Annotated in this window: 737 protein-coding genes, 5 tRNA genes, 2 other RNA genes, 1 pseudogene and 1 riboswitch; of the genes and pseudogenes, 474 read left to right on the top strand and 271 right to left on the bottom strand. The window is 39.7% G+C overall.

Annotation, left to right across the window (positions count from 1 at the left end; translation table 11 throughout):
* Positions 1 to 234: 234 nt before the first annotated feature.
* From ABD009_RS06930 to ABD009_RS06885, 10 genes are all read left to right on the top strand, one after another.
* Positions 235 to 765, top strand: a complete 531-nt coding sequence (locus ABD009_RS06930) for a hypothetical protein (protein ID WP_343823882.1) — start codon at positions 235 to 237, stop codon at positions 763 to 765.
* A 49-nt stretch (positions 766 to 814) separates the two neighbouring features.
* Complete coding sequence (locus ABD009_RS06925) at positions 815 to 2203, top strand: M28 family metallopeptidase (RefSeq protein ID WP_343823880.1); 1389 nt, start codon at positions 815 to 817, stop codon at positions 2201 to 2203.
* A 170-nt stretch (positions 2204 to 2373) separates the two neighbouring features.
* Positions 2374 to 3369, top strand: coding sequence for a tRNA dihydrouridine(20/20a) synthase DusA (gene dusA / locus ABD009_RS06920; protein ID WP_343823879.1), 996 nt, complete (start codon positions 2374 to 2376; stop codon positions 3367 to 3369).
* Between the two features lie 168 nt (positions 3370 to 3537).
* Positions 3538 to 3771, top strand: a complete 234-nt coding sequence (locus ABD009_RS06915; protein ID WP_343823878.1) for a hypothetical protein — start codon at positions 3538 to 3540, stop codon at positions 3769 to 3771.
* Positions 3772 to 4447: 676 nt separating this feature from the next.
* Entirely contained in the window at positions 4448 to 5107 is a 660-nt protein-coding gene (locus ABD009_RS06910) for a PspA/IM30 family protein (protein WP_343823876.1), read from the top strand.
* A 9-nt stretch (positions 5108 to 5116) separates the two neighbouring features.
* Complete coding sequence (locus tag ABD009_RS06905; protein WP_155696036.1) at positions 5117 to 5326, top strand: PspC domain-containing protein; 210 nt, start codon at positions 5117 to 5119, stop codon at positions 5324 to 5326.
* A 15-nt stretch (positions 5327 to 5341) separates the two neighbouring features.
* The gene (locus tag ABD009_RS06900) at positions 5342 to 5668 is read left to right on the top strand and encodes a hypothetical protein (RefSeq protein WP_343823873.1); all 327 of its coding nucleotides are present in this window, start codon (positions 5342 to 5344) and stop codon (positions 5666 to 5668) included.
* 71 nt (positions 5669 to 5739) lie between these two features.
* Positions 5740 to 6180: a copper chaperone PCu(A)C gene (locus ABD009_RS06895; RefSeq protein ID WP_343823871.1), complete on the top strand. Its 441-nt coding sequence runs from the start codon at positions 5740 to 5742 to the stop codon at positions 6178 to 6180.
* 15 nt (positions 6181 to 6195) lie between these two features.
* Complete coding sequence (locus tag ABD009_RS06890) at positions 6196 to 7173, top strand: DUF2333 family protein (protein WP_343823869.1); 978 nt, start codon at positions 6196 to 6198, stop codon at positions 7171 to 7173.
* A 7-nt stretch (positions 7174 to 7180) separates the two neighbouring features.
* On the top strand, positions 7181 to 7930 hold the full coding sequence (locus tag ABD009_RS06885) for a TIGR04219 family outer membrane beta-barrel protein (protein WP_343823867.1): 750 nt from the start codon (positions 7181 to 7183) through the stop codon (positions 7928 to 7930).
* A gap of 12 nt (positions 7931 to 7942) precedes the next feature.
* Here ABD009_RS06885 and ABD009_RS06880 read toward each other — a convergent pair whose 3' ends face one another.
* The gene (locus tag ABD009_RS06880; RefSeq protein WP_343823865.1) at positions 7943 to 8827 is read right to left on the bottom strand and encodes a TIGR03899 family protein; all 885 of its coding nucleotides are present in this window, start codon (positions 8825 to 8827) and stop codon (positions 7943 to 7945) included.
* Positions 8828 to 9001: 174 nt separating this feature from the next.
* Between ABD009_RS06880 and ABD009_RS06875 the strand changes: the two genes are divergently transcribed.
* Positions 9002 to 11242, top strand: coding sequence for a bifunctional diguanylate cyclase/phosphodiesterase (locus ABD009_RS06875; protein WP_343823863.1), 2241 nt, complete (start codon positions 9002 to 9004; stop codon positions 11240 to 11242).
* A 22-nt stretch (positions 11243 to 11264) separates the two neighbouring features.
* Here the strand turns inward: ABD009_RS06875 and uvrA are convergent, their stop codons facing one another.
* Positions 11265 to 14084 carry an excinuclease ABC subunit UvrA gene (gene uvrA, locus ABD009_RS06870; protein ID WP_343823861.1) on the bottom strand — a complete coding sequence of 940 codons (2820 nt, stop codon included), beginning with the start codon at positions 14082 to 14084 and terminating at the stop codon, positions 11265 to 11267.
* Between the two features lie 309 nt (positions 14085 to 14393).
* Between uvrA and xdp1 the strand changes: the two genes are divergently transcribed.
* The 14 genes from xdp1 to ABD009_RS06800 all read left to right on the top strand — a co-directional run bounded on the left by xdp1 (position 14394) and on the right by ABD009_RS06800 (position 32353).
* Positions 14394 to 15263, top strand: a complete 870-nt coding sequence (xdp1, locus tag ABD009_RS06865) for an exosortase-dependent surface protein XDP1 (RefSeq protein ID WP_343823859.1) — start codon at positions 14394 to 14396, stop codon at positions 15261 to 15263.
* A gap of 96 nt (positions 15264 to 15359) precedes the next feature.
* Positions 15360 to 18152: an XrtA/PEP-CTERM system TPR-repeat protein PrsT gene (gene prsT / locus ABD009_RS06860; RefSeq protein ID WP_343823857.1), complete on the top strand. Its 2793-nt coding sequence runs from the start codon at positions 15360 to 15362 to the stop codon at positions 18150 to 18152.
* 118 nt (positions 18153 to 18270) lie between these two features.
* A complete protein-coding gene (locus ABD009_RS06855; protein WP_343823855.1) occupies positions 18271 to 19638 on the top strand; it encodes an MFS transporter in 1368 nt (455 codons plus the stop codon).
* A gap of 17 nt (positions 19639 to 19655) precedes the next feature.
* The gene (ssb, locus tag ABD009_RS06850) at positions 19656 to 20306 is read left to right on the top strand and encodes a single-stranded DNA-binding protein (protein ID WP_343823853.1); all 651 of its coding nucleotides are present in this window, start codon (positions 19656 to 19658) and stop codon (positions 20304 to 20306) included.
* Between the two features lie 141 nt (positions 20307 to 20447).
* Positions 20448 to 21743 carry a site-specific integrase gene (locus tag ABD009_RS06845; RefSeq protein WP_343823851.1) on the top strand — a complete coding sequence of 432 codons (1296 nt, stop codon included), beginning with the start codon at positions 20448 to 20450 and terminating at the stop codon, positions 21741 to 21743.
* Between the two features lies 1 nt (position 21744).
* Entirely contained in the window at positions 21745 to 23283 is a 1539-nt protein-coding gene (locus tag ABD009_RS06840; RefSeq protein WP_343823849.1) for a site-specific integrase, read from the top strand.
* Complete coding sequence (locus ABD009_RS06835) at positions 23276 to 25366, top strand: hypothetical protein (RefSeq protein ID WP_343823847.1); 2091 nt, start codon at positions 23276 to 23278, stop codon at positions 25364 to 25366. Before ABD009_RS06840 ends, ABD009_RS06835 begins: the two co-directional genes overlap by 8 nt.
* A complete protein-coding gene (locus tag ABD009_RS06830) occupies positions 25359 to 25775 on the top strand; it encodes a hypothetical protein (protein ID WP_343823845.1) in 417 nt (138 codons plus the stop codon). The genes ABD009_RS06835 and ABD009_RS06830 overlap by 8 nt, the downstream gene beginning before the upstream one ends.
* The gene (locus ABD009_RS06825; protein WP_343823843.1) at positions 25772 to 26200 is read left to right on the top strand and encodes a hypothetical protein; all 429 of its coding nucleotides are present in this window, start codon (positions 25772 to 25774) and stop codon (positions 26198 to 26200) included. The genes ABD009_RS06830 and ABD009_RS06825 overlap by 4 nt, the downstream gene beginning before the upstream one ends.
* A complete protein-coding gene (locus ABD009_RS06820; RefSeq protein WP_343823841.1) occupies positions 26197 to 26538 on the top strand; it encodes a hypothetical protein in 342 nt (113 codons plus the stop codon). The genes ABD009_RS06825 and ABD009_RS06820 overlap by 4 nt, the downstream gene beginning before the upstream one ends.
* Positions 26539 to 26610: 72 nt before the next feature.
* Positions 26611 to 28434, top strand: a complete 1824-nt coding sequence (locus tag ABD009_RS06815; RefSeq protein WP_343823839.1) for an AAA family ATPase — start codon at positions 26611 to 26613, stop codon at positions 28432 to 28434.
* A gap of 140 nt (positions 28435 to 28574) precedes the next feature.
* Positions 28575 to 29099 carry a hypothetical protein gene (locus ABD009_RS06810; protein WP_343823837.1) on the top strand — a complete coding sequence of 175 codons (525 nt, stop codon included), beginning with the start codon at positions 28575 to 28577 and terminating at the stop codon, positions 29097 to 29099.
* Between the two features lie 17 nt (positions 29100 to 29116).
* Complete coding sequence (locus tag ABD009_RS06805; protein WP_343823835.1) at positions 29117 to 30028, top strand: hypothetical protein; 912 nt, start codon at positions 29117 to 29119, stop codon at positions 30026 to 30028.
* Between the two features lie 486 nt (positions 30029 to 30514).
* Positions 30515 to 32353, top strand: a complete 1839-nt coding sequence (locus ABD009_RS06800) for an EAL domain-containing protein (RefSeq protein ID WP_343823833.1) — start codon at positions 30515 to 30517, stop codon at positions 32351 to 32353.
* Here the strand turns inward: ABD009_RS06800 and ABD009_RS06795 are convergent.
* Complete coding sequence (locus ABD009_RS06795) at positions 32324 to 33274, bottom strand: 1-aminocyclopropane-1-carboxylate deaminase/D-cysteine desulfhydrase (protein WP_343823831.1); 951 nt, start codon at positions 33272 to 33274, stop codon at positions 32324 to 32326. The genes ABD009_RS06800 and ABD009_RS06795 overlap by 30 nt on opposite strands.
* A gap of 75 nt (positions 33275 to 33349) precedes the next feature.
* Here ABD009_RS06795 and ABD009_RS06790 point away from each other — a divergent pair, with 75 nt between their 5' ends.
* The 49 genes from ABD009_RS06790 to ABD009_RS06550 all read left to right on the top strand — a co-directional run bounded on the left by ABD009_RS06790 (position 33350) and on the right by ABD009_RS06550 (position 84197).
* The gene (locus ABD009_RS06790) at positions 33350 to 34312 is read left to right on the top strand and encodes a hypothetical protein (RefSeq protein WP_343823828.1); all 963 of its coding nucleotides are present in this window, start codon (positions 33350 to 33352) and stop codon (positions 34310 to 34312) included.
* On the top strand, positions 34302 to 34910 hold the full coding sequence (locus ABD009_RS06785; RefSeq protein WP_343823826.1) for a PilN domain-containing protein: 609 nt from the start codon (positions 34302 to 34304) through the stop codon (positions 34908 to 34910). Before ABD009_RS06790 ends, ABD009_RS06785 begins: the two co-directional genes overlap by 11 nt.
* Positions 34907 to 35563, top strand: coding sequence for a type II secretion system protein GspM (gspM, locus tag ABD009_RS06780; RefSeq protein ID WP_343823824.1), 657 nt, complete (start codon positions 34907 to 34909; stop codon positions 35561 to 35563). Before ABD009_RS06785 ends, gspM begins: the two co-directional genes overlap by 4 nt.
* Positions 35547 to 35879: a hypothetical protein gene (locus tag ABD009_RS06775; RefSeq protein ID WP_155696016.1), complete on the top strand. Its 333-nt coding sequence runs from the start codon at positions 35547 to 35549 to the stop codon at positions 35877 to 35879. The genes gspM and ABD009_RS06775 overlap by 17 nt, the downstream gene beginning before the upstream one ends.
* 1 nt (position 35880) lies before the next feature.
* Positions 35881 to 37560 (top strand): pilus (MSHA type) biogenesis protein MshL, encoded by a 1680-nt coding sequence (mshL, locus tag ABD009_RS06770; RefSeq protein WP_343823822.1) that lies wholly within the window; start codon positions 35881 to 35883, stop codon positions 37558 to 37560.
* 2 nt (positions 37561 to 37562) lie between these two features.
* Positions 37563 to 38486 carry an ExeA family protein gene (locus tag ABD009_RS06765; protein ID WP_343823820.1) on the top strand — a complete coding sequence of 308 codons (924 nt, stop codon included), beginning with the start codon at positions 37563 to 37565 and terminating at the stop codon, positions 38484 to 38486.
* A complete protein-coding gene (locus tag ABD009_RS06760) occupies positions 38483 to 39697 on the top strand; it encodes a tetratricopeptide repeat protein (RefSeq protein ID WP_343823818.1) in 1215 nt (404 codons plus the stop codon). The genes ABD009_RS06765 and ABD009_RS06760 overlap by 4 nt, the downstream gene beginning before the upstream one ends.
* A gap of 2 nt (positions 39698 to 39699) precedes the next feature.
* A complete protein-coding gene (locus tag ABD009_RS06755) occupies positions 39700 to 41424 on the top strand; it encodes a GspE/PulE family protein (protein WP_343823816.1) in 1725 nt (574 codons plus the stop codon).
* Positions 41425 to 41438: 14 nt separating this feature from the next.
* Complete coding sequence (locus tag ABD009_RS06750) at positions 41439 to 42656, top strand: type II secretion system F family protein (protein ID WP_343823814.1); 1218 nt, start codon at positions 41439 to 41441, stop codon at positions 42654 to 42656.
* Between the two features lie 3 nt (positions 42657 to 42659).
* Complete coding sequence (locus ABD009_RS06745; RefSeq protein WP_343823812.1) at positions 42660 to 43166, top strand: hypothetical protein; 507 nt, start codon at positions 42660 to 42662, stop codon at positions 43164 to 43166.
* A 95-nt stretch (positions 43167 to 43261) separates the two neighbouring features.
* Positions 43262 to 43825 (top strand): type II secretion system protein, encoded by a 564-nt coding sequence (locus tag ABD009_RS06740; RefSeq protein WP_155696009.1) that lies wholly within the window; start codon positions 43262 to 43264, stop codon positions 43823 to 43825.
* A 12-nt stretch (positions 43826 to 43837) separates the two neighbouring features.
* Positions 43838 to 44362, top strand: coding sequence for a prepilin-type N-terminal cleavage/methylation domain-containing protein (locus ABD009_RS06735; protein ID WP_343823809.1), 525 nt, complete (start codon positions 43838 to 43840; stop codon positions 44360 to 44362).
* Between the two features lie 66 nt (positions 44363 to 44428).
* Positions 44429 to 44980, top strand: a complete 552-nt coding sequence (locus ABD009_RS06730) for a pilus assembly FimT family protein (RefSeq protein WP_343823807.1) — start codon at positions 44429 to 44431, stop codon at positions 44978 to 44980.
* Positions 44967 to 45527, top strand: coding sequence for a type IV pilus modification PilV family protein (locus ABD009_RS06725; protein ID WP_343823805.1), 561 nt, complete (start codon positions 44967 to 44969; stop codon positions 45525 to 45527). Before ABD009_RS06730 ends, ABD009_RS06725 begins: the two co-directional genes overlap by 14 nt.
* Positions 45527 to 46351 (top strand): prepilin-type N-terminal cleavage/methylation domain-containing protein, encoded by an 825-nt coding sequence (locus ABD009_RS06720; RefSeq protein ID WP_343823803.1) that lies wholly within the window; start codon positions 45527 to 45529, stop codon positions 46349 to 46351. The genes ABD009_RS06725 and ABD009_RS06720 overlap by 1 nt, the downstream gene beginning before the upstream one ends.
* The gene (locus ABD009_RS06715; protein WP_343823801.1) at positions 46341 to 46829 is read left to right on the top strand and encodes a hypothetical protein; all 489 of its coding nucleotides are present in this window, start codon (positions 46341 to 46343) and stop codon (positions 46827 to 46829) included. The genes ABD009_RS06720 and ABD009_RS06715 overlap by 11 nt, the downstream gene beginning before the upstream one ends.
* Positions 46822 to 53274 (top strand): DUF6701 domain-containing protein, encoded by a 6453-nt coding sequence (locus ABD009_RS06710; protein ID WP_343823799.1) that lies wholly within the window; start codon positions 46822 to 46824, stop codon positions 53272 to 53274. Before ABD009_RS06715 ends, ABD009_RS06710 begins: the two co-directional genes overlap by 8 nt.
* Before the next feature lie 128 nt (positions 53275 to 53402).
* On the top strand, positions 53403 to 54446 hold the full coding sequence (locus ABD009_RS06705; protein WP_155696002.1) for a rod shape-determining protein: 1044 nt from the start codon (positions 53403 to 53405) through the stop codon (positions 54444 to 54446).
* Positions 54447 to 54533: 87 nt separating this feature from the next.
* Entirely contained in the window at positions 54534 to 55367 is an 834-nt protein-coding gene (gene mreC / locus ABD009_RS06700) for a rod shape-determining protein MreC (RefSeq protein WP_343823796.1), read from the top strand.
* Positions 55368 to 55375: 8 nt separating this feature from the next.
* The gene (gene mreD / locus ABD009_RS06695; protein ID WP_343823933.1) at positions 55376 to 55855 is read left to right on the top strand and encodes a rod shape-determining protein MreD; all 480 of its coding nucleotides are present in this window, start codon (positions 55376 to 55378) and stop codon (positions 55853 to 55855) included.
* Between the two features lie 6 nt (positions 55856 to 55861).
* A complete protein-coding gene (locus ABD009_RS06690; RefSeq protein WP_343823794.1) occupies positions 55862 to 56425 on the top strand; it encodes a Maf family protein in 564 nt (187 codons plus the stop codon).
* A 1-nt stretch (position 56426) separates the two neighbouring features.
* On the top strand, positions 56427 to 57899 hold the full coding sequence (gene rng / locus ABD009_RS06685) for a ribonuclease G (protein WP_343823792.1): 1473 nt from the start codon (positions 56427 to 56429) through the stop codon (positions 57897 to 57899).
* A gap of 17 nt (positions 57900 to 57916) precedes the next feature.
* The gene (tsaE, locus tag ABD009_RS06680) at positions 57917 to 58384 is read left to right on the top strand and encodes a tRNA (adenosine(37)-N6)-threonylcarbamoyltransferase complex ATPase subunit type 1 TsaE (protein WP_343823790.1); all 468 of its coding nucleotides are present in this window, start codon (positions 57917 to 57919) and stop codon (positions 58382 to 58384) included.
* 28 nt (positions 58385 to 58412) lie between these two features.
* Positions 58413 to 59723, top strand: a complete 1311-nt coding sequence (locus ABD009_RS06675) for an N-acetylmuramoyl-L-alanine amidase (RefSeq protein WP_330997768.1) — start codon at positions 58413 to 58415, stop codon at positions 59721 to 59723.
* 8 nt (positions 59724 to 59731) lie between these two features.
* Positions 59732 to 61582 (top strand): DNA mismatch repair endonuclease MutL, encoded by a 1851-nt coding sequence (gene mutL, locus ABD009_RS06670; protein ID WP_343823787.1) that lies wholly within the window; start codon positions 59732 to 59734, stop codon positions 61580 to 61582.
* Positions 61583 to 61618: 36 nt separating this feature from the next.
* Positions 61619 to 62548 carry a tRNA (adenosine(37)-N6)-dimethylallyltransferase MiaA gene (gene miaA / locus ABD009_RS06665; protein ID WP_343823784.1) on the top strand — a complete coding sequence of 310 codons (930 nt, stop codon included), beginning with the start codon at positions 61619 to 61621 and terminating at the stop codon, positions 62546 to 62548.
* An 88-nt stretch (positions 62549 to 62636) separates the two neighbouring features.
* Positions 62637 to 62885 (top strand): RNA chaperone Hfq, encoded by a 249-nt coding sequence (hfq, locus tag ABD009_RS06660; protein WP_155695995.1) that lies wholly within the window; start codon positions 62637 to 62639, stop codon positions 62883 to 62885.
* Positions 62886 to 62998: 113 nt separating this feature from the next.
* Positions 62999 to 64288, top strand: coding sequence for a ribosome rescue GTPase HflX (gene hflX / locus ABD009_RS06655; protein ID WP_343823780.1), 1290 nt, complete (start codon positions 62999 to 63001; stop codon positions 64286 to 64288).
* Positions 64289 to 64397: 109 nt separating this feature from the next.
* Complete coding sequence (gene hflK, locus ABD009_RS06650) at positions 64398 to 65543, top strand: FtsH protease activity modulator HflK (RefSeq protein WP_155695993.1); 1146 nt, start codon at positions 64398 to 64400, stop codon at positions 65541 to 65543.
* A gap of 2 nt (positions 65544 to 65545) precedes the next feature.
* A complete protein-coding gene (gene hflC, locus ABD009_RS06645) occupies positions 65546 to 66421 on the top strand; it encodes a protease modulator HflC (RefSeq protein ID WP_343823776.1) in 876 nt (291 codons plus the stop codon).
* Positions 66422 to 66486: 65 nt separating this feature from the next.
* The gene (locus ABD009_RS06640; protein WP_155695991.1) at positions 66487 to 66669 is read left to right on the top strand and encodes a DUF2065 domain-containing protein; all 183 of its coding nucleotides are present in this window, start codon (positions 66487 to 66489) and stop codon (positions 66667 to 66669) included.
* Positions 66670 to 66791: 122 nt separating this feature from the next.
* Positions 66792 to 68090 carry an adenylosuccinate synthase gene (locus ABD009_RS06635; protein ID WP_343823772.1) on the top strand — a complete coding sequence of 433 codons (1299 nt, stop codon included), beginning with the start codon at positions 66792 to 66794 and terminating at the stop codon, positions 68088 to 68090.
* Positions 68091 to 68221: 131 nt separating this feature from the next.
* A complete protein-coding gene (locus tag ABD009_RS06630; RefSeq protein WP_343823770.1) occupies positions 68222 to 69598 on the top strand; it encodes a S41 family peptidase in 1377 nt (458 codons plus the stop codon).
* 66 nt (positions 69599 to 69664) lie between these two features.
* Positions 69665 to 70309, top strand: a complete 645-nt coding sequence (locus tag ABD009_RS06625) for a tetratricopeptide repeat protein (protein WP_343823768.1) — start codon at positions 69665 to 69667, stop codon at positions 70307 to 70309.
* A gap of 130 nt (positions 70310 to 70439) precedes the next feature.
* Positions 70440 to 72884, top strand: coding sequence for a ribonuclease R (gene rnr, locus ABD009_RS06620; protein ID WP_343823766.1), 2445 nt, complete (start codon positions 70440 to 70442; stop codon positions 72882 to 72884).
* A gap of 8 nt (positions 72885 to 72892) precedes the next feature.
* Positions 72893 to 73642: a 23S rRNA (guanosine(2251)-2'-O)-methyltransferase RlmB gene (gene rlmB / locus ABD009_RS06615; protein ID WP_343823764.1), complete on the top strand. Its 750-nt coding sequence runs from the start codon at positions 72893 to 72895 to the stop codon at positions 73640 to 73642.
* A gap of 72 nt (positions 73643 to 73714) precedes the next feature.
* Positions 73715 to 74302 (top strand): TlpA family protein disulfide reductase, encoded by a 588-nt coding sequence (locus ABD009_RS06610; protein ID WP_343823762.1) that lies wholly within the window; start codon positions 73715 to 73717, stop codon positions 74300 to 74302.
* A gap of 161 nt (positions 74303 to 74463) precedes the next feature.
* Entirely contained in the window at positions 74464 to 74802 is a 339-nt protein-coding gene (gene rpsF, locus ABD009_RS06605) for a 30S ribosomal protein S6 (protein ID WP_155695984.1), read from the top strand.
* An 18-nt stretch (positions 74803 to 74820) separates the two neighbouring features.
* The gene (gene priB, locus ABD009_RS06600; protein ID WP_210561020.1) at positions 74821 to 75126 is read left to right on the top strand and encodes a primosomal replication protein N; all 306 of its coding nucleotides are present in this window, start codon (positions 74821 to 74823) and stop codon (positions 75124 to 75126) included.
* A 10-nt stretch (positions 75127 to 75136) separates the two neighbouring features.
* Positions 75137 to 75364: a 30S ribosomal protein S18 gene (gene rpsR, locus ABD009_RS06595; protein ID WP_155695983.1), complete on the top strand. Its 228-nt coding sequence runs from the start codon at positions 75137 to 75139 to the stop codon at positions 75362 to 75364.
* Positions 75365 to 75391: 27 nt separating this feature from the next.
* Positions 75392 to 75844 carry a 50S ribosomal protein L9 gene (rplI, locus tag ABD009_RS06590; RefSeq protein ID WP_155695982.1) on the top strand — a complete coding sequence of 151 codons (453 nt, stop codon included), beginning with the start codon at positions 75392 to 75394 and terminating at the stop codon, positions 75842 to 75844.
* A 139-nt stretch (positions 75845 to 75983) separates the two neighbouring features.
* On the top strand, positions 75984 to 76610 hold the full coding sequence (locus ABD009_RS06585) for an RNA polymerase sigma factor (RefSeq protein ID WP_343823759.1): 627 nt from the start codon (positions 75984 to 75986) through the stop codon (positions 76608 to 76610).
* Complete coding sequence (locus tag ABD009_RS06580; protein WP_343823757.1) at positions 76610 to 77113, top strand: hypothetical protein; 504 nt, start codon at positions 76610 to 76612, stop codon at positions 77111 to 77113. Before ABD009_RS06585 ends, ABD009_RS06580 begins: the two co-directional genes overlap by 1 nt.
* A 19-nt stretch (positions 77114 to 77132) precedes the next feature.
* Entirely contained in the window at positions 77133 to 78095 is a 963-nt protein-coding gene (locus tag ABD009_RS06575) for a DUF4097 family beta strand repeat-containing protein (RefSeq protein ID WP_343823755.1), read from the top strand.
* 175 nt (positions 78096 to 78270) lie between these two features.
* On the top strand, positions 78271 to 79671 hold the full coding sequence (gene dnaB, locus ABD009_RS06570; protein ID WP_343823753.1) for a replicative DNA helicase: 1401 nt from the start codon (positions 78271 to 78273) through the stop codon (positions 79669 to 79671).
* A 9-nt stretch (positions 79672 to 79680) separates the two neighbouring features.
* The gene (alr, locus tag ABD009_RS06565) at positions 79681 to 80784 is read left to right on the top strand and encodes an alanine racemase (RefSeq protein WP_343823751.1); all 1104 of its coding nucleotides are present in this window, start codon (positions 79681 to 79683) and stop codon (positions 80782 to 80784) included.
* Positions 80762 to 82045 (top strand): diguanylate cyclase, encoded by a 1284-nt coding sequence (locus ABD009_RS06560; RefSeq protein ID WP_343823749.1) that lies wholly within the window; start codon positions 80762 to 80764, stop codon positions 82043 to 82045. The genes alr and ABD009_RS06560 overlap by 23 nt, the downstream gene beginning before the upstream one ends.
* Positions 82046 to 82123: 78 nt before the next feature.
* Positions 82124 to 83290 (top strand): N-acetylglucosamine-6-phosphate deacetylase, encoded by a 1167-nt coding sequence (gene nagA, locus ABD009_RS06555; RefSeq protein ID WP_343823747.1) that lies wholly within the window; start codon positions 82124 to 82126, stop codon positions 83288 to 83290.
* 67 nt (positions 83291 to 83357) lie between these two features.
* Complete coding sequence (locus ABD009_RS06550) at positions 83358 to 84197, top strand: hypothetical protein (RefSeq protein ID WP_343823745.1); 840 nt, start codon at positions 83358 to 83360, stop codon at positions 84195 to 84197.
* On the opposite strand, the gene ABD009_RS06545 is transcribed toward ABD009_RS06550, so the two are convergent.
* Together ABD009_RS06545 and ABD009_RS06540 are read right to left on the bottom strand one after the other, a co-directional pair.
* Positions 84161 to 84634, bottom strand: a complete 474-nt coding sequence (locus ABD009_RS06545; protein ID WP_155695974.1) for a chemotaxis protein CheX — start codon at positions 84632 to 84634, stop codon at positions 84161 to 84163. The genes ABD009_RS06550 and ABD009_RS06545 overlap by 37 nt on opposite strands.
* A gap of 86 nt (positions 84635 to 84720) precedes the next feature.
* The gene (locus ABD009_RS06540) at positions 84721 to 85599 is read right to left on the bottom strand and encodes a diguanylate cyclase domain-containing protein (RefSeq protein WP_343823742.1); all 879 of its coding nucleotides are present in this window, start codon (positions 85597 to 85599) and stop codon (positions 84721 to 84723) included.
* 192 nt (positions 85600 to 85791) lie between these two features.
* Here ABD009_RS06540 and typA point away from each other — a divergent pair, with 192 nt between their 5' ends.
* Complete coding sequence (gene typA, locus ABD009_RS06535; RefSeq protein WP_155695972.1) at positions 85792 to 87630, top strand: translational GTPase TypA; 1839 nt, start codon at positions 85792 to 85794, stop codon at positions 87628 to 87630.
* A gap of 168 nt (positions 87631 to 87798) precedes the next feature.
* Complete coding sequence (locus ABD009_RS06530; RefSeq protein ID WP_343823740.1) at positions 87799 to 88797, top strand: DUF4382 domain-containing protein; 999 nt, start codon at positions 87799 to 87801, stop codon at positions 88795 to 88797.
* A 65-nt stretch (positions 88798 to 88862) separates the two neighbouring features.
* Here ABD009_RS06530 and dbpA read toward each other — a convergent pair whose 3' ends face one another.
* From dbpA to ABD009_RS06515, 3 genes are all read right to left on the bottom strand, one after another.
* On the bottom strand, positions 88863 to 90248 hold the full coding sequence (gene dbpA / locus ABD009_RS06525; RefSeq protein WP_155695971.1) for an ATP-dependent RNA helicase DbpA: 1386 nt from the start codon (positions 90246 to 90248) through the stop codon (positions 88863 to 88865).
* Positions 90249 to 90494: 246 nt separating this feature from the next.
* The gene (locus tag ABD009_RS06520; protein ID WP_343823737.1) at positions 90495 to 91370 is read right to left on the bottom strand and encodes a TraB/GumN family protein; all 876 of its coding nucleotides are present in this window, start codon (positions 91368 to 91370) and stop codon (positions 90495 to 90497) included.
* Positions 91371 to 91470: 100 nt separating this feature from the next.
* The gene (locus tag ABD009_RS06515; protein WP_343823735.1) at positions 91471 to 91725 is read right to left on the bottom strand and encodes a hypothetical protein; all 255 of its coding nucleotides are present in this window, start codon (positions 91723 to 91725) and stop codon (positions 91471 to 91473) included.
* A gap of 352 nt (positions 91726 to 92077) precedes the next feature.
* Here ABD009_RS06515 and ABD009_RS06510 point away from each other — a divergent pair, with 352 nt between their 5' ends.
* Both ABD009_RS06510 and ABD009_RS06505 read left to right on the top strand, forming a co-directional pair.
* Positions 92078 to 94351 (top strand): winged helix-turn-helix domain-containing protein, encoded by a 2274-nt coding sequence (locus tag ABD009_RS06510; protein WP_343823733.1) that lies wholly within the window; start codon positions 92078 to 92080, stop codon positions 94349 to 94351.
* A 21-nt stretch (positions 94352 to 94372) separates the two neighbouring features.
* The gene (locus ABD009_RS06505; protein ID WP_343823731.1) at positions 94373 to 97273 is read left to right on the top strand and encodes a M16 family metallopeptidase; all 2901 of its coding nucleotides are present in this window, start codon (positions 94373 to 94375) and stop codon (positions 97271 to 97273) included.
* A gap of 136 nt (positions 97274 to 97409) precedes the next feature.
* Here ABD009_RS06505 and ABD009_RS06500 read toward each other — a convergent pair whose 3' ends face one another.
* Complete coding sequence (locus ABD009_RS06500; protein WP_343823728.1) at positions 97410 to 97706, bottom strand: helix-turn-helix transcriptional regulator; 297 nt, start codon at positions 97704 to 97706, stop codon at positions 97410 to 97412.
* A 276-nt stretch (positions 97707 to 97982) separates the two neighbouring features.
* Here ABD009_RS06500 and ABD009_RS06495 point away from each other — a divergent pair, with 276 nt between their 5' ends.
* Positions 97983 to 99263: a tyrosine-type recombinase/integrase gene (locus tag ABD009_RS06495; protein ID WP_343823726.1), complete on the top strand. Its 1281-nt coding sequence runs from the start codon at positions 97983 to 97985 to the stop codon at positions 99261 to 99263.
* On the opposite strand, the gene ABD009_RS06490 is transcribed toward ABD009_RS06495, so the two are convergent.
* Together ABD009_RS06490 and ABD009_RS06485 are read right to left on the bottom strand one after the other, a co-directional pair.
* Entirely contained in the window at positions 99260 to 100324 is a 1065-nt protein-coding gene (locus tag ABD009_RS06490) for a hypothetical protein (protein ID WP_343823724.1), read from the bottom strand. The two genes, ABD009_RS06495 and ABD009_RS06490, sit on opposite strands and share 4 nt — an antisense overlap.
* A gap of 3 nt (positions 100325 to 100327) precedes the next feature.
* Entirely contained in the window at positions 100328 to 100678 is a 351-nt protein-coding gene (locus ABD009_RS06485; protein WP_343823722.1) for an HIRAN domain-containing protein, read from the bottom strand.
* 429 nt (positions 100679 to 101107) lie between these two features.
* Between ABD009_RS06485 and ABD009_RS06480 the strand changes: the two genes are divergently transcribed.
* The 5 genes from ABD009_RS06480 to ABD009_RS06460 all read left to right on the top strand — a co-directional run bounded on the left by ABD009_RS06480 (position 101108) and on the right by ABD009_RS06460 (position 104949).
* On the top strand, positions 101108 to 101665 hold the full coding sequence (locus ABD009_RS06480) for a recombinase family protein (protein ID WP_343823720.1): 558 nt from the start codon (positions 101108 to 101110) through the stop codon (positions 101663 to 101665).
* Positions 101666 to 102748: 1083 nt separating this feature from the next.
* Complete coding sequence (locus ABD009_RS06475) at positions 102749 to 102916, top strand: hypothetical protein (RefSeq protein ID WP_343823718.1); 168 nt, start codon at positions 102749 to 102751, stop codon at positions 102914 to 102916.
* 19 nt (positions 102917 to 102935) lie between these two features.
* The gene (locus ABD009_RS06470) at positions 102936 to 103676 is read left to right on the top strand and encodes a hypothetical protein (protein ID WP_343823716.1); all 741 of its coding nucleotides are present in this window, start codon (positions 102936 to 102938) and stop codon (positions 103674 to 103676) included.
* A 13-nt stretch (positions 103677 to 103689) separates the two neighbouring features.
* Positions 103690 to 104154: an RNase H family protein gene (locus ABD009_RS06465; RefSeq protein ID WP_343823714.1), complete on the top strand. Its 465-nt coding sequence runs from the start codon at positions 103690 to 103692 to the stop codon at positions 104152 to 104154.
* Positions 104155 to 104388: 234 nt separating this feature from the next.
* Positions 104389 to 104949 (top strand): hypothetical protein, encoded by a 561-nt coding sequence (locus ABD009_RS06460; RefSeq protein WP_343823712.1) that lies wholly within the window; start codon positions 104389 to 104391, stop codon positions 104947 to 104949.
* A gap of 133 nt (positions 104950 to 105082) precedes the next feature.
* On the opposite strand, the gene ABD009_RS06455 is transcribed toward ABD009_RS06460, so the two are convergent.
* From ABD009_RS06455 to ABD009_RS06435, 5 genes are all read right to left on the bottom strand, one after another.
* The gene (locus ABD009_RS06455) at positions 105083 to 105301 is read right to left on the bottom strand and encodes a hypothetical protein (RefSeq protein WP_343823710.1); all 219 of its coding nucleotides are present in this window, start codon (positions 105299 to 105301) and stop codon (positions 105083 to 105085) included.
* A 164-nt stretch (positions 105302 to 105465) separates the two neighbouring features.
* Positions 105466 to 107118 (bottom strand): chaperonin GroEL, encoded by a 1653-nt coding sequence (groL, locus tag ABD009_RS06450; protein ID WP_155695942.1) that lies wholly within the window; start codon positions 107116 to 107118, stop codon positions 105466 to 105468.
* 15 nt (positions 107119 to 107133) lie between these two features.
* Positions 107134 to 107424 carry a co-chaperone GroES gene (locus ABD009_RS06445; RefSeq protein ID WP_155695941.1) on the bottom strand — a complete coding sequence of 97 codons (291 nt, stop codon included), beginning with the start codon at positions 107422 to 107424 and terminating at the stop codon, positions 107134 to 107136.
* Positions 107425 to 107652: 228 nt separating this feature from the next.
* Entirely contained in the window at positions 107653 to 107904 is a 252-nt protein-coding gene (locus ABD009_RS06440; protein WP_155695940.1) for a helix-turn-helix domain-containing protein, read from the bottom strand.
* A 186-nt stretch (positions 107905 to 108090) separates the two neighbouring features.
* Complete coding sequence (locus tag ABD009_RS06435) at positions 108091 to 108639, bottom strand: FxsA family protein (protein WP_343823704.1); 549 nt, start codon at positions 108637 to 108639, stop codon at positions 108091 to 108093.
* Positions 108640 to 108781: 142 nt separating this feature from the next.
* On the opposite strand from ABD009_RS06435, the gene cutA reads away from it, so the two are divergent.
* The 6 genes from cutA (at position 108782) to ABD009_RS06405 (ending at position 114078) form a co-directional block, all read left to right on the top strand.
* On the top strand, positions 108782 to 109108 hold the full coding sequence (gene cutA / locus ABD009_RS06430; RefSeq protein WP_155695938.1) for a divalent-cation tolerance protein CutA: 327 nt from the start codon (positions 108782 to 108784) through the stop codon (positions 109106 to 109108).
* The gene (locus tag ABD009_RS06425; protein WP_343823701.1) at positions 109109 to 110968 is read left to right on the top strand and encodes a protein-disulfide reductase DsbD; all 1860 of its coding nucleotides are present in this window, start codon (positions 109109 to 109111) and stop codon (positions 110966 to 110968) included.
* Between the two features lie 363 nt (positions 110969 to 111331).
* Positions 111332 to 111784, top strand: a complete 453-nt coding sequence (gene aroQ / locus ABD009_RS06420; protein WP_343823699.1) for a type II 3-dehydroquinate dehydratase — start codon at positions 111332 to 111334, stop codon at positions 111782 to 111784.
* A gap of 25 nt (positions 111785 to 111809) precedes the next feature.
* Positions 111810 to 112262: an acetyl-CoA carboxylase biotin carboxyl carrier protein gene (accB, locus tag ABD009_RS06415; protein WP_343823697.1), complete on the top strand. Its 453-nt coding sequence runs from the start codon at positions 111810 to 111812 to the stop codon at positions 112260 to 112262.
* Positions 112263 to 112274: 12 nt separating this feature from the next.
* Positions 112275 to 113618 carry an acetyl-CoA carboxylase biotin carboxylase subunit gene (gene accC, locus ABD009_RS06410; RefSeq protein WP_155695935.1) on the top strand — a complete coding sequence of 448 codons (1344 nt, stop codon included), beginning with the start codon at positions 112275 to 112277 and terminating at the stop codon, positions 113616 to 113618.
* Positions 113619 to 113766: 148 nt separating this feature from the next.
* Entirely contained in the window at positions 113767 to 114078 is a 312-nt protein-coding gene (locus tag ABD009_RS06405) for a hypothetical protein (RefSeq protein ID WP_343823695.1), read from the top strand.
* A gap of 116 nt (positions 114079 to 114194) precedes the next feature.
* Here ABD009_RS06405 and ABD009_RS06400 read toward each other — a convergent pair whose 3' ends face one another.
* The 7 genes from ABD009_RS06400 to ABD009_RS06370 form a co-directional block, all read right to left on the bottom strand.
* Positions 114195 to 114365 carry a hypothetical protein gene (locus ABD009_RS06400; RefSeq protein WP_343823693.1) on the bottom strand — a complete coding sequence of 57 codons (171 nt, stop codon included), beginning with the start codon at positions 114363 to 114365 and terminating at the stop codon, positions 114195 to 114197.
* Between the two features lie 112 nt (positions 114366 to 114477).
* Positions 114478 to 114966, bottom strand: coding sequence for a CPBP family glutamic-type intramembrane protease (locus ABD009_RS06395; protein WP_343823691.1), 489 nt, complete (start codon positions 114964 to 114966; stop codon positions 114478 to 114480).
* A gap of 116 nt (positions 114967 to 115082) precedes the next feature.
* A complete protein-coding gene (locus tag ABD009_RS06390) occupies positions 115083 to 116492 on the bottom strand; it encodes a hypothetical protein (RefSeq protein ID WP_343823689.1) in 1410 nt (469 codons plus the stop codon).
* Between the two features lie 142 nt (positions 116493 to 116634).
* Positions 116635 to 116889 carry a helix-turn-helix domain-containing protein gene (locus ABD009_RS06385; RefSeq protein WP_230961410.1) on the bottom strand — a complete coding sequence of 85 codons (255 nt, stop codon included), beginning with the start codon at positions 116887 to 116889 and terminating at the stop codon, positions 116635 to 116637.
* Positions 116890 to 116926: 37 nt separating this feature from the next.
* A complete protein-coding gene (locus ABD009_RS06380; protein ID WP_343823687.1) occupies positions 116927 to 119014 on the bottom strand; it encodes a peptidase domain-containing ABC transporter in 2088 nt (695 codons plus the stop codon).
* Positions 119014 to 120249 carry a beta-barrel domain-containing protein gene (locus ABD009_RS06375; protein ID WP_343823685.1) on the bottom strand — a complete coding sequence of 412 codons (1236 nt, stop codon included), beginning with the start codon at positions 120247 to 120249 and terminating at the stop codon, positions 119014 to 119016. Before ABD009_RS06375 ends, ABD009_RS06380 begins: the two co-directional genes overlap by 1 nt.
* A gap of 195 nt (positions 120250 to 120444) precedes the next feature.
* A complete protein-coding gene (locus ABD009_RS06370; RefSeq protein WP_343823683.1) occupies positions 120445 to 120987 on the bottom strand; it encodes a DUF1285 domain-containing protein in 543 nt (180 codons plus the stop codon).
* A gap of 178 nt (positions 120988 to 121165) precedes the next feature.
* Between ABD009_RS06370 and ABD009_RS06365 the strand changes: the two genes are divergently transcribed.
* Positions 121166 to 121462 carry a DUF3630 family protein gene (locus tag ABD009_RS06365; protein WP_343823681.1) on the top strand — a complete coding sequence of 99 codons (297 nt, stop codon included), beginning with the start codon at positions 121166 to 121168 and terminating at the stop codon, positions 121460 to 121462.
* 221 nt (positions 121463 to 121683) lie between these two features.
* Here ABD009_RS06365 and speE read toward each other — a convergent pair whose 3' ends face one another.
* Positions 121684 to 122538 (bottom strand): polyamine aminopropyltransferase, encoded by an 855-nt coding sequence (gene speE, locus ABD009_RS06360; RefSeq protein WP_155696099.1) that lies wholly within the window; start codon positions 122536 to 122538, stop codon positions 121684 to 121686.
* A gap of 212 nt (positions 122539 to 122750) precedes the next feature.
* Between speE and speA the strand changes: the two genes are divergently transcribed.
* Genes speA through ABD009_RS06345 form a run of 3 tightly spaced genes read left to right on the top strand, consistent with a single transcriptional unit; the run spans position 122751 to position 126439 of the window.
* Positions 122751 to 124643, top strand: a complete 1893-nt coding sequence (gene speA / locus ABD009_RS06355) for a biosynthetic arginine decarboxylase (protein ID WP_343823679.1) — start codon at positions 122751 to 122753, stop codon at positions 124641 to 124643.
* 11 nt (positions 124644 to 124654) lie between these two features.
* Positions 124655 to 125539 carry a 1-acylglycerol-3-phosphate O-acyltransferase, YihG family gene (locus ABD009_RS06350; protein ID WP_155695924.1) on the top strand — a complete coding sequence of 295 codons (885 nt, stop codon included), beginning with the start codon at positions 124655 to 124657 and terminating at the stop codon, positions 125537 to 125539.
* Between the two features lie 9 nt (positions 125540 to 125548).
* Positions 125549 to 126439 (top strand): 1-acylglycerol-3-phosphate O-acyltransferase, YihG family, encoded by an 891-nt coding sequence (locus tag ABD009_RS06345; protein WP_343823677.1) that lies wholly within the window; start codon positions 125549 to 125551, stop codon positions 126437 to 126439.
* Between the two features lie 132 nt (positions 126440 to 126571).
* Here the strand turns inward: ABD009_RS06345 and ABD009_RS06340 are convergent, their stop codons facing one another.
* Both ABD009_RS06340 and ABD009_RS06335 read right to left on the bottom strand, forming a co-directional pair.
* Positions 126572 to 127249 (bottom strand): hypothetical protein, encoded by a 678-nt coding sequence (locus ABD009_RS06340; RefSeq protein ID WP_343823675.1) that lies wholly within the window; start codon positions 127247 to 127249, stop codon positions 126572 to 126574.
* 106 nt (positions 127250 to 127355) lie between these two features.
* On the bottom strand, positions 127356 to 129464 hold the full coding sequence (locus ABD009_RS06335; RefSeq protein ID WP_343823673.1) for a TonB-dependent hemoglobin/transferrin/lactoferrin family receptor: 2109 nt from the start codon (positions 129462 to 129464) through the stop codon (positions 127356 to 127358).
* 147 nt (positions 129465 to 129611) lie between these two features.
* Between ABD009_RS06335 and ABD009_RS06330 the strand changes: the two genes are divergently transcribed.
* Genes ABD009_RS06330 through ABD009_RS06315 form a run of 4 tightly spaced genes read left to right on the top strand, consistent with a single transcriptional unit; the run spans position 129612 to position 133036 of the window.
* Entirely contained in the window at positions 129612 to 130472 is an 861-nt protein-coding gene (locus tag ABD009_RS06330) for a heme/hemin ABC transporter substrate-binding protein (protein WP_343823670.1), read from the top strand.
* Positions 130472 to 131518: a FecCD family ABC transporter permease gene (locus tag ABD009_RS06325; RefSeq protein ID WP_343823668.1), complete on the top strand. Its 1047-nt coding sequence runs from the start codon at positions 130472 to 130474 to the stop codon at positions 131516 to 131518. The genes ABD009_RS06330 and ABD009_RS06325 overlap by 1 nt, the downstream gene beginning before the upstream one ends.
* Positions 131511 to 132311, top strand: a complete 801-nt coding sequence (locus ABD009_RS06320) for a heme ABC transporter ATP-binding protein (RefSeq protein WP_343823666.1) — start codon at positions 131511 to 131513, stop codon at positions 132309 to 132311. Before ABD009_RS06325 ends, ABD009_RS06320 begins: the two co-directional genes overlap by 8 nt.
* 2 nt (positions 132312 to 132313) lie before the next feature.
* Positions 132314 to 133036: a HugZ family pyridoxamine 5'-phosphate oxidase gene (locus ABD009_RS06315; RefSeq protein ID WP_343823664.1), complete on the top strand. Its 723-nt coding sequence runs from the start codon at positions 132314 to 132316 to the stop codon at positions 133034 to 133036.
* A 96-nt stretch (positions 133037 to 133132) separates the two neighbouring features.
* On the opposite strand, the gene ABD009_RS06310 is transcribed toward ABD009_RS06315, so the two are convergent.
* The 3 genes from ABD009_RS06310 to ABD009_RS06300 form a co-directional block, all read right to left on the bottom strand.
* Complete coding sequence (locus ABD009_RS06310) at positions 133133 to 133576, bottom strand: DUF2489 domain-containing protein (protein WP_155695918.1); 444 nt, start codon at positions 133574 to 133576, stop codon at positions 133133 to 133135.
* 6 nt (positions 133577 to 133582) lie between these two features.
* Positions 133583 to 134155, bottom strand: a complete 573-nt coding sequence (gene yihI, locus ABD009_RS06305; RefSeq protein ID WP_343823661.1) for a Der GTPase-activating protein YihI — start codon at positions 134153 to 134155, stop codon at positions 133583 to 133585.
* A 707-nt stretch (positions 134156 to 134862) separates the two neighbouring features.
* Complete coding sequence (locus tag ABD009_RS06300; protein ID WP_343823659.1) at positions 134863 to 135489, bottom strand: c-type cytochrome; 627 nt, start codon at positions 135487 to 135489, stop codon at positions 134863 to 134865.
* A 189-nt stretch (positions 135490 to 135678) separates the two neighbouring features.
* On the opposite strand from ABD009_RS06300, the gene yihA reads away from it, so the two are divergent.
* Complete coding sequence (gene yihA / locus ABD009_RS06295) at positions 135679 to 136407, top strand: ribosome biogenesis GTP-binding protein YihA/YsxC (protein WP_343823929.1); 729 nt, start codon at positions 135679 to 135681, stop codon at positions 136405 to 136407.
* Positions 136408 to 136895: 488 nt separating this feature from the next.
* On the opposite strand, the gene polA is transcribed toward yihA, so the two are convergent.
* Positions 136896 to 139715, bottom strand: coding sequence for a DNA polymerase I (gene polA / locus ABD009_RS06290; protein ID WP_343823657.1), 2820 nt, complete (start codon positions 139713 to 139715; stop codon positions 136896 to 136898).
* Between the two features lie 599 nt (positions 139716 to 140314).
* On the opposite strand from polA, the gene ABD009_RS06285 reads away from it, so the two are divergent.
* Entirely contained in the window at positions 140315 to 140710 is a 396-nt protein-coding gene (locus ABD009_RS06285) for a c-type cytochrome (protein WP_425543061.1), read from the top strand.
* A 141-nt stretch (positions 140711 to 140851) separates the two neighbouring features.
* On the opposite strand, the gene rep is transcribed toward ABD009_RS06285, so the two are convergent.
* The gene (gene rep / locus ABD009_RS06280) at positions 140852 to 142864 is read right to left on the bottom strand and encodes a DNA helicase Rep (protein WP_155695913.1); all 2013 of its coding nucleotides are present in this window, start codon (positions 142862 to 142864) and stop codon (positions 140852 to 140854) included.
* Between the two features lie 167 nt (positions 142865 to 143031).
* Here rep and traF point away from each other — a divergent pair, with 167 nt between their 5' ends.
* Together traF and ubiK are read left to right on the top strand one after the other, a co-directional pair.
* On the top strand, positions 143032 to 144585 hold the full coding sequence (gene traF, locus ABD009_RS06275) for a conjugal transfer protein TraF (RefSeq protein ID WP_343823654.1): 1554 nt from the start codon (positions 143032 to 143034) through the stop codon (positions 144583 to 144585).
* A gap of 128 nt (positions 144586 to 144713) precedes the next feature.
* Positions 144714 to 144983 (top strand): ubiquinone biosynthesis accessory factor UbiK, encoded by a 270-nt coding sequence (gene ubiK, locus ABD009_RS06270; RefSeq protein ID WP_343823652.1) that lies wholly within the window; start codon positions 144714 to 144716, stop codon positions 144981 to 144983.
* Between the two features lie 51 nt (positions 144984 to 145034).
* Here ubiK and ABD009_RS06265 read toward each other — a convergent pair whose 3' ends face one another.
* The 7 genes from ABD009_RS06265 to gmk all read right to left on the bottom strand — a co-directional run bounded on the left by ABD009_RS06265 (position 145035) and on the right by gmk (position 152832).
* Complete coding sequence (locus ABD009_RS06265; RefSeq protein WP_343823650.1) at positions 145035 to 146261, bottom strand: diguanylate cyclase; 1227 nt, start codon at positions 146259 to 146261, stop codon at positions 145035 to 145037.
* Between the two features lie 99 nt (positions 146262 to 146360).
* The gene (gene recG, locus ABD009_RS06260) at positions 146361 to 148454 is read right to left on the bottom strand and encodes an ATP-dependent DNA helicase RecG (RefSeq protein ID WP_343823648.1); all 2094 of its coding nucleotides are present in this window, start codon (positions 148452 to 148454) and stop codon (positions 146361 to 146363) included.
* A 9-nt stretch (positions 148455 to 148463) separates the two neighbouring features.
* Complete coding sequence (gene trmH / locus ABD009_RS06255) at positions 148464 to 149246, bottom strand: tRNA (guanosine(18)-2'-O)-methyltransferase TrmH (protein WP_343823646.1); 783 nt, start codon at positions 149244 to 149246, stop codon at positions 148464 to 148466.
* A gap of 18 nt (positions 149247 to 149264) precedes the next feature.
* Positions 149265 to 149654 carry a RidA family protein gene (locus ABD009_RS06250; RefSeq protein ID WP_343823644.1) on the bottom strand — a complete coding sequence of 130 codons (390 nt, stop codon included), beginning with the start codon at positions 149652 to 149654 and terminating at the stop codon, positions 149265 to 149267.
* Positions 149655 to 149675: 21 nt separating this feature from the next.
* Positions 149676 to 151769: a bifunctional GTP diphosphokinase/guanosine-3',5'-bis pyrophosphate 3'-pyrophosphohydrolase gene (gene spoT / locus ABD009_RS06245; protein ID WP_343823642.1), complete on the bottom strand. Its 2094-nt coding sequence runs from the start codon at positions 151767 to 151769 to the stop codon at positions 149676 to 149678.
* Positions 151770 to 151887: 118 nt separating this feature from the next.
* On the bottom strand, positions 151888 to 152160 hold the full coding sequence (rpoZ, locus tag ABD009_RS06240; protein WP_155695906.1) for a DNA-directed RNA polymerase subunit omega: 273 nt from the start codon (positions 152158 to 152160) through the stop codon (positions 151888 to 151890).
* A 54-nt stretch (positions 152161 to 152214) separates the two neighbouring features.
* On the bottom strand, positions 152215 to 152832 hold the full coding sequence (gene gmk / locus ABD009_RS06235; protein WP_155695905.1) for a guanylate kinase: 618 nt from the start codon (positions 152830 to 152832) through the stop codon (positions 152215 to 152217).
* Positions 152833 to 152970: 138 nt separating this feature from the next.
* On the opposite strand from gmk, the gene ABD009_RS06230 reads away from it, so the two are divergent.
* Positions 152971 to 153507 (top strand): heme NO-binding domain-containing protein, encoded by a 537-nt coding sequence (locus ABD009_RS06230; RefSeq protein ID WP_343823638.1) that lies wholly within the window; start codon positions 152971 to 152973, stop codon positions 153505 to 153507.
* A gap of 25 nt (positions 153508 to 153532) precedes the next feature.
* Here the strand turns inward: ABD009_RS06230 and ABD009_RS06225 are convergent, their stop codons facing one another.
* Positions 153533 to 154825, bottom strand: coding sequence for a metal-dependent hydrolase family protein (locus ABD009_RS06225; RefSeq protein ID WP_343823636.1), 1293 nt, complete (start codon positions 154823 to 154825; stop codon positions 153533 to 153535).
* Positions 154826 to 155057: 232 nt separating this feature from the next.
* Between ABD009_RS06225 and ABD009_RS06220 the strand changes: the two genes are divergently transcribed.
* On the top strand, positions 155058 to 157289 hold the full coding sequence (locus ABD009_RS06220; protein ID WP_343823634.1) for a TonB-dependent receptor: 2232 nt from the start codon (positions 155058 to 155060) through the stop codon (positions 157287 to 157289).
* Positions 157290 to 157385: 96 nt separating this feature from the next.
* Here the strand turns inward: ABD009_RS06220 and ABD009_RS06215 are convergent, their stop codons facing one another.
* The 5 genes from ABD009_RS06215 to ABD009_RS06195 form a co-directional block, all read right to left on the bottom strand.
* Positions 157386 to 158927, bottom strand: coding sequence for an AbgT family transporter (locus tag ABD009_RS06215; protein WP_343823632.1), 1542 nt, complete (start codon positions 158925 to 158927; stop codon positions 157386 to 157388).
* 106 nt (positions 158928 to 159033) lie between these two features.
* On the bottom strand, positions 159034 to 159528 hold the full coding sequence (locus ABD009_RS06210) for an invasion associated locus B family protein (protein WP_343823630.1): 495 nt from the start codon (positions 159526 to 159528) through the stop codon (positions 159034 to 159036).
* Positions 159529 to 159631: 103 nt separating this feature from the next.
* Positions 159632 to 160984 (bottom strand): nidogen-like domain-containing protein, encoded by a 1353-nt coding sequence (locus ABD009_RS06205; RefSeq protein ID WP_343823628.1) that lies wholly within the window; start codon positions 160982 to 160984, stop codon positions 159632 to 159634.
* Positions 160985 to 161280: 296 nt separating this feature from the next.
* Positions 161281 to 162951, bottom strand: a complete 1671-nt coding sequence (locus tag ABD009_RS06200; RefSeq protein WP_343823626.1) for a dipeptidyl-peptidase 3 family protein — start codon at positions 162949 to 162951, stop codon at positions 161281 to 161283.
* Positions 162952 to 163122: 171 nt separating this feature from the next.
* The gene (locus tag ABD009_RS06195; protein WP_343823624.1) at positions 163123 to 164571 is read right to left on the bottom strand and encodes a nidogen-like domain-containing protein; all 1449 of its coding nucleotides are present in this window, start codon (positions 164569 to 164571) and stop codon (positions 163123 to 163125) included.
* Positions 164572 to 164840: 269 nt separating this feature from the next.
* Here ABD009_RS06195 and ABD009_RS06190 point away from each other — a divergent pair, with 269 nt between their 5' ends.
* Positions 164841 to 166364 carry a bifunctional GNAT family N-acetyltransferase/carbon-nitrogen hydrolase family protein gene (locus tag ABD009_RS06190; RefSeq protein WP_155695894.1) on the top strand — a complete coding sequence of 508 codons (1524 nt, stop codon included), beginning with the start codon at positions 164841 to 164843 and terminating at the stop codon, positions 166362 to 166364.
* A gap of 10 nt (positions 166365 to 166374) precedes the next feature.
* Here the strand turns inward: ABD009_RS06190 and ABD009_RS06185 are convergent, their stop codons facing one another.
* From ABD009_RS06185 to ABD009_RS06175, 3 genes are all read right to left on the bottom strand, one after another.
* Positions 166375 to 166812, bottom strand: a complete 438-nt coding sequence (locus ABD009_RS06185) for a hypothetical protein (protein WP_343823622.1) — start codon at positions 166810 to 166812, stop codon at positions 166375 to 166377.
* Between the two features lie 117 nt (positions 166813 to 166929).
* Complete coding sequence (locus ABD009_RS06180; RefSeq protein WP_155695892.1) at positions 166930 to 168666, bottom strand: sodium:solute symporter family protein; 1737 nt, start codon at positions 168664 to 168666, stop codon at positions 166930 to 166932.
* Positions 168666 to 168917 carry a DUF4212 domain-containing protein gene (locus ABD009_RS06175; RefSeq protein ID WP_330997761.1) on the bottom strand — a complete coding sequence of 84 codons (252 nt, stop codon included), beginning with the start codon at positions 168915 to 168917 and terminating at the stop codon, positions 168666 to 168668. Before ABD009_RS06175 ends, ABD009_RS06180 begins: the two co-directional genes overlap by 1 nt.
* A 237-nt stretch (positions 168918 to 169154) precedes the next feature.
* Here ABD009_RS06175 and ABD009_RS06170 point away from each other — a divergent pair, with 237 nt between their 5' ends.
* From ABD009_RS06170 to ABD009_RS06160, 3 genes are read left to right on the top strand one after another with little or no spacing between them, the layout of a single operon-like run.
* On the top strand, positions 169155 to 171005 hold the full coding sequence (locus tag ABD009_RS06170; RefSeq protein WP_343823614.1) for a DUF294 nucleotidyltransferase-like domain-containing protein: 1851 nt from the start codon (positions 169155 to 169157) through the stop codon (positions 171003 to 171005).
* A gap of 2 nt (positions 171006 to 171007) precedes the next feature.
* On the top strand, positions 171008 to 171763 hold the full coding sequence (locus ABD009_RS06165; RefSeq protein WP_343823925.1) for an exonuclease domain-containing protein: 756 nt from the start codon (positions 171008 to 171010) through the stop codon (positions 171761 to 171763).
* Positions 171760 to 175236: a PAS domain-containing hybrid sensor histidine kinase/response regulator gene (locus ABD009_RS06160; RefSeq protein ID WP_343823612.1), complete on the top strand. Its 3477-nt coding sequence runs from the start codon at positions 171760 to 171762 to the stop codon at positions 175234 to 175236. Before ABD009_RS06165 ends, ABD009_RS06160 begins: the two co-directional genes overlap by 4 nt.
* Positions 175237 to 175312: 76 nt before the next feature.
* On the opposite strand, the gene ABD009_RS06155 is transcribed toward ABD009_RS06160, so the two are convergent.
* Positions 175313 to 175963, bottom strand: a complete 651-nt coding sequence (locus ABD009_RS06155) for a response regulator transcription factor (RefSeq protein WP_343823610.1) — start codon at positions 175961 to 175963, stop codon at positions 175313 to 175315.
* A 27-nt stretch (positions 175964 to 175990) separates the two neighbouring features.
* The gene (gene acs, locus ABD009_RS06150; protein WP_343823607.1) at positions 175991 to 177934 is read right to left on the bottom strand and encodes an acetate--CoA ligase; all 1944 of its coding nucleotides are present in this window, start codon (positions 177932 to 177934) and stop codon (positions 175991 to 175993) included.
* Positions 177935 to 178141: 207 nt separating this feature from the next.
* Between acs and ABD009_RS06145 the strand changes: the two genes are divergently transcribed.
* Positions 178142 to 179185: a DcaP family trimeric outer membrane transporter gene (locus ABD009_RS06145; protein ID WP_343823605.1), complete on the top strand. Its 1044-nt coding sequence runs from the start codon at positions 178142 to 178144 to the stop codon at positions 179183 to 179185.
* A gap of 40 nt (positions 179186 to 179225) precedes the next feature.
* On the opposite strand, the gene ABD009_RS06140 is transcribed toward ABD009_RS06145, so the two are convergent.
* Positions 179226 to 180935 (bottom strand): hypothetical protein, encoded by a 1710-nt coding sequence (locus ABD009_RS06140; RefSeq protein WP_343823602.1) that lies wholly within the window; start codon positions 180933 to 180935, stop codon positions 179226 to 179228.
* Positions 180936 to 181010: 75 nt separating this feature from the next.
* Here ABD009_RS06140 and ABD009_RS06135 point away from each other — a divergent pair, with 75 nt between their 5' ends.
* Positions 181011 to 181181: a hypothetical protein gene (locus ABD009_RS06135; protein ID WP_343823600.1), complete on the top strand. Its 171-nt coding sequence runs from the start codon at positions 181011 to 181013 to the stop codon at positions 181179 to 181181.
* Between the two features lie 32 nt (positions 181182 to 181213).
* Complete coding sequence (locus ABD009_RS06130; RefSeq protein ID WP_343823598.1) at positions 181214 to 181789, top strand: YceI family protein; 576 nt, start codon at positions 181214 to 181216, stop codon at positions 181787 to 181789.
* Between the two features lie 19 nt (positions 181790 to 181808).
* On the opposite strand, the gene ABD009_RS06125 is transcribed toward ABD009_RS06130, so the two are convergent.
* Positions 181809 to 182927 (bottom strand): M28 family metallopeptidase, encoded by a 1119-nt coding sequence (locus ABD009_RS06125; protein ID WP_343823596.1) that lies wholly within the window; start codon positions 182925 to 182927, stop codon positions 181809 to 181811.
* A 381-nt stretch (positions 182928 to 183308) separates the two neighbouring features.
* Between ABD009_RS06125 and cdd the strand changes: the two genes are divergently transcribed.
* The 3 genes from cdd (at position 183309) to ABD009_RS06110 (ending at position 186985) form a co-directional block, all read left to right on the top strand.
* Complete coding sequence (gene cdd, locus ABD009_RS06120) at positions 183309 to 184253, top strand: cytidine deaminase (RefSeq protein ID WP_343823594.1); 945 nt, start codon at positions 183309 to 183311, stop codon at positions 184251 to 184253.
* A gap of 93 nt (positions 184254 to 184346) precedes the next feature.
* Positions 184347 to 185165 (top strand): hypothetical protein, encoded by an 819-nt coding sequence (locus ABD009_RS06115; RefSeq protein WP_343823592.1) that lies wholly within the window; start codon positions 184347 to 184349, stop codon positions 185163 to 185165.
* A gap of 41 nt (positions 185166 to 185206) precedes the next feature.
* Positions 185207 to 186985, top strand: a complete 1779-nt coding sequence (locus ABD009_RS06110) for a class I SAM-dependent methyltransferase (protein WP_343823590.1) — start codon at positions 185207 to 185209, stop codon at positions 186983 to 186985.
* A 22-nt stretch (positions 186986 to 187007) separates the two neighbouring features.
* Here ABD009_RS06110 and ABD009_RS06105 read toward each other — a convergent pair whose 3' ends face one another.
* Positions 187008 to 187811, bottom strand: coding sequence for a hypothetical protein (locus ABD009_RS06105; RefSeq protein WP_343823588.1), 804 nt, complete (start codon positions 187809 to 187811; stop codon positions 187008 to 187010).
* A gap of 134 nt (positions 187812 to 187945) precedes the next feature.
* Here ABD009_RS06105 and ABD009_RS06100 point away from each other — a divergent pair, with 134 nt between their 5' ends.
* Complete coding sequence (locus ABD009_RS06100) at positions 187946 to 189304, top strand: outer membrane protein assembly factor BamB family protein (RefSeq protein WP_343823586.1); 1359 nt, start codon at positions 187946 to 187948, stop codon at positions 189302 to 189304.
* 63 nt (positions 189305 to 189367) lie between these two features.
* On the top strand, positions 189368 to 189901 hold the full coding sequence (locus ABD009_RS06095) for a DUF7010 family protein (RefSeq protein ID WP_343823584.1): 534 nt from the start codon (positions 189368 to 189370) through the stop codon (positions 189899 to 189901).
* A gap of 29 nt (positions 189902 to 189930) precedes the next feature.
* Here ABD009_RS06095 and ABD009_RS06090 read toward each other — a convergent pair whose 3' ends face one another.
* Positions 189931 to 190656, bottom strand: coding sequence for a siderophore-interacting protein (locus tag ABD009_RS06090; protein WP_343823582.1), 726 nt, complete (start codon positions 190654 to 190656; stop codon positions 189931 to 189933).
* Positions 190657 to 190857: 201 nt separating this feature from the next.
* On the opposite strand from ABD009_RS06090, the gene ABD009_RS06085 reads away from it, so the two are divergent.
* From ABD009_RS06085 to ABD009_RS06070, 4 genes are all read left to right on the top strand, one after another.
* Positions 190858 to 191274 (top strand): MarR family winged helix-turn-helix transcriptional regulator, encoded by a 417-nt coding sequence (locus ABD009_RS06085; RefSeq protein WP_343823579.1) that lies wholly within the window; start codon positions 190858 to 190860, stop codon positions 191272 to 191274.
* Between the two features lie 202 nt (positions 191275 to 191476).
* Entirely contained in the window at positions 191477 to 192019 is a 543-nt protein-coding gene (locus tag ABD009_RS06080) for a C40 family peptidase (protein WP_343823577.1), read from the top strand.
* 5 nt (positions 192020 to 192024) lie between these two features.
* On the top strand, positions 192025 to 193593 hold the full coding sequence (locus ABD009_RS06075; RefSeq protein ID WP_343823575.1) for an FMN-binding glutamate synthase family protein: 1569 nt from the start codon (positions 192025 to 192027) through the stop codon (positions 193591 to 193593).
* A gap of 418 nt (positions 193594 to 194011) precedes the next feature.
* Positions 194012 to 194692: a hypothetical protein gene (locus tag ABD009_RS06070; protein WP_343823571.1), complete on the top strand. Its 681-nt coding sequence runs from the start codon at positions 194012 to 194014 to the stop codon at positions 194690 to 194692.
* Positions 194693 to 194815: 123 nt separating this feature from the next.
* On the opposite strand, the gene ABD009_RS06065 is transcribed toward ABD009_RS06070, so the two are convergent.
* Together ABD009_RS06065 and ABD009_RS06060 are read right to left on the bottom strand one after the other, a co-directional pair.
* The gene (locus tag ABD009_RS06065; protein ID WP_343823923.1) at positions 194816 to 195991 is read right to left on the bottom strand and encodes an iron-containing alcohol dehydrogenase; all 1176 of its coding nucleotides are present in this window, start codon (positions 195989 to 195991) and stop codon (positions 194816 to 194818) included.
* Positions 195992 to 196178: 187 nt separating this feature from the next.
* Positions 196179 to 196574, bottom strand: coding sequence for a universal stress protein (locus tag ABD009_RS06060; RefSeq protein WP_343823568.1), 396 nt, complete (start codon positions 196572 to 196574; stop codon positions 196179 to 196181).
* Positions 196575 to 196724: 150 nt separating this feature from the next.
* On the opposite strand from ABD009_RS06060, the gene htpX reads away from it, so the two are divergent.
* Positions 196725 to 197621 (top strand): protease HtpX, encoded by an 897-nt coding sequence (htpX, locus tag ABD009_RS06055; protein WP_343823566.1) that lies wholly within the window; start codon positions 196725 to 196727, stop codon positions 197619 to 197621.
* A gap of 95 nt (positions 197622 to 197716) precedes the next feature.
* A complete protein-coding gene (locus tag ABD009_RS06050) occupies positions 197717 to 198139 on the top strand; it encodes a hypothetical protein (RefSeq protein WP_343823564.1) in 423 nt (140 codons plus the stop codon).
* A gap of 245 nt (positions 198140 to 198384) precedes the next feature.
* Here ABD009_RS06050 and ABD009_RS06045 read toward each other — a convergent pair whose 3' ends face one another.
* On the bottom strand, positions 198385 to 199350 hold the full coding sequence (locus ABD009_RS06045; protein ID WP_343823562.1) for a 2OG-Fe(II) oxygenase family protein: 966 nt from the start codon (positions 199348 to 199350) through the stop codon (positions 198385 to 198387).
* 330 nt (positions 199351 to 199680) lie between these two features.
* Here ABD009_RS06045 and ABD009_RS06040 point away from each other — a divergent pair, with 330 nt between their 5' ends.
* Positions 199681 to 201651 (top strand): CocE/NonD family hydrolase, encoded by a 1971-nt coding sequence (locus ABD009_RS06040; protein ID WP_343823560.1) that lies wholly within the window; start codon positions 199681 to 199683, stop codon positions 201649 to 201651.
* Positions 201652 to 201926: 275 nt separating this feature from the next.
* Positions 201927 to 204164: a hypothetical protein gene (locus ABD009_RS06035; protein ID WP_343823558.1), complete on the top strand. Its 2238-nt coding sequence runs from the start codon at positions 201927 to 201929 to the stop codon at positions 204162 to 204164.
* Positions 204165 to 204268: 104 nt separating this feature from the next.
* On the opposite strand, the gene rhuM is transcribed toward ABD009_RS06035, so the two are convergent.
* The gene (gene rhuM / locus ABD009_RS06030) at positions 204269 to 204394 is read right to left on the bottom strand and encodes a RhuM family protein (protein ID WP_343823921.1); all 126 of its coding nucleotides are present in this window, start codon (positions 204392 to 204394) and stop codon (positions 204269 to 204271) included.
* 261 nt (positions 204395 to 204655) lie between these two features.
* On the opposite strand from rhuM, the gene ABD009_RS06025 reads away from it, so the two are divergent.
* Both ABD009_RS06025 and ABD009_RS06020 read left to right on the top strand, forming a co-directional pair.
* On the top strand, positions 204656 to 204913 hold the full coding sequence (locus ABD009_RS06025) for a helix-turn-helix domain-containing protein (RefSeq protein WP_343823556.1): 258 nt from the start codon (positions 204656 to 204658) through the stop codon (positions 204911 to 204913).
* 1 nt (position 204914) lies between these two features.
* The gene (locus ABD009_RS06020; protein WP_343823554.1) at positions 204915 to 206201 is read left to right on the top strand and encodes a type II toxin-antitoxin system HipA family toxin; all 1287 of its coding nucleotides are present in this window, start codon (positions 204915 to 204917) and stop codon (positions 206199 to 206201) included.
* Positions 206202 to 206441: 240 nt separating this feature from the next.
* On the opposite strand, the gene ABD009_RS06015 is transcribed toward ABD009_RS06020, so the two are convergent.
* Positions 206442 to 207305 (bottom strand): YicC/YloC family endoribonuclease, encoded by an 864-nt coding sequence (locus ABD009_RS06015; protein ID WP_343823552.1) that lies wholly within the window; start codon positions 207303 to 207305, stop codon positions 206442 to 206444.
* A gap of 160 nt (positions 207306 to 207465) precedes the next feature.
* Between ABD009_RS06015 and ABD009_RS06010 the strand changes: the two genes are divergently transcribed.
* The 7 genes from ABD009_RS06010 to ABD009_RS05980 all read left to right on the top strand — a co-directional run bounded on the left by ABD009_RS06010 (position 207466) and on the right by ABD009_RS05980 (position 213818).
* A complete protein-coding gene (locus ABD009_RS06010) occupies positions 207466 to 208155 on the top strand; it encodes a type 2 periplasmic-binding domain-containing protein (protein WP_343823550.1) in 690 nt (229 codons plus the stop codon).
* A gap of 196 nt (positions 208156 to 208351) precedes the next feature.
* Complete coding sequence (locus ABD009_RS06005; RefSeq protein WP_343823548.1) at positions 208352 to 210265, top strand: DEAD/DEAH box helicase; 1914 nt, start codon at positions 208352 to 208354, stop codon at positions 210263 to 210265.
* 142 nt (positions 210266 to 210407) lie between these two features.
* A complete protein-coding gene (gene rph, locus ABD009_RS06000) occupies positions 210408 to 211121 on the top strand; it encodes a ribonuclease PH (RefSeq protein ID WP_155695844.1) in 714 nt (237 codons plus the stop codon).
* Between the two features lie 138 nt (positions 211122 to 211259).
* On the top strand, positions 211260 to 211901 hold the full coding sequence (gene pyrE, locus ABD009_RS05995; RefSeq protein WP_343823545.1) for an orotate phosphoribosyltransferase: 642 nt from the start codon (positions 211260 to 211262) through the stop codon (positions 211899 to 211901).
* Between the two features lie 55 nt (positions 211902 to 211956).
* Complete coding sequence (pip, locus tag ABD009_RS05990) at positions 211957 to 212934, top strand: prolyl aminopeptidase (protein WP_343823543.1); 978 nt, start codon at positions 211957 to 211959, stop codon at positions 212932 to 212934.
* A gap of 8 nt (positions 212935 to 212942) precedes the next feature.
* Positions 212943 to 213380: a D-aminoacyl-tRNA deacylase gene (gene dtd, locus ABD009_RS05985; RefSeq protein ID WP_343823542.1), complete on the top strand. Its 438-nt coding sequence runs from the start codon at positions 212943 to 212945 to the stop codon at positions 213378 to 213380.
* 72 nt (positions 213381 to 213452) lie between these two features.
* Positions 213453 to 213818, top strand: coding sequence for a hypothetical protein (locus tag ABD009_RS05980; protein WP_155695842.1), 366 nt, complete (start codon positions 213453 to 213455; stop codon positions 213816 to 213818).
* Positions 213819 to 213849: 31 nt separating this feature from the next.
* Here ABD009_RS05980 and ABD009_RS05975 read toward each other — a convergent pair whose 3' ends face one another.
* A complete protein-coding gene (locus ABD009_RS05975) occupies positions 213850 to 214611 on the bottom strand; it encodes a spermidine synthase (protein WP_343823540.1) in 762 nt (253 codons plus the stop codon).
* A 101-nt stretch (positions 214612 to 214712) separates the two neighbouring features.
* Here ABD009_RS05975 and ABD009_RS05970 point away from each other — a divergent pair, with 101 nt between their 5' ends.
* Entirely contained in the window at positions 214713 to 215621 is a 909-nt protein-coding gene (locus tag ABD009_RS05970; protein ID WP_343823538.1) for a bifunctional GNAT family N-acetyltransferase/hotdog fold thioesterase, read from the top strand.
* Position 215622: 1 nt separating this feature from the next.
* Entirely contained in the window at positions 215623 to 216468 is an 846-nt protein-coding gene (locus tag ABD009_RS05965) for an NAD(P)H-binding protein (protein WP_343823536.1), read from the top strand.
* Here ABD009_RS05965 and ABD009_RS05960 read toward each other — a convergent pair.
* Positions 216455 to 216901, bottom strand: coding sequence for a YaiI/YqxD family protein (locus tag ABD009_RS05960; protein WP_343823534.1), 447 nt, complete (start codon positions 216899 to 216901; stop codon positions 216455 to 216457). The two genes, ABD009_RS05965 and ABD009_RS05960, sit on opposite strands and share 14 nt — an antisense overlap.
* Positions 216902 to 217006: 105 nt before the next feature.
* Between ABD009_RS05960 and ABD009_RS05955 the strand changes: the two genes are divergently transcribed.
* Positions 217007 to 218098, top strand: coding sequence for an alpha/beta fold hydrolase (locus tag ABD009_RS05955; protein WP_155695837.1), 1092 nt, complete (start codon positions 217007 to 217009; stop codon positions 218096 to 218098).
* Between the two features lie 26 nt (positions 218099 to 218124).
* On the opposite strand, the gene ABD009_RS05950 is transcribed toward ABD009_RS05955, so the two are convergent.
* Complete coding sequence (locus ABD009_RS05950; RefSeq protein WP_343823531.1) at positions 218125 to 218820, bottom strand: 2OG-Fe(II) oxygenase; 696 nt, start codon at positions 218818 to 218820, stop codon at positions 218125 to 218127.
* Positions 218821 to 218940: 120 nt separating this feature from the next.
* Between ABD009_RS05950 and trmL the strand changes: the two genes are divergently transcribed.
* The 3 genes from trmL (at position 218941) to ABD009_RS05935 (ending at position 223285) form a co-directional block, all read left to right on the top strand.
* Complete coding sequence (gene trmL / locus ABD009_RS05945; RefSeq protein ID WP_343823529.1) at positions 218941 to 219405, top strand: tRNA (uridine(34)/cytosine(34)/5-carboxymethylaminomethyluridine(34)-2'-O)-methyltransferase TrmL; 465 nt, start codon at positions 218941 to 218943, stop codon at positions 219403 to 219405.
* Positions 219406 to 219515: 110 nt separating this feature from the next.
* Entirely contained in the window at positions 219516 to 221486 is a 1971-nt protein-coding gene (locus ABD009_RS05940; RefSeq protein ID WP_343823527.1) for a putative bifunctional diguanylate cyclase/phosphodiesterase, read from the top strand.
* A 5-nt stretch (positions 221487 to 221491) separates the two neighbouring features.
* Positions 221492 to 223285, top strand: a complete 1794-nt coding sequence (locus ABD009_RS05935) for an EAL domain-containing protein (RefSeq protein ID WP_343823525.1) — start codon at positions 221492 to 221494, stop codon at positions 223283 to 223285.
* On the opposite strand, the gene ABD009_RS05930 is transcribed toward ABD009_RS05935, so the two are convergent.
* Together ABD009_RS05930 and rraA are read right to left on the bottom strand one after the other, a co-directional pair.
* Positions 223282 to 224331, bottom strand: a complete 1050-nt coding sequence (locus ABD009_RS05930) for a formimidoylglutamase (protein ID WP_343823523.1) — start codon at positions 224329 to 224331, stop codon at positions 223282 to 223284. The two genes, ABD009_RS05935 and ABD009_RS05930, sit on opposite strands and share 4 nt — an antisense overlap.
* Positions 224331 to 224816: a ribonuclease E activity regulator RraA gene (gene rraA, locus ABD009_RS05925; protein ID WP_155695832.1), complete on the bottom strand. Its 486-nt coding sequence runs from the start codon at positions 224814 to 224816 to the stop codon at positions 224331 to 224333. Before rraA ends, ABD009_RS05930 begins: the two co-directional genes overlap by 1 nt.
* Before the next feature lie 320 nt (positions 224817 to 225136).
* Here rraA and ABD009_RS05920 point away from each other — a divergent pair, with 320 nt between their 5' ends.
* Together ABD009_RS05920 and ABD009_RS05915 are read left to right on the top strand one after the other, a co-directional pair.
* On the top strand, positions 225137 to 225976 hold the full coding sequence (locus ABD009_RS05920; RefSeq protein ID WP_425543065.1) for a lipase family protein: 840 nt from the start codon (positions 225137 to 225139) through the stop codon (positions 225974 to 225976).
* 10 nt (positions 225977 to 225986) lie between these two features.
* Complete coding sequence (locus tag ABD009_RS05915) at positions 225987 to 227099, top strand: DUF4785 domain-containing protein (protein WP_343823518.1); 1113 nt, start codon at positions 225987 to 225989, stop codon at positions 227097 to 227099.
* Positions 227100 to 227188: 89 nt separating this feature from the next.
* Here the strand turns inward: ABD009_RS05915 and purH are convergent, their stop codons facing one another.
* From purH to prmA, 4 genes are all read right to left on the bottom strand, one after another.
* A complete protein-coding gene (purH, locus tag ABD009_RS05910; protein WP_343823516.1) occupies positions 227189 to 228802 on the bottom strand; it encodes a bifunctional phosphoribosylaminoimidazolecarboxamide formyltransferase/IMP cyclohydrolase in 1614 nt (537 codons plus the stop codon).
* A 126-nt stretch (positions 228803 to 228928) separates the two neighbouring features.
* A complete protein-coding gene (gene fis / locus ABD009_RS05905) occupies positions 228929 to 229219 on the bottom strand; it encodes a DNA-binding transcriptional regulator Fis (RefSeq protein WP_155695828.1) in 291 nt (96 codons plus the stop codon).
* Between the two features lie 69 nt (positions 229220 to 229288).
* Entirely contained in the window at positions 229289 to 230251 is a 963-nt protein-coding gene (dusB, locus tag ABD009_RS05900; protein WP_343823513.1) for a tRNA dihydrouridine synthase DusB, read from the bottom strand.
* A gap of 294 nt (positions 230252 to 230545) precedes the next feature.
* The gene (gene prmA / locus ABD009_RS05895) at positions 230546 to 231427 is read right to left on the bottom strand and encodes a 50S ribosomal protein L11 methyltransferase (RefSeq protein ID WP_155695827.1); all 882 of its coding nucleotides are present in this window, start codon (positions 231425 to 231427) and stop codon (positions 230546 to 230548) included.
* A gap of 162 nt (positions 231428 to 231589) precedes the next feature.
* Here prmA and ABD009_RS05890 point away from each other — a divergent pair, with 162 nt between their 5' ends.
* Together ABD009_RS05890 and ABD009_RS05885 are read left to right on the top strand one after the other, a co-directional pair.
* The gene (locus ABD009_RS05890) at positions 231590 to 232444 is read left to right on the top strand and encodes a 23S rRNA (adenine(2030)-N(6))-methyltransferase RlmJ (RefSeq protein WP_343823509.1); all 855 of its coding nucleotides are present in this window, start codon (positions 231590 to 231592) and stop codon (positions 232442 to 232444) included.
* Between the two features lie 57 nt (positions 232445 to 232501).
* A complete protein-coding gene (locus tag ABD009_RS05885) occupies positions 232502 to 233383 on the top strand; it encodes a class I SAM-dependent methyltransferase (RefSeq protein WP_343823507.1) in 882 nt (293 codons plus the stop codon).
* A 55-nt stretch (positions 233384 to 233438) separates the two neighbouring features.
* Here ABD009_RS05885 and ABD009_RS05880 read toward each other — a convergent pair whose 3' ends face one another.
* Together ABD009_RS05880 and ABD009_RS05875 are read right to left on the bottom strand one after the other, a co-directional pair.
* On the bottom strand, positions 233439 to 233654 hold the full coding sequence (locus tag ABD009_RS05880; RefSeq protein WP_343823505.1) for a TIGR02450 family Trp-rich protein: 216 nt from the start codon (positions 233652 to 233654) through the stop codon (positions 233439 to 233441).
* Between the two features lie 134 nt (positions 233655 to 233788).
* Positions 233789 to 234088, bottom strand: a complete 300-nt coding sequence (locus ABD009_RS05875; protein WP_343823503.1) for a DUF6482 family protein — start codon at positions 234086 to 234088, stop codon at positions 233789 to 233791.
* A gap of 205 nt (positions 234089 to 234293) precedes the next feature.
* Here ABD009_RS05875 and purD point away from each other — a divergent pair, with 205 nt between their 5' ends.
* A complete protein-coding gene (purD, locus tag ABD009_RS05870; RefSeq protein ID WP_343823501.1) occupies positions 234294 to 235574 on the top strand; it encodes a phosphoribosylamine--glycine ligase in 1281 nt (426 codons plus the stop codon).
* 8 nt (positions 235575 to 235582) lie between these two features.
* Here purD and ABD009_RS05865 read toward each other — a convergent pair whose 3' ends face one another.
* The 3 genes from ABD009_RS05865 to ABD009_RS05855 are packed head-to-tail and all read right to left on the bottom strand — an operon-like array spanning position 235583 to position 237711.
* Positions 235583 to 236338, bottom strand: coding sequence for a DUF481 domain-containing protein (locus ABD009_RS05865; RefSeq protein WP_155695823.1), 756 nt, complete (start codon positions 236336 to 236338; stop codon positions 235583 to 235585).
* Between the two features lie 20 nt (positions 236339 to 236358).
* The gene (locus tag ABD009_RS05860) at positions 236359 to 236769 is read right to left on the bottom strand and encodes an MAPEG family protein (RefSeq protein ID WP_343823498.1); all 411 of its coding nucleotides are present in this window, start codon (positions 236767 to 236769) and stop codon (positions 236359 to 236361) included.
* Between the two features lie 54 nt (positions 236770 to 236823).
* A complete protein-coding gene (locus ABD009_RS05855; RefSeq protein ID WP_343823496.1) occupies positions 236824 to 237711 on the bottom strand; it encodes a TolB family protein in 888 nt (295 codons plus the stop codon).
* 108 nt (positions 237712 to 237819) lie between these two features.
* Here ABD009_RS05855 and ABD009_RS05850 point away from each other — a divergent pair, with 108 nt between their 5' ends.
* The 6 genes from ABD009_RS05850 (at position 237820) to ABD009_RS05825 (ending at position 244568) form a co-directional block, all read left to right on the top strand.
* On the top strand, positions 237820 to 238722 hold the full coding sequence (locus tag ABD009_RS05850; protein ID WP_155695820.1) for a phosphoribulokinase: 903 nt from the start codon (positions 237820 to 237822) through the stop codon (positions 238720 to 238722).
* 232 nt (positions 238723 to 238954) lie between these two features.
* On the top strand, positions 238955 to 240361 hold the full coding sequence (gene glnA / locus ABD009_RS05845) for a glutamate--ammonia ligase (protein WP_155695819.1): 1407 nt from the start codon (positions 238955 to 238957) through the stop codon (positions 240359 to 240361).
* A gap of 117 nt (positions 240362 to 240478) precedes the next feature.
* Positions 240479 to 241006: a DUF4124 domain-containing protein gene (locus ABD009_RS05840; RefSeq protein ID WP_343823492.1), complete on the top strand. Its 528-nt coding sequence runs from the start codon at positions 240479 to 240481 to the stop codon at positions 241004 to 241006.
* 79 nt (positions 241007 to 241085) lie between these two features.
* Positions 241086 to 242180, top strand: a complete 1095-nt coding sequence (glnL, locus tag ABD009_RS05835) for a nitrogen regulation protein NR(II) (protein ID WP_343823490.1) — start codon at positions 241086 to 241088, stop codon at positions 242178 to 242180.
* On the top strand, positions 242177 to 243595 hold the full coding sequence (gene glnG, locus ABD009_RS05830; protein ID WP_343823488.1) for a nitrogen regulation protein NR(I): 1419 nt from the start codon (positions 242177 to 242179) through the stop codon (positions 243593 to 243595). The genes glnL and glnG overlap by 4 nt, the downstream gene beginning before the upstream one ends.
* Before the next feature lie 124 nt (positions 243596 to 243719).
* Positions 243720 to 244568: a hypothetical protein gene (locus ABD009_RS05825; protein ID WP_343823486.1), complete on the top strand. Its 849-nt coding sequence runs from the start codon at positions 243720 to 243722 to the stop codon at positions 244566 to 244568.
* A gap of 71 nt (positions 244569 to 244639) precedes the next feature.
* On the opposite strand, the gene ABD009_RS05820 is transcribed toward ABD009_RS05825, so the two are convergent.
* From ABD009_RS05820 to hutC, 7 genes are all read right to left on the bottom strand, one after another.
* Positions 244640 to 245590 carry a hypothetical protein gene (locus ABD009_RS05820; RefSeq protein ID WP_343823484.1) on the bottom strand — a complete coding sequence of 317 codons (951 nt, stop codon included), beginning with the start codon at positions 245588 to 245590 and terminating at the stop codon, positions 244640 to 244642.
* Positions 245591 to 245606: 16 nt separating this feature from the next.
* Complete coding sequence (locus ABD009_RS05815) at positions 245607 to 246737, bottom strand: hypothetical protein (RefSeq protein WP_343823482.1); 1131 nt, start codon at positions 246735 to 246737, stop codon at positions 245607 to 245609.
* Positions 246738 to 246782: 45 nt separating this feature from the next.
* The gene (locus ABD009_RS05810; RefSeq protein ID WP_343823480.1) at positions 246783 to 247445 is read right to left on the bottom strand and encodes a hypothetical protein; all 663 of its coding nucleotides are present in this window, start codon (positions 247443 to 247445) and stop codon (positions 246783 to 246785) included.
* A gap of 78 nt (positions 247446 to 247523) precedes the next feature.
* Complete coding sequence (locus ABD009_RS05805) at positions 247524 to 248444, bottom strand: hypothetical protein (RefSeq protein ID WP_343823478.1); 921 nt, start codon at positions 248442 to 248444, stop codon at positions 247524 to 247526.
* Positions 248445 to 248559: 115 nt separating this feature from the next.
* Positions 248560 to 250077: a histidine ammonia-lyase gene (gene hutH, locus ABD009_RS05800; protein ID WP_343823476.1), complete on the bottom strand. Its 1518-nt coding sequence runs from the start codon at positions 250075 to 250077 to the stop codon at positions 248560 to 248562.
* Positions 250077 to 251774 (bottom strand): urocanate hydratase, encoded by a 1698-nt coding sequence (gene hutU, locus ABD009_RS05795; protein WP_155695808.1) that lies wholly within the window; start codon positions 251772 to 251774, stop codon positions 250077 to 250079. The genes hutH and hutU overlap by 1 nt, the downstream gene beginning before the upstream one ends.
* Before the next feature lie 96 nt (positions 251775 to 251870).
* Positions 251871 to 252578: a histidine utilization transcriptional repressor HutC gene (gene hutC / locus ABD009_RS05790; protein WP_155695807.1), complete on the bottom strand. Its 708-nt coding sequence runs from the start codon at positions 252576 to 252578 to the stop codon at positions 251871 to 251873.
* A 137-nt stretch (positions 252579 to 252715) separates the two neighbouring features.
* On the opposite strand from hutC, the gene hutI reads away from it, so the two are divergent.
* The 3 genes from hutI to ABD009_RS05775 all read left to right on the top strand — a co-directional run bounded on the left by hutI (position 252716) and on the right by ABD009_RS05775 (position 256338).
* A complete protein-coding gene (gene hutI / locus ABD009_RS05785; protein ID WP_343823471.1) occupies positions 252716 to 253960 on the top strand; it encodes an imidazolonepropionase in 1245 nt (414 codons plus the stop codon).
* 68 nt (positions 253961 to 254028) lie between these two features.
* On the top strand, positions 254029 to 255636 hold the full coding sequence (gene pckA, locus ABD009_RS05780) for a phosphoenolpyruvate carboxykinase (ATP) (protein WP_155695806.1): 1608 nt from the start codon (positions 254029 to 254031) through the stop codon (positions 255634 to 255636).
* Positions 255637 to 255819: 183 nt separating this feature from the next.
* The gene (locus ABD009_RS05775) at positions 255820 to 256338 is read left to right on the top strand and encodes a paraquat-inducible protein A (protein ID WP_343823468.1); all 519 of its coding nucleotides are present in this window, start codon (positions 255820 to 255822) and stop codon (positions 256336 to 256338) included.
* Between the two features lie 60 nt (positions 256339 to 256398).
* Here ABD009_RS05775 and ABD009_RS05770 read toward each other — a convergent pair whose 3' ends face one another.
* On the bottom strand, positions 256399 to 257700 hold the full coding sequence (locus tag ABD009_RS05770) for an inosine/guanosine kinase (RefSeq protein ID WP_343823466.1): 1302 nt from the start codon (positions 257698 to 257700) through the stop codon (positions 256399 to 256401).
* 91 nt (positions 257701 to 257791) lie between these two features.
* The gene (locus ABD009_RS05765) at positions 257792 to 258055 is read right to left on the bottom strand and encodes a GrxA family glutaredoxin (RefSeq protein WP_155695805.1); all 264 of its coding nucleotides are present in this window, start codon (positions 258053 to 258055) and stop codon (positions 257792 to 257794) included.
* Positions 258056 to 258310: 255 nt separating this feature from the next.
* Here ABD009_RS05765 and amrB point away from each other — a divergent pair, with 255 nt between their 5' ends.
* From amrB to cspE, 3 genes are all read left to right on the top strand, one after another.
* The gene (gene amrB, locus ABD009_RS05760; RefSeq protein ID WP_343823464.1) at positions 258311 to 259018 is read left to right on the top strand and encodes an AmmeMemoRadiSam system protein B; all 708 of its coding nucleotides are present in this window, start codon (positions 258311 to 258313) and stop codon (positions 259016 to 259018) included.
* A gap of 40 nt (positions 259019 to 259058) precedes the next feature.
* On the top strand, positions 259059 to 259241 hold the full coding sequence (locus tag ABD009_RS05755) for a DUF1289 domain-containing protein (RefSeq protein WP_343823462.1): 183 nt from the start codon (positions 259059 to 259061) through the stop codon (positions 259239 to 259241).
* A 250-nt stretch (positions 259242 to 259491) separates the two neighbouring features.
* Positions 259492 to 259701, top strand: coding sequence for a transcription antiterminator/RNA stability regulator CspE (cspE, locus tag ABD009_RS05750; RefSeq protein ID WP_155695803.1), 210 nt, complete (start codon positions 259492 to 259494; stop codon positions 259699 to 259701).
* Positions 259702 to 259804: 103 nt separating this feature from the next.
* Here the strand turns inward: cspE and queG are convergent, their stop codons facing one another.
* On the bottom strand, positions 259805 to 260950 hold the full coding sequence (gene queG, locus ABD009_RS05745) for a tRNA epoxyqueuosine(34) reductase QueG (RefSeq protein ID WP_343823460.1): 1146 nt from the start codon (positions 260948 to 260950) through the stop codon (positions 259805 to 259807).
* A gap of 279 nt (positions 260951 to 261229) precedes the next feature.
* On the opposite strand from queG, the gene ABD009_RS05740 reads away from it, so the two are divergent.
* The 3 genes from ABD009_RS05740 to tldD are packed head-to-tail and all read left to right on the top strand — an operon-like array spanning position 261230 to position 267669.
* Entirely contained in the window at positions 261230 to 265360 is a 4131-nt protein-coding gene (locus ABD009_RS05740) for a YhdP family protein (RefSeq protein ID WP_343823458.1), read from the top strand.
* Positions 265357 to 266196 carry a carbon-nitrogen hydrolase family protein gene (locus ABD009_RS05735; protein ID WP_343823456.1) on the top strand — a complete coding sequence of 280 codons (840 nt, stop codon included), beginning with the start codon at positions 265357 to 265359 and terminating at the stop codon, positions 266194 to 266196. The genes ABD009_RS05740 and ABD009_RS05735 overlap by 4 nt, the downstream gene beginning before the upstream one ends.
* A 33-nt stretch (positions 266197 to 266229) precedes the next feature.
* The gene (tldD, locus tag ABD009_RS05730; RefSeq protein ID WP_155695799.1) at positions 266230 to 267669 is read left to right on the top strand and encodes a metalloprotease TldD; all 1440 of its coding nucleotides are present in this window, start codon (positions 266230 to 266232) and stop codon (positions 267667 to 267669) included.
* Between the two features lie 99 nt (positions 267670 to 267768).
* Here tldD and ABD009_RS05725 read toward each other — a convergent pair whose 3' ends face one another.
* Together ABD009_RS05725 and yjgA are read right to left on the bottom strand one after the other, a co-directional pair.
* Positions 267769 to 270261, bottom strand: a complete 2493-nt coding sequence (locus ABD009_RS05725) for an Ig-like protein, group 1 (RefSeq protein WP_343823453.1) — start codon at positions 270259 to 270261, stop codon at positions 267769 to 267771.
* Between the two features lie 10 nt (positions 270262 to 270271).
* The gene (gene yjgA / locus ABD009_RS05720; protein WP_343823451.1) at positions 270272 to 270787 is read right to left on the bottom strand and encodes a ribosome biogenesis factor YjgA; all 516 of its coding nucleotides are present in this window, start codon (positions 270785 to 270787) and stop codon (positions 270272 to 270274) included.
* A gap of 88 nt (positions 270788 to 270875) precedes the next feature.
* Between yjgA and pmbA the strand changes: the two genes are divergently transcribed.
* Entirely contained in the window at positions 270876 to 272219 is a 1344-nt protein-coding gene (pmbA, locus tag ABD009_RS05715) for a metalloprotease PmbA (RefSeq protein WP_343823449.1), read from the top strand.
* Positions 272220 to 272371: 152 nt separating this feature from the next.
* Here pmbA and ABD009_RS05710 read toward each other — a convergent pair whose 3' ends face one another.
* The 13 genes from ABD009_RS05710 to ABD009_RS05650 all read right to left on the bottom strand — a co-directional run bounded on the left by ABD009_RS05710 (position 272372) and on the right by ABD009_RS05650 (position 282581).
* Entirely contained in the window at positions 272372 to 273229 is an 858-nt protein-coding gene (locus ABD009_RS05710) for a CvfB family protein (RefSeq protein ID WP_343823446.1), read from the bottom strand.
* A 54-nt stretch (positions 273230 to 273283) separates the two neighbouring features.
* Complete coding sequence (gene mgtE / locus ABD009_RS05705) at positions 273284 to 274639, bottom strand: magnesium transporter (RefSeq protein ID WP_343823444.1); 1356 nt, start codon at positions 274637 to 274639, stop codon at positions 273284 to 273286.
* 99 nt (positions 274640 to 274738) lie between these two features.
* Positions 274739 to 275008: an HPr family phosphocarrier protein gene (locus ABD009_RS05700; protein WP_155695791.1), complete on the bottom strand. Its 270-nt coding sequence runs from the start codon at positions 275006 to 275008 to the stop codon at positions 274739 to 274741.
* 9 nt (positions 275009 to 275017) lie between these two features.
* The gene (rapZ, locus tag ABD009_RS05695) at positions 275018 to 275878 is read right to left on the bottom strand and encodes an RNase adapter RapZ (protein ID WP_155695790.1); all 861 of its coding nucleotides are present in this window, start codon (positions 275876 to 275878) and stop codon (positions 275018 to 275020) included.
* A 2-nt stretch (positions 275879 to 275880) separates the two neighbouring features.
* Positions 275881 to 276330, bottom strand: a complete 450-nt coding sequence (locus tag ABD009_RS05690) for a PTS sugar transporter subunit IIA (protein ID WP_155695789.1) — start codon at positions 276328 to 276330, stop codon at positions 275881 to 275883.
* Positions 276331 to 276420: 90 nt separating this feature from the next.
* Entirely contained in the window at positions 276421 to 276708 is a 288-nt protein-coding gene (gene hpf, locus ABD009_RS05685; RefSeq protein WP_155695788.1) for a ribosome hibernation promoting factor, read from the bottom strand.
* 34 nt (positions 276709 to 276742) lie between these two features.
* Positions 276743 to 278236 (bottom strand): RNA polymerase factor sigma-54, encoded by a 1494-nt coding sequence (locus tag ABD009_RS05680; RefSeq protein ID WP_155695787.1) that lies wholly within the window; start codon positions 278234 to 278236, stop codon positions 276743 to 276745.
* A 52-nt stretch (positions 278237 to 278288) separates the two neighbouring features.
* The gene (gene lptB / locus ABD009_RS05675) at positions 278289 to 279014 is read right to left on the bottom strand and encodes an LPS export ABC transporter ATP-binding protein (protein ID WP_343823439.1); all 726 of its coding nucleotides are present in this window, start codon (positions 279012 to 279014) and stop codon (positions 278289 to 278291) included.
* Between the two features lie 16 nt (positions 279015 to 279030).
* Positions 279031 to 279519, bottom strand: a complete 489-nt coding sequence (gene lptA / locus ABD009_RS05670) for a lipopolysaccharide transport periplasmic protein LptA (RefSeq protein WP_343823437.1) — start codon at positions 279517 to 279519, stop codon at positions 279031 to 279033.
* Positions 279512 to 280069 (bottom strand): LPS export ABC transporter periplasmic protein LptC, encoded by a 558-nt coding sequence (lptC, locus tag ABD009_RS05665; protein WP_343823435.1) that lies wholly within the window; start codon positions 280067 to 280069, stop codon positions 279512 to 279514. The genes lptA and lptC overlap by 8 nt, the downstream gene beginning before the upstream one ends.
* Positions 280069 to 280635, bottom strand: a complete 567-nt coding sequence (kdsC, locus tag ABD009_RS05660; RefSeq protein ID WP_343823433.1) for a 3-deoxy-manno-octulosonate-8-phosphatase KdsC — start codon at positions 280633 to 280635, stop codon at positions 280069 to 280071. The genes lptC and kdsC overlap by 1 nt, the downstream gene beginning before the upstream one ends.
* Entirely contained in the window at positions 280635 to 281600 is a 966-nt protein-coding gene (locus ABD009_RS05655) for a KpsF/GutQ family sugar-phosphate isomerase (protein ID WP_343823431.1), read from the bottom strand. Before ABD009_RS05655 ends, kdsC begins: the two co-directional genes overlap by 1 nt.
* A 15-nt stretch (positions 281601 to 281615) precedes the next feature.
* Positions 281616 to 282581 carry a calcium/sodium antiporter gene (locus ABD009_RS05650; protein WP_343823429.1) on the bottom strand — a complete coding sequence of 322 codons (966 nt, stop codon included), beginning with the start codon at positions 282579 to 282581 and terminating at the stop codon, positions 281616 to 281618.
* Between the two features lie 239 nt (positions 282582 to 282820).
* Between ABD009_RS05650 and mlaF the strand changes: the two genes are divergently transcribed.
* The 7 genes from mlaF to murA are packed head-to-tail and all read left to right on the top strand — an operon-like array spanning position 282821 to position 287411.
* A complete protein-coding gene (gene mlaF, locus ABD009_RS05645) occupies positions 282821 to 283654 on the top strand; it encodes a phospholipid ABC transporter ATP-binding protein MlaF (RefSeq protein WP_330997754.1) in 834 nt (277 codons plus the stop codon).
* Positions 283651 to 284427, top strand: coding sequence for a lipid asymmetry maintenance ABC transporter permease subunit MlaE (gene mlaE, locus ABD009_RS05640; protein WP_343823427.1), 777 nt, complete (start codon positions 283651 to 283653; stop codon positions 284425 to 284427). Before mlaF ends, mlaE begins: the two co-directional genes overlap by 4 nt.
* A 14-nt stretch (positions 284428 to 284441) precedes the next feature.
* Positions 284442 to 284912 (top strand): outer membrane lipid asymmetry maintenance protein MlaD, encoded by a 471-nt coding sequence (mlaD, locus tag ABD009_RS05635; RefSeq protein ID WP_155695784.1) that lies wholly within the window; start codon positions 284442 to 284444, stop codon positions 284910 to 284912.
* Positions 284913 to 284915: 3 nt separating this feature from the next.
* Positions 284916 to 285557, top strand: a complete 642-nt coding sequence (locus tag ABD009_RS05630) for an ABC transporter substrate-binding protein (RefSeq protein ID WP_343823424.1) — start codon at positions 284916 to 284918, stop codon at positions 285555 to 285557.
* 9 nt (positions 285558 to 285566) lie between these two features.
* Entirely contained in the window at positions 285567 to 285866 is a 300-nt protein-coding gene (locus tag ABD009_RS05625; protein WP_343823422.1) for an STAS domain-containing protein, read from the top strand.
* Between the two features lie 15 nt (positions 285867 to 285881).
* Positions 285882 to 286139, top strand: coding sequence for a BolA family protein (locus ABD009_RS05620; protein WP_155695781.1), 258 nt, complete (start codon positions 285882 to 285884; stop codon positions 286137 to 286139).
* A 12-nt stretch (positions 286140 to 286151) separates the two neighbouring features.
* The gene (murA, locus tag ABD009_RS05615) at positions 286152 to 287411 is read left to right on the top strand and encodes a UDP-N-acetylglucosamine 1-carboxyvinyltransferase (RefSeq protein WP_343823419.1); all 1260 of its coding nucleotides are present in this window, start codon (positions 286152 to 286154) and stop codon (positions 287409 to 287411) included.
* A 136-nt stretch (positions 287412 to 287547) separates the two neighbouring features.
* Here murA and ABD009_RS05610 read toward each other — a convergent pair whose 3' ends face one another.
* Entirely contained in the window at positions 287548 to 288450 is a 903-nt protein-coding gene (locus ABD009_RS05610; protein ID WP_155695779.1) for a hydrogen peroxide-inducible genes activator, read from the bottom strand.
* Positions 288451 to 288594: 144 nt separating this feature from the next.
* Between ABD009_RS05610 and ahpC the strand changes: the two genes are divergently transcribed.
* Entirely contained in the window at positions 288595 to 289164 is a 570-nt protein-coding gene (ahpC, locus tag ABD009_RS05605) for an alkyl hydroperoxide reductase subunit C (RefSeq protein WP_414153692.1), read from the top strand.
* Between the two features lie 55 nt (positions 289165 to 289219).
* Entirely contained in the window at positions 289220 to 290779 is a 1560-nt protein-coding gene (gene ahpF, locus ABD009_RS05600) for an alkyl hydroperoxide reductase subunit F (protein ID WP_343823414.1), read from the top strand.
* A gap of 1 nt (position 290780) precedes the next feature.
* Here ahpF and ABD009_RS05595 read toward each other — a convergent pair whose 3' ends face one another.
* The 3 genes from ABD009_RS05595 to ABD009_RS05585 all read right to left on the bottom strand — a co-directional run bounded on the left by ABD009_RS05595 (position 290781) and on the right by ABD009_RS05585 (position 293890).
* On the bottom strand, positions 290781 to 291854 hold the full coding sequence (locus ABD009_RS05595; protein WP_330997753.1) for a trypsin-like peptidase domain-containing protein: 1074 nt from the start codon (positions 291852 to 291854) through the stop codon (positions 290781 to 290783).
* A 108-nt stretch (positions 291855 to 291962) separates the two neighbouring features.
* Positions 291963 to 293345: a DegQ family serine endoprotease gene (locus tag ABD009_RS05590; protein WP_343823410.1), complete on the bottom strand. Its 1383-nt coding sequence runs from the start codon at positions 293343 to 293345 to the stop codon at positions 291963 to 291965.
* 107 nt (positions 293346 to 293452) lie between these two features.
* Complete coding sequence (locus tag ABD009_RS05585; protein ID WP_155695776.1) at positions 293453 to 293890, bottom strand: ZapG family protein; 438 nt, start codon at positions 293888 to 293890, stop codon at positions 293453 to 293455.
* Positions 293891 to 294020: 130 nt separating this feature from the next.
* Between ABD009_RS05585 and zapE the strand changes: the two genes are divergently transcribed.
* The 8 genes from zapE (at position 294021) to ABD009_RS05545 (ending at position 300208) form a co-directional block, all read left to right on the top strand.
* Complete coding sequence (zapE, locus tag ABD009_RS05580; protein WP_343823917.1) at positions 294021 to 295118, top strand: cell division protein ZapE; 1098 nt, start codon at positions 294021 to 294023, stop codon at positions 295116 to 295118.
* A 211-nt stretch (positions 295119 to 295329) separates the two neighbouring features.
* A complete protein-coding gene (rplM, locus tag ABD009_RS05575; protein ID WP_155695775.1) occupies positions 295330 to 295758 on the top strand; it encodes a 50S ribosomal protein L13 in 429 nt (142 codons plus the stop codon).
* Positions 295759 to 295772: 14 nt separating this feature from the next.
* The gene (gene rpsI / locus ABD009_RS05570) at positions 295773 to 296165 is read left to right on the top strand and encodes a 30S ribosomal protein S9 (RefSeq protein ID WP_155695774.1); all 393 of its coding nucleotides are present in this window, start codon (positions 295773 to 295775) and stop codon (positions 296163 to 296165) included.
* A 208-nt stretch (positions 296166 to 296373) separates the two neighbouring features.
* A complete protein-coding gene (gene petA, locus ABD009_RS05565; RefSeq protein ID WP_155695773.1) occupies positions 296374 to 296970 on the top strand; it encodes a ubiquinol-cytochrome c reductase iron-sulfur subunit in 597 nt (198 codons plus the stop codon).
* Complete coding sequence (locus ABD009_RS05560; protein ID WP_155695772.1) at positions 296970 to 298238, top strand: cytochrome b; 1269 nt, start codon at positions 296970 to 296972, stop codon at positions 298236 to 298238. Before petA ends, ABD009_RS05560 begins: the two co-directional genes overlap by 1 nt.
* Positions 298238 to 298987: a cytochrome c1 gene (locus tag ABD009_RS05555; protein WP_155695771.1), complete on the top strand. Its 750-nt coding sequence runs from the start codon at positions 298238 to 298240 to the stop codon at positions 298985 to 298987. The genes ABD009_RS05560 and ABD009_RS05555 overlap by 1 nt, the downstream gene beginning before the upstream one ends.
* Before the next feature lie 97 nt (positions 298988 to 299084).
* Positions 299085 to 299708, top strand: a complete 624-nt coding sequence (gene sspA / locus ABD009_RS05550; protein WP_155695770.1) for a stringent starvation protein SspA — start codon at positions 299085 to 299087, stop codon at positions 299706 to 299708.
* A gap of 14 nt (positions 299709 to 299722) precedes the next feature.
* Positions 299723 to 300208 (top strand): ClpXP protease specificity-enhancing factor, encoded by a 486-nt coding sequence (locus ABD009_RS05545; RefSeq protein ID WP_343823403.1) that lies wholly within the window; start codon positions 299723 to 299725, stop codon positions 300206 to 300208.
* A gap of 83 nt (positions 300209 to 300291) precedes the next feature.
* On the opposite strand, the gene dolP is transcribed toward ABD009_RS05545, so the two are convergent.
* Genes dolP through ABD009_RS05525 form a run of 4 tightly spaced genes read right to left on the bottom strand, consistent with a single transcriptional unit; the run spans position 300292 to position 303673 of the window.
* Positions 300292 to 300852, bottom strand: coding sequence for a division/outer membrane stress-associated lipid-binding lipoprotein (gene dolP, locus ABD009_RS05540; protein WP_155695768.1), 561 nt, complete (start codon positions 300850 to 300852; stop codon positions 300292 to 300294).
* 46 nt (positions 300853 to 300898) lie between these two features.
* On the bottom strand, positions 300899 to 301486 hold the full coding sequence (locus ABD009_RS05535; RefSeq protein ID WP_155695767.1) for a D-sedoheptulose-7-phosphate isomerase: 588 nt from the start codon (positions 301484 to 301486) through the stop codon (positions 300899 to 300901).
* Positions 301483 to 301857, bottom strand: coding sequence for a YraN family protein (locus ABD009_RS05530; RefSeq protein ID WP_343823400.1), 375 nt, complete (start codon positions 301855 to 301857; stop codon positions 301483 to 301485). The genes ABD009_RS05535 and ABD009_RS05530 overlap by 4 nt, the downstream gene beginning before the upstream one ends.
* Positions 301832 to 303673: a penicillin-binding protein activator gene (locus ABD009_RS05525; RefSeq protein WP_343823398.1), complete on the bottom strand. Its 1842-nt coding sequence runs from the start codon at positions 303671 to 303673 to the stop codon at positions 301832 to 301834. The genes ABD009_RS05530 and ABD009_RS05525 overlap by 26 nt, the downstream gene beginning before the upstream one ends.
* A gap of 102 nt (positions 303674 to 303775) precedes the next feature.
* Here ABD009_RS05525 and rsmI point away from each other — a divergent pair, with 102 nt between their 5' ends.
* Complete coding sequence (gene rsmI / locus ABD009_RS05520) at positions 303776 to 304612, top strand: 16S rRNA (cytidine(1402)-2'-O)-methyltransferase (RefSeq protein WP_343823915.1); 837 nt, start codon at positions 303776 to 303778, stop codon at positions 304610 to 304612.
* 189 nt (positions 304613 to 304801) lie between these two features.
* Positions 304802 to 305203: RNase P RNA component class A (gene rnpB, locus ABD009_RS05515), an RNA gene on the top strand.
* 66 nt (positions 305204 to 305269) lie between these two features.
* On the opposite strand, the gene ABD009_RS05510 is transcribed toward rnpB, so the two are convergent.
* The gene (locus tag ABD009_RS05510; RefSeq protein WP_343823396.1) at positions 305270 to 306046 is read right to left on the bottom strand and encodes a haloacid dehalogenase type II; all 777 of its coding nucleotides are present in this window, start codon (positions 306044 to 306046) and stop codon (positions 305270 to 305272) included.
* Between the two features lie 86 nt (positions 306047 to 306132).
* Here ABD009_RS05510 and ABD009_RS05505 point away from each other — a divergent pair, with 86 nt between their 5' ends.
* The 12 genes from ABD009_RS05505 (at position 306133) to ABD009_RS05450 (ending at position 324261) form a co-directional block, all read left to right on the top strand.
* Positions 306133 to 306888 (top strand): AraC family transcriptional regulator, encoded by a 756-nt coding sequence (locus ABD009_RS05505; protein ID WP_343823394.1) that lies wholly within the window; start codon positions 306133 to 306135, stop codon positions 306886 to 306888.
* A gap of 134 nt (positions 306889 to 307022) precedes the next feature.
* Complete coding sequence (locus ABD009_RS05500) at positions 307023 to 308333, top strand: hypothetical protein (protein ID WP_343823392.1); 1311 nt, start codon at positions 307023 to 307025, stop codon at positions 308331 to 308333.
* A gap of 9 nt (positions 308334 to 308342) precedes the next feature.
* Positions 308343 to 309503, top strand: a complete 1161-nt coding sequence (locus ABD009_RS05495; protein ID WP_343823390.1) for a FecR family protein — start codon at positions 308343 to 308345, stop codon at positions 309501 to 309503.
* Positions 309504 to 309548: 45 nt separating this feature from the next.
* The gene (locus ABD009_RS05490) at positions 309549 to 314060 is read left to right on the top strand and encodes a tandem-95 repeat protein (protein ID WP_343823388.1); all 4512 of its coding nucleotides are present in this window, start codon (positions 309549 to 309551) and stop codon (positions 314058 to 314060) included.
* 1 nt (position 314061) lies between these two features.
* On the top strand, positions 314062 to 314910 hold the full coding sequence (locus ABD009_RS05485) for an MBL fold metallo-hydrolase (protein WP_343823386.1): 849 nt from the start codon (positions 314062 to 314064) through the stop codon (positions 314908 to 314910).
* Between the two features lie 44 nt (positions 314911 to 314954).
* Positions 314955 to 317132, top strand: a complete 2178-nt coding sequence (locus ABD009_RS05480; protein WP_343823384.1) for a CHASE2 domain-containing protein — start codon at positions 314955 to 314957, stop codon at positions 317130 to 317132.
* 7 nt (positions 317133 to 317139) lie between these two features.
* Positions 317140 to 318765, top strand: coding sequence for a GAF and HD-GYP domain-containing protein (locus ABD009_RS05475; protein WP_343823382.1), 1626 nt, complete (start codon positions 317140 to 317142; stop codon positions 318763 to 318765).
* Between the two features lie 132 nt (positions 318766 to 318897).
* Positions 318898 to 320367, top strand: coding sequence for a methyl-accepting chemotaxis protein (locus ABD009_RS05470; RefSeq protein ID WP_343823380.1), 1470 nt, complete (start codon positions 318898 to 318900; stop codon positions 320365 to 320367).
* Positions 320345 to 320875: a DUF6436 domain-containing protein gene (locus ABD009_RS05465; protein ID WP_343823378.1), complete on the top strand. Its 531-nt coding sequence runs from the start codon at positions 320345 to 320347 to the stop codon at positions 320873 to 320875. Before ABD009_RS05470 ends, ABD009_RS05465 begins: the two co-directional genes overlap by 23 nt.
* A 194-nt stretch (positions 320876 to 321069) precedes the next feature.
* Positions 321070 to 322239 (top strand): hypothetical protein, encoded by a 1170-nt coding sequence (locus ABD009_RS05460; protein ID WP_343823376.1) that lies wholly within the window; start codon positions 321070 to 321072, stop codon positions 322237 to 322239.
* Positions 322240 to 322292: 53 nt separating this feature from the next.
* Complete coding sequence (locus ABD009_RS05455) at positions 322293 to 322685, top strand: type 2 periplasmic-binding domain-containing protein (protein ID WP_343823374.1); 393 nt, start codon at positions 322293 to 322295, stop codon at positions 322683 to 322685.
* Positions 322675 to 324261, top strand: coding sequence for a diguanylate cyclase domain-containing protein (locus ABD009_RS05450; protein WP_343823372.1), 1587 nt, complete (start codon positions 322675 to 322677; stop codon positions 324259 to 324261). The genes ABD009_RS05455 and ABD009_RS05450 overlap by 11 nt, the downstream gene beginning before the upstream one ends.
* Positions 324262 to 324309: 48 nt before the next feature.
* Here ABD009_RS05450 and ABD009_RS05445 read toward each other — a convergent pair whose 3' ends face one another.
* The 4 genes from ABD009_RS05445 to ABD009_RS05430 form a co-directional block, all read right to left on the bottom strand.
* A complete protein-coding gene (locus tag ABD009_RS05445) occupies positions 324310 to 325275 on the bottom strand; it encodes a PstS family phosphate ABC transporter substrate-binding protein (protein ID WP_343823370.1) in 966 nt (321 codons plus the stop codon).
* Between the two features lie 198 nt (positions 325276 to 325473).
* Entirely contained in the window at positions 325474 to 326376 is a 903-nt protein-coding gene (locus ABD009_RS05440) for a porin (RefSeq protein WP_343823368.1), read from the bottom strand.
* Positions 326377 to 326574: 198 nt separating this feature from the next.
* Positions 326575 to 327396 carry a metallophosphoesterase family protein gene (locus ABD009_RS05435; RefSeq protein ID WP_343823366.1) on the bottom strand — a complete coding sequence of 274 codons (822 nt, stop codon included), beginning with the start codon at positions 327394 to 327396 and terminating at the stop codon, positions 326575 to 326577.
* On the bottom strand, positions 327396 to 327962 hold the full coding sequence (locus tag ABD009_RS05430; protein ID WP_343823364.1) for a hypothetical protein: 567 nt from the start codon (positions 327960 to 327962) through the stop codon (positions 327396 to 327398). Before ABD009_RS05430 ends, ABD009_RS05435 begins: the two co-directional genes overlap by 1 nt.
* A 221-nt stretch (positions 327963 to 328183) precedes the next feature.
* Here ABD009_RS05430 and ABD009_RS05425 point away from each other — a divergent pair, with 221 nt between their 5' ends.
* Genes ABD009_RS05425 through ABD009_RS05415 form a run of 3 tightly spaced genes read left to right on the top strand, consistent with a single transcriptional unit; the run spans position 328184 to position 330547 of the window.
* Positions 328184 to 329107 carry a Dyp-type peroxidase gene (locus ABD009_RS05425; RefSeq protein WP_343823362.1) on the top strand — a complete coding sequence of 308 codons (924 nt, stop codon included), beginning with the start codon at positions 328184 to 328186 and terminating at the stop codon, positions 329105 to 329107.
* A 37-nt stretch (positions 329108 to 329144) separates the two neighbouring features.
* A complete protein-coding gene (locus ABD009_RS05420) occupies positions 329145 to 330080 on the top strand; it encodes an SPFH domain-containing protein (protein WP_343823360.1) in 936 nt (311 codons plus the stop codon).
* 11 nt (positions 330081 to 330091) lie between these two features.
* A complete protein-coding gene (locus tag ABD009_RS05415) occupies positions 330092 to 330547 on the top strand; it encodes an NfeD family protein (protein ID WP_155695746.1) in 456 nt (151 codons plus the stop codon).
* Between the two features lie 22 nt (positions 330548 to 330569).
* Here ABD009_RS05415 and argR read toward each other — a convergent pair whose 3' ends face one another.
* Positions 330570 to 331034 carry a transcriptional regulator ArgR gene (argR, locus tag ABD009_RS05410; protein ID WP_155695745.1) on the bottom strand — a complete coding sequence of 155 codons (465 nt, stop codon included), beginning with the start codon at positions 331032 to 331034 and terminating at the stop codon, positions 330570 to 330572.
* 145 nt (positions 331035 to 331179) lie between these two features.
* Here argR and mdh point away from each other — a divergent pair, with 145 nt between their 5' ends.
* On the top strand, positions 331180 to 332121 hold the full coding sequence (gene mdh / locus ABD009_RS05405; RefSeq protein ID WP_343823357.1) for a malate dehydrogenase: 942 nt from the start codon (positions 331180 to 331182) through the stop codon (positions 332119 to 332121).
* A 93-nt stretch (positions 332122 to 332214) separates the two neighbouring features.
* Here the strand turns inward: mdh and ABD009_RS05400 are convergent, their stop codons facing one another.
* On the bottom strand, positions 332215 to 332865 hold the full coding sequence (locus ABD009_RS05400; RefSeq protein WP_343823354.1) for an SdpI family protein: 651 nt from the start codon (positions 332863 to 332865) through the stop codon (positions 332215 to 332217).
* Between the two features lie 128 nt (positions 332866 to 332993).
* The gene (locus ABD009_RS05395; protein ID WP_343823352.1) at positions 332994 to 333776 is read right to left on the bottom strand and encodes a substrate-binding periplasmic protein; all 783 of its coding nucleotides are present in this window, start codon (positions 333774 to 333776) and stop codon (positions 332994 to 332996) included.
* 229 nt (positions 333777 to 334005) lie between these two features.
* On the opposite strand from ABD009_RS05395, the gene ABD009_RS05390 reads away from it, so the two are divergent.
* Complete coding sequence (locus ABD009_RS05390) at positions 334006 to 334293, top strand: hypothetical protein (protein ID WP_343823350.1); 288 nt, start codon at positions 334006 to 334008, stop codon at positions 334291 to 334293.
* Positions 334294 to 334329: 36 nt separating this feature from the next.
* Here the strand turns inward: ABD009_RS05390 and ispB are convergent, their stop codons facing one another.
* Positions 334330 to 335301 carry an octaprenyl diphosphate synthase gene (gene ispB / locus ABD009_RS05385; RefSeq protein ID WP_343823348.1) on the bottom strand — a complete coding sequence of 324 codons (972 nt, stop codon included), beginning with the start codon at positions 335299 to 335301 and terminating at the stop codon, positions 334330 to 334332.
* Positions 335302 to 335543: 242 nt separating this feature from the next.
* Between ispB and rplU the strand changes: the two genes are divergently transcribed.
* The 5 genes from rplU (at position 335544) to ABD009_RS05360 (ending at position 338435) form a co-directional block, all read left to right on the top strand.
* Positions 335544 to 335855, top strand: coding sequence for a 50S ribosomal protein L21 (gene rplU, locus ABD009_RS05380; RefSeq protein ID WP_343823346.1), 312 nt, complete (start codon positions 335544 to 335546; stop codon positions 335853 to 335855).
* A gap of 18 nt (positions 335856 to 335873) precedes the next feature.
* Positions 335874 to 336131: a 50S ribosomal protein L27 gene (gene rpmA, locus ABD009_RS05375; RefSeq protein WP_155695740.1), complete on the top strand. Its 258-nt coding sequence runs from the start codon at positions 335874 to 335876 to the stop codon at positions 336129 to 336131.
* A 140-nt stretch (positions 336132 to 336271) separates the two neighbouring features.
* The gene (cgtA, locus tag ABD009_RS05370; RefSeq protein ID WP_343823344.1) at positions 336272 to 337417 is read left to right on the top strand and encodes an Obg family GTPase CgtA; all 1146 of its coding nucleotides are present in this window, start codon (positions 336272 to 336274) and stop codon (positions 337415 to 337417) included.
* Positions 337418 to 337488: 71 nt separating this feature from the next.
* On the top strand, positions 337489 to 337983 hold the full coding sequence (gene folA / locus ABD009_RS05365) for a type 3 dihydrofolate reductase (RefSeq protein ID WP_343823342.1): 495 nt from the start codon (positions 337489 to 337491) through the stop codon (positions 337981 to 337983).
* Between the two features lie 80 nt (positions 337984 to 338063).
* Complete coding sequence (locus ABD009_RS05360; RefSeq protein WP_343823340.1) at positions 338064 to 338435, top strand: DUF3718 domain-containing protein; 372 nt, start codon at positions 338064 to 338066, stop codon at positions 338433 to 338435.
* A gap of 117 nt (positions 338436 to 338552) precedes the next feature.
* Here the strand turns inward: ABD009_RS05360 and ABD009_RS05355 are convergent, their stop codons facing one another.
* Entirely contained in the window at positions 338553 to 340979 is a 2427-nt protein-coding gene (locus tag ABD009_RS05355) for an EAL domain-containing protein (RefSeq protein ID WP_343823338.1), read from the bottom strand.
* A gap of 212 nt (positions 340980 to 341191) precedes the next feature.
* Here ABD009_RS05355 and queA point away from each other — a divergent pair, with 212 nt between their 5' ends.
* The 6 genes from queA to ABD009_RS05325 all read left to right on the top strand — a co-directional run bounded on the left by queA (position 341192) and on the right by ABD009_RS05325 (position 347940).
* Positions 341192 to 342253: a tRNA preQ1(34) S-adenosylmethionine ribosyltransferase-isomerase QueA gene (gene queA, locus ABD009_RS05350; RefSeq protein WP_343823335.1), complete on the top strand. Its 1062-nt coding sequence runs from the start codon at positions 341192 to 341194 to the stop codon at positions 342251 to 342253.
* A gap of 111 nt (positions 342254 to 342364) precedes the next feature.
* Complete coding sequence (gene tgt / locus ABD009_RS05345) at positions 342365 to 343510, top strand: tRNA guanosine(34) transglycosylase Tgt (protein ID WP_343823333.1); 1146 nt, start codon at positions 342365 to 342367, stop codon at positions 343508 to 343510.
* A 102-nt stretch (positions 343511 to 343612) separates the two neighbouring features.
* The gene (yajC, locus tag ABD009_RS05340; protein ID WP_155695735.1) at positions 343613 to 343948 is read left to right on the top strand and encodes a preprotein translocase subunit YajC; all 336 of its coding nucleotides are present in this window, start codon (positions 343613 to 343615) and stop codon (positions 343946 to 343948) included.
* A 66-nt stretch (positions 343949 to 344014) separates the two neighbouring features.
* Positions 344015 to 345874: a protein translocase subunit SecD gene (gene secD / locus ABD009_RS05335; protein ID WP_343823331.1), complete on the top strand. Its 1860-nt coding sequence runs from the start codon at positions 344015 to 344017 to the stop codon at positions 345872 to 345874.
* 14 nt (positions 345875 to 345888) lie between these two features.
* The gene (secF, locus tag ABD009_RS05330) at positions 345889 to 346863 is read left to right on the top strand and encodes a protein translocase subunit SecF (RefSeq protein WP_343823329.1); all 975 of its coding nucleotides are present in this window, start codon (positions 345889 to 345891) and stop codon (positions 346861 to 346863) included.
* Between the two features lie 717 nt (positions 346864 to 347580).
* Positions 347581 to 347940 carry a YacL family protein gene (locus ABD009_RS05325; protein WP_343823327.1) on the top strand — a complete coding sequence of 120 codons (360 nt, stop codon included), beginning with the start codon at positions 347581 to 347583 and terminating at the stop codon, positions 347938 to 347940.
* An 87-nt stretch (positions 347941 to 348027) separates the two neighbouring features.
* Here ABD009_RS05325 and ABD009_RS05320 read toward each other — a convergent pair whose 3' ends face one another.
* The 3 genes from ABD009_RS05320 to ygfZ all read right to left on the bottom strand — a co-directional run bounded on the left by ABD009_RS05320 (position 348028) and on the right by ygfZ (position 351174).
* Entirely contained in the window at positions 348028 to 349671 is a 1644-nt protein-coding gene (locus ABD009_RS05320) for a methyl-accepting chemotaxis protein (protein ID WP_343823325.1), read from the bottom strand.
* Positions 349672 to 349846: 175 nt separating this feature from the next.
* A complete protein-coding gene (locus tag ABD009_RS05315; RefSeq protein ID WP_155695731.1) occupies positions 349847 to 350332 on the bottom strand; it encodes an FKBP-type peptidyl-prolyl cis-trans isomerase in 486 nt (161 codons plus the stop codon).
* 8 nt (positions 350333 to 350340) lie between these two features.
* A complete protein-coding gene (gene ygfZ, locus ABD009_RS05310) occupies positions 350341 to 351174 on the bottom strand; it encodes a CAF17-like 4Fe-4S cluster assembly/insertion protein YgfZ (RefSeq protein WP_343823323.1) in 834 nt (277 codons plus the stop codon).
* 152 nt (positions 351175 to 351326) lie between these two features.
* On the opposite strand from ygfZ, the gene ABD009_RS05305 reads away from it, so the two are divergent.
* The gene (locus tag ABD009_RS05305) at positions 351327 to 351629 is read left to right on the top strand and encodes an FAD assembly factor SdhE (RefSeq protein WP_343823321.1); all 303 of its coding nucleotides are present in this window, start codon (positions 351327 to 351329) and stop codon (positions 351627 to 351629) included.
* Positions 351630 to 351655: 26 nt separating this feature from the next.
* On the top strand, positions 351656 to 352036 hold the full coding sequence (locus ABD009_RS05300; RefSeq protein ID WP_343823318.1) for a hypothetical protein: 381 nt from the start codon (positions 351656 to 351658) through the stop codon (positions 352034 to 352036).
* Here ABD009_RS05300 and nadB read toward each other — a convergent pair.
* Positions 352033 to 353637: an L-aspartate oxidase gene (gene nadB, locus ABD009_RS05295; RefSeq protein ID WP_343823316.1), complete on the bottom strand. Its 1605-nt coding sequence runs from the start codon at positions 353635 to 353637 to the stop codon at positions 352033 to 352035. The genes ABD009_RS05300 and nadB overlap by 4 nt on opposite strands.
* A 218-nt stretch (positions 353638 to 353855) precedes the next feature.
* Between nadB and rpoE the strand changes: the two genes are divergently transcribed.
* The 11 genes from rpoE to acpS all read left to right on the top strand — a co-directional run bounded on the left by rpoE (position 353856) and on the right by acpS (position 363450).
* A complete protein-coding gene (gene rpoE / locus ABD009_RS05290) occupies positions 353856 to 354437 on the top strand; it encodes an RNA polymerase sigma factor RpoE (protein WP_155695726.1) in 582 nt (193 codons plus the stop codon).
* An 18-nt stretch (positions 354438 to 354455) separates the two neighbouring features.
* Positions 354456 to 355082, top strand: a complete 627-nt coding sequence (locus ABD009_RS05285) for a sigma-E factor negative regulatory protein (RefSeq protein WP_343823314.1) — start codon at positions 354456 to 354458, stop codon at positions 355080 to 355082.
* 131 nt (positions 355083 to 355213) lie between these two features.
* On the top strand, positions 355214 to 356359 hold the full coding sequence (locus ABD009_RS05280; RefSeq protein WP_343823312.1) for a MucB/RseB C-terminal domain-containing protein: 1146 nt from the start codon (positions 355214 to 355216) through the stop codon (positions 356357 to 356359).
* A gap of 1 nt (position 356360) precedes the next feature.
* A complete protein-coding gene (locus ABD009_RS05275) occupies positions 356361 to 356834 on the top strand; it encodes a SoxR reducing system RseC family protein (RefSeq protein WP_343823310.1) in 474 nt (157 codons plus the stop codon).
* A gap of 228 nt (positions 356835 to 357062) precedes the next feature.
* On the top strand, positions 357063 to 358853 hold the full coding sequence (gene lepA / locus ABD009_RS05270) for a translation elongation factor 4 (RefSeq protein ID WP_343823308.1): 1791 nt from the start codon (positions 357063 to 357065) through the stop codon (positions 358851 to 358853).
* Between the two features lie 33 nt (positions 358854 to 358886).
* Positions 358887 to 359807 carry a signal peptidase I gene (lepB, locus tag ABD009_RS05265; RefSeq protein WP_343823306.1) on the top strand — a complete coding sequence of 307 codons (921 nt, stop codon included), beginning with the start codon at positions 358887 to 358889 and terminating at the stop codon, positions 359805 to 359807.
* 23 nt (positions 359808 to 359830) lie between these two features.
* Positions 359831 to 360502, top strand: a complete 672-nt coding sequence (rnc, locus tag ABD009_RS05260) for a ribonuclease III (protein ID WP_330997782.1) — start codon at positions 359831 to 359833, stop codon at positions 360500 to 360502.
* Between the two features lie 89 nt (positions 360503 to 360591).
* Positions 360592 to 361464 carry a GTPase Era gene (era, locus tag ABD009_RS05255; RefSeq protein WP_155696084.1) on the top strand — a complete coding sequence of 291 codons (873 nt, stop codon included), beginning with the start codon at positions 360592 to 360594 and terminating at the stop codon, positions 361462 to 361464.
* A gap of 47 nt (positions 361465 to 361511) precedes the next feature.
* Positions 361512 to 362312, top strand: a complete 801-nt coding sequence (gene recO / locus ABD009_RS05250; protein ID WP_343823304.1) for a DNA repair protein RecO — start codon at positions 361512 to 361514, stop codon at positions 362310 to 362312.
* Positions 362313 to 362330: 18 nt separating this feature from the next.
* On the top strand, positions 362331 to 363068 hold the full coding sequence (gene pdxJ / locus ABD009_RS05245) for a pyridoxine 5'-phosphate synthase (protein WP_343823302.1): 738 nt from the start codon (positions 362331 to 362333) through the stop codon (positions 363066 to 363068).
* A gap of 4 nt (positions 363069 to 363072) precedes the next feature.
* Positions 363073 to 363450, top strand: a complete 378-nt coding sequence (gene acpS, locus ABD009_RS05240; RefSeq protein ID WP_343823300.1) for a holo-ACP synthase — start codon at positions 363073 to 363075, stop codon at positions 363448 to 363450.
* Positions 363451 to 363502: 52 nt separating this feature from the next.
* Here acpS and ABD009_RS05235 read toward each other — a convergent pair whose 3' ends face one another.
* Entirely contained in the window at positions 363503 to 364552 is a 1050-nt protein-coding gene (locus tag ABD009_RS05235; protein WP_343823298.1) for a patatin-like phospholipase family protein, read from the bottom strand.
* A 159-nt stretch (positions 364553 to 364711) separates the two neighbouring features.
* Between ABD009_RS05235 and ABD009_RS05230 the strand changes: the two genes are divergently transcribed.
* From ABD009_RS05230 to ABD009_RS05220, 3 genes are all read left to right on the top strand, one after another.
* Positions 364712 to 366886 (top strand): S46 family peptidase, encoded by a 2175-nt coding sequence (locus tag ABD009_RS05230; RefSeq protein WP_343823296.1) that lies wholly within the window; start codon positions 364712 to 364714, stop codon positions 366884 to 366886.
* A 150-nt stretch (positions 366887 to 367036) separates the two neighbouring features.
* Entirely contained in the window at positions 367037 to 367750 is a 714-nt protein-coding gene (locus tag ABD009_RS05225) for an ABC transporter ATP-binding protein (RefSeq protein ID WP_343823294.1), read from the top strand.
* Position 367751: 1 nt separating this feature from the next.
* Entirely contained in the window at positions 367752 to 369038 is a 1287-nt protein-coding gene (locus tag ABD009_RS05220) for an ABC transporter permease (protein ID WP_343823293.1), read from the top strand.
* A gap of 14 nt (positions 369039 to 369052) precedes the next feature.
* Here ABD009_RS05220 and recJ read toward each other — a convergent pair whose 3' ends face one another.
* From recJ to xerD, 3 genes are all read right to left on the bottom strand, one after another.
* Complete coding sequence (recJ, locus tag ABD009_RS05215; RefSeq protein WP_343823291.1) at positions 369053 to 370807, bottom strand: single-stranded-DNA-specific exonuclease RecJ; 1755 nt, start codon at positions 370805 to 370807, stop codon at positions 369053 to 369055.
* A gap of 7 nt (positions 370808 to 370814) precedes the next feature.
* A complete protein-coding gene (dsbC, locus tag ABD009_RS05210; protein WP_343823289.1) occupies positions 370815 to 371537 on the bottom strand; it encodes a bifunctional protein-disulfide isomerase/oxidoreductase DsbC in 723 nt (240 codons plus the stop codon).
* Positions 371538 to 371645: 108 nt separating this feature from the next.
* Positions 371646 to 372542 (bottom strand): site-specific tyrosine recombinase XerD, encoded by an 897-nt coding sequence (xerD, locus tag ABD009_RS05205; RefSeq protein WP_343823287.1) that lies wholly within the window; start codon positions 372540 to 372542, stop codon positions 371646 to 371648.
* 109 nt (positions 372543 to 372651) lie between these two features.
* Here xerD and fldB point away from each other — a divergent pair, with 109 nt between their 5' ends.
* Positions 372652 to 373176 carry a flavodoxin FldB gene (fldB, locus tag ABD009_RS05200; protein WP_343823285.1) on the top strand — a complete coding sequence of 175 codons (525 nt, stop codon included), beginning with the start codon at positions 372652 to 372654 and terminating at the stop codon, positions 373174 to 373176.
* Between the two features lie 49 nt (positions 373177 to 373225).
* Here the strand turns inward: fldB and ABD009_RS05195 are convergent, their stop codons facing one another.
* Positions 373226 to 374536: a winged helix-turn-helix domain-containing protein gene (locus ABD009_RS05195; RefSeq protein WP_343823283.1), complete on the bottom strand. Its 1311-nt coding sequence runs from the start codon at positions 374534 to 374536 to the stop codon at positions 373226 to 373228.
* Positions 374537 to 374760: 224 nt separating this feature from the next.
* Between ABD009_RS05195 and ppiC the strand changes: the two genes are divergently transcribed.
* A complete protein-coding gene (gene ppiC / locus ABD009_RS05190) occupies positions 374761 to 375048 on the top strand; it encodes a peptidylprolyl isomerase PpiC (RefSeq protein ID WP_155695707.1) in 288 nt (95 codons plus the stop codon).
* Between the two features lie 43 nt (positions 375049 to 375091).
* Here ppiC and ABD009_RS05185 read toward each other — a convergent pair whose 3' ends face one another.
* The 3 genes from ABD009_RS05185 to ABD009_RS05175 form a co-directional block, all read right to left on the bottom strand.
* A complete protein-coding gene (locus ABD009_RS05185) occupies positions 375092 to 375505 on the bottom strand; it encodes a group I truncated hemoglobin (protein ID WP_343823280.1) in 414 nt (137 codons plus the stop codon).
* 1 nt (position 375506) lies between these two features.
* Complete coding sequence (locus ABD009_RS05180; RefSeq protein ID WP_343823278.1) at positions 375507 to 376496, bottom strand: DUF3034 family protein; 990 nt, start codon at positions 376494 to 376496, stop codon at positions 375507 to 375509.
* Positions 376497 to 376701: 205 nt separating this feature from the next.
* The gene (locus ABD009_RS05175; protein ID WP_343823276.1) at positions 376702 to 378600 is read right to left on the bottom strand and encodes an endonuclease; all 1899 of its coding nucleotides are present in this window, start codon (positions 378598 to 378600) and stop codon (positions 376702 to 376704) included.
* A gap of 688 nt (positions 378601 to 379288) precedes the next feature.
* On the opposite strand from ABD009_RS05175, the gene ABD009_RS05170 reads away from it, so the two are divergent.
* Both ABD009_RS05170 and ABD009_RS05165 read left to right on the top strand, forming a co-directional pair.
* Complete coding sequence (locus ABD009_RS05170) at positions 379289 to 379546, top strand: DUF3081 family protein (RefSeq protein WP_155695702.1); 258 nt, start codon at positions 379289 to 379291, stop codon at positions 379544 to 379546.
* 86 nt (positions 379547 to 379632) lie between these two features.
* Positions 379633 to 382047 (top strand): glycoside hydrolase family 31 protein, encoded by a 2415-nt coding sequence (locus ABD009_RS05165; RefSeq protein ID WP_343823273.1) that lies wholly within the window; start codon positions 379633 to 379635, stop codon positions 382045 to 382047.
* 21 nt (positions 382048 to 382068) lie between these two features.
* Here the strand turns inward: ABD009_RS05165 and ABD009_RS05160 are convergent, their stop codons facing one another.
* Positions 382069 to 382467 carry an MmcQ/YjbR family DNA-binding protein gene (locus ABD009_RS05160; protein ID WP_343823271.1) on the bottom strand — a complete coding sequence of 133 codons (399 nt, stop codon included), beginning with the start codon at positions 382465 to 382467 and terminating at the stop codon, positions 382069 to 382071.
* A 93-nt stretch (positions 382468 to 382560) separates the two neighbouring features.
* Here ABD009_RS05160 and ABD009_RS05155 point away from each other — a divergent pair, with 93 nt between their 5' ends.
* The 10 genes from ABD009_RS05155 to nhaD all read left to right on the top strand — a co-directional run bounded on the left by ABD009_RS05155 (position 382561) and on the right by nhaD (position 390789).
* Positions 382561 to 383094 (top strand): TlpA disulfide reductase family protein, encoded by a 534-nt coding sequence (locus ABD009_RS05155; protein ID WP_343823269.1) that lies wholly within the window; start codon positions 382561 to 382563, stop codon positions 383092 to 383094.
* Positions 383095 to 383196: 102 nt separating this feature from the next.
* Positions 383197 to 383421, top strand: a complete 225-nt coding sequence (locus tag ABD009_RS05150; protein WP_343823912.1) for a DUF4266 domain-containing protein — start codon at positions 383197 to 383199, stop codon at positions 383419 to 383421.
* Entirely contained in the window at positions 383412 to 384698 is a 1287-nt protein-coding gene (locus ABD009_RS05145) for a DUF3570 domain-containing protein (RefSeq protein WP_343823267.1), read from the top strand. Before ABD009_RS05150 ends, ABD009_RS05145 begins: the two co-directional genes overlap by 10 nt.
* Before the next feature lie 19 nt (positions 384699 to 384717).
* Positions 384718 to 385629, top strand: coding sequence for an FAD:protein FMN transferase (locus ABD009_RS05140; RefSeq protein WP_343823265.1), 912 nt, complete (start codon positions 384718 to 384720; stop codon positions 385627 to 385629).
* On the top strand, positions 385626 to 386279 hold the full coding sequence (locus ABD009_RS05135; RefSeq protein ID WP_343823263.1) for a response regulator: 654 nt from the start codon (positions 385626 to 385628) through the stop codon (positions 386277 to 386279). Before ABD009_RS05140 ends, ABD009_RS05135 begins: the two co-directional genes overlap by 4 nt.
* The gene (locus tag ABD009_RS05130; protein WP_343823261.1) at positions 386280 to 387629 is read left to right on the top strand and encodes a sensor histidine kinase; all 1350 of its coding nucleotides are present in this window, start codon (positions 386280 to 386282) and stop codon (positions 387627 to 387629) included.
* 61 nt (positions 387630 to 387690) lie between these two features.
* The gene (locus ABD009_RS05125; RefSeq protein ID WP_343823910.1) at positions 387691 to 388029 is read left to right on the top strand and encodes a cupredoxin domain-containing protein; all 339 of its coding nucleotides are present in this window, start codon (positions 387691 to 387693) and stop codon (positions 388027 to 388029) included.
* Positions 388022 to 388756, top strand: coding sequence for a hypothetical protein (locus ABD009_RS05120; protein WP_343823259.1), 735 nt, complete (start codon positions 388022 to 388024; stop codon positions 388754 to 388756). Before ABD009_RS05125 ends, ABD009_RS05120 begins: the two co-directional genes overlap by 8 nt.
* The gene (locus tag ABD009_RS05115) at positions 388753 to 389460 is read left to right on the top strand and encodes a hypothetical protein (RefSeq protein ID WP_343823257.1); all 708 of its coding nucleotides are present in this window, start codon (positions 388753 to 388755) and stop codon (positions 389458 to 389460) included. Before ABD009_RS05120 ends, ABD009_RS05115 begins: the two co-directional genes overlap by 4 nt.
* Positions 389461 to 389544: 84 nt before the next feature.
* On the top strand, positions 389545 to 390789 hold the full coding sequence (nhaD, locus tag ABD009_RS05110; RefSeq protein WP_343823908.1) for a sodium:proton antiporter NhaD: 1245 nt from the start codon (positions 389545 to 389547) through the stop codon (positions 390787 to 390789).
* 93 nt (positions 390790 to 390882) lie between these two features.
* On the opposite strand, the gene ABD009_RS05105 is transcribed toward nhaD, so the two are convergent.
* Positions 390883 to 394059, bottom strand: a complete 3177-nt coding sequence (locus tag ABD009_RS05105; protein ID WP_343823255.1) for a TolB family protein — start codon at positions 394057 to 394059, stop codon at positions 390883 to 390885.
* 325 nt (positions 394060 to 394384) lie between these two features.
* Between ABD009_RS05105 and glpQ the strand changes: the two genes are divergently transcribed.
* Complete coding sequence (glpQ, locus tag ABD009_RS05100; RefSeq protein ID WP_343823253.1) at positions 394385 to 395557, top strand: glycerophosphodiester phosphodiesterase; 1173 nt, start codon at positions 394385 to 394387, stop codon at positions 395555 to 395557.
* Between the two features lie 76 nt (positions 395558 to 395633).
* On the opposite strand, the gene ABD009_RS05095 is transcribed toward glpQ, so the two are convergent.
* Positions 395634 to 396095, bottom strand: coding sequence for a GNAT family N-acetyltransferase (locus ABD009_RS05095; protein WP_343823251.1), 462 nt, complete (start codon positions 396093 to 396095; stop codon positions 395634 to 395636).
* 395 nt (positions 396096 to 396490) lie between these two features.
* On the opposite strand from ABD009_RS05095, the gene ABD009_RS05090 reads away from it, so the two are divergent.
* The 4 genes from ABD009_RS05090 (at position 396491) to ABD009_RS05075 (ending at position 402781) form a co-directional block, all read left to right on the top strand.
* Positions 396491 to 399016 (top strand): zinc-dependent metalloprotease, encoded by a 2526-nt coding sequence (locus ABD009_RS05090; protein WP_343823249.1) that lies wholly within the window; start codon positions 396491 to 396493, stop codon positions 399014 to 399016.
* Positions 399017 to 399334: 318 nt separating this feature from the next.
* Positions 399335 to 400114, top strand: a complete 780-nt coding sequence (locus tag ABD009_RS05085; protein ID WP_343823247.1) for a hypothetical protein — start codon at positions 399335 to 399337, stop codon at positions 400112 to 400114.
* Between the two features lie 23 nt (positions 400115 to 400137).
* Positions 400138 to 402015, top strand: a complete 1878-nt coding sequence (locus ABD009_RS05080) for a methyl-accepting chemotaxis protein (RefSeq protein WP_343823245.1) — start codon at positions 400138 to 400140, stop codon at positions 402013 to 402015.
* Between the two features lie 205 nt (positions 402016 to 402220).
* Positions 402221 to 402781 carry a lysoplasmalogenase gene (locus tag ABD009_RS05075; protein WP_343823243.1) on the top strand — a complete coding sequence of 187 codons (561 nt, stop codon included), beginning with the start codon at positions 402221 to 402223 and terminating at the stop codon, positions 402779 to 402781.
* Positions 402782 to 402804: 23 nt separating this feature from the next.
* On the opposite strand, the gene ABD009_RS05070 is transcribed toward ABD009_RS05075, so the two are convergent.
* Positions 402805 to 403350 (bottom strand): BON domain-containing protein, encoded by a 546-nt coding sequence (locus ABD009_RS05070; protein WP_343823241.1) that lies wholly within the window; start codon positions 403348 to 403350, stop codon positions 402805 to 402807.
* 509 nt (positions 403351 to 403859) lie between these two features.
* On the opposite strand from ABD009_RS05070, the gene mraZ reads away from it, so the two are divergent.
* The 21 genes from mraZ (at position 403860) to ABD009_RS04965 (ending at position 430481) form a co-directional block, all read left to right on the top strand.
* A complete protein-coding gene (mraZ, locus tag ABD009_RS05065) occupies positions 403860 to 404318 on the top strand; it encodes a division/cell wall cluster transcriptional repressor MraZ (protein WP_155695689.1) in 459 nt (152 codons plus the stop codon).
* A gap of 33 nt (positions 404319 to 404351) precedes the next feature.
* On the top strand, positions 404352 to 405287 hold the full coding sequence (gene rsmH / locus ABD009_RS05060; RefSeq protein ID WP_155695688.1) for a 16S rRNA (cytosine(1402)-N(4))-methyltransferase RsmH: 936 nt from the start codon (positions 404352 to 404354) through the stop codon (positions 405285 to 405287).
* Complete coding sequence (gene ftsL, locus ABD009_RS05055; RefSeq protein ID WP_155695687.1) at positions 405284 to 405613, top strand: cell division protein FtsL; 330 nt, start codon at positions 405284 to 405286, stop codon at positions 405611 to 405613. Before rsmH ends, ftsL begins: the two co-directional genes overlap by 4 nt.
* Positions 405610 to 407451 (top strand): penicillin-binding transpeptidase domain-containing protein, encoded by a 1842-nt coding sequence (locus ABD009_RS05050; RefSeq protein WP_343823237.1) that lies wholly within the window; start codon positions 405610 to 405612, stop codon positions 407449 to 407451. Before ftsL ends, ABD009_RS05050 begins: the two co-directional genes overlap by 4 nt.
* On the top strand, positions 407438 to 409015 hold the full coding sequence (locus ABD009_RS05045) for a UDP-N-acetylmuramoyl-L-alanyl-D-glutamate--2,6-diaminopimelate ligase (RefSeq protein WP_343823235.1): 1578 nt from the start codon (positions 407438 to 407440) through the stop codon (positions 409013 to 409015). Before ABD009_RS05050 ends, ABD009_RS05045 begins: the two co-directional genes overlap by 14 nt.
* Positions 409016 to 409018: 3 nt before the next feature.
* Entirely contained in the window at positions 409019 to 410455 is a 1437-nt protein-coding gene (locus ABD009_RS05040; protein WP_343823233.1) for a UDP-N-acetylmuramoyl-tripeptide--D-alanyl-D-alanine ligase, read from the top strand.
* Between the two features lie 12 nt (positions 410456 to 410467).
* Positions 410468 to 411550 (top strand): phospho-N-acetylmuramoyl-pentapeptide-transferase, encoded by a 1083-nt coding sequence (mraY, locus tag ABD009_RS05035; protein ID WP_155695683.1) that lies wholly within the window; start codon positions 410468 to 410470, stop codon positions 411548 to 411550.
* Positions 411551 to 411565: 15 nt separating this feature from the next.
* Positions 411566 to 412915 carry a UDP-N-acetylmuramoyl-L-alanine--D-glutamate ligase gene (gene murD / locus ABD009_RS05030; RefSeq protein ID WP_343823231.1) on the top strand — a complete coding sequence of 450 codons (1350 nt, stop codon included), beginning with the start codon at positions 411566 to 411568 and terminating at the stop codon, positions 412913 to 412915.
* Entirely contained in the window at positions 412908 to 414128 is a 1221-nt protein-coding gene (ftsW, locus tag ABD009_RS05025; protein WP_343823229.1) for a cell division protein FtsW, read from the top strand. The genes murD and ftsW overlap by 8 nt, the downstream gene beginning before the upstream one ends.
* Positions 414112 to 415212: an undecaprenyldiphospho-muramoylpentapeptide beta-N-acetylglucosaminyltransferase gene (gene murG, locus ABD009_RS05020; RefSeq protein WP_343823227.1), complete on the top strand. Its 1101-nt coding sequence runs from the start codon at positions 414112 to 414114 to the stop codon at positions 415210 to 415212. The genes ftsW and murG overlap by 17 nt, the downstream gene beginning before the upstream one ends.
* A gap of 33 nt (positions 415213 to 415245) precedes the next feature.
* The gene (gene murC, locus ABD009_RS05015) at positions 415246 to 416658 is read left to right on the top strand and encodes a UDP-N-acetylmuramate--L-alanine ligase (RefSeq protein ID WP_155696081.1); all 1413 of its coding nucleotides are present in this window, start codon (positions 415246 to 415248) and stop codon (positions 416656 to 416658) included.
* Complete coding sequence (locus ABD009_RS05010; RefSeq protein WP_343823225.1) at positions 416655 to 417614, top strand: D-alanine--D-alanine ligase; 960 nt, start codon at positions 416655 to 416657, stop codon at positions 417612 to 417614. Before murC ends, ABD009_RS05010 begins: the two co-directional genes overlap by 4 nt.
* A 2-nt stretch (positions 417615 to 417616) precedes the next feature.
* Positions 417617 to 418363: a cell division protein FtsQ/DivIB gene (locus ABD009_RS05005; RefSeq protein WP_155695678.1), complete on the top strand. Its 747-nt coding sequence runs from the start codon at positions 417617 to 417619 to the stop codon at positions 418361 to 418363.
* A gap of 18 nt (positions 418364 to 418381) precedes the next feature.
* On the top strand, positions 418382 to 419611 hold the full coding sequence (ftsA, locus tag ABD009_RS05000) for a cell division protein FtsA (protein ID WP_155695677.1): 1230 nt from the start codon (positions 418382 to 418384) through the stop codon (positions 419609 to 419611).
* A gap of 25 nt (positions 419612 to 419636) precedes the next feature.
* Entirely contained in the window at positions 419637 to 420788 is a 1152-nt protein-coding gene (gene ftsZ, locus ABD009_RS04995) for a cell division protein FtsZ (RefSeq protein ID WP_343823222.1), read from the top strand.
* A gap of 90 nt (positions 420789 to 420878) precedes the next feature.
* Positions 420879 to 421790: a UDP-3-O-acyl-N-acetylglucosamine deacetylase gene (gene lpxC, locus ABD009_RS04990; protein WP_155695675.1), complete on the top strand. Its 912-nt coding sequence runs from the start codon at positions 420879 to 420881 to the stop codon at positions 421788 to 421790.
* Positions 421791 to 422004: 214 nt separating this feature from the next.
* Positions 422005 to 423084, top strand: coding sequence for a 4-hydroxyphenylpyruvate dioxygenase (gene hppD / locus ABD009_RS04985; protein WP_155695674.1), 1080 nt, complete (start codon positions 422005 to 422007; stop codon positions 423082 to 423084).
* A 72-nt stretch (positions 423085 to 423156) separates the two neighbouring features.
* Entirely contained in the window at positions 423157 to 423702 is a 546-nt protein-coding gene (locus tag ABD009_RS04980; protein WP_155695673.1) for a VOC family protein, read from the top strand.
* Between the two features lie 10 nt (positions 423703 to 423712).
* The gene (locus ABD009_RS04975) at positions 423713 to 424723 is read left to right on the top strand and encodes a fumarylacetoacetate hydrolase family protein (protein WP_343823219.1); all 1011 of its coding nucleotides are present in this window, start codon (positions 423713 to 423715) and stop codon (positions 424721 to 424723) included.
* A gap of 156 nt (positions 424724 to 424879) precedes the next feature.
* Positions 424880 to 426664, top strand: coding sequence for a patatin-like phospholipase family protein (locus tag ABD009_RS04970; RefSeq protein ID WP_343823217.1), 1785 nt, complete (start codon positions 424880 to 424882; stop codon positions 426662 to 426664).
* Between the two features lies 1 nt (position 426665).
* Complete coding sequence (locus tag ABD009_RS04965) at positions 426666 to 430481, top strand: non-ribosomal peptide synthetase (protein ID WP_343823215.1); 3816 nt, start codon at positions 426666 to 426668, stop codon at positions 430479 to 430481.
* A gap of 18 nt (positions 430482 to 430499) precedes the next feature.
* Here the strand turns inward: ABD009_RS04965 and ABD009_RS04960 are convergent, their stop codons facing one another.
* Positions 430500 to 431774 (bottom strand): HlyC/CorC family transporter, encoded by a 1275-nt coding sequence (locus ABD009_RS04960; protein WP_155695667.1) that lies wholly within the window; start codon positions 431772 to 431774, stop codon positions 430500 to 430502.
* A gap of 46 nt (positions 431775 to 431820) precedes the next feature.
* The gene (locus ABD009_RS04955) at positions 431821 to 432630 is read right to left on the bottom strand and encodes a cytochrome C assembly family protein (RefSeq protein WP_155695666.1); all 810 of its coding nucleotides are present in this window, start codon (positions 432628 to 432630) and stop codon (positions 431821 to 431823) included.
* Between the two features lie 217 nt (positions 432631 to 432847).
* Here ABD009_RS04955 and ffh point away from each other — a divergent pair, with 217 nt between their 5' ends.
* The 7 genes from ffh (at position 432848) to ABD009_RS04920 (ending at position 438614) form a co-directional block, all read left to right on the top strand.
* Positions 432848 to 434221 (top strand): signal recognition particle protein, encoded by a 1374-nt coding sequence (ffh, locus tag ABD009_RS04950; RefSeq protein ID WP_155695665.1) that lies wholly within the window; start codon positions 432848 to 432850, stop codon positions 434219 to 434221.
* Between the two features lie 216 nt (positions 434222 to 434437).
* On the top strand, positions 434438 to 434686 hold the full coding sequence (rpsP, locus tag ABD009_RS04945) for a 30S ribosomal protein S16 (protein ID WP_155695664.1): 249 nt from the start codon (positions 434438 to 434440) through the stop codon (positions 434684 to 434686).
* A gap of 30 nt (positions 434687 to 434716) precedes the next feature.
* The gene (gene rimM, locus ABD009_RS04940) at positions 434717 to 435256 is read left to right on the top strand and encodes a ribosome maturation factor RimM (RefSeq protein WP_155695663.1); all 540 of its coding nucleotides are present in this window, start codon (positions 434717 to 434719) and stop codon (positions 435254 to 435256) included.
* 5 nt (positions 435257 to 435261) lie between these two features.
* Positions 435262 to 436026, top strand: a complete 765-nt coding sequence (gene trmD, locus ABD009_RS04935; RefSeq protein WP_343823208.1) for a tRNA (guanosine(37)-N1)-methyltransferase TrmD — start codon at positions 435262 to 435264, stop codon at positions 436024 to 436026.
* 33 nt (positions 436027 to 436059) lie between these two features.
* Positions 436060 to 436428 carry a 50S ribosomal protein L19 gene (rplS, locus tag ABD009_RS04930; protein WP_155695662.1) on the top strand — a complete coding sequence of 123 codons (369 nt, stop codon included), beginning with the start codon at positions 436060 to 436062 and terminating at the stop codon, positions 436426 to 436428.
* 85 nt (positions 436429 to 436513) lie between these two features.
* A complete protein-coding gene (tyrA, locus tag ABD009_RS04925; protein ID WP_425543064.1) occupies positions 436514 to 437650 on the top strand; it encodes a bifunctional chorismate mutase/prephenate dehydrogenase in 1137 nt (378 codons plus the stop codon).
* Between the two features lie 121 nt (positions 437651 to 437771).
* Positions 437772 to 438614, top strand: coding sequence for an HDOD domain-containing protein (locus ABD009_RS04920; protein ID WP_155695661.1), 843 nt, complete (start codon positions 437772 to 437774; stop codon positions 438612 to 438614).
* Positions 438615 to 438797: 183 nt separating this feature from the next.
* Here the strand turns inward: ABD009_RS04920 and rdgC are convergent, their stop codons facing one another.
* Positions 438798 to 439697 (bottom strand): recombination-associated protein RdgC, encoded by a 900-nt coding sequence (rdgC, locus tag ABD009_RS04915; RefSeq protein ID WP_155695660.1) that lies wholly within the window; start codon positions 439695 to 439697, stop codon positions 438798 to 438800.
* A 98-nt stretch (positions 439698 to 439795) separates the two neighbouring features.
* Positions 439796 to 441577 (bottom strand): ATP-binding protein, encoded by a 1782-nt coding sequence (locus ABD009_RS04910; RefSeq protein WP_343823203.1) that lies wholly within the window; start codon positions 441575 to 441577, stop codon positions 439796 to 439798.
* A 171-nt stretch (positions 441578 to 441748) separates the two neighbouring features.
* Between ABD009_RS04910 and ung the strand changes: the two genes are divergently transcribed.
* Positions 441749 to 442408 (top strand): uracil-DNA glycosylase, encoded by a 660-nt coding sequence (ung, locus tag ABD009_RS04905; RefSeq protein ID WP_425543063.1) that lies wholly within the window; start codon positions 441749 to 441751, stop codon positions 442406 to 442408.
* A gap of 13 nt (positions 442409 to 442421) precedes the next feature.
* On the opposite strand, the gene ABD009_RS04900 is transcribed toward ung, so the two are convergent.
* The 4 genes from ABD009_RS04900 to tal form a co-directional block, all read right to left on the bottom strand.
* A complete protein-coding gene (locus ABD009_RS04900) occupies positions 442422 to 442604 on the bottom strand; it encodes a DUF3545 family protein (RefSeq protein WP_155695657.1) in 183 nt (60 codons plus the stop codon).
* A 201-nt stretch (positions 442605 to 442805) separates the two neighbouring features.
* Positions 442806 to 443720 (bottom strand): DMT family transporter, encoded by a 915-nt coding sequence (locus tag ABD009_RS04895; protein WP_155695656.1) that lies wholly within the window; start codon positions 443718 to 443720, stop codon positions 442806 to 442808.
* Between the two features lie 26 nt (positions 443721 to 443746).
* Positions 443747 to 445375 (bottom strand): glucose-6-phosphate isomerase, encoded by a 1629-nt coding sequence (gene pgi / locus ABD009_RS04890; RefSeq protein ID WP_343823197.1) that lies wholly within the window; start codon positions 445373 to 445375, stop codon positions 443747 to 443749.
* A gap of 12 nt (positions 445376 to 445387) precedes the next feature.
* Positions 445388 to 446341 carry a transaldolase gene (tal, locus tag ABD009_RS04885; protein WP_155695654.1) on the bottom strand — a complete coding sequence of 318 codons (954 nt, stop codon included), beginning with the start codon at positions 446339 to 446341 and terminating at the stop codon, positions 445388 to 445390.
* Between the two features lie 248 nt (positions 446342 to 446589).
* Here tal and ABD009_RS04880 point away from each other — a divergent pair, with 248 nt between their 5' ends.
* From ABD009_RS04880 to ABD009_RS04860, 5 genes are all read left to right on the top strand, one after another.
* Positions 446590 to 447075, top strand: coding sequence for a DUF3429 domain-containing protein (locus ABD009_RS04880; protein WP_343823194.1), 486 nt, complete (start codon positions 446590 to 446592; stop codon positions 447073 to 447075).
* Positions 447076 to 447116: 41 nt separating this feature from the next.
* Complete coding sequence (yaaA, locus tag ABD009_RS04875) at positions 447117 to 447893, top strand: peroxide stress protein YaaA (protein WP_343823192.1); 777 nt, start codon at positions 447117 to 447119, stop codon at positions 447891 to 447893.
* A gap of 78 nt (positions 447894 to 447971) precedes the next feature.
* On the top strand, positions 447972 to 450863 hold the full coding sequence (locus ABD009_RS04870; protein ID WP_343823190.1) for an FAD-binding and (Fe-S)-binding domain-containing protein: 2892 nt from the start codon (positions 447972 to 447974) through the stop codon (positions 450861 to 450863).
* Between the two features lie 135 nt (positions 450864 to 450998).
* A complete protein-coding gene (locus ABD009_RS04865) occupies positions 450999 to 452648 on the top strand; it encodes an electron transfer flavoprotein-ubiquinone oxidoreductase (RefSeq protein ID WP_343823905.1) in 1650 nt (549 codons plus the stop codon).
* Between the two features lie 242 nt (positions 452649 to 452890).
* Complete coding sequence (locus tag ABD009_RS04860; RefSeq protein WP_343823188.1) at positions 452891 to 454765, top strand: DUF885 domain-containing protein; 1875 nt, start codon at positions 452891 to 452893, stop codon at positions 454763 to 454765.
* 193 nt (positions 454766 to 454958) lie between these two features.
* Here ABD009_RS04860 and pulA read toward each other — a convergent pair whose 3' ends face one another.
* The 5 genes from pulA to purE are packed head-to-tail and all read right to left on the bottom strand — an operon-like array spanning position 454959 to position 461008.
* Positions 454959 to 457712: a pullulanase-type alpha-1,6-glucosidase gene (gene pulA, locus ABD009_RS04855; RefSeq protein ID WP_343823186.1), complete on the bottom strand. Its 2754-nt coding sequence runs from the start codon at positions 457710 to 457712 to the stop codon at positions 454959 to 454961.
* 20 nt (positions 457713 to 457732) lie between these two features.
* The gene (gene rlmF / locus ABD009_RS04850; protein WP_343823183.1) at positions 457733 to 458692 is read right to left on the bottom strand and encodes a 23S rRNA (adenine(1618)-N(6))-methyltransferase RlmF; all 960 of its coding nucleotides are present in this window, start codon (positions 458690 to 458692) and stop codon (positions 457733 to 457735) included.
* Complete coding sequence (locus ABD009_RS04845) at positions 458692 to 459300, bottom strand: carbonic anhydrase (RefSeq protein ID WP_343823181.1); 609 nt, start codon at positions 459298 to 459300, stop codon at positions 458692 to 458694. Before ABD009_RS04845 ends, rlmF begins: the two co-directional genes overlap by 1 nt.
* Positions 459301 to 459317: 17 nt before the next feature.
* Entirely contained in the window at positions 459318 to 460490 is a 1173-nt protein-coding gene (locus tag ABD009_RS04840; RefSeq protein ID WP_343823179.1) for a 5-(carboxyamino)imidazole ribonucleotide synthase, read from the bottom strand.
* Positions 460491 to 460522: 32 nt separating this feature from the next.
* Complete coding sequence (gene purE, locus ABD009_RS04835) at positions 460523 to 461008, bottom strand: 5-(carboxyamino)imidazole ribonucleotide mutase (protein ID WP_155695646.1); 486 nt, start codon at positions 461006 to 461008, stop codon at positions 460523 to 460525.
* A gap of 155 nt (positions 461009 to 461163) precedes the next feature.
* Between purE and nhaA the strand changes: the two genes are divergently transcribed.
* Positions 461164 to 462363: a Na+/H+ antiporter NhaA gene (nhaA, locus tag ABD009_RS04830; protein ID WP_343823176.1), complete on the top strand. Its 1200-nt coding sequence runs from the start codon at positions 461164 to 461166 to the stop codon at positions 462361 to 462363.
* 139 nt (positions 462364 to 462502) lie between these two features.
* Here nhaA and ABD009_RS04825 read toward each other — a convergent pair whose 3' ends face one another.
* From ABD009_RS04825 to ABD009_RS04770, 12 genes are all read right to left on the bottom strand, one after another.
* Positions 462503 to 463858 carry a magnesium transporter gene (locus ABD009_RS04825; protein ID WP_343823174.1) on the bottom strand — a complete coding sequence of 452 codons (1356 nt, stop codon included), beginning with the start codon at positions 463856 to 463858 and terminating at the stop codon, positions 462503 to 462505.
* Complete coding sequence (locus tag ABD009_RS04820; RefSeq protein ID WP_343823172.1) at positions 463858 to 464748, bottom strand: mechanosensitive ion channel family protein; 891 nt, start codon at positions 464746 to 464748, stop codon at positions 463858 to 463860. Before ABD009_RS04820 ends, ABD009_RS04825 begins: the two co-directional genes overlap by 1 nt.
* Positions 464749 to 464922: 174 nt before the next feature.
* Entirely contained in the window at positions 464923 to 466155 is a 1233-nt protein-coding gene (locus ABD009_RS04815; protein WP_343823170.1) for a class I SAM-dependent methyltransferase, read from the bottom strand.
* Between the two features lie 25 nt (positions 466156 to 466180).
* Entirely contained in the window at positions 466181 to 466966 is a 786-nt protein-coding gene (locus tag ABD009_RS04810) for a DUF1365 domain-containing protein (RefSeq protein WP_343823168.1), read from the bottom strand.
* Positions 466967 to 466987: 21 nt separating this feature from the next.
* Positions 466988 to 468241 (bottom strand): NAD(P)/FAD-dependent oxidoreductase, encoded by a 1254-nt coding sequence (locus tag ABD009_RS04805; protein WP_343823166.1) that lies wholly within the window; start codon positions 468239 to 468241, stop codon positions 466988 to 466990.
* Between the two features lie 19 nt (positions 468242 to 468260).
* Positions 468261 to 469022, bottom strand: coding sequence for an SDR family NAD(P)-dependent oxidoreductase (locus tag ABD009_RS04800; protein ID WP_343823164.1), 762 nt, complete (start codon positions 469020 to 469022; stop codon positions 468261 to 468263).
* A 1-nt stretch (position 469023) separates the two neighbouring features.
* Positions 469024 to 469500 carry a nuclear transport factor 2 family protein gene (locus tag ABD009_RS04795; protein WP_343823162.1) on the bottom strand — a complete coding sequence of 159 codons (477 nt, stop codon included), beginning with the start codon at positions 469498 to 469500 and terminating at the stop codon, positions 469024 to 469026.
* A gap of 4 nt (positions 469501 to 469504) precedes the next feature.
* Entirely contained in the window at positions 469505 to 470950 is a 1446-nt protein-coding gene (gene phrB, locus ABD009_RS04790) for a deoxyribodipyrimidine photo-lyase (RefSeq protein WP_343823160.1), read from the bottom strand.
* Positions 470950 to 471900, bottom strand: a complete 951-nt coding sequence (locus ABD009_RS04785; protein ID WP_155695641.1) for a YbgA family protein — start codon at positions 471898 to 471900, stop codon at positions 470950 to 470952. The genes phrB and ABD009_RS04785 overlap by 1 nt, the downstream gene beginning before the upstream one ends.
* A 192-nt stretch (positions 471901 to 472092) precedes the next feature.
* Positions 472093 to 472794, bottom strand: coding sequence for a ChrR family anti-sigma-E factor (locus ABD009_RS04780; RefSeq protein ID WP_343823157.1), 702 nt, complete (start codon positions 472792 to 472794; stop codon positions 472093 to 472095).
* Entirely contained in the window at positions 472787 to 473428 is a 642-nt protein-coding gene (locus tag ABD009_RS04775; RefSeq protein ID WP_343823155.1) for a sigma-70 family RNA polymerase sigma factor, read from the bottom strand. The genes ABD009_RS04780 and ABD009_RS04775 overlap by 8 nt, the downstream gene beginning before the upstream one ends.
* A 60-nt stretch (positions 473429 to 473488) precedes the next feature.
* Positions 473489 to 474073 carry an LON peptidase substrate-binding domain-containing protein gene (locus tag ABD009_RS04770; RefSeq protein WP_343823153.1) on the bottom strand — a complete coding sequence of 195 codons (585 nt, stop codon included), beginning with the start codon at positions 474071 to 474073 and terminating at the stop codon, positions 473489 to 473491.
* 147 nt (positions 474074 to 474220) lie between these two features.
* On the opposite strand from ABD009_RS04770, the gene ABD009_RS04765 reads away from it, so the two are divergent.
* Complete coding sequence (locus ABD009_RS04765; protein WP_343823151.1) at positions 474221 to 474763, top strand: NAD(P)H-dependent oxidoreductase; 543 nt, start codon at positions 474221 to 474223, stop codon at positions 474761 to 474763.
* Positions 474764 to 476623, top strand: coding sequence for a monovalent cation:proton antiporter-2 (CPA2) family protein (locus tag ABD009_RS04760; RefSeq protein ID WP_343823149.1), 1860 nt, complete (start codon positions 474764 to 474766; stop codon positions 476621 to 476623).
* A 70-nt stretch (positions 476624 to 476693) separates the two neighbouring features.
* Here ABD009_RS04760 and ABD009_RS04755 read toward each other — a convergent pair whose 3' ends face one another.
* A complete protein-coding gene (locus ABD009_RS04755) occupies positions 476694 to 477887 on the bottom strand; it encodes a hypothetical protein (protein ID WP_343823147.1) in 1194 nt (397 codons plus the stop codon).
* Between the two features lie 285 nt (positions 477888 to 478172).
* Here ABD009_RS04755 and ssrA point away from each other — a divergent pair.
* From ssrA to ABD009_RS04740, 3 genes are all read left to right on the top strand, one after another.
* Positions 478173 to 478540, top strand: a transfer-messenger RNA (tmRNA) gene (gene ssrA, locus ABD009_RS04750).
* 222 nt (positions 478541 to 478762) lie between these two features.
* Positions 478763 to 480091: a DUF2254 domain-containing protein gene (locus tag ABD009_RS04745; RefSeq protein WP_343823145.1), complete on the top strand. Its 1329-nt coding sequence runs from the start codon at positions 478763 to 478765 to the stop codon at positions 480089 to 480091.
* A gap of 2 nt (positions 480092 to 480093) precedes the next feature.
* Positions 480094 to 481155 carry an endonuclease/exonuclease/phosphatase family protein gene (locus ABD009_RS04740; protein WP_343823143.1) on the top strand — a complete coding sequence of 354 codons (1062 nt, stop codon included), beginning with the start codon at positions 480094 to 480096 and terminating at the stop codon, positions 481153 to 481155.
* Positions 481156 to 481183: 28 nt separating this feature from the next.
* Here the strand turns inward: ABD009_RS04740 and ABD009_RS04735 are convergent, their stop codons facing one another.
* The 3 genes from ABD009_RS04735 to ABD009_RS04725 form a co-directional block, all read right to left on the bottom strand.
* A complete protein-coding gene (locus ABD009_RS04735; RefSeq protein WP_155695632.1) occupies positions 481184 to 482227 on the bottom strand; it encodes a CNNM domain-containing protein in 1044 nt (347 codons plus the stop codon).
* Between the two features lie 114 nt (positions 482228 to 482341).
* A complete protein-coding gene (locus ABD009_RS04730) occupies positions 482342 to 485005 on the bottom strand; it encodes an ATP-binding protein (protein WP_343823140.1) in 2664 nt (887 codons plus the stop codon).
* 11 nt (positions 485006 to 485016) lie between these two features.
* Complete coding sequence (locus ABD009_RS04725; RefSeq protein WP_343823138.1) at positions 485017 to 486288, bottom strand: ABC transporter substrate-binding protein; 1272 nt, start codon at positions 486286 to 486288, stop codon at positions 485017 to 485019.
* Between the two features lie 261 nt (positions 486289 to 486549).
* Between ABD009_RS04725 and ABD009_RS04720 the strand changes: the two genes are divergently transcribed.
* From ABD009_RS04720 to ABD009_RS04700, 5 genes are all read left to right on the top strand, one after another.
* On the top strand, positions 486550 to 488010 hold the full coding sequence (locus tag ABD009_RS04720; RefSeq protein WP_343823136.1) for a TolC family protein: 1461 nt from the start codon (positions 486550 to 486552) through the stop codon (positions 488008 to 488010).
* Positions 488003 to 489262, top strand: a complete 1260-nt coding sequence (locus tag ABD009_RS04715) for an efflux RND transporter periplasmic adaptor subunit (protein WP_343823134.1) — start codon at positions 488003 to 488005, stop codon at positions 489260 to 489262. The genes ABD009_RS04720 and ABD009_RS04715 overlap by 8 nt, the downstream gene beginning before the upstream one ends.
* Positions 489263 to 489264: 2 nt before the next feature.
* Complete coding sequence (locus tag ABD009_RS04710) at positions 489265 to 492354, top strand: efflux RND transporter permease subunit (protein ID WP_343823132.1); 3090 nt, start codon at positions 489265 to 489267, stop codon at positions 492352 to 492354.
* A 149-nt stretch (positions 492355 to 492503) separates the two neighbouring features.
* Entirely contained in the window at positions 492504 to 494423 is a 1920-nt protein-coding gene (locus ABD009_RS04705) for a methyl-accepting chemotaxis protein (RefSeq protein WP_343823131.1), read from the top strand.
* A 201-nt stretch (positions 494424 to 494624) separates the two neighbouring features.
* Positions 494625 to 495548 carry a mechanosensitive ion channel family protein gene (locus ABD009_RS04700; RefSeq protein ID WP_343823129.1) on the top strand — a complete coding sequence of 308 codons (924 nt, stop codon included), beginning with the start codon at positions 494625 to 494627 and terminating at the stop codon, positions 495546 to 495548.
* On the opposite strand, the gene ABD009_RS04695 is transcribed toward ABD009_RS04700, so the two are convergent.
* Positions 495545 to 496207 (bottom strand): heme oxygenase-like domain-containing protein, encoded by a 663-nt coding sequence (locus tag ABD009_RS04695; protein WP_343823127.1) that lies wholly within the window; start codon positions 496205 to 496207, stop codon positions 495545 to 495547. The genes ABD009_RS04700 and ABD009_RS04695 overlap by 4 nt on opposite strands.
* A gap of 137 nt (positions 496208 to 496344) precedes the next feature.
* On the opposite strand from ABD009_RS04695, the gene ABD009_RS04690 reads away from it, so the two are divergent.
* Entirely contained in the window at positions 496345 to 496722 is a 378-nt protein-coding gene (locus tag ABD009_RS04690) for a MerC domain-containing protein (protein WP_155695623.1), read from the top strand.
* Positions 496723 to 496748: 26 nt separating this feature from the next.
* Here the strand turns inward: ABD009_RS04690 and ABD009_RS04685 are convergent, their stop codons facing one another.
* Both ABD009_RS04685 and ABD009_RS04680 read right to left on the bottom strand, forming a co-directional pair.
* On the bottom strand, positions 496749 to 497255 hold the full coding sequence (locus ABD009_RS04685) for a DUF6702 family protein (RefSeq protein ID WP_343823124.1): 507 nt from the start codon (positions 497253 to 497255) through the stop codon (positions 496749 to 496751).
* 92 nt (positions 497256 to 497347) lie between these two features.
* Complete coding sequence (locus ABD009_RS04680) at positions 497348 to 499837, bottom strand: M1 family metallopeptidase (protein ID WP_343823121.1); 2490 nt, start codon at positions 499835 to 499837, stop codon at positions 497348 to 497350.
* 279 nt (positions 499838 to 500116) lie between these two features.
* On the opposite strand from ABD009_RS04680, the gene ABD009_RS04675 reads away from it, so the two are divergent.
* Complete coding sequence (locus ABD009_RS04675; RefSeq protein WP_343823119.1) at positions 500117 to 501616, top strand: Hsp70 family protein; 1500 nt, start codon at positions 500117 to 500119, stop codon at positions 501614 to 501616.
* A gap of 109 nt (positions 501617 to 501725) precedes the next feature.
* On the opposite strand, the gene ABD009_RS04670 is transcribed toward ABD009_RS04675, so the two are convergent.
* Both ABD009_RS04670 and xseA read right to left on the bottom strand, forming a co-directional pair.
* The gene (locus ABD009_RS04670; protein WP_343823116.1) at positions 501726 to 502925 is read right to left on the bottom strand and encodes a serine hydrolase domain-containing protein; all 1200 of its coding nucleotides are present in this window, start codon (positions 502923 to 502925) and stop codon (positions 501726 to 501728) included.
* A gap of 54 nt (positions 502926 to 502979) precedes the next feature.
* Complete coding sequence (gene xseA / locus ABD009_RS04665) at positions 502980 to 504332, bottom strand: exodeoxyribonuclease VII large subunit (protein WP_343823114.1); 1353 nt, start codon at positions 504330 to 504332, stop codon at positions 502980 to 502982.
* Positions 504333 to 504525: 193 nt separating this feature from the next.
* Between xseA and ABD009_RS04660 the strand changes: the two genes are divergently transcribed.
* The 3 genes from ABD009_RS04660 (at position 504526) to guaA (ending at position 509831) form a co-directional block, all read left to right on the top strand.
* The gene (locus ABD009_RS04660; RefSeq protein WP_343823112.1) at positions 504526 to 506439 is read left to right on the top strand and encodes an alpha/beta hydrolase family protein; all 1914 of its coding nucleotides are present in this window, start codon (positions 504526 to 504528) and stop codon (positions 506437 to 506439) included.
* 209 nt (positions 506440 to 506648) lie between these two features.
* Complete coding sequence (gene guaB / locus ABD009_RS04655; RefSeq protein ID WP_343823110.1) at positions 506649 to 508118, top strand: IMP dehydrogenase; 1470 nt, start codon at positions 506649 to 506651, stop codon at positions 508116 to 508118.
* A 129-nt stretch (positions 508119 to 508247) separates the two neighbouring features.
* Positions 508248 to 509831, top strand: a complete 1584-nt coding sequence (gene guaA / locus ABD009_RS04650) for a glutamine-hydrolyzing GMP synthase (protein WP_343823108.1) — start codon at positions 508248 to 508250, stop codon at positions 509829 to 509831.
* Positions 509832 to 509877: 46 nt separating this feature from the next.
* Here guaA and ABD009_RS04645 read toward each other — a convergent pair whose 3' ends face one another.
* Positions 509878 to 510063 (bottom strand): hypothetical protein, encoded by a 186-nt coding sequence (locus tag ABD009_RS04645; protein WP_155695615.1) that lies wholly within the window; start codon positions 510061 to 510063, stop codon positions 509878 to 509880.
* Positions 510064 to 510098: 35 nt separating this feature from the next.
* Positions 510099 to 510341, bottom strand: a complete 243-nt coding sequence (locus ABD009_RS04640) for a hypothetical protein (RefSeq protein WP_343823107.1) — start codon at positions 510339 to 510341, stop codon at positions 510099 to 510101.
* 197 nt (positions 510342 to 510538) lie between these two features.
* Here ABD009_RS04640 and tadA point away from each other — a divergent pair, with 197 nt between their 5' ends.
* Positions 510539 to 511069 carry a tRNA adenosine(34) deaminase TadA gene (gene tadA / locus ABD009_RS04635; protein WP_343823106.1) on the top strand — a complete coding sequence of 177 codons (531 nt, stop codon included), beginning with the start codon at positions 510539 to 510541 and terminating at the stop codon, positions 511067 to 511069.
* Here tadA and ABD009_RS04630 read toward each other — a convergent pair.
* Positions 511066 to 511230, bottom strand: coding sequence for a hypothetical protein (locus ABD009_RS04630; protein ID WP_155695613.1), 165 nt, complete (start codon positions 511228 to 511230; stop codon positions 511066 to 511068). The two genes, tadA and ABD009_RS04630, sit on opposite strands and share 4 nt — an antisense overlap.
* A gap of 85 nt (positions 511231 to 511315) precedes the next feature.
* Entirely contained in the window at positions 511316 to 512806 is a 1491-nt protein-coding gene (mltF, locus tag ABD009_RS04625) for a membrane-bound lytic murein transglycosylase MltF (protein WP_343823104.1), read from the bottom strand.
* Positions 512807 to 512951: 145 nt separating this feature from the next.
* Between mltF and purL the strand changes: the two genes are divergently transcribed.
* The 3 genes from purL (at position 512952) to ABD009_RS04610 (ending at position 519600) form a co-directional block, all read left to right on the top strand.
* Positions 512952 to 516854 (top strand): phosphoribosylformylglycinamidine synthase, encoded by a 3903-nt coding sequence (gene purL, locus ABD009_RS04620; protein ID WP_343823102.1) that lies wholly within the window; start codon positions 512952 to 512954, stop codon positions 516852 to 516854.
* A gap of 190 nt (positions 516855 to 517044) precedes the next feature.
* On the top strand, positions 517045 to 518625 hold the full coding sequence (gshA, locus tag ABD009_RS04615; protein ID WP_343823100.1) for a glutamate--cysteine ligase: 1581 nt from the start codon (positions 517045 to 517047) through the stop codon (positions 518623 to 518625).
* A gap of 363 nt (positions 518626 to 518988) precedes the next feature.
* Complete coding sequence (locus tag ABD009_RS04610) at positions 518989 to 519600, top strand: transglycosylase SLT domain-containing protein (protein ID WP_343823098.1); 612 nt, start codon at positions 518989 to 518991, stop codon at positions 519598 to 519600.
* Positions 519601 to 519603: 3 nt separating this feature from the next.
* Here ABD009_RS04610 and ABD009_RS04605 read toward each other — a convergent pair whose 3' ends face one another.
* The 3 genes from ABD009_RS04605 to murQ form a co-directional block, all read right to left on the bottom strand.
* Positions 519604 to 520386 carry a formyl transferase gene (locus tag ABD009_RS04605; protein ID WP_343823096.1) on the bottom strand — a complete coding sequence of 261 codons (783 nt, stop codon included), beginning with the start codon at positions 520384 to 520386 and terminating at the stop codon, positions 519604 to 519606.
* 68 nt (positions 520387 to 520454) lie between these two features.
* Complete coding sequence (locus ABD009_RS04600) at positions 520455 to 521981, bottom strand: exo-beta-N-acetylmuramidase NamZ family protein (RefSeq protein WP_343823094.1); 1527 nt, start codon at positions 521979 to 521981, stop codon at positions 520455 to 520457.
* A gap of 108 nt (positions 521982 to 522089) precedes the next feature.
* Positions 522090 to 523994 (bottom strand): N-acetylmuramic acid 6-phosphate etherase, encoded by a 1905-nt coding sequence (gene murQ / locus ABD009_RS04595; protein WP_343823092.1) that lies wholly within the window; start codon positions 523992 to 523994, stop codon positions 522090 to 522092.
* A 66-nt stretch (positions 523995 to 524060) separates the two neighbouring features.
* Here murQ and ABD009_RS04590 point away from each other — a divergent pair, with 66 nt between their 5' ends.
* The gene (locus ABD009_RS04590) at positions 524061 to 526040 is read left to right on the top strand and encodes a glycoside hydrolase family 3 N-terminal domain-containing protein (protein ID WP_343823090.1); all 1980 of its coding nucleotides are present in this window, start codon (positions 524061 to 524063) and stop codon (positions 526038 to 526040) included.
* Between the two features lie 83 nt (positions 526041 to 526123).
* On the opposite strand, the gene ABD009_RS04585 is transcribed toward ABD009_RS04590, so the two are convergent.
* Positions 526124 to 527494, bottom strand: a complete 1371-nt coding sequence (locus ABD009_RS04585) for a Na+/H+ antiporter NhaC family protein (RefSeq protein WP_343823903.1) — start codon at positions 527492 to 527494, stop codon at positions 526124 to 526126.
* Between the two features lie 253 nt (positions 527495 to 527747).
* On the opposite strand from ABD009_RS04585, the gene ABD009_RS04580 reads away from it, so the two are divergent.
* The 14 genes from ABD009_RS04580 to ABD009_RS04515 all read left to right on the top strand — a co-directional run bounded on the left by ABD009_RS04580 (position 527748) and on the right by ABD009_RS04515 (position 546329).
* The gene (locus ABD009_RS04580) at positions 527748 to 531695 is read left to right on the top strand and encodes a S8 family serine peptidase (protein WP_343823088.1); all 3948 of its coding nucleotides are present in this window, start codon (positions 527748 to 527750) and stop codon (positions 531693 to 531695) included.
* A 222-nt stretch (positions 531696 to 531917) separates the two neighbouring features.
* On the top strand, positions 531918 to 534512 hold the full coding sequence (gene acnB / locus ABD009_RS04575) for a bifunctional aconitate hydratase 2/2-methylisocitrate dehydratase (protein WP_330997745.1): 2595 nt from the start codon (positions 531918 to 531920) through the stop codon (positions 534510 to 534512).
* A 172-nt stretch (positions 534513 to 534684) separates the two neighbouring features.
* Positions 534685 to 535125, top strand: coding sequence for a DUF2177 family protein (locus ABD009_RS04570; protein WP_343823085.1), 441 nt, complete (start codon positions 534685 to 534687; stop codon positions 535123 to 535125).
* Positions 535126 to 535284: 159 nt separating this feature from the next.
* The gene (locus ABD009_RS04565) at positions 535285 to 535938 is read left to right on the top strand and encodes an SOUL family heme-binding protein (RefSeq protein WP_343823083.1); all 654 of its coding nucleotides are present in this window, start codon (positions 535285 to 535287) and stop codon (positions 535936 to 535938) included.
* Positions 535939 to 536159: 221 nt separating this feature from the next.
* Entirely contained in the window at positions 536160 to 536879 is a 720-nt protein-coding gene (gene trmJ / locus ABD009_RS04560; protein ID WP_425543060.1) for a tRNA (cytosine(32)/uridine(32)-2'-O)-methyltransferase TrmJ, read from the top strand.
* An 85-nt stretch (positions 536880 to 536964) separates the two neighbouring features.
* Positions 536965 to 537774, top strand: coding sequence for a serine O-acetyltransferase (gene cysE / locus ABD009_RS04555; RefSeq protein ID WP_155695600.1), 810 nt, complete (start codon positions 536965 to 536967; stop codon positions 537772 to 537774).
* Positions 537775 to 537942: 168 nt separating this feature from the next.
* A complete protein-coding gene (iscR, locus tag ABD009_RS04550) occupies positions 537943 to 538413 on the top strand; it encodes a Fe-S cluster assembly transcriptional regulator IscR (RefSeq protein ID WP_155695599.1) in 471 nt (156 codons plus the stop codon).
* 45 nt (positions 538414 to 538458) lie between these two features.
* The gene (locus tag ABD009_RS04545; RefSeq protein WP_343823080.1) at positions 538459 to 539673 is read left to right on the top strand and encodes an IscS subfamily cysteine desulfurase; all 1215 of its coding nucleotides are present in this window, start codon (positions 538459 to 538461) and stop codon (positions 539671 to 539673) included.
* 97 nt (positions 539674 to 539770) lie between these two features.
* Positions 539771 to 540154: a Fe-S cluster assembly scaffold IscU gene (gene iscU, locus ABD009_RS04540; RefSeq protein WP_155695597.1), complete on the top strand. Its 384-nt coding sequence runs from the start codon at positions 539771 to 539773 to the stop codon at positions 540152 to 540154.
* A 62-nt stretch (positions 540155 to 540216) separates the two neighbouring features.
* On the top strand, positions 540217 to 540540 hold the full coding sequence (iscA, locus tag ABD009_RS04535; RefSeq protein ID WP_155695596.1) for an iron-sulfur cluster assembly protein IscA: 324 nt from the start codon (positions 540217 to 540219) through the stop codon (positions 540538 to 540540).
* Positions 540541 to 540623: 83 nt separating this feature from the next.
* Complete coding sequence (gene hscB / locus ABD009_RS04530; RefSeq protein WP_343823076.1) at positions 540624 to 541142, top strand: co-chaperone HscB; 519 nt, start codon at positions 540624 to 540626, stop codon at positions 541140 to 541142.
* Positions 541143 to 541165: 23 nt separating this feature from the next.
* On the top strand, positions 541166 to 543025 hold the full coding sequence (hscA, locus tag ABD009_RS04525; RefSeq protein WP_343823074.1) for a Fe-S protein assembly chaperone HscA: 1860 nt from the start codon (positions 541166 to 541168) through the stop codon (positions 543023 to 543025).
* A 21-nt stretch (positions 543026 to 543046) separates the two neighbouring features.
* Positions 543047 to 543385: an ISC system 2Fe-2S type ferredoxin gene (gene fdx / locus ABD009_RS04520; RefSeq protein ID WP_343823072.1), complete on the top strand. Its 339-nt coding sequence runs from the start codon at positions 543047 to 543049 to the stop codon at positions 543383 to 543385.
* 172 nt (positions 543386 to 543557) lie between these two features.
* The gene (locus ABD009_RS04515; protein ID WP_343823070.1) at positions 543558 to 546329 is read left to right on the top strand and encodes a CHASE domain-containing protein; all 2772 of its coding nucleotides are present in this window, start codon (positions 543558 to 543560) and stop codon (positions 546327 to 546329) included.
* A 32-nt stretch (positions 546330 to 546361) separates the two neighbouring features.
* On the opposite strand, the gene suhB is transcribed toward ABD009_RS04515, so the two are convergent.
* From suhB to ABD009_RS04500, 3 genes are all read right to left on the bottom strand, one after another.
* A complete protein-coding gene (suhB, locus tag ABD009_RS04510; protein WP_343823067.1) occupies positions 546362 to 547168 on the bottom strand; it encodes an inositol-1-monophosphatase in 807 nt (268 codons plus the stop codon).
* Between the two features lie 185 nt (positions 547169 to 547353).
* On the bottom strand, positions 547354 to 547713 hold the full coding sequence (locus ABD009_RS04505; protein ID WP_343823065.1) for a DUF2750 domain-containing protein: 360 nt from the start codon (positions 547711 to 547713) through the stop codon (positions 547354 to 547356).
* A 98-nt stretch (positions 547714 to 547811) separates the two neighbouring features.
* On the bottom strand, positions 547812 to 550121 hold the full coding sequence (locus ABD009_RS04500; RefSeq protein ID WP_343823063.1) for a YgiQ family radical SAM protein: 2310 nt from the start codon (positions 550119 to 550121) through the stop codon (positions 547812 to 547814).
* 269 nt (positions 550122 to 550390) lie between these two features.
* Here ABD009_RS04500 and ABD009_RS04495 point away from each other — a divergent pair, with 269 nt between their 5' ends.
* The 8 genes from ABD009_RS04495 (at position 550391) to ABD009_RS04460 (ending at position 555876) form a co-directional block, all read left to right on the top strand.
* Entirely contained in the window at positions 550391 to 551098 is a 708-nt protein-coding gene (locus ABD009_RS04495; RefSeq protein WP_343823061.1) for a phosphatase PAP2 family protein, read from the top strand.
* Between the two features lie 9 nt (positions 551099 to 551107).
* A tRNA-Arg gene (locus tag ABD009_RS04490) sits at positions 551108 to 551183 on the top strand.
* A gap of 103 nt (positions 551184 to 551286) precedes the next feature.
* A complete protein-coding gene (locus ABD009_RS04485; RefSeq protein ID WP_343823059.1) occupies positions 551287 to 551895 on the top strand; it encodes a FlgO family outer membrane protein in 609 nt (202 codons plus the stop codon).
* A 9-nt stretch (positions 551896 to 551904) separates the two neighbouring features.
* On the top strand, positions 551905 to 552708 hold the full coding sequence (locus ABD009_RS04480; protein ID WP_343823057.1) for a FlgO family outer membrane protein: 804 nt from the start codon (positions 551905 to 551907) through the stop codon (positions 552706 to 552708).
* Between the two features lie 25 nt (positions 552709 to 552733).
* The gene (locus tag ABD009_RS04475; RefSeq protein WP_343823055.1) at positions 552734 to 553525 is read left to right on the top strand and encodes a FlgO family outer membrane protein; all 792 of its coding nucleotides are present in this window, start codon (positions 552734 to 552736) and stop codon (positions 553523 to 553525) included.
* 12 nt (positions 553526 to 553537) lie between these two features.
* A complete protein-coding gene (locus ABD009_RS04470; RefSeq protein ID WP_343823053.1) occupies positions 553538 to 554116 on the top strand; it encodes a hypothetical protein in 579 nt (192 codons plus the stop codon).
* Positions 554117 to 554152: 36 nt separating this feature from the next.
* The gene (locus tag ABD009_RS04465; RefSeq protein WP_425543059.1) at positions 554153 to 555400 is read left to right on the top strand and encodes a dipeptidase; all 1248 of its coding nucleotides are present in this window, start codon (positions 554153 to 554155) and stop codon (positions 555398 to 555400) included.
* Positions 555401 to 555528: 128 nt separating this feature from the next.
* On the top strand, positions 555529 to 555876 hold the full coding sequence (locus tag ABD009_RS04460) for an outer membrane protein assembly factor BamE (RefSeq protein WP_343823051.1): 348 nt from the start codon (positions 555529 to 555531) through the stop codon (positions 555874 to 555876).
* Positions 555877 to 555902: 26 nt separating this feature from the next.
* Here the strand turns inward: ABD009_RS04460 and ABD009_RS04455 are convergent, their stop codons facing one another.
* Complete coding sequence (locus ABD009_RS04455) at positions 555903 to 556250, bottom strand: RnfH family protein (protein ID WP_343823049.1); 348 nt, start codon at positions 556248 to 556250, stop codon at positions 555903 to 555905.
* Positions 556243 to 556674 carry a type II toxin-antitoxin system RatA family toxin gene (locus tag ABD009_RS04450; protein WP_343823047.1) on the bottom strand — a complete coding sequence of 144 codons (432 nt, stop codon included), beginning with the start codon at positions 556672 to 556674 and terminating at the stop codon, positions 556243 to 556245. Before ABD009_RS04450 ends, ABD009_RS04455 begins: the two co-directional genes overlap by 8 nt.
* A 109-nt stretch (positions 556675 to 556783) precedes the next feature.
* On the opposite strand from ABD009_RS04450, the gene smpB reads away from it, so the two are divergent.
* From smpB to ABD009_RS04435, 3 genes are all read left to right on the top strand, one after another.
* Positions 556784 to 557263 carry an SsrA-binding protein SmpB gene (smpB, locus tag ABD009_RS04445; protein WP_343823045.1) on the top strand — a complete coding sequence of 160 codons (480 nt, stop codon included), beginning with the start codon at positions 556784 to 556786 and terminating at the stop codon, positions 557261 to 557263.
* Between the two features lie 97 nt (positions 557264 to 557360).
* Entirely contained in the window at positions 557361 to 557873 is a 513-nt protein-coding gene (locus ABD009_RS04440; protein ID WP_343823043.1) for a DinB family protein, read from the top strand.
* Positions 557851 to 558573, top strand: coding sequence for an NRDE family protein (locus ABD009_RS04435; RefSeq protein ID WP_343823041.1), 723 nt, complete (start codon positions 557851 to 557853; stop codon positions 558571 to 558573). Before ABD009_RS04440 ends, ABD009_RS04435 begins: the two co-directional genes overlap by 23 nt.
* Here ABD009_RS04435 and ABD009_RS04430 read toward each other — a convergent pair.
* From ABD009_RS04430 to ABD009_RS04415, 4 genes are all read right to left on the bottom strand, one after another.
* Positions 558559 to 560196: a VWA domain-containing protein gene (locus ABD009_RS04430; RefSeq protein WP_343823039.1), complete on the bottom strand. Its 1638-nt coding sequence runs from the start codon at positions 560194 to 560196 to the stop codon at positions 558559 to 558561. The genes ABD009_RS04435 and ABD009_RS04430 overlap by 15 nt on opposite strands.
* Positions 560197 to 560237: 41 nt before the next feature.
* The gene (locus tag ABD009_RS04425; RefSeq protein ID WP_343823037.1) at positions 560238 to 560840 is read right to left on the bottom strand and encodes a TcpQ domain-containing protein; all 603 of its coding nucleotides are present in this window, start codon (positions 560838 to 560840) and stop codon (positions 560238 to 560240) included.
* Positions 560841 to 560850: 10 nt separating this feature from the next.
* Positions 560851 to 561801 (bottom strand): LpxL/LpxP family Kdo(2)-lipid IV(A) lauroyl/palmitoleoyl acyltransferase, encoded by a 951-nt coding sequence (gene lpxL / locus ABD009_RS04420; protein WP_343823036.1) that lies wholly within the window; start codon positions 561799 to 561801, stop codon positions 560851 to 560853.
* A 154-nt stretch (positions 561802 to 561955) separates the two neighbouring features.
* Positions 561956 to 563278 (bottom strand): TolC family outer membrane protein, encoded by a 1323-nt coding sequence (locus ABD009_RS04415; RefSeq protein ID WP_343823034.1) that lies wholly within the window; start codon positions 563276 to 563278, stop codon positions 561956 to 561958.
* Positions 563279 to 563480: 202 nt separating this feature from the next.
* Between ABD009_RS04415 and nudF the strand changes: the two genes are divergently transcribed.
* The 14 genes from nudF to rraB all read left to right on the top strand — a co-directional run bounded on the left by nudF (position 563481) and on the right by rraB (position 580639).
* Positions 563481 to 564116 (top strand): ADP-ribose diphosphatase, encoded by a 636-nt coding sequence (gene nudF, locus ABD009_RS04410; RefSeq protein WP_343823033.1) that lies wholly within the window; start codon positions 563481 to 563483, stop codon positions 564114 to 564116.
* 6 nt (positions 564117 to 564122) lie between these two features.
* Positions 564123 to 564587 (top strand): DUF1249 domain-containing protein, encoded by a 465-nt coding sequence (locus tag ABD009_RS04405; protein ID WP_343823032.1) that lies wholly within the window; start codon positions 564123 to 564125, stop codon positions 564585 to 564587.
* A complete protein-coding gene (locus tag ABD009_RS04400) occupies positions 564587 to 565168 on the top strand; it encodes a YqiA/YcfP family alpha/beta fold hydrolase (RefSeq protein ID WP_343823029.1) in 582 nt (193 codons plus the stop codon). The genes ABD009_RS04405 and ABD009_RS04400 overlap by 1 nt, the downstream gene beginning before the upstream one ends.
* A 59-nt stretch (positions 565169 to 565227) precedes the next feature.
* Entirely contained in the window at positions 565228 to 567117 is a 1890-nt protein-coding gene (parE, locus tag ABD009_RS04395; RefSeq protein ID WP_155695570.1) for a DNA topoisomerase IV subunit B, read from the top strand.
* A gap of 19 nt (positions 567118 to 567136) precedes the next feature.
* A complete protein-coding gene (locus tag ABD009_RS04390; RefSeq protein WP_343823026.1) occupies positions 567137 to 569284 on the top strand; it encodes a hypothetical protein in 2148 nt (715 codons plus the stop codon).
* Positions 569285 to 569309: 25 nt separating this feature from the next.
* Positions 569310 to 571622 (top strand): DNA topoisomerase IV subunit A, encoded by a 2313-nt coding sequence (gene parC / locus ABD009_RS04385; RefSeq protein ID WP_343823025.1) that lies wholly within the window; start codon positions 569310 to 569312, stop codon positions 571620 to 571622.
* A 411-nt stretch (positions 571623 to 572033) separates the two neighbouring features.
* Positions 572034 to 573290: an efflux RND transporter periplasmic adaptor subunit gene (locus tag ABD009_RS04380; RefSeq protein WP_343823023.1), complete on the top strand. Its 1257-nt coding sequence runs from the start codon at positions 572034 to 572036 to the stop codon at positions 573288 to 573290.
* 76 nt (positions 573291 to 573366) lie between these two features.
* A complete protein-coding gene (locus ABD009_RS04375) occupies positions 573367 to 574098 on the top strand; it encodes an ABC transporter ATP-binding protein (RefSeq protein WP_155695565.1) in 732 nt (243 codons plus the stop codon).
* A gap of 1 nt (position 574099) precedes the next feature.
* Positions 574100 to 575413, top strand: coding sequence for an ABC transporter permease (locus tag ABD009_RS04370; protein WP_343823020.1), 1314 nt, complete (start codon positions 574100 to 574102; stop codon positions 575411 to 575413).
* Between the two features lie 9 nt (positions 575414 to 575422).
* Positions 575423 to 576628 (top strand): ABC transporter permease, encoded by a 1206-nt coding sequence (locus tag ABD009_RS04365; RefSeq protein ID WP_343823018.1) that lies wholly within the window; start codon positions 575423 to 575425, stop codon positions 576626 to 576628.
* A 63-nt stretch (positions 576629 to 576691) separates the two neighbouring features.
* A complete protein-coding gene (locus ABD009_RS04360) occupies positions 576692 to 578128 on the top strand; it encodes a sigma-54-dependent transcriptional regulator (RefSeq protein WP_343823016.1) in 1437 nt (478 codons plus the stop codon).
* Positions 578128 to 579426 (top strand): sensor histidine kinase, encoded by a 1299-nt coding sequence (locus ABD009_RS04355; RefSeq protein ID WP_343823014.1) that lies wholly within the window; start codon positions 578128 to 578130, stop codon positions 579424 to 579426. The genes ABD009_RS04360 and ABD009_RS04355 overlap by 1 nt, the downstream gene beginning before the upstream one ends.
* Positions 579427 to 579548: 122 nt before the next feature.
* The gene (locus ABD009_RS04350) at positions 579549 to 580295 is read left to right on the top strand and encodes a 1-acylglycerol-3-phosphate O-acyltransferase (protein WP_343823012.1); all 747 of its coding nucleotides are present in this window, start codon (positions 579549 to 579551) and stop codon (positions 580293 to 580295) included.
* A 2-nt stretch (positions 580296 to 580297) separates the two neighbouring features.
* Complete coding sequence (gene rraB / locus ABD009_RS04345; protein ID WP_155695561.1) at positions 580298 to 580639, top strand: ribonuclease E inhibitor RraB; 342 nt, start codon at positions 580298 to 580300, stop codon at positions 580637 to 580639.
* 159 nt (positions 580640 to 580798) lie between these two features.
* Here rraB and rpoD read toward each other — a convergent pair whose 3' ends face one another.
* The 4 genes from rpoD to rpsU form a co-directional block, all read right to left on the bottom strand.
* Entirely contained in the window at positions 580799 to 582637 is a 1839-nt protein-coding gene (gene rpoD / locus ABD009_RS04340) for an RNA polymerase sigma factor RpoD (protein ID WP_155695560.1), read from the bottom strand.
* Positions 582638 to 582840: 203 nt separating this feature from the next.
* Complete coding sequence (gene dnaG / locus ABD009_RS04335; protein ID WP_343823009.1) at positions 582841 to 584592, bottom strand: DNA primase; 1752 nt, start codon at positions 584590 to 584592, stop codon at positions 582841 to 582843.
* A gap of 191 nt (positions 584593 to 584783) precedes the next feature.
* On the bottom strand, positions 584784 to 585230 hold the full coding sequence (locus ABD009_RS04330; protein WP_155695558.1) for a GatB/YqeY domain-containing protein: 447 nt from the start codon (positions 585228 to 585230) through the stop codon (positions 584784 to 584786).
* Between the two features lie 32 nt (positions 585231 to 585262).
* Positions 585263 to 585478 (bottom strand): 30S ribosomal protein S21, encoded by a 216-nt coding sequence (rpsU, locus tag ABD009_RS04325; protein WP_105053374.1) that lies wholly within the window; start codon positions 585476 to 585478, stop codon positions 585263 to 585265.
* Positions 585479 to 585677: 199 nt separating this feature from the next.
* On the opposite strand from rpsU, the gene tsaD reads away from it, so the two are divergent.
* A complete protein-coding gene (tsaD, locus tag ABD009_RS04320; RefSeq protein ID WP_343823002.1) occupies positions 585678 to 586733 on the top strand; it encodes a tRNA (adenosine(37)-N6)-threonylcarbamoyltransferase complex transferase subunit TsaD in 1056 nt (351 codons plus the stop codon).
* Here the strand turns inward: tsaD and plsY are convergent.
* Positions 586728 to 587318 (bottom strand): glycerol-3-phosphate 1-O-acyltransferase PlsY, encoded by a 591-nt coding sequence (plsY, locus tag ABD009_RS04315; protein WP_343823000.1) that lies wholly within the window; start codon positions 587316 to 587318, stop codon positions 586728 to 586730. The two genes, tsaD and plsY, sit on opposite strands and share 6 nt — an antisense overlap.
* A gap of 129 nt (positions 587319 to 587447) precedes the next feature.
* On the opposite strand from plsY, the gene folB reads away from it, so the two are divergent.
* Positions 587448 to 587822: a dihydroneopterin aldolase gene (gene folB, locus ABD009_RS04310; protein WP_155695555.1), complete on the top strand. Its 375-nt coding sequence runs from the start codon at positions 587448 to 587450 to the stop codon at positions 587820 to 587822.
* A gap of 86 nt (positions 587823 to 587908) precedes the next feature.
* Complete coding sequence (locus tag ABD009_RS04305; protein ID WP_343822997.1) at positions 587909 to 588703, top strand: undecaprenyl-diphosphate phosphatase; 795 nt, start codon at positions 587909 to 587911, stop codon at positions 588701 to 588703.
* Between the two features lie 117 nt (positions 588704 to 588820).
* Here ABD009_RS04305 and ABD009_RS04300 read toward each other — a convergent pair whose 3' ends face one another.
* Positions 588821 to 590053, bottom strand: a complete 1233-nt coding sequence (locus tag ABD009_RS04300) for a multifunctional CCA addition/repair protein (protein WP_343822995.1) — start codon at positions 590051 to 590053, stop codon at positions 588821 to 588823.
* A 150-nt stretch (positions 590054 to 590203) separates the two neighbouring features.
* On the opposite strand from ABD009_RS04300, the gene ABD009_RS04295 reads away from it, so the two are divergent.
* A complete protein-coding gene (locus ABD009_RS04295; protein WP_343822993.1) occupies positions 590204 to 591067 on the top strand; it encodes an ExeA family protein in 864 nt (287 codons plus the stop codon).
* Complete coding sequence (locus ABD009_RS04290) at positions 591064 to 592170, top strand: general secretion pathway protein GspB (protein WP_343822991.1); 1107 nt, start codon at positions 591064 to 591066, stop codon at positions 592168 to 592170. The genes ABD009_RS04295 and ABD009_RS04290 overlap by 4 nt, the downstream gene beginning before the upstream one ends.
* A 56-nt stretch (positions 592171 to 592226) precedes the next feature.
* On the opposite strand, the gene ABD009_RS04285 is transcribed toward ABD009_RS04290, so the two are convergent.
* Positions 592227 to 593396 carry a cyclic di-GMP phosphodiesterase gene (locus ABD009_RS04285; RefSeq protein ID WP_343822989.1) on the bottom strand — a complete coding sequence of 390 codons (1170 nt, stop codon included), beginning with the start codon at positions 593394 to 593396 and terminating at the stop codon, positions 592227 to 592229.
* A gap of 56 nt (positions 593397 to 593452) precedes the next feature.
* A complete protein-coding gene (locus ABD009_RS04280) occupies positions 593453 to 594631 on the bottom strand; it encodes a cyclic di-GMP phosphodiesterase (protein ID WP_343822987.1) in 1179 nt (392 codons plus the stop codon).
* Positions 594632 to 594809: 178 nt separating this feature from the next.
* Between ABD009_RS04280 and hisS the strand changes: the two genes are divergently transcribed.
* The 9 genes from hisS (at position 594810) to yqfB (ending at position 605662) form a co-directional block, all read left to right on the top strand.
* A complete protein-coding gene (gene hisS, locus ABD009_RS04275; protein WP_330997740.1) occupies positions 594810 to 596093 on the top strand; it encodes a histidine--tRNA ligase in 1284 nt (427 codons plus the stop codon).
* A 47-nt stretch (positions 596094 to 596140) separates the two neighbouring features.
* Positions 596141 to 596788 (top strand): YfgM family protein, encoded by a 648-nt coding sequence (locus tag ABD009_RS04270; RefSeq protein ID WP_343822983.1) that lies wholly within the window; start codon positions 596141 to 596143, stop codon positions 596786 to 596788.
* Between the two features lie 12 nt (positions 596789 to 596800).
* Entirely contained in the window at positions 596801 to 598072 is a 1272-nt protein-coding gene (gene bamB / locus ABD009_RS04265; RefSeq protein WP_343822981.1) for an outer membrane protein assembly factor BamB, read from the top strand.
* Between the two features lie 108 nt (positions 598073 to 598180).
* Positions 598181 to 599746, top strand: a complete 1566-nt coding sequence (gene der, locus ABD009_RS04260; RefSeq protein ID WP_343822979.1) for a ribosome biogenesis GTPase Der — start codon at positions 598181 to 598183, stop codon at positions 599744 to 599746.
* A 133-nt stretch (positions 599747 to 599879) separates the two neighbouring features.
* Positions 599880 to 601178, top strand: a complete 1299-nt coding sequence (locus ABD009_RS04255; protein ID WP_343822977.1) for a peptidoglycan DD-metalloendopeptidase family protein — start codon at positions 599880 to 599882, stop codon at positions 601176 to 601178.
* 12 nt (positions 601179 to 601190) lie between these two features.
* Positions 601191 to 602312 carry an anhydro-N-acetylmuramic acid kinase gene (locus tag ABD009_RS04250; protein ID WP_343822975.1) on the top strand — a complete coding sequence of 374 codons (1122 nt, stop codon included), beginning with the start codon at positions 601191 to 601193 and terminating at the stop codon, positions 602310 to 602312.
* Positions 602313 to 602379: 67 nt separating this feature from the next.
* On the top strand, positions 602380 to 603600 hold the full coding sequence (locus ABD009_RS04245) for a GGDEF domain-containing protein (RefSeq protein ID WP_155695544.1): 1221 nt from the start codon (positions 602380 to 602382) through the stop codon (positions 603598 to 603600).
* Between the two features lie 105 nt (positions 603601 to 603705).
* Entirely contained in the window at positions 603706 to 605295 is a 1590-nt protein-coding gene (locus tag ABD009_RS04240; protein ID WP_343822969.1) for a DUF418 domain-containing protein, read from the top strand.
* A gap of 25 nt (positions 605296 to 605320) precedes the next feature.
* Positions 605321 to 605662: a N(4)-acetylcytidine aminohydrolase gene (gene yqfB / locus ABD009_RS04235; RefSeq protein WP_343823897.1), complete on the top strand. Its 342-nt coding sequence runs from the start codon at positions 605321 to 605323 to the stop codon at positions 605660 to 605662.
* Between the two features lie 191 nt (positions 605663 to 605853).
* Here yqfB and ABD009_RS04230 read toward each other — a convergent pair whose 3' ends face one another.
* Together ABD009_RS04230 and ABD009_RS04225 are read right to left on the bottom strand one after the other, a co-directional pair.
* Positions 605854 to 607377 carry a tryptophan halogenase family protein gene (locus ABD009_RS04230; RefSeq protein WP_343822967.1) on the bottom strand — a complete coding sequence of 508 codons (1524 nt, stop codon included), beginning with the start codon at positions 607375 to 607377 and terminating at the stop codon, positions 605854 to 605856.
* 115 nt (positions 607378 to 607492) lie between these two features.
* Complete coding sequence (locus tag ABD009_RS04225; protein WP_343822965.1) at positions 607493 to 610540, bottom strand: TonB-dependent receptor; 3048 nt, start codon at positions 610538 to 610540, stop codon at positions 607493 to 607495.
* A 441-nt stretch (positions 610541 to 610981) separates the two neighbouring features.
* Between ABD009_RS04225 and ABD009_RS04220 the strand changes: the two genes are divergently transcribed.
* Complete coding sequence (locus tag ABD009_RS04220; protein ID WP_343822963.1) at positions 610982 to 613936, top strand: pullulanase-associated domain-containing protein; 2955 nt, start codon at positions 610982 to 610984, stop codon at positions 613934 to 613936.
* A 224-nt stretch (positions 613937 to 614160) separates the two neighbouring features.
* Here ABD009_RS04220 and ABD009_RS04215 read toward each other — a convergent pair whose 3' ends face one another.
* Genes ABD009_RS04215 through ABD009_RS04205 form a run of 3 tightly spaced genes read right to left on the bottom strand, consistent with a single transcriptional unit; the run spans position 614161 to position 616640 of the window.
* The gene (locus ABD009_RS04215) at positions 614161 to 614313 is read right to left on the bottom strand and encodes a DUF5989 family protein (RefSeq protein ID WP_230961336.1); all 153 of its coding nucleotides are present in this window, start codon (positions 614311 to 614313) and stop codon (positions 614161 to 614163) included.
* Positions 614313 to 614756 carry an SxtJ family membrane protein gene (locus tag ABD009_RS04210; protein ID WP_343822960.1) on the bottom strand — a complete coding sequence of 148 codons (444 nt, stop codon included), beginning with the start codon at positions 614754 to 614756 and terminating at the stop codon, positions 614313 to 614315. Before ABD009_RS04210 ends, ABD009_RS04215 begins: the two co-directional genes overlap by 1 nt.
* Before the next feature lie 48 nt (positions 614757 to 614804).
* Complete coding sequence (locus ABD009_RS04205) at positions 614805 to 616640, bottom strand: carbamoyltransferase family protein (RefSeq protein ID WP_343822958.1); 1836 nt, start codon at positions 616638 to 616640, stop codon at positions 614805 to 614807.
* A 151-nt stretch (positions 616641 to 616791) separates the two neighbouring features.
* Here ABD009_RS04205 and ABD009_RS04200 point away from each other — a divergent pair, with 151 nt between their 5' ends.
* The 7 genes from ABD009_RS04200 (at position 616792) to ABD009_RS04170 (ending at position 629581) form a co-directional block, all read left to right on the top strand.
* On the top strand, positions 616792 to 618621 hold the full coding sequence (locus ABD009_RS04200; RefSeq protein ID WP_343822956.1) for an SGNH/GDSL hydrolase family protein: 1830 nt from the start codon (positions 616792 to 616794) through the stop codon (positions 618619 to 618621).
* Positions 618622 to 618623: 2 nt separating this feature from the next.
* The gene (locus ABD009_RS04195; RefSeq protein WP_343822955.1) at positions 618624 to 620462 is read left to right on the top strand and encodes an SGNH/GDSL hydrolase family protein; all 1839 of its coding nucleotides are present in this window, start codon (positions 618624 to 618626) and stop codon (positions 620460 to 620462) included.
* Positions 620463 to 620572: 110 nt separating this feature from the next.
* Positions 620573 to 624811 (top strand): alpha-1,6-glucosidase domain-containing protein, encoded by a 4239-nt coding sequence (locus ABD009_RS04190; RefSeq protein WP_343822953.1) that lies wholly within the window; start codon positions 620573 to 620575, stop codon positions 624809 to 624811.
* A 164-nt stretch (positions 624812 to 624975) separates the two neighbouring features.
* Positions 624976 to 625677 carry a VC0807 family protein gene (locus ABD009_RS04185; protein ID WP_155695531.1) on the top strand — a complete coding sequence of 234 codons (702 nt, stop codon included), beginning with the start codon at positions 624976 to 624978 and terminating at the stop codon, positions 625675 to 625677.
* Position 625678: 1 nt separating this feature from the next.
* Positions 625679 to 628186 (top strand): glycoside hydrolase family 31 protein, encoded by a 2508-nt coding sequence (locus tag ABD009_RS04180; RefSeq protein WP_343822949.1) that lies wholly within the window; start codon positions 625679 to 625681, stop codon positions 628184 to 628186.
* 108 nt (positions 628187 to 628294) lie between these two features.
* Complete coding sequence (locus ABD009_RS04175; protein ID WP_343822947.1) at positions 628295 to 629161, top strand: alpha/beta hydrolase; 867 nt, start codon at positions 628295 to 628297, stop codon at positions 629159 to 629161.
* Positions 629162 to 629272: 111 nt separating this feature from the next.
* Positions 629273 to 629581 (top strand): hypothetical protein, encoded by a 309-nt coding sequence (locus ABD009_RS04170; RefSeq protein WP_155695527.1) that lies wholly within the window; start codon positions 629273 to 629275, stop codon positions 629579 to 629581.
* On the opposite strand, the gene ABD009_RS04165 is transcribed toward ABD009_RS04170, so the two are convergent.
* A complete protein-coding gene (locus ABD009_RS04165) occupies positions 629571 to 630083 on the bottom strand; it encodes a hypothetical protein (protein WP_343822944.1) in 513 nt (170 codons plus the stop codon). The genes ABD009_RS04170 and ABD009_RS04165 overlap by 11 nt on opposite strands.
* Positions 630084 to 630459: 376 nt before the next feature.
* On the opposite strand from ABD009_RS04165, the gene ABD009_RS04160 reads away from it, so the two are divergent.
* The 4 genes from ABD009_RS04160 (at position 630460) to ABD009_RS04145 (ending at position 634360) form a co-directional block, all read left to right on the top strand.
* Complete coding sequence (locus ABD009_RS04160) at positions 630460 to 631914, top strand: MFS transporter (RefSeq protein WP_330997778.1); 1455 nt, start codon at positions 630460 to 630462, stop codon at positions 631912 to 631914.
* 72 nt (positions 631915 to 631986) lie between these two features.
* Positions 631987 to 632574 (top strand): NADPH-dependent FMN reductase, encoded by a 588-nt coding sequence (locus ABD009_RS04155; RefSeq protein ID WP_343822942.1) that lies wholly within the window; start codon positions 631987 to 631989, stop codon positions 632572 to 632574.
* A gap of 250 nt (positions 632575 to 632824) precedes the next feature.
* Positions 632825 to 633865 (top strand): LacI family DNA-binding transcriptional regulator, encoded by a 1041-nt coding sequence (locus tag ABD009_RS04150; protein ID WP_343822940.1) that lies wholly within the window; start codon positions 632825 to 632827, stop codon positions 633863 to 633865.
* A 12-nt stretch (positions 633866 to 633877) separates the two neighbouring features.
* Complete coding sequence (locus tag ABD009_RS04145; protein WP_343822938.1) at positions 633878 to 634360, top strand: glutathione peroxidase; 483 nt, start codon at positions 633878 to 633880, stop codon at positions 634358 to 634360.
* Between the two features lie 108 nt (positions 634361 to 634468).
* Here ABD009_RS04145 and ABD009_RS04140 read toward each other — a convergent pair whose 3' ends face one another.
* From ABD009_RS04140 to ABD009_RS04110, 7 genes are all read right to left on the bottom strand, one after another.
* On the bottom strand, positions 634469 to 636481 hold the full coding sequence (locus tag ABD009_RS04140; protein WP_343822936.1) for a methyl-accepting chemotaxis protein: 2013 nt from the start codon (positions 636479 to 636481) through the stop codon (positions 634469 to 634471).
* Between the two features lie 103 nt (positions 636482 to 636584).
* Positions 636585 to 637412 (bottom strand): symmetrical bis(5'-nucleosyl)-tetraphosphatase, encoded by an 828-nt coding sequence (locus ABD009_RS04135; RefSeq protein ID WP_343822934.1) that lies wholly within the window; start codon positions 637410 to 637412, stop codon positions 636585 to 636587.
* An 8-nt stretch (positions 637413 to 637420) separates the two neighbouring features.
* Positions 637421 to 637783, bottom strand: coding sequence for a Co2+/Mg2+ efflux protein ApaG (gene apaG / locus ABD009_RS04130; RefSeq protein ID WP_343822932.1), 363 nt, complete (start codon positions 637781 to 637783; stop codon positions 637421 to 637423).
* Positions 637780 to 638640, bottom strand: a complete 861-nt coding sequence (rsmA, locus tag ABD009_RS04125) for a 16S rRNA (adenine(1518)-N(6)/adenine(1519)-N(6))-dimethyltransferase RsmA (protein ID WP_343822930.1) — start codon at positions 638638 to 638640, stop codon at positions 637780 to 637782. The genes apaG and rsmA overlap by 4 nt, the downstream gene beginning before the upstream one ends.
* Positions 638641 to 639639 carry a 4-hydroxythreonine-4-phosphate dehydrogenase PdxA gene (gene pdxA / locus ABD009_RS04120; RefSeq protein WP_343822928.1) on the bottom strand — a complete coding sequence of 333 codons (999 nt, stop codon included), beginning with the start codon at positions 639637 to 639639 and terminating at the stop codon, positions 638641 to 638643. It lies immediately after the preceding gene.
* Positions 639639 to 640931, bottom strand: coding sequence for a peptidylprolyl isomerase SurA (surA, locus tag ABD009_RS04115; protein ID WP_343822926.1), 1293 nt, complete (start codon positions 640929 to 640931; stop codon positions 639639 to 639641). The genes pdxA and surA overlap by 1 nt, the downstream gene beginning before the upstream one ends.
* Positions 640932 to 640942: 11 nt before the next feature.
* On the bottom strand, positions 640943 to 643204 hold the full coding sequence (locus ABD009_RS04110; RefSeq protein WP_343822924.1) for an LPS-assembly protein LptD: 2262 nt from the start codon (positions 643202 to 643204) through the stop codon (positions 640943 to 640945).
* Between the two features lie 179 nt (positions 643205 to 643383).
* Here ABD009_RS04110 and djlA point away from each other — a divergent pair, with 179 nt between their 5' ends.
* Positions 643384 to 644229, top strand: a complete 846-nt coding sequence (gene djlA / locus ABD009_RS04105; RefSeq protein WP_343822922.1) for a co-chaperone DjlA — start codon at positions 643384 to 643386, stop codon at positions 644227 to 644229.
* Between the two features lie 102 nt (positions 644230 to 644331).
* Here djlA and ABD009_RS04100 read toward each other — a convergent pair whose 3' ends face one another.
* Positions 644332 to 645381, bottom strand: a complete 1050-nt coding sequence (locus tag ABD009_RS04100; protein WP_343822920.1) for a DUF3530 family protein — start codon at positions 645379 to 645381, stop codon at positions 644332 to 644334.
* 157 nt (positions 645382 to 645538) lie between these two features.
* On the opposite strand from ABD009_RS04100, the gene hemH reads away from it, so the two are divergent.
* Both hemH and ABD009_RS04090 read left to right on the top strand, forming a co-directional pair.
* Entirely contained in the window at positions 645539 to 646612 is a 1074-nt protein-coding gene (gene hemH / locus ABD009_RS04095) for a ferrochelatase (protein WP_343822918.1), read from the top strand.
* A gap of 87 nt (positions 646613 to 646699) precedes the next feature.
* Positions 646700 to 648025 (top strand): Na+/H+ antiporter NhaC family protein, encoded by a 1326-nt coding sequence (locus ABD009_RS04090; RefSeq protein ID WP_343822916.1) that lies wholly within the window; start codon positions 646700 to 646702, stop codon positions 648023 to 648025.
* A 127-nt stretch (positions 648026 to 648152) separates the two neighbouring features.
* On the opposite strand, the gene ABD009_RS04085 is transcribed toward ABD009_RS04090, so the two are convergent.
* The 4 genes from ABD009_RS04085 to ABD009_RS04070 all read right to left on the bottom strand — a co-directional run bounded on the left by ABD009_RS04085 (position 648153) and on the right by ABD009_RS04070 (position 652134).
* On the bottom strand, positions 648153 to 649346 hold the full coding sequence (locus tag ABD009_RS04085) for an amino acid aminotransferase (RefSeq protein ID WP_343822914.1): 1194 nt from the start codon (positions 649344 to 649346) through the stop codon (positions 648153 to 648155).
* Between the two features lie 35 nt (positions 649347 to 649381).
* Complete coding sequence (locus ABD009_RS04080) at positions 649382 to 650056, bottom strand: GAF domain-containing protein (protein ID WP_343822912.1); 675 nt, start codon at positions 650054 to 650056, stop codon at positions 649382 to 649384.
* A gap of 104 nt (positions 650057 to 650160) precedes the next feature.
* Positions 650161 to 651819, bottom strand: coding sequence for an ATP-binding SpoIIE family protein phosphatase (locus tag ABD009_RS04075; protein ID WP_343822910.1), 1659 nt, complete (start codon positions 651817 to 651819; stop codon positions 650161 to 650163).
* 9 nt (positions 651820 to 651828) lie between these two features.
* Positions 651829 to 652134, bottom strand: a complete 306-nt coding sequence (locus tag ABD009_RS04070) for an STAS domain-containing protein (protein WP_343822908.1) — start codon at positions 652132 to 652134, stop codon at positions 651829 to 651831.
* 215 nt (positions 652135 to 652349) lie between these two features.
* Here ABD009_RS04070 and ABD009_RS04065 point away from each other — a divergent pair, with 215 nt between their 5' ends.
* The 4 genes from ABD009_RS04065 to bamJ all read left to right on the top strand — a co-directional run bounded on the left by ABD009_RS04065 (position 652350) and on the right by bamJ (position 654645).
* Positions 652350 to 652694 (top strand): SUI1 family translation initiation factor, encoded by a 345-nt coding sequence (locus ABD009_RS04065; protein WP_343822906.1) that lies wholly within the window; start codon positions 652350 to 652352, stop codon positions 652692 to 652694.
* A gap of 34 nt (positions 652695 to 652728) precedes the next feature.
* Positions 652729 to 653532, top strand: a complete 804-nt coding sequence (locus ABD009_RS04060; RefSeq protein WP_343822904.1) for a response regulator — start codon at positions 652729 to 652731, stop codon at positions 653530 to 653532.
* Positions 653533 to 653556: 24 nt separating this feature from the next.
* Positions 653557 to 653952 (top strand): DUF2391 family protein, encoded by a 396-nt coding sequence (locus ABD009_RS04055; RefSeq protein WP_343822902.1) that lies wholly within the window; start codon positions 653557 to 653559, stop codon positions 653950 to 653952.
* Positions 653953 to 654027: 75 nt separating this feature from the next.
* Positions 654028 to 654645 (top strand): BamJ family beta-barrel-assembly machinery protein, encoded by a 618-nt coding sequence (bamJ, locus tag ABD009_RS04050; protein WP_343822900.1) that lies wholly within the window; start codon positions 654028 to 654030, stop codon positions 654643 to 654645.
* A 72-nt stretch (positions 654646 to 654717) separates the two neighbouring features.
* On the opposite strand, the gene ABD009_RS04045 is transcribed toward bamJ, so the two are convergent.
* From ABD009_RS04045 to ABD009_RS04030, 4 genes are all read right to left on the bottom strand, one after another.
* On the bottom strand, positions 654718 to 656208 hold the full coding sequence (locus ABD009_RS04045; protein WP_343822898.1) for an aminotransferase class V-fold PLP-dependent enzyme: 1491 nt from the start codon (positions 656206 to 656208) through the stop codon (positions 654718 to 654720).
* A 147-nt stretch (positions 656209 to 656355) separates the two neighbouring features.
* Complete coding sequence (locus ABD009_RS04040) at positions 656356 to 656814, bottom strand: Lrp/AsnC family transcriptional regulator (protein WP_343822896.1); 459 nt, start codon at positions 656812 to 656814, stop codon at positions 656356 to 656358.
* 125 nt (positions 656815 to 656939) lie between these two features.
* Entirely contained in the window at positions 656940 to 657650 is a 711-nt protein-coding gene (locus ABD009_RS04035) for a DUF3379 family protein (protein ID WP_343822894.1), read from the bottom strand.
* Entirely contained in the window at positions 657643 to 658158 is a 516-nt protein-coding gene (locus ABD009_RS04030) for a sigma-70 family RNA polymerase sigma factor (protein WP_155695502.1), read from the bottom strand. Before ABD009_RS04030 ends, ABD009_RS04035 begins: the two co-directional genes overlap by 8 nt.
* 109 nt (positions 658159 to 658267) lie before the next feature.
* On the opposite strand from ABD009_RS04030, the gene ABD009_RS04025 reads away from it, so the two are divergent.
* The 3 genes from ABD009_RS04025 to ABD009_RS04015 all read left to right on the top strand — a co-directional run bounded on the left by ABD009_RS04025 (position 658268) and on the right by ABD009_RS04015 (position 661071).
* Complete coding sequence (locus tag ABD009_RS04025) at positions 658268 to 660037, top strand: bifunctional lysophospholipid acyltransferase family protein/GNAT family N-acetyltransferase (protein WP_343822890.1); 1770 nt, start codon at positions 658268 to 658270, stop codon at positions 660035 to 660037.
* 12 nt (positions 660038 to 660049) lie between these two features.
* Positions 660050 to 660778 (top strand): 1-acyl-sn-glycerol-3-phosphate acyltransferase, encoded by a 729-nt coding sequence (locus ABD009_RS04020; protein WP_343822888.1) that lies wholly within the window; start codon positions 660050 to 660052, stop codon positions 660776 to 660778.
* A gap of 86 nt (positions 660779 to 660864) precedes the next feature.
* Entirely contained in the window at positions 660865 to 661071 is a 207-nt protein-coding gene (locus tag ABD009_RS04015) for a hypothetical protein (protein ID WP_343822886.1), read from the top strand.
* A gap of 77 nt (positions 661072 to 661148) precedes the next feature.
* Here ABD009_RS04015 and ABD009_RS04010 read toward each other — a convergent pair whose 3' ends face one another.
* Together ABD009_RS04010 and ABD009_RS04005 are read right to left on the bottom strand one after the other, a co-directional pair.
* Entirely contained in the window at positions 661149 to 662327 is a 1179-nt protein-coding gene (locus ABD009_RS04010) for a chorismate mutase (RefSeq protein WP_343822884.1), read from the bottom strand.
* A gap of 4 nt (positions 662328 to 662331) precedes the next feature.
* Positions 662332 to 664734: a penicillin acylase family protein gene (locus tag ABD009_RS04005; protein ID WP_343822882.1), complete on the bottom strand. Its 2403-nt coding sequence runs from the start codon at positions 664732 to 664734 to the stop codon at positions 662332 to 662334.
* Positions 664735 to 664966: 232 nt separating this feature from the next.
* On the opposite strand from ABD009_RS04005, the gene ABD009_RS04000 reads away from it, so the two are divergent.
* Positions 664967 to 667612, top strand: a complete 2646-nt coding sequence (locus tag ABD009_RS04000) for an EAL domain-containing protein (protein WP_343822880.1) — start codon at positions 664967 to 664969, stop codon at positions 667610 to 667612.
* Between the two features lie 33 nt (positions 667613 to 667645).
* Here ABD009_RS04000 and ABD009_RS03995 read toward each other — a convergent pair whose 3' ends face one another.
* From ABD009_RS03995 to ABD009_RS03970, 6 genes are read right to left on the bottom strand one after another with little or no spacing between them, the layout of a single operon-like run.
* Positions 667646 to 669328: a BatD family protein gene (locus tag ABD009_RS03995; protein ID WP_343822879.1), complete on the bottom strand. Its 1683-nt coding sequence runs from the start codon at positions 669326 to 669328 to the stop codon at positions 667646 to 667648.
* Positions 669329 to 669381: 53 nt separating this feature from the next.
* Entirely contained in the window at positions 669382 to 671397 is a 2016-nt protein-coding gene (locus ABD009_RS03990) for a vWA domain-containing protein (RefSeq protein WP_343822878.1), read from the bottom strand.
* Positions 671397 to 672386 (bottom strand): vWA domain-containing protein, encoded by a 990-nt coding sequence (locus tag ABD009_RS03985; RefSeq protein WP_343822877.1) that lies wholly within the window; start codon positions 672384 to 672386, stop codon positions 671397 to 671399. Before ABD009_RS03985 ends, ABD009_RS03990 begins: the two co-directional genes overlap by 1 nt.
* Complete coding sequence (locus ABD009_RS03980) at positions 672379 to 672882, bottom strand: DUF4381 domain-containing protein (RefSeq protein WP_343822875.1); 504 nt, start codon at positions 672880 to 672882, stop codon at positions 672379 to 672381. The genes ABD009_RS03985 and ABD009_RS03980 overlap by 8 nt, the downstream gene beginning before the upstream one ends.
* A gap of 8 nt (positions 672883 to 672890) precedes the next feature.
* Positions 672891 to 673856, bottom strand: coding sequence for a DUF58 domain-containing protein (locus ABD009_RS03975; RefSeq protein WP_343823894.1), 966 nt, complete (start codon positions 673854 to 673856; stop codon positions 672891 to 672893).
* A gap of 42 nt (positions 673857 to 673898) precedes the next feature.
* The gene (locus tag ABD009_RS03970) at positions 673899 to 674855 is read right to left on the bottom strand and encodes an AAA family ATPase (RefSeq protein ID WP_343822872.1); all 957 of its coding nucleotides are present in this window, start codon (positions 674853 to 674855) and stop codon (positions 673899 to 673901) included.
* Between the two features lie 309 nt (positions 674856 to 675164).
* Here ABD009_RS03970 and fadI point away from each other — a divergent pair, with 309 nt between their 5' ends.
* On the top strand, positions 675165 to 676472 hold the full coding sequence (fadI, locus tag ABD009_RS03965; protein ID WP_155695490.1) for an acetyl-CoA C-acyltransferase FadI: 1308 nt from the start codon (positions 675165 to 675167) through the stop codon (positions 676470 to 676472).
* Positions 676473 to 676501: 29 nt separating this feature from the next.
* Positions 676502 to 678682, top strand: coding sequence for a fatty acid oxidation complex subunit alpha FadJ (gene fadJ, locus ABD009_RS03960; RefSeq protein ID WP_343822869.1), 2181 nt, complete (start codon positions 676502 to 676504; stop codon positions 678680 to 678682).
* A gap of 83 nt (positions 678683 to 678765) precedes the next feature.
* Here fadJ and ABD009_RS03955 read toward each other — a convergent pair whose 3' ends face one another.
* The 4 genes from ABD009_RS03955 to msrA all read right to left on the bottom strand — a co-directional run bounded on the left by ABD009_RS03955 (position 678766) and on the right by msrA (position 681522).
* Complete coding sequence (locus tag ABD009_RS03955; RefSeq protein ID WP_330997737.1) at positions 678766 to 679224, bottom strand: Fur family transcriptional regulator; 459 nt, start codon at positions 679222 to 679224, stop codon at positions 678766 to 678768.
* 62 nt (positions 679225 to 679286) lie between these two features.
* The gene (locus ABD009_RS03950; protein WP_343822866.1) at positions 679287 to 680195 is read right to left on the bottom strand and encodes a ketopantoate reductase family protein; all 909 of its coding nucleotides are present in this window, start codon (positions 680193 to 680195) and stop codon (positions 679287 to 679289) included.
* A gap of 3 nt (positions 680196 to 680198) precedes the next feature.
* Entirely contained in the window at positions 680199 to 680546 is a 348-nt protein-coding gene (locus ABD009_RS03945; RefSeq protein WP_343822864.1) for a VanZ family protein, read from the bottom strand.
* 439 nt (positions 680547 to 680985) lie between these two features.
* A complete protein-coding gene (msrA, locus tag ABD009_RS03940; RefSeq protein WP_343822862.1) occupies positions 680986 to 681522 on the bottom strand; it encodes a peptide-methionine (S)-S-oxide reductase MsrA in 537 nt (178 codons plus the stop codon).
* 137 nt (positions 681523 to 681659) lie between these two features.
* On the opposite strand from msrA, the gene ABD009_RS03935 reads away from it, so the two are divergent.
* On the top strand, positions 681660 to 682358 hold the full coding sequence (locus ABD009_RS03935) for a DUF2982 domain-containing protein (RefSeq protein ID WP_343822860.1): 699 nt from the start codon (positions 681660 to 681662) through the stop codon (positions 682356 to 682358).
* A gap of 66 nt (positions 682359 to 682424) precedes the next feature.
* A complete protein-coding gene (locus ABD009_RS03930; RefSeq protein ID WP_343823892.1) occupies positions 682425 to 682757 on the top strand; it encodes a hypothetical protein in 333 nt (110 codons plus the stop codon).
* Positions 682758 to 682826: 69 nt separating this feature from the next.
* Here ABD009_RS03930 and ABD009_RS03925 read toward each other — a convergent pair whose 3' ends face one another.
* Positions 682827 to 683651: a substrate-binding periplasmic protein gene (locus ABD009_RS03925; RefSeq protein WP_343822858.1), complete on the bottom strand. Its 825-nt coding sequence runs from the start codon at positions 683649 to 683651 to the stop codon at positions 682827 to 682829.
* A 111-nt stretch (positions 683652 to 683762) separates the two neighbouring features.
* Between ABD009_RS03925 and ABD009_RS03920 the strand changes: the two genes are divergently transcribed.
* Positions 683763 to 684350 carry a hypothetical protein gene (locus ABD009_RS03920; protein WP_343822856.1) on the top strand — a complete coding sequence of 196 codons (588 nt, stop codon included), beginning with the start codon at positions 683763 to 683765 and terminating at the stop codon, positions 684348 to 684350.
* Between the two features lie 108 nt (positions 684351 to 684458).
* Positions 684459 to 684662: a hypothetical protein gene (locus ABD009_RS03915; protein WP_343822854.1), complete on the top strand. Its 204-nt coding sequence runs from the start codon at positions 684459 to 684461 to the stop codon at positions 684660 to 684662.
* Between the two features lie 58 nt (positions 684663 to 684720).
* On the opposite strand, the gene ABD009_RS03910 is transcribed toward ABD009_RS03915, so the two are convergent.
* Positions 684721 to 686988 (bottom strand): bifunctional diguanylate cyclase/phosphodiesterase, encoded by a 2268-nt coding sequence (locus tag ABD009_RS03910; RefSeq protein ID WP_343822852.1) that lies wholly within the window; start codon positions 686986 to 686988, stop codon positions 684721 to 684723.
* An 86-nt stretch (positions 686989 to 687074) separates the two neighbouring features.
* Positions 687075 to 689771: an insulinase family protein gene (locus ABD009_RS03905; RefSeq protein ID WP_343822850.1), complete on the bottom strand. Its 2697-nt coding sequence runs from the start codon at positions 689769 to 689771 to the stop codon at positions 687075 to 687077.
* A gap of 211 nt (positions 689772 to 689982) precedes the next feature.
* Here ABD009_RS03905 and sixA point away from each other — a divergent pair, with 211 nt between their 5' ends.
* Entirely contained in the window at positions 689983 to 690465 is a 483-nt protein-coding gene (gene sixA / locus ABD009_RS03900) for a phosphohistidine phosphatase SixA (RefSeq protein ID WP_343822848.1), read from the top strand.
* A 39-nt stretch (positions 690466 to 690504) separates the two neighbouring features.
* On the opposite strand, the gene smrB is transcribed toward sixA, so the two are convergent.
* On the bottom strand, positions 690505 to 691122 hold the full coding sequence (smrB, locus tag ABD009_RS03895; protein ID WP_343822846.1) for an endonuclease SmrB: 618 nt from the start codon (positions 691120 to 691122) through the stop codon (positions 690505 to 690507).
* 86 nt (positions 691123 to 691208) lie between these two features.
* Between smrB and prmB the strand changes: the two genes are divergently transcribed.
* Genes prmB through ABD009_RS03870 form a run of 5 tightly spaced genes read left to right on the top strand, consistent with a single transcriptional unit; the run spans position 691209 to position 695411 of the window.
* Complete coding sequence (prmB, locus tag ABD009_RS03890; protein ID WP_343822844.1) at positions 691209 to 692153, top strand: 50S ribosomal protein L3 N(5)-glutamine methyltransferase; 945 nt, start codon at positions 691209 to 691211, stop codon at positions 692151 to 692153.
* A gap of 19 nt (positions 692154 to 692172) precedes the next feature.
* Complete coding sequence (gene aroC / locus ABD009_RS03885) at positions 692173 to 693267, top strand: chorismate synthase (RefSeq protein WP_343822842.1); 1095 nt, start codon at positions 692173 to 692175, stop codon at positions 693265 to 693267.
* Between the two features lie 14 nt (positions 693268 to 693281).
* Positions 693282 to 693917 (top strand): elongation factor P hydroxylase, encoded by a 636-nt coding sequence (locus tag ABD009_RS03880; protein ID WP_343822840.1) that lies wholly within the window; start codon positions 693282 to 693284, stop codon positions 693915 to 693917.
* 54 nt (positions 693918 to 693971) lie between these two features.
* Positions 693972 to 695126, top strand: coding sequence for an ATP-NAD kinase family protein (locus ABD009_RS03875; protein ID WP_343822838.1), 1155 nt, complete (start codon positions 693972 to 693974; stop codon positions 695124 to 695126).
* On the top strand, positions 695127 to 695411 hold the full coding sequence (locus tag ABD009_RS03870) for a YfcL family protein (protein WP_343822836.1): 285 nt from the start codon (positions 695127 to 695129) through the stop codon (positions 695409 to 695411). It abuts the gene before it with no gap.
* A gap of 123 nt (positions 695412 to 695534) precedes the next feature.
* Here ABD009_RS03870 and ABD009_RS03865 read toward each other — a convergent pair whose 3' ends face one another.
* The 4 genes from ABD009_RS03865 to nhaB form a co-directional block, all read right to left on the bottom strand.
* Complete coding sequence (locus ABD009_RS03865; protein ID WP_343822834.1) at positions 695535 to 699401, bottom strand: EAL domain-containing protein; 3867 nt, start codon at positions 699399 to 699401, stop codon at positions 695535 to 695537.
* 148 nt (positions 699402 to 699549) lie between these two features.
* Positions 699550 to 701730 (bottom strand): S8 family peptidase, encoded by a 2181-nt coding sequence (locus tag ABD009_RS03860; protein ID WP_343822832.1) that lies wholly within the window; start codon positions 701728 to 701730, stop codon positions 699550 to 699552.
* Positions 701731 to 701892: 162 nt separating this feature from the next.
* Complete coding sequence (gene dsbB, locus ABD009_RS03855; RefSeq protein WP_343822830.1) at positions 701893 to 702423, bottom strand: disulfide bond formation protein DsbB; 531 nt, start codon at positions 702421 to 702423, stop codon at positions 701893 to 701895.
* A gap of 3 nt (positions 702424 to 702426) precedes the next feature.
* Positions 702427 to 704010: a sodium/proton antiporter NhaB gene (nhaB, locus tag ABD009_RS03850; protein ID WP_343822828.1), complete on the bottom strand. Its 1584-nt coding sequence runs from the start codon at positions 704008 to 704010 to the stop codon at positions 702427 to 702429.
* Positions 704011 to 704214: 204 nt separating this feature from the next.
* Between nhaB and fadR the strand changes: the two genes are divergently transcribed.
* The 3 genes from fadR (at position 704215) to ABD009_RS03835 (ending at position 707546) form a co-directional block, all read left to right on the top strand.
* Positions 704215 to 704928: a fatty acid metabolism transcriptional regulator FadR gene (fadR, locus tag ABD009_RS03845; protein WP_155695467.1), complete on the top strand. Its 714-nt coding sequence runs from the start codon at positions 704215 to 704217 to the stop codon at positions 704926 to 704928.
* 86 nt (positions 704929 to 705014) lie between these two features.
* On the top strand, positions 705015 to 705302 hold the full coding sequence (locus ABD009_RS03840) for a DUF1289 domain-containing protein (protein ID WP_343822825.1): 288 nt from the start codon (positions 705015 to 705017) through the stop codon (positions 705300 to 705302).
* A 96-nt stretch (positions 705303 to 705398) separates the two neighbouring features.
* Positions 705399 to 707546, top strand: a complete 2148-nt coding sequence (locus tag ABD009_RS03835) for a TonB-dependent receptor plug domain-containing protein (RefSeq protein WP_343822823.1) — start codon at positions 705399 to 705401, stop codon at positions 707544 to 707546.
* A gap of 84 nt (positions 707547 to 707630) precedes the next feature.
* On the opposite strand, the gene ABD009_RS03830 is transcribed toward ABD009_RS03835, so the two are convergent.
* Together ABD009_RS03830 and ABD009_RS03825 are read right to left on the bottom strand one after the other, a co-directional pair.
* A complete protein-coding gene (locus tag ABD009_RS03830) occupies positions 707631 to 708197 on the bottom strand; it encodes a YceI family protein (protein ID WP_155695464.1) in 567 nt (188 codons plus the stop codon).
* 118 nt (positions 708198 to 708315) lie between these two features.
* Complete coding sequence (locus ABD009_RS03825) at positions 708316 to 708876, bottom strand: cytochrome b (RefSeq protein WP_343822820.1); 561 nt, start codon at positions 708874 to 708876, stop codon at positions 708316 to 708318.
* A gap of 262 nt (positions 708877 to 709138) precedes the next feature.
* Between ABD009_RS03825 and ABD009_RS03820 the strand changes: the two genes are divergently transcribed.
* On the top strand, positions 709139 to 709873 hold the full coding sequence (locus tag ABD009_RS03820; RefSeq protein ID WP_343822818.1) for a substrate-binding periplasmic protein: 735 nt from the start codon (positions 709139 to 709141) through the stop codon (positions 709871 to 709873).
* Positions 709874 to 709964: 91 nt separating this feature from the next.
* Here ABD009_RS03820 and ABD009_RS03815 read toward each other — a convergent pair whose 3' ends face one another.
* Together ABD009_RS03815 and ABD009_RS03810 are read right to left on the bottom strand one after the other, a co-directional pair.
* Positions 709965 to 710825 carry a substrate-binding periplasmic protein gene (locus tag ABD009_RS03815; protein WP_343822816.1) on the bottom strand — a complete coding sequence of 287 codons (861 nt, stop codon included), beginning with the start codon at positions 710823 to 710825 and terminating at the stop codon, positions 709965 to 709967.
* 217 nt (positions 710826 to 711042) lie between these two features.
* Positions 711043 to 711333 (bottom strand): annotated as a pseudogene (locus ABD009_RS03810) (endonuclease III); the annotation flags it as partial.
* A gap of 57 nt (positions 711334 to 711390) precedes the next feature.
* On the opposite strand from ABD009_RS03810, the gene ABD009_RS03805 reads away from it, so the two are divergent.
* On the top strand, positions 711391 to 712977 hold the full coding sequence (locus ABD009_RS03805) for a winged helix-turn-helix domain-containing protein (RefSeq protein ID WP_343822814.1): 1587 nt from the start codon (positions 711391 to 711393) through the stop codon (positions 712975 to 712977).
* 272 nt (positions 712978 to 713249) lie between these two features.
* Positions 713250 to 714143 carry an alpha/beta fold hydrolase gene (locus ABD009_RS03800; RefSeq protein WP_343822812.1) on the top strand — a complete coding sequence of 298 codons (894 nt, stop codon included), beginning with the start codon at positions 713250 to 713252 and terminating at the stop codon, positions 714141 to 714143.
* 69 nt (positions 714144 to 714212) lie between these two features.
* Here the strand turns inward: ABD009_RS03800 and nth are convergent, their stop codons facing one another.
* The 11 genes from nth to ABD009_RS03745 form a co-directional block, all read right to left on the bottom strand.
* Complete coding sequence (gene nth, locus ABD009_RS03795) at positions 714213 to 714845, bottom strand: endonuclease III (protein ID WP_343822810.1); 633 nt, start codon at positions 714843 to 714845, stop codon at positions 714213 to 714215.
* Between the two features lie 19 nt (positions 714846 to 714864).
* The gene (locus ABD009_RS03790) at positions 714865 to 715560 is read right to left on the bottom strand and encodes an electron transport complex subunit E (protein ID WP_343822808.1); all 696 of its coding nucleotides are present in this window, start codon (positions 715558 to 715560) and stop codon (positions 714865 to 714867) included.
* Between the two features lies 1 nt (position 715561).
* Positions 715562 to 716224 carry an electron transport complex subunit RsxG gene (gene rsxG, locus ABD009_RS03785; RefSeq protein ID WP_343822807.1) on the bottom strand — a complete coding sequence of 221 codons (663 nt, stop codon included), beginning with the start codon at positions 716222 to 716224 and terminating at the stop codon, positions 715562 to 715564.
* Between the two features lie 5 nt (positions 716225 to 716229).
* A complete protein-coding gene (gene rsxD, locus ABD009_RS03780) occupies positions 716230 to 717291 on the bottom strand; it encodes an electron transport complex subunit RsxD (RefSeq protein ID WP_155695448.1) in 1062 nt (353 codons plus the stop codon).
* A 3-nt stretch (positions 717292 to 717294) separates the two neighbouring features.
* Positions 717295 to 719346, bottom strand: coding sequence for an electron transport complex subunit RsxC (gene rsxC, locus ABD009_RS03775; protein WP_343822804.1), 2052 nt, complete (start codon positions 719344 to 719346; stop codon positions 717295 to 717297).
* A gap of 37 nt (positions 719347 to 719383) precedes the next feature.
* On the bottom strand, positions 719384 to 719941 hold the full coding sequence (gene rsxB / locus ABD009_RS03770; RefSeq protein ID WP_343822802.1) for an electron transport complex subunit RsxB: 558 nt from the start codon (positions 719939 to 719941) through the stop codon (positions 719384 to 719386).
* Positions 719941 to 720522 (bottom strand): electron transport complex subunit RsxA, encoded by a 582-nt coding sequence (rsxA, locus tag ABD009_RS03765; protein WP_343822800.1) that lies wholly within the window; start codon positions 720520 to 720522, stop codon positions 719941 to 719943. The genes rsxB and rsxA overlap by 1 nt, the downstream gene beginning before the upstream one ends.
* Before the next feature lie 141 nt (positions 720523 to 720663).
* Entirely contained in the window at positions 720664 to 722595 is a 1932-nt protein-coding gene (locus ABD009_RS03760) for an EAL domain-containing protein (protein ID WP_343822798.1), read from the bottom strand.
* Between the two features lie 168 nt (positions 722596 to 722763).
* Positions 722764 to 722840 (bottom strand) — tRNA-Asn (locus tag ABD009_RS03755).
* Positions 722841 to 722862: 22 nt separating this feature from the next.
* Positions 722863 to 722939 (bottom strand) — tRNA-Asn (locus ABD009_RS03750).
* Positions 722940 to 722975: 36 nt separating this feature from the next.
* Positions 722976 to 723052 (bottom strand) — tRNA-Asn (locus ABD009_RS03745).
* 619 nt (positions 723053 to 723671) lie between these two features.
* Here ABD009_RS03745 and ABD009_RS03740 point away from each other — a divergent pair.
* Positions 723672 to 725042 (top strand): MATE family efflux transporter, encoded by a 1371-nt coding sequence (locus ABD009_RS03740; protein WP_343822796.1) that lies wholly within the window; start codon positions 723672 to 723674, stop codon positions 725040 to 725042.
* Positions 725042 to 727063, top strand: a complete 2022-nt coding sequence (gene uvrB, locus ABD009_RS03735; protein WP_343822794.1) for an excinuclease ABC subunit UvrB — start codon at positions 725042 to 725044, stop codon at positions 727061 to 727063. The genes ABD009_RS03740 and uvrB overlap by 1 nt, the downstream gene beginning before the upstream one ends.
* A 155-nt stretch (positions 727064 to 727218) precedes the next feature.
* Here uvrB and ABD009_RS03730 read toward each other — a convergent pair whose 3' ends face one another.
* Both ABD009_RS03730 and metG read right to left on the bottom strand, forming a co-directional pair.
* Entirely contained in the window at positions 727219 to 728871 is a 1653-nt protein-coding gene (locus tag ABD009_RS03730; protein ID WP_343822792.1) for an AMP-binding protein, read from the bottom strand.
* Between the two features lie 268 nt (positions 728872 to 729139).
* Positions 729140 to 731218 (bottom strand): methionine--tRNA ligase, encoded by a 2079-nt coding sequence (gene metG / locus ABD009_RS03725; RefSeq protein ID WP_343822790.1) that lies wholly within the window; start codon positions 731216 to 731218, stop codon positions 729140 to 729142.
* 111 nt (positions 731219 to 731329) lie between these two features.
* Between metG and ABD009_RS03720 the strand changes: the two genes are divergently transcribed.
* The 4 genes from ABD009_RS03720 (at position 731330) to ABD009_RS03705 (ending at position 735834) form a co-directional block, all read left to right on the top strand.
* Positions 731330 to 732460, top strand: a complete 1131-nt coding sequence (locus tag ABD009_RS03720; protein WP_343822788.1) for an Mrp/NBP35 family ATP-binding protein — start codon at positions 731330 to 731332, stop codon at positions 732458 to 732460.
* 20 nt (positions 732461 to 732480) lie between these two features.
* A complete protein-coding gene (gene dcd, locus ABD009_RS03715; RefSeq protein WP_155695442.1) occupies positions 732481 to 733071 on the top strand; it encodes a dCTP deaminase in 591 nt (196 codons plus the stop codon).
* A gap of 55 nt (positions 733072 to 733126) precedes the next feature.
* Positions 733127 to 735655, top strand: a complete 2529-nt coding sequence (locus ABD009_RS03710; protein ID WP_343822786.1) for an EAL domain-containing protein — start codon at positions 733127 to 733129, stop codon at positions 735653 to 735655.
* 102 nt (positions 735656 to 735757) lie between these two features.
* Positions 735758 to 735834: transfer RNA gene (locus ABD009_RS03705), tRNA-Pro, on the top strand.
* Between the two features lie 161 nt (positions 735835 to 735995).
* Here ABD009_RS03705 and ABD009_RS03700 read toward each other — a convergent pair.
* The 3 genes from ABD009_RS03700 to ABD009_RS03690 are packed head-to-tail and all read right to left on the bottom strand — an operon-like array spanning position 735996 to position 738606.
* Positions 735996 to 736694, bottom strand: coding sequence for an SOS response-associated peptidase family protein (locus tag ABD009_RS03700; RefSeq protein WP_343822784.1), 699 nt, complete (start codon positions 736692 to 736694; stop codon positions 735996 to 735998).
* Positions 736695 to 736715: 21 nt separating this feature from the next.
* On the bottom strand, positions 736716 to 737384 hold the full coding sequence (locus tag ABD009_RS03695; RefSeq protein WP_343822782.1) for a response regulator transcription factor: 669 nt from the start codon (positions 737382 to 737384) through the stop codon (positions 736716 to 736718).
* Positions 737374 to 738606: a sensor histidine kinase gene (locus ABD009_RS03690; RefSeq protein ID WP_343822780.1), complete on the bottom strand. Its 1233-nt coding sequence runs from the start codon at positions 738604 to 738606 to the stop codon at positions 737374 to 737376. The genes ABD009_RS03695 and ABD009_RS03690 overlap by 11 nt, the downstream gene beginning before the upstream one ends.
* Positions 738607 to 738772: 166 nt before the next feature.
* Here ABD009_RS03690 and ABD009_RS03685 point away from each other — a divergent pair, with 166 nt between their 5' ends.
* Positions 738773 to 739516, top strand: a complete 744-nt coding sequence (locus ABD009_RS03685; protein ID WP_155695428.1) for a hypothetical protein — start codon at positions 738773 to 738775, stop codon at positions 739514 to 739516.
* 42 nt (positions 739517 to 739558) lie between these two features.
* Positions 739559 to 740689, top strand: coding sequence for a tetratricopeptide repeat protein (locus ABD009_RS03680; RefSeq protein ID WP_343822777.1), 1131 nt, complete (start codon positions 739559 to 739561; stop codon positions 740687 to 740689).
* On the opposite strand, the gene ABD009_RS03675 is transcribed toward ABD009_RS03680, so the two are convergent.
* The 5 genes from ABD009_RS03675 to ABD009_RS03655 all read right to left on the bottom strand — a co-directional run bounded on the left by ABD009_RS03675 (position 740684) and on the right by ABD009_RS03655 (position 745136).
* Positions 740684 to 742237 carry a sensor histidine kinase gene (locus ABD009_RS03675; protein ID WP_343822775.1) on the bottom strand — a complete coding sequence of 518 codons (1554 nt, stop codon included), beginning with the start codon at positions 742235 to 742237 and terminating at the stop codon, positions 740684 to 740686. The genes ABD009_RS03680 and ABD009_RS03675 overlap by 6 nt on opposite strands.
* A complete protein-coding gene (locus ABD009_RS03670; RefSeq protein ID WP_343822773.1) occupies positions 742237 to 742977 on the bottom strand; it encodes a winged helix-turn-helix domain-containing protein in 741 nt (246 codons plus the stop codon). Before ABD009_RS03670 ends, ABD009_RS03675 begins: the two co-directional genes overlap by 1 nt.
* A gap of 13 nt (positions 742978 to 742990) precedes the next feature.
* Entirely contained in the window at positions 742991 to 743698 is a 708-nt protein-coding gene (locus ABD009_RS03665) for a spondin domain-containing protein (RefSeq protein ID WP_343822771.1), read from the bottom strand.
* A gap of 11 nt (positions 743699 to 743709) precedes the next feature.
* Positions 743710 to 744411 (bottom strand): spondin domain-containing protein, encoded by a 702-nt coding sequence (locus ABD009_RS03660; protein WP_343822769.1) that lies wholly within the window; start codon positions 744409 to 744411, stop codon positions 743710 to 743712.
* A 110-nt stretch (positions 744412 to 744521) separates the two neighbouring features.
* Positions 744522 to 745136 (bottom strand): TetR/AcrR family transcriptional regulator, encoded by a 615-nt coding sequence (locus tag ABD009_RS03655; protein WP_343822767.1) that lies wholly within the window; start codon positions 745134 to 745136, stop codon positions 744522 to 744524.
* 139 nt (positions 745137 to 745275) lie between these two features.
* Here ABD009_RS03655 and ABD009_RS03650 point away from each other — a divergent pair, with 139 nt between their 5' ends.
* From ABD009_RS03650 to ABD009_RS03640, 3 genes are all read left to right on the top strand, one after another.
* Positions 745276 to 746328 carry an MBL fold metallo-hydrolase gene (locus ABD009_RS03650; protein WP_343822765.1) on the top strand — a complete coding sequence of 351 codons (1053 nt, stop codon included), beginning with the start codon at positions 745276 to 745278 and terminating at the stop codon, positions 746326 to 746328.
* Between the two features lie 104 nt (positions 746329 to 746432).
* Positions 746433 to 747518, top strand: a complete 1086-nt coding sequence (locus ABD009_RS03645) for an efflux RND transporter periplasmic adaptor subunit (protein WP_343822763.1) — start codon at positions 746433 to 746435, stop codon at positions 747516 to 747518.
* Position 747519: 1 nt separating this feature from the next.
* Positions 747520 to 750561, top strand: coding sequence for an efflux RND transporter permease subunit (locus ABD009_RS03640; protein WP_343822761.1), 3042 nt, complete (start codon positions 747520 to 747522; stop codon positions 750559 to 750561).
* 188 nt (positions 750562 to 750749) lie between these two features.
* Here ABD009_RS03640 and ABD009_RS03635 read toward each other — a convergent pair whose 3' ends face one another.
* The 4 genes from ABD009_RS03635 to ABD009_RS03620 all read right to left on the bottom strand — a co-directional run bounded on the left by ABD009_RS03635 (position 750750) and on the right by ABD009_RS03620 (position 756436).
* Positions 750750 to 751805, bottom strand: coding sequence for a hypothetical protein (locus tag ABD009_RS03635; RefSeq protein ID WP_343822759.1), 1056 nt, complete (start codon positions 751803 to 751805; stop codon positions 750750 to 750752).
* 25 nt (positions 751806 to 751830) lie between these two features.
* Entirely contained in the window at positions 751831 to 753306 is a 1476-nt protein-coding gene (locus ABD009_RS03630; RefSeq protein WP_425543062.1) for a S10 family peptidase, read from the bottom strand.
* 257 nt (positions 753307 to 753563) lie between these two features.
* Complete coding sequence (locus ABD009_RS03625; RefSeq protein WP_343822755.1) at positions 753564 to 754433, bottom strand: helix-turn-helix transcriptional regulator; 870 nt, start codon at positions 754431 to 754433, stop codon at positions 753564 to 753566.
* Between the two features lie 140 nt (positions 754434 to 754573).
* Positions 754574 to 756436, bottom strand: a complete 1863-nt coding sequence (locus ABD009_RS03620; protein WP_343822753.1) for a tetratricopeptide repeat-containing diguanylate cyclase — start codon at positions 756434 to 756436, stop codon at positions 754574 to 754576.
* Positions 756437 to 756630: 194 nt separating this feature from the next.
* Here ABD009_RS03620 and ligA point away from each other — a divergent pair, with 194 nt between their 5' ends.
* From ligA to ABD009_RS03355, 53 genes are all read left to right on the top strand, one after another.
* The gene (gene ligA / locus ABD009_RS03615) at positions 756631 to 758667 is read left to right on the top strand and encodes an NAD-dependent DNA ligase LigA (RefSeq protein WP_343822751.1); all 2037 of its coding nucleotides are present in this window, start codon (positions 756631 to 756633) and stop codon (positions 758665 to 758667) included.
* 134 nt (positions 758668 to 758801) lie between these two features.
* Positions 758802 to 760295, top strand: a complete 1494-nt coding sequence (locus ABD009_RS03610; protein WP_343822749.1) for a sigma-54 interaction domain-containing protein — start codon at positions 758802 to 758804, stop codon at positions 760293 to 760295.
* Between the two features lie 129 nt (positions 760296 to 760424).
* Positions 760425 to 761636 carry a sensor histidine kinase gene (locus tag ABD009_RS03605; RefSeq protein WP_343822747.1) on the top strand — a complete coding sequence of 404 codons (1212 nt, stop codon included), beginning with the start codon at positions 760425 to 760427 and terminating at the stop codon, positions 761634 to 761636.
* Positions 761633 to 762982 (top strand): sigma-54-dependent transcriptional regulator, encoded by a 1350-nt coding sequence (locus ABD009_RS03600; protein WP_343822745.1) that lies wholly within the window; start codon positions 761633 to 761635, stop codon positions 762980 to 762982. Before ABD009_RS03605 ends, ABD009_RS03600 begins: the two co-directional genes overlap by 4 nt.
* A gap of 227 nt (positions 762983 to 763209) precedes the next feature.
* A complete protein-coding gene (gene fliE / locus ABD009_RS03595; RefSeq protein ID WP_155695412.1) occupies positions 763210 to 763563 on the top strand; it encodes a flagellar hook-basal body complex protein FliE in 354 nt (117 codons plus the stop codon).
* Between the two features lie 95 nt (positions 763564 to 763658).
* On the top strand, positions 763659 to 765323 hold the full coding sequence (fliF, locus tag ABD009_RS03590) for a flagellar basal-body MS-ring/collar protein FliF (RefSeq protein ID WP_343823890.1): 1665 nt from the start codon (positions 763659 to 763661) through the stop codon (positions 765321 to 765323).
* The gene (gene fliG, locus ABD009_RS03585) at positions 765316 to 766371 is read left to right on the top strand and encodes a flagellar motor switch protein FliG (RefSeq protein WP_155695411.1); all 1056 of its coding nucleotides are present in this window, start codon (positions 765316 to 765318) and stop codon (positions 766369 to 766371) included. Before fliF ends, fliG begins: the two co-directional genes overlap by 8 nt.
* Before the next feature lie 32 nt (positions 766372 to 766403).
* The gene (gene fliH, locus ABD009_RS03580; protein WP_343822741.1) at positions 766404 to 767399 is read left to right on the top strand and encodes a flagellar assembly protein FliH; all 996 of its coding nucleotides are present in this window, start codon (positions 766404 to 766406) and stop codon (positions 767397 to 767399) included.
* Positions 767399 to 768724, top strand: coding sequence for a flagellar protein export ATPase FliI (fliI, locus tag ABD009_RS03575; RefSeq protein WP_155695409.1), 1326 nt, complete (start codon positions 767399 to 767401; stop codon positions 768722 to 768724). Before fliH ends, fliI begins: the two co-directional genes overlap by 1 nt.
* Before the next feature lie 13 nt (positions 768725 to 768737).
* A complete protein-coding gene (gene fliJ / locus ABD009_RS03570) occupies positions 768738 to 769205 on the top strand; it encodes a flagellar export protein FliJ (protein WP_343822738.1) in 468 nt (155 codons plus the stop codon).
* A 150-nt stretch (positions 769206 to 769355) separates the two neighbouring features.
* Positions 769356 to 771389, top strand: coding sequence for a flagellar hook-length control protein FliK (locus ABD009_RS03565; RefSeq protein ID WP_343822736.1), 2034 nt, complete (start codon positions 769356 to 769358; stop codon positions 771387 to 771389).
* Positions 771390 to 771550: 161 nt separating this feature from the next.
* Positions 771551 to 772084: a flagellar basal body-associated protein FliL gene (gene fliL / locus ABD009_RS03560; protein ID WP_155695406.1), complete on the top strand. Its 534-nt coding sequence runs from the start codon at positions 771551 to 771553 to the stop codon at positions 772082 to 772084.
* 31 nt (positions 772085 to 772115) lie between these two features.
* The gene (gene fliM, locus ABD009_RS03555; protein WP_155695405.1) at positions 772116 to 773183 is read left to right on the top strand and encodes a flagellar motor switch protein FliM; all 1068 of its coding nucleotides are present in this window, start codon (positions 772116 to 772118) and stop codon (positions 773181 to 773183) included.
* 30 nt (positions 773184 to 773213) lie between these two features.
* A complete protein-coding gene (gene fliN, locus ABD009_RS03550; RefSeq protein WP_343822733.1) occupies positions 773214 to 773603 on the top strand; it encodes a flagellar motor switch protein FliN in 390 nt (129 codons plus the stop codon).
* 22 nt (positions 773604 to 773625) lie between these two features.
* Positions 773626 to 774051, top strand: a complete 426-nt coding sequence (fliO, locus tag ABD009_RS03545; protein WP_343822731.1) for a flagellar biosynthetic protein FliO — start codon at positions 773626 to 773628, stop codon at positions 774049 to 774051.
* Positions 774052 to 774075: 24 nt separating this feature from the next.
* Positions 774076 to 774828 carry a flagellar type III secretion system pore protein FliP gene (fliP, locus tag ABD009_RS03540; RefSeq protein ID WP_343822730.1) on the top strand — a complete coding sequence of 251 codons (753 nt, stop codon included), beginning with the start codon at positions 774076 to 774078 and terminating at the stop codon, positions 774826 to 774828.
* Between the two features lie 9 nt (positions 774829 to 774837).
* The gene (fliQ, locus tag ABD009_RS03535; protein WP_155695402.1) at positions 774838 to 775107 is read left to right on the top strand and encodes a flagellar biosynthesis protein FliQ; all 270 of its coding nucleotides are present in this window, start codon (positions 774838 to 774840) and stop codon (positions 775105 to 775107) included.
* 9 nt (positions 775108 to 775116) lie between these two features.
* A complete protein-coding gene (fliR, locus tag ABD009_RS03530; protein WP_155695401.1) occupies positions 775117 to 775890 on the top strand; it encodes a flagellar biosynthetic protein FliR in 774 nt (257 codons plus the stop codon).
* Positions 775891 to 775900: 10 nt separating this feature from the next.
* Positions 775901 to 777031: a flagellar biosynthesis protein FlhB gene (gene flhB, locus ABD009_RS03525; RefSeq protein WP_155695400.1), complete on the top strand. Its 1131-nt coding sequence runs from the start codon at positions 775901 to 775903 to the stop codon at positions 777029 to 777031.
* An 81-nt stretch (positions 777032 to 777112) separates the two neighbouring features.
* Positions 777113 to 779215: a flagellar biosynthesis protein FlhA gene (gene flhA / locus ABD009_RS03520; RefSeq protein ID WP_343822726.1), complete on the top strand. Its 2103-nt coding sequence runs from the start codon at positions 777113 to 777115 to the stop codon at positions 779213 to 779215.
* Positions 779216 to 779237: 22 nt separating this feature from the next.
* Positions 779238 to 780764, top strand: a complete 1527-nt coding sequence (gene flhF, locus ABD009_RS03515; RefSeq protein ID WP_343822723.1) for a flagellar biosynthesis GTPase FlhF — start codon at positions 779238 to 779240, stop codon at positions 780762 to 780764.
* The gene (locus tag ABD009_RS03510) at positions 780757 to 781608 is read left to right on the top strand and encodes a MinD/ParA family protein (RefSeq protein ID WP_343822721.1); all 852 of its coding nucleotides are present in this window, start codon (positions 780757 to 780759) and stop codon (positions 781606 to 781608) included. Before flhF ends, ABD009_RS03510 begins: the two co-directional genes overlap by 8 nt.
* Before the next feature lie 10 nt (positions 781609 to 781618).
* A complete protein-coding gene (locus ABD009_RS03505; RefSeq protein WP_155695397.1) occupies positions 781619 to 782344 on the top strand; it encodes an RNA polymerase sigma factor FliA in 726 nt (241 codons plus the stop codon).
* 69 nt (positions 782345 to 782413) lie between these two features.
* Complete coding sequence (gene cheY, locus ABD009_RS03500; protein ID WP_155695396.1) at positions 782414 to 782797, top strand: chemotaxis response regulator CheY; 384 nt, start codon at positions 782414 to 782416, stop codon at positions 782795 to 782797.
* A 17-nt stretch (positions 782798 to 782814) separates the two neighbouring features.
* Positions 782815 to 783558, top strand: coding sequence for a protein phosphatase CheZ (locus ABD009_RS03495; protein WP_155695395.1), 744 nt, complete (start codon positions 782815 to 782817; stop codon positions 783556 to 783558).
* A 17-nt stretch (positions 783559 to 783575) separates the two neighbouring features.
* A complete protein-coding gene (locus ABD009_RS03490; protein WP_343822717.1) occupies positions 783576 to 785756 on the top strand; it encodes a chemotaxis protein CheA in 2181 nt (726 codons plus the stop codon).
* A 10-nt stretch (positions 785757 to 785766) separates the two neighbouring features.
* Positions 785767 to 786951 (top strand): protein-glutamate methylesterase/protein-glutamine glutaminase, encoded by a 1185-nt coding sequence (locus ABD009_RS03485; RefSeq protein ID WP_343822715.1) that lies wholly within the window; start codon positions 785767 to 785769, stop codon positions 786949 to 786951.
* The gene (locus ABD009_RS03480; RefSeq protein ID WP_343822712.1) at positions 786944 to 787693 is read left to right on the top strand and encodes a flagellar motor protein; all 750 of its coding nucleotides are present in this window, start codon (positions 786944 to 786946) and stop codon (positions 787691 to 787693) included. Before ABD009_RS03485 ends, ABD009_RS03480 begins: the two co-directional genes overlap by 8 nt.
* A 10-nt stretch (positions 787694 to 787703) precedes the next feature.
* Positions 787704 to 788681, top strand: coding sequence for an OmpA family protein (locus ABD009_RS03475; RefSeq protein ID WP_155695393.1), 978 nt, complete (start codon positions 787704 to 787706; stop codon positions 788679 to 788681).
* A gap of 8 nt (positions 788682 to 788689) precedes the next feature.
* A complete protein-coding gene (locus ABD009_RS03470; protein ID WP_155695392.1) occupies positions 788690 to 789457 on the top strand; it encodes a ParA family protein in 768 nt (255 codons plus the stop codon).
* 4 nt (positions 789458 to 789461) lie between these two features.
* Positions 789462 to 790469, top strand: coding sequence for a chemotaxis protein CheW (locus ABD009_RS03465; RefSeq protein ID WP_343822708.1), 1008 nt, complete (start codon positions 789462 to 789464; stop codon positions 790467 to 790469).
* Positions 790470 to 790495: 26 nt separating this feature from the next.
* Positions 790496 to 790990, top strand: coding sequence for a chemotaxis protein CheW (locus tag ABD009_RS03460; RefSeq protein ID WP_155695391.1), 495 nt, complete (start codon positions 790496 to 790498; stop codon positions 790988 to 790990).
* Between the two features lie 21 nt (positions 790991 to 791011).
* Positions 791012 to 791473, top strand: a complete 462-nt coding sequence (locus ABD009_RS03455) for a DUF2802 domain-containing protein (protein ID WP_343822705.1) — start codon at positions 791012 to 791014, stop codon at positions 791471 to 791473.
* Positions 791474 to 791675: 202 nt separating this feature from the next.
* Positions 791676 to 792443 carry a flagellar basal-body rod protein FlgF gene (flgF, locus tag ABD009_RS03450; RefSeq protein WP_155695389.1) on the top strand — a complete coding sequence of 256 codons (768 nt, stop codon included), beginning with the start codon at positions 791676 to 791678 and terminating at the stop codon, positions 792441 to 792443.
* Positions 792444 to 792467: 24 nt separating this feature from the next.
* Positions 792468 to 793256 carry a flagellar basal-body rod protein FlgG gene (flgG, locus tag ABD009_RS03445; RefSeq protein WP_155695388.1) on the top strand — a complete coding sequence of 263 codons (789 nt, stop codon included), beginning with the start codon at positions 792468 to 792470 and terminating at the stop codon, positions 793254 to 793256.
* A gap of 24 nt (positions 793257 to 793280) precedes the next feature.
* Positions 793281 to 794006: a flagellar basal body L-ring protein FlgH gene (gene flgH, locus ABD009_RS03440; RefSeq protein WP_343822703.1), complete on the top strand. Its 726-nt coding sequence runs from the start codon at positions 793281 to 793283 to the stop codon at positions 794004 to 794006.
* 9 nt (positions 794007 to 794015) lie between these two features.
* The gene (locus ABD009_RS03435) at positions 794016 to 795110 is read left to right on the top strand and encodes a flagellar basal body P-ring protein FlgI (RefSeq protein ID WP_155695387.1); all 1095 of its coding nucleotides are present in this window, start codon (positions 794016 to 794018) and stop codon (positions 795108 to 795110) included.
* A gap of 32 nt (positions 795111 to 795142) precedes the next feature.
* Complete coding sequence (locus tag ABD009_RS03430) at positions 795143 to 795550, top strand: hypothetical protein (protein ID WP_155695386.1); 408 nt, start codon at positions 795143 to 795145, stop codon at positions 795548 to 795550.
* Between the two features lie 287 nt (positions 795551 to 795837).
* Positions 795838 to 796881, top strand: a complete 1044-nt coding sequence (gene flgJ / locus ABD009_RS03425; RefSeq protein ID WP_343822699.1) for a flagellar assembly peptidoglycan hydrolase FlgJ — start codon at positions 795838 to 795840, stop codon at positions 796879 to 796881.
* A 12-nt stretch (positions 796882 to 796893) separates the two neighbouring features.
* A complete protein-coding gene (gene flgK / locus ABD009_RS03420) occupies positions 796894 to 798915 on the top strand; it encodes a flagellar hook-associated protein FlgK (protein ID WP_343822697.1) in 2022 nt (673 codons plus the stop codon).
* Between the two features lie 6 nt (positions 798916 to 798921).
* Entirely contained in the window at positions 798922 to 800439 is a 1518-nt protein-coding gene (gene flgL, locus ABD009_RS03415) for a flagellar hook-associated protein FlgL (RefSeq protein ID WP_343822695.1), read from the top strand.
* A gap of 329 nt (positions 800440 to 800768) precedes the next feature.
* On the top strand, positions 800769 to 802331 hold the full coding sequence (locus tag ABD009_RS03410; RefSeq protein WP_343822693.1) for a flagellin: 1563 nt from the start codon (positions 800769 to 800771) through the stop codon (positions 802329 to 802331).
* A 388-nt stretch (positions 802332 to 802719) separates the two neighbouring features.
* A complete protein-coding gene (locus tag ABD009_RS03405; RefSeq protein ID WP_343822691.1) occupies positions 802720 to 804261 on the top strand; it encodes a flagellin in 1542 nt (513 codons plus the stop codon).
* Positions 804262 to 804452: 191 nt separating this feature from the next.
* Positions 804453 to 805964, top strand: a complete 1512-nt coding sequence (locus tag ABD009_RS03400) for a flagellin (protein WP_343822689.1) — start codon at positions 804453 to 804455, stop codon at positions 805962 to 805964.
* Positions 805965 to 806085: 121 nt separating this feature from the next.
* Positions 806086 to 806535 carry a flagellar protein FlaG gene (locus tag ABD009_RS03395; RefSeq protein WP_196492448.1) on the top strand — a complete coding sequence of 150 codons (450 nt, stop codon included), beginning with the start codon at positions 806086 to 806088 and terminating at the stop codon, positions 806533 to 806535.
* A gap of 38 nt (positions 806536 to 806573) precedes the next feature.
* Positions 806574 to 807965 carry a flagellar filament capping protein FliD gene (gene fliD / locus ABD009_RS03390; RefSeq protein WP_343822686.1) on the top strand — a complete coding sequence of 464 codons (1392 nt, stop codon included), beginning with the start codon at positions 806574 to 806576 and terminating at the stop codon, positions 807963 to 807965.
* On the top strand, positions 807965 to 808246 hold the full coding sequence (locus tag ABD009_RS03385; RefSeq protein WP_343822684.1) for a hypothetical protein: 282 nt from the start codon (positions 807965 to 807967) through the stop codon (positions 808244 to 808246). Before fliD ends, ABD009_RS03385 begins: the two co-directional genes overlap by 1 nt.
* A 31-nt stretch (positions 808247 to 808277) precedes the next feature.
* Positions 808278 to 808655: a flagellar export chaperone FliS gene (fliS, locus tag ABD009_RS03380; RefSeq protein ID WP_155695375.1), complete on the top strand. Its 378-nt coding sequence runs from the start codon at positions 808278 to 808280 to the stop codon at positions 808653 to 808655.
* A 70-nt stretch (positions 808656 to 808725) separates the two neighbouring features.
* Positions 808726 to 810297 (top strand): flagellin N-terminal helical domain-containing protein, encoded by a 1572-nt coding sequence (locus ABD009_RS03375; protein WP_343822681.1) that lies wholly within the window; start codon positions 808726 to 808728, stop codon positions 810295 to 810297.
* A gap of 95 nt (positions 810298 to 810392) precedes the next feature.
* Complete coding sequence (locus ABD009_RS03370) at positions 810393 to 812078, top strand: flagellinolysin (protein WP_343822679.1); 1686 nt, start codon at positions 810393 to 810395, stop codon at positions 812076 to 812078.
* Between the two features lie 77 nt (positions 812079 to 812155).
* Positions 812156 to 812962 (top strand): flagellin N-terminal helical domain-containing protein, encoded by an 807-nt coding sequence (locus ABD009_RS03365; RefSeq protein ID WP_343822675.1) that lies wholly within the window; start codon positions 812156 to 812158, stop codon positions 812960 to 812962.
* A 226-nt stretch (positions 812963 to 813188) separates the two neighbouring features.
* Positions 813189 to 813806, top strand: a complete 618-nt coding sequence (locus tag ABD009_RS03360; protein ID WP_343822673.1) for a DsbA family oxidoreductase — start codon at positions 813189 to 813191, stop codon at positions 813804 to 813806.
* Positions 813807 to 813831: 25 nt separating this feature from the next.
* Positions 813832 to 814320: a DUF2919 family protein gene (locus ABD009_RS03355; RefSeq protein ID WP_343822671.1), complete on the top strand. Its 489-nt coding sequence runs from the start codon at positions 813832 to 813834 to the stop codon at positions 814318 to 814320.
* Between the two features lie 35 nt (positions 814321 to 814355).
* Here ABD009_RS03355 and ABD009_RS03350 read toward each other — a convergent pair whose 3' ends face one another.
* Positions 814356 to 815999: a response regulator gene (locus ABD009_RS03350; RefSeq protein ID WP_343822669.1), complete on the bottom strand. Its 1644-nt coding sequence runs from the start codon at positions 815997 to 815999 to the stop codon at positions 814356 to 814358.
* Positions 816000 to 816175: 176 nt separating this feature from the next.
* Between ABD009_RS03350 and ABD009_RS03345 the strand changes: the two genes are divergently transcribed.
* Entirely contained in the window at positions 816176 to 817516 is a 1341-nt protein-coding gene (locus ABD009_RS03345) for an MFS transporter (protein ID WP_343822667.1), read from the top strand.
* Between the two features lie 84 nt (positions 817517 to 817600).
* Here ABD009_RS03345 and ABD009_RS03340 read toward each other — a convergent pair whose 3' ends face one another.
* On the bottom strand, positions 817601 to 818101 hold the full coding sequence (locus ABD009_RS03340; RefSeq protein ID WP_343822665.1) for a lactoylglutathione lyase family protein: 501 nt from the start codon (positions 818099 to 818101) through the stop codon (positions 817601 to 817603).
* 227 nt (positions 818102 to 818328) lie between these two features.
* On the opposite strand from ABD009_RS03340, the gene ABD009_RS03335 reads away from it, so the two are divergent.
* Entirely contained in the window at positions 818329 to 819204 is an 876-nt protein-coding gene (locus tag ABD009_RS03335; RefSeq protein WP_343822663.1) for a LysR family transcriptional regulator, read from the top strand.
* Between the two features lie 240 nt (positions 819205 to 819444).
* Here ABD009_RS03335 and add read toward each other — a convergent pair whose 3' ends face one another.
* Positions 819445 to 820440: an adenosine deaminase gene (gene add / locus ABD009_RS03330; protein WP_343822661.1), complete on the bottom strand. Its 996-nt coding sequence runs from the start codon at positions 820438 to 820440 to the stop codon at positions 819445 to 819447.
* A 173-nt stretch (positions 820441 to 820613) separates the two neighbouring features.
* Here add and tkt point away from each other — a divergent pair, with 173 nt between their 5' ends.
* From tkt to ABD009_RS03315, 3 genes are all read left to right on the top strand, one after another.
* On the top strand, positions 820614 to 822605 hold the full coding sequence (gene tkt / locus ABD009_RS03325) for a transketolase (RefSeq protein WP_155695363.1): 1992 nt from the start codon (positions 820614 to 820616) through the stop codon (positions 822603 to 822605).
* 137 nt (positions 822606 to 822742) lie between these two features.
* Positions 822743 to 823780 (top strand): erythrose-4-phosphate dehydrogenase, encoded by a 1038-nt coding sequence (gene epd, locus ABD009_RS03320; RefSeq protein WP_155695362.1) that lies wholly within the window; start codon positions 822743 to 822745, stop codon positions 823778 to 823780.
* A gap of 115 nt (positions 823781 to 823895) precedes the next feature.
* Positions 823896 to 825059: a phosphoglycerate kinase gene (locus ABD009_RS03315; RefSeq protein WP_343822657.1), complete on the top strand. Its 1164-nt coding sequence runs from the start codon at positions 823896 to 823898 to the stop codon at positions 825057 to 825059.
* A gap of 186 nt (positions 825060 to 825245) precedes the next feature.
* On the opposite strand, the gene pxpA is transcribed toward ABD009_RS03315, so the two are convergent.
* Positions 825246 to 827759, bottom strand: a complete 2514-nt coding sequence (pxpA, locus tag ABD009_RS03310) for a 5-oxoprolinase subunit PxpA (RefSeq protein ID WP_343822655.1) — start codon at positions 827757 to 827759, stop codon at positions 825246 to 825248.
* A gap of 195 nt (positions 827760 to 827954) precedes the next feature.
* On the opposite strand from pxpA, the gene ABD009_RS03305 reads away from it, so the two are divergent.
* Together ABD009_RS03305 and fba are read left to right on the top strand one after the other, a co-directional pair.
* Positions 827955 to 828689: an alpha/beta fold hydrolase gene (locus tag ABD009_RS03305; protein ID WP_343822653.1), complete on the top strand. Its 735-nt coding sequence runs from the start codon at positions 827955 to 827957 to the stop codon at positions 828687 to 828689.
* 172 nt (positions 828690 to 828861) lie between these two features.
* On the top strand, positions 828862 to 829896 hold the full coding sequence (gene fba / locus ABD009_RS03300; protein ID WP_330997733.1) for a class II fructose-bisphosphate aldolase: 1035 nt from the start codon (positions 828862 to 828864) through the stop codon (positions 829894 to 829896).
* A 178-nt stretch (positions 829897 to 830074) separates the two neighbouring features.
* On the opposite strand, the gene ABD009_RS03295 is transcribed toward fba, so the two are convergent.
* Both ABD009_RS03295 and ABD009_RS03290 read right to left on the bottom strand, forming a co-directional pair.
* A complete protein-coding gene (locus ABD009_RS03295) occupies positions 830075 to 830806 on the bottom strand; it encodes a glutathione peroxidase (protein WP_343822648.1) in 732 nt (243 codons plus the stop codon).
* Between the two features lie 272 nt (positions 830807 to 831078).
* Positions 831079 to 834423 (bottom strand): amidohydrolase family protein, encoded by a 3345-nt coding sequence (locus tag ABD009_RS03290; RefSeq protein ID WP_343822646.1) that lies wholly within the window; start codon positions 834421 to 834423, stop codon positions 831079 to 831081.
* Between the two features lie 175 nt (positions 834424 to 834598).
* Between ABD009_RS03290 and ABD009_RS03285 the strand changes: the two genes are divergently transcribed.
* Entirely contained in the window at positions 834599 to 835402 is an 804-nt protein-coding gene (locus ABD009_RS03285; RefSeq protein WP_343822644.1) for a HupE/UreJ family protein, read from the top strand.
* A 350-nt stretch (positions 835403 to 835752) separates the two neighbouring features.
* Positions 835753 to 836493 (top strand): enoyl-CoA hydratase, encoded by a 741-nt coding sequence (locus tag ABD009_RS03280; RefSeq protein ID WP_343822642.1) that lies wholly within the window; start codon positions 835753 to 835755, stop codon positions 836491 to 836493.
* Between the two features lie 45 nt (positions 836494 to 836538).
* On the opposite strand, the gene smrA is transcribed toward ABD009_RS03280, so the two are convergent.
* Entirely contained in the window at positions 836539 to 837126 is a 588-nt protein-coding gene (gene smrA, locus ABD009_RS03275) for a DNA endonuclease SmrA (RefSeq protein ID WP_343822640.1), read from the bottom strand.
* 252 nt (positions 837127 to 837378) lie between these two features.
* On the opposite strand from smrA, the gene ABD009_RS03270 reads away from it, so the two are divergent.
* Both ABD009_RS03270 and ABD009_RS03265 read left to right on the top strand, forming a co-directional pair.
* Entirely contained in the window at positions 837379 to 837756 is a 378-nt protein-coding gene (locus tag ABD009_RS03270) for a response regulator (protein ID WP_155695354.1), read from the top strand.
* A gap of 20 nt (positions 837757 to 837776) precedes the next feature.
* Positions 837777 to 838079 (top strand): ArsR/SmtB family transcription factor, encoded by a 303-nt coding sequence (locus ABD009_RS03265; RefSeq protein ID WP_155695353.1) that lies wholly within the window; start codon positions 837777 to 837779, stop codon positions 838077 to 838079.
* Positions 838080 to 838188: 109 nt separating this feature from the next.
* On the opposite strand, the gene ABD009_RS03260 is transcribed toward ABD009_RS03265, so the two are convergent.
* Positions 838189 to 838941, bottom strand: coding sequence for an outer membrane protein assembly factor BamD (locus tag ABD009_RS03260; RefSeq protein WP_343822637.1), 753 nt, complete (start codon positions 838939 to 838941; stop codon positions 838189 to 838191).
* Between the two features lie 129 nt (positions 838942 to 839070).
* Here ABD009_RS03260 and rluD point away from each other — a divergent pair, with 129 nt between their 5' ends.
* The 7 genes from rluD (at position 839071) to ABD009_RS03225 (ending at position 848368) form a co-directional block, all read left to right on the top strand.
* Complete coding sequence (rluD, locus tag ABD009_RS03255; protein ID WP_343822635.1) at positions 839071 to 840060, top strand: 23S rRNA pseudouridine(1911/1915/1917) synthase RluD; 990 nt, start codon at positions 839071 to 839073, stop codon at positions 840058 to 840060.
* Positions 840035 to 840799, top strand: coding sequence for a peptidoglycan editing factor PgeF (gene pgeF, locus ABD009_RS03250; RefSeq protein ID WP_343822633.1), 765 nt, complete (start codon positions 840035 to 840037; stop codon positions 840797 to 840799). Before rluD ends, pgeF begins: the two co-directional genes overlap by 26 nt.
* A gap of 123 nt (positions 840800 to 840922) precedes the next feature.
* A complete protein-coding gene (gene clpB / locus ABD009_RS03245) occupies positions 840923 to 843508 on the top strand; it encodes an ATP-dependent chaperone ClpB (RefSeq protein ID WP_343822631.1) in 2586 nt (861 codons plus the stop codon).
* A 134-nt stretch (positions 843509 to 843642) separates the two neighbouring features.
* Positions 843643 to 844470 carry an ABC transporter ATP-binding protein gene (locus ABD009_RS03240; RefSeq protein WP_343822629.1) on the top strand — a complete coding sequence of 276 codons (828 nt, stop codon included), beginning with the start codon at positions 843643 to 843645 and terminating at the stop codon, positions 844468 to 844470.
* A complete protein-coding gene (locus ABD009_RS03235; RefSeq protein ID WP_343822627.1) occupies positions 844467 to 845510 on the top strand; it encodes a FecCD family ABC transporter permease in 1044 nt (347 codons plus the stop codon). The genes ABD009_RS03240 and ABD009_RS03235 overlap by 4 nt, the downstream gene beginning before the upstream one ends.
* The gene (locus ABD009_RS03230) at positions 845510 to 846349 is read left to right on the top strand and encodes a helical backbone metal receptor (RefSeq protein WP_343822625.1); all 840 of its coding nucleotides are present in this window, start codon (positions 845510 to 845512) and stop codon (positions 846347 to 846349) included. Before ABD009_RS03235 ends, ABD009_RS03230 begins: the two co-directional genes overlap by 1 nt.
* A gap of 36 nt (positions 846350 to 846385) precedes the next feature.
* A riboswitch (cobalamin riboswitch) is annotated at positions 846386 to 846506 on the top strand.
* A 47-nt stretch (positions 846507 to 846553) separates the two neighbouring features.
* Positions 846554 to 848368 (top strand): TonB-dependent receptor plug domain-containing protein, encoded by a 1815-nt coding sequence (locus ABD009_RS03225; RefSeq protein WP_343822623.1) that lies wholly within the window; start codon positions 846554 to 846556, stop codon positions 848366 to 848368.
* A gap of 19 nt (positions 848369 to 848387) precedes the next feature.
* On the opposite strand, the gene ABD009_RS03220 is transcribed toward ABD009_RS03225, so the two are convergent.
* Positions 848388 to 850922, bottom strand: coding sequence for a PilZ domain-containing protein (locus ABD009_RS03220; protein ID WP_343822621.1), 2535 nt, complete (start codon positions 850920 to 850922; stop codon positions 848388 to 848390).
* A 122-nt stretch (positions 850923 to 851044) separates the two neighbouring features.
* On the opposite strand from ABD009_RS03220, the gene radA reads away from it, so the two are divergent.
* A complete protein-coding gene (gene radA, locus ABD009_RS03215) occupies positions 851045 to 852409 on the top strand; it encodes a DNA repair protein RadA (protein WP_155695342.1) in 1365 nt (454 codons plus the stop codon).
* A 111-nt stretch (positions 852410 to 852520) separates the two neighbouring features.
* Here the strand turns inward: radA and ABD009_RS03210 are convergent, their stop codons facing one another.
* A complete protein-coding gene (locus ABD009_RS03210; protein WP_343822607.1) occupies positions 852521 to 852883 on the bottom strand; it encodes a PilZ domain-containing protein in 363 nt (120 codons plus the stop codon).
* Between the last annotated feature and the right edge of the window lie 95 nt (positions 852884 to 852978).

The following is an 852978-nucleotide window of genomic DNA, read 5'->3' as shown; positions in this document are numbered from 1 at the left end:
TTGCACGTTGTGCGAGGGGTTTTTTATTGCCTCCGTTTTATATTTATCCTTGGCGGCTCGCTAACGCTCTAGATTGCTCGTTCCCGACGCAATCAACCGACTGCATCCATGCAGTCGACCGCCAGGCTCCTACCTTTACTTTTCTATGATCTATCTGATGTTATACTCGTAATAATAGATGGAACAAATAGCGTGAAGAACTTTAAGAGCGTTATGAATTTTAAGGCAGCGTAAATGATCGACTTTTCAGCACTGAACAGAGACAACAATCTATATGCTTTAGAAGGCTTACCTTTAATCACGGTATACGATGACAATTTTTTTGTTAGGAATGACTATGATGTGCTTTCTATTGGCCAACGAAAATACGTTATTTCGTTTTTTGAATCCCTTGGTTTTACGCAAAAGACAGGTAAAACTCTAGTTAAGGGGAGTGTGACTATTCACATACCTAAACCAAATTCCAACTTAGCGGTCTCTTCTTTCGATACTAAATTCTTAGAGTCAGATAGTAAAAACTATTATTGTGTGACCCCTACCATGTTTGCAGAAGCCCTATTTTATAAATTAAAAGATACTAACTATATAGATACTCGAAAGGTCATTCGTCGGTTAATTAAGAAATGTCCTTATAACATTGAGTGGTTGAGAGACATTAGCTATCACACAGAAATTGAATCAATTACTAAAAAAACATACGAAGATTTAACAACGTATCAGCAATTTATAGTTAAGAAACGATATAAAGATAAGAAAGCGTTATAGCATATTTGTTATAAAAATTGATAACGAAAAAAAGTTAATGGGGATATTCATGGTTAAGAACATCAACGGACAGATAATATTATTACTAATTGCCACTATCACGCCTAATCTGTACGCGGAAAGCGGCCCTGCAACTACTATCAGTGCTGATGAGAGTTTACATAAGATTGTTTCAGATATTTCGCCAAATCGTATTGAAAAAGATATTGAAAAGCTTGTTAGTTTTGGAACTCGACATACCCTCTCCGACACTACATCTGATACACGAGGAATAGGCGCGGCCCGTCGTTGGATAAAAGCTGAATTTGACTTGATTTCCGCAAATTGTGGCGGATGTTTAGAAGTATTTTACCAGTCAGAAACAATAAAGGGAACGAAACGAATTCCGAAAGCTACCGAAGTGGTTAGTGTGATAGCGATTCAGAGGGGGTCAACTGATCCTGGCCGGTATGTATTAATGTCTGGCGATATTGATTCGAGGGTAAGCGATGTAATGGACTATACATCAGACGCTCCAGGCGCTAATGATAATGCGTCTGGTGTTGCCGGGACATTAGAAGTCGCACGAGTATTAAGCCAATACAAATTTAATGGCAGTATCGTATACGCAGCCTTAGCAGGTGAAGAGCAAGGTTTATTTGGCGGAAGAATCTTAGCAGAACATGCTCAGAAAAATAATTGGCGTCTTAAAGCCGTCCTTAACAACGATATGATTGGCAACATTGAAGGTGTAAACGGTGTAATTAACAATACTACGGCGCGAATATTTGCCGAAGGAACACGTCAAAATGAAACGTCGAAAGAAGCAAATTTACGTCGTTTTACAGGCGGAGAAGTTGATTCGCCTAGTCGTAACCTAGCAAGATATATCGATTTAATGGCTCATCGATATATACCAAACTTGGACACTATGGTCATTTATAGACTAGATCGATTCCGACGAGGTGGGCATCACCGCCCATTTAATGACTTAGGTTACCCTGGTATTAGAATCATGGAAACCAATGAGAATTACAACCGACAGCATCAAGATCTTAGAGTCGAAAACGGAATAGAATACGGCGACACCATTGACGGTGTAGACTTTGAGTATGCTGCAAAATTAACATCATTAAATGCGGTATCGTTGGCTTCAATGGCATGGGCGCCAACTCCACCAAGCCAAGTTAAAATAGCAGGGGCTGTTTTACCAGACACCACACTTAGTTGGGCTGCAATAAATAAACAGCAAAACCCACAGCTTTTAGGATACAAAATTTACTGGCGTTACACTGATGCGCCACAGTGGCAATTTAGTCGCTTTGTAGGAGACGTAACAGAGTTTACCTTAGAGAATGTTGTAATAGATAACTACTTTTTTGGCGTTGCAAGCGTTAGTAAAGATGGCACTGAGAGTCCTGTTGTTTTCCCAGGTGCTGCTGGCGATTTTGGTGAATAACTGCGACATTGAGCACCTTTCAGCGGTGCTCCTGCTTTTTCTTTACCTATTCACAATGCTATAATTTGGCTTTCGTTTTTACCCATTTTCATTGCGTAATAATTGAAAACACATGATCAAGTAACCTGAGTTATTTAACTGAACCTATCCGCTATAATAAAAGAGTCTGTATGAATACTGATAAACGTAAATTAGACCGCCGCTTCTGCGTTGCTCCTATGCTTGATTGGACCGATCGCCATTGCCGTTACTTTTATCGAACAATGTCTAAACACTCAGTGTTATATACCGAGATGGTTACAACTGGCGCTATTATTCACGGCAAAAATGACTTTCTTAAGTTTAATACCGAAGAGCAACCGGTAGCCTTGCAGCTAGGTGGCAGTGATCCGGAAGCGTTGGCACACTGTGCCAAACTAGCTGAAGAGAGAGGTTACGACGAAGTAAACTTAAACGTAGGTTGTCCATCAGACCGTGTTCAAAATGGTATGTTTGGCGCCTGTTTAATGGCAAAACCTGAATTAGTTGCAGAATGCGTTGCCGCAATGAAAGCAGTGACAACCATCCCAATTACAGTGAAGTCTCGTATTGGCATTGATGATCAAGATAGTTTTGAATTTTTATTAGACTTTGTTACCAAAGTTAAAGCAGCAGGCTGTGAAACGTTTATCATACATGCACGAAAAGCTTGGCTTACAGGCCTTAGCCCAAAAGAAAACCGCGATATACCGCCACTTGACTACGACCGTGTATATAAAATTAAAGAGATGTTTCCTGAACTGGAAATTATCATCAACGGTGGTGTAAAAACCTTAGATGAAAGTCTAGAGCACCTGAAACACGTTGATGGTGTAATGATGGGTCGAGAGGTTTACCAAAACCCTTATATCATGGCCGATGTTGATGACGTTATTTACCAGGATGATCATGAAAAGATCTCACGTTCTGGTGTTTTAGAAAAAATGTCTGACTACATTACTAAACATGAAATTAATGAGGGTCGTGCATGGCATGTTTTACGCCATATGATGGGACTTTATTTAGGTTTACCAGGCGCTAAAATTTGGCGTCGATATTTAAGTGAAAATGCCGTGAAAACGGATAAAAAAGGCAAAGAGTTAATAGTAGAAGCTACAGAGTTTTTTCGAGAAAGAGGAATTGACTAAAAAGTGGTTAAATTTACCATTGAGTTGTTTTAGTTAAACGATAAAATTTTTACGTTTGCACTTACAAACTATAAAAGGCCTATTTAATAAGGGCCTTTTTTTATTTTAAGCTTGGCACAACCTTTGTAACACTATCTCCGACTAAACAAAAAACACTAGGAGAAAGTCATGCAATCATTAGTTCTATTAAGCAGCCTTGTATTAAACACACCAGTATCAATTAGCAATCTGTCTGATACTCAAGATTTACAAAACTTAGTTAATGAACAAGTTACCACTGTTCAAAAACACGTGAGTTATAAAGCGAAGCAGTCAATTTTAAGCAACGATCTTTTTCAGGTGCAACAATTGATGAAGCTTGCAAAACAAACAGTGAATTCAACTGATTTGATGAGTGAATAATTATGGTAAGTTCTTTTACCTTATTTGTTGTTTCATTCTTGCCAGTTATTAGCCTTGGAGTAGTTTACGCAATTGTAAACGCAGTGCGCTCCTCAGAATGGTTAGCTGGGTTAGCGGTATTAATCAATAAGCAAATTAGAATGTAGTCAATTTGCTTAAAGTGTTAGTAAAAAAGCGTTAATAGATAATCTCTTTCCAAATCCAAATCCAAATCCAAATCCAAATCCAAATCCAAATCAAACCTCAGGCTCTGTTTTATCTCGAAAGGGCAAGGTTTATAACGTCTAAAATATCAGGCACCAGTTTCAGATACCTGTCGCTTCAAAATATGACATTTAGCACCAAGGGAAACCGTTGAATTTTCATTGGCCCATCCTTCTTGAATTTTTACTGGCTAAATTGTTCAACTATTCGTCAAATTAGCCACAATCTTAAATGTGTCCTTTCCGACTTTCTTTGTGGATTGTTAAATATCAATAAAATACAACAGCTTACATGTGTTGTGGTAATGGCACGTAGTTTGGAAGTAACTAATACAGAAAGAACGTGCAGAAAAGAACATTGCTAAAAGAGGTATTGCGAAAAGAGCATTACCCAATTGGTATTTGAAAATAAAATAGTGCGAATTAAGTCGTGCTTAATCTAAATAAAAACAGAGAAAAGTTAGGAGAAACAAATGGGCGTATTAAATAGATTTGTAGATGTTATGAACGCGAACCTGAATGCAGCATTAGATAAAGCTGAAAAGCCAGAGCATATGTTACGACTCATAGCTCAAGATATGGAAGAAGCTCTGGTTGAAGCTCGCACTCACGCTGCTAGCTTAATTGCTGAGAAAAAGCATATTGGCCGTGATTTGGAAACCTTAGTTAAAGAGCAAAACGACTGGCAAGCAAAAGCTGAGTTAGCTTTATCAAAAAACAGAGAAGATTTAGCCCGCGATGCCCTAGTTCAGAAAGAACAAAACAGCAAAACAGTAGCGGCAATTGAAAAGCAAATCGCTTCTATAGACAAAGATTTGGAAACTATCTCTACTGATACTGCAGCACTTAACAAGAAATTGTCGGAAGTAAAAGGGAAGATAAATAGCACAGACCGAAGATTGGAAAATGCTGAAGTTAGAAAGCGTTCTCAACAGGTTATGGACACAAATAAAGTTGACGCGGTTACACAAAGGTATGAGCAATTGCAACGCAAAGTAGATGACCTAGAAAGCCAAGCAGACGCATATGATGTTACATCTAGAAATTTACATGATGAGTTTAGAAAGCTAGAGGTGGAGTCTAAAGTAGATGAGCAATTAGCTGAACTAAAGAAAAAAGTAGCCAATAGTTAGGGGATAATTATGAAAAACGAATATATAGGCAACCCAATTACCAAAGACGCTTTGAATAGAAAATTGACAGGGGTTTGTGCGGGAACTGCTAAACACTTTAACTTACCTGTTTGGGGGGTACGAGCTGCCACTGTAGTGTTTGGATTATTTTACCCTGGAGCTGCAATCTTTGGTTATTTCCTAGCGTCAATATTGATGCCCACTAAAAAATATTATTAGAGAAGGAGTCGAATCATGGCGACATTTTTGAAAGTTGGACTCGCATTGCTTGGTATCTTACTGATACTAAGTATGCTACCTACCTACTACGTTAACGTTGAAGGTTTAAGCCACTGGTCTAATGTAGGTGGCGTTACTGAAAATCTAATCGGTTTTGCTGTAGTGCTACTTATCTTTTTTGGATTAGCGGTAGCCTTAATTAGTCTTTTTGCAGGTTTGTTTGTTGTCTTCGCTATGATTGTTGGGGCGATTGTACTTGCAGGTCTATCAGCTGTTTGGCCACTAATACTATTTGGTATAATTGGCTACTTGATATTTTTTAGAAAGCGCAAAAATACATAAAAATAAATATGCGATCAATGAGTTGCATAATGTATGATTCCTATTGGTTTAAGTCCTTTAGGTAACAAAGCATGAAAATTTTAGTATTAATATTTAGTTTGGTTGTTTTTAGTAGCACTGCTTTTGCTGATTTATCTATTTCAGCATCTGAAGCAACGGTTAGAGCGCCAATACCAGGCATGAAAAATACCGTGGGTTATTTCCAGCTGACAAATATGGGTAACAAAGATGTCATTTTAGTTTCTGCTAAAAGCAGTGCCTCAGAAGTATTAGAATTTCACAATCATGATATGAACAACGGTGTAATGCGTATGTATCAAGAAATGGAAGTGAAAATACCAGCAGGTGATACCATTGTTTTTGAGTCAGGCGGATTGCATTTAATGTTTCTTAAAGTTGAGCCTGAGCTTAACAGTGCTAAGCTTGTAGATGTGCTATTTACAACAAAGTCTGGCGAGTCTTTTACAGTTCCTTTTAAAGTTCATAAGCTTAAAGTTAAACACCATCATTAATAGAAGGTTATCAAAATGAAGAAATGGTTAATGGCCGGCCTCGGGGCCATCGTTGTAATTTCAATCGTGTTAGCACAATATTGGAGTTTTATGCCTGACGTTTTTTCTGTTGAGGAGCGTTCATTAGCAAAAGCAAAAGAGCTAAATACGACCCCAGTAACAGGTTTTACAACAACACACACCCTAATTGAAGTGACTAATGTTTTATTGAATAAACCTGGTGGTTATTTATCAAATGACATTACGCCGCCTAGCTTATTCTTAGATAATATTCCTGCTTTTGAGTTTGGCGCATTGGAAATGAGTCGTGATCTCGCCCTTGCTCTGAGACGAGACTTTAGTCGCTCACAATCTCAATCTGTTGAAAACCCATACTTAAAAGTAGCCCAACCACAATTTAGTATCGATCATACCTCTTGGGCGTTACCAAGTGCAGAGTCGTCTTACACTATGGCGGTGGAAGCATTAGAAAAATATAGAGATTCACTAAGTGATAAACAGCAAGGTTCGGCACAGTTTTATGCTCGAGCTGACAATCTGAAAGATTGGCTTAATGAAGTTGAGAAGCGCATGGGTAGCTTGAGCCAACGGTTAAGCGCGAGTGTTGGTCAAGATAGAATTAATATCGATTTAGCAGGGGAAACTGGAGCAATTCAATCAACCCAGACTGCAAAAAGCCAAATGGTACAAACCAGTTGGTGGAAAATAGATGACGTATTTTATGAAGCCAAAGGCGCAAGTTGGGCCCTTTTACACTTTTTGAAAGCGGTTGAAATTGACTTCGCCAGCACATTGCAGAAAAAGAATGCACAAACGAGTTTGAAGCAAATTATTAGAGAGTTAGAAGCGACGCAGCATACTATTTGGAGCCCTATGGTTTTAAACGGAAGTGGCTTCGGGGTTTTAGCAAATCATTCTCTCGTCATGGCAAATTATATATCGCGCGCTAATGCAGCTATCATAGATCTTAAGACGTTATTAACGCAGGGGTAATTTAGGCATGAAACCACTTTTAAAGTTTGCGCTATTTGTAGGGATGTTGTTTTGGGTGTCGCCATTGTTAGCTAAAGGACCGTTTACGTTCACAATTGGTGCCGATCAATGGAAACAAGATGATCCTGCAACATATGGTGTCGCTAACGATAACCTACTAGCATTTTCTGGACAAAGTGAAACAAATAGACAGTATGAATTGTCTATCACGCATAAATTGCCAATACTTCCTAATGTAAGGCTTAGTACGTCTAGCAATGAGCAGACCGGTACAAACACACTAGCGCAAACTTATGTTTTAGGTGGTGAAGCTTATAGTGTTGCGAGCCAACTATCTTCGGTACATAAAACTAAAGCGTTTGATTTACTGCTTTCGTATCCAGTTTTTGATGTGAGTATACTAAAAATGGATCTCGGTTTGCTAACACGTTATCAAGAGCTTGATATTGCCACGTCTAAAGCTGGAGACACGCAACAGTCTCAAGTAGACTCAGACAAAATTGTACCTATGGTGCATGTAAATATTCAAAGTGGTGTGCCACTGCTAGGCTTTTTTGTTTTTGCTGAGTTTAATAAAGGCGATAGCAATCATTTATATCAAAGTGGTATCGGTTATACATTTGATAATAACCTTATACCAGATGTAGATCTTAAGTTAGGTTACCGTAAAGAAAGCGTTGATTTCTCATTGAGTGATGGCGTGATTTTTAATCAAGACTTAGATACTACCTTTGCTGGTATGCGAATTCGTTTCTAAACGACTTCGATATTATGCTTTAGTGGTAACGTCATAGTTGCCGTTAAGTAGATCGCCAAAATCCCTTAGTAAATAATTTATAAAGTCAGAATCGTTTGGTGGATTAACTAGGCGACTCAATTCATAGCCCGATGGCGTCAGTTTGTAATACGTAAATACCACATCTTTTTGTTTAACGACCACATCAAAAGACTGCTTATTTTGACTCAACTTTAATGTGTCTTTTGAGTTGTAAGGGGCAGACTCTATTTCTTGTTGATGAATAAGCCCAAGTTCAGCTAGTGAAATTAAATGAGTATAGGAGAGCCCAAATTGATTTAAGTTAAGGCTGACTTTACCTGAGCTTGAAAAAATATTAATTAAAGTGGGCTTTTTATATAAACCAGTTAATAATCTTCCTGAATTCTCGTCGTTAAACCGACACATTAACCTTACCGCTTTATAAAATATTTTAGCTTCTTTGGTGCCAAGTTCTGAAAGTGTTTTTAAACTTCGGTATGAAAAAGACCCTTGTTGAACTAGTTCTACGGATAGGATTTTTGACCAGAGTTCGTGCATGCTAGGTGTGTAACAGTTCTTTGCAAGGTTAGTAAATTTCATTACCCAATCTAAATCGAGTTTGTCTATTAAGACGTCCCCTTTAACATGATCTAACGCTAAGCTAAAAATTTGCTCTAAATTATACTGCTGGCGTGCTTCGTTGATTTGGCTGCGCTTATTAATTCGCTGATTAATTGTCGAATCTTCGTCCCTAATTAATACCTGCTCATCATTTTTTAGATGATTTATCACTCTTTTTTCATCTATACCTTCATCGGTCGTAATTTCAAAATCGATGCCGGTTAATTGCTTAACGAGGTTTAAATATTTGGTTCTTGAGTCAACAGGGTTATTCATTTTATTTAGGGTCACTTAGAAACTAATTACTCATACTCTTTAAATCTTTAGTGAATGTCAAAGTAAAGGCAATAAATACCTCAAGTTTACGTGCAAAAATCACTTTTGTTTCTACACTTAAGTTAGATTGGATTAATTTGTGTATTTAAAAATAGTTGAGGAAGTTTGCGGTCAATGCCAACTCAAAAAGTTATACAACAGGAAGGTTTTCTTTTTTCGGGACAGTCAGTTACTGATGTTGAAGATGGGAATGAACAGGCAAACCTAGATTCATGGAAAGTACTCATTGTTGATGATGAGCCTGAAATTCATCAAGTAACGACGATGGCGTTATCTGGTGTAAAAATAGCAGGTAAAACACTGTCGTTTTTGCACGCCTATTCGGCAGAAGAAGCATACAAGGCATTGCAAACTGAAGAAAAAGTAGCTGTGGTTATCCTCGATGTTGTAATGGAAAGTGATGATGCTGGACTTGTATTAGTTAAGTCGATTAGAGAGGACTTGGGCTTACGTGATATAAGAATTATTTTAAGAACTGGCCAACCAGGTTATGCGCCAGAAGAAAAAGTAATTAGTCAGTTTGAAATTAATGACTACATTATGAAAACAGAAACAACGCGCAGTAAACTTTATACCAGTTTGTGTGCAGCAATCCGTTCTTATCAGCAATTATGTCTCATAAGTGAAGCTCGCGACTTTCTTCAACGTCTAACCGTTATGAACAGTTCGCTTATTGCGCAGAAGAATTTTGCATCCTTTGTCCGCTGTTTAGTACATAACTCTCTAGAGTTATTTAAGTCGGGTGGGCCTGGAGTGTTTCTATTGAATCAATCTAAACTCGTAAGTGATAGATCTAGTTATAAAATTGAATACAGCACTGAAGAGATGTACGCCTTTAAAGGCCGTTTGTATGAGGAAGTACTGCCACAGGAAATTGTTATAAAGTTAAAACAAGCAATCTTAAGCGAAAGCTCATTTACAGTGGGCAACGATTTAATTTTATTCATTCCCTCAAAGTCATGCTCAGGTGTTTTAATCTTATTTGATGCTTACCCAAACATTGTTCGCCCAGAATTAATTCAATCCTTCACATCAAACATTGCCTCCGACCTAGACAATTCTTTGCTGTTAAAACAAGTAAGCGACATTGCTTATTTAGATGGATTAACCAATTTACCTAATAGAACTAAATTTATAGAAACGTTAGATAAAATAGGCGATTTAGGACCATGTGGTGAAGTTGTTGCCTTAGTTGATATAGAACATTTTTCTGATATCAATGACGGTTTAGGTCAAGACTCAGGGAATTATTTACTTCAGAGTGTTGCAGAACGTCTTTGTAGTCAGTTAGATAAAAACGTCACTGTGTATCGTGTTGCTGCTGATGTTTTTGGTTTAATAGGTTCAAGCAACTCATTAGAGTCGGAAAAAATTTTAGCGTCGTTTGATCTTCCGTTAAAGGCGGGAGAGCATCTTATACCAATAAATGCTCGTGTAGGAATTACAAAAAATCCCGATAGAAAAATAAGCGGTTTAGCCATTATTAAGCAAACAAATATTGCTTTAAATAGAGCTAAAAAAGACGTACAAAACAGGGCCAACTATTACGCTGCTGAAATGGAAGACGAAACAGCATGGCGTTTAGAGATGATACGAAAGTTAACAGATGATTTTTATGATCAAAAATTACAGGTGTGGTATCAGCCTCAATTGGATTTGCAAAAAAACAAGATTATAGGTGCGGAAGCCCTGCTTAGGTGGCCAAATGGAACCGGTGGTTTTCATTCGCCACTCACCTTTATCCCGCTTGCGGAATATACCGGATTAATTGTTGATATTGGTAGCTGGGTTTTGGAGCAAGCCTGTATTCAGGTTAATCGTATGACGGAACAAGGTTTTAAAGATCATCGCATTGCAGTCAATGTTTCTATGCCCCAATTTAAAAATACAATGTTTGTAGAAACCGTAGCAAGCGTGACCAAAAAGTACCATGTTGATCCTAAAAATATTGAGTTAGAAATTACTGAAAGTGTGGTTATGGACGATACAACGGTGGTTATTACCGCGCTAGAGAAGTTACGTCGGTTAGGTTATACAGTAGCAATTGATGACTTTGGAACTGGCTTTTCATCACTTAGCTATCTTCACAAACTACCAATTAATCGACTAAAAGTAGACCGTGAGTTTATTAAAGATATTGGATTTGGAGGTGATGGAATTTTGGCTGAGAGTATTATTAATTTGGGTCAAAAATTAGGCTTAGAGGTAATAGCAGAGGGTATTGAAACTGAAGAGCAGCAAGAGTTTGTAAAACGTTTAGGCTGTCATGAGTCTCAAGGTTATTACCATGCTAAACCTATGCCTGCTGATGAACTCGAGGTGTTTTTACGAGAGTTCAACAGCAAACATAATTAACAATACAAAGGTATGCCTTTATTTAGCTAATAAGCGGTTTTAGATATTTAGCAGTGAAAGACTCTTTTACTTCACAAACTTCTTCTGGTGTTCCTGCTGCAACGATAGTTCCGCCGCCAGAACCACCTTCAGGCCCTAAGTCAATAATATAGTCAGCGGTTTTAACCACATCTAAGTTATGCTCAATGATCACAATAGTATTGCCATGATCACGAAGACGGTGGATAACCGTCAGCAGTTGCTCAATATCATGGAAGTGAAGGCCTGTTGTAGGCTCATCTAGAATATAGAGCGTTTGGCCGGTATCGCGTTTAGATAGTTCTTTTGCAAGTTTAACCCGTTGAGCCTCACCGCCCGATAACGTTGTTGCCGATTGACCAAGCCTTATATAACTCAGACCAACATCCATTAGTGTTTGTAGCTTTCTTGAAATAGCAGGAATAGCGTCAAAAAACTCTCGAGCATCTTCTACCGTCATTTCAAGAACTTGATTAATGTTTTTGCCTTTATACATAACTTCTAACGTTTCACGGTTATAACGTTTACTACCACAAACATCACAAGGAACGTAAACGTCTGGTAAGAAGTGCATTTCAACTTTGATTAAGCCGTCACCTTGGCAAGCTTCACATCTGCCGCCTTTCACATTAAAACTAAATCGACCGGCTTTATAACCCCTAGCTCGAGCTTCTTGAGTACCAGCAAACAAATCACGGATATTGGTAAATATGCCAGTGTAAGTTGCTGGGTTTGAGCGAGGCGTTCGACCAATTGGACTTTGGTCAATATCAATAACCTTATCAAGCAACTCAATACCAGTAATTTCTTTATATGGAGCTGGCTCCGATAGAGTGGCCTTGTTTAACTCACGGTGAGCAATTGGGAATAAAGTACCATTAATAAGTGTAGATTTACCTGAGCCTGATACACCAGTCACACAGGTCATTAATCCAATAGGAATATCTATTGATACATCTTGTAAGTTATTACCTGTCGCGCCTTTTAAAGACAACCATTGGTCTGTCACTGGTACACGTTGTTTAGGTACAGCAATTTGACGAACGCCTGATAGGAATTGCCCTGTCACTGAATTTGGATTGTTCTTAACTTCGTCAGGCGTACCTTTGGCAATGATTTCACCACCATGTACACCAGCTCCTGGGCCAATATCGATTACGTAATCCGCCGCTCTTATTGCATCTTCGTCATGCTCTACAACAATAACAGTATTACCTAAATCCCTTAAGTGAATAAGAGTTTGTAATAGACGGTCATTGTCACGCTGGTGGAGGCCAATCGACGGCTCATCTAGAACGTACATAACACCAACTAAACCAGCACCAATTTGGCTAGCTAGGCGAATTCGTTGGGCTTCGCCGCCAGATAATGTTTCGGCGCTTCGAGAAAGTGATAAATAGGTTAATCCTACATTCACTAGGAAACCTAATCGTTCACGAATTTCTTTTAGAATTTTTTCTGCTATTTGTGCTTTTTGGCCACTTAGGTTTAAGTCTTCAAAAAACTGGCTAGCTTCACCAATAGACATTTGTGTGATAGTTGGCAAATTGGTGTTTGTCACAAAAACGTGACGAGCTTCTTCACGAAGACGACTACCATCACAGCTAGGGCAAGGTTGAGTGCTAATATACTTGGTTAGCTCTTCTCTTACTGTGTTTGATTCAGTCTCTTTGTAACGGCGCTCCATGTTAGGCAAGATACCTTCAAATGGATGGTTTCGAACCACTACGTCGCCACGGTCATTCATGTATTTGAATTCAATACTTTGCTTACCGCTACCATTTAAAATAACGTGACGGTGCTCTGCTGGTAAGTCGTTAAATGGCTGACTTAAATCAATGTCGTAATGCTCTGCCAGGGACTTAAGCATTTGGAAATAATAGAAATTGCGTTTATCCCAGCCTCTAATCGCGCCGCCGGTCAAACTCAATTCATTGTTTATTATGACTTTATCTGAATCAAAATATTGTTTAACGCCTAAGCCATCACATGTTGAACACGCCCCTGCTGGATTGTTAAACGAGAAAAGTCTAGGTTCTAACTCTTGCATTGAATAACCACAAACTGGACAGGCAAAGTTTGCGCTAAAAGTTAACGGCTCATGATCACCTTCCATAAAGGCAACATTAACAATACCGCCACTTAAATCTAACGAAGTCTCAATTGACTCAGCAAGACGCTGCTGGATATCTTCACGAACTTTTAAGCGGTCCACAACCACTTCAATAGTATGCTTTTTGTGAAGCTCTAATTCTGGAGGATCTGATAAATCACAAACCTCGCCATCAATTCTGGCCCTGATAAAACCTTGAGCAGATAAATTTTCGAGAGTTTTAACGTGCTCACCTTTACGGTCTCTTACAACCGGAGCAAGGATCATGATTTTTGAGCTCTCTGGCAACGCTAAAACACGGTCGACCATTTGGGATACGGTTTGTGCTTCAAGTGGTTCGCCATGCGTTGGGCAAGTTGGTGTACCTACTCGCGCATAAAGGAGACGAAGGTAATCATAAATTTCAGTAATAGTACCAACGGTAGAACGTGGATTATGTGATGTAGACTTTTGTTCAATAGAAATTGCTGGGGAAAGCCCTTCAATATGATCAACATCAGGTTTTTCCATGAGTGATAGAAACTGACGAGCATACGCTGAAAGCGATTCAACGTACCTGCGCTGACCTTCGGCATAGAGAGTATCAAATGCAAGTGAGGATTTACCTGAGCCTGACAGGCCAGTGATTACAATAAGTTTATCGCGAGGGATCTCAATATCTATGTTTTTCAAATTGTGGGTACGGGCACCACGAACTTCAATCTTGTCCATATTCACTTCTTACCTATTTATCAGATCAGACAGTATGACACTAAACCGGCCAACGCGTAAATAAAACACTGTATGAATAAAATGAACAACGCGATCAATAATAGTTTAAATTAAATCTGGTCAAAAATGCTCCATCCGGTTAAAATGCGACCCGTAGCTGTCACGTTATTTTACACTTTTTATAAATTGCGCTTGTAATCACTTTAAAAACAAGGGTTTGCAAACTGGTCTGATGATTGCTGCATCAAGGTTATTAGGAAAAGTATTTTTTTATTAGTTCGATACTATCGGGCTTTAACGGAAGAAGTTATGTTGAAAATAATTACTGCCATTACGGCATTGGCTTTTGTTGCTTCGGCAAGCGCAAGCCCTACAAGTACAACTTGGACATTCAATAATTCAGACTTTAACTCTGAAACTGATGTTCTAGTTGCAGGTACAAATTTGAGCTCAGGCAGTGATTACCACTCTATTGCAATGACAAACAATGGCATTGCAATGACAATGACAGCTTGGTCTGACTCAGCGCCTATAGACACGAATAGTTCAGATACAGATAGATATGATGGCAACGTTGTGTCGGCTGAGCTTTACTACTGGGGTGGAAACAGCGGATTTGGTGTAGTAAACAACGATGAAAGCTCAAGCAATAGCCCAGAGCACGCAATTGATAACTACAGTGCTGCGGGTGCACAATGGTCTGATCAAGACATGGTTTTATTGTCTTTCAGCCAAACGGTTACATTAGAGCAAATCAATATTGGTTGGCAGAACACGCATGGCAATGGTAATGACACATTGGACTTTGGCGTAGTAGCAATCAGCAATACGCAAAGAAATGCGATGGGTAGTGGTGCGGCTTGGAGTGATATTTACTCGTTGGCTGACATGTATAAAAATACTACACCTCAAGCAAACAGTAATAATGGTGTTGACCAGTATTACGCATTAAACGGCGTTACAGGTGAATCTCAACATTGGTTAGTTGGCCTATATAATGAAATGGCGAACTGCGACTATGATTCTTTCAAACTGTTGGGTGTTACAGCTAAATTAGCCTCTGGTTCTGATGCTGTAGTAGACGTACCAGAGCCAACATCTATCGCTTTGTTTGCAGTAGGTTTAGGTTTAATGTATAGAAACAGAAAGAAACAAGGCCAGTTTAAACTAAACGTTTAACACCAATTTCTTTAAAATTTAATCCTTAAAAAAGGTGGCTTTTGCCATCTTTTTTGTTTTTAATTCCTTATTATCTCTCTTGTTACAGGTCTTCTCATGTTTTGTAGATTTCTATTAATCATAATCGCCGCTACTTCCTTAAGCTTTGCTCCAAAGGCACTATCAGCCAATAGTTTTTATGAGCAAGCTGTACAAGCATTTAATGATGGTAATTATGAAGCTAGCTATATTTATTTGAAGAATGCACTAGAGCAGCAACCAAGAAACCTTCCATCAAAAATATTAATGGGTAAAATCCTTTTACATAAAGCTTTGTTCCCACAAGCAATAAAAGAGTTTGAAGAAGCGTTACTTTATAATGCAGATATCAACCTTATTATTGCTGACTATGCGTCAGCATTGAATTTCTCTAAACGTTACAAAGATGTATTAAATATTGCCAACGGTCACCGTTTATCTAAAACAGGCAAGTATGACTATTTGTTAGCTAAAGCGGTCGCCTATCAAAATCTAAACCTTACTGAACTTGCCCGAACCGCTTATGAAGAAGCATTAACGTTATCTAAAAATAACTTAAGGGTGTTAAATAGTTACGCTTCTTTTGAACTTTGGCAAGGCAATCTAGATGAAGCAGAGAGATTAGCATTAGAGGCATTGGGTAAGGCTTCTCAAGATCACAGAACCTTACATTTACTTGGTCAGATAGAAGGGTTTAAAAACAATTGGCCTAAAGCAATTGAGTATTATCAAACTGCGCTTGAGCAGTTATCAACGGACCCTGTTGTAAAGCGTTCTTTGGTTCAGGCTTACATACAAACCGACCAAATCGATAAGGCTAAAAGTTTAGTAGATGAAATATTAACAGAGACCCCGAACGATCCCCATATCATGCTAATGTCTAGTTGGTTGCTTTCTATTGATAAGCAAGACAAACAGTCTGGACAAATGCTGGAAGCGTTATCAAACACCACGTCATTACTGGAAGAAGAGCAATATGCAAACGATCCTTCGCTGATATTCGTTACGGCTATTTCTTCTTATTTGCTAGGTAATATGGAGCAAGCCTCTAAAGATTTAACTCGTTATTTAGCAGTAGTGCCAAATGATACAAAAGCATTGTCCATGCTGTCAGACATTTATATAAGAGACGGCAACAGCCAAGACGCAGAAATTTTGCTTTCACGGTACGAGAGTAATGTGCTCAAAGATGAGAGCCTAGCTTTAAAGTTAGTGGATTTATATGGCATTAACGGTAAGCGTTTTGATGCTGAGCGATTGCTTTATAAAATGCAAGATGAGTACCCAGACAATGTAGATGTTACCTTAAAGCTCGTTAATATTTTGAGAAAGGCAGGTCGTGTTTTAGAAGCTAATAAGCTCTTGCAAAAAATGAATCCGACAGGGGCGGGCAATAAAACCAAGTTACTGTTATCCAAAGGGTTGATGGATTTACAAAGCGGTGATATTGCTGGAGCCGAGCAAATAATTACAGAGTTATTGGCTGAAGCACCGGAAAATAAAAATCTTTTAAACTTCAAAGTAGCCGTATTAATTAAAAAGAAAGAAGCGGTAGCTGCGCAGTCGCTAGCCGAGCGTATTCTCGAATCAAACCCGAACTTTTTTGAAGCTAAATTTAACCTAGCAACGGCACTAAAAATGCAAAATAAGCTAGAGCTTGCACTTTCTTTGCTTAGGAATCTAAACGAACAGCAACCACTTAACGAAGACGTAAAACTAATGCTTGCTCAAACTTATTATCTACAGGGTAATTATGAGTTGGCTATTCCCATCTTAGAAACGATATCGATGCAAGCGTCAGGGGCGAAGAGTAAGGAGTTATTACTCGATATATTCATTGCGCAAAACGATTACCAAGAAGCACTACGTATAATAAAGCACCTAACAGAAATGGACTTGTATAACGCAGGTTACCTATTTAAATATGTAAATATATTAACAAAATTGGATAGAGTGTCTGAGGCAAAATATCAGCTAGGAATATTGTTTGGCTTAGCAGAAAACAATGCGCCAATGTTATTTCAAATAGCAAGGCTTCAGCGTGGCATCAAGGATTATGATGCAGCAAGCAAAACCTTGGCGAAATTAAAGAAACTCATACCGAGTAATTTGCGAGTTAAAATTGAAGATGCTCGTTTGTTGATGGCCCAAGGGCAACTGAGCAAAGGTGAAAAAATAGCGGCTTCATTGTTGGCGCAACTTCCAAAAGAAGCTAACGTTCTGCTATTGATGGGCGATGTTCATATGTCTAGAGACAGACTTCCCGAAGCTTTTAATTCTTATTGGCAGGTATTAGAAATTGATCCTCAATTTAATATTGCGTTGATGAATTTATATCAACTCGCAAACCAAGGTGTGAACGTTGAAAAAGTAACAAGCAAGTTAGAGTCGCTGGCTAATGAATATGAAAATGATGTGTGGCGTCAAAGATTGTTAGCAGATCATTACATGAATCAGTATCAGTACGACATGGCTTTACCTATCTATCAGCAATTATTACAAAACCCAGGTTTTGCTAAAGACGCGAATTTGATAAATAACCTCGCCAATATTTATGTTGGAACTGACGCAACTAAAGCGTTAGAGTTTTCAAAACAGTCGATGGCAATTAACAGTGAAAATCCAGCTATTATTGACACTATGGGATGGGTTTATTTTCAACTAGGCCGATATGATGAGTCATTACAAACGTTGCGAAATGCTTATGCAATGGATTCATCGAACCCTACGATTCGTTATCATTTAGCAAATACGTTATTTAAGTTAAATAGAAAAAATGAAGCGAAGCGAGAGTTACGTTTTGCTATAGATAATGCGGAAAATGAACGCTGGCAAACTGAGGCAAAAGAGCTCTTAGCTGCCTTAGAGTAAAAGACGTATTATAAAGTCGAAACTAAATGCAATGTAGGCTTATTTAAATGCCCGTTTATTAGTATACTACGCGGTTCATTTAATCTATTGGCTTAAATTGTAATTTATTCATCTTACTATGCATTCAGATAAACTAAATACATTAGAAAAAAGAACCGCAGTATCGTTAGCATCCGTTTTTGCTATCCGTATGCTTGGGCTCTTTATGCTTATGCCTATTATGGCAATTTATGGACAATCCTTAGAAGGTGTTTCCCCTTTATGGATTGGTTTAGCAATAGGTGCTTACGGATTAACGCAAGCGGCTTTCCAAATCCCAATGGGATGGTTGTCAGACAAATACGGTCGTCGACGAATCATTGTTTTAGGCTTAGTAATATTTGCCATTGGTAGTGTTATAGCGGGTCTTGCAGAAGATATTGTGACGGTCACTATTGGTCGTGCCATTCAAGGCATGGGCGCAATTGCCAGTGCGGTATTAGCATTAGCTGCAGATGTAACGAGAGAAGAGCAGCGTCCAAAAGTGATGGCCGTTATTGGTATGTGTATCGGCTTGAGTTTTTCCGTTGCTTTAGTTTTAGGTCCAATGGTTGCAGAGTCATTTGGATTATCTGGTGTGTTTTATCTCACGGCTGTTTTAGCCATTGTAGGCATTGTTGTTGTGCTTACGTTAGTGCCGAACTCTGTGACAAAAGCAAAGTCAGGTGAGATTACCGCCTCATCATCACAATTATTTACCATGATGTGTAATCGACAATTGCTTAGGTTGGATTTTGGCGTATTAGTACTTCATTTAATGATGACGTCTATGTTTATCGCCATACCAGTGTTATTTTCTAATAGTGGTTTTTTGGTTTCTGATCATTGGGTAGCTTATCTACCTATTTTGCTACTTTCCTTTGTATTTATGGTTCCAATGCTCATTATTGCAGCCAAAAAAGGTCAGGAGAAACAGTTCTTTCTCGTTGCAATTGTCATGCTAATTATGGCGTCTGTTGGTTTGGCAATTCAAACCGATTTTACAACTATAATCGCAATGTTATTCGTGTTCTTTATAGGCTTTAACTTTTTAGAAGCAAGCCTACCAGCTCACGTATCTCGTATATCGCCGGCCGGACAAAAAGGCACGGCCATGGGTGTGTATTCAAGTAGTCAATTTTTAGGTGCTTTTTTTGGTGGCATAACAGGTGGTTATGTTGCAGAAACCTTCGGCTTTAGTTATTTGTTTGCGAGTAACGCAGCCCTTGCGTTATTATGGTTTGTTTTTGCATCAGGTATGGTTTTACCAATTAGCTCCAAGCGTGTTTCTATACCTTTTGAGTTTAGTAATACCGCCAACGCAGAGCGACTTATAGAACAAATTTGCCAATGCGCTGGTGTTGTTGAAGCGACGCTAGTAGAAGATGAAAATAGAATTTATTTGAAAGTTGATAAACAGTCTTACGACCAAGTAAGTGTTGATCAGCTGGTTACCAATTTTAATTAGTTTGCAGGAGAATTATTATGGCTCGTGGGGTCAATAAAGTTATTTTGATAGGAACACTAGGTTCAGATCCAGAAGTCAGATATATGCCAAATGGCAATGCAGTTGCCAATATTAGCCTAGCAACTAATGAATCTTGGAAAGACAAAAACACAGGTCAAATGCAAGAGAAGACTGAATGGCACAGAGTTGTGGTATTTGGAAAACTTGCAGAAGTGGCGGGTGAATATTTACGTAAAGGATCTCAAGTTTATTTTGAAGGTAAATTGCAAACACGTAAATGGCAAGATCAAGCAAGTGGCCAAGACAAATATACAACAGAAGTTGTTGTAGATTTTGGCGGTCAAATGCAAATGCTTGGTGGTCGTAGTGACAATGCCGGCTCAGCACCAAGTGCTGGTGGCTATCAGAAGCCAGCCGCAGCTCCTGGTGGATTTGCACAGCCTAATCAAGGTATGAACCAAGGCATGAATCAAGGTATGGGTCAGCAGCAAGCACCACAGTCGTCTGCACCAGCTAACCAACCTTATCAAGCTCAGCAACAGCAAGGTAACTACGGCGGTCAACAAGGCCAACAGTCGAACCAAGGTATGCAACAGCGCCAAGCGCCTGCAGCTCCTAGTCAAGCACCAGCTCCAAGCATGGATTTTGATGACGACATCCCGTTCTGAGGAATACATAAATAAAAAATGTAGATTTAAAATATTAAGGGCTTGTTTTTACAAGCCCTTTTTTATTTCCTTTGAAAAATCTATTGATAATGTTTGTCCTAGGTACTATACATAAGTAAAGTGTAGATAAAGAGGTGTTCAATGTCACAAATTCGAGATTTGATTTTTGGAAATGGTGAACGATATCCAATCTTAATGGGGGAAGATGGATTACCCAGTTATTGGGTAACATTATACGTTACTGAAAAGCTAAGAACATCACACACTCAATCTGCAATATCCAATTCACTTGGTCATCTGATTCATCTAAAGCTATGGGAAAACATAAATGGTCGGGATCTTATTTCTGAGTTTGAACAAGGTAGCTTGTTGACTGACGAAGATGTTTATTCAATCCGTGATCATTGCACATTAGATACAAGAAGTTTGAAGAAATGGCTAAAAACATCAGAGAAGAATGTAGTTAAATTTGCCTCAGCATCGACAGCTAGCGTTGTACCGATACAAAAGGTGTCTAATGATCATGCTGCAAATCGGATAGCTCAGGTCGCTTCCTACTTAGAATTTTTGGCAAGAACAATTCTTAAAGCAAAGCTAATCGAAGAAGCGGTTTCAAATAATATTAAAGCCATGAAAAAGTTATTGTTAGCGAATAAACCCAAAGGTAGTAGTGGTAAAGGACTTACTGCTGATCCAAACACTAAAGCTCCACCGCCTAAAGCATTTGACCGAATTTTAAGTATCGTAAAAGAAACCTCGCCAGATAACCCATTTAAGGGGGATGAAGTTAAATATCGAAACGCTGTGATATTTGAGGTGATGGACGCAACAGGGATGCGTGCAGGAGAGATACTGGCCTTACAGATCCAAGATATTGATTTTCAAAAAGGAACAGTGTCTGTTGTTCGTAGACATGATGCTATAGAAGATCCCCGTAAAAAGCAGCCTGTGGCGAAAACCAATGAACGTACAATTCCTGTTGATAAAGCCATTACAAACAGGCTGCGTGAATACATCATGGACAGAAGAGCCAAAATACCTACTGCTAGAAAGCATCCATATGTTTTTGTAACGCATAAGCATGGTAAGTATCACGGTAAGCCAATATCGAATAGTACCTTTGTCAATCGGATACTTAAGCCTGCGGTTGCAATCCATCCAGAAATGCTTGAAGAAATTACCCGTCACGGCTTCCGCCACAATTTCAACTATAAGCTTTCAAAGAAGATTGACGCAGTTAATAAAGCCGCCAAGGAAAATCCCAAAATTAAGCCAATTAATGAAAAGAAAGAAATTCAGATCCGTAAAGAGCTGAATGGATGGAGTTCAGATAAAACTGCCGAGACATATAACTTGAGACACATCCGAGAAGAAGCTGATCGAGTGATGCGAGAGGACATGGATCACTGGACTAACCGAGCTAAGAAGGACAAGTAGTATGCAATTAAAGAAAAATAAGGCTCTAGTCAGCCAGTACACAACGAAAAGTGGTTATCCGTTTTATTTTTCGGATATTGAGTGGAGGCTAGATGGTTCAACCGTAATTAATTTCCAGCGTTTGACCGTTATTGAACCAGAAACAGAAGAAGGTTTTAGAAAAGCTTTGTGCCGCTACGCTGAAGAACTCTCGGCTATGCATACTTTTAATATGTTTAATCGCTTCAATGCTTACATGAAGGCTACAAAAGAAGGCAAGCTGTCATTACAAGGGTTAACAAATTATCGAGCGTCATTTGATTCAAATAGCGAGTATAAGCTAGGAGCACTCAAGGGGTTATTATTGGCTTGGCATGAGTGGGGATTCAATGGTGTCAGCAAGGAAATTGCAGATTACTTAGAAGAGTTAACTTTAAAAGGAAATCCAAAAGGTAATGCCGTAAAAGGCGCTTGCCCATATTCAGGCCCTTTAACGCATAACGAACTGGGAGCCTTGATTGACTGGGCATCAAATGCATTTACGAAAGAAATCCTTAATTTAAAAGAATATGTTGGCTTTATGGCGTTAGTCTTAACTGGTCGCAGATATGTTCAAATTCGCTCCTTACGCTCAGTTGATTTAGTTGTTAGAGAAGACTCAAACGGTAATGACTATGTTATCAATTGCCCTAGAGCAAAACAGTGTGGTGTAGGCTTTAGAGAACAATTTACCCCACTACCAATAAATGAAGATTTATATCTTCTACTTCATAATCAGCGTAACCAATCAATTCAATATGTTGAATCTTGCTTGGGACTAAAGTTGTCGGCTTCTCAACGTGAGCAAATCCCCATTTTTATAGAAGAAACAAGAATCAACAAGTTATCAAGTGTCGAGGACTTAGAAACAAGGCTTTCAAATACTCCAGATTATTTACATATGGCTGCCGATTCGGCATCTGAATTATTACGAGGTGTGTCTGTTAAAAACACTGCCTGTTCAGAGCGAACAGGTGATTACATTAACTTTACTGCTTCTCGCTTTAGATATACCAAAGGCACAAATTTAGCTCGAAGAGGAATAAGTGGTGTTGCATTAGCTGCTGCACTAGATCATACAGACACGCAAAACATTGGTGTGTATACCGAAAATACAGAAGAAACTGCCAAGCAAATTGATGAAGTGATGGCACCCTTGCTGGCACCACTTGCTCAAGCCTTCTCAGGGAAACTTATTGCTTCAGAGCGTGATGCTGTTAGAGCAAATGATCCTAATAGTCGAGTTAAAAATGGCAAGTCTGGTAATGTTGGTAACTGCGGGACTTACGCTTTTTGTGCCTCTGGTTATAGAGCTTGCTATACATGTTCAAGTTTTGAACCTTGGATTGAAGGGCCTCATGAAGAAGTTCTCAATGAAATATTGGCTGAACGAGAAAAGCAAAAAGAGATAGGAATCTCAATTAATGTCATCCAGTCCACAGATCGACTTTTATTAGCGGTTCAACAAGTAATTGTTATGTGTAAACAAGAGCAATCTACAAAGGAGTGCGCAAATGGCTGATATTATTCATTTCCAACCAAAGCATGAGATAAGCGCTAAGCAAAATTTAGATAGCTTTATTGAGCATTGTAAAAACCAATTAACACTCTATGATGATCAAGGTGGATGGCAAAGTAACAACTGGCAGCATAAGCAGAAAAACCGTTCAATAGCGATGACTTTTTCTAAGTACAGAGCAAAGTCAAACCCTGCGAATTTTGATTCTTTGGATGAACCGTTTTTGTCTTTTGCAAAAGCTTATATCCGTTATAACCAAAGTATCAAAGCAGTATCCAGTGTAACAAATAAAATGGTCGCATTGCGTATGTTACATGATGCTTTAGTTGAAGTGCATGGTGTTGCAGACGTTTTGAAAACTGATGGCTTAGTGATTGGCGAACTAGAAACAATCACTAAGCAGAGAGTTACTAATAAAGATCGAAGAAATAAGATCGGCTATCAAATAGAGATTTTGCTTGAGTTTATTCGGAACAAACGATTCGCACCTGCTCTTCAATCGTGGACAAACCCGTGGCCTAAAGTGGGAGCTAAAGCTGAGCGAACAGATGAAGAATCACGAAAATGGCAAGACACTCGTTGCCCTAGTATGCACCAGATGCTTGCCTTAGCTGATTGCTTTGCTAAGGCAGAAAACTTGGAAGATAAATATTGGTCAAGTGTCATTACATTATTGATGTTTGCTCCTGGTCGAGCAGGAGAGCTGGTAGAACTAACTGTTGATTGTTTGCATCGTGGTGAAAATGGTGCGCTTGGCGTGAGGTGGTATGCAGAAAAAGGTTTTGGTCACACGATCAAATGGGTTCCAGAAGCACTAGAGCAAACAGTAATAGAAGCACATAGCAGATTAATGGAGATAGGAAAACCTGCAAGAGAAGCAGCAAAGCATGCTTTCGATAATCCCAGTATGTTCATGCGCCATGCTGAGTGTTGTACATCTGATGACTTTGCAGAAAATAAACCATTAAATGCCTATCAATTTGCCCATGCAATGAGTTTCACGCATGACTCTATTACTAGAATGAAAGATAAAACGAGTCAATTCAGTAGTATAACTGCATGGAATATGGTTGGTGGTAAAAACACAAAGTGGGTTCAAAAAATAATAGCTTCAGGTGAGCCTACTTATGAAGAGTTAGCGAGTTTTGTTGCTTCGGAGTATCAAACTCAAAACTGGCCTAATCTACCTTCTATCCAACGTCCTGTTTGGGAATCCTTAGTATTGGTAAGAGATCGTGAGTTTCACAGCGACTTTAAGGTTAGGGCATTTTCATGGCGATTACCAAGCGTAAATGAATTGAATGCCCAACTTGCCTTGCGAGATAAGCTTAAAAATCCACCTAAAACCTTATTCCAGCGCATGGGCTATGTAGATGAAGATGGTACTGATATTCGTCTAACATCACACCAAATACGAGTATGGCTATCAACTAATGCTGAGCGTGGTGGTATGGATGCGTGGCAGCTTGCAAGATGGGCTGGCCGTACTCGAATAAATGGCAATCGCCATTATGATTTACGCACACAAGATGAGCGTGAGCAGCAAGCCAGAAGCATCCTTGAATATAATGAAAGGCCAACAGCATTAGAAGCAATTAAACTGAATTTGCCTGTTAGCTATAAAGATTTAGGTGTAAATCGAATTGGTATAGCAGATGTTACTGAATATGGTATGTGTGTTCATGATTATGCAATGTCACCTTGTACAAAAGGTGGGGAATGCATGACATGTAAAGAGCATGTGTGCATTAAAGGTATGCCTGAAACACTAGAGCGTATAATTCGACTTGAGAAACAGGTTGAATCTCAATTCAACAAGGCAACTGAAGATGAAGTTGACTGTGTTTTTGGCGCAGATAGATGGGTTTCTCATTTAGGTTGGAAACTGGCTCATATTCGCACACAACGTGGGCGGCTCGAATCCGAAGATACACCAGAAGGTGCGATCTTATGGATTCCACCAGAACATGATCCTAGCCCTGTAAGAAGAGCACTTGAACAAAATGATTTAGATATAACCGCAAGTAAACATGATCTTGTTGAAGAATCTGAAGTCGCAATGTTATTGGGGATCGCAAATGCCTAAAAAAATTATTACTGAGAAAACACTTCCGCTAGCACTTCACGAACTTGATAAATGGTCAGGAAAATTAACATGGAATAGTTTTGCTGAGCAGCTTGCAAAGGTGCTTGGAGAAGAAAAGATTAGTAGGCATACACTGCTTTCCTACCCTGCTTTAGTAGAAGCATTCAACGATAGAAAAGGCAGCCTTAAAGATTCAGTAAAAGATGAAGAAAAAGACATAACGCTTGATTTTGCTAAACAGCAAATAGGAACGCTTGAAGCTAAAGTTGAACGTTTAGAAAAGCAAAACGAAAAATTGCTAGAGCAGTTTGTCCGTTGGCAACATAACGCTTATATGATGCCTAATGTTGATATGAAGCTTTTAAACAAACAGCTTGATAAGCCTTTACCTGAGGTTGATAGGAGATGATCAAAGGGAAAAACGGGCAACAGATTGCTCAAGAAAATATTAAGCTAGTACAAGCTTGGGTTGATGAGCGCAACGCAGCTAGGGATTGGCATGAGTACGAATATAGCGGCAAAATAAACCGTAGAGTATTAGCTGAAGAACTTGGCTTCGCTAAGTCAGTGTGTACACAAAACAAGGCTGTAAGATCGCTTATTGAAGAAGCAGATAGTTATTGGTTTCGTAAAATTGATGAGGATAAAAAATCTCATGAATCTGCAAGAGAAAGAGCTGAAAAGCAATCTGGTATGGTGTCAGTGAGCAACAATGCACTGTCACAACGGATTGCAGAATTAGAAGCTGAAAATAGGCAGCTTCAACGTGAACTGACCAAGTTTAAAAAGCAGCAAATGTTAATTCAATCTGGCGCAGCAGGATTCAAATTATGAATGAAGTTGTCCATCTACGCCAAATTATTCAAGTTAAAAAGCAACGAGCAAACTCTTACACAACAGTTGATCTTATCAATACTGATGGTTCCATCAAAAAACGAGATAAAACAACAGTTGTTAAGTTTCCAGAGCACGCCAAAGATACGGCTACAGCAGGTAGCTTATGGGAAGTCTCAGGTAAAGAACGCCTTAATCATTTTACCATAAATGACTTTCCTTTAAGTGAATACACCATTGATGCGGCAAACATTAAATTTTTAAGGCCATCAGGAAGAATTTTATCTCGCTGGATAAGCAATAACATCAAAGGTATCGGCAGTGTTATTGCAAACTGACTTGTTCGACTTAAAAAACTAGCGCACCTTATTGAAACACAGGACACAGAAGCACTGCTAAACATCGCTGGTATGACAGAAAACCGTGTTAAAGACCTATTCGACAGTTGGCCTAGCGAGGCTCTTTTTAACACGATTAACTGGCTTGAAGAACAGAACTTACCACTAGGTTTTGGCGAAAAACTAGTAACAATATTCGGTGAAGAGGCCATAGATAAAGTTAAAGAGCATCCATTTCTGTTAGTGGCAATGGGAGCGTCATTCGAACAGGTATCACAATTGGCGTTAAAGCTAGGTTTTACCTTGGAAGATGAAGTCGTTGTTGCTGGTATAGCTCAATATGCTGCTATTAACCATGCAAACAAAACAGGCTCAACGGTGATCTCAAATGATGAACTTCACAGTGAATATGCCAAGCTCATGAAGTCGAATGCGCCAGAAAATGTTGGTCATATAGCTTGCGAACAAGGGTTGTTAGTACAGATGAGTGAAGGTTATCAAGTCTATGGAAAAGCCTTGATGGAAGCTGCTGTTGCTCAATTCATTGTCGATGCACATCAAAGAGAAGCTGGTGCAGGTTGCTTATTAGCTGGTTGGGAAATTGGCTTGTCAAGGGAATTAGTGCAAGAAGCATTAACTGATTATGAAAGCAAATTAGAGTTTAATCTGACTGATGATCAGCGAGACGCTATTATTGGTGCAGTGCTATCTCCTGTGTGCGGTATATCAGGTGGTGCAGGTACTGGTAAAACAACCATACTTAAAGCCGTTTTAGGAGTTTATGAACGAGTTGCAGAGGGATTGCAATGTTACCAAGTGGCATTAGCAGGCCGTGCAGCGCAACGTATGGCGGAAAGCACCGAAAGACCAGCCAAGACCATTGCAAAGTTTATTAGTGAGCACCTAGGTGATAATAAGCCCAAGTTACCTGAACAAATATTAGTAGTCATTGATGAATCATCAATGGTTGATCTCTTGTCGATGTATAGACTCATCGGTTTACTTCCTGATGCATCAAGAGTGATATTTGTAGGCGATACAGCTCAGTTACCGCCAGTAGGTAATGGATTAGTATTCCACACTTTGACAGATACCCAAATACCACTTTTTAACTTAACGCAGGTTAAGCGGCAGAGCGAAGAAAGTGACATACACAGGTTTTCAACCGCTGTTCGAAACAGATTGCTTCAGTTCCCGCAGAATACTAAAAACACCTTGAAAGAAAGTAGTGATTGCTCGATTGAAACAAGCCCAACCATCAGCAGGCTAATAGCACTCTGGCGTGAATCAGGAGGTATTAAACAAAGCATAGTCTTATCACCAGTAAGGAAAGGCCAATTTGGAGTTGATAACCTAAATACAGAGCTACAAGCAGCAGTTGGCAAAGAAAGACAAGCAATATATTTCCAAGACTCATCAAGAAGATGGATTGCTTGGATTACATCAACAGGTTCACGTTTATTGAAAGGTGATCCTGTATTAGTCATCGTAAATAACTACGATGACGATGCAGATCTTAGAAATGGTGACTTAGGGTTTATTGTTGAAGTGTTTGACCAACCTGATGAAGATGGTGTTGTTGCCGTTATTGAAGTAAACAATATTTTGATTAATGTCACTGCTGAGCTATTGGAAAAGTTGCACCTTGGGTATGCAATTACGATCCATAAATCACAAGGTTCTCAATGGCCTAACTGTTTTGTTATGTTGCCTAACGAGGCTGAGCAAATGATTGATCAGACTTTGCTTTATACTGCATCTACTCGCCCTAGTGAAAGGCTAGTATTAATGGGCAATGAAAGGATTATTGAAAAAGCAATTATTGTTGGTTCTAAGGCATTAAGTAGAATGACCTATCTTAATGAAAGAATTTGTTCAGCCCGTGCATTAAAGTAATCTTCATTGGCAAAGGTTGCTTACTGCAACTGAACTGTAAAACTCACTATTCGCTATGTGAAATCAATGACATATTATTGCTAGTTATATATACTGATTTATATGAAAAATGTGCCTAAAAATTATAAAAGGGAACTGGTATGAAAAAAATTTTGTCATTAATAGCTATAGGAATTAGCGCTCTATTGTCAGGCTGTGCAAGCAACCAGTATGCTGTAACTTATAATTCAGATCCAGAGGGTGCTCAGTTGTATTGTGGTGGTGTGGCTAAAGGATATACACCTGTTAAATTTTACTTTACGTTAGATGAAGAAACCAAAAAGCGTGGATACCTTAATACTGTGCCTTGTAGCGTTAAGTGGGTCAGTGGAGCTACTGCTCAAGCGAATAGGCAATTCAGTTTAACGCAGTTTCCTAATGGAGTTATTAATACTGTACCTAGACCCAACGTTGGTGGGTATTCTCAAGACGCTGAGTTTGCGTTGAAAGTTAAAAATATGAAGGCAAATCAACAATCAGCCGCTGCTGCTCAACAAAGTTCTAACAATAGCTCGTATCAGAATAATAATACTGTTCAATGTCAGAAAATGGGTGAGTTTATAAATGTAGAGATAAAAACGTTCCAAGGCATGGTTTGTCCTTTGGGCTGGTTAAAGAAGTATTAATTTTTGATGAGTAAATTGTGGAATTAGAACCTAAGCTACAAGCTTTAATTGAGCATAAGGGACAAGTTGAGTGCGGTGATACAGCATTACTGTATTCATCTACATATATTCGACAGTTGACCGATCATATAAGTGGCACTTGTAATCTCGCTAATCATGAAATCGAAGCAAAAGTAGACTACTTAGCTGGCTGTCTAACAATTACGCTTGATCACCCATTAGAGGAGCTTGAGTTTTTAAGAGTTCGAATTTGTGAAGGTCAAAAGTTTGGTAACGTTGACGATTTGTCGTATATCAAGCGAACTACAGATACTTTTCCTAAAGCTGGTAGGTTAAACCAAATAGGGCAAGCATTGTTCTATGCTTCTGTAGCTGTTAAACAAGATGACACCGCATTACGTGTTGTATTGTCTGAAGCAGGGGCAAAAGAGCTAGATCGTCTCAACGTACTTCGCTCCCATCAAGTAACTGGAAGCGACTTAAATTTACAGGTTATTGGAATATGGGATCAAATTAGGCGTAATGAAAAGCCATATTATTTGAAGGAAGATACTTTTGATTATTACAAAATGTCGAGAGAATATATGGTTCAAAAGTTTGACCCTAAATTGCTTTTAGCCTATGAGTTAACAGATCGTTTCTTTGCAGATATTTTATCTCGTGAAGGTCGTGAGCGCTTGTATCAAGTGACATCAGCTCTTAGTCATGTATTTTTGAGTGGCAATAGTGATGGTGTTCTATATTCATCTGTAAAAGCGAAAGGAGAGCCTGTGGTAGCTTTAACTCCCCAAGCCGTTGATGATAAATTAGATCACCTGTTTGCTACTGATGTTGCTATTGAGAAGTCTTTTGGCTATGAATTCTTTCAGTTTAAAACATTGGCTAAAACAGCTAGTATCGGTAGACAATCAGGTAAACTAGAATGGTAAATAAACGTGACTTTTAGTTTGTTTAGTTGGGTGAAAATGTTGAGTAAAGGTAGTTTAAAGCCCTTTAAATGCTTTTAATTAACAAAATCTAGTGATTGCGTATAAAAAAATCAGTAACTTGGTTGTCAATGCTTTAATTATAAAGGCTTTTTTGTTTACTCACTCACTCTTGTTTTATGTGTTTATTACCGTTCTAACTTTCCAACTTTTAAGTTGTAAAGGTAAAATTATTCAAGACCCTGTTTATACAGGTTTTTTTATTGCCTTTTGGAAAACTTAACAAAACTGTAACATTAGTGGTAAATGTAGCCTGATTGTCATGTGGTAGGGAAATTTTTTTAAACTTAGACAAGTGGTTAGCGATAACTTCTATTAACTAGGGGTATATTAGTCTATGTGGTCTGTCCACTTAAATAGGAACTAGGGTTGATCATAGTTACATCTCGCAGTACATTGAGTTAACTGAAGAATAATAAGTATATGGAAATGCAACTAACCAAAGTGCTCTATCGCGGTTTGCTAAGCTCTGCTGGTTACATTATTTTAGCTCTACTTGTAATAGTAAATATAACGTTTTACAAATTTCTTGAGAGTGATTACCAGTCGGCAACTAAAGCCCACAACAAAGCATTCAGCGTCATTACTGCGCACGCTGATGAAAGTCAGGTCAAAGCTTATGTAAGCAAGCTTTCTACAGAAACTCGCCTCGTAAAAAATTGGAATATAATCGATAAATCCAACAAGATCGGAAGTGAAGAAGCGATTTTCCTTGCCAAATCCCCATCTGTATACCTCTTTGAATCCGAACAGCAGTACCTTTTAGTAACACATGCTACTTTCTTAGCGTTAAATATGAAGTCACTAATAATATTTAACTTTTTATTTGCAGTAACTTGTTTACTGAGTATTACCTTAACTCAACGACGTCTATTCAAGTATTGGCGTGTGCTTATTCAGTTGGAAACATGGGCAAGTCGCCAAGCTAAAGATGATAACTTTAAGTTCTTTATTACTACTGAGGATTTCCACTTAGTAAATACAGTTAGAAGGCTTAATCAACAGCGTATTCAAGCCAAAAAAGGCGGTCAGGAAATTGACCATATGATTCGAAGTCAAACGTTTTTAGATAAATTGACCGGTCTGGGTAATAGGCGATATTTTGATAATAGATTAGAGGCTCTGTTACAAGAAGAGGGCGATGTAAACGGTGCAGTCTTTTTTATTCACTTTGCTCCTTTAGACAAGTTAAGAACATTGCAGGGAAAAAGAGCAACCAGTCATTACGTAAAAAATTACGCAAGTTTATTAACGCCTTATTTAGATGATATCCAGCAATCAATTGTTGCTAGGCTTAGTTATAGTGAATTTGCCATTTTAATACCTTACGGAGACCAAACACTAGTCGAGAAAATTGCATCAGAATTGGTAGACAAAAGCGAGCGGTTTGCCTTACCCAATAACCTTGATCAAGGACGTGCTTGTTACATTGGGGTTAAGATGTTTAACCAAACTGAAACGCCTTTTCATATTCTGGCTGAAGCCGACCTGGCGTTGCGCGCTGCACAGTTGCAGGGTCCTTCAAGTTGGTTTATGTATGAATCAAATAACTTACCAATATCTGAGGTAAAGGGATCTGTTCGCTGGCGAATAGCGTTAAATAAAGCGTTAGAACAAAATAATTTTCTATTGGATTTAAAACCAGTATTAGACTTTAACGGTAACGTTATGCAGTACGAAGCTAACGTGAAGATGATAGATGAAGAAGAGAAGCTAATAAGCTCCAATATATTTATGCCAATGGCACGAAAATCCGGGGTGATAAAAGAAATAGACAAAGTAGCTCTGAGCCTAGTTACAGAGGAACTAAAACACCAAGACTCTTCAAAAATTTCAGTAAAAATTCATATAGACAGCTTATTAGATCGCGACTTTGACCTTTGGTTAGTAAAGTTTTTAAAAAAACATGTGAAAAACATGCCTCGGGTTATTTTAGAAATCTCTGAATTTGATTTAACACATAATGTCAAAAAGGTAAGACAGCTGTTAAAAATAGTTAAACGTTACAAAGGAAATGTGATGGTAAGTCAAGTCGGCTTGTATGTTGTAGACTTAGGGTACTTAAATCATATAGAAGTTGATAGTTTAAAGCTCCATCACAGCATCACGGGCTTAGTTTTAAATAACTCGGACAATCAACTATTTATTAGAAGCCTTGTAGGTGTTGCCAATGCCCAAAAGCAGCAAGTTATTGCGACAGGTCTTGACTCTGAAATGCAAATAGAACGACTAAAAAAGTTAGGCGTTGATGCTTACCAAAGAAATTAATAGCGGTTCCCACTGTTTGTTATCTAATAAGTTGCGTTGTATGAAGCCCTCAAGTCCTTGTAAGCCACCAGTGTGGATAGCTAAAACAACGTCGTCATCTGTCAAGCCTAGTAAGTGCCTTTGATTACAAAGTGCGTAAAACATTTTTCCAGAATATATGGGTTCGATGGGTATACCTGTTTGCTTGAAAAAATCTAAACAAAAATCGATTAGGTCATCATTAAATTTTGCATAACCACCAAATAATGCACCTGTATGTATTATCGACGTTTTATTGATTCGACTCGATATGCTATTAAGTATGGGAGTGTCGTTTACGGCTGCAACTCCAATCAGGGGCATGTTAGGCATAGCAGATATTAAGCCATTTATCGTTCCACCAGATCCAATGGGGGTGGCGATATAGCGATAACCTTCCTGTAGTAAACATTCGTTTGCCAATTCTTTTATACCAGGCTCACTTAAATCGTTAGAGCCGCCCTCAGGTACAAAAAAGTAGTTTGGGTATTGCTGCTGTAATTGGATAATAAATTCAGGGTCTTGTCGATCTTTGTACTCTAGTCGGCTTAACGGAACTAGTTTCATACCGTTGTCTTTAGCTTTTGCCAGTGTTGGGTTCATGGGATCAATTTTGTGGGTGCGAATAAACCCAATCGTTTTTAACCCAGCTCTTTTACCTGCGCTTGCTGTAGCGGCAATATGATTTGAATAAGCGCCGCCAAATGTTGCAATACCTTCTTTTTTGTTGCTAAGTGCAAATTCAATATTAAACTTTAACTTACGCCATTTATTGCCTGATATGAGAGGATCGATTAGATCGTCCCGTTTAACCATTAATTTAACTTTAGGTCCATGTTCAACCTGATATTCAATCAGATCTATTTTTGAGCGTGTGTAATTGTTAAAAAAAGCAACATTCATAAGGTTTTGCAGTTGAATTGTCTATGGGTATCAGGATACATTAGTCGATCATAAAGAAGTATTAAAAAAATAATAATGAGTTCAACTTTGCTGACTTCGATTTTAGATACATTCAAAAAGAATAAAGAGCACTTTAGTGTGGGGATTTCTATTCTTCCCGATAAAGTCCAGCTTGTAAAACTTCAAGAAAAACAAAACCAAGTGATCTGCACTGGTTTTGATGTCATCACCACTGCAAACGATGAGCAAGTGGTTGCGGCTTTAGAAGCTATGATAAATAAACATAACTTAACTAGCGCAAGCACAACTATTGTTTTACCGGCTAATAAAGTTGAAAGCACACAGTTAGATACTTCTGAAGTGCCAGATAGAGAAGTTACTGCAACCTTGCCCTGGAAAGTTAAAGACTTAATCAATATTCCGCCGCAAGATATGATTTGTGACTATATTGATATGCCTCTACAGCCAACGGGCCAGCAAGCTAAAACGCAGATTATTGCCGTCACCAGATCCTATATAGAAAAAGTTATCCAACCTTTTCATGACGCAAAAGCTAAAATTTCAGCGCTAACCACTGAACAATTTGCCATTGCCAAATTGCAAACTTCTGAAGATGCCGCGCAGTTAATTTTTATTCAGCATAAAAAATCGGATGCCATTTTACTTATCGTTAAAAATCAGCAAATTGCTTTTGCTAGGAAAATCCGAAATACAGCTGCGATTATCGACATGACCCCAGAACAGTTGCAAATGGGTGGCAGTGATCAAGTTGCAATAGAGATACAACGCTCTATCGATTATTTTGAAAGCCAGTTAAAACAACCACCGATAAAAAATGCCTACTTGGCAATGGAAGGCAACAACTCTGAGTTGCTTATAGATGCATTAAATCAGGTCTTGCCAGTGAAAACTAAGGTAATTCCGTTAGATAATCTTGATTCGCCAAATGGGCTAGACTCTAGTTTTATTTCAGCGGTAGGCGCTGCGTTATATTTGCAGCCAGTGAGTATAAAAAAGGAGCCAGTTAGTGAAAACTAATATTAATTTTTATACCGATGATTTAAAGCCAAAGGTTTATTATTTAACTCTTACCAATGCCGCCATCGTAGCCGGAGTCCTGCTTTTATTAATGTTGTTATGGTTTGCTCAAGTTAGTTATAAAATTAACCATATCAGTGAAAACAAAAAGCGTAATCAAACTGAATTAGCATCAGCCAATGAAGAGTTACAAAATTACCAGCAGGCGCTCGTTAAGCATAATAATAACGACAAGTTTATGGAAGTGAAGAGTCAGTTAGAGCGTGAAGTCGCTGCAAAAAGTGCGTTGCTTTCACTTGTTACTGCTCATACTGCAAAAGAGTCCATCGACTACTCTGTGGTTATGCAAGAACTGACAGAGCACCATGATCATAATATTTGGTTAACAGACTTCCGCTTTAATAAAAATAATGTTGATTTTCATGGGTACTCATTAGAGTCTAGATCCGTAACTCGTTGGATGTCTTATTTACAAGCTACAAAGAGCTTTACTGGCAGGGAGTTTAGTTTATTAAATATTTCTGCGATAAATGATGAGGTTCTAGAGTTTAGAGCGGCTACTAAGTCGAATGCAGTAACTCAGGAGGTTGGTTTATGAGTCAATGGAGCACATGGAATGAGAAGTTCATTGCATTAACGCAGCGAGAAAAAGTTATTGTCGCAGCAGCGATAGTCTTCTTAGTAACCTATGGTTTCTTCTTCTTAGCAATTAAACCAGCGTTATTAGAACAATCTAAGTTGACTAAGTCGCAAGCAAAAATTGAAAAGCAAGTTAGCATGGTGCGTGACCAAATCAGCGATATTCAAGTTGCTTTGCGCAAAGACCCTAATGAATTGCTCAAGCAAGAAATTAATCAAGTTAAGTCTCAGTTAAAGGAAGTTGAATCTAAACTTACCAGTGTAATGGCAGAATATGTCGCGCCAGAGCAAATGGTTAGAGAGTTAACACGATTACTAGAAACTGAACGCCAAATTCGAGTAACGGGACTTTCAGCTCAACCACCTGAACTCATTAAGGGAGAGATTCCTGAAGGTGAAGAAGTGGAGTTGCCAGAGTTATACAGCCATGAGTTTGAATTGATTGTTGATGGTGAGTACTTCCCATTGATGAATTTTGTAAAAACGATTGTGGCTAGAAACAAACAGTTTTCAGTTGAAGATTTAAAATATGAAGTGAGCGAGCATCCTAAAGCTCAATTAACATTAACGTTAGTGACAATAGGAGACAGCAAAAATGTTATTAGACTTTAAGCCATCATCTCTAATTGTTGGACTGTGTTTTATTCTCGCTTCAATGCCAATATTGGCCGATAAAATTCATGATCCAACGTTACCAAAGATCAATTTAAACCTACCAGACAACGGTGCTATGCCAGCCACTTCAAACGAAAACCTTTCGTTGCAGGGAATAGTAAACAAAAAAGGCACCAAAATGGCGATTATGTCCGGTCAGCTTCACCAATTAGGTGATGTTGTAAACGGATTTAAAATTAGCCAAATAAATAATAATAATATTGTTCTGCTGAAGTCAGGCTCTCAAAAAAGACTATATGTATATGAAAAGTAAAATGAATCAAATTAAACCTTTGTTAGCCTCTTGTATAGCGACGGCAGTACTTGCTGGTTGTAGCTTAACGGGCAATCCGCAAAAATCAGATGAAGTACATCAAGTTTTTAATGAAAAGCCAGACACCGTTAATGAACAAGCAAGTCTTGCTATTCCTGACTCGGTAAGTGCTGATTTAATGATGCCAACGTCAGCGCCAATTGATGTTGGAGCAATTGAAGACCGATTTAACGTTGCCGCGAATGGCGTGCCAGTAAAACCTTTTTTACAAGGGTTAGTGGCTGACTCACCATATAGCGTCGCGTTTCATCCAAATGCACAGGGCAGTATTAGTCTAGACTTAAAAGACGTTACTATTCATGAGGTTGTTGAGGTTCTTTCTAGCCTTTATCCGTTAGATATTCAATTTAGAGGTAAGGTAATTCAGGTTTACCCAGCCACTATAAAAACGGAAACAATAGCGCTTAATTATTTGATGCTTAAACGTTTTGGTATGACATCAACTAACATTAACTCTGGTGGCATCGTTCAACAAAACGGACAAAACGGAAATAGTAACAGTAATAACAATAGTAATAGCTTTGGCAATCAACAAGGCAGTTTCGGAAACCAACAGAATGGCCAAAATGGCTTTGGTAACTCATCAAGTATGGGTCAAGGCAACGGATCTAATATTCAAACCAGTTCTGAAAGTGATTTTTGGAGCGAGTTAGAAGACACGTTAAAAATGATCATGCGCTCTACGGATGAATCTATTGCCAATGTAGTGGTTAGCCCGCAGTCTGGATTAATTACGGTGCGAGGCTTAACGTCAGATATTCAAGCGGTAAAAGACTTTGTTAAGCGTTCAGAGCAAAGCTTAACTCGCCAAGTAATTTTAGAAGCAAAAATTGTTGAAGTTGCACTAGATGATGATTATCAGCAAGGCATTAATTGGCAAAATGTAATGGCCAATAATGGTGGAACTAACTTCACCTTTAATTCAACGGCTGGAAGTTTTGGTAATGAATTAAGTGCAGCATTAGGCGGGTTAACTAGCTTAAGCTTCAATAATACTGATTTTTCTGGTGTTGTTAACTTACTAAAAACTCAGGGTAATGTTCAGGTTCTGTCGTCACCACGTGTTACTGCGACTAACAATCAAAAGGCGGTTCTAAAAGCGGGTACTGATGAGTACTTTGTCACTGATGTTTCAAATACAACAGTAACTGGTACAGCGACGTCAAGTACGCCTGAAATTAACCTAGAGCCGTTTTTCTCTGGTATTGCATTAGATGTTACTCCACAAATTAGTGAGCAAGGTGAAGTCATTTTGCATGTTCATCCGTCGGTTACCGAAATTGATGAGCAACAAAAAGTAGTTACGTTAAACGAAGAGCAATATGTACTGCCATTAGCGCAAAGCAATATTCGTGAGTCGGATACGGTTATTCGTGCGAAAAGCGGTGAGATTGTGGTTATTGGTGGCTTAATGCAAACAATGACATCTAATGGTGAGTCTAAGGTTCCGTTTTTAGGTAGCATTCCAATTCTTGGTAACTTATTTAAATCTAAGCAAGATACTGAAAAGAAAAAAGAACTTGTTATTTTAATCAAACCTACAGTAGTAGGAACAGGTACTTGGCAAGAGCAAATGAAACGCAGCGCCGATATTTTAAAACGCTGGTATGGTGATGAGTAAGTATGTACCTGTACCACTTTGGGCTTAGAGAACTTCCATTTTCTTTAACTCCAAACACTAGCTTTTATTTGCCGTTGCAGAGTCACTCGGAAGCGATGCAGGTTCTGTTAACAGCGTTAAAAACTGGTGAAGGTTTTATAAAGGTAACAGGCGAAGTAGGGACAGGAAAAACCTTGCTTTGCCGAAAGTTACTTAATGAAATACCCGATGCTTTTGAAGTTGCGTACATCCCAAACCCTGCACTAAGTCCAGAAGAAATGAGATACGCACTGGCCAGTGAATTAGGTATTAAGGGGTTAACTCGAATAAACCAGCAACAACTGAGTCAAAAAATCCAGTTAAAGCTGCTCGAGTTTAATCAACAAGGTAAGGGCGTTGTGCTCATAATAGATGAAGCTCAGACTATACCTTGGGAAACCTTTGAAGCATTGCGGTTATTCACAAATTTAGAAACTGAGTCACGTAAACTGATTCAAGTAGTGCTGTTTGGGCAGCCTGAACTCGACAAAATGTTGAGCTCACATCGTTTAAGGCAGCTCAGACAACGAATTACCTTTTCTTACCAGCTTAGAGGGTTGTCAAAAGAAGAGTTAAAAGAGTATGTTTTGCATAGGATGTCGGTAGCGGGTTATAACGATCCTGGTTTATTTGATAACGCGTCCTTATCCGCGCTGCATAAGTACAGCAAGGGCATTCCAAGGTTAGTGAATGTAATGTGTCATAAAGCATTAATGCTTGTTTATGGGGAAGGTCAAACGGCCATACATAAAAAGCACATCGCGTTAGCGGCCAGTGATACTGACTCAATAGAGGCGGTTGGTATTAATATTAAAGCTATTGTGGCCGCGTTGTTGTTAATGGCTTTAACAATCGCGATAACCTTAGTAGTAGTGGACATGCCCACAGTAAAGGAGTGGATACAGTGAGCGTTATCAATAAAATGCTAAAAGATTTAGACAACCGTCAGGACTCTTCAAGCCTGCAGGACAGCGCTGTGCCAAGAGCAACAACTTCTCAAACATCGTCAAATCCTTTAAATAAAGCACTCATTTTGTTGTTGGTTATTATTGTATGTTTACTAGCGATAATTAGTTGGAAAATGGTAGATGGTACAAGTAACCTAGCGCCGGTAGAAAAATACATTGATGGCGTTGCCGTTATTGACCAAGTAGAGTCTCCTGAAACAGAATTATTGAGCCAGAAAACAAGCGTAGAACCAACTGAAGAATCTGGGGTTGTAGGTTTAACAACTCCTGAACCTGCATTTACAGAAGAGTTAGAGCCTGAACCTCCGTTGTTAGATTTACCACTTTCAGCTGAATCTTCTCCAGTAGGGCAGTCTCCAGCACAACAGTCTCCGGCAGAGCTATCTCCAACAAAGCAGTTATCTGCAGAAGAACCAGCGGCTGAACTTGATACTCTGCCTAAAGTCGACGCCCAGGCTAAATTAGCTAACCAACCTGAAACAGACAGCCAACCTGAAGTCGGTCGTAAACCAGCAGTTAAAGCTGAGACGGTTAAAACTCCAGAGCCTACCTTCGTTATTCAAAAAACGTCTTCTGAGCTAACACCAGAGCAGCGCGTTGAGAAACTATTAACCAAAGCAAAAACATCCTATGACCGCGGTTATGTAACGGAAGCTATTGAGCAATTAACACGAATTTTAGCGATATCTGACAGTAACGTTGAAGCTCGCAATCTTCTAGCGGCCGCATGGTATGGTCGCGGTGAGGGCAATAAAGCGGTCGCCATTATTAACGATGGTTTGCAGCGATACCCGTTAATCGAAGAGTGGCGTGTCACGGCAGCAAAAATCTTCTTTAAAGACAACAATCCAGCGGGAGCCTTTTCTTACCTTGATGTGAACTTAGAGAGTGCTAGCAAAGAATTTTATACCTTAAAAGGCAATTTAGCTCGAGAGCTTAAGTACTATGTCAAAGCGGAAGCTGCGTATTTACAGCTAACTCGATTGGAACCATTTATTGGAAATTGGTGGTTAGGCCTTGCTATTGCTCAAGACAGCCAAGCAAAAAAACAACAAGCAGTGCAGAGTTATAAAAAAGTATTAGACGTTGGCGGTGTATCGGCTCAATCAATAACATTTTCCCAACAAAGAATAGACGTTTTACAAGGGTAATCATGGCGGCTCCAAAATTAAAGAAACGATTAGGTGACCTTTTAGTAGATGAAGATATCATCACTATTGATCAGCTCATGTCGGCATTATCAGCGCAAAAAGAGACTGGTCGTAAACTAGGTTCGGTACTGATTGATTCAGGTTTTATATCAGAAGAACAGCTATTACGATTTTTAGCGCAGCAGCTTAACTTACGCTTTATCAATATTGCGAATATGCAAATCGATCCTAAGTTAGCGTCAGAGCTATCCGAGGTACACGCAAGAAGATTAAGAGCGCTTGTGCTAGATAGCACTGAAGATAGTGTAACCATTGGTATGTCAGACCCAGCTGATCTTTCAGCTATTGAGCAGCTATCAAACCAGTTTGGAAATAAATCAATTGAAATTGTAGCGGTAAGAGAGAGCCAATTGCTTATTGCGTTTGACTCTTTATACCGCAGAACTAAAGAAATTGAACAATTTGCCCATCAGCTTCAAGCTGAATATGAAGAGAGTGCCGATTTTGACTTCGCTACTATTGATGGCGATGACGAGGGCGACACAGTTGTTGCTAAGTTACTTCAGTCATTGTTTGAAGATGCAGTACAAGTAAGAGCGTCTGATATTCACATTGAGCCAGATAAAAAGAGTTTACGAATTCGTACTCGTGTTGATGGTGTGCTTCAAGAAAGCATATTAAACGAAGTTAACATTGCACCGGCCTTAGTACTTCGTTTAAAACTTGTTGCAGGATTGGATATATCTGAAAAGCGTTTGCCTCAAGATGGTCGTTTTCACATTAAAGTTAAAGGGCACGAGATAGATGTTCGTGTGTCTACTATGCCAATTCAGCATGGTGAGTCAGTTGTAATGCGTCTGTTAGACCAGTCCGCAGGCTTGTTGAGCCTAGAAGCGACAGGTATGCCTCCGCATATTTTAATGAAAGTTCGCAAGTTAGTGAAAAGTCCAAATGGAATGTTTTTGGTAACAGGCCCAACAGGTTCAGGTAAAACAACAACTTTGTATGGTTGCCTAAGTGAATTAAACAACGCAGAAAGTAAAATTATTACGGTAGAAGATCCAGTTGAATATCAGTTACCGCGAATAAACCAAGTACAAATAAATACAAAAATAAATCTTTCGTTTTCTTCGGTATTAAGAACTGCACTTCGTCAAGATCCAGACGTTATTATGGTGGGTGAGATTCGAGACCAAGAAACAGCAGAAATTGGCCTAAGAGCTGCCTTGACCGGCCATATGGTTCTATCAACCTTGCATACCAACGATGCTATATCAACGGCGCTTCGTTTAATTGACATGGGAGCGGCCCCTTATTTAGTGGCCAGCTCATTGCGCGCGGTACTGGCTCAGAGATTAGTTCGTAGGGTATGTGACGTTTGTAAAACGGAATACAAACCTGATCCGCAGGAGTTAACGTGGATATCAAATATAGCTCGTAAAGACATGAGTGGTGCAACATTTAGTCATGGTACAGGTTGTCAAACTTGTAACAACACTGGTTACAAAGGTCGAGTGGGTATCTATGAGTTACTAGAAATGACGAACGAAAACTTGATATCAGCATTACGAAACGGAGATACAGAAGCCTTTTCTGCTGCTGCTAAGGCACTTCCTGGTTATCAAACTTTAGGGCAGGCTGCACTGGATTATGCTGAGCAAGGTGTAACTAGTGTGAAAGAAGTATTAAGAATTTCGGAAGTGGTTGCTGACACAGCAACATATTAAGGTTGGATTAGACAATGCCATTTTTCTTGTACGAAGCTAAAGATGCCAAAGGCAAAAATATTCGAGGCCAAGTTGAAGCCAACAACGAAGGTGCGGCTGCCGATTTGTTGGTGGCTCGTCAAGAATATCCAACTAAGATAACGCTCACGGAAGATAAGGGCCAGAACACTCCCTTGTTTGAAGATTTATTTGATCGCGTTACCACGCAGCACTTGGTGGTGTTTTCAAGACAAATGTACTCTCTAACAAAAGCTGGGATACCTATGATTAGGGCAATTCTTGGCTTGGCCGACAGTTCTACCAGTAAAGTACTAGGCAATGCGTTACAAGATGTAGCACAGCAGTTAGAACGAGGCCGTTCACTGTCTGCAGCCATGGCATCGCACCCTAAAATTTTTCCAAGACTTTCCATTAGTATTGTTCATGTTGGTGAAAATACCGGTCGTTTAGAAGACGCGTTTTTACAACTTGCTGAGTACTTTGAGCGCGATGAAGAAACAAGAAAACGAATAAAGTCAGCCATGCGATACCCAACAACGGTATTAGTTGTCATTGTTATAGCGATGTTTGTTCTGAACTTGCTGGTTATTCCTACCTTCGCAAACATGTTCTCAAAGTTAGGTGCAGACTTACCTTTGGCCACTAAAATATTAATTGGCACATCAAACTTCTTTGTGAACTATTGGCAGTGGTTATTTATCTTTATTATTGGTGCCGTATTGATATTCAATAGCTGGAGAAAATCAGTAGCAGGCAAGTTAAAGTGGGATAAACTTAAGTTATCCATCCCTTTTGTCGGCTCAATTATCGAGCGTAGTTTGTTAGGTCGTTACACCCGAAGCTTTTCTATGATTCTTGAGTCTGGTGTTCCTATGACTTCAGGTTTGTCTTTAGTTGCAGAAGCTGTAGATAACAAGTTTATGGAACAGCAAATTAAAGAAATGCGCAGGAATATTGAAAAAGGGGACTCACTGCTAAGGGTATCAGTGACGAGCAACCTGTTTTCTCCGTTAGTGTTACAAATGGTTGCGGTTGGTGAAGAGACGGGCCGAGTAGATGAGTTGCTCAAAGAGGCTGCGGACTATTATGAGCGTGAAGTAGATTTTGATTTGAAAAGTTTGACGGCCAAAATTGAGCCCATTCTTATAGGGTTTGTCGCAATTATGGTTGGTGTATTAGCGTTGGGTATATTTACCCCAATGTGGGACATGATGTCGGCGTTCAAAGGGTAACTAGTGGAGCCTATTCGGAAAAAAGAAGAGTCACTAACTGAACACTGGTTTTTCCGAGTGCTGATTGGCTTAACGGTGATAGCGGTTTTGTTTTTTGCCGCTAGCCGTTATTTATCCGATGTGTTTGACGATGTTGGTGAATATAAAGTGTCACTGTTGTCAGATCGGTTTGTAAAGTCGGCAACACATATGCACCAGCAATGGGCGGCAATGGGCAAACCAAAGCAGCTAAAGCTTGATTATTATGAAGAAGTAACGCGCTCAATAGAAATTAACGTGCACATGAATAAAAAGGGTTGGCCGTTAAGTGTAAACAGCGGCTCAAAAGGATTAGATTGCGAACAACTATGGCAGTATTTCGCAGAAAACAATGCCGACCAACAAGAGGCTTTGTTGGTAGAGATAGTTCAAGAGCGAGCGAAGTGCCTTTACTACTGGGAAGGTGATGGCATTAAACAAAAAGTGCTTGAATATGATGTAGATGTGGGGCGAATGAAACAAAATCATTAATTTTCTGCTTTATTTACCGATAAAGTAGGATAAATGTTTTAACAACACAAATTTTTATATAGACTAAATTTAAATTTTTACTGAGGTTTTAAAAAATGAAAAGACAACAAGGTTTTACGTTAATCGAGCTAGTAATCGTCGTGATTATTCTTGGCTTTTTAGGTGCAGCAGCTGTACCTCGTTTATTAGATGTAACAGACGACGCTCGTGATGCTTCAGTAGAAGGTGTTGCTGGTGGTTTTGCAAGTGCAGTTGGTCTAGTAAGAGCCGAGTGGGAATTAGCAGGTCGTCCTAGTGGCAATACCAACATTAACTATGATGGTTTTGCAATTGACGTAACGGATTCTGGTTACCCAGCAGGTAACAGCAATGAAGCTACAGCATCAGCAATGACAGCAACAAGCTGTGAATTTGTCTTCCAAAGCCTATTCCAGTCTGCGCCAACAACGGTAATTGCAGACGGTGCAAACTCATATGACGGCGAACGTTATGTTGTTCGTTTTTCTGGTAACGATGAGTGTCAGTATGTTCTTGCTCAAGGTTTAGAGTCAGGCGACACAGTACCAGCAAACTATGTGAACAATGGAGCGACAACTGCTGATCGTCAAGGTTTTGAATACAATGCCGATAACGGTCAAATCACAGTTTTCAAAAACTAGTAGGTATTTACTATGAAAAAGAATCAACAAGGTTTTACATTAATCGAATTGATTATTGTAATTGTTATCTTAGGTATTCTGGCGGTAACCGCTTCGCCTAAGTTTCTAGATTTACAAGGTGATGCCAAAGCATCAACAGTTCAAGGATTGTCAGCGTCACTAAAAAGTGCCTCTAACATTGTCTATTCAAAAGCATTAGTGCAAGGCAAGGCAAATGCGGCATCAAGTGCGACAACTAACCCAGCAATTGCTGTGGTTTATGGTTACCCTGCGGCAAATACGATGGCAGCGATTCTAGACATCACTCAGGTAGCAGCGACACCAGATGAAATTACTGATGAGTCAGTAGACTGGGAAGTGGCAACCGTTACAGCTGATAAAAAGTCTCGAATTTACCCAGCAGGCTCTTATGATGGAGCTACGTCAGCCTTTAGTGACGACACGGCGTGTTATGTAGAGTACACAGAAGCGTTTGTCGCTACTGGGCAAACAGAGGTAACACCAGCAGCAGTTACATTAGCAACAACAGGCTGTTAATAAGTATCATGTGTTGTTTGTCGAGGTGGATTAGTCCGCCTCGGCTTTATACAAGAGGTAACGATATTGAAGGGAGAGTTGAAGGGTCTACAAAAAACTAACACTAGTCATACTCGCGGTTTTACACTTATAGAGTTGATTGTTGTTATTCTTTTAATTGCTGTTTTAGGCGTGACGGCTTTACCTAAGCTTCAAGGTACCTCTGATTACACATTAACATCCCAGCGTGACCAGCTGATTTCTCTATTGCGCACCGTTCAAATGCGTGCAATGCAAAATACTCAAAAAGAAACCAACACCTGCCATCGCATTATTTTCCAGTCAGATAAAATAGGCTTAAACGCTCAAAATACCTCAGGTGCTAATATTGGTGGGTGCGGAAGTGGGTTAATAAATGTTAGTAACAATCAAACCTCAGACTTTTTAATTATCGAAGACCTATCACCCTACACAGTAACTAATCGCCAAGGTTCACCGATAACTGAGATGAACTTTGATAGCTGGGGGCAAACCGAATTGAAAGTTGGTAATTGTGCTAAACCTGGCTGTAAAATCACCTTGGATACAGGTTACGCAGTATGCATAAACGGACAGGGGTACATTAATGCCTGTCAATAAACTACATGCTAAAGGATTTACATTAATCGAACTGATTGTCGGTATTGTTGCCCTCTCGGGCGCTTTGTTAATTTTAACGGGTGTGCTCATACCTCAAGCTGAAAAAAGCACAAACCCATGGTTTCAAGTGCGTTCTGCCGAGTTAGCGCAATCAATAATGAACGAAATTAATGCCCGCCGTTTTGATGAAAACTCACCAACGTCAGGTGAGCTTGCTCGATGCGATGAGAGTGGTGGAAACGCCTGTATAGCCGACTTGCCAGCTTGCCCTGGAACAGGTCCTTATCCTTGGGTTGAAGAGACTAGTCGTGACTTATATGACGATATTGATGACTTTCATTGTTTAAACGTTACAGGTGATCAAATTACCAACATTGAGAATGGCAGCCTACAAGACATATATAGAGACTTTTCAGTGGAAGTGTTTGTGACCTATGCCGGTGCTGATTTAGGATTAGCTAACAAACGAGCTAAAAAGATTTTGGTCAGTGTAACGCCACCTAAAGGCTCTACAATAAGTTACTCTAGTTACAGGACTAATTACTAATGAGCGAAACTAGTCCTAGCTTTAATCAAAAAGGCTTTACGCTTGTAGAGCTGGTATTGGTCGTGGTTATTTTAGGCATATTAGCTATCGCCACCTCTAAGTTTATTATTTTTGGTACTGAGATTTATATTCAAGCAACGGATCGCCAGCACGTTCTTAGTAAAAGTCGTTTTGTTGTTGAAAGATTAACAAGAGAGTTACGAGCCAGCGTGCCAAATAGTGTTCGAGTTTCCGCCGATAAAAGTTGTATTAATTTTATTCCAATCAAAGCCTCTGGTGCATACCGAGATGACGTGGATGCAGTCCAGCCACCTATGTCACCAAAAGTAGGTAAAGAAATAGATATTGTAAGTTGGTCTGGCACCTATGACCCTAGTGACAGGTTTTATATTTACCCACAAAGCTCTAGAGACATTTACCTTACTGATACTCAGTGGGCGTCAATTTCTTCTATAGCGGAAACCCCAAGCAATCCTAATTATCGAGTTACATTTACACGGGACAATACGTTCCCTTACTCTTCGCCAAATAAACGTTTTTATACTGCGCGAACGTCAGTTTATTACTGCTTAACAAACAATACGATTTATCGCTATGAGCAACCTTCAATTTCTGGCTTCTTTTATACTTCTAATATTGTTGCAGCTTTTGGGGACATAATGGCCGAAGGTCTGACTAATGAGTTGGCTTCTGAACCGCCATTTAATTATAGGCCTGGTGCGTTATATCGAAATTCGGTGGTAAATCTATATTTTGAGTTCGCTGCCAACTTAGACGAAAATATGTTTTTTAATCAAGAGGTTCATATTCCAAATGTACCTTAAAAAAAGCTCTACCTTACAGCCAACGAGTCTAGCCAATCAAGCGGGTAGCAGCTTAATTGTTGCGGTTTTTTTAGTCGTGGTTTTTGCTATTTTGAGCTTAGGAATTACGCAAACAATTTCTTCAAGTAACGATCAAAGTATCAATGAAATTTTAGGCACTAGAGCCTTGTTGGCAGCCGATAGCGGAAATGATTTTGTTCTGCAGCAGCTTTTCCCAATAAACAGTAACGTATCCAATTGCCAAGCTTCACAACAGTTGTATTTTAATGTCGATGGTCTGTTGCATTGCAACGTAGTGATGCAGTGTTCTGAAGAAATAATTTTAAATTCGAGCTACTTTCAAGTAGTCAGTACCGGTGTTTGTAAAGCAGGGCTGCAGGGCAGTAACTCTAATAAACTTATCTTAGACGCAACCTGTTTGGCTAATGAAGTGTGCGTGAGCAGAACCATTGAAGTAGAGGCAAAAAAGCATGAGTAGTAACTTAGTAAAGCCCTCAAAAATCGGTTCTTTCGCTTTTTCCTTAATAGCGCTGTCTTTAGTTTCCAATATTAAATCTGTTAGTGCTGGTGAAGGTTTAGAAGACGCTGTGGTCACTGGCGTCCAATTTGAATACAACAACTCTACATGGGCAGCTGCAAACTTAATTGATAATGATGAACGAAGTCGATGGCTTAGTCGTTATCAAACCAATGATATTAATATTTTATTAGACTCCACTGGCGATCCGCGCTGTTTTGAAGGTTTAAGTTTAAAAAACTATACAAACAGTGGTCGAAACATCAAAGAGTTTGCCTTATTAACAACCTCAGATGATGCGTTGGCCGCAGACTTTGGTACGGCAGGCTGGATACCTATAGTAGCTGATGAAAATCCTACCGGATTAATCAATTATCTAAGCTGGGCACAGGGCGCGCGAGTCGTTAGTGTTGATTCTGAATATAATTCTACGACTTATGCAGGGTCCAACGTAAACGATGGCGATACTAATTCGCGATGGTTTTCGAGAAATGGCCGAAATATCATTGAATACAATTTTGATACAGATTGGAATGGCTCAACAGGCGATGGCATTACCATTGATGAGTTGGAAGTTTACAATTATGGAGCGGATGATAGATCGGTTCGTGAATTTCAAATTGAATACAGCAACGATGGAACAACCTGGCAGCGTTTAGAGGTGCCAACGTCAATGAGTGGCGATCCCGAGTACATTTACTCAAGAGATATTGATGGTGGTGTACTGGGATTAGTCGACAGTGCTTATAACAATGCTTACTGGTCGGGCGATCATATTAACGATGGCGACCAAAATACACTTTGGCTAAGTCGTAAAGGCCACAACACTTTTGAATTTACCTTTGACCCAGACCGCAGCGGCGTTTCGGGTGCAGATGGTGACTTCAATGACTTGTTTAACCTAAACCAAATTAGAGTTCGAAATTATGGCGGTACCGATGACCGCTCGCTTCGTCAGTTTCAAGTCGCGGTAAAAACCGTTGCCAATCCCGAGTGGCATAAAATAACTGTACCAGGTGCCGTCGTAGGTGAAGCAAATTATAACTTCGCCATGTCTCATCAAGGTGGCGTATTGTCAGAAATCAGTAGTGAGTTAAATACCACTACCTATGGTGCGGATAATATTCATGACGGTGATGAGAATACCTATTGGTTGGCTAGAAACCAAACCGCCAAACTTGGCTTTCAGTTTGATCCCAACGAAGACGGTACTTTAGGCTCTGCTGAAGACTTGTTCACTTTTGAACAGTTTTATTTGGTGAATTATGGAAACGACGACAGGTCGATCAAAGAATTTCAAATTGAAGTAACTACCGCGTCTAATAGTAATTGGCAATTAGTTAACGTGCCGGGAGCAGCCATTGGCGATGCGAACTTTAACTTTGCATTGGTTAATAACGGAGCCAATTTAACTGCCGTTGGTAACGAGTACAATAACAGCACATGGGCTGCGGCCAATATTCACGACGGTAACTCAACAACACTTTGGTTGAGTCGCAATACCAATAACTATCTTACATTTGAGTTTGATGTTGATCAGGACGGTGTGGCTGGCACACAAGATGACTATTTTACGTTTGATAGATTTTCAATTTTAAATTACGGCAACGATGACCGCTCAATATTTGAATTCCAGTTAGAGGTTTTAACAGCGAGTTCGGCTGGAGTTTGGCAAACCATAAAAGTGCCAGGAGCTGCCGTTGGCGACGCTAACTTTAACTTTGCGCTGGACAATAACGGTGCCGAGCTAAGCTACGTAGAGTCTGAGTATAACAATACCAATTGGGCCGCTAAAAACCTGATTGACGGAGATTTTAAAACCTTGTGGTTGAGTCGTAAGGCCAATGCCAAATTGGATTTTATTTTTGATGGTAATGGCAACGGAGTTCCACAAGAGGCTAGCGATGCCTTTACTGCGGAACGGATTTATCTTAGAAACTATGGCAATGATGATCGCTCAATAAAACAATTCCAAATGGCCTATAAAACAGCGGCAAGTGCTAGCTGGCAGTATATTCAAGTGCCGGGCAGTGCAGCTGGTTTACCAAACTATAACTTTTCTTTGCCAGCTCATGGTGGCGAAGTCACGCGAGTGGACTCTGAATATAACAATACTAGCTGGGGCGCTCAGAATATTCATGATGGCAATTACGCAACACGTTGGTTAAGCAGAAAACAGGACAATGAAATTGAGTTCAGTTTTGATACGAATAAAGATGGTATCAATGGCGATGTTATAAACATAGATACGGTTGAGCTAACCAATTATGGCGTGGATGATCGTTCCGTTGCTACGTTCAAAATTCAATATCAACAATCCAGCAATGTTTGGCAAGACGCAATGTTACCTGACGGTACGATTGTCTTAACATCTGCAATGAGTAACGACGTACAAACTTGGTCAATTGCTCCAATTTCAAATGTAACGGCGGTACGATTTGTATCACTGACTAACCATGGTGACCCTCAATATACCGGCGTAAGAGAAATTAGCTTTATTGGTGATACGGTAGGACCTATTTACTCTTTTGAAGCTCAAATGAGCAGTGCTGGAGAGTTTTTTGAGTTAGACAGCAACAACCTACCTACTGGAGTAATAGAGTACAGACTTGAAACCGTCACAAATTATGGCGACCCAAATTATACTGGCGCAAGAGATTTTAAATTACTTGGTAAATCAGTTGCCGAAACAACCATATTTACGGCGGAACAAATTGCTGAAGAGCAAGTATTTACAATAGATGCCAATGACGTGCCTACCGATGTTATTGGTGTAAGGCTCAGAACAATAAGTAACCATGGTGATACAAACTATATTGGCGCACGAGAGTTTAAAATACTGGGCGACGCAGTCACAGAAACTACCATATTTAATGCACTTGAGAATAGAGATGGTCAGTTATTTACTTTAGATGCCGACGATATTGTCAGCGATGTTACGGGAGTCCGGTTGGTAACCATAAACAATCATGGTGATAGAAACTATATTGGTGCTCGTCAGTTTGAGATTCATGGTAGCTCAGTAACCGAAAGCAAGACATTTACAGCGCAAATGGGGGTTGATATTGAGTCTTTTTATATTGACCCAGAAGACGTGCCCCTTAATGTAACGGACGCAAAGTTTATAACAATTAATAATTACGGAGATCGTAACTATATTGGAGCTCGTGAGTTTGAATTGCTTGGTCCTTCGGTTACTTCCGCGCATTCTTTTTACTTGCCAGAAAGTAAAGGCCCACACCAAATTGTTTTAGACGCAGAAGACAGAGTAACGGGTGCTGTGGGTTTAAAACTCATCACTATCAATAACCATGGCGATAGAACTTATACAGGTTTAACTGAACTTAGGGTGTTAGGTACGCCAGTTACACCAAGTTATATATTTGAAGGCGAGAATATTACTAGTCTTCAAACGTTCAACTTTGACTCAATAAATGCGAAATACTTACGTTTGCATACCATGACAAGCTTTGGTGATAGAAGCTATATAGCTGCGGCTGAACTTTCGTTAATAGAGGGCAACTGCGCTGCAGGCGAATGGCGTTTGGATGAGTTCAGTTGGGATGGTTCTGCAGGTGAAGTTAAAGACAGTTCGGGCTCTGACTTTAATGGTAAGGCCCATGGTTTTGCGAACGGCACAGGAGCCAATACTGCTTTTGAAGATGCCGCAATTGTGGGTTCACCAGGCACGTGCCATTACGGTACCTTTGATGGTGAGGACGATTACTTAGAAGTTGAAGATAGGGACAGTTTAGATAATACATCCCAGTTAACGCTTTCTGCTTGGTTTAAGGCTGATTCATTTTCACAAACCAACGGCACTAATGCTCGCGGTATCATGTCGAAAAGGCCAAACTTTTCGAGCAATATTTCTTACGGTATTTTCTTTTTAAATGGCCAAGGTGGAAAGCTATACATAGATATTGATACTCAAAACGATCGTTTTGCTACGCAAAAAGTGTTTAATACTGAGCAATGGTATCATTTAGCCGTTGTTTTTGATGGTACGTTAGCTAGAAACGAGAGAGTAAGTGTTTATGTAGATGGCGTATTAGAAGGTAAGTATCCAGAGTCGAGTACGTTAATACCAAATACGGATTCCAATTTTTATATCGGTAACTTGTATACCGGCACTAGTATTTTAAAAGTATTTGACGGTGCTATTGACGAAGTAAATGTAATCCCATTTGCCTACTCTCAAAGCCAAGTAAATAGACTGATGAGAAAGGCTAGACCTTGTGTTGCAGGATTAGATCATATTGAAATAGTCCATACTGGAAATGGTGTTTCCTGTGCAGCACACTCTGTAAACTTGAGAGCGTGTGCGAATTCGGACTGCAGCGTACTGTATAGCGGCAATGATATTGAGTTTACTCTCAAAAAGGATGTTTCTGGCGTTCAGTCAAATTTAGGAACTTACACCATTAACGGCTCAACAGGAGTTCTAAATGACGCTCAATTTACTGAAACTAATGTGGGCAACTTTACCTTAACGGGCGAGTCGTCGATAGCAACTGACATTCAGTGTTCCAATACAGCTACCGGCGATAACTCTTGTGATTACAACGTCGCTTCAAGTGGCTTTATTGTAACCTCGGGCAATAATAACAATGCGCAATCATGTAGCGCTAATTCGTTTACAATTCAAGCGGTGAAGTCGCCAGATACTGGCGTTGGCGGAGCTTGTGTACCTGCTTATTCTAATGGCAACTTCCCTCTCACTTTTAGTTACAATTATGTAGCTCCAGATGCTGGTTCAGTGCTAAATAACGCCGCGGCAAATATCCAGGGGCAAGATCATATTGCAACACAAGTGGGCACTCCGGTTAGTGTGCCTTTTGATAATAATGCCCAAGCGCAAATCAACGTAAACTATGCCGAGGCAGGCCAAATTTCAATCCAAGTTAATGACGCTGATGGAAACTTATCTAGCACGTCAGCAACACTGGGCTTCATTCCTGCAAAACTATCGGCACAATGGGCTGATGGCGATTCAAACAATGTTGCAGCTATTGAAGAACAAGTAATTATATCGGGGCAGTGTGCCGATGGAACTGTTCTGCAAAATTACGTACCGTCAGGCAAATATTCTGTAGAAGCCAACCGTACAATGCCTTCCGATGCAGAAATTTTATCGGTTGCTCCATCAATAACACCAAATGACCTAGAAACCTTACTGATTGCAAACAGTACAAACGTTGCTCCTAATTCAGGTGCTGCGGCCGTTGATATATCAGGCAGTGCCAATACTGCCATATTAAATGTGAATTACGATGAGTCTGCCAGACTTCAGATGTCGTTCACAGACACTGGTTATTTAGGGCAAAGCATAAGCACAGACACCCAACTTGAAGGCTTTTTTGCCATAAGTTATTACCAAGCATCAGTAAATACACCTTCCCTTGCAGGTTCTTGTAATGCTTCCAATTATATAGGCCAAGAGTTTGGTTGGGACATTGCGCCGATAATTACCCTAACGGCTAAAAATGCGATAAATGAAACTACAGAGTTTGCAGATGTTTTAAATTATTGGCAGCAAAATTTAACGACTATTAGTACTGAGATGGTTAGCAATACCTATCTCGACAACAATGTAAATATCAATAACTCAATCACAATTAATAATACTAATTTGTCGGTTTCAGAAATTGATACAGATAAAGTAGACGGTTTACGCAGTTATGAGTTGTTAAATCAGCAACTAAAGTATTCAAAAACTAGCTCACCTGATGTTCCATTTGATTCAGACATTAATTTAACAATAACGGCCAATGCCTTTTTGGATAATTTTGGCGTAGGTATAAAGACGGTAAATACAGACACTTCATATCAGACGGTTCAAATTGATAATATCCAGGGCACAAAGCAGCAGTATGCTCGCATGAAGGTTGATAATGCTTACGGCTCTGAACTGCAAGACTTACCTTGGCGAGCGGAGTTGCAAGTTTTTACTAATAGTCAAAATTGGCAGCGAAACAACGATGACAATTGCACTGTATTTACCCAAGATGCAATTACAATTGATGGCCTAAATGAATTTGATGTAGCAAACAATGGACCTAAGTATACGTTAGATACAACTAATGCAACCACTGAGCTGGGCGGTTTTGATAGCAAGTCCACTGTTACGGCCAATAACGGGTTTATTGTATTGCCGTTTAAAAGTCCAGGTAGTTTAAATATTGGCAGCTTTAATATAGATGTTGAATTAGAAACCGAAAATGGATTTTTGCGCTGGGACTGGGATGCTGATGCGACTGTTACCTTCACTGACGTTGATGGCGACGGTATAGGCGATGCACTTGATTTAAACCTACCAACAACCCAAGTTACCTTTGGCCGGTTTAGTGGTAATGAAAGAATAATTTATAAAAGAGAGCGAAAACGAGTAAAAATTGAAAATTAAAATCGGTTTTTGTAATTTAATCACCTAATTTTCAATTTGTTTGCTCTAGGCTCTTGCCCAGTGAATAACCGTTAGGTAAAGTTAGTGGTTATTATCTTGATGAAGTTCTTAAAGGAAGTAAAAGCGCCATGTTTAAAAATCTGCGCGGCATGTTTTCAAATGATTTGTCTATCGATTTAGGTACGGCAAACACTCTTATTTATGTTAAAGACCAAGGAATTGTTCTTAATGAACCTTCAGTAGTTGCTATTCGTCAAGAACGAGCTGGTGGCCCTAAAAGCGTAGCGTCAGTTGGTGGTGAAGCGAAAAGAATGCTAGGCCGTACGCCTGGTAATATCAAAGCAATTCGTCCAATGAAAGATGGTGTAATTGCAGACTTCTACGTTACTGAAAAAATGTTACAGCACTTTATTAAACAAGTGCATAGCAACAACTTCTTACGTCCGAGCCCTCGAGTTCTAGTTTGTGTTCCTTGTGGAGCCACACAGGTTGAGCAAAGAGCTATTCGTGAATCTGCACTAGGTGCGGGAGCAAGAGAAGTATTTTTAATTGAAGAGCCGATGGCCGCTGCAATTGGTGCCGGCTTACCTGTATCAGAAGCAACGGGTTCAATGGTTGTTGATATTGGTGGTGGTACAACTGAAGTAGCAATTATCTCGTTAAATGGTGTGGTTTACTCTTCATCAGTACGTATTGGTGGTGACCGCTTTGATGAAGCGATTATTAACTACGTGCGTCGTAACTTTGGTAGCTTAATTGGTGAAGCAACGGCTGAGCGAATTAAACAAGAAATTGGTTTTGCTTACCCGTCGCAAGATGTAAAAGAGTTGGAAGTACGTGGCCGTAACTTAGCTGAAGGTGTTCCTCGCTCGTTTACTCTGAACTCAAATGAGATTTTAGAAGCGCTTCAAGAGCCGCTTTCTGGGATTGTTAGCGCGGTTATGGTTGCGTTAGAGCAATCTCCTCCTGAGCTAGCGTCTGACATTTCAGAGCGCGGCATGGTATTAACTGGCGGTGGTGCATTACTAAAAGATCTTGATCGCTTGTTGATGGAAGAAACGGGGATTCCAGTAATTATTGCTGACGATCCGCTTACCTGTGTTGCTCGAGGTGGTGGTAAAGCGTTAGAAATGATTGATGTTCATGGCGGAGATGTATTTAGCTACGACTAATAGTCTGGTTAGGTAATTAAAGCTTGAACAATAACGGCAGTTTCGACTGCCGTTTTGCTGACAATCCGTTTAATATTAGGTAACCGTATGAATCCCATTTTTGGCGCAGGACCTGCCCTAACACTAAGATTTGCAATAGTTTTTGTATTAAGCATTGTTGCAATGACAGTTGATGTTTATACGGATAGTTCAAAACAAATTAGAAATACTCTCAGTAGTGTTGTTGCTCCTATTCAATATATTGCGGACTTACCGCAACAAAGTATCGATAGCCTTTCAAAGTACGCGGCACGTAAACAGTTTATTTTAGACGAAAATACTCGTCTAAAGAATTTACAACTCATCCAAAACGAAAAGCTGCAACGCTATCAAATGTTGCTTAACGAAAACGCTAAGCTAAGAGCGCTGCTCGATACAAACGCGCGTATTGAAGCAAAAAAAGTCGTAGCTGAAATAATGGCGGTAGCCAATCACCCATTTTCACACAATGTATTAATAGACAAAGGTCAGTCTGCGGATGTGTTTGCTGGGCAACCTGTTATAGATGAGCTCGGTGTAGTTGGTCAGGTAATATCAACGGGCAATAATACCGCCCGAGTTATTTTGTTAACGGATCAAACCCACGCGATACCAGTGCGCAATCTAAGAAACGATATAAGAGCAATTGTAAGTGGTACCGGTGATATTAACCGCATGGTGCTTAATAATGTGCCCCACGACACTGATATTAAAGTGGGCGACAAATTAATTACGTCGGGCCTAGGTGGGTTATTCCCAGATGGTTACCCGGTGGCAGTGGTTAAAGAGGTAAAAAACGATCCTTCAAAACCATTTCTAATTGTGAGTGCATCCCCAGTGGCACAGGTTAATAGACTCAGGCACGTTCTTTTACTGTGGCCTGATAAAAAGGATCTTGAATAGTGGCTCGAATTACAAAGTCTTCATGGTGGTTCATTGGAATTACTCTTTTTATTGCGCTTATTTTAAGCATTATGCCGCTACCTTTAGAATTAAAAGCATTTCGCCCAGACTGGTTAGCGTTGGTATTAATATATTGGACCATGGCATTACCGCACCGTGTTAATGTTGGCGTAGCTTGGATATTAGGTTTTGCATTGGATATTTTACTCGGCACTATTTTGGGCGTTCACGCCCTTGCTATGTCCTTAGTTATTTATATCTCGGCTAATAACTTTCAAAAATTAAGAAACTTTTCTATCTGGCAACAGGCGTCTATTATTTTTATATTTTTGATTCTTTACCATTTTGTTATTTTTTGGACTAATCGATTTTTGATTGATGTTAGTTTTTCCATTGAGTATTTGTATCCAGCACTTACTAGTAGCCTCTTTTGGCTATGGTTGTTTCCTGTTCTTCGTGGTTACAGAAGACGCTTTAAAATACGATGAGGCTTTATGAAAATTATACTCGCTAGTCAGTCTCCAAGAAGAAAACAATTACTCGGTTACTTAGTTCCAAGTTTTGAGCAACAAAGTGCCGATATCGATGAGTCCGTTTTAGATAACGAAGATCCTCAACATTACGTTGAGCGACTTGCAAATCAAAAAGCCGTTGCCATATTTAATAAGATCATCAGCCCTGAAGACTCATTGGTTATTGGTTCAGATACGACAGTGGTTAACAATGGCGAGATATTAGGTAAACCAGAAAGCCTGGAAGAATGCATAAGCATGTTAATGGCGTTATCAGGCAAAGAACATCAAGTAATGACGGCCTATAGTGTAGTTACTAAAGCTAAAACAGTGACTAAAACGGTAATTACAAGCGTGCTATTTGCAACAGTAACCGAGCAGCAAGTTATTGACTATTGGCATACCGGAGAGCCACAAGATAAGGCCGGTTCTTATGCCATACAAGGTATAGGTGGCAAATTTGTTACTTCTATAAATGGTAGTGTGAGTGCGGTTGTCGGATTACCACTCGTTGAATTAGACGCGACATTGAAGGAATTTAAGTAGTATGAGTGTAGAGTTACTAGTTAACGTTACTCCAAGTGAAACAAGAGTTGCAGCGGTTGAGAATGGCATGTTGCAAGAACTTCACGTTGAGCGTCAAAGTGCGAGCGGAATTGTTGGCAACATCTACTTAGGCAAAGTAAGTAGAGTCTTGCCTGGTATGCAAGCCGCGTTTGTTGATATAGGGATGGAAAAAGCCGCATTTTTGCACGCATCCGACATCATTACTTATGACGATGAAAAAGATCAGATTACCTCCAATAGCAATACCGCAAGAGACATTAAAGAGTTAGTTCGTGAAGGACAGAAAATTATCGTTCAGGTAGTTAAAGACCCACTAGGCACAAAAGGTGCGAGACTGACGACGGATATTACGTTGCCTTCTCGATACTTAGTATTTATGCCAGACTCAAAACATGTTGGTATTTCACAGCGAATAGAAAATGACAGAGAACGAAGCCGTTTAAAATCCATAGTTGAAGAGCATTACGAAGAAGGTGAAGGCGCCTTTATCGTGCGCACTGCGGCTGAAGGCGCAGGCAAAGAGGAATTGGCACAAGATGCTTTATTCTTAAAAAAACTGTGGCAAAAAATTATAAAGAAAAAGAAAAAAACGCGTAATCAAGCCGTTTTATACGAAGACTTAAGCCTAGCGTTTAGAGTGATCCGAGACTTTATTACCGACGAACTTGAGCGTGTTCGAATTGACTCTAAATTGATGTATGGCGAACTTACCGCATTTACTGAAGAGTTTATGCCAGAGATGACGTCTAAGCTAGAGTATTACCCTGGTGAGCGTCCAATCTTTGATTTGTTTGATGTAGAAGCTGAAATTAAGCGCGCATTAGACAAAAAGGTAGAGTTAAAATCCGGCGGCTATTTGGTTATTGACCAAACGGAAGCAATGACCACAATAGATATAAATACTGGTGCTTTTGTGGGACACCGAAGCTTAGAAGACACTATATTTAATACCAATAGTGAGGCAACACAAGCCATTGCTCGTCAATTAAGGTTGCGTAATCTAGGTGGCATCATCATTATCGACTTTATTGATATGGACAGTACTGACCATCAACGTCGAGTCCTACACAGTTTGGAGCTGGCTTTGAGTAAAGACAAAGTCAAAACTAAGATCAATGGTTTCTCAAGTTTAGGCTTAGTTGAAATGACGAGAAAGCGCACACGAGAAAGTTTAGAGCACGTTTTATGTGGCACCTGTCCAGCTTGTAAAGGTCGAGGTTATGTAAAAACGGTAGAAACTATTTGTGCCGAATTATTGCGTGAAATTGTTCGTGTAAACCGAGCTTATAAAGCCGATCAATTTATTGTTTATGCTTCACCTGCCGTGGCTGAATCGCTAATAAACGATGAATATCATAACCTAGCAGAGCTTGAAGTATTTATTGGTAAACAAATTAAAGTCAAAACGGAACCTATGTATAATCAGGACCAGTTTGACGTAGTAATGATGTAGTAGGGTTTCAAAAGGTCATGAAAGAGTTTTCAACCATATTAGAAAATGAAGAAGCAACGGTTGCAATGGGCAATCATATTGCGCAGTCTTTGTCGCAGGGCATGACCATATTTCTTCATGGTGATTTAGGTGCGGGTAAAACCACATTAAGTCGAGGCATTATTCAAGGCTTAGGTCACAATGGTCGAGTAAAGTCGCCAACTTATACTTTGGTAGAACCTTATGAGCTTGAGAATATAAGTGCATATCACTTTGACCTTTACCGTTTGGCGGACCCAGAAGAGCTTGAATTTATGGGCTTTCGTGATTATTTTAATGACAAAGCGCTATGTTTAATTGAGTGGCCAGAAAAGGGCCAAGCCTTTTTACCTAAGGCAGACCTTGAGTTATATTTGACATATGCCGACGAACAGCGTGAAATAAGGCTTCAAGCCTTATCGGAAATAGGCGAGCAGACTGTTTTAAAAATAGAGTCCAAGTATTAATAAGTGGTTATGAGGTTAAATTTTTACAGTGTCTAAACTAATACATTCGTTAGTTATTTTTTGCCTACTTTTACTAGCACCTCAAAGTGTTGCTGGTGAAAAGATTGATGGTATTCGTATTTGGCCAGCGCCGGATTCAACTCGAGTGGTTTTAGACTTATCAGGACCTGCAGAATACACCTACTTTGAACTTAAAAATCCTCAACGTCTGGTTATTGATCTAAAAAACACAAAGTTGTCTACGTCATTAGATGGTCTTGCCGATGATGCCAAAGTATTAACAAATGTCCGAAAAAGCACACCAAAAAGTAAAGGTTCAACACGTCTTGTTTTAGACCTTTCACAGAATGTAAACCCAATGCTATTTGCATTAGTTCCTGCGGGGCCTTACGGTCACCGACTAGTGGTTGACCTTTTTAATGCTGAAGAGAAAGTTCAACAGGCTAAGCGTAAAATTGAAACAGACCGAGACATTGTCATTGCTATTGATGCTGGTCATGGCGGTGAAGACCCAGGCTCTATTGGTCGCGCAGGCACTTATGAAAAACATGTCACGTTAAAGCTAGCTAAGAAAATAGAGAGTCTCATCAATAAAGAAAACGGTATGCGAGCTATTATGACTCGTACCGGTGATTATTATATTGATCTTAATAAACGAACAAAAAAAGCACGAGATGCGAAAGCCGATTTATTAATCTCTGTGCATGCAGATGCCTTCACTTCGCCAGGCCCAAATGGCGCTTCGGTTTGGGTTCAAAGTAACAGAAGAGCAACCACTGAAGTCGGTCGTTCGTTAGAAAGACGAGAAGAGTACGGCCAGCTGCTTGGTGGTGTATCGGAAGCGTTAAAAGATACAAATACAGAAAAGTATTTAGCCAGAACCTTTATAGATTTATCAATGGACCATTCTCGCGACCAAGGCTTCACAGTTGCAAATACTGTATTAGGCGAGCTAAAAAAGATTACAAAACTTCATCAACGCAAGCCTCAGTCGGCAAGTTTAGGTGTCTTAAAGTCACCTGATATTCCGTCCATATTAGTGGAAGGTGGTTTTATCTCTAACCCTAGAGAAGAAAAAATGCTGACCAACGCATGGCAGCAAAACCGTCTTGCTAAAGCTATTGTTAACGCTGTAAAAACGCATTTTAAAAAACGTCCACCTGATGGCACTCGATACGCCAAGCTTCATAAAGTGTTAAAGCACAAGGTAAGAAGTGGCGAGTCATTGTCACTTGTGGCGCAAAATTATAAAGTTAGCGTTTCTTCCATTAAAGCTGCCAATCGACTTAAAAATGACATGATCAAAGTTGGTCAGGTCCTTTCCATTCCTCAGTCATAAGTCAGCCAATGACAATTAAAATATTACCGCCACAATTGGCAAACCAAATCGCCGCCGGTGAAGTGGTAGAGCGTCCCGCGTCGGTAGTGAAAGAATTGGTTGAGAATGCACTTGATGCCGGTGCCACAAAAGTCGAGATCGATATTGAGCGCGGTGGCCATAAAAAAATCTTAATAAAAGATGATGGCAAAGGCATTCAAAAAGACCAGTTAGCGCTAGCGTTATCTCGACATGCAACCAGTAAAATTACCAATATATCTGACTTAGAAGCTATTTTAAGCTTAGGCTTCCGAGGTGAAGCATTAGCCTCAATAAGCTCTGTAGCAAGACTAACCATGACATCTAAGCCTGAGTCTCAAAGCGAAGCCTGGTCTGCGATTGCAGAAGGGTTAGATATGGAGGTTGATGTTAAGCCTGCTGCGCATCCAAATGGCACCACAGTTGAAGTTTTAGATTTATTTTTTAATACGCCAGCCCGCCGAAAGTTTTTACGAGCCGAAAAAACAGAATTTAGTCATATTGAAAGCCTGATTCGTCGAATCGCCATGAGCAGACCAGACGTCAGTTTTGTACTTCAACACAATAACAAAGTCGTTAAGCGCTATCGAGCTCAGTCTCAAACGGAAGATAAGGTCGCTCAGCAGTCAGCTCGAATAGCCGAAGTGATTAATACACAGTTTGTCGAGCAGTCGAGTATTAGAACCGCTCAATATGACAATATTTCCATATCCATTTGGGCAAAGTCACCAAGTGAATGTAAGTCGGTAAATCCTGCGCAATACTCTTTTGTAAATGGTCGAATGATGAGGGACAAGCTGATTCAGCATGCCATTCGTCAGGCATATTCAAGCTCATTAAATTCAGAACAACAACCGGAATATGTTTTATTTGTTGAACTGCCAGCTAACGAGGTTGATGTAAATGTTCATCCAGCTAAACACGAAGTGCGCTTTCATCATTCAAGATTACTGCATGACTTAATTGTTGGAACTATTCAAGAAGGTTTAACTGACTTTCATCAAGTACAACAAACGGCACCAGAGTGGCTAGCGGAACCACAAGCTTTAAACACTGTTATTGCAAACGAAAAACCTAAAACGCTGAGTGAAAAGGCAGGGACAAGCTACAGCAACCCCTCTACATTCTCCGGTTTAAAACCAAAGCAACACTCAGTGGAATCGGTAAATCCATCACTATTTGAAGATGTTTCTTCTGCATTATTGAACGCCCCGCATGCCGAATACAAAAAACCATTAAGTGATAAAGTAGGTATAGACTCGTCGAACCAAACTAAACCAACATCACAGGTTAAGAGTGTTAGTGACGCTAGCAGTGATTTCAGTATCCTTTTTACTCAACTGAGACACGCTTTAATACAATATCAAAATGAACATTGGGTAATAGATCTGTCGGAGTTATTTGATTCTAACTCTCACTCGCACTCTACAAGCTCATTAACGACGGAACAGTTGAAGCCAGCTCCATTACTTGTGCCTATCAGAATTAAACTAACTGAGTCAGAACTCACTAAATTTAAGGCCTATGAGCAAGAAATATTAGCCAGTGGATTTGATACTAAAATTCATCAAAACTATTTGATTATAAAGCAAGTGCCAACGTTTGTTCGAAGTAGAAGTAATAGCCAATATTTGCCTGAGCTATTTAGCGAGTTACTTAAACGTGACAAACTTACCACTGGAATAATTACTAATATCTTAAATCAAACAGACAGTATTCCATTAGAACAGGCGCAAATACTCAAACAATTGCATATACTTAAACAAAGTAGCGACTTTTCGATAAAATGGTCTTTAGTGGCAAAACCTGTAGACCTGCAGCAATTATTTAAAACGCTTTAACCGTTTAAACGACAACCTTCAGAGAAACCTTGATCAATGTTTGAAAACGAAAATAAAACCGTAATTTCTATTATGGGCCCAACAGCATCAGGAAAAACTGATTTAGCGATGCAGCTGGCCGATTTAATCAATGGTGACTTGATAAGTGTCGACTCCGCTCTTATATACAAGGGCATGGATATTGGGACCGCAAAACCAACGCCAGATGAGCTATCAAAATATCCGCATCAACTTATTAGCTTTTTAGATCCAGCTGAAGTTTATTCCGCTGCTGATTTTAGAAAAGATGCGTTAAAGGCTATCGAAAAAAGCTTCAATAAGGGGAAAACCCCTATATTAGTTGGCGGTACCATGATGTATTTTAAGGCTTTAGTTGAAGGGATATCTGATTTACCGGAAGCCAACAGTGAAATAAGAACACAAATAGAAACGTTGGCAAACGATAAAGGTTGGCAACATGTTCATGACTTATTAGCTGAAGTTGATCCGGTAGCAGCAAAACGAATTCATCCAAACGATCCGCAAAGAATCAATCGGGCATACGAAGTGTACCTGATAAGTGGAAAGTCGATGACTGAGTTAATGTCTCAGGAAAAACAGCCGATACCTTATAATATCAAGCAGTTCGCTTTTATGTGTGATGATAAAACTGAGCTACACAAAAGAATAGAGCAACGTTTTGATATTATGTTAGAGCAAGGGTTTAAAGGGGAAGTGGAAAGTTTAATCCAAAGACCTGACTTGCATTTAGATTTACCGTCAATACGAGCCGTAGGATATCGCCAAATGTGGCAGCATCTAAAAGGTGAGCTTGACTGGAATGAAATGGTTTTTCGTGGTGTTGTAGCCACAAGGCAGTTGGCAAAAAGGCAGCTTACGTGGTTACGAAGTTGGCCTAACGTGATGTACCTAGAAGTAGGAAAACAAAAAGAAAACTTGCAACGGATAATAAACTCGCTAAGCTAGTCTTAGACAAAGTTGTATTATCGTTAATGTGCAAAGGTTTACCTAACAAAAACAATAAATAATAAAACTAAAAGAAGGAACATTGACAATGGCCAAGGGGCAGTCCTTACAAGACCCGTTTTTAAATGCATTACGTCGTGAACGAATCCCAGTTTCGATCTATTTAGTGAACGGTATAAAATTACAAGGTCAGGTTGAATCATTTGATCAGTTTGTCATTTTGTTAAAAAATACATTGAGTCAAATGGTTTATAAGCATGCAATCTCAACAATAGTGCCTGCGCGACCATTCCAGACCAACCCGCATTACGCTGGTAATGAAGAACCAGAACAATAATTATTATTTTCAATAATTATTAAACTAATTTTGAAAGGGAATACGTATAAACGTATTTCCTTTTTTGCATTTTAACTGTGCAAAATTAATCAACCCCAACCCAGGATAAACATTTGTTTGATAGATATGAAGTCGGCGAACAGGCCGTTTTAGTACACGTTAATTTTTCTGCTGAAAATGACAGAGAAGACATCGAAGAACTTGGATTATTAGTATCCTCTGCAGGCGTTTCTACGCTTGCTGTAATCACAACAAGCAGACACTCCCCAGACGCAAAATATTATGTAGGTACCGGCAAAGCTCAGGAAATAGCAGATGCGGTGCAAGCCGAAGGCGCAGACATTGTAATATTTAATCACTCTTTATCGCCTTCTCAAGAGCGTAACTTAGAAGCGCTGTTTCAGTGTAGAGTATTAGACAGAACTGGTCTTATTCTTGATATCTTTGCCCAGCGAGCAAGAACTCATGAAGGTAAGTTACAAGTTGAGCTTGCACAGTTGAAACATATCTCTACCCGATTAATCAGAGGTTGGACTCATTTAGAGCGCCAAAAAGGTGGTATTGGTTTACGAGGTCCAGGTGAAACTCAGTTAGAGACAGATAGACGTTTATTACGAGCTCGAATTTCTCACATACTTTCTCGACTAGAAAAAGTATCTAAGCAGCGTGAACAAGGTCGTCGCTCTCGCAAAAAAGCGGAAGTACCAACGGTATCGTTAGTTGGGTATACCAACGCCGGTAAATCAACATTGTTTAATGCACTAACAAATGCTGATGTGTATGCGGCTGATCAATTGTTTGCTACGTTAGACCCAACATTAAGAAAAATAGATTTAGCGGATGTTGGCGAGACAATTCTTGCAGATACGGTTGGTTTTATTCGTCACTTACCACATGACTTGGTCGCGGCGTTTAAAGCAACGTTAACGGAAACGAGAGAAGCAGACCTTCAACTTCATGTGATTGATGTTGCTGACCCTAGACGTAGTGACAATATCTTCCAAGTTGAAGAAGTGTTAAGGGAGATTGAAGCGGACGATATTCCTCAATTACTTGTATTTAACAAAATTGATTTATTAAAAGACGCTGAGCCACACATTGAGCGAAACGATGAAGGCAAGCCGGTATCCGTTTGGTTAACTGCTCAAAAAGCCCAAGGCCTAGAGCTTGTTCAACAAGCAATGTCAGAGTTGCTTGGTCTTGCAATGTGGGATGTAGAGCTTATTCTACCGCCACAAGAGGGTAAACTAAGAGCAGAGTTGTATCAGCTCAACGGAATCTTGGATGAGAAAATAGACGAAAATGGTCATTTTGTTTTAAGCGTGCGTATTAGCAAAATAGACCAACAACGTTTAAATAAACAAATGGGCTATGGCATTGAAAAATGGCAAAGTAGCCACTAAATAGACAGACAGTGCAGTTTGTTTGCAGTATTGACTCAATTTCATAGAGTTATGCAAACGACTTTGCTAAATTAAACAGTAACTTTTCTGAATGAAACTGGAGTAACTTATGGCCTGGAATGAGCCGGGAAATAATAATAACGATCCGTGGAAAAATCGCGGCGGCAAAGATCAGGGGCCACCTGACTTGGACGAGTTATTTAAAGATTTAGGCAATCGATTTAATGGTTTATTTGGCGGCAAGCCGAGTAAAGAAGGTAAAGGACCTGGCGGCATTGGTATTTCTATAGTACTTGTTGTTGCATTTGTTATTTGGTTCTTATCGGGTTGGTATACATTACGCGAAGCAGAAAGCGGTGTGGTATTGAGATTTGGTGAATACACTGAATTAAAAGAGCCAGGTCTTCGTTTTAACCCAACGTTTATTGACAAGGTTATTCCAGTTGATATTCAAACGGTTCGTACAATTCCAGCATCAGGTTTCATGTTGACTCAAGATGAGAACGTGGTTCAAGTTGAAATGGAAGTACAGTACCGAGTACTAGATCCAAAGAACTATTTATTCTCTGTTCCAGATCCAACAAACAGCTTACGTCAGGCGACTGACAGTGCATTGCGTTCGGTTATTGGTAACTCTCGAATGGATGACATTTTAACGTCTGGTCGTGAAATTGTACGTCAAAGCACGCGTGAAGAATTGGAAGCAATTATTGAACCTTACAAATTAGGTTTAGCAATTGTTGATGTTAACTTCAAAGACGCACGTCCTCCTGAGCAAGTTAAAGATGCGTTTGATGATGCTATCGCTGCTCGAGAAGATGAAGTTCGTTATGTGAACGAAGCAAAAGCTTACGCAAGTGAAGTTGAGCCTCGTGCCCGTGGTCAAGTTAACCGTATGGTTCAAGAAGCGACAGCTTACAAACAAGGCAAGATCTTAGCGTCACAAGGTCAAGTAGCTAAGTTTGACCAACTACTGCCTGAATATAAAGCAGCGCCAGAAGTAACGCGCCAACGTTTATATTTAGAAACGATGGAACAAGTATTATCAAATACATCAAAAGTGTTAGTTGATACTAAAGGTAATGGCAACATGATGTACTTACCTCTAGACAAAATCATGCAGCAGCAAGGTGTTTTACCAGCCACAGGTCAACGCCCAGCAACAGATTACAATACAGGCTCAGGTCAAACGACACAGCCGACACAAAGCAATCGCCCAAGTCGTGGTGACCGCTTTAATGATGGGAGAAACTAAGCATGAAAACATTTAGTATGATTTTAATCGTCGTGTTTGCATTCATGACGTTCTCCTCGCTATTCGTTGTTAACGAAGGCCAAAGAAGTATTGTAATACAGTTTGGTAAAGTTAAACGTGATGACGCTGGTGCGCCAGTTGTTAACGAACCAGGTTTGCACTTTAAACTTCCTTTAGTTGAAAAAGTAAAAACCCTTGATGCTCGTATTCAAACACTTGATGGTGAGCCAGATCGCTTTGTAACAGTAGAGAAAAAAGACTTAATAGTTGACTCATTTGTTAAATGGCGCATATCTGACTTTGCTAAGTTCTATCTATCAACTGGTGGCAACAAGCTAAACGCTGAAACGCTATTAGAACAGAAAGTTAATAACGGTCTTCGTACTGCTTTTGGTTCTAGAACCATTAAAGAGATTGTTTCTGGCGAGCGCCAAGAGTTAATGCAGCAAGCTATTCAAGCTGCAAAAAGCTCAAGCGACTTAGGTATTGAAGTATTAGATGTTCGAGTGAAGCAAATTAACTTACCAGTAAGGGTAAGTAATTCAATCTTCGAACGTATGCGTACCGAACGTCAAGAAGTAGCGAAAGCTCACCGTTCAGAAGGTCGTGAGAAAGCGGAAATCATTCGTGCAGATGTTGATGCAAGAATTACCGTTATGCTTGCTGAAGCTGAGCGTGAAGCCCAAACTCTTCGTGGTGAAGGTGACGCATTGGCTGCTAAAGTATACGCAGATGCATTTAACAAGAACCCAGAGTTCTTCGCATTTGTTCGTAGTTTAGAAGCGTACAAAAATAGCTTTAATAGCAAAAATGATATTTTGGTTATTCAACCAGACAGCGACTTCTTCCGTTACATGAAGAGTACGTCAGGTAAATAATCTTTCTTTAATTAGATAAAATATAAAGGGCTCTTAGGGGCCCTTTGTTGTTTTAGAGGTGCAATATGGATATCGATTGGTTTGTGGTTATCGCGATGGTTTTGATAGTAGAAGGCATGATGCCACTGCTGTTTCCCAAAACATGGCGAAGTTACATTCAAAAATTATCTAAGGAACCGATTGGGGTAATTCGCCAAGTTGGTCTAGTGTTATTCACTATTGGGCTTCTTTTGCTTTGGTTTCGATAGATATTTTTAATCGTTAAAACAGGCATCTAGCAGTTTTTATTCTAATTTTTCGATAAAGCGGGTGATCTTTACACCACTTTTTTGGTAGAATCCCCGCCTAATTTTTTCTGAGTGAATTAAATATGGGCAAAAACGTTGTTGTTTTAGGCACCCAATGGGGTGACGAAGGTAAAGGTAAGGTTGTAGACCTGCTGACAGATAAGGCTTCTTATGTGGTCCGCTATCAAGGTGGTCACAATGCTGGCCATACTCTAGTTATCAACGGTGAAAAAACCGTTCTTCACTTAATACCATCTGGCGTATTGCGCGATGGCGTTAAATGTATCATTGGTAATGGCGTTGTTCTATCTCCAGAAGCGTTATTAAAAGAAATGAAGATGCTTGAAGATCGAGGCGTTCCAGTAAAAGAACGTTTATTAATCTCTGAAGCATGTCCGTTAATTCTTCCTTACCACATTGCATTAGACCAAGCTCGTGAAATCAAGCGTGGCAATAAAGCAATTGGTACTACCGGTCGTGGTATCGGTCCTGCGTATGAAGATAAAGTGGCTCGTCGCGGTTTACGCGTAGGTGACTTATTCAATCCTGAATTATTCGCAGAAAAATTAAAAGAAGTTTTAGAATTCCACAACTTTGCACTAGTAAACTACTACGGTGTTGAAGCGGTAGATTTCGACAAAACATACAATGACGCAATGGCTGTAGCAGATATGCTAAAAGCAATGGTTGTTGATGTAACAGACTTACTTGATAAGACTCGTCTTGCTGGCGAATCAATCTTATTTGAAGGTGCACAGGGCACGCTACTTGATATTGACCACGGTACATATCCGTATGTAACTTCGTCTAACACGACTGCTGGTGGCGTTGCCACTGGTGCTGGTTTTGGTCCTTGTCATATCGATTACGTTCTAGGTATCGTAAAAGCTTACACAACTCGTGTTGGTTCGGGTCCTTTCCCAACTGAATTAAACGATGAAGTAGGCCATCACTTAGGTACTAAAGGCCATGAGTTTGGTGCAACTACAGGACGTGAGCGTCGTTGTGGTTGGTTTGATGCTGTAGCAATGAAACGCGCAGTACAATTAAACTCAATTACTGGTTTTTGTTTAACTAAGCTAGACGTTCTAGACGGTCTTGAAGAAATCAAGATTTGTACTGGTTACGAATTAGCGGACGGTTCAATTGTAGATGTACCACCTATGGCAGCAGAAGGTTATGCAAGTGCAAAACCTATTTATGAATCTGTACCTGGATGGTCTGAAAACTCTTTTGGTGTTACTGAGTTTGATAAGCTTCCTAAGGCTGCTCAGTCTTACATTAAACGCTTAGAAGAGATTACAGGTATCCCAATGGATATTATCTCTACTGGTCCAGACCGTAGCGAAACATTCATTTTGAGAAACCCGTTCTCAGAATAAATACAAAAAGCACTAAATAATTAGTTACACTTTTTTAGTGCTAATTTCCTTCTTAAAAAGCTGTCATTCGACGGCTTTTTTTGTATGCTGAACGCTAATAATAAAAATAATATTAGATAGTAGGAATAAGCATGTTTAGTAGTAAAAAAATAGCTGGAGCAATTCTAGCAACTGGCCTTTTGAGTGCTTGTGGTGGAGGCTCAGACAGTGTTGAGCAGGTTGAGCTTACAGATGCTGGGTATGCATATTGTTCGGCGCCCGACGCCAATGAAAAACTCTACTCTTATATGAAAAATTGGTATTTTTGGTATGCAGAGTTACCAACAGAGTTTTCCCCAGAGGCTTATCCAGATACTGCCTCTGCACTTGATGCAATGAGAGTTACTAACGACAGATTTAGCTTTTCCATGTCAACTGAAGAATATGATGACTACGTAAACTCGGTCTTTTTTGGTTATGGATTTTCTCATAGTGTTAATGAAACCGAAGATGGCTTATTGATCCGTTACGTATATGAAGCGGGCACGCCAGCTCAAAATGGTTTGCGCAGAGGCGATACCATTACTGAGATCAATGGTAAGCCAATGTCTGAAATTATTGCAGAAGTAAATGCCGGCTCAAAAACGCTTGGTGATTTTTTTGGCCCAAATGAAGACGGGTACTCAATTGATATTAAGTTTGAAAAGCCAAACGGTGATTTAAAAGAAGCGACCATTACAAAAGGTAGTATCACAGCAAATACGGTACTGGCTAAAGAAGTAAAACAGGTTACTTTAGATGAAGAAGAAAAAAAGGTAGGTTACTTAGTCTTTAACTCTTTTGATTCTGTATCTGAAGAAGAGCTGAACACCGCATTTGATTCATTTTCATCAGATGGTATTGACGAGCTAGTTTTAGATTTACGTTATAATGGTGGTGGTTTAATTCGTGTGGCGAACCAGTTAAGTAGTCAAATTGCAGGTGATGCAGTCATTGACGAAACCTTTGTTCAATATCGCTACAACAATAAACAAAGTGCCAACAACCAAACCGTTCCGTTCAGTTTGAGACAAGGCGTTGAGAAAATGAACCTTGACCGAGTGGTTGTTTTGACATCTGAAGGCAGTTGTTCATCAAGTGAACTTGTCATTAACTCACTTAAGCCATTCATCGAAGTGGTTACCATAGGTAATCAAACTTGTGGCAAACCAGTGGGTATGAGCCCTACCGAAATATGTGATGACGTTGTATTTGCTATTAACTTTGACTCGGTAAACGCAGCCGGCGAAGGTGAGTACTACGATGGATTAGAAGTAGACTGCCAAGTTGACGAAGTGGTTACAGGTGATTGGGGTGTTGATACAGACCCTATGTACGCTGAAGGAATTAATTACCTTAAAACAGGTTCATGTAGTAACAACGTTCAAAAGTTTGCACCAGTTAGCGCGCAAAGCACTAATAAAGTGCAAAAAGCTACACATAAAATTGATTGGACAAAAGGCCCAATAAAGGCACAAAACCTTTTATAATGGCCTAGTAATTGCTTTGGAACTGAGTACTAGTATTCAGTTCCATTGTTTTTCTTGAAGGTTATTATGAAAGTATTTAATTATCTGCTCGTTACACTTTCCTCCCTAGCTCTACTGGCTTGTACGCTTTTTAGTGCAGGTTTATATGCAGTAAATGATGAACCTCTACAAGCGGTGCAAATATACACACAAGATGAATTGCTTGATTTAATAAAACAAAACAAACACTTAGATAGGGTTAAAGCAGATAGGTGCCAGCTAACTCGAGACATTGAAGACAGAGCTGTAAAGCTTCACTTGCCAAGTTATGAGTTTTTATATGGCGACATGTTAGCTTGGGGGGTATGTGTAGATCAAAATGCTGAACTCGGTATGTATTATATTCGCGAGTCGGCAAAACAAGGCCTTGTTGCGGCCATCGAACAACTTGGGCGTTACTACCACGTTGGACGTTTTGTTCAAAAAGACTCAGAAAAGGCATACACCTATATTTTGCGCGCCGCAGAACTGGGTAATTTACAAGCCCAATTGCGCTTAATTGATTTGCAACTTGCAGGTGTTGGCAGCCCTTATGATTTTGAAAACGCATACCGTTGGCTTCATCACGCCATTATTGCCGATGAGAAATTACATAGCAAAGCCACTAGGCAATTGAAAAAACTAGAAAAACTGATGCACCCTAAATCAGTAAAAGCCGCAAAAGCTCAATGAGTTAGTTATTAAATACACAAATATCATCATATTTAATAAAAGTTTCGAACATTAATTTGCTCAGTTGGTATACTAATGAGGACGGCGCAAACGCGGCGTCTTTTATTACAACTGAAAAAAGTGAACATTAATGCCAAAAAAAGACCCGAATTATGCTCGGGAGAAAGAAAAGTATTCTACCCCTATTGCCAGCCGCGAATTTATCCTCGACGCGATTAAGCAGGCCGATAAGCCCCTAACATTTAATGAATTAATCAAAGTTTGTTCTATTTCCGATGAAGAACTCATTGTCGCACTTAAGCGCCGATTACGAGCGATGGAAAATGCCGGACAACTTATCTTTAATAAATTTAAGAAATACGCCATTCCTGACGAGAAAGAAATCGTTAAAGGAAAAGTATTAGGCCATAGGGACGGATTTGGTTTTCTTCAGCCAGACGGCAAAGTATCCGGTAAAAATGACTGGTACATCAGTCACAGCCAAATGCGTGGCTTACTGCACGGTGACTACGTATTAGCGCAGCCAATTGGCGAATACAAAGGTAAAACTGAAGCTCGAATCACAAATATTATTGAAGGTCGTTCTGCACCTATCATTGGCCGCTATTTCGTGGAAATGGGCGTTGCCGTTGTGATCCCAGACGACAGTCGAATTAAACAAGAGATCTTGATTGAGAAAGGTCAAGAGAATGGTGCTCGTCACGGTCAAATGGTGATTGTTGACCTTATTGAGCGACCGAGTAAACGCAGCAATGCCATAGGTAAAATCTCTGAAGTGTTAGGTGACCATATGGCGCCAGGCATGGAAGTTGATATTGCACTTCGAAACCACGATATCCCTTTCCAGTGGTCAGCAAGCATTGATAAATACGTTTCTAAATTGTCTTCTGAAGTATTAGAGAAAGATAAAGCGGGCCGAGTTGATCTTAGAGAAATGCCACTCATTACCATTGATGGTGAAGACTCAAGAGATTTTGATGATGCCGTTTTCTGTAAGCCTAAATCAACAGGCGGTTGGACACTCTATGTTGCCATTGCCGATGTTTCCCATTACGTAAAACATAACTCAGATTTAGACAAAGAAGCTATTGAACGAGGAAATTCAGTTTATTTCCCATCAAAAGTAATTCCAATGCTACCAGAAGCACTATCCAATGGATTATGTTCATTAAACCCGCAAACAGACAGGTTATGTCTAGTGGCTGAGATGGATATTGATGCGTCAGGTAAATTAAAAGAGCACACCTTTTACGAAGCAGTGATGCACTCACATGCTCGCCTAACTTACACTAAAGTTTCAGCAATGCTGAAGGGTGACAAAGAACTTCAAGAACGTTATCAGCATGTATGGCCTCACGTTCAAGATTTAAATAATCTTTATAAAGCGCTTAAGTTGGTTCGTGCCGAACGCGGTGCATTTGAGTTTGATACTATCGAACCTAAGTTCATCTTTAATGCACAGCAAAAGATTGACCACGTTGAAGTGGTTGAACGAAATGACGCGCATAAAATTATTGAAGAATGCATGATCATGGCAAACGTGGCTGCCGCTCAATTTATTGAAGGCAATGATGGCCATGCTTTATTCCGCGTACATGACAAACCAGACCCTAGCAAGTTAGCAACATTCAGAGCATTTTTAAGTGAGTTGGGTGGCGAACTGACCTTTAGTGATGAGCCAACACCTAAAGAGTTAAGCAGTCAGGTTAATCAGTATTTATCGCGTCCAGATGGTGAGTTAATTCAAACCATGATGATTAGGAGTATGCGCCAAGCCGTATATCAACCAGATAATATTGGTCACTTTGGATTGGCACTTGAAGGTTATGCGCATTTCACCTCGCCTATTCGTCGCTATCCAGACTTAATTGTTCATCGCGCAATTAAAGCCATAGTGAAGAAAAAAGGTCAGAGCACTTCAGGCCATTATGCTTATACAGAAGATGAACTAGAACAACTTGGTGAGCAGTGTTCAATGACTGAACGCCGTGCCGACGACGCGACAAGAGACGTGGAGTCATGGCTTAAGTGTGAGTTTATGCAAGACCATATCGATAGAGAGTACGAGGGCGTTATTGCCTCTGTAACTTCTTTTGGATTATTTGTTCGCTTGGTAGATTTGCATATAGAAGGTTTAGTTCACATTACCGCGTTAGGTAAAGATTACTTTAACTTTAGCCCTGAAAGAAACGCCTTAATTGGTGAAAATAGCCGACAGGTATATCGCTTAGGTGATGCCATTGAAGTCAAAGTTGTGTCTGTGAATCTAGAAGATAAGCAGATTGATTTTGAATTAGTAGGTGTCAGCGGCGGTAAACGCAGAAGTACAAATACTGGTTCTAGTCGTTCTAAAAAGCCAAGTGTGCGAGAACAGTTAAAGAGTGGCAAGTTAACGTCAAAATCAAAGTCTGAAAAGGAAGGTTCGGATTCTAAGGGTAAGCGTAAAGAAAAATCGAAACCAAGTGCTAAGCGTAAGCCTAAAAAAGATGAAACAGCGGCTAAGGGAAAACGCAAACCTAAGAAAAAACCTAAGTCTAGAGCGGCAAAACGTATTGCCAAGAAAAAAAGTGATTAGAGAAAGATATGAGTTCTGAAATAGCCTATGGCATCCATTCTTTAACGGCCATCATTGAACACGAGCCGGAAAGAATTATTGAGTTATTTGTCCTTAAAGGACGAGAAGACGATCGTATGAAACCGATTTTAGAGCAAGCTTATTCATTAGGCTTCTCGGTACAGTACACGTCAAGAAAAACACTAGACGATAAATGTGATGGTGAGCAACACCAAGGTGTTGTAGCAAGAGTTCGCCCAGCTAAACAGCGTGATGAAGGTGATTTAAAGCAATGGCTTCAAAGCGTTGAGAATAGAGATAAGCCTCCATTCTTATTAGTTTTAGATGGTGTAACTGATCCTCACAATTTAGGTGCAGTTTTACGCACAGCAGACGCTGCTGGCATCGACGGTGTTATTGTCCCTAAAGACAGATCTGCAAAGCTAAATGGCACGGCTAGAAAAGTAGCCTGTGGTGCTGCCGAAGTCATGCCACTGTTTGTTGTTACTAACTTGGCAAGAAGCTTAAAAATACTGCAAGACAACAACGTTTGGATTATTGGTACTGCCGGCGAAGCAACGGCTGATGTTTTTGAAATGAAATTCTCAGGACCATTAGCCATTGTTATGGGCGCTGAAGGTACAGGAATGCGCAGGTTAACGCGTGAAAACTGTGATGAATTAGTCAAAATCCCTATGGCTGGTTCAGTTTCTAGTTTAAATGTGTCTGTAGCAACAGGTGTCATTTTGTATGAAGCGGTTCGCCAAAGAACTCGATAATTTGCAATTAAATATGCTCAACCTTGGTCTATAATAATAGTCAAAGATTGAGCACTTATTTAGGGTCGTATTTTGAAGTTATCTAAACTCTTTTCCACACTCATTTTATTGTTTTTATTTATTTCAGTTCAAGTATCAGCAGATGATCCTGAAGTTGAATTAGATGAAGATGGCAATCCAATTGTAAAATTAGACGAAGCGCCTGAATGGGTGTTAGTCGATGGACAAGGCGATACAGTTTCATCAGCAACCTTAGCTGAAAAACCTTACGTACTTCATTTTTGGGCGACATGGTGTCCCTACTGTAAACGCTTTCAGCCTGGTTTGGACTATATAGCGGCAGATTATATTGAAAGTGGCATTCCTACTTATGCGGTTAGTTGGTGGGAAAATCCAGGCGCGAAACCAGTCAAAGAAATGGAAAGCAGAGGTTTAATGTTTCCCGTTTTATTGGAAGGTGATGCCGTAGCAAAAGCCTTTGGCGTAATTGGCACACCAACGACAATTTTTGTTAGCCATGAAGGCGAGATAATCTATAGACATACCGGCTTTGATCCAAACGATCCAGAGTTGAGAGTAGCTTACGAGCAGCTAAAAGCGGACTTTGAAGCCCCCAAAAAACCCGAGTCTGAAGACGGTGAAGATGATGATTCAGAGTAACTTCAATAAAACCGTTCAAATTTCCTTCAATTAACTTGTGTAACGCGCAAAAATCCTTATAATTGCGCGCCCAAATCAGCTATTACTAATTTTGTTCCTTGCCTTTGTTCAAGTTTGGCTGAGCTTGTCGATGAGGCTACTAATCCATAAGGAATCTAACGATGCGTCATTACGAAATCGTTTTTATGGTTCACCCTGACCAGAGTGAACAAGTTACTGGTATGATCGAGCGTTATACTGGTTCTATCACTGAAGCAAATGGTACTATCCACCGTCTTGAAGACTGGGGTCGTCGCCAACTAGCTTATCCAATTGAGAAACTTCACAAAGCGCACTATGTTCTTATGAACGTTGAAGCAACTAGCGAAGTTATTGCTGAATTAGAAGAGACTTTCCGTTACAACGATGCTGTTTTACGTAGCTTGACTATCCGTAAAGACGCTGCTGTTACTGAAGCTTCTCCTTTAGTAAAAGAAGAGAAAAAAGAACAAGCTGCTTAATTTAGGGAGTTAGCTTAGGTGTTTAATCAGTTGGTTTTAACCGGCCAAGTTTGCAAGTCACCCAAGTTTACAACCAGCCCTGCAGGTGTGATTCATGGTCAGTTTTCAATTGAACATAAATCAATACAACAGGAAGATGGATTTAATCGCAATGCGTATGTCCGGCTTCATGTAGTAACTTGTGGTGAGCAACAGCAGCAGTTAATCAAAAATTTTATTGTAGGTGATGAAGTTCAAGTGTCTGGTTTTTTAAACCGACATGAAAGCAAAAACGGCCAAGCCATTATTGCCATTCACGCCCAACATATAGAAAGACTCAATTAGGAGAATACTAATGGCACGTTATTTCAGACGTCGTAAAGTATGCCGTTTCAAAGCAGATGGCGTAAAAGAGATCGATTATAAAGATCTAGCAACTCTACGTAACTATGTTACAGAGAGCGGTAAAATTGTACCTAGCCGTATTACTGGCACAAGTGCAAAGTATCAACGCCAACTAGCTCGTGCAATCAAACGCGCGCGTTTCTTAGCATTGCTACCATACACAGACTTACATCAATAAGATTGGTAATTAAGAGGTTTAATACTTATGAACGTAATCCTTTTAGACAAAGTTGCCAACTTAGGTTCACTTGGTGACAATGTTAACGTTAAATCGGGTTTTGCTCGTAACTTCCTTTTCCCACAAGGAAAAGCAGTTCCAGCAAACAAAGCAAATTTAGAAATGTTCGAAGCACGTCGCGCTGAATTAGAAGCGAAAGTTGCTGAAGAACTAGCTGCTGCACAAGCACGCGCTGAGAAACTTAACGCATTAGCAGCAATCACTATTGCTTCTAAAGCTGGTGACGAAGGCAAATTGTTTGGTTCAATTGGCACACGTGACATCGCTATCGCGATCACTGAAGCTGGTGTTGAAGTAGCTAAAGCTGAAGTTAAAATGCCTGAAGGTGCAATCCGTGAAATCGGTGAATTTGAACTTGCAGTTCAATTGCACGCAGAAGTAATGGCCAACGTTAAAGTTGCAGTTATTGCTGAAGCATAATTAGAAAGATTTATCTTTTTAATACAAAACACCGCCTAGTGCGGTGTTTTTTTTTGCCTGTTTAAACCTTTTTTGGTTTGATGGTTACTAAAGCTATAACAAACAAAAATAATGATAAATATATAGTGAGCATAGGACCGTGACTGGAAATGTAATTCAACCTGCAGCGTTTAAGCAACGTCAAAACAATGCTGATGATGAGCAAGGTTGGATAGAGCAATTAAAGCAGGGCAAACAAACTGCGTTAAAGCCACTTTACGACAAGTATGGCAAACGGGTTTATGCGCTGTGTTACAGGCTCTCTGGTGACGCGGAATTAGCGGAAGACATATGCCAAGAAGTGTTTGTGCAGGTTTGGAAAAAAATCGGAAACTTCCAAGGTGATAGTCAATTTAGCACTTGGCTTTATTCTGTTACGAGTTTCCAAGCGATAAATTATATGCGTAAACAAAAACGTTGGTGGCAAAGTTGGTTTGTTGATAAAGACAGCACGTCAGGTGAAGCCATGGTTGACGCTATTCCAACAAATGACGAGCAACATGATTTTGCTTTATTTAGAAGTGGGTTGGACAAACACATCGCCAATTTACCGGAGCAAGCTCGTATTGTATTTGTTTTGTTTGCCATTGAAGGCTGGCGTCATGAAGAAATATCAAAAGAATTAAATATTGCGGTAGGGTCGAGCAAAGCTCAGTATCACAGAGCGAAAAAGCTATTAAAAGAGGCCTTAACGTTAGAAGAACAAAATAAAGGAGTGGTTGCCTAATGAATCATTCAATCAATGAACAAGCACTTGATCACGCTCTTGAGCAAGCAATCAACGACTTACCTAAAGAGTTAGAACCGAGTCGCGATCTTTGGGCTGGTATAGAGCAAGCCGTAGCTAAAACTGAGCAAGAACACGCAAAGCCTACGATTTACTCAAATTGGAAAAGTATAGCAGCAGCATTTTTACCGATTGCTTTTTTAGCGGGCTTTTACATTAATGGCTCCAATCCAAATACAGACACCATGCCATGGTTAGAGCCCGTAACGGCTAGTTATGAGCTGCAAAAACAACAGCTTTTAAAAAGAGTGAGTGACCAGCCTCAAATAACAAATAACTGGCAACAGTCTTTAAAAGAGTTAGAGCAGGCTGAGCAATCACTAAAGCAAGCATTGAAGTCGCAGCCTGGTGACCCAGCATTGATGAAAATGTTAACGCATGTATATCAACGACAGCTCGATATTATTGCGAAAAGTCACCAACCTAAATATATTCAAATTTAACAGAGTAGGAATAATTGTAATGAATTTAACTAAGAGTCTACTGAAATTTAGCTTATTAAGCGTAATTGCTTTTTCTTCTGCAACTTTGTGGGCAGGCGAAAAAATAGATGAAACACTTACCGCAAAAGCGGATGGTCGAGTGTCCATTGATGTTATGACGGGTGTTGTCACTATTAAAAGTTGGGACAAAAACGAAGTAAGAGTGGTAGGTGAATTAGATGACCAAGCTGACGGTTATCAATTTGAAAGCAACAACAATAGGGTCATTTTTAAAGTGGAAATGCCAGAACAACGCTGGGGTAACTGGAAAGATTCTAGTGCTGCACTTACGTTTTATGTCCCTAAGCAAAGTGACCTAAGGTTTGAAGGGGTAAATGTTTCAATTGACGTAGAAGGCATCGTTGGCAGCTCACGTATTAATACCGTTAACGGAAATATTAGCGCATCGGGCCTTAAAAAGAGAATTAACCTTGAAACCGTCAATGGCCGAATTAAAAGCCGAGATTTAGATGGTGATATCACGTTAAGTACTGTTAATGGCAAAGTTGATGACAAAAACAGCCAAGGCGAAATGGAAGTCAGCACAGTAAACGGCGATATTAATATTGAAACTACCGCTCAAGATTTGTCTATCGACAACGTGAATGGCGATATGAACTTAATGTTAAGAGGAGTTCCTGACGCTGAAATTAACACTGTTAATGGCGATGTGAAACTAGATTATAGCTACGATAAAAAAGGCAAAGTTTATATTTCTACGGTGGGTGGAGAAGTTGATCTTTATGTTCCAGCAAGTATTTCTGGTAGGTTTCAAATAGAGACACATACTGGTGGCGATATCGTAAATAAACTAACAAGCAAGCAGTCAAAGAAAAACAGATATGGACCGGGTGAATCACTAGAATTTGAAACCGCAGGTGCACTTATAAAGTTTGATATGAATACAGTGAATGGTGATATTAGTATTCTTAAAAAAGACTAATTGGTAATAAAGCCTCTGTTATTTACAAACAAAGCTGATACAAAAGATAAATAAACCACGAGACCAAAAATCTTGTGGTTTATTGTTATTGCGGTTAGTTACTATTACCCATAAAATGTCAGTTCATTACATTTTCAAATGTACTCAAATATTTAAATATTAGGTCTGGCAATACATGGCAAAGTCTTCTTATAAACCAAGTAGAGAGCAAAAAGAGCAAGTTGAATCTCTAAAGTTACCACCACATTCAATTGAGGCGGAACAATCTGTACTTGGTGGTCTGATGCTAGACAATAATGCATGGGATCGGGTAGCTGAAAAAGTTGTTAAAGACGACTTTTATTTACGTCAGCACAAAGCCATTTTTAACGCCATGGCGGGGTTAGTATTACAAAATAACCCTATCGACTTGATTACGGTTTCCGAAGCATTAGAAAAAGACAAATTATTAGAAGGTGTTGGTGGTTTTGCTTACTTAGGTGAAATAGCGAAAAACACACCAAGTGCTGCAAACATTGTTGCTTATGCCGAGATTGTAAGGGAACGAGCTGTAGTAAGAGAGTTAATAGGCACGGCAAATGAAGTTGCTGACGCATGTTACAATCCCGAAGGCCGAAGCAGTGAAGAGCTGTTAGATTTTGCAGAGTCAAAGGTATTCAAAATTGCTGAGCAACGAGAGAACGCCAATGAAGGTCCAAAAGACCTAAATTCTATTTTGAGCTCTACCGTTGACCGAATTGAAGAGTTAATGCGCAGTGATAACAACGGTATAACGGGCTTAACGAGTGGTTTCTCTGACCTCGACAAAATGACCAGTGGTTTTCAAAACTCAGACCTTATTATTGTTGCCGCTCGTCCATCAATGGGTAAAACAACGTTCGCCATGAACTTGGTGGAGACTGCCGCGCTAACATCTGACTACCCAGCATTAGTATTCAGCTTAGAGATGCCAGCCGATTCAATCATGATGAGAATGCTTGCCTCATTAGGTCGTATTGATCAAACTAAAGTAAGAACCGGTAACTTAGACGATGACGATTGGGCTCGCTTAGCAAGTACGCTAGGGATAATGCAGGAAAGCGGTAAGCTATACATAGATGACTCATCTGGTCTTACGCCAACTGAAGTGAGATCTCGCGCAAGACGTATTGCTAGAGAGCACGGTGGTTTGTCCATGATCATGATTGATTATCTTCAGCTAATGCGCTCTCCAGAGTATAAAGACAACCGTACATTAGAAATCGCCGATATCTCCGCGTCATTAAAAGCACTGGCAAAAGAATTAAACATTCCTATTATTGCACTAGCTCAGCTTAACCGTGGACTAGAACAACGTGCAGACAAACGTCCGGTAAACTCAGATTTAAGGGAATCAGGCTCAATTGAGCAAGATGCTGACTTAATAATGTTTATCTACAGAGACGAGGTTTATCACGAAGACTCGGCCGACAAAGGTACCGCGGAAATTATTATTGGTAAGCACCGTAACGGTCCTATAGGTCGTATTAGACTAACCACCCAACTTCATTATTCAAGATTTGATAACTACGCTGGTAATGCCATCATCGAGGATTAATCCAAAAACATGAAAATTGCAGTTGCTGAAATAAATTTAGAAGCGTTACAACATAATTTACTCGTTGTTAAGCGTAATGCCCCAAACAGTAAAATTTTGGCAATGTTAAAAGCAAATGCATATGGCCACGGCACCACTGAAATTGCAAAAAGCCTCCATCAAGCCGACGCCTTTGGTGTTGCCAGACTTTCCGAAGCTGTGGCACTAAGAGCGGCGGGTATTACCAAACCAATAGTTTTGCTTGAAGGCTTTTTTGAAGCTGATGAATTACAAATTATTTCTAACCTTGGTTTAGATACGGTTCTTCATACTGAGCAACAGTTTGATGATTTTATGGCGGCCGACATACCGCGCTCGGTGAGAGTTTGGTTAAAGGTTGATACCGGCATGCATCGATTGGGTTTACCTCCTGAAACGTTTCCTGCAATAAGAGAAAAAATATCTAGGCACAAGAATATCTTAGGTGAGCCTATTTTAATGAGCCACTTTGGTTGCGCCGACGATGTCACACACTCGTTAAATGATTATCAATTTTCGGTATTTGAAGAGCTACAAAATCACCATAAAGGTGAATGCTCTTTTGCAAACTCGGCTGCCATTTTATCTTTTAAAAATAGCCATCATCAATGGGTTCGCCCAGGCATCATGCTTTATGGCGTATCGCCAGTGAATAATACAAGCGCCTCAGATTATGAATTAAAACCAGTGATGACACTAAAGTCGAGCATCATTGCGATTCGGGAAGTAAAAAAAGGGCAAAGTGTTGGATATGGCGCCACTTGGGTTGCAAAAGAAGACACGCGTTTAGCTGTGATCGCCATAGGATATGGCGATGGTTATCCTAGGAATGCAGAAAACGGCACTCCTATTTTAGTTAACGGCGTAAAATATCCATTATCAGGAAGAGTTTCAATGGATATGATCTCAATTGATATTGGTAATGAAAAAACAATAAAAGTGGGCGACGAAGCAATTCTTTGGGGTGAAAATTTGCCTTTAGAAACAATTGCAGACTATGCTAAAACAGTCCCTTATGAATTGTTATGTGGAGTTACAGGGCGAGTAGAAAAACGCTTCTCTCGAGTACAAAATGAATTTAACAATAGATCATGAACAACTTCTAAACTCATTAACAATTGGCATAATTGTATTTAATAACGAGTTTAAAATAGAATATGCAAATCAAACCTGTATTAACTGGCTTGGTCTCACTAGTGATCTTGAAACCTCTAACCTTATCACCGACCCGTTTTGGACTATTGTAGATAAACACGGAGACTTACTGGCTACAGAAGAGTTTCCCGCTGTTGTTGTTGCTCGAACACAAAAGCCACTGTGCAATTATGAAATTGGGGTTCTTAATCACACAACAAACGTTTACTCATGGTTTTTATGTAACGCGTACATAGAAAAGAGCCGGAAAACGCAGTTAGATAATTACGTTCTCACGTTTACAAACATCTCTGACCAAAAAGAAATTATCCCATTTAAAGACATTGTCGCAAAAGCGAATGATGCCGTCATCATTAGTCAGGCTGTCGATACTAAAGGTGCTGGGCCAGAAATTGTATACGTTAATGAAGCATTTACTAAATTAACCGGGTATAGCAGTACGGAAGTCATAGGCAAAACTCCCTCCATACTTAGTGGTGAAAAAACCAGCCCGATCACCACTAAAAAAATAATGGATCATCTAACTCAGTTTTTACCTGTTAGAGAGGAAGTCATCAATTACAAAAAAGATGGCAAACCTTACTGGGTCGACCTAAATATTGTTCCACTCAAAAATAGTAAAGGTATTGTTACTCATTATGCCTCGATTGAACGTGATATTACGGAAATTAAAGATAAAACACTCAACTTAGAAAAGTTAGCGAAAACAGACACCCTGACTGAGGCTTTGAATCGCAGAGGATTAAACTCTGACGGCTGTAAAGCTATTGAGTCGGCATACGAGTCTGGACGTTCTTTTATTCTAGCAATGATGGATATTGATCATTTTAAAACTATTAATGACACTTTTGGACATGATGTTGGAGATGTTGTACTCAAACACTTAACTGATTTATTAAAAGAAAATTTGCGAGCTAGAGATATAGTAGCTCGCATTGGAGGTGAAGAGTTTGTCATTATTTTAGAAGGTGATCCACCGCCTATTTTAATCAAAAAAGTTGAATTTTTGAGACAAATAATTGAAGACAGTGCTTTCAGTGTTAGCTCTGATATTGAATTTAAGCTTACCTGCAGCTTTGGCATAGCACAAAGCGACTTCACCACAAGAACCATCAATGAGTTATTAAAACAAGCTGATATAGCGCTCTATAAATCTAAATCGAATGGCCGTAATCAAGTAACCGTTTACAGTCCAAGTTAACCTTGGCATTATCTTAATTCAGTAAAATAAAACGACGTACTCAATAGTGCCCCTTACCTCTTATATAACAGACTCGTTATGAACAAATTTATAGCACCAGAATACTTATTTGACGGCAATCGTTTAATTCAAAATTCAGTATTAGAAATTCAAAACGGTCGTGTTTATGAGATACATCACAATGCCTTGCTATCTGACTTTCCAACGGCAATATCCTTGAATGGTATTCTTTCACCTGGTTTTATAGATTTACAGGTTAATGGTGGGGGCGCGGTTTTATTTAACGATGACCCTAGTATTCATGGCTTGCAGCGTATTGTGAATGCTCACAATGTTAGTGGTACATCTCATATTCTACCAACAGTTATTACCGACAAAATTGAAGTTATGAAACAAGCTGCGGATAGTGTTTCCGCTGCTATAGAGCAAGGTTTGGCTGGTGTCTTAGGTATTCACTTTGAAGGTCCTCATATCAGTGAGCCTAAAAAGGGCGTGCATCCAGAAGTGTCTATTCGAACACTAGGTGATGCAGAGAAAAAGTTATATTCAAGATCCGACATTGGTATCAAGCTAATAACACTAGATCCCGATGCCGTCTCGTTAGAGGATATTAAGTACTTAATTGCCAACAATTGTATTGTTTCCGTTGGTCATACTAATGCATCGTACGTATCCATTAAAGCTGCGATAGATGCTGGGGCGAGTGGTTTTACTCATTTGTATAATGCAATGTCTCCGCTTACCGGAAGAGAGCCAGGTGCGGTAGGTGCGGCACTAAATAGCGAGCGTGTTTATGCTGGTATAATTTTAGATGGTTTTCATGTTGATTATGTTTCTGCAAAGTTAGCTTGGAAAATAAAAAATCAGCTAACCAATAGCTCCGCATTTCCCGATAGCTCAGAAAAGAAGACAGGTAAGTTGTACTTAGTCTCTGATGCTATGTCCTCTATAGGCAGTGACCAAACGAGTTTTAATTTATTTAATCAAACGGTATCTGTGTGCAATGGCAAGCTAACAAACGAATCCGGCACGCTAGCTGGCGCTCACTTAAACCTTCTTATGGCTGTTCAAAATACAAAACAACATTTAAATATTTCAAATGAAGCGTGTTTAAAAATGGCAATAACCTACCCAGCTGAATTTATAGGTATAGATGCAAATAAGTTCGCAGTAGTTAAAGGCAGTGAAGCAAACTTTATTCAGTTGGATGAATACTTGAACTTAATTCAACACCATACGTATTAGTGAAAAATGAACTTACTTTAGGTTTGTTGGTCATGTAAGTAGGGCTTTTTGTAAATAGGAATTACAAATGAAATTATTATCACCTAACATCGCTGTATTTTTACTTCTTTTTCTTTCTTCAAATACTGCTGCGACAGCTATATCAACTCACTCAGTAATGAAAAAACTCAATGATGCACTAAGTGAACTTGGTGAAGCTGTACCGGTATCAGGGCATGTAGTTGTGTCATTTAATAAGGTTGAAGGTGACGGTAAAAAAAGCAAAGAGAAATCAGGCCAAGTCGCGTTGATGGTTAGAGAGGATATGAACGGATTAACGACGTCATACTCAACGAACGTTTTGAAAAACATGAAGCAGGAGTCCGCGGCTAAATTAAAAGATGAAGATGCTTCAACACCGACTATTGATGCTATTAACGACTTTAGCATGAGTAATATTAATAACTTACTGTCGCCAATCGATTCACTTAATCAGCTTTTAAAGTCGGCAACATTGATCAGAGTTGAGAACTTAAAAGAACAAGTTGAAGGAGCTTCAAAGTTACACTTTACATTGCCTGTTGAAGCAATTATTACTAATAAGCGAACACGTGAATATGTAGACAAATTTGATGGAGAAATGACATTAACAGTTAAAGCTGATGGCACACCTATTGAATTACTGGCTAACTATAATGGCAGTGGAAGGGCTTATGTTGTTTTTTCCGTTAAAGCCGCAGGTACGCGACTACAAAGGTTTGATGTTGTTGGTAATAGGTTGGTAATGACAATGCGAGAGAGCTTTAGTAGTTACGACTCAACCTTTGGCAAAGGCGAAAATTCGGAAGTTCACCTATTTACACCAAAGGTCGTTGGTTTACCTAACAAGGATCACTTTACTAATACATCAAAAGATACTTCAATATAAGCTTTGCCATGTTCAGAAGTGAAAGGAATGATTAGCGTTGAGCTTTCACATTGGTGACTAATAGTATGGTTTTTACCAGACACGATAGTAGGTGTTGCCATATTAAAATCGTATCCTTTATCACCTAACATGTTTTTGGCGCCGCCGGTTACCATATTGGTAATTTCACCTACCATATCGGTAACTTCTTCATTTATTGTATCTGGGCGTTCCCCAAGCATTTTTTCCATAATAGATAATGCTAATGACTCTTCAAAAGTAACAGAAAGTGAGCCTTTAGTTTGAGGACTTGCCATACCTATAATGCCGGATACATCGCCTCTAGATACCTCTTCTTTTTTCATGGATGGTTTACCAGGCTCAAGCTTGGTCATTGCCATGGTCTCTAACACGTTCATTAGTGAGCTAAGAAAAGGATTAATAAACTCTACATTCATAGTAAAAAGGTTCTTTTAGTTAATTATGGGGTAAGGGTTAACCCTATAAACTTAGCTGTTAAGAACCAAAAAAGCTACCGGAATCGTTACGAATTTTTACTAGAATACATCTCTGCATCTGCTTTGATTAATAAATCATCAGGCTCTGTGCCGTGGTCAGGGTATATTGCGGAACCAATACTGATGCCAATGTTGATATTGTCACCCGAGAATTGAAATGGCTGGGAAATAGCACTAAATATTTTATTTCGAATCGCATTTATTGTGACTAATGAGGCCCTGTCAGTGATCAGAATGATAAATTCATCGCCGCCGTAACGAGCAATAATGTCTTCTTCACGAATTTCATGTTTCAAGCGCTGAGCGACTTGGCTCAATATACGATCACCTACTGCATGACCATATTTGTCATTAACGCTTTTAAACCCATCTAAGTCACAAAATAAAATAGCGTAGCGGTCCGTGTGACGATTAGCGTTCTGGCTTAACTCGTTTAGCTTATTGGTTAAAAATAATCGATTTGGAATATTGGTTAATGCATCTGTGTTAGCTGATTTGGCGAGTAGAGTTTCGGCTCTTTTAAACTTTGTTACGTCTTTTGCAATGACAATAATACCCACTACTTCCTGATGTTCTTCACTGAAATGAGGCAAATAGGTGATATACAGAAAGCTTTCGTCGTTGTTACCTTTTGGTTTTACCCAAGATTTATAATTTATAGGGAGGGCAGAAGTAAGGCATTTGTTTAAATTGGGCAGAATTTTATCTTCGTAAGTTACTGGCTCAAAAATATCTTGTGGGCTTTTATTAATTAACGACTGAGCTTTATGTCCATAAAACTGAGCGTAACTATTACTCACATATTGGTATTTTTGGTTTTTGTCGATGTAAGCAAACAAATCAAGACTGTTTTTGAGAACAGTGTTGAAAATTTCCTGCATAAAGTTGAAAGAATCCGTATTCATAATTGCACAATTACTCCATGTATGTGTCCCCATTCTATGGATATTTACTTGAATTGCTATAACAAGGTGTAAAAAAAATGAGCTATTTTTATTAAATACACTCATTCTGTTCTTGTTTCGTGTATAATCCCGCGCCAGATAGAATCCAGTTGATCTTTAGTCGACATAATACCCTTTTTTGAGGAAGAATTGATGAGCTCAAATGCCCATAAAGGCCTGAGAAACGTAGCTATCATAGCTCACGTTGACCACGGTAAAACAACGCTTGTAGACAAACTACTAGCACAATCAGGTACGTTAGATGCGCGTACTGACCATGACGAACGTGTTATGGACTCGAATGACATCGAAAAAGAACGTGGTATCACTATTCTTGCTAAAAACACTGCAATCAACTGGAACGACTACCGTGTAAACATCGTAGACACTCCAGGACACGCGGATTTCGGTGGTGAAGTTGAACGTGTTATGTCAATGGTTGACTCTGTATTGCTTATCGTTGATGCGCAAGAAGGTCCTATGCCTCAAACGCGTTTCGTTACACAAAAAGCGTTTGCTCAAGGTCTTAAGCCAATTCTAGTTATCAACAAAATTGATAAGCCAGGCGCTCGTCCTGATTGGGTTATGGATCAAGTATTTGACCTATTTGATAACCTTGGCGCAACTGACGAACAGTTAGACTTCCAAGTTGTTTATGCTTCTGCACTTAACGGTTGGGCTTCTCATGAAGAAGGCGAAACTGGTACAGACATGACACCATTATTTGAAACAATCATTGACCAAGTGCCACCTCCGGCAGCTGACGTTGATGGTCCGTTCCAAATGCAGATTTCTCAGTTAGATTACAGCTCATACCTTGGTGTTATCGGTATCGGTCGTATTACTCGTGGTACTGTTAAGCCTAACCAACAAGTAACTATCCAAACTGCTGCTGGTACAATCCATAACGGTAAAGTAGGTAAAGTATTTGGTTACTTAGGCCTAGACCGCTACGAAGCAGAAGATGCAAGTGCCGGTGATATCATCGCGATTACTGGTCTTGGCGAATTAAAAATCTCTGACACTATTTGTTGTCCATCTGAAGTTGAAGGTCTTCCTTTACTTTCAGTTGACGAGCCTACAGTAACAATGACGTTCCAAGTAAACACGTCTCCGTTTGCTGGTAAAGAAGGTAAGTTTGTTACTTCACGTAACATCAAAGAGCGTTTGGACAAAGAATTAGTTCACAACGTTGCACTACGTGTTCAACAACTTGACGATGCTGATAAATTCAAAGTATCAGGCCGTGGTGAATTACACTTAGGTATCCTAATTGAAAACATGCGTCGTGAAGGCTTCGAATTAGCAGTATCACGTCCAGAAGTTATCATGCGTGACGTTGATGGCGAAAAACAAGAACCATACGAAACGGTTACGATTGATGTTGAAGAACAGCATCAAGGCGCGATCATGGAGAAAATGGGTCTTCGTAAAGCTGAACTTACTGACATGGCACCAGATGGTAAAGGCCGTATCCGTATGGACTTCATCATGCCTAGCCGTGGTTTAATTGGCTTCCAAACTGAATTCATGACATTAACGTCTGGTTCTGGTTTGATTTACCATACATTCTACGAATATGGTCCACATAAAGGCGGTGAAATCGGTCAACGTATGAACGGTGTATTGATTGCAAACGCGACGGGTAAAGCCCTAACAAACGCAATCTTCAATCTACAGTCTCGTGGCCGTATGATGATTGGACACGCAACTGACATCTATGAAGGTCAGGTTGTTGGTATTCATAGCCGTGATAACGACTTAACAGTAAACGTACTTAAAGGTAAGCAATTAACTAACGTACGTTCATCTGGTACAGACGAAGCGCAAACACTAACTCCACACATTGTAATGACTCTAGAGCAAGCTTTAGAATTTATCGATGATGACGAATTAGTAGAAGTAACGCCTGAAAGCATTCGTATCCGTAAGAAATTCTTATCGGAAAACGAACGTAAGCGTGCATCACGTTCAAAGCCTAACGATATTTAATCGTTAGCAATAAGTGGCTACCTAACGTGGTCACTTCAGTTGTTCGTTATAAAGATTAAATCCTCAACTTAGTTGGGGATTTTTTTTACGCATAAAAAAGCCTCACTTTCGATAACTGTTCATAATAAGTTAGACTAAAGCTACTCAAACAAGTAAAGAGGTAGCTATATGTTTGGTTCAAAATGTAAACCTTCGATAAAATTCACAACACTTGCTCTGTCTTCTATTTTTTTTATTGCAGCGTGTGGGGGAAGTGACGATGACTCTCTTGTCGAAATTAAGGAAAATGCAACTTTCACTTTAGCCCTAAGTGATGCGCCAGTGGACAATCTCTCAGAGGTTGTTGTTTGTTTTAATGCCGTTCAACTTAAGAGCAGTGGTGAGGATCAAAACGCGTCTGTTGGTGATGACGACGAAATGTTGCCACCGAATGATATGTGCCTTGATGGTACTGGCAATGTGATTGCAAATACGGTTGGCATTAATCTACTCTCATATCAAGGAAGTGAATCTATTGCGTTAGTTGACGGACTAGAAATTGACGCCGGTGAATACTCACAGCTACGTTTACAGATCAGTGAAGGCTCTTTTGGTACTTTGGTCGATACAGGTGAAAAAGTATCAATATCCGTTCCATCGAATGAACTTAAGTTAGATGGTTTCACTGCAGCTGTTGGTGGTACAGTAGATTTAACTCTAGAGTTTGATCTTAAAAAGGCAATGACAAACCCAGTAGGACAAGAGGGATACTTCCTAAAACCAAGAGGAGTTAGGTTAGTAGATAACTTACTAGTCGGTCACATTGAAGGTACCGTTGCAGAAGCCTTGCTAACTAATAATGAATGCTCGCCATTAACGAATGTTGCCACTAGCCCAGCTACTGTTTATCTTTATGCTGGTACTGATGTTGCCGAAGAAGACATGGCTGACGTTGATGGATCAGAAACTATGCAACCATTAACAAGTGTTGCGGTTTCGTATAACGAAACGGACGTAAGTTATGACTTTGAAGTTGGCTTTATACCAGAGGGGAGTTACACAATTGCACTGACTTGTGATACAGATGACAACCCAGAAAGTGATGAAGACATTTCGTTTATTAGCTTTCAAAACGTCGATGTGGCGGCAGGTTCTACACCTGTTGAAGTGACAATAAGCGAGCAGTAAAAAAGGCTGCAGTCATGAAGTTACCCCCAATAGTTGGACATGCCAATTACTGGGGGCTTTTTAGATTAACGCAAAGTCCAAGCACGGAACTTACGTCCCTTAAGCTTACCGTTTTCAATTTTCTTAACAGCTTTTTTAGCTACTTCTTTTTTAACAGCAACGTAGGCCCACATGTCATGAAGTTGGATTTTACCTACTTCACTTCCGTCTATGCCACCGTCGCCAGTAAGGCAACCTAGAATGTCACCAGCACGTACTTTTTGTTTCTTGCCGCCATCGATACGAATCGTTTTCATCGCAGCCACAGGTACAGTCTTACCTAATACCGCTTCACTTGGTAATGCTTCAGGTGTAATGGTACGGCTTAAATAGTCTTCAATTAGACCCATTTTATAACCGTCTTTTTTACCAACTAAACTACACGCGCGACCATTTTGACCAGCACGGCCAGTACGACCAATTCGGTGAATGTGAGTTTCAGTATCGTGTGCTAACTGATAGTTGATTACTAAATCTAAGTCTTCAATGTCTAAACCACGAGCCGCCACGTCTGTCGCTACTAATACAGAGCCACTTTTATTAGAGAATTGAACTAATACCTGATCACGCTCGCGTTGTTCTAGGTCACCATGCAGTGCTAAAACATCGAATCCCATATCCCATAACTCATCGGCAACATCTTGTGTTTCGCGTTTGGTATTACAGAAAATGACACATGACTCTGGCTGAAACTCCATAACCAATAATTGAGTTGCCAACAAACGGTGTTCATTGTCATCAATTTCATAAAAGCTTTGTTTAATCGTTTCTTTATTATGATTCGACTCAACTTTAATTGAAGTTGGATCAATCATGATTTTATTAGCAATACCTGCCACTTCGTCGCCGTATGTAGCACTGAATAGCAATGTTTGGCGTTGTTTAGGAGCGGCATCAATTACTGCGTCCATAGATGATTGGAAACCCATCTCAAGCATTCTGTCAGCTTCGTCTAAAACTAGCGTCTTTAATTCTGATAAATCTAAACGTTTTTTAGATAGGTGATCTTCAATGCGTCCTGGCGTGCCAACAATAATATGAGCGCCATGCTCCAAAGAGCCAATTTGTGGACCCATAGGAGAACCACCGCATAAAGTAAGCACTTTAATGTTGTGAATGCCACGGGCTAATGTACGAATTTCTTTTGCTACCTGGTCGGCTAACTCGCGAGTAGGACACAACACCATTGCTTGGATTCTAAAACGTTTTACATCTAATGCTTGCAGTAAACCAAGAGAAAAAGCGGCAGTTTTACCTGAGCCCGTTTTAGCTTGTGCTATAACGTCTTTACCCTCAACAATAAGAGGTAAAGATTCAGCCTGAATAGGCGTCATTTCTGTATAAGTTAGCGATTCTAAAGTGTTTAATAACTCAGGCTTTAGCCCAAGTGTGGAAAATGAAGATTGACTCAAAATGGATTCTCAAAATAATGGAAGGATTTACCAGCGCATTCTAGCACTGATCAATAATAATTTCTCACCTTTGTTCGAAAAAACAGCAGTTGATTAGTTGATAATTACATATCGTTTTTGAGATTGTTAAAAGCCCTTGAGCTCCACTTCTGTAATGATTTTAAAGGGCTGAAACAGAAATGGCCCATAATCATCCGGTAAATGAAAATAGACCATTTTAATAAATTTATCTTAGCAATATTTAGGTTATAGTTTTGTTACCTTATACCCTTTGTCTTTTAGCTGCTCGATTACACTATCTTCACCAACCAGGTGGGCTGCACCAACTAAGACAAACTCTTGATCGTCGTCATTAAAAAGTGCTTCAATCTTTGGCACCCAATCAAGGTTCCTATCTGTCATCATTGCCTTAAAACTACTAGGAAATTGCTCTTTCATTTGCACTAAAGCCAACTCATTGATGGCGCTTTCATCACCAACTCTCCATGCTTTAATGAGCTTTTTCAACAACGGAACTATTTCCCCTGCCTCTGCTAAGTTATGTTTAATAGCGTACTCTTCGTTACCAATGCCCATATTCGCAAGCATATTAATTTGAAAGTCTAACGTTTCTAGGTATTCAATAGACTTATTGTCTTGGTTAGCAAGCTGTGAAAAGTACATATCAACACCCGCTCCAGCCATGCCTGCTTTTTGAGTTTCTATGTTTAAAATCATTGAAGAGATAAATCCGGGCTTAAATTTATTTAACTTTTCAAATTCAATACCAACGGCAGAAAAGTATTGTTTAAGACTTTCATTCGTTTGCTCTGACAGATGTTGGCTCAATGTTTCACCATCTGCATAGGCCATAGCTTTAAGCATTGCCATTTGACCCGCTTGATCATCAGGCGTAGGAAGCTTAGTTTCTAATACTATGCTGTCAGCAGCCTGGTACGTATCAGTAAACACACTTGGTAATGGGTACTCTGTAATTGGAAGTAGGTGTACAGTGCCACCAATATGAACCACATCTTCACCTTTTTTAACCTCCCAAACAGTGTTTGAAAAAGAAGAAAATGATGTTGCTAAAACACTTGCTAATACAGTGGCTTTTAAACTTTTTTTAATTAGATTTTTCATTTTTATTTACCTTTCAATTATTCAATTATTCAATTATTCAATTATTCAATTATTCAATTATTCAATTATTCAATTATTCAGTTATTCAGTTATTCAGTTATTAGTAGCTCGAGAAGTCACCAATCTTGGCCAAAACTCTTGTCGCCATCACATCATTAACCTTGTTAATTTCTTGGTTGAGTTGCTTATCAATGCGCGCATTTGATATCGCCATCACTTTATTAGATAACTGGCTGTACGAAGTACTTGGGCTACTTGGAGAAAGTGCAGTAGCAGATGCTTGTGCCGTTTCAGAAAGAGATAAAGCAATTACGCAAGTAAGTAGAGCTAGTTGATTTTTGTTTAAGCTTTTCATTTTTAAATCCTTATTGGCTAAACCAATCTATTTTGTTAATTAAAATACAGCAAAAAAATATCTGCATTTCGAATCAACTGAGATGAGTGTTCGTTTGCAGTGGGGACAAGATTAGAGATGAAAAGTGAATATGTCGCTTATGGAACTCTTAACAATAAATTCATAAGGGTTTATTTTTTGTTATTTTGTTATGTTATTGAAAAGTAGTAATTTAGCGATCAAATATTATTGTTGGTATTAGGTTTTCATAAGGTTTCAAGATTGAACGTTGTTGTGCAAATAATGTTCTTGCTATCTAGTTTATGAATTTGTAACCTGTCGGTGTAAAAATAATAAAAAATGGAAGTTAATAATGGTGTTTGAATTTGGTGCGTGGCGATATAATGCTGAAAAAAGTGAAATTCAGTGTGAGGGCACCGTTAGGGAATTAGAGCCACTTATTGAAAAACTATTAAACTACTTCATCTCGAATAGTAATAAAATCATTTCTCGCCAAGAGCTAATTGACCATGTTTGGCAGCATGCCTATGTTGATGACAACTCAATCAATCGAGCTATTTCAGAGCTTAGAAAGCAACTAAAGCTTCCCGATTCTAATCACATATATATAAAAACACATTATCGAAAAGGCTATAGTCTGACGTATGTTCCTGTTCAAGTTCAGGCTAGTACCAGTACTAATCAAGCTGGTACCATTCAAACGAATACCATACAAGCCAATAGCACAGGTGCCACAAGCGACAATGTTAGTAATGATAATGCTACGAACGACAACACAATCAACAGCATTGATGAAGTAACCACATCAAAGGACAGTTTATCTCAAGATACTCAATACTCTAAAGACCAAGACCAAGACACTCAGAGCAATCCCGGAAGTGAAAAGACAAATACGGCAAAATTTAATATAAAAGCGATCGCAGCGGCCATTTTATTACTAGTGGTCTTCTATTTTGTTTACGCGTCTTATGCGTTGTCGAACTCCGCCGATGATGTTGCAAGTAGCCAAGCTGCAGGCAATTATGATGTCCATCAAGATAACAGCATAGAAAGAGATATAGAGATCAATTCACTGCCCGCAAGTTGGCTGATTGGCGCGGAATCCAGACCAATTGTTTCCCCTGATGGCTCAATGTTTTCCTATTTAAACAAGTCAGACGAGGGTACAAAGAGTTTTGTTGGTAGTTTAGTGGGTAACACGAATACGCAGTTAGAATATAAAAATTTCGATATATATGTTATTTCCTGGCAAGTAGAGTCGTCTAATTTAATCGCATACGTACGTGACAGCAAAGCATCCACCTGCCACATTGGGCTTTTTGATGCTAGTGCTTTTCCTGTAGTCGATTTTGTAAAAAATTTAATGCCTTGTCCTTTAAATCCTTTTTATAAAATGGAGTTAGATAAACTAGGGCAGAATTTATATTATTCTCGCAAAGGCGACAATGCCACTGACCTGTTACTGTGGGACATAGAAGCTCAACAATCTCGCATGTTTTTATCATCAAATGATTTGTACAAAGGTATTCGCCAATTTGGAATATCGCCAGATGGCCAAAAGATGTTTTACCTTAAAGAAGAGCACACAAAACCAACTAATGTTTATATCTATGACTTTCAGTCAAAAGAAAGCAAAAAAGTCTTCGAGTTTCCAAAATTTACAATACTCAAGAACGTGAACTGGTATACCGACAGCAACTCTTTAATCTGGCCTTCGGATTCAGGTTTAACAACGTTAGATTTAGATACCGGATTAACAACACACTTAAACATTACAAACGGCGAGCCAATTAATAATTTATCGCCTATTAATAAAACACAGGCCCTTACCGTTAGCAGGGCCGAATCAAAAAGTAGTATTTCTATTTATGATATGGCGCTTAACCTTATTGAAGACAGGAAGTTTCAAGCTGATGGACAAAGCTTTTTCCCACGCTTTTTTAATGATCAGCTTATGTTTGTCTCTAATCGAAGTGGATCCTATCAGTATTGGCTGGCGGGTGAAGAGCTATCGCAAATAACCACATATGATAAAGAATATAGCAGGATCATTTATCCTCCTCGAATAGCTAATGACGGAAGTTTTTACTTACTGCAAGCAGAGTATGAACTTTACCTTGTTGAAGCAGACACGGGCATAAAAAGAAAAATTGAATATAAAGATGAACATTTCATAAACAGCGCAGCTATTGGCCCTGATAAAAGAAAAATCTACACGGTAATTTCAGTTAATGAAAAAACCCAGGTATGGGAATACGATTTAATCTCAAATAATATCAAAATGCTCGTACCTGCAAATGCAATTCATATGCTAAACGATCCGAGTGGTAACGTTTATTACACAACTGGCACCAGACTTGTTGGGCTGACGACTTCGGTAGACTTAGAAATAGAAGCCGACATTAATATTTATCACTCGCTAATGAGCTTAAGCAACCGCTACTTCTATGTTTACGATAGAAAAAACGCTCAGTTGGTGCGAACCGAATTAACAACAGGTGAAACGTCGTACATAGACATGCCGCAAAAAATTGCAGGTTTTGCCGTAAATAAAGACGATACACAGATAGCAATAACAACGGCGACGCAAACAGATACACAAATTAACCGAACAAGCTGGAAATAACAAAAACCAAATGGATAGATTATGAAAACTAAACTAGCACTTACCTTAGCCTCTGCAATGGTTTTAGTCGCTTGCGGAAAAGTAGACTTTGCCGTAACGGACAGTAAAAATGCCGATGCCGTTGTTAAAAAGATGAAACAGGACGCACAACAAGAGATAACACAAGCTGAAGCGCCAAACAGTTTTGAGTTGCCTTATGAGTCGTTTACTTTAGACAACGGGTTAAAAGTCATTCTGCATCAAGACAAGTCGGATCCTATCGTTGCCATTTCTACTATCGTTCATGTTGGTTCTAGTCGTGAAAAGCCTGGGCGAACGGGGTTTGCTCACTTTTTTGAACATATGTCATTTAATGACTCTGAGAATGTGCCAAAAGGTGCCAACCGTAAAATGATCCCAGAATTAGGTGGCTCTCGAAATGGCGGTACTTGGAGCGACGGTACTATCTATTACGAAGTTGTGCCAAAAGATGCCTTTGATAAGTTGCTTTGGATAGATTCAGATCGCCTTGGTTATATGATTAATACCGTTGATAAAGGCACGTTAGAGCGTGAAAAGCAGGTTGTTAAAAACGAAAAACGCCAGCGCGTAGATAATCGTCCTTATGGCCATGTTGGTCATGTTGTTAAAAAAGCACTTTATCCAAAAGATCATCCTTACAACTGGACGGTAATTGGTGACTTAGAAGACTTACAAGCTGCAACCCTAGCGGATGTACGCGAATTTTATGACCAATTTTATGTACCGTCGAATGCCACTATGGTTATTGCTGGTGATATTGAAATTGAAGAAACTAAAGCAAAAGTAAAGCAATGGTTTGGTGAAATAAAAGCAGGTAAGCCAGTTGGTAAAATGTCGCCGCAACCTGTTACCTTAACGGAAACTAAGAAGCTCTATCATTTAGATAACTTTGCGAAAATCCCAGAAATTCGCTTAACGTTCCCTACGGTAGAGAGCTACCACAAAGACGCTTACGCACTTGATGCTTTGGGCGAAATTTTATCATCAGGCAAACAAGCTCCGCTATATAAAACCATTGTTGAAGAGAAAAAGTTAGCGCCAGGTGTTTATGCGTGGAACAGCTCGGAAGAAATTGCCGGCACATTTACCTTGTTGGTTCGCGGTAATGCAGGAACAAAGCTAGATACGGTTTATCAAGCGATTGAAGAAGCACTAGATAACTTTGAGAAAAATGGCTTTAGCGAAGCACAGTTAACAAAGATAAAAGCGGAACAAGAAACGTCGTTTTTCTATGAAATTGAGAGTGTTTTGGACAAAGCACAAAAGCTTGGTCAGTATAATGAATTTGCAGGATCGCCTGAATTTATTAAACAAGACATTAAAAACATAACGTCAGTTACCGTTGAAGATGTGAAACGTGTATTCAAAAAATACATTAAAAACAAACCAAGCATCATTACGAGCTTCGTGCCAAAAGATCAAAAAGAGTTGGTCGTTTCAGGCTCAGTAAAAGCCAACGTTGTTGAAGAAGTGATTGAACAAGGCAAAGAGCAACAGTTTGTTGAGAATGACGCCATTAAGTTTGAGAAAACGCCAACTAAATTTGATCGTAGCGAACCAGCACTTACTGAACTCCCTACCTTAACGACGCCAGATGTGTGGCAAACAACTCAAAGTAATGGCTTAACGGTTTATGGCATAGAGCAAAACGAACTGCCAATTGTAAACTTTAACTTAGTTATTGAAGGTGGTCAGCAACTGGACTTGGGCAATAAACTTGGCACAGCATCGCTCATGGCCCAGCTAATGAATGAAGGCACGCAAAACAAAACTCCGCAGGAACTGGAAGAAGCCATTGGTCTGTTAGGCGCGAGCTTAAGAGTTTCAAGCAACCTAGAAACTGTGACGATATCTGGCAGTTCATTGGCGAAAAACTTTGATGCGACCATTGCGTTGTTATCTGAAATGTTAATGTCGCCACGTTGGCAAGAAAGTGAGTTTGACCGTTTAAAATCAACACGCTTAACTCGCATAAACCAAGGTAAGGGCGATGCAAGCACCATCGCTAGAAACGCATTTTATAAAAAGCTTTATACAGAATCTCATGTTGCGGGCAGTCCAGTTGGCGGCACTGAAAAAACTGTCAGTAATATTTCATTAGAAGATGTTAAACAGTATTACCAACAAAACATTACGCCAAAAATGGCGACGTTTAATGTGGTGGGTGACGTAACTGAAAAACAAGTGAGCAAAGCGTTAGCAAGATTAAACAAGTGGCAAGGTGAAGCGGTGGAGCTACCTCAGCAACCAATGGTATCTCAGCGTAAGAAGCCAACCTTGTACTTTATAGACGTACCGGGTGCCAAACAGTCCGTTATTATGGCAGGTAAACCTGTAGTAAGTGGTAACAGCGCGGAGTTCCATCCTATTCAGGTAGCGAACAACCGCCTAGGCGGTGGAATGAGTGCAAGACTGGCACAAACGCTTCGTATACAAAAAGGTTACACGTACGGCGCGTATTCTTATATTCGTGGCGCAGGCTATCAATCTCCATTTATTGCATCTTCGCAGGTTCGTACCAATGTTACGTTGGAGTCTTTAGAGATATTTAAAGACCTTATTAGTAATTACAAAGAGACCTACAAAGAGGAAGATTTAGCCGTTACTCAAAATATGATCATTAAAGGTAACTCACGTAAGTTTGAAACCTTAGATCAGCTTTTAGGTATGTTAACTGAAATGAGTCGTTTTGACCGTGAAGCTAATTTTATTGAGCAACAGCAAGATTACGTTAAATCACTTGAGTTAAAAGCCGTTCATAACGTAATAGACAAGCATTTTAATGAACAACAAATGATTTATGTTGTTGCGGGAGATGCAGAAACTCAGTTAGCTAGAATGAAAGAGTTTGGTTACGGAGAGCCGGTTGTATTAGATATTGAAGGTAATCCGGTTAAGTAAAAACCGGATTACCTAGACTTAGCGGTGTTAGTATCGCTAAGAGTAATGTTTGATACAAAGTTAACTCTGATAAAAAAGGTGATGTTTTAATAAACATCACCTTTTTTATCAGCTATTGTGCATGATCACGAAATTACTAGATGCTGCTAGATTTCTGTTTTGCTTTAAACGTATTGGCATTCGCTTCTAGCCGGAATAGTAAAGCTGAATCTATATTAAACTCCTTTTCTAGTTTAGAGGCCATATCGACCGTTAAAGCGGCACCACAAAAAAGTCTAGTTAATGTGCTAGCTGAGCAATTGAGCTTCTTAGATGCTGATAATGCACTTAGTTTATGTTTTAAAAAATAGTCTTTAATATATTTGCCCGCAGGCTCAGGAGGTTTATTACTTAATGATTCTCTAAGCTCTCTAATACTATTGTAACTTTCCATATTCAATCTCCAAAATCTAAAGGAACTACGTCCAAAATATTAGCTCTATTTTGAAATATATTGTTATAAAGTGTCAATAAAAAAGCCCGTAAAACATGGCTTTACGGGCTTTTCTGTACCAATTGAAACTTAATGAGTTTCTATGAAACTACATGATGTTGTTTACATCATGCCGAGCGAGTCAATCTGCAAGCCTTATTCCTATTGACATTCAATGGTTTATGAACACAATACTGTCTACATTGTTGGCTACAAATTGCAGCAAGGTAGAGGTAAATGAGTAATAAAGCAGACACAAAACATCTAAAGTTACGCGGGAATATTTGGTGGTATCAACGTCGAGTTCCTAAACATCTAAGTAACCATTATCCAAATCAATCTTTCATACAAATCAGTCTTGATACTGGTGATATTCGTGAAGCGAAAAAGAAACGTAATGTGCTTAATGGTGAGCTTGAACGAAAGTCTTTAAGCATGACCACAAATACTGAAGGGCAAAAGTTCAGGGAACTTGTACGAGAAATGGATAGAGACCGCAAGAATTATCCTCAAGAGTGGGATATGGGAATTTATCCAGATTTACTCAAAGAACAAGGGCGGGAGCTAGAGCTTGAGGCTTACATGACTGTAAATGGGAGACAGGACTTCAGCCGCAAGTATCGACTAACACTTTCTGAAGGTTTCCAGATGTGGCTTGAGGATATTGGCCATACTAAGACAGATGAGCACATCAAGAAGATTGAAAAGGCCATCAAAGAGTTTGGGACATATTGCTTCAAGCATTTTGATTGGATTGACTCACCTGACATTGCACTTGAAGATATTGAGAGAAAGATGGTGTATGCCTTTATTAAACATTTAGGTAAGACACTGAAAAAGTCTACTGTACAAGCCACTATCAGCCGTATTAATACAATTTGGATGTACTTAGAACGGGTTGATGAATTGGAAGGAAAGAACCCGTTTAAAGACCACATATACTCAAGTGCAGAAGCTGACCAATCAGAAAAACGAGAAGCATTCACTGTAGCTGAAATGAAGGCAATCCGCTCACATGAGTGGGAGAAGCCTGTTTATAAGTTGCTGGTGGACTTAGGTATATACACTGGCTGTCGTATAAGTGAAATATGTAACGTCAAGAAGAAACACGTTGTTCAAGACGACGGCATTGTTGCAATGAATATTGAAAAGGGTAAGACGAAAGCTGCTACCAGAACCGTACCACTTCCAGATGCACTTGGTCATAGGTTGTTGGAGCATATCAATGACAAAGGCGAAGATGATTACGTGATTGGCATTGCTTCAAAGACAGCAAGTAGAACCTTCTCAAACTTCAAGACAAGGCACATCTCAACAAGCAAGCTAAAAAGCTTTCATTCATTTAGGCATATGTACATTACCGCAATGGAGCGAGCAGGTGTTGAAGAAAACATTACGGCTCAGGTTGTTGGACACGAGCGAGGCAAAACGATGTCTTATGGGTACTACTCGAAAGGCCATGAGTTGAAGAAGCTGAAAGAAGCTGTCGATAGGGCGTTGGAGCATTTGGTGGCTTAGAGTTGATTAAACTGTTCGGCAAGATTATTCATGAATTCAGCTCGCTCAGTTTGTTGGTTTTTCTCGATAAAAACAATTAAGTCAATAAGACAGCTTATGTAGTCGTTTTCATCTTTAATGCGCAGGTTGTCGGGAATTATTTGACAGTTAGCAATTGTCTCTTGGTCGCCTGCGAATTCGCCAGCCCATGTGAAAATGTTTTGTAATTCGTATGCCATTCTAGTAGCAAACTCTGGCCCACTTAGGTGAAATGCGGTGTTTGTACTGGGAGAGTTAGCACCTTTTAGTTTAAGCCCTGTGTCCTTCAATAAACTGGAAAAGTGAAGCTGCACGGTTTGTGATAAAGTTTCTATCGTATGTATTTTACTATCTTCACAAGAGCAGTTAAGTTCAAGGAAAGCCTCTTTTTCCGTTTTAATATTTTGTATTATCGCTTCTAGATTTAATTTAGTTTGTGCGCTTGGGGTGATATCGAAATTGTGAACACTAGCCTTTGGGAAAACTGTCTTATAGAGCTCAGGAATATTACCTATTTCTAACAGGTTTTCATCTCGATTTTTTTGTTCAAGCCTTTCTAATATATGCTGTTTGAATGCCTCTCTGTGATCGAAGTAGTGCTTAAATGACTTTACCGCTTCAGCTTGTTGATTGGCGTATAGTCTTTGAGCTGACCCATGGAACCTTCCTATAGCAACAGTAAATGGGATACAAAGCGCAAATATCGTAACTGGGACCTTTAAGGAATTTACAATAATAAGCGGGTTAGTGAATATTAAGTTAGGATTGAACTCTGTACTGAAAAGGCCAACCCATAGAGCAAGAAAGCTGAAGAAAAAAATAGGTATCCAAAATATTCCGTGTTCATGTAACTCAAGGTCGTGTTTTATAGAAAGCCTAGATGAAATTAATTTTTGTTTTGTTTCGACACTAAGGAGATGGCTCAATAGTGCCCATAAAGTTAGGCAAAAAACGGAGAGCGTCATTAAGTCCCCAGATGCAATAAAGTAATTTAGAATAATCAATAAAACTATCACTACAATGGGTTTAAGTACTTGCTTCATTTACTAATCCTCATAATTCGCATTGACTTCAATGTTTACTCCGAAAGACGCGCCAGCACATCCACCAGTGATATCTTTGACCCTGCCTGTCACTTTTTTCCCACCGTCTATTTCACCTGCTAGGCGACAAGAAATAGAGTTGGCGATATATCCTATGTGATACTTAGTGTTCTTAAAGAACCCTTTGTGTACTATCCATGCGCCAATGGCATCGGGGCTATACTGATTGTTAGGCTCACGTACTAAAAACACTCGCTGTCCTACTTTGACATATTTACGTATTACTTGCTGTCGGTTAGTGCCGTTGGGGCAGTCATATGTTACACCTGCCAATTTTGTGTTGAATGTACCCATACTAAATCCATGTAGTTAAGCTTTCAGCTATCGTAATGCACAGATTACCTAGAGTCTACAGTGATTTAGTTAAGGTTTTCTCAGCTACCTCAAAAAAGTTTCACTACAAAAATCTGAGAGGCCAATTCGACAATGAAGAAGCCTCAACTCCCCCCATAGGGTGCCTTTACGCCCCACAGGAAGATCGCTAAGACAATCTTCAAGACAACCAAATACATTCACCTTAACAAGCCACAAAGAAACCTCTCAGGCTTTTCTAGTGGTGCGTTTATATAACTCCCTGACTTGAGAAGAACAAAGTCGCCCTCGAAACAACTAATCGTTCACAAAAGTAAAAGATTGTGAACTTTACGCTTGACCGTTCAAAAACCGTTCACTAATATAGTGTTCACTAAAGTTTAAGATGTTTTTGAACAGCTAGGAGTGAACATGGCTAAAGAACTTATTGGTTACGCACGAGTATCAACTACAGGGCAGAAGTTAGACGTTCAGTTGGACGCATTGACAGCACAAGGCTGCACCAAGATTTACCAAGAGAAACGCTCAGGTAAGACAGCAGACCGTCCAGAGCTGGAGAAGATGCTTGATTATGTGCGTGAAGGTGAAGCAATAGTTGTGACTAAGTTAGACCGCTTAGGTCGCTCAGTGGCAGACCTAGCGAATATCTCTAAGTTACTTGAAGACAAAGGTGTAGGTCTAATCGTCCTTGACCAAGGTATTGATACAACTACACCTCATGGAAAGCTTATGTTCCATATGATTGCTGCTGTCGCTGAGTTCGAGTTGTCATTACGCTATGAAAGACAGATGGAAGGAATCGCTAAGGCAAAGGAACAGGGCGTAAAGTTTGGCCGTAAGAAGACTATAGACCGTGAGCGAGTTCACCAGCTACGTGAAGAAGGTCTAAGTTTAGGCAAGATTGCTGCTGAGGTTGGCTGTAGTAAAGCTGCTGTTCATAAAGTTTTGGCTGAGTATATAGCACAGTAATTAGTTGCACTATCACATACACCTAATCAGTAGTTTTAATTAAGGCGATCTCTAAGGCTCCCTGAGATCGTCTTTAAGCTCACTAGTACATTCATATTCGATTAATGCAGAAATCCGCTCAGGCGATCTCTCAGATCGTTTTACGGCTATTTATGACCTTGGTTTTGCCTTTGAGTAGTGCTTCAGTCATTCACCCATAAAATCACCACTCTTTGTAGCCCTTGTAAATAAAGGCTTAGCGACTCCCTGACTTTCGGAAGAATAAAGCTGAGTTGGTCAGGTCGAAGTCTGCTCTCGCTGGCCTAAGGCGCTTGAGAATCCAGTGTTTAGTGACTCCCTGACTTTTGGAAGAAGGAAAGTCTGAGTTAGTCAGGTCGAAGTTTACTCTCGTTAGCCGAAGGAGCTTGAGATTACAGTGTTTAGTGACTCCCTGACACAAGAGAAGGAAAGTCTGAGTTAGTCCAGTAATTGAAGACTACGAACCCTATACAACATTAACACCTAGCAGAATTGGGGGAGCTGCTAATTGGTGGTTGTATTTGGGTAGGGGGACTTTAAGTTAATCATTAAGACTTCTTTAAGTCTGTCATTTACTAATTTAATTAAGATTTATTAATAAGTAATAAGACTATTAGATTAACTATAAGACTACTTAAAGACCTCTGTTATCTAATCAATACAAGATAAATTCATTAGGTCTAAAAGTTTAACTTTAAGACAGACCTAATGTTGTATCCGTTATCCAGTATTCACTTGTATTCATGTATGAGTGATTGCCTTGATGAAGTTTGTTTACTCGATTCCTCCAAAGCCTATGGACTTGTGCCCACCTCCTGCACTTGTCCTAGGCAACCTTAACCAACAACAAGTAACTCAATAAGAAGGCTTTCAGTGGCTAACAGTCCACGCTAAGAGCCTTGTTCTTGGCTTATTTGTTTTCGAAAAAGCCCATGACTTAGTTCGGGTCTTCATCTGTAAGCCCCTGCTTTGTAACAAAAACACCATTAACTACCTGACAGGCGTTCGACTTATCGACTCTGTATCAGGCCTGTTTCAAATCAAAAAAACCATAAGGAGAACTTAATGAAAAACTACAAGACACTGACTAACCCTCAGGTACGTGTGAACCTCAACACCTTGAACCTATTACTCATTCAACAAGAGCAATTTAAGCGACAAGCTGAAAGCTCACGCAAGGTCGGTGCATCAACAATTATCAATGAATGTATTGCTAAACAACTATCACGATAACAACGAAAAGGAGAAACGTATGATTAAACAAAATGAAACTATCAAAGAACTAAAAGACCGCCTTTGTGCTTTAGAGGCTATCTGCAAGGACTTATTGGCCAGTGCATACAACAGCGCAGCGCAAGGACAAATTAAGTTTGATGATTACCGAATTAAATACACACAAGCAGCTGTTGAACAACGTGAAGCTGAAGCAAAGGCTAAGCAGCTTAGAGTCAACCTAAATACCGCTAAGACTGACTTCAGAGACATCGCCAAGTCCAAATACTGGTCACTTGTATTCATGACTGAGAAGCAACGAGAGCAGGAGCTTGATGAAATCTGGAGCACTATCACGGGAGACATTGAGTTACCTGAAGATACTAAGCGACCTCAACACGTAGTTAATGAACCAACAGAAGAGCAGCTCATAGGCAGACGTTCAGAGTTAAGGAACTCAATTGATAGGGTTAATGGAGTTCAGTTAACACAAACGATTAACCACTGTGAGCAGTCCCTAAAAGATTACGTTAAGAGAGTCGAAACAGCTCGTGACAAGCACATAGCAGGTCTTAAGTTTAATCACAGTTACACCGAGAATGAACGGCAGGAACTTATTGCCAGCAAGAAAGCTGACGCTGAGATAAGCATTAGTAGCCATACTCAGGAAATGAAGCGACAAATCGACTCAGCAAAGGGCTGCTTATCGCGACTAGAAGCGGACAAAGCTGAACTTAAGAAGGTAAACAAAGCATTAGGTAAATTATTAGAGAAGCAATAGGAGGAACAAGCCAATGAGTAAACAACTATCACGCTTAATCTTTACTGATGGTGCAGCACCTAACAACCAGAACGGCTGTGTTCGAGGTGGATTAGGTGTTGTTGTACTTAACCACCAAGGAGAAGTCTTAGAGACCTATAAGGCTCGTGTTGAACCGACTTTTAATGAATTCACGACAACAAATGTACGTTGTGAAATGTTAGCAGTCATCAAGGCTCTCGAACTTGCAGAGCCTGAAGACATTATCCACACAGACAACAATATGATTGCTCAGGGCTACAACGAGTGGCTTGAAGGTTGGAAGTTGAAAGGCTGGAAGGGTGCTAAAAAGAAGCCAGTAGCTAACCAAGACCTATGGCAGCGAATCGACAAGTTGAAGCTAGAGAAGCCGCTAGTTGTCATTAAGTGGGTTAAAGGTCATAGCGGTATCTATGGCAATGAACTTGCGGATAACTTAGCGACAGAAGCTGCTGCTTAATCTAACTCCCGCGGTCATCCAGTGAAAGTTTTAAGATTGGCATATCAATTAAAGTTGTTAGCTTAATCTACTAAATTTTGGTTCTCTGGTGATCGTGGAAGATTACTGATACTGTTTTAGATTAGTACATAATAACCTCAATTTAATTACTGCTCATTTAGAACAGGCAACGAACTGATTCTTCGTTCTGCCAAGCGTCCAACCAATTAATCACATTGAACAGAGTAACTATTTATGTCGCAACAACAAGATTTCGATTCCAAGTTATTAAAAGTAATCATTAAAAAAAGTGATGACGAACCCTTTAATGAGTATCTGAACCGAGTCCAGCCGCACTTAACTAATTTTCCGGAAGAAGTGATTCGGGAGTGGTTATACAGACATGATAATTTTATCCAAAGGTTCGGCCATCATGACCTAGTCCATTGGAGCTTTGAAGAGGCAAAATTTACTACTCAGGAGATCTTAGACATTAAGTTGTTTCCGAGTAAGCTAGACCATGTGATTAATGCTGGTAACAATATTTGGCGTCATCCTATGATAAAGGATTATGAACCTGCCTTATCGTTGCGTCAGAAGGGGACTTTCCCAAGTCCAATAATAATATTTGAAGATGCCGGAAATTATTATGATTTTACAGGAGAGAATTACTTAGTGCCTTTTCATCTTGCCGAAGGGCATAAACGCTATGGGCAGTTGAAAGCAATAGTTGATTACCCAAAACGCTGCCAACTTGTAAAGCCACTTTTGGATAGCCATAATGTCTACCTTTTAAAGATGAATGGACAAGTATAACAAATTAATCGACGACCAAATTAGAGTTTTCTCAATAAAGTAAATTGAACCATCAGATTTTTAGAAACATCAATAGGTTTTGTTTCTTTGATGTCATCATTCACCCACGCTATCGCCTTCACTAGGCTATGACTTACCTGAGTGTTTTTTTAATTAGACTTATCACATAGTCTAAATCATGGCCTTTCACCGGTTGAATTTCGACATCTCCGTTGTAGTCATCTATGACTTTTCCAACTAAATCATCAGGCTCAGGCTTTAACGAATTACTAAAATCTGTTCTTTCACCACCTTCCATGATGCCAGACTCTGTTACGAAAATTTGAGAAAACTCTCTGCGACACTTGTACATTTTCTATTTTCCTTCATAAGCGTAAAAAAGGCGCGGAGTGTTATCCCAACGCCTTCTTCAAGAGTGTTTTTAAGCCTACTTTACTGTCTACATTTATGTATATTTTTCTGTATACAATTGTTGTAACACCTTGATTTTAAAAGCTTAAAAATGGTAACAGATGATTACATCATGCCGCCCATTCCACCCATACCGCCCATGCCGCCCATATCAGGCATTGCAGGACCAGCTGATGCGTCTTGAGGTGCATCCGTTACCATTGCTTCTGTGGTGATCATAAGACCCGCAACTGATGCTGCAAACTGTAGTGCGCTACGAGTTACTTTAGTTGGGTCTAGAATACCTTCTTCAACTAAGTCGCTGTAAGTGCTGTTTGCTGCGTTGTAACCGTAGTTGCCTTCGCCTTCTTTAACTTTGTTTACAACCACTGATGCTTCATCACCAGAGTTGAACGCGATTTGACGAAGCGGTGCTTCCATTGCGCGTAACGCAATTTTGATACCGTGAGTTTGGTCTTCGTTGTCGCCTTTAAGCTCTGCAAGTTTAGCTGCAACACGAACAAGTGCTGTACCACCACCGGCAACAATACCTTCCTGAACCGCAGCGCGAGTAGCATGTAATGCATCGTCAACACGGTCTTTTTTCTCTTTCATTTCCATTTCTGTTGCTGCGCCAACTTTAATAACCGCAACACCGCCAGAAAGCTTAGCTAAACGCTCTTGAAGCTTTTCTTTGTCGTAATCAGAAGAGGACTCTTCAATTTGCGCTTTGATTTGTGCAACACGGCCATCAATGCCTTCTTGCTCACCAGCACCATCAATAATAGTTGTATCATCTTTAGTGATAACAACACGTTTGGCCGTACCTAGGTCTTCAAGTTGTGCTTTTTCTAATTCCATGCCGATTTCTTCAGAAATCACAGTGGCACCAGTTAATACCGCAATGTCTTGTAACATTGCTTTACGACGGTCACCAAAACCTGGCGCTTTAACAGCAGACGCTTTAACAATACCGCGCATGTTGTTAACAACTAACGTTGCTAGGGCTTCACTTTCTAGGTCTTCAGCAATAATTAGTAGTGGCTTACCGGCTTTAGCAACGGCTTCCAGTGTAGGAAGTAGCTCACGGATATTGCCCACTTTTTTGTCAACTAAAAGAATGAACGGGTTATCTAGTTCAACCGAACCATTTTCTTGGTTAGTGATGAAATATGGAGATAGGTAACCACGGTCAAACTGCATACCTTCAACAACGTCAAGTTCAGTTTCTAATGCTTGACCTTCTTCAACAGTGATAACACCTTCTTGGCCAACACGTTCCATTGCTTCAGCAATGATGTCACCAATTTCTTTGTCAGAGTTTGCAGAGATAGTACCTACCTGTGCAATCGCTTTTGAATCTGAACATGGTACAGATAACTCTTTAAGCTCTTCAATTGCCGCTTTTACTGCTTTGTCGATACCGCGCTTAAGATCCATTGGGTTCATATCTGCGGCAACGGCTTTAATGCCTTCGTTGATAATAGCTTGAGCTAAAACTGTTGCAGTTGTAGTACCGTCACCGGCTTCGTCATTGGCTTTAGAAGCAACTTCTTTCACCATTTGAGCGCCCATGTTTTCAAACTTGTCTTCAAGTTCAATTTCTTTAGCTACAGATACACCATCTTTAGTGATAGCTGGACCACCAAATGATTTGTCTAATACTACGTTACGACCTTTAGGACCTAACGTTACTTTTACTGCGTCTGCTAAAACGTTTACGCCTGCTAACATTTTTTTGCGAGCGTCATTTCCAAATCTTACGTCTTTTGCTGCCATAATCTTAAACTCCTATTATTCAACGATTGCCAAGATGTCTGACTCAGACATGATTAATACTTCTTCGCCATCAAGCTTTTCAGTTTTTACGCCGTAGCCATCGCTAAAGATAACCGTGTCGCCAACTTTTACATCTAACGGACGAACGTCGCCATTTTCTAAAATACGACCGTTGCCCACAGCAATAACTTCACCGCGAGTAGATTTTTCAGCTGCAGAGCCCGTTAGTACGATGCCGCCGGCTGATTTTGTTTCTTGTTCGTTACGTTTAACGATTAAACGATCATGTAGAGGACGAATGCTCATTTGTCATTATCTCCAAGTTTATGGTTGTAATAGGTTTTAAAGTCCCTGTTTTAGGGTTGGGAGGCTTTAAAACAAACTAAAAATTAGTTGTTGGCGAATATATGAGGGTGGGTTTAAAAAACCCAAGTGAAAAATTGAAAAAAATAACGAAAAATTAGGGAATAATAGGGGTTATGTAAGTCAGACGGTTCACGCGCTTTTAGTTTTGCTTTAAAGGCTGCGAGGTTTCTATTTTAGCTTTTGAGATTTGTCAGATAACAATGTAACTAATTCCTGCAAATCATACTTGCCACAGGCTTCAACAACTTCAATTGTTTCCAAGAAGTCTAACTTTCGTTCTCCGCTTTCGTATTTAGAAACATAACTTTGTGGTTTCCCTAAGCTACTGGCGAGTTGTGTCTGGGTTTGACCTGAGACTTCTCTAATTTCTTTTAAATAGGTTCGAAAGCGTGAGTTTTTTTCACACCAGAGTTTGTTCATGGGCGAACAGTAGGTGCGTGTAGCGAATATCCCATTTTGGGATAAAAATGTTTGCCTTCATGAAAGTTGTAGAATAAGGTGGATTTGTTGTTTCTGTTTGGGTGTTGGAACTTTGGCTAGATGCAACAAAAAAGGGCCTTTTTAGGCCCTTTTCTCTTAACGACTCAGACAAGGTTTTGCTGGCGTTTATTCCTTTCTCTTGTATTCGCCATCAATAGTTGTTGGCTGCTGAGGGTTTTCATCAATATAACCCTGCTGGCTATTTGAACTTGAATCCCCCGTATCTTGATGAGTGTTTTGATCCATTTCATTCTCAAAAGTTCGACCTGTTGACTGTTTTGAGAACCCACCTTGACCAAACCCTGATGCATTAAAACCAGCGCCGCGCACTTGCACTCTATGGCCTACTTGCAAATAAACGGCTTTTCTAAATGGTGGTGTAAGCAGAAGCAAACCAAAAATATCAGTCATAAAACCAGGTGTTATCAATAGTACACCCGAAATTAAAATACATATGCCGTCAAACATTGCTTGGGCAGGAAGTGAACCAGTTGCCAACTCTTGCTGTATCTTAGTCCACGTTTGTACACCTTGTTGCTTAACTAACCTAGTGCCTAGAATAGCGGTGGCGATAATGATGATGAACGTCCAGCCACTACCAATAATGCTGCCTACTTCAAGTAGGATCATTAATTCAATTAATGGAATGATGATAAAAATAAAAAACAGTGGCATATTTTTCCTAATAAAAATTCAATATTAACCCTAGTTAAGTATGGGACAATACGACGGTATTCAAGTAAAGTTGAACAATAGTATGTAACCAGTTGTTAATTTTTTCTTAAGGTTTACGTAATACATTGAACGAGATAATAAAATGACCGTTAAATTAATTTTAGTCACTAGTCCGGATTTACCCACTGCCCATTCTTTAGCTGAGGGCTTACTCGATAAAGATTTGGTGGCGTGCGTCAATTTAATTCCATCAGTGGTTTCCCTTTATAAATGGGAAGGAAAACTAGAACAAAATATAGAAGTTCAAATGTTTTTAAAAACAAGTGAAAGAAATATCGCGGCAATCGAGTCTTATGTAAACGAACATCATCCATACGAAGTACCTGAGTTTCTGGTTATTGATGTAAATCACGGCAATCGTGACTATTTAAATTGGGTACAAGAAATGACATCACAAGGTAACAAATAAATGCTTAACACACGTAGTACCATTACAAATTGGATTTTTGCTTTTACCCTCGCCAGTTTGTCTTTATTTACCAGCGTTAGTCACGCTGCAATTACGGCGGATCCACTAAAAGGCTTGTTTGGCCAACAAACTGAATACTTACCAGTTGACGAAGCCTTTTTGTTCGACTTTAAGCAGGTTGATAACAAGGTTGTTTTAGACTGGACCCTTGCCGACGGTTACTATTTATACAAGGATAAGTTTCAGTTCCAAGCAGACAACAGCACAATTGCCGAAACGGTTAAGCAAGACGGTACTCAAATTGAAGATGAGTTTTTTGGGGTGGTGGATGTTTACTTCTTTCAATCAAAAATAGACGTTAGCTTCAGCGAAATAGCTGAAAACGGCTATTTGAATATAAGATATCAAGGTTGTGCTGAAGCAGGCTTTTGTTACAACCCAACCGTTAAACGTATTCCTTTATCGGCAATTTCTGCTGACGAGATTGCCGCATTAAAAGCAGCTAGCAGCACTGGCAACAACGCTGCCACGCAAACATCAGACTCGGTTTCATCACCGGGTTTATCAACAACAAACGAATCAGTTTCAACAGCAAATACTTCTCAACAAAACTCACTAGCAGACTCATTAGCGAATGAGAGTTTGTTATGGACGTTACTTATTTTCTTCGGTTTGGGTGTAGGTTTGGCCTTCACGCCTTGTGTATTCCCAATGTTCCCAATTTTATCCAGCATCATTGCTGGGCAAAGTAATATGACCGTTAAAAAAGGTTTATGGCTTGCGTTCATTTATGTGCAAGGTATGGCAATAACGTATTCACTATTGGGATTAGTTGTTGCTAGCATGGGCGTACAGTTCCAAGCTGCTCTGCAACATCCTGCTGTTTTAATTACGGTGTCTGTCATTTTTGTATTGCTCGCTGGGGCGATGTTCGGCTGGTATAACCTTCAGTTACCTCAGTCTTGGACCAACAAATTAACTCAAGTGAGTAACAATCAAAAGTCAGGCAATTTAGTGGGCGTGTTTGTAATGGGCTTATTAAGTGGTCTTATTGCTTCGCCTTGTACCACGGCTCCGTTAACAGGCGCATTGCTATACGTTGCGCAAACGGGTGACTTACTCATTGGTTTTGTCACCTTGTACGTGCTTAGTTTAGGCATGGGCTTACCTTTATTACTTATCGGTGCATCAGGTGGTAAATTACTTCCTAAAGCGGGTAACTGGATGAATGTAGTTAAGAATCTGTTTGGCTTTATTTTGTTAGCTATTCCTCTCATTCTATTAGAACGATTTGTTGATTTAGAATGGGTACTATTACTAGCGGGTATTTTACTAATCGTAATAGCCGGCTATTTCCATAGCCAGTATTTAGGTCAAGCGTCTAACACGGCAAAAAGCGGCTTTTGGGTAGTCTCTTTATTTAGCTTCTTGCTGGGTTTTGTTTTAATCATTAAACCAATATTACCTACTCCAGTGGCATCAGCATCAGCAGAGTCACATGAAGTTGAGTTTATAAAAGTGTCGAACATGAGCGAAATAAAACAGCAAATTGCTCAAGCAAATGCAGCAGGTAAGCCAGTGATGTTAGACCTTTACGCTGACTGGTGTGTGGCATGTAAAGAGTTTGAAGCGTTTACGTTTTCAGATAAAAGCGTGCAAGACAAAATGGCAGACTTTGTTCTTTTACAAATCGACATGACCGCCAACAACGATGCAGATATAGAAGTGCTTACTGAATACGATATCTTAGGTTTGCCAACTATTCTGTTTTTTAATACTAGTGGTGGAGAGTTAACAACTCAACGCGTCACTGGCTATATGAATGCAACCACATTTTTGGCGCACTTAAAAAGCATTTAGCTGGTTCGCTAAATAAAACTCAATATAAATGAGATTGTCTAAAACCATGAAGCCCTGCTTTTATTGATTAAAGTGGGGCTTTTTTCTGCCCACAGGGCACTCCAAATAGAACTATTTTGGTTAATAGGCGTCTAATTCGTTACTTGAATTCTTCCAACTTGCTTTGTAAAACGCTTCAAACAAAGGCCTACAAGCCCATCAGCTCGGCTAACGTCGGTCATTAGACCAGTATTTTGCTGTTAATTGTGTTTATTTCTCTATAATGGCTTTTAATTCTTCCGGAACTGTAGTTTTATATGGTTTTCACCATAAAAGTTAGTCAGATCTCGAGAAGAGGTAGAAATGAGTATAGAAGGCGACAAGATGTCAACAATTGGAACAGTTTTAGTGATCAATGGCCCTAACTTAAATATGTTAGGTAGCAGAGAAACAAACATTTACGGCAATGCTACGTTAAACGACATTGTTGCGTCACTAACGCATGAAGCGTCAAAGGAACTGGTTGCCATTTCGCATGTACAGTCAAATCACGAAGGTGTATTGGTAGATGCAATTCAGCAAGCGCAGGGGAAAGTTGATTTTATCATTATTAATCCCGCCGCTTTCACGCATACCAGTGTTGCCATCAGAGATGCGCTATTAGCAGTGGATATTCCATTTATCGAAGTTCACTTATCTAACGTACATGCACGAGAGCCTTTTAGACAACATTCCTACTTATCAGATATAGCGGTTGGTGTGATTTGCGGCTTAGGTCCGCAGGGATATCAATACGCGCTTAACCAAGCGGTTAAGACGATTACTAACAATAAATAAATTTTAAAGATTAATAGGTGAAAAAATGGACATTCGTAAAATAAGAACACTGATCGACATGGTGAAAGAGTCTGGCGTTGGCGAAATTGAAATCACTCAAGGTGATGAGTCAATCCGTATCTCTGGTACACCTGTGCAAGTAGCAGCGCCAATGCATTATGCTCCTGCGCCAGCACAAGCTCCTCAGGCAGCACCAGCAGCAGCTCCGGCGGCAGCAGCACCTGAAGCAGCTCCAGTTGCATCAGGTCATCAGGTTGTTTCTCCAATGGTAGGTACTTTCTACCGTGCATCATCACCTTCTTCTCCTTCATTTGTTGAAGTAGGCCAGTCAGTTCAAGTTGGCGATACACTTTGTATTATTGAAGCAATGAAAATGATGAACCAAATTGAATCAGACAAAGCGGGTGTTGTTAAAGCAATCCTTGTTGATAACGAAGACCCAGTAGAATTTGAACAACCACTATTCATCATTGAATAATAAGGGCTGATCATGATTGATAAAGTTGTCATCGCGAATCGCGGTGAGATTGCCCTACGTATTTTGCGTGCCTGTAAAGAATTAGGCATCAAAACCGTTGCGGTACACTCAACAGCGGACAGAAACTTAAAGCACGTTCTTCTTGCAGACGAAACCATTTGTATTGGTAAGCCATCTGCGATGGATAGTTATCTTAATATTCCTAGAATTATTGCAGCGGCTGAAGTAACAGATGCCGTGGCTATTCACCCTGGTTATGGTTTTTTAGCAGAAAATGCTGACTTTGCTGACCAAGTTGAGCAAAGTGGTTTGATATTCATTGGGCCAACGGGCGATACCATTCGTCTAATGGGCGATAAAGTTTCTGCCATTGAAGCAATGAAAAAAGCAGGCGTGCCTTGTGTACCTGGTTCAGACGGTGAATTAGGCGACGATGCCGATACCAACAGAGCCATTGCACGCAGAATTGGTTACCCACTAATTGTTAAAGCAGCAGGCGGCGGCGGCGGTCGTGGTATGCGCGTGGTTCGAAAAGAAGAAGATTTAGTTGAATCTATTAAGATGACTAAAGCGGAAGCGGGTGCAGCCTTTAATAATGACGTTGTTTACATGGAAAAATTCCTAGAAAACCCACGTCATATTGAAGTACAAGTTTTGGCTGATGGCCAAGGCAATGCAATCCATTTAGGTGAGCGTGACTGTTCAATGCAGCGTCGTCACCAAAAAGTTGTTGAAGAAGCGCCAGCACCAGGTATTACACCTGAACTTCGTAAGTTTATAGGTGGTCGCTGTGTTAGAGCTTGTATTGAAATTGGTTATCGCGGTGCGGGTACGTTTGAATTCTTGTATGAAAACGGTGAATTTTACTTTATCGAAATGAATACTCGTATTCAGGTAGAGCATCCAGTAACAGAAATGGTAACGGGCGTAGACTTAATTAAAGAGCAATTACGCATTGCTGCAGGTCAACCGTTGTCATTTACGCAAGATGATATTCAAATTCGTGGTCATGCCATTGAATGTCGTATTAATGCAGAAGATCCTGAAACCTTCATTCCTTGTGCAGGTGAAATCAAACGATTCCACTCACCAGGCGGTTTAGGCGTTCGTTGGGACTCTCACATTTATACAAATTATAAAGTGCCACCAAACTATGACTCAATGATTGGTAAGCTAATTACTTACGGTGAAAACCGCGGTATTGCTATCAAGCGTATGGAACACGCACTTAATGAATTGCTAATTGACGGTATTAAAACAAACGTACCTCTGCAGCAAGACATCATGGCCGATGAGCACTTCCAAAATGGTGGAACTAATATCCACTATTTAGAAAAGAAATTAGGGATGAGCTAAGGCTTGTAACTGATTGTAGTTGTTTTAAAAAGTCAGTTTTAAAACACAAAGTCTAAAAAAATCACTAGTAAAAGCCGGGCATTTGCTCGGTTTTTTTATTTCTTTAACTATAATTAAATCATCACTAGCGAAAGTTGGAGATGTATAAATGGCAGAGTTCGGGTTAACCACACCCGTCACAGTGGGCATAGAACAAACCCGCGTTCAAAGGTCAAACAATGTCGGACGCACTGATTCCGCCAACGTAATAGATCGTGCCACACAAATACCAACCGCCGCTAACTTAGACAACCAACAAAGCATCTCCGCTGGCCAACAAGCCGCAGCAGCACAACCGCCCGTCCACATAGCCAAAGAGCAAATACGAGTCACAAGTACGTTAGGGAAAGGGGATATTAGAGGTAATTTATCGCCAGCAAGAGCTGCTGAAATTTATGAGGCGATAGCTAAGCTTTTGTAGAAATGTAGAAATGTAGAAATGTAGAAATGTAGAAATGTAGAAATGTAAAAGAAAGAACAAACAAGCAACCGCAAAATTCTGCTTGTTTTAAATTACTTAACGACTGGGGTTAAATATTAAGGACGAGTGCCTGTTGGGCGATTTTCTAATCTACCAAGACCCTCTAGACCACCTCTAAACATGTCTTTTAATGCAGAGATAAATAACTCTTCGTAAACTAAAATAATAGCGCCTACCCAAATTCCACCCGTTACTTGAGATACTTCTTTATTTGATAATGTTTTCATTTTTATTTCCTTATCGACATATGTCGGTAGTTAAGTTTGCCATTATTGGCGAGGTTAAAAGCAACTTGCTGTTCCGTTCAAGTCAAAACAAGCTGCCATTGTTATACCTGCACTACATTGCAGGGCTAGGTATTTGACTAAAAGTGAATAGAATTATTAATGCTAATGCATTAAGTAAACTCGAATAAAAGATGTTTGTTGGTAAAGATCGATGCTTCATGTACAAAGCAAATAGCACTATTCCTATAATAAAATGCATTATTGGTGAGCCAAACGTAAACATCTTAATAGACGTTGTACCAAGAGCAGAGAACAGTCCTATTACTACTACAGGCGCAGATAGTGCTTCGCCAATACGAACTGTAACTGTCCGCGTTAGAAACTCTTCTATGATTGGTGCAGCGAGAATTAACCAAAATACATAACCGGTCATTCCAAACTGAGTAATTCCCCTTTGTACTTCTGAAAAGTAATCTATCGATCTAGTATCGAAGAGCTGCATTGTTGCCAAAGCCAATGAAAACGTGGTTAATGTTGCAATAATTGTTGCAACAATATAGCTCCATTGAACAACGGGTTTTAGGCCTAATAATTTTTCCATAAAACTGATCCTTTAAAATATAAATTCATATGTATACTGTACGGACCAACAATTGTTGGTAAGTTAAGTGCAATGAAAATTGCGGTTAATTGCCGGCTTGCGTGTTCCGTTCAAGTCTATGCAAGCTGGCCTCTCTCCAATTCCAATAGCTCTGTAAGCATATAAATTAGTCCTCGCCAGGCTAAAAATCCGGGTAAGTTAAAATCTAACTTTGGTTGCGTTTGTATATAAAGCAGCAACTCTTTCGCATCTATGAATGAGTATTTGTGACCCTTATCAAAATGCTCGGCAACATAAGACTGGGTAACAGGAACAAAATAAATCAGTAACTTTTTATTTGAGAAAATTACCGTGTGAACCGAACTATCTTTGGCTTCAAAAAGCCAGGCAGCACAATCTTCATAGTGATTCGATAGCTCTAAAACCTGGTCTAATTTTCTTTTGGATAAGAAAATAGCAAGTGATTGCCTGATATTGTTGTTTTGAAAAAGAGCATTAAAATAGACTTTTCTCAGCCCTATGATGGCCCACTTTGTAATAATACTAGACGGGGTGTAGTGTTGATTTTCAGACGTTATTGCCGAGTTAAGTAATTTGTATGATGCCGACCCTTGCTGTTTTATATCCGATAAACTCTGAGTAATAAACTTAGCAATATCTAACTCAGAAGGATTGTGCTGATATAGCTTTATTAAGCCAGATGTTAACTCGGCTCTTGCTAAGGTATTCAGTGGTAACTCATCTGGACTAACTCCTAACACTGATACCACATAGTACTCTAAGTATTTGTTGTAAATAGCATAAAAATATTGAGATAACTCAGAGGTTTCGATTTTAGTGTTGTTAAATGAGTTGTAGTAACAAACCCATCTTAAGAACAAGGAAAGTGCTACGTCCTTTTGTTCATTTAACGACGAAGACGTAAAACTGTTCTCCGCAAAGTCGTTGTGAAAGCTAGAGGCATTATTGTTTTGCCATCGACCTTCAATGCTTAGTGCATCATTGTTTATGTTGCCATGGGTAATACGGTGTACAAAACAAAATGCAAACTGCTGAGCACAATTCGCTAACGATCTATTTATAAATAAAACAAAACGTTCATGTGATTGGAAGTACTGATTGATCTCTAAAAATGACTGCTTTATTTTAAATGCTTCAAGCCTTCTATCAGCTGCAGACATAGATTCTTGTTCCGCGTTTTTCATGAATCGTTTTATACTTAAAGATGTTTCTTTTACCTTTACTGCCAAGTGATTTTGATAACCACTTTGGTTAGAACCCTCAGCCAAACTCATCGGTTTATTGAGGTGCTGAATTGATTTTATTTTTACGCTACCAATAGGTAATACTTGATGAAACACAGATGAATAAATTGAGTCTAATATAGCGTCTAGCAAAGTATCTTTGACTTTCACTTTAGGTAAGTCGCCTATGCCATTAAGTTGGTAAGTTAATACCTTCTGACAAGGTAAAGACTCAACACCTAAAGTAGCTATATTTCCATCCTCAAAAAATTGCGTTTCCATGACTATTCCTAAAGTGCTAAGTGATTTTTAGTTAATTGAATTAGGAGCGACAGCATGACCACTCCTTCTTCTAGTTTGGAACATTTTTATAACTGCTTTAATGTTCCGAACACTATTAACAATAGAACAAAATATTCAATAATCACCTGAACTTAGGTCCAGATTCTGCAATTCTTATTTGTTTTATGTCACTTTGTTCCATCAGGTTTATTTGTTTAATAAGATCAATCTTATTTTTCACCTTCAACTTCTGATAGATGTTTCCACAATGAAACTTAACCGTCCTAATGCAAATATACAGTTTGTCTGCGATTTCCTTTTGGCTCCTACCTTGAATGATATGCGAGTAAACTTCCTTTTCTCGCTTTGAAAGATGATCTGGGTTAATCAATAACATCATTTTTTTCCTTGTTTTTATTGGGTGTTGGATTTGGTTAAAAGTAATCTCGTGAAACATCTTTGAGTAACGTTGGTGTTAGCTCAATTACACGATCGGCTTGTTTTATCGTCTCAACTCTATGAGCAATAAAAAGGGTGGTAATCTCAAGGGCACTTAGCCTTTGGTTTATCATTTGTTCGGTGGCAACATCTAAATTCGACGTAGCCTCATCTAAAAATAAAATACTGGGTTGTCGGTATAGGGCTCTAGCCAATAAAATTCGTTGCGTCTGTCCACCAGATAGAGCACCGCCCATTTCACCAATGTATGAGTCGTAACCCATTGGCATAGCTAAGATATCCTGATGAATTGATGCAATATCAGCGGACTCTTTAACTCTTTTCATATCTATTTTTGAGGAGAAGTTGGCAATGTTTTCAGCAATCGAGCCAGTTAACAGTTGGTCGTTTTGCATCACAGCTGCGGTAGACGTTCTAAAAGCTCTTAAACCAACTTTTTCTAATGGGTCTCCGTTAAATAAAACATGTCCTTCGGAGTGTTTTAGTAAGCCGATGACGACTTTCATAAAAGTAGATTTACCTAAGCCAGACTTTCCAACAATGGCGATGGATTCTCCCTGTTTAATAGACAAACTTAGGTTAGAAAAAAGAAACGCATTCGCTTGCGGATATTTAAACGCCAATTGGCATATTTCCACAGGGCCTTGGATATTAGAAGTGTGGTTTATTGACTTTGGAAGCTCTGTATTTTTCTTTGAAAGCGCGATATCTGAAATTCTAGAAAAGTGTAAGCTCAGCATTTTGAAGTCGACGTAAGTATCTATTAACGCCGAAAAACGGCTAGTGACTTGTGTTTTATAGGAAATAAACGCCATTAGCATTCCTAGTGTGAAGGCCGGTGACGTTGAGCCATCTATAATTAAGCTTGCTCCTAAATAAATGATAACCACGTTTTCTATGCCAAATAGAAAACCATTTATAAGTCCAAAATGAAGCTGCAGCTTTTCAACTTTTACTCTGTTATTTAAAGCGGATACAAACTTATTTAACCATTGGCTTGTTCGACTAGGCTCTAGTGCCATTAGTTTTATGCTTTGTATGCCTCTTATTGTCTCCATAAAGTGCGCCTGTTCGGTGGCTGATGATCGAATTACATCTTCCGATACTCTTTTAAAAGGTGAATACCAAACCAACCTCAAAACAAGATAAAGTATGATAACTACGACGGACACAGTGGCTAAAGTTGGTTCGTATAAGTAAAGAACAATCAGAGTCAGCGTCGCCATTATTCCATCGATACATGCTTCGACAAATTGATGCGCCAACATTCTTTTTATTTGCTCAATTGAGCCGAATCTCGACACGATGTCAGCAACATGGCGTGCTTCAAAGTAAGAAAGGGGAAGTCTTATCAGATGATTAAAAAGTAGTTCGGTAAATTGTCTTCCTAAGCTTGTCCCTAAGTGAATAATTAAGTGCCCGCGTAAAAGTGAGAATAGATGTTTGAAAGTGACAACAAAAGCGAACGCAGACGCTAAAACAACTAACAAGTTACTGTCGTAGCTTACTAAAACGTCATCAATAACAGTCTGCATATAATAGGGCATGGCTAATACAAAAACTTGTAACATAAGGGACAAAACAAAGAGCTGTACGAAGCTCGTCTTTAAGCCTTTGAAAGTAATGTTGAGATCTCGAAATGCAATGACAGGTTTTCGTTCTTTTTCTATAAACGAAGTGTTAGGTGAAAGCTCTAGAGCGACGCCGGTGAAGTGTTTGGCGAGTTCATCAATGCTATATTTTACTTTTCCTTTTGCGGGATCAAAAATAATCGCTTCTTGTTTTGTTACTTTATAAAGAACAACAAAGTGATTTAAATCCCAGTGCAAAATACAAGGTAGAGAAAGTTGAGTTAGCTCCGCAATATCTAACTTTAATGGCCTAGAGTTAAAACCAATGTCTGACGATATATCAATTATCTGCTGTAAATTAAGCCCTTTTAATGACTGAGGGAATTGTTCTCTAAGACTATATAAAGAATGATTTATCTTGTAATGCGATGCAACCATGGCAATGGATGCTAAACCACATTCAGCGGCTTCAGCTTGCAGTATCAGTTTCACTATTTTAATGCTCCAATAATAGGCGCAAACAGCCACTCTGCTAAGGTGCGTTTTGAAATAATAATATCTGCAGAAAAGAGCATACCTGCCTGAAGATTTATCTCTTGGTCATTTACTTTTATAAACTGTTTATCAAGCTTGGCAATTGACTTGTAAACTGGCTCTGATAGTGAGAGTACTCGGTGACTTTTATTACCAGGCAAAACGTTGCTAGAAATAGACGTAAGAGAAGCGGAAATGGGACCATATTTTTGATATGGAAACGCGTCGAGTTTAATAATTATATTTTGCTTTGGTGAAACAAAACCAATAGCTCGGGTAGGAATAAAGAGCCTAGCAATGAGCTTGTCATTGTCTGGGATAATGCTCATCACATATTCATTCTGTGATATTGGCATTCCAACTTTTAGGTTTAAACTTGATACAACGCCATTACTCTGTGCAACAACAACAATTGAACTGGTGACTTGCTGCTGAGTAATTTCCTCTTCAATTCCAAGAAGCTGAGCCTCTAATTCAAATAAATAGTCGTTGTTAGTGCTTGAGTACTCAAGTTCATTGTTATGAAGTGACGCCAGTGTGCTCTCTAAATCTAGTGTCGAAAAACGGTTGTTACTTACTTTATATTTAACCGACAGCCACTTTTCAATTGCATGGTTTTCACTGGTTTTAGTTGTTAATTGTTTCTTTCTTAATTCTTTTTGTCTATTAGCTTCCGCTTCCGACAAAGCTAACTCTTGCCTTAAAAGCATAGCCTCAGCTTTAAGTAGTAGTAATTTTTGCTCTACACCGGCTATTTTACTGTTATTAGAACTTACGTAGTTTTTAAGCGAAGTGTTCTTGTTCAAAATCAACTGGCCAAGTATCTCTCTTTTCCTATTTAGATGCGCAAGCCTGACATGATTATGGCTTAAGCCTGGAACGATTGAAGTGTCATTAATGACTTGAAATAGTGGATCACCTTTGGATACATATGAGCCTTCTTCAACATAAAGGTGTTTTATTACGCCTGACCTAGGAGATCGAGTTTCAGAAATGCCAGTACTTGGTTCTAATAGGCCTGTGACAGTTTCTTTTTGGTTGTACTCGCCAACTGTTAAAAATATACCTATACAGAAGAATAATGATACAAAGAGATAGAACACAGTATTATTTCTCACGCTTTGCGTTAGTGAGACTTCTCCCCACAAATAACTGTGCTGGTGTTCAATTGCTTGCTTGCGAAACAAAGCCATTACTCATCCTTGAATGGCATCAAATCTAGTCCAACGAGATCGTTATAATTGATGCTTAAGTCCGTTTAATTGGCATCGAGTATTACCGTTTGATTAAATTTTGTAAACGCTTATTGGTACAGAAAAATTTGAAAAAATATTTTATTTGTTAGGTAGTTATGAGGTGAAAAGGTACAGGTAACCGTATGTAACCTACTACCCGAGTAGAAAATTTTGCTGTGCACTACGTAAAAATAGCTGTTCGTTTTTTTCAACAACTGGACTGTCCTGATCCGATACCCACTGATAAAAAACGTTTCTATGAACTCTTGCTCGCAAGCCTCTATTTAGCTCAACATAGAGTTTAGGTTCAGCGTTCTCATCATCGCTTGTTTCATTAATTAATGGGTGTAGGTCGCCAAGTACAACTTGCTGTCCAATGTTGCTGGTGACGAGTATTGCATCGCCTTCGTTAGTATTTTTGATTTCCCACTCTGTAATAACAAAGGGCGCATCTTCTACTTTAATCCGAATTTTTTCCGCGGGGGTTTTTAAGAAGTATTCGTTGTTTTCTTTTAATAAAACTGACGCAAATAATTTCACCAATTTAATACGGCCAATAGGCGAGCCCATATAAAACCAACGGCCATCTTTTTTAATTTCCATGTCGATATCACCACAAAACGGCGGGTTCCATTTTTCAAAGGGAGGTGACTGACTAAGATCATCAAGTTGTTGAGTGAGTTTTTGTAAGTCCATGCTGGTGGCTTAATTTTAAAATGATAAACTAACTTTAGTATACGTAGGTAATACGGTTTATTCACTATCTAAACTTTCATTCAATATCTAAGTTTCTGTTCATTGTTAAGTGTTAAGTGTTAAGTGTTAAGTGTTAAGTTTGATTTTGACCTTACATCGTCGAGTTTAGGTTTTGTAAATGAGAACCATACCTTTTATTATTTTTGATAACGAGGAAACCAAACTGGTGGCTAAATTTACTTACTCATTGGAAAAGGCCGATGAGACAAACATTACGCATATTAGTATTTCGCCAGAGCCTGACTGGGATGACTTTAATGAATTTGCAGCTCAGTTTATTGCCGACATAGGGGCAGAAGTGCGCGCGGAAGACTACGGAATGGACAGACATCAAGTTGATTACGAACTAAACGGCGAGCGATATTTACTTCACTATGAACATTATTCACAGTCAGTTTGGACTGAGCCTCAGTAATCCCAGACACCTTATTAATCCCAGAAACCTCATTAACCTAAGTAGCCTCAGAAACCCCAAATTCGGTCATCAAAAGGCACAAAAAAAAGCGGCTAATTTAATAAGCCGCTTGATTATCTTTTTTACCAGTTACCAGTTACCAGTTACCAGTTACCAGTTACCAGTTACCAGTTACCAGTTACCAGTTACCAGTTACCAGTTACCAGTTACTGGGGTGGTGTTTATTTTTGTTCAGCAAACGCGCGCTTTACAAAGTTTGGCAAAGCCTGTGACGCTACATGCATATCTTCGTTGTAATATTGCAATGCTTTATCTGTTGCGAGTGCCTTCGCGTCGTCGCTTCTAAAGCCAGTAAACTCACCAGACTTTTTAGCTAATGTGCCACTCCACCAACCCGATGGATAAATCATTTGTGGAAAGTTAACGTGTTGTAACGCACTAAAACCAACATCTAACATAGCCTGACGCATGTCTAATAGTAGCGGCAAGTGAAGAAGTGGTGACTCACTTTGCTGAACAAAAATACCGTCAGTGCGCAGGGCACGTAAACAGTTCTTATAAAAGGCATGGTTAAATAAACCTTCGCCAGGTCCAACTGGGTCAGTACTATCTACAATAATAATATCGATAGAGTTATCAGCGGCTTCCGCCATGTACTTAATGCCATCATCAAACATGATGTGAGCACGAGGGTCACTGTTTGATTCGCATAGCTCAGGGAAAAACTCTTCAGCCATGTCGGTAACTACTTTGTCGATATCAATTTGATGTACCGTTTCTACACCTTTATGACGAAGCACTTCACGTAAAGTGCCGCAATCACCGCCACCAATAATGACAACATTTTTTGGATTAGCGTGGGAAAACATAGCCGGGTGGCTCATCATCTCGTGATACAAGAAGTTTTCACGACTGGATACCATAGTACAGCCATCTAACATCATTAGGTTGCCAAACTCTTCAGTTTCAAAAATTTCTACTAACTGAAAGTCAGACTGTTTGCTGGCCAATTTACGTTTGATTTTTAAACCAATCGCTGCGCCGTTATTAATTTCGTTGCACCATTCGTCATTCATTAACGACGGTGTAGATGTATGCTGATTGCTCACTCATGTCTCCAAAACAATTAAAAGCGAATATTTACGACATTATTTTCGTTGATTATTGCCATTAGCGCAATTTTTACTTTTTGATTGCAGCTAAATATAGGCTAAAATGCCCAATCTATTTTACGTCGAGCCTTTGCTTTATTGATTCGACCGTGAGCTCTGTTTATCGAGGATACTTAATGGCTAATCCAGCAGTGCAGTTTGCAAAAAAAACATACAACGTTAAGCGTTGGAGTGAAGGCTATGTTGATATTAATGACAGCGGTGAGCTGTGTGTTAATCCCCTAAGCAAACCTGGCGCAACAACGATCAACTTAGCAACATTGGCTGATCAGTTAAAAGACGAAGGCTTAACCTTGCCTATTCTTGTTCGCTTTACTGATATTTTGACGCATCGAGCAAGCTCATTAGTTAGCGCCTTTACTAAAGCGAAAAAAGAACGCGACTATCAAGGCAAGTACACTGCGGTTTATCCTATTAAAGTAAACCAGCAGTTTTCAGTGGTTAAAAAGCTAGTTTCACATCCGTCTAACAAAGTAGGTTTAGAGGCCGGCAGTAAGCCAGAGTTAATGGCGATTTTAGGGGTTTCTGAAAAACCACTAACCATTGTTTGTAACGGCTACAAAGACAGTGAATTTTTACGTTTGGCCTGTATTGGCCAGGCATTAGGCCACAAGGTCCACGTTGTTATTGAAAAAATGACAGAAGTGGAAGCGCTAATCGAAGCGGCACAAAGCATAGGCGCTATGCCAACAATTGGTATTCGTATTCGCTTAAATTCAATTGGTAAAGGCAAGTGGCAAAATACCGGTGGCGAAAAGGGTAAATTTGGTTTGTCTGCCAATCAAGTATTGCAAGTTGTTGAAAGCCTAACGTTAGCTGGAAAAGTTGAACACCTTAACTTAGTTCATTTTCATATTGGTTCTCAAATTGCCAATATTCGTGATATTCACAATGCCATTCGTGAATGCGCTCGTCATTACGTTGAATTAAGACAGTTGGGCGTGCCAATTACCATTATTGATGTGGGTGGTGGTTTAGGTGTGGATTATGAAGGTACAGGCTCAAGAAGTGCCTGTTCAATGAATTACACAATGGCGGAATACGCTAAAAATGTCATTAATCCAATAGTTGAAGCCTGTGAGCAATTTGATTTACCTCACCCAGACATTATTACTGAATCTGGCCGAGCGATGACGGCGCATCACGCTATGTTGATTACAGATGTTATTGATGTAGAAAAAGCACCGGTACCAGATGTGGTTAGCGAGCCATCGGAAGATTGCCCAGCGATTATTTCAGAGCTTTGGCGTTCTTATTCTATGATCGACAAACGCCACGCGTTAGAGTCGTTTCATGATGCTGTTCATTTGTTTGCAGATGCCCACCAACAGTATGTTGTTGGTTTAATTAGCCTTACGCATTGGGCAAAAGTAGAACAGCTGTATTTTAAAATATTAAGTATGGTACGAGAGGAGTTAGACCCTCGTTCTCGTTCACACCGTGAAGTGTTAGATGAAATAAACGAAAAACTGGCTGATAAGTTATTTGTTAACTTCTCGTTATTTCAATCTTTACCAGATGTTTGGGGAATAGAGCAGTTGTTCCCAGTCATGCCAATTAAATACTTAGATAAGCCGTTGGTAAACCGCGCAATAATACAAGACATCACCTGTGATTCTGACGGCCAGATACGTCAATACGTTGATGGTGCGGGTATTGAAAGTACATTACCATTGCCGCCTTATACTAATAATAACGACTACCTAATTGGTATGTTTATGGTTGGCGCGTATCAAGAAATTCTTGGCGACTTACATAACTTATTTGGCGATACAGACTCAGTACACGTTGAGTTAAACCCTGATAATGAAAAAGGGTATGAATTTTCACAATCTTTAAAAGGTGAAAATGTAGCGGATGTATTGCAACATGTTCAATTTGATAGTGAAAAGCTGATGAGCAGTTATGAGCAACAAATTGAGAATGCCAGTATTGATGCTGAACAAGCACAGCAATTTATTGAAGAACTACAAGCCGGGTTATCTGGTTACACTTATTTTGAAGACTAGTTGAGGGAATAATGATTAGAGCGTTTTTGTCATTTTTATTATATTGCGTAAATACTGTTTTTTGGTTTATTCCAATTATTTTACTAGCAGTGTTTAAGCTCATTCCAATTTTCGCAGTAAGACGGTTTATTTCTATTGGCCTAGATTTTTGTGCAAGCAGTTGGGTATCTGTTAATACTGGTATTCAAAAGCTATTTGGTGACTATAAAATCCATATCAGTGGGCAAACCACACTGTCTGAAAAAGAGTGGTATTTGGTTTTAGCGAATCATCAGTCATGGACTGATATATTAATTCTTCAACGTGTATTTAACGGCAAAGTGCCGTTTTTAAAGTTTTTCTTAAAGCAAGAATTATTGTATGTTCCTGTATTAGGGTTAGCTTGGTGGGCGTTAGACTTTCCATTCATGCGTCGCTACAAAAAAAGCTTTTTAGCTAAATATCCACACCTTAAAGGCAAGGACTTAGAAACAACTAAAAAAGCCTGTGAGCGGTTTAAGTATAAGCCTGTGTCGGTAATGAACTTTATTGAAGGTACGCGTTTCACACCAGAAAAGCATGCTATTCAAAATAGCCCATTCACGAGTTTACTAAAGCCTAAAGCTGGTGGTGTAGGTTTTGTTTTAACCGTTATGGGTGAACAGCTTCATAAGGTAATTGATGTTACAATCTATTATCCAGGGAAAAAAATCCCTACCTTTTATCACTTTCTGTCTGGCCGACTTAAAGACGTGTATTTACACGTAAACCTTCATGACATTACAAAAGATTTGATTGGTGATTATGCCAACGATGCGGAATACAAAAAGAGACTGCATCAGTGGATCAATGTTGTTTGGACAGAAAAAGAAAAAACCATGTTACAGCTAAAGCAGCAATCAGAAGTAACGCAGTAAGGATTTAATATGTTGTCATTTTTACCAGGATGGATCTTAATTTTCATCACAATTCCGCTATTTTTTGGTATCACCATAGTACTAGGCGGCTCTATATTTTTATTTGGTTTGGTAAAGTTTTTTATACCATTAAAACCTGTTTCTTTAGCCGTAGCTTTTATTAATAATTTCTTATTTCGTGGTTGGGCGTTGTGTAACTTATTAGCAATAAACTTCACAAACCCAGTTAAATGGGAAATAGAGTCGGACGATAATTTTAATAAGAAAAGTTGGTACTTACTAATTTGTAATCATGTAAGTTGGGTAGATATTTTAGTCTTAGCTCAAGTTGCATTACATCAATTACCAACACCTCGTTTTTTCTTAAAAAATGAACTTAAATGGGTGCCGTTTATTGGTATGGCTTGTTGGGCGATGGACATGCCGTTCATGAAACGCTTTAGCAGCAGTTATTTGAAAAAACACCCTGAGAAAAAAGGCCAAGATATTGAAAGTACCAAAGCTTCTTGCGCTAAATTTAAATACATTCCAACAACCATCATTAACTTTGTAGAAGGCACTCGTTTTTCTAAAAGTAAGCACGTAAGCAGTGGTAGCGATTTTGATAACTTATTGCCACCTAAAGCTGGTGGAATTGCATTTACGTTAGCGGCTATGGGTCACCTGTTTTCTGGTGTATTAAACGTTACATTAAACTATCCAGACAATGCTGTGCCTGGCCAAGATATGCTGTTGGGTAAATTAAAGCGTGTACAAGTTAAAGTAGAAGTACACGAAGTTAGCGACGAAATTGTTGGTGATTACTTTAATGACGATGCATTTAAAGCTCGTTTTCAAGGCTGGTTAAATGATGTTTGGGTAAAAAAAGACAAACTTATTGCCAAGTTAAATAATCAATAATCAAGAGTTAATAATTAACAGGTTGAAGTTTGAAGTCTCAATGTAAAACCTCAACGGCAAAACTTTAGCTATGAAACCTTAATTTAAAACCTCAACTCTGAAACCTCAACTCTGAATACGCGTTGGGGTTTTTTATTGTCTAATTCCTTTGATAAAACCACATTTAACTATATAACTAGAGTCGTTCAGAGGATTCAGCTTAGTAATATTTACAGAGCCCAACATGTCAGCTTGTTGGCTAAAGCTAAACTTAAAATATAAGTTAATCCAAGGTTCATCTCTTTCAATAAATAAGTAAGTAGAGTCTAGTATTGACCAGTTTCCTTTCGCATCGTCACCGCCTGAATATTGATACGACCATTCACCAGACTGTTTAACGGAAAGTGACGCGTCTTGCTCACAGTCATGGGTAACGTAGTCACCAATTATTTTGTCGCTAATAGATTGTGTAGCGGGTTTAAAACCAGTAGGAAGCAAGTAAAGACCAATCGAGTCTTTGGTATACCAGTGATTTGAGTTGGCCAACATATCAACCTGAACAACATTATAGTCATGCTTTTTAATGGTGGATATTACGTCATTTACTGATTCTGAATTTTTAAGAAAGGGCGAGTAAATAATCGTGGATTGTAAGTTGTCGCCAGGGAAATCGACTTTATTTGTCACAACTTCAAACCCTGCAGTGTTTAGATCAGTGACAATTTTTTGCTGTGCCTCTTTCTCAAGATACTTTACATTTAAGTGGATAGTTGTTGGCGTTGTACAAGCTAAAAGCAGAGTAGAGATAATCAATACAGCAACAAGTTTCACGGTAAATCCTTTATTAATATGAAATGTTCAGCAAAAAAAGAAAGCCACTTACTCGTATAAGTGGCTTAGATTACCAAATCTATCATGTGCTTATTAATCGTGCGAATTAAAATGCATAGTTAACATTAATCGATAGGCTCCTCCCTGGTTGCGTGTATTGTTCGTAGGTTGCTTGCTCTGACTGGCCAGCAATACTCTGATAATCAACATATTCTTTGTCTAGCAAATTACTAATACCCATAGATACTCGCCATTGGTCTAATTCAACTTGGCTGTACCAATCAAGTACGCCATAACCATTGCTTTGCGCTGTCTTTTCACCTTCACCGTTTGTTTCTACGTCGGTCATTGCCTTTGCGGCTCTTAATGCCAAAGTATGCTGCCAGTTGTCTTGGTAGTGAGTGACTAATAGGCTTCCTGATAACGGTGAAATAGAGGTTAATGCATTGCCTGTTTCATCATTTTTACCGCTGGTATCAGCTAAGTTCAGCTTGGCCGACCATTGGTCATTCATCCAATAAGATGCCGAAAGCTCCCAGCCATCAATCGAAACAGAATCAATATTCTGGTACTGATAAAACGCTTTATTAACTCCAGGGATATAGGTTGGTTCAGTTTTTACAATTTGAGTATTAATAAAGTTTTCAAAACTAGAGTCAAAGAAGGCTAGGCTAACTTTCACATCATCAGTATTAATTTTCATGCCTACTTCTATTGACTCACTTTCCTCTGCTTCTAAGTCAGCATTCGGTAATATTTGATAAAACGGTTCAACGCCATGGCTTTGGTACGCTTGATCATGAGGTGGAATTTTAAAACCTTGCATGTACTGAGCGTATAAATTAACGGCATTGTTTAGCTTAAAGGTTGCGGCTAATTTTGGTGAGATAGCTTGTTCATCTACATCTTTAAATTCAGAACCATCATATACGGCATTATCTTTTGCCGACATTTGGTAGCTGTCAAAACGCAATGCAGCAATTAATGAAATTGGACTATCTGAAAAGTTTATTTGATCTTGTACATATACCCCAATAAGGTCAGTGTCTGCGCCAGGAAAGGCTTTTTGTTGTTGGTCAGTAAAGTCCACCGTGCCGTCCGCTAAAACACGTGTTTTGTATCTAGGACGTTCCGTATTGTATTGGTCAAACTCGATGCCGTAGGTCAAACTATGGTTTGATCCTGAAGTTTCAATAGTTTTGTCAAACTGTGCTTGAAGCCCCCATATATCTTGCTCAAAGCGGTAGTCGTTAAAATCAGTATAACCACGAGTGCTTGCTCTACTTTGGTCGCTACCTTGTTCGTATTGGCTTACATAACCTAAAAGTCTGACCTGATCATAGAATGATGTTTCTAAAGAAGAAAAGTACTCAGCTGATATTGCCGTAGAGGTATTTTTGTCTGTCGTTGTATCAAGATTTACAGAATTAGTTTGCTCATAAGTTTGTTCATAGCGGTCAAAAACGAATTTTATATTTGAATTTGACGTTAATTCATTTTCGGTTTTAAGTAAGATTGATAAAGCGTCACTGTCGAAGCCAGGAATTGTCTCTGCAAAGTTTTGAGTCTCTTCACCTTTTCTTGAAGTAAGGGCGGCACTTGTTTTCCAATCATTTAAATCGGCAGCGACAGTTGTTCCTAACTTAAGTTGTTTATTGCTTGAGTCATAACCAATGTTTAAGTCAGCATAAAAATCGTTTGAGGCAAGTAAAGCGCTAGGATCTTTTGTCGTGATCACAACAATTCCGGCCAACGCATCGGAACCATATAAAGAAGAGGCTGCTCCTTTTGCAACTTCAACTTGTGCAACAGAGTCAGTATCAAAATAACCACGACCTACGAGAAAACCGCCGCCGCCAGCATAACCATCATTTACACGACGTCCGTCTTTTACATAAACAAGTCGGTTACCGCCCATGCCTCGAACATTCAAGGTTTGTGCTTCGCCTGATTGTCCAGTAGCCGTAATCGAAGGATCATATTTGAATAGGTTTCCTAAGTCGGTAAATACAAACTTTTCGATATCACTTGCATCGACCACTGACACGCTCGCTGGTACATCACCTAAAGACTGCTCACTCCTTGTTGCTGAAACAACAATAGTGTCACCCTCAAATTCCTTACTAGGTGCGTCAGTATTAGCACTTACCGTACCAGAGAGTGATGCAACAACGGCTAAAGATACTGCAGAAACGTGAGAAGTTATTTTGTTCATTATTTTCCTTGTTGAGAATGATTATCATTTGCGATTGAGGTAAGGCTAAACCACTTTCAAATCAAAAACAAGATCAAATACAAATGAGAATGATTTGCATTTGTGTTATTTAAGTTTTATTCTTTTCGAAAATAATGGAGGAATGAAATGAAAGCGGCAATTGTAAAAACAATATTAATAAGTGTTTGGGCACTATCAGCTTTGAACGCACAGGGCTCTGAATCAAAAAGGATTATTACCGCTGGCGGAACTATTACTGAAATAGTTTTTGCTTTAAATAGCGGCGACGAAGTTGTTGCCATCGATTCATCAAGCAATTATCCAGCAGAGGCATTAACAAAACCTGTAGTTGGGTATTACCGTGATTTAGCCGCAGAAGGGGTATTGTCTTTACAGCCAACGGAAATGTTAGTTTTGGAAGGAGCAGGTAGAAAAGAGGCCTTAACACTCATTAAGCAAGCGGGTGTAACTGTGACTCAATTTAAAAAGCCCGTTGATATTGAGTCGCTTTTTAACCTCATAAAAGAGCTGGGTAAGCGTTTGGGCAAACCTCTTAAATCTGAAAAAATGATCAGTGATATTCAGGCCTCACTAGATGTTTTAAATATGACTCAGGGTAAAAGCCTTAATTCAACCAACAAGTCATTAACCGCAGTGTCATTGTTGTCCTTAAGTGACCGAGGTGCTGTAGTTGCAGGCTTAGAAACAGTACCTACTTTCCTGTTTAACTCATTAGGAATTACTAACCCAGTTGACAGTCATAAAGGTTTTAAACCAGTAGGTTTAGAGTCATTGGTGCTGATGAAACCTGATTTTCTATTAGTGCCAAGTCATGTAGCGGCGTCAATGGGCGGGAAAAGTGAGATTTGTAAGCATCCAAGTTTGTCACTTCTGACAGCTTCGCAATCGTGTAATGTTTTAGTACTTGATAGCTTGCTCAGTTTAGCAATTACACCGCGAATAGCTCAGTCATTAACAGCGATTGAAAACTTTACTCGAGAGTTGTAATGGAAAACGTAGCTCAATTTTACTCTGCCCAACAGAGATTGTTTGTAACAGCAATGTTAAGTAGTGGTGCACTTATTTTGCTAGGCGCATTGTTATCTTTAGGCTTTGGACCCGCAGGCTGGGACTGGCAACTAGCGATAGCTTGGCTGCACCCTAGTTCGTTTGAACAATTCACCAACCTACAAATTAATATTGTTACCGAGATTCGACTTCCCAGATTTTGTTTGGCCATGCTAGTTGGTTTGGTATTGGCGCAAACCGGTACGGCAACACAAGCCTTGTGCAGAAACCCCTTAGCAGATCCCTCAATTATAGGCGTTACGGCAGGAGCTGCTGTGGCTGCGGTAATGATGATTGGTGTTGGTTATCAGTACAATATTGATGTGGCGTTTTGGTTACCTATAGCTTCCTTTATAGGCGCACTTTCTGTAACAGCTTTGGTGGCAATGCTTTCAACAAGAGGTGGTGCAATTAATGTAACCAATTTAATTTTGGTGGGTGTTGCTCTAAACGCGTTGGCATTTGCGGTTATTGGCCTCGTTAGTTTTTATGCAGATGATAGCGCGTTAAGGCTTATTAATTATTGGACTATGGGCTCTTTGGCTGGCGCTACTTGGTCTACGTTGTTTAACGCTCTGCCGCTTATGTTAATTAGTATCGTTGGGCTGTATTCATTAAACAAAAAGTTGAACGTGTTATTACTTGGAGAATCAGAAGCTAAATATTTGGGTTTGGATGTATCCAAGTTAAAGCATAAAACCGTCATCTTTACTGCTATTGGAGTTGGAGCGACAGTATCAATGACGGGTATGATTGGTTTTATAGGCTTAATTGTTCCTCATATTAGTCGCATGATTGTCGGCCCTAAAATTACCTATGTGATGCCGTTAAGTATGGCTATTGGCGCAGCAGGATTATTGTTAGCGGATTGGGCTGCTCGAAACGTCGTATCACCAGCGGAATTACCTATTGGAATTATAACCGCCCTCATAGGTGCACCATTCTTTCTATATCTACTTATTCAGCAAAGGAGCAAACATGCTTAAGATTAGTGATCTTTCTGTGGATATTGGCAAGCGTACACTTATCAAAAATATTTCCGCTGAAGCTGAAGCGGGGCATCTCATTGCTATTATCGGAGAAAACGGTGCCGGAAAGTCCACTTTATTGAATAGCCTAGCAGGGGAAATAAAATATAAAGGCGATGTGCATTTTGAGCCTCTAAACGCTAACAAAGTAAATATCAAAAACGCCAGTTTGGAATGGTTGGCTCAACACCGAGCAGTGATGACTCAAAAACACCAGATCCCTTTTGCTTTTGGTTTAGTGGATATTGTTGCGATGGGACGATTTCATAAAGCGGAGCCGAAAAGTCGACAGCTGAGCAAAGTATCTCAGTATTTGTCTTATGTAGAGCTGGATACTCATTTAGACCGAAATACCAGCCAGCTTTCTGGTGGAGAGTTGCAACGTTTACAGTTTGCTAGGTGCTTATCCCAACTTGATGCACTTGAAGGACAATCTACTAAGAAGTTGATGTTACTTGATGAACCTACCTCTGCATTAGACGTGCGACATCAGCATCGACTATTAAAACTAGTTAAAAAATTCACCTCTGCGGGCAATACCGCAATTGTGGTTTTACATGATTTGAACTTGGTAAGTACTTACGCTGATCAAGTCTGGTTATTGGACCAACAAACACTGCAACACACCGGAACACCGGAATCGGTACTTACTGAAGAGCGATTGACCAAGGCATATAAAACATCAATGCGTGTTATTCAGCACCCTGATTCACGTACCCCAATTATTTTTTCTGAATTTACGGAGCACTAACAATGAGAGAACAAGCTTTAAGCGAAGCAAAACAATTAGTCAGATATGCAACGTCTGGTGTGTTATCAACAATATCAAAGAATATGGCTGGCTATCCTTTTGGCTCGGTAACTCCGTTTATGTTAGATAGCGAAGGTAACGCATATTTCTATATTAGTGATATTGCCCAGCATTCAAAAAATATGGCTCAAGACTCAAAAGTCAGTTTAACGGTATTTGTAGCAGCGGCGGAAGGCGACCAAAACGAAAATGCCCGCGCAACGCTAGTGGGAGATTGTCACAAAGTAACCAATACCAAACAGAAAGAAATGATTAAACAGTTTGTTACTCACTTCCCTGAATCTAAAAGTTATGAAAAGGCACATGACTTTGCTATTTGGAAATTAGAAGTAAAGCGTGTTCGTTATATTGGTGGTTTTGGCAAGATTTTTTGGTTAGAGCAAAATGAATGGGTCGGTAGTTCTAAACCTTGGACCGAAGAGCAAGAGTTGCAAGTTGTGGAGCACATGAATGAAGATCACCAAGTGGCGATGATTGATATTCTTAATTCTATGGGTGTAAGCGTAAACAACCACATTCAAATGTTGTCGGTACATACCGAAGGTTGTTATATCAAAGCTGATGAACGACTGGTTTTTGTCACGTTTAGAAGAGAGTGCAGGGCAATGGGTGACATTCGAGTTGAGCTTGTGAAGCTAACTAAATTGGCTAGGAAAAGCGCGTAGGAAAAAGTCCTAAAGTATCAATGAAAAAGGGCATCGAATGCCCTTTATTAATTATCCTGAAAGAAGTTTGAACCTATTTTAGGACGGAATACTTTCTTAAAACTCTTTTAATAGTATTTCTAGATCAGTATCAATTTGCTGCTCAAGGTCTTTTTCAGCTTGCCAGCGCTTTGAGTCCATTTCAAAGATTTCTTTTTTACTGAATTTTTTTCTAGCTTCATGAGTAGGCATATCTTTGACTACGTCATACAAGCCTGCAAAACCAGGATAAATAGTTTTGTAATCTTTTGGCTCTTGTTGAGCTGAGTTGTAGTGATCTAATAAAACCCAGATTCTCAATACACCTTCAGAATACTCACACTGTTTGGCGTGCATCGCTTTGGCAATGTGAGAGATACTGTCAGTTAAATAGGTTAGCTTTTTCTTTTGCTCTTCTAGCTGTGCTTCTTTTTGGGCTTTAACTTTCCACAAAAGTTGGCCGGCATAAAATGCCAGGCCTGCAACAACTAAAACAGCTAGAGCGATTATTGCGTACCACATAGTTAATTATTTCTCGTCTTTTAATAAGTCGTCCCACTCAGAAGCGCCAAGGTTTTCTAGAGCATCAAGCTCATTATTTTCCTCTTCTTCATCTGAATCTGGGTCAATGCCTAGGATTTCAAGTAGCTCGTCTAGTCTTTCCATCTGCTTGTTAAAGTATTTGGCTTCTTTTCCTGATAACAACTCACCGTCTTGAACTCGCTCTACAAGAGCAATTAAGCGCTCATCCGCTTCAATGTTGTTTAACTCTTGTTGCGGAGTTAATTCTTCAGGTTCTGCTTTTGTTAACTTAGCAGAAGGTTTCGACTTTGAATGATCAATCTTTTTAGGCTCTTTTACTGTCGGCTTATCTTGTGGCAATAAACTGATTGGTTTTTTACTGCCCAATTTTGGATTCGTGTTTTTGTCTTGATTTTGAGGAGTGCTTACAACGTTTTCCTCAATAAGGCTATTTCTGTTGCCAGACGGTTGGCCTTTAGGCTTCTTGCTGCGGCGTGGTTGCTTAGTATCAGCAGGACGAGATTCTTGTTTTCTGGTGCCAATGCTACCGATTTTTCTGCTCTTTTTTTGACGAGTCATGGAGTCCCCACGTTAAGGATAAATAGATGAAAGAAGTTTGGATTGCGGATTCTACTGACTTGCCAAATTTTAGGCAATAAAAAAGGCGACAGTGTGACCGCTATCGCCTCTAATTCTAGCAAGTGTTCAAATAAAAATCTGACACTTCTCCTATTTTATTTCGAAATCCTTCCGAACGCACGACACCTTGTCTTGTCACTAATGCTAATTATCCGTATTTTTTTTATTTAACATTCCATGTATGTATTTATATTTTTATTGACCTTCACTGGTACTTTTTTGGTTCATCCGTGTTTGCCAACTGGGCAATTCTAATAATACTACTACCACTCCCACTTCCTTGGGGCTAATCCGTTTTGTTATCCGTTACGTGGCAACGGGGTATAATTTACCTGACCTGATCGATTACTCAAGCATTAATTAACATTTTTTTACATATGTATAGTGGTTAAAAAGTGAACTCTTTATTAAACAATAACTTAGTAAATATACGGTTGTATATTTAAGAAATAGCTTATAGAAAGAATGGTCAATGTCTTACAATTTTATAGGGATTTTCTTATAAGAAGGAATGTTTAACTAGGTTATTACGGCAAAAACCTTTATTTAGATCAGGCAAAACCTTACTAAAAAGGTGATTTAAAACAGGGTTTGGATATCAAAGACATAAAAAAAGCACCCGTAGGTGCTTTTTTAACAGTAAAAGACTAGTGAAGACCAGCCATATACTTGGAGATAATGTCGATTTCTTTGTCTGTAAGTTTCACTGCAATGTCTTGCATCATGCCATTCATGTCGTTGGCACGTTCACCTGAACGGAAAAGTTCAAGTTGAGATTTGATATACTCTGGGTGCTGGAAAGAAACTTTTGGGAAACCAGCTAAGCTTTGACCAACGCCTCTTGGCCCATGACATGCCTGACATGCTGGAATACCACGTTCCATATCACCGCCGCGATATAACGCTTGTCCAGCCGGAATTACGTCTTCCGGAGTTGAACCTGCTGTCATCGTTTGCGAAGCAAAATAGGCAGACAAGTCTTTCATGTCTTGATCAGAAAGAGGCATAACCATACCGCCCATAACGGCGTTCATACGGCCTTCTTTACCACCTGTTTCCATAGCAAGTTTAAATTCTTTTAATTGCTTATATATATAACCAGCGTGCTGGCCTGCAATTTTTGGGTACATGGCAATAGTGGCGTTCCCATCAGGGCCATGACAAGCTGCGCAGGTTGCTGATTTAGTTTTACCTGCTTCAACATCGCCGTCTGTAGCTTGAGCTGAACCGATGAGTCCGAATAGCATAGTAAGTGATAATGCAATATTTCTCATATTAGTATCTCTATTATTTAAGTTATTCTAAATCCTTTGGCTATGAAGCAGTTCACGCAAAGAGTATAATTAGCCATATTCTACACCAAATGCCACAATGTGAAAGATTCTTCGACGTTATATTTGATACAAGTTGTTGAATTTCTAACGTTCAGTTTCACAGCGAGAGGATTATCCGTGTCAAAATCGATTATTAATTACAGAAAAGCTTCATTTTTTACGTCTGCACCAGACATTCGTCGCCTTCCACCAGATACTGGTTATGAAGTTGCGTTCGCTGGAAGATCCAATGCAGGTAAATCTAGTTCGTTAAATACATTAACGCAACAAACTGGTTTAGCAAGAACGAGTAAAACACCAGGTCGTACTCAGTTAATCAACGTGTTTAATCTTGAGGAAGAAGACCGTCGTTTAATTGATTTACCAGGATATGGTTTTGCAAAAGTACCATTGCAAATGAAACTTAAATGGCAAAAGTCATTAAATGAATACCTTGAAAAGCGTGAGTGCCTTAAGGGTCTTGTAGTTTTAATGGATATTCGTCACCCAATGAAGGAGCTGGATCAGAACCTTATTTATTGGGCAGTAGAAGTAGGGCTACCAATATTAGTCTTGTTAACTAAGGCTGATAAATATAAGTCAGGTAAACAAAAAGCAGAATTATTAAAAATTCGTGAAGCTTCTTTAGCCTTCCAGGGCGATGTGACTGTTGAGCTATTTTCATCGCTGAAAAAGCAAGGCATTGTGCAGTTATCTCGTATGTTGGATAAGTGGTTAAATGCAGCTGAACTTGTTGAGCCTCAAGCTGGCGAAATTGAAGGCGAAGCAGCCAATGATCAAACAACTGCGGATGCAATTGAAGTTTCAGATCAATCTGCAGCTAGTGAGCCAGACCAAGACACGCCAAAAGCGGACTAATTTAAAATTAGTTTTAATATGCAGTGATTTTAAAGAAAGAGCGGAAACGCTCTTTTTTTGTAACTAATTTACGGCAAAAAAAAACCGACGCTCAAAGAGCATCGGTCATAGCGAAAGGGGAGAGGCTATTAAATGTCAAATATCAACAGGGTCAACTCATTCGAGAGACATAACTATAATAACCATTCAGATTCGAAAGTAAAGTATATACTCTAATTTTTTTAAAAGTTTTTTAGTTATATATAATAAGGCTTTGCAAGGGTGTTGTTTAAATAGTGTACAAAAGTTAATGCAAACAGAGAGTTAGCTTTTTGTAGCGGAAGTAATAATTAGCGGCTTGTTTAACAAATATTAATATTTATAGCCGAGTTTACCTATTGAGCACCAATATTTGAAAGTGGATTTACGTTTTTGTAAATTAATTACAGTTTAAATGACAAAAAAGCGTGAATGGTTTAAATACCTTTCACGCTTTTTTATGCAATTAACTAATGTGCCTCGTCCCAATTGTCACCTTGATCTGCTTCAGCAGTGAGTGGCACGTCTAAATCCGCAGCATTTTCCATTTCACTTATTAAGTGAGGCAATATTGAATCTAATTTGTCTGCGCTAATTTCAAAAACGAGTTCATCGTGCACCTGCATAACCATAGTTACGTCATCTGCAGCATTTTCAACAATCCATTTATCAACCGCCATCATTGCTCTTTTAATTACGTCGGCAGCCGTTCCTTGCATTGGCGCATTAATAGCTGCGCGTTCAGCGGCCTTTTTGCGCATATTGTTTCTAGCACTAATGTCAGGTAGATACAGTCTGCGACCAAATACGGTTTCAACATAGCCATTGCTTAACGCGTTTTGTCTGGTGGTCTCCATGTATTCCATTACACCAGGAAAACGTTCAAAGTATTTATTGATGTAATCTTGAGCTTGTCCTCTGGCAATATCTAACTGATTTGCTAAACCAAATGCAGACATACCGTAAATAAGCCCAAAGTTAACGGCTTTAGCAGCTCGGCGTTGCTCCGTAGTGACTTCTTCAAATGGTGTCGCAAATACTTCAGACGCTGTTGTTTTATGGATATCTAAATTGTTTGCAAATGCGTCAAGCAAGGCTTTATCGCCACTTAAATGTGCCATGATCCTCAATTCAATTTGAGAATAATCAATCGCAACAATCTTTTTACCTTCAGGCGCGATAAAAGCTTGGCGAATTCGACGGCCATTCTCATTTCGAATTGGAATGTTTTGTAAATTTGGGTCCGTTGAGCTTAATCTACCAGTGGCCGCAACGGCTTGATGGTAAGACGTATGCACGCGACCAGTTGCAGACTTAATCATTGTTGGTAGTTTATCTGTGTAAGTGGACTTCAACTTACTTAAACCACGATACTCAATAATGAGTTTTGGCAATTCATATTTATGGGCCAGCTCTTGAAGCACATCTTCTGCAGTAGAAGGCGCACCTTTTGGTGTTTTCTTAATAACTGGAAGTTCTAATTTGTTAAATAAGATTTCTTGTAGTTGCTTTGGAGAGCCCAAATTAAATACTTCGCCAGCAACTTCATGAGCCTGTTGCTCCAATGATTGAAGCTTGCCAGCAAACTCTGCACTTAAGTCGTGAAGGTGGTCGGCATTAATAAGCACACCGTTTTGTTCTACTTTTGACAAAATAGGCATCAGTGGCAATTCAATATCACTAAATATAGAGTTTAGTTTCGGCTCTTTTCTAAGTTGTTCTGTAAAGTATTGGTACAAACGTAACGTAATGTCTGCATCTTCAGAAGCGTAAGGCGAAGCTTGCTCCAACGGAACCTTATTAAAGGTGATTTGTTTTGCGCCTTTACCTGCAATCTCTTCAAATGAAATACATTTATGACCCAAATATTTAAGCGCTAAGCTATCCATATCGTGTCGAGTAGAGGTACTGTTAAAAACATAAGACTGCAACATAGTATCGCCAACAATACCGTTGATAACCATATTGTATTTCGCTAACACATTAATGTCGTACTTTAAGTTCTGACCTACTTTGCTAATGGTTTTATCAGCTAACATCTCTGATAAGCTCGCAGAAATGTCTTCTAGTGAAATTTGCTCAGGTGCATCTTCATAATCATGTGCTAAAGGCACGTAAGCCGCTTGAATTTTTCCATTTAATTCATAAGCAAATGAAAACCCAACAAGCTGTGCTTCCATATAATCAAGCGATGTTGTTTCGGTATCAAAAGCAATTAAACCCGCTTCTTTTATTTCGGTTAGGCTTTGTTGCCATTCGTCCATAGTAAACAAAGTTTTGTATTGGCTATGATCAACCGTAATTGAAGCAACCGGTTCTGACTCTTCAGTTTCAGTCGATTCAGCTTGGCTTGTAGGTTTGCCTTTAGTAGGTGCTGACGCTTTTGGTGCATCGTCACCGGATAAAATTTCTTTTAACCAACGTTTAAATTCACACTCTTTAAATAGCTCAGCAAGTTGCTCTTTATTAGGCTGTTCTAAATGCATTAGTTCGTCACTAATACCGTGCTCTACGTCTAGTTTAATCGTGGCTAATTCGTACGAAAGTAATAACTGGTCTTTATGTTCTTCAAGCTTTTTAGACATGGTTTTTGAACCACGGAAGCCAAGACCTGCTACTTTATCAAGATTTTCATAAATAGATTTTATGCTGCCCAAACCTTGAATTAATGCCACCGCTGTTTTTTCACCAACACCAGGTACGCCAGGAATGTTATCTACTTTGTCGCCCATTAAAGCTAAGTAATCAATTATTAACTCTGGCGGAATTCCAAATTTACCTACCACGCCATCGGGATCCATAACTGTATTTGTCATGGTATTGATCAATGTGACATGAGGGTTAACCAACTGGGCCATATCTTTATCGCCAGTACTAATTAAAACGTCATTGCCTTTTTTTGATTGCTCATCCGCTATCGTGCCAATTACATCATCAGCTTCAACGCCTTCAATAGCGATTAATGGTAAGCCCATCGCTTTAATGATTTTGTGTAAAGGTTCTATTTGATAACGTAAGTCATCTGGCATAGGAGGTCGGTTAGCTTTGTATTCACTGTACATTTCATTTCTGAAAGTTGGGCCTTTGGCATCAAAGATCACGATCATTCTTTCAGGTGAATATTGCTTCACAAGACTTTTAAGCATGTTAACTACGCCGTAGATGGCGCCAGTGGCTTCGCCTCTTGAATTGGTAAGGTGCGGTGGAGAGTGATAGGCACGAAATAAGTACGAAGAGCCGTCAACTAATACCAGAGGCTTATAAGCTGATGATAAGTCTTGTTTTGTCATGTGGATTATTTCCGAGTCGCTTTGGATAAATAGGTGAATAAGAATGCCATAAAGATTGCAAAGTCGCCATATATATGAGGTGTGCAGAAAGTCAGCAAGTGTTAATAACTATCACTTCCTGTGGATAACTTAGTTGATAAGTACAATAAGCCTTGGCAAACAGTTTGTTAATAAACTTATTGGCCAACAGGAACATTATCTTGAAAAACTATGCAGTGTTCCGCTTTTTATTATTATTGTTCTACAGCGAATACCAGAGAAAAATAGAAGGCATTCAGAAAGCTCAAAATCGATCAACTTCGAGCGGATTGTTAATTTACACGCGAATATTAAATTGATCCAGTAAATTTAAGAAAAAAACTGATCTTTTTTTAGGATCCTTTCTTATTGTTCACATAGTGCCCTAATTTACTTAGGCTGCATGCAAACTAGTGCGATCATTTTAGTACAAATAGAAAGATCACTGCTATATTTTTAATGTTAAATTTGAATTCTATCTAAAATTTATAGTGATTTACTAAGGTTATATATTGCAAGGGCTTAATCAATAGGTAGAATGTGCATAGTATAAAATTCTATCCCAAGAAGGTGAATTAAAAATGATCAAAATGCTTTTGACCATAGTGACAGTATTTGCAGTAATGACAGCAAACGCGTCAACTGATAAAAAAACTGAAATTGAAAAACGTCTTATGCCGGTTGGCCAAGTATATATTGCAGGTGCGGAACCTGTTGCTGCTAAACCAAGTGGCCCTCGTTCAGGCGAACAGGTTTATCAAAGTGCATGTGCTGCATGTCATGGTGCAGGTATTATGGGCGCGCCTAAAATGGGTGACGCTGGCGCATGGTCACCTCGTGTTGCTCAAGGTATGGAAGTATTAGCAAAACACGCTATCAACGGTTTTAATGCAATGCCTGCTAAAGGTGGTTGTGTTGCGTGTTCAGACGATGAAATAAAGTTAGCAATCACCTATATGGTTGATGGCTCTAAATAACAAATAAACTTTACTGATGAGTTATTAATAACTCGCTGTTAAATTATTTGATTAAAGGCTCCTATATAGGAGCCTTTTTTGTGTCTGCACTTAAGTCAGTGCAGGGTGGAATATGTATTTTAATCGCACCAGTGAATGAGATTACTTTTTAAGTAGAGCCCTAAGGTTGGCAATGTTCGCTTTATTCTTTTCTTTTCTTACAGCTTCTGGAACTACTTGGCCTAGTTTCTCCCAGCGAAGATCTTTTTGATCAAGCTCTTCAATAAATCGAGACGGCTCCGTCATTATTGTTTCGCCATACTGTCTACGCTCTTTTGCATAGGTTAAAAATAAGCGTTGTTGTGCGCGGGTTATTCCAACGTAAGCCAGTCGACGTTCTTCCTCTATATTGTCTTCATCAATGCTTGACTGATGTGGCAACAAACCTTCTTCCATGCCCACCATAAATACGTATGGATATTCCAAACCTTTGGAGGCATGCATAGTCATAAGCTGAACTTGATTGTTTGCCTCTTCTTCTTCGTTGCGTTCCATCATGTCGCGAAGTGTCAGTTTGCTCACAACTTCCGCTAAAGTAAGTGGCTCGTGTTCGTCATCACCGTCGAGCATTTGTGTTACCCAACTATACAGTTCACTCACATTTTTCATGCGCATTTCAGCAGCTTTAGGCGACGAGCTAGTTTCAAACAACCAGTCTTCGTAATGAATGCCTTTCATAAGATCTTTAACTGCTTCTTTTGGGTCGCTACGCAAAACCTGGTCACTCAATTCAACAAACCAGCGAGTGAAATACTGAATCGCACTTTTTGATGGTCCATTAATCATACCTAAAAAGGCATTATCAAAGGCCGCTTCAAATAAACTGCAATGTCTGTCGTTTGAGAGTAATCCCAGTTTTTCTAATGTTGCTGGGCCAATTTGGCGACGCGGCGTATTAATGATCCGTAAAAAGGCATTGTCATCATCTTGGTTAACTAACAGGCGCAAGTAAGCCATGATGTCTTTAATTTCGGCTCTAGAAAAAAAGCTCGTACCGCCACTAATTTTGTAGGGAATTCGGTTAGAGGTAAGCATTTTCTCAAAAATACGTGCTTGGTGATTACCACGATACAAAATAGCGTAATCGCCATAATTTGTTTTATTGGTAAAACGGTGGCCAATGATTTCAGCAATAACGCGTTCTGCTTCATTGTCTTCGTTTTTAGTTTGAATAATGCGAATTGGCTCGCCGTATTCCATATTGGTTTTCAACTTTTTATCAAACACGTGGGGGTTTTTATCAATTAGCACGTTTGCCGCGTGCAATACACAACCAACGGAACGGTAATTCTGTTCTAGTTTGATCAAGTTTAAATTTGGAAAGTCTTTGCTTAAAAGAACCAAGTTTTGAGGTCTTGCGCCACGCCAAGAATATATAGACTGATCGTCGTCTCCAACTACAGTGAAGTGGGCACGCTTACCAACCAAAGACTTTACCAATTCGTACTGGCTGGTATTGGTATCTTGATATTCATCAACCAGTAAATAGCGTATTTTATCTTGCCACCTTGCTCTTACTTCATCGTTGTTTTTGAATAACAGGGTAGGGATTAGAATCAAATCATCAAAGTCTAACGCGTTGTACGCTCTTAATTGATTTTGATAGCGCATGTAAAGTTCACTATAAAGCGCGTTTTCTGAGTCCGTTGCTTCGGCCATGGCCTGTTTAGGCAATATAAGATCGTTTTTCCAACTGGAAATGCGATTGATCAGCTGGTAAATACTTTCTTTGTCTTCTTTTAACTCTGGCTCTGTGAGTTCTTTTAATAATGAAAAGCAGTCTTGGTCGTCAAATAACGAGAAATTTTGCTTAAAACCAAGAGTTTTTATTTCTTTTTTGATGACGTCTAAACCTAAAGTATGGAACGTCGAAATTCTTAAGCCTTTTATCTTACTCTTATCCATTGAAGAGGCGATTCGCTCACGCATTTCTTTTGCGGCTTTATTGGTAAACGTAACGGCAGCAATGTGTTTTGCACTATAACCATGCTGCTCAATGAGGTGAGTAATTTTATTGATAATGACACGAGTTTTACCCGAACCAGCACCGGCTAATACTAAGCACGGTCCGTTCACATATTTAACAGCAGAGTCTTGTTCGGGGTTTAAACGCATTAATTTGGTCACCTTGTAGTTAAGGGCGCAATCATACCAAAGTAAAGCCTACTTTCGCATTAGAGAATTCTAGGGAAAGAATAATAAATTTTAGCTTATGTAGTGATGAATAAATCGACTACAATATAGTGGATTAAACGCTGTCATCTATGAAAAGAGGATTTATCATGAAAAAATCAGCAGTATCTTTGGCCATTACTTTAGGCTTATTCAGCACGTCCGCGCTAGCAGTGGACAGTTTTATACAATCAGCAAGGAACCTTGGCAGCGGTGGTGCAGGTCTTACATATGCACATTGGTCTTCAGCGGCTAATTATAACCCTGCGTTATTGGGCACAGCGGTAGGCACTGACAATGATTTTTTCCTTGTTTTAAATGGCACAGGACGCGTTGCCGATACAAAAGATGATGGCGATAGTTTAGATCTTTTTGAAAGCCTGGAAGACGAAGTGAATAACTTTGAAGACTTGGACGATTCAGACTTACTAGAAGGTGATCCTCAAAATCTACAAAATACCATTAACACCGCCAACCGCATTGTTAACGATTTTGAACAATTAGACGGTGCTGGTTTGCAAGGCAGTTTTGGTGTAAACCTTGGTTTTGGGATGGCATTTGAGCGTGTAGCAGTTTCATTTAATGCAATGGCGAAGTTTGATGTAGGTGGCACGGGGGATATTTCTTCTAGCGATATTAACTTATTGCGCCGATATACAGGTTTAGGCCAGACGCTTCTTAGCGACGTTCGTCCTTTATACGACGAAGCTACTCGTTTAGAAGCTCGTTATGACCAACTTCAATCAGACCTAGAGCAACTGGAAAACAGCGGCACTGCGACACAAGATGACATAGATGAAGCTCAAAGGATAGCGGATCAAGCAGAAGTGGACTTTAATGCCGCAGAAGTCCTAGCAGAAGACGCTAAAGTTCTACAAACGACGATACAAAACGATTATGGCGATATTTTTGATCAAGACACGCAAACCATCGTCTTTGACGAAGATACATTAGAATCTAAAGCACGCTTTGCCGCGATTGGTTGGGCGGAAGCTGGCGTAACACTAGCTTCAAATTGGCAGTTAGACTCAGAAAAGAAACTGAGTGTTGGTGCAACCGTTAAAACGGTTCGTTTAGAGTTTTTTGATTATCAATCAGCATCGTCTGATTTTGATGAAGACGATATTGATGGCGATGAGTACCGCAGTTCAAAAGATTTTGTAACCGCTGACTTAGGTGCAATTTTATCTATGGACTCAATGGATAAGTGGCGTATTGGCGTTACCGTTAAAAATATTGTTGGTGAAGACATTGAGTCACGTCAAGAATCACTTAAAGTAGGGCAAGAGTCGCTTATATACGAAGTTGATACTCAAGTTAGAATTGGAACAAGTTATAATCACGGCTGGATTCGTTTAGCTGCGGATTTAGACTTAACTGAATCTAAAGGACCACAGTTTGCCAATGGCGAGCAATTTTTCCGTGGTAGTCAGTATGGTAGTGTTGGTGCAGTAATAAATGCTTATGACTTTTTAGAGTTAAGAGCGGGCTACCGTCACAATTTTGCTGATAAAGTTGGTAATTCAACAACAGATGAAAGTGATGGCCTAATTACGGTTGGTGCTGGTGTTTACCTAGGCGGCGTTCAATTTGATTTAGGCTTACAAGCATCGCCTGAATTAGATGACGTAGGCGGCGGTTTACAAGCAATGATCACTTGGTAAATTAAATGCGTAAAACAAGCTAAGTATTTATAAAAGACTTAGTGTGTTTCACAATTAAAGGTCAGCAATGCTGGCCTTTTTTATTCCAGCAATTACAATAAGCCAAGCTAAATAATTAAGGGTTAAAGATGATTGACGCTAAAAAAATAGAGCAGTTTGCTTCACAAGTTGCAGATTCATTACCTGCAGGTGTTAAGACGATGGCGGACAACGCAGAAGAAAAAGTAAAAACGATTCTACAAAATAAATTGTCGCAGTTAGATGTTGTTAGTAGAGAAGAGTTTGATGTTCAAACCCAAGTATTGGCAAGAACACGAGCTAAGTTAGATTTATTAGAAAAAGAAGTGTCTGAATTAAAAGCGTTATTGGAAAGTAAAAAAGGCGCAGAGACAGAGTAAGTATATTTTAGGTTGATTTGCTTGTTTTTAATGAAGATGAAAGTGGTGTTGTTAAAAGACCACTTTGTTTTTGCCTGTTTCTTTTGCCGTATATAATTTTTGATCTGCAAGTATAAGTAAACTATCTAACTTATCTTTTTTATCTTGGCACACGCCAATACTAACAGTGCAAGTGATGATTTCACAGCCTACATTAATTTTAGTTTTTTCTAATTCCTGCCTAAAACTTTCTAGCATTTTGACCGCTTTTTCGAGTTCCAAGTCATGAAAATAAACACTGAATTCCTCACCACCTAATCTCGCTGCAAGGTACTTAGGTTCAAAGTGTAACTGGATTAAACTAGAAATAGTTTTTAAAACAATATCGCCAGCGTCATGGCCATAATTGTCATTAATGGACTTGAAATCATCAATATCCATCATCGCGACTGTACTTGTATCCAAACTATCCATAATTGGTTGGGCGCTATTAAAGTAATAACGGCGATTAGCCAAATCAGTCAAATAGTCAGTGTTAGCTTGTTTTCTAATTATATCAATACTTTGAACATACTCTATATTTTGTATAACTCGGCAATAAAACTCCTCCAAACAAAATGGTTTTTGTAAAAAGTCGTTGGCGCCATTTTTTATAAATTTAGCCGTAAGAGATTGAGAGCTATTTGCAGAGATGCCAATAATGCTTACATCATCTTTTGTATGGGTCGCTCTAATTTGATTACAAAGTTCAATGCCATCCATGTGTGGCATTTCTTTATCAGTAATAACCAGCTTAATATCTGGATTGTTTTTAAGAACATTAAGAGCGGATTTACCTGAGTTTGCTAACAATACATCAAAATTATGACGGAGTAATAAGCCTCGAACATAGGCTCGAGCACTACTAGCGTCGTCAACGACAAGGACTTTTACATTGTTATTGGTCTGAAGTTTTTTTAACAACGAGAGGAGGTAATGAAAGGCTTGTTTACTTTCTTTTGTAATATAATCAATAACAGGTAATTCGAGGATGTGCTCACGTATTTTGTCATCTAGCATACCCGTCATTACTATGCTTGGAACTTTTGCGTCTAGAATAAAATCTATGGCTTCGCCGTTTGGCGCATCGGGTAAGCTGTAGTCGATAATAGCGCAGAAAAAATCATCAAATTGGCTTGATAAAGCTTTTACTTCACTAAATGTCATCGCTATAACTGGTTCAAGTCCCGCTTTAATAGCTATGTTCTTGTGCAGCGCCACAATGGGTAAACTGTCCTCAACAATAAGAACTTTTTTCATGAACCTCTACTTTATTATTTTTTAATAAGACTGTTATTTAACGTGAAATACTTCAACGACGAACTTAAAGTATTGTTTATATAATCGAATATATCAACCTTAGGCATTACCATAAAGTTGTTTTTCTCCTAACCAACGAGCAATTAATGAGTTAATTTTTTCTGGTTGTGACAATAATAAATCCTGTGCTACCAATATAGCTTGTTCACATAATATTGCGTCTCGTTCTAAGTCTGCGACCTTAAAAGCCGCGACTCCTGTTTGGCGTGTGCCTAGGATTTCGCCCGCGCCTCTTATTTCTAAATCTTTTTCTGAAATAACAAAGCCGTCGTTAGAGTCTCTCAAAACAGCTAAACGTTGCTGTGCAGTATGAGACAACGGTGAATGATAAAGTAAAACACAATGAGACTGTAAAGCACCTCGGCCAACACGTCCTCGGAGTTGATGCAATTGGGCTAAACCAAGTCGTTCTGGGTTTTCTATGATCATAAGACTGGCATTAGGAACATCAACGCCTACTTCTATAACGGTAGTCGCAACCAGCAAATTAACATCACCATTCTTAAACGCTTGCATAACAGCCTGTTTTTCATCGGCCTTCATGCGGCCATGCACCAAGCCTATCGTTAGCTCTGGTAATAGCTCTTTCAATTCTACGGCGGCATCTTCAGCTGCCTGGCATTGTAATGCTTCGCTCTCTTCTACAAGCGTGCAAACCCAGTAGGCTTGCTGGCCCGTAGTAAGGCAAACGTGTTCAACGCGTTCAATTACTTTATCCCGTTTAGTATCTGGTATTACAACGGTCGTTATAGGTGTTCTACCTGGTGGTAACTCATCAATAATGGAGCAATCTAAGTCAGCGTAGGCTGTCATTGCTAAGGTTCTAGGAATAGGCGTTGCCGTCATTACCAGTTGGTGCGGATACATCACTGTACCTTGAGTATGAATAGCGCCTTTGTTTCTTAATGACAGCCTTTGATGCACGCCAAAGCGGTGCTGTTCATCAATAATGATTAAGGCGAGTTTTGAAAACTCTACTTGGTCTTGAAAAATGGCGTGAGTACCTACGACCATTTGTGCTGAGCCATCGCCAATTACTTCTAATGCCGCTCGTTTTTCTGCTACTTTTGACTTACCGGCTAACCAGGCGACGTTAATCCCTAGTGGTTCAAACCAAGCCTTAAAACTGTGGGCATGTTGCTCTGCTAATATTTCAGTGGGTGCCATTAAAGCCACTTGATAACCTTGGGCTATAACGGTTAATGCCGACAAAGCGGCCACTAAAGTTTTACCAGAGCCTACATCACCTTGCACTAGTCGCATCATTGGCAATGGCTTTGCAAGGTCGTTGGTAATATCTGCAACAACCCGTTGTTGAGCACTAGTAGGCGAAAAAGGAAGTGAACTTAAAAACTGATCTACATAGTCGTTTTCTTTTGGAAATGGCACTGCTGACACTTGCTGAGTGTCTTTTTTTAGGTGCAACATACTTGATTGGTATGCGCATAACTCTTCAAACGCTAAACGTTGCTGGGCCGGATGAGTCCCCAGTTCCAGCAATGACACGTCAGTATCAATGGGCGGGCGATGACAAATTTGCAGCGCCTTAACTAGTGAATAGCTATTTGGTAGTCTTTCAAAGGGGATCAGCTCTTCAACCCTATACTTTTCTAATCGAGACAGGGCTTGTTCAGTAATACTTCTAAGGGAAGCTTGCTTTACGCCTTCAGTAGTTGGATAAACGGGCGTTAAAGACTCGTCTACATTTATGTCGTCAGGGCCGTCGATTTTAACGTAATCAGGGTGAAGAATTTCTGGTCCAAATTTGCCGCCTCTGATCTCACCAAAACACTTTATCCAAGTGCCATCTTCTAATGAGTTTTTTTGGGCTGCGGAAAAGTTAAAAAAACGTAACGTCATGCCGCCAGTCGAATCGCCAATTTTAACGACTAACATGCGTTTTCGGCCAAACTGGATATTGCAAGATGTGACTTGCCCTACCACTGCCACATGGGTGCCAACTACGGTATTTGCGATTGGGTAAATACGGCTGCGATCTTCATAGCGCAAAGGTAGGTGAAACAGGGCATCTTCAATATTATGAATGCCAAGTTTTGTTAGTTTTTCTGCGACTTTAGGGCCAACACCTTTAAGTGTGGTAATTGGCACTGAAGATAAGGACGTTAGCGCCATGTTATTCCATTAGTTACATTTATCGGCAATAGAGTTTGGTTCAAACTCAAATGTCTGATCCGTATGCGTAAAATCAACACGACGTGACTTTTTACCCGCAGGTAATAGATTATATTTATCTTTTAATTCTGTATACCAAGATTTTGGTGCATCAATCTGGCCGTCTTCATCCAACGGTGGATAAGGAGTTTCTGTTCTTACACATAACTCGGCATAAATTGGGTGCCCGCCTTCAAATAACATTTGATGACGTATTTTTTCGCTAATTACTGGTTTGTCGTACATACCAGCCACTAAGCGTTGGCGCTGCGCTTCATACATAATTAACGCACCAGCGACACTCACATTTAATGACTCAACCATACCAAACATTGGTACTACAACATGATGGTCAGCTAGCTCTAGTGCTTCATCTGAAATACCGTCACGTTCTTGGCCCAAAATAAGTGCAGTAGGTTTTGTATAATCAATTTCGCGAAAGTCTTTAGCTCTATCAGATAGATTAGTGGCTAAGACTTGCATACCTTGCGCTTTAAACTGTTTTATTGCTGTTGCCGTATCAGGCTGTTCAGTCACTTTTACCCACTTTTGACTGCCCGAAGCACGACCACCAGATAACCAACGGCTTTCAGTCGTGTATATCGCATGGATATTATGAATACCAATGGCGTCAGCAGTTCTTATAATGGCTGATAAGTTATGAGTCTTATGGACTTGTTCCATACAAACCGTTAAATCAGGCTGACGTTTGTCGAGTATTTCAGTAATACGTTTAAAGCGTTCCGGTGTCATGTTTGTTCCTAATAATGCTTAAACGTCAGATAGCTCTAAAATACCATCAATTTCAATTTGCACGCCTTTAGGCAACGCTGAAACTTGAACTGCAGCTCTTGCTGGGAATGGTTCGGCCACATACTTCGCCATAATTTCATTTACTTTGGCGAACTGACCAAGATCAGTTAGGAAAATATTGAGCTTCACGGCATCTTCAATTGAGCCGCCAGAGGCCTCACAAACTGCAGTCAGGTTTTTAAAAACTTGCTCTGCTTGCGCTTCAAAATCTTCTGAGACAACTTCCATGGTTTCTGGAACCAGTGGAATTTGACCAGAAAGGTAAACCGTGGTGCCTACTTTAATCGCTTGATTATAAGTGCCAATAGCGGCAGGTGCCGCATCTGTGTTAATAACAATACGTGTCATGGTGAAATCCTGTTGACTGAACTACTTGCGGCTTATCCGTTGGACGTCCGGCATAGTTCTTAATTTTTTTATAACTCGTGCTAAATGAACTCGGTTTTTAACCGTCACATCAGCCGTAATAGCATATATATTTGATTCTTTTTCTTCTGTAAATATATGTTCTACGTTGGAGTTACTCTTTGAGATTAAGTGCGTTACTTTTGCAAGTGCACCTTGATGATTGATCAATTCTATTTTTAAAGTAGTTACGTACTCTCTATCGGAAGCGTCGTCCCATTTAACTTTAAAGAATTTAGCGGCGTCTTTTTCCCAGTTACGACAGTTAGGACAGTCTTCTCTGTGAATAGTTAAGCCTTTACCTTGTGAAACGTGAGCAACAATTTCATCACCAGGTATTGGGTGACAACACTTGCTATAAGTAACCAACATACCTTTTGCACCTGCAATAGGTGTATGATCTACTTTGTCTGCATGCTCTTTATCAGAATTAAGTAAGCGGTTACTTATGGTCAATCCCATTAAGTTACCTAAGCCAATTTCCCTATATAGATCTTCAATGGTATTTAAATTGAAATCGGCCAAAAGCTTAATCATATCTTCTGGTTCTACTTGTTCAATTTGTGTTTCACCTAATGCTGACTTTAATAGTCGACGACCAAGGTTTATGGCCTCATTGGCACGCTGATGTTTTAGGTAGTTTCTAATACCAAGTCTGGCTTTGGCCGTGACCACAAAGTTTAGCCAGTTGGCGTTAGGCTTCACATTAGGCGAAGTAATAATTTCTACCGTCTGACCTGTATCTAATGGTCGACTTAAAGGGTGTGGTTTGCGATCAACCTTAGCACCAACACAAGTATTGCCAACGTCGGTATGAACTGAATAAGCAAAATCTACAGGTGTTGCACCCATTGGTAATTCATGAATTTTTCCATCTGGGGTAAATACATAAATTTCTTCTGGGAACATTTCCGTTTTAACGTTTTCTATAAATTCAAATGACGAACCTGCACTTTGTTGTAGCTCAAGTAAGGTTTGCATCCATTGACGTGCACGTTGTTGTGCCGTGTTACCAGTTTTATCGCCAGCACCTTTGTATGCCCAGTGGGCTGCAATCCCTTTGTCCGCCAAATCGTCCATTTCTTTGGTACGAATTTGGATTTCAATTGGAATACCATGAGGACCAATAAGAGACGTATGCAGAGACTGATAGCCATTCGATTTTGGAATAGCAATATAATCTTTAAATCTGGTTTCAATTGGCTTGTAAAGGTTGTGCATTACGCCAAACACTCGATAACACGTGTCTATGTCATCAACCATTATTCTAAAGGCGTAGATATCCATAACTTCGTTAAACATTAGCTCTTTGTTTAACATTTTTCTGTAGATACTAAATAAGTGCTTTTCACGGCCTTTAACATCACCAGGAATACCTACTTCTGCTAGGCGAGTTTCAATTTCTGACTGGATGTTATGAATGATTTCTTTACGGTTACCACGAGCTTGCTTTACTGCATTTTCTAGGGCTCTAGAACGCATTGGATAAAGCGCTTCAAAGCCTAAATTTTCTAGTTCGTTTTTAAATTCGTGGATACCAAGTCGATTGGCAATTGGGGCGTATATTTCTAAGGTTTCTTTGGCAATACGACGTTTCTTATCTGGTCGTAAAGCCCCAAGTGTTCGCATGTTGTGGGTTCGGTCAGCAAGCTTTATTAGAATAACGCGAATATCCTGCGTCATGGCCATAACCATTTTGCGGAAGTTTTCAGCTTGGAATTCTTTTTTGTCTTTAAAGTGAAGCTTATCGAGTTTTGATACACCTTCAACTAAGTCAGCAATGGTATCGCCAAACTCATCGGCTAAATCTTTTTTAGAAACAGGCGTGTCTTCAATAACGTCATGCATTAAAGCAGCAGATAATGTTTCATGATCTAGCTTCATATTTGCAAGTAAAACAGTCACAGCGACAGGGTGAGTAATATAAGGATCACCACTTGATCGCATTTGGCCATCATGGGCGTCACGCGCAACTACATAGGCACGTTGCACAATAGCAACTTGCTCTGGCGGCAAATAGGCCGAAATTTGTTGTTTTAAACCTTCAAATAAATACACCGAACGACTCAGTAAAAAACGATTAGATAGGAATTGAGTATAAACTAAAGAAAATTAGGAAGGAAAGCCAACACGTTAAAAAAACATGTTGGCTATAAAGAAATTGCTCGTTTGTTACTTATTCGTTACCAACGATTGCAGCAACGGCTGCCATTTCTTCTGCTTCACGAACTGTTTCAGCTTCGTTATCTTGGCGATCCATTACGTCGTTGGTGATTAAACCAGCTTCAATTTCGCGAAGTGCAGTAACAGTTGGCTTATCATTGCCAGCGTCAACAAGAGGCTCTTTACCTTGAGTTGCTAATTGACGTGCACGACGAGCAGCAACCAAAATTAAATCAAAACGATTTCCTACTTTTTCAACAGCGTCTTCAACAGTTACGCGAGCCATTCAGTATCTCCAATGAGGCAAAAAAATATTAAGGGGCGTAATATTACACCAAGGTTAGCTTTTAGCCAATAGCTGAGTGAGCAGTTGACTGTTTTTACTGTACTGATTCTTTGTTTTTAAGCGATGAGTTAGCACTATTTTTTCAAAGTTATTAAGTGTTTCTTCAAAATCATCATTAATTAACAAAAAGTCATATTCATTATAGTGAGACATTTCACTTTGTGCCTGTGACATGCGTTTAGCAATAACTTCGGCACTGTCTTGGCCACGTTTGTTCAAACGACTTTCTAATTCTTCTCTAGAAGGAGGCAAAATAAATAGAGTAATGATGTCCGGGCGAATTTCACGCATTTGTTGCGCACCTTGCCAGTCGATATCTAAAAATACATCAATGCCTTGATCTAGCTGATCCTGAATCGCCTGTTTAGAAGTGCCGTAATAATTACCAAACACTTCTGCCCATTCATAAAAGCCGTCTTTTGATATTAAATCTTTAAAGGCTTCAACGTTCGTAAAGTGATAATGAACTTCATTTTCTTCGCCCGGTCTAGGCTGGCGAGTGGTGTGTGACACCGATACTTTCATATCGTTATGACGTTCTAATAACGCTGAAATTAAACTGGACTTTCCGGCACCACTTGGTGACGAAACAACAAATAAATTACCTTGCATAGTGTTCGCTACTTCAACTTTTTTGAATGATGTTTTTCTAATTAAGCATAGTTTAACACATCAATAATCTGACACGCTCGATTAATGTTTTAATTTTATTTCGTCTACACTCATAAATACTTAGAGCGGAGGAATTATATGTTAGGCGTTATTTTCACTAATTTAATTGAAATGATGGAACAAGAGGTAGGTTTAGAGTTAACAGAAACAGTACTCGAAGAAGCAAACCTAGAGTCTAAAGCAATTTATACCTCAGTTGGCTTTTATTCTCCGGGTGAAGTTGTCGCTATTGTTACGACACTCTCTGCTCATACTGGCATTCCTGTGGGTGAATTAGTCGAGAGCTTTGGCGTCTATTTATTTCTTAAATTAGCTGAGTATCATCCCCAGGCTGTGCGAGGAAAAAAATCGGTGATAGAAGTGTTGTCGATTCTAGACTCAAACATTCACGTGGAAGTCCAAAAGCTTTACCCTGACGCTCAATTACCAGACTTCAAGACAATTGAAGAATCACCAACTCATATAAAAATGAGGTATATCTCAGAAAATAGCTTAGAACCACTAGCAAAGGGACTAATTATTGGTGGGGCCACTTACTTTAACGAAGAGGTGGAAATTGTCATATCAAGTGAAGACACTGGCACGAGTATTATAGAGGTTAGAAAGCTTTCCTAACCTCTCAATAGCATGACGGATGGTTTTATTGATTAAATTTATAAACCTTGCCGTCTTTCATTACAAAGTTGACGTTTCTCATTAGTGCTATATTTTTAAGCGGGTTGCCTTTGACGGCCACAATATCAGCAAGTTTATTCTTTTCAATAGTGCCTACCTCGTCAAGGATGTTGAGAAGTTTAGCACCATGAAACGTCGCGCTTCTAATTGCATCAATAGGCTTCATGCCTGCTCTAACCATAAGCTCAAATTCCAAACCATTATCGCCGTGAGCTGAAACGCCGGAGTCAGTACCAAACGCAATGTTAACGCCAGCTAAATAAGCCCGGCCAAATGTTTTTTCAATGAGTGGTCCTATTGCCGCCGCTTTAGGTCTTACTAGCGCAGGAAAAAAGCCGTCAATTTTTGCCTTTTCTGCGACCCAATTTCCAGCCATTACCGTTGGCACATAGTAGGTATTATGCTTTTTCATTAATTTAAATATTTCATCGTCCATGAATGTGCCATGTTCAATAGAATCTACACCAGCTTCAATGGCGCGCTTCATGCCTTCTTTACCGTGCGCATGAACGGCAACCGTCATGCCATAATCTTTTGCTGTTTCAACAATGGCTTCAAGTTCATCGGTCATAAACTGTGGGTTCTGACCGCTTTTTGCTACACTAAGTACACCGCCTGTTGCGGTAATTTTTATTAAGTCAGCACCATCTTTGTAACGTTGTCTTACGGCTTTTCGTGCTTCTGCAATGCCATTGATCACGCCTTCTTTAGGGCCTGGATCTCCGGTAATACTCATCGCTCGACCATTGGTAGGATCAGCGTGTCCGCCAGTAGTGGCAATAGATTTTGCTGCAGTGTAAATTCTCGGTCCGTTAATCATTCCACTATTTACGGCTTTTTTTAGCGCCACAGTCACGTTGTAACTATCGCCTAAATTTCTAACAGTTGTGAAGCCAGCATCTAGAGTCTTTTGAGCGTAAACCACACCTTTTAATGCATAGTCAGCTTCATTAAGTTTAAAACCTTCAAGATAGCTTGCTAATCCATTATGCTGAGAGCTAATGTGAGTGTGCATGTCCATTAAACCTGGCATGACGGTGTAGTCTTTTAAATCAATGACGGTGTCTGCGTTTGACGGCGTTTTATAACCGCTTTCAATGGCTTTTATTTTATTGCCATCAATGACTACCGTGACTTCTGTTTTGACATTGGAATTGTTCGCTTTAATTAAGCGTCCAGCATGTATCAATGTATCAGCGGCTACATTTTCTGTAACCAAGGCGAAAGCCAATAAACAAACGGTCTGCGAAATTCTCATGATATGTCCTTATTTTTAGACTAACGCCCATAAAAGAGCTGATAACCAACGAGTTATAATTAGATGTAATCTAGCAGACTCGGCTGTCCAAAAAAAGAACATTTTCTGTGTGTGGAATTTGTATAAATATCAATGAACTAATACTGGTCGAGCCGCTGTACCGATATTGAAATTTGTAAAACGGCAATCATTTCCTACTATTAAAGTTAACGTATTCTTTTAGCGAAACTTTATGATAAAAACCGTTCGCCTCTCATTAAAAACTGTTTTAATAATATTGTCTGTGACATTTTTACTATGTTTGTTTTCCATTTCTTTAGTCGTTAAAGCCGAGCCAAGCAAAGCGCAAGTTGCAGCAGACAAAATAGACTATTTTGAAATGAGTTTAGAAGAGCTATTGAACATTAAAGTAAGCGTAAGTGCTGGCACAGAATCGAGGCAAAACTTTGTACCATCCTCAGTCACCATTATTAGCCAAAGTGATATTGAATTAGTGAATGGACGGTCCTTAAGTGACCTTCTTAATATTTATGTACCTGGGTATTTTAAAGCAGAAGACAAAGACGACACTATCGCTTCATTTAGAGGTCTCGCGCCTGACAACAACAGTAAGGTTCTGTTACTCATTGATGGTGTGAGAATAAATGCTGACTGGTTTTGGGGCCCTGCGGATAGTGTATTAAACGGGATTGGTTTGGATTATATAGAGCGAATTGAAGTTATTCGTGGTCCAGGCAGTGTCACTCTTGGTCAGGGCGCACAAATGGGCGTAATTAATGTTATCACCAAGCTAGTGGAAGAAAGTGAAGTAAACATTGCGGCTGGAGAGGCAGGATGGCAATCAGTTAGCGGCATGACAGGCCTAAAACACAATGGCCTTAATTATCAATTTATTGGTTCCGCACAAGCGCTAGACGGTTTTTCGTTACCGCACAATGGTTGGGCAAATGAGGTTATGGAAGGTGACTCTTCACACCCTTCAGTTGCGGCAGATCGAGGCACAAAGTTGAACAATGCTGAGTCAATTAGAATGCTAGCTAGGGTATCTGATTTTGACTGGACCCTTTGGTTTCAGCACCATCAACAAAAAAGAGACTTGTACAACTGGACCAAAGATAGAGACCAAGTTGAGCAACGCTTGTCTATTATTGCGGGCGATATTTATTATCCATTAAATAATGAACTCACGATAAAGTTATTAGCAAATTTTCAAAATGATGATTATGCACTATACGACCGGTATTCCGGGCAAACAACGGCAGGGGCTAATGAACAACGTACTTTTGCTCAAGCTAGGCTCTATACACGGGAGAATAATCAAGGGATAAGTTGGTTATTGGCGGCTGAGCTGGAGCATATAAAAACGGGTAGTAAAAATTGGCAAGGCGATAATTTTATTGTTAACAAAACATCGGACTTGTCGGACAATGTGAACAAAACCAACACATGGCTCTTTCCTAGTAGCTACACCAATAAAGCCATACTAGGCGAAATAAATGCTATTTGGTCTTCATCGTGGCAGGCGAACCTTAGTTTTCGAAATGACTATAACCACAACTGGGGTAAGCAATTTACGCCTCGAATGAGTTTGACATATCAACGTGATCCTAGCAGCAATGTATACCGCCTTACTTATCAACGAGGTTTTAACGGTCCGCCCGGGGTTCACTACACGGGTGGCTTTTTAGGCGATGGTTTATTATCTGAAAATAACCTGATGTATTTAGAAAGCTCCGGCATGACATCTTCTACTACTGGGCTAGCGGTGACCAATGCGGAGTCACCACGTGCTGAAACAATTCGTAGTTTTGAATTTTCAGTTAAAGGGGTGGTAGATAAATACCTAAGTTATGAAGTCACTGCCTTTTCCAATGAAATCAACAATTACATACTCACCTTATCAACTCGTAATGGCACACCCGGTGCAGCTATTGGCTCTGATTTTGTTGGTAATTGGGGAGGCGTTTTTTATTATGCGAATCAACCTGGGGTACTTAAGATTAGAGGGCTAGAAGCATTAGCTAACTGGAAGCGAAATAATTGGCGGCATCAAATATCCTATAGCACACACGACGTTGTTAGTGCCGATGGGTTTGAGTTAGGAATGAAGTCACCGGTTGCAGGATCAGAAAACAATTTAAAAGCTAATGGCTTACCTGAAGGTATTTTCCGGTATCAAGGATTTTGGCGAGCAAGTGACGAGGTGAGTTTATCTTATCAGCATGTCATTCTGAGCAGCTGGTGGGCGCCTTGGACTAATTCAAAAGAGTCTGGATTAGATTGGGGAAACCTTTCTGCAAAGTGGGCCTACAATAAAAACCTAAATTTCGTTTTTGCCATCAATAATGTTTGGGATGAAGACAAGCTCTATCCTATCCGAGCAAGAGGTAAGGGCAATGAAACTCCAGGTACGCCATCATTAGAGCCTAGGAATATGACTTTTTCCATGCGCTATAAGTTTTAACTTTAAAGGAAGTTAGAGAGTAAAAAAAAGGTGCTAATCAAGAATTGAAAAGCACCTAATATTTATATAGTTAACGGATTAAACTATAGGCCTTGTTTATTTGCTTGGCGCATAGTCGTAGCTAGCTTGGATACCCAGTGGAATATCTAACCCCCAATAAGCTAACAAAAACAGTGTCCATGCAATTAAGAAACAAACAGAGAACGGTAACATCATGGCGGTTAGCGTACCTATTCCGGCATTTTTAACATAGCGTTGGCAAAATACCACCACTAATGGGAAGTACGGCATTAAAGGAGTAATGATATTAGTACTCGAGTCGCCAATACGATAAGCCGCCTGTGCTAAATCTGGCGAAATACCTAACTGCATTAACATTGGTATAAATATAGGCGCTAACAGAGCCCACTTTGCCGATGCTGAACCAACAAATAAGTTAATAAATCCGGTTAGGAAAATAATGCCCGCAATGGTTACGCCACCAGGTAACGCAAGCGCTTTTAAGAATCCAGCGCCTTTGACCGCTAGTAATATACCTAAGTTAGATTGCCCAAAAGCATAAATAAACTGTGCAATAAAAAACATGATGACCAAATAATAGCCCATGCCAGACATTGCTTTACTCATCCCCTCAATAAACTGTTTACTGTTTTTGATGCTACCAATAGCCACGCCGTAGACTAAGCCCGGTATTAAAAACAATAGGAATATTAATGGCACAATTGACTTCATTAAAGGTGCAGTGAAAGAGGTTAATGAACCATCTTCTGCTCGCCATGGAGATGTCTCATAAGACGCTGTAACCAAAAGCACCACAAAACTAGCAACAATAGACGCTAGTGCAAAACGTAATGCTTTGCGTTCTTTGTCCGTAAGAGGATCCATAGTAGGTAAATCAGATAGGTCACCGTCTAACTTATTTGCTTGCAGCTTAGGCTCCACGATTTTATCGGTTATAAACCAACCTAAACCGGTAATTAAAATAGAGGAGACAGTAGTGAAGAAGTAATTATTTAATGGGTTTAACGTAATTGTAGGATCCAATAACTGAGCGCCGGCCTGCGATATACCTTGCAACATTGGGTCTAAAGCAGAAGGAACAAAGTTAGCAGAAAAGCCACCGGATACACCGGCAAATGCAGCTGCAATACCAGCTAATGGGTGACGGCCTGCCGCATAAAAGATAACACCACCAAGAGGTATTACTAATACATAACCAGCATCCACGGCGGAGTGACTAACTATACCAATAAGAATAATCATTGGCGTTAAAAGCCATTTAGCTGTGACTGACAATAAAGCTCTTAAGCCAGCATTGATAAATCCAGAGTATTCAGCAACGCCTATACCTAGCATTGCTACTAATACAACGCCAACGGGATGGAAGTGTGAAAAGTTGGTCACGATAGAAGAGAAAAACTGGGTCATTGCATCCCCAGCAAGCTGATTATTGATAACCAGATCTTGGCCAGAGCGAGGGTCTATTACGTTAAAATCGATTCCCGAAAGCGCCCAAGATAAAACCCAAACTATTGCCAGTAAAGAGATAAATAATGCAGCGGGATCTGGTAATTTATTACCCCAGATCTCTACTTTATTTAAAATTCGCTGCATTACCGAAGTTGATGCGTTGTCCATTTTAAAACCTTATTGTAATTGTTATGTCCAAAAAACAAGCTACGATAATTTAATCAAAAATTACAGAACTTTGAACAAATTTATTACAGGAATTAAAAATACTAGACTAATTCATCGCCTTAAAGGCTTCTGAGTATCCATTAAGGGTAAAAGGTAAGGTGACTTGCTTTTTGGTGTTGTTGTCAAAATAAACAATGCGTAGCGCTCTGCCACTTTCAAACTCAGACTGCAATTGCTCATCAACTAAAACGTTGGTTTGACAAACTCTTGCGTCACAACCCAATATTTTTACTCGGGTGTCTTTATTATTATCAACCTTTATTCCAATACCTGCGCTCTGAAGGGCATTTTTACTTAACTTAATAGTTAACATGGTTCTGTCATTTTGAATGCGAGTAATATTTAAAGATCCAACAATGCCAGATTTTTTGCCATTTGATGCAATTAAAGACTGATTAATGAAACAAGGCTTTTTATCACAAATTAACTGCCAATTTCCGAACCCACGTGGTTGAGAATCGTTTGCTTGGTTGCTTGCAAATGCAAAGTTGCTAAAGCTTAGAATAGCGATAAGTAGGGGAGTGATGAATGTGTACTTCATATTTAATCCATTAAAAAAGGGGACAAGCCCCTTTATACTTCAATTTAGTCTCGCAACCAAGTAACTCATAAGGAATTACTTGGCGAAATAAACTATATGTAGCTTATGCGATGCATTTCTTTTTACGACGTGACATCGCAACAATTCCACCTAATGCTAATAGCATTAAAGCTAAACCGTTTGGTTCGCTTACATCGTTAACTTCTTGTGCAATTGCTACTTGGCGAATAGATTGTTGTTGAGGTTGGCCTGAGCCATTATCAACAAATGAAACACCCGTTACAAAAGCAGTTGGGTCAGTAGGATCAAGCATACCAGTAATATCAATACCCATGATTCTAAACGCAGATACACCATCCGGACCAAAGAAGTATTCAACGCCACCAGTTAATAGGTCGCCTTGACGTATCCAGTCTCCATTTGCATCTAATAACCATAGATCAAATAAGTTATCGTCAAAACCAGTCGGTAAAATAACTGACGCAAAGTTTTCACCATTGTCTACATAGTAGTCATAACCAATAGCCACTTCAGGGTCTATAAATACAACTTCTTCTGGACCTACGATTATTTCAAACGCCCAACCAGGAAGATCCGAGTCGTTTTCAATTGGCATAAATGGGTCATCAGCGGTACCAGTACCTGTACTACCAGTTGGAGTTGGTGCACTAAAACCAGGATCTTGAAGTTCACCGTTGCGATATTCAAAACGCCAAACGCCAGCTTCTCCGCCTTCAACATTTGTAGTATTAGCTAACTCATTTACATCTGGTGTACCTGAGCCTGGTAAGTGAACGATACTAGAAATATCATTAGCATCAGGCACAATACCCGCAAATGCAACTGTATCGCCAGCGCCGCCATTTAAACCATTCCAAGAAAGCTCACCATATCTGAATTCAACATCAAAATCCGATACTAAAGGTAGGTCCTGTGGACCTATACCGCCCAATCCACCCGAGTTGCCCGGTATTGGCATACCGCTACGATCTATAACAACCATTTGAAAAGTGTTTCTGGCATCGCTGTCACCCATAGCTTGAGCTACGTTAGACCAAGTTATAGCTGTTGTAGTTCTGTCATCGCTCATGCCCATATAAATAGAGCCGCAATCATTACAGAATGTATCAATTGAACTTAAAAAAGGTGTAAACGCAGCATCAAAATTTGCAACACCCCAACCAAACCCATTGCTTGCTTCTATTAAACCAACTGATCCATTTACACCAATATTAAAATGGCTGTATTCAGTGCCATTCATCAAATAGTTACCTAGAAATTGGTGCGTATAAGCATAACCGCCATATGGACCATGAACTTCGCTGCCAAAGTCTTCAGAAATATTGGCATCTAAACCTACGTGGTTAAAACCTGTAAGAATAGGATCAGCAGTTGCTAACATTGGCGAGGCACCAATAATTAAACCTGCAAGTAAGGAAAGCGATTGTTTTTTCATTATGAAAATCCCTTTAGTAAATGTGATTGTTTGAATTTGTCTGGTATCACCTGAGCAAATTTTAGGCCACAGATATTAAGGATCAGGATTTGATTGTAAGTTGTTGTTTTTAATGTGGTTTGGTCATGCTTTTTTTGTTCAAAAGAAGCATGACAAATAAAAGTGTAAATATTTCAGACACTTGCTGTTTGTTTTTTGTTCAAGTTGTAAAGGTTTTAAACAGAACGAGTTTTAGACAATAAAAAAGCCTTCCGAGGAAGGCTTAGAAAATAGGTAAACTAATTAGATTTGGGTGATTAAAGCCCTAATACTTGCTTGCCTTGTTTGAAGGTAATATCCACAGGGATGTTGGCTTTAGTCAATTTAGCTAAATCAGCCTGAAGGTCTGCGTTAATTAGTCCTTTTTCGGCTACTAATTTCGCAACACCGTCATAATCGCCATCACCTTGTAGCTTTAAGATAATATTAGATAAGCCGTCAATTGCCGTTTTCATTTTTTCAATGTCTACGCTGTAAAAGCCTTGTTCGTCACGGCTGAATGCGCCTTGTTCTTTAAAGTAGTTAAAACGAACCATGTTTGCTTTACCGTGAGCTGAACTCGCACCAAAACGAACTGAACGGAAAATGCCCGCCATGAAGGTAGTGTAATAATCTTCAAGTGTTCCCTCATCAATAGCGCCTTTTTCAAGTAATTGACGAATCATGTACAAACCTAAAATGTCTGCTTTGCCTTCTTCAAGTGCTGAAGCATGTTCTTTTAACGCGCCACGTACAGTTTGACCTGTACCAATAACTTGTTTGATGCCTAATCCGTGGGCAACTTCATGGAACATGGTATTTGCAAAAAACGCCGTAAACGTTATGTTTTTACGTTGTTCAGGAACAATCAGTTGCTCTGCAATAGGTACTAATATGTGATCAAACTTAGCTTGCATAGCATTTTTCAACTGCAGGCGACGGGTGCCTTTTTTAAGCTGAACTTCTTCATCATTTGGTAAGTTAATCGCAATTGTTTTACTGCCGGCATTTGAATGGCCCGCGTAATAAATAACGTCATAGGCGTTTAAGTCTGCATCAGATCCTGGCGTTTCAGCTTTGTATTTGGCAGGTACAGGTAAACCTTGCTGTAATTCTGGTAAGTAAGCTGCGTATTTTGCTAATCGCTCGCTCCAGCTCATGTCTTTAACAAGAACATAAGATTCAAATGCGGCACGATAACCAAACAGCTGATCTTCATAAGTTTCAATAGGGCCAATGACAACATCAATTGGGTTGTTCTTCATATCCATCCAAGCAAAATCTGAAGCTTGATACTCGTCAGTAACAAGCGCTTCTGCACGCATGGTTAGGTAATTTTTGAATTCTTCATCTTCTGCATAAGAAGCTGCTGTTATTAACAACGAAGCCGCGCGACGCATTTCACCTTGATACTCTTGATGATAAGGAGCAATTTCAAGCTTACCTTTTTTGTTGCGCTCAATAATTGAATATAAACCATCTTTGTCGGCTAACTTAAGCTTTTCAAATTCAGCTTTGCTCATATCCGCAGGGTAAAACTCAGCTCCAGGGAATTTTTCAGCGTAACCCGATAAAAATGGCTTGTCGCCGTTTAGTCTGTCCCAAGGCCCATAGTTAATTTGAGCAAAGGCACGAACCTTTGGATCTTTAATTTTGTCTAAAAACGAGGCTTTATCTTCACCAAATGCCTGCATCCAAAATAAGTCATCCATAATTTCAGATGCGTCAATTAGAACGCCTAGCATTTCTTGCTGCTTTTTGCTCAAGTGGCTTAAGTCGGCAGTTAATTCAACCGGATGATAAATATCTAGTCGTGATTTTTCGCCAATGTATTCAACAGTTAATGGCGAGCCTAACGCATCGGTTTTTTGTTCTGGTGCTTTAGAACAAGCAACTAAAAAGCTAGCGGCAATGGCCGTTAATGCAAAGTGCTTTAATTTAAATTTCATGTGAGCCCCTTCGGTAGGTAATTTTTGTTGTTTGACGAAGTAAAGTCAGTGAGGTGTTTTTAGCATTTATAGTGAGAGTTTGCATTATTTTCATTAAGCAAATTGTGGAACCGCTTATATTTCAGGCATAAAAAAAGGAACCGAAGTTCCTTTTCTGTTAATAACGTTAAATTACGCTGCTTTTAGTTTTCTTTTGCGTTGTAATGCAATAAAACCACAACCAACCAATAACAGCATTAGTGGGTTAGGCTCATCAACATTGGTAGCATCAGGAACAAACTCAGTAAGAGCTACTTGGCGAACTTGTTGATTACCAGCATCAACGAATGATAGACCAGTAACAAACGCATTAGGGTCAGTAGGGTCAACCATATTTGACGTATCAATACCTAAAATACGGAATTGAGAAACACCATCAGGTCCAAAGAAGTGGCGGAAGTTTGCATCTAAGAACTGAGAAAATTCCCAGCCGTTTGCACCCATTAACCAAAGCTCGTAGTTAGCATTAAAACCGTCAGGTAAAATAACTGACGCAAAGTTAGAGCCGCTATCAACAAAGTAGTCGTAACCAACGGCAACGTCAGGGTCGATAAATACGATTTCGTCAAAATCAACATCAAAGTCAAATGCCCAACCATCTTCACCTTCAGAAATTGGCATAATTGGATTTTCAGGAGTTACGCCCGGCTCTAAGAACTGACCGTCACGGAATGAAAAGCTCCAAATACCTTCTTCGCCAGTATTTGATGTATTTGCTAAATCAACTACGTCAACCGTCAATGAACCCGGCAAAGAATATGAAGTTGGCGTTTCCTCTTCTTCAAGAACAGGCGTTTCCTCTAATACAGGCGTTTCCTCTAAAATAGGTGCTTGCTCTGACCTAGTTTCTACTTGCGTAACTTCTGTTGCTTGAGGTAATTGAGTGCTCTGTGGAAAATTAGGCGGCCCACATACTTCTACAGGACACTCTTCGCAGTCACCGCCTGGACATTCACAATCGCCGTCTGGACAGTCGTCAATGAAACCGTTACCAGCGCCAAATCCTGCTTGTGCACGATCATCCCAATCTAAAGTTTCATAACGAAACTCTAGGTCAAAGTCACCCGCTGTACCAGTATCGGCTGAACGATCAATCAAAACTGCTTGGAAAGTATTTCGCTCACCTGACTCAGAGTTACCGTATTCAGCAACTTCGTGCCAAGTAACCGCTACAACACCTTCAGCCGGAGCACCTATGTATATGTTTCCACATTCGCCAGTTGAAGAGCTATCACTTTCTGAAAACTCATCACCGCAGGTGATGTCCACATCGCCCCAGAATGGCGCAATTATAGGAAGAGTTGCTTGGTCAAAAGAAGACCCTTCAAAGTCATCGAATCCGCCAACAAAACTTAAGTTTCCGTTTGTATTTACAAAAAACGACTCATAAGTTTCACCAAAAAAGTTAACAAAAAACGGTAAGTTCAACTCATTACTAGAACCATCGTCAACCATCGGTGTAGCTACTTCACCGAGTCCATTTTCACCACCCATACCAGTTAAAATTACATCCGCTTTAACTTGCAGTGATAAAACAAAAAATACTACTACTGTGGTTAGTAGTGTTTTTAACATTTTCATTATTATTATGTCCTTGTTTGTACAAATAACTATTTATCTTTAAAGTTACACTTCGATAAGCAATATCAGCGCCAAATGGCAATCCCTTGACTACACTGGTGTGTTAAAAACAAACAGATTTATGTGTAAAAATATTGGACACATTTAAGACCTTTATTTCTTCAATAATATCTCCATATATATTTGAAAGATCTGAGTTTTATTTAAGGGTCTAAAGAAAGTTGTTCTACTATTTGAGCAATCGATAAAATTTTTTAATTGGAGCTATGATGGCGGCAGAGAAAACGCATTTAGAGATCTGTAACCTTACCAAAGGTCAATATCCAGAAATTAAGACTTTAATGGATCGTGCTTATCCAGACCTTGGAGGTGCATGGCCGTCACATACTATTTTTAGATTGATAGATCAGTTCCCAGAAGGGCAAATTGGCATTGTTGATGATGGCGTATTAGTGGGCATCGCGCTCAGCGTTCAAGTTGACTATGCGCGCTTTTCCAATCCGCACACTTACGAAGATATTGTTGATGGTCATGACCGTGTTTTTTCTGACGAAGAAGGAGACGCGCTGTACGGATTAGATGTAGTGATATCGCCAACTCACCGAGGAATGAGGTTAGGACGACGCTTATATGATGCAAGAAAAGAGCTGTGTAGACAGTACAACTTGAGGGCTATTTTAGCGGGTGGTCGAATTCCGCTGTATCACAATTACAGCAGTGAAATGTCACCAACGGAATATATTGAAAAAGTCGATCATAAAGAGTTGTACGACCCTATCTTAAGCTTTCAATTATCAAACGACTTCCAAGTAAAACGACTATTAAAAAAATATCTACCTGAAGATCAAGGCTCTGTTGGTTATGCTACTTTATTAGAGTGGAACAACATCATGTTTGAACCTACCGATACCGTAATAGAATCTACAAAATCTATTGTGCGAGTGGGTGCGGTGCAATGGCAAATGCGTTGCGTAGAATCAGTAGAAGAATTGCTCAAACAAGTTGAGTACTTTGTAGATACGGTTTCTGACTACCAAAGCGACTTTATCTTGTTTCCAGAGTTTTTTAATGCGCCACTAATGGGCCTTACGGAACAAAGCAACCAAACAGAAGCGATTCGGTATTTAGCTGAGTTTACCGAAACCTTTAAAAACGCTATGTCGCGCATGGCCGTAGAATATAACGCTAATATAATTACCGGTTCAATGCCACTGGCCGAAGACGACAAAATTTATAATGTCAGTTACCTCTGTCATCGCAGCGGAAAAATAGACGAGCAACGAAAAATTCATATAACACCGCATGAACAAAACGACTGGGTTATCCAAGGTGGCGATAAAATCGCAGTATTTGAAACGGATGCAGGACGAGTAGGAATACAAATTTGTTATGACGTTGAATTTCCGGAGTTGTCGCGAATATTAGCCAAACAAGGCCTAGATATTCTGTTTGTACCATTTTGGACAGACACCAAAAACAGTTACCTTAGAGTTAGACATTGCGCTCAAGCTCGAGCCATCGAAAATGAGTGTTATGTAGTGATTGCAGGCTCAGTGGGTAATTTACCTGAAGTGGAAAGTTTAGATGTTCAGTATTCGCAGTCAGCGGTATTAACCCCTTCAGACTTTTCATTCCCGCACGATGCGACGCTAAACGAAGCAACGCCAAATACTGAGATGTTACTGTTCAGCGACTTAGATATGGATAAATTAAAAATTCTTCATAGCGAAGGTACAGTTCGGAACCTCAAAGACAGACGCGAAGACTTGTACAAAGTGGAGCTGGTTAAATAGCCTAGTTAACTTAACTTTTTTTGGTGGTGAATTCGCTGATGTATTTGCCACCTTTAATCTCTGCAATAACGCGCAGTTTTTGTGTGTCGCCCGCTTTAGTAAGTTGCTGGTTCAAGGTAGTTTTATGCTTCCAGTAAAACGCATTGTTGTCTTGTAGAAGAGGGTACTCGGTCACTACATTATTGTCGTCAACGGTAAATAACGTAGCGGAATCTAACGCAAAGGTTGAATTTACATAAGTTTCGCCGTTTTTGTCGTACACATTTAGCTGTAAGTCGCCTGACTCTAATATGCACATTTGCTCAATCACATCGCAAGGGCCTTGTTGCTGCAATACAATAACTTTGTCTTTAGCCGCTTGGTTTTCCACCCACATGTCAGACAATATATACCCGCCTAATATTAAGATTGGAGCCACGTATAACGCCATTTTGGTGTGTTTATTCATATTTTAACCTCGTTATTATGCTTGAATTGTAAACGGGAATAATTAGTAAATATAGAAATAAAAAAAGGCTTCCCAAATGTAGAGTCAAATGGGAAGCCAAAGGGTAAAAACACATGTTTAGTGTGCGTGCGCTTTTCCAGCTCCATGAGGGACACGGAAGTTATCTACCATGTCTTGGATTTCTTGTGGTGCAGGTCCGGTAAACTTAAGCATGATAAATGCAACGGTAAAGTTCACGATAGCGCCTACAGCACCAAAGGCATTAGGCGAAATGCCTAAGAACCAATTTTCTTCTAATCCACCTAAAAATGAAGTGCCTGGTATAAACATGAATCCTTTATGTTGGAATACATACAGCATAGTTACACCTAGACCTGCACACATGCCTGCTACGGCAGCAGTGCCACTCATCTTTTTAGAGAATATACCCATCATTAATGCCGGGAATAAACTCGATGCGGCTAAACCAAAGGCCAACGCAACGGTACCGGCAGCAAAGCCTGGTGGATTTAACCCCAGCCAACCTGCGACAATAATGGAAATGGTCATCACGACTCGTCCGGCCATGAGCTCGTCTTTTTCAGAAATGTTAGGTGTTAACACCCCTTTCATTAAGTCATGGGAAACCGAGGAGGATATCGCTAGCAATAAGCCTGCAGCGGTTGATAGTGCAGCTGCAATACCACCTGCGGCAACCAGTGCAATAACCCAGTTAGGTAGATTTGCAATAGCAGGGTTTGCCAATACCATAATGTCACGATCAACCTTGGTCATTTCATTAGTTTCAGCATTTGCTGTGTATTGGATTTTGCCATCGCCATTTTTATCTTCGAACTGCAATAAACCTGTTTTTTCCCAGTCTTTAAACCATTGAGGACGCTCAGCATACTCTAAGTTTTGACCAGCAACTGGCTCTACCGTGTTCATAAGGTTAAGGCGAGCCATTGCGCCAACAGCAGGTGCTACTGTGTATAGCAGAGCAATAAATACTAACGCGTAACCTGCAGATGAACGTGCTGCTTTTACAGAAGGCACAGTAAAGAATCGCATAATTACGTGCGGTAAACCGGCTGTACCAATCATTAGAGATAAGGTGTACGCGAACATGTTTAATGTGCCGCCCATATTATCCGTGGTGTATTCTTTAAAGCCTAAATCAGTGACCACTAAATCAAGCTTGTCTAATAAATACATGCCACTGCCATCGGCCAAGGTACTACCTAAACCTAGCTGCGGAATTGGATTGCCAGTGAGTTGCAATGAAATAAACACGGCAGGAATAGTGTAAGCAAAAATCAGTACACAGTATTGTGCAATTTGCGTGTAGGTAATGCCTTTCATGCCACCAAGCACGGCATAAACCCAAACAACGGCCATACCTATGTATAAGCCAAGGTCGTAATCAACTTCTAAGAAGCGAGAGAAAGCAACGCCAACGCCTTTCATTTGACCAATGATATAAGTAAGCGACGCTACAATTAAACAAACAACAGCAACAATGCGTGCGGTTCTTGAATAGTAACGGTCAGCAATAAACTCTGGTACGGTAAACTTACCGTGTTTTCTCATGTAGGGTGCAAGCAGCATGGCTAATAAGACATAACCACCCGTCCAACCCATTAAGAATACCGAACCGCCGTATCCTAAAAAGGCAATTAAGCCAGCCATAGATATAAATGACGCAGCACTCATCCAGTCAGCACCAATTGCCATGCCGTTTTGAAGTGGAGTTACGCCGCCGCCAGCTACATAAAAGTCACTAGTAGAACCCGCGCGAGCCCACCATGCAATTGCGAAATAAAGGGCAAAAGACCCAAAAACCGCAATGTAGGTATAGAGTTTTAATTCTTCCATTATTCGTCCTCCACCTTGTATTTGGCATCAAGTTTATTCATTTGCCTTGTATACCAAAAAACTAAACCAACAAATGTGTAAATAGATCCTTGTTGTGCAAACCAAAATCCAAGTTTGTAACCACCAAGTCTAAATTCGTTGAGTTGTTCAACCAGCAAAATGCCAAATCCATATGAGACAACAAACCATATGATGAGGCATATAAATATTAAGCGCAGATTTTCCTGCCAATATGTTGTTTTATGTTCCACGACATGCTCCAAATTAATCTTTGTTAAACAAAGTTAGAATTTGTACATCAACCGTCGCCCACCCAATTGCTGTTTGACATCTAATCGATATACAAATGACTGAGCCTAAGTTAGCAAGAAGGGGTTCAACAACGGTATTAAACTTTAGTCTAAGGTGGTCAGATATTCGTTGCCATTTGCTCGCAAAGCGCCTAAAACAGTAGGCTAAAGAACAAAAATAATTTCAAAGGGACAGACATGAGTGTTGATCTTAGCGAACAAATTGACTTTATTGGGCAAATTCCCCCCTTTGATCAGTTACCAAAAACCGCCCTTGTTTCCTTGGTTTCACTCTTCTCTATAAATTATTTAAGGCAGCACGACAGCTTACAAACTGCGTTTTCAAGCGCACGGCAAAGCGGTGTTTTTGTGGTGGTCCGAAAAGGCATAGTCCAACAAAAAGTAAAAGACGCTATTCGTTCTAAATATGGCGAAGGCGATGTGATCGTCATCAATAATGTGGACTTTTCTAATCAGCAAAAAAGCTGGCTGGTGGACGAAGATGCTTTAGTTTACAGCGTGCCTTTGAACGAAATGAAGATGGCCTTGGCCGATTACCCAGACATTATTTCGCACTGGTTAAAAGATCCTAATCAACGTATCCACGACTCCGTTGCGATACAACAGATTAACGAATTGAGCGCGTCGCCTTTAAATAGCATGACGGTTGAAGAATTTGCTCATACGCCTGCCGCCACCATCGACCATTTGGAGTCTATACAGTCAGCGGCCATTAAAATGACAGAGCTGGGTTACTCAAGTTTAGTGATCACTAAGCAAGACGCCCATGTAGGCATCATTACCGACAAAGACATTCGCTCAAGAGCCGTTGCTGCAGGTTTAGAATTAACCACGTCGGTTAATAAAATCATGACCACAGATATGCTAACCATTGAAGCCGAACAAATAGCCTTTGATGGTTTGTTAACCATGATAGAACAGGGCATACATCATCTGCCTGTAACTAAATCTGGTAAGTTATACGGTATGTTAACGCTAACTGACTTAATGCATAAAGAAGGGCAAAATGCCGCGCATTTAACCAGTGCAATCCGTAAAGCAACGTCGGTTTCTGAGTTAGCTCGAATTGGTCAAATGTTGCCTCAACTGCAGGTTAATTTAACTAAGCTTGGTATTGCAGCGGCCCCCATCGCTAAAAGTATTAGTGCCTTGTCGAGAGGCATCACCACACGTTTAATTCAATTGGCGGAGCAGAAACTGGGTTCGCCATCCGTGCCGTTTGCATGGTTGTGTGCGGGATCTTTAGCGCGCAGTGAGCAATTGGCCTTTTCCGATCAAGACAATGCCATTGTATATAGTGATGACGCCACTGAAGCAGACAAGCAGTGGTTTGCTGAGCTGGCGGACTATGTTTGTGATGGCTTAAACGAATGTGGGTTTATTTATTGCCCAGGGAATATTATGGCGAGTAATCCCAACTGGTGCCAAAGAGCCAAACAGTGGCAACAATATTTTGAAAAGTGGGTATCGTCGCCAAGTCCTCAAGCCTTGTTAAATAGCAGCGTATTTTTTGATTTAGACGTAGTTTATGGTGACAAAACATTGCTGCTGAATATAAAACACCGCATATTAAAAATGACTCAGCAGAGCACACTGTTTATTGCACATTTGAGCCGCAACGCCATTGGCAATAAACCGCCTCTAGGTTTTTTCAGAGACTTTGTTCTTATTTCTTCAGGTGAAAACAAATCCACCATGGACTTAAAGCACAACGCCATCGCGCCTATTGTTGATTTAGCTCGCATTTACGCCTTAGCATTAGGCATTGAAGAAAACTCCACTCTTGATCGGCTACAGGCTGCAAAAGGCAGTCACATATTGTCAAAACAAGCAGGGCGAAGCCTGATAGCGGCATACGAATTTCTTATTCAGTTGCGTTTAGAACTCAACGCATTGCAAATACAACAGCAGAAAAAACCAAGTAACTTTTTGTCGCCCAAAGACATATCAAGATTGCAGCGAAGTCATTTGAAGGACGCATTTAGGGTTATTAAAGAGTTACAAGATTCAAGGCAAGTGGTGTATTAGTGATGAATTTGAAGAACTTTTTTACGCCGCAAAAACAAAAGTTTGAACAACAGAGGCAAGTGCTAAACGAGCAGTTTAAAGACATGTTGGCTCACACGTTACCCGACGAAGACTTAGCTGATCTAGAAACCGATATTTATGCGGGCATCAGGGCGTATTTATCAACACCGCTACCAGACTTATCTACGTCATTAATGGAATTGCCAATGGTGGCGGTAGATTTTGAAACAACGGGGCTAGATGCAAATCGCAATAAGCTACTCAGTGTTGGCTGTGTAAACATGTTAGGCAATCAAATTAAACTGGCACAACGATATCACCAAGTTATTGATGTTGAACAACAGTTAGAACATGATAATGTTTGTATTCATCAAATTACGGAGCAAGAAAGCCAGCAGGGAGAAAGCTTAGAGCTCGTTGTAAACGACCTGTTATTAAAGTTAGCTGGTAAAGTAATGTTGGTGCATTTTAATAAAATAGAACGTTACTTTTTAACAAAAGCTTGTTTGCATTTATACGGCATTAAACCGCCGTTTGTCATGGTTGATACCTTGTTATTAGCGAATCAGTCACTGCGTAAAAAAGGCTTTATTATTGAACCGCGAGACCTAACGTTAAAAAATCTTCGACAGCGTTTTTATTTACCAAACCATACAGCGCATAACGCTCTAGGCGATGCGATAGCGACAGCGGAGCTTTATTTAGCAATGATGTCTCAACGCGATTTAACGTCATTAACCTTAAAGGATGTAATATGACTTTTGCTATATTTGCTGCTTCCATTGTTTACGTTGGCATCATGTTTATGCTGGCCAGATGGGGCGACAAAGGTGGCGCGTTATCGCAAAAAGTAACGCATCACCCAGTCATTTATAGTTTAGCCTTAGGTATTTATTGCACCAGTTGGACCTACTTTGGCGCGGTTGGAACCGCTTCAACTCAAGGTTGGCAGTTTCTTCCTATTTTATTAGGGCCAATTTTATTGTTCACCTTTGGTTATCCTATTTTGGCAAAACTGGTCACGGTGAGTAAAAAGCAGAATGTTACTTCCGTTGCCGACTTCATATCGTCACGTTACGGCAAACGCCAACAAACGGCGCTTATTGTCACTATCATTGCAACGCTCGCTATTATTCCTTATATAGCGCTGCAGCTAAAAGCCATTAACGCCAGCTTTAGTGCGTTTTCCGTTATTTCTAATATCGAATCCGAGCAAGCGACTTCTGCATTAGTGGCGACGTTTGTTATTGCGCTATTTGCGATTTTGTATGGCGCCAGAAAAGCCGACGTAACGGAATATCGCTCTGGATTAATATTTGCCATCGCCTTTGAATCCATTTTTAAGTTAATTGGCTTAGTTATTTCTGCAGTTATCGCCTACATGTTATTAACGGACTCCACGATAAGTAACACAACAACTAACACAATAAACACCACACTAAATCCAGAAATAGTAACCTCGCAGTGGCAGTGGTCAACCATGATCACAACCGACTTTTTAGTACAAACCTTTATGGCTGCTGCCGCCATTTTGTGTTTACCACGACAGTTCCACGTCATGGTGGTGGACAACTCAGATAAACGAAATTTAAACACGGCACGTTGGTTATTCCCGCTGTATTTATTGCTAACGATTATTGCCATTGTGCCTATTGCCACCGCAGGGAATCACTTTTTAGCAAATAGTGGTGTTAGTAGAGACATTTTTACCATGCAATTACCGCTATTTGCAGGTAATGAATGGGCAACATTGTTGGTATTTATTGGTGGTATTTCTGCCGCCAGTGCCATGATCATTGTGGCCACGTTGACGTTAAGTACGATGATCACCAATGACGTATTTATGCCGTTAGTTTTAAAACGTGAACAACAAAAAATATTGGCTGAGGGTAAATACCAACACCGTATTGTTCAGTTACGACAAGTCACCATTGGCGCTATTCTATTTTTGTCTTTTGCTTATTATTTTGTTTGGGCCAAAGAAACCTCGTTACACAACATAGGTCTCATCGCCTTTTCTTTAGTAATCCAATTGTTACCGCCAATTTTAGGTGGCTTATATTGGCGAAAAGGCCATGCAAACGGAGTTTACGCTGGACTCTTAATGGGCTTTTTAAGTTGGTTAATGTTCCTGTTGATGCCGCTCGCTTCTTCTTATGATGCAGGTAGTCACAGTTCGGTTATTAGCCAAGGTGTGATCATCTCTTTAATTGCCAATTCGCTGGGTTATTACTTATTTTCAATATTCGCCAATGAACGTTTAATCGATAAAATTCAAGCGACGGCGTTTGTTCATCCAAATAAACGAGCTGATTTGTCAGCTCAAAAACTTCGTCATACGCAAGCCAAAGTAAAAGACTTAAACGACTTATTGATGACCTTTTTAGGCAATGAGCGCAGCGATCAGTTGTTGCTGGAATATGAACAGGAAAACAAGCTAACGTTGGATGATAACGATGAACTTACGCATCAGTTTGTGAATTACTGCGAACGTATGCTTGGTGGTGTGTTAGGTGCCTCGTCTGCGCAATCATTAGTTAACATTGTATTGTCGGGCAAGCAGCTAGATGTAGAAGACGTGGTTAACTTTTTTGATGACACCACTCAAGCTTTAAAAAATAACCAAGCCATATTATTTAGCTCGTTAGAAAATCTAAGCCAAGGCATTAGCGTGGTGGACAACGACTTAAATTTGGTAGCGTGGAATAAACGTTATTTGGAGTTATTTGATTACCCTGATCATATGGTGCAAGTAGGCTTGCCAATAGAGCAACTCATTCGGTTTAACGCTGAGCGCGGTGAATGTGGTTATGGCGAAGTGGATGAGCTGGTTAGCAAACGTTTGTCGCATTTAAAAAGCGGCCAAAGCCATACCTTTATTAGACGCCGTGCCGACGGTAAGGTTATAGAAATGGTGGGCAATCCATTACCAAATGGAGGATTTGTTACCAGTTTTAACGACATTACCGGCTTTATAGAAACGGAAAAAGCACTTAAAGACGCCAACATTAATTTAACGGATACGGTGCAGCGACGTGTTAATGAAATTAGTGAGATATCCGTAGAGCTGAAAAAAGCCAAACAAGAAGCTGATGAAGCCAATGCCTCTAAAACTCGATTTTTAGCGCTCGCCAGCCACGATGTATTACAACCTTTAAATGCCGCCCGTTTGTACTTGTCGTCATTAAGTGAAGACGCGTTAAACCAAGAACAACACGGTACGTTAAACAAAGTGGATCAGTCGCTGTCGGCAATGGAAGACTTACTATCAACGCTGTTGGAAATTTCGAAACTAGAACAAGGCGCGCTTAAACCAAGCTTTAGTCACTTTAAATTAAGCACAGTATTAAAGCCGCTATGTGATGAGATTTCGGCACAATGCGCTGACAAACAATTGGAGTTTGTGCAACATTGGCAAGATGTGACGGTTCACAGTGATGCCACTTATTTACGTCGAATATTACAAAACTTTTTATCGAACGCGGTGAAGTATACCGGCTCAGGTAAGGTTTTAATTGGCTTACGAAAAGCCGGCCAAGGTATAAGAATAGAAGTATGGGACACAGGTGAGGGCATTTCATCGTCTGAACACAGCCGTGTATTTGACGCCTTTTACCGCACGCATACTGGTAGCGCCAAAGGTTTAGGGCTTGGACTTAGTGTGGTGGAAAGAATGAGTTCACAACTTAAGTCGCCAATAAAAATGCAATCTACGGTTGGTAAAGGTTCGTGTTTTGGCGTTACTGTGCCGCTTGGATCAGAAAGTTTAACCACGCAAATCAATCAATTTGAGCAATTAGAATCGAGTCAATTTAATCAACTTAACGTTATTTGCATTGACGATGAAATTCAAAATCTAGACGCCACTAAAACCTTACTCGAGAAATGGCAATGCCAGTGTTTGTGTTTTTCTAGTGTTGAGCAAGTAAGTGACTTTTTAGCCAGTTGCGCACCAGATAGCACAAACCCAAGCTGTACTAAGCCCGATGTATTGCTGGTGGATTATCAGCTAGTGCCATCAAACATAACCGGCTTAGAGCTTATTCAGTCAATTCGTTCACACTTTCAAGATGCCATTCCAGCTGCATTAGTGACAGCCATGAAAGACGAAGAGTTAAAAGCGCAGTGCGATGCATTTGGGGTGAGATACATGTTAAAACCATTAAAACCAGCGCCATTAAAGTCGTGGTTAAAAAGCCTTATTCAAAAAGCACAACGGGACGCAGAATAACTGTGTAGCAAGCTGTATTTAAACAAACCTGTATAGTCAGAGATAGGTATGTATAAATAGGTATGCAGGTAAAAAGCTACGCAGCCTCAACAGGGGTTAGTTGGAGTTTCTCAGCAAGCAATACCGCCTGAGTGCGGCTGTTAATTCCAAGCTTGCGGAATATTGCGGTAATGTGAGCTTTGATGGTGGCTTCCGTTACCTGCAACTCGTAGGCAATTTGTTTGTTCAGCAAACCTTCGTGCAATAAATAAAGCACTTTGTATTGTTGTGGCGTGAGTTCAGCAACTCTATTGGCTAAATCAAGATCGTCCTTGCTTAGCGCTTTAATTTTCCCAGCCATGCCTTCTGGTAACCAGCTATCGCCTTCTAAAATACAGTTAATAGCATTAGCAATTTGCGCCGACGGTGATGACTTAGGAATAAATCCCATGGCACCAAAGCCCATTACTTTTGAAATCACATCAAGCTGTTCAGAGCCAGAAATAACGGCGACAGGAATGTCAGGGAAGTCTTCGCGGATACGAATAATGCCGTACAGATCACCACTGCCCGGCATGTGTAAGTCTAATAGCACCAAATCAAGATCAGGGTTTTGATCAATTTGTTGAATGGTAGATTCTAACGAATCCGACTCGGCCACTTCTAAGTCAGCAAATTGCAAACGCAAGGCACCAATAAGTGCCTCACGAAATAAAGGGTGATCATCTGCAATTAAAAAGTGAGCCATAAGTGCGCCGAATCTAAGCAAAAGCTGCTATTTATTTAGTCTATTTTCAATGATGTTATCAACAACACTCGGATCTGCCAAGGTGGAAATATCACCTAATTGATCGTGCTCATTTGCAGCTACCTTACGTAAGATACGACGCATAATTTTACCAGAACGCGTTTTTGGCAAGCCAGGTGACCACTGAATCATGTCTGGCGTGGCAATTGGGCTTAAGTCATGGCGAACCCAATCACGCACCGACTTAGTCAGTTCAGGCGTTATTTCAGTACCCGATATAGGCGTTAAATAAACATAAATGCCTTGGCCTTTAATGTCGTGCGGATATCCCACAACGGCAGCCTCAGCTACTTTTTCATGTGCCACTAACGAGCTTTCAATTTCAGCAGTACCTAAACGGTGACCAGATACATTTAACACGTCATCTACGCGGCCAGTAATCCAGTAATACCCATCGGCATCACGTTTACAGCCGTCGCCGGTGAAATACACATTGTCGTAAGCTGAAAAGTAAGTTTGACCAAAACGCTCGTGATCGCCATGAATAGAACGAGCTTGTCCAGGCCACGAATCTTTAATGATAAGATTACCTTCGGCTTCGCCTTCTAATTCATTGCCGTCGCTATCGACGAGTGCGGGTTGCACACCAAAAAACGGCAGAGTCGCTGAGCCCGGTTTTAAATCAGTCGTACCAGCAAGCGGCGTGATCATCGCGCCACCCGTTTCCGTTTGCCACCAAGTATCAACAATCTGACACTTCTTCTCGCCTACTTTTTCGTAATACCATTGCCATGCTTCAGGGTTTATTGGCTCGCCAACGGTACCAAGTAATCTTAGTGAGTCGCGTGTTGAATCTTGTGCGGCTAAATCGCCTTTACACATTAAGGCTCTAATAGCGGTAGGCGCGGTATACAAAATACTAATTTGATGTTTATCAATAATTTGACCAATTCTACGTTCGTCTGGGTACGTAGGAACGCCCTCAAACATAACCGTTGTTGCGCCATTGGCTAGTGGCCCGTAAACAATATAAGTATGACCGGTAATCCAACCAACATCGGCGGCACACCAATACACTTCACCTGGGGTGTAATTAAATATCTTTTGGTGGGTCATTGACGCCCACACTAAATAACCGCCAGAAGTGTGAACTAAGCCTTTTGGTTTACCTGTAGAGCCCGAGGTGTAAAGCACAAATAAAGGATCTTCAGCATTCATTTCTTCTGGCTCACAAGTCATGGCGCAGTTTGAAACTAAGTCATGCCACCATACTTGTGTGTTTGCTAGCGGATTTATTGGCGCACCGTTGTTAAATACCACAGTGTGCTTAATGCAATTAACGTCTTCACGCTCAAGCGCTTCTTCAACGTTTTCCTTAAGTGGTAATGGCTTTCCACCACGTTTGTTTACATCGGCGGTGATAACAACGCTAGCACCACAATCTATAATTCTGTCGGCAATAGCGTTTGGAGAAAAACCTGCAAAAACAACTGAATGCACAGCGCCAATTCGAGCACAGGCTAACATGGCATAGGCAGCTTGAGGCACCATTGGCATATAAATAATGACACGGTCGCCTTTTTTAACGCCGAGTTTTTTCAGGCCATTGGCCAGCTTACAAACTTCGTCGTGCAATTCTTGATAACTCACACGTTTATCCACACCAGGAGAGTCGCCTTCCCAAATAATGGCGGTGTCTTTAGCGCGAGTTGGCAGGTGACGGTCAATACAGTTTGCACTGACATTTAACGTACCGTCTTCAAACCATTTAACGGAAACGTTGTCTTTTTTAAATGAGGTGTTTTTTACTTTGGTATATGGCTTCATCCAATCAAGGCGCAAACCTTGTTCGCCCCAAAACTCATTTGGGTGATTGATAGAAGATTGATAAAGCACTTTGTACTCTTCCATTGAAAGTGCGTTGTCGTGTTTATATTCGAAATCCGCAACGGGATACAAGCTAGCAGTCATGTCAATTACCTTTGTTTAAACTATCACCTAAATTCATCGTAACCGTTTTAAAGGTTTAGGTCTAAAAAAGGTATTAGACCATAGTCGAATAGACTAAAGACTAATTGTGTCTTTATATAGCCATAACATACTGTGATGCAGTAAAGAGGAGGCAAGTGAGTGTTGGGTCTTGCTCCTCAAAATAATAAATAAACTTGGGGAAGGAAGATGAAAAACACAAACAAACTACTTTTGGTGTCAATGTTAGGGTTAGGACTTGGTTGCAGCACAGCAGCAAACGCGGCCTTTGAAGTTGACTTAGGCGACGATCAAAAAATTAAGTTTGGCGGCTTTATAAAAATCGACGGCCGGTATGTAGACGGCGATGTAGGTTACCGAGACTTTTGGATTGGTTCGGGTTCTGTTTTACCAGAAGACGCTTCACAGTTTAAAATGTTTGCCAACGAATCAAGAATTAATACCACTTACACCAACGGCGACGTAACCGGTTTTATTGAAATGGACTTTTACGGCGGTGGCGGTAATGAAATAATTTCTAATTCATCTCACCCTCGTTTACGCCATGCGTTTATTAAATACAAAGACGTATTGATTGGCCAAACGTGGACCACTTTTATGAATACCTCAGCACTTGCTGAAACAGCAGACTTTGCAGGCCCAATGGTGGGTGAAGCCTTTGTGCGAAATAACCAGGTTCGTTATACCAATGGCAACTGGCAATTTGCATTAGAAAACCCAGAAAGCTACGGCGGTAATCCAAACGAAGATGCAATGCCAGATGTGGTGGCTAAATATAACCTCAAAGGTGACTGGGGTAATGTGTCAGTGGCGGGTTTATTTAGACAGCTAAATACGGAAATGAACAACAGTGAAAGCGCCTTTGGTGTATCAGTAGCAGGTAAAATTAAAACCACAGGCAAAGACGATTTCCGCTTCCAAATTCACACAGGTAATGTAGGACGTTATGTAGGTGTAACGGCTGCTAAAGACCTAGTAGGCGAAGAAGTTGAAGAGTCCACAAGTTACATGGTGGCTTACCGTCATTTCTGGAACGACGACACGCGTAGTTCAGCATTTTACGGCAACATTACCACTGAAGAGTCAGATGCTGATCGCAGTCATTGGGGTGTAAACGTATTTAAAAACTACACGCCTAAATTAGCACTTGGAGTTGAAGTAGGAAGCTTTGAAATGGCAGATCAAAACGCTGAATCCATGTACCTGCAATTCAGCGCCAAGTACTCGTTATAGCCGTTAGAGTAGCTATTTAAAGTGGTTGTTATGTTCGTTGTTACATTAAGTTAAACAGCGGCATATCAAATGCCACAAACAACAAAGTTCTATTTTCACTTTCTGAATCGGCGCTAAATTTAGCGCCTTTTTGGTAAGCCACACCTAATACTAATGGCCACTTTTGCAATCCATAACTAATGGAAATCGACGGCGCAAAAATCTCATCCACTTCAAAGTCTTGTTCAATGCCATTTAGCTTTAAGTTGATTGGATAACCAAAATCAAAGGGCGATACCATTAGGCTTACGGCTCCTTCATTAAGGCCCAGCCAATCTTTGTCAAAGGTGTATTCCAAACCAACTGGCACATAAAAACCATTGTTGTGATTTTTACTATTAGCCTCATCAATCGTTGCTGATTGAGTATTATAAGCGGCACCAAAATAGGAGGTGACCATTAAGTGGGAGTGCGAGTCTCGCTTTTGCCAAAAACCAGTTTGAGGCAAGGCGAAGGTCGATAAGATACCTTTAACTTCATCGGCGGTATTCGCGTCACTCAATAAAGCAAAAAACTGAATATGTTTTGAGAGCTTCCACAGAGCTTGATTATGAGCGTCAGTATTTATGTTAGCGCTGTTTCCATGTTGTACCGCCCACCATTTTTTAATTAAAGCCAAGGCTTGTTGTGCTAACTCTGAGGTGGAAGGTCTGGTGCCGTCGGCCTTTGCTTGTATCGACTTGATATTTTTGTATAACTGCTGAATAGGCTTGATCATATTTTTGTAGTCAGCCAGTAATTTTGCAAACTCACCGCTGTTGGGCAATACGGCTATGTCATTTTGTAAATAAAGAGCCGGGTCAAAATTAGTTGGCAAACTATACAGGGTGGTTAATTGCGAAACAAAATCGTCAACGTTGCCACAAGAAGCTGGATTTTTGGTATTGGCAATCTTACAAATTGCCTGCCATGCCTTATCTGTAGAAGGATATTGAGTGAGTAGCTGGGTTGAAGGTCGTAAATCTGCTTTGTGCTTTTTCACATGTTCTAGCCAGACTTGCAGGCGACTAGGCAATGAAGTTAACCCTTTAATTTTGTTTTCAAACTGTAGGTAATTAAAGCGAGGAAGATCACATATTTGGCCATTGGCGTTGGGTGTATAGTCTTCAAATACTTTTAATGTTGCTATTAGGTCTTCAAAGGGCTGGTAAAACGCTTTCTGTATTTTAGTTGAATTAGCGTCGGCATCTAACATGCTTAACGTAAGCGGAGTATAAGCCGTCGCCCCATTTTTAGTGGTATATTTTAGCTCTAATTGTTGCATGATATTTATCACCGTATTGGCGATAGGCACCTGCTTTTTGCCAAATCCCACTTTGTCTTCAATCTCTTTGGCAAAGCTTCGAACCAATAAAGTCTCCATGTCATTTTGCATGGCGTTTTGCCACTGGGCTTTAGAGCTGATGAATATTTTTAACGTGCCTTGTTGGTAGCTGTTTAGTGTTTCGTAGGTGGTGGGGAAATAACACTGTAAATTTTCATTTTCGCGAATGCTTTGCTCGTATAAATATAAGGCCGTACCTTGAGCTCGTTCTATTAAAAAGTCGGTGACGCCGTTAATACGGGCGCTGTAATTTTTATCAGAGCTGGTGGCTGAAATTGAGGAAAACGAAGTAAAGGCACTTAATAATAAAAGTGCCGACAACAATAGCGTGTTTAGTTTAGATGCGAATGTAACGAGTGCCTCTCGTTTTAGGTGTGCTGAGCGCATAACAATGTCCTTATTGAGCGATTAAAAAGCAAAGCGAGAAAGTTAGCATACAGGGGTGGTCAAAAAATGCACTAAATGCTTTTGGGGTTGATCTTTTGTGGCGGGGCGCTAGTATCCTCTGAATCTGAATCTGAATCTGAATCTGAATCTGAATCTGAATCTGAATCTGAATCTGAATCTGAATTATTCGTCGCAAGAATTATTCATCACAAAACACAGAGTTCTAGCCATGAACTTCAGTTATGAACTTTACCAATGAACTCTAGTAAGGAACCATTATGAAACACTTTATCATCGCAGCACTTTTGCTTTTCACTTCGGCTCACGCTCAATCGTCTTATACATTAGTTCCTGAAAAATCTAAGTTGGTATTCACTTCAATTAAAAGTAGCTCTGTTATTGAAGCTCACGAATTTAAGTCTTTGTCAGGCGAGATAAACGAACAAGGTTTAGCAAGTGTCACTATTGACTTAGCGAGCGTAGAAACGGGCATTGATATTCGTAACGAACGTATGAAGTCGATGTTATTTCATGTAGAAAAATACGCGCAAGCATTAGTACAAACAGAAGTTTCTTTATCTGCGCTTAAAAACTTAAAGGTAGGCGAATCATTTCACCGTCATGTGCCTGTATCCGTTGAGCTTCATGGTCAAAAACAAGACTTAGTCGCTCACTCAGATGTTGTTAAAACAAGTGAAAGCACAGTGACTATCTACAGCACTAAGCCAGTATTAGTGAATGCTGCAGAGTTTGACTTAGTTAAAGGCATTGCTGCATTGCAAAAAATTGCTGGCTTACCGTCAATCGCAACATCAGTTCCGGTTACGTTTAAACTTGTATTTAAATTAGATTAATACAGCTTTAAACAAGCGTTTACTTAACCCAGTTATTCGCTTGTTTCACAAACTCCAGTAGCACCTTCACGTTTTGTTGCTGCTGGTTTTTTAAGTGATCTTTCATCACAGGAAATAGCGCACTCTTTTTATCAAATTTAGTGTGCCAAATTTCGCCCCAGGCTTTTTCATCATCACGGTTACAACTGGTTAAGTTTTTCTCATCAAAGCAGTCCCAATAAGCCTTATCAGCCACTTGCGAATAACCGTCATTACCGCGCTTACCGTTTAACGCAAAGTTAGTGGCTTCAATGTAGGCTGTGGTTACGCCGCTACAAGCAAACGGAGAATGATCAGACCAAGCGCCTGTTTCACCTTCAGGGTAACCTTTGTATTCTTGATGCAGTAAATGAGGCGTGTCTGGATATAGTTGTTTTGAAACCGTTCTAATACCTTCACGCAGCTCAGTGCCACTTACGTAGTTGGTTTCTTTAATGTAATCACAGCGGTAAGGTTTTGAATGTGCGCTGTGCACGTACAATTTGTCGCCGCCAATAATCGTATCTAAGTTGATCATGCCTATCATGTTGCTGGTATCGTTGCTGTTTACATAAGCTACTGAACCTTGCAAACCGCGCTCTTCCGCACCAAAAGCAATTAAGCGAACTGTGTAAGGTAACGTTGCGCCATCACTTAGCAAGTTTGCTAATGACAACATTGCCGCCACACCTGAACCATTATCAATTAACCCTTGTGAGCCAGACTTCACACCAACAGAGTCGTAATGCGCAGCAACCACTAATAGCTTGTCCGACTGACCTTTAATATCAATAGACAAGTTTTGCGAGTTGTAGGTTTTAGAACGGCGCTTGTAACTAAATGGCTGCATTGTGACGTCATAACCCGCCTTTTTCCATTCCGAGGCAATCCACTCTGCGGTTTGTTTCTCTTGTTCAGAACCACCCACGCGATCAGCTTTAATCTCAATGTAGTCGGCTACTTTTACAAATTCAGTCCATGCCGAACCTTCTACCGCACTCTTTGCTGAGTTCTCAGTTGAAATGGCTGCAGTATTCTTTGCTGAATTCTCTGCTGAATTGGCTGCCGCACTTAAAACAAGTGAAACTGACAACATGACCGAACGTTTAATAAAATTCACATCAACTCCAAGATTATTATCTAGCTTTTTGATAAAGCTGGTAAAAAGGTTTGTTAAGCAAAACTTAATAAATTGTAACCTTTATTTTATGTTTAGGAAGTGAAAACACTCTGTTTTAAACTCGTGTATCCTTAAGTTCAGCACAGGGAGTAACGCGCTACCATTAACAAGGTGAGGTTATTTTTAAAAGCAGTACTAATATAAAGGCTGTTTGTTATCTATTGCCTCAATCTATTACAATCAAGCTAGGTTCAAATTTTATTTAAAATTGCCCAGAAAACCCTCGAAAGCATTAAGGTCAGTGCTTTTAGGTAAACTTTCACTTCACTCCGTAGGCATTTTTATTTATAGTACTGTGCCTTAAGCAACGTCATTTTATTTATGAATCATTGCAACGCAACAGACCAAAAAAACTCACTAAGCCAATGTGAGTTACAAGACCTTCACGAAATGATCGCCATTCAAGGCGGTGTATTAAAATCCCATCAAGTTGTATCGTTAATGCAACAACATGCTGTTTCTTTTGAGCAAATAAAAAAGCTGCTGTTACCGGTTTGTGAATTTTTTGCTATCGCGCCTATTTCCAAATTTCACGCAGGGGCCATTGCCCAAGGCGAACTCAAGCAAAACGATTTTAGCCAAAGCCAGACTAGCCAAAACCACCTTAGTCAAGAAGCTGTAGCGAACCTTTATTTTGGGGCGAATTTAGAATTTGCAGGCCAGGCACTAAACTTAACCGTACACGCAGAACAAGCCGCAATAAACAACGCTTGGCATCATGGCGAATCAAAAATTACCGCGATGATCATAAACGCTGCACCTTGTGGATTTTGCCGACAGTTTATTAATGAAGTCAGAGACGCGCGTTTAATGCCAATGAACATTGCAGGTAAAGACGTCAGCTTAGATGACTTATTGCCAGACCCGTTTTCGCCAGAAGTATTAGGCAGCAATGTGATGCTGTTTGATAACATTAGTAACGGTATTGTTTTTGACGCAATTGATAAAGACCTACTGCGCGCCGTAAATTCGTCGTATGCGCCTTACACTCAAAACCCAAGTGCGGTAATGATTGAATGCGATGGCGGAACGAAGTTTATTGGCCGATATGCTGAAAACTGCGCTTACAATCCAAGCTTGTCGCCACTGCAAAGTGCTTTAAGTTTAATGGCTCTGCACGGTTTAAACCCAAACAAACACCCAATTAAACGCATTACTTTAGCGGAAGTAAAAGGCCAAGCTAACCAACTAGGTGCTACAAAAAACGTGTTAACGAGCTTGCCTCAAGGTATTGAATTTGTTCATTTGTTAGGTGAAAAAGCATAAAAATTTGTTTATAGTCCAGTGAGTATTTGCCGTTTTAGCAATTTAACGGCAGCATTTAACAGCAATATCTAATAGCACAAAAACAAGGATGTTATGAATACTCATACTAATGACAACGCAGTAAAGTCACTGCCTGTTTTTCAAATACTAAAAAATAGTTTCCGTTTACCTTTTGAAAATGCAGCCCTAATTTTACGTTTGGGCTGGCCATATTTATTAGTGTCTATGTTAATTACCGTCTTATCGGTAACTAACGAAAACGGCTTTTTAAATTTCTTTTCATTCATACTTATGACGGCCGCCAGTGTATTAGCTGGTGTGGCTTGCCATCGAATATTTTTGTGTCCGAAAGATGAAGTAACGCAATTATCAACGTTCCGTTGGGGAAAGTCTGAAGCAGACTTTTTTGTGGCCGGCCTAAAACTAACTTTTGCACTTATAGTGGGTACTATTTTAGCCGTTGGTTTAGGGGCATTGGTGACAAATATTGCAAGTATTGAATTACCAACAACCGAATACTTAGGCTTTAATGTGCTGGTTTGGGCAGGAATATTTGTGTTTGGTTACGTGTTTTCAAGAATCAGCTTTATTTTGCCAGGTGCAGCAGTTGGGCGTTACTTTAACTTTAATACTTCTTGGGCGGCCACCAAACCATATGCATTGCCACTGTACTTTGTGGTTTTCCTTGTACCAATGGCTTTAACTACAATATTTACAACACTCCTTTCAGTATTAGAAGGTTCAGCTTTAACCCCGTTAGGGTATGAATTATTAATTGCACTTGTATCTTTAGTGGGCGCAGTAATTGAGTTATGTATATTGTCAAAGTCTTTTGAATGGGTAACTAATCAAATGCCAGAAGAGCGCGCAGAGCTAGCTGTTGATGAGCAAGGTTCTAATCAAGCAGAATAGCTTGGTAAATATAAAGTTGGTCATGGTAACTAAGGGAAGTTATGAGTAACGAGTTTTATAATTTGAATGCACAGGAAGTCTCAGCGCAGTATTTAAGCAAGAGCTTTGAACAAGTGCATCAAAATTGGATTCATTTGTTACCTGCCACACTTAATAAACCAAATGCGCGAATTCTTGATGTAGGCGGTGGCTCTGGCCGAGACGCCAAGTATTTTGCCAAGCAATTGCAGACCATTCATGATAGTAAAAACATTAGTGACTCTAGTGAAAGTAAAGGCCAGGTGTTTGCTATTGAACCTGCCAAAGAGTTAGCTAAATGGGGCGAACAAACTACTAAAGGCCTAGGCGTTAAATGGTTGCAAGATACATTGCCGGCATTGGAAAACACTACCAAACTCGAAATCAGCTTCGATCTTATTTTACTGAGCGCCGTGTGGATGCACATACCACCGAGTGACCGCGCTCGCGCTTTCAGAAAACTCACCAATTTACTAAAGCCTGGCGGCCAACTAGTGATCTCTTTGCGCCATGGTCATACTGACGAAGAACGAAAAAACCGCAATATGTTTGATGTCAGCGCCGACGAACTAAAAAGGCTCGCCAGTGAACATGGCTTGTTTGTAAAACTTGAAACCGAACTAGACAAAGATCAACTAGGCCGTGGACATGTGAGCTGGCAAACCGTGGTTTTGGGAATGCCAGATGATGGTACGGGAGCTTTTCCATTTATTCGTCATGTCGCGATTAATGACGGAAAGTCAGCGACTCATAAACTGGCGTTAATGCGTGTTTTGTTGAGAATCGCAGACGGTCATTCAGGCGCTGTATTACGAAGAGAGTCATCGTCTGATGGTGATCGAGTCATATTACCCGCTGGTTTAGTTGCTTTGTATTGGTGTCACCAATACAAAGACTTAATAGATTTACATGGGCTTTTTCAAACGCCAGCTAAAAGCCCCAATATGGGTTTTATGAAAGCTGATGGCTGGCATAAATTAACTCACAGACTCGCATCTGACTACCGGATAGGAAACTTATTCACAGGAGAAGATGCACAAGCTCTGTTTAAAACTTTGTCGGCGGCCTTACAAAATATAAAGAATATGCCTTGTAAGTATATTACCTTTCCTAATACTTCAACACCTGTATTTGAAGTGGAAAGCAAAGCTGTAAAAGCTAAAGATAGCTTGTTTCTTGATTTACCGTCTCTTGAACAATGGGGCGAGTTTTCAATGCCAGAATCCACTTGGTTAGCATTCAATCGTTATGCTTGCTGGATTGAGCCTGTTCTTGTTAGTGAATGGGTAAAAACAATGGCCAGTTACAAAGGCAATAAAGAATACTCTCAACCTGCGGCTCAATATCAGCTTTTCAAAGCATTAGAATGGTTAGAGCCTAAACGAACTACAATAGAAGTTCGCCAGCGTGTTGACGTTTTAAAACGTGAAAATAAAGTTGAATGTGTATGGTCAGCAAAAGAAATAAGACAAAAGTTTGATATTGACCATAGCATGCCTTTTTCAAGGTGGCCGAATAATGACTTGTGGAACCTAGTGCCGAGTGACAGTAAGGTTAATAGTGAGAAGCGAGATCGTTTACCAACGGAACAAAAATTAAAGGCCTCGAAAGATAGAATTCAAAGCTGGTGGAAAAACGCTTGGCTTGATGACAATAAAACCGAAGAGCAACGCTTTTTTGCGGAAGCTAATATAGCCTTACCTGGATTAGACTCGGATAACACATCAATCGATGACTTATTTGAAGCACTAGTGATGCAAAGAAGCCGATTAAAAGAAATGCAACAGTTGCGAGAGTGGTAAGGTTTAAGCTTACCTCCACAAACTAACGCTTCACCCGATATAACTCAAACGTGGCCGTTTGCAGTACTTGTCCCTTGTGATACGAATACATGTGGCCGATTATTATATTCTTGTTTTGTTGATGCAATATAATTTGGTTTGCAAAAGTTTTGTGGCTTGTTGAAATGCGCGTGAAGGTATTAGAAGTGGCAATGTCACTGTCTTTAAAATACGTTTCGATAGTGGCATTAGAACCGCCGTTTAGCATAAATACAAACTCTGAACGCTGGTTTGGTTGGGCGTTTAATACCACCATTTGCTTTTGAGTTCCGTCGTTGTAAGTCCCAACCCAAAAACCGTACAAACCCTTTTGAGTATATTTGTCCAAGGCTTGAATGGTTGGTCCGTATCGCTTCATAAATTCGCGCGTGGTGGAGTTACCTTCTTTCTTATCTAATTGATATGTTTCTGTGAGTGTTGGCTTTTCATCTACGCTAATAATGCTCAGTACTTTAAATGAATTAGTAAGGTGAGGGGATATTATGATTTTATATTTTTCATTGGTTTTACGAGGGTCGTTAAGGCTTAAGGTACACTCTGCTGATGTACAAGTAATATCGCTGTTAGTAAAAGGTATTCGTTTTATATAACGCATCGCACTTGCCATCTTCGCAATATAAAACGCGTGCTGGCCGTCATCTTTCACATCTAAGATATTATAATTCATTCCAACTTGGTCGCTAATTCCTTCCCACAAACCTGTTGTCAGCTTTATTGGTTTTTCGTCGGCTAATACCGAAGGCGACAAAAGTGCAAAACACATCAAACTAACAAACAAACTCTTCATGGGGTTCCTTTTCACAAAACTAAGTTTTTGTGGCGGTTTAAATTTTAATTAATACAATACTTTGTGCAAATAATAAACTAAAGTGGCGCATTATAAATACAAGCCCAAGAATACTAACGTAAGGATACACCCCAATGAACAATTATCTCAAATTAGCGCAAGTGCTACTTTTTAGCTCTGTGGTAGCGGCCTGTGGTGGCGGTGGTGACTCGTCAAGTTCTGGCAGTGAGTCTGGTGGCAGTTCAGGCGGCGGCTCAAACAGTGGCGGTTCTGGCGGCTCAAGTTCTCGACTAGTTTGGGGTGCTGCTCTGCCAACGACTAGTTTTGCCTATTATTCTTCTCCTGCGTTAAGCGCAGACGAGCAAACAATTTATGTAGGCACTGCAAAAAATGTTAGAAATGCATCAGCGGGTAACGACGTTATGGCTGCGTATGACCGAAATGGCAATGTTAAATGGCAGTACACCTTACCTAATGCTGAAGAAGTTCGCTCGAGTCCAGTGGTGCATAAAGGCAATATCTACTTTACTGTTGATAAGCGTACCGCCGAATTTAATAAAAGCTATCGTGACCTAGTGGCGCTAAGCAGTGCGGGAAATGAAATTTGGCGAAAACGTGTATCTGAATACGGAAGCCAAACTGGTTCTGGTTTGACTAAAGTGGTGGCAACGGGTGATCAAATTATTTACACGGGTTTGGATGTTTTAGTTTTTAATGCGGATTCGGGCGATAAACTTTTTGAACGTTTATGTAACTGTAGTGGCCGCCAAGATCGTTTTGTAAACGGTGCGCTAAATAACAACGGTGAGCTAGTTTATTACGATGAAGGTAGATTACTTAAGTTAAACTTAACCACCTATGAAGTCTCCGGTGAGTTTGATGATATTGCTACTTTTCAGGGGGATTTAGTATTGTCTTCGCCTGCCGTTGACTCAAACAGCAATGTTTATCTAGGCTCTGAAGCTGGGATTTTATATGCGTTTAATGACAACCTAGAATTGTTATGGGACTTTAGATTAACAACGCCTAACGTAATTGAAGCGCCGCATATTCGCTCGTCGGTAGCGATTGATGAATCAAGAGAAACCTTATACTTTGGCACCAAGAGCAACGAAAACAGTGAGTTTTATGCACTAGACATGAATGACCAAAGTGTAAAATGGAAAGTGTCTATCCCAGGTGATGTATACGTTTCACCAACTATTGGCGACAACGGTAATATCTACTTTGCATCAGAAACTGATTTGCTTTATGCCTACACCCCAACCGGAACATTAGCGTGGCAATATGACCTAAAAGTGAATGTCACATGGTCATCTCCAGTTATCGACAGCTCTGGTATTTTGTATATTGGTGGCTTGTCTGAAGCTGACTTATCGTCGTCGGGTGCAACGGGTAAAGTGTTTGCTATTCAAACTGACAGCACCGGCTTAATGACAAACACATGGGCTAAAATCCATCGTGATAATCAAAATACCGGTGTGGCTAAGTAAACTTTATAGCCTAAACAAATCATGTTCTTAAGTAGGTCATGAATATAAATAAAAGGAAGTTAAATGCAGTTTTCTGACGCACAAAAAAATATGGATAGCGCTTATTTTGGCGGTGCTCCAGGCGTATTAATTTCAGGCTTAGTTTGGATTACCGCTGGACTTGTCGGTGTTTTCCATTCTGCGCAGTTCAGTATGTTAGCGCTTTTTTTTGGCGGTATGATAATACACCCTATGTCTGTGTTAATCGCAAAAAAGCTGAACCGCTCAGGTGCCCATGACACAGACAACCCGCTTGGGAAGTTGGCGTTAGAGAGTACAATAATTCTTTTTGTGGGTTTGTTTTTGGCTTTTTATGTGGCGAAGCTCAGCTTGATTTGGTTCTTTCCAATTATGCTATTGGCCATTGGTGTAAGGTATTTAGCATTCCAAACCCTATATGGAAACAAACTGTATTGGGCACTAGGCGGCTTACTGATGTTCGCCGGTATGTTGTGTATATTGCTGCGAGCACAGTTTATTTATGGTGCATTTATAGGCGGAATAACAGAAGTTGTGTTTGCGGTATTACTTTTAAAGCAGGCAAAAGCAAAAGACTAATCAAAGTCGATGCTTTGCCTGAATTCACCCTAGCGCTTTTGATTCCAGTAGGCGCTCGCATATAAGTTCTTTTTGTTGTAATCATGGTTGTCGTTTAATTGTGACTTCAATGCTTTGACTACGCTAGCTTCTGCAGCAATAAAAATAGCGGTTTCGCTTAAGTCTTTACGTTGCGTGGCGAGTGCTTGGCCAAACTCTGGCGTAAGCTTGTCTGATGTCACTATCCAATTTAATGCAATACCAGAAGGTGCTTGGATTTGTTGAATATCCGACGACGTTGGCACTTGAATCCAGGCGCTACCAATAGCATTTGTTGGCAAGTCTTCTAAGGTTGCAGCGATGGCTGGCAGTGCAGTGAGATCGCCAATAAACAAATGATCTTTTGCATTTAAGTTTGTGTGTTTGGTTTCGCCAGGCCCAGCTATTCCTAGATAATCACCAACTTTTGCGTTTTCAGCCCAGTTGCTTGCCAAACCTTTGTGATCATGGACGGCAAAGTCGAGGGTCAGTTCAAAGCGTTCTGCGTTAAAATCACGAATGGTGTAAGACCGCATCCACTTTTTAAAGCCTATGTACATGCCAAGTTTAGGCTTGCCGTCGGTTGCTTTTGGATTTGGAAAAATAGCTTTTACATGCGCGCTGTTTTTGTCGGTTGGGAAGTCTTTTAAGTCGTTTCCGCCTAAAACAATCCGTGTCATATGCGGCGACAATTTAGTTACTGACGTTACTTGTGTCATTCTCATTGTAGGTCCCATATTGTTCTCCGTTAGGTTTTATTGCTTTAAACGTTGTTTTGCATTAAAGTTGTTTCAATTAGGTTGATAAAGTCTACTATATTTGTATTGGTTGATATTGTCAACTAATTGTTGGTTAGAATGTCGGCTAAATTTCCAACTAAAACGTCGGCTAGAAAGTCCAGATAAATAATCCAGCTATAAAATTAAAACGGAGAAGTTATGGATCTCAGCGAAGCGCTATTTAAGTTAATGCATTCGGTAAGGTTTAATATTGGTCAACAGGTGAAGCAACTGAACCTAGACTTGTCGCCTATGCATTTTAAGTCTTTAAAAGTAATATCAAAAATAGACGGTTGTAATGGCCAAAAGTTAGCGGATTTTTTAGGTCGAGACAAAGCTCAAATTAATAGATTAATAAAAGAGTTGGTAAATCAGGAGTTGGTTATTAAGTCTGATGATCCAAATGATAAGCGCAGTCAGCTTTTATCTTTATCGCAGCAGGGCGAAGACATTATGAGCAAGTTTAAAGTATTGGAACGTCAAACTTTTAATAACATGGTGCAAGGCGTTGATTCGGAGCAAATAGAACAATTTATTGAGGTGGCGAACAAACTACGCAGCAATATAAGCGGTTAGTTGAGGTGATGTTAGTTGAAAAGCAGGTAACAATTAACCAACGAGTTGATGTTAATGCTAACAAACAACTAGCTAGTTATTAGTTATTAGTTATTAGTTATTAGTTATTAGTTATTTAATTGCCACCTGTTTAAAATTTATGCTATTGGTAGTCATTGTAAATGAAAAGGATTTAACCGGACTTATTTAAGGACAACTATGCATGGGATTATTAACGTTAACAGAAGCCGAAAAGTGCGCCGTATTTGACTACACCGCATTAGTACCAGGCGATATTTTAGTAAGTGATTTTAGTTTTGGACCTATCGATTATCAGCATTGGTCACTAGTATCCGATAGGCGTTGTGAGCAGGGCATTTACATGCTGATTTCCGCTACAGAGCGCACCGGTACTGTATGTGAAGAGCCCGCCCATGAAGTTATTCAATGCGCAAATACCTACAAAGCTTTACACAAGTCTCTGTGGCCTATTCCTAAAAGTCTTGAATTAGCGCGCAGCCATATTGGTAAATGGGATTATTCGGTCACCGAACGAAACTGTCAGCATTTTATCAACCTAGTTACGGGATTGGGATTAAGGTCTAGTCAGGTTTATGCCGGAATAACGTCTGGCCTTATTGGTGGCGTAGGCACGGCGCTGTTAAAAAAAGACGCTTCTTGGTTAGAGATTTTAAGTGTCACGGTAGCAGGTATTGCCAGTGGCGTTATAGCTTCAAAGGCTTTGCAACACAATAGAAAAGGGTAGTTTTAATGAGTACACGGATAACGGTTTTATTGTTTTTAGGCATCCTTATTAGTGGCGCGGTATATCTAGAGTTGTGGTGGTTGTGTGCCATGCTAGGTCTGCTGTTTGTCATTGCTATTGTCGATATAACTCAGCGCAAACATACGCTATTACGGAATTATCCGTTGTTGGGTCACATGCGCTATTTTATGGAATCAATTCGCCCTGAAATTCAGCAATACTTTGTTGAAACCAATATTAGCGGCAGACCCATTAATCGTGAATACCGAGAGTTAGTTTATCAACGTGCAAAACAAGAGTCAGATACTCGTCCTTTTGGCACTCAGTTTGATGTCTATAAAACGGGATACGAATGGATTAGTCACTCATTAAATCCGGTTCACATGGAAAACAAACACCCTAGAATTAAGTTTGGAGGACCTGACTGCGCGCAGCCTTACCTAGCTTCTCCCCTTAATATTTCCGCGATGAGTTATGGTGCCTTGAGTAAAAATGCCATTATTGCTTTGAACAAAGGCGCAAAAGCCGGCGGGTTTGCGCACAATACTGGTGAAGGTGGTTTAAGTCCGTATCATTTGAAACATGGTGCTGATGTTATTTGGCAAATAGGCACTGGTTACTTTGGTTGCCGAACGTCAGAAGGCGGTTTTGATGCCGATGAGTTTGGAAAAAAATCACGTTTAGAAGTGGTTAAAATGATAGAAATTAAGCTATCGCAAGGGGCTAAACCGGGACATGGTGGCATTTTACCTGCGCAAAAGCTTACGGCTGAAATTGCAGAAATTAGAAGTGTGCCTATGGGAGCTGATGTTGTTTCTCCAGCGGCTCATTCGGCCTTTGATTCGCCAGTTGGTTTGTTAAATTTTGTAGAACAATTACGTGAGTTATCTGGCGGTAAACCGGTTGGTTTTAAGTTATGTATTGGCATACCTCACGAGTTTTTATCTATTTGTAAGGCGATGTTAGAAACTGGGATTACACCGGACTTTATTACTGTTGATGGCTCAGAGGGTGGCACCGGGGCGGCGCCTGTTGAGTTCACTAATTCGGTAGGTATGCCACTGACCGAAGCTGTAGTTTTTGTGAATAATGCATTGGTAGGTGTTGGTGTTAGAGATAAAGTCAGGATCATTGCCTCTGCGAAGATCTTTTCAGCCTTTCACATTGCCAAAATTATGGCTTTAGGTGCAGATACTGTGAATTCAGCTCGAGGAATGATGCTGGCACTTGGCTGTATTCAGGCAAGAAGTTGCAACAACGATCAATGTCCTACGGGGATCGCCACACAAAACCCTGCACGATACAAATGGCTTGATAGCGACTTAAAAGGCGATCGGGTTTTTAATTTCCACAAAGCCACCATTCATAATTTATTGGAGTTATTAGGCGCTTGCGGCTTAAAAGAGATGACAGAGTTAAACCGAAGCCATATTAACCGACGCATCAGCGCAAATACAGTGACTACTTACGACAAAATATATCCTGAATATGCTAAAGATTGTTTGGTTGAAGAAGGGTCTTGTCCTGTAGAGCTGCAAACGGATTGGCACCGAGCAAATGCTAATGCGTGGTAAACGAAGAATTTAAATTGGAAACAAAAAGGCGCACTAGGCGCCTTAAAATTTATACTAACGGAACAACTTGCTAAGTTATTTAGCTTTAAATCGATTAACGCTGGTTTGTGTTTGATCAGTATTATGTAACTTGTGATATTGACCTAGAGGTGCTGAACTTAAAGCCATGTAATTAACTCTTTTGGCAATAGGAACATAATCAGTAGTTGTAAAAAGTACCAACAATGAGGCTGTCTTCGTAAAACCAAAGTTTTTCACCTGTTTGAATTTTATACTTTTTTTGTAATAAAAATTTACAATTTTTAATTTAGTAGGTAATCTAGCTTTTAAATCTGTAGCTTTAACTTATTTGACTAAAGTTCTGGATTAAACGTTAAACAAATTTATGGATAAAGTTGCAAATTTAAAGGTAGCTATAATGAAAATAATATCGTCTCTACTTGCTCTTGTTTTACTGTTGTCTCCGGCGTTTGCAAAAGCAGGTCTAATAGACAATGACGACTTCACAACTGATGATATATCGGGTTTAGACTGGTTGGACTTGAGCTTCACAAAAAGATTAAGTTACAACGATGTTGAAGCTTCATTGTTAAATGGTTCTTTAACAGGTTGGCGCTTTGCAACTAGCCTTGAGTTTGACGTATTGGTAGAAAACCATTTGGGTTTTGAGCCAGATAATTATTTTTCAGGACGTCAGTATGATGGCTTTGCTTCTCTTATAGGCTTTTTAGGTTCAACGTATTCTAAAATTGAAACAGTGAACGGTGCGACGGAAACGTCTTATTACGCAGTAGCTTTTGTAGACAGTACTGGTTTTGATCTTGGTCAACCTCGACAGTTTGGATATGGTCACTTAGGTGGTTACTTTAGACCGTCTTCTAACATCGCTTTTAAGCGTGATAAAGACTCTGGCGTTGGTTCTCATGCGTCACTATTAGTTAGAGACAATCCTGATTATCAAAACGTATTGGTGACAAACCCACCGGTAAACGCACCATCAGGTTCTGCAGCTAGTGTTTCTGAACCTTCAAACTTAATGCTTCTGTCAGTTGCCTTATTTGGGTTGTTAAGAGTAAAGCGAAGAAGTAAAACTGCTTAATATCCAAATCAAAAATAGATAACAAAAAAGGCGCACTAGGCGCCTTTTTTGATGGAAAATTGCTAATAGCAATTCTGACTAACTGTATAGAAGAGAGCTACACAGTTTTCTTAAATATTCAGCTTAAACACTAAGCTCTAGTATTTTTCTAGCTTTGGCTGGGTCAATGTCACCGTGTTCGCCAATAGCCGTCATGCCGTTTTTCTCTAAGTTAGCAATTAGCTTGTCTATTGCTACCTCTGTAGAGTCTCCATTTAAGTCATAGTCAGACATTTTGGTTTCAACACCCATATCTTCAAAGAAGTTAACAACCGCTTGAATTGTGTCATCAATAATATGTTCGCTGCCAACACCACCGGCGCCAGCTAAACCAAATACTCGTTGACCAAGTTGTGCAATTTTCTCTTTTTTAGATTCTGCTTGAACCTTCATTAGTGAAGGTAAAACAATCGCCAGTGTTTGAGCATGATCAAGGCCATAAATAGCCGTTAGCTCATGACCAATCATGTGAGTTGCCCAATCTTGAGGAACACCTTTACCAATTAGACCATTTAGTGCCATTGTTGCCGACCACATTACATTTGCTCGAACGTCATAGTCTTCAGGGTTTTCAAGGGCTTTAGGACCTTCAACAATAAGAGTTTGTAAAATGCCTTCAGCAAAACGGTCTTGCAGCGGTGCATTTACTGGGTACGTTAAATACTGCTCAATAACATGAACAAAGGCATCAACTGCACCATTGCTGATTTGTCTAGGTGGTAATGAGAACGTGAACTCAGGGTCTAATAGAGCAAACTGTGGTTGAACGGTTTCTGATGCGAACGCTAATTTTTGCGAAGTCTCTTTTTTAGTAACAACAGAGTTACCGTTGCTTTCAGAGCCTGTTGCCGGAAGAGTAAGCACTGCACCTATTGGTAGAGGGTTTTCGAATTTTGCACCTTTCGCTAAAATATCCCAAGGTTCACCATCAAAGTTATGCGCTGCCGCTACAAATTTTGCGCCATCGATAACACTTCCGCCGCCTACGGCTAAAATAAAGTTAACCTCGTTAGTGCGAGCAACATCTACTGCCTTAATTAAGGTTTCATAAGATGGGTTTGGCTCAACACCACTAAATTCAAAAACTTCTGCATCTTTAAGAGCGTTAACTACTTGGTCATAAATGCCGTTCTTTTTAATAGAACCGCCGCCATATAAAAATAGTACTTTTGCGTTAGCGGGTAATCTAGCGGGTACTTCAGATATTTGACCTTTGCCGAATAAAATTTCAGTTTGGTTCTTAAATGTAAAATTAAGCATCATGTTTCCTTTTTAATTGAAGGAGAAAGAAATTGGTTACCGGTAGATGGGGATGAAGTTTTTAATTTAAACCTTTTTATACGTAAAGGTACAAAAAAATAAATACAGCTCATTATTATAAACAAAGAGAGGTTCAAAAATTAACTGCGCCACAATTGACGTGGCGCCTCAATCTAGCTTAGCTACACTAAATCTTAACTAAAAAGACGTCGCATTTTGCATAGTTAACAACACCGTTTGCTGTTGAGCCTATTAGGGCTTGAATTCCTTTTTTAGAGTGAGTGCCAATGACAATTAGGTCTGCTTCTTTTTTATCTGCAACTAAACAAATTTGCTCGTAAGGTTTACCTACGTTAATAGACACTTTTTTCTGAGATATACCAAATGATTCCGTAATCTTGTCGATCAATGGTGCAGCTTCCTCTTCGAGAGTTTTTTGATAATCTTTAGGAAGTATTGAGTATGGAATAACATGAGCAACATAGAGTTTTGCGTTGTATGCTTTAGCTAACCCACACGCTTTCTCTAACACTAATTTACCTTCGTCACTCGCTTCAATGGCACATACAATCTTTTGATACATAAGACTCTCTGAATAGTTATTAATCTGATTAAACGATAGTGAAAAGACAGAGTGATGTAAAGATTGTATTGAATATTATGTGTACAAGTAATATGTTCCAGATCAAACAAATCGTCATTACTTTAAAATTACATATTGTAGGAATTAATCATGTTTCGTATCGGACTGTTCATCATATCAAACATTGCTATTTTAGCGTTGCTAGGTATCACGTTTAGGCTACTTGGTTTAGAAGGGCTTTTAGCTGAAAATGGCGTTGACTTAAATTTGCAGGCGCTATTAGTTTACGCTGCCGTATTGGGCTTTTCTGGCTCAATTATCTCTTTGTTAATTTCAAAGCCGATGGCAAAACGCTCTATGCGAGTAGAGTTGATTAAAAGCCCACAGTCGCAACAAGAGCGATGGTTAATTAGCACCGTTGAGCGCCAAGCAAAACAAATGAATATTGGCATGCCAGAAGTGGGTATTTTTCCTAGCAGAAGCCCAAATGCGTTTGCCACAGGTTGGAATCGCAATAATGCGTTAGTCGCAGTTAGCCAAGGCTTGCTAGAGCATATGACACAAGATGAGGTTGAAGCGGTGCTTGCCCATGAAGTTAGCCATGTAGCTAATGGCGATATGGTGACAATGACACTATTGCAAGGCGTAATGAATACTTTTGTGGTGTTTTTGTCACGAGTGATAGGTCATTTTGTTGACCGCGTTGTGTTTAAAGTTGAACGCGGACATGGCCCAGCATTTTGGATTGTATCGATTGTAGCTGAGCTTATTTTAGGTGTGTTGGCGATGATCATTACGATGTGGTTTTCTCGATACCGAGAGTTCAGGGCCGACGCTGGCGCAGCCTCCATTGTGGGTAAACATAAAATGATTGCGGCGCTAGAAAAGCTACAAATGGGAAACAAAGTTGCAGAAGCAAAAGTACCTGATGAAATTGCCGCATTTGCGATTAATGCTGGTCGAATACACGCTCTTTTTTCGAGTCATCCACCACTTGAAAAGCGCATTCAAGCACTAAAAGAACATGGCGCTAGAAGGGTAGATTAGTCATAACGTGTCATAACGTTACGCGGTTTTAATTGTTTGTATTTGTGCTTATAATTGGTAAAAACCAACTTATAAATTAAAGGGATTTAGTCGAAATGAATTTTTTTGTTAAAAAACTTAGCCACGTAGCAATAGTGAGCATATTTGTTTTCTTTAATGCGGTTGCTAATGCCGGTGCAATAACTGACTTAGCTGAAGATCACAAATGCATAGAAACAGTGAAAATGCTTGATGACTTCATGGGCGATGGATACGGCGCTCGTCTCGTATATGCTGTAGAAGACAGAGCTAAACAACCACTGACTTTTTATGCAGAACAAAACTTTAATGATGGTGACGTGCAATACAACATTGTTGTGACACCGACTATGGACGGCATGTGTTCGTTTGAATATACCCGTACGTGGTTTGATGACATGCCTTGCATGGCTTCAATGGCAAAAGGTTCTTTAAAAGGGTTAACGTATGTTGATTCAGTAAATAAAAATATTTCGTATTTAAGAACGATGCAGGCTTAGATTACTTTGCTACTAACATGCCAAACTCAAGCTGTATGATAGTAAAAAAAGAAGTTGGTTTTGGCCAAAACGAACAAGCTAAATAGTTTAAACTTATTATAAGTAAGACACTTTTTGAGTGTTCAGTTTTAGTGTTAGTTTGAGTTTTAGTTTTAGTGTTCAGTTTTAGTTCTACTGTAAATTATAGAATAAGTAAGCAGCGATAAACTCGCTGCTTTTTTGTTTTTTAAAACTGCTATCCAGTTTTAAAATGGAGCGTGACCATCATAGTTGCCTTCAGGCAGGCTCCATCTTTGTTTAGCTGCTTGTATGGCAGCTTCTTTAGCAGCTGGCCCAGAGCCTGGTTCCGAGCTTGTTTCAAAAGCAGAATGTAGCTGAGAATGCTGCGGTATTCTTCCGCGATCACCATACAACCAAAGCACCATATTAGAACGCTCACCACTTGTTATAGGTTGGGCTGCGTGAGCAATATTGCCTTTGTGTAACATCGCCATACCAGGCTCAAAGGTTAGTCGGTTTACGTTGCCTGTCATTGGATCGTAAAAGTCCACTTCTGAACCCGTAAATTCTTCACCAGGCTTATTCATATTAATATTCAAGGTCGCCGCTGAAGCATCGGTATGAAGACGCAATGACGTATCTACGCCGGCTTGATATTGAATTGAAAAACCAAAAGTTTGAGTATCAAATCCAGTTACCTCCGGAAATAATAAACGAGCAATAGGGCGCATGTACTGATTCATAATTTCGCGGTAAAACCTTTGGAACCCAGGCGCAGCAAGATAACCTTCCGAGCGCGGATCTAACATGGCACCGTGACGGTTTAAAACAATACCGTAAGGCGGTCGTAATGGGATTTGTGCGTCAGCCACTTTTTCTAAGTATTCACGCAATGCAACCAGCCCTTCTGGATCAAAAAACTGACATTGGAAAACACCTGGCGATACTTCTTCCCAAAGATCGTAAACAGCAGACTCTTTAGAAGGGTCTTGCCAAGCTGCAGCTACTGCTTCTCTCAGTTTGGGCGCAATGATGGCTTCGCCTAATTTTGATAATTGTTCCTGATTAGTTTGTTCCCACTCGGCCCATGCGCCTTCAAAAAGGGCACGGTTGTTGTCCCAAAAATACTGAACCGACGGAGCTCGAACTAACATTTCTTCACGGCTTGGTCTGGCAAGCTCTTGTGCACGCTGTAATTGAGATTTAGACATAACGAGCTTAACTCCTGTGTAATTGATCATTCAAATAATGTGACGACAATTTATTACACCTCGTTATATTTATAAATGAGTGTTATAGCAAAACAGAATCAACTTTATATTGATAATGGTGCATGGTTTTAATATTCACTTTTAGCAGCTGTAAACAACCATTTTTTTACAACCACAGATTTGGACGCTTAATTTTCAGCCGCATAATTTTGGCAATGGTCTCATATACATTGAGTTGTTTGTTTAAAAATAATACAAATGCCGTACATCTATAAAAACAATTTATAAATACAGTCTGTGAATGCAGTCTAAGAATAATAAGGAATTAACATGCGAGACTTAGCAACTCGATTAGTTGCCTGCAGTTTACTATTTGCTGGTGTGATAGCGAATAATGCAGCGGCGAACAGTTTAGTAACCTCGAACTCCCTGACAACAAGTGCGCTGGCAAGTACTTCAGCAACGGCCGCGCTAGCCACAGAAAAAGCAAATCCACGAGCGGACTTTATTCGTGCTAATTACACCAAGTATGAATATCAAATTCCAATGCGTGATGGCATTAAATTATTTACCTCGGTTTATATTCCAAACGACGACTCTCAGTCTTATCCAATGATGTTTCAACGCACGCCTTATCGCGTAGCGCCTTATGGCTCTGATAAGTATAAAAGAGCGTTAGGCCCAAGTGAGTCCTTTGAAAAAGACAAATTTATTTTTGTATTCCAAGATGTTCGCGGTAAGTACATGTCGGAAGGCGAATTTGTAAATATGCGTCCGCAAGATGCCTATAAACGAGGCAAAGGTGCCACTGATGACGCCACGGACACGTTTGACAGTATTGATTGGTTGGTGAAAAACATCCCGAACAATAACGGAAAAGTGGGAATGTGGGGAACGTCGTATCCTGGTTACTATACGTCGGTAGCTTCTATTAACAGTCACCCAGCGTTAAAGGCGATATCGCCACAAGCACCAATTGCTGACTGGTTTTTTGATGACTTTCACCGAAATGGCGCCTTTGTAACGCCAATGGCGTTTATCTTTTTTGATAGCTTTGATAAAAAGCGAGAAAGCCCACAAGCGCATGGTGCGAAACGCATGGATTCAGTAACGCCAGACGGTTATCAATTTTTTAAAGAGTTAGGGCCGCTTAGCAACGTTAATAAAAAGTACTTTAACGAAACGCGTCCGTTTTGGAATGAGTTGACTGAACACCCTAATTACGACGACTACTGGAAAGCGCGCGATGTATTACAGCATTTAGGCAATACTAAACCAGCTACGTTAGTGGTGGGCGGTTGGTACGATACAGAAGATTTATATGGTCCGCTGTATACGTATCAAACGATGTCTGACAACAACAATAAAGATCATATTAAGCTAGTTATGGGGCCTTGGTATCACGGTCAGTGGAACAGTCGTTCTGGCGGTTCTAAGCTAGGCGAAGCCAACTTTGGTTTTGATACAAGCAAATGGTTTCAAGAGGAAATCCAGCTGCCATTTTTTAAAGAGCACTTAAAAGGCAACGCAGCTAACAGTAAGCAAGGTAAGGCATCTAATATTGCTACCGCAACGATTTTTGAAACGGGCAGTAACCGCTGGAGAAAGTTTGATGTTTGGCCACCAAAAGAAGCGAAAGCCCAAACATTATTTTTAGGCGGGAATGAATCTCTTAGCGCCACAAAAAATGACACGGGTGCGAGTGAGTACATTAGCGATCCGAACAAGCCCGTTCCTCATTCTGCCAAAATAAGCCGTGGTTGGGACCGTCCTTACATGGTTGAAGATCAGCGTTTTGCGGCGCGTCGCCCTGACGTTTTAGTATTTGAAACCGAAGTACTTGATGATGACCTGACGTTAAGCGGTGCTATTGACCTAGACTTGTGGTTCTCAACAACACAATCAGCCGCTGATATTGTAGTGAAGCTGGTGGACGTAAAACCGGGTAAAGATGAGAACAACGACAAAGTGGACCGCGCAACGGGTAATCGTCATGAGTTGGTAAGGTGGGGCGTCATTCGTGGTCGTTTTAGAGACAGCATGAGCGATCCAAAGCCGTTTAAACCAAATACACCAACACAGGTTAAGTTTGAACTATACGACGTGCTACACACCTTTAAACGCGGCCACAAACTGCAAATTCAAATACAAAGCAGCATGTTCCCGTTTATCGACATCAATCCTCAAAAATACGTAGACAACATTTTTGACGCCAAGGAAAGCGACTTCACCCGCGCATTCCATAAAATTTATCACACTAAAAAATACCCAAGTGCGATTAAGTTTAAAACATTGGATTAAAAACCTGCCGATGACAAGGTTTTGAATTAAACCTCTGGTCTTAAAAAGCGCCGGCATCTGATTATTTATGGGTGTCGGCTTTTTTATGCGAAATGCAGTAACTTTTGTCATAAGCAGCAATTACAAAAACAATATATTTATTAGCCATTTATTTTATTTGCCCTGTACAAAAAAACCTCACACGAAATTAGTATTTCTTCAATTTATAAACTAGGTTTTATTAATCGGTTTATTTTTGTACACAATCGTGTGAAAAATCATTAGGGAATGAAGTCATGGCAAATAAAGCTAAGTCTGGTAATAAAACGACAAAACACACCATAGAGCCCACCATTTCAGACACTACATTGTCAGAAGAGTCACCGGCTAAAAGCAAAGCGTTGGTTGAGAAAACGATAAGTGATTACAACTATTTTACCGAAGATGATTTAAATAAAATCCTGAAAAATTTAGATGTTTTACGCGGACACGTATTGCCCAAGCCTATCACGGCTGAAAATGCAGAGCCGGTTGAACCCAACTTTCCATCGGTCTGTTTAATAGGACTTGGCCGCTGCGGTTCGAATATCGCCTTAGATGTTGCCACCTTAGTTCACAATGCTCGAGTGTTTTATCTTAATGATTTTCATGATGTTGAAGAAAAACACAAAGAAAAAAATCGCAAAGCCCTTAATTGGATCCAACGTAGTTTAAAGATTCAGCCAGACGAAGATTTACAACCGGTTTTTCTTATTGAACCTTTGGTTATGTTAGGTGATTTAGATAAAGATATCAGAGGCCGAATTCAGTTTTCTGCTAAAAATGGCGGGATTAATTTTCTAAACGAATACAGTAAATTAAAGATCATGGACTTGTCGGAAGTGCATGCAGGAGGGGCGGGTAACGCGCCAATTCTTGGCCAATATCTGGCTAAAGTAATATTAAACAAAGAAACCGATAAATTCAGTAACGAAGACTGGAAGTTCATTCACTCATACCTTATTGATTCGTGTGGTATTAAAGCAAACCAATCGCGTCTATATTTCTATATCTTTAGTGCTGGTGGAGGCACAGGCTCAGGAATGGCATCGGAGTTTGGTCTAGCGCAGCAGTATTCTTACATGAGTAAAACCTTCGACATTCGCACTGAGCAAGAGATGCAAGCGCATAACCAGTCGTTTGTGTTTGAGCCTATATTCACCAGCGGCATTTGTATTTTACCCAATATTACCCATCGTACCGCTGAAATGTCTGAAGCTCTTCATATTAATGCTGGCCGACTGCTTTGTAAGTATTTGTCGGAAGAGTGGAATTTCTCTTACAGTATGGATAATGATGACAGCAATTCGGAGAGTATAAAAAAACGCATTCGCCCTTGGAATGCCATGATGCTGATTTCAAATGATATTATGCGCTACGCAGAAGAAACCGACGAAGCGAGTATTAACGACAATTACAGCGGTCAGTTTATTGATGTAAACGCAATGGAAAAGCACGCTAATCAGTATATTAGTCAGCAGATTTTTAATATCCTAACAGCTCAAGCAGTAACTACTGACTACGATGAAAACTACTTTAGACGCGCGGGAATAGACATTGGTGAAACTATTCGTTTAGATGCCAACGATCTATTTATGAGCCTTGCAGGACCTATTGCTGTGGCCTACGCAGAGTCCGTAGTGAAGGTGCGCGATGCTAGTGACTCAAGACTTGGTATTCTTGATAGGAATAAAGAGGAATTAGACATCGATGACTTGTTTTTCCGTTCTATTGATTTGCCGCATTTTAATAAAGACACTACAGCCATTGAGGGCATTAGCCTTTTGCCAGTTGAGTCAAAGCGTTACCGAGCGGCACTTAAAAAATATAAAGAAAGTGGTTATGACGCAAGCCATCTAAGAGATTTACACTTCTTTAAAAACTGCTCGTCAGTGGTTTCAATTGTATCGCTTCCAAAGGATTACAAACTGTCGTACATGGATCTCAATAAGCTTAAGCACCACCTCAATAGTTTATTCCCTAACACTACACTTAAGCGATTTGCGCTGGTTATAGGCGCCTCGGCTAATTTGTCGCTTACTACCTTAGTGGCCAAAAGCCCATGTTTAAGCGATGACTTTTTAACGTTAATTGTGTCGTATATAAAACGTTGTTTTGCCAAAGAAAGCTACGGGTTTGATGATACTTTAGACAAAGCGATTGTAGAGTTTATTAAAGCGCCTGAGTTTGATGAAGCTAAACTAGAAAGCATGTTAGAAGAGTTTGAAAACCCAGCTAAAATTCTAGATACCAACTGGTTTGCTATCAAACCTATGTACGAGAAAAAGTATCGCGAGCTAATTCACGATGAAAGCAAATTCACATCAATAAACGATATTCGATTGAGCATTTCTAGCGTCAAACAGGCGATATACTACCTACGTAAAATCTATCGCCACCGTATAGGAAAAACCAACGTTATTTCACTATACAACAATGTATCTATGTCCGATGAACAGCCAGCTGAGAAAAAAGGTACGCCTAAAAAGTCGTAGGCTAGTTTAGTGAACGTGTATTAGATAGTAATAGGCTTGATAGCCGCTGGTCCCAAAAAAAGCGAACGGTCCCATTAAGATTAAAACTTAGTGGGACCTTTTTGTTATTCGATGTTTTGATAGTGACGAACTCTATAACCAACCGAAAGTACCGCCTCTAAGTTGTAATGATCTAACAACCTTTCCACTTCCCGCGAATCTTCCAGAGCAACTGTCCGGAATTTCCGGATAGTTGAAGTAGGGCCTAACTCACCTTCATCGTAAATATTATTGATATGTTCACTGATTGTTTTGCCGAATTTGCCTTCGCAGACAGTCTATATGGCCTTTGGGATTCTGTGACTTCTCTAATTATACCCTCAAGGGGTTAAACCTCCGCTTATACCTTTTGGGGTATATAATTGTAGCGCTTGACTTGTATACCTTTAGGGGTATATTAAGTAAAATAAACCCTAAAGGGTATAAATAAAAACTTAGGTTTAGGCACCGCAATGAAGCTAAATAATTCTAGAGAGTTGGCTGACTATATAAAGCTACAAAGAAACAAACAGAACCGTACTCAGACTGATGTAGCTGAGCATATAGGCCTTAAGCAAAAAACGATATCGGCTATGGAAAATGCGGCCGGAACCTCCCGCATAGACACCTTATTTAAAATTGCTCATGAGTTAGGACTTTCAATTGAGTTAACACCTAAACATGATGTCGATGAGAAGGATGAAAAGCCGAAATGGGACCAGGAGTGGTAACATGCAATTAAACGTAAGTCTCAATGGAATAAAGGTTGGAGTACTATCTAAGGATAAGAATGGTGGTTTGCACTTTTCTTATACCGATGCATGGATGGAGCGCAGTGGTGCCCGTCCGATTTCTTTATCTCTGCCAATTACCAAGAAAAACTATTCTGGCGATCTAGTTTATAATTTTTTCGATAATCTATTACCCGATAATCAAGATATTCGAAACAAAATACAAGCCCGCTTTGACGTGGAAACGGGGCACTCATTTGATCTACTAGCAGCGATTGGCAATGACTGTGTGGGAGCAATCCAGCTATCAACAGATGAACCTGAGTCAATCCAACACCTCAAGTACAACTCACTGAGAGAAAGTGAAATAGAAAAGCTATTGCAAGGATACAAACATACTCCGTTAGGTATGGACGTTGATGATGAAGATTTCCGTATTTCTATTGCAGGTGCCCAAGAAAAGACAGCGCTGTTGAATATCGAAGGACAATGGACAAAGCCAGTTGCCTCCACACCAACTAGTCATATATTAAAATTGCCAATGGGGGTTTTGCCTCAGGTGGGTATCGACCTTACAGATAGCTGTGAAAATGAGTTTATATGTTTAGAGCTTGCAAGAGCTTTTGGTTTTGACGTTGCTAATACTGAGGTTATCAAGTTTGGTCAGCAAAAAGTGCTGAGTGTCGAACGCTTTGATCGAAAGTACGCCGCGGATACATCTTGGTTGATGCGCTTGCCTCAAGAAGATTTCTGTCAGGCAATGGGCATTTCTTCCGCCAAGAAATATCAAGCCGATGGTGGCCCAGATATTTCTGATTGCCTACAGTTATTAGGTGCGTCGTCAAATGCCCAAGACAGAGAAACTTTTTTTAAGACGCAGATACTTTTCTGGTTATTAGCTGCTATTGATGGCCATGGTAAGAACTTTAGTGTGTTTTTAGAGGCAGACAACAAATACAGAATGACGCCGTTATACGACATCTTATCGGCATATCCTGTTATGTCGAAAAAAGCCTTGCAGCCACAGAAAATCAAAATGGCCATGTCATTGAAAGGGAAAAATACACAATACAAATGGAGCCGGATTCAGCCACGCCACTTCTTATCAACAGCACAACACTTCAAATATCCAATTGAGAAAGCAGCTCAGCATTACGAGTACTTTATGGACAATACAGAAAATGCCATTGCACAAGTAGAAGCGAAAATCCCAGCCGGCTTTCCAGAGTACGTGGTGGAAACGATATTTGCTGGTATTAGGAAGCAGGCCACTAAAACGTTGCGATAAAGCTTTTAGCTTGTTAAAAGCAAATTAGTTGGCGGAAACTTTAAGGGGAAGGCATTTATGAAAACTCTGCAATTAAATCTTCAATTCCTCTGTTATTTCAAGTCCAACGAGGCAAACAACAGCTATAGCATCTTTCACAGCTTTTATATCTTAGGTGATTCGGTGCTCTTTTTCGGCCGTAGAGATGCGAAAGCCCAGTATTACTGGGCTTTTAAAGAAAGTTAAGGGACAAGCTCTTTATTATTCAATGTTTTGGATCTGCTCGCGCATCTGCTCAATTAGTACCTTCAACTCTACGGCTGCGTTGGTAACATCCGCATTGATGGATTTTGAGGCGAGGGTGTTTGCTTCGCGATTAAACTCTTGCATCATAAAGTCTAAACGTCGGCCACAGGCGCCGCCTTTTTTCATGATTTTTTGAGTTTCGCTAACGTGCGACTTTAAGCGGTCTAGTTCTTCCGCTACGTCGGTTTTTTGGGCAAGGAAAATAAGTTCTTGTTCTAGGCGAGCTTCATCAATATCTACTTTTGCATCGGCTAGTTTGTTTTGAAGACGTTCTTTTTGCCATTCCATAATGGCGGGCATGTGTTGTTCAACAATAGCGGCTTGCTCAAGAATGTTTTCTAAGCGGGTATCAATCATGACTTTAAGGTTAGCACCTTCGCTGCCTCGAGCGTCAATGAAGTCTTTTACTAGACCGTCAAAACCGGCAAGTATTTGTTTTTGAACTTCGTTCATGTCGGTTTCTTCAGCTTCCATCACGCCTGGCCACTTAAGAATATCTAGAGGGTTTAATTGACCATTTGATGATTCAGCGAGTACCCAGTTTGCGCTTTCAATAAGCTGCTTGGCTAAGGTTTCATTTACCGTTAATTGGCCAACTGATGAAGCATTAGCTGTGTATTTTAGAAAGACTTCAACTTTACCGCGTTGCAACTTTTTGCGAAGGCGTTCACGTAATACAGCTTCTAACGAACGAAATTGCTCAGGAAGACGAATATAGGTTTCTAAATAACGTTGGTTAACAGATCGGATCTCCCAAACTGCATTGCCCCAATCCCCTTTAATCTCTTGTCTGGCGTACGCCGTCATACTTTGAATCACAGAACCGTCCTAAATTTTAATTTGATATCAATGTGTCATTAGTATAAACAGTAGTTAAGGGTTCTCACACAATTTTTTAAATTAGTTGAATTGTAAAGTGAACGCTGGAGGTATTGTCATTAATAAACATGTAGTCACATTTCTATTAAAAGGACTATTTTTGGCGGCAGGGCTGTGTAGCGGCCTTGCGTTGTCGAATAACTTGTTAACGGAAGCGTCAACGTCGGCTTGCCCTGTTCCTAAAAAGCTAACGTTTTCTTCTCTACGACACCCTCAAATTCAATCTGAAATACAGCCACTGCTTGAACGCGTTTATGCAAAGTTAGGCATTGAGCTGGAGTTTGTTGTGACAACGTCTTATCGAGACTTAATGCTGGTAGCCAATAACCAATTAATGGGCAGTGCGGCGTTTGCAGACGATATAATCAGTACCATGCCAGGTATTTTGGCGGTGGAGCCGCCATTGCGGAACATGTCTTATGTGCTGTTGTGCCACAAGGACTTAGCTTGTGATGAAAGCATCTTTGACGCACAGCCTAAAAATTCAATAGCCGCTTCAAATGCTATGAGTAAAACAATCTTAAATAGATTTCCACAGTTGAGTCCAAAACAAATGGTGTCAACTCGAGAAGTAATTGGTGTTTTAAGAATGCTGGAAGAAAATAGGGTGGATTACGGCATTTATCCTATTTCTGATAGGCATAATGGAGGTTTGTTAGAACTCCCTCAAAACTTAAATTACTCTATTCTCTACGACTTAAAAAGTTTTCACGTAATAAGCAGGCAAATATCTTGTCTGTTGCCTAAAATAGAAGTCGCGATGCGTGAAGAATTAAGCAAATTAAAGTAATTACTTAAATTTGTCGCTTTTTTAGACAAAAAAGGTCGCAATTGTTTGAAAAAAAGCGTATGATTCGCGCCCTTTTGAATTCCCCCACAGACAGGCTAAGCTCAATTGAACACGTTGCAACTAGGTTGCAGGCGTAAATGGTAATTGAGTGATGATGGACTACGCGTGAAGTTGGGGTAGAGATGTGAGTAAAAAAATGACAGAAAATGTAACCCCAAAGTTTGTTGACTTAGGTTTATCCCCAGCAGTTTTAGAAGCCGTTCAACACGTAGGTTATGAAACCCCTTCACCAATCCAAGCCGAATGTATTCCGCATATTTTAAATGGTCACGATATCTTAGGTATCGCACAAACAGGTACTGGTAAAACAGCCGCGTTTGCATTACCAACATTATGCCACTTGGACCCAAAAATCAATTCACCGCAAATCTTGGTTTTAGCGCCAACTCGTGAATTAGCAATCCAGGTTGCAGAAGCGTTTACCACTTATGCTGAAAAGCTAGATGGTTTCCACGTATTACCTATTTATGGTGGTCAAGACTTCCGTACTCAGCTTCGTGCTCTTAAACGTGGTGTTCACGTTATTGTTGGTACACCAGGCCGTGTTATGGACCATATGCGTCGTGAAACTTTAGACCTGTCTAACTTAAAAACGATTGTTTTAGATGAAGCTGACGAAATGTTACGCATGGGCTTCATCGATGATGTTGAGTGGATCATGGAACACGTTCCAGATGCAGCGCAAATTGCGTTATTCTCAGCAACAATGCCAGCGCCAATCTTAAAAGTGACTCAAAAGTATCTTAAAGATCCTAAAGAAGTTCGCATTAAGCCTAAATCTGCGAGCCACTCAAACATTACTCAGCAGTACTGGATTGTTAATAACAACCAGAAGCTAGACGTATTAACTCGTTTATTAGAGTTAACTGAGTTTGATGGCATGATCATCTTTACTAAGACACGTCAAAGCACGTCTGAGCTAGCGGACAAATTATCTGCACGCGGTCATGCTGCGGCAGCGCTTAACGGTGACATGAACCAATCACACCGCGAGCAGTGTATTGAATCACTTAAGTCTGGTCGTTTAGATATCATTATTGCAACAGACGTTGCGGCACGTGGTATTGACGTTGAGCGTGTAAGCCACGTAATCAACTATGACTTACCATATGACGTTGAGTCTTATGTTCACCGTGTTGGTCGTACAGGTCGTGCGGGTCGTAAAGGTAATGCAATCTTGTTTGCAACGCCACGCGAGCGCCGTTTACTTAAAACGATTGAACGTGAAACTAAACAAACAATTTTACCTTATGAGCCACCTTCAAATGAAGAAGTAACTGCATTACGCGTTGCTGCATTCAAAGAGAAAATGGCTGACGTAATTGCTGGTCAAGACTTAGACTTCTTTAACAAGCTAATTGTTGAATTTGCTGAAGAGTCTAATCAAGAACTAACTGCTGTTGCAGCTGCGTTAGCAATGATGGCTCAATCTGAAGCGCCATTAATTGTAACTGGCCGTGGTATGCCGGGTAATAACAAGTTCGACGATAGCCGTGGCGGACGTGACAGAGATCGTGGCGAAGGCCGTGGTCGTGATAGAGAACGTGGCGGACGCGGTGAAGGTCGTGAACGTGGTGGCCGTGGTGATCGTGATCCTGGTGTTAAAATGCAAGCGTACCGCATCGAAGTTGGTCGTGAGCATGGTGCATCTCCACGTGATATCGTTGGTGCAATTGCGAATGAAGCTAACTTGAGCTCTAAGTTCATTGGTAACATTAAGCTTATGCCTGGTTTCTCAGTAGTTGAACTACCTGCTGACATGCCTGCTGAAACTCAACAGAAGTTAAAGCAAACTAAAATCCGTAACCAAGTTTTAGACATCAAAGTTGACCCACGTGGCGGCGAAGGTGTTGGCGGTCGTGACGAAGGTCGTGGTCGTGGAGAGCGTGGTGGACGCGGTCGTGATGATCGTGGTGGACGTGGCGGTGAAGGCCGTGGACGCGGTGGCGAAGGTCGTGGCGGCGAAGGTCGCGGACGTGGTGCTGAAGGCCGTGGTCGTGGTGGCGAAGGTCATCGTGGTCGTCGTACAGAGAACAAACCTCGCGACTAATCACAGCGTTTAAACATTAACTATCAAAGCAGCTTTCGGGCTGCTTTGTAGTAATTACTTTTAGATGTTTCTATTTTAGTTTTTTCAAATAGAATACACTCAATAAATCCAAGCTAATCAGATTCTTATTAAGGTTTTATCTATGCGTCCAAGTGGAAGAACAACAGCCCAAATTCGTCCTGTTACAATTACTCGTAACTTTACAGCGTATGCTGAAGGGTCTGTGTTAATTGAAGTTGGTGATACTAAAGTTTTATGTAATGCGACAGTGGAAACTGGCGTTCCTCGTTTCATGAAAGGTCAAGGTAAAGGCTGGGTAACGGCAGAATACGGCATGTTACCGCGCTCAACGCATACTCGTAACCAACGTGAGGCGGCCAAAGGTAAACAGTCTGGTAGAACATTAGAAATCTCTCGTTTGATTGCTCGTTCTTTAAGAGCGGCACTTGACCTGTCTGCACTAGGTGAAAATACAATTACTGTTGATTGTGATGTTATTCAAGCAGATGGTGGTACTCGTACTGCGTCTATTACTGGTGCTTGTGTTGCGTTAGTTGACGCGATTAACTACATGCGCAAAGAAAACATCATTAAAACAAACCCGCTTAAGCACATGATTGCCGCTATTTCGGTTGGTGTTTACAAAGGTACACCAATTGCTGATTTAGAGTATTTAGAAGACTCTGAAGCTGAAACAGACATGAACGTTATCATGACTGAAGATGGTCGTTTAATTGAAGTTCAAGGTACGGCTGAAGAAGCGCCATTCACCTTTGACGAAATGAATGAAATGATGAGCCTGGCGAAAAACGCCATTGGCGAGTTAGTGGACGAACAGAAAAAAGCATTGGCGTAAGTTACTGTAGCAACATCTCATGTTGTACGTTTGATAAAGTCGCCGTTTGAATAAAATGTGCGACTTTTTTGTATCTGAATTAGAATTTACAGAGTAGCGCTTATGACTATTTTCATGAGCATTAAGTAGGAGAATGAAGTGAAAGATTATCAAAAAGAGTTTATTGAATTTGCATTAGAGAAGCAGGTTTTAAAGTTTGGTGAGTTCACCCTAAAGTCGGGTCGTACTAGCCCTTACTTTTTTAATGCTGGTTTGTTTAATACTGGCCGTGACTTAGCTCGCTTAGGGCGCTTTTATGCTGCTGCGTTGGTTGACTCTGGCATTTCCTACGATGTTTTATTTGGCCCAGCATATAAAGGCATTCCAATTGCGACCACCACAGCGGTTGCGCTTGCTGATCATCACGATCACGACACGCCATATTGTTTTAATCGCAAAGAAGCGAAAAAGCACGGTGAAGGCGGCAGCTTAGTAGGCGCTGAGCTAAAAGGTAATATCATGTTAGTGGATGACGTTATCACTGCTGGTACTGCGATTAGAGAGTCGATGACTATTATTGAACAAGCTGGCGCTGCGTTATCAGGTGTTTTAATTGCGCTTGACCGTCAAGAAAAAGGCAAAGCTGAGTTATCAGCAATTCAAGAAGTAGAACGTGACTTTGGTACCAAAGTGATTTCAATTGTGACATTGTCTGACGTAGTGAGTTTTCTACAAGACAGCGAAACGTTTGCTGAATATTTACCAAGCGTACAAGCATATCGCGCAAAATATGGAATTTAATGACGTTTTAACTGTCTTGTAAAAGGTGTTGATCAATTAATTCGCAGGGGGCGCAATGAGAACGTTATATCCGGAAATCAAAACGAACCAAACTTACATGTTAGATGTGGGTGACGGGCATCAAATTTACGTTGAAGAGTCTGGCAACCCAGATGGAATTCCTGTTATACACTGTCATGGTGGCCCGGGTGGTGGCAGTTCGCCTGCTCAACGACGATACTATGATCCTGAAAAATATAGGATCATTTTATTTGATCAACGAGGCTGCGGACAGTCAAAACCTAACTGCGCTGATGACATTACGGCAACCTGGAACAATACTACTTCGCACTTACTTAAAGACATGGAAACGATTCGTGAGAAGCTAGGCGTTAAACGCTGGGTTGTCACGGGTGGTTCTTGGGGCACAACGGTGGCATTGTTGTACGCCATAAGAAATGCCGCGGTGGTAGAAGCCATTATTTTACGCGGTGTATTTTTAGCGCGACAGCAAGACATTGACTGGTTGTTTAATCCTAATACTGGCGCAAGCCAAATCTTCCCAGAGTATTACGCTAAGTTTGTCCAAGGCGTGCCTACCGAATCAACCGCTGAAATCCTTGAGCATTATCAAGAAAAGCTAATGGGTGACAATGATTTTGAACAGTTAGCGGCAGCGAAAAAGTTTGGGGCGTGGGAAGCCAAAATGGTCCAGCTTAATTACCATCTTGATCATTACAAAGGCAGTCATCGTGAGTTACTGACTATGGCGATTTTGTACAGCCACTACTTTACCAATCACAGCTTTATTTATGAGTCGGAAATCTTAAGTGAGATATCTGCAATAAAAGCTATTCCTGGTTACATCATACATGGCAGGAACGATGTGGTTTGCAAACCAGAAGGTGCCTATACATTAAGTACGGCTTGGCCAGCGAGTATTTTAGAAATGGTGCCAGCAGCGGGTCATGCCTCGTCGGAGCCGGGTATTATTGATGGCTTAGTGAGAGCTAGCAAAAAAGTTGCTGATTTTATTAACGAAAAAAAGAAGTAAGGTAGTACATGATAGGTCTGATCCAAAGAGTAAAGCAGGCAAGTGTTGATATTGACGGAAGTACGGTAGGTGCTATTGATACAGGCTTGTTGGTTTTATTAGGCGTTGAGCAAGAAGACAATGAACAAAAAGCTAAAAAGCTAGCAGAGCGAATTAGCAAGTACCGTATTTTTAATGATGAAAACGGCAAGATGAATTTAAACGTGCAGCAAGCAGAAGGTTCTTTGCTTGTTGTTTCACAATTTACGCTTGTAGCTGATACTAAGTCTGGTAATCGACCTGGTTTCTCTCGCGGTGCCTCGCCAGAGCAGGGCAAAGCACTATACGAGTATTTTGTTGAGTGTTGTAAGTCGTTAGGCTTAACCGTTGAAACGGGTCAGTTTGGTGCCGACATGCAAGTGTCATTAGTGAATGATGGCCCAGTGACTTTTTCATTGAATGTTTAAGCGAATTTGAGTTTAGCTTGCCAGAATTACAGAATTACAAAAATAATAATTAAAACAAAAGGAAGCAGTGCAATGTGGTTATTAAAAGGGTTAACAATTCTAATTGGTGGATTGGCGCTAGCCATGAGTGGTTATTTATATCAGGTAATTGATCAAACTAGCTTTTTTAACGAAGTTGTGGAAATTCCTGCGGATCAAATTTGGATGTATCACTTAGTGGCAGCTGTTGTCATCGTTTGGTTGGTGATAAGTTTGTTTATGAAGTTGTTGCCACCGCTTTTAATCGTTGGTTTGTTAATTGTAGCCGTGGGCAGTGAAGGTATGTTTTTAGGACTTAACTTTAACGGCACTATTGTTGAGCAGTCTGAGTTTATGGAAAACTTAGAAAACAAAGCCGAAGAGCTATTAGAAAAGGCCGAAGACTTACTCGACAACTAATAGCTAACAACTAACACTGGGCCGCTCAGTATCAAATTGACTTGGCGAGGTTGTGTATTTCAATCTCGTCAGGAAAATTAAACGTTTCGATATGCTCCATTAAAGCGCCTTGCAGTTCAGGGCTTTTATAAGCCAACAAAATGTGATTTTTCATACCAGGCACGGCAAAGAGTTTTGATTTAGCATCAAAGCACTCATTAACCGTTTCAACCAATGATGTAAGTATTTCAGGCTCTGAACGCAAACAGTTGAAAACTAGCCAACCATCCTGTTTAGTTATTTTATAGCAGTCTAAAAAGAATTCAGCGCTAAAAACTTTAGTTGGTGACTCAGCGCCATGAAATAAATCAACCACCACCCAGTCATACTGCCGTTTGTCATTCACAGCTTGAGCTATAAACTCAAATGCGTCGGCCTTGATAATATTAAGATTATCGCCGCCTGGCATGTAGTTTTTAACGGTATCAATTACGTCTTGGTCGTATTCAATACTGGTGAACTCTACGGACGCTTGGGTTTGTGCAAAATAACGCTGAACCGATTGACCACCGCCACCTAGTTCTAAAACACTTGATGGTATTTTATGGTGATTGTACGGTAAGAACATGGCTAAAATATGAGGTAGAACTGGACGGTAGGGCGCCTTATTTTGGCAGGCACTTTGTATTACGCCATTTATTTCCATCCAAATATGGTGTTGATTTTGCAAGACTTCTATTCTTAATTCAGTAGACTGATAAAAATAAACCTGTTGGTTGGCTTCTGAGCTAAACTGAAATTGCGCAACATCCATAATGTTTTTTATTCTCTAATATTAAGCAAGTTAGGTGTAGAACGACAGCATAACAATAACTAGTCGTGGCGCAATAGTGAAATATTTTAGGGGAGATAATTATGTATCAAGTTGTTGCACCACAAACCGAAGCAGACTGGGAACAATATTACGAAATTCGTTGGCAGATCTTGCGTGCGCCTCTGCAGCAGCCCCGTGGTTCAGAAAAAGATGAATACGAGCAACATGCTTGGCATCGCATGGTAAAAGACGACACTGGTAAAGTGGTTGGCGTTGCTAGGCTTCATTTGGTAAACAATGAAGAAAGCCAAATTCGTTACATGGCGGTTATTGAAGATCATCGTCGAAAAGGCTTAGCAACTATGATGCTTGAGTCGTTAGAGGCCATTGCGCGGCAAGAAGGCGTTGACCGCGTTATTTTAAATGCGAGAACCTCCGCAACTAATTTTTATGAAAACCTAGGTTATCAAGTCACGGGTGATGCCCCTGAAATTTTTGGTGCTATTCCACATGTTCAAATGTGTAAACCGCTTGATAAAGTTGAAGTGATTATTCGTCATCCTCAGTGGTGTGTTGATTTGCAGAATATTTGGCATCAACAAATTCCAATAACGCAGCTAATGGGTATTCGTGTATATCAATATACTGGCGAAACCTTTGAAACTCGAGCTGCGTTAAATCCAAATATGAACTTACACGGTACTATGTTCGCTGGTAGCATTTATTCACTCGCAACGCTAACAGGCTGGGGATTGGTTCATTTGCGAATGAAAGAGAGCGATATAGAGGGCGACATCGTATTGGCCGATGCAAATGTGCATTACCACAAGCCGGTCACTGAATTACCTCGCTGTATTGCGCATTTTGAGCATTTGGAAGGCGATTTTGAACCATTAAAAAGCGGTAAAAAAGCCAGAATTAGTGTGCAAGTGGATGTTATGGATGACCAAGTCAAAGTAGCTCAGTTTAGCGGTGAGTATGTTGTGATCCCAAAAAAGAAGAAAAAGTAATATGAAACAAAGAGTCGGCATCATTGGTGGTGGTTTTATAGGTAACGCATTGGCGCAAAGCCTAAATAAAGATAAATATGATGTTACGTTGTCATATCGCTCAAACAAGCCAGAATTAGCAATTTTGGATGTTAATTATGAGTTTTGTGATGTGGACAGAGACTCCGTTACTGGAGGAGAAGCTTTATTTCAGGTTGATTCGCTAATAGTTTGCATTCCCCCTGGCTTTAAAAAAGATATGGGTGATTCTTATACACCTCGTATAAAAACTATTATTAATAAGGCCCAAAATAGCAAGGTAAAGCAGGTTGTTTTTACAAGTTCTATAGGAATTTATTCTAAAGCAGGCATTAATGACGAAAATACTGAGCTGGATCTTTCGGTCAATAAGGTGAAAGTCTTATATGACGCGGAACAAGAGGTATTAAATAGCAGGTTACAATATAAACAGGTGCTAAGATTAGGTGGTTTGATAGGCGGTAGTCGCCAGCCGGGTAATTTTAGAGTTGTGATAACTGAAGAAAACGCCAATGAGCCGGTGAATATGGTTATGCAGGAAGATGTGGTTGAAGCCATTATTGCGGTAATAGATGATGCATTTTCCCAAACGTTGTCTCAGTCAAAACATCAAGCCGTTTATAACGTTGTTGCGCCGCATCATCCAAACAAGCAAAGCTTTTATCGATATGCGAGACAGCAAGCTGACACGTTAACAACCACTGAAATTATCGGGAACCCAATCACGACAGAAGGACGTTTGGTAAAAGGTGACTTGATAACTCAAAAGCTAGACTTTAGTTACCAACACGATAACTTTTTTGAGTCATTTAGCACTAACGTTGTTTAGCGAGATATTTGTCTAATTGATTCGCAAATTGCTGTTTGTCTTTGTCGCCGTATTTAGCTTGGCCACCTGACTGCACGCCACTTGCTCGCATGGTATCCATAAAGTCACGAATGTTTAATCGCTGCTTTATGTTTGCGGTAGTATATAACTCACCTCGTGGATTTAATGCGATGGCTTTTTTGTCTATCACTTCCGACGCTAAAGGGATGTCGGCGGTAATCACTAAGTCACCTTCTTTGGCTTGCTCAACAATATAGTTGTCGGCAACATCAAATCCAGAGCTGACTTGCATGCTTTTAATAACCAACGACGGCGGCGTGGCAATGTATTGATTAGCGACCAATATAAGTTCAGTTTTGGTTCGTTCAGCGGCTTTAAATAAAATCTCTTTTACTGGCACTGGACAGGCGTCTGCATCTACCCAAATTGTCATATATTTGTCTCATTTTTTGTGGAGTGCGCAGTGTATTCTATAACTTCAAAGCTTGCAAAAGAGAGCGTGCTAATAAATGATGGAATCAATTGGCGGGAGTTAGGCATGAAATTATCTAAAATCATTCTTCAATCGGTATGGCTATTTGCCCTGCTTAGCTCATATAATTGTCATGCGTTGGTCAATCCATCAAAAGACATCAAGGATTCTATGCTCGATTTAAAGCGTGAAGCAACATTTACTCAGTTCATTAAGTCTACCATTAACCCTTTTTGGGAAAGCTATGCTGTACCTGGTCGTTTTGTTAACCGCCAAGGATTAACCATTCATTTTGTTGAAGTGGGCAATGAACATGCCGAGCACACTATTGTTATTTCGCCTGGTCGTGTTGAGGGTTATTTAAAATATAAAGAGCTGGCGTTTGATTTAGTAGAACAGGGCTATCGAGTATTTATTATTGACCATCAAGGGCAAGGTTTGTCATCACGATTATTGGTGAATCGCCACAAAGGTCACGTTAAGCACTTTGATGACTACGCCAGCGACTTTAATCAATTTATGACTGAAATTGTAGAGCCAAAAGTAGTGGGCAGCGTGTCTATTGTCGCGCACTCAATGGGCTCTGCTATTGCATTACGTTATTTACAAACACATCAACACAAAGTAAATAAAACGGTGTTTTCATCACCTATGTGGGGTTTACCGACTGGACCTATCCCTGCCCAGGTTTTAAAACCTGTGGTTAAGTCTGCCGCTTGGTTAGTAGAGTTAGTTCAACCGCAAACGCCATATTTTGTAGGAAGTATGGATTATGAGTCGGTGCCATTCGCCACAAATTCCCTTACTCACTCAGAACCTCGATATCAGTACTTTAGAGAGACCTACGAGCAAAACCCAGACCTTAAACTTGGCGGCATTACTTATAGTTGGGTGGTAGCCTCGATTAATGCGTTGGATAAAGCGTATGCGCAATTAGACCGCGTTCGCATACCTGTCATGGTGTTTCAAGCTAGTGAAGATGGCGTTATTGATAACGAAGCGCAGAACAAGTTTTGTCAGCGACTTAAAGATGTGGGCAACGAGTGTGAAACGGGTCAGCCAATTGTATTTGACGGCGCACGTCATGAAATATTTATTGAACGAGACGCCATCAGAGCTAAAGCCATCAAGCAGATGTTAGCCTTTATTAAAAGCTAAATTCAAACAGGCAAAGCTCTGAGGTATTAGTACAAGTGCTTTGCTTCACGAAACATGACCCAAGATGCAATAACATACTTGTCATCTGAGATTGGGGTAAGCCCTCGGTGAGTGTGCGTAAAATCGCATGGCGCCAATACTAGGCTACCGGCTTTTGGAGTTATTTTAGCTTGCTGGTAAAAGAATTCTGTTTCTCCACCTTCGTCAATATCATTCAAATAAAACAAGATTAACAAGCTACGTCGTAACGAACGTTGAGTGGTATCTGTTGGATGTGGGAAATGCTCTGAATGCCAATGAGGGTACCCACCTTCTTGTTTTTTATATTTCTGTATATTAAGAATGTCTAATTCATAAATTCGAGATGCAATTTGGCCAATTTGTTCGTCGGACATGTTGTTTATATTGTCGTGGCTTAAAGTGGTTATTTTTCCAGAGGCAGGGTCTTGCATTGAAGTTGATAAAGCGCCGGTGAGCAGCATTGGATGCATTCGAGCATATTGCACTAGGGCATTTAGCAACACTTGAGACAACTCATTTTGAGTGTTTTGCCAAGTTGCGTGATTATTGATGGTTAAGTCTAAACTATTCTTTTTGGTGGTATCAACGCCGTTGCCCGTTCGACCCGGATGTTTGTTTTGGTCAGACTCAAATTGTTGAATTATGTTTGTGCATTGCTCTGGGCTTAATGCTTTTTTAAATTCTAAAATGAACTGACTCATACCACTGCCTTTTATTGTTTTTATGTGACTTAGGCACGCAATGTGGCATGTTCTAACATATAATGTCAAAAATTAGGGCTTTACGCCGTTTAGATAACCATATTTTGTGAAGAGAGCTGTATGCTTAACATCGTTTTGTTCCAACCAGAAATACCCCCAAATACTGGCAATATTGTGCGCTTATGTGCCAATAGTGGGTTTCAACTTCATTTAATTGAACCACTTGGATTTGATTTAGATGAGAAAAAAGTACGTAGAGCCGGTTTGGATTACCACGAATTTACCAAAGTAAAACGTTACCCAAATTTCCAAGCTTATGTAGACGCTAATACAGATAGTCACTTATATGCCTGCACCACAAAAGGGTCTGGATACCACAGCGACGTTAGCTATAAGGCTGGCGATAGTTTAGTTTTTGGGCCTGAAACCCGCGGTTTACCAGATGATGTTTTACAAATCATTGGTAAAAGTAATTGGGTTAAAATTCCAATGCAACCAGATAGTCGCAGTATGAATTTGTCGAATGCGGTTTCTGTTTTTGTATATGAATCTTGGCGTCAGCTGGGGTATGAAGGCTCTAAATAGTTAAAAATTAACAAACTATTACAATTTACTCATAACATAAGTTGGCACTTTACTGACCTCCATCTATGCTTAATTAACGGTGTATTTGGCAAACGTACAGGATAGGTGCCTTGCAGTTTATAACTTCTCTTTCTTGTCTACTCTTTTCGTGGTCATTTATCGCGATAGGTGTTGAATTTGTTGCTCCAGTTTTAAAGGAACGGCCTGTTGTCGAACCTGAAGAAACGTTAAACATCCTTATAAACCACGATACTATTATGATGATCATTACGCTGTTTTGTGCGGCAGTTTTCATCATGGTCATGTACGGACGCTGGTTAAAAGTCAAACTTGCCTTTCAAGCAACCACTAAACAATCATTTATAGATTCCTTGCTAGCCAATACTCGAGAAGCCATTTGGATTGCTGACAAAGACCGTGAAATCGAAAAAATTAATACGGCTTACTCGGATCTCTTTGGATTAGACGAGGATGAAATTGTAGGTAAATGTTTTAAAGTTTATAACGATGAAGGTCGTAACTACGAAGTCGAAAATATTATTTGGCAAGAAGTTGTTAAAACTGGATTCTGGCATGGTGAGCTTTGGACCTACAATAAAGATAACCAACGAATATCTATAGATATGTCTGTGACTCGGGTTGCCACATCGCAAAAAGTGACGGGCCAAGTGGAAGTTAAATATGTTGGCATGATGTTCGATGTTACAGACCGTAAACATAATGAACAAGCGCTACACCAGTTAGCAACACGTGACCAGCTGACAGACTTACCCAATAGAACCTTGTTCATTGAATACATTAAACATTCTATATCAACTATACAGCCATCGTTACCGCACATAGCGGTAGCTTTTATAGACATAGACAACTTTAAAAAAGTGAATTCGAGCATAGGCTTGCTGCAAGGCGATGAAATTATTTCTATGGTGGCTACTCGGTTAGAAAAACAACTGGATAGCAGTATTTCAATAGCCCGTTTAGGCGGTGATGAATTTGCTTTATTGGTGCCAAACGTATTGTGTGGCAGTAATCCTATCGTTTATATCGAAAAGGTTATTCATGATGTTCAGCAATGTTTTAAACAAACCTTTCAAATTGCAGACCAAGAAGTTAACTTAACCACGAGCATTGGTGTCGCCATTTACCCAACACACGGCACCAAAGCTGATGCACTAATGCGCTGTGCTGACACTGCGTTAAATAGAGTGAAAATAAGCGGCCGAAATGACGCGTTGATTTTTGATCATGCCATGGATGATATTACGTCGGACGATTTAAATATAGAAAGTGAGCTAGTAGGCGCTTTAAATAACAATGAACTTTCAATTCATTATCAACCGTTATTTCACTCTAAAGAAGAGCGCATATATGGTTTTGAAGCACTGGTTAGATGGAATAGTAAAACGAGAGGCTTAGTGCCTCCAGGTCATTTTATTGAGATTGCAGAGCAGAATGGATTGATCCGACAGGTTGATTTTTTTGTTTTAAAAGAGGCATTCTCGGCAGCTCAACGTTGGTACGATAAAGGCTTAATGCGTGGCCGTATTGCCGTAAATATTTCTTCGGTTAATTTTCAGCAGGCTGAATTTGTGTGTCAAATTAAAGAGTTGGTTGCCAGTATAAATGGTAATTGTAAGCTTATTGAGCTGGAGCTAACAGAAACGGCCATGATGATTGACGCACCAACGGTGGCAAAAAACATATCTATATTAAAAAGCATGGGCTTTACTATTGCTTTGGACGACTTTGGCACTGGTTTTAGTTCGTTAGGGCACTTAAAACAATTTGATATTGATAAGGTTAAAATTGACCGGTCCTTTATCCATGAAATTGAGTTTAATGAGCAAGATAGAAATATCACTTCTGTGATTATTCAACTGGCCGGCCACTTAAATATTGACGTGGTAGGTGAGGGGGTTGAAAACGAACAGCAAGCTTATCTGTTGCATGTTATGGGTTGCCATCACTTGCAGGGTTATTTATTTAGCCGTCCGCTTCCTGAGCCGCAATTAATGGAGTATTTAAAAGAATTACCTAAAACATTGCCGAATGTTTCACAGCGCATGAATATTGGAAGGTAGATAAAATGGATGTTGTGGCATTACTGAATATTTTTTTAGGCATTAATGTAGTTGTCGCCTTTATGGTTTTAGCGCTTATCCTTTGCTTAAAAAAACACGAGTATTGGCTTGGTTTTGCATCAAATCTACTTGCGGCTTTTTATTGTTATAACGCCATTACTGGTGCTTATCAAAACGTTGACCTTTCAATTTATTTAGCTTCTTCTCTTGCCGCCGTGTTGTTTTGCGTCCCACTTATTTGGAAAGACATGCTTTTTAATATTGTTGATCATAGCTACCAATGGGGCTTTTTGATTGTCATTGTCAGTTTGTTATTACTAAATCACTTGCTACTAAATCAACTCTTAATCTATTTGTTAATGCCGGTTTTTGTTTCAACACTAATATTATTTAGGAGCATCTATCAACACGGCGCATTAGTAGCAAAGCTTGATGATATGACAGGCAAACTTGATTCCGCAAATGTGAAAAATGGTTTTGATGTGTCTACGGGCCTACCCAATAAAACGGGGTTCTCTCAACAGGTAGAAAAATGGTTATATCAAAATTCTAGTGAATCATTAGATATTATTGCTTTTAAGTTCACTCGGTTTGCGGAGTTAAACCGATTGATAGGCCACAATCATGCCGATATTGTAAAACTACAACTTATTAGTCGCCTAAAGAAAAAATTAGAAAAAGTTGCAGAAATTGTCACGTTAACAAATGAACCGCTTAGTACAGTTTTTGCCAGTGCTGGTGGCGTCGACTTTTTAATGGCGATAAAAAAAGACACGAATGTTTATGCCACTGAGCATATTATTGATTTGTTATCGAACAGCATTAGCGAGCCAATTGTAGTGGACGCTACCGCTGTAGATATTGGCGTTGATTTTGGTGTTTCCTCCTACCCAGAGCAAGGTCATGCCATTGAAAGTTTGATTGAAAATGCGTTTTTAGCATTGGAACAGTCTGATAAACAAAGTCACTCTATTTACTTTGATAACAGTCAAACCGCAAAGTTGTTGGCAAAAAAATCTATTATTAGTCAGCTCAAAAACGATTTAAATACAGATAGGTTTGTGGTTTATGTTCACCCTCAAATAGACCTTAAGTCTAAAAAGGTATTAGGCGGCGAATTGTTGGTTCGTTGGAACCGTGAAGGCGAAGGTATTGTTAGCGCAAGAGAGTTTATAGAGCTTGCAGAGCAATCGGGCATTATTTACCAATTGAATATGTGGACCATAGAAAAGGCGATTCAAGCATTAGCGATTTTGAAATCTAATGACTCACCACAAACGCTGTCGGTGAATATTTCCAACAGGGAGTTATTACAATCTCATTTAGTGGAATCAATTTTAAACTTTCTTGACGAGTATATGGTGGAGCCAAGTAAGCTTATTGTGGAGATTAAAGAGTCTGCATTTGCAGAAAACAAAACAAAAGCACTTAAAGTCACTCGATTATTAGCGCAATCAGGTATTAAAGTTGCGATTGATGACTTTGGCAAGGACTTGTCAGCGTTAGAAACATTTAGCCATTTTACGCCCTGTTACGTAAAAGTGGATTGCAAGCATATTTCTAGAGCCACAAAGGGCCATCAGTTAAATACTTATATCAATGCTATTATTGGTATGGCTAAATCTTTGAATATTCCTGTTGTAGCACAAGGGATAGAAACAGAAGAAACAGAGCTTCAATTAATAGATTTGAATTGTGAGACAGGACAAGGCTTTTTCTATAGCAAGCCTTTTGAATTGAGTGGATTTTCTGTCTGGGTTGAACAATGGCGAAGAGCACATCAACGCCACCGAAACTAAGGTTTGTTATTCCCTATCAGATAGCTGTATGTAAGCTGTGTTAGCACCTGAGCTACTTCTAGCGTTTTATGACTTGGAGGTTCATTAGCATCTGGCGCACCTTCACATAAATGCAGGTATTTATTTTGAGGTAATTGAGCCAATTGATTAACGTAAAACATAGCTTGTTCTGAGGTAAAGCCTGTAGAGCTATATGCACTTGCCGGCATGTGTTTAATACTGTCTAGGTCAAGCTCTATACCTACAGCATTTTTGTTATTATTTACATACGACTTAGCGTTTTCAACGGCATTATTAAACACAACACTGTGTTCAATAAATATTTGTTGATAGGTAATAAACGGAAAGTCTGCGTCTAATAAACCTTGAATTGTTTCCGCGTTATTCTTCTGCTCATGTAAACCAACAACACAATAATGACTTAACGAACCAGCTTCATAAGCGTATCTAAATGGATTTCCAGAATGCCTTCCTTCTGCTTTTCTAAAGTCCGCGTGAGGATCTAAATTAACGCAACCAACCGCTAAATCTGTTGCTTTATTTAAAGCCTGAATGATAGGAAATGCGTTGTTGTGACCGCCACCAATCACAATCGGTTTTAAACCTAATTTAAAAATTGGCAGAAGCAGTTCTTCGACTCGACTGTCTAATTGGGCACATAAATCTCTTAACGAACTTAGCTTGTGATCTGAAATAGTTGCAACATTACTTTGCTTTTGCAGGTCAGATACGTCTAGTTCGCCAAGTAATAGTACTGAGCCCCAGTTAAAAAACTGATTTGCTTGTTGGCTTAGCATTACCGGTAAGTATTGATGCCAAGCATTTTTAGCACCGCCTTTTCCACAGTTTGCCCTTGGGCCAATATCTTCAGGTATACCTAGAATAACAAACTCAACACCACGCTGCTGCGCAGACTCTAAGTTGTCCAAATAAGACTTTTCTTGATCTGGCACCATTATGACATCGGCCACATGGGTTTCACTTAGTCTTCTATTTTGAAAAGAGGCTAAGTCGTTAAGATTGGTATAACGTAGATAATTAGACATTATTCTATATCAAGTGGATCAGCAGATAATATGGTGCCGGTACTGTCGGCATATAAATGGTCATCAGGTAAAAATGTAACGCCAGCAAAATTAATTGCGACTTCTTCTTCTCCAGTGCCTACATCTTCTGCGCCAACCGGGATAGAGTTTAAAGCCAAAATACCTATGTTGATATCTTCAAGTGCATCAACTTCACGAACACTGCCGTTACAAACAATACCTTCCCAATTATTTTCAGCCGCTAGTTCAGCAATCTCAGCATCAATTAAACCACGACGAGTAGAGCCGCCACCATCTATAACTAAAACCTTACCTCGACCCTCTTGGCCTAACAATGTCACTATTAGAGCGTTGTCTTCAAAACACTTTACGGTTTGTACCTGACCACCAAATGAAGTGATCCCACCGTAATGTTCAAAAAGTGGGTCTAGCACATCAACTTGCTCAGCAAACGTGTCGCATAATTCAGATGTATTGTATTGCATAGTTACCCCGATGATTTAATTAGAAATCTGTTTGTTCCTAGTTTGTACACCAAGTATATAATTCATCCTCAGCATTACCAATTGTTTATAAAAAAACATGCGAAAAACCTGAGAGTCATGGTTCTGATTGCTTAAACCGGAATTGTTAGAATATTTTTCTAGAGTTTTTACTCTTTTGTTGCTTGTTGTGGTGTTATTTTTCAATTATTGGAAAAATATTGCAATAACTTGGTTTTTATCTATCTTAGTTGTGGAGGTCTTACCTCTAATAAAAAATATAATAAAAATATCAACAGGATAAAAACATGAATCAACTCAAAATGAGTGTGCTCGTGGCAAGCTTAGTTTGCTGTAACGCATATGCGAATGAAGGAATCGCATTAATACATGGAACAGGAAGCCAAACCGATGCATACAATGATTACTGGACAGGATCATTTGTGAATAAAGTGGCGAGTGGATTACCAAACTCGAATAACTACACGGTAATCAACTGCGACTTTGACCAATACATGTGGGACTCTAGAGCGTCAGGTTGTTTAGCCGAGCAACTTACCTCCTTTATCAATTCAAAAAATATCTCTCAGCTAACGCTTATTACCCATTCAAATGGTGGCAATGTAGTGCGATGGATATTATCAAACCCAACGTGGGACTCTCGTTACCCAAATATCATCAATAAAACCGTGAAGGTAATAGCGTTAGCTCCTTCAAGTGGTGGCACGCCATTGGCCGATGCAGTAGTTGCCGGTAACTCTTTTGAGCAGTCATTAGGCTGGTTGTTGGGTTATGGCAGTAACGCGGTTAAGCAACAGCAGGTATCTTGGATGGCGTCATATAATGCCAATTGGCTAAACGGTACGCCAGGGCGCCCATCGTTAAGTGCGCCCTTTGAGTCGGTGGTTGGAAGCGATGTTGAGTCTGCCATTTGGGATGGTGATAGTTATTGCGGTGGATATCAAAACCAAGTGGGACTTGAAGTAACGCAAAACTGGTTAGACTCGTGTTCAGACGGTTTCTTAAATTGCAGTTCGCAATCTTTAGCTGGCTCCGTTTGGTTTACAGATAAAAGCAAAACAAAAGGGCGCGAGCCTCTTAGTCATCAGCAAAGTCGTCGTGACTGCTTTAATCTTCCATCAATCATTAGTAGTCGAATATAGGAGCTAAATAATGAAAAAATATCTATTTATATTTGTTCCTGCGCTGCTTGTTGGTTGTGGTGATAACAATCTTCAAACTTCATCAGAGGAAGTAAGCACAAAGCCGGTAGAACAAACTGTATACCAATGGAGTTCTGTTCAAGCGAGTTCACAAGCTCAACAATTTGTTGAAAAAAGCAGTGATGAATATTGGCAAACGGTAAGTGGTAAGGAGTTAAAAAAAGGCGTATCGGTTTATCTAACAACCAATGATAATTTGATACGAGTAGCGCCTAAGGCGACTTACGACAATGGTCAGGTGTTTAAAGCGGCGGGTGTTGAAATTCAGGACTTGGAGTTGCTCGATTCAACTTCAAAAATCAAATACGACTTGTCGCCTACCGCAACGCAAAGCCAGATGAAACTTGCTGGTTTTGATGATGGAAGCGTTGCCATAAAAGGTTTAACAAATGGCCAGAATGCAATTTTGAAAACTCGCCAGCCACTAGCAGACCATGAGCTTTATTTAATTCATGTAAAAGAAAAAAATACGCCGCATGTTTTGAATATAAAGAGTGGTTTTAAAAAGTTAAACAATGATAATCGTTTGTCGTTTAATTTGGATATGCCGAGCGGAACCATTGCATCCCAAGATGTATCACTTTCGTTAATAAGTCCGGTGTCAGAACAAGTGGATGTAAGCCTCTCTAATGGCGGTGTTGAGTTTTCTCAGCCACTTGAACAACTTGGTGCTATCAATGGCTTTTATGAGTTAGACGCGCTGGTATTGGCAGATATTAACGGTAAAAAGGTGATGCGCTCGGTTAAGGTGCCTTTTACCAATGTGAAAGAAACTGCATCGTTAGGTCAGCCAAGGTTTAAGCAGGCTGCAGGCAGAGTATTGGTTGATATGCCTATTGAGGCGGACATGCCAGGGCGTTATGCCGTTAAGGCAACACTGGCTACTAGAGATGGTGATACTGTTACAAAGTTAGCGACAATTGAAGTAGCGGCGCATATTGATAGTTATGCTGACTTGTCTCTGCCGTTTAATGTGAATTTAGTGGGCGCTAAAAAAGTGTTTTTAACGGATGTGGAAGTGACCGACCAAACAAGGATGATCAAAACTTATCCCAAGCTATAAATAAGCAAAAAGGCTCAATCAACATTTGATGTGAGCCTTTTTTACTATAACGCTTAGTCTAAGAATTAGTCTGAAAACAGAGCTAAAACTTAGTGTCTAAAGTGACGCATGCCAGTAAATACCATTGCAATGCCGTGTTCGTCAGCAGCTGCAATTACTTCCTCGTCACGCATTGAGCCACCCGGTTGGATAATTGCTTTGATGCCAGCTTCAGCAGCAGCGTCAATACCGTCTCGGAATGGGAAGAATGCATCCGATGCCATTACTGACCCAGGAACTTCTAGTCCTTCGTCAGCGGCTTTTATACCAGCAATTTTTGCTGAATAAACACGACTCATTTGGCCTGCACCAACACCAACAGTCATCTCATTTTTTGCATAAACAATGGCGTTCGACTTAACAAACTTAGCCACTTTCCAGCAGAACAGCATGTCTTTTAACTGAGCTTCTGTAGGTTGCACTTTAGAAACAATTTTTAAGTCGTCTAGCGTGATCATGCCTTGGTCACGGTCTTGAACTAACAAACCACCATTAACACGTTTAATGTCAGGAGCTGTTGTTTTGCCTTTGCCGCTTAAGTCCCACTCACCACATTCTAATAAACGAACGTTCTTTTTAGCTGAAACAATTTGCACGGCTTCGGCGCTAATTTTTGGTGCGATGATAACTTCAACAAACTGACGAGAAACGATAGCTTCTGCTGTGTCAGCGTCCAATTCACGGTTGAAAGCAATGATGCCTCCAAATGCTGATGTTGGATCCGTTTTAAAGGCGCGATCGTAGGCGGCTAAGATAGAGTCATCAACTGCAACACCACATGGGTTTGCGTGTTTAACAATAACGCAGGCTGGGCGATCAAATTCTTTTACACACTCTAGTGCGGCATCAGTATCGGCAATGTTATTGTATGACAAAGCCTTACCTTGTAGTTGCTTTGCTGAAGAGATAGAGGCTTCAACATTACCTTGAGTGCCATTTTCTGTGTAGAAAGCAGCTTGCTGGTGGCTGTTTTCACCGTAACGCATTTCTAACTTTTTAGTGAATTGCATATTAACAGTACGTGAAAACTTAGAGCTCTCTACTTCGTCTTTGTTTTCTGAATAATCAGGAACCATAGTACCAAAGTAGTTTGCGATCATGCCGTCGTATTGCGCAGTGTGTTCAAAGGCTGCAATAGCAAGATCAAAACGAGTAGCTAGTTCAGTTGCACCGCTATTCGCATTTAATTCATCAGTGATTCGACCATAATCATTGGCATTCACAACAATAACCACGTCTTTATGATTTTTAGCAGCTGCACGAACCATTGTTGGGCCACCAATATCGATGTTTTCAACGGCATCTTCTAATGTGCAATCTGGATTTGCTACTGTATTGGCAAACGGGTATAGATTAACAACAACCATATCTATTGCCGATATGTTGTTTTCTGTCATTACCGCTTCATCTTGGCCACGACGAGCTAAAATACCGCCATGAATTTTTGGGTGAAGAGTTTTAACGCGACCGTCCATGATTTCTGGGTGACCAGTATGATCTGAAACTTCAATTGCGTTTACGCCGTTTTCTGTAAGTAGTTTGAATGTGCCGCCAGTTGAAAGAATCTCAACACCGTGAGAAGCCAATGTGCGCGCGAATTCTACTATACCAGTCTTGTCTGACACGCTGATTAGAGCGCGGCGAACAGGTCGTAATGTATCCATTGAGTTGTTAACCTTAATTGTTAAGTTAATGTTTAGTGAGTGTGTATTTCTATTCTTAATTTATTTTAGTGCAGAAACAAAAAAGCACCCGGTGGGGTGCTTTTTTGCGGGCTTTCCGCGGCTGAATTAGTTCATGCCGTATTTTTTTAACTTCTTGCGAAGTGTGCCACGGTTAATGCCTAGCATATTCGCAGCTCTTGTTTGGTTGCCGCGAGTATAAGTCATAATCTCTTCTAGAAGTGGCTTTTCTAACTCAGATAAAACCAAGTCGTATACTTCAGTAGAATCTTGACCATTTAACGTTTGTAAGTAGTTACGAACTGCTTTTTTAACTTCGTTACGTAACGGCTGAGGCTTGTCAGCTGTTTGGATGTGTGCATTTGTAATGAACGGAGTCTGTACGTTTTGATCAAACATTGTTTACTTCTTCTCTCTAAAATTGTTAAGACTAAAATTACTGTGTTGTGGGCAGTAATCTTCTTTTGTTTAAATTTGGTCGAAATACCCATTTAATGTTTCGATTTGAACCTCACCAGATTCAATTCCATTAAACAGTTTTCGAAATGACCTATCCGTGTCTTGATCTTCTAGGTACCACCCAACATGCTTACGTGCAATTCGGGGCCCCATCACATCGCCATATAGTTGGTGCAAATTCGCGACATGCTCCAACAATATGCTACGAACCTCTTCCTTCTCTGGTGGCGCCAGAATATGACCGGTTCGTAAAAAGTGGTCTACCTCTCTAAATATCCAAGGTCGACCTTGCGCTCCGCGTCCAATCATAAGACCGTCCGCGTTTGTAAACTCTAAAACTTCTTTAGCTTGCTGTGGAGTACGTATGTCTCCGTTCGCAATCACCGGAATGCTTATCGCTTCTTTAATTTCTCTAATAGTGTGGTATTCCGCGTTGCCTTTATACATGCAAGCACGGGTTCGACCGTGTACTGCTAAACATTGAATTCCATTCCGTTCAGCAATTTTCGCGATTTCCAAACCATTTCGATTGTCAGGATCCCAACCAGTACGGGTTTTAAGTGTTACTGGAATCTTTACTGCCCCTACCACAGACTTAACGATACTCTCGACTAATTCTGGATACTGCATTAAGGCAGACCCTGCCATCTTCTTATTTACTTTTTTGGCCGGACAACCCATATTAATATCTATAATTTGAGCGCCGTTCTTCTCATTAAATGCTGCCGCTTCCGCCATTAAGTCTGGATCCGCACCGGCAATTTGAACAGAACGTATGCCTGTTTCACCCATGTGATCCATTCGATTCAATGACTTATCTGTTTTCCAAACCTTAGGATTGGAAGACAACATTTCTGACACTGCTAACCCAGCACCCATTTTTCTACAAAGCTGTCGAAAAGGTCGATCGGTCACACCGGCCATTGGCGCAACAATTAAATTGTTGTCTAATGTGTATGGACCAATTTGCATGTTAATGGTTACCTTCTCTTAACGACTATGTTTACAGGCTGTCCCAAAAAAGGGCGGCAAGTTTACTGTTTTTTTCGACAAAATCAAAGGTTGTTTTTTAAACAAATTTTGTGTTTTTTTCGGTCTTTACTATTGACATTTAATTTTGAGTATTAACACTAAAAAAAATTGTTAGATTTGCTAAATAGTTAGTGAAAAAAGCACTAAAAAGGCCGCGGACATGTTGACAAGCGGCCTCATTATTGAGTAGAGGTACAAGGAAAAAGTTGCACCTATTAACTAAAATAAATTAGATTATTTTATTTTTCCGTTAATTCTTACCCACTCATCTTCTTGTTCAGGAGGTAAAAGCTCGGTCAACTCTTGATAAGCGTTGGCAACATCATTGGCTTGCTCGGCCAAAATACCTGAAAGTGCCACCAATGTGCCAGGTTGTCCGTAGCCACAAATGACTTCTTTGAGCTCTTTTAATGGTCCGGCTAAAATGTTGGCCACAATCACTTCAGTATCAAATTGAGGCGCGTCTTCTGGCAAATACAATTCGATTTGATCCGCCACACCATTTCTTTCTGCGTTTTCTTGGCTGGCGATGATCGCTTTAGGATCAATATCGATACCAATAGCTCGTTTGGCACCAAGTTTAAGCGCCGCAATTGCTAAAATGCCACTACCACAACCAAAGTCCAAGACCGTTTTATCGCTCAAGTCCATTGCTTCTAACCACTTTAAACACAAAGCAGTGGTGGCATGAGTACCGGTACCAAATGCGAGTCCTGGATCTAAAATTACGTTGATCGCGTCTGGGTCTGGAATGTCGCGCCAGCTTGGGCAAATCCATAAACGCTCACCAAATTTAATAGGGTGGAAGTTATCCATCCATTCGCGTTCCCAGTCTTTGTCTTCAACTTGTTCAATTTTATAGCTGAAGTCTTTATCCATATTAGGATGGTTGGCAATAGACCTTGCAACAAAGTCCATGTCGTCGGCTGCATCAAATAAACCAACGCAAGTAGAGGTTGCCCAGTAGTTAATATCGCCCGGTTTTAATTCGTATATTGCTTGTTGCTCGTTACTCGCGGTAAACGTAACGGACTGGCATCCGATATCCATCAAAAAATCACTCATCGAATCTACATGATCCGCTAAAACCGCAAATCGTATTTGCACCCAAGCCATAATTTTTCCCAAACTGTCATTCTAAAGACGCAATTTTAGTTTAATTTGGGCTAGGAAGGAATTGGCATCTGGAATAAACCTTCGCTTTTGTTCCCGCTTTATTCAATCAGCTGTTAAAATGAGGTTAATTTATTTACCCATGTTACTAATTAAGGCTTTTATATGCTGAGCTATCGCCACGGCTTCCATGCTGGCAACCACGCTGATGTGTTAAAACACACGGTTTATCAACTTGTACTTAAATACCTAGGCAAAAAAAATAAGCCTTACAGCATTATTGATACTCATGCAGGTGCTGGTGCATATCAGTTAATGGATGAGTTTGGTCAAAAAAACAAAGAGTACAACACGGGTATTGGTAAGTTATGGTCGCTTGATAGCAAAACTATGCCAGAACCTTTGCAAGACTATGTCTCAGCAGTTCGTCGCTTTAACAGTGAGTCGGAGCAAACTGATTTAAATGTTTACCCGGGCTCTCCTTGGTTCGCATTAGATGAGTTGCCGTTAGAAGGAAAAGGTTTTTTTCATGAATTACATCCGAGTGATTTTGAGTTATTGCGTACCTTTGTGCGAACAAATCGCTACCGAAAAGTAATTAAAGGTGATGGTTTTAAAGAAAGTGTTGGTTTATTTCCACCACCAAGCCGTCGCGGTGTGGCCATTATTGATCCTCCTTATGAACTAAAAGAAGATTATCATCGTGTTGTTGAATACGTAACGGCCATGACATCTCGCTTTGAGTCTGGTGTTTATATGATCTGGTATCCGGTAGTAGACCGTTACCGTATTGACGGTATGGAGCATGCACTTAAAAAATCAGGCATTAAAGATATTCAAGTATTTGAACTAAACGTGCTGCCAGATACTGATGAGCGAGGCATGACAGGCAGTGGCATGATAGTGATTAACGCGCCGTATACACTTAAGGAACAAATGTCAGAGGTTTTACTTTATTTAGACAAACAACTAGGTGAGCAGGGCAGCTCATGGAGATCTGAACAACTTGTTGAAGAGTAGTAACTTATTAATTAGACTCAGTTAAATTGAACGTTTATTACGCAAAGGAAATAACAAATGTTAAAAGGTAATTTTGTAAAAGCAGCTTCTGCAATTGCATTAACAGCAGCATTAGCAGCATGTTCTGGCAATAGCGCTAAAAGTGAATCAGAAGCATTAACGGAAGAAACCGGCAAAGTATTAGTTTCTGCAAGCAATGAAGTTATAGATGCGGCGGTTAAAAATCCGTTACGTGGCGATGCTGCGAACCGTGATATGTATCGTCACCCAGCTGAAACCCTGAAGTTTTTTGGCTTGAAGCCAGATATGACAGTGGTTGAGATTTTACCAGGCGGTGGTTGGTATACGTCTATTATCAATCCTGTTGTAACAATGAACGGTCAATTTTACGCAGCACATTTTCATCCGTATGAAGGTGCACCAGGTTACTACGCACGCTCATTAAATGGCTTTAAAGAAGAAGCTAAAACAAATGTGTTGTATAAAGGCTTAAAAATTACTGAGTTTCATCATCTAAAGGCACATGACATTGCGCCTGAAGGCTCGGCAGACATGGTACTGACCTTTAGAAACGTGCATAACTGGTACATGGGCGATGGTGATGCAGGCGTTGACGGTGCATTTAAAGCATTTAATAAGGCGCTTAAAAAAGGCGGTATTTTAGGTGTTGTTGAACACAGAATGCCTGAAAGCCAAGATCAAGTTGAGAATAAAAACTCAGGCTATATGAAGCAGTCTTATGTGATTGCAGCAGCAGAAAAAGCAGGGTTTGAATTGCTAGAAAGCAGTGAAATTAATGCTAATGCAAAAGACACAGCGGATCACCCTAAAGGTGTTTGGACGTTGCCACCTCGTTTGGCAAATGGTGATGTTGATAAAGCAAAGTATGTTGCTATTGGCGAGAGCGATCGTATGACGCTTAAGTTTGTTAAAAAGTAGCTTACTAACAAATAAACATACATTTAAATATGAGACCGGCTAATTAGCCGGTTTTTTATTGCCAGCCTACCTTCCATTGTTTGGGCTCCTTCAATTCACGCCAGTTTATCTCGTATTCGTTGTGAGTCATGGCAGCTTCAATGACACACTTAGTCACTCGTTGATCTTCATCAAACTCTACTTCGGTGATGACAAAATGCTTTTCTTTGTTTTCTATATTTACTTTGGTCCATTTACTATGGAGCAATGATTTGGGACTGACTTTATTCATTATCTATTTCACTTATTTTATTTTAAAGCGGGTGTTTATCATTATTAATGAGGGTGTGATGGCAAGAAAAAAGCCAGCAATGCTACTTTATTCGCAGAGCCGGCTTCCCGAAAGTATTTGGTTTGTTAACTTTACTAATGCTTAAAATTCAGTTCAATTTTGAGTTCGCTACTATTACCTTCAGCAGCTCCACACATCTCGTCGTAGGCTGATTGATGTACAAGGTACGCATTCTTAACCCGACATTCATTTAACGCCTCTTTTACCTGCGTCACATTTCTAAACTTTACAATGTTGTCTTGATCGTCAAACACGTAACCTTTGTGGTCGTTGTAATCTACTTCTAACAGATAATCACCCATCTCAAATGAGTGTATATTTACTTCAGGAATTTCAATGTCATTAAAGTTCAGGTGAGAAAGTCTATGTTTCATGTTTCGCTCCAAAAGGTGTAATGCTTGGTTAATTTTCCACAGACACCATTTGTATTTAGTACTTTCACAGGTAGTAACATTCTGGTGTAAAAAGGTTTACGGACGCTTTTTATAAATAGATTAATTATTCGTCAATAATTTTCACGAATGTCGTGATATACTCGCGCGCAATTTTTTAATGACCTTCTATTCAGTGGATAAAGATATGAAAATATTGGTGATTGGCGGTGGTGGCCGTGAACATGCGTTAGCGTGGAAAGCAGCTCAAAATGACATGGTTCAAACAGTATTTGTAGCGCCAGGTAATGCGGGCACTAGCTTAGAGAAGAAACTAAAAAATGTAGCAATAGGCGCTGAAGACATTGATGGCCTATTGGATTTTGCTAAACGAGAGCATATCGATTTAACGATTGTTGGCCCAGAAGCACCACTAGTACTCGGTGTTGTTGACCAATTTGAGCAAGCTGGTCTAAAAGTATTTGGACCGTCAAAAGGCGCAGCTCAGTTAGAAGGCTCTAAAGCATTCACCAAAGATTTTTTAGCTCGCCAAGCAATCCCGACAGGGGCATATCAAAACTTCACTGAAATTGAACCAGCCATTAATTATGTGCGTGAACAAGGCGCTCCAATTGTAATCAAAGCCGATGGTTTAGCAGCAGGCAAGGGCGTTATTGTTGCGATGACGTTAGAAGAAGCTGAAGATGCAATAAAAGACATGTTAGCGGGCAATGCTTTTGGCGATGCAGGCTCGAGAGTAGTCATTGAAGAGTTTTTGACAGGCGAAGAAGCTAGCTTCATTGTTATGGTTGATGGTAAAAATGTATTACCAATGGCCACAAGCCAAGATCATAAACGCGCATACAATGGCGATGCAGGTCCTAACACTGGTGGCATGGGTGCTTATTCGCCAGCGCCAGTAGTGACACAAGAAATTCATAACCGCATTATGGATGAAGTTATTTACCCAACGGTAAAAGGCATGGCAGATGAAGGGCATCCTTACACTGGATTTTTATATGCAGGATTAATGATTGATGAATCTGGTACGCCAAAAGTCATTGAATACAACTGTCGATTTGGTGATCCAGAAACACAGCCTATTATGATGCGTATGCAGTCTGACTTAGTTGATTTATGTTTCACTGCATTAGCCGGTGAGCTAGATAAAGCCATTATTGAATTTGATCCGCGTCCAGCTGTTGGTGTTGTATTGGCCGCTGCGGGTTACCCGGCAAGTTATCCTAAAGGTGATGTGATTACTGGTATTCCGGCAACGACAGACACTACAAAAACGTTTCATGCTGGTACAAAAGAAGTAAACGGTGAAGTAGTTACAAATGGTGGAAGAGTATTATGTGCAACCGCAATGGGTGACACGGTAACTTCTGCCCAACAAGCTGCTTATCAACTTGTTGAACAGATTAAATGGCAAGGCGTTGAATATCGCACTGATATCGCATTCCGTGCCATTCAACGTGAGTCTTAATTTTTAAATTAAAACTCGTATGAGAAGCCAGCTTGATATTTGATGTCCGTTTTTTCAACATCAAGTACAGGTTGGCTATCATGTTCTACCAATAAACCAAACTTAAGCGACAAGCTTTCTGTAAGCTTAGATTTAATAGCTAGACGATTGTACGCTCTAAAATCGCTAAACTTTGTAACGTCTGGCTGGTAATAAAGAGTATTTGATAGCTCAGCGCCGTTTGCTAATGGCAATGTGGTTACCCAATAAAGGCTCAATCGAGTTTGATCAAACTCAACCTTTTGACCATTTACGTTGTACTCTTCTTGTTCTTGAAAAATACCTAAGCCTGCTGTGGTTTTTTCTGAAAACTCTTTGCGGTAAGCCACACCCACTAAGTTTCTAGATTCCAATGATTTAAAATCGTCAGTATTGCTCTGTGCAAAAACTTCAAACGCTTCCGTTTTACTAAAGTAGTAATTATATCTAGCGTGTAAAAACGAGCTGTCTTCACTTTTTACATCATTGCTTTTAGCGTAGTCGCGACTTGCCATTACAAAACCAAAATGTTGGTCTCGTCTTTCTGAGTGATAAATACCGAAAGAAAAGTCTTCTTTATCAGAGTTACCGCTTTTACCCGACAAATCAATAGATAAGCTAGTGAAGCTGTGCTTATCTTGAGAGCGTTGTCTTAGTGACTCTGTTTCGTCAATGGCGGAAACGCCAGTAGAGATAAGAAGTGAAGAAAGAATTGCTGATGTAATTAACGTGTTATTAAACTTCATAACGTCCTTAGCCTGCTAAATTAGGGCGCGCAATCTATCATCATTGTTACGGTAGATACAATCCCTATCAGCCAAACTGTGCTTCGTGCAATATCCCAATTGAGCCAATAGCAGGCAAGATAGGCAACTCGGCAAGCTACAAATACAGCCGCTAATGTTGCAGTAAAGCCAGTAACATTACTGGTAGCGATAGCAAGCAAGACGGCAGGGGCAAATAACGCCAACGCTTCAAATGAGTTTTCATGTGCCGCTAAGCAACGAGCGCCAAAACCCTTTAGGCTGCGTTGTTGTTCTCTTGGATGTTTGTTGTCGTAACCTTTAGCGTCTTCTTTACCAGACTTATGCATAGCTAGCGCCAATGGAGCTTTTGCTAAATAAGGCAGCAGTGCAGCTGCAACTAGACTGTAGATTAATATTTGTAATTCGTTCATTCAATAGTCCGTATTTTGTATTCTTACGTTAAGTGTATTCATTTACTACTACCGTTATTTACTAGTGGCTTCGTTGCAAACCAAGGCTAATTTTGACTGGTCTTTGTTTACTGCAATTCTAGAAATGCCCGTTGAGCAAATAGAACTAACATCAGCTAACGTTTCCCATTCTTTTTCGCTATTGATATTCCAAGTAACTAACTGATTAGCTTTAGAAGATAATAACGTATGACTATTTAACCAGGTGTAATATTGACTACGTGGAGGCAAAGAAATCAGTTCATTTGTTTGCTTGGTATTAGCGTCAAATGCCCAAACAGTTTGTGTTTTATCGTCGCCTTTTGAATAACTAAACCAATCTTCTTTTGCATTGTATCTAATGCTACGACCAATATTTTTATCAATTTTTAATGCAGATTTAGCTTTAAATGAAGGCAAGTATTGCAGGGTCATAGGTTCGCCTAAAACAAAAGTAGTCAAATCACTGTTTTTGCCCCAAGCATGGTAACCAACAGGTTTAGCTTCTCTGTTTAACATGGCCTGCTGACCTGACTTTGTATTAACTGTCCATAATCGCTGCACTCCGTCGGGTTCAACTTTAATGATGGAGAGTTGATTGTCTTTAAGTGGCGTTTCTAAAGGGGAATACTCGCTGGTTTGTTGCGTTCGGGTTAAATTGGCATGAGACTGCGTCATAAAATTATAATAAAAAATATCAGCCTGTTGTTCGCCTTGAGTGGTAGATAACATTTTTGTGTAATACAAACCTTTACCGTCTTGGCTAAATGATGGCTGATTGTCGTAGCCTTTCCTATTTGTGATATTTTTTGCTGTTGATATATCTAACTTTTTATCGTCATTAAAATCGATTAACCAAATGTCGGTCTGTGCCACAGCAGGCAAAGCAAGAGTAAGACTAAGAGCAAATATAGATAAGCGCATGAGCGGTCCTTTTTTATTATTTTTAGCGATTTGTCCGTTAGCGCAAGACTTGACGGGTTGGTGTTATCACTTTATAACAAACCATACTCTTAACTAAGAAAAAATTCTATGTCGGTTAAACACCCAATTATTGCAGTGACAGGTTCCTCTGGCGCAGGGACAACAACAACCACAAACGCAATTACGCATATTTTCAGAAATTTGAACGTTGATGCCGCACAGTTAGAGGGCGATAGCTTCCATCGTTACGCTCGAGCTGAAATGGATGTTGAAATTCGTAAAGCGCAAGAGCAAGGCAAACATATTTCTTATTTTGGCTCAGAGGCAAATGACTTTGGCGCGCTAGAATCATTGTTCAAAAGCTATTCTGAAACGGGCACAGGAAATGTTCGTAAGTATTTGCATTCTTTTGATGAGGCTGTGCCTTACAATCAAATGCCGGGCACGTTTACGCCATGGGAAGAGTTGCGTGCAAATACCGACTGTCTTTTTTATGAAGGGTTGCACGGTGGGGCGGTAACCGAAGAGCACGATGTAGCTAAACATGTCGATTTACTAATAGGCATGGTACCCATTGTTAATTTAGAGTGGATTCAAAAGATCATTCGTGACACAAATCAGCGTGGACACAGCAGAGAAGCGGTAATGAGCTCAATAGTGCGCAGTATGGAAGACTATTTCACGCATATTACTCCGCAGTTTTCTAGAACACATATTAACTTTCAACGAGTGCCTACTGTTGATACTTCAAACCCATTTAGTGCCAAAGATATACCCACGTTAGACGAGAGCTTTGTTGTTATTCGTTTTCGTGATCTAAAAGGCGTAGATTTCCCATATTTATTACAAATGATAGACGGGTCGTTTATGTCTCGTATAAACACCTTTGTTGTCCCAGGCGGAAAAATGGGCTTAGCCTTGGAGTTGATCATGACTCCTTTAATTCAAAACCTGATTGAAAAGCGTCGCAAGCTTATTGGCCAGCTTGATTGGATAGATAATAAGAAATAACTGACAAACTAAGTTAACGCACTACACTTTGAGTGCACAAAAAGTAACGCCTGGATCATATTGGTGCGGTAAATGAACCAAAATGGTGCAAGTTGACTGTTTTAATAATTGAGAGCCAAGTAACCTGTTGAATTAAATCATTATTTTAATTGGCATGAATTTGGCTCTTGGTTCGGTATAGGACAACATACGTTGTTTGTAAAAGACAATATTTATCATCTTGGAGAGAAAAATGTCTGATTCGGTTTTAAACCTAATTAAAGAATATGAAGTTAAGTTTATTGATTTACGTTTTACCGACACAATCGGTAAAGAACAGCACGTAACTATTCCTTCGCACCAAATTGATGAAGACTTTTTTGAAGACGGTAAAATGTTTGACGGCTCTTCAATTTCAGGTTGGAAAGGCATTAACGAATCTGACATGATTTTAATGCCTGATGCAGACTCTGCGGTATTAGACCCATTTACAGAAGCTGCAACGCTTAACGTACGTTGTGACATCGTAGAGCCTACAACTATGCAAGGTTACGAGCGTGACCCACGTTCTGTTGCTCGTCGTGCAGAAGATTACATGCGTGCTGAAGGCATTGCGGACGAAGTATTTGTTGGTCCAGAGCCGGAGTTCTTCGTATTTGACGATGTTAAATTTAAAACTGATATGTCTGGTTCATCTTACAAAATTGATTCATCAGAATCAGCTTGGAACTCAGACAAGCATTATGAAGAAGGCAACATGGGACATCGTCCTATGGTTAAGGGCGGTTACTTCCCAGTTCCACCAGTTGACTCATCTCACGACTGGCGTTCAGCAACATGTTTAGTAATGGAAGAAATGGGCTTAACAGTTGAAGCGCATCACCATGAAGTTGCTACTGCAGGTCAAAATGAAATTGCAGCTTTGTATAACACGCTTGTAAAGAAAGCTGATGAAGTTCAAATTTATAAGTATGTTGTGCACAACATGGCACATGCATACGGCAAAACAGCAACGTTTATGCCTAAGCCAATCGTTGGTGACAATGGTTCTGGTATGCACGTGCATCAGTCATTACAAAAAGGTGGCGAGAACCTTTTTGCCGGTGACAAGTATGGCGGTCTTTCTGAAACTGCTCTTTACTACATTGGCGGTATCATTAAGCATGCTAAAGCAATTAACGCTTTCACAAATGCTTCTACAAACTCGTATAAGCGTTTAGTACCAGGATTTGAAGCGCCGGTAATGCTTGCTTACTCTGCACGTAACCGTTCTGCATCTATTCGTATTCCGGTAGTACCTTCGCCAAAAGCACGTCGTATTGAAGTTCGTTTCCCTGACCCTACAGGTAACCCGTACTTAGCATTTACTTCAATGTTAATGGCTGGCCTAGACGGTATTAAAAACAAAATCCACCCTGGCGATGCGATGGACAAAGACTTATATGACTTGCCTGCTGAAGAAGCAGCTGCAATTCCACAAGTTGCATCATCACTAGAAGAAGCGTTAAATGCACTTGATGCTGACCGTGAATTCTTAACAGCTGGTGGCGTTATGACTGACGACATGATTGATGCTTACATTGACCTTAAACGTCAAGAAGTAGAAAGATTAAACATGACAACTCACCCAATTGAGTTTGAGATGTACTACAGCCTTTAAGCTAAGCTGTTAATCTTTTAAGTAAAGCCCACTCATAGCAGTGGGCTTTTTTTCTGGCGTAATGCCTTAAAATTAGTTAAATTCTATTTACCTAAAAACAATATATGGTTAAAGAACATGAGGAAGTTCGTTTTGCTGCTGTTGATTTGCTTATTTGCATCTCAATCTTATGCATCAGCAAATAAAAAAGTGTATGTATGGCGCAACGCAGATGGAGTTATTGTTTTTTCGGACTCTCCAAAAGCGGACGTTAACGCCGACACAGTGGACATTAGTACAACACCAAATATTATTAAGTCAGTAGATACTAAAATTATCGAGGGCACGGAGCAGCCAGCCAAAAACAAAATTAGTATTGATATTGTTAAGCCTACCATTGACGAAACTATTCGTGACAATACGGGCTCTGTCTATATATCTGGCGCTATTAGACCTTCATTTAAACGTGGCCTGTCTGTTGTTCTTAAGCTAGACGACAAGAAGGTAAAAGGCCCGCAAAAATCCGCTGTATTCATCTTACGTGATGTGGATCGCGGAGAACATAGAATCCAATTGGAAGTATGGAACGATTCAGGCAAGGTTATTGCAGTTAGTAAGCCTGTGACCTTTTTTGTTCATCGAGCATCTGTTAATTCACCAAATTAGTGCAATTAGCTTTGAGTCAAAAAGGTTTATGACTTAGACTAAATGTCCTATGCACCATGTTGGTGCGGAGAATTACCAATTGAGCAACAACCTCTCAAACTCGCTGATTAGCGAACAAATACTAGAACAGCTAAATTTAGCGGTTGTGCTTGTTGATCGCGAGTTAAAAGTATTGTTTGCAAACCAACAAGCAGCGTCTGTTTTTGGTCACACGCGTAAAAAGCTCTTAAATCAAACTTTGCTTAGACTACCCATTAAACATACCTTTCCTGAAAACTTATTTTCTCAGTTGTGGGAGTCACAACAGTCTTTTGCTGATCATGAAGTAGAGTGGACATTCATTGATGGCCGCCATATTAGTTCAGAAGTTAACGCCGACTTGGTGATGTTGAATAATGAGCCAGCTTGTTTGTTACAGATTAGAGATAATGACAATCTAAAAAAATTAAATACCGAGAATGCACATAAGCACCATATAAGTGCGTCTAGGCATTTAATAAGAGGATTGGCGCACGAAATTAAAAACCCGTTAGGGGGCATTAGAGGCGCAGCTCAATTGTTGTCTCGTAGTTTAGATTCTGATGAGTTAAGAGAATACACTCAAATGATCATTGATCAATCTGACCGATTAAAAGAGTTGGTTGATCGCCTTTTAGGACCTAATACGCCACCAAAAAGAAGCCTTACAAACATTCACGGCATACTCGAGCGAGTTGTTAGCTTGGTGCAAATTGAGTTAAACGCGAATACAAAAATCACAAAAGACTATGATCCAAGTTTACCTGAAATTCTTGTGGATGAAGGTCAGATAGAACAAGCCTTATTGAACATTCTTCAGAACGCTGTCTATGCTGCTTCGCATGCTAATGAAGGCTCTGCAGGAAGTGTTGTGGTTCGAACCCGCTTTGAAGGCAACAAGGTTCTTCATGGTAGTTCGTACAAAAAGGTGCTCAAAATTTCCATTATTGATAACGGTACTGGCATCGCAGAAAGCATTAAGTCTACTTTGTTTTACCCGATGATCACCGATAAGCCTGAAGGAAATGGCTTAGGCCTTTCAATTTCCCAGCGCTTAATTGATCAACATAAAGGGGTTATTGAAGTAGATAGTTGGCCGGGACATACTGAATTTTCGATTTATTTACCAATCCAAGAGATGGAGCGTCACGCATGATTAAAGTTTGGGTAGTTGACGATGATAACTCTATTCGTTGGGTGTTAGAAAAAGCGTTGAGTCAAGGTGGCTTTGACGTAGAGTCATTTGCAACGGGTGAACTGATTTTACAACGATTAGAACATGATCGTCCTGAAGCCATATTCTCTGATATTAAAATGCCAAATATGGATGGCATGGAGCTATTGCAAACCATTCAGCAAAAGTACCCAGACTTGCCCGTTGTTATTATGACCGCGCATTCAGATTTAGACAGCGCCGTTAACGCATTTCAGCATGGTGCATTTGAGTATCTACCAAAGCCATTTGATATTGACGATGCCGTTGCGTTAGCCAAAAAAGCCGTTGAACACAGTAAGAATATTGCTAAGAAAAATAAGCCGGAAGATAATCAACCAGCTTCTGAAATTATTGGCGAAGCGCCTGCGATGCAGGAAGTATTTAGGGCAATTGGACGGCTTTCTCGTTCTAGTGTGAGTGTCTTAATTAATGGTCAGTCAGGTACCGGCAAAGAGTTGGTCGCACATGCGCTCCATAAACACAGTCCTCGCTCTGCTGAAACATTTGTTGCGTTAAATATGGCAGCCATTCCCAAAGACTTAATTGAGTCAGAATTATTTGGCCATGAGAAGGGGGCGTTTACCGGAGCAACCGCAACAAAAAAAGGTCGTTTTGAACAAGCAAACGGCGGCACCTTATTTTTAGATGAAATTGGCGACATGCCACTAGATGTGCAAACTCGTTTATTGCGAGTATTGGCAGAAGGACAGTTTTATCGTGTTGGTGGGCATGATCCCGTAACCGTTGATGTAAGAATAGTTGCAGCAACCCACCAGAATCTTGAAGAGCTTGTTAATGAAAACCGATTTCGTGAAGATCTTTTTCACCGTTTGAATGTAATTAGAATTCATATTCCAGCCTTAAAAGATCGTCAGCAAGACATTGCTAAATTATGTCGTCACTTTTTACATACCGCAGCGCAAGAGTTGGCGGTAGAAGTGAAAAGTATCAGTAAACCTGCCTTGTCATTTTTAGAAAGCTATCGTTGGCCTGGCAATGTAAGACAGTTAGAAAATACCTGTCGTTGGTTAACTGTGATGGCAAGCGGTAAAGAAATACTATACGACGATTTACCACCGGAAATGCTAGAAGAGAACGCTCAATCTGGATCCAGCGTCGTTATTAACTCGGAAGTTAACTCAAGCGATTGGACTCTGTTATTTGAACAGTGGGTTCAAGAGCAGTTGTCGGCAGGAAACGTTGATATTAATGCACAAGCACAAGCCGATTTTGAGCGTACGTTAATTAATAAAACGTTGGAATTTTGCAATGGTCATCGACAACTAGCAGCGAAGAAGATTGGTTGGGGACGAAACACCATCACAAGAAAAATGAAAGACCTTAATCTTAATTAGTCTTTGGTCTACCTATTGTAACTCATTGATTTAAAATAGGTTCAGGTACAGAATTTCGCCAAAACTTTGCTTTTCGGTGTGTCACTAGCTAACTTCTCTATTCAATTATGAATAGGGAATGATAATGAAAAAAACGTATATAAAAGAAACACCTGTACTTCTATTAGTGGCACTTCTAAGTCTATCAACCGCTGCAAAAGCGGAATTGATTGGTTACGACCTTTACTCCGGCAACTTGAATTCAAACCTTGGACTTACCTACTATCAAAATGATGCGCAGGGTGCGTATGCAAGCAGTCAAGATGGCTTTGGTAAATACCAAAGTGCGGGAGCTAATAGTAGTGCTGTGCCTGACGGTTTAGTTGATATGAGCGGTTGGGGTTTATTGGATAATTACGGTTTAGTAATGCCTACTGAAAATTATGCTTTTTTTGGTATTACCGATACGGTAAATAGCAGTAACCCAGCCGGTAACTCTACCGCTGAATGGGGGTTTGATATAGGTAACTTTTCTAACCTTTCGATAGATATAGATTTTGCCGCCATGGGCGATTTTGAATCAAGCGACACATATAGTTTAAGCTACGCCGTTGACGATAGCCTGTTTAGTCCGCTATTTGTTTTTACTACAGAGGGCAGTTTGTCATTGAATTACACAATGGTGAACGGCAATCAACGAATGTTAAATGACCCTTTGAGTATCCGCGGTCCTAATAGTCCATTCAGATTTAACCTTACCAATGAGTTTACTCAATATTCAGCGAATATTGGCGAACAAGGACAAACACTTAGATTGAGAATGGATGCTCGTGCCGACGGTGGTACAGAAGCGTTTGGCTTTAGCAACATTCGAATTAACGGAACTGCCCTTGCCGACGAGCCTATTACAGGGATTTCTGAAGTTAGTGAGCCTGGCACATTGGCCATTATGTCTTTATCTCTACTCGGCTTGTTTAGGCGTTATTCAGCGTAAAATCGTTTGTAAATGGCTAATGGCAAATTACAAATGGTAAATAGCAAAAGGGTGACGCCTGGTATTTAGTTTTAGGCGTCATCAATATCAAAAGAGAGCTGCTCAGACAACTCCATCATGGTCAGATAAACATTGATGAGCTTATTGATTTGACCTTGGCTGAGTGGTTCATTTGTATTTGTTGAAGCCATATCAACGTGTTGATTTCTTAGACTAATAGTTTCGTCATTACTTTTTGCCGTAACGTTGATCGTTAAATTGTCAGCAGTGGGACTAATGCTAAACGTTAAATTCCAATGTGCAGCTTTTGGACCATCAACAATCTTGAAACCATGTTCGCTGAAATATTGCTTAATTCCAGATTGATAGGCATCTTTTACAGATATAAACACAGTTTTATTACGCTCTGCCAGAAGTGCAGCGTAACGGCCTAAGTCAAAGGTGTAATAACGTTCTGTTTTTCCGGCATTTAAAAACTGAGCTTGAAGCGTTGTTGACTTGTTTATCCAACCATTGTCTATTGGCCAGCCTTTTTGTTGCAATAGCGCCGACGCCTTATCAAGGTGTTCAGTTTGTGATGCAATCCAATGGTGCTCTTTGGCTAAAGGAAACGACACAAGTTGCTGAATATTGGGCTTGTCTTCTATTGGCATTGAACCTGACACGTTTGTGCACAAGTCGTTACCTACGTTTGAGTAATCGTGCTGCAGTTGCTGACTTGACGCTTTAAACGCGGCAACAACGGGCGCCTGATTTGCAACTTCTAAGTTGAGTCCTAGTTTCAACTGTAGCTCTTCAGCCAAGGCTTGGCGTTGCGTTAGCAGTTGTTTTTCGATGAGCTGAAGCGTGTAGTTGTTTAGCGAAGATTTACTCGTGGCATTATAAAGACAAACTTTACCATCTATATTGAATGCACGTGGTTGCTCAGTTACAGAAACCGTCAATTGATTTGCCAGTCCCATTGGACTCAATATGAACAACGGTAGGCTGAACAGTAATATCGACTTTTTAATAGCGCGCACGTGCATTTCCTTTTACTTACAGTCGGTTGTCAACATAGTCTTGAGGCAAGCCAACGGATACGGCAAATACTTTTTGACTTAACGATGTTTGGTATATTTTCCCGTCTGCTTTATCTTTTATTTTTTCGGCGTTATCTGAGTCTTTCCATTTCACGATTTGTGCAATGGCACTGTTACTAGATGGCTTTACCATAGCAACAGCAATAGGCTCTACAAACCCTTGCTGGTACTGAAATAAAATCATAGTTTCGTTATTCAATATACCGGCATTTCGGCCTCTATCTAGAGTTACCTGATTGTCTTTAAAGGCAACAACTTGAGCACTTGAAGGCATTTCTATAAGTAACCTTGATAATAAAACATCGAAGGCTTTAGATGCCATTGAGTTAAATACTGCATGCACATTGTCTTGATCAGAATAATTAAAGCCTGTGTAATATTTGTTGTTTACTTCGGTATATACCAAAGATTCTTTTGAACGAACGTCTGTACCCTTAACTCTAATTTTACCTAAATTTGGATAGGCTAATTTTTCTTTTGTATATGGGTTTATCACGCTTGTACTCATTTCTACATGATACTGCGCTAAGCCGTTGTGCTCGCCATAAAATCGGTCGGCGGACTTTATTGTATCAATTTTCACCGCATAGTCTGGACGCAGTATCTTGGCACTTTTGTTGAGTTCAGCCACAGTTTTAACATCTTGTTCTTCAAACTGTTTTTGTTTCTCAAGGGCAATAGTGTCGTTGTCATTAGTCACAATTCTAAAACGATTAACGCCTGCTAATTGGTTTTCTAACATTAAGCCTAAGGTTTTGTTATTAAGTCTTGTTAAAGCGGCTGCTTCAGGCGCATATTTGCTATCAATTTTATTGTCACCAAAGTAAATTCGGATGGCTTTTTTATCGAGAGGACAAGCGTTTTTCTCAATATCAAATTCGTCATCACAAAATTGTAAACCTTGCGTATCAAAGTTAGCTGGAACTTGTATGTCTTTGTCTTCAAATTCATAAGCACTTTTAGCAATACGCATTAATGACGCTTTTGCCGTCGGAGCTGAAGCGGTGGTTTGCTCTGCTGGATATTGTATTTCTTGGCTCGCACAACCTGCGAGTGATAATGCAAGTGTTAGTGTTAGTAATCTCATGTCACTTCCTTTTCTACAATTCTTATAATCTGCTATCTACAGTGTTTACAACTTCGTATCTAAAATTTTCTGAATTTCTTTGGTTATATCTAAAACCGCTTTTTGTTCTGAAATAAAATCGTTGGCGACGTTGCTCATATGAATTCTAGCTTGAGCAAGCTCGTAACCTTTATTTGTTTTGTGAGCATTTATTAGCATAGCTATGCCCTCGAGTTTAAGCATTTCTTCGAGGTTATCTTTCAAGATTATGGCTAACTTAGCGCCTTGCAATAGCAATTCAGCTGCCAGTCTTGCATTTTCTGCTTGTATGCCTGTATTTGCTTGTTGATATTGCTTTAATTTAACGGATATTTTTTCTTTACTGTTGATATGAAGTTTGTCAAAACGAGCCGCTTCCGCCTTAAGTTCAGCGGGGCTTTTATCTTTATTGGCGACAATAAATGACATTACATCTTTATGGTTATCAACAATAGTTTGGTACTTTTTAAGTAGATTTTTTTGGTTCCTAAATATACTCAAAATTGAAACAGAAACGCTGTCAAATATAGGCGAAACAGATTCATGGCGAAACCCAACCTTTTGCATATCGGCCGTAATGCGGTCAACTCGCTGTTGTCGATCTAGCTTTTTGGCTTGCTCATTTGTTAATAGTTGATGCTTTCCAAAAGCAACATAAGACTCACCCAAAGCATTCTGTTGAATTTGCATGGCACAGCCGCTGCACAACAAGCTAATAAACAACGCACATAAAAGCGTTATGTATCGGTTGGGAATTAGGTTTGACATCTATTGTTGTTGGCTCAATGCAAGTTGATTAAAAAATGAAGCGCTAGCTTCTGTTAATACCTGCACTTCTTGCAAACCAAACTCAAAACTGGAAATAGGCCTGCGCAGTACCTGCTCATCATTGATGGTAATAACTTGCTCAGCGGTTATTGAGGTCGCAAAAAAAGGCGCTTTTTTATAAGAAGAAACCGTTGGGCCAACAATGATCATTTTGATTTTATGCTTAGCACTCTGTTTTTTTGTTAACAGTGTTTGAAACTCTTTTTGTAAAAGAGGCGCTAATCCTAAACGCTCAGAGCCACTGTCTGAACCTATTTGAATTGAAAGTTCTGCTTCTGAAATTAGAGACATAAAGAGGTTTTTGAATTGTGCTAATTCACTTTTTAAAGAAAATTGATCTTCGCCGTAAACATGAAGCAACTCAATATATTGTTCTGCGGTGTTTAGTTGAGGCCAAAGTAATAAACCATTCGCGATTATTTGCTGATCAGTTTTTTGTAAATCAATGAGGGGCGTTATTTGTAACGTTAAATAGTTTTGAATAGGAGTAAATACAGACGCTTTGTTAACTTCAATCAGCACGTAAGTTTGATTGTTTATTGTTTCGCTAGAAAGAACTTGATTACCAACAAAACTAAACTGTTCTGAGTTTAGCTGACCCAATGATTTTATACTTTGGAGCACAGTGCCGTTTGTCGTTTTTTCGTTGTAGGTTGAGGTGGTGTTTGTAACGTTAACAATCAGCCTATTTGATAATTGTTGTAAGGCATCAGCCTTTGCTGATTTTAAGTTAGGCCCACTGCCTGTTGTAATAAAAGTAGTAGCAGTATCTTTTGGTGCCGTTAAGGACCATTTAGGCGTTGTGGACGAGCAGGCAACAAGCATGAGTAAGCTAACCACTATCCATATTGTTTTGCTCATGAAACACCTGTTTAATTAGTTATTTGGTTCAAAAATAATGAGTCTAGCAAAGTTAGTCAATGCTAGACTCAAAAAGTTTCAAGACAAGTACTTAAATATGTAACGACTTGTGTTTTTAATGCAGGAGTTCAGCCAGCTTACGATGTTCCAATAACTCTTTAGCGCACTCTATGTCGGGCGCAAAATAGCGGTCTTCATCATAAAACGGCACAGCAGCTCGTAATATTGCTTTGCCTTCTTCTACCATCGCCGATGACTTGTGCGGCGCTCTGAAATCTAACCCTTGGCAAGCCGCTAACCATTCAACGGCTAAAATGGCAAACGTATTGTCAGCCATGTCTTGCAGTCTACGTGCTGCAAAGGTAGCCATAGAGACGTGATCTTCTTGGTTTGCACTAGTCGGCAAGCTATCAACTGAGGCTGGGTGTGCATAGCTTTTGTTTTCAGAAGCTAAAGCCGCAGAGGTAACTTGGGCAATCATGAAACCTGAGTTTACACCGCCGTTATCCACTAAAAATGGCGGCAACTTGCTTAGGTTCGAGTCGATTAACATGGCCATTCGACGCTCTGAAAGCGCGCCAATTTCTGATATCGCAATGGCTAAGTTATCCGCCACCATTGCTACGGGCTCGGCGTGAAAGTTGCCTCCTGAAATAATATCAGCGCCATCATCGTGTAAAAAGACTAATGGGTTGTCCGTTACCCCGTTTGCTTCAGTTTTTAAAATATCGCCAGCGTGACGAATTTGCTGTAAACATGCACCTAGTACTTGAGGTTGGCATCTTAATGAATAAGGGTCTTGGACTTTGTCACATTGAATATGACTATTGCCTACCTCTGATGAATCGCTCAATACATTTCTAAACGCTGCAGCGATATCAATTTGACCTTGCTGGCCTCGAGCTAAATGGATTCTTTCGTCAAAAGGAGAGCGAGAGCCAAGCGCTGCTTCTACCGTTGTGGCGCCAATCATAATAGATGATGCTAATAAGTCTTGTGCTAAAAAGTAACCTTTTAATGCTAACGCGGTGGAGGTTTGTGTGCCATTTAATAATGCCAAGCCTTCTTTGGGTGCTAGGTCAATCGCATTCAAACCAGCTTGTTTTATACCTTGTTCCGAATGAACAATCTCGCCATCGATTCTAACGACACCTTCACCCAATAACGGTAATACTAAGTGAGCCAGTGGCGCTAAATCGCCGGATGCGCCTACTGAGCCTTTAGCTGGAACACAAGGGTACACTTCATTATTGACCAAGCTAATTAATGCTTCGATAACCGATAATCTAATGCCAGAAAAACCGCGAGCTAGCGAGTTGATTTTAAGCACAAGCATTAATCGAATGACGTTGTCACTTAAGTACTCGCCGGTACCGGCCGCATGGGACAGCACTATTTTACGTTGCAGAATTTGCAATTCTTCTTTCGAGATTCGTGTATTGGCCAATAAACCAAAGCCAGTATTAATTCCGTAAACGACTCTGTCTTCATCGATAACTTGTTGCACGGCTTGTTGGCTTCTATTGATGGCGTCTTTGCAAGACTCATCAAGGCTAAGTTGAACTGGCGCATCGTAAATTTTGCGAAGCGTTTCAAGGTCTAACGTCCCTGGTGTAAGTATTAATTTGTTCATTATTTTACTTCCTTTGCTACCGCGTCATTTTCCAGCGACGGTAAGTTTAAACCTTGCTCTTTTGCACAATTAATTGCGATATCGTAACCAGCGTCTGCATGTCGCATTACGCCTGTTGCTGGATCATTCCAAAGTACATTAGCTAAACGTTGCTCTGCTTCTGCAGTACCGTCGGCAACAATGACCACACCTGAGTGTTGGCTAAAGCCCATACCAACCCCACCACCATGGTGCAAAGAAACCCAAGTTGCTCCCCCTGCGGTATTTAATAATGCGTTTAATAAAGGCCAGTCTGAAACAGCATCTGAGCCGTCTAACATGGCTTCGGTTTCTCTATTAGGGCTCGCCACTGAACCTGAGTCTAGGTGGTCACGGCCAATAACAACGGGAGCCGACAACTCGCCGCTTTTCACCATGTCATTAAAGGCTTTTGCGATTCGTGCGCGATCTTTTAAGCCAATCCAACAAATACGTGCTGGCAAACCTTGGAATTGAATTCGCTCTCTGGCCATATCTAACCAGTTATGCAGATGTGGGTTATCAGGGATAAGCTCTTTTACTTTGGCGTCTGTTTTATAGATGTCTTCAGGGTCACCAGATAACGCAACCCAACGGAATGGACCAATACCTTCACAAAATAATGGGCGAACATAAGCAGGCACAAAACCAGGGAAGTCAAAAGCATTGGTAACGCCTTCTTCCAAAGCCATTTGACGAATGTTATTACCGTAGTCTGTAGTTGCGGCACCTGCGGCTTGAAGGTCTAGCATCGCTTGGACTTGTTTTGCCATAGATTGCTTCGCGGCTTTAACAACAGCAGCTTCATCTTTTTTACGCATTTCTGCCGCATGTTCCATGCTCCAGCCCAGAGGCAAGTAACCGTTTAATGGGTCGTGAGCAGATGTTTGGTCGGTAACCACATCAGGGGTGATGCCGCGCTTGACCAGTTCAGGGAATATTTCTGCTGCATTGCCAAGTAAACCTACCGACACCGCTTGTTTATTTGCAACCGCTTCATCAATCATCGACAAAGCTTCATCTAATGTTGTTGCTTTTTTATCGACGTAACCTGTACGTAAACGGAAGTCGATTCGTGATTCGTCACATTCAACAACTAGTGCTGCGTATCCTGCCATTGTTGCCGCTAGTGGCTGTGCGCCACCCATTCCACCAAGACCACCAGTTAAAACCCAACGACCAGACGCGTCACCATTAAAATGTTGTTTTGCCATGGCAACAAAGGTTTCGTAGGTGCCTTGAACAATGCCCTGCGAGCCAATATAAATCCAAGAGCCAGCTGTCATTTGGCCGTACATCATAAGGCCTTGTTTATCGAGCTCGTTAAAATGCTCCCAGTTTGCCCAATGCGGTACTAAATTTGAGTTCGCAATCAATACTCTAGGGGCGTTGCTGTGAGTATTAAATACGCCAACAGGTTTACCCGACTGTACCAATAAAGTTTGGTGATCTTCCAATTGATCTAAAACTTCTACGATTTTGTCGAATGATGGCCAATCTCTTGCTGCACGACCAATACCGCCATAAACCACTAAATTCTGTGGGTGTTCTGCAACTTCTTCGTCGAGGTTGTTCATTAACATTCGTTTGGCCGCTTCCGTTAACCAAGATTTAGCGGTAATTTTATTGCCACGAGGTGCGCGAATGACGCGTGAAGAATCGAAACGTTGATTTGACATGATGTTTCCTTTGAATAGGATTTTTTAGTTTTAGTTTTAGTTTTAGTTTTAGTTTTAGTTTTAGTTTTAGTTTTAGTTTTAGTTTTAGTTTTAGTTTTAGTGCTTGCCAAAGGTCAGTTGGCCACCAAGGCGGTAGCTTGAACCTGGATATATAATTCGGGCGAAACAAACCACGTCATTTTTGCTCGACGTACGACGGATCAATTGCAAACAAGGTTCTTGATTATAAAGTTGTAACCATTCACACACTTGTTCCGTTGGGGCTACAGCTTCAATGGTATGACGCGCCTCAGTAAGAGGGGCAACCTGAGACAAGTATTCGTGAGGTGTTGTTTCGGTAAAATCTTGTGATAAGTAATCAGGTGCACTTTTAGGATTAATAAAGCGTTCTTCAACTTGTACGGCTTTGTTATTGTCAAAGTGCACGATTACAGAACGAAAAACTTCAGAGTCCACATCTACATCTAGTGCAATAGCGATGGGGGCGATGGCCTCAATCGTTTCTAATTCAATAACAGTCGCTTTATGCTGGTGGCCACGAGCTGTGATTTCATCGGCGATGTCTTTAATTTCGAACATAGAGCCCTGGCCCTTGAGCGACGCAACGTAGGTACCTGAACCTTTAGTGCGATTTAATATGCCTTGCTGGCTCAACTCCTCAACCGCTCGCCTTGCCGTCATGCGGCTCACAGCAAAATCATCCGCTAATTTATTCTCTGAGGGTACCAGTGCATTTTCTTGCCACTCGCCAGATTCAATTTTTTCCAGTATGTACTTTTTAATTTGTTCAAACTTTGCTGTCATCTTGGGCTACCATCTAGTTTTGCTGTTGGCCAATTTAGGCCTTTAATAAATTGAAACCTTAAATAAAAGGTGACACACTAAACCTGTATATACAACTTAAAATAATCCATAACCACTTAGATCGTCAAGGTTGTTTAATGAATAATTCTGAAGCGCTACCGCAAACATTTGACCTAGTTATTAAAAATATTCACTTATTAACAATGGACAAAAAAACTCATCAACAGGCCTATGGTCTTATTACTGATGCAGCGATTGCTGTATTAAACGGGGAAATTAGCTGGTTAGGTCAGGCAGCGGATTTACCTGATATACCTTGTAAAAACGTGGTGGACGGCGAAGGTCAATTCTTATCGCCAGGGCTAATTGATTGTCATACACACTTAGTATTTGCAGGCAGCAGAGCAGATGAATTCGAAAAGCGCCTAAATGGTGTTAGCTATAAAGAAATTGCTGAGCAGGGCGGTGGCATTTTAAGCACGGTTAACGCAACACGTGATGCCTCTTTTGAAGAGTTGCTGGTATTGGCTCAAAAGCGAGTGAAAACGCTGATGAGTGAAGGTGTAACCTGCATCGAAATAAAGTCTGGTTATGGTTTAAATACAGAAACAGAGGTTAAGATGTTAAAAGTAGCGCAAGCGCTTGAGCAGTCTTTTCCAGTTGAAATACGCCGAACCTTTTTAGGTGCGCATGCGGTTCCTCCAGAGTTTAAAAATAATCCCGACGGATACATTGATTACCTCATTACGGATACTTTACCGACACTTGTTGAACAAGACTTGGTCGATGCTGTTGATGGTTTTTGTGAAAATATTGGTTTTAGTATGGAGCAGATCAAAAAACTTTTTGATGCTGCAAAAAAATATAATTTGCCGGTTAAATTGCATGCAGAACAGCTAAGCGATAGTGGTGGTACGGGTTTGGTCGTCGACATGGAGGGCTTGTCTGCGGACCATGTAGAGTATTTATCTGAAAAAGATTGTATAAAACTATCCCATTCTGTAACCATTCCTGTATTATTACCAGGTGCCTTTCATTCTTTGTCTGAAACGCAGCTGCCACCAATCAAAATATTAAGGGAATTAAACGTCCCAATGGCGATAGGTAGTGATTACAACCCGGGGTCTTCGCCACTATGTTCATTAAAGCTAATGCTTAGTTTGGCCTGTACTCATTTTAAATTAACACCAGAAGAATCTTTACTTGGTGTTACTTGTAATGCAGCTAAAGCGTTGGGATTAAAAAATGTCGGTGCATTAAAAGTAGGCTATAGAGCTGATTTTTGTTTATGGGATATAAAACACCCGGCAGAACTTAGCTATACATTCGGGATAAACCCGTTAACGCGAATGTGGATTCGTGGGCAAACCTGCTTTTTATAACGAATTATTTTAACTCGTCGTCGTTTAATTATGGCGTAAATGCGAACAAAAACCTTGGTGATGTAAAAATGACAACAACTATCGACTTATCTCGTTATGGCATTAATGAGCCGACTGAAATCTTGCATAATCCGTCTTACGAGACTTTGTTTGCAGAAGAAACTAAATCTGAATTATCAGGTTACGAAAAAGGAACGGTAACTGAGCTTGGCGCGGTTAACGTAAACACTGGTGTATTTACAGGTCGTTCACCTAAAGATAAATACATTGTATTGGATGATGTTTCACGAGATACCGTTTGGTGGAATTCAGAACAAGCACCAAATGATAACAAGCCTTTAGACCCTGCGGTTTGGACTGACCTTAAAGGTTTAGTATCAAAGCAGTTATCTGGTAAGCGTTTATTTGTTGTTGATACATTTTGTGGTGCAAATGAAAAAGTTCGCTTAAAAGTACGCTTTATTACGGAAGTTGCTTGGCAGGCCCACTTTGTTAAAAACATGTTTATCCGTCCTTCTGAAGAAGAATTAGCGACTTACGGCGATCCAGACTTTGTTGTTATGAACGGCTCAAAAACGTCTAACCCAGACTTTGAAAAGCACGGCATGAACTCAGAAGTATTTACTGTATTTAACATGACTGAAAAAATGCAGATCATTGGCGGTACTTGGTACGGCGGTGAAATGAAGAAAGGTATGTTCGCGATGATGAACTACTACCTTCCTCTGCAAGGCATGGCATCAATGCACTGTTCTGCAAACGTTGGTAAAGATGGCGACACCGCTATTTTCTTCGGTTTATCTGGTACAGGTAAAACAACATTATCAACAGATCCTAAGCGTGAGCTAATTGGTGATGACGAGCATGGTTGGGATGACGATGGTATCTTTAACTTTGAAGGTGGTTGTTATGCTAAAACTATCGATTTAGATAAAGAAAGTGAGCCTGATATTTATAAAGCAATTCGTCGTGATGCATTATTAGAAAACGTAGCAGTAGATGAGAATGGCGTTATAGATTTCACAGATGGTTCTGTTACTCAAAACACACGTGTATCTTACCCTTTGCACCACATTGACAATATTGTTAAGCCGGTATCAAAAGCGGGTCACGCTAAAAAAGTTATCTTCTTATCTGCAGATGCCTTTGGTGTATTACCACCAGTGTCTAAATTAACAGATGCACAAACTAAATATCACTTCTTGTCAGGTTTTACAGCTAAATTAGCAGGAACTGAACGTGGTATTACTGAGCCTCAACCAACGTTCTCAGCGTGTTTTGGTAAAGCGTTTTTAACTCTACACCCATTACAATATGCTGAAGTTTTAGTTAAACGTATGAACGATGCTGGTGCAGAAGCTTACTTAGTAAACACAGGTTGGAATGGTTCTGGTAAACGTATCTCTATTAAAGATACTCGCGCAATCATTGACCGTATTTTAGATGGTTCAATTGAAAAAGCGCCAACTAAAAACGTGCCAATCTTCAACTTAGAAGTACCAACTGAACTTGAAGGTGTTAACCCTGCAATTTTAGACCCTCGTGATACATACGCGAATGAAGGCGAGTGGACTGAAAAAGCGGAAGACCTTGCTGGTCGTTTCATTAAGTACTTTGATCAATATACTGATTTAGAAGACGGTGCTGAACTAGTAGCCGCTGGTCCACAACTTTAATTTGAAGAGGCATGCGTAGGGTATACCTATTGCGCCATGTCTCTCGCATTATGCGTCTAACATTGTTGTGAAACCATATTAGTAAATTGAGATTTAAAGCCAGTCATAAGACTGGCTTTTTTTATGCCTGTTAAATACTTCTTTCTATAAGTATCATATTCATAAATTGAATGAGGAGTGCGCGTGCAAGGTTTATCATCAAAACGATATCGCTATAGCCTTTTAACGTTATTAATACTAACGAGTGGATTGTTTTTAATAGGTTTGTCTATGCCAATTATGACCGTGAGTAAGTTTATCTTTTTGGATAATACTTTTTCTATTTCGTCAGGCATTTACGACTTGTTTGCTGAGGGTCGATATTTTTTATTTGTGGTGATTTTGGGTTTGAGTGTTCTGCTGCCAGTTTTAAAACTAGGTGTTCTGTTTTATCTTTTACTCAGCTTTGAGAAGTTAGAATATTTGAATAAAACCAAACGATTATTAAACCTCATGCACGATTACGGTCGCTGGGCTATGCTTGATGTGATGGTTGTTGCTCTTCTGATTGTAACGGTAAAGTTAGGCGCTTTTGTCAATATTCAAACTCACAACGGTTTGTATGTGTTTGGTATTTCGGTTTTGTTAACAATGGCGGTAACCCATTTAGTGGTGCGTGCGGCCAATAAAAAAGGCGACTCAAAAGAATCGCCTTTCATATAATAAATAGGCTTATAACAAGACTGGCTTACAGCAAAGCTAGCTTACTTACTGCATAGTTGGCTAGTGCCAGTATGCAGACTCCAAACTATCTTCTCTATCTGGTAAGCCTTTAGATAACCTTGGCGAGCTTTGTGATAATACTTCAAAGCTAACACGGTTTGCATACTTACATATTTGCGCTAGTGAAGAATACGAAATAGCAGGAATAGAATGTTTGCTAGACTCAGGAACATTTAGCTTATGGAAAACATTAGCGGTAATGTCATGGATCACCGCGGCTAACGCGCCATCGCCTGCACCATTAGTATTCTTAATCTCATCTGGACCACCCATATACGGTGCAATATGCGAATATATTTTAATAGGCGTTTTACAGTTTTGCTTAAGCAAAGGTCTAGAGAACTCGTACTGGTTAAACTCAGGAATACTGCCTGGTAATAACGGATATTGGGTTTTTCTCTTGAACTCTTTGTCGGTATAACCAGCCATATAAAGACCTTGAGGACCCGCTGTACACAACACAAGATCTGCAATTTCTAGTGCTTTTTCAGCAGCTAACAAAGGATCTTTAGTGCCAACTAAGGCTTCAGCTTCTTCTTCGTTCATTGCTAAAACTTGAACATGCTTTTTAATGAAATCACGCCACCACTGTGGTTTTTCATCAATCATAAAACGTGTGCCTAAGGTTAAAACCACAGGAACTTGATGTTTATTCGCATATTCAATAGCTTGCATAGCAGCTTGATCAAGCGTGTCGCCTTCGCTACAACGAGTAAAGTAAGCACTAACTACAAATGAGGATGCGTTTTTTATTAAGTCTTCGTCAATAAACTCTGGCGTTAATTTATTCATTACGCCTGAGTCAATGGCAAAAGTACGTTCGCCGTCTTCAGTAATTAATGTAAAGGCTCTACCTATAGGGCCATCAACAGGTTGTAAGTGCTGTAAGTCAACTCGAGAGGAAGTATTGCAAAGGTAGCGATAAGCGTAGTTACCAACTTTGATATTTTCACTCATGACTCCATAGAGTACAGAGCGATCATCCGCTAATACCGAATAATTGTGCATGGTATTGCCAATGGTTCCACCTGCGTGTTGATCAACGATTAAATCGTTATCAAAAATGTGGCGATATAACTCTTCCGCCAAGTCGCTTGAAACCAATTGAGATAAACCTATTTTTAGGTCAAATTGATCAAGGAGCTCACGTGAAACATGAGCTTCAATATCAACAATGGTTTGATCCATACCAACAACGTATGGATGCTTTAACTTGCCATCCACTTTTATTTTGTTGGTAACTGGATCTTTTTTCTCTACCGGGAAATAATGTCGATGTTTACGTCTACCAGGAAATCTCATAGCTCAATTTACGCGAATAAAAATTTGGCGCGCATTGTATGACATTTTGGTTACATTATTAACCAATAGTTTATTCTATTTTGTAATAGTTCTATTGATAAAGGCCCAAATTTGCTTTTGAGTAAGCTTCAAATTCAGTGAATCCACCAATATGTGTTTGATCAACAAAGATTTGTGGAACTGTTTCAACAGGCTTGCCTGCAGACTTTTCTAAATCAGCTTTGCTGATACCTTCAGCTTGAATATCAACATATCTGTAATTGAAGTCATCACGTGACTCTTTAAGTTGATCTGCAACCTCTTTAGCACGAACACAATACGGACAACCAGGACGTCCAAAAATAACAGTAAACATAAAATCTCTCCTAAATGAATTGCATATAGTCTAGCAAAGATTGCTATTAGGTAAATTCAATAAAATCGATGACATTGATAGAATCTATTGATGTACTTTCTAACTTTGTTATTCCAAAATTTTATTAGCTAGTCAAACTATTGGTTTGTCGTTAAAAAAACATAAAGAGGCCTGTGAAACCCATAAATAAAGGGCTACAAGAACTTGTGGACTGAAAAGTCACCTATACTAGAGTGAGTTGTTTAGGAGTACTTTATGATTATTAGACCACCCAATGCTGCAGGAAATTTATATGCTTCAGACGCTGATGAATTAGTCACTGATATTGCTCAGGATTTATTAGCCATGCCTAAGGGGATTGAATTCCCTTACGCATTGGTTGTTCCTCATGCTGAGATGAAAGTTTCTGGGCGAGCTTCTGCTGCGGCGTTTAGACACCTATCAAAGTACTACCCGTACATAAATAGAGTTGTGATTATTGGCGCTGCATCAAATGGGGTTGTAGGAGCCGCGTTGCCTATCTGTGATGAATACAAAACGCCCTTAGGGCGAGTGAAGGTAACTGAACGCTATATAAATAGCTTGGCGTTGTTACCTTTTGTTCATAGGAGTGACAGGGAGCATAACAAATCCAATCGAATTGAAGCGCAGTTACCGTATTTACAAACCTGTTTGTCTGACTTTGAGATTTTACCTGTGCTTATTGGCCAAATGTCAGACCTAGATATGAACTTGTTGTTTACTAGCTTGCCTTTTAATAACCAAACCTTGACTATATTATCCGTCGATATAGATAAACATAAGCAGCGGTGCATGGATTTGCACGAACAGAGACTGTTTGAAAATTATGTAAATTATATTGAATTTGAAGAAAGAAAATTAAAGCATGCAGATAATTTTGATACTGAGCTGGCTCCGTCAGATGAATTCAGATCAAAATATCAGAGCTTTATAGTTCATTAGTGTATTTAATATTGGGTTTGGTTATGGGAATTAAAAGATTGTGACAACAGAAGAAGTGAGCTCTCCTTGTATTAGGAACTGCTGTTTAGATGAAAAGAATGTCTGTATTGGCTGTTATCGGGACATAAATGAGATAATGGCCTGGTCCAAAATGTCTAATAGCGAAAAAAAATTGACCCTTAACCGTTGTTCTACAAGGGTTAAAGAAAAAAAAGGCAATTAAATTCAATTTTGACGTTCATTTAATAAGCTTTTTGAAATTGATGTGTTATGATACGTCCCGTCTTTAACGAGACTTATTAAATTGTTTGAAAGCTTCATGTAATTATTTATACCGATGTACTCATTTTTTAGTCGATTTGAGCCACGTAATTTTAATTAGTGACACATTTGCAATTGATTAAACTCCGCAAAGATACAGCTGATACATGTGTATCAAAAAAATTGAAATTATATATATAAGGTTTACTATTATGTCTAAATCGACTGGTACAGTTAAGTGGTTTAACGAAGAGAAAGGTTACGGATTTTTAACTCAAGACAATGGCGGCAAAGATGTATTCGTACATTTCCGTGCTATCGTTGGCGAAGGTTTCAAAAGCCTTAAAGAAGGTCAAGCGGTAACTTTTGACGTTGAAGAAGGTCAAAAAGGTTTACAAGCTGCAAACGTTGAAGCTAACTAATTCAGCCTTTAATGTTTGACAAGAAGAGCGTTTTCAACGCTCTTTTTTTATGCCTGTAATTTGATAAATCGATAGAGTGGAGTATCAATAAACTTCAAAACTACTAAGCGTCTCGGGGTAACCCAATTCTCACTGCTTTGATCAAGCGTTTCAATTTTCTATTCTCTATACCCGCAGCTTCTGCTTTTTCTTTTTGTTGTTCTAACGCCCAAACTATATGCTCATCAACTAATTTACTTATTTCACCTAATTTGCTCTCAAGCTCATTTATTACAGTGATCGAAAATGGCGCGTTGCCAAGTGCCACTGCAATGTTGCGCATCCAGCACTCAAAACCTATTCGCCTAATAGGAGAGCCTTCGGTTACTTTCAAGAAATAACTTTCTTGCCACTGCCATAGTTTTAGCAAGTCTGGATTGTTTAGATCGTCTCGAGGAACAAAATCAGGTTGCTTTGATATTTGTGCCTGACGATTCCATGGGCATATTAATTGGCAATCATCACAACCATATATGCGATTGCCCATAGCCTTTCTAAAATGTTCTGGAATGGCTTTTTTAAGTTCAATAGTGAGATAGGAAATGCACTTTTTACTATCAACAACATAAGGTGCAACAATAGCCTGCGTAGGACAAATTGTTATACATGCGACACAGGAACCACATTGCTCTTTCACGGGTTGGTCGTTTGGTAATGCAACAGGTAAAAACAACTCACCTAAAAAAAACCAACTGCCGGCTTCCTCGTCTAAAACCAGTGAGTGTTTTCCTACCCAGCCAAGTCCAGCCTTTTCTGCCAATGGGCGCTCTAATACTGGAGCCGAATCAACAAAAGGTCTAAACTGCATGTCAGCATCATCAATTTCATCAGCGACTAGTTTGCCTAATTTCTTAAGCTGATTTCGTAACACTTTGTGATAATCACGCCCTAGTGCATAACGAGATATGTAGGCGGTATTAGGGTCGTCCAACGTGTCTGCAAACGCAGCATTTTCAGGTAAATAGTCCATTCTTACGCTGACAACACTGAGCGTGCCCGGTAATAATTCGTCTGGTCTACAGCGCTTTAATCCATGACGTGACATAAATTCCATATCGCCATGATAACCATTCTCCAACCACTCCAAAAAACGAGGCTCCTGTTCGCTGAGATCAATATCAGTGATCCCCACTTTTTGAAAGCCAAGTTCAGTGCCCCACTGTTTAATTTTATTGGCAAGTTGGTTGTAATCAGAACGGGCAGAGGTCATAAAAAAAGGTCAAATTGATGTTAAATGAAAACGCTACTTTACCATTTAAAGCATGTGTTGCGGAATAGTTAAAATTAGAGATTCTGTTATGGGTAAAAGTAGGCATTTTTTAGAGAATTTTGTTGATATTTACCGGAGATTTTACTGCAAAAGACGTTGAAACAGGTATGATAGTGACACTAGTAGTAAGGGCTTACCTTAGTAATAAACTCCTCGTTTTTTTAGATTGCAAAGAAACTTATTGAGAAACGGATTGTCCTAGTAATTGTGAGAGATGCGTTGTTAAAAAAGTTATTATTTAGAAGTATCAAAACCGTGTGGGCTGTATTTGCCACTGCGGTTTTAGTGCTTGCGGTAATAATTAGCCTTTTGAAGGTGACTTTGCCATATGCAGATAAGTACAAAGGTGAAATTGAGTCTTACGTACTTAACAATTTTAATGCCGATATTAACATAGGCAGCATTGGCGCGAGTTGGGAAAAGCTAGGGCCCGTCATAATTTTAAACGATGTGACCATGTCGGCCTCTGAAGAGGCACCGTTGGACATTAGCATTATGGAAACAAAAGTCAGTATCGACTTTTGGCGTTCTCTGCAAGAGCAGCGTCTTGTTACCGGCACGTTCCAGCTAAATGGTATTAACACGTATATCAACAGTAGCGTTTTTTTCAAAGTTAGACCTCAGTCTCAAGGTTCGCAATTATTTGAGGGCCTAAGTCATTTATTTTTAGCTCAAATTCAGCAGTTTCAAGTTACCGACAGTACCATTATTGTGCGTCATACCGACGGCGTGAATCAAACCTTCCAAATCGATAATCTGTCTTGGTTAAATGAGGGCAATCGACATCGTGGACAAGGTGATGTTTATATTGACGGTTTTTCTGATAACTCTCTTTCTTTTCGAATGGATTTGTATGGCCAACGCAGAAGCGAAATATTTGGTGCGATTTATTTAGAAGCTCAGCAAGTCGACATTACTCCTTGGTTAACTCAATTTATTGGTGAGCATATTGCGGTTACCTCTACTGAGGGCAACTTTAGAGTGTGGAGTGAAGTTTCAGATGGCTTGGTAAAGCAGTTTCAGGTTGAAATTGAAAATACCGGTGTTCGTTGGAATAAACAAGATGCCGAGAAAGAGCTATTCATCGATGAAGCCTCTCTAAAATGGCAACAGTCAAAAAGCGATTGGGCACTCATTGCCAATGAAATAAAGTTGAGAACGGAGCAGCAGCAGCCAAGTCCTTTTCACCTATATTTAATCCGTCGCAATAAGCAAACGGAATTAATCGCCAATGATGTAGATCTAAACACCATTACTCAGCTTTTTTCTTTATTTTCGGCAACCAAAGAAACAAGCTTGTTGGCAAATACCAATGTGAGTGGTGATGTAAATTCATTGCATATTTCTTGGCCTGATGAAGCCGATATGATGGCTTATGTCGACGTTGATAACTTTTCTTTTTTACCAGAAGTGGCGATTAACGAAGCATATTTAGGCTTAACTGACTTATCACTAAAAGGAGCCTGGAAGGGCAACGAAGGACGTTTTTTAATGACGGGCCTTAGTGGTGAATTAGACACTCAAGACACTTTTGAACAACCTATCAAGTATGACACGCTAAAAATCATTTCCGATATCAAGCTTTCGAGTGAAGGCACCGAAGTGTGGTTGCCGGAAATTAGACTTGAAAATAATGATATAAAAATTAAGGCTAATGCTCAGTATCTCAATTATGACGATGCTCATTTAAGCGTTTTTGCTGAAATAGTTGGTCCAAGCCAAGGAAAGATTCCAAATTATCTACCTAAATATTTAATTGGCGACAATACCTTATCTTATCTAAACCGATCTATTCAAAAAGGTAGAGGTGAGCTGACCCAAGTTGTTATTGATGGTGACCCGGCTGATATGCCTTTTGATTTTGAAGAGCCGAATAGACAAGGTACGTTTTTAGTGACAGCTGGTTTGAAGGATACCTTCTTTGAATTTAGTGAGGATTGGCCAGCCCTACGTAATTTAGATGCAACTTTGATTGTTAATAAAATGGATATGTATATCAACGCCCACAGTGGTGATATTAGTGATCTCAAAGTTAATAACGATGTCTTCGCCCATATAGACTTGGCCGCTCAAAGCACAGTATTAAAACTAGATATTCAGCCTGATAATTTAGAATTTAGTAAGTTTCATTCTTTGGTGAAAACAACCCCTTTAAAAGATTCAATTGGCGATGTATTTGAGTTTGTATTGCTTGAAGGTAAGGGCGATGCAAAGGTTCACTTGTCTATTCCACTTAGCGACGGGCCTGATGAATCAGGTAAAATACCGGAGTTTTTAGTTCGTGGTGATGTGCTAACTAAAAAAGCAGGTTTGCAATTACCAAGTCTAAACTTAAATATTCAGAGCTTATCGTCAGTAGTGTCTTTCGAAAACGCCGCTTTTGCTATTAAAGATGCCAGCGGACTTTGGAACAGTTTGCCAATTGATTTTAACATTACTGGTAATGACGGCAGTGCAGGTTACAAGTTAGACGGTAAAATTGATGCGAGTTGGCAGCACAGTGATGTAGCAAAACAAATAAATGGCCCTATTAGTGATTATTTTTCAGGTGAGCTCAACTCAACGATTTCCCTTAGTGTAAACATAGAAGAGGGCGACGATTACCAATATTTTGTAGATGCGAACACCGACTTAACTAAAGCAGGTTATACATTAACAGGGCCACTTCAAAAAGCCGTAGGTGAACCGTCTTCTGTTAATATTTCGGTTTTAGGTGATGCTACAAGTAATGACATTTACATTGATTTGAATGAAGACCTTAATTTTATAGGCGTCGTACCTACAAGCTCTAGTAAAATGGAACAGGCCATTTTGACAATAGGTGAGCATTTAACGCCTACCAGCGTATTGTTGCCGGATAGCGGCTTTAACATTGATATAAAACTGCCAAATATTGAATTTGATTCCACTCTTTCTTTTGTATTGGACTTAATTGATTCTTTGCCGTCTGGTGCGGGGGATTCTGAACCCGTGTTAGATTCCCCTACGTTAATTTCAGGTCAATTTGGTCGTGTTGATATTTTAGGACAGGAATGGAGCAACATTACTCTTAGCGCAAAACCAAAGAACAATGACTGGTTATTTAATCTTGTGGGCGAGGCAATAGAGGCTGAGGTGGTTGTTCCAGAACTAATAGAGTCAGAAGGAATTACGATTAATGCCGACTATTTACATATTAAAAACACGCCAATAGAAGCCGATACTGATAATGTTGAATCCACTCTCAACTCGGCCGAGTTGATTTCAGGTTTGCCTGCATTACACATCGTTTGTAAGGTTTGCACCTATAATGACAAGCCCTTAGGTCGAATTACGTTAGATACATTTACGCGTGACACCAGTTTGTTTATAGAAAAAGCGGAAATGGAATATCAACGAAATAAAGTGTCATTAGCTGGCATGTGGATTGGTAATGAAGACTCTGGCGAAACCACTATAACTGGTGATGCTTACTCTCGATACTTTGGCCCATGGATGTTGGATTGGGGCTTTAACTCCGGTATCAAACAAAGTGACTTCAAGTCTAAGTTGTCTTTGACTTGGGATGGGGCACCGCATGAATTCGAATTTGAGTCTTTAAACGGTGAGGTCACGTTTGAAATGGGCGAGGGTTACTTGTCTGAGATAAGTGACAAAGGCGCAAGGATTTTTTCTTTATTTAGCTTAAATTCACTTTACCGAAAGTTGAAGTTTGACTTTAATGATGTTTTCCAAAAAGGCTTGTTTTACAACGATATTAAAGGCTCTTTAACGGTAGAAAGTGGCGTGGTATATACAGAAAATATTAGAATGGATGGCGTTGCAGGAAACATGAATATGCGCGGCTTTACCAATCTCACGGCAAGTACATTAAATTATGACGTTACTTTTAAGCCAAAGATTACTTCAAGTATTCCTGTCATTGCCGCTTGGTTAGCGCCAGGCTCTGCAGGGTTGTCATTATTAGCGGGCATCGCCATTGATAAAATTATTGAGAAAGCGGATGTCGTTTCCGAAGTAAGACTAAAGGTGACGGGGGATCTTGCTGATCCAAAAGTCCAAGAAGTTAAGCGCTTTACTAAAACGATTGAATTGCCAAGGCCGCCACAGAAACCTATTGAGCCGGTAATACCAGAAGCTAATAAAACTGAAACGGAAGAAAAAACAAACAATGAACCCGTTTTGGAGCAAAATAACAAACCAGCGACGAACAACGTAGAGCCTTTGAACAAAGAGTCTATGAATAAAGCACCTCTGAAAAAAGAACCTTCGAACAAAGAGCCTTCGAACAAAGAGTCTATGAAAAATGACTCTTCGAATAAAGAATCTGAAGTGTCTAAAGTTGAAAACGACAAAGGTGATGGGCAATGATAAATGCTTTTGTATTACAAATGACTTCAACGCCAGGTGTTAAAGAGAATTTAGCATTTGTTAGATCAGCTTTGTTAGAGAAAAGCCGTACTTTAGGTGCTGATCTGCATGGAAGTATTGTGGTTTTACCTGAGTGTTTTGCCTGTTTTGGTGGTAAAGACAACCTAAATTTAGGTATAGCGGAAGAGACTGGCAATGGCCCAGTTCAGCTTGAACTAGCTGATATTGCGAAGGAGTTCGGAATATATTTGGTAGCGGGCTCTTTCCCTACCAAAAGCCAAAATAAAAATAAGTTTTTAGCGACATGCTTGGTATTTGACCCAAGTGGGGTTCTCATCGCTGATTATCAAAAAATACATTTGTTTGATGTTGAAGTAGACGACAACACGGGCAGTTACAGGGAGTCCGACTCAACACAGGCAGGCAATAAGTTAGTGGTATTTGATACGCCAGCAGGTAAGGTGGGTATTGCCATTTGTTATGACCTACGATTCCCGAGTTTATTTCAGGAGCTAAGATCGTTAGGCGCCAATACCATCGTATTACCAAGTGCATTTACCGAATTGACTGGTGATGCTCATTGGCTACCATTAATTCAAGCTCGAGCTATTGAAAACCAATTATATATGGTGGCCGCAAATCAAAATGGCGTTCATCAGAATGGCCGTGAAACGTTTGGCCATAGTGTCGTGGTTTCACCATGGGGCAACATTTTAGTTAATGCTGAAAGAGAAAATGGCTTATTCGGCGCGGCATTAGATATGGTAAAATTACAAGAAATTAGAAGTAAAATGCCAGTATTTGTCCATAATCAATTTAAATCTCGTTTGGTTTAAACCAGGCGACGCATCACCATAATAGGATCTATTTTGAATCAAGTTGAAGAACAATTATTAACAGCGAACGGCCTAACACAACAAAGCGTTTACGATGGCCTGTCTATGCTTTTGGAACATCAACTCGACTACGCAGACTTATATTTTCAAGGTAGCTTCCATGAGTCTTGGGTAATGGAAGACGGCATCATTAAAGATGGCAGCTATAACATTGAGCAAGGCGTAGGTATTAGAGCCGTTAGCGGCGAAAAAACAGGACTGTCTTATTCTGATCAAGTGAACTTTAATGCTATTTCTGAAGCCGCTAAAACTGCCAGAAGTATTTCAGCTGCCGGGCAAAATGCAAAACAGCAGGTATTTACTAATACGCAGCAGAAACAAATTGTTATGGCTTGTCAGCCTCTTGAAAAAATGACGAACAAAGACAAGGTGGAGTTACTTCGTAACGTTGATAGTTATATTCGTCAACAATCACCATTAGCAAAAAACATTGTGGTTAGCATGAGCGGTGTTTATGAAGAAGTGCTTGTTGCTGCCAGTGATGGTACTTGGGCAACAGATATTCGTCCTTTAATTCGTTTAAACTGTTCGGTTGTATTAGAAAAAGACGGCCGAAAAGAACGAGGCGGTGCTGGTGCTGGTGCAAGAACAGACTATAGCTACTTTATGGAATTGACTGACGGTAAATTACGTTATCAAAATGTAGCGGATGAAGCGATTCACATGGCAACGGTTAACTTAGAAGCTATTGAAGCGCCAGCGGGTACAATGCCAGTAGTCCTGGGTAATGGTTGGCCGGGCGTGTTATTACATGAAGCGGTAGGGCATGGTTTAGAAGGTGATTTTAACCGTAAAGGTTCAAGTAATTACAGCGGCAAAATTGGTGAATCTGTAGCGTCAGAGTTGTGTACTATTGTTGATGATGGCACATTAAATGGTTTACGTGGCTCATTAAATATTGATGATGAAGGTGTACCGGCGCAATACAATGTACTTATTGAAAACGGTGTATTGAAGTCTTACATGCAAGACAAAATGAATGCTCGATTAATGGGCGTGCCAGCGACAGGCAATGGCCGTCGTGAATCTTTTGCACACATGCCAATGCCGCGCATGACAAATACTTATATGTTGCCAGGACAAAGTACACCTGAAGACATTATTGCTAGCGTTGATTATGGTATTTACGCGAACAACTTTGCCGGTGGCCAAGTTGATATCACGTCAGGTAAATTTGTATTCTCGGCGTCAGAAGCTTATTTAATTGAGAACGGTAAAATTACTAAGCCAGTAAAAGGTGCCACTTTAATTGGTAATGGCCCAGATGCAATGTCGCAAGTATCAATGGTTGGTAATGACTTAGCCTTAGATAAAGGCGTTGGCGTATGTGGCAAAGATGGCCAAAGCATCCCTGTGGGCGTTGGTCAGCCAACATTAAAGCTAGATGCGATGACAGTTGGTGGTACTAACTAAGTTCTGCTTAACGACCTGCTGAAGGTGTGTGTTATCTCATGAAAAAAGCCAGCTTAGTTGCTGGCTTTTTATTATTAGTAAACTGAAACTAGTTGTACCTTATAGAAGGTTAACCACTATAGAATTTCCAGTTGTTATAGTTGATGGTGAAATTGCAGAGAAACTCAATGCTCCTGACACAGCATCATCATCAGGAGTTAAGTTATTTATAATAGTAAACGAAACAGTAGTAGTTCCTGGGACTGACGGATCAGAAGAGCCTACGGTATTCGCAATAGCAAAAGAGCCTCCGCCAACCAGCTCTCCAACTGACGAGCTTATGTTGATAGTGGTGGCCTGAGACAATACTTGGAATTGGGTATCTGACATTTCCAGTGAAAAGTCTGCTGAGCTACCACGAGGAATGCTAATTTGGCTATTTGTTGCACCGGCGTAATTGCTTTTTAATACGATGTTTGAACTATCAAGTAAACGATACAAAGCGTTAGAACTTGATGTTATCAAAACACGAGCTTTACGAACTGTTGAAAACTTAGCTGTTGCACAGCCGCTTTGGCACTGAGGACCATTAAATAGACTGTCTTCAATTGTGTAATCGCCACTATTATCTGAGTCAATAAATAGCTCACCAGAATCAAAGCTATAATTCTCATTATCATCGCGCCAAGCTTCCGGCATATCAACAAAGCCACCTGATAGTGGGCTAATACGACCTAGACCAGACTTGATTTCATTGATATTCAAAACAGAGCTATTGACGCTAGTACCATCTGCGGTGTTGTAAACATTGTTACCATCTACATCAATGAAGTATTCGTGTCCTTCAGCAGTGGCTAAAATAGTAACGCGGTGGTTATCAGGATATGGTTCTTGAGAGTTCCATACAACTGAGCAGTTACCGGCAACTGTATTGCAAGAAGGCTCTATAGCACCACCTTCAGTTGTGAAGTTGACGGTTGTGCCATCTGGGACTGGGTTGTTAAAGTTATCCGCTAAGTAAGCTCTAACTGTTACTTCGGCACCAGTAATATTTCGCGCTTCTGGGTTAATAGTTGATAGCGATAACGTTATTGAGTTTTGATCTGGCAGCCCAGTGTTTACAGAAAGTAAGTCCGACTGTGTCGCCACTGTATCGGAGTTTTCATTTGTTGTACTTGCTAACACGCGCACAACCGTCGGTACTGTTCCTGCCGATACTTTTGCACTGACTAAACCGTCATTATTTGTAATGCCAATATCAGACGCCAAAGATAATCCACCAACGTCAGTATTAAGAGTGAAATTAACCTCCTGCTGACTAAGAGGGTTTCCTAGTTGACCTTTGACTAAAAAGGTTACCGTTGAAGTTTCTTGCTTGCCTTGACCGCCAGTGCCTTTAAGTACAATAGATGATGGTGAAGCAGAAACAAACTCTACAGAACCTAAGCTTTCTGGAGATAGAGTGATCTGTTTAGTTGCAGTAAGATCAGCTGAGTTTACTCTAACAGTGGCAACAATCGTATCTTGATTGCCATTAGGACCAGCACAACTAACATCTTGGAAAGTAGACTCAGCTTTGCCATTTACTGTATTTGAAGTGGCATCTATGGTTGCATCACCATTTGTAACACAGGTGGAGCTAAATGAAATTGCAGTTGCTGAAGTAATAGGGTCAAAGTTTTCATCAACTAGTTCAACAGACAAACCTAACGTGCCACCTGCACTAATTTCTGTATTACCGTTTGCATCAGTCAGTGCCGACTTGATTTCACCTTCCGTAAAGTTACCGGCGTCGTCAAATGACCCTATTAATACCGTCGTGTTTTCATCAAGCGCATCCGCCGCAACAATTTCATAAGCAATAGTGTCAACATAAGTAATGTCATTAATAGTGGCTGAGATAGTCGCTAATGCAGCGCCTAAATCATTTTCATTGCCGCTTAGTTCAACTTCCGCCAAACCACTTGAATTAGTAAGAGCAGAGCTTGCATTCAAAGAACCGATTTCAGCAGAGAAACTAATAATTGTATTTGGTATAGCGACATTATTTTCATCAACAAGCATTACACCTAATTGTGCCGACTCGTTGGCTTTAAATCGATTAACGGCTAGGCCGTTACGTTTCAAAGTAATAGATAATTCTGGTGACGCAGCTTCAGTTGTGCTTGCGGATAGAACTTCAAACGCGGAATCAATAGATAGTGTTTCATCACCAATAGTTGTTGTTGCAGTAACCGTTACTACTCCAGCGGATATGTCAGAGGTATTTAGTGATACAGAAGTTGTGCCATCGGTTGCAGTTAGTCTAGAGGAGCTAGACAAAGTCCCGCTGTCCGTTGAAAAACTAATTTGTTGGCCGCTAATTGCAACACCACTTAAATCAACCAAAGATACTGAAACGGTAGCTAGGTTCCCTGATGTAAAGCTATTTGTCTCATTATTCAACGCATCTTTAACGGCTATGCTGAGCATTGCGTCAGTACCTGAAATGCTTTCTTCGGTAGTCACGTCATCACTGTGGCCGTTACAACCACTTAAAACTAATGTGGCTAATAACGCGATTGAAAACCACACTTTTGATAAAAGTGATCGTTGTTGATTTAAGTAATTCACTGCAAAGCTCCTAACTGCTAAGTCCGTCTTTTATATACTGAAATAACTCTTTGTAACTTTTTCCAGGCTTTTCTTTTTCTACTTCTTTTTTAGCCTGACGCGTCAACTGTCTAACTCTTTGACGTTCTAGCGTAGGTGCTTGTTCAAGAAGATCGTTAATTGCGTCATCACCATTTTTAAGTAGTGCGTCACGCAGCCTTTCTATTTTTTGCATTTGCGCATCATTGGCTTGGCCAGGAGTGGTTAACCTTTGATATTCAAGCTTTAAAGTATCAAGAGCTTCGTCTCGAAGCAACTTTGCCATGAATTGCATATGTCGGCGCAATGCATCTGGTTTTGTTGCAATCTTGTCAGCAAGCTTAAATGCATCTAGAAGTTCGTCACTCGCCGTTATTTTTTGGCGCTGCGATTTAGAAAGCTTAACGAGTTTTTCAGCAAAAATACGTAGGTCTTTTGCTTCTTGTTTAATTTCAGATTTGCTGATGTAATTTTCATCATCAGGCATTAAATAATATGGTTTTGTCATAACAATTGGGTCATTAGATTTTGATAAACGAAGATATAGATTTATGGTATGCTCAAGTGAGTAAATTAACCAGTATTTTTGAGCCTTTATGACGAATAATAGCGACATTTTTCAACAAATCAGTGAAGTGAAAACCGCAATTGCTGATTTGCTAGACATGAGCAAGCAACATGGTGCAACTTCAGCGGAAGCTGTGATTAGTAAATCGAAGGGGATTTCGGTGTCTAGTCGTTGTGAAGAACTTGAAAATATCGAGTTCAACCAGGAGGGTGCTCTTGGTATTACCGTGTATGTTGGTCAACATAAAGGTTCAGCGTCAACGGCTGATTTAAGTCATGAAGCTTTGGAAAGAACGGTCAAAGCAGCGATTGATATTGCTAAGTATACCAACGAAGATTCATTTGCTGGATTAGTAGAGTCTGAGTTAATGGCAACGGATATTCAAGACTTGGATTTATATCATCCTCATGAAATTACTCCAGAAGAAGCCATCACTTTTTGTTTAGAAGCTGAGAAGTCTGCTTTTGAAGCTGATTCTAGGATCACGAACTCAGACGGCGCGTCACTATCTTCTTATCAAGGTTTTAAAGTTTATGGCAATTCTCATGGCTTTATTGAAGGTTACCCAAGTAGTCGTCATAGTTTAAGCTGTTCTGTGATTGCAGAGTCTGGCGATGAAATGCAACGAGATTATGCTTACACCGTTGACCGAATTTTCCAAAGTATGGAAGCGGCGACAACTGTTGGTAGTAAAGCTGCAAAAGCGGCACTTGAGCGCTTAGATGCTAAAAAGTTAGATACTTGTCAGGTGCCTGTGTTATTTCATGCTGAAGTAGCGTCAACGTTATTTGGCCACCTAGTTTCTGCAATTAGTGGTGGAAGTCTGTATCGAAACTCTTCGTTTTTGATGGATAGCATAGATACTCAAATTTTACCTGAGTTTCTAACCATTGAAGAACGCCCTCATGTGCTACAAGGTTTGGCAAGTAGTCCGTTTGATTCTGAAGGTGTCGCTACGGTAGATAGAAATATCGTTGAAGCAGGCGTGTTAACCACTTATTTATTGACCGGTTATTCGGCTCGTAAAATGGGCCTTAAAACAACAGGCCATGCAGGTGGAATTCATAACTGGTACATTAGCCAAACTGATCCTGATTTAGCTGCCATGTTAAAGAAAATGGACAAAGGTTTGTTAGTAACTGAGCTTATGGGTCAAGGCGTGAACACAGTAACTGGTGATTACAGTCGTGGAGCTGCAGGGTTTTGGGTAGAAAACGGTGAAATCCAATATCCAGTATCTGAAGTAACCATTGCTGGTAATTTGTCTAATATGTTCAAACAGATTATTGCTATTGGTGGTGATGTTGAGCGTCGCGGTGCGGTTCAAACCGGCTCAGTATTAATTGAAAATATGAAGATTGCTGGTAACTAGGTTGCTTTAGCGTAAATACAATCAATTAGTACAGTGGCTATTATTGATAACAAAAAAAGGAAGCCTAGGCTTCCTTTTTTTAAGTCATTTTTTATTCAAAATTCAAAATTCAAAATTTACCACGAGGCTCTGACATTGAATCCGTTATTGGATCACTCTTGCTCGTCACCAGACTCTTTTTCTACTAAACGAATACCAGTTTTCTCAATTACGATATCGCCAGACTTGTATAAACCACCTATAGCTTTTTTGAAGGCTGCCTTGCTCATACCAAACAAGTTAGAAATGATTTCTGGCTTAGACTTGTCATGGACAGCGGCAAAACCACCTTCTTTATTCAAAAATTCCATGATGATTTTTGAGTATTTATCACGAGTCACCTTTCCGCCTTGAAGGCTAAGGTTAATTCTGTCATCTGGACGAATTCGAGTAATAAAGCCTTTTTTAGATTGGCCAAAACTAAGGCGTTGGAATACATCTTGTTTGAACAGCAAACCCCAATGGCTATGATTGATAATAGCTTTAAAGCCTAGCTCGGTGCTGTTCGCAATGATCAAGTCAACTTGTTGCTCAGGCTTAAAGGTGCCTTCATTTTCATCTTTTACAAATTTGTCTATTTTTGAAGACGCAGTAGGGCGCTGATCAAGGTCATCAAGATAAACATAAACCAAATAACGTTCGCCCACTTCCATTGGTCTGTGCTGTTCGCCATATGGAACAAGTAACTCTTTGTCTAAGCCCCAGTCTACAAAAGCACCAACACGAGTAACGTCTGTTACTTTTAAATATGCAAACTGACCAACTTCTACCTTTGGTCTTTGCGTTGTTGCAATAGGTCTATCTTCTGAATCCAAATAGACAAATACTCTTACTTCATCACCTTCTTTTGCATCTTTAGGTGCATGTTTTCTAGGAATAAGCAGTTCGTCGCCATCTCCGGCATCAACAAAAACACCAAAGTCGACGATTTTTGAGATAGGGAATGTGTTGGTTTTTCCAACTTCAATCATTTAATTTTTCCAATTTTACTAAGAAGGCACGTCTTTTTCAATGTTGCCACTACGTTAAAGTAGCAACCATGTTGCCGTGCCTAGGAATGCAAATATGCCGACAATGTCGGTCACTGTTGTCAGTATAACACTACCAGCTAAAGCTGGGTCGATGTTCATTCGTTTTAATGCAAGTGGGATCAGTACACCGGACAAACCGGCTGCAACGAGGTTCATTAACATCGCAAAAGCCAATACGCCACCAAGCATTAAATCTTGCTTCCATATCGCCACAACTCCGGCAATAAGGATGGCCCAAATAAGACCGTTTAGAAAGCCGATGGCGAGCTCTTTGCCTAGTAGCCATCTTGAGTTTGATTCGCTGACATGGCCCATTGCCATACCACGAATAACTAGCGTTAAAGTTTGACTACCGGCAACGCCACCCATGCTAGGCACGATAGTATTTAGCACGGCGAGAAAAGCTAACTCATCGAGAGTACTCTCAAATAAACTCGATACAAACGCAGCCAACAACGCGGTGAATAAGTTAACGCCTAACCAAAGCGAGCGCTTTCTGGTACTGTCTAAAACCGGTGCAAATGTATCGGCTTCATCATCAAGACCTGCCATGCTCAACATTGAGTGCTCAGCGTCTTCACGAATAATATCAACCACGTCATCAATGGTAATACGGCCTAGCAATAAGCCATTTTCGTCAATAACTGGGGCTGTCATCCAGTCATATCGTTCAAATAATGTGGCGACCTCAGACTCCTGCATCGATGCTGGGATGACCTCAAAGTCTGTTTCCATTACTTCCGAAATGAGTTTACTCGGATTAGAGGTCACTAGCGCTGATAATGACACCTCACCAATAAAGTGATCTTGCTTGTCTACAACGTACAAATAATCTGTATTTTCTGGGAGTGACTCTTTGAGGCGCAAATATCTTAGGATTACGTCAACCGTTACGTCAGGGCGAACCGTAACCGTATCGGTATTCATTAATGCGGCAGCTGAATCCTCTTCATAAGACATCACTCGTTCTGCACGCGCTTGGTCCTGTTTATCCATGCTTTTTAATACACGGCGATAAACAGCGTCTGGCATACTCCGTAAAACTTCTGAGAAGTCATCATCATCAAGGTTGGTAGCGGCTTCAGCAACACGCTCTGGCTCCATTGCTCGTAATATTGGGTTACGAACCTCTTCAGATAACTCTTCTAGAATCTCACCTTGAATGCTGCTGTCGATAAGTTGCCAAATAACAGTACGACTTTTAGGCGGTGAGGAGTGTAATAACAGAGCAATGTCATTTGCAGCCATAGAATCAAGCATATTCCGGACACGAACAAACATACCGTCACTGATAGCGGTATTTAGTTCATTAATTGGAATTGTGTATTCTTGTTCTAATAATTCAGGCATATCAAAATCAAAGGTTTCTGTTGTTTACCTTGCGCGTAAGTCTAACTTAGATTGCCATTTTATGATAGTAACTGGTTGTTTTACTGGCAAGATAAGAGGTTATTCAGACTCATCAAAGCGGTTGCTTACAAGTTCACAAATTGCGTTTAGTGCTTGTTCTTCGTCTTCGCCGTCCGCTGTGATTGTTACTTCTTTGCCTTGATTACTTGCTAACATGAGCAAAGCCATTACGCTGTCAGCACTTGCCGTTTTTTCACCTTGTTGAACTTGTACTTTGGCTTTAAATTGAAGTGCCAACTGAGCCATTTTGGTGGCAGCTCTAGCATGTAATCCAAGTTTGTTTTGGATAGTGATAGTGCGCGATAACATGACTAAGCCTTATAGCTGTTCTAAATAACGACTCATTTCACGGTGTCGAGTTTTGATATTTTTGCCGCGAGAACGGAACTGCTCAGCGAGGGTTTCTGCAATGTATACGGAGCGGTGTTTTCCACCTGTACAGCCTATAGCTATTGTTAAGTAGCTTCTATTATTGCGCTCTAAATGAGGCAACCAAGTGGACATAAAGTTATTAATTTGAAAAACAAATTTATTCACCAATGGTTGGCTGGAAAAGAAGTCTTTAACGGGTAAGTCTAATCCGGTTAAAGCGCGTAATTCAGGTTCCCAGTGCGGGTTAGGTAAAAATCGTGCATCAAAAACAAAATCAATGTCGTTTGGAACGCCGTATTTGAAACCAAAGGATTCAAAGGTTATAACCAGTTCTTTATCAGATTTACCTAATATTTTTTCTCTTACCATTTCGGTAAGTTGATGCACGTTCAAATCTGAGGTGTCTATGTACAAGTCGGCTCTAGAAGACAAGCCATCTAATAATTTACTTTCTTGGGCGATGGCATCAGGTAATGAAGCGTCGCCTTTGGTAAGAGGGTGTAGTCGTCGAGTTTCGCTATAACGACGAATAAGTACTTCATCTTTGGCATCGATATAAAGAACCGTGGTTTTTACACCTTTAGGTAAGAAGTCCAAATTATCCATTAACTCTTGTTCAGAGCTTGGTAAGTTTCGAACATCAATGCTTACAGCAACTTGTGGGTAATTTTGTGATAACGAATGCGATAGAGCAGGCAGTAAGTCTACTGGCAGATTGTCAACGCAGTAGTAACCTAAGTCTTCAAGTACTCTAAGTACTACCGTCTTCCCTGAGCCTGAACGGCCACTAACTATAAATATATGCATGATTAAGCAGCTTCAATTACGTTGTATAAGTCGTTATCTGTTTCGGCACTTCTAATTCGTTTCAGCATATCTTTGTTATCAAAGATTTCTGCAATAGACGCAAGCGTTTGAAGATGCACATCACATTGATCTTCAGGCACTAATAGTGCAAAAAATACGTCTACTGGGCGATTATCAATCGCGTCGTAATTTATTCCAGGGTGACTAACCAATAATACCGCGACTGGTTCACCTTTTGGGGTGATTTTTCCATGAGGAATGGCTACACCATTTCCTATTCCTGTACTTCCTAGTTTTTCGCGATTCATTAGACTCGCCAATATATCTGTGCAAGTTAGATCAGGTAACTTAGTACTAGCAATCTCGGCAATATGCTCTAGGATCTTTTTCTTGCTTTGGCAGTCTGCCAGCACTTTTGTGCAGTCAGGTTGCAGAAGTAACTTTACATTCATGGTTTTATTTTACTGCTATTTTCTTTTGATCTTATCTCAAAAGATGGATTAAAAGTACCGTCCTTGGCACTTTAATTTTAATGAGAGAAGTTAGTGTCGAATTAACTTTTCTTTATGCTTAATAACTTGACGATCAAGTTTATCAATTAATGAGTCAATAGCAGCATACATATCTGTATGCTCCGATGTAGCAAAGAGCTCTCCACCGTTAACATGCATGGTCGCTTCTGCTTTTTGGCTTAGCTTTTCAACGTCTAAAATCACATGGACGTTGTTAATGTGGTCAAAATGACGCTGTAACTTTGCAAATTTCGTATCAACATACTCTTTTAAAGACTCTGTTGCATCGACATGACGACAAGTTAAATTAATTTGCATATGCACTTCCTTCTTAATTGATAAAATGGGTGTATTACACCAATCGTTTTCTCTGGTTTGAAGGGGGAATGTTTAACGACTCCCGGTATTTTGCGATAGTTCTTCTGGCTACTTGGATGCCCTGTTCGGCCAGAATATCGGCAATCTTACTGTCACTTAACGGTTTTACTTGGTTTTCAGCGGCAACTAACTTTCTAATTAAAGCTCTAATTGCGGTTGATGAACATTCACCACCATTTTCGGTGCTAACGTGGCTAGAGAAGAAGTACTTTAATTCAAAGATTCCTCTGGGAGTGTGCATGAATTTTTGTGTTGTCACACGTGATATTGTGGACTCATGCATATCAACCATTTCTGCTACATCGTTTAGAACCATTGGCTTCATAGCTTCTGGACCATATTCAAAAAAGGCTTGTTGCTGCTGTACTATACAATTTGATACCTTCAATAAAGTGTCGTTTCTGCTTTCTAAACTTTTAATAAACCATTTTGCTTCTTGTAAGTGTGAACGAACAAATTGAGCATCAGAGCTATTAGTTGAAGTTTTAGACAGTGAAGCGTACTGTTCGTTCACTTTAATTTTAGGCATAGAATTGGGATTTAGCTCTACTAACCAACGACCTTTTTTCTTAATTACGCTAACATCTGGAATTACATAGTCAATTTCATCTTTAATAACTAAGCTAGCAGGGTTTGGGTTCAGAGACTGAATGAGCTCTAAGGCTTCTTTTAAGTCATTTTCTTTTAATTTTGTTTTACGGAGAATGGTACGGTAATCGCGATTAGCCAGTAGGTCGATATTCTCGGCAATTAAATCAATAGCTTCCTGTCTAAAAGGCGTATCAATACTATATTGTTGCAACTGAACAAGTAGGCATTCTTGCAAGCCTCGGGTAGCAACACCAATAGGATCAAAGTGTTGGATACGCTTTAATACGGCCTCTACTTCTTCAATTTCAACATCTTCAATATCTACAGACTCTACGATGTCTTCTGTTGATACGGTCAAAAAGCCTTTATCATCGATGGCGTCAATAATCGCGGTAGCAATGGCTAAGTCATGTTCTGAAAAAGGAGAAAGATTAAGTTGCCACTTTAGATGGTCTTGAATATCCAGCGTTGTTTCACCCTGGTAAACGGTGTCTTCGCCTTCGTAGGCTGGGCCTGAGCTAGCAGGAGCCGCACTCATGTAATCGTCCCAACTAGAGTCAGTAGGGAGCTCGTCACCTATTGTTTGTTCTTGAATGTTTTCGTTGGTATCACGTTCATCTTTGGTCCATTCAATTTCATCGTCATTTGAATTAGATGCGGCTTCATTTTCATGGCGGTCGTGATTGTCTTTAGGGAGTTCAATATGCTCAACAGAACCATGCTCCTCGTCATTTTCTAACAAGGGGTTGCTGTCCAAGGCTTCTTGGATTTCTTGTTGCAGTTCTAACGACGACAATTGCAACAAACGAATTGCTTGTTGTAATTGAGGGGTCATAGTTAACTGCTGACCCATTTTAAGTTGTAGTGTTGGTCTCATTTGATCCCAGTAAAGTACTGACTAAAATAAACTTATTTGTACTAACAAAATATCAAAGTTTGAACTGGTCACCAAGATAAACTTTCTTCACAATGTCACTTTCTAGTACCTGTGAAGGAGTTCCTTCGGCAATTAGCTCCCCATGACTTACGATATAGGCTTTTTCACAGACATCAAGTGTTTCACGGACATTATGGTCAGTAATAAGAACACCTATTCCCTTTGCAGTTAATTGTTGGATTATTTTTTTGATATCTATCACCGAGATAGGATCAACACCTGCAAAAGGTTCGTCTAAAAGAATAATTTTTGGATCTGCCGCTAAAGCACGTGCAATCTCTACCCTGCGACGTTCACCGCCAGATAAGGCCATACCAAGGCTGTCCCGTATATGATCGATATGAAACTCCGCAATAAGATCATCTAACAAGTCTGCTTGCTGGTTAGCATCAATGTCTTTGCGCATTTCTAGAACTGACATGATGTTTTGTGAAACCGTAAGCTTTTTAAATATCGAAGACTCTTGTGGAAGATAACCGATACCTTTACGAGCTCTTACGTGCATAGGCTCATGACTTAAATCGTTTTCGTCGAGTTGGATAACGCCTTTATCATTTGGTACAAGACCTACAATCATATAAAACGTGGTTGTTTTGCCTGCGCCATTAGGTCCTAGTAAACCCACAACTTGTCCGGCTTCAACCGACAGGCTTACATCTTTAACAACTTGTCTACTTTTATAAGATTTGGCTAAATGCTTGGCCACCAACTTGGTCATATTAGGTTTTCTCTACTTAGTTATTTGGCTGTGTTTTTTTTGTTTTAATAGTCGTTGTTACACGGCCACCTGTTGATTTATCGCCGTCTGCTTTAACTCGCTGAGCATTTAAATCAAAGACAATATTGCCACTTTCAACAATTGAGCTGCCTTGCTTATATTTAGCTTCGCCGTTTAGCTCCAAAACTCGATCGTTAATCATATATACAATTTCGTTAGAACTCGCTTCTAATAACTCACTGGCAGGATCGTCCTGAATAAATTTGGCCGGTTTACCTTTGGCTATTAACTTTTCTCCTACGCCATCTTTAGTGATGACAAAAAGCTCGTCCGCAGTAATAGTTAAGCTACCTTGCTGAATTTTCACGTTGCCACTAAAAAACATAGTGTTATTTTTGTAATCTAGATCTTGGTTTTCAGAGTCGATAACAAGGTCATCATTAGCGATGGCCATTTGACAGATTAGTAATAGTGAAGCTAAAAAAATAGTTAAAACCTTAGTCATCCTGATTTCCTTTTAAGATTGTTCTTACATGCTTTGTTAAAGTTACTCGCTCGGCTTTTAAATCAGCACGCAAGCCTTTGCCTTCAATAGTCGTTTTTTCGCCGCGAATAATAATAGGCTTATCGGTAACCACGAGCTGAGAGTCTAAATCAATTTCAATATACTCAGTTTCAATACTAGTCACTAGTTTATTATCATTAAGCTGGAACATAGTAACGTCATTTTCTAGTGTTAGCCGGCCATCTTGAACACTTCCCGTCATTGCCGCTAAACGCCAAAAGGGTTTGTCGTCTTGGTAAATTATAAACTCTGGCTGCTCAAAATACGTAAGTGCAAGCTGAGCATAATGTTCCATTTTCTGTGAAAAAACTTCCTGTTTTAATTTACCTTCAACATTAAACATTTCTTGATGTAAGAGTGTAGCGGTAAAGTCCGGTATTAATACAGGCTCATCACTATCATCAAATTCATTTAGTGTATTAAAAGCAGGTAACCACAGATATAAACTAATACCTATGAAAATTAAAATTATGACGAGTTTAGTTCTCATTAACTGCTCGCACCCTCAAAGTGACTGGTGATGTAGTCTTCGCCTTGTTGCGCCATAATGATTAAATCTGTTAACTCTCTTACCGCACCTTTGCCACCAGGAGTTTGCGTAACGTAATGCGATATTTCTTTTACAAAGGGATGTCCATCGGTAACTGAAACGGCAAAGCCAACTTTTTTCATAACAGGAACGTCTGGAAAATCGTCACCAATAAAGGCTACTTCATGGGCCTCTACCGATAAGTCAGCACAGAGTTGCTCAAAGCCAATGAGTTTCGTTTCCATACCTTGATAAATATGTTTCACGCCAAGGCTGTTCATTCGATTTTCTACAATTTTAGAATTTCTTCCTGTGATAACCGCAACCTGACATCCCGTGTTCATGAGTGCTTTTAATCCAAAACCGTCTTTAGTATTGAATGCTTTTAGTTCTTCGCCATTATTGCCCATATAAACAGAGCCATCGGAAAAAATACCGTCGATATCACAAATCAGAAGCTTTATTGCTTTCGCTCTATCTACAACATCGCTTGGTAAAGGTTGGTACCATTGACTAAATCTTTGCATTAGATAACTCCAGCCTTTAATAAGTCATGCATGTTTAAGGCGCCAACAGGTTTATTTTGTTCATCAACAACAAATAAACAACTGATTTTTTTAGACTCCATTAAAGTCAACGTTTCCGCGGCAAGTATGTTTGCCGTCGTCACCACTGAGCTTAACGTCATTACTTTTGTAATATTAAGGTCTGTTCTAAATTCTGCGTGATCTAACCAACGACGTAAATCACCGTCGGTAAATATTCCAATCAATTCTTGGTTTGCATTGACTACACCTGTCATCCCTAAACCTTTTGCGGACATTTCTATAATTGCTTCTTTTAATGTCGCTTTTTCGCTGACCATTGGAATTCGGTCATGGGTATGCATTATGTCCTTGTTTGTTAATAATAGTTTTCGGCCTAGCGCTCCACCTGGATGGCTAAGTGCAAAATCTTCAGCGGTGAAACCTCTTGCTTCGAGCAAGGATACCGCTAATGCGTCACCTAATACTAGACTAGCCGTAGTTGAAGCAGTAGGAGCTAAACCAAGCGGACAAGCTTCTTCTTCAACACCTGAGTATAAATGAACATTGCTGTTTTGAGCTAAAGTGGATTCAGAGTTACCTGTCATAGATATAATCACGCAACCGTAGCGTTTTAACACAGGTAATAAAGTAACAATCTCTCCTGTCTCACCACTATTTGATAATGCTAAAACAACGTCTTCTTTTGTGAACATGCCAAGGTCACCGTGGCTTGCTTCACCCGGGTGTACGTAAAATGCAGGTGTTCCTGTACTTGCTAGAGTAGCGGCAATTTTATTGGCTATGTGGCCAGACTTTCCCATGCCAGTCACAATAACGCGACCTTTACAGGCTAAAATTGCATTACATGCTGATACAAAGTCGTTGTTACAAGAGCTTGCTAAGTTTTCAATCGCTGTTTTTTCAATAGCAATTACTTTTAAGGCAGACGCTATAAGTGAATTCATTTTTACCTCATTAAATTATGCAAATAGCACAAATTGATAGCCGATAAATGCGCTTAACAAGATAGCACCTTCAATACGGTTTATTTGACGTTTTCTTTGAGCAAAGCTCATGGCCATAACCAGAAGCATTATAGTCGCGGCTATCATTACAAATATATCTCGTGATGCGGCTGATGGGTCAATTACACTAGGATTGATGACCGCTCCAATACCTAAAACAGCTAGAATATTAAAAATATTAGAACCAATGATATTGCCAATAGCCATATCATCTTCACCTTTAAGCACGCTGGCAACGCTGGCGGCGAGTTCTGGTAAGCTTGTACCAATAGCAATTATCGTAAGTCCTATTACAAGTTCGCTTATTCCAAAGTGTTGGGCAATTATGACCGCTGAGTCTACTAAAAAGTGTGAACTTAATGGCAACATTATTAGGCCCGCAACAACCCAAAATATTGCATTTTTGGTCGGTAAGTTATCAGGAATTTCACTCTCGGTTTCAGCCAGTAGGAGATCGGTTTCCCCGTCCTTTTTGCTTTTAGACAAAAAGATTAAATAACCAATAAAGCCAAAGAATAAAGCAAGTAATACAAAACCTTCTACTAACGATAAATAGTTGTCAGCCAATACCCACCAGGCCAATAATGTAAAACCGAGTAGAATTGGCATTTCTCTGTAGAGTGTTGATGAAGATACAAAAAGTGGACGCACGAGAGTTGTAACGCCAAGGACCAATAATATATTGGTTATATTTGATCCCAATGCATTGCCGACTGATGTATCCGTAGCGCCTTTTAAAGCCGCATTGGCAGAAACCATAATTTCTGGCGCTGATGATCCCATCGCAACAATAGTTAAGCCTATTATAAGCGGAGATATTCCTAAATTCTTTGCCAGCCCAGAAGCACCATAGACAAATTTGTCGGCACCCCAGACTAATACTGCGAATGACAAAAGAAGAATAATTGAAGCAATTAGCATGATAGAAAAACTTAACAAATGTTGAATAAATATTGGTGTTATTGTGGCTTTAGTCGCTTAAGAAAGCAAAATATATTGCTGTTTTGGATTATACTTAGTCAATTCTTAATCAATTTACTCGCCTGATGTAAACGTAAGTGAATATTAATAATTTTTAACATTTCAAGCGTAGCTAATTTTGTAATTAATGAATACAATGGCCAGTCTATAAAAATATCATTAATTTACGCGGAGACACGGTGACTAAAAATTTGTCTGATTCTATTCACCAACAAGAGGCGTTGGTGGAATTAAAAAACGTAACGTTTTCGCGAGGCGACCGCGTAATTTACGATGATATCTCGTTAAAATTTCCAAAAGGCAAGATCACTGCAATAATGGGCCCCAGTGGTATCGGTAAAACAACCATGCTACGTCTTATTGGTGGTCAGCTAATGCCTGACACTGGCGACATCCTTGTTGCTGGTAGTAATATTCCTAAATTATCGCGTTCAGCCCTATATAAAGTTCGCGAAAAAATGAGCATGTTATTTCAAAGTGGTGCCTTGTTTACCGATATGACGGTATTTGACAACGTGGCTTTTCCAATACGTGAACATACCACTTTGCCAGAAGATGTTGTGCGGACTATGGTATTACTTAAACTAGAAGCGGTTGGTTTACGTGGTGCCCGCGATTTAATGCCTGCAGAATTATCGGGCGGTATGGCAAGAAGAGCCGCATTAGCGCGTTCAATTGCACTAGACCCAGACTTGATTATGTTTGACGAACCCTTTGTTGGCCAAGACCCAATATCAATGGGTGTTCTAGTTCGATTAATAAGAGATTTAAATTCTTCATTAAACTTAACCAGTATTATAGTGTCACATGATGTGAAAGAAGTGATGGAAATTGCTGATTACTTATACATTATGGCGGACAAACGAGTTATTGGTCACGGTACAACTGAAGAGTTGTTAGAAAGTGACTCTGAATTAGTCCAACAATTTTTACGCGGTGAAGCCGATGGACCAGTACCATTTCACTTTGCGGCAGATTCATTGCAACAAGATATTATGATGGGATCTAAATGAAAGCCTTACAGTCGTTAGGAAAAAACACCATTGAAAAAATGGCGTCTATTGGAAGGGCAACAGCCTTATTAATAGGTGCGATTTTTGGGCGTTTTAACATATTTAAGGCGTTTCCATTATTTATTAAGCAAATATATGTAGTTGGCGTTCAATCGCTCATTATAATTTTGGTATCTGGTTTATTTATTGGCATGGTACTAGCCCTACAAGGTTATACGGTTTTAATTGATTACGGGGCAGAAGACAGCTTAGGTCCAATGGTATCACTAGCCCTGTTAAGAGAGTTAGGTCCAGTAGTGACGGCACTATTATTTGCTGGTCGTGCGGGCTCTGCGTTAACCGCTGAAATTGGTTTAATGAAAGCGACTGAACAGTTAACATCGCTTGAAATGATGGCGGTAGACCCAATTAAGCGTGTTGTTGCACCAAGATTTTGGGCTGGTGTCTTTAGCATGCCAATTCTTGCTTTACTATTTTCCTCTGTGGGAATCCTAGGCGGACACTTAGTTGGTGTTGAATGGCTTGGCGTTGATCATGGAAGCTTTTGGTCAATCATGCAAGCGAGCGTAGACTTCCAAGATGACGTTTTAAATGGCGTAATTAAAAGTGTTGTATTTGCATTTGTTGTAACTTGGATTGCATTATATAGAGGTTATGACGCGGTACCTACTTCAGAAGGAATTAGCCAAGCAACCACACAAACTGTTGTGCAAGCTTCGTTAGCCGTTCTAGGTTTAGATTTTGTATTAACTGCCGTAATGTTCGGTAGCTAATTTAAGGAAAGATGATGACATCAAAAAAAGTAGAAGTATTAGTTGGTTTTTTTGTCGCGTTAGGTATCGCTGCAATTATATTTTTGGCATTAAATGTGGCTAGCCAAGGCGTTACAGGCTCAGGCGAAACTTATCAACTGAAGGCTAAGTTTAGTAATATCGGTGGTTTAAAAGTTAGGTCAGCGGTAAAAGTAGGTGGTGTAGTGGTTGGCCGAGTTGAATCAATTCAATTGGACCCTGTTGATTATGCTCCTATTGCAACGTTAGCTATTGATGCACAATACGATAATTTTCCTGACACCAGTTCTATTGCCATTTTAACTTCTGGTTTGTTAGGTGAACAGTATCTTGGTCTTGAGCCTGGTTTCATTGATGAAACCGTCGCGATTCTCAAAGATGGAGATTACATTGAAGATACTAAGTCCGCATTAGTTTTAGAAGAGCTCATCGGACAGTTCTTATTTAATCAAGGGAGTGATAACTAAGAAATGAAGAAGTTTAATTTTATAGCGTTAAGTTTATTGGCCTTAAGCCTTTTAGTACCATCTGTAAAAGCGGTAGACAATAACAACAATCCATTTGAGTTGGTACGTAGTGTTGCTGATGCGTTGTTTTCTCGTATTACAAAAGAACAGACTGAAATCGTAAAAGATCCAGAAGTATTAAGAGTGGTTGTTGCAGAACAACTTGCCCCTGCAATTAACCATAAATATGCAGCCGCAATGGTTTTGGGTCCTTATTACAGAACCAGTACCGAGGCTCAGCGCGAGAAATTTTATGCGTCGTTTGAGAAATATTTAATTGCTACTTATGCTGGTATCTTAACTCTTTATGATGATCAGCAAGTGGTTTTTGAACCAGCTTACGCAATAGATGGTCAAAAAATAGTGGTTGTAAAAACTCGCGTTCTTGATGAAGGTAAGCCGGATATCCGTATTGATTTTAAATTACGAAAGAACTCAAAAACCGGTGAGTGGAGCGCTTACGATATGATCGCAGAGGGTGTATCTGTACTTGATAGTAAACGCGCCGAGCTACAAAATTTAATTCGTCAACAAGGTATTGAGTCTGTAACTCAATTGTTGTTAGAGAAAGCTGAAAAGCCAATAGTTAAAAAAGATTTAGGGTAATTAAACGTTATGTCGGTTAGTTTTTCGCTAGAAAACGATACATTGATTGTGGCAGGCAAATTGGACCGATTCACGTTAGGTGCTCCCGCTTGCTACCGTTTCCCAGTTACCACTGGAGACATTACTTTGGATTTATCTCAAGTAGAAAACACCGACACAGCAGGCCTAGCTTGGTTATTAAAGTTGATTGCGCACTATCAATTAAAACACCAAATATCAATAATAAATCAGCCTCAGCAATTATTAGCTTTAGCCAGTATTAGCAACGTGTTAGAGTTACTTCCTTTGAAGAATGACACACGTAGTTAGATATTTGGATTTGTGATGGATATTGAAAAGATAAAAGAAGTTCTTCTAGCTAATATAGAGCTAGACGAAGTTATTGTTAAGTCAGATGGTTCTCACTATCAAATAACAGCTGTAGGCGATGTTTTTGAGACGTTATCGCGCGTAAAGCAACAGCAACTAGTATACAAGCCTCTGTTAGCGAATATTGCAGATGGTAGTATGCACGCCGTAAGTATTAAAACTTACACGCCGGCGGCATGGCAAAAAGACAAAAAACTTCAATCACTGCTTTAGATAGAATCTCCTATGGAAAAATTGCTTATTAAAGGTGGCAATACGCTTAACGGCGAAGTCACAATCTCTGGTGCCAAAAACGCCGCACTCCCTATTCTTATTAGTTCTATCTTAACGACAGAAGTATGTCATTTCGACAATGTTCCGAATTTACGAGATATTACATTTACCTGCCAGCTGTTAGAACAGTTTGGCACTAAGGTGATCAACAACGGCCATGAAATTCAGATTGATGCTGGTAGCATTAATTCGACTGTAGCACCATACGAGCTGGTGAATAAAATGAGAGCGTCAATTCTTGTTTTAGGTCCTTTATTAGCTAGATTTGGCCACGCAGAAGTTTCATTACCTGGCGGCTGTGCCATTGGCGCACGTCCTGTTGATTTACATATTGAAGGTTTAAAAAAGCTTGGTGCTGAAATATCAGTGGAAGCGGGTTATGTAAACGCGAAAGTTGATGGCCGTTTGAAAGGCGCTCGTATTTATATGAGTACTATTAGTGTTGGCGCTACAGAAAACCTGATGATGGCGGCGACGTTAGCTGAAGGAACAACGGTTTTAGAAAACGCAGCTCGTGAGCCTGAAATTGTTGATTTAGCGGTTTGTTTGAACAAAATGGGCGCGAAAATTAGCGGTGCAGGTAGCAATAACATCACTATTGAAGGTGTTGAAAAGCTAACAGGTTGTAAACATACCATTCTTCCAGACCGAATTGAGACTGGCACATTCTTAGTTGCAGCTGCCGTTACTGGCGGTAAAGTGGTTTGTAAAAATACAGACTATCGATTAGTAGAGCCTGTTATTGAAAAGTTACTTGATGCAAATGCGCTTGTAACTTGGGATGACAATAGTATCTCTATTGATATGACGGGACGTGAGCTAAAAGCTGTTAATATTAAAACGTTACCTCATCCTGGTTTCCCAACTGACATGCAAGCTCAGTTTACCATTTTGAATGTAGCGGCAAATGGCGTTGGTACCATTACTGAAACTATTTTTGAAAACCGTTTTATGCATGTACCAGAACTTCGTCGTATGGGTGCAAACATTCAGCTAGAAGGCAACACGGCAATTTGTCCTGAAAAGTCTAGTTTGATGGGGGCGCAAGTTGTATCTACTGACTTACGCGCGTCAGCTAGTTTAGTTATAGCCGGATTAATTGCAGATGGCACGACGCAACTCGATGAAGTTTTCCACATTGACCGTGGATATGAAAATATTGAGCAAAAATTTGTTGGCTTAGGTGCTGATATTACTCGAGTTGATAATTAACAACACGTTAATAAAATCATTTAAAAGAAAAGGGCCTGTTGGCCCTTTTTTGTTTTTAACTGTAGTTATGCTCAAGCTACGCTCTAGTTTAGCTAGACTCAAGTTTAGTTGAGCTTAAGTTTAGCTGGACTCAAATTTAGCTGACTAGGTTGTTTAACTGCTTTTTAAATATAGACATTAACAACTCAACATTCATAGTGCCGCCATAGTTAGGTCGAATAATAAAGGCTAAACGACGGTGTGGGCCTGGCTCATTAAGGTGCACAGCTCTTAACTCAGATTCAGTATGGATAAGTTGGTCTAGCGCCATTTCTGGTACTAAGGTGGTTCCTAGCTTTCCAACAACCATTTGAATAAGTGTATTTAAGCTAGTTGAGTTAAAATCAGCGTTACTATTCAATTTCTCTAGGCTGCAAGCTGCTAAGGCGTGATCTTTTAAGCAATGACCATCTTTAAGTAACATCAATCGCTCTATCTGCATGTCTTTGCTTGAGATTTCTTGTAAATTGTTAGGGCATTCATCTTTATGACAAACCCAGAAGAAATCTTCTTTCCAAAATTCAAAGGCCATTAAACCTTCAATGTCATAAGGTAAAGCAAGTATGGCGCAGTCTAGATCACCTTTTCTAACCTTTTCCACTAGCACATGAGATTGGTCTTCAACTAAGTGAAGTTTAAAGTCAGGGAACTCTTTTCTAACTTGAGGAAGTACCTTTGGCAGAAGGTATGGACCAATAGTTGGGATGACACCAATGTTCATTGGCGTTGTTAACGGTGCTTTATTCATTTGCGACAGCTTATATAAGTCGTCTACCTGCAGCTTTATGCTTTGCGCTGTTTTCAAAAGTATTTGACCGGAAGGTGTAACTAAGACTTGTTTGTTGTTTCGTTCAAAAACTTGAATGCCGAGCTGTTTTTCTAATTCAGTAATAGCAGTACTTAATGCTGATTGAGACACGTTACAGGCATCGGCAGCCTTCTTAAAATGCATATGTTCTTGGACTGCTAACGCATAACTCAATTGTTTTAGAGATATCATAATTTAATCATAGTTCTGTTTTTTTGAATATATTATTCAAATTAATCAATTTTTCTAAATTACTCAAGTCCTCTATTCTCTATTCATCGAAATAAAGCAGTCACTTTTTAAAGACTGCTATCAAAAATGAAACTAAAAGAGGAAATAAATATGTCTTTAATCGGTAAATCAATCCCAGAGTTCACAACTCAAGCTTTTCACAATGGCGACTTCACAACAGTAACTTCTGAAGACGTTAAAGGTAAATGGGCAATCTTTTTATTCTACCCAGCTGACTTTACATTTGTTTGTCCTACTGAACTTGAAGATATGGCAAACCAATACGAAGAGTTGCAAGAGTTAGGTGTGGAAGTTTACTCAGTATCGACTGACACTCACTTCTCTCACAAAGCATGGCACGATTCAAGCGACGCAATTGGTAAAATCAAGTTCCCAATGCTTGGCGACCAAACCGGTCACATTACACGTGGTTTTGACGTGATGATTGAAGAAGATCACATGGCTGACCGTGGTACGTTCTTAGCGGACCCAGACGGTATTATCCAAGTTGCAGAAATTCATGCAGGTGGTATCGGTCGTTCAGCAAAAGACATGTTACGTAAAGTTAAAGCAGCACAATATGTTCGCGATAACGACGGTGAAGTATGTCCAGCAGCATGGGAACAAGGCCAAGCAACATTGACACCAAGCCTTGACCTAGTAGGTAAAATCTAAGCAGTAGCTATATATAGGTGCTCGAAAGGGCACCTAAGTTTTAGGAGAGTTAAAAATGTTAAGTAACGATATTTTAAAGGCATTAAAAGCCTACACAGAAGACATGACCAACGACGTAACTTTAGTGCTACAAAATGGTGAGCACCCTAAACGTCAGGAATTAAAAGAATTTTTAACTCAAGTTTGTTCAGTGTCTTCACAATTACATTTAGTAGAAAGAGATGAACCTAACGTTTTAAGAAGCCCAATTAGCTTTGGTTTAGAAGTTGGCGGCGCTTTTAACGGGATCTTTTTCTCAGGAATTCCATCAGGACATGAGTTTAACTCTTTGATCCTGGCTATCCTTCAGTCAGCTGGTACAGATTTGAAGCTAGATAAACAATTAATGAAACTAATTCAAAATGTAGACAAAAAGCTGCAGTTTGAAGTCTTTATCAGCCTTAGTTGCCACAACTGCCCAGACGTAGTCCAAGCTCTTAATCAGTTTGCATTGTTAAATGAAAATATTTCTACGGAAATGATAGACGGTGGTTTATACCCAGAACTTATTGAAGATCGCAACATACAAGGTGTACCAAGCGTTTATTTAAACGGTGAAATATTTGCTAATGGTAAAATTGATACGGCTCAATTAGTCGATAAGTTATTAAAAGTTGCTCCGGTAGAGCTTAGTGCAGATGCTCAAGACCGTTTACCTCTGCAAGACGTGACAATTATTGGTGGTGGTCCTGCTGGCGTAGCTGCGGCTATTTATAGTGCCAGGAAAGGTTTAGCGGTAACTATGGTCGCCGATAGAATTGGTGGGCAGGTTAAAGACACGGTTGATATTGAAAACTTAATTTCAGTGAGCAAAACAACGGGCACACAGTTGACCAATAACATGCTTGCACATATGGAAGACTACGACATTACTCGTAAAGAACACTTAAGAGTGGATAAAGTAGAAAAAGGCAAAATCAAGAAAGTTCACCTTAGTTCTGGAGAAGTAATAGAAACTAAATCATTGATCGTAGCCACCGGTGCTAAGTGGAGACAGCTAGGAGTTCCTGGTGAAGTGGAAAATATTGGTAACGGCGTTGCTTATTGCCCTCATTGTGACGGTCCATTCTTTAAAGGTAAAGGTGTAGCGGTTATTGGTGGTGGTAACTCTGGTGTAGAAGCTGCGTTGGATTTAGCCGGTATGGTCAGAAGTGTAACGGTTTTTGAATTTTTGCCAGAACTAAAAGCCGATAAAGTCTTGGTTGAAAAGCTTTACGAGAGAAGCAACGTAACTGTGATTACCAATGCTGCAACGTCAGAGATTGTTGCGACTGATGGTAAAGTTTCAAGTATTCGATACATTGACCGAGAAACAGAAACTAACCATGAAGTTGAGTTGGCCGGTGTTTTTGTTCAAATTGGTTTGTTGCCAAACAGTGACTTTTTAGACGGCACGTTGGAAAGAACGAAGTTTGGAGAAATCATTATTGATGAAAAAGGGCAGACTTCAGAGAAAGGTATCTTTGCTTGTGGTGATGTTACAACGGTCCCTTATAAACAAATCGTAATATCAATGGGCGAAGGAGCCAAAGCGTCGCTAAGCGCATTTGACTACCTAATCAGAGAAGGTTTGTAAGCTAGTCGATTTCTAGCTTACCCACTTCAACGTCTATTTTTATAATTTGATTATTTCTAGATACTGTTAATGAGATTGTTTGGCCTGGTTCTACATGCTCAACAATCTCTAACAGCTCTGCAAAGCTTACAAGTTGCTTATTGTTTACCGCTAATAAGACATCGCCTTGTTTTAGTCCTGAGCGCCACGCCGGTCCAAGTGGATCAACATAATGTAAGCGAATACCAGCAATCGATTCAATTGTGCTTCGAACAGGTTGTCCAACTTGATTGATAGCTTCACCCTCTAGTCCTAAATAACCTCGCTTAACCTCACCGTCCTCTAGCAGTTTATTCATAATACGTTTTGCTAATTGGTAAGGAATAGCAAAAAAGATTCCTTGAACACCGTTGTTTGTTCCTGGCGATGCTGCAGTGTTAATCCCCACTAACATGCCTTGCGAGTTAACCAAAGCACCACCAGAGTTACCAAGGTTGATGGCTGCATCCATTTGAATAAAGTCACTATAAGTTGCGCCAGGAGTTAAGCCTTTTTTTCCTGTTGCACTGACAATACCTTGGGTGATGGTTTGGCCAAAATTAAGAGGGTTACCAATGGCCAACACTATATCGCCAACTTGTGGTTCTAAATCAGGTTGTTGAGGAATCGTAGGTAGGTTGTTCGCATTAATTTTTAATAGTGCTAAATCGGTTACTTTATCTAAGCCGATGACTTCTGCATTAAACTGTCGACCATCTTGAAGGTGTACCAAAATTGATTCTGCGTTATCAACCACGTGGTAGTTGGTAAGGATGTGACCATTACTAGTCATTATGACGCCGGAACCTAAGTCGTTAATTTTATCGGTAGGGTTGGCAAGCTGCCTAGATGAGGTCACCGAATAGATGTTGACTACCGAAGGTGCGGCTTGCTGTACTGCAGAGGCAAACGACATAGCCGCTGGGCGCATTACATTAGTAGTTAGTTTATTAATGCCTAAATTATTTCGTAATTCTGGATTTACTATAACAACGATCAATGCAGCTGCAAGTCCATAAGCGACACTGTTAAAAATGAACTTCAATTTATTAATCACATCAATCCTGAATATTTATTTTATTTTTATTCATTTTAGAACAAAAAGAGCCCACTTTCATAGGAGAAAGTAGGCTCACTTGTAACAACATATTGTTTTGACGTTATTTTATCGGATTAAAATGTACAGAGAGCTGTTTCCTCTAACTACATTTAACGCCATTACACCTTTAGCTTCTTCCAAAGCATCACGTAAGTCGGACACACTTTGAATTCGGGTTCGGTTTACACCAATAATAACATCATCTTTTTCTAGCCCTAACATGGATGCCGGTGAGCGTTCTTCGAGTTCACTTACCTGCACACCCGCAGCGCCATTTGCAGCGTTTCCAGTAATGAAGGTTGCACCTTTTAATGCTGGGTGAATATTACCTGCTGTAATTGCAGGTTTATCTGCAGCGCCAAGTACAACAACAACTTTTTTAACGTCGCCACTACGGTTAACCGTTAGTTCTATTTTACTGCCAGCCCCTTTGGTTGATACTTTACTGCGCAATTCATTAAATGAACTTATTCTAATACCATCAACGTGGGTTACAACGTCGCCGTATTTTAAGCCACCTTTATCAGCTGAAGAGTCAGGGATAACTTGTTGTACAAATGCACCTTGGGCAATATCTAGCTCAAATGTTTTTGCAAGGTCTGCGTTAAAGTCGTAACCGGTTATACCTAGTACACCACGTTTAACTTCACCAAACTCGATGAGTTGGTTTACCAAGTTGTTCATCATAATTGACGGGATAGCAAAACCAATACCCACGTTGCCACCATTTGGAGCGATAATAGCCGTATTGATGCCAACTAACTCACCGCGCAAATTAACGAGTGCACCACCTGAGTTACCGCTATTAATTGCTGCGTCGGTTTGAATAAAGTCTTCTAGGCCTTGCTGGTTAGGTGCCGATAAGCCATGACGACCTTTAGCACTAACAATGCCCGAGGTAACTGTCTGGCCCAGACCAAAAGGGTTACCAATGGCAACTACAAAGTCTCCGACTCTTAATTTATCTGAGTCAGCAATCTTAATCTCAGCCAAGTTGTCAGGATCAATTTTTAAAAGTGCCACGTCACTTTGTGCATCGCTGCCTATTTTTTTTGCTTCAAATTGACGACCGTCTTTTAACGTCACTAATATTTCATCGGCATCATCAATTACATGGTTATTAGTTACTACGTAACCTTTATCTTTGTCGATAATAACGCCGGAACCGAGCCCTTTAAATGGCCTTTCTTGGACTTGAGGGCCTCTGCGATTACCAAAGAAGTACTGGAACGGGTCCATTCCTGCTTTTACTTCTTTGCTTCCTGCAACGGAAATGTTCACAACCGCTGGGGTAACTTGCTCTACCATAGGCGCTAAAGACGGAACTGCGCCTTTTAGGCTTGAATACGGAATAGCCGCATGAGACGGCTGAGAGAATTGTAATGTTGTTAAAAGTATAGCGGCCAGCGTTGTGACCTTAAAAACATTAGATTTAACCAAAACTGCCATAAATGGTGTACTCCTTTAAATGAATTACTCATACAGACAGACAAAAAGCGTCTAAGTTCAGAAATAAAAATTGGGATTATTTTATTCTTAGACGCTAGATAGGGTTTTTAATGATTTTTTTCAACTGTATTTTCAGGAGTTACGCCTTTAAATACACCAGAGCCAGCATTAGAGTAATCAAGCGGTTGGTCTGATAAGTTCACTTTTTCTCTTTTTTCTGGCGTTGTCGTTTTTAAAAACTCTGTTGCTTCATTAGAGAAAAAAGGAAATGCATTATTTGCAGGTGCTTTGTGCAATATTTGATTTGCATCACCGACTTGTTGATCTATTTGGGTCGACAACTCGTTTAACTGCGAAGATATGGTTTTGTATGTAACCAGTTGGTCTTGCCATTCTTGTTTAAGTTGAGCGTTGTCCTGTTTATACAGTTCTAGTTGAGTTTTCACCTCGTTACTACCAGGCGAGAACTTGCTTCTGATAATCATAAACGCGATGCCTGCAAGTACACCAACTAAGAAAAATATAAAGCCATTAATTATTTCCATGATAAAAACCTTAATAAATTAGCAGGGAATAGAGCATTCATTATGTCTTACAATGCCCTTGCCGTGTTAGTATTTTATTTATTCCAATTAATTTTTATTACATAAGCCCATTATAAGTCATATGTCGAACATGCAAGCACAATTTACGCCTTGGCAACAATATCAAACCGATTTACTTCGGACAGATTTTCAACATGATTTGTCACAAGAAAATGCCGTTAAGAACTTACAGCGCTTATACGACGACTTAACAAGCGAACCCAAAGAACTGTCATTTTTCAAAAAGTTGTTTTCCTCTCAGTCTAAGCAACCAATAAAAGGGTTATACTTTTGGGGAGGCGTTGGCCGTGGAAAAACGTATCTAGTGGACACCTTCTATCATAGTCTGCCTTTTGAAAATAAGCTGAGAGTTCATTTTCATCGCTTTATGCACAAAGTTCATGATCAAATGAAGGACTTGCAGGGACAATCCGATCCTTTGAAAATTGTAGCTAAAAATCTTGCCCAAGAGGCAAGAGTGATTTGTTTTGATGAGTTTTTTGTTTCCGATATAACAGACGCTATGATTTTAGGTACTTTGTTAGAAGAGTTGTTTAAGTTAAACGTGGTGTTTGTTACGACTTCAAATATTGTTCCTAATGACCTTTACAAAAATGGTCTTCAACGAGCTCGTTTTTTACCAGCAATTGCGCTGCTGAATCAGCATTGTGACATTGTTAATGTTGACTCAGGTGTTGATTATCGTTTACGAACGCTAGAACAAGCTGAAATATTTCACTTTCCTTTGGATAACAAGGCTGAAATAAATTTATCTAGCTACTTTAGTCAGTTAGCACCTGAAGAGGGCACAGCTAACTCTAAAATCGAAATAGAGAATCGTCTTATTGATACTAGAATGGTAGCTGACGGCGTTGTTTGGTTCGATTTTGATGCCATCTGCAACACAGCCCGTTCACAGTTAGACTTTATTGAGATAAGTAAGATTTACCACTCCGTTTTATTATCAAATGTGGTTCAAATGAGCAAAGACAATGACGATGCCGCTCGACGATTTATTTCAATGATTGATGAGTTTTACGAACGTAAAGTGAAACTTATTATTTCAGCAAGTGTTGCTTTAGATGAGCTTTATAGTGAGGGCGGATTACAATTTGAATTTAAGCGATGCGTTAGCCGACTCCAAGAAATGCAAAGTCACGAGTACTTAGCTGAACCTCATTTAGCGTGAAGATTGTGCACATCTTAAATTAGATCGAAAAAATCAATATGAGATGGTGATCTTTTCTACGCTTTCTGTATAATGCCGCCCCTACCCACCGTTACTAACCTTTTGTATTAGCCTACAACTGGTTGTGCACTCGAAGGGGTGCGAATGAAATGGTGTAGTTTGATACTCAAACTACTGGCTTATAACTATTAAATGTTAGGTTCAAGATAAAATGAAAACCTTTACTGCAACACCTTCAACAATCACTCGTGATTGGTACGTTGTTGACGCCGAGGGCAAAACCCTTGGTCGTATCGCAACTGAGATTGCTCTACGTTTACGTGGAAAGCATAAACCTGAGTACACTCCGCACATGGACACTGGTGATTACATCATCGTTGTTAATGCAGAGAAAGTGCAAGTTACTGGCAACAAAGGCCAAGGTAAAATGTACTACTCACACTCTGGTTACCCAGGTGGTATTAAAGAAATTAACTTTGATGATTTGCAAGCTAAGAAGCCTGAAATGATCATCGAAAAAGCAGTTAAAGGCATGTTGCCACGTGGTCCATTAGGTCGTGCAATGTTCCGTAAACTAAAAGTGTACACAGGTGCAGAGCATAACCATGCTGCTCAGCAACCTAAAGCATTAGAACTTTAAGGAGCATTACTAAAATGGCTGATACTCAATACTACGGAACTGGTCGTCGTAAGAGCTCTACTGCTCGTGTTTTCTTACGTCCAGGTACAGGCAACATCCTAATTAACAAACGTTCAATTGAAGAATTCTTCAGTCGTGAAACGGCTCGTATGGTTGTTCGTCAACCTCTAGAGTTAGTTGAACTTCTTGAGAAATTCGACCTTTACATCACTGTTACAGGTGGTGGTACTACTGGTCAAGCTGGTGCGATCCGTCACGGAATCACACGTGCTCTTATGGCATATGACGAATCACTTCGTCCATCTCTTCGTCAAGCTGGCTTCGTTACTCGTGACGCTCGTCGCGTTGAACGTAAGAAAGTTGGTCTTAAGAAAGCTCGTAAGAAAACGCAGTTCTCAAAACGTTAATATTTGCTTTGCAATTATTTGCTCAAAAAGCCCGCATTTTGCGGGCTTTTTTATATCAAAATGAAAATAATCTTCTATATTCTTATATTGCCTTGTTTTACATGGGGCTTTTTCGGTAGAATCTCTTAAATTACCAAATTTTTAAGAAGTTGGTCTTTTTAGAACGCTTCATAAAACGCTTATTAATCCTAATCGCGGAGAATATTGGATGAGCAATGCGCCTGTAGACAATAGTCGTCGTCGTTTCCTCACTGTAGCAACATCAGTTATTGGTGGTGCTGGAGCAGTGGCAGCGGCTGTGCCATTTATTGCTTCCTGGAATCCTAGTGCCCGAGCTAAATCGGCCGGCGCTCCAGTTGAAGTTGACATTACAAAAATTGAACCGGGTCAGTTGATTCGTGTTGAGTGGCGAAGTAAACCTGTTTGGGTTATCTATCGTACTCCAGAAATGCTTAAGACAATTGAAGACATTTCTGCTGACAACTTAAAAGATGCAAACTCTGAAGTTGAACAGCAACCTGCTTATGCACAAAACCTTCATCGTTCTAAGCGCCGTGAAATATTTGTAGCCGTAGGTATCTGTACTCATTTAGGTTGTTCACCAACTTACATGTCAGAAGGTTACGAAGAAGTAGTTGAAGGTGTTAACGCTGGTTTTTATTGCCCATGCCATGGTTCTAAGTTTGATATGGCTGGTCGCGTATTTAGCGGTGTACCAGCGGGTGCTAACTTACAAGTTCCTCCTCACTACTATATCGATGATAACAATATCTTGATCGGTGAAGATCAGGAAGGAGCAGCATAATGTTCAAAAATCTAGTAGATTGGATTGATGCTCGTATTCCTATGACGCGTGTTTATAACATGCACATGGCGCAATACCCAGCACCAAAAAACATGAACTTCTGGTACGTTTTTGGTTTTCTAGCCACTATCGTATTAGTTAACCAAATCGTTACTGGCATCTGGTTAACAATGAGTTACGAACCTTCTGCAGCAGGAGCTTTTGCTTCTGTTGAGTACATCATGAGAGACGTTGAGTATGGTTGGATTATCCGATACATGCACTCAACTGGTGCTTCGGCATTCTTTGTGGTTGTATACCTACATATGTTCCGCGGCATGATGTATGGCTCTTACCAGAAGCCTAGAGAGTTACTGTGGTTATTTGGTATGTTTATATACCTAGCACTTATGGCTGAAGCCTTTATGGGTTACCTACTTCCATGGGGACAAATGTCTTACTGGGGTGCGCAGGTAATCATTGGCTTATTCGGTACTATCCCTGTTATTGGTGAAGACTTAGCACTATGGATTCGTGGTGACTACGTGGTATCTGGTGCAACCCTAAACCGATTCTTTGCATTGCACGTAATTGCATTGCCTCTAATTATCGTTATCTTAGTATTCCTTCACATTGTTGCGCTTCATGAAGTTGGCTCTAATAACCCAGACGGTGTTGATGTTAAACGCCCTAAAGGCTCATTATCTGACGATGAAAAAACTAAATTTGAATTCCATGAATACTACACGTCTAAGAAAGACTTATTAGATGACGTTGTACCATTTTTCCCGCATATGGTTCTGAAAGACCTTATGGCGTTTGGTGTATTCATTTTCTTCTTCTGTTATGTCATGTTCTTTAACCCAGACATGTACGGTAAGTTTATTGAACATCCAAACTTTGAAATGGCGAACAACTTGAAAACGCCTGAGCATGTATTCCCTGTTTGGTACTTCACGCCTTTCTATGCAATCCTAAAAGCGGTTCCAAATCCGTTTGGTGGCGTTGTAGCAATGTTTGGTGCAATTATCATGTTGGCATTATTACCTTGGATAGACCGCGGTAAAGTTCGCTCATGGCGCTACCGTTGTGGACTACACAAGTGGAACCTAATTATATTCGCAATCGTGTTTGTTATTTTAGGTTACTTAGGTGGCACACCAGGTACTCCATTTAAAGAGATGATTTCTAAAGTCTTTACCGTTATGTATTTTGGTTTCTTTGTATTACTTTGGTTGTACAGCAAAAACGAAAAGACTAAGCCACTGCCAGAAAGGATTACGAAATAATGAAAAAACTTATTCTAACTCTTGGCTTATTAGCTGGAATGGCCTCAACTGCAGTTTCTGCTGCTGGAGGCGCTGAGCTTCCTTATAAAGCAGATATAGATCAAACGGATAAGGCATCGCTTCAGCGTGGTGCTAAATTATTCATGAACTACTGCTTAGGTTGTCACCAAATGCAGTTTCAACGTTATGAGCGTACCTTTAACGACTTAGGTATTCCTCTTGAAGTTGGTATGGAAAACTTGGTTTTCACTAAAGATACTAAAGTTGGTGAGCATATTAAAAATGCAATGCCAAAAGAAGACGCTGCTAAATGGTTTGGTGCAGCTCCTCCAGATTTAACACTTGAAGCTCGTCTTCGAGGTCCTGACTGGATTTATAGCTACCTTAAATCTTTTTATGTTGACCCTTCTCGCCCATTTGGCGTGAACAACACAGTATTTAAAGACGTTGGTATGCCACACGTACTTCAAGAACTTCAAGGTGTGCCTGAGAAAGTTTATGAAGAACGTATGATTGATGGTGAAATGGTTCAAGAATTTGTTGGTATTCAGTCTGATGGCTCTGGCGAGCTAAGTGAAGATGAATATGACAGAGCGATGTTAGACCTAACTAACTTTATGGTTTATATCGGTGAACCGATGATATTAGAGCGTGAAAGCATTGGCTGGAAAGCACTAATATATTGTTTCATCTTCTGGATATTTGCAGTACTTCTTAAGAAAGAGTACTGGAGAGACATCAAAAAATAATTGTTAATAGTTATAATAACTTAGCAGCTATTTTTAGACAAAAGGGGTGTTTCGCCCCTTTTTTGATAATGAAATTTGAAAGATTTTGGAGAAATAAATGGCAGTGTCTGCAAACAAACGAGCGGTAATGACTTTATTTTCTGGTGCGAACGACATGTATAGTCATCAGGTCCGCATCGTATTAGCGGAAAAAGGTGTTAACGTAGATATTCACTATGTAACTCCAGATAACATGCCTGAAGACCTTTATGAAGTTAACCCGTATGGCAACGTGCCAACGTTAATTGATAGAGAGCTTGGTTTATACCGTGCAAATATTATTAATGAATATTTAGACGAACGTTTTCCTCATCCTCCACTAATGCCTGTTTATCCAGTTGCTCGTGGTCGTTGTCGTTTAATGATGGATAGAATCGAAAATGATTGGTATTCGTTAACTCGTAAAATTGAAGCTGGCGATGAAACTGCTCGTCAACAATTGAAAGAAGAGATCTTAGCGATTGCACCAATATTTGCTGAAGACCCTTATTTCATGAGCGATGAGTTTAGCTTAGTAGATTGTTACTTAGCACCGCTTTTATGGCGTTTACCGTCTTGGGGCATTGAGCTTTCTGGCGCTGCGGCAAAAGATATCAAAACTTATATGTTACGTGTATTTGAACGTGAATCTTTCCAAGCGTCTCTAACAGACGTAGAAAAAGACATTCGTAGCACTTACTAAACGCTATGGATAACATGACTCCTAATCGCCCTTACTTATTGAGGGCGTTTTACGACTGGATTTTGGATAATGAACACACACCTTATTTAGTTGTGGAAGCTGATTTGCCTCATGTTCAAGTTCCGCCGCAAAGTGTTAAAGATGGACAAGTAGTGCTTAATATTAGTCCAAGTGCAGTTCAAAGTTTATTGATCACAAATGAGCAGTTAACTTTTTCTGCTCGATTTGGTGGCGTTCCATTTGAAGTTTACGTACCTATGTATGCTGTATCAGCTATATATGCGCGTGAGAATGGCGCAGGGACTATGTTCCCACCTGAAGATTATGATATTGAAGGTTTTGAATTGTCACCGCTAGATGAGCCTGAGAGCCCTGAAGTTGAAAAGCTGGAAGAGCCTAAGCCTCAGTTTACGGTGTTAAGTTCGTCTGACGACGATGGCAAGAAGCCAGAATCAACAGGTAACGATAAAAAGCGTAATCATTTGTCTATCGTAAAGTAATAAAGTCAAAATTAGTTTTATTTGAATAACAAAAAACCGGCGCTTGCTGGTTTTTTTATGTCTTAACTGTAAAAGCTAAAGCGCTATTGAAACACTTTAATGACTTTCAAAACACCACTTACTTTTGATGCAATAGTAGCAGCTTGATTTGCCTGCTCTCCGTCTACGATCCCCATTAGATAAACTTCTTGGTTTTCTGTAACCACTTTTATATTTCCGCTATCTATCGTGTCACTTGTTAAATAGGCTGACTTGACCTTTGTTGTGATCCAAGCATCTTTAGCTTTACTACCAATGGTCGCTAATGGGCCTATTTTAATTTGGTTGTGAACTTTAACTACGTGGTCAACGTTCTTTAAAATGGCATCAGCTTTATTGATTAAAGACTGCGTAGGTGCTTGTCCAACGGCTAACAATTGGCCGTTATAGCTAACAATCGTAATATTTGTATTATCACTGATGTCGGCATCTTTCATAAGCTGTACCGTTGCTCTCACTTCAATTCCGTTGTCGTCAATTTGTTTGCCCACTGAACGCGGATCGTTTGCTGCACTTACTGCAGAAACGGCACTGGCGACAATTGCTGTTTCAACACAGCCTTGAACAAGTAGACAACTTAATAACAATAAAACATACTTTTTCATGATAAATCCTAAATCCTAAATCCTAAATCCTAAATCCTGAAGAAAGTTACATAGAGAAGATAACTTCGTCGATTAGTTCACTCAATACGTGAACGGTGAAAAGTTGGATTTCTAACGTTCTACTTGGTTTATTAGTGGGTAACCTAATCTCAATATCGTTGTCACCAAGCATGCCTGCAATCTCGCCGCCATCATCCGATGTAAAAGCGACCACTTTAATATCTCGAGTTAATGCTGTTTCGAGTGCGGCTTTAATAGAAGGTTCCTTATTATTTAAGGAAAATACCACTAATACGTCTTGTTCATTACCAATTGCTCTTATTTGGCGAGCAAAGCGGTCTTGGAAATGTGAAAGGTTAATTTCCTCTTGGCCACAATTCTGCACATGATCGTTAAGCGATATCGCCGGAAGACAAGGTCTTTCTATTTCATAAAAGTTAACAAGAATGCCAGCAAAATGCTCTGCCATCATTTTAGCCATAGAATCAGCACAGGTTATTACCTTGTTGCCTGACAATAAGGTCTGAGCGATTACGGCAGCCGACAAGGCTATGTTATCGGCATTCTGATCACCAGAGGCGATGAAGTTCTGAATGTTAGAGGTATAAAGTTGTTTTATTTTATTGTCATTCATGAAAATGCACTTTGAATCCAGTTGAGCTGGTTGTTTTCGAACGCGATTACGTCAAATCGAATATTTGGGTCTAGTTTACGTTTCTGCAGATAAAAAATCGCGGCTTTTTTTACTTTTTGTTGTTTTTGATAAGTAACGGACTGAGCCGCACCACCAAAAGCACTGCTCTTTCTGTATCGTACTTCTACAAATATGAACGTCGTTTTATCATTATTACTAAAAATTAAGTCAACTTCGCCAAGCTTACAGTTAAAATTTTGGTCAACAAAATAGAGTCCGCTATCAATTAAAAAATCTTTGGCTTGTTGCTCTTTTAACGAGCCTACTTTTTGCTTGGCGGTTTGGTTATTTGTTTTGCTCTGGTTGGACAATGATTTTTCCTTGCACATATCGCGACCAGCTTAACTGACGCTTAATGGTAAGGTTATCTTTTACACTTAACATACCTGTTAATCCATTTAGAGATTGTGAAGGCAGTATTTTTAACTGTTTAAGGGCAAAGATAAGGTTGTAAGCGTCGTAGCCAAACGCAAATAGCTTTTTAGATTGAGTTTGCTGTTCACCTATCTTGGCATATAAATCATGAAGTTGTGGTTCAGTATTTTTAATTAGCCAAGGCATTTCAGTAAACATCATGCCATTCAGATCTCTTTTTTGTTGTACCGATTCATCCACAACATAACTTCTACTAGATGCAAAAATAGGAAGACGCTTGCCAAACGCACTAATGTTTACGTCGAAAAAAGGCTTAATTAGGCGAGTTTGCTGAGAGTTGGCAATAACATAGACAGCATCGATATCGGCGCGACTTCTAGCTTCCGTTTCCAATTGGCTACCAAACAGCTTTTTCATTTCGTTGATACGAGCCTGGCTTGCATCAACATCGAGCAATTGCTGTACAGCTTCACCTAGTTTAGAACGATTTCTAAATGCAATAGACTCTGCTTGTTTGCCAGTTGCTTCGAACCACGCAGAATTAAAGCGCTCAAATAATCGTTTACCTAAGGTATTGTCAGCAAATATAACGGCGGGTGTTTTTACTTCACGTTCCAAAAACAACTCTATTGCTTGTTCTATCTCATCTTCTGGAGCTAGTGAGTAATAATAACTGTCAGGTGTATTGTCGTATTGTGTTGGCACTATTTCAGGAATGTTGAGATTCAGTCTTGGAATTGTTGAGATGATTTTGCTTTGTTGGAAGCTGGATACGGTGTCTTTTTCTAAAGGCCCAACAATAAAATCAATACCACGCTCTGTAATCTTGGCCTCAATCTCTTCTAAAGTTAACAGGCTCGTATCTAAAACATGAATGGTGGTTAAGGAGTCAAAAGGTTTGGCTGAAATAAACCCATCTCGGATAGTAATAGCTAGTTTTGATAATTTGCCTGACAAAGGTAGCAACAAACCAATAGTTGTTGGCTTGTAAGGTTCAACTACTAATAATTGCTGAACCTGCAAAGGTAATTCTTCGAGAGTTACAGTATTTGGATAAATACGTTGCCACCGATCAAGTTGTGAAGGCAAGGCGACCGGATCAGAAATGTATTGTCCGATTATATTAGCCAAATCAATCCATGCTTCAGAGGAAGCGCCAAAGTCTGTTCTGAATCTAGTTAATGTTTGGTAAGGTACCTCAAGAATATGTTTCCAGATTAGGTTGTTTACTAATATTTGATCTGACGTCGATATTTGATTTTCATATAAAGACTGCAACTGAAATAATGACTTAACAACCCCTAAGTGGTTTTCTTGAATAGATTGAAGTTGTGCGTCTAGAACTCGCATCGTTATTGCAAAACGCGGCGAAATTGAACCTTGCTGTAGCCTTTGTACAACAATTTCTGCTGACTCAGTATTGCCTGTGTAAAGTAAGGCCTTCGCTAGTTCTATGTCTAACATTACGGAATGACGATCTTGGACATCAATATTGCTTAAAATTGATTCGATAAATAACAACGGCTTTTTTTCTTGGATAGCAGACTTTGTGGCTAAAATAAGAAAACTCTGTTGATCATTTTTTCTATCTGTATTGCTCGCCTGCTTAAGATAAAATTGACTATCTTTGTATGGGTCTACAACTTCATTGACCGCAGTAACTGGAGTCGTGGTTTGATTTTGTTTTTCTGGTGTACTGCCACAGGCAACCAATGCAGATATTACTATTATCAGGACAATCGAACGAATCACAGTCATTTACCTTAGTAGACGTAAAAAACAATATAAGAAGCAAAGTTAAGCAGGTATCATACAAGTGAATACTGCTATAAACAACGGCTTAAAGAGGTCATGATGTCGAATCCTGGAATTTTATATATTGTTGCAACGCCTATCGGAAATCTTTCCGACATTACCCAGCGTGCACTAGATACGTTAAATGAGGTTGACCTCATAGCTGCAGAGGACACTCGACATAGTGGTAAGCTACTTAGTCACTTTGGCATCAAGACTAAAATGTTTCCATTGCATGACCATAATGAAAAGCAAAAAGCACAGTCTTTACTTGATCAAATTGAGCAAGGTAAAAGCATAGCGCTGATTAGCGACGCAGGCACGCCACTCATTTCTGATCCTGGATACAATTTAGTTAACTTAGCACGTGAGCAAGATGTTCAGGTTACGCCTATACCAGGGCCTAGTGCGGTAATCACGGCACTTTGCGCAGCTGGTTTGCCAACAGACAAGTTTTTATTTGCTGGCTTTTTACCAGTGAAACAACAAGCTAAAATATCAGTATTAACCTCCTATAAAAATGCCGACTTTACGACGGTTTTTTACGAGAGCCCTAGGCGTATTATTGATTCTTTAAAACACGTAATAGAAGCCTTAGGTGAAGACAAGCAGGTTGTTGTCGCCAAAGAACTCACTAAACATTATGAGTCTTTTAAATCTGGTACAGCACAAGAGATTATCGATTGGTTTGGTGAAGACAAAGACCGCCAACAAGGCGAAATGGTACTTATGTTAGCGCCAAATAAAGAAGAGTCTGCTTTGTCACCTGAAGCTGAGATGTTACTGAAGTCGTTGATGGAAGAGTTGCCTACTAAAAAAGCCGCGGCTATTACGGCAAAAATTCATGATTTAAAAAAGAATGATTTATATAAGCTTGCGCTGACTTGGCAGGAATAACTTTAGCATTGCCCTAACCCTTATGTAGCCTTAAACCAAGACCTTATGTAGCCTTAAACCAAGACCTTATCTAGCCTTAAACTAAAAACTAAAAATTAAATATTGGTCTGAGGCAGACAAAGGACTTTGCTTAGTCAAATCAAAATCCGTTAATGCATATCGTTTGTAAATCCGTTATAATCCGCGCCGCGAGATGGCCAGACAATCGCTGCTTTATCGTTGTGTTTTTGAGTTTACTCATAAGCAGACGGATAGAGGGGAGGAAAGTCCGGGCTCCAAAGGGCAGAGTGCCAGATAACTTCTGGGAGGCGCGAGCCTACGACCAGTGCAGCAGAGAGTATACCGCCGATGGCTTGGGTAACTAAGTACAGGTAAGGGTGAAAGGGTGCGGTAAGAGCGCACCGCGCGGCTAGTAATAGTTCGTGGCACGGTAAACTCCACTCGGAGCAATTTCAAATAGGGTTCCAGTACTCTTGAAGTACAGGCGTGGCCCACGTCGGAACCGGGTAGAAAGCTTGAGCCAATAAGCAATTATTGGCCTAGACGAATGATTGTCCAAGACAAAACCCGGCTTATCGGCCATCTCGCACCTTCTTCCCAATAAAAAATCCTCATCCTTGAAGTTCGTTCCTGTTTAGCCGTTTGGTTACCAGCTTATTATTTAAGTTTAGCCAAAACGTTTATCAATTCTTGAAGGTCATTTACTTGATAATCTGGCGACTGAGCCAGAGGGTACAATGATGTACCAGAACGACGAACAAATGCAGTTTGAAGTCCTACTGCTTTTGCACCTGCTAAATCCCATGGGTGCGCCGCTACCATTAATACGTCACTAGCGTTAACGTTCAACTCTTTTAAAACCCATTCATAAGTTTTTCGAGCTGGTTTAAATGCCTTGACGTCTTCAACACTAAAGCGATGCTTAAAAAATGAAGTTAAACCTGTGTGTTCAAATTGAGCTGCAACACCTGCATTAGATGAGTTGGTTAAACTAACAATGTAAAAGCCTTGGTCAGAAAGTGTTTTTAGCGCTGGCTTTACGTCAGGGTGAGCCGGTAACTTGGTGATTGTATTTACGATAGCTTCGCGAGCTTGTTCTTGGGAAAGCTCTATATTATTGCTCTGCGCTAACATCATTAATGCTGCAGCACCGATTTGACCAAAATCGTGATATTCCTCTGTTAGTGTATCAACAAGGGAGTAATGCAACATAGTTGAGAACCATAGCGGAAGTAAGTCTTCACGTCCGTTCATTGCCTTGCCTACGGATACTTTCAGTGGCGCTAGGTCTAGAAGTGTTTCGTTTACATCAAAGATGATAACTTTAGGTTTTGGCATAGGTTGCTTTTCCTCTGCAGCATTGGCGTGAGATGACGCGCCAAATAAAACAAAAATTGAAAGGGCGTACATTTTTATAGATGAACATAGAGACATAGAATTACCTAATTTATTCGAAGTACTGATATAGTAATGGACTTATTGTTGGTTAAGGTCTTATTTGTCTTACAGGAAGTCCGCTTATGTCTCATCTTGATCGTTTATCCAGCCTACTTTCAAACTTTGAAGTTAAAGCTGAATGTTTATTATCTTCTGAAGGTGCCAACCTTTTTATTTATGGTGACCAAACTTGTTTAGATAAACTGGTTCTAGTGGTTGAACCTAATACTTTGGTGCCTATTGAATCCGAACCACTTGTTTGCATACATGTGGATATTGGTGATAACAAAAACCCTCTTCATCAAGCTATGCCTGAGTATGTTGAAATAGATTTAAAACACCCAAATGAATTCGGCGGAAAAAGTAACGTGCAGGGCATTGCTCATTTGATTGTAACCGAAGCTTCCATGTCTAGATGTGGAGCGCGATTCGCGCTAGATCGTTTATGTGACTTACTCGTCGTCAATATTCTTCGTCACCAAATAGCTGAAGGGAAAATTGAAACAGGAATTTTTGCAGGATTAGCTCACCCTAAGTTACGACATGTGGTGGTGGCTATTCATGACAACCCCCATTACCCTTGGAAAATTGAGGATTTTGTGGAAATCGCAGCAATGTCACGATCCCAGTTTATGGCCGTATTTAATAAAGTGTTGGGATATTCTCCCATTACTTACGTTAGGTTATGGAGAATGACGGCCGCTCGTCTTGCAATATTAAATGGTAAGAGAGTAAAGGAAGTTGCAAACAAATATGGCTACGCAAGCGGTGATGCATTTTGTCGCGCGTTTGTTTCTACTTATGGCGTTTCTCCTACTCAAATGAGCCGACAACATTAGCTTGCATGTGATTTTTATCTTCTTTAATTTTGATATAAGCTCACGGATGAATACGTTGATGAGAAACTCGACAGTTTTGCCTACTAAACCTATAATAACCCTTTGGCAATGCTTTGTTCTAAAAAGGAATATAAATGCGGTTTTTAGCGGTAATGTTTTTAGCTTTGGCTTCAATGTCTAGTTATGCAGAAGAAGTATTAGTAAGCGAGCCGATTGAAAAGCAAGTTCAAGAGTTATTACTGAATAACAAATCTGCCGAAGCTTACAATCTAGCCAGTGAGAATAGTGAGCTATTAGGTGAGCCTAAATTTGACTTTTTACTAGGTTTAGCGGCTTTAAAAGTTAACAAAGTTCACGAATCCGTCTTTGCCTTTGAACGAGTGATTGCATCGGCTCCCAATTGGCATGATGCAAGAATATTACTCGCTAATGCATATTTAAAGGCAAATAATATTGCAGCTTCTTCAGCTGAATTGGCAGCGCTTAAGGGGGAGGCACTCAACGACGCTCAGTTAAAAAAGGTCGCAAAATTAGAATTAGAAATTAACACTATTACTGCAAGTTTAGATGGCGCGTTAAATAATAGTGTTGGATTAACTTTTGGCCAAGACTCTAATATTAATGCTGGCACATCGGAAGATTCAATTTTTATTCCCTCTTTAAACGGTGATGTTCCTCTATCAAAAGCAAGCCAAAAGCTTTCAGGGCACTATTGGAGACTTGCTTACAATGGTTCATACAAGAAAAAACTATCACAGCAACAGGGTATTAGGCTGATTTGGGGTGTGAATGACTTTCAGTACGCGAATGAAGGTCAATATAACCGAACCATAGCCAATATCGCTGGTGAATATCGTTTTAAGAAAGAAAGTACAACATATATTGGGAAAGGTTCAATTACTCCTTTATTACTGAAAGGCGACTTCTATCGCGCTGAAACTGAGTTTTCATTTGGAGCCGAACATAAGTTGAATAAACAGTACTTATTATCAAGCTCGATAGGGTTTGGCTGGTTAGATAATAAAGAAATTGAAAGTCTGGATGCTGAATTACTAAAGTTTAATCTAGGCGCCACTTATTTAGGGCAACAGGCGTTGCACAAGGTTAGCATTTTTTATATTGATGAAGAGTCTAGTTTAGACATAGGAAAGTATAACGCTAAAGACAGTGCAGGCTTGAGCTATCAAATGATCTACGCCTTTAATGATTCCATGTTTTACCTAGCAATGCTCTCATATCAGAAGCAATCTTTTGACGACTTACATCCTTTGTTTTTAGTAAAAAGAAAGGAAACGCTTCGTCAATTAACAAATACAATTCAATACAAGATTAATAAGAAGCTGAGTGTTCAAGGCTTATTAAGCTACCAAAATAAATCCAGTAATTTGAGCCTATACGAATACGACAGGTTTGATACAGCGCTGACATTAAAGTACCAGTTTTAGGAGAGTTAAATGCGTAAGTTAATATTTTTGTCTTTGGTAATTTCAACCATTTACACACCTAGCTTGTTAGCTGCTGAAAACGCGGGAAAAACAATTATGTCTCGTGGCGACGTTCAAGCATTTGATGCTCGTAGCCAAGAATCCAGACCATTAAAACGTCGAGCACCTATTTTCAGTGTTGATAAGGTTATTACTAAAGAAACAGGCAGAGCTCAATTTTCTATGTCTGACGGAGGGCTTTTAAGCATAAAGCCAAATTCTGAAGTTTTTATATCAAGCTATGCCTATGATCCAGAATCAAAACAAGGCTCTGCGGTTATCGAGTTGGTAAAAGGCGGCCTCAGATCAATCTCGGGACAAATAAAAAAACACGGTGGTGACTATCAGGTAAAAACGCCAGTAGGATCAATTGGTATCAGAGGTACTCACTTTGAGTTGGCTATGGTCAATGATGATATGTTTATAGCGGTTTGGGACGGCGCCATTGACTTGATGTCAAATGATGAAAGTACTGTGTCATTTGGCCAGGATGAAGCGTTCTCATTTGGTAAAGTATCAATGGACGGAACCATCACTGAACTTCTTGCGCCACCATCCATATTTGAGCAAGGGCACTCTACTAAAGTCTCTAGTTCCAACTCTGAAGAGACCAGTGAGCCTGAAAGTGTCGATGAATCAATAGTGTCCGTTTCAGAACAACAAGATTTAGAAAATGTAGATTCAATAATAACCAACTCTGAAGTTGATAACTCTATTTATAGTGAACAACAATTCCTAGTGTCTTCAGAAACGACATTGGCAGATGCTTTAGCAACACGTACTGGTAGCTATACGTACGAAACATTAGAGCAAGCGGAAGTTACCTCAAATTTAGGTAGTGTTCGTGACTTTGGGTTATCAATGTCCGTTAATTTTGATAACGGAGTTGTTAGTGATGGGTCACTTACTGCGGTAGATTCTGGAGGCGAGTGGTATGCTGCATTTAGTGGTTTAATTAACGTCACTGATATTGATTTAGCCGTTACTTTCGCATCATACGGGGATGAAAAAGCGACAGGCTCAATTGATGGAGTCTTCACTGATGCTGGAGACTCTATTACAGGCAACTTCGAGTTATTCGAAATACTAGTACCAGAACACAAACTGAATGGCTCATTCAAGGTAAAGTAAACTTGTTAGCTTTGTTATAACAACGCTGAAGTAAGGAAGTTGTTAATGAAAAATATTTTTTATATCACCTTAGTTTTATTGTTTGTGTCTATATTGAGTGCATGCGGTAAAGAAACTAAAGAGTCTAATTTTGTTGGTGATAAGTTAAATCAACCAGAGGCCATAACGCCTACTCCGGTTTTGATTGATTTATCCCATAGCGTTGGTGAGTCTAAACACTCAAGAGTTCTAGCAAGTTCAGCAGCTAACCCAAATACATCAGCATTAATAGAAACGGCATCAATAGAATGGCCTGATGACGTTAATAACGTAACGGGCAACCTACTTTTTACTCTAAATACAAATAGCGACGAAGAAATCTTAGAAATATTCATAAGTTTAGCCGGCAGCAATGTTAGCTACTCCATATGTGAAGAAAATTGTGGAACAGAGTTTAGGGCTTCGGTAATAGGTTTAAACCCTATATTGGCAGGTAAAGATGAAGGCACATTAGAGTTACAGGTTTGGGTAGCTACTGAGTCATCTGGTAACTCACTTGCAGGAAGAAGTTTCGTGCAGTGGCAACCACACAGAATAAACTCTTTATCGGTCGAAAGACTCGATAATCAAATGATAGTTACTTGGCAAAAAAATGAAGCACTTGAACGTTATAATATTTATACTGCTAGTGATATCAATCTTACCCCGCAAAATGTAACGTCTTTGCCCAATGGACAGCAACTACTGTCTAAAATTAATACATCGGTAAATATAAATAATATTGTAAATGAAGAAACTTATTTTGTACTTGTAACTGGTGTAGATGGCAGTGGTGAAAGTGGCATATCACCGCTTCTCCGTGTCGACCCACTTGGTGTGATTACCCCAATCAATCCACCTCAAGCCGAAGATGATGTTTTTTCTATTGAGGAAGATTTAGTGCTTGTTGGTAATGTTTTAAGTAATGATAGCGCCTCTTCTTTATTAACCGTCAATACTAATTTACTATCGGAAACATCAAATGGAACTATATCAATTAATGAGTTAGGGGATTTTGAGTATACTCCAGCTGTTAACTTTTTTGGTCCCGATGTATTTTCATATCAAGTCATAGATGAAAATGGCCTGGTAGATAGCGCGATAGTAACTATTAACATTGAGAATGTTAATGATGCCCCTGTTGTTGCAGAAACAATAAACCTAAATATCGTTGAAGATAATGCTGCTGTAAATTTTGACCTGTTGGATCATGTGTCGGAAATAGAAGGCGATACACTCAGTTTTGTAACGCAAGCAAGTGGAGTTTCAAGCGGAGGGGTCTTTTCAATAACAGAATTAGGAGTTGTAAACTACTCGCCCAATTTGAACTTTTATGGATTGGATTCAATACAATTTGAAGTAGAAGATCAGTATGGAGCAAAAAGTTCCGGTACTTTAACGATTTCGGTAACTCCTGTAAATGATGCCCCTGTAGCACCAAGTTACGTTATAAATGCAACAGAAGATTTGCCGTTAACTAATGTCGGCAACTTACTCGGTTTAGCGAGCGATGTTGACGGTGATGATTTGACTATCAATACAACTCCAATCGTGAATGTAAGTAATGGCGTTTTAGCTCTTAATGCTGATGGAACATTTGATTATACCCCTGCGTTAAACTTTTTTGGTGATGACACTTTTGAGTATAAAATCTCAGATGGAAACGGAAGCAGTGATAGAGGGATAATAACTCTAGCAGTGGCGGCAGTTAATGACGCTCCTATACTTTCCGCTCAGTCATTCTCGGGTATTTTAGAAAATGTATCTTCCGGTCATGTAGTTGGAACTGTTATAGCCTCTGACATAGAAGACGACAGCATTACCTTTGAAATTAGTGGCGGAGATTCCGGTTTATTTAATATTGATTCAAATACAGGCCAACTAACTGTAAATGGTAATTCGGTATTAAACTTCGAGGCTTTCCAGTCACATATAATCGAAGTGAAAGCGACTGATAATGGTTCCCCTAATGCATTTTCAACTGCAAATATATCTATAGGTATTGAGAACGTTATAGAGCCCAAAGCGCCGGTCGAAGCGAGTAACTTTGGTAGAACGTTGACAGGCTATATCGACCTTTATGGTAGTAAACAGTCTGCTACATTGACTGACATAACAGAAGTTAATGGCAACGTTTATGCGTCTGGACATATAGATAATGTAGATTCCGATGTGTATTTAATTTCTTATGATGTTGACGGAAATATTAACTCTTCGTTTGGTACCAATGGTGAGCTGACTTTAAACTTAGGTGGCGAAGAGCAAGCTAAGGCTATAACGAAAGGCAATGGAAACCTCTATGTGCTTATAGATAAAGCACTCAATGGCAGTAGAGAACTATGTGTGATGCTTTTTGATTTAAACGGCACGTTAGATGATGCTAGTGGTGATAATGGTTCAGGAATTCGCTGTACTACCGAAGAAAGTGAACTATATGGCTCTGACATTACCTTTGTAGACAATAAAGTTTATGCTGTGGGATATAGAGATGACGGTACGCAATTAGATAGTTTAGTAATGAAACTAGATGATGATGATCTTAATTTCGAAGAAAACAGTCCAGTCTTTAAAGATGTGAGTACAGGTAGTCGTGATGACAAGGCGAATGCTATTAGAAGCTTCCACGATAACAAGTTGATGGTAGTAGGTGCAACAAAAGGATTAAACGGTGATCTCGATGGTTATGTTAGGTACCTAAATTCAGACATTGAAAACGAAGTTACATTCAACGGTGGCACCGATTTAATATTGGACGTGCCAGGTAGCCTTGGCGATGACGAGTTAAATACTTTAGCTGGTATTGCAGGATCCGACTTTACGGCATACATAGGCGGCTCTACTGAGCAAATTTCGGGTAGCAAAGACGCCTTTGTTGTTGGTATTGACAAGACGGGAACGATTGACACTAATGTTGATGACGATGGCTTTATTATCTTTAACACGGGCAATGATAACGGCAGTTCATCATCGGAAATTAATACAATTGTTCAAGCTTTTAACTCCACAGATTTAATGGCTGTTGGTACAGTATATGAAGACGAAGGTGATCGTATTTTTGTTTTTAAAATGGATAGTACAGATGGTGAAATTGAAAGTAACTTTGGCGATGGCGGTATTTTAAATGTAATCAAGGACGATAATGTAAATGCATCTTCAATAGTCGTGGATGAGTATTTGAGGTCATGGGTTGTTGGAAGTAGTGAGTCGGGAGCGCTTAAGCCTCTAATGTTAGCAATAGAGCCTGAAGGCTCTTTCTTTAGCTGTTTTCCGGATGATGAGTCTGGTTGTGGTCAAGATGGTGAATTGGTTAAAGATATAAGTGGGCGTGAAAAAGACGACTCTGCCATCTCTTTAATAAAATATGCTTCAGGTAGTCAAGCAACAAAATATCTAAGTCTTTCTCAGGTTAATTTAGCGAGTGATAACATTTTAGTATTACATCGTTATTTAAGTTCGGGCTCGCTAGATCTAACCTTCGGAGATAACGGTTCAAAACAAATTTATATTGGGCCGCAGGTCGTTGGGTATGGTTTGAAAGAGAAAATGGATGGCTCAGCATTTGTGTTTGGTCAAGTAGAAAATAGTGAAAGTATAAAGCATGGTTTTATTACAAAGTTAACGGCAAGCGGTGAAATTGACCAGAGCTTTGGCATTGATGGTACTTTTTTAACTGATGCTATAGCCAACGCAACAGAGGTTGTTATTAAAGACATTGATATCGACGGTGCAGGAAAAGTTGTTGCCATTGGTAGCCTAAAAGAAAGTGGCTCTATAAAACCGGTTGTCATGAGAATATCCCCAACGGGCGTTTTAGACTCTGACAGCGATAGTTATGATGGCGCTGGCGAATCTTTTCAGAGTGAAGGTTATGAAATTGGTAACTCGGGAGATGTATATTCTGCAGTTGTTATAGAGAGCAGTAGAAACACCTACATAGCAGGCACGACTGGTGTCGTTAGTGCTAATTTCCGTATTATTAAATATGGCTTAAATGGCACAGAAGACAGTTCTTTTTCAGGTAATGGTGAGAATGTAATAGTTAAGCCATTGAGCAATGAAGAAGTAAATGGCTTGTTATTAGGGCCTGAAGGACATCTATTTGTTTTTGGCAGCTCAACCAAAATAATGACGAAGAGTTTGGTCGTGAAGTTTAATACAGATGGCACAAAATTTGGTAGCTTTGGAAACGGCGGGTTAGCTGAAGTTAGCAATGTATTTGGCAGTGGCGTTAACTCTGCTACTTTAGATGTATCAATAGATAGCGACGGACGCATACTCCTTGTTGGCTATGGTGAAAACAATTCCGTTAAAAAAGGTGCAATAGCTCGATTATTGAGCGATGGAAGTTTAGATACCGACTTTGGCATTGAAGGTAATGGAAAATTCCTAGCGGCAGACTGCCAAGGTGAGCAATCATTTACAGCACTCATTCAAAATACAAACGATCAAATTGTCGTTTCTAGCCAGTGCAATAACGGTGTAAGCCAAGATATATCATTGTCTCAATTTAACTTTTATGAAGAAGGAGTTGAACCGTAGTATGAAAGTTAAATTTTATGGCGTAAGAGGCTCTGTACCTAGCCCCTGCCCAAGCAAGGTCGGATTTGGAGGTAACACTTCATGTGTAGAAATTACTGGATTTGATGAAACCAAAATTATATTAGATTCAGGGACTGGCATTATAAAGCTTGGGGAGGAGTTGATAGAAGAAAGTACCGACGATATAAATATCTTATTAACTCATAATCATTGGGATCATATTCAAGGTTTTCCATTTTTTAAACCTATTCACCAAAGCGGAAGGAAAATTAAAATTTTCCCAGGGCAAGTAGAATCCAGTGATAAAGATGCTATTTTGACGCAAATGTCAGGTTCTAATTTTCCTGTAAAGTATGATCAATTACCCGCCAGTATTTCTTTATATAAAGAAGCAACAGCATCGAAACGCTTTGCGATTGGCAATTTTGATGTTCAGACTCAAGCATTAAACCACCCGGACGGAGGCACGGCCTACCTGATATCGCAGGCAGGAAAAAAGGTAGCTTATGTTACGGACAATGAATTATTTCCTCCAGGCAAGATAAATACGTCAATCAAAGAGTGGGAAACATTTATTGATGGCGCCGATTTACTTATTCATGACGGTCAGTTTGTGGATACCGAACTACCCGAGAAGCTTGGTTGGGGCCATTCAACCACAACTCAGGTACTCAAATTAGCAAAAAGTGCAAATGTAAAAGCGGTAGCTTTAATTAGCCACGATCCATTTAGAACAGATGAGCAGCTTGAGCAAATCGAAAAAGAATTGAAAGAAGACAGCCGTGGCTTTTTACAAGTTTGCTGCGCAAAAGAAGGCCAGTTAATTGATTTGAGTGCGATTGAGTTTTGAAAATCGCCTTTAAAAAAATAGGTTCAAGACACTTTTGGACTGGAGTGCTAATAACTGTTTTTTTTGTATTTATAGAAACAACAAGAATAGACTATATCTACCAAGTGAATCAAAGGGTAGAAGGGATCCTATATGATTTCCGGCTTAACCTTACCAGTAGCTTAGATGTACGTGAATCAAATGAAAACATTGTCATTGTCGACATTGATGAAAAGAGCATGCGCGAACAAGGTCGATACCCGTGGAGCCGCTCTAAAATATCAGAGCTAGTAACTGAACTAAGCCAGCAGGGCGCTGCGGTTATCGCGTTTGATATTTTCTTTTCAGAACCGGAAGTTAATCCCGTTGATAAAATAGCGATACATTCCAACATCACTAACCCCAGCGTAATTGAAGCTTTAAAAAAAGTTAAACATGAAGTAGATGCTGATTTAGAGTTCAGAGGGGCTTTGTTAGATAGCGAGTCTGTATTGGGCTTTCTGTTAACAGAAGACACTGAATTCACATCAGGCGGACGGCTAAAAACAAGTGTTGAATGGGATTCAGATTTACATCACCAATCCTTGGTAACAAGTTATAACGGAGTGATTAGCAATATAGATGAACTGCAGGAGGCGTCTTTAGGATTAGGTTTTATAAATTCTAGAGCGGACTCAGACGGTTTCATAAGGCGAGCTGCGCTTGTTTTAGAACATAAAGGTAATTTGTACCCATCTATTGCACTCGAGGCGGCAAGGCTTTACACACTTTCAGCTAAAATTAAAACTAATCATAAAATTGATACCAATACTGGCTACAGTTTTTTTGATTCTGTTGAAGTAGCTCAACAACGTGTGAATACAGATGAGTATGGCCAAATGTTAATTCCTTTTAGAGGCCCTGCATTTTCTTTTCCTTATCTGTCGGCCACTGACGTGTTAAATAACAGGCTTGATGGGGAGCAGCTGGAGGGAGCAGTTGTTTTTATAGGCACATCTGCTGTTGGTTTAGCTGATTTAAGGTCTACATCTGTAGGTCTGCAATACCCAGGAGTTGAAATTCATGCAAATGTATTTGAAGGTCTAATGAACCCTGACATTGTTCCTTCTGAACCTGATTGGACAACCGCATATTTAATCATTCAAATGTTGCTAATTGGTTTAGTGGTGTCTAGCTTAATGATAGGGCGAAGTGCAATAACGATTCTAAGCTTAGGGCTTGGTACTGTAACCATCATTTTAGGAAGTAACTTATATCTGTGGTCAATATTAAAGCTGAATTTACCTTTGTTTCTTTCAGTATTATTAACTCTAACACTGACTTTTTACTATGTTTTTTTTGGCTACGTTAGTGAAAGTAGAACTAAAAAAAATATTCAAAGTATGTTTGGACAATATGTACCGCCGCAGCATATCGAAAGGCTGGTTACAAACCCAAAAGGCTCTGAGGTAAAGAGTGAGCGAAGGGAGATGAGTGTACTGTTTGCTGATATACGAGGCTTTACAACCTTATCCGAGTCGCTATCTCCATTAGAGCTAAGTGAGTTTCTAAATGAATACTTATCTGCTGTTACAGAAGTCATATTTAGTCACGACGGTACGATAGATAAATATGTGGGCGATATGGTGATGGCGTTTTGGAATGCTCCCATTGATGAACCAGCTCATGCTGAAAAAGCAATAGATAGTGCTCTAGGTATGCAATCTATTTTGTCGGTATTAAACCGCTCCTATTTAAACAAGGGTTGGCCGGAAGTTGCTTTGGGGATAGGCATAAGTACGGGAGAGATGAACGTAGGTGATATGGGCTCTCAATATCGAAAAGCTTATACTGTACTTGGCGACACTGTCAATTTAGGTTCTAGAATTGAGTCGCTCACTAAGTTCTACAATGTAGGGGTACTAGTGTCAAAGGCCACTAAAAAGCAAGCACCTAAATATAAATATCGGCTAATTGATAAAGTAACGGTAGTTGGTAAAAATGACGCAGTTGAGATTTATGAGCCCTTGAGCAGTGATTGTGCAATTAAGGGAATTGACGAATTACTTAGCCAACACCACGAAGCCTTTAAACTATACTATTCTAAAGACTGGTCTAAGGCGTTACTGTTATTTAATCAATTGGTTAGAAATAACATTTTAAGTACAAGGGTTTATGAAATTATGTTAGAACGTATTAACAGCGTAGATGTAAACTCTTTACCAGAAAATTGGTCTGGTGAATTCATTCATTTAAAAAAGTAGCAAAACTATGGCGCAGCAAAAAATAACAAACTCTTATGCATTGCAACAATTAGTTGATATTAGTATTAGGCTATCAAGCGAAAGTGACTCGAGTAAATTACTGGATGAAATTTTACAGATCGTTATGTCTATCGCCAATTGTGATGCGGGATCAATTTATTCAATTACGTCAGAAAAGCACTTAAAATTTGAGACGGTAATAAACCGTACTTTAGATATCTATTTAGGTGGTGGGTCAGCCAAGACATTAGAATTCTCCGACATTCCACTGTTTATCGATGGTGCACCAAATAAAAACGCAATGGTAGCTCACTCCGCAAACTCAGGTGAAGTCATTAACATTCCTGATGTTTACGCAGCAATTCCCTTTGATGTCAGTGCCGCTCGTAAAATGGACGAAGCGACAGGCTACAGAACACAATCTATGCTTGTAATCCCGTTAAAGGATCATACGGGGGATATCATAGGCGTTATTCAATTAATAAATGCGTTAGAAGATGGACAGACGGTTGAATTCAGTAATGACGTAGAAACTCTCGTTCGGTCATTTGCTTCACTAGGAGCTATATCACTAACGAATACGGCATTAGTGCAAGAAATGGAACAGCTGTTTTCTGCATTTGCGAGAACTATTGCAAAAGCTATAGATGAGAAGTCTCCACATACTGGCGGACACTGCAGACGTGTACCAGCACTAACTCTAATGCTGGCTGAGGAAATACATAAAGAAAGTAGGGGCCCACTCGCGGACTTTACCATGACTGATGCTGATCGCCATGAAATTGATATTGCTGGTTGGTTACATGATTGCGGAAAAATTGCTACACCCGACCACATAATAGAAAAGTCGAAGAAATTGCAGACTATTTTTGACCGTATTGAGTTTGTAAATGCAAAATTTGAAATTGTGGCTAAAGATATCGAGATAGCCTATCAAAATAAAATTATAAACGCGTTGCAAAAGGGCAATACAATTGAAGTTCAGCAACTTAAAACGTCTATGGATAGGGAACTAAAACAACTCAAATTAGATCGGTCTTTTATTCAAAAAGTTAACGTTGGCGGTGAATACCTAAGTGATCAAGATATTGAATCAATAGATCAGGTATCTAAAAGTTACCAACTGGCAATTGAGGGAGTTGCTACTTCAGTTTTGAACGAAAATGAAGTTGAAAATTTGAAAATTCGTCGAGGTACTCTTACCGACGCAGAAAAAGAAATTATGAAAAACCATATGGTTATCACGATGGATATATTGGAAACCTTACCATTTCCAAAACACCTTCAAAACGTCACTGAGTATGCTTTAGGGCATCACGAAACTATGGATGGCAAAGGTTACCCACGTGGCCTGACAAAAGAACAGATGTCAGTTCCAGCAAGACTAATGGCGTTGGCGGACATATTTGAGGCCCTATCTGCTGCTGATAGACCATACAAAAGTGCCAAGCCTGTTAGTGAATGCCTAAAAATAATGGGATCTCTAGTTGAAAATAATCACCTAGATAGTGATATTTTCGCTATATTCGTAGAGTCTAGAGTATATGAAAAGTACATTAGAGAGTTTGCATCAACTGATCAACTTGACCCTTTTGATATATATGAGCTTCCGGGTTATCAGCCAATTGAATAGCAAAATGTAAGCTAGCTAGATACGTCAAATAAAATAGTTTCAAAAACAAAAGAGCGTCTACACTTATTGTAACGTATACCCAATTTAGTCTAGTTAATAAAGATCTGTCAAAAATAGATGGATGAGGCCTTCATGAAAAAAGAATCAAAGTTATTTTCGATTTTATTTATCACGTTATTTATTGAATCTATTGTACTCGCTTTTGTGTATGACACATTACCAGAGGCCATTGTCATTGGTGGAGGAGCGTTAGCAATTGGCCTCTACATGGTACGAACGGCTCCTGAAGCCGCACTAACAAGACACGTTGCCGCTCTTGTTTCTATGGTATTTGCATGCCTTCATATTCACCAATTAAATGGCTTAATTGAAGTTCACTTTGAAATATTTATATTATTAGCTTTTCTAATCGTTTACAGCGATTGGAAAGTGTTTATTTCTGCCGTTGGCTTAATTGCTGTACACCACGTTTCGTTTTATGTGATGCAAACAAATGGTGTAGATGTTTATATTTTTGATGAAGATCGACTGTATTTTTCTACTGTAATTATCCATGCTGTTTATGCAGTGGCAGAAGCCATAATTGCGGGATACATTGCCAAACAACTTTTTGATGACAGTATTGTTGGCAAAGAGCTTACTGACCTAACAAAAAGGCTAGTAAGCAATCCTACCGAGATAGACTTATCAACTCGCTCATCTGTTCCGGATAATCAAGTTCTTGATGGTTTTAATTCGTTATTAGCTTTGTTAGAGACGACGATAATAGATGTGAAGAAACAAACGAAAGAATTAATAGAGAATAATAGGCAACTCGCTACTTCGAAAGACGGCTTGTCTTCATCAACGCAATATCGCAGTGATGAAATTAATATAATAGCTTCGTCAATTACTGAAATGGTGCAGACAGTTTCCCTGATCGCAAACAATGCAACACAACTAAGTTCACAAATGGGTAAAGCTCTCGACTTAACTGAAGTTACAAAGGTTTGTATCACCGAAATTAATGACAACAATAAGACGTTAACGAATGCCCTCAATTTAACAAGCGAAGAAATAGCAGAGTTATCTAAATCTAGTGAAGCAATTTCCGCCGTTTTAGCGGAAATATCAGGGATTGCTGAGCAAACTAATTTATTAGCACTAAACGCGGCTATTGAGGCTGCCAGAGCTGGAGAGCAAGGGCGAGGTTTTGCTGTCGTTGCGGATGAAGTTAGAGCTTTGGCCACAAGAACCAAAGAAAGCACAAGTAAAATCACAGAAACGATGGCGAAGTTATTAGAGTACTCAAATCGTTCTACCGACTCTATGGGTAAATGTTTAGAAGTAGTGAGTAATGTGAATGAGGTAGCTGCAGATGCTACGGCTAAAATAGAAGAAGCGACATTTTTGGTTGCAGAATCTAGCGATATTGCAATTGCGGTGGCAGAATCTGTAGATGAACAATCGCAAACAATTAATACAATCTCTGAAAATACTGAAAATATGCGTACATCCAGTGTCGATGACTTAAGTCGAATTAATGAATTGGAATTGGAAGCCTCAAAAATTGCGAGGTCTATAACGTCTCTTGAGCAGCATGTCTCCAACTTCAAAGTCTAAGCTCTCTTTAATCCACATTAGCTTAGTGCTTGTTTGGTTAGTTGGCACTGTGTTCGCAGCCAACTACTTTATAGCTAAAAGAATGACGCATTTTGATTCAAACAATCAACTTGCCAATGTTGAAGTTAAGCAACTATTCAAACGGTTGCATGATGAAGGTTTTATTTCTAGTGAAAACTCGAAAACCGTTATTCACTTTACTGCAGATGGGTGCCACTGCAATAAAGTTCCAGAAAGCCATAAAGTAGAGATAGACAAACTAGTTAGAAATAAAGGTTTTGAAGTCTTAAACCGAAAACTCAGTAGTCAATTTACTGATATTGTTCCTGCAGCACCTTCGGTAATTGTTGTTGATAAAGGGCAATTGGTCTATTTAGGTCCATACTCTGCGGGCTATAGTTGCTCAAAAACCAATAGTTTTGTGGATATGGCGATTAACAATCATCTACAAGGTTTCGAGTCAGATGTTGTGGTTTCTGATGTTACAGGCTGTTTTTGCCAAGTTTAGTACACCTATTATCTTTAATCGGTAAATTGCTGATTATATTACGCAATTTATTTCCAATATCCCAACTAGCGTCTATGCTTAAAGTGTAATTATCTTATCCACGATAAAACATTTGATGGTTCTCTATGCGTATAAATTGGTCCGTAACCCTTCGTTTTTTAAGCCTATCTATCTTAGCAATGGCTCATCAGAGTATGGCATCCACTCAATTTGATTTTAGTGGTTTTGGGACTTTAGGTTTGGCTACAACAGACTCTAAACAATTTGGATATCGCAATGATATGTCTCTTAATGATGGTGTTGATTACCATAAAGCTGATTTTTCCCAGGTAAGTAATATAGGAGTACAGTTGCACTACAAAGTTACAGATGACTTGGACGTTGTAGGCCAGATTATCTATAGAAAACAAGATGAAAATGACTTGGATGGGGCAACTCAATTAGCGTTTGCCAAATACCGCGTAACCCCGAAGTTTGATATACGCTTAGGTCGTACAGCTATCGATGTGTTCCATTTTAGTGATGTCAGAGATATTGGTATAGCGTATCCTTGGGTTGTATTACCAAATGAGGTTTACGGGCTTATACCAAATCGTCATCTTGACGGTGCTGATGTTATTTATAGAAGCCGGATTAACAAAGTCGCATTCTCTTCAAAATTATTCTGGGGAGAAACCAAAAGTGATTTTTCGTCCTCTACCTTTGACCCAATAGACTTCTCTCCTTTAACTGGAATTAAATTAGAGCTTGCTCAACAGCATTGGTTAGTAAGCGCTAGGTACACCAAAACTAAAGCACAAAATACCAGTGCCGGCTTAGGGCAGTTTATCACCGCGCTTCCGTCTTTCTCCCAATCCATACCTAATATAGGAGCATTAGCTAAACAAATCGATTTTACAAACAAGGACATAATTTATAAGTCTATTTATGGTCAATATAATTGGGACCATTTTGAGTTGTCTGGGGAATGGGTTCATATCGATTCCGGCGCGTTGCCTTTAAAAGAAATAGATAATGCCTTTGTTAATTTGAGCTACCAAAATAAAAATCACACCTTTTATGTTTCCTATTCGTTAGTGGAGTCAGATGGTTATAAGTTTGCCGAAACATTAGTGGAACCTGAATTGGTTCAGCAAGTTGTTTTTAGAATAGAAGAGGTTGTTAATACATTCCGACATAATCAAAGCACTACCTCTTTAGGCTGGCGATGGGATGTTACAGAAACCACGGCGTTAAAGGTTCAGTGGCAAAATGTAAATATAGATCCAAGAGGTGGTGGGTTGCAGAAAGTGGACGGGTTTCGAATTCTGGCCACGAAAGAAAGGTTTAATAACTTATTTGCTTCCGTGAGTTTTACGTTCTGATGTATTTAGTTAATCGCACACTCAAGCTTATAGTGGTTGGCACCTTTTTGTTTATGTCTCCTGTTTACGCAGTAGACAGCGACAAGCTGGTTGTTGTTACCAATATAAAAACGCCTGTTGAATCTGTATCAAAAGAGGAGCTAATTGACCTTTTTATGGGACGTTATGTCGCTTTTCCTGGTGGTGCAAGCGCCAAACCGTTAGATGTAAATGATGGTTCGGGCATAAAAGAAGTGTTTTATCGTCAGCTGCTTGGTTTGTCTTTAGGCAGGGTAAACTCATATTGGTCTAGACTGAGGTTTACGGGTAAATCACAGCCGCCAGAGCAAATCGAAAATTTCAACGACGTTAAAGAGGCAATAAAAACCGATAATGAAGTTATTACTTATATTTATCAATCTCAGATGAGCGAGTCGATGAAGGTGGTATACCAGTTTGAATATTAAGTTTGGAATCGCAGCAAGACTTGCTAGTTTTATTATAATAGCTGGTTTGGCTATTGCTTTTGTTGCGTCAGAAATTTTTTATAAGCAGACATATAACGCGGAAGTTTCAAACGCTAAAACTGCGATTGGCGAACTAGTTAAAACTATTTCTCCGACTGCATCTATTGCCGCATTTGTATCTGATGAAGAGCTTCTTAAAGAAGCAATAAATGGGTTAGCACGAAGTAAAAACGTGAAGTCAATAGCTTATAAAGATGAAAAAATAAAATACAAAGTAAATGAAGCTGGTTTTGATGAAAACCTAGCGATAACTTTTGATGTTCAACACCCATTTATAACAACAGAAAAACTTGGTGAAATAAGTATCACTCCAGACTATAGACAGATTGAGAGCGATGCGGAGCTAATAAGTTCTGTGAATAGTTTTGTTCTTTATTTGCTAGCCATTTTAGTGACCATAGCGTCTATATTCATTTGCTACTTCCTAGTAACTAGACCGCTTGTAAGAACAAGCAAAGTTCTATACGAGATGGAAATTGGTACAAAAGAGCGGGTAGATACCCCACTAAGTCATTCGGCGACGGAAATCGGCACCTTGGTCAGAGGAGCAAACCGGCTATTGGATAATGTGGAAAACCAATTCAGGCAAGAACGAAACCTCAGGGAAGAAATAGAGGCACTTGAGCAGCGTTTTAGGATGATATTTGAAAGTGCTAAGTCGGCAATTGTATTGATAGACACATCAGGTAAATTAGTGCTTTATAATGATGCGTTTGTCACGCTTTTAGAGTCATTAGGGTTATACATCAATCAAGAAAACACTGAATATTCTGATTTGCTTATAGAGTTATTTGAGGAGCCGAAGCAACTGTTAGAGTTCGTTAGTGAGTCATTGCGCCGAGATGAAATAGCAATAGGTGAATATAAACTAAAGGGGCTTTTCACCTCAAAATCATTTTGGGTGCAGCTATTTGTTAGTGCGGTAACAACAGAGCAAAATGAAAAATATTATCAAGTGACATTAAGTGACATATCGAAACGAAAACAGGATTTAGAACAGCTAGAGAAACAAGCAGACTTTGACGCGTTAACTCAAGTTTTAAACCGAAATGGCGGCGAAAAGAAAATTGAATTAGAAATAGTTAGAAATCGCTCTTTTGCAATTGTATTAATTGACTTAAACGGCTTTAAGCAAGTAAACGATACCTATGGTCATGACGCGGGTGATGCCGTTTTAATCGAAGTGGCAAAAAGGCTAAGTGAAAATATTCGTCACGATGATACGGTAATTAGATGGGGTGGAGATGAATTTGTATTGTTACTACAAATTAATAAAGTTAGAAAAGAGATGGTTATAAAAGCAATGGACAAAGTGCGAGACGCTATTACTAAAAGTATTGATGTGGGATCTAATTATAGTGGGGTTTCTATTGGTTTGAGTGCAGGTGTTGCATTTTATCCAGAGTCTGCAGATACGCTAGATAACTTAGTTAAAGAAGCTGACCAAGCAATGTATCGAGCAAAAGAACTAAAGTTAACTGCACCTGATAAATACTTATTCTTTTCTGAAAACTAAAAAGCGAGGACTAGCCTCGCTTTTTACATTACTGCTTTAAGTATTAGATTATAAACCTAACACCTTCAACTGTTTTGCCACTACCTTTGCTGGAAGTGGGATATAACCGTCTTTTTCAACAATTTTTTGGCCAGCTTGTGAAAGAACCATTTTTACAAACTCAGCTTCCATAGGAGTGAAAGGTTTGTTTGGGTGCTTGTTTACATAAACGTAAAGGAAACGAGAAAGAGGGTATTTACCCGCTACTGCATTTTCCATTGATGCTTCAACAAAGTTGTCGCCGCGTTTAGCTAATGCTACCGCTCGTACACCAGACGTCTTATAACCGATACCAGAATAACCAATACCATTTAGAGAAGCAGAAACCGACTGCACAACAGAAGCTGAACCAGGTTGTTCATTTACATTGTTCTTAAAGTCGCCTTTACAAAGTGCTTTTTTCTTGAAGTAACCATATGTACCAGAAACTGAGTTACGACCAAATAACTGAATGTCTTTTGCAGTCCATTCACCTGAAAGGCCTAAGTCGCCCCAACGGTCGATATCAGCATCGCCACCACATTTACGGTTTGATGAGAAAATAGCATCTACGTCAGAAATGCTAAGACCTTTAATAGGGTTGTCTTTGTGAACAAAAACAGCCAAAGCATCAATTGCAACAGGGATTGCTGTAGGTTTGTAACCGTGGCGCTTTTCAAACGACTCAATTTCTTTAGACTTCATTTTACGGCTCATAGGACCGAAGTTAGAAGTACCTTCTGTTAATGCTGGTGGCGCTGTTGAAGAGCCAGCTGCTTGAACTTGAATGTTAACGTTTGGGTAAAAGCGTTTAAACTCTTCAGCCCAAAACGTCATCATGTTTGCTAAAGTATCAGAACCCACTGAAGACAGGTTGCCTGAAATGCCACTAGTCTTTTCATAAGTAGGAATTTCTTTGTCTACCGCTTGTGCGCCAGTGCTTAAAAGAGTTGCTAGTGTGAAACCTAATGCGCTTGCTAGTGCTTTTAATTTCATGTGTTGCTCCATTATTAATTGAGTCAATATGAGTTCAGATTGGTTGGGTTATCTGATTCAATTCTTTATTAAACTGAGGCTATCTTAGTAAACGAATGTGACAAGTATATGACATGAGAAATTAATTTTAATTAAATATTACATAAAAAAAAGCTGCATCAAGTGCAGCTTTTTTTCATTCAAAAACTTCTGTTTTTATTAGAATTTTTGTTCTAACCCAACAGCAAAGTATGACTCATCTTCAGCCATGTCAAAGTTGTATGTAGTATAAAAAGCAAAGATTTTTGAGCTCTTAGCTAGCTTTCTATCAACACCAAATGTAAAGCCATTGTCATCTTCAAGTGTTTGGTATTGGCCTTTAAAATTGTACTTACCAACTTTATATTGAGCATTAATTAAGTAACCGTCTTTATCTTCACCTGTCTCTACATTTTCTTGTGATTGGAACATAGCGCCAATAACAACTTCATCTAATTTTGTTGCAAACGTAACACGAGTGGCGTCATAACCTTTTACTTCGTTATCGATTGCTACTGCTGCATAAAACTTACCTTTTTTAAGCGCTGAATCACCGTATGCAACAGAAAGTGAAGTTGCAGAGTCGTCATTCTCTTCATCAAGTATATAGCTTACACCAACTTGGAAGTTATTGATTTTAGGTGTTTTGTAAGTTATTGAATCACTCATGCGGTTTTCACCTTTCCATAAGTGCTTAACATCGCCCTCTAAATCAGAAAACAAGTCGAATTTTCCTTGCGACTGTTTTAATGCTGTATCGTTGCGGCCTATTAGTACTTCACCAAACGAACCGCGAATACCAATGTATTGATTACGTGAAGTTAAGTTTAGTTCTTTTGATTCGTCTGAAACGTCTACTTGCATCTCATACTTATAAATCATCTCTAGGCCGCCATCTAGCTTTTGAGAACCTTTAACACCTAAGCGAGATGCGTTACTTTTTATTTCGGTAGTAGTATCCACGCCGTCGTCTGAAGACTGAACGGTTAAGTTTGCCTTTCCGTAAACTACAGGATCTGCAAATACAGCTGCCGGAGTTGAAGCCAAAATTGATGCAGCAACTAAAGTTTTAAAAGTTTTCATAGATTTGTACCCGTCAAGGAAGTTTGAAATTAAATATAAGTTGGGATGCCAACTTCAATGCCGCAATTAGACTACAGAAATGTTACAGAAATATTTCAATAGGTGTTTTAAATGACATTTTTATTAAATAAAGTCGCTAAACATTTCATTAATATGATAATCAGCAGCTTTATTCTTAGACCATTTTAGCAGTTATTTTTAATTTCGCGTTGTAGGGAAAGATAATTCACATGCGGGTGTACAATCTTCTACTTCAATAGTTTCAGGCGTTATGGTCACGATTGCATGTTGCTGCCCTAAGTTGTTCGCTGTTACATGGTGAGGCAGCATAATGTCTGAGTCTTGAAAATGAATAAACTTATGGTCATGGGTATGGAACGTATAATCTACACCTGCCTCTTTCAGTGTGGCACTAAGGGTTGGCTGATTTTCCCATGGTTTTATGTGAGACATGGCGATGGTGTGATTGCGTTTCTCTTCTTCATTAACCGCAGCTTCAGCTTCAATCCAGCTTACGTCCGGAACGTTTTCGAATTCATATTGGTTATTATTAAAAGCAATAAATTTGGTCTCTAAAAAGGTAAAGCTGTAATCAAAAGGGCCAAATGTATTTCGCCAAATCTCTTGTCCAAAAGATAAGCCGTCATGATTACCAACTACACTTAATATTGGTTTCGTCGTTTTTTCTAAAGCTTTGCAGGCCCACTCAAACTCTTGGGCTATGCCCGTTTCTGCAATATCACCTAGTAGTACGATGAACTTTATTGAATCATTTTTGTTTAAACGCTCAATGGTGTTTTCTAAGTCTTTTGGAAACTGTTGGGGATCGCCAACGATAGCGAACTGGAAATCAGCTGTAGGGCTGATAGTTGACTCTACTTCTTTAAGCCACTCTAGGTTTTCAGAAATGGTCATTCCAGGACAATGGGCATCGGTTTCCCATGGAGATAGCTCATAATCACAAGCACTGAGTAAAAGCGTAGAAATTACAAGTGTGGAAATTTGCTTTATTAGTTTCATTAAAATGCTTTCCTTATTCCAACACCCCAGCTAGATATGCCAGCCAGTCCTAGAAGTTCATAATTGTCTCTATAAAAAGAATAGTTTCTGGCGTAATTTATCAATCCAACATCAAGTACGGACCATTTAATAAAAACGTCAGTGTCGCTGGAGATTTCTGCCGCCAGCTCATATTCAAATAAAATTCTTAATGCAGTTGGTGCATAGTATCCACTTGGTATGCCTTCAGGCAAAGAAAAGAACAAGGCCTCGTGATCAGCATAAATTGTGGAGACTCCGAAATTGATAGGCTTTAAATTAATTTCGTTATCCCAAGCGCTAAAAGAATACTCAGTTGTGCCTCGGTACATATAATTCAAACTGTAGATATTAAATGCATCTCTATCTGACTCTGAGGGTACATAACCTAGTCCTAGAGATACAAAGTGCTTACTAGTCAATTCATAACCAATAGCAGCATGTACAGAGCCTTTTAGTGCGCCGGTTTGTATTTCCCATTCGAAAGGAGACTCGTTTGCGTGTGCAAGCGGAGCAAGCAATATAAGAAGTAGTAAAATTCGTTCCATAAAACGTGTTCAATTCCAATCTAAAAAACCAACTGGTCAGTATGTTATCGCAAAGTTAGCGCAAGTTTTACCGTTAATTTAATTAGGAGGTCGATTAAATCTGTATATACTTTGAATGTTACAAAGGTAAACTATAATTCAAAGTGGTGAGCCAGATAATTTAGTTCACTTTTACTTAAATGTATTTAAAATAAGAAAAAATTGTAGAGATAGGGTTTCGAATGTCGAGAGAACAGTGGGGCATATGCAGTGAAGCAAATTTGCATGGTTTGCACTTGTTTTTTAATACCCATGAAGGCTATGAACCTGCAATTAGAGAAGCATTAAGTCAGCTACCCGCATTATTTGATGAAATTAATGAACAATTTTCCGAAGCTATGTTCAGTGGTGTTGTTGCTATAGGTGCTAATTTTTGGTCCGAACTCTATCCAAGTAATAAACCTACCGATTTAAAACCTTTTCCGTCAATGCATCATGAAGATAGGCACATGCCTGCGGTGCCGGTTGATCTTTTTTTCCAACTGCGATCAGACCGGCATGATGTTAACTATATAGCTAGTCGACGTGTCATGAACCTATTTGGTGAAATGATAGAGCTTATTGAACAAGTGCCCTGTTTTAGATATTTGGATGGTCGAGATCTCACTGGTTTTGTCAAAGGCACGGCCAATGCAAAAGGACGTCAACGTAGAAATGTCGCCCTAATTAATGGCCCAGGGCCTTTTAATAATGGCAGTTATGTCCATGTTCAGCGTTTTCGTCACAATATCAATCGCTGGCAAGGGATACCGACGGAAGAGCAGGAATTAATTATAGGTCGTTGTAAAAGTGACAATGCAAGAGTAAGCCAAGAAGAGTTACCAGAAACAGCTCATACATATAGAGCACGTTGCTTTGATACCGATGGAAACCCAATACAAATTCTAAGGCAGAGTATGCCTTACGGAAACCTTTCTACTCAAGGTCTACTATTCATTTCATATTGTGCAATTCAAGATAGCTTTGAGCGAATTTTGGCCAATATGGTTTTTGGTAGTGATGAGGGGAATTATGATCATTTACTTAATTACACTACAGCCGAAACTGGCGCCGCCTTTTTTGCTCCGTCTATTGATTACTTAATCAATCAGGGTAATCTTGGTTAACATATAAAAAACTTTTATCGTCGAAAAAGGAATTCTCATGAATGAAATACTAAATGCTGCGATCTCTGTAGAGTTTGCACTCCTAATACTTGTAATAATACTCCTAAAATATTCAATTAAATTTGTTCCTCAAAACAGAGCATACGTTATTGAGCGATTTGGTAAATTCAATAAATCTATCGAAGCCGGTTTAAACTTTCTTGTGCCGTTTATTGATGTTGTTGCCTACGATCGTTCACTTAAAGAGCAAGCGGTTGATGTTCCAGGGCAGTCAGCTATCACTAGAGACAACATCTCTTTAATTGTAGATGGTGTATTGTATTTCCGCGTTTTAGACCCGTACAAAGCGTCTTATGGCGTTGATGACTATGTATTTGCCGTTATCCAGTTATCGCAAACGACTATGCGTAGTGAAATAGGTAAAATGGAACTCGATAAAACGTTTGAAGAGCGAGACTCTTTAAATACTAATATCGTTGCGGCGATAAACGATGCCGCTGCACCTTGGGGTGTACAGGTTTTACGTTATGAAATAAAAGACATAGTTCCACCGCAGTCTGTAATGGAAGCGATGGAACGTCAGATGAAAGCTGAGCGTGAAAAGCGAGCTCAAGTTTTAGAGTCTGAAGGTGATCGTCAAGCCGCAATTAACGTTGCAGAAGGCCAAAAGCAAGCTCAAGTACTTGCTGCTGAAGCTGAAAAGTTAGAACAAATATTAAAAGCTGAAGGTGAAGCTAAAGCTATTATGCAAGTGGCTGTTGCCCAAGCAGAGGCCTTAGAAACCGTTGGTAACGTTGCCAAAACTGAACAAGGCCAAAAGGCGATACAATTAGATTTAGCAACTAAAGCGATTGGTGCGAAAGAGGCCATTGCTAAAGAATCTTCAATTGTACTTTTACCAGACAATGCAACAGACGCTAGTAGCATGGTAGCTCAAGCAATGAGCATTATTGGCACGATGAATAAAAGCTAACAGGAGCCGTTATGACTTTTTTTGAAAACACAGCACAAATGTTAATGGCCGCCGGTGTGATAATGGCGGCAATAGACATAGTGTTACTTGGATTTGCTACGTTCTTTTTAACGCTAGTAGGTCTAGCCGTATTAACGACGGGGATTTTACTTCATTTTGGTATTATCACCGATAGCTGGACGATGTTGTCATTATCTATCGCTGTTTTATCAGGTTTATACAGCGCACTGCTGTGGAAACCATTAACTAAACTGCAAAAGTCTCAGCCAAAAACAAATGTTCACTCAGACTTATTTGGTCATCAGTTTAGGCTAGAGACGGGCGTTAGCCCAGAAAGTGCCGGGAGCTATCAGTACTCAGGTATTACTTGGAGAATTGAGAGTGATGAAGAGTTGGTGGCTGGAACTCAAGTTGAAGTGACCGACATTCAAGTTGGAATGATGACGGTCAAGTCATTAGGCAAGTAACACAACGATAGATGAGGTTGAGTTACACCGTTTCGAATAATGTTCTTACGTTATTTAAGGTGTACTCAATTTCGCTAACCTTTAATGGCGCTATAAAAATAGTGTCGTCACCCGCGATTGTTCCTAGTACACCTTCCGCTTTACCTACAGAATCTAGTAAACGTGCAATAAGCTGAGCAGCACCAGGGCTTGTTTTTATAATAACCATTGCTTCATTGTGGTTGATATCCAAAACTAATTGGCGAAGTGGGCTTTTTGCAGTAGGCATCCCAAGCTCAGCTGGAAGGCAATAAACCATTTCTTGTTTTGCATTACGTGTGCGCACCGCGCCAAAACGAGTAAGTAGACGAGATACCTTTGATTGACTAATATTGTCAAAACCTTGATTTTTTAATGCGTCGACGATATCTATCTGTGAACCGAATCGTTCTTCGTTTAAAAGTTCTTTAAATGCTTTGATTAATGCTTCTTGCTTGTTTTGCGCCATTGTATTTTTTCCTTGCCAGCTACTCGAGCGGAATTTTAATGCATTTCAACATATAATACTAATTGCGAATTGAGTTTTCGCCGAACTTTCAGTATGGTTGCGGCAAAATTTACTTCTCGATCATTGATTAAAATTGGAGATTAATATGAAAGTTGCAGTATTAGGTGCCGCTGGTGGTATCGGTCAGGCTTTATCGCTATTACTTAAAACTCAGTTGCCTGCGGGTTCTGAACTAGCATTATATGACGTAGCACCGGTTGTTCCAGGTGTTGCCGTTGACTTAAGCCATATCCCAACTCAAGTAAAAGTTGAAGGTTTTGGTGCAGATGCGTTAGACAAAGCATTAACTGGTGCAGATATTGTTTTAATCCCTGCTGGCGTACCTCGTAAGCCGGGTATGGATCGCTCTGATTTATTTAATATCAATGCGGGTATCGTTAAGACATTAGTTGAAGGCATTGCAGACCATTGCCCAGAAGCAATGACAGCAATTATCACTAACCCTGTTAATACAACGGTTGCTATTGCTGCTGAAACTTTAAAAGCGAAAGGCAAGTACAACCCAGCTAAATTGTTTGGTGTTACTACGCTAGACGTAATCCGTGCAGAAGCATTTGTTGCTGAAGCAAAAGGCCTAAACTGTGAAGATATCGTTGTTCCAGTAATTGGTGGTCACAGCGGTACTACAATTTTACCTCTTCTTTCTCAAGTTGAAGGTGCTGAGTTCACTCAAGAAGAGCTTGAGAAACTGACTCACCGTATCCAGAATGCGGGTACTGAAGTTGTTGAAGCAAAAGCGGGTGGCGGTTCTGCTACTTTATCAATGGGTCTTGCAGCAGCTCGTTTCTGCTTAAGCCTTGTTGACGCAATTAACGGTGAAGACGACGTATTTGAATACACATACGTTGAAGTGAACAGTGAAGATGCGCGCTTCTTTGCTCAGCCTGTACTAATTGGTAAGAACGGTGTTGAAGAGATTTTCCACTATGGCGACCTAAGCGACTTTGAAGAGAAATGTAAAGCTGACATGATTGAAGGCTTACGTGGTGACATTACTCTTGGTGAAGAGTTTGTAAACGGTAAGTAATATACTGCCTGTTTATAGTAAAGAAAAAGCACCTTAGGGTGCTTTTTTTATATCTGAGTTTTTGTAAGACTTTATTTCTACTTGTCTGTATTGCTAGCTTTGCTCTTGCTCTTGCCTCCAGGCCCACCAAGAGTATGCAACGGGAATAAGCGCCGCTGGAAGCACCACTACCGGAAGAACGACCTTTAAGACTTGATTGTCGATAAAAGGAATTAGAACAATGATGACTAAACCTGCGATCATGAATAGTTTCCCACCTAGTCGATGAGTCTTTTTCCAAACACTGTCACTACTTAGTGTCCATGGCGTTTTTATTCCAATAAAAAAGTTACTTCTCGTTTTAGTCATGTAGTTTCCGGTTACTATGAATAATGCACCTACGGCTGACAAAATAACTTTATGCATTTCAAAATCAACGCCCATTATCAAAGCGATATAGCTTGCTTCAATCACCGCAAAAAATACGATGATAGCCGTTATTATGGCTTTTGCGGCTTGGAGTGAATCTAGTAAATTTTGTTTTCTAGGCTCAATATATTTAAGCACGAACAACAATGTCAGTGTACCAATCATAATAGCAGGCGGCATTAATAGAGCGTGAGTCGCATCAGCGAAGCGATCTATTTCTCCATTTATGTTCCAATGGATAGGAAGAGTTAAACCCTCTGGGAGGTTAACCAGTGTTGCTACACTCGCAATAACGGTGGCAAGTGTAATTAAGATACTAACCTTTACTGAATTCATACGTTGTCCTTTTCATTTTTATTATTACTACCAAACAAGCTAGTCATTAATTAGAATGGAAGAAAAAATAGATAAATAGACAGGTTGGTTTATCCCAAGAAGATATTTTGAGAAGTGGGGGCTAAACGCTATTCGTCATTCTCATTGGGAATGTGTGAGATTAAAGCATGCTTGTTGAGAATGTCTCTTAATTCTCCATTTTTCCGTATGGTAATTATGGCCTCATTTATTTTTTTAAGGTGTATTAAGTTCTCAATACGAAGACGTAATCGAATTAATCCAGTGGTATGGACAAGAGGAAAATCAATATCAACGTCATGCACTTTAGCCCAGTGTCGGGCTACCTCCCGCTCAAGAATAGCGACTCCAAACCGATCGTTCTTTAAACCTAAAATAACTTGTTGCTCATTTAAAAAATCGATTCGATTAAATTTGTTGTCATTAAGATAAAAATATCCCGCGATAGTACCAATGTCTTTACCAAAGTATGAATGAGGGGAGGTGAGATTATGCTGAGTTGCTTTTTTTACAACAAACATTTCTGATATTTGGAAGATGGGCTCAGTAACCACAAACTTAGATTCATCAATACCATTGGTAAACCACTCCAAACACATAAAATCAAAGTCAACTAAGCCACTAAGAAGTGCTTTTTCCGCTCGTTTAGGAGGAAAGTTAACAGGCTTAAAAGGAATGCCAGAGATATTAGAAATGTGATTTATCACTTCTTCAAACACGCCAATGCTACCGGCGTTAGCGCCTTTCTGATATGGAATCCAACCGCCTGTCTGGCCCAAGTCATAGTAGAGTATATCGTTATGTGTTTTAGATTTTTTTGGGGTTGGTAAGGCTTCAAGTTTGCTGCTAGCAACCAAGCACAACATAACCAACAGAGGTATCAAGACGTTCATAGCTGGTAAACCTAGTTAAAAATTAAATAACAGAAATGGGTGCATTTATTTAACTATAGATGGTTTTAATACTGTCGTATTACTTTATTACATTTTTAAATATGAATAACTTTTGAAACCTCTTGTTACACTTAAGTGTTTGAACTAAAAGCGAAACCATCTATTAATAAAGGAGTGCAATTGCTTTTTTAGCAACTTGTGCATTCATTTAAATTTAATAAGGAAATATATGAAAAATTTAATTATGTTGACTTTGGCTACAGCAACAATTTTAGTAGTTTCATTTAACTCTGGTGCCGTTAGACACCAAGAAAATAAGTTGGTGAACACGTACTATACGGATGCAAGCAAAAATTTAGTTGCAAGCGTAGAATACCTACCTTGCCCAACCTATGGAAATAATAGTGCTGGGTGGCGCTGGTTAGAACCAGGCCCTAGAACTGAATTCGTAGTCACTTCAATAGGTGAAAAATGTGAAGTCGGTGGCCCAAATGGCCCTGGAATGGAACCTGAATAATTGAAATAGCGCTAAATAGACGCACAGTCTAGGGTATTAGGCTGTGCGATTTACGGCAGTATGGGCTAAGCCTATTAATGCTTGTTTAAATGGATTGTCCTGAATCAAAGATAATGCTTCAATTGCTTTATCTGCTTCTATTTCGGCTTTTTCAGTAACGTATTCAATGGCTTTGGTTTCTTCTAATGCCAACATGATAGCGTCAAAGTTGTCCATTCCATTTGCATTTTCTATGGCGTCTTTTATGAGTGCAGTTTGTTGCTCATTGCCATTCCACATTGCGTAAAGCAAAGGTAATGTTGGTTTCCCTTCTGCAAGATCATCGCCTACATTTTTTCCCATATCGTCGGCATCAGAACTGTAATCCATAACATCGTCAATTAACTGGAATGCGGTGCCTAAATGCATGCCGTATAGCTGCATGGCTTTCTCTATGTTTTCATTGGCACCAGAAATGATTGCAGCTAACTGAGTCGCAGCTTCAAATAAACGAGCTGTTTTGCCATAGATAACATCGAAGTAACTTTTTTCTGTGGTATCTGGATCATTACAGTTCATTAGCTGTAAAACCTCACCTTCAGAAATAGTGTTTGTAGCATCTGCCAAAATATTCATGACTCGCATCGAGTCTAGCGTTACCATCATCTGGAAAGAACGGGTATATAAAAAGTCACCAACCAAAACACTAGCTTGATTACCAAAAACAGCGTTCGCTGTTTCCTTTCCTCTGCGCAGAGTAGACTCGTCTACTACATCATCGTGCAGTAGTGTTGCAGTATGAATAAACTCTATTATTGCAGCTAAAGTGTGGTGTTTATCACCTTTATAACCAAGAGCTTGGGCAGCCAAAACAGTAAGCATTGGCCTTATTCGTTTGCCACCACTATTAACGATATACATCCCTAATTGGTTAATTAAAGCGACATCAGATTTTAATTGCGCTGCTATGCATGCGTTTACTTCTTGCATGTCATTTTCAGCCAGTTCGAGAATGTTTTTTATATTCATGTACCGCAGTTTTTGGTTGCTTATGATTTTGAGACCGAAGTTTACCTGACAAACAAAAAATACCCAAAAAATTATCGATTAAGTCCAACAATTGAAGGATATAAGGACGCAAATTTACAAAATACAAACTTTTATTAAATTAAAGGCAAATTACACTTGCGCTCATGGCCGTAGTCATTTAGAATTCGCGCCCTGTTTTACAGAATTAATTTGTGCGAAAAGCGCACAGGAGACGGAGTAATATGTACGCGGTATTCCAAAGTGGTGGTAAACAACACCGTGTTGCTGAAGGCCAAACCATTCGTCTAGAAAAACTTGACGTAGAAACTGGTTCTACAGTTGAGTTTGATCAGGTGTTATTAGTTGCTAACGGTGACGATGTTAAAGTCGGTAGTCCAGTAGTAGCTGGTGGAAAGGTTTCAGCTGAAGTTGTTTCTCACGGTCGTGGTGAGAAGATTAAAATCGTTAAATTTAAACGTCGTAAGCATTCACGTAAACAAGCGGGCCATCGTCAATGGTTCACTGAAGTGAAGATTACAGGCATTAACGCTTAATTAAGAAGGTACTTAAAAATGGCACATAAAAAGGCTGGTGGTAGTACTCGTAACGGTCGTGATTCAGAAAGCAAACGTTTAGGTGTTAAGCGTTTTGGTGGCGAATCAGTATTGTCTGGTAACATTATCGTTCGTCAACGTGGTACTAAATTCCACGCTGGCACAAACGTTAGTATGGGTCGTGATCACACGTTGTTCGCTACTTCAGACGGTAAAGTAAAATTCGACGTTAAAGGTCCTCTTAACCGTAAATACGTAAGCATCGTAGCTGAATAAGGCTGACGGTAGTTACAAATTTGAAACCCCGCTATTGCGGGGTTTTTTGTTTGTTAAAAACATAGTAGTAGCAGACTGGCAGACTTAGCGCTTCAGTCTTATAGTTACAAGTGATTTAATCAAAGAGTTAGTTGGCTAAAATGAAATTTGTAGATGAAGTTGAAATAAAAGTCGACGCCGGAGATGGTGGTAATGGTGCCGTTTCTTTCCGTCGTGAAAAATATGTTCCCATGGGTGGCCCAGACGGCGGCGATGGTGGCGACGGTGGCGACGTTTATTTGCTAGCTGACGAAGGGTTGAATACGTTAATAGACTACCGTTTTGAGCGTTTTCATACAGCTCAGCGCGGTGAGAATGGCAAAGGTCGTCAATGTACAGGTTCTCGTGGTGAAGATTGTATCTTAAGAGTGCCAGTTGGTACTCGTGCAAGAGATTTAGATACTGGCGAGATAATTGGTGACTTAACAAGAGTTGACCAAAAGCTATTAGTTGCCAAAGGCGGTTTCCACGGCTTGGGAAATACTCGCTTTAAAAGCAGTGTAAACCGAGCTCCTCGTCAAAAAACTAATGGTACGCAAGGTGAAATCCGTAACCTACAGCTTGAGCTATTATTGCTTGCTGACGTAGGTATGTTGGGTCTACCAAATGCTGGTAAATCAACGTTTATTCGTTCAGTTTCAGCAGCAAAACCAAAAGTAGCCGATTATCCATTTACAACTCTGGTACCTAACCTTGGTGTTGTTCGTGCAGGTAATTCTTTTGTTGTCGCGGATATTCCTGGTTTGATAGAAGGCGCAGCTGATGGCGCTGGTCTAGGGATCAGATTCTTACGTCATTTAGAACGTTGTAGAGTATTACTTCATCTTATTGATATTTTACCTATAGATGGTTCAGATCCAGTTGAAAATGCCAAAGTCATTGTTGGTGAGTTGGAGCAATATAGCGAAAAGTTAGCCGCTAAACCTCGTTGGTTAGTATTTAACAAAATTGATTTGATGCCGGAAGATGAAGCTAATGAACGTTGTAAAGAAATTACTGAACAGATAGGTTGGGAAGGTCCAATTTATCAGATATCAGCATCTCAAGGTTTAAACACTAAAGAGCTTTGCAATGATTTATCTGACGCGCTTGAAGATATGCCTCGTGAAGCCATGACGAAGGAAGAAGAGAAAGTCGACTTCCAGTGGGACTCATACCACAACACGGCTATGGATGAACACGATGAAGATGACGACGATGATTGGAACGAAGACGACTATGACGTTGAAGTAATTTATAAACCTTAATAGTTTATAACTAGTCTAGAATTATCTATTATAGCCTTCCTATTCGGAAGGCTTTTTTATACAGCGGACTTATGACAAAAATATCACTTATAGCAGCAATGGCCAAAAATCGTATTATTGGTAAAGACAATGACATGCCTTGGCATATGCCAGCAGATCTTAAACACTTTAAAAAGGTAACGTTAGGCAAGCCAGTTATCATGGGGCGAAAAACCTTTGAGTCAATTGGTAGACCGCTACCAGGCAGGAAAAATATTGTAGTGACGCGAGATGATAGTTGGCACTTTGATGGCGTTACTTCGGTTAATAGTCCCGACTCTGCATTAGCTTTAGTGGCAGATGTTGCAGAGGTAATGGTTATAGGTGGTGGTAATATATATAAACAGTTCCTGCCGAAGGCTGACACTTTATATCTTACATTTATAGATTTAGACGTTGAAGGCGATACTGTTTTTCCTGACTGGTCTGAAGTTGGAAACTGGAAAAAAGTTGAACAAGAAAGCCACTTGTCAGACGAAAAAAACCTATACAATTATGAGTTCGTAACATTGCAGAAGTTTGAATGATAAACTTTTCAGTAATGGTTGGACTTGATATACTAAAATTCTGTGGTAGTGTTCAGAAAATTTAAAAAAAGAGAATCAAAATGAAGTCAATTGTAGCTTTTTTATCAACTGTCGTATTGTTGAGCGTAATGTCGGTAAGTGCACCGGCTAAAGCAAACGACGTAGCGTCTTTCTTAGCGGGTGTTTGTGACAACGTAGCGAGCGACAATAAAGGTCGTTTTCGCAAAAAGCTGAAGAACGCTGGTGTTAAATTAAGAAATATTTATGATGGTGTTACTTGTGGTGGTGAACCTTTAGTTCGTTATGCAATGCAAAAAAATGCAAAAGCGGTAGGCGTATTTATGGTTAAGCGTATGCCAGCTTCTCACTTTGCAAGTTCAGGCGATTTAGACTGGGCTTCTGCTAATGGTTTTGGTGATTCAGATATTGCGAAAGCAATTGCAAAACGTTAATCGTTAATCACTGAAATAAAAAAAAGCTGCTTAAGCAGCTTTTTTTATGCCTGAAAACCCAGACAAAAGTTAAGTTATCAAAAGGTTTGTCTACTTACGTTACTTATTTTTGCGTTTTTAAGGAGTGAACTTAAATTTAAGGGCATCAGAAAGTGGCAACGGCTTGCTAATATAATAGCCCTGTGCGTAAGTCACGCCGATATCATCAAGATGGTTAAATATCTCTTTTGTTTCAACAAACTCAGCAACACTGTGCTTTTTCAAAACCATAGCAACATTTGCGATAGCCGTAACTAGCGTCCGATCGATATCACTAGAAATCATATCTTTTACAAAACTGCCGTCAATTTTTACGGAATGCGCGGGTAACTCTTTAAGGTAAGAAAAGGTACTAAAGCCAGTACCAAAGTCATCAATAGAAAACTGGCAACCCATTAAGCTCAGCTGTTCAATCATTCTTCTAGTGCCACTGACATTCGTTAAACTAGCAGACTCGGTCAGTTCAAATATAATGCGCTCTCCGGATACTTGATAAAAGGATAGCTTTTCCTTGATCAAGGGTAACAGCCTTTCATCTGAGAAGGCTTGACCAGATAGATTTATTGCTACTTTATGTAAACCTGGGTTTTCTTTAATAAGTTTGATCGTTTTGTTAATCACCTGATGATCTAAGAAACTAACATCCTCTGCACGTTCTAAGGCAGGGATAAACTCGTTAGGGTAAGTAATAGAGTCGTTAATTTGAAGACGAACGAGCGCTTCAAAGTAACCCACGCAGTCATTTTTGTAATCCCAAACAGGTTGAAAGTGCATCACGAGTTGATCATCAATGACGGCTTGCTGAAGCTTTTGCACCCACTTCATATTGTCTAGTTGCTTTGTGGAATCAACATCATCAGTCTCATAGCTATGAGTCCTATTTCTACCTTTCTTTTTGGCAACGTAAAGTGCAATGTCGGCTTGCCTTAGGTATTCCGCAGGTGTTGATACACCGTCAATTTCAGAAACGCCTATTGATGCGCTAATTTTATAAGTTGTATTTCCAAACTGAAAATGAGCAGCGGCTATTTGTTGGCAGATACTTTCGCCAATATTAATAGCATTCTGTAGTTTTGTTTCAGCTAAGAGTATTATGAATTCGTCACCACCAACACGACATAAGATGTCGGACTGTCTCAGTCTTAATGTTAGTATTTGTGCCACCTCTTTTAATACTAAGTCACCCATTTGATGACCTTCAGTATCATTGATAACCTTAAAGTGATCTAAATCGATGTATAGCAAACTGTGGGTTTCTTTACCGCGTGAAGCTAACAGAGTTAGTCGACTCAACTCATTATCAAAATAGTAGCGGTTATAAAGACCAGTCAACGTATCGTGTAATGCAAGGTGTTGTAACTTTTCCTCTGCTTGTTTTCGGTCATCAATATTATCTAGAGTAGCCGTAATACCTTGTACAAAACCATCCATATAAAGCTGATGTAAACGGATTTCCACCCAAACCGAATTGTTTTTCACTGTTTTAATTTTTAGCTCAGCGGTCGTACTTGTTACAGACTGCATTAAAATGCCATTTAACTGATGATTAAAACGCTGTGATCCTAATTCGTCAAACTCAATAAACTCAACAAGAGGAAGGTTAAGTGAATCTTCAATACTATATCCAGTTAAGGCTTCCCAAGCCTTATTAACAAATTTAATTCTACCGGTTGTATCTAGTTCTAATACAACGGAGCTGAGATTTTCAAGCAGTTTAGTATGTGCATCTGACAAGTTTTGAAACTTTTGTTTGCTCAACTCAAGTAACGTTACCTTTTCTGCAAACTGCTTGTTACTAATAATAAAGTCATTTCGTTGTGCAGCTCGTTCACAAACATTAATAATTCTGGATACGTTAATAGGGTTGTAAATAAAGTCACTTGCGCCGTGGATCATATAAAATTCCGCACGGCTTGTGTCGTTTTTAGGAACAATAACAACCACTGATAATTCTGGCTTTTCTTGCCTGATGGTATTTAACAGTGCAAGTGTCGCGTCGTTTTCAAGATCACTATCAATAACCACAAGATCAACATTTTGCTGTCTAATAATCGCCAGACCTTGCTTTGCACTCTCCGCTTCAACGGTAACAAACTTGCTAGAAAAAAGGTTGTTTAACTGGTCACTAAGAGCTGGGTCACTAATAACGGAAAGGGTCGTCAGTCTTGTATTTACAGGGATTTGGCTAGAAAAAGCATCTGCTAAAATCTCATTTAATCTAGCAATTTCTTCCGTGGTTACCACAGCGTTAATGCCAAAGGATTTAGCCGTTGCCTCAGCGATTCGCTCGCAGTGTGTATCGGTTATTAATACAATAGGTATTTGTTTATCACATTGATAAATGTCAGAGCGAATTAAACTCGAAAGGCTCCAACCATCTACCTTACCAATTGATATTTCGGAGATAATAAATTGATACTTGGTTTGCTTTAAATGCTCAATTGCCGTTTCACTATCAGGGACTACATCAATGTCGAACAGTTGTAGGTTACTAATTTTTTGCATCAGTAATCTTTTAGTATGGAAGTTTGGTGAAATAAGTAATAACGGCAACAGCTTGGACATCGAATCAACCATATAAAAATAAACTCACCTAACTGTATAAACTAAAACTCAATTTAACAAGTGATCTCTTTGTAAACAGTCTGTTTTTGTGGGGTAAGGTCAAAAACACTGGTACAATACCCACCAAATTTTTTATGATGTTGAGGTCTAAAGTGCAAGTCGCTGATTTTCATTTTGAATTACCAGAGCAGTTAATTGCTAAGGCGCCTAAAGCTGAGCGTACAGCGAGTCGTTTGATGCAACTTGATGGTAATAGTGGTGATATCAATCACCGTAACTTTGCTGATATTGTTGAGTTAGTAGAACCTGGTGATCTATTGATCTTTAACGATACGCGTGTCATTCCTGCCCGAATGTTTGGTCAGAAGTCCACGGGTGGTAAAGTTGAGATCTTAGTGGAAAGAATGTTGGACGAACACAGCGTTTTAGCACACGTAAGAGCAAATAAAGCGCCTAAACCTGGCAATGTTATCGATTTTGAAGGTGGTTCATCAGCAACCATGATCGCTCGTCACAATGACTTGTTTGAGCTTCACTTTGGTGATCAGAGTAAAGTTTTAGAGATTTTAGAATCAGATGGTCATATGCCACTACCGCCTTACATTGACAGGCCTGATACTGAAGACGATAAAGAACGTTACCAAACGGTTTACAACGATAAGCCTGGAGCAGTTGCTGCGCCAACGGCGGGATTGCATTTCACCGATGCACTACTTGAAAAAATAAGAGCCAAAGGCGTTAATACGGCATTTGTAACGCTTCACGTTGGGGCTGGTACTTTCCAGTCTATTCGCGTTGATAGTGTGACCGACCATAAAATGCATTCAGAGTATGCAGATGTTCCTGAATCAGTTGTAAAGGCAATTCAAGAAACAAAAAGTAACGGTAAACGTGTCATTGCTGTTGGTACTACATCGGTTCGTTCGTTGGAGTCAGCTGCTTGGAAAAGTGGTATGGAAGACGGCAAGATTTCGGACTTAAAACCGTTTACTGGCGAGACAGATATTTTTATTTATCCAGGTTATGAATTTCAAGTAGTTGATGCCATGGTAACGAACTTCCATTTACCAGAATCCACCTTGATTATGTTAGTGTCAGCGTTTGCTGGTAAGGCTAATATCTTAAACGGTTACAACGAAGCGGTGGCCAATGAGTATCGCTTTTTTAGTTATGGCGACGCGATGTTTTTAACTAAGCAAAATAATACAAAGTAAAAGTAGTGAATTGCCTATCAAAATAGGCGATTTTCGCACCGGCATTCGATATAATGGCGGCAAATTTAAGCTAGGTAACTAGTGACTTAAAGCAGAATTTAAGAGACGCACATGAAGTTTGAATTAATGAACACTGACGGCAAGGCTCGTCGCGGAAAACTGCATTTTGAGCGCGGAACAGTAGAAACTCCCGCTTTCATGCCTGTTGGTACTTACGGTACGGTTAAAGGCATGACGCCAGATGAAGTGAAAGAGACAGGTGCTCACATTTGTCTAGGTAACACGTTTCACTTAATGTTACGTCCTGGTACAGAAATCATCAAAAAACACGGTGATTTACATGACTTTATGGGTTGGGATAAACCAATCCTTACTGACTCAGGTGGTTTTCAAGTATTTAGTTTAGGTGATTTACGTAAAATCTCTGAGAAGGGCGTTGAGTTTCGTTCACCAATTAACGGTGAAAAAATCATGCTTACGCCAGAGCGTTCAATCGCGGTTCAACGTGATTTAGGCTCTGACATTGTTATGATTTTTGACGAATGCACGCCATACCCAGCGACACGCGAAGAAGCCAAATCATCTATGGAGTTATCTCTTAGATGGGCGGAGCGTTCTAAAGAAGAGCATGGTGATAGTGAATCTGCGCTGTTTGGTATTGTCCAAGGTGGTATGTATCCAGACTTACGTGAAGTATCATTAGCTGGCTTAGAATCAATTGGGTTCGACGGTTATGCTATTGGTGGCTTGTCAGTTGGTGAGCCAAAAGAAGACATGATCAACATTCTTGATACAACGGCTTATAAATTACCAGAAAACAAACCTCGTTACTTAATGGGTGTAGGTAAGCCAGAAGATTTAGTTGAATCAGTTCGTCGTGGTATCGACATGTTTGACTGTGTTATGCCAACGCGTAATGCTAGAAATGGTCACTTGTTTATCACTGGCGGCGTAATCAAAATTCGTAACGCAAGACATAAAGACGATACTTCTCGCCTTGATGACAACTGTGATTGTTATACCTGTGAAAACTACTCTCGTGCTTATTTACATCACTTAGACAAGTGTAATGAGATTTTAGGTGCGCGTTTGAATACCATTCACAACCTTAGATATTACCAACGTGTGATGCAAAGCTTGCGTGATGCGATTGAAGAAAACCGCTTGGAAGAGTATGTTGCTGAGTTTTATGCTCGTCGTGACTTACCAGTTCCACCTTTATCGGATGAAGGTGCGCCAGCAGTTAACGCTGAATAACAAAATAAAAATAACTAGGCTGGCTATTGTAAGTGCAATAACCAGTCCTTATATCAATCATCATAATTTAAAAAATATAAGAAACTATTTTAGGGGATTCCAATGAGTTTATTTATTTCTAACGCCCACGCTGCTGCAGGTGCTCCAGGCGCAGCTGCTGGTCCAGACATGATCATTATGTTAGTGATTTTTGCGCTAATTTTCTATTTCATGATTTACCGTCCACAAGCTAAGCGTGTAAAAGAGCACAAGAACCTTGTAAGCTCTTTGAGCAAAGGTGATGAAGTGTTAACAGCCGGTGGCCTAATCGGTAAAATCACTAAAGTATCTGACGACAAAGACTTCGTAAAAGTTGAGCTTGCAGAAGGTACAGAAGTGATGGTTCAAAAAGCGTCTATTAACACTGTATTGCCAAAAGGCACTATCAAGTCAGTGTAATAAACTGAACAACCAGCCGGATATCGGCTGGTTTTTTTATATTTGAAAATCGAAAAGGGTTCATTCGTGTTAAACAAATATCCAATGTGGAAATACGTAATGGTGGTGATGATTTTACTCATCGGCGCTTTGTATTCCGCTCCTAACTTATATGGTGAAGATCCTGCAATTCAGGTTTCTGGCCTACGCGGTGCTCAAGTATCAGAAGTTATACTTGATGATGTACTTAAAAAATTAGACGCTGCTGAAATTCCTTACAAAAAAAGTGAATTAGCAGATGACCGTATTTTGGTTCGTCTTACAAATGAAGAAGATCAATTAAAAGCTAAAGAAGCGATTGGTGACTCTTTAGGTGATGAATATATTGTTGCGCTGAACTTGGCTCCGGCTACGCCAGAGTGGTTACAAGCCTTTGGTGCTAGCCCACTTAAACTTGGCCTTGATCTACGTGGCGGCGTTCACTTCCTAATGGAAGTTGATATGAACGAAGCAATGAATAAGTCATACACGCAAATGGTGCAAGACTTTAGAGCTGATTTACGCGAAGAAAAGTTACGTTACCGTGGCATTAAGCGTGAAATCAAGCTTGATGCAGTTCGTGTTGAAATGCGTAATGAAGAAGATTTAGACGAAGCTCGTCGATTCTTAGCGAAGCGTTATCCAGACTTAGTAGTATCTGACGATTATAATACTGATGAGTTCGATGTTCTGATCCGCATGAGCGAGCAAAAGATCAAAGAAACACGTCAGTATGCTGTTGATCAAAATATTACTATTATTCGTAACCGAGTAAATGAGCTTGGTGTTGCTGAGCCTTTGGTTCAACGTCAAGGTCAAGATCGTATAGTCGTTCAATTACCAGGTGTTCAAGATACTGCTCGAGCTAAAGAAATCCTAGGTGCTACGGCAACTCTAGAATTTAAAATGGTTTATCAAAATGGTGACATCGGTGCTGCAATGCGTGGTCGAGTACCACCGAAAGCTAAGTTATACGAAAGTGCTCCTCGTGGTCCTGTATTGCTAGAAAAGCGCGTTCGTTTAACTGGTGATCATATCGTTGATGCTCAGAGTTCTTTTGACGAATACGGTATGCCTCAAGTAACTATTAATTTAGATACTAAAGGCGGCAACAAGATGTCTGCTATGACTAAAGACAACGTTGGTAATCCAATGGCGGTTGTCTTCATTGAATATAAGCCGACAGAGCAAAAAGATGAAAATGGTGTAGCAAAACTTAAGAAAATTGAAGATGTTATCCAGATCGCGACGATTCAAAGTCGTTTAGGACGCCGTTTCTCAATTACAGGTATTGATACCTCTGCTGAAGCTCATAACTTAGCGTTAATGCTTCGTGCTGGTGCGCTTATTGCGCCAATTCAGATTGTTGAAGAACGTACTGTTGGACCAAGCTTAGGCCAAGAAAATATTAATGCTGGTATGACAGCGGTGCTACTTGGTTTTGGCTTAGTTCTAGTATTTATGTTGTTCTATTATAAAAAGTTTGGCCTTGTTGCAAACGCAGCATTAGCAGCAAACTTAGTATTAATCATTGGTGTTATGTCTATGATACCTGGTGCAACACTTACCTTGCCTGGTATCGCTGGTATCGTTCTTACGGTTGGTATGGCGGTAGATGCTAACGTTCTTATATTTGAACGTATAAGAGAAGAATTGCGAGATAAACGTAGTCCTCAACAAGCAATACACCATGGTTATGATAGTGCTTTCTCAACCATTGCGGATGCGAACATTACAACCTTCATTGCGGCGGTTATTTTGTTTGCCATTGGTACTGGTCCTGTAAAAGGCTTTGCTATTACCTTAGCAATTGGTATTGCCACTTCAATGTTTACTGCAATTGTTGGTACTCGTGCCATTGTCAATGCAGTGTGGGGCGGCAAGAAAATAGACAAGTTATCTATCTGATAGGGCAATAGAAAATGCAATTATTAAATTTAGATTCAAAAGTTATTAATTTCATGTCAATTCGCCGTTATTCAGGCATATTGTCAATTTTATTAGTAATAGCAGCGTTAGGTTCATTTGCCACAAAAGGGCTAAACTGGGGTTTAGACTTTACTGGCGGTAGCTTAATTGAAGTTTCTTTCGAGAAAAGTGCTGATCTTAAAAAGATACGTTCAGTAATGGACGAAATTGGCTTTGGTGATGCAACGGTTCAAAACTTTGGCTCAAGTAAAGAAGTGTTGATTCGTTTAGCACCTCAAAAGAAGTCAGTTGATGAAGCTAATGGTGAGAAAATTACATCTGCTATGATTGGCGATGTAATTATGGAAGCGCTTCAAGAAATGGACTCTACGGCAACTAAACGTCGTATTGAGTTTGTTGGTCCAAGTGTTGGTGACGAATTAAGAGATCAAGGCGGCTTAGCAATGCTAACGGCACTTATCTGTATTCTTATTTACGTTGCTCTTCGCTTTGAATGGAGATTCGCTTTGGGTTCAGTTTCAGCGTTGGCGCATGATGTTCTTATTACATTAGGGTTATTTAGTGTTTTAGGAATTGAATTTGACCTAACAGTATTGGCAGCCATTTTAGCGGTTATAGGTTATTCCCTTAATGACACCATTGTTGTGTCGGACCGTATAAGAGAAAACTTTAGAAAACTGCGTGAAGGCTCTCCAGAAGAGATCATTAACATATCGTTAACTCAAACGTTAAATCGTACTATGATTACCTCAATTACGACGGCTCTAGTATTGATTGCCCTACTGGTTGTTGGTGGTGAGTTGATTAAAGGGTTCGCGACAGCATTACTATTTGGTGTTGTGATAGGTACTTATTCATCTATCTATGTAGCAAGCTCAATAGCATTAAGCTTAGGTATCAGTAAAGAGGACCTAATGCCGACGGTTATTGAAAAAGAAGGTGAAGACCAAGACCAGTTAATGCCTTAAGCATTAATATGTAAGATATGAAGTAATAATAAAAGCGCTCAGTTGAGCGTTTTTTTTTTGCCCGATTGAACGTAAATTTTAGGCTATTAAAATCTAGAGAAGTAACGCAGTTGGTAAATTCCAGGTATAAAAAAAGCAGCCTAAGCTGCTTCTTTTATATACTTTCCGGCATCCTAAAAACTGAATCCATCCAGTCCGTCTTCCTTATAGGCTCCCTGCAGTCAACTCCGTCGACGTCCTGCTCCATGTAATCCTTAAAGTCCTTCTCAAAGCTCCTTGCTTTCCCCTTTCTATCCCTAACGCATCCTACGTATCCGATCCTTTTTTTCCTGGCGTCCTGCCTTCCTTGTTCCTTTCCATTAGTGGTGCTCCTGCACTCCTAATTAAATCCCTTATCGCTTCCAGCGTTTCCGTTCCCTGTGTGACAAATCCTGTTGCACTCTCGTCGTTAAGTGCTATCTATATTAACTAGAAATTAAAATCTAAGAATATTCAAATAGAGAAAAAAATTACTGATAATTCTTTTAATATTCAATTTTGGGATAATATTTTGCTAAAACAATGATTTAGGCTTGTGTTGTTGCTGATTTGAGCAAAATTTTACTCTAAGTCTGCACTGTTTGTGAGAAATGTCTCACAAGCTCTCGGGACAAGTGCACTTTGTTGCTATACTCCAGGAGTAGGTCATTCCCTTATAATTCTTAATTAGGAGCCCAAATGGACGTTGATTTTGTTTACGATACTTATGAGAAGCAGCACCAGTTACATATTTCTGGAGAACACGTTGCAGTGGCCCGTTTCTTAAACGAAATTTTCACACCTAAAAGAGGCGAGACTAAAGCGATTGAGTCTTTTATTTTAGAGATAGAAAGCAAACCAGAATCAATTGCCTTTACCGAGTGGACATTAACCACAGACGGTGACGAAGTATTAATACAACACAATAGTTGCTTTGAATCAACGAACTTTCAATCTGAAGAGTCAAGCCTAATGGACTGGGAAATGAAATGCCAGTGCGGCATTGCTGACTTTATCGAATTGCTAGTCAACTGGGTCGACTTTATAGAGTCCACATAAACCCTAGCCCCTGAATAATCTTTGAGCTGCGCTTTAATGGTCTTTACCGGCTAATTAAAAAACTAAAATGTGATTCTCTATTAGCGGCTATTGTTGGTAAAAAGCAATACAGTCCTTAATCGCTTTTTGATGTTGTTTATCTTTTGTATTAAACATGAGCCCAATCGCTACCTTTTCATTGTTGCTCTTTTGCCAAGCCACTTGAGCAGGGATCTCAATAAGACTTTGTTGCTGATACTGACTTAAGCCGGTATTGGGTAAACGAAGTGCCAACGTCAACTCTTCATTTAACGCTGAGTCTGGAATTGAGTTGGTTAGCATAGCGCCAATTCCAGTCTGACTAATATTGCTAGATAAGCCATCATATTGTCCAAATGGGCCTCGAAGGGTAATTAAATTATGGCCTTTTACTCGTTGTGCCGCCCGTTGTTCGTTAGTAGTGAGTAACTTGTCAGTCTCTTTAGGACATAAACTTCTATCTATACTTAAACCAGATAGTTGTGCCTTTAAGCTGGACGTTAAGTTATTGAGTGTGGTTGATATGTTGGCCGAGTTACTAATTTTAAGGCTATTATTTGATATGGTTTTAAATAAAGCGTTTAGCTGAGTGTTCAAATTGTTAAAGCTAACAATTTGATGGTGGACTACACTCTCAATGTTTTTATTAAGTTCTGAAGTATCAATAATGTCAGCTTGCATGGTTTGCACAGAGCTGGCCGTTTCCTTTATTTGCACTTGGCTTTCATTAATATTATCAACCAAAAATTGCATTGAGGATTGCGCATTCGTTACCTTAGAGAGTAATTCATCCAGTATGTTTGTAATTTGCTCTGCTGAACTTTGCGATCTTACCGCTAAGCTTCTTACCTCGTCAGCCACTACCGCAAACCCTCTGCCTTGCTCACCCGCACGAGCAGCCTCTATTGCAGCGTTCAAAGCAAGTAAGTTAGTCTGCGAAGCAATATCTTTGATGGTAGATAAAATAGAATTAATGTTGCGGCTAAACTCAACGATTTCCTCTACTTGGTTTGAGGTTTCATCAATATTAGCGGAAACAGAGTCTAATCGAGCAACGGACTGATTTAATGACTGGTAGCTTTTATTAGCCTGTTGTTCTGCAGTCTCTGATTTTTGATTGGCTTGCTGCGCTATTTCCTGTACTTGAGTAGCCACACCATGGACTTTACTTGTTGCTTGCTTAATCTCATTCTCTTTGGCTTTTTCAGTTTCACTCATCGATTCAATTTCATTGGATATTGCAGCGATCTGAAACGCTGACTGGCCCATATGAACAGTAGAGCCTTCAATATTTGTAAGAATTGAATTTAGCTTTTTTAACACTAAGTTGAAATGGTGCTCTAGAGCGCCAATTTCATCACGGGAATGTATAGTAACGTTTTTTGTTAGGTCGCCTTTTTCAACGGCTTCTAAAGACTCAAGTAGAGTGAGAATAGGCGCAACAAAAATTCTAGCGGCAATCATTATGATAAAAAACTGCAAACCAAATTGTAGTAAAGAATCCCAAATGGACGTGATGTAAAACGCATCAAGTTGCTGCTGCATACTTTCATGTAACACAGGATCGCTAGTGGTCGATTCGACCAGCTCAATTAAGCGTTTTAATTCATTTGATGCAAGTAAACGATTGTAAATGGTAGTGATCATGGCAATAGCCATAAAACCAAGCTGCAGCTTCCATCGGAGGCTTAGGTTTAACCAAAAAGATTTCATGCCGTAATTTCTTATTTTTATTATTATTTGAACAGGCTTAAGTCTATGTCGACTCAAACTCAGATTACTTTAAAGTTAACGCTAAAAGCAAAGGAAATGATTGTTTTTCAGGCACAAAAAAGCCCTCACCAAAATGTTTGGCAAAGGCTTTGTATTTAATACGGCAAAAATTTTCTTAGTGGGTGTGACCACAACCGCCAGCACCATGAACGTGTCCATGAGCAATTTCGTCAGCAGTAGCTGCACGAACTTCCAATACTTCTACGTCAAATTTAAGATCAACACCAGCAAGAGGGTGGTTTCCATCAACCGTAACTGACTCGTCGTCTTTATCAACAACAATTACAGTTTGCTCGCCATTATCTGTGCTTGCGCGCAGTTGCATGCCAATCTCAACTTCAAAGTCAGCAAACATTTCGCTACCAACTTGCTGAACTAGGCCATCCATGCGAGGACCATATGCGTTATCAGCATCAACAGACACTTCAAAAGTATCGCCTTTTTCATGACCATTCAGTGCGTCTTCTAGGCCTTCAATTAAGAACTTTGAACCTTGGATAAAAACCAGAGGATCATTATCGTAAGAGCTATCAATTAGGTTGTCTTCTTTGTCTTTAACCGCGTAATGCATTGTAACAACGGTATTTTCTGCGATCTTCATAAGGATCCTTAGTCTTGGTCAAGTGAGTATGGGAGAGGTAACAAACGAAAATGTTGATCACTCTCAGAGTCTAAATAAATCTTATCGTTTAAATCTGTATCGTTTGGTAAAACAAGTTGAGCTGTGGTTTTACCATTATAAGTAGTGCTGTTAATGACTTTACCACTAGCACGGCGGTTATTATTCATGGCTTTAAATACGTCATCACCTGCAGTTAGATCATATTCACCGTCGGTCTCAGCTAAATATAAAGCACGTTTATTCTTACCAAGGTAGCGCATTCTCGCCACCATTTCCTGGCCCATGTAACAACCTTTGTTAAACGAAATATAATTTAACGCTTGCAGGTTGATCATTTGAGGCACGTATTCGCCAATCGTTTTTGCGAAAAGGTGGGCTCGCCCTGACAGAACTTCATTATTCCACCATTCGTTTGAACTATCTGCTGTTACCGTTAATTCTTCACTGCTTAGCACTAAAACGTGGCCTTGAGTTAATTCAATACTCTTTTGTGAAGCAACGGCTTCATTACTTCCGTACATGTGCCAGTTGTTGGTATCGTCTGTAATGTCTGTTTTTGAGAAAACGCCATACTTATTAAGTTCAGCTAATGAAACTTCAGCGCTCTCTTTTGTCATTACTAAATAAAGCGCGTCGTTTTGTTCAAAGGCAATAAATGTAGACCATGCTTTACCTTTGGCGTTGCAGTGGGCGCCGGCCTGCCACTCAGATGCTTTAATATCGTCTACGTTACAAGTAACTTGGCCTTGCAAAAACGAATGGTTTTGCTCACCACTTAACTTAATAACGGCAAATTGTGATAGTGAAACTATAGAAGTCATGGCATTCGCTTAAAAAATTAATAATGTTTAAATATGGGGATGAAACATTTAAGAACAAGGGTATTTTAGCGAACATCAAAAAACATTGACACCTTTTTGAAAATGCTCGGTATAATCAATCTATCATTCGTTAAGAAAGTGAATTTTAAATAATGTCAGAGTCAAAATCGCAAGTTGTTTATGTAGATAAAAGTGGTAAAAAGTTTCTTCTTGATTCTAAACCAAAACTAAAGTGGGCTTGCCGCCGTGGCATGTTAGAGCTTGATGTTTTGCTCGAACCATTTGTCGACGAAGCTTATGACGCGTTATCCACTGAAGACAAGTCTTCATTTCAAAGACTATTAGCGTGTGAAGATCCAGAGCTATTTGCTTGGTTTATGGGGCATAAAAAATGTGGAGATCAGGACCTAGATAAGGTTGTGAAAATAATCCTGAACCGAGTTAAAGCACATTAATTAGTAAATAGCGCTACACTCACAATATGACCGAGCGTAGCGACTTTCCTCAACAATATAACAATCAATTTGACCTCATCGTTAGGCCGCTTTCTCGTTGGCGCTGGGCATATTGGTTACTGTTTTTATTGGTATTTAATCCCAGCTTATTAGTATTAGCGATTATTCTGCTAATAGAACACCGCTACTCTTATTACAGTTTGAGCCATTCTTATTCCATTAGTGAAGTTAATTTAAACCCTCTATTTGGCGGGATCATTGGTCCTGTCGCACTCGTATTACTTGAAAAACAAGAAAGTCATGCAGGCAAACTTATGTGGGTATTTAAAGATCAAGTTGGGTTAAAGCAATGGCGGCAATTAAGCCGCATGCTAAATATGCCATTACAGTTCAAGACTGAACGTTAAGGAATTAGAACCGTCGGCGTTGAGCTTGGCAGTGTGTTAGGGTAATCAATGGTGTAATGTAAACCTCTGCTTTCCTTTCTCGACAGTGCGCTAGTAACAATTAGCTGTGCAACTTGTACTAAGTTTCGTAATTCAAGTAGGTTATTACTCACTCTAAAGCTAGAATAAAACTCGTCAGTTTCTTGTTTGATTAATTCAATGCGCTTGAGTGCTTTTTTCAAACGTCGATCAGATCTAACTATTCCAACATAGTCCCACATTAATAATCTTAATTCGTGCCAGTTATGGCTAATCAAAATGTCTTCAGCAGAGGAGGTGACTAAGCTTTCATCCCAGTTTGGAATAGTGACATCTTGGTGTGGGTTATCTAAATTTAATAAGATTTGTTGAGCGGCCCCTTGTGCAAAAACAATGCATTCCAAAAGGCTATTACTCGCCATTCTGTTTGCGCCATGTAAGCCTGTATAAGCCACTTCGCCAATAGCAAAAAGATTATCAATATCTGTTTTACCAGTTAAATCTGTCATCACGCCACCACAAGTGTAGTGAGCGGCAGGAACCACAGGGATTTGCTCTTTAGTGATATCAATACCTACTTTTAAACAGGCAGCGTATATCGTTGGAAAATGCTCTAGGATAAACTGTTCATCTTTATGAGTGATGTCCAAGTACATACAGTCAGCACCTAAACGCTTCATTTCAAAGTCGATGGCACGAGCGACGATATCTCTTGGTGCAAGCTCGCCTCGCTCATCAAAGTCGGGCATAAAACAAGTACCGTCAGGACGACGTAATTTTGCGCCTTCGCCTCTCATCGCTTCTGAAATAAGGAAGTTTTGAGCTTTTTCATGATACAAACTAGTTGGGTGGAATTGATTAAACTCCATATTTGCAACACGACAACCTGCTCGCCATGCCATGGCAATGCCATCACCGCTGGCAATATCTGGGTTAGAAGTATATTGATAAACCTTACTTGCGCCGCCAGTAGCTAAGGTAATAAATTTGGCATGAACGACTTCAACTCGTTCTTCATTTCGATTCCAAACATAAGCGCCGTGAACTTTTTTTGCAGTTTCAGTCAAACTAACCTTTTCACTTGTCACTAAATCTAAAGCATTAAATCGTTCAAATAAACGAATATTTGGATGTGCCTTTACTCTATCAAGTAACGTGGTTTGCACAGCCTTGCCAGTTGCATCAGCCGCATGAAGGATTCTTCTGTGGCTATGACCACCTTCACGAGTTAAATGATATTTACTTAAACCGTCGGGGCCAGTGACTTGGTCAAACGGTACACCTTGGTCAATTAACCATTGCATAGAGCTTTTTGCATGACTAGCGGTGTGAATCACAGCTTCTTCATTACATAAAAGGCCACCGGCAATGAGCGTATCTTGAACGTGAGATTCAATACTGTCGTTTTCATCAAAAACGGCGGCGATGCCACCTTGAGCATATAGTGTAGAACCCTCTTTTAATGCCGATTTACTTAAAATGATGACATTTGCCTTGTCGGCAATGCTTAAAGCCAGTGTTAATCCGGCAGCACCGCTACCAATAATCAAACAATCTGTTGAGTGTTGCGTTTCATTCGACATTAAAAATTTACCAAGTCAGTCATTGTGTTAAGCTCTATTTTTACTAGAGAGGGCGGCAAAAGGAAGGCGTTAATTCTTTCACAAATGTCCGTTGTACGTCTATTTTACAAAAAAATTCAAAAAAAATAGAACTTTTTCAATAAGCGTTAGTCATAGTTACAGCAAACGCGATATTAGCAGACTTTAGTCGCTAGCTAAAACTGGGAGTAGTAGCTCGAATGAGCGAGCAGAGCAAAGATTTAGGATTAGTCAGAAGAGCACAAGCGGGCGAAAAAGCAGCATTTGATTTACTGGTACGTAAATACCAAAATAAAATCATTGGATTGGTTTCTCGTTATTTAGGCAACAACGGAGATGTTCAAGACGTTGCCCAGGATGCGTTTATTAAAGCTTATACGGCATTGCCAGGGTTTAGAGGTGAAGCTGCATTTTACACTTGGCTATATCGAATTGCGGTAAATAGTGCAAAAAACTATTTGATGGCAAGGGGGCGTAGACCAGCAAATGTAGATGTGGACGCTGAAGGTGCTGAATATTATGAGACCAATGAAGCTTTACGCGAAAATGCGTCGCCAGAAAGCTTAGCGTTAACTGACGAAATAAAACATGTAATTTTCGATACTATTGAGCAATTACCTGAAGAGCTAAAAGTAGCAATTCAGTTAAGAGAAATCGATGGTATGAGTTATGAAGAAATAGCAACTGCAATGGGTTGTCCGATTGGCACTGTTCGTTCACGTATTTTCCGTGCTCGAGACGCAATCGACGCAAAATTGGAACCGCTAATTGAAAACCGTTAAATGGAGCCGTTCGTAATTATGACGAATCAACACCAAGAACCACTATCAGCAATGCTGGATGATGAGTTAACAAATAATGAGTTAACTCAAGCGTTAGACAGCATTAAAGATGATCAACAGTCCGTTCAAACCTTTGGACGTTATGCCCTGATTGGTGATGTGCTCAGAAAAGAGCAAGAGCTAGTGAATGATGACTCTTTTGCGAATAGCATTCAGGCAGCCATTGCCGATATTGAATTGCCAATGGTTGACCAACTCGAAACGGAAAATGTTGCATCAATTGCGAAGCACCCTAAGTGGTATCAACGAGCAAGCCAAAAAGTGGTTCAGCTTGGTGAGCATAAGCTTCTTAAAGGCAGTGCGCAATTTGCCATTGCAGCATCTGTAGCGTTAGTAGCCGTGGTTGGTGTGAGTAACATGAACCCTGGCCAAGACAAGATTACGTCGCCAGTGTTAAACCCAGTTCCATTAGTACAAGGTTTATCACCAGTCTCGCTTTCAAGCGATAGCTTTAAAGAAAAGCCAACGGCGAATCAAGTGACTCAGTCAAGAATCAACGCGTTAATGGCCGATCATAACCAGCAATTAAGAGCAACAGACGATAAAGAAGAGCTGGAAAAAGAAGATAAGAAGATTGAGCAATAGTTTATAACTGAATAATTGCGTTAATTGAGTAAACTCGAATAGCCTGTGGTGTTATCATTAAACTTGATATCATCGGCAGGCTTTTTTGTATCTAGTGTTTGTCTTCGTAGAAATCTAAAGGATTGTATTAAGTGCGTATTTTATTTTTATTGATCACCTGTTTTGTTTACAGCACGAGTGCTGCATCCACCGCAACTGCATCCACTAAAGTGGTAGCACCTGAAAGTGAACAACTTCAGTCTAAAGAACAACAACTTCAGTCTAAAGAACAACAACTTCAGTCTGAAGCTCAATCACAGTCTAAAGCCCAACCTCAACTTAAAGAACAACAACTTCAATCTGAAGCTCAACCTCAACAGGCTACTACCCCAAATGGCGAAAAGATAAATGCCGCTTATTGGTTGAAAAAATTGCAAGAAGCACTCACCAAAAGTAATTTTGAAGCTGGAATTGTGACTTTAAAAGGTGAAAAGACGGAGTCCTATCAGTGGACGCATGGATTTAAAGTTAATGATGATGGCACTGAAGTTGAGATTGAGCGAGTGTCACCGCTCATAGGCAATGGCATAACGGCCATTAGAAAAAACCAAACGTTATCGTTTTTTGAATCCAATAAAGAACCATATTCAATTAGTGGAGTGAGTATTCGAAATTTCATTCCCGCTATCTTTTATAAAGACTTTGGTGATTTAGTAGATAGTTACCAGTTTGTTTTAGTTAGTAAAAGTCAAATTGCGGGGCGCTCAGCGCAGTTAATTAGAGTAGAGTCTGTTACCAAAGAAGCCTATAACTTTTGGGTTTGGATAGATGTCATTAGTGGTTTACCTCTAAGAATGGCGTACATCGATGAACAGGGTGAAGTAGTAGAGCAAGTACTAATGACACACCTTTCTTATTTAACAGAGCCGAATGAAGAAATAAATAAACTGTTTGAAATTCAATTGCCGCAGGTCGCAAATACGGCAATAGCAATGAATCAACAAACAAATAACTGGCAGCTTGAATATACACCAAATGGATTTGAGTTATTAAAAAGCGATAGACACCATGTCTCTATTAACCGTGAAGTTGCAGACTATTACTTGTTTAGTGATGGTTTAGTTGAGTATTCGGTATATGTGCAACGCCCAATTGAGAGCTTTAATAGCCCTTTAGTATTAAAAGATGGCGGCACGTCATTTGTAATGGTTCACGCCGATGGCTTTGATGTAACAGTTGTGGGCATGTTGCCTACGGAAACTGCGTTTAAAATAGCGAAAAGCGTAAAAAGTAAATAACATGATTAAAGAGTTAGGCATTGTTGTTGAAAAAGACCAAGATTCAATTTGGGTAGAAACGGCGGTTAAATCTACCTGTAAAACCTGTGCTGCAAAAAGTAACTGCGGCACAAGTGCCGTGGCTGAGGCGTTTGCTGGTAAATCTGTCATCAATAAAGTTGCTAATAGTCTTAATGCCCAAGTTGGCGACCAAGTGGAAATCGGCATTCCAGAAGAAAGCTTAATTCAAGGTGCCTTTTGGATTTATTTAATGCCAATATTTTCAGCCCTCATTTTTTGTTTAGTAACTCAATATTGGCTTACAGAGTTTATGGAAATAAACGAAGGGTTAGTAATATTGTCCACGTTTTTAGGTGGTTACTTAGGGTTTGTTGTCGCCCGAAAAAAACTAGCGTCTTCACCTTCTGATAAATATCTTCCGCAATTACTCAGCATACGACCTGAGATCATTCCCGTTAAACCTGTTGATAGTTAATTAACTACTAAAACAGTGGAGCGTAACAAGATAAACGTGTAAAATTGCGCCCTTTTTACGCATATTTATATTTAGCAAAAACCTGAATTGGAATTCCTGTTGTAACAAAATGAGTTGCAGTTGCAGTAATCATTAGGTTTTTTTGTAAAGCGTTAAGTTTAATTCGCTTATTTTCAGTGACTAACAATAGTTAGCACGTAACGGCTACAGGTTAAAATACAGTAATTTATGAAGCATATTCGCAACTTTAGTATCATCGCCCATATCGACCACGGTAAATCAACATTATCGGATCGTCTTATTCAGCACTGTGAAGGCTTAACAACGCGAGAAATGAAAGCTCAAGTTCTTGACTCAATGGATATTGAGCGTGAGCGCGGCATCACTATCAAGGCTCAAAGTGTAACGCTTAATTACACAGCAAAAGATGGTGAAGTTTACCAACTTAACTTCATTGATACGCCAGGACACGTAGACTTTACTTATGAAGTATCACGCTCTTTGGCAGCTTGTGAAGGTGCGTTGTTAGTTGTTGATGCTGGCCAAGGTGTTGAAGCTCAAACCGTTGCAAACTGTTATACCGCCATTGAAATGGACCTAGAAGTTCGTGCGATATTAAACAAAATTGATTTACCTCAAGCTGATCCAGAGCGTGTTGCAGAAGAAATAGAAGATATCGTTGGTATTGATGCAATTGATGCGGTTCAGTGTTCGGCAAAAACGGGTTTAGGTATCGAGGATGTTTTAGAAGACATCGTTAAAAATATTCCACCACCAGAAGGTAATGTTGACGGGCCAGTTCAAGCTTTGATTATTGACTCGTGGTTTGACCCGTATCAAGGTGTTGTATCTTTGGTCCGTATTAAACACGGTTCATTGAAAAAAGGCGATAAAATTAAAGTTATGTCTACCGGTGAATCTCATCAAATAGACAAAATTGGTATTTTCACGCCAAAACAAACAGACACAGGTAGCCTAAACACTGGTGAAGTAGGCTTTATCATTGCTGGTATTAAAGACATTTTAGGCGCGCCAGTTGGTGATACCTTAACAACGACGGTTAATGCCGCGACTGCGCCACTTCCAGGCTTCCAACAAATCAAACCTCAAGTTTATGCAGGTGTATTCCCAGTAAGCTCAGACGATTATGAGTCATTCCGTGATGCGCTTGGTAAATTAAGTCTAAATGACGCGTCGTTATTTTATGAGCCAGAGAGTTCAACGGCATTGGGTTTAGGTTTCCGTTGTGGTTTCTTAGGTATGCTGCACATGGAAATTATTCAAGAGCGTTTAGAGCGTGAATATGACCTAGACCTAATCACAACAGCACCAACCGTAAACTACGAAATTCTTAAAAAAGATAACTCAGTTGTTTCTATTGATAGCCCATCTGAATTGCCAGCTCTTAATGATATTGCAGAAATTAGGGAACCAATTTGTAAAGCAGATATCTTAGTACCACAGGAGTATCTTGGTAACGTTATTACTTTGTGTATAGACAAGCGTGGTACACAAACCGCAATGAGCTATCACGGTAAGCAAGTTGCTGTAAGTTATGACTTACCAATGGCTGAAGTCGTAATGGACTTTTTTGATAGATTGAAGTCTACCAGTCGTGGTTTTGCATCACTAGACTACAACTTCACAAGATTCCAAGAAGCGGACATGGTACGTGTAGACATTTTACTTAATGGTGAAAGAGTGGATGCATTGGCGATGATTTGTCACCGTGACTTTGCACAAACTCGTGGTCGTCAGTTAGCGGACAAGCTGAAAGAGCTAATCCCAAGACAGATGTTTGATATTGCGATACAGGCTGTTATTGGTGTTCACGTAATTGCTCGTACAACAGTAAAACAATTGCGTAAAAACGTAATCGCGAAGTGTTACGGTGGCGATATTTCACGTAAGAAAAAACTACTTCAGAAACAGAAAGATGGTAAGAAACGCATGAAGCAAGTAGGTAATGTTGAGTTACCGCAAGATGCCTTTTTAGCTATTTTGAAAGTTGGTAAGTAAAAACTAGTCGGTTAGGTTAAGGAATTAATTAGTATGGCAGGGTATTTCGCAATATTTTTGGTCGTTGTTACGCTCATCTGTGGTTTTGTTTGGTTATTAGATGCAAAACTTTGGGCGCCAGCTAGAAGAGAACGTGTTGCCCATGCGCAAGCTGCAGCTGGTGGTAATATACCAACAGCAGACTTAGATAAGTTGGCTGAGCAGCCTGTATTAGTGGAAACGGCCCAGTCGATTTTCCCTATATTGGCGCTTATTACTATATTTCGTTCATTCCTATTTGAACCGTTTCAAATACCGTCAGGCTCAATGATGCCAACTATGTTAGTTGGTGATTTTATCCTAGTACAAAAATATGCGTACGGCGTACATGACCCGGTTTGGCGCAAAGAGCTAATCACAACCGGTGCACCAGAACGCGGTGATATTGCTGTATTTAAGTTCCCACTTGATGAGCGCTTAGATTACATAAAGCGTGTAGTAGGAACGCCTGGCGACAGAGTTATTTATAAGAACAAGCAACTTTTTATTCAACCAAGTTGCAAAACTAATCCTACAAATTGTGACAAATTAACTAGAGTTAATCTTAGTAAAGAAGCGGAAGGTGAATTTGAATCAATGGGCATTCCATTGATCACCGCTAAAGAGCAATTAGGTGAAGTAGAACACAATATTTTAATCAACCCTGCATACCCAGACATGGCTGAACGTTTTTATTCTCAGCCGGGCACGCGTAAAGGTGAATGGATAGTACCTGAAGGTTATTACTTTATGATGGGTGATAATCGAGACAACAGTACAGATAGCCGTTTCTGGGGCTTTGTAAGCGAAGACCAGCTAGTGGGTAAGGCTGTATTTATATGGATGAGTTTTGTCTTTAACGATGGCCAAATAAGCTGGTTACCAGACTTTGTCCCTGTGGATATTCGATTTTCTCGTTTAGGTACAGTGCAATAATAGTTTAAGAAGAGTAAAACTTGATAAGAACAGATTATAAACAGTTACAAAAAAAATTAGGTTACGAGTTTTCTGATGAGTCATTGCTAATCCAGGCACTGACTCATCGTAGTTTTAAAGGTGCGCACAATGAACGTTTGGAGTTCATTGGTGATTCGTTGTTGGGCATGTTTGTTGCGGAAGCTCTGTACTTTGAGTTTCCAAAAGCAACAGAAGGTGAACTTACTCGAATGCGTTCGCAGATTGTTAAAGGTCAAACTCTAACAGCTATCGCTAAAGAATTTGAATTAAGCCAGTGGTTGCTTTTAGGCCCAGGCGAAATGAAAAGTGGCGGTTGCCGTCGTGATTCTATTTTAGAAGATGTGATTGAAGCTATTATTGGCTCGGTCTACTTGGATTCAAACATTGAGCAATGTAAAGAATTTGTTCTAAAGTTAGTTAAAAAGCGATTGGCTGACGTTGATCCAAGTAACGCCTTAAAGGATCCTAAAACTCAGCTACAAGAGTGGTTGCAGTCGAGAAAACGCCCACTACCCGTTTATGAAGTTATCAATACAACGGGACAGGCGCATAACCAAACATTCACAGTGAGTTGCACATTAGATGATGGCCAGCAACTTGAAGCAACGGGCACAAGCCGTCGCAAAGCAGAACAATCTGCAGCACGTAAAGCATTAGAGGTAATAAAAAAGTGAGTAAATCAGAACAAAACCAAGCGGAATTAGACGCGTTATTAAGTAATTTAAATAACCGCGCTGATTTATCACAAACTAAAAAGTGTGGACTGGTTGCCATTGTTGGTCGACCAAATGTAGGTAAATCTACATTAATGAACCACATACTTGAGCAGAAAATCAGTATTACCTCTAAAAAACCTCAAACAACACGTCACCGTATTTTAGGTATTCATACTGAAGCCAATGAACAGGTTATCTACGTTGATACTCCTGGTCTTCATAAAGAAGAAAAGCGTGCGATTAATAAATTAATGAACCGAGCTGCGTCAAGTGCACTTGGTGATGTAGAAGTTGTCTTGTTTGTTATTGAAGCAATGAAGTGGTACGAAGATGACGAGATGGTTTTATCAAAAATAAAACGCTCTAAAAAGCCAGTGATGCTACTTGTAAACAAAGTCGATGAGATAAAAGACAAAGAAACATTAATGCCATTTTTACAAAAAATAGCTGCATTACATGACTTTGCAGAAATTATTCCTATTTCTGCTGAGAAAGGAACAAACATCGAACCAATTAAAGAAAAGGTTCGTGATTATTTGCCTGAAAACCCATTCTTCTTCTCTGAAGATGACGTTACGGACCGTTCTTCACGCTTTATGGCTGCGGAAATCGTTCGTGAAAAGCTAATGCGTTTCTTAGGTGAAGAGCTTCCTTATTCTGTGACTGTTGAGATTGAACAGTTTAAGTGGGATGAAAAGATTTGGCGTATTAATGCATTAATTTTGGTAGAAAGAGAAGGCCAAAAGAAAATGGTAATTGGCGCGAAAGGCGAAAAACTTAAGATAATTGGTCGTGACGCCCGTCAAGATATGGAACGTTTACTTGAAGAAAAGGTTTATTTAGAGCTTTGGGTAAAAGTGAAAAGTGGTTGGGCTGATGATGAGCGAGCACTGCGCTCATTAGGTTACTCTGAAGACTAGTAGGTTTTTGGTAAAATAACGTTATCTATGAAGAGCAGGTTTAAGTAATGGCAAAGGAACTGGACTACTTACCTGCTTTTATACTTCACACTCGGCCTTTTAAAGAAAACCAATTGTTAATGGAAATGCTCGTGGCCGGTGAAGGTCGTGTTTCTGTTATTGGATACAAAGGCAGTAAAAAAAACACAGCAAAAACCGCGCTAATGCAGCCATTTCGTGCATTGGTTGTCCAAGTTAAAAAATCTGCAGGCTTAAGAACGTTAAAGTCTGTTGAACAAAACCAGCTCCTATCAAAACAACTCTCAGCATTAAAAAGCAAAAGTCTCTTTTGTGGTTTTTATCTCAACGAGCTTATTTACAGGTTATGTTCTGCTGATGCTGAATATGAAACGCTTTATCCGTTATACGTATACTCGTTAAAAAACCTTTCAGACTTGGCTGTTATCGATGAGTCAGACCTTGATGTTACGCACCACGGACTCTATTTAGAATGGATACTAAGGCAGTTTGAATTTAGCTTATTACAAATGTTAGGTTACGGTGTTAGTTTTGAAAGCGAATTGAGCATGCAACAACCTATTGTTGAATCTCTTCATTATCAACTACATGTTGACCAAGGTTTTATGATTGATGCCGCTAAACCTAGCTCTATATCGGGCAAAGACATCTTGGCAATCAACAAACATTTGAATATAAAACTGTCAAAAGCGGACTTTATTCAACTAGACGCAGGTCGACTGCAAGAATTAAAAGCAGAGCTTAAAATCGCAAAGCATATTCTGCGCGTATGTTTACATAGGCATTTGGGCGACAAACCGTTAAAATCCCGAGAATTATTTAGAAAATAGCAGACTATTGGAGCAACCATGAGTGAAATTCATTTAGGCGTAAATATCGACCACATCGCAACATTGCGAAACGCCCGTGGAACCAGCTATCCAGATCCTGTTCATGCAGCTGCAGTTGCAGAACATGCAGGTGCCAGTGGCATCACTATCCACCTTCGTGAAGATCGCAGACACATAAAAGACCGCGACGTTTATACTTTAGCAAATACGTTACAAACGCGAATGAACCTAGAGATGGCCGTAACGGAAGAAATGATCAATATTGCTTCTGAAGTAAAGCCTCCTTTTGTTTGTTTAGTGCCTGAAAAACGTGAAGAGCTAACAACGGAAGGCGGTTTAGACGTTAAAGGTCAGTTTGAAAAAGTAAAAGATGCCTGTGACCGATTAGCCGCGATAGGCTCAAAAGTATCGTTATTTATTGATGCTGATAAAGAGCAAATTCAAGCAGCCGTAGATTGTGGTGCGCCGTTTATCGAAATTCATACTGGCCATTATGCCGATGCAGGATCAGAAGCAGAACAGCTTGCTGAGCTATCTCGAATAGAGGCGGGGGTTAAGTTTGCTGCGAGCCTAGGTTTAGTGGTAAACGCAGGGCACGGGCTCCACTACCACAATGTAAAACCTATAGCGGCCATTAAAGAAATTTATGAGCTGAACATTGGTCATGCCATTATTGCTCGTGCCTCAATTGAAGGTTTAGACAAAGCCGTTCGAGACATGAAAACGTTAATGAACGAAGCTAGGCAGGGGATTTAAGAAAGTGTCGGTATTAGGTTTAGGCACGGATATTGTTGAAATTGTTCGAGTAAGCAATGCTTTGCTTAAGTCTAATCGATTAGCTGAAAGGGTATTGACGGAAGGTGAGTTGGCCGTGTTTTTAGAACATAACCAACCAGACCGGTTTTTGGCCAAACGCTGGGCTGCCAAAGAGGCGGCTGCTAAAGCACTAGGCACAGGCATTGGTCGCGGTATCTCCTTCCATCACTTTCATATTAGTAACGATGACCTTGGTGCACCGCATATGCAATTGCTTGGCAGTGCGTTAGAGCATGCTGAAGCAAAAGGTGTTAAGTCTGTATTGGTGTCTATAAGTGATGAGCAACACTATGCACTCTCAACGGTTGTATTGAGCGCATAGTCTTTTATTAAATTGCTATTTGTTTGATTTGTACTTTTTTGGTTTGGAGTTCTTAGAAAGGTAAATCTTTGATAATCGCCTTTGTAGGGTGGTTAACTGCTTCTTGAAAGCTTTCAGCAAGCTTTTCTGTTTCCTCAAAAACCTTATGCCAATAACGAATTCGCGTTGACGTATCAAGCTTTTCAAAATCTGTTCTATCTGGGATCTTATTAAAAGGCAAGTTGTGTATAAACTCATCAGAAGGCACTAGCATAACAGTAGAGTCATAATTATGAGCGTTTGCCGTACGCTTTAGGTTTTTATCAAACCAACCCGCTTTAGGTTTTGAATTAAAGTGCGGATAGAGCGTTAAACCCTCAGACTCTACTTTAAAATCAAAATGGTAATCAATAATACCGCCATCACGATACATTCCCAGTGGTGCTCCAGGAATATCTTTAATACCGAGCATCACCATAGGAATTGCGCCGCTGGCTAATAAGGCTTGATGAAAGTTTTGCTCATCTAGACTTACATACTCGGTAGAGAATACCGATGCTTCTTGATATTTTAACGGCGCGTTAGCGGTTGAGAATACCACTCGTTGATATTGCTGAGTTAGTCGCTGACGACCTAGCGCGTTATTAAATAAGCTTTTCGTTAACCCTGCACCTTGGTGTAATTTACTTTCTTTAGCAACCGCACCTGAACACAACGCCGTAATAAAATGAACCTTAAAGCGTTCATTGTTTAGTACTTGCTGCATATGATCATGAGGCAATATTTGCGTTAATAGTTGTTCAGCTGCTCGAGTAACACCTTGAGGTGATGCATCCAACGTAAAGTCTGTTTCTGCGTAGCGATAAGCCAGTTCAGTGATAGCACTTACAGGATCGTCTTGGGCCAAACACGATGCTCTAAAGGCTCCGGCAGATGACCCAATAAGGTCGAGCGAGGATGATTTTTCTTTAAAAAACTCACCAAATAAATACTTGTCTAAACCGTATAGACTAAACCATTTAGGACCGCCGCTAGCACCTAAAAATGTGGAGAAAAGCTCTGGGTCAAATCCCTGTTCTTGAAGTTTTTGTTTTGCGATAGGACCCGCATAGATATCAAGCACATTTATTCCTTGGTAATCAAAAAGCATATAATAACAAAAGTGTTTACATTTAGTGACAATTTGTAATCGCGAACAACGTGCAATTTATCGCATCTAGCATTATTTTAACGGCACTTATGGTAAAAAGAACTATAAAAGACGGAACTCTAAGGGAAATCAATGATTAAAAAACTTTTATCGACAGGCGTTATTGCGTCTTCAATGCTATTCGGTGCTGCGATTGCAGACGAAGGCATGTGGCAACCACACCAGTTGTCTGAAATTAAAGATAAGCTTAAAGCAGCTGGTTTAAAGCTAGACCCAGAAAAAATGGCGGACTTAAACCAGTTCCCAATGAATGCAATTGTTAGCCTAGGTGGCTGTTCAGCATCATTCTTATCTGAGCAAGGCCTAGTCATCACAAACCATCACTGTGCTTACGGCTCTATTCAGTACAATTCAACAGAAGAAAATAACCTACTTGTGAATGGTTTTGTTGCTAAGTCTATGGACAAAGAGCCACAAGCCTCTCCAAATGCGCGAGTATATGTTACTGAGTCGTTAACTAATGTAACTAGCGACATTAAAGGGTCAATACCTAAAGGTGCTGAAGGCGTTGAGTATTTTAATGCCATTGATAAGCGTGAAAAAGAATTAGTAGCAGAGTGTGAAGCGTCGCAAGACTACCGTTGTAGTGTTTACAGCTTCCATGGCGGCGCAGAATACTTCCTTATCAAGCAGTTGGCTATTCGTGACGTTCGCTTAGTTTACGCACCACCTTCAAGTATTGGTAAGTTTGGTGGCGATACTGACAACTGGATGTGGCCACGTCACACAGGTGATTGGTCTTTCTACCGCGCCTATGTAAATAAAGATGGTAAGCCAGCTGATTATTCAAAAGACAACGTGCCATTTAAGCCAAAAGCCTTCTTAAAAGTAAATGCTAACGGTGTTGAAAATGGTGACTATGTGATGGTGCTTGGTTACCCGGGACGCACAAACCGCTACCGCACAGACGTCGAAGTAGAATCTACGTTTAAAAATGTATATCCAACTTCAAAGCGTTTACGTGAAGAGTTTATCGATGTAATTAAAGAAAACTCTGAAGATGGCAGTGAAGCGCGTATTAAATACGAGAGCACCATTGCAGGGTTAGCAAACTACGCTAAAAACTATGGCTCTATGATTGAGAGCTTTAATAAAGGCGACATGTTAGAACGCAGAAAACAATTAACTGCCGATCTTACAAAGTGGATTAATGCCGACAAAAAACGCAAAGCTAAGTATGGCGATGCTGTGAATGATTTAGCAGAACTGATCATTGAGTCGTATAAAACTCAGGATGGCGACATCGTCATGGGTTATTTAGGTCGCAGCACTATGATGCAAGTGGCTAAAGGCTTATACCGTTTAGCGCATGAGAAGCAAAAACCAAACGTAGAGCGTCGCCGTGGTTTTCAAGAGCGTGACATGAAACGTTTTGGTCAATATTTGGCTGTAACAAACAAAAGCTATGACGAGACTGTAGAAAAAGCCTTATTCATGCACTTTGTTAAAGAGTATGCGCAACTGCCAGCGGGTCAGCGTAATGCCACTTTTGATGAGTTTTTTGGTATACAAAATGGCTTAGACTTAGCAAAAGTAGAAGCGCAAATTAACGCAATGTATGCAAATACTAAGTTAGGTGAAGCGGATGTACGTTTAGCATGGATGGATAAATCGGTTGCAGACTTTAGAGCAAGTGATGACCCGTTCATTCAGTTTGCTGTCTCTCAATATGAAAATGACATGTTGGAAGAAGAAAAAGGTAAAGCGTTAGGCGGAAAACTACAGCAAGCTCGTCCTGCTTACATGGAAGCTATGATTGCCTTTAAGAAAAGCAGAAACGAAGCAGTTTATGCCGATGCAAACAGTTCATTACGTATAACTTACGGCAATGTAAAAGGTTACTCGCCACAAGATGGTTTAGTAGCAACTCCATTTACTACGCTTGAAGGTATGCTTGCTAAGTACCAACCGGGCGACGATGAATTTGATTTATTTGAAAACATTCGTACAGCTATTTCAACAAAACAGTACGGACCATATAAAAAAGAATCACTAGGTTCAGTTCCGGTTAACTACCTTTCAACACTTGATATTACTGGTGGTAACTCAGGTTCAGCAACATTAAATGCTAACGGCGAGTTTGTTGGATTAGTATTTGATGGTGTTTACGAGTCAATCATTGGTGATTGGGACTATGATCCAACATATAACCGTTCAATCCATACAAGCGTTCCATTTATGCTTTGGGTAATGGAAAATGTTGATGGTGCTGATAACATTATCGATGAAATGACGATTGTTAAATAATGTCATTGTTGGAGCGACATCCATTTAATATTTGTTATTGAATGAGTCGCTTGATACACAAAAAGCAGTGCTAAATGCACTGCTTTTTTTATGCTTATTCGTTAAGATAGGTCAGTCTAAGCAGTTTAGTATTTATTGGTAGGAATAATCATGTCGGCCATTGTGTCTGTGAAAAACTTGTCCTTTTCTTATGAGTCAAAGACAAAGAAAAAGGCAGTAAGTGTTGAAAACAACATTTTGGAAATACCAGAGTTTTCAATCAATGCCGGTGAGCACGTGTTTTTGTTTGGGCCATCTGGTTCGGGTAAATCTACTTTATTGAATATCTTAACGGGTTTGCTGTTGCCTTCATCAGGACAGGTTAAAATACTTGAACAAGATTGGTCATCGCTTCAAGGAAAGGCTCGCGATGCATTCAGGGCAAATCATATAGGTTTTGTATTTCAACAGCTAAACTTAATTCCTTATTTAGACGTGCTAGATAATATTCTGCTAGGTGCAGAATTTGGACAACAAAATCGCCCTAAACATCAACTTATCGAACAAGCTAAACAATTGATGAACGACTTAAAGCTACCGGAAAGCCTCTTACTTAAGCCAGCAAGTCAACTAAGTGTTGGTCAGCAGCAAAGAGTCGCGATAGCTAGAGCCTTAATCAAAGAGCCTGAGTTACTCATTGCCGACGAACCAACTTCAGCTTTAGATGAGGCGAACCGCAATGCGTTTTTAAAAGTGTTGTTTGAGTTGGCAGAGAAAAATAACACCACATTAGTTTTTGTGAGTCACGATCAAACATTGGCAAGCCAATTCAAAAGAGTGGTCGGTATTCAATCTATAAACAAAGCATCAAAGAGTGGTGAATAGCATGTTCGTTAAATTAGCGAAGCAAAGTCTTATAAGCCGTCGAACGAGTGTGCTTTTAACCGTACTCGCCATCACTATTAGCGTTTTTGTGCTACTTTCCGTTGAGCATATTCGCCACCAAGCCAAACAAAGCTTTAACCGCACTGTTTCTGGCGTTGACTTAATTGTTGGGCCTAGAACGAGCCAAATCAATTTGTTGTTAAGCTCAGTATTTCGCATCGGTGATTCGAGTAATGCAATAAGTCAGTCAAGCGTTGAAGATTTAGCGAGCCACCCTATGGTGAGCTGGGTTGTGCCAATTGCATTAGGAGATTCGCATAAAGGCCATCGAGTTATGGCGACAACAGCGGATTATTTTCAGTACTTTAAATTTGGTGCAAAACAGCCTCTTACCTTTAAACAGGGCAAGGTTTTTAAACAACATTTTGACTTAGTATTAGGCGCTGACATCGCCCAAAAGTATGGTTATGAGTTAGGTAAAGAAATTGTACTGTCTCATGGCACTGGCGTAACTAGCTTTACTCACCACGAACAAACGCCTTTTACTGTGGTTGGCATTCTAAATAGAACCGGAACGCCAGTTGACCAAACATTGCACGTCAGCTTTGAAGGTTTGCATCACATGCATGAAGAGCCTCAAAACGAAGAGCGTGCTCACGAGGAGCATGATCACGAAGAGCATTCCCATGAGGAACATGCTCAGGAAGGCGATGAAGCAGCAGTGGAACATGACCACGATCACAAAGTGAGCGCTGTTTTTGTGGGTCTTAAAGCTAGGTTTGCTAGTTTGGTAATGCAAAAGTGGGCCAATGATTACAAAGGCGAGGCGTTAAGTGCCATTATGCCAGGCGTTGCGTTAAGTCAGCTGTGGCGAATGGTAGGTTCAGTAGAAACTGTATTACAGGTGATATCAATTTTGGTTTTAATCACCACGTTGATTGGGTTGAGCACTATGTTGTTAGCAACAATGCGCGAGCGAACTAAAGAAATCGCAATTTTAAGAGTGCTTGGCGCATCGCCAATGTTCATATTCATGCTGATTGAGCTTGAGGTGTTCGTGATTACATTTATTGGCTGTATTGCTGGAGCACTGTTGTTGTGGATTACTTTGTTGGCCGCTGAGCCATTACTTGCGTCTCAGCTAGGTTTATTTATTGATACTAACCCTATATCGGAAACTAGCCTATTAGTATTGGTTTTTGTATTGGTAGGTAGTTTAGTAATGGGATTAATACCTGCAATAAACGCCTATAGGCATTCATTGCAGGCTAATTTAACGGCGCGTTAATCAAACGTTAATTATTAGTCCGCAGGTACAATATCTCGGACTAATAATTGAAGGTTGGTATTGCCTCTAAACTCATTAATGTCGAGCTGATACACAATATGAACCTGTCTTGCCGATTGATTTGGCCACACTTCTAAGTCAGCGTTAAAGTGAATTGCATCAAACAGCTGACCAGCGGCGTTGCACAGCACAAGTTTAAGATGTTTGGCACCAACTAAACGTTGGTTTATTACTTCAAACTGTCCATCAAAGGTTGGTTCTGGAAAGCCTTGTCCCCAAGGACCCGCTAAATCAAGTTGTAGAGAAAACTCAGTATTAAAGCACTCTGCTGGCAACTCGCCGTCAGTGAGCGTAACTTGGGTAAGTACATCTTCCGACAAATGAGTGAGTAATACGCTGTCAAATGCGTCATTAAAAGCCTGGTAGTTTTGTTCTTGAATGCTAAGACCTGCAGCCATAGCGTGACCGCCAAATTTTAATATTAATCCAGGAAAGCGTGTATTTACCTCATCAAGTACGTCACGAATATGAATACCTGGGATTGAACGCGCTGAACCTTTTAGTTCTGTTACTGAAACGCCAGCATCATCGGTTTTCGTTTCGCCTTTAGCAAACGCAATTGTAGGGCGATAGTACTTTTCTTTTAAGCGTCCAGCTACAATCCCAATAACGCCCTGATGCCAATCAGGCTTATAAACTGAAATGCCATTGGGGATTTTACCATCAAGTACTTTTAGCTTGGCGACAACGCTTTCCGCTTCTAATCGCATGCCTTGTTCAATGTCTTTGCGTTCATTATTTAGATCATTAAGATCTTCTGCCATCTTAAGGGCTTGACCATAATCGTCAGTTAATAAACAGCGAATGCCAAACGACATATCATCAAGGCGACCAGCTGCATTTAGCCTTGGACCGATTACAAAGCCAAAGTCAGAAGACTTAACTTTGTGTAAATCTTTATTGCTCATTGCTAACATGGCTCGAATGCCAGGCCTGCAAAGTCCACTCTTAATTCGTGCTAAACCTTGGTGTACTAAAATGCGATTGTTTTCATCTAGCTTAACAACATCAGCAACGGTACCAAGAGCAACTAAATCTATATATTCCGCTAAATTAGGAGGTGCAATTTGGCTGTTCTCAAACCACTGTTGATCGCGAAGATAAGCTCTTAAGCCTAGCAAAAGATAAAAGGCAACACCCACACCAGCTAGGTTTTTACTTTGAAATTCACAACCAGGTTGGTTTGGATTAATAATCGCGTCGGCGTTAGGAAGTTCTCTACCGGCCAAATGGTGATCAGTGACAATTACTTTTATGCCAGCTTCTTTTACCAGAGAAACACCTGCTAAACAGCTTATGCCGTTATCAACGGTAATGATTAAGTCTGTCCCTTGCGTGATGATGTCTCTTGCTAACTCAGGACTTAAACCGTAGCCATAATCAAAGCGATTTGGCACTTTGTAACTAACATTATTAAAGCCAAGCTTTCTTAAACCAAGCATCATAAGCGCGGTGCTTGTAGCCCCGTCGGCATCAAAGTCACCAACAATCGTAATGTGTTGCTGGTGGATTAGTGCGTCGTGCAACAACGGCATGGCATCATCAATCCCTTTTAAAGAGCTAACAGGCAGAAGCTCGCCTGCTTTTCTCTTTATTTGTTCAGGTGAAGTAATACCGCGACCGGCGTAGATGTTTTGAATAATAGGATGGAGATTCGTATTCGAAAATGGCGTGCTGTTCAAAACACGCCTTTTTATATTTAATTGCATATAAAGATTAACGACTTAAGTCTTGAAGCAAAGCTTGTGGTGGTTTGTAACCAGGGATCATTGAGCCATCTTCAAACACAATTGCTGGTGTACCAGTAACGCCAGCGGCTTGACCTAAATTATAGTGCGCTAAGATTGGCGCGTCACAGCTTTCAGCATTTACTCGATTACCACTTTTAGCCGTCGTCATTGCTTTTTGTTGATCCGCAGAGCACCAAACCGCTTTAATATCGCTAAAACCTTGGCTATTTGCGCCAGAGCGTGGGAAAGCTAGATATTGAACCGTAATGCCTAAGTCATTGTATTCATCAATTTGAGAATGCATCTTTTTACAATAGCCACAGGTTGTATCTGTGAATACGGTAATTTTGTATTTTTCATTTTCAGCAGGAAAAACAATCATCGAATCTTTGAATTCTTTAACACCATCAATTCTAATATTTGCTAATGCTTTTTCAGTCATATTAACCATACCAGCGTCAATATCGAACATACGACCAGCTATAAAGTATTTACCGTCTTCTGAGGTATAAAACAGGCCACGATTAGTTTGCACTTGTAGCAAACCCGGTAATGGGCTTGGTTCCACTTTAATCGCGGTTAATCCAATACGTAAAAGCTTAGCTTTGATAGCCGAATTTAAATCTGGTTCAGCTGCTGGGCTGCTAAAAGTTGTGACAATTAAGACAAGTGCAGTGATTAAAACTGCGGAAATTTTCATTATTTTCATATTCATTCCTGTTGATTACTACACTAACAAGACCGCATGGCACTAATAAAAGTTTCCTACTACAGCCGATAATTTTGTATGTTCACCGTATATTAAAGGAGAATGCAATTATCCTCTAGGGTGATGTTGTTCATGTAATGACTTTAACCGCTCTTTTGCCACGTGAGTATATATTTGTGTGGTAGATAAATCACTATGTCCTAACAACATTTGTACAACTCGTAAATCTGCTCCATGGTTAAGCAAGTGCGTTGCAAAAGCGTGTCGTAATGTATGTGGGGACAAATGAGCAGTAATTCCACTCACAACGGCATAATGTTTAATACGATGCCAAAACGTTTGGCGTGTCATCTCTGTGCCTCGTTTAGAGGGAAATAATACGTCTGATTCACCTTTTAGCAGCATTTGACGTTCTGACTTTACATAATCAAAAATTAATTCTGACGCAACTTCGCCCATAGGAATAAGCCGTTCTTTGTTTCCTTTACCTGTGACGCGGATTAGGTTTTGCTGCAAACTTATATTACTTAAGCGAAGACTTACTAACTCGGTAACCCTTAATCCGGTAGCATATAAAAGCTCCAGCATCACTCGGTCGCGAACCTCAATAGGATCGTCCAGGTTTTGGCAGTTTAATAAAGACTCTACTTGTTGCTCAGACAATACTTTTGGTAGTGAAGCTTCAATTTTAGGCGCTTGAGTTAGTGCAGTTGGATTGCTTGTTCTAACTTGTTCTTTTACCAAATATTTAAAAAAACGTTTAATGGCACTTAGCGCTCGAGCATTGGTGCGATGTTTATAGCCATGTTCGACTCTAAACGCTAAAAAGCTCTCAATATCGAGGTCGCTACAGTCTATGACATTAGTACTAATGGACGTTAAAAAAGTAGAGAAATGGTTTAGATCGGTTTTATAAGCAGATAACGTATTGTCACTGAGGCCTTTTTCAAGCCATAGATGATCTAAGAATTGGTGAAATAAGTCTAGGTTCGTACTTTTTGTCATTTAATTATTTATATCTAGTTGGCTACTCTTCTTTCATTCTATGCAGTTTGATAGACTTCGGAGCCTCAAATTTAGCCCAATAGTGTCACCTTACCGAATAGGAGCGTCAATGAAAATCGGTTTATTTTATGGTTCAACAACCTGCTATACAGAAATGGCCGCTGAAAAAATTCAAACACAGTTAAATACGCTGTTTGATGCCCCCATTGTTGAAATGTTTAATCTAAAAGATGTACCTGTTGAAAATATGATGGACTTCGATTGGTTAATTTTGGGTATATCCACTTGGGATTTTGGTGAGCTTCAAGAAGACTGGGAAGGTCATTGGGATGATGTTGAAAAGTTAGACTTGAGTAATAAGACCGTGAGTATTTTTGGTTTGGGCGATCAAGTTGGTTATGCCGAGTGGTTCCAAGATGCTGTTGGTATGCTCCACGACGTCGTTGTTGCTTGCGGTGCTAACCCAATTGGCTATTGGCCAAACTCAGAAGAGTATGACTTTATTGCCTCTAAAGCACTAACGGAAGACAAGACACATTTTGTTGGTTTGGCGCTAGATGATGAAGGGCAATACGAATTGTCAGAGCAACGAATTGCAAGTTGGTGTGAGCAATTATTGTCTGAGATTTCTTAGTTAGAAACAGGACACAGGCTACGAGAAACAAGAAATAAGAAATCAGAGTTTAAAGTGAAGGATTAAGCTCTTTTTTTAGCTTTGCTAAGTTGGTTGGGCGAATTGCTTTTTCGGTAATGTCGATGAGTTCGAGGCTAGCCCCATTGGAAACAATTAACTTTTTGTTATTTAGCCATTCTAAAGAAAGTAAACGGGTGTTTGTGGTTAGTACATGAAAAGATTCACCTTCAGTTAAATCACGCACTAAAATAGACGTTCTGTTACTGTCAATCGCTCTTAAAATAGCAAGCTGATTGGTTTGCTGATTAATAGAAAAGCTGTAGTCGCCTTTCCCTTCTGTTACATCTGGAGATACTTTTGTCGTTTGGCTGTTGTGAATATTTAGGATGTAAATTTTATGAGTATTCGTCTCGCTATCTAAATAAGAATAAACCAATTCTTGCTCGTTTAAATAACCAAGTTTTAACTCCGAATGCCAAGCCCCGCAGTTTGATTCGTCGTGCAATTTAGGCAAAGCCTCAAAAGCTTCAGTCGATAAATTGATCACATGAATAAAACACTTATTATTAACCTGCCTAAAAAAGGCGACTTCAGTTCCTGAAGGTGAAAATGCAGGTGCCGCAATAGGGGCCGTCTCTGATTTAAAAATTATGCGCTTATTCGCAGAAAATGTGTCTTTTAGCCATAGTGCATAACCTGACTTTTCTATGTGTATATAGGCCAAGCTTAAACCATCAGAAGAGAGCGCCACGCTATTATTTTGATTTATGTCTTGCTCTATTAAACTCCATTGATTGCCATCTTTCTCAAAGTTTTCAGTGTTTTGTGAGATGTAGCTTCTCGCGACAAAAAAGGTAATTACAATAAGCGTAAAACTAACCACTAACATTTGTTGAAAACTGAATGTTCGAGCGCTATTCAACATGCTGTTCATCCAGCTATGTTCTTCGCCTTTTATTTCATTATTGTGATTTTTATCATAGGAACTGGAGTGGCTAGAAGCTTGAATAGGTGCTGGTTCTTTACCAATGCATTGTATAGTAAATTCACCTATGAACTGATAGCCAGCTTTAGGGATGGTTCGAATATACTTACCTTTCACTCCAGCTTTTGCTTCAAGTAACTTTCTTAATTTTGATACATAAGCGGTAATAGTGCCGTCAGCTCTGGCATTTTCTATTCCGTATAGCTCGTTATAAATCTCTTCTCGTGAGGTAACTTGGTTATGGTTATCCATCAAAAACTGCAGCAATGTTGATGTTTTAGGATCGATCATTTCCTCAACATTCGTTGCCAAGTGCTTCAACGTTAAAGTAGCTGGTGTAAAGGTCCAGTCTTCAGTTACGTAAAGTTTATTCAATGATATTTCTCACAAAGTTACCGTTACCATATTGTAGACTACGAATAGGGTGCATTTCTTTCAGCCATTTCCCCAGAAATTTAGTTATGTATTGAATACCAAACTAACGTACCTTTCATGGGTAATACTGCCTGTGTTTTTTTTATTTGTCATGTGGCAAATCTTAGTATTTTTGGGAAAGTTCCTTTATCCTTGCTGTATTATTTCATTATTGGATTTTTATCATGGCAAAAAAGACAGCATCTGCTTACCACATACTAGTAAAAACGGAAAAAGAAGCTTCAGCAATAAAAGAGAAGCTTAAAAAAGGCGCTAACTTCCAACAGCTCGCAAAGCAACACTCAACGTGCCCAAGCCGAAAAAAAGGCGGCGACTTAGGTGAATTTTCACAGGGTGATATGGTTAAGGCCTTTGATGATGTCGTTTTTAAAAAGCCGATTCTTGAAGTCCACGGCCCGGTAAAAACAAAGTTTGGTTTTCATCTCATTAAAACGGTCTACCGTAGCTCTTAATTAACCTTTGTATTTCATTTTTAGTTAAAAGTTTTTAAAGACTCTAACGGTAGACAACTTTAGATTTTAGAGGCGCCAACGTTGCAATAATTCTATTTTCCTGTTGCGGCGTTAACCCAATATCTCTCATTGCGCCTTGAACATATTCAACCAAGATAAAAAACTCCTTGTCTGAAATATTATGTCCTTGGTGCGAGGTTTCCATTTTTTCGCCATCGTATTTGCACGGCCCACCAATGAGCTCACAAACCTGGTTTGTCAGGTGCATTCTAAGGTGTCTTTTAGGGACGTTTTTAAAGTAATGGCCAATAGTTGGGTCGTTGTAAATTCGACTAACCGCTAAGCCAAATACATTCGACAGTGTCTCTTTGCCGCCAATTTCCTCATAAAGTGAGTCCTGTGTCGTGCTACACGCAGAAAGGAGTAGGGCGACAATAAAAATAATTGAATTTTTCATATTATAAATTCGCTGTAATGCTCAAGTAGAAGCCTGAAGAGTCAGGCTGAAAAGGTAAATTTCCAAGATCAACAATTGCTGCAGTAATTGACCATTCCTTTGACGGTAAGTATGTGATGAAAAAGTCAGTAACATTGTCTGTTTTTGCCAATCCGCCAAGTCGGTCAGTTTGTTGTCTATATTCGGCGCCTATGATGGTATTAGTACCGGAGAACATAGCAATACTTGCAGCCCACTCTAAGTCGTAACTATCGTCTGTCTGGGAGCCAAATCCAAGTAATCCAAAAGTATTTGCTTTGGTATAACGAGCGGTCGCATTAAAAAGTAAATTATTGCCTTTTAATGCACCCAACCAAACCTTAGTTGCACTGACATAAAAATCGGTTCCGCTACTATCTTTTGCGCCTAACAATGCAGGAACGCCAGTTTTAGGAATCGGCACGGAACCGTCGTGCAATGCTAATGACTGGTTAAAGTCGTGATTTTTTTTGTACTGAATACCAATGGCTATTTGCGGTAAATACGGACTTTCTGAAAAAATGGCATCGCCATAAAGGTTATATTTTAAACCTACAATACTTTGCTCTATTTGAGTACTAGGCGCGACTAAAGCGGGGGTTGGTGCACCTGTAAGCAAATTAAATACATTGCTTACTACTCCAGAGGAAACATCAAGAGATTGTTTTTGCAAACTAAACTCAAAAGTGTCGTATGCGCCGACGGCAAAACCATAAGAATTAAGTTTGTATTCTCCAGCTGATAAGTTTTGAATGTTGGCAGTGGCTGCAATTTCTTCTTTAGAAGCATAACCGGCAATTAGAGCCCAAGGGCTTATGCCGCCGCCAGCAGAACCTTCAAAACTAGTAATGCCACCGGTACCCAATAATTTACTGCCGGTATCGGCTTGGCTTGGTGCCACTACAATTAGTACACCTAAGGTAACTTTTACAAAGCTCTTTAAAATGGAAGAGGGTGTTAAGTTGTATAGCATAAGAGCAAATAACCTTTGTTTGAATCACGACAAGAACACAATACGTTAATCCCATTCTGTTGCAACTACGGGGAGTAAAAAAGCCCACTGAGATAAACAGCGGGCTTGGTAAGTTTAGTCTAAAAAGACAAAGATTTAGCTATGTTCACAACCTCCAATGCAAAGGTTGCAATTAGAGTTGCTAATTAGAGCTTGTTAAATTGATTTAGTTAATGCTTTGCCCTGCATTAAGTGAACCTTTGCTAGCGTTTGTTGGTGCATTCCAATAAAAGTCACTGTACTGTTCGCCGCTACCTTTAAGCTGCACTGCTTTAGTACTTGATGCACTAGACGATTCCGAAACACCAATGTCATTTGATTTAGTACCGGCAGCTGCGCCATTGGTAGCAGTAATTACGCCTTCATAACTAATAAACTGTACTACTTCACCACTATCATTAACGAGTACTAAGCCGTCAGGCCCATTTTGCAATCCAGACGCGTTAAAGCCTAATGCGCCAAAACCAGCTGTTTCGTTATCAATAGTTCCTGAAAGACTAATTGTTTTATAAACCTGACCATTGCTGCCGTTAACTGCTTCAATGCTCCAGCCGGTTAGGTTGGTTCCAGCAGCACCTGCTATTTCAATAAACTCATTTCTATCTGAGCCACTATTGTCATAATGAAACTCGTTTATCCATGGCGTAGTGCCACCAAAGCTTTGTTCGGAATTGATAGAACCAGAGGTATTTGCCATAACAGCAGCCCAAGTAAACTCACTATAGTTTGTGCCAGTACCCGTTAACTGTAATGAATAACCTATTGGCGTTGACGTAGTTTCACTAACACCTATATCTGTAGAACTTACTCCAGTAGCTGGACCATTTGTAGCGGTAAAGCTACCTTCGTAGCTTAAAAACTGAATGACTTGACCATTATTATCTACAAGCGCTAAGCCGTCTGAACCGCCGTTTTGTAAGCCGCTAATACTAAATGATTTAGTACCAAGGTTGTTTGCTTGGTTTGGAATTGAGCCAGACAAATTTTTAGTGATATAAGCGCTGCCGTTGCTACCGTTATAAGCCACAATTGACCAACCTGATAGGCTTATGCCCGCAGCACCTGCTATTTCAACAAACTCATTTAAGTCAGAGCCGCTGTTGTCATAATGGAATTCGTTTATCCAAATAGAGCTATTTCCTACAGGAGGGTTTGTACCGCCGCCAGTGCCACCACCAATTCCATTACATATGTTTTCAAATACACAGGTAACATATTCTGGGTGGTCAACAAACGGGTTTCGGTTACCTTGAAAGCTAAAAACGGTATCGTTATGACGTTGTTCAAACGCGTCAACGGGATCGTCATTATGCCACTGCAGCAGAACCGACTTTAAGCCCATGTAGGCAACGCTTAAATTCACACCTTGGCTTGAGCTTCCAATCAATGTGCGGTCATCGGTCAGAATTAAATCTGGCTCAGATACACCGGTTACGCCATGAGTGCCACCTTCGTACCTAACAGCCAAATACATTAGTGCGCGAGCTACATCTCCTTTACGACTTGACCAAGTCTGCCAAGAACCGGTATTGCCTGAGCCTTTAGTCCAGTTCGATTCAGAAGAGGCTCCACCACGACCATTATTTACTAACGTTGTTTTTTCACTGCAGGCTGAGTCGCAGTTAGCGTATGGTTTATTGCTGCGACTCGAGTTGTAGCTGCTGTCGGCAATAAATAAATGGTGGGCGTCGGTATAGGCGTAGTTAGTGCTGCCATCTTTTGGAAAACCGTAAGACTTTGGCCAGCTATGCTCTCTGTTATAAAAAGAGTTTCCGCCACCGGCCTTTGGGTAGCTTGCATTTTTATAGATGTCGATAACGTTGTTGCTATTGCTAGGATCTTGATCTGCAGCTTCCAAAATATCCCACGTATCAGTTGCAGAGGACGTATATGGAAACCTTTGGTGGTCATCAATGATGTTGTGCAAAGACGTGCGCAATGAGGTAGCACTTACGCCATTCACAGTGTCGTAATAACCATTTGGAACTTCAGCCAATGCTGCACTTGAGACCACTAATGAAGTAACCAGAATGGTTAGCTTGTTGTTAATTTTTTTAAAAAACATAATTTTATTCTTTTAATTTTTAGGTAAAAAAAAGAGCCAATATGCAATGCATGTTGGCTCTTGATGTTTTCACTCGTTTTTTCAAAACAGGCTCTACATTAAAATTAGGAAAATCAAAATAAGGTAGAGGGATTGAGATTGAGAACGGTGAAATGATGTTTGATAAATTGAAACTTTGATAACAGCTGAGCTTGAGATAACTCAACTTATTAGGGCCCGCTTTCCGTGTGCAAAAGCGACTTGGGCCTTTTAAATTATTGAAGGTGACCAGAGAGGTCCTTAAAGCATAAATTGGGCGGCCGGGAACAGGTTTCCATCGCAAAGTAGCAATGTTGCCGTCTTTTACGTTTCCGCTTTCAAATTGTTTGAAATTTATGGGGATAAGTTTCACAACAACACGCCGTTTTTATTCTTATTAAAAGGTCGGAACGTATTCTTACTCAGAATGAGGGTGAAAACAATTATCTAATTATTAATGATAAATGAAAAAATATTCTAATTTGTTACGATTTTGGTACAGGCACAGGCACAGGTGGAGGTTAAGCTAATTATGACAAACATAAATAGGTTGAGTTGACGTCTTCTAGCCTCACTCATAATTGCAAAGTGAACACATTGTGCTGGTCTGCAGTACTGTATTATGTAATGTTATTAGCTGTATTTTTATAAATTAAGGCGAGGGTAAGCCATGAAAAATGATCTAGACCTACATATGCTTTTAAGAGTGTTTGATAAAATTAGAACAAAAGGCGAACAAATAGAACAGGGCCATCAGTTAGAAGGCGTGAAAGCGGTGTCAGACTTTGATGGCTATACGGTTGTTCTTAGCGATGTACAGTGTAACTTAACCTTATTTTTCCATAACAAATACGAGTTTGACTATCCTTCTGGCACAGCAAGAGAGCAGTTCGAAAATAGAATTTTATATATCGACAAACACTTTTAGTAGGTGTTTTATACATTCGTATTCATGCTGAGTCCTTATACAACTATGTAAGTATGTCCACAAACGCATTAAAGGATTAAAACAGCATGAAAGCCCTCTTTAGCATCGCAATAATTTGTTTGTCGCAACTTTCTTTTTCTTCTTTTGCTTCTTTTGCTTCATTTGCAGGTAGCGCTAATGAACCTTCAAAAATCGCTGACAAGTCGATTCTGTTTACGTTAGATAATGGTAACAAGTTAAAAGTCTCTGCTTATGGTGACGAGATTATACGGCTCCATTCAACCGTCAAAGGTCAGCCTTTTTATGCTGACAACCACTATGAAATGGTGGCCTCACATGACTGGCGTCAAAACTTGGAACTAAGTTCAACCAAAACGCACTGGCAGGTAGCTCCTATAGGCAACAAAAGCTTGCAGGTTTTGATATCAAAGGACACGCTAAAAGCGACTTTTTTGGAAAACGGTGTTATCACCTTAGCTGAGCTTCAGTCTCCAAGTAAAACCGGCACTATCATAAAAACCGAGTTTGCTTATCAGCAAGATGAACATTTCACAGGTCTGGGCCACGGCTTTTATGGTCGAGAACCTAAACTCGATCTAAAAGGACAACGCACTGGTCGTAACTACGGTAAGCAGCCAATAGAACAGGCGCCGTTGATTGTGCCTTTTTACCTATCAAGTAAAGGTTACGGCGTATTTTTAAATAGTACTTTTACTAATGAGTTTTCTTTTGGTGATAAAGAAGAATACAGCGTTGCAATTGATGATCACGGCTTTTCTGGGCAAATGGATTACTTCTATATATCCGGTGGAAAGTTAGCGAACGTATTGGACAACTATACTCAATTAACGGGACGTCCTCGTTTACCTGCTAAGTCTATGTTTGGTTTGCAGTTGTCAGATAAAGGCCATGATCATGACTCACCAACACCGTCAAATGAAACATGGTGGAAAAATAAAATCCTTGAGCATAGGGAAGCTGGTTACCCACTTGACCATGTAATTAATGACAATCGTTGGCGCGCGGCAGGAGGAAAACGCTGTGAGTCTAAACTGGATTGGGATAAAGAACGTTATCCAGATCCTGCTGCTTATCAACATTGGTTAGAAAAGAATGCCTTGGTACTCACATTAGATTTTAATCGTTGTATCGCTAAAAAATCAGAAGGGTGGAAAGCCAGCTTTAACTTACCCTCAATTGATAATATTCAGTTTCCAAACAGCGCACCAGATTTAACAAATGCTGAATTTCGCAGCTGGTTTTGGGATGTGTTTTATAAAAAAGCACTCGTCCCAGAAAAGCAATATCCTGGCGACGCATTGTGGATAGATGAGTTTGATGAGCAGGGCGCTGCAGATAAAAGCATGATATTAAGCAATGGCCGAAGTTCAGCTGAAATGCGTAACTATTGGTTTTTCCTGATTGCAAAGGCGTTAGTTGCCGACGGTTGGGATAAGTCGGGCATTAATAAGCGTCCTTTTGTTTGGGTACGCGGCATGACTGCAGGAGCTCAACGCTACGCGACCTTGTGGAGCGGTGATATTTACCCAAACTACAACGACATGCAAAGCCAAATTAGAGGCATGCAATTAGCTGGTTTATCGGGTTTCCCTTTTTGGGGGCATGACGCTGGTGGCTTTTATGATTGGAAAAATAACCTTGGTCCTGATGAAACTTTATACCAACAATGGTCAATTGGTTTTGGTAGTTTTTCACCTATTTGGAAACCACATGGTATGGGTCAATCTCGCTGGCCTCTTGACCGTTCAAAAGCATCGCAGAAAGCATTCCTAACTTATGCACAAATGCGATATGAATTGATGCCTTATACCTACAGTATGGCGCATGAAGCCTCGTTAACAGGCTTGCCAATTGCGCGAGCCATGGTGCTCGATTACCAAGAAGAGGAGCTAGCTTGGCAATATGACCTTCAATATATGTGGGGCGATTCGATGCTCGTTGCACCGCAAACAAAATCGCAAGGAAAAATGACGTTGTGGTTGCCACCAGGTCAGTGGTACCAGTACGCAAGCAACAAAATAGTGAAAGGTGATAACGTTGTAAGCATTGAGCCAGCAGTCGATGAGTTACCGTTATACGTTAAAGCTGGGGCAATTATTCCTAAAAGACAATTTGTGAAAAGCACTGGGTTTATTGATAAATCGCATTTAGATATTGATGTATATGTTGGCGCAGACTCAAGTTTTACGTTAGTAGAAGATGATGATAGAACCGAAGAATATCGAACAAAAAATCAAAAACGGTTAACTCAAATTCATTATTCACAAAGTAGCCGCCAAGTTAAGGTAAATGCAGCTGTCGGCACCTTTTCTGGAGCCCAAGATAAGAGAGCCATAACATTACGATTTTTTGGAACTAACAATATAACGTCAGTCAAAGTAAACGGTAAATCTAGCCCTTACAATATTTCTGATGGCATATTGCATGTTGAGCTTGATACTCATTCGGTTAAGCAAACAATGCTTATTGAGTTGAATTGAAATACTGTCACAACGAATAAACTATAAGTGGACTAAGATCGACGCCTGATCTTTTTTAGTCATCTTATTAACAACCAACATAAACGAATTATCCATCATTCGCTCAATTTCACCTTGTGGGATTGAGCCATCTAAAATAACCGTATTCCAAAGCTTTTTATTCATGTGATAACCCGGGATCACCGACGGAAAAATATCACGGAGCATAAGTGCTTCATCTGGATCGCATTTTAAATTGAGCCACCAAGATTGTTTGTCGTCATCAGATTGCAATGCCTGTTTGCTAATTTTCCCCAAAGCTAAAGTTGCAAACATCTTTCCTTTAACCTTAAAAACGCTGACATCTTTACCAAAGGGAAAATCTAAAGCGGTGTGAGGCTTAGATAATAAGTAATTTTGTACTTCTAATTCATCAAACATATTTTAACTCTTAAGGTTTCGTTAAGTTTGCTTTTCTATATTCAACATACTTTAAAAATATTCAAACTTGAATGACATGGCGGTAAACAACTAATGATTAGTACTTTAAAAGCTGTTATTGGCAGAACTATGGGCATGAAAATAGTAGCCGCGGTATCTTTACTCATATTAACGCAGAGTATGGCATGGGCAAATCCAAATCTGGCGGAAACAAATTCAGCGACCGCAGCAGGGCTTGCAGAACAAAAATTAGTTAATGTATTGACGGAAAATAGAGGGAAAGTTATCTACTTGGACTTTTGGGCATCTTGGTGTGTTCCTTGTCGAAAATCCTTTCCATGGATGAACAAAATACAAAGTCGTTACGCACCTCAAAACTTCACTGTGATCAGCGTTAACGTAGACAAAGACTTTGATTTAGCTCAGCGTTTTTTAGCCGACATGCCAGCATCTTTTCCAGTTATTTACGATCCAAACGGCGAGTTAGCTAGCAAGTATAAATTGCAAGGGATGCCAAGTAGCTTTTTGGTGAACAGAGAGGGCAAATTTGTCCGGGGTCACAAGGGTTTTTTTGAGAAAAAAATATCTACATACGAGTTAGAAATAGAACAGCTTTTGAAAGATTAATAAATTGATAAAGATAGTTACTAGCGAGTTAGTGAATAGCCAACTTGTTAATTAAAAGTGATTTTGCGTTTTGAGATCAGCCTGTAGTGGCGAGGAGTCATGATGAAGAGTAAACGAAAGCTAATTTCTTTAGTGATATTAATTAGTGTAACAAGTGGATGTGCTTCTTTAGGCGTACAACCTTGGGAGCGAGATTTACTGGCCAAAAAAGAAATGTCATTGAATTCGGCGCCAGTCGATGCCGCACTTGACGACCATATTTACTTTAGTAAAGAAGCATCTAGCGGTGGTCGCAGTTTTGCCGGAGGAGGTTGCGGATGCAATTAGATAAAAAAAACGCGAGTCAGGTACTAGCGCTAGCCACCAGTGCTCTATTAGGTACAGGTGTTCAAGCTGCAGAAGAGCCTGTGGTTAATGAATCTACTTGGTCGTTTGACTCAGCACTCATGGTGTACAGCGAAACTGATAGAGTTTCTGCTTTTGAAGGTATTTTATCGGCCACAAAAGATTTTGGAGACGCAAAGCTATTAAACTTGAAGCTAACGGTGGATAGCCTGACTGGTGCATCGGCGACGGGCGCTGTGGCTCAACCAACGATACAGAGCTTTACTCGCCCATCGGGAAATGGGAATTACAATGTTGAAGCCGGTGAATTGCCACTTGATGATACCTTCCGCGATACTCGTGTCCAATTCAATGGTCAATGGACACAGCCGTTTGGAAATGATTATACCGGCAGTGTCGGTGGTTATTTTTCCAAAGAGTATGATTATTTATCTTTAGGGGTAAACGGCAGTGTAGCGAAAGATTTTTATAATAAAAACACCACATTGTCAGCTGGTTTTTCTTTAGCTCACGACGTACTGAATCCAGTGGGTGGAGTGTCAGACCCTTTAACGCCAATTTTACCGTCAGCACAAAGCTATATAGAAGACCAAGGCTATCGTTTGAATGCCTTAGGTGATGAAGAGACCAAAGATACAGTTGATCTATTGTTCGGTATTACCCAAGTTATAAATCGTAGAATGTTAGTTCAACTAAACTATTCATATTCATCAGTTGATGGTTATCAAAACGATCCCTACAAACTAGTCAGTCAAGTTGACGACAGTGGTATTGTTCAACAAAACTTGTATGAATCGAGACCCAATGAGCGAACAAAGCAAAGCCTATTTGCACAAACTAAATATCACTTTGAAGATTCAATTTTAGACTTCTCATATCGTTATATGTGGGACGATTGGGGAATAAAATCAAATACTTTTGATATTCGCTATCGTATGCCTATTAGCAGTGGTTACCTTGAGCCACATGTTCGTTATTACCAACAAGAAGCAGCCGACTTTTATGAGCCTTTCATTTATGGTTCAGAAACACTTCCAGAGCACGTTAGTGCGGACTATCGCGTTGGTGATCTTGACGGTATTACCGTTGGATTAAAGTATGGCTTCCCGTTAGAAAATGGTGATGAAATGTCATTCAGACTGGAGTTTTTCCAACAAACCCCAAACAATCCAGGAGTAGAATTACCAACAGAGCTTGAAAGCTTACCAATGTTTGAAAAAGTACAAGCGGTTGTGCTACAAGTTAACTATTCTTTTTAAGTAATCGCTAAGAGCAAATATGAATAAAAGGACACTGAATATAGAGCACCGTGCGGATTGTATAGCGGTATCCTTTTTTTCAATGGCGAGCCCATGTGAGGTGTTGTTTGATAGCCGGGATAAAGAGCTTGTCGAAGAGTTAGCCTGCTGGTTAACTCAAGAAACCTGGAGAATAGAAGATAAATTTTCGCGCTATCAAAACAACAACATGCTTTACCAGATAAATAATAGTAAGGGCAAAACCATAGCTATTGACGATGAGACTGCTAGATTATTAGCGTTTTCAGATGCTTGTTATCAGGCTAGTGAGGGCATGTTCGACATCACATCAGGGGTTTTGCGTAAAGTGTGGAAATTTGATGGTAGTGATAATGTTCCCAATAAAGACCAAGTAGAGGCACTTTTACCGTTTGTTGGCTGGAAGAAAATATCCTATGACCAAAAATATATAACGCTCCCTTTGGTTGGCATGGAATTGGATTTTGGTGGCATAGGTAAGGAATATGCTGTTGATAGCGTAGCTCAAGGATTACTACAGCAATTAGCTGTAAAAAATCATTCGGTACCATTTTTGGTTAATTTTGGCGGAGATATATTTTCCTCTGGCCCTCGTTTAAATGGTAAGCCTTGGATCGTGGCGATTGATTTAAAAGGTTTATCCAATACCGAACAAAAGTTGTTATCCATTGAAAAAGGTGGATTAGCAACAAGTGGAGATGCCAATCGATTTCTTGTTAAAGATGGTCAGCGTTACACTCACATTTTGGATCCTCAAACAGGTTGGCCAATTGTGGAAGCTCCGCGCTCAATTACAGTTGCAGCACCTACCTGTATACAAGCAGGAATGATGTGTACTATTGCGATGACTAAAGCGAAACAAGCGTCGGCATTTTTAAAAAATAATGGATTAACCTATTGGATTTATGAATGAGATTATTGCTAGTCGAGGACGACATACCGTTAGGTAGCGCACTTAAACAATCTTTTCACGATGAAGGATATGCAGTGGACTGGGTTGAATCTGGTCAACACGCAATATTAGCCTTTCCAGATAGTGACCTTGCGGTGTTAGATCTGGGACTTCCAGATATGGATGGTCTGCAAGTATTGAAAGAAATAAGAGGAAAAGATGCAAACAAGCCCGTACTTATTCTAACGGCACGTGATGGCATCGAAAGTAAAGTGTCGGGTTTAGACTTAGGCGCCGATGACTACCTTTCTAAGCCGTTTGAAATGGAAGAGCTACTAGCTCGGGTTCGTGTTTTAGGTCGTAGGATTAACTCAATGTCGAGCAATGTAATATTAATTGGCACCGTAGAATTAAATCTTCACGATCACAAAGTCACAGTAGAATCAGAGACCCTTTCGCTATCAAGACGAGAGTACATGATAATGAAAGCATTGATGGAAAACGCAGGACGAATTTTGTCTAAGGCTCAACTGGAAACCAAGCTGTATGACTGGGGTGAAGAAGTTACTAGCAATACCATTGAAGTCCATATTCACAACATAAGAAAAAAGCTACCCATTGGCTTTATTAATACCGTTCGTGGTGTTGGTTATATTGTGAGACCAAGTTAAGTGTCGATTCAACGACAACTCACACAGCTGATACTAGCAACGGTTACTTTAGCTACATTTTTTGCGGGACTGTATGGTTATAAAAGCAGTGCTGAGCAGTTAGATGACTTTTTTGATAAAGAGCTGGTGGCCTATTCCTCAGTGCTGCAAAACGCATCTCATATAAACGCAGTAACTTTAACAAATCAAACGTTGCAATTTCAGATATGGCGAGAAAATAGACTTGTTGCGAAAAGTTCCGGGGCGCCTGAAAAAAGACTGACCCTTACAATTAATGGTTTTGATGAGGTTAGTGCTAACGGAAAGCGTTGGCGTGTTTATGCAAACTCGTTAGACGATGCAAATGATTCTAGTATTGTGATTGTTGCTCACGCGAAAGAACTCAGGTTAGCCGCGGCCGAAAGTGTCTTGATTGAAGCAATAGCACCTTTGGTTTTTGCTCTGCCTATTATTGGACTTTTTGTTTTTTACTTCATTAGAAAAAGCTTGAAGCCTTTGGTGGTTTTATCGGGCGCATTAGACTTAAAGAACAGCACTGATTTAAGTTTAATAGATATTGGTCATCCGCCTAAAGAGCTATCACCCGTTGTTAGTCACTTAAATGAGTTATTGCGCCGCTTATCACAAGCCTTTGCTCGAGAGCGACAGCTATCTGCGAATACAGCCCATGAACTTCGCACTCCAGTTAGTGTATTAAATATTAATCTTCATAATGCGTTAAAAGCTTTTCATCAAAATAACTTATCGGATGACACGTTTGAACAGTTGCAAAAAAATACTGATAGGTTGGCGCACGTCATCGAGCAAATCATTGCCTTGCATCGATTTACTGAAGAGAACTTTAACGAACATAAAGTGAGTTGTGATCTAGAACTAGTATTACAGCAAGTAATAGCGCAAAACTATAATGATATAAGTACAAAAGGCCAGTCAATCGAATTGAATTGTCAATCGCAACCTGTGGTCGGACACGAGTTTGCTCTAAGTACTATGTTTGAAAATATTCTAAAAAATGCAATTAAATACACCCCTCTTGGCGGTTCAATTTATGTATCGGTAAAACGAACAAAAGTTGATTTTAGCTCTAAAGGCTTATTGCCTGGACAAGACTGTATGCTTATAACATTTGATGATTCAGGTGAAGGTGTGAGTCAAGGAGACTTAGAAAAGCTTACGGAACGCTTTTATAGAGCCAAACGAACTGAAGGTCAAAAAGGCTCGGGACTTGGCTTATCCATCGTAAATCATATCGTGCAATTACATGGTGGGCGACTGTCTTTTTCAAGCTCTGAGCTAGGTGGATTGCAAGTATTGGTCTATGTTCCTATAGGCCATGATGATGGGTCATAAGATGCTGGCTCCCACAAGTCAATTGGCACTACATCGCCAAACCATAAGATCAATAAAGGTAATGCTTGGCCTATTTTGGGTATTTAGTTGTAATATGTTTGCTGGTGAATATTCCATTACCCTAAAAAATAATACATTTTCTCCTGCGGAATTGAAGGTACCAGCGGGTAAAAAAGTTCGTTTAGTTATTTTAAATCAAGATGACTCAGCAGAAGAGTTTGATAGTTTTGACCTAAATAGAGAAAAAGTTTTATTTCCTAACAAAAAATCTGTGATTTTTATTGGGCCGTTAAAGCCTGGGCGATACGAGTATTTTGGCGAGTTTCATCCGCATAGCGCACAAGGAACCATAGTTGCTGTGTCGCCTCAGACAACTACTGCAAGGAAGAACAATGATTAAAACCGTCATTATTTTTCTTAGAGACTTGTTGCCCTTGTTTATCCTATTTGCTTACTTACAAAGTTTCTATCCCTCTTTTTTTAAATTTAATAGATCCAAAATATGGAGCCTTTTGTTAGCTCTTTTATTAATACTTTTGGTGGGACCTGCACTTGAGTTTAGCAACGACTGGTTTGATGGAACTGGAACCGAATGGCTATCTATGCTGATGTTAATTAGCGTGCTTGGTTGTATTTTAACCTTAGGCTCAAAATCCGAAAATCTAAAGTCACACTCTATTTGGCTTGCTGTTGTTTGTTTTACAGGTTTAACCTTTTCTTCGTTTGCTCTTTATTTTTCTGTCGAAATGGCAGTGGTAGAGTCAATCAATACACTTATTGTTAGCAGTGCAATGGGACTGGGGATATGTATAAGTTTCTATATTTTATGGAGCTTCGTACTAAATGAGCTTTATAGCTTAAATCGTTCCTCAGTCTATGCTCTTGTGGCGCTTTTTGTTGCAGGGCAAACTGCTAAAATAGTAAATCATTTGCACCAGATTGACGCTATTTCTCTGGGCTCACAAAGCCTTGGGAGCTTAGAACATATTATTTCAGAGCAATCTGAACTTGGACACATACTAAAAGCCTTGGTAGGTTTTGAGTCTGCACCATCTCAGCTTTTTATTATCGTATATCTCATTACTGGGGTTGCCGTATTCTTTAATTTTCAAAGGAATAAACTATGAAACGCCTAACGATATTAATTTTGTTAGTCACGTTAGTCACGTTAGTCTCTGGACAAGCAACAGCCGATGGCATTGTTGCCGATAAAGTTTATCACCCACTTGTGTTGGCTAATGAGCAAGAATTTGAATGGCGCTTTTTATCCAGTCAAACAGATGAGAAAAATAGATTAGCTCAACGTTTTGGCTATGGCCGAGCGTTAAGTGCTAGGGTTGCTGCTGAGTTATATTTAATTGCTGAACGCGACGACGTTGGTAACTTTCAATTTCAATCCTACGAACTTGAAATCCGCTTGATGTTAACCGAACAGGGTCAATATTGGGCCGATTGGGGAGCAATATTTGAAATTGAACGGAATACTTTGATTGGGTCCTCAGAAGTTGCGACAGGGATATTGTTTGAAAAGGAAATAGGCAGGAATAGCCTTACTCTCAACGCTATCCTAATTTATGAGTGGGGTGATGATATTGACGACGAATTTGAAACAGAATTCAGAGCACAATATCGTTATCGCTATATGCCAGAAGTACAACCCTCGATAGAAGTTTATACCGGAGAGAATTACTTTGGTATAGGGCCCGCATTAATGGGGGTGCGTCGTTTTTCAGGGCAAAAACAATTAAAGTGGGAACTGGGTTTCATATCTGAACTTAGCAATGAGATTAAAGATCATAGTTTGCGATTTTCATTAGAATATGAATTTTAAAAAAATAGATATATACGCTAGTAAAACATAGATATTAAACCTAAACTGCCGGCCAAATCTTATCCATCTAAAATTATTGGTAAAATCATGACAACTGTCATAATTGTTCTCGCTATTATTGCTTTACTTCTTGTTGTCTTTGAAGAGGTAATCCACGTAGACAAAGCCAAGTCTACTCTTTTTATCGGCACATTAAGCTGGATTTTGGTTTACTTAAATCCCCTTCATGGGACAACAGCTGCTGATATCACTGAACAACTTAACGAAAACCTCCTCGAAATTGCCACGCTATGGTTATTTTTAATGTCAGCAATGACGTTTGTAGCCTACTTAAATAGTAAAGGGTTTATTTCTAACTTGGTTCAAAGAATGTTACCGAGTCAGTTGTCCGAGAGAAAGTTCATGTTCTTACTTGGCTTTTTTGCCTTTGTATTCAGTTCGTTTGCAGATAATGTCACAGCGACGCTTGTTTCCGTTGCGGTTATAGCATCACTTCAAATACCCGTAAGACAGCGCTTAAAATATGCCACTTTAATCATATTTGCGGTGAATAGTGGTGGTGTTTCTTTAATCACTGGTGACGTGACAACATTAATGATCTTTTTGGACGGCAAAGTCAGTATCGCGAATTTATTGCTTTTAATATTACCATCGCTTACAGCTGTATTAATTCTTGCCGCGTTATTGTCAAGAAACATGCGTGGTCAACTAACCTTCGAAAGAAGCTATACGGCACTTGAAGGAAAAGATAAGGTCATTGCTGGTGTCTTTATTTTAACTATTTGCAGTACTTTATACTTAAACGCAGCATATCAAATACCACCCGTACTAACGTTTTTGTTTGGTTTGAGTTGTATGTTTTTAATTGGCCAGTATTTAGTTCGTAAAACTAATAAAAATATCCTTAACTATATACGTGAAATAGAGTTCGATACATTGCTGTTTTTCTTAGGTGTGTTGCTTATTGTTGGCATGTTAAAAGAAGTGGGAGTCTTGCTACAGTTAACCAAGATATATCAAGTTTTTGATATCAGCGTCGCTAATTACTTGCTTGGACTACTGTCTGCTGTTCTTGATAACGTGCCATTAACAGCAGCTTTGCTAAAAGCCGACATTCAGATGGATACAGCAAATTGGTTGGCACTCACTTATGCAACGGGTGTTGGTGGCTCTGTGTTGGTTATTGGCTCTGCTGCAGGCATTATTGCCATGAGCAAGGTAAAAGAGCTGAACTTTATTAGCTATTTATCAATGGCAGGGTATTTATTGGTAGCGTATTCCATCGGTTACTGGTTGAGTTACTTGTTAACTAGCTTTGTTTTATTATAGCTTTGCCAGTTAAAACCCTCTGAACCATTGTAAGTTTTGTTGCATGGTTTAGAGGGGGTTGAGTTCAAACAATAAGCTCAATTAAAAGCTCTATTAGTAATTGTATTTAAGGCTAATCCAAGCTTGAGTATCTTCTTTGTCATCGCTTAGTCGTTTTTCAGTGACATTAGCCAATCCAAATTCAACGTCTATGCCTGTTAAACCAAGTCCAATAAGCTCAAGTGCAATGTCACCTCTAACGCCGTAAATAGTATACTCACGAGCGGTATTTTGTGTAAATACGTTGGCATTGCTAGGTTTAGTATCCAGCTCAAGATCAGAATAGTAAACCTGAAAACCACCTTTTGGACCAATGCTAATTGTATTGCGACTGAAGTCGTTACCCGTAGCCGCTGCAAATGGAAGTTCAGGAATAAATACCCAGTTTGGTAAATTGTGGCTTGCTAGAATATTTGAGTCTAATCCACCGAAACTCATTAAGTTTATGTCACTGTCGTTTCGAGTTGCCCATGTATGATTGGCAATTAGAGAAACATCTAACCAAGTTGCTTCCAATATGAATGAACCTTGATGGCCAGTCCATTTTTCTTTTTGACCACCTGTATATTCTGTTTCGCCGGATAACCAGGTTATGTCACTAGATTGAAACACGCCAAACTCTTGCATGTCGTAAGATAAAGTTTGCTTATGACCAATTTGGAATGAGGTTTCATTATTTCCAACATTCGTCATTAAGTTTTGAATGGTATTGCCAGTATTATCAATTTGAGTGACTGCAAACTGAACGTCATCCAAACTAGAGTAAGCTAAGCTTGTATTTAATTGCCCGCGGTATGTCTCAAACAAGCCTTGATAAATACCATAACTCCAATCAGCAGCAATGTTAAAGCCGTCTTTGTTAATTTTAGTTCCTAAAACATCATCACCTTGCTTTGAAGGGTCAATCTCGATGGAGAAGGCATTGGCTGCAACATTTACAGGCCAACCCTTCCAGCTCATATAACCGCTATAGCCCGACAGCACTTCGTCACTACCTACTGAAATCATCCAGCTTAGTCGTTGCATTAGGTCTGCGCCTTTTATGCCAATTTCAATTAAGTTAGAAGATGCAGTGCTGTTAGTGCCGGCTAAAACCAAAGATATGTTTTGGTCGTGTAACCCAGCTTTTGAGTTGTATGGTACCGAAGGGGCGTTCGCTAATTCATGTTTAGTGCCAGCCAATGGCATCAAATACTTAGAATCCGTATTTTTTGTGAATTGAGAGCGCTCAGTTTGTGGCTTTGGAATTTGAGTTGTAAATGTTGTGTTTTCAGTCTTTTGTAAAGGCTGCACATAAAGGTTTGGGCCAGTAGAGCGAGTAGAAGCAAATACTAAGCGTGACTTGTCTTCAGTTTTCCATACGGTTGGCCATGCTACCGGGTGTTCACCATTTGTGATTTGACTAAGAGAAGCGCTTTTAATGTCATATTGATAGGCAAACAACTGGTTACTTTGACTGGCAACAAACAGCAATGACTCACCATCAGGTGTCCAGTTTAAGTAAGACAAAAATTGGTAGTCGCTTGGCAGGGCTATTGTTTTGTCTGAAGTAGAAATGTTGCTGCCTGTATTATCGCCTTTGCTGCTACCTAAGTCTGCTAGTTTTACTAACCAGTTGCCGTTGATACTTTTTGATAAATACGCCAATTGTTCAGGATTTTTAGGGTTGAGCCTTGGAAAGTCATAACTCTCTTTAATCGAAGGTGTTTTAAGTTCGATGGCTGAAGCCAATTTGCCTTGATTGTGAACCGAGCCGTTTGAGCTTGAACTATCTAAGTCTAAATTACTTGAACCCGAACTATTTAAATCCGAAGTATTTGAGCCCAAACTGCCTAGACCCAAACTATTTAAGCCCAACTTAATTAAACTAGATTTACCAAACTCATTGCGCTCAGCGACAATAAACTCAGCATCAGAGGAAATATCAAAACGACGAATGTTTAAGCTAGTTGTTAATTGCGTTATGTTTCCAGAAGAGATATTCCATTTAAATAAATCTTGGTGTTGCTGGCCTTGATTGTCCGTAGAGCTTGCCACATAAAGCACAACCTCTTCGTTCAGCCATCTTGGATAGCTAACACCTTTCCCGTTAATAGAATTTAAGGCTTTGATACGCTTGCTATTAAATACTCGAGGCTCGTTGTTGGCAATATCCTGTGGGTCGTCTTTTAAAATAGCTTCATTTTGATTGTTAAACGTTTCGATGGCTTTGGCATTAATAGCCGTTTCATATACCGAAAGTTTATATTTAGGTGATGCATCATTAGAGGCTTCTACGGCTAAGAACTTACTTTGGTCTGGGCTAAAGGTTGGCGAACGTAGTTCAAAATCAGCGTCAAACCACAATTCAGCGGCATTGCTCTGTTGTTCTGTGTTCATCGCAATTTGCGTGTATTCTGCCACAAATCGATTATAAAGTTGTGACGCTGGTTGTTGGAATATGCCCTCAAACGCTTTGTCAAAATTACGATTTGCTTCACCGCGCATTCTTGTCCAAACAGCATCTAAATGTTGCTCAGAATATTCTTTTTCTAACCAAGCTAAAAAGCGAACGCCAACTAAATAAGCCATTGAACCCGCTTTATAGCCACCAGATGTTGCACTTAACTGAGAGTATTTTGGCAACGCCCCTTCACGAGCGTATTGCAATATAGTGGCTTCAACTTGTGCATCAAACAAACGTCCACGTCCCGTAAGCTTAGATTCAAGTAAGGTTGCATAACCTTCTGACACCCAACGATTTAATCCTGAGGCATAGGCATCGTATAAATCATGGTATTTTCGAATTGTGTTGCGCCATTTTGCTCTGTCCTGCTGCCCTAAATGCACCAAGTGAACATACTCATGCAGCGCCAGTAATTGAGGCCAACTGTCGCTATTACTAATGACGGTCTCTGATAGCGCTGAAGTTGCATATAGCGCCATAAATGGTTTATGGCTAAACGCTAGGGCAAAACCATTTGAATTATTTAGCGGATCAAAAACAACAACGTCTACTTTTTCGGTCAATACTCTGTTTTGTTGCTGTTTAATTAAATTTTGAGCATGTTCCATTTCATTGGCCGCGTTGTATGCCCAATCTTTGTAATTAGGTGTGAAATGAATTTTAAAATTTGGTGTTTCCAGCACTTGCCAATCAAGTTTGGGATTTAGAATTTCATTTGCACTTGGGCTAAAAGATGAAAATACGGCAGACGCTAGTAATACAACTGATGAGATTAGGGACTTCAAAGTAACTTTCCTTGTGATGTTTATGCGGCGACAAAGTACAGTAAATAGCCATCATCATCAAATAAATACCAGTAAACATAGCGTACTAAATGTTACAAATTGTAATGAACTCGGTTGCGTCAATTTAAGTAGTAAATTAATAACAATGTAAGTGTCTTCTGAAATGTTTATATTCTTAATTAGAATGTTCATTGTCCTGTCATTTTTGGGCGGCATAATTTTATACAGTTTATATATTTACGTTTTAACTAAGCCTGCATGACTAATGCTTTTATATTAAAGGCGATAGTGGCGGAGTGTGTTTAAAAATGGTTAAGGGAAGTCTATGAAAAACCTATTTGTTGTCTCGCTGGTGGCACTGCTTCCATTTGCAGTGGCTTGTAATGCCACGAGTGAAACAGAATTTAGTAGCAGTGGCTTGAGCCGCATTGAGTCAAGTAGCCTCAAACCAAGCAGCCTAAAACCCAGTGGCATTGAGCCGGACATGGTGAAAAAGCATAAAATCGTAATCGCGCACCGTGGTGCCAGTGGCTATTTACCAGAGCACAGCATGGCTTCAAAAGCGATGGCTTACGCAATGAAGGTTGACTACATTGAACAAGATCTAGTGATGACAAAAGATGATCACTTAGTTGTATTGCACGATCATTACTTAGACCGAGTAACAAACGTAGCGGATAAGTTTCCAAATCGAAGCCGAAAAGATGGGCGTTATTATGCTATTGATTTTACCTTAGCGGAAATTCAAACGCTTGATATGACAGAGGGATTTTCTGTAAAAGAGGGAATTATTGAGGCTAACTATCCAGACCGATTTCCTATTTGGCGGTCTAAGTTTAAAGTACATACTTTCGCCGACGAAATTGAGTTAATACAGGGGCTAAATAAAAGTACAGGTAAAAATGTTGGTCTGTATCCTGAAATAAAGTCGCCCGCATTCCATTTACACAGCGGTAAAGACATAAGTAAAGCCGTGCTACTGGAACTCAAAAAGTACGGTTATATCAATCACGAAAGTAAGGTTTTTGTCCAAAGCTTTGATGCCAATGAGCTCAAAAGAATTAAGCAGAAGTTGATGCCTCAACTTGATGTGAACCTCAGGCTTGTGCAGTTAATTGCAATGACAAGTTGGAACGAAACCGTGACCTATAAAGATGGAGAGGCAGTACCATATAGTTATGACTGGATGCTTCAACCTGAAAATATGGACAAAATTGCACAATATGCTGATGGGATTGGTCCATGGAAATCTATGTTAGTAACTGAAAATAAAAAGCTAAAAACAGTCAAGTCAAACGGTTTAGTAGAGGCAGCCCATAAAGCTGGGCTTCTAGTTCATCCATATACATTCCGTGCAGACAAGGGCAAGGTGCCTAGTTATGTTAAGGACTTTTCTGAACTGTTACGATTCTTTTATTTTGATATTGGTGTTGATGGCGTTTTCACTGATTTTCCAGATAAAGCGGTAGATGTTTTATCTAGCGATAAGCAAAATTAAGCAGTTCAACTCGTCTAGCAACTAGCAACTAGCAACTAGCAACTAGCAACTAGCAACTAGCAAATGTTTTTGGTTGTTAGCAGTGGCGGCCCATCACTATGTTGGCTCTAGTGTATACAGGGTGCTGGCCTTCTGAGGTGGTTTTGAAGCCGTAACTTTTATAAAGCTCAATTGCGGCCGTTAGTTTAGTATTGGAAACAAGATAAACTTGTTGAGCACCAATTTCAGTAAGTTTAGCCAAAGCATGTTCAATTAATCTTTTACCGAACCCTTTGCCCTGACTACTTGGCGATACAGCCATTCGAGCCAACTCAAAAATGCCGTTTCCATTATTAAACAGAGCGCACACGCCTTTGACTTCGCCTTCGTCAATTAGGCTAAAAATATACCCGCCATTATCAATTACTTTTATTGGGTTTGCTGCCAATTCACGATCAACCTCTTCAATTTCAAAATAGTGAGATATCCACTCTTCGTTTAAGCGAATAAAGTCTTCTAACAGCTCTTGTTGATTTTCTTTTATGACTACTGCTTTCAAAACTTAATTACTCCAGAGATACACATTTAAAGGGAATCGATATAAAAATTGGGCACGCTAACAAAGCTACCAGCTAAAAAACTATAAGCCAAAAAACGATAAGCTTGAAGAATAAAAGAATAAAAGAATAAACTGATTAAATAAGTTTGTAGAGCGATGCTCGAATAGCGGGTTTTCTTGTTGAGTTTAATGAAATTTTGTTGCGGTATGTATTGATGTAAAGGGCGACGTTAATTAGAGTACTAATAGTTTAACCCTATTAAATAACGGTTAGTCTCAGATAAATAGACTAATTAGTGATAATCATTTATATAAAATAAAACTATTACGTGCAAAAGAGCATTGAACGATAAATAAAAATAATAATTTTTTGGAACAGGATTAAATATACCGATATGAAGTTACTAAATAAAACTATGCTGGTGTTAAGCATCACCAGTTTCAGTTCTGCTGCGACGGTTCTGACGCAAGCTGAGATTGATGCGCTAAATAAGTCTAATTCAAGTGTAGCACCAGTTTACACTTTGTTAGCTGCTGATAAAGATGAAGACTCTGAAAAACCAGACGACGCTGAAAAAGCGGACAAAAAAGATAAAAAAGACAAGAAAAAAAGCAAGTTTAAAGACTATGCAGATATTGTTACTGATAAAGCGGTAACTTCAAAAGGTATCTTTACCACTCACCTTGTGGACAACAAAGTATACTTTGAGATCCCAGCTGTTGAGTTAGGTCGTGAGTTTGTTTGGCAAGTCAAAACGTCAGGCACACAGCCTGGAAAAGGGGTTATTAGTGCTGATATCGGTCGTCAATATGTGATTTTTGAACGCCATGGTGACGATATCTTGTTACGTAGCCGTAATTATTCAGTGGTATCTGACGATGGTTCTAGAGAGTCGTTAGTCGTTAAAAAAGCGTCTATCGATGCGATTATTACCAAGCTTCCAATTGCAACGTTCTCAACTGACGACGCTAAGTCACCTGTTGTAGACATTACAAGCTTATATATGGGACAGCACAAAGAGCTTTTCCCTGCACCAAGAGCGCCAAGAAACCCGAAAGCGCCAAAAACACCAAGCTTCAAACTGAATAAAAAGAGCAGTTTGATTACTAAAGTTAAGGCGTTTGAAAAAAATATAGAAGCAACAGTATTAGCGCAATTTACTAGTGCAAAAGTAAACGAAACTAAAGAAATACGTCATTCTATTTTTGCGTTGCCAGACACGCCAATGAAACCTCGTTTTTATGATAAGCGAGTAGGTTACTTTACAGCGAACTATTCAGACTACAGCTCTGAGAAAAACAAACTGGACTCGTTCAGCTACATAAAACGCTGGCGTTTAGAAAAGAAGAACCCAGAGTTAGAAGTTAGTGAACCAAAAGAGCCGATCGTTTGGTACATAGACCGTGGTACGCCGCAGAAATATGTTGAAGCGGTTAGAGAAGGTATTGAGTTTTGGCAGTCAGCTTTTGAACAGGCTGGTTTTAAAAACGGTATTGTTGCAAAAATGGCACCTAGCATGGAAGAAAACCCAGACTGGGATCCAGAAGATGCTCGTTACTCAGTTGTTCGTTGGATTCCATCAGGCATTCCAAACGCGCAAGGGCCACATGTTGCTGACCCTCGCTCAGGCGAAATTATTGAAGCTGACGTGCGTATGTACCACAACGTAATCAAGTTACTTGAAGGTTGGTACTTTGCTCAAGCCGGTGCAACCGATCCAAGAGCGAAAAAGTTACCTTTACCAAACGAAGTTATGAGTGATTTAGTTCGTTTTGTTGTTGCTCATGAAGTTGGTCACTCAATAGGCCTACACCACAACTTTATTGGTAATAATTCATACACGATTGACCAGTTAAGAGATCCTGAATTTGTAAAAGAATTTGGTGTGTCAGCATCAATCATGGATTACGCTCGATTTAACTATGTAATACAACCAGAAGATGGTGTGTCGCCAATTGACTACGATCCAGGCCCGTATGACAAGTTTGCAATTGAGTGGGGTTACAAAGAATTTAAAGGTAACCTTACGCCAAAAGAAGAAACGGTTCTTTTAAGTAAAATTGCAGACCGTCAGTTAAATGATGACCGTCTACGTTGGGATGCCTACTCTAAGCCAAGCTACCTAGATCCACGTATTTTAACGGAAGCGATTGGTGATGATCCTGTTGAAGCAACAAGACTAGGGCAGAAGAACAAAAAGCGTATTATAGCTAACTTGATCGATTCTACTAGCTTTGAACCAAACAAGGGTTATGACGAGTTAGACAACGCATACAAAACTGTGATTCAACAACACGCTAGAGAGCTTGGCCACGTTGCTAAAGCGGTTGGTGGTGTGATGTACCGCAATGAGTTAACTCAAGATCATAAAGAAAAACAAGTCTTTGAAATCTTCCCTAAGAAAAAGCAGGAACGTGCTGTTCAGTTTTTAATAGACAACGGCGTTAAGTTACCTGAGTTTTGGAATAACAAAGAAATTCTAAAACGCATTGGTCAGGATAAGTTTGAGCAATATGCAAACTCTATTATTAGACAAGCCGTAGGTAGTCCATTGGCTGCGCACCGCCTAGACTCGCTAATAAAGTTACAAGCGGCTGGCGAAGATGTGATGGATCCGGTAAAAACGGTTAATAAATATGTTGATACTATTTTCGGTGACATTAAATCTCGTCGCCCTAAGTCAGATCAATATACAATCATGTTACAAGACTACTTTGTGACAAAACTATTAGCAGACATTTCATCGACTAAATCATCTCCGACTCTTGTTGCAATGTTGAGAGGCATCGCCACTGAGTTAAAGTCTAAGCTAAAATCAGCAGCGAAAAAGCACGACGGTAAGTTACAAGGATATCGTTATGCAGGTCTTGCAGCTAGATTAACAGAAGGTTTAGAACCAAAGCTGACGGTGAAAAAATAAATCAAACCAAGCACAAATATGTTCTGGTTTTAGCCACGGACTAAGCCTAAATAAAGGCTAACATAAGTCTAGAAAGCTAAATTACTAAAAGAAACTTCGATTATTCGGAGTTTCTTTTTTTTTGGAAAAATTTTAATTACTTTATATGCAGGCACGATACTATGATCCAGTGATTGGCCGTTTTTAAAGGTTCTTTGACCTGTTTTAGGGAATTTAATGCTTTTAGTTCTAAAATACCTAATATTTATAAGCAAATAACACCACTATTTAAATCTGGTGCTACGCTTTATGTAGATCAATTTTTTAAGGTTTACGTAAATGGCGACAAAAAGCACTCTTGTTGGCTTGGCAGCAACTTCTCTTTTCCTTTCTAGCCCTGTTTTTGCTTCGAATTGGAGCTCAACAGAAATGCACCTTCAATACGGCGATCTTGACCAAGCGTTTGCAGCGCCAGGAACGTCCGAAAATACCACTATTGTTACGCTTCAACACTCTAGTGGTTGGGATTATGGTGGCAACTTTTTTTTCGTTGACTACAGCAGCGTAAAAAACAGCGACTCATTATACCTTGAGTGGTATCCCACATTTAGTACTAACAGTTTGTTCGACATCAAATATGGCGGATTACTCTCCGATGTAAGTTTAGTGATGGGGATAAATGCGGCTCCTGAATCAAATATTTTAAAGTACCTCCCTGGCGTTCAATTTTCTCTCAATCTAGATGGGTTTCAGTTTTTTAACGTATTGTTAACGGGTTACATAGATGACAATGAAGGTATTGCCTATGGAGGCGCGCCCAAAGAAGACGATAGCTGGATGATTGATGTTGCGTGGCGATACCCAATTTCGGCGGGCGATCAGCAGTTTTATATAGAAGGGCACGCTGAATATATTGATGAGCGACAAACTGAAATTCTAAATGTTGACTCTAATAGTTGGACATTAGTTCAGGTTCAAATGCGATGGGATTTAGGTAAAGCGTTGTCACAAAAACCAGAGCAACTGTTTGTCGGAGTTGAGTACCAATATTGGAACAACAAGTTAGGAACTGACGTTGATGAAAGTGCAGTTCAGTTTTTAGGCGTTTGGCGTTTTTAAGCGCTTCTTAGATTGGAGAAAACATGAAATTAAAACGGCTGTTATTTTTTGTACTCATTGCTGCATTAGTTATCCCAGTGACTATTACTACTGGATTCTTTGCTGCATCAACACTTACTTTTTTATCTAACAAAGTAGAAGAAACTACATTACCAACTTCTTTACGAGAAGTTCGAAATGGGGTTGAACTTGATATTCAAAAAACGCTTTTGCCTTCTAAGTCATTGGCTAAGAATGAGTATATAAAGTCTTGGATTAAAGCTGGAGAACCAAGCTCCGAACTAACCGCTTTAACAAGTCACCTTAATACATTGAAGAGTGAATATGGTGCTATTAGCGCTTACTTTGTTTCGTCGAAAAGCAAAAATTATTACACCCAAGACGGGGTTGTGCGACAAGTAAATTCGTCAAGCGATCCTTGGTTTGACGCCTTTCTAGCAAGTAAAGCACCATATGAAATTAGTATTGATGTTGATAAGTCTTCAAACAAGGCTTCGGCGTTTATCAATTATGAAGTGATTGTAAATGGCAATAAAATGGGTTTGGCGGGGTTGGGGCTTTCGCTAGATGCCATGTCTCAACTTATTGCATCATATAAAGTGATTGAAACCGGTATTGTTTACCTTGTTGATAAAGAGGGAGTTATTCAGTTACACCCTGATCAGTCAATGAGAGGAAAAAAAGTAGCGATAGGTTCCATTCTTAACAAAGCCTCTGAAATTAGCCGCGGCGGTGAAGACAAAACGATGCTTGCGATGGAACTAAAGTCACTCGATTGGTATTTAGTAACCGAAGTCCCCAGCGAAGAGTTATATGGCCCGATAAATCAAGCCATCATGACCAATATTATTATCGCGTTGGTTATTATTTTGATTGGCGCTGTTGGCGTTAAGTTTTTATCAGATTTAATTTTCAAACCTATCGATTCAATTACAGCGGCGGTAACTAATTTAAATAGTAAAGGTGGCGACTTAACTGCTCGACTACAAATTGAAGAAAACAATGAGATCGGTGACTTGGCCAAACAAGTTGATGAGTTCCTAGAGCAGCTACATGTTATGTTTATTCAAGTTTCTGAGAGCGCAAATCAATTAAAAGCCATTGCAATTGATGTTTTTGAACAAATTGAACTGTCACAGTCCTACTCAACACGTCAAAGTGATAGTACTACTTCGGTGGCTGCTGCGATTGAACAAATGGACTCAACGGTTAAGGAAATTTCCTTTAGTGCACAGGGGGCATCGGAAGTAGCAAATACAACGGAAAATAACGTATTAACCAGCACACAAAACCTAAACAAAGCCATGGAAAATATGGGCAAACTAGACTCGGTAATGAGTAAGTCTGTCGGCTCGGTTAACCAACTGTCAGAAAGCATAGGTTCAATAACAAATATTCTGGATGAGATTCGTGGTATATCAGAACAAACTAACCTGCTGGCACTGAATGCAGCAATAGAAGCGGCTAGAGCGGGCGAGCAAGGTAGAGGTTTTGCAGTCGTTGCTGATGAAGTACGAAACTTAGCGCAACGCACAAACGAATCTACAGCGGAAATTAGTCAGTTAATGAGTGAGCTTATAATGCAAACATCAGAGACGGTAAACGATATTCAAGCTGGTAACCAAAGTGCAAAAGCAACGTCAGAGTTTTTACAGTCTTGCGTAGAAGGTTTAACAAACATATCAACCGAAGTTGGTAAGTTAACAGAAGTGAATACTCACGTTGCATCGGCCACTCGTGACCAGTCAGCAGCAACAGGCGAGATAAGCATGAACATTACTGTGATTGCGGAAACGGCAGATGATACTTCCACTAGTATGCAGCGTAGTTATGACTTAGTTACTAAATTAGACGGTGAATCTAAAACGCTTAGCGGCATTATAGGCAAGTTTACTTTATAGACTTACCACTAAAAACATATTGAAACAAAATACATAAGCCCAGCTAACAGTTGGGCTTTTTTCTATAAACAATAATGTGTTACGTTAAGTTGGGTTTGTCTTACTAGGAATCAACCTCATTAAATCTAAAGCCGTTTACTTCCCTATTATATACAGCGTGCAGTGCTTAAGTTATCTGTTTTGTTTAAGCTTGGATGGCTATCCATTGCAATATCTTCATAAAGCCTTGCCTATTTTTATGCTAATTGGTTTTGTTTGGTTTTCATTAGCCGGTAAGTTCAGGTTGCTGTTGTTAGGCGCTTTAGCCTTCTCGGCTGCAGGTGACATTCTTTTAGCGCTTCCCATAAACAATAGCTTTGTATTTGGCTTGTCTGCATTTTTTGTTGCGCATGTGTTTTACCTATTTTTAATTTGCCATTATAAAAAGCTAACCTTTGCAGCAAACAAAATGACATTATCGTTTGTAACGTATTTTATAGTGATGATGGCTTTTGTTTTGCCAAAAACTGACACTTTATTAATACCGGTTCTATTTTATATGTTGGTCATATTCGCAATGGCCATGAGCACTTTAGGCTTAAAAAACCAAAACCCTCTTATAACACTTGGAGCATTAACGTTTGTTGTGTCCGACAGCATTATAGCGATTAACAAGTTTGTGGTAACGGTTCCAGCAGAGGGTTTGAGCATAATGACAACCTATTACTTAGCGCAGGTTTTACTAGTAATGGGTTTTGTAAAAGGGCAAAAAAAAGCCCGCATATAGCGGGCAAGATGGAGAGTATCAGGTTATTCTTCAGTTACTTCTAATTCATCGATAACGCGCTTTACGTCATCAGTATTTTTTGCAATGGCGATGGCTAAGTCATGCTCTGCATCGCTAGATACCAAGCCGCTTAATTTAACGACGCCGTTTTCTGCTTCAATATCAATGTCTGTTGCTGAAACTTCAGACTCTAGTAAGTATTTTGTTTCTAATACCGTGGCGACTTTGGCATCCATCATGGTATTACCAAAACTGCTTTTGTCTTTGTTCATAACGGTGAGTTCATTTTCCACGCTATTTACGCCATCTAATGACTCGATGAGTTCTTCGGCTAGGTCTCGCTCAACTTTGCTGTCGACTTTACCCGTTAAAATCACCACACCTTTTTCTACGTCTGTATTAATGTCAAAGGAGTTTAGGTTTGTATTCATGAGTAAAACGGTTTCAGCTTTGCCGTCTATCCATGCATCTTTACTTTTGTCTTTCCAGTCGTTAGCTTCGGCTTGTGAAGAAAGGCCCAATACACTAACCACTGCTACTGCTGATAAAGTTTTAGTTAACTTATTCATAAACGTCTCCTTAATGATAATCATCTGCGTACCTAAATGCTTCGAGGGTACGCCTGTTTGTTCATTCTAGCTGTTGCCAACTTTGTGCCATTTTTTAAATTACTGAAAGTAAACGGATTTGTTTGTTTTTGGCATTGGTTCAATGGATGCTGTATGAAACATTTACGTAGGAGGTTGTAAATGTTTCAGGCTAAAGCTAGCCAAGTTTTATTAAAGTAGGTGACGTGGGTTTTATTGCTTAAATCGAATTTTTTGGCAAATTTCTAATATTATTTTTTTTGACTTTATTGATAATTTGAAATGCTTACTCCCCACTATTTCCCACGATATTCAGCACCTTATTCAAAAGCCTTGTTTTAAAGGTTCTTTACGGCAAAAACTTGCCGCTTATTAGCTTGACAATATATTGAATGGAAGCCTAAACTGTGTGTTAGTGGGAAATTGTGGGATATATTGGTACCCAGTCCCAAACATAACAGTGGAAATAACAACCACAAAATGGAGCGACAATGTTTCGCGGTGCAAATACCTTATCATTAGACAGTAAAGGACGATTATCGATACCAACTCGATATCGTGAGCTTTTGCTGTCTGAGTCTGAAGGTAAAATGGTTTGTACTGTAGATCTGCACCAGCCGTGTTTGTTGTTATACCCGTTAGTTGAGTGGGAAGAAATTGAATTTAAGTTACGTCAATTATCTTCTATGAATGCTCAAGAACGACGTGTTCAGCGTGTATTACTAGGTAATGCACATGAAGTTGATATGGATAAAGCAGGCCGCATTTTATTACCTGCCCAATTACGTCAACACGCCGAGTTGCAAAAATCGATTGTTTTAACCGGACAACTTAATAAGTTTGAAATGTGGTCGGAAGAACAGTGGCATGCCCAAATGGCAGAAGATATTGCAGCGGAGCTAGAAGGCGATTATGAAATGACAGATCGACTCAAAGAGTTTTCGTTCTAAATATAAATCTAAGTAAATTAAACGGCAGCAATAATGACAGCACACGTATCGGTATTATTAGAAGAATCCATTAATGGCTTAAACATAAAGCCAGATGGGATTTATATCGATTGTACTTTTGGTAGAGGTGGACACTCATCTCACGTTTTAAGTCAACTAAATGAAAATGGCCGTTTAATAGCAATCGATCGTGATCCAACGGCAATAGAAGCTGCAAAGCGTTTTGCCGACAATCCAAGCTTTACCATTGAGCATACACCGTTTTCTGAACTTCTTGCTGTGGCACAAAAGCACGACGTTGTAGGCAAAGTAGACGGTATTCTAATGGACTTAGGTGTGTCATCGCCTCAGTTAGACGAAGCTGACCGAGGATTTAGCTTTATGAAGCCAGGTCCGTTAGACATGAGAATGGACTATAGCCGTGGTATTTCTGCGGCGGATTGGTTAGCTAAAGCCGAAGAAGAAGATATTGTTTTTGCGTTAAAAAATTATGGTGAAGAAAAGTTTGCGAAACGTGTAGCAAGAAAGATCCTTGCTGCGCGAGAAGAATCTCCGATTCTTACGACAACCGATTTAGCTAATTTAGTGGCTGCAACTGTACCAAAGAGTAAGGCTGAGAAGAAACACCCAGCTACTCGCACCTTCCAGGGAATAAGAATATATATAAATAGCGAGTTAGTGGAAATAGAGCGCGCGTTAGATGCGTCGTTAGAAGTCTTGAAGCCTACCGGTCGACTGTCAGTGATTAGCTTTCATTCTTTGGAAGATAGAATTGTTAAGCAATTCATCCGCAAGCAAAGCCAAGGCAAACAAGTGCCTAGAGGCTTGCCTGTGACCGAAGAAGAGTTAAACAAAGGTATAAAAATGAAACCGATTGGCAAAGCAATTAAGCCATCGGAACAAGAAATTGCTAGCAATAGCCGTGCGCGCAGCTCCGTCCTGAGAATAGCTGAAAGATTGTCGACATGAACATAACAATAAAAAATGTCGTTGATACTCAATTAGCTCGCTATATTCTCAGCGACTTAAGTAAGCACAAGCTTACAGTGGGGCTTCTGCTGCTCAATGTTGTCGCTGCTTTGGCAGTGGTGCATTGGGCACAGTTAAATAGACAAATGGTAATACAGCAAGACGTTTTGCTGCAGCAACGTGATGACATCGATTTGCGTTGGCGCCATTTGTTATTAGAGCAACGAGCGTTGGCTGAACACAGCCGCGTTGAAAACATTGCTCGTGAACGTTTAGAAATGGATCGTCCAACATCAGAACAAGAGGTGGTAGTTACGTTGCCATGAAGGACTGGTTGAATAATAAGAATAAAAAAACAACAACCAAACGTAGCACCAAGAAAGGCGCTCAGGCTAAGTCTGGCCTAAAATCGAGCAAACAAACTAAACAAGCAAAGCAATTAACCAAGCCATCTGTTAACCGTTGGCGTTTTCAATTTGTTATTACCTGCTTGGTACTTGTCTTTAGTACCGTTATTGGCCGTGCGGCTTACTTACAAATTATCCAACCAGAAAAACTCATTCAAGAAGGCGACAAACGTACCGTTCGTGTAAAACAATCTTCAGTACAGCGTGGCATGATCACCGACAGAAATGGCGTTGAGCTAGCTGTTAGTGTCCCTGTTCAAACTATTTGGGCTGACCCAAAACGCGTTTTAGACTATCCAGATTTTGATACCGATATTCGCTGGAAAGCGCTAGCTAAAGTGCTTCAAATGGAAGAACACGAACTTTTAGCGCGTATCACAAACAACCAAGACAAACGCTTTATTTACTTAAAGCGTAAAACCAATCCAGTGGTTGCTGATTATGTTCAACAATTAAGAATTCCAGGTGTAAGGCTACGCGAAGAGTCAAAACGTTATTATCCAGCTGGCGAGATTGCCGCTCACGTTGTTGGCTTCACAAACATTGATGGCAAAGGAATAGAAGGTGTTGAGCTTCGCCACAATGACTGGATGGTTGGTACGCCGAGCAAACGCAAAGTTATAAAAGATGCTAAAGGCCGTGAAATAGAGGTACTTGAAGAGCAAAAGGGATCTGAGCCGCAAGATATTGCTCTCACAATAGATCAACGTATTCAAAGTGCGGTATATCAAGAATTGAAAAAAGCGGTGCAAACCTACGAAGCAGCGTCAGGTAGTGCAATTGTTGTTGATGTAGAAACCGCTGAAGTTTTAGCGATGGTAAATAGCCCGTCATTTAACCCGAATAATCGTATGAATGTCTCTATGCATCGCTTCAGAAACCGAGCAATTACCGACACATTTGAACCTGGTTCAACAATGAAACCTATTTCTGTGCTTAATGCGTTGGAATATGGCTCATATGGCACGTTAGATTTAGTTGATACTTCACCGGGTTACATGAGAATTGGCGGACGTCGTATTTCAGATCCTAGAAACAGAGGCATGTTAAGTCTAGCTGATGTGCTTAAGTATTCCTCTAATATGGGCTCTACAAAACTTGCATTATCAACACCTAAAGATTCGTTCTTAGGTTTGTTTTATAAAATGGGTCTAGTAGATAGCAGTGGTGTGGATTTGGTAGGCGAAAGCACCGGTTTATTTAATGACAGAAGACGTTGGTCTGACTCTGAAATAGCTAGCTTGTCGTTTGGCTATGGTATTTCTGTTACCGCCGCACAATTAGTAAGAATGTATACCACTATTGGTGCTGGTGGCGTAAGTCGACCATTATCAATTGTGCAAACAGGCATAGAAAAACCAGCAGAAAGAGTCGTTGGTGAAGATGTTGCCTTTAATGTTTTAGGCATGATGGAAAGCGTTATTTCTGCCGATGGTTCTGGTAAAAATGCCATGGTAAAAGGCTATCGTGTTGCTGGTAAAACAGGCACAAGTCAAAAAGCAATGGCGGGTGGGTACGGTCATGATTACGTCAATACCTTTGCTGGTGTTGGTCCGGTATCAAACCCTAAGATAGCTGTTGTAGTGGTGCTCAACGATCCAAAAGGTGATTATTATTATGGCGGCGAAACCGCGGCCCCAACCTTTGGACGAATAATGCGACAAACGTTACGAATATTAAACGTTGCACCTGATGCCGTTGGAGACAAAAAAATTCAGTTAGCAGACATTAGGCGGAGACGCGATGATGTTAACTAAAGCAGAACAAATTATTCATGAGTTAAATGAACATTTACTCAGGAATATCAAACAAAACCAAACACCTAACAAAGCATCGCATGAGTCGATGCTTTCTCGTCGTTTAGTACAGGACAGTCGGCAAGTTACCAAAGGCGATATTTTTGTTGCGTTATTTGGCCACGATTTAAATGGTGCTGACTTTATAAAAAGCGCGATAGACAAAGGTGCAGATGCTGTATTAATTGATGCAGAGTGTCATTTACCAGACGACTTTGCGCCACATGCTGACGTATTTATCAAAACCGTACAAAATCTTCGAGATGAATTAGCGGCGCTTTGTCAGCATTTTTATTTTGCTCAAAGTGACGTGTTACCCGTTATTGGAATTACCGGTACAAACGGAAAAACGTCCATTAGCCATTTGTTAGCACAAATAGCCGACATGGATAGCACCAAATTGAAAAAACAAAACGGTTGCGCAGTCATTGGCACAATGGGTACTGGACATATAGATAATCTAGTCCCGTCAAACAATACGACACCTGGCATAACAGACGTTTACAAATTGTTATCTACATTTTCAGAGTCCAACTTTAAAGCCGCAGCAATGGAAGTTTCGTCCCATGCTCTAGCTCAAGGGCGAGTAGCAGGGCTAGATTTTGATATTGCAGTCTTTACCAACTTAACTCATGAGCATTTAGACTATCACGGTACGATGGATCAATACTTCGCTGAAAAAGCTAAGTTGTTTATTGATTACCAACCTCGAGTAGCTGTGATTAATGTTGATGATAGTTATGGTGAAAAGTTAGGACATTTAGTAACAGAACCAACCAGGCTGGTTGCTTATGGTCAGTCCGAAAGTGTGCCAGCTTATAGCGAATATGTTTGGGTTAAAACGGTTGAATGCCAGTCGTATGGTTTGCACTTGGAAATTGAGTGGCAATTGTCGGGTTCCAAAGAGACAACATCTTTAGATTTACCTTTGTATGGTGAGTTTAATGCCATGAACATCGCCGCTGTTTTTGCGACTTCTTTATTGTCAGGTTGGGCGTTTGATAGCAGTGCTTATGCAAAGCTAAAGCCTGTGCCGGGGCGTTTAGAGCTTTTTGTTGAGCCTAATCAACCTATCGCAATTGTTGATTACGCGCATACACCTGATGCATTAAAAGCGTCACTTAAAGCGGTAAAAGAGCACTTGTCGGGTGAACTGACGTTAGTGTTTGGTTGTGGCGGCGATAGAGACACAAGTAAAAGACCTTTAATGGCGGAAGTAGCAGAGCGCTATGCCGACCATATTATTGTGACTAACGACAATCCTAGAACTGAAGATCAGGAAACAATTGTTCAAGGTATTATGGTGGGCTTTAAGAACCCTCAAAATATCAGCATTGAATATGATCGTAAACTTGCCATTGAGTTGGCGGTATCTAGAGCCAATCAGGAAGATGCAATTTTAATAGCAGGGAAAGGACATGAAGATTATCAAATTATTGGTGATCAAAAGATAGATTATGACGAACGTGCGTTTACCGCAGGTTTTATGGCTAGGCGCGCAAGTGCAAGCCAATTGAAAGGGTAGAATATGATTAAGGCAGACTTACAATGGTTAACAACAGTGCTTGGTGTTTCGCCAACAGGCACTGACAGTGTTGATTTAACCACTGCCATTGGAGAAATTTCCACAGATAGCAGAGCAATAAAGCCAGGCCAAGTTTTTTTAGCGTTAAAAGGCCCAAACTTCGACGGCACTAAATTTGTTGCTCAAGTAAAAGACAAAGGGGCGGTTGCCGTTATTGTCGAAAGTCCAGTAGACACTGACATCGTTCAGTTTGTGGTAGAAGATTCGCTAATTGCGCTGGGACAGCTTGGTGCGGCGGTAGCACGTGAAGTGAACCCTAAGATTATCGCCATGACAGGCAGTGTGGGTAAAACGTCAGTTAAAGAAATGTGCGCGGCAATTATGTCATTAAAAGGTTCAGTGTTAGCCACTAATGGTAACTTTAACAACCAAATTGGTGTGCCATTAACGTTATTGCGCTTAGAGCCACAGCATGAGTTTGCCATTGTAGAGTTAGGTGCGAACCATATTGGTGAAATAGCTTATACCACCAACCTAACCAAGCCTAACGTAGCGATCTTAAACAACGTAGCTGAAGCGCATTTAGAAGGGTTTGGCGACATATTTGGTGTGGTACAAGCCAAAGGCGAAGTCTTTAATGGCTTAACTGAAAATGGTTTGGCGATTGTCAATGGTGACTCAGAGCATAAAGACTATTGGCTTAATAAATTATCAGCGCAGTTTGAAAAAGTGCCAGGTAGAGTGGTTGAGTTTGGCCTAAATGCTGAAGTACAACAGCAAGATAATGGCATCACAGCCACTAACATTAAGTTGGACAAAACTGGTTGCGCGTCATTTACACTTCAATATCAAGGCAACAGCATCAGTATTGACCTTACACTTCCGGGTGAGCACAACGTGAAAAACGCATTGGCTGCATCGGCTGCCTGCATTGAATTAGGTGCAACGTTAGAAGATATCAAATTAGGTTTGGCTCAAATGGCTGCCGTTCAAGGGCGTGTAAACTTAAAACCTGTTTCTGACCAAGTACTACTAATCGATGACTCATACAATGCGAATGTTCAGTCCGTAAAAGCGGCCATTGATCTGCTAGCAAGTTATAAAGGCAAACAAGTTTTAGTTTTAGGTGACATGGCTGAGCTAGGCCATGAGTCAACTAAATTGCATGCAGAAGTTGGCGAATATGCGCTAAATAAAGGTATCCATCAGCTATATTCTTTTGGTGTATTAAGTCAGAGTTCATCTGATGTTCTTAAATCAAAAGGCATTCACTTTTCATCAAAACAAGCATTAACAGACACAATAAATAGTTACATAGAACAGCAGTTAACAGAACAACCGAATGGCAATATCACTGTACTGGTGAAAGGCTCACGTAGTGCCAAAATGGAACTCGTGGTTGAGCAAGTTATTGCAGATAACCAGCAGAATAGGATTTAAGGTAGGTACATTATGTTAGTTTGGTTGGCAGAATATTTAACACAATTTCATTCGGGCTTTAATGTCTTTTCTTACCTCACTTTTAGAGCGATTTTGAGCGTATTAACGGCAATGGGTTTGTCTTTATACTTTGGCCCTAAGTTAATTCGTCGATTGCAAAAAATGCAAATTGGCCAAACCGTTCGTGATGACGGTCCGGAAAGCCATTTTAGTAAAGCAGGTACGCCTACGATGGGCGGCTTGTTAATTTTGGCAAGCATTGTTGTCAGCACATTACTTTGGGCTGACTTAGACAATAAGTATGTTTGGGTTGTACTTGTTGTTGTGGTTGGTTACGGCATTGTTGGTTTTGTTGATGATTACCGAAAGGTGATTCGTAAAGACAGCAAGGGCTTGATCGCGCGTTGGAAGTATTTTTGGCAGTCAATTATTGCCATTGGTGTAGCAGTTTACTTGTATGCAACTGCGCAAAGCCCTGAAGAAACTGCACTGCTAGTGCCATTTTTCAAAGATATTATGCCGCAGTTAGGCATGATGTATTTATTAGTGGTGTACTTCACCTTAGTGGGAACAAGTAATGCCGTTAACTTAACTGACGGTCTTGATGGTTTAGCTATTGTACCAACGGTAATGGTAGCAGGCGCTTTGGCCTTGTTTGCCTACGTAACAAGTAACGTTAACTTCTCTGAATATTTACACATTCCTTATATTCCTTTAGCGGATGAATTAACGGTGGTTTGTACGGCCATTGTTGGTGCTGGACTTGGTTTCCTATGGTTTAACACTTACCCAGCACAAGTATTTATGGGCGATGTTGGCTCTTTAGCATTAGGTGGCGCATTAGGCATTATTGCTGTGTTGGTTCGCCAAGAGTTAGTGCTGGTTATCATGGGCGGAGTATTTGTAATGGAAACGCTTTCGGTGATTTTGCAGGTAGGCTCATACAAATTAAGAGGCGAACGTGTGTTTAAAATGGCGCCTATTCATCACCATTACGAGTTGAGCGGTTGGCCAGAGCCTCGCGTTATTGTTCGATTTTGGATTATTTCTTTAGTGCTTGTTTTAGTTGGCATCGCCACGCTTAAACTTCGCTAATAAATTAGGAACGTCATGTACCAGCAAGCAGAGATATTACAACAGTTAAAAGCAAGCAAGATTGCCTTATTTGGCCTTGGGCTTACTGGTATGTCTATGTTTAGGTATTTACAAAAGCATGACATTAAACCTGATGTATTTGACGGTAAGTTTGAAGCCGCAAGTAGCGCAAAAAACTCTGAGTTATTTGATGGGCTAAACACCCAATTTGGTAATATTACTGACACGCAATTTAATGGATACGAGTATTTATTAATAAGCCCGGGTATTAGCTTAACAACGCCAGCCATTAGTAATGCCATCAAGAATGGCGTACAGGTATTTTGTGATGTTGAACTGTTTGCACAAGTAAATGTTAAGCCTGTGTTAGCGGTGACAGGATCGAATGGTAAATCTACCGTTGTAGCTTGGCTTACTGATTTTTTGAATAGAGTCGGTAAAAAAGCTGTGGTATGCGGTAACTTTGGCGTGCCGGTTTTAGATGTTATTGATCAAGCGGTTGATGTTTTTGTTATTGAGCTTTCAAGTTTTCAGTTGGATACAACGGAAAGTCTTAAGTGCGAAGCCGCTACGGTACTGAACGTATCGCCAGATCATTTGGACAGATATGAGAGTTTTGAAGATTATGCGGCCAGTAAACGTAAAATTTATAAGCACGCTAAACTTGAAATTTACAACGCCAATGATGAGCTAACTTGGAATCAATCTGAACATGCTCAATCTTTTGGTTTAGAGAAAGGCGATTGGCAATACGTCCCTGACAGACAGAATCTTTGTCAGAACGGGCAAGTTATTGCAGACTTTTCTACCTTTGCTTTAGCTGGGCATCATAACGGGTTAAATGCAGTATCTGTTTTGGCTTTAGCGAGCGCTGTAGGTATAGATGCTAAAAGTAACATTGACTCCTTATCAGTATTTTCAGGCTTGACGCATCGTTGTCAGTTTGTTGTTGAGTTGAATAACGTTAAATTTATTGATGACTCTAAAGCTACAAATATTGCGTCATGTCAGGCTGCCATAAACGGGCTAGCGGCAAATAAGAATGTAATATTAATTGCTGGTGGTGATGCCAAAGGTGCTGAGCTTAGTGAATTATCCCTCGATATTCAAAATCACGTAAAACACGTGGTGGCATTAGGTAAAGACAAACAGCAGTTTGTTCAGTTTGTTGATGACTCGTCATTAACGTTAGTAGAGTCAATGCCTGAAGCCGTTCAAAAGGCCTACGCACAATCAAAACCAGGGGATATTGTTTTGTTGTCACCGGCTTGCGCAAGTATCGACATGTTTAGTAACTATCAAGCAAGAGCGGCCGCATTTATTGATGCTATTCACCATTTATCAAGTGGTGATGCCCATGAATAAAATAGGATTTGGATTAGTTAATTTAGCTCGTCATAAAACCAAAGAAGAGCAGGTTGTTGAGCCTCAATTTTATGACCGTTTTTTACTATTGATGACATTGTGTTTAATGTGCTTTGGTTGGATTATGGTGACCTCAGCGTCTATGCCCGTTGCCGAAAAGCTTTATAACAATGAGTATTATATTTCTATCAAGCACGCTGTTTTTATCGCGATTTCATTGATTTCTATGACGGTGGTCTTCATGTTTAGGATGGAGTGGTGGCGCAAGTACAACATGCATTTGTTGTTAGTGGCTATTGTTCTGTTGGTACTCGTTTTACTGGTTGGTAATACGGTGAATGGTAGTCGTCGATGGTTGCCTCTCGGTATTTTTAATCTGCAAGCGGCGGAAGTCGCAAAGCTATTTTTCTTTGCATTTTTAGCTGGTTACATGGTTAGGCAACATGAACAGCTGCTTGAAAATTTTAAAGGTTTTTTGAAACCACTGGGTGTGTTTACTGTTTTAGCGGTATTACTTCTACAACAGCCTGATTTAGGTACTGTTATTGTTATGTTTGTAACAACCATGGCGTTGTTATTTTTAGCTGGAGCTAGAATCTGGCAGTTTATTGCACTTATAGGTTCAGGTTTGATGGCCGTAGTTAGCTTGATCTTATTAGAACCTTATCGTTTACGTCGCGTAACTTCATTTTTAGATCCTTGGGCTGACCCATTTGGCTCAGGCTATCAGTTAACACAGTCATTAATGGCTTATGGTCGAGGTGACTGGGCTGGTTTAGGATTAGGGAATTCAATTCAAAAACTTGATTACTTACCTGAGGCACACACTGACTTTATTGCCGCTGTTATTGCTGAAGAATTAGGTTTTGTTGGCCTGTCGATTCTTGTTGTTGTACTTGGTGTGTTAGTTCATAGAATTCTTCGTATCGGCTCAAAAGCCATGGAAAAAGAAGAGCACTACAACGGTTACTTTGCATATGCTATCGGCATTTGGGTCGCTTTTCAGGTATTTGTTAATATTGGTGCAAGCACCGGGCTGTTACCAACAAAGGGTTTAACATTACCTTTTATTTCCTACGGCGGTAGTAGCCTCATATTATTTAGTATAGCCATGGCGGTTGTGCTTCGTATTGACTACGAACTGCGCCAAAAAGAAGACGTTGAATTAGAAGTTATATCAGAAGAAGGTGCCGATTATGAACACATCACCTAAAGCCTTAATTATGGCTGGCGGCACTGGTGGACATATATTCCCTGGTATCGCTTTGGCAAATGCACTTAAAGCTAAAGGCTGGCAAGTAAGCTGGATTGGTACGGCCGATAGAATGGAAGCCGATATTGTTCCTAAACATAATATTGATATTAACTTTATTGATGTTAAAGGTGTACGCGGTAACGGCATAAAGAGACTCTTGTCTATGCCATTCATGCTGTTAAAAGCTTTTTTACAAGCAAGAAAAATATTGGCTGAGTTAAAACCAGATATTGTTGTGGGTTTTGGCGGTTACGCATCTGGTCCCGGTGGCATTGCAGCAAAGTCATTGGGCATACCATTGTTGCTTCATGAGCAAAATGCGGTCATGGGCATGACAAATCGTTATTTAAGTAAAATAGCGTTAAAAACACTATTAGCTTTTCCGTTGTCGAAACCTGTTTCTAATAGCGAAAAGTTTGAAGTTATTGGTAACCCAGTTCGAGACGAAATAAGTAGCCTAAATAAATTGCCTAAACGGTTGATTAACGCACAATCGGCGAAACATATTTTAGTGATTGGTGGTAGTCTAGGCGCTAGAGTTTTTAATCAAAAATTGCCTGGTTTGTTGGCGCATTTTATTGCTGATGAAGCGTCGATAAAAGTTCGACACCAAGCTGGTAAAAACAACACCGATGAGGTGAGCCGCGGATATCGAAATGCCGGTTTTGCGGAAGAGCAATTAGTAATTTCAGATTTTATTGACGATATGAAAGATGCTTATGCTTGGGCTGACATTGTAATTTGTCGAGCTGGAGCTCTTACGGTTTCAGAAGTGGCTGCGTCGGGTAATGCGGCGATTTTCGTTCCATTGCCATATGCTGTGGATGATCATCAAACTGCAAACGCAAACTGGCTTGTTTCAGTTGGTGCAGCAAGGTTAATTGATCAAAAAGAACTAGATACAGAAATGCCTGCGGTGCTGCGAGAATTATTACATGCGCCTACTTTGATATCAGAGATGCAGCAACGCGCAGGGCAAAATGCAAATTTAAGTACAACTGACCGCATGTTAAGTTTGTGCCAAGCTATTGGAAGAAAGTAAGTGAGTATTCAAGACAATATAGTTAACCCAGCAATGCGCCGCATGCAAACCTTGCATTTTATTGGTATAGGCGGAGCTGGCATGGGTGGCATCGCCGAGGTTTTGCTTAACGAAGGTTATAAAGTTACTGGCTCTGACATAAATGAAAATGCAGTGGTGCAGCGACTCAAAGGTTTAGGCGCCACTATTACCATTGGGCATGTTAAAGAAAGTGTTGAAAATGCAAGTGTTGTTGTTGTCTCAAGTGCCATTGACGAAACGAATGTAGAGATTATCACTGCACGAGAAAAACGTATCCCGATTGTTCGCCGCGCTGAAATGTTAGCCGAACTAATGCGATTCAGATTTGGTATCGCTATTGCCGGTACACACGGTAAAACAACAACGACAAGTCTTATTGCCAGCATTTTTGCCGAAGCACAGCTTGACCCAACGTTTATTATTGGTGGCTTATTAAATAGTGCGGGTACTAACGCTAGGTTAGGCAAAAGCAGATACTTAATAGCTGAAGCCGACGAGAGCGATGCGTCGTTCCTGCACTTGCAGCCTTTGATTTCTGTGGTAACAAATATCGAAGCAGACCATATGGAAACGTATGGTGGTGACTTTGAACAAATGAAGCGTACCTACGTTGATTTCCTTCATAACCTGCCTTTTTACGGTTTAGCAACAATGTGTGGTGACGATCCCGTAGTATTAAAACTAGCTAAAGACTTAGGTAGAAGAGTGGTTACCTATGGTTTTGAAGCGCATAACGACTATGTTATCAGTGATTTTGAGCAAAACGAAACTAGAACCACATTTACCGTTGTTCACAATGAAAAGTCATTAAAATTGTCTTTAAACCTGCCTGGGCGACACAATGCATTAAATGCAACGGCAGCCGTTGCTGTTTCATATGAAGAAGGTATTGAAGACAAGTACATAATTAGTGCACTTGAAAAATTTGAAGGTATCGGCCGACGTTTCCAACAATATGGTGACTTTGAAACTGGCAAAGGTAACGTCAAATTGATGGATGATTATGGTCATCATCCAACTGAAGTTGCAGCCACGATAGATGCAGTAAGAGCTGCATGGCCAGAAAAGCGCATTGTTATGTGTTATCAGCCTCATCGTTATAGCCGTACTCGTGACTTATACGACGACTTTACACATGTTTTATCAAAGGTTGACTGCTTGTTATTGCTTGAAGTTTATTCTGCGGGCGAAAAGCCAATTGCCGGTGCGGATGGTCGTAGCTTAGCCCAGTCTATAAGACAGCGAAACGTGATAGATCCAATTTTTGTGGCTAAGCCAGAACAGTTGCCTAGTCAGTTAGCGCACGTTATCCAAGACGGTGATGTCGTTATTACTCAAGGCGCTGGTAATATTAACTCGGTGATTAAAACGTTAATTGAATGCGACATGAAAGTAGAGAACCTTCTGAAGGTAACCGAACTATGAAGTCAGTAGACGCAGCCAAGTTTGGAAAAGTAGCGGTTATGTTCGGTGGTACATCTGCAGAGCGTGAAGTTTCTATGAATTCGGGTAAAGCGGTATTAACAGCACTTGAAGAAGTTGGTGTTGATGCGCATGGTTTTGACCCAAAATTTGACTATCTTGACGACTTAATAAACAAAAACTTTGACCGTGTATTTATTGTTCTTCACGGTCGCGGTGGGGAAGATGGAAGTTTACAAGGTGCATTAAAGTTAATGGGCTTGCCGTTTACCGGCTCTGGACCTCAAGGGTCAGCTTTTGCAATGGACAAGGTTAGAAGTAAATATTTGTTTAAAGGTGCTGACTTACCGTCAGCTCCATTTGCTGTTGTTAAGAAAGGTAAGCATTTTGACAGTAAAGCAATTTTAGACAGTTTGTCTGGAAGAGTTATGGTTAAGCCAGCTAATGAAGGTTCAAGTATTGGAATGTCTCAAGCGAGTACGCCAGAAGAATTGAACAAAGCGATTGAAACAGCCTTTAAATTTGATAACGAAGTATTGGTAGAGCAATGGGTAGTTGGCCGAGAGATTACCGCTACTATCGTTGACGGACAAGCTATGCCGTTAATAGAAATGCGTACGCCAAATGAGTTTTATGACTACGAAGCGAAGTATAAAAGTACAAACACGGAATATTTATGCCCAGCACCGCTGAATGGCGAATTAACGGCTCGTATTCAAGAGCTGGCCGTCGAAGCATTTGAACTAGTAGGTGCAACCTGTTGGGGAAGAGTGGATTTTTTACTGGATGAGAATGAACAACCGTACCTTTTAGAAATAAATACAGTACCAGGAATGACAACATCATCGCTTGTCCCTAAATCTGCAGCTCAACATGGCATGTCATTTAATGACTTAGTTATGACTATTTTGTCGCAAACTTTAGCGCCTGAAATTGCTGTAAAAGAGACGGGAATCTAGTGGTGAAAACAAAGTCCGTTAGAAAGTGGCAAAAATCGAGCTTTTTAGTTGGATTTGTTTTCTTTTTAACGGTTATTTTATTGTTTGTATGGGGTTATAATAGCCTGTTCAAATGGGCACAGAACAAAAATGACGTACCTATTAATGAAGTCGTGATTCACGGGCAGTTATCGTATATAAACCGTGATGAATTAGAGAATAAAATTACGCAGCAGTTAGACGGTAGTTTTTTTACCCTGGATGTTGCGAAGTTGCAGTACAAGCTTGAAGAAAACCCATGGGTTTACGGTGTGTCGATTCGTAAAGAATGGCCAAGGAAAATCCACGTTTTTGTGGTTGAGCAAGATGTATATGCAGTTTGGAACAATGACCTTCTGTTAAATAAGTTTGGTGATGTATTTTATGCTGATGGCGTTGAAGTACCAAAGAGCTTGCCAAGACTATATGGCCCAGAAGGCAATGAAAAAGATGTATTAAAAGGTTATGTGCAAATGCAACATTTATTGGATTTGCACCAGTTTAAAATAAGTGAACTAGTACTGTCAGAGCGATATGCATGGCAGATCTGGTTAGAGCGAAGTATCCATCTAAACTTGGGACGCTCTGAAAAGATGAAACGGGTACAACGATTTGTTGATTTGTACCCTCTTTTGTCTGACTATAGCGGTAAGGAAATCGCTCGTGTGGATTTACGCTACGACATAGGCTTGGCCGTGTCTTGGCGGGATAACAATAATAACGAAAGCTAAGTGCGATAAGCGGATAATATGAGTTCAAGTGCGAAAGCCAATGACAGAAATTTAATAGTAGGCCTTGATGTCGGTACTTCAAAGGTATCTGCTGTGGTTGGTGAAATAACGCCAGACCAACAAATTAGTATTGTTGGGGTTGGTCACCATGTTAGCCATGGTATGGACAAAGGCGGAGTAAACGACTTAAACCTCGTTATCGGCTCTGTTCAAAACGCAATTAATGAAGCTGAGCTAATGGCAGACTGTAGAATATCTTCAGTTTACTTAGCAATCAGCGGTAAGCACATTTCGTGTCAAAACGAGAGTGGTATGGTGCCAATTCATGACTCTGAAGTAACCGCTGAAGATGTTGAAAATGTAATACATGCTGCTAAAGCTGTACCAATGGCTGCTGAACGCAAAATGTTGCACGTTATGCCACAAGAGTTTTCGGTTGATATGCAAGAGGGCATTAAAAGCCCAATTGGCATGTCTGGCGTACGGATGGAAGCTAAAGTTCATATAGTGACTTGTTCAAATGATATGGCCAAAAACATTGTTAAGTGTGTAGAACGCTGCGAATTGAAAGAAGATCAATTGATTTTTAGTGCGTTAGCCTCAAGTTATGCAGTATTAACAGAAGATGAAAAAGAGTTAGGTGTTTGTGTTGTTGATATGGGTGGCGGTACACTAGATATCGCTATTTATGCAAATGGTGCAATTCGCCATTCAGCAGTGTTACCTGTTGCTGGTAACCAAGTAACAAATGATATCGCTAAGATTTTCCGCACGCCAATAGGACATGCAGAAGATATAAAAGTGAAGTATGGAGTGGCTTATAAAAACCTAGCCAGTTCAGAAGACAATATTGAAGTACCTAGTGTTGGAGGTCGACCTGCAAGAATTATGTCGCGCCACACATTAGCCGAGGTTATAGAGCCTCGTTATCAAGAAATATACGAATTGATTTTGGATGAGATTCGAAAATCTGGTTTAGAAGAGCAAATTGCTGCAGGCATAGTTTTAACAGGTGGTACGGCCAAAATGACCGGTGCTGTTGACTACGCAGAGCAAATTTTTCAAATGCCAGTTCGAATTGGAACGCCAATTGGCGTCAAAGGACTAACTGAGTACGTGCAAGACCCAAGCTATGCTACAGCGGTTGGTTTGTTGTTATATGGAATGGAAAAGCAACAAACAAACGAGGACGAAAAACCGCAAGATTGGTGGCAGCGGATTGCAAGTTGGTTCAAAGGCGAATTTTAAGAATTTAAAGACGGAGAGAATGACAATGTATGAGTTAATGGATAATCATAACGAAGAAGCAGTCATCAAAGTATTTGGTGTTGGCGGTGGTGGCGGTAACGCAGTTGACCACATGGTTAAAGAGTCTATTGAAGGTGTTGACTTTATTGCTGCGAATACAGATGCGCAAGCATTACGTAATTCAGCTGCAGGTACAACATTACAAATTGGTACTGAAGTAACAAAAGGCTTAGGTGCTGGCGCGAACCCAGAAGTAGGACGACAGTCTGCTTTGGAAGATCGCGAAAATATTGCTGCCGCAATGCAAGGTGCCGATATGGTATTTATTGCAGCCGGCATGGGTGGTGGTACAGGTACAGGTGCCGCTCCAGTTGTTGCTGAAGTTGCTAAAGATTTAGGTATATTAACCGTAGCCGTTGTGACTAAGCCTTTTGCCTTTGAAGGTAAAAAGCGTTTAGCTTTTGCTGATCACGGTATTCAAGACTTGTCTCGTAGTGTTGATTCACTAATTACTATTCCGAATGACAAGCTGTTAAAAGTATTAGGCCCTAAAACTAGTTTATTAGACGCCTTTAAAGAAGCAAACAACGTACTATTAGGGGCGGTTCAGGGTATTGCTGAGCTAATAACTCGCCCAGGATTGATCAATGTTGACTTCGCCGACGTAAAAACAGTGATGTCTGAAATGGGCACGGCTATGATGGGTACAGGTACTGCATCTGGTCCTGATAGAGCGCAAGAAGCTGCAGAAGCGGCTATTGCCTCGCCATTACTTGAAGATATTGACCTTGCTGGTGCCAAAGGTATCTTAGTTAATATCACGGCCGGTATGGATATCAGCATTGAAGAATTTGAAACAGTTGGTAACACAGTAAAAGCATTTGCATCTGAAAATGCAACGGTTGTTGTTGGTGCTGTAATTGACATGGACATGGCTGAAGAGTTGCGTGTTACTGTAGTAGCAACTGGCATCGGCGGTGACAAGCGTGCTGATATTTCGTTGGTACAACAGCCACAAATGACGCATGCAGTAGGTAATACTCAGACGGTTACAGCTAGTAAGCCAACAGCGCAGGCAATGCCTGAGCAAAAAGCATTATTAGAGCCAGAAGAGAAAAAAGACGAAGCAGAAAGCATCTTTGACATTCCTGCTTTTCTTAGAAAACAAGCTGATTAAAAAGTGTACTATTGATCTAAGGTCTGATCTGTCGTATAATGTGCGCCGCTTTTTAGATTAGGTATTAGATAAGAGGTTTATCACGTAAATATGATTAAACAACGTACAATAAAATCACCTGTTACATCAACAGGGATTGGATTACATAAAGGTGAGAAGGTTACATTAACTCTCCGTCCTGCTGCCGAAAATACAGGTATTGTATTTCTGCGCACCGACCTTACGCCTGTAGCTGAGTTTAAGTCGTCTCCTGAATTGGTTGGCGATACTCAAATGTGTACGTGTTTAATTAATGATGCGGGTCAACGCTTGTCTACCACTGAGCATTTAATGGCGGCGATCGCGAGTTTAGCAATTGATAACTTAATTGTTGAAGTAGACGCAGCTGAGATCCCAATTATGGATGGTAGTTCATTACCATTTATATACTTGATGCAACAAGCAGAAGTGATTGAGCAAAACAGCTTACGTCGTTACATTAAAGTGACTAAACCTGTTCGTGTTGACTTAGGCGATAAATGGGCAGAGTTACGTCCATATGATGGTTTTAAAGTTGATTTCAGAATTGAGTTTGATCACCCTGCAATCACACAGTCTAAGCAACGAATTCAGTTAGACATTACGGCTGAGTCGTTTCTAAAGCAAATTAGTCGTGCCCGTACTTTTGGTTTTATGCGAGATATTGAATACTTACGTAACAATAATCTAGCACTAGGCGGAAACATGGATAACGCAATTGTTTTAGATGAATACAGAGTGTTAAACCCAGACGGTCTTCGTTATGAAGATGAGTTTGTGAAGCATAAAATTCTTGACGCTGTTGGTGATTTATATATGACAGGTACTCCGCTGTTAGCAGAGTTTGTTGCATTTAAATCTGGCCATGACTTAAACAACAAAGTTTTGGTTGAGTTAATGAAGCAGCAAGATTGTTGGGAATACGTTACTTTTGGCGAAGAAGCACCAGAAGGCGTGACTGCAGCGATTCCACAAATGGCGTAAAACGCTTTGTGATTAAAAATTCAAATTAGAACGCAGCTTAGTCTGCGTTTTTTTATGCGTAAAGATTTCTTTCCCTTATTTCCTTCGAGCAATTGATAAAGCTTTTCTTGGAACCCATATCTTTTGGTATATTGACGCCCAACATATATAGGCGTTTTGAGCCTTAATAAACTAATAACAATATTAAAGAATTGTAAGAATATAGGGGAAGGTAATGGCTGACTTGTTTGATAACCCAATGGGGTTGAACGGTTTTGAATTTGTAGAATTCTGTGCACCTGAGAAGGGCATTTTAGAAACAATGTTTTCGTCAATGGGCTTTACTAAAGTTGCCCGTCACCGTTCTAAAGACGTTGAATTATGGCGTCAAGGCGACATCAACTTCATTACAAACTATGAAAAAGGCAGCCACGCAGATTATTATGCACAAGAGCATGGTCCTTCAGCGTGTGGTTTAGCATTCCGTGTTAAAGACGCTCAATTTGCACATTCAGAAGCTGTACGTAAAGGTGCGCAACCAGTAGAAGTTGATACTGGTCACATGGAACTTCGTTTACCAGCAATCAAAGGTATTGGCGGCGCTAACTTATATCTTATCGACCGTTATAAAGATGGCGAAAGCATTTATGACATCGACTTTGTATGGCTAGAAGGTGTTGACCGTCGTCCAGAAGGTTGTGGTTTCCACACGTTAGATCACTTAACGCACAATGTTTACCGTGGTCGCATGGGTTACTGGGCTGACTATTACTCAAATCTATTTAACTTCCGCGAAATACGCTACTTTGATATTAAAGGTGAATACACAGGTTTGTTATCCAAAGCGATGACAGCGCCAGACGGTAAAATCCGTATTCCTCTAAACGAAGAAGCTGCCGGTGGTGGTGGTCAAATTGAAGAGTTCTTAATGCAGTATAACGGTGAAGGCATCCAACATATTGCCTTCTCTTGTGATGACTTATTAGCATGTTGGGATAAACTTAAAGCCTCAGGTGTTGAGTTCATGACTGCGCCTCCAGCAACATATTACGAAATGTTGGAAGAGCGTTTACCAGGTCATGGCGAGCCAGTTGATGAACTTAAAATGCGCGGCATTTTATTAGACGGTACTACTGAAGGTGGTCAACCTCGTCTATTGCTTCAAATTTTCTCTGCTCCAGCATTAGGGCCTGTTTTCTTTGAATTTATTCAACGTAAAGAAGATGACGGTTTTGGTGAAGGCAACTTTAAAGCTCTATTTGAATCAATTGAACGTGACCAAGTTGCTCGTGGCGTTATTGGTGACGACAAATAAGTTCGTCGTAAATACTCTGTTTTGTAATCGTGGCTGTAGTTACAGTCACGCCTACATCAAAAAGGTAATATTATGAAAATCAATCGAATTCACCATGTTGCGTATCGCTGTAAAGATGCAAAAGAAACAGTAGAGTTTTACCGTGATCTATTAGATATGGACTTTCAATTGGCCATTGCTGAAGACAAAGTCCCTTCTACCGGCGAACCAGATCCATATATGCATGTGTTTTTAGATGCAGGTCAAGGTAACGTATTAGCATTTTTCGAAATTCCAAATGCACCAGAAATGGGCCGCGATACAAACACTCCAGCTTGGGTACAGCACATTGCATTTGAAGTTGGCTCGATGGACGAATTAACTGAAGCAAAAGATCGTTTAGAAGCGGCTGGTGTTGACGTTTTAGGTCCAACTGACCATACCATCTTTAAGTCTATCTACTTCTTTGATCCAAACGGACACAGAATTGAGTTAGCAGCGAATACTGACAAGCCGGGTATGTTAAACGAATTAAAACGTGTTGCTCCAGATATGTTAGACGAGTGGGCACGAACTAAAAAAGCGCCAAACCATGCAGCATGGTTACACAGTGGCGAAGATTTCAAATCAGAATCGTAAGGAATAATTAATGAAATTAGCAAGTTTAAAGTCTGGTCGTGACGGTCAGCTAGTGGTTGTTAACTCAAGCCTAACAAAAATGATTTCAGCGACAGATGTTGCACCAACGATGCAAGCCGCTATCGATAATTGGTCTGATGCAGAGCCTAAGTTACAAGCGTTATTTTCAAAGCTAGAAAGTGGCGAAGTTGCTGGTGAAGATTTTAATCAAGCCGACTGTCACTCTCCATTACCGCGTGCATATCAATGGGCTGACGGTTCTGCGTATGTAAACCACGTAGAGCTTGTTCGTAAAGCGAGGAATGCAGAAATGCCAGCGAGTTTCTGGACCGATCCTCTAATGTATCAAGGTGGCTCAGACAGCTTTTTAGCGCCACAGTCTCCAATTGTAATGCCAACGACAGAAGGTTTTGGTGTTGATTTTGAAGCTGAAGTTGCAATTATCACTGATGATGTCCCTATGGGCGTAAGTGCAGAAGACGCGCTTAACCACATCAAACTAATCATGATTGTTAACGACGTTTCTTTACGTGGGCTTATCCCTAACGAATTAGGCAAAGGCTTTGGTTTCTTCCAATCTAAACCTTCTAGTGCCTTTGCCCCGGTTTGTGTAACACCTGAACAGTTAGGTGATGCATGGTCTGACGGTAAACTTTCGTTACCGCTTGTTTCGACTTTAAACAACGAAATGTTTGGTAAGCCAGAAGCCGGTGTTGATATGACATTTAACTTTGGCCAACTAGTAGCGCATGCTGCACGTACTCGTCCATTATGTGCGGGTACTGTAATTGGTTCAGGTACAGTGTCTAATAAACTAGATGGCGGCCCAGGAAAGCCAGTTGCTGAAGGTGGAGTAGGTTACAGCTGTTTAGCGGAAATCCGTATGATTGAAACGATTAATCATGGCGAACCTAAAACAGCGTTTATGCAGTTTGGTGACAATATCAAAATTGAAATGTTTGATAAGTCAGGCGAATCTATATTCGGTCAAATAAACCAAGACTTAGTAAAGCAAAGCTAATGCAGCAACGTATTTAAAATACGCTTTACATCAAATAAAAAAAGCCTTGTTTTTCAGCAAGGTTTTTTTGTTTCTAAGGCTTTTCCATAGGCGACAAACGAATTTAAATCTGCCATGATAAATTTATAAGGGTTTATAATTTAAGCAAGGACCAAAATGACAGTTTCCACTAGCGAGTTATTTGAGTTATTAAAAGCCAGTAATGACTTTAGTGAATTGTCTGCTGAGGTGCTATTGGAGCTTGCTAAATCTTTGCGTTTAGAAACGGTGCCAGGCGGCACAAAGTTTATTAAAGAAGGCTCCGACGCTGACTCATTATTTTTGTTAGTGAGTGGACGCTTACGGGTCAGCAGAACAATACATGATGGTAACAAACTCATGTATAACGAAGTATTACCTGGTGATTGTATTGGTGAAACCAGTATGATCTTAAGGCAAGCCAGAACCGCTGATATATCGGCAACTAGAGAGTCAGTGGTTGCGATATTAGATTACCCGCAATATGAAGAGTTAGTAAAACAGTTTCCAGTAGAGCTCAATCGAGCATTTTCAAATGCAATATACCGCCATTTACGCCACGAGCGGCAAGTTGATAAACGACGTCGCGCCCAAAGTTTTTATATTTTACCTATTCACGATTCCATAGATGTAAATGCGTTTAGCGATAGTTTATACATTGCTCTGTCTGAATATGGGAAATGCCAAGTACTCGATGGTCACTACTTTGAAGATGTAGAAAGTCATGGCCGAGAATTAGATCAAATAGAATCCATTAATGATTATATTGTTTTTAAAGGCGCTCCTACCTTTGATGATAAACAAAAAGCGAACTTTGAGCATGCAGATCAATTGGTTTTAGTAGCGGACGGGTCGTTATCAACCGAGTTGTCGCCAATTGAGAATAGTTTACTCGAACACCCTAATTTTTTGTTGATGAGACGTCACTTAGCTTTAGTTTTTCCAGATAAAGCTACCTTTTCAGCCGATCGCCTATTATGGAATAAAGAACGCGATGCAGAACGTGTTTATCCTGTTAAATATAGTCAATTAGGCGACTTTCAGCGGCTGTCACGTTTTCTATTAGAAAAAGCCGTCGGGCTAGTACTTGGCGGCGGTGGCGCAAGAGGTTTTGCACACTTGGGAGTTATCAAGGCCTTTGAAGAAGCGGGCATTCCCATTGATATTATTGGTGGTAACAGTATGGGGGCGTTAATAGGTGCTAGTTATGTTGCCGGGGTTCCCCGAGAACAAATCCACCTAGAGATATTAAAGCATGCAAAAGGCGGGATGAAGCTGACATTCCCAGTTGTTTCAATTATGTCTAATAGAAATTTATCTGGCGCATTTCAGGAAGCGTTAGGCGATATTAATATTGAGAATTTGTGGACACCTTTTTTTGCAGCAGCGTGCAATCTTACTGACGCAGAAACGGCGGTACTTGATCATGGTCCTCTATGGAAAGCCGTACTTGCAAGCAACTCTCCTGCAGGGCTATTTCCGCCGGTGATAAGTGAAGGTAACTTATTGGTGGATGGTGCAATATTAGAGAACGTGCCAGTAAAAGCGATGCGTCAAAGACTGAGTACACCATTAGAGCGACGTCGAGGTAATGGTTTAGTCATTGCCATTGATGTGGATGTGCGAGGACGCTTTTCCGTAGACACAGAAACGCTTGAGTTAAATACATGGAAAAAAGTGAAATCTCATTTCAGTCGTAAACAGGATACCTTGCCAGGTATAGTAGATATATTGATGCAAGTTGCTCATATTGGCGGTTTATCACAGCGTCAACAAACCAAACGTGGTGCCGACATATACCTAGAGCCACCGTTGTCTGAGTATAAAATTATGGACTATAAAAAAGCCGAGCAAATCATAGAAGTGGGCTACCAATTTACGTTGGAACACATAGCTGAATTAAAGGAACAGGCAGGGTTGTAGAATGACTTCAATACCATTATCTGTACCACAAAAGGAAATTTGGACTGAATGGTTAGCTTGGTCAGATCCGCAACACTTAAATATTGGCGGTTATGCGGAACTTAAAGGCGCAATTGATCAATCTGCGCTACAACAGTCTTTAGAGCTACTAGTTAGTGAGAATGAAGCACTAAGGTTAATACCAAATATTTCAGGCTATCAGCAACTATTGCAATCATATTTGCCAAAGTTTGAGTACGTGGATTTAACGAGCAACAGTAATCCAGAACAGGCTTGCATGGATTGGCAGCAAAAGTGGATGTCATGTGAGTTTGATTTACGTACTGATGCTCCGGTACGTTATGCTTTATTAAAAAAGGCAAAGGACGAATATTATTTAGTTATACAAGCAATGCATACGGCGATGGATGGTTGGAGTTTGTCAATTACTCCTCGAAAATGGGCCGATTGTTACCAACGAGTTTTAAGCAATAATGTTCAATTATCACCAAATAAAATTGATTACTTACAATTTGTAAAAGACTCAAACGAGTATCTAGAAGGGCGGATTTTTCAAAGTGACGAAGCCTATTGGAAAGAAAGCTTTTCGGCACTACCAGACCCATTGTTTTTTGAACGTTACGGACAGCCAAGCAATAAAACCGGCGAACTGGCAAAGGCCTATATTTCAAAACACCATATTCAATCCAATTTAGGTGATGCTATCTCTGGTTTTGCTAAGTTAAATCAGAGCACGCCTTTTCAGGTCTATATCGCATTAATTGCTATCTACTTTTTTGAAACACAGAACCTATCAGAGCTCACCATTGGCGTTCCAAATTTAAATAGAGGCGGCAAAAAATACAAAGATACGATAGGCATGTTTGTCTCTGTTTTACCTATTAGTATTAGTTACAGCAAAGAGATGAGTTTTGTAGATTTAGTGGAGCAAATTGCTCGACGTCTAAAAAAGTCTTACCGGCATGCTAAATACCCCTTGAGTGAACAAGCCAAAAGACTTGAAGTGGTTAAGAGCGGCAGGGATAGACTGTTTGATATTATTTTTTCATATGAAGAGTTTGAATTTTCATGCCAATTTGGGGATGCGGTGCTGTCGGAGACAAAACAGACTTTTAACCCGTTTAGCCGATATCCGCTAGCTATTTCACTCTGTAATTTTCTAGATGCTAAAGATATTGAAATGGTTATTGAAAGCGGCAGCAACTTCTTTTCTGCTGCAGAAAGTGATTGGTTTGGCGCTCGGCTAATTAGTATTGCCGAACAGCTAATAATTGAGAACAAAACCGTTTCGCAACTAGAGTTATGTGCACCAGCTGAGCTGGCATTAAAAGTAAAACAATACGAACGAGGCGTGACTAAACTCGACCACGAAACATTTGCGCAAAACATAATTAACACATCCTTGGTTGTGCCAAAAAGTATCGCCTTAATTTCAGATCAAATCGAAGTTAATTATCAACAATTGGTAATTGCGGCAGCCTTGTTGGCTGAAGAGCTTTTAAAAGCAGAGGTGAAAGCGGGAGACTCAGTAGTTCTTGGCTTAACTCGTGGGCCTGAAGTTGTGGTTGCTATGTTAGCGTGTAGCTTTATGGGCGCGGTATTTGTACCAATTGATTTAGACTGGCCTGACTCTCGAATTGCCAGCATTCAAAAACAAACAAATTGCACAGCGGTGTTTGTAAATAGTGAGAATAAGCGAAAATTTAACGGTCATCTCGTTGTTATTGAGCTGGCTGATCTTATAAAGCAGAGCTACCCGCTTGGTGACCTTGTTAAGTTTAATCAAATAAACTGTGAAACGGCATATACGCTGTTTACCTCAGGTACAACAGGGCAACCTAAAGGGGTATCAATTGGCCATTTGGCATTAAAAAATCGCTTAAATTGGATAGTAGAAAACTGGGGCATCACCTCAAGTGATCGGTCACTGCAAGCAACACAAATTAATTTTGATCCTTCATTAATAGAAATGCTGGTGCCATTAATGGCAGGTGGAAGTGTTGCATTTCCTAAAGCAGGAAGGTTGCTACCAGAGTGGTTACCGTCGTTATTAGTAAAGTTTAATGCAACTATGATGGCTTTTGTGCCCTCAACCTTAGCCAGATTTATAGATGGTTTGATACCCAACCAAAGTTTACCGTTACGCGTGTGTTGCTGTGGTGGGGAGGTTCTTTCGTATGAAATTGCGCAACGTTTTGGTGAAGTAACGGGCGCTCAGTTATACAATGTATATGGACCCACAGAGGCAACTATTTTTTGTACTTCATGGCATGTGCATCCTCAAGCGGTTCAAAGCCGAAATATGCCTGTTGGCAAAGCGATAGCCAATACTCAAATAGTCATTTTAAATGAAAGAGATCAAGTTCAGCCATTTGGTGTTACTGGAGAGGTTTATATTGCTGGGGCTAGCTTAGCGAACGGTTACGTTGGCAATGATAAAGAAACAAATCAAAAATTCCGACACTTTGAGCCACCTTTACTAGGTCATGCAACTCTATATAAAACCGGTGACTTAGGTTGGCTTGACTGTGACGGTGTGCTTCATTTTTCTGGCCGAAGTGATAGGCAAATTAAACTTCGCGGTTATCGTATTGAACTTAATGAAATAGAAAATGCTATTTTATCTGTTCCAGGTGTGGTCCAGGCCGCTTGTAAGCTGGTAAAAGGAAATACATCTGAGAGTATTCATGCTTGGTATAGTACTAAGCAATCAATAGCATTAGAGACCGTTAGAAGTCAGCTAGCGCAGCTATTACCAGACTACATGTTGCCGCAAAGAATAATGATGATAGATAACATGCCTTTAACCGACAATGAAAAGATAGATTATAAAGAGCTACCTATTATTCATTCAGTGGAGGTGTTAAAGACCGCACGAGACCCGATTGGCGACTTAGAAACAAAGATCCTTGAATTGTGGAAAAAAGCATTGGGAAATGACTCACTGCATGTAAATAGTCACTTTTTTGAAGCTGGAGCCGATTCATTGACTGCCGTTGTGGCGCTCAACGACATTGAAAATATAGTAAACAAAAAATTATCTTTGCACCAATTGGTGGCAAATCCCACTGTTGCCAGCTTAGTCGAGTGTATAAATGGCGAACTGAATAAACCAAATTTGCTCGTTAGTTTAGGCGACACAACTCGCACTGCTAGTTTATATGTGGCCGCTTCAGGTAATGGCGATTTACTAAGATTTAAGTCACTGGCTAATTGTATGAATGGCGTATCCGATTTACATATGTTGCAACCACCGGGTTCAACAAAAAAAATATCGATTCAAGAGTTAGCGGCTCTTTACGCTGATAAGATTGCGAGTCGAGGTAGTAAGTCTATTTATTTAGCTGGTTTTTCGGTTGGTGGACTTGTGGCCGTTGAAACGGCTCGAAATTTACGCTTAAGAGGCATTGAAGTAAAAACGGTATTTATTGTTGATACGATATTGATGAAAATGCCGCTAATAATAATCTGGTTATGGCAGGGGTTAGCCAGTGTGTTGGCTAAACTGCACGCGGCAAGACAACGGACATCAGGCTCCAAAGTACTTAGTGCGATACAAGATAGAGGCTTGTTAATGCAAGTTTCAGCAATGCGAAATCATGTTTTGGCACCTTACGATGGTGATACCGTTCTCATCAAATCATCGGCCTATCGCTGGATACATGGAGCTTTGCTTGGCGGTTGGAGAAAGGTCATGAATGGCAGGTTAAAGGAAGTAGAGATAGAAACGTCTCACAGTCATTTTTTTGAACCTGGGAAGGTAGATCAACTGGCCAATGTTTTGAAACGTGAAATAAACAAAAAAGACAGCGATTAGGCTGTCTTTTTTTTGAAGTTAATCGTTCGAACTTGTTTCAGGAGGGTGTATTTTTGCCTTAGAAACTTTATTGTCATCTACATCAATAATTTCGATTGGATAGCCTGAAATATTAATACAAACGCCTATCTCAGGAATTTCTTCCATAAACTCTAAAATTAGGCCGTTGATTGTTTTCGGTCCATCAATAGGAAGGTCCCAAGTCATCTCTTTATTGATTTCACGAATATTCGCACTACCTTCAATGACAAAAGAACCATCTTTTTGTTCTTCAACTTCGTCGCTGGTGTAAACCGCAATACCCGTTGTAAAGTCACCAACAATTTCTTCTAAAATATCTTCTAAAGTAAACAAACCTTGAATATCACCATATTCATCAACAACTAAACCGATACGCTCTTTGTTTTGTTGTAGCTTTTGCATCAAGGTAATAATTGAAGTGCCTTCAGGGGTGAAATAAATTTCACGTACCGCTCGTAACAAGTTGTTCTTAGTAAAGTCGTCTTTTGATAGTAAGCGTAGCGCGTCACGCACATGAATAAAGCCCACTGCATCGTCAATGTTGTCACGATACAATAATAATCGCGTATGCTGTGCGTTGGTAAGACCGCGTTGTAAGTCTTTCCAGTCATCATTGATATCTAGCGCATAAATCTCATTTCTAGGCACCATGATGTCTTCTACAGTTATATTTTCAATATCTAAAAGATTCACCAACATGTTTTGATGTTTGTCTTCTAAAAGACCGCCGGACTCATTAACTACAGTCCTTAACTCTTCACTACTTAAGCTGTGTTCCTGTCTATCTTTGGCGCTAATTCTAAGCATAATCAAAATGCCATTTGTGATGTAATTTACAATTAATACAAATGGGTAGAGTATTTTCATCAATATATTGAGAACCCAAGAACTTGGGTAGGCAATTTTTTCTGGGTGTAACGCAGCTAAAGTTTTTGGCGTTACTTCGGCAAAAATTAAGATAATAAAAGTTAAAACGAAGGCTGCAACAGCAAGTCCAACGTCACCGTATAGTCGCTGGCCAATTTCGGCTGCAAGAAATGACGCGCCAATGTTCACTAAGTTATTACCAATTAGGATCAGGCCAATTAATTGATCTGGACGCTCCATCATTTTTGAAACGCGAATTGCTCCTTTGTGCCCTTCGTTTTGAAGGTGCTTCAAGCGATACTTGTTGAGTGCCATAAGGCCAGTTTCAGAACTTGAAAAATATGCAGAAACAAAGATAAGTGCCGCTAGTGCAATAAATAGCGTACTCGTTGATATGTCGTCCAAGCAGGTGTTTCCTATATAGTGTTACGTAAAATTTAGTATGAGTGATTTAGTTTAAAAGTATCTCTTTTACAAAGCGACTACCAAAATAAGCCAACGACAGTATAACAGCAGCAATTACGGTGGCAAATGCGCTATTTGTGCCGCGCCAGCCGTAAACTTTATGGCCTATGGTTAATATTAAAAATATACCCCAAGCAATAAGTGATAAAGCGGTTTTATGTGCATATTCTTTGGATAACATGGTATCTAAAAACATAAAGCCTGTAAGCAAAGCTGCGGTAAGTAAAACAAGGCCTAATGCCATTAAATTAAAATGCTGTCGCTCAACAATGTTTAGCGGTGGTAAAAATGAGTTAAGTGATAAGGTTTTAGCTTTCAACTTTGAGTCGATGTAGTGAAATTGGATGGCGTATAAGGAAGCCATGACCAAAATACAATATGCACCTACTGATAATGCAATATGAACCACAAGTGCAATAGAAGACGCCGTAACTCCCCCAGTATATAAAGCTGAGCTTAGCGGAGTTGCTAGTAGTAGTAAGCTGAGTAATGCTGAAAATCCGGTAGTAACAATAATCATCATTGGATTTAGCTGTTTTATAGAACGAACCACAACGGCTAAGTTAATTAGTCCTGCAATTAATAAGGACATAGAGGCGAGTGACAAGTGGATTTGATTGTCTATATACAATGCTTGTCTAGCAATAACTAGTTGAATGGCAGTGGATAAAACTGAAACCAACAAAATCGCTTTAGCGTTCGTCGCACTTTTAGAGTAAATAGATTTGGCACACAACACTGAGCTCGCTAAAAAGCCAATAAAACAAGTTATTAGGCCTAACTCAATAAACGTCACTGTGGATTCCTTAAATATGTTCTTTTATTTGCAAACAAGAGACAGAAAAATAACATGAAAGTTAATCATAAACTATAAAAGAAATGCCAGTTAGGCACTTTGATGGGTGCTTAACTATATTTTAATCTTGCACCTGTATATAATCGCCCCAATAGTACATTTAAATATAGTAATAAATTCATTATTACTGAGTCATTATAAAGAGCAGCGATAATTCATGTTTAGTAATTTATCCGATCGTTTATCCGCTTCATTGAAAAAAATCAGTGGTCGCGGCCGTCTGACAGAAGACAATATTAAAGACACTCTGCGTGAAGTTCGTATGGCTTTATTAGAAGCCGACGTAGCCTTACCAGTAGTAAGAGAATTCGTAAAATCCGTAAAAGAAAGAGCGGTAGGTGAAGAAGTTGGTAAGAGCCTAACTCCAGGCCAAGTATTCGTTAAGATTGTTCAGGGTGAGCTTGAAAAAGCCATGGGCGAAAAAAACGAAGACTTAAACCTTGCTGCTCAACCTCCAGCCGTTGTAATGATGGCGGGTTTACAAGGTGCTGGTAAAACAACATCGGTAGGTAAGTTAGCTAAGTTCCTTAAAGAAAAGAAAAAGAAATCTGTATTGGTTGTGAGTGCTGACGTTTATCGCCCGGCTGCGATAAAACAGTTAGAAACGCTTGCAGCAGAAGTAGATGTAGAGTTTTTCCCAAGTACAGTTGAACAAAAGCCTATTGATATTGTTAATGGTGCGATTGCTCACGCGAAGAAAAAATTCTTTGATGTGTTGCTGGTAGATACTGCTGGTCGTTTGGCCATTGATGAAGCCATGATGGGTGAAATTAAAGACCTGCATGCTGCTGTAAACCCAGTTGAAACTTTATTTGTTGTTGATGCAATGACAGGTCAAGATGCCGCAAATACAGCTAAGGCGTTTAATGAGGCGCTTCCTTTAACCGGTGTCATCCTTACTAAAGCTGATGGTGATGCAAGAGGTGGTGCTGCACTGTCGATACGTCATATTACCGGTAAACCAATTAAGTTTATTGGTATGGGTGAGAAGATTGATGCGTTAGACCCGTTCCATCCTGAGCGTATTGCTAGTCGTATTTTAGGTATGGGCGACGTACTTTCCCTTGTTGAGCAAATTGAATCTAAAATAGATAAAGACAAAGCTGAGAAAGTCGCTAAAAAAGTGATGAAAGGTCAAGGCTTTGACTTAGAAGATTTTAAAGACCAGCTAACGCAAATGCGTGGCATGGGTGGTATGTCTAGTTTAATGGATAAGATGCCAGGTATGGGAAATATTCCTGATGCCGTAAAAGGGCAAGTTAATGATAAGCAGTTTAATCAAATGGAAGCCATCATTAACTCTATGACTAAAAAAGAGCGAAAGCATCCTGAAGTCATTAAAGGTTCAAGAAAGCGTCGTATTGCTGCAGGTAGTGGAACGCAGGTACAAGACGTAAATCGTCTGTTGAAGCAATTTACTCAAATGCAAAAAATGATGAAAAAAATGAAAGGCGGCGGCTTAATGAAAATGATGCGCGGTATGGGTGGCGGAATGCCAAAAATGCCAGGTGGTTTTCCTAAGTTAAAATAAAACAAAACCTTTTATTAAACAAAAGTACTGCAAATTCAGCTTAAAATAGCGCACTTAAAGTAAAATTCTTTCCAACGGGTCATTATTCAATGGCCCGTTTTTGTTATTACCACTTGAAATTTTCCTCCAGATCCGTACAATTGCGCGACCTTTTTTAGGGTGTCTAAAAAGGGTGGTGAATTTTCACCTTAACCATTAGTAATAATTGAGGAAATTATGGTAACTATTCGTTTAGCTCGTGGTGGCGCGAAAAAACGTCCATTCTACTCAGTCGTTGTTGCAGATAGCCGCCGTTCACGTGACGGTCGTTTCATTGAGAAAATCGGCTTCTTCAACCCAATCGCGACTGGTCAAGAAGAAAAAGTTCGTATCGATTTAGATCGTATTGAACATTGGGTAGCTACAGGTGCACAACTTTCTGATCGTGTTGCAAAAATCGTTAAAGACGCTAAGAAAGCGGCTTAATTGATTACGCAATTAAGTGAAGGTAAATAAATGAGTCAGTTAAAACAATCAGACGAGTTCATACTAGTCGGTAAAATCGGTGCTTCATATGGCATCAAAGGCTGGTTCAAGATAAATGCCTACACTGAGGTTCCCGAAGGGATCTTTGATTATAGTCCTTGGCGCGTAAGCCTCAATGGACAGCAGCATCTAGTGAAGGTTGCCGATTGGCGCCGACACAACAAAGGCCTGATTGCTAAGTTTGATGGTGTAGATTCAATAAACGATGCTGAAGCTTGGCTTCATGCTGAAGTTTTTGTTGAAGCCCAACAACTTCCTGAGTTAGAAGAAGATGAGTTTTACTGGCGTGACCTTAAGGGCATGAAAGTAATAAACGATTCTGGCTATAACCTAGGTACAGTATCTGGCTTGATGGAAACGGGTTCAAATGACGTTTTAGTAGTCGATGCAAATGCTAAAGATGCATTCGGCAAAACTGAAAGGTTGATTCCGTATATTCAGGATGACGTGATCAAATCAGTCAACAAGGAAGAAAACACCATTACGGTGGACTGGGATCCAGGATTCTGACAAATATGAATTGTCAGTTGTGGTTAGGCGTTGTTTCGCTCTTTCCAGAAATGTTTGACGCGATTACGCAGCAAGGCGTGATTAGTCGAGCCATCAAAAACGGAACTATAGAGTTCAATGCGTGGAATCCTAGAGATTTTACACATGACCGACATAGAACAGTTGATGACAGACCTTATGGCGGCGGCCCTGGTATGTTAATGATGGTGCAACCTTTAACTGATGCAATTCGCGCAGCGAAAACAGCAGCAGGGGAAGGGGCTAAAGTGATTTACTTGTCTCCGCAAGGCAAAAAGTTGAATCACGAAGGTGTTAAACAACTAGCACAAAACAAAAAGTTAGTGTTAGTCGCGGGTCGATATGAAGGAATAGATGAACGAGTGATTCAATCGGAAGTCGATGAAGAATGGTCGATTGGAGATTTTGTTCTAAGTGGCGGTGAGTTACCGGCTATGACATTGATTGATTCAGTGTCGAGAATGATTCCAGGTGTATTAGGACATAATTTGTCCGCAGAGCAGGATTCGTTTGCAGACGGTTTACTAGATTGTCCACATTACACAAGACCTGAAGTACTGGCAGACCAACGGGTGCCAGATGTATTGCTTAGCGGCAATCATGAAAAAATCCGACAGTGGCGATTAAAAGAGTCATTGGGTAGAACCTGGTTGCGAAGACCTGATTTAATTAACAATCTAGCTCTGACTGATGAGCAACAGCGTTTGTTAAACGAGTTCCTTAGTGAACAAGAGACAAATGACGTTGTTTAGATATGCAGTGAATCCTAGAAAAGTGAGAATATAATGAGAAAAGTTAGTCAAAACATCATTAAGGCTCTAGAAGAAGAGCAAATGAAGACTGATGTTCCAGCATTTATGCCTGGTGACACAGTAGTTGTAAAAGTACGCGTAAAAGAAGGCAACAAAGAGCGTCTTCAGGCGTTTGAAGGATTTGTATTAGCGAAGAGAAATCGCGGTTTACACTCTGCTTTCACAGTACGTAAAATTTCTAACGGTGAAGGTATTGAGCGTACATTCCAAACGCACAGCCCAGTTATCGATAGCATCGAAGTGAAACGTCGTGGTGACGTACGTCGCGCTAAACTTTACTACATGCGTGAGCGTTCTGGTAAGTCAGCACGTATCAAAGAAAAGTTATCTTTCAAGAAGTAAACTTGTTTACTCGATGTTAAAAGAGGAGCACACGGTGCTCCTTTTTTTATGCTATAAAGAAAAACCATAGACTGAAAAGCGAGTCATCGTCGTGTCATTAACAGATTTACGTGAAGAGATTGATTCAATTGACACCCAGTTGGTTGAGTTGTTAGCAAGACGCCAAAAAATCACAGGTAAAGTGGGCGCATATAAGAAAACCATTGGTAAGGCGATTTACGATCCCGTAAGAGAGGCCGAGCTGATTGCGGAAAGAAGAACGCTTGCTGAGTCATTAAGTGTTAGCCCAGACCTAATTGAAGACTTGCTTCGACGTATTATGCGAGAGTCTTATCAAAGCCAGCACAATTCCTATAGATGTTTACTGCCGAATACAAAGGTTGTGGTTGTTGGTGGCGCAGGTGCTCTAGGTAGCCGCTTTGTTGATATGTTTAATCGCTCTGGTTATGAAGTCGTTGTATTTGAAGAGTCGGACTGGCCAAATGCAGGAGCTATTTTTTCCGATGCCAAACTCGTAATCATTTCAGTTCCTATTCAAGTTACAGAATCTGTTATTTCCCAACTGCCTAAGCTTAATGAAGAATGTATATTGGCAGATTTAACCTCACTCAAGCATCAACCGCTGCAAGCTATGTTAGAGCAACACAATGGTCCTGTTGTTGGATTACACCCTATGTTTGGTCCAGATGTACCTAACTTTGTAAAACAGGTAGTGGTAGTTTGTGATGGCCGTGACGAGCATAAGTATCAATGGCTTATAGAACAGTTAAAGTTATGGGGCGCAATATTAGAAGTTGATCAGGCAAAACAACATGATTCAAGCATGGAGATTATCCAGGCCATGCGTCACTTTACTACTTATGTCTACGGTCGGTTCTTGGCAAAACAAGATCCAAATTTAGATCAGTTGTTAAGACTGAGCTCTCCAATTTATCGTCTAGAATTAGCAATGACCGGACGACTGTTTGCTCAAAACTCACAATTGTATGCAGACATTATTTATAGTGCTGAGGATATTGAGACGTTAGCGGAAAGTTTTTGCTCAGAATTGACCAGCGCACTGAGCGATTTAAAGAACAAAGACAAGGTCGCCTTCAAGCAATCATTTGAAGGTGTTGCCAATTGGTTTGGTGATACATCAAGTCAGTTTCTTGTTGAGAGCCGAACAATGCTAAAAACTGCGCACGACGCAAAGTCAGTTAAGCAGTTGAGTAGCAAATAAAAAAAATAAATTTTTATGTAAAATTATCGTGTTGAAAATTGGCGAAAGTAAGGGACTACGACTAAAATATTCAGGAATAGAAAATTCGTTAAGTTAAATCCGAGACTTTAAAGGACCCTTTATGTCTACCGAAAATGCACTATTAACAATTTTGGTCGAAAAGATTCAGAGCGACTCTTTAGTACTTCCTACATTACCTGAAATAGCTATAAAAATTCGAGAAGCAGCTGACGATCCAGATGTTAATCTTCATATGATGGCAGGGGTTATTGCACAAGATCCTGCCTTGTCAGCGCGTTTAGTTAAAGTCGCCAATAGTGCTTTTATGGGTCGTTCGGTGAAAGTGGAATCACTTAATCAAGCCGTTACTCGTATTGGTTTAAGGCAGATTAAAAACATAGCGACAGCGATTGCTATGGAACAGCTTTTTGTTTCTAAAAATGATCTTGTCCGTGAGTATATGAGCAAGTCTTGGGAAAAAACGGTTAACGTTGCTTGTGTTGCAATAGCGACAATGCAACATTGGCAAAAAGATCATAAGCACGAGTCCATCAATATCGATACCTTAACGCTTGCTGCTTTAGTACATAGCATTGGTGTATTGCCAATTTTGACAGAAGCGGAGAGACACGAAGAGGTTTTTGCAAATCCAAGTTTCTTAGAAGCGGCGATTAAACGCATGGGCGGAAAGCTTGGCGGCGCTATTATGCGTTCATGGGATTTCTCAGGAGACTTTATTGAAATTGCCGAAAAGTGGAATGATCTTGATTATCAAACTGAGTCTGTAAACTACATCGACTTTGTAAGAGTAGGTGCCCTGTATAATGACTTACTTTGTAAAGGACAAGCTGATATTGATAAGTATGAGCTTTATGTCGAAAAAGGCGTGGTTGATGATATTGCTTACTTTAAAACAGATGAGTTTGCCAAAGCACTAGGCGATATTAAATCTGTATTTGCATAGCTGTTACAAGAAAGATATTACAAGCATAAATGTCTTAGGCAAAGGTTGAGAGTCTATTTACTAGTTTCAGCCTAGGCTTTACTACTAATGTTAAATAAAAAAGCTAACTCAAGTGAGTTAGCTTTTTGTTAGATAATTGACTCGTCCTAAACTACAAAATACTTCAACAACAAGTCTCTATTATTATTCTTTAGTGTCCCAAACCGACACCAAGTCATTTATAAGGTTATTCAGTTCACCCGTCATTAATGCGAAGTCTGCATCAAACTTTGCTAACTTGTCATCAGATGGAACATCATCTGTTTGTTCTTTTACGATATCCAAAAATTTAATTTGTTTAATCGCCGCTTCTTCATTTACAACAAATTTTGCTTTTTCATCCCAAACTAAACCTAATTTGTGAACAAACTTTCCGTTGGCAATATGAAGCTGAACTTCTTCTTCCGTCACATCATGGTTTTTTAATTTAGCAACCGCCGCTTCTTCGTCTAATGCTTTTAACTCTATGTCGCTGGCAAACTGAAAAGGTCGTGGCAGTTCATCGTTCTTCACCCAAGAGGTCATAGCTAACATAAGGTCTTGTTCTGGCTTGAGTGGTAAAACCGGTAAAGTACCAATGCACTGTCTTAACATAGCTAACAGTGTTTCAGCACGATTCGCACTGCTGCTATTAACAACTATCCATTGGTTTTTTATATCTATATAGGCATAAAGACGACTATTTTTAGTGAATGCTTTTGGTAGTAATGTTTGAACAATTTCTTCTTTAATTGTCTGCTGTTCTTTCTTACCTACTTTTTGGCCGCGCTCTTGCTGAATCAATTGTACTTTTTCTTCCAGTGCTTCTTTAATCACAGAAGAAGGTAAGATTTTTTCTTCGGTTTTTAAGCAAATTAGAAAGGTATTATTGGCCGCATGCAATAAGCCTTCTGTACCAGGAATGGCAGGAACCCAACCTTGTTTTTGTTGATCTTGGCTGCCACAAGGACGAAAAAGGTGTTCTTCTAAATGATCACTAACTTGCTCAGCAGTTAATTCAAATGGCTTGGTAAATTTATAAATGAAGGCGTTGTTAAACCACATACAGCTTAATCTCTAAAAAACAAAACGGGAAAGAATAATAACAAATCGTGAATATTTAACACCTGAATTTTACCATTCAATTCAGGTGTTAAATTGCGCTACGAAGGAATGACTTTTGGGAACCTAATGTTGTAGGTGAGGCCTTTCTCTGGTTCGCTGTGTGCCGTTATCTCACCATGAAGCGTTTGCTTTACAAGGTTGTAGGCTATGTTTGTACCTAGCCCTGAGCCGCCAACGTTTCGTTTGGTGGTGTAAAATGGGTCAAATAATTGCGATATTTGATCTTTGCTAATACCTTGGCCATTGTCATGGTAAATAATATCAATTTGATCAACATTGTCAGTGACTGTTATATCAATAACGCCATTTTTGATGCCATCAAAGCCATGTATAACACTGTTGATAATAAAGTTGGTAAATATTTGAGAAAGTGCCCCAGCGGGTATAGAAATTTCTAAGTTTAGTGGGCAATCGATATTGACTGTATGCAAACCTTTTTTCAATTCAGGTTTTAAAGACGCAACAATTTCGTTCAGGTAAGCATTAATATTGATTAACCTGTCGGCTTCACTCGTTTGATCAACGGCAATTTGTTTAAAGCTAGCAATCAACTCACTGGCTCTTTGTAAGTTGTTAGTCAAAAGTTCAGCACTTTGCTTACTTTCAGCAAGAAATGCTTTCATGTCATTTGCGCTTAATGTTTGGTTTTCTAGCTTGTGGTCAATTTCTTTTAAACGTTCATTTAATACACTTGTTGCTGTAACACTAACGCCAATAGGTGTATTTACATCATGAGTAATACCGGCAACTAAGCCACCTAATGCTGCAAATTTTTCAGACTCAACAAGCTTGCTGTGAGCCATCTGTAACGTTTCAATTGTGTTTTCTAACTCATGTGTTTTTTTAAGCAATTGCTCTTCAGTATGACTACGAGTTTCAATTTCTTGTTTCAAGGAGTTCTGATTGCTCTCTAGTTGATACTTCTGTCTTTGCAAATCCATCATCGCTTGACTTAAATTGGCGGTTTTCTTAGAGACTTCCTGTTCCAACATGAGATTCTGTTGATCAAGCATGTCGTTACTTTTGAGCAATTGTTTTTGAGTTTGTTTTAACTTGTTCTGCGATTCTGAAAACTGAGAAATAATACCATTAAAAGAGGTTTGAATTATGCTCAACTCACTGCCAGATAACTTATCGACATCCAACTTCATGTCAGCAACATCTTGTTGGTTTAGGTTTTCTAATTGTTCAACTAAATCATCTAATGGTGTCGTGAGGTGTTTTTTGAAGGCCATCAAAAATAATGCAATTAAAAACGTTGTTTTGGCAAAGGCGCTGCCTACCATAAAGTAAACACTTAACAGTATTCTGTCGATGACGACATTTCTAGAGGAGAATAACGTAACATCACCAACCAAAGTACTTCGTCCTGAAAACTCAAAAACTAAAGGAAATCGATAGCCAAATAACCCATTTTCACCAGTGATCATTGTGCCAGTTAATGCAATAGAATTAGAGTCAATTAACTTACCCTCTGAGTTAAACAAGGTATCGTTTACTTCAACAACATTTAGATCCGTGTTACCACTTTGAGTTAATTGCTCTCCTAAATCATTTCTGACTAATACGCCTTCGATCATAGGTATCGCAACTAAACCATCGGATATTGAAACCACTTGCGGTGTGTTCAACTCCCAAATTGCACGGGTAAGACTTGCACTGAAGGTGCTTTCTAAGGTTCTCAACTCTTTTGCAATGTAACTTTTTGTATTGGAAAACTCAGCAATCAATTGAACGCAAGTTACGGCAAACGTCAGTACAAAATACACAGACAGTACACTCACTAGAAGTTTTCGAGATATGCTTTGTTTTGCCTTCATTGAAGATTAGGCCCCAATTAAAATTTTGTTTTTAAAAGAATGTTCGAAGGATAGCTAAGTCATTGGCATATGACTATGTAATATCGAAAAAAAAGTTATTTTATCTAACTATTATATCCTAGTAGAATGTTGCTAACTTGCCCACTAAATGCCGGTATTATGATCAGAAATATAGATTGGAATCATTTCTTTGAAGAACAAAGTAACCAAACTTACTTTGAAACTTTACAGACGAATATCAAAAATTCGCGTAATAAAACTGAAAGAGTTTTTCCTCCAGAGGAACAAGTGTTCAATGCATTTGAAGCAACGTCTCCAAAAGACATAAAAGTTGTTATTTTAGGTCAGGACCCTTATCACGGTTTTGGACAGGCAAACGGCTTAAGTTTTTCAGTAAGCAAAGGTCAAAAAATACCACCTTCACTTCGCAATATTTATAAAGAGCTAGCGTTAGAATATCCAGACTTTGGCACGCCAAAACATGGTGATTTACAGCCATGGGCAGAACAAGGTGTACTGCTACTCAATGCAGTATTAACGGTAGAAGAAAGCAACGCGAATTCACATAAAGATTTTGGTTGGCATATTTTTACAGACAATGCGATTAGATATGTGAGTGATCATTGTAGCAATGTCGTATTTATATTGTGGGGAGCGTTTGCGCAGAAAAAAGAAGTTCTAATAGACGCTGAAAAGCATTCTATTTTGAAGTCTCCACATCCTTCGCCATTGTCAGCGAGAAGAGGCTTTTTTGGCTGTGACCATTTTAAGGCAGCCAATGCGTATTTAGAGAGTAAAGGTAAGACCAAAGTGAATTGGAACTTACCTTGATCACTTGGTTAATCTAAAACTCTAGATCTGCGACGTCATAGTCAGCAGACGGGTCTATATCCTTTAGTTCGTTGCGCAATCGATACTTATCTTTGATCGATTCAATTTCGCGCCATTTGCGTTTTGCAGCTCGTTTACTAGTTTTTTTACCAGTATCGTTTAAAGCACTTTCAAATAACTCAGCTAGCCCTTCCATATCGGCCCCTTAACAGTGTAATTATTATTGTTATAAGGATATTAGATGGTGATTAAACACACACCTAAAACGCTTGCACTCGTTTTATCACAACAGGGGCTAAAGTAAAGATAAAATGTGAAAAAAATATGAACGATTTTTGAAAGTTAAATGAACAAAAATGGTTTGGTTTTTGTTCTGTCAACTGGCATTCAACGTAACTTATTGTTGCTTAAACTTTTTTAGTCTTAAATGAAGTCCAGTGGTCAGCATAACGCCAACTAAAATTAAAACTCCACCAAAAAGCATATTTAAATACAGAGGTTCATTTAGAAAGAGGCTGCCAAAGCAAACCCCAAAAATAGGAATGAGATATGTGACTGACATGGCAATCGTTGGGCTGGTACATTCAATGAGTCGATAAAAAAGGATATAAGCAAAACCAGTACAAATGGCACCTAAGGCAATAATCGCCATCCAAGCTGTGCTATTTACTGACAGGATAAATTCTAGATTGTTATTTATAAAAAATATTGGCAATACAATAATAGAGCCGACAAACATTGTTCCTGACGCAACTAAAAGTGACGGTACATGATTTAAATGCTTTTTTGAGTAGTTAGATGCAATTCCGTATAAGCAAGTAGCAGAAACCACCGCTAGAATAGCGAGAACGTCGTTGTCTAAGCTAAAGGATAGTTTATGCAGTGTTAGTACTATTACCCCTATAAAGCCTATCAGAAGACCAAACCAACCGCTTCGTATAAGTACAGCGTTAAATAGTAATACGCCAAAGAATGCGCCCCACAAAGGCGTTGTTGCATTAACAATAGACGCTAAACCCGCTTCTAATGACAGTGCTGCATAAGCAAATAACATAAACGGAATGACAGAGTTACCAACACTGACCAAAATTAAGTTTTTCCAGATATTAACTTGGTCTTTTTTAGGAAGTGGTAGTAAGGATTTTTTAGTGACGTAGATAAAAACAGGTAACAAAGTTAAGCCAGCAATAAATACCCGCAAAGCGGCCATATTTAAAGCGCCAAACTCAGGGGAGGCAATACGCATAAATAAAAATGAAGCGCCCCAAATAGAAGCCAGTAATAACAGTTCTATGTAATATTTTGGGTTCACTTCATTTCCTTATGCAATAAAGACTTCTATTTAACAGCGCTTCTAAAACTGTCCACCAACTGTTGGGTTGATGAATCTAGCGTTTCAGTTTGTTGCCCTTGAAGCGCATTGAGTACAGACTCGCCTAATACCTTGCCAAGTTCAACGCCCCACTGATCAAAGCTGTTCACATCCCAAATTACGCCTTGGACAAACACTTTGTGCTCATAAAGAGCGACTAAAGCACCAAGTTGTTTTGGTGATAGCTCTTCCATTAGCAAAGTATTCGACGGACGATTACCTGGCATACGTTTATGAGTGGCCAGTGACTTTGCGTCATTGTCTGACATGCCTTTCGCTACTAACTTTTGAGTTACTTCTTCAACCGTCTCACCTTGCATCAATGCTTGGGTTTGTGCAAAACAATTGGCCGCTAACATTTGATGGTGTTCCACTTCTGAGTGGTTTGGTTTAATAGGTAAAATAAAGTCAGCAGGAATAACGGTATTGCCTTGATGCATTAACTGGTGGAATGCATGTTGTCCGTTTGTTCCTTCACCACCCCAAATAATTGGGCCTGTAGCATAGTCAATTGGCTGATTTTTTGTATCGGTAGACTTGCCATTTGATTCCATATCCAGCTGCTGAACATAAGCTGGAAAGCCTCTAAGGTAATGACTGTAAGGCAATAGCACATGCGCTTGGCTGCCAAACAGGTTTCGATACCAAACACCTAAGGTTGCCATTATTACCGGCAAGTTATCTTCAAATGGCGTTGATTGAAAATGCACGTCCATGTCGTGACCACCGGCAAGGATATCGGCAAAGTTTTTATAACCAATGGCTAACGCAATAGGTAAACCTATCGCTGACCAAAGAGAATAACGACCGCCAACCCAATCCCACATTGGAAAAATGTTATCAGGGTTAATGCCAAACTCGGTCGCTTTAGCAATGTTGCTAGATACACACATAAAGTGTTTGCTGATATCTTCAAACTTAGCGCCTTGCGCTAACAACCAATCTCTTGCTGTTTCTGTATTCTTCAGGGTTTCTTGAGTACCAAAAGACTTTGAACTCATGATAACTAGTGTTGTTTCAGCATTTAACTTAGCGAGCACGTCGGTAATATGATGTGCATCAACATTAGCAACAAAATGCACATTTAGTGATTTTACTTTGTAAGGTTTTAGCGCCTCAGTTACTATTTTAGGACCTAAAAATGAGCCACCAATACCAATGGCTATAACATCTGTAAAGGCTTTGCCGGTATAACCTTTGCGTGTGCCATTGTGTACTTCATTAACAAATGATTCGATTTTTGATAAAGCGTTATGAACATCTTCAATAATGTTTTGGCCATCAACCATGACTTCACTGTTTTTTGGTGAACGCAAAGCAGTATGAAGAACAGCTCGGTCTTCCGTTGTATTAATGACGCCACCGGAAAACATTTGTGCTGTTTTTTCTTTCAAGTTTGCTTGATTAGCCATTGAAATTAGAGCTTCAAATGCGTCTTTATCAATATTGTTCTTAGAAAAGTCTAAGGTGAAGCCACATGCCTTTTTAGTGAACAAACGCGCTCTTGACGCTTCCTGTTTAAACAGGTCTTTCATATGCACGCTTTTTAAACGTGCATAATGAGGCTGTAGCGAATCTAAAATAGTCTGACTCATGAAACTAAAACCCTATAATTTGGCTGACAGTAAAGCTTCTAATTTCACTTGGTCTTTAGCGAAGTTACTAATACCCTCAGCTAACTTTTGAGTCGCCATTGGATCTTCGTTATGGTCCCAGCGGAATTCTGCTTCCGTCATTGCGGCTGGGCGCTCAGATTTGTTGCCTTCAAAAGATAACGCTTTTGGTAAAGGCTGTTCTATTGCGTCTAATTCTTCTAATAAAGCCGGTGCTATTGTTAAGCGATCACATCCAGCTAACGCCATGATTTCGTCAGTATTTCGGAAGCTTGCTCCCATAACTACTGTGTTGTAGCCATGTTGTTTGTAATATTGGAAAATGTTGCGAACTGAAATAACGCCAGGATCTTCTTCGCCACTGAATTCTTGCTTCTCACCATTCGCTTTGTGCCAATCTAAAATACGGCCTACAAATGGAGAAATTAAAAATACGCCAGCTTCTGCGCAGGCTCTTGCTTGAGCAAAACTAAATAACAAGGTTAAGTTACACTGTATGCCTTGTTGCTCTAGTATTTCAGCGGCTTTGATGCCTTCCCAAGTGGAAGCCATTTTTATTAATACGCGATCACGAGCTATGCCAGCTTGTTCATACAGCTCTATCAAACGAAGTGCCTTAGCGACTGTTTTTTCGGTATCAAATGATAATCTTGCGTCAACTTCTGTGGAGATACGGCCAGGGATTAGAGCATTGATTTCTTTACCAATTAATACCGCTAGTTGGTCAGAGGTATCTTCAAGTTGTTGCGCTTTGTCATTTGATTGCTGTTTTGCCCACGCTACAGCTTGATCAATATACTTTGAGTATTCTGGGATTTGAGCCGCTTTTAATAACAATGACGGGTTTGTTGTTGCGTCAACCGGACGGAACTTTGCAATTGCTTCAATTTCGCCAGTATCAGCGACAACGGTGGTCATTTCTCTTAATTGTTTTAATACACTAGACATTTTTTATTCCTGAAAACTTTTTGTGCCGAATAGACGTAGAATTGATTACTTTCTGGACACCAACAGTATAGTTGGCTTTGCGGCATTGTGATGATTATTACTTGATGCTAAAACTACAAAGAAAGATGAATTTATTCAAGCATGATTCGTAATTAAACCACGGTTTTTGTAGACTTATGCGTATATTTATTTAAAACCTTCGTAAAATTACGACAAACTGTAGTTTTACCGCTTAAATCGAGAATAAAATGAACACAGTTTCAAATGAATCAAACATAGATGATTCTCTTAAAAGTACAGTCACCTTATTTGGTTACGGTGGTCTGATTCCTTTTCTTTATTTTGCACTTTGCGCTTGGTTCCCAAACTTAAACCTAGTTGGTGGTGACCCACTTTTTATTTTTAGAATGTACAGCGCCGTTATACTTAGTTTCCTAGCGGGATCATTATGGGTATTTGGATTGTTGGCAGGGCAGTATCGGCAACAAGTTAAGGTTCGCAGCCGCAGTCTTATCTGGTCGGCGATATTGTTATCAATACTCGCTTGGGGCAATATTTTTATAGTTGGTAAAGCGGCTTTATTTGTTGGCGGTTTATTATTTTTAGTGGTGTGGCAAATTGAGCAGAAAACCGAGTTAACAAAGTGTTATCCAACTTGGTATACTGACCTAAGAGCAAAGTTAAGCATGAGTGTAGCGGCGTTACATATTATTATTTGGTTGACGGTAAGCTAGTCTTTAACTCATTTTTCAAATCAAAAAAGAAGCGATTTAATATGTTGTATGTAATTTCTCCGGCAAAAAACTTAGATTATGAAACTAAGCCTGCAACTCAAAAGTATACGCAACCGGAATTAATGTCGGATGCAACAGAGTTAGCGAATGTATGTAAAGATTTAACGCCACAAGATTTAAGTTCGTTGATGCATATTAGCGACAAATTAGCAGGGCTGAATGCAGCTCGCTTTACAGAGTGGCAGCCAGACTTCACTCCTGAAAACGCAAAACAAGCCGTGCTTGCCTTTAATGGTGATGTTTACACAGGCTTAGAAGCTGAAAGCTTTAATGATGCAGAGTTTGATTATGCACAAAAACACCTTCGTATTTTGTCTGGCCTTTATGGTGTATTAAAACCATTAGACTTGATGCAGCCATATCGATTAGAGATGGGCACAAAACTATCAAACCCTCGTGGCGATAACCTTTATCACTTTTGGGGTGACATTGTCACAAACAAAATTAATGAACAAATTGATGCGGTAAATGCACCATATTTAATCAACTTGGCTTCAACGGAATACTTTAAGTCGGTTAAGAAAAAACAATTGAACGCGCCATTAATTACGCCAACCTTTAAAGATTGGAAAAACGGTCAATACAAAATGATCAGCTTTTTTGCAAAAAAAGCACGCGGCATGATGGTTCAGTACTTAATAAAAAACCAAGTAGAAACGTTAGAAGACTTGCTCAAGTTCGACATGGCAGGTTATGTTTATAACTCGGAACTGTCAAAACCAGATGCACCTTGTTTTACTCGAAAAGAGCAAGATTAACTTTTTGATAAAATGACTAGCAAAGAGTCGCTTGGCTCTTTGCTTTAATTAATTGCATCGATAACTTGAGTGTAATTAATGAGTCCCACAGCCACCTCTGTTTCTGATAACCACTATCAGTCTTTTTTAAGCGAACTTAAAACGGCCATACCCGCCGCGCAACTTATTGATGACCCATTAAAAAATCTTGTTTATTCCACGGATGCCAGTTTTTATCGACTAATAGCCAAGCTCCTTGTTATTGTTGATAACGAAACCCAATTAAAGTCGACTTTACAGCTCGCTAATCAGTATTTAATTCCTGTTTGTTTCAGAGCCGCAGGAACAAGCCTTTCCGGTCAAGCCATCACAGATTCAGTGCTTATTAAGCTTTCAAGTAAATGGCAAGATTATGAAATTTCAGATGTCGGCCAAACCATAACAATGCAGTGCGGTGTGCTAGGCAGTGCTGCAAATTCTGCGTTACTCCCATTTAATAAAGTTTTAGGGCCAATGCCAGCTTCAATTGATGCTGCAACTGTTGGCGGTATGGCAATAAATAATGCCGCTGGCATGAACTCACTAGACACGTATGGTCAAATGCTCAGCGCAAAGTTCATCTTAGCGAACGGATATGAGTTTGACTCAAAAGAGATTAAAGCTAATCCGTCAAAGCAAAGTGAGTTTATAAAGAACAACAAAGGGTTAGTTGATGGAATAGAGCTGTTAATGCAGCAGGTAAGATCAAAACCCGATTTAGTAGAAAAAATTTCAATAAAATACCAAATTAAAAATACCACGGGTTATAGCTTGCGAGCTTTAATAGAGTTTGATGATGTAATTGATGTTATTTCCCACTTGATGATAGGTTCGGAAGGAACTTTAGGATTTATTTCCCACATCACCCATAAAACTGTCGATATTTTACCTTTTAAAGCAACTTCACTGGTTATCTTTGATTCGCTTTCTGATGCAGGACTTGCGGTTCAACGCCTTAAGGAAGTACAAATCTCATCGCCTTCAAGTATTGCCGCAGCCGAGTTAATAGACTACTTGGCGCTCAAAGCCATTAAAGATGAGCCTGGAATGCCGTCGTGTTTACATCACATTTCACACAATAATGTGGCTCTACTTATTCAGGTTGAAGGTCATTCAAATCAAGAGTTAGATGCAAGGGTAAAGAGTACCGAAGCTTTATTAGCGGGACTGACTTTGTTTGAGCCTGCCGTTTTTACTCGAGAGCCAAAGCAAATTAAGTGCTACTGGCAAATGCGCAAAGCAATTTTCCCTGCGGTTGGGGCGAATCGTCCAGCTGGAACGACGGCGCTGATAGAAGATGTCGCTTTCCCTATTGATTCTTTGCCTAATGCTTTGGTGGATCTTCAATCTTTGTTGTTGGAATTTGAATACCATGACGCAGTGATTTATGGCCACGCTCTAGATGGCAATCTCCACTTTATATTTTCGCAAGCCTTTGACACTCAAGAACACATTGACCGCTATGAGTTATTTATGAGAAAAGTGGTTGAGCTCGTTGTTGATAAATATCAAGGCTCTTTAAAAGCGGAGCATGGTACAGGCAGAAACATGGCTCCTTTTGTTGAGCATGAATGGGGCACTCCGCTTTATGAAGTAATGCTTCAAATAAAACGGCTGTTTGATCCAAATGGCATACTAAATCCAGACGTGATGATCACGGAGGATCAACAACTGTTTATCAAAAACATTAAACCGCTGGTGGCGGGCAATGAGCTTATAGATAAGTGTATTGAATGTGGTTTTTGCGAACGCCAGTGCCCAAGCCGAAATTTAACCTTTACGCCAAGGCAACGTATAGTAGCCCAGCGCCATTTGATGGCCTGCAATGACTCATCTCAGAGCTTAATTAAAACTTTTCAATATAACGTTAATGAAACGTGTGCTGGTTGTGGTTTATGTGAAACCAGCTGCCCGGTTGGCATAAATACGGGTGACTTAGTCAGACAACTAAGAACAAAATCTAATTCGGCACTTTCAAACAAAATAGCAAATACAGTTGTTAACTACTTTGATTTAGCGGTAAAGACCAGTCGGTTTGGGGTCAAAGTTGGGCGTTTTATTCAAAGTAAGCTTTTACAAGACAAACTACATCAACAAAATATTGTTCAACCTAAATTCCCCCATAGCCTGTTCGGTAAAATGGGCTATCTGAATAGACCTGCGCTACCCAAGGCATACAAAGCTCCAAAAAGTGTGGTGAAAAGTAATTCGAGCATAGGTAAACCAAAAGTGGTGTTGTTTTCTGCATGTGTAAGTCGAGTATTCGGGAGCGCATTATCGACAACGACAGATAAAGCCTTAGACTCACAACAAGATGTGGTTTTTAATCGTTTGCTTGATAAAGCTGGATATGAGGTGATTAAGCCGGATCAAATTGACTCGTTATGCTGTGGTTTACCCTTTAAAAGTAAAGGTTTTCCTGAACAGGCAAAACAAAAAGCGGATTCGTTATTTGAGTCTTTATTAAAGGCTAGTAATCAGGGTGAGTTTCCTATTTTGATTGATACTAGCCAATGCAGTTCTCAGTTAATTTCAGCACTGGCGTCAAGTCAAAAGGATCAATTACGCCTATTCGACCCTTTAACTTTTGTTAATAGCCATTTATTGCCTAAGCTTAACGTTACGCCAAAAACACAGCCTGTTGCGTTTCATTTAACTTGTGCGGCGCGCAAAGACGATAAGGCGGCAGCAGCTTTAGATATTATGAAAGTCTGTGCAACAAATGTTGTAATACCGGAGCAAGTTACTTGCTGTGGTTTTGCAGGAGATAAAGGCTTTACTGTACCGGAGCTTAATCAAAGTGCCTTAGCTGAACTAAAACAACAAGTTCAGGGTTGCCAAAGCGGTTATTCTACCAGTAGGACCTGCGAAATAGGGCTCAGTCATCACAGCGGTATTAATTATCAGTCCATCTACTATTTAATAGATGAGGTAACTGACGCAAAAGTTTAAGTAAGTGTATTTGTTTACATAGATTTACGACTAAATATGCAATTGTTTTAAATAAAAGTAGCTCAAATAGCTCTCTTGAGTAAAATAGCGCGTATAAAAATAATAGATAAAGAAAGGGGACAAGGTTTGGCTGAGATTGAAAGAGAATCAATGGACTTTGACGTAGTCATCGTTGGAGCTGGCCCTGCGGGCTTGTCGGCCGCTATTCGCTTGATGCAAAAAGCAGAAGAGAATGAGCAAGAGTTAATGGTTTGCGTTGTTGAAAAAGGGTCGGAAGTAGGCGCACATATATTGTCTGGTGCCGTTTTAGATCCAAAAGCATTAACAGAATTAATTCCTGACTGGAAAGAACAAGGCGCACCGTTAAATGCGGCGGTGAGTAGCGATGAAGTTTATTTTCTTCGTAGTGAAGAGTCGGCTTCTGCGGTACCTGGATTGTTGTTCCCAAAAACCATGCACAACGATGGCAATTATGTCGTGTCTATGGGTAATGTATCTCGCTGGTTAGCGGAAAAAGCTGAAGCCATGGGTGTTGAGATTTTCCCTGGTTTCCCAGCATCTCACGTTTTATATGATGACAACGGCGCAGTTGTTGGCATTCAAACGGGTGATATGGGCTTAGATGAAGAAGGCCAAGCTAAAGATTCGTTTATGCCGGGCATGGAACTGAGAGCTAAATATACGATTTTTGCTGAAGGTTGCCGTGGACACTTAGGTAAGTCTTTAATTTCTAAATATAAACTAGATGAAGGCAAGTCCCCTCAACATTACGGCCTTGGTTTTAAAGAAATTTGGCAGGTGCCTGCTGAACAACATCAACCAGGTTTAGTAGTTCACACTGCAGGTTGGCCTCTAACTGATGGCGCTACGGGTGGCGGTTATTTATATCACGCAGAAGATAACCAAGTCGTTTGTGGTTTAATTGTGGACCTCAACTATTCAAATCCACACTTAAGTCCGTTTGACGAATTCCAACGCTTAAAGCATCACCCGGTTTATGCAAAACACTTAAAAGGTGCAAAGCGCATAGCCTATGGCGCAAGAGCTATCACTAAAGGTGGTTTAAACTCACTTCCTAAAATGACCATGCCAGGTGGCTTTTTAGTTGGTTGTAACGCCGGCACACTTAACTTTGCTAAAATCAAAGGTAATCATGCAGCAATGAAATCAGGCATGTTAGCAGCTGAAACTATTGCTGACGCTTTAAAGGCTGGTGATGAAGGTCAGCAAGACCTTGTTCAATATCAAACTGCGTTTGATGCTAGCTGGTTGTATGATGAGCTTTATTCAACAAGAAACTTTGGTCCTGCTTTACACAAGTTAGGTACTGTTATTGGTGGTGCTTACAATACGATTGATCAAAACTGGTTTGGCGGTAAATTACCGTTCTCGTTTAAAGACGAAACACCAGATTACGCATCGTTAAAGCCAGCTAATGAAAGCAAAATGATTGAGTATCCAAAACCAGATGGTCAATTGAGCTTTGATAAGTTATCTAGTGTATTTTTGTCAAATACTAACCATGAAGAAGACCAACCGGTACATTTAAAACTTGCGGATAAAACAATTCCTCTAGCTCAAAACTTAACTCAGTTTAACGAGCCTGCGCAACGTTACTGTCCAGCTGGTGTATATGAAATAGTTGAAGAAGAAGCGGGACAGAAGTTCCAAATCAACTCTCAAAACTGTGTGCATTGTAAAACGTGTGATATCAAAGATCCGGCGCAAAACATTACCTGGGTAACACCAGAAGGTGGCGGCGGTCCAAACTATCCAAATATGTAAGAATTACGTATTTACTCGTTATCTAAAAACCAGCCCATGTAGGCTGGTTTTTTATTGCCTTTTTTATGACCTTTTTATCACCTTTGCTTTATTCATTTACTTTACTTTATTCATTTACTCTACGGTGTCACTTGATTATCAATACTTTACTGCTGTTCAACGATACAGACTTGACCTTTTGGGTGAGCAAGGTAAAACAGTATAATGATTAACAAACTTCCAAAATATAATAAGAAAATAACATGAAACTAAATAAGACATTTTTGGCGTTAGCCATAGCATCGAGTTTTGTAATTACAGCTTGTAATGACTCAAAACCAACCAGCAATAACACTGAATCTTCAGCGGTTAATGACCAAGTTACGTCCGCAGAGGCAAACATTTCTGAAGAACAAATAAAGTTAGCGTCGGTAGAAGCAAACAAAGTTTTTGACGAAATATACATGGCTGGCGTGATGCGCAATCCCGTGTTTCAGACTTACTTAGGCATAAAAGATGATTATGATAAGTGGTTTAATTTGTCAGCTGAAGCGGCAGAAGCAGAGCTGACCATTGTTAAAAAAGACTTAGCAACTATTGCAGCAATTGATGAGTCTAAGCTAGATGAACAAACAAAAATAAGTCGTCAGCTTTATATTCAGCAATTGGAAAATGAAATTGCGGATCACCAATGGCGTTTACATAATTACCCAGTAAACCAAATGTTTGGTACGCACTCGCAAATACCGGCATTTTTAATTAACCAGCATTCAATTGCCAACGAAAAAGAAGCGCGAGATTATATCTCAAGAATAAAAGGCGCTGAAAAAGTTCTTTTTGACGTGGTAGAAAACCTAAAAGCTCGCGAAGCAAAAGGCATTATTGCGCCTAAGTTTGTATTCCCACATGTTATTCGTGATTCAAAAAATATCATCGTTGGTGCACCATTTGATAATGGTGACGACAGCACAATCTTGTCTGACTTCAGCCGTAAAGTGAATGCCTTAGAACTAGAGTCTGAAACTAAGTTGGTGTTAATTGCAGAAGCAAAAGCAGCTCTAATCTCTAGTTTAAAGCCTGGTTATGACAAGCTCGTTAGTTACTTAGTGACCTTAGAAAAGAAAGCCGATGACAAAGATGGCGCGTGGAAATTCCCAGAAGGGGAAGCGTTCTTCAATAATGCGTTAGCGCGAACAACGACGACTGATCTGACAGCCAACGAAATCCATAAAATTGGTTTAGACGAAGTGGCTCGTATTCATCAAGAGATGACAGAGATTAAAAACAAAGTTGGCTTTGACGGTGAATTGAGCGATTTTTTTGAGTTTATGCGTAATGACAAACAGTTTTATTACGACAATACAAAAGAAGGCAAACAGCAATATCTAGATGAGGCCGTTGCCTTAATTGACGATATGAAATCGCGCTTAGATTCACTGTTTTTAACTAAGCCTAAAGCTGACATGATTGTTAAACAAGTTGAAGCATTCCGTGAAAAGTCAGCCGGAAAAGCTTTTTATCAACAACCTGCTCCTGATGGTTCACGTCCTGGCATTTATTACGCTAACCTATACGACATGGAAGCAATGCCAACGTATCAAATGGCCGCGCTTGCTTATCATGAAGGCATTCCAGGTCACCATATGCAAATTGCCATAAAACAAGAACTTGAAGGCATTCCTATGTTCCGCAAGTTTGGTGGATACACGGCATATACAGAAGGTTGGGGATTATACTCAGAGCTAATTCCAAAAGAGATTGGCCTATACGAAGATCCGTACTCAGACTTTGGTCGTTTGGCGATGGAATTATGGCGTGCGTGCCGTTTGGTCGTGGATACCGGTATTCATAGCCAAAAATGGACTCGTCAGCAAGGTATTGATTATTACGTAACAAATACGCCAAATGCAGTGTCTGACGCCGTTAAAATGGTTGAGCGTCACATTGTAATGCCTTCACAAGCAACGGCTTACAAAATTGGTATGTTAAAGATTTTAGAGCTTCGAGAAAAAGCAAAAACAGCCTTGGGCGATAAGTTTGATATTCGTGAATTCCACGACGTTATTCTTAAAAATGGTCCTGTACCATTAAACGTCCTTGAAGGGTTTGTTGATAGCTACGTGGCTTCAAAAGCTTAAGCTTTACTGAATATTGCTTATTTTAGGCAAATAAAAAGGGCTGATTATCAGCCCTTTTTTATTGCGTCCTATTTACGGTAGTTGTCATGCAATAGCTGCAATTTAATACCATAGCTGCGTTACATTTACTGTAGGTACCGTGCGATAGCTACTTTTAAAGTGATAACTAGGATTTCGTATAACTTGTTGCAACTTACTGTGCTTTGACAAAAACAGCCGTAGTTAAACCAGGAACTTCAAATCCGGTTGCCGTTGCTTTTGCTTTTTTAACAACTTCATCGGCGCCATTAACTTGAGCTTCATGAAGCAGGTAGCTACTAGCATCGGTGCTAAACGTTTTTGGTTCGGCGGTATTGTTAAACACAACCACAATAGATTCCAGCGTAGGATCAATTTCCGTTAAACCGTTATCTGCAATGTACATGACAATCAAACCACGGTTTTCCAATACATCTTGGTTTAAGAATGTCACTTGGTGTTTTACTTGATCCGCTGTTCGTAACCTAAATAACTTAGAGCTCATTCGGATTTTGATAAAATCTTGGAAGACTTTTGACGACAGTTGAATGTGTTTCGACTGAACTTGATCGCGACCTTCGTTTCTATCTAGCAAGGTAGAAATGACCGGCCAGTTATCAACGTCTTTTTCTGCTGGTGGTAAGCCAACGTTGTAGTTATTAGTTTGATATGAAAAATCAACACGGTTGAACCAGTCGCCATAATCATAGCTGTCACGTAAAAATGACTTTGAACGTAACAACTCAGAACCCATATGCAAAAACGGAATGCCCTGCGCCATCAATGGATAAGACAAGGAAAGCAGTTGGAAACGAACGCGTTGATCTGTTGTTAGGTCATAAGGCAGTCGGTACTGGTTATTGTCCCATAACGTTTGGTTATCATGCTTAGACACGTAATTAATGGTATCAGCAGGGTCTTTTGCGTAACCAGCTGGGCCACCACCGTAAGGGATGTCTTTACCTAAAACTGTGGTACCAAAAGAGTTAACCATTGAATAGTCAGCAAGGTTTGCCGCTAAACCAAGTTTAACTTGGTCCATTGAACGCAAGTATTCATCTATTTGAAGGTCTTTGTCTTGAAGATCATTAGGAACAACGGTTAGGCCATTACCGACACCTTGGTCACGTCTTAAACCTTCTTTAGCGGTTTGAAAGTTTCCGCCTCTAATGGCATCTCTGAGCCTGTCAGTAAAGGTACCAATTTCAGTTCCTGCTAACTCAGTTTGGCTAGCTTGAACAAACTGTCTGTTATTAGCAACTTCACCAAAGTTCCAACCTTCACCATAAAAGTAAGTATCGCTGTCTACTTTAACCACAGCTTCACGTGAGCGTATCATGGCATCTTTTGGCTGATGACCCATTAGGTCAAAACGGAAACCATCAATTTTATATTGCTGTGCCCAGGTAACTAACGAGTCTGTCATTAGTTTTTCCATCATGGCATTTTCAGTTGCAGAATTGTCACAACATGTGGAGGTTTCAAGAACACCTGTCACTGGGTCATAACGGTGATAGTAGTTTGGTACTACTTTATCCAGAACCGACTTTTCAGCAACACCAGAAGCAAAAGTATGGTTGTACACGACATCCATTATTACTCTGAAGCCCTTGTTGTGAAGAGACATCACCATCTCTCTAAACTCAATGAGGCGAGAGAATCCTTCAGGATCTACGGCATAACTGCCCTCAGGAACGGTGTAGTGATATGGATCATAACCCCAGTTGTAGTTGTCATAACCGCGGATTTTTTCCATTAAATCTTGAGCTTTATCAGAGCGAGGATCATAGCTCGACAGTAACTCATTAAGGCTTTTATCTTTAACGTCTTCATCACAGACACTAAGGCCATCAACTAAATCACAAACTTTTGCCATTGAGTCAGACAAATCAATAGCTTGCGCTGGGTCTTCATTAATAGTGGATAAGTCATAAGTTGGCAGTAGGTGTACCGTATTAAGTCCGGCACCTTTGAGTTCCATTAAGTGAGACATGCCATCGCTATCGCGCTCAGAAAAGGCTTTATATTTACCTCTATAACTTGCCGAGCTTAGTTTGGTATCAAAAGCACTAAAATCACGAATATGAGTTTCATACAAAATGAGATCTTCAGGCGCTTCTACCGTTGGTACTTTATGTTGCGCCCAACCTGCAGGCTTTGTTTCTGGAGCATTTAGGTCTACTACTTGTGAGTACTTACTGTTTACAGAAAGGCTTAACGAGTATGGGTCTGTTGTAATAAGTGTTTCATACTTGCCAGTGCGAGGGTGAAAGACTTCAACTTGATATTGATAGTAAGTACCGTGACTCGCAAGTTTGGTTGTTAATGACCAAACGCCAGTTTTAAGATCTTCTTTTAACTCAATAGGATCGTCACTCAGCGCAGTTTTGTTTTTATCAAATAAATGGACAGAAACATTAGCGGCGGTAGGCGCCCAAAGTTTAAAGGAAACACCGTCACTGGTTAAGCTCGAGCCCAAGTCTTTTACTTCGTTGGCATCGTTTTTACCGCGAGTAAATAAGTCATCTAATAAACGAGCTTGTTGAACATATGATTTGGCAATTAAATTACCGTCTTTGAAGGACTTAACAATATTGATTGATTTAACTAATGCGTTGAAGTCTAGTTTCTCATCAAAAGTGAATGCACTAAACTGAGCTAAATGCGGATATTGTTTTTGCAATTCAGGATTTAATACCGTCGGCGTTAATTCAATAACAACTTCTTCGCCAAGTCTGTTTTCAGAGACAAGCTTTAACTTTTCTGCACCATTCGCCATTTTGATAACTAAAGTATTGCTAGTTAGGAAATGGGCGGCACTATCTTCAATAGGTTGATCGCTGGTGAATATTGTATCTGGCTGGCATGCGGATAGGGCAACGGCGCTAGTAATAATTAGCGCGGCTGCTATTTTATTTTTTATAAACATGAAGACCTCTGTTGGGCTTATTATTCGAACCAGGTTTTATGTTGTGTTTGAGGAATAAATGTCCAAGCGACAAAACGACTGATTTTGTGTCCTTGGCCCATGTCTATGATTTTATATTCCTGAACTTTTGCTTTTTTTAATTCTGATTCGATGATTTTTAAACTGTCTTTTTTAGAGACTAAACTAGAAAACCATAACACTTGCTGTTTAATCTGAATACTTTCCTTGATCATGTTGCATACGAATTCAACTTCACCACCGTTGCACCATAACTCACTGTTTTGGCCACCAAAGTTTAAAGATTGCGTTGCTTGAGGAGGAAGTGATTTTGACTTAGCTAGGTTTTCAACTTTTTGTGCATTGGCAGCAGACGCTTCTTCTGCAGAACGGTGAAAAGGAGGGTTACAAAGTGTAAAGGCAAATTTTTGTTCAGGTTGTACTATGCCGTTAAAAAAGTAGTTGGCATTATCTTGTTTTTTCACTTTAACGTGCGACTTCAAGTATGGATTACTTTTAATCAGTGTTGCAGCACATTGGAATGACAAAGGATTAACTTCAGAACCTACAAAAGACCATTGGTACTCGTGTCGGCCTATGATTGGGTAAATAAGGTTTGCACCGGTTCCTACATCAATACCTTTGATTTTTTTGCCAGTTGGAATGACGCCATCGTTACTTTTGGCTAATAAGTCCGCTAAGTGGTGAATATAGTCGGCGCGTCCAGGTACAGGTGGACACAAAACATTTTCAGGAATTTGCCAAAAGTGAATGCCGTAATAGGCAAGCAACAAGGCTCTATTTAGTTCTCTAACCGCATTAGGGTCAGCAAAGTCGATAGTTTGATGGCCTTTTTTACGTTCTACAATATGAGATTTTAAATCAGGATTAGCTGCAGTTAACGTATCAAAGTGATAGGCAACGCCATCAACAACTTGATGGCGGTTTCTAGGGTGCAATGTTGGGCTGTTTAAGTTGCTCATTAAACGTTAATGAACCGAGTTTGCTTGTCGTCGTACATTTCTACATTGCCTGTTTTAATGTCATACATCCAGCCGTGAACTTGTATTTCGTTGGTGTGTAATTTTGAAAATACCGCTGGGTGTGTTTTGAGATGATTCATTTGAAGAATAATGTTTTGTTTAGTCACTTCATCTAAATGTTCATCAGTTAAATGATCATGCTTTTGTTGTACGGCTTCTTTAGCTGCCCGACAATGATCTAACCAAACTTTTACGTGCGGAAGACGCTTTACAGATAATGGGTTCATCGCAGCTTTCATTGCGCCACAGGAGCTATGTCCACAAATAATAATATGTCTTACTTTTAATACTGAAACTGCATATTCAATTGAAGCTGTCATGCCGCCAGTTTCGTGAGAATGTGGCGGAACTATATTTCCTGCATTACGGCAGATAAACAATTCCCCAGGCTCTGACTGGGTAATTAAATTAGGGTCAATTCGGGAGTCTGAACAGGTAATAAATAAAACATCTGGATCTTGGCTTTGTGCTAAAGCTTCAAATCTATCTTTATGCTCTGGATAGACTTCATCTTGAAACTTCTTTAAACCTTTTAATAGCTTTTCCATTTACAAAAATACCTTCACTAATTATTGATAAGAGGAGCCAAATTTGTTGCAAGGGCATCAGGTAAAAAGTTTTTCACAGTTTTTACCGTTTCTAATAATTGTGCAGGTGTACTTCCCGTCACATTTATATGGCCCATTTTGCGTTTTGGCCTAACTTGTTTATCGTACCAGTGAAGATGAACATTTGGCACTGTAAACAGGTCTGCTTTCGGTTTGCTTTGTCCCACGTAGTTAATCATGGCAACACAAGAGGTTGCTCTAGTTTCACCCAAAGGATAGCCAGCAACAGCGCGAATATGGTTTTCAAACTGACTGGTGACCGAACCTTGTTGAGTCCAATGGCCTGAGTTATGAACACGTGGTGCAATTTCATTTACGATGAGTTGATCTTTTAATTGGAAAAACTCAATGGCTAAAACACCACAATAATCTAACTGTTCCGATATTTTTTTGTAAATGTCTTGTGCTTGCTGCTCAAGTTCAAGTGTAACTCTAGGTGCTGGAGCCAGCGATAGTACTAACTGACCATCGGCATGATGATTTTCTGTTAGTGGATAAAACTTATGATTACCATTTTTGTCAGTGACACCAACAAGTGAAAGCTCTCTTTCAAAGTTAATGCAACGTTCTGCTACCAAAGGCATCTTTTCAAAATTATGCTCATTGAGTTGTGACTTTACACCCACTAAATCTTGAGGAGAGAAAATACGCCATTGACCATAACCGTCATAACCGTCGCGACTGGTTTTTAATATGATGCGCTCACCAAGTGTTTCTGATGCTTTATCAAGATCGCTAAGTCCATTAACAATCACATTTTGACAGTGACGTACGTTAACTGAGTCTAGAAGTTTTTTCTCGACGATACGGTCTGCACCAGCATGTATGGCTTTTGCATTTGGTAAAAACTTGCCACTGAGCTCTGCTTTAGCTAACAAGTCTAATGGAAGGTGTTCAAACTCAGAGGTAATGACCGCTGCATCATCAAAAGCTTCATCAAGGGTTATATTAAGAACCGTTTTATCAACTGGGTTTACGCATTCTCGGGTATTGGCATTCACGGCAATAATATTTAAGCCAAGCTGAGTAGACTCAAGGTACATCATGCGGGCCAATTGACCATGGCCAAGAATGACAACGAGGTTGTTGTCGTCATTTAAAGAGCTATTACTAAAATATGGAGGCGCCATCACTTTTCACTTATTTGGGATAGTTGATAAAATTAAAAGTCTAATTTGTGGTTATTTAGTACGTCTTGGGTTTGTTCTAATCTGAATGCTTTAACTTTTTCAGTTACTTCAGAATCGTTTAAGCCAATAATTTGAGCCGCTAACAATCCTGCGTTTGCAGCACCTGCCTCGCCAATGGCTAAGGTTCCTACTGCAACACCTTTTGGCATTTGAACAATTGAGTATAACGAATCTACGCCACTCAATTTGCTTGATTTAACCGGCACACCTAATACTGGTAAGTGCGTATATGCTGCAATCATGCCTGGAAGGTGAGCGGCGCCACCGGCACCGGCGATAATAACTTGAAAACCTTTGTCGGCTGCTGTTTCTGAGAATTCTTGGAGAAGGTGGGGAGTTCGATGGGCGGAGACAACTTCAGCGTGATATTCAATGCCGAATTTATTTAACATGTCGGCGGCGTGTTTCATTGTTGGCCCATCTGATTGTGAACCCATCACGATTGCAACTCTTTTCATCTTTCTCTCTATTTTAAGTTAAAGCTTTTTAAGTTGGCGGCCATTTTAGCAAAGCTAATTAGGTTGGTCATTAACCGATTGACGGAATTAATACAAAAATGGAAATGTAACGTATATTATAAAGATAACTAATTTAATGGATGTAAAATAAACACATGAGTAACACTGATAATAATTTTATCGTACAGTTTTTTAAAACAGAATCATCGGGCGGGATACTCCTATTCCTAGCGGCAATTTTAGCAATAGTATGTGCAAATACAGCATTAGTGACCTATTACGAAATGTTGTTATCAACACCAGTTGAGATAAGAGTTGGCGCATTGCAAATTGCCAAGCCTTTATTGCTTTGGATAAATGATGGTTTAATGGCTGTATTCTTTTTCTTAGTTGGTTTAGAGCTTAAGCGTGAATTGATAGAAGGCGAGTTGTCGGATAAGAGGAATATTATTTTGCCAGGCGTTGGGGCCATTGGCGGTATGTTAGTACCTGCTTTAGTTTATGTTTATTTTAATATAGATAATGAGGTGGCTTTGAGTGGTTGGGCAATTCCTGCTGCAACTGACATTGCATTTGCACTTGGTGTACTAACGCTTTTAGGCTCAAGAGTCCCAGTGGCACTAAAGGTATTTTTAACCTCGTTAGCAATATTCGATGATATAGGCGCTATCTTAATTATCGCGTTTTTCTACACATCAAAGATTTCCATTGGTGCTTTAATTGTTGTGGCCCTTTGTATCCCAGTTCTTACGTACCTTAATAAAAAGAATGTTGTGTCATACAGTCCATATATTTTTATCGGTATTATTATGTGGATAGCAACGCTGAAATCGGGTGTACACGCAACCTTAGCGGGTGTTTTACTAGCGATGTTCATCCCAATGCGAAGCAAAGAAAATCCCGAATTTTCGCCCGTTAAAGAGTTAGAACATGATCTGCACTCGGTTGTCGCCTTTTTTGTACTCCCTGTGTTTGCCTTTGCTAATGCGGGCTTAAATTTAACCGGTGTAGGTTTTGAACAAGTACTTCATCCGGTACCTGTAGGTATCGCGTTAGGTTTATTTGTAGGTAAGCAGGTTGGTATATTTGGGTTATGTTGGTTGGCAATTAAAATGGGACTGGCGAAGCTTCCTAAAGGCATGAACTTTGCGGCTCTATACGGAACCGCTGCATTGTGTGGTATCGGATTCACCATGAGCTTGTTTATTGGTTCGTTAGCGTTTGAAGAAACTGGCGTTGATCTGCTGTTTGATGAACGATTAGGTATTATTGTTGGTTCAGTGTTAAGTGGTATTGTGGGTTATTTAGTGTTGAATAAAGCGCTCAAAGAGCCAGATACTGAAGTGAAAGAGTAGACGGAAAGTAACTAAACACTCGATAGTGGCGGCTAACCTTAACGCCTATTGTTTTAAATGTGACGAATAAAAAAAGCTCTGCATTATGCAGAGCTTTTTTTATACACATGACCTGTCCTAAATAACGTTGAAGGGTCATTTAAATAAGTATTAGGGATGCCGCACCTAAGAAAACAAAAAATCCAACAATGTCAGTGACGGTAGTAAGTATTACCGAACCTGCTAATGCTGGATCTATTTTCATTCGGTCTAAGGTAACTGGAATTAGAATTCCGAACAGTGCAGCTACCAACATATTTACAATTAACGCACCCGCAATAATCATGGAAAGTGCGATATTTTCAAACCAGAATCCAGTAATGACCGCAACGAGCAGTGACCATGCAACACCATTTATCGCCGCAACTGCTATTTCCTTTCGCTTTAAAGACGAGACGTTATTGACACCCAGTTGACCCGTTGCCAATCCTCTTATCGTCAGCGTAAGTGTTTGGCTACCTGTAATGCCACCCATGCTGGCGACAATTGGCATTAGTACAGCAAGAGCCACAACTTCTGCTACAACCTTATCAAAAATACCAATTACTATAGATGCCATGAATGCCGTTAATAAATTGATACCGAGCCAAACGGCTCTGCGTCGAGCACTAAGCGCAACTGGTGCAAACAAATCTTCATCGCTTACTTGTCCTAAGTGCGCAATTTGCGCTTCGTAGTGTTCCTGAAATATCTCTAGGGCGTCATTGATATCAAAACGGCCTAGTAATTCACCGGTTTCCGTTACAACGGGTAACATCGACTTTTTAGTACTTTTTAATAAGTTTGAGGCGTCGAGCAAGGGTAAGTCAGCGTTGACAATATGTACTGAGGTTTTAGCAATATTGGCCACTAAGTCTTGAGGCTCAGCGCTAAACAATTCGTTTATGGTGATTTCGCCAATAAAAATGTTTTGCTCATCAGTAACTAAAAACGTATCGGTATACTCTGGTAAATCGACGCTTTTTAGTTCAGATAATATGGACTCTACCGAGGCCGATTTGTTTACCGTAAATACGTTGTGATTAGCATATCGTCCCACTTGATCGTCGGTGTAATTTAATGACTCACGAATGTGGTTTTGTGTTTCTTTTGATAATTTCTTAATGAATTTTTTAGCGACGCTCGTAGGCAATACATCAAGAACTTCAATTACCTGGCTAGCATCACTATTAGCTAATGCTTTATGAACACTTTTATTTGGTAGTGACGAAACAAGCTGTAACCTGGCATCTTCTCGCATACCAGCAAGAACAGCTGTGGTATCAATATTTTTTAAAAACGGCCATATTAGAATACGTTGTTCGCTAACTAAACTTTCTAATAACCATGCCCAGTCATCTTCACTAAAGTCATTTGTCTCAGGCGGTAATGCAAAGCTTGTTTCATCTTCAATTAAAGCTTTAAGTGCAGTTTGCACTTGGTTCATTACCTCAATACGAGAGTCTACATTTAGCATTATGTATTCCCCACTGAGTTACTTTGATTGTTGGCAGGAATTAACGTCTTATCATCACTTACAGAAAGACTATTAACCTCTGCATTTTCTTGTGCTTTAAAATAGAGCGTATAAAAATCGCTAATCAGGGATTGCTCAATCTTTTTTGCTTTACTGGTTGGACAAAAAATAGAAAAGACAAAAGATACTTTGCCAATATCCGTGGTTTGCACCTTTATGGCTGGTGCAGGTCCTGCGATTTGAACGCCCAATCTATTCTCTATGAGTTTATTATAGCGCTGAGCAACATCGGTAAACTCAAAACAGTAACCTTCCGCTTTTGAATACAATTTAGGTACCAAATCATATGGATTTGTTTTTATGCAGTCCATTACCACCGAAAATGAGTGGTTAATATAGCGCTTCATATAATTCATATTTTTTATTGGTAAGGTCATGAGCTGGTTGTTAGGTAAAAATATGGTTTTGCCTGTGTAAGCATAGGTATCAGCGCTAATTTCTAATATTGTGACTTTTGCCCAGTCAGTTTCCGCCACTTCACCAAATTGGTTATTGGTTTGGATCCAATCGCCCACTCGGAATGGGTTGGTACTGCTGATATATAAAAAACCAATGAAACATTGAATAAGCTCACGCGTTGCTAAAACAATAGCGACAACAAAGGCTGCAATAGACAGTGCAAAGTTCTGTAATTCATTGCTCCATAACATGAGCAAGGCAATAATAAACACCATGTTGATGGCATTTTTGGCCGTATTGATATGCAAACGACGGTTTGTTGATTTAGAACCAGCGTTGCGATTAATAAGTTTGATTAATCCTATTTTTGCTAAATACGCGGCTAAAAATAGAAGGAAACTAAAAAATAATTGGCTGTTAAATAGACTCACTAAAAGAACCTAAAAAAGTAAAAGGGATTTAGAATAAGCGTAGCATGAGAGCTGATTCTGAGTTAAATAAAAATTACTATATTTGACAATTATTTAACTAAAAACAAAAGGGCTAATAAAATTAGCCCTTGAAGATATTGTAGAGTTATCAAACGTTACTGTAGAGCGTCTGTTTTATTTTCTAGCAACAAAGTGAACTGTGCTGGTGGCGCGTTGTAAAAATGCACCTTCACAGTAACTTAAGTAATAGTTCCATAAACGACGAAAACGCTCGTCAAAACCATACTCTGTAAGTTCTTGCCAGTTCTTGTTAAAACGAACTCTCCACTCATTGAGCGTTTGAGCGTAATCTAAACCAATGTCATGTAGCTCATGAAGCACCATATCCGTATCTTGTCTCAAGTGTTTGCTCATAAACTCGATACTTGGCAAACATCCACCCGGGAAAATATAACGTTGGATAAAGTCGACGTTACTGCGGTAATGATCAAAGCGCTGATCCGCAATAGTGATAGCTTGAATTAACATTTTGCCGCCAGGCTTTAACAGTGCATTACACTTGCTAAAGAACTCGGTGTAGTACTCAAAGCCAACAGCTTCAATCATTTCAATCGAAACAAGCTTGTCGTATTCGCCAGTTAGTTCTCGGTAATCACGTTTTAATAGTGTGATTTTATCTTCTAGGCCAAGCGTTTTTATTCTTGCCTGAGCATAGTCGTGCTGCGCATCAGAAATAGTCGTCGTTGTTACGTGACAATCATAGTTTTGAGCGGCAAAAATAGCTAAGCCACCCCAGCCAGTACCAATTTCAACGAGTCTGTCATCGCTCGTAAGCTCCAGTCGCTGACAAATTAAATTGAGTTTGTTTAATTGAGCCGCGTCTAAATCCGTGGCTTCTTTGCTATAAATAGCCGATGAGTACATCATTTCTGGATCTAAGAAACGGGTATACAAATCATTACCAAGGTCGTAATGCGCCAGTATGTTTTCTTTGGAGCCTGATTGAGAATTTTTATTACGACGGTGGAAAAGTTTATTCTTTAATTTTGTCGCCCATGACATTTTGCTTTCCAGCTCGTCAAGTTGTTGCTGACAGACAACAAAAGCTTCAATTAAACGAGTTAGGTTAGGGCTAGACCACTGATTATTAATAAAGGCTTCAGCCGCAGCAATACTGCCGCCGGTAGCTAGTGACTTATAGACGCCTTGGTCGTGAATATTTAACTGTGCTTGGATTTCAGCATCTCGCTGTCCAAAAAAATGATTTCCATCGCCCGGTAACTGCGGGTCATGAATGGTCAGTCCAACACCTTCAATGCGTTCTAAAACTGCGAAAATAAGCTTTTGGTATAAACCAGAAGACCAGCTCGAACTCGATTGGCTGATTGGGGTGACTAACTTTTCCATTGTTGATTCCTCTCAACGTCTACTTTTATTTAGATTCAGGGTGACCAATAAAAGGCACTCTTTTTATAAATAACTTTAAAGCCTGCCAATAAATCCCAGCAAATATTTTTGCTGTCATCACCGGAGTTGTCATGATGAGTTTGACAAGGTTCCTATGTGTTATTGGTACTTTTTTTAATGCGACCGTCGCATCAAATACTTTATCAATTTGGCCAGTTGGTGGAGAATTATGCAAAGGCCAATTTTCTATATGTACTAATAAATTGTTCTTAGGCGGTGTAATTTTCCATCGGTATTCCATTTCCATCTGCATGAATGGCGACACATGAAATACTTTCTTATTTATCAAAGGTTCATTACGTTTGGTTCTATCTAGATCGATCAAATAGTAATGCTTTTGATTCCAAGGTGTATTACTAACTTCTGCCAACATATATTGACAGGCCTCATGGCCATCGGCATTTTTAGCGTAACAAAAGTAAAAGTTAGCTGGGCTAAAATACAAACCAAAACAACGAGCTTGGCTTACCATAACTACTCTTGTTTGCTCAATATGCAACGGAGAATCCGTGAGTTTGTTTACTTGTTCAATTACGGTTTGTTTAAATGACAATGCAGAGTTTTTAAAATGGTCGTTACGCTTTATACGAAGCGGGTTAAACCACTTATGACCTAGCACCCAACTTTGGCTTAATACAGAATCGGTTTCGTCCAAATCTATAGCCAACATGTATAAACTGTAAGTAAATTTGTGATCTACGGGACTGAAACGCCGATGACGAACGGAACCTTGGTATATTCCGCTAATCATAGCGCGACAAACTCAGTAAAATTAAAGTTCACAGCCAAACCTTTTTGCAACATCAACTCCACTTCTAACACCGTCTTCGTGAAAGCCGTTGTACCAATATGCGCCAGCAAAGTGGGTATTGTGTTTGCCACAAATAGTATCTCGCTGTAACTGAGCTTTTTGGCTTTCTGTGCTGAATACTGGGTGAGTATAATTAAACTTCCTGATTATTTTTTCAGGGTTAATAGCGTCGGTTTTATTAAGTGTCACGCAAAAAGTGGGCTCAACGTCTAACCCTTGCAGAATATTCATGTTGTAAGTAACGGACGCAAGCGCATCTTCATCACCTGACAGTAAATAGTTCCAGCTAGCCCAAGCAAGCTCTCTCTTTGGCAACATTGCTTTGTCTGTATGCAGTACCACTTCGTTATTTACATAAGGCATGGCGGAGAGTATTGCTTTCTCATTCTCAGTAGGATCACTTAATAGCTTTAACGCTTGGTCAGAGTGACAGGCAAAAATAACGTCATCAAATTGCTCGGTACGATTATTTTCAAAAGTAAGCTCAACACCATCGCTGTTGCGCGTAACAGCTTGAATGTTCGCGTTTAAGTGAATTTTGTCTTTAAAGTCTTTAATGAGTGGTTTTATATAACTTTTTGAGCCGCCAGGAATAACGTACCACTGCGGTCTATCTTGGATGTTTAACAGTCCGTGGTTGTAGAAAAAGCGGATGAAAAAGCTAAGCTCAAACTGCTTTACTTGATTCAGGCTTGAAGACCAAATAGCCGCCGCCATTGGCAAAATGTAGTTTTGGCAAAAGTAGTCATTAAATCCATTGTCATCTAGGAACTCACCTAAAGACAGCTTCACAGGGATTGAGTTGCTGTCGTAAAGGGCTTTACACAATTTGTTGAATTTTAATATCTGGGAAATAAGTGACCAAAATCTTGGGTTCGCAATATTTCGTCGCTGGGTAAACAGGGTGTTTAGATTATTGCCGTTGTATTCTAATCCGGTGACAGGATTTGTGACGCTGAAGCTCATCTCAGTTGGCTGCTTTTGAATGCCTATCTGACTAAGAAGCTTCAAAAAATTAGGGTAAGTTTTATCATTAAATACGATAAAGCCGGTATCAATACTGTAGGGTTTTTCATCTAATTCGAAGTCAATAGTGGCGGTGTGCCCACCAATGTAGTCGTTGATTTCGAATACTTTTACATTGTGATGTTTGTTTAGTAAATATGCGCTTGTTAAGCCAGATATTCCCGAACCAATGATGGCTACTTTTTTCATTTAATACTACTTCCTGTTTTTATTGGTCGCTGTTTAACATGATTTTTCTCCACCATGTTGCGGGTAACCAGCTTGCAAATTTTAGACTCCAAATTAAACGCTTTGGAAAGGCTATATGTCGATGGCGACGTTGAATGCCTGAATCAATACGTTTGGCCGCTTCATCACTGGTAAGTAAGAACGGCATTTCAAAATCATTTTTGTCGGTTAATGGGGTTTTTATAAAACCGGGTAAAACAAGCGAAACGTCGATGTTGTGTGGTTTTAAATCTATGTATAACGAATCCGCTAAATAACCAATGCCAGCTTTTGAAGCACCGTAAGCTTGAGCTCGAGTAAATGGCATCATTGCTGCCGAAGAGCCTACAAATACCAGTTGAGGATTAACAGATGAGTTTGCTGTGATTGCTTCTTTGAGTTTAAGTAGAATTTCTCGAACCAAAACACCAACGGACGTTAGGTTTATATCAATGACACGTTTAAACAAGTTGGCGTCAAAGTCCAAGGCATTGTCAATGTACTCACAGTCGCCTGCATTCAAAATAGCGATATCCAGCGCCTCTACTTCATTGAGCGCCGAAACAAGTTCATCTTCTTTTAGCTGATCAAATTGCACAAGCTTAAGTGTGCCAGACAATTGCTGTGCTTGTTCTGAAATAGCCGCTAGCTTTTCTGCACTGCGCCCACACGCATAAACAACATCGCCTTTTTCTAAATAATTAATAACCAAACTGTGGCCGATACCCGATGTTGCGCCTGTGACTAACACTCTGTGGCTCATATTAGGCACTCGCTTTTGCTTTAACAAAACGAACGAGTCCGCCAACAACAGGAACGTGCTCATATATCATCGCACCAGCGTCAAAGTAGTCTCTTTGGAAAGTCACTTTACCTTCCTTTTGGCTTAGGCGGCTATGCCCCTCTAGGGTAATTGGCTTTCCGCCTTTTAGCTTTTTATGACTGACGGTCATGGTCCAGTAAATAGCGGCGTCACTGCCATTGCAGATGAATCCAGTGAGGTCAAAATGACAAGATGTTAAGTTTACATAGAGATGTTCAAAGTACTCTGTTAACGCATCTAATCCTTCTACTTTACTTAAAGGGTCAATAAACAATGCGCTTTTAGAGTATATATTATTGAGTAGATGTAAATTTCCAGCGTTTAGCTCATTGTAAGTAGATACGTAATCTTGAAGCCATTGAGGAGGTTCACTTATCAATGGCTCTTCTCGCTGATTCATTTGCTCTGCTGCATTCATAACGTCACTCTTTACTTTTGTAAAAATCCAAAGCGTTTTCTCTAGCGGTTTTATGCTCCACAATAGCTGGCCAATAAGCCTTTATTTTTTCTGACTTAATCACTTTGTGTGGAAAATGTATGTCTTTGTTAGAGAAATTCTTAAGTTCTGGTAGATACTTACGCAAGAATGTCCCATCAGGATCAAATTTTTGACTTTGACTAATTGGATTAAATATCCGGAAGTAAGGTTGTGCATCACATCCAGTGCCTGCCGCCCATTGCCAACCACCATTGTTATTAGCAAGATCAACATCAATTAAGTGCTGTGCAAAAAACTGTTCGCCCAAGCGCCAGTCAATAAGTAGATGTTTAGTTAAAAAGCTTGCAACAACCATACGTAAACGATTGTGCATCCAACCTGTTTCAAGCAATTGTCTCATTGCTGCATCAACAATTGGATATCCGGTTTTTCCTTCTTTCCAAGCTTTAAATAAAAAGCCATTGTTTGGCCAGTCGAGACCATCGTACTTTTTGTTAAAATTATTGTGTTTGCAGAGTTCTGGGTAATGGAATAGTAGGTTGCGGTAAAAGTCTCTCCAGATGAGCTGGTTAAGCCAGCCAAATTCGGGAAGGCTAGTATTGTCGAGTATATTTGGCACGGTAAACATAAGTTGAGAAACCAGTCTTTTTGGACTGAGTGCGCCGATTGCTAAATAAGGAGACAGTTTAGATGTGCCTGCAATAGAAGGTATGTCACGATCTTCAGGGTACCTTACAATTATTCGTTCATAAAAGTCAGGAATAAGCTCTGAGCGCACGTTGGTTATAAGCGGCCAGTTTGATGAGTCTTTTTTTGTAGCGGCAAACGTTATTGAACCTTCGTTGATGGCAACACCGTCAGGCATAGAGATGTTGGCGTTAAAATAACGAGTCAGCGACTCTTTTGAGTCCGCTAAGTAAAAACCTTGAGTAATAGCGACGGATAGCCACTCACGTTTAAATGGGGTGAAAACTCGATACATTTCATTTTGTTTATTAAGTACTTGTCCTTTGGGTAATACGACGTCGGACTCGTAACTTGAACATTCAATACCATTTTCGTTAAGTCTATTTTTAAACGCTGTGTCTCGGTTAACTTCGTTAATTTCAAGCTCTTGATTTAAAAACACGTGCGTTACATTATGCTCTTTGCAAATACGAGTACACACATCAATTTGCGCATCAAAATCTTTTGCTGAATCAAATATTAACGGTACGTTTAATTCAGCTAACTTTTCCTTAACCAAATTAAGGTGACGCTCTAGAAAGTCTATTTGGATTGGCGCGCGGTCATGTTTTTCCCACTGCTCAGGAGTTTCGACAAATAACGCCACCAAAGGCTCATTTTTATCAACCGCTAAATTAGCCGCTGCTTCTAGTGCCGGATTGTCGTCAAGTCGAACATCCGTTCTAATCCAATATAAGATCATTAGTAGCCGTACCTTAGTTTTAAGTCTGCCGGGTAAGGGTCCAAATAGCGTTGATTCGCAATGTATTCATCGGGATACATCATTAAGTAGTGCTTTAATAACGTTAGTGGCGCCATTAATGGAATTAAACCTTCGCGATAGTCGTCAATTTGCGTAGTTAACTCCGCTTTTTGCTCTTTGGTTAAATGTTTGCTGAAGTAACCTTGAATATGATTAAGCGTATTGGCATGTGACTTTCTAGACGCGATTGTTTTTAAAGCAGTCATAAACAAGACAATATATTCTTTTGCCAACTCGTCTACAGGCGCTTCACTGGTGCCTAACATTCTTCCTAATTCACGGTAAGAATTTTGGCTGTGACTCATTAACAAGTATTTGTATTGCGTATGAAATTGGATGAGTTTGTGCTTTGTGAATCCGTCTTGCATCATTAATTGCCAAGTATTAAAAGCAAACACTCTAAGTACAAAGTTCTCACGAATAGCAGGATCGTTTAATCGCCCATTTTCTTCGCAAGGTAGTGCAGGGTTGATATCCATAATCTGCTTAGCGAACATACCTACGCCAGTTTGGTCACTGCCTGTTGCTTTATTTTCATCGTTGTAATGATAAATCTTAACGCGCTCCATCCCACAACTAGGGCTTTTAGCAGTAAAAATAAAACCACTTAGGTCTTCAATTTTGGTCGCGACTGACTGTCCATATTCCGCTAACTCTTTTGTCACATCGCCTGTTTTATCTGGACGACTTACGGTTATGACATCGTTATATTTTATTTGGCGAATAGTTGGGCGGGGAACTGGCAGACCGATAGCAACTTCTGGGCAATAAGTTTTAAAACTAACGTGGCGAGATAACTCGTTCATACAAAAATTTGATTTTTTGTGACTTTTATCAAATCGAACTTCTTGACCTGCTAAACATGCGCTTAAACCAATGGTAATGGCCATACTTATCCTTTGATATTGGGGGAGTTTATGATCTATATACTAGGTTACGATACGTTATTTGCAATTGATCACAATCAATTTTTAACTGCCTAATTTGTAGGCTAAATCTACAAGCAAAAAAAAGCCACTACATAGGAGTAGTGGCAAACTACCAGGATAACTGGAATGGTTGGAGGATGTGTCTATTTCAATTTAATACAACAGGCTTCCTATCGGATTAAACAGCTTATGAAAACCTTCGGTAAACTGCAGTGCGTCATCGGCTACTGTGTAGCAAAGGCAGCCTTCTTTCGTTTTAGGCTGATGATTATGTTCACCATTAAGCTCTATAAAGTCGCCAGGGTGATAGGTGCCCATATCGTCTTCAAAACTGCCATCTAACAATAATGTAATTTCAAAGCCTTTGTGAGTATGCGTAGGGACTTCACCGTCAGCGTCTATGTGCAATAAATGACTGTGAATAGCACCTTCATCTAAATTCAGGCTTGAACGTGACAATTTTCCAATATTCAACCAATTAGACATGCGAACATTATTTAACGGCGCAGGTAGCTCAAAGTTTTTACCTTTGACGGTTATAGATGTACTTCTCACCATTGACTGCTCAGAAATTTCATCGTCCGCAGTAATGGCTGCAATCATGTTGCCAAAATCCATATCCATTGGTGCTTCAGCTTCGTTTGCTAAGTCAAATTGCTCGTTTTCGTAGGCCATTGGCTCTGTTATTTCAGCGTCAAAGACTTGGTCAGCAAGTTGGGCAGTAAGCGCGTCCACATTGGATTGGCACTGGTCGCACATTTTACAGTGAATAGCCACACCTATGGCAATGGATGCAGGTAATTCGCCAGTTGCATATCCGGCTAGTAGTTTGCTACTCGGGTGGTGTTTAATCATTATTGGCTCCCAACTGCTGTTTCAACTTAGTTACGGCTAATCGAATGCGGGACTTCACTGTACCAACAGGTATATTCAATTGCTTAGCTAGTTCTTCGTGTGTTAATTGTTTGTAATAAACGGCGGTCAACGCTTCTTGCTGATTAGGTGGAAGCTTTTTAACAAGCTCTCCTAACTGCTTTGTCATCAAGTGATCTTGAAACGGTGACTCTTCAGATATCTGCTCTTCTATTGGCCAAATGTCATCACTGAGCGATTCGGCTTGCTGAGTTTTGTTTTTGCGCATAGCATCAAAAATAACGTTACGCATGACCGTATATACCCAAGTTGTTGCTGCGCCTTTTTCTGGTACAAATAGATGAGCTTTGCGCCAAACGCGAGTCATTGTTTCTTGGGTTATGTCGAATCCTGCCGCGTCATTATTTAGCTTCTGAGCGGCAATTCTTTTAATTTTTGGACCAAACCAAGCAAATAACTTTGCGAATGCTTGTTTGTCTCTATCGGCAGCCACAGCCATTAAATATTGGCTTAATTCTGGTGGTGCAGATTCTTTTGCGGTTGTTGTCATAGGTCTCGTCTTGGTCGCTGGAGCGATCGCTTTGTTACGAGTTGACTCAACTGTTGATTGTTTCATGACATACCTCATCCGTTGTCCTGAAAAATATTACGAGCAGGGTCATCGTAGCGATCACTTTTATTCAAAAACAATTTCAGACAAAAACTGAGCTGCACGATCAAGAGAACCTGATTGAGCAAACAAATTTTGTTCTGCTTGTTTTAGAGGTAATAGTTCCAACCATCTTTGACATACCCAACCTGAACAGTCAAATTTTGTTTCAGGATAAATTTTTGAAAGTTCTGGGTTAACTTTAAATACAGTCTGTAATTGCTGTGTGAGTTTGTTGATAGGTAATTGAACTTGCTTAACATCTATTGACTCTTGCCAGTGATGATAAAGCTCTACATCTGCTCGTTTGAGGTTGTCCGACTCCACTTCAAAACTGTAAATCCTAGCCATTGCTTCACATTGAACATCAATCTCCAGTAATCCATCAGCGCCAGTAGCAAAATCAATGATTTTAACCCAGCTTCCCCAATTGAGGTGGCAATCGATAGCTTTGCTTTCAATGGCAGGTAAGTTTTTGATAGGCGCAATAACAAAGCCCACGTCACCTGCAGACTCTTGCACTAATCTTATATATCGTTGTTCAAATACTCTCAGCCGTGTTACTCCACCTGGAAGTAAAAAAACCGGAAGAGGGAATAGCGCTAGTTTCATAACTCTCTCATAATAAATTACACCTTCTTTATTACGAGCTGATGTTCAAAGGCGATCAAATGATTTAAAAAAGTTACCGCATTGATGCGCAAAAAAGACTAAAGTAGAGGAGGGCATTCTCTATGCTATTGAACTTTAAGGATCTGCATGCAATCGGTTTTACTCATTTTGACTCACCCTAACTTACAGCAGTCAAAAATTAATTATCATTTAATACAAAAAGCTAACCAACTCGACTTCGTTCACATTCATGACTTGTGTGAAATATATGCAGATGGTGTCATCGACATTGAGTCGGAACAAAAGTTATTGGCCGAGTTTGATATTGTCGTTTTCCAGCATCCTTTTTATTGGTATAGCGCGCCGGCATTGTTAAAAGAGTGGTTTGATTTAGTACTTCAATATGGTTATGCATATGGGCCTGGTGGAGATAGTTTAAAGGGTAAAAAGTGGTTGTCAGTGATCACCACAGGTGGAGGCCAAACCGCGTATTGTAAAACCGGTCACAATCGTTTCACTATGGAGCAATTACTCACACCTATCGAACAAACAGCGCATTTATGCCAAATGGAATATTTAGCGCCTTTTGTTGTACATGGCACAGGTAAACTTTTTGACGACAAAGTTAGACTAGATCAGGTATCGAGTGATTACTTAAAAACACTGCGTTTATTAGGCGAGGGCGCTTAAATGGAAAATAATTTATTGGCAGATGCTGTTACATATTTAGCGGCTGCAGTTGTGTCTGTTCCTATCGCTAAGCGCTTAGGGCTAGGATCTGTGTTGGGCTATCTTGTGGCTGGTGTGATTATAGGGCCATTTGTACTGAGCTTTTTAAGTCACCCTAAAGACGTGATGCATTTTGCAGAGTTTGGCGTTGTGCTCATGTTGTTTTTAATTGGATTAGAATTAAAGCCAAGTTTGTTATGGAAGTTAAGGGTACCTATTTTAGGTAGCGGCGGACTGCAAGTTTTTATAACAACATTACTGGTTACCGCAATTGGTTTGTTTTTTGGATTGCCATGGCAACAAGCGCTGGCGATAGGCATGATCTTATCGCTAAGTTCAACGGCCATTGCTCTGCAGAGTTTGCAAGAAAAAGGGCAAATGAAGTCTACCGCTGGCCAAGGTGCTTTTGCTGTTCTGCTGTTTCAAGATATTGCCGTAATTCCAATGTTGGCAATACTGCCTCTTTTAGCTTCATCGTCTGATGTGGCTAGTATAGCTGCTCACAGTGGCGAGCTGCACGGTTGGAAAAAAGGGCTGGTGGCTGGCGGTATCATTGCTGGTATCGTTATTGGCGGTCGTTTTTTGATGAACCCAATATTCAGTTTCATTGCAAAAAGCCAACTTCGAGAAGTGTTTACGGCCACAGCGTTGTTACTGGTTATTTCTGTTGCACTGGCGATGCAATCCATCGGTTTATCGCCTGCCTTAGGCACATTTTTAGCCGGTGTGGTATTAGCTGAAAGTGATTATCGACACGAGCTTGAAAGCAATATTGAGCCATTTAAAGGGTTATTACTTGGCTTATTCTTTATCTCTGTTGGCGCGAGTATAGATTTTAATATATTTGCAGCGGATCCTGCGTTAATCATATTTCTAACACTTGGTCTGATCATCTTAAAATACTTGGTTCTACAAATGTTGGGACGTTTCACACCAATGGCTCGACCTGACCGTTATACCTTTGCATTTGTTTTGTCACAGGCTGGTGAATTTGCCTTTGTTCTGTTTGCGTTTGCATTGGGTGTAAATCTTTTGCCGCAAAACTTAGTGTCGCAACTAACTCTAGTTGTAGCCTTGTCCATGCTGCTAACACCGCTCATGCTTATTGTGAATGACAAATATGTTCAGCCGTTATTCAGGGAAACCAAAGCGGAACCCGTTTCCGATGATATTTCTGAAGAAAATAAAGTGATCATAATTGGTTTTGGTCGATTTGGTCAGGCAGTAGGCCGGCTATTAGCAGCTAATAAAATATCAACAACAATTTTAGACCATGATGCTAGTCAGATAGATATGGTTAGACGTTATGGTTACAAAGTTTACTTTGGCGAAGGTGAGCGTCATGACCTATTGCATGCTGCTGGCGCTGAAGACGCAGATGTCATCGTTGTTGCAGTTGACGAGCCAGAACGTAGCTTAAGGATCATAAAAGCTATTCAGCACCACTTCCCACATGTAAAAATATTAGCTAGGGCGATAAACCGTCCTCACGCGACTGATCTTTTAAAAGCCGGCGTAACTGCAGTGGAGCGTGAAACTCTAGCTGGTGGATTAGAGCTCGGCGCTAAAGTGATGCAACAGCTAGGCTGGAGACATAACGCTGCGTGGCGAGCTAGCCGTTTGTTCAAAAAACACGATGATGAAATGGTTGAACAGTTAGCGACGATGTCGGGTGATGAAAAAATGTTTATCAATCACTCTATGGAAACGCGCAGCTTTATTGAAAAAACTTTGGAAGAAGACCAACACTGGGAACATGAAGTGGATGAGCATGCCTGGGAACGTCCAGGCAAGTTGAAAAAGAATGTTCATTTAGATTGATTTGATTTTAACGAGTTGGCTTCTAGGTTTATCAGAGTTTAGATGATTCAGAAGCCAACTCTTAATTAACCTAACTATTGTTTCTACTGCCAGGTGATTTAATAGCACCTGAATTAATGCCTGGGGAAACGCAGGCAATAACATCAAACTCATAACCTACTTCTGCCGTTTTCGACTTTTTAACCGTAAGAATTTCGTAATCATTCAGCTCAATGACTCTAGTGTTTTCTGGGTGAGCACAACGAGAAAAACTATCAGCTTCGTAGTCATAAATGAACGTGGCTAAAATTTGTTTTTGTATTAATTGAACATCGTGACTCTTTCGTAAAAGGGCATCCCTTGAAAAAGCATCTTCTTCATTTTTAGTAATATCTTCTGTTGGATTATTGCGTTCAGTAAGGTTGTGTACGTTAAACGAAACAAACCCATCAGCTTTGCTCTCCGCTCCCTCAAATCCTTTTTTGACCTCTGATACTTCATTTGTTTTTGAAGTCGAAGGATTTGCTGTTTCATCTGCAGTAATAAAGCCGACATACACAGAGCCAAGCAGTGGACTGTTTTGGTTTAAAAAGCCAGACTGGACACTACCATACATGAATACAAACAATAAAAATGTAGCCAATAAGTATCGAATTAATGCTGTTAGTATAGGGAATCGGTAGTCTGGCTTATGCCAAATCTTGTGCACACCAAAAGGTTTAAGTAGTACAAGCAATATCAAATAGATTGGCAGTAGTATTTGCACAACCAAAAGCATTAAAAAACTGGATAAGATAAACCAAGTGGGGATGTTAATAATGAGCGCCATGTTGTGGCTGTAAGTTAAGCTTTCTGCACTTACATGAGTCACTTCATTGACCAAACCTGATGCTGAGGCAAGTGCGGTGTTTGCCATGATTGCATAAAAGGTAAGAATGAAAGCTTTACCTTGCAAGCTATCCCACACTTTAAGAAAGTGCGGCCAAAACTCATTTGTCAGTCCTATTAAAATAATAATTACAGGCAGTGTTAGATGAATAAGCTCTGCATCGTCAGAAAAAGCTAATGCGAATAAGATAGCCGATGATATTAAATAGCATAATTGAGCTAATGTTAAGCTTGTCCAAAATGATTTTAATTTTGAGAAACGATTAACTAGTTTAGTGTTTACTGATGAGGCAACTTTGAGCAGGCGTGTTGCATAGTCACGAGACACGCTAGGAACATGTTGTAAAGTTTGTTGCGTACTGGCAACCCACTTGCGTATTTGAAGTGAAACTTCCATTTAAATAAAACCAGTAAAAATTGATTTGCCTATAATAACCGTTGTAAACACTTAGGCAAGTGTCTGTTTTCTAAAAGGCATTGTAATTATTAAATTGTATTAGTATTGAATTTGCTGAAAATGCCACCAGTTACATAAGTGTAAGTAAGAAAGTCTTTTGATTGTAAATAAAAGAGAGTAGACTTACAGAACACTATCGGTATTAACCGTTGGTTCCAGAATTTTTACATGGCTTTGAAAACTTTGCTGAGTAGCGCAAAACAATCAATACCGTGACCCGTCTTCGGGGCTGATTCAGGATTCGACAGGATTGATGATTCCGGCGGTGCACGTCGAGGGGCGGTTTGCCTCGTTAAAAGCCGCAAAAAAATAGTCGCAAACGACGAAAACTACGCACTAGCAGCTTAATACCCTGCTGAGAGCTCTTATGCCCTAGCTTCTGTCCGTAAGACGGGGAACAACATGAGATCAAAAACCAAACGGAATAGTGGCGCGACTCCAGCCTGAGAGGCAACCCACGAATTTTAAATCAGGATAGTCGTTGAGTGGCGTGTCTTTCCGCAGCTCCTCGGTGAATTTAAAGATAGACTAAGCGTGTAGTACCTAAGGGTGACCTTTTCTGGACGCGGGTTCGACTCCCGCCAGCTCCACCAATAACGAAACCTCGACCTAATCAGTCGGGGTTTTTTTATGTCTGAAATGTGTTAAAAAATTATTGAAGCACATGTGCTTAAATAGCCAAAGTTATTGATGTTATGGACTATGCTTTCTTTTTGTTAAGTGCCTGCCTGTTAGTTGTTAAATACTAATAGATACAATAGAGTGGCTGATGAGTTTCTAATTTAACGTAATGATTAAAAAGGAAAATAGGTAAAATGGAACAACAAATTAGCTTTTACATTAGGCGCTTAAAAGAGCGACTTTGGGTCAAGCCTCTTTTTAGTTGTGCACTTTCAATCCTTGCTATATTTTTCGCTAGGCTCGGTGATACTTACTTTTCAGACGCCGCGGTTATGGATATCAGTGTTGATACATTAAAAACACTATTTTCAATTATTTCAGCCAGTATGCTTGGTATGGCTGTGTTTGCTGTGGGGTCTATGCTGTCTGCCTATTCTTCCGTTAGCACGTCGGCTACACCTCATGCTTTTGATATTGTTATAACCGACGATGTGTCTCAATACGCGTTGTCCATATTTGTTGGTGCGTTCATTTTTAGTGTTATTGGCATTATTGCGTTAATGAATGGTTTATATGGTGACACTGGACGCTTTGTTATTTTTATTCTTACGCTTTTAGTCTTTGCTATTGTTATTTTAGGTTTTGTTCGGTGGGTAGATAACATCGCTAGACTTGGCACATTAGGCAAAACAATTTCAAAAGTAGAGGCAGTTACAGAAAAAGCGTTATCACGTCACTATGAGTTAATTGCTGGGACGTTAGATTTTGATGACGTAGAGGGCAAAACCAGCGAAATTTATTCAAGTGATATTGGTTATTTACAACAAATCAATATCGATCGGCTCCAAGCAACTGCAACAGAGTTTAATTTTAAGATAAAAGTAAACCAAGCGGTAGGCTCTCTAATCTTGCCAAATACTCCTATCGCTTTTATAAAAACAGATGATGGAAAGGAATTGGATGGCGATGTTGAGGCAAAGAAAAACGTCAAAGCTAAAATATTAAAAGATTTTATTATTGGCAAATGCCGTACCTTTGATGAAGATCCTCGATTTGGCTTTTTGGTGTTATCTGAAATAGCGAGTCGAGCGCTTTCACCCGCTGTTAACGATCCGGGTACTGCGATAGATATAATTAGTGTGCAATGCCGACTCATTACTCAATGGCTCGCTGGCGACAGATCCAATGATGATAAAGTGAATGGTTCTGACATTAATAGCTCTGAAGTCAAAAGCCCTGAGGCGAAAAACCAGAGAAGTTTCAATCGGGTCTCTTTGCCTCAATTAAGTTCAGAAGAGATTTTTCAGGATGCATTTAATGGTATAGCGCGTGATGGAGCCGCTAACATTGAGGTAATGTTACGTTTGCAAAAAATTTACCAAAGCTTAGCTGAAACCAATGAAGAATTAGCTGAATACTGTGATGTACACTCCAAAAAAGCGCTGGCGTACGCAAAAAAGGAATTGGTGCTAGAAGAAGACTACGAGCTATTAAAAGACAGCTATTTATCTAAGGAAGGCTAGCAATGGAATTAACCTTTACTATTTTAACAATTGTGGTTCTTTTGTTGAGTATTTTACCTATTTTTAATTGGTCTCATTGGACAGTAAGAAGTATGGACTTTCCCAGGTTACAACTTACTCTTATTTTTAGCTGTGTTTTTATTGGTCATTTATTGCTGTTAGGGCCGAACAAACCTGAATCAATAGTAAGATTGCTTGTTTTGTTTGCGTGTATCGTATGGCAATTATGGTGGGTTTTGCCCTTTAGCCCGTTTTGGAAAAAGGAAGTGCACTCATCCAATAGCAGAGAGGCGGCTGATACGATAAAAGTGATTACAGCTAATGTTCTGACAACGAACAGAGAGTCACAAAAACTCATTGATTTAGTCAGAGAGTATCAACCTGATATATTAGTTACGTTAGAGTCTGACCAATGGTGGCAGGATCAATTAGATTGTTTAGAGGATGAACTGCCTTTCACTGTTAAGTGCCCGCTAGATAACCTTTATGGAATGCACGTGTATTCAAAATTGGAGATCTTAGAGGGCAAACTTAACTATCTAGTACAAGAAGGCGTGCCATCAGTAAAAGCTAACATAAAGTTAAAAAGTGGCCGAATAGTTAAAGCTTATTTTTTACACCCAGCTCCGCCAAGCCCCACTGAAAATGAAGAATCTACTGAGCGAGATGCAGAGCTAGTTATAGTGGCGCGAGAAATAGCCAAGGACAACTCCCCAACAATCGTAACTGGTGATTTAAACGATGTAGCTTGGTCTAAAACAACGCGGCTATTTAGAAAAATTAGTGGTTTGTTAGACCCAAGAGTTGGAAGGGGGATGTTCAATACTTTTCATGCTAGTTATTGGTTTATGAGATGGCCGTTAGATCATATGTTTCACAGTGAACATTTTACTGTAAGCAACATAAAACGATTACCTAATATTGGTTCAGATCACTTTTCTCTATTTACTGAATTGCAGTTATCACCGGAGTCTAAATCTAATCAGGACGGCTTAGACTCAACAAAAGAAGATCGAGAATTCGCAAGTGAAGTTATCGATAAAGAAAAAGCCAAAAACGAATAACAGAGCGTTGATGGCTATAAAAAGGTCACTAACTCCCAGAAGTACTGGTAGTTTGCAATTCTGGTGGTTGCATACCTTTTAACAATCGGCCATAAATGTCAGCACCAGTAATGATTCGTTTAGTGTCAGACCAAATGAGCAAAACGTCACGTTCAATAACTCCATCAAAAGACTTATCTACTGATTCGCTCATTTTCATTTTAATGACGGCTTCACTGAGACTAGTTTTTTCATCGGTAATTATCACTGGTCTGTGACAATATAAATAAGGGTCAAACTGCTCATGTTCAAATAGGGCTGCTCGCAATAAACCATCAGCGTCGATTACAAGTAGAGGTTGATTATCCAAGTTGGTAAGAACAACCCAACGGTGTCCTGATTTATGCAAGCTTTTTAAAAACGGATCATCAGCACTCGGTTTTATGTCCGGTATAATTGGTAAATCCATTTTAGTTTTAAGAGCTAAAATGGAATCTGGGTCTATTAATTCACCTTCATCGGCGACCACAATTTTGTCGAGTTTGAAAAAATTTAACGCTCCAATCCCTTCAACATGGTTTATTTCTGTGTCTTCAGCTTCAACGTGCTTGCGAATGATACTGCTAAGCTCGCTCTCAGCGAGGTAGGTAATTCCCTCTTTACCCAACCAAACGTCAAGGATAATGGCCGTAGGCTTTGCAACGGGATAAAATAGTATTTGGTAAAAGCGGATAACTGGTGACAGCATACTCCCCATTTTTAGTGCGTTTCTAGAGAAGTATGCTTGCGGAATAATCTCACCAATAATAGTAATGGCAATAGTAGAAAATAAAAATGAACTGATACCAGCGAGTGCGGAGTCCGACAACAAGGTTAGTAATACATTGATCCCAACATTGCCCCACAAAATGGTTGTCAAAAGGAAGTTAGAGTCGCCTCTTAGCTTCAATATTTTTTGAGCGGATTTGTTACCTTTTGAAGACTCAACCTCTAATTGAAGTCGACTTAAGGAAAAAAACGCGAGGTTTAACCCTGAGAAAATGGCTGATTGAGAGATACAAAAGACAATACCAATCCATAAGAGAATATCCATTATTTTAAAGCCTTAATATAAAGTGATGATGACCAACTTAAAGCAGAAATAATGCTAAGTTAGTAAGTTGATTTTGACCGGATATTACAGGATAAAAGTAAAAACGCATTAAACTTAACTCTTATTTGTATAGTGTTCAGTCAAAAAATCAGAAAATTTGTCGACAGTGAGAGGCTTAGTTAAATAAAAATCTACACCGGCCTCATAAGCACGATCAAAGTCCTCTTTCATGGCATTTGCTGATAAACCGCAAATAAATAAGTTATTGTAGCCTTTTGCTCGTAGTTCTTTGACGGCTTGATAGCCATCCATAATAGGCATTTGCATGTCCATGAGTACAAAATCGTAGTGATTCTTATCTGCCGCGGTTAATGACTCTAAGCCATTCTCAGCAAGATCAAAGGTAAATCCATGATGTGTGAGCATATTGCCAGCAACCATTTGATTAACTTTGTTATCTTCAACAAGCAACACGTGGCCTTGATATAAGTCTTTTGAATCACTTTTGATTGGGGCTGTTTGCTCTTTGATCGTTCTTTTAGCAGTTAATGACAAGATGAATTGTTTAAATGATACAGGAGTAATAGGGTGGGTCAGCTTTGGTGCACTAAACTCTTTTGCCATCGAATTGACCAAATCTACACAATCACAGTTGCCGATAAAACCAAAAGGCGCAAGCTCAGTAATGAGTGGCTTAAGCTGCTTTTTAATCTCCTCTAAATTGGTCGATGAGGTTATTTCGAAAATTACGGGATTGGTGTCAACGTCACTAATATCCCCAACTGCTTTTGTATGACTGTCGTATGAAGTTGATAAATCTAAAGTTATGCCAGCTTGTTGCCAATATTTAATTGGTAGTAACAAAGACTCGGTATTCGAAATATAACCCAGTGCTAGGCCATTAAAGACGACTTCAGAGGTATTGTTTGTACTTTCTAATGGCAAGGTAACATTAAATGTACTGCCTTTATTTTGAACTGACTCGCAATGTACTTCTCCGTTCATAAGCTCTACAAGGTTTTTAACAATAGAAAGTCCTAATCCCGTTCCGCCAAACCTTCTACTGGTTGAGCCATCAGCTTGAGTAAATGAATCAAAAATATGTAAACAGGCCTCCGGTGGCATGCCTACACCAGTATCAATAACTCTGATTTGTAGTGGTTTTGACTCACCCTTTAAATACTCAACGTAAATATCGACACTGCCTTTTTCTGTAAATTTAATCGCGTTATTACAGATGTTTAATATGATTTGACCAATTCTTGTAGGATCCCCTTTTAGTCGAGAGGGCATGGATAAATCGATAAATGAACGGATGGCTAGACCCTTTTCTGCGGCCTTAGGTGATAATGATTGAATGAGTGAATCGATTACGTTTGAAGGGGAAAACTCAATCTCTTCAATGGATATTTTACCAGCCTCTATTTTTGAAAAGTCTAAAATATCGTTGATAACGCTCATCATAATGTCGCTGGAATAGCTAATTCGTTCGATATAAGTTTCTTGTGTGTTATTCAACGGCGTCAACTTTAGAAGGTCTACAAAGCCAATAATTCCGTTCATAGGCGTTCTAATCTCATGGCTCATGTTAGCCAAGAACATACTTTTTGCGTTTGTCGCCTGTTCGGCCTTTTGCTTTTCCAGTAGCAGGGCTTTGTTCATTTCTATTTGTTGCTTGTTTTGAACCTCTGACTGCTCTAAAAGACGAATGGTTTGTCGATTTTTCTCACTGAATACTTTAGCCGCCTTTGCTAATTCGCCAATTTCGTCTTTTTTATCAAGCTCTGGAATCGACAAGACTGCTTCACCAAATGCAAGTTTTCTAAATACCGTGGTAATACTTTGTATTGGGTTAACTACATTTCTTATAAAAAACGCTGCACTAGCTAATGATATTAGTATGGTTAAAATCAAAAAGAAGTTAATAAAGTTTGAGAATGCGGCGGTTTCTTGCTCTACGCTATTTTTATTACTTGCTACTTCTTCGCTTACTAAGTTACTCAACTCTTTTGTGATATACAGAAACTCATTAGCAGCACCCGACATAACGACGTTAACCAGGTAAGTATAACCTCGAGTTATTTGAGTTAACTGATTGAAGCTCTTTTTTATAGCACTCAAGCTGTCAATGAACTGCGCTTTTTGTGTTGACGTTAATTGGCCATTTCTAACGTCTGTTTCAAGTTGAGTGATGTGGTTTTTGAATAGCTTGATCAGATTAAAGTTTGGTGAGTTTATGTATTTTATAGCTGATAGTTTTACCTGTAATAAGTCAGTTTGAAGCTCTAGGCTATAACTCTTTTTATCATAAGTTAAAACTAACGCACCTAGTGTATCAAGCTCATTATTGATCCCGTTCTCAAAAAGCGCAGAGCGTTTTGCATAAGATTTTTCCACCTCTTGGAAATTTGTTTTGTATTCATTTAGGTGCTCTTTGAGCGCGATAATGAAATTATCGACGTTTGCTTGGTTTTGGTCAGAAAAACCGATATCGGCAAATTGATTGATATTCTCGTCGATAGAAGTGACTAATGAGTAGGTTCTGTCTAAAACAGACTTGCTGCCAGTTTCTTTATATATCAATACGTTTCGTTGTAAATCAATAAGCTCCTTTTCTAGCCTTGCTACAATCTGTACTTTTTGTATGGTGCTTTGTGCTAACCGTTGTTGATTTTCAAATACCGTAAAAGTCGATTTTGAAATAACAATTTCAATAACGAGTAGTGAAACTAAAGAGAATAAAACGAGTAACAACTGTGCTTTTAAAGATTTAAACATTAATGACTCGCTTAAGAATTAATAAATTCATACCACTTTTGTAGGCTGTAATCGTAGGAATCCATTACAGAGTTCCAAACCGCAACGTTGCTAAACCTTTTTTCGTAGCTTCCACCAGAACGTTGTTGGCCTTTTTTTACGGCTATATTTCCATCAGTCCCTAATAAGTTAGTTGTCGCTGCTTTACCTTGATACCAATAATCCCATTCATTTTGATTTAGGTATTTTGCTGATCGTTGTGGATTACTAATATAGTAGCCTTGTCGAGCAATAAAGGCGCCAGGCCAACCTGACAACCACCAGTTCATGTAGTCGTAAGCTGCATCTTTAACGCGTCCAGTTGTTGCTGAAGACAAACACATTACCCCATGCCAGCCTCTATAACCTTCTTTGGGGGCTGCATATCTAACAGGGATACCTTGGCCATTTAGTTGAGAAACCGCAGGGGAGAACATGCTTTGAATATTGACTCGACCTGACTTCATAAAATTCACAGACTCAGGCACAGAAGTCCAAAAACCGTTAAAATGATTTTGTCGTTTTAATTCGAATAAAATATCAAAAAGCTGATCTAATTCGGCGTTTGTAATAGCGCCGATATCATTAAAGCTCATCAAGCCCTGGCCCTGTGCTGCTAAGGCTAAGTCAAAAACGCCGATTGAGGGTGCATTAACGATACCTACTTTACCTTTGTTTTTATTGTCTAATAGCCAGCCCCAGCTTTCTGTTTCATAGGGCCTGCCAAGTTCAATATGGTCAGTGTTGTAACCAAATGAATCTACGTTATGAACGTATGGTAAAAAGCTTATATCGTTTGTGTGATTTGTTCCCAGCTCACCATTTTTTTGGACGTGGAGTATTTTAAAAGGTGCATCGCCAGCGCCTATGTTTGACGATGGATGAACCTTACCGGTTTTACACAAATCATTTATCTCATCAAAATGAAGAATTCTTTTTTTATCAATAGGCTGTATAGAACCAGATGCCCAAAGTACCCGTATACTATTTGACCATTGCTCGTAGAGGTCAAAGGAGGTTGGAGACATTGATGCTTTTTGTAAGACAGAGGCACTGCCTTTTGGTTCAAATACCAAATTAATGCCTAAGTCTTCCATCGCCTGTTTCCGTAATACTTCTTGCAGCGTGACGTGCGTACCGAGCACTCTTACAGTCGTTGTTGTTCTTGAGAAAACATAGGGCACCTTAGTGATCAACAAGCTAGATGCCGCGGCTTTTGTCAATAACTTCAATGTACTTCTTTTTGGCTTATTGACGTGGGGCATATAGTTAATCCATGATTTTGCTGAATTTATAAAGGTATTTTTAAGCTTAGCTCATAGTTTTTTAGGTGCAATTTTTTAGTCATGCTTTAAGTTACTTTATTAGTAGTAAAGCCAGAACTATTAATGCCGTTCAGCGAATTTAATTGGGGGTTAATCGAAAAGAATGTCAATTAACGTAAATTAGATTGATTCTAATTAACGTTATCTCGTATATAAGCTTTAATATTTAGTATTAACTTAATTTATTACAAAGGTAAGACGTTGAAAGGTAGCCAAACTAAACCCAAAGGAACGGTTCGTCATGTTCAGCTCAGTGCAATTACGGCACTATGCTTTTCATTGATGGCTTGCTCTTCAAATTATCAAATGTCTAATGACTTAAAAGAGCAACGTATAACAGGCAAGTCTCCAGAGCAGTGGACTCAGCAGCTTGTTTCTAACCCAGATGTGTTGCGTTCAAAAAGTGTCTTTGAAGAGCTTAATAATCCGCAATTAAAAGAGTTAGTTGAAAAAGCATTATTAAATAATTTATCGCTTCAACAACAAGCTTTTGACGTTAAGATCAAAGAGCAGTCATTAATCGCAACGGGTACTAACGTTTGGCCGTCGCTAAATGCAGAGTTTTCTGGTCAAAGAGGTGAATCTAGCTCTGCTGATTCGCCATCTACATCCTATACGGCGGGTTTGTCATTAAGATACGAATTGGATGTTTGGCAAAAACTATCTGATACAAATAAGCAAGAGAACCTACAATATATGGCTGAGCAAGCTTTTTATACTGAAGCAACTCAAGCACTAATCTCTAATGTGATTTTGTCTTGGTTAGACGTTATTGAAGCGAACCAATTATTAGAGCTCTATAAACAAAGAGTACAAAACTCTGAGCAAAGCTTATCTATTATAGACTCAGGCTATCAGCAAGGTCTGAATAGTGCGCTGGATGTTTATCTTGCTAGAAATGAGCTCAACAGTGAGCGTTCACGTTTGGCGCTTCAAGTGAGTAATAAAGCAACTGCAATTCGAGTTTTGGAAAGACTGATTGGTGAATACCCTTCTGCTTCTTTACTTATCAACGCTGATATTCCGGTATTTACTAATGATGTTGAGCTAGGTATCCCATCTGAGTTAATTAAAAATAAGCCTTCTTTGCAGGCTAGTTGGTATCAGTTAATGGCAACCGATGCAGCATTAGCATTTGCGCACAAAGAAAGGTTCCCAGACTTTGTATTAACAGGAACTCTTTCTGATAGTGCAAGCAAGTTATCTGATGTGTTTAGCACATCGGCGTTTGCTTGGGGTTTAGTCGGTAAAATTACAGCGCCTTTGTTTGACGCAGGACGCCTTAAAGCTAATGAGAAAGCAGCGGAGCTTAGACTTCAACAAGCTGAAAAAAGCTACATTGAAGACGTGTATGACTCATTTGAAGACATTGAAAATGCATTGTCATTACAAGTGAGTTTAGTAAAGCGTTATGCCACCACCTATGAAGCCATGGAAAACGCGATGGCGGCAGAGCAATTAGCATTTGAACAATATCAAAGTGGTCTTGTGACCTACACCACGGTTCTTGATGCACAAGGCCGTTCATTTGATGCACAAACTTCTCTAATCCAAATTAAGAAACAAAGAGCCACAAACAGAGTTCAACTTCAGCAGTTACTTGGGCATTCTTTTTCTAACTCAAATTCATTAAAGACTACGGACGACGGCAACAATGATTAACTTCAAAAAACTAATATTACCTGTTTCGGTGCTAGCGGGCACAGCAATTTTATACACATTTATTATGTCTAACCCGCCAGAAGCACAACGCCGTGGACCATCAAAAGCCTCACAGATGTCAGTTCAAGTTGAAAAGTTGCAGCCACAAGACTACCCGATTATTCTTGAAAGTTATGGCACTGTTCAGCCTAGAACACAAAGTGGCTTAGTGTCACAAGTTGGAGGCCAAATTACCTTTGTTAGTGATCAATTTAGAGAGGGTGGTTTTATAAAGCAAGGCGACGTTTTGGTGGTGGTTGATGACCGTGATTACGTGGCTGAGGTTAATATTGCAAAGGCTGGTTTGTTATCAGCACAACAAGCATTATTAGAAGAGCAAGCGCGAGTTGACCAAGCAGAAACTGACTGGAAACGTCTAGGCAATAATAAAAAGCCAAGTGACTTGGTACTAAGAAAGCCACAATTAGCGGCTGCTAAAGCAAATGTATTATCAGCGGAAGCGCAACTTCAAAAAGCTCAGCTTTCATTAGAGCGAACTAAAATTACAGCGCCATATGACGGTCGTATTTTGACTAAGCTGGTGGATTTTGGTCAGGTTATTTCTGGTAATACTAAAGTCGCGGATATTTATGCGACCGATTATGTAGAAATTAGATTGCCAATTAAGAATAAAGACTTAGCACTAATGACCCTGCCAGAAGAGTTTTCCGACGACAATAGCAGTGTAATTAACGCCAAAGAAATACTGTTTAAGTCTGATTTAGTGGGTGACCAAAAGTGGTTAGGCAAAGCGATTAGAACAGAAGGTGCGATTGATGAAAGTTCTCAACAACTTTATATCGTGGGCCAAATTGATGAGCCATTTGCTAAAGCTGCTCATAGTGCGAATCAGCACTCCGTACCTATTAAAATTGGCCAGTACGTAACGGCTGATATTCAAGGTAAAACAATTCCAAATACGATAGTTATTCCTAATAAAGCTATTTATCAAGGCAGTTATGTTTATGTAGTTGTTGACAATATGCTGCGCCGAACGGAAGTTACCGTGCGTTGGCAAAATGATGAAGATGCAATCATAGAGAACGGATTAAAGCCTGGGGACTTATTAGTTATCACGTCATTAGGACAGGTTAGCTCTGGAACAAGAGTGGCAATTGTTAATGAAAACGGCGATGCACAAACTGCTCCGGCGGGTGAGATTAAGCCTCGCGATAAACAAGGTAGAAAAAAGCCAAGAAGTGAAGGTGAATAATAATGATTGCATGGTTTGCTAGAAATGGCGTTGCTGCCAATTTATTAATGTTCTCAATTTTGTTTGCTGGCTTATTTAATTTAAGTTCGCAAATACCATTTGAAGTCTTTCCATCCTTTGAAACTGATCGCATAAGCATTAGTGTCACATTAAGAGGTGCAACACCTGAAGATACAGAGCAAGGTATTGCCATCCGTATCGAAGAAGCAGTGCAAGACTTAGAAGGTATAGAGCAAATTACCAGTCGTTCTACTGAAGGCTCAGCGTCAGTGACGGTGGAAGTTGAAAGTGGTTATGATGCTCGTGAAATGTTAGCCGACATAAAGAGTCGGGTTGATGCAATTAATACCTTTCCGAGTGATGCTGAAAAGCCTGTTATTGCGTTAGCGCAGAGAAAAAGAGAAGTTATAGCGGTAGCGTTATCAAGCATTTATGGTGAGAAAGAACTGCATGAGTATGCAGAACAAATTCGTGATGATTTATTAAAAATTCAAGGTGTAACTCAAATTGATTTGAGTGGCGTCAGAGATTACGAAATTGCAGTGGAAATTTCCACTGATAAGCTTCGCCAATACAATCTATCACTAGCTCAAGTTTCAAGCGCTATTTCAAAATCAAGTGTTGATGTATCTGCAGGTACGTTAAAAACCACCGGTGGCGATATTCTGCTGCGCTCAAAAGGTCAGGCTTACCGCCAGGATGAGTTTGCTCGAATTCCGGTCAAAACTAATGCTGATGGCACTATTATTCGTCTTTCAGACATTGCAGATGTTTTGGATGACTTTGAAGAAACGCCAATTAGAACTCGTTTTAATGGTAACCAAGCCGCGTTTTTAGATGTTTACAGAATTGGCCAACAGAGTGCTATTGAAGTTGCTGACAAAGTAAAAGACTACATTGTTACTAAGCAACTTTCTTTACCTTATGGTTACGAACTGAGTTATTGGGATGACGATTCACAAATTGTTAAAAATCGTATATCCACGTTAACGACCAGTGCGTTGCAAGGTGGCTTCTTAGTTCTATTATTACTAACACTATTCTTACGTCCTGCTATCGCTTTTTGGGTGTTTATCGGTATTCCAGTTTCGTTTATGGGAGCCTTTATTGTTATGCCTTGGTTTGGCGTTACATTAAATGTTATGAGCCTATTTGGGTTCATTTTGGTGTTAGGTATTGTTGTTGATGATGCCATCGTTACCGGTGAGAATATTTATACTCACTTACGAAAAGCGGATTCTGGAGAAGATGCCGTTATAAGAGGTACTCAAGAAGTAGCGACTCCTGTGACGTTTGGTATTTTAACAACTGTCGCCGCCTTTTTACCTTTGGCCTTTATTGAAGGTGCCAGAGGTGCGCTATTTGCGCAGATCCCTGTTATTGTAATTCCAATTTTGTTGATGTCATTAGTTGAGTCTAAATTTGTTTTACCCTCGCATTTAAAAAACCTAAAACTTCGCCATGAAAAAGGTGAAATTAGCAAGCTCGAAGCTTTCCAGCATCGCTTTGCTGATGGTTTTGAACACCTGATTTTGCGCTATTACCAACCGTTATTAAAAGTGGCGGTTCGAAATAAGTTTGCCACTGTTAGTATGTTCTTATCGGTATTTTTAGTGATTTTAGCGCTGATTATGAGTGGCTGGACTAAGTTTATTTTCTTCCCTCGCATTCCAAGCGAAACGGTGAGAGTAAACATTTCAATGCCTGCGGGCACGCCATTTGAAGTAACTAATAAGTTTGTAATAAAAATGGCAGATAAAGCGCGAGTTTTACAAGAAAAGTATGTTGATGAAGATACTGACAAAAGTGTCATTATAAACATACTTGCCACTACTGGTGGTCGCGGTGGCGTTTCAAATCAAGGTGGTGTGCGATTTGAGATAATCCCTCCTGAGCAAAGAACGTCGACTATAAGTGCAAATGATTTGGCCAGAGAGTGGCGAAAACTGATTGGCCCAATTCCAGGTGCAGAAAGCGTTACATTCAGATCTGAAATTGGTCGTACGTCGAGTCCTATTGATGTGCAATTATCAGGTACTTCGCTGAATACGTTGAAAGAAGTGGCTGATTTAGTGAAGCAACGTTTAGCAACATATCCTACGGTTTTTGATATTGCGGATTCTTTATCAGATGGTAAGCAGGAATTGCAAATTGAGCTGACTCAGCAGGGCGTTGCGCTTGGACTGACGAGAATGGAAGTATCAAATCAAATTAGAAATGCCTTTTTTGGTGCGCAAGTTCAGCGTGTTCAAAGAGGTCGAGATGATGTGAGAGTTATGGTGAGATTGCCTTTATCAGAACGTAATTCTGTGGCACAGCTGCAGGATATCCTGATATCGACTCCATCTGGCGGCACTGTACCGTTTGCTCACATTGCGACGATAAATGCAGGACAAAGCCCGTCAGCTATTTATCGAATTGACCGTTTTAGAACAGTGAATGTGACTGGCGATATTGATAAAAGTAATACCAATATGACGGTACTTCAGGCTGATTTAAAAGTTTACCTTGATGAGTTGGTTTCACAGTACCCTGGTATTTCGCACTCATTAGAAGGCGAAGCAAAGGAGCAACGTGAATCATTTAGTTCGTTAGGTTGGGCATTAGTGTTTGTATTCTTTATTATTTATGCTTTGTTAGCGATACCGTTTAAGTCTTACTTACAGCCTCTAATTGTTATGAGTATTATTCCTTTCGGTATGATCGGGGCGGTTATGGGCCATTGGATAATGGGCATGGAATTAACCATTATGAGTTTGCTAGGGATGCTGGCTCTCATAGGGGTTGTAGTAAATGACTCGCTCGTTCTGGTTGACTATATTAATAAACGCAGAGCTGAAGGGTTTGCCTTAATGGACGCGGTATTAACGGCGGGTGCTTCTCGATTTAGACCGGTTATGTTAACGAGTTTAACAACATTTATAGGCTTGATGCCGTTATTGTTTGAAAAGTCGACGCAGGCGCAGTTCTTAATCCCGATGGCAGTCTCGTTAGGGTTTGGTATTTTATTCGCAACGTTCATCACTTTGCTTTTAGTACCGGTTAATTACCTTTTAGTAGCTAAAGTTCAGGATTGGTTTGCAAAAGACTAAAACCTCCATGAAATCTGAAACATAAATAGAAAAAGCAGGCTAATTAGCCTGTTTTTTTTTACCTTTACTATACTGAAACCCATCTTAGAAAAAGCAAAAGGCTTTTATCTTTAATCACGTTAATTCGGTTTAGTAAAAGTAGGACTAAAATGACTATTCAAAAGAAGTTTCTTATCGCACTAGTGGCTTTTATTCTCGTATTCTTAGTTATCAGAACCTCAGTGATTTGGTTTGAAACCAAACGTTTGGTTCATGATCAAGTTGTAAAGGAACAGCAGTTGATGATCGATAAAGTATCGTCGCTTCTAAATGTTACTAACGAAATAATGTCTGAGCGAGTAATTAGTAGTCTTAGTCTTCTCAAACACAGAGCTTCTGCTTTAGGAGAGCCAAAGTTAGGCCAAAGCGTTTCAGTGAACGGAACAGCGGCCAATAATATTATGATTGGAGATTATGGAGTTGCTAACAATTTTACTTTAGTAGATCGCCTCACAGACGTTATGGGCGGCACGGCGACAATATTTTCGAGAAAAGGTGAAGACTTCATTAGGATCAGTACTAATGTTATGAAAGAAGGAAAGCGCGCCATAGGCACTAAACTATCTCCGTCAGGAAAAGCGATGGCGGCGATTAAACAAAAAAAGGCTTATTTTGGCCAGGTAGATATACTAGGAAAACCTTATTTGACGGCCTATGATCCAATCATAGATGCCAATGGAGAGGTAATAGGAATTTGGTATGTTGGTTATTCAGCCAACTTAAATGTTCTTGCCGAGCAAATTTCAAAAGCGCGACTTCTGGAAAATGGATTTGTGGCCTTACGAGATGGCAAAAAACAACTCAGGCAACACTCCACACATTTAACGCCTACAGATATTGAGACCTCTTTGGTCCAGGGCAATCAATTTGACCTGAATGTGGTTAGCTATGAACCTTGGGGCTATGAGATTGTACTAGGCATTAATAACTCAGATGTTCAAAGCCTTGTATTTAAATCGATTCTGATTGGCGTGCTTAAGCTGCTATTTACTATGTCTCTGTTCGGCATACTTGTGTTCATTTTGTTAAAAAAATTAATATTAAAACCAATAATCCAACAAACCGAAACTATCCAAGAATTAACTAAAGGGGACGGGGATTTAACAGTACGAATAGGCTCTACCCGAAAAGATGAAATTGGCGAGATGGCGCGTTCTTTTGACGGTCTACTTGATAAAATGCATTTCACAATAAAAAATGTGAAAGACAAAACTAATTTACTTTTAAATTCTGTTGCTGAAGTATCCGACTTAGCTAATTACATGACTAGAGAGCAAGCTGAGCAGCATCAAAAGGCTGACTTGTTAGCATCCGCTATAGAGGAGTTCCGCGCAACCGCAAGCATGGTTGCATCAAATACTGACAATGCGAATAGCGTGTCTCAAGGCGTTTATGAAGAAGCTAAGACTGGCTCAACAACCCTTAAAGACACCACTGACAGAATTAAAATGCAGTCAGAGAGTATTGCGGAGTCTGAAACAGTTATTGAAGAGCTTGCTAAAGATAGCGAGTCCATATCTACGGTGCTCGATGTTATAAGAAACATTGCAGAGCAAACAAACCTTCTTGCATTAAATGCCGCAATTGAAGCTGCTCGTGCTGGTGAGCAAGGTCGAGGGTTTGCAGTTGTAGCTGATGAAGTTAGATCGTTAGCAAGTCGTACCCAATCTTCAACAGAAGAAATTAACTCGATGATTGAAAAGTTACAAAGACAAAGCGAACGAGCGACAGAAATAATATTTAAAAATAGAGAAGAAGCGCAACAAAATGTTGGTCACACTGAACAAGCTAATCTCGCCTTTATGAATGTGCTTAGTGCAATGCAACAAATTAATCAGTTGAATGATGAAGTATCCAGAGCCGCGAATGAGCAATCGCAGGTTTCACAAGCAATAGCGGAAGATGTCAGTATTGTGTTTGAGGCAAGCACTAGAAATAGTGAAAGGGCAGAACAAGCCAAAGTAGCCGCTGCAAAACTAAAAGAACTTGGCACTGAAGTAGGGAATGTTTTGGATGAATTTAAAGTATGAAGATCTTACATACTTAAAGTAGGAATTACTTAAGTGTTATTCAATAAAGCCAACTTTTTATGTTGGCTTTTTATTTGTCGAAGTCAGAAAACGCTATGCTAGGCGGTCATTTACGTTAGTTTTTGGGTTGTGGCCACTTGTTTTTGTTTGCTGGCATAACAATTGCGATTAAGGGTTAAGGTTTAACTTTAGGAACACACCATGACTTTAAAAGATTTAGCACCATATTACGGATTAATAGAAGAAAAACTTACAACTTGGTTAGAGATTTCAATTAAACATCTACCTAACTTTGTTGTTGCATTATTTATAGTTTTATTTTTCTCATTACTGTCTCGCGTTTTAAGTAAAACACTGAGGTCAGTATTGCACAAAGCGCTTGAGTCTAGACAGATTGCGGACTTACTAGCATCAATATTTAAAATCATAGTGATGACAGTTGGTATTTTTGTCGCGTTGGATTTTATCGGCTTGTCAGGTACCGTTAAGTCACTATTAGCCGGTGCGGGTATTGTCGGTCTTGCTATTGGTTTTGCGTTTCAAGACATGACTGAAAATTTGATAGCTGGTATTGCTATGGGCATAAGAAAACCATTTCAAATTGGCGATGTAATTAAAGCTGATGATGTATTTGGTACCGTAAAAGTGATTAATCTGCGCAATACGTTAGTTGAGAACTTTTATGGTCAGCTAGACATAGTGCCAAATAAGGTGCTGTTCAGAAACACACTAACAAATTTTAACTCCACCGGAGAACGAAGAGTAGAAGTGCCTGTCGGTATCTCTTATGCCGATGACATAGAAAAAGCAGCAGATGTTTTAGTTGAAGCTATTAACAAAAAAGACTTTGTAAAAAATAAAGATGAAACCGCTGTCTATGCTGAAAGTTTTGGCGATAGTTCTATTAATTTATTAGTATGGGCATGGATAGACTATCCCGGTCATGTTGGTTTTATGCAGGCAAGGCATGAGCTAGTTGTTGTTATTAATAAAACGCTAAGCGATAACGACATCCTAATTCCATTCCCAATAAGAACGCTGGATTTTGGCATTAAAGGCGGCGAAAAGTTAAATACTATGCTGACTAAGAATGAGCCGAAAAGTGGTTCTGCTAATACGAATTAAACGCCGGATGGTCTTCCGGCCATATTCTCAGAAATTAATATAAATGTTTCTTGAGCGCAGTGTACTAGCTCCGACCTTTCAATATGCTCTATTGGTAAAGAGTTAATTGTGGTTGATGTTCTTAACCAGTCAGCATCAACTTCGATTAACTTTCTCCAAAATGCCATTGAGAGGTTATATTCGTACCCTAAAGTGTGCTCAATTTTGGGCAGTACCATCACCGCGGTCTGAGAGAAGCAGTCGAGTGCATATCGAATCCCCCAATACTTTTCTAAAATGGAACCTTCACCCATGACTAAATATTTAGGCTGAGGAATGGGTAGCTTAAGTTGTAGTTTATTGGCGATATCCGATAATTCAAATTCTAACGAAGGTAACCGAGTTTTATAGGGGGCGGCGTGCACTAAATCGATCTTTGATTCAAAATTTAAAACCCGCTTTTCAACTTGAGCATACGACGCGTAAAACTTGCACATGATGTTAAAATATTGAGACAAGCTAAGTTTGCTAGAGAGTATTTGTGTTAGTACTACCGCTTGATCTAACTGCTCTTGCAACACTCGAGTTTTGATTTTTAAGACATTTATATTGTCATCTAAAAATGGCTGTAATGTTGGGTTAAATGACCCACTTTGCATCATCAAATTACTTGTTGCCATGATAAAAAACCTAGCAGGAAAGACTCCTTTAATTGTAGTCTAAATTTACAAAACTGAAGAAATGATCAAATAAAAACTGGCCGAAAAAATAGGGATGTTATATTATATCACTCAGTTATTTTTGAGAGGTGCATTAAATGAGAGATATTTTAGGAGCGTGGTTGTCAGTTCTGTGTGTTTTGCACTGTTCTTTGCCGATCCTTTTACTGTCGTTTGGGGCAAATTTTGGCTTACATGAATTTTTAGAATCTATTCACGATGAATGGCTGCATGCGGTATTAATTACTCCAATTGTTTTAATATTGGGTGTTAGCTTACCAAAAGCTTATATGTCGCATCGTAATCCGGTACCTGCATATTTGGCAGCACTTGGCGTGTTTACGCTTACCGTTGGTGTTTTAAGTGGCCACCTCGTAGAAACTATCCTAACGGTAGTTGGAAGCACACTAGTAATAAGTGCTCACCTAATTAATCGCAAGTCTTTAAAAAGCCATGTAGAAGCAGTAATGAGCTAGCTTAAGCTAGCTCTATCTTATAACTCTTAATTTACCAATTCAGGTAACTCAATCCTCTTCCAAGTTTCAGAACCCTCAAAGTGTAAACTGGTTGCTGGTCCTCTTCCTTCAATATTTACGATATTAAACTGTTCATCCCAAATCTCCCTTAGAGAGTCCTGACGAACAGCAAGTCCTTTTAAGCGCTTCGGCATTTTAATCTCTTGGTAAACCCAAAAGTAACCAGCATCATTCTGGTATCCTACTAAGCTGAGCGGCAGTGCTTCGTTTTGGCTATTACGCAACTCAAACTTTTCCTCAACATAGGCAGCAAACTTAGCCTGTGTCATGTCATCTGCAATGATGTCTGCCTTAGCATCAAATAACTGCCAAGCAGCTTCTTCAGCATCGTGCAGCATAAAGCGGTGCATGACTTCAATATGATTTGTTCTTTCATTGAATAATACGATAGTAAATGCTGATTTCATTTTATGTGCATTTACCGGCAAGGCTGAAAACAACAGCACCATTACCATAGTGATAACTCTAAACAACGTAACTCTCCAAAAAAAATGCCCGAACAGTTCGGGCATTTATTGTAACCTTATATCACTCCGCGTAAAGCGGGCTTTATAATGTTTTTAAATTAAGCTTCTGTCTCAGATTCAGACTCTTTTTTCTTTTTGTCTTTATCTTCGTCAGTTTTTAATTTTGTTTTAATATCTTGCATGATGTCACGGCTTGCACCCGTTGCGCTGCGCTTAGATTTATAAGCTTCAACACGTGAAGGGATGATACGACGTGGGTACATGTTGTTTTCGTTGTTTACATCTGCAGTATCCCAAGTAGGGTCAACTACAACACCAACAAGCTCTTTTTCTTTGTCAGTAACAACTAGCTTTTTAACATGCTTAGGAGAACGTCTCCAAATTTCAGCAGGAATATAACGATCTTCTTTAGTACCGTCAGCATATTCTAGTTGAAGAAGAATTGGCATAACCAAACCACCTAGGTTATTAAACTCAATAACGTAGTAGTTTTTGTCTTCTGCAACTGCACGTTCAAATACACGTTTTTCCCATGGCTTAAGACCTTTAAGGAAGCTGTTGTATTTGTTGCGTTCTTTATTCGTTACTGTGAAACGATCGTTTTCGTCGTAGAAATCAGAAACATCTGGGTTAGACTCAAGCCACGTTTTCATGCCAGCTTCTTGATTCTTTTTAAGAAACAATGCTTGAGGCTTGTCATTTTCGATATCACGCATACGAGCCATATCGATGTCTGGGTTTTTAGTATCCATACGTAGTTTGTAAACACCATCAACAGAGATATCTACATGGTCTGTTGTGTAGAACCAACCAGTCCAGAACCAATCTAAATCAACGCCTGATGCTTCTTCCATAGTGCGGAAGAAATCCGATGGAGTAGGACGCTTATATTTCCAACGTTGAGAGTACTCTTTAAATGCATAGTCAAATAACTCACGACCTAAAACAACTTCACGAAGAATGTTTAAAGCAGCAGCAGGTTTTGAGTAAGCATTTGGACCTAAACGAAGTACGCTATCAGATTGAGTCATGATAGGAACTTGAACGTTACTCTTCATGTAGCTAGTGATGTAACGAGGCTCAACACCCCAAGGAATTGTTGGATCCCACTCACGACATGCTACAGCGTCTAGGAAGCTGTTAAGACCTTCGTCCATCCAAGTCCATTGGCGCTCATCTGAGTTAACAACCATTGGGAAGTAAATGTGACCAATTTCGTGGATAACAACACCAATTAAGAAACGTTTTTCTGCTTGAGTATAAGTACGAGAACCGTCGTCTTGAAGTTTAGTACGTGGGCCATTGAAGGTAATCATTGGGTATTCCATGCCGCCAACTGGGCCATTTACTGACTGAGCTGTTGGGTATGGGTAGTCAAAAGAGAATCTTGAGTAAACTTCCATTGTGTGAACAATAGCTTCAGTAGAATACTTCTTCCAAAGGTCACCACCTTCTTTAGGGTAGAAAGACATCGCCATTACGAATGGTTGATCTTTACCGCCTTGGTCGTATCCTTTAGCGTCCCACATGAATTTACGAGAAGAAGCCCACGCGAAATCTCTCACGTTCTCTGCTTCAAAGCGCCATGTTTTAGACTTAGTTGTGCCTTCTTTTTCGTTTTCTAACGCTTCTTCAGCAGTTACAACAAAAACAGGACGTTTAGCATTTTTAGCTTCTTCTAGACGTTTACGTTGAGTGCTCGTTAATACGTCTCTTGGGTTATCTAAAACACCCGTTGAAGAAACGATGTGGTCAGCAGGAACCGTAATTTCTACTTCGTAGTCACCAAATTCAAGAGTGAATTCGCCGCGACCAATAAACTCTTTGTTGTGCCAACCTTCGTAGTCAGTAAACGCGTGTAAACGTGGGAACCACTGTGCTAGTAGGAAGATGTCATTACCACCTTCACGAGCGTCGTCAGGGAAGTGCTCATAACCAGCACGAGCAGACACAGCATCTTCTTCAACAATGTTAAAACCAAAGTCCATTTCGAACTCAACTGTTTTACCAGGTTTAAGAGGACGGTCTAAATCAATGCGAAGGTTAGTACCAACTACAGTAATTTTAAGAGGGCGATCTTTGCTATTTCTAACAGCAAGAACGTCATAGCCTAGCTCATTGTCAGCTAAGAATTGTTGACGACGTAATTCACCAAGGCTTAATCTTGCAGGCTTACCGTTGCCACCAGCTGAAGTCGCAGGACCACGACGACCAATACCAGCAAATGCAGTACCAGCTTCTGCGATTGAATCATCATGATATTTATTTTGTTCTAACTGCATCCACAAGTACTTTAAAGTATGTGGTGAGTTGTTTTTGTAGGTAATGTTTTGAGTCGCATCTAAACGACGTTTTTCTTCGTTTAGTTTTACTTTAATTTTGTAATCGACTTTTTGTTGCCAGTATTTTTCACCTGGTTCACCCGTTGCAGCACGATATACATTTGGTGTTGGAAGGATTTCTTCCATTTGACGGAACTTGTCTTCGAAGTCCCCTTTTGTTTGCTTAACGGCACTTGCAGACGCTGTCGCACTGACAGTGATTGCGAATGCTAAGGTCAACAAACGTCTAAAATTACGATTATTCATAATATTACCACGTTATCCTATTCATTTTGCTGGTTAAATTTGACGTAGAATCTGACGTTCTAATCGCCAAGATTAGCCGTTAAGACTAACAAAAAACATTATGAAAAAACACAGATTTAACCCTATAACTACGCCACTCATCGAAAAGACGCATACAGGCTTATGGACGTTGTATTTTGTAGAGCGTCGCAAATAATTAGTTTTATGAAAAAACGGGTGGTTTTTTTTTGCGACTTGGATAGAATCGCCTACTCATTTTTTTAAGGGGACATATTTTCCATGGTAACCATTGGCATCGATTATGGTACTTCAAACTCAGAAGTAGTTTGGTTCGACGGTAATCAACATCATTACATTGAACTAGATAAAGATTCTAAAACGCCATTTAAAATAAGATCTTCTGTATTCATTTATTACGAAGATGACTTACCGCTGCCTCCAGTGGAAGTGATTGAAGAAAAGGTTCAGCGTATTAAAGCCTCTATTTCTATGCAATTAGATAAGGCAAAGGACAAATACGAAGAGGCGACTACGCCAGCTGAACAACGCCGTCATTTAACACAAATTGACCAACTTCGTGGTGAGTTCCATAACACGCCTAAGTTGCAGCGTCGTGCTATTAACGAATTACTAAAGAATCAATCAGTAGACGACTTACCGCTCCATAAAATGGTTGAGACAGGAACCTTTCTGTTTGGTGAAGCAGGCTTTAAGCAGTATCTAAAAACACCAGAAAAAGGACGTTTAATTTATTCACCTAAAAACTTTTTGGGAGCGAATCTGCTGTCTGGTCAAAAAGATGCTTTTGTTGGGTTAATAGCTAAACAACTGGCATTCTTCAAAGAAGCTGCAGAAAAGCAATTAGGCCAGAAAGTAGGTGGTGTGGTTGTGGGACGCCCTGTGAAGTATCACGGAACTCGTGGTGAGCAAGGTAATCAGCAGGCCATTACAATAATGACCGCAGCAGCGGAACAGGCTGGTTTTGAAAAAATTGATTTCCTTGAAGAGCCAATCGCGGCGGCATATCGAATTGAACAACAATTAGATAGTGAAAAAGTAGCTTTAGTTGTAGATATAGGTGGTGGTACAACGGATATTTGTGTGATCCGTTTAGGTACGCAAAAGCAACAAGACTATGACCGTCAACAAGATGTGCTCTCTGTTACTGGAACACGTTTGGGTGGCATGGAATGCGACAAAAACTTGATCCTTAAATCTATTGCGACAGAAATGGGCTTGGGCACTGAAACAACAAACGGTATTCCTATTCCACCATTGTACTTCAACGATATGGTTGCAGTAGATGATATACCACGATTGAATAAGTTCTTTTCAGATGAGATGGGATTAGAAATTTCTCAAACTATCTCTGTTGCTAAAGAGCCTAAGAAACTAGACAAACTTTTAATTGTTCAAGAAGAAAAGTTATCAGCGCGATTAGTTAACTCCTCTAGGTTGGCAAAAGAAATGTTGTCTGAGAAAAGTCACATTGTATTGCCATTAAAGTATATTCAATCTGACTTCCAGGTAGAGTTAACAGAAGCCGATTTAAAACGCTCTATGTTGGCGTGGATGACGCGTGTTAAGGCATTGATTAAAGAGTGTTTGGACAAAACAGAAGTTCAACCTGAGATATTGTTTGTGACTGGCGGTATGAGTTTGTCACCAGTTGTACAACAGGAAATTAAAGCCATGTTACCTGATTTACCAACGGTGACTGCAGATGCATTTAAATCAATTTCTGAAGGCCTGAGTATTCAAGCATCAAGAATGAAGTAGCGATTGATTAACAGTTAAATTTGAATTAAATAGCCTTTAGGTAAGAGTGAAGTAACAAAGTTATGCCGCTCATACTGAAGGAATTTCAAACGATAGGGAAGGGCGCTACTTAGCGCCCTTTTTCTTTATCAATAGAAAGCTGAACCTGCTTAAAAAACTCTGCTTTTTTTGAGGCAAACTCTTCGTTAAGAGCGACTGGCCAATTGCCATTAACGGCAATAACTAAGTCTCTACTTGGGTCTATAAAGATCCCTTGACCATATATGCCTTTTGCTTGATAGCTACCGTCGTTGCTTGTCCACCATTGATAGCCATAACCATGGTCTTCATTTGTTGATACTTTCTTTTGAGTCGCGTTAACAATCCAGTTGTTAGGAACGATGGATTCATTATTTACCTTCGCACCTTTAAGAATAAATTGTCCAAATCTTAAAAAGTCTCTAGTAGTAGCCTGAATACAACAACCGCCAATTTCATTTCCAGAAGGCCCTAAAATCCACGATGCATTATGTTCAACACCAATTTTTGACCAAATTTTATCAGACAGATAATCAGCAAGGGGCATATCTATCGCTTTTTGTAAAAGCAAACCTATTAAATTCGTTTCTCCAGTACTGTATGCCCAATGAGTTCCAGCTTCATAAGCTCTTGGCAACTGACGCATATAACTAGCAATAGAGTTTACGCCTGGCTCCGGTTCGTGAAAGTTGAACTTAGAGACATCAGAGTTTGGATCGTTGTAATCTTCGTTCCATTTAATCCCAGAGGTCATGGTAATAAGTTGTTCAATAGTGACATTATCATACTCACTGCCTTTCATTGACGTTACGTAGTCGCTGACTTTGTCCTGAAGGCTATTGATATGACCATCTTTTAAGGCTGCGCCGATTAGAGTAGATGTAAAAGATTTAGCAACGGAAAAGCTAGTCCACTTTTTCTGCTGAGTTAGGCCAAGTGAATAACGCTCCAGCCTGACTTTTCCTTCGTGTAGAACAACGAGGCCTGCAACTCTGCTATCGGCAATATAACCTTCTATAATTTCGCTAGGAAGGGCAAGTGGCTGGCCAACGGGTAATTGGACTATGTTTTTAGGATCTGAGTTTATTGTGTTTTTACTAATAACAGGCAACACATCAAGAGATTGAAAACCAGCGTCACGTTGAGCTTGGGTCCAGAATAAGACATTAATGTCAGGTGGTGGGTTTAAAATTAAATATCGAACGCTTTTGTCTAAAGACATCCAAAATATGCCTAATATCAAGACTAAACCCGATAAAATCGAAAGTGTCCATTTCATAGATTTTTTCATACTGCTTTGCCATTCCTTTGCGTTTTTAATTTAAAGCCTGTCTAAATTAAATTATTAATCAGTTTGCCTAGTTATATTAGCGGTTAATTCGCCATTTGCGAGTCGAATTTTAACCAATTCACCGTCTTTTATTTGTGCTTGGTCTGAAATAACCTTGCCATCTTTGTTTGTGGTAATGCTATAGCCTCTCGTTAACGTAGCTAGAGGGCTAACGATGTTGAGCTTTTCAGTGGCTGAATTAAATTGATTCTGCTTTTTAATTAATCTGGCCTGCATCAATTTTGGCAATGCAGAGTTGGCATACTCAAGGCGCTGTTTTGCTGAGCTCAATGCATGCTTAGGAGACAAACTACTTAATCGCTCTCTATTAATGTTATCTCGCTGTTTTGCTGACTCTAGCTTTGACAGTATTGCTCGTTGCAAAGCCATTTGTAGTTCGTCATTTTTTTGTTGGGCAAGTTGCAACTGATAACTTGGGTGCAACAAAGATAAAGACCGCTTTAGTTGGTTTTGTTGATTTTTATTTGCCTGATGCTGATGTGCATAGGCTCTAATTAGTCTGCTATGAAGGTTTCGTACTTTGGTAACTAACTCACTATTGTCAGTAGAAACTATTTCTGCGGCAGCCGATGGTGTTGGTGCTCTTAAGTCGGCAACAAAATCTGATATGGATACATCTACTTCATGGCCAACGGCACTAATCACCGGAATAGCAGAGTTATAAATGGTATGAGCTAAACCTTCGTCATTAAAGCTCCAAAGGTCTTCTAGAGAACCACCGCCTCGGCCAACAATCAGCACGTCAACTTCCTGACGAACATTTGCAGTATTAATGGCCCACATTATATTGTCAGCAGCTTGTTTGCCTTGGACCATCGTAGGGTAAATAATGACTTCTGTTTGCGGTGAGCGACGCTGTAAAACCGTTAATATATCGTGCACGGCGGCACCAGTAGAACTTGTTACTAAACCAACGCGTTTGGGCTCTTTAGGGATCACTTGTTTTGAGTCTTGATCAAACAGGCCCATTTTCAATAAGTTGTTTTTTAACGCTTCAAACTCTTGTTTAAGCAGACCTTCACCTGCGGGCTCCATTAGCTCAACGATAAGTTGATAGTCACCTCGAGGTTCATAAAGGCTTAATCGACCACGAACCAATACTTGGGTGCCGTTTTCCACATTGGCTCTTACATTTCTGTTATTGCCTCTAAACATCGCACCTTTAATTTGAGCTTTGTTGTCTTTTAACGAGAAATACCAATGGCCACTGGTTGCTTTTACTAAATTTGAAATTTCACCACTGATCCAAACGTTTAAAAATTCAGCCTCAAGCAACATGCGAGCTTTCTGGTTAAGCTCGGATACCTGGTAGATTTTTTGTTGGTTAGACACGGTGGTAACAGTCACATTAATCCTAAAGTTTATAAATAGCGGGCAAAGTCTAACGTCAAGAAAACTCTAGTCAACGTTTTTAATGTTAACGTTTATTTCAATTGAATGAAGAGTGTTTGTCGTTTTCACGCTAAACGTGGTTACATTCTGCTCAAAAAATAGTACCTTAAATATGAATTAGCCAAAAATGAACAGAACAGGGATAGATATGTTTAAATTCTTTACCGCATTATTACTTTTAGTTGGTGTATCAAATGCACTAGCAGATGAAAAGTGGAACGACTTCGCACAACTCCCATTGGTAGAACAGCCAAGGGTTTCCCCAGATGGCAGTAAAATCGCTATGATCTACAATACTCCAGATGGCCCAACAGTGAGTGTAAGTGCATTTGGGAGTCGCGATTTTGATATTTTAGCGTCGTTGAGGCTTGGTAAAGATAGAGTAGATTCAATTAGTTGGTCAGGCAATAAGTACATTATTGTTTCAGCCAGTTCACCACAATGGTCTAGAGGCGAACATTACCGGGTTAGTCGTTTATATGCTTTTGATGTAAAAAACAAAAGTAATGTGGCACTGACTGAACGCCGCTTCTCCCAGGAGCGTTGGTATGAATATACAACTTTCAAACTAGTTTCGTTACTTAAAAATGATGAAGAACATGTACTTGTTTCTACCTACGATAAGTTAGACGAAGGTTATTCAGTCTTTAAAGTAAACCTAAGTTCTGGAAAGTTTCAAAAGGTTCAAAACAATAAACATGATATTAGTAGTTGGAGCGCTGTAAATGGAGTTGTTAGGCTCGGCGTTGCTTTCGATAGAGAGGAAAACGTTTTCACGCGTACTATTTGGTATCGAGAAAAAGCCGGAAGTGAGTTAACTAAACTTCATACTCGGGTGGTCGGTAAAGGTGAAACGTTTAATGTTATTGGTTTAACTAAAGACGGTAACAAAGCTTATATTTTGAGTGATAGGGAAGTAAGACGTGAGTCTATTTGGCTTTATGATATCGCCTTAGGTGAATTTGAATCTATGGTACTAAGTCATCCCGTTTTTGACATCACGGGTGGTATTAACAACGGCGAAGGAGAGCTGATTGGAGGATACTATAGTGACGACTATTCTAAAAAACTGTATTTCGACCCAGCAGACGCGGCATTTGAAAAAAACTTCTCTAAAATGTTAAACGCTGAGCAGGTGACGCTTGTTAGCCGCAGTATAGACAAAACAAAGGTATTGGTTGCAAAGCAAAGCGACAATCAACCAACCCTTTATGTTCATTTTGATTTAGCCGCTAAAAAAGGTGGTGCTTGGGTTCGAACTTATCCGGCTTTAGCAAATAAGCCATTTTCGTCGGTAGAGAATTATTCGTTTAATGCATCAGATGGACAAGAACTAACGGGTTACCTAACTATGCCGAATGGCGTTAAGCAACCTCCACTAATCGTATATCCGCATGGTGGCCCACACGCCCGAGATTATAAGTACTTTGACCCTCAGTTACAGTATTTTGTATCAATGGGGTATGCCGTTTTACAAGTTAACTTCCGTGGTTCTGCCGGCTTTGGGAATGACTTTGAAACTGCAGGTTACTTTCAATGGGGAAAACGCATGCAACAAGACGTTTATGACGCGATGGATTGGGTAATTGGGACCAATCGAGTTTCTCGTGATAAAGCGTGTATTGTAGGAGGCAGTTATGGTGGTTATGGTGGTTATGTTGCGTTAACAGCGAGTTTTCAACAACCCGAGCGATTTGACTGTGTTGTAAGTATTGCAGGCTTATCTGACCTTAAAACAATGGTAATGAACGGCGACAACTTTGGTTTTTATACAGGTCACATAGTGGATGTTACAGACGAAGAGGCTGTAGAAAAGTTGGATGAGGTTTCAGCCATAAACTATATTGATAAAATCACAGCGCCTATTTTATTAATTCATGGGAATAAAGATACGCGAGTTGATTACAATCAGTCAGAGTCATTCTATGACGAAGCAAAGCGAAAAATAGATGTTAAATATGTAGAAATTAAAAATGGCACACACTTTTTTGATGACAATGAAAGCCAGCAAACGCTCTATCGTGAAATGACGGTGTTTTTAGAAACCCACTTAAAACACTAAAAGTGGATATACACGCAACCCTTTGACAGAATTGGATCAACTAGGAAGTAATAGCCTGTTGGTCCAATTTTTAAATATTGATGTTTTTCGGTATTTTTATCATTCTTACCTCATAAATAAGTGAAATATTGGTTTACGAACCGTAACTTTTCAATTAAAATGCGACCGCAACATACTCCATCTACTTTTCATGTAAGGTACCAATTGCCATGTTGCGGATAGTCAAAGAAGCCCTAACGTTTGACGACGTTTTATTAGTTCCAGGTCACTCCACCGTTCTTCCTCACGAAGCCAATTTAAAAACACGCTTGACTCAAAAAATTGAGTTGAATATCCCTATGGTATCCTCAGCGATGGATACTGTAACGGAAAGCCGTTTAGCGATTGCATTAGCTCAAGAAGGCGGCATCGGATTTATCCACAAGAATATGTCAATTCAAGCGCAGGCGAATGAAGTTCGTCGTGTTAAAAAGTTTGAAAGCGGCGTTGTTTCTGACCCTGTTACTGTTTCCTCTCAAATCACTCTTGGTGAAGTCATGAAACTTGCTCATGAGCATGGTTTTTCTGGCTTTCCGGTAGTTGATGGTGATAACAACCTTGAAGGTATTGTTACCGGTCGTGATTTACGCTTTGAAACAAACTTAAAAGCAAAAGTTAGTTCTGTAATGACGCCAAAAGAAAAGCTTGTCACCGTGCATGAAGCGGCGGCGCGCGATGCTGTTATGGCGTTAATGCATGAACACAGAATTGAAAAGATTTTAGTTGTAGATGATGCGTTTAAACTTAAAGGCATGATCACCGTTAAAGACTTTCAAAAAGCAGATAGCAAACCAAATGCTTGTAAAGATGAGCTTGGTAGTTTGCGTGTTGGTGCTGCAGTTGGGGTTGGCCCAGGCACAGATGAACGTATAGAAGCACTTGTTAAAGCAGGTGTTGATGTGTTGTTGATTGACACTTCACATGGACACTCTCAAGGTGTGTTGGAGCGTGTTAAGTGGACACGTGAAAATTATCCAGATTTACAAATTGTAGGCGGTAACGTCGCAACAGCTGATGGCGCTCTAGCGTTAGTTGAAGCGGGTGTTAATGCTGTAAAAGTAGGCATTGGCCCAGGTTCAATTTGTACTACTCGTATTGTTACCGGTTGTGGTGTACCACAAATTACCGCTATTGCAGATGCAGTAGAAGCTGTTGCTGGTAAAGATATTCCAGTTATTGCTGATGGCGGCATTCGATTCTCAGGTGATATTTCAAAGGCATTGGTAGCTGGTGCAAGCTGCGTAATGGTTGGTTCAATGTTAGCGGGCACTGAAGAAGCGCCTGGTGAAGTTGAGCTTTATCAAGGTCGTTATTACAAGTCGTACCGAGGTATGGGTAGCTTAGGCGCCATGAACCAAAGTCATGGTTCTTCAGATCGCTACTTCCAAAAGTCAGACAGCAATGAAAAGTTAGTTCCAGAGGGTATTGAAGGTCGCGTTGCTTACAAAGGCCCGATTGAGAATATTATTCACCAACAACTTGGTGGTATCCGCTCTGCAATGGGATTAACTGGCAGTGCAACTATTCATGAAATGAATACTAAACCTCAATTTGTACGTGTTACTTCAGCGGGTATGGGTGAGTCTCATGTTCATGACGTACAAATTACTAAAGAAGCTCCAAACTATCGTTTAGGTTAGGTTTTTATATTGATGCTTTTCAATAGGCTAAACTAAATAGAAGTATTTAATAATGGCCGAGCTTTTTTAGCTCGGTCTTTTTACACCGAGTTAGCACCTCTCGCTAACCAGCAATTAAAAGGCTAAAACATGTCCATAGAGAAAGACATTCACCAGCATAAAATTTTAATTTTAGATTTTGGCTCCCAATATACTCAACTTATCGCTCGTCGCGTGCGTGAAATCGGCGTTTACTGCGAATTATGGGCATGGGATGTTACAGAAGAACAAATCAAAGAGTTTGCACCAAACGGTATTATTTTAGCCGGTGGTCCAGAGTCAGTAACTGAACACAACTCACCTAGAGCTCCAGAATATGTATTTAATGCCGGAGTACCAGTGCTTGGTATTTGTTATGGCATGCAAACAATGTCTCAGCAATTAGGCGGAGCCGTTGAAATATCAATGGAACGAGAGTTCGGTTATGCCAGCGTAGAAGTGGTAAAAGAGTCTGCGTTGCTTAAAAACATTGAAGATTCAATAAACTCTGCAGGCAACTCAATGCTTGATGTGTGGATGAGTCATGGCGACAAAGTAAGTGCAATTCCAGCTGGCTTTAGCACAATTGCTAAAACAGACAGTTGTCCTTATGCAATTATGTCGAATGAAGAAAAGCGCTTTTATGGTGTTCAATTCCACCCTGAAGTAACACACACCAAACAAGGTCTTCGTTTACTAGAAAACTTTGTTTGTAATATCAGTGGTTGTGAAAAGCTATGGACATCAGCTTCTATTATTGAAGACGCTATTGAGAAAATGAAGAAGCAAGTTGGTGATGACCAAGTTATTTTAGGTCTTTCTGGTGGCGTTGACTCTTCAGTTGTTGCAATGCTTTTACATAGAGCTATTGGTAAACAGCTAACTTGTGTATTTGTAGATAACGGTTTGTTGAGACTGAACGAAGGTCAACAAGTCATGGATATGTTTGGCGATCATTTTGGTTTAAATATCATACATGTAAATGCTGAAAAACGCTTTTTAGATAGATTGGAAGGCGAAAACGATCCTGAGAAAAAACGTAAAATCATAGGCAACGTTTTTGTTGAAGTTTTTGATGAAGAAGCATCTAAGTTAGAAAATGCGAAATGGCTAGCTCAGGGCACAATATACCCTGATGTTATTGAATCTGCTGCCTCTGCAACTGGTAAAGCGCATGTTATTAAGTCTCATCATAATGTTGGTGGCTTGCCAGAACACATGAAAATGGGCTTAGTTGAGCCGTTACGTGAATTGTTTAAAGACGAAGTACGTAAGATTGGTTTAGAACTTGGTTTACCATATGACATGCTATACCGTCATCCTTTCCCAGGGCCAGGTTTAGGTGTTCGTATTTTAGGTGAAGTTAAAAAGGAATACGCAGATTTGCTACGTCGTGCTGATGCTATTTTTATTGAAGAGCTACACGCAGCCGATCTTTACAATAAAGTTAGTCAAGCATTCACTGTTTTCTTACCTGTTCGTTCTGTTGGTGTAATGGGCGACGGTCGTAAGTATGACTGGGTTGTTAGCTTAAGAGCTGTAGAAACCATTGACTTCATGACAGCGCATTGGGCTCATTTACCATATGATTTCTTAGGTAAAGTGTCGAACCGTATTATTAATGAAATAGATGGTATTTCACGAGTTGTTTACGACATCAGTGGTAAACCACCGGCAACGATTGAATGGGAATAGTTCACGTTGAGTGTGCTTGATATTCACTTGTAACGAAAAAGGCGCTTTATGAAGCGCCTTTTTTATTTTTAGAAGAGGAACGGCTGGGGAAGACTCGTGACCAAAAGCCAATTTCAAACAAAATACCAATAGCAAAAAATGCAATAGACCCTTGAACTGCTCCAACCCGATAACACATAAGTGCCGCCAAAATTAAGCCGATTGGTAATAGTATTCTATATAAAAACTTCATACTTACTCCTTAAGTAATGCTTGCAGTCAAGGGACTTAACTTGCTTTGTTCAACGAATCAATTTCGTCTTTTAATGAGTAATTCTTATCCGTTACAATCTTTTCCAATACAACAATTCGTTCTTTTAAGAGTGCGACTTCTTTTGCTAAATTTTCTTCGTGCTCAGATGTTTTATTTTTTTCTTTTGCCAGCTGTAATTTAACTTTCTGCTCGTAGGCCGAGTAAAGTAAACCACCAATGATAGCGACAATAGCAACGATGAAGGGCATAGAAGACATAATTAATTTCCTTGTTGAATATGAATATATAGTTGTAATTGATAAACTTATACTTAGCAAGAACCAACTATTGTGCCACTTGTTAAGATTCTGTTTTTATTGATTATTTCTGTTTTCTATAATTGTACCAGTGTAAGCTTAGCCACTTTTTGATTAATTGATTTAAATTTTAACCGTTTTCGCCACTTGAGCTAAATATGACCATCACTAATGAAAATTCTAATGCTATAAATTCCAAAGATGAGATGTTTATGCGTCATGCACTTCAACTCGCAAAAAAAGCGGAAGCAATAGGCGAGATACCTGTTGGGGCTTTATTGGTGCGTAACGGAGAAATAATAGCAGAAGGTTATAATCAAGCCATTGCTTTGAATGATCCAACTGCACATGCAGAAGTGATGGCGCTGAGAGCCGCCGGTGAAGTTTGTTCAAATTATAGATTAGTTGATACTACGCTTTACGTTACTTTAGAGCCTTGCGTAATGTGTTCAGGCTCAATGGTCCACGCTCGAGTAAGCAGGTTAGTTTATGGTGCTAAAGATTATAAAACAGGCGCAGTTGAGAGCGTAATGAAGTTACTTGAGCACGAAAGCCATAACCATATTGTAGAGTCTATGGGTGGCGTTTTAGAGGAAGAATGCAGCAGAATGTTGTCTGCCTTTTTTAAAAAGCGTAGGGCAGAGAAAAAAGCCGATAAATTAAATAAGCGTAAGCTTAACGAAGGTTAGTCGTTTTCTCTTTCTAACGCTTCATCAAACAAAGTATTAGCTTGTTTTATTCGGCGGTTAACAATGGCTTTTTTAGTACCTTTACGAGCAACGCGACGGCGAGTTCGGTCGATAAATTTGTTTGCTTTTGTTAAGCCAAAGGTACGTCTTCTTTTAATCATTTTTGTCCTAGGAAGTACTAATTCAATCGTATGTATTACCGGGCAGTGTAACATCTAATTATTGCATGGGTGTTACATCATTTACTTATTGGTTTATATTTTCATCGGGCTTTTCGGTTTGTTCTTCATCGAGCTCTTCATTGGCCTGTTCTTTTTGTTGTTCTATGTTTTTCTCTATGAGCTCTTTTTGAATCGCTTGGTCTTCAATCCAGTTTAATGTGTCATAGTAACGTCTGATGTTTGATACATACGTTACCGCTTCATCGCCACGCGCAAAACCATACCGAGTTGTTTTATAATATTTTTTTTGTCTAAGTTTAGGCAGGTGTTGTTTTACGTCAACCCACTTGTCAGGGTCACCATCAAATTGTTCTGTAATGCGGCGGCCGTCTTGTACATGACCCCAACCTAAGTTATATGCTGCCAATGCAAACCAAGGTCGGTCTGATTCACTGATTCTTTTTGGAATACGCTGCATCAGTAAATTCAAATATTGTGCGCCTCCGCGGATATTTGACTCTGCATGTAGCCTTGATTTAACGCCCATTTGTTTTGCCGTGGGTTGAGTGAGCATCATTATGCCTCGCACGCCAGTGGGGGATTTTGCGCGTGGGTTCCAATGTGACTCTTGGTAGCTTTGTGCCGCGATTAGTCTCCAGTCTAAGTCACCAGAGTATTCTTCAAACCAAGGCTTATATTTAGGTAATACGTCTTCGATTGCTCTAATAAATAAACGAGTGTCTACATAATTAAATGTCTCAACGTGACCAAAGTATTTATCTTCTAATACCGTTAGCTCGCCACTTTGGTGAATTTCACCAAAGAACTCTATCAAGGTTGCGAATAAAGAGTCGTCATCGTTTTTAGGTAATAACCAGTTAAGAGGCACGTCCTGTTTAATAGTGAAAGCAACACTAATATCTGGATAATAACGTCTCATGAGTGCCAGTCGGTGACTGTCTGCAATAGTAAAGGCAAAGTCTTCGGCCATGAGAGCCTCTAATAACTCAGTGGGGTCAGTATTGTTAACTATATCCACTTTAACTTGCGGAAAATTTTGAGTCGCTTCTTTAATAGCACCAATGTGATCAGTGCCAAACCCAACGGTAATAGGATCAATTAGCTCGTCAAAACTTTTTGGTCTTTCACGGCCCTGTTTAAAAACTAATTTTTGGTCAATGAAATAATAAGGAGGTGACAGTCTGAATTCTTTATTCGAATTAGAAAGCGAGGCAGTGCCGCCCACCACAATGTCTACCTGACCATTCTTTAATTTAGGCAATAGTTCTGCGGAGTTATAGCTAGGTACTAATTCGATTTTTACATCGAGGTATTCTCCAAATTTTTGAACTAGTTCATATTCAAATCCCGCGGCACCACTAGCATCAATATAGTAACTTGCTGGATCAAAAAGGATTCCGACTTTGAGTACGTTTTCTTTTTTTATGTCCTGCAGTTTAGAGCTTGAAAAGTTATCGCTGCACGCAGAGATCAAAAAAAGAAGGGCAAAACACAAGAGCGAAAAGCAATGTTTAATAGTGGTTGAAGAGGTGTGCTTTTTTAAATGGATTGGCATGAGTTATATGGGTACCGACATTGCTGACTAAAAATTGTTTGTTTTTATTGTATTAAACTACCACACAATTCTGTTTATTGGTAAAAATTGAGGGTATAATGCGCGCCTAATTTCTTTCCTTTCAACATGAATGGTGAATTGGCATATGTTAATCCTTCGTGGTGCCCCAGCTTTATCTGACTTTAGAGTCAACAAGTTATTGTCTACGTTTAAACAACATGGACTTCCTATTAAAGATATTTATGCGGAGTTTGTCCACTTTACAGACCTTGAGTCTGAATTGTCCGACCCCGAAATAGTTAAGTTAAACGCTCTACTAGAATATGGACCCAAGATTCAATCTCATCCACCCAGCGGTTCTTTATTCCTAATTACTCCACGCCCCGGCACCATTTCTCCTTGGTCAACTAAAGCAACAAATATCGCAAACAATTGCGGCCTCAATAAAGTAAAACGAATCGAACGCGGTTTAGCGTATTATCTAGAACCTACTTCCTCCTTGTCTGACTCTCAAATCAAAACGATATATTCAGTGCTGCATGACAGAATGACAGAATCTGTTTTTGATTCGTTAGAGTCTGCAAGTGCATTATTTTACCAAGAGTCTCCAAAAGCGTTAACGTCGGTTAATATATTAGAGGGCGGACGCGAAGCGTTGAGCCAAGCCAATATAGTGATGGGTTTAGCGTTAGCAGAAGATGAAATTGATTATTTAGTTGAGAGCTTTAAGCGACTAGAACGTAATCCAAACGACATTGAGCTATATATGTTTGCACAGGCAAACTCAGAACATTGTCGTCATAAAATATTTAATGCTGATTGGACAATTGACGGTGTTGAACAGCCTAAGTCGTTGTTCAAAATGATCAAAAACACTTTTGAGCACAACCCTGAATATGTGACATCAGCTTATAAAGACAACGCTGCGGTTATGCATGGTTCAGAAGCTGGACGATTTTTCGCAAATCCAGAATCAGGCTCTTATCAATACCACCATGAGAATATTGATATTCTTATGAAGGTTGAAACTCACAACCACCCAACGGCTATCTCGCCTTTCCCAGGAGCCGCAACAGGTTCTGGTGGTGAAATCAGAGATGAAGGTGCCACAGGTCGAGGCTCCAAACCTAAAGCTGGTTTAGTTGGTTTTACGGTTTCTAATTTACGTATACCTGGTTTTGAACAACCGTGGGAAAATGATTTTGGCAAACCTAGCCGAATTGTAAACGCACTAGAAATTATGACAGAAGGCCCACTAGGTGGTGCTGCGTTTAATAACGAATTTGGTCGCCCAAATATCCTAGGTTACTTTAGAACGTTTGAAGAAAAAGTGAATAGCTTTAACGGCGAAGAAGTTCGAGGTTACCACAAGCCAATCATGCTAGCGGGTGGTTTAGGTAATATTCGTCGTGAACACACAGAAAAAGGAATCATTCCAGTTGGCGCTAAACTTATAGCGTTAGGTGGTCCTGCCATGAATATTGGACTTGGCGGCGGTGCTGCAAGTTCTATGGCATCTGGTCAGTCAAACGAAGATTTAGACTTTGCTTCTGTACAACGTGAAAATCCAGAAATGGAAAGACGTTGTCAGGAAGTTATCGACAAGTGTTGGCAATTAGGCGACAAAAACCCAATTGCATTTATCCATGATGTTGGCGCAGGTGGCTTATCAAATGCTTTCCCTGAGTTGGTAAATGATGGCGAGCGTGGCGGTATTTTTGATTTACGTAAAGTACCTAACGACGAACCAGGCATGTCGCCACTAGAGATTTGGTGTAATGAATCACAAGAGCGTTATGTATTAGCGGTAGCACCTGAAAACCTTGAGCAATTTGAGCAAATTTGTCAGCGCGAACGTGCACAATATGCAGTGGTTGGTGAAGCAACAGAAGAGCGCCATTTAACGCTAACTGATGATCACTTTGATAACAAACCTGTTGATTTACCGTTAGACGTTTTATTAGGTAAAGCGCCTAAAATGCATCGCGACGTTAAATCTAAAACTACGGCAGGTAGCGCATTAGATTTAAACGGTGTTACTCCTTTAGATGCGGCTGAACGCATTATGCGTTTACCAACGGTTGCAGAAAAGACCTTTTTGATCACCATTGGTGACCGCTCTGTAACTGGCATGGTTGCGCGCGACCAAATGGTTGGCCCATGGCAGGTCCCTGTTGCGGATGTGGCTGTTACTACTGCGTCACTTGATAGTTATCATGGTGAAGCAATGTCGATGGGCGAACGTACGCCAATTGCATTATTAAACTATGGTGCTTCTGCGCGAATGGCGGTAGCTGAGTCAATTACCAATATAGCAGCGGCTAATATTGGTGAGTTAAAACGAATAAAAATGTCTGCAAACTGGATGTCAGCAGCAGGTCACCCTGGTGAAGACGCTGGTTTGTATGAAGCGGTAAAAGCGGTAGGCGAAGAGTTATGCCCAGCGTTAGACTTAACGATTCCAGTTGGTAAAGACTCAATGTCGATGAAGACTCAATGGCAAGATGAAGATGGAACTGATAAGTCAGTCACTTCACCTCTGTCATTGGTTATTACAGCGTTCTCTAGAGTAGAAGACGTTCGTAAAACATTAACTCCGCAGTTGAGAACAGATCAAGGTGCATCAAAGTTAATTTTAATTGACTTAGGCAACAAGCAAAACCGTTTAGGTGCCAGTTGTTTAGCGCAAGTTTATAATCAATTAGGTACAAGCGCACCGGATTTAGACGCTCCAGAGCTGTTAAAAGGTTTCTTTGATTCTGTTCAAGCGCTAAGTGCTACTGGTAAATTGCTAGCTTATCATGACCGTTCAGACGGTGGATTATTTGCAACGGTAGCTGAAATGGCCTTTGCGGGTAAAGCCGGCGCAAACGTAAGCCTAGATAATTTAGGCACGGATGCACTTTCCATTTTATTCTCTGAAGAGCTAGGTGCAGTGATTCAAGTTGCCGAGTCAAATGTTGACGAAGTAATGACAATACTTGCCAACCACGGCATGACAGATTATGCATCTGTAATTGGCGATGTGACGGCCGACGATAAACTGTTGTTCTCATTAAATGGTGAAGAGATATTAAATAATACTCGTACACACTTTAGAACAATTTGGGCTGAAACTACGTTTGAAATGCAGTCATTGCGTGATAACCCAGAGTGCGCTCAGCAAGAGCATGATGCTAAGTTTGATACTCAAGACCCAGGTTTAAGCGCAAGTTTAACGTTTGATATTAATGAAGATGTTGCAGCTCCATTTATTGCTAAAAGTAATGGAAACGGACCTCGAGTTGCTATTTTACGAGAGCAGGGCGTTAACTCACATGTAGAAATGGCGGCTGCCTTTAACCGCGCTGGTTTTGATGCCATTGACGTACACATGAGTGACTTACAATCGGGTCGTATTAAGCTCGAGTCTTTTGTTGGTTTAGTGGCTTGTGGCGGCTTCTCATACGGTGACGTATTAGGTGCAGGCGAAGGCTGGGCTAAGTCAATTCTGTTTAATGATGATTTATCTGCTCAATTTAAAGCATTCTTCCATCGTGATGACACCTTTAGTTTAGGTGTATGTAATGGTTGTCAGATGATGTCTAATTTACGTTCACTAATTCCTGGTGCTGATCACTGGCCTCGATTTGTGAATAATAAATCAGAACGCTTTGAAGCTCGCTTTAGTCTGGTAGAAATTCAACCATCACCGTCTATTTTGTTCCAAGGTATGGAAGGTTCGCAAATGCCAATCGCTGTATCACATGGTGAAGGTAGAGCTGAATTTACGTCGGAACAATCAGTTGCTGAGGCGTTGTCGTCAAACACAGTTGCTATGCAGTATGTAGATAACCGTGGCGAAAAAACCACGACATACCCAGCTAATCCAAATGGTTCGCCAGAAGGTATTACATCATTAACTACTAATGATGGCCGTGTCACAATTATGATGCCGCACCCTGAGCGAGTATTCAGAACGGTTAGCAACTCTTGGCACCCTGATGAGTGGTTAGAAGATAGCCCTTGGATGAGAATGTTTAGAAACGCACGTAAGTGGGTTGGATAGTCGAGCATTTTATCGCTATAGTTTAAAAACTTTAGCTTGAGTGCATAAAAAGCCATCGTAAAGATGGCTTTTTTGATTTATAAACAAAAAAAGTTAAATAAATTGAAAGCCAGACCTTTATAATCAGGTCTAATGACGCCATTAAAAGCGATTATTCTGAATTTTGAATTCGTTAAGGAAAGAGTGCATTTTGACTACCATTAAAAACCGTCTGGACAAATTATCTTCTGTTGATTTTACTAACGCTTTAAAAGACATTAAGCGTGGTATCGAGAGAGAAACATTACGCGTTTCACCAAATGGTAAAATATCTCAAGTTGAGCACCCAGAAGTGTTGGGAGCAACATTAACTCATCCTTATATTACAACGGATTATTCAGAGGCATTAATGGAGTTAATTACTCCTCCTTCCAATAATATTGATACAACGTATACGCAGCTTTTTGATATTCATCATTTTGTCTCTCAACACATTGGCGACGAAATGTTATGGCCGATGAGCATGCCGTGTTTTATTGAGAATCAAGATGAGATCCCTCTCGCTTATTTTGGCGAATCAAATGTTGGTAAAATGAAACACACTTACCGTAAAGGCTTAAAAAATCGTTACGGTTCAATGATGCAGGCGATAGCGGGTATTCACTATAACTTTTCACTACCAGAATCCTTTTGGGCTGCACTTAAGAAAGAAGAAGGCGAGTACAAAGGTGGCTGCATAGGCGAGTTTCAGTCTGAACAATACATGAGAATGGTAAGAAATATTAAACGTTATGTATGGGTTGTTACTTATTTATTTGGTGCTTCGCCAGCAATGTGTCGTTCTTTCCTTGAAGGTAAAGGTGGCGCAATCCCATTTGAAAAGCTTGGCAAAGGCTCTGTATATCTACCGCACGCAACATCATTACGTATGAGTGATTTAGGCTATACCAATAGTGAGCAATCGGCGCTGAACGTTGAGTATGGCTGTTTAAAAGAATATATCGAAAAGTTACGAATCGCGATTCGCACGGAATCGTTGGATTATAAAAAGCTAGGCGTAAAAGAGAATGGAGAGTACAAACAGCTCAATCATAATATTCTTCAGATTGAAAATGAGCTTTACGCTCCCGTTCGTCCTAAGCAGGTAGCAAAGTCAGGTGAGAAACCAACAGATGCGCTTGAAAATCGGGGCATCATGTACGTTGAACTTAGAGCGCTGGATGTAAACCCATTCTCTCCAGTGGGCATTTCAAAAGAACAAATGAGAGTTATTGATGTCTTTATGCTTTTCTGTTTATTGACGGATCAAGATGAATTGTCACAAGAGCAACAAGCTGAGTCGGAAGAAAATCAAGACCGTATTGTTTTGAATGGTCGTGCCGATTATTTAGAGCTTATAAAACACGGCGAGGCAATTTCTCGCAACGAGTGGTTATCAACTATTTTTGACGAAATGAAAGAGATATCTCACTGGTTAGACGCTCACTTAGGTGGCTCTGATTACAGCGATGCAATCAGTTCTATTTGGGCGTGTAAAGATGATCCAAGCAAAACCTTGTCAGGGCAATTACTAGATACGTTATTAAATAAAAATACGGATAATGGTTATTACGCCTTAGCGTTAGCAGACGAGTACAAACAAAAACACGCGGAGCATAGCCCAAGTATTTTTACGCCTGATTTGTTATTGGCTGAAGGGATAGATTCAATTAAAACGCGAAAAGAAATTGAAGCGAATGACAAAGTGTCATTTGACGAATTCTTAGAAAAGTATTTTGCTGTTAAGGTTTAGCGGCCGTTCTCAAACTTCAGACAAAAAAAAGCGAGCAAAATGATATGCTCGCTAAAATAACAACAACTTCCAGGGAATGAAAAAAACTGCTTTCACTATGTTAGACACCTCTAAACAAAAAAGTTCTTAGAATCTTCAATTAATTCCGATTTAATTTAATTATATTCATAACCTCATGATTTAAAGAACTATTAAACTTAGTATTTAATTCATATTATTTTACCAACTTCGATTTTAGCGTTACTAAATCGCAGGCAAAAAAAAACGAGCAAATAATAATTTACTCGTCAAACAACAACAAAACTCAGGGAAAAATCTGTTACTGTAACGTTTGACAGGTTTCAGCAGGAAAGTTCAATTAAAATGAAAAAAAGTGTCATTATTTTAATTTTAACAATATTAGTTAGCGGTTGTGTTACCCCTCAACCTAAAAATATCTCAAATGTATGCGAAATATTTAAAGAAAGAGAAGACTGGTGGGATGACGCAAACGATATGAATGATAGGTGGGGAACGCCTATTCATGTTGTTATGGCAATGATGTATCAAGAGAGCTCTTTTAAAGCTGACGCAGCGCCGCCTATGGAATATTTTTTAGGCTTTATACCAATTGGTCGAGCTAGCTCTGCCTATGGTTATTCCCAGGCTAAAACCGTAACATGGGATGAGTACGTTAAAGAGTCTGGAAACTCATGGAGTAGTCGCTCTGACTTTGAAGATGCCATTGATTTTATGGGCTGGTATACCGCTAAAACTAATCGATTGAATAAAGTGTCGAAATGGGATGCGAAAAACCAATATTTGAATTATCACGAAGGTTGGGGTGGATACAAACGCAAAACCTACAGGAAAAAAGCTTGGTTAGTTCGTGTAGCAAATAAAGTTGATAGTCGAGCTAAGCGCTACGCAACACAATTAAGAAGTTGTGAAGATTACTTGAATAGCAGCTGGTTGTGGCGCCTCATGTTTTATTGATTATCAGCTAAGTGTTTCGTTTAGAAAGTCACTAAGAACAGAGGGTTCAAAAAGTTTGAACCCTTTTTTATGGAAGGCCAACATATTTTCTTCAGTTGGATAACTAAAGTAGTCTCCCTCATCCTTTTGAGGACTACCATTAAGTTTTCTACCGTCTTCGATGCTTTGTATAGCCTTCACTAATTCAGGCACACTGTACTTATAGACGTTTAAAACATTCCACCAATATGACCTTGAACGCTCTATCTCGACTGGTATTCGACTAATGATTTTTCCTGTATCAATAGAGGCGTCGTCAATACTGTGAATGGTAGCGCCGATAAGGTCATTTTTAAGACCCACTTTTGACTCTACTTGTTTTTCATTTGTATTTAACATTCCCCAAAACGTCGCCATTACGCCTTTAAACTCGGGTAACAAGCCTGAATGTAAGTTGAGCACACCAAACTTAGGTAATTTTATAATTGGGTTCTTTAATATTTTGCCAAACCTAATGGATAAAATTACATCTGGCTTCAATTTTGATACTTGTTCAAAACCTTCGGGTGTATTGATATTGTCGAGTAAGGTCGCAGAGTGAAGTGGACTACTTTTAAAATCGGATGATTGTAATAGCCTAGACTCAAACTGACCTAGCTCAACCAGTTCTTTGGGTAGGTTTTTTGTTCCGCCTACTTTGCTTGATTTGAAAATATGGACATTGTGATTATTAATAGCAGGCAGTAACAAATTTAAAGCATAGTGCGCCGAAACATCCATATTTGTTAATACAATAATATTTAGCATGGTTATCCTTAAGTCGCACTGAGGTATTGAAAAATCTGTAGTTGGCTTTTTAAAAAATAGTATTTGGCTTATCGATAAATTAAATACGGTTGTCGGTCTATCAAAAACTGATTTAACCCTGGTGCCCAATCTTTTCTAATAGCTTCGATAGATTCCCCATCTAGTAGAGCTTTTCTAAAGCTACTGGTTCCAGCTAACTTATCAAAAAATGCAGGGCGGTCAATAAAAGTGTGCGGATGGATAAGGCCTTTATTCTTATCAGCTTTGAGCTTAAAAAGTAGGTTCCATTGATGCAAGCCACTAAAGTTTAACTTTGAGCTTGTTGAACCCGCCTTTGAGCTCGTTGGGTCCGTCTTTGTATCACTTATTATTGAAAGATTGGTGCCTGTGAGTTGCGTATTTTCCCACTTAGGATATTTAGACACGCCAGCGATGGAGCGAGGTGTGAATGTAAACTCGCCTGTAAATACTTTAGGGTGACCTATAACTTGAAAGGGTAGTGAGGTACCTCGACCAATACTTACGGTTGTGGCTTCAAATAACACGAGTGACGGATATAACTCTACAGCCTTTGCGTTAGGCAAATTTGGGCTTGGTGGAATGGGTAAGTTATAACTTGAAGTACGTTGGTAGTGATTAACGGGAACGACTGTTAACGCAAGTGGTTTAGGCATGGTGTTCTTCGTTAGAGGTTGAATAGTGTTTAGCCAGTTTTCACCAACTATCATTTTCGCCAATTCTCCAACGGTTAACCCGTAAACCATGGGCACTGGCAGTAATCCAACAAAGGATCTGAATTCAGGATCAAGCATTGGACCATCAACTTTTTGAAGGTGTGGGTTAGGTCGATCAAGTACAATAAAAGGAATGCCTTGTTCTTGAGCCGCTTGCATCATGTAAAACATGCTATTGATATAAGTGTAAAAACGAGCTCCCACATCCTGAATGTCATAAACAATGACATCAAGTTGCTCAACTATTTTGGCAGGAGGCCGCTTATTTTTTCCATAAATGGAAACTAAGGGAATACCAGTCTTGGCATCGACGGAAGATTTAACTATTTCGCCATCACTATGATCACCTCTGACACCGTGTTCAGGTGCAAAAACGTGAGTGACATTAACTTTGTGGGCCAGTAATAAATCTAACAAATGAATGTTGGTTACTTGATTGCTTTTTTCATATTGTGTAGCTTCTGCCTGATCAACATCAACATCAACATCAACATCAACATCAACATCAACATCAACATCAACATCAACATCAACATCAACATCAACATCAACATCAACATCAACATCAACATCAACATCAACATCAACATCAACATCAATAATTAGAAAGTCATCAACCCGAAAGGCGACAGAAGTTTGATTAGCCACCAGTCCTACTCGCTTGCCTTTGAGCAAAGGAAGGTAAGCTTGAATTTGTTCTGCCCCAACTTGTATGACTGTTGTTTGATTACGTGCAGCTTTATCAAGTGCAGTGCCAATAGGCGCAGTTACATTAGGTAAGGCTTCGCCAGGTTCAATTTCACTGGACCAGCAGTTCATAGAGAAGAACATAGCAAAAATTATTAGTGCCCAATGCTTCACGAAATAACTCCATTTTTAATAAGTACTTTAATAAGTACTTTAATAAGTAATCTTTAATAAGAACGTTTAATAAGAACCTTTAGTACTAGGTTGTTCATGATTGTGCTGTTACTGAGTTTCCAAAGCGCGTCTTAAGAAGCCGTTATGATTAGCAAGATGTTGCGTTGCGTGTTCACGACTTAATCCAGACTTGTGCATTAAAATAGCTAATTTTACGTTGTATTGAGCGTCATTTAATAAGTGCTCAGCATACTCAAAAGAAACATCGCAGGCTTGTTCTATGATACGACAGGCTCTTTTCACGAGTTTTTTATTACTCGCTTTTACATCCACCATAAGATTTTCATAACACTTGCCCAATTGCACCATAGTGCCGGTACTTAGCATGTTTAGGATCATCTTTTGTGCGCTACCTGCTTTTAGCCTAGTTGAGCCTGATAACACCTCAGGTCCCAAGTTAACTGCAATAGGAATACTAGCAATATCATTAATGGTAGCCACAGGGTTGCACGTGACGCTGATGGTTTGACAACCTAATGACTTCGCATAATTTAAACCACCAATGACATAAGGCGTGCGTCCACTTGCGGCTATGCCAACAACAACGTCCGCTGCAGTTAGGTTTAAGTTCACAAGGTCCTGTTGGCCAAGTTCAACGCTATCCTCCGCACCTTCAACGGCTTTAAACATTGCACCTTCTCCGCCCGCTAATAAACCAATAACGGTATTGGGATTTGTACTAAATGTTGGTGGACACTCTACGGCATCAAGCACGCCTAAACGGCCACTGGTACCAGCGCCCATGTAAATTAAACGTCCGTTGTTATTTAATGAATGGGTAATTGTATCAATCGCTTCTGCAATGCTTGCTGAAACAGTTTCAATTGCCTGCGGCACTAACATGTCTTGCGCATTCATCAAGGAAACAATCTGCTGGCTATTCATGATGTCTAAATGAGTAGAAGCAGGGTTTCGTTGTTCAGATACTAGCTTGTCTAAAGGTGTTAAATTGTTATCGTTTTTTTGCGTAGATTGAGTAGTTGCCTCTTGTACAGAATCTGCTAGCGTATTATTGCCAGCTACACTGTCACCATTTATAACGCGGCCATCATTTACGATGCCGTCAATGCTCTCTGCCATTAAAAGCGCGCCTAATAAACTCGGACTCTTAATAATGCGAATACGCTTAGTAATGTTTGGAATGAGATCCGCCGCTATCAAGTGCTCAAGAGTATTGCTTGCTAAACCACCCGTTAATATAATTTCAGGGCTTTTAATGCTACTCAGTAGCTCAACAACATCCTGTAAATGCTTATTTAAAACGGCCTTAGCTAGTTTTGATGATGTAAAAAACTCGAATGCCAATGGAGCTAAACTTGAGAAATCACTTTGTGAAGCAGAAGATAACTGGTGTAATATTTCATCTTTATTAGCTCCTAGTTTTGTCACTAACAGCGAATATAAAGGGTCTTGATTCTGTGGCGGGTTATCAGTGTTTTCAGCTTGGCTGGCATCCCACATTTTTAGAAAATGATTAACTAAGTAAAAACCAAGTTTTGCACCGCTGCCTTCATCTCCAACCGGAAAACCCCAACCACCAGAATAACTGCTTTTATTGTCGAGTGAAGTTGCAACAAATGAACCTGTCCCTAAAGTAACTAGTGCAACATCGTCGTTAAGTGATGCACCTTTTGCACCTAAAAGGGCAGTTTCACAGTCTTCTACTATTGCAAGTTGTGATATTCCGGTTTCATTAATAATGAGCTCTTGGCACCTACGAACTAAACTTGAGTTTCCTCCGCCAGCCACGCCGATTGCAACGCTGACGTTTTGAGCATTCGCTTGTTGAATAAGATCTGTGATTAGGTGTGACAATGTTTCCGACGCTTTTTCAACATCTTGAGAAAGTGAGCTAGGGCCTGTTGTGGCGTCAAAGCGTTGGGAATTAGATAAGTTAACTATTTGTCCGACGGTTTTAGTGCCGCCGCCGTCTATGCCGATGATAAATTTCATAAAAATGGTATCCTGTTATGCAACAACAATGTACTAAAAAAACCTCAGACTGGAAACGTAAATAAAGTGCAGATTAAAAATATCTTTTTGTTCATCGTAATTGCTCTATTTTGTAGTTCATTTACTAAAGCGGAAGCAACTGAAAAGCGTCACGGTTTTAAAGCCATGCCAGATTCAAACGATTGGATCAAAACTGCTTTAGCGCAAAAAATGATGTTGGACTTTAGGTTTTACTGTGAACAAAAGAAAAAACACTGCACTGAACCATTAGTGGTATTAAATCCGGAAATAAAACGCTTTATTCGAGAGTCTGGTATTGGTGGCGTTATTTTATTTTCTGAGAACATTCAAAACACCCAACAAGTCACACAGTTAAACCAAGAGTTTCAACTGGCTGCGTCGCAGTCAAAGTCGAGTTTGCCCTTGTTTATTGGCATTGATCAAGAAGGTGGGCGTGTCGCTCGGTTACCAAGAGTTGAGTATGCGGCGTTCTCTGGAAACATGGCGATTGGAGCTACTTACCATTCACATAAAGCTGACTATGCAAACGAAGTTGGACAGGCCATTGGACAGCAACTTCACCAGTTAGGCTTCAATTTAAACTTTGCTCCTAATGTAGATGTTAATAATAACCCCAACAACCCAGTGATAAACGTGCGTTCCTTTGGTGACAACCCAAAGGTTGTGGGTGTGCTTGGACAAGCTATGTCTGAAGGCATGCGTCACGCTAATATATTAACAACAGCAAAACATTTCCCAGGTCACGGAAATACGTCAATAGACAGTCATTCAGGTTTGTCTGCAGTGATATCGCCGCGCCAAGAGTTGGAAAAAGTAGAGCTACCTCCATTTCGTTATTTGAGCGAAACAAATGCAGTGGATTTTATTATGTCTGCGCACATTCAGTTTCCAGCATTGGACAATAGCCAAATCACCTCAAAAGCGGGTTTGCAGATCACCAGGCCAGCAACATTATCAAGAAAAATTATCACGGGACTGTTAAAAAAAGAATATGGCTTTAGAGGCTTAGTCATTTCTGACGCGTTGGATATGGGAGCAATTGCTAAACACTTCACTGCAGAACAAGCAGTAACTGAAACCTTTAACGCTGGTATTGATGTCGCGTTAATGCCAATGGTGATTGATAGTCCATCGCAAATAAACGCCTTTACCCATTTAATAACAAAACTAAAAGATAAAGTACTGAAGGGCGATATAAATAAACAAGAATTATGGTATTCGTATCAGTCCATTCTAGTGACTAAATTGAAACTCAAAACTAAAGCCCAAGAGCCGCAAGACCAGCAATTGCATAACAAAGAGAAAGGCCAGCAACTACAAAACAAAGGACTTCACCAACAACTTTCAGATAAAAGCCTGACTGTATTAAAAGGTAATGGTCATTTAGCTATTTATCGTCAGGAAACAAAACAAAATCGAGATAATGCTATTTATCGATTGCTGTCGGTTATGCCGGACTCAGGCAAGTGTGAGGCTTTTTCAAATGCTATTAATGAGGCCCAGGCTGCAAAAAACACAAAGAATCCCAAAGTAAAACGTGTTGAATTAACCTGCTTATCCGAGGCTGCGTTGATTCACTCACAGTCTAAAAATACTGGTTCTTTAAGTCATGGTGCAAAATTTGATGGTTTGCTGATAGGTTCTATATCGCCCAAACAATCACCTTACGAAATGGTTGGTGTAGACCAAGCGGAACGACGCCAATTACGTTCGATATCGACTAATCAAAAAAATGCGCGATATATGGCGCTGTTCAAAAAAGCAAAATCACTTGGTTTACAGACTGTTTTTGTCAGTCTTAGGGCTCCCTATGAAGTGGAGTACTTTAAAGCGCAAGTAGATTCAGTAATGTCGACGTACAGTTATAACGTCTATTTCGAATCTGGCACGCGTTCAGGCTCGCATGAAGACAGCATGGAAAACAGAGTTATAAAAGGTGAGGCATATGAAAGTATTGCGAAGCAACTGTTTGGCCTAATAAAGGGAGCGGGCAAGAGTCCAGTCAAAACAGCGAAGGGCACATAAACATTGTTGTTAAATCAAATGGGCACTAACGTCTTTATTTAATCAAGAGTAAGATTTAAGCAAGAGTAAGTGCCCTAATTGAACTACATAACTAAACCGGCAATGATATAGAATACAACGGTTAAACCACCCGCCGTAAGGGCGTAAGGTAGCTGTGTTTTTACGTGTTCAAGCAAGTCACAGCCTGAGGCAACGGCAGATACTGCAGTAGTATCAGAAATTGGTGAACAGTGATCACCAAAAATACCACCGCCCAATATTGCCGACAAAATTAGTGGTGCAGGCAAACCTAGCTCAATAACAAGTGGCATGCCAATTGGGATTAACAGCGCAAAGGTTCCCCAAGATGTTCCAGTAGAGAAAGACATTAATCCGCCGGCGACAAAAATAAGCGCAGGGATTAAAAATAGTGGAATGTTTCCAGCAACGATACTCGCTATAAATTTACCTGTGCCTAGCTCTTTTAAGCTTGCACCTAGCGCTAACGAAAACAAAACAATTACAACTAACGGCAGTAATTCATTCATGCCTTTAAAGCTAATTTCTGTCATTTTTTTGTGGGTAAAACGGCCGCTCATAATCATCATGACATAGGCAACTAATGCCGCCAATGCAGTTGCGTAAAGCACTGAACGAGAACCAGAACCATCGGTAAAATTGCCGTTTCCAGTCCAGAACATAAAGCCAACCATAGAAACTGACATGGTAAATAAAGGGATTAGCATAAAGCGAGGTTTAGAGGCTTCTATCTCAATGTCAGTGGTCTCTAATGCTTTTTTAGGATTTGCCTCTGCTTCTTTCATAGGTCCGTGTGTTTTGTCAGCAATAATAGTGTACAACACAATGGCGATAGTGATTAAGGCATAAAAATTAAGAGGGATAGTTTGAATTAGAGTTGAAACTGCAGACTGTTCTAGTTCGTAACTGCTAACTAATCCTAATACATATGCGCCCCAACCGTTCATCAAAATGAGAATGCAAATTGGTGCGCTGGTACTATCAATAATATAAGCAAGCCTTGCTCGACTCATATTAAACTTGTCGAATAATCCTCTTGAGATAATGCCCGACATTAGTACAGATAGATTGGATTCTATGAAAATAGTAATACCAGTTAAAAAGGGTAACATTCTTGCTCGACGAGCCGTGCCACTGATGCCTTTTTTAATAAGAAATTCAACGGTAGCGGTTACTCCACCAGAGTAGCGCATGAAACCCAGTAAAGCGCCCACTAACATCGAGAAGGTTAAAATACGTGTATTATCGGGTGAGCCAAATACACCGATTACACGCTCTACGCTAGCTATTGAGAACTCAGTAAGTGCAGGTTGTAAACCTTGTGAGCTAAGAATAAGCAGTAATTCAGAGCAAAAAATGGCAACCAGCAGCGCCAAAATTACTTCTTTTTTCCAAAGTACTACAATAACCGCTAATAACGGCGGCAATATGGTCATCCATTCAGACACAGACATTCCTCGTATTTTCAATAACTAAATAATATTGCTGTTATAACACAATAAAAGCGTCTCAAACATAAGGTGTATACCGAATTATTTAATACATACTTAGTTACAAAATTATAGTAGGTTATTTAAACTAATATTGGACATAGGATAATCAGAATCTATTATGTCCAGCCGCTTTGTATCAGTGCTTTCTACATTGTTATGAATTAGTGTTCCAATAAAACCAATTAAGAGTTTGAATATGAATATAAAAAGTACCCTGCCAATAATTGGTTGTGTGGCTTTATTAGGCTTATCTAGCGTATTTACAGTTAGTGCGAGTCAAACAACTAACCAAGTCGAATTGAAGCAACGTTTGATCGGCCAAAAAGTGATGTCGCATCAGCAACGTAATGTTGAGAAAGATAAATACATTATTCAGCTAAATAGTACGCCGCTCATTCAAATACAGCGTGAAGCAAAATCGATATTAAAGCATCAAAAGGCAGGCGCAAGTTCGGTTAATTCACCTAGTTCTTCGTTGAAGCTGGAACAAGCTGCTCAAATTAAACAACGCCAAAATATTAAATACTCGATCACTAAACAAGATGTATCGGCCAAAGTATATGCTGAGTATGACTTTGTTATTAACGGTATAGCTCTAGAAACCAAGTTGTCATTAGAGCAGTTAAGAAGTTTACCAAATGTTAAAGCGGCTTACCCAGTTGAAACCTACCAAGCAAAATTGGACCGTGCTTTGCCTCTTATAAAAGCCTATGAAGCTTGGGATAAAGTGGGCGGGCAATCAATGGCAGGAAAAGGAATTAGAATAGCTGTCATTGACTCTGGTATTAATCCAGAAAACCCTATGTTTAGAGATGCAGGAATGGAGGCTCCAGCGACTAAAGCAACCGATGATTATTGTGCTGAAGTTCCTTCGTTTTGTAATAATAAATTAATAACTGCAAGGTTTTACGAACAAGCTAATTTAGCCGATGGCGAGTTTAATTCACCGCAAGCACTGAGCGGTCATGGCTCCCATGTTGCGGGTATTGCAACAGGTAGAGAGGTGGTTACTGAGTCGGGCGAGATCTTAGTTGGGGTGGCACCTGGTGCTTATTTAATGGTTTACAAAGCACTTTGGGGACAAGATGGAACCGGAGATTCAGCAGGTTTGCTAGCTGCGTTAAACGATGCGGCCAAAGACGGTGCTCATATTATTAATAACAGCTGGGGATCTGACTCTGGTGGTTCACCAAATAATTCAATTTACAAAACAGTTTTTGAAGAATTAGAAGCAAGCAATATTGTAGTTGTATCAGCTGCTGGTAATGAAGGTGAGCTGGGCCCGAAATCAATTGGCTGTCCAGGTTGTATTGAATCCGGGATTACCGTTGCATCAATTACCACGGACCTTATATCTGGTTATATTTTAGAATTCGGTAGTAACCGTGTTGTTTCTTTACCTGGCGATGGTTTTGTGGATGGTACAACATTTAATGCGACTGGTGTATTAGCAACAGATGAGGGGCAACTTGGGTGTAACGCTTGGACTTCAGGTTCAGTAACTGACAAGGTTGCCATTGTAAAAAGAGGGACGTGTACGTTTGCAGCTAAAGCTGGCTTTGCACAAGAGGCTGGAGCTGTAGCTTTGGTAGTATTGAATAACGAACCTGGCGCGCTAATACGCATGCAACTGGATGACTCGATAACGATACCAACCACATTTGTAAGTGATGTTAATGGTCAACGCATTCTCGACTTTTTGAGTAACAGCGGCGCAGAAAATTTCTCCATGAACGGCATGTTTGAATCATCAAATGACGCTGAACTTGCCGATGTAGTTTCGGGCTTTAGTTCACTAGGGCCAAACGGTGATGATGGTTTTATTAAACCTGATATGTCAGCGCCGGGTGACTTGATCTTATCTGCTGCATCGCCTGACGATGAAGTGAGTCCAGGTTTAGATTACGTTTATTTAGGTGGAACTAGTATGGCAACGCCAATGGTTTCTGGCGCGGCGGCTTTGCTTAAGCAATACAATGATGAGTTAACTGCTACGCAAATTAAGAACATTCTAATTAGCAGCGTTGATACTGGGGTCACAGATACAACAGATACAAGGCTTGCTACCGCGTTTGAAACAGGATCTGGACGATTAAACATTGAAAAGGCGATGGCATCTACAACCTATGCGGAAAAGCCAAACTTAGCGAACAATCAATGTTTTATACTCTGTGAAATATCGAACAAACTGATCACTTTGTCATCACAAGCTCAAACTTGGACTGGTGAAGTGGAAATGTTTGACGCAAACATCTCGGCTTCTTTAGCTCCATTTGTATTAACACTAGACGCAGATAATCAGCAAACTGACTTCAGCGTTGAATTTGAGTTACCGTTAGATGCTGCACCCGGCTGGTATTTTGGTCAATTAGTTTGGAGTAATGGACAAGGTCAAACAATTACACAAGCTATAGCAATTTCACAAGGCATTGAGAATAGCGACAAAATAACACTAACAAAAACCAATAGTGATACAGGCTCGGAGAGCTATAGACTGGAGACAACTAACACCACTACAAACAATACATTTAAAGTAGAGTTAGACGCATTAGGTGGCGCGGAATTTGATGTTGATTCTGTGCAGTCACCATTAGCGACGTCTATTGAAAAAACGTCTTCTAGCTTAGTGGTTAATTCCAATCTTGAGCCAGCGAAGTTTAATACTTCCAGTGAGTTGCCGATTAACCTTGATTTAAGTGATAGCGGTTTAAATGCAAATATCGTGACTTGTAATAGTGGTTGTGACGAATTTACATTTGAGCTGCCTATTGAGTTTGATTATTTCGGTGAAGCACAATCTAAGATTACAGTAAGTGAAAATGGTTTGATCATCATTGGCAATGACCTTCCTGCGTCGGTGAATTTAGCAGCAAACCGCAACGTACCAGCACAAAGTGATATCTCAGGTGTGTTAGCGCCGTTTTGGACTGATTTCGATTTAGATGAATTAGCAGATACAAGCGCTTTGGATACAGGTGGAGGCAGCCTTTATTATCTAGACTATGCGGCGAACGGCTCTGAGTATTTGATCATTCAATGGCATGAGGTTCAGCTTTGGGTAAGTGAAAGCCAAGGGTTTGGACTGGATTACTGGGGAATAACAAGTGCTGATGTTGCTTTTACTTTCCAAGTTATTATTGAAAAAGGCACAGACAACATCTGGTTTAACTATATGGATGTTCCTCAACAACCTAACTTTTATACCGTTGGGTTAGAGTCTCCGGATGGCACATTGGGTTACTCGTATTGGTTTAATGGTACTGGTCAATCAGCAGTTACTTCTGCAACGTCTGGACTGTCATTTGAATATGTTGCCGCGGCTACACTTACCGTTGATTTCACAATTAACAATGTTGATTTTAATTCTGAGTTTGCAATCAATGACAATGTTTCCATAGACGAAGATGGGTCAATCACAGTGAGTGTGTTAGATAATGACTTAACAGGTGATCGTGCAGGGGTTGTTGCACGTGTTGGAAATGAAGGCCGTTTAACCAATGTGTTTACTGAAGAGCAAGACTTTACTATTAATAGTTCAAGTCTTGCCCTAGAAAGCGAGCCGTCAAATGGCACGGTTTCGGTAAATGGCGGAGTATTTACTTATGCACCTGATGCCAATTACTTTGGTTCAGACTCATTCAGTTACTCTGTAACTAATAGTAATGACAAAACCTCCACCGCAAGTGTGAATGTAATTATTACGGCTGTGAATGATGCACCTGTAATCACTGCATTAAATGTCCCAAGTAGCATTACAGAAGGCGATACAATCACCCTGTCGGCTGCAGGTACTGACGTTGACAGTGAGCTATTTTACTTATGGGAATTACCAGAAGGTTTCACTACAGATAGTCGCTCAGGCAACTTTATTATTGGTCAGGAAATTGATGTTACATATACCTCGTCTAATGCAGCATCTGGGGTTATTAAGTTAATCTTAACGGATGGAATTGCTGAAGTGACTCAGCAGGCTACAATTACCCTTAATAAGAAAGCGGTAACCACGCCAGTTACACCAACACCAACTACTACACCAACTAAAAGTTCAGGTGGTAGTTCATCACCAATGATGATTTTAATGGTATTTGCCTTGTTGTTTATCAAACGAGCTCAATTATTAAACAAGTTGTTGATTCGTAAATAAACTCTTTAATTATGCTTAAAAGCTTGCCACCTATGCTTTTGCAGATAGGTGGCAATATTAATTGTCACACCATCACGAATATTTATATTCAAAATATAGCTAAATATCGTTCAGGTTATTTCTTTTAGGTCCGCCAGTCTCTATAATTAGCCGCTTTCTGACATTCATGTCTATAGTTACTTTGTGCGAAGTGACACCTATATAAAACAAGAGGACATCATTGTGCTTCAAGAATATCGTAAACACGTTGAAGAGCGTGCCGCTGAAGGTATCGTTCCTAAGCCACTAGATGCAGCGCAAGTTGCTGATTTAGTAGAGCTAATCAAAAACCCGCCAGCTGGCGAAGAAGAATTTATTTTAGATTTGTTAACAAATCGTGTACCTCCAGGTGTAGATGATGCCGCTTATGTTAAAGCAGGCTTTTTAGCTGCTGTTGCAAAAAGCGAAGCAAGCTCGCCAATTCTTTCTGCTGAAAAAGCAACTGAATTACTAGGTACAATGCTTGGTGGTTACAATATCGAGCCAATGATTGACCTTTTAGACAATGCAGACCTAGCAGCAACAGCTGCAACAGGCCTTAAAAAGACATTGTTAATGTTTGATGCGTTTTTTGACGTTAAAGACAAAGCAGACGCAGGAAACGAGACCGCTAAAGAAGTTATGGAATCGTGGGCGAATGCTGAATGGTTCTTAAACAAGCCTAAAGTTGCTGAAAAAATTACAGTTAAAGTATTTAAAGTAACTGGCGAAACAAATACAGATGACCTTTCTCCTGCACCAGATGCATGGTCTCGTCCTGATATTCCATTGCACGCAACTGCAATGTTGAAAATGGAACGTGAAGGTATTAACCCTGATCAACCAGGTACTATTGGTCCAATTGAGCAAATTAAACAGCTTCAAGAAGACAATATCCCACTAGCTTATGTTGGTGACGTTGTTGGTACTGGTTCTTCTCGTAAGTCTGCAACAAACTCAGTTTTATGGTTCATGGGCGATGATATCCCTAATGTTCCTAACAAACGTGCTGGTGGTGTGTGTCTAGGTGGCAAAATTGCCCCAATCTTCTACAACACAATGGAAGACTCAGGTGCACTACCAATTGAATTAGACGTTCAAAAAATGGAAATGGGCGATGTAATCGACATTTTCCCATATGAAGGCGTTGTTAAGCGTAGCGGTACTGACGAAGTAATCTCTACTTTTGAATTATCAAAAGTGTTATTAGATGAAGTTCGTGCTGGTGGTCGTATTCCACTAATCATTGGTCGTGGTTTAACTACACGTGCTCGTGAAGTACTTGGTCTTGGCGCAACAGACATCTTTGCTCTTCCTACTGATACAGCTGAATCTACAAAAGGTTACACGCTAGCTCAGAAGATGGTTGGTAAAGCATGTGGTGTTGAAGGCGTTCGCGCTGGTCAATACTGTGAGCCTAAGATGACAACGGTTGGTTCTCAAGATACAACCGGTCCAATGACTCGTGACGAACTTAAAGATCTTGCATGTCTTGGTTTCCAAGCTGATTTAACTATGCAGTCTTTCTGTCACACATCTGCTTATCCTAAGCCAGTTGACGTCAATACACATCATACGTTACCAGACTTCATCATGAACCGTGGCGGTGTATCACTTCGTCCAGGTGACGGTGTAATTCACTCATGGTTAAACCGTATGTTGTTACCAGATACAGTTGGTACTGGTGGTGATTCACATACTCGTTTCCCTCTTGGTATTTCTTTCCCTGCCGGTTCTGGTCTAGTAGCATTTGCTGCGGCAACAGGTGTTATGCCTCTTGATATGCCTGAATCAGTATTGGTTCGCTTTAAAGGTGAAATGAAGCCTGGTATTACATTACGTGACTTAGTGCACGCAATTCCTTACTACGGTATTAAAGAAGGTCTACTGACTGTTGCTAAAGCCGGTAAAGTTAACGAATTCTCTGGTCGTGTACTTGAAATTGAAGGTCTTAAAGGCTTAACAGTTGAGCAAGCATTTGAATTATCTGATGCATCTGCTGAACGTTCTGCTGCTGGTTGTTCAATCAAGATGGACGAAGAAGCGGTTGCTGAGTACTTAAACTCTAATATCGTTATGCTTAAGTGGATGATCTCTGAAGGTTACGGTGATGTGCGTACTATTGAACGTCGTATCAACGCAATGCAAGAGTGGTTAGACAATCCATCATTGATGGAAGCGGACGCTGACGCAGAATACGCACACGTATTAGAAATTGACCTTAATGACATTAACGAGCCAATCGTATGTTGTCCAAATGACCCAGATGATGCAAAACTATTATCTGACGTTGCTGGCACAAACATCGACGAAGTATTCATTGGTTCTTGTATGACTAACATTGGTCACTTCCGTGCAGCTGGTAAATTAATGGCTAACTTTGGCGGTGTATTACCAACTCGTACTTGGGTTGCTCCACCAACTAAGATGGACCGTGATCAGTTAACAGAAGAAGGTTACTACTTCACATATGGTAAAGCTGGGGTTCGTATTGAAACTCCTGGTTGTTCACTATGTATGGGTAACCAGGCGCGTGTTGCAGATGGTGCTACGGTACTTTCTACTTCTACTCGTAACTTCCCTAACCGTCTTGGTACAGGTGCAAATGTATACCTAACGTCTGCTGAACTAGCCGCGGCTGGTGCAATCATGGGTAAAATCCCAACAGTTGCAGAATACATGGAATACGCGAAGCACATTGATACAACAGCGGCGGATACGTACCGTTACTTGAACTTCCACAAGATGACGCAATACACGGATAAAGCTGAAAAAGTTATTATTCAAAAAGCGGTTTAATATTTGAATAAAATAGCGAGTGAAGCTTCAAGCATTGCGCTCGCTAACTTATTTAAGTAAGAATAAAAAGGCACATTTATTGTGCCTTTTTTTGATCCTATAAACTGACTTACTCGTTACGGGAACTCAGTAATTAAAAAACGTGTCACTTTTAAACATGGAGTAAAAGTAAATGCGCGACAACATCATTAAGTTTTTATCTAGTATTTGTGTCTCTATGCTAGCCATTTTTCTTTGTTTTGCTGTACTCGACTTAATTTGGTTCACCTTTATATCAGGTGACTGGTACCAGCAAGAGATGCAGGGCCTGATGCGAACCGAATTCATAATATGGCCTTGGTTAGCTTTCTACTTCTTGTATGGTGGCGTGACCTTTGTATTAGCAGTTGTAGCGAATAGAGATAAACCTATTTATTACGCAGGCATTGATGGTGCACTGTTAGGTTTAGCAAGTTATGGCGCTTATAACTTAACGAGTTACAGTATTTTAGAAGGTTTTTCGCTATTTATTATGGCCGTAGATTGGAGCTGGGGAACATTTCTAACTAGTGTTTGCGCAATGGCTGGTTGGGCTGGTTTCCAAAAAATGAGACCGAAAATAGACCAAAAGTGAAAAAGAAAAATAATAAAGTTTGATACACAGTCGAACTTATTACGTAACTAAACAGATATCTAAGAAAGTAAATAGCTAGAAAGTAGATAGCTAAGTAGGTAAATAAGCCAGCGTTTGGTTAACTATATAGCGTCACTTAACTCGTAATAAGGAAATATTGTGAATAAGCTAATAACAATTTTTGTAACCACACTTCTTGCAGGTTGTTCTATCGTGGGCGAAGCAGGGGTAGAGTCTGCTCCTTATAAATTGCTTAAAGCCGATAAAGACAAAGAGACAGAAACAAAAATAGAAATACGCGAATATCAGTCAATGGTTCTGGTTTCTACGAGTATGGATGACGATGGCAGAAACAGTGCTTTCAGACGTTTATTTAATTACATCGCTGGCGATAATTCAGGTCAACGAGAGATAGCAATGACAGCGCCTGTTTATATGGGTAATGATGCGGCGAGTGGCGAAGGAATGAAAATTTCGATGACGGCGCCTGTATTTATGAATAGTGACGTCGCGTCTTCCGGTGGGGCTAATGTTATGTCCTTTGTCATGCCTGACAGTTTTACTTATGACTCGACACCTATACCGAATAACCCAAAAGTAAAAGTCTCAGAAGTTAAGAACTATAAAGTCGCCGCTATTACTTTTAGTTGGACGTTAAGCGACAGCAATGTAAAAAAGCACACAAATATTTTACTCGATTACTTAAAGCAGAATGATTTTACTGTTACAGGTAAGCCTTATACAGCAGCTTACAACGGACCAATGACATTGCCGATGTATCGTAAAAATGAAGTGCTAATTCCAATTCAGTAGCTTGTTGAGATGTATTCTTAATTATTTAAGACATATTCTTAACCCGTTAAGACAAATATTTAAACTGAATAGCAAAAATTGAAATATTAAGAGCCTGAGAACTATAAAGTTTCAGGCTTTGTTATTTAAAAATAATGACAGTGTTTTAATCTCGCCTAAGCTTTGTGATAAACTCCGCCCATTCCAGTCATAAGACTAAACTGCATATAGAATCGAAGATAATGTTAGATAACGTAAGAATAGTACTCGTAAATACCTCACACACAGGCAATATTGGTTCAGTAGCTCGCGCAATGAAAACAATGGGGCTTTCAGATCTTGTATTGGTTGATCCAGTTAAAGAACCAGATAGTCACGCTTCAGCCTTAGCGGCAGGCGCGACGGATATTTTGGGGAATGCTAGAATTGTTAGCGAGTTAAAAGATGCTATTTCTGATTGTGGACTAGCCGTAGCCGCAAGCGCAAGATCAAGAACACTATCTTGGCCAATGTTAGATCCACGTGAATGTGGTAAAAAAGTAGTTGTTGAAGGTAAGCAGCATAAAGTTGCATTAGTGTTTGGTCGCGAAAACTCGGGTCTAACTAATGAAGAACTACAGCAGTGTCAATTCCATGTACATATACCAGCCAATCCTGACTACAGCTCTTTAAACCTAGCGATGGCGGTACAAACGCTTAGTTATGAAGTACGTATGAACTTTCTAGAAGAGCAACAAAGCCAATTTGAATCGTTAGACGTTGAGTACCCAAACAGCGAACAGCTTGAAGGTTTTTACGCCCATTTAGAAGAAGCTCTGACAAAAACGGGTTTTATTGTAAAGCAGCACCCTGGTCAAGTAATGACAAAGCTACGTCGCTTGTTTAACCGAGCTAGACCTGAAGCTCATGAGCTTAATATTTTACGCGGTATTATGACGTCTATTACTAAAAATAAAGACTAACACCCGTATCGTTATAATTTGGAATTAGGCGCAGGCCTGAGCAAATTGCCGGTTTTTGTTATTTTCAGAACGTATAGAGTAAATCATGTTTGAGCAAATCAAAGAAGATATAAAAAGTGTTTACAGCCGTGACCCTGCGGCCCGTAGCAATACCGAAATCTTTTTTAACTACCCAGGCTTACATGCAATTTGGATGCAACGAGTTAGCCACAAATTGTGGTTAGCTAACTGGAAATGGTTAGCAAGGTTTATATCTACTATTGCTCGCTGGATTACAGGTGTAGAAATCCATCCGGGCGCTACTATTGGTCGTCGATTTTTCATTGATCACGGCATGGGTGTGGTTATTGGTGAAACCGCTGAAATTGGCGATGATGTTACGGTTTACCATGGTGTTACGCTAGGTGGAACCAGCTGGAATGGCGGTAAACGTCACCCAACATTAAAAGACGGTGTGGTTGTAGGTGCTGGTGCAAAAATTCTAGGTCCAATCATTATCAATAAAAACGCCCGAGTTGGCTCAAATTCTGTTGTTGTAAAAGAAGTACCTGAAGGCGCAACGGTAGTTGGTATTCCAGGCCGACTGGTAACGAAGGCAGAGCCTGAAAAGCATGACAAACGCAGTAAAATTGCTGAAAAATATGGTTTTGATGCTTACGCAGTATCACCAGATAATCCAGATCCTGTAGCCAGTGCCATTGGGCGTATGGTGGATCATATCTCGATAATGGATGAGAAAATCACTTCGTTATGCACTGAAGTCTGCAAAATGGGCGGCGATGTCTGTGATAAAGCCTTACCAATTATTGATTTGGACGATGATTTTAAAGAAGCAGAGCAAAATGCTGCAAAACAGCGTGAAGCTGGAATAGCAGGATTTGACCCGAGTATCTAACACAAAAATAAGATGATCCTAAATCCGCAATTAAACGTTGAATTATACTAATAACCTACTAAAATAGTCGGGTATTAATACTTGACTAATTTACTCAGGTTTGTAAAATGCGCAGCCAAGTAAATCAAGCCGTTGCGCGTTTTTCGGCGAGCTCATTAAGGAATGTAAATGAAACTATCTTCTAAAGGTCGTTATGCAGTTACTGCGATGCTAGATGTTGCATTACATGCGTCAAATGGCCCAGTGCCGTTGATGGATATTTCTGAGCGCCAAGGAATCTCGTTATCCTACTTAGAGCAACTTTTTGCCAAACTTCGAAAGGGCCAACTGGTCAACAGTGTTAGAGGCCCAGGCGGCGGTTATTTTCTCGGTCGTGAAGCGGCTGATATATCTATTAGTGAAGTAATAGCGGCGGTTGATGAAAGCGTTGATGCTACAAAATGTGCTGGGCAAGCAAATTGCCAAGGCGGATCACGCTGCTTGACTCATAAATTGTGGGAAGGTCTCAGTGATCGAATTGAGAGTTTCTTAAGTAACATCACCCTTGGTGAACTTGTTGATCAAAAAGATGTAAAACGGATCGCAGAACGACAGGATTCGAAAAATACATCCATTCGCTTTGTAGCGGATAGTCTTTAAAAAATTTTTAACTATTGTATTAAGCAATAGAGTGCGGAGAAATAAATGAAGTTACCTATTTACCTAGATTACGCAGCAACAACACCAGTAGACCCTCGTGTTGCTGAACAAATGATGAACTGTCTAACTATGGACGGCACATTTGGAAACCCAGCATCTCGCTCACACCGCTACGGTTGGCAAGCAGAAGAGTTAGTTGATATTGCTCGTAACAATATTGCTGAATTGGTTAATGCAGACCCTCGTGAAATCGTATTTACTTCTGGTGCAACAGAATCAAATAACTTAGCAATAAAAGGTGCCGCCAACTTTTATTCTAAAAAAGGTAAACACGTAATTACAGCAAAAACTGAACACAAAGCAGTTTTAGACACGTGTCGTGAATTAGAACGTCAAGGTTATGAAGTAACGTATTTAGACGTTATGGCAAATGGCTTAATTGACTTAGGCGTGCTTGAAAAAGCAATGCGTGACGATACAGTTTTAGTAAGCATCATGCACATCAACAATGAAATTGGTGTTATGCAAGACATCAAAAAAATTGGCGAAATGTGTCGTGAACGTAAAATCATTTTCCATGTAGATGCAGCACAGAGCGCTGGTAAAGTTGCAATTGACTTAACTGACCTTAAAGTTGATTTAATGTCTTTTTCTGCTCACAAAATGTATGGCCCTAAAGGTATTGGCGCACTTTACGTTCGTCGTAAGCCTCGTATTCGTTTAGAAGCACAAATGCATGGTGGCGGTCATGAGCGTGGTTTCCGTTCAGGTACGTTAGCGGTTCACCAAATTGTAGGTATGGGTGAAGCTGCACGTGTTGCTAAAGAAGATATGGAAAAAGACACACAACACATCATTGAGCTACGTGATCGTCTTTGGAATGGCATTAAGCACATTGAAGAAACGTATATCAATGGCGATATGGAACAACGCTTCCCAGGTATCTTTAACGTAAGCTTTAACTTTGTTGAAGGCGAAAGCTTAATCATGGCGCTTAAAGACATGGCGGTTTCTTCGGGTTCTGCATGTACATCTGCAAGCTTAGAGCCTTCATATGTGCTTCGTGCACTAGGTCTGTCAGATGAATTAGCACATAGCTCAATTCGTTTCAGTATTGGCCGCTTCACAACAGAAGAAGATATTGATCATGTTATTGGTCAGGTAAACAATTCAATTGATAAGTTACGTGAAATGTCACCGCTTTGGGAAATGTTCAAAGACGGCGTTGATTTATCAAAAATCGAATGGGCTGGTCACTAGTACTCAGCCGAGAAACAAATAGTAAAATGGTGTTAGGGATTAACTCTAACGCCACATTAAAAAATTAAAATTGCGTAACGCAATGTAGGAGCTAAAAATGGCTTATAGCGAAAAAGTAATCGACCATTATGAAAACCCACGTAACGTAGGTTCTTTTGACAAGAATGACCCAAGCATTGCAACGGGTATGGTTGGCGCACCGGCTTGTGGTGACGTAATGAAACTACAACTTAAAATTGACGACAAAGGCATTATCTCAGACGCTAAGTTTAAAACTTACGGCTGTGGCTCTGCAATTGCTTCTTCTTCACTTGTAACAGAGTGGGTAAAAGGTAAGTCGATTGAAGAAGCTCAAGCACTTAGCAACACTGAAATTGCTGAAGAATTAGCATTACCGCCGGTAAAAATTCACTGCTCTATTTTAGCTGAAGACGCTATTAAAGCAGCAATCGAAGACTACAAATCAAAAAGCAGCAACTAAGAACGCAATATCGTTCAAGTAGTTAGTTAGAATTGTAGAAATAAATAGTTGGGATAGTAGTAATGGCAATCAGTTTAACCGATGCAGCAGCAGACCGTGTAAGAACCTTTTTGACAAACCGAGGCAAAGGCCTAGGGTTGCGTTTAGGAGTAAAAACAACGGGTTGTTCTGGATTAGCATATGTACTTGAGTTTGTTGATGAGTTGCAAGAAGGTGATGAAGTCTTTGAGCATAATGACGTAAAAGTTATCGTTGACGCAAAAAGTTTAGTTTATCTAGACGGCACTCAATTAGACTTTGTTAAAAACGGTTTAAATGAAGGTTTTGAGTTTACTAACCCGAACCAAAAAGATGAATGTGGATGTGGTGAAAGTTTCACAATCTAAATTCAGCTAAATGCTATTCCTAAGGCCATATTCCGATATATGGCCTTCTTTGTTTCTAAAATTGTATTAAAAAAGGTGACCTCATGCGGTATTTTGATTTATTTGATTTACCTGTTCAGTTTGATGTTGACTTATTGACCCTCCAAGATCGTTTTCGCTCAATTCAAAAACAAGTGCATCCAGACAAGTTTGCTAATGGCAGTGACCAACAGAAATTACTAGCGGTACAGCAGGCATCTGAGGTTAATGACGCCTATGAGACATTAAAAAGTTCATTAAATAGAGCCGAGTATATGGTTGCGGAACATGGTCATGATGTAAAACATGAGCAAGAAACCATTAAAGATGGTGCTTTTTTGATGCAGCAGATGGAGCTCAGAGAAGAGCTTGAAGATCTTGAATCTAGCAATGATCCTGAACAAGCACTAGACGTTTTTTACAGCGATATAAAAAAGCTTATTAAACTATATACCGATGAGTTTAATGTAAACTTTGATAAGCAAGAGTATAAACTGGCGGCAATGTCAGTGAAGAAGTTACGTTTTATTTACAAGCTGAAAAGCGAAGCAGAAGCATTAGAAGATAAGTTACTAGACTACTAAATTAGGAAAGTTAACGGTTTATTATGGCATTACTACAAATAGCAGAACCAGGTCAAAGTACTAACCCTCATGAGCACAAACTTGCGGTTGGAATTGACTTAGGAACAACAAACTCTTTAGTGGCTTCAGTTCGAAGTGGTCTTCCTGAAGTGCTTGCCGATGAGCAGGGCAACAAGTCTTTGCCATCAGCAGTACAGTATTTAGAAGACTCTATTCTTGTTGGTCATGAAGCTAAAAATAACGCATCGAGTGACCCTGAAAATACTCTTGTTTCCGTGAAACGCTTTTTAGGCAGAGGCCTTGAGGATATTAATCGTCTATATGGTGACTTGCCATATAACTTTGTAGAAAAAGAGCATACGGTTAACATTCAAACACGCCAAGGTGAAAAGAACCCTATTCAAGTGTCAGCTGAAATCCTTAATAAGCTGCATACGCAAGCTATTGCAACATTAGGTGATGCATTGCAGGGCGCAGTTATCACTGTTCCAGCTTACTTTGATGATGCTCAAAGACACGGCACTAAGGATGCGGCAGAAATTGCAGGCATAAAGGTACTTAGGTTAATCAACGAGCCAACAGCGGCTGCGATCGCCTACGGTCTAGATTCTGGTAAAGAAGGCGTCATTGCCGTTTATGATCTAGGTGGTGGTACGTTTGATATCTCGGTTTTAAGATTAAACAAAGGTGTTTTTGAGGTACTGTCAACGGGTGGCGATTCTGCGTTAGGCGGAGATGATTTTGATAGAGCCATTGTTAAGTTACTGCTTAAAAACGCAAACGTTACAGCTAAATTAAGCGCGAAAAGCTTACGAAAGATGTATGACTTAGGTCGTGAGTTAAAAGAGTCTTTAACTATTAATGAGACTGTCGAATTTAATGTCTCATTAGTGGAAGGCAACATTGTTGGCCAAATCACTAGAGCAGAGTTTGAATCTGAAATTGAGGCCTTGGTTAAAACAACACTAAGAAGTTGTCGTCGTGCCGTAAAAGACGCTGGTGTTGAGCTAGAAGAGATATTAGAAGTAGTAATGGTAGGCGGTTCAACTCGCGTTCCGTTAGTGCGAGAGAAGGTTGAAGGCTTTTTTAATCGAACTCCATTGACCTCAATAAACCCTGATGAAGTGGTAGCGATTGGCGCGGCAATACAAGCTGACCTGCTAGTTGGTAACAAACCTGATTCTGATATGTTGTTACTTGACGTAACTCCGCTATCGCTAGGCTTAGAAACGATGGGTGGCTTAGTGGAGAAGGTTATTCCGCGTAATACCACGATCCCAGTTGCAAGAGCTCAAGAGTTTACAACTTATAAAGACGGTCAAACGATGATGGCCATTCACGTATTGCAAGGTGAGCGTGAAATGGTTGACGACTGTCGAAGCTTAGCGCGTTTTGTTCTTAAAGGCATTCCTCCGTTAACGGCGGGCATAGCGGTAATAAGAGTTACATTTAACATCGATGCAGATGGTTTGTTAAGCGTTACGGCAATGGAGAAGTCTACTGGAATAGAGTCTTCTATCCAGGTTAAGCCTTCTTATGGCCTAGAGCAAAGTGAAATTGCTGATATGATCAAAGCGTCTATGTCGAATGCAAAAGAAGACATGGCGGCGCGAATGTTAGCAGAGCAAAAAGTAGATGCGATTCGAATGATTGAAGCTATTGAAATGGCGATAAACGAATCAGGTCATCTATTACAAGCAAATGAATTAGAAGATATTAATAACGCTATCGAAGCTTTGAGACTATCAACTGCACAAACAGATGGCGATGTAATTAAGACTTCTATTAAAGTATTAGACGATATTAGTCAGCCTTTTGCCGCAAGAAGAATGGAAGACAGCATTAAACAAGCATTGACGGGTCACTCCGTGAATGACGTATAAATTTTAGAGAAGAGAACTAATATGCCACAAATTATATTTTTACCGCATTCTGATTTATGTCCTGACGGCGCTGTACTTGAAGGTGAAAAGGGCGAGTCAGTATTAAATGTAGCTTTAAAAAATGACATTGATATTGAGCACGCATGTGAGAAGGTTTGCGCATGTACAACTTGTCACATCATAGTGCGCGAGGGTTTTGACTCATTAGCGGAAAGCGACGAACTAGAAGATGACATGCTAGACAAAGCATGGGGCTTAGAAGCTGAATCACGTTTAGGCTGCCAAGCAATTATTCGAGATGAAGACTTAGTTGTTGAAATTCCAAAGTATAGTTTAAATCACGCTAAAGAAAACCATTAGAGTTTTTATATAACGTCTATACTTAAAAAGCCTAGTTTTACAACTGGGCTTTTTACATTTTAAAGAGAAATTTAATGACAGTTATGGATTAAAAAAGTAAATTGATTAATAGATTAAATAATCGATTTATGTAGCTGAAATTGCTGCCGAATTTAAATCAGAGGGATTTAATTTGATTTTACCGAACAATAAAGCTTTTGTCGTTTTATTAGCTTTTTTTAGTTACTACGTTTTCGCAAAAATTGGATTGTTATTTGCCATTCCTCCGGGCTTTGCAAGTAGTATTTGGCCAGCTGCTGGCGTAGGACTAGCAGTATATCTTGTCTCTGGGCGATGGGCCCTATTAGGCGTTTTTCTAGCGTCAACGCTTGCTAATTATCAGGTTTCCAACATTATAGGAAACCCGTTTTCTATAGAAATGTTAACCCTTCCAACACTTTTAGCGTTTGGCACTGCACTTCAATTAATTGTATCAAAGCAACTGTTAATCAAGTTTTGTGAAACTCCCATTAAGGCGGTTAGTTTAACAAGTGTAATTCGGTTCTTACTCATAGTTGGTCCGGTATCCTGTGTAATCGCAGCTTCCCTAAATGCAACTTCTATCTCTTTAATGAATAGCTTGTCTTTACCTAACACCCTATTTATTGCGTTTACTTGGTGGGTAGGAGACTTATTAGGCGTCATCTTTTTTACTCCAGTAATCTTATCTATTTTCGAAAATGACTATTACCAGCAAAAAAAAGACAGGCTGAGGATTGCCATTCCTGCTTTTATGTTATTCCTACTCGTCTCTTTTGTATTTTATCTTTCAAGAGTCAACTACGAAGAGTCACGGCATGATCAGTTTGAGGTGGAAACCTCGAGCTTTTCTCAAACATTAAATATTTTAGAGAATACGATTACTCAGCAACTTATTGCTCTACAGGGGTTATTCAACAGCAGTGATGAAGTAAGAAGGGAAGAATTTCGACTGTTTTCTGAAAGTATCGTTAACCCTAACGTAAAAGTACGAGCTTTGGCCTGGTTACCAAAAGTTGAAGGGCGCAACAGGAATGCTTTTGAAATAAATGTTGAGAAAGATTTCCCAGGGTTCTATTTAAAACAGTTAATAGATGGTGAAACTAAACCAGCGATTAAACAAAGTTACTATTTGCCTATTCTATTCTCAGAGCCACTTGCTTCAAACCGCGGCGCTATTGGGCTTGATGTTTTAAACCACCCTATAGTTGGCCCAACGGTTAGAAAAGCAATCAATACAGGAACAATGGCTGTCTCTCCGCAATTAGCTTTAGTGCAACAGCAAGAGAGCTACAATGCGGTTGTTGTATACTACCCACACTTTAAAAATGGATATGTTAAGGGCAGCGGTAACCCTGAAAAGAATCTGATTGGAATATTTGAGGCTGTTATAGAATTAGATCAGCTTGTTGAAAGTATTTATCATCAAGTAGAGAATGACAGCTTTACCTTGCAAACTCACTACCTTCAAGACCAGCAAACAACCGCTTTTTTTAACTTTAACTTTCGTGATGATGGGCTTTTTAAAATAGAGTCAGAATATTCATTTTTTGACACTGAATTACTTGTACTTTTCTCTAGTTCCAACAAGTTTGATCAAGAGTCAATTGATTGGTCTAGTTGGCTGATTATAGTGGTTGGTTGTTTAGTTAGTACATTCAGCGTCATCTTTATAATAGTAATGACAAACCTAAGTGAGATGTTGGAAGACAAAGTGGGCAGAAAGACCCGTGAACTAAAAGAGAAGAATACTGAGTTGTTAAAAGCGAATGAAGCAAAAAGTCGCTTTTTAGCAAATATGAGTCATGAATATCGAACGCCGCTAAATGCAATTATTGGCTTTGCTCAATTAGGTAAGTCAGATGGAAATACTAAAAAGTCTTCAGAGTATTTTGAACAAATTCTAAATTCATCAAAGTTTCTTTTGGGGATTATTAACAATGTACTCGATTTTTCTAAAATTTCTGAAAATAAAATAATATTAGAGAAGCAACCTTTTTCCGTGAGTAAGTCTGTAGATACAATCTATAACTTGCTAAAAGAAAAAGCGTCTTCAAAAGGTATAGTGTTAGAAACAAACAAAGGGAACGTTGATAACTACCTGGTGAAAAGCGACTCGGTAAGAGTTGAGCAGGTTTTGATGAACCTAGTGGAAAATGCAATTAAATTTACGGCTGTAGGGAACGTAACTCTTAGCACTAGTTTGCAAGGAGTTAAAAAGAATAGAGCAACCTTAGTCATCAAAGTGAAAGATGAGGGGATTGGCATACCCCAAGACAAAATTGAAACCCTGTTTGATAGCTTTACACAAGCCGATGAGTCCACAACACGCCGCTTTGGAGGTACAGGTTTAGGTTTGGCAATAGTTAAACAGATTTGTGATGCTATGGACGCTAAGATAGATGTGTATAGCTTAAGTGGTCAAGGGAGCAGTTTTGAAGTTAACATCCCGGTGGAAATTGAACCGATAGATAATTTGGAAAGTGAAGATTTAACTCCAAAAAAAAATAGTTTAAGTAATTTAATTGATACGGTGGACAAAAAGTTCCTGTTTAATGCGTTAGTCGTAGAAGACAATAAGATAAACCAATTAATTGCCAGTAAGCAGTTAGAGCTGTTAAAAGTGAAGTCAAAATTGGCGGATGATGGCCAGCAGGGCCTAGATTATTTGGCGACGCACAAGCCAGATATTGTGTTTGTTGACTTACACATGCCAGTTTTAGATGGTTTTTCTATGATTCGTGAGATGAAGAAGATGTTAGATTTAGCCGCTATTCCAATTGTCATTATCAGTGCAAGCGTAAATCATGAAGACAAAGAGTATGCAAAAATATTAGGTGTAAATGATTATGTGACTAAACCCTTTTTATTAGAAGAGTTGAGTTCAGTGATAGACAAGTTACTGGTACAAAAAAGCCAGCAGTAAAGCTGGCTCTTTGTATACAATCATTATATGAATTAACGTAAAGTACGTAATCCATCGTTTAGGTGTGGGCGAATTGCTTTTAGCATCGCGCCTAGAACTTTAGGTGTTGCTACAACAATGTTGCCAGACTTGTCATAATTGTTACCACCTTCAAAGTCAGCGACTACGGCACCAGCTTCTTGTGCGATTAACTGGCCTGCAGCCGTATCCCAAGGGCGTAAACCAATTTCAAAGAATCCTTCAACACGTCCAGCTGCAACATAACAGATATCTAGTGCAGCAGAGCCTGCGCGACGCATGTCAGCTACTTGTAAAAACAGTTCATTAAAAATCTTTGAGTAAGCTTCAATTTGATGCTTTTGCTTGAATGGAAAACCTGTTGCTAAAATAGTACCAGATAAGTCTTTCGCTTTTGAAACACGAATTCTTCTGCCATCAAGTTGCGCACCAGCACCTTTAGATGCGGTAAATAGTTCGCCACGAATTGGGTCGAAAACAACAGCTTGTTCTAGCTTGCCATCTACTCTAAGTGCAATAGATACAGCAAAATGAGGAATGCCTTTTACGAAGTTTGTTGTGCCATCTAGTGGGTCAATGATCCACTGATATTTAGCGTTGCCATCAATAACACCGCTTTCTTCAGCAACAAATGAATGATCAGGGTATGAAGCCTGAATTGTAGAGATGATTGCTTGCTCCGCTTCAATATCCACGTTGGTAACAAAGTCATTTGCGCCTTTAAGCTCTGACTTAACCATATCTAATTGCTCGTATGCTCGAGCAATAACTTTACCAGCATTACGCGCAGCACGGACTGCGATATTTAACATCGGTTGCATTACAATCACCTATTTTTGAAAAGAACGTAATTAAGAATAATAGTTAAAAAGCCGAAAAAAGCCCCACCTAAACTCAATTAATGAGAGGTGTGCGCACTAATATTCCAAATTACTAAAGAACGTTTTTTAATCAGGCGCGCATTTTAGAGACTTTTAAAAAAAAGTAAACAAAATTCGCTTCAAACCTATAATATTTCTAGGTCTGCTACTTTTTGACTAAATTCTGCTAGGTCCATTTCTGCACAGTCATCATTGTCCTGCCAGTCTAAACCAATAATGATATTGTCTTGGCTTAAGTCTTCAACCCAAAACTCTAACCATTCAGTTACAGAAATTTGAGTTGGTACATAAGTCGCCCACTCGTCAGTACAGTTTTTTTGAGCAATAGACTCTCTAGACCAAAGAAGCATTACATCAGTGTCTTCAAATTGCACTGAGTCAACAATTACCCAACCGTCTGACTCTTTGTCATGCAGTGCCCAAATCATTTGTGTTGCTTTAACTTCGTCAAAAAACTCGCTGATTGAGTTGCTGTCGTTATTCATATTTGACTCTCTAATTAGTTGATGGCGTAAGCCTTGTAAAAAGAGCCTTAACGTTAAAGGCTCCTCATTACTGTTTAATGAAATAAAATGTCGTTAGACTAAATTCTACTTGGTTTCTTTTTACCACTAGGTTTGCCACTCGGCTTACCTGAAGGCTTGCTATTGGCTTTTGGCTTATTACTAAACTGTTGCATACCAGAGTGACGTGTTAACGCCTTCTGGCCTTTGTTAGCGCCAACTTGAGGCTTACGGCCATAATTACCGTTACTACGATTCTCTTCGTTTGGAGATGCTGGCGGTACTAAGTGATTTGGACCATTACCAATTAATTTTGCTAATCCCATTTCTTTTAGTGCGTGGCGGATCATTTTCCAGTTTTGAGGATCGTGATAACGCAAAATAGCTTTATGCAGGCGTCGCTCTTTTTCACCACGTGGAATTGGCACGTTGTCATTTTGTTTCTTAACTTTATGCAATGTATCTATTTCTGTGTGATACATAGTTGTGGCAGTTGCCATCGGAGATGGGTAGAAATTCTGAACCTGGTCTAAACGGAAGCGGTTTTCTTTTAACCACATCGCTAGGTTAATCATGTCTTGAACTTCTGTGCCAGGGTGAGCGGCAATAAAGTAAGGGATCAAATACTGTTCTTTACCAGCTTCTTTTGAATACTTTTCAAATAGCTCTTTAAATTGGTAATAACTGCCCATACCTGGCTTCATCATTTTAGACAAAGGACCTTCTTCTGTATGTTCTGGCGCTATTTTTAAATAACCACCAACATGGTGTGTTACCAACTCTTTAACATAACGAGGATCTTGTACTGCTAAATCGTAACGAACACCAGAAGCGATAAGGATTTTCTTTATGCCTGGTAGTTCACGAGCTCGTTGATACAAATTAATTGTTGGTTCATGGTCTGTGTCCATGTGCTTACATATATCAGGGTAAACACACGATGCTCGACGACAAGTCGCTTCTGCTTTTTCAGACTTACAGCGCAGCATATACATGTTGGCCGTTGGTCCACCAAGATCTGAAATTACGCCAGTAAAGCCAGGAACCGTATCTCGGATTTGTTCAATTTCATTAATAATAGAATCTTCAGAACGACTTTGAATAATACGACCTTCGTGCTCAGTGATTGAACAGAAAGTACAACCGCCGTAACAACCACGCATAATATTCACAGATGTTTTAATCATCTCGTAAGCTGGTATTTTTTTGCCTTCGTATTTAGGGTGCGGAATGCGCGCAAATGGCATACCAAATACGTAATCCATCTCTTCAGTTTCAAGTGGAAACGCAGGTGGATTTATCCAAACACTTCTATCACCGTGGCGCTGCATTAATGCTTTTGCACAACCAGGGTTTGTTTCTTGGTGTAAAATTCGGTTTGTGTGTGCATACAAAACTTCATTTTTAGATACTACTTCAAAAGCTGGAAGTTTGATGTAAACACGATCCCAAGGGCGACGTAACTGCGACTTGGTTTTTTGACGGTCATAAGGCTGAACAACAAAGGCTTGGCTTACGCCAGTTTCATCTGCAGCACTTTCTTGAATTGCTTCATCTTTATTACTACAAGTATTAGCGTCATATTCTTGGTACGGGTTTAATATTGGGTCAATAATACCTGGCTTATCAATATGAGTTGAGTCAATACCTTGCCAATCAGGTAAGGCGTCTTTTAATACGATGGCAGTACCACGGACATTCTTGATTTCTTTGATGTCTTCGCCTCTTGAAAGGCGATGTGTGATTTCCACCAGAGGACGCTCTGCATTACCAAAAATAAGCATGTCAGCTTTAGAATCAAAAATAACCGAGCGGCGCACTTTGTTTGACCAATAATCATAGTGGCCAATACGGCGTAAACTCGCTTCAATACCACCAATAACAATTGGCACACCTTTAAAGGCTTCACGACAACGCTGAGAATAAACAGTAACGGCTCTATCTGGGCGCTTTCCACCAATATTATCTGGTGTGTAGGCATCATCGTGACGTAATTTTCTGTCAGCGGTATAACGGTTAATCATGGAATCCATGTTGCCGGCAGTAATACCAAAATACAGGTTCGGTTTGCCTAAACGCTGAAAGTCATCTTTGCTGTGCCAATCTGGTTGATCAATGATCCCAACTCGGAAACCTTGTGACTCCAACATACGCCCAATTACGGCCATGCCAAAGCTAGGGTGATCAACATATGCATCACCGGTAACGATAATAACATCACAGCTGTCCCAACCTAATAAGTCCATTTCTTCACGGGTGGTTGGGAAAAATGGCGCTGGGCCAAAACATTCAGCCCAGTATTTAGGGTAGTCCCACAGTTTCTTATCGGTTTTCACCGTCGCCGCTGGCGGTTTTATCGGTGAACTTGGACGTGCGGTTTTTGCTTGCATTTGGACTACCTTTGTAAATTTCATTTCCACAGCATTTAGTATAGTGCTTGTGAACGGACGCGCGATTATACAGACTTTTCACGTAAAGGTGAAAAGCAATCAGAATATTATTTGTATTAATTTTAATCATCACGCTATGCTTTTGAACAATCTTGTTTTTTTTGAATTGTTTAAATTATGTTCAAGAATTAACAAAATAGTAGTTGATAATAATGAAAAACCCTGCTTAAAATGCATTAGCAAATTTCATGGATATAATAAAAAAAATAATGAAAACTGGAATCAAATTTGCGGTATTCGTGGTGTTATCACTACTTTTTGCCATTTTTACAGAAGTTGATCTAACCGTATCAAGTTGGTTCTACGACGCTAATAATGGTGGTTTCTACTTTAACAATTATGCATTTGTTCAAGTCATTTATGACATATTCAAACATATGCCTAAGCTTCTCCTTCCTGCGTTTATCATTTTTATAATATTAAGCATAAAACTGGCTTGGTGCTGTAACCAAAGAAAGTTATGTAGCTTTGCTCTCATCGCTATTTTGGTCGGGCCAGGCATCATTGTACATACGGTTTTTAAAGACAACTGGGATAGAGCAAGACCACGCCAAATTGAAGCTTTTGGTGGTGATAAAGTATTTTCGCCAGCTTGGGTTATATCTGATCAATGTGAACGGAACTGTTCGTTTGTTAGCGGTCACGCTGCTATGGGTTACTACTTTATGATTTTAGGTTGGTTGTTGAACTCTCGACGTTGGCTCTATTTTGGTATTGGTCTAGGAACTCTTGTTGGTATGATACGAGTTGTTCAAGGTGGCCACTTTTTAAGTGACGCAATTCTTGCGGGCTTTATTGTTTATTGGAGCTTCTGGGGCATTGCTGCTCTTATGAAAGTACCTCAGCCTGGCAGCAGGGTAACAAAGGATCCTGAATCAAAATCACCCGTAGATGCAAAAATTCCACAAGTGACTTAGCTATAAAAAGTCCTCTTAGTTCAACTGGATAGAACAAGGGCCTCCTAAGCCTTAGATACAGGTTCAAGTCCTGTAGAGGACGCCAATCCCCTCGGCAAATCTTTACCTATTAGGTTTTCTTTAACCTACGGTAAACTGGCATTTATATTGCTTTAAATTAATAAGATCTTTATTGTTGGTTTAAAAATATGAAACAGTTTTTACTCGTCCTAACCTTGCTTTTGTCAGGCTGCACAACTATTGAACGTTTAGCTGAGTTGCAAAACCCGCCGGTAGAAAAGGGTTATGAGCAATATCAGCCTGAGCGTGCAGGCGCGTCTTTTCATGGCCACGTAGAACAACTCGCTAGACAATTGTTGAATACTACAAACCATTTCAATATTGGTCAGCCTATTTTAGTCGGCACCTTTTTGCCAGCTAACACCCTTTCGGAAGAAAAGAATGACTCTCTTTCGCCATTTGGAATTCAAATTCAAGAAAGCTTTGTTACTTTTTTGACACAGGCTGGACTCAAGGTCACCGAATTTAAAGTACAAAAGCAGGTTATTATTTCTGATCAAGCTGATAGATTTATGAGCCGAGATGTAAACAGTTTAGAAAATAATATCACCGCCGATTACCTATTAGTTGGTCATTACGTTCAGCAAGAAAATGAATTAGTGGTGAATGCCAGAATAATCGACTTATCAAATAAAACGGTAGTTGCGGCAGCAACCGATTACATACCAATGAATGCAATGTGGAGTCACGAAAAAGTGAAGCTGAAAAATGAAAAACTATACCGTGGCGAATACTAGGAGCAAATCATGAAAAAAATAATCCCTCTTATAATAGCGACTAATATTACCGCTTGTTCGTCTATTTCTGACTGGTCTGTAGAAGAGTCTTATAATGATGATATTAAAGTTGAGCAGGCCGCTAATGAAAATAGCACTGACGTTAAGACTGCAAACGCATTAGTGAGCGAATCCGAAGAGGCTTCATTAGCTCCAAAGCCAAGATTAGATAACGAAAATGTAATGACGGCAAATGATGCGAGCTTAAAGTTCCAGAATGACTACCGCAGTCATTTGTTGGGAAAAATGAATGAAATGGGCAAGCAACAACCTAATCGAGGCGGTCGTGATAAAAATATCAACTTTTACGTTCGTGGATTAATGCAAGACTTAGTGTCTAATATGAAATACGTAAATTCGAGTACGCCTATAGCCGTAACGAGTTTCGTGATGTTAGATAGTGACTTTCAGTACTCTGACATATTAGGCAAGCAAATATCCGAGAGCTTTATCCATGAGGTTCACAAATTTGGTATTCCTGTTATAGATTTCAAAACTACAGATTTTGTGCGCGTCACGCCAGATGGCGATTTCATTTTTAGTAAAGACTACTTAGAGTTAGAAGGTGACTTACCAATCAAATATGCCGTTGCTGGAACGTTAACAAAGCAACTTACTGGTTATTTGATTAATGCTCGTGTTGTTGGAATTGATTCAAAAGCGGTTGTCGCATCGGCACAAGGTTTTTTGCCTAATAATGTCGTTAACCAATTAACTTCGAGCGGCTTTAATGATGGTATACCAGTTGTATCTTCTGAGCGAAATGTAGATTAAACAACATCTTGTTAGGTGAGTCGTTATGATATCGAAAAAATCAAATGTTAGAGTGCTACTTTATGTTAGCGGGTTGGCTTTACTATCGGCGTGTTCATTTACGGAACAACCAAAGCCTATTGTGCAGGTTAAAGAAGAAAATGTTTGCATGAACCCAAGAGGGCAAATTATTGACTGTCCTAAAAGTATAAACGGATATGATGCAGACACAACGACTGCAGCAACAGAGACTCCAACTGTTCGCACTAATAAACCTGACAACTTCGCTGAGAGACAAAGATCTAATTACTCGTCTGCATCTACTATGGAGTCTGAAAGTGCTTATATTGCCAACCACACGTTAACAGGCAATCAGCACTCCGTTTTATTAAGCGAGTATATTGAACAAATATCAGCGAGTTTAATAAGTAATGTTTCAAAAGATGCAAAGCATGTCATAGTGGGCGTCACATCATTTGTCGATTTCACTAACGACTTAGCTACGATCACGCCAGTTGGCAATATTGTTTCGGAGCACTTTACCACGCACTTATTTCAAAATGGCTTTACGGTAGCAGATTATAAAGTAAAAAATACCGTGTCCATTACGCCGCAAGGAGACTTTGTGTTTTCTCGTGATGCCAACAAGCTTACTTCAAGCGAATCAATCACCCATGTCCTTACAGGCACAGTGATGTATCAACAAACCGGTTTGTTAATTAATGCTAGAGTCGTTGATTTTGATAATAAGTGGATAATTTCAACCGCGTCAGGCTTTATACCTTATTTTGTATTAGATACGGTGATCCCTCCTGGCGCTAAACATACAGTGCTTTAGTTAGGCGATATTATGCGTAAAGTCGTGATGGCTATGTTGTTATTAACTGTGATTGGTTGTCAGTCAACTGAACCTGTTGTTATAACAAAAGTGGTATACAACATTACCGAGGTTCCGCATGAGAAGGCTTATGAAAAAGAAGCTGAAAGAAGAGCGATCGAGTCTCCCACTGACTTACTTGACCCGTTTTTTGTCCGCTTGCAATACTATCTTCAAATTGAAAAAGAAATAAACCTTATTTATGACAAGCTAGAAACCTCAATATATTCTGGGGAAGACAAGCCTAAAATTAAACTGCTACCTGTAAAGGGAAAGATAAAGGGCGCGACGTTTCAGAGTCGAGCAAACATCATTATCAGTGAGTTCATATTAAATCGAATTGAAGCTTATGACTTTGATAATGAAATACAGCAGGTTACTCATAGTAAAACTTGGTTTATTACACCTAAGCTTAAAATTAGAAATGGAAAAATCTGCTTACAATTAGAACTAAAAGATGAAAATAACCTAATTATTCCTGTTGTTGGAGCAAGTTCTGACATTACCGATTATTTCTTTTTCAACTATGTAGATGGTATTCGCTTTGATTAAGTAAGGTTGTTCCATATCGTTTTTAAAAGTGTTTAAATGAAAGCTAGAAATGAACCAATAAAAACAAAAGGGATCCCTATGAAGTCGTTCACTCTTTCTGCATTAACCGCAGCTTTAGCTTTATCTGCTTTATGCTCTGCACAAACTGCTCATGCTATTGAAGTATCGAAAAAAGCAAAAGATATCGCTCAAAATACAATAATTGTAGATAGTCATATTGATGTTCCTTTTCGTATAAATAAACGCTGGGAAGACGTAACGGTCGCTACAGAAAAAGGCGACTTCGATTATCCAAGAGCAAAAAAAGGCGGCCTTAACGCGCCATTTATGTCTATTTACTTACCTGCAACGCTTGAGGCGCCAGGTAAAGACTATGGGGTTCAATTAGCTCATCAACTTATAGACTCCGTAGAAGCAATTGCTAATAGAGCACCTGATAAGTTTGCCGTGGCGTATTCGACTTCTGATGTTGAAGAGCACTTTAAAAAAGGTCTTATTTCATTACCAATGGGCATGGAAAACGGAAGTCCCGTTGCCGGTAGTCTTGATAATTTAAAAATGTTTTATGACCGCGGTATCCGTTACATCACTCTTGCACACTCACTTTCAAATCATATTTCAGATTCGTCATATGATCTTCGTCGTAACTGGAAAGGATTAAGCCCGTTTGGCAAAGAACTTGTCGTTGAAATGAATAAATTGGGTGTCATGGTTGATATTTCGCACGTTTCAGACGCTGCTTTTTATCAAGCAATGGAGATAACTAAAGCGCCTGCGATAGCTTCTCATTCATCATTACGAAAATTCACGCCAGGATTTGAACGTAATATGGACGACAAAATGATTAAGGCCCTAGCTAAAAATGGCGGCGTTATTCAAATCAACTTTGGTTCTAGTTTTGTATCTCAAGAAACTCGTGATTGGCAAGATGACCTATCTAAGAAATTTGAGGCGGCTGGCGTTAAATGGGGTGACCCAAAAGCGAATGAAATCGCAGAAGCGCACCGCACAGCAACCCCATATCCGTTTGCATCATTAGAAACTGTTTTGGATCACATTGATCATGTTAAAAATCTTGTAGGCATTGATTATGTAGGTATCGGCTCAGACTTTGATGGCGTGGGCGATTCATTGCCAAGAGATTTAAAAGACGTGTCTTATTTCCCTCATTTAGTACAAGGTTTGTTAAACCGAGGCTATACAGAGCAAGAAATAAAGAAAATCTTGTCGGGTAACTTTATGCGCGTTTGGAAAAAAGTAGAAGCCGTAGCTGCCTCTATGTAAGGCCTATTAGGGTTTTAGCACGAGTTCCGTCTTACCTAACAGAATTTTATCTGGTAGTATGATGGAACTTTTTGCTAAAGGATGATTCCAATAGCAACAACCTTTTAATCTTATGAAGTAGTAATTACATGAAGCAAATTTTATTAGTTTTATTGGCCCTTGGGGTTCTTTCAGGCTGCAGTAGCTGGGTTTATAAATATGACATCGTTCAGGGTAATTACCTAAACCAAAGAGATGTGGATAAACTTCGTGTGAATATGACCAAAGAACAAGTGGAATACGTTTTGGGCAACCCTGTCGTGAGTAATGCATTCCGTGATGATGACTGGCACTACGTATACACGCGTCGCGTGGGTAAAACAGACGAACTTTTAAGAAAAGAAATAGTTGTACACTTTCAAAATGATATTGTTAGTGATATTTCCGGTGACTTTGACAGACCTGAGCACTTTGATACGCCGTTAGACGCTGAGTAGTGTTTAAAAGCTAAATGAAGCCGAAGTTAATCTTCGGCTTTTTTACGAGGGTTTGGTCGGCCACCAGTTACTTTATCAGCGCGACCTTCTTGCACTGCTTTTTCTGCACGGCGCTTACGGACTTCTTTAGGGTCGGCAATAAGAGGTCGATAAATTTCAATTCGATCACCATCCTTTAAGCTAGCTTCAAGCTTACAAGTTTTTGACCATATCCCAACTTTCAGGGCCGCCAAATCTATTTCTGGGTGGCTTGTCATAATCCCACTTTTATCAATGGCCTGCTCAACGGTAGAATCAGCATCAACTTGTAATTGTAAAAGTGATTGTTTTTCAGGAAGGGCATATGCCACTTCAATTGTAATGATGTTAGACATAAACTTGTTTTGCTCTTTGTGTGAATGCAGTGACCATACTTGTTGTTACGTGCGTAAATATCTTTCCAAATGCGAGCTCAATCATTTTTGAAGAGAATTCAAAGTCTAGTTCAAGTTCAACTTTACAAGCATCAGAATCGAGTTCAGTGAAGGTCCAACTGCCAGTTAAATATTTGAAAGGGCCGTTAACTAATGTCATATTGATAACACGGTTAGACACCAATTCATTTTTAGTGGTAAACCATTTACTGATGCCAGCTTTGTTGATTAACAGCGAACCTTCGAGTTCTGTACTAGACAAGACTTTACAAGTGGCATCAGCACAATTAGGTATAAACTGAGGATATGACTCTATATCATTAACTAAATTATACATTTGATCGCAGCTATACATGACTAACGCGCTGCGTGAAAGCTTTGGCATGGACCCTACTTATCGTTTTTAACACTCGTTAAGGTTTATTCTAACAAACTTACATAGAAAATAACCTATAAATGGTTATAATCGATGGAGAACTAACAAAGAAGTAATTATGGCTAAGAAAAAACCAAAAACACCATCTAATACAATTGCATTGAACAAGAAAGCTCGCCATGAGTATCAGCTTGATAAGAAGTTTGAAGCCGGCGTTGAGTTGCAAGGATGGGAAGTAAAAAGTATCCGAGAAGGTAAAGTAAATATTTCGGATACCTACGTATTTTTAAAAGATGGTGAAGTGTTTTTATTAAATTCTGAAATTCAGCCTTTAAATCAAGCATCAAGCCACGTTGTTTGCGAACCAACTAGGTACAGAAAACTGTTACTTAAAAAACGCGAAATTATGGAGTTGGTTGGTGCCGTCGAACGTCAAGGTTATACCCTTATAGCAACAGCAATGTATTGGAAAAAAAGCTGGGTAAAAGTGGAGTTCCATTTAGCAAAAGGTAAACATAGCCAAGATAAGCGTTCAGATATCAAAGACAGAGACTGGGGCAGACAAAAAGAAAGGCTTATGAAACACGCAGGTCGATAAATTATTAGGTAGCGTTGGACATATAATTTAACGCTACTGAAATTTATTCGTTGTTTTGAAGTTCTAATGGTCCAGTAAAACCCAATTATGGATGCCTATGGATTCGATACAGCAAATCAGTGAAGACAATGTACAAGTTTTAAATCAGTTACTTACCTTTTTAACGTCGTTAGATTCTATTCAATATCAGAATGTCCCAACTAACCACGGCTCTTCAATGGGCGCGCACGTGCGGCACATTATCGAACATTATCAATCTGTTCTTACCACAAATTCGCTCATAGATTACGACGATCGCAAACGAGATCAAACTGTTCAATCGTCTAGATCAGCAGCAACAGATCAAATAAAGTCTGTTATACAAATATTACGTAGCATACAAAGTGATAAAAGTGTTGTTGTTTTGTGCACAACAAATCCTGCTATATCGCCCTCTGAAGTGAACAGTTCACTAGCACGTGAGTTAATATTTTTGTACAGCCACACCACGCACCATATGGCTATTATTAAGCTATTGTCTACTTCAATTGGATTATCAATCGATGACTCGTTTGGTAAAGCGGCATCAACAAGAGTGTTTGAGAGTAATGTGCAGTCTAAATTGGCGTAAATTCGACGGCAGTATTGGTCTTGTTTTTACACGAGATGAGTCTGTATTAAGGGCCAAAGCTTTGCCACCACAACGTTTTTCGAAAGCGGGGGTTGAGTATTTAATGCCGATAGATCCCGTTGGTAAAGGCAGTTGGATTGCGACAAATAATAAAGGTCTAACATTTTGCCTATTAAATGATTACCAGGGCATAATGAAGCCGATGAGTGATAAGTTAGTATCTCGAGGTGCATTGATTCAAAAACTTGCTGAATGCGCTACACTAGCTGACGCTGAGGATATTATTAATACTTGGCCTTACCACCAAAGCCAGCCTTTTTATTTGTGTGTCATTAGCTTAAATGACCAATTTTTGTGGCACTTTAATGGAGACAAACTCCTACAGAAGGAGACGCTTCCTGAGCAACTATACTCTTCAGGACACCCCGAGGTAGAGAAAATAAAAACGCTGCGATCTGAATTCGCCAATAGCCAGAAGATAAGTTTTGTTGATGATATTATTAAGCTACACCGTGCTCATGAGCCAGAAGTTGATGGCGATAGAGCTTATAGTTTTTGCATGCACAGAGCTGAAGCTTGCAGCCAATCGATGACCGTTATTGAGATAAATCAGAAGAGTATTGAATTCAAATATTGGCCAGGTCAACCCTGTGAAGCTAACCTAGCCCAACCTATCCGTAAATCCCTAACGATTACATAAATCACTATTACGTTGGTTTTTAACTAATTTAAAGTCGCCTTCAGTACTAGACATTTGTAGGTAACCTTCTTCGCTTACCGAAGAGTTTTCGTCAGTTACTTTGATATACACCATGCTAAAGTCATCTATTTGTCTTTCAAACGTTGCGATTTTTTTGTCTTCACTCAGAGAATAGGAGATATCGCCAATACAACGCTCTACCTGCCATGATAAATCAACGTCGGAGTTTGTCCATCGAACACGAGCCTGCCAGTCCGCTGATGTTGATATCGTTGTTTTAACGCCACTAAGTTCTAACTGTGGTGAGATGTCAGTGTAGCCGTTCGCATCGAAGTTATGGCTTACGCTGTCAATACAATCACTAATAAAGCCCGTATCAGACATTTGCTGAGTTTCGGCATCATTAACACTGGTATTGCAATCATAATCATCATTTGGGGCGATGGTTAGGAGATGGTTGCCGGCTCTTTTAGGCGTAGCATAACTAAGCACATATAAACCATTCTCATAACTTTTTGCGAAATCTAATGCTGAGCTCAATACGGTATTTAATTCGTTAAAGTCCTCTATAGAAAAGATATTGGACTCCGGAGTAAACTCAGCCAAGGTATCAGTATTCGACTCATTGCCTAACACGATAAAGTACACATCTTTGCTGGCGACTGAGCTTAAGGCTTCATCTTTTGATACTAGCTCCGAGTTGTCATTTCCGTCGGTGAATAAGATCAAGCTACCGTAACTGATTAAATCTGGGGACACTTCATTAGTCCAACTGTCAGCGCTTTGTTTAATAGCACCAAATAGATTCGTACTATTTCCACCAACTTCGATATTATCTAATGCATCAAAGATGTTTTGGATGTCTTGTGACGGTTCAAGAATATTTTCAATTGTGCTATCAAATGTAAAAATAGAAACTCGTTGATTCGCCTCAAGTAACGAATTGCCATTCGCGTCAGCAACAGTGTCCTTAATACTAGAGACAACCTGTGCAAGGTTTGCTTGCGTAAGTGATGCACTAATATCTATTGCAAAAACCGTTGTGTAAGTTGCATTTAGACCCACAAGTGGATCAACTTCTAAAAATGACTCAGTTTTAGATATTGGCAACTGATTTTCAGTAACAATTAAATAGTCAGTCACATTATCTGTTGTCAAATCTTCGATGGCTCTACCAGTAATCCGGTTTACCAAATGGAAAGCAAACGTTAATACTGAAGGCGATTCTTCTGAAAAGCCGAGGTTATTTAAACTATATGCGCGAGCTTCAAGTCCCGAACAACTGATAGCGACATTTGAAATGTTAGCGGTTGCCGTACCACTACTATTCTCTATGCTGCAAACCAACCCTGTTGGAGCATCAACAAGCCGGATAACAAAGTCTTCTTGTATCGTAACTCTAGTGCTGAAGGTGAAATCACCATTGGTATTAAGCACCTCTTCACTGCCGTTGATGCTAACAGTTATTTCTCCTGCTAATCCTTCAATAGTACCACCAATAGAAACTGTATTAGGGTCTACCTCTACGGAATCGTTAGAGCCACCGCCTGAGCATGCTTGAAGCAGTGAAGCCATGAATACAACAGCTAGCGCGAAGTGCGATTTAGCACCTTTTGAGAACATATATTTTTCCTTAATACCGAAACTTTAACGGTCTAAATTCTTTAACGAGTGGAGATGCAATTTTTTGAGATGTAGTCGTCGGTTTTGTCAGTGATGACAATAGCGTTAGCATCTTTACAAAAGTAGGTTTGTACTTGGCCGCTATAGTCACTGGTAACAACGGTGGATATTTTATTTAATAGGGTTTTGAGATCACTACTTTCGGTAAAGTGTTCTTTAACGATGTAGTCATATTTGAGGTCCCAAATTAACTCAATACCTTCAGCAGAAGAGTAACTTTCTAATGCCGTTTTAAGGGTATCATTTTGTTTAAATGAACGCTTTTTCTTAGGACCTTGCCAAAAATCTTCGGCGGGCTCTACTGTGCCATCAAGTGATTCGAGTTGTTGTCCCATTGTTTGTTCAGGTTCAGGTAACTTAATTGTGTAATCGTTTAGTCTTTCGGCTCCAGGTTTCATAGCCTGTCGCACTTCGGCATAAAACTTAGCAACACCTTTTGCTACTGGGTTTTCGCTTGTCTTATTGCTTTCGTCACTGCCCCAGTAAACAAAGCCGACAATAAGTAGAATAAAAATAATTGGTGCAACAATTTTACCGATTTTGCCAGATTGTTTCTTTTGTGTGCTTTTATTATTTTTGCTCATAAATCCCTCTTTAGTATAACGAGTCCGGATCATCTGTAGGTCTTGTTTTAAACCTGCGGTGAACCCACATGTACTGTTCCATATTATCTAATACTGCTTGTTCTACCCACTTATTTATTTGCTGTGCATTTTCAAGTGAGTCCTTACTAGGATAATCACTTAAAGGAGGCAAAAATTCAATCTCATAACCAGAATTATCTGGTAATCTTTTTAACTTTGTTGGGATAGTCGCGGCGTTTTTGTGACTTGCAAAAATTTCGGTGCCTGTTGTTGAGGCTGCTTTATCTACTGCAAAAAATGGTGCGAATACACTGCGTTTTGGACCATAGTCATGATCCGGTAAATAAACCGTTATTTCACCGTTTGATAAAGCTTTTAATAAACCCTTAACGTCTTTTTTTCCAATCATATAACGATTTGAACGACAGCGACCTCTGTATTGCACCCATTCTAATAGTTTATTATTGTGCGGACGATAAAAACCAACACAAGGGTAGCCGTTTTCTCCAAGTACACGGCCCATCATTTCTAACGGTAGAATATGGAAGAACAGTAAAAAAACACCTTTGCCTTGTTTTAACGCTCCATCAATATGCTCAGTCCCTTTTACATTACAAATAGGTTTTGCGCGCCAAGTTGGCCACCACCAAGAGATACCACTTTCAAATAGTGCGATACCTGCATTTTCAAAGTTAACTTTTACTAACTGTTCGACATCTTTTTGAGGCATATCAGGGAAACACAGTTGGATGTTCTTTGTCGCAATGCGTTTTCTTTTTTTCATTACGGACATCAATAACCGGCCAATACCTCTGCCCATAGCAAGCTGTAACTTATAAGGCAACCAGCTAAGTGAATAAAGAGTTATAACTAAAAGCCAGGTAAGCCAAAACTTTGGATGGAAAAAACGCCAAGAAAAGGTAGGTGCAACAAAGTTGTTTTTTGATTCAGGTTTACTCAAAACGGAGTCTCACGATAGGGAACAAATTATCTGCTTTCTATTCTAACGTATAGTAAGTGCTTATTGATATCCCTTTCTGGTCATTTCAGTTGGACACAAAAAACGGAGCGAATGCTCCGTTTATATATTAACTATTTATCTTTGCTAAAGGTTTTTACTTAAGGCCGCTATTTACAGCTGCTAAGTCTTTACCGTTTAGTTCGCCAGATGCTTGTCTAAGCGTAAGCATTGCTAAAATGTAGTCATAGCGACTTGTAGCTAAGTTACGCTTTGCATTATAAAGGTTTCTTGTGCTGTTAAGTACGTCAACGATGGTACGAGTACCAACATCAAAACCAGCTTGTGTTGCCTGTAATGCGCTCTCGGCTGATACAACTGATTGGTTTAACGCTTTAAGCGTAGATACTAATGAGGAAACGTCGGCAAATGATGTTCTTACGCTACGTACCGCAGCTCTATAGGCAGCTTCACGATCTTCGCTAGCAAATACATAGTTGGCTTGAGCTTGTTTCACTGCTGCTGTTGTGCCACCACCGCTATAAATTGGCACGTTTAACGTTAAGCCAATTGATGAAGAGTTTAATGCTGGGCTATCAATGTCTTTACCAGCATCGTTGTTGCTTAATGATGCTGTTAAATTTAGCGTAGGGTAATGACCAGCGTCAGCGCGTTTGATATCAAACTTAGCCGCTTCAACAACTAACTCTTTACCTTTAAGCTCCAAGTTATTTTGCTCCGCTTTAGTAACCCATTGTTGTACATCGTTAGGTACAGGCAAAGAAGCTTCAAAACGCTCTGTGTTTAAAGCGTTAAAGTTGTTGTAAAACTTGCCGGTAATTTCACGTAAAGCTTCTTTTGAAATTTCTACGTTGCTTTTACTGCGAATTTCAGTAGCAACAGCATTGTCATAATTAGCTTGAGCTTCGTGTACGTCAGTAATAGCCGTTAAACCGACTTTAAAACGCTCTTTAGTTTGTTCAAGTTGACGCTCAATGGCTTTTTTCTCAGCTTGAGAGAACTCTAGATTATCCTGAGCCTTTAAAACGTTGAAGTAACTTTGTGCAACACGTTGAATCAAAGTTTGTTGAGCAAGGTTTAAACTTGTTTGTGCTTGTAACGCACGCTTTTCAGCAGCGTCTAAATTGTACCAGTCACCCATTTGGAAAATAGTTTGGGTAAGAGTTAGTCCATAATTTAGATTACTTGAGTCATAATCATAAACTTCATTAGTAGTAGAGCTCACTGCTTCACTGTTGCCTAGCGAGTATCCGGCAGAGAATGAGATATTAGGTAGCAAACGAGCAAATGCTTGTTCTTCAGTTTGTAGTGTTGCTTCGTAGCTCGCTTTTGCTTTTAAAGTTTGTGGGTCGTTTTGTACCGCATCTTTGTAAGCATCTAATAAGTTTGTCGCTTGAGTTTGCATAGAGACGCTGGCGAAAAATAGCGCGATAGATGCTGTTATAAAAGACTTTCTCATACTGGTTCCTTAACCGAAAATTTTATTCCAATTTTAGCGTTTAGCGATAATTGGCTATATTGTAGCCTTTCTCGTTGTTTTGCGTAATGTTTTTAATGTAAATTAATATACTGCAAATGTAACAGAATATTGAATTGTAAATAAGCTGAAACCGTTATTTATGTTAAACTCCCAACTTAACCGGTTGAGCAGGGATTAACGAATGGCGAGCGATAAATATACACCTCTATTTGATAGCAAAAATATTGAAATCAAGTCTGTAGATAAAGTATTTAACGGCTTTTTTAAAATAAACAAATTTACGTTCAGACATAACCTGTTTAATGGCGGTCAAAGCAACTGGGTTGACCGTGAAATATTTGAACGAGGTGATGCTGTAGGGGTGCTACCTTACGATCCTTTTGAACAAAAAGTTGTGCTTATTGAGCAAATCAGAATTGGCGCTCTGGCATCAAAAGAATCTCCTTGGTTACTAGAAGTCATTGCCGGCATGGTAGATAAAGAAAATGAAGACTTAGAGGATGTCGCCAAAAGGGAAGCATTTGAAGAGGCTGATTTGAATATAAATGCACTAACGCCAATGCTCAGCTACTTGTCTAGCCCAGGCGGAACCAGTGAACGACTTTATTTGTACATGGGTATTGTTGATTCAAGCGGCGTTGGTGGCGTACACGGTTTAGAAGATGAAAACGAAGATATCAAAGTTCACGTATTAGATGTTGAGCATGCATTTGAATTATTAGACTCGGGTGTAATAGATAACGCAGCGACAGTTATTAGCCTACAATGGTTAAGGCTTAATAAACAGAAGATAGATGCAGAGCCTGCAAAATACTAGATGAATATGAATACTGTAAAAAAAGAAAAGTACGTTGTTGACCTCAAGCGTTTACAAACTATTTGTAGTCGCAACTATGCCTTATTATTAAGGCTTTTGCCGTTGGAGTATATTCAAGGGCAGCAATGGCACATTGAGCTAGGTCAGGGGCTTTATTTTGAATTATCAGTGTCTGATATTTCACCATATACAGAACAGTTTACGCTTCAACAAAGAAGTACGTTAAGTACACTGGTGGGTCAAATGGATATTGAGTTTAGGCTTTATCATGATGCACAAATGGTTGAAGTTACTAAATACCAGCAACAAGATCGCATTCGCCCAAACAATCCATACCCAAATGACAAGCTTCATCATAAAGATGAAAAAACGCAGATAAATGCCTTGTTAAAAGATTGGTTAAACTTAGCAATAGACCATCAACCTGATAAAATAGATGACCGTCTTTTAAAAAACTCAGCATCAAGTTAATGGCCAGTATTATATATCTACACGGATTTCATTCATCCCCTTTGTCTGAAAAAGCCGTTCAATTTAATCAATTTATGAAACTGCATCACCCAGATATAAAGGTGTATACGCCTCAGTTACATGTGCATCCCCAACAAGCTATTAGTGAGGTGGAAACACTGGTTGAGTCAATTAAACAAACAAATGACTTTGAGCTAATTGGCATTGTGGGTAGTAGCCTAGGCGGTTTTATAAGTACTTATATTCATAATAAATACAACGTCCCTGCGGTTGTAATAAACCCTGCAGTTAAGCCGTTTGAGCTACTAGAGGATTACGTAGGTAAGCAAGTTCAACCTATCACAGGTGAAGAGTACTTATTAGAGCCGCATCATATGGACGAATTAAAAGCTATTTATCAGCCAACTTTACATGACTCAAGTAAAGTATGGTGTTTGCAGCAAGAGGGCGATGAAGTTCTAGATTATCGTCAAGCCGCCGAACATTACCAGTTGGCCAAAATGACATTAGAACCCGGTGGCAATCACAGTTTTATTGGCTTTAAGCGATACTTACCGCAGATAGTGGATTTTTTCCTTTAAGTTTGACTCAATCCTAGTTAACCTTTCATTTAGAACCTAAAATTAGAATAATAAGCGCTATGACTAATCAATCTTATAATGCAGAAGCGATAGAGGTACTAAACGGTTTAGAGCCGGTACGTCGTCGCCCTGGAATGTATACCGATACAACCCGTCCAAATCACCTTGCTCAAGAAGTAATAGACAACAGTGTTGATGAAGCTTTGGCAGGACATGCAAGTCATATTGTGGTGACGCTGCACGAAGATAATTCTTTGGAAGTGTCCGATGATGGACGAGGAATGCCGGTAGATATTCACCCTGAAGAAGGGATACCAGGCGTAGAGCTAATTCTTACCAAGCTGCATGCTGGTGGTAAGTTTTCCAACAGCAACTACGAATTCTCAGGTGGTTTGCATGGCGTAGGTGTATCAGTTGTAAATGCACTTACCACTAGAATGGAAGTTCGTGTTCGACGCGATGCACAAGAATATCAAATCGCTTTTGAAAATGGCGATAAGGTTCAAAGCTTAGAAGTTATAGGAACAGTAGGGCGCAGAAATACTGGTACAACAGTACGATTTTGGGCTGACCCTTCTTATTTTGATAGCGCAAAATTCTCTAACTCTCGTTTGATCCACAACCTCAGAGCTAAAGCTGTTTTATGCCCAGGCTTAAAAATTAAGTTTAACAATAAACAGCTTAAAGAAACCCACGAGTGGTTTTATCAAGATGGCTTAAAAGACTACTTAGTTGATGCAGTAAAAGGTTTTGTTATGCTGCCGGAAGACCCATTTGTTGGTTCTTTTAGCGGTAATTTAGAAGCAGCTGAGTGGGCGGTTACTTGGTTACCTGAAGGTGGTGACTCTATTGGCGAAAGTTATGTAAACCTAATTCCTACAGCTCAAGGTGGTACTCATGTAAACGGACTAAGACAAGGTCTGTTAGAAGCTATGCGTGAGTTTTGTGAATTCCGAAATTTAGTCCCTCGCGGTATCAAGCTGACGCCTGAAGATATTTGGGAACGATGCAGCTATATATTGTCGGTTAAAATGCAAGACCCGCAATTTGCTGGTCAAACTAAAGAACGTTTATCTTCAAGACAGTGTGCGACATTTGTGTCTGGTATCGTTAAAGATGCCTTTAGCTTGTGGTTAAACACGCATACGGATATTGCTGAGCTACTAGCGGATATGTGTATCTCCAATGCACAAAAACGATTAAGAGCTGCTAAAAAGGTCATACGTAAAAAAGTCACTCAAGGTCCAGCACTGCCAGGTAAATTAACCGACTGTTCTAGCCAAGAAAACGACAGAACAGAATTGTTTTTAGTTGAGGGTGACTCAGCTGGTGGTTCTGCAAAACAAGCAAGAGATCGTGAGTTTCAAGCTATCATGCCGCTTCGAGGCAAGATTCTAAATACATGGGAAGTTGAAGCTGGACAAGTTCTTGGTTCACAAGAAGTACATGATATCTCTGTAGCCATTGGTATGGATCCTGACTCGTCAGATTTATCTCAGTTAAGGTATGGGAAAGTTTGTATCCTTGCCGACGCCGATAGTGATGGTCTGCATATCGCTACATTATTATGCGCACTGTTTACTCGTCATTATCAAACGCTTGTTGAAGCTGGTCATGTTTATGTTGCTATGCCTCCACTTTATCGAATTGATGTAGGCAAAGAAGTCTTTTATGCCTTGGACGATGGCGAAAAAGACGGGATCTTAGATCGTATTGTTGCCGAGAAGAAAAAAGGCAAAGTAAACGTTCAGCGCTTTAAAGGTCTAGGTGAGATGAACCCATTGCAACTTCGCGAAACCACTATGGATCCAAACACTCGTCGATTAGTGCAGTTAACGATTGATGAAATTGCGCCAACGATGGAAATGCTCGACATGCTACTTGCGAAAAAACGAGCGGGCGATCGTAAATCATGGTTGGAAAGCAAAGGTAACAAAGCAACCGTTTAGTTTTGTACGTGGAGAAATAATGAAGTTCTGGCAAAACAACAGATATAGAGAAAAGCAGAGGTTAGCCGTTACGCTGACGTGCTTTTTTGTATCTGTGTTTTGCTCAACCGCCTCATTTGCTAGCAATTATTCGAGTTCAGTAGCTAATAATGATTCAAATTCATTAGCCAACTCAACGGAAGCCTCATCTAATAAGCCAGACGCTTCATCTAATAAAACGGAAGCTTCGCCTAATAAAACAAGCCCTACAAATAATGACTGGTTTAGTAAGCGTAAAAAAAACGCGGAAGACGTTGTTAAAGTTGCGCAAATAGATAAAGTAAAAAACCGGTTCCAAAGTGAATTTAAAACCTTAAGTGAGTTTTTAAGTGCGGTACAAACGCCAAATGCAGTTACTCCCAAAAAACAATTAGCTGGTGTTGAGTACTTTATAACAGATAACACTTTAACATTGGCTCAGTTAGTTAACTTACGTCTTATCAAAGCTCACGCTCTTTATTTGTCAGGAAAGCCTGCGCAGTCTGAACAAGTGCTTAATTTAGTTATCAGTGATATTGATAAACTGGCCGAGCCAGAAAAGTTAGTGTTAACACTACGTTTGCATGAACTCAAAATAGATAATGCCGTTAGCATGCTGGATTATCAGGAAACTATATCCCATTTTGACAACGCCACAGCACTTCTTGATGAGTGGGCGGATAAAGCCGACAATATTGATTATTTATGGGTGTTTTGGAGCTTAAAAAAGGTTTCGTTTTTTGCTTCCCTACAAGATCACGAACTAGCAAACCGCAGCCTTAATACGGCAATTGAAAAAGCAAATTCAAGCGGCTTAATGCCACTCATAGTTTGGGCAAAACAAGCACATATAAAGTTGCTTATTAAACAAAATGATTTGTTTCTAGCGGAACAAAGCTTCAAACGGTTAGTGAGCTATTTGCAAGACAACAAACTATCGTCGTCGTCATTGCAGACCCAAATTGAATGGGCGCAATTAAATAGCCAATCTCTTAAATATAGAGAAGCTGATAAGCGCTTGGAGTCTGTTTACAAAAGTGCGCAGCAAGTGCGAAACCGATACTTGCAATTACAAAGCTTAATAGCTTTGATTAAAAATCAAATTGCACAGCAAAAATTAGAATACGCGGAACAGCTTATAAAGGCAGCAGATAAAGTTAAAGGCCTAACTAATGCCCTAGGACGAGATAAGACTGAGCAATTAAAAACTCAGAATGAACTGTATTTTGTTAAAGCTCAAATAGCGTTATTAAAAGACTTACCAGATGTCTCATTAAAGTACTTATCTAAGATAGAACTCGAATTTTCTGCGTTTAACAATTACTCCTCTGAAACTGGAGTTGGTAAATTAGAGGCACTTAAAGCCCAAAGAACCGCAGAGGTTTTAATGAAAGACTGGCCTCAAGTTTCTAAAACCACAGGGCTTATAGAATATTTAGAAAATAGAAAAAAAGAAGGAATGCAGGTACAGCTTCAAGCATATCGCGACTTTAAAGTTGGTCGTCAACTTAAAGAGCAACAAAATATGCTAGACGAGCATCAAGCTATGAATGTTAACTTATCTAATGCCTTGGTTTTATTAACAGAAAAGCTATCTAATACACGCTGGTTAATTTTGTTATTAGTGTTTGGCTTAGTGTTGTTTATTTATAATGCTGTACTTAGAAGACAAGCAAGTGGCCGCAAACCTCTAGCGCATTTAAGTTTAGCCGTTGCAGAGCGAGCTATCGAACAATTAATGGCCCAAATGAATAATGTGCAAATTAGCACTAATAATTTACCGAAACGCAGTCAAGCTGAAGTCAGCAAGTTAAAGATGTTCACTATCATTGCCATGGACTTTAATGGTGTATCTGAACTGAATGCATCGCTAGGCATTAAAGCGGCGGATGATGCCATTAGTGACAAATTGGAAAGAATAAAAAATCTAAACAAGCAATATCAAATATTGCCAATTAATGGCCATAGGTATTGGTTGGTAGCGAATAATTATGATCTAAACCAGGCACAAGTACTGGTAACAAGAATTGAAAGAGAGTTAGAAAGCACCACACCGAAATTATCGGCAAGGTACGAGCTTTGCGATGTGAATGAACCAACAGAGTTTCGTACTATTTTGAACCAATTAGAATCTAACTTAGCCAAATAATAAGAAGACAGAGAAGGTACAGGTAATGACAGAGGCGATTAGCATCAGCAGTGACGGTATTGAACAATTACCGTTGAGACGCTTTACAGAGGATGCCTATTTAAATTATTCCATGTACGTAATCATGGATCGCGCATTGCCGCATATCGGTGATGGTTTAAAACCAGTACAACGTCGCATCATATATGCAATGTCTGAGTTAGGTTTATCAGCAACGGCTAAATATAAGAAGTCAGCTAGAACCGTTGGTGACGTATTAGGTAAATATCATCCGCATGGTGATAGTGCTTGTTATGAAGCAATGGTGCTGATGGCACAGCCATTCTCTTATCGTTACCCATTAGTAGACGGACAAGGTAACTGGGGTGCGGCAGATGATCCTAAATCATTTGCTGCTATGCGTTATACCGAAGCTCGTTTATCAAAAGTATCTGAAGTTTTGCTGTCTGAATTAGGCCAGGGCACCGTTGAGTGGCAACCTAACTTTGACGGCACAATGAAAGAGCCCGTTACCTTACCAGCACGACTGCCCCATATACTTCTAAACGGCATTACCGGTATTGCTGTTGGTATGGCTACTGATATACCGCCTCATAATATAAGAGAAGTAGCGCAAGCGTGTATTCACTTACTTAAAGAGCCTAAGACTGAACTTCCACAATTGATGGAATATGTTAAAGGCCCAGATTATCCAACTGAAGCTGAAATTATCACGCCAAGTGCGGATATCGCAAAGATATATGAAACAGGCAAAGGCAGCATAAAAATGCGCGCTACGTTTGTTGAAGAAAGCGGTGACATTGTTATTAACGCACTGCCGCATCAAGTATCAGGTGGTAAAGTTTTAGAGCAAATTGCAGCGCAAATGCAGGCTAAAAAGTTACCTATGGTAACGGACTTGCGCGATGAATCTGACCACGAAAATCCAACTAGAATTGTTATTGTTCCTCGCTCAAATAGAGTTGATGTTGAACAAGTTATGCAGCACTTATTTGCATCAACAGATTTGGAAAAAAGCTATCGAGTAAACCTAAACATGCTTGGTTTAGATGGTTTACCGAAAGTAAAAGGTTTGAAACAAATTCTAACAGAGTGGATTGAGTATCGCCGAGGCGTTGTCACTCGTCGTTTACAATACCGTTTAGACAAAGTATTAGCTCGACTTCACATACTTGAAGGCCTATTAGTTGCGTTCTTAAACATTGATGAAATCATTGATATTATTCGAACTGAAGAGCACTCTAAACAAGAATTGATGGAGCGCTTTGGTTTATCAAATACACAAGCGGAAGCCATCCTTGAAATTAAGTTACGTCAGTTAGCCAAGCTTGAAGAAGTTAAGATTAGAGCGGAACAAGCTGAATTAGCGAAAGAACGCGATCAATTACAAAGCTTGTTAGGTTCAAATACAAAATTAAACAATTTAATTAAGAAAGAGCTCGCCGCCGATGCTGAATCCTATGGTGACGACAGACGTTCGCCAATTGTAGTAAGAAGTGAAGCAAAGGCTATTTCAGCTAAAGACCTAGTACCAAGTGAATCAGTTACTGTTGTTTTATCAGAGAAAGGCTGGGGACGTTGTGCCAAAGGTCATGATGTTGAGCCTGAGAAACTAGGCTATAAAGCGGGTGATGGCTTTAAGTCGTCAGCCAAAGGTAAGAGTAATCAGCCGGTGGTCTTTATTGATAGTTCGGGCAGAAGTTTCAGCGCAGACGCACACTCACTGCCATCGGCAAGAAGCCAAGGCGAACCACTTAGCGGACGTTTTAGTATAGTGGCGGGTGAAACACTTGAATACACACTAATGGCTGGAAGCGACCAACAGTATCTAATTTCCTCAGACTCTGGTTATGGTTTTGTTTGTAAGTTTGACGATATGATGACCCGACAAAAAGCCGGTAAAGCATTAGTAAGGCTACCGACAGGAGCTAAGTTACTAGAGCCAAAAACAACGCAAAATATTGAAAATGACGACTGCCTGGTAATATCTAACGAAGGTCGAATGTTAGTCTTCCCGCTAAAAGACTTACCAGTATTGGCTAAAGGTAAAGGCAACAAGATCATAAACATACCATCAGCTCGAGCCGCTAGCAGAGAAGAAGTGGTTAGCCAGATTGTTGTGGTGCCGGAAAATGCGAATGTTGTTTTGCATGCTGGTAAACGCAAATTAACGCTAACACCGAAAGACGTAGATCATTATCGTGGTGAGCGCGGCCGCAGAGGTAGCAAGCTTCCTAGAGGGCTTCAACGCGTTGATTATGTCGAAGTTGAAGTTAAAAGCGGAAGTGACGATATGGTGAATGACGTTGGTGATATAGATAGCGCTTCAGAGGCATAATACGATCTCTTTAAAGTAGAGTATTCGACGTTGATAAACTAAAGTCGACTTATAAAACCACAGAGCGCAAACTCTGTGGTTTTTTGTTTTAACCCCTTTAAAACGACCTCATTAAAAGTGTCCGCCCGGACACTTTAGACTGTCCGCGGACACTTTTATTTCTTGAAAAATTATTTTTTGTCATTTAATACAGCGACTTATGTTTTGGCATGTTCCTCGCAATACTTTACCTACAAATTAACCAACTAGCTAATAAGCTAATCATTACGTTAATCAAAACATGATTTTTAATACTTGATTATTAATACATTGCTATCAAAAAAGATTATCAACAAGTGATTATCAAAAAATGGTTATTAAATATTAAAACGGAGCATGAATGAGGTCATTCATGCCCATGGAGCAGAAAACATGATTAAGGATACGAGCGCACAAGATGTCGCTGTTGAGTCTAAGCCAAACATAAAAAAAATTGCGGGTATTATTCTCGTTTCACTTATCTTAATTTTTTTTGTTGTTAAAGCATTAGTGGGTGGCGCTTCGGTCAGTCATTCTTTTGAGCGTTCATCAATGCAAATTGCTCAAGTTGAAATGGGCGACTTAGTGCGTGATATCGTTTCAAATGGCCGTATTGTCGCTGCTAATGCGCCTCAAATTTACAGTCCAGAGCAGGGTTTTGTTTCACTCAAGGTAAAAGCTGGTGACGAAGTAAGCCTAGGCCAAGTTGTTGCTACGGTAGATAGCCCTGAGCTTGCAAACCAATTGAAACAAGAAACTTCAGAAATGGAACGCCTCAAAGGTGAGCTAGCTCGTCAGGAGTTAGATGCTCGTAGTCAAACATTACAATTAACAAAACTGTTGGATATTGCTCAGGTAGATTTAGAAGCCGCTCAACGAGAAAATCGTCGCGCACATGCGTCTATGAAGAGTAATTTAATTAGCCAAATTGATTTTGAAAAAGCGGTTGATGATTTAGCAAGGGCTGAATTGACTCAAAGACACGCCAAAGAAGAAGTTAGCATCGCCAAGGAGCGTTTAGCGTTTGAATTAGCCAGTGCAAAAAGTACCGTGTCACGTCAAGCATTAGTGCTAGAAGAGTTGAAACGTAAAATTAATGACCTAAACATACTCGCGACAGTAAAAGGTGTAGTTGGTAATTTAATTGTTCAACAACGAGCTCTAGTCAAAAAGAATGACGCGCTAATGACGCTTGTCGATTTAAGCGCTTACGAGGTTGAACTAAACGTTGCAGAAAGTTACGCCAATGATCTTGGTATTGGTATGCAAGCTGAAATTAATATTGCGGGTACAACCTTTTTAGGCAAATTGTCTGCAATTTCTCCTGAAGTTAAAAACCGTCAAGTTACCGCTCGAGTGCGGTTTGATCAACAACAACTTAGTGGCATTCGCCAAAACCAGCAAGTATCAGCAAGAGTACTTTTAGAAAGCAAAAAGAATGTAATGAAAGTTCGCCGTGGCAGTTTTATGCAGTCAGGTGGGTTTTACGCATTTAAGGTTGAAGGCGGCATTGCCACAAAAGTAGATATCCAACTTGGCGCAATAAGCATGCGAGAAGTAGAAATCCTGTCAGGATTAACAGCCGGCGATGAAATTATTATCTCGAATTATGATGAATACAGTAAAGCGGATGCGTTCTTACTAAATTAAGAAAAGCACGAGTTATCAATTTGTTAAATACGAAACTTGTGATGCAAACCAGTTAAACATAGAAAGGAATACAACAATGTTAAGCATGAAAAATATTAGTAAAGTATATCAAACGGAAAAGGTACAAACACACGCACTTCGTGACTTTAACCTAGAAGTAAAGGAAGGCGAGTTTATAGCAGTAACAGGGCCATCAGGTTCAGGTAAAACAACGTTTTTGAATATTGCTGGCATGTTGGAACCGTTTTCTAGTGGTGAGTTTATGCTTGATGATGTGAACGTTGGTACATTAAGCGATAACGAGAGAGCGGATTTAAGAAACCAAAAAATTGGATTCATTTTTCAGGGTTTTAACCTGATCCCGGACCTAAATTTATATGAAAATATTGAAGTACCTTTGCGTTATCGAGGCATAAAAGCTGCTGAGCGTAAGCTTCGAATTGAAGAGTGTTTAGAAAAAGTTGGGTTAGCGAGCAGAGCCAAACATTTACCTCAACAATTATCTGGCGGTCAGCAACAGCGAGTTGCAATTGCTAGAGCTTTAGCGGGCAAACCACGCTTTTTATTGGCGGATGAACCAACGGGTAACTTAGATAGCCTTATGGCACGTCAAGTCATGGAGTTACTAGAAAATATAAACACGGAAGGTTCCACCATCATTATGGTGACCCATGACCAGGAGCTAGCCCGTCGAGCGCCTCGCAATATTCAGGTCGTTGATGGTCAGTTAGCTGACTTTACCTTGTATCAAAATAAGTCTTCAGACTCGGTATCAGCGCGAGTCGAACAGTCGATAGCAGAGGTGTAATATGTTTCTTCATTATATAGACCTTAGCTGGCGCAGTTTAAAGCGGACACCGTTAGTATCGGCGTTAATGATCCTCGCCATTGCTATTGGCATTGGTATAACGATGACGAGTTTGTCGGTTTATCACATGATGTCTATGGATCCTATCCCACATAAAAGTGATCAGCTTTTTGCAGTGCAGCTTAATACAACTGATGATGGTAACAGCTGGTGGACACCTGATGACGTGCCATATCAATTGACATACAAAGACGCCATGTTTCTGCACAACGCTGAAACACCGGTTCGAAAAACGGCGTCCATTCGCACGGCGTTTACTGTCCATATGAATAATCAAGACGTTAAACCTTCATTATCAAGTGCTCGAGCGGCAGGCAAAGACTTTTTTAGCATGTTCGATTTGGAGTTTATTTACGGTTCGTCTTGGACTTTGACGCAAGAAAAAGCAGCTGAGTCAGTGATTGTTATAAACGAAGAGACTAACGATAAACTGTTTGGTGGACAAAACTCTGTTGGTAAAGAAATGTATCTAGACGACACTATTTTTACGGTTGTAGGGGTTACTAAAAATTGGGATATCCATATCAAATATTACGACTTAAACAATGGTTCCTTTAATGCACCTGAGCCACTGTTTATTCCCATTACATTATGGGAGCCAATGCAACTCGTTACCCGAGGCAATACAAATGGTTGGAAACATGAGGGCGTGACAACGTTTGAAGGGCAGCTACAGTCTGAAATGTTTTGGGTGCAGTTTTGGGCAGAACTGCCAACAGATAAAGAGGTTCAAAAGTACCATGACTTTTTGTTTGCTTATTTAACAGAGCAAGGAACCAAAGGTCGTTATTCACGCGAAGTGCCTCAGTTCAATTTACAAGACGTGAATGAGTGGATGGAATACAACAATGTAGTATCCGAGGACAACAAGATATTGGTTGGACTTAGTTTTATGTTTTTAGCCGTGTGTTTAGCCAATATATTGGGACTGTTGCTTGGCAAGTTTATACGTAGAGCGCCAGAGATTGGTGTGCGAAGAGCATTAGGCGCCAGCAAACGTCAGATATTTTTTCAGCATCTAGTTGAGGTGTCAGTACTTGGTTTATTAGGCGGATTGATTGGTATTGGCATCGCGCAATTTGGCCTATGGGGAGTGCGTGTAACGAGTCAGCAATATGCAGAACTAGCAGGCATGGATCTCACGATGATTTTAACAGCCCCTGCAATAGCAATTGGCGCCTGTATCATTGCCGGAATGTACCCAGCATGGCTTGTTTGTAAAACCCAACCAGCTATTTACTTAAAAACGCAATAGGAGCTCATCATGTTAGAAATTAAACCTATATTTAATTCATTGCTTCGCTCCAAGGCGGGCGCAGTGATGTTGCTGATTCAAATCGCTATAACCACAGCTATTGTGAGCAATGCTTCATTTATTGCCAATGATAGAATTGAGTTTTTAACCCAAGAAACGGGTTACCCGGAAGATGAAATATTCAGTTTTACGACGATGACGTTTGATAAAGAACTCGATCTTTCTCAAAAGTTTGAAGAAACGGAAACCATGCTGAGAAACGTTCCTGGTGTAAAGAATGCGGCATTGTTTAACGCTGTGCCTTTGTCAGGTAGTGGCTCTGGTGGTGGATTAAGACTAACACCGGCAACGGAAGGCGGCCAAGACGTTCGTACGTCGTACTTTTTATCCGATGAAAACGCGCTAGATACGCTGGGTATTAGTTTAATAGAGGGCAGAAACTTTCGTCCAGACGAAGTTATTATATCTGAGAGCAGAGACGTGTTTCCGGAAGTTGTTGTGGTTACAAAAGCCTTGGGCTTAGAATTGTTTCCTGAAGGCAATGCTTTAGGGCAAACGGTTTTCTTTGGTGTATCGCCGATGAAAATTATTGGTATCACTGAGCCAATGAAGAGTGCGTGGTTAAAAGACAGTAGGCCAGACAACGTATCTATTATGCCATTTGTAGGCGCATCTATGTTTCAAAAAATCATCGTTCGCACTGAGCCCGAACAGCGTTCTGCCATCATGCGACAGGTTGAAGACTTGATGATTCAAGACCATAACAAACGAGTTATTATTGGGGTGCAAGGCATGGATGACGATAAACGAGAATACAATTCGTCAGACATTTTAATGCTACGCATGTTAATTACTCTTATCGTTGTACTTGTTCTTATAACCGGTCTTGGAATATTTGGTTTGACGGTATTTAATATTAATAAACGCACCAAACAAATAGGCACACGGCGTGCACTTGGCGCCAGAAAATTAGACATTGTGAGATACTTTTTGATTGAGAATGCCATTATTTGTGTGTTCGGTATCGCACTTGGAGCAGTCGCTGCCATTTTAATGGGCCAGATGTTACTAGAGAGCTACTCAATGCCAGCGTTAAATTCTATTTATGTAGCTGTCACTGCGATATTTATTTTTATTGCAAGTCTGTTGTCAGTTGTTATGCCAGCGACTAAAGCGGCAAACATTTCTCCTAGTATTGCTACTCGTAGTATTTAATGACCATAATTGGTAGGCTAAACTACTAACAATGAAAGGATATATTCAAGCAATGAGCAGGCAATGGACAAAATATTAATCGTTGATGATACACCAGCAGTTTTACAAGCCTTGTCCTTATTGCTTGAAATTCATGGCTACGATGTCATTGCAACGACATCACCCCTTCAGGCGTTACAATACGCGAACCAACTGCGTGTCTCCCTTGTTATTCAAGATATGAATTTCACTGGAGACACAACGTCGGGTGAAGAAGGCAAAGAGCTCTTTTACCAACTTCGCCGTTTGGATCCGCACCTTCCGGTTATATTAATTACGGCTTGGACTGATTTGGAACAAGCGATTGAGTTAGTTAAAGCTGGAGCTGTGGACTATATTGCGAAGCCTTGGGATGACCAGAAACTCTTAAACACTGTGGCTAATTTAGTTGCATTAGGTAAGGCGAACCAAGCGCAAGAGAAGTTAATACGCCAACAAACAGTTGGTGACTGCACAAAGTCAAAGGCCAGTAGTGTTGGTCTTGTTTATGCCAGTGCAGCAATGCAGCGTATTGTTGATATGGCAATTCAAGTGGCTAAATCAGATATCTCAGTATTAATTACTGGTGCTAACGGTAGCGGCAAAGAAAAAATTGCAGAAGTCGTTCAGGCCAACTCCCTTGTACCTAATGCACCCTTTATTAAAGTTAATTGTGGTGCGTTACCTGCCGACTTAATTGAAGCTGAATTGTTTGGGGCTGAAGCGGGTGCATATACAGGTGCAAACAAAAAGCGAATAGGGCTATTTGAAGCAGCCGATGGTGGTACCTTATTTTTAGATGAAATTGGCAACCTACCATATTCAGGACAAACCAAGCTGTTACGAGTGATTCAAACCGGAGAGTTTCAACGCCTAGGCTCGGTAAATACGATTAAAACAAAAGTCAGAGTAATCTCAGCTACAAACAGCAACCTTTTAGACGCGATTGCAGCAGGTGACTTTAGGGAAGATTTATACTATCGACTTAATGTTATTGAGCTTAATGTTCCTGCTCTATCAGAGCGACTAGACGATATTATGCCTTTGGTACACCACTTTTTGCCGGATAGGGAGTTGAGCCTATCAGCAGAAAATGCGTTAAAAAGCCATCAATGGCTAGGAAATGTAAGAGAGCTAGAGAACACATGTAAAAGAGTCGCGGTTTTGAAGCCGCAGGGCGTCATTGAGGCTGTGGACTTTGCATTTAACCAACCGGTGAATTTAGGCGTTCCAGAGAGCTTAGCTTTTCAAACCAATCTAGCTTCCCAGTCCAATATAGCTGGCCACACCAATCAAGCCTCGCAAACTAATTTAGCGTCTCAAACTAGTAATTCAAAAGCAGTCAATGTAGAAGTCTCTAAAGAAGCACTAGAGGCTGCTATGCGAGACCAAAAAGGCGTGATTGCTCGAGTGGCTCGTCAATTTGGGTTGAGTAGGCAAGCTTTGTATAGACGCTTAGATAAATTTGAGATCCCGTACTAATGCTAACCAAAGTTTTACCTAAAATACTTTTAGTTGTTGCGCTAATCAGCAGTATTTGTTGTATACCACTATTCTTGTTAGATGGATTATCCCTAAATATTGGAATACTCATTGCAATAACAATAGTGAGCATGAGTGTTTTGTTAGCGCGCTATTTGTTAAGAGATATCCGAGAAGGGTTGTCTGCATTAGAGCTTGGTTTGTTAAATTTAAAAGATGGCGAATACGCAACAACACTGTCTTATCAGAATGAAGATGAACTAGGTAAATTGTGTTCACTATACAACAGCACAGCGCTGCAACTGAGGGAAGAGAAGCACTGGATATATCAACGGGAACTCTTGCTTGATAAAATCACCCAAAGCTCACCAGAAGTACTATTTCTGGTTAACGATCAACAACAAGTTATATTCAGTAATATCGCCGCTAGACGTTTTTTTAACTGCTCAAAAGGATTAGATGGAAACCTGCTGTCGCACTTATTAACAACGGCCCCTAAAGGTGCCGAAGCTGCTATTGCTGAAAAGAAAGAAGGCCTTTTTTCAATTGTATTTGATGAAGACGAACCACAAACGTGGCATATGTCTACAGGGAAGTTCTCGTTAAACAATCAAGAGCACACTTTATTCATTTTAAAACAAATGACACGAGAACTGAGCCGCCAAGAAGTGGCCGTGTGGAAAAAGGTAATTAGAGTAATAAGTCACGAGCTAAATAATTCTCTGGGACCAATATCATCTATGCTTCACAGTGGCGGCATCATTAGTGAAAAGCTCAATGAAGAGCGTTTGACGCGGGTATTTTCAACGATTGATGAACGCATTCAACATTTAAGTGATTTTGTACAGGGTTACGGAAAGTTTGCTAAGTTACCTGAACCAAAAATTCAAGCAATTGATTGGGGACACTTAACTGCAACATTAAAATCGCAGTGGCAATTCATTGACTTATCAGCAGGAAAACAAACGGTTTACGCAGATCCGGTGCAATTGGAACAGCTATTAATCAACCTTATAAAAAACGCGCATGAGTCAGGCTCTTTGCCTGAAGATGTAAGTATTAGACTAGAGCAACGCCAAAACGAGTCTTGTATTTCGGTGATGGATAAAGGAAAAGGTATTTCAGAAAACGTAATGGCAAACGCCTTAATACCGTTTTATTCTACTAAAGCTAGTGGTAGCGGCCTTGGCCTTGCTTTGTGCCGAGAGATCACAGACGCACACCACGGCAACATCGGGCTATTCAATCGAGAAGGTGGAGGCTTAACGGTCAGAGTTATACTTCCCTATCAAGGTTAACCTGCGGCTAGCTTCTTCCCAATTAAAAGTACCTTATTTTCATGTATATTTAACAAAACTTTAGCTTACAGCTGTTCGCTGAGTTTGCTACAATGCGCCTTTAAATATTTGGAGTTGTATTTGTGCTGGCTATTTTACGTACGTTATTATTAGGTGTTTTCTTTATTCTATCGACAGCATTTCTTCTTTTATATCTTATTGTTAGACCGTTTCAGCGTAATAACGTTCATATGGTTGCAAGAGTTTATGGTTCGTTTGCGAAAATGTTGGGACTTGAAATTGTTATTCGCGGGCAAGAACGAATTGTAGATGAACCAGTGGTCTACATAGGCAATCATCAGAATACATGGGATATTTTCACCGCTTCTAATGGCGTTCGAAAGGGGACGGTAAGTGTTGGTAAAAAGAGCCTGAAGTGGATGCCATTTTTTGGGCAAGTATACTGGTTGTCAGGCAACATTCTTATTGACCGTGCCAATAAAACAAAAGCACACGGTACGATAGGTCAAGCGGCTCAGAAAATTCGTGATAAAAAGATATCGGTATGGCTTTTCCCTGAAGGAACTCGCTCAAGAGGTCGTGGTTTAATGAAGTTTAAAACAGGCGCCTTTTATACAGCATTTATGGCTGGTGTACCTATGGTGCCGGTTGCAATTAGTAGCACACACGAGAGAATTAAAATGAATCGTTGGAACAATGGCAAAGTTATAATTGAGTATTTAGATCCAGTGACTATTGAAAGTGATGAAAAACAATATATTAGACAGAAAGCGGAAGAAGTTCGCGAAATAATGGCTAAAAAAATTGACGAATTAAATGCAGAATTAGGCTATATTCCACAATCAGAAGAAACAGTACAAAAAGGTTAATAATGGAATCGGTTGATTGGCAAGAATTTAGCAATGACATCATAGAGCAACTTATTGAAGATGGTTCGAATACAGAAGCAATGTATGGTATTGAACATCATTTTGTAGCGGAAAATAATGAGATTGCTGACAAAGCGCAGCAAGAAGCATTTTTAAAAGGTTGGGATGTATCAGAGCTAGAACAAGTAGAGACTGAAGATGGTTTACTTGTATTTTGTTTTGATATTGATACTGAATGCCCTTTAGATGAAGTTATTATTAATGAAGAAGTTGAAGAAATGGTGGCATACGCCGAAGCAAACAACTTAGAGTACGATGGTTGGGGCACTCACTTCGAAGAGTAGTAAAACCACTAAATGAAAGAAGCTGATTACCTTAACGGAATCGGCTTTTTTTGTGCCTTAATTTTGCTGAGTTTTACAATTACCGCAAGAATGTTTTATTTTGAGCAATAAAAAAGCCTGCAGATGCAGGCCTTTTCAATATTATAAGAGCGGTTAAGACTATTCGTCTAAGAATGTCTTAAGTGGCTCAGAGCGAGAAGGGTGACGTAATTTACGTAACGCTTTTGCTTCAATCTGACGAATACGCTCACGTGTAACGTCAAACTGCTTGCCTACTTCTTCTAACGTGTGGTCTGTATTCATATCAATACCGAAACGCATACGTAGTACTTTAGCTTCACGAGCTGTAAGGCCAGATAGAACGTCACGAGTGGCGTTTTGCAGGCCTTCCGATGTAGTTGTATCTACCGGTGAAGAAATAGTAGTATCTTCAATGAAATCACCTAAGTGCGAATCTTCATCGTCACCAATTGGTGTTTCCATTGAGATTGGCTCTTTTGCAATCTTAAGTACTTTACGGATTTTATCTTCAGGCATAACCATACGCTCTGCTAATTCTTCAGGAGTAGGCTCGCGACCCATTTCTTGAAGCATTTGACGAGATATACGGTTTAACTTGTTGATTGTCTCTATCATGTGTACTGGAATACGGATCGTTCTTGCTTGGTCAGCAATTGAACGAGTGATAGCCTGACGAATCCACCACGTTGCATAAGTTGAGAACTTATAACCACGACGGTATTCAAATTTATCAACAGCCTTCATAAGGCCAATGTTACCTTCTTGAATTAGATCCAAGAACTGTAAACCACGGTTTGTATACTTTTTAGCAATTGAGATTACCAAACGTAAGTTGGCTTCAACCATTTCTTTTTTCGCACGACGAGCTTTTGCTTCACCGATTGACATGCGACGGTTGATGTCTTTAATCGCTTCAACATTAAGGCGTGTTTCCGCTTCAATGTCTCTTAACTTTGAAATGCTGCGACGAATTTCAATATCAACGTCAATTAGCTTTTTAGCTACTGAGTCGCCACCGCGTTGCAGCAGGTCTAACCAAGAAGTTTTTGCTTCGTTACCTGGGAAGATTTTTACGAAATCTTTTTTAGGTAATTTGGCATATTCACAACAGTGTTTCATGATAAGGCGTTCTTGAATACGAACTCTATCCATCATGTCACGCATGTTTTTAACTAAACGGTCAAACTGCTTTGGAATTAGTTTAAATAGGCGGAAATGTTCACCAAGTGCCGCAATTTTTTCTTGCGTATCTGGATGTGCACGGCCTAATTCATTGATAGAAACCGTAGACTCATCATATAGACGACGTAACTCAACAAAATGTTCACGAGCTTCTTCAGGATCTGGACCTGTATCTACTTCTTCTTCATCTTCATCGTCGTCTTCTTCATTATCACCGTCTTCATCAGCAAGCTGTTCATCGGTTAATTCTGAGCCAACGTGAGTGGCAGCAGGTGCTACATCGTCTTCGTTTGGATCTAAGAAGCCGTTAATGATGTCACTTAAGCGGATTTCTTCAGCTTCATATTGGTCCCATTGGTCCAATAAGTAGCTAATAGCTTGAGGGTACTCTGCAACAGAAGATTGAACAGTGTAGATACCATCTTCTATACGTTTAGCGATTTCAATTTCGCCTTCACGAGTTAGAAGCTCAACCGTACCCATTTCACGCATGTACATGCGCACTGGGTCAGTTGTACGACCGATTTCTTTTTCTACAGTTGCTAGTGCAGCAGCGGCCGCTTCAACAACTTCGTCGTCGCTGGTTTGCTCTTGCATTAATAATTCGTCGGCATCAGGTGGTGTTTCACACACTTTGATACCCATGTCGTTGATCATCTGAATGATGTCTTCGACCTGATCGGCATCGATCATATCCTGTGGAAGGTGATCGTTAACTTCAGCAAAGGTTAAATAACCTTGCTCGCGACCTTTAATTATAAGAAGTTTTAATTGAGACTGAGGAGTTTGCTCCATACAGATTATCTTCCACCTACTAGTTGAACATCAAATTCTGGAAATGAAATTCCCGTTAGTTGGTTACTTTGTACCAAGCACGGAAAAATCGAACTGCATATTATAACAGCAGAATGTCTGTCTGGCTATGAAATAAAGGTTACCAAGACTAAATATTCTCAACAGCAAGTGTAGCCTAGAGTTTGGAATATCACATGGCGATTTTAATTTTTTAGTGCAGACATTAAAGCGACATATTCCGCTTTTTCTGTGGCATCTAGTTGGCCGGTTTTGAATTTTATTAGCAAACCTTCAAGACGTTTTTCTAAGTAGCTATCTTGTAAGGATTTAAACGTTTCAGTAAATTCTGCACTTAAGTTCTCATCATTGATTTGATGGTCCCATACAACCAGTTGAGCTAAAAAACGGTACTCTTTTGACTCTCGAAAACGTTCCAATAATACAGGTGAAGACAAATTAGGCTCATCAACTATATTTTTCTGAATGCGAACAAATAGATCAAAACCAGGTAATTCAGCGTTGGCAAGTGCTGGAATAAATGGAATTTCCGACGCTAAGTTAGGATGCTGCAACATAAGTCCTATGGCGCGACGCATAGGTGTAATTTGGAATTCTGTTTGTCGTTGCTTAACTTCTGCTACAGGAGAGCGAGAAGCGATTTTAATTTGGTCTACTTGCTTACCGACTAAACGAGCTAATTTAGCCAATAAAGCTTCTTTGTAATAGTCGCTAGGAATAAGTGAAATTAATGGTTTAGCTTGAGCTAGTAGGGCAGATTTCCCTGCATCATCGGTCAAATCAAGTTGCCCAACAAAGTGTTCAAAAAAATACTCAATTAACGGCGTAGATTCTTTAAGTCTTTGCTCAAAGGCCTCTTTACCTTCCTGCTGAACCATAGTATCTGGATCTTCGCCGTCTGGTAAGAAGCAAAAACGCAAATCAACGCCATCTTTTAGCTGTGGCAATGCATTTTCTAATGCTCGCCAAGCAGCATCGCGGCCAGCTCTGTCGCCGTCATAACAACAGATAACCTTACGAGTTTGCCTGAATAGCATTTGCATATGGTCTTGTGTGGTTGCTGTACCTAACGCGGCAACCGCATAACTAATGCCTTGTTGAGCTAGCGACACAACGTCCATATAACCTTCAACAATGATGACTTGCTCAAGGTTTTTATTGGCTTGTTTGGCCTGGTGAAAACCGTATAACTCACGACCTTTATGAAATATTCTCGTTTCAGGGGAGTTCAGATATTTTGGTGTGCTGTCATCCATTACTCGACCACCAAAACCAACAACACGTCCGCGCTTATCACGAATTGGAAACATGATTCTGTTTCTGAAAAAGTCGTAAGTGCGACCTTTGTCGTTTGATGTGAGGATTTTTAAATCAAGAAGTTGTTGTTTAGCATCGGTTGCAGCGCCAAGTGTAGTAAGTGCCGAGTCCCATTTATCTGGAGCAAAGCCAATACCATATTGTTGCGCTATTTTACCCGATAAACCACGAGACTTTAGATATTCAATGGCACCAGGGCTATTTTCATCGTGTTTGAGCTTGTGCTGAAAAAAGCGAGCGGCATTTTCCATGGTGTCATAATCAGATTGTTTCTGCTCTTTACTGACCGTTGGATAATGTTTGGTTTTTCCGCCAGTTTGTTCTCGAGGCACATCCATTGAATTTAATCGAGCCAACTCTTCAATTGCTTCGACAAACTCAAGTTGTTCATACTCCATTAAAAAACTAACACTATTGCCGTGCACTCCGCAGCCAAAACAATGATAAAACTGTTTATCTGGACTCACGGAGAATGAAGGCGACTTTTCATTGTGGAAAGGGCAACAGGCTTGATAATTTTTACCGGCTTTTTTGAGCGGGACTCTCGCATCAATTAGCTCAACAATATCAGTTCGAGCGACTACATCATCAATAAAACCTTTTGGAATTCGTCCTGCCAATTTGCGCTCTCAATATCAGTAAAAAAATGATTAGGAATTATTGCAGAAAAGTGAATTTAAGAAAATGAAAAGTTAGAAATAGTGAAGGTTTAGTTTTCTGTCATTTTTAACAATGCCGGGTGGAAAATTATTTTCAGGCATAAAAAAACCGCTAATAAAAATCAGCGGTTTTCTAGCAGTTAAAGTAGTGACTACTTATTTAAATAAGTTCTCACAAGACCACTGACTTTTCCCATGTCAGCTCGGCCTGTTAAAGTAGGTTTCAGCTCTGCCATCACTTTGCCCATATCCTGCATACCTGACGCGGAGGTAGATTCAATAGCATTCGCGATAAGAGATGACACTTCTTCCTCAGACAAAGGCTGAGGCATGAAGGCTTCAATTACTTTAATTTCAGACGCTTCTTTTGCTGCTAATTCTGGACGGTCAGCTTGTTCAAATTGTGATTGGGAATCACGACGCTGTTTAACCATTTTGGTTAAAATAGCGATGACCTGCTCATCGTCCAGTTCAATTCTTTCGTCAATCTCTCTTTGCTTTACAGCTGCTAAAACCATACGAATTGTACCAAGGCGTTCTTTATCCTTGTTACGCATTGCATCTTTTTGTGCATCTTTAAGCGTGGTAACTAAGCTCATTTGCTTCCTTACGTAGAGAGATTAAACCAATATTAGTAAAGCTTGATACGACGTGCGTTTTCGCGTGACACTTTTTTAAGGTGACGCTTAACCGCAGCTGCTTTCTTACGCTTACGTGCCCAAGTTGGCTTTTCGAAGTGCTCACGACGACGTACTTCTGAAAGGATACCTGCTTTTTCACATGAACGCTTGAAACGACGAAGAGCTACGTCAAACGGTTCGTTCTCTTTTACTTTAATTACTGGCATTTAAAAATTCACCTCAGTATTTGTGTATTAATGGTTATCTAATTTAACCAAGACTAATAAAAATGGTGCGATATTCTATAGCCAAATAACTAATAAAGTAAAGCCTTAATTTAAACGTGAATAGATTAATTCACTGGAGCATTTATCCTTGGTTGGGTAGAATGCGGACGTTTGTTAATAATTGGTGTGGAATATTAAAATGTTAGTGTTGGCGATTGAGTCTTCGTGTGATGAAACAGGTATCGCTTTATATGATACAGAACAGGGGCTTATAGGCCACGAAGTTTACAGTCAGATAAAAATTCACGCTGATTATGGTGGTGTGGTGCCTGAACTTGCGTCAAGAGATCACGTTCGAAAGACCATTCCAATCATTAAAGCATTAATGGCAAAACATAATTTAAATAAAGCGGATATATCAGCAATTGCTTATACCGCCGGTCCCGGTTTAGTAGGGGCACTCATGGTTGGGGCTTGTATCGCCAAGTCATTAGCCTTTGCATGGGGAATTCCGGCAATAGAAGTGCACCACATGGAGGGGCATTTACTTGCACCAATGTTAGAAGACAACAAACCTGACTTTCCATTTGTAGCTCTGCTCGTTTCGGGTGGTCATACACAAATAGTTGAAGTAAAAGGGATTGGGGAATACGAAATACTTGGTGAGTCTATTGATGACGCGGCTGGTGAAGCCTTTGATAAAACCGCTAAACTGCTAGGTTTAGATTATCCAGGTGGACCGCTATTGGCCAAGTTGGCGCTTAAGGGCGAACCTAATAAATTTAAATTTCCAAGACCAATGACGGATCGTCCAGGCTTAGACTTTAGTTTTAGTGGCTTAAAAACAGCGGCGGCTAATGCAATTCGTAAAGAGGGCATTCATTTAGCTGGCGGTCAGTCTACTCAAGAAAACGCCCCTGAAAATGTTGAACAAACTAAAGCGGATATAGCGCATGCTTTCCAACAAGCTGTTGTAGATACCATAGCAATTAAATGTCGTAGGGCAATTGAGCAAACTGGGCATAAAACGTTGGTGATAGCAGGCGGTGTTAGCGCAAATACCGAGTTAAGAGAAAAGCTAGAAGTGCTAATGAAAAAACATGGCGGTAGTGTGTTTTACCCAAGACCTGAATTTTGTACTGATAACGGAGCTATGATTGCTTATGCGGGAGCGCAACGCTTTCATTTAGGTTCAAAGGATTTAGCGGTGAAAGCTAAACCTCGTTGGTCAATTGAAGATTTACCGGCGTTATAATCGTTGACGAGATTTTGGCTCTTCGCCATGTAAGAGCCTTAATATATTTGGTATGTGGCGCAGAATTATAAATACCGCAAGCATTGTCACAGGTAATAAATATTTTGGTGCGATAAAATAAGTAGCAATGGGTGAGATGCCCACCGAAATAATTGCCGCAAGTGATGAGTAACCAGTGATTTTAAACACGGCAATCCAGGCGAGCAATAAAACCAAACCTAAGCTAACACCCACTGGCAATAAACAACCTAACGCTGTTGCTACCGCTTTTCCACCTTGGAACCTAAAGAACACTGGAAACATATGGCCCAAACAGCAAGCAATTGCGGTAAAGCCTATTTCCATCGGTGTGAAGCCTAAATAGTAACTCCCCCAAGTTGGTACGATACCTTTAATGACATCTAGCGCGAGGACTTTTCCAGCCGTAGATTTTCCTGCAATCCGGTAAACGTTGGTTGCTCCAGGGTTATGAGAGCCTTGAGTTCTTGGGTCTGGTAAGTCTTTTGTACGGCTAACCAAAATGGCAAAATTTACTGAGCCAATAAGATATGCAGCAATAATTGTTATAAAAAAGTCAAAAGACATCAGTTCCTCAACAGATGAATATACGCTAGAATTCGCGCTTGGATTATATTCGAACAAATTGCATGGTATCTGAGCAACGAGCTGACTTCAAACCATGTGATAAAAATATTACTAATATCAGGGTAAAACATGACTCAAGACATCGTTTTTATAGAAGCACTAAAAGTAGACACTGTTATTGGTGTTTATGATTGGGAAAAAAGTATTCAACAGACGCTTCAATTTGATGTGGAAATGCGTACCGATATTCGAGCGGCTGCAGAAGTAGATGATTTATCAAAAACAGTAGATTACGCCGTTGTTTCAGAAGATATAGTAAAATTAGCGAAAGAGAATCAAGCTGAGCTTATTGAAACTGTAGCGGAGAAAGTGGCTGAGAGAATTTTAACGCATTATGCCGTTAACAGTGTACAAATCAGTCTTAGAAAGTTAGGCGCCGTAGCCAGCACACAAAGTGTTGGAGTTCGTATTGAGCGAGACGCAACTTTATATCAAGCGGTTTAGTTTGTTTTTGAAGCTCAACCTCAACTCACAACTAAGCCATTAGTTGAACTCTAAAATGTATAAATTATCAAAAAGGAATGTTGTAAATGGGCGTGATTGAAATCATTGTATTGGCAATCTTACAAGGATTAACAGAGTTTTTACCTATTTCGAGTTCGGCTCATCTTATTTTACCTTCGCAGGTATTTGGTTGGGACGATCAAGGTTTGGCGTTTGATGTTGCCGTTCATGCCGGTAGCCTGTTTGCTGTTGTACTTTACTTTAGACAAGAAGTTGGGGCGATGGCTGTGAGTTGGGTTAAGTCTTTTACTGGTCATAAAGATAAAGAAAGTACGCTGGCCTGGCTTATTATTTTAGGTGTTATTCCAGCAGGCTTAATAGGCTTTATCTTAGATGACTTCATAGAAAATAACTTAAGGAGCGCGGCGGTTATAGCAACCACCACGATAGTTTTCGGCGTACTGCTTTGGTACGCCGACGTTAAAGCAAAACAAACCACTGACGAGTATCAAATTACCGTTAAAAAAGTATTAATTATTGGTTTTGCTCAGGTGCTTGCGTTAATTCCTGGTACTTCTCGAAGCGGCATAACTATAACCGCTGGATTGATGGTGGGTTTAACGGCGAAAGCAGCGGCTCGTTTTTCATTCTTATTGTCTATTCCACTTATATTTGCGGCTGGCGGCTATCAAACAATTAAGCTGTCCCAACAAGCAATGCCTGTAGATTGGACGGCAATAGGACTTGGCACCGCTTTGTCTTTTGTTAGCGCCTATGCATGTATTCATTACTTTTTAATATTGGTAGAAAAGATTGGTATGTTGCCGTTTGTAATCTATCGCTTAATTTTAGGAGCGGTTTTAATCGCTTTCTTTATCTAAGCCTTATTAATCTGAACCTTATTTATTTAAACCGAGGTTATCTAAATAAGGCTCAACGCAATAACGATGAGATTGGTAGTGTACTCTAGTTACTACCAGTCTCCATAATGTATCTAACTAACTGTCGGCTAAGATCTTTTTAGCATCGTCAATAGCCTCTACTCTGCGTTGATTCAGTTGTTCTCTGATTTCAGCACCTTGAAAACCCGCTTTAACAATATCTTGAATATTTATACTGTTCGCAACTTTAAACATGCTTCTTAAAAAGTCAGTTTGTTTGTATTCTGCTGTTTCAAAGCCTGTTCTTCCGCGCATGTCTGCAGTGCAACAAACTAAAAACTGCTCAAATCGTTGTGGTTTTCGCCATGCATCCAATTTATTAAACAACTTAACGAGTGTATCGGGTCTTAACTCAAAAGCTCTGTGTGTGTGCGTATGAAACTCGCTAAGTAATAATGCTAAGTCACGAGGTTCATTGGGAACTCTTAGTCGCTGACAAAATGCTTTTATTGGCTTTAAACCCATTTTTTCATGTCCGCGATGATGCGGATAATTTTCAGGATTTGTTAAGCCCTTGCCAAAGTCATGGCATAAACTGGCAAAACGAACAGCAAGGTCGTTTGATAACATTTGTGCTTGTTTCACAACCAGCATAGTGTGAATGCCAGTATCAATTTCAGGATGCCATTTAGGCGGATTAGGGACGCCCCATAAAACGTCTAATTCCGGCATAATAACTTTTAACGCTCCGCACTCTCTAAGGACCTCAAAGAAGACTTGAGGGTTTTGCTCCTTTAATGCAGATTCAGTTTCTTGCCACACTCGTTCAGCAACTAACGCATTCACTTCGCCCGCATCAACTATTTTTGTCATTAGTGACAGTGTTTCAGGTGCGACTTTAAAACCTAAGTGATGATATCGTGCAGCAAAACGTGCAACTCGTAATACTCGTAAAGGGTCTTCAATAAATGCATCAGAAACGTGTCGAAGCAGTTTGTTTTTTAAGTCTGTTTGCCCGTCAAAAGGGTCATAAATATTGCCATCATCATCCATTGCCATGGCATTGATAGTTAAGTCACGGCGTAAGAGATCTTCTTCAAGAGTAATGTCTGGGGTGAACTCACAAGTAAAGCCTGTGTAGCCTGAACCTTGTTTTTTTTCGGTACGAGCTAGCGCATACTCTTGTTTATTAGTTGGGTGCAAAAAGACAGGGAATGATTGGCCAACTTGTTGATAACCAAGCTCGACCATTTGCTCAATTGTTGCGCCTGTTACCACATAGTCTTTATCCTTAACGGGATAATCTAACAATTGATCACGAACTGCTCCTCCAACCAAATATACTTGCACACAAACCTCTAAAGCTCACTGACGATAATATAAGTATATTCTTAATTGTTACAAAAGTCCTTGAGGAAAGTAGTTGATTTTTCAGGGTTGGACGGTATGGTTGGCTGATTGTCAAAGTTTGTTAACCCCGAGCCGTTTTGAGCGCCCATCATGTACTTAGAGTATTTCCAGTTAAACGAAGAACCATTTAATATTGCTCCAAATCCAAACCTTATGTACCCGAGTCAACGCCATCAAGAAGCGATTGCTTACTTACAATATGGGCTAAGAGGGAATGGTGGTTTTGTAATGCTAACTGGTGAAGTAGGCACTGGCAAAACCATGGTATCAAGAGCTGTGTTGGCAGACCTGCCAGATGATCTGCATGTTGCTTATGTACTTAACCCAACGTTAAATAGAATTCAGTTGCTACAAACGGTGTGTGAAGCGTTTCAAATTAAATTAGATGAAACTTCTGACCACAAAAAGCTGTCAGATGCATTACAGTCATTTTTAGTCACCAGCCATGAGAAAGGCGAAAGCTGTTTATTAGTAGTAGATGAAGCGCAACTGCTAGATTTTGAAGCACTAGAGCAATTACGGCTGTTTACCAATATTGAAACCAACGACAAAAAGCTATTGCAGATAATCTTAATTGGACAACCTGAATTGCAAGAAAAGTTGATGAAAAGGGAGTTGCGCCAATTGGCTCAACGTATTACCGCCCGATATCATTTGTTGCCATTGACAGAGCAAGAAACGCTAGAATACATTAATCATAGGCTTCAAAGTGTTGGCTCAGTTAGACCTCTATTTGATAAAAAAGCAATTAAAGCACTGTTCAAGTACTCAAAAGGGACGCCTAGATTGATCAATTTATTGGCCGATAGGGCATTAATGGGTGCGTATGCCCAAGGAAAGTTTTTTGTAGATAAAAATCTGGTTAAGTTTGCTTCAAGTGAAATACTCGGAATTGCCATTGAAACCAGAACTCGCTGGTCGTTCTTGTCATTTTTTAAAGGTAATAAAGCGTGAGTTTTTTATATAGAGCGTTGATAAAAGAGCAGCATAACCAAAGCTCTGGTAGTAAATCTAAGACTAAAAGCAGTGAACCCAATATTAACGGTAGCCATAGCAGTTCAACAAATACGAACAGCCAGATTGGAAGCAATGGTGTACCAAACCAGACGCCAATGTCGGGCAACTCAAATAACGGTTATAGCTATGCAAACACCGTAAATTCAGGCCCTGCATTTGCAGATAGTGGTGCTAGCTCACCTAGTTTTTCCTGGTTAGCGTGGCTAGCCATTGCAATATTACTGCTAATCGTTGGTTTGTTAGGTGGTTATATTGTTGGATCAAAGCCAGCAAATTCCCAAGCTTTCGTCCAGAACCAGAACCAGCTTTTGACTGCTAGTCAGCCAACTAATGACACTCAGAACCAAGCTCCAGATTTAGGTGCGTCACCCATTCAAGCACAACCCCAGACAGCCAACCAGTCAGAGCTGCCGAACGTAACTCAATCCGCACCTCAAATAGCAACTCAAGCAAATGGCCAAATGGAATCAGATGCTATTGAGCAGTTGCCTAGTAGTAGGCCAAGTGAATTGTTGACGCAAGCCCCTGATGAGCAATTGAGTGGAACATCTCAGTTAATTACTGAAAAACAATTTGAAACGGACAAAAATCAGCTCGAAACAGGAAAAGAAGAGGCTATTGATGAATCAGAGCAACTCGTTATAAATGTTGCAGACATTAATAGTTCGAACGTAAAAGTTGAAGATGTCTCTTCGGATTTACAAGCTCGTTTTGCTGAAGCACTAGCACAAACAGAAGTTGGTTCAGCTAAGCAAACAGATAATCAGCAAAGAAGTATTCAAGTGGAAGTGGACTCTAGTTTAGTTGATATTAATGATCTGCCAGACGGCGATAGAGCTTTTATACCTGAGCTTCAATATGAAATGCATATCTATTCGTCCGATGTAAATGAGCGTTGGGTACGAATTAACAATACAACGCTTTATGAAGGCGACCGATTAACTCCTTACTTACGACTCGCTGAAATACGACAAGGAATTGTAATATGGGAAAGTAGGGACAGACGGTTTAGTCAGATGGCTTTAGAGGACTACAAGTAAGGTTTTATTCATTACCGGTTTATGCTGCTAATGAAGAGAATTGACAGCATACTTTGTTAAAGGTAATTTTCAGCAAAAATTCCGCGTTTGTTACCGTAATATAAACCTTCGATCTCTTCATTGCGGGCGGTTTCCAAGTTAATGATCTTAGCATTAACATGGTGCCCTACGTTTTCATTGTAGATAACTTTCACAAAGGGTCTTAAGTGGTTTCCTGAATTATCTAAAACTAAACCCACTTTACCGCTTTTTAACTTTACTAGTGTGCCAGAAGGGTACACGCCAATGTTTTGTATAAACCGTTGCAGCATGTCATTGTCAAACTCGGTGTCTAACTTCATTAATTTTCTGTAGGCCTGCAAAACACCAATCGGTTTGCCATTCACACCAAGTCGCGTCAAATTATCAAACTCATTTACAATACTAAAAATACGAATAGCATCATTTATATCCGTCAGCTTTTTATTGTCTGGATAACCTGAGCCATCAATCTTTTCATGGTGAAGTTGAATAACCTCTAACGTTTCGCGGGTTAAACTGCCTACCGATGAGGCTATTTCAATTCCATTGTTTACATGTTCGGCAACTAAAAAGTCGTCTTCAGCTCTTTGTTTATCGGAAATGTTTTTGTTGTTGGGCTGCTGAATGGAAGCCGACATATTTAACTTTCCTATGTCGTGCAATAAGGCACCCATTACCCAATTTTGAGCTACATCTGCTGGCCATTTCATTTTTCTTAACATGGCAGCATAATAAGCTGCGCATCTAAGAGCATGACCGAGTTGAAAGTCTTGGTAATGTTTAACTCTTACTAATGCGAGTGCGGGTGCAGAATTTCGATATATTGACGCGATAAACTCCATGGCAGCCAAGTGAAGCGCGTTGACGTCAAAGAGGTTTTCGTTTCGGATATGGGCAAAGCTTTCTACTAAATTCGCCGTTAGCTTATCAACAGATTCTTTTGCATTTTCAATTTCTTGGTTAAATGGAACGCGACCAAACTGCTCTTGGAAACTAAAGTCATCAGCCTCTAACGATGTTAACTTTTGGCCTAAATCAACAGTGACGCTTACAATGCCTTTAGCAATAAGCTCATTGATCTCCTGCTGAGAACGCACCCACCCAGAAGACGCTACTCTCATGTGGCCAATTTGCTGCGATATGTCCACAACATATTGACCAGGTAACAGCCTAGTAATAGGTATACGCTGCAGTCCTTCACTCATTGTTCGCTCCAAATAAACAATAAAACAATGTTGTATTTCCTATCATAAAGGGTCAGTTAGTCCAATATTTCCGCCATAATGCGATTAATATCAATTCCGTAATCTTCTGGCTTTACGCTTTTGGCAATTTCATCTTCTACGCCTGGTGCACCTAAATCTATGCTTTTAGATGGTATGTATCCTTTATTGGCCAAACTATAAAAAACTTTAACAACAGGGCAAAGTGGATTAACAAAATTAGACTTAACAACAATTCCTAATTTATTACTTTTGGTTTGAACTAAAGTACCTACAGGGTGCACGCCCATACAATTAATAAACTCAGCCACTAAACCAGCGTCAAAACTAGCACCACTTTCTTTTCTTAAAATTTTGAACGCCATGATAGGTGTACGGGCACTTTGATAAACCCTGGACGCAGTAATTGCGTCATATGTGTCGCAGATGCTAATCATTTTGGCGTATTGACTGAGTTGGGACTCGTTTTTACCATTTGGGTAGCCTGAACCATCTAGTCGTTCGTGGTGATCAAGAACCACTTCCAAAATAGTGTCTGATAACCCCTCAGTCTCTTTCAAAATGTCATACCCAAGTGTTACGTGAGAACGCATAACCACCATTTCTTCATCTGTAAGACGGCCAGGTTTGTGCAAAACTTCATCGGGTACGTTAATCTTACCTAAATCATGAAGCAACGCGCCTGTTGCTAAGTCATGTATGATCTTCTCATCTATTTTCATGTGTTTAGCGAAGATGGTCATAATAATTGAAACATTAATTGAGTGTTCCATTAAATAATCGTCTTTTTGGCGCATTCGAGTCATACAAGCAAGCGCGTCTTGGTTCCTAAATACCGAATCTATAAAACCGTCAGCAACTTCTTTCATGCCATCTGAGTCAATTGGACGACCAGCCTTCATGCTAGTTAATGCTTGGCGTTGAAGTTTCTTCGCTTGGTTATAAAGCTTTTTTGCTTTACCAATTTCATCTTTAAACGAAGATTTTACTCTAGGTTCTTTTACTTCAGCTACTGTCTCAGGTTTTGATTCTTCGACATGTTCACTTTTAGCCATATCCACTAAAACACGGCGTACACCTTTAGATGACAATGAGTCGATTGCGTTTTGTGTTCTTACAAACCCACCAGACTTTACGGAAAAGCGGCCAGATTGCTCAGTTACTTCAGCGATAAACATGCCTGATTTAAGATCACTAACTAAAAATTCTTTTAACATCGTTGGATTTAGGCTTGATAATTATTGTTACCTTTAATTTAACAGAAAATTACGAATTGAGCCCATTAAATTAAATAAAAAGCCCGCTGCAATACAGATTCACATTGTTAGCAATTTACCTGAGCGCCTAAAGCGCTTATAATGCCGCACTATTTTTTTATCTAAGGATTTTCTAGCTGTGTCTAAGCCTATCCAAGCCATTCGAGGCATGAACGATATCTTGCCAATTGAAACTGCCCAATGGCAGCAAGTAGAAACTGTGTTAAGACAAACAGTGGCCAGTTATGGTTATTCAGAAATCCGCTTCCCGATTGTAGAATTCACAGATTTGTTTAAGCGTTCTGTTGGCGAAGTAACAGACATTGTTGAAAAAGAAATGTATACCTTTGACGATCGCAACGGTGACTCGTTAAGCCTTCGCCCAGAGGGAACGGCTGTATGTGTAAGAGCGGCAAACCAAGGTGCGCTTCTTTATAATCAACAACAGCGTTTATGGTACACGGGCCCAATGTTCCGTCACGAACGTCCTCAAAAAGGTCGTTATCGTCAATTTCACCAATTTGGCGTTGAGTCCTATGGCTTTGCTGGTGCAGACATGGATGCCGAAGTAATTATGTTATCTGCAAGACTGTGGAAAGCGTTTGGAATTACCGAGCATCTAAAATTAGAAATAAATTCATTGGGTACCAGTGAAGCGCGTCAAAACTATACGGCTGCATTGGTTGAGTTTTTGAAGCAACATGAAGAGAGTCTAGATGAAGACTCTAAGCGTCGTTTGGGAACAAACCCACTGCGTATTCTTGACAGTAAGAATGCAGATGTCCAAAAGATATTAGAAAACGCCCCTAAGCTTTCAGAACACCTAGACGAAGAGTCTGCTGAAATGTTTGCGGAACTTAAAGCTCGATTAGATGCTGCAGGTATTGAATATGTGGTTAACGAACGCCTTGTTCGTGGCTTAGATTATTATAATCGTACGGTTTTTGAGTGGGTTACTGACAGCTTAGGTTCACAAGGTACTGTTTTAGCCGGTGGCCGTTACGATGGTTTAGTGGAGCAACTAGGTGGTAAATCTACCCCAGCGGTTGGATTTGCTATGGGTATAGAACGCTTAGTACTTTTATTGCAAACATTAGAGATTTTGGTTGAACCAACTTCTAGTGCTGATGTCTACATTGTAGCTCAAGGCTTGCAAGCGGAACTAAAAGCAGTTGAAATTGCCGAGCAATTGCGACATTCTGCCCCTAGTTTACGTGTTGTTAATCATTGTGGTGGTGGCAACTTTAAGAAACAAATGAAGCGAGCTGATAAATTAGGCGCTAAAGTCGCACTTATATTAGGTGAAGACGAAATAAATAATGAGCAAGTAACTGTTAAGAACCTAGTTGTACAAGGTGAACAAAAAACAGTGGCTTGGAGTGACGTAGCCAACCAAGTTGAAGAGTTGGTAGGACAAAATTGATATCTAGGCTATTTGCTAATAGATGCGGTACAAATTAAGAGGTTGTAATGGAAATTTACTCTACAGAAGAACAACAAGAAGAAGCAATTAAGTCATTTTTTAAAGAAAACGGACTTCAAATTTTAGTTGGTGCAGCACTCGGTGTTGCTGGTTTCACAGGTTGGAACTTTTATGTTGATAGCCAAATTGAAGCACAAGAAAGTGCCTCTGTAGAATTTGATCAGTTTTTAAAAGTTGCTGGGGCTGAGTCAGCTCAAGCAGATGTTGTAGACTCAGAGCTAAGCAAGTTTGTTGAAGCTCATGGTGACACCGGTTACAACATTTTTGCTAATTTAGTAGCGGCTAAAAAATCAGTGGAAGCAGGTGAGTTAACCGTAGCTGAGACTCGTTTACAAGCTGCTGTCAACGCGACAACTGAGACAAGCCTTAAGGGTTTAGTGAATACACGATTAGCACGTGTACAAGTGGCGTTGGAAAAATACGATGCGGCCTTGGAAACTTTGTCTTTAGTAACGGCACCAGCCTATGAGGCGCGTGTTGCTGAGATTAAAGGTGATGCATTAGTTGCACAGGGTAAAGAAAGTGAAGCACGTCAAGCATACCAGTTAGCCGCTGACAAAGGTGGCTTGGAAGGCAACACTATTCTTAAAATGAAGCTTCAGGATTTGGCTCTGTCAACTAATGTGGCTAGCTAAAGGGCAGGCATTATGCTGTTTAATAATATGAAATCAAGCGTGATAAAACTCGCTTTGTTAACAACCCTCAGCACGTCAATGCTAATGGGTTGCGAAACAACTGAAGAAAACGAAGCAACTCGTATTGCCGAGCTTAAACCTATCAACATTACACGTGATGTTGAAGTGGAGTGGCGTGAACAAGCTGGTTCTGGTGTTGAAAACTATTTTTCAAACTTGCAACCAGCGATTGTTGGTGATGTTATTTTTGCGGCTAGCCGAAAGGGCGAAGTCATTGCATACAATAAGCTGACTGGCGACACGGTGTGGGAAACTGACACACGTTTAAATGCACCTTCGTTGTTTGATAAGTTAACCTTTGATGATAAAGAAACAGATAAGTTAAGCGGTGGTATCACGGCGGCTTATAAAAACATTTACATTGGTTCAGAAAATGGCGAAGTCATTGCATTATCTCAAGAGTCGGGTGAATTGTTGTGGCGTCAAAAAGTACCAGGTGAAGTAGTTTCTGCACCTGATGCGGGTGATGGCTGGATTGCGACATCTACTGCTTCTGGTCATGTAATTGTAATGCACCCAGATAGTGGAGAGGTTCGTTGGCAGTCAGAGACAAGCGTTCCTGCACTTTCATTACGCGGTACGTCTTCACCAACCATTGAAAGTGGCGGTGTGTTAGTTGGTACTGCAACAGGTAAACTACAAGTAATGTTGCTTGACCAAGGCCTATTGGCTTGGGAAGCACAAATCGCAGTGGTTAAAGGTACAACAGAGTTAGAGCGCTTAATAGACGTGGACAGCAAGCCAGTTGTTATTGGCGCTGATGTTTACATGATTGCGTATAACGGCAACTTAGCTGCTGTCGATATTCAATCTGGTCGAGTAAAGTGGAAACGCGAGTACTCTTCATACCGTAACTTGACGTTTGACGCTGGTATTATTTATTTAACTGATGCAAAAGGTTTTGTAACGGCTGTTGAAGCAAGTACAGGTGTTGAAAAGTGGACAAATAACGACTTTTATAACCGTCGATTGTCTCAACCTGTTGTCTATAAAGACACAATTGTTGTTGGCGACTTTGAAGGTTATTACCACTTTTTAGATAAAAATTCGGGCGTAGAAATATCTCGATATAAATTGGATGATTGGGATTATTCAGGCTTCCGTTGGTTTGTAAGCTGGTTCACAAGCGAAGATCGCAGAGCCTACACAGCACCAGTAGCGTCTGAAGAATTACTTTATATCCAGACTCGAGATGGCGAACTGACCGCTTTACGTCTACCGTAATAGTTACATCTTTATAATAGGCTTTGTAGTCCGTAATGGATACGAAGCCTTTTTCGTTTTTATATTTTATTGATTTTTAGTTAAATCAACTTTTTTTGAGGTGAATTCATGCTACCTGTAGTGGCTTTAGTTGGTCGTCCAAACGTTGGAAAGTCAACCTTGTTTAATCGCTTAACAAAAACGCGCGATGCGTTAGTGGCGGACTTTCCTGGACTTACACGTGACCGTCGTTATGGACAAGCCAGTCATGAGGAAAACAACTTTATTGTTGTTGATACAGGAGGTATTGATGGTACAGAAGAAGGAATTGATGTTGAAATGGCTGAACAGTCGCTTTTAGCGATTGATGAGGCGGATATTGTTTTGTTCTTGGTGGATGCAAGAGCGGGATTAACAGCAGCTGACCAAGCTATATCTCAACATCTTAGAAAAAAAGACAAACCGACCTTTGTTGTTGCTAACAAGGTTGATGGCATAGACGGTGACTCTTATAGTGCTGAGTTCTATGCGCTAGCATTAGGTGAAGTACACCAGATTGCAGCGTCTCAGGGACGTGGAGTTAGCCAATTATTAGACTATGCTTTAATTCCAGTTGTTGAAAAATTAACGGCAGAATATGAAGCGGCAATGGACGAACTAGCGGAAGCTGAGCGTTTGTTGGAAAGCATGGGTGATGAGGATGCAGAAGGCGCAGATGATGCGGAACCTAATGTTAAGAAGTTACAATCACTAGAAGACTTAGCGCTTGATCACGAACACGATGAAAATAGCGATGAAGAGGCTGTGCCTTTCCAAGACTTACCAATAAAGTTTGCTTTAATTGGTCGTCCAAATGTGGGTAAGTCTACGCTTACAAATAGAATGTTGGGTGAAGAGCGCGTTGTTGTTTACGATATGCCAGGTACAACTCGTGATTCGGTTTATATACCAATGACACGTAACGACCAAGATTTCATCATTATCGATACGGCTGGTGTAAGACGCCGTGGACGTATTAAACAGTCCATTGAAAAGTTCTCTGTTGTTAAAACGCTTCAAGCAATAGAAGATGCTAACGTTGTATTATTGTTGTTGGATGCGAGAGAAGGTATCTCAGATCAAGACTTAAGCTTATTAGGTTTTGCTTTAAATGCGGGTCGTTCAATTGTTATAGCAGTAAATAAGTGGGATGGACTTGATCAAGGCGTAAAAGATGATGTTAAACGTGAGTTAGATCGCCGCCTAGGGTTCATTGATTTTGCACGATTACACTTTATATCGGCTCTTCATGGAACAGGTGTTGGTCATTTATACGAATCAATTATAGAAGCTTATCAATCGGCTACTAAACGTATTTCAACGTCAATGGTAACTCGTATTATGAAAATGGCTCAAGACGATCACCAACCACCAATGATCCGCGGTCGACGCATAAAACTTAAGTACGCTCATGCTGGTGGCTACAATCCACCTAGAATAGTTATTCACGGTAACCAAGTTGATGAACTACCAGATTCATACAAACGTTATCTAATGAACTACTATAGAAAAGCATTAGATGTAATGGGTACACCAATCAAGATTGAATTCAGAGAAGGTGACAACCCATTTGAAGATAAGAAGCAAAAAGCAATGACACTATCGCAACAGCGTAAAGCTGGTGGGTTTATTAAGCGTCATAGTCGACGCACTTAAACATATCAAAATAGTCAGATTACCAACAAGCCGACCCTCAAAAAGTTGGCTTGTTTGTTTTAGAGTGTTATTCTCGGGAGCTTAGAATTTTTAAATCACGCCATGTAGTCGTTTTTATTGCGAGAAGTAGGTAATGAGACATTTAATAGATAGTTTTCCAAAGCAGCATAGATATGCACTTTTAGGTGCATTAGGACTTTTATTCGCACTGCTTTTATTACCTTCTGAGTCCGCAGAGGCCTCAAAAGACGTGATTCGCGTTGCCGCTGATTATGAAGAGTTAGCGGTTGGCCAAGAGTACCCACTACCTTTAAATATCAAGTCAGTCTCTAATTTTACTCAAACCGATACCACCATAAAACAAGTGCGTATTAAAAGCGGTGATTCGTTGGCAACTATTTTTAAACGCCAAGGTGTACCACAAAAAACGATGTTAGAGATTACTCGTTCGGACAAATTGGCGCAAAAGTTTACTCGTTTAATTCCTGGAAAATACTTAACCTTTACGTTTGACGAAAATAAACAGCTTATAGAGCTGCAATACGCAAATGAGGCGGTAGAAACCTTAGTAACAAAACGAACTAACACCGGCAAGTTTGAAACATCTATTGAGCAAAAAGAAACAGTAATAACAGAACGTTATTTTGAAGGTACGATAAACAGTAACTTCTGGAATGCGGGCGTGATGTCAGGCCTAAATGACAAACTAATCATGAACCTGGCTAATATTTTCCAGTGGGATGTGGATTTCGCCCTTGATATTAGAGAAGGCGATAAGTTTTCTGCTTTAGTAGAACAAGTGTTTATTGATGGAGAGTTCTCTGGTTACGGGGAAATTTTAGCCGCTGAGTTTACTAATCAAAATGAAGGTTTTAGTGCGGTTCGTTACTCGGATGGTCGTTATTACACGCCAGGTGGCGACAGCATGCAGAAAACATTTTTACGCGCTCCCGTTAGTTTTAAGTATATAAGTTCAAGTTTTAGTAAGCGTCGTTATCACCCAGTTCAAAAACGCTACAAAGCTCACCGTGGCGTTGATTATGCAGCTAGTACAGGTACACCTGTTTTTGCGGCCGGTGACGGCAAGGTAATAAAGTCAGGGTACGATCGATTTAATGGTCATCATGTTTTTGTAGAACATGGTGGTGGTATTACAACTAAATATATTCACTTCTCTAAACGTAAGGTTCGTAAAGGCGCTAAAGTTAAGCAAGGTCAGGTCATTGGCTTAGTTGGCTCAACGGGTTTAGCTGCAGGACCTCATCTTCATTATGAGTTTTTAGTAAATGGTGTTCACCGCAACCCAAGAACCGTATCATTACCCAAAGCAAATCCTATTTCTAAAAGTGAGAAAGATAAGTTCTTAACCTTAGCCGCGGTAAGAATGGAAATGCTTGAGCATAATAAAAACCTACTATTGGCAATGCGTTAAAAAGGGTTCTACGTGCCTGATTATTATATCGGTGTAATGACAGGTACAAGCCTTGATGCAATAGATATTGCGCTTGTAGACTTTGAAAATAAGCCTTCGCTTGTTAGTAGTACTAGTAACAGGCTTTCTTCAGAATTAAAAACAAAATTAGCTGAGCTCAGCCAACCTAGTGCTGACATTACTTCGCTTATCCACATAAAATCCTTAGAGCAAGAATACACTCAGGTTTTAGCCCTAGCCATTCAATCTTTTTTAGAGACTGAAGACGTAAAGCCATACGCCAAACTAATTAGGGCGATAGGTGTTCATGGCGTGACAATCTGTCACGAGCCTAGCTTAGAAAACCCTTTTACCTGGCAAATTGTTGATGCACACCGCTTGGCTGTGATGACAGGTTTAAATGTGGTGTATGACTTCAGAAGTAAAGATGTTGCGTTAGGCGGTCAAGGTGCGCCATTAGTGCCTATGTTTCACTATGACGTCTTTAAGCACCTTGGTCATGATTTATCGGTACTGAACCTCGGCGGCATAGGCAATGTATCGACTTGGCCAAACAAGGAAGAGGTTATTGGCTTTGATACCGGGCCTGCAAATACGCTATTAGATTATTGGATCAATAGAAATAAAGGTCTTAATTATGATGACAACGGAAGTTGGGCAGCAGAAGGGAAGTGTTCTCAGTCATTATTAAATACTCTTTTAGACGAGCTTTATTTTTCTCAACCATTTCCTAAAAGCACGGGCAAAGAGTTATTCAGTGAAGCCTGGTTAAATCAAAAGTTAGCGCTACATGAAAGCTCGCATGGTGATATTGCTGCAGTGGATGTTCAAAATACGCTCACTCATTTAACTGCCAAATCAGTGCAGCTAGCAATGGAACAATTGGGTTGCTCAAAAACGCTAGCAGTATGTGGGGGAGGCGTGCATAATCAAGTTTTAATGACTTTACTGGCGGTTTACTTGCCAAATACGAACGTTATTAGCACTGCAGAATTAGGGATATGCCCTGATAATATGGAAGCAGTGGCATTTGCGTGGTTGGCGAAGTGTAGACTCGAAAATAAAACGACTACATTGCCGAGCATCACAGGTACACTGCGGCCGACTGTGTTAGGTGCATGGGTGCTACCTTAAATACAGACTTGCACTAACATAATATTTACTAATACAATCCAAACAAAAATAATAATAGGGTCTAAAAGTGTCGTATTCTCTACAAGCCTTCTTTCGTGCTATCGCCTTTCCTGTTTTGTTATTTATAGGCGCAATTTCAGCCGTGGAGATGGGTTTTGCCGATTTAACACCATGGCAAGATCTTATTTTACAAACCCCTCTTTTGTTATTTGCAGCAACGATCATTTTAGCACTTAGGTTTAATCAGACCCGCGTCATATATATTGTTTTATTTTTAGCGTTAGCTTGGGCTAATAGTGGGAAAGTAGAAAATATAGATTACTTTTCATTTCACCCGAGTCTCTTTTTTATCTCACAGCTTGTAGTTTTGATGGCCTTTAGCTTTGATCAAAACAAAGTAGTGTGGGGGCGTCACGGTCTTCTAAGAATACTTGTTTTATTTGGCCTGCTGGCAATTAACTATCGTTTTAATCACTCAATTACCGTAAATGAAATCCTGTCTTCACAAGTGGTAGCGCTGTCTTCGGCATCAAAGCTTTCACCGTACTTTCAGGTAGAACTAATAATTTCAGCACTGTGTTTGTTCACTTTGGCTGTGCGCCAAATAATGAAACCAAGTCAGCTTAATGCCAGCATTTGGGGTTTAGCGTTTGGCGTGATTGTTATTCAATTTGGTGATTTCACCTATTACACCACCATTATTAGCTATTGCTTATTTGGTGTTCTAATTATTCATGCGGTACTTACCGACTCATATCAAATGGCGTTTTCTGATGAACTCACAGGCTTAGCTGCTCGTCGAGCCTTGTTACAATCATCTATATCTTTAGGCAAAAAATACACGGTCGCTATGATGGATGTAGATCATTTTAAAAAGTTTAATGATACCTACGGTCATGATGTTGGAGATCAGGTGCTCAGGCTTGTTGCCAGTAAGATAAACGATGTTAAAGGTGGCGGTAAAGCCTACCGCTATGGTGGTGAAGAGTTTACCGTTATATTTCCGAATAAATCCGTTAGCTACTCCATAGCGTTTTTAGAACAAGTTAGAGAAGACATTGCAAATTACCAAATGGCTATTCGAAATGATGATCGCCCAGATGACAAAAAACAAGGCAAGTCTTCACGCAAAAAATCAGCGGCCAAAACTAAATTTGTAAATGTCACTATCAGTATTGGTGTTGCTGAACGAGAAGGTAACCTGAAAGAGTTTGAGCAAGTTTTAAAACAAGCCGATGAAGCCTTATATAGAGCTAAGCAAGCAGGCCGAAATTGCTTAGCGGAATAAATCTATTGGCTAATAGTTTGTAACAAATATTATTTGTATGTTTTGTGAATGGCGTTATTCTGTGCACATAAGAATAATTAAAATACTGAAGAGCCGCACAGCATTATGGAAAGCCAGAACACTTCGCCATCTAAAAATCCAACAGACACTTCCACCAGTGAAATCTCTGAATTAGCGCCAATCAAAACCAGTCAACGTATAACCGTGATGGACCTTCTTAGAGGGTTTGCATTAATTGGTATTCTGTTGATGAATATAGAATGGTTTAACCGCCCAATATCAGAACTTCTGAGCTTTGACTTTACCGAAACAGGCAGTGACTTTGCCTCTAGTTGGTTAGTAATGGTTTTTGTTCAAGGTAAATTTTATAAGTTGTTTGCATTACTGTTTGGAATGGGCTTTGCGGTAATGCTGCTGCGAGCCGAAGAAGTTGGCCGACCTTTTAAAGCTTGGTTCTCAAGACGAATGCTTGTGCTTTATATCATTGGTTTAGCGCATATGGCGTTCTTCTGGGGCGGAGATATACTTCACGACTACGCCGTTGCCGGTATGATGCTGCTTGGTGTTGTTTTGCTTATGCGAACCAAACGTTTAGCTAAACGAAATCGCCCAGCCGTTTTTGCTAAAATTGGCTTCTTTATGATGATATTCCCGCTTTCGATTTCCATATTAGTTGGCACCATATTTGGAGCTACAAGCGATCAAAATGATCTTAAGGAAATGTGGGTTGAAGAAGTTCAAGTTGCGGACGTGACGAATAGAATGTTAGAGCTTGCCAAAGCTGACGGGAGCTTTGAATTATCTAAACAGCAATATGAAGAGTTGACCAAATTTGACGAAGAGATGGTTGCGGTTGATGAAGGTGAAGTTACTAACTCTGAGGCGGTTGACAATACAGAGTCGGATTTAATGCTAGATTCTGAAGTACAAACGCAAGACTCTGATATTGAAGTTAACGACTCAAGCGAATTAACAGCGGATGAAAAAGCATTAAATAAATTTGAAGGTAAGCAGAAACAAGCTTATCGATATGAAAGAGAAAAAGAAGCGCTTAAAAACGAAAGTTATTGGGAAATAACTAAATATCGTTGGGAATACGCGGTTAAAAACCTACCAAATTCACTGTTCTTTGGATTAGGTATTATATTGCCATTGTTTTTAGTTGGTTATTGGCTTGTCGCTAGTGGTCGTATGCGTAATATTGATGAGCATCATTCGTTTTTTAAAGTAATGGCTGTAGGTGGTATGTCACTTGGTATTGTTTTAAGTGTTGGGCCTGCAATGATATTAATGCACCCTGCAGGACAAGACTCTATGGTGATTAATTCGGTTGCAAACAGTATGTTTTACATAGGCCAACTTGTATTGTGCGCTGGTTATTTAGGAACTTTTGCATTGTTAAGTCTAAAGCCTAGATTTCAAACTTGGTTTGGTTGGCTATCGCCTTTAGGCAAGATGGCACTGACTAATTACATTATGCATTCGGTAATTTTATCGACTATTTTTTATGGTTACGGCTTTAACCAGTTTGGCGAAATCCCAAGAAGTGAACAAATGTTAATGGTTGTTGCAATTATAGCGGCGCAGGCAATTGTAAGTAGCTTGTGGTTAAAGGTATTTAATTACGGTCCATTAGAGTGGTTATGGCGCTGTGCAACGTACATGAAATTACAGCCGTTGAGAAAGACTGCTTAGCATGACAAACAGCATCGCAAGCAATATGACTAACAATACGACTAACAATACGAAAGCGCCAAAGGACATTACGTTCTTTGAGCGTTTTGAAAGTGATATTTTAACCGCTAAAAAGACCATTACCATTCGAGACACTGCAGAGTCATATTTTGAGGTTGGTAGCGAAGTTCAAGCTTCTACCTTTGAAGATAATAGATGGTTCTGTGCACTGAAAATTTTGTCTGTCACGCCAATAAACGTGGCTGATTTATCTGATGATCATGCCGCGCAGGAAAACATGACATTGGCAGAGTTGAAGGCTGTGATTGGAGATATTTACCCGGGCACCACAGACTTATTTGTCATTGAGTTTAGTAAGTTCAAGTAACTCGAGATTTCAATTATTTAGAAAACTCACACAAATAGAGAACTCACACAATTAGAACTCTCACACATTTAGACAGAAGGCCAAAGTATTGGATATATTAAATCCCAAACTTTGGCTTTTTTATTTCTGGAACAGTTTAACCCTTAAACCCTTAAACCCTTAAACCCTTAAACCCTTAAACCCTTAAACCTCTAGCCTTTAAACGGTGCGTTTTTCATTAAATACATTTCGTGCCCAGTTGCAGTGGCAGCCAACCCTTTCATGTTGTTATAAATGCTGTCTAACGTTCGGGTTAAATCCAATTCATTTTTTGCTGCTAATATTGGTCCCACAGACTCAGGGTATACATGTTGGCCAGTTAAAACCGCCATCCAGTTGTCCTGCTTAAACAGTTCTTTGTCATGAACTGACAGGTGACCATGCTCCTTGTAAAGCTCTATACGCGATTTTAAGCTATCAGGTATAACCATGTTCTTACAGTATCGCCAATACTCGCTGTCGTCGCGCTCAGTAGCCTTATAGTGAAGGATTATAAAGTCTTTGATGGCTTCGTATTCTTTGGCGGTAGAGTTATTGTATTCTTGTTGCAACAGCGGACTCATAGACAAATCAGGGAATAACCTTACTAAGCGCATAATACCTGATTGGATTAGGTGTAAGCTGGTGGACTCCAATGGCTCTAAAAACCCAGCGGATAAGCCAATAGCAACACAGTTTTTATGCCAAAATTTCGCCCGTTTACCAGTTCTAAATTTAATATGATTTGGCTCAGTTAATGTTGGCCCTTCAACGGTATCTAATAAAAGTTTTTCAGCTTCATCTTGCTGCATAAATTCACTAGCATAAACATTGCCGTTACCCATTCTTGTTTGTAATGGAATTCGCCATTGCCAACCCGCATGATGAGCTATCGATCGGGTGTAAGGTTTAAGCTGGGACATGTGAGCGGTCTGAACAGCAACCGCTCTGTCGTTTAATAAATGTTCATGCCAAGACTCAAACTCTACGTTAAGTGTTTTGCCCAAGAGCAAAGCTTGTTGTCCTGAGCAATCTACAAAAAAGTCAGCGTTTACTAGCTCGCCACTTTCTAAACGAACAGTGGAAATAGAACCGTCTATGTCGCTTGTTACGACATCAACAATTTTACCTTCCTTACGAACTACTCCATTTTTTTCAGAATACTGGCGAAGAAATTGTGCGTATTTACCAGCATCAAAATGGTAAGCATAATCAAACTTTGATGCGAGAGACTGTGGGTCTGTACTTGGCTTTTGGAATTTATTGTTACTTGCTAGGTGCCAGGCAATAGAGAACTCTTGAAGGTCTCGTTTATAACCTTCTGCGCGTGCTTTTAGCCAAAAATAAGGAAAAGACATATAGTCAAAGTCGACAGCAAAAGAGCCAAAAGGGTGCATGTATTTATGATTTAACTTAGTCCAGTTTTCAAACTCGATGGCCAGCTTTATGCTGCCGTTGCATGACGATAAAAATTCAGTTTCATCAATTCCAAGAATTCGATTAAAGTTCTGTATTGGAGGAATCGTGGCTTCGCCAACGCCAATGGTACCGATTTGCTCTGATTCAATTAGCGTGATTTGAATACTGCTACCAAGTTGCTTAGACAGCATAGACGCGGTCATCCATCCCGCACTGCCACCGCCAACAATGGCAACTGATTTTATATTTTTAGCGTTGTTATTTTTGGTATCGGACATAACTTCAACGTTTCTTATTATTTGTAATTAGAATAAACAGGTTTTAACGTTTCCTCCAGATAAAAAAACTGCCGCATAAGCGACAGTTTTCATTCAGGGAAAAATCAATGTTGGGTTAGAACTTAGCGTTCAGACCAACATAGAATTGGCGACCAAAGTACTGAAGCGTACCGGTAGCTGCCTGATTACCAAAGTAAGAACGGTTAGGTTCATCTGTAAGGTTATTTACAGAGAATACACCTTGTAGCTCTTCTGTGAATTGGTAAGACGCTTGGAAGTCAACAACTAGCTCTTCTGCGAAGTAAGCTTTTTGCTCATCACCAATAGCAATTTGGTTACCAACATACTCTTCACGGTAACGTGCGTTTACACGAGTCGAGAACGTATCGTCGTAATCATAAAATACCGTTGCAGACCAAACACGAGGTGAAAGGAATGGGTAAGGTGTTGTTTCATCACCTAAACCAGATACCGCTTCAAACTCAGACGTTACTTCACTGTCTGTGTAAGAGAAGCTAGCTGCTACCCCTAAACCTTGCCATAAGTCAGGTAGGAAACTGAATGTTTGCGTATATGCAATTTCAGCACCGCGGAAGTAACCGCCTTTACCGTTATTTAGCAATACAGAGTAATCACCTGAAACAACTGGAACGCCATTATTATCTACCGTTGGGGCAGTAATACCGTCGGCTTCAAAGTTGTAGTCTTGAATAGTTACTTTCTCAGGGAAGTTTTCAATGTCTTTATAATAAAGAGCAAAGATAATTGCGCCATCAGTGTCTTCAAAATAGTGCTCTAAAGATAGGTCAAACTGAGTTGCATAAAACGGGCGTACTTCAGGTGAAGTATCACGATTTAAGTCAGCTTCTTTTACAGACTCATCAAATTCATCTGTATTGTAAGACCATGCTCCGCTTACGGCCATGTCAGCCATATTAGGACGAGACATAACTTTTGCAGCTGCAAAACGAAGCTGATCTTGATCTGTTAACTGGAAGTTTAAGTTAATAGATGGCAATACGTCAGTATAATCAATACCTAAAGTAGTATGTTTATAAACTGTTCTAGTTACGCCAAAGTCATCTGTAATTGGGTCACCGTCATTTTTAATAACCGGATCTTCAACACCGATAGCCTGTTGGTCAGTGTGAATAACACGTACACCAATATTACCAGTCATTGGCAAACCAAATACTTCAGTATCTAGATTAGCTTGGAAATATGCAGCAAGTGTTTCTTCTTTAATTTCACTTTCTTGCCAAATAGTCCAGTCATAACGCCAGTCTTTACGAGCTTGTGTATCTTCGCTTCCTAACCACAAGCCTTCAATGTAGCTGTTATCTACAGAAATAAATGCAGGGAAGTTTGCAAAGTCGCCTTCTAGCTGAACAATTTCGTAATCACCTTCTTGTAACTGGTAAGGACGGAATGTCTCGCTTTCGATTGGTTGACCGTTTTCGTCGTAACCTAATACATAGTTACCGTTACGTAAGTTTACACCGTAACCCGCAATATCTGCGTAGTTGTATGCCTTACGCGCACTCTTGTATTTACGGTCAGCCCAACGCACACCAGCTTCAACTGAAGAAATATGATCGCTGTCTAGCGTATATTTGAAATCAACTCGTGCTGAGTTTGACTCATTCTTTTCTAAATGCGGATATTTCTCTAAAGAACCAACCATCATACGGTTAGGGTCAGTTAGTGCATTCATAACATCAGGATTAAAAGAAAGATTAGGTAAATCTAAACCATTTGTCTCAATGTTAACAACAATGTCATCTGTTACTACTGGGTTCATTGCTGACGCATCTTGAAATATTGCTAAACGCATTACTTCATCGCGGTAATCAGATTCACCTTCTGAGTGAGCAAGGTCAAAATCGATAACTAAATTATCATTAACAATCCATTCTGCATTTACGCCAAATGACATAACTTCACTTTCTGTCGTGTTGTCATCTGCTTGAGTTTGCAATGTTAGTGTATTGCTAAAACGAGGGTATGGAGGGTTGTCATTTACATCGCCACGGTCACGATAATAAGTACCACCAACTATGTATTCACCATTTTCGCCGGCTAAAATTGGGTTTTCAAAATCAATTGAAGAGCCATCTAAAATTGAACCGATACCATTTACGCGGTAACCACGGTCAATGCCTTCAGAGTCAAATTTAGAATAAAAACCATCGGCTTTAATCGTTAAAGAATCATTTGGTCTAAATGAGATAGAGCCCATTAAACCTTGACGAAGCTCTTCACCACCACGAGCCATTAACTCGAAGCCTTGAGGAACGATATAATTACCAGACTCTGTACCGTCTTGAACGCCATTTTCATCGTAAGTTGGAAGCGTTAAACCGCCATCTTGCGCGCCGTCAAAAGGTAATACGCCTAAACGAGGTTGATAATTAACAAACTGGGTAGAAATACGAGGTTGTTGCAAACGAGCGTAACCTAGAGATACGCCAACCGTATCGTCCATGAACTTACCTTGGTAAGCCACACTAAAACGATTGCCTAGCGGATCTGCATCTGGATGCTCATCTGCTGAGTCGTTGTAACTCATTTTAGTTTGTATTGCGAACGTGTGTTGTTCTTCGTTATCTAGAGCGTCAGCTGTTTGAAGTTCAATAGAACCTGCAACACCGCCTTCAACTAAAGACGCTTTTTGAGACTTATATACTTGAACTTGATTAATTAATTCTGATGGATATTGATCAAACTGAACAGAACGTCCACCTTGGTCTGTAACTACTTCACGGCCGTTTAGGGTTGCAAATACAAAACCGCCTGACATACCACGAATGTTTAATTCACTAGACTGACCGCCTGAACGAACAGCAGTAACACCTGGTAGTCGAGAAATTGCATCGGCGATAGACACGTCTGGAAGTGCGCCCATATCATCGGCTGATACGGCTTCTACTACGGTATCTGAATATCGTTTTGTATTTAGAGATTTGATAAGGCTGCGTCGGAAACCGCGAACTTCGATTACTTCAACATTTGATTCTTTTTCTGCTTCTGCTTTAGCTTTTGCTTCAGCAATTGCCTTTTTTTCTTTGTCGGTTTCTTCTACCGCAAAAGATGGCATCGAAGCGATAGTGACGCCGCCCAGCATTAAAGCTAGCGTAAGCGCACTTGGCTTGAACTTTTTCATGTGTGTTCCTCAAAACAAGTTGTTGTTATGTTTTTGAAGAGTGTGATTTCGCTTATCGGACTAAACAATTCACTTTAATAGCGTTTATATACACTTATATAACGTTTATTTTTTTTGGCAACGTATGCAAAGATAAAGAGTTGTTAATAAATATACAAGCGCCCATTGGTACGCATACGTATTCATGCAGGGTGCATATATAACAGTATATACAAAGGCTCGGGGGTTGTTTAAATTTGGCAGGTTGAGTGTATTGCAATCAACGTTTTTCGGACCGGTAATTAAAAGGTTGTGACCAGGCAACACCAATCACAACATTATAATAAATATTAACAGGGTTAATCAATTACCTACACCTCGCTATTAAGCCGTGAGCGGGTGGACAACATACTTTAAATAGCACCTAAAAACTAAAACACTAGTTAATTGGAGTTATTTCCTATGAATTTTAAGTTAAAGCCTTTGTCGCTTGCTGCATTAGCGACAGCTACAGTCTTAAGTGGTTGTGGTACAGAGGAAGAGACGATACAAAAGACTACCGTCTTTGATGCAGAATCAAATACAGGTCTTTGGTGTAAATTACCAGATATCGTTCAAACCGTAGATGCTGATTTTCATCCGTTAACAGAAACTGAAGTGGCTGCACTTAAGACTGTTGCGTTATCTATTGCCGATCCTGACAATACATTCAGTGACACTGAAAAAGAAACTTTTAGATCTTCGTTTAATGCCTATGAGTTTGATTACGGTACTTATGACCTATACCAAACACTGGGTTTGACGAAAGAAGAAGAAGCTCGTCGACTTGTTGCCAAAGAAGAAGCTCGTCAGTTTAAGATTGATCAAAAACAAGACGTTATTTTCGGTGACGATTTTGATACTTGGTTTGACGCTTGGTTTGAAACTGTCCCATATACAGATTACCTAGGTAATTCTCAGCGCCTACCCAAAGCGGCACTAGGTTTGGAATTAGCACTATCTGCCTCTAATAACGGCGAAGAAGCGTGTTACACACCGCCTACAGATTGCCCTAATTACCAAATGGTTGATGAGTCTGGTAAATACAACTGTATTATCCCTGAAGAAAATCCAATTGAAGATGCGCCAGCTGTAGCTGAAGCTGCGCAAGTAGCGTCTGATTCTGGTAAAGCTGTGATGTTCTATCGTAAAAACGGAGAACAAGTTGAGAGTAACTATACTGATATCACTATCCATGTGTGGAACGACTCTAACTGCACCGCCTACAATGAAGAAACGTCAACAACAACTTGGGGTTCTGGTTTAGCTCATTCTGGAATCGATGATAACTACGGTATGTACTGGATTCTTGATCTTCAAGAAAGTCACGACTCGTGCGGTAACATGATCGTTTATCAAAAGGGTGGCGATAAACAAGTTACTCAAAACGATGCAATGGTTCCACTTGGTAAATCAGGCGATGTTGTATTCCACAACTTGAACAAAATGTCATTCTTCCAGGAAGGTTTCACTCCGAATGTACTAGATGGCGCTTATTTAGCTAACCAACATCCATATTTTGGTGCAGCTGCTGGCGGAAAGTCATGTGGTTGGGGTACATCATTGGATGAAGCGGGTGAAGCATGTTTAGGTCAAGTTATTGAAAATTGTCCTGAAGGTACGTATGCAGTTGGTGCAGGCCAAGTTGATATCGCTTCTAAATGTGTTGCGGAATTTGATCCTGAAGAAACTACATTCTTATTACGTGGTGGGTTCAACGGTTGGGGTAATCCAACTGACGGCCAGGAATTCCAACAAACATCACCTGGTAAATATCACAAGATGTTTGAATATGGTGAACACCCTGAAGATGCAACTTTAGAATTTGCTTCTGAAACTTCAGTTGAGATAACTGTTGAAGCTGGAGCTACAATTACCTTCGAGCAACCGGTTGATGACGATGGCAAAGAAATCGACTTTGAACTTGATTTAAATAGCATTCCTACTGGTGCGACATTAATTTTAGCTGACGGTACAGAAGTTGTATTTGCAGAAAATGAAAATAAAGTTGTCCTTCCTGAAAGTGCTGAAGTACCTACTGTTGAAAACCTGATGATAGACTTAGCTGCTGGAAGTAAAATTACATTCGCAGCGGGTGCTAATCATGGTGATTTCGTTTGTACAGAAGATTGTGTTACTAGCTATGTATTTAAGATAGCTGATGCAGACTGGTCTGAACCAGCTTCTTATGGCGGTGTTTCAGGCGGTGATGCGTTAGAAGTAGGTGGAAACCCTAAACCACTTACAGCAGGCGAAGGCGTTGGGCAAGACATCGGTATCAAGATGCAAGATACAAGTGTTTACCAATTTACATTTGATGCAACAACTCCTTCAGAGGCAACTCTTAAGGTCGATCAAATAGCAATTCAAGCATTGCCAGCGGTAAAAATTGGCGATACTGAAACGCAACTAGACTTAACTAGCAACAGTGTTTACAAAGCTCGACTTGAACTTACAGCCCAAACTTACTCACTAACAATTACCGATTTATTGGTAGGTGGCGATTTAGCATATGGCGCTGCAACTGGCGGTGAAACTGATATTACATACTCAGTGGTAATCGACTTGGCAGAAGGATCTGATGCACTCTCTTTGACAATTCTTGAAAATGGCAAGTTCGACTTCACGTTAGACTTATCTGATTCTGAAAACCCTACTCTAAAGGTTGAGCAAGCTGCACCTTATGGTGAAGATCCTGTATACCTTCGTGGCTCAATGAATGGATGGGGCGCTAATGAAATAGATGAAGTTAAATACGACAAAGATAGTCGTACTTACACAACTATCATTGGTCTAGAAGCAAGCGAAAATCACAAGTTTAAGATTGCAGATGCAAGTTGGGGCGCAGTCAACAAAGGGGGCTCAGACTTTATCTTCTCTTCAGACGGTGAAGCAATTCGTGGCGACGGTGATATGTTTGTAACGACAACAAACTCTACTGTATATGCCTTCTCAATTTCATTTGCAGCGCCTGGTAAGCCAGTGCTTAAAGTCGATGAAGCTCCGATATATATTCGCGGTGGTATATATGGAGCTGGTGATTGGGCAGCTGACGAAACTATGCGTTTAAACTTTAAACCAGTAGATGCTGAGAGTGATGAGGAAGGCGGTAATATCTTCGCTGAAACACTAACCACAACAGGCCCTGGTTCGTTTAAAATTGCTGATGCTGATTGGGGCGGTGCATTTGGGGTTAACTATGGTGCGAGTCCAGCTCAAGCTGACTCTGGTGAAAGTACAATCGTTTTAGGTCAACCTATTACGTTAGTAGACGGAAATGATTCACAAAACTTAAACTTTAATTACCCAGCGGGTAAGTATTATTTCTCTTTTGATAATGCAACCAAGTCATTGGTTATTACAGCAGTAGAAGAGTAATTTAAGCTTCAACAATTAAAGTACTTTTTCAAAACCCAGCTTCGGCTGGGTTTTTTATTGCTCGAGTTTTATATTCGTTCGTTATACAGCTGTTTCTTTTGGAGGGCGAAAACCTAAGCAGTAGGCAATAAAAAGCCCATGGGTTTATTCATAGGCTTACATTATTATCGCGAGTGTCATTTAGCTCAAGCAGTACGCTAAAATAGCGTCTTAAAACACCTTTCTTAAAATAAGGTGTAAATGAAGCTTGCTAATGCACTTTGCTGAGTAGCAACAACAAGTCCACCTAATAGACTTAAAATAACAATAATCGGTAATAACCAAATCTTTTTACGGACGCGTAAAAACGCCCATAGGTCTGACATAAATTCCAACATTAAAAAGGATACTCCAGGTTCTTTTTATCTGATTTTGCCTCAACCTTTACGTAATTAGAAGGGGCGTTTTGACTTGATTTTTGGCTAATTGAGTTTTGGTATTGAAGCTTGCCAAAAATCCTTAAAATAAAGCCAATAGGCGCAATTAAAAGATAAAAGCATAGTCCTAAAATAATACGAGTATTAAACCAACCAATAGCCCCTGCAATAGTCATCCAAATACGATGCGGTAGCCATAACCACGCCGGCTTCACCAAATATAAGCTCATTAATACTAAGCTAATTATCAAAGGCCAAACCTGCCGTGCATAACTAAATAACCAAGGTAGTATCACTGAAAAAAACAGTGGAAACGCCCAGCTTATGGTTAACGCAAACTCTTTCAGTTCGGGTACTGCAGGCTTGCTTTTGTGTTGCGTTAAATTCGATTTATTAATTTTCATAATCTAGTTGTGACTCCTTGTGTGAGTCCCTTTAAGTTCTATTCAGGCTTAGTCTCTGTCAAATTTGGTCTGTTTTGCCAAAGCAATGGCGAATTCTGGCTGATCAGCTTTTTTAAGCACTACATTATTCATGACTAAGTAATCCATTTCCGTTGCCAAAAAGCAGCGAATAGCATCAGCAGGAGAACAAACTGGTGGCTCACCGCGCACGTTAAAGCTGGTATTCACAACGACTGCACAGTCTGTTTTTTCTTTAAAAGCGGAAATGAGAGCATGAAATTCAGGATTAGATTCAGCGTGTACCGTTTGAATTCGTGCTGAATAATCTACGTGTGTAATGGCAGGTAAAGTAGATCGTTGCTGTAATAGCTTATCAATGCCAAACAAGGACTCGTCAGTTTGTAGTCGAAGTGCCTTTTTAACATTGGCCACTAACAGCATGTATGGGCTTGCGCATTCGTGCTCAAAGTATTCACTAACGTCTTCTGCTAACACTGCTGGAGCAAAAGGCCTAAATGATTCGCGATATTTGATTTTTAAGTTCATGGTGCTCTGCATTTTTGTATTGCGGGGATCGCCAATAATGCTTCGGTTACCAAGCGCCCTGGGTCCAAACTCCATGCGGCCCTGAAACCATCCCACTACATTGCCTTGTTTCAATAGGTTGGCTGCAAAAGAATACAAATCCTCTTGGACATGAGCGGTTAAACCTTTCTCTTTGACCGCACTAAGCACATCTTCATTGCTATATGCCGGGCCTAAATAGCTTCCTTGTTGACTGTCTTGGTTTTTGTTGACGCTTCTTTTGCCGTCAAAGTAATGATGATAAGCCACTAAACCAGCGCCGAGTGCGCCACCGGCATCACCTGCAGCAGGTTGAATCCAAATGTTTTTATATGGACCTTCACGTAATAAGCGACCGTTTGATACACAGTTTAAAGCTACACCGCCCGCTAGACAGAGGTTGTCACTTGGCGCCAAGGTATATAAATGCTTTACTATTTTTAGAACAATTTCTTCCGTTACCACTTGGATAGAGCGCGCTAGGTCCATTTGTTTTTGTGTTACTTCTGCATCATCAGGTTGGCGCGGCCCGCCAAATAAGTCAGCAAACTTACTATTTGTCATGGTGCTGCCAACGGCAAAATCAAAATAACTCATATCTAAATGAAAGCTGCCGTCATCGTGCAAGGTTACAAGCTTCTCTAAAATGATATCAACGTATTTAGGTTCGCCGTATGGCGCTAAACCCATTAATTTATATTCACCAGAATTAACTTTAAACCCGCAGTAATAAGTAAACGCGGAATAGAGTAGGCCAAGGGAATGTGGGAATTGAATTTCCCATAAAGGCGTTAATTGATTTCCATTTCCTTTCCAAGCGGTGGACGTTGCCCATTCTCCAACACCATCAAGGCAAAGCACTGAGGCATCCTCATATGGCGATGGGAAGTAGGCCGAACCAGCATGCGATAAATGGTGTTCTGAAAAAAGAAGTTTAGGTATTGGGGCTTTTTTGTCGATTTCAGCTAATTGTCTAAATTCACGTCTTAAAACGGTCTTCAGGTACAGTTTTTCTTTTAGCCAAATGGGCATGGCTCTAATGAAAGATCTGATGCCGCGAGGCGCATTCGCAAGATAAGTTTCTAGTAAGCGCTCAAACTTAAGTAATGGCTTGTCATAAAAGATAATGGCGTCGATATCGGCTAGTTTTAAATTGCCTTCAGCCAGGCAGTAATTAATGGCTTGTGCTGGAAAACTAGGGTCATGCTTAAGTCTAGTAAAGCGCTCTTCTTGAGCCGCAGCTACTATTTTACCATCTACAATCAGTGCCGCTGCGCTGTCGTGGTAATACGCAGAAATTCCTAAAATACGTGTACTCATTAAACCCCAAAATTCCTCTATAAGTCATCTTATTAAATCGTGACATTTTTAAGCAGTATATAGCATTTTACGCTTGCGGGAATAGTGTCAATTGGATAACGTTACAGGTTAATTCTGGTATTTTTCTCACCTTAACAAACGAGTGTTTTTAGTGAATTCAAACAAGGCCGTTAAAGCAGCAAAACCTCTCTTTTATTTTATTGCTATCCTTATTCCTATTGTGGTGTTTATTGCTGCGGAAATGGTATTAAGAGTATTGAACTATGGTGTTCAAGAGCCCTTGTTTATTTCAGCTCCTAAGAGCGTTAATAGCAGTTTGCAAGAGCCGTCAGGTGAAACAAGTGAATACCTGCAGCCAAATCCAAACCTTATTCATCGATATCTCTCATCACCAGAGCTCGCCCCTAATGTCAGCCCAGATACGGTTTACTTTAGTAAAAAGAAAAGCAATGACACATTTCGAATTGTTATCCAAGGTGGCTCAACAGCAGCAGGCTTTCCTTTTGGTCGATTTGGCTCGTTGCATGGCATGTTGCAACAACGTTTAAAAACAGCTTATCCAGACAAGAATATTGAAATTATAAATACCGCGATGGCGGCGGTTAACACGTTTACCTTAGTAGACATTCAAGACGAAATAATAGAGCTAGAGCCTGATCTAGTTCTCATTTACTCAGGTCACAATGAATATTTAGGTGTGTTAGGCGCGGGTTCTGTTATGGGATCGCAAAGTAGTTACAGTGCAACACTGATATATTTAAAACTAAAGTCGCTGCGTTTATTTAAGTTACTAGAGTCCACCTACGCTCAGCTGGTGCTTGAGGGAGACAAAAACAATTCAGGCGATATTAAATCAAACTCATTAACATCAGAAAAAGAGACGGGCTCGGAGTCACGTTCTGTGATGGCACAGGCGGCTAAGGGCCAACTGATTGAACTAAATGGCGATATTTATAATCAGGGGCTGGAGCAGTTTAGCGGTAACCTTGATATGTTGCTGAGCAATTATCAAGAAGCTGATATTCCGGTTTTGATTGGTAATTTAGTTAGTATTGAACGAGGTTTAACGCCGTTTGCTGCCAGTGACTCCAATCTTTATTCGAATGCACAAAGTGATTTTGATAGTGAAAATTATGACGCCGCAAAACAAGGTTATGTGAACGCAAAGGACGACGACCAATTACGTTTTAGAGCACCAAGTGCATTTAACTCAATGATTGAAAACAAAGCCAAGCAATACGGTGCAACGCTAGTTGATGTTTACGGCCGTTTTGAGCAGTCGAGTAACAATAAAATACTAGATCACACATTGTTGTTAGAACACGTCCACCCCACTAAGCTTGGTTACTTTTTATTAGCGGATGCCTTTTACCAGAATATAACGGAAACTCTAGGCAAGCCTGAAAATGAGCTTTCCGAGGCTGATGCGCTTTTTTGGTCGCCTATCAGTGAGCTAAATGAAAAATATGCGGAATTAAAAATTGCCAGTTTAATCAATGGTTATCCATTTACCGATACACCCAAAATAATGCCTAAATTTGTGCCGGGATCTGCATTGGAGCAGATTTTGTTAAAGCGCCTAAAAGGTGACAATTGGTTATTACTGCAACAGTCTCTTTTAAGATTATATATGCAGAAAAACAACTTAGCGGAGGCTGCAAAAGTAGCCGGTATTATTGCTGATGCCGTAACTGTTTCAGCAGAGAGTCATAACACGGCGGCCAAGTTATTTAGACAATCAAATCAATTGGGTTTAGCTAGGTATCATCAAAACCAGGCACTTAGACTAGAGCCAGATTCTGAGAAGTATAAAATGAACTTAGCGTTTGATTTATTTTTGGCAAACGAATTTGATGCGAGTTTGTTGATATTAAATGACGTGAAAAAAACAACAAAAGACATGGCACGGGTGACTTTCTTTTTGCAAAAAGTAGAGTCAGCAAAGTCCGCCTATAAAAAATTACAGCAGTCATCGGAGTAAAAATGGAATCATCGTCGTCAAAAGTTTGGTTATTTAGAACGATTACCGTTTTGCTACCATTTGTTATTTTATTACTGTTAGAGTTAGTTTTACGTGGTGTAGGTTTTGGCCAAAGTGTGCCTCTATTTATAAATAATCCGCAAGCGCCAAGTTACTTATTACCTAAACCTGACGTTGTTTCGCGATATTTTTCCGATCCTTCAGCTGGTCCTGACGTGACAATTGAAACTAACTTCTTTTTAGCTGAAAAACCAAAAGATGGATTAAGAATTTTTGTACAAGGTGGTTCAACGGCAGCCGGTTTCCCTTATGGCTTTGGAGCGTCAATCGCTGGTATGCTGGATTATCGGTTAAAACAATCTTACCCAAATAGAGAAGTGGAAGTTATTAACACCGCTTTATCTGCAGTAAATAGTTATACCTTGTTGGACTTTGCCGATGAGATTATTGATCAAAAGCCGGACGCAGTGCTTATTTACGCGGGACACAACGAGTTTTTAGGCATCATGGGCGTAGGCTCTACTTATTCGGCGTACAGTTCAAGAAGTGCGAATTTGATGTTTCTTAAACTTAAAAATCTTCGATTATTTCAATTAATGCAAAGTGCTTACGACGGCTTAACGAGTGCCAACAACGACATAAAAAACAGTGCCGATAGACAATCACGGACGGTAATGGCGAAAGTGGCAAAACATCGCAATATCGATATTAATAATCCGTTATTTAGTGCTGGTCTTGAACAGTTTAATGGCAACATGACATTGCTATTAGATAAATATAAGCGAGCGGGAATACCTGTGTTTTTGAGTACTATCGCCAGTAATTTAGCAGACCAACCACCATTTGAGTCAACGCATATTGAGGACGAGTTTTTACCAATGTTGCGCAAGTCGCCTGAGCAGTGGTCGGCTATTGAGCAAAGTATTATTGAAAAACAAGCGACTAAATACAGCAGCGCTCAAGCATACTTTTTACTTGGAAAAGCGCAACTAAGCCAAAAACAGTTTAGTAAAGCAAAATTGAATTTTGAGTTGGCTCGCCAGCATGACTTACTGAGATTTAGAGCACCGCTTGAAATGAACCAGATAATTAGGCAATTAGCGGCGGATGAAAATGTCACCTTAGTAGATGCAGAGCGCAATTTAACCAAGGTGGCAGAGCACGGCATTATTGGTAGAAGCCTAATGCTAGAACATTTGCACCCAACCATTAAAGGGTATTTTGAGATTTCCAATACGTTTTATGAATCGTTAGTTACTTCGCCTCAGCTACCAAAGGTAGTTAATAAAGTAGGGCGTTTTGCAGCGCAAAGTGAGTTGCCAATTTTTGATGCGGAAATATATAAAGGTCATGCAGCCATTGCGGGTTTAATGGCGGATTATCCATTTACTTCAGAGCCTACTTCTAAGCGCTTACCACCAGTAACGAATGCGGCAGAACGAATGGGCTTAAAGATGGTTCAAAATAAAATAAGTTGGCTTGATGTGGCACAAGCAGAGCTTGAGCTAGCCAATAAAAACAAGCAACCTAAACAATTGGCAAAGGCTGCAAAATTGATGTCAGACGCTATGCCTTATAATGCGGAGTTTGCTTTTCAAGCGGGCAGCGCTTTGATTTATAGTAAACAATCGGCGCAGGCCATTCGCTATTTGAGTCGTTCATTAAAACATAAGCCAAACTATATTAATGCGATGTTGGCCATGGCACATGCGAATGCAGAACTTAAGAATCTGAAGCAAGCTAAGCACTGGCTTTTGGAAGTTAAAAAGATAGATCCTAAAAATAAAGTAGTGGCTGATAACCTCAACGAGCTGGAAAAGGCACTCAACGCAAATAAATAATTTACATACGTATTCAACAGATAGTTGACCTCGTTCTTTTTATAGTAGGGCAATAAAAATAGATACGCCTACTAAATAATAATAAAGAATAAAATCAACAGGAATACAAAATGTCAAATAAGTCATGGCTCAATCGCACTATGCTGCTTTCGGCAGTGTCAGTTGCGTTAACCGCTTGCGGCGGTGGTGGAGGCGGCAGCGACGATGTCTCTCCATTACAGTGTACGGCACCTAAAGTTTTAAACGATGCAAAAAATGCCTGTATAACTCCAACCGTGGAGCCTGAAAACTCAGCCCCAGTATTTACTTCTCTAGCGTCATTAAGTGTTGAACAAGGCATAGCGAATAGCACGGTTGTCTATACCGCCGCTGCTAACGACGCGGACGGTGATACCATTACTTATGCGCTTGCTGATCCTAAAGCTGCTTTCACCATTGACGCCAGTACAGGTGTTGTCAGCGTTACTGATACATCTAAATTGTTGGCAAGTGATTCCGCTAATTATCAAATGACGATAACGGCGACAGATGACGGCTCTCCGAGCAAGTCTGTGTCATTAACGGTAGCTGTTACTGTGACTGAAGCCGTAGTAAACGTTCCTGCTCCATCTTTAAAACCAACAGATTCACAGGGTGCCATTTATTATTACCGTGATGATGGTGACTACACTGGGTTTGCGCTGCACGCTTGGAATGATGAGACTTGCGATGGGTACGCTCAATTTGAATCACCTGGCTCTACTGGAGCTACAGGTACTGAATGGACTGCCGGATTAGCGCCAACGGATACAGATGAAAACTATGGTGCGGTTTGGTTATTTGATACAAAGGCCGGCGCAACCTGCGCAAACTTCATTATTCATAATGGCGATAATAAAGATCCTGATACGGATCAAAAGCTAGTTTTAGAAGATGATAGGTGGTCATTTGTTGTTTCTGGTGTAGGTGTATTTACCGCGCCTGAAGATGTGTCTTTGGAAGCTCCTTTTCAAATTCAAAACGCGTCAGCTCATTGGGTCAATGAAAATACCATTGTTTGGAATGGCACCAGCGATAATGTAAAACTATTGTGGTCAATGGACGGCAGTTTAGATAACAGCTTTTCTACTACTAATAGCCTAACGTTAACGAAAGTAGACTTCCCTGAAAGCCTTGAGGAAGTAGTTCCACACTTATCAACGTGGCAAGCCTACTCGTTTAGTGCAACTGACGCACAACAACAAGAGTTAGTAAAAAGTCAGTTAGTACTTGCTTCATTTTATAGCAATGACGAGCCAGAGTCTGCGACTTATGTTCAGTTTGCAAAAGCCTTTGACGATATTTACACCTCAGGCAGCGATGATGCTGATGAGCAGCGCTTAGGGCTGTTTTATAATGCCAGTGGTAATATTGAGCTCAATGTTTGGGCGCCAAGTTCGCAAGAGTTAAAACTAGATGTATTTAATGCCAGCAAAGAGCTAGTTGAATCGCATGTAATGACTGAAAATACTGAAACTGGTATTTGGCATTTTGAAACCGATAGCTCAATGAGTTACGACCGTTTGTATTACCGATTATCAACTAAGGTTTATCATCCTTTAACAAAGCAAGTTGAAACTTTGTGGTCAACAGACCCTTATTCAGTGAATACATCGACTAATGGCCGCTACTCTCAGTTTGTGAATATGACCGATGCTGATTTGTATCCAGCAGGTTGGGTTGGGCACGTTGCTCCTACCGTTGAATATCCTGAGCAGGGCGTCTTACTAGAAGCTCATATCAGAGACTTTAGTATTCGTGATGAAAATACGACCGTTGCTAATCGTGGTAAATATAAAGCCTTTACTGAGTCTGGTTCTGATGCAATGACGTACTTGTCAGAATTAACAGATGCAGGTGTTACTCACTTCCATATGTTACCAGCAAATGACATTGCCACTATTGAAGAAGATGCGTCTAATCGCATTGACTTAACCAATACAGTTGAAGAGTTATGCGCAAAAAATAACAAGGCACCTGTATGTGGTGTTGAGTTAGATTCAGACACGCTGATGGATGTATTAAAAAGTTATGACTCTGCTACGGAAGACGCTAAAAACTTAGTGGAGAGTATGAGTGGCTTTGATGGTTTCAACTGGGGTTACGACCCTCACCATTTTAACGTGGTTGAAGGTAGTTATGCTTCTACTCCTGAAGGCGTTGCAAGAATAAAAGAATTCCGTGAAATGGTATTAGCACTGCATGATACTGGTCTTCGAGTTATTTTAGACGTTGTTTATAACCATACTAGCGCCTCGGGTGTTTATGACAATTCAGTATTCGATAAAGTTGTACCTGGTTATTACCATCGTTATAACGAAGTGACAGGTCTAATCGAAACTTCTACTTGCTGCGACAACATTGCCACTGAACACAAAATGATGGACAAGTTTGTAGTGGACTCTGTGGTTCATTGGGCTGAGCATTATGGTTTAGACGGTTTCCGTTTTGACGTAATGGGACACTTACCTTCACAGTTGATGCTTGATAGCCGTGCAGCCGTTGCGGCAATCGACGCCGATACTTACTTTTATGGTGAAGGTTGGAACTTAGGTGAAGTAGCGAATGACCGTTTGTTTAAACAGGCGACTCAGTACAACCTAGCAGATTCAGAGATTGGTACCTTTAACGACCGTCCACGAGACTCAATTCGTGAACAAGGTTTGGGGCAGGGCAACTTAACCAAGTCTGATCATATTCGATTAGGATTAGCAGGCACGTTACAAAACTATGAATTAGAAGATCAGTCAGGCGTGACTAAAAAAGGCATTGTTTATGACAAGTCTTCTTACGCGCTAGACCCAGCTGACATTATCAACTACGTTTCAAAACATGATAACGAAACGCTGTATGATTACCTGCAATATAACTTTAATGCGGATACAACAGCGGCGACTCGAACGCGAGTGCACATGTTATCAGCGGCTATTCCGTTAATGAGCCAAGGTATTCCATTTTTCCAATTAGGTGTTGATAAAATTCGTTCTAAATCAATGGATCGTAACACTTATGATTCAGGCGATTGGTTCAACTTTGTTGATTACACCAATGAAAGTAATAACTGGAATGTGGGCTTACCAATTGAAAGAGATGCTCAATATAACGTAGCGCAAAGCGCCAATGCTAACGCAGCAGTTGCGATGTCTGACATTCAGCTTTCTAGCTCGGTATTCAAAGAGTTTTTGAGTATTAGAGCGGCCAGTCCTCTATTCAGTTTAACCACTGAGCAGGACGTTATTAATCGAGTCGGTTTCCATAACACTGGACCAAGCCAAACGCCTGGCTTAATTGTTATGAGCATTGACGATGGCAATGGTGTTTCAGATATAGATGATAGTGTTGATGCAATTGTAGTTGTAGTAAATGCAACGGATGCTTCTCAAAGTCACTCAGTGAAAACAGCAAGCGGATTTAAATTACATGATACACAGCTAAATTCAGACGATACGGTTGTTCGTAGTGCAAGCTTTGCTGAAACCGCAACAGAAGGAACGTTTACTGTTCCGGCTCACACTATTGCGGTTTTTGTAAAAGCACAAGCGGGTGCTCAAGGGCCGGGCTTAGCCACTGACCCAGACAAAATTGCATCACCGTACAACGACACTATTATGGGTGTTGAAGGTATTACATCAGGAAGCTTTGCTGCTTTTGAGTACGATGGACGTGGTGTTTACTCTGGTTCAATTACTTTAGATGCAGGTAGTTATGAGTTTAATATTGGCGATGCAACATTAGCGACTGAAAACCTAGCATTTGCCGATGTTTCAATTGATTCTGAGTCACTTACAGTTATTGAAGGTACAACAGAAAACTTTGGTATTACCGTTACTCAATCAGCGTCATATAACGTAACGTTAAATGTTGAAGCTGCAACGCCAGTATTATCAATCACGTTAGGAAACCTATTAGTTTCCTGTAGCTTGGCTGATTCAGCGGATGTTGCGCCATTTGATATTGCTGGTGATGGCAGCCTATATGTTAAAGGTGACCATTCAGGTTGGAACGCAGTAAGCGATTACCAACTTAAATACAAAGGTAATAACATTTACCAAGCCGTGGCTAGTTTTGATGGCAATATGCAGTTTAAATTGGCATCTAGTGACGGTGATTGGGCAACACAATTGTGGGTCCCAAATTCATCAGGTGGTGTTGAAACGGCAAACTTGGCAGTGGGCACGGAACATGTTGTTGCTTACAACGATGGTGGTATTGACAATAACTCAGCAAATCTATCGGCAGGGACATACAGCTTCAAATTAACATTGAATGAAGCAAACCCGTCACAAGGCGCTGATGTAGGTACGCTTATTATTGAGCAGTGTTCAGAGTAAGCCTCACCACTAGAGTGACGATTATAGAAATATAAAGTAATAGAAGCGGCCTTAGGGTCGCTTTTTTTATAGCCTAATAATTAAGTTAGCTTCTCGCACTTATTACGATGCTAAGGTAATATCGGGCACAGAGTTTAACTAAATATGCAGTATGAAAATCAAATATGACAACGCAACCAACAAAACCTAAAAAGAACAATACGTTCCTTGAGCTGATATTCAATATTATTATTCCATCATTGATATTAATGAAGTTGTCGGGAGATGAATACTTAGGCACGGTTAACGGACTAATAGTGGCGCTAGCGTTCCCAATTGCTTATGGCATTTATGACTTTGTGCAATCTAAGACTTTCAACTTTATCTCGTTGTTGGGCTTTTTAAGCACCTTGTTAACGGGCGGTATAGGTTTGTTTGAGCTAGACGCAGAGTGGCTGGCAATTAAAGAAGCGGCTATTCCAGCCATTATTGGTTTAGTGGTGCTCGTTTCTGGCTTTAGTGGAAAGCCTTTATTGGCCAAACTAATGCTAAACCCAACGTTGTTTAACTTAAATTTAATTTATGACACTTTGGCTGAAAAAGGCAATGTAGCTGAGTTTAAATCTAAAATAAACACCGCAAATCACTTGTTAGCCTCTACTTTTGTTTTCTCTGCAGCGGCAAATTACATTTTGGCTAAGATGATAGTGACAAGCCAAGCAGGCACCGTTGAGTTTAACGAACAGTTAGGTGAAATGACGTTAGTGAGCTATCCAGTCATCGCTATTCCATCATTAATAATGCTGATTGGCATTATGATATACGTTGTTAAAACTATTACTCGTTTGACAGGCCTTAAATTCGAACAAGCTTTAAACCAGGAATAATATGCGTTTCGTTAGTTTTATCTTTGTTGTTTTATTCGCTGTTACGCTCTCTTTTGATGCTAGTGCGAATAAAACCTATGTTAGCCACTCTTTAAACGGTCATACCCTAACTGTGGTGCACAGCGAAGGGAAAATTGACATCACAGCTCTGCACGACAATGCCTTTGAAATTAGGCCATTGGCGAACCCATTTGTACGAGCTGACTTTCCAAGCTTCGCTAAAGACCCAAAGCAAAACTATCGACCTAAACTCAAAGTAATAAACAGTAAAAGCTCGCTGGCTTTTTCAACTAATACGCTGAAAGTCAGTATAGACAAAGCAAGCATGCAGCTTTCTTACTTCAAAAATGAACAACTTTTATTATCGGAAGAGTCTGGATTTTTTGGCTCTCATGCGTTGCAAGGTTTCCGGTTTAAGTTGGATGAAACTGAACGCTTAATGGGAACGGGCGAACGAATATTAGGCATGGACCGAAGAGGGCACAAGTTGCCACTCTATAATCGAGCTCACTATGGTTATGGCACTCATTCTGAGCAAATGAACTTTAGCATTCCCGCAGTTATGTCTTCTAAAAAATACATTGTTTTGTATGACAATCCGGCTAAAGGTTTTATCGATCTTGGCAAAACCGAATCTGATATTTTACAGTTTGAGTCAGTTGGAGGTCGCCAGGCTTATATAGTAGTCGCTGGTAACGACTATCCTGATTTGATCCACCAGTACGTTAAAGTAACAGGCACACAACCTCTGCCTCCGCTTTGGGCGTTTGGCAATCATGCCTCCCGATTTGGTTATCGCAATCAAACAGAAGTGGTTGAAACGATTAAATCCTTTAGGGAAAAAGACATCCCCGTTGATTCAATAATTTTAGATTTGTACTGGTTTGGTAAAGACATACAGGGGCATATGGGTAACCTTGAGTGGGATAAAAGTACCTTTCCTGATTCTAATACGATGTTAAATGAATTAAATGACCTAAAGGTGAAAACCTCTTTGATCACAGAGCCTTTCATTTTGAATACCAGCAGCCGTTGGCAAGAAGCGATTGAGAATAATGTTCTTACCAAAAACATTACTGGCGACAAGGTAAAAACCTACGACTTTTATTTTGGACATACTGGGCTTATAGATGTGTTTAGCAACGATGCGCAAGATTGGTTTAAGACTATTTACCATGATATTGCTACGCAAGGCGTAAGTGGAGTGTGGGGAGACTTAGGTGAGCCAGAAGTACATCCGGCTGATATGTTGCATACACTTTCTGAAGCTGGCATTACCGCTTCTGCGAATGAAGTTCACAATGCCTTTGGACATCAGTGGGCAAAATTAGTAAATGAAGGTTTAAATGAAGCAATGCCAAATGAACGTCAATTTATTTTGATGCGCTCAGGTTTTGCCGGCTCGCAGCGTTATGGCATGATCCCTTGGACTGGCGACGTTTCAAGGTCTTGGGATGGACTCAAACCACAACCAGAATTGACCATGCAAATGGGCTTGTTAGGCTTAGCTTATACTCACTCTGATTTAGGCGGTTTTGCTGGTGGCGATGCCTTTGATAAAGAAATGTATATTCGTTGGCTTCAGTACGGGGTTTTTCAACCAATTTATCGTCCACATGCGCAAGATAATATTGCCCCGGAACCTATTTTTCATGATGAAGAAACCCAACAAATAATAAAACGTTTTATAACGCTTCGTTACCAGTTGCTACCTTATTTATATTCCATGGCGTATCAAAATTCGATGACGGGCTTACCGTTAATGAGACCTATGTTTTTTGAAAATGATACGCCAGAGTTTCAAACTGAAACTCAACAGTTTATGTGGGGCGATGCGTTTTTAGTTAAGCTAGTGGCTGAGCCCAATCTAGCGTCAATAAAAGTTAAATTACCAAAGGGTCAGTGGACAGATTTTTGGTCCAAACAAGTTTATCAAGGTGGCCAGGAGATCGAGTATCCGTTATCGCTAAATACAATTCCGGTATTTGTTAAAGGCGGATCTATTGTGCCAACAACAAATGCAATTATGACAACGGCTGATTACTCTACGGAATCTTTAAACCTTGATGTGTATTACGATCAAAGCCAACTATCAACCACTGCGACTATTTATAATGATGACGGTATTTCTCAAGACTCTTTAGCAACCGGAAAATTTGAAAAGCTAGTTATTAATGGCGCGGCTCATCAGTTGAAGGGCAGTCCACGGTATGCAATGAGTTTGGAAAGGCAACTTGGTGCAGGTAATGGTTATCCGGGTATGCCTCTTAATCGAACGTTTAATATAACCGTTAATCATTGGCCAACAATGCCAATTTCCATTGACGTAGCAGGCGCTGAAATAGCGCTGTTTAATAATAAACAAGAGTTTAAGCTCGCGCAGCGTGGAGCTTTTTATAACAAGGCTTTACAGCGCATAGAAATTAAGTTTGATTGGAATGCTGATATACGAGGTGCATCGGCGGCTAAAAAATTAGCAAACGATAAAATGATGATGACTATTCGTTAGTTTATTGCGATTAACCCAAGTTAAGTAAGTTAAGTAAGTTAATTTAAGCTTGGTTAAGTAGAGTTGAATCGAGCTTAGGCTGCCTTTCAAAGTAAAAGGATTTAAGTTATGAAAAAAGTAATGCAAAGAGCTTGTTTGTCTTTGGTTTTTGCCTTGTTTGCTGCCAGCGCTGTTAGTGTTGAGCGTGACCCAAAGGGTTATGCTGATGTCGTTCACAAAGGTTCTGTCATAATTGAAAATAACGCTGTGTATTTACCATCATTAAAGCGCTCTCGCACGTTACGTATTTACCTCCCACCTTCTTATGACAAAAATCAAAGCAAACGTTATCCGGTGCTTTACATGCACGATGCTCAAAATTTATTTGATGACAAAACAAGTTTTGTTGGTGAGTGGGGCATTGATGAAAGCTTGGGTGCAATTACGATGAAGTTTGGCTTTGAACTGATTGTTGTAGGCATTGATAACCATCCGCAAAAAAGGCTCAATGAATATAGTGCCTGGCCGCATGAGAAGTACGGTGAGGCAGAGGGGCATTTATACATAAAGGATGTTGTAAATGTAATTAAGCCATACGTAGACAGCAAGTTCAGGACTTTAACCAACAAGCAAAATACCGCGATGCTTGGAAGCTCCATGGGCTCACTTATTACCAATTATGCAGCAGTAAAATATAGTGATGTATTTGGTAAAGCCGGCCTGTTTTCCACCTCATATTGGTATGCTCCTGATATCTATAGCTTTACCATTGGAAATTTGCCACCAAAAGAAAACAAATGGTATTTTTTGGTAGGTGAAAAAGAAGGTGTTGATGTTGTTCAAAATCAAAACAAGATGATCGCCTTGCTAGCAAAAAATGGATTCAAAGCTCCAAATATTAGGGCTAAGACTGATATCGAAGGTGAACATAATGAGAAATTTTGGCGTAGAGAGTTTTCTGAAGCAATTATATGGTTGTTTAATCTAGATAAATAAAATCGATACTTGCGGCTTACCTAAAAGGAACTATCTTTAGTAGTAACTTAAGGATAAATTGCAGTGACGTGGCCAAAGGAATGGTCGTAATAACATTTAAAGGATGTCGATATGCAGGTTAAAAAAGCTTGGCAGTTTCTACTGTTTAATTCTGAGAAAGGCTACTACACAGGTTACAAAGGTCCAGAAATGTTTGGCGAATTAGATCGCGCTAGAGTGTTTCGAACGCACGGCGAGGCTCATATGGCGATGCTAGGGCTAAATGTTGTTTTAGAAGTAGAGTCTGTTTTACTTTGGCACAGGACTGATGAAGTTGAGGTAGAAAGCAGTAATCGTTTTTCTGGCTATAACCAAAAAGTGGCCGCTAAGCCACTTAGAAATCATTTAAGAGTGGTTGCAAATAACACGATTAATGAATAGCTGTATTGCCGTTAGCACCATAATTCTCTTTGTATTTAGCTGTCACCAAGTAATCAACAATTTGTTTATTACTATCCACTAGCGCATAACCTTCTACAATATCTTTATTACTTTGTTGTTTTGGCTGGGTTTTAAATGCCCAAATCATATTTTTGTCGTCAGTCTTTTGTTTGAGGTTTTGCCATTTTGAATGTAGGTGTCCAAACGGCAGGTCTGGCACAATCGTATTTGGGTCCTTAATTAACTCACTGTGTTCCACCGATTCAATATTTACCGGCAAAATTAAGTCTTTGTAAGAGATTGGTGGCTTTCTGGTTTTGGGTTTTGGCATTGCTTCAAAGCTTATTAGCATCATTACTATTGGCCAGAAACAACTAGTTAAAACCACAGCCGGTAACAATTTTTTTAAGTGGAATGTACTTTTATTTGTCTCTGAATTAGTGTTAAATCCGTACAAAATTAGGCTAACTGCTAACCCTGCAACAAGATATAGAGCAATCATAATTAATACTCCCTCATACGTCCGGTAGGGGTCATAAAGACTCCAATCCTTCGGACTTAATTATTATTAGTATTTAAGCTGAGTGATTCATAAATGAAGTCACCCAACAATTAAGATCATTAAGTGTTGCAGTAGTTTTATAAAATGCCAGTTTAAAACTAAAAATAATTATGGATTTTAGGTAAAACCTTGTAACTCCGGACCTTTTATTTTTATTTACTTTTTAAATTGAATAGCATTATGAGAAGGTCTGAATACGTATGTATGGGTTTGTTTGAGCTCCACCTTCGTTATAGTCTGAAGCGTTAATTTAGCGCTGTATAACGCTTTATCAAATTACATAAAAATAACAATAATAGTGCGTCTACAACAGGATATTTATATGAATCAACCGAAACTCTCCTTTTGGCAAGTTTGGAATGTCAGCTTTGGCTTTTTAGGAGTTCAAATAGGTTTTGCTTTGCAAAACGGTAACGTTAGTAGGATTTTATCTGATTTAGGAGCAGACCTGTCATCACTATCCTTATTTTGGTTAGCTGCGCCAATTATGGGTCTGCTGGTACAGCCAATAGTAGGAGCTTTATCAGATAAAACGTGGAATGGAATGGGTAGGCGTTTGCCATTTATTTTTGGCGGCGCAATTGTTGCGGCGTTGGCAATGGCGTTATTACCCAATGCCGGGCTGTTAGTTGCTTTTATACCGCCAATGTTATTTGGTTTGATAATCTTTGCCATCAAAGATGCGGCATTTAATGTTACGTTCCAGCCTTTCCGTTCTCTAGTATCAGACATGGTACCCAAAGAACAACACAACATGGGCTACTCTGTTCAAACTTTGTTAATCAATATCGGTGCTGTTGTTGGTTCTATTCTACCGTTTGTATTAACGAACGTTATAGGTTTAGAAAACGCTTCTAAAGCCGGTGAAATAGCGCCTTCTGTTGTTTGGTCATTTTATATTGGAGCGACCATTCTTTTAGGTTCAGTGCTTTGGACCGTGTTTAGAACTAAAGAGTATCCGCCAGAGCAATATAATGAATTTAAGGGATTAAGCCCAGAAGTTACCAAAGCCATTGATGAGCCTAAAGAGCCGTTATTAACTCGTTTAGCTGGTTTTTGGCAGTTACTAAAAGACTCCCCACACATAATGAAGCAATTAGCTGTGGTTCAGTTTTTCTCGTGGTTTTCATTGTTTATTATGTGGACGTATTTACCCGCTGCATTGACCCAAAATACATGGGGCGTTGCAATTGATTGGTTTGACCCAAGTTATCTAGCTGCAAACTCTGTACCTGATGCTATCTCAAAGGCTAAAGGTGCTGCAGGTGATTGGGTTGGTATTTTATATGCTGCTCAAGCATTGTTTTCAGTAGCGTTTGCGGTGGTACTGACAAAACTAGCCAATACATTTGGCAGAAAAGTTGTTTATTCGCTGTCGTTATTGGCTGGTGGTTTAGGCTATATCAGTATGATCATTTTTACAGATCCAACAATTACGACGGTTAACCTTTATATTACCGAAGTTACCGTTCCACAGGGAGCTGTTGGTATTGTCTTGTCTATGATAGGCGTTGGTATCGCATGGGCTGCTATTTTAGCTATGCCTTACGCAATATTAGCCGGCGCTCTGCCAGCGGATAAAACCGGTGTTTACATGGGTATCTTTAACTTCACGATAGCGGCGCCACAAATTATATCTGGCTTAGTAAGTGGCTGGATATTGGGCTCAGTATTCGGCAATGAGGCCATTTATATTATTATGCTCGCAGGCGTATCGATGATTTTAGGTGCGGTTTCTGTGTTATTTGTTAAAGACAAAGAAGTAGCTTAGCGTTAGTATTACTTTATTAAGCCCAGCTTTATGCTGGGTTTTTATTAACTAAGACAACGACTAGGGTTAACTATGAACATTACCGTTATTTCAGGAAGTACTCGCAATAATTCAGCAAGTTACAAAACATCGCTGTATCTACAACAGCAATTATTGAGTTTAGATGATAGTAATGATGTCAGCATTTTTGACTTATCAACAGCCAATTTACCAATGTGGGAAGAGTCTCTAGACCTAACAACTTTGTCTAAACCTCAAAGCGAACTTGAGGCGGCTGATGCGTTTATTTTTGTAGTTCCTGAGTGGCACGGTATGGTTCCTCCTGCACTCAAGAATATATTCTTTTTATTCACTGGTGTTTTTCGCCATAAGCCGGCATATATCGTAACTGTATCTGCTGGTTCTGGTGGCCGTTATCCGATTCAGGAAATGCGCTCAACGGTTTATAAGAATACCTATCTCAACTTTTTACCCGTTAATACTGTTATAGACAGAGTTAATAGCATTATTGATGAAGCGGGTTGTTATATTGGTGAAAAGCAATTTGTTGCCAATCGTGTTGATGAAGGTTTACGTCTATTGTTAGAGTATTCAAAAGCATTTCAGACAATTAGAAAAAGTAAAATTGTACTGGAAAAACGATTCCCTAATGGGGTTTAGTGGCTGATATCGGCAAATACATAATACTTTGTTTAAGAAGGCCGCACTTTGCGGCTTTTTTTATTGTAGGAAAGAGCGTTTAACCTTAAAATAAACTGTCTGAGAAAATCTTCTTTTACCGAGCACTTAACCTTTTTGAATACGTATGTATTTTTCCTCTTGTACTTGATTATCTTCTTTAAATATTGTTTACACCCAATCTTTTGCTAGGTACTATTGTTCTATTGTTAATAATACGTGTGAATTATTTGTGAAAGGTAAAGCAACCTCATTTGATATCGCTTATAGCGCCGGTGTTTCTCAGTCTACAGTGTCTCGAGCACTTAGAAATAGCCCATTGGTAAGTGATAAAACGAAAGAAAAAATTCGCCAAATAGCAAAAGAGCTAAATTATACGGTAGATAAAAATGCTAGTAGTTTACGTTCTCAAACTAGTACAACATTGGCCCTGTTGTTATTTGAAGATCCCAGTAGCGACGATTCACTCGTAAATCCATTCTTTTTATCTATGTTAGGTAGTATAACCAAAGAGTGCGGAATTTTAGGTTACGACCTTTTAGTTTCATTTCAAGAGTTAGACGCCGATTGGCACTCTGTATTTAAAGATAGTAATAAGGCGGATGGCCTTATCTTGCTTGGATATGGTAATTACTTAGATTATGAATCTAAACTCCATGAACTCGTGAGTCATGGTACACCTTTTGTTCGTTGGGGTGCCGCAACTAAGAGCGTGAACACATGTTCAATTGGCTGTGATAACTTTCATGGCGGAAAACAAATCACCCAGCACCTAATTGATCTTGGACGAAAAAATATTGCCTTTGTAGGCAATGTAGATGATGGCTCACCTGAGTTCATGAATCGATTTGAAGGCTACAGTGAGGCACTACAAGAAGCCGGACTTGTTGTTGATGACAGCACACAAAGGGATGCGGTTAATACCGAAGACGCTGGATATGATGCTGCAATCAGTTTATTAGAATCAAAGGTTAAAGTGGATGCAATTGTTGTAGCTAGTGACTTAATAGCTGCGGGTGTATTAAATGCACTTCAATCAAGCGGCCTAAAAGTACCGGAAGAAATTGCCATTGTTGGATTTGATGATATACCCGTTGCAAGATACACACAGCCAGCTCTTACTACTTGTCGTCAGGATTCTGCGCAAGCTGGCGTGTTGTTAGTGGACAAGCTTGTTGAGCTTATAAAAGGTGAACCCATTTCTAACAGCTTCATGAAAACAGATTTAATAGTGCGTGATTCGTGTGGTGCTAAATTAAAAAGCAAAATTTAATAGGAATATCAAATGAGTGAATTTTACGGTTTTTCTGCCACTTCTATTAGTGGGCAAAAAATAGAAATGTCGGATTACAAAGGTAAAGTTGTATTAGTTGTAAACACAGCAAGTAAATGTGGTTTTACTTACCAATACGATGGTTTACAAGAGCTCTACGATGCATACAAAGATAAAGGTTTAGTTATCCTTGGCTTTCCTTGTAATCAATTTGGTGAGCAAGAGAAGGGCAATAGCACTGAAATTCAAGAGTTTTGTCGTTTAAATCATGGTGTTGATTTTCCATTATTCGAAAAGATAGATGTAAACGGACCAAAAGCTCACCCTATTTTTCAGCACCTTAAAACTAAAAAGAAAGGCATGCTAGGTACTGAAAGCATTAAATGGAACTTTACTAAGTTCTTGATTAATAAAGAAGGTGAGGTTGTTGAACGATTTGGCTCAACGACTAAGCCAGGAAAGTTAAAAGCTCGAATTGAAGATTTGATTAAATAAACTAGAAACTAGAAACTAGAACGCAAAGCATAAAAAAACGCCCGATGGGCGTTTTTTTATGAGACTTTAGCAAGCTAAGATAGCTTGCTGTCCATCAACCTATCTAAATTACAACCTAAACTGCTCTACAGACTGGCGAAGCTCTTCTGCTAACCTAGCAACTTCTTGCGACGATAAGTCTGTTTGTGTTGCGCCTGAAGCCGTTTGTTCAGCAATAGCAACAATAGACTCTAATCGCTCACTGATTTCATTACTAACTTGATTCTGCTCTTTCGCTGCAGACACAATTTGCTCACTCATGTCATTTGCTTGATGCACTGAGTCAGTAATATTATTTAATGCCATAGTGGCTTTTTCAGTTTGAGTTACACAAAGCTCAGCTTGCGTTTTACTATGATTCATCACACTAACTGCTGATTTAGAACCGCGTTGTAGTTGCTCAATCATATTTTGAATTTCTTGCGTAGACTCTTGCGTCTTACTTGCTAGCGATCTTACTTCATCAGCAACAACCGCAAAACCTCGGCCTTGCTCACCAGCTCTTGCCGCTTCAATAGCAGCATTTAATGCTAGTAGGTTAGTTTGTTCAGCGATGCCTCGGATTACGTCCAATATACCGCCGATAGCCGCACTGTGCTCATTAACCTCATGAATAACGCCAGAAGCTTGTTCAATTTCACTCGCTAAACCTAAAATGGTTTGCTTGTTGTTGTCCGATATGGTTTTAACACGCTCTGCGTCTTCATCAGCTTGTTTTATATCGGCTAAAGCTTCGTTTGCTCTATCCATTACTGAATAAGATGTACTTGCCATTTCCGTTGTTGCCGTCGCGGCTTGTTCTACCTGTGAGCGCTGCTCATTAATAGCTACCGTTGACTCTTTTACAACCATTGATGTTTCTTCTGACGCCGTAGCAAGCTGGTTCGAGCGGCTTACAATTCCGTGAATCAGGTCTCGTAGGCTGTCTATTAACTTGTTACAGTTTTTAGCAAGCTCACCAAATTCGTCATTATTACTTGTATCAAGTTTAACGGTAAGGTCGCCTGTAGATACAACGTTTAATACTTCATTTACTTCACTAAGAGGACGAGTTACTCGAATAACTGTTTTATAACCAATAAAGAGTGAAAGACATAAAGCAACTAACATCACTATTAAGTTTTTAGATACACCACTACTTACAGACTCTTTTACACTAGAGGTTGTAACGTGCAATTCGTCTTTGATTGTATTACCCAACTTTTTAAGTTGAACAATGCTTTGCTCTGAGAATTGAGTTGTTTTGTTCAACAGCGAATAAGCTTCTTGGCGTTTATCTAACAATGCAACCTTAGTGGCTCCAACTGAGTTATTTGAATTAATTAACTCATTTACTAATTCCACTTGTTCTAATAATGAGTCAATACCGTCATAGTTTTTGCCCTGAGATTCAGACTTTAAAACGGCCACCGCTTCATTTATGTTTTTTTGGAAAAAATCTATTTCTTTACGGATGGTGACAACAGTGGAGCGGTTGTCATTTTTGCTAATATCAGTTATCGCAGTAATGATACTTAGCATATTAGATTCTATTTTTGTAGCAGCAACCACTGATGGATTGTCATTTGGCAATTCATTAAGGTCTGTAAAATCAAGAATAAAAGTGGCTGCGTCGTCAGCAGCATATTCAGTTTCTTCTAATTGCTCGTTTACTTTATCTGCCAGTTCCAATGTGCGCTTTTTTGCAGAAAATAATTGATAAGCAGAAGAAGTGAATTGCTTGTAGGAAGCTTTAACTTTAGGAATTTGAGAGCCTAGTGCGTCAGTTTCCGCCACAATATTAGTTAAACTCTTAAGCTCTTTATCCATATCAGATACTTGGCTATTAAAGGCTTTCACTGCCTGCTCTACTTCTTCGTAACTATTGGCATAGTAGTCTAATAAAGTGGTTTTACTCATTGCCATAAACTGTTGCTGCAAGGCAGCACTAGATTCCATGGCCGGAACAGATAAGTTATTTACAGTCTCCGTTGATTTAGAAATATCGTTTAACACTAAAACAGAGTTAATTCCTAAAAATAGTAATAGAACTGCAGTAATTGAAAATCCTCCAATTACTCTCATTGCAACGGTCAATCTCATAAGTTCTCCTGGGCGGCAGACTGCTAACTTTTTAATATGTAAAAGGTATCGGCCAAATTTGTGTTTTTATTAGTTAAAGCTATCAAAATATAGCAATATTTTTTTATAATTTATTAATACCGGCAGGCACTTTCACGGTTTCCTGTGTCTGCCAGTTTAATATAGTAAAGTAATTGCCCCATACATAACCCGTGTCTAACGGTATTATATTTGGATTGGAAGACTTCCCCATTAACGATGCCCAATGACCAAAAATCCACTTTATTTTGCTAAAGCGTTGATTATCAAAATCAAACCAAGGGATTAGCTCAGAGTCATTAGGTAAAGAGTCGGGAGAGTCCTTAAAATTCAAGTCTAGTGTACCTTCTTTTGAACAATAACGCATGCGTGTTAAGCCATTAACAGCATAGACCAGTTGCTCATTTTCTAACAAATTTTGTGACCATAAAGCGGGCGTATTTGTATACATGTTAGATAAGAATTGAATGTAAGTTTTAGAGCGTAAGATTTGCTCTAATTTTGAGGAGTAATAAACGGCATCTTCAGTGCTCCAATTAGGTGGTAACCCCGCATGGCTCATATAACCTTTGTTGTTCGGCAGTTCTAGTAACATAGGTTGATGTCTTAACCAATCACAATACTGGTGTATATCTGCGTGGTTTAACAAATCTTCAAGTTTGTCTTTGGGGTTTTTGCTTTTTATTCCATTAGCAACACTTAGGAAGTGTAGATCATGATTACCAAGCACAGTTTGGATTGAGCTATCATTTTGTTTTACAAACTCTAACGTTGCTAAAGAGTTTTCGCCACGGGCAACTAAGTCACCCGTAAGCCAAAGAGTATCTTTACCTTTGTTAAATTCAATTTCAGCTAACGACTGTTGCAAACCGTCGTAACATCCTTGTAAGTCGCCAATAAAGTAATCAGTCATGAGTTGCTCTAGTGTACGATATTTGGAACAGCCAACCTAAATACACTTATTGGTACTTGTGCAGTTTCTGAGTCTGAAACAAACTCATAAAACCCTTCCATGGTACCTACTTCTGTTTCTAATATACAACCACTGGTGTAAGTGTAAGTTTCATTTGGCTCGATTGTTGGTTGTTCACCAACTACTCCAGCCCCTTGAACTTCAACCTTTTTCCCATTTGCATCGGTAATTAACCAGTAGCGGCTGAGCAACTGAGCTGGAAGATCACCGTTATTCGTGATGGCAATGGTATAAGCAAACACAAATCTATTTTGTTTTGCATCACTTTGCTCAGGTATGTCTCTAGTTTGTACGACAACACTTATATTCATTTAGCCTGTGACTCGCTTTTGTTTTTCTCATACCATTGTGCAATAGAAATGTAATCTTCAAGTGATAAATTCTCAGCGCGAACTGTCGCATCTATGCCAAGCGCCTGTAATTGCTCAACACTAATAATGTTTTGTAGGCTATTTCTTAACGTTTTTCTGCGTTGATTAAATGCTTCTAAACAAACGGTGTTTAACATAGCCGGCGATACTTGATTTCGAGCGTCGTGTTCTTTTGGTATTAACCTGATCACTGCTGAATCAACCTTTGGCGGCGGTACAAAAGACGATGGTGGTACATCGGTTACCGGTACTGTTCTGCAATAGTACTGTGTCATTACACTTAAACGGCCAAAAGCTTTCGTATTAGGTGCTGCACACATGCGATTAACAACTTCTTTCTGCAGCATAAAGTGCATGTTTTCAATATTGTCTAAATAATCAAAAAGGTGGAACAGTAGCGGTGTTGATATGTTGTAAGGTAAGTTACCAAAAACCTTTAATTTCTTGTCTTCTCTTACAACTTGGTTGAAATCAAATTTTAGCGCGTCAGCTTGATAAATGTTTAATTTAGGGCCCATAAAAGGGTGGGTCTTTAATCTTTCAGCTAGATCTTTATCTAGTTCAACAACATTTAGAACATCTGTTAGTTCAGCTACCGGCTCAGTAATCGCACCTAAGCCCGGACCAATTTCCAAAATGTTGTCACCTACTTTAGGCGCTATCGCTCTTACGATACGCTCAATAATATCTTCGTCAGTTAAGAAGTTTTGACCAAAACGCTTTCTTGCTTTGTGACCGTGGTGAATACCTTTTGATGGATCAAAATGTTTTTTCTTCGATGTTTTATGCTTGCTCATTTAGCGTTTTGCCTTGTTTTCAATTGCCATTTTTATGGCGTGTGCGATTGCAACTTCCATGCTTCCTGTATTTGCGGTGCCGGTACCGGCTAAGTCTAAAGCAGTTCCATGATCAACAGACGTTCTGATGTACGGTAATCCTAGGGTAATATTGACGGCATTTCCAAAACCCTTGTATTTTAGTACTGGCAAGCCTTGGTCGTGGTACATTGCTAAGACTGCGTCCGCGCTGTCTAAGTATTTTGGTTGAAATAAAGTATCTGCTGGAAGGGGCCCAACAAAGTCCATACCCTCAGCATTTAATTGAGCTAAAACAGGTTCGATAATCTCTATTTCTTCTTTACCTAAATGACCGCCTTCACCTGCGTGAGGGTTTAATCCACAAACTAAAATTTTAGGCTTGTCTATGCCAAACTTAACTTGTAAGTCTTGGTAAAGGATAGTGGCCACTTTAGTGATCCGCTCAGGAGTGATTGCTTTTGCAACATAAGCTAAAGGAATATGCGTAGTAACTAACGCGACTCGCAAACCTTCTGTCGCTAAAAGCATAACTACATCAGACGTATTTGAGTGATTTGCAAAAAACTCGGTATGTCCGCTAAAAGGAACACCTGCTTGGTTTATAATACCCTTGTGAACAGGTCCTGTGCAGATTGCATCAAAGGTGCCTGCCATATTTCCTGCACTAGCTGTTGTTAGTGTATCAACAACATAACGTCCATTCTTTTCGTTAAGAACACCAACTTCTGTCGCTTCTGCTAATGAATGGTGGATAATAAATAATTCGCCAGGAGTATGCTTTTCAGGCCCGCCTTCGTCTGAAAACTCTTTGAGCTTAATAGGTAAGCCTAATAAAGCGGCTCTCTCTTGCAACATGTCTTTGTCAGCCAGCACAATAATAGTTGCCGGCCAATCTTGTTGGGCAATTTTTAAAACAAGGTCCGGGCCGATACCTGATGGCTCACCCGGAGTTATTGCTATTCTAGGAAAGTTACTCATTAACCAGTAACGACCTCAATATAGGCTTGTTCTCTAATTTCACGTAACCAACTCTCTTGTTCTTCATTGAATTTTCGTTTGAAAATAATTTGATAAGCGCGGTCTTTTTTCGTTTGTTCTGTAGTATCTGCTTTCCTAGTTTCTAATAACTGAACTACATGCCAACCAAACTGAGTTCGGAATGGCTGGCTAAATTCACCAATCTCTAATTCAGCTAATGTTTCTTTAAATTTAGGAGCGTATATATCAGGGTTTGCCCAACCTAAGTCACCACCTTTTAACGCTGACCCAGGATCTTCAGAATGGGTTTTTGCTAGCTCTGCAAAATCAGCACTGCCAGATTTTACGTCTTTAACAAAACCGGCAAGCATATTTTTCGCTTTCTCTTCACTTAGTATAATAGATGGTTCTAATAAAATGTGGCGAGCTTTCACTTCTTTTACTTCAACTGTTTCACGCCCGCGAACATCAAGTACTTTTATAATGTGGAACCCAGCACCTGAGCGAAGAGGACCAATTAGAGAGTTTTTAGCTTGCCCTTTAATGTTTTCTGAAAATAGAGTAGGCATTTCGTTTACACTCATGTAACCCCAGTCTCCACCTTCTAAAGCTTTAGCACCAGAAGAGCTAGCAATAGCAATTTTTTTAAAGTCGCTACCTTGCTGACTCAATAACTCAATTACTTTGTCAGCAACTTGTCTTCGGGCTTGAGTTTCGCTTTGAGTTGCGTTGCTGTCTACGGCAACAAGAATATGACCAATTTGGTATTCCTCTTTGCTGGTCTGTTGTTCAATAACTTTTAGCAGAGATGTTACTTCCTGTTCAGAAATGCTAACTCTACGACGAACGTTGGCACGAACAACTTCATTTAACGCAATATCTTCACGAAGCTGCTCTCTATAGCGTTCATAATTTTGGCCTTCAGATTCGATTTTTTTACGTAAACCGTCAATAGACAAGTTGTTGCTATCTGCAATATTTTGAATTATAGAGTCTAGATGTGCGTCACTAATCTGGATCCCCATACGCTCGGCGAGCTGCAGTTGAATGCTTTTTAAAACCAGCTTGTCAATTGCTTGGGCTCTTAGCACCTTTTCACCAGGTAGGTTTTGATTTGCTAATGCAGCCCTAGTGCGTACCTCAGCAATAATCGACGCTATTTCGCCTTCCAAAATAACATTATCGTTAACAACGACTGCAACATTATCTATTCGTTTTGCCTCCGCATTAGTCGCAAAACTGACTAAGCTCGTCAGTGCTACTACTGCGCTAATTAGCGTATTCTTAAACATATTTTTTCTCATTATTTTGTAATTAAGTAAGGTCGGCGATAGGCAAATATACTGTTTGAAAACATTTTAGATATTTTTGATGCTGTGTCGCCACCTAATCCACTTAAGGTGAAGTTGATGCTGATTCCATTTTCATATTCAACATTTGAATTTACGTTAAAATCAGGGTTATTTAAATCTAATACTACTTGTCGTTGAGCAGACACTTGAATGCTCCAACAACAAGAGCGGTATTCGAAGCCGATTAAGCCATCTAAGTCTAGCTTTCTCTCAGAGTCATAATGATAGCTTGTAGCAATGGACCAGTTCTCATTTAGCTTATAGCTGCCAAAAATACCTGATTGATTAATTGTCACATCTGCAACATCCCGCGCATAACGCTGGTTAATCTGAATATTTTTATTTTCATCAATCCAATAGTCTAGAGCGATAAATCCTGTTTCTACTTTGTCATCATCTCGGTTATATAAAAGGCCACCATCTATTTGCCAATTTTCCGATAGTTGGCCAAAGACTTCGATAGCAAGTGAAGGCTTCGAGTTATCAATATCGTCATTAGTTCCCGACAATTCTTCATCTTCAGATAATTTATGGACCTGGCCTACACCAAAGCGGAACAGTTCTTGGTTTTTTTCATCAAATATACTAGTTGAAATACCAAGAGTAACCTGGTCCATGGCATCGATTCGATCAACGCTGGAGTAGCTTTGATCTCTAAATAAAGCAAAATAATCTTCTTTTAACTTTTGAGAGTCGTAAAGACCTATGCCTTCTTGATTAGAGCTTTGCACATATACGTATTGCAGTTTTGGCTCTAAGGTTTGTCTTACGTTATTTCCAAAGAATTGAGTTTGTTTCTCGAAGTTTAAACCGGTTAAAAGTCTAAATTTACCCACACCTCGGTCAATTTTATTCTGCTCGTTGTCACTTTTAAATTGCTGTTGATAGTGAGTAGCTAAATAAGAAAGTGTAGATTCGAACTGAAAGCTAGGGTGGTAGTAATTGTAACTAATAGCAGGCTCTACATGAAGCCGGTCTACCCGGTGTTCATCTTTTTCACTATTTTCAAAGTGGGTATAGCTTGATTTAATATTGACCCCTAAACCAGACTCTGACGTTACTGCATCCCAGTCTAGATCAACTTGAAAAGGAATTTTATAAGACGGGTCATGTTGACCTAATTCAACCATATCTTGGGTGAATATATTTAATTGAGTGCTTTTTGTAGAGTAACGTAAAAAAGCAAAATTATTCAGGTGTGTATCAGCTTGGTGATGGTAATCACTGTTAAATTCACTGATATAATTATCGTCACTCAGTTCGGTCCATTGAACTTGCAAGTTCCAGTTTTTATTTAAAACAGACTCATGTTGCACAAATGCCAAATATCGCTCGTCCAGTTCTGGGTATCGTTGATCACTATTTAGATACTCCAACTGTAAAGTATTTTCTGTACTTTCAGACAAATGACGCAAATTACTCTCAAGTAGCCAACCACGCTGCGACATATAAGCAGGCGTTAGTGTTAAGTCGTAATTAGGAGCAAGATTAAAATAAATGGGTTGTGCATAATAGGCACCGTATCGACTAGAACTGCCAAACTCAGGAAATAGTAATCCGCTTTTTCGAACATCAGTTAGTGGGAATGTAATGTAGGGAACATACAAAATAGGCACATCACCAATTTTAAAAACAGTGTTCCAAGCTTCACCCCAGCCTTCTTCCTGTTTTATGTCTATCTCACTTGAAGAGAACAACCAGCTAGGATCATCGCCAGGGCAAGTAGTAAAAGTTGCCAACTCTAAAGACAGTTCGTTGTTGTTTTTTATTGAAAAAGATTGAGCAGTGCCTCGTCCGGCGTTAAATCCAAATTGATAATCGGCGCTTATTAGCTCGAAATTTTTGTTCTTTTCATCAATGAAGATTGATTCACCAATCACAGTGGCAGCTTGTGAAGACAGTTCGACATTACCTTGGGCTAAAAATTGTCCGGTTTCTTCATCAAAGGTTGCTTGTTCGGCTCGCACGGTTTGTTGTTTTTGAAAAATAATAACGTTGCCATCGAATTGAATTCTCTCGCCTCGAATGATGTCTGTGGAATCACTTTGAACAACAAATGTATCTTGGGGGATTGTTCCGCTAAATGCATTAGAGACTGATTTTAATGCACTTTTTGATTGTAACGGTTGATGGCATAGTGGATCTGCAAAAGCTGGCAAACATACCAAACCTGTCCATAAAATAAGTGCCTTTTGTGCAGAGTGCTTTTTCAAACTTTAAATAACCTCAACTAACCAATAACCAGAAGCGTGAAACGCATAATTTCGCTGGTCTAAAATAATTTAATAACTGATGAATTCTATACGATTTTTTTATTGTATACTACGAAACTAGCGGAAATTGAGTGTAATTAATCCGGTTTAAACGTTTCATTAGTTGGAAGTGATTAGTAGTGATAGGAAAAATAGCAGGTGCGTTGTTTGGTTTTTTATTGGTTCGCCATTTTTTAGGGGCGTTAGCTGGGTTGTGGATCGGCCACTTATTTGACAAAGCTCTACAACGAATGAATGACAAAGGTAACGTTGAAGAGTGGTTAATAAGTAATGATGCCAAACAATCAATCTTCTTTTACACTACGTTTTCAGTTATGGGGCATGTTGCAAAAGCCAGCGGCCGTGTAACGCCAGAACATATAAAAACCGCCAATGACTTTATGGATCAAATGCGCCTAAACGAACAGCAAGTCGCGGAAGCGAAGGATGCATTTCGTGAAGGCAAGTTACTTGGTTTTCCATTAAAGAAAAAAATAAAACAATTTAAGAACCATTTTGGCAATCGCCGAGACTTATGCCAGTTTTTTTTAGAAATCCAAATTCAAACGGCCTACTCAGACTCTATTCTGGAAGCTGACGAATATAACTTGTTAATTAACATTGCTAAGCAACTGGGCTTTAATAAGCGTAATCTGACTCAGTTGATTGCCATGTGGGAAGCAGAAATGCGCTTCCAAAATTATAAACAGCAGCAACAAGAAAAGTACAAACAATATGATCGAAAGAGTTCTTCTTCTCAAGAAGCAAAAGCGCCAAGCTTATTAGACGCCTATGCTGTAATTGGAGTAAGTGACAGAGATTCAGTGAGAGATATCAAAAGGGCATATAAGCGTTTAATGTCTCAAAACCACCCGGATAAACTGGTTGCCAAAGGGTTACCGCCAGAGATGATGGAAGTGGCCAAACAAAAAACTCAAGATATACAGTCTGCTTATGAAATTATCAAAAAGGCTCGTGACTTTTAAGCGAGCTTTAAACCTTCCAGTTCACTCGCTTCCTTTGTTAAATGCTTGCTGGGTGAGTGAGAGCGCCCAACCACCAACTAACCAACTAACTAATCCAATAATCTATAAGCCCACGGCGTTAGTAAAACCGTATATTTCTTTTATCATTCTTCTCTGTTGGTCTCGGTAGTCAAAAAAGAAAGTGAGTTCACGTTGGCGATAGTTAGTTTTGAAATTTTTACGTGCCATTTTCTTTCGCCACTTCTTTATCGCATGTGTCCATTGGTTATGGTTTGCTGAAATAATGTCAAGCACTGGAAACTCAGTTTTAGCCACTTCATCTGCAAAAGCTCGGTTTAAATCTGCTTGTGGCATATAGGCACCAATCATGATTAAACCGTCAGGTTCAGGTATTTTTTGCTCCGCTATTAATCGATTTAACCAAAAGCAGGATTGCCCCTCACAAATCATTAAATAAAAGCCGGGATAAATGCTAGTAAACTCAAAGCCAGATTCTAAACGTTCACCAATCGCTTTTTGAATTCGCTCGCTGAACTCTGCCTCATAATTAGGACTCAAGTCTTCCAATTGTGCGTATAAAGATGGGTCAATGGCTGCTTGCTCAACATTACTTGTTGTGTCGTCAGTATTTTCCGTTTGCTGATCATTCTGAGATTCAGTTTGTTGTGACGACTCGTCGGAAGTGCTCTGCGCGGCGCCTTGTTGCTCTGATTGATCAGAAGTCTCAACTTGCTCATTTTCTTGCGGGCTATCAGATTCATTTACCCAGGCTTGTTTTAGCTCTGGTAACGAAGGCATGGTGAGAACTAATGATGTCCAGCCGTAGTTGTCTAAGTCTTTATAAAGTGCAGTAGTCACGGCCTGCCTAAAAATAGATTGATTGATATCGGGCAATATAAAAGCAATTCCCTTAGGAATACCTGTTGTTTCTTCTTTGTGTAAGGCGACAAATTGTTCGTTTTTTTCTGTTTTAAGGACTCGAACGTTTTGCTCAGGAATGTAACGTTTTAAGTCTTGGAATAATAATGAAGAAGCACTCAGTTGATTTGTCGTTTGGCTATTGGCCTGATCACTTGGCACAGCTGACTTAACTAAATTACTGTTAAGTAATAAAGTTATCAGCAAAACTAGTTTTATCGCGCTAGAATACATACAACTCTCTGACGTGGTGAGCTACTCTTTAATAAAAATGTATCGGCCTTTAATGTAAATTCTAAACCTGTTTTTAGTAAATCATTTAAAGTAAACGAAAAAGAGAAAGTAAGCGTACTACCTCAAATCGCAAAAATTAGTAAATATAGAGAAAATAATGAAGTTTCAAAATACCCCAAATTTCAGCCATGGACAGCAAGATAAAATAGGCGTGTTGTTAACAAATTTAGGTACGCCAGATGCGCCCACTAAAGAAGCGCTAAAGCCTTATCTAAAAGAGTTTTTGTCGGATCCCCGAGTAGTAGAAATACCGCGACTAATTTGGTGGTGTATTTTAAATGGTGTGATTCTTCCATTTCGCTCTCGTCGTTCTGCCAAGGCTTACAAAGGCGTTTGGACTGAAGAGGGATCGCCGCTGCTAGTAAACACTCAAAACATAGCCAACAAAGTCGCGGAACATTATTCTGATAATAGTGATGTGATAGTCGATTTTGCAATGCGTTATGGCAACCCTTCAGTAGAAAGTAAACTGCAGGGCTTGCTTAACCAAGGCGCTCGAAAGGTTATTGTTTTGCCTTTGTACCCTCAGTACTCAGCAACAACAACGGCGTCAACTTTTGATGCGGTGGCAGATGTATTTAAGAAAACCCGTTTTATACCAGAGCTCCGTTTTGTAAATCATTATACTGACTCGAAGAAGCTGATTGTTGCGTTAGCAAATAAGATTAGAAAGTCTTGGGAAGCAAATGGTAAAGCAGACAAACTTATTTTCTCTTATCATGGTATTCCTAATCGATATTGGCACAACGGCGATCCTTATGCTTGCCAGTGTCATAAAACATCAAGGTTGCTAGCGGAAGAGCTGGGGCTAGGTGAGGGCGAATACCTAACTTGTTTTCAATCAAGATTTGGTAAAGAAGAGTGGGTTAAACCTTATTTGGATCACACTTTAAAAGCACTTCCATCTGAAGGTATTAAGTCAGTGCAAGTTGTTTGTCCAGGCTTCTCAGCAGATTGCCTAGAGACAATAGAAGAAATAGGCGAAGAAAACAGAGATTACTTTTTAGAAGCAGGTGGTGAAAAGTTTGAGTATATAAGTTGCTTAAACGATGAAGCTGAACATATTGATGCCTTATCTGAAATTATAGACAAACAGATGTTAGGCTGGAATGTTGAAGCTGATGTGGAAATGAGAGACAAAAGAGCCGAGGCCCTTAGACAATCAAAATAAATAGCATTTAGACGTCTATACGTTTAAATATCCATGTGGTACATTTGCTGCACTTAAATTTAATCTGCATGAAATCAGAGGATCATAATGACTGAAATGCAAAAATCTGGGTGGGCACTTTTACCACTAGGTCTATTTATTCTCTTGTTTTTGGGAACTGGGATATACCTGCAATCAATTGGCGTAGAGTATGCGTTTTATCAATTGCCTGCACCTGTTGCTATTATTCCAGCGCTATTATTAGCTTTGTATTTAAATGGAGTTCTTTTACCAAACAGGCCTAATTTAGATGACAGTTTATCTGTCTTAATTAAGGGCATGGGCAATAATAACGTTATTACCATGTGTTTGATTTACCTGTTAGCCGGGGCTTTTGCATCGGTAGCGAAAGAGGCTGGTGGAGTTTCAGCCGTGGTAAACCTGGGTATAGGTGTTATTCCTAGTGCTTACTTAGTAGCTGGCCTTTTTGTAATTTCAGCTATTATTGCCACTGCGATGGGCACCTCAATGGGTACAATCGGAGCGGTGGCGCCTATTGCATTTGGCGTTATAGAAGTTACTCAAATTGATCCTGCAGTCATGGCTGGTGCTATTGTGGGCGGTGCGATGTTTGGTGATAACTTAAGCTTTATTTCAGACACAACCATAGCCTCAACAAAAACACAGGGTGCTGAATTAAAAGATAAATTCAAAGAAAATCTAATATTCTCTGTGCCCGCTGCTATTTTCGTTTTAGCCATTTATATCTTTTTAGGTGGTGAGCCTATTGAGGCAATTCAAACCAGCGAACAAACGAGTGCCTTACTTGCCTTACCTTACTTCTTTATTATCGTACTAGCTGTTTTAGGACTTAATGTATTTTTAGTTCTATTGTTAGGTATTTTGCTTTCTGCTTTATCAGGTGCGTTTGTAGGCACTTATGAAATTGGTTCTCTAGGACAAGATATCTACGCAGGTTTTGCAAACATGCAGGAAATATTCTTACTTAGTTTATTAATTGGTGGTTTAAGTGAGCTAATGAAACATCAGGGAGGCTTGGAGTTTTTAGTTAGTAAAATAAATAAAATACTGTCGAAAGCTTCAAACTCGGCGCTTTATTTCAAGAATCAAGTGGCTATTGCTTCGTTAGGCTTAGTGACGAATAGTGCCATTGCAAATAATACCGTCGCAATCATTGTATCGGGTGACTCTGCTAAGAAATTGGCTACACAAGGTGAAATCTCGCCAAAGCGCAGCGCTAGTTTATTAGATATATTCAGTTGTATTACGCAAGGCTTAGTTCCTTATGGAGCGCAAGCATTGTTGGCCGCAGCATCATTTGGCATTTCACCATTAGATGTCATCACACACGTTTGGTATTGCGTCATATTGTTCTTTGTTAGCGTTATCGTTATGTTCGCTAGGAAGTCGTAGCGATTGTTATTTAAAGCATAAAAAAAGGAAAGCATGTGCTTTCCTTTTTTTGTGTCAGAGCTAATGTATAGCTCTGAATTATAGACTTTCTGTCAAGCTCACTCAGAGCTATCTAGGTAAGCCTTGTTTACTTATTGAGTACAGTAGCCAAAGCCTTCGCTAAATAGTCAGCGTTGCTCTTGTTAACGCCTGCTACGTTAATACGACTTGAGCCAACAATATAAATACTATAATCGTCTTTTAGCGTTTGGATAGCTTCTTTATCAATACCTAAGAAAGAGAACATACCGTTTTGTTTCGCAATAAAGTCAAAGTTGCCTGGTACATTATGTTCTTTGAACTTTTCTACAATGTAGCTGCGAAGCCCATTAATTCGAGTACGTTTCTCTTGTAACTCTTCTTCCCATAAAGCGCGAAGCTCAGGGTTGGACAAAATGTTTGCTACAACCGCCGCGCCATGAGCAGGAGGCATTGAATAAATTGCTCGAATAACGTTTAGAGCAACGCTATATGCAATCTCTGTTTGTTCTGCTGTTGCAGTCATAACACTAAAGGCACCTACGCGGTCTCGGTATAAACCAAAGTTCTTAGAACAAGAAGCGCAAACTAATAGCTCGTCTAACTGTTCTGCAAGTAAACGAACACCTGCGGCGTCTTCATCTAGACCTTTACCAAAACCTTGATAAGCAGAATCAATTAAAAACGTGAAACGTTGCTTTTTGGAAATGTCAGCAACAATTTGCCACTGCTCTAACGTTAAATCCATACCGCTTGGGTTATGACAACAAGCATGCAATAAAACAACGTCACCAGCAGGTACGGTATTTAAAGTTGAAACCATTTCGTCAAACTTAAGGCCCATGGTATCAAAATCGAAATAAGGGAATTCTTTAGTTTCTAAACCAGCTGCACCAAAAATGCTGAAGTGGTTTGCCCAAGTTGGGTTGGTAACCCAAATAGAGGCATTAGGGTTTGAACGTTTAATAAACTCAGCTGCAACACGAAGAGAACCTGTGCCACCTGGCGTTTGAGCTGTTTTGATGCGGTTAGCTTTAACCGTAGCATGGTCACCAAAAACTAACGATGTCATTAACTCGTTGTATTGAACATCTCCCGCTAGGCCAAGATAAGACTTTGTTGTTTCAGTCTCTAAACGAATTTGTTCTGCTTTTTTTACAGCACGCATAACTGGTGTATCACCAGTTTCGTTTTTATAAACGCCAACACTTAAATCAACTTTTTTTGGGTTTGTATCGGCTTTGTATTCAGACATTAAGCCTAGAATAGGATCTGTTGGTACTGGTTTTAATTGCTCAAACATTAGAATTCTCTTGCAGTTTTGCCTTGTTAGGCGGGTTAGTGCAACGAAAGTAGATTTGACAGTTTAGTACAAACAGCAGCAAGTTTTTGCTGTGTTTGCTCATCAAAGCTATCAGTTGCAAAACATTCTGCGTCTATAATACCAACTATTTTTTGATTAGGGCTAGTCTGAACTAAATTATTATTATTGTTATTCTGTAAACAATTGTTGGGTGCTGAAAAAATTGGCCAGCATAACTCTGATTGTACCTTTGGGTCGCAGGTATAATACTCACCGCCATTTGCTCTATATTCACTAACATCATTGATGATCTTGTGGTGCCCAGTTAACGCTACTGTTACGTTGTTACTGATTTTAGAGAACTCTTCATTTAACGGGAATTCAGCTCTAGATGGTTTGCCAAAATATGAAAGTTTTGTAAGCACTCGCTCTGACGCGCTGTTGTCACGCGCTAAGTAAACACCAAACCAATCGACTTTTGTATTGTTATGAACCCAGTCTACAACTGATTGAACTTGTTTTAATACCTGTAACTCATGCTCATGTAATTGAGAGGCCAAATCAAAAGGGGTTTCGTCAAGTTCACCAAACAATGAACACGTGCCACCTTCGCCTAATAATGGAACTTGATAAGATAGTGTTAGAGAAGGGTTATGCGATGCACACCACAATTCAATCTGTTCTAAATAGCTGTTTTTCTCAAATAACATAACACACCTCAAATACACATAAATACGTTTAGACGTCTAAACGTAGGGAATGCTAGATCAGGTTTAACCTAAAGTAAACAAAAATGTGCTACTTTTTACCTATATTAGTCCTCTAATATGTATTCAATATAAACCTCATTTCCTTTGTCGTTATATTGCACGAGTGATGCTATTTCTTTGAGCAGTTTGAGCCCTCGACCAAAGTCATCATTTTCATTATGTGATTTAAGAGCCTGTTCGTGATTAAAACCATCGCCACTGTCGGTTACTTTTATGGCTAATGCTTTTTTATTGGGAATATAATCGATAACCAATTCAATAAAGTTATCTTTTAGGTTGGCGAGTTTTGACTCTCGTTCATTATAATAGTGAATAAACCCATCTCTTTTTCGTTTTAGTTTTGAGTCCATTCTTAATACGCCGTGTTCTAGCGCATTATTGTAGGCCTCTGAAAGGATAAGAAAAATATTAGATTTGTGCCTGAGTACACCTTTAATGGAGCAAACGGTATCGGTTATCTCTGATATAGGATCTACTTTTTTCAAGTAGTCGGAACAAAGCCTAATGCTTTGCTGTTGAGGCATAGTAGAGAAGTTCTCAAGTTGTTCACAGGGTAACTCAGGGACATCACATTTTAATTCAATGATAGTGATGTCATCGTTTTGAGAACATAGGCCTTTATGTTCCTTCACCGATTGAATCAACGAGTCCATGTTCGAAGTATTGTTATTGCTTAAAAGATCACTAAGTTTATCTTCACCAAACAACTCATGGTTGGCATTTTCGAGTTCGATCAAACCATCAGAATATATAAGTAGAGTATCTAACTTATTAACATGATAGATAGACTGGGTATCATCAAATTCTAAAGTAGGCAATATTCCTAAAGGCATATGCATTGACGGTATTGAGGTTTTCACGCCTCCATTAGGATGAAGCAGATATAAATCAGGCACACCTCCAGCCCAAACTGATATTTGTGTGGCGCTATAATTTAGCTCGACTATCGCTGCAGCACAAAACATTTCAGTGGGTAATAAACCATAGAGTGTTTTATTAATTTCGGTGGCAATATCGGGTATTGATAATCCTTTTTGCGTCAACGCATAAAATGCTCTTGAAACAGGTAAGGTGCCAATGGACGCGGCTAGACCATGACCCGTAAAGTCGCCCATAAACACATATACACTGCCTCTCGGGCTCAGTGCTGTTAGTACTATGTCACCATTAAATGTCTCTGCTGGAGCTAAATGCGTTTTTATTAGAGTTGGGTTTATATAATTATTCGAAAGTGCTCGTTCGTAAATGTGTTCTATTATTTGGAATTCACGCTCGGTTTGAATTTTGTAATAGTCTAATTTTTTCTTTTGTTGGAAGGTCTTTTTACTAAGTTCTCTTGTTCTTGCGTGCGCTTCAATTTTGGCTGCCAATATGACTTGGTCGAACGGTTTACTAAGAAAGTCATCGCCGCCCACTTTTAAGCACTCTTTAAGAGACTCCTGATCATCCAAAGCAGTTAAAAATATAATAGGTAAATAAACATCTTTGGATAGGGCTTTTAATTTTGGTGCTGTTTCAAACCCGTCCATAACCGGCATAATGACATCAAGTAAAATGATATCCGGTTGGTGGGTGACAAACTCTTTAATAGCTTCTGCACCATTAGCTGCTGTGATAACACTATGGTTATGCAACTCCAACGATTTAGTTAGTATGGTGCGATTAATATTTTGGTCATCAACCACCAATATTTTTAGAGGCATATCAATCCCTCAATCGATATCAAACTTTTTATCAAACCTAGATATCTGCAATATTTTTTTAATTTGAGGTCGGCAGTTTGATATTTTAAACAATGACACTTTTTCACTGAGTAGTTTTTGCATGTTGAGTAACATACCTAATGCAGAACTATCCATATATTCTGTTTCTCTAAGGTCAACAATTACCGTGCTCACATCAGAGCTTACATTTGCATATGCAAGTCTAAAGTCTTGAACTAGGTTGAAGTCAAACTTGCCTTTTACATGAATACTAAAGGTTGTTCCGTCTGCAGAAGTTGACGTGTTTAAGCTCATTATGTCGCCCTTATGGTCTGTAATTGAATAAAAAATCGGTCGCTTAGATAAAACAAACTATAATATTAATTAAAGGTTTGTAATCTATGCGGCTCTTTACGTTATAGACCAAATGTGGGCCTCTGACAAATCTTAACCACTGAGATAAAAGGATTTTTAAATAAAAAAAGGTGTGGTAGATTCCCGAGCCTTTATAAATCTAGAAAAGGTAAGTTATGTCGGACTGGCAAAATCAATTAGGTAACTTAGTTTACTCTACTAAAACGGGCAAAATAGATAAAAAAGAAGTCCCTGCTGAAATCTTAGGGGAAGCCTATTCCGATGGCTTTTTAAGAATTGAACGTCAAACAAAAGGGCGGAAAGGCAAGGGCGTTAGCATAATATCAGGCCTATCCTTACCACCAGAGGAATTTAAAAAGTTAGCGCAAACGGTTAAGAAAAAGTGTGGGAAAGGCGGTGCAGTGAAAGATGGAACGATAGAAATTCAAGGAGATGATAGAGAACAAATTAAAGCAGTTTTAGAATCCTTAGGCTATAAATGTAAGTTAGCCGGCGGTTAGGGTTTTATATATTCTTATAAAAAGAGAACAATTTATGTCCAATTTATCACCAAGTGATTTATCAATACTTGTAGTAGAACCATCAAGAACACAACAAAAATTTATTGCAAAGGAATTGGCGAAAGAAGAAATTACGCATGTAGACTTTGCTGATGGCGTTCAAGCAGCGCTAGAAAAAGTCGCTAATTCTGAACCCGATCTAATAACCAGTGCTATGTATTATGAAGACGGTACTGCGTTAGAATTAGTTCAACAACTAAAAAGCAATGAACGATTTGCCGATATCCCATTTATGTTGGTATCAAGCGAGCATAAAAAAGAACAGCTGGAAATATTTAGGCAGTCAGGCGTTGTTGCTATTTTACCTAAGCCTTTTACCCCTGAGCATTTAGGCACCGCGCTTAATACAACGATTGACCTAATTAGCACAGAAGAAATGGAGCTGTCTTTCTTTGATATCAAGTCAGTGCGTGTATTAGTGGTAGATGATAGTCGAATGGCTAGGAACTTTATCAGTAGGGTTTTGACAAATTTAGGTATTGAAAAAATTACACAAGTAACCGATGGTTCTGAGGCAATTGAAATTTTAGGTCATGAAATGTTTGATTTAGTTGTAACAGATTACAACATGCCTGAAGTAAACGGCGAGGAATTAACTCGTTTTATCCGAACTCAAAGCGGTCAATCTCATATTCCAATTCTAATGGTAAGCTCTGAGGCAAACGATACTCATTTGGCAAACATTGAAAAAGCTGGCGTAAATGCCCTTTGCGACAAGCCGTTTGAATCAGATAATGTAAGAAGAATCCTTTACAACTTACTCGAAGGCGATGATTAGTCGCCCAACTGAACAAGGAGTGTTATGCCGTTAAGTTTTAATGCCGAAGATGCAGGGCAAGTCACCATAGGCGCCTTTGCTCTTGCGGTTCCAATCTCATTTTCAGAAGAAGCTTGGAACCTAGGGGATACGCTGCCAATGATTAACCTGTTACTGGTATTTATTTTATCTATCAGCTTTTTAGGGTTGTTTACATATGGCAGTGTTTTTCAAGGCAACATTAGATATCGAGTCCCGGTGTTCATTTTCCGAATTGTTATTGCCTACTTGCTTGCTGCGTTTGTAGTGTCATTGGTACTTCTCTCTCTTAATAAATTCCCCATCATAGATGAGCCTCTTTTGGCTTTTAAACGTTTAATCTTAATCACCATGCCAGCCTCAATGGGTGCAATAATTGTAGATAGTTTCGACAAAGAATAGCCAGCCCACTTTATAATTAGTGCCACTGTGCTAACATTCCGGTTTTATTTACTACAGCAAAAAAAAGAGAGTTATATGTCTCAGTTTACATCAGTAGAACAACAAGCAAGTTATGGAATCGGTCGTCAAATTGGTGACCAAGTTGCAAGCAACCCATTTGAAGGTTTAGACGCAACTGCTGTAGCACAAGGTGTTATTGATTCTTTGGAAGGTAAAGAGTATGCCGTTGAAGTTGAAGACTTACGTGCAGCATTTGGTGTTATCAATGAGCGCATGCAAGCTGCTCAAGCTGAGCAAGCGAAAGCGGCGTCAGCTGAAGGCCAAAAATTCTTAGATGAAAATGCTCAACGCGAAGGCGTTACAGTTACTGAATCTGGTTTACAGTTTGAAGTAATCACAGAAGGTTCTGGTGAGAAGCCAACGGCAGCAAGCACAGTTAAAACTCATTATCACGGTACATTAATTGACGGTACGGTTTTTGATAGTTCTTATGACCGTGGTGAGCCAGTTGAATTCCCTGTAGGCGGCGTTATCAAAGGTTGGACTGAAGCATTACAAATGATGACTGTTGGTTCAAAATGGCGTTTAGCGATTCCTTATGAATTAGCGTACGGTGAACAAGGTGCTGGTGGTGCGATTGGTCCTTACCAAACACTAGTATTTGATGTTGAGCTATTAGAAATCGTAGCTTAATTTAGTATAATCACTGCGGAACAAAAAAGAGAGCACATGCTCTCTTTTTTATTATTTATGATAGTTATACGATTATGACGCTTGGCTTAGAAGTGTTGAATCGTATTTTGAATCATCAATGAGTAGGTAGTCACCTAAACGCTCATCAAATTTATATTCGTTTTGCCATTCATTTGCATTTTCAACAACGCGTTTAAGACTGCTAACAACAAAGCGCGCCTCAGCATCTGTATTAGTTGGGTGCAACGATATGCGAACCCAGCCAGGTTTGCGTGATAAATTGCCATTGTTCACTTCATTGACAATTTGTTGTGACTGCTGCTTATCTACGTTTAATAGAATATGTCCATAAGTTCCCGCACAACTGCAACCGCCACGAGCTTGGATACCAAACTTATTATCAAGCAACCTAACAATTAGGTTGTGGTGCAGATTCGTTACATAAAAAGAGACAATGCAAAGACGATTTTTAATATTTGGCTCGAGTATATTAACGCCTGGGATATCACTGATACCGGCCATCAGAATTTTCCTCAGGTGTGTTTCTCTTTTTTCAATATTACTAACGCCCATTTCATCCTTTAACTTTATTGCTTGCGCAGCCTTTATTGTCTGCAAAAAGCCGGGTGTTCCACCATCTTCTCTTTTTTCAATGTCTTCATAAAATGCTTGTTCGCCCCACGGGTTTGTCCACAAAACAGTGCCACCACCGGGTTTATCAGGTGCAATATTATGCCGAGCGTACAGAGCTTTATTAAAAACGAGTATTCCGCAAGACCCTGGTCCACCAAGAAACTTATGAGGAGAAAAGTAAATACCATCCAATTGCTCCTCTGGATTTTCCGGGTGCATATTGATGTCCACGTAAGGTGCGGAACAGGCGTAATCTAGAAAACATACTCCGCCATGTTTATGCATAGTTTTAGCTAACAGGCCAACGTTTGTTTTTATACCAGTTACATTACTACAAGCTGTAAATGCGCCAATTTTTAATGGACTTTGTGAATACTGGATTAATTTATTTTCCAAGTCTTTAATACATGGTTGACCATCCGGTGCTCGCTCTAGAACTTCAACAGTAACGTCTAAAGTATTCCAACTCGTTTGATTAGAGTGATGTTCCATATGTGTAACAAAAACGACAGGCTTTAAGTTTGTTTTATTTTTGTTAACAAAATGGGTAAACTTTTCGAAAAGCGACGTAGAATTAGAGTATATATTCTTTTGTTTTAAACCCATGAGCCGTTGTAGCTTGATAATGGCGGATGTTGCACCAGCCCCTGTACATATTAGTACGTCATTTTCATCGGCGTTCACGTGTTGTTTAATGGTTGCTCTAGCCTGTTTATAGGCTGCTGTAATTATACGGCCAGTTTCAGTGTTCTCAGTGTGAGGGTTGGCAACATAAGGACCAATTTGTTCTGAAATGTAATGTTCGATAGGCCTATAAAGGCGGCCACTTGCAGTCCAGTCAGTGTAGAGTAAATTGTGTGCGTTGAGTTGGCTTTTTAGATTCAAACCTATAGTTTTATCTCTATAGGTAGAAAAATATTCCTCTAACATGAAGGCTCCAGGTGATTATATTCTGTAAGCTATTATGTTAGAAATTATTGAAATCTTTTTTCTATTTAACAAATAAACAAAAAGCCCATTAGAAATATTTTTCTTAATGAGCTTGCTGGGAGAATATTTCTTCCGGTTGTGGGCCTATTAACTATAAGTTAATGGGATTTCCGTAGAGTACTTCATTTGCTCCATCGCAAAGCTGGAACTAACATCGCTGAAACCAGCTTGTCTAATTAGCTTTTGATAAAACTCATCGTAAGCTTTCATGTCTGGCACTAATACTTTCATCAGGTAATCAGTTTCGCCACTTAATCGATAAAACTCTACAATTTCTGGCGAGCTATTGGCGAACACTTTTACAGACTCTGCCCACTCAGGAGTGTGTTGGTTTGTTTTGAGACTAACAAAGACCGTCAAGCCAACATTGAGCTTTTCTGAATCTAATAAGGCAACTCTTTTCCTAATTACGCCATTATTTTCAAGCTGTTGGATACGTCTCCAGCATGGGGTTTGACTTAAACCGATTTGCTCAGAGATCTCGGCCAATGAGAGTGAACCGTCTTCTTGCAGTAAAGAAAGAATGTGGCGATCAAAACTATCCATATTTATACTCCTTATTACTCAATAGTAATTATATCTAACTTGAAGCAGTATCATAGCCAGAAAATTCTATCTTGAATAGGAGGTACGACTTGTTTGAACGCCTACTCACCTTACCAAACCGCCGATTAAGCTTTTTGCCAATTAATTTTGCTAGAAATCCGTTTTTTCCAGTCTTCCGCTGATGACTTTTCTGCGGTAATTACAACCATGTCGGCAAACTTATTTGACAAGCTAGTTCCCACATAACGATTTTGGCTTACTGTTGATTGAGAAGACAAGCCGCTATCTTTCGGTACTATAAACACAGTGACATCTTCACCTTTGTCAGACATAACAATGTGTAGGCTACGTGTTCCTTCAAATCGACAAAAACTAACAAACTTGATTGCAGCGATATTATCTACCAGCGTGCCTCCAAACTCAGCAAGCTTTGCATTTACTTGCTCTAATGTGTAGTTACTATTTGTTGGAATATGATCAAGCTCCGACTCCATGTGAGAGATCGCATGGCTTATCAACATTGTGGTGTTTTTTAAAGGGTACAAAATACTAGTACTAATACCAACGGCAAATATAATAGAAGCGGCAACGGCCCATCGTACAGTACTTATTTTCGACTTATTATTTTTGCTATTTAAATGTTTATTGAGTAGTACTCTATCTGCATAGTTTTCTGGTACATCAATCATTAGTGCATTTTTTAGCTTGTCGTCAAAACCCATCATTTCTGCTCTGAATTTGGCTTTTTTAGAGTCTGCTGAGCAAGCGCTTTTAATATCACTGTCTGAATCTTGAGGATCAGCATAAATACGTCTTCGGAAAGTTAAATCATCCATTTTGAGCCCCTTTTTGCATTGAATTAGTATCAAGAATTTCTTTTAATTGGTTTCGTGCACGGAATAGTCGAGTCATCACTGTATTTTTATTGAGTTCAAGGATGCTGGCGATTTCTTCACCAGAAAAGCCTCCAATAACCTGCAGAATCAAAGGCTCTCTATATTCTTCACTCAATTTAAATATCTGTCTTTGTAATAAGTGATTTTCCATTTCTTGTTCGGTACTGGTACTCGTTAAGTCTGAAACTTCATAATCATCTATATCCACTAGGTCTAATTGCTTTCGCTCAAATCGACGTGCATTTTCCCTTCGCAAAATAGTGATCAACCAAGATTTAGCAGCATTGTTATCTTTTAATGACTCCAGCGAACGCCATGCGCGCAAGAAGGTTTCTTGAACAATATCATCAACGACATTAGCGTCTCTGCAGAGCCAATAGGCATATCTATACAGATCTTTGCTATAGGCCCTAACGAGCGTTTCATAAGTAAGGTATTTTGTTTTCATGTAGCAATAGACCTTGTTGCGCTAAAAAAAATTTCCCTTTAGCTGTAATGAAGTGGTTTAATTTAAAAACAAACCTCTTCAGGCAATTAAAAGTAACCAAACAGTCGTTATGATCAGTAATCAATTTGAACAGTCAAACATTAGCTTACATTCACTTTATCCTAACTTGTCTAAGCACTTTTTGTACAAGTATATATTGTCGGTTGGCGACAAGCTCATGGGATTGGACAAGCTCCAAGCTATATATGATAACAGTGGCTTTAAGGGCTTACCTTACAAAGAGTTTGCCGACACTCTGATTTCTGAGTTTAAAACGCCAGTTGTGGGAGTTGATAATCTACAAGCTAATCTACCCAAAAGTGGTCCTGTCATTATTGTTGCTAATCATCCATTTGGCTGCATAGAAGGCATTGCGTTGGCCTCGGAAGTTATGAAGATTAGAGGTGACGTTAAGGTTCTTGCCAATAAGGCGTTAGCTATGTTTCAGGAGCTACAAAGCCTTTTTATATTTATCGACCCATTAAAACCCAAAGAACCTACAAATATGAAAGCACTAAAAGATTGCCGTCGGCATTTAAATAGTGATGGGGTGCTGATTCTTTTTCCAAGTGGCAAGGTGTCAGAGTTTGAATCAAGTAAAAAACGGGTCTGCGATGGAGATTGGAATCGTGTAGCTGCCCATTTAGCGCGTTCCTGTGAAGCGAAGGTTGTCCCTGTTTTTTTTGAAGGTACAAACAGCTCACAATTTTTATTGTTAGCGAAAATTTGGTCAAAGCTAAAATTAGTGATGTTGTTCAGAGAGATGATGAACAGGAGAGGCTCACCAATAAATATGAACGTAGGCAGGGTACTGACACCAGAGATTTTATCTTCGCTTAAAGATGTTGGTGCAATGAATGACTATTTACGAGCTCAGGTTTATGCTTTAGACCCCAAATATCAATACACATGGCCGGCAGACAAAACGACAAAAATGCTTCCATTAGCTCAGCCGATTTGTAAATCCAAGATTTCGGAAGAACTGCTGCAGTTACCCAAGGAACAAAAACTAGCCCGCTATAAAGGGTTTACAGTTTATTACGGTTATCAACATCAAATTGGTAATATTGTTTTAGAAATTGCAAGAGAGCGTGAACGAGTGTTTCGACTTCACAATGAAGGTTCGGGCAACGCAATGGACACTGATAGTTTTGATGCAACCTATGTTCACCTTTTTATTATACAAGACCAAACCTTGGATCTGATAGGCGCATACAGAATGGGGCAGACTGATATTTTATTAAAAGATGGAAATCTAGAAAACCTTTATCTCAGTAAAATGTTTAGCTTCAAATCAAATTTCATAAATCAACAGGAGCCATGTTTAGAAATGGGTCGCTCTTTTATCGTTCCAGAGCACCAGAAAAGTTTTTATGGTTTATATTTATTATGGCGAGGCATAGGAGAGTTTGTTGTAAAACACCCACAATACAGAAGGTTATATGGCACGGTTTCAATTAGTAAACTTTATTCACCAAACAGTGTTGAATACATGAATAGAATACTTACAGAGCCGTCTGAGGAAGTTGAGGCAAATTACCCCTTTAATGTGCCGAACAACCCTGAATTGGAAGACTTTACCTCTAAACATCGAGAGCATAATGGTGTATTATCCGCGCTCGTTTGCGGTACAGAGCTTGACGGTAAGGACATCCCCGTCCTCATGAAGCAATACCAGAAGCTTGGCGCTCGATACTACTGCATTGGTATTGACAGAAGTTTTAATGATACTCCAGGAATGTTATTGAGTGTTCATTTACCATCTGCACCGAATAAATCACTCAAGCAATACCTTTCTAATGGACTAGATGGTTACTTAGCTTATAAAAAAGAACATTAAAAAGGGTCAAAAATGCGAGCAAACCGCTTTGCACAATGCTTTAGCTTTACGGTAATGTCGACTGTAAAAGCCATTAGCTTTTTGTTTTATCGATTTGAAATTAAATGGCTTAGTAAAAAGAAGTTTGAAGCATTAGATGACGTTAAGCTTATTGTCTTACTGAATCACACAAGTTTATTTGAGGCACTGTTTGTCCGGTTAGCGCCGTTCCGTTTTTTGTGGAAAATAGCAAGACACTTGCTAATTCCAATCGCGGATATCACTGCTAGCAGACCAGTGGTTGGTAAGTTTTTTAATGCGCTGGTTCCTGGATTTGTGCCAATCAGTCGTAAAAGAGATGAATCGTGGGACAACTTCTTAAAGAGCGTAAATGATGACGCCATTGTCGCTATTTTACCAGAGGGAAGGATGCGTCGTCATGATGGCAATGACAAACATGGTAATCCAATGACAGTGCGAACTGGCGTGGCAGACATCATAGAAGAGTTAGATGATGGAAAGGTATTATTTATTTACAGCGGTGGTATGCATCATGTACAAATACCAGGTCAGACGTTACCTAAATTGTTTAAAAAAATAAAAGTTAATATGGAAATGGTAGATATCAACGATTATAAAGATATTCTTCACCATCCAGAAAAGAAGACGCGTAAAGCTCAGATTGTTAAGGATATACAAAAGCGCTTGGAAGACTTTACGCCGTTTTGCAAACGCCAGCCATATAACAAAAATGACGAATAGACATTTTTTATTACATTTTAATATATTGAACACAAGCTGCTATTAGGGCAAACTTTTGTTGGATACAACTCAAACTAGGAAGTGTCATGTCTCAAATTAAAGAGTCATTGGACAAGTTAAGACAAGCTACTGAAGCGCTAGAGAATAATATTGGTATGAATAATACCCAAGGTACTAATGTTGAAAGTTTACATAAATCTTTAACAGAAGTGCATGAGCACATAGAGTTTATAAAACAGAGCTTAGGTGAGGATACATCTTCTCCCATTCGTTACATAGACGAGTGTGGATAATGAAAAAGGTAACCTAAATGGTTACCTTTTTGCTAATGCTAATGCTAATGCTTAACAGCAAAGCGTTAAATAAATTACTAAGACTCTAAAGTCAGTTTAGCGGGTGGGACATCTTCCGTAGGATAGCAGCCAAGTACTTTCAAAAAGCGGGTAGACGCTCTTAGCTCTTCAATCGCATTCTCTAGGTTGTTGTCTCTAATATTACCTTCAACATCAACATAAAACATTTCTTCCCACGGGTTACCTGTGATTGGCCTTGATTCTAACTTACACATATTCACGTTGTGAGACTTTAATATTAATAATGCATCAACCAGTGCCCCAGGCTTTTGTTCTGTTGACATTATCCAAGTGGATTTAGCAGGAACTTGAGGCGCCACTGAAATTGCTTGATTGGCTAAAACTATAAAACGGCTATAGTTTTTCTTTTGGTTGGCCAGTGCCTCGGCAATGATACTAAGGCCATATAATCTAGCTCCTTCACCACTACCTAGTGCAGCTACAGTGCCTGTTGTATCATTTTGAATTGCTTCAAACGCAGCCGATGATGCCTCGCAATGTTCTATTTCCACACCATCAAACTGCGCTAGGAAATGACTACACTGCGCATAAACTTGAGGGTGTGCATATAGCTTTGTGATCTTATCCATACTAGTTGGAACCGCACTGACCATACAGTGATTTATTGGCTGTGTAATTTCGCCAACAATGGACAAGTCAGTGTGTTGCAGTAGGTCGTATACGTCATTAATACTGCCGGATGATGTATTCTCAATTGGCAAAATCCCGTAATCTGCGTGTTTATGCTCGACCTTTTCAATTATTTCTAAAAAGCTAGAGCAACCCATTGCTTTTAGTTGACCCGGAAATCGAGAAAAATAACGATGACAGGCCAAGTTACTATATGACCCATGGCTACCAAGGTAAGCAACACGATTAACACCATTCTCGCCAGCAGGTAAGTTTAGGTGCTGTTGAAGTAGAGCTTGCTGGTGCAAAACAGAGTCTTCAATAATGGTTTGAAAAACCTGTTTAACAAAGTAGGCGTCTAACTGCATATCTTTGCCACGATTAATAAGATCTACCAACATCTGCTCTTCGCGTTGTAAATCTCGAATTGGCTTATTGTTCTCTATTTTTTGCTCAGCTACAGATTTAGCCAACATACGTCGTTTTGACAATATAGTTAACAACTCTGAATCCAGTTGTGAAATTTGTGTTCTTATGTCCGATAATGGATTGGTTGTAATGGTCAAAAATCTAATCTCGCTCTTTTGGTGTTAACGTTAATGTGTACTCTGTACTTCCCGGAAGAAGAGGGGATGGTGTACCTTGTATCCAGTTCTTATGGCCATTTCCATAATATGGACTTAATGGGTGACCACTTTGGCCACTTGGCATGTGTAAAATAGCAGACTCTTCGTGTCCCGGAGAGACTACAAAACGTTCTGACGAGCCAAAGTCAGGTCCTTGTACTCTTGGCATATAGCTATCTCCAGCTGCAGGCATGCTTGGCATATCAAGCAACCAACTCAAAGCCGGTACAGCTTTTGAAAGCGGGTGCTGTACTTTTGCAGTATTAATGGTTCCCCAGTTTGCGTTGTCTAGAGAGCCGTGTTTATCTTTTAACTTCTTAATGGTTCTCAATAGCGCCTGTTCTAAGAAGTCGTTCCAATTAGCAAAACCGGTTGGTGAAATATGCTCAGGTTTGCTCGTTAGAATAGCCCACATCGGAGTTTCAATTTGGTGACGAATTGGATGAATATCTACTTTTGATGTTTTAGTGTTTTTTAAAGGCGCTAGCAAAATGTCAAACATAGATTGACGAACTTCCACCCTAAAGGCCCTAACAATTGTGTACCCCACAGAGTCAATAGATGCGCGTTGCTGCCAATTCTCGATATGCAATTTTAACGCTTCGAGTTGATTTTCACTCACAAAGTCTGGTGTTAGTAACTCGTCATTAATAAGAGCCTGCCAACGAGTTAAGAAGAGCGCTTTGTTGTCATTTTGGATGTTCAAGAAGTCTTGTTCGGAAAACTGGTCTAGCGCAAATAGACCTTGTTTTATTTGTAAACTGCGAGCGCCAAGTGCATAACCGCCGTTGCCAATTTTCTTATACATATCATTGCCAACAACTCTGCTATTACCAGTCCAAACTCTATTGGAAGAAGGGTTCATTACAGTTGGCTTTTCTTCGCTTGAGAAGTAGCCTAACCAACGATAGTCGCCTTGACTCCAATCTTGGGGCGTTTCCCAATCGGGTGAATCTAATGAAGACTCTTTGACAGGCATAGGTCCGGCAATGGTCCAAGCAATTTGACCCTGATTATCGGCGATCACTATGTTTTGAGCTGGGATGGCCATAGTGTGCGCAATATTAATAGCTTGTTCAGTAGATAATGCGGTTTCAAGGTTAAGCAGATTAAAGTTCATGCCTTCTGGGTCGTGAGCAGTCCATCGCATTGATAAAGGATTGCCGTTGCTATCATAACCAATAATTGGGCCCCACTGCGAAGATGAAATGGTAATGACTTTGTCTGCGCCGCCTTTAACTTTAATGATTTCTTGTTCTTTAATAATCGGCTTGTTGCCAGATGGCGTTTTATAACTCTTACCTTTATCCGTTGTATTTAAAACAATAAGATCACTCCAATCGCCATAACTGTTTGTGAACCCCCAAGCAATTTGTCGATTACTTCCCACCACCATTGCCGGTGTGCCGGGTAAGGTAACGCCATCTATCGCTATTTTTCGGTCATTTATTGGATATCTAAAACCTGCACGGTACCAAATATTAGGAACTCTGATCCCCAAGTGCATATCGTTAGCTAGCATTGCAGATTTGGTTTTACTGAGTTCGCCACTGACCACCCAACTATTGCTGCCAGGAAGTGACTCATGGTGGTTGTTTGATAATACGTAGTAAGGCGCTGTATCTAATGAGTTATTTGCAGTGCTCTGGCTTTTAAAACCTTGCGTTGGAATCGGGGATTCTGGGAAACGGGTATCATCAATTGATGCATCCCATATTGAACCTGCTGGATTTAAGAAGTGGTAGATGTCACTACCAAAATGATTCTTTATTTTACCTAGTAATTGTTCTCTGTCGCCAAATTGGTGCTGAAGATCAATATACATACTGTATAAAACAAGCAGGCTATCTTCAGCTTTCCAGTCAGTTGGAGCTGTATTGAGTATTAGGTATTCAAACGGTTTAACGGTCAAATTTGCTAATCCCGCATTAACGCCTTTTGTATACTGTTCTAAAATTTGCCTGTGATCTTGAGGCAAGTCTTTTAAATACCTTGTTGCACGCTTTCTAAACTGATGAACTCTTATTTTACTATCAAAATCAACAGCTAATGTTCCAAATAACTCAGAGAGTTCACCAGCTGAGTTTTTTCTCAATAAGTCCATTTGGAAAAAGCGTTCTTCAGCATGAACAAATCCCAAAGCATATGCAATAGACTCTCTAGACGTTGAGGTGAAGGTGGCAATACCATTATTATCTCGTTCAACGGTTGTTAATTCAGGGATTGGAGTTGTTATTTCTGCATTAAGTGTAGGTTTACTCGAATTTAAAGTGAAATAGACTAAAATACACAAAAGGGGTACTAGTATCGCCGTTAGTTTTATTATCCTTAATAACCAAATCATCATATTGTCTCTTTTGTTTTTTTTAGTGTAATTTAGAGTTCTTAACCGTAAGCTATCATTTTATCAATTAATACTCCATCGCAAAGTGGGGTTAAACAGCGGTCTGTAGGGGTATTATTTGTATTTTATTCTCAAGTATAAAAGTTTGAATTTTAAACATGCTACTCTGGCTTTTCTGCTGACCTTTTTGATATTAACTGCTTATTTTTACGTGTTTTTGCACACCAATAAAAATATGATGCTTGAGCAATCTCAGAACCTAAGACAAGCAACCCTTGCCCAAAGTACAGAATCTATACGTAAAAAAATAACTCAATTGGAAAGGCAAGTTAAAGACTTGTCCTTGTCGGTTTATGCGAATACCAATTTGTCGGTTACTGCAGTTAAAACGCTCTTATTAAAGAAAAAGGTTGAGGGCTTTGATGTTACTTTTAAATCGGCAGACAGTTTAAAGGTTAAGAGGAGGGAAAGTCTTGAAGGGTATTTGTTTGTAAATTCCAAAAACAAGTTTGAGCCTTGGTCTAGCTACCTAGTTGATGACAAAAATGAAGTTCGTTTTGAATACCAAGTACCTGTTTATTCTAATCAAAAGTTAGTTGGTATCCTATCTGGTGCACTTAATATTAATAAAGACGAAATACTGTCGTACTTTAGACAAACAAACGTTAATGTTTTTATCCACAATCAATTTGGTGAACTCGTCTATCACCCTGACTTTGGAGTAAAGTATATAAGGTCTAGTGATGCCTACGGTATCAATATTCTAGCGGGCAGTGCTCGCAGAGAACCTTTGATGCAGTTTATTAATAGTAATATTGCTCACAGTCCACACTCTTTCTTTATGGATTTAGGAAATAAATATTTAGCAAGCACTTGGCACTTGCCTGAGTTAGGTTGGTTTATTGTAGCTTATGAAAATGAACAACATTTATTAGCCGCACAACAAAAAGCGTTTACAGAGTTTATTACTTTTGCTGCTATCGCTTTAATACTGGTATTTGTACTTACCTATATTTTAAGCCTGTTAATTATAAGCAGGCCGCTTAAAGTAATGACTAATCTTGTAAATTCACCAGGTCAGGTTTCTAACCTTCGGTTATTGGGCAAACAAGATGATGAATTGGCTGATTTGAGTGAAGCTATTTATCAGCAGTTATATCAACTAAATAGAACTCGAGAGTTAGACTTAAAAACGATTGGTGACTTAGAGTCGAAATTGGCTGATTCTAAAGGCTTGGCACAAGTCATAGCTCATTCTGACAATGCAATCGTAACCTTAGGTTTAGACTATTGCATAATGACCTCAGACATAAAAATGGCCAGTCTTATTCACTCTAACGATGAGTGTCTTAAAGGTGTTAGTTACTTTGAATTTGTTCATCCCCACATGGCATTCATAAAAGAGCAAATAAAAAATGAACTTAGGCGAAAGCAGAGTTGGCGAGGTGAGTTAATTCTTAAACCCAAGGGCAGTGACGATGAAGTCTGGGTTAATTGCAGTATAACGTCGGTACGAGACGATTTGGGAACTGTCATTAGATATGTGGTTTCCCAACAAGACATTTCTTCCATAAAAGAATCTCAAAATAAAATCGAGAGGTTGGTTTACACGGATGACCTCACCAATTTATCTAATCGAACTTTTTTTGTGGCTCAGTTAGAGAAGCTTGTTGAGATAAGTAAACGGGGACGATACGACTTTGCATTAATATATTTTGATGTAGATGACTTTAAAAAAGTAAATGACTTATATGGTCATGAAGTTGGTGATCTGCTGTTAAAGGAGTTATCAACTCGGTTGTCCTATGAACTAAGAAATGAAGACACGTTGGCGAGAATGAGTGGCGATGAGTTCGCAATGTTGCTAGGAGGCATCAAATCTGAGCAGGATGTCATTGTAAAGGCTCATGCCATATTAGCAGCGGCAAGCCTTCCTTTTACAATAAAAGGAAAGGTAATTAATTCAGGTGTGAGTATAGGCGTAACAATGTCGACTACAGACTCACAAGACCCTGAGTTACTATTGCAACACGCAGACCTCGCGATGTATGAAGCTAAATCATTGGGTAAAAGCTCTTATCACTTTTACACTAAGGCTCTTAATGACGCCACGCGGCTACGTATTCAAATGGAAAATGAATTAGCCAAGGCAATCGACAAGCAGGAGCTAGAGCTTGTTTTTCAGCCTAAAGTAAATAGTCAGAGCATGGAATTGGTGGGTTTTGAAGCTTTACTTAGATGGCATAACGACACACTGGGCTTTATTTCCCCCGCAGACTTCATTCCTTTGGCAGAGCAGAGTAACCTGATATTGAAAATTGGTAGCTGGGTTATTGAGCAAGCTGCTGAGTTTGTTAGCCAACAAAACAAAAAAGTACCGGTTTCAATTAACTTAAGTGCCAAGCAATTTGAAAGTGGCAAGGTTACATCTGAGCTAAAGGCTACTATTGAGCGGTATGGGATTAAACCTTCTCTTTTAGAAGTAGAGATTACAGAGTCCAGTTTAATGACGGATGTTGAAGACGCAATTCGCCAACTTTATAGTATTCAGGCTTTAGGTGTTGGTATTTCAATTGATGATTTTGGGACAGGTTATTCTTCTTTGGCTTATATAAAAAGGTTTCCAGTGGAAACGTTAAAAATAGATAGGTCGTTTATTAAAGATATACCTGATGATGAAAGTGATATGGAAATTACCGCTGCTATTATCGCTATGTCTCAAAAGTTAGGGTTAGAAGTTATTGCTGAAGGCGCTGAAACCCTAGCACAAGTCGATTATCTAGCTCAAAATGGTTGTTATTTAATTCAGGGTTACTTTTATAGCAAACCTTTATCGGCTGCCGATGCACATGCCTGGCAACCGAATAAAGAACAAAACTAGGGTAAAGATAGAGTTAGAAAACCATTGCCACTGTTAGGCTTTATTTAACGGTGGTAAGAACTGACTTTTGCTTACGGTGCTTTTACTTTTGTTAAATTTAGAAATAGCTTGCCATAACAATTCACCTTTCCAGCCGTTTTGAGTTTGGCTAAATCTAGCTTTATTTAAATCATCTATAGACATTATTAACTCAGCACTCATGTGCTTTTTTGCATCATCATAGCTAGTGCACTCTGGGAAGTTGGTTGTAATCCACTCCGCAAGTAAAGAGCTCGTGGTATTCGCTTGATGGCTTAAACAAGCTCGCTTTAGTTCATTAATATCAAACTTTTGCGGTGAGTTTACATCTAGGCTTACCGTTTGATTAGGGGTTGGTTTGTTACTTCTAAATATGTAAATCAACAACATAATAATGAAGGCTAGCCAACCACTACCTAAGCCAATCCAATAAGCCAATCCTAGTTTATCAGTATTGTCAGAAGTACCTGCTAGATTGCAATCACAATCGGATTGTTGATTTTTATTTGCAGACGCCCCGTTTAACGGTTGGTTACCTGCAGTGTTGTCTAGTGTGGTTGTCGTAATTTCATTACCAACGACGGTAATTGTTTTTGCGGGTAATGTGGCAACATCTTGGCGCTTAGTTTTAGTATTAAACCATGTCACTTTAACCTCCGGGAAGGTATATGTACCAGGCGCATTAGCAACTACAGCTTCAGAAGTAATTCTTTGCGAAACTAAAGCGTTCTGCCTTACTACAGAATGAGTTTTTGATTGGTCAGGGTAAACTTTTACGTTTGCCGGATATTGGCCTGAAACTTCCGGTAGTTGTTCTTCATTGACATTAAGAGCGGTCAACGTAATCGTTCTAGTTATTGGCTCACCTACATCAAAAGTATCTTTAGAAGGTGACCACTCTTCGTTCAATTGCACAATAGAACTTGGCAGCCATACACCCGTGTAGCTTGTAGGAATAGGTTGTACGTTAATTGTAAAATCTTGACCAAAAGCGGTTACTGGTTTGCTTTGAGAAAAGCTAGAAAATGCAGAACGACGTCTTGAAGGCGCTGTTACATCGCCGTTGAACGTAGGTGAAACAACAGTAAAGTCTCCACTTGATTGTGGCGTAATAGTGTAGATTCGTTCAATAACTCGGTATCTAATACCATTAATTATTTCAGTGGCATCTTTATCTTTACCTTGCTGTTGAATCAAGGCTCCATCAAGCGTTGGCTCAGACAGGCTGCCGCTTTGCAGTTGAACTTGTGGTGATATATATAATTTAGTTGTAAGTTTAACGGACTGCTGAACATAAAGGCTGCTGGTTTCTAAGGTGTTTTTTATAAAAATACTTTCGTCTTTGTAATCTTTGGAGGAGGAGGCTCTGACGACATTTACTTCAATAGGTGAAGTAGAAGCATTAGCTAGCTTTAAAGCTGGGATAGTATAAATACCTTGCTGTTTTGCCGTTAATACCACACTCCATGTTGTACTTTTTTGTATAGAACCATTAATTATTTGCGTTTGAGAGCCAGTCGCGGTTCTGCCTACAATGAAGCCTGTTTTCTGTAAAGAGGATAGGTCTAAATCATTGGTATTAACAGAGTCATTTGCTTCAATTTTTAATACAAACGATTCTCGCTCCATAACAGGGTTGCGATCAACACTTGCATTTAATTCGATGTTTGCACTGACTTGAAAGCTTAATAGCAGCACGAATGCACTGAATAAAATGCGAATTTGATTGGTAGGAAAAGCCTTAAAACTACTTACCACGATTTAGTTACTCCTGTTGCTCGTCTACGCTCTTGTTGTCGACGACGACTTTCTAAAATCATTTTATTTCTTAATAGCACTGACGGATCATCGTCAACTTTTCTAAGTAATTGCTTAATTTTTTGTTGCTGTTCTTTTTCTGCAATCTGTTCTGGCGTGAGCTGAGTTTTCTGCTTTTGACCAGTGTTTTCTGTACTATCAGGTGTCTCATCAGTACCGTCTTTATTCGCTTCATTTAGTTCAGACTGTTGCTCTTGAGCCTCACCTTGTTGCTTACCATTTTCATTGTTTTTTTGCTGTGATGGAGAGTCTGAAGGTTGGTTTTGTTGCTCAGATGACTGTTGATCTTGTTTTTGGTCATTTGAACCATTTGTTTCGCTATCGTTTTGATTCTGCTCTTGCTGTTTTTGCTGGCCGTTTTGCTCATTGTTTTGTTGATCACTTTGTTGATTCTTTTGTTGATCGCCTTGCTGGTCATTATTTTGAGATTGGTTAGGGTCAGCTTCACCCTCACTCTCATTGCTATTCTCAGAGTTTGATTGCTGTTCTTCTTTTAGTTTCTCAATTAGCTCTTTATTTGTTTTAGCGTCTTCTAAGTTGGGCTGTGCTTTAAGGGCTTTGTTATACGCTTCAATAGCTTGGTCTAACTGACCTAATTGCGCTAGAGCGTTACCTTGGTTGTACAGGCCTTGGGCTGAAGTATCTTCTTCAAATAGTTTAAGCGCGGTTTCATAATCACCGGCTTTGTACGCAGAAGCTGCTCGCCATTGAGGATCATTAAACTGCTGTTGAGCATTGTCAAAATCATTTGCTTGATAAGCCTCGCTGGCGAGTTGGTCATTGGTTTTGAACACTGCGTTTACAATATTATTTAAGGTAGAAGGGGGGTGATTGTCACCACTGGTATTAGGCGTATCAGGCAATGGAGCCGCTTTACTTGTGTGGGCTGAATTTGCCAGCGCAGGCGCAGGCGCTGAAACTGATAAAATAAATGTAACCGGCAGCAAAAGAGCGATTGTTGCGCCTTTTCTAAAGGCAAATAAGCAAATGGGTAAAAGAAGTAGCACTACGTAAGGTCCAAACTCCTGCCAGTCATCACCTGTTAAGTCACTTTCAGGTTGGTTGTTTGGTGCATCCTGTTTCGAGGTGGTTTGTAACTGGCTAGCTAGACGTTCAATATCCATATCATTAGCTGTAACGGGCTGATATATGCCGCCAGACAGCGAAGCCAAGTCGTCGAGAGCAGATTCATTTACTTTAGGCATGACAATGTTGCCAGAGTTGTCTTTTAGTAAAGAGCCATCTTTCATTTTTATTGGTGCCCCAGCTTGAGTACCCACGGAAAGTATATTTATATTAAAGGGACTTGCTCGCATAAATCGTTTTAATTCGGTTATGTCTTCATACTCAACGCCGTCAGTTATCCAGTAAATTTGGCCAGACAAATATCCAGCTTGTTGCATTAAAGATTGCGCCTTTTCTAAACCAAGTAACGGATAACTGCCAGGTATTGGCATGATTTCAGGTGATAGACTAGGAATGAGGGCGGTGATATTTCTGGCGTCTTGTGTCAGTGGCGAAATAGTAAAAGCGTCCCCAGCATAAGCAACTAAGCCAACGTCGCTATCTTTTAATGACGTAGCTAAATCAATGGCTTTAAATTTTGCTTTGGTCAGCCTGTCTGGCTTTATGTCAGTGCTTCTCATTGAAAGCGACATGTCCATAACTATAATGTTCGCAGTTTGGCTTTTAAATACTGGTTTCTCAATCTTTTGCCAAGTTGGGCCTGCTAGTGCAACAACAGAAAATAACCAGGCTATTGCTAAACCAATAGGAAGTACTTTGCTTGCGTTTTTTTGCTTGCCAGAAAAGAGAGTGTTGGATAAGTGTTCAGGAATCCATTGTTGCCAATCACTTTGGTTTTGTTTTCGGAGTCTAAATGCCCATACGATTGCTAGCGGTACTAATAAATAAAAGCATTCAGGGCGAAGGAAATGAAAATCAGACATTACGCATTACCTCCAAATTTGATTCGACCTTTCAGTAAATTACCTATAACTAAAATAGTCGATAGCAATAAAGCAAAAGCTAAAGGCCAATAAAACAGAGCTTGTTGTGGTCTTAACTGAATAGGATCATCTTCAACCGGCTCTAGTTGGTCTAGCATTGAGTAGATAGTTTCTAGCTCATCGGTATTTCTTGCTCTAAAGTACTGACCGCCAGTTTCTTTGGCAATTCTTGTTAATAAATTTTCGTCTAAGTCTGCAGAAGGGTTTACTCGTCGAGTACCAAAAAAGCTTCGAACCAACATTTCATCTGCACCAATACCAATGGTATAGACTTTGATACCTGTTTCTTTCGCAATCTCTAAGGCGTCAGTAGGGGAGATGTTGCCCGCGGTATTTTGACCATCGGTAAGTAGGATTAGAATTCGGTTTGATTCACCTTTGTCATTAAAACGTTTGGCAGCTAAACCAAGCGCATCGCCAATTGCGGTTTTATCGCCTACTAAACCTAGTTCAGCCTCGTCTAACATTTGCCTAACAGTCGCGCGGTCATAGGTTAATGGTGTTTGTACATAGGCTGTATCAGCAAACAAGATGAGTCCTAGTCGGTCACCCACTCTTCGTTCTATAAAGTCATTTACGACAACTTTTAACATAGTAAGTCGGTTTACCGTTCGGCCTGATATTTTCATATCTTCTTCATTCATCGAGGCTGATAAATCCACGGCTAAAATCATTTCTCGGCCTTCTTGCGGCACTGTGATTGGCTCACCTATCCACTGTGGACGCATTGCTGCTAGTACAAGCGCTACCCATACTAGTAACCAAACCCAGGGGAATGCTAGAGGGTTTGATTTTTGCTGTTGTTTATCTACAAGGTCAAACGTTGGTAATTGAAGTGCCGCTTTTTGCGCGTCCTGTTCAGGTAATAACCAAACTAAAAAAGGCAACGGCAATAAAAGAGCTAACCATATCCACTCAAAACTAAACATTGGTAGCACTCCAACGTTCTGTTATTTGCTTTTGTTTTTTTGAAAGCGGTAACGTGTTTTTAACCCAGTTTTGGGCAGTATTAAGGTATTCGTCTGCATCCTTAGCTGAACATTTTGGTTGATAAGCCAACTGGCTGAAGTGAGTTGGTATTTTGTGCGTTTCACTCAGAGTGTTTAAGCTCTCAAACCACTGCTTGCTATTCATGCTAGCGATGCTTTCTCTTGAGGTATATACCAGCATTACTCGTTTTAAAATGTCATTAATGGCAATCACTGTTTTGTGCGGATGAGGCTCATTGTGAATTTGTTCTAGCATTTTTAGTGCTTGTTTTTTTGCTTTGTTGTTTTCAATTCTCTTTATCACTAATCGTATTACGACGTATATTGAAACGACGACTAATACCATTATTAACCACCATCCCCACGCTAAAGGCCACCAAGTAATTGGCTCTGGAGTTTGAATGTCTTTTAATTGGCTGAGTACATTATTCTGCATGAAATTACCTATAACTGCTTATGTAAAGGCAAGCCCGCACTAATAGGCAACCATTTAATATTAAATTGCTGAAGCGTTTGCTTTTGATTTACAAAGTGACGTTTGGCACTTTTATTATATTGCTCTACTTGAGACAAACTGGAAATAACCTTTGTCGCTAACCCATTTGTAATGGCTAAGTTGTTACAAGCATACTGAGGCAAAGATTGCTCGATTGGATCGTATATTGAACAGGCATTAACTTCGCAGTGCTTTTGTAATTGAAACAAGTGCTGTAAAGCTGGTTCAGATAGGTTCTGAAAATCACTAATTATATAAATTAGGCTTCCTGGGTGAGCAACTTGTCGTAAGTGAGCACATGCTTGTTGGAATCGTTCCTGCGCGTATTGCTTTGAGTTCAAGTTGTTTTCTGCACTGGCTTCTTGCTGATATCCACCCTGAAGAGTTTGGTGACCTAATTGAAGCTGATTAAGCCAATGAAGTAAGGCTTGTTGTCTTGCTCTCGGTTTAGACTCCAGCATAGTGTCATTTGTTAAAACCAAACCACCGACTTTATCGCCGTTCTTTTTGGCTTTCCATGCAATCAGAGATGCAAGATGACAAGCTTGAATAGACTTAAACAACAAACTACTACCAAAATACATGCTTGGCAGCAAATCACAGAGTATGAAGATAGGTCTGTCTTTTTCTTCGCGAAATATCTTAGTGTGGGTTTTCCCTGTTCTTGCTGTTACTCGCCAATCAATCGTTCGAACATCATCGCCAGGCTGGTAATGCCTAGCTTCATCAAACTCCATACCTCGCCCTTTTGTTTTGGCAAGATATTGGCCCGAAAGGTGATGTTTAACTCTCGAGTTTGGCTTGGTATTTAGTAAGTGAATATAACGTTGATATAGCAAAAGCTCATCAAGGCTGCATTGCACGCCACTAATGTTGTTTTCCTTTATCCAGGCTAAATGCTGTTGGTTTATCATGTTATTCAATCAGTACTCTGTAAAACCTAGTTAACGTGGTGGTTATGGAACGGCAACCAACTGTATTATGCGCTTTAAAACAGTATTGGCATCTATACCAGCCGCTTCTGCTTCATAGCTCAGTAGTAGTCGATGACGTAAGCAGTCAAAAAATACTGTTTGAATATCATTAGGTGTTACAAAGTCCCTTCCGTCTAACCAAGCGTTTGCACGGGCACATTTGTCTAAACTTATTGTTGCACGAGGTGACGCGCCAAAAGCAATCCATTTTGCTAGGTCTTTGTCATATTTGCCTGGTTGGCGAGTGGCAATAATTAGATCAACTAAGTATTGCTCTAACTCATCAGCTAAATGAATAGACAGCACTTCTTTTCGTGCGTCAAAAATTTCTAATTGAGTAAGGGGTGTTGGTGGCTCTACTTTTTGAGAAAGAGCTTCACCGCGAGTTAGGCGCAAAATTTCAATTTCTGTTTCTGCACCAGGGTAATCAACTTCTAGGTGCATTAAAAAGCGGTCAAGTTGTGCTTCTGGAAGTGGATATGTACCTTCTTGTTCTAGCGGGTTTTGTGTTGCCATGACCAAAAAGAGTGAAGGTAGTGGGTAAGTTGTTTTACCAACGGTAACTTGGCGTTCTGCCATTGCCTCTAATAAAGCCGACTGAACTTTAGCTGGCGCTCGGTTAATTTCATCGGCCAATACTAAGTTATGAAAAAGTGGGCCCGCTTCAAAAACAAACTCACCGGTTTCTGGACGATAAATATCGGTACCGGTTAAATCGGCTGGTAATAAATCTGGCGTAAACTGAACACGGTGAAAGTCGCCTTCTAAACCATTTGCAAGGGCGTTAATAGCACGCGTTTTTGCTAATCCCGGAGGTCCTTCTACCAATAAATGTCCGTCGGCTAACAAAGCGACTATAATTGCTTTAGTAAATTGGGGTTGACCGATAACTTGTGAATCTAGATATTTTTTTAGTTGTTCAAATCGAGATACTGACATTTATCCTACACTTCCTCTGCGGCTAACACTTATATGACCGATAAAATTGAAAAAAAGTTTGATTTAAAAGCGACTTGCAATAACGCTTAATGTTGCGATGTTTACAATACCACTTACGACACGTTTGTGAATATAAGGTTCAATGATTAAAAAACAAGTGGCTGTTTTTTAAACGAGTTATCTTGAATGAGTTGAGTTTTAAATAGTGTGTTCGTCGAGAAAAGTGCGCAGAACTTTGACTTTACACAATATCTGGTTAAAATCGGGCTATAAATACAGGTCAGACCAGATTTGATAACAGGAAAGAACATGACAAACAAATTACAGACTAGAAATGGCGATCGTATCGCGGTTGTATCGGGCCTTAGAACGCCTTTCGCTAAACAAGCTACAGCGTACCACGGTGTACCTGCATTAGACTTAGGCAAAATGGTTGTTGGCGAAATGCTACAACGCGCAGAATTAGACCCTAAAGAAATTCAACAGCTTGTTTACGGACAAGTTGTGCAAATGCCAGAAGCGCCAAACATTGCTCGTGAAATCGTTTTGGGTACTGGCATGGATGTAAATACCGATGCTTATTCTGTTTCTAGAGCTTGTGCGACAAGTTTTCAATCAACAGTGAATATTGCTGAGTCTATGATGGCTGGCTCTATTGATGTTGGTGTTGCCGGTGGTGCTGACTCTTCTTCTGTTTTACCAATTGGTGTAACTAAAAAATTAGCGCGCGCTTTAGTTGACTTAAACAAGGCTCGTACTCTTGGTCAACGTTGGAACATTCTTAAAAAATTACGTTTAGCTGACCTTGCACCTCAACCACCTGCAGTTGCAGAGTATTCAACTGGATTGAGCATGGGCCAAACGGCTGAGCAAATGGCTAAAACGCATAACATTAGCCGTGAAGATCAAGATGCATTGGCACACCGTTCACACTCTTTAGCGACTAAAGCTTGGGAAAGTGGCATTTTTAAAGATGAAGTAATGGCTGCACACCCAGAGCCATTCAGCCAATTCATTGAAATGGATAATACTATCCGTACTAATTCTACAGCTGATGGTTATTCAAAGTTACGTCCAGTATTTGACCGTAAGCACGGCTCAGTAACAGCGGCAAACTCAACAGCATTAACAGATGGTGCATCTGCTATCTTAATGATGACAGAAAGCAAAGCAAAAGCATTAGGCTACGAGCCTCTAGGTTACATACGTAGCTTCGGTTTTGCAGCAATTGACGTTTGGGAAGACATGTTAATGGGTCCTTCTTACGCGACGCCTATCGCACTTGAGCGCGCTGGTATGAAGTTATCAGATTTAGACTTAATTGAAATGCACGAAGCATTTGCTGCTCAAACACTAGCGAACATGAAAATGTTTGCGAGTAAGAAATTTGCACAAGACAAGCTTGGTCGTGGTGAAGCGATTGGCGACATCGATATGACTAAATTTAACGTTAATGGTGGTTCTCTAGCATACGGTCACCCATTTGCTGCTACTGGTACTCGTTTAATTACGCAAACTATCAATGAACTACGTCGTCGTGGCGGTGGTGTTGGTCTAACTACAGCATGTGCTGCTGGTGGTTTAGGTGCATCAATGATTGTTGAAGTAGACGGTTAATAGCGGACTTATAAGGAAAGGATAAAAAGATGACGACAGAATCAAATAACACGTCTGCATTTACATTATCAACGCTAGAAAATGGCATTGGTGTGATCACAATTGACGTTCCAAATGAGTCAATGAATGTATTAAAAGCAGAATTCGCGGAACAGATTAATGCGGTTTTTGCAGAAGTTGAAAGCAATACTCATGTTTCTGGTTTAATCATTACCTCAGGTAAATCAAACTCGTTTGTTGCTGGCGCAGACGTATCTATGTTGGATGCGTGCGAAAGTGCTGAAGAAGTAAGAGCCATTGCCAAAATTGGTCAAGAGCTTTTTGATAAAATTGAAAATATGAAAATGCCAGTGGTTGCTGCAATTCATGGTCCTGCGTTAGGCGGCGGTTTAGAGTTAGCAATGGCATGTCATGCGCGCGTAGTTTCAGATGACAACAAAACAGTGCTTGGTTTACCAGAAGTTCAGCTTGGCCTTCTTCCTGGTTCAGGTGGAACACAACGTTTACCTAAACTAGTTGGTTTGCAAAAAGCCTTAGACATGATGCTAACGGGTAAACAATTACGAGCAAAACAAGCAGTAAAAGCTGGATTAGCTGAAGATATGGTTCCTCAAAGTATTTTGATGGATACTGCGGCTGAAATGGTTGACGCAATGCGTCACGGTAAAAAAGTTCGTAAAACTAAGAAAAAGCCGATGATGGCTAAATTCTTAGAAAATACCTCAGTAGGTCAGAACATTGTATTTGATCAAGCTAAGAAGCAGGTTATGCGCCAGACTAAAGGCAATTACCCAGCTCCGTTGCGTATTATCGAGTGTATTCGTACAGGAGTTTCTAAAGGCACTAAAAAAGGTCTTGAGATTGAAGCTCAGCGTTTTTCTGAACTGTGCATGACGCCAGAGTCTAAAGCACTACGTGGTTTATTCTTTGCAACTACCGAAATGAAAAAAGAGAACGGTGTTGCAGGTGTTGAGCCTAAGAAAGTGAAAAAAGCGGGCGTATTAGGCGGTGGTCTAATGGGCGGCGGTATCGCTTTTGTTACTGTTACTAAAGCGGGTGTTCCAGCGCGTATCAAAGATATTGCCCAAGAAGGTATTCGTAACGCATTTAAATATAGCTATGACATTTTAAACAAAAAAGTTAAGCGTCGTTTTATGCGTAAATCAGAAATGCAGAAGCAGTTAGGCATGTTAAGTGCTGGTACTGACTTTGTAGGTTTTAAAGATGCTGACATTATTGTTGAAGCGGTATTTGAAGACTTAAACCTGAAACAGCGTATGGTTGCTGACATTGAAGAAAACTGTAACGAAAGTACAATTTTTGCTTCAAATACGTCTTCGCTACCAATTAAAAACATAGCTGAAAAAGCGGCTCGTCCAGAAAATGTAATTGGTCTTCACTACTTCTCACCAGTGGATAAAATGCCACTAGTTGAAGTAATCGCGACGGGAAAAACATCTGACGAAACAATTTCTACAACGGTAGAGTTTGCGCGTCGTCAAGGTAAAACTCCAATCGTAGTAAAAGATGAAGCTGGCTTCTTTGTTAACCGTATTCTTGGTTTGTACATGAATGAAGCGGCGAACGTTGTTATGGAAGGTGAGCCGGTTGAGAAAATCGACAAAGCGTTAGTTAAGTTTGGTTTCCCTGTAGGCCCAATGACGTTGCTTGATGAAGTTGGTATTGACGTAGGCTCAAAAGTTGCTGGTATCTTATACGATGCATTTGGTGAGCGTTTTGCACTGCCAACAGCAATGGACAAGTTAACGAAAGATGAACGTAAAGGTAAGAAGAACCAAAAAGGTTTCTACGTTTATGGTAAAGCGGCTAAACCAACACTTATGGACAAGCTAACCTTTAAGAAAAAAGGTAAGCAAGTTGATGAGTCTGTATACCGTGTACTAGGCGTTTCTCCTAAGAGCACAATAAGCGAAGAAGCAATTGCTGAACGTTGTGTTGTTCAATTACTAAATGAAGCGGCTCGTTGTTTAGATGCTGGTATCGTGCGTAACCCTCGTGATGGTGATATTGGTATGATATTTGGTACTGGTTACCCTCCATTCCAAGGCGGTCCTTTCCGTTATATGGATAGTATGGGCATTGCCACTCTAGTTGAAAAACTTGAAGGTTATGAAGCAAAACACGGTGATCGATTTGCACCATGTGATTTATTAAAATCAATGGCTAAAGAGAACAAAACGTTCTACTAAGCTGTTAAACCGGAGCTCAACTTTGGGTTCCGTTTTTAAACATAAAAAAAGCGCCGATTGGCGCTTTTTCTTTTTCGACTTATCTACTTACTGGAACAATTTTCGCAAATGCCCTGTAGTTCAAGCTGACGTGTTGTTAACTTAAAGCCTGTTTTCTCAACACTGGCTCTAAGCTCATCTATAACATTATTCATAACGCTGATCTCAGTGACAGCTTGGCATTCTTCACATATTAAAAACTGTGGAATTTCATGGCTGTGAGAACAAGAAATGTGAGAGCAAGCAATATACTTATTTGCTGATGAAAGTTTATGCACAAGCGAGAGCTCTACTAAAAAGTCTAGGATACGGTATACAGACATTGCAGGAATAGACTGCTGAAATTCTTCTCTATAATAATCAGCTAACTCATAAGCAGATACCGCCTCACCAACCTTAATAATGCACGTGAGTATATTTTCACGTTTGGTGGTTAACTTAACGCCTTCTTCTGCACAGGTTTGCTTTGCTTTTTCTACAATGAGTTGAATATTATTAGGCACAAATTTCTCTACTATTGTTTATCTCTGAAGCTAGTTTATTACTGCGTGTTGCGAAAGTAAAACTAAAGTCTTTGAAGAGCCTTTATTTCACTAGTTATATATGTATTTGCAGGAGCTGGGATCTGGTAAAGCGAAGCCTGATTCGCAATATAACCATTGATAAAATCTATTTCTGTTTGACGGCCATTGAGTACATCTTCTCGCATAGAAGATGAGTTGTGCTTTGTTTGATTTGCTACGTCAACAACAAGCTTCTTGAGCTCGTTAATTTTTAATTCCAGGCCTTCTCGCTTCGCCACCAATACTAGTTCTTCTAAGATGGAGGTTGTAAGTTGTTGATGCTGATGATCTAGCACGCCACCGTTTAAACAATTATGAATGGCTGAAATTGGGTTAATGACGGCATTTACAGCAAGCTTGTTCCAAAGTACAGGCAATATGTCGCTAACCTGTGTTGCATTAAAGAATAAAGTAGAGATTACACTTTTAACGTTAAGCTCTTTGCCTATTTTATCTTCAACGAGAGGGCTTTTAGAAACTAAGGCCCATTCACTTTTACCGATACCAGCCAAATGTATTACATTATTTTTAGCATAAGCACCTGTACTTGTTGTGCAAAAGTAAATGTCAGCAATATCTCCAATTAAAGTTTTACATAACTCAATAGTGCCAAGTCCGTTGTGTGAAACGATAACTTGAGATCCATATGTAAGCAGAGGTTTAAGTTCTTTCAGTACGTTTTCTACATCGTACGCTTTTGTTGGGATAACTAAAAAATCTATGCTTTTAATGTTCTTTAGTCGTGTTTTTGACCTCAAGTGCTGCACTGTGTCGTTTAATTCAACGCGGCTATTTTTGTCAGTGTCACCTCTAACAATTTGAATAGTGTTTAATTTGCTTTCTTGTCCTTTAGCCGCCAGTAGGCTACCTATTGCGCCTTGGCCTAAAATGTAGATTGGTGGATGCTGCATTTACTAAGCCTTGAAAAAAGCGAGTAGTTTAGGGTGTAGCAGTAAGTAGGCGATTGCCCCAACCATATCAGCTATTAAGTCTGGTAATGACGCACTTCTATAAGGCAATGAACCTTGCAGTAATTCGATAGTCGCTCCGTAAAGCAGCGCAACAAGAAGCGTGCTTTTTGCGTTTTCAGAAACGCCATTCATAAAGAAAAAGCTAAGACCAAAGAATACGATAAAGTGTGCAAATTTATCAAAATGAGGGATAGCAGGCCCAACGTTATCGATAGGAACTAAAAAATAATATGTTGCAATGGTAGTGAAAATGGCCAAAAGCACTTGGCTAGTCAATCTAAATTTAGTCATTAATAAACAGTTCTAATATATTGAAGTTTGAGAAGGTCTAATTAAAGTGTATCAAATTAAAGCTAAAAGCCGCTATGTATAATTAAAAGTATCAAACTTGAAATATCTGACTTGTGGTCACTTAATTAAGAAGTGTTTAAATGATGTTGAAGTAAAAATTATATTCATACTTTTAAATTTAACCCCAATGATGGTCATTAGTTTTAAGTATATAATTTAAATGGCTTTTAAAGCTTCGGCTAGTTTTTGGTCGGTCTATTTTAAATCAAAAAAGTAGCAAATATCTAAAAATTCACTTACTAGATTTTTCAAAGGATTTCTGAAATCGAAACAAGTAAATTTAACTTGGGGTTACAGCCCCAGGAGGGCATAACTCCCATCAGCGCATCTACTTCCAGCGTTGATTTATGCCCTCCAACTGATTCATGGTTATGTGGTCTTACTTAAGCCAATTTTTAAACTTAAATTCAAATTCTTCTAATTTTGGTCCTATCAAAACAGCGCAATAAGGTTGCTCCGGGTTTTTTAAGGCATAACCTTGATGGTAATGCTCTGCGGGATAAAAATCTTCGTATTGTTTAATCTCGGTACAAATTGGTTGATCCCAGATACCCAATAAATTGAGCTTGTTAATAAGGTCCTGAGCTGTATTTAGTTGTGCATTGTCATGATACAAAATAATAGATCGGTATTGAGTGCCAACGTCATTGCCTTGACGATTTAATGTGGTGGGATCATGTAGCTGAAAAAACATAGAAAGTAACTGTTCGTAATTTATGACGTTAGCGTCATATTCAACCTGAATTACTTCAGCATGACCTGTTGTACCTGTAATTATTTGCTGGTAACTAGGATTTTCTCGATGTCCCGCAGAGTATCCAGATGTTGCGCTAACAACACCTCGTACTTTATTCAAAGCCGCTTCGATACACCAAAAGCAACCTCCGCCAAATGTTGCTATCTCAATCTTCTCCATATACTTTATATACCTTACTTAGGAGTTTAACGTTGAACTTTAAATCTGATTGTCCATATTGTAATAGAATACGCGCTATTTTGTTGTGGGGTGCAGTTTGTCTAATAATTTATTTTGTATTTGAGCCATTTTAACGGATGGCTAATGCCAAAGTAGTAAGGTTAAATTCTAAATTAGCTGGTAAGCGTGTTCCGTTACGTTTATTTGCCTGTATTTTTGTTGTTCTTTTGCTTGTTATACAAGTAGGTTTTGACACAACGAGTCCAATTGTTTTAATTGCTGCTTACTCTATGTGCCTAATACTTTTCCTAGCAGGGCATATATTAGCAGGCGAGCCTGAGCATAGTTTGGAATTAAATGAGTCAGGGTTACGATTTAATCACAAAAGAGGAAGCTTTTTTGTCGAATGGAGCAATATTCAAAGGGTAGATATACCATCGGTTTTTCACTTTCCTGAATCTAAAAACCTCAATTACATTGGTATTAAACTAAAGGAGCCACTTGCGCACTATGAATCCATTCCTTTAAGACTCGCCAGTCGAACTTTAATGGAACAACGAGAGTTACAAGTCATGTTGGCAAAAGAAGCCTGCAGTTCTGGTAGTTGCGATTTGAGTAAGCTCACGGATCAAATTGAGTGGCAAGACAAAAGTGGAATGCGTTTAGCTGGCTTAATTGCGATGTATGCATCGAGGAGTGAAGTAAGCAATCAATTTTTAGGCTTCCATATATTTATATCGGGTGAATCTTTTGTTAATGACCTTGATGATGTTTTAAAAGAAATAATTGTGATGAAAAATAGGGCAAATATACATATAAACACAAGACAACCTTGATCAATTTGGATCAAAAGGCTAAGGTTCAGTTAGTAATATTTCCCTTGAATTTTTTGGTAGAACACCATTATGACAGATGCTGCATACATTAGAAGTGGACGAAACACCATCATCCATAAAGTTAGAAAACTTGATTTATTGCTTGTTAACGATATCGAGCACCCAGTAGTTAAAGTTACCCAAAATGGCGTAATTGAACACAACGGCGAAGTACCTCGAAATAGACGAGAAGCAAAAGATGCTTATTGCGAAGTGGTGAACATTTCCAGTCCAGACGTATTTGGTGAGCCTAAAACACTGCTGTTTGTTCAGTGTTTAAATGGTAAAGAATATAAAGTAGATTACTCTAAAGTTGGAACTCCACTATTTGTAAGAGTTCACCAGCAAAGCTTTTTCTAAGATCCCACTTAAACAAAAGAAATAAAGCTGAGTACTTAACATTAGAGCCCGAAAGGGCTTTTTTTGTGGTTAAAATATCTTATATTTTTGTTTCAACGATTGGTATTCCGGAGATTGGAGAAATTCGGTTAATTTTGTATTAAACGTTTGGACTTTAGTTTCATCTTTAAACGCCATTGAATAAGGGTTTTCAGGGAATACCTTGTGCACTGATAGCTCTGGCTGTGCTTTATTACCCATTTTGAGCTGAGTAAAAATATAATTAAATATATTAATATCCATCACTATCACTTCTATCCTCTTTTCTAATAGCATTTCGACTTGCTGAAATTGATTTGGGATCTCTATGTAATTAGCGTTATTTTTTGTCGCAGTTGCAAAGATAGGCCCTAAATATTTGTGAGCAAATTGAAAAGAAGCAACACTGTTTTTCTCAAGGTCTTCTATTTTATCTATGTTAATGCCACTTGATCGTAGTGAAATGGCAACATTTTGATAGGTTATATATGGATTACTCCGGATTTTACTATTAGGAACAATATATTCATTAATAGTCAGAAGTGCCTCTCCCATACCTTGATCTAGTAGCTTTAGGCTTCTACCCAAAGGTGCATAAATAAACCTAGGTGAAGTATCCATTTTATTTAAAACAGTAGTAATTACTTCTAATTCAAACCCTGTATCGCTCTCAGAGATAACATAAGGCGGTTTTGCTAGACCGACTATAACGTCTATAGTTGTTTCCATTTGACGGCTTTCTGTACTCTCATGAGTGTTAAAATTTGATTTTTCAGTAGGTTTTGCATTGACAATAAAGCTAAGGATTAAAGTGGAGAAAATTGTCAAAATCAATGTAGGTTTAAAATAAGCTTTCAGAAACGTCAATATGGACATGAGGTACTTCGCTGTAGTTAAATTTGGGTGCTAGATACTTATTCCGTATCGATATATGATGGCATCATCTCGAATAATAAATTCTAAATCAAGAGAAAGTAAGGTACCAACATGAAGTTAAATTACTCATTAATTCTGTTTACTACACTCGTCTTAACACCTTTAACCTCTATTGCTACAACAAACAATGATGAAGGTGATTCGGTGACTAAAGTTATTCATGCTGGCCAGCAAAGTTTTAATAAGCATTTAGCTAAGTTTGAAGATTATTTAGGTGGGTGGACTGCAAACTTTTCAGTTGAGAAGGGCCAACCTAGTGTTACAGACGTTACTTTATTTGAAAAAGTATTAAACGGAAAAGGCCTAAAAACTACTCACTCAATTAATGATGGAATGTATGGTGGCGAGTCGATTATTTATTGGAATAATAAATCAAATAGATTGGAGTTTTATTATTTTACGACGGCAGACTTTTTTACCTCTGGCTGGATGGAATTTACCGACAAGAACACCTTTGTTGCATATGAAAATGTGACCGGCGAAAGCAGTACAAGCCAAGGAATAACTCAGGTTAAATCAACCTCAACGTTAAATGGCGACTCAATGACGGTTGCTACCTCCTATTTAAAGAATGGAGAGTGGACTAAAGAGGAAGGAAGAACCTATACAAGAACAACAAAGGACGTAGTTTTTAAATAGTTTTAAATAGCCTTTTAAACGGTTTTTATATGAGTTAAAAAAAACTGGTCGATATTTGAGCTTTTTTTGTGTAATATACGCGCCCTTAATTCCCTTGCCGAGGTGCGTATGTTGTATTTTGTTGTCGCTATCGTTTCAATTCTATCTGCTTGTTTTCTATCTATAGAAGCAATGAAAAACGGTTTAGGGAAAAAGCGTTGGTTTTTTAGTGGGTTAGTTTTTGGACCTATGGTTTGGCCTATGCTGAATGTAAAAAAACAAATGCTGTTGCGAAAGCAAAGCGGGTCTGGTGTTGTCTTTTTAAGAGCGTAGTATCTTGGTAAAGAGGCAAATCTAACTGTGTTCTGCCTCTTTTTAATGTTTAGTCTATCTACGCAGTTTCTTCATAAGGTAGTTTAGCGGTGGTCATTTTGTCCATCATAGCAAACTGACTAAACTCAACTGCCGACAAAGGTTTAGAGTACAGGTAACCCTGTAGCACGTCACATTCCATTTCTGTCATGAACGCTTTTTGTTCATTGGTTTCCACACCTTCCGCTACCGTTGACAAACCTAAGTTTCGAGCGATAGTAACAATAGTATCAATCATCGCTTTACCAAAGTCAGAATCTGCATCATCAACAAATGCTTTGTCTATTTTAAGCGTGTTTAAAGGGAACTTACGTAGATAAGAAAGACTTGAATATCCTGTTCCAAAGTCATCCATGGCCAAGTGTATGCCTCTATCTCTTATTTGATGCATAGTTTCGATAGCGTGCTTGGCATTATTCATTACCGTGCCTTCAGTAATCTCAAGCTCCAAGTGGTGAGGGTCTAATTCGGTCTCGTGCAAAATACGATCAATTCTTTGCATTAGGTCAGGAAGGTTAAATTGTCTGGCGGATAAGTTGACGGCAACACGACCTCTGATAATACCTTCATCTAGCCAGCGCTTCATATCGATACAAGCTTTCCTAAGAACTAAATCACCAATTTCAACAATCTGACCTGTTTCTTCAGCTATTGGGATGAATGTACCTGGGCTCACCAATCCGTTTTTAGGAGTGATAAAGCGAACTAGAGCTTCCATTCCATTTAATGTACCGTCGGAAAAGCTCATCTTAGGTTGATAGTAAACTTGGAAGTAATCTTCTTTAAGGCCCAGACGGATGAGGTTTTCAACTTGTAGACGTTTTACCGCTTTTTTATTCATATCTTCGCTAAAGAATAAGTATCTATTACCGCCTTCTTTAGCGTGATACATGGCCGTATCGGCATTCCGTAATAGCGTCTCTGGCTGTTTGCCGTCATCAGGGTATAAAACAATACCTATACTACCCGCTACAACAAACTCATGTTTATCAATTCTAAATGGTGTTGACAGTTTTTTTAGTATTTGTTTTGCAGCTGCGGTGACGGCAGAAATATCATTTGTTTTTTCCATGATAAGTGCGAATTCATCACCGCCGAGCCTGTATAAAGTGTTTAGATTGTTAGTAATAGGCTTAATTCGTTTAGCTATTTCAATAAGGAGTATGTCGCCAAGCTGGTGACCTAAAGAGTCATTGATTTTTTTGAAGTCGTCTAAGTCGAATACAAGCACTGCGGTTGGAACTTTTTTATCTACACAAGTTTGTAAATTAGAGAAAAACACATTCCTGTTTGGCAGTTTTGTTAGAGAATCGGTACTTGCTAGTTTAAGAAGTTTTGCTTCAGCGGTTTTTCTTCGTGTCGTATCAGAAACGATTGCAACGTAGTTACTTATTTTACCGTCTTTGTCGCGAATGCAGTTAGCGGTAATATAAGCTAAAAACATTGAATTATCTTTGTTTTGGCCCGTAATATCGCCTCGCCAACTGCCGTGTGAATCTACATCACGCTTTATTTCATGTATTAGAGTGGAGCTTAAACTAGTTAGGTGTAGCTTCTCTCCTAAAACTTCCTCAGGCAAGTAACCGGTTATTTTACTGTAACCTGGATTTACATGAACAACGTTAAGTTGTGGGTCTAGTATTATTACGCCTTCTGAGATGTTTTCTATGCTTTTAGCGAAGATCTCTAGTTCCGACTCTGCTGTTTTAAGCTTTTGAATATCCTTGAAAATACCGGTCATTCTCACCGGTTTTCCTCTGTCACTTCTAATTACTATGCGGCCTTTGTCTAAAACCCAACGCCAGCCTTCTTTGTCTCGTAAACGATATACACATTCAAAAGCGTCGGTATTTCCACTAATGTGATTAGCCAATTTGGTTCTAACGCGCTCTATATCGCCAGGATGAATGTATTGTTTATTAGGAGGGAAGACATTTGGGTTCACATTGGAAAGAGGGTAGGTACCGCGAGAATTAGTTCTAAATAGTTTGCCTTCATTGATATGCCAATCCCACATCTCGTCGCCACTGGCCCAGAGTGAAAAGTTTAACCTTTGGTCACTATTAAGCATGGCTCTTTGATATCGCTTAAAGCGCACCATACCGTAGGTTGCAATACCGAGAAGTATAAGACATAGAATAGACAAAATGATGATCAATAAAGTGCCGCCCTGAATATCTTGTTCAGGTACGCCTTTAGGAATAACCAAACCAGCACTAGCGGGCAAGCTTACAAAGGATACAATTAGTAACGACAGTAATTTATTTTTATTATTTTTAAGGCACACAAAAATTCTTAAATACTACAATTGGAATGCACTGCCAAGATAACTAATGAAAAACATAGTGTCAAAGTATAAAAACAAATAAATATCTAGCGACTGTTAACGACAATGCCTTTGTTTAATAATGGTGTAAAGAGGCTAGCATACCAAGAAGCTAACTCGCGTTTAGTAAGTAATTGCAACTCATTTACAATCATATCTCTTTGATTAAACTGGTAATCTTTATTACCAATAGAAACCCAAAGTTGTTGGCTTTGTTGCGCTAAATTTGTTGGTTTTTCTTTATATTGCATAATGACAGCAGCCTTGTGCCTATCAAAATCTTCCGTTGGCAGTTCATCTAACTCTGCGTTAAAAAATTGTAAGCAATTGTTTAACTCTTCTGTGAGATGTTTGCTATCAAAGTCGTGAGATTGAACGTAAACCGCTAAACCAGGGACATTGTTTAAGGGCATGTAGCCGCTACCCACCATATAACCCAATTGTTTTTCGGTGCGCAGTCTATTAAAAGCGTACGGAGCTAATATTTGGCTGGCCAAAATGAAGTAGGCTTTTTCAATTTCATTATCTTGTGAAGAAGAAACCGTCATACCTTGCAAATATAGCAAGGCCGCTGAATCTTGGTGCTCTACCTTTTTAGCTAGTTCTACTACACCAATATCATCAAGAGACTTAATTACTCTTGGCAATTCGGAAACTCGAGTACTTTGTGAAAGTAACTGTTTGAGGTTTTCATTAATAGCCGTGGCTTGAGTGGTACTCCAGTTGCCATAAACTAAAGACTCAACATAAACACTATCAAATAACGTTTCGGCGAATAAACGGAAGTTCTCCACTGAGATGTGCTCAAGTTCGTCTGCTAACTCCTGAGACGTTCCAGTTGATGGAATAAGGTGCGAATTTAATAAACTGAAAAGTTGGCTTATAGGTTTATTTGAATCTGAATTTCGCCAATGCTTAACCAACTGTCTTTTTACTTCTTCAAAGCGACTACGGGTAGGCGAAATGGTAAATAAGCTTTTGACTAATGTGTAAATTAACTCTGGCTGGTTTGGGCTTAAGCCTGACGTGTACATAGTGATACCAGCTGCATGAGCATAAACATTGTAATGCAGGCCAGCCATTTCGGATTGATAATGAACATCGGCCATTTTATCCATAAACAGCTCGCAGAATAACCTCATCAGCGCTTGGTTTGAGTTTGAGTCAACACCATTTGGAAGGTCAAAGCCAACGTAAATGTTACCTTTAGGCACCATGTAACGTAAGTCTTGTTTGAACCAAAATTGCCATCCATGCTCTTTGTCTAAACAAATTGGGGTAGTTGCGTGGAAGTCTTTGTGTTCTATTTTTATTTCTTTTTCTAAATAAGGGTTGGGGCTAGGGTAAGCAAATGATCCCTCATTAGGTTGAATAACTTTTAATTCATTAATTACGGCTTTATCAATATCCTGAACTGAATATAGAGTGTGGTACCAATGAGCCTCACGGTCTGTCGATATATTCTGACTAACCAAGGTAATCCTCATGTTTTCCGGCTCGAAGAAGCTAAAAATTTGATTCCAATGAGCGTGCTCAAAACCATCCATCCTATAATCACCAAAAAGGATATCTTCAGGTTCATAATGTTGCATGTTCAAAGCAATTTGATTTGAGAGCTTAATCGCCTTGATTGACTCTTGGAATTCAAAGCTAATTTGAGCCATCTTTTGCTGTTCGGTATAAAGGTATTCAGGTGGAACGTGAGTCTTCATAAAATTGATGAAGCTAAATAGTTGAGTCATGATGAGATCTAGTCGACTCTCACCTAACTCCGTCAATTCAATTGAGACATTGAAGTCTTTGAAGTTTTGGCCTGAAATGCCGTTACCCGCCGATAGTCCGTTAATTAAACCTTGTCCTTTAAGGCTTTCATACAAAGAACCGGTGCCTTCATCTCCTATTATATGCGCAATAAAACTAACCATCTTATGTTTGTATAATTGATTAATAGCTGGGAGTGCAAAAGTTAGATTAAGCTTATGAAGCTCTTTAACGGGTCTTATGCAGATGAATTTACCTAAGTCCTTTTTAGTATATAAAGGTTTGGTAATAGCAGGCTTCGCCCTAAGTGGATTAGATGTACTTAACTCAGAAAATAACGACTTTGCAGTATCAAAGTGTTCAGTTGTGTTAGAGACAATACATACAGTCATGTATTGTGCTTGATAGTGTTTTTCCCAAAAGTCTATTATTTCATTCTTCACTGGCCTGTTAGGCAAGTCTGAAAGTGTTTGTCGATTGCCTACGGCAAATTTGCTGAAAGGGTGTTTAGCATTGCACGTTTCTTTATGGACTTGCTGAATACGACGGCTATCGTCTCTTAACTTTAATTTATATTCAGCATGAATGGCTTCTTGTTCTCGATCAATCGCCTCATCGTTAAATAACGGATTTATAAATAAATGCGCAAAGTAATCAAGCCCGCTTAAAAACTGATCATGGTTAATATCAAAAAAGAAACAGCTGTGCTCTGTTGCTGTCCAGGCATTACTTTGGCCACCATGTTTACTGATAAAGTTACTCAATTCATTAGAGGAAGGGTATTTCTGATTGCCGTTAAATAGCAGGTGTTCAATAAAATGAGCGAAGCCAGGTCGGTCTTTGGGATCATCAAAACTACCTGTATTGACCACTAATGAACAGGCACTTTTACTACAAGCTGAATCCTCAACAAAAACCAGTCGAATACCATTATCTAGAGTAACAGATTGATAATTCTTGTTATCATTAGGACTTTTTTTCATTAAATGCCTTGTAGTGTTAGATGCTTGATATCCTTAACCAATTATTACAACCGTCCGTCTGTTTATCCTAGCTTGTTTTTGGTAAAAATCGAACTTATTTGATCTAAGGACCCAAATTATAAAGATTAAGTTTCAAATTAGAACTAAACTATCGTAGTCTTATCCTTATATATGTAAAGCTCATTTAGAGCTATCATTTTAGAGAGTGGTTATGCCGATTTTCCTTTATGTAGTGCGTCATGGCGAAGCCGAAGCGGTTCAGGTAAATGATGAAGAACGTCAATTAACTGAATTAGGTAAGCAAGAGGCGAATAAAACTGCGCGTTGGTTAAGCACTCAGGTGTCTGATTTTGATACTGTGGTTGCAAGTCCGTATATACGAGCTCAACAAACTAAAGAAATTATCCTAAGTCAAAATAAAGCGACTAATGTCATCACATCTAACCAATTTATTCCTTCTGGCATTGCTTCTACTGCAATAGATGAGTTGCTTGCTTATGCACAGTCGAATAACAAAACAGATCAGCATATTCTTTGCGTTTCTCACATGCCGCTAGTAAGTTATTTGATTGGTGAGCTGTCCGGCTATACGCCAATAATGGCCACCGCTGCTGTCGCTAAGCTGCAAATTAATTTGGAGAAGTGGAACGGGCAGCTTGATACGCTTATTTCCCCTGAACAAATATTGCTCTAGCTTAATGCTGGTGACTATGACTGATAGTGTGATTGAGAATTAAAGATCACGACCAAGAAGATGGGTGAGTTCTTCACCTAAATTAATAATTAATACCACTGCACCTTGTCCGCCCCATTCCAAAGGCGCCTGATGAAAGGCAAGCACATCTGGGTGTTGCATTAAATAATGTGGCACTTTACGTTTTAATATACCACCGCTCACACCGTGTACGATGCACGCACATGGAATATGCTGTTTCATGCAGTCAATGACTAAATCCGCGATGTCTTTTTGAGCTTGTTGTTTAGTGTACCCGTGCAAATCAAGAATTAGCTCGGGAGCCACATCACCTCGTCTAAGAACTTTTGTAAGGTAACTTGGGTAACCTTCTCTAACAAAACTTAAGGTTTGCGAGTCATCAATAAAAGGTTCGTATTCGTCTGAGAATTGAAATCGTTGCGCTGACTTTGCTTGATCGTTAACAACTAATTTATTGCGGCGTTGTTCGCTTTGCTGTTTATCTTGGGCTCGCTTGTTGGTATTGTGACGAAAATGAAGTTTGTCTTGTGTTAAAGGCTTAATCCCTTTCATCTCAGCAGCAAAATCAACCTCTGTTTGCTCGGAGTTTTGTTGGTCTTGCTCTAACATTGACTGAAAAGTTACTTTTTTTGACATGAAACTCATTTCCTAATGGCGCACCCTTGACCGTCTATTGTAAAATACTGAAATCTTAACGACCACTAATTATTAGGTTTAAATAAATGACTGAACAACCAACGTTGTCTTTACTAGCTGAAGAAGCCATCAATGAACTTTCCACGGCCAACGATCTTTTGCGTTGGGCAGTTAGTCGTTTTAACGAATCTGATATTTATTATGGGCACGGAACGGACAATCCTTGGGATGAAGCTTTTTCTTTAGTATCTTGGGGTTTGAATATCGGTCCACTATTAAATGCGGAAGTGTTGGCATCTAAGCTAACACATTCTGAACGACAACGAATTGTTGAAGTAGTAGTAGCTAGAATTGAAACTAAAAAGCCTGCAGCTTATTTAACAAACCAAGCCTATTTTGTTGATTTGCCGTTCTACGTTGACGAAAACGTACTTGTTCCTCGTTCTCCTATTGGTGAGTTAATTAAACAGCAATTTTCAACGGTTATCGACTTTACGCCAGACTCCATTTTAGATTTATGTACTGGCTCAGGTTGCATTGCAATCGCTTGTGCTTATGCGTTTGAAGAAGCGTATGTTGATGCTGCGGATATTAGTCCGGAAGCACTTGCAATAGCAGACGAAAATATTCATCGTTTAGGTGTATCAGATAGAGTGGTGCCTTTATTGTCTGACGTATTTTCTGGATTAGGTGATCAGCAATATGATCTTATCGTTTCAAATCCTCCGTATGTTGACCTTGAGGATATTGGTGACATGCCCGAAGAATTCCATCATGAACCTGAGATTGGTTTGGGCAGCGGTCCTGATGGTTTAGATCTCACTCGTATGATTTTGAAACAAGCCTCAAAACACTTAACCGACAACGGTGTGTTAATTGTTGAAGTAGGAAACTCTCTTGTTCACCTTGTTGAGTTGCTTCCTACTGTTCCATTTAATTGGATAGAGTTTGAGAATGGTGGTTTGGGTGTATTCTCAATCACTAAGGCTCAATTAGACGAACACCAAGCGATAATAGATAGCACACTTTAAGCACAGGACGATTTAAGCAATGGCTGGCAATACGATAGGCGACATATTTAGAGTAACAACGTTTGGTGAAAGCCATGGCGCAGGTCTTGGTTGTATTATTGATGGTTGTCCTCCAGGACTAGAAATTGATGAAGCGTTAATTCAAATTGAGTTGGATAAAAGAAAACCTGGTACATCTAGGTTCACTACTCAAAGACGTGAAGCGGATGAAGTAAAAATATTCAGTGGTGTTTTTGAAGGAAAAACCACGGGTACGCCTATTGGTCTGTTAATAGAAAATACCGATCAGCGTTCAAAGGATTATTCTGAGATAAAAGACAAGTTTCGCCCAGGCCATGCCGACTACACCTATTTGCACAAGCATGGAATTCGAGATTATCGTGGTGGTGGTCGCTCATCGGCAAGAGAAACTGCAATGCGAGTGGCAGCAGGTGCAGTAGCCCAAGCATGGTTAAAAACTAAAGGCATATCAATTATCGGTTATATGTCTCAACTAGGTCCAATTGCAATTAACTCGGTAGATGAAAGTCAAATTCGTGAAAATGATTTCTTTTGTCCTGATGCATCTACTGTACCTGAATGGGATCAGTACATGCGAGACCTTAAAAAGGCTGGCGACTCAGTTGGCGCAAAAATTACAGTAGTAGCAAAAGGAATGCCGGTTGGATTAGGCGAGCCTGTTTTTGACAGACTAGATGCTGATGTAGCTAAGTCTCTAATGAGTATCAACGCAGTAAAGGGCGTTGAAATTGGCGATGGTTTTGACGTTGTTGCGCAAAAAGGCTCTGAACATCGTGATGAATTAACACCTACTGGTTTTGCCGCTAATCATAGTGGTGGAGTGCTTGGTGGTATTTCTACTGGCCAGGACTTAGTGGCGCATATCGCGCTGAAGCCAACATCAAGTATCAGCGTACCAGGTAAAACCATTGACGTCCACGGTCAACCTCAAGACGTAATTACTAAAGGCCGTCACGATCCTTGTGTTGGCATTCGTGCTGTTCCAATTGCAGAGGCAATGTTAGCGCTTACTATTATGGATCATTACTTGAGACATAGAGCACAAAATGCTGACGTGGTTGTAAGTACACCTGTTATTCCAGCGTCAAACTAGAGCTAAATGGTCATATGGGTTGTCAAAATTTATCAGTGCTTAGTATCAGTAAAGCTCTGCCTATAAAGTCTAGTCAGGCGGGTGATGTGGCATTAGTTCATCAAATCACAGACTTAAAGCGTTTGTTTGACGATACTTTTGCCTCTGATTTTAATACTCGCTTAGTAAAAGGTGATGATGAGCCTATTTACCTTCCTGCTAATACTGGAGAAGGTAAGTTACCTGCACAATCATTTGCACAAGTGGTATTTGCTCACGGGTTTTACGCCAGTGCATTGCATGAAATTGCACATTGGTGTTTAGCTGGGGAACAACGCAGAAGTCAAGTTGACTATGGTTACTGGTATTGCCCAGATGGTCGAACGGCACAGGAGCAACAAAAATTTCAATCTGTAGAAATTAAGCCTCAGGCTATTGAGTGGGCGTTGTCTTTAGCGGCCGGCTTTCGTTTTCAAGTGAGTTGCGACAATTTATCCGGAGATGAGTTTGGGCAACAACCAGACAGATTAGCATTTGAAAAACAAATTCTAGACCAAATAAAAGTTTACTTAGACAATGGCTATCCACCAAGAGCTCAGCTTTTTATAGAGTGTCTTGCGGCCTTTTATAATCAATCGCCATATGACGAGTTAAAGCGATTGGTTACGTAGACATAAGTTAGCCAAAGCTAAACCCATTTAAAAATTAACAACCTTGAGAACGCAATGACAAACAAACAACAACGAAAAGCCTTTCGGTTAGGCCTTATTGTTAATCCTGTTGCTGGGATTGGCGGCAGTGTTGCATTAAAAGGTTCTGATGGAGCCGATACCTCTCAAATTGCTCTCTCTAAAGGCGCTGAGCCACTTGCTAACCAGCGAGTTAAAACGGCATTAGAGGAAGTTAGTGATTACTACGGCGAAATGGACGTATTTACCGTTGCTGGCGATATGGGTCAGACAGTATGCGAAGAGCTTGGAATAAAGCATAGCATTATATATACGCCAGATGACACTCAACAAACAACTAGCTACCAAGATACAGAAAACGCAGCAAGAGCCATGTCTAGCCTGAGCCTTGATTTGTTATTGTTTGCTGGTGGCGATGGCACAGCCCGAAATATTTGTGCGTCAGTAAGTGAAGGCAGCACCGTTTTAGGTGTTCCAGCTGGTTGTAAGATCCACTCCGGGGTTTATGCGATAACACCAAAGGCTGCAGGCCGAATTGTAAAAATGCTGGTGGCGGGTGATTTAGTTTCTTTGACCGATGCGGATGTCATGGATATTGACGAGGTATTGTTTAGACAAGGCGTGGTCAAAGCTAAGCGATATGGTGAATTACAAATACCGGCCGAGTTACGTTATGTTCAAAACGTTAAAATGGGTGGCAAGGAAAGTGATGAACTCGTTTTACAAGATATCGCAGCTCATGTAATTGAAAATATGGAAGATGATGAAATATACGTTATGGGCTCTGGTAGCACCGTCAATTTCATCATGGAAGAACTCGGTTGCAACAATACTCTACTAGGTGTTGATGTACTTAGCGATCAGCAAGTTATTCAATCTGACGTTACGGCCAAAGAACTACTACCTCTTATTAAAGACAAAAAAGTGAAACTCGTAATTACCTTAATCGGTGGGCAAGGGCATATTTTTGGTCGAGGTAATCAACAGCTTTCCCCAGCGGTAATCAAAGCCGTTGGCAGAGACAATATTATTATTGTTGCTACAAAAACAAAATTACAAGCATTAGAAGGGCGTCCGCTTATTGCCGATACGGGCGACTCTGAACTGGACAAAGCATTGTCAGGACCTATCTCTGTGGTTACTGGCTATCATGACCTAGTTATTTATCCAGTCGGCTACGAGGAGTTATAGATGGTTGATTTAGAGTTGTTGAGCGACAATGCTCAAGAGTATTTTGATAGTTATGTTGCAGAGGGTACCGACGATCAGCTTTTTGCGAGTGGTTATCTGCGCGGTCATGTTGATTTGGTTATTGGCACTGCAATTGTACAAGAAGAAACAATTACGCTTGAATCACTGGTTGATGACGTTGAAAAAAGCGTTAACAAAGCCATCAAAAATGGCGAACTAGAGCAAAATGATATAGTGACGGTGAACGACATGTTAAACCGTTTAATAAAACACTTAGCTGGCTAATCTACGTCATGTCTCAGCGTCTAATACGCTTGGCTGATACTTAGTTCAGATTAAACAAAAAAAAGGGCTTAGAGCCCTTTTTAATGTTTGTTAATTACATGTCTTGAATACCGTTCACACTTTTTAACCAATTAGGTCGAGTTTCCACGTACTTTTGTCTGCAAACTCTTCAGTAACAAATTTGGTAAATTCTGCTGGTGGAAGAGGGCGACTAAAGAAGTAACCCTGAATATATTGCGCACCATAATTATCAATAATTCTTAGCTGCTCTAAAGTTTCTACGCCTTCTGCTACAACATTTAACTGCATGGTATCAGCCAACAACATAATTGCTTTTACAATAGCCGCATCATTTTCGTTGGTATCAATATCCATAATAAATGAACGGTCAATTTTAAGTGTATCAATAGGGAATTTTTTCAAATAACTTAATGAAGAGTAGCCAGTGCCAAAGTCATCGACGGCAATACGAATGCCCATGTCTTTAAACATTTGCAGGCGACCAATGTTATCTTCAACATCCGACATTACGGCACTTTCTGTTAACTCTAGCTCAAGTAAATGCTTAGGCAGTTCACTAAGTTCAAGCGCATTTTTAACATTATCAACTAGGTTGGTTTGTTTAAATTGCACACTCGAAACGTTCACTGATACACGAATGTCTAAACCGGCTTCATGCCATTCTCTCGCTTGGAAGCAGGCTTCTTGTAAAATCCAATCACCTAACTCAATAATGATCCCCGACTCTTCCGCAATAGGAATAAAGTCCGCAGGTGAAACAAAGCCCAGCTCAGGATGAGTCCATCTTAACAAGGCTTCCGCTTTTGTTATTTCATTTGTTTTTAAATCTACTTGAGGCTGATAATAGAGCTCAAACTCATCATTCTGTAACGCCGCTCGCATATACTCTTCTAGTTGAAGGCGCTCTAGAGCTCGGTCATTTAAAGAGTTTGAGTAATATTTAAAGGTTCGACGACCACCTTCTTTAGCTTGATACATAGCAACGTCAGCGTGTTTCATTAATTCTTGTACCGAAGTTCCATTTTCAGGATACATGGCGATACCAATACTTGGCGTAACAGATACTTCGTAACCATCAACCGTGATAGGTTCAGAGATGCTGTCTATTATACGCTGCGTTACATTTGCCGTTTCGTCAGCGTTGTCCAAGTGGCTTAAAAATACTGTAAACTCATCGCCACCTAGTCGAGCAATCTCATTTTTGAACGATTTAACTTCATAGTTTCGCCCAACAAAATCGCTGTTTCTTACGCTCTGTCTTAATCGCTCAGCAACTTGCATAAGCACTTTGTCGCCAAAGTTATGACCCAAGGTATCGTTAATTCGTTTGAATCTATCTAAGTCTATAAACATAACGCCAGCTTTGTAATTGCCACGTTTAGCTAAAGACAAAAAGCGCTCCATACTTTCATAAAAACTTTGTCTATTTGGAAGGCCAGTCAGACTGTCAAAATAGGCAAGCTTATGAAGCTTTCGTTCATTTGCTAGCTGGTGTTGAATTTTAATTTGCTGCTGTCGAACTAAAATTAAGAAAAGAGCACCAGCTGCTAAAAAGTAAAACAGATAGGCATACCATGTTCTCCAAAGAGGCGGTAATACACGAATTGGAATGGTCACTTCATCACTCCAAACGCCGCTATTATTGCTGCCTTTTACTTTTAGTTTATAAAAACCATCAGGAAGCGAAGAAAATGAAATGTGATTATTTGTTCCTAAATCTAACCAAATATCGCTAAGGCCTTCCATTTTATATTTGTATTTATTTAGTTCGGGCTTGGTGTAATCAAGCGCTGCAAACTCAAAGTCAATAACGGTTTCATCGTGTTCTAATACCAGCTCACCATTTTTATTAAACAGTTCGTGGATAGGGGTTTCACTATTAGATTGACTGAACTTTGTTAGTTGTACTGGTGGCTTGTAAGTATTTAGGGTTACATCACTTGGCATGAAGGTATTAAAGCCATTTGGTCCACCAAAAAACATGCGACCAGATTTTGATTTAAAGAAAGAACCGCTGTGAAAGTCATTGCCCTGTAAACCGTGGCTAGTATTAAAGTTAACTGAATACAAACTCACAGGATTTAATCGACTTAGGCCTTTTGAATGGCTGATCCAAATACGACCGTTTTCATCTTCCAGCACGCCATAGGTAAAGCTGCTCGCTAAGCCCTGTTCAGAACCTATGTGTAAAAACTCAACTTTACCCTCTTTAAGTTTCGCTTTATCCAGTCGGGCAACCCCAGCATCTTTAGTTGGCATCCACAAATAATCTTCAGTATCCAGCAAGCCTAATATAGAATTCGATTTAATGGTATGCGGGTTTTCTTTGTCAATTTTGAAAACTTGCACTTCACCCGTCGCCAGGTTTATTTTGTTGAGACCTTCTGACATCGTGCCAGCCCAGACATTACCTTCGTTGTCTTCTACGATGTCCATAACGTAGTTAGAGGAGAGTCCGTTTGAAATAGTAAAGTGAGTGATTTCTTTTTTGTCATTAAAAATATTGAGGCCGCCACCATAGGTTGAAACAGCAATATTATTATTTTTAAGCTGTGAAATCTTAGTAATAGCGTCCGATGATAGGGCATTGTCTAGATGTTTTGTATTACTTGAATTAAAGTTTAAAACTGAACTATCCTGTAAGTTTTTTATGTATACCCCAGAGTCATAAGTGCCTGCCCAGAGCGTGTTGTCCCTTGTTATTAAAAGGCTAGGTATAGCGCTAGGCTCGGCTTTTAGCCCGTTCTCAAAAAGGCTATAAGAAGTTATTTTATTTTTGTTTCTGTCATAGCGGCTAATTCCACCCTCAAGGCTTCCTATAAAATAGTCGCCATTACCAGCTTCAGAAAAAGACAGTATGTCATCATTTGTCATGTCTGGTGAGGTTGCTCTACTAATATGTTGAAACGCTCGCGTTGCGGCATTCCAATAATTAATTCCATTCATAGAGCCCATCCAAATGACACCCCCTTCATCTTCAAATAAAGAGAAAATTTGATTACTTAAAAGTGATTTATTTTTCTCGGTTCTGTACTGAGTGAAGTTTGATTCACTTGGGTTGTATTTACAAAGTCCATTGCTAGTTGCAAACCAAACGTTTCCGTTACTATCTTGTAAAATGTCATTTACTAAGCTATCGCAGAAAGAATAAGGATCTTTGGTGTTTGGAGCAAAGTGTTGAACTTTATCTAACTTGGCACTAATTAAAATAGCGCCTTTATCTTCAGTGCCAACCCATAGTTCGCCAGACGTTGTAGCAATAATAGATCTAATACCGTTTGTTGGGATTGATAGCTCAGTCGATGTAGTTATATGTTGAAATGAAGACTCGTTCTTAAGTCTGTAGTTTATTCCTTTGTTGTAAGTTGCGACATACATAGTACCCTCGTCATCAAAAGTGATATCACTGATGCGATTTGAAGAGAGGTTTGATTCAACTTTTTTAGTATTTAATACTTGGAATTTATTTTTATTTGGATCGTAATTAATTAGGCCAGAGCGAAATGTGCCGAACCAAAGTACTTTATCTGGTCCTTCAGCTGAGCTATTGAAGTCGAAGTTCTTAACTTCCTCGGCTTGCTCGAAATCTTGAAAGTCTATAAACGCGTTCTTTTCAGGTATGTAAAGGCTTAACCCACCATCTCGGCCCACCCAAAGCCTATCTTCAGAGTCTCGGTATATTTTTCGTATTAAGTTGCTATTTAACTGTAGTGACTTTCCTACTTTGAACTTAAACTGTTGAGCATTCCTACCATTGTACTTTGTTAGTCCGTCACTGGTTGCAACCCAAATAAAACCTAGGGAATCTTGGTTTATATCATTAACCGAATTATTGGAAAGGAGGTTTTCAGAATCGAGAGATGAAAAGAGAATAGTTGACTGTAGAAACTCATTTTTTTCTAAAGGTGCTTTATCGCTGGCGAATGAAATGGCAGATGCTGCATAGAAGAACGTAAAAATACTGCTCAAAACTTTATAAAACTTTGGGTAATTCATAACAACCAAAAAAAAGAGTAAGTTACGATATTTATAACATGGAAAACTAGTTAAGTCACATAAACAAAAAAGCCCCTTTTTAAATAAAAAGGAGCTTTAAATTTATATTTATTAATTGGTGTTATTCTTGGTCAACCCAGCTAGACAAAGACATTCTTGTTTCGAGATCTTTCTTCTCTGGAAGGTCTTTTTTTGAACCGCCTTTTTTCCAGATAATCGCATTAGTAGTAACTTCTTTCTCTGGAAGGTCTTTTTTAGAGCCACCTTTTTTCCAAATAATGGCATTAACCGTTACTTCTTTTTCTGGCAGATCTTTTTTAGAACCGCCTTTTTGCCAAATAATTGCATTTCCTGTTACTTCTTTTTCAGGAAGGTCTTTTTTAGAGCCGCCTTTTTGCCAAATAATTGCATTTCCTGTTACTTCTTTTTCAGGAAGGTCTTTTTTAGAACCACCTTTTTGCCAGATAATAGCTTCAGTAGTAATTGCGTCTTCAGCTGTGCCGTTCCACTCAAAACCTTCATGAGACTCTACGTAGTACTCTTCAGTTTCTTGGTTCCAGCGAGCTGGACCTGCGTAAAACTCTTCTGCTTGTAGTGATTTTTTGATGTCCATGCCTAGGTTTGCACAGTTTGAAGCTTGGCTCATTACTGCTTCATAAGCGTCAACCATACCAGCGCCTTGGCGGAAAATGCTATAACCTAAGTTACCGCTTTCTGTTTGTGCCATGCGAGCAGAGTCAATTAAACGACACTTAACGTCATCTGGAGAAAGGTGAGGTTGGTCTTGCAGCATCAATGCTACGATCCCTGAAGTAACAGCTGTGGCTTGAGATGTACCTGATAATAAGAAGTAACCATTGTTGTCGTCATATACGCTGTAGTCTTTAAATAGCTTAGATTTTTCAGACATTAGGCCTTGCATATGAGCGCCCGGAGCGACTAATTCAGGCTTTATAAAACCAGCGTGAGTTGGACCAGAGCTAGAGAAGCTAGCTACAAAGTCGTCTTCATAGTTAAAAGGAGTGTAGTTGTCTGATGTTGCACCAACAGTGATTAAATATGGGTTATTTCCAGGTACACCAATTGTCATACCATCTGCGCCTGTATTACCAGCTGAAGTAATAACTGTGATACCGGCGTCCCACGCTGCCATAAGTGCTACATTGATCGGGTCATAGAAGTAAAGAGACTCTGCTTCAGCACCAAAAGAAAGGTTAAGCACTTTGATATTTAGGCGTTCTTTATTTTGTATTACATAAATAATAGAAGAAAGTATATTAGAATAGGTAGAGTCGCCTTTTTTATTAAAAGCTTTAATAGAGATAAGGTTAACGTCTGGTGCAATACCATTAAAAGAACCAGTAAGGTTTCCAGATTCGTCATAATTTGCGTCGCTATTGGCTATTAGACTAGTAACATGAGTGCCGTGACCAAATGCATCTTTGTTTTTACCAACAAAAGATTTGCGGTGAATTTCGCGTTTTTCGCCAAAAGAGTTGTACTCAAGTTGTTCAAACTTAGACAAGCCAGAATCAATTACTGCAACACCAACTCCACGGCCTGTAATACCCATTTTATGAAGTTCATTAGCTCGTACTTGAGACGGGAAGTATGTGTCACGTTGTTCATTTCTTGTAATGTTCTGTTTTACTGAGTCTAACTCAACAATAGAACCATCAACCAAGTTAAGTGCAATGGCGTAGTCACTATCAGCAACGCTAGAGATTGTATCAAATTTCATTGCTAGCTTTACTTTACCTTTGCTAGCTACAGAAACGTAGTCATCAAAGTAATGTGTGTAAGAATTGCCATCGACATTCTTAGCAACTTTTTTACCGTTAACTTTAAGGTTCTTTAACTTGCCGTTGTTTTCAGGCCAGTTAATTGTCAGGCTATCAATTTCTGCGTCGTCATTTGTTCTGTTTTTTGCAGTCCAAATTACTTTATTGTTTTTTGCTTTAAAACGAAGTGGTCTTTTGTTTTGCCATTCATTTGATTTAGCATCTAGTTTAACTGTTGCATCAGCAAAAAGACGAATAAGAGGGTTGCTCTTTTTAATAACTGAAACTTGGTCTTCAGTTAGCATGGCAGAAATAGCTGGGATAACAGCGAAGTCGTGAACAACTTCTCCACCAATATCGTTTACTAACGAAATCATTGAGCCTTTGCTAGCACCTTGAATTATGTATGCTTGGTGAGGTTGAAAACTTTTCATTCCAGTCAGTGAGATAACGACTGCAACAAGACTTACAGCAGCAAACGACAACGTCCACTTTTTATTGCTAAATCTTGGTAAAGACATAATTGATTAAACCCTTTTATTATTATTATGAGCAAATAAATAAGCAGGTAGTGTGCCAGTTTGTAGTTTGAATTACCGTAAGTACTTGAAGTGGTTGAGATAAGCTGTAGAGCTTTAAAAATGTACTCTACAGCTTAATAGAAAGATGTGGTGTGCTGGGCTTTATATTGACTTTTTTTTGACAACTCTTGCCGCAAGGGCAAAAAGTGCCGCTAATGAATAACCACCAAATATAATGACCATCCATTGTGGCATTGATAATGACAAAAACATCCAATCAATATCTCCACATGTTCCTCTAGGCTCAAAAATTCCCGGTAACCATTGGTGAAGTTGCAGCCAGTTAGGGAAGTTTGGATAGATATCACATGACATGAGTAACATGAAATTATCAGGATTTTGCATTTGCACATGTTCGTATGCAATTGACAGCCCCCAAAATGCTGAAACTATCCAGCCAATAAAACTTGTTAGTCTCATTAACGCCAAGTCAGGACGAACTAATGCAGGTAAGCAGGCTAAAAATAGCCCAAGCACTGCAACTCGTTGGTAAACACACATAATGCATGGTTCAAGTCCAAGGCCGTATTGGAAATACAGTGCAATAGATTCAAACGCAAACGCTGATAGGGCTAAAAAAGCCCAAGGCCAGCGCGAGGCTGGCCAAGAAGATATTACATTTACTACATTCATTAATTAGTGGCCGGCAGAGCTAGCCTCTCCTAATCCGGTGTGATGCTGAATATAGCCATTTTGATATAGCCAATCTGTCGCTTCGAACAAGCCATAATAGGTTGCCAAAATGCCCACAATAGAAAGCACTACAGTGTATGGCAACGCCATATAAACCATTTTACCGTAAGATAATCTGATTAATGGTGCTAATGCAGATGTAAGAAGGAATAGGAATGCGGCTTGTCCGTTTGGTGTTGCAACCGATGGAAGGTTAGTACCGGTATTAATAGCAACGGCTAGCATGTCAAACTCGTCACGAGTAATAATGCCTTTTTTAAGTGCCGCAGCAACTTCATTAATGTAAACCGTACCAACAAACACGTTGTCACTCACCATGGATAAGAGACCGTTGGCGATAAAGAACATCACCATCTTGGTTTTACCCTCAAAGGTTAATACCCATTGGATTACAGGAGCGAATAAACCTTGGTCGATAATTACTGCTACAACTGCGAAAAATACACAAAGCAAGGCGGTGAATGGTAGGGCTTCTTCAAACGCTTTGCCTATTTGGTGCTCATCAGTTATACCTGTTACTGACGTTGCCAGGATAATGATTGATAGTCCAATAAGACCAACGGTTGCTAAGTGAAGCGCTAAACCAATGATTAACCAAATCGCGATAACTATTTGTGCCGCGATTTTCACTTTGTCTTTTTTCGTCATTTTTGCGTCGCTATCTGCATCATAATCCATAAGAATTAAGCGAACAGGCTCTGGTAGCTCAGCGCCGTAACTAAATAATTTGAATTTCTCTACAACGTAAGTCGTCATTAAGCCTGCGATTAACGCTGGAATAGTGATTGGGGACATACGGATAGCGAATTCAACAAACTGCCAACCAGCACGTTCTGCAATTACTAAGTTTTGAGGCTCACCAACCATAGTACAAACACCACCAAGTGCAGTACCAACACCGGCGTGCATCATGATGTTTCTCATGAACGCACGAAACTCTTCTAAATCTGTGCGCTTAAGATTATCTAAGTGATCATCTGAGGTGTGATCGTGTTCAATGTGGTGAAATTGCTTACCTGATGCGACTTTGTGGTAAATCATGTAAAAGCCGGTCACAACAGTGATGATTACTGCAACAACGGTTAATGCGTCAAGGAAGGCCGATAGGAACGCAGCTGCGAAGGTAAAACAGAGCGACAGGGCTATTTTAGATCTGACTTTTAAAAGCATCTTTGTGAAAGAATACATAAGTAAGTCTTTCATAAAGTAAATACCAGCAACCATGAATATAAGCAGCAATAGAACGCTTAGGTTAGCTGAAATTTCTTGTTCAATGTGCCCGGGGCTTGTCATCCCTATTGCGACAGCCTCAATAACTAAAAGACCGCCAGGTTGCAGGGGATAACATTTTAATGCCATCGCCAAAGTGAAAATGAATTCCAATACTAATGCCCAGCCCGCTACATAAGGGTCGACCATGAATATAATTGGATTGATTATTAAACATGCAATTATTGCAAGTTTGTACCATTCAGGAGAGTTTCCTAAAAAGTTTTGATAAAAAGCGCTCAGAGAACTTTGCTGCATACTTTAACTAGCCTTCTTTCTGATATATCGTAAGTTTTTGTTTTAGTTATTTCTTCAATGTACTAAAAATGAAATTGAATTGATAACTAATTTAGTGCTTTTTATACGAAAATGTTAGTTTTCAGCACTAAAAATTGATTTGTTGTGCAATTTAAAGCATCTGGTACAATCAGTTTTTTAAGTTACCAGATATGATAAATTTACATGAAAATAATAAAGGCGCAGAGCCCAGCTGGGTTTGCCGAAGAATACATTGTAGACTCTATTTGGAATGATCGCTTCCCTCCAGGTTCAATTTTACCAGCGGAACGCGAGCTTTCAGAGCTTATTGGCGTAACCCGCACAACACTTCGTGAAGTTCTTCAGCGTTTAGCAAGAGATGGTTGGTTAACTATTCAACACGGTAAACCTACTCAAGTTAATAACTACTGGGACACGTGTGGCGTTAATATACTTTCCACATTAGCCAAACTAGATATTGATGGTGCAGTAAACCTAATTGATCAATTGTTATCAGCTAGAACAAACTTAAGTGCTATTTATATTAGAGGTGCGATTAAAAACAACCCTCAACGAGTTATTGAACTAGCTCAAGAAGCTTTGGAAGTGTCTGACGATCCTCAGCAGTTTGCCGATTTCGACTACCGTTTAAACCATGAATTAGCGCATGCCTCTGGCAACGCAATTTATGTATTAGTTCTAAATGGTTTTAAAGGTTTCTGGGAAAAAATTGCAGGGCATTACTTCTCAAATGATGAAGCTCGTCAGTTGGCTCGTAATTATTACGCTGACCTAGAAAAATTCGCAACAAGCGAAAAGCATGACGAATCAATTTACATGATCCGAAAGTACGGTATTGATTCAGGTAAAATTTGGGCAGAAATGCGAGATGCATTCCCAACAGATTTGATTGAATAATCAATATTATCGCTAAAAGAGCTCCGCATATGTGGAGCTTTTTTGTATTAGTTGCATAAAAATTCCCCCTCACATAAACTCCTGTTATGCCACAGTTAGAGTTATTTCAAATACCCAGCCCCTGCATTGGAACCTGTCAAAACGGACCCAATGGCTATTGTTATGGTTGTTTTAGAAGTAGAGAAGAGCGATTCGGCTGGATGAAATTAGACGACGAACACAAACGTCATGTCATTAAGTTATGCCAAATGAGAAAGCGTCGTTGGCTAGCAAAAAAAATCGAAATTCAACAACTCGAATCCGGCATCAATTCAACTAACGACAACCAAGTTAATGAACCAACTCCAGATTTGTTCTCTTCAGCTGACAAATAAAACTTAAAATTAATAAACAAACACAATTAAATAAACTATAAAGAAAGTAACAACGTACTGAAATTGGTTTAGCTCTTATTTTGAAAGGATATCTAATTGAAAACGCTCCCTTTGTTGTCGACTATAGGTTTAACATTACTTTCTTCTGCTGCTCTGGCAAATGATTACGCAAATGAAGAAGCAAATGGAAAGGAAAAGAAAAAACCGGATCAGTCGGTTAACGTAACTCCAAAAAGTGCGTCTACGGATAACACAGACAACAAAATAGAAAAGATTAGAGTTGTAGGCTCTAAGGATTCAGGACTAGAACTCAGTTCAGATAAAATCCTAAAAGTACCAGGCGCGGGCAATGATCCAATCAGAGCCATAGAAAGTCTACCAGGTATTGTTTTAGCCAGAGGTTTTGCTCCGGCGGTAAGAGGTAGTTCCCCAGAAGACATGTATTATCAATCGGACGATGTGCCCGTTGGTAACGTATTCCATATAGACAGTTTTAGTACCTTTCACCCTAATTTAATTAGAAGTTTTGAATTAAAAACAGGGGCTTGGGAAGCAGAGTTTAATGATGCCATTGGTGGCGTTATAGACACTCGACTAAAAGATCCTGAGATTGTAGATCCTACCGCCATTGTCGACTTTAGCTTCCTTCGAACAGGCGTGTTATTTGAATCTAAGATTAATGAAAACTCAGCCTTTTATTTTGCCATGAGGCAAAGCCTAGTTCATTTATACATTGAAGAAATTTTAGATGATGAAGAGCAGTTTCAGTTTGACCAAGCTCCTATTAATAATGATTACCAGTTTAAGTACGTTAATTACATAGACGCCGACAATAAACTGACAGTTCAAGCCACAGGCTCAAATGATGAAGTTGCATTGTTATTTGATGACGACTCCGATGAAGTTTTACAAAACCCGGATTTACAAGGCGGAATAGGCGTTGATCAGTATTACCATAATCAAAGCATAATATGGACAAACTACAGTAACTGGGGCGAAACAAAAGTCATCGCAAACAGACTTGAACGAAGCGGTGATATTGTTATTGGCCAGCTTTTAGATTTAGACGCTAAAACAACCGACTACATGTTCAAAGTCAAAAATAATCAAGACTGGGGCAATGGTGTAATAAGCTCGGGTGTTGAGCTGCGAAGTCAAACGGTGGATTATGCGGTTACTGGCAAGCAACAACCATGTAACAATGAGTTTGAGGTTTGCCCGCCAAGTTATTACGCCGATACCGAGTTCGAAAGTGATGAAATAGATATTAATTTTTACAATCTTTTTGCCGACTATGATTGGGACTTAAATGCAGACTGGTCAGCACGAGTTGGTGCCGTTTATTCTTATAATGACTACACCGAAGAAACTTTTGTAGAACCAAGAGTCACCCTTCGTTGGCAAGTAACAGATGAATATAGACTCAAAGTTGCGGCGGGCCAGCACCATCAATGGTTTAGACAGTATAAGTATTTATCCAGTAAGTTTGGGGCTCCGGATTTAAAGCTCAGTCAATCAAACCATTATGTTTTAGGTATTGAATACGTTGGTGAGTCAGATTATGCATGGCGTTTAGAAACCTATTACAAGGACATGGACGATTTAGTGGTCAGTAATCCGCTATTACAAGTTAATGATTTAACCTCAAGTCCATCTAATTCAGAAGGCGCTAATTATTTAAACGAAGGCGTAGGTGATGCCTATGGCGTTGAGTTTTTAATAAACAAAGCAATTAGTAATGATTGGTATGGCTGGCTGAGTGTTGCTTACAGTAAAACGGAACGAGTCAATAACCTGACTGGCGAAGAATTTAGATATCAATATGATTTACCTTGGATTGTGAACTTAGTCAGTAACTATGAGATTAATGAGCGTTGGCAAATAGGTGGCCGATGGAGACTTCAAAGCGGCAGTTTATACACTCCTATTATCAGTGCAGATCCGGTTTATCCTTTAGACCAATCTGGAAATCCAGATGCTGAGCAAGAACCGATTTTTTACGATCCCGTAGAAGCGGCTTTTAACTCTGATCGTTTAGAGTACTTTCATAGATTAGATATTCGTTTGGATTATCAAACAACGTTATGGAATAAAGAAACCAATATATACTTTGAGGTGCTTAATCTTTATGGCCAAAAAAGTGTAGAGGGTTACGAATATAATGCTGATTACTCTGAAAAAGAAAAAGAATATCAGTTTCCTGAAACACCAATACCGTCGATAGGCATTCAGATTATATTTTAGGGAATGTTGGAGATACAAAAAAGGCCACAATTTACAGTGGCCTTTTGGTTTTTAGAGCAATTTTAAAGCTGCCTTAAAAAATGCTTATTGCTTGATGCCTTCAATTAGCAACTCAAGTTGAACTTCGCCAACCCAAGCACTTTTAAAGTCGTAATCAGCAACGTTGATTGTTGTGGTACCAGCAAAACCAGCTCTGTAACCGTTCCAAGGATCTTTACCTTCACCAATTTTTACAGCATCAATTACGATTGGTTTTGTAACACCGTGCAAAGTGAAGTCGCCTTCAACTTTTAGTTTATTGTCACCTAAGTCTGTAATCTTTGTACTTACAAACTTTGATTTTGGAAACTTATCAACCGCTAAGAAGTCTGCGCTGCGAAGGTGCTTATCACGCTCAGCATGGTTACTGTCTACACTAGCAGGGTCAATATCAATTACAATTTTGCTTGCTTCAGGGTTTTTAGCATCGTAGCTAAAATTGCCGTCAAACTTATTGAAACGACCCGTTAACCAGCTGTAACCTAGGTGGTTAGCTTTGAAGTTAATAAATGCGTGAGCACCTTTGATATCAACTTTATAATCAGCAGCTTGTGCAATGTGACTCGCGCCTAATGCAACAATAGCGGCCAATGTAATCATTAACTTTTTCATGTTTTGTCCTTTTATTAGATTTAATTATTTTTTTATAAAATTTATAAACAACGGTTTTGAGTTTTTAATTCTTTTTGTAATAACGTTCAAACTCAAATGTTACTACAAAGCTGAAACTTTAATCTTGCTGTTCTTCTGTCTGCACTTTTACCATACGAACAAGCGTTTTATCTTTATCAATAAAATGATGTTTTAGAGCGGCAATAATATGCACAACAACAAGTCCAATTAAAATGTAGGCAGCCCATTCATGGATATCACCAGCAATGTCTTCTTGGTTAGGTACAAATTCACCTAAGCTCGCTACTTCGAATAACCAAAACCATTCAATCCCGCGGCCGTCTGCTGTAGAGATTAAATATCCGCTAACCATTATAGTTAACAACAAAGCGTATATTGCAAAGTGAGCGAATTTCCCCGCTATGGTTTCTAGTTTATTGCTAGATAAAGCTTTAGGTGACGGATTAATTAACTTCCAAATAATTCTAAAAAGAGTAAGGGCTAGAAGGGTGAGGCCAAAAGACTTATGTAAATCAGGTGCTGTGCGATACCACTCACTATAATAGCTTAGGTCAACCATCCATAAACCAACACCAAATAACCCAAATACCAATAGTGCGGTAATCCAGTGAATAGCAATGTTTACGATGCCAAAGCTTGTATCGGAGTTTTTAATCATTTTGTGTTGTCCCTAAATTAACTGTCGAACATTCTATATTCTGTGACGTACATGTAAACTGCTAAATATAGAAGAAATAATTCTAATTATTAGAAAGGAAGTATAAGTCTTTATCCTCTGTCTATCCAGAATTCAGAATGTTGAAAATGTATTGGGAGAATAGTTTAAAACTAAAACTGATTGACACCAAAGCTGATTACGTCATATTTGGAACACTCCAATTTAAAACAGCGCATGAATTTTTAGCTGTAGAGGTATTAAATTGAAAATTATTTTTGTATTAATAGCGGTTCTCTCTTTTATGTCCCAAGCTGAGCCGTTGCAGTTTGTCGCTGAGGATCTTCCTCCATACCACTTTAAAGATAAATCGGGCAAGGTTAAAGGTGCCTTGGTTGACATAATCAAGGCCTTAGCCAAAGAAGCCGACATTGACTATTCTATTGAGCTATACCCTTTTGCTCGTGCACATCATTTACTTAAAACCAATCCAAATGTCCTAATGTTTTCGTTACTTAAGAGCCCAAGCAGAGAAAATGAGTTTTTGTGGTTAGGTAAAATGTATCATAACGATGCTTTCTTAGTTTCCTTAAAAGGGAGTAATCAAAACGTAGCTAATTTAGAGCAAGCTAAAAACCATGTTGTTGGCACTATTCGTAGTTACTACAGTGAATCATATCTTCGTAATGCAGGCTTTAAGGAAGAGCGTAATATGTCACTAAGTGTCAATTATCAGCGCTTATGGCATATGTTATTTACTAACAGAATTGAGTTTGTGTTAACTAATACCCTTTCTTTAAATACAGAGTTGAGTGATTTGAATCTTGATGTGGACGACGTTGAAAGGGTGATTGAGTTAACTGACTTTCCAAATGAATTACACTTAGCTGGAAACTTATCGCTTAGCGCTTCTAAAGCTAAGGGCTTAGAACAAGCTCTTAGAGTAATTAAAGAGAATGGCCAGTTTCAATCGATTTTAAATAATTGGGGACTAAATTAAAAACTAACGTTAATTTACTAAACACGATCAAGTTTTAGTATTCGAGCACTACAAATATCAAGCCCGTGAAGGATAAGCCAGTGGTATACGTCTAATTTGATTTTTTTAGGCACGACTTTTCTAGCATAGGGATTTGCTGATGCTGGGAGGTCATGGATGACTTACGACCAGTAAAAGAGCTTGTGTTTAACGATATAGAAAATTTTGAATCGTCTTGGTATTTTTCAAGTGTTTGCTCAATAGCCAATTGAAAAGATTGGACCAGCATAGGATTAATGTCTCTACTTAAGGCGAAATAATAATGCTTTGGCGGAAAGCGGAAAATCACTTCAAATAAAGCAGGATTTAACCCAGCTGACGTTAATGTTTCACTCCAAGCAAACTCCCCAAAAACCCATACATCAATCCTTTCAGCCGTTAACATGGCCCCCATACTTGTTGGATTAGTTAATAATACGATATTATCCGATGGAATCTTTATTTCTTGAAGTATTTCTTCCCCTACATCACCTCTAACCGCACCGGCGATATAACTTTTTAATTTAGCGGAGTCAGTAATTTTAATTTGACGAGCTTTAAGCGCGATCACTACGTCGCTTTCGGAAGCGAATGGACCTACCCATTGAAACTTATCTTCTCGCTCGGGGGTTCGAATCGTACTGAATAAAACGGTATTGGGCCCTCGTAAGGCATTTTTAAAAGCTCTTGCCCAAGGTTGAACCAAAATCTCGTCTCGTTGAACCGGGCTACCCAAGTCTGCCGAAGCACTTAACAATACCTCAACGGCAAATCCTTCCAATTGACCATCTCGAACATAATTAAACGACGCATGATTTTCAGTTATGTAAGTGAGTTCGTTGAGTTCTAATGAGGAAGCAGCAACATTCATTGACGATGTCAGTACAATAGTTGCACACTTTAAAAAGAGTAACCTAAAAAACAATGACTGCATCTTACACCTTCCGAAAAAGAAAGCTGATGGTGTCTAAGCCAGAATGTTATTCTGATTTAGGCAAAATATGTGCTGATTTAATGTCACAGAAATAATAAATTTTTAAACTAAATCATAGGGCCATTGCCCGTCTTTTTCAGTAACTCGATTTAGAAGTATTTAAGTCTAACACCTTTTATTCAGTTTTCCAGATGATGGAAAGGGACCCTTAGATTCGTTATTCAGTTTTATCTTTAAACTCACACAAGTCTTCTATCAAACAGGCACCACATTTGGGTTTGCGGGCCACACAAACGTAGCGCCCGTGTAATATCAACCAGTGGTGTACGTCTACTTTAAATTCTTTTGGTACAACTTTTAAGAGCTTTTGTTCGACGTCATCGACGGTTTTACCCATTGCTAACTTAGTTCGGTTTGAAACACGGTAAATGTGCGTGTCTACAGCGATGGTAGGCCAGCCAAAAGATACGAAAGGTAGATTGCAGTTGCTTATCTTTCTTTTTATGCCAAATGCATACACTCAGCACAATCTCTCATCTTCCCTAAACAATCAAATTTTCGTTAGTTGTTGTTTTTTAGGGTGCATGTTAGGTTCAATTATAAGTTTCATGGACAGGCGAATAATTTGATTTACCAAACTTTAAACCACCGCATTTGTGAGCAAGCATTATCAGTTACTACTGCTGATGGCACGCCACTTGATATCCGCCCCAAGACCTGCCAGTTATTACTTTTGTTGATCAAGAGTTCTGGACAACCTGTCAGCAAAAAATCGTTGTTAGAAACTGTGTGGAAAGACTCAGTTGTCAGTGAGCAGGTTGTTTTTCAGTCTATTAATGAGATACGACAGCTTTTTCCAAATGACGATGTAATCAAGACTATTCCAAAACAAGGGTATTTATGGCTACCGAAAGTTGAACCGCTCGAATCAGTCACAGTCGAAATTGCCAACAACTCAACGCGAAAAAATAATACTAAACGCACGCAAACCCAAGTAAATAGACTAGCTGTTCTTTGTTGTTCTCTGGTTGCTGTGATCCTGTTATTGTTCGCTTTTAAAAAGTACGATATTTCGACCGGAAGTCAAAATGCTCAACAACAGGTAAAAGGCTCAATCATTATTTTACCTACCCAAAATCATATCATCGGTAACGACCATAACTGGGTTAAGCTTGGCATGATGGATCAGGTCATTCAGCGTTTGCCGAATTCAAAACACAATGCAGTTTTGGCAACCGATTACGTTTTACAAGTTTTAAATCGAGCAAACGCCCCCCAAGACAATATTCAAGTACAAGACATTCAAAAAATTTTTCAAGTTTCTGGTGCAGAACTTGTTGTGTTATCAAAATTATTAGGCTCACCGCATGATTACCAACTAGTTTACACACTTCATTATCGTGACTATGTGAAAAAAGGCGTCATTACTAATGGAAACATACAATCCTTAATTGATGACTTTAGTCAACTAATTGCAAAGCAAATAGGTGGGAATTCGCAGCTAGTACATCAGATGTATGAAACGGATTTCAATAATCAAATGCTCGGTATGGCTATTGAAACCAGTAATGAAGGCAACTATCAGTTAGCCAAATCAATGCTTGAAACTATCGTGCTCAGTAACCCAGATAATTACACTGCGCAGCGGATATTAATAGAAATCTGGCTTAGGTTAAAACAGTTTGAACAAGCGAAAATACACATTAAAAACGTACTGCCGGCATTACTTAATTCTAAAAATGAGGGTGAGATAACCCGACTACTCCATCTAAAGGCCCTTAGTTTTTACGTTACCTATGACGACAAAACTGCATCAAAAGTCGCAGAACAAGCTTTGAAGTCAGCGAAGAAAAATAATGACTGGTTGTTAATGGCACAAATTAAAAACCTTCAAGCAGCCATCGCCTTAAACACTCAAGATTACGTGCTAGTTGAAAAGTTATACAAAGAAGAAAAAGAACACCATCAAGTTTTACGCTGTCCAGTCGGTGAGGCCCATTCATGGGCAAATTTAGCTAAGCTTGCGAAAATACAAAAACAACCAGAAAAGTTTCATTATTCAATTGATAAGGCTATTAGCATTGCCAAACATCGAGACTTGGATCTGCAATTGGCTTTTTTCATTGAAACCAAACAAATGAGTTTTAATTAATGCAATAGTAACAATTGTCATTTATAGCCAAAAATATCCAATAAAAACAATAGTTTTAAAACATTATAGAAAGTTTTATTAACTAACTAGAGTGGGTGTGTAGTACAAAGTGTTCAAAATATAGTGATCAAATTAGAACGCGCATAAAGTGAAATTAACTGAGCGCCGCACCTTTTAAATTATTGGGATATATGATGATTAGAATAGTCAGAATACTTTTATTGCTTGCCGATTGTTCAACCAACACCGCCATTGCAAAAGAAATAACCACTGTGAAAAGTTTAATGATTAAAATGATGGCATGTTTTTGTTGTACGTTGTTTTTTACTTTTAATGCGTTTAGTAATGAGCAAGTTAAGCCAAATATTGCAACGTTAGTTAGTGTTGGAGAAACAAGCTTATATATAGAATGTTTTGGCAAGGGGGCGCCGTCAATTATTGTTAATGATGGATTTGGTGGCACTGTCAAAAGCGGAGGGTGGAAAGATGTAATAAGCTCAGTTTCTAAAACCAATCAGATTTGTATCTACGACAGGGCTAATTTAGGAAAAAGTAGTAAGTCGACTAACAATTACGATGTAGGAACAATAGTTGAGCATCAATACACTTTGTTGAATAAAGTTGGTATCAAGCCGCCATACTTGATGGTCGGACATTCTTACGGATCCTACCCAATCAAACTGTTTAACCATCGCTATCCAAAGGATGTCGCGGCGATTTTACTTGTAGATCCATCTTTGTATGGACAGTTTAAAAGTCACATAAACAAGTGGGCACCTGAAACTGATAGCTATGATGATGACACGAAGAAGGAAATGGACGCGGAACTAGCTCGTTGGCAAGGCCCACCAACAAACTTAGAAAAAATAAATAATAGAACGGGCTCACAGCTAATAGCAGACAGTGATGGATTTGGTGATAAACCTTACGTTTTGCTTTGGGCTAGAGACGCAATATGGAAGCCTAAAGATAACGCGCCTGAAGGCTGGCACCCTAAGGTATGGAAGCGAATTAAACGCTCATATTCTGTCGACTTGTCAGGAATGCAAAGCCTGTCGACGAAAACCAAAATCACTTTTGCTACAACATCTGAACATTATGTTCACGTGCACGAGCCAGAAATAGTCATAAATGAAATTAAATATTTGTTAGCACAACTGGAATAATCATGTGCGGTAAAAATACCGGATGGACTGAACGCTGATAAATCAATTAACATTGTTGATCAGCGGACGTTATTCAGTTTTATCTTTAAACTCACACAAGTCTTCTATCAAACAGGCACCACATTTGGGTTTGCGGGCCACACAAACGTAGCGCCCGTGTAATATCAACCAGTGGTGTACGTCTACTTTAAATTCTTTTGGTACAACTTTTAAGAGCTTTTGTTCGACGTCATCGACGGTTTTACCCATTGCTAACTTAGTTCGGTTTGAAACACGGTAAATGTGCGTGTCTACAGCGATGGTAGGCCAGCCAAACGCAGTATTCAATACAACATTGGCAGTTTTACGTCCAACGCCTGGGAGGGCCTCTAGCGCTGCTCTATCTTCGGGTACAACTGAGTTGTGCAATTCAACCAACATACGACAGGTTTTTATGGTGTTTTCGGCTTTTGAATTAAATAAACCAATTGTCTTTATATAGTCTTTTAATCCGTCAACACCAAGGTCTAGAATAGCTTGTGGCGTGTTAGCAACAGGATAAAGTTTACGCGTAGCCTTGTTAACACTTACGTCGGTGGCTTGTGCACTTAATAAAACTGCAATTAAAAGCTCAAACGGCGTGGTGAACTCTAGTTCAGTAGTTGGGTGAGGATTATCATCTCTGAGTCTAGTTAGTATTTCTAAGCGTTTTTCTTTATTCATAATTTTAAATTACTTTGCTTTAATTAACGGTAGTAACACGCGCTCGTTCAACCGATTTCACGTCTTTGACTTTTTTCTGGGCTTGCTTAGCATCAATTATATTTTTTAGCGCAATAATAAGACCCATTCCGATAAATGCACCAGGCGGCAAAATAGCGAGTAAAAACTGTTGTTCAAACTCAAAGATTTGAACCGTCATGCCTCTCGCCCATTCACCAAATAGCAGGTGAGCTCCATCAAATAGTGTACCTTGACCCAACACTTCACGGGCACCACCAAGGAGCAGTAAAATTGCAGTAAAACCTAACCCCATCATTAAGCCATCTAGTGATGACTCAACAGGACCATTTTTAGAAGCAAAGGCTTCCGCTCGGCCGATAATGGCACAGTTAGTTACAATTAATGGGATGAAGATGCCTAACGAGACATACAAACCAAAGGTGTAAGCATTCATCAATAATTGAATGATGGTAACAAAAGACGCAATGATCATAATGAAAACTGGGATGCGTATTTCTTTGGTTACCCATTGCTTAACAAGGGAAATAGTTAAATTAGAAACAACCAAAACGAGTAAAGTTGCTATGCCAAGCCCCAGTGCATTAATAAATGTATTGGTAACAGCCAATAAAGGACATAATCCTAGGAGCTGAACTAAGGCTGGGTTATTTGTCCAAAGGCCATTGCGGACGATATCTTTCCACTCTGCTGTCATTTTAACTTTCCGCCTCAGTAATGTTGCATTGGTTTTCTAACGCAAAGACTTCTTCAAAAGCTTGTGTTGCATTGTAAACACTTGGTCTAAGTTGGTTAACTATGGCTCTTGGTGTAATTGTTGCGCCTGTAAACTGATCAAACTGACCCCCGTCTTTTTTCACAAACCACTTAGAGTCTTTTAAAGAGCGAACGATTTTATTGTTAAATTCCAGTACCCAATCAGACTTCTCTAGTTCAATTTTATCGCCAAGTCCCGGTGTTTCCTGATGAGCAATAGTGCGAACGCCTTGTACCGATCCTCTTTTATCAATGGCAACCATAAGTTCAATACGGCCGTTGTAACCTTGTTTGGTTTGCGTTTGAAAAATCATGGCGTAAGGCTCATCGTTCAATGTTGCACGATAAACTTTGGTTGGCTTATTAACTCCTGAAATATCCGAGTTAGTAATCATTACACAGTTATTAAGAGGGTTATTGTCAAACTTATCCTTGTTCAAAACCTGTGTTAGCTTTCGTAAGATATCTTGCTGCTTTTGCTCTTCAATTACAGGGGCCGTTATTAGATGTGTTAATGCCACTAAAAACGTACAGACAGCTGCAAACGCAGTGAGCAAGAGCGCATTTTTTTTACTTTTGATGAGTGCAATATTAGATTCAGACATGATGGCTACCTTTTATGACCATAAACTTTAGGCTGTGTGTAGTGGTCTATAAGCGGCACACACATATTAGCGAGTAGCACGGCAAATGCTATACCGTCTGGGTATCCACCCCATTGTCTTATCATAAATATAAGAGCACCAATTAGTGCACCAAATATGATGCGTCCTTTTGGTGTTGTAGAGGCTGAAACAGGATCTGTGGCGATAAAAAATGCACCAAACATGACAGCGCCAGTAAACAGTTGTTGTACTGGAGGGTAGGTGGTATCAGCTCCGGTGGCTGATGCAATAACAGTTAAAACAAACAGACTGGCAATCATGCCTAAGGGAATGTGCCAACGGATTATGCCTCTTTGTAAAAGAAATAGCCCGCCAAGTAAGTAAGCTGCGTTCACCCATTGCGAACCAATTCCTCCATATTCGCCATAAATAGGTAATGAAAGTATTTCAGATACGGTTTGTTGTTGCGCTAGTGCGGTTTTGAATTGATCTAATGGCGTTGCCATCGTTGTGCCGTCAACTAGCATACTGAGCTGCTGTAAGTTGTAACCTTCAATGCTATAGCCAGTAAAGATTACGTAAGCTGTGTCTGCAAGAGACAATGTATGCATAAGCATCGGCTGAATAGGTTGCCAGCTAGTCATGGCTACTGGGAATGAAATTAACAGTACAACATAACCGGCCATTGCTGGATTAAACAAGTTAAAGCCTAACCCGCCGTATAACTGCTTTACAATAATAATAGCGAAAGCAACACCGATAACGCTAACCCACCAAGGTGCTAGAGGCGGAATACTTAGTGCCAATAGTAAGCCTGTTAATACCGCTGACCCATCCGATAAGGTGCGTCTGATCCTCTTTTCTCTGAGGCTAAGAACGATAGCCTCACTTAACACTGCAACACCAATACAAAGCACTAACTGAACCAATGTTCCCCAGCCGTAAAAGTACAATTGAGTAATAAATCCAGGAATAGTGGCATAACAGACCATGCGCATAACTTGATTAGTTGTCATGCCCATTGCTCCATGAGGGGAGCTTTTAAATATACTAGAAAATACGCTCATGGATTATTCACTCTTCGCTTTTTTGGCTTTAGCTTTAGCAATGGCTGCGGCTACTTTTTGTTTACGAATTTGCTCTGCAGTAAGCTGAGTTTCTTCTTCAGGCTCAGAACCAATTTTCGGTTCTATCTTAACTTGAGGCTCACTACCCTTAGCTTGAGGCTCATTAGTCTTAGTTTCAGGTTCGGCAGTTTTTTCTTGTGATGCAGCTTTTGCTTCTTCACGTTTTTGTTTTGCTCTGGCAATCGCCGCGGCTACTTTGGCTTTTCGCTCTTGCTCAGCAGTGGAGACAGGTTCAGCCGAGGTTGTTTTGGCTTCAACTGGTTGTGCTTTTTTGTCTGCCTGTATTTCAGCGCTCTCTTGTTGCTCTTTGGCTGCTTTTTTAGCTTTTGCTCTCGCTATTGCTTCAGCCACTTTATCTTTGGCGGCATTCGCTGGTTTTGTTGCTGGCATTGAATCAGAGCTTGTTGTCGTATTTGACTTACTAACTGAGTCATTTGATTCATCAGTACTTGCTTGTTTTTTCGCTTTAGCTCGTGCTAACGCTGCTGCAATCTTGTCTTTTGCACTGGTGTCTTTCTCGAGTGCTTTTGCTCGTTTCTCAGCGGAGGCTTTATGTTTTGCAAGTCGCACTTGTTTTTCGCGCTCAAGCCTTTCTTGACGTTGTTCAAATCTCACCCGAGCTTTTTCGGATTTAATTTTTTCCTGCTCAATTTCGCGGATTTCCGCTTTGCTTGTTCGGTAATACTGAACAAGTGGAATTTGACTAGGGCAAACATATGCGCAGGCACCACACTCAATGCAGTCAAATAAGTTGTATTCGGACAATTTGTCGTGATCTTTGGCTTTAGAAAACCATTGTAACTGCTGGGGAAGTAATTCAGCAGGACAGGCATCAGCACAAAGTCCACAACGAATACAGGCTTGTTCATCGCCTTGTGGAGGAAGTTTTTTTGCTGATGGCGCAAGAATGCAGTTGGTTGTTTTCACAACAGGTGTAGACGCATCTAATATTGAGAAGCCCATCATTGGGCCGCCCATAATTATACGTTGTTGCTTTTCTGGAGTATGACCAGCAAAGTCAAGTAAGTCTTGGGTTGGTGTACCTAGTTTTGCCCAAACGTTTTGAGGGCTCTTTAAGGTTTCACCAGTAATAGTAACAACACGTTTGGTTAATGGCTTTCCGTCTATGATTGCTTCTTTAACGGCAAAGGCTGTACCAACGTTTTGCATTACAATGCCGAGGTCCGCTGGAATGCCACCACTTGGAACCTGCAATCCAGTTAACAATTGAATGAGCTGTTTTTCGCCGCCAGAAGGATACTTCGTCGGCACGACTCTAACGTCAATGTTTGCAATATCTTTAGTGGCCGCTTTGAGCGCTTTGATGGCGTCAGGTTTGTTGTCTTCAATACCAATAATACATACTTTGGCCGATACAATATGTTGAAGTATTTCTGCGCCTTGGACTATTTCCTTTGAGAAATAACGCATTAAGGTATCGTCTGACGTTATGTAAGGTTCACATTCCACCCCATTTAAAATCAACAGGTCGATTGGTTTTGATGGAAACATTTTTATATGGGTTGGGAAACCAGCTCCGCCCATACCACTTAAGCCCATCACTTTAAGTTGCTCAGTTAATTCAACTTTGTCTTTGTCCTGCCAATTCGTCATTGGCGTTAATGGAGCAGAAACTTGTTCGATGTCTGCATCAATAATAATGGTTAGTTCTGGTTGTGCAGATGGGTGCGCTGAAACATGAGGAGCAATAGCGATTACTTTCCCAGAAATAGGAGAGTGAACGGGAACCGTCATTGTTAGGTTGCTTGATGTTAGCGGCTGATTTTCTAATACGCTATCGCCGATTGATACGATGATGTCATCAACGGAACCAATATGTTGTTTTACGGGCACGTAATATCGCTTGCTAACGGGCAAGTTTGCAATAGGAGCCTGGTTAGATAAATCCTTTTTCTCACTCGGGTGAATGCCACCTGGAAAGTCCCAGATTTTTTCGAGTTTAATTTGTTCTAATAGACTTAATTCGGATTGCAAAATGAAACCTTTCTCAACTTTAATTTATCAATTCTAATTATTGAACGTTTTTAACTGGGATTAGTGGCTGATTCCACTTCCAGTGTGTTGTTGGTGCTTTAACTGGGACCATATCAATACAGTCAACCGGGCAAGGCTCTACGCATAAATCACAACCAGTACATTCATCAACAATTACGGTATGCATTACTTTCGATGCGCCCACAATGGCATCAACAGGGCAAGCTTGAATACACTTAGTACAGCCAATACACTCATCTTCGCGAATATAAGCTACTTTTTTAACATCTTCTTCGCCATGAGCTTCATCTAACGGCTTTGCATCAACACCCATTAGGTCTGCGATGTTTTTAATTGTAGCTTCACCGCCTGGAGGACATTTATTGATTTCGTCGCCATTTGCGATAGCTTCAGCATAAGGTTTGCAACCAGGATAACCGCATTGGCCACATTGGGTTTGCGGTAATAAATCATTAAGCTGATCCACAAGAGGGTCAGCTTCAACTTTAAAGCGTTCAGACGCGTAACCAAGAAGTGCACCAAATATTATGGCCAGTACAGCAAGTGCGATGAGAGCGTAAAATAAAATATCCATTAAAACGATACCAACCCTGCAAATCCTAGAAATGCTAATGACATTAAACCTGCTGTGACCATGGCAATAGCCGAACCTTTAAAAGGTGAGGGCACGTCCGCAGCTGCTAGACGCTCGCGCATCGCAGCAAACAGTATTAATACTAATGAGAAACCAACGGCAGCACCAAAACCATAAACGATGGATTCTGCAAAGTTATGCTCAGCGTTCACATTTAATAGGGCTACACCAAGCACAGCACAGTTTGTTGTGATCAATGGTAAAAATATACCTAACAAGCGATACAGCTTTGGACTGGTTTTATGGACAACCATTTCGGTAAATTGAACAACAACAGCAATAACTAAAATAAATGCGATGGTTCTTAGAAACTCTAATTCAAGAGGCTGGAGGATATAAGTGTTAATTAAATAGCTACTCATAGATGCCAACGTTAAAACGAAGGTTGTGGCCATTGCCATTCCAAGTGCCGTTTCAATTTTACTCGAAACGCCCATAAACGGACAAAGCCCAAGAAACTTCACTAGTACAAAGTTATTTACGAGCACAGTACTGATGAGTAACAAGAAGTATTCGGTCATAAGTTTCAGCTATAGATTAACAATCTTCACATTATCCTTTTTTATGTTCCTTTTAACAACATACGAACTGTAAGGATATTTCGATTTAATAAAAAAAAGCGTCAAAAATGACGCTTTAATGAAATGAATTAGAGTGAACGTTTAAATAGCTGCTGGCTTGCCAATATAATAACCTTGGCAACCGTCAACAAATAACTTCTCTAAAACATGCTTTTCTTCCTGTGTCTCTACACATTCAGCTAAAACATTTACACCAATTCGATGCGATAAATCGACGATCATACGAATAAAGTATTGGTTGTTTTTCTGATCAGCGATATCCCGAGTATAGCTTCCGTCTAGCTTTATAAAGTCTGGCTTTAATTCTTGGAAAAATTTAAATGACGTTATACCAACACCAAATTTTTCTACAGTGACACGTGAGCCTGCTCTATGAAGCATATCAATGAAACGACGTGACGAGTTTACATTTTGTTGAAGACCGTATTCTGAAATTTCAAATATAAGCTTTGTAGCTAGGTTTGCTTCTTTTAATAATCTACGTTCTAGCCAGATCATAAACTGATCATCGTGAGCAGATGCTGGTGATATGTTGATCCCAAAAAACTTGTCAGCCATGTTCTTTGTTTTAATTACGTCAAACACTTTCTCTATGATCATGCGATCAATATCAACAACACGGTTAAGCTTTTCCGCCATTGCTAAAAATGAGGCCGTTGGTAGGACTTGGCCATCTTCTAATTTAAATCGTGAATAGACTTCCGTATAAGCTTTACTACTTCGATTAGCGGCATTTATTGGTTGGAACAGAAGCGTTACGCTAGATTGCTTGATCACATCATCAATAATGTTTCGCCAATTTTGATTGCCAAAAGCAGAGGTTGAGTTTTGCTGTAAGTTTGACTCTTTTTGAATATGCCATGCATTAACATGTTTTGTTTGAGCTAAACTAATTGCTGTATCGGCCGCAGCTAACAGCTCACCTAAAGGCTTGTCTTTTCCATAACTGACTATACCCATGCTGCCAATAGCTGACAGTTCGGATGCACGCATATACTCATTTAATCTAGAGTGAATATTTTGTGCCATTACGTCAGCTTCTTTAATTGTAATATTAGGTACAATTATTCCGAAATCAGATCCGTTCAAGCGATAAATACTAGCGCCGTTATAGGTGTGCACTACTTTCTCTAAAATCTCGGAAAGGCCTTTTATATATTTATCACCTTCTTGGTAACCTTTAGACTGGTTAATATGTTGCAGCTCTGTTGCACGCAGCAGTGCTAAAACACCAAATGGTGTGTTTTTGTCAGAGTTTATTATTTCTGATTCAAAGTACTCTACAAATCGAGTTCGATTCGGAAGGTCAGTTAAGCTGTCTTTAAATGCTTCAATCTTCAGTTCAGATGCGGACTTTTCAAATTCGCTTAATGTATTGTTTACAAACTTACCTAAGCGTTTTAACGCTGAAATTGTTGAACCAAATTGCAACGGAAGTTTATTAAAGTCGCTTTTGCCATCTAGTGTTTTGTTGTTTGTTATTTTTGTGACTAAATCGGCAAGTTCATCCGATGTCTTACTAAATGTGTTTTTTATAAATGACTTAAATAAACCGAAGCTAATTAAAATAATAATAATGGGTAAAAACAAAAGGCCCAAAAATACGTCAAACAAAGGGCTTAACACCGCTGAATAGTTTGAGTGAAATTTAATAATTAAGTTGCCGCTGTTGGTCGCTACCGTTCGAGGTTTGGTGTAAAGGTCAGCTTGGCGGAGCAATGATACAAGCACTGGTTGCTTACTTTTGTTTTGTTCAAAATTATAAAGTTGGTTGCCTTCTTGGTTAGTTATTTGAAGAAGGTCGAGCTCTACAGCGTCTTTAATTTGTTTTGATAAAACTTTTGGATCGCCGGTTACATTGCTATCTGCAAGAACTTGAATAAGTTTTGTATTTTCAATCTGTTGCTGCTCTATTAGAGCTGATGTCATGAAAGTACCAAGCAAGACTAAAACTAGTCCTATAAATAAGCCGCTCATAAACTGAATGAAAAGCAGGCTTCTCAGCTTATTCATGCGTTCTCCTTTGCTGAAAAATGTTTTGTTATAGATATAAGAATAGCATTGGAATTAATAATGAAATTCAAAGATCAATATTTAGACGTATTAAATCAGAAAAGTTCTGTTAAATAAACAAATTAGAAGTAAAAGAAGAGGGCGTTTTTAGTAGGAATTATATTTTATTGGCTCCCCCTCCCCGACTCGAACGGGGGACCTGCGGATTAACAGTCCGTCGCTCTAACCAACTGAGCTAAGGGGGAACAATAAAATTGACTTATGAAATGGCTCCCCCTCCCCGACTCGAACGGGGGACCTGCGGATTAACAGTCCGTCGCTCTAACCAACTGAGCTAAGGGGGAATTTCATAAAATGTATTACTAGGTGTAATACTAAAGTGGCTCCCCCTCCCCGACTCGAACGGGGGACCTGCGGATTAACAGTCCGTCGCTCTAACCAACTGAGCTAAGGGGGAACTACAACGTCATTTAGCAAATACTGCTCAACAACGGGGCGCAATGTTAATTACAGGACCCTTTACTGTCAACCTTATTTTGTAGTGAAATTCAAGATTTATGTCTGTTTGCACACGGATTGAGCAGTTATAAATTTCTTCAGCGGAAAAAGCATAAAAAGCAAGCTTAATTGGTACAAAAATTGAACTAAGCAAGTGGCGAGGATCCTGATCTTAATAAATACAAGGTCTGTAGCTTGTTATCCACTGTTTCTGTGGATAACTCTGTGAGTTATATTGTAATATAATCTCGTAGGCCAGTAGATTCGGGTGTCAATAGGTTCTTTGTGGTTTTTTGTTATTTTTTATAATCTTTATTTAAAACAGTTGGTTAGGTGTGTTTTTGTGTTTTTTTTGACTGCTTGGTTTGATTTTTAATCGCTGCACTCAGGAAACGGATTATAGCTGTGTACAATAGCAGTATATTTATTACAAAAAGAAAAATATTTCTTGATATATACCGAAATCTGATACTAAAAATCTACGAGTTTAAATAAAGATCAATTAAGACTCATTATTACGTGAACCTTGACCAAACATTCTCTAGAATACAGTCCTTGTTTATAACTGTGTGGGATTTATGTCTTCTTCTCAAAATTTACTTACGGGTCCAATCGCTCCAACTTTAAAAAAAATGACCAAACAAGTTATGTACGGAATGATTTTATTAATGTCATTCAATCTTGTAGACACCTTTTTTATTGGTTTATTAGGAACGGAACCATTAGCGGCTATCAGTTTTACTTTCCCGGTAACCTTTACGATTATTAGTTTGGCTATTGGTTTAGGGATAGGTACATCGGCAATTGTCGCGAAGGCAAACGGCAGTGGTAATAAAGAAGAGTCAAAAGCAGACGGGCAGGGGGCGCTAATAATATCCTTTATGTTAGTGATTATGCTAGCAGTTGTAATGTACAACCTGACCGATATCATTTTTTCTGCACTCGGTGCTACTCAAGACTTAATGCCGTTAATTCATGAATATATGGATGTTTGGTATATTGGTTCCGTGTTTCTTATGTTACCTATGATTGGTAACTCTATTTTAAGAGCGAATGGTGATACTAAAACGCCCAGCATGTTAATGGGTGGTACTGGACTCATCAATGCCATCCTCGATCCCATTCTAATTTTTGGTTTTGGCCCGGTGCCGGCGTTAGGGATCCAAGGCGCTGCAATAGCTAGTGTTGTATCTTGGGGTATTGGCTTATTGATTATCATTTATATTTTAACGGTTAGAAAAAAGCTGATAGCCACACAACTGGTTAAATTCAGTGAACTCATCACTATAGGTAGAAAGATTTTAAAGATTGGCTTGCCTGCCGCGGGTGCAAACATGTTAACACCAATAGCGATGGCCGTTTTAACAGCTATCGTAGCTACTTATGGCACTGCAGCTGTAGCCGGTTTTGGAGTTGGCTCTAGAATAGAAAGCATTGCGAGTCTTGTTGTTTTAGCGTTGTCTATGACATTACCACCTTTTATTTCACAAAACTTTGGCGCTAATCAATGGGATAGAGTGTTTGAGGCTTACAAACAAACCACTAAATTTGTGATGATATGCCAGCTCGTTATTTATTTGGCGCTTTGTCTATTGGCTGGCGTCATTGCGTTTGCGTTTGGTAAAGATGATCCAGAGGTAATGTTCGTTATTAAACTGTTTATTTGGACTATGCCTCTAGGCTATGGCTTACAGGGTATTATCATTTTAACTAATTCTTCTTTCAATGCGTTACATAAACCCATGTTTGCTTTAGTGCTCTCTGTTATTCGCTTATTTGTCTTTTTTGTGCCGTTTGCTTATTTAGGTTCTCACTTTTATGGCTTGATAGGATTATTTGTAGGTGGAGTGATTGGTAATCTGTTTACCGCTTTGATCGCTTATCGGTGGTTTGTTCGTACCCTAGAGACTTCAATTGAAAGTAACAAAGTGATAGCGGAGCAGTCGTAATGGAAAAGCTAGAAAAGCCATTTAAGTTAGTTAGTGAATATGAACCAAGTGGCGATCAGCCAACGGCAATTAAGCAGCTAACAGAAGGGCTTGAAGACGGTCTTGCCTATCAAACCTTGTTAGGTGCTACTGGTACCGGTAAAACTTTTACCATGGCCAATGTTATTCGCAACGTATCGCGTCCTACACTAATAATGGCACACAACAAAACATTAGCTGCGCAGCTTTATGGCGAAATGAAGGACTTTTTTCCTGACAATGCTGTTGAGTATTTTGTTTCTTATTACGATTATTATCAGCCAGAAGCCTACGTTGCTTCCACGGATACGTTTATAGAAAAAGATGCATCTATAAATGAGCATATTGAGCAAATGCGTTTATCTGCTACAAAAGCACTAATGGAGCGCCGTGACGTAATCATTATTGCATCGGTATCGGCAATTTATGGTCTTGGTGATCCTGAGTCTTATATGAAAATGCTTTTGCATCTTCGTGAAGGGGATATGGTTGACCAACGTCAAATTCTAAGACGACTAGCAGAGCTACAATATACTCGTAATGACGTTGATTTTCAGCGTGGTTGTTATCGTGTCAGAGGCGATGTTATTGACATTTACCCGGCTGACTCAGATAAGTTTGCCGTTAGAGTTGAGCTATTTGACGAAGAAATTGAGCGCATCACCCAATTTGATCCGCTTACAGGTGCGTTAGAACGTCAAATTACACGAGCGACAATATTTCCAAAAACACACTATGTAACACCACGAGAGAAAATTCTTAAGGCTATTGATCATATTAAAGATGAGTTGAGAGAGCGCAAAAAACAGCTTAAAGACAACAATAAACTAATCGAAGAACAACGAATTAGCCAAAGAACTTTATTTGATATTGAGATGATGCAAGAACTTGGGTATTGCTCGGGTATCGAAAACTACTCAAGGTATTTGTCGAATCGCGATCCTGGTGCTCCACCACCAACTTTAATAGATTATTTTCCAGCTGACGGGTTGCTTATCATTGATGAGTCGCATGTAACGGTATCTCAAATTGGCGCTATGTATAAAGGCGATCGCTCTCGTAAGTCAAACCTTGTTGAGTACGGCTTTAGATTGCCGTCTGCGATGGATAATAGGCCGCTTAAGTTTGAAGAGTTTGAGCGTTTAGCGCCACAGACTATTTATATATCAGCGACACCTGGCAACCATGAAATTGAACGAAGCGACGGTGAAGTGGCACAACAGGTTATTCGCCCAACGGGTTTACTTGATCCACTAATTGAAGTTAGACCAATTGCAACGCAAGTTGATGATTTGATGTCTGAGATTCATAAACGTGTGGCGGTAAATGAGCGTGTATTAGTTACAACGCTAACAAAACGCATGGCTGAGGATTTAACCGATTATTTGTCTGATCATGATATCAAGGTTCGTTATTTACACAGTGATATTGATACGGTTGAAAGAATTGAAATCATCAGAGACTTAAGAGCTGGTAAGTTTGATGTGTTGGTAGGGATCAACTTACTTCGAGAAGGCCTCGATATGCCTGAAGTTTCGTTGGTGGCTATTTTAGATGCTGATAAAGAAGGTTTCTTACGAAGTGATCGCTCTTTGATACAGACCATTGGCAGAGCTGCGAGGAACGTACGTGGTCAAGCGATACTTTATGGAGACCGTATTACTAAGTCGATGCGAAAAGCCATCGATGAGACTGAACGCCGTAGAGCAATACAAGAAGCTCACAATGAGAAGCACGGAATTACACCTAAAGGCATTGTTAAGCGTATTGGCGATATCATGGACGTTGGTGAGTCTAAAAAGACAGCCAATGCTGCGCAGCGTATTTTAGTAGCAGAAGGTCTAGCTGATTATCAAACTAAGTCGCCTATAGAAATTGGCAAAGACATTAAAGCCGTTGAGGCACAAATGATGGAAGCAGCCAAAAACTTAGAATTTGAGAAAGCAGCAGAGCTAAGAGATCAAGTTCAGAAGCTTCAAAGGCAGTTGATTAAAAACTCTTAGTACTAACCTATTGGTGAAGTTGCGATAAAGGTATGGCTTCCTATAAGCATTATCGCAAAACTTTTAAAATGATGGGTTAACCTAATAGCCGCAAATAAAAAAGCCGGGTTGTTTGATTTAAAACACCCGGCTTTTAGCATTTAATAGAGTTTAAATTATAGCTCTGATTCCCAAAGAATAACCTGGCCTTTAAGCTCTTCTACACGAGACGCATATTTTTCGTGTAAAACATGACGCTTAATTTTTAACGTTGGCGTCAGAATGTCATTTTCAGGAGTCCATTGTTCTTCAACAACCACTATGGCACCTACTTTTTCATGAGACTCTAAATGCCCATTCACGGCGGTTAGCGTTTCTTTAAGAGATTTCTCTACTTGAGCTCGAGGCATTGCCATTGCGCCTTCAGATAACTGCACTAATGTCACAGGTGCAGCCATGCCAGCACCAACAACACATAACAATTCAATGTGAGGGTCTTGAGCTAAACGCTTTTCAATTGGCACAGGTTGAACAAATTTACCTTTTGCTGTTTTGAAGTTGTCTTTAACACGACCAATAAGTCTTACCGCGCCGTTTTCTTCTATCTTGGCTAAATCGCCAGTTTTAAAGAACCCATCTTCATCAAACGCTTCTTTAGTAGCTTCTTCGTTTTTATAGTAACCATTAAATAAGCCGCCGCTCTTAAACAGTAGTTCGTCATTGTCGGCAATTTTAATTTCGCAGCCTTCCAACACATTGCCAATAGTACCAATCATGTCTTCGCGGAATGGGAAATTACCAATGGCATAAATACAGTTTTCAGTCATGCCCCAGGCTTCACAAATATTAATATCAATCTTTTGATACCACTCAATAAGAGCCGGAGATATTGGAGCAGAACCAGAAGCTGCTATTTGAGCATGTTCTAAACCTAGGCCTTTTTGGATCTTTTTCTTAATTAATCCTGAAACAATTGGAACCTTTAACAAAAATTCTAGTTTAGAGTGTCCAATTTTGTCGATAATGTTCTTCTGGAATAAGCTCCATAAGCGAGGTACTGAGAAGAAGATTGTTGGTTTAGCATAGTTTAAATCTGCAACAAAATGCTCCAGTGACTCGGTAAAGTAGATAGTCATGTTGCAGTGGAATGCAGCACCTTCGACTAGACAACGTTCAGTTATATGAGCCAGAGGTAGATAAGACAAGAAACGAGAACTTTGGTTAAAGCCAAGTACATTAACAATTTTATCATTCGCCCAATTGTAAGCTTTGTAGCTGATCATTGCGCCTTTAGGGTTACCAGTGCTACCTGAGGTGTAAATGATCGACATCAAGTCGTCCATTTGCGGCAGATGCTCTTCGATAGGGGCGCCAAGTGACTGAAGTTGTTGCCAGTCATATTGCACGGGAATTGTATCGTAACTCATCCCTAAGCGAATGATGTTGCCTGCAACGCCTTTATCGGCTAGCTCTTGCTTATCTAATTTACCAACGAATACAGCTTTTGCTTCTGAATGATCTAATACGTATTGAATTGTTTCTGCATTTGCCGATGGATAAATTGGCACGCTTACCATACCAGCACGCATGATGGCTAAATCTGTTATAAACCACTCGGCACAGTTTTTAGCTAATATAGCGACTTTGTCGCCTTTGCTTAATCCAAGGTGGTGTAGGCTGGCTGCAACGCCTTCAACTTGTTGTTTTATTTGGGCCCAATTATGCGTTTCAATTTTTCTGTTTTTAGGCTGGTGTAAAAATATTTTCTCTGGCGTTTCAGACGCCCAATGATTTAACCAGTGAACCGGACTGAATTGTGAAGTGTCCATAGATGATTCCTTCTGCTGATAATAATTATTATTTTTTTTATTGTTGATTAGCTATTAGCCGAACTTTTAACGGCGTCGTGAATTTAGCTTTTAAGTAATTATTGAATTTTTATGACTTTATTATGTATAAATTTACAATGATTAGCCAACTTAAATGTCGCTATTTGTTGGAATAAAAAAGATAAATGTAAATATTTGACACAAAAAAGCCAATCCGTAGATTGGCTCTTTAAACTTTACGAAAACTATATTAGTTAACGCAACTTCGTTACATTACTCGCATACCAGGTTGTGCGCCATCATGTGGTTCTAAAATCCACAAGTTTTTGCCACCCGGACCTGCCGCTAAAATCATACCTTCAGACATACCAAAGCGCATTTTTCTTGGTTTAAGGTTTACGACAACAACCGTTAATTTACCAACAAGGTCTTCTGGTGAATATGCTGCCTTTATACCTGAGAATATTTGGCGTGTTTCACCACCAATATCAAGTTGGAATTTCAACAGCTTTTCAGCACCTTCAACGTGCTCTGCAGAAACTATCTTAGCAATTCTCATGTCTACTTTAGCAAAGTCATCAAACTCAATTTCAGCAGCAATTGGTTCCGCCTCTAGCGGTGCTTTTGGAGCTTCGTTTGTGGTATCCGCTTCTACTTTGACTTTTTTCGGTTTTGAAACTGCCGGTTTAGTAGCGACTAAGTTTTCTTTGGAGTCTTCAACCATCTTTTCAACTTTATCCATTTCAACACGTTGCATTAACGCTTTAAATTTGTTGATTTCATGGTTAACCAATGGCTTATCAATGCTATCAAAACTTAGAGTATCGTTTAGAAACGTTTCTACTTCTTTAGCCATAGCAGGAAGAACAGCTTTTAAGTAGGCCATTAGTACACGGAATAGGTTGATTCCCATTGAACAAACATCATGTGTTTGTTGCTGAAGGTTTTCATCTTTTACAGATACCCAAGGCGCTTTTTCATCAATATACTTGTTTGCTAAGTCTGCTAACGCCATGATTTCACGGATTGCCTTAGCAAATTCTCGTTGCTCAAACAGCTCAATAATTCGAGGTTTAGCAGCTTGGAATTCTTCCAGTAACTCAACATTATCAATATTTTCTGATAACTTTCCATCAAAACGCTTTTTGATGAAACCAGCGCAGCGGCTCGCGATATTTACTACTTTACCAATTAAGTCGCTGTTTACTTTTTGACTAAAGTCTTCAAGGTTTAAATCAAGATCAGTAATGCCACTATTAAGTTTAGATGCAAAGTAATAGCGCAGGTACTCTGGATTTAAATGATCTAAATAGGTTCGGGCTTTGATAAATGTGCCGCGAGATTTAGACATTTTTTCGCCATTAACGGTTACAAAGCCATGCGCAAATACATTTGTTGGCTTACGTAATTTTGCGCCTTCAAGCATTGCTGGCCAGAATAAGCTATGGAAGTAGATGATATCTTTACCAATAAAGTGGTAAAGCTCAGTGTCACTGCCTTCGTTCCAAAACTCATCAAAGTTAACGGCAGTATCTGTTTTATCACAGAAGTTTTTGAAGCTGGCCATGTACCCGATAGGAGCGTCTAGCCAAACGTAAAAATATTTGCCCGGTGCATTTGGAATTTCGAAGCCAAAATAAGGTGCGTCACGGCTGATGTCCCACTGCTGTAACCCTTGCTCAAACCATTCTTCTAATTTGTTGGCCATTTCAGTTTGAATACTGCCAGAGTGTAACCACTCTTTTAGCATTGGTTCAAACTTCGGCAAGTCAAAGAAGTAATGCTCAGAGTCTTTAAGTACAGGCGTTGCTCCAGATATTACAGACTTAGGATCTTTTAAATCTACAGGGCTGTATGTTGCACCACACTTATCACAGCTATCGCCATTTTGATCTTCAGAGCCACACTTAGGACAAGTTCCTGTGACAAAGCGATCTGGCAAGAACATATTTTTTTCAGGATCAAAAAGTTGACTAATAGAACGTTTAGCAATGTAACCAGCGTCGTTTAGACGATTGTATATCATTGCTGATAGCTCGCGGTTCTCGTCGCTATGTGTACTGTGGTAGTTTTCAAATTCGATATGAAAATCTGCAAAGTCTGTAATACGTTCTTCACGTACTGCGGCAACCATATCCTCTGGATTGATACCTTGCTGCTGAGCTTTTAGCATTATAGGTGTGCCATGAGCATCATCAGCACATACATAGTAACATTCGTTACCTTGTGCTTTTTGAAAACGGACCCAAATATCCGTTTGAATATATTCCATCAAATGGCCTAAATGCAGAGAGCCGTTTGCATAAGGAAGGGCGCTAGTTACAAGAATTTTGCGGGGTGCTGTCATATCTCAAGAAACCTTTATTAGAATCGATAGTAAAACACTACTATTTATGTGTACGATGTTACATAATTTGCAACCAATATGCACCATTCTATATGTTGATAGGTCGATAAAATGAAGTTTTCTAATTGGTTTGGTAAAAAAAGCACCAAATCCTCAGAGTCAGAAACTAGTATCCCAGCAAGTGCCGAAAAAGTAACAAAAATGACGCCGGACAAAAGCACATTAAAAGTGCAGATTTTTGATGCGTTAAAGAACATTTCCACTGCTAATTTTCCAGAAGGACTTTTTGGGCGCATTTCTGTTGTCATCAAAGGTAGAGGGACTAGCGGCAGTGATGTCCACATAACTACGCCATTTTACCCGGGCGCGGTGGAGTCTGAGCTTTCAGAGGCGTTGTTGAAAGTCCTACCTGACAATATATCGATTCAATTCAATTATTCGCCTGTTCACCCACCTAGCTCATTGCCGAAAAAAGCAAAGATTGTTATTGCAGTTGCATCAGGAAAAGGTGGCGTTGGTAAAAGCACAGTGACTGCGAATTTAGCTGCAGCAGCTGCTCAACTCGGTCATAAAGTTGGCGTGTTAGATGCTGATATTTACGGTCCATCGATCCCTATGATGTTTGGTCTTCAAGGAGAAAATGTTAGCAGTTTTGATGAAAAAACCATGGAACCGCTGTTTAAATACGATGTTGCCCTAAACTCCATTGGTTTCCTTGTACCAGCTGATAAAGCAACTATTTGGCGCGGGCCAATGGCGTCAAGAGCGCTCATGCAACTTGTTAATGAAACAAACTGGCCGGAACTGGATATTCTTTTTGTTGATATGCCACCGGGGACTGGCGACATTCAATTGACGATGTCAGAACAGATAAAATGCCATGGTGCGATTATCGTTACTACACCTCAAAACATTGCCCTAGCTGACGCGCAAAAAGGCATTGAAATGTTCCAAAAAGTGAATACACCAATTTTAGGTGTTGTTGAAAATATGAGTCAGTTTACTTGTCCAGACTGTGGAGCGAGCCATACGTTGTTTGGGGCTGGTGGCGGAAGTGTGTGTGCCGAGAAGCATAAAATTCCGCTTTTGGCTCAGTTGAGTTTAAAGCCTGAAATTAGGAATCAAGGTGACATCGGAAAGCCATTTTCACTTTTAGATTCAAATAATGAGTATCAGAAACTGGTATTTTCTCTTATGATGCACATGTCTAATCAGACTGAACAACGCATTCTAACTTTATAAATTTAAAAATGGATTAACCCATGCGCCTTTGCGACACAGACATTATAGCTAAACTAGATCAAGGTGAAATCTCCATATTACCTCGTCCATCTAATGAATTTATTTCAGGAATTACTGTTGATTTAACACTTGGTAATAAGTTTAGAGTATTTCAAGATCACCAAGCTCCATTTATCGATTTAAGTGGTCCAAAAGAAGAAACTCAAAAAGCGCTAGAATCTGTAATGGGAGACGAGATTGTTCTTAAAGAAGAACAGGCGTTTTTCCTTCATCCAGGAGAGTTGGCACTAGCTATTACACATGAATCTATTACCTTACCTAATAATTTAGTTGGTTGGCTGGACGGTCGCTCATCTTTGGCTAGACTTGGACTCATGGTTCACGTAACTGCACATCGTATTGATCCAGGTTGGTCAGGCAATATTGTTTTAGAGTTTTATAACTCAGGCAAACTGCCACTAGCATTAAAACCCCACATGAAAATTGGTGCACTGAGCTTCGAAACAATGACGGGCCCTGCTGCTCGACCTTATACCTCACGTGCAGACGCAAAGTATAAAAATCAAGATGGTGCAGATGGAAGTCGCATTAATCACGATAAAAAAGATTAATATTTAAAGTTTAAAATTTGGAGTTTGAATTGTGGTATTAAGCAAACCCAGTTCTATGTTGGTTATATTAGCGTGGCTGACAATGTTGTTAGTTACGTTGGTTTATGCTGTTTTCTATTCGCCCGACAAATACGATAGTGATATTTATCAACAGTTTAATGTCGAGTACATTGACGATACATCAAATGTACTGACGATTGACCAAGTTAAATTATTACCTAGTACGGTGTTTGAGCAAGACAAACAAAAAGTTCATACACCAGACTCCATGGATTTTTCAATGTGGTACAAAATATCTACAGTTTCTAACCTTGGGTATCTTGAACCTTTTAGTGTAAGTGTTGATAACCCCACATTAGATATAATTCATTTTTACGCCATAAACGACGGGCAAGTCCGTTTTGAAAAGGTACTAGGTGATCTAAATACCTCTGAGTACGCCATAGACCATGTATCTCCAAAGGTGAGTTTGTTTGGTGGGATGTCTGGCGCAACAGATATCTTTATAAGAATAAAATCAAATGGCTCAACAGCAACGCCTGTATTAATTGAATCCGTCACCGACTCTCAATACCGAACAAGTGCCCAGCTTATTTTATTAGGCGCATTGTTTGGAATTGGCATGATCATGGTTATTTACAACTACTTCATGTATCGCGGTGTTAGAGAACGCTCGTTTCTCGATTACATTTGCTATATATCGGCAACTGTAGCAGCCATATCTATGATTAATGGCTTTTCATTTTTTATTATGCCGAGCGATCTAGCTATTTGGAGCAATAAAAACCTTATTGTTTCTATTCACATTTTATCCTTAACATTTGCTATTAGGTTTGCAATTAGTTTTTTACGTTTTGAAACTATAAAGCCAATGTTCGTAAAGACAGGTATCTACTTAACAAATTTTCTATTTATGTCCGCTTTAGTTTGTGTTTTTTTAGAAGAAAGCGTGAGTCTTGGGTTCTATATGGGTATGCTTATTGTTGGATATATATATGCTATTACATTATTGGCTATGGTATTTAATAGTAAGGTTGTTTGGGTAAGATATTACTTGGTTTCATGGGTTCCCTTGTTAGCAGGAGGCATGCTAACAGTAGGTGCCTTTAATGGTACTGTTAGTTATAACTTTTTAACGAGAAACGGCTCTTTGTTGGGAGTTTTAGCTGAGATATGTTTAATGGCTATCGCTTTGCTAGATAGGTTCAGAGCGAATCAAATTGATCGGGAATATAGAATGAATCACGATCTAGCCACGGGGTTACCAAATCAAATACTTTTAGAATCGGCAATTAAAAAAGTAGGCACGGGCAGAAAACCTGTTTATTTAATGGTATTTGATATTCCACAAGCGAAAGATCTTATTCCTGCGCTAGGCGTAGAGTCGGCTAACTTATTCTTCAAGCAACTTTTTATTAATATTGAAGCTTATGTTTCTACGATTAAAGAGACCTATACCTTTGCAAAAGATAGCAACGGTCGAAAATATCATATTGTACGAATAGATGAGTCTCGGTTTGCCGTTATGTTTGTTGGGGATTTAGAAGCTGAGGAGCTGGAGCAAAATGTTTCAGCTATACAAAATGCAGTGTCCAATATTATTAACCTCAATGGCGTGACCATGTCGGTGAGCAGTGTTGCTGGGGTTGCATGTTTCCCTGATGATACAAGAGAGCCAGAGCGATTATTAAGCACAACAATACAAGCGCTAATATCCGGTCGTAAATCTAATAAGAAGTGGGCTCGCTTTGATGAGCAGCGAAATATTGATATACAGCAGCGCTTTAGGTTAGCGGCTGATCTTCAAAACGCCATTGAACAAGGTGACTTAGAGCTTTACCACCAACCACAAATTGATATGGTTAATAACAAGGTTTACGGCAGTGAACTATTGTTGAGATGGTTTCACCCACAAGAAGGTTTTGTTGACCCATCCTTGGTAATTGATATTGCAGAAGAAACAGGCGTGATTCATCAACTTACCGAATGGGTTATCGAAAAAGGTTTTGAGCAACACTCTAAACTGTGCAAACTGGAGTTGAGAGCGAATGTGTCGATTAATATATCGGGCAAAGACTTTAACGATAATGGCCTTGTAGCTCATATTTTAACAACGGCTGCTCGTTATAATATCTCACATGAAACAGTAACATTCGAAGTGACAGAGTCCGCAACTGCGGATGATCCTGAGCAGGCTAAATCGGTTTTAACCCAACTCTATAATCAAGGCTTTAAGATTGCCATTGATGATTTTGGAACAGGGTATTCAAGTTTAGACTATTTGAGTCAATTACCTTTTCATGAACTTAAAATTGACCGTTGCTTTATGAACATTGATGTTTCTGAACGAAATAGAACGATAACAGAAGTGACTTTGTCATTGGCGAAGCGTTTAGGTGTCAATGCGGTTGCAGAAGGCATTGAAAATGAGCGAGTAGCAGAGTTATTAACTTCATTTGGTTGCCCTATTGGACAAGGTTATTTGTATTCGAAGCCAAAACCTTTTATCGAGCACATGAGATGGCTACAAGATATTTATAAGTCTAATAGAAACTTAGAGCTTAATAAACCACCGGTTGAATAGCATATAAACATTCTATAGTTGATTTAAAATCAAAGTTTTATATTATCGAAACAGATAAACCAATATTGCTTGTTAGTCCCCATTACAAGCAATATTGAGTATCGGACTGTAGCGCAGCTTGGTAGCGCACTGCTCTGGGGGAGCAGGGGTCGCTGGTTCGAATCCAGTCAGTCCGACCAATTCCTTCTACAAACCGCTAGAACCTTGGCTATCAAGGTTTTAGCGGTTCAAAATATCACTTCAATTAATACATCAATGCGTCAATCAGGCCACAAGTAGGGTCACATTCAGAGTCACATGTAAACTAAAAACTTATAATTCGAAGTTCCGGCTCTTAGATTCAGAAATCTCCATTTATCAGCTTTTTATCGCCAATGGCATTAAATGTACTCGGTTTGTCGATGGCCTGAGCCCACAAGTTTTGTGGCAAGTGTGGCTGCAACAGGTGGTTAAATAATTCAGTGTTTGTTTGAGCTGAGTCTAACCATGCAGTCAGTAAGTCTTTGTTTTGGGGTAGTATAAGAGGCATGGCTTTACTATGAATGTGTTTGATTTTTTCATGTGGTGGTAAGGTGATGATGGAGCAACTCAGCGCTGTTTTACCCGTATTAACGTTTAACCATTCTTTGTATAAACCACCAAAGGCTATAGCTTGTCTGTCTTCGGCCTCAAAGTCGTAATAGTGTGTTGGCTTTTTGTTAACGAACTCCGTTTCACCAAAACCTTTGGCGGGGATGATGCAACGGCTTTCTTTAAAAGGCACATAGCCTGCGCTTCTAGGCACATTTAGCTTGTCATATCGCGTATTAAACGAGGTGTATTTAGACGGCTTAAACCCTTCGGTTTGATTGTCTAATAATAACCACCAGATAGCGCTATCGGCTTGAGTAATGCCAGCTTTTTCTCGAACAATGGTGACTTTATCAGTTGCACGTTTAAAGCGGCCTGTCTGCAAGGGTTCGGACCAAAGCTGTATATTGAGCTGCTCACACAGTTGTTGAACACCAATATCGTCAATTACGTTAAGTCTACCGCACATAATATTCCCAGTTACCTAAGGCTACTTTAATATGCCAATTTCAATAGCAGCTAAAACGGCGCGCGTTCTGTCGCGTACTCCAAATTTAGACAGTATATTAGACACGTGATTTTTAATAGTCCCTTCAGATTTAAATAAGGCTTCTGAAATCTCCTTATTTGAATAACCACAAGCCATTAACCTAACTACTTCCATCTCTTTTTTTGAAAGCTCCACCTGATTATCTTGATAAATAAAACTCGCACTTGTTGACGATAAGTCACTAGACTGATTTTTTACACCGGCTACGAGTCTTTCAGTTATCGCTGGCTGCACCAAGGTATGGCCATCAAAAACAGTCTGAATTGAATTGCATAATGTGTCTAGTGACACGTCTTTTAATAAATAACCTTTTGCACCGTTAGTTAAACCTTGTAACACAAGTTGGTGATCGTCAAAGGTTGTTAAAATAATAGCGGGAATGGCAATGTTGTTCTCTTGTAAAAGCTTAAGCGTTTGGATTCCATTCACTTTAGGCATAGACATATCAAGTAAGATGATATCTATTTTGTGCAGTGAAAGTTGCTCTAGGACTTGGCTGCCATCATTTGCTTCGGCCACTACTTTTATAAAATCAGAGAGGTTTAATAAGCTTTTAATACCTTCTCTAACTAGCATTTGGTCATCAACCAACAAAACACTAATTGTCATTTTTTGCTCCCTCAGCCTTATCTAATAAAGGGATGGTTAGCTTAATAGTCACTTGAGTTCCAATAATTTCAAATGTTGCAGTTCCGTTATATGAGGATAGGCGTTCTTGCATTCCTGTCAGACCGTTTCCAAATGGCAGTGAAGTGCTGAGTTGTTTATTGTTTGGATTCTCATTTACGCACCGGTTCCCATTCGCGTAGCCGTTGCCATTGTCGGTTATCTCAACTTCAATTGTGGTGTCTGTAGAAATAAGACAAATATTTACAACACTTGCATTGCCATGTTTTATGGCGTTAGTCACGGCCTCTTGGATACAGCGCAATAAATCATGCAGAAGCTCAATGTTTTCAATATTTAATTCGGTATCGGTCACATTAATGACTAAGTTTGGGAATGACGATTCAATGCCTTTTATGGCCTTAGCAATATCAATATGCTGATTCTCTCTAATAACCGAAACAGCTTCGCGCACATCGCTTAAAAGTAATTTAGCTAAAAAGTAACTCTGAGAAATGGGTTGTTTTAAGTCCGCTGGTGAGTCGTATTTTTCAGTGAGATGGTTAGCTACCTGAAGGTTGATATTCAAGGCGGTTAAATGATGCCCTAGAAGATCATGTAACTCTCTTGCTATTCGTGTACGTTCTTGTTGTTTTGTTGACTCCGCTAAAAGCTCTTTAGCAGCAACAAGTTCAACATTTAACGCTTTGGCTTTGTCAGAAGCTTGTTGGGCTTTAATCACTTGTAAGCTTGTCATTAAAGCAAACATATGGAAGGCATAATAAAGTAAACCACTATAAAAAGCGGCGCGCTGTTCCCATAACACTGCGTAAAGCGCAAACCATGTAAACACGGTAACTGAAGTGATTAAAAATGCCCGAGCAGGGGATAAGTAGTGAAGTGAAATTGCTGCCCAAACAATGGTTAAAATAGGTAAAAAGTCTAAAGGGATAAGGCTCATGATGAAGAATGAAAACAACAGCATGAAAGTGAAAAATAGGCGCTGGTGGGTAATAGTCAAGCGATTACCAAATGTTCGAGTTGCGCCAATAAAACAAATTAAGTAACCCAAAAATCCAAGGATGATAAAAGGTTGGTTGTTTTGAATGACTGGATCAGCATTTGGCATCATTCGAAGTGTAATAAAAAAGACGAAAAACCATGTGCCTACGCCAATTGCATCTTCTATTCTAATGTGTTTTTTTACCGCAGTAATGAAAGACATATTCTTCATTTATTGTTTTTATATTAACTGATTATGGCAAATAACAGGTTGAGTTAAAATAGGTCAAAAGTCATGGTTTTAAATCATGACTTTATGCACTGTTGGTTTTTTTGGGGAAGGTTAAGCTGATTCTAGTTTTTCAAAACTCCAATGACAGGAACTAAACATGTACGAATCAATTCATAAATTGGCACTTGTATTACATATAGCAATAGGAAGTGCTGGACTCGTTATATTCTGGCTGCCCATCTTTAGCAAAAAAGGCGGCGCTTTTCACAAACAAGCAGGAAATTGGTTTGCCAAAGGCATGACCATTGTTGCCTACAGCGGCATATTGATGTCGACGTTAGTATTTATTGACCCGCTGGCCGTACGAGATCCAAACAACCAGTTTACATTGGAGCAAGCAACCAATGTTGTAGAGGTAGCGAGAGCAACAGCCGCATTTTTGTTTATGTTGTCCTGCTTAGTGCTTTGCACAACACGACAGGGTATTAATGTACTTAAGGCAAAAGACGATCGCTCAATACTTAAAACACCTGCTCACCTAGTACCTATTTTTTTATTAATGTTATCTGCAGTTTACGTTGGTATGCTGAGCTTTCAGCGCGCAAGTTTGTTATATCCTATTTTTAGTGTTTTATCGTTTTTTGTGGCGATAGGCATGCTTAAGTATATTTTTCGTGCAGAAGTTAGTAAGCGCACTTGGATTATTGAGCACGTAACTAACATTATCGCGTCGGGTATTGCTGCTTATACTGCATTTTTGGTTTTTGGCGGACAATCATTTTTAGCGGGTTTAGTGCCTAGCAACATGCAAATCATGTTCTGGATAATGCCTGGTGTTGTGGGTGGATTTTTGTCTCATGTATACGCGTCGAAGTACCGTAAAATTTATAATGTGAAATAAAAACATTTCCTAAATTCAATCAAGGCTTTAAAGGACAACAAAATGAACATGAAAAAAGCTATAAAGTTAATGCCGTTATCGCTGCTTGTTGTGAGCTTTACCGGGTCTGCTATTGCAACCCAAGCTGCTATTGCAACCCAAACGGCGTCTGTAAATCAAACTAAAGGCGAAGCGAACAAAGAGAGTACGATTGGCACCGCGCCTACACTAAAAGTAACTCATAACTCATATGTCGAAGTCGAAAGGCTTCTTTATATTGGAGAATTAGAGCAAGCGGCAACGATGATAGCAGAATTAGTATCTTCGGTAGATTCAAAAAAACAACAGGGGTTGTTAAAAGCGCGGATTCAATTAGCTAAAAATAAACTAGACCAGGCTAGCGACACAATGGAACAGCTAATAGCTCGTTTCCCTTCAGATCCAGAGTTGCATTATTGGCTTGCTATGATCAATGGAAGCCAAGCCCAACAGGCGTCAATATTTAGCGCAGGTGCTTTTGCTAAAAAGTCCAAAAATGGTTTTATCAAAACCATAAAGCTAGACACAAATTATGTGCAAGGGTATCAAGGTTTAATTCAGTTTTATCTAGGTGCGCCTGCCATTGCTGGTGGTTCGCTTAAAAAGGCAAAAAAAACAGCAGCAGAACTTCTTGAAATAAACCGACTGCAAGGATTATTAAGCTTAGTCAGTATAGCGAGGGAAGATGACGATGAAAAACTTGAAACAAAGATAATTAAGGCGCTAGAAAGTGAATTTCAAACCTGTGCAACGGCCCAATATGTTGTTGGCTTTTATTACCAACAAAAAAAGAAATTTGATAAAGCGTTTCTAGCGTTTAACAAAGCAGTCACGATTGCTGACTACTCTGAGGTCACAGGTGAGAGCGAACAAGACTTTAAAGATTCAAAACTTAATGCCACATATCAGCTTGGGCGAAACGCTGTTTTCTCAGAGCAATATGTTGAAGAGGGAATATCGGCATTACATAAATATTTGAAAGCTGATATATCAACCGCTATGCCTTCCAAACACTGGGCAAGTTATCGTTTAGCGAAACTTTACATATTAAATGCTCAGTCAGAGCAAGCAAAACCAATACTTCAAAATTTGAGTCGTATTGATCATGCTGACAACCTTGAAAACTTAGCAAAAAAGGACCTGCAAAGCTTATAAGCTGGTTACTCTTGGCACTTGGAAACTAAACCTAGTGCCAGTGCCTTCTTCGCTTTCTACTGATAAGTCCGATTTAAATAAAGCCACTAAACTTTTGCTTATTGCTAGGCCAAGACCAGCGTGAGGCTGAGTATCTTCACGGGTATTGCTAGCTCGATAACGAGCCTGAAAAATATGCGCTAACTCCTGCTGATTTATGCCTATTCCTGTATCCTTTACTTCTATTCGAAGCTGCTGTTTGTCGCCTATAACTTCAAAAACAGAAAGTGTAATTTCACCCTGTTTAGGTGTGTGTCGAATGGCGTTGTCAATTAGGTTTGAGAGCACTCGTTCAAGCTTACCAATGTCGGTAAATATTTGGTAATTGCACTCTACGGGTTCAACGTTAATGACAATGTTTTTACGGGTCGCTTTGAGCTCAAATTTAGCTGCTACATCATAAAGTAACTCTCCAAGGGCAACGGACTCATTTTTTAACGTCACCTGGCCGCCTTCTAAATATGCCAACTCAAATATCTGGTCTATTAAGCGTTTTAAATTTTTAGAGTTTTTCATGGAAATATTAATAAACTTTTTACGTTCATCAGCCGAAAGACGCTCCCCATGCATATAAAGCGTTTCTATGTAACCTTGCAAGCTAGCCAGTGGGGTTCTTAAGTCATGAGATAGGTCTGCCAATAAGATACGGCGTTGCTCGTCAATATTTTCTAGCTGAGAGAACTGCCCTTGAATTTTTCCAAGCAAGTTATTTATAGTTGAAACAACAAGTTGTAATTCGTCATCTTTTGGAAAGTCTAAATTTAAGCTAACACCTTGCTTATTCCATTGTCCGTTCCCTAAGTCTTTTAGTGAATTAGATATTTTACAAAGAGGTAATGTAAAAAAACGGAATAACACTAATAGAATAGCCAACATAAACGCAATAGAAATAGCCGCGATAATTGAGGTGTCACCAAATTGGTTATCTTTTTTAACGGCGGCCAAAATAGAGTCATGTATCTCGCCGCCAATAATCATATACAAGTAACCTTGTAAAACGTTGTTATTATAAACGGGCGCCGCTGAAAAAATCTTTTTGTCTTGGTTTATCGAATTAGCAGGCTCTTCGTTTGATAGGCTAGTTGTATTTAATGAAAGTTGTTTTGTAAGTAATCCTGAACTCTTTGGATCGTCACCTAAAATGGGCAGTGGTTGTATTCCACTTATCAGCTGCTTAACAGGCTCTATATCAATATGAGAACGCTTAATCTTGCCTGGTTCTGCAGAATAGGTGAGTATTTTTCCATTAGGGTCGAGATAATAAAACTCAAAGCTAGGACCCAACATCATTAGTGTATGAAAAAGGTTTTTTAATCCATCGTAATCATAAACGCCATCCGCCAGCAGAGGGTTGTCTTGAACTAAATGTTTAGCGAGTCCTAAGTGTAACCTTTGCTCCGATTCTAATTGAGTATTTTCTCGTAACTCACCGCTCCACCAAATTATTAAATAAATAATACCGGCAAATACCAATGTGAGTGAGATCACGAGTCTTTTATACAACGACATTAATTGGCTCCTTGAGCACTTAATTTGTAACCTACGCCCCACACAGTTTGAATAATCTGTGCGTCAGTTGGGTTAACTTCCAGTTTTGCACGAAGGCGATTGATGTGAGAATTTACTGTGTGTTCATAACCGCTGTGGCCATAACCCCAGACACTTTCTAAAAGTTGGGCTCGGCTAAAGACTTGTTCTGGGTGCTTTACAAAGTGTTTTAACAAATCATACTCTGTTGACGTTAAATCTAACTCATGAGCACCTAAAGTAGCTCTGTGCAATTTATCATCGATAGTTAATTGACCTATTTTGTAATTGTCTAATTGATTTGGCGGTTGCTTAAAGGCGTCGTCGACTTTTGGCAAGTCACGCTGTTTAATTAAATTAACCTTTCTTAATTGTGATCTAACCCTTGCTTGTAGCTCTCGAATACTAAAAGGTTTGGCCATGTAATCATCCGCGCCGAGTTCAAGTCCCAACACTCTGTCTACTTCAGAGTTTTTTGCCGTTAACATGATGATGGCTTGTTCTGGCTTTTGTTTTCTAACTTCATTACAAATATCTAACCCAGACAATGAAGGCAACATGATGTCTAGTAGCAATAAACTAAATGGTTTGGTCAGTGCTTTTTTTAGTGCTTTTTTGCCATCAGATTCGTGCTCAGTGGTAATTCCCAACTCCATTAAATTAACGCGAATAAGGTTCGCTATATCAATATCGTCTTCCACGATAAGCACTGAATCTGTCATTTAAAGCTCCTAGTTATTCTGTCCGAGTTATCGTGATTTTGGCCGTTGGCTGATCAAACTTATGCGCTTGAGTGAGCACCGAGGACATGAGTCCGTCGTCCATAGATACAACACCTCTGTGCATGCTTACCATGTCGGAGTCATCTCTTGCAGACTCGTATCCAGCGCCACCATCAGCTGGGCCAGGTATGGTTCCGGCCATCTCACTGTTGGCTTCTGTACCTGCGTCATAAACACCCGTCATTGCGCTCCAGCTATCACCCACCATTAAGTCGGAAAGCGAGATACTATTAAGACCGGTAAAGCCGTCATTTGTATTCACCAACATAGTAGCTAATGACAATAAAGACTCTGTATTGTCTTCTATGGATATAGAAACAGTTTCTGAAGCGCCTGGCATTAATATGCCACTACTAGCAGCTGAAACCGTTACGTTGCTCAATGCAAACAAATCGGCGTTGTCGCCAGACTCCGCAAGTTTCTCAAGTGCAACACTCGCTGGTTCACCAATTGACCATAGTGCACCATCGTTGTGTAGAACTACTGAAAGTGGTGAGAAAGGTTGGCTATAGGTTAAGTTTGTGACCGTTATGTCATAAGTAACCACTAAAGGTTCCGGCTCAATAATTGGCGCGACTTTGTCATCATCGCTGCAACCTGATAGGAAAGCTGCACTCAACGTTGACGCTAAAAGAGCGAGTTTTATTTTTGAATTGACCATACTGCTGCTCCTTAATTAACAGTGATTGTGACTTTTGCAACTGGGTTTAACCAACGATGAACAGTGCTATCAAGGTCTGACATACCAGCAGAAACGTCAGTGTCGCCTAAGTTACCTCGGTGCACGTGAACCATGCTGTTTTCTTCCATATCCGTCACGCCAACGGCACCAGTACCATTATTTCCAGATGGGTCAACTGGAATACCTAGAACGCCTGGCATGCCACCACCATTTATTATTTCATTATTGGCTTCTGTGCCAGCATCATAGCCGTTCAGATAAACAGTGTAAGTACCTGGTTCGTCGGGAATTGACCAACTGTCTAGACCAACAAAACCATCATTGGTAGGTAACAACATGGAGACAATTGAAAGGTGAACGTTGCCATCTGTGGTTGATAACATAGTTTCGGTAGATGCGCCTGGAGCTAAAAGACCGCCAGCCGGGTTTTCGCTTGAATCTGCATTGATTGTTGCTAACGTGTTAGAAAAGCCAGAAATATCGCCACCTTCGGCTACTTTTTGCAAATCTTCACTTGCTGCCATACCTAACTCATATAGGTGGGCATCAGAAGTATGTGCCGTAATAAGAAGTGGTGTGAAATATATGCCGTGTGTCAGGTTTGTTACTTTTATGTCTAACTCAGCAGCAGACAGTGGACTAGCTAAAAGTGCGAGACAAGAAGGGATGAGTACTTTGTTAATAACTTTCATTTTTTATCCTTATTAGTTTTGACCTAACAAGAATGAAATAAAGTTATCCCAAAAGTATCACGAACAAGTCACAATTTAATAAAGATTATAATAAAGCCGAATAGGGCCAATTATTTAGCCAAGTAACGACACATTATTAGCTGAACGGTTTCCTCTGCAAGTTCAATACACTGTTCATTGGTCAGCGGAGCGTTAAATCGTAAGATTTGTGGCCAAAAGGCTTGGCCTTTTATAAGCCCAATAATTTGCTCATTAGCTTTGATGGCATCCATACCAACAAACTTTCCATCCTTGTTTGCTTCTTTTAACCATCGAATTAGGGCGGTTTCTTGTTCAAAAAACTGTCGCATATCTGCTCTAAAACTGTCAGTACTAAAAAGTGTGTGACTAATTGCAACTCTAACAAGCTCAAAGAAATTCTCATTCTGACTAAATGCAATTTCGTTTAAGACGAGTTCTAAAAACTGTTCTTTCAAAGGCTTATTTGGTGAGTAATTTACATTGTAGGCAACAAGAGTTTTAGACCAAATGTCTTTGATTATATGAGTAACGAGTACCTCTTTACTATCAAAGTGATTGTAAACCGTTCGCTTAGAAACATTGGCCGTTTCAGCAATTTTATCCATGCTGGTATCAGCAACACCATATAGCTGAAACGCTTTTAAAGCGCCAGTTAATATAGCTTCTCGTTTTATTTCACTGCGGGTCTTTTTTAACTCAGTCATATCAATCTCTCAGAAAAGTTATGATTATTTTACACCGATCAGTTTACTTTACAAATTTTCTATTTAAACTATACCGTGTAGTTTACTTTTTTTGTGGTTGGCAATGAATAAGAAAATAGCGCTGATAGGGGCACTGATAATGGCGAGTACAATTTTTAGCGCTTGTTCAAATTTATCTTCAAATGAACAGGCAAAAACAAAATTCGAAAATACCGATATTAAATATCAAAACTCATGGTCAAAAGTTTGGTCAATCGCAAAAGCCTATTGGCGTGATAATCGCACAGATGCAACGCCTAAGGCTGATATTCCTGTATTGCCATTATCCATATCCGATTTAAACAAAACCACTGAAGATATCGCTGTTCGATTAGGTCACTCTACCGTCTTATTAAAAATTGATGGCGATTTTATTTTACTAGATCCGGTTTTTAGCGAACGTGTTTTTGCTGTGCAGTGGTTGGGCCCGAAACGTTTTCATCAGTCGCCAATTAGCATAAAAGAACTGCCTCCAATTAAAGCCGTTATTATCAGCCACGATCACTATGATCATTTAGATAAAAATGCGATTCAGGCGCTAGCGGAAAAAACGGAGCGCTTTGTTACGCCACTAAATGTTGGTAAACACCTTAAAGACTGGGGCATTGACGCAAATAAAGTAACTGAACTGAATTGGTGGGAAACCACCACGATTGATCAAATTAAATTAACAGCTACGCCATCACAGCACTTTTCTGGGCGAGGCCTGTTTGATAGAGATGAAACTCTTTGGGCTAGCTGGGTAATTCAAGGCTGGGATAGTAATATTTTTTTCACCGGAGACTCTGGTTACTTTGCAGGTTTCAAGGAAATTGGTGAAAAGTACGGACCATTCGACCTAACCCTTGTGGAAACAGGTGCCTACAATGATTTGTGGGCAGGTATACACATGTTGCCGGAGCAAAGCTTACAAACACATATAGACCTTAAAGGTAAGGCGATGATGCCAGTGCATAACGGAACGTTTGATTTGTCTTTACACAATTGGTTTGAACCACTTGAGATGATAACCAATTTAGCCATCGAAAATGATGTCAGGTTAATAACACCAAAGTTTGGTGAAGTAGTTAGCATAAAACAACCTCTACCAAGTGAAAAGTGGTGGACGCTAAATGGAACTAAAGCAGAGGTGGTTTTTAGTGAATTAGAATAATCTGAAGAAATGACAGAATTTACAAATTTAAGCGAATAATAAAACTAAATAAAAATCTCATCAGCGACTAATATTTATAGCTGGTCACCATTGTTGGAATAATTATGTTTAAAAATAAATCGGTATTTGGTTCAAATCAGCCAATACTCGCAATCGCCCTAGTTACAACTGCACTGATAAGCGGCTGCTCAGAAGCACCAAAAGAAGAAGTGAAAAAAGAAGTAGCCCAAGCTGTTAAACTTGTAGCCGTATCAGACTCTCCCGATTCTACTATTCATACCTTTCCAGCTGAGGTTTCAGCAGTAAAAACAATAGATGTTAGTTTTGAAGTAAAAGGCCGATTACAAGATACAAACTTATTAACGGGTACTTTAGTGGAAAAAGGCGATGTACTCGCAAAAATAGATCCAACTCCATTTAACCAGTTAGTGCAGGAAGCTAAGGCTAGATTAACGCAAGCAAAACGTAATTTAGACCGAGTGTCATCAACCTATGAGAAGCAACTGGCTTCACAAAGCGAAATGGATAGTGCCAAAACGAACTATGAACTGGCAGAAATTGCGCTACAAAGAGCCGAGCAAGACTTAAGTTATACAACGCTTGTTTCTCCATTTGATGCACAAATATCTGAGCGCTTAGTCGATAACAATAGTTATGTTACGGCTGGTCAGATTATAGCTCGAGTGCAAGACGTATCGCGCTTCTATTTTAATATAAATGTCCCTGAGCGAATTGTTAGTCGTTACAAGTCAGGAACGCCTATCACGGCAAGCGCCTTTATTATTAGTTCACCTGAGCGTCAATATGAGCTTGAATATGTTGAACATGACACTCAACCAGATCCAACAACACAAACGTATAAAGTGGTATTTGCAGCCAGCGTAAAAGATGAAAACTTAACGCCAGGAGCGAGAGCTGTAGTTGAAGTCACTATTGGTTCGCAAAGTTATGGAGAAGGTGTACTAATACCGTTTACGTCATTAGTTGGCAGTGAAGACACAGGTTTTCATGTTTGGCGTTTTAATGATGCTTCTGGGAAAGTTGAAAGTGTTAATGTTTCAGTCCTTCATATTGAGAAGTCATATGCATTAGTAACTGGCGAATTGTTAAAAGGCGAAAAAGTTGTTGCTGCAGGCGCTAACAAAATGCGTACAGGACTAGTTGTAAAGCCATATAGAACGGAGCGTTAAAATGGATATTGCACGTTATTCCATTAACAACCCTGTTAATGTATGGCTATTTGTTATTGTAATGCTGATTGGTGGTTTGTTTGGTTTGGAAAACATCGGCCGACTAGAAGACCCAGCGTTTACCATAAAGCAAGTGCAGGTAGTAACTCAATATTCAGGCGCTGGTGCACAAAAAGTTGAGCGTGAAATTACAGAGCCGTTAGAAATTGCTATTCAGCAGATGTCTCAACTTTATAGGTTAAACTCTATTTCTAAACCCGGTGTTTCAGAAATTACCGTTGAAGTACGTCCTCAAATTGACTCAGACAAGTTGCCACAGGTTTGGGATGAGCTGAGAAAAAGATTGAGGGACGCAGGCAAAAATCTTCCTGCCGGAGCTCAACAACCCGCTGTATATGATGACTTTGGTGACGTATACGGTATGTATTACGCTTTAACGGCACCTGATTTTACACCTCAAGAACTTAGAGAGTTTGCTCGCATAATACGTAGAGAACTGCTGGTTACGGAAGGCGTAGCAAAGGTTCAAGTTACCGGAGTACAACAAGAGCAGCTTGTTGCGTATATTAATCCCTATCAAATTTCCGGCTTGGGTATTTCATTTCCCGATTTAACAAACTTGTTAGCAGAAAACTTGAAGCCATTTAATGGCGGAAGAGTCCAGGTCGATGGTCGAAAAGTTCGTCTAGTCATTGAAAATGCGGCTGACCGAATTGAAGAGATCTATAACTTAACGTTAGTTGTTCCTGGCACTACGCGTTCTATAAAAATTAGAGACATTGCGGAGCTAAAATTTGAGCCGGTTGATATTCAACAAGTGTTAGTTCGTTATCAAGGTGAGGAGGCAATTACTCTTGCGGTGTCAGCTCTTAATGACGTTAATATTGTTAACGTTGGTAATAATGTAAACGCAAAGGTTAATGAGTTACTGACCAAATTACCAGCTGGTATAACGCTAGCACCAATTTATGATCAAGCAGCCTTGGTTGATCAGTCTGTTCAAGGGTTTATCGACAATCTTATTCTTTCTGTTGCTGTTGTAACACTAACTCTGTGTATTTTTATGGGCTGGAGAAGCGGTTTAGTAGTAGGTTCTGTTTTGTTGATTACCGTTATGGGAACCGTATTGATAATGTGGTTAATGGGGCTGCAACTTCAGCGTATTTCCCTAGGGGCTATGGTAATAGCAATGGGGATGTTAGTGGACAATGCTATTGTTGTTGCCGAAGGCATGATGTTGCGAATGCGTCAGGGTAAGTCGGCTCGTGAAGCGGCTAGTTTTATCGTAAAAAGAACACAGTGGCCTCTGTTAGGTGCAACTGTGATAGGTATTGCAGCCTTCTCTGGCATTGGTTTATCAGATGATGCAACGGGCGAATTCCTGTTTTCATTGTTCGCAGTTGTGCTTATTTCACTAATGCTGAGCTGGATACTAGCAACCACAGTTGTCCCACTGTTTGGAAAGTATTTTTATCAAGTTGGCGATCAACCAGAAGAAGGTGAAGAGCATAATGCGTTTTATCGAGGTTATTTAGCCTTATTACAGTTTGCGTTGAAGTTTAGATGGATAACAATGGCTGTATTGTTTGGTATTACCATTGTTGCTTACGGCAGCTTTGGGTTAGTAAAACAAGGCTTTTTCCCGCCATCAAACGCTCCGCTATTTTTAGTTCATTACTGGGGAGCGCAAGGACAAGACATACGCTCTACAACGGATGAAGTCATTAGAGCAGAAAAAGTCATTCTTGCTCAAGAAGAGGTTGCCGCTGTAACGAGTTATGTTGGTCAAGGTGCCGATAGGTTTACGCTGACGTATGCACCACAGCAGCCCAATGAAAGTTATGGTTTTTTCTTAGTTAAGACACACTCTCGAGATGAAATTCCTGCGGTTATTGAAAAACTTAGTGCCCAACTACCTCAATTAGATTTGAGTGCAGACTATTACACAGAACGTATGCAATTTGGCCCTGGCGGTGGTGCGAAGTTGGCTGCTAGATTCTCAGGTCCGGATACAGAGGTGCTTCGCCAGCTTGCCGCTCAAGCTGAAACTATAATGCTTGAAGATGACAGCATAAGAGACGTTCGACATAACTGGCGTGGCAAAGGTCTAGCACTAAATACCCATTACGATGCATTTAGCGCAGGTATTGCTGGGGTCTCAAGAACGGACTTTAGTCAGTCTATTCAATATGCGAGCAATGGTTTAGTACTTGGTAACCTTGTTGATGGTGACTATACCTATTCAATTAAAGCTAAGATGGCTACATCGGCTGCTTCAGAAATCGAAGCTTTAGAAAACAACCAAGTTTGGAGCAGTGCGGAACGTAAATATATTCCTTTCCAACAAATTTCTAAAGGTGTTGAGCTTGTAAATGAAGAAACGCAAATTCACCGTCGAAATAGAGTAAGAACAATCACTGTATATGGTGAACCTGGATTTAATGAAACGGCAGGTAAGGCGTTCTCAAGGTTGCAGCCAAAAATTGAAGGTATGACGTTACCTGATGGTTATAAACTTGAGTGGGGTGGGGAATATGAATCCTCAGCTGACGCTCAAAAGGCTCTAGGCGGCGGATTGCCTCTTGGTTTCTTGGTAATGTTTTTAATCTCAGTATTGTTATTTGGTAAGGTTAGGCAACCTTTGATTATCTGGTTGACGGTTCCGATGGCTGTTGTGGGTGTTGTAACCGGGTTATTGTCAACGGATATGCCATTTGGGTTTATGTCGTTGCTTGGGTTCTTGAGCTTATTTGGAATGCTAATTAAGAATGCCATTGTTTTAATTGAAGAAATCGACCTTCAAATTGAAGAGGGAAGAGCGAAGCGCATTGCTATTATTACGGCGAGTACCAGTCGTTTAAGGCCTGTGGCACTAGCTGCGATTACTACGATATTAGGAATGGCGCCATTACTGTCCGACCCGTTTTTTGCTGACATGTCAGTCACCATTATGGGAGGTTTGGCATTCGCGACTATTCTAACGCTGGTGGCAGTACCAGTCATGTATAGCATGTTCTATAGCGTAAGTTATCGTAAGCAGTAACATAACCTTTAGTACAAGAAATATGCAAAGTCTATCTAAAGTACTAATCAAAGCAATAGTTTAGGCACTTAAAATGAAAAGCCAGAGTAGCTAAAGTTACTCTGGCTTTTTTATATTTAATACTTAATAGTTTAAGAAGCTGGCTTTCTGAAAGGTGATAATGACTAAGCAACTAAGCAAGCTTAGCTCTAAATGTTAGTGATTTTTATAACAGTATCGTCTGCCCCAACACCAACGCAAAACGAGGAATGGCATGCTAACGCCCAAATATTGAGATCTGATATAACCTGCCATTTTGCTTCACCTTTGTGCAGTAAAGCCACTCCTTGAGGGTTTGATACTAAAATAGAATCATTAATCAGCGCTGAGCCATAAATGGCACCTAATAACGGGAGCTTTGGTAATGGTTGCCAATTATTTGATGTTAAATTGTATTTATAACCAACAGCATGACCTTCTTTTTCTTTTAAACTTCCGCCAAATGCATAAACATTACTGTCTTTTAACTGCACCGAAAAAACTCCAGCTGCTTCACCACCTTTAAATGGTGTGGTGATACTTTGCCAGTCGCGATTGTGTTTCTTTAATAACAGACGAGGGTTTTCGGTATTACCCGTACCTACAATGATATCGCCATCACTATTTGAGTTGATGCAGGTACCACTTGATGCAAATCCACCCTCATTTAAGTTTGCTTTAAAGGGCAGTGTTTCTTTTTTCCAACCACTGGCGTTTTGCTCGGCAGAAAAAACAGTGAGCATGCCATCTTTTGAATCACCATAAAGCCAAGTTTCTCCTTTGGCATTTGTGATGCAATCATAAAAGTCAGACTCTTGTTTGCCGATTAGATTCAGTTTCCAGTCTTTCCCTTGGTTTAAGGATGTATAAACCCGAGACTGATCTTTAACACCTGCCGACATAAGAACTATTTTATCCTGATCAATTAATATGTCTCGATATTGTAGTTTGTCGTGTTTGCCTGGCGAATTTACTTGTTGCCATGATTCACCAGCATTGTCAGATTTGTAGACAGAAGAGTTAGTGCCACTAACATATATTGTTTTACCATCAGCAATATCAACAGCTTGAAAGCGATTACCAGAAGATATTTTTGAAACTTCAATCGTTGGTATCGAAGGCTCGGTAATATTTGAATTTAATAAATCAGATTCTGATGCGTAAACAACAGAGTTAGCAATTGCTAACCCTGTCGAAAAAATAGCGATACTGCATTTTTTCTTCATTTTGTAATTAACCCGTACGTCAATTTTAGTATTTAGCGGGAGTCGCTGTGTTAGGTAAGCTGGCTTTTATAAAGTCCCTAATATCTTGGTTAGATTGTTTTAAATCTTCTTTTCTTAGGTACATCATGTGGCCGCTTCGATAGCCTTTAAATGACAGTCTGTCTTTCATTTTTCCACTTTGATCTATTTGCCACATAGAGTACTTAGCATCAAAATAATTAGTTGCGCCGTCATAATATCCCGCTTGAACCATCACATTTAAATAAGGGTTTTGCGCCATAGCTAATCGTAAGCTTTTGCCCGTATTATTATTGCTTCTATCCCACGGATGAACGCTACCAAACATGTTGTATTTAAGGTCAGTCTTATAACCCAATTCTTCACGTAAATAATAGTTAATGGCCGGAGTGAAGCTGTGTAACCAAGAAGTTAACTCAGCGTAATAGTCAGGACGACTACCAGCATCTTGCTCGTCTATACCTAAATAACGAGAGTCCAATCGGCCAAGCGTCTTGCTTTCATCTCGCAAAAGGTCTTTCCAAAAGAAAGACGTGCTGATATCCAAATTGTTTTGCAATACCGTTTTTACTGGGAGGCCTGAATAATACGAAACCTTCCTAGCAATGCTTTCCTTATGCTGCTGAACAATAAAACCACCTTGAGCCAAAGCTGGAATATATTCATTGATAGTAAATTTCTCAGCTTCATTCAGAACATTTATTAAATCTTTGTTTTGTAATTCAGGGTTAAGTTTATTGTGATACCAAGCTGCGGCTGCAAAGTATGGAAGGCGGTTAGCTGACTTAACTGGCCCATCACGTTTAATACCCATGTCGGTTGGCGATACTAGAATAACGCCATTTAAATACATCCATTGATTGTTTTGTAACTCATGTGAAAGACCTGCAACGCGAGTTGTGCCGTAGCTTTCACCGATAAGATACTTTGGAGAACGCCAGCGATTATTGCGAGTGACAAATGTTGAAATCCAATCTGCTAGGTATTTTATATCTGCGTTTACGCCAAAAAATTGTGATTTCTGCTTGTCTCTGCTTGGCATTTTGCCGTCTTTATCTGGCAATACTCTTGAATAACCCGTATTAACTGGATTTACAAAAACGATGTCGGCAACATCTAAAATTGAATATGGGTTTGTTTTGGTTCCGTAAGGTTGTAAAGGGTAACCTTCATCATCAACATTTAGTATTTTAGGCCCAGTGTAAGCCATATGCATCCATACTGATGCTGAACCAGGCCCACCGTTAAATGAAATTACCAATGGACGTGTTTCGTTGCTCTTTAGGTCAGAGCGCTGATAATAAGTATAAAATAAAGTTGCAGTAGGTTGACCATCTTTATCCCAAACTGGTTGATTGCCAATGGTGGCAGTATATTTTATTTTTTTACCTTTTATTTTGGTCGTAAATTCTTGTGTTGTGCTTTCATCCACTTTAGGAGAAATTTTGTTGATTTGGGGGGCGGCGGCTAAACCAATACTCATGGTAAACAATAAAGTTAAAATGAGGGTGCCTGAGCGATTTATAGTGTTAGAGATCATGCTTTTTCCCAATAATTACATTCAAATCCAATATATGTTAATTAGTTTTTTGTTTCACTACAAAGGGGTCAATAAACAAATAAAAAGGATAGTTGAATACAAATGTTTGAGTCTCAAAATAACTTAAAAATCATCAAGTTCAAAACAATGTTGGTATAACGGAAGCAAATATTAATTTAAAAGCAAAAACACCAAGGGTATTAGTCAAATACCCAGGCCTTAATAGCGTCAAGGTTTCGGATTACAATTTGTTGGGCTTTAGGGTCCGCATTAATCGTGTGAATTTCAATATTTAGTGAGCGTAAAAGGTAAGCTATTAGACTCGCTCTTATCGTAATTTCAAGCGTCCCATTATTCATACCGTAGTCACATTCAATAACTTCTTTTTGTTCGTCGGTTAAACGAGGGTCTGCCACTATGATGACAGTAATCATTTCATTCCAGCTGGTATCTTGTTGCTCAGTAAAATTACTTTTTGACTCTTCGAGCTCTGGAGTATTAAAAAAACGAGTCAATACAAAGTCTCTATAAGCCTGATTCTTTTCGCAGTAGGCCCTTACATGCCAACGATTAGCAGCAAAAACCAAAGAGTGAGGAGCTATAACACGGCCGTCTGGTTTTGGATCATTAATCGAACGGTAATCGACTTCCAAACGAAGGTTGTTATGACATGCTTTGATAATTGGTCTTAATATCTCAGCGCCAATTGCTCTATTTGGCAGAGGGATTTGGTGGCAATGACCAAAACCGAGATCTAGGCGTTCAAAATGTAAGTTTAAATCGTTGTTTCTTTCTAGCAGGTGTAAATACTCTTCAGCTGTTCCTTGAGTTAAAACGGGCTTAAAGTTTGTTGTTGGCAAATAACCTTTTTGTGATGAGTCATACATTAAGTTTTCAGGAGCGATTTCTTCTAGGTATTTTTTTATATCTTTAGAAGCTTGCTGACGACGAATGCCAAAATAATCACACAGGTGTTTGGTTGTTAAACGTCCTTCCCACAAAGCGACTATTTCAATTAATCTTAATCGAAGTAATAAGTCGTAGCGATATGGCCAATCTGCCTGGGTCATGTTTAATCCTTTAAAATGTTTCCAATCTGGGTAGTTTAAAGGCTTTGTTTTAGCATGTATATGTATAACAGCGAGCTTCAAGGTAACGTGCAATCAATGGATACACGTTACTTAAAAGGGAAAGTTTGAAGTAACGTGTTTTAGAATATGGCTTTGTTTCGGCCAGACTCTTTTGCTTGGTATAAATTTGTATCAGCGCGGTTAATTGTTTTGTTCACCGTTGTGTCTTTTTTGTCGACTTGGGCAGCGCCTAAGCTAAAGGTGATTTTTAAGTCTACAGGCAAGCTATCAACCTCAATAGAGCTTAGGTTTTTAGTAATTCGTTCAAAAATTATGCTCACATCTTCTACTGGAGTATTAGTCAAAACCAATAACCATTCTTCTCCACCATAACGACCAAATTGATCCTGACTTCTAATTGAACTGCTTATAGCGGTTGAAAATGCTTTTAATACTTCATCGCCAACATCGTGCCCATAGTTATCATTTATAGATTTGAAAAAGTCTAAATCGATAATAGCAACGGTTAAAGGAGTACGGTTACGTTTTGATAATTGATATTGACGTTCAGCAAACTCTAAAATAGCTCTACGGTTTGGTGCTCCGGTTAAGTGGTCCTTTAACGCCATCTCTTGGAAGTGATTTCTGTTTACAAGAATACGTTGTAATAAATAGCCAATGAGGACCATGATCAACACAGCAAATGCCATTGCCATTCGCCAAATTGTACTTTCTTTTTGTTTTTGTTTTAAACGAAGCTCTTGCAGCTCATTTTCTTGCTGAAGAATTCGGTTATCATTTGCCTTTTTGTCTAAATCAAATTTAACTAATAGCTCTTGGATATCATTGTTAGCGTCATTTTTGTATATATCATTATAGCTTTTTGTAACCTCTACTTGGGTTTCATAAGCCGCTTTGTAATCTTTATTTAATGCGTAAAGTTTTGCATTCATACGTTGATAGGGTGCTTGCCAATATTCATCTTTGTATTCGTCAATAATGGGCTTCAGAACTAACAACTCCTGGTTTGCTTCATTACTCTGTTCTAATTCTATGAGGCAATTTATTTTACCTAAAGATACGTTAATGATGTTGGTTTTATCATTATTATCTTTGAAAAATACTGATGCTTGCTGATAATACAACAGCGCTTTTTCGTAATTATTTTGTTCCTCAAAAACTTGGCCTAACGATTTGTTTGTCCAGGCAATCCCGGCTATATCATCAAGTTCTTGATTTAATTTTAATGTGCTCGCTAGGTTTTGTTGTGCTTTTTCATAGTCCTGCTTAGCAATATAGTTTTGAGCTAGGTTATATAGAAGAATCGACTCACCGTGTTTATCGCCAAACTTGCGCATTACTTTTAATGCTTCAGAAAGGTACTCAATAGCAATATCAGGTTCCTTTTCTTCACTGAATATATTGGCCAAAGAGTTTAATGTTTCTGAAAGGCCAATCTCATCGCCCATTTCTTTGTAAAGTTTTCTAGCATTTTCAAGATGTTTTAAGGCACTTTCATTATTGCGAATAGTATAAAGGGCAATTCCTAACCCGCTATTTAAGTCAGCAACTGCTTTTTCATTTTCAATTAACAAAATATTTTCTTCAATATTGTTAACTAAATCCATTATTGGTTTGTTTTGTGTTGTATTGATCGTAATTTGGACAAGTTGTAGGCGAGCTCTCGACTCTAATAAATGAGCGGCCGTAGTTCTAGGCATGTAGAGATCAACTATCTTTTGTGCAGATTGAATTTGTTCTAAAGAAATGAGGATTTCAGCTTTGTATACCTGTGAGCGAATTTCCGAATGACGCCAATCGTTAGATTCAGCTAGCAAAATAAGCGTTTCCAAAGCCTCTAACTTTTTATTAGGCGACAAAGCATAGTCTACCTTCAGAGCTATTAACTCTTTTTTAAACTCGACTTCGTTTGTTGCTTCGGCAAAAAGTGCAAAACTAGGCAAAGATAGCAACAAAACTAAAAATACAATTAAAACCCGCATAAGTTACAAATATAATCCCAAATAAGATGAATGTTTAGTCATAAAATAACGCGATAAAATGACATAAAAATAGAAAAAAATCACTACATTTCCTAAGTTAAAACAGGTTTGTATATGCTTAATGTTAATTTAGTTTAAATTTTTCGCAAATTACCTTTAAAATAAAAACAATTTTTAAGTTATTTGGCGTAAATATGTCTATCCAAAGTGAAATAGAAGTAAAAATAAAGGCACTTGTAAACCAACTACAAGAATATAACCATCAATATTATGTTTTGGATAATCCTACCGTGCCAGATGCGGAGTACGATCGCATTTTTCGTGAGTTGCAAAGGTTAGAAAGAGAAAATCCGGAATCAAAACTTCCTGATTCACCAACCCAAAAAGTGGGTGGTGAGGCTCTGGATAAATTCCAACAAGTTACTCACGAAGTACCTATGCTATCGCTAGATAATGCAATGGTAGAAGAAGAATTTGTCGCTTTTAATAAAAGAATAAATGAACGTTTAAAGTCTGATGAAGAATTGGAATTTTGCTGTGAGCCTAAGTTAGATGGTTTGGCGGTCAGTTTACTTTATGTGGACGGCGTTTTAATTCAAGCTGCAACGAGGGGTGATGGTTCCGTCGGTGAAAATATCACTGCTAATGTAAGAACCATAAAATCGATTCCTCTTCGTTTAACAGGTAAGAACATACCTCAGCGAGTTGAAGTAAGAGGTGAAGTGTTTTTATGGTTAGACGGATTTAATGCGTACAACGATAAAGCACGTGCAGAAAACACAAAACCTATGGTTAACCCTCGAAATGGTGCCGCCGGTAGCTTAAGACAGTTAGACTCTAAAATTACAGCATCAAGACCTTTGGGTTTTTATGCATATAGCCTAGGTGTCGTTAGCGACGAGATTACGCTACCAAACTCACATTACGACCGTTTAAAACTCGTTAATAGCTGGGGATTACCTTTGTGTCCAGAGGTAAAAGTTGTAAATGGTGTTTCAGGCGTACTTGAATTTTATTCTCAAATCCAAGAAAAGCGCGCAGAACTTAACTACGAAATCGACGGCACGGTTTTAAAAGTGAATGACATTGATTCCCAGCTTCAGTTAGGTTTTGTTGCTCGAGCGCCTCGATGGGCCATTGCGTATAAATTTCCAGCGCAAGAAGAGTTAACAGTATTAAGAGATGTTGAATTTCAAGTTGGAAGAACCGGTGCTATAACGCCAGTAGCTAAACTGGAGCCGGTTTTTGTTGGTGGTGTTACCGTTTCGAATGCAACACTTCACAACGTTGAAGAAATTGAACGACTAGGTATAAAAATAGGCGACACGGTAATTATCCGACGAGCAGGTGACGTTATTCCACAAATTGCTGGTGTCGTTGTTGATAGGCGTCCTGATACTGCTCGCGATATTGAATTCCCTCAAGAGTGCCCAGTGTGTCAATCGCATGTTGAAAAACCAGAAGGCGAGGCTGTTACTCGATGTACTGGAGGGCTTGTTTGCGGCGCACAACGAAAACAAGCCATTAAACACTTTGCGTCAAGAAAAGCGCTAGATGTTGACGGGTTAGGTGACAAAATTGTGGACCAACTGGTTGATGCAGATATGATCCATTCGCCAGCAGACTTGTTTAACGTAACAGAAGAACAACTTGTAAGCTTAGAAAGAATGGGGCCAAAATCGGCGTTAAATCTTATTCAAGCATTACAAGAAGCAAAATCCACAACCTTACCTAAATTTATTTATTCACTAGGAATAAGGGAAGTGGGCGAAGCTACCGCAGCTAATTTAGCGGCACATTTTTTAACGTTAGAAAATATCGAAAATGCGGATATTGAAGCGTTAATAGAAGTAAGCGACGTAGGAAACATTGTTGCTCAACATGTGCATGCCTTTTTCCGAGAGAGTCACAATTTAGAAGTGATAGAAAAGCTGATAAACGCAGGCGTTAGCTGGCCTGTTATCGAAAAGAAATCAGCAGATGAACAACCTTTAGTTGGCTTAACCTATGTAATAACGGGATCTTTGAACGTTGTTAGCCGAAACGACGCTAAGTCATTATTAATTGGTTTAGGCGCAAAGGTAGCAGGTAGTGTTTCCGCAAAAACTGACTTTTTAATAGCGGGTGAAAAAGCAGGCTCTAAATTAACTAAAGCGCAAGACCTTGAAGTACCGGTTTTAGACGAAGACGGTTTGTTAGCGCTATTAACTAAACACAACGTGAGTTACTAAAAGCCAAGCCTCTATTCGTCAATATTTAGTCAAACAAGCATTTTCGTCAATTTATTGTCGGAAGTGCTTGCAACTAAGGTGATCGAAGTTACAATCAATACTATAAAATCAATAAGATAGTATTTGAACAAACCATGGTTAAAGACAGTATCACTCCGGCACAAGTTGGCTTAGGTAAAATCCTTATTTTGGACGAAAATCAGAATAGGGCCCAACTCATTGCCAATTTATTTGGCTTTATTGGTGAGCGTTGCGAAGTGGTGTCTGAATCAACTTTAGCCGAAGCTTGTGACCCAGAAGAAAGTGTTATGGCCTGCGTATTAGGAGCCTTGTCGTCTGGCCAACATGAAACCATTGTTGCCTCGCAGCCTGCGGTTCCTTTTTTAGTTTTAGGTGAAACCCTAAAATACTTATTTGATAAAAAGAATGTCATTGGCTTACTAAGTGAGCCACTTTCCTACCCTGTGGTTACCCAACAAATTAGAGATTGCCAAGAATATAAGCGTTTGATCCCTAAGCGAAACGCCTCTACAGATGGCTCATTATTTGACGGCCTTATAGGTCAGACAAATGCAATGCAAACAATTCGTTTTTTGATTAAGCAAGTTGCTGAAAAAGAAGCAAACGTACTTATATTAGGTGACTCTGGTACGGGTAAAGAAGTCATCGCTCGTAATGTTCACCTATTGTCAAACAGAGCAAAAGGCCCATTTGTACCAGTGAACTGTGGTGCAATTCCTGCTGAGCTTTTAGAAAGTGAGCTGTTTGGTCATGAAAAGGGTGCGTTCACAGGAGCAATATCTTCACGAAAAGGCCGATTTGAACTAGCCCAAGGCGGAACACTATTTTTAGATGAAATTGGTGATATGCCCCTGCAAATGCAGGTGAAACTGTTACGAGTTATTCAAGAGCGAACTTATGAACGTGTTGGTGGAAGTAAAGCAATAAAAGCCGATGTGAGAATTATTGCGGCGACACACAGAAATCTTGAAACCATGATTGAAGAAAATCGCTTTAGAGAAGATTTATATTATCGACTCAATGTTTTCCCTATCGAGTCACCGTCTTTAAAAGACCGAAGAGACGATTTGGAAGTCCTTATTCAAGAGTTTATTACTCGATTTGAAAAACAGCACAGTGCGCGCTTTAATTTGACGGATAGAGCTCTGGAGTCATTAAAACAACATGGGTGGCCAGGTAACGTGCGAGAACTTGGTAATTTAGTTGAGCGATTGCTTATCATGTTCCCAAATCAAATGGTTGATGTACATGATCTTCCGCAGCGCTATTGCTATACAGATGAAGCGCCATTTGTTCCTGAATATCCAGATGAAATTTTAGAGCGCCAAGCACTTAATGATATTTTTGCGTTTAACGACGAAGAAGAAGCAGACGATGACGATGATTTTGTGATGTCTGCAACTTCAGTAGCTGACCCTACAACGGTTATGCTTCCAGAAGAGGGCATTGATTTAAAAGAGTATCTAGCGGAATTAGAAGTAAACTTAATAGAGCAAGCTTTACAAAGTTGTGATTACGTTGTTTCGCGCGCGGCAGAGCAGTTATCTCTTCGTAGAACAACCCTTGTTGAGAAGATGCGTAAGTACGATTTAAATAAAGATGATTAATCATTGTCAAAAAAATGATGTTGTAGAAAATAGTTAAAATAATAACCTAACTCATTGTTAATTAAGGGTTTAAAAGTTGGCATAATAGTTGTTTGTATCAAGGTGTATTAACACTTGTGAGGCAGTATTATGTCAGCCAGATTATCAACTCCAATTACAGAGCAGCGCGTTATTGATGCAAACATTAAACTTGCATCATTCACGTCTAAATTTCGAAGCTTTGCTGAGCCAGAAGCGGCCAATTCTCCTAGCTTATCCTCGGTTGATAAAAATCATCGCCTTTCAAGTGAACAAATTGAAGAAATTCGTCAACAAAATGATGACCTCAGTCATTTAGTAGATATTCTGCCAAATGGCGTAGTGGTACTTGATAATAAAGGTATGGTACGTCAGGCAAATAAATTCGCAATTTCTCTTTTAGGTGAACCACTTGAAGGTGAAAAGTGGCGAACTGTTATTGCTCGTTCTTTCAAACCACGTGAAGATGATGGTCACGAAGTATCACTTGTGAATGGTCGTCGCGTTAAATTAGAAATCATGCCGCTTAAGTCTGGTCAGCTAATTGTTATGACGGACTTAACAGAAACAAGGCAACTTCAAGAAAGAATAAGTCACTTACAGCGCGTCTCTGCGCTGGGTCGAATGGTTGCAAGTTTAGCGCACCAAATTAGAACGCCTTTATCAGCAGCTATGTTGTACTCAGCAAATCTGGCCAATGGCCGTTTAAAACCTGAGCAACGTGGAAGCTTTGTCAAAAAACTGTCATCCCGTTTGTCAGACTTAGAAAAGCAAGTTAACGACATGTTGATGTTTGCCAAAAGTGGTGAAAATCAAGTTTTAGAACAAGTATCGCTTCAGCAATTACTAACCAGTGTTCACCAGAGTTCAGACGCTATGGTTAACCCTACTGGTGTTATGACAGTTGAGTTGCCTGAACCAGACATTCTTTTATTAGCTAATAAAACGAGTTTGGCGAGCGCTATTACTAATTTAGTCCACAATGCAGTTCAGGTTATTGGCGAAGGCGTTCAGATACACTTAGCAGCGCGCAGAGTTAACGATAAACCTAATCAGGTTTGTATATCAGTAGAGGACAACGGTCCTGGAATTAAAAAATCACTTATTGATAAGATTTTCGAACCTTTTTATACCACTCGCTCACAAGGCACAGGTCTTGGCTTATCAGTGGTGAAAACCGTAGCACAAGCCCATCAAGGAACTGTTTCTGTAACGAACAAGTCATCTGGGGGCGCGGTATTTTCAATTTACTTACCAATTAAGTTAGCACCACAAAATGAAGCCCAAACATTAGATATAGAACGTCAGGAGGTTATCGCATGAACCAGTCACAAATACTTGTTGTAGAAGACGATTCAGGTTTACGAGAGGCTCTAGTAGATACGCTTTCTATTGCTGGATACTCTGTTGTAGAAGCTGATTCAGCAGAAACAGCGTTAGTTAAACTTAAAGAAACAGTGATAGATCTTATTGTTTCTGATGTTCAAATGGGCGGTTTATCAGGCTTAGATTTATTAAAGTCGGTTAAAAAGCTGTATCCAAATACACCATTCTTGTTAATGACCGCTTATGCAAAAATTGACCATGCCGTAGAAGCAATGAAATATGGCGCCATTGATTATATGGCTAAACCATTTGCACCAGAAGTGCTGTTAAATATGGTGGGCCGATATGCTCCGGTTAAACAAACTGACAGGCATGATCCTGTTGTAGCGGATAAGAAAAGTATTGAGTTGTTAAAGTTAGCTGCAAAAGTTGCCAAGTCAGACGCCTCAGTCATGATCACGGGACCTAGTGGTTCTGGTAAAGAAGTGATGGCTCGTTATATTCACGACCAATCATCTCGTGCAGAGCATGATTTTATCGCGATCAACTGCGCTGCTATTCCGGACAACATGCTTGAAGCAACTTTATTTGGTTATGAAAAAGGTGCATTTACCGGTGCGATTCAAGCCTGCCCTGGTAAGTTTGAACAAGCTCAGCACGGTACTATTTTGCTCGATGAAATAACGGAAATGGATTTAAACCTGCAGGCTAAATTGCTGCGTGTTTTGCAAGAACGTGAAGTAGAGCGTTTAGGTAGTCGTAAAACCGTTAAATTAGATGTTCGAGTATTAGCAACATCAAACCGAGATCTAGTTGCAGCGGTAAGAGAAGGTAAGTTTAGAGAAGATTTATTTTATCGTTTAAACGTATTTCCAATTAAATGGTTGCCGTTAAGCGCAAGGAAAGATGACTTACAACCAATAGCTGAACATCTGCTTAGCCGTTATTGCATTGAAACGGGTAGAGAAATCCCGGTAATAGGCGCTGGCGCTCTTCATAAATTAATGTTGCATAATTGGCCTGGTAACGTGCGCGAATTAGATAACGTTATTCAGCGCGCATTAATATTATGCTCAGGCAATACAATAGATTCAGAACATATTTTGGTTGAAGAGTTTGCTGTCGATAATATTGCAGCGGATATTCAAGCGAGTCATCATATAGATGACAGTGGCGATTTTAAAATGGAAATTCGTGACCAAGAAAATCGTATTATTTTGGACGCACTGCAAGCCTGTCATGGCAAACGTAAAGATGTTGCCGAGAAATTAGGAATAAGCCCAAGAACGCTGAGATATAAGCTAGCAAAAATGCGTGAACAAGGTATTGAAGTTCCTGCATAACGAGTTGTTTAAAACGGCCTGTTAATACGTAATCCTGATTGTATTAACAGGCCTTTTCTTTTTTATTCCAGCCCAATTACACCCTCTGTCAATTCTCTGTCACGTTAATACTCAAAGTTCAACTCCATAGGCCCGATGTAAGTTGTTGATAAATAAAATAAATAAACTGGCATTATTCCTGCTTTATACTGTTTAGTATAGAATTGCTCCTGAAAGAGGACAGAATAATGAACATTCAAGCTAATAACTTATATGCGGAATTACAAAGCATGGCGTCGCAGGCGTCTGGTCAAACAATTCGCCCAAACAATGACATTAGTCCTTTTAACCAAGTTCAAAAGGTAAATAACCCTTCTTCAGCAAACTTTGGTGAACTTCTTGAGCAAGCAGTAAACAATGTGAATGAATTGCAACAAACATCAGGCGATTTAAAAACACGTTTGGAAATGGGTGACCGTTCAGTATCACTAGCTGAGACCATGATAGCATCTCAGAAAGCCGGCATCGCTTTTGAAGCAACCGTACAGGTTAGAAATAAACTGGTTGATGCATATAAAACAATCATGAGCATGCCTGTTTAGGCTCACTTCAGCAGTTAAATAAGAATTAAGGGTTTAACGTGGCAGACGAACTAACTACTCAAATGACAAATCCAGGACAAGATGTCTCTAATGACATGGTGTCGCTAAATGGCGACATGGATAATGTTGAAGAGCAAAAATCAGGTTTTTTAAGTGCAGCTTCTAGTGCTGACCTATTGCGTCAAGGCGCACTGATACTGGCTCTTGTAATTTGTATCGCAATTACTATTTTTATCTTCATGTGGTCCCGCGAACCAGAGTTACGTCCACTTGGTCAGTTTGACACAGAACAGTTAATTGAAACCTTAGACTACTTAGATGCTCAAAAAGTTGACTATACACTTGAGCAAAATACCATTTTAGTACCAGCCGATGCTTATCAAAACATTAAGTTGTCTCTGGCTCGCGGCGGTTTATCTAATGCTCCATCGGAAGGTTCTGACATTTTAATGCAAGACACAGGTTTTGGTGTTAGTCAGCGTATGGAGACGGAGCGTTTAAAGCATAGCCGTGAACAACAATTAGCAAGAACGATTGAAGAGTTAAATTCAATCAGCCGTGCAAGAGTGCTGTTGGCCATTCCAAAAGAAAACATATTTGCTCGCCATACTAAACAACCGTCTGCAACCGTGGTTTTAACTTTACAACGTGGTCGCATGTTAAAAACAGAAGAAATCGATAGCGTAGTAGATATTGTAGCCTCTGCCGTTCAAGGCTTGGCAACTTCAAGAGTGACGGTAACAGACCAAAACGGTCGCTTACTTAACTCTGGTTCACAAAACTCACTTTCTGCATTGTCTCGTAAACAGTTTGAAATAGAACAAAAGCGTGAAGACGAGTATTTACAAAAAATTAACTCAATACTGTCGCCAGTAATTGGTATGGAAAATTACACTGCACAAGTAGATGTAACTATGGACTTTACTCAAGTTCAAGAAACACAAAAGACCTATAACCCAGACTTGCCTGCAATTAGAAGTGAATTGTTAATTGAAGAAAATCAAACGGGTAATGGCCCAGTAGGAATACCAGGTGCATTATCAAACCAACCTCCTTTAGAGTCAGATATCCCAGAAGAGGCGGGTAATGCAAGAACTCGTGGCACAACGGGTCGCTCTCACAAAGAACAAACACGCAATTACGAGCTTGACCAAACGATAAGCCACAAACAAAATCAAACTGGCGTTGTTCGTCGCCTGAGCGTTTCGGTTGCAGTGGACTACATAACAACACCAGGTGAAGATGGCACTATTCAAAAAACACCTCGTTCACAACAAGCGTTGGTTAATCTACGTAGACTATTACAAGGTGGAATCGGTTTTGACATGAACCGCGGCGATACACTTGAAGTCGTTACGATACCGTTTAACAAAGTTGATGTGTTGTCTGCGCAAGATAAACCAATTTATGAGCAAGAATGGTTTCAGCCGATGATCAAAACGGTAGCTGCAATGATTGTTATCGTCGTACTGATTATATTCTTGGTTCGCCCATTACTGAATAAGCTTATTAGCCCTGAAGATACTACCGATAAATATGAAGAAGAAGCGCTTGGTGGTGTAGACTTAGGTGATGAAGCATTGGACATGCTAAATACAGAATTTGATGAAAAAGACATAGGCTTTGCTGCCGACGGTACTCTACAATTACCAGACTTACATGGTGATGAAGACCTGTTAAAAGCAGTAAGAGCGTTAGTTGCGAATGAACCTGAGTTGTCATCGCAAGTAGTTAAAGGGTGGTTACTAGAAGATGAATGATGTCGTAGCAGCAGAAAACACACAAGTCGCAGCGAAGCCAGCCTTTGATGTTGAAAAACTAGAAGGTGTAGAGAAAGCAGCGATTTTATTATTGAGCTTGTCTGAAGAAGACGCCGCACAAATCCTTAAACACCTTGAGCCGAAGCAGGTGCAAAAGGTGGGCATTGCAATGGCGCAACTAGATGACTTAAGCCAAGACAAAATATCAGCGGTTCACAGTTTGTTCATTGAGCAAATTCAAGACTACAGTACGATTGGTTTCCAATCTGAAGACTTTATTAAGAAGGCGTTGACCGCTGCACTTGGTGAAGATAAGGCTGCAACACTCTTAGACCAAATAATTCTTGGTGGTGGCGCTAAAGGTTTAGATTCACTTAAATGGATGGACTCTAAACAAGTAGCGAACATTATAAGAAATGAGCATCCACAAATACAAACTATCGTACTTGCGTATTTAGCGCCTGATCAATCGGCGGAAATCCTAGGTCAATTTTCTGACAAGGTTCGTATCGACTTAACGATGCGTATTGCTAACTTAGAAGAAGTTCAACCAGCAGCACTTCAAGAGTTGAACGAGATCATGGAGAAACAGTTTGCTGGTCAAGCTGGTGCACAAGCAGCGAAAATGGGCGGCTTAAAAGCAGCGGCAGAAATTATGAACTTCTTAGATACCAACATAGAAGGTCAATTAATGGATGCTATGCGTGAACATGACGAAGAAATGGCGCAACAAATTCAAGACCTTATGTTTGTATTTGACAACTTAATTGATGTTGAAGATCGTGCAATTCAGGCAATTCTGAGAGAAGTTCAACAAGATTCATTAATGAAAGCCGTTAAAGGCGCTGATGACGCATTAAAAGAGAAAATCCTTAAAAACATGTCGAAGCGTGCAGCAGATATGATGGCTGATGACTTAGAAGCCATGCCACCAATTCGAGTGTCTGAAGTAGAGACTGCTCAGAAAGAAATCTTGGCTATTGCTCGTCGATTAGCTGATGCCGGTGAAATCATGTTAGGCGGCGGTGGTGGTGAAGACTTCTTGTAAGTCTTCCTTAACAGCGGTAAGAGAGTAAAATTGTGAGTAATAATTTATCTAACAAACCTGTTACCCCAACTCGCGAGATGCTTGAAATTCTCGAAGAGTGGGCTGCGCCAGATGTAAGTGCGTCAAAAAAAGCAGCCGTTGTTGGTAAAACAAACTTTTTGGGTGTACCTATTGCTGAATTGTATAAAGCAAAACCGCAATTGATTGAGCCTGAAGAAGAGGAAGTGCCGCAATTAACCGCAGCTGAGATAGACGAGATTCGTCAACAAGCTTATGAAGAAGGCTTTACCGAAGGCAAACAAGCGGGTTTTGATAAAGGCCATGAAGAAGGTTTAGAGCAAGGTAAGCAAGAAGGTTTAGAACTAGGACATAAAGACGGGTTTGAAGCCGGCCAACAAGAAGGTCAAGAAGACATTCAGCAGCAAATTGCTCGTTGGGAGTCATTGCTAACACAGCTATATGATCCAATTACCCGTGTAGAAAAAGCCACAGAACAGCAATTATTAAACTTGTCGGTGATGCTAGCGGAATCAGTATTAAGAACAGAAATTAAAGGGAATAAAGAAAGCCTGTTAGCGGCTCTATTAGAGTCTGTAGCGGCGCTGCCATTTAATACAGAGTTTGCTGAAATTCATATGCACCCGGATGATCTACTATTAGTGCAAGAACAATACTCAGAATCTGATTTAGCAGAGCAAAAATGGATTTTGAAACCAGAAGCGCACTTTAACCTAGGTGACGTAATTGTAGCGACGCCAAATTCCCTAATTGACCGCACAGTTGAACAGCGTATTAAGCAAACTCTACATGACTTCATAATTGATGCGAACTTAACGACAGAAACAAACTCAGGTCCTGCTATTGGTGACTTGCCAGAAACTGCCACTCCAGAAACTGCCACTCTGGAAACGACGGATAACCTAGCACCAACTGAAAACCCAGAACAATCTGCGACTGCAGAGTCAGACCCGGTAAATACTTCAAGCGACGTCATTGGAAACACTACCTCAAATGACGAGCCATCATAATGTCGTCTTTAACAGAATCAATTTTAAAAGCCCAACGGCTGGTAAAAGACGCAACGCCAGAAGTGTCCGGAAGACTTACAAAAGTTAATGGCCTTACTTTAGAGGCGGTAGGCGTTTCTGTACCTTTAGGTGGTCACTGTCGAATTCAAACCTTGAACGGTGAAGTAGACGCTGAAGTTGTTGGTTTTGAAAACGATAAAATATTTTTAATGCCCACGGATCAAGTTGACGGTATTGTGCCTCGAGGTCGTGTTACTACGTCTAGTCGTGGTCAGAAATTACCACTTTCTCTAGAGCTTCTAGGACGAGTTATTGACCCTTCGGGAACACCGCTAGATGGTTTAGGTCCGATAGAGGCCGATCCAGGTGCAACTCACAAAACTAAACCAATAAACCCACTATCAAGACGACCAATAAAATCCTCTATAGACGTTGGTGTTAAAGCAATTAACGGTATCTTGACCGTTGGACAAGGGCAGCGAATGGGCCTGTTTGCCGGCTCAGGTGTTGGTAAGTCAGTTTTACTTGGCATGATGACCAAAGGTACTACCGCAGATGTAGTAGTGGTTGGTCTAATAGGCGAACGTGGCCGAGAAGTAAAAGAATTTATCGATGAAATACTTGGTGAAGAAGGGCGTCAAAGAGCGGTAGTGGTTGCTGCACCTGCTGATATGGCGCCTATTAGAAGATTAAAAGGTTGCGAAACGGCAACACAGGTCGCGGAGTATTTTCGTGACCAAGGTTTAAATGTACTGTTGTTAATAGACTCCATCACCCGTTATGCTCAAGCTCAACGAGAAATCGCGTTAGCAATTGGAGAGCCACCGGCGACTAAAGGTTACCCTGCATCAGTATTTGCAAAGCTTCCAGCATTGGTAGAGCGTGCCGGTAACGGTGGAGAAGGACAAGGTTCAATAACGGCTTTCTATACGGTTTTATCAGAAGGTGACGACCTACAAGATCCAATTGCAGATGCATCTCGTGCAATACTTGATGGTCACATTGTACTATCACGAGACCTAGCTGACGCTGGGCACTATCCTGCTATTGATGTAACTAAATCCATCAGTCGAGTTATGCCTCAAGTAACGTCTCAGCAACATATGCAAATGGCGCTTAAGTTTAAAAAGTATCTTTCAGCTTACGAACAAAACAAAGACTTAATATCGATTGGTGCTTATGCGTCAGGTAGCAATCCGGTAGTAGATAAAGCGATTCAACTTAAGCCGGTAATAGACGCTTACCTACAACAAACTATGTCAGAAATTTACCCTTACGATCAGTCGTTAATGCAGTTACAAGCGTTAACAAATGAAATGCCATAAAAGGTAAGTACTGATGAAAGAAGACAACCAATTACACATACTAAAAAAAATAGAGACTGACAAAGAGCAGCAAGCTATTACGGCTATGCAATCGGCGCAGTCTTATTTGCAAGCCAATCAGGCTAAGTTAAAAGAAGTACAATCCTACAAACTCGATTACTTAAAAAAAATGCAAAGTCGTGGGGTAAACGGTATTGGCGGTGCAAGTTACCAGCATTATCAACGTTTTATTGTGCAGCTCGACCAAGGCATTGCAGCTCAAATGAACGTCGTTGATATCGCCAAGCAAGTACTTGAGCAACGAAAACAAGAGTGGTTTGTACAAAAAAACAAAGTAAAAGCCGTAGATACTTTACTTACTCAAAAAGCTAAGGCTAGGCAACAACGAATAGACAAGTATGAACAAAATCAGTCAGATGAGTTCGCGTCTCAGCAATATATTCGTCGTCAGATGGCAAATAAAATGGCTATTAATAGCTAAACTTACACGCCATTAAAACTTAAATTCGAAAAACTTCTAACTTTTAACTTTTAACTTAAAAATTCAAGTTGGAACGATCCTTGAATATTACCCTTATATCGAGCGGCAATAAACATCATTTTTGATGCCGAAATTGGGTTAGGAGTAATCATGCTACAACAACACAGAATCTTACCAGAGCCTTTACCTACAAAGTCTGTAGAGAAAGAGGTTAGTGTTAGGAAAAGCCAGTATGAGTCGGAAAACAGTAATTACCGACGTGACTTTGATACCACATTGGCGGCAAACAATAGGCGGCAAGAACAGCGTCGAAATGACGATGTTGCGTCGCAGCAAAGAGCAGATTACGACCGCCAATTAGAGCAAAAACAATTACAACGAACTCAGAACGAGCGCCAAACACCAGCAAGGCAGTCTCAATCCGCCGATGGTAATCGCACACAACTTGACGACACTCGACAGGCAACAACTCAAGACAGACCTGCTAAAGAGCACGTTAATAATGCAGATAGAAAGGAACTCGAATCTTCTGTTAAGTCGTTAAAAGAAAATGAATTATCCGAACCAGTTTTGAAAGAGTTGACGGATAAATACTCTGGTGCCGAATTACTTCAAAAGGTAAGAGAGCTTTTAGCTAGCTTAAGTGATTCGAGTAGTGACGCTGATTCATCAGACGTTATTGAGGCTGTAGATGAGTTTGCATCGTTGTTGACCAGCTCTCTTAAGAGTGCTGATGCTAATGAATTGAATTCGCTGTTATCTAATATTAAAAATGAATTTCCAGAGAGTGTTATCGATGACTTTAAAGTTAAGTTGTCATCGCTGTTAGAACAATTATCTAACTTAGAAATCGGTGTTGAAAACACCATGAACGAAAACAGCGCTGCAAGCACTGACGGTTCCGAGTTACTAGAAGATTTAGGAGACTTATTAAAGTCGTTGCTGTTGCCAGATAGCTCAGTTGGTAATGAGAACAAAAATAACCTGAACAGTTCAGATACAGACTCGTCGCAGGGCACTAAAGATCTAGATACCAAAAAATTAGACTGGCTTAACGGATTGCTGAATCAAAATAGTAACAATCAAGCAACTGATAGTGATATCAAAAACGCACAACACACTCAAGGTGAGACCGAAGTAGACTTAACGTCCTCTATTGTGAGTTCGCCAGAATCAAACAAGGTTGCATCGGAAGCTTCAAGCAATGCCCAATCTCTGGCCGTCGACTTTAAAAACAGCGACTCAAATAAAGACACAAGTTCTTACTTGCAAATGGAACTGTCTAGGCTGGCACAAACTCAAGCAGAGCTTAACTCTAAAAGTGCAGTAGGTACTAATAGTGCTAGTGCAGAGGCGTTTTCAAAAGTTAATAGTGAGCTAACTAAGTTAATTAATATAAACAACCCCGTTAAGTTAAATATTAACAATGTTATTAACTCAAACCTTGTGGGTTCAACAAACAATGAGAGTGCCAATACAAGCGAGTTTAAATTGGACACCGGCTCAGTAAAAGTCGCAACGGAACTAGAAATGTTAAACAAGTTAAGTTTCGATAAGTCTAATTTGTTTAATCAATTGGACTCAGGCAATTTAACTCAATTGTCTAGTCAGGTTATTTCAGATGGAAAACCTAGAGCTGAAGTGGTTGATATACTTGGTGTCCAGTTAGATAAGACGCTACAAGCACCTAAGCTTGAAAACATTGCGCAAGCAAAAAGCGAGTTGATGATAAAAGAAAACATCTTATTTAATAAGCAAGAGTTAGCGTCAAATATTCAACAACAAGTTGGTTTAATGATGGCTAGAAACATGAAATCCATCGACATAAGACTTGATCCGCCAGAGCTTGGTAGCATGCAAATCAAACTCCATTTGGGTGCCGAAAATGCGTCAGTTAGTTTTGTGGTTGCAAGTCAGCAGGCTAAAGATGCGCTTGAGGGGAGTATTCCAAAGTTACGAGAGCTACTCGAACAGCAAGGTTTACAACTGGCTGATAGCAACGTTAAAAAAGACAACTCAAGTGGGCAGAACAACGCCAATGGCGACGAACAGTCCGACTCAAATGGATTGGTGAGTGCTAACTCAAATGACAACAATGAACTGTCAGAAGATGAACACAATGACCCGTCGTTAGGGACCAATTATAATGTTAAGTCCCCGTGGCAGGTTGATTATTACGCCTAGAATTATTCGCTGAGCATGGTTTAAGCTTTAAAGTGATGGTATTTAACACAATAGGTGCGGTTTATTTATTCAGTTAAACAAACTGCAACCATATTGTTTGCCAAAACTAGCGATCGACAATAACATGTATAGGTCTTTATATAATTCAGTTGGAGCTAAAAATGGCAGACGAAAATGAAGAGTTAACACTCGAAGAAGAAGGTGGTAAAGGCGGTAATAAAATGATGATTATTATCATTGCTGTCGTTGTTATTGTAGTAGGTGCAGCCGCAGCATTTTTCTTGTTGAGTGGTGACGATGCGCCTGTTGATGAAACCGCAACCGAACAATCTGAAGGTGAAGGCGAAGCTAAAGCCAATGAACCTGTTGAAGTTGGAACGGCAAAGTATGTCACTATGCCACGCCCATTTACGTTTAATGTCCCAGGTACCTCGCGCGATAGATTGGTTCAAATCAAGGTGCAATTGATGGTTCGTGGTGACAATAATGAAGAGTTAGCTCAGAAACATATCCCATTGATAGAAGGTGCTTTATTAAAAGCATTTAGTACAGGTAATGCTGATGCATTAGCAACTTCTGCAGGAAAAGACGCATTAAAGTTAAAAGCGGCACAAGAAGTGCAGAAGTCTGTTATTGATGTTGCTGGATCTAAAATTGTAGAAGAAGTGTTATTTACAGGTTTTGTAATGCAATAGCATTAGAACCAAATAAACATAAGAGAAAAATATGACTGATTTACTGTCACAAGACGAAATTGATGCGCTACTCCATGGTGTCGATGACGTTGAAGAAGAAGAGATAGACGAAGGCGGTGGCGGTGGTCACGGCATGTCTGACTATGACTTTTCTTCGCAGGATAGAATTGTTCGTGGTCGTATGCCAACCCTTGAGTTGGTTAATGAACGTTTTGCCCGACACATGAGGATCAGTCTATTTAATATGATGCGCCGCACAGCTGAAGTGTCAATTAATGGCGTTCAGATGATTAAGTTTGGTGAATATATACATTCGTTATTCGTTCCTACTAGTCTTAACATGGTTCGTTTTCGTCCATTAAAAGGCACCGGCTTAATTACGATGGAAGCTCGTCTTGTTTTTATCTTAGTTGATAACTTCTTTGGTGGTGATGGCCGATATCACGCAAAAATTGAAGGACGAGAATTTACACCAACGGAACGACGCATTATTCAAATGTTATTAAAGTTAATATTTGAAGACTATAAAGAAGCATGGTCACCGGTTATGGATGTCTCTTTTGAATATTTAGACTCAGAAGTAAACCCGGCAATGGCAAATATTGTTTCGCCAACTGAAGTTATTGTAATTAGCTCATTCCATATTGAATTGGATGGCGGTGGCGGTGATTTCCATGTCGCACTTCCATACTCGATGCTGGAACCTATTCGTGAGTTACTTGATGCCGGTGTTCAAAGTGATAGAGAAGATACTGATTACCGTTGGAGTAAAGCGCTACGTGATGAAATTATGGATGTTTACGTAGACTTGCATACGCAACTTTTAGAAATGAATTTACCATTACATCAGGTAATGGACTTAAAAGATGGCGACATTATTCCGATTGAAATGCCAGAGCATATCACTGTATTTATTGAAGAGTTACCAACGTATAGAGCAAAACTAGGCCGATGCAGAGACAATGTTGCATTGCAGATTTCAGAAAAAATTAAGCGTCCAGAGTCAGCTAAATCAGAGATGAATGTATTGACTAAAGGCGGTCGTCGTTTAGACGATGATTCAGAATTACTCGCACTTGAAGATGACTTAGAGCTTTGAGTGTTACCCAATTAAACAAAGGTAAGTGTTATGAGTGAAGATCAAGATACAATGGACGAGTGGGCAGCAGCCCTAGCCGAAGCCGAAGATGGTGGCGACGTTCAACCGGCAGAACTCGATGAGTTAACCGACACAGGTGGTTCTTTAAACGAAGAAGAGTCAGGTAAGCTAGAGACGATTCTTGATATCCCAGTTAATATCTCTATGGAAGTAGGCCGAAGTAAAATTAGTATTCGTAACTTACTACAGCTAAACCAAGGCTCGGTTGTTGAGTTAGACCGTGTTGCTGGTGAGCCTTTAGACGTATTAGTTAACGGAACATTAATTGCCCATGGCGAAGTAGTGGTGGTTAATGATAAGTTTGGTATTCGTTTAACAGATGTGATCAGCCAAATTGAAAGAATTAAAAAGCTTCGTTAAAAAAATAGTAGCAGGTGGACTTTTGTTTAGCCCACTTGCTATCTCTGCTGTAGAGCCTGGTGCCAAAGTAACGAGCACAGTAGCTTCGAATCCTAATTTGAGCTCTCCTACCGATGGCGCGTTATTACCAATGTTAATGGCGTTAATTGCCATAGTTGTGGTGATTTATGTAACGGCTTGGGTTGCTAAAAAGTTCAACCTTACGCCACATCAAAGTAATCATATGAAAACGATTACAAGCTTATCATTAGGTGGCAGAGAAAGAATTGTCATTATAGAAATCCAACAGCAACAATATGCAATTGGTGTTACTCCACACAGTGTTAATACGTTATTTAAATTAGATGAAAACATAACTCCGAGTAGTTTTTCGGTGCCTAATAATAAATTACTTAACAAACTAACCGAATTGCTGAACAATGAGCTTCCAAAGACTAAAAAAAATTAATTATATAAAGGACCTGTAGAGTCTATGAAAGTCTTCTTCTCTTTTCTTACTGTACTACTTTTAGTATTTACGCCAGATGTCCTAGCTGATGGTGGTGTTATTTCAGCCGTTACAGTAACGGATAATCCTGATGGCAGTAAAGAATACAGCATAACATTGCAAGTACTGGCGATGATGACTGCGTTAAGCTTCATTCCTGCCATTGTCATGTTAATGACGTCTTTCACGCGAATTATAGTAGTACTCGCTATCCTTCGCCAAGCGCTTGGTTTACAACAAACACCAAATAGCCAATTACTTGTTGGCATGTCTTTGTTTTTAAGCTTTTTTATTATGGCTCCGGTATTTGAAGAGGTTCATGCAAACGCAGTAAAACCTTATTTGAATGAAGAGATTACCTCTTTACAAGCTTACGATATTGCAAAAGTTCCGATGCGTGAGTTTATGCTGGCGCAAACCCGTATTTCAGATTTAGAAACATTTGCAGAAATAGCCGGTTATACGCAAGTTGATAGCCCGGATGACCTACCATTGACCGTTATAATTCCTTCTTTTGTAACATCAGAGTTAAAAACAGCGTTTCAAATTGGTTTTATGTTCTTCATCCCATTCTTAATAATAGATTTAGTGGTAGCGTCAGTATTGATGGCCATGGGTATGATGATGCTATCACCTATGATTGTTTCATTACCGTTTAAGCTCATGATGTTTGTATTAGTTGACGGCTGGACCTTAGTAATGGGTACGTTAGCAAAAAGTTTTGGACTTGGAACCTAGGAGAACGCCATGACACCTGAAGTATTTGTCGATATTCTCAGAGACGCGCTTTGGCTTATCATTATATTAGTCGCAATTATGGTTGTTCCCGGATTAATCGTGGGTTTGATTGTTGCGGTGTTCCAAGCTGCAACCTCGATTAATGAACAAACGCTTAGCTTTTTACCGCGCTTAATCGTAACGTTATTAGCGTTAATGATTGCAGGTCACTGGATAACGGGAATGATCATGGATTTTACTAAAGACTTAATTGAACGTATTCCATCGATCATAGGCTAGGTCAGTAAAATGGACGCATTATTGCAACAAATCATGCAATACCAGGCAGACCTTCTTCTGCCTTTTGCGCGTATCTCAGCAATGATGATGATTATGATTGCGATAGGCGGTAAAACCATACCTGGACCAATCAAATCAGCTTATGCAGTCGCGTTTACTATTATGGTAATGCCAGTATTACCCCCATCAACATTTACCAATTTATTTTCCTTTGAAATGGCTATTCGTGTGTTCCAACAAATAATGATTGGTAGCGCCATTGGTTTTGTTTCAGTTATCTTTTTACAAGTGTTTGTGGTTGCAGGCCAAGCTATTGCGATGCAGTCTGGTTTGGGTTTTGCCTCAATGGTCGATCCAACAAACGGATTAAGCGTACCAGCGGTTGGTCAGTTTTATTTAATACTTTCAACACTCATGTTTTGGTCTATCGACGGCCATTTAGCGATGATGCAAATGGTGGTAAAGAGTTTTTATGTATTACCTATTACTGACGTTTGGTTTTCGACAGGAAAGTTTTATGACTTGGTGTTGTTTGGCGGTTGGATGTTCGCAGCGGCATTAGTCCTTGCGCTTGCTCCTCTTGTGGCTATGTTAGTGATCAATTTGAGTTTTGGAATTATGACTCGAGCAGCGCCGCAACTAAATATATTCTCCATCGGCTTTCCGTTTACCATGATGTCGGGTTTAATCGTCATGTGGTTAACAATGGAAAACTTTGTTTTTCACTTTGATAAAAACTGGCAACGTTCCATCGAAATGATGTGCACGATGATTGGTTGTTAGGTAGCGAAAAATGGCAGAAGATTCCGATCAAGAAAAAACAGAAGAACCAACGGCCAAGCGTCTCGAAGACGCCCGAAAAAAAGGCCAGATAGCGCGTTCTAAAGAGTTGGGGACTACAGGAGTCTTGGTTGCTAGCGCATCAGCTATGTTAATGTTTGGCGCCAGTTTAGGAAAAAAGCTTATTGAAGTGATGGGTAATCAGTTTGCACTTGATAGGGACGATGCCTTTGATCCCACAAAAATGTTTAGCGTGTTTGGTGAAGTGTTAACTCACGTTGCTGGACCACTTGCGGGTATTTTTGGTGTTATTTTAGTTGCAGCTTTTGTTTCAAATAGTTTATTGGGCGGTATTAATTTTAGTTGGGAAGCCATGGCTCCCAAATTTTCCAAAATGTCGCCTTTAAAGGGCTTTAAAAGGATGTTCGGCACGCAAGCTGTAGTTGAGCTTATCAAATCCATTTTAAAAGTAGCAGTAGTGGCTACCGTTGCTATTTTACTAATCGACGTATTCTTAGTAGATATTCTTTACTTAAGTTTAGAAGACTTGCCTGGCAATACTTATGATGCAACCGAATTGCTGGCCTGGATATTTTTAGGGTTATGCTGCTCTACCATTGTTATTTCTTTAGTTGATGTACCGTTTCAAAAATGGAATCACAACAAACAGCTTAAAATGAGCAAGCAAGAAATCAAAGACGAGTATAAAAGTACTGAAGGTAACCCTGAGATTAAAGGCCGTATAAGGCAAGCCCAAAGAGAAGTTTCACAACGTAGAATGATGTCCGAAGTTCCCACTGCGGATGTGGTAGTTACCAACCCAACTCATTACTCTGTGGCAATAAAATACGACACTGAAAAATCTAACGCGCCGTTTGTAGTAGCCAAAGGTGCCGATCTCATTGCAATGCACATTCGTAAAATCGCTAAAGAACGTGAAGTGCCTATGATCGAAACTCCAATGTTAACTCGCTCTATATATTACACTACAGATATTAATCAAGAAGTCCCAGAACAATTGTTTATAGCGGTGGCCCAAGTGCTTGCCTACGTCTATCAATTAGACATGTACGAACAAGGTAAAGGGACAAAACCAAAACCCGTTGATCAAAACCCTGATATCCCACCAGAATTGCGTTATTAACACGCAGTCATTTTGTTGACATAAAATTTGGCCTGAACATTGCTGAAAGCACTATAACTTAGGTGTTTTTTGGTTGTTGTGATGGAATTAACTGCAAAGTTTAATCAGCTTTTTAATAAAGAAAATACTAAATTTATTAATGGTTTAGGTGCCCCGATATTTATATTGGCGGCGTTGGCTATGGTAATATTACCGCTACCAGCTTTGATGCTGGATATTCTCTTTTCTTTTAATATTGCACTAGCGTTAGTTATTCTACTCGTAACCGTTTACACATTAAAACCGCTAGATTTTGGCGCTTTCCCTTCAGTTATTCTAATTGCAACCGTTTTAAGACTAGCTCTAAATGTCGCCTCAACGCGTGTGGTGCTGTTAGAAGGCCATCAGGGTGGTGATGCCGCAGGTAAAGTTATTGAAGCCTTTGGTAGTGTTGTTATTGGCGGTAACTATGCGGTTGGTCTAGTTGTATTCGCAATACTGGTTATCATTAACTTTGTGGTTGTTACCAAAGGTGCTGGTCGTATTTCGGAAGTAACGGCTCGTTTTACACTTGATGCGATGCCAGGTAAGCAAATGGCGATCGATGCTGATTTAAATGCTGGCTTTATTACGCCAGAGCAAGCTAAAGCAAGACGTGAAGAAATTGGTAAAGAAGCCGATTTTTACGGTTCGATGGATGGTGCTTCAAAATTTGTTAAAGGTGATGCGATAGCGGGCATCATCATTCTATTTATTAATATTATTGGTGGCTTATTTATTGGCATGATTCAACATGACTTGCTATTTGGAGAGGCTGTTGAAATCTATACAATTCTTACTATTGGTGATGGTCTAGTTGCACAAATACCAGGTCTTTTGCTCTCTATCGGTACTGCTATCGTCGTTACCCGTCAAAATACTGACCAAGAAATGGGTCAACAATTCTCAACTCAGCTTGGTACTGAAAAAGTACTTTACGTTGCTGGTGGTGTCCTATTTTCAATGGGCTTAGTACCTGGTATGCCTCACTTAACGTTCTTAGCGTTTGGCGCTATGCTAATTGGCACTGCTTATATGGTAAACAAACGCACTACAGAAGCTGCTGTAGCAGCAGAAAAAGCAGAGTCGGAAGCACCATTAGAGTCACCTCATGAAGCCGCAGAAAATAAAGATGTCAGCTGGGATGATGTTAATCACGTTGACACGATAGGATTAGAAGTTGGTTATCGCTTGATTCCTCTAGTGGATAAAGGTCAAGGCGGTGAATTGCTATCAAGAATTAAAGGGGTTCGTCGTAAACTCAGTCAAGAGTTTGGCTTTTTAGTACCTGCTGTCCATATTCGTGACAATTTAGATTTAGACCCAAATGTTTATCGAATTACATTGATGGGCGTAACCATAGGTGAAGCTGAAATTAGACATGATAGAGATTTAGCCATTAACCCAGGGCAGGTATTTGGAAAAGTTGAAGGCATAGAAACGGTAGATCCTGCGTTTGGTTTAGAGGCGGTTTGGATAGAAAATAGCAATAGAGATAAAGCTCAAAGTTTAGGTTACACCGTTGTAGATGCCGCTACTGTTGTGGCAACGCACATTAGTCAGTTGTTAACCAATAATGCTGCGCAGTTACTGGGCCACGAAGAGACTCAGAACTTACTTGAAATGATTCAAAAGAACTACCCAAAACTGGTCGATGGCCTAGTACCAGAAATGTTGTCACTTTCTGTTCTGACAAAAGTATTACAGAACTTATTAAGTGAGAACGTAACTATTCGCGATATGCGTTCAATTATTCAAACCCTTGTTGAGTATGCACCTAAAAGCCAAGATCCTGATGTTTTAACCGCCGCCTGTCGAATTTCACTACGTCGATTTATCGTCCAAGATATCGCTGGTTCAACTAATGAAATACCTGTCATAACCTTGGCGCCTGAGTTGGAACAGATGTTGCAACAGTCCCTGCAGTCAGCCGGAAATGAAGGTGCTGGCATAGAGCCTGGCTTAGCTGAACGAATTCAAACTTCTTTAGCTGAAGCACACAGGAATCTGGAATTATCAGGTGAGCCGTCAATATTATTGACCTCTGGAATGTTGCGAAGCGTGTTATCTCGTTTTGTTAAACATAGCTTACCAGGCATGGTTATCTTGTCTTATCAAGAAATACCGGAAGAAAAACAAATTAAGATTGTCAGTTCAGTTGGTTAGAGCTGTTTGACGGAGGTTTAAAGTGAAAATTAAGCGTTATTTTGCAAAAGATATGAGAACGGCACTAACTCAAGTTAAAGAAGAGTTAGGTCCAGAAGCTGTAATTATGTCCAATAAAAAAACAGCGACAGGTGTAGAAATTGTTGCAGCAATTGACGCTGATGCGCAGCCTCAACCTAAATCACCAGCTTTAGCTCAAAATACGCCAGTAGCAAACTCTGCTTCTGCACCTAATGCACATCAGTTTGATGGTCCAAATGCAGAAGGGGCTGCAAAGATAGCAAGCTCACTTGAAGAGTTGCTCAAGCGCCAAAGAGCCGACTCAGCTGGCACACCTTCAAATACTTACCAGCCAAACTCTGTGCCGCAAGTTGCGGCTGCTAATAATGATTTATCTAACCAACAAAAATCTGAATTGGCAACACAAGCACTTTCACAACAAGCCGAGTCAGAATTTGAGCAGTGGCTAAACCGTGCTCGCAACACAGTGCAAGACCAGTCTGAGCAAATAAATACTAACCAAGTAGCGCCTGTAGCTGCGCCGCAAAATAACGTAAGTCAAATTAACGAACAACCAAATAACATATCGGGCCACAATGTAATTCAAGGTCAGTTTGACAAGCAAATGTCGGACTTAAAAGATGAAATGAATTCCATTAAAGAGCTGCTAAAGCATCAAGTTTCTGAACTAATGTTACAAGACGCTAATCGTAAATCTCCAGTTAAAGCAATGTTAGTTAAAAAGTTAAATAACATGGGCCTATCGTCAAATGTTGCTGAACATTTATCTCATTTTATTAGCGATGACCTAGAAGCTCAGCAGGCTTGGCCAAAAATGCTTGAGCTATTAACTGAGCAGTTAAATACAACCGATAATGAAATTATTAAACGTGGCGGCGTGTATTCATTAGTTGGTCCTACAGGCGTTGGTAAAACGACTACAATTGCAAAGTTAGCAGCACGTTTTGCGCAAATCCATGGTGCCGATAAAGTGGGTCTGATTACCACTGATAGTTTTAGGATTGGTGCATTAGAGCAATTGGGTACTTATGCAAAAATACTCGGCTGTCCACTTAAGCAAGCAAAAAATACTGAAGAACTTTCAGAAGCGATCTACCAATTACGAGATAAAAAGCTATTGTTAATAGATACAGCAGGAATGAGCCAAAGAGACATTAAATTGACGGAACGTTTGAATCATTTATTAACAAAATCAAGAGTAAATATTAAAAATTACTTAGTGCTTTCAGCAACATCTCAAATGAGTGTTTTACACGAAAGTGTTCAACATTTTAAAACAATTCCACTGTCGGGCTGTATCTTTACTAAAATAGATGAGTCTTTGAGTTTAGGTGAGTTAATTAGTGTTGCAATTCATAATCGACTACCAATTGGCTATTTAACCAACGGTCAACGCGTACCAGAGGACATAAGGGTTGCAAATGGACAGAAAATTGTGCAAAAAGCTAATCAGCTATATGAACTTAAAGAAAAAGTTTCTAATAAAAATAATAAGGTAGTGCCAAAAGCAGTGGGCATGTATGATTAATATTACTTCTGATCAAGCTAGCGGTTTACGAAATATGTCGATGGCGAAAAAAACAAAAGTTATTGCAGTAACAGGTGGAAAGGGCGGAGTTGGAAAAACCAGCGTATCGCTAAATACTGCAATTGCTTTGGCGCAAACAGGACTTAACGTTCTTGTGCTTGATGCTGACCTCGGGTTAGCGAATTGCGATGTTATGCTTGGGCTTCGCGTCCATAAAAATCTCTCACATGTATTATCAGGTGAGGCCGAATTAGACGATATTTTAGTCGAAGGCCCATCGGGTATAAAAATTGTCCCTGCAACATCAGGCTCAATCGATATGGTTGAGCTTTCTGCCGCCCAGCACGCTGGTTTAATTAGGGCTTTCAGCGAAATGAAAACGCCGGTTGATGTATTTATTGTCGATACCGCCGCCGGAATATCAGATATGGTGCTATCCTTCTCAAGAGCTTCTCACGAAGTTCTTTGCGTTGTGTGTGATGAACCAACTTCAATTACAGATGCTTATGCACTTATTAAGATATTGAATCGTGATCATGGCGTAGCGAAATTCAAAGTTGTTGCTAATATGGTAAGAACGATGAAGGAAGGGCGGGATTTATTCAAAAAATTGACTATGGTTACAGACAGGTTTTTAGATGTAACGTTGGAACTAACCGCCATTATTCCCTTTGATGATAACTTGCGTAAAGCGGTTCGTCGTCAAAAGGCTATTGTAGATGCGTTTCCCCGTTCACCTTCAGCGGTGGCATTTAAAACGTTGGCAGCAAAAATTAATAAATGGCCAACACCATCACATGCGTCTGGTAATTTAGAGTTTTTTTTAGAGCAACTGGTCAACTAAGAGGTTTCTGTTGAACAATAAAGTAGCGACCGCCTACGAAGCTCAACAAACATTGTCGAATGTTGTGGAAAAACATTCAGTTTTGGTAAAAAGGATTGCTCACCATTTAGCAGCTCGGCTGCCCGATAGTGTTTTAGTTGATGATTTAATTCAGGCTGGCATGATAGGACTTATTGAAGCATCTAAGAACTTTGATCACAGCAAAGGAGCGAGCTTCGAAACTTATGCGGGTATCCGTATACGTGGGTCTATGTTAGATGAGATGAGGCGTGGAGATTGGACTCCTAGGTCTGTTCATCGAAACTCAAGAATGGTTGCAGAAAAAATATCTCAACTAGAGTCTGCCTTAGGCCGAGACGTTAAAGACGTTGAAGTTGCAGAATCCTTAAATGTTTCAATCGACCAATATCATCAGATGCTGAAAGAAGCAACAAATGGCAAGGTGTTGGGTTTAGAAGACTTGGGTGTAACGGAAGATGTTATAGCCCCAGCAAGTGAAAGTGGTAAAGATTTAACTTATGGTGGGGTAGAAAAAAGCTCATTTAACAAGAGCCTATCAAGTACTATAAAAACCTTACCAGAAAGAGAAGCAATGATTTTGTCACTTTATTACGATGATGAGCTAAATTTAAGAGAGATAGGCGAAATTCTCAATGTTAGTGAGTCTAGAGTGAGTCAAATTCATAGCCAAGCACTTGTTCGATTAAAGTCAAGATTAAAAGATTGGTTGATTTAACTTGTATATTGCCAATTTTTATTAATAATAATTACTGTAAATTAATAATTTACCTCACTGGAGGATGCTTTGGATAAGAATATGAAAATTCTGGTTGTTGATGACTTTTCAACAATGAGAAGAATCATCAAGAACCTTCTTCGTGACTTAGGGTTTACTAATGTCTCAGAAGCAGATGATGGCAGCACAGCGTTGCCAATGTTACAAAATGGTGATTTTGATTTTGTAGTAACAGACTGGAATATGCCAGGAATGCAGGGAATCGATCTGCTTAGAGAAATTCGTAAAGACGATAAACTCAAGCATATGCCTGTAATGATGGTAACTGCCGAAGCTAAAAAAGAGCAGATTGTAGCGGCGGCCCAAGCCGGTGTGAATGGATATATTGTTAAGCCATTTACTGCAGCTACATTGAAAGGCAAGCTGGATAAAATCTTCGAACGATTAGAATAATCTGATAAGGGGTCGCTATGTCTGAAGAGACTAACCCGCAGATTTCGTTGGAAGACGCAAAAGCCCTCGTTGAGGCGCTTGAGGCTGGAGACAATGCATCTGCTAACATGATATTACGCGAAGTTACGAGTAAGGAACATGGTGAGCTTTTTGGTGAAGTAGGAAAGCTAACTAGGCAATTACACGACTCTCTAAGCAACTTTCAACTAGACCCTAAGATTGCAAATTTAGCGTCAGATGATATCCCAGATGCAAAAGAGCGTCTAAACTATGTTATGAAAGTAACAGAAGACGCAGCAAATAAAACAATGGACGCCATAGACACAGGGCTTCCACTGACAGATAAAATCAATAGTGATATTGTTAAGCTGAAACCCGAATGGGACAAGCTAATGCAACGTCAGATTGAATTAGGCGAGTTTAAGTCACTTTGCTATTCCATAAATGAGTTTATGGAAAGTGCGGAGACGGATAGCGCAAAAATTCATGCGATTATGACAGAAATTTTGTTAGCTCAAGACTTTCAAGATTTAACTGGGCAGGTTATCAAACGAGTTATAGAGCTTGTTAAAGAAGTTGAAGAAAGCCTGATTCACTTATTAACTGTTTTTGGTGAACCTAACCAAAATACAGCTAATGAAGCGAAGAAACCAGTCGATAACAATGGGGCAGAGGGACCGATTATTGATGCAGAGACTCGCGAAGATGCAGTTTCTAATCAAGATGAAGTTGATGACCTATTGTCTAGTTTAGGCTTTTAAATTAGGGGAGATGCCGAATGGCATTGGACGTGGATCAAGAAATACTACAAGATTTCTTAATTGAAGCAGCAGAAATTTTAGAGTTGCTATCAGAAGAGTTAGTTGAACTGGAAAACGATCCAGAAAACGCTGACCTACTAAACTCTATATTTCGTGGTTTTCACACCGTAAAAGGTGGCGCTGGATTTTTAGCATTGACTAATTTAGTTGATGCTTGTCATGGTGCTGAAAACGTGTTTGATATTTTGAGAACAGGCAAGAGAAGTGTAACACCAGAATTGATGGATGTTATCCTGCAAGCTCTTGATACCGTCAATGAGATGTTCGAACAGGTAAAAGCTGGAGATCAGCCAGAACCTGCAGCTCCCGAATTGCTAAACGCTCTACATCATTATTGCTCACCAGAAGGTGAGGCCCCAGCAGCACCAGCTGACGTAGCTCAAGAAGATAGTGCGGCAGACGATGACTTTTTTGACATCGATTCAGTAACTGACACTTCGCCAACAGATAACTCAGTGGAAGAATTCACGGAAGACGAGTTTGAAGCTTTATTAGATGAGTTACATGGTCAGCCTGCTGATAAACCAGAGCCAGCAGCAAAATCTATGTTTGATAGTGGTGATGACATCAGTGATGATGAATTCGAATCACTTTTAGACGAGCTGCATGGTAAAGGTTCATTTAAAACAGAAGAAGCTTCTGAAAAGAAAGCGCCGGCTGAACCCAAAGCCGGTAGTCAATTTTCAAGCGGTGATGAAATTACCGATGATGAATTTGAATCTTTGCTTGATGATATTCATGGTAAAGGCGGCGGCCCTACAGTAAAAGCGCCTGTTGCTAAATCGGAACCAGCTAAGGCTGAACCACCGAAAAAGCCAGAGCCGCCGAAGGCAGCTGCGCCTAAAGCGCCCGCTCCAGCAGCAAAGCCAGCCGCTGCGAAGGCTCCTACTCCGCCAGCTAAAGCTCCTGCTAAGCCTGCTGAGAAAAAAGCATCTGCAGCACCAGCGGAAACAACGGTTCGTGTAGATACTAAGCGCCTTGATGAAATCATGAATATGGTTGGCGAATTAGTACTAGTCAGAAACAGATTAGTTAGCCTTGGCGTTAACTTTGGTTCTGATGAAGCTATGACTAAAGCCATTGGCAACTTGGATGTCGTTACCGGCGATCTGCAAGGCGCGGTAATGAAAACGCGAATGCAGCCAATCAAAAAGGTATTTGGACGATTCCCACGAGTTGTTCGAGACCTAGCAAGAACGTTAAATAAAGAAATAACACTAGAATTAGTGGGTGAAGAAACCGACTTAGATAAAAATCTAGTGGAAGCCCTAGCTGATCCATTGGTGCATTTAGTAAGAAACTCAGTTGATCATGGTATAGAAATGCCAGACGATCGTGAAGCATCAGGTAAAGCAAGAATGGGTATGGTCAGGCTATCAGCATCCCAAGAAGGTGATCATATTCTACTTACTATCGAAGATGATGGTAAAGGTATGGACCCTGAGAAACTGAAAGAGATTGCGATTAATAAAGGTGTATTAGATCCTGACGCAGCTCAACGTCTTTCAGATAAAGAAGCATACAGTTTAATTTTTGCACCTGGTTTTTCTACAAAAGAAGAAATTTCGGATATATCCGGCCGTGGCGTAGGGATGGACGTAGTTAAAACTAAGATCACCCAGCTTAATGGCTCAGTAGAGATTAACTCGGAACTAGGTAAAGGAACGACGTTAGAGATTAAAGTACCACTAACGTTAGCTATACTTCCAACGTTGATGGTGGTCGTAGGTGAGCTTATATTTGCATTGCCTCTATCTACAGTTAATGAAATTATTCATTTAGATTTAACAAAAACTAATATAGTTGATGGTCAACAAACTGTTATTGTCAGAAACAAAGCAATTCCATTGTTCTATCTAGAGGATTGGCTAATTAAATCTTCTAAAAATGGTGAAAACCGAAGCCAGAACAAAGGGCATGTAGTTGTTATACAGATTGGTGTTCAGCAGGTGGGTTTTGTAGTTGACTCGCTAATAGGGCAGGAAGAGGTTGTTATCAAACCGCTTGACGCAATGTTACAAGGTACGCCAGGAATGGCAGGTGCAACAATAACTTCAGATGGTGGCATTGCACTGATCTTTGACGTACCTAACTTGCTTAAGCACTATGCGAAACGCTCAAACCTAAGGTTTAAATAATAAAATAATAATGACCATAAAAGTTCTTGTAGTAGATGACTCGGCGTTTTTCAGACGCCGAGTAACTGAAATTCTAAACGCCCATACGGAACTGGAAGTTATAGGAGATGCATCAAACGGAAAGGATGCGATTTCCCAAACCGCACTTTTAAAGCCTGATGTAGTCACAATGGATATAGAGATGCCAGTAATGGATGGCATTACTGCTGTTGCTCAGATTATGGCGTCTACACCAACTCCAATTATAATGTTCTCCTCATTAACGCACGATGGTGCAAAAGCGACACTTAATGCTCTAGAAGCCGGTGCATTAGACTTTTTGCCAAAACGATTTGAAGATATAGCTAAGAATAAAACAGAGGGTATTCAATTACTCCAAGACAGAGTTTTACAACTTGGTAAAAAGAAGTCTGCGAGAAGAACACCTCGAGAAGTCCCTGTTCCTCGAGCCACAACAATTGAATCCAGTAGAACGTTACGAAAAAGCCCGTCAGAACAAAGAGCTGAAACAGCATCTTCGTTATCTAGAATTCAAAGTAGAACTAGGCAGACTGCTCCAGCACCAGCGGTTTCAAGTATACCTACTCGTAGAACGTCTTTTCGGGCGTCAGGCAAAGAATATAAATTGTTGGCAATTGGTACTTCTACGGGAGGGCCAGTCGCTTTACAAACAGTATTATCGAAAATACCGGCTAATTTCCCTTTACCAATTGTTATTGTGCAACATATGCCAGCAGCTTTTACTCCTGCCTTCGCTGCGCGTTTAGACTCACAGTGCAATATCTCAGTCTCAGAAGCCAAAACGGGTGACATTTTGAGGGCCGGCCATGCTTATTTGGCGCCGGGCGGCAAACAAATGTTGTTAGAAGGACGTGCCGGTAAGGCAAATCTTGTAATCAGAGACGATGATTCAGAACGCCTGACGTACAAACCAAGCGTGGATTTATCCTTCGGCAGCGCAGCAAAAACCTATGGTGGAGAGGTTTTAGGCATAATTTTAACTGGAATGGGTGCAGATGGGCGCGAAGGTTGCAGGATGTTGAAGCAACGAGGCGCAACTATTTGGGCCCAAGATGAAGAAACCAGTGTTGTTTATGGCATGCCGCAAGCAGTAACCGTAGCCGGAATTGCGGAGCAAAATTTTGCATTAGACAAAATTGGTTCTGCAATTTTAAAGGAGATTTCCGGTGGATAGGTTAGCAATATCAGGCGTAGTTTTAGCATTGGTTGCGGTAATAGGTGGCTATGCAATTGAAGGGGGCGGAATATCGGCCCTTTTTCATTTTCCTGCATTCATAATTGTCATAGGAGGGTCGTTTGGAGCGGTAATGTTACAAACACCGTCAACTTATTTTGTGCAAGGTTTAAAAATGTTTGGCAATGTTTGGCATAAAAAGCCCCTGGACTTTAAGTATGCTCAGCATATGATTGCTCACTGGGCAGATGTATCTCGTCAAAAAGGCTTTTTGGCACTTGAAGATGGCATTAATGAAAATGACGACCCTTTTGTTAGAAAAGGGTTAGGACTGCTGGTAGATGGTGTAGAGAGTGATGTACTTAGAACGTCTTTAGAGTTAGATATAGAACTAGATAGTGATAGGCAGTATCGTTCAGCAAGAATATACGACGCACTAGGCGGTTATAGCCCAACTATCGGAATCATAGGTGCTGTACTTGGTCTTATTCAAGCGATGGCAAATATCGACGACCCATCAGCACTCGGACATGGCATCGCAACGGCATTTGTCGCAACTATATATGGTGTTGGTGGTGCAAATTTATTTTTCATTCCAGTGGCTCAAAAATTGCAATCTCAAATCGACAATGAAGTTTTATATCGAGAAATGATTGTGGAAGGGCTTTTGTGTGCTGCCAATGGTGAAAACCCTAATAGTATTGAGCGCAAGTTAGAAGCTTATTCACGCGTCGCAGTTTGAGGACGGGGAAATGGCCAGAATTAGTAAGCGCTTAAGAGCGAGGCAGCAAGACAACCTTGATCGTTGGTTAGTCTCGTATGCAGATTACATGACACTAATGTTTGCATTATTTGTTGTGCTTTATGCTTTATCTATCGTCAAAGAAAAGTCTTTCGATACACTCTCCCAATCTTTAGGACAAATATTTCACATAACAGGCGACAAGGGAAAAGGCACAGCTGGTGACGGCATTTTGACAAATCAAATAGCCCAGCAAGACGTCTTTGATGGTAATTCTTTAAACCCTGAAAAAGGCCCTGAACTTGTTGACCAAGACTTGTTGATAAATGAGTCCGAGAATAAAAAGCTAGGCAACCCACTTCAAGCGTTAAAACAAGATTTACAAACCGCATTAATTGACGTTGCCGATACGGGTGACGCAAAGCTTAAAGTGAATGATGATTGGTTAACAATTGAATTATCAAGTGGTGTTTTATTCGCATCGGGTAGCGCTTCTGCGAACCCACAAGCACTCCCTATAATTCAAGAAGTGGCTAATTCGCTAGCTCAAGTTAACAACTATGTTGAGGTTAGAGGCTTTACTGACGATCTGCCCATTAACAATGAGATATTTTCTTCAAACTGGGAGCTATCTGCAGCTCGAGCCGCAGTCATAACAAATCTTTTAGAGCAATTTGGCATAGTGAAAGACAGATTAAGTATTAAGGCTAACGGGCCAAATGACCCTATTGCAAGTAATGAAACTGCAGAAGGGCGTGCTAGAAACAGAAGAGTTGTAATTGCGCTTTCTAAATATTCCTATTTACAACCGCGGCCTGAAGAACCAAACAAAGAACAGCTGCAGCAAAATATCGCAGATAAGTTTCCAAATGAGACCGCAGACGGTAATGAATTGCGTGTAATTCAGCTTCCTGGGGGTGGAATCAGAATCACCACTCGACAAGAGGCGGAGAATGAGCAAAAATCAGATAACGATGGAAATGAATAGGTTGTAGGATGAAAGTTTGGACGGTTGCCAACCAAAAGGGCGGAGTGGGTAAAACAACAACAGTAATTACCTTAGGAGCTATTTTGGCTCAACAAGGCAAAAAAGTGTTGATGATTGATACCGATCCACATGCGTCATTGACCTACTACTTTGGTCTTGATTCAGAGCAGCTGGAGTTCGGTGTCTACGACGTTTTTACTCGTTCAGAGAGTATGGACCAATCTTATTGGGATAAGTGTACTTGGCAATCCCCCGTTGAAAATTTAGATATCTTACCAGCGACTATGGCCATGGCGACTTTGGATGGCGTTTTAAGTAAAAAGTCGGGCATGGGATTAATTATCAAAAAGGCTTTAGATAAGTTTGCATCTCATTACGATCACATTTTAATTGATTGCCCTCCTATTTTAGGTGTGTTGATGGTAAACGCCCTCGCGGCTTGTAATAAGGTACTAATTCCGGTACAAACAGAGTGTATGGCCTTAAAAGGCTTAGAACGGATGTATCGAACAATGGAGTTGATACAAGCATCGCAGTCGAAAGAGTATGATGTGTGTATTATTCCAACCATGTATGACAAAAGAACGAAAGCATCTAAAGTTGCATACAAAGAACTTAATCATATGTATGCTAATAAAGTTTGGCAGGGAGTTATCCCTATTGATACTAATTTTAGGACTGCAAGTATGGAACGGACACCATTACCTATCTACAACAAAAATTCTCGCGGCGTTTTCGCCTATCAAGAACTATTAAAACAATTAGAGAATAGCTGAGTATATGTTTGCCAGTGAAAATGTGATGAAGGATTACTTAGATCAGTTGTTAACTGATGAAAGTGAAAATCTGGAGCATAATAATAAAGAATCGTCAGAAACGATCGAACAATCAAAAAATGTTCAAAACTCCTCTGCAGATAGCCTCGCAGAATCTAAATACAGTGCTAAAATTAAACAAGATTTTAGTAATGTTGAAGATTTGCCTGAGAAAAATAAACTAAAACTAAAACCTATTGAACGCGCAATTGTTGCCGATAAGACTTTGCCAGTAAAAGAACCTGAGCCAGAAGTTAATTCTTTAGAACAACTTTTACTAGCAGTAAGTATACAGCAGCAAGAAGCCGCAGAAGCATTGGCGTTAAAAGAAGAACAAGCAGTAGCAGTAGAACCAATAGTTGAAGAAAAGGTTTCCGCAGTCACTGAAACCTCAACTGAAACAACAACGGTTCCTGAAACGGTTACAGACTTAGAAACGTATACCGAGGCTGAAGTTGAAACTAACGTTCAGGTTGAAGCTGAAGAAAAACTAGAAACTACTGTTGCTACAAAATCGATAGATAAAATTGAAGAGCCATTTCAAGCACTATTTTTTGAGGTGGCAGGTCTATCATTAGCGGTACCGTTGCACGAGTTAGGTGGTATTCACAACTTAGAAGATGTGACCAGTTTGTTTGGAAAGCCGGATTGGTTTTTAGGTGTAATGGTCAATCGCGAGAAAAAAATTAATGTAGTTGAGTCGGCCAAATGGGTAATGCCAGAAAAATACGACTCACTTCAAACCAAACCTGATTATAAATATTTAATCATGTTGGGTGAAAGTAACTGGGGTTTAGCCGCGGAAAAATTGGTTACAACAGAGTATATAAAGCCAGATGATGTTAAATGGCGCTCTCAACCAGGAAAAAGACCTTGGTTACTAGGAACGATAAAAGAAAAAATGTGTGCTTTATTGCATGTCGATGATTTAGTTGCCATGCTTAATAAAGGCATTAATGCACGTCAAGAATAAAGTTATTCAATTTAGGAGTTGCTCACATGAGTGAAGAAAGAGCCCCAGTTAGTAAACTAACAGATGGCAACGACGAAGTGTTGCAGTGGGTTACATTTCGTTTAGAAGACGAAACTTATGGTATTAACGTAATGCAAGTTCAAGAAGTATTGCGCTATACAGAAATAGCTCCTGTACCAGGTGCCCCAGAATACGTTTTAGGCATCATAAATCTTCGTGGTAACGTTGTAACGGTAATTGATACCCGAGCTAGGTTTGGTTTGTCTAATGGCGAAGTAAGTGATAATTCAAGAATTGTTATTATTGAGTCAGACAAGCAAGTAATCGGTATTCTAGTTGATAGCGTTGCAGAAGTTGTTTACCTAAAAACATCAGAAATTGATAGCGCACCAAATGTAGGTACAGATGAAAGTGCTAAGTTTATCCAAGGTGTAAGTAATCGCAGTGGCGAGCTTCTTATCTTGGTAGACTTGAATAAGTTAATGACAGATGAAGAGTGGGATGAAATCTCAGACATCTAGCAGTTTTAGTAGAGAGTAGTAATGATGGTGTGGATAGGAGTATTATCTGGGGTACTAGTATGTTGTGTAATTGCAATACTGGTTCTTTTTTCACGCCATCGTCAACAATCCGCAAGTCATACAAAAGAATTTCAACAATTAAACAGTGTTTTTAGCTTGCAAGGTGAGTCTCTTAAGCAAATCAAACAAAAGCTCGATAGCACGCAGCTACTGCATTCAAAGTCCGAACAACACAAAGAATACCTACAACAACTTATTTCTCAGTTACAAACAAATCAACAGCAACAATTAGATGTGATTACAGAGCTGAGCAACAAAATATTGATGTTGGAGCAAAATCACGAACCTAACCCACTCTATACTCGCGCTAAAAAGATGATTGAGTTAGGTGCGGAATTAGAAGAAGTCATTCAAGAGTGTGAAATATCACGCGCTGAAGCTGAATTACTGATAGCGATGCAGAAACAAACAAAAACTGCTTAACGATTCGTTTTAGTAAAGTAGTACCTTTTACCCAACCTACAAATCTCTAAATCCCCAAACGTCCGAAGCTCCAAATATCAAGATCCCTCAATATCTAAATCTCCATTTAGTTACTGTTATAAAAGAACTTTTTATCAGTGGCACGATTAATGCTTTTATTGGTTAAGTAATTTTAATCGTCGAGCAATTGACGGAGGCAAAAATGGATAAGCTCCTATATGTATCCATGTCGGGTGCAAAGCAAAACCTGATTGGTGTTTCTATGAACGCCAACAATTTAGCCAATGCTAAAACGGCAGGCTTTCGTGCTGACTTTGAACAACAACGTTCAATGCAAGCCTTTGGAGACGGTCTTCCTACTCGAGTTTTTGCTATGGAAGAAAGACCGGGTTCAAAGATGCATCACGGTCCCATAGCAACTACGGGTAGAGACTTAGATATTGCTATATCGGGTCGAGGTTGGCTAGCCGTTCAAGATCAGAACGGAGAAGAAGCCTATACCCGTGAAGGTAATCTACAAATCACCCGTGACGGATTATTGACGACCGCTAAAGGTACACCGATCTTAGGTGAAGGCGGCCCCATAGTTTTGCCTGTGCCTGTCGAAAAAGTTGAGATAGGACCTGATGGCAGCGTTACTGTGCGCCCTCAAGGAGCTCCGGCAAACTTCTTAGAAGTTGTTGACCGATTAAAAGTAATAGAACCACCAAATGACAATGATTTAACGAAAGGTTTAGATGGTTTATTTCGTTCAAAAGACGCCGTTCTGTCAAATGAGCTCTGCGGTTTTTGCGAAGCCTCGCCAAATATCAGGATTGTTAGTGGTGCCTTAGAAATGAGTAATGTTAACCCTGTAGAAGAAATGGTGTCGATGATTTCACATCAACGTCAATATGAAATGCAGGTGAAAATGATGAAGACGGCAGAAGATATAGATAGAACTGAAGATTCATTATTACGAGTTGTTTAATTAGAATTAATTGAGGAGGCGGCTATGCATCCCGCACTTTGGATAAGTAAAACCGGCTTAGATGCCCAACAAACAGATATCGCAGTTATCTCGAATAACCTAGCGAATGCCAGTACCGTTGGCTTCAAAAAAAGCAGAGCGGTATTTGAAGATTTGTTATACCAAAACATTAATCAACCAGGTGGTCGTTCATCTCAGGATACCGAATTACCGAATGGTTTAATGTTAGGCGCAGGTACTAAAGTTGTAGCAACGCAAAAGAACTTCTCTCAAGGTAACATGTCGACAACAGACAATAGCCTAGATTTTATGATTCAAGGCGATGGCTTTTTTGAAATTCAACGTCCAGATGGAACATTGGCCTATACACGTAATGGTCAATTTTCGTTAGACGAAAATGGTCGGATTGTTACTTCAGGTGCTGGTTTTGCGCTGCAACCTGAAATGAACGTGCCTGCAGAGGCGAAGTCCATAACCATTTCACAGCAAGGTGAAGTAACGGTTCAAATTCCGGGGCAGGGAGCCGGCGTTGCAATCGGACAGCTCACTATCAGTGACTTCATTAATCCGGCTGGTTTAGAGCCAATTGGTCAAAACCTATTTACAGAAACTGGTGTAAGCGGAGCTCCTGTTCAGGGTAACCCAGGAATCAATGGTCTAGGAATTGTTGTTCAGGGCGCTCTTGAAACGTCTAACGTTAATGTAACTGAAGAACTTGTAAACATGATTGAAAGTCAGCGTGTTTATGAAATGAACTCAAAAGTAATTTCGTCTGTTGATCAGATGCTTAGCTTTATTACGCAGCAATTATAACTGGTAGATGTTTGGAGTCAGATTATGAACATATCGAATTCGCTAAATCAAATAAATCAATCTACAAAGGATGTTTTAAGAGTTTTGTCTCTTGTTGGTGGTATTGGCTTGTTAAGTGGTTGTGCAGTGAATCACGATGTGGTGGAGGAAGATCCATTTTTTGCTCCCATCATGCCAGAAATACCTTCTGAAGAAGTAGTTGCGACAGGGAGCCTATACCATAGTGGTTGGTCAAATGGGCTTTATTCAGACACTAAAGCTAGACGAGTTGGTGACATTATCACCGTCATGTTGATGGAAAATACGCAGGCTTCAAAGACGGCAAAAACAGAAACTAAAAAAGAGACCGATGCTAGTTTGTCGCCACTTGTAGGTCTAAACGGATTAGCGCCGACTATTGGTGGTAATACCTTGGAAATGGGCATTGAGTCAGATAGTACGTTTAAAGGTGATGCAAAGTCGGACCAAAGTAACAGCTTGAATGGTCAAATTACGGTTCATGTTTTGAGAGTCTTACCAAACGGTAATTTAATAATTAGAGGTGAAAAGTGGTTAACGCTAAACACTGGGCAAGAGTTTATTAGACTAACCGGTATTGTTAGATCAGAAGATGTTTCATCAGATAACACAGTTGAATCTACTCGCGTGGCGAATGCTCGCATATCTTATAGCGGCAAAGGCTCTTTGGCAGAAGCTCAAGAAACGGGTTGGTTATCTCAGTTTTTCATGAGTTCGATGTGGCCATTTTAGGAGTTACATATGAAAATTTTATTAGCAGTTTTAATCTGCACTAGCCTCATTTTTAGTTCAAGCGTTAATGCTGTTCGTATTAAAGATGTGTCTACTGTACAAGGCATTCGCTCAAACCAATTGGTTGGATATGGCTTAGTAGTTGGTTTGCCGGGTACCGGAGAGCAAACAACATTTACCGAGCAAAGTTTTAAAGCAATGCTTGGCAACTTTGGCATTCAACTTCCAGCGAGTTTAAAGCCAAAAATTAAAAACGTAGCGGCCGTTGCAGTCCATGCTGAATTGCCTGCGTTTTCAAAGCCAGGTCAGAACATCGATATTACCGTTTCCTCAATAGGTAGTGCAGGCAGCCTTAGAGGTGGCACGCTTATTCAAACATTTTTGAAAGGTGCAGACGGTAACATTTATGCCGTAGCGCAAGGATCACTTGTAGTAGGTGGTTTAGGTGTTGAAGGTCTTGATGGTTCTCAAGTTGTTATCAATACACCAACCGTTGGGCGAATTCCTAATGGCGCTACAGTTGAACGTTCAGTACCAACGCCTTTTGGAAATGGTGACCATATTACCTTCAACTTAAATGAACCAGATTTCACGTCGGCAAAACGTTTAGCAGATACGATCAACAACCTAGTAGGTCCAAACACGGCAAAGCCAATGGATTCAGTATCAGTGCGTGTTATTGCGCCAAGAGATATTTCACAACGTGTTGCCTACTTATCAGCAATTGAAAACTTAGAGTTTCAGCCAGCGAGTACAAGTGCCAAAATTATTGTCAACTCTAGAACTGGCACTATCGTTATAGGTAAAGATGTTCGTTTAAAACCTGCGGCAATTACGCACGGTAGCCTAACGGTAACCATCGCTGAGAATCAGCAAGTTGATCAACCTAATCCATTGGCCAATGGCCAAACAGTTGTAACAAATCAAACAATAATAGATGTCGCAAGAGATGATACTCGAGCGTTTGTTTTTGACCCTGGTGCGAATCTTGATGATTTAGTACGCGCCATAAACCAAGTGGGCGCAGCGCCTGGCGATTTAATGGCTATATTAGAGGCATTAAAGCAAGCTGGAGCGATTGATGGTCAATTGGTTGTGATTTAACTTTTAATTTAATATATAGAAGGAATAACACGATGGCATTTTCACAAGTATTGCTAAGTGACGTAACTGCAAATAAAGAAACAAACCAGGCTATCCTGGAGATGTTAGATATTAACGAGGCGCATGATCTTCAATACCACGTGTATGAAGTTGCGTTTGGCGATAAGCAAATATTTTGTTGTTTATCAGGTGGAGTAATTGAAAACAATGAGATTCAATTTACGCCTGTTGGATTAGCAGCATTTGAAGCGTTAACGAATATCAAAGAAATGCCAGAAGCTGAGTATTTCGCTGACTTTATTAACACTGAAAAAAATATTGCTGAGCAAATTGAAACCGTATTTGCACGTGTTCCAAATGGTGCAAAAGTATGTTTTGTAGGTGATATAACTGGTGAGTTGAAAGAGGAATTATCTAAGTTCTTCACAATGATTCACTAGGAGTTCATATGCCAGTCGCCCAATGATGAGTCGAATCAGTACATCGGCTCATCGGGCAATTGCTCACTCGAGTAAAAGCCAATCTAGTAAAAGCCAGCCTAGAAAAAGTCAGTCAAGTAAAAGCCAATTTAGTCCAAATCAAACCTCCCAACAATCAGTAACATCACATCTAAAACTCAATAACTCTTTTATTCATGTATTAAAGCTCTTGGCACAAGACTTGAAATACACTCAATATTATTAATTTAATAGCTGAGTTGACGCATAAAAGTGTCAAAAAAACGACAATGAATAATATTGGAAACTCGAGTAATGCGCTTGATCTGATTGGTCTTCAAGAGTTGAAGTCCAAATCTAAAATGGATCCTGGCAATAAAGAAGCGCTTCATAAAGCTGCTCAACATTTTGAGTCCATTTTCATTGGTATGATGCTTAAATCAATGCGTCAAGCGAATGCAGTATTCGAAGAGGGCAACCCAATGCACTCTAACACTACTAAATTTTTTCGAGACATGTATGACTCTCAGTTAGCTAATGATATGTCAGAACAAGGCAGTGTTGGTTTAGCAGACATCATAGTTAACCAGCTTAGTGGCGAGAACGATAAATACGTTAATGCAGGTGTATTGCGAAATGATAATCGATTTGATGAACTCGTCGGAAATATATCTAAAAGTCCAACATCGCCAAACCAAGCCTCAACATTTAGTTTACCAGGTGATGATCAACAAATTAAAGATCGACTGTTTGCAGGTGCTGAAAAAGCTTATAACGCAACGTCAAATGAACAAAACAAACCACTCGAAGTGAACAAGCAGCCTTCAATTAGCTTTAATTCACCAGAAGAGTTTGTTGACAGCATTTGGGATTATGCAAAACAAAATGCGTCAAAAATTGGTTTAAACCCAGCGGTCATGATTGCTCAGTCGGCATTGGAGACTGGTTGGGGGAAACACGTATTAAAAGACAAAGACGGTAACTCAAGTTTTAACCTATTTAACGTAAAAGCTCATAGAGATTGGGACGGAACAAAAACTGCGCAATCGACATTAGAATTTGAAAACGGCATAGCGGTCAAAAAAGTTGAACCATTCCGTGTCTACAACAATGTGAATGAATCATTTAATGACTTTGTTAGCTTCCTAAAAAGCAACGATAGATATGAGCCCGCATTAAAACAAACAAGCAATCCGGAACAGTTTTTGCAAGGTCTACAAGACGCTGGTTATGCCACAGATCCAAATTACGCAAATAAAATATTGGGCATATTAAACAGCGATAACTTTCAAGAAATGATTGGCAAATTTTCTGAATTAAGCGATGGCGAATAGAGGAAATAAATAATGGCTGGCGGAATTTTAGGTACAGGTGTTTCTGGTTTATCAGCAGCTCAGCATGGGCTTGATACGACAGGTCACAATATTGCCAACGTCAACACTGAAGGTTTCAGTCGTCAAAGAGTTGAAACTCAATCTACGGTTGGCTTGGCTTTTAGAAGTACTTTTTTAGGCAACGGTACACAACTCGCAGGTATCACTCGTACGTTTAATGATTTTAATTATCAGGAAGTTATTTTTAACGCTAGCCAATACAATTCAAACAATACCAAATATGTTAATGCGTCACGTATGGACAACCTATTAGCGGATCCTGAGACTGGCATTACAACCTCATTCGAGGAAATGTTTGATGGCATCAATGGTGTAACAGAAGAGCCAACAATCATATCGGCCCGAAACGTAGTAATTGCAAGAGCAGAAACAGTAGCGCAACGTTTTAATACATTGTACGAAGAAATCTCAGGGCAGCACCTTGGTGCCGTAAACGAAGAAATAACAACAACAATAGAAGAGATAAACTCTATTGCTGCGGAAATTGCCAATCTTAATGGCAAAATTCAAGTAGAAAACGCGGTGAGTGGTAGTGGTTTTCCACCCAATGATTTACTAGATAAAAGAGACCTATTGCTTAAGAACTTAAGTGAAATGGTTCAAGTTGACACGATTAAACGTAACGACGGAACAATTAATGTCACTATAGGCAAAGGGATTACATTAGTTACAAACTCTTTTGCTTTGCCGCTATCGGTGGAGCGAAATGAATTTGATTCGAGCAAGCTTGAAATCGGTGTCGCTACTCGAGCCGATACAGTAAATAAAACTTATATTACGGACCAGTTATCAGGTGGCTCCCTAACTGGGCTGTTTGATGCTCGTGATAATTTAATTTTACCGACACTAAATGAACTCGGTAAGTTAGCAATTGGACTTGCTGACAGTTTTAATCGCCAACAAACATTGGGTCGCGATTTAAACGGCGACCAGGGTCAATATTTATTTAGTGACATAAATGAGCCTCAGGAAGTATTAAGCCGAACGTTAAACTCTCAATACAATGTAGGCGAAACCAAATTTGAAACTTACATTCGTAATACTAACGAACTATCCGGCGAAGATTATCGTTTAGATTATGACGGAACCAATATCGAAATGACTGATATGGATGGTAACGTCATAACTCAATTCACACCGGCTGATATTGCCACAATGGCAGGTGGTACTGCTATTGCTGTGGAAGGTACAGGTATTGCTTTAGCTATTGATACTAATAACTTAACAGCTGGCGACAGCTTTATGATCAGGCCAACACTTACTGGCTCTAGAGCAATAGAACGAGTGTTAGAAGACCCTGAAAAGCTGGCCGCAGCCGATAATGCGTTAGACATTTCAGCCACCAACAACCCAAATAATATCGAACTTAATTTATACGAACTCACTGCCGCATCAGCGCCTGCAGCTCCACTGCCTGCGCCGTTACCGGATAACTCAATTTCTATTGAGATTGATGCTGGTGCAGCTAACTATGTGGTTCGTGACTCGGGCGGTACCGTCATCAGTGGACCGAATGCAATCCCTGCCGATCAAATCATAGACGATCCAGTTGCTGGATTCCGTTTTGAATTGAAAGGGGTTTTAGCGGGTAGTGAAGTATTTGATATCGTTCACGCTGATAACCCAGGCTTTGATGAAACCAAAAAATTTGGTCCTGGCGATAACACCAATATGTTGGAAATGTTGAATTTTCAATCTCAACGTAACCTAGATAACGGCACCAATAGCTTGTCTGAAAGTTATGCAGACCTAGTAACCACTATTGGTGTAGAAACAAAGAGTAGAGAAATATCTACAGCTTCATTTGAAACATTGTTGGCAGGTTCCGAGCAGCGTTTAGCTGGTATTCAGGGCGTTAACCTAGATGAAGAAGCTGCAAATCTAATTCAATACCAACAAGCATACTCAGCCGCAGCAAGAATTATTACTGTTGCTCGAGACACTTTTGATACCTTATTACAGGCAGCAAGGTAGGTCATTATGAGAATCGCAACCAGTAACTATTTTGAAAGAAGCCTTACCAATATGCAGACTAGACAGTCTGCGTTAGACCGATCACAAATGGAGCTCTCCACGGGTAAAAAGATCATTACCCCTTCCGACGATCCGACGGGAGCAAATACGGCAATTCGTTTGAGAAAAGAATTAGACGTTTCAGATCGATATTTAACGGCTCAGAACTCGGCTGAACGATTTAACTTGTTAAGTGAAAACTCTGTAGCAAGTATGACGGATATAATTTTCCGTGCAGAAGAGCTGTTGCTTACATCGGTCAACGGTACGATGGATCAAAACAGTTTAAACGCCATTGCTGAAGAACTACAACAGCGTTTAGACCAGTTTGAAGGTTTAGCGAATACCACAAATGCGAATGGTGATTTTATATTCTCAGGTTTTCAAACGTCAACTCAGCCTTATCAAAAAGATGACTTTGGTTATAACATTTACAAAGGCGATGATGGGCAAAGAGACGTGTTGATCGCAGCAGGCTTTAAAGTTGAAGTTAATGACCCAGGCAGTATGTTTATTGACAATGTCCCTTCTTCGACGGCGAGCTTCGTACCAACTCCAAATCCTGCAAACCCATCAAATAGTGAAATATCAATGGGGTTTGTAACTAAAAAAGCGGAGTTTGAAAGCACATTAGCACCCGTTTACCCAGCACCATATACCGTTAACTTTGTAGCGGGTGCGGCGGCCGGAAATATTCGAGTTGAAGTTCGAGACAGTGGCGGCGTTGCTGTCCCTATAGAGCCAAATAAATCAGCGTTTCTAGACATAGCGCCTGGTGACAGTGTCGAATTTAATGGTATTGAGTTTAAGACTCAAACTAATCCAGCTCCTGCTGTAGGTGATTCGTTTCAATTTGATAGTTCACCAGATACAAGTATTCTTTGGACGCTGCAACAAGCGATTGATGCAATGTCGATGGTGAGCACAAGTTATAATGCTTCACGAGATGCAGCAAATGGCTCGGCAGCTGAACTTACTATAGGTAATATTGTTGATCCATCATCAGGCCATGTTTTTGATGACTATACCGTCAATATATTAGCGGGTGGCACTTTTGAAGTATTTGACAGTAAAGGGACGTTAGTTGCTGGTCCAGAAGATTATTTAACAAATAATAAGGTATCCTTTTTAGGAATTGAGTTTGATATATCAGGCACACCAGCTGCTGGTGATGTATTCCATGTAGATAGACCAGAAAGCCAAGCGAGGGTTGATCTTGTGGGTGGTTTACTAACCGAGTTAAAAGGTGGCTTAACAACAATCGACAATACTCGTTCTGAAATGGGTGCACGGTTAAACGCCATAGAAGTAGAAATTACTGCCCAGTATCGATACCAAGAAGTAACAAAAAGTACATTGGCATCAGTAGAAGAAATAGACATTTATGAAGCCATTAATAACTTGGAAAGTGACAAAGTTGGTTTACAAGCTTCGCAGCAAGCCTTTGCTAAAATCCAAAACTTATCCTTGTTTAATTACTTATAGGTATTAGTTGGAACTCAAATTATTCGCCTAGGCGGATCTAATCAGTCAAAAAAGCGGCAATTATGATCATTTATTATAATTGCCGCTTTTTTTTATCAAAATTTTGTCACCTTTGAATTTCATTATATGGGCGTAAATGTCTGTTTAAATAGCCTTGTACGTTTCCCAATGTGTATGCGGTTTGTTTTTAAACCTTTGTTTTTAGGGCTAAATGTTCATTTCTTGTTTGGTTTTTTATAGGTGTAGAAAAATTGGCATATAGAATGCAGTAGTCATTGTGAGAAAAGAACAGCAGGACAATGTCCTAGTTAAGTTCACAGGAGAAAACAATGGCTTTATTCGTAAATACTAACGTTGCTTCCATTAATGGACAACGTAACCTAATGGGTTCGACCAACAGCTTAGAAACATCTATGAATCGTTTGGCGTCGGGCTTAAGAATTAACAGTGCTCGCGACGATGCCGCGGGTTTACAAATTTCAAACCGATTAACATCGCAAATTAACGGCCTTAATGTTGCTATGCGAAATGCCAATGACGGTATTTCAATGGCGCAAACTGCTGAAGGTGCGATGCAAGAATCAACTAACATATTACAGCGTATGCGAGATCTGTCGATTCAGTCTGCAAACGCAACCAACTCAACGGTTGATCGTAAAGCATTGCAAGAAGAAGTTATTCAGCTTAAATCTGAATTAGACCGAATTGCAAATACCACAACCTTTGGTGGCCAAAAACTAATTGATGGCTCATTTGGTGTTCAGCAATTCCAAGTTGGCTCTCAGGCAAATGAAACGATTGCTATTTCAATTAACTCAGCTCAGGTTGATGACTTGGGTAGTGCTCGTTACAAGATGGGCGGGACAAACTTAGCTGGTTCGCCAGCAACCAACGTTGGTACGGCAGTCACAGGTATTGGTCACCCTCTTGCTGATGCTAATGGTGAAACACTAACTATTGGTGGTATTAATTCGTCTCAGGTTTCCATTAACCAAAATGACTCTGCAGCTGACATGGCGGCTAAAATTAGCTCAGTATTTAATACGACTGGTGTTAAAGCAGACGCTAAAACTGTAGCTAGAATGGAAAACTTTACCAATATGGCCGCTAATGATGGAATTAGCTTTGTTTTGGCAAATGGTGATCCTACTGATCCAACAGTAGGCCAGTCTATTGTTTCGTTTACAGCAAGCGGTGTTTTAGAGGACGACTTACAGACACTAGTAAATAAAGTTAATGAAAACTCAGCGGTCTCTGGTATTGGTGCAAAATACGACGCAGCTACAACTTCAATTGTATTAACGTCAGAAGATGGCAATAATATAGTTGTGCAAGACTTTACCGACAGTGGCACAGGTAACGCAACCTTTGACATGCAAGGTCGTGACTATGGTGATGGAAGTGACATAGGTGCTGCCGTAACAACAACCTCTGGCGCAGCAGATGACGTGACGGTAAAAGGTCAATTACAGCTTGATAGTACTGTTTTATTTAGTGTTTCTTCAGACACTGCTGGTGGTGGTGCCTCGGATTTAACCGGGCTTGCTGACACTATAACGGCACAAGCGAGTGAAGAAAATATTCAGTCTGTTGACATCACGACGTCAATTGGTGCGCAGAACGCGATTGCGATTATAGACGGCGCGTTAAGCAAAATTGATAGAAATAGAGCGACACTTGGTGCGGTTCAAAACCGACTGCAATCAACTATATCTAACTTAGCAAACATCGTAGAAAACTCTTCGGGTGCTCGTGCGCGCATAAGAGATACAGACTTTGCAACTGAAACAGCTGAGTTGACACGTAACCAGATCCTCCAGCAGGCTGGCACGTCAATATTGGCTCAGGCTAACCAGTTACCTCAAGCGGCGTTATCTCTTTTAGGGAATTAACACGACAGGTAACAAAAAAATTGTTTTCTCATTCTCTAATAGCCCCGAAAGGGGCTTTTTTTTCGAGTTTTTTCGAGCTTATCTGGTTCTAACCAACTATTTTCAGGCGGAAATTCTTTGCCTTTCAAAATATTCCACATAATGGCATCAAATTGCCGCAAACAATTATTCGCTTTAAATAACTGAATTGCTGATTATCCAATCGTGGCTTTCGAACTGACTTAATCCCCCATAAAACCGCACCTCCGAAGTAGTTTAACGAGGCTATTCAATAAAATAGATAAATTTAAAGCGTAATAATATGACTTTTAAATTTTTGGTATGGAACTTGAATACTTGTTTAAACAAAAAGCAATATTGATATTAAACAGTCTGAAAGGAGATTGTGATGGCATTAACAGTAAATACAAATGTGGCATCGCTTAATGGCCAGCGTAACCTTATGGGATCCTCCCAGGGTTTAGAAACTTCGATGCAACGACTTGCTTCTGGTTTGCGAATTAACAGTGCACGAGATGACGCCGCTGGTTTACAAATCTCAAACCGTTTGACGTCTCAAATTAATGGTTTAAATGTGGCCGTTCGAAATGCCAATGATGGTATTTCAATGGCGCAAACTGCGGAAGGCGCGCTACAAGAAAGCACAAACATTTTGCAAAGAATGCGAGACCTTTCTATTCAAGCGGCGAACGCAACAAATACAACGGTTGATCGTAAAGCACTGCAAGAAGAAGTGGTTCAGTTAAAGTCTGAACTAAACCGAATTGCAGATACGACAACGTTTGGTGGTCAAAGCCTATTAGATGGTTCATTTGGCAACCAACAATTTCAAGTTGGCGCAAACGCTAATGAAACTATTGGGTTGGCGGTTAATTCTGCACAAACTGATGATCTTGGTAGTGCAAGAAGTTACTTAAACGGCGGCACAATGGCAGTAGCTGAAGCTGGGGCAACGCTTGCCGCTGTTCAAGCTGATGCAGACTTCTTGTTGCCGACGCAAACGCTAACGATTGACGGTGTTAATCCAGCAAACGTGGCGTTGAGTCAAAATGATTCTGCAGCAGAAGTAGCTTCAAAGATATCAGCTGAATTTAACACAACAGGTGTTAAGGCAGATGCTCGTACGTTAGCTCGCTTGGAAGAAGCTGGCGATACTAACTTTGATGCAGGCGAAACGATTACCTTTGAATTAAGTAATGGTACTGGTTCAAAAGCTGAGATTATAAGCTTTACTGCAACAGGCTCATTAGCTGATGATTTGCAAACGTTGACCAACAAAATTAACGAAAAAGCATCGGTGACTGGTATAGGTGCTAAGTTTAACGCAGCAGAAACTGCCATCGACTTAACCTCTGAGGCTGGTGATGACATTGAAATCGCAGCATTTGGAGAGGGTGGTACGACTGCAAATGACCTAACGTTATCTGCAATTACAGAAACTGGCGCGGTTGTAGCCCCATCAGGACCAATAGCAGCAGCTACCCCAGCTGCAGTTGTGCGTGGCTTTGTACAACTGGATAGTACGCTACTGTTTAATGTGACATCTACAGAAGCATTGGCTGCTGACAGTGTTGTTAACGCGGCAACAGGTACTACAGTGCAAGCAACGGAAATATCTGTTGACTCTGTTGACCTAACAACGGCCGATAGTGCACAAAATGCAATTGCTGTAATTGATGGTGCGTTAGCGAAAATTGACCGTAACCGTTCAACATTAGGTGCCGTTCAGAACCGTTTGCAATCGACAATAAATAACTTGTCGTCAATTTCTGAGAATTCTTCAGCGGCTCGCTCTCGAATTCGAGATACAGACTTTGCAACGGAAACAGCGCAACTAACTAAAAACCAAATACTGCAACAAGCAGGTACTACGATTTTAGCTCAGGCGAATCAGGTTCCGCAGGCAGCTTTGAGTCTTTTAGGCGGTTAATTCGCTCAAATCTAAAAAGTAATCAAAAAAAATAAAGGACAGCCAAAGTGCTGTCCTTTCTACGTTTTATCCATTTTAGCTCTGTTATTTTCAAAAAAGTTAAAAAAAATATTAAAGGCGTTCATAAAAGCGCCGATAACATTTTTGAACGAAATATTAACTTTCACCCGCTTAGGGGTAGGAGAATCAACATGGCATTAACAGTAAACTCAAATCCAGCCTCAATAAACGCTCAAAATAAACTGGGCATGGCGTCTGGTGGTCTTAAGACTTCAATGGAGCGTTTAGCATCTGGTCTACGTATCAACAGTGCGAAAGACGATGCAGCGGGTCTACAAATCTCTAACCGTCTAACGTCTCAAATCAATGGCCTTAACGTTGCTGTACGTAACGCCAACGACGGTATTTCAATGGCTCAAACGGCTGAAGGTGCACTTCAAGAAAGCACGAACATACTTCAACGTATGCGTGACCTTTCTGTACAGTCTGCTAACGCAACAAACACAACAGTTGACCGTAAAGCGCTTCAAGAAGAAGTAACTCAATTACAATCAGAGTTAGACAGAATCGCAGATACAACTACGTTTGGTGGTCAAAACCTACTAGACGGCTCATTTGGTAATCAACAATTCCAAGTTGGTGCTGATGCAAACCAAACAATTGGTTTAGCAATTAACTCTTCACAAACAGATGACCTTGGTAGTGCTCGTGCAATATTAGACGGTACTGGTCTTGGTGAAGGTACAGCATCAAATGCGACATTAGCTGGTGCTCGTACAGCTAACGCATTAACTGCACAAACACTAACAGTTAATGGTGTTAACCCAGCTGCGGTTTCGGTTGCTACCGATGACTCTGCTGCAGATATCGCTAGCAAAATTAACGCTGAGTTTAATACAACAGGTGTTAAAGCCGACGCTATTACTGAAGTTCGTTTAACTTCTGGTGCAGTTTTTGATGCAGATGAAACAGTTAGTTTTGATTTAGGTAACGGTGAAGCGGTTGAGACAATCTCATTCACTGCAACAGGTGTTGCTGCGGATGATTTACAAACGCTAACGAACAAAATTAACGAAAAGGCTTCTGTAACTGGTATTGGTGCTAAGTTTGATGCTCAAAACACAGCAATTAGCTTAACGTCTGAAGCCGGTGATAACATCGAAGTGAATAACTTTGCTGAAGGTGATACTACAACGGCCAATGACCTTGTTCTTCAAGCGTTAGATTCAGCTGGTGCGCTAACAGGTGCGGCTTCTACTGTAACTACGACGAACATCGCAGCATCAGTTCGTGGTCGTTTACAAGCTGATAGTACCTTGTTGTTTAACATCGCTTCAACAACAGCAGCTGAGATTACAGCTGGTACGGCTCAGATTGCAACAGAGAAAACAATTAAGGACGACATCGACCTGACTACAGCTCGTGGCGCTCAAGATGCTATCTCTGTAATTGATGGTGCATTAGCGAAAATTGACCGTAACCGTTCAACACTAGGTGCTGTTCAAAACCGTCTAAGCTCTACAGTGAATAACTTAAGCTCTATCTCTGAGAATTCAACAGCTGCCCGTTCACGTATTCGTGATACAGACTTCACTGTTGAAACGGCTCAATTGACTAAGAACCAAATCCTACAGCAGGCTGGTACTTCAATCTTAGCTCAGGCGAACCAGTTACCTCAGGCGGCGCTAAGTCTTCTAGGCTAATAAAGACTAGCCAATGGCCACAACGACGGCTAATATTTAATTGGTCGTCTATACTAAAACCAATGGCAGTCTACTGACCATTGGTTTTGTGGTTTAAGCAGTATATAAAATGGTGATGACAATGAATACTATCAACGCTGCCTCGGCAGCCGCAATTCAAAATCAAGACAGGGCTGGTGCAAGCCAGGTAACTGACATAAACAAAAAAGCAGAAGCACAAGCGTTAACGAACAGCGCCGTCGCCGATGTTAATGGTGTAGAGTCAGTTAAAGCAGTCGCAGAAAAAGAGAGTGTCGCAAAGGTTGCAGAAGAGTCGCAGGTTGATGATCAGCAACAGGTTTTAGAGGATGTGGCATCTAACTTGCAGGAATTTGTCAATTTAATTGATAAAGAATTAAAGTTTACGGTCGATACAGATACAGGAAGGCAAGTTGTAACAGTGAAAGATGGAACCAATGGTGAAATTATCCGTCAAATTCCTTCTGAAGAAGTTTTGAAGCTTGCACAAAATCTTGCAAAAATAACCGATGTTTTCCATGTTTCAGGAAACTTACTTGAAACAAAAGTATAGGTGAACATCAGAAGTGATTTAATTTAAGGGGAGCTTTTATGGCTGGTTTATCTTCACCTGGTATAGGTTCAGGCCTTGACGTTACTGGTATTGTTACCGGACTTGTGCAATCAGAGCAGGCACCTTTTGAATCGCGTATAGCTTCTCAAGAACAAACGGCAACGTCTAAAATAACAGCATTTGGTAGTTTGGTAAGCGCCGTTTCGGCATTCGAAGATGCCGCTAAAAAACTGAATGATGCGACAAACTTCGAACTAAACAAAATATCACCTACGTCAAATGAGTTCTTCAGCACTTCGGTCACATCAGAGGCTGCACCAAGTTCATTCAAAGTAGAAGTTGTCTCTATTGCTCAAGGCCAAAAGATTACATCTGGCGCTTATGCCGATGATGATACGGTCGGTTCTGGAACCATGAGTCTGACGGTTAATGGCTCTACGCTTGACTTAACGTTAGATGGCACAGAAACACTTCGAGATTTAAAAGATAAAATAAATGAAGCTGATGGCAACCCAGGTGTTACCGCTTCAATTGTTACTGACAATGATGGCCAACATTTAGTTTTCACAAGTGATGATATTGGTTTGGACAATGCAATTACTATCGCGGTCACAGATGATGACGGCAATGATGCAGATGCCCTAGGGTTATCTAGATTTGCTTTCTCTGGGACTGACACTGCAGACATGTTGCAAACCCAAGAGCCAAAAGATGCAGAAATCTTAATAGACAACTTTTTACGTGTTACCCAAAGCAGCAACCTATTTACAGATGCAATTGAAGGCGTATCAATTAACGTTAAAAAGGCAAATGATGTTGGTGATAATAATGCAATTACAGTTTCACAAGATACGTCTGCCGTAGGTGAGGCCCTTGCTGAATTTGCATCATCTTACAACACGTTTCTAGAAACCTCAGTTTCACTAGGTCGAGTTAACTCTGAATCACAAATTGTAGGAAAACTTGTCGGTGAGTCTCTTTTACGTTCATTAACGTCACAAGTAAAAAATATCCTAAGTGGCTCTGAGAGCAACGGTGGTCTGAGTTTAGCTGCACTAGGAATAACAACAACACGCGAGGGGTTGTTAGATGTTGACGAAACGATCCTTAAAAGTGGCGTAGACAATAACTTCGAAGGCGTTAAAAACTTATTTGTTGGTGACGACAGCATCATGGGTAAGCTTACTGAAACGCTTGAAGGCTATACTGGCGGTGACGGGCTTATTCAAGTCAAAATAAACAGTTATAAGACTACGCTAGACCGACTTGATGAAGAACGCGCTAACTTTGCAGAAAAAATGACAGCATTGGAAAATAGATTATTTAGTCAGTTTAATGCTATGGATTTACTTGTAGGTCAGCTGAACTCAACGGGTAGCTACTTGGCGGCCCAGCTAGATAGTCTGCCAGGCGTGGTTAAACAAAACTAATGGCTACCTTTTTAGCCACTATTAAGTCTGATTTTGATTCAGCATTGAACTCAAAAGATGTGGAACAGCTAGAATCAGTTTTAAACCGTTTTGATGAGTCTTGTAAAACGGAAATTGAAAGTGAAGCAGATATTCTAAAAAAAGAAGTACTTATTAAACAATGTATTACTTTGCATAAGCAGATAGAAGCAGATTTGTTGAAAGCTCGACATGAGATTAGAGAACAAATTCATAGTGCCAAGACGAATGGCAAAAAAATTAATAAATATCTTAATGTTTAATAGATATTGAAGAATATAAAAGAGAGTAAGTATGCGCAGAGCAATTAAAATGTACAACCACATGAATGCTCAGACACAGTTGACTGATGCATCGCCACATAAAGTTATCCAATTATTGATGGCTGGAGCAATTGACAGATTAATAAAAGTATCCGCAATGATGGAAAATGGCAGCGGCAATTATCACGATACTCTAGCCAATGCGATTGACATTATCTTGGCATTAAACAGTGCATTGGATATGGAAAAAGGTGGCGAGATATCTGAGAACTTAAACGCCCTTTATGATTATATGCAGTTGCAACTTGTACAGGCCAACATTGAGAAAGATCATAAAAAAGTAGATGAAGTTGTCGAGTTAATTAAAACCATAAAAGATGGTTGGGATCAAATATCTGATCAGGTTTAAAACTTATATAACTGGCACGAAAATTCCATAAAGTAATCCAATAGGGTTACTTTTTTTTTGGAATTTTGTAATGCAAATAATGACCAATGCGACAGCAATTAAACTAGGTAATAAGATATCTTCAAACTCATTGTCCCTGTCTGACAGAATGAGCACTCTTAGCAGTGGTCAGCGAATCCAGTCCGCGTCAGATGACAGTGCTAATTTACAAATTTCCAATCGTTTAAATAAAATGGGACTGGGCTACCAAGTTGCAATTAGAAACGCCAATGACGGCATCTCAATTATGCAAACAGCCGAAGGTGGCATGCAAGAAAGCACTAACATCTTGCACAGGATGAGAGACCTTTCCATACAAGCGGCAAACGCAACCAATCAGAGTAGTGACCTTCAAGCCTTAAATGACGAGTTTTCCCAATTAACACAAGAGTTAAATCGTATAGCCGAACAAACAACGTTTGGCGGTCAAAATATACTGAATGGCTCGTTTGGTGTGCAAGCATTTCAAGTTGGTGCTGATGCCAACGAAATTATTAGTGGATCTTTAACTTCGGTATTTGCTAAAGATTTACAGCGTTTTAACTACCAACCTAATGGACAAGGTATTGGCGGTATTTATTCAGGAAACAGCTTATCTGCAGCGCAGTCAAATATGTCGCTGACTGGTTTTGGCAACGGTGCTCCGGGTGCCAGCTCAGAAACGCTAACAATTAATGGGCTGAAAACCGACTCAGTCCAATTAAGCTCTGCAGATTCCGCAAAAGAGATGTCCCGAAAAATAAATTTAGCGTTTAACGATACGGGTGTAAAAAGTAGCGCTAAAAATGAAGTCAGCCTTCATGTACACAACGGGGTAAGCTCAAATAGAACGGCATTCGATGCGGGAGAAACGGTAACGTTAAAAGTGGGGAATGGGCAAGATGTTGCCGATATATCATTTACCGCGACTGGCGAGTATCAGAAAGACTTATCAACACTTATGAATAAGTTTAATGAACAAGCTGCTGTTACTGGTATTGGTGCTTCGCTAAATAGTGCGGATGGATCCTTGTTATTAAAAAGTGCAAATGGCGAAAACATTTCTATTTCTGAATACCAAGAAACGTCAGAGTCGAGCAACAATGTTATTGAGCTAAGATCTCTAGATAAGGATAATAACTACGTAAGTAGTACCGCAATTAATAATGATGGTAGTAGCGCAATCGTAAGAGGCTATTTATCATTTACGGCGCCAACAGGAGAGTCTTTTTCAGTTTCTTCCAATATAGACTTTGGCATTTTACATAATGGTTTAGGCGAAAGCGGCGACAATCAATTTGCGACAACAGAAAGTATTGCAGACGTTAATATATTGACACAGGAAAATGCTCAAACTGCAATTTCTGTTATAGATGCTAGCTTAGCAACGATAGACCGGGCACGGGCTTCGGTAGGCGCGTTGACAAATAGACTTACGTCAACCATCAATAACCTCGCTAATGTTCATGAGAATACCGAAAACTCACGTTCTCAGTTAGTTGATGCTGATTATTCAAAAGAAGCCGCAGAGTTAACAAGGCTGCAAGTGACACAACAAGCATCTACTGCAATTTTAAGCCAAGCTAACTCAATGCCAGAGCAAGCAATTTCACTGCTAGGTTAGCACTCAATAATAATCTCAATAATTTAGTAAAATAAATTAAAGTATAAAAAACCACCGCCGATACATTATTGATTACTTTTACTCGGTGGTTTTGAATGCAAATCCAAACTAACACAAATGCGTTGCAAATAGCGTCCGTATTCCGCAGAAATACTGATGCTTTGACGAGCACGTATGAAAAGTTAGCTTCTGGATCTCGTGTAAATTCTTCAGGTGATGATGCGGCTGGTATGCAGATCTCTAACCGACTAAATGCCCAAATTAGAGGGTATTCCGTTGCCATTCGCAACGCCAACGACGGCATTTCAATGTTGCAAACAGCAGAAGGCGCATTGCAAGAGTCCACTAATATCCTCCAACGTATTCGAGATATTGCCGTTCAATCCTCAAATGCTACCAACACTGTTGTTGATAGAAAGTCGCTCAACGAAGAAGTAGTAGCATTAAAACAAGAGCTTAATCGTATTAATGAAACCACCACCTTTGGTGGACAACGTTTATTTGAAGAGGCCCCAAACTCAAGGGTGCCAGGAGAATACGACGATCGTTTAGCCTACTTACAAACGTGGCTAGCTGAACCAGAAGCCAGAATTAGTGAGTATTTTGGTATTGATCCTAAAGCGTTACCAATGGCGGTCACTTTTACACCAGATATAGCAAGCGGAGCGTTAGCAACAGTTTCATCAGGTACATTTGATGCATTTGGACGCGCAACAGCCATGACTTTAGACATTTCTTTGGCTGATATAAGCTTTAACCCAAATAATGGCCCTAGCGGCAATGATGCTGGCGGTGGTGTTTATGCGGATAGAATTATAGCCCACGAAATGGTCCATGCAGTACAGTTTGCAAACTGGAATTTGGGTACGCCCGGTGCAGTCTCAAATTGGTTTGTCGAAGGCTCTGCAGAGTTAATACATGGTGCTGATGAAAGACTTGCCGCAGATGGTAAAGCCGCAGTAACAGGTGTCAACTTAGCTGGAGCGTGGGGCGGATCTTCTGCGGAATATAGCGCAGGCTTTTTAGCGACACGTTATATGCATGAAGGTATCAAAAGCAATGGTGGCGAAGGCATTAAAGAAATAATGCAATATTTAGCTACTGGCAATGGTGGTAACCCAATGACATTGGACGAAGCTTTTGCTGAAGAAGGGACATGGGCGAGTGAAGCTGACTTTATCGCTGATTTTGATGCAAATAAATCGACCTTTTGGGATACGGATATAAATTTAGCTAATGATGATACGGGTGCAATTGGCGGCAAAGATGCTGACCAAGGCTCAGTACTTAATTCAGAAGATATTTTAGCAAATGCGATATCAAGTCGGGAGTATAGTAGCTTTATCGAAGATCTTGCAGAACCAAACCTTCGTCCAGGCTCTGGCTCTACGGTATTTACATTTCAAATTGGCGCCAATGCGAATGAAACGTTAGCAGTTAGAACAAATTCATTTAGTACAACATCTCTAGGTATTAAAGATCTGGACGTTACGTCTTTTGCTAATTCTCAAAGAGCGATAACCGAAGTAGATAAAGCGTTAGCTTTAATTGACTTTGAGCGTTCAAGTTTTGGTGCCGCCATGAATCGAATGGAAAGCACCGTAAATAACCTTAACAACCAAAAAGAAAATTTGTCAGCGTCATTCTCAAGAATCAGAGACACTGATTACGCACAAGCAACGGCCGATCTTTCAAGACTTCAAATTATTCAGCAGGCTTCAGCGTCGCTATTAACTCAAGCAAATCAATCAGGAACATTAGCCCTAAGTCTATTAGGTTAATACGTCATATCTCACTTCTTGTTTAATTAAATACTCCTAACTATACTTTGGTTAATCCTCTTTAGTTGGAGCTCGTCATGAAAATCAATTCGAATTTTTCAAATATTGCTAATTCAAACTTAAACTCGGTAAAAGAGCAGCAAGAAAAGTCGTTAGAGCGTTTAGCTACAGGACTTAAAATAAACTCGGCGTCAGATGATGTAGCCGGTTTCCAGATTGCTCAGCGATTATTTTCTCAGGCATCGGGTTTACAGGTAGCCATACGTAATGCAAATGATGCCTATAGCTTTTCCTCGGTGGCGGAGACTGCATTAGACAGTGTCAATAGTGCGACACAGAGAGTAAATGAGTTATCTTTACAAGCGGCAAACGGCAGTCTTTCTGCCGCAGACAGAGAGGCAATTCAGTACGAAATTAGCCAAGTGCAGCAGCAAGTGTCTGATGTACAGCAAAACACTACTTTTGGCGGGCAAACTATTTTTTCTGCTTCACAAAACCGAAACTTCCAGGTTGGCGCGAATGCAGGAGAGCAGTTAGGTTTAAGTACTTCCGATCTGAGTAGCCAAATAGAACAACTAAACCAAATCGATGTCACTACGCAGGCTGGCGCGCAGTTAGCAATTACCTCTAGTCAGCAAGTGAGCGAGTCTATTACAGCTAGCCAGAGTCAAATAGGTGCGTTCCAAAACCGCTTGTCTTCAACAATAAGTAATTTGAGTAATGTTTATGAGCAAACTGAATCTGCTCGAAGCAGAATTGAAGATGCTGACTTTGCACAGGAGTCTGCAAATCTAGTTCAACAAAACATTTTGAATAATATTGGAACTGCTATAGCAGGGCAGGCAAATGCAAACCAGAGTGTTGCTACGGCGCTCTTAGGTTAATACAGCTAGAGTTAATACAACTATGGTTATAACAATTAGGCTAATAGCAAGCAGTTAGCTATGTATTAGTTTCGTAATATGAATTCATTTATTATCTGATAAGAAGACAAAATTTTAAAAAATAATATAACTATCATGCGATTGGGAATGTAAATTGCTTTGTAGTCATTACGTGAGTCGTGATGAATTTTATTAAGTAATTAGATTCTGTAAATGGTAGATAAAAATGACAAAAATTGAGTGTTGGATAAACCCTTTTAACCCGTATTCTTTAATTGCTAAGAGCAATTTAGATAAAGCGTTAGCGCACTTAGAACTATCAACAATCGAAGTTGAGTGGAAATGGTTTACCGATCCAATCGAACAGTCTTTTAATTCTGAAGGTGACAGTACTTGGTCTATACAAAATTATTACGCTACATCATTTGACCAGTCAGATGTTTGGGTTAGCTTGTTATTTGAAGACTTTAATCGTCAACTGTTAGGAAGTGACTATTCCATTGATTTAGAAAAGATCGCGCTTCCGCATGCTCTTCAATACAGTCTGTATCTTAAATTGGCGGAGACTTTAGGCAAGGCAAGTGAATTTTTGGAATTCCTTATGCTCGAGTTTTGGCAAAAAAATAAAGAATTAACAGAATCCACCGTAAATGCGTTTTTCACTGAAGAGACCATTATTTCGGAGTCTGTACAGGAACTCGTCAAAGATGACTTTCTTCTCACTGAGGAACTTGGCATTAGCGAAGCCCCGATGATTATTGTAAATGAAGAAATTGGACTTTGTGGAATACAGCCAATTGAACATTTAGTTGAGGTCATTTCTATGGCACAATCTGATCAATAGTTAATTTGATTAGGTAGCGTCCGTTTTGTTTTCGGATTTTGATTTAGAAGGCCGAGTAAAGGTCCCATTAGGGTATTACTTAGTTACTTTGTATTTAATGCGCGGCTATTTTATTTGGTTAATGTCGCTAACCCATCGTAAAGATCCATCTCTAATTCTTTCACTTATATACCCAGACAGTCGCACGTTTATTTCGGCACTATTTATAGGCGTGTCGGGTTTGTTGGTTTATGTTTTATTTTTAAGCAAAGCCCGCATATGGGACCGAACAGAACGAATGTTGTGGAAAGCTAGTTTTTTGTTGCTGCTAACAGGCTTATTAGCTGATTTAACTGTGCAAATTCATAGCCTCATTGTTAATAAATTTGTAGTACATTGGTCAGCACCAGTAATTTTGCTAACCGGTATTTACTTAAGCTGGTACTGGGTTTCATCTAAGAAAATTAAGCGATTTTTTAATCATTGGTTGGCAAGTGAGACTGAAGTGACTGGAAGTCAGAGAAAACAGAAGTAGAAGTCAAATTTTTGAATAAGCATCAAACGTTTCATTTATACTCTTTCCTCTAACAGTGATGATTGGATTTTTGCAAAACGTACAGATTGCTCATCGCTTAACGTGGATGCGTTTATTGTCGACTTACACTGCTCAACTAATGATTGAACTTCTTTTGATGTAAAATCTAAAAATTGGCTTTCAGCAACGGTTTGTAATAGGTTTAAAGCAATTGCAGGACTTTTTGGCATTATTCTGAACGCTGTTTTAAATGCGTTTAATGCTTCGTTTAGTTTCCCACGAGTGTAAAAAGAGACAGCATTGTTGTTTATTACTTTAGGTGAGTCTCTAACTTCTTTTCTGAGTTGCTTTTCGGCTGAAATATACAGAGAAAACAAATGGTTTGTGGACCGCTCCGCTTGTTTTGCTATTTCTTCAAACACATTTATTGAATCATTGTGAAAGCCTACTTCGTGTAACGCTTTTGCATAATCAAGAGCATCTTCTAAGTCTTCTACAATGTAATCCTTTGATTTATCTGTTTTCAATTTTAACAAGTGTTTAGCTTTGTCAGACTCGTTTTTTAAATAATGGATCCGAGCAGTTGCCACATCAATTTGTTCATCCAGTGGCACTTTGGGAAATTTTCGTTTTAAATTATCCAAAATATGCTGGCTCTGTTGGGCTAAGCGTTGCATTTCTGTATCGTTAAAGGTGGTTAAACCATAATCAATATTTGCACGGATTGCGTTTAGGTAAAGGTTCGGAACTTCATACATTGAGTGTCGTAAATGTTTTACTATGCTACCGCTTGCCGTGTATTGCGATTCAAAATCTTGTGTGATCCTAGCAATATCAACAAGGTGCTGTTGTCGTTCAATGTTTCGTGGCGATAAAATACAAGCGGTTTTTAGGTGAGTTAATGCCTGTTCAAACTCTTTGTTTTGTTCATGAATACTTGATAGTAAATCAAGAGCCTGTAATTTAGTGGCTGGGTTTTCGAGTAAGTCTTCCAAAATACGTTTTGCTTCGGCATATTTACCAAGCTGAATATAACTTTCTACTAAACCTAGCTGCGCCCAAGAGAAATACTTTATCTTAAGAACGGACAAATAAAAGGCTTCAATACGGCTCCAATCTTTGGTTTTTTTGAGAATATTTCCTTTTAATTTTACCAAATAGGAAAGCCAGTTTGGGTGCTCATTGTCGCTAATCTGCTTGTCAACTAAGTCAATGGCACCGGTAACGTCACCCATTTCAATACAGTTGAAAATAGGTTGAAGTGCTATTTTTTTTGACAACACTCTGTTTATTCTTACTTCTAGCTCCTTCGAAGTGAAGGGTTTTAAGAGAAAGTCATCGGGCTCTAACTCAATAACACTTTGGCTAAGTGATATATCATTTTCAGAACTCATAAAAATGAAAGTGGTGCTGGCGGGAATCAAACCTTGTTTTGACATTTTTTCAAATAATTGAAAGCCGTCGCTGCCTTTATTTAGTTGATAGGCGCATAGAATAATTTGGTATTGCCGTTTTTGCAGTGCTTCAATGGCAAGGTGAGCGCGATCAACAAAGTCTATTCTTTCTAAGCCTAAGTGCTGTAGGGAATATTTAATATGACTTTGCGCCAGAGATTGTTGCTCTACAACCAATGCCGATAAATTGGGGCTATTCAGTTCATCCATCCCTAAAGCTTGCATACTATTTGACCTATATTCATAGTAGGAAGTTTTTGGCTGAATGAAAAGAAGGTAAGCTCTATTCTTACAAAAAAGATCAACAAAGCTTATTAATTACTTCGATTAGTTTTATTTGTTGGTATAACTCAGGGACTAAGCGCATAATCTTGGTTCATTAAATAAGCATAAGGGTGCGTATGTTTTTAGGTATTTCAGCTAAGTTGTGGGTGGCATTGTGCGTCACTTTGCTGGCATGCATGGGACTGTCGTTACCTTATCCAGTTTTAACCCCTCTTTTTATCGATGCACCAGCAACAGCCCTTAATTCTTATGGTGGTTATAGTGGCGAAACACTGTTAACCGTTTTATTTGCTATTTACCCACTTGGTATTTTTATTGGTAGCAGTTTTATAGGTGCATTGTCAGACAGGTTTGGTCGCCGGAGAGTATTAAGTCAAACCCTAATGATCTGTTTTTTTGGTTATTTGGTTTCAGCCTATGCGCTGTATATTGAAGATTATTTCTTGTTAGTGACAAGCCGTTTTTTAACTGGAATTACTGAGGGTAATGTTGCAATAGCTAGGGCAATTGCCTTGGATATAGGTGAGGAATCCGCAAAAAAAGCAACAGAACTGGAACTCAGTCTCAAAAGCAACAGTACAGAAAATAAAAGTCAGCACAAACCACAGAGTTCGAGTGAAGAATCCGCCAAACAATTAGCCAAGTTGTCGGAAGAGAAAACAAGAGCCGTATCGCTCATTAATAGTGCGGTGTTTGTGGGCTGGCTGTTAGGTCCGCTAATAGGTGGTGCGCTTGCCCAGTATGGCGCGCATTCCGCTATGTTTGCAGCATCAGTGGCTTCAATACTTTGTGTTGTGTTGGTGAAAGCGGTATTAATAGAAACGAATAGAGAAATGCCCGAATTTAAAATGAGTATTTGGGAGTCCGCTTACAAGGAAAATTCACTAAGGCTGGTGGCACAACCTTGGATGAGAAAGTTGTTTTTCATCTACTTCTTTTATGCTTTAGCAATGAATTTATTTTACGAATTTTATCCAGTATGGCTTGTTGATACACAAAGTTACGACGCTTTAGGCATAGGTTTAGCGACAACTAATATGACCATTTTTATGACCCTGACCTCAATATTTTTGGTAACTATTGTTCAGCGAAAGTTTGGTCTTCTCAGACCTATGACCCGAGCTATTTTGGGATTATCGCTAATGCTGTTTTTAGTACCCTTTACATCGGGTGTTAGTACATTGGTTATCTTTTCGTTAACGGGTATTTTAGTGGCGACGTTTAATGGGCTTTTGCCGGTTTATATAAGTGAAAACCAATCTGGTAAAAAGAACGGTGCGGCAATGGGCTTATTAACAACAACATTTTGTATCGCAAATGTATTTGCAGCCATATTTGGCGGTTTACTGCTTCAACTTAGTTCTCATTGGCCATTGTTTTTATCGTCAATGTTTTACATAGTTTCGCTAACTTTGTTGTATCTATTTTTTGTATTTCCAAGTCGAAAAAAAGCATAACCCACATTAATATGGCGTTAATAAAGGCCGCAACATACAAAAATGGTACGGCCTTTTTTATCAAACTAGTATTAGTTTAAACTTCTAGTAAGCACCAGCAGCGTAGGTAAGTTCATAGCTGTGGCTGTATATTTCTAGAATATTTCCAAACGGGTCTTCCATATAAATCATACGATATGGTTTTTCACCCGGGTAGTAATACCTTGGCTTTTCCATTCGCTTTTTGCCTCCCGCAGCGACAATCTTTTCCGCCAGCTCTTCTAAGTTTGGATCTTGCACACAAAAATGGAAAATTCCGGTTTTCCAATATTCAAAATTATCCGCTGGTTGTTGCTGATCCTTAAATTCAAAAATTTCTACACCAACTCTGTCGCCTGTTGATAAGTGGGCTATTTTAAACTTTTCCCACTTTGGCCCAAACACATCCGTACACATTTCACCAATGGCTGAGTTGTCTTCCAAAATTTCTGTTGGTTTCATAATTAAATACCAACCTAATACTTCAGTATAAAACTTAACAGCCTTTTCAACATCGGGTACTGAGATACCAATATGCGAAAATGTTCTTGGGTATGCTGATGACATAATATTCTCCTAAATCAACGTGTTTGTAGTAGCTCAAAGGTATTTTTTTTTGCTGAACAGAGCTACTAAATTCGATATAACAGCGTTTAGTTTAGTGTGTTTCATAAGAATAAAAAATTATCATTTATTATATATTTAAGTACTTATTGTAATAACTGGATTTGGCATGCTATAAGATTCAGAAAACAGTAAGGGCTAATCTAGAGAGCCTAAACACAGGAACAAGTATGATCAATCAGACGTGGTTAACAACGTTTTGTAATTTAGTTGACGTAGGGCACTTTACAAAAACAGCAGATAAACTTTATATGACCCAGTCTGGTGTTAGCCAGCATATTCGAAAGTTAGAGTCTGAGTTAGAAGTGCAATTGCTTATTAGAAGCGGTAAGTCTTTTACACTAACAAGTGCGGGAAGGGACTTGTACGAGTCGGGTAAAGTGTTATTAAAATCAATGAAAGAGCTTGAAGCAAGAGTTAAAGATGACAGCAAAACTAGCGGTAAATTACGAATCAGCTCGCCAGGCAGTATTGGATTAAAACTCTACCCTGAGCTCCTAAAGCTACAATGTGATAATCCAGAACTGATTATTGATTACCAGTTTGCACCTAACGATAATATTCAAGAATTAGTTAAAGCTCAAAAGATAGATGTAGGTTTAGTTACTCATAAAAACTTAGATCCCAAACTGAGTTATAGATCAATTGCGCAAGAAGAGCTTGTACTTGTGGTGCCAAAATTTGTGAAGATTAAACACTGGAGTGATTTGAGAAAATTAAAGTTTATTAATCATCCGGATGCGGCCCATCATGCAAACCTATTACTAAGTGAGAATTTTGCCGAGTTTACCTCAGTAGAGCAATTTAAATCGGGTGGTTTCTCGAATCAAATTGGCTTGATACTGGAGCCTGTTGCACTGGGTATTGGCTTTACGGTTTTACCAAGTTTTGCTGTTCAGGCTTTTAGAAATAATAGCGATTTGCATGTAAACAAACTAAAGAACACAGTTTTTGAGAGCATTTATATCGTTAGTCACTGTGATGCTGTTAAGCCCAAAAGGGTAGCTTTTACAGAAGAGGTTATTGTAAAGACACTGCTTGATTAGAAAATTTATTTGAATTAGGTAGAGTGTGGGTAAGTATTAGCTCGCCTGAGAACTATCGCCTGAGGACGATGTAACTCATTTTCATGTAGTTGGTAATCTAGTTCAAGAATGATCGGGCTCAGTTGTTAATAACAGAAAACAAAAAGGCGCTAATATTAGCGCCTATTTAAGATCAAACTTTTTAACGAAATTTATATCGTTAGTACCGCACATAAGTTTAGGGTTGTTCTAAACCTAAGTTTAAGCCTTCGATGCGAATAAAGCTTCGCGTTCAATTTCAGTCAAAAACGCAGCTTTTACGCCATTCTTTTGAATTTGGCTAAGCTCATCATTGTTGAAGCCTAATATTTCTTGCGCTACTTTATATTCGTTTAAAATATCAATATTTGATACTGCAGGATCATCCGTGTTTAAGAACACGTTAACGCCATGATTATAAAAAGTACGCAGAGGGTGCTTTTTAATATCGTCTATTGTGGCTGTTTGATAATTTGAAGTAGGGCAAGACTCAATAGAGATGTTATTTTCTACTAAGTAATCCATTAGTTTCAAATCTTTTATAGCTGCAACACCATGACCAATTCGTGTAGCACCTAATAAGTTAATCGCGTCCCAAATACTTTCAGGGCCACGAGCTTCACCAGCGTGCACTGTAATATTTAAACCAGCGTCACGCGCCAATTTGAAGTGGTCAACAAACATAGTTGCCGGGAAATTAAATTCATCGCCTGCTAAGTCTAACGCAATAACTTTATCTTTATGCGCTAGGATAGCTTGTAACTCTTTCATACAAGTTTCAACGCCAAAGGTGCGGCTAAGAATACCAATTAGATTCGCTTTCACGCCAAAATCTCTGCTACCTGCGGCAACAGCATCAGCCACAACGTTTACCACCTCAGCCATGTCTAAGTTATAGGCCATTGCCATGTAGTGAGGAGAAAAACGCAGTTCGGTATAATCTATTTGTTGAGCTTTAGCGTCGGCCATATTTTCATATGCAACACGGTAGATAGCGTCATAATCAGCAAGTACAGATACGCCATAATCCAACTTTTGCAAAAAACCTAACAAATCTGAAGACTGGCCTTGAATTTGGGCATGCGGCGTAAACTCTTCTAAGCTATTACCTGGCAAGTCGATATTGTGTTGTTGGGCAAGTTCCCAAACTGTTTTAGGTGCAATGTTGCCGTCTAAATGACGGTGCAGGTCAACCAAAGGAAGTTGAGTGTTGATCATGATTATCCATAAATGAGTGTTAACTAATTGTCGCATTATACCGCAATAGAATTATTTGTAATTAATAAAATTGACGCAATAGCTATAATAAATGCACGATTGGCGTTGCTTTACGAGGCAAATTTAGGTCAAATAGCGGCTTGCACAAAACCAATATAAATATAGGAATTAGCATGGCGTCGAGAACAGACCTAGCAAATGCCATTCGTGCTTTAAGCATGGATGCAGTTCAGAAAGCAAAATCAGGACACCCTGGTGCCCCAATGGGCATGGCCGATATCGCCGAAGTTCTATGGCGTGGTTTTTTAAAGCACAATCCAACTAACCCTAACTGGGCCGACAGAGACCGTTTTGTTTTATCAAATGGCCACGGCTCAATGCTAATTTATTCATTACTGCATTTATCAGGTTATGACGTTTCAATTGAAGACGTTAAGAGCTTCCGTCAATTGCATTCAAAAACACCAGGCCATCCAGAGTATGGTTACACGCCAGGTGTTGAAACAACGACAGGTCCTTTGGGCGCTGGTGTTTCAAATGCCGTTGGTATGGCTATCGCAGAAAAAACACTAGCAGCACAGTTTAACCGCGACGAGCACAATATTGTTGATCACTTTACTTACTGTTTCCTAGGTGATGGCTGTTTAATGGAAGGCATCTCTCATGAAGCATGTTCATTAGCGGGTACGTTGAAGTTAGGCAAATTAGTTGCATTTTATGACGACAACGGCATTAGTATTGACGGCGAAGTTGAAGGCTGGTTTACCGATGATACCGCTGCTCGATTTAAAGCATATGGCTGGCATGTTGTTGAAAACGTAGATGGTCATAATCCTGACGCGATAGCAAATGCAGTGACTGAGGCGCAATCAATTATTGATAAGCCGTCTATTATCATTTGCAAAACGACCATTGGTTTTGGATCACCAAATAAACAAGGTACTCATGATTGCCATGGCGCACCTCTTGGTGATGATGAAATAGCTGCAACTCGTGAATTTTTAAATTGGCCACATGCGCCATTTGAAATCCCAGCAGATGTTTATGAATTATGGGATGCAAAAGATGCGGGTCAAGAAGACGAAAATGCATGGAACGAACAGTTTGTTGCTTATAAAAATGCATATCCTGAACTAGCGGCAGAGTTTGAGCGTCGAGTTATTCTTGGCGAATTACCTGAAGACTTTTCAGAAAAAGCATTCCAACTAGCATTAACAACTCAACAAAAAGCAGAAAGCTTAGCAACTCGTAAAGCTTCTCAAAATACGATTGAAGCGTTTGCACCATTATTACCTGAGTTACTAGGTGGATCAGCTGACTTAGCCGGTTCTAACTTAACGCTTTGGTCTGGTTCAAAAGGTATCCAAGATGATGCTGCCGGCAACTACATTTTTTACGGTGTACGTGAGTTTGGTATGAGTGGCATCATGAATGGTATTTCGCTTCACGGCGGTTTTATCAATTACGGTGCAACATTCCTAATGTTTATGGAATATGCTCGTAACGCCGTTCGTATGTCTGCGCTAATGGGTATTCAAAACATTTTTGTGTATACGCACGATTCAATTGGTCAAGGTGAAGATGGTCCAACGCACCAACCAATTGAGCAAATTGCTAACTTACGCATGACGCCAAATATGCATACGTGGCGTCCAGCAGACGGTGTTGAGTCTGTAATTGCATGGAAATCAGCACTTGAGTATAACGAAGGGCCTAGCTCTCTAATTTTCTCTCGCCAAGGTCTTCCTTCGCAAGCTCGTACAGAGCAGCAAGTAGAAATGATTGAAAAAGGTGGTTACATCTTAGTTGATTCAGACAGCGCTCCTGAAGTTATTTTAATTGCGACGGGTTCTGAAGTTGAATTAGCCGTTAAAGCAGCTGCAGAGCTTAATGCAAGTGGCACAGCAACACGCGTTGTTTCTATGCCTTGTACTAATTTGTTTGACGAGCAAGACGAAGACTACAAGCAGCTTGTTCTGCCAAACTCAGTAACAAAACGAGTTGCAATTGAAGCAGCACACGTTGATTACTGGCATAAATATGTTGGTTTTGGTGGCAAAGTTGTTGGTATGTCAACGTTTGGTGAGTCTGCGCCAGGTGGCGAACTAATGAAACACTTTGGTTTCACCGTAGAAAACGTGATTAAAACTGTACAGTCACTGTAAATTTTAATTCGAGGCTTTTTACCGAGTCTCGTTCTACAATTTAATATTGTTAAAAAAGCGAGTATTATATGTGCTCGCTTTTTTTGTTTTCAGGGTAATGAGCTTTAGTTTATGACTAAAGTATTTGGAATTTTTTAATGTCTGACAATCCTCGTCCTATTAATATTGCAATTAATGGTTTTGGCCGCATTGGTCGTAATGTCTTGCGCGCAATTTATGAAACAAATCGTAGCGCCGAGTTTAATGTCGTTGCGATAAACGAAATCGCTGATCCTGAAGGCATTGCTCACCTATTAAAATATGATACATCGCATGGTCGTTTTGGTTTTGACGTTCATTTAAATGAACAACAAAATTTAGTGGTTGATGGTGATCATATTGAACTTTTACATATTGAAGATTTAAATTCGTTACCTTGGAAACTTTTGAAGGTAGACGTAGTTTTAGAATGTACTGGCGTTTTTAAGTCAAGAGAAGAGGGCGCATCGCATATTACATCCGGTGCACAAAAAGTTATATTTTCTCATCCAGCCGACCCTGATGTAGATAACACAATCATTTTTGGCATCAATCAAGATTCATTAACAAATGAACAAGATGTGATTTCAAATGGATCATGTACAACAAACTGTGTCGTGCCTGTGATTCAAGCTATCGATGATGCGTTTGGTGTAGACAGTGGCACTATAACCACTATTCACTCTTCTATGCATGATCAACAAGTTATTGATGCGTACCATCCCGACTTGCGAAGAACTCGAGCGGCGAGCCAGAGTATCATTCCAGTGGACACTAAATTAGCTGCAGGTATCGAACGAATTTTACCTAAGTTTGCTGGTCGTTTTGAAGCCATAGCGGTTCGTGTTCCTACAATCAATGTGACGGCCATGGATTTGAGTTTAACCGTTAATGCCGACGTCACGATTAATGATGTGAACCAAGCGATTGTCGCTTCTTGTAACAATGGTCTTTCGGGAATATTAGGGTACACAGAAGAGCCTTTGGTCTCTGTTGATTTTAACCATGATCCTCACTCAGCAATTGTAGATGGTAATCAGACACGCGTTAGCCACAAAAGGCTAATCAAGCTTCTTGTATGGTGTGACAATGAATGGGGCTTTGCGAATCGTATGTTGGATACAACCGCCTCTTTACAGCCATTTTTGAAGCGTTAAAAATAGAGCTTAAATTTTAGTGACCATATTAAATAATGTGCTTGCTTGATATAAATAATTAGAACCCAATTTAAATAATAAAATTATCGATATAAACAGAGTTGAAGGATTTGTAATGACAGTAATCAAGATGATGGATTTAGATTTAGCCGGTAAAACCGTTCTTATCCGTCAAGACCTAAACGTACCAGTTCAAAATGGTAAAGTGACCTCTGCTGTTCGCATTGACGCTTCTATACCAACTATTCAAGCGGCATTAGATAAAGGCGCTAAAGTATTAGTAATGTCTCATTTAGGACGTCCAACGGAAGGTGAATACAATGAAGAATTCTCATTACAGCCTGTTGTTGATAATTTAAATGAAAAGTTAAGCGCACCAGTATCGTTAGCTAAAGACTACCTAAATGGTGTTATTGCTAAAGAAGGTGAGGTTGTTGTTTTAGAAAACGTGCGTTTTAACATTGGCGAAAAGAAAAACACTGAAGAGCTAGCTAAGCAGTATGCAGCATTGTGTGATGTGTTTGTAATGGACGCATTTGGTACCGCTCACCGCGCTCAAGGGTCAACTCATGGTGTGGCAAAGTATGCGCCTGTTGCAGCCGCAGGTCCTTTATTAGCTGCGGAGCTAGAAGCATTAGGTAAAGCATTAGATAATCCAGCTCGTCCTTTAGTGGCGATAGTTGGCGGCTCAAAAGTATCTACAAAATTAACGGTACTTCAATCACTGTCTACAATTTGTGACCAACTAATTGTTGGTGGCGGCATTTCAAATACATTTGTTGCCGCTCGTGGCTATAATGTTGGGAAGTCATTGCACGAGGCGGACTTAATTCCTGAAGCTAAACGTTTAATGGCTGAACTTGATATTCCTAATGTTACTGACGTTAGAGTCGCTACTGAGTTTTCTGATACGGCAGAAGCTGTCATTAAAGATGTTTCTGAAGTTCAAGACAATGAACAAATCTTAGATCTAGGTCCGGAATCAGCACAAGCATTAGCAGACGTATTAAAGAATGCTAAAACAATTCTTTGGAATGGTCCTTGTGGTGTATTTGAGTTTGATAATTTTGCTAAGGGCACTGAAGTAGTTGCACAAGCTATTGCACAAAGTGATGCATTCTCAGTTGCTGGTGGCGGTGACACGTTAGCGGCAATTGATAAATATGGTTTGTCAGACAAAATCTCATACATCTCTACAGGTGGCGGTGCATTCTTAGAGTTTGTTGAAGGTAAAGTGTTACCTGCCGTTGAAATTTTAGAGCAACGCGCTAAAGCTTAATCTAATTTTCGGCAGCAATAATTGTTTGTGTTCAGGTTTAACAAATAAAAGCTTGAACACAAACTTCTTTAGCGACGATTTTCAAAATTCAAAATTCAAAATTCAAAATTCAAAATTCAAAATTCAAAATTCAAAATTCAAAATTCAAAATTCAAAATTCAAAATTCAAAATTCAAAATTCAAAATTCACTGGGCGCTGATTGATGTTGCTTTGAAGCGAATATGAGTCCCAGGTCTAGCCTGCGCTAACTTATTAATATCCTCAGGGCTTAATGTTCCAATTTTGGGATAACCACCTAACGTTTGGCGATCGACCATCATGATTATTGGCATGCCGTCTGGGGTTATTTGTATCGCACCAAGTTGTATACCTTCAGGTGAAATGGAAAGCGTATGTTTTAATTCATTGTTGTTTAATTTATCGTTGTTTGGCTCAGCGCTATCGATTGGCTGTAGACGCACACCCATTCGGTCTGAATCGGCTGATACCTGAAAGGTTGTTCCAAAAAAACTAGCTAGCAATTTACTGTTTTCGACTTCCAGTTCAAAAGCATGACTGCTAGTTACAACCTTCAGCTCCAATTGTTTTTGATAATGTGGCACGTGCTTGAATGATAACGAACGTATGTTTTTACTTATTTTTCGAAGTCCCACGTCCGAAGCATTATCATTGCTTGTTTTAGTTGGCGGGGTAGTAGCAACTAAAATATCTTTGTTCTTTAGTACTGTGCCTAATTGTTCTCTTATGCAAGTAGAAACACTGCCAAAGGCAGATTCACTTAAAAAGCCACCTGCAACCGCTAGATATACTCGTAACCCTGTTTTGGCGTAACCAAGCTTTATGCGTTGACCTGCAGATACAGGAATGACTTGCCATTGAGGTATACTTTTATTGTCGAGTAAGCATTTTACTTCTGCTCCTGTTATGCAAACAAACCCGTCAATTAGACACTCAAATTCAGCATTGCCAAGCGTAATTTCGATACAAGGATCACTGCGATTATTGCCCAACAATTTATTCGCCCAATAAAAAGCGGTTTTGTCTATTGCTCCTGATGTTCCTATACCAAATTGAGATACTTGATGTCTGCCGGAGTCTTGCATTGTGCTGAGTGCGCCGCTTTTAATAACTCTTAAAACAGGGTTTTGAATATTGTCCGAATTTTCTGATTTATTCTGTGTTTGGACAGGCTTATTGATGTCTGCATGATTTGCAGAACCAGAACCAGAACCAGAACCAGAATATTGAGCCTTTAGTTTTTTAAATTCAGCTAAATCAACCTCATAAAATGAAACTGTGTCGCCAGTTTTATAAGGAATCGGGCATTTGTCGTTTAAAGGATCAAATAGTGGCAACGGACATTGGCCAATAATATTCCAACCACCCGGTGACGATTGTGGATATATTGCAGTCATGTCTTCCGCTATTGCGACGGAACCTGCTGGTAAACTTGCTCGTGGGGTTTTATGTCGTGGTAACTGTAATTGCTTTGGAAGGCCTTTTAAGTAAGCAAAGCCAGGAGCAAAACCAATTGCTCCAACGTCATAAGTTGAATTAAGATGCAAATCAATTATCTGTTGTTTTGAAAGACCTGAACTTTTAACTATATGAGGCATGTCTAACGATACTTCATCGCCATAATAAATAGGCAATTTTATATTGTTCACTTTTTGATTTTGGTGTTCGGTCAGCAGATTTTTTGCTAAACAAAATGCGTTATATAACATCTTTTTGATGTCTTCTTGAGCCAAATTTGACTCAATTAGCAGCGAGTCAAAAGAGACGGTACTAACATGCAGAGATTCATTAAACTGATTGTCTAGCTCATTTTTAAGCTGAACTAGTGATAACTTGCTGTTAGGAGCTAACCTAAATATGAATGAAGTAGGGGTTAAAATATCAAGATTTAACTCGCTGTTTAAACTGAGTTTTAGCAGTTCCATTTCACTGGCTGCTTGCGGGTTATCACCATGTACACAAATAGAAGTTGCCAAAACTTTTACGGGTAAACCTTGATCATCAATGACGCCTGAATGCGCTTTTAACAATTGAATTTGTTGAAGGGCATCTAAAAAATGCAGCTGCGCTTGTGGGTTCTTTGAGCCGTCTTCTAGAAAACGAGGGGTCAGTTGACCATTCGCTAAGTATCGTCTATCTGCAAAAGCTTCAAAGATTAATTCTACAGAGTATTTTTCTGCTAGTTGAACAACAAAGGCCGGCGCAGAAGATAAAACCATAAGTTTTAAAATGCTATCTGGATTGGCAAAGTTAGTGTCAGCAACCGTTTTCAATACGGTCTTTGCTATCGCACTATCTTTTACTAAATCGTTGTACAAGGCTCCATGTGGTTTCACATATTGAGGTAAATACTGTTCAACTCGTGCAACGTGCATAAAACGTGTTAACTGTTCTTTTAAACTATCGAGGAGATCTTGCTTCGATATTTTAAGGCTTAAACGGCCAAAGTTCTTTTTATCTGGGTAGCTAGGGTGCGCACCAATAATTACGTTATGACTTTTAGCTAATCGGATGGTTTGTGCAATGGTCTCTTCATTTCCTGCGTGACCGCCACAGGCTATGTTGGCCATGTTAATGTGTGGCATAACATAGTGTTCAACACTAGCAGGTGTTATTGACTCGGTTTCGCCTAAGTCACAGTTTAAGTACATTTTATTATTGTTCTTTTTGCTCAAGGTCATTTAACGTCTTGTATCCATTTTATTTAGCAAATTACGGCGACTTTCGTTTTATTTTAGCCAATGTCATTATAGGCTTAAAAGTAATACGGTGTGAATTGTAAAAGAAGCGAATTGCAGAGGGTGTGAATTGAAAAGATGCGAATTAAAAAGATGTGAAGTAAGAAAGTGTAAATTAAAAAGATGTCTGAGTTTTAAATGAAAACAAAATTAGTGTTAATTCCAGGTACACAATGTGACTCCAGGTTGTGGGACAAACTTCGTTCTCAATTGTCATCAGACATAGAGTCCACACACTTTGATATTCCTAAAATGCCACTTAGCGAGGTGTTGTTAAAACTGCATAAAATTATAGAGAGCGCAGCGAAAGAAGGGCAACCTGTATTCTTGTTAGGTTTTTCATTGGGAGGTTATATCGCCTCATCTTATTTGGCGTCGCTAACTGAAGGTGACTTAACGCTTGATAGCACAGTTAATTTAAAAGTACTTATTTGTTCAAACACACCAACCGCATTACCAAGTAGAGAATTGAGACAACGGCGAAGGATAATCCAAAACATAGATGCAAAACCCTATAAGGGAGCAAGTAGCAGTCGAGTGAAATACATGCTGAGTGAAATTCACCATGATGATGAAAGTATGATTCAACTGATTCAGTCTATGGATCAAAAACTCGGGGTTGAAAGTCTAAAGCATCAATTAAGCTTTACGGGTGAACGACGGGATCTTAAAGGCGTGTTTATGAATGCGGCAAGTCAATTTTCTATTCAATTTTTAGCGAGTGACACCGACCCTCTACTAAATTATGAGTGGTTTGAGTCTTTACCTTCTGCTGTAGATATTAAGCTCTGTAACGGTTGCAAGCATATGTTGCCATTAGAGCGTCCGGACTTTATTGCTGATGCGTTAAATGCTGCAATCTTCACTAAGTAAGCATCGAAAGCTTAAATGAGAATAAACTGAATGTATCAAATAGCTTCCAATTTTTAATCTACAATTAAAAGAAATTAAAAAAGATGAAAGACATTTTGAAAGTCGTTCTGTAGAATTACGAAATAGATTACAAAAACTTTCAACACGATGAGAAATTCGATAGGAGTGGAATGTGGCTTTAATTTCAATGCGCCAACTTTTAGACCATGCAGCCGAGTATGGTTATGGTGTACCAGCGTTTAATGTTAATAACCTAGAACAAATGCGTGCCATTATGGCCGCGGCGGACAAAACAAACAGTCCGGTTATTGTTCAAGCGTCAGCCGGTGCTCGCAAATATGCAGGTGCGCCTTTTTTACGTCATTTGATTTTAGCTGCAATTGAAGAGTTTCCTCACATTCCTGTTTGTATGCACCAAGACCATGGTACTTCTCCAGCAGTTTGTCAGCGTTCAATCCAACTTGGCTTCTCGTCAGTGATGATGGACGGCTCATTAATGGAAGACGGTAAAACGCCTTCAGATTATGACTATAATGTTGATGTTACTCGCCGTACTGTTGAAATGGCTCACGCATGTGGCGTTTCAGTAGAAGGTGAATTAGGTTGTCTTGGTTCATTAGAAACGGGTCAAGCTGGTGAAGAAGATGGTATCGGCGCAGAAGGTATTCTAACTAAAGAGCAAATGCTGACTGATCCTGAAGAAGCTGCGGACTTTGTTGCTAAAACAAACGTTGATGCTTTAGCGATTGCGTGTGGTACTTCACACGGTGCTTACAAGTTTACTCGTCCACCTACAGGCGACATTTTAGCGATTGATCGAATCAAAGCTATTCACAAAAGCATTCCAAACACTCACTTAGTAATGCACGGCTCGTCTTCGGTACCACAAGAGTGGTTAGCTATTATTAATGAATTTGGTGGCGAAATCCCTGAAACTTATGGTGTACCGGTTGACCAAATTGTTGAAGGCATTAAGCACGGTGTTCGTAAAGTGAATATCGATACAGATCTTCGTTTAGCATCTACTGGTGCTGTTCGTAAGTTCTTAGCTGAAAACCCAAGTGAGTTTGACCCTCGTAAATACCTAGCTAAAACGGTAACTGCAATGCAAGATATTGTTGTTGATCGTTATGAAGCGTTTGGTACAGCAGGGCATGCAGATAAAATTAAGGTTATTTCTTTAGAAGATATGGTTTCTAAGTACTAAGAGCCTTTTAAAGCTTATACAAAAAGCTTTGAAGAAATAAAACAAACCTCGTTGGTAAAGTGTGTTGAATAAAATACATTTTATTATCGAGGTTTTTTATATGAAGGGTTATTCAATGCAAGTTGAATAACCTTTTTTTTAATATAAAGCAGAAAATCCAGATTTGAGATTCAGGGTCTTAAGCTGAAAAGTAATCTTTTAACTCGTCACTACCGCCGATTAGCTTGCCTTCAATAAATACTTGAGGCACTTTCTCACGGCCAGTCATCGCTTTTAGACTTGTGAGTGTTGCTTGTTGTCCTAATACAATAGTTTCAAACGGCATATTGCGTTCGTTTAACATGTCTATTGCCGCAGTACAGAATGGACAGCCAGGCTTTACAAAGAGTGACACAGGTACAGGCTTTTTAGCTTCCGGGTTTATGTAATCAAGCATTGTATCCGCGTCAGAAACTTCAAACGGGTCTCCTGGTTTTTGAGGTTCAATAAACATTTTCTCAATTTCACCGTTTTTAACCAACATCGAATAACGCCACGAACGCGTGCCGAAACCAGCTTGCGCCATGTCTACCAACATTCCCATTTGTTTGGTTAGTTCAGCATTGCCATCTGGCAGCATAGTAATGTTCTCAGCTTCTTGTGAGCTTGCCCAACTGTTCATTACAAACGTGTCATTTACAGATACACATACAATTTCGTCAACACCATTGGCTTTAAAAACAGGAGCTAATTCATTAAAACGAGGCAAATGAGTTGATGAACACGTTGGTGTAAACGCACCAGGCAATGCAAACACAATAACTGTACGATTGTTGAAAATGCTGTCGGTACTTACTGTTTCCCATTGATTGCCTTTTTGAATAGCAATATCAACATTTTTAATGGTATAGCCTTCTTTGTTCTCAAACATAATTTCTCTCTTATAAATAAAGCGGGTTAAATATTCTATGTGATTAGAATAAAGTTAACTTATTGTTTAGTAAAATCTTATAAATAAAAGGTGTGGTTCAATTAAATTGAATGACTAGCGTTTTCTTTAAAATTTTTGGCCTTGCTTTGCCGTAATGAAAAATGAAAAATGAAAAATGAAAAATGAAAAAGTAACTTTAGCTGAGAAATAAAAAAGGGCCACTAGGGCCCTTTAAGAATTTAGATATAGTTAAGTCAAATTAACCTATTCTATTAGTGATGCGTCCAATGATACTTTTCTTCTTTTTGCTTAAGCTCAGTGGCAGTTGCCGTTGGCATTGCATTGATGTTTAAGCGGTCAAAGAATAGAGGTTTTGCTTTATAGTCACCAGTAACGACTTCGTTCATCGTTTTAGCATCAAATAGACGACCGTTAATCATAGTGTGAGATACGAACTCAGATTTACGAATATCGCTTAATACGTCTTCTTCAATGATAACTATATCCGCTAACTTGCCAGCTTCAATAGAACCAATGTCTTTGTCCATACCTAATGCAATGGCACCGTCATAAGTAGCTCCACGAAGCGCTTCCCATGCTGTAAATCCACCTTGAGCCATCATCCACATTTCCCAGTGCGCTGCTAGACCTTCACGTTGACCGTGCGCGCCGATTAAAACACGAACACCATTGTCACGTAATGTCTTAGCGTATTTTGCCACTTCAATATGGTTGTAATGGTCTTCAGGCGCCGTTTCACGACGAATTGATAATGGCTCAATAATGTAGCGAGGTGCAAATCGCATTAAACGTTCATTTTCCCAAACGTTTGTTTTGTCATACCAGTAGCGCTCACCAGATAAACCACCATAAGCTACAACAAATGTTGGGTTGTATGCCGTTTCAGTTTGGCTCCAAATCTGAGTTAAATCTTTATAACCACGAGGGATATTTAAAGAGTGTTCAAGAGTTGTGTGACCATCAATGACCATCGTCATGTTTTGGTATAACTTACCGCCACCTTCAGGAACTACATTAACGCCTAACTCGCGAGCTGCTGCTAGTACTTGTTGACGGGTATCACGGCGAGGGTGGTTGTAGCTTTTTACTGATACAGCTCCGTTATCTTGAGTACGCTTAATGTGGTATTTAGCATCGTCATAGTCGTCGATTTTAGCCGTTGCACCTGGCGAGTAACCGGCATAAAGAATTCGCCCTGTAGAGAAAATTCTAGGGCCAACAATTTTGCCCGTACGCTGTAATTCAGCAGCGGCAAATATCTCGCGGTTATCATTAGAAGGGTCGTGAAGTGTCGTTACACCAAAGCCAATAGAAGAGAAGTTCTTCCAGTTCTGCTGTGGAATAATTTGACGTGTACCTTGAGAGCCATGTGCGTGCGCATCAATAATTCCAGGTACCAAGGTTTTTCCGCTAACATCAACGGTTTTAAAGCCTCGAGGTATCTTAATGTCAGACGCTTTGCCTACTTTAACAATGCGATTACCTTCCACTAAAACAACACCATCTTCGATAACTTCTTGATTATTATCAGCATCGCGCATAGTGACAACTTTACCGCCTACAAGAGCAACCTTAGAGTCAGGGATATCTGCGTCTACTTCAAAACTAAGATCAATGCCTGTGCTCGTTGGCTCTGGTAATGCTTCATCAGTTTTTGCTAGGTACTCAAGCGTATCAGATACTTTTCGTGAGTATAATGTTGAAGCATTAGACCAATGCAATGTAGAGCTGTCAGCTGACCAATGTAATTCTGAACCACTGGTTTTAGATGCCTGACCAACTGGAACCCAAGATGATTTTGGACCGATTGATTGTAAAGTGCCTACTTTTGAAAATGGGGCAACATACGCATTATACTGATAGGTAAATGCAACCCATTGACCATTTGGCGATACTTTAAATTCAGTAACCTTGTCGCCTTTTAAAACATCGCGTTGATCAAAACCATCTAAGTTAACTTCAACCAATTTACGTTTTGTACCGTACGAACCTGACTGGTATGAAGTGAAATAGATTTTGTCGTTATCGGCTCCAAAGTGCGCATCACTGCCACTTTTAATAACACGCTTCATGTTTTTGCCTTTTACATCAGCAATATATACACCTGGCTCCATTGACCATTCAGGAGAAGTTATGTAACCACCAGTAAAGCGATTAAAAATGACGTTTTCGCCGTTTGGAGAAAAGCGCGGTTGCATATAGTGCCCAGGCTCTTTCGTTATAACTTTACCTTTGCCGCCACGTGCTTTAACCACTCTAACTGTACCTAAGTCTTCATCATTCCAAGTAGAGTATGTAATGTATTTTCCGTCACGAGAAAAGCTTGGGTAATACTCGTCATGATCATTTTGTTTAGTCAGTCGTTTTACTTTTCCAGACTCAACATAACGAACATATAGTTTACCAAGCGCTTGATAAACAATACGATCACCTTTTGGTGACATGGTTGCCCAACGCGTTTGTTTCACATTAACTTTGTCCGGAGCAACATCAACGGCAACACGAACGGCTTGTTGTACTTGTTTTTCTACTTTGACGTTAAATGGAATGTTAGAAACCTGTTTGTTTTTAACGTCTACAGATTGAAACTTACCATTACTCCAAAAAACGATGTTTTTGCTATTTGGTGTCCAATCAAAGTAGGCGTAGTTACCTTCTGTACCAAATGTTTCTTGATGGTCTCTTTCCATCTCAGTATACAAACGCGTGTCTACACCAGACTTAAGATCTTTTATATACAAAACGGTTTTAGTATCTTCGCGTTTTAGATACGCCATATACTTTCCATCTGGTGACGGTGTAGGAATAACCGCACCACCAGCGCCGCCAATATAACGCTCTTCTTCACCGCTATCTAAGTCATGTCTAATAATGTTAAACAGTTCAGATGTTGAATTTTTATTGTATTGCCAAACACGACCGCCAGTAACATCTTGTGTGTAATATAAGTATTTCCCATCTGGTGAGAATTTAGGGTCGGTGATATTTTTCTGATTAAACGCTCCATAAGAGCCAGACTTAACTTTAGTGCCGCTTCCACCTGTATGGTGGTAAAGCCAAATTTCGCCGGCAGCAACAGAGCGAGACGACATTACGCCTCGAGTTACTGCGATAAACTGACCATCAGGACTCCACGTTGGTGTATGGATAGTGTGGCTCGTTTGTTTAGTAATTTGAACAGGGTCGCTACCATCAGCGTTCATAACCCAGACGTTCATCATGCCATCACGGTCGCTTAAGAAGGCGATTTTTTTGCCATCAGGACTATAAGTAGCCTGCATATTCCAATCAAAGCCTAAAACTAATGGTTTTGCTTCACCACCAGAAATTGGCATTGTATAAATATCGCCAAGCATATCAAAAATTATCGTTTTGCCATTTGGGTGTACGTCTAAGTTTGACCAAGTTGATTCATCAGTATCAATCGATACTGTTTTCATTTCGCCAGTCGGGTTTTTAACATCCCACTTTTTGTCGTCTTTTTTTTCAGCCTCTTCAGCAGCTACGCTTTTATCGGCGATAAATGCCTGCGTTGGGGCAATATAGGCCGATGTCAATGCAACACTAAGCAGTGTTAGCTTAATCGCTTTTTTCATTAGTTTTCCCTGATGTATTGTTATTAATTAAAACTATAAAAATAGTGTACTTAGCTTTTTTGCTTCCGTCACCTAGTTGCGATGAAAAGCCAACTATGTTGGTTAATTGAGGTGTTTTGTTTTTTCGTTCGAGGTAAAATGTCACGATAAAATTAAATTTTAGGGAAATAAAAAGTTGTCTCATTCCAATAATAAGAAAATATTTTTAACGCACTTTCAACTGCTCTGTTTTATTACAGTGCTTTCTTTAACCGCGCTATTTTCAGGCGGTGTAGCGGCAACCCCTAAAGTTAGTCAACTAGATAGTGCAAACGAAACAGTTAGCGAAACGGCAGAAACCGAAAAGATGACGCCATCTAAAGAAATGCTAAACGCAATGTCGAATTTAGAAAACAAAGATAGAGCGGTAACAGATGGTTTAACTAACATGGAGAGAATTGAAAAATATACCAAGAGCGGGTTTGTTCATATTCTGCCATTAGGTCTAGACCATATTCTATTTGTATTAGCTTTATTTTTCTCGACAATAATATTCAAGAAGCTTTTTTGGCAAATAACAGCGTTTACCCTAGCGCATTCAGTTACATTGGTATTATCAAGTTTAGGTTTCATTTCACTTAGTGGCAGCATTGTTGAACCTCTAATAGCCTTAAGCATAGCCTGGATGGCCATTGATAACATTCGCAACGAACACACGAGTTCAAAAAGACTGTGGGTTATTATTTTCTTTGGTTTATTACATGGGTTAGGTTTTGCTTCTGTTCTGAGCGAGTTTGGATTACCGCAAGAGGCATTTTTAACAGCATTGTTTGCTTTTAATGTTGGTGTTGAGCTCGGGCAGTTAACCGTGCTTTTAGCCGCGACGGCCGTGTTTTATTTTTGGTCTCAAAAACCAAGCTACAGAGCGTTTGTTCAGGTCCCAATGTCAGCAATAATTGCATTGGTGGGACTATTTTGGTTTTTTGAAAGAATTTTGTAAATTGGTATTGTAAAGCTGTTTTTATTTAATTAGACTGAATTTATCGATTGGTGAATAAAACACCAACAAAAAGAATCTACTAACAATAAAAATAAAGGTCTGGCAGATGTTCTCATCGTCTTTTAGTAAAGGTTTTGGTTTAGGTCATGTTTGTGTAGTTGTTGCTATTTTAGCAATCGTAACGTTCGCTACTCAGCTTTAAAAACTTAAGCTTACATTTATATCCCTAGTGTTGGTGATACACCGCACATCTGTCTGCTATTGCCTATAAAAGCAGTTCTATTTACAGAACTCCTTATCCTCTTTGTCATCCACTCTAAACAGCACAGGTTTGCTGTAAAGGAATCATAATGTCTTTTATTAATACAAAAAACAGTAACGGTGTACTAACCATTGCGATAGATCGTTTAGCTCAAAAAAATGCATTGTCATTAGAGATGTATAAAGATTTAACCTCTGCATTAATGATGGCTGAGAAAGATGACGCTATTAAAGTTGCTGTTATAAAAGGGGATACTACCTGTTTTACTGCTGGCAACGATTTGAACGACTTTCTCAAAGGCGGCTCTTTAACAGAAGCTCACCCTACGGTTATATTTTTAAGAGCACTAGTGTCATTCAGTAAGCCTTTAATAGCCAGCGTTGCTGGCCCTGCTATTGGCATTGGGACTACGTTACTAATGCATTGTGATTTAGTGTACTCTGCGGATAATGCGGTTTTTCAATTACCTTTCTCTAAATTAGGCCTTTGCCCAGAAGCGGCATCTAGTGCAATTTTACCTAAGCTTACGGGTCGAGTGAAAGCATTTGAACTTTTGGTTTTAGGGAATAAGTTTAGTGCTGATGATGCCTTGCAGTTCGGTCTTGTGAATGATGTTGTGTCGCCAGAAGAACTGAATGAAAAAGTAGAATCTGTCGCTCTACAGATTGCTCAACTGCCAACTTTATCGGTACGAGCTTCTAAAGGTTTAATTATTGATTCTCAAAAAGAAAGTATAAACGAAGTTATATCACATGAACTTAAATACTTTGAGCAGCTTTTAGGTAGCGATGAGTGCAAAGCTATTATTGCGGGCTTTTTCAAAAGGTAGTACAAGGTAACTAACCTAAATTACTTCTTCTATTACTTGAAGGTGCTAAAAGTTAGCACCTCGTTTCTGATGTTTCTCTTTGTTGTCTAATCTCGATTCATCGCTCTTTTTCATCAACAAATAGGTCGCGCTACCGCCTCCGTGAAATGGTTGAGCAGAATGAAATGCCAAAGTCATAGGTAACTGCGTTAGCCACTGGTTTATATAGCTTTTTAACAAGGCCTGGTGTGGCTGACTTTGCAACCCCTTGCCATGTTGAATCAAAATACAGCGTAGGTTTTGTTTATGAGCATCTTTTGTAAAAATAAATAACTCATGCCTAGCTTCTTTGACTGACTTTCCATGTAAGTTGAGTACGGTGTGAATTTCATATTTCCCTAACCTCAAATTTTTGAATACCCCATGTTGCACGCCATCTTTTTTATATGACAAAATATCGTCAGGAGAAAGCAAGGTGACACTCTCAGTCGTTAACGGGTTTTGATTTGTGCCGCTTGATAGTTCGGCATTTATTCTTCGGCGTAGTAATGTTTCCTCATTTATCTTAGGAGTATTATTGGGCCTATTTTTGTTGCCCTGCTTTATTGGCTTTACATCACCCATTTCAGTAATAAATTCACTAAATTCATTCATAGGTCTTCTCCGTATACGTGCTTACCGTCTTATACGACAAGTTTACGTGAAAAGTTTGATAATAAATAATGCATAAATTGGAGGATTATTTTTCTATAGCTATACTTAAGTGGTTGGGAAATAGTTAAATATAAAGTGCGGTTAACTATATTGTTATACTTGTTTATAATTACATATATACAATGAATTTTTATGTATCAGGTTAAAAGCCTTATACTTTGAGCTAGAAAATATTGAAGAGGCTACCTGTTTATGTCTGAATTGAGTGCTACATCTGTTCTTATTGTGGATGATGTTAGCTCTGTGAGAGCGTTGTTACAAGAGACGTTAAGTCAGCTTGGTATGACTGATATTGCACAAGCGGCAAACGGACAAGAGGCACTAGATAAGTTTACTTCTAATTTACCGGATGTTGTGTTTTTAGATATTGAACTGCCAGATGCAAATGGTCAGTCCTTACTTAAAGATATGAAGAACATTAAAAGTAATGCGCATATTATAATGGTAACGGCTCATGGAACGGTAGATAACGTGAAAGAGTCTATTGCGTTAGGAGCATCGGGCTTTATTGTAAAGCCGTTCTCACCTAGAAAAATAGCTTCAGTGTTAAAAACCGTTTCACAGTCCTAAGTTAAAGGAATTAGCTTTACATGAATATACAAGAGATGCGCCAATGTGCTCCTAAAGCATTGTCTTTGCTTAAAATAATGTCGAATGAAAATCGCCTTTTTATTCTATGTAACTTATTAGAAGGTGAACTTGCAGTAAATGACTTAGTTGCGAGAGTTAATTTAGCTCAATCAGCACTGTCTCAGCATTTAGCTATTCTGCGTGAGCATAACTTTGTAAAAACGAGAAAGGAATCGCAAACGGTTTACTATTCTTTAGATAGTAAAGATGTTGTTCGGATGATGATGTTACTGCAAGATTTGTACTTACCCAAAAAACAATAGTTTGGGTTATCCATTAATTTAAATATCGTCTCGATTTTGTAGATATAAATTTGGTGCAATAAAAAAGGAGCTTATTAGCTCCTTTTTTATTGGCAGTTCCAGAATGTTTCTAGCTTGCTGAGTTTGCCGCTAACACTGTTTCTGCATCTGACTTCATCTGTTCTAAACCTAATTTATCATAGGCTTCAACCATTATTTTAAGTGCCGGTACTACAGATGCGCTGTCTTTGTAATATTCCACAACATATTTACAACGGTTTACTGCTGCAACATATGATGAGCGGCGCATGTAATATTGCGCAATCACAATCTCATGTTCTGCTAAACGATTAAGTACAGTCACCATGCGTTTTTTTGCATCTTCAATGTACATGCTATCTGGATATTTTTTGATTAGCTTTTTAAAGTCTGCAAACGCAGATCTAGAGGACTCCATATCTTTATCAGCATTAGAAAGGCCAAAAAACTCTTGAAATCCATTTAAGCCCTTTTCTTGATTAACAAGGCCTTTAAGGTATACCACAAAGTCACTTTGCGGGTGGTTAGGGTTTAGCTTCAAAAATCTATCAATCGCTGGTAGTGCCTCATCGAAGCGACCCGCTTTGTAATATGCAAACATCAGATCAATCTGAACTTGCCTTGAAAGCGCTCCATATGGGTACCTGCTTTCTAAATCATTAAGAATAGTAATAGCGCGATTATATAATTCACTATTTATAAAATCTTTTGCATCTTGGTATCTAGCCTGTGGCGAACGGTCTGAAATACGCTCGATTTCATCTGGAGATGAAGTACAGGCTGATAACACACCGCTTAAAACTACTAACAAACTAAAGTGACGAACAAACTTAAAATTCAACATTATTTTCAACCTGGAAAGTTTTCTTTTCTCGTTAAGTAAAAATTCGAGTAGAATGAATACATAGACATCATTCTATCTCAGTCAGATGCTGCATGCACTGGCAAATTCATATTAATCACATTAAAGATCATGAATAAAGAACTTATTGAACTACAAGCACAAACAAATGAACAGCATTTTGGTAAACGATTAGATCAAGTAATTGCCGATTTGTTCCCTGAATATTCAAGAAGTCGTCTAAAAGATTGGATTTTAGCCGAAAAAGTTTTGGTAAATGGCAAAATCGTCACAAAAGCTCGTGAAAAAATGCAAGGTAACGAAGATATTGTTATTTATGCAGAGCTGGAAGTTGAAGTTCATCATGAAGCTGAAAACATAGAATTAGATATTATCTATGAAGATGATCATTTAATGATCATTAATAAACCGGCCAATTTGGTTGTGCACCCAGGTGCCGGCAATCAATCGGGCACAATGCTTAATGCATTGTTACATCACTTTCCTGCAATTGAACTTGTTCCGCGAGCTGGAATTGTTCATCGCTTGGATAAGGATACAACGGGCTTGATGGTTGTTGCTAAGACAGTGCCGGCACAAACGCAACTTGTTGCAGACATGCAAGAGAGACTCATTACTCGTGAGTATGAAGCTGTATGTCTTGGACGGTTAACGGCTGGTGGCAGTGTTGACAAACCGATAGGTCGTCATCCAACTAAACGCACAAATATGGCCGTTAATCAAATGGGCAAAGAAGCAGTGACTCACTACCGAGTTATTAGTAAGTTTCGAGCGCATACACATATCAGGTTAAGACTTGAGACAGGAAGAACACACCAAATTCGTGTTCATATGTCTCATTTAAGGCATCCATTAGTCGGTGATAGTCAATATGGTGGTCGTGTTCAGACACCAAAAGGGGCATCAGATGAGCTATTGCAAACTTTACGTGGATATCGACGTCAAGCCTTACACGCGGCTATGTTAAAGTTTTATCACCCAATTACAGGTGAGCCAGTAGAATTTCACTCGCCATTGCCTGAGGACTTTGTTGGTTTGTTAGAAGCGCTAAAGACTGATGTAACAGAGAATCAAGATGACATGGACTTCGGCGTCTTTTAAAGGCTTAAATAAAAATTTAAGTAGGCAAATACATGCTGGCACCACCGCACGTGAAGGTGGAGCTAGCGTTGAGCCTTATGCCGGCTTAAATTTGGCAACTCATGTTGGCGATGAGTTGTCTGCTGTGCTTACAAATAGAGAAATGCTAAAAACGGATCTGAATTTACCAAGTTCTCCATTTTGGTTAAATCAGACTCATAGCACCAATGTTATTGAACTGCCCCTCGAATATGATGACCTCACGGATGTTGATGCGTCGTTCACTTCAAAAACAGACACTGTATGTGCTGTGCTCACCGCTGACTGCTTACCCATCGTTATAACCGATAAAGATTTAAACTTTGTCGCCACGATTCATGCCGGATGGCGTGGATTGGTTAATGGCATCGTAGCGAACAGTGTGCAAAGAATTTTAAACACGGTAGATACTGAGCTTGAAAGCTTATCTGTTTGGGTTGGGCCGGCCATAGGACCAAATGCTTTTGAAGTTGGACAAGAAGTAAAATTAGAGTTTGAACAGAAATTTGGTTGTGTAGATAATATGTTTACACCACATGGTCATGGTAAGTATTTAGGCAACTTACCTCAACTAGCAAGGTTGGCGTGCAATCAATTGGGTATTAGTAATATTTCATATTCTGGTGAATGTACCTATTCTAATACAGACAAATACTTCTCATATCGTAAGGAAGGTCAAACGGGGCGAATCGCGACACTTGCTTGGCTGTCAAATAGTTAAATAAATGTAAAATTAATGATTTATGTCAATTATTTGATGTTGAGTAGTAAATAAACATTGAAAAAGTGACGCTTCGACCTAATTTTGTAAGTAAGCAAAACAAATTAACGTCGAGGTAAATCGATGCGTTTAGATAGACTAACGAATAAGTTTCAACAGGCCATTGCAGATGCGCAGTCATTAGCAGTAGGTCGAGATCATCAATACATTGAACCTATTCATATATTGCATTCCCTTATCAACCAAGAAAATAGCTCAGTAATAGCAATTTTAAATCACGCCAGTGTCAACGTATCAGAGTTGCGTACTAAATTATCCAGAGAGTTGGAGAAAGTTCCAACGGTAACTGGCTTTGCCGGTGACGTGCAATTATCTAGAGCAACAGCTGCTGTTTTAAATATATCAGACAAAATTACTCAGAAACGCAAAGACAAGTTTATAAGTAGCGAAGTCTTTCTATTGGCTTTATTTGATGAGAACGGAAGTATTCACCAGATATTTAAGTTAATAGGTTTGACGCGCGAAAACGTTGAAAAAGCCATCGACTCGGTTCGAGGCGGCCAAAAAGTAGAAGACCAAAATGCGGAAGATACCCGTCAGTCGTTAGAAAAGTATACCGTTGACCTCACTGCTAGGGCGGAACAAGGCAAGTTGGACCCAGTTATAGGACGAGACCAAGAGATCAGACGTACTATCCAGGTATTACAACGCAGAACGAAAAACAATCCTGTACTGATAGGTGAGCCAGGCGTTGGTAAAACGGCAATTGTCGAAGGTTTAGCACAGCGTATTATCAACGGCGAAGTGCCTGAAGGCTTGAAAAATAAACGCGTATTGTCGTTAGACTTTGGTTCTTTGGTTGCGGGAGCAAAATACCGTGGCGAATTTGAAGAGCGTTTGAAGTCGGTATTAAATGAACTAGGTAAAGAAGAAGGCAGAGTTATTCTCTTTATCGATGAAATTCATACTATGGTGGGCGCTGGTAAATCAGATGGTGCGATGGACGCGAGCAATATGTTGAAGCCAGCTTTAGCGCGTGGTGAGTTGCACTGTGTTGGCGCAACAACATTGGACGAGTATAGACAATACATTGAAAAAGATGCGGCATTAGAGCGACGTTTTCAGAAGGTTCAAGTTGATGAGCCTAATGTAGAAGATACTATTGCGATTTTACGAGGCTTAAAAGAGCGTTATGAGATTCATCACTCAGTAGACATTACTGACCCTGCAATTGTTGCCGCAGCGAGTTTATCAAATCGCTATATCAGCGACCGCCAATTACCAGACAAAGCAATAGACCTTATTGATGAGGCTGCTTCAAGTATCCGTATGCAAATTGATTCTAAGCCAGAAGAGTTAGAGCAGTTAGAGCGTAAAATTATTCAACTTAAACTTGAAGACAATGCGTTACTCAAAGAAACCGATGAGTCGAGTAAAAATCGTTTGATGCTGATTCGTGACCAAATCACGGAATTGGAGAAAAAATACCAAGAGTTAGAAGAGATTTGGTTTTCAGAGAAAGCCGCATTGTCTGGAACTCAAACCATTAAAGAGCAACTAGAGCAAGCCCGTTTAGATTTAGAAGTGGCCAGCAGAGCTAGTGACTTGCAAAGAATGTCAGAGCTGCAATATGGACGAATTCCAGAGTTAGAAAAGCAGTTAGATTTTGCATCACAAGCTGAAATGGACGACATGACATTGTTGCGTAATAAAGTCACCGAGTCTGAAATTGCTGAAGTGTTATCTCGTTGGACAGGCATTCCAGTGAATAAAATGCTCGAGTCGGAGCGAGATAAATTATTACAAATGGAAAGCCAGTTACACACGCGTGTTGTTGGTCAGTCCGAAGCAGTAGAAGCTGTCGCAAACGCCATTCGACGCTCAAGAGCCGGTTTAGCCGATCCTAATCGTCCAAATGGTTCCTTTTTGTTTTTAGGCCCAACAGGGGTTGGTAAAACCGAATTGACTAAAGCATTGGCGCACTTTTTATTTGATTCTGAAGATAATATGGTTCGCATCGATATGTCTGAGTTTATGGAAAAACACTCAGTGGCAAGACTCATTGGCGCGCCTCCAGGTTATGTAGGTTATGAAGAGGGCGGTTATTTAACAGAAGCCGTTAGAAGAAAGCCTTATTCGGTGATATTACTTGATGAAGTAGAAAAGGCGCATCCAGATGTGTTTAATATTCTTTTGCAGGTTTTGGATGAAGGCCGATTAACCGATGGTCAAGGTCGTACTGTCGATTTTAGAAATACGGTTATTATTATGACATCTAACTTGGGCTCTGATGTTATTCAGTCGAGCTATGCGCAAAACTCAGAGCAAAGTTACAATGACATGAAATCCTTAGTGATGGAAGTAGTTGGGCAGCACTTTAGACCAGAGTTTATTAACCGTATTGATGACACAGTGGTATTTCATCCATTAAATAATCAAGAGATTCAACAGATTGCAGAAATCCAATTAATTGGGTTGAGAAAGCGTTTAGCGGAGCAAGATGTTGAGTTAGAAGTATCGCATGAGGCGTTAACATTGCTTGGTAAAGCCGGTTTTGACCCTGTTTATGGTGCAAGACCATTAAAACGAGCTATTCAGCAACATGTTGAAAACACTTTAGCGCAAGCGTTACTGTCTGGTGAGATAAAACCAAAAGATAGTGTAACCATTGATGTTATAAACGATAACTTTGTTATCAGACATAACTAATAGAAGTTAAAAGGGTTCGCTTGTTAGTGATAGCCCTTTGATAAGACGTGGTGCCAGTTAATTAAATTGGCACTAACCTAAGGTCGTAGGTTATTATTAAACTTAATTAAAACTAATTGTTTGATAAGTCTATTTTGCCTACGACTCCTCTTTTTAAACTCAACGGTGTGTGCTGGAACCTAGCCAGTAAGGATATACTTAAAAATATATCGTTAAGTTTACCGCGTAATAAAATCATTGGCATTATTGGCCCTAACGGTGCAGGCAAATCCAGTTTACTAAAAGCGATGCATGGGCAAATCAAAACAAGCCAAGGTACCGTTGATTTTAATGACCAACCCATCCTGCAATATGGTCTTAAAGACAAAGCAAAACAAATTGCTTTTATAGAACAGCTACCAGAACTAACGTTTGATCTCAGTGTATACGACGCCGTACTAGCGGGACGTTTACCGTATCAGGGGTTATTTTCATTTTCTAACTCTTCTGATAAAAATAGAATATTGAGCGCGTTAGAAAAAATGGAGCTTTTGGATAAAGAAAGTCAGCCCTTCAACACACTTTCAGGTGGTGAGCAGCAAAGAGCATTAATAGCCCGCTCACTTGTTCAAGGAGCTACAACATTACTTTTAGATGAACCTACTAATCACCTTGATATTAGACATCAACTTGAATTGATGCAGACCCTGCAAGAGTTTGATGGCTCTGTCATTATGACAATTCACGACTTAAATATGGCAAGTCACTATTGTGATTATTTAATTTTAATAAATGAAGGCGAAGTAGTGAAGTACGGTGAGCCGAAGGAAGTTCTAAACGCTGAACTAATATCAACTACTTACAAGGTAGAAACGGTCGTAAAAGAGTCTTCGCTGGGGACACCTTATTTGTATTTTTGCTTAGCCGAATCTGACCCTATTAACAATGCAGAGCCTATCAACAGTGCAGAGCAACAACAATGACTAGCCCATTTAATAAACACGACACATCAAATTTGATTGGCTCTAAGTCTAAAAATAGTAACAAGGTACAAAAGCTACTTTTGCCTTTGTTGTTATTGTTAATATCTGTCACGTTGGCGTTAGGCTTAGGATCTGTGTATATCCCTTTTAGTGAGGTTCTGTATTGCTTAACCGAGCAGTGCAGCAGTCCAATAAATTCTATGATAGTGCAGGATATTAGGCTACCTAGAGTGCTATTGGCTTTATTTGCTGGAGCAGGTCTAGCTGTTGCGGGCGCTGTTTTGCAAAATTCAACAAATAACTCTTTAGCGGATCCCTACTTATTCGGAATTGTGTCAGGTGCTGGGTTAGGTGCAATTTTGTATAACGTTTTAAATATTCAATTAGGAACCATAGGAATGAGCCTTTTTGCATTTTTAGGAGCGTTACTGTCGGTCACTTTAGTTATGTCTGTTGCAATAAGTAAAGCCTATAAAAAAACAGAGACCTTGATATTAACCGGCGTAGCCGTTTCTTTTATGCTAGCAGCTGCTTCTCAATTTCTTCTATATGTTTCTGAACCTATGGCTGCAAACCGAATCATATTCTGGTTAATGGGCAGTGTCGCCTTTGCAAATGCAGAATCCGTTACTTGGGTTAGTACTACAGTCATTACCTCAAGTATCGTTCTTTGGTTATTACGAGATAATATCGATGCGTTGCTACTTGGCGATGAACAAGCAAAAAGCTTAGGCGTTAACGTCGATTTAGTTAGGATACTGGCGTTATTAATTACCTCAGCAATGACCGCTATAATTGTCGCTTTTTGTGGTGGAATTGGTTTTGTTGGCCTAATGATCCCCCATATAATTAGATGGTTTGGTTTTGTAAAAATGCGTCAGTTATTGCCGATGGTTTTTGTTGTTGGTGCTGTATTTCTAATTTGGGTAGATGTTATTGCTAGGGTGAGTATTCCTAATCAGGAAATACCACTGGGTGTAATAACATCAGCCTGTGGAAGCTTATTCTTTTTACTTATTTTAAAACGAAGAGTGTCGTAATGAAAACGTTTGTCGTGAGCTGCTTGTTAATACTATTTTCTGCGTTCGCATCTGCAGAGTCATTTTCAGATTCTGCTAAGCCTACTCTTATTGGGTTAGCCCCTAATGTTGTGGAAATCATTTACGCTTTAGGAGCCGGGCCACAATTAATGGGAGCAAGCGAACACTCTACTTACCCTGAAGATGCCCAACGCTTACCACAAGTTTCAAACTACCTAAACATAGACATTGAAGCTATTGTAACAATGAACCCTGACATTGTAGTGGTTTGGAAAGGGGGAACACCTGAAAAAGGCATACAAAAACTGATTGATTTAAACATTAAGGTCTTCCAATTTTCAGCTAATAACTTTAGTGAAATGTTAAAGGAAATAAAACGCTTAGGTCAGCAAATAGGTAGGAATCAAGCGGCAAAAGAATTAACTACCGCCTTACAACTAAAGTACGATGCAATTAAAGTTCAATTTAAAAGTAATGTTAGCCTTATTGGTTTTGTGGAAGTCTGGCCAAATCCTTTAACGACAGCAACTCAAGGTACTATTGTTGACCAAGCTATTAGTGTATGTGGTGTTAAAAACCTATTTCAAACGCCAATAAATTCCTATCCCCAAGTATCTTTAGAATCGGTTATCACTCAGCCAATGGACGTTATTATACAACCCGTATCTAAAACAGCACCTGCGCAGGTCATGGACTGGTCAAACTATACTCATTTAAATGCCGTGATGAATGGAGCTATTGTATCGCCTGACAGTGACAAGCTTTTAAGGTGGTCACCAAGATGGATTGATGAAGTACAATTATTGTGTCAATCAATTGCGCGAGTAGCCTCAAAATAGCGCTTAACCTCAGGTAAATCTGGGCTTTTGTAATCTTTTACTGTATAAGCCACCCGGAAACTGAGTTTGCAATTAGGAAGTTGGTAAAGCCAACACTGCCCCCGCAACGGTACGCGCTTGTCGCAAGTCCGGAACTAATGCGAACTTTATCTTTATGATCTACGGATCAAAACTAGGTGCGGAGGGCACCTAAGGCAGAGGCAAATGAAAAAAACAATCATATCGGTCGCTTTGTTGACCTTACTAAATACAAACCAAAGTTTAGCAACAGAAGAGCTAGAAATTATCACTACGACAGGTTATCGCACTGAAGCCTCGTTAAACACTTCATTATCTTCTCAAATAGTCATAACCGCTGACGATATAGAGCAACTCGCTCCTATATCTATAACGGATCTCTTAAGTAGCTATGCTGCAATTGATATATCCTCTACAGGTGGTCGAGGACAAAACGCGTCTTTGTTTCTGCGTGGCGGCAACGCTGGCCATACATTAGTGTTAGTGGATGGTGTTCGAATTAGTTCGTCTACGCTGGGACTAGCAGATACGCAAAAGCTGGCAGTAAACAATATTGAACGTATCGAGATTGTAAGAGGTGCAAGAGCCTCTCTTTGGGGCTCAGAAGCGATTGGTGGTGTAATTCAAATTTTCACTAAAACAACACCTGCCACGTCATTAGCAATGAAAATAGGTACAGATAGATTTGAATCTATACGGTTTCAAACTTCTTTGGAACATGGAGATGGCCAAACTTCATTTTTAGTGGATCATCAAGAGAGTGAAGGCTTTGATGTTTTATCTGGTGTAGAGCCAGATAAAGATGGCTACTCTTATCAATCGTTTGCGTTAAATGGTTTCCAAAATATTGACTCAAAATTGAAATTAACCTGGCAGCTTAATGTTGACCAAGGTGACAATCAGTATGATTCACAGTGGGGCGGTTCCAACTCTACAGAGTTTCAAAATAAACTAATGAAAGTCGGTGGTATTTATCGCTGGGAAGACAATGTTAGTGAGTTTAGCTTTTCTGATCAAAGAGACGACTCAGAGACATTAGTGGAAGGCAGTTCTATACCAAGTGGTGAGCGAATAATAACGAAGCGTATGCAACTTAGTGCATTGAATACCACAACTATTTCAAAGCATGCTTCATTTACAATAGGTACCGACCTTTTAACAGAAGAAGTTGAAGGTGACTTAGTATTGGACGTTGATCATCGAGACCTTTCGGCTGTATTTGCACAAGGTATGTATTCCGAAAATAACTGGATTATTGAAAGCTCACTAAGATATGACTATATAGAGTCAGTTGATTCAGAGTTTACGCATAATATTGCTATCGGTTATCAAATTACGCCTAAAAGTATAGTTACCGTTATGCAAGGTACGGGCTTTAAAGTTCCAACCTTTAACGACCTATATTGGCCTGCTGACGGCTTTTCTGTAGGCAATGATACTTTAGAATCAGAACGCTCAAATAATTATGAAATTCGCTATGAACAAAGCTTTGATGATTTCTCTTTTAGTGCGACTTATTTCAATAATGATATCAAAAACCTAATTGAATGGACGCCAGATAGCAATTTTGTGTATCAACCTCAAAACGTCAAAGACGCGAATATTAAAGGTTATGAACTAGATGTTAATGGCGAGTTTTTAGGTTTAACACATGTACTGTCTGCAGCCTGGATAGATGCTATTGATGAATCAACCAATACTCGTTTGCCTTTAAGAGCAAAACAAAAGTATAGCTATTTAATGAGCTATCAAACAGACAAAGGCTTTGCTAGTTCAGTTGAATTTAAATACAGCGGCGAACGTCAGCAAACAAGCTGGGATGGCTCCATAACGAAGCTTGATTCATTTATGGCTACAAATGTGAATTTACATTATCAGCTAAATGAAGAAGTAAAGTTAACACTTTCGATAAAAGATGCGTTTGACAAGTCTGAGCCAACAGCCGTTGGTTATAACGTTGCAGGCCGACAAGCTTATTTGGGAGTAGTAATTAACCTGTAACGGAATGTTTTAGGGTTAACTACCACTTATTCAGCAGGTCATTTTTTATGATCTGCTGATTTTCAATTGTCGCGGTATTAATGCCAGTTTTTACCATTACTTCATCAGAAATATCAATAACATCAGCTACACCGATCACATTCCATAGCTTGCTCTCAATTTCTTTAGCTTTGTGCATCGCGTAATGATTTATATATTTAATTTCGTTGCTAACATAGTCCATGTCGGGACGTCCCGTTTTAGAAACGAATATTCTAAATGCTAGAAAAACATCCTTTTTGACTGCGGCCATAACAAAGCTTTCTAACATGTCTTGAGCCAAAAACTGGTCGCCAAAATAACACACAAAACTTCGTTGCACTGTAGCTTGATTAGGACGATATCTAATGTACAGATCTACCTGTTTCGGTCTGTCAGTTCGCTCCAACTCATTAAGGATTGGTGTAAACGCTTTTTGTACAGTATTGTCTTTTACCAATGGGTATAGGTTTATTGAATCTTTACCAACAGGGAACTGTTTCATTAGGTGATGAAATAAATTAGGCTGCGGTCCTTTTCCTACCATATTTATTTCTACTTTCTTTTGATGTTTACTGAAGTAAACCGCCATGTTTTTACTGTTTTTAGCAAAGATATTTCGGAGCGCTTTAGAAAGCCCTGGATATTTACTTTCCATTTTTGCAGGTGTTAATTTAGCGGCATTTTGCTTAATAAGCTTATAGAAAAACTGACGCCCTTGGTGGCCCCCTCTAGGGTCATAAACTCTTAAGTTCATTGTTAGTTTATCTTTAGAAACCGCCATTACTTCATAAGGTAGTTTCTCTAATTTGTATTTATTTGTGACTCGCTGTAGTTCAGGTAACGCTAACAACAAAATATCAGCTTTCTTAAACTCACAGGGAGATTCTAAAACCACTTGAAGTCCGTAACTAGAAATATCTCGGCTTGAACCTTTAATAAAGTTGGCCTCATCATCAACAAGTTCAATATTCACTGTCGTTTTGTATAGGTATCGTTCTTCTGAACGTAAATTTACGTAGTCAATTGAGTCAACTTCAATGTTAATGTATTTACTTAGCTTTCCGTGGCTAAAGGTTTTCAGTAAATTTAACTTCGACTGTTCATATTTGTACTGATCTTGATACTGCAAAGTTGAAGCGTCATTTTTTAATGAAGTTAATGTCACAATATAGGACAAATCTTTTAGTAAGCCTTGCACTCGAGGTGGAGGTGGGCGGTTTAACTTCTTAATTTCTTCGCTTGCTGTGTCGGGTATGGATAATGGTAAATGAGCATCATCATATGACGTTTTTGCCAATTGGAGTTTAAACACCTGCCAACTTTCCTTTTGGCTACCAAAACCAATAAACTGTTGTTTTAACGTGTCATCTTTATTGAGCTCTTCAAGCGTTGCTGAATAAAAGTATAGGCGGCCAGCTTTGGCATGAGTAAAGCAAAACAGCAGCGTTTGTTTTATTTCAGCCTCTTGAGATATCAAGGTGAGTAAGCGTTTTTGCGATAAAATTTGTTGGAAAACTAAGTTTTTATTTTCATCACTAAAATACCCTAAAATTGCTCTGTTGTTTTCAGTTGCCAGCGCAATCGTAGGCACGTATCTATCTTTAACGTGTCTTATATACAAAGGCAGTGATGTTAAGCGAGGTAAGTAGTATTGTTCAAAACCTTTAATAGTGGCGGCTTCAATCGTATTGTCAAAATTAACTTTATAGCGTCGTTTATTACCATTTATAAAGTTCGCTAAAAACTCATCAAAAGCTGCAATATCCTCGCTAAACGTTCTTTTTAAGCGCACATATTTTTGTGTTTCGTTAATAGCATCAATACCTACTACTTGATATTCAATGCCATCCTTTAGGCCTAATTCAAACTCTTCCTCTAAGCCAACCAAGTAAATCGCAAGCTTCTGATCTATATCTACAGCTCGTACTTTAGGAAGACGAACTTTAATTCCTCCAACGGATAAATCACTACTTTGAGCTTTTACTACGTCACCTAATCCAAACTGAATTTCAATGGCAATGCTAAAATTCATTCTTTCTTCAGCACGTATACCATAATGTGTGAATTCAACAGTATGACCAATTAGCTGTTTGGCAATAGTTTCTTTTTGCTTAAGTATTGGTGCAGCGTTAGGTGAGTTGAGCTGTTGTGCTTCTTCTAAACGTTCTTGTTGCTCTTTTTTATGAAGAACCCGGTGATTATTTTCCGCATTCATTACTTCTTCGTAACAACCTACCGTATATTGACCAAATTTTTCTACTTGAGATTTAAATATATTTTTGGCCACTTCATCTAAATAATGAATTTTTCCTTGGTATTCAAATTGACTCGGTTCGCCAACAACATGACCTCTTAAGTCGATTACCCTAGTCGTGGGCTGAGCTAATCTCTTTAATTCCATTTTGATTAAGAACTGTTTGGATTTAGGCACGTCGTTAGCCTTTGACTTAAATTCTTTGTCAAAGTTAGGTTCGTTTATAACTGATTTAAGGTCTTCAATTAAGTGATTGAATTCTTGAAGCTCAGTAGTCATTTAGTAATAGTTATCCATTTAGTTCAATTAGTACTTATCAGCACTAGACAGCTCGACTATAATTTGTCATTTTTATCAGATTAAGCAACATACGTGCCACGCAAGTATAGTAGGAAGTTAACATGGCGAAAAGTAAAACAGCATTTGTTTGTAGTGATTGTGGGGCCGAATTTGCCAGATGGCAAGGGCAATGTGGTGAGTGTAAAGAGTGGAATACCATCTCTGAAATCAAGTTAGCGCCTAAATCGACTAAAAGCGCATCTCGTTATGAAGGCTATGCGGGCAGAGTGGAAAATAAGGTACAAACTCTGGACAAAATAAACCTGCAGGAATTACCAAGGTTCAGTACCGGCTATCAGGAGTTTGATAGAGTGTTAGGCGGTGGTGTAGTTCCTGGTTCAGCCATTCTAATTGGTGGTAGTCCTGGGGCCGGTAAAAGTACATTGTTATTGCAAACCATGTGTTACCTATCTGAGCATATGACGGCACTTTATGTAACGGGTGAAGAAAGTCTCCAGCAAGTCGCTATGCGCGCGCATCGATTAGGCTTGCCAACGGATAAACTAAATGTATTGGCTGAAACCAGCGTAGAAGCTATTTGCACTCATGCAGAGAACTTGAAGCCACAAATTATAGTAGTGGACTCAATTCAAGTTATGCATGTTCAAGATATTAGCTCAGCGCCGGGTAGTGTGTCTCAAGTTAGAGAAGGAGCGGCGTTTCTAACTCGATTTGCTAAACAAAATAATATTGCTGTATTTATGGTTGGCCATGTGACAAAAGATGGCACATTAGCCGGCCCTAAAGTATTGGAGCACTGTATTGACGCCAGCGTCATGGTGGATGGTGATGCAGATGGACGTTACCGAACTATGCGTGGTCAAAAAAACCGGTTTGGCGCAGTCAATGAGCTAGGTGTTTTTGCAATGACGGACAAAGGGTTAAAAGAGGTCAGCAACCCTTCAGCAATTTTCTTAAATAGAGCCGATGGCGACTCTGCCGGTAGCTCGGTTATGGTGCTATGGGAAGGAACAAGGCCGCTGCTAGTGGAAATACAGGCATTGGTTGATAGTTCACAGTTAGGCAACCCTCGACGTATTGCTGTTGGTTTAGATCAAAACCGATTAGCGATGTTGTTAGCAGTATTGCATCGACATGGTGGTTTAATGTTAGGCGACCAAGATGTTTTTGTGAACGTTGTTGGTGGTGTAAAGGTGACAGAAACCAGCGCGGATTTAGCACTTTTATTGGCCATGGTGTCGAGCTTCAGAGACAATCCACTCGACAGAGAGTTAGTTGTTTTTGGTGAAGTAGGGTTAGCAGGTGAAATAAGACCGGTTCCCAGCGGGCAGGAAAGACTTAAAGAGGCGGCAAAACATGGTTTTAAAAAGGCAATAGTACCTAAAGCAAATATGCCGAAAGAGCCTATTTCAGGGATGAAGGTGATTGGAATATCAAGGTTAAGTGAAGCACTAGAGCATCTTTAGTTTTTTTAATGACGCTCTAATTAAATGTAACCGTATTTATCAAATTTCTTATTAAGCATTTTGATAAATCTTTTGTTAGTTCGGTGGTTAAGTTTACGTTCACCTAAAAACTTAATCACTAACTGATAAATTTTCCAATTGGCGTTCTAATAAATCAGCGTCACCAACGTTAAGTTCTAACAAGCGGCGCAAATGCGTCATGCTCTCAATATCTATCTTAGACCAAGTTAAGCCAACACTGTGCGGTTCGCAGTGCGCTATATTTCCTTGCATATCAATATGAACCTCTGAGCCTTCTAAGACAAATTCCAAGGTGGCCTCAGCGCCCGTATTATCTCCTAATGAGTCTGGTGTAGAGATTAATGCACCTTTTAAAGAGAGGTCAATAATACTGGTATCAAATACCTTATGGTCAACTTTTAGTACAGCTGGCGTTGAAAAAAGAACACGAGTGTATTGGCGTTTGTTTTCCATTGATCATCCTATCAATTATCTGTTGTATTAGTAATAGCATGGAAGTGGGTGATTAAAAAGTAACTGGTTTAAAAAAGTAAAAAAAACGCCACTTA

The organism is Psychrosphaera haliotis (assembly GCF_039523615.1).
GTDB classification, from domain to species: Bacteria; Pseudomonadota; Gammaproteobacteria; order Enterobacterales; family Alteromonadaceae; genus Psychrosphaera; species Psychrosphaera haliotis.
This window is presented reverse-complemented; position numbering and strand designations above follow the sequence as displayed.

Bases quoted from the DNA above. Each gene is read 5' to 3' on its own strand.
- ABD009_RS04870 (WP_343823190.1), top strand. From the start codon at position 447,972: ATGAGTCCCACAGCCACCTCTGTTTCTGATAACCACTATCAGTCTTTT.
- ABD009_RS06060 (WP_343823568.1), bottom strand. From the start codon at position 196,574: ATGTATCAAAAGATTGTATGTGCCATTGAAGCGAGTGACGAAGGTAAA.
- ABD009_RS05865 (WP_155695823.1), bottom strand. From the start codon at position 236,338: ATGAAGTTTAATAACACGTTAATTACATCAGCAATTCTTTCTTCACTT.
- ABD009_RS03495 (WP_155695395.1), top strand. From the start codon at position 782,815: ATGTCTGAAGAGACTAACCCGCAGATTTCGTTGGAAGACGCAAAAGCC.
- rsmH (WP_155695688.1), top strand. From the start codon at position 404,352: ATGACAGCACACGTATCGGTATTATTAGAAGAATCCATTAATGGCTTA.
- ABD009_RS06540 (WP_343823742.1), bottom strand. From the start codon at position 85,599: ATGAATACGGATTCTTTCAACTTTATGCAGGAAATTTTCAACACTGTT.
- trmL (WP_343823529.1), top strand. From the start codon at position 218,941: ATGCTTAACATCGTTTTGTTCCAACCAGAAATACCCCCAAATACTGGC.
- ABD009_RS04570 (WP_343823085.1), top strand. From the start codon at position 534,685: ATGCGCGACAACATCATTAAGTTTTTATCTAGTATTTGTGTCTCTATG.
- ABD009_RS03565 (WP_343822736.1), top strand. From the start codon at position 769,356: ATGCTACAACAACACAGAATCTTACCAGAGCCTTTACCTACAAAGTCT.
- ABD009_RS05875 (WP_343823503.1), bottom strand. From the start codon at position 234,088: ATGAAACATAGACTTTCTCACCTGAACTTTAATGACATTGAAATTCCT.
- ABD009_RS03370 (WP_343822679.1), top strand. From the start codon at position 810,393: ATGCAAATCCAAACTAACACAAATGCGTTGCAAATAGCGTCCGTATTC.
- pxpA (WP_343822655.1), bottom strand. From the start codon at position 827,759: ATGACCTTGAGCAAAAAGAACAATAATAAAATGTACTTAAACTGTGAC.
- ABD009_RS05560 (WP_155695772.1), top strand. From the start codon at position 296,970: ATGTTCAAAAATCTAGTAGATTGGATTGATGCTCGTATTCCTATGACG.
- ABD009_RS05085 (WP_343823247.1), top strand. From the start codon at position 399,335: ATGGCGACAAAAAGCACTCTTGTTGGCTTGGCAGCAACTTCTCTTTTC.
- ABD009_RS06510 (WP_343823733.1), top strand. From the start codon at position 92,078: ATGGTGTTTGAATTTGGTGCGTGGCGATATAATGCTGAAAAAAGTGAA.
- ABD009_RS05825 (WP_343823486.1), top strand. From the start codon at position 243,720: ATGAAAAAAACGTATATAAAAGAAACACCTGTACTTCTATTAGTGGCA.
- ABD009_RS04965 (WP_343823215.1), top strand. From the start codon at position 426,666: ATGACTTCAATACCATTATCTGTACCACAAAAGGAAATTTGGACTGAA.
- ABD009_RS04060 (WP_343822904.1), top strand. From the start codon at position 652,729: ATGTCCAATTTATCACCAAGTGATTTATCAATACTTGTAGTAGAACCA.
- fadI (WP_155695490.1), top strand. From the start codon at position 675,165: ATGACAAACAAATTACAGACTAGAAATGGCGATCGTATCGCGGTTGTA.
- ABD009_RS06020 (WP_343823554.1), top strand. From the start codon at position 204,915: ATGCAATTAAACGTAAGTCTCAATGGAATAAAGGTTGGAGTACTATCT.
- ABD009_RS03470 (WP_155695392.1), top strand. From the start codon at position 788,690: ATGAAAGTTTGGACGGTTGCCAACCAAAAGGGCGGAGTGGGTAAAACA.
- rsmI (WP_343823915.1), top strand. From the start codon at position 303,776: ATGTCGAATCCTGGAATTTTATATATTGTTGCAACGCCTATCGGAAAT.
- ygfZ (WP_343823323.1), bottom strand. From the start codon at position 351,174: ATGACTTCTATAGTTTCACTATCACAATTTGCCGTTATTAAGTTAAGT.
- guaA (WP_343823108.1), top strand. From the start codon at position 508,248: ATGTCCATAGAGAAAGACATTCACCAGCATAAAATTTTAATTTTAGAT.
- ABD009_RS03720 (WP_343822788.1), top strand. From the start codon at position 731,330: ATGAAGTTTTCTAATTGGTTTGGTAAAAAAAGCACCAAATCCTCAGAG.
- nudF (WP_343823033.1), top strand. From the start codon at position 563,481: ATGGCGAGCGATAAATATACACCTCTATTTGATAGCAAAAATATTGAA.
- ABD009_RS06480 (WP_343823720.1), top strand. From the start codon at position 101,108: ATGGCTAAAGAACTTATTGGTTACGCACGAGTATCAACTACAGGGCAG.
- ABD009_RS04415 (WP_343823034.1), bottom strand. From the start codon at position 563,278: ATGAGAAAGTCTTTTATAACAGCATCTATCGCGCTATTTTTCGCCAGC.
- ABD009_RS05425 (WP_343823362.1), top strand. From the start codon at position 328,184: ATGTCGAGAGAACAGTGGGGCATATGCAGTGAAGCAAATTTGCATGGT.
- purH (WP_343823516.1), bottom strand. From the start codon at position 228,802: ATGGATACATTACGACCTGTTCGCCGCGCTCTAATCAGCGTGTCAGAC.
- ABD009_RS05045 (WP_343823235.1), top strand. From the start codon at position 407,438: ATGATGTTAACTAAAGCAGAACAAATTATTCATGAGTTAAATGAACAT.
- ABD009_RS03460 (WP_155695391.1), top strand. From the start codon at position 790,496: ATGAGTGAAGAAAGAGCCCCAGTTAGTAAACTAACAGATGGCAACGAC.
- ABD009_RS03825 (WP_343822820.1), bottom strand. From the start codon at position 708,876: ATGATTAAAAACTCCGATACAAGCTTTGGCATCGTAAACATTGCTATT.
- ABD009_RS04085 (WP_343822914.1), bottom strand. From the start codon at position 649,346: ATGTTTGAGCAATTAAAACCAGTACCAACAGATCCTATTCTAGGCTTA.
- ABD009_RS05840 (WP_343823492.1), top strand. From the start codon at position 240,479: ATGAGGAAGTTCGTTTTGCTGCTGTTGATTTGCTTATTTGCATCTCAA.
- ABD009_RS05500 (WP_343823392.1), top strand. From the start codon at position 307,023: ATGCGGTTTTTAGCGGTAATGTTTTTAGCTTTGGCTTCAATGTCTAGT.
- ABD009_RS04140 (WP_343822936.1), bottom strand. From the start codon at position 636,481: ATGAGATTGACCGTTGCAATGAGAGTAATTGGAGGATTTTCAATTACT.
- rng (WP_343823792.1), top strand. From the start codon at position 56,427: ATGAGTGTAGAGTTACTAGTTAACGTTACTCCAAGTGAAACAAGAGTT.
- ABD009_RS05050 (WP_343823237.1), top strand. From the start codon at position 405,610: ATGAAGGACTGGTTGAATAATAAGAATAAAAAAACAACAACCAAACGT.
- ABD009_RS05700 (WP_155695791.1), bottom strand. From the start codon at position 275,008: ATGTTATCGCGCACTATCACTATCCAAAACAAACTTGGATTACATGCT.
- ABD009_RS03395 (WP_196492448.1), top strand. From the start codon at position 806,086: ATGAATACTATCAACGCTGCCTCGGCAGCCGCAATTCAAAATCAAGAC.
- htpX (WP_343823566.1), top strand. From the start codon at position 196,725: ATGTTTCGTATCGGACTGTTCATCATATCAAACATTGCTATTTTAGCG.
- lpxC (WP_155695675.1), top strand. From the start codon at position 420,879: ATGATTAAACAACGTACAATAAAATCACCTGTTACATCAACAGGGATT.
- ABD009_RS05475 (WP_343823382.1), top strand. From the start codon at position 317,140: ATGGCGCAGCAAAAAATAACAAACTCTTATGCATTGCAACAATTAGTT.
- ABD009_RS06910 (WP_343823876.1), top strand. From the start codon at position 4,448: ATGGGCGTATTAAATAGATTTGTAGATGTTATGAACGCGAACCTGAAT.
- trmH (WP_343823646.1), bottom strand. From the start codon at position 149,246: ATGACACCGGAACGCTTTAAACGTATTACTGAAATACTCGACAAACGT.
- ubiK (WP_343823652.1), top strand. From the start codon at position 144,714: ATGATTGACGCTAAAAAAATAGAGCAGTTTGCTTCACAAGTTGCAGAT.
- flhA (WP_343822726.1), top strand. From the start codon at position 777,113: ATGGAATTAACTGCAAAGTTTAATCAGCTTTTTAATAAAGAAAATACT.
- fis (WP_155695828.1), bottom strand. From the start codon at position 229,219: ATGTTTGATCAAAACGTACAGACTCCGTTCATTACAAATGCACACATC.
- fliN (WP_343822733.1), top strand. From the start codon at position 773,214: ATGAGTGAAGATCAAGATACAATGGACGAGTGGGCAGCAGCCCTAGCC.
- pgi (WP_343823197.1), bottom strand. From the start codon at position 445,375: ATGAGTCAGACTATTTTAGATTCGCTACAGCCTCATTATGCACGTTTA.
- ABD009_RS03230 (WP_343822625.1), top strand. From the start codon at position 845,510: ATGAAAACGTTTGTCGTGAGCTGCTTGTTAATACTATTTTCTGCGTTC.
- ABD009_RS04910 (WP_343823203.1), bottom strand. From the start codon at position 441,577: ATGAAGGCAAAACAAAGCATATCTCGAAAACTTCTAGTGAGTGTACTG.
- murG (WP_343823227.1), top strand. From the start codon at position 414,112: ATGAACACATCACCTAAAGCCTTAATTATGGCTGGCGGCACTGGTGGA.
- ABD009_RS03700 (WP_343822784.1), bottom strand. From the start codon at position 736,694: ATGTGCGGTAGACTTAACGTAATTGACGATATTGGTGTTCAACAACTG.
- rpsR (WP_155695983.1), top strand. From the start codon at position 75,137: ATGGCACGTTATTTCAGACGTCGTAAAGTATGCCGTTTCAAAGCAGAT.
- ABD009_RS06845 (WP_343823851.1), top strand. From the start codon at position 20,448: ATGTCACAAATTCGAGATTTGATTTTTGGAAATGGTGAACGATATCCA.
- ABD009_RS06395 (WP_343823691.1), bottom strand. From the start codon at position 114,966: ATGGAAAAATTATTAGGCCTAAAACCCGTTGTTCAATGGAGCTATATT.
- rpsI (WP_155695774.1), top strand. From the start codon at position 295,773: ATGGCTGATACTCAATACTACGGAACTGGTCGTCGTAAGAGCTCTACT.
- ABD009_RS04480 (WP_343823057.1), top strand. From the start codon at position 551,905: ATGAAAAAAATAATCCCTCTTATAATAGCGACTAATATTACCGCTTGT.
- ABD009_RS05430 (WP_343823364.1), bottom strand. From the start codon at position 327,962: ATGGAACGAATTTTACTACTTCTTATATTGCTTGCTCCGCTTGCACAC.
- ABD009_RS05140 (WP_343823265.1), top strand. From the start codon at position 384,718: ATGAATAAAAGGACACTGAATATAGAGCACCGTGCGGATTGTATAGCG.
- fliD (WP_343822686.1), top strand. From the start codon at position 806,574: ATGGCTGGTTTATCTTCACCTGGTATAGGTTCAGGCCTTGACGTTACT.
- ABD009_RS04545 (WP_343823080.1), top strand. From the start codon at position 538,459: ATGAAGTTACCTATTTACCTAGATTACGCAGCAACAACACCAGTAGAC.
- cutA (WP_155695938.1), top strand. From the start codon at position 108,782: ATGACCGTTAAATTAATTTTAGTCACTAGTCCGGATTTACCCACTGCC.
- trmJ (WP_425543060.1), top strand. From the start codon at position 536,160: ATGTTAGATAACGTAAGAATAGTACTCGTAAATACCTCACACACAGGC.
- ABD009_RS04740 (WP_343823143.1), top strand. From the start codon at position 480,094: ATGGAATTAACCTTTACTATTTTAACAATTGTGGTTCTTTTGTTGAGT.
- ABD009_RS06350 (WP_155695924.1), top strand. From the start codon at position 124,655: ATGATTAGAGCGTTTTTGTCATTTTTATTATATTGCGTAAATACTGTT.
- rsxA (WP_343822800.1), bottom strand. From the start codon at position 720,522: ATGACCGAATACTTCTTGTTACTCATCAGTACTGTGCTCGTAAATAAC.
- ABD009_RS03665 (WP_343822771.1), bottom strand. From the start codon at position 743,698: ATGGTCAATTCAAAAATAAAACTCGCTCTTTTAGCGTCAACGTTGAGT.
- ABD009_RS05650 (WP_343823429.1), bottom strand. From the start codon at position 282,581: ATGCTAATTGCTTCAATTATTCTTCTTTTGTCATTCGCAGTATTAGTC.
- xerD (WP_343823287.1), bottom strand. From the start codon at position 372,542: ATGACAAAAAGTACGAACCTAGACTTATTTCACCAATTCTTAGATCAT.
- ABD009_RS06375 (WP_343823685.1), bottom strand. From the start codon at position 120,249: ATGGCTTTGTTTCGCAAGCAAGCAATTGAACACCAGCACAGTTATTTG.
- ABD009_RS04610 (WP_343823098.1), top strand. From the start codon at position 518,989: ATGAAAAAAAGTGTCATTATTTTAATTTTAACAATATTAGTTAGCGGT.
- ABD009_RS04505 (WP_343823065.1), bottom strand. From the start codon at position 547,713: ATGAATAACGACAGCAACTCAATCAGCGAGTTTTTTGACGAAGTTAAA.
- ABD009_RS04230 (WP_343822967.1), bottom strand. From the start codon at position 607,377: ATGTCCGATACCAAAAATAACAACGCTAAAAATATAAAATCAGTTGCC.
- ftsZ (WP_343823222.1), top strand. From the start codon at position 419,637: ATGTATGAGTTAATGGATAATCATAACGAAGAAGCAGTCATCAAAGTA.
- lptA (WP_343823437.1), bottom strand. From the start codon at position 279,519: ATGACTAAGGTTTTAACTATTTTTTTAGCTTCACTATTACTAATCTGT.
- ABD009_RS05220 (WP_343823293.1), top strand. From the start codon at position 367,752: ATGTTCGTTAAATTAGCGAAGCAAAGTCTTATAAGCCGTCGAACGAGT.
- ABD009_RS04170 (WP_155695527.1), top strand. From the start codon at position 629,273: ATGCAGGTTAAAAAAGCTTGGCAGTTTCTACTGTTTAATTCTGAGAAA.
- recG (WP_343823648.1), bottom strand. From the start codon at position 148,454: ATGGCGCTAACGTCCTTATCTTCAGTGCCAATTACCACACTTAAAGGT.
- acs (WP_343823607.1), bottom strand. From the start codon at position 177,934: ATGACTGCTAGCTTGTATCCCGTTGCGGATTTCGAATATAAACACGAC.
- lptB (WP_343823439.1), bottom strand. From the start codon at position 279,014: ATGACCAAGTTGGTGGCCAAGCATTTAGCCAAATCTTATAAAAGTAGA.
- pckA (WP_155695806.1), top strand. From the start codon at position 254,029: ATGACAACAACTATCGACTTATCTCGTTATGGCATTAATGAGCCGACT.
- ABD009_RS05915 (WP_343823518.1), top strand. From the start codon at position 225,987: ATGAAAAAATATCTATTTATATTTGTTCCTGCGCTGCTTGTTGGTTGT.
- ABD009_RS05950 (WP_343823531.1), bottom strand. From the start codon at position 218,820: ATGAGTCAGTTCATTTTAGAATTTAAAAAAGCATTAAGCCCAGAGCAA.
- ABD009_RS04880 (WP_343823194.1), top strand. From the start codon at position 446,590: ATGAACACAGTTTCAAATGAATCAAACATAGATGATTCTCTTAAAAGT.
- ABD009_RS06810 (WP_343823837.1), top strand. From the start codon at position 28,575: ATGAAAAAAATTTTGTCATTAATAGCTATAGGAATTAGCGCTCTATTG.
- ABD009_RS05435 (WP_343823366.1), bottom strand. From the start codon at position 327,396: ATGAAACTAATAAAGCAAATTTCCACACTTGTAATTTCTACGCTTTTA.
- rpmA (WP_155695740.1), top strand. From the start codon at position 335,874: ATGGCACATAAAAAGGCTGGTGGTAGTACTCGTAACGGTCGTGATTCA.
- ABD009_RS04390 (WP_343823026.1), top strand. From the start codon at position 567,137: ATGAAGTTCTGGCAAAACAACAGATATAGAGAAAAGCAGAGGTTAGCC.
- ABD009_RS05165 (WP_343823273.1), top strand. From the start codon at position 379,633: ATGAAAGCCCTCTTTAGCATCGCAATAATTTGTTTGTCGCAACTTTCT.
- ABD009_RS05680 (WP_155695787.1), bottom strand. From the start codon at position 278,236: ATGAGACCAACACTACAACTTAAAATGGGTCAGCAGTTAACTATGACC.
- mlaE (WP_343823427.1), top strand. From the start codon at position 283,651: ATGAAAGCCTTACAGTCGTTAGGAAAAAACACCATTGAAAAAATGGCG.
- ABD009_RS05415 (WP_155695746.1), top strand. From the start codon at position 330,092: ATGACTTTTTTTGAAAACACAGCACAAATGTTAATGGCCGCCGGTGTG.
- ABD009_RS06250 (WP_343823644.1), bottom strand. From the start codon at position 149,654: ATGACACGTATTGTTATTAACACAGATGCGGCACCTGCCGCTATTGGC.
- ABD009_RS06160 (WP_343823612.1), top strand. From the start codon at position 171,760: ATGACTTTTGCTATATTTGCTGCTTCCATTGTTTACGTTGGCATCATG.
- rraB (WP_155695561.1), top strand. From the start codon at position 580,298: ATGGAATCGGTTGATTGGCAAGAATTTAGCAATGACATCATAGAGCAA.
- ABD009_RS05395 (WP_343823352.1), bottom strand. From the start codon at position 333,776: ATGAACGTCTTGATACCTCTGTTGGTTATGTTGTGCTTGGTTGCTAGC.
- gspM (WP_343823824.1), top strand. From the start codon at position 34,907: ATGAGTCAATGGAGCACATGGAATGAGAAGTTCATTGCATTAACGCAG.
- accC (WP_155695935.1), top strand. From the start codon at position 112,275: ATGATTGATAAAGTTGTCATCGCGAATCGCGGTGAGATTGCCCTACGT.
- alr (WP_343823751.1), top strand. From the start codon at position 79,681: ATGAAAATTGCAGTTGCTGAAATAAATTTAGAAGCGTTACAACATAAT.
- hemH (WP_343822918.1), top strand. From the start codon at position 645,539: ATGAAGTTTCAAAATACCCCAAATTTCAGCCATGGACAGCAAGATAAA.
- aroQ (WP_343823699.1), top strand. From the start codon at position 111,332: ATGTCAACAATTGGAACAGTTTTAGTGATCAATGGCCCTAACTTAAAT.
- rph (WP_155695844.1), top strand. From the start codon at position 210,408: ATGCGTCCAAGTGGAAGAACAACAGCCCAAATTCGTCCTGTTACAATT.
- ABD009_RS06135 (WP_343823600.1), top strand. From the start codon at position 181,011: ATGCTTTTGGGGTTGATCTTTTGTGGCGGGGCGCTAGTATCCTCTGAA.
- ABD009_RS05390 (WP_343823350.1), top strand. From the start codon at position 334,006: ATGAAAAATTTAATTATGTTGACTTTGGCTACAGCAACAATTTTAGTA.
- ABD009_RS06530 (WP_343823740.1), top strand. From the start codon at position 87,799: ATGTTTGGTTCAAAATGTAAACCTTCGATAAAATTCACAACACTTGCT.
- hflC (WP_343823776.1), top strand. From the start codon at position 65,546: ATGAAAACATTTAGTATGATTTTAATCGTCGTGTTTGCATTCATGACG.
- folA (WP_343823342.1), top strand. From the start codon at position 337,489: ATGACAAAAATATCACTTATAGCAGCAATGGCCAAAAATCGTATTATT.
- ABD009_RS06880 (WP_343823865.1), bottom strand. From the start codon at position 8,827: ATGAATAACCCTGTTGACTCAAGAACCAAATATTTAAACCTCGTTAAG.
- rdgC (WP_155695660.1), bottom strand. From the start codon at position 439,697: ATGTGGTTTAACAACGCCTTCATTTATAAATTTACCAAGCCATTTGAA.
- ABD009_RS04805 (WP_343823166.1), bottom strand. From the start codon at position 468,241: ATGAAAAAAGTAGCCATCATTGGTTCGGGAATATCTGGCTTAACAAGC.
- ABD009_RS06005 (WP_343823548.1), top strand. From the start codon at position 208,352: ATGACAGAAAATGTAACCCCAAAGTTTGTTGACTTAGGTTTATCCCCA.
- ABD009_RS04840 (WP_343823179.1), bottom strand. From the start codon at position 460,490: ATGGCGCCTCCATATTTTAGTAATAGCTCTTTAAATGACGACAACAAC.
- ABD009_RS05285 (WP_343823314.1), top strand. From the start codon at position 354,456: ATGACGAATCAACACCAAGAACCACTATCAGCAATGCTGGATGATGAG.
- hppD (WP_155695674.1), top strand. From the start codon at position 422,005: ATGGCTGACTTGTTTGATAACCCAATGGGGTTGAACGGTTTTGAATTT.
- ABD009_RS05135 (WP_343823263.1), top strand. From the start codon at position 385,626: ATGAGATTATTGCTAGTCGAGGACGACATACCGTTAGGTAGCGCACTT.
- ABD009_RS05460 (WP_343823376.1), top strand. From the start codon at position 321,070: ATGGCATCCACTCAATTTGATTTTAGTGGTTTTGGGACTTTAGGTTTG.
- ABD009_RS06180 (WP_155695892.1), bottom strand. From the start codon at position 168,666: ATGGAAGAATTAAAACTCTATACCTACATTGCGGTTTTTGGGTCTTTT.
- ABD009_RS04450 (WP_343823047.1), bottom strand. From the start codon at position 556,674: ATGCCAAAGCTTTCACGCAGCGCGTTAGTCATGTATAGCTGCGATCAA.
- ABD009_RS03915 (WP_343822854.1), top strand. From the start codon at position 684,459: ATGTTGTATTTTGTTGTCGCTATCGTTTCAATTCTATCTGCTTGTTTT.
- ABD009_RS05955 (WP_155695837.1), top strand. From the start codon at position 217,007: ATGAAATTATCTAAAATCATTCTTCAATCGGTATGGCTATTTGCCCTG.
- ABD009_RS03975 (WP_343823894.1), bottom strand. From the start codon at position 673,856: ATGATAAACCAACAGCATTTAGCCTGGATAAAGGAAAACAACATTAGT.
- ahpF (WP_343823414.1), top strand. From the start codon at position 289,220: ATGTTAAGTAACGATATTTTAAAGGCATTAAAAGCCTACACAGAAGAC.
- ABD009_RS05185 (WP_343823280.1), bottom strand. From the start codon at position 375,505: ATGAAAAATTCAATTATTTTTATTGTCGCCCTACTCCTTTCTGCGTGT.
- ABD009_RS04690 (WP_155695623.1), top strand. From the start codon at position 496,345: ATGAGAGATATTTTAGGAGCGTGGTTGTCAGTTCTGTGTGTTTTGCAC.
- ABD009_RS06765 (WP_343823820.1), top strand. From the start codon at position 37,563: ATGTACCTGTACCACTTTGGGCTTAGAGAACTTCCATTTTCTTTAACT.
- ABD009_RS05490 (WP_343823388.1), top strand. From the start codon at position 309,549: ATGAAAAATATTTTTTATATCACCTTAGTTTTATTGTTTGTGTCTATA.
- ABD009_RS03655 (WP_343822767.1), bottom strand. From the start codon at position 745,136: ATGACTGAGTTAAAAAAGACCCGCAGTGAAATAAAACGAGAAGCTATA.
- tkt (WP_155695363.1), top strand. From the start codon at position 820,614: ATGGCGTCGAGAACAGACCTAGCAAATGCCATTCGTGCTTTAAGCATG.
- rapZ (WP_155695790.1), bottom strand. From the start codon at position 275,878: ATGCATATATTTATAGTTAGTGGCCGTTCAGGCTCAGGGAAGACGGTA.
- ABD009_RS06230 (WP_343823638.1), top strand. From the start codon at position 152,971: ATGTTAGGCGTTATTTTCACTAATTTAATTGAAATGATGGAACAAGAG.
- xdp1 (WP_343823859.1), top strand. From the start codon at position 14,394: ATGTTGAAAATAATTACTGCCATTACGGCATTGGCTTTTGTTGCTTCG.
- ABD009_RS04795 (WP_343823162.1), bottom strand. From the start codon at position 469,500: ATGAATGCAGCAGAGCAAATGAATCAGCGAGAAGAGCCATTGATAAGT.
- ABD009_RS03945 (WP_343822864.1), bottom strand. From the start codon at position 680,546: ATGACTAAATTTAGATTGACTAGCCAAGTGCTTTTGGCCATTTTCACT.
- prsT (WP_343823857.1), top strand. From the start codon at position 15,360: ATGTTTTGTAGATTTCTATTAATCATAATCGCCGCTACTTCCTTAAGC.
- ABD009_RS03605 (WP_343822747.1), top strand. From the start codon at position 760,425: ATGTCAGCCAGATTATCAACTCCAATTACAGAGCAGCGCGTTATTGAT.
- ABD009_RS03925 (WP_343822858.1), bottom strand. From the start codon at position 683,651: ATGTCCATATTGACGTTTCTGAAAGCTTATTTTAAACCTACATTGATT.
- ABD009_RS05975 (WP_343823540.1), bottom strand. From the start codon at position 214,611: ATGGATGTTGCGCAATTTCAGTTTAGCTCAGAAGCCAACCAACAGGTT.
- ABD009_RS03670 (WP_343822773.1), bottom strand. From the start codon at position 742,977: ATGACAGATTCAGTGCTTATCGTGGAAGACGATATTGATATAGCGAAC.
- ABD009_RS06095 (WP_343823584.1), top strand. From the start codon at position 189,368: ATGCAGTTTTCTGACGCACAAAAAAATATGGATAGCGCTTATTTTGGC.
- ABD009_RS04215 (WP_230961336.1), bottom strand. From the start codon at position 614,313: ATGTTGGAATTTATGTCAGACCTATGGGCGTTTTTACGCGTCCGTAAA.
- rplS (WP_155695662.1), top strand. From the start codon at position 436,060: ATGAGAAAAGTTAGTCAAAACATCATTAAGGCTCTAGAAGAAGAGCAA.
- ABD009_RS06310 (WP_155695918.1), bottom strand. From the start codon at position 133,576: ATGTGGTACGCAATAATCGCTCTAGCTGTTTTAGTTGTTGCAGGCCTG.
- mraZ (WP_155695689.1), top strand. From the start codon at position 403,860: ATGTTTCGCGGTGCAAATACCTTATCATTAGACAGTAAAGGACGATTA.
- ABD009_RS04770 (WP_343823153.1), bottom strand. From the start codon at position 474,073: ATGAAACTAGCGCTATTCCCTCTTCCGGTTTTTTTACTTCCAGGTGGA.
- ABD009_RS06220 (WP_343823634.1), top strand. From the start codon at position 155,058: ATGATAAAAACCGTTCGCCTCTCATTAAAAACTGTTTTAATAATATTG.
- ABD009_RS05880 (WP_343823505.1), bottom strand. From the start codon at position 233,654: ATGAATAAAGTCAGTCCCAAATCATTGCTCCATAGTAAATGGACCAAA.
- parE (WP_155695570.1), top strand. From the start codon at position 565,228: ATGACTAATCAATCTTATAATGCAGAAGCGATAGAGGTACTAAACGGT.
- ABD009_RS04775 (WP_343823155.1), bottom strand. From the start codon at position 473,428: ATGAAACAATCAACAGTTGAGTCAACTCGTAACAAAGCGATCGCTCCA.
- ABD009_RS03625 (WP_343822755.1), bottom strand. From the start codon at position 754,433: ATGACCCAGGCAGATTGGCCATATCGCTACGACTTATTACTTCGATTA.
- ABD009_RS04225 (WP_343822965.1), bottom strand. From the start codon at position 610,540: ATGAAAAAGTTCAAGCCAAGTGCGCTTACGCTAGCTTTAATGCTGGGC.
- ABD009_RS03695 (WP_343822782.1), bottom strand. From the start codon at position 737,384: ATGACAATTAGTGTTTTGTTGGTTGATGACCAAATGCTAGTTAGAGAA.
- ABD009_RS04240 (WP_343822969.1), top strand. From the start codon at position 603,706: ATGGAAAGCCAGAACACTTCGCCATCTAAAAATCCAACAGACACTTCC.
- ABD009_RS05300 (WP_343823318.1), top strand. From the start codon at position 351,656: ATGACCGAGCGTAGCGACTTTCCTCAACAATATAACAATCAATTTGAC.
- ABD009_RS06875 (WP_343823863.1), top strand. From the start codon at position 9,002: ATGCCAACTCAAAAAGTTATACAACAGGAAGGTTTTCTTTTTTCGGGA.
- metG (WP_343822790.1), bottom strand. From the start codon at position 731,218: ATGACAGCACCCCGCAAAATTCTTGTAACTAGCGCCCTTCCTTATGCA.
- ABD009_RS04700 (WP_343823129.1), top strand. From the start codon at position 494,625: ATGACTTTAAAAGATTTAGCACCATATTACGGATTAATAGAAGAAAAA.
- ABD009_RS05850 (WP_155695820.1), top strand. From the start codon at position 237,820: ATGTCGGTTAAACACCCAATTATTGCAGTGACAGGTTCCTCTGGCGCA.
- ABD009_RS03490 (WP_343822717.1), top strand. From the start codon at position 783,576: ATGGCATTGGACGTGGATCAAGAAATACTACAAGATTTCTTAATTGAA.
- ABD009_RS06325 (WP_343823668.1), top strand. From the start codon at position 130,472: ATGGAAAACGTAGCTCAATTTTACTCTGCCCAACAGAGATTGTTTGTA.
- ABD009_RS05855 (WP_343823496.1), bottom strand. From the start codon at position 237,711: ATGCGCTTATCTATATTTGCTCTTAGTCTTACTCTTGCTTTGCCTGCT.
- ABD009_RS06045 (WP_343823562.1), bottom strand. From the start codon at position 199,350: ATGTCTAAATCTCAATTACAGCGTGCACAAGAGCTTGCCAGACCAAGC.
- guaB (WP_343823110.1), top strand. From the start codon at position 506,649: ATGTTGCGGATAGTCAAAGAAGCCCTAACGTTTGACGACGTTTTATTA.
- ABD009_RS04295 (WP_343822993.1), top strand. From the start codon at position 590,204: ATGTACTTAGAGTATTTCCAGTTAAACGAAGAACCATTTAATATTGCT.
- ABD009_RS06690 (WP_343823794.1), top strand. From the start codon at position 55,862: ATGAAAATTATACTCGCTAGTCAGTCTCCAAGAAGAAAACAATTACTC.
- purE (WP_155695646.1), bottom strand. From the start codon at position 461,008: ATGAAAAGAGTTGCAATCGTGATGGGTTCACAATCAGATGGGCCAACA.
- epd (WP_155695362.1), top strand. From the start codon at position 822,743: ATGTCTGACAATCCTCGTCCTATTAATATTGCAATTAATGGTTTTGGC.
- fliS (WP_155695375.1), top strand. From the start codon at position 808,278: ATGCGCAGAGCAATTAAAATGTACAACCACATGAATGCTCAGACACAG.
- ABD009_RS03640 (WP_343822761.1), top strand. From the start codon at position 747,520: ATGGATATTGCACGTTATTCCATTAACAACCCTGTTAATGTATGGCTA.
- rplU (WP_343823346.1), top strand. From the start codon at position 335,544: ATGTACGCGGTATTCCAAAGTGGTGGTAAACAACACCGTGTTGCTGAA.
- ABD009_RS06210 (WP_343823630.1), bottom strand. From the start codon at position 159,528: ATGAAGTACACATTCATCACTCCCCTACTTATCGCTATTCTAAGCTTT.
- ABD009_RS04585 (WP_343823903.1), bottom strand. From the start codon at position 527,494: ATGACCATATTGCCGCCGTTATTAGCGGTTATTGTAGTACTTTGGAAA.
- ABD009_RS04035 (WP_343822894.1), bottom strand. From the start codon at position 657,650: ATGGATGATTTAACTTTCCGAAGACGTATTTATGCTGATCCTCAAGAT.
- murC (WP_155696081.1), top strand. From the start codon at position 415,246: ATGCGCCGCATGCAAACCTTGCATTTTATTGGTATAGGCGGAGCTGGC.
- lptC (WP_343823435.1), bottom strand. From the start codon at position 280,069: ATGAGAACTAAACTCGTCATAATTTTAATTTTCATAGGTATTAGTTTA.
- fliP (WP_343822730.1), top strand. From the start codon at position 774,076: ATGAAAGTCTTCTTCTCTTTTCTTACTGTACTACTTTTAGTATTTACG.
- hutH (WP_343823476.1), bottom strand. From the start codon at position 250,077: ATGAACAAATTAATACTTACACCAGGGACGTTAGACCTTGAAACGCTT.
- tgt (WP_343823333.1), top strand. From the start codon at position 342,365: ATGAAGTTTGAATTAATGAACACTGACGGCAAGGCTCGTCGCGGAAAA.
- ABD009_RS04640 (WP_343823107.1), bottom strand. From the start codon at position 510,341: ATGTCTTCTATGCCCTTCATCGTTGCTATTGTCGCTATCATTGGTGGT.
- ABD009_RS05495 (WP_343823390.1), top strand. From the start codon at position 308,343: ATGCGTAAGTTAATATTTTTGTCTTTGGTAATTTCAACCATTTACACA.
- ABD009_RS04100 (WP_343822920.1), bottom strand. From the start codon at position 645,381: ATGTATTCTAGCGCGATAAAACTAGTTTTGCTGATAACTTTATTACTT.
- ABD009_RS04090 (WP_343822916.1), top strand. From the start codon at position 646,700: ATGACTGAAATGCAAAAATCTGGGTGGGCACTTTTACCACTAGGTCTA.
- clpB (WP_343822631.1), top strand. From the start codon at position 840,923: ATGCGTTTAGATAGACTAACGAATAAGTTTCAACAGGCCATTGCAGAT.
- ABD009_RS05805 (WP_343823478.1), bottom strand. From the start codon at position 248,444: ATGAGCAAAACAATATGGATAGTGGTTAGCTTACTCATGCTTGTTGCC.
- ABD009_RS05455 (WP_343823374.1), top strand. From the start codon at position 322,293: ATGTCTCCTGTTTACGCAGTAGACAGCGACAAGCTGGTTGTTGTTACC.
- folB (WP_155695555.1), top strand. From the start codon at position 587,448: ATGACTCAAGACATCGTTTTTATAGAAGCACTAAAAGTAGACACTGTT.
- ABD009_RS05360 (WP_343823340.1), top strand. From the start codon at position 338,064: ATGAAGTCAATTGTAGCTTTTTTATCAACTGTCGTATTGTTGAGCGTA.
- ABD009_RS04785 (WP_155695641.1), bottom strand. From the start codon at position 471,900: ATGGCCATTACCATTGGTTTAAGCGCATGTTTAGCAGGTCAAGAAGTT.
- ABD009_RS04920 (WP_155695661.1), top strand. From the start codon at position 437,772: ATGTCTACCGAAAATGCACTATTAACAATTTTGGTCGAAAAGATTCAG.
- ABD009_RS04175 (WP_343822947.1), top strand. From the start codon at position 628,295: ATGAAAAAAGTAATGCAAAGAGCTTGTTTGTCTTTGGTTTTTGCCTTG.
- ABD009_RS03295 (WP_343822648.1), bottom strand. From the start codon at position 830,806: ATGTTTGAGAACAAAGAAGGCTATACCATTAAAAATGTTGATATTGCT.
- ABD009_RS03970 (WP_343822872.1), bottom strand. From the start codon at position 674,855: ATGTCAGTATCTCGATTTGAACAACTAAAAAAATATCTAGATTCACAA.
- ABD009_RS06185 (WP_343823622.1), bottom strand. From the start codon at position 166,812: ATGAATAAACACACCAAAATGGCGTTATACGTGGCTCCAATCTTAATA.
- ABD009_RS05320 (WP_343823325.1), bottom strand. From the start codon at position 349,671: ATGAAATCTTTTTGGTTAAACCTAAGCCTCCGATGGAAGCTGCAGCTT.
- ABD009_RS05040 (WP_343823233.1), top strand. From the start codon at position 409,019: ATGATTAAGGCAGACTTACAATGGTTAACAACAGTGCTTGGTGTTTCG.
- ABD009_RS03950 (WP_343822866.1), bottom strand. From the start codon at position 680,195: ATGCAGCATCCACCAATCTACATTTTAGGCCAAGGCGCAATAGGTAGC.
- ABD009_RS04695 (WP_343823127.1), bottom strand. From the start codon at position 496,207: ATGGCAACAAGTAATTTGATGATGCAAAGTGGGTCATTTAACCCAACA.
- speA (WP_343823679.1), top strand. From the start codon at position 122,751: ATGGCTAATCCAGCAGTGCAGTTTGCAAAAAAAACATACAACGTTAAG.
- ABD009_RS05545 (WP_343823403.1), top strand. From the start codon at position 299,723: ATGACTCCTAATCGCCCTTACTTATTGAGGGCGTTTTACGACTGGATT.
- iscU (WP_155695597.1), top strand. From the start codon at position 539,771: ATGGCTTATAGCGAAAAAGTAATCGACCATTATGAAAACCCACGTAAC.
- uvrA (WP_343823861.1), bottom strand. From the start codon at position 14,084: ATGGACAAGATTGAAGTTCGTGGTGCCCGTACCCACAATTTGAAAAAC.
- purL (WP_343823102.1), top strand. From the start codon at position 512,952: ATGTTAATCCTTCGTGGTGCCCCAGCTTTATCTGACTTTAGAGTCAAC.
- der (WP_343822979.1), top strand. From the start codon at position 598,181: ATGCTACCTGTAGTGGCTTTAGTTGGTCGTCCAAACGTTGGAAAGTCA.
- ABD009_RS04270 (WP_343822983.1), top strand. From the start codon at position 596,141: ATGGAAATTTACTCTACAGAAGAACAACAAGAAGAAGCAATTAAGTCA.
- ABD009_RS04305 (WP_343822997.1), top strand. From the start codon at position 587,909: ATGGGCGTGATTGAAATCATTGTATTGGCAATCTTACAAGGATTAACA.
- ABD009_RS06405 (WP_343823695.1), top strand. From the start codon at position 113,767: ATGGCAGAGTTCGGGTTAACCACACCCGTCACAGTGGGCATAGAACAA.
- ABD009_RS06385 (WP_230961410.1), bottom strand. From the start codon at position 116,889: ATGTTATTGATTAACCCAGATCATCTTTCAAAGCGAGAAAAGGAAGTT.
- ABD009_RS05465 (WP_343823378.1), top strand. From the start codon at position 320,345: ATGTCTCCAACTTCAAAGTCTAAGCTCTCTTTAATCCACATTAGCTTA.
- ABD009_RS05655 (WP_343823431.1), bottom strand. From the start codon at position 281,600: ATGAATTCACTTATAGCGTCTGCCTTAAAAGTAATTGCTATTGAAAAA.
- rsxB (WP_343822802.1), bottom strand. From the start codon at position 719,941: ATGGATATTTTATTTTACGCTCTCATCGCACTTGCTGTACTGGCCATA.
- rplI (WP_155695982.1), top strand. From the start codon at position 75,392: ATGAACGTAATCCTTTTAGACAAAGTTGCCAACTTAGGTTCACTTGGT.
- ABD009_RS03475 (WP_155695393.1), top strand. From the start codon at position 787,704: ATGGCCAGAATTAGTAAGCGCTTAAGAGCGAGGCAGCAAGACAACCTT.
- ABD009_RS03405 (WP_343822691.1), top strand. From the start codon at position 802,720: ATGGCATTAACAGTAAATACAAATGTGGCATCGCTTAATGGCCAGCGT.
- ABD009_RS04075 (WP_343822910.1), bottom strand. From the start codon at position 651,819: ATGCCTCTAAAAATATTGGTGGTTGATGACCAAAATATTAATCGCACC.
- ABD009_RS05070 (WP_343823241.1), bottom strand. From the start codon at position 403,350: ATGAATAAGTTAACTAAAACTTTATCAGCAGTAGCAGTGGTTAGTGTA.
- ABD009_RS06705 (WP_155696002.1), top strand. From the start codon at position 53,403: ATGTTTAAAAATCTGCGCGGCATGTTTTCAAATGATTTGTCTATCGAT.
- ABD009_RS06050 (WP_343823564.1), top strand. From the start codon at position 197,717: ATGAATTTTTTTGTTAAAAAACTTAGCCACGTAGCAATAGTGAGCATA.
- ABD009_RS04440 (WP_343823043.1), top strand. From the start codon at position 557,361: ATGGATTCGATACAGCAAATCAGTGAAGACAATGTACAAGTTTTAAAT.
- rluD (WP_343822635.1), top strand. From the start codon at position 839,071: ATGAATAAAGAACTTATTGAACTACAAGCACAAACAAATGAACAGCAT.
- sspA (WP_155695770.1), top strand. From the start codon at position 299,085: ATGGCAGTGTCTGCAAACAAACGAGCGGTAATGACTTTATTTTCTGGT.
- ABD009_RS04815 (WP_343823170.1), bottom strand. From the start codon at position 466,155: ATGGAAAAGTTAGTCACCCCAATCAGCCAATCGAGTTCGAGCTGGTCT.
- ABD009_RS06710 (WP_343823799.1), top strand. From the start codon at position 46,822: ATGAGTAGTAACTTAGTAAAGCCCTCAAAAATCGGTTCTTTCGCTTTT.
- ABD009_RS04605 (WP_343823096.1), bottom strand. From the start codon at position 520,386: ATGCTAAATATTATTGTATTAACAAATATGGATGTTTCGGCGCACTAT.
- ABD009_RS04025 (WP_343822890.1), top strand. From the start codon at position 658,268: ATGATCAGTAATCAATTTGAACAGTCAAACATTAGCTTACATTCACTT.
- mlaD (WP_155695784.1), top strand. From the start codon at position 284,442: ATGACATCAAAAAAAGTAGAAGTATTAGTTGGTTTTTTTGTCGCGTTA.
- ABD009_RS06840 (WP_343823849.1), top strand. From the start codon at position 21,745: ATGCAATTAAAGAAAAATAAGGCTCTAGTCAGCCAGTACACAACGAAA.
- ffh (WP_155695665.1), top strand. From the start codon at position 432,848: ATGTTTAGTAATTTATCCGATCGTTTATCCGCTTCATTGAAAAAAATC.
- ABD009_RS05170 (WP_155695702.1), top strand. From the start codon at position 379,289: ATGAAAAATGATCTAGACCTACATATGCTTTTAAGAGTGTTTGATAAA.
- ABD009_RS06925 (WP_343823880.1), top strand. From the start codon at position 815: ATGGTTAAGAACATCAACGGACAGATAATATTATTACTAATTGCCACT.
- ABD009_RS05120 (WP_343823259.1), top strand. From the start codon at position 388,022: ATGATTAAAACCGTCATTATTTTTCTTAGAGACTTGTTGCCCTTGTTT.
- tadA (WP_343823106.1), top strand. From the start codon at position 510,539: ATGACCATCACTAATGAAAATTCTAATGCTATAAATTCCAAAGATGAG.
- ABD009_RS06105 (WP_343823588.1), bottom strand. From the start codon at position 187,811: ATGAAGAGTTTGTTTGTTAGTTTGATGTGTTTTGCACTTTTGTCGCCT.
- ABD009_RS06070 (WP_343823571.1), top strand. From the start codon at position 194,012: ATGAAAATAATATCGTCTCTACTTGCTCTTGTTTTACTGTTGTCTCCG.
- ABD009_RS04900 (WP_155695657.1), bottom strand. From the start codon at position 442,604: ATGGAAGGGCTAGCTGAGTTATTTGAAAGTGCTTTAAACGATACTGGT.
- ABD009_RS03620 (WP_343822753.1), bottom strand. From the start codon at position 756,436: ATGCGGGTTTTAATTGTATTTTTAGTTTTGTTGCTATCTTTGCCTAGT.
- ABD009_RS04005 (WP_343822882.1), bottom strand. From the start codon at position 664,734: ATGATGATTTGGTTATTAAGGATAATAAAACTAACGGCGATACTAGTA.
- parC (WP_343823025.1), top strand. From the start codon at position 569,310: ATGACAGAGGCGATTAGCATCAGCAGTGACGGTATTGAACAATTACCG.
- add (WP_343822661.1), bottom strand. From the start codon at position 820,440: ATGATCAACACTCAACTTCCTTTGGTTGACCTGCACCGTCATTTAGAC.
- ABD009_RS06825 (WP_343823843.1), top strand. From the start codon at position 25,772: ATGATCAAAGGGAAAAACGGGCAACAGATTGCTCAAGAAAATATTAAG.
- ABD009_RS04435 (WP_343823041.1), top strand. From the start codon at position 557,851: ATGTGCAGTCTAAATTGGCGTAAATTCGACGGCAGTATTGGTCTTGTT.
- ABD009_RS06720 (WP_343823803.1), top strand. From the start codon at position 45,527: ATGAGCGAAACTAGTCCTAGCTTTAATCAAAAAGGCTTTACGCTTGTA.
- ABD009_RS04365 (WP_343823018.1), top strand. From the start codon at position 575,423: ATGTTAGAAATTAAACCTATATTTAATTCATTGCTTCGCTCCAAGGCG.
- plsY (WP_343823000.1), bottom strand. From the start codon at position 587,318: ATGTCTTTTGACTTTTTTATAACAATTATTGCTGCATATCTTATTGGC.
- ABD009_RS04745 (WP_343823145.1), top strand. From the start codon at position 478,763: ATGGAACAACAAATTAGCTTTTACATTAGGCGCTTAAAAGAGCGACTT.
- ABD009_RS05355 (WP_343823338.1), bottom strand. From the start codon at position 340,979: ATGCAAAAAATTAGTAACCTACAACTGTTCGACATTGATGTAGTCCCT.
- dtd (WP_343823542.1), top strand. From the start codon at position 212,943: ATGATAGGTCTGATCCAAAGAGTAAAGCAGGCAAGTGTTGATATTGAC.
- ABD009_RS06885 (WP_343823867.1), top strand. From the start codon at position 7,181: ATGAAACCACTTTTAAAGTTTGCGCTATTTGTAGGGATGTTGTTTTGG.
- fliJ (WP_343822738.1), top strand. From the start codon at position 768,738: ATGAAAGAAGACAACCAATTACACATACTAAAAAAAATAGAGACTGAC.
- ABD009_RS05445 (WP_343823370.1), bottom strand. From the start codon at position 325,275: ATGAAATTAAAAGCACTAGCAAGCGCATTAGGTTTCACACTAGCAACT.
- fliG (WP_155695411.1), top strand. From the start codon at position 765,316: ATGAATGATGTCGTAGCAGCAGAAAACACACAAGTCGCAGCGAAGCCA.
- ABD009_RS06400 (WP_343823693.1), bottom strand. From the start codon at position 114,365: ATGAAAACATTATCAAATAAAGAAGTATCTCAAGTAACGGGTGGAATT.
- ABD009_RS05630 (WP_343823424.1), top strand. From the start codon at position 284,916: ATGAAGAAGTTTAATTTTATAGCGTTAAGTTTATTGGCCTTAAGCCTT.
- ABD009_RS05150 (WP_343823912.1), top strand. From the start codon at position 383,197: ATGAAGAGTAAACGAAAGCTAATTTCTTTAGTGATATTAATTAGTGTA.
- ABD009_RS06100 (WP_343823586.1), top strand. From the start codon at position 187,946: ATGAACAATTATCTCAAATTAGCGCAAGTGCTACTTTTTAGCTCTGTG.
- ABD009_RS06040 (WP_343823560.1), top strand. From the start codon at position 199,681: ATGCGAGACTTAGCAACTCGATTAGTTGCCTGCAGTTTACTATTTGCT.
- ABD009_RS04670 (WP_343823116.1), bottom strand. From the start codon at position 502,925: ATGAAAAAATCTATGAAATGGACACTTTCGATTTTATCGGGTTTAGTC.
- rraA (WP_155695832.1), bottom strand. From the start codon at position 224,816: ATGCAATACAATACATCTGAATTATGCGACACGTTTGCTGAGCAAGTT.
- ABD009_RS05010 (WP_343823225.1), top strand. From the start codon at position 416,655: ATGAAGTCAGTAGACGCAGCCAAGTTTGGAAAAGTAGCGGTTATGTTC.
- ABD009_RS04970 (WP_343823217.1), top strand. From the start codon at position 424,880: ATGACAGTTTCCACTAGCGAGTTATTTGAGTTATTAAAAGCCAGTAAT.
- prmB (WP_343822844.1), top strand. From the start codon at position 691,209: ATGACTGAACAACCAACGTTGTCTTTACTAGCTGAAGAAGCCATCAAT.
- ABD009_RS04355 (WP_343823014.1), top strand. From the start codon at position 578,128: ATGCTAACCAAAGTTTTACCTAAAATACTTTTAGTTGTTGCGCTAATC.
- ABD009_RS03430 (WP_155695386.1), top strand. From the start codon at position 795,143: ATGGCATTTTCACAAGTATTGCTAAGTGACGTAACTGCAAATAAAGAA.
- secF (WP_343823329.1), top strand. From the start codon at position 345,889: ATGCAATTATTAAATTTAGATTCAAAAGTTATTAATTTCATGTCAATT.
- ABD009_RS04405 (WP_343823032.1), top strand. From the start codon at position 564,123: ATGAATACTGTAAAAAAAGAAAAGTACGTTGTTGACCTCAAGCGTTTA.
- lepB (WP_343823306.1), top strand. From the start codon at position 358,887: ATGGCAGGGTATTTCGCAATATTTTTGGTCGTTGTTACGCTCATCTGT.
- ABD009_RS03340 (WP_343822665.1), bottom strand. From the start codon at position 818,101: ATGTCATCAGCATACCCAAGAACATTTTCGCATATTGGTATCTCAGTA.
- ABD009_RS06575 (WP_343823755.1), top strand. From the start codon at position 77,133: ATGAATTTAACTAAGAGTCTACTGAAATTTAGCTTATTAAGCGTAATT.
- ABD009_RS06500 (WP_343823728.1), bottom strand. From the start codon at position 97,706: ATGGAAAGTTACAATAGTATTAGAGAGCTTAGAGAATCATTAAGTAAT.
- ABD009_RS06065 (WP_343823923.1), bottom strand. From the start codon at position 195,991: ATGCTTAATTTTACATTTAAGAACCAAACTGAAATTTTATTCGGCAAA.
- fliI (WP_155695409.1), top strand. From the start codon at position 767,399: ATGTCGTCTTTAACAGAATCAATTTTAAAAGCCCAACGGCTGGTAAAA.
- ABD009_RS05225 (WP_343823294.1), top strand. From the start codon at position 367,037: ATGTCGGCCATTGTGTCTGTGAAAAACTTGTCCTTTTCTTATGAGTCA.
- ABD009_RS06490 (WP_343823724.1), bottom strand. From the start codon at position 100,324: ATGAAGCAAGTACTTAAACCCATTGTAGTGATAGTTTTATTGATTATT.
- ABD009_RS05960 (WP_343823534.1), bottom strand. From the start codon at position 216,901: ATGACAATTTGGGTAGATGCAGACGCCTGTCCAGTGCCAGTAAAAGAG.
- aroC (WP_343822842.1), top strand. From the start codon at position 692,173: ATGGCTGGCAATACGATAGGCGACATATTTAGAGTAACAACGTTTGGT.
- fliF (WP_343823890.1), top strand. From the start codon at position 763,659: ATGGTGTCGCTAAATGGCGACATGGATAATGTTGAAGAGCAAAAATCA.
- mreC (WP_343823796.1), top strand. From the start codon at position 54,534: ATGAATCCCATTTTTGGCGCAGGACCTGCCCTAACACTAAGATTTGCA.
- ABD009_RS05305 (WP_343823321.1), top strand. From the start codon at position 351,327: ATGTCAGAGTCAAAATCGCAAGTTGTTTATGTAGATAAAAGTGGTAAA.
- ABD009_RS06640 (WP_155695991.1), top strand. From the start codon at position 66,487: ATGGATATCGATTGGTTTGTGGTTATCGCGATGGTTTTGATAGTAGAA.
- cdd (WP_343823594.1), top strand. From the start codon at position 183,309: ATGAATCATTGCAACGCAACAGACCAAAAAAACTCACTAAGCCAATGT.
- sixA (WP_343822848.1), top strand. From the start codon at position 689,983: ATGCCGATTTTCCTTTATGTAGTGCGTCATGGCGAAGCCGAAGCGGTT.
- ABD009_RS04045 (WP_343822898.1), bottom strand. From the start codon at position 656,208: ATGTTAGAGGAATATTTTTCTACCTATAGAGATAAAACTATAGGTTTG.
- ABD009_RS06630 (WP_343823770.1), top strand. From the start codon at position 68,222: ATGTTTAGTAGTAAAAAAATAGCTGGAGCAATTCTAGCAACTGGCCTT.
- smpB (WP_343823045.1), top strand. From the start codon at position 556,784: ATGGCTAAGAAAAAACCAAAAACACCATCTAATACAATTGCATTGAAC.
- ABD009_RS03435 (WP_155695387.1), top strand. From the start codon at position 794,016: ATGAAAATTTTATTAGCAGTTTTAATCTGCACTAGCCTCATTTTTAGT.
- ABD009_RS04080 (WP_343822912.1), bottom strand. From the start codon at position 650,056: ATGTTATTTGAGAAAAACAGCTATTTAGAACAGATTGAATTGTGGTGT.
- ABD009_RS06085 (WP_343823579.1), top strand. From the start codon at position 190,858: ATGGATCTCAGCGAAGCGCTATTTAAGTTAATGCATTCGGTAAGGTTT.
- fadJ (WP_343822869.1), top strand. From the start codon at position 676,502: ATGACGACAGAATCAAATAACACGTCTGCATTTACATTATCAACGCTA.
- ABD009_RS05735 (WP_343823456.1), top strand. From the start codon at position 265,357: ATGATAAATGCTTTTGTATTACAAATGACTTCAACGCCAGGTGTTAAA.
- ABD009_RS06265 (WP_343823650.1), bottom strand. From the start codon at position 146,261: ATGAAAAAAGTTCTTATTGTTGAGGACAGTTTACCCATTGTGGCGCTG.
- ABD009_RS04425 (WP_343823037.1), bottom strand. From the start codon at position 560,840: ATGAGCAAAAATAATAAAAGCACACAAAAGAAACAATCTGGCAAAATC.
- ABD009_RS03260 (WP_343822637.1), bottom strand. From the start codon at position 838,941: ATGTTGAATTTTAAGTTTGTTCGTCACTTTAGTTTGTTAGTAGTTTTA.
- ABD009_RS03510 (WP_343822721.1), top strand. From the start codon at position 780,757: ATGATTAATATTACTTCTGATCAAGCTAGCGGTTTACGAAATATGTCG.
- ftsL (WP_155695687.1), top strand. From the start codon at position 405,284: ATGAACATAACAATAAAAAATGTCGTTGATACTCAATTAGCTCGCTAT.
- ABD009_RS06545 (WP_155695974.1), bottom strand. From the start codon at position 84,634: ATGAATGTAGAGTTTATTAATCCTTTTCTTAGCTCACTAATGAACGTG.
- ABD009_RS04360 (WP_343823016.1), top strand. From the start codon at position 576,692: ATGGACAAAATATTAATCGTTGATGATACACCAGCAGTTTTACAAGCC.
- ABD009_RS05400 (WP_343823354.1), bottom strand. From the start codon at position 332,865: ATGAATTCAGTAAAGGTTAGTATCTTAATTACACTTGCCACCGTTATT.
- ABD009_RS06455 (WP_343823710.1), bottom strand. From the start codon at position 105,301: ATGTACAAGTGTCGCAGAGAGTTTTCTCAAATTTTCGTAACAGAGTCT.
- ABD009_RS05145 (WP_343823267.1), top strand. From the start codon at position 383,412: ATGCAATTAGATAAAAAAAACGCGAGTCAGGTACTAGCGCTAGCCACC.
- ABD009_RS03935 (WP_343822860.1), top strand. From the start codon at position 681,660: ATGGCTAATGCCAAAGTAGTAAGGTTAAATTCTAAATTAGCTGGTAAG.
- rimM (WP_155695663.1), top strand. From the start codon at position 434,717: ATGAGTCAGTTAAAACAATCAGACGAGTTCATACTAGTCGGTAAAATC.
- ABD009_RS05485 (WP_343823386.1), top strand. From the start codon at position 314,062: ATGAAAGTTAAATTTTATGGCGTAAGAGGCTCTGTACCTAGCCCCTGC.
- ABD009_RS03905 (WP_343822850.1), bottom strand. From the start codon at position 689,771: ATGAAAAAAAGTCCTAATGATAACAAGAATTATCAATCTGTTACTCTA.
- ABD009_RS04455 (WP_343823049.1), bottom strand. From the start codon at position 556,250: ATGTCTAACATCATTACAATTGAAGTGGCATATGCCCTTCCTGAAAAA.
- rsxG (WP_343822807.1), bottom strand. From the start codon at position 716,224: ATGTCTGAATCTAATATTGCACTCATCAAAAGTAAAAAAAATGCGCTC.
- ABD009_RS04475 (WP_343823055.1), top strand. From the start codon at position 552,734: ATGATATCGAAAAAATCAAATGTTAGAGTGCTACTTTATGTTAGCGGG.
- ABD009_RS06855 (WP_343823855.1), top strand. From the start codon at position 18,271: ATGCATTCAGATAAACTAAATACATTAGAAAAAAGAACCGCAGTATCG.
- surA (WP_343822926.1), bottom strand. From the start codon at position 640,931: ATGTTTAAGAATACGCTAATTAGCGCAGTAGTAGCACTGACGAGCTTA.
- ABD009_RS06905 (WP_155696036.1), top strand. From the start codon at position 5,117: ATGAAAAACGAATATATAGGCAACCCAATTACCAAAGACGCTTTGAAT.
- dsbB (WP_343822830.1), bottom strand. From the start codon at position 702,423: ATGAATGTAGTAAATGTAATATCTTCTTGGCCAGCCTCGCGCTGGCCT.
- ABD009_RS04185 (WP_155695531.1), top strand. From the start codon at position 624,976: ATGACAACGCAACCAACAAAACCTAAAAAGAACAATACGTTCCTTGAG.
- ABD009_RS04180 (WP_343822949.1), top strand. From the start codon at position 625,679: ATGCGTTTCGTTAGTTTTATCTTTGTTGTTTTATTCGCTGTTACGCTC.
- ABD009_RS04705 (WP_343823131.1), top strand. From the start codon at position 492,504: ATGACTATTCAAAAGAAGTTTCTTATCGCACTAGTGGCTTTTATTCTC.
- ABD009_RS03305 (WP_343822653.1), top strand. From the start codon at position 827,955: ATGAAAACAAAATTAGTGTTAATTCCAGGTACACAATGTGACTCCAGG.
- ABD009_RS06775 (WP_155696016.1), top strand. From the start codon at position 35,547: ATGTTATTAGACTTTAAGCCATCATCTCTAATTGTTGGACTGTGTTTT.
- pdxA (WP_343822928.1), bottom strand. From the start codon at position 639,639: ATGAGTAACTTTCCTAGAATAGCAATAACTCCGGGTGAGCCATCAGGT.
- rpoD (WP_155695560.1), bottom strand. From the start codon at position 582,637: ATGGAGCAAACTCCTCAGTCTCAATTAAAACTTCTTATAATTAAAGGT.
- apaG (WP_343822932.1), bottom strand. From the start codon at position 637,783: ATGAATATAAGTGTTGTCGTACAAACTAGAGACATACCTGAGCAAAGT.
- ABD009_RS06915 (WP_343823878.1), top strand. From the start codon at position 3,538: ATGCAATCATTAGTTCTATTAAGCAGCCTTGTATTAAACACACCAGTA.
- ABD009_RS06110 (WP_343823590.1), top strand. From the start codon at position 185,207: ATGAGTAACGAGTTTTATAATTTGAATGCACAGGAAGTCTCAGCGCAG.
- ABD009_RS03465 (WP_343822708.1), top strand. From the start codon at position 789,462: ATGTTTGCCAGTGAAAATGTGATGAAGGATTACTTAGATCAGTTGTTA.
- flgL (WP_343822695.1), top strand. From the start codon at position 798,922: ATGAGAATCGCAACCAGTAACTATTTTGAAAGAAGCCTTACCAATATG.
- petA (WP_155695773.1), top strand. From the start codon at position 296,374: ATGAGCAATGCGCCTGTAGACAATAGTCGTCGTCGTTTCCTCACTGTA.
- ABD009_RS04205 (WP_343822958.1), bottom strand. From the start codon at position 616,640: ATGAGTACACGTATTTTAGGAATTTCTGCGTATTACCACGACAGCGCA.
- ABD009_RS06790 (WP_343823828.1), top strand. From the start codon at position 33,350: ATGAGTTCAACTTTGCTGACTTCGATTTTAGATACATTCAAAAAGAAT.
- ABD009_RS06190 (WP_155695894.1), top strand. From the start codon at position 164,841: ATGGCGGCAGAGAAAACGCATTTAGAGATCTGTAACCTTACCAAAGGT.
- fliM (WP_155695405.1), top strand. From the start codon at position 772,116: ATGACTGATTTACTGTCACAAGACGAAATTGATGCGCTACTCCATGGT.
- ABD009_RS04375 (WP_155695565.1), top strand. From the start codon at position 573,367: ATGTTAAGCATGAAAAATATTAGTAAAGTATATCAAACGGAAAAGGTA.
- ABD009_RS04680 (WP_343823121.1), bottom strand. From the start codon at position 499,837: ATGAATAATCGTAATTTTAGACGTTTGTTGACCTTAGCATTCGCAATC.
- amrB (WP_343823464.1), top strand. From the start codon at position 258,311: ATGATTATTAGACCACCCAATGCTGCAGGAAATTTATATGCTTCAGAC.
- ABD009_RS03350 (WP_343822669.1), bottom strand. From the start codon at position 815,999: ATGCAAGCTTTAGGGATGGATGAACTGAATAGCCCCAATTTATCGGCA.
- smrA (WP_343822640.1), bottom strand. From the start codon at position 837,126: ATGAATGAATTTAGTGAATTTATTACTGAAATGGGTGATGTAAAGCCA.
- ABD009_RS06330 (WP_343823670.1), top strand. From the start codon at position 129,612: ATGAAAGCGGCAATTGTAAAAACAATATTAATAAGTGTTTGGGCACTA.
- dsbC (WP_343823289.1), bottom strand. From the start codon at position 371,537: ATGAAAATAATGAAAATTTCCGCAGTTTTAATCACTGCACTTGTCTTA.
- ABD009_RS06750 (WP_343823814.1), top strand. From the start codon at position 41,439: ATGCCATTTTTCTTGTACGAAGCTAAAGATGCCAAAGGCAAAAATATT.
- ABD009_RS04030 (WP_155695502.1), bottom strand. From the start codon at position 658,158: ATGAAAACAAAATACCTTACTTATGAAACGCTCGTTAGGGCCTATAGC.
- gmk (WP_155695905.1), bottom strand. From the start codon at position 152,832: ATGCAAGGTAATTTATTTGTTGTTTCGTCACCAAGTGGTGCCGGAAAG.
- ABD009_RS05965 (WP_343823536.1), top strand. From the start codon at position 215,623: ATGAAACAAAGAGTCGGCATCATTGGTGGTGGTTTTATAGGTAACGCA.
- ABD009_RS06115 (WP_343823592.1), top strand. From the start codon at position 184,347: ATGAATACTCATACTAATGACAACGCAGTAAAGTCACTGCCTGTTTTT.
- pmbA (WP_343823449.1), top strand. From the start codon at position 270,876: ATGACGAATAATAGCGACATTTTTCAACAAATCAGTGAAGTGAAAACC.
- ABD009_RS05765 (WP_155695805.1), bottom strand. From the start codon at position 258,055: ATGTTTACTGTTATTTTTGGACGTCCTGGTTGTCCGTATTGTGTTCGT.
- ABD009_RS06320 (WP_343823666.1), top strand. From the start codon at position 131,511: ATGCTTAAGATTAGTGATCTTTCTGTGGATATTGGCAAGCGTACACTT.
- ABD009_RS06830 (WP_343823845.1), top strand. From the start codon at position 25,359: ATGCCTAAAAAAATTATTACTGAGAAAACACTTCCGCTAGCACTTCAC.
- ABD009_RS04430 (WP_343823039.1), bottom strand. From the start codon at position 560,196: ATGTTCTCAAAAGGTGCTAAATCGCACTTCGCGCTAGCTGTTGTATTC.
- ABD009_RS03650 (WP_343822765.1), top strand. From the start codon at position 745,276: ATGGCGAGTACAATTTTTAGCGCTTGTTCAAATTTATCTTCAAATGAA.
- ABD009_RS06440 (WP_155695940.1), bottom strand. From the start codon at position 107,904: ATGAACAAACTCTGGTGTGAAAAAAACTCACGCTTTCGAACCTATTTA.
- ABD009_RS04810 (WP_343823168.1), bottom strand. From the start codon at position 466,966: ATGATTAGCGGAATATACCAAGGTTCCGTTCGTCATCGGCGTTTCAGT.
- ABD009_RS03345 (WP_343822667.1), top strand. From the start codon at position 816,176: ATGTTTTTAGGTATTTCAGCTAAGTTGTGGGTGGCATTGTGCGTCACT.
- rpsP (WP_155695664.1), top strand. From the start codon at position 434,438: ATGGTAACTATTCGTTTAGCTCGTGGTGGCGCGAAAAAACGTCCATTC.
- ABD009_RS04500 (WP_343823063.1), bottom strand. From the start codon at position 550,121: ATGCAAGCAAAAACCGCACGTCCAAGTTCACCGATAAAACCGCCAGCG.
- argR (WP_155695745.1), bottom strand. From the start codon at position 331,034: ATGGCGCAAAACAAGCAAGAAGCATTAATCAAAGCATTTAAAGAACTT.
- rlmB (WP_343823764.1), top strand. From the start codon at position 72,893: ATGAGTTCTGAAATAGCCTATGGCATCCATTCTTTAACGGCCATCATT.
- ABD009_RS06900 (WP_343823873.1), top strand. From the start codon at position 5,342: ATGGCGACATTTTTGAAAGTTGGACTCGCATTGCTTGGTATCTTACTG.
- nadB (WP_343823316.1), bottom strand. From the start codon at position 353,637: ATGTCGAATGAAACGCAACACTCAACAGATTGTTTGATTATTGGTAGC.
- ABD009_RS04780 (WP_343823157.1), bottom strand. From the start codon at position 472,794: ATGATTAAACACCACCCGAGTAGCAAACTACTAGCCGGATATGCAACT.
- ABD009_RS06035 (WP_343823558.1), top strand. From the start codon at position 201,927: ATGGCAAATAAAGCTAAGTCTGGTAATAAAACGACAAAACACACCATA.
- ABD009_RS05115 (WP_343823257.1), top strand. From the start codon at position 388,753: ATGAAACGCCTAACGATATTAATTTTGTTAGTCACGTTAGTCACGTTA.
- ABD009_RS05770 (WP_343823466.1), bottom strand. From the start codon at position 257,700: ATGAGATTTCCTGGTAGACGTAAACATCGACATTATTTCCCGGTAGAG.
- ABD009_RS06550 (WP_343823745.1), top strand. From the start codon at position 83,358: ATGAAATTATTATCACCTAACATCGCTGTATTTTTACTTCTTTTTCTT.
- uvrB (WP_343822794.1), top strand. From the start codon at position 725,042: ATGGAAAAGCTAGAAAAGCCATTTAAGTTAGTTAGTGAATATGAACCA.
- ABD009_RS03220 (WP_343822621.1), bottom strand. From the start codon at position 850,922: ATGACTACTGAGCTTCAAGAATTCAATCACTTAATTGAAGACCTTAAA.
- ABD009_RS03740 (WP_343822796.1), top strand. From the start codon at position 723,672: ATGTCTTCTTCTCAAAATTTACTTACGGGTCCAATCGCTCCAACTTTA.
- mgtE (WP_343823444.1), bottom strand. From the start codon at position 274,639: ATGCCTGAATTATTAGAACAAGAATACACAATTCCAATTAATGAACTA.
- ABD009_RS03610 (WP_343822749.1), top strand. From the start codon at position 758,802: ATGGTTAAAGACAGTATCACTCCGGCACAAGTTGGCTTAGGTAAAATC.
- ABD009_RS06625 (WP_343823768.1), top strand. From the start codon at position 69,665: ATGAAAGTATTTAATTATCTGCTCGTTACACTTTCCTCCCTAGCTCTA.
- ABD009_RS03790 (WP_343822808.1), bottom strand. From the start codon at position 715,560: ATGACAGCAGAGTGGAAAGATATCGTCCGCAATGGCCTTTGGACAAAT.
- ABD009_RS04255 (WP_343822977.1), top strand. From the start codon at position 599,880: ATGAGACATTTAATAGATAGTTTTCCAAAGCAGCATAGATATGCACTT.
- ABD009_RS03880 (WP_343822840.1), top strand. From the start codon at position 693,282: ATGGGTTGTCAAAATTTATCAGTGCTTAGTATCAGTAAAGCTCTGCCT.
- ABD009_RS05815 (WP_343823482.1), bottom strand. From the start codon at position 246,737: ATGAGATTACTAACACTAACACTTGCATTATCACTCGCAGGTTGTGCG.
- ABD009_RS06425 (WP_343823701.1), top strand. From the start codon at position 109,109: ATGCTTAACACACGTAGTACCATTACAAATTGGATTTTTGCTTTTACC.
- bamJ (WP_343822900.1), top strand. From the start codon at position 654,028: ATGTCTCAGTTTACATCAGTAGAACAACAAGCAAGTTATGGAATCGGT.
- iscR (WP_155695599.1), top strand. From the start codon at position 537,943: ATGAAACTATCTTCTAAAGGTCGTTATGCAGTTACTGCGATGCTAGAT.
- ABD009_RS03815 (WP_343822816.1), bottom strand. From the start codon at position 710,825: ATGCAGTCATTGTTTTTTAGGTTACTCTTTTTAAAGTGTGCAACTATT.
- ABD009_RS04285 (WP_343822989.1), bottom strand. From the start codon at position 593,396: ATGAGTGAAGGACTGCAGCGTATACCTATTACTAGGCTGTTACCTGGT.
- ABD009_RS03290 (WP_343822646.1), bottom strand. From the start codon at position 834,423: ATGAAAAAAGCGATTAAGCTAACACTGCTTAGTGTTGCATTGACATCG.
- ABD009_RS03675 (WP_343822775.1), bottom strand. From the start codon at position 742,237: ATGTCGTTGTATAAAAGACTCGTGATCTCACTCACATTGGTATTTGCC.
- ABD009_RS03635 (WP_343822759.1), bottom strand. From the start codon at position 751,805: ATGAAGAAAAAATGCAGTATCGCTATTTTTTCGACAGGGTTAGCAATT.
- ABD009_RS04730 (WP_343823140.1), bottom strand. From the start codon at position 485,005: ATGTTTAAATCTTTAAAAGCACAGTTGTTACTCGTTTTATTCTCTTTA.
- suhB (WP_343823067.1), bottom strand. From the start codon at position 547,168: ATGCAACCGATGTTAAATATCGCAGTCCGTGCTGCGCGTAATGCTGGT.
- ABD009_RS04845 (WP_343823181.1), bottom strand. From the start codon at position 459,300: ATGGAAAAGCTATTAAAAGGTTTAAAGAAGTTTCAAGATGAAGTCTAT.
- ABD009_RS06200 (WP_343823626.1), bottom strand. From the start codon at position 162,951: ATGAAATTTAAATTAAAGCACTTTGCATTAACGGCCATTGCCGCTAGC.
- ABD009_RS06520 (WP_343823737.1), bottom strand. From the start codon at position 91,370: ATGAAAAATCTAATTAAAAAAAGTTTAAAAGCCACTGTATTAGCAAGT.
- ABD009_RS03385 (WP_343822684.1), top strand. From the start codon at position 807,965: ATGGCTACCTTTTTAGCCACTATTAAGTCTGATTTTGATTCAGCATTG.
- tsaD (WP_343823002.1), top strand. From the start codon at position 585,678: ATGTTAGTGTTGGCGATTGAGTCTTCGTGTGATGAAACAGGTATCGCT.
- fliQ (WP_155695402.1), top strand. From the start codon at position 774,838: ATGACACCTGAAGTATTTGTCGATATTCTCAGAGACGCGCTTTGGCTT.
- murD (WP_343823231.1), top strand. From the start codon at position 411,566: ATGTACCAGCAAGCAGAGATATTACAACAGTTAAAAGCAAGCAAGATT.
- nth (WP_343822810.1), bottom strand. From the start codon at position 714,845: ATGAATAAAGAAAAACGCTTAGAAATACTAACTAGACTCAGAGATGAT.
- ABD009_RS06225 (WP_343823636.1), bottom strand. From the start codon at position 154,825: ATGAGAATTTCGCAGACCGTTTGTTTATTGGCTTTCGCCTTGGTTACA.
- tal (WP_155695654.1), bottom strand. From the start codon at position 446,341: ATGTCTAGTGTATTAAAACAATTAAGAGAAATGACCACCGTTGTCGCT.
- ABD009_RS06560 (WP_343823749.1), top strand. From the start codon at position 80,762: ATGAATTTAACAATAGATCATGAACAACTTCTAAACTCATTAACAATT.
- ABD009_RS06075 (WP_343823575.1), top strand. From the start codon at position 192,025: ATGAGTACACGGATAACGGTTTTATTGTTTTTAGGCATCCTTATTAGT.
- ABD009_RS04190 (WP_343822953.1), top strand. From the start codon at position 620,573: ATGTCAAATAAGTCATGGCTCAATCGCACTATGCTGCTTTCGGCAGTG.
- ABD009_RS05175 (WP_343823276.1), bottom strand. From the start codon at position 378,600: ATGTTTTTTAAAAAAATTAACAACAAGCTAACCATTCTGGTTACTTCA.
- ABD009_RS04460 (WP_343823051.1), top strand. From the start codon at position 555,529: ATGAAGCAAATTTTATTAGTTTTATTGGCCCTTGGGGTTCTTTCAGGC.
- ABD009_RS05690 (WP_155695789.1), bottom strand. From the start codon at position 276,330: ATGAATGTAAAGTTACTTCTGCAACCTGACTGCACAAAAGTGCTGGCA.
- ABD009_RS05230 (WP_343823296.1), top strand. From the start codon at position 364,712: ATGATTAAAAAACTTTTATCGACAGGCGTTATTGCGTCTTCAATGCTA.
- fdx (WP_343823072.1), top strand. From the start codon at position 543,047: ATGCCACAAATTATATTTTTACCGCATTCTGATTTATGTCCTGACGGC.
- ABD009_RS03875 (WP_343822838.1), top strand. From the start codon at position 693,972: ATGACAAACAAACAACAACGAAAAGCCTTTCGGTTAGGCCTTATTGTT.
- ABD009_RS03210 (WP_343822607.1), bottom strand. From the start codon at position 852,883: ATGGAAAACAAACGCCAATACACTCGTGTTCTTTTTTCAACGCCAGCT.
- nagA (WP_343823747.1), top strand. From the start codon at position 82,124: ATGAACAAATTTATAGCACCAGAATACTTATTTGACGGCAATCGTTTA.
- ABD009_RS03870 (WP_343822836.1), top strand. From the start codon at position 695,127: ATGGTTGATTTAGAGTTGTTGAGCGACAATGCTCAAGAGTATTTTGAT.
- ABD009_RS06515 (WP_343823735.1), bottom strand. From the start codon at position 91,725: ATGAAAAGCTTAAACAAAAATCAACTAGCTCTACTTACTTGCGTAATT.
- ABD009_RS06215 (WP_343823632.1), bottom strand. From the start codon at position 158,927: ATGGACAACGCATCAACTTCGGTAATGCAGCGAATTTTAAATAAAGTA.
- ABD009_RS05620 (WP_155695781.1), top strand. From the start codon at position 285,882: ATGGATATTGAAAAGATAAAAGAAGTTCTTCTAGCTAATATAGAGCTA.
- ABD009_RS04165 (WP_343822944.1), bottom strand. From the start codon at position 630,083: ATGATTGCTCTATATCTTGTTGCAGGGTTAGCAGTTAGCCTAATTTTG.
- ABD009_RS03860 (WP_343822832.1), bottom strand. From the start codon at position 701,730: ATGTCTTTACCAAGATTTAGCAATAAAAAGTGGACGTTGTCGTTTGCT.
- ABD009_RS04645 (WP_155695615.1), bottom strand. From the start codon at position 510,063: ATGAAGTTTTTATATAGAATACTATTACCAATCGGCTTAATTTTGGCG.
- ABD009_RS06090 (WP_343823582.1), bottom strand. From the start codon at position 190,656: ATGGGACCTACAATGAGAATGACACAAGTAACGTCAGTAACTAAATTG.
- ABD009_RS04710 (WP_343823132.1), top strand. From the start codon at position 489,265: ATGATTGCATGGTTTGCTAGAAATGGCGTTGCTGCCAATTTATTAATG.
- ABD009_RS03645 (WP_343822763.1), top strand. From the start codon at position 746,433: ATGTTTAAAAATAAATCGGTATTTGGTTCAAATCAGCCAATACTCGCA.
- ABD009_RS03270 (WP_155695354.1), top strand. From the start codon at position 837,379: ATGTCTGAATTGAGTGCTACATCTGTTCTTATTGTGGATGATGTTAGC.
- rpoZ (WP_155695906.1), bottom strand. From the start codon at position 152,160: ATGGCTCGCGTAACTGTTGAAGACGCTGTTGAAAAAGTAGGAAATCGT.
- yihI (WP_343823661.1), bottom strand. From the start codon at position 134,155: ATGACTCGTCAAAAAAAGAGCAGAAAAATCGGTAGCATTGGCACCAGA.
- groL (WP_155695942.1), bottom strand. From the start codon at position 107,118: ATGGCAGCAAAAGACGTAAGATTTGGAAATGACGCTCGCAAAAAAATG.
- ABD009_RS04735 (WP_155695632.1), bottom strand. From the start codon at position 482,227: ATGGATATTCTCTTATGGATTGGTATTGTCTTTTGTATCTCTCAATCA.
- hutC (WP_155695807.1), bottom strand. From the start codon at position 252,578: ATGACAGCAAAGTTTGAACAAATTAAAAAGTACATACTGGAAAAAATT.
- flgG (WP_155695388.1), top strand. From the start codon at position 792,468: ATGCATCCCGCACTTTGGATAAGTAAAACCGGCTTAGATGCCCAACAA.
- hflK (WP_155695993.1), top strand. From the start codon at position 64,398: ATGGCCTGGAATGAGCCGGGAAATAATAATAACGATCCGTGGAAAAAT.
- ABD009_RS04195 (WP_343822955.1), top strand. From the start codon at position 618,624: ATGGAATCATCGTCGTCAAAAGTTTGGTTATTTAGAACGATTACCGTT.
- ABD009_RS03680 (WP_343822777.1), top strand. From the start codon at position 739,559: ATGAACATGAAAAAAGCTATAAAGTTAATGCCGTTATCGCTGCTTGTT.
- ABD009_RS04800 (WP_343823164.1), bottom strand. From the start codon at position 469,022: ATGAGCCACAGAGTGTTAGTCACAGGCGCAACATCGGGTATCGGCCAC.
- rep (WP_155695913.1), bottom strand. From the start codon at position 142,864: ATGCGTTTAAACCCCGAACAAGACTCTGCTGTTAAATATGTGAACGGA.
- ABD009_RS05885 (WP_343823507.1), top strand. From the start codon at position 232,502: ATGTTAAAAGGTAATTTTGTAAAAGCAGCTTCTGCAATTGCATTAACA.
- ispB (WP_343823348.1), bottom strand. From the start codon at position 335,301: ATGAATATAAAAAACATTCTCGAACTGGCTGAAAATGACATGCAAGAA.
- hfq (WP_155695995.1), top strand. From the start codon at position 62,637: ATGGCCAAGGGGCAGTCCTTACAAGACCCGTTTTTAAATGCATTACGT.
- nhaB (WP_343822828.1), bottom strand. From the start codon at position 704,010: ATGCAGCAAAGTTCTCTGAGCGCTTTTTATCAAAACTTTTTAGGAAAC.
- ABD009_RS03235 (WP_343822627.1), top strand. From the start codon at position 844,467: ATGACTAGCCCATTTAATAAACACGACACATCAAATTTGATTGGCTCT.
- ABD009_RS04070 (WP_343822908.1), bottom strand. From the start codon at position 652,134: ATGAGCTTAAACACGTCAACTTCTGCAGACGGAACAACCTTTAGTATT.
- ABD009_RS06890 (WP_343823869.1), top strand. From the start codon at position 6,196: ATGAAGAAATGGTTAATGGCCGGCCTCGGGGCCATCGTTGTAATTTCA.
- ABD009_RS06580 (WP_343823757.1), top strand. From the start codon at position 76,610: ATGAATCATTCAATCAATGAACAAGCACTTGATCACGCTCTTGAGCAA.
- ABD009_RS03265 (WP_155695353.1), top strand. From the start codon at position 837,777: ATGAATATACAAGAGATGCGCCAATGTGCTCCTAAAGCATTGTCTTTG.
- ABD009_RS05505 (WP_343823394.1), top strand. From the start codon at position 306,133: ATGTCTCATCTTGATCGTTTATCCAGCCTACTTTCAAACTTTGAAGTT.
- ABD009_RS04465 (WP_425543059.1), top strand. From the start codon at position 554,153: ATGAAAGCTAGAAATGAACCAATAAAAACAAAAGGGATCCCTATGAAG.
- ABD009_RS06735 (WP_343823809.1), top strand. From the start codon at position 43,838: ATGAAAAAGAATCAACAAGGTTTTACATTAATCGAATTGATTATTGTA.
- fliE (WP_155695412.1), top strand. From the start codon at position 763,210: ATGAACATTCAAGCTAATAACTTATATGCGGAATTACAAAGCATGGCG.
- ABD009_RS04330 (WP_155695558.1), bottom strand. From the start codon at position 585,230: ATGAGCTTAGTTACCACGCTTAAAGATGCACAAAAAGATGCAATGCGT.
- mraY (WP_155695683.1), top strand. From the start codon at position 410,468: ATGTTAGTTTGGTTGGCAGAATATTTAACACAATTTCATTCGGGCTTT.
- ABD009_RS04380 (WP_343823023.1), top strand. From the start codon at position 572,034: ATGATTAAGGATACGAGCGCACAAGATGTCGCTGTTGAGTCTAAGCCA.
- ABD009_RS03365 (WP_343822675.1), top strand. From the start codon at position 812,156: ATGAAAATCAATTCGAATTTTTCAAATATTGCTAATTCAAACTTAAAC.
- ABD009_RS04825 (WP_343823174.1), bottom strand. From the start codon at position 463,858: ATGCTAAATGTAGACTCTCGTATTGAGGTAATGAACCAAGTGCAAACT.
- flhB (WP_155695400.1), top strand. From the start codon at position 775,901: ATGGCAGAAGATTCCGATCAAGAAAAAACAGAAGAACCAACGGCCAAG.
- ABD009_RS04765 (WP_343823151.1), top strand. From the start codon at position 474,221: ATGCAATCGGTTTTACTCATTTTGACTCACCCTAACTTACAGCAGTCA.
- rlmF (WP_343823183.1), bottom strand. From the start codon at position 458,692: ATGAGCAACTTAAACAGCCCAACATTGCACCCTAGAAACCGCCATCAA.
- mshL (WP_343823822.1), top strand. From the start codon at position 35,881: ATGAATCAAATTAAACCTTTGTTAGCCTCTTGTATAGCGACGGCAGTA.
- ABD009_RS04015 (WP_343822886.1), top strand. From the start codon at position 660,865: ATGTCTCAAATTAAAGAGTCATTGGACAAGTTAAGACAAGCTACTGAA.
- ABD009_RS06130 (WP_343823598.1), top strand. From the start codon at position 181,214: ATGAAACACTTTATCATCGCAGCACTTTTGCTTTTCACTTCGGCTCAC.
- ftsA (WP_155695677.1), top strand. From the start codon at position 418,382: ATGAGTTCAAGTGCGAAAGCCAATGACAGAAATTTAATAGTAGGCCTT.
- phrB (WP_343823160.1), bottom strand. From the start codon at position 470,950: ATGATCTTATATTGGATTAGAACGGATGTTCGACTTGACGACAATCCG.
- mltF (WP_343823104.1), bottom strand. From the start codon at position 512,806: ATGCCAATCCATTTAAAAAAGCACACCTCTTCAACCACTATTAAACAT.
- ABD009_RS04975 (WP_343823219.1), top strand. From the start codon at position 423,713: ATGAAATTAGCAAGTTTAAAGTCTGGTCGTGACGGTCAGCTAGTGGTT.
- ABD009_RS03980 (WP_343822875.1), bottom strand. From the start codon at position 672,882: ATGCAGAATAATGTACTCAGCCAATTAAAAGACATTCAAACTCCAGAG.
- ABD009_RS05980 (WP_155695842.1), top strand. From the start codon at position 213,453: ATGTGGTTATTAAAAGGGTTAACAATTCTAATTGGTGGATTGGCGCTA.
- ABD009_RS06345 (WP_343823677.1), top strand. From the start codon at position 125,549: ATGTTGTCATTTTTACCAGGATGGATCTTAATTTTCATCACAATTCCG.
- ABD009_RS05125 (WP_343823910.1), top strand. From the start codon at position 387,691: ATGCTTGGCCTATTTTGGGTATTTAGTTGTAATATGTTTGCTGGTGAA.
- iscA (WP_155695596.1), top strand. From the start codon at position 540,217: ATGGCAATCAGTTTAACCGATGCAGCAGCAGACCGTGTAAGAACCTTT.
- ABD009_RS06470 (WP_343823716.1), top strand. From the start codon at position 102,936: ATGATTAAACAAAATGAAACTATCAAAGAACTAAAAGACCGCCTTTGT.
- ABD009_RS06315 (WP_343823664.1), top strand. From the start codon at position 132,314: ATGAGAGAACAAGCTTTAAGCGAAGCAAAACAATTAGTCAGATATGCA.
- typA (WP_155695972.1), top strand. From the start codon at position 85,792: ATGAGCTCAAATGCCCATAAAGGCCTGAGAAACGTAGCTATCATAGCT.
- ABD009_RS06715 (WP_343823801.1), top strand. From the start codon at position 46,341: ATGTACCTTAAAAAAAGCTCTACCTTACAGCCAACGAGTCTAGCCAAT.
- ABD009_RS04400 (WP_343823029.1), top strand. From the start codon at position 564,587: ATGGCCAGTATTATATATCTACACGGATTTCATTCATCCCCTTTGTCT.
- cgtA (WP_343823344.1), top strand. From the start codon at position 336,272: ATGAAATTTGTAGATGAAGTTGAAATAAAAGTCGACGCCGGAGATGGT.
- ABD009_RS04630 (WP_155695613.1), bottom strand. From the start codon at position 511,230: ATGATTAAAAGAAGACGTACCTTTGGCTTAACAAAAGCAAACAAATTT.
- ligA (WP_343822751.1), top strand. From the start codon at position 756,631: ATGTCTATCCAAAGTGAAATAGAAGTAAAAATAAAGGCACTTGTAAAC.
- hpf (WP_155695788.1), bottom strand. From the start codon at position 276,708: ATGCAAATTAATTTAACTTGTCGTCATGTCGATGCAACAGAGTCTTTA.
- ABD009_RS06835 (WP_343823847.1), top strand. From the start codon at position 23,276: ATGGCTGATATTATTCATTTCCAACCAAAGCATGAGATAAGCGCTAAG.
- ABD009_RS05080 (WP_343823245.1), top strand. From the start codon at position 400,138: ATGAAATTAAAACGGCTGTTATTTTTTGTACTCATTGCTGCATTAGTT.
- ABD009_RS04580 (WP_343823088.1), top strand. From the start codon at position 527,748: ATGAATATAAAAAGTACCCTGCCAATAATTGGTTGTGTGGCTTTATTA.
- dusB (WP_343823513.1), bottom strand. From the start codon at position 230,251: ATGCAAATTGGTCCATACACATTAGACAACAATTTAATTGTTGCGCCA.
- ABD009_RS06465 (WP_343823714.1), top strand. From the start codon at position 103,690: ATGAGTAAACAACTATCACGCTTAATCTTTACTGATGGTGCAGCACCT.
- prmA (WP_155695827.1), bottom strand. From the start codon at position 231,427: ATGGCTTGGGTGCAAATACGATTTGCGGTTTTAGCGGATCATGTAGAT.
- dnaB (WP_343823753.1), top strand. From the start codon at position 78,271: ATGGCAAAGTCTTCTTATAAACCAAGTAGAGAGCAAAAAGAGCAAGTT.
- flgF (WP_155695389.1), top strand. From the start codon at position 791,676: ATGGATAAGCTCCTATATGTATCCATGTCGGGTGCAAAGCAAAACCTG.
- ABD009_RS05325 (WP_343823327.1), top strand. From the start codon at position 347,581: ATGGACGTTGATTTTGTTTACGATACTTATGAGAAGCAGCACCAGTTA.
- hutU (WP_155695808.1), bottom strand. From the start codon at position 251,774: ATGTCAAATCAACGTTTCGATTCTTCACGCGTCATTCGCGCACCTCGT.
- glnA (WP_155695819.1), top strand. From the start codon at position 238,955: ATGTCTGATTCGGTTTTAAACCTAATTAAAGAATATGAAGTTAAGTTT.
- ABD009_RS06485 (WP_343823722.1), bottom strand. From the start codon at position 100,678: ATGGGTACATTCAACACAAAATTGGCAGGTGTAACATATGACTGCCCC.
- ABD009_RS03830 (WP_155695464.1), bottom strand. From the start codon at position 708,197: ATGAAAAAGTTAATGATTACATTGGCCGCTATTGTTGCATTAGGCGCG.
- dcd (WP_155695442.1), top strand. From the start codon at position 732,481: ATGCGCCTTTGCGACACAGACATTATAGCTAAACTAGATCAAGGTGAA.
- ABD009_RS06335 (WP_343823673.1), bottom strand. From the start codon at position 129,464: ATGAACAAAATAACTTCTCACGTTTCTGCAGTATCTTTAGCCGTTGTT.
- rplM (WP_155695775.1), top strand. From the start codon at position 295,330: ATGAAAACCTTTACTGCAACACCTTCAACAATCACTCGTGATTGGTAC.
- zapE (WP_343823917.1), top strand. From the start codon at position 294,021: ATGCAAGCACAATTTACGCCTTGGCAACAATATCAAACCGATTTACTT.
- ABD009_RS03375 (WP_343822681.1), top strand. From the start codon at position 808,726: ATGCAAATAATGACCAATGCGACAGCAATTAAACTAGGTAATAAGATA.
- ABD009_RS04755 (WP_343823147.1), bottom strand. From the start codon at position 477,887: ATGGAAGTTTCACTTCAAATACGCAAGTGGGTTGCCAGTACGCAACAA.
- yajC (WP_155695735.1), top strand. From the start codon at position 343,613: ATGAGTTTATTTATTTCTAACGCCCACGCTGCTGCAGGTGCTCCAGGC.
- msrA (WP_343822862.1), bottom strand. From the start codon at position 681,522: ATGGAGAAGATTGAGATAGCAACATTTGGCGGAGGTTGCTTTTGGTGT.
- ABD009_RS04760 (WP_343823149.1), top strand. From the start codon at position 474,764: ATGGAAAATAATTTATTGGCAGATGCTGTTACATATTTAGCGGCTGCA.
- ABD009_RS05585 (WP_155695776.1), bottom strand. From the start codon at position 293,890: ATGGAAATAATTAATGGCTTTATATTTTTCTTAGTTGGTGTACTTGCA.
- ABD009_RS05155 (WP_343823269.1), top strand. From the start codon at position 382,561: ATGATTAGTACTTTAAAAGCTGTTATTGGCAGAACTATGGGCATGAAA.
- flgJ (WP_343822699.1), top strand. From the start codon at position 795,838: ATGAATAATATTGGAAACTCGAGTAATGCGCTTGATCTGATTGGTCTT.
- ABD009_RS05930 (WP_343823523.1), bottom strand. From the start codon at position 224,331: ATGTCTAATTATCTACGTTATACCAATCTTAACGACTTAGCCTCTTTT.
- ABD009_RS05555 (WP_155695771.1), top strand. From the start codon at position 298,238: ATGAAAAAACTTATTCTAACTCTTGGCTTATTAGCTGGAATGGCCTCA.
- ABD009_RS05970 (WP_343823538.1), top strand. From the start codon at position 214,713: ATGTATCAAGTTGTTGCACCACAAACCGAAGCAGACTGGGAACAATAT.
- fldB (WP_343823285.1), top strand. From the start codon at position 372,652: ATGAAAATCGGTTTATTTTATGGTTCAACAACCTGCTATACAGAAATG.
- ABD009_RS06505 (WP_343823731.1), top strand. From the start codon at position 94,373: ATGAAAACTAAACTAGCACTTACCTTAGCCTCTGCAATGGTTTTAGTC.
- glpQ (WP_343823253.1), top strand. From the start codon at position 394,385: ATGAAAAACCTATTTGTTGTCTCGCTGGTGGCACTGCTTCCATTTGCA.
- ABD009_RS04145 (WP_343822938.1), top strand. From the start codon at position 633,878: ATGAGTGAATTTTACGGTTTTTCTGCCACTTCTATTAGTGGGCAAAAA.
- lepA (WP_343823308.1), top strand. From the start codon at position 357,063: ATGAAGCATATTCGCAACTTTAGTATCATCGCCCATATCGACCACGGT.
- ABD009_RS04495 (WP_343823061.1), top strand. From the start codon at position 550,391: ATGAAAACTGGAATCAAATTTGCGGTATTCGTGGTGTTATCACTACTT.
- ABD009_RS03600 (WP_343822745.1), top strand. From the start codon at position 761,633: ATGAACCAGTCACAAATACTTGTTGTAGAAGACGATTCAGGTTTACGA.
- ABD009_RS03710 (WP_343822786.1), top strand. From the start codon at position 733,127: ATGTTGGTTATATTAGCGTGGCTGACAATGTTGTTAGTTACGTTGGTT.
- speE (WP_155696099.1), bottom strand. From the start codon at position 122,538: ATGAATGACGAATGGTGCAACGAAATTAATAACGGCGCAGCGATTGGT.
- ABD009_RS04660 (WP_343823112.1), top strand. From the start codon at position 504,526: ATGTTTAAATTCTTTACCGCATTATTACTTTTAGTTGGTGTATCAAAT.
- ABD009_RS04065 (WP_343822906.1), top strand. From the start codon at position 652,350: ATGTCGGACTGGCAAAATCAATTAGGTAACTTAGTTTACTCTACTAAA.
- ABD009_RS06370 (WP_343823683.1), bottom strand. From the start codon at position 120,987: ATGGACTTACAAAAACTCACTCAACAACTTGATGATCTTAGTCAGTCA.
- ABD009_RS04860 (WP_343823188.1), top strand. From the start codon at position 452,891: ATGAAACTAAATAAGACATTTTTGGCGTTAGCCATAGCATCGAGTTTT.
- murA (WP_343823419.1), top strand. From the start codon at position 286,152: ATGGAAAAATTGCTTATTAAAGGTGGCAATACGCTTAACGGCGAAGTC.
- ABD009_RS06460 (WP_343823712.1), top strand. From the start codon at position 104,389: ATGTCGCAACAACAAGATTTCGATTCCAAGTTATTAAAAGTAATCATT.
- mutL (WP_343823787.1), top strand. From the start codon at position 59,732: ATGACAATTAAAATATTACCGCCACAATTGGCAAACCAAATCGCCGCC.
- ABD009_RS06740 (WP_155696009.1), top strand. From the start codon at position 43,262: ATGAAAAGACAACAAGGTTTTACGTTAATCGAGCTAGTAATCGTCGTG.
- ABD009_RS05420 (WP_343823360.1), top strand. From the start codon at position 329,145: ATGAATGAAATACTAAATGCTGCGATCTCTGTAGAGTTTGCACTCCTA.
- ABD009_RS06155 (WP_343823610.1), bottom strand. From the start codon at position 175,963: ATGGCTCACTTTTTAATTGCAGATGATCACCCTTTATTTCGTGAGGCA.
- ABD009_RS03400 (WP_343822689.1), top strand. From the start codon at position 804,453: ATGGCATTAACAGTAAACTCAAATCCAGCCTCAATAAACGCTCAAAAT.
- recO (WP_343823304.1), top strand. From the start codon at position 361,512: ATGGCAAAGGAACTGGACTACTTACCTGCTTTTATACTTCACACTCGG.
- fliL (WP_155695406.1), top strand. From the start codon at position 771,551: ATGGCAGACGAAAATGAAGAGTTAACACTCGAAGAAGAAGGTGGTAAA.
- ABD009_RS03410 (WP_343822693.1), top strand. From the start codon at position 800,769: ATGGCTTTATTCGTAAATACTAACGTTGCTTCCATTAATGGACAACGT.
- ABD009_RS04020 (WP_343822888.1), top strand. From the start codon at position 660,050: ATGCGAGCAAACCGCTTTGCACAATGCTTTAGCTTTACGGTAATGTCG.
- ftsW (WP_343823229.1), top strand. From the start codon at position 412,908: ATGAATAAAATAGGATTTGGATTAGTTAATTTAGCTCGTCATAAAACC.
- ABD009_RS06390 (WP_343823689.1), bottom strand. From the start codon at position 116,492: ATGGAAACGCAATTTTTTGAGGATGGAAATATAGCTACTTTAGGTGTT.
- ABD009_RS06165 (WP_343823925.1), top strand. From the start codon at position 171,008: ATGAATTTGAAGAACTTTTTTACGCCGCAAAAACAAAAGTTTGAACAA.
- ABD009_RS06445 (WP_155695941.1), bottom strand. From the start codon at position 107,424: ATGAGCATTCGTCCTCTACATGATCGTTTAATCGTTAAACGTAACGAA.
- ABD009_RS03315 (WP_343822657.1), top strand. From the start codon at position 823,896: ATGACAGTAATCAAGATGATGGATTTAGATTTAGCCGGTAAAACCGTT.
- ABD009_RS06895 (WP_343823871.1), top strand. From the start codon at position 5,740: ATGAAAATTTTAGTATTAATATTTAGTTTGGTTGTTTTTAGTAGCACT.
- ABD009_RS03225 (WP_343822623.1), top strand. From the start codon at position 846,554: ATGAAAAAAACAATCATATCGGTCGCTTTGTTGACCTTACTAAATACA.
- ABD009_RS04675 (WP_343823119.1), top strand. From the start codon at position 500,117: ATGGTAACCATTGGCATCGATTATGGTACTTCAAACTCAGAAGTAGTT.
- accB (WP_343823697.1), top strand. From the start codon at position 111,810: ATGGACATTCGTAAAATAAGAACACTGATCGACATGGTGAAAGAGTCT.
- traF (WP_343823654.1), top strand. From the start codon at position 143,032: ATGAAAAAATCAGCAGTATCTTTGGCCATTACTTTAGGCTTATTCAGC.
- ABD009_RS06170 (WP_343823614.1), top strand. From the start codon at position 169,155: ATGAGTGTTGATCTTAGCGAACAAATTGACTTTATTGGGCAAATTCCC.
- ABD009_RS03455 (WP_343822705.1), top strand. From the start codon at position 791,012: ATGATGGTGTGGATAGGAGTATTATCTGGGGTACTAGTATGTTGTGTA.
- trmD (WP_343823208.1), top strand. From the start codon at position 435,262: ATGAATTGTCAGTTGTGGTTAGGCGTTGTTTCGCTCTTTCCAGAAATG.
- ABD009_RS06475 (WP_343823718.1), top strand. From the start codon at position 102,749: ATGAAAAACTACAAGACACTGACTAACCCTCAGGTACGTGTGAACCTC.
- ABD009_RS06140 (WP_343823602.1), bottom strand. From the start codon at position 180,935: ATGCGCTCAGCACACCTAAAACGAGAGGCACTCGTTACATTCGCATCT.
- murQ (WP_343823092.1), bottom strand. From the start codon at position 523,994: ATGAAATTTATCATCGGCATAGACGGCGGCGGCACTAAAACCGTCGGA.
- ABD009_RS03685 (WP_155695428.1), top strand. From the start codon at position 738,773: ATGTACGAATCAATTCATAAATTGGCACTTGTATTACATATAGCAATA.
- rpsF (WP_155695984.1), top strand. From the start codon at position 74,464: ATGCGTCATTACGAAATCGTTTTTATGGTTCACCCTGACCAGAGTGAA.
- radA (WP_155695342.1), top strand. From the start codon at position 851,045: ATGGCGAAAAGTAAAACAGCATTTGTTTGTAGTGATTGTGGGGCCGAA.
- flgH (WP_343822703.1), top strand. From the start codon at position 793,281: ATGAACATATCGAATTCGCTAAATCAAATAAATCAATCTACAAAGGAT.
- purD (WP_343823501.1), top strand. From the start codon at position 234,294: ATGAAAATATTGGTGATTGGCGGTGGTGGCCGTGAACATGCGTTAGCG.
- ABD009_RS04485 (WP_343823059.1), top strand. From the start codon at position 551,287: ATGAAACAGTTTTTACTCGTCCTAACCTTGCTTTTGTCAGGCTGCACA.
- ABD009_RS06365 (WP_343823681.1), top strand. From the start codon at position 121,166: ATGAGAACCATACCTTTTATTATTTTTGATAACGAGGAAACCAAACTG.
- ABD009_RS03485 (WP_343822715.1), top strand. From the start codon at position 785,767: ATGACCATAAAAGTTCTTGTAGTAGATGACTCGGCGTTTTTCAGACGC.
- ABD009_RS05535 (WP_155695767.1), bottom strand. From the start codon at position 301,486: ATGAATGACAATAAAATAAAACAACTTTATACCTCTAACATTCAGAAC.
- ABD009_RS06725 (WP_343823805.1), top strand. From the start codon at position 44,967: ATGCCTGTCAATAAACTACATGCTAAAGGATTTACATTAATCGAACTG.
- ABD009_RS06795 (WP_343823831.1), bottom strand. From the start codon at position 33,274: ATGAATGTTGCTTTTTTTAACAATTACACACGCTCAAAAATAGATCTG.
- ABD009_RS05160 (WP_343823271.1), bottom strand. From the start codon at position 382,467: ATGTTTGATGAATTAGAAGTACAAAATTACTTATTATCTAAGCCTCAC.
- rnr (WP_343823766.1), top strand. From the start codon at position 70,440: ATGCCAAAAAAAGACCCGAATTATGCTCGGGAGAAAGAAAAGTATTCT.
- ABD009_RS05590 (WP_343823410.1), bottom strand. From the start codon at position 293,345: ATGGCAGTTTTGGTTAAATCTAATGTTTTTAAGGTCACAACGCTGGCC.
- ABD009_RS04220 (WP_343822963.1), top strand. From the start codon at position 610,982: ATGAATTTTAAGTTAAAGCCTTTGTCGCTTGCTGCATTAGCGACAGCT.
- fliR (WP_155695401.1), top strand. From the start codon at position 775,117: ATGGACGCATTATTGCAACAAATCATGCAATACCAGGCAGACCTTCTT.
- recJ (WP_343823291.1), bottom strand. From the start codon at position 370,807: ATGCAATTAAATATAAAAAGGCGTGTTTTGAACAGCACGCCATTTTCG.
- hscA (WP_343823074.1), top strand. From the start codon at position 541,166: ATGGCATTACTACAAATAGCAGAACCAGGTCAAAGTACTAACCCTCAT.
- ABD009_RS03660 (WP_343822769.1), bottom strand. From the start codon at position 744,411: ATGAAAGTTATTAACAAAGTACTCATCCCTTCTTGTCTCGCACTTTTA.
- ABD009_RS05275 (WP_343823310.1), top strand. From the start codon at position 356,361: ATGATTAAAGAGTTAGGCATTGTTGTTGAAAAAGACCAAGATTCAATT.
- ABD009_RS04725 (WP_343823138.1), bottom strand. From the start codon at position 486,288: ATGCCCCACGTCAATAAGCCAAAAAGAAGTACATTGAAGTTATTGACA.
- ABD009_RS04715 (WP_343823134.1), top strand. From the start codon at position 488,003: ATGATTAACTTCAAAAAACTAATATTACCTGTTTCGGTGCTAGCGGGC.
- smrB (WP_343822846.1), bottom strand. From the start codon at position 691,122: ATGTCAAAAAAAGTAACTTTTCAGTCAATGTTAGAGCAAGACCAACAA.
- polA (WP_343823657.1), bottom strand. From the start codon at position 139,715: ATGACAAAACAAGACTTATCATCAGCTTATAAGCCTCTGGTATTAGTT.
- ABD009_RS05890 (WP_343823509.1), top strand. From the start codon at position 231,590: ATGCTGAGCTATCGCCACGGCTTCCATGCTGGCAACCACGCTGATGTG.
- ABD009_RS03840 (WP_343822825.1), top strand. From the start codon at position 705,015: ATGCCACAGTTAGAGTTATTTCAAATACCCAGCCCCTGCATTGGAACC.
- ABD009_RS06300 (WP_343823659.1), bottom strand. From the start codon at position 135,489: ATGAGAAATATTGCATTATCACTTACTATGCTATTCGGACTCATCGGT.
- ABD009_RS04135 (WP_343822934.1), bottom strand. From the start codon at position 637,412: ATGACTGATTACTTTATTGGCGACTTACAAGGATGTTACGACGGTTTG.
- yqfB (WP_343823897.1), top strand. From the start codon at position 605,321: ATGACTAACAATACGACTAACAATACGAAAGCGCCAAAGGACATTACG.
- ABD009_RS05440 (WP_343823368.1), bottom strand. From the start codon at position 326,376: ATGAAAACTTTTAAAACTTTAGTTGCTGCATCAATTTTGGCTTCAACT.
- ABD009_RS05610 (WP_155695779.1), bottom strand. From the start codon at position 288,450: ATGATATCTCTAAAACAATTGAGTTATGCGTTAGCAGTCCAAGAACAT.
- fadR (WP_155695467.1), top strand. From the start codon at position 704,215: ATGAAAATAATAAAGGCGCAGAGCCCAGCTGGGTTTGCCGAAGAATAC.
- hscB (WP_343823076.1), top strand. From the start codon at position 540,624: ATGCGGTATTTTGATTTATTTGATTTACCTGTTCAGTTTGATGTTGAC.
- pulA (WP_343823186.1), bottom strand. From the start codon at position 457,712: ATGTTTATAAAAAATAAAATAGCAGCCGCGCTAATTATTACTAGCGCC.
- dusA (WP_343823879.1), top strand. From the start codon at position 2,374: ATGAATACTGATAAACGTAAATTAGACCGCCGCTTCTGCGTTGCTCCT.
- pip (WP_343823543.1), top strand. From the start codon at position 211,957: ATGAGAACGTTATATCCGGAAATCAAAACGAACCAAACTTACATGTTA.
- ABD009_RS06815 (WP_343823839.1), top strand. From the start codon at position 26,611: ATGACAGAAAACCGTGTTAAAGACCTATTCGACAGTTGGCCTAGCGAG.
- ABD009_RS05935 (WP_343823525.1), top strand. From the start codon at position 221,492: ATGGATGTTGTGGCATTACTGAATATTTTTTTAGGCATTAATGTAGTT.
- tsaE (WP_343823790.1), top strand. From the start codon at position 57,917: ATGAAAGAGTTTTCAACCATATTAGAAAATGAAGAAGCAACGGTTGCA.
- ABD009_RS03280 (WP_343822642.1), top strand. From the start codon at position 835,753: ATGTCTTTTATTAATACAAAAAACAGTAACGGTGTACTAACCATTGCG.
- ABD009_RS06820 (WP_343823841.1), top strand. From the start codon at position 26,197: ATGAATGAAGTTGTCCATCTACGCCAAATTATTCAAGTTAAAAAGCAA.
- ABD009_RS06495 (WP_343823726.1), top strand. From the start codon at position 97,983: ATGAGTAATAAAGCAGACACAAAACATCTAAAGTTACGCGGGAATATT.
- ABD009_RS06080 (WP_343823577.1), top strand. From the start codon at position 191,477: ATGGGATTATTAACGTTAACAGAAGCCGAAAAGTGCGCCGTATTTGAC.
- queG (WP_343823460.1), bottom strand. From the start codon at position 260,950: ATGACCTCTGCCCGTTCTGATTACAACCAACTTGCCAATAAAATTAAA.
- ABD009_RS04370 (WP_343823020.1), top strand. From the start codon at position 574,100: ATGTTTCTTCATTATATAGACCTTAGCTGGCGCAGTTTAAAGCGGACA.
- ABD009_RS05810 (WP_343823480.1), bottom strand. From the start codon at position 247,445: ATGCAAATTCAACAGAATGCTTTGGGTGAGTCTTATGTTGCTTTTGGA.
- ABD009_RS06635 (WP_343823772.1), top strand. From the start codon at position 66,792: ATGGGCAAAAACGTTGTTGTTTTAGGCACCCAATGGGGTGACGAAGGT.
- cspE (WP_155695803.1), top strand. From the start codon at position 259,492: ATGTCTAAATCGACTGGTACAGTTAAGTGGTTTAACGAAGAGAAAGGT.
- ABD009_RS03690 (WP_343822780.1), bottom strand. From the start codon at position 738,606: ATGTCTTTCATTACTGCGGTAAAAAAACACATTAGAATAGAAGATGCA.
- ABD009_RS06145 (WP_343823605.1), top strand. From the start codon at position 178,142: ATGAAAAACACAAACAAACTACTTTTGGTGTCAATGTTAGGGTTAGGA.
- hutI (WP_343823471.1), top strand. From the start codon at position 252,716: ATGAATAATTCTGAAGCGCTACCGCAAACATTTGACCTAGTTATTAAA.
- cysE (WP_155695600.1), top strand. From the start codon at position 536,965: ATGTTTGAGCAAATCAAAGAAGATATAAAAAGTGTTTACAGCCGTGAC.
- ABD009_RS04980 (WP_155695673.1), top strand. From the start codon at position 423,157: ATGAAAATCAATCGAATTCACCATGTTGCGTATCGCTGTAAAGATGCA.
- ABD009_RS04280 (WP_343822987.1), bottom strand. From the start codon at position 594,631: ATGTTAAAAGAATTTTTAGTTAGTGATCTTAAATCAGGCATGTTTATC.
- ABD009_RS06435 (WP_343823704.1), bottom strand. From the start codon at position 108,639: ATGCCACTGTTTTTTATTTTTATCATCATTCCATTAATTGAATTAATG.
- ABD009_RS03920 (WP_343822856.1), top strand. From the start codon at position 683,763: ATGAAGTTAAATTACTCATTAATTCTGTTTACTACACTCGTCTTAACA.
- ABD009_RS05860 (WP_343823498.1), bottom strand. From the start codon at position 236,769: ATGAACGAATTACAAATATTAATCTACAGTCTAGTTGCAGCTGCACTG.
- ABD009_RS05920 (WP_425543065.1), top strand. From the start codon at position 225,137: ATGAGTGTGCTCGTGGCAAGCTTAGTTTGCTGTAACGCATATGCGAAT.
- ABD009_RS06930 (WP_343823882.1), top strand. From the start codon at position 235: ATGATCGACTTTTCAGCACTGAACAGAGACAACAATCTATATGCTTTA.
- glnG (WP_343823488.1), top strand. From the start codon at position 242,177: ATGATTAAAGTTTGGGTAGTTGACGATGATAACTCTATTCGTTGGGTG.
- ABD009_RS05090 (WP_343823249.1), top strand. From the start codon at position 396,491: ATGAAGTTACTAAATAAAACTATGCTGGTGTTAAGCATCACCAGTTTC.
- ppiC (WP_155695707.1), top strand. From the start codon at position 374,761: ATGGCAAAAAAGACAGCATCTGCTTACCACATACTAGTAAAAACGGAA.
- ABD009_RS03360 (WP_343822673.1), top strand. From the start codon at position 813,189: ATGACAAAAATTGAGTGTTGGATAAACCCTTTTAACCCGTATTCTTTA.
- pdxJ (WP_343823302.1), top strand. From the start codon at position 362,331: ATGAGTGAAATTCATTTAGGCGTAAATATCGACCACATCGCAACATTG.
- ABD009_RS05510 (WP_343823396.1), bottom strand. From the start codon at position 306,046: ATGTCTCTATGTTCATCTATAAAAATGTACGCCCTTTCAATTTTTGTT.
- rsxD (WP_155695448.1), bottom strand. From the start codon at position 717,291: ATGAGCGTATTTTCTAGTATATTTAAAAGCTCCCCTCATGGAGCAATG.
- bamB (WP_343822981.1), top strand. From the start codon at position 596,801: ATGCTGTTTAATAATATGAAATCAAGCGTGATAAAACTCGCTTTGTTA.
- nhaA (WP_343823176.1), top strand. From the start codon at position 461,164: ATGAGTAACACTGATAATAATTTTATCGTACAGTTTTTTAAAACAGAA.
- ABD009_RS05470 (WP_343823380.1), top strand. From the start codon at position 318,898: ATGAAAAAAGAATCAAAGTTATTTTCGATTTTATTTATCACGTTATTT.
- ABD009_RS03760 (WP_343822798.1), bottom strand. From the start codon at position 722,595: ATGAATAAGCTGAGAAGCCTGCTTTTCATTCAGTTTATGAGCGGCTTA.
- rpsU (WP_105053374.1), bottom strand. From the start codon at position 585,478: ATGCCAGTAATTAAAGTAAAAGAGAACGAACCGTTTGACGTAGCTCTT.
- ABD009_RS06755 (WP_343823816.1), top strand. From the start codon at position 39,700: ATGGCGGCTCCAAAATTAAAGAAACGATTAGGTGACCTTTTAGTAGAT.
- ABD009_RS04470 (WP_343823053.1), top strand. From the start codon at position 553,538: ATGCGTAAAGTCGTGATGGCTATGTTGTTATTAACTGTGATTGGTTGT.
- ABD009_RS04210 (WP_343822960.1), bottom strand. From the start codon at position 614,756: ATGAAAATTAATAAATCGAATTTAACGCAACACAAAAGCAAGCCTGCA.
- pgeF (WP_343822633.1), top strand. From the start codon at position 840,035: ATGACATGGACTTCGGCGTCTTTTAAAGGCTTAAATAAAAATTTAAGT.
- ABD009_RS06195 (WP_343823624.1), bottom strand. From the start codon at position 164,571: ATGAAAATGTTAAAAACACTACTAACCACAGTAGTAGTATTTTTTGTT.
- ABD009_RS06800 (WP_343823833.1), top strand. From the start codon at position 30,515: ATGCAACTAACCAAAGTGCTCTATCGCGGTTTGCTAAGCTCTGCTGGT.
- ABD009_RS04000 (WP_343822880.1), top strand. From the start codon at position 664,967: ATGATGCTTGAGCAATCTCAGAACCTAAGACAAGCAACCCTTGCCCAA.
- ABD009_RS03730 (WP_343822792.1), bottom strand. From the start codon at position 728,871: ATGGACACTTCACAATTCAGTCCGGTTCACTGGTTAAATCATTGGGCG.
- ABD009_RS04155 (WP_343822942.1), top strand. From the start codon at position 631,987: ATGAACATTACCGTTATTTCAGGAAGTACTCGCAATAATTCAGCAAGT.
- ABD009_RS05625 (WP_343823422.1), top strand. From the start codon at position 285,567: ATGTCGGTTAGTTTTTCGCTAGAAAACGATACATTGATTGTGGCAGGC.
- rsmA (WP_343822930.1), bottom strand. From the start codon at position 638,640: ATGAGCAAGCATAAAACATCGAAGAAAAAACATTTTGATCCATCAAAA.
- ABD009_RS03990 (WP_343822878.1), bottom strand. From the start codon at position 671,397: ATGTCTGATTTTCATTTCCTTCGCCCTGAATGCTTTTATTTATTAGTA.
- ABD009_RS06205 (WP_343823628.1), bottom strand. From the start codon at position 160,984: ATGAAAAAACAATCGCTTTCCTTACTTGCAGGTTTAATTATTGGTGCC.
- ABD009_RS05180 (WP_343823278.1), bottom strand. From the start codon at position 376,496: ATGCTATACAACTTAACACCCTCTTCCATTTTAAAGAGCTTTGTAAAA.
- mdh (WP_343823357.1), top strand. From the start codon at position 331,180: ATGAAAGTTGCAGTATTAGGTGCCGCTGGTGGTATCGGTCAGGCTTTA.
- ABD009_RS05315 (WP_155695731.1), bottom strand. From the start codon at position 350,332: ATGAAGATCGCAGAAAATACCGTTGTTACAATGCATTACGCGGTTAAA.
- ABD009_RS04040 (WP_343822896.1), bottom strand. From the start codon at position 656,814: ATGGATAGTTTTGATCGCCACATTCTTTCTTTACTGCAAGAAGACGGT.
- kdsC (WP_343823433.1), bottom strand. From the start codon at position 280,635: ATGCAAAGATTTAGTCAATGGTACCAACCTTTACCAAGCGATGTTGTA.
- yaaA (WP_343823192.1), top strand. From the start codon at position 447,117: ATGTTGTATGTAATTTCTCCGGCAAAAAACTTAGATTATGAAACTAAG.
- flgK (WP_343822697.1), top strand. From the start codon at position 796,894: ATGGCTGGCGGAATTTTAGGTACAGGTGTTTCTGGTTTATCAGCAGCT.
- ABD009_RS05710 (WP_343823446.1), bottom strand. From the start codon at position 273,229: ATGATTGAAGTTGGAAAAACCAACACATTCCCTATCTCAAAAATCGTC.
- ABD009_RS04055 (WP_343822902.1), top strand. From the start codon at position 653,557: ATGCCGTTAAGTTTTAATGCCGAAGATGCAGGGCAAGTCACCATAGGC.
- yjgA (WP_343823451.1), bottom strand. From the start codon at position 270,787: ATGACAAAACCATATTATTTAATGCCTGATGATGAAAATTACATCAGC.
- ABD009_RS06285 (WP_425543061.1), top strand. From the start codon at position 140,315: ATGATCAAAATGCTTTTGACCATAGTGACAGTATTTGCAGTAATGACA.
- ssb (WP_343823853.1), top strand. From the start codon at position 19,656: ATGGCTCGTGGGGTCAATAAAGTTATTTTGATAGGAACACTAGGTTCA.
- miaA (WP_343823784.1), top strand. From the start codon at position 61,619: ATGTTTGAAAACGAAAATAAAACCGTAATTTCTATTATGGGCCCAACA.
- ABD009_RS06025 (WP_343823556.1), top strand. From the start codon at position 204,656: ATGAAGCTAAATAATTCTAGAGAGTTGGCTGACTATATAAAGCTACAA.
- dolP (WP_155695768.1), bottom strand. From the start codon at position 300,852: ATGAAAAAGTATGTTTTATTGTTATTAAGTTGTCTACTTGTTCAAGGC.
- ABD009_RS03630 (WP_425543062.1), bottom strand. From the start codon at position 753,306: ATGAGTATTGGTTTAGCCGCCGCCCCCCAAATCAACAAAATTTCTCCT.
- ABD009_RS03335 (WP_343822663.1), top strand. From the start codon at position 818,329: ATGATCAATCAGACGTGGTTAACAACGTTTTGTAATTTAGTTGACGTA.
- ABD009_RS03985 (WP_343822877.1), bottom strand. From the start codon at position 672,386: ATGTTTAGTTTTGAGTGGATATGGTTAGCTCTTTTATTGCCGTTGCCT.
- rpoE (WP_155695726.1), top strand. From the start codon at position 353,856: ATGAGCGAGCAGAGCAAAGATTTAGGATTAGTCAGAAGAGCACAAGCG.